Origin of the sequence: Flagellimonas ulvae (genome assembly GCF_049333175.1) — a bacterium.
Taxonomy (GTDB): Bacteria; Bacteroidota; Bacteroidia; order Flavobacteriales; family Flavobacteriaceae; genus Flagellimonas.
Window position 1 is genome coordinate 2,233,357 of sequence record NZ_CP186325.1, and the last position, 922,746, is coordinate 3,156,102.

The window sequence follows — 922,746 nt, forward strand, 5'->3', positions numbered from 1 at the left end:
ACCACCATATAAGGTATCCAGTAAAACTGTTGGAGCCTTTACCTTGGTTCCATAGTACTTTCTGTACCTTTCCCCCCATAACCATTTATGAAATCCTGTTTTTTTTATTTCTTCCGCCGAATACACCGAAGCTACTTTGTAAGGAGGAAAATCTCTACTGTATTGTTTGGTATTCCCTTTTAGGTCCGGGGGCAAAACCTCTGAGCTAAACAAAAACTCTTCGGTACCGTTTTCCCTTGGTCCAAAAAAGTCCACTGCTGATGAGCCATCCGTAAAAACTTTTAACACTGCATATCCCATTCTCCCCGTGGAGAATTTACTGCCATTTCTTAGCTTAGTAGCACCTGTTTTGGCTCCTGCCCCACTCACGATTTGTGGAATGCTTTCCTCCACAATATATTGAAGGGTATGTTCATGGCCAGAGACGAAAACTACTTTATTGGAATACTGCGATAAGGTTACCATTCGCTTTTTTAAGCGATTGTACATTTGGTTTTGCTGATCTTCGATTGAAGCTCCCGTAGTCTTTCGAAGTAGATTGATTAAACTACCCAAAAATGGCAGGGGTACTTTTCCATTATTCGGAAAAATATGCTTTTTGAAATCAAAATGTCCACCATGCGAGCCATAGGTAAACATAGGGTGGTGCAAGGCCACAATAATGGTCTTGTCCAAATTCTTTTTAATCAAACTTTCATATTCTTCAAAAAATCTGCCCCTATCCTTGATCTCGCAGTCATCATTAATGGTGGGATGTTTGTCCCAATTCACAAGAAACCATTCTGTATCCAAAGCAATTAAAACAATCTCATCGCTGATTTCTATTTTTTTGATGGGGCAGCCGTTTTCAGGCTGAAATGCATCCTTGTCATTCAATACCTTTTCAATATAATTCTCTTGCCGCTTCAGCCCAATCAATCCCTCATTATACCAATCATGATTACCTGGGATAAAAATTGGGCGTCCCTTAAAATCTTCCAAAGTCTTTAGTTGGGCATCCAAATCATTCTTGGCGTTTATATAGGCTTTAGTCGAATCTTTTTTATCAGGCAATCCGGCAGGGTAAATGTTGTCTCCCAAAAAAACAGCTGTACTTTTATCATCTGCTTCGTTCAACTTTTCCTTAAATAGTTTTAGCGCCGGATTAAGTTCGCCCATAGGAGATTTACCCGCATCTCCTATTAAATAGAACGTATGTTCAACTATTTTCTCTTGAGGAACTATACTTTTTTGAAATGGTTCCGCATATTTTTCTTTATAGGTGGCACATCCAGCAATCAGAGATAGCAGAATTAACGATAATGCACGTAGTTTCATAATGATAAGGTTGATACCAAAATTTTGTATTTTGGATTTTTAAACGAAAACTATGTCGGAAATTATAGGAAAGGCTGAAACTTATGTAACCGAACTTCTGGAAAAAGAACTCGACCCAAATTTCCTATACCACAATTTACGACATACCCAGCGTGTAGTTAAAAGTACTAAAGAATTACTCAACAATTGTGATTTACCCGAATCGGAAAAGGAAAAGCTTATTTTGGCCGCTTGGTTCCATGATACAGGTTACACAAAAGGGGTGAACGAACATGAGGAGAACAGTTGTTCCATTGCCAAACAGTTTCTTTCAGAAAATCAATACTCGACTTCCGATATTCAGTCCGTTTGTGATGATATCATGGCGACCAAACGCTTTTACGAACCAAAAAAACTATCCGAAAAAATTCTTCGTGATGCAGATTCCTCCCATTTTGCACAAAGAAGCTATTGGGAAACCACGGATTATCTTAAAGAGGAACTGGAAAAGCTGGATATTGCTCGATATACTCCCAAAGAATGGCGGGATGAAAACATAAAAATGTTCCGAAATGAACATCAATTCTACACAGATTACGCTCTAGAAAACTGGCAGGAGGGAAAAGAAAGGAACTTAAAGCAATTAGTGAAAGAGAAAAAAACCGAAAAAGAAATTGCCAAAAAAGAAGCTCTAAAGGCGAAATATAAAAGCGAAAGCCCTGATAGAAGTGTGCAAACACTATATCGGGTTACCCTAAAAAACCACCTAAAACTAAGTGATATTGCGGATACCAAGGCAAATATTTTATTGTCGGTGAATGCCATTATCATCTCATTGGTACTGGCCAACCTCATCCCAAAATTGGACAATCCTTCCAATACCTATTTGATTTATCCAACACTTATATTCATAGTGTTTAGTGTTGTTTCTATGGTATTATCCATACTGGCAACAAGACCCAATGTTACTAGCGGAAAGTTTACCAAGCAAGATGTGGAGGACAAGAAAGTAAATCTGCTCTTTTTTGGAAACTTCCATAAAATGGATTTGGATGAATACGAATGGGCACTGCAAGAGCTAGTAAAGGACAAAGATTATGTGTACTCATCCTTAACCAAGGACCTTTACTTTTTAGGACTTGTTTTAGATAAAAAATATAAGATTTTAAGACTCACCTACAACATATTCATGGTGGGCATGATAGTCTCAGTGATTGCCTTCGGTATTGCTTTCCGCTTTTTTGGACCGGACAGAATGACTTTCTAGACTATATCTTCAACTCTTCCATCAAATCATCATACGTATAGGTGCGTTCCGATTTTTTATCCTTGGTATACAATATTTCAGCTCGAATGGCCTTTAGACCAGTAACTCCTTGAAGGCCTTCTAGCTCAACAATTTCAATGTTATTGGTAAAGTATCCTTTCGACTTCAGAAAAGTGATATACCGCATATATTCTTTTTCATCTTTACGCTGAGAGTATACTATAGAAAGTTTCCCCTTCTGTGTTAAACGCTCATTGGTGCCTTTGATGTAAGATTTGTCAATACGCTTTTTGATAATCTCATAACGCGCATTATACGTACCATCAACATCAAACCGCTTTTCATCCATCCTAAAGCGAATAGCGAGCGGCGTGCTATATACCAAAACCAAAGAAGCTACATCAAGCTTAACAGGCAACTCTGGCTTAAGTGCATAGTATTTGTTCTCCATATCGCACATAACCTGAAGTTGCCATAACCTTAGGTTGCTTAAGTAAAGCTCATCAAAAATACGATCGTTAGCGATAGAGCTGCCAATGTACATATTGTGTTCAACCCCATCGGTCTTGTATCGTTCAAAATAATGCGGAAACATTTCTTGAGCCTCAACCTGTTTCTTATCCAACAACGCTGCCAACTGCATATTGGCCTCCATCACACTATTATCATAATTACGCCTGTGGTCATAATATGATTCAGTAGTTGGATCTATCTCGGATTCATACTTTTCAACCAGTACGGCAAGATTCTTATCCATCTTTTTCAGGTGACTGAAAACTGGATTTACTTCTTCTTTCACAAAATCGAAGATAGCTTGTTCGGTATGGGTATAGAGCGCTTCCTTCACCTCGTTCAGATAGGTATCCACCCGAAACATTAATTCCTCGTATATGGGCAGTTTATATTTTTTTACAGCCACATGAAGAACACTATTGATTTCGGAAAGTTGAATCATCAAATCGCGCTGAATAGAGATATTCCGCTGCTTGGACGACTCTTTGATATCCACTTGACCATATAGCGGATATACATTCTTGAAGGCAATTTCCCTGAATAAAGGTTGGTTTCCTATGAGCTCATCGGCCATAAACTTCTTGGCCTCTTCTTGAAACTTCCAATATACTGATGAATGAACTGTGGTACACTCATGTTGAATAATGGCGTCCACCAAATTCTCTTCTTCTTCTATGGAGCGCAATACAGCTGAAACTATAAAAGGCATGACATCATCCAACTTGTTGGCGTTCACGCTATTTAGTTCGTTAACGGTATCAGAAACCAATTCCAATACTCCTAAAAGATTCCCATTATCCGCAATTGGAGCTAGAATGGCACTCCGTATACCCTGTTCATAAAGACCTTTATAGGGTTGTTGGCCTTTCGATTTCTTGAAATAATTTTCAACATTGGAAATGGTGAAATACGTATTTTCATCCAACAACTTACCATAAGAACCCTCGCAAAGCATATCGGTGCAAACTCCAGTCTCCTTTCCATTCAGTAGAAAACTCTCAATACCCTTTCCATATATTTTAAGGAAACGATTGGTGCCAGAATCATATCCGGCAAAGCCAACTCGAATGTTGTTTAGGTTGAAAAGCGAACGGAATGTATCCTGAAAACTCTCCATGAAGTTTTCGCTTCCTCTTTTATTGCTCCCTATTAGGGTTGATTTTATCTCAGATATGGAATGCTCGGCGGTTACATCGAACATATTGGCAATCACAAATCCTTTTGAAACAAAACTATTTGGTGGAATTTTTTCCTTCCAAAGGTCTATGTTGTCAAAATTCTCAAGAAGCTCATCAACATCCTCCTTAGTCAGTTCTCGTGACTCTTCCGTTGGATGGATTTCCATAAAATCCGCGTTGTACAATACGCGATAATGTTTCATTAACCCGTTCTTATCCGGAATATCGTAGAACAAGGGGCGCTTAAAATCCATCTTATACCCATAATGGAAATTGAGCACTATGATACATTTTAAAATATAGTTGATATCCTTAGGAAGGTTTCTAATCTCCAATTCATAATCCTCGCCTGCATCCTTCAGGATGTTTTTAAAACGTTCCGATGAATTGAACACAAAATTTTCAAAGGGGGAAGATATGGTCTTGATTTCGTTTTTGCCCAGTACAGGGGAACAAGTGTCCGCCAAAATAATGCGAATTACATCCTCGTACTTGGTCAAAAGACTCAAATCACTAAAACCTTCGCGAAGTTCGGGATAAGGTGCTTGTGCATCCAATACGAACTTGGCGCGGTCCACCAAATATTTGTCCTTGCTGTTTAGTTGTTCTTCGTAGTGTTCCAACAACTTGTTGAAACTTACCAACTGAAGCATGGGACTCTCCATATTGTAGTCGTTCTGCATACAGTATTTAGTCGTGGTTTAGCTGGTAAAGTTACAAAATCAAGAAATGCGGATGTGTTAAGGGAATCTTTATGGGTTTAAATGCTTTTTTTTAGGGATATTTAGAAAAAAAACCGGTAATGTCTTCCTTTAAACGACTCGATAAAGCCTATGCGAAGGCCAAAATTATCCCTTTTGATGATGACTCAAAATTCATCATTTTTAGCGATTGCCATAGGGGGGACAACAGTTTTGCAGACGATTTTGCCAATAATCGGAACATTTATTTCCATGCCTTGAGTCATTATTACCGAGAAGGTTTTCAGTATTGCGAGTTGGGCGATGGGGACGAGCTATGGGAAAACATCAGTTTTGAATCCATTTTTGAAGCCCACAAAAATGTGTTTCAGTTGCTGAAGCAATTTCATAATGAAAAAAGACTGAACATGGTTTGGGGAAACCATGATATGGTCTATCAGAACGCCAACTATGTTGAAAAACATCTTAGTCATTATTTTGAGCCCATTGATGGTTCTGACAAATCCTTGTTCGAAGGAATAAAATATCACGAAGCCCTTCTTCTAAAGCATAAGGAAACTGGGCAAGAGTTGTTCTGCACCCACGGACACCAAGCGGATTGGTGGAACTACGTTTGCTGGCGCATTGGGCGATTTTTAGTTCGAATTCTTTGGAAACCGCTCCAAGTAGTGGGTATTGCCGACCCAACCAGTCCAGCTAAAAATTACAAAGAGCTTATCCGAATAGAAAAACGAATAAAACGGTGGATTTTAAAACATAATTTGCGCATTACAATTGCAGGACATACTCACAGACCCCGATTTCCTGAACCAGGGCAAATCCCATTTTTTAACGATGGTAGTTGTGTACACCCTAGAAGTATAACTGGGATAGAAATAGAAAAGGGAGAAATATCATTGATTAAATGGCAAATTGCTACCAAAACTGACGGTACGCTTCAAATTGTACGTTTACTTTTGGAGGGACCTGAAAAATTACTGGACTATACCCCAGATTGAGGAGATCCTCTTGTTAATCATCGGATTTAACTCCAATTTATCAGCTCCGTGGCAAGGTATTTGTTAACTTTATCAATGGTTAACGACCAAATTGCTATGCGAAAGTCCATAATCTTATTGTTCTTCCTTGTTATTGGACTCCCTTCCATACAGGCGCAAGGGGATATTCCAACAACTAGACCTTTGAAAATTGGTGAGAGAAACAACTTGGATATTAAGAGTAGTAACCAAGGCACATCTCTTCGTATGCCTTCTGTGATTGATAATAACCTGACTTCCAAGAGTAATAACCCTGGAGTTAAAATGCTACCGGACAAGGAATTATTACAAGCCGGGCATGATTTGGTAATTGATCCCAAAGTCGGAGAAAAAGAAAAGAAAGGGTCCAAAAAGCATTATGGTGACCAGTACTTAGGTGATATCAAAACCAATGCAAAATTTGTTGGTATTGTCTGTAGGGATCATGAGTATGTGGATGGTGATCGTGTAAAAATTTATTTGAACGGAGAGGTTGTAGAAGCCAACATTCTATTATCCGGAAGTTTTAAAGGCGTTAATATTGATTTGGTAAAGGGTTTTAATAGAATAGATTTTGAGGCTCTCAACCAAGGTAGCTCAGGCCCAAACACTGCTCAAGTGGTGGTTGCCGATGAAAAAGGCGTGGTCATCCACAACAATAAATGGAATCTTTCGACAGGTTCCAAAGCGAGTTTAATAATCGTTAAGGAAGAAGAATAAAAACTACTCTCCGGGGCGATAGGTTTTTTTCGCTCGCTTCAATACATCCTCTTTGTAATAAGCAGCATCCTTCCAATCCTCATTGGCATACATTTCTATTTGATCATCAAAATGAGGTGAAGCTGGATCACCACTCTGCCCACCTGCCAAAATAGTCTTGGCTTTCAATTTATCTCCAAATTCAACCACGGCAACAAAGCTATTTCCTCGTGTACCATATATCTTTTTGGTATTGTTATCGTATCTAGCGCCATACGCCGCCAGCGCACCCCATCTACCACTGGCAAAACCAATGGGGATGCTGGGTTTAGCATCATCAAAGGCTTGGCGAATATCCCCATTTAACCGTTGATAGCGATTTACCTCTCCCCAAGGCATTTCCCATGTGCCAAAATCTTCCTTAAGTTGATTCACTGTTTCTTGAAACAATGCCAGCTTCCCTTGGCCAGGAGAATCACTTCCCCAATACTCCACTAACTGCATGGAGTACATCCCAGCAGGTCGTTCCGCCTGCATATAACTCTGCGTTCCATAATAATGTGCCAAAGTCATAGCAATAGATTCCGTTGAAGTGGTAAAATCCCAGTTTCTTAGTACCTCTATGGGTTCTTTTAATTCTGAAATTGGATTGGTATCATACGCTTTAATCAACCCTGGAATTAGAGCTTTAAAGGCAGGCAAATAGGGGTCATGTCCCAATGCAATCAGACTATCCAAAGTGTATCCATTTCTATCAGTCAACAATTCAATGGCATGAACTCCTCTAAAGTTTTCTTGATCTCTCGACATGTAATTTGGATAATCACTACGCTTTGGGCTGTTATCCAAGGCTGAAGTATATGGAGTGGAGTTACAGTTCTGAATCCATCCATTATCAGGATTCAATATCAATATATTTTCGTCAACCGTATGTAGTCCTTTCCAATCGGTAGCCGGATCACTTCCATCAACCGGTTGCGTGAAATCGAAAATGGTATCTCTTTTAGGAATGAAATTACCATGGAAATAGGCAATGTTTCCTTCCGCGTCGGCGTAAACTGTATTATTGGATGAATTGGTTCGAATATCCATCATTTTTCGGAATCCATCGTATCCATCTTGTTTTGTTCTGATATACGATTGCTCCAACGCTTTTACAGGCTCCCACATCATGGCAGAAGCCGTCCATTGCCCATCCACCAAGTGGGTTATTGGGCCGTGATGCGTATGATACATAGGGAAGGCTTTTTCTTTAAGGTCATCTCCATCTTTATATTTTAAGATAACCTCGCTGGCTTCAACAGTTCTTAGCTCCTCTCCATATTGATACAGAAGTGTTCCGTCTTGGTTCATTACCTTTTCCTTAAACTCATCCATCACATCCGTATACGTGGAGGTATGCATCCAACCCGTTTTTTCGTTAAACCCTTGGTATACAAAAAATTGCCCCCAGGTAACCGCACCATAGGCATTCAGGCCTTCTTCGCTAACTACATGAACTTCTCCCCTAAAGTAAAAAGACGTATGTGGATTAATCAACAACATGGCATTTCCAGATTGCGTTAATTCCCCAGAAATAGCAATTCCATTGGACCCTTCGGGTTCGGCCATCTCCTTTTTCTTCTTTATTTCCAATTTCTCCATTTCGGGAATCTCCATATTACCTTCATAAAAAGCTTGTATTTTCCGAGTGGAAATTCGCTCAATGTCACCACCAATACTTCCTTCACTAAAATAAAAAGGCATCCAGGGTTCAAAACGGGTCAAAAGTTTGGGTGTTACCTCTGGATGTGTGTGTAGATAGTAATTGATGCCATCGGCAAAAGCATCACATAATCTCTTCAACCAGTCTGGACTTTTCTCATAATTGGCCATAGCTTCTTCCTGGGTCATAAAAAGTCTGGCCCGCAAATCGCTGTAGATAGCCTCTTCTCCTTCTACCTCAGCCAACCGACCAATGGCCCAAATATAGTTTTGCTCCACACGATTAAAATCATCCTCACACTGTGCATAAAGCAATCCAAAAACAGCATCGGCATCGGTTTTTCCGTAAATATGAGGGACTCCAAAATCGTCTCGAATTATGGTGATGTTTTCTGCCTGTGCCTCCCATTTTTCAACTTCTGTAAGCGGCTCTTTCTTGGCACATGAAGAAAAAATCAACAAGACAATTAAACTAAGGATTCTCATTTGGAAGTATTTAAAAATTGTTGAGTGAAGATAAAAAGAAAACTACCAACTCCCGCTTGCTCCACCGCCACCGGAACTTCCTCCACCACCGGAAAAACTACTGGAGCTCCCACCACTAGAGCTTGAACCAAAAGAATGTGTACCTCCTGAAGAAAAGGTTTTGGACAAGTATTTCTTATTACTCTTAAAAAATGAAAGCTTGAAATCTTCTTTTCCTTTGATTCGGATTTTGACCACTGCCAAGAGCATGGCCAACCCTAAAATGCACCCGAAAAGATATAAAATCCGACTTGGCTGGTCCAAGAGGTACTCATAATTCGAAACATCAACTTCCCAAATCAGGACAACAAATACAAGAGGCATAACCACAAAAACCAGGGATAAGCCCAATGGTAGCAAACTAAAAACCGCCATGAACATTCCAGGCAACATACCCAGTTTGCCAATAAACATGCCCCTGAAAACTTCAATAATATTTCGATAGACCTTTATAAAAATAAAACCTCCTGCCGCTATAAAAATGGACAAAAAAAGTATTATAAAAATCTTGAATCCCAAGCCCATATCAGATTCGTCGTCTATCTCATTCTTGAATTCCTCCAAAGCTTCAGGGTCATTCAAAAATTGAATAATCTGATTGGTAGCCATGTCCAGTCCTTCAAAATAGTTTTCCTGCTTAAACTCTGGAATCATGGTATTCCTAATAATTCTAGAGGCCACTGCATCTGTAATGAACGGCTCCAAACCATACCCTACTTCTATCCGTACCTCCCGGTCCTCTTTGGCAAAAAGGATTAATATCCCATTGTCCTTTTCTACTTGGCCTAATTTGTTTTGGTTAAAAGTTCCGTTGGCATATTGTTCTATTGTCTCGCTTCCCAAACGTTGAATAGTGAGCACAACCAATTGGTTCGTGGTTTCGGTTTCAAACTGACTGAGCTTTGCCCGCATGCCCATCAATTGTTCTTGATTGAAGATAAGGGCGTTATCCGTAACAATTTCTTGAAGCTGTGGATAGTTTTCCTGCGATAATCCTATCGCTATAAAAAGCATTTGAAAAAAAAGAATCGGTGTTTTCAACATTTTTCTAATGTTCCGTCCCAAAGATAGGATATGTAGGCATTGTTAAAGTATTTGAGTTTATGAACACCTATTTTGGTTTTACGAGCTTAAAATTTGAACTAACTTGCACATTCTTTCCCAAAAGCTATGTCAGAAAAAAAAGTAAGCATCCTTAAGGCTTTCAAAACTATTATTTGGCCAAGAAGAAAATTGGTATTCATTGGCTTGCTTCTAATTGCTATAAGCAAAGCTGCAAGTTTTGTTGCTCCCATTGCTTCAAAATATCTTATTGATGATGTTATCGTAAAAAAGGATTATACCATGCTCAAGTATCTGGTTGCCGGGGTTATGTTGGCCATTTTAGTACAGGCCATAACTTCGTTTCTCCTTACCAGAATAGTGAGTGTACAGGCCCAATATTTAATATCGGAGCTACGTGCTCAAGTACAAAAAAAAGTGTTGGCCCTACCCATCAGTTTTTTTGACAATACAAAATCGGGGGCCTTGGTATCCCGAATCATGTCAGATGTGGAAGGTGTTCGGAATCTTATCGGGACCGGATTGGTGCAACTGGTAGGAGGAACAATAACAGCGGTAGTTTCATTGATTCTGTTATTGGATATAAGTGTTCCCATGACCCTGATTACTTTTATTCCATTGATTGTTTTTTCTGTTATTGCTCTGAAAGCTTTCAAGATTATTCGTCCCATTTTCCGAAATAGGGGAAAAATCAATGCAGAAGTAAAAGGAAGACTTACGGAAACCCTCGGGGGAATACGGGTGATTAAGGGTTTTAATGCAGAAAAACAGGAGGAAGCGGTTTTTGAAGTAGGCGTAGACCGTTTGTATCAAAATGTAAAAAAGAGTTTGACCACTACCGCTTTTATGTCCAGCTCCTCAACCTTTTTACTTGGTGTTGCTACCACAAGCGTCATGGGTTTTGGTGGATACCAAATTATTGAAGGTAGTTTGACGATTGGTGAATTTGTGCAGTTCACTATTTTGTTGGGGCTTATGATTGCTCCGATTGTTCAAATGAGCAATGTGGGTAGTCAGTTGACTGAAGCGTTGGCCGGATTGGATAGAACGGAAGAATTGATGAACACTCCCGAAGAAGCTGAAGAAGGTGAGCGTACTCTTCAATTGGATTCAATTTTGGGCAACATGAATTTTATCAACGTTTCCTTTTCCTATGAAGAAGAAAAAGAGGTCTTACACAATATTAGCTTCAAAGTGAAATCAGGACAAGTTGTCGCCTTGGTAGGTAGTTCTGGTTCTGGAAAATCAACTATTGCAGGTTTGGCTGCCAGTTTTTTAAAGCCTGATACCGGAACCATTACCATTGATGGGCAAGATTTGTCCAAAATAGACCTCAACAGTTTTAGGCAATACTTAGGTGTGGTGCTTCAGGATGATTTTTTGTTTGAAGGAACGATTCGAGAAAACATTCTCTTCCCTAGGCCGAATGCATCCGAAGAGCAATTGCAACGAGCTGTTAAAGCGGCTTATGTGGATGAATTTACCGACCGGTTTGATGAAGGCTTGGATACCTTGATAGGTGAACGAGGAGTAAAGCTCTCAGGCGGTCAGCGACAACGTATTGCTATAGCTAGAGCTGTTTTGGCAGACCCCAGAATTCTTATTTTGGATGAAGCTACATCCAATTTGGACACAGAGTCTGAAGCACTGATTCAAAAAAGTTTGGCGGAATTGACTAAGGGACGAACCACTTTTGTGATTGCGCACCGTTTGAGCACCATCCGCAAAGCAGACCAAATATTGGTAATTGAAAATGGAAGAATTGCCGAACAAGGCACTCACGAAGAGTTGATAGCTTCTGAAGGGAGGTATTACAATCTGTTTACTTATCAAGCGAGAATCTAAAGTTCTTCTGGAGCCAGCTTTACTTCCAGTCCTTCAAGCTCTGGGGTGATATGGATTTGACATCCCAATCTGGAGTTGTCCTCAACGTTAAAGGCTTCAGATAGCATTGCCTCTTCATCATCTGATTTTTCAGGAAGGTCATGGTCTGAATTCACATAGCATTGGCACGAAGCACACATGGCCATTCCGCCGCAAATACCGATTGTACCCTCTGGGGCAAGCTCGTAGGAACGCACTACCTCCATCAAGTTCATGTTCATATCCGTTGGTGCATCCACTTCGTGCAGTACACCTTCCCTATCCGTGATTTTGATTTTTATATCGGACATAATCCTTCTAGTTTATTAGTGCGTTAGTGGTAAAGTGAACAAGTACGACTCCACTTTACTATCTCATAGATTTAATAAAAGCATAAATCATTTTGGAAACTTCATTTGTAAACTCAACCAATTCCAATGCTTCTGCTTTGTCGAGATAATTCAATCTTTCTGACAGATATAACATTGACCTTACTTCACTATTGGAAGCAAGAGCAAAATAAAGAAACCGCTTGAAATCTGTATTCGATTGCCGTTCAAAACCCTCCGCTATATTATTTGAAATCGATACTGAAGTCCTCGTAATTTGGTCTTTGAAACCATAATCTTTATGTGTCGAAAAGCAACTATAAATAGTGACGGCCAAATCTGGTGATTTTTGCCACATCTTTAAATCTTCAAAACGATGTACTGTCATTCTGCAATCACTAATTCACCAATTAACTTAACCGCTGACTCACTAGTTCACTAATCTATTGCTTTGACCACTGCTTTTGGAGCTTCTTTTTTACTACCATCAAATCCTGTCACTCCTCCAACGGTAGTATATTTCATGACGTACTTTTTATCCGGGTGAATACGTTGGTAGGCACTTTGGCACATCAAAGTAGCTTCATGAAACCCGCATAAAATCAACTTTAGTTTTCCAGGATAGGTATTCACATCGCCAATGGCATAGATTCCGGGAACATTGGTTTGATAATCCAGAGTGTTATCCACTTTAATGGCGTTCTTTTCAATTTCAAGACCCCAATCCGCAATAGGGCCTAATTTTGGGGATAGACCGAACAAGGGAATAAAATCATCTACTTCTAAGTCTATTTTTTCTTCTGAATCTGTTTTTTCAATACTAACTTTCTCCAACTTTTCTACACCTTCCAATCCTCTAACCTCAGCAGGGGTAATCAAGTTTATTCTTCCCTGATTTTTGAGTTGTTGTACTTTCTCCACTGAATCCAGGGCTCCGCGAAACTCATTTCTTCGGTGCACCAGTGTCACTTCTGAAGCTACATCTGCCAAGAATATAGACCAATCCAAGGCTGAATCACCACCTCCGGCTATCAACACCTTTCTATCCCGAAAAACTTCAGGTTCTTTTATCATGTAGACTATGCCCTTGTCTTCATAATCGGAAAGGTTGGGCAATTGGGGTTTTCTAGGCTCAAAACTCCCTAATCCTCCTGCAATGGCCACAATAGGTGCTTTGTGTTGAGTTCCTTTGTTCGTGGTGACTACGAATGAACCATCCTCTTGTTTTTCAATGGTTTCTGCACGTTCTCCTAAAGTAAATCCGGGCTGAAATGGCTTAATCTGCTCCATGAGATTATCAACTAACTCTCCCGCCAATACCTCTGGAAAACCAGGAATATCGTAGATAGGTTTTTTTGGATATATCTCGGCACATTGTCCACCAGGCTGTGGAAGTGCATCGATAATATGACATTTTAATTGTAGCAAACCTGCCTCAAAAACAGCAAAAAGACCCGTAGGTCCCGCTCCAATAATCAAAATATCGGTTGTAATCATGTAAAGTGTTTTGAAGGGTGCAACTTACATTTTGCCCAATGAAGTAATTATGATATCGGTCATACTAACTTAAGTTGACTACTTCTTCAATTTGTGGTGCATATTTTTTAATGGTCATTTCAACACCACTTTTAAGGGTCATTTGATTGACACTGCACCCGATACAATTTCCTTCCAACTTCACTTTCACGGAATTCTCATTATCTATTGAAATCAATGAGATATCTCCTCCATCGCTTTGAAGAAAAGGTCTTATCTCTTCCAAAGCTTTCTCTACATTGCTGCGTAATTCTTCTGCTGTCATACTCATTTCTTTTTGACGGCTGAACAACCCGCCATTGTTGTAATTTTAATTGCTTCAGTAGGAGGTAAATCGGTATTTCTTCTCACCAATTCACTTACTACATTTTTTGTGAGCTCCTCAAAAGCCTCCTCGGTTGCAGTTGCCGTTTGAAGCGCTGCCGGTCTTCCTACATCTCCAGCTTCTCGAATGCTCTGTACCAAGGGTATTTCACCTAAAAAAGGAACACTCAAGTCTTCAGCAAGGTTTTTGGCCCCATCTTTTCCAAAGATATGATATTTGTTATCAGGCAACTCTTCTGGAGTAAAATAGGCCATATTTTCTATTATTCCCAATACTGGAACACTAATGGCTTCTTGTTGGAACATGGCTACTCCTTTTCTAGCATCTGCCAGAGCAATTTTTTGCGGAGTACTGACCACAACAGCTCCAGTAACTGGTAAAGATTGCATGATGCTCAAATGGATATCCCCAGTTCCCGGTGGTAAATCCAAGAGCAAAAAGTCGAGTTCATCCCAATGCGCATCAAAAATCATTTGGTTCAAGGCTTTGGATGCCATGGGTCCACGCCAAATAACAGCTTGGTTCGGTTGAGTGAAAAAGCCTATGGAAAGTAATTTGACACCATAATTTTCAACCGGTTTCATTTTTGCCTTGCCATCCACATTAATGGAAAGGGGTTTTTCTAGAGCCACATCAAACATGATGGGCATGGATGGTCCGTAAATATCCGTGTCCAACAAGCCAACTTTAAAACCCATTTTGGCCAAAGTAACCGCTAGATTGGCAGTAACCGTAGACTTCCCTACACCTCCCTTACCAGAAGCAACGGCAATGATATTTTGGATTCCAGGAATTGGCTTCCCTTTGATTTGATTTACCTTAGGTTTAGCAGGAGCATCCACCTTAAGATTTACCTTTATTTTGGCTTTTTGATAGACATCTTGGTGAATTATCTTCAAGATTTCCACTTCAGTCTTCTTTCTAGCTTGAAGACTTGGGTTCTTTATGGTCACATCTACCTCAACTTCATCACCAAAAACCTGAACATTGGTCACCGCTCCGCTCTCTACTAAAGTCTGTCCTTCCCCTGGTGCAGAGATTTTTTCCAATGCTTTAAGAATGTCTGCTTTATTGAATTTCATCAATTGTTTTGTTTGCAGTCGTTTAAACTGATTCTAAATTACAAAGATACGGCAATGGCTTCATTTTGTGAAGTCTGGCCATTGAAAATGAAGATGGTGGGATAGGGTTGGGTTATTGCAGTTCTTTCCCTGGATTCCAAAAGTATTTTTGAAAATTCACAATTTGATTATCAACCACTTTGATTCCCTCATTCTCCAAAAGCTGCTGCATCAAATTTGTGCCATCAAAATGGTGTTTACCTGTCAATACTCCTACTCGATTAACCACACGATGCGCTGGTACATCCTTTGCCAAATAATTGTTCATGGCCCAACCTACCATTCTTGCACTGCGAGCGGCACCCAAATATTTAGCAATAGCTCCATACGAGGTGACCCTTCCGTAAGGGATCAACTTGGCCACTTCGTATACCTTATCAAAAAAATTGGGTTCTTCCATTATTCAATAATACATTTTCATCAGGGTAATCATCAATAAGACAAGCATTAAGGCACTAAGAATATAGTTTGAATTTTTTGAGAAACGATTGGTTTTTTGTTCCATTTTATTAAAATAAAAAGCATAGAGGTACATAACCAAAAAAGTCCCCATGCCAGCAGCCAAAATAAAGATGACTTCATCAATCACCTTGTAATCCATAAAGCCTTGGCTATGAAACAAGGTATTTAAACCACTGTAGTAGGGAATGGTCAACACATTAATTGCCGCAAGAAAAAGGCCCTTGGTAAAACTACTGCGCTTTTTTACCTCGACGAATTCTTTTGAGGTATTACTCTGTTTTTTCCCTTTTACAAAGAAAAAAATAGCCAGTATCAAAAAAACCACCACGGCAGTCTTCAAAAGCATACCTATTATCTCTGGGTTCCTTGATAGATATTTGGCAATTCGAACTGAAATATAGGTTTGGCACATGACCATGAACGCGACACCCAGACCAAAAATCACCCCATTGGCTTTTCCTTTCTCAACACTTGTCTTAGCTGCATTGACATTCAAAAGCCCAGGTGGGGCAGATGCCACGAAAGCTGCCAAGAAAGTAATCAAAAAAAGAACAAATAAGTGTGTCATACGTTAGCAAACCTAAACTGAAGATAGGTTATGGGTTTTCCTTTCTCAAGATATTGATTTTCATAGAATGTTTGTATTTCCATTACCTCACTTGGGCTACCTTCATTTTTATATACATCATGGTTGGCATAGCTTACTTCATGACCTAAACCGTGCAAAAGTCCCAAGGTATAGCCATGTAGAAATTCGCTATCTGTTTTCAAGTGAACACATCCCCCCGGCTTTAATATCTGCTCATACTTCTTCAAGAAAATAGAATTTGTCAAACGGTGTTTGGTACGTTTGTACTTAATCTGAGGGTCAGGAAATGTTATCCAAATTTCATCGACCTCATTCTCAGCAAAAAGTGAGTCGACCAATTCAATTTGAGTGCGCAAAAAGGCAACATTGGATAAATCCATCTCCAAGGCGGATTTCGCCCCACGCCAAAATCGAGCTCCCTTAATATCTATCCCCAAGTAGTTTTTATTTGGATTTCTTTTCGCCAATCCGACTGAATATTCCCCTTTTCCACAACCCAGTTCCAAAACAATGGGATTCTCATTTTTGAAGAAATCCCGCCATTTTCCTCTCCATTCAAAATCATTCAAAGCTTCATCCCTGGAGGGTTGAACAACATTGGGAAAGGACTCGTTATCCCTAAATCGCTTTAATTTATTTTTACTTCCCAAGGCAATCATTTAACATTTTGTAAAACTACGGATTTCAAGAATGATTTGATGTTTTTGTTTCTTTGTCCTATGCAAAATTCCAAACGCATCCTGGTGGCTCCTCTCAACTGGGGACTTGGACATTCTACGCGTTGCATCCCTATTATTAATGCATTATTGGCGCAAGGCCATCAACCTTATATAGCTTCAGACGGAGTAGCGCTGTCTTTGTTACAAAAGGAGTTTCCGAACCTGCCTTCTTTTGAGTTGCCCTCCTATAAAATCAGCTATGCTGAAAAAGGCCGTAATTTTAAAATTAAGATGCTATGGGACTCCCCAAAAGTTCTAAAAGCCATATCCAAAGAGAAGAAAGCGGTTAAAAAATTGATAAAAGAGCATCAGTTGGACGGCATTATCTCTGACAATCGCTTAGGTGTATATTATAAAAAAGTGCCCTGCGTTTTCATTACCCATCAGTTGAATGTGCTTTCTGGAAATACCACTTGGATGAGTTCTAAAGTGCATCAAAATATTATAAAGAAGTTTGAAGCTTGTTGGGTGCCCGATGTTGAGGGGAAACCTAATTTGACAGGAAAACTGGGCCATTTAAAAAAGAAGAAAAAGAATGTCAAGTATCTGGGGCCATTAAGCAGGTTTGAAAAGCATCAAAATGAAACTTCCTTCGATTTAATGGTTTTATTATCTGGACCGGAGCCGCAGCGCACCTTGCTGGAAGAAAAGCTATTACTTGAACTGAATAGTTTTGCGGGAAAAATTTTATTTGTTAGGGGCAAAATAGAGAAGGAACAAACCCATCGGACCATAAAGCATAAGACATATACCTTGGACCTTTATAACTTTATGAAATCCAAAGCACTTGAGAGTGCCATAAATCAGAGTGAATTAATCCTTTGTCGTTCAGGATACACCACAGTAATGGATTTGGCTAAGTTGGAAAAGAAGGCGTTTTTTATCCCGACCCCAGGTCAATATGAACAAGAGTATCTAGCAAAACGAATACAAAAACAAGGGCTAGTGCCCTATTGTAAGCAGGATGATTTTACGATTGAACAATTGGATAGAACCGACTCCTTTGAAGGGTTGACCCAATTTGAATCGGATATTGATTATCTGGAATTGTTCGAGGTCTTTTCTAAAGTAAAAGAAAATTCCGAGCCCACACCTTCCTCACTTTCTACGTAGATTTTTTCGTCGTGGGCTTCAATAATGTGCTTTACAATGGAAAGCCCCAAACCGGAACCTCCTTCTTTACGGCTTCCACTTTGGTCCACTCTGTAAAAGCGTTCAAATAGGCGGGGAACATGTTTTTTGGGAATTCCTTCGCCATTATCGGTTACACGAACAATAACTTTGTTTTTAATGAGGTTTTCAACACTTACTTCAGTGGTACCCTTTGGATGACCGTATTTGATGGAATTAACCAATAGGTTACTAATCACCTGTTGGATTTTTTCACGGTCCGCCTTTACGTAAATGGGTTCCGGATATTCCATGTCGAAAGTGAGGGTAATTTCTTTATCCGCTGCCTTCATTTCCAATAAGTCAAACACATTTTGAATTAGTTCAATAATGTCAAAATCTTCCTTCTCAAGCTTAAGTCCCCCAACTTCAAGCTTGGTGATTAAATCAAGGTCACGAACTATATAAATCAATCGTTCCACTCCTTTATTTGCCCTAGCCAAATACTTTTCGCGAACTTTTTTATCATTGATTGCCCCATCTAGCAGGGTAAGTATATAACCTTGTACCGTAAATAGAGGAGTTTTCAGTTCGTGTGATACGTTCCCCAGAAAGTCTTTTCGATATTCTTCTTGAATTTTCAGTGTATCAATCTCAATCTTTTTGTCCTCCGCAAATTTTTCAATTTCCTCGGTCAGGGTCTTCATGTCTGTGGTGACAGGTTTGGAAGAAAACGTAGAAGATTCCAAAAGGGAAACATCGTCGTATATCTTTTTGATTCTTCTATAAATGAAGCGTTCCACCCGAACTTGCAATACAATAAATGAAACAACGAACGAACCTACAAACAGTAACGCAAGTAGAAATAGGTTCAATTCTTCCATAAAGGCCATTGTAACCGCAAAAAATAAGGTAGTAATCAGAGTGATTACCAAGGAAGAACGTAAAGCAAACTTATAGGATTTCCTAGTTTGGATGGCCATTACAAGACAAACTTATAGCCTACACCCTTTACCGTTTTAAAGTGATGGTCTCCAATCTTCTCGCGCAATTTTCTGATGTGTACATCTATGGTTCTTCCTCCAACCACTACTTCATTGCCCCATACTTTGTCAAGGATAACCTCTCGTTTAAAAACCTTACTGGGTTTTGATGTTAGCAAGGAAAGGAGTTCAAATTCTTTTCGGGGCAGGACTATTTCCTTACCATCGTTTACAATTTTATATTCTTCCCTGTTGATTACTATGTTACCCACTTTGACGATGTCTTCAATCTCTTGTTTTTCGTCCTTTAGTCTTCGTAACAGGGCCTTCACTTTACTTACCAACACTTTTGGTTTGATTGGCTTGGTTATATAATCGTCCGCTCCTGCATCAAAGCCGGCAACTTGGGAATAGTCTTCCCCTCTTGCAGTTAAAAAAGTGATTATGGTATTCTCCAAGCCGGGAGTATTCCTAAGAACTTCACAAGCTTCAATCCCATCCATCTCGGGCATCATAACATCTAAAATAATAAGGTGCGGATTTTTCTTTTTTGCCTTGGCAACACCTTCAGCACCGTTCTTGGCCGTGAAGACTTCGTACCCCTCGGCAGATAAGTTGTAACTCACAATTTCCAAGATATCCGGTTCATCGTCGACCAATAAAATCTTGATATCCTTTGTTTTCATGGGATGATGGAATTAGTGTTAAACACCCAAATGTAAAGATAATACGATTACTCCATAAATGCTTAACATTCATTTAATCCGATAACCTTATGGTAATGTTGTTTAAACAAAGCTTTAACATCCACATAACATCACTTTTACAGCATCAAGCGTTATTTGCGGCAAAATTTTAAGATGAGAAAAATTCATTTTCTTTTAGCAATCCTAATATTGTCAACTGTAATAGTGAGGGCACAGGGTACAGGTAGTATTTTGGGAAAACTCACAGATAAAGAATTTGGAGAAGAACCTTTGCCATTTGCCAATGTCTTGATTAAAGGCACCACAACAGGAACCACATCGGATTTTGACGGGTTATATGAGATTAACGGATTAACTCCAGGAAACTACATAGTAGTTTATAGCTATTTAGGGTACCAAACTCGTGAAATCAATGCTACTGTAGAAGCAGATAAAGTAACCACCATAAATGTTCCTATGAGCGCATCGGAAGGTGTGGCCTTGGATGAAGTTGTTATTTCGGTTTCAACCAGCAAGGAATCTGAGATAGCCCTCTTATTGGATCAGAAAAAAGCCATTGAAATCAAAACTTCCATAGGGGCACAGGAACTAGCAAGAAAGGGAATAGGAAATGTTGAGGATGCGGTTGTGAAAGCTGCAGGTATTACTAAAGTGGCATCACGTGGAGTGGTAGTTCGTGGACTTGATGAAAGATATAACTTCTTGACCATAAATAATCTTCCGCTTTCCCCTACCAATTGGGAAACCAAAATTCCAGATTTAGGATTGTTTACCTCTTCGTTAATCTCTAAAATAGATGTCAACAAAATTTTCTATACAGGTCTTTATGGAGATTTTGCAGGTGCAACTTTTAACGTGGATACCAAACAAATACCAAATGAAGGATTTACCAAAATAGGATTTAGTGTCGGCGCAAATCTTCAATCTTTGGAAAACACATTCATAACCGATGAGGAAGATGGATCTATTAACTTCTTTGGGTTTGGCGGTGCAGATGCTAGACGAATTCCCGATGCTTTAAGCAACGAAAATTCAAGCTCGGGAGATATATTTAGAGCCCAAGGCCAGGATGCGGTAGATGCTTTCGAATCAGATTTTGATGTAGATGTCATCTCCGCACCCATTTCAACCGGGTTTAGTATTGCAAATGCGGGTATTATCTCTAACAATGTTGAAAAATCGAGAAAGACAGCTTACTATTTTGGTGTGAATTATGGTAATTCATTTAATTCAAACTTGGGAGATAGTTTCCTTCGAAATCCTCAAGGCCAACTTTTACGAACTATTAATCGTAACAATAGCTTTTCGTTTTCAACACAATCCAATTTATTGTTCTCTATTTTTAATAGAACTGATAAAAACAGTATTGATTTCAACTATATTTTCGTAAAAAGCACAGATACCGAGGCTAATGATAATTTTGGCCGTTTTGCCGAAGTATCTGCGAATCTTCAGGGTATCGAATCTAAGTTCGTTCAATCTACATTGCACCAATTTCAAGTTTTAGGGGCATATAGGTTTAACGAAAACAACAGATTGCGTTATGGTGCTACTTACGGAACATCGGATTACGAACAACCGGATAATACTATTATCACCTTGGAAGATCAAGAAGATGGTAGTTTTTTGTTCTCAACAAACTCAGGTAGGTTGTTTCGTTATTTTCTAAACACCGATAATAACAATTTTGCTGCTACTCTAGGATACCAAGTCGATTTATCTTCAGGAAGAAGTGAAAACAAAGATCAATTCAATATTGGCTTTGATTTCAACAATGAAACCTTGGATGTATTCAACCGTTTTGTACTGGTCAACCTTACGGGAATAGGCGCTATAAACATAGACCCCAATGCAATTGATGCATCCTTGACAACGGCTTTCTTGGCAGATGACAATACTTCTTATGTGGAATTACCTGATACTCCATTCTTGGATATTAGCACGAATATTATTGCTACCAATGCATCATACAATTTCAATTTTTCAGATAAGCTTAGCTTATTGGCGGGAGTACGTTTGGAGAGCTTTACTAGAGATGTTGGTGAAGATGCATTAGAAAATTCTTTTTCTTTTGATGAGTTTTTTGTCTTGCCATCTTTCAATCTGAAGTATGAGGTTGGGAATACATCAAATTTAAGGTTGGCAGGAAGTAGAACGTACACAAGGCCAAAAAACTTGGAAATCGTACCGATTACGCGACAAAATTCTGTTGGTGATTTAATTCTTGGTAATACGGATTTGGAGAATTCAGACAATCTTAACTTGGACTTGAAATATGAAATTTTCCCAGATAACAATAGTTTGTTCAGTGTAAACCTGTTTACAAAAATCATTGATAATCCAATAGAGCGTCTTATTGCAGATAGTGGCTCATTCATCAGAACAGTTTTTGATAATACCGATAGTGCCACCCTGTTTGGCGCAGAATTTGAAGTACAGAGTACCCTTGGTTTTTTGTTACAAAATGAATCTCTTGATAATATATCATTTGGAGCTAATGTTACTTTAATGGATTCCAACGTATCCATTTCAGATGAACTACAACAAGAGTTAAATCTGACCAATACAAGTAGGAGGCTTCAAGGAGCTTCCGACTTTTTGTTAAATGCGGACATCAATTATGATGTTACTTTTTCTCCAAAACTTAAAAGTAAGTTTACATTCCTGTTTAATACCTTCAGTGAAAGAATTTCAAGTGTAGGTTCAGGTACGGGTTCCGTACAATACGAGGATGAATTTGAACAACCCTTTAATAACCTAAGTTTCATTTGGGCCAACAAAATTGGTAAAGGTTTAGAAGCATCTTTTAAGGTGAACAATATTTTGGATGACACCTATGAAAGGACAATTGTAAACTCCAATCCAGGGCAAACCGGAAACGTGAGTCGGGTTTCCTATCAGGTGGGCACTTCTTTATCTCTTTCGTGTAGCTATAAATTCTAAACATTAAGGAAACATAGCTAACACAATCTTAAAACAAAGTGCTGATTTAGTAATGATTCAGTAAAAAAAATCAAATTCCACAGAAATACTTTTGCTCTAAAATTAAATAACATCAAAATGAAAAAAAGTATACTGCTTAGCGCATTATTTTTAGCAACAATAAGTACAGTGTTAGTTAGCTGTAGTGATGATGAAGATCCAATCCCAACCCCACCGACTACAGGTACCGATGATGATGATCCAGGAACAGGTGGAGGCGACCCGCTTACCGAAGTGGAGTTTGATGCCAATGGGGATTGGACTCAAGAAACTTTGGACGCTTTTGCAGACCAATTGGGTGTAAATGCCGATGCAACTGGAGCCGACGAATCTGCTTTTGCTTTCACTACAGTTTCCACTACAATTGGTAATACTGTACTCCCAACAAATTTTACCGCAACACAAACCTTAAGTGGTGAAATAACATCTGAAGTGACTTTGGATGCCAATGAGGTTTACGAAATTGAAGGTGCTGTTTTTGTAAGAGATGGTGGTACTTTGAACATTCCTGCAGGTACATTTCTATTTGCCAATTCGGAAAACAATGCCGCAGTGAGTGGAGATATCACAGCTGCTGATGTAATTGTCGTAAATCAAGGAGGAACCTTAAATGCCACAGGTACAGCAGATAATCCGGTTATATTTAGCTCCTCAACCCAAGTTTCCGGTTCATGGGGGGGCATTGTTCTTTTGGGTAACGCTCCTATCAATCTGAGCGGCGGGGAAGGTAATGCAGAAATAGCAGATAACGTAGGTGAAGATTTACCATACGGAGGTACAGATGCCACAGATAGTTCAGGAAACTTATCCTATGTAATACTTGCTTACCCTGGAACTCAAATCAATACTGAATCTGAATTCAACGGGTTTTCTTTCTATGGTGTAGGTTCTGGGACCACATTGAACTTCTTGCAAGTTTTCCAAGGACAAGATGACGGTTTTGAATGGTTTGGTGGAACTGTTGATGCAAGCAATCTATTTTCCGAAGCTTTTGATGATTCTTTCGATTGGGCTGAAGGTTTTGTGGGTACCTTGGATAACATTATTGCTGACCAACCTTCAGGAGCTGACCACTGTATTGAGGCAGACAATCTTAGTGCTGACAATGACGCTGCACCAAGATCTAACCCTAATGTAACAAATGCCACCTTTAATTCTTCGGGTGATGATGATGCTATCAGACTCAGGAGGGGAACTGCCGTACAGATGGACAATATATTCTTCGACATTAGCGGTAATAGCAGAGCACATTTTGAGGTTGATGATGTGGTAACCGGTCAATTGATTTTGGATGGAGATACTACTTTTGAAAACATTGCTGTTGATGCTGGAAATCCTGCCTTTATAGGTAATGCCAACAACTGATTTCTATTGCTGAAATTCAATAAAACAATTAAAGCCCTTTGCCATGCGCAAAGGGCTTTTTTCATGCACTTCATCGAAAAAGCAAGTCCTTTTTCGACAAAATGCTCAATTTCAGGGATGTAATTGGCTATATTTGTGGCATAGCCTTTGTAACCTACTTTATATGAAGCACCTTTACGCGGTACTTTTCTTTTTTATTTGTGCTATTGGATTCTCTCAAGAGAATGTAGAGTCCAATGCAGATATTGATGGCTTAAAACTATATCCTAACCCTTGTACCCAAAACAAGGTTTTTATCGAAACCCTTTCCAATAATCCCAAACAGATTGCAATTTTTGATGTATTGGGAACCCAAGTACTTCAAACCACCATCTTGGGTAAGGAGCTAAATCTTTCCCGATTGGATAAAGGCATGTACATTATCCGAATTCTGGAAAACAATAAAGTTGCTACCAGAAAACTGATAATCAAGTAGTTCGTCGATATTTTTAATCTTTTTTGCCCTTAAACTTCTGGGTTTTTTCGCTTAACCTACATAATTTCCTGTTTCACAACATTTTATAGGTATCATCTTAGGCTTTAACTACTTTTATTATGCATAGACCCCAAATCAGCATATATGAAGAACCTCTACTTAGTTATTCTTATGGCATTACCACTATTTAGCTTCGGTCAAGAACTGGTCACTGTAAACACACAACAGGTGAGCGAACTACAAGGGTTCAAAATGTATCCGAACCCAGCATACGGAGATGAGATCTATATCACAACTTCATCAAACGGAACAAAAAATGTTAAGATTTTTGATGTTTTTGGAGATGTTGTCCTTACGGATAGAATATCAACAAATACATTGAACATATCACGTTTGTTACCTGGAGTCTATGTACTTCAAGTAACGATACAAGAAAAAACAATGACCCGGAAATTGGTCATCAAATAACCCCCATATCTTAAGCCCTTTTAAGGGCTTTTTTCTTTTTTGGCCTATTTTTGTAGGCCATGGAACCCAATAACATCCAATCCATTTTCTCCATTTCAAATTCGGATGAGTTTGAGGCCCAGTGCCTGAAAATTTTTAGTTTTCAATTTGCGCATAACTCTCTTTACAAATCTTATTGTGAGCTATTGAGCAAAACTCCAAGAAACGTTTCGCATAGTTCTGAAATTCCTTTTCTCCCTATTGAATTCTTTAAATCGAAAAAAATAGTGTCCTCTTCAAAACAGGTTGAGGCTATTTTTGAAAGTAGTGGCACCACTGGGAGTACACCTAGTAAACATTATATCACAGATTTAAGTGTTTATAAAGAAAGCTACACGAGGGGGTTTACACATTTTTTTGGTCCGATTAAAAAGTATTGTATTCTAGCCTTACTTCCTTCATATTTGGAAAGAAAAGGGTCTTCTTTGGTTTTTATGGTAGACGATTTGGTCAATCAATCCCAACATCCGGATAGTGGTTTTTACCTATATGATTTAAAGCAACTCCATCAAAAACTCATTCAATTGGAGGAGAAAGGGACCAAAACTCTATTGATTGGTGTCTCTTTTGCCTTATTGGATTTGGCCGAGCAATACCCTATAAAATTGGAGCACACCAAGATTATGGAGACCGGCGGCATGAAAGGAAGAAGAAAAGAGTTGATTCGTGAAGAATTGCACCAACAGTTAATGCAGGGATTTGGAGCAGATAAAATTCATTCTGAATATGGCATGACCGAGCTATTGTCTCAGGCATATTCCTTAGGGAAGGGAATATTTAATTGTCCTCCGTGGATGAAAGTTACGGCCAGAGATACCGAAGACCCCCTCTCTCCGCAGGAGTATGGCAAAACGGGAGGAATCAATATAATTGATTTGGCCAACATCCATTCATGCTCTTTTATTGCCACCCAAGATTTAGGGAAAGTAAATAAAGACGGCTCTTTTGAGGTTTTGGGAAGGTTTGACCATTCTGATGTTAGAGGATGTAATTTGATGGCCCTTTGAAAGGTAGGTTCTAATTTCTAATGAATGTATAAAGAATTTCATCATCTGCAATAGTAGGTTCATCAACAAACCTGAGAAACAAGGTGTTTTCTGAAAAGTCAAATTCATAGGACCTTCCATCCATCATTCTTATCTCACTACCCGAAACAGAATAAGAATATGTGCCATTGGGCCTAAAATATTCAAAACTTCCCGTATGTGAGACCGTAATTTCATCGGATTCCACATCAAAGAGAACTGTAGTAGACTCGAACTCTGGAGGGTCGGGAAACCCACAAAAACAGCTAACATTAGTCAAAGTCCATTCCCCATCTAGAGTAGCGTTTTCAGGGTTGGAATCATCATCAGAGCAAGAAACTGTCCAAAAAATCAGTAGTAATAAAAAACACTTTTTCATTTCTTTGGCTTTATACTTAAGATGTATACGAACGAAACAGTTGCTTTACGCTACTTTTAAAACAAAATAATTTTTCTTGCCTCTTTGAAGCAACACAAATTTATTGTTGATTAAATCGGAATTGGTAATAACGTAGTTTTCTTTCACCTTTTCCTTGTTTACCGAAATCGAATTCTGCTTCAATTCCCTTCGAGCCTCTCCATTGGAAGCTAGAAACCCGGTTTTAGCAGCCAAAGCTCCAATCATATCGAGACCATTTTCTAGTTCTGCCTTAGGGAGTTCAGCTTGTGGAACTCCTTCAAAAACATCTAAAAATGTTTGCTCGTCCAGTTGTTTTAGGTCTTCAGAAGTAGATTTGCCAAAAAGAATATTGCTAGCCTGTACGGCTCTGTCCAAATCAGCTTCGGAATGTACCATTGTAGTTACTTCTTCAGCTAGCTTTTTTTGAAGCAATCGCAAATGTGGTGCTTCGCTATGTTCTTGAATCAGTTTTTCAATAGCTTCCTGATTCAAAAAGGTGAATATTTTAATATATTTTTCTGCGTCTGTATCCGAAGTATTCAACCAATATTGATAAAAACGATAAGGCGAGGTTCTGTGGGCATCCAACCAAACGTTTCCGCCTTCGGTCTTTCCAAACTTAGTACCATCAGCCTTTGTAATCAAAGGACAGGTTAGGGCATACCCTTTACCACCACCAATTCTTCGAATGAGTTCAGTTCCAGAAGTAATATTGCCCCATTGATCGCTTCCTCCCATTTGAAGGGTACAATCATGGTTCTGATATAGGTACAAAAAGTCATACCCTTGCACCAACTGATATGTGAACTCAGTGAATGACATACCTTCCTTTGCATCTGATGATAATCTCTTTTTTACCGAATCTTTTGCCATCATATAATTGACAGTGATATGCTTGCCTACATCACGGATAAAGTCCAAAAAAGAAAAATCCTTCATCCAATCATAATTGTTTACAAGGATTGCCGCATTGGGTTCGGTGCCATCAAAGTCCAAAAAGCGGGACAATTGTGCCTTTAAAGCTTCTTGATTTCTTCGTAAGGTGTTTTCATCCAATAGATTACGTTCTGCTGATTTTCCTGATGGATCTCCTATCATTCCTGTTGCACCACCTACAAGGGCGATGGGTTTATGTCCTGCCAACTGAAAATGCTTCAACATCATTACCCCAACCAAATGTCCAATATGCAATGAATCTGCAGTGGGGTCTATCCCAACATAGGCAGCCTGCATCTCTTCCATCAGATGTTCTTCCGTTCCTGGCATAACATCATGGATCATTCCCCGCCATTTCAGCTCTTGAACAAAGTTTGTTTTCATCCCTAGTAGTTTAAATCGGTGCAAATATAAAATGAAGTTCTTAGATCGTTACCGAAATACGACGCAAAGAACTACTTTAGTTATATGATTCTAGTGACCGGAGGAACTGGCCTATTGGGTTCGCACCTACTTTATCAACTTATACTTAATGGTGAGGCAGTAAAGGCCTTGTATAGAAATGACAAAAAAAAGGCAAAGGTCCTCGAGGTTTTCGGCTTTTACTCTTCGGAAGCTCATGCATTGTTCAATAAGATTCAGTGGGTGAAGGCAGATGTTACCGATTTAGGTTCTCTGGAGACTCATTTTGAAAATGTTAAACAAGTATATCACTGTGCTGCTTTGATATCATTTGACCCCAAAGACCTTAATAATCTGCTTAAAACAAACGTGGATGGCACAGCCAACATGATCAACCTTAGCGTAAAACATAAAATCAACAAGTTTTGTCATGTAAGTTCAATTGCCGCTCTAGGGTCTGGCAAAAAAGGGCAGACGATATATGATGAAAATGTAGAATGGAACGATAACCGGGTATCTGTCTATGGTATATCTAAATTTGAGTCAGAGTTAGAGGTTTGGCGTGGTTCCCAAGAGGGACTTCCTGTGGTAATTGTAAATCCTGGGATTGTATTGGGGCCTGGGTTTTGGCGTTCGGGCAGTGGCCTTTTGTTCCGAAGGGCTTCAAAAGGGGGGCGCTATTCATTTCCGGCCGGTACTGGCTTTGTCAGCGTGAATGATGTGGTGAACTCTATGGTGCTTTTAATGAAATCGGACATAGCGAATGAGCGTTATATCCTGGTCAATCAAAATTTAACGTATCATGAGGTTTTTTGTGATATGGCCACCGCTTTAGGTGTGGAACCTCCATCTAAAATAGTTTCTCTTGGGCTATTAGAAATCTTCTGGCGTATTGATTTCTTAAAAAGTGCTCTTTTCGGAAGGCGAAGAAGACTCACAAAAAACATTGTCAAAGGGTTGTATCAGCAAGATAAATACGATAATTCTAAATCTAAGACCATTCCGGGTTTCACATATGAATCACTTCCAGATGTCATCAAATTTTGCTGCGAAAAACTGAAAGCTACGAAGAAGGTTTAGCTTCCTTTTTTACTTTATTTAAAGAATCAGCTCTTCTTTGCTGTGCTGCCCTGGTACTATCGTTCCTTTTTTGATTGCTTTCCTCCAATTCTTTTCTCTTTTTCTCCAACCTAGCTTCCACCTTCTCGTAAATCATTTGGTATCGTAACGGAACGGAAGCATAGTACTTATCACTTTGGACAAATTGCGTACTGTCAATCTGATATTTTTGGTAAAGAAAATCCATGATTTCTACATTGTTGTCCTCCAAATGGTAGCTAAAAGAAGTTTTAGCAGCTCTAAGCAGGGCAAGATCATGAAGAATATCAGTCATTTTTTCTTCTGAAATCAAGTCTTCCGGTGGTTCTACCACTTTTTCAGCGCAGCTCCAAACAACAAATATCATAACAAAAGTAACTACTGTTCTCATCGTCATCTCCTAAAGGTGAGTCTTTTGGCATTTCGTTTCTCAGAAAAAACACCATTGTCATAGGCCAAATGACCATTTATAAATGTCCTCGCTACTTTTGAGTTGAAAGTGATGCCTTCAAAAGGGGACCAACCACATTTGTATAGCACGTTGGATTTTTCAACCGTTTGCGGGACGCCTTCTTGTATCTGAACCAGGTCAGCATAGTATCCTTCACGGATATATCCTCTTCTGTCCAAATCAAAAAGTTTAGCGGGATTATGGCACATTTTTTCCACAATCTTTGGTTTGCTTATTATCCCTTCTTCTTCTTTTTGTAGCATGGCAAGCAATGCATGCTGCACCAAAGGCCCCCCAGATGGGCATTGTGTGTATGGATTGTCTTTTTCTTCCAAAGTATGTGGGGCATGGTCAGTGGCCACAACGTCAATTCTGTCATCCAAAAGGGCTTCCCACAATTGCTCTCTATCTTTTTTTGTCTTTACCGCTGGATTCCATTTGATAAAAGCACCCTTATCCTGATAATCTTCGTCTGAAAACCATAAATGATGTATGCAGACCTCTGCCGTTATCTTTTTTTCTTCCAGCGGGATTGCATTCGTAAACAAGTCCGTTTCTATTCCGGTGGACAAATGAAAAACATGTAACCTGGCGCCCGTTTGCTTTGCAAGCGCTATAGCTTTTGATGAAGATAAGTAACAGGCCTCTTCACTTCGGATAATGGGATGCAAGTGGATTGGGATATTATCTCCATATTCGCTTTTATACTTTTCCAGATTGGCCCTAATGGTACCTTCATCTTCACAATGTGCAGAAATCACCATTTCAGTGCTGCTGAAAATACGCTCTAAAACAACCTCGTTATCCACAAGCATGTTTCCTGTTGACGAACCCAAAAAAAGTTTGACTCCGGAGCATGCATTTCTGTCCAACCGTTTCAACTCTTCCAAGTTATCATTGGTACCTCCAAAAAGGAATGAATAATTGGCCCACGCACTTTTGGAAGCCATTCCAAATTTCTCCTCTAATTTTTCAATGGTCGTGGTTTGCGGATTTGTATTGGGTTGTTCCATAAAAGTTGTGATCCCGCCAGCCAGTGCCGCACGACTTTCCGTATCAATATTTCCTTTATGGGTCAAACCTGGCTCCCTAAAATGAACCTGATCATCTATGATTCCTGGGAAAAGATAATCTCCCTCCAAATCAATTACAGTTGCCATAGGTTCGGAGATATTCTTGTCTATTCTTTCAATAAAATCTGAGTCAAGAAGAATGTCCGTCTCGGTACATTCACCTTCATTAACCATTTTGGCGTTCTTAAGTAGAATCTTCGACATTGTTAAAAGCTTTTTCTGAAAAAGGTACTCCGCAGTTTCATGGTAATCACTCCAAAAATGGCTTCTTTGACAATTTTTGAATTCATTTTGGACTTACCATGAATCCTATCCGTGAAGATAATGGATACTTCTTCTATTTTAAAGCCTTTTAAGTAGGCTCTATATTTCATTTCAATTTGAAAGGCATAACCAATAAAACGTACTCTATCCAAATCAATCTCCTCCAAAACCTTTCTTCTATAACATACAAATCCGGCTGTTGGGTCGTGCACCTTCATTCCAGTGATCAATTTCACATAAAAGGACGCTCCGTAAGAAAGTAGAATTCGGAACAAGGGCCAGTTCACTACATTGACCCCTTTTTTGTATCGAGATCCCACGGCAACGTCTGCTTCATTCAAACACGCTCTATGTAAACGCAAAAGGTCAGCTGGGCGATGGGAAAAATCGGCGTCCATCTCAAATATATAGTCGTATTCCCTGTGCAAAGCCCATTTGAAACCGTGAATATAGGCCGTTCCCAAGCCCGATTTCTCTGTTCTTACTTCCAGGAAAAGTCGATTCGGAAATTCTTCTTGAAGCATTCGGACATTTTCTGCTGTTCCATCGGGCGAATTATCGTCCACAACAAGAACATGGAAATCTTTCTTTAAATCGAAAACCGTTTTGATTATAGCCTCAATGTTCTCGATTTCGTTGAAAGTAGGTATAATGACCAGTCCGTCTGCCATTGATGAATACGTTAGAGGGCAAAAATAACACTTTGTCTTTTGATTGAGCCCCTGAGATTTTTGGTCTCCCCAGTTTATCAATATTTGTACCTTTATCCCATCAAAACAACAATTGATGACCCAAAGGTTTCCCGCGACTTTTCTTATTCTAATCGCGTCACTTTTCATCCTAAACCTCGTACAAAGTAGTCTTACAGAGCTCATTTATGATGAAGCTTATTATTGGTACTATGCCCAAAATATGGATTGGGGTTTTTTTGATCACCCGCCTATGGTAGCTTTTCTCATCAAAATCAGTAGTTTATTGTTTGATGGAGAATTGGGGGTTCGTTTTATGAGCTGTATTCTAGCAGTGGGTACTTATATTGTTTTATGGCTAACTATTGATAATCCCAAAAAAAATGAACATGTGGTGACCTTTTTTCTTTTGCTGTTCTCCACCACACTATTAAACGCTTATGGGTTCTTTACACTACCGGACACTCCTTTACTATTTTTTACTGCCCTTTTTCTTTGGTTATACAAACTCTTCCTAGAAAAGCCATCATATATGCTTGCCTTTGCCATTGGAGTGGCAATGGCAGCTTTGATGTACAGCAAATACCATGCAGCTCTTGTCATTGTTTTTGTGTTGCTTTCCAATTTGAAGCTATTACGAGATTCTAGGGCATGGTTTGCCGTTATAATTGCATTGCTCTGCTATACTCCTCACTTTTTATGGCTTTTTGAGCATGATTTTCTTTCCATAAAATACCACATTTATGAACGCCCCAACCAAGCCTACTCCTTTTCAAAATTCACCTTGGGCTACTTTGTAAATTTGATTGCTATTTTTGGACTACTTTTTTTCTGGGCCTACAAGGCTTTACTGAAAACTCAAACCACTAATCTTTTTATAAAGGCCTTAAAATATCTTTCGTTTGGAGTCATTGTTTTCTTTTTTATTTCAAGTTTCAATAGGCGGGTGCAAACACAATGGGTAGTGGTCATTTCAATTCCCATGGCCATCTTAACATTTAACTATATCCTAGAAAATGCAAACTCTAGAAAGTGGGTGTATCGATTGGGACTTGTAAGTATGGTCATCATGCTATATGCGCGAGCCTGGCTGGCGTATAAACCTCTTTTTCCCCTAAGGTTTGAAACCCATGGCAATACCGTTTGGGTAAATGAGCTCATGGAAAAGTCCGAAGGGGTTCCTGTGGTTTTTGAAAATTCTTATCGTCGCCCATCCTTGTATACCTTCTACTCTGGAAATCCTAGCTTTTCGCTAAACAATCATATGTACCGAAAAAGTCAATACTCCATTGATCAATCAGAAGAAAATGTACAAGGCAAAAGAGTAGTGTACGTGACCAAGTATGCTAGAAGTGGAGACATTCAGTTTTTGCATTCCGACAATAAAACGGTGTATTATGGAACATTTATAAATAATTTCGAGTCTTTCCGAAAACTAGAATGCATTGTGGAACCCGCCTCGGTAGATGATACATACGCTTTAAAGGTTTACAACCCTTACTCTTTTGAAGTTCCGCTGTCTAAACTTTCATTTTCTGCTGCATTTTCAAATGCCTATAAACAAGTAAAGGATTTACAGGCAATGGAGGTACAAGCAGTAGAAAAAGAAAGGCAAGTAATCCCTGCTAGAGATACTCTTGAGTTTAAATTCGAATTGCCTAAATCCAAATTCGAAAATCCAACGTACTTTAGAGTCGGCATCTCCGAAAACGGATTACTTCCCGGACTCAACGGGATCCCTGTTAAAATTGAACAATGACCCCTATAATCAGAACCATAGAATCCCTGGATTGGATGACCTTAGTTTTGGTCTTTAGTATGTTGGTAATGACATTGGGAAAATATCTCTTTCAAACTAAGTTTCTCAACTTTTTGATCCTGCCTTTTAACAATAAGTATATCATGCTTTCCAATAAGAAAGGGCGTCTTCTAAATTGGTTCCATATTTTCATGACCATTTTCCAGTTCATTAACCTTTCGTTATTCATTTTTTTGATGAATCGGACATGGAATGGTCCATCTAGCCAGAACACTTTTGAAATATTCTTGATTATTGTCGCATTGATAGCAGCCTTCCAAGTTGTTAAAATCATTCTTCAACTTTTTAAAGGTTTTGCATTTAATACCCAAGAGCTGGTTTTGGATGTGATTTATAACAAAAGCACGTATTTTAACTACAGCAGTTTGGTTATGTTCCTGAGCAACATTATTCTGATTTACGTACTAAACAATTCAAAAACTGTCATTTACGTAGCCATTGGGCTTATTCTTTTAATTAATGCCATTGGACTGATAAAGCTGATGAAGAACTATCAAAAAGTCATACTCCCTTACTTGTTTTATTTTATTTTGTACCTTTGCGCACTCGAAATTGCACCCTTGGTTGTAATTGGAAGCTATCTAAAAGGTTGATTATCTTATGAAAGTAAAAACAATTTTGGTTTCCCAGCCAGAACCCAAAATCGAAAATTCCCCTTATTCTCGATTAATAGAAAAAGAAAAAGTAAAGGTAGATTTTAGACCCTTTATTCATGTTGAAGGAGTACAGGCCAAAACTGTAAGACAGCAGAAAATTGACCTCAATAATTTTACTGCTATCATTCTTACCAGCAGAAATTCAGTAGATCATTTCTTTAGAATTGCAGAGGAAATGCGCTTTAAAGTACCTGATAGTATGAAGTATTTCTGCCAATCTGAAGCTGTTGCCTACTACCTACAGAAGTATGTAGTATATCGAAAGCGTAAAATATATGTTGGCAAACGTACTTTTAATGAATTAGTGCCTCTAATCAAAAAGTACAAGGATGAGAAGTTTTTGCTCCCGTCCTCTGACACCTTGAAAGCTGCAGTTCCTGAAGCTTTGAATGAACTGAAAGTAGATTGGACAAGAGGAATTTTCTATAAGACGGTGATCAGTGATTTGTCTGATTTGAGAAATGTGTATTATGATGTACTGGTATTCTTCAGTCCTTCAGGAATAGAATCTCTTTTAAAGAACTTTCCTGATTTTGAACAGAACGACACCAGAATAGCTGTTTTTGGCAATAGCACGGTAAATGCTGCTACAGATGCTGGGCTTCGTATTGATATTAAGGCTCCTACTCCTGAAACTCCTTCGATGACCATGGCCCTTCAGAAGTACATTACCAGTGTAAATAAATAATTAAAGCTTTAGCTTAAAATAAAAAGGCCGCTCTAAAGAGCGGCCTTTTCTATTAGAATGCATAACGTTGTGGACCTCCACGTCTTATCTCCTCATTGGCATAGGATTCAAACTTTTTAAAGTTTTCCCTAAATGCATTTGTGAGTTTAAAGGCAGTTTTATAATAGGCATCATCGTCATTCCAAGTGGCCCTGGGGCTCAAAACTTGAGTTGGGACTCCTGGGCACTCTCTGGGCTGTGCTACTCCAAAAACAGAGTGAATATGGTACCTGTCATAAGAGTAAAGCCCTAGTTCACCGCTTAAAGCCGCGCTGATCATGGCTCGTGTATACTTAAGTTCCATCCTTTTTCCCACGCCATAGGGACCTCCGGTCCATCCTGTATTAATTAACCAAACATCCACACCTGATTCTACCATTTTTTTACTGAGCATCTCTGCATACTTCGCAGGATGTAAGGGCATAAATGGTGCTCCAAAGCATGCAGAAAACGAAGGTTGTGGTTCAACCACTCCAGCTTCTGTTCCAGCCACTTTGGCCGTATACCCCGAAATAAAATGATATGCAGCCTGTGCAGGCGTTAATTTCGAAATAGGCGGAATAACTCCAAAAGCATCAGCAGTTAAAAAGAAAATATTCTTTACGTTTTTGCCGATTGAAGGTTGTTGGATATTCTCAATATGGTGAATTGGATAACTTACCCGAGTGTTTTGAGTAATGGTAGTATCTGAATAATCAACTACACCATTATTATCCATAATGACGTTCTCCAGAATAGCTCCTTTTTTGATGGCACCATATATCTCAGGTTCCTTTTCTTGCGATAGATCTATCACTTTTGCATAGCAACCTCCTTCAAAATTAAAGACTGTGTTTTCCGGCGTCCACCCATGCTCATCATCGCCAATCAGCTTTCTATTAGGGTCAGTGGAGAGAGTTGTCTTTCCAGTACCTGATAATCCAAAGAAAAGTGCTGTATCTCCTTCAGGACCAACATTGGCCGAGCAGTGCATGGGCAATGTGTTCTTTTGGACTGGTAGAATAAAGTTCAAAGCTGAGAATATGCCTTTTTTGATTTCTCCAGTATATCCAGTACCCCCTACAATAGCCACTTTCCGTGTGAAGTTCAAAATGGCGAAATTGTGTTGACGGGTACCATCAATTTTAGCATCGGCGGTAAAGCCAGGAGCATTGAGCACCACCCATTCGGGGTCAAAAGACTTTAACTCTTCTTCATTGGGCCTTAGGAACATATTATAGACAAACATATTGGACCAAGGATACTCGTTAATCACCCGTATGTTCAATCGGAAAGAGTCTTCTGCACACGCATAACAGTCCCGAACAAAAACTTCACGCTCATTCAAATAATCCACCACCTTATCGTATAGTTTATCAAACTTTCCAGCATCAAATGGAATGTTTATATCTCCCCACCAAATTTTATCCTTGGTGATTTCATCTTCAACAATAAACCGGTCCATGGGAGATCTTCCTGTAAATTCACCTGTGTTAACTGCCAAAGCTCCAGAGGAAGCCTGTTGCCCCATTTTCATATCAATGGTTGTTGCATGCAAAGTCTCCGGAGAAAGTTGATAGTGAATCCTATCGTGATGGATTCCATAATCCTTCAACGAAATTGATTTCGTAGATGGGCTGTACGATGTCATTTTTTTGTTTTTAACGTTGGGGCAAAGCTAGAAAATTATACACTCTCTAGTCCTTATTGACCTAGTTATTTATCCTTTTTTTGGTCGAAATGCAGTATGCTAAAAAAATCCAGCTAAAAATTAAAAGAATACCACCTACTGGAGTAACTGGGCCTAAATATTTTAAATCAAATGACAGTGCTTTTCCAATAACCAAAACATAAATTGAAGCCGAGAAAAGAATCACACCGGTCAAAGTCAATCTATAGAGTATGACTGCTGATTTTCCACTCAACCGATCCCAAACCCCCAAAAAGAGGAAGAAAAAAGCGTGGTACATTTGGTATCTAACACCGGTTTCAAAAGAATCCAAACCTTCATAATCCGTAATTCGTTCCAAACCATGGGCGCCAAATGCTCCAAGGAGAATTCCAATCAACCCCAATACTACACCTGTTATTAAAAATGTTCTTTTCATAACTTTTCTTGCTTGTTATTTTACAAATACAACAATTTGATACCTTAGTCTTTCTATAAAGCAAAAGTAATTAAAAGCTATGTCCCGAACTGTTTTGGTGTTTGGAGCCGGGAAATCCACAGCCTATTTGTTGGACCATATTTTGGAAAAATCAGTAAGTGAAGAGCTCAAGCTGGTTATTGCCGATATCAACCCAGATTCGGTTGATTCAAAAATTGCTTCTCATCCAAATTGCAGCGTTCTTCAACTGGATATTTTTGAAGATGAAAAAAGAGAAAACACGGTCAAAGATGCTGCTGTAGTAATCTCCATGTTACCTCCAAAATTGCATATCAAAGTTGCCATGGACTGCCTAAAGCACAAAAAGGATTTGGTTACCGCTTCCTACATAAGCGATGCTATTCAGCAATTGGATATGGATGTGAAGAAGAAAGGACTAGTTTTTATGAACGAAATCGGCCTTGACCCTGGTATAGATCATATGAGTGCCATGCAAATCATTGACCGTATTAGGGATGATGGCGGAAAAATGTTACTTTTTGAATCCTTTACAGGGGGCTTGGTGGCACCTGAACACGATTCCAACCTCTGGAACTATAAGTTTACCTGGAATCCCAGAAATGTGGTCGTTGCAGGTCAAGGGGGCGCCGCTAAATTCATTCAAGAAGGCACCTACAAATACATTCCCTATCAAAAGCTTTTTCGAAGAACGGAATTCTTGGAGGTAGCAGATTATGGAACATTTGAAGTGTATGCCAATAGGGATTCTTTAAAATACAGACAAGCTTATGGGCTTGAAAAAGCCCTTACACTCTATCGAGGCACTATGAGAAGAGTAGGTTTTTCCAAGGCCTGGCAGATGTTTGTGATGCTCGGAATGACGGATGACAGCTATGTTATTGAAAACTCCCAAGGCATGTCCTATAGAGAATTTGTGAATCTGTTTTTACCCTATTCCCCTACAGATTCTGTAGAATTGAAACTTAGACACTACCTAAAAATTGATCAAGACGATATTAGATGGGGCAAACTTTTAGAGCTCAATCTTTTTGATGACACCAAGAAAATTCCGCTTGCCCAAGCTTCACCGGCGCGAATGCTTCAGTATATTTTGGAAGACAGTTGGACGCTCGAAGCCCATGAGAGGGATATGATTGTGATGTACCATAAATTTGGCTACGAGCTGAACGGAACAAAAAAACAGATTGATGCCAATATGGTAGTCCTAGGAGAAAATAAAAGCCATACCGCAATGGCCAAAACCGTGGGTCTGCCCGTGGCCATGGCCGCATTACAGATTCTAAATCGTAAAATCAAAAGCCCAGGTGTGCAGATTCCCATCAAAAAGGAAGTTTACGAACCTATATTAAAAGAGCTGGAATCTTATAAAATTCATTTTAAAGAATATGAAGTGCCCTATCTGGGTTATAATCCTGACTCCGTAGCTATTTAAAGATTGTTGTTTTTTAGATATCTTTAGCTTCAATTTTTAAGACAAAAGATGAAATCCAATAACAATTCTGTCAAAATTGATGGTATAGACAAAAAAATCTTAAGATATCTAATGGAGGATGCGCGAAGACCCATTCTTGAGATTGCAAGAAATATTGGTATTTCTGGCGCAGCCATTCACCAGCGACTTCGCAAACTCGAAAATGCTAAACTCCTTGCCGGTTCAAAGTTTATTATCAACCCGAAAGTCCTGGGCTACACTACCATGGCATATATTGGTATTTTCTTGGACAAGGCCATGGCCAATCCAAGAGCTGTAAAGGATTTAGAGAAAATTCCTGAAGTTTTGGAATGCCATTATACCACTGGGAACTGGTCCATATTGATTAAAGTGCTTTGTAAGGATAATGAACATCTGATGATGGTGCTCAATAAAAAAATCCAACAGATTGAAGGTGTCTCAAGAACAGAGACCTTTATCTCTCTTGACCAACAGATAGATAGACAGATTTCAATATAAAAGACCTGCCTGGAGTGTCCCAAACAGGTCTTGATTATATATCTATTTAGAAAGATTTAGTCTCTTCCTCCAAAAACGGCCCATGCCCAATATAAAAGGGAAGCTAAGGCTCCGAGCGCAGCTACCAGATAAGTTCGTGCCGCCCATTTTAAAGCATCTTCAGCCCCAGCATATTCCTGTTGGCTTACCATATTCTTCTGCTTTAACCATACCAATGCTCGCTTACTGGCATCGTATTCCACTGGCAGGGTTACAAAACTGAACAAAGTGGCAAAGCCCATCATGACCAATCCTGCAACAGCAACGTAGAAACCGATGCCTCCCAGTGCATTTGTAGCCATTAAGGCGATTCCCCCAAAGACAATCCATGTGGACATTCCAGAGGTAACACTAACCACGGGAACCAACTTGGAACGCATGGTCAACCATTCATACGCCTGAGCGTGCTGAACAGCATGCCCCACCTCATGTGCCGCCACAGCCGCCGAGGCTGCATTTCTTTGGCTGTAAACTGCCTCACTTAGGTTCACGGTTTTTTTCTTGGGGTTGTAATGGTCCGTCAACATTCCAGGTGTGGAAATCACTTTTACATCGCGAATTCCATAATCATCCAACATTTTTTGGGCAATTTCCGCCCCACTCATCCCATTGCGTAAATGAACCTTGGAATATTTTTTGAACTTGCTTTTAAGTTGGTTGCTCACCAGCCAGCTAACAAGCGCAATGCCCCCAATCAATATATAATATGTCATCATAGCTTTTGTGTTTTAATACATCTAAAGATACCAACAAAAATGCAAAAACCCCGCCAACTTGTGACAGGGTCCTTTTTACTGACAAAATGTAAACTAAACTAAAACGGGTTCTAAATTGAAAGCTTCTGTAATTTCTTTGTATACTATTTCACCTTCCACAATGTTCAGCCCTTTGGAAAGGGATTTATCCAAATTACATGCGCTGTGCCATCCCATATTGGCCAATTTTAGCACATAGGGCAGTGTTACATTAGTCAAGGCTACGGTAGAAGTGTAAGGGACTGCCCCTGGCATATTGGCTACACAGTAATGGACTACATCATTGATGATGTATGTGGGGTCCTCATGGGTGGTGGGCTTAGTGGTCTCAATGCATCCGCCTTGGTCAACCGCCACATCTACGATAACGGTTCCCGGACGCATATGGCTAAGCATATCCTTATTTATCAATTTTGGAGCTTTGGCCCCTTTGATCAATACACCCCCTATTATGAGGTCATGGGTTTTTATATGTTTTCTAATATTGAATTCATTTGAAAATTCGGTAACAACATGACTTGGCATTACATCATTTACATAGCGAAGTCGTTTCATGTTCACATCCAAAATGGTTACATGCGCTCCAAGACCAGCTGCCATTTTTGCAGCTTGAATACCCACAGTACCAGCACCCAGCACTAATACTTTGCCCGGAGCCACACCAGGAACACCTCCAAGAAGCACACCGCGGCCTTTTTTAGGTTTTTCCAGATATTTGGCTCCCTGTTGAATGGCCATTCTGCCAGCTACCTCGGACATAGGAGTTAATAAAGGCAGCGTTCCATCTTCATCCTCAACCGTCTCATATGCAATACAAGTAGCGCCGCTGTTAATCATAGCTTTAGTGAGTGCTTCGCTTGAAGCAAAGTGAAAGTAGGTGAACACAATTTGTCCTTTTTGTACCAAAGGATATTCTTCTGCAATTGGCTCCTTTACCTTAACTATCATTTCACTGATAGCATAAATTTCTTGAATGGTATTTAAAATAGTAGCCCCCACCTGTTGGTAGTCTTTATCAAAAAAACCGCTACCCTCTCCAGCTCCAGATTGCACATAAACGGTATGGTTGTTCTTTACCAGCTCGAAAACACCTGCGGGAGTCATCCCAACACGGCTTTCGTTGTTCTTGATTTCCTTAGGTACACCAACAATCATTTCTATGTTTTTTTGATTACGATTCAAAGGTGTCATAAAAAACACAATAAAAAAAGAAAATATCGATAAAATGCAGGGGTGAGTCGATAAAAAATATAATTTCTAAAAAATGTACCCTTAAAAAATAGGGGGTGTCATTCAAATAAACTAAAATTATATTTGAATACCCTTTAATTTAGCAGGGTCATTTGTATTTTAATTTCAAAACAAGCATAAGAATTGCCAATAAGGATGTTATGCCATTGGCCAATATAACGGACGGACTTTGAATTTTGATACCATAGACCAACCAAAGTATGGTGCCCGCCAAGAAAACCGTATACATGGTCAATGAAACATCTTTGGTTGATTTGTTCTTGAAAGCCTTGTATACTTGTGGCACAAATGCAGATGTAGTTAAGGTAGCCGCGACCAGCCCAACAATTTCAATATTTCCCATTGAATGGATTTTTAAATGTCTAAAAGGTTTGTATCCTTTGGACGGAACAACCAATACTATGTTATCCTAAGCAGAGCTAGCCTACGATATTGACAATCTTTCCTGGAACCACAATTACTTTTTTGGGTTCGCGCCCTTGTAATTGTTCCTTGGTTTTGTCATGGGCCATCACAACTGCTTCAATTTCATCTTTGCCCATATCCAAAGGTAGCTCTAATTTAAAGCGAAGTTTACCATTAAAGGAAATCGGGTATTCCTTTGTGCTCTCTACCAAATACTTTTCTTCAAAGTTTGGGAATGGCGCATTTGCAATGGATTCTGAATGACCCAAACGCTCCCAAAGCTCTTCGGCAATATGCGGTGCATAGGGCGAAACCAGAATCGCCAAGGGTTCCAAAATGGATTTACTTGTACATTTTTGTGCTGTCAATTCATTCACACAAATCATAAAAGTGGAAACAGAGGTGTTGAATGAAAAGTTCTCTATGTCCTCTTCTACTTTTTTAATGGTTTTGTGAAGTGTCTTTAGGTTCTCCGCAGACGGTTCAGCATCGTTTATGTTGCCATAAAGTTTCCAGAGCTTTTTCAAGAAGGAATGCACTCCGGTTATTCCAGCCGTGTTCCAAGGTTTGGATTGCTCCAAAGGCCCAAGGAACATCTCATATAAACGAAGAGAATCTGCCCCATACTCCTCACAAATAGAATCCGGATTGACGACATTGTATTTGGATTTGGACATTTTTTCAATTTCACGACCCACTATATACTTCCCGTCTTCCAAAATAAACTCGGCATCCCTATATTCAGGTTGCCATTTTTTGAATGCTTCAATATTCAATTCATCAGAGGAATTGACCAATGACACGTCAGCATGGATTTTTTGAAGAGCATCGTATTTTTCAGGCCTTAAATCATCTCCGTTCTCCACTAAAAATCCTGCATATTCTTTTATTCTTGATTTAGACACAAAGGTTACTTTGTCTTCAATTTTTGTTCTATAAACAAAAGCACTTGTCCCTGTAATCATCCCTTGATTAATCAACTTCTGGGCAAACTCTTCTTTGGGGGCAACTCCTCTATCAAATAAGAATTTTTGCCAAAAGCGTGAGTACAGCAAGTGCCCTGTAGCATGTTCGCTTCCTCCTATATATAGGTCCACATCTTGCCAATATCCAATGGCTTCTTTGGAATAAATGGCCTCATCATTGTGAGGGTCCATATACCTATTGAAGTATTGGGAGCTCCCTGCCCAACCAGGCATGGTGTTCAACTCCAATGGAAAAACAGTGGAATCATTGATTAATTGATTACTGACCACTGTACATTGTTCCGTATCCCAAGCCCAATCTGTTGCATTGCCCAAAGGTGGCTCCCCAGTTTCCGTAGGAAGGTACTTTTCCACCTCAGGAAGTTCTAAAGGCAAGTGCTCTAAAGCAATCATTTGAGGCATATCGTCTACATAATACACCGGAAAAGGCTCTCCCCAATACCGCTGTCTGCTAAAAACAGCATCGCGAAGACGGTAATTTATTTTTCCTTGACCTTGATCTAGTTTTTCTAATTCAGCAATCGCTTTGGTTGTAGCCTCCCTGTAGGACAACCCATTTAGAAAATCTGAGTTCGCTATTATGGTATTCGCTTTATCAGCAAAAGCCTCTTCAGAAATATCAATCCCTTTAAAAATATTGGGGATTGAAATGTTATAATGCTTCGCAAAATCATAATCCCTTTGGTCACCACAGGGAACGGCCATGACCGCTCCGGTTCCGTAACTCGCTAAAACATAGTCCCCAATCCAAATAGGAACCGGTTCTTTGGTAAATGGATGTTCAGCATAGGCACCTGTAAACACCCCAGAAATAGTCTTTACATCTGCCATTCTATCGCGCTCGGAACGTTTGGCTGTAGCTTCTACATAAGCTTCCACCTCATCTTTTTGCTCAGGTGTGGTAATCTTGGCCACTAATTCATGTTCTGGGGCCAAGGTCATAAAACTGACCCCAAAAATGGTATCTGGTCGCGTAGTGAAAACTTCGATTTCGGACTTCTCGACTGCGCTCGAAGTGACTTCCGGGCTTGGAATGACATTAAAGGTGACAGAAGCTCCTTCGGAACGCCCAATCCAATTGGTTTGGGAATCCTTAAGTGGCTGAGGCCAGTCAATAGTGTCCAGGCCATCCAAAAGACGTTGCGCATAGGCTGTAATACGCATGCTCCATTGGGTCATCTTTTTTCGGATAACGGGATGCCCTCCCCTTTCGGAAACGCCATTTACAATTTCATCATTTGCCAATACAGTACCCAAAGCTGGACACCAGTTTACCTCAGTATCCGCCAAATAGGTCAATCTATACTTTAAAAGAATCTCTTGTTGGGTCTTTTCAGAAAACCCTGACCAATCTTCAGCATCAAACACTGGAGTGTCATCATCACAAGCGGCATTAACTTTTGTATTTCCATCTTGTTCAAAAAGGGAAATCAATGTTGAAATATCCTCTGCCGTATCTGAAGTTTTATTGTACCATGAATTGAACAATTGAATGAATACCCACTGTGTCCACTTATAGTATTTTGGGTCCGAAGTTCTCACTTCCCGACTCCAATCAAAGGAGAATCCCAACTGGTCCAATTGCTCCCGATACCTATTTATGTTGGTTTCCGTAGTTATGGCTGGATGTTGTCCGGTTTGAATAGCATACTGTTCCGCAGGGAGTCCAAAGGAATCATAGCCCATAGGGTGAAGCACATTGAACCCTTTGTGTCGTTTAAAACGAGCATAGATGTCTCCTGCAATATACCCTAAAGGGTGCCCCACATGAAGTCCTGCACCTGAAGGGTAGGGAAACATGGAAAGCGCATAGAATTTCGGTTTATCCGATTGATTGCTCGCCTTAAAGGTTTCGTTTTCAGCCCAATATTTTTGCCATTTGGCCTCAATTTCTCTGAAATTGTAGTTCATTTTATATATTTCTCCTATGGTTGGCAAAAATAGGTTTAATCCCCCAAATCGAAAAAGATAAAGTACCCTCTATGTCACCGCTTTAAAAAATTGAAATTGCTGAAAATCAGATATCTCTTCTTCCTAGTGCAATTGTGCCTTTTTGCACATACTTCCCATGCACAATTAGGCTTTTGCGGAGGTAACTCCGGCGACCCCATCTTTACCGAAACTTTTGGCACTGGAATTCAGGATGGCCCTCCTCTACCACCAGGTACCACCACCTATAATTATGTGGAAGGAGGCCCGTTGGAACCCAATGATGGAAACTATACCATATCCGGCAGAACCAATTACTTTGATTGGTTTGATACCACGGACCATACTCCTGGGGATGTAAATGGAAAGTCTTTTATTGTAAACGCCAGTTTTACTGCGGATACTTTTTTCAATCGTAGTATCATCGGTCTTTGTGAAAACACCTCCTACGAATTTTCTGCATGGCTATTAAATCTACTACCTAGAGTTTCCCAATGTCCTGGAACACCAATACCCATAAATGTGAAATTTGAAATTCTTGATAGTACTGGAACGCAAGTTCTAGCTTCGGGAAGTACTGGTGAAATCAATTCTACAAATACTCCGGTATGGAATCAATTTGGACTTGTATTTACTACCCAAGTTGGACAGACTTCAGTTATTTTACTAATGTCAAATAATGGCAATGGAGGGTGCGGAAATGATTTGGCCATAGACGATATTGTTTTCAGAACTTGTGGTGATAACATATCGGTTGCGAATTCAACCAACAATACTTTTATTGATGTTTGCGAAGATGAAATTCCGGTTTCCACAACACTGGTCGCCACCCCCGATTTTTCAGTTTTTCAAAGCCATGTGTATCAATGGCAGGTGAGCTCGGATGGAGAAAATTGGACAGACATCCTGGGTGAGAACAATTCCACTTATACAGCCCCTTCTTTAAATACCACAACATTTTATCGAGTACAGGTCGCGGAAGATCCCCTTAATTTAGCAAATTCAAGTTGCAATATAGTTTCCGACACTTTCGAAGTTTCAGTTATTCCCAGGCCAGATGCCCCAGTTAGTTTGGGCAATGTAACCGTTTGTGGTGCTACTTTTGATAGTGTTTCGGTATCTGTTCCAGAGGGGGTACTGGTAAATTGGTACGATTCACCTGTTGGCGGAACACTTTTGACCTCCAACACTACGGACTACGAAACTTCGGTAGACGGAACCTTCTATGCGGAAGCGTTGACCAGCAAGGCGGGATGTATTTCAAATGAAAGAACAGCAGTTTCCATTGCTTTTTTTGACTTACCTGTTTTAACAGATGAGCAGTTTAGCTTTTGCGAAGGAGAATCTATTATGCTTTCTGCCAGTTTCCCAAATGCTACATATTTATGGGATACCGGTCAAACCACAGAGGAAATTAATGTAAGTACCCCAGGAGTTTATCAAGTTACGGTCACAGATGTAAATGGGTGTTCCAACACAAAAAAAATAGACCTTATCCAAATTGACAGACCAATCATTGAAAAAGTGAATTCAGACCATAGGGATATTGTTGTTACTGTAGCAAACGAGGGTGGTTTTGAATATTCCTTAAATGGCTTTGTATACCAACAACAATCTGTTTTTGAAAATCTTCTGGGTGGCAACTATACTATCTTTGTGCGAAGTGAAGACGTATGCGACCCTGTTGCTTTTCAATTCATACATATTGTAATCCCAAGATTTTTTACTCCAAATGGTGATGGCATAAATGACAGTTTCTCACCAGAAGGAGTCCAACCTTTCGATACATTCTCAATTCGCATTTTTGACCGAACTTCTAAACTACTGTTCCAATCTTCCAGCTTTGATTTTTCATGGAATGGAACCTTTAACGGCCATCCTTTGCCAGAAAGTGATTACTGGTACCGAATTCAGGTGGGAGAAAATCAATTTACGGGGCATTTTACGCTAAAACGATAAAAAAACACGTGTATTGAACATCAAAAAGTAGATCTCTTTAGGTCTTACTGATTACTTTCCTATTTTTACGTATTCATTTTGCCCTATGAGCCAATATATTGAACGCTATCAAAGAAGACGTCTAATTTCATCCTACTTTTCCGTAGTACTAAGTATTGCTTTGGTTCTTTTTTTATTGGGTGTACTAGGTCTTCTGGTATTGAATACCAAAAAGTTGGCAGACCACTTCAAAGAGCAAATAACTGTTTCCATCTTTTTAAGAGATAACGCTAAGCCCGTGGAAATTGAGCAACTTCAAAAAAGTTTGGCTCTGGCAGAGTATACCAAATCTGCAAATTACGTTTCAAAAGAGGATGCCGCAGAGCAATATAGTGAGGACATTGGCGAGAATTTTGTGGAGTTTTTAGGATATAATCCCCTCAAAAATTCCATTGATGTAAATCTCAAGGCTGATTTTGTGTCTCCTACGCAAATTTCAGAGATAGCCGATGAAATTGCCTCAAAAACCTATGTGGATGAGGTGAGCTATGATCAACCCCTCATCTCTTTGCTTAGCGATAATGTGCAGCGAATTAGTTTTTGGATATTGATTGCAAGCGGAGTTTTTACTTTTATATCGGTATTATTGATAAACAGCTCTATTCGCCTCTCCATATATTCAAAGAGATTTATCATCAAGACAATGCAGATGGTGGGTGCTACAAAAACATTTATCAGAAAACCTTTCATCTGGACAAATATTCAACTGGGCATGCTGGGGGCCTTAATTGCTTTAATTGCGCTCGCTATTGTGGTGTATTATGTAAACCTTAACTTCCCCGAGCTAAGTCTATTTCAAGAGTTGGTAAGCCTTATCGGACTGTTTGTCTCTGTTTTTGCTCTTGGGGTCTTGATATCTTGGCTGAGCACGCACGTAGCAACACAACGTTTTTTGAATTTAAGGACTGATGATCTTTATTATTAACTTTACAACATGAGTAAGAAAAATAAGAAGGAAAAAGAACCGTCAAAAGAGTTTGTTTTTCAAAGAAAGAACTATCTATTTCTTTTCATCGGACTCGCCTTCATAGCATTGGGCTTTATTTTGATGAGCGGAGGCGGAAGCGACGACCCCAATGTCTTCAATCCGGATATCTATAATTTTAGAAGAATACGTTTGGCACCGACTCTGGTTCTTATTGGACTGGGCATTCAAGTATATGCCATATTGTTGAATCCTCACAAAAAGAAAAAGTAATTTGGACGTTATTGACGCGATAATCCTTGGTATTATCCAAGGTTTAACTGAGTTTTTACCAGTATCCTCAAGTGGTCATTTAGAATTGGGAAAAGCCATTCTTGGAGCCGATGCAATACCAGAAGAAAGCCTCTTATTTACGGTTATTTTGCACTTTGCAACTGCATTGAGCACCATCATTGTATTCCGAAAGGATGTTATTGAGATTTTTAAAGGATTGTTTCAATTTAAGTGGAATGAAGAAACCCAATTCTCCTTAAAAATTATAATCTCAATGATTCCTGCCGCTTTGGTCGGTTTCTTTCTTGAAGATTTTTTAGAGGTCTTTTTTGATGGAGCCATTATCATAGTTGGCATAATGTTGCTCATTACAGGATTTCTTTTATATCTGGCGGATATGGCCAAAACAACGGATAAGGGAGTCTCTTATCGCAGTGCATTTGTCATAGGCATAGCACAAGCTGTTGCCATTTTACCTGGAATTTCTAGAAGTGGAGCTACTATTTCGGCGGCAGTTTTATTGGGTGTGGACAAATCAAAGTCAGCGCGTTTCTCATTTTTGATGGTGGTCCCATTAATTTTCGGAAAAATGGCCAAGGACCTCTTAAGTGGCGACATTCATTTTGCTGGAGACCAGACCGTTGCCATTAGCGCAGGTTTTATAGCAGCATTCGTTGCCGGTTTGGCCGCGTGTACCTGGATGATTAAATTGGTTCGCCAAAGCAAACTCTCCTATTTTGCCATCTATTGCTTCATCGTAGGCCTTATTGCGATCGCCTGGAGCATTTGGGGGTAGTCTAAAATCCTCTATTTTTGCTCGTGATTTCAGCACAACATTATTTAGAAGGACAAATTTTATTGATTGACAAACCTTATGAATGGAGTTCTTTCCAAGCATTGAATGCTGTAAAGTGGGCCATTCGAAAAAAGTTTGACCTCAACAAAAAGTTCAAGATTGGTCATGCAGGCACACTTGACCCTCTAGCCACGGGACTTTTAGTTATTTGCACTGGCAAATTCACCAAAAAAATTCCTGAACTTCAAGGGCAAATTAAAGAATATACCGGAACTATAACCCTAGGAGCGACCACACCATCCTATGACTTGGAAACCGAAGTGGACCATACGTATCCAACTTCACATATAAAGGAGGAGGATATACAAGAAATTCTACCAAATTTCATTGGGAAAATTGAGCAGCAGCCTCCTTTGTTCTCGGCACTAAAAAAAGATGGGAAAAGGCTTTATGAATATGCTCGGGAAGGAAAGCAAGTAGAAATAAAATCGAGAGTTATAGAAATACACACTTTTGAAATCACCCGTTTTGACATTCCAGAGATAGACTTTCGGGTAGTTTGCAGTAAAGGCACCTACATACGTTCATTAGCACATGATTTTGGAAAAGCCCTAAATTCTGGTGCTCATTTGACTATGCTCAGAAGAACCAAAATAGGCGATTTCAACGTATCTAAAGCTGTTACCCCTGAGGTTTTTAGGCAAAATCTTGAAGGTAATGGTTAAAATCATTAGAAAAAGGAGTTAGGGAAAAGCTAATAGTAAAATATTTTAAAAAAAAAGAGGTTATTATAGCACCATGAATCTTAACCGTCAACAGTTATCTTTCTTAATCACCTTCTTCTCCATGGCGTTGGTTATATTGTTATTGTACAACATCCACCTTGGAGGAATGAAGGAGGAAGAGTATGTGATTGAGTTAAGTTTGGCCGATGAGGATATTGAGAAGTTATTGGAAGAAGAGGAAAAAAGACTCGAAGAACTCGCCAATAATGATCCCATTAAAAGTCATATGGCCCTAAACGAAACTGCCAAACCTACAGTTGGTAATCCTGAACCTCTAAAAACTTTGGAAGAGCTCATGGAAGAACGGGCTTTAACGAGTGATGCTGGAGAGTTATCTGCTTCCGATGAGGCGTATGCCGAGAATTTAAAAAAGTTGGCCGAACAAAGACAGGAAAAGAAACAACAACTCTCCGAACGCGAAGAGCAAAAAGAAACCTTTACAAACGCCTTAAAAGACAAAAGGACCTCCATTTCCTATTCCTTGATAGACCGAAACGCCTATTCGCTACCTCCTCCTATTTACACCTGTATTGAAGGGGGAAAAGTAGTTATAAACATTAAAGTGGATCAAAACGGTTATGTTACCGAAGCTAATTTTAATGACCAAAGCTCCAGCACAAGTAATGGGTGTTTGGTAGACAATGCCATTCAATACGCACTTAAAGCACGTTTCAATCGAGGTTCAAAAAACTCGCAGATAGGCACTATTACCTATTTATATCAAAGCAAGTAGTTGTGTCAAATTTTCAAGGGTATTCTGTCCCTTGTCCTTGTTATACCATACTTGTAGGTCCTGTTTGAACTCTGAGGTCAATTTTCCATGCTCTTTTTTATAATCCTCAACCATTTGCGCAGCAATATTTGGCCTTGGCCCCCAATCTCCAACAACTTCTTCTTTATCCTTATCCCATACAATTAACTTCGGAATAGAACGGGAACCATTGGTCAAAAACTTATCCATTAATGGTAGATTTTCATCCCGTAATACAATTTTGAGGTCAATATTTTCATTCAGCTCTGCAACTTTATTAATTACAGGCAAGCTTGGCGATGCATCTCCACACCAGCTTTCGCTCAACACCAAAAACACCAAGTTTGAATCTAGATTAGCGATTGTTTGCTTTGTTTCTTCAGAAATCTTCAAAGTTTTGTCCCAACGCGCCATTCTTCGGTCGTTCAATTCTGTATAATTGATAAGAGACTCCAGTTGTTCAGGTCCTGTGGTGGCACGCTTTTTTGCTAAATCCCGTACCAATTCTCTATACGTTTGGTAAGACATGCCTTTTTCTATTCCTGAAAGCACTAAATCCAAAACTTCTCCCTTTTGGTTCTCCACAACTGTATCCATATGTATGTTTTTTCAAATGTAGCTCTTACGAACAGCTCATTTATTGATTTTTATCATTTGTTGGATTATTTGAGAAAAACTTACAGGTGGGTTCAATTTGAAGAAACTACCAGTATCCCTACACATCATTTTACCGAGATGATTTGCTCAATGGTCTAGAAATCTTTTCTTCACCATTCCACCTTTGGTGTCATTAATGCTGTTCATTATCACAAAGGCTTTTTCGTCAATTTTTTCGATTTCAAGATATAGTTTACGAATCTCCAGTCGGGTAATAACTGTGTAAATAACCTCATACTTCATTTGTTCCCCCTTGTTTCCATATCCTCCTCTCGCATCATAAATGGTCAATCCTCTGCCCATCGTCTCAATAATCATTTCACGCAACTCCTCACTCTTTTGTGAAATGATGGTAACTCCGGTGTATTCCTCAATTCCTTCAACCACAAAATCCAACGTTTTTGATGCAGCCAAATAGGTTAGCATGGAATATAACGCCGCTTCTATAGATAAAAGATAAGCGGCTGCTAAGAAAATGACAAGGTTAACTAGAATGATGACGTCGCCAATCTTTACACCCCATTTTTTGCTGAGAAAAATAGCGAGAACCTCTGTGCCATCAAGTACACTTCCACCTCTAATGGAAAGTCCGATACCTGCCCCTAAAAAGAACCCGCCGAAAACCGCCACCAATAACTTATCTTGGGTAACTTCGGGAAAAGTAACCAATACAAGAGTTAAAGCCAGACCTAAAATAGCGATTACCGCTTTTATGGCAAATTGCTTTCCAATGACCCTATAACCCATTATCAAGAATGGAATGTTGACCAAAATTATGAGTGCCCAAAGGGGTACATCGGCAACCTCGGAAATCAATAGAGAAATACCAGTGGCTCCACCATCAATAAATCGATTGGGCAAAAGAAAACTCTCCAGACCAAAGGCAGCGGAAAATATTCCAGAAACAATAAAGAAGGTATCCTTTACGCCAGAAGAAATTGATAGCTTAAAGTTTTTATTCCTTTGCTTGCTGCTTTTTTCCAGTACTGTTTTCTTTTGAGTCATGCTTCACCATCTATAAGTCCACTGGGTTTATGGCCAAGCTCTTGAACAACATGGCTTTGGTGAGGAAGAACTTATTCTGAACCTCATTTTGTTTTAAAAAGGCATCAATGAGACTGCTCTCCCGAGAGTTAATCAAAAACAGAGAGCTCTCACCAAAACTGAATTTTCGTTCTTCAGCAGATAGCAGCGTACCATAATCCCTCACAATATCTGCAATCAATTGGTTTTGGGTTGTGTACGAATCCAATTCCCTATAAATCGCAATTACCTTATTCTGAATCTCCACCAAGGCATTATCCCTCTCAAATTCAGCATCTCGTAACTTGAACTTTGCCAATTTTAAATCTCCCCGTTCTTTTCTTAAAAATATAGGTACGCTAAACACCACCCCCCCTTTGAATTCATTGGTTTCCAAGGAACCAATATTCCCCGGAGTCTCAGTTAAAAAATTATACTCTACATCTAAGGTGGGCAATAATTTGTTCGCTTTCAGTCTCTTGTCAACCACAAGACCATCAATTTTATACTCCAGCGATTGTATTTTTGGGTGATTCTCCAGCGTAAAACTATCCAAGGGTCTACCCATAATTTCTAAGGTTTCATCAATGTCCTCTTCAACGCCGTCATCTGGGACCACATTAGCCTGTAATTCAACTGGCAAATCATTGAGCCATAAAAAATTGGATAGCTCCAAAGAGCGTTTCATAAGTTTTACCCTTGCTTGCTCCAAACTCAAAGCTCTATTCTGAACAGCAATTTTAGCCTCAACCGTATCGATTACAGCAATATCGCCGGCCAATGCACTTTTTTTGATTCCTTGAAATCGTCTATCGGCATTTTGTAAAAAGTCCTGGAAAATCCTTGCATCCTGATATGCCCTTAACCAATCAAAATAGGCCAATGATGCTTTATACAAAATTTCATTGACTAATAAATCTTGGTCGGCTTTGCTCTGCTCCCTAAAGAACTTGGCTTTCCTTAGGGTAGCCATACGCTCGTTAATCCAAAAACCATCCGCCAAAGAGAAAGAAACCCCAAGACTGTACAATCCGTCATCTGGCAAGAATTCGTCCGGATTGGTAAACTCGCCTTGAATCTGTTCAAAATTACCTTTAAGCTCTATTCCATACCAAGTGGGTATTTTAAAGGTTGCATTCAAGCGGTCCCAATATTCAGTCCCTGAAAACTCTTTCCGATTATAATCCACCTCAATTTTTGGGTCAAAACCTCCACGAGCCTTCATCAGATTAGCCTGACCTATGGAAATGGTCAACTGTGCCTGTTTAGCCACCGGATGGTACTTCTTGACATAGCCTAAGAACTCCTTAAACTTAAGGACTACCGTATCTTGCTGGCCATATAATCCTGAGCTCATTGCAAGGAACGAGAACAGGATGAAAAAGTAGTTCCTATTTTTTTGCCACATCGGACTTGCCGTTTACAGGTTGATAATAATTTGGTGGGAATCCGTTGATCTGTCGCCATAACTCAAACCAAATTGGAACATCTTCCAACAAGGCCATGGTAAACGCTCCGGAACCAACCCTTAAATCCTTGGGCCAGGGAGCTTCGTCCGGGTCGGGTGCCACTAAGATTCTGTATTTTCCATTATCACTGATGAAGGTCTCAATGGCTACCACTTTGCCTCCAAAGGTTCCAAAAGACACATTGGGCCAGCCGCTAAATATAATTGCAGGCCATCCATCAAATTGGATTCGTATTTTCTCTCCCAAATGCATCAAAGGCAAATCTATAGGCTCAACGAAGGTCTCAACAGCCATTTCGTAATTAGAGGGCATAATACCTACCAAACGGTCCCCCTCTTTAAAGGTTTCGCCTATTCCTGATTGCAGTGCTTTATTGATAAAACCATTTTGGGGAGCGCGTATGTACATGAGATCATTCCTAATCTCATAATTGGTATACTCATTTTCCAACTTTGTCACCTGAGCCTCGGAATCAAACTGATTGGATTGCGCGGTATACCTATCACTGCGGGCTTTGGCTATTTTATCGGCATACTCGGCCTGAACCCTATTAATCTCAACTTCAGCATTGATTACCTCATTTTTACTGGTAAGAAGCTTGTTCTCCTGTGAAATCAATTTGGCCTGGGTCTCTTGTAATTTCAGGCGCTTTTCTTCAACATCGGTCACCGCTTTAAGACCCTCTTTTTCTAACTGCGTAGTCCGGTCAAATTGACGCTGGGCAATTAAGATATTGGTATTAGCCGCTTCCAAATCAATGCTATCGCTCTGTACTTTGAGCCTAGATTGCAACAACTTGTTCCTGGCCTGTTCCAATTTTAACTGTCGTTCTTTGGTCAAAGCTTGAATTTGAGTCCCCAAAGCCTTCACCTTTTCTTCGTAGGACGTTACCGCCATTTCTTTTGCCTTTATCTGCTGCCCCGTTCTGGCCACAAGGTTAGGGTCAAAGTATTCACTTTTAACTTCAGAAATGTGCAGAATAGTATCTCCCTTGTTTACAAAATCTCCTTCACGCACATACCATTGCTCAATACGCCCTGGAATAGGTGATTGAATGGTCTGCGGCCTTTGATCGGGTTTAAGTGTTGTCAAGAAACCATCCCCTGAGATATTCTGTGTCCAAGGCAGAAAGAGTATTATCAAGAGGATAATTGAAAAAGCGGCCAAAAAACGATTAAAATGCTTATAGTGCCTTCTGTGAAAAACCTTTATTCCGGCTTTATGTCCGGTGATATCCACCTTCTGGTTCAACTTGTTATGTGATATATTGAGCATGGTGTTTTATCTTTCGTTAATCAACTTTCCGTTTTCAATTGTAATGATGCGACCGCAACGATCTGTCCATTTTGGGTTTTGACTTACCACAACCAAAGCCCATCCATTTGAGGGGTCGGTTAAAAAGTCCATAATCCGAACTGCCTCCTCTTCTGTGAATTGATCTAGTGGATCTTTCAAAATCAAAAGCTTGGGTTTTCTCACAATACTTCGTGCCAAAACTATTTTCTTGGATATGGTATAGGGTATTTGTCTCCCTTCCGGATACAATATGGTGTTCAATCCCTGTGGCTGTTCTTTCACGAATTCAGTCAGTCCCGTTTTCTCAAGAGCCCAGTATACATCATCTTTTGAAATATCCTTATCGCCAAAGGTGATGTTATCCAAGATTGTACCTTCAAAAGGTGACTCTTCCGTAAGGGACTGCCCAAGATGATAGCGATAATAATTCAAATTCAATCCTTGCAGGGCAACGTTGTTTACAAAAATGTTTCCTTGGTTTGGTTCTATTATCCCTGCAATCAACCTCAGTAATGTTGACTTACCAGACCCATTGGGGCCCTGCAGTAAAATGGTACATGTAGGGGAGATTGTCAAAGAGATATCGTCAATGATTTTTTTATCCCTATCAGGCACGTGATAGGACACATCTTGCAACTCTACGGTAAAACCATCATTTTCAGAAAATGGACGCTCTCCTTCCAAAGGCTCCAATTCCCTATCGACCACTTGACCTAGCTTTTCCAAAGATGTCAATAGATCATAGAAGGTTTCAAGTCCAAGAATCAGTTTTTCAACAGAGCTGATTACTAAAAGTATAATAAGCTCAGCAGCAACAAATTGTCCGATATTCATTTCTTGGTTGAGAACCAGAAGACCTCCAATAAGTAAAAGTCCAGCAGTAACCAATACCTTAAACCCAATCATTTGTATAAATTGGAGAATGAGAACCTTAAAATGGCTTTCACGTGCATCAAGATACTTTGCCACTAAAGTGTCGTTTTTATCTATGGCATGTGAAGTCTTTCCTGAAAGCTTGAAACTGACCAAGCTTCTGGCAACTTCCTGAAGCCAATGGGCCACTTTGTATTTGTTTTTGGATTCATCTAAACTAGTTTCCAGACCTTTTTGCGCAGTGAATTTAAATACCACATATATCAAAAGGATGAGCAGAATACCATAAATGATGAAGAAGGGATGATAAAAGGAAAGCAAGAGCAATCCAAATATGATTTGTAAGAGTGCCGCCGGAAAATCAATCAAAATCTTTGAAAGCGACTTTTGAACAGTAAGTGTATCAAAAAAACGATTTGCCAACTCAGGAGGATAATAATTAAGGAGCTGACTCATTTTTATCTTAGGAAACCGATACGCAAACTCGAAAGAAGACCTTGTGAAAATCTTCTGCTGAACGTTTTCAATTATTCTTATCTGCATCAACTGGAGTATGCCTACAAAAGCGACCCCCAAGGTGACCAAAATAACCAATATGATCCATGAAGTACTTACTTGGGCTCCCTGTATAAGGTTGATAATGGCCTGTATCCCCAAAGGCAAGGATAAATTGACCACTCCTGCAAAAATTGCATAGTAGAAGATTTGCAGAACATCTTTTTTATCTAAAGCAAGAAGTCCCAAAAGGCGCTGCCACGCCGTTAATATATTTTTAGCCATTTACTGTTGGTTTAAGGGCCCTAAAAGCCAGATCCATAAAATATTCAGTTGGTGTGGTTACGTCGTTGCAATCTGTTAACATAGGGAAGTGTTCCTTCAAAAAGTATTGGTGGAGTGAACCTTCTAAAATTGTACTGGCCAAACTTGAGGGATAAGGATAATTCCCATCTAAGGCCACAATCATATCGTGCAAACGATTGATAAGCCTCTTGTAGATAATAAAATAACCATCCTTGTTCTCACGGTCCACTTCCTTAGTTAAATAGGATTTGGAATATTCGTTGATTACTATTTTGTTCAATAGCACCTCGTTGATATGGGAAAATGAGACATCTTGTTCCACAGTCTGGGTCAAAATCTCAATAGCTTTTTTCAGTTTTTCTTTTTTGTTGGTAATACCGTTTGTGGCAAACACCATTCTGTACTCCAGCCATCCCCAGTACCAAGATGCCAAATACAACAAGAGTTTGTGCTTGTTTTCAAAATATCGGTATATGGAACTTTCATTAGATTTTATACGTTCTCCCAGTTTTCTGAAGGTGAAGCTTTCAAAACCCATTTCATCAATCATCAGAATGCTCTGCTCTATGATTCGTTTTCCTAAATCGGATGATTCGGGATCTTTCACATAGATTTTGTCATTTATACTTATTCGTATCGAATGCAACAATCTTTCCATATAAAAACACTTTCATTAAATCGAACGCAAATATAACAGTATTACTATCATATATTAATAGTTTAACTACTTATTAACAATAGTAATGCTTTTTTATTTGCAATTAAAACTATCTTTATACAGTTTACTGAAAATCAAGCCTATGCAAAGAAGATTACTTTATATAATTCCGATTACTTTTTTGTTTTGCTCATTACTCAATGCGCAAGAACATTTTAAATCCATAAGTTTCGAGCACTTTTCTGAAAGTAGGGGCGATTCAGAAAGTGGTTTGATAGTAGAGATTCCCCAGTCTCAAATAATAGTTATGGAAAATTCCCTGAAGACCACATCTGGTTTTGGAATGCGTCTTAACTTCAATGGAGCCATGGTTATTGTAGACCAGATGGAGGTTTTAAGAGACGGTAGAACCCAAGTGGTGCTTAGAAGGGAAGATGGTCGAAACTTTTATGGATACAGACCTACTTTGAAAGCTATTCTAACTAACAATCCAAAAAATGAAAAGCAAGGTGTTAAATTGGTTGAAGACGAAAAAAGACGATCCGGTTTATGATGCTTCTTATCAGGTGCGTCTTGTAGAAGGTATTTTTGAACCTGCAGAATCAGCCGATGTATTATTATCCTTACTAAACTATAAAATAAAATTTCATAGCGTTCAACTCTTAAATCTGCAAGAACATGATGGTAAGGATTTGGAGCAATCCGAAAAAAGAATAGAAGAACTCAAACTGGCTAAAAAGAAAGTGACCGACCTTGTTTTGGATGCTCGAAACAATGGATTGGTGCTGGACATACGAAGCACAATTACCATCACTCCAAAACCAAGAGAAGAAACATCCTAATAACTATCTAACCATTGGAAGTGAGTTTTCATAATTTCTTCTTTGTTTGTTTCCAAATACTCCAAAAGAGCAGCGGACACTGGAGATAGCTTTTTGTTTTTTAACCAAACCAAATTCCAAGTTGTTATCATAGGGAGACTTTTAGATGGAATGATGGTAAGTTCTCCATTTTTCAACTCTCTATGCACCCCTATCAAGGGCATTATGGAACAGCCCAAACCAGCGATTACGGCTTGTTTTACAGCCTCGTTGGAGGTAAGCTCAATTTTTTTTCCTACGGTAATGCTTCGCTTGGTAAGATAACTTTCCATCGCTGCCCTTGTTGCAGAGCCTTTCTCTCTAAAAATTAACGGTGTGTCCTTTGAAAAGACACTTTTTCCAAACTTAACTTTTTCAAAGTATTTTGGATTGCCTACCAGTTGCAATACATTTTTCATCAAACTCACTTTGTTCAGATTCAAATGTTGGGGCAATACACTTACCAAGGCAAAATCTACTTGGTTTTCCTCCAAGGTTTCAACGACCCTAGATTTGTTGGTTACATCCATTACCAGATCAACTCCTGGGTTTCCTCTTACAAAATCTGATAAGAAATAAGGCATTACATATTTACCGGTGGACACTACTGATATTTTTAAGCGTCCAGCTAACTCCCCTTGATATGCCAAAAGCTTATAATTGATACTGTCTACTTCTTTTAGTATTCGCTTGGCCGCAGAAGCAATTTCACTACCAAAGTCTGTCACAAACAACTGCCTGCCCACAACCTCTGTAAGCGGTATTGGAAATTGATTTTGAAAATTTTTTAGTTGAATTGATACTGCAGGCTGAGTCAAATGAAGCTCTTCCGAAGCCTTTGTAATGCTTTGTTTTTCAACTATTTTCAGGAATATTCTTAATTGGTTTAAAGTATAATTCATAAAAATAATTTATTTATACAATAATAAATATAAATAAAGATATATAATAATAATGTATAACCTTTGCGCCAAAATATATTCCATGGAAGAAAAAATCTCTTTACCCTACAAACAGAAATCCAAAACCAAAAATGTTAAATGGACTTTCAACCGAAGTAGGGCCGCAAAAGCTACTTTGATTGCCATGATTTGCTTTTTTATCGTGCTATCCTTACAAAATGGATCTCTATTTCTAGACAAAATCCTTTTATGTTCTGGAATTATCGTAGCGCTTTTAGTAGCCTCTGCTGTAAAAAAATCTTAATCCCGATTATCTAAAAACTAAGAAATGGAAACAATTGTAAAAACAAAACAAAAGATTCAGTTGGTAGATGGAACATTTTCACCTTCTGAAGCCTCTGATGTTATTATTGCCCTGCTTGAGCAAAAAATTAATTTTCATAAGCTACAACGTCTATCATGGTGTGAGGGAGACAAAGATGCGAACACCAAATATCCTGATGACCGTATTCAAGAGCTTGAAAAAGAAAAAACTATCGCCAAAGACTTCATAAATAGTGTGCGCTGGGAAGGCAAAAGACTACGAATTGATGGCGTTCTCAACATTACCTTGGAGGAATAACAATACATGGACTTACACCTTTTGGTCGATAATTTGACCAACCCAGCCTTGCTTTTCTTTTTTTTGGGCATCATTGCTGTTCAGTTGAAAAGCGACCTTTCTATACCTGAAAATTCATCAAAATTCATATCACTTTACCTACTCTTTGCTATTGGTTTTAAAGGTGGCCTGGAGCTGTCCCATAGCGATTTTAGCATGGAGATTGTTTGGTCCCTTTTCTTTGGAATTTTTTTGGCCGTTTCAGTACCAGTCTTCGCCTATTTCATATTGAGACGTAAATTCAATGTGGAAAATTCCGGTGCCATAGCCGCTTCCTATGGTTCGGTAAGTGCAGTGACCTTTGTTACGGCCATCTCTTTTTTGGAAATGGAAACTATAGAATTTGGAGGACATATGGTGGCTGTAATGGCGTTAATGGAAGCCCCTTCTATAATTGTTGGAGTACTATTAATGGCTCTATTTCAAAAAAACAGAACCAACAAAAGCGATTTTGGAAAGGTATTACACCACTCCGTTACCAATGGAAGTGTCCTACTAATCTTAGGAAGTCTTGCTATAGGTTTTTTGGCCAACGAACAACAAGCCGAAGGTATAAAACCTTTTACTACAGATATTTTTAAAGGTTTCTTGGCCGTATTTCTACTCGATATGGGAATCATGAGTGGTCGAAAGCTTGGGGACTTTGTAAAGAAAGGAAAGTTTGCCCTGTTCTTTTCTGTGGGTCTGCCCATAATCAATGGTTGCTTGGTGGCCTGGTTTAGTCAATTTATAACGGAGAGTATGGGGAATCGTTTTCTCTTTGCCATTCTTGCCGCTAGTGCCTCTTACATTGCTGTTCCTGCGGCCATGCGTATAGCAGCACCTAAAGCCAATCCAAGCTTATACATACCTATGGCGTTGGCCATCACATTTCCTTTTAATATTACATTGGGAATGCCTCTCTATCTGTTTACCATTCAAAGTTTTTCACCTTAATCGATATTACCATGAAAATAAAAAGAAAGCGCCCCTCACTATTTCCCAATCACGGAAACGACAAAATAGCTTCAGCCATCCCAGTTAAGCCACACCGAGTGGAATTGGGTGCAAATTTTAGGGTGGGCAATCCCGCCAATGCCGCTTATCTTTTTATATGGAATTCTTTAAGACAAAAAATCAATTATCTGCACAAGCCAGAATTGCCCAGTAACCAGATGGTAGACCAAGTAGTGACCATAACCGGCATTCTTAAACGTAAAAACAATACATACACAGCCATCCTTCAACGGAAGGATAAAAATGAATTTTATAAAGGCTTAAAAAAGATTTATGCCGATATAGATAATGCAGTAATAGCCAGGGAATTGATTTCTCTATAAAGCACAGAGTACTTTTTCAACTATCTTTATCCAAAACCCAAATATGGATAAACACCGTTGTGGATGGTGTGTGGGAGACCCACTCTATGAAGCTTATCATGATGAGGAATGGGGCGTTCCCGTTAAAGATGACGCCACACTTTTCGAATTTTTAATACTCGAAACCTTCCAAGCAGGATTAAGCTGGATAACCGTCCTCAGAAAACGTGAAAATTTCAGATCGGCCTTTGACGGTTTCGATTACAAAACGATTGCCCATTATGGTCAAAAAAAGATTGATGAACTCTTGTCCAATCCTGGCATAATACGAAACAAGCTGAAAGTACATGCTACGGTAAGCAATGCCAATGCCTTTCTACAGGTTCAAAAAGAATTTGGTAGTTTCAGTAATTACATTTGGAGTTTTGTGGATAATATGCCCATTAAGAATTCTTGGAAGAATTACAAAGACGCCCCAGCAACCACACCTTTATCAGATTCATTGAGCAAGGATTTAAAAAAGCGGGGGTTTAAATTTGTAGGTAGCACCGTGGTTTATGCCTTTATGCAGGCTATCGGTATGGTAAACGACCATGAAGTGAACTGTTTTAGATACAATGAAGTATAAGTTTTTTTTTATAGCTCTCTGCCTCCTTCATCTTTACAGTTTTGGCCAAACCAAAAACGAAAAAGAATATAAAATAAGCCCTTCTGAACTTCCTAAAGGTATTGAAACCCAGTTGTCCCCTTTTACGGAAGATGCAAAACGGGTTAGGTACTATCAAGAAATTGATGGGGACAAAAAAAGCTATGAAGCCAAGTTTAAAAAAGGTCGATTGCGATATAGTGTTGAATTTGACGAATCCGGTTCTTTGGAGGATGTGGAATTCATCATTAAAGAGATAGATATTCCAAGTGAAAGTTGGTCCAACATTGTTCAATACCTCAAACAGAACTTTTCAAAATTTACAATCAAGAAGATACAACAGCAGTATCCGGCTAAAGACAAATCGTCAAAACGAACCCTGACTGAGGCTTTCCAAAATCTCATATTACCCTACATTAATTATGAGTTGATTGTATCTGGCAAGAGGTCAAAAGGTTTTGAACAATTCGAAATTCTATTCAATTCCGAGGGACAGTTTGTAAGTATGCGCAAATCCATCCGTTCAAAGTATGACCATGTCCTTTACTAGAGCCATAGGGTTTTGTACTTGGCTCATGCTTTCCATTACTTTGAATGCACAAGAAAATGTAACGGGTTTTTGGCAGCCTCAGGCGGCTCTCAACTATGATGTTTCACCAACATATGGTCATAATTTTTCCATAGCCTATCGCTCTTTCTTTTTGAGAGATGAAGATTTCACTTTCAGAAGCCGACAGTTGGATTTGATTCATTTTTCAAAGTTGGTCATCAAAGAGAATCAAAGTGTTGCTCTTGGGATTCAATATCGATTTAGGGATATCTTTGAAGACGCTTCCAATGAACTGAGACTCACCCAACAATTCAACTTTACATATCGGCCCATAACTATCCGATATGGACATAGGTTTAGAAGTGAGCAACGTATCACAACCAATCTTACAACCCATCGGTTTAGATATCGGTTTGCTATTGATTTTCCGCTAAAAGGTCAGAAACTAAACTTGGGAGAACCTTATTTTGCAGGAAGCGCTGAACAACTATTAAGTGTTGCCAAAGGCGAGTCTTCCCAGTACGATTTTCGTCTTAATGGTCAGATTGGTTGGCAGTTGGAAAAAGGATTCAAATTTCAAATGGGCGTGGAGTACAGATTTGAAGAATACACAGCTCCAGAAATCCAACATGTAATTTTTCTATTGACCTCAGTCCAATTATCCATTTAGTAAGTCAAGAAACTGACTTCTTGGTATCAGCTCTGCTCCCAAGCTTTCCAAATGGTCGGTATGCACCTGGCAATCCACTATTTTATAATTGAGCTGCTTAAGTTCTTCAACCATTTTTATAAAAGCAAACTTGGAAGCATTGGGGACCAAACTAAACATGCTTTCTCCACAAAAGACATGTCCCAAATCTATTCCATAAAGTCCTCCGACCAAAGTGCCATCTTGCCAAACTTCGTAAGATTTTGCAAAACCTTTGTCGAAAAGCTCCCTATAAGCTTTCCTTATTTCTGTAGTAATCCAAGTTCCTTCCTGCCCTTTACGGTTTACTTTTGCGCAATGCTCAAGAACACTGTCAAAAGAAGTATTGATAGTGAGTGAAAACTGTTCATCGCGAAGCACTTTTCGCATACTTTTTGAAATTCGGAGTTTATCCGGGAACAAAACCATTCTTGGGTCAGGGCTCCACCATAAAATCAACGCATCATCATTAAACCAAGGAAAAATTCCATTGCGATAAGCCAATACCAGCCGTTCTGGAGATAAATCTCCACCTACAGCCAATAAACCGTCTTCATTTGCAGCGCTTACAGGAGGAAACTCCAATCTATCGCCCAAAAAGAAAAGCGGAAGATTTTTTTTCTCTTTTTCCACTTTGCAATTTTTTATAAAATTACAAAAAAGCCTTACAAAATTAGTAACCCAATAATATATATGAGACTTCCAAACAACATAAAAACCAGAGTATAGGGTAGTATTTCCTTAGCCTTTAGTTTGGTAATTCCTAAAAGAGGAAGTGCCCAAAACGGTTGGAGCATATTCGTAATCTGGTCACCGTAGGCCAAGGCCATTATAGCTTTGGGCAAAGGAACTCCCAATTGTAGTGCTGACTCCAATACCAAAGGGCCTTGTATGGCCCATTGTCCTCCGCCACTAGGTACAAAAATGTTGACCAAACCAGCACTAAAAAAGGTAAAAATGGGCAATGTAGTGGCATTGCTGATTGAGACGAAGAAGTCTGAAATAGCTTTTATCATACCGCTTCCGGCCATAATCCCCATGATGCCAAAATATAGAGGAAACTGAATTAGAATACCTGATGTATCCGCAATGGCCTCTTGTACCGCTTCCAAAAAACTTTTGAAACTCCCATGTAGCACTATCGCCAATCCCAACATAAAAAAATTAAGCATGTTGGGGGTAATGTTCAATTGTTGAAGTGGCACTAGGTATTGGACCAAAAATGCAGTAAAAAGCAATACTCCAAAGATTAAAGCCATAATCCTGGAGTAGTCTAATCGTTCTGCCCCCATTAAATCTTTTTTCTTTATTGTATTGAAGGTATATGGTTTTAAATGGATTGATGTAGGTACGGTTCTTTTTCCCATAAAAAAGGCAAGCAGTCCAGTGACCACAAGCACTACAAAGAACAACAACAGGTTCCAAGCACTCAATATGGTCAACGAGGTAGAAATTGAAGAAGGAAGTTGTTCCAGTAAACTAGTATTGGAAACACCGGCCAACAAATCTGATATATGGCCTTCTTCAGCTACTTTGAGTGGCGCAGAGCCACTGATACCACCATGCCATATCATTAAGCCTGCATAGCCTGAAGCGCCAATTAAGGGGTAATTTAAGGGTATTTGGTTTGCTTGAGCATGCTCACCCACTTTACGGGCCAGAATAGCTCCAAAAATGAGTCCCAAACCCCAATTGAAAAAGGAAACCAACATAGTAGAAACCACAACCAGTACAGCAGCAGTAGACGTGTTTGTAACCCATTTGGTTATTCCAAGCATCAAGCGTTCCATGGGTTTGCTTAAAACCAACACATGGCCCAGTACCAAAATCAGCATCATTTGGTAGGCAAATACCAAAAGACCACTATTCCAAATTCCATTTTCCCAATAGGAAAGAATAGTTGTGATTCTTTCCCCTTCGGAAGAATCATCAGAAAATACAAATGCCAAAACCAATGTTAGTATGGTGAGCAGAACGGCAATGGTAAAAGGAGACGGCAAGAACCGCCTAAAAATATGTTCTATGAGTTTGGTAAAACCCAAGCTGATTTAAAAAGGAAGATCGTCGTGGTCTTCTTCATTCAAATCATCAGCAGGTTCAAATGCTTCCATAGGTGGAACAGGAGGCATGTTTTCTGTCGCAGTAGCACCTTCCAAATTCTCTATGCGCCACCCTTGAATGGAGTTAAAATATTTTACCTCACCCTGGGGGTTGGTCCATTCCCTTCCTCTAAGATTTATGCTTACTTTGACTTGTTGCCCTACCTGGTAATTGTTCAATAAGTCGCATTTATCCTGAACAAACTCGACTAGAATATGTTGAGGATATTGCTCTTCCGTAGTAATTACAACTTCGCGTTTTCTGAAACCATTGTTCCCATAGGTTTTGGTCTCATCAATCATTTTTATTCTTCCCTGGACTTCCATGTTATCTGCTTTTCAAAATGCCTCAAAAATACAAAAACCAAGTCCACTAAAATGAGAATCTATTAACGAACTATCAACAGTATTTTTCATTTTCCGCTATCTTTAAAGACAATTATATCAAAAAGTGAACTTCAACCCCAAAAGAAAAGCTTCCAATATTACATTGCTGATTTCGGCATTCGTAATTGTGAGCTTAATTCTTTGGAACACGAATAGTTTTTTTAAAAAATTCAAAGAAGAGGAACGGCTAAAAATGGAAATTTGGGCTACTGCCCAATTGGAGCTTATCCAGTCTTCCGTAGATCAAGAACTTGGAAACCTTACCCTTAAGGTTATGGGCAACAATACCTCTACTCCCATGATTTTAGTGAACGAGGCAGGGACCATTAAGACGCACAATATTCCAGAAGAAAAAGCGCAGGACTCCATATACCTGCAAAAAAAGATTTCACAATATAGAAACGAGAATCAACCCATTCAAATAGTTCAAGATGGAGAACTTTTGGAAACCTTGTACTATGGAAACTCTGAGGTCTTGAACAAGTTGAAATATTATCCGCTTGCGCTCTTGCTCATCATTTTTTTGTTCGGTACCGTGATTTTCTTCTTTTTCAAGACCAACAAAGCTTCGGAACAAAACAAACTATGGGCCGGTATGGCCAAAGAAACCGCTCATCAGATTGGCACACCATTAACTTCGTTGTTGGGTTGGAACGAGTTGCTAAAATCAGAAAACATCAATGAAGACATCACCAAAGAAATAGATAAAGATATTTCCCGACTACACACCATAACTGAGCGATTTTCCAAGATTGGTTCTACTCCAAAGCTTGAGGTCCATGATATTGTTTCTGAGACTGAAAAAGCCTATGAATATCTAAAACGAAGAAGCTCAAAACTCATTCATTTTTCGTTTAGTTCCAACATTTCTGAACTCCCGGTGCTTTTAAATCTTCCTCTTTATAATTGGAGTATCGAAAACCTGGTCAAAAATGGTATTGATGCCATGAAGGGCAAAGGAAACATTCGTATTGAAATTGAACAGAAAGGACAAAACGTCAATGTCTTGGTAACAGATACTGGGCATGGCATACCAAAAAGTGACTTTCAGAACATCTTTAACCCAGGAGTTACCTCAAAAAAGAGAGGTTGGGGGTTAGGTCTTTCCCTTGTGAAGAGAATTGTAGAAGAATACCATAAAGGAAAAATTAAAGTACTTTCGTCAAGTAAAGAGGGAACAATCATGCAGATTTCCCTTAAAGCAAGCCCCTAATCCCTATAACCTATGTCCAAAATTCGAAACATTGTGATAAAGGATGCAGATATTACGAATAACTGCCCGGAGTGCTATAATCAAGAGTTAAAGATTACCTTTTACCAAAAGCATACCCATAATCCTTTTTTCCACAGAACTACAGATGAAGTGACCCACGAAATCAAATGCAAAAAGTGCTACTCCGTTATTTATCCCGTGAACTGGACTACGGATATTGAGCGTGTATTTGATTATTACAATAAGTTGGTAAAACCGGATAAACCGTCAATACGATTTACCACCTTGTTTTTTATACTCCTTATTCTTGTTTTAGGGCTTATTGGAACTTTGATATATCTCCATATGGAGGGCATTATTTAAGATGTTCGCCTATTCTCTTGGCAATATCTTCAAACTCTGTTTTTTCCAAGGAAACTTTATGCTGAAAAGTTGCATTTTTCATACTGCTCAACGGAATCAAATGAACATGTACATGTGGAACCTCCAATCCAATGACAGTCATTCCCACGCGCTCACAAGGTATGAAAGATTCGATTGCAGCGGCAACATTATAGGAAAAGTCCATCAGTTTTAAATAGGCCTCTTTATCCATATCCCAAATCTTGTCCACTTCATTTTTGGGAACGCAAAGTGTGTGTCCTTTTGCATTGGGATTGATGTCCAGAAAAGCAATATGGTCATCGTCCTCGGCAACTTTGTAACATGGGATATCTCCGTTTATGATTTTTGTAAAAATACTGGCCATCTATGAAGTTTTTAAATAAAAAAATCCCGCCCATTGGCAGGATTAAATATAATCAATTCAGGTTCCTACTGTCTTGTAATTTCCAGAATATCGAACTTTAAAGTCCCATTGGGAACCGTAATCTCTGCGACATCTCCCACAGACTTGCCCAAAAGTCCTTTACCGATGGGTGATGTAACCGATATCTTTCCTGCTTTAAGGTCTGCTTCGCTCTCAGCAACCAAGGTATATTTCATTTCCATTCCATTGGTCTGGTTCTTCAATTTTACAGTGGATAAAACCAAAACTTTAGAAGTATCCAATTGGGATTCATCAATCAATCGAGCGTTTGCCAAAGTCTCCTCCATTTTGGAAATCTTCATCTCAAGCAGTCCTTGCGCCTCTTTTGCCGCATCATATTCGGCGTTTTCAGAAAGATCTCCTTTATCGCGTGCCTCTGCAATGGCCTGTGAAGCTTTTGGACGTTCCACATCCTTTAAATGGTTTAGCTCTTCCCGTAACTTCTTTAATCCCTCTTCGGTATAGTATGATACTTTACTCATCTTCGTCATTTTTAATGCAAAAGAACATCGGAGAAAACAAAGTTGTTTTCCCAATGGCTTTATCTTTAGAAATACAAAAATCCTCAACTAACCCCGTGCACTGCACGTTTTTTGCGAGGATTTAACGCAAATATAGGCATTTTTTGCCCAAATTTGTCGTTATAATGCTTTGAAATTGAACCTATGAAATACTTCTGGGGCCTTGCCCTTCTCCTGATTTTACTTGGATGTGACAACGACCGAGAAAACAGAAATCCCTTCTTGCAAGAGGTCCGTTTTAGATTTGAACTCGATTTAAATCTTCCTCTATATAACAATTTGAATACTATTGGCAATCCAGTTTATGTGGGAAACTCAGGTGTTGGAATCAGAGGGGCTTTTGTTATCAGAAACGGTATTGACACCTTCCTTGCTTTTGAAGCAAATTGCCCAAATCAAACTCCAAATGCATGTTCTACGATGGAAATTGATGGGCAAAATGTAGTCTGTCCCTGTGACGACCTAACCTATAGCCTGTTTACAGGCCAATTGCTAAACCGTCCAGATGATGGAAATCGGTATTTTGACCTTCTTTTTTATCAAACTACGCAAAGTGGAAATATCGTGACAATTTCGAATTAGCGTAATAAATTTCTTTTGGTTCCCAGTAAGGTATTTATCAGTATACGCAACAGCTTATTTTAAGCGCAACTATTTTCACTATATACAGGGTATTACAACTAGTTTTGCTTTTGTAATTTTACCATTGTGCCGTTGCATTTTCACATAAAATCGTGCAGGACCAGTAGAATAGTAAAGCAGAACACGTTTGTTCTTTGGTTTTTATGCTTTCTTTTACTTTGCTGGTCAGGTTCTGCTCAAGACACTCACATACAAGCTTTTGGATACACGCCAAAGACAGTTCCCGACTCCTTGTACCAATCGCTTAATGAGGCTTCGACTATGGAGCGCAGAGCTAGTGTTATCTCTACGATTGCTGAAAGGTATTTGGAATCGGGAAATGGTGATTCTGTCATACATTATGCAAGTATGTTGAATAAAACCCTTGAAGATATACCCAACCCAAATACTTCAGATTTGATTTTAAAAAATCGGCTGGAAGGGGATGGAAAGTATTTAAAGGGTTTATACGATGGGGCGCTCAAAGTGTATTTAGAGGGAATATCCTTGGATTCAACAAAAAATCAGCACAAGGAAACCCAAAAATGTCTACTAGGGGTTGGCCGGGTCTATCTCGCCAAAGGGCAACTGGACAAGTCTAGCGAGGTTATACTTGAGTGTACACAATCGCCAGAAATCGCAGCAGAAGCCTTTTTGCTTCTGGGTGTCATTCATTATGTGAAAAAAGACTTTAAGAATAGTCGAAAATATTATAACGCCGCATTAGAACGTATTGAAAATGAGGTTAATCCTAAACTCAAACAGCGGGTTCAGCTTAATCTGGGTAGATTGGAGGAGGTACAAGGAAATCATGAAAAAGCATTTGGCATATATGAGGAAATCATAAAATCCAGTATTCAATCTTCCTATTACGATTTATATACCGAAGCTGTGGTTCAATATGGACAATTGGCGACAGCTTTAGGGCATTTTGATCAGGCGGAAATGACGCTTTCCATGGCCTATACCAATGCCATTCAATGGAATCGTCTTGAACTTCAAAAACGAATCGTCAATGGATTAAGAAAAACCTATCAGCAAAAGGGCGATTACCAAAACGCATATAACTTAATGACACATTACGTAAGGGTATCGAATGAGATTGAGCGACAACAGAATTCGCAGATAGTCTCCGAGTTGGAAGTTCAGTATCAGACCTTGCGCAAGGAAAACCAAATTCTGGAACTCAAAGAGGAACAGTTGCAAAAACAAAATGAACTAGAGCGGCAAAAGACCATTAAGAAGGCATTCCTATACGGATTTTTGATTATCCTGATTCCTATATTGGCCTTGCTCTATGTCTATTATCAAAAACTCCAGACCCAAAGTCAACTTAACCTTAGAATGAAAGAATTGAATTCACAGAAAATGGGTGCGCTCATCAAGGAAAACGAATTGATGCTTACCAAAACTTCCTTGAAAGCCCAACAGGAAGAGCGAAGACGAATTTCCCAGCAGTTGCACGATAGTATTGGTAGTAATTTAGCCGGAATTAAGTTACAATTAGCAAATCTGCAGGATGATTCCAAAGGCTCAAACCTCATCTTAGACAAGATTGATGAAACCTATCAACAGGTTCGGGATATTTCCCATGATTTGATTCCCAAAAAGTTTGCCCAGGATGCTTTTTCTACTTTGCTTCGTGAATATGTGGAAAACATAACCAAGTCTTCGAACGTTCAATTCGAATTTTCCGTTTTTCCAGAAGAAGCGGTTGACACATTGAGCGAAGTAGTCAAAATTGAAATCTATGCCATTGTCCAAGAACTTGTGACCAATACGATCAAACATGCGGATGCAAAATCCATTGAGTTACATATTAACCTGGACGGCAATATACTTAATGTACTTTATGAAGACGATGGTATTGGATTCGATACGTCAAAAACAGCAAAAGGGATAGGTTTATCCAACATTGAAGATAGATTGTCTTCTTTGAGCGGAAACTTGAACATTGACAGTATTATAAATCGCGGTACCGCCATAACTATAGAAATACCTATTCAATTAGATGCAGCGTAAAGCAAAAATAATAGTGGTTGATGACCATAAGATGTTTCTGGATGGTCTTACCAGTATACTTGGCACACAGCCTAATCTGGAGATTGTAATGACCGCAAAAAATGGACTGAACGTAGAAAAATATTTGAAGATAAATTCCGATGACGGCATTGATTTGGTTATAATGGATTTGAGCATGCCGGACTATGATGGAATTACATTGAACAAGTACATAAAAACGCATAATCAAAACACAAAAACCCTAGTAGTGAGTATGCTGCATGATGTACGGACTGTTCAGACCTTAACCCAAGACAAAGTGGATGGCTATCTGCCCAAAAATGCCCCAAAAGAAGAATTACTAAAAGCTATCGATGAGATTTTAGAGGGTCGCAACTACTTCTCCCAGACCATCAAGGACACCTACTTAAAGGGTATGACATCACAGGAAACAGAACCAGAAAAATCCCTTTCCAAAAGGGAAAAGGAAGTGCTGAGACTTATTGCCATGGAACGGACAACCCAAGAAATTGCGGACGAATTGTTTTTGAGCAAACATACCATTGAAAGTTATCGGAAAAACCTCATTTCCAAATTAGGGGTGCGTAACCTTGCTGGGCTTACAAAGTATGCCATTAAATTGGGGCTTATCGAATAGAGATTCCACCTCTATCCCTGTTTTCAGGGGTTCAATTTTCACATTATTCAGGGTTGAGAACCCTTTACCCACAAAGTAGTTTTACTCCATAATCTAAAAACAAGAAAATTATGATTTATGGAATCACTTTGGTACTGTTGAGCATTGTCGCGGTACCTTCCTTGGTACTATCCAAAAAACCAAATGCCAAGGAGTTACTCGAAAAAATTGAACCCTATCAAGGTTGGATTGGCTTGGTCTTCTGTATATGGGGAGTATGGGGCATTATTACCGGAATTTTGAATCTTGGGTGGTTGACCAAAGCCCCTATTTGGTGGGTTACTTTAATGGCAGGTAGTTTGGTAGAGGCCATTCTTGGTTTTATGCTTGGTTTTGGTCTAATGAACCGTCTGTTCTTAGGTAAGAATAAAGAAGCTCAGGAAAAAGCGGCCCAGCTCAGAGAGAAAATCGCACCTAAACAAGGTAAGATTGGAGTTCTTGGAGTACTGGTTGGTATTTGGATGATCATTGCTTCTTTTCTATTTAGTGTTGTTTAAAAAATTGAATCATGAAAAAACTACTTTACATTTTCAGTATGCTGTGTGTTTTTAGCATAGCTGCCCAAGACGATGAAGGGCTCTCCAAGACAATCACCGTTAACGGCCATGTTGAAGTTCCAAGAGAAATCAAAGGATATCGAATTAAAGCCACTTTGAGCATGGACCAAGTCTATTACTCTGAGCCTACAATCACCTCATTGGAACAGCTTAAGAACAAATATTTCAAGGCACTTCAGGAAGCGGGGTTTGATTCTTCTAAATTCTCGGAAAACACTCAGGAATTTTTGGCGTTGGGCTATCAAAAAGAAGGTACTATCCTTGAATACGAAACTACCTCAAAGGAGGAGCTTAGATTGCTTTCAAAAGTAAAGATGACAGGAATTACGTTGGCATATCAATTTAAATCCGTGCTGAACCGAAGTCTACGTGAAGGATTGTTGGATACCGTACTTGAGAATGCCAAGAACAACGCTTCTCGAATCTGTAAGGCTGTTGGCGCCAAACCTGGTGATATCGTCAAAATTATAGGAGACCATCCCAAGACAGAGACTTGGGTGACCTATTTGGGCAGTAGTTATCCTGAATATTGGACACTTTCGGTAACCTATCGTATGGAATAGTATTTATATTAGTTGGTTAGTTTGGTTTCGGCCCATTGCCAGTTTTTGGTAGTGGGTCGATTTTTTATGCCCTGTCCAATAAAGGTAAAAGTCCACGCACATTCGCATCAAATGTAATTTATACCCACCTCATCTCTTTTATATGAGTTGCACAATTGACCGTTTGCAAAACTCTCCAAACCCAAACGTTTCCATTGGAGCATTTTCAATAAGGCCAAAGACATTAAAACATGGACACACTTACCGCATTTACCTCCATCTCGATAATCTAAATTGCTTCAATGATAACTTTTAAACACAAAAAAGCATCGGAAAACCGATGCTTTTTTATTCAAAGAAAGACTTCTTTTTAATATAAATCCAGATAGTTCACATAATCCAACCGAACATCAAGTCGGTCCATAAACGTTCTGGACGCACTGGGCCTTATTTGTTCATATGCCTTGAATACCGTTTTACCTTCTTTAGATACATACTGAACCTCTAGAGCTTCAGAATTTTTGTCACAAACTACCTTTTCCAACTCTTTGTCATAATCATATGTGGGTAAAACCCAAACCGTACCACTTTCAAATTTTCCGGCCTTGAAAGTAGCTCTGTGAATTTCATCTCCTTCTGTATTGTACCGAATAACAGTACCATTAAGTGCTTCCCTGCTTAAGGAAAAGCTATATTTTGCCTTATTTATTCCTGGATGATATATTGTGACCGTATCGTCACCATCTTTACTGTACTTCCTTAATACATTACCTGTTTTTAACGGTTTCAATTCACTGATGAGCACTCCATTCGCATATATCTTTTCTGCTTTTCCTTGATAGTTGGACAAAATCTCTTTGCCTTCATAGGGCAGGTCATTTTTGAAAATCATCGAGGAAACCACATTACCAGAGACATCATAATATGTTGCTTCGCCTTCTCTTTTACCTTCACTAAAGCTTATGAAATGGGTAACATTTCCGTAGGCATCATAATATGTGAACTTTCCCTCTTTAACATCATCCAAATATTTACCAACAATCTCAGGTTCTTGATTATAGGTCAACTTCTCATAGGTGCCGTTTTTCTTTCCATTTAAAAAAGTGAACCTTTCCCGCGTTTGGTAGTCGTAAAATGTACCCTCAAAAGGTTTTCTATCCTTATATTTCAAAGTAGAGAGCAACTCTCCATCACGGGTATACACGCGTGCATAAGAATCGACATCGATATCTTCTATCAGCACTTGTTTCTTTTCATTTCCCCTTAGATATACCTGTTCATACCTCATCAATTTCTCCGTAACACCCATATTCTTTTTTTCCATTCTCTTCAATACATCCGTACCATAGAAATACTCAAAAAGCTGTCCGTCTTGGTTTACATAGTCATAGGTGCTTACTTTCTCGCCCTTTTCATTATAAAAGACGCCTTCCGTTTCTTTATAGCGTTTATAACTTATTTCAGACCTCTTATTGCCATTCCCGTAGTACTGTACTTTTTTGACATAATTGTATCCGTTTGGACCGTAAAAGGTTTCTTCCTTATAACCGATACCACTATCATAATCGTACGCGATATTGATGTCCTTAATCTTAACTTCATCTTTGTATTCGTAAACACTTGTTAAACGACCTTTTGAATCTTTAAAGAATTGTTTTCCCGTCAAAGGAGTATAGTAGTTTTCCTTGGAAAGGGTCAGTCTACCTATTTCATTGCCCTTCATATCATAGTATACCTCTGTTGCTCCATCCCGGCTCTTAAAGATATTCTTGGTGTCTTGGTAATATTGCGTCTCATATACTATTTTACCCTCCTTATATTTTCTTACAAAATCCAATGCATATTCCGTTCCGTTCCACGGACTATACTTTTGGTATACCAAAGAGTCGTTCACCTTTCCCTGAGCATTATAGTAAAGTATCTTTTCCTTTCTATTTTCGGGGCCATATGTGGTATAGGATTGCAATTCTCCTTTATCATATTTTTTCTCCCAGACCATGTATCCTGACTCATAGGCCTGTATCATTCCGTATTCAATATCTTTACCACTGATGTAGCCGCTTTTACCTGTATATTTTTTTCCTTCATAAGGACTCAAGTATCCATTTTTCCAACGATATTCTATGCTGTCCAATTTTTTTCCATCACGATCATAAAAAACGCTCTGATATTTAGGCTTAGTCATAAAATGAACACGTAGCACACCAGCTTCATCATAATATGATGTATTTAGATATTTTCCTTTTTCGTAATGTGTAATAGTTCTGGAAGCTAGCCCTAAATCATAAAAACTAAGCTCGGAACCATCGTGAAGTATGCCATCCACGTAGATTCCTTCCGCGATGATATTTTCATCATTGTCATAAGAGATGCTTTTGATGATTTTCGTTTCCCCCTTTTCATTCTTGGCACTATATCGTTCGTTTCTTCTACCCGTGAAACTACCTGAATGGGAGATTTCGACCAAAGTATCGTTCCTGAATTCGGAATAAAACAAATAATTGCGGTAATCCACATTCTGCTTTCCTGCGACAAAACGCCCTCTTTTGTAGGTTCCTGTCAATTTTTCATCCCCCAAGTAGCTGATAAACTCCCTTTCAAGTCTTCCATTGACAAAATTCCCTACCTGAAATGGTTTTCCGTTTTCACGATACCAGACTACTTTGCCTTCCCAATAATCTCTATCCGGCTTTGTGGAATAGCCTTCCATTTGCAATTGGCCACTTATGTAATAATCGCGAACCCTGAACAGGTCATTTTCCGCTTTGGATGAAATTCTGTAGAACATGGCTTTGGCCTTGTCAGATTCTTTCCATTTGGCATCATACCAAATTGTGTCGTTTTGTGATTGAAGATTTGTTACACAACAAAATAGAAGCGTCCATACAGGAACTAATGTACGAATGCCAAAAAACGAGGTTTTCATAAAAGTCATTTTATTTTTTAACAAAACTAAGGTGGAATACATGGAGTCCAACCCCTGAATACAGGGTTTTTTGGTATTGGAATTCTAACTTTACCCCATGATAACTGTAAAGTATTTACAATATTATCCCTTTCTTCTAAAAACCAACTTTAGGATAAGAAGTACAATAAAGGCCAAACCACATATGGGCAGTATCATAAAATACAACCACAGTATGGCCCCAGGACCATTTTCATCCCACATATTTCCATCGGGAGGCGTAGAAAAAAAAGCGTAGGCCAAAGGAAAAAGGTACAGTAGTGCGTTTAAAATCAGTAAAATGTTCAATATTAAGCCCCGTCCTTTTACCGCATCTTTAATGAAACACAGTCCAACGCATATCAAAGAAGGAAGCAAAAAGAGTATAAAAACTAGTGTTTCGGACATTTTGCTGTTTATTTAAAACGAATTATATAATTCATATTATCTTGTTTGATACCCTCCGCCTCCACGATAGCTCAAAACAATACCATGGGTATTGCGCAAAGGCGAATCTCCACCTCCTTGCGTATAGCTGTACAAAGCTCTAAAATTCTTTAAAAGATAAAACCCTGCCAAGGCATTAAATGTATTGCTTGTTCTAAAACCAGCTCCTATCTCAATAGCGTTTTTAAAGCTGAGGGAAAGATTGGTGTCTACTTGTAAAGGCGCGCCCGATTCATATTTGAACAACATGCTGGGCTTAAGGATAAAATCAGGTTGGTATGGATTCAAAACAAAATGATATCCTGTGTATCCGTAAAAAGGACGGGATATATTGAGATTATCCTGATTGGTCAGGGCACCGCCCAAAATATTGGGTGCAGAAACTCCAGCAAAGAAATTCCCATACCCTAGGAGAACACCAACTCCTGCCGTGGGCAAAGTGGAATTTATGTTTTCTGCAAAATTGGGGTCGTTCTGTATGCCCAGGCTCAATAAATCTTGATTATAGATCAAAGCTCCTGCACTTAATCCAAAGGAAATAAAGGAACGATCATACACCTTCCAATAGGGTTGTGCATTGTCATTGAGATAAATCTTGTAAGAATATGCAGCAAAAAACTGGGTTGCCGATGTCACCCCTATTTCATCATTAATAATCCCAACACCCAAACCTACTTTTTCGTTTCGCAAAGGCGTGTTGAAGGTAAACATCAAACTCCGGGGTGCACCCTCAAAATCAACACTACCAAAACCAATATTGCTCAACGTTGCTTCAGCCTCTGGTTGTGCACCTGCATACGCAGAATTGATAATAAAGGGATTGTAATTGTATTCAGTAAATGTTGGTGTTTGCTGTGCAGAAACCGACGAGAACACACAGAAAAGAAGTAAGAGTAGTATACAATTGTTTTGTTTGGTCATCTGCTTATCTTTTAAGAACTACGTATCCTTGGGTTATTCTCAGGTTGTGGTCTTCTGGAATGTTTATCTGAAAGAAATAGGTTCCCTCCGGTAATTGACCGGCTCCCAAACCCGTTAGTTGATTGGCTTCGCCATAAAATACATTCGCAGCGTTGTCATACCCTTCCATTTTAAATACCGTATCTCCCCAACGGTTGTAAATGGTGACTGTATTATTTGGATAGTTCTCAATTCCATTAATTTCCCAGTATTCATTGATTCCATCACCATCAGGTGAAAAACCAAATAGGGAATCTACATCAGGTTCCATTGGAATCTCAGGTATTTCAGGAGGTTCTATGGTAATAAATGTTTCCGAAGAACATCCTATAGCGTCCCCGCTTGAATTATAGGGTGTAATTGTTACAAATATTTCAGTGGCAAATAAAAAATTATCCTCTGGATCATACGAAGTCAAAAGGGCCACATCTCCTTCAAAAATTTCTGTACCGCCTTCCGTGGTTCCAACTCTAATACGATATCCCTCAGCATTCATTACCGCATCCCATTCTATCAAAGTGTCTATAGGAACATCCACAGCTCCATTAATTGGGTTGGAAAGTGAAGTGCAAACAGGGGCCGTGGGCGCTGCCGGAATTATGTCAAAGCTCTCTGGTGTGCAGCCCAAGGCATCCACAGCACCTATAAAGGGGACAATCGTCACCGTGACCCTCTCACCGTTGTCAAAATCGTTCGCAAAGTTGTGCACAGTTCCCGTTACGACCAAGTCCGTCTCATCGTTCAAGTTACTGGTACTGCCATTTATGGTGATACGGTACCCATCGACTCCCGGTACAGCGCTCCAGCTGATCTCTGAAAGGTTCACCGCTACATCCGTTGCGCCATCAGTCGGGGATAAAAGTGAGGTGCACGCAGGGGCCGTGGGCGCTGCCGGAATTATGTCAAAGCTCTCTGGTGTGCAGCCCAAGGCATCCACAGCACCTATAAAGGGGACAATCGTCACCGTGACCCTCTCACCGTTGTCAAAATCGTTCGCAAAGTTGTGCACAGTTCCCGTTACGACCAAGTCCGTCTCATCGTTCAAGTCACTGGTACTGCCATTTATGGTGATACGGTACCCATCGACCCCGGGTACGGCGCTCCAGCTGATCTCCGACAGGTCCGCTGCTACATCCGTTGCACCATCAGTCGGGGATAAGAGTGAGGTGCACGCAGGGGGTGTGGGTATAATCATTCCTGAAACAATAGTAAAACGCTCTGGACCACATCCAGAAGCAGTATCAATAGTATTTTCCGGAACAATAGTTACTGTCACTTCTTCTCCTGGAGTAAAATCGTTGGAAAAAGTCAAAAAAGTATCCGTTGTAGTTGTGGTTATATCATTAGCTGCACTTGGGCTCCTTACCGTTACGGTATATTCATCTGCACCATTAGCGGGGTTCCATGTTATTTGGGATAGATCTACAGCAACATTCCCATCTCCATCCGTCGGAGCTAATAGTTCTGTACATTCTGGCGCAACCAAAGCTGAGCTGGTCCTGAAGGATTGTTCAACACAACCTGTAAAATCACCATCGTCATAAATAGGGGTAATAGTTACTCCAATATTTGTATTGGGTGGAAAATCACTTGGATAATTATACACGGTAACCTCATTCACATTTTCCTCAGTCAGCAGCGTCACACCAGTGTCAAGATTTCGTATGGTTATTTTATATCCACAGGCTCCCAGATTGTCATTCCATTGAATTCCTGAGTTTACGGGAACATCGGTCAAAGGCATATCCAGGGTGACGCAATCCTTGGTAGCGTTTACTGTAAGTGTGATATCATTTCGAACAAGTAAAAGGTTCTTTCCGTTGGTGCCCGGAGGGTTTGCATCTTCAAATGGTACAAGGTCACTTGTGATTTCAGCGTAATAAACTCCGGTGTCACAGGTATTCAAATCATTAAGAACTAATTCTGGTGAATCTGGCGCATCCGTAATTTCCACACCGTCTTTGAACCATCTGTAGTGGTTTTGTGCTCCTCTCACCGTAGTGGTAAGTGTGATACTTTCGCCCGCATTTCTTATAGGGTTTTCAATTATATTGACCTTAGCTTGTGGTGCGTAGGTATATTCCCGAATCACTACATCCGGTGATGGTCCAATGGACTGGGTGGTGGTCAAATTCACCAAACCTAAATGTTGGTCTTCAAAATCGCCAAAATGAAATTGATTTTCCTCTATTTTGAGTGTAAACCTCCTCGTTTGAACTGCTGGGTCGTATAAACTTAAGAAATCCGGAAGAGGCCCAGATAGCAAATTGTTATTTGCAATCAAAGCTCCTCTTAGACGCCCATCAGCGATTATATGGTCTTCAAATTGTTCCAAAATAGCTGTTCCGGGAAATAGGTTGAATGCAATGTTCAAACTGGAAAGCTCAGTGTTTTGGGTAATATCCAGCGATTCTATTTGGTTGTTGTCCGTCGTTAAGCTAAACAGCTTTACGTTTTGCGTCAAATCCAATCCCGTGCCGGTAAATAGATTTTCTCCTATATCGAGAATCAGTAATTCGGTATTATTAGTAACATCCAATGTTGGAATTTGATTCTGGCTTAAATTAAGGTATTGCAGATCAAGATTTTGTGATAAATCAACACCTGGAAGTTGGTTTTGATTAGCTTCCAGTCGATTTAAATTCAAATTTTGGGTCACATCCAGACTGGTGAGGTTGTTATCGTAGACGCGAAAACTTGTAAGTTGCGGATTCTGGGTAATATCTACCGCGTTCATCATATTTTGCGTCAACCATACGTCTCGTAAAACTGCGCTATTGGTCAAGTCAATGTTCAATGGTGCTGTTTTTGCGAATCTGATATCGAGGTTGGTCAAAGCTGGTGCAGGAGACAAATCCAAAGAAGATCCAAAATCATGATGCCATACGGTCAGTCGTGTCAAAGTGGTCGTTGAGGGCAATAGAAGCGTTTCTACATCGGTTGAAAATAAACCCAAACGTTCCAAACCTATCATTTCTGAAACATCTACCGTCCGAAAATCTATACTACTCAATTCTAGAGCTTTGAGTGCATCTCTTTTGTTGGGATATATAATGGTCACATTTACGTCACTTCCTATAATTCTGAAGTTTAAATCACCTGTTAACTGTGAAAGATCTATGGTTGGGACACTGAGGTTGGCCACAGAAATATTGGTCAACGTAGCAGTGACAGGTAAGGTCAATGAGGTAATGCTCCGAACGGTTCTTACATTCAGGTTTTCAAGATTGATGTTTTGGGACAAATCCAAAGTAGTGAGCAGAGGTGGGGCTGTATCATTATTGAATTCCAAAACCCTCAAGGCCACATTCTGAGTCAAATCCAAAGTGGCCAATGCCGTATTTCGTGCAAACCGCAATTCTTCGAGAAGCACTAAAGTAGTTAAGGGAATTGTGGGAACTTGGTTTTGTCCAGCATTTAAGGTGACCAAATTTGTGAAGGCTTCCAACCCTGCGAAATCAATTATATCATTGCGAGTTACATTAAGGTTGGTAACAGCAATAGCATCAGCATTCAAAATATTACCTGTTAATCCGTTACTATCGATTCCTTCATCCACAAGAAATTGCTCAAAATTGGCATCTGGAATTAATGTTTGGGCATAAGAAACAAAGGATAATAGAAAAAGTAAACTTACAAGGAGTCTGCGGAACATACTTTAGCGTTTGGGGTTATTGGTCAGCCATTTACTGTGGTCGAAGCAGCTAAAAATAACTTGATGTAGAAGGCTTCGACAATTTTTTGTTGTCAAAGTACCGAAACCATATAGTGAAATACTTCCCTGAAAACAGTGAAAATCAAGAATGTAAAACAAAGAAATGTTTGGTTGATTGCTATTTCCTGTGTTTTAGGGCGAAATTATATCTGTTGACATGCTAAAGTGTACCCAAAATAGAGTCCATAACCCAACTGGTATGTAATCCTGATTCACCCATTGATGTGTGGGTACCGTATCCACATAAATGGTTTTTGATGTTCTCAGCATGAAATTTTTGGACATGTTGTGGATGGGGAATTTCAAGAACTTTTTTTCCTGAAGTATTTTCTAAAATGAGTGGCGCCTCATCTAATATCGCAAAGGATATTTTTCCTATAGAACCAAAAATCTCAACAACATCCTCTCGGTGATGTGTTAAAAAATTCCAACTTCCCTCACCGGTTATCCCGTTTTTATGAACCCAAGAACCTGTTATCGAATCATAAGCGGTATATAATCCTCCTTGATTTAAGGCAAAGCCATTGGCCATTTCAATTTCTCCGAGTAAAAAAGTAAACAGATTCAGCCCGTGGCTTGCCAAATCATCAAAATACCCCCCTCGAGCCACTTTAGCATCCGTTCGCCAATTGTATGCCTCACCTAAATCCATTGCGTTTGGAGGTTTTGTCTTCAGCCAGCGAATATGTCTCACTTTTCCTATTTCTTCAGTGTCCAGCCATTTTTTTACTTGAAGAAATCGTGGTAAAGACCTGCGGTAATAGGCAACGAACAAAGGCAATTCCTTCTTTTGAAAAGCTTGAAATATGGCCAAACTATCTTTATAGCTAGGTGCCATAGGTTTTTCAATACAACAAGGTTTTCCGGCTTTGGCCACCCACAGACCATACTGTTTATGCGAGTCTGGAGGGGTGGCTATGTACACCGCATCGATATTGGGGTTTTCAATGACCTCTTTTGCATCAGTGGTCCATTGGGGGATTCCATGTCGACTTGCGTAATCTGCGGCTTTTTCTTTGTTTCTTCGCATGACCATGGATACTTCAAAACCTTTCGTTTGTTGATAGGCCGGAACGCTTTTTTTCTCCGCTACGCTTCCACAACCAATTACTCCCCAACGAATCCTCTTGTTTTTCATGGTATGTTTAGATTCCTGAAAACAAAGAAAGCATCCTTTTTGAAGGAATCCTATTTTAGGACTCTTTCCTCAGCCTATCGTACCCACAAAAATCAATATTCCAGTCCTTGATATACTAAATCCTCATAAACTAAAGGTGTAGTCTCCAAGTTGTTCTCCATGAGCCACTTTAGAAATCCATTCACTCTACTTTTTTCCATCTTACCCCATTGATGCATTGGTCCATAAGCTACAAGGCTTTCTTTTTGACTTTTGACCAGATCAATGTCTGCATCGGTTTTAGAAACAAAAGGCTTTAAAATATGTGCTGCTTTTTCTGGATTTTCCATTGCATATGCAAATCCTTTTTTCGAAGCTCCTAAGAAAGAACTATAAGCTTCTTTTGAATGGTCAACAGCAGACTTGGAAGCCATTAATATTGGTGAATATCCATAGGGTATGCCATAATTAGACAAACGGAAAGTACGCAATTGAATCCCATTGTTCTGGGCTTGAACACCTTCCCAATTCATAAAAATCCATGTAGAATCGTATTTCTTGGAGAGTAATGTTGCCCAAATACCCAGTTTGTCAGGATATGTCAAATGCATTTCACCCTTACCTCCATCATTTATTATCATTTGACGAACAATCTCATCTTCGTATCGAGCCTTGTAAGAAGCGTACGTTTTTCCGTCCAAATCACTAGGTCTTTTTACGGGTGAATCCTCCAGCACAACAATAGCGCTTAAATCTTCTTGAAAAATCGTAGCAATTCCAACCGCATCAAACGCTTGCTTTTTCGTCCGATAACTGATAATACTTTCAAAAGGGCAAAGGGCCATGTCAGCCTCTCCTTGTTCTACTTTTTTTGCAGGAGTAGTTGCATAGTTGTCGTCTCCCGGGTTTAAAAGCTCAACCTGAAGTCCCTCCTCTTTGTAATATCCCAGTTCTTGGGAAACGAAAAAACCAATATGATTGATATTCGGTGTCCAATCCAGCGCAAGTTTAAGTGTTATCATTTTTATAGGTTTATGGTTGCTCCCAATAAAAAGTTTATTCCTGCCTGCGGATAAAATCCATTTCCTTCAACAGTGGTGATTGTTCCCGGAGTGGTAAAATCATCATCAAAGGTGAAAAAGAAACCGTTGTTCTCGTATTCCAAATCGAATAGGTTATTGATTTGACCTGAAAACACTATGGATTTTACAATTGGAATGCTAGTAATCTGATATTGGATATTCAAATCATTTACAAAGTAGGCCTCCAAACGAGAAACGGGTGAATCAATGTTCCCCATAAATTGTTCCCCTACATATTTTGAGAAGAAACTAAAACTCCAATTGTCATTTGGACTGTATGTAAAAACATTTCCAGCTATGATTTCTGGAGAAAATGAGATATTGGTATTGCCCAAATTTTGAAGTTCTCCATCTCTTTGAAAGAAAAAATCACGGTTTTTGTTGCTACTTAAAGCTAAGTTAGGTCTAACACTAAACTTATCAGAAATATTCCAATTCGCATCTATCTCCAAACCTAAACGAAAGCTACTACCACTATTTGTACGAATGGGAAAACCTACCTCATCTAAAGCACCTGTGAGTACCAATTGATTTCTAAAATCCAAGTAATAAACATTCGTATTCAACTGGAAATCTGAAGTAATGTGGCGCCATCCCAGCTCAAAATCGTTCAAACTTTCCGACTCTGGGTTTCCATTTTCAAAATCGACTCGAGCCGGTTCGCGATTAGCACGGGCATAAGAGAGATAGAGTTTATTATTTTGGTTAAGACTGTAGGTAACCCCGGCCTTTGGATTGAAAAAAGTATAGGTCTCATCAACATTCAAGGTTGCTCCAGGTTCGAACAATGAGCCTCCAGCCTCATAATTGATATTTCGTATCTGCAAGTCCCCAAATAGGGATAGTTGGTCATTTACTTTAAATGTTCCTTTTGCGTAGACGTTAAAGTCTTTCTTATCACTTTCATTTTCAAAAAAGCGATTGGGAATATTGGGCACTATGGCGAATTCCGAACCAATGATTTCACCAAACTGTTCGCCATCGTAGCGGTTCCATCCCCCACCAAAAACAGCATCCACTTTAGGAGAATTATAAATCAAGCTGAAAACCGTACCGTAAAAATCACTGTTCAGATGTTGACGTGTAATCAAGTCTGAGTTGGTAACCGTCTCACCTTCTGAATCGAATTCATCCAAACGGAAAAAATTCAAGGAAGCATCATCCACATATTGTTCAAAGAAACCTCTTCCATAGGTATAATGAAAAGAGATGTTTCCGCTCCAATTATCATCGAATTGTTGGGTTAAATGCAATTGATAATGGTCTTGTTTATAATTGTCGGTCTGACGATCATAAAATCGCTGAACGCCATCTCTATCTACATAAAGACCATCAAAATTAAAACGCCTATTGGATTCCAGACCTGCTGCATCCAAGCCAGCGAAGGAAAGTCCTGTAATCTCCTCCCCTCCAAAAACGAGTAATTTAATTTGGGTATTCTCGTCTTTATATACTCCATCCAAAAAATAGGAGCTCAAATCCGAAAAAGCACGATCCACGTAGCCATCAGATTTAATTCTTGATAGCCTACCTGAAAAAGCAAAGCGGTCATTTAAGAGGCCAGTTCCAAACTTCACTGTGTGTTTTCGGGTGTTGAAGCTTCCAAAACTGTTGGAAATCTGACCATAACCTTCTTCGGATACATTGTCCGTCAAAATGTTGATGCTAGCTCCAAAGGCTCCGGCACCATTGGTAGAGGTTCCCACTCCTCTTTGGATTTGAATGTTCTCAACAGAAGAGACAAAATCTTGAAGGTTGACAAAAAATGTGGTCTGGCTATCCGCATCGTTGTATGGAATTCCGTTGATAGTGACGTTGATTCGTGAATTATCGGCACCGCGAATACGAAAATCCGTGTAGCCAACTCCTGTACCATCAAATGTAGTAGAAACCACAGATGGCAAATAATTAAGCAAGACTGGAATGTCTTGACCCAAATTTACCTTAGCGATTTCGGTTTTTTGAAGATTGGAGAAAGTAACCGGAGACTCTTTGGTAACTCGAGATGCAGAAACAACAACCTCATTTAAGTTTACCTGTTTTCCTTCCAAAGAATCTGTTGGCGATTGTTGTGCACATAGATTGAGTGCAAGCCCAAAAAGGACTGTTGTTGTAAAAATAGTCTTAATGCGATACGTTTTATTGCTTTTTAACTTCCGCATTGAACCACTTCCGTGTTTAGTGGTTTTTTCAAAATAAATAGAACATAGTAGTTTCATTCGTAAAAATGTTACGAATAAAAGGGGCTATTATTCTGGTTAATAGATGATTTTTGTTTCCGTTGGGAAACGATGTAATTCCAAGATGCGTCTTAGCGCCTCCCTTGGCGGCATTACCCGCCCAGGTTCATTGGGTATAATCTCAGCCTTTCTAAAAAAGCACCCCTTTGAGATGGGTGCAAATGTACTACCCAGTCATCATTTTTCATAACAAAAAAATAAGTTAATTAACAAAGCGTAGGTATTCGCAATCATCTAAGCTTACGTATATCTGATATCTATGCGCCCCAAACCCAAGAAACGATTCACCCTAAAAATTATAACGAGTTATTTCGTATTGATACTACTAGGTACGCTTGCTGGGTATTTGATATATTCCGAATTCCAGACCTACAATGCGGTCCAAAATCAATCCACGGATAATCAGAAATTACTTCAGACCAATCTTCTGTTGACCGAACTGCATGAAGCAGAAAATCTGTCCAAGCTGGCCCTGCAAACCAGAAAGCCGGATGCACTTAAAACCTATTCCAAAAAGGTGGACTCCATTACCGTGATGATTGATTCTTTAAAAGTAATCACTCCTGAAAGCTCTCAGCAAACTAGACTGGACAGCGTTCAACATTTACTGGTCCAAAAAGCGTTCAATACGGCCGAGTTACGAAAAATTAGGTTAGAAACGGAAGAATATGCCCCCATGGACTCCTTATTAAGGACTATAAAGAAAATGGAGATTGATATGGGTCGAATCACTCCCGAAAATCTTGTGGCCAATTTTGAAGAGCTACCGCCTTCTACCCAAAAATCCATTAAGGCATATGTAGATTTATTGAACGAAAACATTCCACAAAATCAGGTTTCTTCAACGGAAGAAGTCAACGTCGATTCATTGCTGCAACTCTCAAAATCCATTCTGGCCCAATCCAAAATTGAGAATACCCGTTTGAAACAGTCCTTGGCTCAAAAAGAGGTCAACATTTATAGAACGGACCTTGAGCTTTCCCAAAAACTACGTGATATTATATCCTCGCTTCAGCAAGAGGTTTATATGAATGCCCAATCTGATAGCTTTCAAAAACAACAAGTGATTGAGCGCAGTATCCGATTGGGAGGAATAGCAGCTTTTCTCGGCCTATTCGTGGTCATTTTGTTTACAATATTAGTTTCCAGGGATTTTCTTAGGGTTCAACGATATAGGAATCAACTTGAAAAAGAAAAGACCTATTCAGAGTCACTCCTAAAAAGTAGGGAACAGCTCATTTCCACGGTCAGTCATGATTTAAAATCACCTTTGGCAACCATCCGAGGGTATACAGATTTATTGGAGCAAAAGAATACAAAGAAGAAATCTTTGAGGTATACAAACCATATGAAATCTGCTTTAACTTATGTTGATACTCTTTTGTGTGATCTCTTGGACTTTTCTAGATTGGAAGGAGGGCAATTACCAATTGAAAAAAAACCATTTCTTCTTCCCAAGCTTTTAGATTCCATTGCTTCGCAATATGAGGATATCCCAGACAAAAACCATATTGCCTTCTCCTGGGATATTTCCCCTCAACTCCATAAGCCGATATTTAGTGACCCCTTACGACTTAGACAAATATTGAACAATTTAATTGGAAATGCATTCAAGTATACCCAAGAAGGTTTTGTAAAAGTGGATGCTTCCGTGTATGAAACCAAAAAGGGACCTTATTTAAAAATAAAGGTGATGGATAGTGGTATTGGGATAAAAAAAGAAAAACAGGCCTTGATTTTTAAGGAGTTCACCCAAGCTGATGATTCGATCTACGGAAAATACGGAGGATACGGTCTGGGGCTCACCATTGCCAAAAAAATGAGTACACTTTTGGGAGGTTATATGGATTTAGAAAGTATAGAACAGAAAGGCAGCACATTTACTGTGTTCATTCCTTTGCAGTTTGGAGAGTTTGAAGAGATTCCTCTTCATTCCCAACCTCTGGTTTCCGTGAGCAAACCTCACTCTGTTTTAATTTTTGAAGATGATAAGGCCCTACTTGAACTGTTATTGGAGATTTTCAAATCGAATAAAATTCAAGCTATAGGATTCAACACGTTTGAGGATATGAAAATTCCGGCCGATTTTTCGTATTCCCATGTTCTTACTGATATCAACCTTCCAAATTTTGATGGATTTGAAGTATTGAGAAAATTAAAGTCCAAAGTATATGAACACTATGCGGACCAGCCTATAATTGCCATGACCGGGCAACGCAACATTGACAGGGCAGAATATATTGAAGCAGGATTTTCAGAAGTACTACCCAAGCCGTTTTCTCCAGATACTTTACTGGAAGCACTACAAATGTTCGGTTTTGAAAGTATGGTCAAAAACCATAAAATTCCTCAGCAGGATACTACCTCTGCTGAAACACTTTTCAATCTTGAATCCATTTCGGGTTTTTTGGATAATCAACAGGTACTTGAAAGTGTGCTTGCCACTTTTCTCCAAAACAATACACGGAATCTGAAGCTATTGGAAGAAGCCCTTTCAATCAAGGATGTCAAAAAGGTAAGGTACATTGCCCATCAAATGCTACCCATGTTTAGACAACTTCAAGTGAAAGACGCCATTCCTATTCTTGAACGTCTGGAATTGATATCCAAAAAAATGGCTTGTGGTAATGCAAAAAAGGAATACATGAAATTGAAAGGGATTTTCTTAAATCTCGAAAATGAGGTACACGAAATGTTCTTTAGACATCCAGTTGATACAGATTGATTTTGTTATAGAGTGTTTTCCTTGTCATTTGCAGTAATTCCGCAGCTTTGCTTTTGTTAAAATTTGTCTGTTTTAGCGCTTTTAGAATTCGCTCTTTTTCATAAGAAGATTTTGAAAAATCCTTCGCTATTAACTTGCTTTCGGTGGCATTCCTTATTGGTTCCGGTAACGTATCAATCTCAAGAATGGTTCCTTCAGAGAACAAAACTGCCCTCTTCACAGTGTTTTTTAATTCCCTTAAATTTCCAGGCCACGAATAGTTCAGTAAAGCCATTTTTGCCTCCTCAGAAATTTGATGTATTTCCCGACCAATTTCGGTATTGGCTTTCTGTAAAAAAGCTTCTGCAAACTGCAACAGATCACTTCCTCTTTCTCTTAGGGCGGGAATAACAATTGAAAACTCATTCAATCTATGATAAAGATCTTCCCTAAACTTTCCCTCCAAAACCGCTTTCCTTAGATTTTCATTGGTTGCAGATATAATACGCACATCCACATGAATTTCTTGCGTACTGCCCACTGGTTTAATTCGACGTTCCTGTAAAGCGCGCAACAGTTGAATTTGATTTTCATACGAAAGATTCCCTATTTCATCCAAGAACAAAGTTCCCCCGTTTGCAGCTTCAAAATGCCCTATTTTATCTTCTATGGCTCCCGTAAAACTTCCTTTAACATGCCCAAAAAACTCACTGCTTGCAATTTCTTTGGGCACAGCTCCACAATCCACAGCAATAAACTTTTTGGTTTTCCTAGAACTCATATTGTGAATCGCCCTAGCAGTAACTTCTTTACCAGTGCCACTTTCTCCAATCAATAAGACGGACATATCTGTGGGTGCCACAAGTTGCACATGATGTTGAAGTTTGATAGAATTTTCACTATCTCCCAAAATAAAATCAGTCTTGTAAGAAACCGCTTTTGTAACTCTTTTATCCTCTTCTTCAATTGAGTCGCTTTCCTTTTTGGTCAGTGCATCATTGATAATCTGTAAAATACTTTCTGGGGTAAAAGGTTTTGAAATATAGTCGAACGCTCCTTTTTTCATGGCTTTCACCGCAGTTTGTACCTCTGCATATCCCGTCATCATAATAATCTGTGTTTGGGGAGATTCTTTTTTGATAGTTGAAAGTAGGCTCACCCCGTCACCTTCCGGTAGGCGAACATCAGAAAGGATAATATCGAAAAACGTGGCTTTTATTTGGGAAATTGCTTCTTTGAGCGTGACAGTTGCAGTAACTGCAAATCGATGCTTGGTCAAAAAGCGTGACAGCATTTGACTGAAAGCAGTATCATCTTCAACGATTAAGATTTTGGGCATATCTCGTTATCAATATACGATGAGCCTACAGGAAAAGATGATAAATGCTTGGTAAAATTATCACAAAAAGAAGAGGCCCGCCAAAGCGGGCCTCTTCCAAACCAAACTAACCTAACACGATTAATCAAAAACTAGTGTTGTTATCATTACATTTCTATCCAATTGCCTTCCGCATCTGCATAAACAGTTCCCGATGAACCATCAGTCAACGAAAGTTCTAACTTGAATTGATTGGAAGCATTTTTATAAGCCTTATCAATACTTGCTGTTGGATAATCTTTTGCAACCGCAGCGGCTACCGCCTCTGGAAGGTCGGATACACTGATTTCCTCAAAATCTTGCACATCCGCTACTACGGTTGTTTCTTCATTTTGAACATCTGTTGCTACTTCTTGAGCGGTTGCCATAAATCCTACGAATGATAATACTGTTGCTAATACTAATTTCTTCATGATATTTCTTTTTAATAATTAAATTCATACTATATCATGAAAATCTGGTGCCAACACGAAGTATATCTTATCAATAATACTATACTTTTGATTATCAGTATTTTATGTGGATTTATAAAATAGAATTATTGTGTAAAAGTGTGAACCACTCTGGGCGATTGTGTATTTTTTATACAAAAAGAAGGCTGCAAAAGCAGCCTTCAAATGGACAACGCATGGTTAGTGTTTGCATAGCATCATCCTATTTTCTTTTTTTCTGTTGATTTTCCTTTCTGTAAGTTGACCATAATACAAATATGGATATCGCCAAAACGACTATGCTTACTACAAATACTGTTCTAAAAAGTATCATCTTCTCCTATCTGCTATTTTAGACACCACTATTTAAAATCGGTCACAAAAAAAGGCCGCAACATGTGCGGCCTTCAACCAAATCAACCAACCAAAATGACCAGACGCTAGCGCCTAGTTTATTTATATCATTTGCTTTTTGAGGTTTCTGTGTGCCCAAAAAAGAAAACCCAACAACACTACGTTCACTAAAACCAAAAAAGTCGCAATTCCTATTAACCACATAATCTATTTCTTTACTTCATAAATTAAGACCCCAGTTTTTCACCCAAGTCACCTTAAAGTCAGATTTTTAACACATTTTTGACATTTTGAGGCAAAAAAATTCCCCTTAGAAGGGGAGAGAAGAAGAATATTTAAGATTTATTAGGCCTGATGACTAGGTTTGAGCAAATCGTTAACTGTTTTAACAGGGTTGAATGTAACCAAGGGAACCTCAACAAACAAGGTGTTCCAAAAAGCCATTCCCCCATTCCAAAGTCCAGGGAGTTCAAGCGCTTTCAATTCCTTGCCAGCTTGGGTTTTTCCAGTAATGAAGCCTTGTTTATGGTCAACAAACTCCAAAAGGTCGTATTTTTCTCCTTTATGGTTTTTTACTCCACAAATAATATCCACAGGATTAAAATGTGTTGCGTTTTGAACTATTCTAGCTTGTTCCGAGTCTGACATATCGATTTGAGCAGATTCTACAATTTGAAGCGAAACACCGCCATCTTGGTTCATAATCCAGAAAGGGCCTCCTCCAGGTTCACCCTCGTTCTTGACCATGCCGCAAATTCTAATGGGTCTATTGATTTTATTCCTGATTGCAGATATTTTGTCCTCAAAACCCCATGTGTTGAACTCTTCAGGAAATCGTACGTTGAGTTCGTTCTCCAAAAATGTTTTGATTTCCGTTAATTTTTCTTCAGAGCTATTGTTTTCTTCCAAATCAGCTGCATAGGCAAAAGCTTTGGATTGAACTTTCAACAGAACTCCCGCCAGCATTTTCTTGCTGTTCCCTACATCATTCAGATTTTCATCCACTACAACATTATCAATATTTTTAATGAATATGACATTGGCATCTTGCTCATTCAAGTTCTCTATTAATGCACCGTGCCCGCCTGGCCTGAACAAAATGGAACCATCTTCTTTTTTAAAGGGTTTGTTATCCAAATCTACCGCAATTGTGTCCGTTGAGGGCTTCTGGTTTGAATACGAAACATGAAAATTGGTGTTTGTTGTTTTTGACACTTTAGGTCCCGATTCGGCATGCTCTTCTTTGAACATATTGTTATGTTGAACCGAAATGGTAAAATGCAAATTTGCGCTTCCTTCGGCCTTTGCATAAAAAGCAGCCTCCTTCAAATGCTCTTCAAAAGGGGTAGCAGACTCTGAGCCATATTTATGAAATGGGAGCAATCCTTTGGGATAAAATCCATAGTTCAATCCGTCTTCCACCAACATTTCTTTTATAAATAGATACGCTTCTTCATCTGAATTTTTGGCTTTTCCAGCAATACGACTCATAATAAGGTCATAAAATGGTAAGTTTTCCTTACCATTCAAAAACTGTTGTACCGGTTTATCCCCGGTTCTATCAAAATAGGCCGACAAGGATTCATTTGATGCGTCGTAGGAATCCAAAAAATTGAACATGGCCTTGAACATGCGAGAGGCAGCACCGGATGCAGGGACAAATTTTAGAAGGTTCAATTTAGAAGAAGCATCTTCAAAATAAGCTATCAAATCTTCTTGCTCTTTCTCTGAAAAACGAAGAATTCCATCCCCAGCTACTGCGGCTTTGCTAAGTTTAACAAATGGAATCCCTTCTTTGAACGTCTCAATTTGACTCAATACTTTCTCTTGCGAGATTCCTTTTGCTGCAAGTTGTTTTAAATCTTCAGAGCTAAATTCAATCATGGGTAAAGCAGTTTATCTATATGTTGTTTTGCCAATTGGAATCGTTGTTCCTTATCTCCCTTTAAAGTAACGAAATTCCTATCGTATTTCTTTAAAGTTTCATGGAAATACAAAAACATGCTTTCACGTTCATCAGGTTTATCCCTCAAATCATCTTTTACCCATGGAATATCGATATAAGTGAGTAAATACAAATCGTAGGTGTTGCTGAGTGCATATTTTTCTAGAACAGGATCACAATCGCCCAGATAGTAGGCTTCAGAGTAGACTTTTGTTTCTAACAAATCTGTGTCACAAACAAGGATTCTATTCGCTTTCTTGGCCAATTCATTCTCCATTTTCATTTGTCCGTATGCAATGGGCAATAAATCTTTCGGCTCACAGGTTTTTTGTTCTCTATCCCATTTTTTCTGCAAATATTCTCGAGCATATTCAGGAACCCAAAGGGTTTGGTAATGGTCTGCCAATTGTTGGGAAAGTGTAGTTTTTCCAGTAGACTCTGGTCCAAACAGGACTACTTTAATAAGGTCTGAGGGCTCTTGCCCAAGCTTTTCTTCCATGCGCGATAGCCATAAATGGCGATAATGGTGAACAAAAAGTATTGAAAAGAGGAGAACACCAATCCCTTATATAAATATAAGGGAACAGAAATGATATCTCCAATAATCCAGAATGTCCAGTTTTCCAACTTTTTTTTGGCCATCAACCACATTCCCACAAAAAAGATAGCTGTGGTCAAAGTATCTACATAAGCCGTCCATGAATCAAATTTTTTAAAGATGATATAAACTCCAAAAACGAAAACTATTGTCGAAAAAAATAAAAGCGTCGCCAATTTTTTTTCTAATCCATTCATTTGGGTGATAGGAATAAAATGGTCGTCATCTACTTTTCTCGTCCATACCCACCAACCATAGATGCTCATGCTGAAATAATAGGCATTAATCAGCATATCGCCCAACAATCCATAAACCAAAAGAATGTAAACAAATATGGCAGTACTAACAATGCCTGTAGGATATACCAGAATATTTTCCCTTTTGGAAAACCAGACACTTAAAAATCCGAAAAAAACTCCAATTAGCTCAAGAACTATAAGATGGGTAGGAGTATCCTGATATTGTGCAAAAAGCCAATCAAAAATGGGGCTCATAGGTGCTTCGGTCAGATTTCACCAATTTCATTTGTAACACCACATGGTCCAAGTTGGCAAAAGCATCCTTGATTTCTGCTTGTAATAAACCCATGACCTTATCATAATCTCCGTATACCTGTGTGCTTAAAGGGTTTTCCAAAACAGTAAGGTCTGAAACTCTTAGTTTTTGGATAAAGTTGATGATAGGCGGTTCAAAATTGTCCTGTAAGGGAGTAAGGGTCAATTCAACGGATATTTTCATGTGTGATATCAAATTTAGAACTGCAAAACTACAAAAAGCGAATGGTGAAATTAGTCTTCACGCTGGGCATAAACGCAGGTGAAGCCTTCAAATTCCAAAAAGTTAACGCCGTACTCTGATTTTTGGCCTTGATATCTGATTTTAGCTTTGGTTTCCTTATCGTCAAAACGGAAATCCGAAACATCAATATGCTGTAAGAAACTAAGTCCCGGTTGGGCATATATTTTATACAATGATTCTTTGGCACCCCATACAATAGTGAGTTTTCGAATCACAGCTTCTGTATTTGCCAAGGTTCTATACTCATGAATAGGTGTGAATTTGTGGGCGATTCTTAGGATTTTTTCACGTTGCATTTCAATATCTATACCTACCTCTTCATTCTTGCTGATGATTATTCCCGTAAAATTATTGGAATGGGTAATGGAAATATGATTGCCATCCTTTAAAAAAGGTTTCCCAAAATCTGAATAATATAGGTCTTTATCTACATAACCTGCTTCAGCCAGTAAATGGCGAATACTCAAAAAAGCCCTTCGATGCATCTCGGATTTCATACCATCCAGCCGTTGTTGACAATGAGGAGTCAATTCAACATTATGGGCCAAATCGGATTCGGATTCAGTTACCTTCCACAAGTAAGCGGTAGTACTTGGAGAAACTGTTATGCTTTTGTAAATGGGCACAATTATGAGTTTAGTAATTTGTATCTTTGCAGCCTTAAATAGCTAAGCTACAAAAGTTAAAGTAACAAAAAAGTATGAGCACAAAGACAATTCCCTATGTTCCCTACAAGGTAAAAGATATTTCGTTAGCCGATTGGGGTAGAAAAGAAATTGAATTGGCTGAGGCTGAGATGCCTGGATTAATGGCATTGCGAGAAGAGTACAAAGATGAACAACCTCTTAAAGGAGCGCGTATTGCTGGATGTTTGCATATGACCATTCAAACCGCAGTTTTGATTGAGACTTTGATTGCGTTAGGTGCTGAAGTAACATGGAGTTCCTGTAATATTTTTTCCACACAAGATCATGCGGCGGCTGCAATTGCTGCGGCTGGAATCCCTGTTTATGCATGGAAAGGTATGACCGAAGAGGAATTTGATTGGTGTATAGAACAAACCTTGTTCTTTGGTGAGGAAAGAGAACCATTGAACATGATTCTTGACGATGGTGGGGATTTGACCAATATGGTTTTGGACCAATATCCTGAATTAGCTGCGGCCATTAAAGGGCTTTCCGAAGAAACTACCACAGGTGTCCATAGATTGTACGAGCGTGTAAAAAATGGCACACTTCCTATGCCAGCTATCAACGTTAACGATTCTGTTACCAAATCTAAATTTGATAATAAGTACGGTTGTAAAGAAAGTGCTGTAGACGCCATTCGAAGAGCTACGGATACCATGCTTGCTGGAAAGCGAATTGTAGTCGCCGGTTATGGAGATGTTGGAAAAGGAACGGCAGCATCCTTTAGAGGTGCCGGTGCTATAGTGACCGTTACTGAAATTGACCCCATCTGTGCGCTTCAAGCATGTATGGACGGTTACGAGGTAAAGCGATTGGAAACTGTGGTTGGCAACGCCGATATTGTTATTACCACCACAGGAAACAAGGACATTATTAGAGCTGAGCATTTCAAGGCCTTAAAGGATAAAGCCATTGTGTGTAACATTGGACACTTTGATAATGAAATAGACATGGCCTGGCTAAACGGCGAATACGGTGACACCAAGGACGAGATTAAACCTCAGGTTGATAAATACACGGTTGATGGTAAAGACATTATTATATTGGCTGAAGGACGTTTGGTTAACCTTGGATGTGCTACTGGACACCCAAGTTTTGTGATGAGTAACTCGTTTACCAATCAGACCTTAGCTCAAATTGAGCTTTGGAACAACAGTGATAAGTACCACAACGAAGTGTATATGCTTCCAAAACACTTGGATGAAAAAGTAGCCAAATTGCATTTATCAAGATTAGGTGCTGAGCTTACGGAACTTAAAAAAGACCAAGCAGAATACATCGGTGTTACTGTTGAAGGACCTTTTAAGCCCGAATATTACAGATACTAGACATATATTCTAGAAAATTGACAAATAAACCCTCGCCAATTGCGAGGGTTTATTATTTTAGACTTCTTAATACAATACCCACCAGATGAACATTGTTTTAACCGGAGCAACAGGAACACTAGGTTCACAAATACTTTTTTCCCTCCTTGAAAGTAGGTTCCATGTTCTGGAAAAAATATATCTGATAGTTCGGAGAAAGAAACACGTTTCTGCTCAAACTAGAATAGAAAACATGCTGGATAGTGGTTCTGCACCAACTTTTATCCATGAAAATAGAAAAACTATAGCGAATATTATTGAAGTAATAGATGCAGAAAACCTATTACGACCTGCTTTCTTTTTAAAAGAAAACAAGGCGCATTACTTTATACATTCAGCTGGATTTGTTAACCTTTCCGTAGATCCAAAGAGCAAATCAGAAATTTTTAAGGAAAACCTAACGTTGACTCAAAATATCTTCAAGGCTTACAAAGAATACCTGTTGAAATTTGTCTACATAAGTACTGCCTTCTCGATTGGAAAACTGGATGGTCTGTTAAAGAATAATTATGTAGATACCGAACAAAACGAGTATCGCAACTATTATGAGGCCTCTAAACATGCCGCAGAAAAATATTTGGTAAAGGCCGGTACTGAAACCAAAATCCCTATTCAAATATTGCGCCCCAGTGTTCTAGGTGGAAACATTATGGATAATCCCAACTTTTTTATTTCTAAGTACATGGTGTTTTATCTATTTGCCAAATTCTTCTATAAAAGCCCTTCTTCCGAAACTGTTCGAATTCAAGCAAATCATGATAGTAAATTAAATATCATTCCAACAGATTATGCAGCCAAGGTAATTACCAAGGTATTCGATACCGATGTAAAACAATTGAACATTGTAAATTCTAAGGGCACTAACATATTCATTGGAATTGCCAAGATTCTGGAAACCGTAAACTTCAACAACTTTAGGCTAACGCAAGAATTTATGGATACCGCCTCCGACTTTGAAAGTACCTTGGAACAATTCTATTATGAGACCATTGGTGTTCATCTAACGCCATATTTGACTTCAAAACCATATGAATGGGACACCACATTGTTGGAAAGTATTTTACCCATCCCCAAGTACAATTTGGAAGACTATCTAGTAGCTACGGTCGAATTTGCCAAAAGCAATGGTTTTAGAAACCAGAGATGGTAAACTTCCTATTTATAAAGCTTATTAATTACAGGAAATGATTACATGTCCAGCCAGCGCTTAAAGTTAGTCGTCCGCTCTCTCGAAACAACAACCTGCTCTTCTTCCTTGGGAAGGATTTTCAATAATAAGCGGCTGTTAAAATAGCTATGTATTTCCGTTACGGCCTTAACTGATACCATGAATTTTCTATTGACACGAAAAAAATGAATGGGATTCAGAATATTTTCCAATTGATCGATAGTATATTCGATAGGGTATGATTTTCCAGTATGCGTGTACAAATGAATCAACCCTTCATGGGACTTAAAGTATGCAATATCCTCAACATTGAATGATTTGAACATGTTACCAACCTTAACCATAAAACGATGTTTGTATTCTTTATGGAAAAGTTGTTTTAAATGCTCAAGATTTTCCGACGTTCCATTCCCATTTCTGGTTATGTTTTTTTTGAATTTTTCCAACGCCTTCTTCAAATCCTCTTTAACAATGGGTTTCAATAAATAATCCAATCCATTGTATTTAAATCCACGTATGGCAAATTCATTATAGGCCGTAGTAAAAATGACCGGAGGGTATTCATTTAATCCATCCAAAATATCGAAACCATACCCATCGTTCAGCTGAATATCCAGAAAAATCAAATCTGGGATATGGTTCTTATCAAACCAGTTTGCTCCACTTTCCACCGAATTTATCTCTGCAACTATGGAAATCTCCGGAGCCAACTCCCTGACCATCTGCCCGAGTCGTTTTGCCGCAAATTCCTCATCCTCTACGATAACGGCCTTCATCACGAAATGGTTTTAAGATTGGTTGCCATGACATTGCTCTCCAAAAGCGGTATGATCACTTCAAAGAAGTTTTCCTCTTCCCGAACAAGGACCTGTTTGTTGGAATAGTACGCATACCTCTTTTTGATATTCTGTAGGCCCATTTTTGTAGTTTCCTCTAGCTTTACTCTTCTTTGAAGGTTGTTCTTAATCACCAATGCATCCTGTTGGATATTGGAAATTGAAATATGGAGTGGTTTTTCTTTGCTGTACTGGTTGTGCTTTAGCACATTTTCAACTAACATTTGCAAGGTTAGGGTGGGTATGAAATACTTTTTCGGCTCCACTTGTATGTCCATAGATATTTCAACGGCCTTTTTATGCCTTACATTCATCATAAAAATATAGGAATCCAAAAAGTTGATTTCTTTCTGAAGACTTACCAAATCATGCTCCCGATTGTCCAGAATATAACGGTAGGTGGAGGCTAAACGGGTCACAAAATCCGAAGCCAAATCTCTATCCTCATACATTAACGAAGTCAATGTGTTTAAGCTGTTGAACAAAAAATGTGGACTTATCTGATTCTTTAATGTAGTGTATTGGGAGGCCATCATTTCTCGTTTCAAATCATCCATCTGCTTGGTAAGTTCGTCTCTTTGCTTCATTGAAAAATAGAAAAGATTGATAAAGATTACTGCTGTTCCTAACAGCCAAGCCCTTAAAATATTAGCCCTAAACTCAAGGGAAGGATCTTCGCAAACTATTCTCATAAAATCCCTTAAGGGGAAAAGTGCCAAATAATAAATCAGGGTAGTCAATGGAATCAAAACCAACATGGTTTTGATAAAAATCATCAAACTATTCTTTAAGTTAAGCCCACCTGATTTTAATTGCTTATAAACTAGATGGTCGTTGTACTCCCAAGTAATCATGAAAAACATGAAGGCTGTTAAGTAATAAAAAATTGGAGTGGGTTCCAAAAAACTGCCAAAGCCTTTCCCATCATGATCAACGGAAGCCTTTATCAAAAGATAAACGACATTGACCACCATCCAACGGAAGAAAAATTTTCTGAGACCCTTTTTTGAAAAAAAATCCTTCATATCAACCATAAAGATAAAGAAGTCTATTGGCCACCCTTTTCACTGTTGACTGAATTGTGAAAAAAGGGTTTGATTCGTCATTTACAAGGTTAAACCGTGATTCCATGTGTAAATGCTAAAAAAATCAACTCAATCAATTTAAGGTTACAGACAAGTACAAAATCAACAATTCATCTTTTAGCGTTCTCCTCAGATCCTAAAACCAATACACTTTTGGAGAAAACAACTAAAAATCATGAAAAAGTTAGGAATTGTATTGGCCCTCTTAATTGGCCAACAACTAATGGCTCAAACAGGAACCATCAAAGGTATTGTTCTGGATAAACAGTCCGAAATACCCCTTATCGGGGCGACCATAGAATTATTGGACCAGACGGAAAGCTTAGGAGTAATAAGCGATGAAAATGGTAGGTTCACTCTTGAAAACACACCAACAGGTAGACAAAAAATAAGGGTGAGTTATATTGGGTACGAGAGTGTAACACTGCCCAATATAGAAGTGACCACAGGAAAGGATGTTTTTCTTTCGGTTTCTTTGTTAGAGTCATTCAATCAGTTGGACGAAGTTGTACTAACCTCAAACACCAATAAGGATAGGGCGAATAATAAGTTGGCTACAGTATCTGCAAGGCAATTTGGCGTAGAGGAAGTAACCCGTTTTTCCGGGGGACGAAGTGATGTAGGGCGTTTGGCAGCAAATTTTGCTGGGGTTTCAACGCCTGATGATAGCCGAAATGACATCGTGGTTCGTGGCAACTCTCCAACAGGATTGTTATGGAGGGTGGAAGGAATCCCGGTACCAAATCCGAATCATTTCTCCACAGTAGGTACCACGGGAGGTCCGGTATCCGCAGTTAACCCCAATACATTGAAGAATTCGGATTTTTTAACCTCGGCGTTTGCATCGGAATATGGTAATGCTCTAGGAGGTGTTTTTGACTTAGGTCTAAGAAAAGGAAATGTGGACGACTATGAGTTTTCTGGACAAGTGGGAATTTTCACTGGAGTTGAAGTCAATGCGGAAGGCCCTTTGGGAAAAAAGAACGGTTCTTTCCTAATCGCAGCACGATATTCGCTAATCGATTTGTTGGGAACCGGTGCAGGTGGTACCGCTGCCACCCCAAACTATAGCGATTTAACGTACAATATCGATTTTGGTTCTGGGAAATTGGGTCGGGTCTCTCTATTTGGGATGTTGGGTACATCGAATATAGAGTTCTTGGGCGATGATATTGATGAAGATGACCTATTTGCTGCTGAGGATGAAAACACCTTTGTCGATTCCAATTTTGGAGTAGTGGGTATAAAACACCAAATTCCTATTGGAAAAAAATCGTATCTAAGAACCGTGGTGGGAACCTCATTCACAGGAAATGAATTTACGGCAGATAGATTCATAAACAAGGATACTCCTCAGGAAAGAATACTACTTTTTACAGAGGCCGATAATTCCGAAACAAGGCTTTCTTTCTCTACGCTGTTCAACACAAAACTAAGCAATAGAGGCACCTTAAGAACCGGTGTGCTTCTAGAGAATTTCAATGTAGAGTTGACCAATAGTGATAGAAATGAACAGCCGGACAATGATGGTGATGGTGACCCGGATTTATTCACTTTTCTGGATGTTGATGAATCTTTTTCGATAATTCAACCTTATGTGCAAAGCCAGTTTAGATTGACCGAAAAACTGACCTTGGACGCGGGATTGCATGCCCAATACGCAAGCTTAAACGAGCAATTTGTACTTGAACCTCGGGCCGCTTTGAACTTTCAAATAGCACCGAATCACAAAATAAATTTTGGATATGGGCTCCATCATCAGAATGTTCCTTTCCCGCTTTTGTTTCTAAATGAAGAAGTAAATGGCAATTTGGTTCAAACTAATAGAGATTTGGATTTTGTAAGAAGCAACCACTACGTGTTAGGGTATGATGTAAAATTGAGCAATGACTGGAGAGGAAAAATAGAGGTCTACAATCAAGATATAGACAATGCAGCCGTAGAATCTTTTCCATCTAGCTATTCCTCACTTACAGAAGGTGCAGATTTCGGATTTTCCAATGACAGGGTTTCTCTTGTGAACGAAGGAACTGGCTTTAACCGAGGTGTTGAATTTACCTTGGAGAAGTTTTTCAGTCAAAACTACTATGGGCTTTTAACGGGTTCTTTTTATGAAAGTAGGTATGAGGGCAGTGATGGCATTGAAAGAGATACCCCATTTAATAATGGTTATGTTATTAATGCCCTAGCCGGAAAAGAATTCCCAATGGGGACCAATAAAAGTAAGATTCTTTTTGTGGACTCTAGACTATCATTCGCTGGTGGGCGCTTCTTCACGCCTGTAGACCTTGAAGTTTCCAGGGAAGCGGGATTTGAAGTGTTACGAGAAGACTTGGCCTTTAACGAACAGCAAGACGGTTACTTCAGGTGGGATGTCAAGTTTGGCGTTAAAATCAATAGTAGAAGTAAAAAACAATCTCACAGATTTTATGTCGATTTACAAAACGTTACCGCCAATGAAAATGTTTTTGCAACACGATACAACAGGCTTACAAACAATGTGGACCAAGTTGACCAGATAGGATTCTTTCCTGATTTTGGTTACAAATTTCAATTTTAAACGTCTCATATAAATCAGTCATCAAAAAGCGAGAATCATGAAGTCGGAGGTAAAAAAGCATCAAAAAAAGGGGAAAGAACATTTACCAGTTATAAGAATTTACAGAAGAAACCACATTCGCACCTCGTTTGTTTGGTGGGGATGGAAAACCGCGTAGATCCATGAAAAGAATAATCATTATTTTGCTAGCTTTAGCTTTCATTTTATTGGGAATAGCTTTGGCAAGAAACACGGAAAACAGTAGTGCTTTTATGGATGGTCAAATAGGACTGCTTGAGTCTTATATTCTTGAAAGAGATAGGAGTAAACCAAAGGTGTCCAAAGCAGATGTGGCATGGCACCTTGATCATTCGTTAAAGACCATTAATCGAATTTGTGAAGCTTTGGAAAACTCACATCCAGAAAAGTTCAAGTCAAATTTGAACTTTACCCGAATTCTGATTTTTGCTTGGGGCGATTTTCCTAGAGGGGTTGCAAAGGCACCAAAATTGGTACGCCCCCCTGAAGAAATACAAACGGAAGACCTTTATGCACAGCTGGAAGAAGCCAAGGGAAACCTTAAAAAGATTGAAAGTTTACATGAAAATGTGCATTTTGAGCATCCCTATTTTGATGTAATAAACAAAGGGCAAACCAAACGATTTTTAAAGATACATACAGGGCATCACCTAAAAATAATTGAAGATATTTTGAAGTAGAAGCAATAAAAAAGCCCGCTAAATAGCGGGCTTTTTTATCTTGTAAATGCTTTTTAAGCTTCGAAAGGATCAACGGAAACAAAAGATTTGCCTCCAGCTTTCTTATCAAAACGAACAATACCATCTATTCTGGCATGCAAGGTATGGTCTTTACCAGCATAAACATTATCTCCTGGATTGTGTTTGGTACCTCTTTGTCTAACAATAATATTGCCAGCAATAGCAGCTTGGCCTCCAAAAATCTTAACCCCTAAGCGTTTCGATTCTGATTCTCTACCGTTTTTTGAACTACCTACACCTTTTTTATGTGCCATGATGTTTCTTTTTTAGTTCTTACTTTTTATTTACTCAAAGCTTCAATAAGCTCTGCTTTCTTCATTGATGAATATCCGCTGATTTCCTTGGCTTTTGCCATTTCCTTCAACTCAGCTACTGTTTTGGAAGATAAGTCTTCTGTTGCTTTAGCCTTAGGTGCTTCTTTTTTAGGAGCAGCGGCTTTCTTTGGAGCAGCCTCTTTTTTCTCAACAGGCTTTTCAGCTTTCGCCTTCGCAGGAGCAGCTTTTTTAGCTCCTTTAGCCACAATACCTTCAATTACAATCTCAGTCAAAGATTGTCTGTGACCGTTCTTTTTGCGGTACCCTTTTCTTCTTTTCTTTTTAAAGACGATAACCTTATCACCTTTCAGGTGCTTTACAACTTTAGCTTCAACAGCTGCACCATCTATGACTGGGGCGCCTACAGTAACGTTCCCGTCGTCATCCAAAAGAAGAACTTTATCAAAAGTTACTTTTTTACCTTCTTCTGTTTGCAAACGGTGGACGTACACTTTCTGGTCTTTTGCAACTTTGAATTGCTGCCCTGCCATTTCTACAATTGCGTACATAATGCGTTTATTAGAGTTTATTAGGCTAAATTGGATTTAGCGGGTGCAAATATACTCCTAAATCCTTAATCTACAAGGATTATTTGCCACAATTATGCTCATTTTTTGGGGTTGTTGGATGATTTGAACAACTGCATAAAAGAAAGCGTCAAAACCAAGGTTGTAGCAAACCCCATGATAGCAACAGTAAAAAATACAATTCCTTGAAAATTTGAATAGTCCTTTGACCAAGCTTTGGAAAGGTCGTTTAAAAACTCAGCGTTCAATTCCGTGGAATAAAATGCGAAGAAAATGGTAAACAATAGCGTAGCTACGAATCCCATGGTAATTCCTGCAGTAAATCCTTTTCCATAGTTGAAGTCTTTGCCCATACGTAGCTTTGTATATTTAATGGTTTCATAAATACCAAACCCCGTAATTACACCATTGAACAAGCTAAAAAAAACATTTGTATGTTTTCCTAAGAGGGATAGAATCAAGAAATAAGCCATCAGTATGCCACTAGTGACTATACCAAAACGAATGGGCAAGGTCAAATTTTTCATGTTGATGTTTTTTAGGATAGGTATATAATTTACTGAATGTTTGGGAATTAAGCCACATATCTCTTGGAAACTAGGTAGAATCGAACTCAAAATCTTTATGATTTAACACTATATTCGTGTAACAGGCAATGTAATTCTGTGTCTAACCCTCCATGACACGTTAACTCTTAAATTTTAAAAATGAAAAGAATACTTTTTTTGGGTCTTCTTATGCTTGGATTGGGAAACTTTGCAATTGCGCAAGAAGTTTCTTTTGAGGAGTACGATTTACCCAATGGGCTTCATGTGATTCTACATCAGGAAAATGGGGCTCCGGTAGTAACCACATCAGTTATGTACCATGTTGGTGGTAAGGATAGAACAGAAGGACGAACTGGTTTTGCCCACTTTTTTGAACACCTTCTTTTCGAGGGTACTGAAAACATAGAAAGGGGCAAATGGTTTGAAATTGTGTCCTCAAATGGAGGGATCAATAATGCAAATACTTCGCAGGACAGAACCTATTACTACGAAGTGTTTCCGTCCAATAACTTGCAACTTGGATTGTGGATGGAATCCGAAAGAATGTTACATCCCGTAATCGACCAAATAGGCGTAGATACCCAACAAGAAGTAGTAAAAGAAGAAAAGCGTTCAACGTATGATAACCGTCCTTACGGCCAATTTTTAGCTGTGTTGGGAAAAAATCTTTTTGACGTTCACCCGTACAAAGACCCAAACATAGGCTACATGAAGGATATTGATGCAGCCACTTTGGAGGATGTGAGGGCCTACAATAAAAAGTATTATGTACCTAACAATGCAGTCTTGGTCGTAGCAGGGGATTTTCAGATAGAAGAAACCAAAAAAATGATTGAGGATTATTTTGGCCCTGTTCCTAGGGGAGCCGATATTGTTCGCAACTATCCAAAGGAAAAACCGATAACAGAACAAAAGATTGCCACAGCATACGATGCCAATATCCAAATACCTGCCATAGGTCTAGCCTATAGAACTCCTGGTTTCAGAGAAAGAGATGCTTATGTTCTTGATATGATTTCAACCTATTTAAGTGATGGAAGGAGTTCCAAGTTGTATAAGAAAATGGTGGACGACCAAAAGCAAGCTCTACAAGTAGGAGCTTTCAATATTGGTCAAGAAGATTACGGTATGTACTTAGTATTTGCCCTTCCCGTTGGTGAAACTGGTTTAGAGGTACTTCAAACAGAAATGGAAGAAGAAGTGGCAAAGGTGCGGAACGAGCTAATTTCTGAAAGAGACTATCAAAAACTACAAAACAAGTTCGAGAATGATTTTGTGAATGCCAACTCTGGTGTGGAAGGTATTGCCAACTCATTGGCTCGATACCATTTGCTCTATGACGACACCGACTTGATTAATAAGGAAATTGACATCTATCGTTCCGTAACCCGGGAAGAAATCAAAGAGGTGGCGAGTAAGTACTTAAAGCCAAACCAAAGCGTAATCATTAACTATTTACCAGGAGACAAAACGGAAAATTAAGATGAAAACAATGAAAAATTATATTTCAATACTTTTTATCCTCTTCGCATTTGGACTCAATGCACAGATTGATAGGAGTAAGCAACCAGAACCTGGACCAGCTCCCAAGATAAATTTGGACAAGCCAAATTCTTTTGAGCTAATGAACGGTTTAAAGGTAATGGTGGTTGAAAATCACAAATTACCACGAGTACGAATTCAGCTTGAAATTGATAATCCTCCGGTACTTGAAGGTGGTAAGGCAGGCGTTCAAAGCTTGACAGGCTCACTGTTGGGACAAGGTTCCACCAATATGTCCAAAGACGATTTTAATGAGGAAGTGGACTTTTTGGGTGCTACTGTGAACATTGGGGCCCAGGGTGCTTTTGCAAGTAGTCTCTCTAAATATTTTCCAAGAATCTTGGAATTGATGGCGGATATGGCTTTGAACCCAAACTTTATCCAAGAGGAATTTGACAAGGAAAAGAATATTCTTCTAACCGGTCTAAAAACACAGGAAAAGGATGTTTCCGCTATTTCGGGAAGAGTACAGTTGGCTTTGGGATACGGTAAAAACAATCCTAACGGGGAGTTTCTTACCGAGGAAACAGTGAACAATGTCACCCTGGCCGACGTGCAACAGTTTTACAGGAAGAATTTTGTTCCGGCCAATGCCTATTTAGTTGTGATAGGTGATGTTCAGTTTGAAGAGGCAAAGGAATTAATTACTGAAGCATTTACCCCATGGACAAAAGCCACACCACCTTCCTTGAGCTATTCCAAACCTCAGGATGCTCAATATACACAGATTAACTTCGTTGATGTCCCCAATGCAGTTCAATCTGAAGTATCAGTACAAAACCTGGTTGAGCTTCAAATGAAAGATGAAGATTATCTCCCAGCCTTAATTGCCAACCAGATACTTGGTGGTGGCGGAGAAGGGAGATTGTTCTTGAACCTCAGAGAGGACAAAGGATACACCTATGGTTCATACTCTGGTATTAGAACCAATAGATTTGGTCCTACTCGATTTAATGCTTTTGCCCAGGTGAGAAATCAGGTTACTGACAGTTCTGTGGTTGAGATATTAAAAGAGATTGATAAAATAATGAAAGAACCTGTGTCCGAAAAAGAGCTGGAGAATACCAAAGCCAAATATTCAGGTCGTTTTGTAATGGCTCTGGAACAACCGGAAACCGTGGCGAACTATGCATTGAACATTGAGAAAGAAGGCCTTCCAGATAATTTCTACGAAACCTATTTGGAACGGATCAATGCTGTTTCCGTTGAGGATGTTCAAAAAGCAGCCCAAAAATTCTTTTCGATAGATAATGCGAGGGTTGTTGTTGCCGGCAAAGGAAGTGATATAATTGAAAATCTGGAAAAAGTTGAATTCAATGGGAAAAAAGTACCCGTACTCTACTACGACAAGTTTGCAAACAAAACGGAAAAGCCGGATTACAATGCCTCGATTCCTGAAGGAATTACCGCTGAGTCCATTTTGCTGAATTACATTTCTGCAATAGGAGGCAAGGAAAAACTGGAAGGTGTACAATCCTATGCCATGTTTGCCGAAGCCCAAATGCAAGGTATGACTTTAGAGCTGGAATTGAAGAAAACCTCTAAAGACCAGTTCATGCAGAATATAAAAGTCGCCGGTAACTCCATGCAAAAACAGGTGCTAGATGGTGACAAAGGATACATGGTGGCACAGGGTCAACGCAAAGATTTATCCGATGAGGAAATCAAAAAGATTAAGGAAGAGTCAGCTGCCTTCCCAGAATTGAATTATCTGGTTGCCGGAGATATCAGTCTTGAAGGAGTGGAAACTGTCGGCGACAAAAAAGCGTATAAACTAAAAATCACCGAGAATAAATCCGCTTTTTACGACGTCGAAACTGGATTAAAACTTCAGGAAATGGAAATACAGGAGGTACAAGGGCAACAAATTAGCAAGACGTTAATACTTTCAGAATACAAGGAAGTCTCCGGAATTCAGTTCCCATTTAAATTATCGCAATCTGCAGGACCACAGACTTTTGATTTCATAGTTAAGGAAATAAAGGTAAACGAAGGTGTTACTCCAGCCGATTTCGAATAAAATACAATGTCAAACAAACAAAAAGGCGTCTATTTGGACGTCTTTTTTTTGTTTACCAAGTAAACCCCCAACAAAATAATTGCCGCAGCCAACAATTGTTGAAATTCAAATTCTTCTCCATCCAAGATTCCCCAAAAAATCCCTACCACAGGGATAAGATAGGTTACCGAAACCGAAAAAACCGCAGAGGATATCTGAACAAGCCTGTTGAACATAACCTTAGCCACACAGGTGCTCATAATGCAAAGGATAACGATATATCCCAATGAGCTCCAAAAGTACTTACCAGTTGTAACTTCCTGAGAGAAAAACCCGGAAAAGGGAAGAATCAAAAGTGCAGGTACAATAATTGCGGAAAAATTACCCACAGCAATTCCCATGGCAGATACATTTTGAAGTTTACTCTTAATAATATTCGCATTCGATGCATAGCAAATCGTTGCCAGAACTACGAATCCCGCATACCAATAGTTTTGGCTCGGATTGATTTGGCTTCCGAAAACAACCAAACATATTGCTCCGACAAGTCCAACAATCACGCCTACCAATTGATTCCGCCCAAAGGTAATTCCAAAGGCAAAGAACCCGATGAACAAGGTAAAAAGAGGTACTAGCGAATTCAGAATAGATGCTATGGCACTATCAATCTCTGTTTGGGCAAATGCAAACAAAAACATGGGGATAAAACTTCCTACAAAACCAGATAAGGCTACCCAAGGCCATTCTTTTTTGTTGATGGTGCGAAGTGACTTGAACCCGATAACAAACAAAAACAATGCAGCCAAAACAATCCTTACTGCTCCCAATTGAACAGGATTGAACCCTTCTAGGCCCTTTTTAATCAGAATATACGATGTCCCCCAAATAACCGAAAGAACGAAAAGATAGAACCATTTCCTGTTTTGTAACCTCACTGAAGAAATTTAAAAGTGCAAAAGTGCACGATATTTAAGAGATTATGTGGCTCGGTGGCTTATTTTTGTAATTCAAATTTTATTTCGGTTGAGGAATTACATCGTATTTGGTTTCGTACTGCTTTATTTCGTCGCCATGACAAGGCCGGTGCTTCCTCTTATGGAGTACATTATCTATGAGGACTATATAGCCGAGTTTTTGTGTATCAACAAGGACAGGAAAGAACTTCAATGTAACGGAAAGTGTTACTTGATGCAGATGCTCAACGAACAAAACGAAGATAAAAAACAAAACCTTCCTAAAATAGTGTTGGAAGAATACCCCATTGGTTTTGTGAACCTTCAAAAAGTTTCCCCACCCCAAAACTGCCTATTTTCAAATAGTAGGGTCTTTATCTACTTTAACCCTTACTCTTTTCTCTTTACTTCTGGTAGTTTTCATCCACCTAGTATCATTTCTTAATTAACAGCCGGTTATTCATCAATCACCATGTTGCCAAAGGGAACTAAATCTTTTTGGTGATGTGCCAATACATCATATTCTACTATAAAATAAAACAAATGAAACACCTTATATCTGCCATCTTTATGTTGGCAACACTACTATTTTATGCACAAGAGACTGCTACAGATTTGCAGAAATGGTCTGCTGGAAGGCCTGACGGACATGCCCCTATTCCTGTAATGGGTGACCATATGCACGGTAAGGGAGAATGGATGTTCTCCTACAGATTTATGTACATGAACATGGAAGACCTAAAACAAGGAAGTGATGATGCTTCTTTTGATGATGCACTCCAAAACTACATGGTAACACCAATCGAAATGCCAATGAACATGCATATGGTTGGCGCCATGTTCGCACCAAGCGATAAAATCACCATAATGGCCATGTTCAACTATTTATCCATGGAAATGGACCACATTACCCGTATGGGAGGAACTTTCACTACAGAAGCTAGTGGTTTTGGTGACATCCAAATTTCTGGTCTGTATCGTTTTTTCAATAAAAAAAAGCAGACCATACACGGACAAATAGGTATATCCATTCCAACGGGAAGCATAACTGAAAGCGACGTGACCCCAGCTTCGGCACCGAATGAAACAGAACTGCCCTATCCTATGCAAATTGGAAGTGGCACCTTTGATGCCAACCTAGCAGTAACCTATTTGGGGCAAGCTGATAAAATTTCATGGGGTGGTCAACTTAGGGCCATCTTGCGATTCGGTGAAAATGACCGGGAATTCCGATACGGGAATCGACAGAGTTTGAATGGCTGGTTTGCCTTAAAAGCTACAGATTGGTTGAGTTTTTCAACACGACTTGAGGCACTAGTCGTGGGCGAAATTGATGGTGCTGACCCAAATTTGAACCCCATGATGGTCATTACGGCGGATACTGCCAATACGGGGGGTAACTTCTTGAATGGAGGTCTTGGTTTTAATATATATGTTCCTAAAGGAGGATTGAAAAACTTAAGGTTCGGATTCGAATTTGCATCACCATTGTACCAAGATGTAAATGGAATTCAGTTAAGAACAAGAGAGACCTTTACCTTGGGAACCCAGTATGCATTTTAAACATAAATCCTGTGGGGCAATACAAATGTCCCACGGGAATATATCTTACTTTTGAAAAAACAGAAAACAATGAAGACATCTATTAAAATTATATTTGCTTTTTCATTTATTTTCCTTTCCTGTAAAGAACAAAAAAGGGCCCCCGAAGGACCTACCCAAATGGAACAGGTTATGGCCATTCATGATGAAGTAATGCCCAAAATGGGAAAATTGGGGAAATTGGTGGGAGAGCTTAAAAGCAAAGTCGATACTACAGAGGTTGGCCAACAATATGAAGTTGCTATGAAAGACCTTCAAGATGCCAATAAAGCCATGATGGACTGGATGATGAATTTTGGTAACCGCTTTGATTCCGATGAGATTTTGGAAGGAAAGGCGCTGACCGAGCAAAAACAGCAATGGTTGGATGAGGAAGAAGAAAAAGTGAAGGTACTTAAGGAGCAAATCAATTCCAGCATTGAAAAAGCGGAATCTCTTTTAGCACAATAACACTATTATTTTTTCCATCTTAGGCTTTCCATTATTCTTCTAATATCTTTTTGAAGATAAATTGCAGCAGGGAGAATGGAATCGTAGTTGGGTTTTGCATAAAAGTACAATGACCCCGTTACAAAGTGATTGGTACTGTCGGTCACATAAAATTGTGACTGAGATGCAGCATTACCACTGATTTCATAGAACATGCCGTAAACACCATCTTCCGGGTTTACGAAAGGCTGCTCTAAAATATTATCTGCCTTGACCACATGCTCGTAAGAGAGTTTTTGGGCGTCTATCAACAGGGTGTCTAAATTATTTTTTACGGGCTTATAGGTCAGGTATATGGAACCCTTCATTATAGGGTAATCCAAAACTAGGGAGCAATCCTTGTTCTCTTTGATTATGGATTTGGAATTTAGGTCAAAAGCAAAAACGCAATCCAAGTCCAGTTCTTCATATTCGGCTTGTGGATAATCCAGTCGAAGCATAGCCTTGGGTTTTGGCAAAACCTCATCTTTGCATCCCGAGGATAATACTACTATTGATATTATTACGAGAACTTTAACCTTCATGTGGTAATGTTACTTTAATTCGCTTCAATCGTTTTTTATCGAGACTTTCCACCACAAACCGATAGTTTTTGAAGAGGACTTTTTCCCCTCTTTTCGGAAAGCTTCCAGAAATTTCCAGTACAAACCCAGCTATCGTTTCTGATTCTCCCTTTTTATCTTCAAATTCATCTTCATCTTCAATTTTCACTACCCGATAGAAATCTTTTAGGGTAGTTTTTCCATCAAAAACGTAATTGAAATCGTCCAATTTGGAAAAAATCAAGTCCTCATCATCAAACTCATCGCTGATGTCTCCAACAATTTCTTCAATAATGTCCTCCAAAGTTACAATTCCCGAAGTTCCTCCATATTCGTCCACCACTACTGCCAAATGATTCTTTTTCTCCTGAAACTCAAGTAAAAGGTCGTCCAATTTTTTATTCTCTGGAACAAAATAGGGTTCTCGAATCAAGGACATCCAGTTAAAACTTTTACGTTCCAAATAGGGCAATAAATCTTTAACGTACAAGACACCCAACACATTATCCATACTTTCGGAAAAGACCGGTATACGAGAATATCCGTTCTTTTTTATTTCAGCAATTACCTCAGGAAACTTCATTTCCTCGTTAAGAGCAAAAATATCAATTCGGGGTCGCATCACCTGCTTGGTATCTGTGTTCCCAAAGTTAACAATCCCTTCGAGTATCTTTTTCTCTTCCTTAGTGGTATCTCCTTCAGAAGCCAATTCCAGGGCCTGGGATAAATGGTCCACCCCAAAATTGGATTTTTGTCTTCCCAATTTATCTTGTAAGAAGACCGTTGCCGAACTCATGGGCGAACTAAAAGGCGTCAGAACTACACTTAGTCCACGTAGAGGTATCGACATAAGTGTTGAGAACTGTTTTTTATTTCTATTGGCATAAATCTTTGGAAGAATTTCACCAAACATTAAAATCAAAAACGTAGCCACAATAACCTCCAGCAAAAAACGTACGGATATAACCCCGAAAAGTGTTTGGTTTATTTCGGAAAAAATAGTGTTACCTATAGAGCTGAACAATAGAACAATACCAATGTTTATGGCATTGTTGGTTATAAGAATCGTGGCCAAAAGTTTTTTTGGTTTATCCAAAAGCCCTTTGATAATGTTCCCTTTTGATTCGTCTTCTTCCTGAAGCTCATTCAAATCGGATTGGGAAAGACCAAATAAGGCAACTTCTGCACCTGAAATAAGTGCGGAAAAGCACAATAGAACAAGCAGTACAATTACTTTCAGGCCAAAAATCCCACTGTAAGCTAACAAAGTGATGGACAAACAATACGGGTCAGGGTCCAAGTCTGTAGTCTTTAAATCTTACTTTAGAAAGGTAAATCATCGTCTTCTCCACTCTCTTCAACAGCTGGAGCTGCGGGTTGCGTTGGTTGGGCCGGAGCACTAGGGACTGTAGGTTGGGAAGGATTTGCCATTCCTTCTTTCTTAGTGGAAAGAAAAGTAAAATCCTGGACATGAACTTCGGTAGTATATCGTGTATTCCCGTCCTCTCCTTGCCACTGTCTGTTTTTCAATCTTCCTTCGAGATAGACTTTATCTCCTTTGCTAAGGTATTTTTCACAAATTTCAGCTGCTTTGTTACGCACCACAATGTTGTGCCAATCTGTGTTGGTTACCTTCTCCCCAGTCTGTCTGTTGGTATAGGTCTCATTGGTTGCCAGCGGGAAGCGCGCTATACAATTACCTCCTTCGAAATAATGAATTTTAACCTCGTCTCCCAAGTGGCCAATTAGCATCACTTTATTTAATGTTCCGCTCATAACTTTTCAATTGGTCAAAGGTACTAAATTTTAAAAGTCCGAATAAAGTCGGCTATCAAAACAGGTACTGCAAAAGAGCTGATTTCGTCCCAGGAAATCCCTTCTTCAACTTCTTTTGAGAGCTTTAGAATCCAAAAATGTGTATGTAGGTGTTGGTGAGACAGTTTGTGAACAATGGGCTCTTCATTAAAAAGTTCTAGGGATTCCAAGTTTTTCCTATAAGTCTTTTGCCCAAATTCTTTGACCACTGCACCTTGATTCACGGCACTTTCTGTCTCCAAAAGAGGAAACTGATATAGGTTTTGCCAAATACCTTTCCCCTTTCTTTGCTCTATAAGTGTATTTTGGTTTGGGTCAATCACAACCAAGTAGTTAAAAAAACGATGTTTCAATTTGGTCTTGCCCACTTTAACAGGAAGACTTTGCACCTTATTCTCTTTTAGGGCCACACATCCATCGTTTAGAGGACATAAGAGACAGTAAGGCTTTTTGGGAGCACATTGAATGGCGCCGAATTCCATAATGCCTTGGTTGTAATCACGAACATTATTCACATCCATTACTTCTCTGGCCAATTCCTTGAAATACTTTATCCCTTTTGTCGAATTGATTGGAAGTTCAACTCCGAAGTATCTAGACAAAACCCTATACACATTCCCATCCACAACGGGTTCTGGAATATCAAAACAAATTGATGCAATAGCACTGGCAGTATAGTCGCCAACTCCCTTGAGCTGTTTTAGTTCTTTATAGGAATTTGGAAACTTCCCTCCATATTCTTCAACAACCATTTTTGCTGTTGCATGCAGATTTCGAGCTCGGGAATAATACCCCAAACCTTGCCACAGCTTCAATACTTTTTCTTCCGGAGCAGCGGCCAAATCTTGGACAGTTGGAAAGGCCTCTATAAACTTAAAATAGTAAGGTGTGCCTTGTACCACCCTTGTCTGTTGCAGTATTATTTCCGAAAGCCAAATTTTGTAGGAATCTCTAGTACTGCGCCAAGGTAATTCTCTTTTGTGCTGGTCGTACCAGTTCAATACTTTTTGTGAAAAGCTCATCAAAAAAATTATAGAAAATAAAAGTAGTGGTTTATGTACTTAAAATTAAAGGCATTAAGCAAAAGATTAATTTAAATTTTTATATTTGCAAGCCTAAAAAAATAGAAAACAAAATAACGAAATGACGAAAGCGGATATCGTAACTAGAATCTCGGAGAAACTAGGTATGGAAAAAGGAGACGTTCAAGCAACTGTTGAATCTTTTATGGAGGAAGTGAAATCGTCCTTGGAAAATGGCGATAATGTATACCTAAGAGGTTTTGGTAGCTTTGTCATTAAGACAAGAGCGGAAAAGACAGGTAGAAATATTTCCAAAAACACTACCATAAAAATTCCAGCTCATAATATTCCTGCCTTTAAGCCTGCCAAGGTTTTTGTTGAAGGTGTTAAGAGCAACGTACAAGTAAAATAATTCAACTAACACTAAAGGAAAAGCTATATGCCTAGTGGTAAAAAGAGAAAAAGACATAAGGTAGCTACCCACAAGCGTAAGAAACGCAGGAGAGCGAACCGACACAAGAAAAAGTAGTTGTTGCAACTACTTTTTCATTTTACAAGCATACGTTCTTTGACATAGAGATTCAAAACGAAGAATTTCAATCGGTTTAAAAGCAAACCGATTCCAAATATTGTTTAATCATTTATTCCAAAACACTTCACGTTGGAATAAATAAAAATCGATTCATGTGAATAGAGAATTAATCGTTAGATCTAGTTCCGACGCAGTCGATTTTGCCTTACTAAAAGATGGAAAACTCATTGAACTTCACAAGGATGAGGACGACAACAACTTTTCTGTTGGGGATATCTTCCTAGCCAAGATAAGAAAACCCGTTACCGGACTCAATGCGGCCTTTGTAAATGTAGGTTATGAAAAAGATGCCTTTCTGCATTATCATGACCTTGGCCCGCAACTGTCATCCATGCTAAAGTTCATCAAGAAAGTAAGAACAGGGAAGCTTAAAGATTATACCCTGAAAGATTTTCCATTTGAAAAAGATATTGACAAGAATGGCAGCATCAATGATGTAATAAAAGCCAATCAGTCATTGTTGGTACAAATTGTAAAAGAACCCATTTCCACCAAAGGTCCAAGAATTAGTTCCGAGCTTTCCATAGCCGGGCGTTACTTGGTCATGGTTCCTTTTTCAGACCGTGTTTCCGTATCCCAAAAAATAGGAAGCAAAGAAGAAAAGGATAGATTGATACGCCTGGTAAAGAGTATCAAACCTAAAGGATTTGGCGTCATTATCCGTACCGTTGCAGAAGGCAAAAAAGTTGCTGAACTGGACAAAGATCTTCAGAATTTGCTGACCAAGTGGTCGGCACTGTGCAAAAAATTGCAAAAAGCACCTCATCCATCCAAAGTTTTAATAGAGGTTAACAGAGCTTCTTCCATTCTACGGGATGTTTTTAATGATTCCTTCACAGGAATCCATGTGGATGACGAGACTTTGTATAATCAAATAAAAGATTATTTGCTTGAGATTGCACCCCAAAAAGAATCTATAGTTAAACTATATTCTGGATCTGCCCCTATTTTCGAAAAATTTGGAATAGAGCGTCAGATCAAGACTTCTTTTGGCAAAACCGCCTCCATGAGCAAAGGAGCCTATTTGGTAATTGAACATACCGAAGCACTGCACGTAATTGACGTAAACAGTGGAAACCGTTCCAATAAGGCAAAAAATCAAGAAGATACCGCTTTGGAAGTGAACCTTTTGGCTGCATCAGAAATAGCCAGACAGTTAAGGCTTCGAGATATGGGCGGTATAATTGTGGTAGATTTTATTGACATGACCAAAGGAGATCATAGAAGAAAACTATTTGATCACCTGAGGGATGAAATGAAGGAAGATCGAGCAAAACACAAAATCTTACCTCCCAGTAAATTTGGTTTGGTTCAAATTACGCGTCAACGTGTTCGTCCAGAAATGAACATCAAGACCAGTGAGGAGAATCCCAACGGTTCTGGAAAAGAAGTGGAAGCGCCCATTATGTTGATTGATAAAATCAATGTAGACCTGGAGCGTATCCTAAAAAGCAATAAAAAGTACAAGGAGATTGTGTTAAACATTCATCCGTTTATTGCTGCTTATTTAACCAAAGGATATCCATCAATAAGATTCAAATGGTGGTTGGACCATAAGAAATGGATTAAAATCCAACCTAGGGATGCCTATACTTATCTAGAATATCGATTCAAGAACGAGGAAGGGAAAACCATCCGATAATACAAAGCGACTTCAGCAATGGAGTCGCTTTTTTGTTTTTGTACTTTTACCAAATGAACTCACATGTCCATTATTCGGTTCAAGAGGCTCAGAAAAAAATGGAACGTTACTGTGCTTATCAAGAGCGTTGCCATAAGGAAGTTGAAAGGAAATTAAAGGAAATGCGAATGATTCCTGAAGCCATAGATAGCATTATGGGCCATCTTATTCTTGAAAATTATTTGAATGAAGAACGTTTTGCCAAAAGCTTTGCCCGTGGGAAGTTCAATATTAAAAAATGGGGTAAAAATCGTATCAAAAATGAATTAAAGCAACGTGAGATTTCCAAATTCAATATACAAATTGCCTTAAGAGAAATTGATGAAGAAGATTATTTTGATACACTTGACCTATTGGCAAAAAAAAGATTATCCCAACTTACCGAACCGAACAAATCCAAAAAAAGAAGAAAACTATTGGATTACTTACTTTACAGAGGTTGGGAAAGCCAATTGGTGTATGAAAAAGTCATGGAACTGATTAAATAAGCATTACTCTTGAATAGTTATGGGCCTTGTTCGCCTTAAGGCTTCTTCATTTTTCCAATCTATCCATTTTTGACCTTTCCATCTGCGCATCATATTATCAAAATGACGCATAAAGAAAATGTTATACACCGCTTTGCCAAAATTCTTGGGTTTTCTGGCAATTGCGCGTAGACTCATGGAAAAACCTGGAGTTATATATTTCATGTGATGCCAATATCCTTCAGGAATATAGAGTACATTTCCATGTTCCAAATGGGCAATATGCCCCTTAGCATTCTTTAGTGCTGGCCATTTTTCTAAATCCGGATTCGCAAAATCTATATCTTCCCTAGTAATCAAGGAATGTGGAATCTTATATAAAAACTTAGTCTCGGACTGCGAAAACAAAATACACTGTTTTTTTCCTTCAAAATGGAAGTGAAAAATATTGGCCAAATCAATATCATAGTGCATAAAGGTATGTGAGTCACTACCTCCAAAGAAAAGCATGGGTAAACCCTTCATCAAACGAAGGCCAAAGTCTGGGTACGTATAGTCCTTTTGAAGCTGAGGGATTTCCTTAAGCACATTCCAAAGAAAAATCCGGTATTTGGTAGGCTCTCTTTTAAGAAGTTTGATGTAATCTTTCATCTTCATCTTAGCATGGGGTTCATTGAACCCTTCATCATGCTTTACGGGTCGGTCGTCATAGAGTGGCACCTCTTTCTCACCAGCAATTTCAGACATATAGTCCAAACTCCATTTGGTATAAGCCGGCCAGTCCTCTATGAAGTTTTCGATTACTACTGGCTTCTGAGGCTTAAAATACTTTTGAAGAAACTCTTTCTTGGAAAGTGTCTTTTCGCGAGGAATTTGTTCAAGGTTAAGTTCCAATATTTCAATGAGTTTGAAACTATAAAATTAATAAAAGGTTTTTAAACCCTCCTTCGGGGCCTACTCCTTCGTAGCAAGTTTTGACTTTTCCTTGGCCAGTTCATTGCGCTCAATAGTGTGGTCTGGACGTGTCCATTTTGGCTTCTCTCCCAAAGATTGATATTCTGAATCTTCGGCCTCGACCGTTTTGGGCTGCGAAATTTTAATAAACGGTTTTTGTGGATTCAATCCCAACATTTTAAACATTTCCATGTCTTCATTCACGTCAGGGTTTGGCGTGGTCAATAACTTATCTCCGGCAAAAATGGAATTCGCTCCTGCAAAAAAGCACATGGCCTGACCTTCGCGGCTCATTTCTGTACGCCCGGCAGAAAGTCTTACCTGTGTTTCGGGCATCACAATTCGCGTAGTGGCCACCATACGAATCATTTCCCAAATTTCAACCGGTTTTTCATCCTCCATGGGGGTTCCTTCTACCGCTACCAAAGCGTTAATTGGCACTGATTCAGGTTGAGGATTCAAAGTAGACAAGGCTACTAACATCCCTGCTCTGTCCTCAGCAGATTCTCCCATACCTATGATTCCACCACTACAAACCGTTACATTAGTTTTTCTAACATTTTCAATGGTTTCCAGGCGGTCTTCATATCCTCTAGTGGAAATCACTTCTTTGTAATACTCTTCTGAAGTATCTAGATTGTGGTTGTATGCATATAGTCCAGCCTCAGCCAAACGCTTTGCTTGATTTTCGGTGACCATCCCCAAGGTACAACATACCTCCATATCCAATTTATTAATGGTACGCACCATCTCCAAAACTTGGTCAAATTCAGGTCCATCCTTAACATTACGCCATGCAGCTCCCATACAAACACGAGAACTTCCCGAAGATTTAGCTCTCAACGCTTGCGCTTTTACCTGTTGAATCGACATCAAGTCATTGCCTTCTATATCTGTATGATATCTTGCCGCCTGCGGGCAGTATCCGCAGTCTTCAGGGCAACCTCCTGTTTTAATCGATAACAAAGTAGATACTTGAACAGTATTGGGGTCATGGAATTTACGATGTACCGTGGCTGCTTCATACAGCAATTCCATTAATGGTTTATTATAAATCTCAAGGATTTCTTCTTTGGTCCAGTTATTTCTTATTACACTCATATTTCTTGGATGTAGAGACAAAAATAGCCCTTATTCTTAAACCAAGACAAGATAGATGTCATGAAAAGAAAAAGGCCCATAGTTAAAACTAAGAGCCCTCTTCCTATTAAACCAACTAAATTCTAAGTTTTATCCTTTTCCGAAGGTTCATCGGTTTTATTTCCATTGGATGGTTTTTCCAAATCCTTTCCCTTTAAATATTCTGGCAACTGCATTCCTGCCATGTTGAACATTTCCTGTAAGGGCGGGACAGATTTGTACATTCCTGATATGAAATTCGCCGTGGAATTTTTTCCATCCTCACTTTTTGTTCCAGAATCCCAGACCGTTACTTTATCTATCTTAATATTTTTAATAGCCTCGGCTTGTTTTTCAACTAGCTCCGGAAGCTTATCTGCAATCAACAAAAGGACGGCATCTTTGGGATCGTTTCCAGCTGCCTTTACGATTTGGTCAAGACCCTCAGCTTGTTTGGTAAGTACTTCAAAAATACCTTTTGCTTCAGCCTCCGCTTTAAATAAAATAGCGTCTGCCTCACCTTTCGCTCTTCTACGAATCATCTCAGCTTCAGCTTCGGCTTCAATCTCCACTTTTTGTTTGTCTATTTCGGCTGGAACCACCACGTCCGCCATTTGCGAACTTCTTTCTCGTTCAGCACGAGCCATCTCAGCATCCTTTTCAGCTGCATAGGACTCTTCTAAAGCTTTTGCGGCTTGCACTTTTTCAGAAGCTGCAGCAGTACGCTCGGCTTCCGCTTCACGTTGTCTTCGTAGCGAATCTGAATTGGCCACATTGATCTTAGCTACGTTCTCCCCTTCTACCGCTTTAGCGTTCGCTGCAGCCACCTGAGTCCTTTCATCCTGTAACGCATTTGCTTCCCCAATAGAACCATCTCTATTCTTTTCAGCAACCGATTTTCTAGCCGCGTTGATCGCATGTGCAGCTGCCTCTTTACCCAAAGCTTCTATATATCCAGATTCATCTACAATATCTGTTATGTTTACGTTGATGAGCTTAAGACCTACTTTTTTCAATTCAGATTCCACACTTTGGGAGATATTAGTCAAAAATTTATCCCTGTCAGAATTGATTTCCTCAATATCCATGGAAGCCACAACCAAACGTAACTGACCAAAAATGATTTCTTTCGCCAATTCCTGAACCTCTGTCATTCCCAAACCTAAAAGTCTTTCCGCAGCATTTTGCATTACTCCAGGCTCCGTGGAAATCCCTATGGTAAACCTTGACGGCACGTTTACACGAATATTCTGTCTACTCAAAGCATTGGTCAAATCAACTTCAATTGAAATTGGGGTAAGATCTAAGAATTCGTAATCTTGGATAACAGGCCAAATAAATGCGGCCCCACCATGAATACATTTGGCTGAATTACCAGACCCAACTTTTCCATAGACCACCAATATTCTATCTGAAGGACACCTCTTGTATCGCCGGATAAACGAGATGATAATGATAAAGAAAAATAGAATGGCAAAGCCAATGGCCAGAAGGGAAGCACCTCCGCCTAATTGTAAGGGTAGTATTAGCATATGGTCAATTATTTAAGAGTTTAACAATTAAAATTCCGTTGTCGGTAACATCTTTTACTTTGATGACATTACCTTGTTTCAAATCAGTTTCTTCATCCGTAAGGGCTTCCAATTCACGTAAGGTCCCTTGAACATTCACACTCACCTTTCCTATACTGGACCGATTGGCCCCTATGGTTAAATATACTTCACCGATTTGCCCCATGGCATTCTTCAACTTTAGTGTACCGCTACTTTGGAGTTTAGCCAAATAATAGAACAAAGAGGCCATGGCGAACATCATCAAGAGTCCACAGGTAACTGAAACCAATATGGTGGTTCCAGTAGAAAGGCCATTATCCATACAGGCAATTCCAGACCAACCGAATATGGTGAAGAATCCTATAAGGTTTTTGAAAGAAAGAAATTGGAAGCCAATCCCCGTATCCCCATCAATATCTATATCAACATCGCCACTGACATCTTCGACATCTCCGCCTACAAATGTCATGACCATAAGAACAGTAAATATTATAGAGCCTACAATGGCAACAATCCAGTAAACTTTTTCAAAAAGAGTGAGTGCTGTAAACCAGTCTTCCATAGTTTAAAGTATTAGGTTATTGTTTAGGCATTAAGATAAGATTTTACCTCAAACCTTTTTCTCATTATTTGGAAAGAAGTACCGAAACTGCATTGCCCCCAAAACCTACCGCATTCACCATAATTTTCTCTATGGGTTTTGAGGGTGTTTTTTGTTGTGCAAAAGGCACTTGTAAATATTCTTGGTATTGTAGCATCAGTATAGCCATTTCTACACTGAGCATTCCCGAAGCTCCGAAAGTATGTCCCACTTTCCATTTATTGGTAGTCAAAAAAGGAGTTTTGTTACAAAATACTTTTTGGATGGCATTGTATTCTGACAAATCTCCTTTCACGGTACCTGGAGCATGAAGTACAATGGCATCAATCTCATCAGGTGATACCCCTTGTAATGCCATAGTCATGGAATCTTGGAAACACTTAGCGTCTGTTGAAATGGAAACATTATGGGTCAAGGGTTCTGTTGCATATCCTATCCCTTCAATTTTTGCTAACCGATTTACTTTTAGACCTCTCTCCAAACAAGCCATGGATGCTCCCTCTCCCAAAACCATGGAATTCCTTTTTTTATCCAAATCCAAAGCACGGCAAGGATAGGGGCCTTCCAATCTAGAATAAATCTTCAGTGCTTGTATTTGTGCAATGGTAAATGGTGTAAGCGGAGCTTCACTACCCCCTACCAAAAAGGTCTCGGACATTCCGCTTTGAATCCAAGCCACCCCATTTAACAAAGCATGTAGTGCCGTGGAACAAGTAATGGAATGTGAAATGGTTGGGCCACTCGACTTAAGGTCGTGGGCAACCCAGGATGAAATGTTTCCTAAGGTGGTAGTTGGTGAGGTCAATGTGGAAACATTTCCTTCTTTTAAAAACTCTTGGTGATAGTCTTCAAAAAGTGATGTGGCTCCACGTGATGATCCTATATTGATACCAAAATCTGTTTTTTTGTTCCAGCCTGCATCTTCAATGGCCTTCCTAGCAGATAGGATAGCAAACAAAACCGAATCATCAAGAGAACTATATTTAGCATCTGACTTTCTTAATTTTTGTACGATTAGTTTTTGATTCTTGTCTAATGCTGACACCCATACTTTTTGTGTGTTGATATCCTTTTGAACAAAACTATGTATCATATTTTGATAGGAAGACCAAGTTTCGTCAAGATTATTTCCGAGAGCCGAAAAGGAAGAAAGTGCAGTTATGGAAATAGGTTCTTTCAATGCTTAATCTAATTCGGGCAAAAATAGAAGTTCTTATCTTCATAAAATAGATAAACTTGAGAACAATGGATAACGAACTGGTAACTCAACCTAGTTGGTGGAAAAAAAATTGGAAATGGGTAGTGCCGGTTGGAGGCTGTCTTACTCTTATCATCATATGTATCGTTTTCTTTGCCACACTATTTTTTGGTGCGACCAAACTGATGGAAGATTCGCAGCCTTATGAGTATGCCTTTGAGTTGATAAACAATGACGAACAATTAATCAATTTATTGGGGAAGCCCATTGAAAAAGATGGAATGGTACAGGGTAGCATCAATTGGCATAATGGCCAAAAGAAAGCAGAAATGGTCATTCCCATTGCTGGCCCTAAAGATTCTGGAACCCTGTATATTGATGCTTATGGTGAAGGGGATACTTGGAACTATCGAGAAATACGTGTTGAAATACATAATACATCAGTGAATCTCTTGGAATGATTTCTTACAAACTCATATAATTTCCAAGGCATCTTCAATAGAAGTATAAATCTGCTTTAATTGCGCATCGGTTATCACATATGGAGGCAGTGTATAAACGGTGTTCCCTAAAGGACGTAGATTTACGCCTTGGTTCATAAAAAACTGATAAATGGTATCTCGAAGTGAGCCATAACGGCTTGTCTCCACCGCTAAATCCAAAGCAAAAATCGCACCCATACTACGGGCATTTTTTACTTTGGGATGCAGTTGAATATGTTGCGTAAATTTTTCGTGCTGCTCAGTGATATAATTTCTTTGTTTCAAAATTTCTTCTGAATTCAGTAATTCTATACTAGCCAAAGCAGCAGCACAACCCAATGGGTGGGCACTATAAGTATGGGCATGGAAAAACCCCTTAGAAACCTCATCACTTAAAAATGCGTCAAAAACAGCCTGGGAACAGCTGGTAATGCTCAATGGAAACATTCCAGCAGTAAGCGCCTTGCTCAAACAAATAATATCGGGAGCATGGGTCAAGTTTTCTGATGCGAAATTTTTTCCTGTTTTCCCAAAACCGGTCATAATTTCATCCGCAATACAAAGCACTCCTGATTTTTGGCACGCAGCAATCATTTGATCCAGACCTTCAGCGGAATGGAACTTCATTCCTGCAGCTCCTTGAACCAAAGGTTCAAAAACAAAAGCCGAACATAGGTTTTCTTCCAGTATCTTATCCAATTCTCTCAACACAGCTTCTAAATTATCTTCTGTTGGCACTGGAACCCGAATCACTTTCAACAAAAAATCCTCAAACGGTCCGTTGTAACTGGATATTCCCGAAGCTGACATTGCCCCAAACGTATCACCATGAAATCCATCTTCAAAGGCAATAATAGTGTCCCGCTTTTCACCTTTGTTGTGATGGTATTGAATGGCCATTTTAATAGCAGCTTCAATTGCTGTTGACCCATTGTCATTAAAAAAAATCTTGGTCTGATTGCCTGGTAGTATTCCAATCAATTTTTCGGATAATTCTACCGCAGGAGCATGTGTAAATCCACTGAACATGACAAAATCCAGCTCCCTCATCTGTTGGATCATGGCTTCCACAATATATGGGTTGCTATGCCCAAACATGGCAGTATACCAAGAAGCAATTCCATCTATATAGCTTTTTCCATCTTCGTCCCATATAAGTGCTTTTTCTGCTTTTACAATGCCCAATGGCGGATGGGCGGTTTTATGTTGTGTGAGTGGGTGCCAAAGATGGTTCTTGTCCCTGTCTATCAATTTTTCCAATTCTCTTGGATTCTTCAAAACTTCATTTTATCTATCTTGCAAATATGATAAAAAAAGGTTGCTTTAAACGTTCCTCGTTCTTAAAGGCTTCGTAATGACAAAAGCCATATAAAATAAGTTACAATACAATTATTTTCTGTAGCATATTTCACCCTTTTCAAACATCCTTTTTTTTCATATTTGTATTTTAGCGCCAAAATCAACCTCATTGATTATAGTAATCCCTTGCTATAACGAGTTTTCTCGTTTGCCTATCGGTGATTATGACAAGTTCCTGTCTAATCATAACAACACTAAGATTTGTTTTGTGGACGATGGTTCCACTGATGAAACTTATGAGACTCTTGAAAATCTTAAAAAAAAGTTTCCAGCCTCTGTCATCCTTTTAAAAAATGAGGTCAATAAAGGCAAAGCTGAAAGTATTCGGTTTGCAATCAACACCCTTACTGCAAAAAATTCTTCAGATCTATATGCATATCTAGATGCAGACTTAGCCACTTCCTTAAAGGAGTGCGCTTCATATCTCCCGTATCTTGAACAGGGTAAGAAATTAGTCTTTGCTTCAAGAATTTTAAGAATAGGCTCTACTGTGGAACGCAAATTCCATCGTTTCCTTTTTGGACGAATAATTGCCTCCATAATATCCTGGATTCTTCATATCAAGGTTTATGACACGCAATGTGGGTGCAAGGTATTTACCAAAGAAATTGCACAAATCGCATTTAAAGACCCTTTTGTTTCCAGATGGTTATTTGATGTTGAGATTTTTTCTCGCATACTCAACCACTTTGGAAGGGAAAAAGCACTTCGTTTTATGGAAGAGGTTCCTGTAAAAAGTTGGATTGATAAAGGAGAATCCAAAGTCAAGCTCTCATATTTTTTTAAACTTTGGATAGATTTATTACTCATCTGGCGTGTTCATAATAAACACCTCAAGAATGGATAGACTTTCCAACTGGATTGAAAATCTTAACGGAAGAAGCATTTTACTGCTGCTTTTTCTTTATTCCCTCTGGGTTCGATTTCCCTTTTTCTTTAGGGACTATATTGATAGAGACGAAAGCACTTTTATTTTAATGGGGCAATCCTGGGTAGATGGTTACCTCCCATATACTGAATTATGGGATATTAAGCCTCCTCTGACTTTTTTCTTTTTTGCCGCCATTATCTTTTGCTTTGGGAAAAGTTTTATTGCCATTCGTTTTTTCGGGGTATTGCTTATCACCATTTCTTCCTTCTTCACGTATAAGCTCACCAGCAAAATCGCTTCAAAAAAAATAAGCCTGTTTATGGGTTTGTTATGCATAGTTCTCCAAAGTCTATTTGGTAGTCTTCAAGGAGTTATGTCAGAACATCTGGTAATGGCCGTTCTAACCCCTTCCCTTTGGTTAATCTCTTCTTCCAAGCTTCGATGGAAAAATTGGCTGGTGATTGGCTTACTTATTGGGGTTTCCGTAATGATCAAACTAAATGTAGCTTATGTTGGCCTTTTTTTAGGATTTTACGCCTTGATAAAGAAAGTATCAAAAAACCAAATCAAGCTAAATCTATCCAACGGTTTTTTTTACGGGTTGGGAATATTGACTCTTATTTTTTTAGTCTATCTACCCTATTATCTTGCCGGTTTGTCCGAGCTATGGTGGAAATCTGTAATATTGGCCCCTCTCAATTATGCCGGCGCTAGACAGGATTCTCTGATTAAACTATCTGCATTCATTTTGCCTGTAGGCTTTTTTCTATTCTATTCCATACGGAAAAACATTCTTGATCTTAATCAAAGAACCTCGCTCATTCTCACCATATCGACCTTAGGTATACTTGTCGCTTTTTATAGAGGAGGTCGAATTAATGGTCATTATTTAATTTTATTGTATCCCGTACTTCTTCCTTTAATAGGAGCATTTCTCTCTACACTATCCTTCTCAAATATGAGAAAGAAGGTTATTCTTATCCCCATTCTTCTTTTTCTGGTCCCTGTTGAAACCTATTTGGAATATATAACTCTAGGAAAAAATAAGATTGAAAAAGGTTCTTTCTTTAATGGTGAAGGCATTGAAGTCCCAAAGTATTTAATTGAAAAAGAGATTTCCCATGAAACTATTCTCTTTACCGGATATCATATTGGGTACTGGTTGTTGGATACAAAACCACCAACAAAGGCGGCTACACAACCTAGTAATATTCTTAAGGATGAAATGTTTTTTGCTTACGAAAATCCAAGAGAAACTGGCATTGAAGAATTAAAACATATCATGAAAACCGTTAGACCTTCTTTGGTAGTTACCCGGAAAAATAGAAGGATATTCGATAAAAAAGAAAAGGATGCCAACCAATTTATAAACGCCTATTTAGAAAACAACTATAAAGTTCTAGATTCGGTAGATGGTGCTATGATTTATAAAAGACTAGAATAATTCTAGGGTCGCTTTGAACTCAGCTGCATATCTTTTTACAACTTCCTTATCGAAATCTACTTCTTCATTTATTCTTCCCAAAAAGGAAACATTTGTTTTACTCAATATGATGCTTTCAGTGGTTGGGTGTTCATCTCCACTAAAGATTATTCCAATATCTAGATTCTTCTGCTGAAGCTTTTCTATGGTAAGCAGCGTATGGTTAATACTTCCCAAATAATGGCGTGAAACTACAATTACTTTGTAATTGTGATGAATTAAGTCGTTTATCGTATCCTTTTCATTCAATGGTACCAGTAGGCCGCCTGCACCTTCAATAACTAAGTGATTTTCCGTTTTAGGAGGACTAATTTTTTCCAAATCCACTCTAATTCCATCAATCTCAGCTGCAGCATGAGGACTCATTGGAGTGTTCAGTGCATATGCATTAGGGTGAATCTTGGTTATTGTATTGGATATTAGCCTTTCTATTTTATGGCTATCCGAGTTATCCAAGTCGCCTGCTTGTACAGGCTTCCAATAATCTGCTTCCAAGGCTTCAACCACAATGGCCGAGGCAACAGTTTTTCCAACTTCGGTTGAGATTCCAGTAACAAATACTATCATGATGATGGCTTTGTGATAAAGTTACAATTCATGCATCTATATTTTTTGGGTTCAAAAAAAGGAAAAAGCTTGTAGAAGATTCCTTTTCTCGAATAGTATATTTCTGATTTGGCAGCCTTGCAATTGGGACATACAATTGGGTTACCGTTATTATCGGTCGCATAGTTGCGGATTTCATTGAAAATCCCTTCAGCTCTTACCTTATCAGAGGTATACACCTGTAGTTTAACTCCGCCAATGGCCGAGCTTATTAATGGATCTGAGTTTATGGTTGTTTCATCCCTCAAAAAAACTGGGATTCCCTCGGATTCCAATTTCCCTTTTATGATTTGAACATCCGCTGGGAATTCAAATGTTCCTAATGTGTGAAACTCAGATTCCATTATTCTAGTTGTTCTTTTATGAGTAACAATACTTTTGATATTTCTTTTTCAGAATTGTGTGAATGTAAACAAAACCGTAACCGTTCCTCTCCTTCTTTTACGGTTGGCGAAAGAATAGGTTTAACGTCATAGCCTTCTTTATATAGAATACGTGACAACTCCTTTACTTTCTGATTACCAGGCATCAACATACAGTGGATGGCGGAGTCACTACCCAGAAAAAAGCTTGCTAAATTCAATCTTTGCAGTTCTTTTTTAAAGAAATCAATATTGTAATGCAGTTGTTTTTGCCTTTTTGCGCCTTCGTCTTCCAGAAAAGAATAGCTTGCCAATATAATTGCAAGGGCATGCGGAGGCATAGCAGTGGTATAAATTAAGCTACGCGCAAAATTTACCAAATAATCCTTCAGCGGCTTACTTCCTAAAACAGCAGCACCATGACTGCCCAAAGCTTTGCCGAAGGTTATAATTCTAGCGAAAATCTTGTTTGTTATCTCTAACTTGTCCACCAGACCTTTTTCAAAAACACCAATGGCGTGGGCTTCATCCACAATAAGATGAAATCCCTGTTCTGAACAAAAATCTGCTAGACTTTTTAGGTTCGGAGAATCTCCGTCCATTGAAAAAACAGACTCGGTAACCACATAAACCTCTTGGTCATCACTTCTTGATTGTGTTTCAAGCAAAGTATTCACCTTACTTCTTAAGCTTTTTAAATCATTATGAGCAAATTTATAGCTCTTTGCGTTGCTCATGGAAATCCCCTCCCGAATGCTTGCATGTATCAATTCGTCATAGAGAATTAAATCCCCTTTTTGGGGCACTGAAGACAGGAATCCGATATTCGCATCGTACCCTGAATTAAAAACCAGTGCAGCATCAGAAGTATAATACTTGGATAAGAAATCTTCCAATTCATCGTATAATTGATGGTTTCCAGTCAGCAGACGGGAGCCAGTGGCCGCATGCTGTTGTATCTGTCTGCTTTCCAACAAACTTTCTGCCTTTGTAACAATCCAATCACATTGTCCCAAGCCCAAATAATCATTGGAAGAAAAATCTACTAGCCTATGGCTTTTAGGTAACTCCCTAAATGCATTTTCTGCTCTTCTCTTTTGAAGTTTTTTCTCCAGTTTTGATGGAAAATTTGGCATATTTCAAAAGTACTATCTTTATTGAAATAGGCTTGCAATGATTGCATATAAACAGGCTTCAACAACTCAGGAATTAGAACAAATTCTAGCACTGCAGCAACAAAATCTACCTAAAAACTTATCTAACAACGAGATGATCAAAGATGGTTTTCTTACCGTTGAGCATTCTTTAGAACTCCTGAAGGAAATGAACGATAAGTGCCAGCATATCATTGCAGTTGAAAATGAAAAGGTTGTTGGGTATGCTCTTTGTATGCATCCTATATTTTCGGAAAGCATTGAAATACTAAAACCTATGTTTTATGAAATAAACAAGGTTGTGAAAAATAAGAGCAATTATATGGTAATGGGACAAATCTGTATTGCCAAAACATATAGAGGCAAAGGACTGTTCAGAAAACTATATGCAAATATGAAGGCGTTCTTGCCTGAGGGTTTTGACGCAATTATTACCGAGGTTGATGCCAAAAACCAACGTTCTATGGATGCTCATAGAGCTATTGGGTTTGTAGAACTCAAAAACTACCGTTCAGATGGCAAGGAATGGTCATTGATTGTAATGCAATAAAAAAGCCGCTTAGCGGCTTTTTTCTATACTATTATGTTCTGTAGACGAACTAGTCTGCTAAAACAATGACTTTATTATCTTTTAGTTCCACTGTTCCACTAGTTATGGATAGTAAGGTTTCGCCATTGGCACCTTGGGTAAACTTGGTCTGAAAGTCTTCATGGATTTCAATGTTCCCTTGCACCTTAACATCACCCTCTCCCAATAAAGAAACAATAGGTGCGTGGTTTTGAAGCATTTGAAATTCACCGTTGATTCCAGGAACGGTAACTGAGGTTACTTCTCCTGAAAATAAAGTAGCTTCGGGCGATACAATTTCTAAATACATATCTACTAAACTTCTGCTAACATTTTCTCTCCGGCCTCGATTGCATCTTGGATGGTACCTTTAAGGTTGAATGCAGATTCTGGAAGATGATCTAACTCACCATCCATAATCATATTGAACCCTTTGATGGTATCCTTGATATCAACCAAAACCCCTGGAATACCTGTAAACTGCTCCGCCACGTGGAACGGTTGTGACAAGAAACGTTGAACCCTTCTTGCTCTACCAACGGCCAATTTATCTTCTTCAGAAAGTTCTTCCATACCCAAGATGGCAATAATATCTTGAAGCTCTTTGTATCGTTGCAACAACTCCTTAACACGCTGTGCACAACCATAATGCTCGTCTCCCAAAATCTCTGGCGTCAAAATTCTTGAAGTGGAATCCAATGGGTCCACTGCTGGATAAATTCCAAGCTCTGCAATTTTACGTGAAAGTACCGTAGTAGCATCCAAGTGAGCAAAGGTTGTTGCAGGGGCAGGGTCAGTTAAGTCATCCGCAGGTACATATACCGCCTGTACAGAAGTAATGGAACCTTTTTTAGTGGATGTAATTCTTTCCTGCATAGCACCCATTTCGGTTGCTAAAGTAGGTTGGTATCCTACCGCAGATGGCATCCTACCTAAAAGAGCGGATACCTCAGAACCTGCTTGAGTAAAACGGAAAATATTGTCTACGAAGAAAAGAACGTCCTTACCCTGTCCATCTCCAGCTCCATCTCGGAAGTATTCTGCAATCGTTAACCCAGAAAGTGCCACACGGGCTCTAGCTCCAGGAGGCTCGTTCATCTGACCGAAAACGAAAGTTGCTTTGGATTCTTTCATGGCTTTTTTATCAACCTTAGTCAAATCCCATCCACCTTCTTCCATGGAGTGTAAGAAGTCATCTCCATACTTAATAATTCCAGATTCCAACATCTCACGAAGCAAGTCATTTCCTTCACGAGTTCTTTCACCTACTCCAGCGAATACGGAAAGACCCCCGTGACCTTTTGCAATGTTGTTAATCAATTCCTGAATCAATACAGTTTTACCCACACCTGCACCACCAAACAATCCAATTTTTCCACCTTTGGCATACGGCTCAATTAGGTCAATCACCTTAATTCCAGTAAACAAAACTTCGGTAGAAGTGGAAAGATCCTCAAATTTTGGTGCTTCTCTGTGAATTGGAAGACCATTGTCCCCAGTTTTTGGTAAATCTTCAAGACCATCGATAGCATCTCCAATTACATTGAAAAGTCGTCCATAAACCTCTTCTCCAATAGGCATTTGAATAGCGTTTCCAGTCGCATGTACTTCAACTCCTCTGCTCAATCCATCAGTTGAATCCATAGAGATGGTTCTCACGGTATTCTCTCCAATATGGGATTGAACTTCCAATACCAGTTTAGAGCCGTCTTCCTTAGCAATTTCTAAGGAATCATAAATCTTTGGGATTTCTACTCCGGATTCAAACTCTACATCAATGACCGGGCCAATAATTTGGGCAACTTTACCTGTAACTTTAGACATTACTCTATTAATTTTTAATTGAATAGGATAAAAAATCTATCGATTTTTTCGGCTGCAAAGATATACTTTTACTTCTTTAAAGAGAAACGAAAACAACCTTTTTTATAGCAATAAAAAAGGCGCCGATTTTGTCGGCGCCCCATCTTTGAGTTGTTGTCAAAAATTATGGATTTATGGTCCATGAAACGTAATAAATAGCTCCGATTAAACCAGTACCTACGGCTTGGAAATATTCATCCGCCAAAAGGTTGGATCCTCCTGCTTTGAATACTGATTTTATACTTGGAACCGAATAGTTGATTTGTGCATCCAAAACTGAGTAGGCCGGTACATCGCCAACTGCAAATGTGGCCTCCCATAAGAAGCTATCACTCCATCTGTAGTTAAAATTGAAACCAAAGTTTTTAAATAACTCTGTATTTCCAAAAGAAGCCTTTACTCGGTGTTCTGGTGTATTGAAACTTGTAAGGAAATCTGGGAACCTTTCTCTATCAAAATCAAAATCAGCATAGGTATAGTTCACACCTAAATCAAAATTTCCAAATACTTTGGTGTCAACACCAATAGTAGCGCCCCAAGAATCCACATCCTCGGTTAGGTTGGTATATGTTTGATACACTCGTCTATCTCCGTTTTGTAATGCGAGTAAAGAAAGGCCATTATCTCCAGCAGTTCCATACAACGGAACAAATACATTTTGATTAAGAATAAAGTTGCTGTATTGGTTAAAATAACCGCTTAAATCGATCGTGAACTTTCCTATTTGGCCCCGATACCCTGCTTCAAAAGTGATAATTTCTTCTGGTTGTACAAGTTCGGCATTGGCTACTTCGGGAGCTCCCGCTATTACCGAACTTACTGAATACGCATTTTCGTATGCCGCTCTACCCAATATTTCAACAGTAGATTGTCCAATCAAATTTTGTCCATCAGGAGTTACGTCAAATGTTCTGATATCCCTATCCAAATTATCAGGAGCTGATCCTACCAAAATGGCAGCTCCAGCGTTTAATCCAATAAACAAATCTTGGGTGGTAGGGTTTCTGAAACCTTGCTGTGCTGAAATTCTAATATTATGATTTCTATTGGCTCCAGCTGTATATCCCAATGCCACTCTTGGCGAAAAGAAGCCATCAAAAAATTCGTTTTTATCGTAACGAACCGAACCTGTAAACTTCAATCTATCATCCAAGAATTTCTTTTGCAATTGTGTATACGCGCCAAACTCATTATAGGAGATAGGACCATCAATATCTGTAAATATAGTTCCTTCAGAATTTAATTCATACTCCCTGAAAGAACCTCCTACTTGAATATCCGCCCAATTGTTGATAAGGTGAGCTAAGTTGTAGTTTCCGTTGATGTGACGAAACTTAGTATTGTCAATAAAACGAGAACCCGTGGTCAAATCGCCATCGGCAGTAACTGCATCAAACGCAGCTTGAAATTCTGGTGTACCTGGAATCAATCTGCCAGTATCAGCAGCTTGCCTAGCCGCGGCATGGGCTGCTGTAGAAGCCTGCTCTCTGGTAAGCCCTCCTTGTTGAATGCCTCCTAAAAAAGTAGGAATATAAGTGCCCGCATAATCAGTAAACCATTGCGTATTTGATTTCCATCGGTTATTGATGTTTAGACCCGTAAATCTTGTGTCGTAAGAATCCCCGGCATTTTCAGAAACTATGTACCCTCTTAAAAAGAAATTATCATTCCTGAATTCAATTTTATGTTGTTGTAAATTAAATCCTCTTACCGCATATCTATTGGCACCTTGATAAATAGTATTACCTCTACCTATTCTTCCTTGGTATATAATCTCAAAATCATCTGCGAAAGGTCTATAGTATATAGAGAAATCTGTTTTTACACTTTGAGCTCCATAGTTCACTAAATCTCTTTCTTCATATCCTGTACGAGAAACCTCTGCTGAACCTATAGTTCCAGCTGGTAATCCTGCTGCAGAATCAAAATTTAGAATTGTTGAAGCTTCGTCTCCGTAGATATTCAATCCATCGAAAGCAGGATCGGTTCTATCCGCACCTGGTCTGTTGATATCATCCGTTCTAACAGCGTGCCAATCTTCACCTTGCAAGAAAGACAAGTTGGCCTTTACAGCCAATTTATCACTAAAGGCGTGGGCTGCTCTTATTCCTATATCATAATATTGGTTATCTCCTGCCGCTTCTTGGGAAGTTAGTCCTGTTTTGGCGTAGAAACTAATTCCTTCAAAATCAAACGGACTCTTACTGGTCATAAAAAGAATTCCATTAAATGCGCCAGCTCCATACAATGCGGAAGAGGCACCGGGTAGAATCTCCACACTTTGTACTTCCAGTTCGGACATCCCCACCAAGTTTCCCAAAACAAAGTTTAATCCCGGAGCGGAGTTATCCATCCCGTCCACCAACTGCAAAAACCGGGTGTTCGCAAAAGTTGCGAAACCTCTTGTGTTGATTGACTGAAACGTTAAACTGTTGGTATTGATATCTACTCCTTTAAGGTTTTGAAGTCCTCCATAAAAAGACTCTGCCGTAGTATTTTTTATATCCTTTAAGCCAAAACGCTCTACGGAAACTGGAGATTCAAAAATTCGTTCTGGTGTTCTTGAAGCGGAAATCACTATTTCATCCAATATAGTAGAAGACTCCGCAAGGGTAACAGATACATTTTGATTGTTTGATGTTATCTCCACTAAAAAATCAGAAAACCCAACACTAGTAATCCTCAACTGAAATGGTGGTTCTTCCGAAGTGTTAAATGTGAAATTCCCATCAAAATCTGCCGTAGTTCCCTCTGCTTTTCCAACAAGCACCACATTGGCACCTGGTATGGGTTCGTTGTTGTCATCAACTACTTTTCCAGTCACTGTGGTTTGGGCGAAGGTAGCTGCTCCAAATAGCATCATGGAAAAAATTATAAGCTTTTTCATTAGTTTGAATTTGAGTTAAATTAGTTTTAAGGATAAGTAAAACTTTGGAAGCGGAATATACATTTTTTTTGGTTCGCTTGGTACAAAATTGAAAAAAATTATGCATGCATAATACTTTTTCGCCAAAAAAATGAGGCAATCAATGTGATTTTAACAAAAAAGACCCCTTTTCAGGAGCCTTTTTCACTTTTATTGTATTTGTTAAGGTCACTCTACAGTAACCGACTTTGCCAAGTTCCGAGGTTGGTCTACATTACATCCTCTCATAACAGCTATGTGGTAAGAGAGCAATTGCAGTGGTATTGTGGTCAATAAAGGTGTCAAGCATTCATTTGTTTCTGGAACCTCCACAACATGGTCTGCAAGCTCTTTGACTGTTTTATCGCCTTCTGTGACTACAGCGATAATACGCCCACTTCTTGATTTTATTTCTTGGATATTGCTTACTACTTTTTCGTAATGTCCTTTTTTAGTGGCAATTACCACTACTGGCATTTGCTCGTCTATTAAAGCAATTGGACCATGCTTCATCTCCGCGGCTGGATATCCTTCGGCATGGATGTAGCTGATTTCCTTTAATTTTAGAGCTCCTTCCAGTGCTACAGGAAAGTTATACCCTCTTCCCAGGTAAAGACAATTTGTTGAATCTTTATAAATATCAGCGATATGAGAGACAAGATCATTGGACTCCAATGCCTTTTCTACCTTACTTGGAATACTCTCAAGCTCTGTCAAAATTTCATGGAACTGAGGTGAAGAAAAGATTCCTTTTTCGCTTGCAAGTTTTAAGGCAATCAATGTCAATACTGTAATTTGAGTGGTAAATGCCTTTGTTGAAGCCACCCCAATCTCGGGTCCAGCGTGAGTATAGGCTCCAGCATGTGTTTCTCTAGCAATGGATGATCCCACTACATTACAAACACCAAACACAAATGCACCTTTCTCTTTGGCCAATTTTATGGCTGCCAAAGTATCAGCAGTTTCTCCAGATTGAGATATAGCAATTAGAACATCATTTTCTGTGATAACCGGGTTTCTATATCTAAATTCAGAAGCATATTCTACTTCTACAGGAATTCTTGCTAAATCCTCAAAAATATATTCGGCAACCAAGCCTGCATGCCAAGATGTTCCACAAGCCACGATAATAATACGATTGGCATTCAGAAACTTCTCAAGGTTTTGGTCAATGCCCGCCATTCGTATTATCCCCTGGTCGGCAAGTAAACGTCCTCTATATGTATCCAATATTGCTCGTGGTTGCTCGTATATCTCTTTGAGCATAAAGTGATCGTACCCACCTTTTTCTATTTCCTCCAAATTCAATTGAAGTTCTAAAATATCGGGATAAGCAATTGCGTCATCCTTTATTTTACGCAATTTTATTTCTTTACCCAGACGGATAATGGCCATCTCTTCATCCTCCAAATACACTGCGTTATTCGTGTATTCGATAAATGGAGATGCATCAGAAGCAACAAAATATTCATTCTCGCCTATTCCAATGGCCAAAGGACTTCCCAACTTTGCCACTACAATCTCATCTGGCTTGTTTCTATCAAAAACCGCTATGGCATATGCTCCTACTACTTGGTTGAGTGCGATTTGAACGGCTTGTCCTAATTTGACCTCTTCCTTTTTCTTGACTTCTTCAATGAGGTTCACAAGAACTTCCGTATCTGTATCTGTTTGAAACTCATATCCTCGTGAGATAAGTGCCTTTTTAATGGATTCATAGTTCTCAATGATTCCATTGTGGATAATTACCAGATCGCCAGAATTTGAATAGTGGGGATGTGAGTTGGTGTCATTAGGAACCCCATGGGTGGCCCATCTTGTGTGCCCCAATCCCAAACTACCCTCTGTATTGTGTGATGTTTCCGCCTTTGCCTTTAAGTCGTCGACTTTTCCTTTGGTTTTAGATACTACAATTTGACTATCGTTGTACAGTGCTATCCCCGCACTATCGTATCCTCTGTATTCCAGTCTTTGCAATCCCTTAATTATAATCGGATAGGCATCTCTATGACCTATGTACCCTACAATTCCACACATAGAAAAAGTAATTTGGAAGTTTATATTTTATGCAAAAGTAAAATGATTACGTAAAAAAAAAGCTACATTAAGTTATATAACGTAAAAAATCCATGAAAGGTATCAATTGGACTCTGTGTAAAAAATCTCAAGCTTTAATTTTTTATCTTCTTCGGAAGCAGGAACATTGCTTCCAAACAAAATAGTACCTAAAGGATTGATTGTAGACATTATGGGGACATCAATATCTGTGGAGCCCGATGTACCAACTCCTACTCCTTCTTGTACGAAAGGTATGCCTACGTTTGAAGATACCGCCAATGCCAACTTGGCGTTGGTAGAATCCCGTACAATAATATTATTAATATGTTCTGTAATTCTAACAGTATACCGTAATCCCAAATCTCCTTCACGTTCCAACAATGCATCATAACTTGGCAAAATGGTAAGCGGCTCAAACACTTCTGTAAGGTCAGGGTCCGTAAGAAAATTGTAAATGGGTTGATTTGTCTCCGCATTATAAAGATACAATCTTGGAGGCTCCTCGGTTCCGTTAACAGCAGAAAGCGCTTCCCTATCAACATAAAAAACCAAATTGGCTTCGTTAATGATCCAATTGTTTGACCGTATATCTTCTATAAAGGTTTGACCCCTTCCATCGGTTTCTTCCTCATCTCCAAAAAGTAATATTTCGGACATTGCCCCGGTTCCTCCTTTCAAATAAATTCGAGAGGCATTTTCTCCAGTATCCAATTGATTGGAAATATTACCCGGTAAGATTTCATCTTCATAAGTGTTCACTGCATTTCCAGCGGCAATGACTCCATTGGCTCCCTGAAGTAAATTGAAAATAAATTCTCTTTCCACGGTTTCAACAGTATCATCCGTGGTATTGAAATCCTGAAAATTATATGTAATTGTTATGGTTGCCTGAGTAAGATCGAAAAGGAACAAAAGGTCCTGCATGTCATTTCCAGAAATACGTATTCCTCTAAAAAAGTCAGAGAAATTAGCCACGCTCAATAGTTCGGATTGTCCCTCTTTATCCAAAATGTTTGTCTGGAAAAAATCGTTGTCTAAAGGGATTCGGAGTCCTGGATTAAATCTATTTTCTACAATCTCAGATTCATCTACATCTGCCGTATCCAGGTCATCCTCTTGAAAAACAAGTATCTCCATATCACTTACGGCAAGTGGTTCTTGATTAGGATTAGAGCTATCGTAAAGAACCTCTCCTTCAAAACCTGAAAAATCTTGATTCGAAAAAAACTCCTGGGCCTCCTCAAAGTTGGTATTTGGATCAAGGTCTCTTAAAAAGAAATTGGAACGTGTAACTCTCAAATTGACTTCTTGGTTTCTATTACCATAGATACTATCCAAAGCAAATCTTCTAGGAAAAGTATTCGCTACAAAATCATCTCCTGTACCATCCTCACTTGCGTCAAAAGGATTAGAGCCCAAAATACGTTCATCGTTATCACTTACACCATCTTCATCCCAATCTGAATTAGGGTCTAATCTATCAGCTTCGGTACGTTCAATTTCGTCCTCGACACCATCGCCATCTGTATCTCGATTAGAAGTCGGAGGAAGTTGAAAAGGCAGATACAATATTACCTCAACTACCGTTTCATTTTCAGGTATAGTTGCTTCATTATCATCTGAATCTGCATTATCCTCCACTTCTTGGCTAAAGTCACCAAATGTTGGATTAGCTGCATTATTCGGAAACGTTACTTGAGAAACTATACTTGCATTTCTTCTACCATAAAGAGGATCATTATATGTTCCCAACTGATATAGTGGTAATCTATTGGTTTGTACAGCCTGTACTCCTTTATTAAAGGCAAAAACATCGTATACTTCTCGACCCGTGGTAAAAGGCTCACCGGCCACTACTCCGTCTCCAATGGTGCGCAAATCCTCTTCACATGAAACCAACATCGCACCCAAAACCATGGCATACACCAAAGGTTTAATCCCTTTCAAATTTTGCATGTCTTCTATTTTAAAACCTCAGTCTTATAAAAATTGGTATAAGCCTCTTCTGCCTCTTGAAGTGAGACATAGGGCAAAACTGGTTTGGAAGAGTCATCTATGTGTGCCTTAAGGTCATCAGAAACACCTTCCGAAGCTAAAATAATGGCATCAGAATAATCGGTGGCAACCTTTAACAAATTATTATAGTCGGGTTGGGAAAGTGGCTCAATACTGTCCTCGGAAATCCCGTCAAACTTAATCTTATCCTTCATCTTATTGTCAAGCTCTCCTTCATATCCATTTTCATATACCGACAATACAATCTTACTATCCGCGAACAAAGGTTCATCCGCATAATATTTTCTTAGGTATAATGGGAGTAAGGAAGCCATCCAACCATGGACGTGGATAATATCCGGGGACCAATTTAACTTCTTTACCGTTTCGACCACTCCTTTTGCAAAGAATATGGCCCTTTCATCATTATCCGGGAAAAGATTGCCGTCAGCATCAGTAAAAGTAGCTTTCCTTTTAAAGTATTCATCGTTATCAATGAAATACACCTGAATACGCTCTTTGGGTATGGAAGCAACCTTGATAATCAACGGCATGTCCATATCGTTGATCACCAGATTCATTCCCGACAAACGGATTACCTCATGTAATTGATGTCTTCTCTCGTTGATGTTGCCGTATCTGGGCATAAAAATGCGTATCTGACCCCCATTGCTATTTACCATTCTAGGGGCTTCGTAAGACATTAAGGAGACTTGGTTCTCAGGGAGGTAAGGCACTAATTCAGAAGATACAAACAATATCTTTTTTCCATTCATAAAGTCGTTTTTTTGCTTGTCCGAAAAACGTAGCTGCAAAAGTACAAAAATTATGCTGATTACCAGTAATTATAGTATTTTTGCACGCTTTTAATACTCGGAATGTCAATTTTTTACACCAAAACAGACCTTTCTTCTTTCCTTAAATCAAAGGAAATGCAAGACCAGACTTTGGGCCTGATTCCCACAATGGGCGCCCTTCATGAGGGACATCTATCTTTGGTTAAAAAGGCACTTGCTGAAAACGAGAAGGTAGTTGTGAGTATTTTTGTCAACCCAACCCAATTTGACAATCCCAACGATTTAGACAAATATCCCAGAAGCTTGGAAAGCGATGTTCAGCTTTTAAATGGGCTCTCAAATGAGATTATCGTTTTTGCCCCTTCAATCGATGATATTTATGATTCCAAGATACAGTCAAAAACATTTGATTTTGAGGGACTGGATCAAGTAATGGAAGGAAGATTTAGAACGGGGCATTTTGAAGGAGTTGGTACGATTGTAGAGTTACTCTTACGAACAGTATCGCCCGACAAAGCTTATTTCGGAGAAAAAGATTTTCAGCAGCTTCAGGTTATCCGAAAGTTGGTGAAAAAGAACAACATTGGTGTTGAAGTTATAGGTTGCCCTATAGAGCGCGAGCCAAATGGATTGGCCATGAGTTCCAGAAACGAAAGACTGAGCACGGAATTACGACAAAAGGCCAGTTTTATATACAATACTCTGAAAACTGCCAAGCAAAAGTTTGGCACGGAAAGTGCAAAACATGTATTGAATTGGGTAGGGTCGGAATTTGAAAAGAATGAGGATTTTGAATTGGAATATTTCAGCATTTCGGATGAAGATACTTTGCTGCCCATAAAAACAAAAGAAAAGAACAAAGAATATAGAGCTTTTATTGCCGTTTATGCGAATGACGTTCGTTTAATAGACAACCTAAAACTCAATTAATTAATTTTGCGCCATGCAGGTAGAAGTTGTAAAATCCAAGATACATCGAGTAAAGGTCACAGGGGCCGATCTCAATTACATTGGTAGTATTACCATTGATGAAGATTTGATGGACGCTGCCAATATAATTCGGGGAGAAAAAGTCCAGATCGTGAACAATAACAATGGGGAACGATTGGAAACCTATGCCATTCCAGGGCCAAGGGGCTCTGGTGAACTAACCCTAAACGGGGCCGCTGCACGTAAAGTTGCAGTAGGTGATGTACTTATTTTGATAACCTATGCTTGGATGGGCATTGAAGAGGCTAAATCTTTCAATCCTGCCTTAGTATTCCCCAACGAGGAAACCAATAGGCTAAACTAGTTTTGAGCACCTCCTTAAAAAAGTTTCTCAAAATCGCCATCCCCATTTTAATTGGATTGGGGCTAGTATACTATTCCTACACTTCCACAACTCCAGATGATAGGGCTAGAATTTTTGAAGCCATTAAAAGTGCAGATCCTATCTGGGTCTTTTTATCCATTTTTATCGGTATCCTTAGCCATGTTTCTAGAGCTATTCGATGGAACTACCTTTTAGAACCCCTGGGATATCGTCCAAAACTAATTAACAACATTCTAATTATACTTACCAGTTATTTTGCCAATACCTTGGTTCTTCGTTCTGGGGAAATTCTGCGGGCCACAGCTCTTAACACCTATGAAAAAGTTCCCTTTGAAAAAGGTTTTGGCACCATAGTAACGGAAAGAATTGTTGATGTAATTATGTTACTCTTGGTCATAACTGCAGCTCTTCTGGTCCAGACTGATGTAATTTTAGGCATTTTGGAAGAAAATGGAATTGGACTTGTTGGGTCACTCGTCTTGCTTTTGGTAGGTGTACTCGGACTTGTTATTGCAATCCGACTCATAAAAAAATCTACCTCAAGCTTCGCCCTAAAAATCAAGACCTTTTTAAACGGACTTCTTGATGGAGTTATGAGTATTTTCAAAATGAAGCGCCGGGGGGCTTTCATCTTTCACACTTTCTTTATTTGGGCCTGCTATATTGGGATGTTCTGGGTCATTAAATTCACTGTGCCGGAAACCACAGAACTACCATTAGGCGCCTTTTTAGTCGCCTTCGTTGCTGGCGCTTTCGCCATGGCAACCACCAATGGTGGTTTGGGACTTTTCCCTATTGTCGTCACCGCGGCTTTATCCGTTTATGGCATCAGTAAAACTTCAGGAGATGCCTACGGATGGATTATGTGGACTGCACAGACTTTGATGGTGGTCGTTTTTGGTACAATATCCTTTATGGTACTACCGTTATTGAATAGAAATCGGTAGACCCCGACCATCTTATACTTAACCAAATGAAAAAATATCTGTTCCTGCTTATTGGCATGGTTAGCCTCAGCCTTGCCGGTCAGGTAAAACAAGAAATCTTTGAATCTTTTAAGCTTCAGGAAAGAAGAAACATTTCCTATTATTTCCCAGAGAATTACTCTGAGGACAAGAAATACCCTTTGATTGTTGTTCTCGATGCGGATTATCTTTTTGACGTTGTTGTGGCGAACGCAAAAGTGTATGGTGCCCATAGCAGAATGCCCGAAGCCATTGTGGTAGGTGTCCATCAATCAGAAAATGATTTGCGTTGGGATGACTGCGACTTTGAGCAGTCCACAGGTTTGCCTACAGAAAAAGGTGCCAAGTTTTATGAGTTCTTGGGCACTGAACTTATTGCTTATTTGGAGACCCAATATAATATTGCCCCTTTCAAAATGTTTGTGGGATATGACCTTACCGCCAACTTTGGCAATTACTTTTTATTCAAGGATAGATCCTATTTCAATAGTTATGTGATTGTGTCTCCCGTTTTGGCGACTGATATGGAAAGTCGCGTTCCTGCGCGTCTTTCAGATTTAGATCAAGAAATCTTTTACAACATCATTCTTGAAAAAGAAAAGACAGAGGATCGGCAACGAATTCTTCAAATGAACAATGCCATTAAATCCATAGATAAGGAATCTTTGCATTATTATTTTGATGAATATGACAATGCAGACCATATTTCAATTGCGACCTATGGCATAAGCAAAGCATTCGATAATGTTTTCAAAATGTTCAGACCCATAAGTCCAAAAGAATACAAGACAGAAATATTGACTTCCAATGAGCCAGTTTTCCAATATCTGGAGGAACGCTATGCCAGAATTGAGGAACTTTTAGGGTATAAAAAATCGGTGGGGCTCAATGATATTATGGCCATTTATGCAGCTTCTCTTAAAAAACAGGATTTTGAGTCCTTGAAACCCTTGGCGGAAATCTGTAAAAAAGAGTACCCTGAAACCATGTTGGGCTTTTATTTTGAAGGCGAGTATTACGAACAATTGGGAGAGCCAAAGAAAGCTTTCAAAACCTTTGAAAAAGCGTTTCAGATGGAAGAAATTGACTTCTTGACCAAGGATATGGCTCTTGAAAAAATTGATGCACTTAAGGCTGATTTCGGATATTGAAATACCATTATGTAGTTCATAACAAGCTATTTTCACCTTTATTCAAACGAAGTAATTCTTTTTGCATAACTATACTCTTTTTGAAAGAATTTGAGTCAAATTATTCGTGGTTTTAAGTCACTTTCTTTTGGGAAAACAGCAATCTTTAGCAAACTCTTTTTGGAATTTAAATCTATTAGTTCTATGTAATTATCCCTGCTATGAATCAAAAGAAGATTTTTTGTTATTGAAAAGTCTTTCGCTCCACGACCAGTCCAGATATGATATCTATTTCCACTTTTTAAATCCCATTTTTCAAGATTGGTCTTGTTATACGTGTACAAATTCGTTTTCTCTATATTGTTAAATGTATACACGTCTTCTTTTTCCAAATCCCATACATTCAGTCTTTTCCCAGTATCAATATCCAGTATGTCTAGCTTTTTCTTATTCACTACTATGAGATTTTGATTACATACCAATACTCTTGGATAATGGAGATAGTATCCTTCCATCTCAAAATCTATTTCCGTAGGGTCAATCTTTGTCTTGTTTTTTAGGGTGTATACATTTAACTGCTCTCCTTCCAGCAACTCTATAACCCTGTTGTCTTTGTTATACGAAAAGAAATCACTTGCGCGAAAATCAAGTTGAACTTCCATCAACATATCATCTTCAAATACTTCCCCATCATAATACTTTATTCCATAATGACCCGAAGCGTTTGGGTAACGGTCTTCTATTTCGCTGTGGTTTTTCTTAAATTCTTCTATATCAACGGTAACAACACCTCCATATATTGCTGAAAAAACTACAGTCTTATCACCTAACCACCCCAATGCTCTGGCACTAGTAGTACTGGCCCCTAAACTAAGTACTTCATCAAGTTCCAAATGCCATATAAAAGCTGATGTTCCAATACTTCCAAGGGCTATTTTCTTCTTGTCAGGAGACAAAACCCCATTAAATACCCCAATATACCTTTCATTAAACTGCTTGAAGGTCTTACCGGTTTTCGCATGGATTAAAAAGCAATCATTTCCAGAATGGATAATTAACCATTCATCATTCACTAAAAAAGCACTTGAAATTTCTTTTCTATTGCTCATTGATATCAGATAAATTAAAATATTTAAAAAGCTCTCCCGGATTCTAGTTCTCCTGGTTTTTTGGAATAACCAAAGACAGTAGAATTATCAACAGAACTTAATCTATGTAACTTAAAATGATAATCAGCAGTAAAACTCGAATTTGAATTTCAGTCTCATTGAAATAAAGATTGCTGTATTGCATTTCTCAGCGCAAAGAGCGGAAAATTTAAAAGGTATTCGTCATTTCAAGATATGGGCAACCAAATATTCGTTTTGTAAACTAAGAAAATTTATTTCGATTGGAAAAATTGATGTCCCAAAAGCACATTTCGGTTACTAATCCCTAAAAACAAGTTGAGTACTTTATACTATCTTTAGCCTCAAATTTTGGGCAAGTGGCCAAAGTAAAAACTTCTTTTTTTTGTCAGAATTGTGGCGCCCAATACCCAAAATGGATTGGACAATGCACTTCGTGCAAACAATGGAATACCATTGTGGAAGAAGTTATTCAAAAAGAGGAAAAAACTTCTTGGAAATCAAGTTCTACGCCTACGTCGAAAAGAGCTGGTTCTCCAGTAAGAGTCTCAGAAATTACACAGGAGAAAGAATTGCGGTTGGACACCCAAGATATGGAGTTCAATCGTGTGTTGGGTGGTGGATTGGTTCCTGGTTCGTTGACCTTACTTGGCGGTGAGCCCGGTATTGGAAAAAGTACCTTGCTCCTTCAAATAGCTTTAAAGCTGCCTTACAAAACATTGTATGTTTCAGGAGAGGAAAGTCAAAAGCAAATCAAAATGCGGGCAGACCGCATCCTACCATCAAGCGAAAACTGCTTTGTACTTACCGAAACCAAAACCCAAAACATTTTTCAACAAATAACAGCGTTGGAACCGGATTTGGTCATCGTCGATTCCATCCAAACCCTGCATACCGATTATGTAGATTCTGGAGCAGGAAGTATCTCCCAAATTAGGGAAAGTACCGCTGAGCTTATCAAATTTGCCAAGGAAACCCATACTCCGGTAATTCTTGTTGGTCATATTACCAAAGATGGAAATATTGCAGGACCCAAGATTTTGGAGCATATGGTGGATACCGTGCTGCAATTTGAAGGGGATAGAAATTACGTATATCGCATCCTCCGTTCTCTTAAAAACCGATTTGGTTCCACAGCGGAATTAGGCATTTACGAAATGCAGGGCAGTGGACTTCGCGAAGTGAACAACCCTTCCGAAGTATTGATTTCCAAAAACGACGAAAACCTAAGTGGAACGGCAATCGCAGCTACGGTAGAAGGTATGCGTCCACTACTTATTGAGATTCAAGCTTTGGTGAGCAGCGCTGTGTATGGTACACCTCAACGTTCGGCAACAGGTTTCAATGCCAAACGTTTGAATATGTTGTTGGCCGTTTTGGAAAAAAGAGCGGGTTTTAAATTGGGGGCGAAAGATGTTTTCTTAAACATTACAGGGGGTATTTCTGTGGATGACCCTGCCATCGATTTAGCGGTAATGGCTTCCATTTTATCCAGCAATTCCGATATTCCTATTGAAAAAGGGGTATGCTTTGCCGCCGAAGTTGGACTTGCCGGGGAAATACGACCAGTGCAACGAGTAGACCAACGTATTTTAGAAGCCGAAAAACTGGGCTTTCAAACCATTTATGTGTCTAAAAACAATAAAATAGGCTTAAAGAATCCGAATATCCAGGTGCAGTTGGTTTCCAAGATTGAGGACGTCGTGTCCCACCTATTTGGCTAAGCTCTAAGGCGCTGGATTCGGTATGGCGTTATGGATTTCCTCGATTCCATCCAAAACCTCATCTGAAAGGTCAACATCAATGCTTTCTATATTTTCTTTCAATTGGTTCATCGTGGTTGCTCCAATAATGTTACTGGTAACAAAAGGGCGTGTGTTCACAAAAGCCAAAGACATTTGAGCTAGACTCAATCCATGGGCCTTGGCCAAATCATTGTACTTTCTCGTAGCTTCTACGGAGATGGGACCGCTATATCTATTGTAGTTCGGGAACAGCGTAATTCGGCCTTTTCGGGGCTGTATTTCATCCAAATACTTGCCGCTCAACACCCCAAATCCCAAAGGAGAATAGGCGAGTAGACCAATGCTTTCCCGGATGGATACCTCAGAAAGTCCTACTTCAAACAAACGGTTTAGCAAACTGTAGGGGTTTTGTATGGTTAGCATTCTGGGCAAACTCTCATGTACTTTGCTCTCTTCCAAAAAACGCATGGTTCCCCAAGGACTTTCATTGGATAGACCCACATGCCGAATTTTCCCCTCACTTTTAAGGTCTCTCAACGTCTCCAAAACTTGGTGAATATTATCTTCCCACATATCCAGGGCGTGGGCATCAAATCCTCTTTGCCCAAAATAATTGGTATTTCGTTCTGGCCAATGCAGCTGGTATAAATCGATATAATCCGTTTGCAGTCGTTGTAAACTTCCTTCAACTGCTTTGATGATGGAATCCCTGCTAAAACCTGTAGTCCTAATATGTTTGGTGAAATCAGCCCTTCCTGCAATTTTTGAGGCTAATACCACTCTATCGCGATTCCCCGTTTTTTTGAACCAACTCCCAATAAATTCCTCTGTAACTGCGTACAATTCTTTTTTGGCTGGAACTGGATACAACTCAGCAGTATCAAAAAAATTGATGCCTTGGTCCAAAGCATAATCCATTTGCTCATGGCCTTCCTCTTCGCTATTCTGCCTTCCAAAGGTCATGGTTCCTAAACAAATCTTGCTTATTCTAATATTGGTATGGGGAATTCTGGTGTATTTCATGCAATTTTCAATTTGAAAGCCTCAAAAATAAGATATCCTTATCGAAGGATTTTAACCTATCGTTATTTTTCCACCTCTAGTAAAATGGGACAATGATCACTATGTTTGGCTTCTGAAAGAATTACGGAACGCTTTAATCGGTTTTCCAGCGAATTGGCTACCATACCATAATCCAAACGCCAACCCTTATTGTTGGCTCGGGAATTGGCCCTGTAACTCCACCACGTGTAATTGTGGGGTTCTTTGTTAAAGTGTCGAAAGCTATCAATGAAACCACTTTGCATAAAATTCCCAATCCATTCGCGTTCCACGGGCAAAAAGCCAGAAACATTTTTGTTTCGCACTGGGTCATGAATATCAATAGCTTCATGGCAAATGTTGTAATCGCCGCAAACAATCAAGTTAGGTCTATCGTTTCTGAGTGTATTGGCATACTTCTGAAAGTCCGCCATGTACGTAAGTTTAAACTCCAAACGGTCCATGTTGGTTCCTGAAGGAAGGTACATGCTCATCACCGAAAGGTCCCCAAAATCTGCTCGGATATTTCTTCCCTCATGATCCATATAATCTATACCCGTTCCATATTCAATATGGTCTGGTTGTTCTTTGCACAACAAGGCCACCCCACTATACCCTTTCTTCTCAGCACTGAACCAGTAATGAAAAGGGTATCCCGCCTTTTCAAAAGCTTCAACATTCACTTGTTCTTTTAGGGCTTTCGTCTCTTGCAAGCAAACCACATCAGGGTTTACGCTTGCCAACCAATCAATGAACCCTTTGTTCAGGGCCGCTCGAATACCATTTACATTATAGGAAACTATGGTCATGCTCATATTTTTCACTAAAAATAACCATTGTGCACGGCTCTTTAAAACCATTTTGACCAAAGAAGCCATTACCTTTGTTTTTTGGAACACTAATTGATTGTGTCAATAGTGTTTAAACCCTTGACCATGAAACGAATACTATTCTTTATCGTTTTGTTTTCTGGATATCTTGCCATAGGGCAGGCCTATCCTAGATTCGACAATAACAACGAACTGAAATTTAATATTGGACTGTTTTTGGCCACCACTACAGTTGAAGGCTCATACGAGTATTTCTTCAGCGGGGATACCAGTATAGGGGGAACCGTCTATTTTGACAATGATGCTACCGACTTCAATGGAAACTTTGGAATAGGTCCCAACTTCAGGGCCTACTTTGGTTATCAACCCCGAAGCGGGTTTTTTGCAGAAGCCTTTGGCCTGTATTACACAGGTGAAGATGAAATTTCCGAAGATGAAATCGGCTTTAGGAACAATGATTATAGTACGGTAGCTTTAGGTCTGGGATTGGGAAATAAATGGGTGACGCGAAGTGAAAAGTTCAGCCTGGAAATCTTTGCAGGTTTCGGAAGAAACATCAATCCCGAAGATTTTCAAGATGACTTTATGTACCGTGGCGGATTGTCCATAGGTTTCCGTTTTTAATCCCTAAATTGGTCATAAGCTTTACTACCTATGACCGCATTATTACTCATCGACATTCAAAAAGGAATTCAAGAAACCGGATATTACGGAGAAGAACGGAACAATCCCCAAGCTGAGGAAAATTGCAGTAAAATCTTGAGCAATTTTAGAGAAAAAGGGTTGCCCATATTTCATGTGCAGCACTGCTCCACCAATTTGGAATCACCGCTATACCCTTCAAAGGAAACCCATGCTTTTTATCCGGGAGTAACCCCTGAAAATGGAGAACCCATTATCCAAAAGAATGTGAACAGCGCCTTTATCGGAACCGACCTTGAGCAACAATTGCAACAAAAAGGCATTGATAAGGTGGTCATAACCGGATTGACCACGGAACATTGCATTTCCACCTCTACCCGTATGGCCGCCAATTTGGGTTTTGATGTGACCCTAATTTCCGATGCTACAGCCGCCTTTAGCAAAAAAGGGATTGATGGAGAATTTATTGGAGCCGATATGATACACCAGATAGAACTGGCCAACCTCAAGGATGAATTTGCCACTATTAAGGATACGCATACCCTTTTGAGCGAACTATAAATGGTAACTAGCCCAATGAAACATCACTTTCTTTTTCTATTCAGTATGGTTATGATGGTATCATCCAACATCCAATCCCAAGAAAAACCTTTGAAAGTGGGTGTGGCGGGCTTAACCCATACCCATGTACACTGGATTTTGGGAAGGGACGATATTGGAGATATTAAAATTGTGGGTATTGCCGAACCCAATCGGGATTTGGCCCAACGCTATGCAGAGCAGCATGGCTTTTCCATGGATTTGGTATATGACTCTTTGGATGAAATGATTGCGGCGACCCGTCCCGAAGCGGTCACCGCTTTTGGAACCATTTATGACCATTTGAAAGTAGTGGAAACCTGTGCACCTAAAGGCATCCACGTGATGGTGGAAAAACCCTTGGCCGTGAGCATGGACCATGCCCAAAAGATGAAAGCCTTGGCCGAAAAGCACAACATACACCTGCTCACGAATTATGAAACCACCTGGTACCCTACCAATCATAAAGCCAAAGCACTGTTGGATGAAGGTAAGATTGGGGATTTGCGAAAAGTGATTGTGCGTGATGGACATAGAGGGCCAAAAAAAATTGGGGTGAACAAAGAGTTTTTGGACTGGCTCACCGACCCCAAGGAAAATGGAGGTGGTGCAATAACCGATTTTGGTTGCTACGGGGCCAATCTTATGACCTGGCTGATGCAGGGAAAACGACCGAATACGGTAACTGCCATTACCCAACAACTACAAGCTGAAAATAACCCCAAGGTGGATGATGACGCCACCATACTCCTTACCTATGATACGGCCCAAGCCATCATCGAAGCCTCTTGGAATTGGCCCATAGGCCGAAAAGACATGGAACTCTATGGGTTAACGGGAGCCATTTACGCCGACAACCGAAACGACCTACGCGTGCGGATAGCAGAAGGCTATGATGGGTTTGAAGAAGAAAAAACCACTTTGGCTGAACGAGAGGCACCCTACAATGATCCTTTTTCTTTATTGGCTGCCGTAGTAAAAGGAAGTGTAAGCCTATCCCCTTACAGCCTTTCTACCTTGGAAAACAATATGGTGGTTATGGAAATTTTGGATGCTGCTCGGGAAAGTGCCGAAACCGGAAAGACGGTTTCTTTGACCGATATAGAACATTAGAAACCATTATGAAGAAACCCACCCTATGAAAAGATTGCTCATTTTCACCCTATTTTGTTTTGTAAATACAGGACTATGTGCAGCCCAGGAGGATAATTCTCCCATTACTATTGGGATAAACCATACCATTACGTCTTCCATACTAAACCAAGATAGAACGATTCAAATTTATACCCCAGATTCATACTCAAATACTACTGAGGAATATCCTGTGCTATTTATTTTAGATGGACAACGATATTTTCTGAGCGGGGTGGCTGTTCAAAAGGCTATAAAAAACCCTCGTGCTATTCCAGAAATGATTGTGGTAGGCATTACAACTACCAATCCGTTAAGGCGAACATTATTTGGCGACGAAAGTGAAAAATTCACTGATTTTTTAATCAAAGAAGTGGTTCATTATGTAGACTCCAACTACAGGACAAGTGAAAAACGGGTCATTTTTGGATGGGAAGATGCAGCTTATTATATAAGCGAATTAATTCTACAAAATGAGGTGTTTGATGGGGCCATTATCTCTGATGGGGGCTATGCCTCCGAGAATCTGGTGAAAGGATTTACCTCCAAAAAAGAGGTGTACCTGTTCATGGCCAATTCCAGAAAGGATATTTATAACATAAGTTACACGGATGCATTCCAAGAAGTGCTGAAGAACCATGCACCTAAAAGTCTCATTTGGAAATACCGCTTGTTCAATGAGGAAATACATGAATCATTACCTCATTTGGCTCTATACAAGGGGCTAAAACACTACTATCATAATTATAACTCCCTGGTTTTTGAAAGTATACAAGAGTATATTGATTTAGGCGGAATGGATTACCTAACTTCTTATTTCGAAAAACGAGCCAAACGATTTGGCTTTGACAAACAAATAGATAACAGCACAAAAAATGCACTCATTTGGTTGGCTTGGAAGCGGGACAACTTTGAGTACTTCACGCTTTTCATGACCGAGTTTAAAGATGTTTTGACAACAGAAAGATATGCTTCGGCCTATTGGCAAAACCGTTTTGGGCAATTTTATTTAAAGCATAAAGATTACCAAAATGCCATTACATATTTTAATGCAGGACTCGCCAAATATCCAAACTCACCATTTGAAGAAGAAATGCAAAAAGGGCTTAGCCATGCCAAAAACGGAAAAGAACGATAAAGCCTTTACAACTTAGGGTTGAAACTTTTGGAAATAACGATTAAAAGAGAACTTTTTTATGGATGTGAACACCGAATATCTGAACAGTGTTGTGAACCAACTGATAGTGGTTGCCTCTCTTTTAGCGGGTTTCTCGATAGCTATTATCGCCAATCTATTGACTGACAAAACAGAAAGTAAAATCTCCAATTGGATTTTTAAAGCGACAACCCTTACGGCAAGTTGCTTTCTTATATCAGTCTTTGGGATGACAAGAATTGTTAGGATGACAACCAAAGGTTATCCCGGAAACGTCTCATCAATTTCATTGGATATATCCAATCACATTAGTGCAGTATCCTTTCTTTTGGGAATAGTTTTCTTGTGCATTGTCATTGGGCTCTTTGGTTGGACAAAATCAAAAAAAATGGGGCGTTTTACCACTATTGTAGGAATATGTACATTCCTTTTGATTCTAGTAACAATGACTACTATTAAAATGGATGCCTGAAAATGCGGTTCCCCTTTTGTATAAAAACGACCCCCAGAATTTCATATCTTCTACATCGAAATAGAAAATAAATCCAAATGTTCATCATCAATTTGACCTATAAAACGGAACTGGAAAAAGTGGACCAGTTTCTCGAAGAACATATTGAATATCTCAATAAGCACTATGAATTGGGGCATTTTCTTGCCTCAGGACGAAAGGTCCCAAGAACAGGTGGAATCATTTTATCCAATGTGCAATCAAAATCCGAACTGGAAGACATTATTTCAAAAGACCCTTTTAAGCAGAATGAATTGGCAGATTATGAATTGACTGAATTTGTACCGAGCAAAACCTGTGAAGAATTAGAATTCTTAAGGGAATGAAAAAGTACGAACACAAACAATGGTTATGATTCGCCATTGCTTCTAAATCGTTCCAAATGCTTTCTCAAACCATTTTATAACCTTAAACTACAGACATCCCTTACAAAGTATTGAGTTAATGTCTTAATTTAGAAAACATGAAGCGAACCGTAGTGCATTTTGAAATAGGCTGCAGTGATATTGATAAAACATCTGCCTTCTACAAAGAGGTCTTTGATTGGGATTTAACACGGCATGGAAATTCTGCAATTATTGATACAGGAAATAAAGAAGCATTAAGCGGGCACCTAAATCAATTGGGGCCTAACGATCCGCAGAATTATGTTACCATATACATTGAAACTGATTCCCTAACTTCAGATTTAGAAGCAATTGAGTCAAACGGTGGGGAGATTTTTGTGAATCCCATAAAGCTACCTGATGGAAGGGAGTTTGCTTGGTTTAAAGATGTGGCAGGTAATCTAATTGGACTCATTACACCTAAATAGCCAATATTAATATGATTTCATGCCTCACCAAAATAAGAGTATCAATAAAACGAAGGAACAAACCTTCCTCGCCAGCCCGCTACATCCCAGGGACCGTCAAACCGAACCCTCAAACATCAATCAAAAACAGACATCATGAAACTAGTATGTACCGTATTATTTTTTAGCCTTTCATCCATTATTTGCTTTGGGCAAGAAACTATTGAAGTGACTTACAATCAAGACTACACCGTTACCTTGAACGGAACCCCAATTGATAATTCAACCACATACCAAAGTATTGTGGAAATGCTGGGAGAACCCGAAGTGTATAAAGAGTACCCCACTGGCAAGGTCAATTATCGTTACACAGACCTAGGTCTTGTCTTTCATACCGTAAATGGTAACCTACTTACGCTTGCCTTTAACTTTAATTGGGATGGGGACAAAAACTTTCCAAACACAGCGTTTGAAGGAGTTTTGAAAATTGGCGACAGTATCATTGATACGAAAACCACAGAAAGTATAGTAGCTGATTTACAGAGCTTTGAAATTAACTGCATTATGCCTGGAATGTGTATGAACAATCCCAGAAAAATCAAAAATCCTATTTTATTGGGCTTTAAAGATGAGTTGATTACCCAAGTAAGCATTGAATTTCATTAGAAACAAAACTCCAAAACCTCTTCTAAGCCATTTTAGCTCACTTTGTCTCCTACTAAGATAGGTTGGTAGACACGTAAGGTATACTTGCTAAAAACCCTACAGAGAATACTTACGACTTATTGCGTTTGTACGCTATATTTGGACGTATTACGATATAAAATACATCTATATAACCTAGTTGTGCGGCATAAAAAAAGCCAATGCTGAAAAACCAAAATAGCTTACTCTTTACAAACCCACTGCAATACAATGAATAATTACACTATACAATAGTGGGTTTTTACTACCTTCAACACCGAACAAACAAAACTTAGGTTTCAAATGAACCGAATTAAGGAAGTTTTAAAGAACAAAGGAATTTCGCAGACATGGCTTGCCGAACAGATAGGAAAGAGTTATAACACGATTAATGAATATGCTCGTAACGTGAGACAACCAAGTTTGGAAGACTTGTACCGAATTGCGGAAATTTTAAAAGTCGAAGCCAAAGACTTACTAATTGAAAGAAAACATAATGGCTAAGAAAGTACAATCAATAGAACCGAATATTGCAGATTTAGCGAACGGGTGGCTAAAAAAGTATAAACTACCATACAAATTAGAACAGGAATCAGTCAATGCAGAAATTGATAAAGCCCTTTCTGACTATTATACTAAAAATGGTGGAGCAGGTGCAAATCGACCAGATGCCAAAATATTACTTCAAGACATAAATTTAGACTTCTACCCTATTCTTATTGAGTACAAAGGCTACAAAGACAAACTCGTAAAACTCGATAAAGACGGACAAATTGAAAACCGAACTTCTAAAAATGAAGCTCATTTTAAAAACATTAACTCATTTGCTGTAAACGGCGCTGTTCATTATGCAAATGCATTGCTTCATCATACAAGCTACACCGATATTATTGCAATCGGTATGACAGGACACAAAGATGAAGCAGGTAGAATTCAGCACGAAATAGGCGTTTACTATGTTTCGAAAAGCAATTTAGGAGCTGGACAAAAAATTGGTGATTACACCGACTTTTCATTTTTAGCACCTAAGAATTTTGACGCATTTATTGAGACAGTAAAAAAACTTCAACTTTCACAGGAAGAACTTGACAGATTAAAAGATCAAAGAGAAAGAGAAATTGACCAAAGCCTTATAAAACTCAATAATGACATTTACCAAAATGAAAAAGGCCTAGGAGAAAATGACCGTGTTTATTTAGTTGCAGCTTCAATTATCGCAACGCTTGGCATATCAGGCAAAGTTGCACCACTCGAAAAATCCGACTTAAAATCATCAACTGAAAAAGGATATAGAGATGGTGATTTAATGATTAAAAAGATTGAATCATTTTTAAGTCATAAAGAACTACCAGAAGAGAAAAAACAACTCATTGTAAGAACGCTATCTAACACGCTTTTAACTGAAAACATAAACAAAGTTGAAAATGGAGAAAGTCAACTTAAAAGAGTATTTGGCAAAATCGTAGATGATTTAGGTATCTACTACAAGATTGGTTTGACAACTGACTTTACAGGCAAACTCTTTAATGAAATGTACGGTTGGTTAGGTTTTTCGCAAGACAAGTTGAATGACGTTGTACTTACGCCTGCTTACGTTGCTTCGCTATTAGTCCGATTAGCAAGAGTAAATAAAGATTCTTATGTATGGGATTTTGCAACGGGTTCAGCTGGCTTGTTGGTTTCAGCAATGAATGAAATGCTTAATGATGCAAAAAATACTATCCGATCGCCTGATGAGCTGACTCAGAAAGAAATTCAAATCAAAGCTGAACAATTACTTGGTTTAGAGTTGCTTTCAAGTGTTTATATGTTGGCAATCCTGAATATGATTTTGATGGGCGATGGTAGTTCTAACATATTAAATACCGACTCAATAAAAGACTTTGACGGTAAATATGGCTTTGGAAAAACAGATACCAATTTCCCTGCGAATGCTTTTATATTAAATCCACCTTACTCGGCTCCTGGCAACGGGATGATTTTTGTAGAAAAAGCTCTCGAAATGATGAGTAAAGGATACGCTGCTATAATTATTCAAAGCTCGTCAGGTTCTGGTAAAGCGGCTGATTTTAACAGAAGAATACTTTCAAAACACACACTTTTGGCGAGCATAAAAATGCCTGTCGATATTTTTATTGGCAAATCTAGTGTGAATACTCATATTTACGTTTTTAAGATAAATGAAAAACACCACAAAGATGACGTGGTAAAATTCATTGACTTTACTAATGACGGTTATTCTAGGGCAAACCGTAGAAAAGCAAGTACTAACTTAATAGATACAGATAAAGCAAAAGAGCGTTATCAAGAAGTTGTTGATTTGGTTCGTTTTGATAAAAGCAAACTAAAAATTTTTACGAAAAAGGAATACTACGAAGGACATATAAATCCAAGCAGCGGTTCTGATTGGAATCAAACAGCACCGATCGATACAAAGCCAACTTTAAAAGACCTTAAAGAAACAGTTGGCGACTATTTGTCTTGGGAAATAGTTACACTTTTAAAACAAAAATCCTTAGAAGAACAGCTGGGAAAGTAAATACCCCACTCAATAGAAATTTGAATGTTGTTGAGTGGGGTAAATTTAAAGTTGGGACATTATTTAAAATAGAAAATACACTTAGTTTTAATACAGATGAGTTAGCTTCAGGAGATGAATTTGATTATGTAACAAGAACATCTCAAAACCAAGGTGTATTGCAAAAAACAGGTTTTGTCAATAGCCAAAATATAAACCAAGCTGGCAATTGGAGTTTGGGTCTTTTGCAAATGGATTTTTTCTATCGCCAAAATCCTTGGTATGCGGGTCAGTTCGTTTGTAAAATAATTCCGAAAATTGAAATTACCCCCTTAGCAATCCCATTTTTTTCATCAGCTCTAAACAAACTAAAACCACTCTTATTATCAGTACTAGTTAGGAATGTGGACAAGACATTTCTTAATTCAGAATTAGTATTACCAATTAAAAAAAACGGGGATATTGATATTGATTATATGGAGCGTTTTGTTGCAAGTTTGGAAAGGGAAAAAATTGAAAAAATGGAAGCATACTTAATAAAAAGTAATTTAGATGACTTCCAATTGAACGAACAGGAAAACCAGGTTTTAAAAAATTATGAAAATGACCAAATCGAATTTACAAATTTCATTTACAACAGAGTCTTCAACAAAATAAAACAAGGACGTAGACTAAAAAAAGATGACCAGATTGCAGGTGATATTCCTTTTGTTATGGCTGGCACATCAAATACAGGTGTTGTAAACTACATCTCTAATCCAGTTGCTAGTTTTCCAAAAAATTCAATAACGATTGACATTTTTGGTAACACCTTCTATCGAAATTACGATTATGGTGCAGGTGATGATACAGGAGTTTATTGGAATGATAAAGTCAGTTATTCCAAACAATCGATGCTGTTCTTTTCTACTTCAATGAAAAAATCGATTTTGGGCAAATTCGATTTTGGAAAAAAATTAAGAAGTTCCCAAAGTTTAAATTTTGAAATGAAAGTTCCTGTAAAAAATAATGAACCTGATTATAAGACAATGGACAAAATAATTTCTGCTGTTAGCAAATTGGTAATTAAGGACGTGGTTTTGTATGTAGAGAGAAAGAAAAAGGAATTAAACAGACTCACTGAAAATACCAACGCTTAAAGCCGTACACATTTGTAATTCGCACCAGCCAAGGTTAAAGTCAAAAGATTTAAAAAGAATATGTTTCTTCCAACATTCAGAACCAAACTAAATCAAAATACGTTGCTATTATTAAAGTTCTAAGCCTTTAATCCAAAACCTCCCCCAAACCTTTTAGCAATTCTGCAGCATCTTGCACCTCTCTAGGGCTAAAGGTATCTTCTTGCAGAAAGTGCAGCATAAAAATGACATGGTTTAATTGATTGTTGAGCGCGGAAGGGGAACCATAGGCTTCGGTAATCCATTCAGAAAGGGTTTGCTTTTCCATCGGATAAAAGTAGAAACGAAAGCTGTGGTATACCACTACTAATTAGTGGTTTTTTAAAAAAATAGGGATACGTTAAATCTTCACCGTAGACACAAAGTTCTTTTTGATCACCTCCAAGAAGTCAGCCGTATCGTAAGGCTTTATAATGAGGTCGGTAAAGCCAAGGCCTTTTAGGTCTTCAAAAGATTTGGTGGGATCAGTGGCCGTAAGTGCGATAATGGGAACGGTACTGTTAAAGCCCCGTATTTCGCGGGTAGCCTCAAAACCGTTCATGATGGGCATGTTCACGTCCATCAAAATCATATCGAAGACCTCATCATTAATAATTTCAAGAGCTTCTTTTCCATTTTCGGCAATGGTACAGGTGAACTTATTCTTTTCCAAGATTTTTCGGGTCACCAAGCGGTTGATCTTGTTGTCGTCCACAACCAAAATATGGCTGCCCACAATACTGCGGTCTATAACTTCTTGCTTGGGTACTTCTTCAATTTCGGTCTTTTGCGTTACATCATAACAAATGGTAAAGGAGAATTCGGTACCCACATTTTTCTCACTTTTTAGGTCAATGGTGGCATCGTGCAAGTCCAATAAACGTTTTACAATGGCAAGCCCCAATCCCGTGCCCTGAAAATCGTTGGACTTCATGTCTTGGGTGAATTCATCAAAAATATCACGTTGCTTTTCCTCGGAAATACCCATACCCGTATCGGCAATCCTAAAATCCAGCAGAATACATGTTTCCCTAATTTCTTTGGGCGTTATGGAAACCGTAATGGTTCCTTCTTCCGTAAACTTACAGGCGTTGCTAATCAAATTGATGAGTATTTGGGAGAGCTTTACATAGTCGCCCTTCAAAAATTCGGGTACGTCATCCGTAATTTCAATCTCAAATTGATTGTTGTTCTTCGCCCGCATATGCTCCATGGAATTGGTGATATTCCGCACCAATTTTCGTAAGTGAAAAGGTTTGTTCTCCAACTCCCTGTTCTTCAGCGCATCCAATTTGTTCAAGAATAACAGGTCATTGATCAACGCCAACAAATAATCTGCCGAAAATTTTAAGGAGGTGATGTCCTCCTTATATTTTGCGAGTGGTTTTTCTTGTTTTAGGATGGAGGCAATACCGATGATACCATACAAAGGTGTTCGTAACTCGTGACTGATGGCAGACAAGAAGTTGGTTTTTACCTCGGACAGCTCCTCCGCTTTCTTTTTAGCATCCAAGTATTGCACGTTGGTTTCCTGAAGACTTCTTACCAGTGCTTTTCTCCGTTTGAAAGAGAAGAACATGGCGCAGACGAAGATTAGTAAAACTACCGAAGCAGCTAAAGTAAAATAAACAATGGTTTTGTTCCTATCAGCAGTCTGACGGTTCATTTCGTTTTCCAGTTCCTTGGCCTTAAGCTCTTGTTTGTACTGGTTCACGTTCATTCGGGCAATCACCTCATTAATGGCGGTCGCTTTCTCTATTTCGTGCTTGTTATCCACGTGTACATCAGACTCCTTCCTTACCAGATAAGCCTGTTCAAAGTCACCTTTTCCAACATTGGCTTCAATCAGGTATTCATACCCTTCCACCAAACCATCGGTGTAGTCATTTTGCTTGGAAAGCGCAATATCGTTTTCAAAATATTCAATGGCTTTGTCCCAATCCTTCTCCAATAACGCCAATCTTCCTTTGGAAAAGTAATACCCTGCTCGTAACAAGGGCATTTGAATGGAATCTACATATCGGTCAAGGCCAGCTACATGCTCTTTTGATTTTGCAATATTCTTTTGGTCCAAATAGATATCGGAAAGATTAAAATGAATGACAAACACTCGGGTGATATTCTTTTTGGCCCGATACACTTTAAGCGCTTCATTATAATAGCCAATTGCCTTTTTATCCTGTCCTATTTCATTGTTCAGGTTACCCAGATTGTTGTAGGCATCCGCAATTAAAGTTGAATCATTAACAATTTTGGCCTTCTTTAAAGATTCTGTAAAAGTCTTTTCGGCTCTTAACGTATCCTTGATTCGAATAAACGTACTCCCTGTATATTTTGAGATTTCCACATCCCAGGCAAGATTGTCAATCCTTTCGGCCAGCTTAAGGCCTAAATCTCCATATTTCAGTACTTCCAGAAAGTTATTGCTGTAATAGTCATGAACCAGTTTATTTTTCAAACTGTCCAAACGCACCAAGATCTCCTCTTCTGAGGTATCCTCTGGTGGGTCGAAATACGTGAACGTCTTTTCTTGTGCTACGAGTAGGTTAGAAAAGAATACAATAAGGAAAAAAAAGTATAGCTTTCGCATCTTTAAAATTTGGGGTCCGTGCAAGGCTATACTTTAACGTATCTAAATCACTTTTAGTGTGTTACCTAAGAAATTTACTACAAAAAAGAGGTTAAGGGCCCAGGGTTAGATACGTTGTAACCAATACCGCATATCTACTTCCTTGGAGATAATATCTTTAACGGCATCTAACGTAACCCTTTGCTGTTCCATGGTATCCCGATGACGAATGGTTACCGTTTCATCTTCCAAAGTTTGATGATCCACCGTAACACAGAAAGGCGTGCCTACGGCATCCTGACGACGATAGCGACGGCCTACGGCATCTTTTTCATCATATACCACGTTAAAATCCCATTTTAAGTCATCTACCAATTTATGGGCTACTTCTGGCAGACCATCCCTTTTTAAAAGTGGCAGAACAGCAGCCTTTGTAGGTGCCAAAACAGCCGGTAATTTAAGTACAGTTCGGGTGGTATTGTTTTCCAATGCTTCTTCTTGCAGTGCACTGGAAAAAACCGCTAGAAACATACGGTCCAACCCAATGGAAGTTTCCAAAACATAAGGCACATAACTCTTGTTTTCTTCTGGGTCGAAGTATTGCAACTTTTTATTGGAAAACTTCTCGTGGCTTCCCAAATCAAAATCGGTTCTTGAATGGATACCTTCCAACTCTTTAAAGCCAAATGGAAACCTAAATTCAATATCGGCTGCAGCATCCGCGTAGTGGGCCAACTTTTCATGGTCGTGGAAACGATAATTATCTTCACCCAAGCCCAAAGAAAGGTGCCAGTTCAGGCGCTTTTCTTTCCAGGTATCGTACCATTCCTTTTGTGTACCAGGTTTGATGAAATATTGCATCTCCATCTGTTCAAATTCACGCATTCGGAATATGAACTGGCGCGCCACAATTTCATTACGAAATGCCTTTCCGGTCTGAGCAATACCAAATGGGATTTTCATACGTCCACTCTTCTGAACATTCAGAAAGTTCACAAAGATTCCCTGTGCGGTTTCTGGGCGTAGGTATAAATCCATCGCCGAATCTGCAGTGGCCCCTAGTTTGGTACCGAACATTAAGTTGAACTGCTTTACATCCGTCCAGTTTTTAGAACCTGAAATTGGACAGACAATACCCAATTCCTCAATGAGCGCCTTAACATCTGCCAAATCTTCATTTTCCAACGATTTTCCCAGTCGCTTTAGGATACCATCTGCCTTGGCTTGGTAATCCAAAACACGTGGGTTAGTCTCCAAGAACTGTTTTTTATCAAAACTATCCCCAAAGCGCTTGGCCGCTTTCTTTACTTCTTTTTCAATCTTAGCTTCAATCTTGGCCACATGGTCTTCTACCAAAACATCTGCACGGTATCTCTTTTTGGAATCTTTGTTGTCAATCAAGGGATCATTGAATGCATCCACGTGTCCCGAAGCCTTCCATGTGGTGGGGTGCATAAAAATGGCCGCATCTATCCCAACAATATTGTCGTTGAGCTGAACCATGGCCTGCCACCAATACTCACGAATATTCTTTTTTAGCTCAACCCCGTTTTGACCGTAGTCATAAACAGCACTGAGTCCGTCATAAATCTCACTGGATTGAAATATATAGCCATACTCCTTTGCATGGGAGATAACCTTTTTGAAAATATCTTCCTGATTCGCCATGGGGCAAAAATAGTTTTTTGAACTAAAAAATAAGAGGTTATTTCAACTGAAATTCGGTAGAGGCCAAAAGTCTTTCGTCCTCAAATACATTAAGGGTATAAATTCCTTCAGCAAGGGATTCTGAAGGCACGGTGATGGCATCACAAATACTGATTTCTTTTCCGGTATATACAATTTCTACCTTTTTGCTATAGGTATTCCCGCCAACAGAAATGGTGTTTGCATTGTCCTCGATTACCTTCATTTCGGGTGACAAAAATTGGAGATAAAGCACACGTACTTTTCCACGCTCGGAGGGGTCGCTAAGGATAGTGACACACCCTCTCAACTTCTCAATGGTAGAAGCCTTATTGGTTTTTATGGGTCTACCTGCCCTAAGTCTAAATCCACTACCTTCAGCATTCTGCAATTTTAGATAGCTTTTGATTTTCAATTCCCGACTCAACTCCTTGTTGGTCTCGCGCAATAGAGATTCGCGTTTTTCTATATTACTGGCTCTTCCCCTAGCATCCCGAAGTTGTTTTTGGGTTTCTTCGTATCGGTCGGCCAGAAGACGATTGTTGTACCGTAGAAAATTATTTTTCAGTTTTAAGCTATCAAAACTCACCTCCAACATACGAAGCGAGCTTCGTGTTTCCTTAAGCTTGGTCAAACTAAAATTAAGCCTACCCACAGAATCCAACAATTGCTCTACCCGAAAACGGGAGGTCTGCAACTCAATTTCATTTACTTCGTTCAACCCGGATAAACGGTCAACTTCCGCTTTCATCAAAGTCAAATCCTTAACTAAAAGCGATTTTTCCTGCTCTAAAAAAACCATTTGATTCTTGGACTGGGCATAGCTGTAGTAAAAAGCAATGAGAATACCCACAATTACCGCTACAAGTGCAGCAAAGATTATCTTGTAATTGAAATTGTTATCTTGGGCGTCCATGGGGTTCTAGAGCTACTCTAAACAGTATAAGATTTGATGTCCAAAAGGTTGGCTAAGATAATAAACGATATTAACAACATCCTATTGCCAAGAGTGTGTTTTGGATGTAATGCCCAATTATCCAGAGGAGAACATGTTTTGTGTACCGTTTGTCGACATGAACTGCCACTCACCGATTATAACTTCACCGAAGAAAATGCAGTTGACCGTATTTTTTATGGACGAACTCCCATAAAAAAGGCTGGTTCTTTACTTTTTTTTACTAAAAATGGGATGGTTAAAAACCTAATGCACTTCTTAAAGTATAAAAAACAAGAAGACATAGGCGGTTTTTTCGGTGATTGGTACGGTTCTTTGTTGAAAGAGGAAAATACCCTAAAAGATGTTGATGCCGTTGTCCCAGTTCCCCTACACCCAAAAAAAGAAAAAAAACGCACCTATAATCAGGTTTCCCTATTTGCTGAACAAATTGCTGAACATCTCCAAGCGGATTTTACACCAGAATTATTGGTAAGAACAGAAAACACCAAGACCCAAACCAAGAAGGACAGACAAATGCGATGGGAAAATATTCAAAGTGCTTTTCAATGTGATGTGTCCAAAAACAAGGAATACAGGCATATTCTTTTGGTTGATGATGTAATAACTACCGGGGCCACGCTAGAGGCGTGTGCCAGAACTCTTACTGAATTACCTAGTGTTGAAATCTCAATAGCTAGCATGGCCGTTGTGGAGTAGGGTTAAAATTTGCCAATGTTCATTTTCAAAAATCAAATTAATCGTTTCTTTGCCCTATAATTTTTTATGGTTCACCTAAAGAAATATCTGAGCTTCTTTTTTATCCTTTGGTTAGGATTGGTACTTTGGCAGTGCGCTAGACGGGGAAATCCCACGGGTGGCCCGGAAGATGTAACTCCTCCCGAATTGATTCGCACCGTGCCGGAAAACTTCTCTACCGAATTCAAATCCAAAACCATTCGGCTGTATTTTGATGAATACATCAAGCTGGAAGATGTTCAGAATCAATTGATTATTTCACCACCATTAAAGAATGCACCAGAGATAAAACCACAAGGTGGTGTGAGTAAATATGTAGAAGTTATTATCAAAGACACTTTAAGTGAAAATACTACCTATACCTTTAATTTTGGTCAGAGTATAGTGGATAACAATGAAGGCAACCCCAACAGTTTTCTTACCTATGTTTTCTCAACGGGCACCTATATTGATTCTTTAACGCTTTCCGGGGCAGTGAAGGATGCTTATGATAGAAAAGCAGAAGAATTTATAAGTGTGATGCTCTATGAACTGGATACGGCTTTTACGGATTCCACCGTATTTAAAAAACCCCCGAATTATATCTCAAACACTTTGGACAGTCTTCCCATTTTTGAACTTAAAAATCTTAAGGCTGGAAAGTATAAACTTATTGCCTTAAAGGATATAAACAAAAACAATCTTTTTGATCAGCGTCAGGATAAAATTGGATTTATAGAAGACACCATCACAGTGCCTTCAGACTCCATTTACCTATTAAACCTCTTTAAGGAAATTCCGGATTACACCCCTTCTGTTCCCAGTTATGTGGCCAAAAACCGAATTATATTTGGTTATCAAGGGGTACAAGAAGAAATAAGCATAGAAAGCCTTACGGATTTGCCAGATTCTGTACGCACTACCATTTTAAAGGAAAGAGAAACCGACACCCTTAATTATTGGTTGACCCCAACGGATTTGGATTCTATTATTTTTATGGTTAGCAACAAGGTATTGGACCAAAAGGACACCTTTACCGTGAAAACCCGAAAACTCGGATTGGATTCATTAAAACTGACCAATAGCACGAGTAGTAAATTAGGGTTTGAAGAGATTTTTAGCCTCTTGGCCAATACGCCAATTAGAGCAGTAGACACCAGTAATATTGAGGCTTTCTTGAATGATTCCTTGCCCTACAATTACAGTTACGCCCTGGATTCCATAAAAAATCAAATCAATTTTGAGTTCGAAAAAGAGGCAAACCAGTCATACACCTTTAACCTTTACCCCGGTGCAGTCACAGACTTCTTTGGAATAGAAAATGATTCATTGTCCTTCAAGTTTTCTACCGGCAGCTATGCAGATTATGGAAACCTGAGAGTAAACATTTCCGGCACGGTAAAATACCCAATGATTGTGCAGCTGACTGACGAGCAAGGTGAAACACAAAGGGAAACCATTTCTGAAGTTCCCGGCCCCATAGAATTCAATAACCTGGAACCCGCCCGTTACATGATTCGGGTTATTTTTGATGACAACGCCAATGGCATCTGGGACACGGGCAATTATTTGAAAAAGATTCAACCGGAAAAAGTCAGTTATTATCCCGATGTAATTGAAGTAAGGGCCAACTGGGAACTGGAGCAGTCATTTATTATAACAGATTAAAATCATCCCGGTCGTCCAGAAACCGTAATCTATCCCTATTTTCTTGAATATGGTTCTTTTCTAGAGTTGTATATAGTATTTCTTCGGTATCGGAAAAGGCCAGTTGATTTCCCAAAACATCGTAAACCGCAGAATGGCCAACATACTCATGTCCTTTAGCATCCAAGCCGATACGATTGACGCCGATACAATACACCATATTCTCAATAGCTCTGGCTTGAAGTAGTGTATCCCAAGCAGAAATTCGAGGCTTTGGCCAATTGGCCACATAGATTAAGACATCATAATCCTCTGTGTTTCTTGCCCAAACCGGAAAACGAAGATCATAACAAATGAGTGGGCAAAATCGAAACCCTTTAAATTCTACCGCTACCCTAGTCTCACCTGATTCATATTTCTTATGCTCTCCCGCTAATGTAAATGTGTGCCGCTTATTGTAAGTAGCACATTCTCCATCAGGTTTAACAAAATACAAGCGATTATAAAACTTTTCCTCTTCTTGAAATACGATGCTTCCAACAATCGCAATTTGAAGTTCCTTTGCGATTTTCTGCATCCAATTTACTGTTTTTATTCCTTCGGAAGCATCAATTTTTTCAGGGGACATTGTAAATCCAGTCGTGAACATTTCGGGTAAAATGACCAAATCAACATCGGTCTGCACTAAAGCCATTTTTTTTTCAAAAGCCTTTCTATTGGCATTGGGGTCTTCCCAAATTAATGGAGATTGAATTAAAGCAACTTTTAAGGTATCTGCAACTTCCATCAATCAAAATAAACTTCGTTGGTTTTGGACTTGGCCAATTGGAACAACTGCCTTATTTGGAACTCCAAAATACGTTCCTCGGACAGTGGAGGAAGGTTATCAAGCGAAAAAAAATCCGCATCCAACATATCAAATCCCGGTTTGAGGAGTCCCCCGGTCATTTGGCAATAGAAAATAATCTTGTAGATGTAATAGGGTTCTGGGGGATGTGGATGAACCTGTTTGTCATAAACAGCCAAAAGGCGAACCACTTTTGCTTCTATTCCAGTTTCTTCCCAAATCTCTTTTGTAGCAACCTCTGAGGGTGTGCTGCCAATATCTGCCCAACCTCCTGGAATGGTCCATTTGCCATCTATGCTTTCTTTGGCTAATAGCACTTCTTCTTTTTCATTGAACAAAAAGCCACGAACATCCACCTTTGGCGTCGGATACGATTCGGAAGGGACAAAGAAGTCTTTGAGAACTTCCAAAGGCTTTTCAGATACCTGGGCCATCAGCTCCGCACCTATTCCCTTTAATTCTTCATAGCGTTCCCTATCGTAATCCCCCTCAGCATAAAATAAGCCTGTATCGGCTATAGCGTTGATTCTTTTAATAAGGTTCAGTTGATTGGAACTCATATTTTTTTAGGCATGCGCCTCCAAAAGGGCAATTAAGGGTTTAAAATCCTGTGTTTTGGCATGGTCCAAAGCGGTATTTCCACGAGCATCCTTTAAAGAAACATCTGCCTTATTTACCAAAAGTAGTTCAGCAATTGCCAAATGGTTAAAGGTCACCGCATAAATTAGGCAAGTGGCTCCCATTACATTGGTTACATTCACATCGGCGCCCGAATCTATCAATAGCTGAGCAATTTCCAAATATCCCTTAAAGCATACTCCCATTAAGGCTGTATTTCCCGAGCCATCCTTTTCATCAATTTCTGCGCCATGTGATAAAAGAGTTTCAGCAACTTCCTTTTGTTTATAGTATGTGGCCAAAATTAAAGGTGTTGACCCGCGTCCATCCCTTACATTGATCAATGCAGGCTGATTTTGCAACATTTCGACAATTGTGGCCACATTGCCATTTCGAATTTCATTGAAGAGTTTTTCCGAATTTTCCATTTGTACTGAAAGATAAAAAAACTGCCATAACCTTCTCGGAAATATGGCAGTTAAGTTTAATTCAAACTTCCTTTTTCTTTTATTTATATTTCTTAATAAGTACCAAATTCAACCGAAAACCGTGGTACTTTGCATAAGTATTTCAAATCTAAGCACTTAAAAATAGTAAGAAAGCAATTGAAAGCGCGCCGAAATCCATACGCAATTGCTATAAAAAAATAAGCTTTGTCTATCTCCATTTTTCATTGCCATAGCACAAAAACCCTTTAATATGGCAGATTCGCCCCGCTTGGGTCACAAAGACTAAAGTATCTTTGAAATGGTGACACTTTACAATAACAGACATCAGAATACAATCTCTTAATTCCTAATCCAATGAAAAAAATTATTTTACCCATTTTGGTCTTTACTTTGTTCAGCTTTAATAAGGATACCTCCAAACTGACCGAGACCGAACGTACCATGGTGATAGAGCTCTTGGAAAAAACCCGTGACCATATGAAAAGCGTGATAAGTGGCCTATCCAATGAGCAGTTGAACTTTAAAGCAGAGGCTAGTTCTTGGTCCATTGCGGAGTGTGTGGAACATTTGGCCATTTCGGAGAATGCTTTTGGTGGGCTCATTCAAAAGACCGTTGCCTCAGGGCCAAATCCTGCTATGAGGGATTCCGTAAAACTGAAAGATAAGCAACTTATGGGAATTATTACCGACCGAAGTAATCGTGTAAAAACCTCCGAAGCTTTTGAGCCCAGTGGAAAATTCGGTTCGTTTGAAGAGACCGTGAAGGCCTTTATGGACAAAAGACAGGAGCATATTGAATATGTAAATACCACAAATGATGATTTAAGAAACCATTTCAATAGTGATTTGCCCTTTGGCACAGTAGATGGGCTTCAAGTCATCATATTTGCAGCAGGCCATACAGAGCGCCATGTATTGCAGATGGAAGAGGTTATGAAACACAACCTGTTTCCCAAAGGGAAATAAAAGACGTTAACAATTATTGGCAAACCCTTTCCAACATGGAAGGGGTTTATTTTTTACTTTCGTTCCAAAGCATAAAACATTTGTGATGAGAACCTTTAAAGTTTTAACCTTAGCATTGCTTGTTTCCATGTTTTCCATTGGGATAAATGCCCAATCGAAAAAGGACCGGAAAATTATAAACGATGCCAAAAAAGCCAAAAAGACCTTATTGAAAGCCGATTCAGGCCTACAGCGTTTTTTTGACAATTCCGCGGGCTATGTACTGTTCCCAAATGTGGGCAAAGGAGGTTTTATTATTGGAGGTGCTTCCGGTAACGGAGTGGTATATGAGGATGGAGAAATGGTTGGTATGGCCAGTCTTAAAAAACTGAATGTGGGCTTACAAGCGGGTGGGCAAGCCATAATTGAGGTTATCTTTTTTGAAACCTCTGTGGATTTGGACCGTTTTAAGGAAGGAAAGTTCCAATTTGCGGCCGAAGCCTCTGCCGTAGCATTAAAAAGCGGAATTGCCGCCAATGCCAAATATAAAGATGGAGTAGCCGTATTTGCCCTGCCCAAAGCAGGTCTTATGGCCGATGCTTCGGTTGGAGGACAAAAGTTTGGATTTAAGCCCTTCTAAAAAGGCTAGAACCTTCGAAATTGACTTTCAATTTACTACCATAGATTCTTAAGTGAATCCTTTACCTTGTTAAACAAGGCATCCATATCAATATCCAAAAATTCCATCTCCAATATTTGATTGTAAACTTCTGCTTTTAACCCCATTCTTCTGGCGTTTATCAATCGTGCGTTTGTATTTTTCCAGTTAGATGAAGATTTAATGGAAGAATCTGTAATTAAATTGTAATCTTTTCTTATACCTTTATTGTCACAATGTTTCCCGATAACCTTTTTCATATGCTTGGCATAACCCGACCCAGCAAAGAAAAGAGCCGCCCAGACTCGTTTTGACTCTTTTGATAAAGACTCAAAATCATCTATTTCTTCTTTCAACCTTTTATTGCTGAAAGCAACCATGGAAAATCCTGAAAAAAGAAAATCTTTCACCTTTATCCTAGCAGGTCGCTGTACGGTCTTGCCATTTCTGAATTCTGCGGCATCCACCTTTTCCCATGTAATATTGGCTTTTTTGAAGCTGTTTGTGTGAAATCTTTTTTGACCGCCACTTAGCATAAAATCAAAACCAGCAATTCCATCCTTATGCACATCGGCACCAGAAGTCACATACTTTTTATCAAGCTGGTTCTTTTTAATGCATTTATAATATCGATAGTTCAAGGGCCCGGTTTCCCTTGAAAAAATGGCCATTACCAACCCAATATCACGAGCATTGCTATATGTTAGAATTTCCGTTTTAAACAGTGCTTTTCTAGTGTAGTCCCAATTTTTTTGAAATTCTGGAGCATTAAAAAAATTGGATTTTTTTAGGGCGGTGCTCGCATTCAATACTTGGTTTTTCAAATCTTTTTTGGTCAGACCATACGATAGATAAAAATTCTGAATTATCCGATTGATTTCATTCTCTGTCATAATATGTTTTTACGTGGTATTTAAATCGGGTTTGGGTACAAAGTCATTGTTTTTTGAGGTGATTATAAATAAAGTGAAAGTTTGAGCCATAGACCTTGGTCATTTGATGAATAGGTGTTTTGGATTAACAAATAGGGTAGTTTCCGTTAGTTCCGCACTTTAGGTGTAAAATCCTCTGGTGCATTTTGAGGCTGTTGAATGGTTCCCGCTTCTCCCGTATCGTTAAAAATGGTCCATTCGGAAAATGTGTAGGCTGAATTTCCCTGAACCACTTCTAAGTTTCTAAAAGCACGTCCATCCTCAAATTCATGGTTTGTGCCTGAACCATCTTCTCCTATTATTCCAAAAACGTCTATCACTGCTTCAAAGGAATCCACCAGCTCCAAGTTATCATCCCCATTGGAATCCGCAGGGCTGTTTGTGGACACTCCTATATCTGGAGGGAAGCCGTAGACCAATTCAAATTCGGACGGATTGGGTGATATGACCAAAGTACTCTCTCCGTCAATTATAACCCCAGACAAATCAATGGTTGAACTCACCTCTGTATTATCATTGGTATAGCGTCTCAAGCTCCAAAGATTTAAGTCCAGTGGTTCTGTACTTGAATTATAAAGCTCGACAAATCTTGCTCCTGAATTATTATCAGGGTCTGCTAGCTCTGAGATAAAAATTTGATTGGATGTGAATTCCGTTATAATTTCTGGGCATCTTTCGCTTGAAAACTGAATATCCTCTAAACTTCGTATTACAATTTGTAAATCGTTGCCCTCGTTTAATAGGACACCAGTAATGCTCCCATTTTCTTGAGGCAAACTTTCGGCTTGAAAATCTGCAAATCCACTGTTGCGTAATAATACCTGCAACTCATCACAGTTTTGTAATGTCCGCAGGGTTTCTTCGCGTGGTTCTGCATAGGTGTTTCCCAATTCTTCATCAACCACTTCAATATTGTTAAGTTGGATAAGAACTCCCTCCGGAATCTGGGAAAGCTCCTGAATAGTGGTCAAAACAGGTTGCAAACTTTCTGTATCACATACTTCAAAAACATGCTCTGGTATTTTCAGTGTGGGCAACCTTCCCACAGACACATTGCCAAAGGCAGTAAAAGTTCCTCCCAGTCTTAGTAAGTCGTTGCTTTTTCCCAAATAAAGCCCCTTCAGGTGGATTCGAACTTTACTTCCAACATCATAGAACAAATAGGATTCCCTGAGATCAATTTCCAATTGAAGTCCTTGAGAAGGATTTGTTGGGTGGTCTTGAATATGCAATACGTTAAAAAAATTACCTGCCACATCGGAGGAAATCACATACCCTTCAATATATAAATCTTCCTGTATTTGAATTACCTCATCTTGATATATTTGTTCCAACTCGGCAAAGGAGATGACATCATCAATATTATCAATACAGTCTGAAGCAGGTCCATCAAAATTTGTATTAACACAGGAAAGGCTCAAAAACAAAACACTAAACAGTGTATTTCTAACTAGTAGTTTGAACTTCATTTTTTAAAAGTTTACAGCTAAATTCAAAAAATACGTTCTTCCGAAACCGTACCAGTATTTTGGGCCAAATGAAGGTGAACCACTAAGGGTATCCTGTCTTAACTGTCCATAATTTCCATTTCGACTTTGTTCATATCCTCCGGTTCTAAAAACCGTATCAAAAAGATTGTTTACACTGGCAAATACACTTATATATTTTCCTTTATGTAACCATGATTTACCTCCAACTAAGTTTAATAGGTACACATCTTCCAATTTTTCCTGTCGTAACAATTGGGCTACGTTTGCTTCCGTAGCTTCTGGAAATGGATTTCCTGTTTCAGGGTCTAGGATAAAACTTGCTGTTCGGGTAATGGAAGAAATGTTTATGTAGTTGTTACCCAAATGGTTTGTTGTCGCTCCCAACCACCAATATTTTGGGTCCCTGTATTCAACTCCCAACGAAAGAGCTGTTTGAGGTCCTTGCGCAACCCTAAGATTTTTAATGTTGGAAATCCCTAAGTCTATATTTCCTCCAGGATCAATAAGGTCTTCTTCGGCGCCAGCAGTATCAAAATTAATTTGCACAAAAGGGTCGCTGGCAAAGCGATAATCACCCAGATTACCTACTAAAGACAATTTCACCGCCGTGGATACCTCATATTCAAGTCCTAGCTCAATACCTTTATGAAGCCTGTCCAACCCAGTAATTACTTCTTGAACAAAATCAGATCCAAATCCTGAATCCACAAAAAAGAAATTAACGTCTGTGGTATTCATGAACCGGGTATAAAATGCAGTGAGTCTAAGGCTCAAATCTGACAACCTTCCAAAATAGTTTACCTCTAGAGTGGCGAGGTCCTCAGCACTCGCGTTGGGTACTATGTCATTCTTCTCCCTAGGATTAATAAATAGATTTTGTAAAACAGGTGGCCTTTGTATTAAACCTCCATTGATGGTAATCCAGTGTCTTCCTGATATAAAATAAGTTGCTCCACCCTTTAAGGACGTAGTGCTGAACAAAACTTCAGGACTTTCGCCCAAAGAGCTTTCTGAAAATCGTTCATTCTGAAACAACCCCACCCTTCCGAATTTGGAGGTTTTGTATGAAGCCGACAGAAAACCAGTAGCTTTTTTAGTTGTGAGGCTAAGCTGTGCAAATGCCCCCATTTCAGAAGTTTTAGTTTCATAGTTATAATTAAACCTATCTCCTTCAACTTTATCCTGATTACCAAGCACATCATTAAGTGTATTAGAAAATGTATCAATATCCTCGTGAAACTGTGCTCCTAGTAAATCTTCTATCCTTGCAAAGTTTTGGTTTTGGCTTGTTTTGAAATGTCCCCCAGTACTCAATGCAATCAAATCACTGATTTCATAGTTGAAAGAACCCGCAGCACTTATTGAGCTTTCTTCAATCACATCATCATATAAGACGTAGGCCGCTTTACCTTCATTGGTTTCATTCGTATTTGCTTGATACAAACCATCCCAATTCATTTGGGGGTTTCCAAGAAAACCTTCTCGAGCCAAATCGGCATTCATAAAATCCGCTCCAAGTGGCCCATTTAAATAATAACTGGGCAAATACCTATAATATGTGGGGTCCGGGTTAGTAGCGTTATAAAAACCAAGCCTGCTGCGGGCATTGGTCCCGAATTGATAAACTACTCCAAAATTAGTTTTCGTTTTTTGAGTATTCCATTGATAGTTAAAAAGAACTATCGGCTCAAAGATGTTGGATTGTCTTGAATTTCTTATCTCCCCATTTTGATTGCCCCAATAGGGATTGTATGTGTTTCCCATCAGATTGAATACCTCTTCGGTAACGGCAGAGGAACGCCCTCTTCTATTTTTGGCCAAGATGGTAGCCAATGTAACTGAGTTATTCTCATTCAAATGATACTCTACGGCACCGAAAAAAGAATATGCATCATACAAGGTGCCTTGCACATAACCTTCTTGAGACCATCTTCTCGAACCAGATAGAGAGTAGGCCAATCCATTTTTTTGCAGACCGGAATTATAGGTGGCCATTATTCTTCCCCGATACGTTCTGTTCGTCAGCGAGGAAGATATGCGGATACCTTCCCTTAATTCAGAAGGTTTCAGGTTGATGTTTGTATTCCCTAGGATTCCTCCAAAAGTGTTGGCATTTAATGTAAGTCCGTTAGTAAACTCTTGATTTCTGGTCACATCATTTAATCCGCCCCAGTTGTTCCATTGTGGTCTTCCATTATCTGGTTTGTTCATTGGAACTCCATTCAACATCAATACTCCGTTTCTTGAGTCATATCCTCTTACTCTAAAGAATACTTGGCCAAAGTCAAAAGCTGCTCTTCTAAGAAAAACATCTTTTGTAGATTGAAGCAAACCCGATGAAACCGAGAAAACCTCTTCGGAAGTTAGTTCTCCATCAGTGAGTGAAATTAGATTGTCCTCCTTATCCGAGGTTATATCGTATTCTAAATAAATGTCACCTAGGTTTACATCACCTTCAATTGTTATTGGGATTCGTTTACTGTAGTATCCCAGAGCAGTAATTGCAAGAATATGTTCTCCTTGAACACTGGTGGATAGTTCAAATATCCCTTGTTGATTTGAAAATGTTGTTTTGGATGAGCCTTCCAATAAAACGGCCCCTTCAGAAATTGGGTTTAAAGTACGTTCATGAACAATTCTACCCGAAATTATGACATTCTGCTGCCCGAAGTTTTTCGCGTTAAAACAGAATACCATGAGAAATAAAGCAAGTCTCATAGCTAAAAATGTAGGTTAATTTGATAAAAGCTGAGGTTGCTGTCTTTCTTATGAGTAGGAAAAATAAACATTTTTGTTTATTTGCAAAATCCCAAGTCTAAAATTATGTTTCTTAGAAATCTATTTTTCCTACTTATCCCTGTTTTCGTTTTCTGCCAACAAACCACACAATACAAGATAAAATGTGTTGCTTTTTATAATGTTGAAAACCTATTTGACATTGAGAATGACACCTTAATTTTTGATGATGAACGTACACCAAATGGAAGCTACAAATGGAATAAGATCAGATACAATAGAAAAATAGAGCATATATCCAGAGTGCTTTCTGAAATTGGAAAGGAAAAAACCGATTCTGCTCCTGATATTATTGGACTATGTGAAGTTGAGAATAGGGACGTTCTCATTGATCTTATAGAACATCCCAATTTATTGGCACAAGACTATGGTATTATTCATTTTCCTTCTCCGGACGAGCGTGGAATTGATGTTGCCCTACTTTACAAAAAACGCTCTTTTACTCCCACCTCATTTGTTAGTCATCGCCTAATTTTATTGGACGAATTTGATGAGCGTAACTATACACGTGATCAGTTGGTGGTAAGTGGTATTTTAGATGATGAATCCGTTTATTTTTTGGTCAACCATTGGCCATCAAGAAGAGGAGGTGAACAAAAAAGCAGGCCCAATCGACTTAGAGCTGCGCAATTAAACAAGAGAATCATAGATTCCATTCAAAACTTGGATGCTAATGCCAAAATCATCAGCATGGGAGATTTTAACGACGACCCCAAAAACGATAGCTTCAAAAAAGTACTAAAAACCAAAGGCAGTCTAAATGCCTTAGATAGTATGAACCTGTTCAACCCTATGGAGAAATTGTATAAAAAAGGAATTGGGTCTTTAGCGTATCGTGACAAATGGAATCTTTTTGATCAATTCTTTGTCAGTTCAAATCTAACCCGAAAACGCAAGGGTTATTTTTTGTGGCATGCTGCAATCTATGCTCCAGATTATCTGCGCAGATCGAATGGAAAATATTCAGGTTATCCATTTAGAACATATGCTGGAACCACATATCAGGGTGGATATAGCGATCACTTTCCTGTGTATCTTCTATTGCTAAAAGAATATAAAAACTAACCGTTTACAGGCAACCTAAGTGATTTTTTTATATCCTACAATAAATCTAATCCAATGAAAAAACAGTTATTCGCTTTACTACTCTGTATCCTTTGTCTTTCATGCGGAGGAAATGATGATGACCCATGTTCTGGGGTGATAATAGACCCAATTGTACAGTCCCTATTTATTGAACTTGTGGATGATGAAGGGAATAATCTTATTGAAAATGGAACATTTCCCGCAAACGGCATTACGGCAGAATTCAATAGGTTTCTTATAACAGGAGTTGTTTTTACCGAGGTAGATGGTCTTGAAAACTTGATTACCTTGAATTTTTTGGGCGATGGTGGTGAAACCACATGGCTTATTAATCTAAACGACCAAGTAACCGATACCCTTATTGTAGACTTATCCTTGAACGAAGGAGAATGTGGATTTAGCACTTATACACCAAATTCTGCCCTTTACAACGGGATAGAACAGGTACTTTCGGTAGATTTTGATTCTGCTGGCGACGCCCGAATACGGGTTGTAAGGGAGTAACTCCTTTTTACCCTTTACGCAAACCATTGCCCCCAAGGTATACGAGAAAGGATAAGCACAAGTCCCAAGCCATAGAAAATAGTAATGGTCTTGAACTTTTTATCGCTCTCCATCAAGCGCTTATGGCGAGACCAGCCAATGGTAATCAATACAATCGCTAAGATATTAGTAACAGGATGTTCCAAAGCCAACAATCGTGCAGGGGCGTTCAACCCTCCCATACCCAAGGTTTGAATGGCTTTAAACCCATTGGCCGACACAAAATAAACAATAAGCCCTACCACCAATTGGATATGGCTCAATATTAGCGCAAAAAGACTAACACGCAGGTCTTTGTGCATGGTAAAATCCCGTTTTCCCAGCCATCCACTCAAGGCATTAAAAACAGCGAGGACAAGAACAGCCAGAACGATATACGCAAAGTATGAGTGCAGGTTTTGAAGAATTTCCATGGTTAAATTAGTTTGCCTAAAATTAATGATTTTGTGAATAAAAAACCCCGCCAAAAGGCGGGGTCCTGAAATTAACTATCTATTGATCGCTTAGTTGAAACTATATCGAATTCCCAACTGCATTTGCCATCTTGAAGATTGCAATCCAGCATCATCAATAATGTTCTTAGTATCCTCAACACCAGGATCAAAGGTAAATGTTGGTGTTGTGCCATCTGCTTCAAATCCTTCAAAGTTGATTAACTGTACTTGATTATTGTTTGCAAATGTTCTTACTCCCCATTCCTTGTTCAACAAATTGGTAAAGTTGAAGATGTCTGCAGTAAGCTCAATTTTATGCACATTTTCTCCAAATTTAATTCCCAATTCTTGGGCAAATTTCAAGTCGATAATGTGAGTCCAATCCGTTCTATCCGCATTTCTTTCCGCAAACTGACCTCTTCTACTTCTCAAGTAATCGTCTCCTTCTATAACGGCATTCAGGGCTTGCCACTGTTCTGCCGCAGTCAAATCATCAGAATCAACCAACTGTGCTTCAGCTTCGTTGGCAGGAACGTAGATCAGTGCAGAAAAACCACCCGTATCCGATAAAAGACCTCCACCGGTATATACGTAGCTAAGAGGAGTACCCTCAGCACCTTCATAGAACAATCCCAATCTTGTTTTAATCGTTTCAGTCCACTTGAACGTAAAGGTAGAATTTGCAATAATTCTATGACCCGGTGAAAAATCAGAAGTTGACAAATCGGGCCTGTTTGAACCATTTACAGTCTCTAAGAATCTCCATTGAGAGCTGTTTTGGGAAGAAGTCCCATCAAAAATACCATCCGCTTCACCATAAGTATAGGAAACTGATGCTGCTGCATCTATTTTAGATCCGTAAAAATTTCTGCTCAAGGTACCAGCAATATTATACGAGCTTCCTTCGCTGGTATTTGATCCCAAATAGATTGCAGTATAGGCAGGGTCTATTCTTCCAAAACCATAGTTTGGTCTTGAACCGGCACCAGTTGTTGAAAATCCTGGATTTGGAAGGTTAATGTTTTCATAGAAAACAGTGTTTACATTGTCATTCCAAATGAAATCAGCGGAGAATACCAAATCCCAAGGAAGACGTTGGTCTACAGCAATATTGGTTTTGAAAACCTGAGGAAGTCTGAAATCCTTAGCGAACAAATCTACTTGACCTCCAACAGCGCCTGAACCTTGTGGAGGATCTTGCAATTGACCAAATGGGTCCGGATTAAAAGCAGGCACATCGCTACCGAACAATTCAGTAAAACCAGTGGAAACACCATTATTCGTGTATTGTCCTCCAGGCCATACCAATGGAATTCGTGAAGTAAAAATTCCAAGTCCACCTCTAATTTGCGTTGAACGATCTCCATTAACATCCCAATTAAACCCAACTCTTGGTGATAGGTGGACATTGGCATCCACTCCTTGACCCACTCTTGCGCCTTGCAAGTCTTTACCTGCGGCCTCCAACAATGGAATGGTTCGGTTGTTAAAGTCTTCATTTTCTCTTCCTCCGTCCCAGTAAGGCACGTCGATACGAACACCAACAGAAACTCTGAAGTTGTCCGTGATATCAACCTCATCCTGAGCATAAAGCCCAAGTTGGAATAAATCAAATTCGGCTGCACCTTCAGATTCGTCACCAAAACCTCCAATAAGCGAATACCCATGACGGTATCTATTGGCCAATTCACCATTCAAGAAAGTATCGAGATCATCAAATCTGTAATCCCCAAAGTTCTGACGGAAGAAAACGTTTCTTACAGAACTAAATTCGTTGTTGGTCCCTAATGTAATGGTATGCCGACCAGAATAGATGTTGAAGTTGTTGGTCAATGTAATAATATCTTGATCTAGAACGTTGGCCGTTGAAAACGGTTCTGAACCAAAACGTATAGAGGTTCCTGCGTCATCACGAATTTCTACAGAAGGAAAGGGGTCACCAACAGGGTCCCTGTTGTCTCGAACTCTAGTGTAACCAAGTACAAAGTTATTGGACATGTTGCTTCCAATCTGAGAGTTCAACTCAAGAGCGGTAGAGTTGGTTATTGATTCAAATTCAAGCGATCTATTCAAAAATTGGATACGACCTGTGTTTGACGCAGCTGCGTCAAACTGAACTGCTTTTACATAACTGTGTCGTAGAGAAAGTTTATTTTTCTCATTGATGTTCCAATCCAGCTTCGCAATCAACTTATCACTGGTCAACGACTGTAAACTGTTACCAAACGTACCTGGGTCGTAACCAAAATTGCTGGTTAAAAAGTTAGATAAACCATTTATGTCTGCTTCTGTAGCGCTACCACGATACGTTGAGATATCGAATGGTTGTGGAGTTTCATTTTCTTGTCTTTCATAGTTCACGAAAAAGAATACTTTGTCTTTAACCAAAGGTCCTCCAAGTCTAACACCGTACGTATTTGCCGTAAACTCATCCAATTTTTCCCTTTCACCACTGTCTCCTACAAGATCCACAGGTGTTTTTCCGGAAAAGTTCTCATTTCTAAATAAGGCATAAGCAGAACCTTCAAATTCGTTCGTTCCAGACTTTGTGATGGCGTTGATGGAACCCCCAGCAAATCCTGATTGACGTACATCAAACGGAGCAATGTTAATTTGGAAAGATTCAATCGCATCCAAAGAAATAGGACTTACACCAGTTTGTCCCCCGTTAGTACCATTCCCGGCAAGTCCAAAGGCATCATTGTTCACCGCACCATCAATATAGATGGCATTAAACCTGTTGTTTTGCCCACCTATTGAAATTCTATCATCTCCGGTAATTTTTGCTTGTGGGGTTAATCTAGCAAAGTCTGCAATATTTCTGGAAACGGATGGCAATGTATTTACCTGTTCTCTTGAAACATTGGTTTCAGCACCGGTTTTACTCGGGTCAAAAGCTCCTGTAGAGGTAGCTGTAATAACTACTTCGTCTAGAGCGGTTGCAGACTCTTGTAATTGGGAACTAATCCTTTCAGATTGTCCTAGGTTAAGAAATACACTTTCCCTAACATCATCATTAAAACCAATGTATGAGATAGTGACCTTGTACGGCCCGCCTGTTCTCATACCTGAGATTCGATAGAATCCATCAAAATCAGTAGCAGCACCATACGTTGTACCTGATGGTGTGTGAACCGCAACAATGGTGGCGCCAGGTAAAGGTTCGCCCGCATTGTCCGTTACCTTACCTCCTAAGGAAGAAGTTGTAACACCTTGTGCAAAAGCCGTTGCTGAAAACAATACAGCAACAATGGCCAAGTAGAATTTTTTCATTTTACAGTATTAAATTGATCAAATAGCTCTGCAAAAGTGTAGCATTTTTAACATTCCTTTATTAAGGGAATGTTAAATAAAAAGTGGTTTGTTAACATTTAGTTAACAATGATTAATCTGATTATCAGCTAGTTAAGATTTGCTAATCTTAAAGGATTCTTAATTTAACCTTTAAAAAACTGCAGAAGTTGCAGTGTAGAACTATCATGCCTGCCAATTTCAGAATTTTCTAGGTCAGCAAGTATGTTTTTTGCCAATTGCTTGCCTAGTTCCACACCCCACTGATCGTAACTGAAAATGTTCCAAATTACACCTTGAACAAAGATTCTATGCTCATATAGGGCAATCAAAGAGCCTAAATTCTTAGGTGTAAGTTTTTTGACCAATAAAGTGGTGGTTGGCTTATTCCCTTCGAACACCTTAAACGGAAGAATAGCATTCAGTCTCTCTAGAGCAAGGCCTTGTTGTTCTAACTCGGATTTTACCTCCTCTTCTGTTTTCCCGTTCATTAAAGCTTCTGTCTGGGCAAAAAAGTTGGCCATTAACTTCTTATGGTGCTCCGAGTCCCCATGAAGGGATTCTTTGAAGCCAATGAAGTCCGTTGGGATGAGTTTTGTTCCTTGATGTATTAATTGGAAAAAAGCATGTTGGGAATTGGTTCCTGGTTCACCCCAAATAATGGTTCCGGTGTCGTAGGAAACTGTACTCCCAGCCCTGTCCTTGCTCTTTCCATTGCTTTCCATGATACCTTGCTGCAGATAAGCCGAAAACCTATGTAAGTATTGGGAATAGGGTATGATTGCTTCGGTTTCCGACTCAAAAAAGTTGTTGTACCATACTGTCAACAAACCAAGTACGACAGGTATATTTTTCTCAAAAGGAGCATTTTTAAAATGGTCATCCATTATTTGCGCGCCATCCAAAAGTTCTTCAAAGTTTTCATACCCAATTGAAAGGGCTATGGACAAACCAACAGCACTCCATAACGAAAAACGACCTCCTACCCAATCCCACATGGGAAATACATTCTTTGAATCTATTCCGAATTCATCAATTTTCTTCAAGTTAGTGGAAACCGCTACAAAGTGTTTAGAAACGTCTTCTGCTGATGCATTTTCAAGAAACCACTTTTTTATGGTTAGTGCGTTGCTCAATGTTTCCTGAGTGGTAAATGATTTTGAGACAATGACGAAAAGCGTTGTTTCTGGGTCGAGTCCTTTTAAAGTTTCATGCACATGATCACCATCTACATTACTTATAAAGTGAACGTTGAGATGGTTTTTGTAAAACTTTAAAGCTTCCGTTACCATAACCGGGCCTAAATCTGAGCCACCAATACCAATGTTAACTACATCAGTAAATGCTTTTCCTGTATATCCTTTGGCACTACCAGAAATAATAGTCTCCGAAAAAGCTTTTATCCTATCTCTAACCTCGTAGACCTCAGGGACAATGTTTTCGCCGTTTACTTCAACCGAATCACTGCTTTTGGCCCTAAGTGCGGTATGCAAAACTGCCCTATCTTCTGTTTCGTTGATGTTTTTACCTTGAAAATACTGGGATATGGCTTCCGTAAGCTCTACCTCATTGGCCAATTCCAATAGTAGAGAAAGTGTTTCTTCTGTAATTCTATTCTTGGAATAGTCTACGAAGAAATCTTCAAATTGAATTGAAAACTTTTTGGCCCTATCCGGATTCTCTTCAAAAAGTGTTTTAAGATGTTGAGAATGTATCTGGTTAAAGTGAGCTTGGAGCTTTTTCCAGGAGTTAGTTGTCGTGGGGTTGATTTTGGAGAGGGACATTTTCAGAGTTATAGGTTATCAGTGTTTCTTGTTGTTGTGGCTCTTCAAACTCTATACAATCCAGTTGTTGTTTAACTGGTTCAATATGGTCTAAAAACTTTATTCTCAATGAATCGGCTATAGGTTCTGCAGCGGGTAGTTTTTCACGCAAAGGGTCCACTTGTCTACCATTCTTCCAGAATCTGTAACACACATGAGGGCCACCCGTATTACCGGTCATTCCTACCCATCCTATTACATCACCCTGACGTACAAATTCGCCTCTTTTTACAGCCTGCTTTTTCATGTGAAGATATTGGGTACTGTACGTGCCATTATGCCTAATTTTCACGTACTTCCCATTTCCTCCACGTCTTGTAGATTCGGTGACTGTTCCATCGGCAGTGGCAATAATTGGCGTTCCAATTGGAGCGGCATAATCTGTTCCCTTATGAGGCCTAACTTTATACCCGTAATAGGCTATCCTTCTTTTTAGGTTATATCGTGAAGATAGACGGTATCCAAATTTAATGGGAGCCCTTAGAAAGGTGCTGCGAAGATTATTCCCTTCATGGTCAAAATAATCTTGTATCTGTTTTAACGAATCGGTCACGTAAGGAAACGCATAGACTTGTTTTCCTTTATGCTCAAAAAGTGCTGCTTCAATAGGCTCAACTCCTGCATAAATACTATCGTTAATATACCTTTCCTTAAACAGTATCTTGAACTTGTCTCCTTTTTCCAATTTAAAAAAGTCAATGGTCCAAGCGTAAATTTCCGAAAGATTTATGGTGACCAAGTAATCCACTCCAAGACTATCCAGTGTTTGTGAAAGGGAACTCTTAATAACTCCTGCCACTTCCCTTGGCACATATTTTACCTTTTTCTTGCTTTTGTAAGCTACCGCAGAATCCCTTAAATCAACAACGGTGTAGTTTATTTTATCGTTTTCATAAATAAAGACTTCCGCTTTCTCCGTTGTATCTCTCGACTTAAGAATGGTATAGGGTCTTCCAACTTTTATGCGCTTAACATCAAAACTATCTTTATACTGTTCTGAAATAGTGACAATTTTAGGATAATCTACATGATTTGCAAGCATCAGTTTTCCAAAACTATCCCCTCTACGCACTGTGTCCTTAATCACCTTGAACTCATCAAGGTCAAAACCGTACACTTTTTTCTTTATAATTTCTACCGGAATTTGGGCTACCTCAATCGGTTTCGACTTTTTTGGTCTCTTTACATCCGACCAAAACGACTAAAAACATAACGATGCCCCAATATTTCCTCATGCTATATCTTTTTATTTTCAGGATTGAAAATGTGGTCTACCCACTGCTTTCCCCAGTTTTCTTTTTCCTCTTCAGAATGCAAAGTTGGGAAAAATATTATTTTCTGGAAACTCGGAGGCAAATATGCCTTCCAATTTGTGCCTCCAGTAGCGTCTACCTCAGCTTTTTCTTTGGCCAAATAGCGATATGCAGAACCCATATGCATCAACGGCCAATTCACGTTGGCATTCACATCTAATTCTTTTAACGCATTTATCAACGCTTCATTGTTCCTGGATGTTTCGGGGAACTGCAAATATTTGTGATAGATTGTACTATTCTTCACTTGGTTTGAAATCCGCAGAAGTCTGGGGGTGTACCGAAACTCAAATTGCTTTAACGTCAGGGTCTTTTCTCCTGTGGTCAAATCCGTTGCTCCCTTTTTCCAATAAATATGTTCGAAGAGCTCTTCAATGGTATTTTTTTTTGTAAATGTTTCCCGGTCATTCAAATGCACCAAATTTTCTAGAGGTGTGGCATAAATCTCAATCATTCTATATTGTACTGATTGAAATCCACTGGCTGGGAGAAGCGCCATTCTGTATCGAAGAAATTGTTCGCGCTCCATACCTTTTATCATAATACTGAAAGAAGAAATAAGTGCTTTGAAATAGCTGTTCATTCTTCGTATTCTTTCCATGAAAATGGCTGAGTCTTGGGATTTATCCTCCACAACTTGCTTTTGTTCATGCAGAATCAGCTTGAAATACAGTTCTGTAATCTGATGGTACATGATAAAAATCTCCTCATCTGGAAAGTGTGTCCGCGGAACCTGTATACTAAGAAGGGTATCTAAATGAATATAATCCCAATATGTGAGATACTTTTGATACAACAGGCCATCAAGATAGGAGCTAAGGTCCTGACCTGAGTTCTTGTATTTTTCTTCAAGTTTATGGATTTGGGACTTAATGATGTCGTCCTGGCTCATTCAATAAAATCTATCGCTGCTTCATTATTATCTTAAACTGGTTGCGAAGTCCATTATAACCATCTAAATCTGCCTTTAAAGACCCCACTGCCAAATCTGCCTTTATTCGGACAGGTATTTTGTTCATATCGTTGGAAACCCAAAGGGTAAGACTCTCTTTTTCTTTGAAAACCCGCCCCGATTGTACCAAAGGCCTAAATTTAAGACATTCTACCTTTCCAAATTTGGTGCGAATGATTTCTTTTCCCAAAAACTTTAACTTGAATTTGTAAACACCATCATCGTCAAACAACATATCCATATCAATCGATTGCCCTTTTTTGAAGTCTTGGAGTTTATACCTGTTTCTCATATGATACGCTGCAGACAATAAGTCTTGAATATCATCATGTACTGGTATGTCAAGTTGCTTACCATTCTTATTGTCCTTAAGGATCGCTTTATCCTCATCATATTTAAAATCAATTTCAATATCCTTTGTATAGCCTCCTTCATTTATTTTTCTGATAAATCGATAAGGTCTGCCATCTTTACGACCGAAGTAACTTTCGTAGGTATCATCGACCTTAAAAAAGATACTGGCGAAACCGGTAGTTTTTCCTCGGCCCACAACATGATAAACAGGTATACTGTCGATAGTATCGGTACTCAGTTGCAAAGTGGCATAACTTGCATTAAGAAAACCATAATGTATGCGAAATTTTAGCCATTCACCTGACTTAAAGGCGGGATAGGTTTTTTGCGCCGTAGTCGGAAGGGTAAAAAGAATACAAAGTAGGATGTATATTTTCTTCATGGCTTAAAATATGAATGTAAAATTAGTAAAATCAATCTTCAAGAAGATTAGTTTACAATTACTTAAACAAAAGCTGTTCCAAAATATTGTAAAATAAAAAAAGCCCAGTTTAGCAACCGGGCTTTTCCTAAATAACCAACCAAACTTTAAATTATGAAAAACCAATACTTAAAGTTATAAGGGAACCACCCCTTATGTTTTGTAAATATACACCAAGCTTTTGTAGGAAAATAAGTTTTTAACGGACTTTAACTAACCAAATAAAAATTTATGAAATCCTTATATAATACGTGACGGAGCCAGAAATTCTAAAACCAATAACCTACACTAAAAAATATGTGGTTTTCACTGGATTCTGGGGAAAATGAATAAAAAACCTGAACCGGCCCTAAAAAAGATTCCAGGCCATAACCAATACCGTAACCTGAGAAGCTGGGTTCTGAAAACCACTCTCCTGTACGAAACAAATCATCATCTATATTGGCGAAATTGGCAGTCAACATGAGGTGGTTTTTTGGAGCAAATTCATAATCCAGTCGTCCAAAACCCTTAACAAAGCTGTTCCCGGGCAAACTCAAAAAATCATACCCGAAAAATGGAATAAAATTGTTTATCAGGTCATTCCCGTAGCCCCCCAATACAAAATCAAAAGAGGTTACGCTCGATGTACCTAATTTAAAGCCTCCAGAGGTCTCCAAGTTAAGGGACAGATTCTTTGCTATAGGAAAGGCTACTCCCAACTGTGCTTTTCCAATTGAAAACTCCTTGAAATTGTTATTAAAATCAGAAGAAAAAAGATACAAATGAAAGTCACTATCAAAGAACAACCCTTTGGTAGGAAAGTATTTATCATCGTACGTGTCGAGCTTAATAGATCCGTAGGCACTGAAATAATTGGAGTCTTCAAAGAAAGTTCTGTCGGAAGAGTTTGGGACAAAGAATTCAGGGCCCTCTTGTTCAATTAAATCGTTCAAAGTATTTGTACTGTATCTCAATAATTTATGTTCCAAACCAAGGGTAAGCGCAAATTCTTCTCGAAGAACGGTTTGTAGATAAATCTGATTGGTAAGATCCGTAACATCCAATGTAATTTCGCGGATATTCGGATCATCTATCACATCAAAATTTGAACGAATCAGCCCAAAATCTATTTCTTCATCAAAATCTGTAAATCTGGAGTTTACACCAAAGCTCCAATAAAATCCTTTATCTAAGTAATATTCTAAATTGTACCGAATATGATCTCCCAAAATAAAATCAAAAGAAGCCACATCATCTTTCATTAAAAAATTCTTTCGGGTGAGGTTGATAAGTGCGGCACTTTTATACAAATCATCATAATGAGCGGCCATTTTAATGAACATCTTGGTTTCCTTCTCTCTTAACTTCAAAATCAAATCGGTTCCTAGGCCATTGGAAACCAATTCATAGCGAATTGCTTTAAAATTTCCCGTGGCAGATAAATTGTTTATTCCCTGTTTTAATTCTTCAAAAGCAATCTTTTCCGCCAAATTGAACCTAAGCTTTCCCTTAATGTATCCTCTAGTATAGCGATCATTCCCCCGAATTATAAGTCTATTTATGGTAAGGCTGTCCATGGCCGGAATACCCTGTTTCCTTTTTAGTCCAGCATCTTGTACGTTGGCCACCTGCTCCAATTTTTCAAGCTTTTCCATAGCTCCATCACGACCGCTTTGGATAATTTCCTGACCCCTTTCGAAATCAATGACAGAAAATTCATTAATATCCGGTCTAATATAAATATCGGTCTGTTTGGATTTTTCTTTCATATCGTTCACAGTTCGATAATTATTGATTTGCAGTAGAATCTCTGTCGCGGAGGTTAGGGACTCTCTTGATGCCAAATCGTGCTGCACATCCACACCAATAATAAAATTTGCACCCATTTTCTTAACCTCTTCAATGGGATAGTTGTTCACTACCCCTCCGTCAATAAGTATATCCCCATTAACTTCCGAAGGTTCAAAAAGAGAAGGAAACGTACCACTCGCCATAATGGCCTCTGGCAAATACCCACTGTCCAATAAAACACTTTCCCCTGTTTCAACATTGGTGGCCATGCATATAAAGGGTATGGGCAGCTTTTTAAAATCGGATATGTCCTTTACATGAAAAAGAAGTTTTACAAATTCGTTGTAAATATTTTGCCCGCCAGAAATTGCCTGCGGAAAAGATACATTGAAGTTGTCGAATGGTAAACTTAAGGCATAGCGTTCCGAGTCATCTTTTTCATAAAAAGTCTTGGCTCCTCTGGGAACATTATCCGTTATGAGCTTTGGGAAATCCGTAGTTCTAAAAATGGAGTCCAGCTCGTTGGCTGAATACCCCGAAGCATACAAAGCGCCTACAATGGCTCCCATACTTGTGCCTCCAATATAATCTATCTTAATTCCAGCTTCCTCGATGATTTTTAATGCTCCAATGTGGGCCAAACCTTTGGCACCTCCTCCGCTAAGAACCAATCCAACCTTTAAGTCTTCTGCATTATCGGTTTGGGAAAAGCCGAACAATCCCGAAACAACTATTAAAAAAAGAGCGATTTTTCTCTTCATTTCCAATTCCTAATGAAAGGTTTCATAAATCTTTTTTGCCTTCGCCATCCCAACAGTTTCTGCCAAACTCTCTACCGTGGCTTCTTTGATTCGTTTCACGGACTTAAAATTCTTTAAAAGCTGTTCAGCTGTCTTTTTACCTACTCCTTCAATACTTTCCAATTCCGAATCAATGGCATTCTTGCTTCTTTTATTCCTGTGGTGAGTAATCCCAAATCGGTGCGCCTCGTTTCTGAGTTGTTGGATTATCTTTAATGATTCGGATTTTTTATCCAAATAAAGTGGAACGGGGTCATCTGGAAAATATATTTCCTCCAAACGTTTGGCAATGCCTATAATGGCAATTTTACCTCTCAGCTGCAAAGCTTCCAAACTTTTCAAAGCAGAAGATAACTGACCCTTGCCACCATCAATTACAATGAGCTGTGGCAAACTTTTCTCTTCATCAAGCAGTCTTTTATATCTTCGGTAAACAACTTCTTCCATACTCGCAAAATCATCTGGTCCCTCTACGGTCTTAATGTTGAAATGCCGATAGTCTTTTTTGAAGGGTTTTCCATTGCGGAAGACAACACATGCCGCCACAGGATTACTTCCTTGAATGTTGGAATTATCAAAACATTCTATATGCACTGGTTCTTCTGAAAGTCTCAAATCGGCCTTCATTTGAGCCATAATACGCTTGGTATGCCTATCGGGGTCGGTAATTCTAATTTGCTTGAAGCGGTCCTGTCTGAAAAAGCGGGCATTCCTTTCTGAAAGTTCCAAAATGCGCTTTTTGTCTCCCAATTTTGGTATGGTAACCTTTAGGTTATCTTCAACCGATACAGGAAATGGCAAGTAAATTTCCGTACTCGTGGAGTTAAAACGGCGTCGTAACTCTACAATAGCCAGTTGCAAAAGCTCAATATCCGTTTCATCCAGTTTTTTCTTTATTTCCAGGGTGTGCGACCTAGTGATGGACCCATGTGAAAGCTGAAGAAAGTTCACATAGCCATGTGTCCCATCAGAAATGATGGTGAATACGTCCACATTATTGATTTTTGGGTTCACCACAGTGGATTTAGCTTGATAGCTTTCTAGTATCTCTATCTTTTCCTTGATTTGCTGTGCTTTTTCAAACTCCATCTGAGCTGCCAACTCCTTCATTTGCAATTTGAACTCTTGCAACGGAATCTTGAAATTGCCCTTGATGATTTCCTTAACTTTTTCTATTCGTTTGCTATATTCCTCTTCACTAATCAATCCTTGACATGCTCCTTGACAAAAACCAAGATGGTATTCAAGCGAAAATTTGAATTTCCCGGCTTCAATCTTTTCCTTGGTCAACTGATGCTTACAAGTACGCAGAGGGTGTACATTTTTAATTAATTCAAGGAGGGTCTTTACGGTTTTTACACTGGTATAAGGACCAAAATATTCCGATCCATCCTTAAATATGTTTCGCGTCATGAATATTCTGGGGAACAGCTCATTTTTGATGCAAATCCATGGATAGGACTTATCATCCTTCAACAACACATTGTAGCGAGGCTGATGCTCCTTTATCAGATTATTTTCCAAAAGAAGTGCATCCGATTCTGTGGCAACTACTATATGACGGATACTCATTATTTTTTTGACCAGTACCCGAGTCTTTCCGTATTCGTGATTTTTTGTAAAGTAAGAAGAGACCCTTTTTTTTAAGTTTTTAGCCTTTCCCACATATAAAATCTTTCCATCGGCATCGAAAAATTGGTATACCCCTGGATTACTTGGTAATGTGCTTATTTGAACCTCAATGGCAGTATTGGACATATTTTAGAGCAACAATAGGTCTTAAACAAAGTTAAATGTAAATAAATGGCATGATAGTTAAAATTGACAAATCTATGCACCCTTTTGATTAATGATATTTCCCACTCGATACTTGATTTTTTTTTTAGAATATGCTTGTATTTGATTTAATTTAAACCAATGCTCAGATAAACAACAACTTAGCATTGATATTGGCTCAAAAAAATGTCTAAAATTTCTTTCAAATTGTTAAACTGTTGCTAAAAAGTGTGCCTTTCATCGATAAAAAGTGCATTTCATAGCAATCTTTCCGATTATTTACTTACATTTAAATCAGTAAACAGGTATAATTATGGAGAATTACATTATTGTCTTAGGAATGTATCTCATCTTGATGTTATTTTTCAAAATCTTTTATTCGGTGTCCGAAAGAAAGACAGTTCAAGATTAATATACTAAGACGCCCCCAACGCTTCAACATTTTATGTTGAAACATGAACTAAGAAATAACTACAAAGTAAAAAGAGCTCATCTTTCATCGGATGAAATCGAAATAAAAAGTATATCCTTAGTAAATCAAATTTTACAAATCCCTATTTGGGATTTTTTTTATTTCCATACTTTTTTGAGCATTGTAAAAAACAAAGAAGTGGATACGCTACCCTTGATTACCTTACTTCAGGGAAGAGATAAGCATATTGTAGTCCCTAAAATGATGGGTGAGCTGTCACTCGAACATTACCTGCTCACAGACAATACACAGTTGAAACCCAACAAATGGTCCATTCCCGAACCCGTTGATGGTATTGAAATACCCGTAAACAAAATTGAAGTCGTTTTTATTCCTTTATTGGCTTTTGACGAATTGGGCAACCGAGTTGGATATGGAAAAGGATTTTATGATGAATTCTTATCCGAATGCAATCCAAAAACAGTAAAAATTGGTCTTTCTCTCTTTGAAGCGGAAACAGAACAGATTACGGATATCCGCAAGGGCGATATTGGCTTGGATTACTGTGCAACTCCCAATAAGGTCTACAAATTTTAAGCTTTTTGGATTTTTTCCGCTTTTGGAAAAGCCTTTTTGTTGAAGACAATCAAAATACCAACCCCGGTGCTTATAGCTGTATCTGCAATATTAAATACAGGTTCAAAAAAACGGAAACTTTTTCCTCCCAACGAAGGAACCCAATCGGGCCATGTGGTATCTATCATTGGAAAATAGAGCATATCCACGACTTTTCCGTAGAAGAGCTTTCCATATGGTTCATCAGAAAAAAGTGTGGCCACCTGTCCAATACTTTCATTGAAAATAGTTCCGTACAAAACGGAATCAATAATATTACCAAGTGCTCCAGCAAATATGAGTGATACGGCTATAATTAAAGTTTTGGGTGCATTTTTTTTGATAATGTCCCATAACCAATATCCAATCCCTACAATGGCAAAAAGACGAAAAATGGTCAATACCAATTTGCCAGCGCTCTCTGATATGGGCAATAAATCACTCAATTTAGTGCCCCAAGCTGCTCCTTCGTTTTCTATGAAAAGAATCTTGAACCAGCTAAAAACATCAATAGATTCTCCCAATACAAAATGGGTTTTTATGTAAATCTTACTGATTTGGTCTACCAGCAAAATCAAAAAAATGATGAGTAAGGACTTTTTTAAATTCATCGCTTCTTTCAAGAATGGGCAAAAGTAGGCATATTATTTTGTTTTGTTCAAGTAGATATTGCCTTCTTTGCTCTGTAACACATAGTGTTTGTCCCCTTTGGGCAAACTATTTTTAAACACTTTCCCATAATCACTGATTGCCTCCACAACTCCGGATTTTGTTGTTAACCAAATGTCTCCCTTTTGGGTTGTAACATCAACCGTTTCGCCCACGTCAACTATTTTACAGTCTCCGTCAGAAAGCTTTACCGAGAGCTTTCGGTAATCACCTTTGGCTTCAACATGAGAATTTGTACCATAGACAACGACTTCCTTATACTGTGGAACTTGGATATCCAGAGCTATGGAAATCACTTTATGCGCACTTAACTTATCATTGGGAATACTAAAGTTGGGGTGGAATCCTGTACTTACTAAAATGGATTTCCCCTGGGTTTCAAGGTTTACCACTAAATCCGTAGAGTACTCCCCTTCCATACTGGCATTTATCTGTAGCTCATCTGAAGCAGTGGTTTCCAGATTTACTTTATAGCAGTTTTCAACATCAATTACAATGCGGGATACATGGGAGTCCACCAGTGTTTTTCTCAGTACTTTCTGGGCAGCAGTACTTGAAAAGCATAAAACCGTACACAAAACAACGAGCCCCTTACATTTAAAACAATCCAGGGGCATGCTATTACTTCTGCATGTTCTTGGCTTCAATACTGAGGGTAGCATGGGGAACCAACTTAAGGCGCTCTTTGTTGATCAACTTACCGGTAACCCTGCATATTCCATAAGTCTTGTTCTCTATTCGCAACAAAGCGTTTTTCAAATCGCGAATAAACTTTTCTTGACGGATGGCCAATTGGGTGTTCGCCTCTTTGCTCATAGTTTCAGAACCTTCTTCAAAAGCTTTAAAGGTAGGAGACGTATCATCCGTTCCGTTGTTCCCATCGTTCATGTAAGAGCTTTTCAAAAGTTCCAAGTGATTGTTGGCTTTGTCTATTTTTTCCTCAATAAGTGCTCTAAATTCTTCAAGGTCTTTATCCGAATATCTAACTTTTAAATCTTGTGCCATGTTCTAATGTTTTTGGATAAATAATTTTGTGTTTACTTCATCAAAGGCGATTGCTACGCCCTCTTCCAATTTTTCTTCAAAATTCAATTCTGCAGTCAATGTTTCCGTTTTGATGTAATCTTCATTACTGGATACCGCTTTTTCTACAAAACCGTCTTTTAATATTTTGATGTCTATTTTATCTGTAACCTCAAATCCCGATTCCTTTCTAAGGTTCTGGATTCTGTTTACCAACTCTCTTGCAATTCCCTCTTTTCTAAGCGAATCGTTGATGGTGACGTCCAACGCTACCGTGAGCATGCCCGAAGTTGCCACCAACCACCCCTCTATGTCTTGGGAAGTGATTTCTACATCGGTTAACTGTAAAATAATACTTTTATTTTCTAATTGAAGCATTAATTCGCCTTCACGCTCCATTTTTTGGATATGCTCTTGGTTTAATTGACCCACGGCAGCCGCTACGGCCTTCATGTCCTTGCCAAACTTTGGTCCCAATACTTTAAAATTGGGTTTTATTCTTTTCACTAAAATATCCGAAGCATCATCCAACAACTCAATCTCCTTAACATTTACTTCCGATTTTATCAAATCTGAGACTGCTTCTATTTCTTTCTTCTGATTTTCGTCCACAACAGGCACCATAATCTTTTGCAAGGGCTGTCTTACTTTTATTTTCTCCTTCTGACGTATGGATAAAACCAAGGAAGATACTTTTTGGGCCATTTGCATCTTTCCCTCCAATGCTTTGTTAACCATGCTACCATTAAAAGATGGGAAATCTGCCAAGTGTACACTTTCAAAACCCTCTATTCCGGTGGTTGCATTCAAATCCTTGTACAGCCGGTCCATATAAAAAGGAGCTATAGGAGCCGAAAGCTTGGCCACAGTAGCCAAACAGGTATATAATGTCTGATACGCTGAAATCTTGTCTTGCTGATAATCCCCTTTCCAAAAACGTCTTCTGCTCAAACGCACATACCAATTGCTCAAGTTTTCCTGAACAAAATCGGAAATCATTCGTGCCGCTTTGGTGGCTTCATAGTCGTTGTATGCTTCATCCACTTTTTGAATCAATGAGTGTAGCTCTGACAAAATCCATTGGTCAATCTCTGGCCTTTCCTTTAATGCAATTTCTTCTTCACTAAAATCGAATTTGTCAATATTCGCGTATAGGGCAAAAAAGGAATAGGTGTTGTATAGTGTGCCAAAAAATTTACGCTTTACCTCAACCACACCATCCAAATCAAATTTTAGATTGTCCCATGGATTGGCGTTGGAAATCATATACCATCGCGTAGCATCTGCTCCATGCTTAGGTAAGGTTTCAAAAGGATCGACCGCATTACCTAAACGCTTGGACATCTTTTTCCCGTCTTTGTCCAAAACCAATCCATTCGAAACCACATTTTTGTAGGAAACGGAATCGAAAACCATGGTGGCTATGGCATGCAAAGTGTAGAACCATCCTCGAGTTTGATCCACACCTTCAGCAATAAAATCTGCCGGGAAAGCCACTCCATCATCAATCAATTCTTTGTTCTCAAAAGGATAATGCCATTGTGCATAGGGCATGGAACCACTATCGAACCACACATCTATTAAATCTGACTCCCTTTTCATGGGTTTCCCAGAGGGTGATACCAGTGTTACTTGATCCACTATATTTTTATGTAAATCAACCTGGTCGTAGTTGGCCTCGCTCATGTCACCAGCCACAAAATCAGCAAAGATGTCCCTATCCATGAAGCCCGCTTCAACAGACTTGGACATTTCCTGTTTCAGTTCTTCAACAGAGCCGATAATGATTTCCTCTTTGCCATCTTCGGTTCTCCAAATAGGCAGAGGAATCCCCCAATATCGAGAGCGGGATAGGTTCCAGTCGTTCGCATTGGCCAACCAGTTTCCAAAACGGCCTTCTCCTGTGGCTTTCGGCTTCCAATTGATGGTCTGGTTCAATTCGAACATTCTATCTTTTACATCTGTCACCTTTATGAACCAAGAGTCCAATGGATAATACAAAATAGGCTTGTCCGTTCGCCAACAGTTGGGATAACTGTGCAAGTATTTTTCAACTTTAAAGGCTTTATTCTCTTCCTTTAGTTTGATGGCAATCTCTACATCTATTGATTTCTCTGGAGCCTTACCATCTTCATAATACTCGTTCTTAACATACTTGCCACCGAACTCTTTAAGTTCCGGACGGAAACGACCTTGTAAATCAACCAAGGGAACAGGATTGCTGTTTTCATCCAAAACCAGCATGGGTGGCACTTCAGGTTTTGCTTGTTTGGCCACAAAGGCATCATCTGCACCAAAAGTGGGTGCGGTGTGAACAATTCCAGTACCGTCCTCGGTAGTTACAAAGTCTCCAGAAATAATACGAAATGCATTCTGAGGATTTTGATAAGGAAGTACATAATCTATCAACTGCTCGTACTGTATATCCACCAAATCTTTCCCAGAAAAGCTCTTGACGACTTGATATGGTATTTTCTTTGCTCCCTTTTCAAAACTATTGAAGTCTTCTTCTGTTTCTGCTTCGAAAAACTTACCAGAGAATTGTTTGGTTACCAAGGCTTTTGCCAAAACCACTAGAGTGGGCTCAAAAGTGTACTGGTTGAAACTCTTTACCAGGACATAGTCTATTTTGGGACCCACCGTCAAAGCTGTATTGGAAGGTAAGGTCCATGGCGTGGTCGTCCAGGCTAGAAAATAAATATCCCCATCAACTTCCTTTAAGAAATCAGGAAGCGATTCCTTTTTTGCCTTGAACTGGGCTGTAACCGTTGTATCGGTAACATCTTGGTAAGTGCCTGGTTGATTCAGCTCATGGGAGCTTAAACCTGTCCCTGCCTTTGGAGAGTAGGGCTGTATGGTATATCCTTTATATATAAGGCCTTTGTCATAAATTTGTTTCAACAACCACCATACGGACTCCATATACTTGGATTTATAGGTGATGTATGGGTCATCCATATCGACCCAATACCCTACTTTTTCCGTCATTTCATTCCACACATCCGTATAGCGCATCACTGCTTTCCGGCAGGCTTCGTTGTATTCTTCTATGGAGATTTTTTTACCGATATCCTCTTTCGTAATCCCAAGTTCTTTTTCCACACCCAGTTCCACAGGAAGGCCATGTGTATCCCAACCGGCTTTACGTTTTACCTGGAAGCCTTTCATGGTTTTGTACCTCGGAAAAATATCCTTAATGGTTCGTGCCATTACGTGATGAATCCCGGGCATTCCGTTTGCGGAAGGAGGGCCTTCAAAAAAGACATAGCTTTCCCTGCTTTCCCTTGTTGAAACGCTTTTCTCAAAAATCTTTTGGTCCTTCCAAAAATCCAATACCTCATCGGCTACTTTTGGTAAGTCCAATCCTTTATATTCCGCGAACTTCATCGGCTCCTTTTTCTTCTCAAATTCCAAGTTCGCAAAATTAAAAATTTAAGTGGAATTCTTTGGGGTCAAATGCTTTGAGTAATCCTAGTTTCCTCTCTAGAATTAAATATAAAGTTCTTTTAAAGGTAAAATCATGCTATTTTGTTAATTTAAGCCCTTAACACAAAACCATTACAGATATGAAAAAAGTGATTTTTATCCTTCTTGTTGCTTTTATTTCTTCGGGAACCGTAGTTTCTTGTAAGGAGGCTACGAACAAAGCAAAAGAAGCTTCTGAAGAGGCTTCAAAGTCTTTGGAAGAAGCTGGGGAAGACCTTCAAAAAGCTGCGGATGATGCCTCTGATGCACTGAAAAAAGCAAGTGAAGAAACCGAACAAGCTTTGGATAGTCTCAAAAAAGTAGGTGAGGAAACCATGGAAAAAGCCGAAGAAGCAGGTAAAGACTTAAAAGATGCCGCGGAGAAAGCGGGCGAGGATTTGAAAAAAGCTGCTAAGGACGCCAAAGAAAAAATGGACAATTAGTAAAAATATGCAAATGAAAAAAGGCCTTGAAACAGGGCCTTTTTTTTAAAAACTGTACCCTAATCCCAAAACCAAATTAGTCCCGGGAGCAACAATTCCAGAAGAATAGGTCCTATATCTTTGGTCCGTTAAGTTCTCAAGGCTCAACGTACTCTTTAATGCATTGGTAATTTGATATTGTGAACGAAAGTTTAGGGTGTACCATGAGGGAGAATATGGATTTCCTGTATCATCCGTAGCATAAATAAACGGTTTGCTTCTTTCAGAAAGAGCCAAATCTTCGAATGCTATTTCTCCATTGTAGTTTAGAAAAAAATCTGCTTTTACCTTTTGGTTTTGCCATATCAAATGGACATCTGCAAAAGTAGGTGCAACATGACGTCCCGCAGAATCTACTCCACTATCGTCTTCTTCTATACCTTCTGTGATGGTTAGATTGGATGAAAGCGACCAATTTTCAGTTAGAAAAGCATCCATTCCAAGCTCAAAACCATATATATATGATCGTGCAGCATTTTGAATAGCCTGTACGTTGCTTAATTCACCATTGAACTCTACCTCCCGTTGACCGTTGAATTCAAAATCCCGTCTTACTAAGGCATCCACTAAATATGTGTAGTACGTAGAACCCTTGAGCACCAACTTATCATTGAAATTTTTTCGAATCCCAAATTCGATGTTATATGCGTACTCAGGTTCTAGGTCTGGATTGGGCACCACTACGGAGCCAGGCTCAGAATCAAAGATTTTTCCAATGTCATCAATATTTGGGGCCCTAAATCCTGTAGAGCCGTTCATAGTAACTTGAAAATCTGCTTTTGGAAACCAACTAAAACCAATACTCCCCGTGAGTGCTCCCGTTATAAGGTCCGCTTCGTCAAAGGGAAATTGAAAAAAAGTATCGTCAAATTGTGCATCAACCCAAACTTGGCTGTACCTCAATCCGGATAGCAGCGTAAAATTGGGTTTCAGTTTATATTCACCGTTAACGTACCCTGCAAAGGTTTGCCATGTAGACCCGTCAGGATATCGTGAGGCGGATGCTGAGACCTCATCTGTTTCTATGTTTCTTTGGCTGCCTTGTGAGCTGACCTTATTAAACAAATATTCCGCTCCATAATAGAGTCGTAAATCTCCTATTTTTTTATTTTCAAAGTCTAAATTTATAGAGAGGGCATCCACATTTTCCTCTGTGGTAAAACGTGTAGTTTCCTGAAATCTGCGCTCATTCCGACTTTCTTCAAAATGCTGATAAGCGGTTGTAAGCTTTACACCATCATAAAATTTGTTCTTCCCCTTTTTTGTGATTTGAAAATTCCCCATAAACCACTTCTGGGGTCCATAAAACCACTCGGCGGCACGCAATCCAGTACCATCACTATTTGGACGAATTAACCTATCGTATCTAGAATAGTCAGATGTTTCAGAGTAATAAAGCCCAAAATCATAATTCCATGTCTTGTTGGGTTTATAGGTAAATTTTTGAAGAAAGTTGATTTGATCATAGCCTGAAGGAACCTGTAGTCTCGGATTTTCATTTTCTACCAAAACATCAATACCGTTCCTTCGTTCCACAAAACTATTTCGAAGGTATTCCACTGGACCATGACGACCCATCCTCAAATCATCAAAATTGTTGTAACTAAAACTAGAATAGGCTGCCCATTTTTTCTGCCCAAAATTGATGTCGAAATGTCCCGTATTTTCATTGTTCGCAGATGCAAAACGGTAGGACGCATTTCCAGAAACCGTTAAGCTATCTGTAAAGGAAAATCTAGGTTTATGGGTAAAGAAATTCATGACTCCTCCTATGGCGTCACTTCCATAAATTACAGAGCCAGGGCCAAAAATAACTTCCGTGTTCTTTATGGTAAAGGGGTCGATTGAAATTACATTTTGAACATTTCCGCCTCTAAATATTGCGGTATTCATGCGAACCCCATCTACGGACAATAGTAAACGATTGGTAGCAAAACCGCGAATCATTGGGCTCCCCCCTCCTAATTGACTTTTTTGAACGAAAACCTTCCCACTGTTCTGTAATAAATCTGCTGAAGTTTGTGGATTGGTAAAAGAAATGCTTCGTGCGTCAATGGATTCAATTTTTTGGGGAATGTCACTTTTCTGCTGTTCCCACTTAGAAACCGACATCACTACTTCTTGTAACTCTTCCGGTTTTAAATTGAGATAAATACGATTTCCCCGCTTTGCAATCTGTGCTTTGGTAGATGTAAAAATCTCATAGCTAATGTGTTTAAAAGTAATCCTTTCGTTGTTGGAAAAAACGCTGATATCACATTTTCCATCAAAATCAGAAATAGCGGTTTTGGATTTGTCCTTGTTATATGCGGCTATATTAATCACAGGGTTGCCCGTCTCGGCATCCAAGACCGTTATTTCTTGGGAGAAAGCTGAAAAAGATGCCAAAAAAAGAATAAGGACACATCCAACTATGCTGCGCATATTATTCAAAAACTGCGTTTAAAACTTCCAGGGACTTGGGTTTTCTGAATCCGTGCAAATGTAGCTGAAAATACAGAATAACTTTTTTCACGAGTTCACGCCTCTGGGGTTTGCCTATTTTTATTGTTGGAAGTGCATCAAAATTTATGCCCAACAGCTTTTTGAACTCTATTAAATTTTCTCCCTGGATTATTGGATTCAAAGATGGTGTTGAATCAAAACTCCCTTCCTGCAAATCAAAGTAAGGAGAATGGGAAAAAGAGGTATCAGGATAAAATCCCAAATACTTGGTCAAGTTCAATAAAAAAAGCAAGTGGAAGTTGGCATTTACGGAATGCTCATCCAACCATAGAAGGCTGTATTCCAAGAAATTATAAAGCGCCAAATCTTGTTCATGTTCTTGAATGGAATTTCCTAACATTTCAGCCAAAAAAAGAACAAGGCTGTTTTTTACAATGTCAGTATGTAAAGAAGCGTAAGGATGTTTCACTTTTGCCTCTCGAATATTTTCAAGGGTCCCCTTGTTTTTATGATTGGCCACAATTTCCAATTGCATCAATGGTAAAAAGTAGGCGGCTTTTAACTTTCCTTTTTTGGAGGCCAAAACCCCTTTGAGCAAATACGACTTTAATCCATCAGACTCGGTGTAGGCCTTTACGATAAGACTGGTATCCCCATACTTTAGGGAAGAAAATACTATGGCCTTGGTAGTAACTTGCATTTATCTCAAAAAAAACAGTCTTAAAACAAGGTAAAGATAAACCCTGTCTTAAAACTGTTCTATAAATTGTTTTGACTAGCTATATTACCCCTTGGGCCAACATGGCATCCGCTACTTTTACGAATCCAGCAATATTAGCTCCTTTTACATAGTTGCAATAGCCATCTTCCATACCATATTCTATACAAGAATCATGAATGTCCTCCATAATCCCCTTCAAGCGCTCATCTACTTCTGCCCTAGTCCAGCTTATACGCAGTGAGTTTTGGGACATCTCCAATCCTGAAGTGGCAACACCACCAGCATTGGAAGCTTTTCCAGGTGCAAACAATATTTTTGCCTCGTGGAAGGCATGAATCGCTTCTGGTGTTGAAGGCATATTGGCTCCTTCGGCGACTGCAATACATCCATTCTTAATTAAAGTAGCTGCATCATCTCCGCCTAACTCATTTTGCGTGGCACAGGGTAGGGCCACATCACAGGGGATTTCCCACGGTGTTTTGCCTTTATGATATTCAGCAGATGGATACTTCTCTGCATACTCTGATATTCTTCCTCGCCTGTTGTTTTTCAAATCCATGATATATTCTAGTTTGTCCATGTCTATGCCATCTTTATCATAAACATAGCCTCCAGAATCTGAAACTGTAAGCACCTTGCCTCCTAGTTGCAGCACTTTTTCAGCAGCAAACTGAGCTACATTACCTGAACCTGAAATAACCACGGATTTTCCTTCAAATGAATCATTCTTTGTTTTCAACATACTATCCGCGAAATAGACAGTTCCATATCCAGTAGCTTCAGGGCGAATCAAAGAACCTCCCCAGGAAATGCCTTTTCCAGTAAGTACGCCAGTAAACTCGTTCCTTATTTTTTTGTATTTCCCAAAAAGAAATCCTATTTCTCGTGCACCTACTCCTATATCACCCGCTGGCACATCTGTATTTGGACCTATATGACGACTCAATTCAGTCATAAAAGCATGGCAAAAACGCATTACTTCGTCATCAGATTTTCCTTTAGGGTCAAAATCCGATCCTCCCTTTCCACCACCCATGGGCAGGGTGGTCAAACTATTCTTAAATACTTGTTCAAAGGCCAAGAATTTCAAAACACTGGCGTTTACTGTAGGATGGAAGCGAAGTCCCCCTTTATATGGACCAATGGCCGAATTCATCTGAATACGATATCCACGGTTTACATGAATCTCTCCTTGGTCATCTACCCAGGCTACTCTAAATGAGATTAGTCTTTCTGGCTCGACCATTCTCAAAAGTATGTTCTTGCCATGGTAGATATCATGTTTTACAATGTAAGGTATGACGGTTTCAGCAACTTCCTGAACTGCTTGGATGAATTCTGGTTCGTGGCCGTTACGACTCCTCACCTCATCCATAAATGCTTTGATTTTTGCTTCCATAAAGGATTGGTAAATTGTTAATTGATGTTCCCGAAACGGGCTCTTTTTTATCGAATTAGGAATTTGACGGCAAAATTATGCTATTTAAACAATTTAACCCTTGTTTTGTGAAAATTTTGCAATTTCGGATTATCCTATGGCTTGTTCCAAATCCGAAATCAAGTCATCCGCGTCTTCAATACCTACACTCAAACGAATCAAAGCATCTACCACTCCGCTTTTTTCACGTTCTTCTTTTGGGATACTGGCATGGGTCATACTAGCTGGGTGTCCTGCCAAACTCTCAACTCCTCCCAACGATTCCGCCAAGGTGAAAATCTTTAAGTTTTCTACTATCTTGATAGCATCCTCATAACTACTTCCTTTGGGAACAAAAGAAATCATACCGCCAAAATTATCCATTTGACTTTTCGCAATATCATGATTTGGATGGGTTTCAAATCCTGGCCAATACACCTTTTCTATTTTTGGATTCTTGGCCAAGTATTCAGCTATCACTTTACCATTTTCGCAATGCCTTTGCATACGCACATGTAGAGTCTTGATTCCACGAAGGGTTAAAAAACTATCCATAGGGCCACAGACTGCGCCACTAGCATTCTGAATGAAATATAATTTATCGGCTAAATCCTTATCATTTACTACCAAAGCCCCTACTACCACATCACTGTGTCCGCCTAAATACTTTGTTGCGGAGTGCATGACTATATCTGCGCCCAAATCCAACGGTCTTTGAAGATATGGAGTGGCAAAGGTATTGTCAACGGCCAAAAGTAAATTGTGCTCTTTAGCCAATTTAGAAACTCCTACTATATCAATAACGTTCATCATGGGATTGGTAGGAGTCTCAACCCAAATCAACTTAGTTTTATCATTGATATGAGATGCAATGGTCTCTAGGCTTTGCATACCTATGAAATGGAAGGTGATCCCATATTTTTCAAAAATCTGCTTGAACAGTCGATAGCTTCCTCCGTAGAGGTCATTTGTAGAAACCACCTCATCTCCTGGGTTTAACAACTTAATCACTGCATCAATGGCAGACAACCCACTTGCAAAAGCCAAACCATATTGTCCGTTTTCAATACTGGCCAAAGAATTTTCCAAGGCCGTTCTGGTTGGATTGGCACTGCGGGAATATTCAAACCCCATATGTCCACCGGGTGTACTCTGTGCATAGGTGGATGTCTGATAAATAGGAGGCATCACCGCACCATAAGCTTTGTCAGGATGCTGTCCTCCATGAATGGTCTTGCTGTTGAATTTTAAGTCTTTACTGCTCATTTTGTTTTGATATGCGAACAAAGGTATCGTTATCTTTTGGAGTAATCAACGAAGTCTTATTTTTGAAATGCCTTAAACAACAAAACATGAAAAAAACCATCGGCATACTTTTGTTCATTTTGCTCCTCCTTGGTTGTGAAAATGAAGCTAAACTTACTTTTGGAACTTTTGAGTTGTCCAACGCATCATGTGAGAGCTGTTCACAAATTGAAATAAAACTTCCGGAAGCATTGGATGATAGCTCAATTTCAAAAGCCATAAATAACGCTTTACATGAGGAAGTAATCGCACTGCTCTCTTTTAACGAGGACATAGAGATAGCATCCATTAATGATGCCGTTGAGTCGTTTACTTCGAGTTTCAAGGAGTTAAAAGAAAAGTTTCTAGATGAAGTCCCTTGGGAAGCTAAAATAAATGGTGATATTGTTTATGAAGATGCCAACATACTTACCTTGGTAATCAATGCATATGTCTTTACCGGAGGGGCGCACGGATACAGCTCCACTTCATTTTTAAATTTTGATAAGCTAAAGGGAACAGAATTAGAAAATTGGGAGCTGTTTGAAGATGAAGAAGGTTTTAGCCACTTCGCTGAGTCCAAATTCAGGATTCAAGAAAAAATTCCTCAAGATGGAAATATTAATACCACAGGTTTTATGTTTGATGGCGATGTATTCCATTTGGCAGAAAATATAGGCTATACCCCAGATGGTATACAATTGGTCTATAATCAGTATGAAGTAGCTTCCTATGCCGATGGACCAATCGTATTGACCATTCCCTATGCAGAGTCAAACAAGTATCTAAAACGGGATATCCAACGTTAATTTACCACCTAGATATTCTCTAAAACATTTTTACATATCTAAAAATATAAATATGTAGATATTTTAATTATATTTGCTTCATGAACATTGTTGAAATCAGTAAAGTCTTAGCGAACCAAACTCGGGTGAACATTCTAAAATGGCTAAAAAACCCCGAAGCAAATTTTCCTCCGCATCAAGAAATTGACCATTTTGATGATGGGGTTTGTGTTGGATTCATTCAAGACAAAACCGGATTATCGCAATCCACTATTTCAACCTATTTAAATTCTATGCAAAACGCCAATTTGGTAATCCCCACCCGACATGGCAAATGGACGTATTACAGACGAAATGAAGAAGTAATCCAAGCCTATTTTAAAGCATTGCAACAGGAACTGTAATTTTTTTTATAACATATCGAGATTTAGCGAAATATAAATTTATTGATTATGGAAGAGTGTATTCCTTGCGAAAAAATCACACAACAGTACTACACAGGAACAAAAAAAAGAAGCATAGTCAAAGTCTTGTTTGACTTTTTCAATTCTCACCCCCTTGAGGATGCAGAATTTATGAGTAGAGTAAAATAAAAATCAAAAAACATGAAAACTATAGGAATAATTGGAGGAATGAGCTGGGAATCCTCTAAGTTTTACTACGAATACATTAATCGTATTGTAGCGGACCAATTAGGAGGCTCCCACTCCGCAAAGATTCTAATGAGTTCAGTTGACTTCTCCGATATAGAAAAACTATCCTTTGAAGATAATTGGGATAAAATTGGAGAGCTTATGGCTCAAGAAGCAAAACGATTGGAGTCTGCTGGAGCGGATAGTATCATTTTGGCCACGAATACCATTCACTTGGTAGCCGAATACATTGAAGAGGCTATTTCAGTTCCATTTTTGCATATCGCCAAAGCTACAGGAGATGCTATCAAGAAAAAAAGTATTTCAAAAATTGGTTTGTTGGGCACCCGTTTTACTATGGAGCGGGATTTCTATACTAAAATCCTGACAAACGATTTTGGTTTGGAAGTATTGATTCCATCCGAAGAGGAAAGAACGTATCTCCAGAATTTGATTTATGGGGAATTGGTAAAGGGTCAATTCACCTCTGAGGCCAAAGAAAAATGTTTGGCAATAATAGAAGGATTGAAATCAAAAGGCGCTCAAGGGGTCATTTTAGGGTGTACCGAGTTGCCGATATTAATTCCAGAAAAAGAGGTTACCCTTCCTTCTTTTGATACGACCATGATACATTCTTTGGCAGCTGTTGATTTTGCAACCTCTTAATTTTTGAAAAAATGAAAATACTGATTATTGGAGGAAACGGAACCATTGGAAAGAAAGTAGCAGCACATTTTCAGACAGAACATCAGGTGCTAGTTTCAGGCAGAAAAAGTGGAGAAATTCAAGTCGATATTTCTTCAACGCCTTCCATTGAAGCCATGTTTCAACAGATTGGCAAAGTCGATGCCATTGTATGTATAGCAGGAGAAGCCAAATGGGATAGCTTTAGTGCTTTGACCGAAGAAGATTACTATATAGGAATTAAAAGTAAACTTATGGGACAGGTAAATCTCGTAAGAATCGGTCTTTCTTATTTAAATCGCAAAGGCTCTATTACTCTGACTACTGGAATCTTAGCAGATGACCCTGTTGAAAATACAGCAAGTGCTGCCATGGTGAACGGCGCAATTCATAGTTTTGTAAAAGCTGCATCCTTGGAACTGGAAAACGGTAACCGCCTGAATGTGGTTTCTGCGGGAATGGTGGAAGATGCTTATCAAAAATACCGGAATTATTTTCCTGGACACTCCCCAGTCCCAATGGACAAGGTTGCCAGAGGATATGGAAGAAGTGTAATGGGAAAGGATAATGGTAAAATTATTCGGATTTATGAATGATCAAATCAATTGAATATGAAAAAGATATATTACTTGGAATCCTGCAACACATGTCAAAGAATCTTAAAGGAATTGCAACCTTTGGATGATCTTGAACTCCAAGAAATAAAAACACAACCCATAACCCCTGCACAGCTGGAACAAATGAAAAACTTGGCTGAGAGTCATGAAGCTCTTTTTAGCAGAAGAGCCATGTTGTTTCGCCAAAGAGGATTACATGAAAAGGAACTTACCGAGCAAGATTACAAAGACCTGATATTGGATCATTATACCTTTTTGAAAAGACCCGTTTTGATATTAGATAATCAAATTTTTATCGGAAACTCCAAAAAAGTGGTTCAAGCCGCCAAGGAAGCATTACACGGATGAACAAACGCACATTGGCCATATTGGCCGCTGTTGGGGCCACCACCATTTACGGCATAAACCATACCATTGCCAAAGGGGTTATGCCTACCTATGTAAAGCCTTTTGGATTTATCATGCTAAGAGTGGTTGGTGCTACAGCCCTCTTTTGGATTTTTTCATTGTTCGCTCCCAAGGAAAAAATAGAAAAAAAAGATTGGCTCAGGGTTCTTGTATGTGCCATACTGGGTATGGTTATCAACATGCTTGCCTTTTTTAAAGGACTACAGCTATCAACACCAATTAATAGTGCTGTTTTGGTCACCATAACCCCAATTATCGTAGTGATTTTATCCGCACTATTTCTAAGCGAACGTATAACCATCAATAAAGGATTAGGTATTTTCCTTGGGTTTGTTGGTGCATTGGCCCTCATTTTGTTTGGTGCCGAAATAAGAGGTGATGCCCCAAATATTCCATTGGGCAACTTCCTCTTTATTGTGAATGCAACTTCCTACGGAGCTTATTTGATTGTGGCCAAAACCTTGATTGAAAAATATCACCCCTTTACTTTGATGCGTTGGCTTTTTACCATTGCGCTCATTATCAATTTCCCGATAACGTTACCCGAGTTTTTGGAAATACAATGGTCATCCATGCCTCTATGGGTTTATGGTTCCATTGCTTTTGTGGTAATAGGAACTACCTTTTTGACCTATCTTTTCAATGTTTTTGCATTGACACAATTAAAAGCATCCACTGTGGGTGCCTTTGTTTACCTACAACCTCTTTTTGGAATCTTTTTTGCTCTTTTTTCAGGAAAAGACCAGTTAACTTTGGTGAAAATATTGGCCACCTGTTTGGTTTTATTCGGAGTGTATTTAAGCAGTAAAAAACCCAAGCCAAGACCCTAGTTCTTTTCTTTCTTTAAAGCGTATTTTTGATTCTCATGATGAGGATGTCTTTTAGGTGCTTACTTTTTCTTTCAATTCTAGCTTTTGTAAGCTGTAATGAATCGGCCAATTCAAAACCAAAAGTTACGGTAGCTGTTGCTGCCAACATGCAGTTTGCCATGAAATCAATTGCGGACAGCTTTTCCAACAAAACAAACATTGACTGCGAGCTTATTTTGGGATCATCAGGAAAACTTACCGCCCAAATTCAACAAGGTGCGCCTTATGATGTTTTTATATCAGCAGATATAAAATACCCAGAAGAATTACATAGAACCCAAAAAACAGAAGGAAAGCCGAAGATTTATGCTGAGGGGAAATTAGTACTTTGGACAGTATTGGAAGAGTTGACTCCTTCTCTTCCTCTGCTTCAGACGGATACCGTCCAGCATATAGCCATAGCCAATCCCAAAACAGCGCCTTATGGCGTAGCTGCGCTGGCCGTTCTGAGAGGTCAACCGTTTTATGAAAGCGTGGTTGAGAAACTGGTATATGGTGAAAGTATTGCACAAACCAACCAATTCATAACTTCAAAATCGGCTGAAATTGGCTTTACCTCCATGGCGGTTGTGCTTTCAGCAGAAATGAAAAACAAGGGTCATTGGATTGCCCTTGCAGAGGAAGCTTATCCAAGACTTCTTCAAAGTGCGAGCCTTATAAAGAAAGAAAACGGTGCTTCTAATGAAGCACTTGCTTTTTATGATTTTCTCTTCTCCCAAGAAGCCCAAAAAATACTGAGACTATATGGATATTCTATCCCCAACTGAATTCGCTTAGGCTCATTTAAAGTCGTTTTAAAATAGCTAAATTGTACAACCTAATTTACAACCGAAATCTATGATTTGGGACCCTTTGCTACTTACTTTAAAATTGGCCTTGGCCACCACATTTTTGCTGCTCATCATATCCATCCCTTTGGCCTCATGGTTGGCACAAACCAAATCAAAATTGAAGCCTGTCATCGAAACCTTGGTCAGCATGCCTTTGGTTTTACCTCCTACAGTACTTGGGTTCTACTTTCTGGTTGCATTTAGTCCAGGAAATGCCTTTGGAAATTGGCTAAACGACTGGTTCGGAATAAAACTGGTGTTTTCTTTTCCTGGGCTGGTGTTGGCTTCCATCCTATACAGTTTGCCTTTTATGGTGCACCCCATTCAATCGGGCCTTTCCAGTATTTCACCTTCTCTTAAAGAAGCTTCGTATTTAATGGGAAAATCCAAGTGGGAAACTTTGACAAAAGTATTATTGCCCAACATAAAACCTGCAGTATTGACTGGAATTGTCTTGGCCTTTGCACACACCATTGGGGAATTTGGTGTTGTTTTGATGATTGGCGGAAACATTCCAGAAGTCACCAAAGTGGCATCCATTGCTATTTATGATGAGGTTGAAGCCTTGAATTATGGGGCGGCCAACTTTTATTCTGCCATTCTTTTTATAACCACATTTGCCATTCTACTTTCGGTTTATCTTATAAATGGTAGATATATTAAACCCTTTTGGAAATGATGGATATTCAAATCCAAAAGAAACTCGACTCACCCTCTGGCAACATGGTTCTCGATGTGGGTTTTACCATTGAAGAAGGTCAAATGGTGGCCTTGTTTGGAGAATCTGGAGCGGGCAAAACGTCCTTACTTCGTATTTTGGCCGGATTGCTTCAACCTGATAAAGGCAGAATTTCGGTACATGAAAGAATATGGTTTCAATCAGAGCCTAAAGTCATCAACATAAAACCTCAAGAAAGAAATGTTGGTTTTGTTTTTCAAGACTATGCCCTTTTTCCCCATATGACGGTGCTTGAAAATTTACAGTTCGCTGCTGGAAAGAGAAAAAATAGCAACCTGCAGCATCTTATAGAATTGAACGAGCTTGGAGATTTGAAGCATAAAAAACCAAAAAACCTTTCTGGAGGACAACAACAACGTGTGGCACTGTCCAGAGCTTTAGCTCAACAGCCTAAAATTTTGCTCTTGGACGAACCCCTTTCGGCTCTTGACGATAACATCAGAAGAAAATTGCAAAAACATCTCTTGGAAGCGCATAAAGAGTACAAATTGACCACCATTTTGGTGAGTCATAATGTTGAGGAAATCATTAAGCTATCTGATTGGGTTATAGAACTCCACCACGGTAAAATAGTTGAACAAGGCCATCCCCACCAACTGTTTGCTTCAAAGGAAATCAATGAAGACTTTAAAGTAACTGCAGAAGTACTGTCCATTGAATCTAGTGGTGATTCTTTTATCGCTCAACTTCTTGTTCAAAACCATGTCCTGAAAATGTCTTTCTCCCAAAAACAAGGTAAATCCATTCAAAAGGGCGATAGAATTGTTTTGGCCTCCAATGATTTTAAACCAAACGTCTACAAAAAATAGCTTTTACAAATCCTTTGGGATTTTGACAAACTTTCTAGTATCCGCTTTGGTCAAGACTTTAAAGCTAGCTTCCTTTTCCATTTTACCAAAGGCATCCAAAAATTCTTGTGGAAGACCGATGAGTTTACGTTCTTTTAAATCCATCCATGCTCCCATCATTTCACATCGGGCAAAGTTTTTCCCGTCGCTGTTGTAAAAATTGTGTTCAAATTCAAAGAACATTCCATCCTCACTCAACCCTTGAAGACCTAAGGAGACCTTTATCGGTTTTCCAGGGAAAACTTCCTTGAAATAGTACATATGTTCGTAAAAGACCACTGGGCCTATGTTGTGTTTGGCCATGGATTTCTGATTAAACCCCAAAATCCCAAGATAAGCCATACGCGTATGGCTCATATAATTAATGTATGCCGAATTGGCCAAGTGTCGATTCGCATCCAAATCGCTCCATCGAATATCAAATTCCTTAAAAAACATAGTCGGTTATTTGTTATGCATGCATAATAATTGTAAAATTATCATAGTTTTGGATATAGATACCCATCTATCCCAAAAATCGACTTATTTTTAATGATACTTTAACACGAAACCATGTCTCAAAAAGCTGAATTCATCAAAGATCTTGCGTTGCCAGTGGTAGCAGCCCCCATGTTTTTAATCTCCGGTCCAAAATTGGTGATTGAGTGTTGCAAAAATGGAATAGTAGGGACGTTTCCGGCACTAAACCAAAGAAGCAGCGAAGGATTTGAGGAGTGGTTGATTGAGATAAAAACCTCTTTAAAAGCTTTTGAGAAGGAAACTGGGAAGAAACCCGCTCCCTTTGGAGTAAACCTCATCGTACATCCGACCAACCCCAGATTGGAAGCGGATTTGAAGTTGTGCATCAAACATCAAGTGCCCCTAATCATTACTTCGTTGGGTGCGGTAAGTCAGGTTGTGGATGCGGTTCATAGTTACGGTGGATTGGTTTTTCATGACGTCATCAAAAAAAGACACGCACAGAAGGCTGCGCAGGCAGGAGTAGATGGTCTCATTTTGGTTGCCGCAGGAGCTGGGGGACATGCAGGGAGTATTAATCCCATGAGTTTGATAGCAGAGGTTAAGCAATTTTTTGACAAAACTATTTTACTATCTGGATGTATAAGCACCGGTAGGGATGTGGCATCCGCGATGCAAATGGGTGCCGATTTAGCCTATATGGGTACTCGTTTCATTAATTCCGAAGAAAGCAAGGCGCCTGAAGAGTATAGGCAAATGATTATTGATTCAGGGGCAAGTGATGTGGTCTATACCGCTGCCATTTCAGGAGTGCACGCCAATTTCTTGGCTGCAAGTTTACAAGCTGCTGGAATTTCTGAAGAAGATTTGAAAAAAGACCAAAAGATTGATTTCGGCAAGGAACTGGATACCGAGGCTAAAGCTTGGAAAACGATATGGTCCGCTGGTCAGGGCGTAACGACCATTGAAAATGTTATGCTAGTATCGGAACTCGTCCAATCCTTAAAAACCGAATTTAAGGAAGCCATTGAGGAACAGACAAAACTTTTGGAGGTCTATCCTAAGGATTAACCTGTTTTCTCTGTCAACTTAATACTTCGCAATCGACTTATGTTCATAACACCACAACCAGTTCTCATTGGGTTCCGCAGAACTAATGACATGATGATTATGAGAAGTTGCATGTTTACTAGCATGTTTGTTAGGTGAGCTATCACAGCATAACGTAATTCCACAGTCTTGGCAGGTCCTTAAGTGGACCCATCGGTCTCCAGTTTTTACACACTCAGCACATTCATATTTATCCGCTCGCTTAACTTCAGTGATTGCCTCAAGGTGTTCGCATTTTTTTGTTCTCATAACCATTACCTAAAAATACAATAAAGGTGTCTTAGTTTGTTAGAACCCACTTCGAATAGATAAGATTTCTTTATTTTAGTTCATAATCTGTCCAAATGTACATTAAACGCAATATCAGTTGGGAAATCGTTCTCAGATATAGTTGGAAGAACCTGATCTTTTTTACTGTATACGCCCTTATTATTTTCGGCGTTTACTATGGTTTAAATTGGACCTTTATTGACCTTCCCTTTCAACCCCTTAGCGTAATTGGCATAGCAGTCTCTTTCTATATTGGTTTTAAAAATAGCCAGAGCTACGACCGTTTTTGGGAAGGCAGAAAAATTTGGGGGGGCATTGTCAACTATAGCAGAACCTGGGGTATAAGGGTGCTCTCCTTTGTTCAGTCAGATGACCCTGAAGCAGACAAAAAAATGCAACAACAAATGATTCTTCGTCATGTCGCTTGGCTGAATGCTTTACGGGTTCAACTGAGGCAGCCAAGATCTTGGAGTATTAAGGAAGGTAAGGCGGTTGAGCGTGTTTTTGATAAACACGGCGAACGAAACATCTCCTGCAACGAAGCCTATCATTTTGTGAGCATGCGAGAGTTCAGTGATCTGAAAAAAAGAGTCAATCCGGCCACCCATTTGGTAAAAAATCAAGCCCTTGATGTGACCAAACTAAGGGAGGATGGAGTGATTGACGGTTTTCAGGAAATCCAATTACAAGCAGTTTTAGAGGAGTTCTACAATTTACAAGGAAAGTGCGAACGCATAAAAAACACCCCTTTCCCCAGACAGTATGCTTTTTTTTCAAAGGTGTTCACATGGATTTTCGTGTTATTGGTACCTTTTGGTCTGCTCAATGTTTTCGAGGCGCACAACCAGGATTTTGGCGTAGATGGTATGGATTGGTTGATTTTTCTGCAAATCCCATTCTCCGTTTTGATTTCTTGGATTTTTGTCACAATGGAAACCGTTGGGGACAATAGTGAAGATCCCTTTGAAGGTAGAATCAATGATGTACCGATGACCGCATTGTGCCGAACCATTGAAATTGACCTAAGGGACATGCTTGATGAACAAGAGCTACCTGAGCCTGTTAAACCCAAAGACAATATTTTGTATTAATGCCCTTAGTCACTTCTAGGTATAGTCCTCCCCATTTTTTCAAGAACGGCCATATCTCAACCATATATGCTGGTCTAGTAAGGCAAGTAAATGGCTTTAATCAGCAAAGGGAAAGAATTGAACTTATGGATGGCGACTTTTTGGACTTGGATTGGAGCTTTTCAAATGACAAATCAGACAGACTGGTCATTCTACTTCATGGATTGGAAGGAGACGCCCAACGACACTACATAACCGGTAGTGCTAAACTGTTCAATGCCAATGAATTTGATGCATGCGCGGTCAACTTTAGAGGCTGCAGTGGCGAACCCAATCAATTATACAGGTCATACCATTCTGGAGCTACGGAGGATTTAACGGAAGTCATCAATCATATTTTAGAAAACAAAAAGTATGCTTCAATCCATATCAAAGGCTTTAGTTTGGGCGGCAATTTGTTGCTGAAATATTTAGGAGAACAAGAAGGTATACCCAAGGAAATTAAAGCTGCAGTAGCTGTCTCCGTACCTTGCGATCTTCATTCTTCATGCGAGCAATTGCTTTCTTCCAAAAATATGCTCTATGCGAAGCGTTTTAAAAGAAACCTACTTCAAAAACTTCGTCAGAAACAAAAACTCTTCCCGGAGTTAATCTCAGATGCTGAAATCAAATCAATAATCACTCTAAAGGATTTTGATGATGTGTATACCAGTAAGGCCCATAATTTTAAGGATGCCATGGATTACTACACGAGCTGTAGCTCTCTTCAATTTCTTAAAACAATTGACATACCAGCCTTAATCATCAATGCCAAGAATGATTCTTTCCTAGGAGCTACCTGCTATCCCTATGAAGAAGCTGATAAAAACCATCACTTGTATTTGGAAGTTCCTGCCTATGGAGGACATGTTGGGTTTTGGGGAAAAAACAACATCACCTACACAGAAAAAAGAGCCTTGGAGTTTTTCATGAAAAACTCCAGTTAGCATTTACCTGCTATTCCCTATCTTAGTGTCTTCGTTAATGTCATATCCAATTTGAAGCAATCACCATGAAAAAAGCAATCCTATTACTGGCTCTTGGAGCATTTGTTGTAAGCTGCGGAGGAAAAAAAGAAGAGAAAAAAGACGGTTTTGAAGTAAGCCGCACTAAATCCGAAGATAAAAAAACGGTAGCCAATGAAGGCGTTCCGGTAGATTTGAACAACAAAGGGATTGGCCCAATCAAAGAAGTATCTTTTCCGGATGAAATCGATACCGAGATGGCGGCCCGTGGAGAAGCTCAGTTCAACGCTATTTGTGTGGCCTGCCACATGGTGGACCAACGTATGATTGGACCTGCCATGAAAGGGGTTTATGAACGAAGAAGTCCGGAATGGGTGATGAACATGATGTTGAATCCTGATGGTATGCTCAAAGAGGACCCTATTGCCAAAGCTTTATTGAAAGAGTATAACAATGCCATCATGTTGAATCAGAATCTTACTGAAGAAGAAGCGCGTGATTTGGCTGAATATTTAAGAACCCTATAATACTTAGTTAGAGCGGGTTTTTAATATTCTTTTTTATTGTAATCCTTATGGATAACCTCGCTATAGTCGATTATAAACCTTCCGATTTTCAATCTTGGCTAGATATGTCCCTAATACTCTTCAAGGACTATCCCGCTGAGGAAACTGAATTTGAGCTAAAGCGCATGGCAGATAACCCGAAGTACAAGACTTTTATGGGAAAGTCTGGGAACACTTCAATTGGATTTGTCACGGTTTCCATAAGAACAGACTATGTGGAGGGTTCGAAAACCTCTCCAGTAGGCTATGTTGAAGCCATATATGTGGATTCCAATTATCGAAAACAAGGGCTTGCCAAACTTCTATTTAAAAAAGGCGAACATTGGACCAAACTTCAAGGCTGTTCCGAAATTGGCTCAGATACCTGGGATTGGAATACTGCAGCTCAGGACTTTCACCAAAAACTGGGCTTCCAAAAAGAAGATGTTCTGGTCCATTACATCAAAAAGATTTCTGGCTGAGGGCTATTTTTATTCCAGTCGTGCGATGAAACCCCAGTTCATAGCTTGTTTTCTTCCCAAATAACGAGGATTTGCATCTTGCCACTCGTCATCCGATCGTATCCAGAACACCAGTTTGTTGTCACCCTCTTTTAAGGATAACTGTATTTTTTCCTCACCATCCATCACACGCATAAAATTACCTGTGTCGAGTTCACGGCCAAAAAATACCACCTGATCGTTCAAGACCATCAATAAAACCTGAGTGTAATCAAAGGCCAAAGTAGCCTCTCGGTCAGATTCCGAAACAATATTGGTTTTTGCAAAAATGGACTCCTTGGGGTGGTCAAAGTAACGCGCCAAATTCACGATTCCATTTTTACTTGCCTTGATGTTTTTCCATGTATGGTCTTTCTCAGCATCATTCAACCACTCATAAAATTGCCGCTGGGAGTAAATATTGCCTTCTAATTGCTCTGAGATTTGCCAGTCAGTTAAATACGAATTTGGGTTCTTGACCTCCTTAATCGAAAATGGAGTGGTCAATTTCTTGACTTCAATATTGGCAAAATAGGCCTCGGCAAAACTGGTCTTCAAAAACAAAAACCCTTCTCCCGTCTCATCCTGTAGGAGTTCCACTTCCATATTTGGACTTTTTTCATCATTAATAAATGCTCTCATCTTTTTATCAAACACCTCTACTCGCAAATGGAACCATTCCTCTGGTTTGAATTCAGCTTTTGTTTCATAAATCGGCATATTGTATATCTGCCATGGTAGAGCGGCGTTGTACACGGGAGCATATTGGAGCGCATCTTCCTTTCCACCAGAAAACACTCTACAATAGAAAAACTCGTAATCAAATAAATCCTTCGCATGAAAACCCAATCCTGGCATGGCTTTGCCGGCAATGTCCATTTCGAGCACAAAATTTTCGAAAGATTTCCCTTCTAGTTTGGCAATCTTGTGCCTTCCCAACCGCAAAGCTTTTTTCCCTTTGTAATCGGTTATATGAAAATCAAGGTTTTGGTTGTTTTCATTATCAATAATCTTCCAATTTTCTGAGGTGAACTCGATTTTTTGCGCAAACATCGCTTCACTAGAAATCAATATCAGAAGTAAAAGTGTGGTCCAATCAATTTTTCTGTTAAAACGCTTCATGTGGTTGTTTTTTTCAAAATTCAGATAGATCTTACTGTAACAAACCATCAAAAACCGTTTATTTATAATCCAAATCCCGTTCATTTTTGAATTCACAATATGACCGCTGCTGAAAAAGACTTATTGAATAGTTGCATTGCCCAAATTATGGGCAGATACTTTCCTGAAAAAGCATCAACAAAACAGACTCTCGGACAAAGGGACTTGAATTACTTGGCGGACTTAATTGAGGAGAGGACCAATATCCGTATAAGTATATCCACTATGAAACGGCTTTGGAAAGGCGACTTCAGTAAAATGCCACACCCCAGCACTTTGGATGCTTTGGTCTCTTTAGTTGATTTTGAAAATTGGAATGCTTTTCGGCAGAATCAAGGGAACAGCTTCTCACAACCTACGTCAACCCAGGCTAAGCCCGAGAAACGCTTTTCAAGACCACTTTTAGCCCTATCGGTTTTGGGTGTAACAGCGTTGACATTTCTTTTGATATCCCTGGCAAATAAGAAAAAAGAAATCGTAGTTCCCGAAGGAGTTTCTTTCTCGGCCAATAAAACAGTAGCCTTCAATGTACCCAACTCGGTCATTTTTTCTTATGACCTGACTGGAATTGAAGCAGATAGCTTTTTTATACAGCGTTCTTGGAATCCGATGCATAAGTCAGCTATACGTCCAGAAAAGAAAAACTTTTCAGAAATCTATTATTATCCAGGCTTCCATTGGGCGAAGTTGATTGCCAACGACAGTGTCATCAAAAAAACACGTGTCCATGTCAAAACTGACGGCTGGTTCGCCACTGCGAAATCGAAGAGGATGCAGGATATTCCATTTTATCCAAATCAAGAAAACATCATATCGGAAGGGAATTTGAACGTTGAGGAACTAGATTTACAAAAAGCTGGCTACGACCCAAAACAGAATTTGATTCTGTCTTTTTTTAATATTAGGGAATTTGAAAATCTTCAAAGCCAATCATTCATACTTGAGACGAGGGCAAAGTTTGAAGATGTCCAAAATTTAACTTGCCCCTACATGGAAGTGACATGGATTGATGAAAAGGACGTTTCATGGGTAGGACTCATTGATAAAGGCTGTGAAAGCAACTTAAATCTAAAACTTAGTGATACCATTTTAATGGGGACAGAAAACGATTTCTCAAAACTTGGCGCTAAACTAGATGAGTGGCAAACCATTAAAATTATCTGTCATGAAGGAACCTTCAAGCTATATTTGAATGATATTTTGGCCACGGAAACCGAATTCACTGGAGCAACAGGAAAGATTATGGGCCTGATTTTTACCTTCACTGGAAAGGGGGCCATTGATTACGTATCTTTAAAAGATATAAACGGTAAAGTTTTGTATTCTGATGAGTTCAATGATAGATAAAACCTGCATTCCCATTTTCTTGCTAATTTTTAGTCTTACCCTGCATTCCCAGTCCATTGATGGGGCATGGGAAACGGTAATCCCCAATGATGATGGTTGGGAAACGCAGCATGTAGTGATTATTTCAGACGGTTTTGTATCCGAAGCTTTTTTTGAAAAGGATTCTGGAAAATTTATGGGTACTTGGGGCGGTTCCTACGAAGCCAAAGATGGAAATTTTAACTGCACCTATGAATTCGCAACTTTTGACCCCCAATTGGTTGGTACTTCCCAAAGTTTGGAGTTTAAACTCATAGATGGGAAAATGCATCTAGAGGATAAAGTTTGGACTCGTATTGATGATGGTTCTCCAGGAGTGTTGAACGGAGCATGGTTAATTTCGGGAAGAATGCGAGAAGGTAAAATTCAACAGCGTGATACAAACCGACCTAGAAAAACCATGAAAATCTTATCCGGTACTCGATTTCAATGGATTGCCTATAATACCGAGACCAAAGAGTTTATGGGAACAGGTGGAGGAACCTATACCTCGGAAAACGGAAAATATGTTGAAAACATAGGATTTTTCTCCCGCGATGATTTAAGGGTTGGAGCCAGTCTTTCCTTTGACTTTAAATTGGAAGATGGTAATTGGCATCATTCTGGCAAAAGCAGCAAAGGTTCACCCATTTACGAAATTTGGAGTCCACGAAAACAATAATAGCATGCTACAAAAATTAGGATTCCTTCTCATAGTTTTTCTTTTAGCCAACCCTATGAAATCTCAAGAATTACCTTATCGAGAAATCCCGGACTACCCTTCCGACTATGGCCCTGGAAATATTGTGTCTCGGATGATTGATGGTTTGGGATTCCGGTTTTACTGGGCAACCGAAGGATTAACAGAGAAAGACTGGAGCTATAAACCCTCCGAAGAGTCGAGAAGTGTTTTGGAAACTTTACAGCACATTTACGGGATGTCCGAAATGATTCTTAACGCACCAAGTGCCACACCTAACATTCGACCCACTGATTTTTCTAAATTGACCTACAGCGAATTGCGAGAAAAGACCTTAATCAATCTCAAAGCGGCCAGCAAAGCGATGCTTGGAAAACAAGCATCTGATTTTGAAGATTTTGCGGTAATCTTTCAAAGAGGAGAAAAACAAACACCATTCCCGTATTGGAATCTAATCAATGGGATGCTTTCCGATTGTATCTATCATACCGGGCAGATTACCATGCTTCGCAGGGTAACCGGAAATCCTATCAATCCAAGTATTAGTGTGTTTACAGGTAAAGTACAAAGTAACTAAATCTCGTATCTGTAACAAAAGGCTTTTTTCAGACACCTATAATTAAAAGTAATACTTATGGGTTCAGCAAGTCAACCTATGTTAGTTGTAAAGGCTAATCGGGCTTTAGTAAAGAAAAGGCGCAGCTATAGCGAAATTAGGGAAGCCTATAAAGGCTATGCTCGTGATATACAACTGGAATTCAAAGAACTGACCCCTTTCGAACAAAAGAAAATAAGAGATAGAATTATCGCCCAAGCCAGAAGAGATAAAATTCAAGAAATAAAGCACTTTGTCTATGCTTTTCTTGTACTATGTTTTCTTGCTCTTATAACTTACCTAGTATTTTTTTAGGATTAGCCAATTTTAAAGTAGCTTCTGGAATACCCTAAATCTTATCTACCACTACTTTATAGGTCGGATCTTCCATTACATTGACTTCAATAATATCCTCCGCATTTTTTAGAAGGCGAATACAGTCTTTGCTCAAATGTCTCAAATGTATCTTTTTCCCTGCTTTGGCATAGCGTTCGGTAATCTTGTTCAGAGCCTCAATACCCGACATATCGGCTACTCTACTTTCTTGAAAATCAATGATTACTTCGCTAGGGTCGTTTTGAACGTCAAATTTTTCCGAAAACAGGGTTGTTGAGCCAAAAAACAAAGGGCCATAAATTTCATAGTGTTTTACTCCATTTTCATCTACATGTTTTCTTGCTCGAATACGTTTTGCATTTTCCCAGGAGTACGCTAGTGCCGAAATAATAACACCGAGTAAAACAGCGACCGCCAAATTATGCGTGATGGCAGTAATCAAAGTCACCAAAACCATAACTATAACGTCTGAATTTGGCATTTTCCTAAATGTTTTAAAGCTGGCCCATTCAAAAGTTCCTATGGCCACCATAAACATCAGTCCCACCAAAGCTGCCATAGGCAGTTGTTCTATCAAACTGCTGCCAAACATGATGAAAACCAATAGCATCACAGCAGCGGTAATTCCAGAAAGCCTTGCTCTTGCCCCAGACGAAGTATTGATCAAACTCTGCCCTATCATGGCACAACCTCCCATTCCAGATAGGAATCCGGAGAGGATATTTGCAGTTCCTTGCGCTACACATTCTTTATTTCCACTACCCCTTGTTTCCGTAATTTCATCAATAATATTCAGCGTCAACAAACTTTCTATTAAACCTACTCCCGCTACAATGGCCGAATAGGGAATGATAATCAGAAACGTATCCCACGTAAATGGAATTTTGGGTATAGATAATGGCGGAAACCCACCTTTAATACTTTCACCTTCTTGTATAGTGTCTGCAACCGTCAATGTATCAATTCCAAAGCCGATTACAACAGCGGAAACCACAACAATAGCAAGCAACGATGAAGGGAATGCTTTTGTCAGCTTAGGAAAACCCCAAATAATCAACATAGTCAAAAGCGTTAAACCCAACATGGTGTACAAGGGTGTTCCTGATAAAAGTTCTTCTGTTCCCTTCTCATAAAAATTGGGGAATTGCGCCATAAAAATGATAATGGCCAAACCATTTACAAATCCAAACATTACCGGATGAGGTACAAGCCTAATGAATTTTCCCAGACGAAGCAGTCCCGCTAAAATTTGAATGACACCGGCAATAATTACCGTTGCAAACACATAGTTTAATATTGTTGTGGGCTCAATTCCAGGAAAAGTCCGTTTGAGTTCTAAAATCAATCCTACGAAGATTACCGCCACAGCACCTGTTGCCCCGGATATCATACCCGGTCTACCTCCCAATATTGAAGTCACCAAAGCCAATACAAAGGCCGCATAAAGACCTGTCAATGGAGAAAAGCCTGGAATCAAGGCAAACGCAATAGCCTCCGGAACCAAGGCCAAGGCTACGGTAAGTCCTGATAAGACTTCTGTGCGATAATTTACTTTCTGCGAAAAATCAAAAAGGTTCAAGTACTTTTTCATTGCCCATGTTTTGAAGCCGGCAAAAATAGCACTATTCTGTAAAGTAGGGAGTTAGCTCACCTATTTTTATGGATTTAATAATCCTACCAAGCTGTTAGGCCTAGTAATCGTTCTCCCAACGGATTTAATTTAGCGGTTTCATATTTATCCCGCTCCCAATTTCTGGGGTCCCCTGGAAAAGCGTAGCCTTCTGGTGCAACTCGATTTTTCCATGAGTTGATTCGCCATTGCCTTAAAGATTCATTCTCCTCTTCCGCTGGCATCATAGAGATATATTGAGCAACACGCACCTTATTTCCAGATTTGTTCGGACGGATACCATGAGGCTGCGTACTGTTGAAAATCAACAAGTCCCCAGCTTCCATCTTTACTTTTACAATTTTGTCTTCCAAACCTGATATGTCTGGTTGAAAATGGTCCCTGTCTTCAGGTTGGGTCAACTTCCAAGTATCGTAATTACGATATAGCCATGGAATGCATTGGAATCCTCCCATATTTTCATCGGTTTGGTCGGCCAATGCTAAGACTCCTTGAACATTTTGAGGTTTAGTTTCAGGATCATAATCCCAATGGATGAAACCCTTTTTATCTACCCCAGGCTGCAATGGAAAATTTAAGTTAGCTCGGTCAATGGTTACCCATAGTTTTTCTGTGCCCCAAACATCCACAAAAGCATCATACACTTTTTGTGTCTGTCTGTTATTCCAAAGGTGCTGGTGGTTGTAGACCTCTACCATACCTGTACCTGTAAGCTCTTTCATTTTCATTTCAGCTCTTGGCGGTGCATACCAGGTCTCCGAATTGTTAGGGTCCTTTTCATCAAATTCCCATAAAAAGTCCGCTGTGGCCTTAGCTTGCTCCCTTGAAATAGCATTTTTTATAACGATATACCCTTCTTCTTTCCAAAACTTCCAGTCTGCCTCAGATAAAACTTTCAGCGGTTGTCCATTTGAACGATCATTAAGTTTTTGTGTACTACTTGTTGATGTTGAAGGATTGCCTGGAATTTCTTCATGAGCCTTATTGGCCATTTCCATTTTTTCTGCGCTGTCCATACATTTATTTTTACCTGATTATTCTATTATGTAAATCTACGTTTATCGAAAAGCATGTTCTACCATAATATTGATACAAATTTGAACTATTTTGATTTTTTTGATTAATTTATACCTTTTATAAGGTATTTATGTGAAAATTGAATTAGAGACCATAGCGCCAAATACCAATAGTCCCTTTCGGCTTTTGCACCTCCCCAGATTAAATCATCTTTTCTATTGGCATTTCCATCCTGAATACGAATTGGTTTACATTGAAGGTGCCAGTGCTACCCGACATGTAGGTGAGAGTATTTCAAGTTATACTAAAAGTGATTTGGTATTCATCGGTTCCAATATTCCTCATTTGAATTTTGATTATGGCGTTCAAACCGATTACATTAAGGAAGTTCTACACATAAAACCATCTTTCAAGGAAAACGTACTTCTCAATATTTCTGAACTTAACGATATTCTTACCCTCTTTGAAAGGTCTAGTCATGGCATCGTTTTTACTGGAAGAACCAAAGAACAAGTTGGTGCTCAGTTAAAGAAGCTTTTTACGCTCTCTCCTTTTGAATTATTTATGGAGTCTATTCAAATTTTAAAGTGTTTAGCTAATAGTAAAGAATATTATTTATTGCATGACCGTCCTTTTGTGAATACCTATAGAAAAAAAGAACAGGATAGACTTCGAAGTATTCATGAATTTGTAGATAAAAACTACCAACGTAAAATTGCGATTGGGGAGGTAGCTGAACTTTGCAATTTAGGTACGGAGTCATTCTGTCGTTATTTTAAAAAGACCACGGGGAACACATTTACTAATTTTCTAAATCAATATCGCATTAGTCAGGCCAAAAGACTCTTGTTGATGGGGAAAAATATTAGCGAAACTTGTTATGAATGTGGATTTGAGAGCCTTTCCTATTTTAATAGGATTTTCAAAAAAATTAGCCATCAAAACCCTTCTGATTTCAAGAAACATTTTCGAAAAACGTCCTGATAAGAGTCAGTTGACGCTGCATTTATTCCGTTCTTGGCACAAAAAAACCGCCCCAAGCTAGCACTTGAGGCGATTTTTAACTAAATAACCAACCAAAAAACTTGTCTATATAGTCGAACACTATGTTTTGTCCTTACATTTTTCTTTGCCGAGTCACAGACATTATAGAATTTTTAACTTTTTCCCGCTTTTTCCCAATCTTTGGATTTGACTTTAAATACTGAATAAACCCTCTTCCTGTGAACTCATATACTGTACCGCTTGCTACATGAAACAATTCTATGGTACTATCATCAATAACGTAGAGCTCGAAATAATCATTGCCCAAGAAATCGTAATCCAGTGTTAAAGTTTTAAGCGTGCTATCTCCTTGTACATCAAAAACCTCATATATCCCCTCATAATCCCAAACCAAATCCACAAGTGGTATGGCTAGGTTGTCTATAGATGAACGGAAAACGCCTTGACCACCACCAGATAAAAACTGTAGATAATTCTCTTCATCGAACTCATTGATGGCACCAACTTCGCTCGTGAATGTTTTCTCCCAAGCTTCATATTCCTGCAAGAACATGTGGATATTATCATAGAACACCAAATCATAATCAAAGTTGTTCCTTTGATAACCCCTTAATACGTAAGAAGTATTTGTATTTGGATTATAAAGCTCAATTGTCCTATCATTTATGGCCAAGACCTCCAAAAACCAAAGACCATCAATATCATGATCTACTTCCACAGCACCGTTCAAAGTTCCATATGCCCCCACATCAATACCAAAACCATTGCCAGTTTTTCCTAAGCCTGCCAAATTATTGTTCACATAGACTATACCTCTATTAAAAGAAATGGTAAACGCTCGCTGTAAAAAAGGAACTTCTCCATTTCCTCGGCTTGCGTTGATGTCGATATACCATAAGTCATAACTCTCTAAAACCAGAGCAGTGTTAACCGGTGATGCTTCAATGAAGTCATCTTCGATAATAACATCGGTATAACATGATGAGGCCAAGAGGCCTATAAAAAGTAATCCGAATAGTAGTTTTCCATTCCTCATAATTCTAGTCTTTTGATTACACTTTACTCAACCAAGCATTATGCCAAAAAATATAACTATTTGATAATCAGATATCAATGTATTGTTTAAAGGATTGATTAGTTTTGAACCCTTAATCTGAAACATGCAAAACTCACTTAGGTTTGGCGTTATAGGGGGCGGTAGTTGGGGTACTGCCATTGTAAAAATGCTCTCTGAAAATATGGCCCGAATAGCCTGGTATATTCGTAACGATTCCATTATCAGGCATCTACAACGAGAAGGTAATAATCCGCATTATATTAGCTCTGCCCAATTTGATGTTTCCCAATTACATCTAAGCTCTTCTATTGATGAAATTGTGGAAGCTTCAGATGTGTTGATTTTAGCTATTCCCTCGGCTTTTCTGGAGAAAGAGTTTGCAAATTTGACCTTAGCTATAAAGGATAAAATCGTTTTCTCCGCCATTAAGGGTATTGTTCCGGAAACAGGATTGATAGTGGGGGAACACTTGCATGAAGCTTACCACATTCCATTTGAAAACATTGGTGTGTTGACTGGACCATGCCATGCTGAGGAGGTTGCCCTTGAGCGCCTATCATATCTCACTTTAGCTTGTTCTGATACTTCCAAAGCTGAATTGGTGGCTAAAAACTTGAGAAGTCATTATATCCGGACCAAAATATCCGATGACATAATTGGTACTGAATACGCGGCAATGCTGAAAAATATTTACGCAATAGCAGCTGGAATAGCACATGGTTTAGGGTATGGAGACAATTTTCAGAGCGTTTTGATGAGCAATTCCATTCGGGAAATGAAACGATTTATTAGTTGTGTACATAAAATGAAGCGAAACATCAATAACTCCGCTTATCTAGGCGATTTGTTGGTTACGGGTTATTCCATTTTTAGCCGAAACCGCATGTTCGGCAATATGATTGGTAAAGGATATACCGTCAAAAGCGCCATGATGGAAATGAACATGGTAGCTGAGGGCTACTATGCCGCAAAGAGTGCCCATGATTTAATGTCCAAATTGGAGAAAAAAGCAAAAACTCCAATCATTGATGCTGTTTACAACATTCTTTATAAAGAAAAAGAAGCAAAAAAGACATTTAAACGGCTTACAGAAAAATTAGACTAGAACTATGGGGCCAAAAGATCATCAGTAACACTTTTTCCTCTGGGAATGGAATTATTGCTGACATCTATGGTCATGGTATCATAAGATTTTACATGATACTTGTTTATCACATATGACTTGTGCACGCGAGTGAAGTTCTTTGGGAGTATCTCCAAAGTTGATTTTATGGTACCGTAGCTGGTAATTTTTGATTTATCCGCTAAATGATAGGTTACATAATTCCCCAAACCTTCAATAAATAGAATTTCCTGTGTAGGCACGCGATGGGTTCTACGGCTTGAGCGAATTTCCAAAACTTCGCTTTCCAGACTTTGGTTTTTTTCGGATTCTTTTACCCATAATTGGAAAATCTTGATGGCCAAAATCAGTAGAACAGTGGTATTTATAAGTATTATGGCACGTACCAACATCATTAGGTTGAACAGCCCGCTACTGGAATCATTTAATAGAAGGTTTTCATAAAATAGATGTATAAACACGCGTTGCAAGATTCCACCCATGAGCAACATAAACCCATAACCCAATATGAAAGCCCAGTACCTTTTCTTCATTAAGTATCTGGGCAGTAAAAAGTAAATTGTAAAATATACCGCCAAAATACGAATAGGCATCAAAAGAAACTCCAAATAAAAGGAAGCTAAATATCCTTCTTCATTCACCCAGATAAATCCAAAAAGAACATAATACGTAACCCAAAATAGAATATGGGTCGCAATTCGTGAATTAAAAAGATAGAAGTCCTTTGTTTTATTCATTTCATCAAAACTTCAAATCATGCTACACCTACTTTTCACATAAAAACAAGCGTAGCAGATATAAAATCCAGCTAGCCTAAAAATAGCCATTCTAGTTTTAAGCCACCTTAAAAACGAACAGATGATACACAAAACAATGGCTTTTGGTTTACTAACCGTTATTTGTTTAAGCCTCATTCCAATCCAAGCGCAAAAATTAGGGAGAAGAAGCACCTGGGAAGCCAAGATAAATGGCCCTAATGCAAATGTACCTGGAGCTCGGATTAGCAGCATAGAACCAAATAGCCCTCTAGCTAAGGCAGGTTTTTTACCTAACGATCTTATTTTGGAAATAAATGGAATCCTTATCAAAGACTCAAATGTTTGGAGCGATATAACATACGGTTTACGTGCTTCAGTAAAAACAGAAATCAAAGCACTCCGTAATGGAAAAAGTATTGAACGCCATGTCGTATTCAATGCTTTGGATAAAGAAAAGCATGAAAAATTGGACACCTATTATGAAGAAGTGACCAGTGCCTATGGTATTACCCAAAGGGTAATTATCACCAAGCCCAAAAAAGTTGGTAAGCAACCAGCAGTAGTATTAATAGGAGGTTTGAGCTGTTCCAGTATTGAAACCTATTCGGGCAGGAGAGGAACAAACTGGGGGAGAACTATAAAAGGTTTGGTCGAAAAATCGAATATGGTAGTCATGCGTATTGAAAAGCCTGGTGTTGGAGATAGCAATGGAGATTGTAGCACATCAGATTTCTTGATGGACCTGGAGGGTTATCGCAGTGCAATTCGCTATCTCAAATCAAAATCCTATGTAGATACCTCAAGAATCATTGTTTATGGATCAAGTATGGGGAGTGCTTTGGCTCCAGTTTTAGCCAATGAGTTTGACTTGGCCGGTGTAATTTCAGACGGGACCTTTTTCAAAACATGGTATGAGCATATGTTGGAAATTGAGCGACGGATACTATCCTTTAAGGGAAATACAGAATCTCAGATTGTAGAAAAAATGAACCAATTCTATATTCCACTATATCATGGGATGTTAATTCAAAAAAAGAGCTATCAGCAAGTAATAGATGAATATCCGGCTTTGAGTGCATACAACTATCATGACCCAGAACATATGTATGGTCGCCCTATGGCCTATTATCAACAGCTACAAGATTTTGATTTGGCAGGCGCATGGGAAAAAGTGAAAGTTCCTGTTCGTATTCTTCGAGGCACCAATGATTGGATTATGTCATCCTTTGACAATAAGATGATTATGGAAGTGCTCGAAAGAAATGGACATAAAGACCATTTACTGTATGAGTATCCCAATCTAGATCACTGGAATACCATTCATGAAAGTGCCAAAGACTCTTTTGAAGGAAAGCCAGGGGAATGGGACCCCGGAACTATCAACCTAATCATTGGGTGGGCTCAAGAAATAGCTGGAATCAGTTCTTAAATACGCTCCAAGGAAAAGTTGGAATGTGATTCTAGTTCTTCTTGAATCTTTTCTTTGAATGCTAGCATTTGAGCATTGTCGTAGCTATACACTTTTTTGAACTCTTCCATAACAGGTTCAAGATATTCGCGGATACTATCAATATCGAAATACAACCTTCCTGTTCTTCGAATAAAGAAATCTAAAGGATTGGCTGCCATTTCAAAAGCGATGGAAAACTGAGCTTCTGCTCTAATCATTTTTACATAGTTTTCTTTGTTCCGCAATGATGCATAGTTTTCCAGAATAATCTCTGTCTGTTTTCCATACGTGGTTACCAAATACCATGCATCATACTCTGAGAAACCATCATCCTTGATGCGTTCATAAATCTCGCCAATGTATTTTTTTACGTGTTTGAATTTCTTGAAATCATTACCGCAGAGCGGAATTTTATCCGTTGAACAAGATTCAAAAGATATTCCTTCATCTTCTTCCATTTTCTTGGTGATACGATTGACAACGCGTTCTGCCATTTTTCGATACCCGGTCAATTTTCCACCTGCAATGCTCACCAAACCAGTATCGGAAGTAAAAATTTCGTCTTTTCGCGACAATTCCGAAGCGGATTTTCCTTCTTCGTGGATCAATGGCCTCAAACCTGCCCATGAAGAAATAATGTCTTCCATTTCCAAATTAATGTCGGGGAACATATTGTTCACCGCGGAGATTAAATAGATGGCATCGGCTACATCAGTTCGTACATTGTCCTTATCCAAATTGAAGTTCGTATCCGTGGTACCCACATAAGTCACTTTTCCTCTTGGTATAGCAAACATCATTCTGCCATCTGGAACATCAAAATATACAGATTGCTTTACGGGTAATTTTTCCTTTGGGAATACCAGATGCACTCCTTTGGTCAAATGTAGACGCTTCCCTTTTTTGGAATTGTTGGTGCTTCTTAATTCATCAACCCAAGGCCCTGCCGCACTAATCACATGTTTTGATTTTATCTCAAACTCGTTCCCAACTATTTCATCTATGACCTTAACTCCTGAAATGGTATCGTTGTCATATATAAAATCAACTACCTTGGCATAATTCAGCGCCTTTGCTCCATATTGAAGGCTTGTTTTTATGTTTTCAATGGTCAACCTGGCATCATCAGTTCGGTACTCTGCGTAATATCCTGCACCATTCAATATCTTTTTGGGAAGAAGCGGTTCAAGTTTCATCGCCTCTTTCTTTTCCAACATCTGTCGCTTATCATCTCCGGTGACCTGTGCCAGGATATCGTATACTTTGAGTCCAATCGAAGTCAACCATTTTCCGTAGGAGCCTCCTTCAATGAGTGGAAGCAACATCTTCTCAGGAAGTACCAAGTGGGGCGCCAATTTGTGCACGATGGCTCTTTCGGAACCCACTTCTTTAACCAGCCAAAAGTCAAATTGTTTTAAGTAGCGCAGCCCTCCGTGAATAAGTTTGGTAGATTTACTGCTTGTTCCCGAAGCGAAGTCTCCTTTCTCCAATAAAGCCACCTTCATTCCACGGGAAGCAGCATCCAGGGCAATTCCTGCGCCAGTAATTCCTCCACCAATCACGACCAAATCAAAAGTCTCTTTAGTCAATTCTTGAATGGTGTGCTCTCTGTCCAAGTTGGAAAATCTAATATTCTCTTTCATACCTTTTGCAATCAAGCTTCAAAAATACATATAATGTAAACGTTTACACAACAACATTATTTAAGTTTACATCAACTCTGTTGGATAAATTCATACTCCCTATCCACAGTACAAATTCTTACTTTATACCATGAATACCATTGTTCTTTTCCTTTTTGTTGGGCCACTTTGTGCTCCATGTTGGCCTTCCAACGAGAGATGGATTCCAGACTCTTCCAATAGCTTATAGAAATTCCAAGGGATGATCTAGCGCTTTCAAAACCTAAAAAACCTGGTTGTTTTCTTGCTAAATCCTCCATTTCTTGCGCCATTTGGGCATACCCATTATCTCCTTCTGTTCTCGTATTAGTGAAAATAACGGCATAATACGGTTGTTTCAATTCCATTATTCTATATAGCTTTTCTCTAAGAAATAATTAACCAAGGCCTCTTTCATCAAAACGGATTGTTCCCCTGCTTTCAAGGCTGGAAGTTGTTCCTTTACCTTATAATGCGGCCATCCATCCTCATCAAAAAAATCGAAATCGTAATATCCGTAAGGCTCCAAAAGTCGGCAAATGGCAATGTGCATTAAGTTTACCTTCTCATCTTTTTTAAAAGTCCTATGAAAATTACCCAGTTCTTGAACACCCACCAGATAAATAATCCCATCAATTTCCAAGGGGTCTCCATCTGAGAATTGAGCTGAGAGCTTTTCCACTAAAAGTATCCATCTTTCCTTTAACTTTTCGTCCCTTGCCATAACTTGAGTTAGTCCCGTAAAGGTACAAACCAAAGTTCTATATTTGTTAAAAACCCATACGTGACCTTTTTTGACATTGTTATTGGCATATTGTTGGTCTGGGGTCTTTTTAAAGGCCTTAAAAATGGACTTTTTGTTGAGATTGCCTCCTTGTTGGCCCTAATAGTAGGTCTTTATGGCGCCATTCACTTCTCGTATGTTACTGGGGATTATCTTAAAGAGCAGGTAAACTGGTCTGAAACCTATGTTAAGGTAGCCGCGTTTTTAATCACCTTTTTTATTATAGTGGTTCTTGTCCATTTTGCAGGTAAGTTTTTGACCAAGATTGCCGACTTTGCCATGTTGGGGCTTCTTAACAAAATTGCTGGTGGAATATTTGGGGCTCTTAAAACCGCCATTATTCTTGGTGCCCTACTTATTTTCTTTGAAAGACTTACGGATACCTTCAATTTTGTTGACGAGGAAACCAAGCAATCCTCAATTTTTTACGAACCTATAAAAGAAATAGGCGCCCTAGTATTCAGTTTTGTTCTTGAGGAAAAAGAAGATATTCCTAAAATTGAAAATCTAAATAGAGGTGTATAAAAGGCATCTTTTCCCGACAAACGGTTGATTTTCTTTGAATTGAATTGTACGAAAACCCCTCTTTATCTACACATTATCGGATAAATCCGTTTTCTTATGGATTATTTATGGCTTAGGCAATCCCCTCTTCTAGATTAGCAAAACGAGCACAAGAGAATACTAACGAACGCCCCCGAAAATGAAAAAGTTGAGCACTGCTGCTTTAACAGCGGCCTTGGCTATCATCCTTATTACATGCAGTAAATCTTCTGCAACTTCAGAACAGGAAATTATAGTCAATAATCAAGCAGCCAATACTAAAATAGCAGTAAATGCTACTGAACTCGAGGCGGAATTACTGGATTTAATCAATGAACATAGGGCTTCCGTAGGGGTAGATGCCTTATTGCCAAGTTCCGAAGTGTATCCGTTTGCCGAAAATCACAACAGCTATATGATTTTACAAAACAAATTAAGTCATGACAACTTTGAATCCAGGGCAGCTCAAATTACCGCAAGAACAAATGCCAAAAGGATAGCGGAAAATGTAGCCCGCCATTATAGTTCTGCACAGCTTGCCCTCGGCGGGTGGCTGAGTAGTTCAGACCATAAAGGCACATTGGAGGGGAACTATACCCATACAGCACTAAGTGTTGTTTTGGATAAAGAAGGGAAGCCTTACTTTACGCAAATCTTTATGTTGGTGGAATAAGATTTTGGTCAAGGATGTTTTAGAAGTGTTTTAATAAAGACCTGTTTTACTACGGGTCTTTTTTTTACCTTTCATAAAAATTAATCCTATGGCCATACAAGAACCTTTCAATCTTACCAAATGGGTGAAAGAGAATAGGGATGTTCTTAAACCTCCGGTTGGAAACAAAAATCTGTACAAGGAAGCTGGGGATTATATTGTTATGATTGTGGCGGGGCCCAACGCGCGTAAGGACTATCATTACAACGAAACTGAAGAGCTTTTTTACCAGTTGGAAGGAAACATTGAGGTGCATATCCAAGAAGATGGACAGAAGAAAACTATGAAATTGGGGCCAGGGGATATGTATCTACATCCGGCTAAAATACCGCACTCCCCAGTAAGACACGAGGGGTCAATAGGGTTGGTAGTTGAGAGAAAGCGTGACCATATGAACGTTGACGATGGTCTACTTTGGTTTTGCGATAACTGCAACAACAAACTCTATGAGGCCTATTTTACTTTGCATGATATAGAGAAGGATTTTTTTGGTCATTTTAAACACTTTTATAGCTCCGAAGAATTAAGAACCTGCAAAAATTGTGGGACTATAATGCCTGTTGATAAACGTTTCATCGCCGAAGAATCATAAGTATGTTGTTAGTTGCCAAAATCATAACCGCTATTGTCGCATTATTGCATCTCTATTTTTTATGGTTGGAAATGTTCGTGTGGACCACAAAGGCCAAAAAGGTATTCAGGAATTTTCCCGAAGACCTTTTTGAACCGACCAAATCTATGGCTGCAAATCAAGGCCTGTATAATGGATTTTTATCTGCTGGTTTAATATGGTCTTTACTTATACAAGACGCATTATGGCAATTCAACGTGGCTTTGTTTTTTCTTTCGTGTGTGCTCGTGGCCGGGCTCTATGGTGCCTACTCTGTATCAAAAAAAATATTTGTGGTCCAAGGAATTCCCGCCCTACTTGGGATAGTCTTTTTTCTGTTATCCTATTATATATAATTTCTTAGGCAAAGGAAGAACCATTCTCCGTACTTTTGTCAAGATTCTAACAATATTCTCGCAAAAAGTTATAAAAATGTCTACTGTTACACTTTCTTTTGGAATGGATAAAGCCTTGGGGCAACTAGGTTTACAAGAAATCAATCAGGGTACTTCTACTGGTATTCATTCATTTGGTTCCGGTGAAATCATAGAATCTTTTTCACCAGTGGATGGTGAGCTAATTGGAAAGGTTACCTCAACCACAAAGGAAGAGTACGAAAAAGTAATGCGGACCGCTACCGATGCTTTTCAATATTGGAGAAAAATACCGGCTCCCCAACGTGGAGAAATTGTTCGCCAATTTGGAGAAAAGCTTCGTGAATTAAAGGAGCCTCTAGGAAAATTGGTTTCGTACGAAATGGGAAAATCTTACCAAGAAGGTTTGGGCGAAGTACAGGAGATGATTGATATTTGCGATTTTGCGGTTGGACTTTCCCGCCAATTGCATGGACTCACCATGCATTCCGAAAGGCCGGGCCACCGTATGTACGAACAATATCATCCACTAGGAGTTGTTGGAATCATCTCAGCTTTCAACTTTCCTGTTGCCGTATGGTCTTGGAACACCGCTTTGGCGTGGGTCTGTGGAGATGTTTGCGTATGGAAACCTTCAGAAAAGACACCTCTTTGCGGAGTGGCTTGTCAAAACATTATGGCCAAAGTACTAAAGGAAAATAATCTTCCTGAAGGCATTTCCTGTCTCATTAACGGTGATTATACGGTTGGAGAATATATGAGCCATGACAATAGAATCCCTTTGGTCTCTGCAACAGGTTCCACCAGAATGGGCAAAATTGTAGCTCAAGCGGTTGCTGCTCGTTTGGGAAAATCGCTTTTAGAACTTGGGGGAAACAATGCGATTATCGTAACCCCAGATGCTGATATTAAAATGACCGTGATAGGAGCGGTATTCGGAGCAGTGGGCACAGCAGGACAACGTTGTACCTCGACCCGCAGATTGATAATCCACGAATCTGTTTATGATAAAGTGAAAAAATCGTTGGTAGATGCTTACCAACAGTTACAAATTGGAAATCCTTTGGACGAAAAAAATCATGTTGGACCTCTAATTGACGTTCATGCAGTAAATATGTACCATTCTGCTCTTGAAAAGGTAAAGGAAGAAGGAGGAAACATAATTGTTGAAGGTGGAGTGCTTTCTGGAGAAGGTTATGAAAGTGGTTGCTATGTAAAACCAGCCATTGTTGAAGCAGACAATACCTTCCATATTGTTCAAGAAGAAACGTTTGCCCCCATCTTATATCTTTTGAAATATTCGGGTGGTGTTGAAAATGCGATTGAAATGCAAAATGCTGTAGCGCAAGGCCTTTCATCAGCGATTATGACCAATAATTTGAGAGAGGCCGAACGGTTCTTATCTGTAGCTGGCAGCGATTGTGGGATAGCCAATGTGAACATTGGAACATCGGGAGCAGAAATAGGAGGTGCTTTTGGCGGTGAAAAAGAGACCGGGGGAGGCCGAGAAAGTGGTTCTGATGCTTGGAAGGTGTATATGCGTCGCCAGACCAATACCATTAATTATACTACTGAACTTCCATTGGCGCAAGGGATAAAGTTTGACCTGTGATGTAGCTATTACATATTAACAAAAAGTCTCGGAAACATATTATCTCATGCAGGGAGACTTTCTGTTTTATTGCTTATTCTTCTATGCCAAAATGTTCCATTACTTCCTCGTATGACATTTTGTTTAGCTGAAGATGTTCATTTTTACCATTAATTTCCGAATCAGGTATAATTATATATCTAAAAAGAAAATTATAGGGTACATAATTCTCCGGGTTGTCCGAGTCAAAATTAATCCCATCCAAAAACCTTATCCCCAAAGTATTTGTTGTTGGAAAAGGGGTGATTTCTACATAACCATCTTCTAAATTGATTTGTATTGGAGCTGAAAAAACTGGGGCATCCTCTTCAATAGGTTCCATATTAAAAGTTGTTTTTATATAAACCCAAATTCCTCCAAAGTCAAGAACTTCTTGCGTAAGGGCTAAATCTTCATGTAAATAAATGAATTGGATAGCATTTTCATCAAATGCATCAATATCAAAGTTTTCCTCTTCTGGTGTAATCCAGCCACTGGAGATTATATTTACAGCACCGTCCTGTCCATCTTCACCATCCTGCCCATTTTGACCATCTTCACCGTCCTGTCCTCTTTCACCTGTTTCTCCTTTTTCTCCAGGAATCCCCTGCTCTCCTTGTATACCTTGTTCTCCCTGAATACCCTGTAGCCCCATCTCACCATCTTGGCCATCTTCAACAGAACATGATACTAATACAAGTGAAAAAAAAGTATAACATTTCAAAGCAATTTTTATAAACCGTTTCATGATTTTATTGATTTTAGTAAGAAAAAACGCACTTTTCATGTTTATATTGTAAGATTTTTAGTATATATCTCTGTTTTAAAGCATTTTACAATAAGCATGGCAAATCCATCATGCTTGCGAGAATGTCAATACTTCTAGAGTAGAAATTGGTGAAGAAAAAGACGCCACTTTAGTGGGAGGAGAGGTTCAGAGTTTTGGAAAAGCTACATAGATTAAGTCCAAGAAAGTATTTATTATACAAATTAGTTTCCCATCATTCTTGTAAACTAGAATTGACTTGTAAAATAAAAACCGCCAATTTTAGATGAACATAAAACTGACGGCCTTAAAACCAACTTAACTAACTCAAACTTAAATTAAACCCTATTTCAATGCCGGAGCTTTGTCGGGAGAAATAGGGTTCCTTACCTAATATTGAATCAAATTTCTTATTAATTGCCATGTAAGTCAAAGGCAAGCGTATCGTTGGTCAAAAAAACTGTATAATTGGCATCTCTGCTTAAATCCTATCAGCGGAGATTAAATAAAACCAGCGGAAAATACGGCTTCAGTTTCTTCCTTTTTCTCCTAGATAAAAAGTGTGTACGGGTTCACTTTGCCAAAATTGTTTGGTTTCAACATCCATGGCTGTCAAACATCCCTTAAAAGCAGCACCGGTATCTATGTTCCAAACATTGGCGCCATTTTGAGGAACTACCTCTTCTGTTTTTGATATGGGTGTATGGCCGATAAAAATTTCAGTGTAGTGAGTCAATCTTTTGGGAAAATCCTTGTGATCACTGGTAAGATTTGGGTTAATGGCCTTCGCCAACTCCCATAACGTCCTATCCCAATAGAACAGTTTATCAAAGTATTCAAAATCTACCCCTTTGAGATTGGTAAATCCGGCATGGAGAAACAGGCGGTTGTCGCCATCCAAAAAAAAGTTGTCCAAATTGGCAAAAAAATCCAAATGCCTGTCCCAAGTATCTTTATCGGCTTTTAAGTAAGAATCTCGGGTAGCAGTTCCCCCATGTGCTAACCATTGAGGGTTCTCTTTTTTTGTAAGCATCCATTCTTTGCAAAGCTCATCGTGGTTACCTCGAATGAATGTGCACTTCCAATCACGTTTTAGGTCAATTAAAAAATCTACGGTTTCCACTGCGGTACTCCATCCGTCCACATAATCGCCTAAAAAAATAAGATGATCCTCTGATGTTACCTTGGCCCTTTCCAAAAGTTGCTTTAGAGCTTTAAGGCCGGAATGAACATCACCTATAACAAGTTTCCGCATTCTTAAAATTTAGACAAGTATACGACGTAACAATTGAACATCGTTATCAAAACACACTCGAACAAAAAATATTTATAAAACTATTTTATGGTTAGATGAAAAACTACATAGGTGTTCATTAATCGAGTTCATCAAGAGAAGCTTTTCTATTTTAACAATTTATTTTATATTGTAGGGCAATACTTGTCAATTTGGTCCTAAAGTAAATAAAATAAGGAAGTTCAAATTCACTTTAAATCCAATAACAAGTATAGCTTGACACTAACAAAAACCTCACGAAAATGAAAAAAAATTACGCTACATTTAATCCTCCTTGGGATTCTTTTATCTTAAAACAAAGATATTCCCCGCATTAATTTGTCATCTTATTTACTTCTAGTTATTGGAAGTGAACACTTGCTTATTTTTTAGATAATAATTTGATTAACCTCACGAAAATGAAAAAAAACTACTCTCAGGGTAGTTGCTTTCTCAGTTGTATTATTTCAACAAAGCGATATAGCCCTTTATTATTATTGATTTTGTTCCTTATAGGGTCTCTCTCTACGGCAACTGCACAACAGATGCAGCGAATCCCAGGGGAGATTGTCGTTTGTCCCGCAAAGTTCAAAGACGAAAACTCTAGAATGGCCATGGGCCAAATGGCTTTAAAAGAAGCCATGAGAAAGGCTCAGCCTTCAACAAAAAAAGCTGCTACGGCCGAATTGCTGATTACATTTGGTCCTGGAGCACAGGGCAACACAGCAGTTCAAGAAGCTTTCCAATTTGCCTTGGAAATTTGGTCTGAAGAAATTGTTTCTCCAGTACCTATCAGAATTTTTGCAGACTTTGCGGATTTAGGAGCTGGCGTTTTAGCTTCGGCTGGGCCAACTACATTGCTTAGCAACTTTCCAAATGCCCCACAAGCTGATGTGTTTTATCCAGTTGCTCTTGCCAACTCATTGGCAGGCGAAGATTTAGCTCCAGATTTGGAGTTTGACCTTGTTGTAAACATAGGTAACGGTATCCCTTGGTATTTTGGTACCGATGGTAATACGCCATCAGGGCAATTTGATTTTGTTACTGTTGCATTGCATGAAGCAGGACACGGTTTAGGTTTTGTTGATGGTGGAAACGTAAACAATAATGGAATAGGAAGCCTTAACAATGGCGGAGATCCATTTGTTTTTGATACTTTCATAGTAGACCCACAACAAAATTCGGTTTTGGACATCCCCAATCCCTCAGAAGCATTGGGAGATTTTCTTACCAGTGGCGATGTTTTTGTAAATGGTCAATTTGCCGTAGAGGCGCTTGGTGGTATTCTACCCGAACTTTTTGCTCCGAATCCCTTTCAAGGAGGCTCCAGTATTGCGCACTGGGATGAAGCGACCTTTCCTGCAGGAGATCCTAACTCTTTAATGTCTCCACAAGTAGGTACTGCAGAATCCAACTTTGATATCGGGGATATTACTCGAGGACATTTCAGGGATATGGGTTGGGTCCTTGCGGAACAACCCCCTTTCAATATTTCCCAGACTATTTTTAATGTGGAGTTAAATGTAGAAGAAACAGCGACACGGGAAATCACAATTACAAACGTCTCGGAAGGTCCTATAAATCTAACCTCTTTTCCAGGTATAGGAGCTCAAATAGTACGTTCGGCAACGCCATCTGAGTTTACATTGGCAGCTGGAGAATCAGCCCCTGTGACCATCAACTTAAGTACGGAAGGTGTTCTAGCTGGACTTTCCCAAGAGAGTATCATTTTCGCGGCTGAAGGATTTCCAGTTAGTGATGATGTTACATTCAATTTTAGGGTATTGGATGGTACAGAAGCACCTATTATTGTGGTAAATCCAGATGCCTTCAATGAAACTATAGAACAGTTCAAGATAGAAACTAGGGATTTGGTTATTAATAATCCAGGTAATGATGATTTGACCTTTAGCATTACTGTAGGTGACAATGAGACCCCCAACTTCACAAGTAGGGTCAACTCAACCTATAAAAGCATTCAAGCCAACGGATTTACGAAACAAAAGATTGCCAATACAGCCTCAAGGGCGAATTCTTTGACAAATCTTTTGACCATAAACGGTACAATAAACAGAATTGTATCCGATTTATTTGCAGAAGACTTCGAGAGCCTAACTCCTGGAGACATAACTGGACAAGCCGGGTGGTTTGGTAGATTTGAAAACAACTGGACCGTATCGAATCTCAACGCCTTTGACGGTGCTCAACACCTTAGGGCTATTTCGGATGGTTTAGGCGGAACAAGGCCAGCTGCCCCTTTAGCACTTTCCCCAACATTCACGGTTGGAAATGAACCTTTCTCGGTTATGTCTGCCCAAGTTAACTTGGAAGGAAGCGGTGTAAGCTGGGAAATTATCCCTCAAAACACAGTTCAAGGCTCCGTAGTCACCCGTTTGCGTTTTAATGGTGATGGTACCATCGATATACTTGACGGTGGAATCGGAGGGTTTGTTCCCTTAAATGCATCTGTTCCAGAGGGCTATTTTGAAGTTCGGATTGTGGTCGACAGAGATACGTCTGGACTAAGGGTCTTCTTTGACGGTGAGCTGGTTTATTCCGGTGAAGGTTTTGCCAATTCAATTGATAATGTAGCTTTCTTGTCTGATATGGCCGTAACAGGATCCACCATGGACGTGGACAACTTGGATGTAACCGATGGGGATGCTGAAGCTTTCTTCTTGTCTGTGGCTCCTATCTCGGGAGTTGTTCCTTTTGGTGAATCATTAACAGCTCAAGTTACTTTTGATGGAAGACTTTTGGAACCTGGTGTTGTTAACGCGGTTATTACCATAGATAGCGATGATCCCAATACTCCTTCTTTGGATGTTCCTGTTACGCTAACGGTAAATGCACCACCTAGTATCGGTGTTAATCCAGATAGCATAAGTGCTTCCGTAAATGTAGAGATTGACATTCCCGCTATTGCAAATTCATCCTTTGTTATTTCCAATACTGGTGAGAGCAACCTTGAGTTTACCACTTCTTTTAGTCCAACAACATTTACACCACAAGCAGGTTCTCCCAATGATGAACTGCTAAAGAATTTAGACCGTACTAAATATGGATTGGGCAGCAACTTTACTGGCACAATAAAGGCCGTGAAAAGCCTAAATGTTCAGAAAGAAACATTTGACATAAGTGTACTTAAGAACACCACTGCGGTTACGGACTCTATTTTCTATGATTCAGGTGTCGATTTTCCAGGAGGCTTTGTTGGCCTTGGAGCAGGTGCTCCAGGTATAAGCACTGCTATCCAATTTGATGTGGTAAATCAAGATTTTGCACTCACAGCGGTTAGAAATGCCTATCGAACAGAAGGTTTGACCGACGTTGCGGTTTTACTTCAAGTGTATACCGGTGGTCCTTCTCCTGCTGATGGAGAACTACTACTTGAACAAGTGGTTACAGGAGATAGCCCTGATGGTATTGTTGTTTTGGAAGAATTGAACGTGCCTTTGCAGTTCAGCGTAGGGGAATCATTCTGGGTCGTTCATTCCTATCCTCAGGGAATTGACTTCCCTCAGGGTACCGACGATACTATTGAAAACACCAGACCTAATACCTATGCCTTTAGTTCTGATGGCGGTGTGACCTACACGAATTTGGACGGCTTTGCCTTCTTGACCAGAGCATTATCAGATGGTTCAGGGGCTTTTATCGAGTTGTCTCCAAGAACAGGTACAGTTGCTCCAGGAGAATCTTTAGAAGTAAGCGTAAGTTTAGATGGTTCTGCGCTACCCAATGGTCTTCATGAAACAGACATCCGAATTGAAAGCAATGATCCTCTCAATCCCACTTTAATAGTAGCTACGGACTTCGAAGTTTCAGGTCAAGTCTCTGGAATAGATGTTTCGGATGAGCTGTTATTGTTTAACGATGTGTTTATTGGTGCAGCTAGCGAAAGAACATTTACTATAAGTAATACTGGAATTGATAACCTCAATATTTCAAGTATTGTTTCAGATAATCCAGAATTTACAGTTTCTCCAGATACGGGAGTTGTGGAATCGGGTGATGATATAGAAATTGCCGTTACTTTTGCACCCACTTCAGCCGGAAGCAGTAACGGTATTCTAACTATAAACAGTAATGCAGAAGGAACCGAAGCTGTGGAGGTTATTGTGAATGGAGTAGGTGTGGTTGGTCCTTTTGCTGTTTTACCTGAAGAAGTTTCAGAAACCGTTGCAGAAGGCAAAACAGTTGAGACAACCATTACGCTTAGAAATGATGGAGAATCTCCTTTAATCTTTTCTTTTCCTGAATTCACGGTAGCTGCTGCTTTGGCAGACCCCAACACTCCTATGCAAGTTTCTGAGGTTCTACCGTTTGAGAATTTTTCCAGAATACAGGAAAAAGGATTCAAAGATAGCCGAATTGGTGCCCCCACTGAGCTTAGCATGGGTCGCGATTTAGGGTTTGGATATACCTGGATAGACAGTGACGAACCAGGAGGTCCAATAAACAACTTCTTTGATATTACGGCATTTGGATTTGAACTTACTGATTTTCTAGTTGATGCTGGTGGTTTTGGAGATGGCACTGTAAGTTTGGCATTGCCCTTCCCATTTGAATTCTACGGTGTCCAATATGAAGATCTATTTGTTAGTGCAAATGGGTTATTGGCATTTCAACCTCCAACTGGACCTAATTTTATCAATGGACAAATTCCCGTGAATGATGGCTCCAACAATATCATAGCTCCATTGTGGACAGATCTTGAGCCTCAAAACGGAGGTTCTGTACACATTCTCGGTTTTACAGATGCAGTAATTGTGCAATGGACCAATGCTCCAGCATTCACAATTGGACCGGATACCGGAACGGTTACTTTCCAAGTAATCCTCTTCGATGACGGTACAATAGATATTTATTATGATGATGTCTCATCAGCTATTTTCTTGGAAAATGCTACCGTTGGGATTGAAAATGCAGAAGGTTCAGATGGTGCCCAAGTCGCATTCAACACTCCTTATATCAAAGATGGTTTGGCTTTGCGCTTTATTGCGCCTGAAATACCACTAACACCTTTTATTTCGGACATTGCCCCAATCTCAGGCATAGTGCCGGCAGGTGGAGAAACCACTTTGGACGTTACACTTGATGCATCCAATTTACTTGCAGGTGTCTTTTTTGATGAGCTAAGACTATCAAGTAATTCACCTGATATAACGCGAAGTACCACCTTGTTTGAGCTTACCGTGCTGGAAGGTCCTAGGGTAACTGGATTTACTTTAGTAAATGCCAACACAAATGAACCTATTGGGCCATTAGCTGATGGCGATGTGATTGACCTTGCGGATTTCCCGTTGGATGCTGAATTTAGCATTATTGCGGATACTGGTGATGTGGAGATTGGAAGCGTTGTTTTCGACTTTAATGGAGAGGAAGGCTTTAGGACCGAAAGCTTTGTGCCATATGCCTTGGGAAGTGATATAAATGGGGACTTCGTAGCTGTTGATTTCCCATTGGGTATAAATGACCTTACCGCCACACCTTTTACCGAATCAGCAGGCAATGGCGATTCAGGCCTATCCAATTCGATTAACTTTGAGGTAATCCGAACTTTACAACCAATAACATTTGCATTAATTGATGCAGATACAAATACAATTATTTCACTAATAGAAGATGGAGATATCATTGACTTAGCTCAGTTCGAAACCTCTAACTTCAGCATTGAGGCATTGGTTGACGAAAATTCTGTGGGAAGTATTGTTTTTGACTTTAATGGAGAGGCTGGTTTTAGGACCGAAAGCTTTGTACCGTACGCTTTGGCTAGTGATATCAATGGGGACTTCGTACCTGTTGATTTCCCATTGGGTATAAATGACCTTACCGCCAATGGTTTTTCCAACAAGGGAGGAACAGGTAATCTGGTTGCAACAGGCTCTATATCTTTTGAATTAATCCAAACTTTAAGTCCGATATCTTTTAATTTAGTAAATGCGGATACCAATACGTTTATCTTAACCTTAGAAGACGGAGATATTATCGATTTGGCGCAGTTTGAAACAACTAATTTCAGTATTGAAGCAATAGCCGAAGGTATAGATTTAGGAAGTATTGTTTTTGACTTTAATGGAGAGGCCGGTTTTAGGACTGAAAGCTTTGTACCGTACGCTTTGGCTAGTGATATCAATGGGGACTTCGTACCTGTCGATTTCCCATTGGGTCTAAATGAGGTGACCGCTAACGGTTTTTCTCAAAGAAATGGACAAGGAAATCTATTAGCAACAGGGGTTATATCTTTTGAGATTCAGAACACGGGGTCTTCAGAAATTCGAGTATTTCCCAATGCAACTTCTGATATTGTCAATGTTGGATTTAAGACTGATTCAGGTAAGAAGTTCACTGGTGCCATGTTCAATATGTTTGGTCAATTGGTGCGTTCCAATTTGACATTTGACTTTGAATCTTCGAACACCCAATCTTTCAGTATTGCCACTCTTCCTCAAGGAATTTATATTCTTGAAATTATGGATGAGAAAGGAAATACCGTTTCACAAAAGAAGATTGTAAGACGATAGATTATTCTTTTAATCACAAAAAGGGCGACCATTCAGAATGGTTGCCCTTTTTTCTTTTCAAGATAACCCCATTAGAACAATTTGTCAACAAATCTTCCCCTGATTAATGTCTTATTGCATCACAATAATTAGACTAGCTCTTTTTTTCTCCCTATTTTAGTTTCATAACGAATCATGCCAAGTATGAAAAAAGTGTTTTGCGTTGGCGAACTACTAATTGATTTTGTTGCTGAAAATCAAGGAAATGACCTTTCTAAAGCCTTGCATTTTACCAAAAAAGCCGGAGGCGCCCCAGCCAATGTGGCCTGCGCTATTTCCAAGTTAGGGGGAAGGGGAGTTTTTGTGGGAAGTGTTGGGAATGATCCCTTCGGTTTATTTCTTTTGGATACACTAAAAAAGGAGGGGGTTGATATTTCCTTGACCCAAACCTCCTCAGTTTTTACAACATTGGCCTTTGTATCCCTTGCGGAAGACGGAGAACGTGATTTTGTATTCAGTCGCGGAGCAGACCGTGAATTAATCTATGACCCTTCCCTTAGAAAAGATTTCTTTGGCCAAATGCTTCATCTAGGTGCCGCAACGGCACTTCTGGGAGGACCACTGGAAACAGCTTACAGCAAATACCTTTTTGACGCATTGACCAAGGAAATGTTCATAAGCTTTGATCCTAACTTTAGAGGTGATCTTTGGAAGAACACCCAACAGCAGTTCATTAAAAAATGTATGCCCTTCATTGAAAAATCCCATCTCTGCAAGTTCAGTAAAGAAGAGGCATTGTTACTTTCCGGAACATCCAACATAGATGATGCTTGTGATACTCTTCATGAAGTGGGCACAAAAATCATTACAGTAACCCTAGGAAAAGAAGGCACTTTGGTTAGTTTTAATAGTGTAAAGCAAATTGTTCCGAGTATTCCAGTTAAGGCAATAGATACTACAGGAGCTGGTGATGCTTTTATTGGGTGTCTTTTGTGCCAAATCTCACATTTGGATAAGTACGAGCAGATTTTCAGTGATACTTCCCTACTATTAGCCATGGTGGAGAAAGCAAATAAGGCGGGGGCCATAACTACAACTTCCTATGGAGCCATTCCCGCACTTCCTACAAAATCTCAATTGGAGAGTTGATGAATCAAGCTTCTTTACATCGCCTTTTATCTTCAAAAACTGAAGACAAGTCCGCAGAGTCCTTGTTCCGTCTTAGAATGGCCACCAACCTCAGCTTGATTCAAAACCTTTTTTTTTCTCTTTATCCTGAAGAAAAACAAGAACCTTTTTTTAGACAGTTGTTGACTTTGTTACCAAAACTATATCAAACACGGCCCGAGGAGTTGAAGCTTCAAGATCTTGAACGCATTTCATCCGGAAATTGGTACCAATCGGAAAAAATGGTGGGAATGCAATTGTATGTAGAGCATTTCAATAAGGATTTAAAGGGCTTGAAAGAAAAGTTATCGTATTTCACAGAATTTGGAGTTAACTTTTTGCACCTAATGCCTGTTACTACGCGCCCTAAAGGAGAAAATGATGGAGGATATGCTGTTAATAGTTATCATGAGGTCGATAAACGGTATGGAAGTAAAAAAGATCTTATCAATTTGACCAAAAACCTAAGAAAAAAGGGAATGTACCTTATGCTGGATTTTGTGGTGAATCATACCTCCGACGAATATCCATGGGCCAAAAAAGCAAAAAAAGGAGATAAAAAATACCAAGGATATTACTATACCTATCCTGACACCGCGGTTCCCAATGCTTTTGAAAAATCACTTCCCGAGGTGTTCCCAGAAACCTCTCCTGGTAATTACACCTATATCCCCGAGATGCAACAATGGGTTATGACCGTTTTTAACAGCTATCAATGGGACCTTAATTATACCAATCCTATAGTCTTTTTGGAAATGCTTACACAATTGGTCAATCTGGTCAATCTGGGCGTGGACATTGTCAGGTTTGATGCGCTAGCCTTTCTATGGAAGAAAATAGGCACTATTTCCCAAAATCTTCCTGAGGCCCATATTTTGGTAAGTCTCTTTAGAATGTGCTTGCAAGTCGTCGCTCCGGGAACTGTTTTATTGGCAGAGGCCATCGTGGCCCCAAAGGAAATCATAAAATACTTTGGTCAGGGCATTCAATATGGAAACGAATGTGAGATAGCCTATAATGCCTCTTTAATGGCATTATTATGGAATTCCATAGCTACAAAAAAAACAGTATTACTTTATAAAAGCTTGAAAAATGTACCAGATAAGCCAAAAGATGCCACTTGGCTAAACTATGTACGCTGCCATGATGATATTGGCTTGGGTTATGAAAATCAATTCATTGAAGAAATTGGTTGGAATCCTGCTCAACATCGAAGGTTTTTATTGGATTATTACTGTCAAGGTTTGGATTGGTCTCCCGCAAAGGGATTGTTGTTTATGCATAACCCAAAAACGGGAGATGGAAGAATTACAGGAAGTGCCGCATCATTACTTGGTCTGGAGAAAGCCATAGAGGACAATGATGAGGTACTAATCGACCAATCTGTATCCAAAATAATTCTATTGCACTCCATTATTCTTGCATTTGGTGGCATCCCAATGTTCTATGCCGGAGATGAGATAGGTACTTTAAATGATTACTCTTTTTTTGAAAAGGATAATAAAAAAGGTGATAGTAGATGGGTAAACCGACCTTCTCAAGATTGGGAGCTTATAGATAAACTATCGCAAAAGAAACTTCCTCAAAGCAAGATTTTTCACACCCTCAAGAGGTTGGTGAAAATTAGGAAAAGTGCATCCATTTTTGCTGATACCAACAACTTGTCCCTCTATCATACAGGCAACCATCATATTTTCGCATTCGAACGTGCTGATGGAAAAACTGATGGCCTTCTAGTCCTTTGCAATTTTGATGAAACCCCCCAAGTAGTTAATGCCTCTTGGATTATGAAGCTTGGATATTTTACCAAAGGAGAACCCAAAGATTTGGTTTCAAACAAAAAAGTATCCTTAAAAAGTGGGCTTTTACAATTGAATGCCTATCAGGTCATTTGGTTAAAGAAACACTAGCTGTATTTCACCTTTCTAAGAATCCTAAGCGACTCTTTTAATGATTGATATACAATGTCATCTGCTCTTTTCAACAAGGGCCTCGCTTTTTCCATCATTTCCCTAGCCTCCTCAAAACCATTTAAATAACAAATCAGATACGTGGCGGGTAGGTGTTTTAAATCGTTTTTTTCTGCTTTGTTCAAAGCTATTTGTTTCTCTAGCTTCATCATAATTGAATTGTTTGAGTTCAATACATGATGCAATGTTTTTTTATCGTATTGAGGGGGTTCAAAAACCAATTCACTATTAATGGTGTACTTTCCGTTTTCGGAAAAGATAATCTCCATCTTTTCAAGCGGATAGTATTTTTGTTGGACACCCAATCCTAATTGCACATATTCCAAGGTAGAGAAGGAATCTCCATTGTATTCTATTGTAATTTCATCCAATGCAGAATAGAACAATTTTACCTGCTCATTGATAAGTTCAATATCCACTCTTGAAAAATAGGTCTCGTTCTTTACCTTTTTTACATTTCCCGCCCAACATACTACAAACTGTTCCTTGAATACTTTATAATGGCTAGTCAAATCAGCATGTCTTTTGTTCATGAAGTTTATCACAGCATCCAAGGTCAATTCTATATTGTTTCTGGCATGTTGTTCAATGGTAGCTACCGCGTTAGAATTAATGTCTTTTAATTCTATATCAAAAGCTTTGGGAAGGCTTATACTACCCTCCCTGAAAAACACGGCCCCACCGTAATATTTCCAGATGTTTTTTCTGAGGGCACATACTTTTCCATTGGATTTTATAGTTACTAACCCAACTACTTTTCCCTCAGGTAAATGAGGAAAGGGAATGTTCTCGTACGAAATTAATGGAGGATTGTCCAAATAGGCATTTACCAAATTCTGAATCCTACTGTCATCAAAAAAATCAACGCCAACAATTTTGTTATCTTCATCCTCTACTCCTATTACAATGAATGAATTGTTTTTGGGGTTACTATTGGCAAGCGCACAAACGTGCTTCAAGAACTTCGCCTTGCCTTCCTTTTCGCCTATCGAAATACATCTCTTTTTGTCATAAAAGCTGTTCTCATCATTATGAGCCAGGAGATTTTTAACCAACAGGCGTTTATTGATCATAGTACTTTCTTGACTATGGTGCTGCTGGCCTGGGCTGTTGGCATGACTACCAAATCGGCAATATTTACATGACTGGGTCGGGTAATGGTAAAAAGAATGAGCTCGGCAATGTCTTCAGGGAGCAATGGTTGATAACCTTGATACACCTTTTCGGCACGGGAATCGTCCCCTTTAAATCGTATTTGGCTGAATTCAGTTTCAACCAATCCTGGATTGATGGCACCCACCCTTATTCCGTGAGCGTTTAAATCAATGCGCATTCCTTGGTTAATCGCATCAACAGCATGCTTGCTGGCACAATACACATTGCCCTTGGGATACACTTCTTTTCCTGCGGTGGAACCGATATTGATAATATGACCCGATTTATGCTCAACCATTTGAGGAATAATAGCCCTAGATACGTACAGCAGTCCTTTCACATTGATATCCATCATGGCGTCCCAATCATCCATACTTCCTTCGTTGATTGGGTCCAGGCCATGCGCATTACCCGCATTATTGATAAGGATATCAATTTTAGAGAAAGCTTTAGGCAATGAACTAATTGAATTGAAAACCGCTTCCCTATCCCTAACGTCAAAATTCAAAATATGCACTTCTGCTTTTGAACCCAAATCTTTCTGGATTTCCTTCAAGCGTTCCTCTCTTCTTCCACAGAGTACAAGTTTGAATCCCTCTTTTGCCAATAGATTTGCAGTGGCCTTTCCAATACCGCTGGTTGCCCCTGTAATCAATACGGTTTTTTGTTTCATAATTTATCCTTTAAGGTACTTCGTGGCCTTGGCTGGCCGCCAAAAGTGTAAACCAATCTTGTGTATCAAGTTCAATACGAGCAGCTTCCGCAGAAGCCGTAAGTCTTTCCTTGGTTGTAGTACCGATTACTGGAGATGGTTTTGCAGGGTGTGTCAGCATCCAAGCCAAAAGCAACTGGCTTTCCTCCGTATCATATTTCTCCGCCATTAGGGAAAGTGTCTCCTTAACCCTAGTCGTTTGTTCGCTTTTTTCACGAAAAACTTTTCCCAATGGACTCCAAGACATCGCAAAACGATTCTTGCCTATGCAATCGTCGAATGTACCATCGTACATGGGATTTAGATGGGTGATGGAAAATTCAACTTGATTGGCACTTACATCAATCTCTTTTTCCAGCATCTTAATTTGGGACGGTGTAAAATTGGAAACCCCAAACCGTTTGATTTTTCCATTATCCAAAAGATGCGTAATAGCTTCAGCAATTTCAGAAGGGTTCATCAATGGGCTGGGCCGATGTAACAGAAACAAATCCAGGTAATCCGTTTTCAGTTTTTTGAGTGATTCTTCAGCCGACCAAATAATGTAGTTCTTACTGTATTCATAATGCTTCAATTGATTTTTCCGACCAGAGATCATCTGTATACCACATTTGGTAATCAACTCAATTGAAGACCTGTCTATACCACTTTCAGAAAAGGCATTGCCAAAGTCAGTCTCTGTAGTGTAATCTCCGTAAATATCTGCATGATCAAAAGTATGGAGCCCATTCTCAAGACAGTGCTCCATCAAATCAATCATACCTGTTTTGGAAAGTTGCTTTCCCCAACTTCCCCATGTCATTGTCCCCACAATAATTGGGGAATAGTTTTTTGTAGTTTGCATATAGGGTGAAAGTATAAAAATAAACCCTTAAATACTTCCCAAAACTAGGGGCTTAGCGTTTTTTTTAACCATTAATTAACAGCCGCTTTTTAAATTAATTTTCATTTTGCAATCCTTATAAAAAACACTATCATTACCCTTTGGGATAAAAGTTTTGTATGGAAGAAAACACTACTATTGATATTAGTGCTGTGAATGAGAAAATAGCGCATGAAAGTGCTTTTATTGATTTGCTCACCTCAGAAATGAATAAGGCCATTGTGGGTCAAAAACATATGGTTGAGCGACTACTCATCGGTCTTTTGGGACAAGGTCACATTTTACTTGAGGGTGTTCCCGGTCTTGCAAAAACTTTGGCCATTAACACATTGGCAAAGGCCGTTAAAGGAAGCTTTAGCAGAATACAGTTTACTCCAGATTTGCTTCCTGCCGATGTGGTGGGAACTTTGATATATAACATCAAGGAGAATGATTTCTCCATTAAAAAGGGACCCATTTTTGCCAACTTTGTTTTAGCTGATGAGATTAACCGTGCCCCCGCAAAGGTACAGTCTGCTCTCTTGGAAGCTATGCAGGAAAAGCAGGTAACCATTGGAGATGAAACCTTCATATTGGATAAGCCCTTTTTGGTGATGGCCACCCAGAATCCAGTGGAACAAGAAGGAACATATCCATTACCTGAAGCGCAGGTAGACCGTTTTATGCTCAAAACGGTTATTGACTATCCTAAATTAAACGAAGAACAGCTTATTATTCGTCAGAACCTTCGTAGTACCCCTGGTGAGCCTGTAAAGCCAGTGGTAAGCTTAAAACAAATTTTGAGTGCCCAGCAAACCGTCCGTGAAGTCTACATGGATGAAAAAATTGAAAAATATATCCTGGACCTCATCTTTGCAACCAGGTATCCAGAAAAATATAACCTCGACCAATTAAAACCCCTAATCAGCTTTGGAGCTTCACCCAGGGGAAGTATCAATTTGGCAAATGCTTCCAAATGCTATGCATTTATTAAACGAAGAGGATACGTTATTCCAGAAGATGTTAGAGCCGTAGTTCATGATGTGCTGCGACACAGAATTGGAATAACCTATGAAGCTGAAGCAGAAAATGTGACATCTGAAGAAATTATCAATAAGATAGTCAACGAAGTGGAAGTGCCTTAACCCAATGTGTAATTAACAATGGACAATTGACCAAGGGCTCAAAACTCTGGAAAAGAATTGAACATTGTATGATTGTTAATTGAACACATGGATACGAAAGAACTACTTAAGAAAGTACGGAAAATTGAGATAAAGACCAGGCGTCTTTCCGACCATATTTTTGGTGGGGAGTATCATTCTACCTTTAAAGGAAGGGGTATGACGTTTAGTGAAGTTCGACAGTATCAATTTGGGGACGATGTCCGAAATATTGATTGGAACGTGACTGCCCGCTACAACGAACCCTTTGTAAAGGTTTTTGAAGAAGAGCGTGAGCTTACCATGATGTTGATGGTAGACGTGAGTGGTTCTGAGCTTTTTGGTACAGCTAAGCAATTCAAAAAAGAGGTAATTACCGAGATCTCGGCCACTTTGGCTTTTTCGGCTTTGCAGAATAATGACAAAGTAGGTTTGATTTTATTTTCCAATGAGGTAGAGCTATATATCCCGCCGAAAAAGGGAAAGAGTCACGTTTTGCGGATCATTCGTGAACTTTTGGAGTTTACTCCAAAAAGTAGCGAAACCAATATTACCGAAGCCTTCAAATTTTTAATCAATGTGATGAAAAAGAAGGCGATTGTTTTTCTACTCTCCGATTTTATTGCGGATGATTATGATGCTACACTTCGTATTGTGGGCAACAAACATGATGTAACTGGCATCCGGGTCTATGATGAAAAAGAACAATCCATGCCCAATTTAGGTATGGTTCAAATGCAGGATGTAGAAACAGGATTACTTGAACTGGTCAATACACGCTCAAAAAGAGTACGTAGTGCTTATGGGCAGTTTCATAAAGACAAGGTCGAATACTTTTCAGATTCTTTCGCCAAGTCTGGTAGTGGTGTAATTCATTGTAGGGTGGATGAAAGTTATGTGAAAAAACTATTGGGCTATTTTAAGAGAAGGGGATAATGAAGTTGGACAGGCACATAGTACAAATAAAAAAATACCCATTGAAGTTCTTTGTGGGAATGTTGCTGTTCTCTGTCCCATTTTTAGGAAGTACCCAAGTCGATTCAAAAGTTAGCTCAGAAATTGATACTACTTCCATAAAAATTGGAGAACAAATACAGTATAAAATCACTGTAGAAACCGATTCCACCAATATTGTGCATTTCCCGGAGGGGCAAACTTTTTCTCCTTTGGAAACGGTTGAAGCCCTACTTACCGATACCATAAAAGAGAGTAATCGAGTAAAACTTCAACGTATTTATGCGCTTACACAATTTGATAGTGGATCTTATACCATTCCACCTCAACGTATAGCCATCAATGAACAACCTTTCTTTACCGACTCTTTTCAGATTAAGGTAGCTGATGTGGTTGTGGACACCACGAAACAAAAAATGTACGACATTAAACCACTTATTCAAGTGGACCGCAGCTACGCCAAGTTGTGGTGGGCTATTTTATGGATTGGTTTGGCTCTTTTGATAATAGGTGGCCTTGTATATTGGTTCTTTTTACGAAAAAAACCATTGACCGAAGAAGAAAAAGAAGCCTTACTTCCCCCGTATGATCGTGCACTTTTGGAGCTAAAGCGTTTGGAAAACTCCAGATATCTAATCCAAGACGAATACAAAAAGTATTATTCTGAACTAACGGACATTGTTCGATCATATTTGGAAGAAGATGTTCAAGTTACTGCTTTGGAAAGTACCACTGATCAACTTATCACTAAGTTAGAATTACTCAAGGACTCTGGAGAACTTCAACTAGAAGATGAAACCATCAAACAATTTCAACAAATACTTCGAACAGCAGATCTAGTAAAATTTGCGCGCTCCAAACCTTCCACGTCAACAGCGGAACAGGACAGAAAGTTAGTTGAGGAAATTGTGGAGAAAACCCATGAAGCCCTTCCTGAACCTACTGAAGAAGAGCTTCTATTGAACGAAGAATATTTAGAAGAATTGGCCAAAAAGAAACAGCGCAAGCGGATTTATTGGGCAGCAGCTATTTTTGCCGGTCTTCTTGTTTTGGGCACTACATTTTCTCTTATTTTCTTTGGTGTAAAAGAAGTAAGGGATACCGTTTTTGGATACCCAACAAAGGACTTACTTGAAGGCGAATGGGTATTTAGTTCTTATGGATATCCTCCTGTTGAATTGGAGACTCCAGACGTATTGGTTCGGAATGAAGCTGAGCTTCCAGAAGAAGCACAGGAATTGGTAAAAGAGCTTCAAACATTTCGCTACGGAAGCTACGTAGGTCTTTTTGGCATAAGCACCAGTTCAGTAACATACAAAGAGCAAACAGAACCCAATTTTGAGGCCGCCATAGCCGGAACATTGTCCACCTTTGAAGGTCTGGGGCTTAAAAACATTATTACCAAACAAGAAGAGTTCACAACCAAGTCTGGTGTTCAAGGACTTAAAACGTACGGTACAGGGAATTTTAAAAATCCAATTGACAACGAGTCTAAAAAAGCGAAATACAATATCCTTTCCTTTGGGGGAAAAGGCTTCATGCAACAAATCATCATTACTTGGGAAGATGGGGATGAATATGCTGAACAAATTGTAGATCGTATATTGAGCTCTTTAGAAGTTAAAACACAAGCTTAGAAATGTTTGAGAATGTAGAATTTGCTAATCCACAATTTTTCTGGTTGCTGCTCCTGCTTCCTCTGGCAATTCTATGGTATATTTTTAAAAGAAGACAGCAGGTCGCTTCGCTTCGTATCTCAAGTATTAAAGGGTTCACGGTAAAGAGCATCGCTTCAAAGCTTAGACCTCTGCTTTTTACCCTCCGTTTGCTGGCCTTGGCAGCTATCATTACAGCTTTGGCACGACCTCAGACCGAGGATATCTCTACCCGAACAAAAACCACTAAGGGAATTGATATAGTCATGGCAATCGATGTCTCCAGTAGTATGTTAGCCAAAGACCTTAAGCCGGATAGATTATCAGCGCTGAAAAAGGTTGCTGCGGATTTTATCAAAAAACGTCCCAATGACCGTATTGGCTTGGTGGCCTATGCTGGGGAAAGCTATACCAAAACACCAATAACCAGCGACAAGGCCATTGTCTTGAGCGCCCTTCGCCAAATAACCCATGGTGAGCTTGAAGATGGAACTGCCATTGGCATGGGATTGGCCACTTCGGTAAATCGCCTCAAGGAAAGTAAAGCAATAAGCAAGGTTATTATTTTGCTTACGGATGGGGTAAACAATTCCGGTTTCATAGAACCTTCCACTGCGGCAGATTTGGCAGTGGAATTTGGGATAAAAACCTATACTATTGGTTTGGGAACCAATGGAAATGCCCTTTCTCCAATAGCCTACAATCGGGATGGTTCTTTCCGATTCGGTATGCGTCAAGTAGAAATTGACGAGAAGTTGTTAGAAGAAATTGCATCTGCCACGGGAGGTAAATATTTTAGGGCTACCGATAATGATAAGTTGGAAGAAATCTATGATGAGATAAATAAATTGGAAAGAACCGAAATAGAAGAGTTCAAGTATTATAAGTATGATGAAAAGTTTAGACCACTGGTACTTCTGGCAGGGGTTTTGCTTTTATTGGAATGGGGACTTCGTAGTTCCATATTCAAAAGCTTTATTTAAGTGCAATGATTCAGTTTGACGAAAAAATATATTTCTATCTCTTAGCCATACTTCCGGTAATGGCAATGGCTTTCTTTTTTCTTCAAATATGGAAAAGAAGAACCCAAAAACAATTTGCGGATACACGATTGTTGCGCAGATTAGCTCCTGATAAATCTCAATTTAAATCCGCATTGAAACTACTATTTCTACTCGCTGGATTAGGGTTTTTGATTTTGGGCCTGGTGAATCCTAAAATTGGAACCAAATTAGAGACCGTAAAGCGGGAAGGGGTAGATATCGTATTCGCCATTGATGTTTCCAAAAGTATGTTGGCAGAGGATATAGCACCTAATCGTATGGAAAAAGCCAAGCGATTGGTCTCTGAAATCATCAATCAATTGGCTAGTGACCGAATCGGAATTATAGCTTATGCAGGCCAGGCCTACCCACAACTACCCATAACCACGGATTATGGCGCAGCAAAAATGTTCCTTCAGGCCATGAACACCAATATGCTTTCTTCCCAAGGAACTGCAATCAATGCGGCCATAGATTTGGCGAGCACTTATTTTGATGATGATGAACAAACCAATAGAGTGCTCTTTATTGTTTCCGATGGAGAAGACCACTCAGAGCGAACCACTATAAGTGCAGTTGAAAATGCTACCCAAAACGGGATTCAGATTTTCACTTTAGGCGTAGGTAAACCAAAAGGTGCGCCAATACCCATCAAAAGAAATGGTGTTGTAGAAAGTTTGAAGAAAGATAATCAAGGTGAGGTAGTAATCACTAAATTAAATGAAGCCGTACTATCCGAAATAGCATCTGAAGGAAATGGGGCCTACATTGATGGTTCCAATACGGATGAGGCCGTAGAATTTATCAAAGAACAGTTGGCCCAAATGGATAAAAAAGAATTTGAGGCTAAACAATTCGCAGAATATAAAGACCAATTTCAATGGTTTCTGGCAATCGGTCTATTCTTTTTATTTTTGGATATCTTCCTACTAGACAGAAAAACCAAATGGTTGAAAAAACTTAATCTTTTCAATGAACATGATGATGTATAAAGAGATGAGATTTACATTGGGTATTTTTTTGATGCTTAGCCTTACTACATGGGCTCAAGACGAAGAGGCGCAAAAAGCTGAAGAAAAAGCTTTAAAAAACTCCACTAACCTTACTTGGGAAGCCAATAAGGAGTTGACAGCGAATGACTTCACCGGCGCAGAATCCGATTACAGACGGGCTATTTCCAAAAGCAAAAAAAATGCTGTTGCACCATACAATTTAGGCAATGCATATTATAATAGAGAAAGCTTTACCGAAGCATTTGGCAGATACAAACAGGCCGGTGAAACTGCCACTTCCAAAGAAGGAAAACACAAATCATTCCACAACATGGGCAATGTGTTCATGAAAAATAAGGAATACGAAAAAGCAGTTGAAGCTTACAAAGAAGCTTTACGAAACAATCCCACGGACGAAGAGACTCGCTATAATCTGGCTTTGGCCAAAGAAATGCTAAAAAAGCAACAAGACGAGCAGCAAAACGACCAAGATAAGGACGATAAAGACAAACAGGACCAGCAAGACCAAAAAGATAAGAATCAGGACCAAAACAACGAGGGAGACCAAGATAAAGACAAGGAAGGAGAGCAGGATCAGGACGAAAACAAAGACCAAGGCGACGAGGGAAAAAATGGGGACAATAAGCCTGAAGAAAATCAAGAGGGAGATGGAGATAAGAAAAAAGAGCAAGAACAAAAACCCAGTGAAGGTGACCAACCTGACCAACAAAAACAACAACCCAGACCAAATCAACTCTCCAAGCAGCAAATCCAGAATTTGCTAGAGGCCATGCAGAATGAAGAGAAAAAGGTGCAGGAAAAAATGGAGGCAAGAAAGGTGAGAGGCAAGAAAATTAAAAACGAGAAAGATTGGTGATGTTGAAGCGGGGCGTTTATTTAACTATAATTCTGTACACTACCCTTTTGGGGTTAACCCACGTAAGTGCACAAGAAGAAGTTTCCTTTGAGCTCAAACTGAGCAAAGAAAAACTAGGGATAAACGAACGTCTACGAGCAGAGTTTACTATGAACAAGGATGGGGACAATTTCAACCCTCCGTCTTTTGAGGGATTTAAGGTTGTAATGGGGCCTTCACAATCCATAAGTTCTTCATGGATCAATGGGAAACGTACTTTCTCCAAAACATATTCCTATATATTGGTGCCAACGGCTCGCGGCAGATTTACCATCAAGCAAGCCACTATTGAAATCGCAGGAGACACCTATAAAACCCTTCCCAAAACTGTAGAGGTTACCGCTGCGGTAGACAAACCGAGCGATCAAAAAACAGTAGATGATGTAGCGGATGAAAGTCTGCATTTGGTTGCAGAAGTCTCCAAGGGCAATCCCTACCTAAATGAGGCAGTGACGGTTATCTACAAACTCTATGTGAGCCCAAACATTAATGTCACGAACTATCGCTCGCTGGATAGTCCTAAATACAACGATTTTTGGAGCCAAGACATCCCCGTCACCAAACATACGGCCCAAAATGGAAGTTATAAGGGAAAACCCTATCGGTACGTAGTACTGAAAAGAGTAGTACTATATCCTCAAAAATCCGGGAAGTTGGATATTGAGCCTTTGTCCCTTGAAATTTTTGTTGATGTCCCCACAAACCGAAGAGATTTTTTTGGAGGGCGCATTTATACACAGACCAGTAAAACAGTCTCTGCGGGAAGAAGAACTCTTTCTGTAAAACCTCTTCCCGAAGCAGGAAAACCTGCAAATTTTGGAGGTGCCGTGGGCGATTTTAAATTTCAGGTAACTTCCAGTAAGAAAAAGTTGAATGCATCCGAATCGCTTCAAGCTAAAGTTGAAATTTCAGGAAAAGGAAATTTGAAGTTGTTCCAACTACCAGAACCCGAATTACCAAGCTCTCTTGAAGTTTACGAACCGGAGTATAAGGAAAGCGTACGTACGAACCTTTCGGGTATGGAGGGAAAAGTGGCCAACAATTACACTGTGGTCCCTTCCTTTAGGGGAAAATATCCAATACCCAGTATTTCCTTCAGTTATTTTAATCCAAAGACCGCAAAGTATGTCACATTGAACTCCGATGAAATAAATATTGAAGTTTTGGAAGGTCCTACAGACAATAACGCTGGCAGTGTAGTTGCTTCAAATGTAAACAAGCAGCTGGTAGTGCCCACTGGCAAGCAATTTCACTTTATAAAACTAAGACCCAATCTTACAAGGATTGGAACAGACTACTTCTTCGGCTCAAATACCTTTTATATTCTACTTTTAGCCCCTATTCTTCTAATTCCGATTGCTGTATTCTCCTTTAAGAAAAGGGAAGCTATTGCAAGTGATATTGAAGGTAATAAAATAAAAAGAGCAAATCGATTAGCTAAAAAGTACCTTTCTACTGCCAAAAAAGAACTGGGTAACAAAGAAGCTTTTTATGTAGCACTGGAAAAGGGACTGCACAACTATCTAAAAGCCAAATTGAAAATAGAAACTTCAGAATTCAGCAAAGAAAAAATCTCCTCTGTTCTTGATGAGAAAAAGGTTGATTACTCTGATATAGCGGGTTTTATAAGTCTATTGACCAATTGTGAGATGGCCCGTTACAGTCCTTTTTCGGATGTTCAGATGCAACAGGACTATGAAAAGGCAAGTGAGGTAATTTCAAAACTGGACAAACAACTATGATGCAAAGGATTTTTGTTTTGTGCATAGCACTTTTGGTTTTTGCTTTGGGGAATTCCCAAAACAGCCAGTTGTTTACTCAAGCTACAGAACACTACAATAAGGGAGATTATACCAAAGCCATTGAAAACTACGAGCAGATTTTGGGTAATGGTGAGCACTCGGCAGAGTTGTACTTTAATTTGGCCAATTGTCATTACAAGCTGAATCATATTGGTCCAAGTATTTATTATTATGAAAAAGCCCTGCTCCTAAATCCGGATGATGGAGAAGTAAAAAACAACTTAAAGTACGCCCAAAACATGAGGTTGGACGCTGTAGAGGAAATGCCACAAACCGAAATTGGAAAAGCATATTCTTCAGTGGTGAACTTGTTCTCTTTTGATGGATGGGCCTATCTTTCCGTTGTACTAATCATGTTGTTCGTTCTTGGTTACTTAGCATACTATTTTCTTCGTAGTGCCTCCCAAAAAAGAATTGCCTTTATAACGAGTATCTTTTCTTTAGTTCTGGGGCTGCTTACAGTTTTGCTCGCTTATCTCCAATACCAGGAATACAAATCAAACAATCCTGCAATTGTCTTTGCCAAGGAAGTAAAAATCACTTCGGAACCCAACAAGAACAGTGAGACTGTATTTATTCTTCATGAGGGGACCAAAGTAAATGTACTCGATGGTTTGAAGGATTGGCAGAAAATAAAAATAGCTGATGGTCAAACCGGTTGGATCCAAAATGAAAATGTCAAGCTTTTGAAAGATTTTTAAACAAAATTTAACGAAAAACAATAGCTTTACTATTATTTTTGTTTAAAACCACCTTGCTTGAAGAAAATTGCTTTTCCTTTAATAGCTATATTTCTGGTGTCCTCCATATTGACCCCTTCATTACTCTCACTTATTGGTGAAAATATTGATATAGCGCTTCTTACTGACTCCAATGAAGAAGAAAAACAAGGTGAAAAAGAATCTGAAAAAAAATTTGACGAAAAGGATTTATTCTTAAACAATTTTCAATTTACCCAGTCCGATTTAACCCAGTCCCAAGAGCGTATCCATTTAGTGTATGTTACTCACAATTCTGATTTTGTCCTTGATATACTCCTTCCGCCACCTAGGGCAATCTAAATAAACAACTTTCTTTTTTAGCTAATTCTATCATTCCCTCCGAAGAATAATATCTTTCGGAGTATAAAACCTAATCACATTATGTTCAAGTATATTAAAAATGACTTGCCGGCAAGTATAGTAGTATTTTTTGTTGCATTACCCTTATGTTTGGGAATAGCCCTTGCCAGTGGTGCCCCATTATTTTCTGGTCTTATTGCAGGAATCGTTGGTGGAATCATTGTAGGTTCCTTGAGTGGTTCCCATATCGGGGTCAGTGGCCCAGCAGCTGGACTTGCAGCAATTGTTCTCACTGCTATAGGCACTTTGGGAGGTTTTGAAAACTTTTTGGTGGCTGTTGTATTGGGTGGCCTTATTCAAATTTTGTTCAGTATTCTAAAAGCAGGGGTTATTGCCTACTATTTCCCATCCTCTGTCATTAAGGGAATGCTTACTGGAATTGGAATCATAATTATCCTAAAGCAAATCCCTTACTTTTTTGGTTATGATAAAGACCCCGAAGGCGACTTTGCCTTTTTCCAAATAGACGGAGAAAATACCTTTACAGAGATTTTTAATACCATCAGCGGAATCATAAGTGGTAATTTCAATAATGGAGCAACCATAATTGCTATTGTGGCAATGGCCATCTTGGTTCTCTGGAACAATGTGCTTTCCGAAAAAGGAAAGATTTTTAAGCTTATTCAAGGGCCTTTGGTTGCTGTAGTTTTAGGCATAATTTACTTTGTTCTCACACAGGGAAATGAGACATGGGGTATTTCGGCAGAGCATTTAGTAAAAGTACCAGTTCCTGAAAGTATTGAAACTATGGGAACCTTGCTTAGTTTTCCCAATTTCTCGGTTATAGGAAACCCACAGATATGGATTACCGCATTTACCATAGCCTTGGTTGCCAGTTTGGAAACCTTGTTATGTGTTGAGGCAACGGATAAACTAGATCCCTATAAAAGAACTACTCCAACCAATAAAGAGCTTTTTGCCCAAGGTATTGGGAACACAGTGTCCGGTTTGGTAGGAGGTCTTCCAGTAACCCAAGTTATTGTTAGAAGTTCCGCAAATATTCAATCTGGAGGTAGAACAAAGGCATCGGCTATAATTCATGGTTTCTTCTTACTTATTTCAGTAATTCTAATACCAAGATTGCTGAATATGATTCCTCTTTCGGTGCTAGCGGCCATATTGTTTATTGTAGGATACAAGCTGGCAAAGCCCAAGCTTTTTAAAACCATGTATACTTTGGGGTGGAAACAATTTGTCCCATTTATCGTCACCGTATTGGGAATTGTCTTTACGGATTTATTGGTCGGAATAGGTCTTGGATTGGGTGTGGGAATCGTGGTTATTCTTATTAAAAGCTACCAAAATTCACACTTCTTGCATATAGAAGATAAAAGCAATGGTGTTCACAAGATAAAGATGACCTTGGCAGAAGAAGTTACTTTTTTCAACAAAGGTGCTATTTTAAAAGAGCTGGACAGTCTTCCAGAAAATTCTCAACTTGAGTTGGATGTTCGAAATACAAGATATTTGGATAATGATATTATAGAGATTCTTGAAGATTTCTCCGAAAAAGCAGCCAATAAGAATATTGTTATTAAATTAATTTCCGAACGTGGAGTGGTTGAAAACCCAGATAGCTACATTCAATTTTTTAAATTAGATAAAAATCAAAATCTTCCAAGCGATGATAACACAGACTAAAGAAACACAAGCAGCACTCACTCCAAATGCAGCATGGGAGCTTCTAAAAGAAGGGAATAAGCGTTTCGTTGAAAAAAAACAAGCAAATAGAGATTTGCTCCAACAGGTAAAGGAAACCACATCAGGTCAATATCCCTTTGCCACCATTTTGGGTTGTATTGACTCCAGGGTATCCGCAGAGCTCATTTTTGATCAAGGGGTGGGGGATATATTCAGTGCCAGAGTAGCTGGTAATATCGTGAATGAAGATATTCTGGGAAGTATGGAGTTTGCCTGTAAACTGGCAGGAACAAAAATTATTGTGGTTCTAGGGCATACCAGCTGTGGAGCCGTAAAAGGAGCTTGTGATGACGCAAAAATGGGAAACCTTACTGAACTATTGAGCAAAATAAGACCTGCCGTTGCAGCTGTTGCAGAACCTTCTGATGAATCACAACGCAATTCCAAAAACATTGATTTTGTAAATGCGGTTGCCGAAAAGAACGTTCATTTGACCATAGAAAACATCAGAAAGAAAAGCCTGGTCTTAAAGGACATGGAAGATAATGGGGAGATTCTTATTGTGGGTGGTATGTATGACATTGCAGATGGACAGGTGCATTATTTTTAACTAATTCTTTTTAAGAATTTCAATTCTATCAAGGCCAATGAAAGTATAATCATTGGCCTTTTTTAGTGTCTCAAAATCACTATCTTGGCAGTATTGCTATAAACCCAACAACTGCATATGTTTAAACATTTCAGGGGTGATTTATTTGGTGGAGTAACCGCTGGCATAGTAGCTCTACCGTTGGCCCTTGCTTTTGGTGTAAGTTCGGGTTTGGGACCTAGCGCAGGTCTTTATGGCGCAATTTTCATCAGTTTTTTTGCTGCACTCTTTGGAGGTACCAATACCCAAATTTCTGGGCCCACTGCTCCTATGACAGCCGTTAGCATGGTGGTTATTGCCAGTATTGTTGCTGTCAACGATGGAGATGTTGAAAAAGCACTTCCTGCCATACTTACCATCTTTCTTTTGGCTGGAGTCATGCAGATTGGTTTGGGCCTAATTGGTTTGGGCAAATACATTAAATACATTCCTTATCCCGTCGTTTCAGGTTTTATGACCGCAATAGGAGTCATTATTTTGGTGACACAAATTCTTCCGGCAGTAGGTTATTATCCAAAAGAGGACCGTGAATTTGTTGCTCAACACATGGCGGAAGCAGAGGAAGAAATTCTAGAAAACATTTTAAAGGAAGAGGCTGGTGAGGGAATCTTGGTTCTTGAGGATTTTGAAGAAACCATAAAACGCGCCAACAAGATTACCCAGGCAGATATGGAGAAAGAAGCCAAGACCCTTGCGGCAAAAGATGCATCAGGTGTCTTGGGAACCTTCAAAGTTTTGCCTAGGGCTTTGGGCAATATTAATTGGTTGGAATTGGCACTTGCAATAGCTACCATTCTCATTATTTTTGGATTTAAAAGAATTACCAAAGCCATACCAAGCACCTTGGTGGCCTTGGTCGTGGTTTCTGGAATTGCATATGGTGTTGGGTTAGACTATAGGCCTATTGAAAAAATACCTAGCGGACTGCCCTTGCCCAATTTGGAGATCTTTAGCAAATTTTCATTGGATTCCATTTCTCCTCACATTTTTACTGCCCTAACACTTGCGCTACTAGGTGCAATAGATTCTCTTCTCACATCGGTGGTTGCCGATAACATGACTCAGACCAAACATAAGCCAAATAAAGAATTGGTGGGGCAAGGAATAGGAAACAGTATTGCGTCCGTTTTTGGGGGTATTCCTGGTGCTGGGGCCACAATCCGTACGGTGGTCAATATCAATTCTGGAGGAAAAACCAGACTGTCTGGAATGATTGCCGGGGTATTACTGCTGATAATTCTCTTGGCTCTGGGGCCGGTAGCCTCACAAATTCCAGCCGCTGTATTGGCCGGCATATTGGTGACGGTCGGTATTGGAGTTATGGATTATAAGGGACTGAAGGCTATTCCTTACTTACCCAAAGATATTCACCTTGGCCCCCTCAAATTAAGTTCGGAGGTAATTATTATGCTCACCGTAATGGTACTCTCTTCTGTATGGAATCTGGTGTACGCAGTTGGAATAGGATTGGTTTTTGCCTCCCTCATGTTCATGAAAAAAATGGGAGACCTTACTGCTAAAAAATCTGACGTCTTCCCACTTATTGAAGAGAAAGCTTGGGCCGATGAAAAGAATTTTCCAAAGAACTTGGCAGAAGAAGTATTCATCAAGCATTTGAACGGGCCTCTATTTTTTGGATCTACCAGCGATTTCCATCAACTAGCCGAACAGATTCCAGATACAGCTTCAACAGTGATCATAAGGATGGGACGCATGCAATATATGGATCAGACCGGGCTTTATGCCATGGAAGATGTGCTGCATGATCTTCTAAACAAAAACATGGATGTATTGTTTGTTGAAATTCTAGATCAGCCCAGATATATGATGGAACGAATCGATATTATCCCCGACCTTATTCCTACAGAACATGTATTTGCCCACTTTAATAGTTGTATGGAATGGGTTAAAGAACACGTAGAAGATAAGTATCCATAAACCATTTTTCTAACTACAATCCCTTTTGTATTTAAGGCCAAATTCCGTTGTAATCTATGGGTAATGGTTTTTTCTTATTATCTGAGTTGCCATATTCTTTATAAACACAGACCCAAGGCAAATCTACTTCAGCATAGACACACATTGGCTTCAGGATTTCTTTGGAGGCATATCAGTTCACTACCTTATCCACTATGTTTTCAGGGACAATTTGCTACCTTTGTCGGCTGACAAACCAATCACCAATGATTGAAACTCTTAAACAACACCTTGTTGAGGTTGAAGCTTTTTCATCCACCTCCAAAGACGAAATAGAGGCATTCCGAATTAAGTATTTAGGAAAAAAAGGGCTTTTAAACTCCTTCTTTGCTGAATTCAAAAATGTTCCTAACGGGCAAAAGAAAGAGTTTGGCCAAGTTATCAATCAATTAAAAACCTCTGCAAACGAGAAGGTAAACACCTTAAAACAGGCTCTTGAAGCGCAAACGGAAGCGCAAGGAAAGTACGGAGATCTTACACGTCCCGGTGAACCCATAGAAATTGGGGCAAGACACCCTATTTCAATTGTAAAAAACAGAATCATCGATATTTTTTCACGAATTGGGTTCAATGTTTCTGAGGGTCCTGAAATTGAAGATGATTGGCATAACTTTACTGCGCTAAATCTTCCGGAATATCACCCTGCACGAGACATGCAGGATACCTTCTTTATCCAAACCGACCCAGATATTTTGCTTCGTACCCACACCTCATCGGTGCAGGTGAGATATATGGAGAACAACCAGCCCCCCATTCGTACCATATCCCCTGGACGTGTGTATAGAAATGAGGCTATTTCGGCAAGGTCCCATTGTTTCTTCCATCAGGTTGAGGGACTTTATGTGGACAAAGATGTGTCTTTTGCAGATTTGAAACAGACTTTGCAATATTTCACTTCAGAAATGTTTGGAAAGTCAAAAATAAGGCTAAGGCCTTCCTATTTCCCTTTTACCGAACCCAGTGCCGAAGTAGATGTATATTGGGGGTTGGAAACAGAGACGGACTATAAGATGACCAAAGGGACAGGTTGGCTGGAAATTATGGGATGTGGCATGGTGGATCCAAATGTATTGCAGAACTGTGGTATTGACCCTGAAGTTTATTCTGGTTTTGCCTTTGGAATGGGCATTGACAGAATTGCATTGCTGCTTCATCAAATTCCTGATATACGACTATTGAGCGAAAACGATATACGCTTCCTAGATCAGTTCAAATCTTCTCTCTAGTTTGTTTAAAGATACCACGATGTTTGATCATGGTGCTTTTTTAGGCCTGATTTTTTGAGAGTTGATATTTTGATGCCCTGATTTTTATGGATTTGTCATAGGATACAATTGCCTAAGCTATTAATTTAGAGGTGATTGCTAATTCAAAAAACACCACGTATGACCACCAAAAACATTTCCAGAAGAGATTGGCTCAAAAAAGGTGCCATTACGGCCGGAGGAATTCTTGCCACGCCTTACTTGGGGTATTCTGAAAATCTTAAAGCTCCATTGGTTCTAGATACAAATGGGGATGCCATTTATAGCCCTTTCTTTAAGGAATACCTTCCTAAAGAGGTTAGGGAGTTTCCTGCTTTTGAAGCCAAATTAAATGCAAACGAAAATCCTTATGGGCCATCACCAAAAGCTTTGGAAGCATTTAAAAATGCAGCATCCGGTGGTAATAGGTACGCATGGAAAGAACTCTTTCAATTGGTTGATAAAATAGCTGACTTTGAGGGAGTAAGTGCAAAGAATATAATGATGGGGCCAGGTTCGTCCGACCTTTTGGAAAAAACCGCTATGGTATTGTTTATGAATGGTGGAAATGTAGTCTCTGCCGATCCTGCATATATGTCACTGATACGAGTAGCAGAATCCGTAGGTGCCACTTGGAAGCCCGTTCCACTAAAGAAGGATTGGTCTCATGACCTAAAAGCTATGGAGGCCGCTGTTGACTCGGATACGAAATTGGTTTACATCTGTAATCCCAACAATCCTACAGGTACTATTACCAATCACGAAGAGATGGTTGATTTTTGTTCCAGAGTCTCCGAAAAGGTTCCAATTTTTTTGGACGAAGCCTATCTGGCTTTTATGGGAGAAGGTTTAAAGAAAAGTATGGTTTCCCTAATCAATGAAGGGAAAAACGTAATCATTGCTCGCACATTTTCCAAAATTCACGGAATGGCCGGATTGCGCGTAGGATATATTGTAGGTCAGGAATCAACTTTAGGTCAACTGCAGAAAATAACCAGAGGTGGAATGGGAATTTCGTATCCCTCCGTATTTGCAGCAATCGCCGCAATGGACGATACATCTTTTTTGGACAGTTCAAGAGAGTTAAATGCAAAATGTAGAGAATATGTGTATTCTAGCTTAGATTCGATGGGCTTCGATTACGTAAAATCCCATACCAGCTTCATGATATTCCCTATTGAAATGGCTGGAAAAGACTTTCTGGAGAAAATGACCGACTTAAAAGTTGGCGTAAGGGCATTTCATTTTATGGATAAAGATTGGTGCCGAGTAAGTATGGGTACCATGGATGAAATGAAACTTTTTACAGACGCAATCTCTAAAGTTCTAGTCTAGCGTTTCATGGACTCCGGATTATACAAGACCATTACGTTTGTATGCTTTATCCTTATAGGTGTTTTTCTAAAAAACAAAATCAAATCCAAGGATGAACGCAGTGGCATAAAGGCAATCATTTTGAACCTAGCATTGCCTGCCACAATTTTTATTGCCTTATTGGGTGTGAAAGTGGAATGGAGCCTATTGTTCCTTCCAATCATGGCCTTAGCGCTCAACGTAGTTTTGTTTCTTGCAATCCCGTTTGTCCTTCCGTTGGTGGGTATAGAAAAAGATTCCCCAGAGTTCAGAACCGCAAGGCTGCTTATCCCTTCGCTGGCTCCGGGTCTTTCATGTTTCCCATTTGTGCTCGAATTCTTAGGCGAAAATGCTTTGGCCAAAGTAGCCATGGCCGATTTGGGAAACAAAATCTTTGTGCTGGTCATTCTTTACGTAGTTGCCATGAATTGGCACTATCAGTCTAGAAGTAAGGCCAAGAAAGGTAATGGGAAATTGATGTCTTTATTGAAGGTGTTGGTTTCGGAGCCGGTAAACATTTTTATAATTGCAGCTCTAATACTACTGGTGTTTGGGTTTACTATGGATACTTTACCTGTTCTGTTCAGTGACATCCTGAAAAAATTAAGCCTGATTATGACTCCGTTGGTTCTGTTGTTCATTGGATTGGGAATCAAACTCAAAAGAAAACAGTTTTTTCAAGTGTTTTCCATGTTGTGTATTCGTGCAGGGCTGGTATTTGTTTTGGGAGGAATCTTTATCTTATTTTCCGAATTACAATCCGTGGAAAACATTCTTTTATTGTTGGCTTTTGGTTTGAGCTCATGTAGCTTTTGGCCCTACGCCCATATTTCCGCAGTGGAACATCTTGAAATTGAAGACACCCAAAAACGTACTTTTGATAGCGATTTTGCCCTCAACATTTTGGCGCTTTCCTTTCCATTATCAACCGTTCTAATTCTTGGAGTATTAAACACAGGAGCTTTCTTTGCCACCAATATTAATATCTTACTTGTTGGCGGAGTACTGTTTGCCATGGGTTTAATTTATCCAATTTTGAATGGATTGAACAAAAAGGTATCACTCCCTAAAATAGGTAAAGCGAAGATAAAAAGAACTGCGCCCAAACATATTTGATGGCACTATCTTAACGGATAGCCTTTTGCAGCCCACCATGGATGCACTTCTATCTCTAACCTCCCGGCCTTCACCATGGGGTCTAGATTTGCTAGACTATCTGCCATTTTTAAGGTGGGTACATTATAAATGGTTATCCCCCGCATTTCTCCATCGTCTCCAAAAGGACCTGAAATATCAGCATAGCCTTCGTCATACATTCTTTTAAGATGAGTCAAGTGCAATATTTGCAAACTGTCCAATTCCGATTTGCTTTGATTTCTATTAGGACCCGTCTTTAAAAAGGCCATAAAATACTGTTGCATCAAAATGGTGTCCTTGGTCTCCTCATCTACAAAATTGAAAATCTGATACCCCTCATTGGTCAATTTCGCTTTCAATTCTGAAGTACTTTCCTCTTTGGGCACCTCTTCTACCAAGGGTTTAGGAGTTACTTCCTGCTTGCAGGAAAAGACAATAAAACATGCCAAAAAACATAGAATTCTTATATTTTCCATTGGTTGTACGGTTTTTGAATAAGTTGAGAATTATAGTATGCCACCTTTCCAGTGACCTCCTCTCCTAACCATCTTGGCTTTTCAAAGGTTTCGTTTTCGTCTTTCAGCTCGATTTCAGCAATAACCAATCCTGCATTATCTCCAGCAAACTCATCAATCTCAAAAAGCTTTCCTTCAAAATCAACTTCATACCGATATTTGTCTATAATTCCTGGTTCACACAGTTCCATTAGAGAGAGTGCTTCCTCTTTTTCAATTTCCTTTTCCCACTCATATCTTGAGGTTCCTGAAACATTGGATTTTCCCTTTACAGTCAAAAAACCAATTTCTCCTATTACACGAACGCGAACGGTTCTCTCTGGATGGGTGTTCAGAAAGCCCTGCACAATTCTAGTTTTTGATAAAGCCTGTTTTCTGTATTCATGGGATTTCACTAAAAACTTGCGTTCAATTTCCAAATGTTCCATTCTATTAAATATAGCCATAAATTTGAGTGTGGCCTTTGATTTTCCATTACGCAAGATAATCCATGTAGATATGGATGCATTTTATGCATCTGTTGAGCAACATGACAATCCTGAATTGAAAGGGAAACCTGTTGCGGTAGGTGGAGGGTCCAAAAGAGGTGTTGTCTCTGCAGCGAGCTATGAAGCCCGCAAGTTTGGAGTACGAAGTGCCATGTCCGGTTATATTGCAAAGAAAAACTGTCCTGACCTTATTTTTGTTAGACCTCGTTTTGACCGGTACAAAGAAATATCGCTTCAAATACGCGACATCTTTTTTGAGTATACCGATTTGGTGGAGCCTCTCTCCTTGGATGAAGCCTATCTGGATGTTACCCAAAACAAAAAAGGCAACCCCTCAGCTACCTTGATTGCCAAAGAGATTCGCCAAAAAATATTGGATAAAACTGGATTGAACGCCTCTGCTGGAATTTCAATCAACAAATTCATTGCCAAGGTTGCTAGCGATATCAACAAACCCAACGGCCAAAAAACCATCAACCCTGAGGAAGTTATCACCTTTCTTGAAAACTTGGATATCCGAAAGTTCTACGGGGTGGGGAAAGTCACGGCAGAAAAAATGTACAAGCTCGGCATCTTTACTGGAAGTGACCTGAAACAAAAATCATTGGAGTTTTTGGATGAAACCTTCGGAAAAAGTGGACGATATTATTACCATGTGGTAAGAGGTATCCATACCAGTGAAGTTAAACCGCATCGGATTCCAAAATCTGTTGGTGCCGAACGTACTTTCTCTGAAAACCTGAGCAGCGAGATTTTTATGTTGGAAAGACTCGAAAATATCGCTACAGAACTTGAAAGAAGGCTTCAAAAATCTAAAATAGCAGGTAAAACGGTAACCTTAAAAATAAAATACAGTGATTTTACGCTAAATACTCGAAGCAAGACCATCCCTTATTATATTTCCAACAAGAGTCTAATACTGGAAACAGCCAAAGAGCTGTTGTACCAAGCCCCTCTTAAGGACTCTGTTCGATTGTTGGGGATTTCTTTGGGCAACCTAAATACTGAAAAGGAACAGGCGGAAGAAGAAAAGAAGGAGAAAGACGAAATTCTGGTACAGCTGCGCTTTGATTTTTAGGTCAAACCCCATTGGTTGAGAAAACTGCAATCAGCCAAACAATTAGTGATGAGAAAAAAATTCCGGTTGTATTCGCTAAAAACGCTTGCTTTCTTTCAATTTTGAACAGATACGATGCAATACTTCCTGCATACACTCCAGTACCAGGCAAGGGAATCATAACAAATAGTACCAAGCCCAAGAAACCAAACCTTTCAATTTTATTGCCCGAACCGGTTTTGGCCCTTTTCGCAATGAAAAGTGCGGATTTTTTATAGAATCTCCACTTCAAAAAATAGCGATTGATTTTATCCAAGAAAAACATCATCAAAGGGAATACTGCAATGTTTGCTAGAAAACAAAAAATGAATACGACATATTGATTGAGTCCTTTCATGATGCCAAAAGGTATACCCACCTTTGCCTCTCCAAATGGAGATAGGCTCCACAACATGGCCATTATCAAATCCAGTATCACTGCGCTTTTTTTTGAATTGCAAAAATACCTCCGAAAACCCTTTTTCTTTTTATAAAAACACTAAAAAAAGCATAAAGTTTGTTGGGTAAAACAAATAAACTTCTAAGTTATGCACCCCTCTTATTTCCTTTTAGAAAGTATCCATAGGTTCATAGAGGCCTAAGAATGTAGAAAGCAGGCTTGTCTTTTTTATCTTTATGCCATGCAGAAATCAACCTTACATGAAAAAATCATCTCTACTGCGGGGGACTTGTTTTATACAAATGGATATAACTCCACAGGTATTAATGAAATAATAAGCAAGTGTGGTATTGCGAAAGCTACGCTGTACAGTCACTTTAAATCCAAAGAAGATATTTGCATAGCCTATCTGACTCAAAGGCATGAAGAATTTCTAGACGATTTGAAACAGTATGTGAGTCGAAGAAAAAAAGGCAAGAACCAACTTTTGGCCATCTTTGATTACTTAACGGATTTGTATAGAGAGGACACTTTTTTCGGATGCTGGGCCCTAAAAACCCTAGGTGAGCTCTCTCCTAAACAGAAGCGTATTTTTTCAACCATCCAAAAGCACAAAAAGGAGTTGTTGCTTTATTTAGGGGATATCGTATTGGAAAACATCCATAATGTTTCCAAAGCCGAAGTGGAAAAGGTTTCTGGTGGGATATATATGTTGTATGATAGTGCCATTACAGAAGCCTATTTGCACAAAAATGCCTGGCCTATTTACTTAGCTAAGACCATCGCTCCTTCTTTTTTTGCCAACTTGGAATTGAAATCATAAAAAAAGCGCACCCATAGTGGGCGCGCCTTTCCAAACTAAAAACCTTAGTTTACTTATTTTACTATCAACGTATTGTCGGTAGAAGTTGGGTTTAAAGGACAGAAGTAAACATACTCTCCCTTTTCCAGTTTAGTAGCTTTTGATGTTTGAGAAGCTCCTGTTTTTACAGGTTGCGTCACATAAGCTGTTTGAATATGGTTTTCAGGTTTGCTGACATCCAATCCTTTCTTTACTAATACAAAACCGACATCATGACCTACACCATTATTGGAAATGTCAAAAACATAAGTTCCTTCCGAAACTGTAATTTGTTTCTGGGTAAATTCACCAGAAGTCTGTTCCAATGAGATGGTTTTAACGGCTTTGTCCTTCATTGCATCTTGCGCCTCAGCTGTAAAAAGAGCTCCGAATGCGAATGCTAAAACTAAAATTGCGTTTTTCATTTTTCTATTATTTAAATTGGGTTTTATCTTTTCAGAATTATACTGTTGTTGCTTCCAAAGGTTGTGCTACTGGAAAATCTACAGGTACTTGGGTAGTGCTATGGATGTAATTGGAGATGGTTTTATCTCCCACCAAAACAATCGTATCAATCAAGTTCTCTTTGGTCCATCCGACATTCAAGAAGTTATCCACGACATCAGCATCTGTAGCACCTCTATTTTCTGTAATGTTTCTGGCCAATCTTGCCAAAGCATCCAATTTATTGTCAAAAGATGCCTCGCCTGCTCTTAGTTCAAGAATTTGCTCGTCTGTGAAACCATTCATTTTCCCGATGGCTGTGTGGGCGGACAAACAATAGATACAGTTGTTTACTTGGCTTACTGCTAGGTTTACTACTTCTTTTTGTTTGGCATTCAAAGAAGTCTTGGCATTGGATAATGTCAAATAGTTTCCTAATGCATTTTCAGAATGTGCATAGGTTGCAAAAAGATTGGGAACAAAGCCAACAGCTTTTTCCAAATTATCGAATATAGCTTGATTGTTACTGCTAACTTCTTCTCTAGTGGGTACATTAAAATTGCTCATAATGGTAATAATTATAAATGTGTTATTGTTTAAAATTGAATATTTGATACAAAGGGCTTTTCAGCATCACAATAAAAATCATGATGATGTTTTTGCTCACAATGTGTTTTGGGTGATATGGTTTCGAGCTCAGACTTTCTGTTACTCCCGAAAATCTCTATTAAGTTGAAAATTGACTTTTCTGATGCTTTCATTTTTACCTTTCTTTTAATTACATGGCAAAGATGCGATGAAAGCCAGCGCCGGTGTTAGCAACAATTTCCCGACTGCTTGTCTAAATTTCCCTTAGGCAGCGATTATCTTGTTTTCTCGGTACTCCGAAGGGGTCATGTGCGTCATTTTCTTGAAGAATTTGCTAAAATGCGCGGGGTCGTTGAACCCCAATTCATATGCTATTTCCTGATTCTGTTTGTCCGTAAAATGCATCATCCTCTTCGCTTCGAGAGCAATACGGTCCAAAATAATTTGTTGAGGCGGCTTTTGGTTGTAGATGGAAAATAGGTTGGAAAGGGTTTTAGGGGATTTGAATAAGAGTTCGGCATATTCACTAACCTTTCTTTTACTCCTATAATGTAAATCAACCAGGAAATTGAACTTTCTTATGGTATCAATTTGCTCATTGTTCAAGGTTTTCACTATTAGCTGCTCCTTGGCCAAACGGGTACTCATAATAATTAATCTCTTCAATAACATTTGAAGCATATCTCCTTGAATGTTATCGGGAGTCCCAAATTCTTCGGTAAAAACTTCGTGCCATAAGTCAAATTTCCTTTTCTGATCTTCCTTGACGGCAATAATAGGTATATCCTGGGTTCCAAAAAACAAAATTCCGTTGCAGGACACTTCACTATCGTGGTCTGCTATACAATAGAATTCCCTATTGAACAAAATACCAGTAAGTGGAAGTTGGGATTTTTCAAAGGAAACATTGTGCAAATAGGTAATAGTCATTACATGGTTGGATCCCAATTGAATTGGGATGTTATCCACGGTAAGGTTAACAGCTTTATCATTTCTGTTCCACAAAAATTTGATGGTGTTTTCAGTAATGGAAAAGTGATCAATATTCCTTTGAATGTTGTCTGTAAAACCAATTATGGACCCTAATTTTGAATCTTTATACTCGTATTTCTTGTCCATAATAGTTTTGTTTAATGTTTGGAAAAACCTTGAATTTATTACAGTTTGTCTGTATTTCTTGTTGATGCTTACAAGTTTTTTATAGCCAATTTTGCTAAAATGATCAAACAGAAATGTTAATATATTATTTAGATTTCTGCACGAATTAAACTTTTTATAGTATTGAGCATGGAAAGTACCAAATTTTACGACGAAGCACTGAGCAAGTTCTACGGAAATTTAGAAGTGAACAGTTATCCTTTGAGCTCATTGGATATCTACGCACAGCACTTTAATAAGGTTTGCAAAAACCTAAATGATATAAAAAGTCTGACCCATTTGGCCAGACAACAGGATTGGAAGGAAGGTCTTCCGCTGCGTGAAGAGATTTTGGATAAAGAGCATGTTGTGGTAGTAACTGACCCTCAGTTGAACATTGTATATGCAACCCAAAACATTTTTTCCATGAATGGGTATTCTCCTGAGGAGATAGTTGGAAACAAACCAAAGATGTTCCAAGGAGAAGAAACCTGTAAAGATACTTCTAAGCAAATATCTGCGGCAATTAGACAGCTAATGCCTTTTGAGGCCACCATTACCAATTACCGTAAAAATGGCTCTACCTATAATTGTTGGATAAAGGGCCAACCTATATTCAATAGAAAAGGTAAGGTTGTTAACTTTATTGCTTTTGAAAAAGAGGTTGCCTAATTAATTACTAGTCGCTTAAACGGGACAGCTCTCTATTTCCGTAACCCTCAATGTGTTTACCATACCCTTGTCTTTAATAGGCATAGCAGCTAAGCTTATCAGCATATCCCCAACATCTAAAAACCCTTTCTTACAAGCAATGTTGTTCACGTCCTCAATGGTTTCATCCGTGGTAACATATTTGTCATAGTAAAAGGCCTTTACTCCCCATAACAAATTCAACTGGGTGAGTATCCTTCTGTTTGAGGTAAATACCAATATATGTGCACTGGGCCTCCAAGCCGATATTTGAAACGCTGTATATCCACTATTGGTAAGAGTGGATATGGCCTGTGCCTGTATCTCGTTGGCCATTAACGCTGCATGGTAGCATACAGATTTTGTAATATATCTTTTAGTTCTGATATGCGGGGGAGTCTGCGGAACGTTGATTAACGCAGAACCTTCAACACTCAACAAAATACTGGACATTTTTTCAATAACCTGAACGGGATAATTTCCTACGGATGTCTCTCCAGAAAGCATTACTGCATCTGCTCCATCCATAACCGAATTCGCGACATCGTTTACCTCAGCGCGTGTTGGTGTTAAGCTGGTAATCATGGTCTCCATCATCTGGGTAGCTATGATTACGGGGATCCTTGCTTTTTTTGCACGCAACACCAATTGCTTTTGAATCAAAGGCACTTCATGGGCAGGAACTTCTACTCCCAAATCACCACGAGCCACCATCAAACCATCGCAATATGCCACGATTTTATCGATATTATCAACGGCCTCAGGCTTTTCTATTTTAGCTACTATTGGAATTTTATGCTCGGAATGCTGGTTGATCAGGTTTTGTAAATCGATTAAATCTTGACTGTGTCTCACAAATGAGAGTGCAATCCAATCTACATCTTGGGAGATTGCAAAAATGGCATCCACAATATCCTTTTCTGTAAGTGCAGGAAGCGAAATGGCTGTATTGGGTAAATTCACCCCTTTCTTGGATTTTAAGGGACCTCCTTGGATAACCTCCGTGATTACTTCGTCTTCTCCGTTGGTGGATTTCACCTCAAAGATTAACTTACCATCATCAAGAAGTATCCTTTCGCCAGGTTTTACATCTTTGGGGAAACTGGCATAATTCATATAAACCCGTTCTGCACTGCCTTCAAAGGGTTCACCTGTTGCAAACTTAACGGTATCTCCCGGAGCCACTACGGCTTCACCTCCCATAACACCAACCCTCAATTTTGGGCCTTGTAAATCCGCCAATATTGAGGTGTTTATATCGAGTTCATCATTCAGTTCGCGTATCATTTTGATGCGTTCGGCAACATCATCATGCGATGCGTGAGAGAAATTAATTCTAAACACATCAACACCAGCCAATATCATCTGCTTTAGTGTTTCTTTCTTGCTCGTGGCAGGACCTAATGTTGCTACAACTTTGGTCTTCTTTCTTGTCGGCATTCCTAAAAGATTAAATTGCTTTTTGATTTTAATGCGTTAGGGTCTATGGAATAAGCGGTTACTATATTGGGCATAGCATTTATGACCTTAACTATATTGTCTCTTATTCTCATGTCGTCCGTGTCAATTCTTAAAAAATAATCCACCTCTTTGTGTTCCGATACCAAAAAGTCTGTCTTTTGGGAAACATCATTCGCGAACAGGCCTTCAGAAATTCCTATCTCTTGTTCACAAGTGTTCGTAAAGAGTACCCAATAATTTTGATTGATTTCGTCTTCCCAATCAAATATGGAAAATGAGAGATCGCTACCATAGTTTAGGTCATTTTGAGTTCTCTTCAACCGCAGGTCACAACCATTGTTCAATGCATAGGCCAATGAAAAATCATCCAAACCACTGCGGATGGCAATCAACTGAAAATCATCATCATAATATGCCTCTATTATTTTTCGGGTGGCTGACATGTCCTTAACGCGAAATGTAAATATACTCTTAATACCCAATACAGCCTAGCCATGTATAAAGGCAATGCGGGGAAAAAATCACGAAAACGTTTGAGTTTACCTTTTTTTAAAGTTACGATACATCCATACGGCTCTGAAGTGCAAAATATGCACGTTTGGATGCTTTCTCTTCTGCCTTCTTTTTGGAAGTGGCCCTAGCCTTGGCCAAAATCTTGTCCCCTATGGTAAGTTTTACCGCAAAATGTTTGTATTCATCATTGCCGGTATCTTCATACACTTCGTAGTTGAAGGATTTTTTTTGTTTTTGGCACCATTCTATCACCAAGCTTTTGTAACTGATCACTTTTCCCTCCAACTGTTCAATATCCACATAAGGATTGATGACACGGTCATAGATAAATCGTTCGCAATAACTGTAACCCCTGTCTAGATAAATGGCGCCCACCAGGGCTTCAAAAACATTACCATGAATGTTATCGCCAAAATGGGATTTGGGAATTCGGCTTTCCACATGTTCTAACAATCCCAAGTCTTTTCCTAATTCATTCAGATGTTTTCGGCTTACTATTTTTGACCGCATTTTTGTTAAATACCCTTCGTCGCCCTCAGGAACCTCTTTGTATAAATGTTTTGAAATGATGGTGCCCAACATAGCATCTCCCAAAAACTCAAGCCTCTCGTAATTCTTGGGATTCCCTGCTTCATCTTTTATGTTCATGGATCTATGAAGAAAGGCTCTCTTGAAGATTTCTGTATTCTTTGGTTTAAATCCCAAAATGTTTTTCATCGCCAAAAAAAAATCCCCATCCGTTTTCGGTGGGGAGTTAAATATTTTTGACGTTAATCTCATGTCCGGACTATCCTATATTTTTTTAAAAAGTACGCAGGCATTATGTCCTCCAAAACCAAAAGTATTGCTCATGGCAATCTTAACATCACGCTCTTGGGCTTTGTTCAGCGTAAGATTAAGAGAAGCATCAATTTGCTCATCTACCACACTGTGGTTTATGGTTGGTGGAACTATTCCATGTTCTATTGCCAAAATTGATGCAATGGCCTCAATGGCACCAGCAGCACCCAGCAGGTGTCCTGTCATGGATTTGGTCGAATTGATGTTGATGTTGGAAGCATGAGCTCCGAAAACCTTGGAAATTGCTTTCAACTCAGCCACGTCCCCTAATGGTGTTGATGTCCCATGCGTATTAATAGCATCTACATCTTCAGGTTTCAATCCTGCATTTTCCAAACAGTTTTCCATAACTCTAACCACACCAATTCCTTCAGGGTGCGGTGCCGTCATGTGGTGGGCATCGCTTGAAAGTCCTCCCCCTAATACTTCGGCATATATTTTGGCCCCACGTGCCTTGGCATGTTCATATTCTTCCAAGATAAGTGCTCCGGCTCCCTCTCCTAAAACAAAACCATCTCTTGTAGCATCAAAAGGTCTGGAAGCTGTTTCAGGGCTATTGTTTCTGGTAGAAAGTGCATGCATGGCATTAAACCCTCCCATACCGGCAATGGTAACAGCCGCTTCACTACCTCCAGTAACTATAACATCACAATGCCCCAGACGGATATAGTTTAGCGCATCAATAAGTGCATTGGCCGATGAAGCACAAGCTGAGACCGTTGTATAGTTTGGTCCCATAAATCCATGTTTGATGGAAATATTACCCGGGGCAATATCCGCAATCATCTTGGGAATAAAGAAAGGATTGAATCTTGGGGTTCCATCTCCGTTGGCATAGCCTATAACCTCGTTCTGAAAAGTTTCAAGCCCTCCAATTCCAGCGCCCCAGACAACACCTACCCTAAATTTATCCACCTCGTCAAGGTTAATTCCTGAATCTTGGATAGCTTCATCCGAAGAAACCAAAGCGTACTGAGCAAAACGATCCAGTTTTCTCGCTTCCTTTCGGTCAAAAAAATCCTGTGGATTATATCCTTTTAGTTCGCAAGCAAATTTGGTCTTGAACTTTTCTGTATCAAAATATGTAATGGGCGCAGAACCGCTTACGCCGTTCTTTAGTCCTTCCCAATAAGCTTCCAAATTATTACCTATGGGAGTCAGTGCCCCCATTCCGGTAACTACTACACGCTTTAACTGCATTGAACTATGTTTTACCCTTAAAAACCTAAATTAAAAAAAAATTATCCATGCGATTGATATCGCATGGATAATTTACATCATTTGATAAAATATCATAAATTATTTAGCTTCTTCTATGTAGCTAATGGCTTGACCAACAGTAGCAATATTTTCAGCTTGGTCATCAGGTATTTGGATGTCAAATTCTTTCTCAAACTCCATGATAAGCTCAACAGTATCCAAGGAATCCGCACCTAAATCGTTGGTGAAGCTAGCTTCAGCTACCACTTCATTCTCATCTACACCTAGTTTATCAACGATGATAGCCTTAACTCTTGATGCAATGTCTGACATAATTATATTGGTTTTAAAAATTTAAATCGTTGGCAAAAATATAAAACTTTGGATTAAATACACTATTTGTCGATAAAATGTGTCCAAATAGAACTTCTTACAAATGAGAACGTTACTTTAGCCTTTTGAACTTTGCCCACTCAAAATTGTACTTATTTAGATGAAACGAATAGTTATTCTTGCTTCTGGCAGTGGTTCCAATGCCGAACAAATTTCTACCTATTTTGCCGATAACGACGGCGTAAAGATTGCTGCCATTTTAACCAATAAGAATACAGCCAAAGTACTGGAACGTGCCAATAGACTTAAAATTCCTGCGTTTTATTTCAACAAAACGGCGTTTTCAAATTCGGATGCGGTGGCAAACTTGCTACAGTCTTTAAATCCTGATATTATAGTTTTAGCTGGTTTCCTTTGGAAAATACCCTTAAATATAGTCAAAGCCTTCCCCAAGAAGATTATTAATATTCACCCCGCGCTTCTGCCTAAATATGGAGGTAAGGGCATGTATGGAAATCATGTGCATAGTGCAGTAAAAACAAACAACGAAACGGAAACTGGAATAACCATTCACTATGTGAATGAAAATTATGACGAAGGCGACATTATCCATCAGGCTAAAGTTGCAGTAGAACCCTCAGACGATGTTGAAACCATAGCAAATAAAGTTCATGAATTAGAATATGAGCATTTCCCCAAGGTTATTGAAAAACTGCTAGAGAACTAAAATGGCTAAAAAGAAGAAGTTCTACGTGGTATGGAAAGGCAAAAAACCAGGAATCTATGAGTCTTGGGACGATTGCAAAGCTCAGATTGAAGGCTATAAAGGAGCTCAGTATAAGTCCTTTTCAGAATTTGTCGAGGCCAAAAAGGCTTTTAACAGTAACTATCTAGAATATAAAGGGAGTTCAAAGACAAAAGGCAAGAAAGAGTTGACTCCAGAAGAACTCTTAAAAATTGGTGACCCCAACTACAATTCTATTTCTGTAGATGCTGCTTCAAGTGGAAATCCAGGAAGAATGGAATATCAAGGTGTAGATACCAAAACCAAAAAAGTACTTTTTAAACAAGGTCCTTATAATCAAGGGACCAATAATATAGGAGAGTTTTTGGCATTGGTGCATGGGTTGGCCTTCCTCAAAAAAAACAAAAGCAGCCGAATCATTTACTCCGATTCGCGCATCGCCATAGGATGGGTAAGAAAGAAAAAGTGTGGGACTAAATTAAAGAGGAATTCAAAAAACACCCAACTATTTGAGCTTATTGAGCGCGCAGAAGAATGGCTCAAAAAAAATAGATACAATACCCCGATTGTTAAATGGGAGACCAAAGCATGGGGAGAAATTCCAGCAGATTATGGAAGGAAATAATGACAAATCATGCACCTTTTACCAAATCGGTTTGTCTATGTTTCAAATGCCATATGTAACCGTATATTTGCAGCAAAATTTTGTGAATGGGCAAATTATTGATTGTTGGGTCAATCGCTTTTGATGAAATAGAGACCCCTTTTGGAAAAACGGGAAAAATATTGGGTGGTGCCGCTACGTTTATTGGATTGGCAGCCAGTCAATTTAAAGTTGATGCAGGTGTAGTTTCCGTTGTAGGGGAAGATTTACCAGAAGAATATCTCGCCCTTTTAAAGGAGAGAAACATTGATATTTCCGGAGTAGAAGTTGTACAAGGTGGAAAAACCTTTTACTGGAAAGGAAAGTATCATAATGACCTTAATTCCCGGGACACCTTGGTAACGGAATTAAATACATTGGCAGATTTCAATCCAATAGTACCAGAAGACTATAAAGATGCGGAAGTGGTCATGTTGGGCAACCTGCATCCCAGTATCCAGCTTGGTGTAATCCAACAAATGAATGAACGACCAAAGCTAACCATTCTGGATACCATGAATTTTTGGATGGACAATACCTGGGATGAATTAATGGAAGTCATCAAACTAATTGATGTCATTACAATAAATGATGAAGAGGCCAGACAGCTAACCGGAGAGCATTCTTTGGTAAGAGCTGCAACCAAAATCCAAGAAATGGGCCCCAAATATGTGGTTATCAAAAAAGGAGAACATGGAGCACTTCTTTTTCATAAAGAACATATCTTTTTTGCCCCTGCCCTTCCTTTGGAAGAAGTTTTTGATTCCAACCGGAGCAGGAGACACTTTTGCTGGAGGGTTTGCAGGATATTTGGCGCAGGCAAAGAACATTTCATTTGAAAGTTTGAAAAATGCCATTATTCAGGGCTCCAATTTGGCATCGTTCTGCGTAGAGCGTTTTGGTACGGAACGCATGCTGGATTTAAAACCGCATGAAATAGACCAACGTTTAGGACAGTTTAAGGAATTGACACAATTTAATATAGAACTAACTTAAGTGTGGCCCTGAAGAATTTCAGGGCCTTTTTATTTTTTTGCTATGAGTGATCCTATTAAGCACGAATGCGGAATATCACTGATCCGTTTGCTTAAACCTCTAGAATACTATAAAGAGAAATATGGTACCGCTTTTTATGGAGTAAACAAAATGTACCTTATGATGGAAAAACAGCACAATCGAGGACAAGATGGTGCTGGATTTGCGAGTATAAAATTGGATATGAACCCAGGCGAACGTTACATGAGCAGGGTTCGGTCCGTACAGCAACAACCCATCCAAGACATTTTTGCCCAAATCAATGACCGTATAAATAACGTGCTGGCACAACATCCAGAGTTCGAAGATGATGTGCAAATGCAAAAAAAGAACATCCCTTATATCGGAGAACTTCTCCTAGGACATGTTCGCTATGGCACATTTGGAAAAAACAGTATTGAAAGCGTACACCCCTTTTTAAGGCAGAACAATTGGATGCATCGTAACCTAATTGTAGCTGGAAACTTCAATATGACAAATGTTACCGAGCTTTTCGAAAACCTTGTTGAATTGGGGCAACATCCGAAAGAATTGGCGGATACCATAACCGTAATGGAGAAAATTGGTCATTTTTTGGATGATGCTGTAGCCAAAATATATAAGGATATCAAGAAAGAGGGTGTAACCAAAAGAGAGGCTTCTCCCATTATTGCCAAGCGCCTCAATGTTGCCAAAATACTACGCAAATCTTCCAAAAATTGGGATGGTGGTTATGCCATGGCGGGATTGTTAGGCCATGGTGATGCTTTTGTTTTTAGGGACCCTGCTGGTATTCGTCCCGCGTATTATTATAAAGATGATGAGGTAGTAGTGGTTGCTTCTGAAAGACCCGCTATACAAACTGTATTCAACGTTCCTTTTGACAAAGTAGAAGAGTTGAGCCCAGGGCATGCTATAATAATAAAGAAAAAGGGAAGTGTGCACCTAGAGCAAATAATTGAACCTAAAGAGAGGAAGGCTTGTTCTTTTGAGCGCATTTATTTTTCAAGGGGGAGTGATCAAGAAATCTATCAAGAACGAAAGATGCTGGGCAAACTTGTTTTTCCTCAGATTTTGAAGACCATTAATGATGATTTGACAAATACTGTTTTTTCTTACATACCCAATACCGCAGAAACTTCTTTTCTGGGAATGGTCAAAGAGGCCCAGAATTATTTGAACCGTAAAAAGGAAGAACAGATTTTATCTTTGGGAAACAATATTTCACGGGAAAAGCTTAATGAAATTTTAGAAGTACGACCTCGTATTGAAAAAGTAGCCATTAAAGATGCAAAGCTCAGAACCTTTATTACCCAAGATAGCAGTAGGGACGATTTAGTTACGCATGTCTATGACATTTCATATGGTTCCGTGAAACCAAATGACAATCTTGTTATTATTGACGACAGCATTGTTCGCGGTACCACATTAAAAAAGAGCATCTTAAAGATATTGGACAGATTGAATCCAAAAAAGATTGTTGTAGTCTCTTCGGCTCCTCAAATACGATATCCGGATTGCTATGGCATTGATATGGCAAAATTGGAAGATTTTGTAGCCTTTAGAGCTGCGCTGGAATTGCATAAAGATCGTGGTACCATGTCCATCGTTGATTCTATTTATCAAAAATGTATACATCAGAAAAATTCCAATGATACCGACGCTATCAACCATGTAAAGGAGTTCTATGCTCCTTTCAGTCCCCAAGAGATTTCCAAGAAAATTGGAGAAATATTGAAACCCGAAGCTGTTAAGGCAGAGGTGGAAATCATTTACCAAGGCATTGATAATCTTCACAAAGCTTGCCCGAAAAATTTAGGAGATTGGTACTTCACTGGAGATTATCCTACCCCAGGTGGAAATAAAGTGGTAAACAGAGCTTTTATCAATTTCTACGAGGGTAAAAATGAAAGGGCCTATTGATCCTTCATTTAACAATAAGTTAATGTGTGCATTTCGTCGATGAAACCTGCATATCAACGGGTTTTTGGTAATCAGGTAAATGTCAAACCTACTTTAGTGTTGCCATAGCATAAGTAGGTTAAGTTCATGGTAAGATTTGGGGCAAAAAAGGTGGAAAATTTTCCACCTTTTTTATTTTCCGGTCATCTTTCTTTTTTCTTCGTAGTCCTTTTCCCTGCCATTCGTGTCATCTCTCCGCAGATATGGTAATTCAACCAAATTACTGGGGTTTCATCTAAAAGCTTTTCATCAACAATAGTGTCACACTACATTTGGAGAACCATAGCATAAGTAGGTTAAGTTCATGGTAAGATTTGGGGTAAGAAGGCAGAACAATGTTCTGCCTTCTTTTTGTTTGAACCCCAAGGTTTTAAGGCTTTTCCTCTTCCGTTTTTCATTCTTCAAATCAAAAATTTCTTTAAAAACTTTTGTTATTTCTCACAATACCAGTAATTTAGTTTTGCCATAGCATAAGTAGGTTAAGTTTATGGTAAGATTTGGGACGAAAAGGGCGGGAGCTTTCCCGCTCTTTTCTATTTATACCATTTAAGCACAAAAAAAGCCCGATAATCATACGACTATCGGGCTAAATTTTTTAAAAAAGTATGCTTAATACTTCTTATTTGTTGGCATTGTAGTGCTCAGAAACCTTGTCCCAATTAATTACATTGAAAAAAGCTGAAACGTAGTCTGGTCTTCTGTTCTGGTAATTTAAATAGTATGCGTGTTCCCAAACATCCAACGCTAAAATTGGGTATCCTCCGCATCCGGCATCAGGCATCAAGGGGTTATCTTGATTTGGTGTGGAACATACTTCTAGTTTGCCACCTTTATGAACACAAAGCCAAGCCCATCCGGAGCCAAATCGGGTTCCAGCAGCAGAACTGAATTTGTCTTTAAATGCATCAAAAGAACCAAAGGCCTCATCAATCGCGGCTGCCAAATCTCCAGAAGGTGCTCCCCCACCATTGGGCGACATCACTTCCCAGAACAAACAGTGATTATAGAAACCACCTCCATTATTTCTTACTGCTCCATTGGACATATCCAAACCGGATAAAATATCTTCAATGCTCTTGCCATCCATATCAGTTCCTGCAATAGCAGCATTCAGTTTTGTGGTATAGCCATTATGATGTTTTGTATGGTGGATTTCCATAGTGCGGGCGTCTATATGAGGCTCCAGTGCATCATACGCATAGGACAAATTAGGTAATTCAAAAGCCATAATTATATCATTTTTAAGTTATTAATTGCTTCCTGTAAAAATACGGTTTTATCGTCTATTTAATGATAATCCCATATTAAGTTAAGAAGGGTTATGCGTAATTTGCAAAAAAAACTTTTGAAGGATTCCAACTTTGCCATTTATAATGCTTCTGCTGGTTCTGGCAAAACGTATTCGTTGACCAAAAAATACCTTCAATTATTGCTTTCGGGAAATTCTTCTACCCGCTTCAAGAGAATGTTGGCCATTACCTTTACAAACAAGGCGGTCGGTGAGATGAAATCTAGAATCCTGGATAGTCTTTTTACGTTCTCGCAACCCGATATCCTGAAAAATGAAAGCGATATGTTCAAAGAGCTCTGCATGGAAATCGCGCTTAGCCCCCAACAAATGCAAAAGCGATGTGCCTACATCTTAAAACAAATCCTGCACAACTATGCTTTTTTCGAAATTTCCACAATTGATAAGTTCAACCACAAACTGATAAAGACCTTTGCCAGAGACCTTAAACTCTCGCAAAACTTTGAAGTTGAATTGAACATGGATATCCTTTTGGATAAAGCAATCTCCAATTTACTGGAACGTACCGGGGAAAATAAAGACTTGACCCGAGCTCTATTGGATTTTTCGTTGGAAAAAATTGAAGAAAACAAGAGTTGGAACATTGTCTATGATTTAATGGAGAGCGGTAAGCTACTGTTTCAGGAAAATCATTTCTCCCATTTGGAAGGATTAAAAGGAAACTCCATAGCTGACTTTAAAAAAACACAATCCCAAATCGGTTCACACATTGCCAAGCTTGAAAAAGAGATTGTTGGTATGGCCGAACTTGTGCTCAAAAGAATTGAGGCGCTTGGCTTTCTCCCGGAAGATTTCCCAAGAAAGACATTGCCAAATCATTTTAAAAGAATTGCAGAAGGTGAACACACACCAAAAGCCTTGTACAACAATAAACTGGAGGAGAACTTAATCCAAGGCAAAGTTCTTAAAGCAAATGACCCAAGGGATGCCTCTGGACTTACTTCGTTTTTATTCGAATACTTTATCTCCATAAAAAAGGCAATTTATAACAGAGGATTTCTCAAAAATATCTACTCCAATATTGTTCCACTGACTGTTCTCAATGAAATATCCAGAGAGATAAAAAGACTGGAGGAAGAAAATGACACGATTCCTATTTCCGCCTTAAATCAGCTGATTTCTAAAGAAATCAAAAATCAACCCGTTCCTTTTATTTATGAACGACTTGGTGAAAAATACCGCCATTATTTTATAGATGAGTTTCAAGACACATCCAAAATGCAATGGGAAAACTTGGTGCCTCTTATCTCAAATGCGCTGGAAGGCCAAGGAGAGCAGGAAAGACAGGGTTCATTGTTTCTAGTTGGCGATGTAAAACAGGCCATTTATCGCTGGCGAGGGGGAAACACGGAACAGTTCCTTAACCTTTTGGATTCTCAGGGCAATCCTTTTGTAATCAATCCGCAAATAGCTCAATTGGACACCAATTGGAGAAGCTTCTCGGAAATCATCAATTTCAATAATGCGTTCTTTTCCTTTTCTGCCAATATTCTCAAAAATGATTCGTATCGAGATCTGTTTCTAAAAAGCTGTGTTCAAAAAACTAACGGTTCCTCTGGTGGCTATGTGAATATCTCGATTATAGAGAATACCTCAGAAGAAAAGGACAAACAGTATTGCAATAGGGTCTTGGATATTGTTTTGGATTTAATTTCGAATGGTTACAATTATCAAGACCTCTGTATTTTGGTCAGAGATAACATCAAAGGAGCACTTTTGGCCAATTATCTTTCTGAACGGAACATCCCTATAATATCTTCAGATTCACTTTTACTTTCCCAGAATACGATTGTAATTTTTTTAATCTCATTATTGCGAGCAATAGATAATCCAAAAGATAAAAACTACAGTTACGAAGTATTATCCTTTTTATTCGATTTGAAAAAAGCAGGGCACAAGCATGATTTTATTGCTGACCACATTGATTCACTAAGCACTCTCCTATCAGATGAATATGGCCTTGTACTTGAAGCCCTTTCAAATAAATCTGTATTTGAAGTATTGGAGCATGCCATTTTACAATTTGGCCTTTCTGAAGGTTCTGAAGCTTACATTACCTTTTTAATGGATGAAGTGCTTGAGGTAGAAAGAAAAAATGGACCCAGTATCTCTGCGTTCATAGAACATTGGGAGCATAAAAAAGAATCTCTTTCAGTTGCTGCACCCGATTCTATAGATGCAGTAAAAATAATGACCATACATAAGTCAAAGGGATTAGAATTTCCTGTGGTTATATATCCCTTTGCAAATTCCAAACTCAATGATAAGAGAAAAAAAATCTGGGCAAACTCTGAAGGCTTAGACTTAAATCTAAACCTCGAAAATGTATTGATGAACGTAACAGCAGATATGCAAATGTATCCTGAAAACGTCCAAAAGGCCTATTTGGAAGAAGAGCACAAAACCCAGATGGATGCAATGAACGTATTGTATGTGGCGCTTACAAGAGCTGAAAAAGTGCTTTACATTGTAACTGAAAAAGTGAAGCCGGCCCTGGCGCTGGAAAATATCAGTTCCTATGCTCAACTCCTCCAATACTATTTACAAGAGAAAAATTTATATGACGAAGAAAAGTACGAGTATGGTTTTGGCGAGCTACCCGAACCTTCGGATACAGTTTTAGCACAAAGTCATAGAGACTATAACATTCCATACATTACCCGGCCTTTACTTGACGATGATTTTTCGATTGCTACCATACAGGGTCAGTTGTGGGGCACAGAGGTAGGCGAGGCCATTGAACTTGGAAACCTAATCCATTATGCCTTATCAAAAATTACCTATCAGGAAGATATGTCCGTGGTTCTAGAGCAACTGGAACTAGAGGCGGTTTTTCAGACTTACGATTTTGAAAAAGTTTCCAAATACATAGAAGAAACAGTAGCACATCCATTAATTACACCTTATTTCTCGAAAAAGTATACCATATATAATGAACAAGAGATTCTAACATCGGACGGTCAAAAACTTCGCCCTGATAAAATTGCACTTTTGGAAAATGAAGCTGTTGTAATAGATTTTAAAACAGGCAACCCAAGTCCTAAGCATAATGCCCAAATAGCAAAATACAGTGAAGTGCTAAAACTTATGGGATTCTCGGTTAAGAACACTATTATTGTATACATTGGTGAAGAGATTCAACCGCTCTTCCTTTAAACTATAAAACTACCATGTACGGAAAAATTAAAACTCATCTAGCCCAAGAACTTGAATCTATAAAAGAGGCTGGATTGTTTAAAAAGGAACGCATTATCACATCTCCCCAGGATGCGGTGATAAAAATATCGACTGGGCAAGAGGTAATTAATTTTTGTGCCAACAACTATTTGGGCTTATCATCTCACCCTGAAGTGGTCCAAGCTGCAAAAGATACTTTGGACTCTCACGGATTCGGAATGTCTTCCGTAAGATTTATTTGTGGCACACAGGATATCCACAAACAATTGGAAGAAGAAATTGCTAACTTTTACAGTACCGAAGATACCATATTGTACGCAGCCGCTTTTGATGCCAATGGAGGGGTCTTTGAACCCTTGCTCACTGCAGAAGATGCCATTATATCAGATTCGCTCAACCATGCATCAATAATTGATGGTGTTAGACTATGCAAAGCAAAACGATATCGATATGCCAACAATGACATGGCCGATTTAGAGGTTCAACTCAAGCAGAGTCAAGCAGACGGCGCTCGATTTAAAATCATTGTTACCGATGGGGTATTTTCCATGGATGGTTTACTTGCCCCCTTGGATGAGATTTGTGATTTGGCTGAAAAATACGATGCCATGGTTATGATAGATGAATGTCATTCTGCCGGATTTATAGGTGAAACTGGAAGGGGAACTTTAGAAGAGAAAGGTGTTTTGGATAGAATTGACATTATTACTGGTACACTGGGCAAAGCCTTAGGTGGAGCTATGGGAGGCTATACCACTGGGAAAAAAGAAATCATAGAGATGCTCCGCCAACGGTCGCGGCCTTATTTATTTTCCAATTCTTTGGCACCCGCAATTGTTGGTGCTTCAATAAAAGTATTTCAGCTTTTGTCCAACGATACTTCGCTCAGGGACAAATTGCACGACAACACAGCCTATTTTAAAGAAGGACTAAAGAATGCAGGGTTTGACATTGTTGATGGTGATTCGGCAATCGTACCGGTAATGTTGTACGACGCCAAGTTGTCCCAACAGATGGCAGACATGCTCTTGGAAGAAGGTATTTATGTTATAGGGTTCTTTTATCCGGTGGTCCCCAAAGGAAAAGCTCGGATACGAGTACAATTGTCCGCGGCACATACAAAAGAACATTTAGATAGAGCAATAGCCGCATTTATAAAAGTGGGCAAAGAACTAAAAATCGTTTAACAGTAGTATTTTATCTATCTAAAGCGTTAAAAAAAATGAAAAATTGATTTTGTTAATAGTTCTTAACAACTTACATTTGCAGCTGATAAACACTTAAACTTAAAATTTTGAACATGAAACATCTGAGCAAATTATTGGTTGTTGCCCTTGTATTTGTAGGGTTCAACAACATCCAAGCGCAAGACGAAAATAATCCATGGCAAGTTAGTTTTGGTATAAATGCGATTGACGTATTCCCTACCAATGATGAAGAGGCCTTGACTACTTTCGGTTTCCAAGCAGGTGGTCTTTTTGACGAATACTTTAATGCAAATGATCATTGGAACATCTTGCCTTCGGTATCCACAGTCTCTGTAGGTCGTTACATTGGCGATGGTTTTTCTGTTGGTGTTAGAGGTTCTTTGAATAGAATATCAACTCTAGGCGATGTTAGAGTTGACGATTTGTCTTTCTACGCAGTGGACGGTACCATTAAATACAATTTCCTAAAGAACACTACTATTGATCCTTTTGCTGAAATAGGTGGTGGTTATACCTGGATTGATGAGATAGGTGCAGGTACTGTAAATGGAGGTATCGGTGTTAACATTTGGTTCTCCGATAATATTGGGGTTATGCTACAAACTCAGTATAAGCATGTTTTCGAAGATAACATCCCTATTCACTTTCAGCACTTAGCAGGAATAAATCTTCGTTTTGGTGGAACTGACACTGATGGTGACGGTATCTACGACAGAGACGATGCTTGTCCTGAAGTTGCTGGTCTTCCTGAATTCAATGGTTGTCCTGATTCTGATGGTGATGGTATTGAAGATGGAAAAGACAGCTGTCCTAACGAAGCAGGTACTGCTGAAATGAACGGTTGTCCTGATTCTGACGGTGATGGCATTGCTGATAAAGATGATGCTTGTCCAAACGAAGCTGGTTTAGCTGCACTAAGCGGTTGCCCTGATGCTGATGGCGATGGTGTAGCTGACAAAGATGATGCTTGTCCAAACGAAGCAGGTCCTGCTGAAAACAAAGGATGCCCATGGCCAGATAAAGATGGTGACGGTGTATTGGATAAAGATGACCAATGTCCTGACGTAGCTGGTACTGTTGCTAACAATGGATGTCCTGAAGTTACTGAAGAAGTTCAGAAGCAATTGAATGACTATGCTAGAACTATCTTATTTGATACAGGAAAATCTTCTATCAAAGCAGAGTCAACTTCAGTAATGGTAGACATCATTCAAATTTTGAATGAATATCCTAACGCTAAGTTTACTGTTGAAGGCCACACTGATAGTGTAGGTAGTGCTAAAACTAACCAGAGACTTTCAGAAGAGCGTGCTAATTCTGTTAGAGATTTCCTTATCGACAAAGGAATTGGTGCTGATAGATTGACTGCTATTGGTTATGGTGAAGACAAGCCAATTGCCACCAACAACACTAGATCTGGTAGAACACAGAACAGAAGGGTTGAAATCAACCTAGTAAAATAATTAAGTAGAAAAATAATTTTTCTATGAAAAGGCCCTGCACATGCAGGGCCTTTTTTATTTTTGGTCATGCACCAGTCGTTTATTGAATTTGTTCTTCACGATTTAGCCGAAAACGGTTCTTCCATTGAGCAGAATACCTACATCCTTCCCAGTAAACGTTCCGGAGTTTTTTTGAAACACCATTTAAGCAAGATTCTCAAAAAAACCGTATTTACTCCTTCTATTATTTCCATAGAAGACTTTGTCCAGGAAATCTCAGGATTGAAAAAAGCATCAAATATTGAGCTTCTATTGCTGTTGTATGAGTCTTACAAAAATTTACCCATTGAAAATCCAGATGATTTTGACTCCTTTTTAAAATGGGGTGAGACTTTGTTACAAGACTTTAATGAAATCGATAGATATCTCTTACCAGCACATGATATCTTAAACTATCTTAAATCTATCAAAGAGCTAGATCATTGGTCACTTCAATCCAAAAAAACAAGACTGGTAAAAGAATATCTGGACTTTTGGGAAAATATAGAACCCCTTTACATTGATTTCAATACGAGGTTGATTGCAAAAAAAATAGCGCATCAAGGTCTTATTTACAGAAAAGCTGCGCAGAATATTACCCAATACACCAAAGAAAACATTAAAAGCCCAATCATTTTTCTAGGTTTCAATGCATTGAACACGTCAGAATCAGAAATAATTCAACATCTTCTTGAGCATACTGAATGTGAGATATATTGGGATATTGATTCTTACCTTTTAGATGATCCTGTACATGATGCGGGCCTCTTTATAAGAAGATATATCAGTGAATGGCCCTATTACACCAAAAACCGACCAAAAGGTGTCCATAACAACTTCTTAACCCATAAAACCATTGAAATTACAGGAACACCCAAGAGCATATCACAAACTAAGTACGTAGGCAATATTCTACAAAGAAAGGTTTCCTTGAATCCAGAGTCTTTAGATAGTTTAGCAGTTGTGCTCGCTGACGAATCCATGCTATTTCCTCTAACCAAGGCAATTCCAGAAGATATTAAAAACATAAATATTACCATGGGTTTGTCTTTAAGAAACACACTTTTATACGCTCTCTTTATATCAGTATTCGAATTGATCGAAGGAAGCACCAACAGAGGATGGTTTCATAAAAACCTAGTAAACTTATTGAGCAATCCCTACTTTAAAAAAATTGGTAGGCACAGTAAAGTAAATTTTTCAGATAACCTGATACGTACCATAAAAACCAATAACACAACTTATATACCGTCAGACGTTTTATCTTCCTATTTAGCCCAAAATGATATTGACTCCAACGTACTTCCCAATGAATCTTCAACTCCAAAAGCTATAATTGAATACTGTATTTTTATCACTCTCCGTTTAAAAGAAATCTTCCAAAGAGAGAAAAACGCCTTAGAACTACAGTATCTGTATACATTTTTCAACCTATTTCAACAGTTGAAAAAACAAATTGAAACCATTGGTTTCATCAACAATGTAAAAACCGTGCATAACTTCTTTAAACAGTTGACCAATACGGAAAATATCGATTTTATAGGTTCTCCCATTGGGGATTTACAAGTAATGGGGGTTCTGGAAAGCCGGACTTTAGACTTTGAAACAGTAATCATCACTTCTGTGAATGAAGGAATACTACCAGCTGGAAAGAGCAATAGTTCTTTTATTCCCTTTGACGTAAAAAGAGAATACGGTCTTCCCACCTATAAGGAAAAGGATGCTATTTATACATACCACTTTTATCGGTTGATTCAACGTGCAAAGAATATTCATATTATCTACAATACAGAACCAGATGTTCTGGAAGGAGGTGAAAAAAGCAGGTTGATTTCTCAATTACTTACGGATCACAATCTAAAACCCTATGTTTCCCATAAGATAGCCGCTCCAAGAATTAGCATCGGACCCCAAATCAAGGCGCAAATACTAAAAACGCCCTTACTGATTTCAGATTTGGAATCTTTGGGTAAAAAAGGATTTTCTCCTACGTCATTGAGCAATTACGTGCGAAATCCAATTGAGTTTTATAAAAAACATGTTCTACAACTTCCCGACACTCTTGAAGTTCAAGAAAACATTGCAGCGAACACCTTTGGCACTATAATCCACGAAGTTCTTTTTTTGCTGTACAAACCTTATTTGGGAACAATCTTGGATACGGATAGCATTGCTTCTATTCAAAATAATATAACCCGCACCATAAAGAAATCGTTCAATATTCATTTACCAGAGGTAGATATAACGAAGGGCAGGTATTTATTGATATTCCATGTTATAGAACGCTATATCCAGAACTTTATAAAAATGGAATCCAAATTGGTAGAGAACCATCAAATAAAACTATTACACCTTGAAGAACGATTTGAGGCTACCTTAGAGTTCAACACAATTTCTCATCCTATCAAAATAAAAGGGTTTATTGACCGCATTGATGAGTTTGATGGAACAACTCGAGTTATTGATTATAAAACCGGTAATACAGAGCCAAGGGATGTAAAGATAAAAGTATGGGAAGAACTTATTTCAAATGAAGCAAAAAGCAAAGCATTTCAGCTTTTGTGCTATGCCTATCTCCTCCATAAAAATAATGAAATCAGTGCGCTTACAGCAGGAATCTATGCCATAAAGAATGTAAAGAACGGACTGCTCCCGTTTTCGTTCAACAACAATCCCATAATAGATAAAAGCGTTCTAAATGAATTCCAAAACCAACTAGAACTTCTTGTTCAGGAAATTTACAATCCTAAAATTCCCTTTGAAGAAAAAGAGTAATGATTGTTATTTCAAATCAGGTCTGGTTGGCCTAACCTCAATCTTACTTGGCAGTGTTCTTGGGTGCATTTTAAGCAAATCAATAACTATTTGCCCAATATCTTCAGATTGGATTTTCCAGGCATCCTTATCAGAAGGTTCATTGTTGTTGAAATAGGTGGCAACCGAACCTGGCATTATTGTACTTACCTTTATATTATACTTTCTCAAATCCAACATGGCTGCCTGTGTAAAACCAACCACACCAAACTTGGTAGCATTATATCCTGCACCTTGCGCAAAAAAATTAGTTCCAGCCAAGCTGGCCAATGTAATATAATATCCTTCTGAAATCTTAAGAGCTTCAAATGAAGCTTTTAACGTATGAAACACCCCATTAAGATTGGTATTTATCATTTGATTCCACTTGTCCACTTCCATTTCATAAATCGGTGCAAAATGACCCACTCCAGCATTTGCCAAAACCACATCGAGTTGGCCCCATTTCTCCATAATATCTTTCACGGCCTTTACTTCATCTTCAAAAATAGACACATCGGAAGTTATCCCCATAACATTATCAGAATTTCCTAAAACTACTATTGTCGCCGACAGGGTATCTGGATTCCTTCCGCTTATGGCAACCTTCATGCCTTGATCAAGCAAAGCCTTGGCAACACCCAATCCTATTCCTTTTGAGCCCCCGGTGATGTAGGCTACTTTTGCTTGTAATTCATTCATATTTTTGACTCCGTGTTTTGAAGTGATTTAAACCAACATCCTAAAAATAGATGCCCAGAAATAACTTGCCTTTTCATTTATCAAACATTTTCTCAAAAAAGGAAGAAACGTCCGTCACAATATTTCAATACTAAAATTAAAGCCTTCGTATGAAAAAACAGGGATAGCTTAATAATCTTTTATAATTTAACACTACTCTTAACTTCCAAAAACAAAGAATGTTCAGTACCAGATATCTGATTACTCTGCTTGTTTTGACATTTTTTTGTCATTCAATTATTGTTGTAGGACAGAATCAAAAGAAAATAGATTCTCTAACCACTACTTTGAGTAAAACATTTGATTCAAGTGCACGAATCGAGATTCAGAAACAACTCTTTGAATTATATCTTACCCAAGATCTCGATTCAGCGGAGGTTTACAAAAAACAGATACTCAAAGTCAAATCTAGTAACGATAAAGAAAATGCTGAAAACCACTTATTGGCGGCTAAATACCAATTTTATAAATACAACTTGGACAGTGCGATGTACCATACTGAAAAAGCCAATAAAATCGCGGAAGAAATCAAGGATAATAACATTCTGGCCGACTCCCATTTCAAGCTTGGTGTAATTCATGCCTATCTCAAAAATCCTGAAAAGGAAGAATTCCATAGAAGTGAAGCATTGAAAATAGCCAAAACCATTAATGATTGGCCATTAATCGGAAAAGCATTAATCGGTTTGGCCAACCAGTATTTTTTAAGAGATAACCTATCACAGGCAACTCAATTCTATATCTCTGCAGATTCTTTATATGATGCCAATAACTATACTGGCGAAGAAGCTGTAATGGTATATGAAAATTTAAGTAGGATATACATTAACACAGGAGATGAAAAAGCGTTAACCTATGCCAATAAGGTCGAGGCGTTATATAAAGCTCAAGAGAATAGAATGGGTTTAGCCAGAAATCTTTCAGTAAAAGGGCAGTACTATCTTTTTATTAAGGAAGATGCCAAAAGTGCTGTCCCACTATTTGAAGAGGCCTATAAGATTTTCAAGAACTATGGAACGTTAAAGTCTTTTGATGTGGGGAATTTGGAGAATTTTTTGTTAAGTGCCTATTCCGCAAATAAGGAGTTTAAAAAAGCTGTTAGACTTCTAAATGTTATCGAAACAAAAATACAACAAGAACAGGGTTCCACTGATGTAGAGAGGCTTTTTGATTTTTATACGGCTGGAGGTCAGCTATATGCCGATTTGGGGGATTATGGTAAAAGTATTGTTTATTTAGAAGAGGCCTTGGCACTAGATAGTATAAACCCTTTATTCCAACGTGATGAAAATATCAAAGAAGTATATCAAGTTTTAGGAGATGTCTACTTTGAATTGCGTAAATACAGAAAATCATCCAAAATTAGGAAGTTAAGCATAAAATTATCTGATAGTTTAAACACAATCAGGAATATCAGCTTAGCTAAAGAACTGGAAGCAAAGTATCAATCTGAAAAAAAGGAGCAAGATATTTTGCTTTTACAAGCCAAAAATGAGACTGTTGAAGTACAAAAAAGAAATCAACGCAATATGCTTATGGGTGGTTTAGGAGCTACCACACTTGCTGGGGTGTTTTTATTTTTCTTGTTCAGAAACAGGCAAAAGACCAACAGAAAACTTCGCGAATTAGATACAGCAAAATCCAATTTTTTTGCCAACATCTCACACGAGTTGCGTACACCCTTAGCCTTAATAGCCACGCCTATTCAAGAAAAACTGAACCAAAAAAATCTTTCCGCCAAAGACCGTAAAGAGTATGAACTTATTTTAAGAAACAACAATCGACTTACCAATCTTGTGAATCAGTTGCTTGATCTATCAAAACTGGAATCGGGCAATCTCAATTTAAAAATTACCAAAACCCAAGTCAGGAGTTTTCTGGAAACGCAGGTTGAACCTTATGCCTATTTGGCAGAATCCAATAAGTTGACCTTGCAAAACACTATGGATATTCAAAAAAAGGAAGTATGGGTCGATAGGGAAGCGCTACAGAAAATACTGTCCAACCTACTCTCTAATGCCATAAAATATACGAAGAGCAATGGGAGCATCCATTCTCATTTTACATCCGCCCAACAAGAACTCAAAATTGAGATAAAAAATACCTCTAAACCTCTTGACAAAGCTCAAAAAGAACAAATCTTCAATAGATTCTACCAAGCAGACCAACTTAAGGATGGCGCTGGAATTGGTTTGGCCTTGGTCAAAGAATTGGTCGATCTGCACAATGGAGAAATAAGCGTAAAAAATGAAGATGACGGTTTTGTGGTATTTACGGTGACTTTGCCTTCACAAAAATCAAGTTTCAAAAGTGAAGATATTTTTGAGGAAGGTGATTCTCTCTCAACCGTACAAAAACCAACAAAGCTTCCAACGGATTCAGACATTTTTGATGATACCATTATTGAAAAAGATGAATCTCTACCGTTGCTTCTAATTGTAGAAGACAATACTGACTTAAGAACCGTACTCAACGAAACCTTTAAGAATACGTATCGCATTACCATGGCAAAAGATGGCGAAGAAGGTATGAAAAAAGCCATTGAACAAATTCCCGACCTTATCCTTTCCGATGTTATGATGCCCAAGAAAAATGGTGTGGATTTAACCAAAGTTTTAAAGAACCATGAATTGACAAGTCATATCCCCATAATTCTTTTGACTGCCAAGGCCGGTGATGAAAATGAATTACAAGGTATTGATAGTGGCGCTGATGATTATGTCACCAAGCCTTTTAACAACGCAATACTCAAATCAAAAATGGGTAATCTGCTCAGTATTCGAGAGAAGATGAGAGCACGTTACAGTCAAGAGGTAATCTTAAAGCCCAGAGATATTGCCGTAACCCCTACAGATGAAATATTGTTGGAACGTATACAATCTGTCCTGGACACCTATTTGATAGAATCTTCATTCACTACAGAAGATTTTGCAAGAGAACTGGGCTATAGCCGCATGCAATTACATCGAAAACTAAAAGCTTTGACCGGACTTTCCGCAACAGAATTTATCCGTTCACAACGGCTCAAGTTGGCAGCCCAATTACTTAAAGATTCAGATAGTACCATATCCGAAATATGCTATCAAACGGGCTTTAACAATCTTTCATATTTTGCCAAATGCTTTAAAGAGGCTTATGATGTAAGCCCATCAGAGTATTCAAAAAAGTAGTAAAACCAACCTTTTATACTCACTTTCAAACAGATTATACAGCATGTTACATAGCTGTTCAAGTCTGTTACAATTCTGGTATACTTCTCGGTAACGGCCCTGTACTTTCGTTTTGATGTTTCGCTAAAAGAAACACTCCATGGAAGAAAATGAAACATCATACAAAGGTATTTTAAAACCTATCCCCCATTTTAAAATCCACTTGAATATTGATAGGCTAAATGATGGTAAGTATACCCTTCATCTAACTTATAAGAAGAAAATAATAAAGACAATAACCTTTAAAAAGTGATTTAAAATGAAAACAAGATTCAGAATTTTAATGATGATTTTAGCCATAGCCTGCTTAAGTGTGGGATGTGACGGTGAGGATGGTGCAGATGGAATGAACGGCATCAATGGAATCGACGGAATTGATGGTGTACAAGGTCCGGCTGGCGAAGATGGGAATGCCAATGTTATCGCTTCAGATTGGCTTGATTTATCTGGAGATTTTATCTCTGGTTTAGCGGTCGAAGTTGAAATAAACTCTTTTGAAGATAGCAGAATCACTCAAGAACTGATAGACACCTATATTATCTTGGTATATGCTAGAAGTTTTAATACTACCAGAGTAAGGCCCATTCCAGAAACTTTTTTCAATCAAGTGTACACCTATTCTCTTTCTAGCTTTGTCAACGAATTCAATTTTATTGGTAGGCATGTAGACGGTTTTTCCGATATAGTTCTAGATCGTTTCGAAGCTGTTCGATATGTTTTTATCCCATCTTCAAATACCTCTAAATCCTCAAAAGAGAATGCTTTAGCAGAATTGAAAAATGCTGGAGTCGATACTTCAAACTACCATGAGGTTATGGACTATTTCGGATTAGAGTATTAGACAATTCATCAACCATTAAACAGTATTATTATGACAAAGAGATTGATTTTTCTTGTAGTTTTTGTATTCGCTTGCTTGTCCTGCGAAGTGGACGAAATTCCAGAAACAGATAATGAAGCGCCCGCTTTTTCATTTAAGATAACCGGTGATGGCTTCGACCGAACCTTTACTCAAGAAGATAGTTTCGAAGATTTTCAGTTGAATCTTAGAGGTAATGTTGAGTATGAGTTTATTCTTTCCGGAAGCGATCAGGGAGGCGTGGAAAACATTTCTTTCTTGTTTTCAAATGAAAGTATTCAGCTTCAATCCTCTATCCCAGAAGGTTGGGAGGTAACAGACAATGGTTTCTCTACAACAATTCAATTCGATGGGGACAGAAACAATCCTATAACTGGAAACATACTGGCTGGAAGGTTCATTGCTACAGGCCAATTTACAGGAGATAATCTTTTGTCAGATGCCTTTCTATTTCAAGTAACCGATTATGGAGGAGCTGATGGAACTTCCAGAAACGTGACACGTGCAGAACTTACCTTATTAATAGGAGAACTTACAACAGAAATAATCCCTCTTTAAAGCGTTTAAAAATGAAAAAGACAATCCAGTTTAGCATTTTGATACTGATGGCATTGATTTGGGGCAGTTGTTCCAATGATGACAATGCACCTTCAGCCCCAATAATAGACCCTTCACAACAAAATCAAGCTCCGGCTCAATTTGACCTTTTGACAGTGGGGAACACAAGCATCAATATCGATGTGCTCCCAGAACTCACCTGGGAAACTGCAACTGACCCAGAAGGTGATACCGTTACATATACTATATTATTGGACACCAATACTAATCCTCAAAATAGAATAGCAAATGATATTTCATCAACTTCTTTTACCATTGGGGAAAGATTGGATTTGAATACTACGTACTATTGGAAGGTACGTGCAACAGATAGTAACAACAACAGTACGGATTCAGAAATATTTAGCTTCTCCACAAGGAACTTAGAAGCTACCTTACTGACTATAAATGCTGATTTCTCTCCTAGAGTTTTGTTCGCAGCTTCTGTTTTTCAAAACAAGATTTGGGTCATTGGAGGTAGGGGTCCAGATGGTTCCTTTGTTACGGACCGTAATGATATTTGGTCAAGTGAAGATGGTTTAACCTGGACTTTGGAAGTGGAAGAGGCTCCATTTTCTAAACGCAGTGGTTTAAACAGTGTGGTTTTTCAGCAAAAACTATGGGTCATTGGAGGTTTTGATTCAAGTGTGGGTTCTAGAAATGATGTTTGGTCCAGTACAAATGGTATTGACTGGACCTTAGAGATAGAAGAAGCCAATATTCCTGGACTAAACGGTCACGAGCTCATTGTATTTAATAATAGACTTTGGATTATTGGTGGGACAAGTAATTTTTCCCTACAGCGAAAAGTATGGTCAAGTGCAGATGGTATTAATTGGGTGGAGGAAGTTGCAGAAACACCTTTCAGCTCCAGAAGGACGGCCAGTACTGTTTTTGATGGGAAACTTTGGGTTATAAGCGGTGTACAGGTTACAAGTACAGATTTAAGTGATGTATGGAGCAGTAACAACGGAGTGGATTGGACCCTCGAGATTGAAAATGCCCCTTTTCTTCCAAAAGCAGACCACACGGTAGTTTCCTTTGTTGATCAACTATGGGTCTTGGCAGGCGCAAGTGAAAACCCGAATCCGGAAGCAGATGATTTTCTTAGTAATACGGTATGGGGCTCTATGAATGGTACAGATTGGAACATGGTGCCTGATGCGATGCAGTTTCCTGAACGAGCTGGTCATAAAAGTGTTCTGTTCAATGGAGGTATTCTGCTATTTGGAGGGGTAGGAGAGGATGGCTTTCTCAATGACGTCTGGTTCCTGAACTGATAACTACATTTTATGTTCGTTATCCATCCTTTAAAAACAAACACATTAAACATAACAAAAACCAAAAAAACATCATGAATAGAATTTTTGACCAAAGTAAAATTGAACTTCTTTTCTATCTCGCAACAAGTATGCTATTCATAAGTTGCTCGAATGATGATGACAATGGCCCAACACAAAACCCAGAGCCAGAAATTGCGGTAGTGGCTCCTGAAGGTGAGGTGGTATTTACCAATACCAATTCTCTTAGGACCCGAAAGGTAACACTCAATCTTTCTGATGGCGCATTGGTGGAAGACTCAACTCTAGATGAGCCTCAAAACCTATTGGAGCATCAGGGATCCGTTTATGTAATAAAAAAAGGAGCAATATCCCGGCAGGAATCTTCTGGAGTTAACACTTGGGAAAGACTTTACCCAGAGACCGATTTTAATGAATTCTTGCTATTGGATGCCAACTTTGCGTTTGGTACAGATGCACTTTTTATACAGTACACACAAAGAGACCTGATTACATTTGAGAGCCGTTACTTTTTAGAAGCTTTGGAACTGTCAACTGGAATCACTCGATGGATAGAAGAGCTCTCTCTTGATGTAGAATCATTTCCTTTCATTATAGGGAACCGGCTTTTGCTAACCCCAAGAAATTCCTTTGACCCCATTCGTTATTACAATTTACAAACAGGAGTAGTTGAAGCGGATAATAGTTATACAGACCGGGTTGACCCTGGGCGTTTTGTGGATGTGAACGGTACTATTATAGCTAGCTCATGGAACAATAGGATTTTAGCTTTGGATGCTAATCTGGATATTGCCTGGACTTTTGATACGAGGGAAACCAATGCCATTAAAGGTATCTTATTTGACGAACAATTTATTTTTCCTTCAAGGGATGAAACCCTTTACTCCTTGAATCAAAGCTCAGGAGATCTAAACTGGGAAACCCCATTGCCTAATCGACTTACTTTAGGACTCCATGAATCCCAGGGACAGATATATCTTTTTCAACCCAAAATAGATGCTCCTCCAGAACTTCTAACAATCAATCCAGAAAACGGAATGATAACCGATACTTTTTCAATTGATACTGGTACTACATCCATAGATGATATACGAGCTGCTTTTTTCCAAGAGTTTATGATTGTTATGTCCTCAATAAATGATACAGAAAATACTGTTCAACTGATTCATTTGCCCACGGCTGAAACTGTGTGGGAAATTACAGCGGACAATACCGGTTTTGGTACTACTATCAAAGTGAATAGCAATTGATAATCAATAGCACAACTTAAAGAAATAATCAAAAACAAGTTAATCATGAAAGCATTAAAATATATATGTGTCCTAGCGTTGTTTTGTTTTTCATTTGGAGTAAAAGCGCAGGCTTCAAAAACAACGAATAAAAAGAATGATACCACGGTAAAAAAACAAGACAATATGATGGATATGCTATCTGGCACTTTGACCGGAGTATTTGGTGAAAATATGGATGGTAAACCCAAAGACCTTAATAGTGGAATAGGTTTTCTGGAATTGTTAGAGAAAAGTGGTTTCTCCCAAAAGGAAAAAAATGAGTACCGTAACTGGTATTTTGTACAATCTAAGAACCTAACTCCAAAACAAAAAGACTCTATAAATCTTATGCTGATGCAAAAAATGGAGGAAGCCGAATCTAAAAAATCGAAACAATGAAAAAGCATTTCTTTTTAGGTATAATGGTAAGCCTTTTAATGACAGGCATAACTAGAGCTCAAGAGGATAAAAAAGATGAAGCTGGTGTCTTTACTGATTATGGCCCTTCTCGTTATGAGGTGAGAGCTCCAAAATACGATAAGGATGGTAATTTATTAGATTCTGGAGATTATCCAGATGCCCCACTAACCGTAAATCCTGAAGTCTTGCCGCCAGATGGACTTTATGTTGATTATAAGCCTGATACTATTCGTTTTCGTCATCCCGTTTATGATAAAGATGGCAATTTATTGGACCATGGTGATTATCCTGATGCTCCCTTAAAAGTAGATCCGGAAAAATTAACTGGAGAGGACATATTTATAGACAATGGCACCACAACATACGAGCTTCGAGAACCAAAATATGATGAAGAAGGGAATTTAGTGGATTCCGGTGATTATCCTAACGCACCATTTAGGGTTGACCCAGATAAACTCACTTCTTCGGGTGTTTTGATAAATGATAATCCATCACGTATTCAATTGCGCCAACCCATTTATGATAAAAATGGCGATTTAGTAGACTATGGTGATTTCCCTCATGCTTCAAAGCACATAGATCCAGATAAACTCTATCCCGAAGAAACGGTAGGTGATTTAAGTACCCAACCCCGTAGAAGAGGTGTAAGTCCTTCAAATAAAATAGATGGTGTTGGTAGCTGTTTTGCATATTTTCCCAACAAAACAGGTCAAATGTGGACACTCAATAATTACGATAAGCGCGGTCGATTGACATCGAGCACTCAAAACGTAGTTAAAAGTGCCTCTGGCGGTAGAGTAATCGTGCAGACCTTTTCTTTTGACAAAAATGGCGAACCATTAGGTCTAAAGGATAAAGATGGTAATATCAAAACTGTTGAAGGCGAATTTGAAGCCTATTGTAACGGTAATAAATTATTGGTCAACCCGGATAGCTTTAAAAGTTCCTTATTACAATGGTTTCAAGGTCTTGATGCTGAGGTCACTGGAGATATTGTAGAACTTAGTCTTAATGCTATGGAAGAAGGCCAGGCGTTGCCCAACTACGCCTTAAAAATCACTATCGAATCTTTCATAACAACGGTTATCGACATAAGGGTATCTCAGCGATATGTAAAAAGCACCGAGGTAGTGGAAACTCCCGCAGGTACATTTAACTGTTGGCGCATAGACTTTACAACTCAGACCAAAATGGGTATCGTGAATAAAACCAATCGCAGTTCAACCTGGATTGCACCAGGTATAGGCTTGGTCAAAAATATAACCTATAGAAACAATGGCAATGTATTGTCAAAAACAGTGCTTGAAGATATGAATTGGTAGTAGATAGTTTTCTTGACATGAGGCCATTCTTTATAAAAAAAACCACCTTGAATTAGGTGGTTTAGTGGAGAATACCGGATTCGAACCGGTGGCCTCTTGCCTGCCAGGCAAGCGCTCTAGCCAACTGAGCTAATCCCCCAAGCGAGCGCAAAGGAAACACATTTTGAGAAAGTTTCAAAATGTAAGGGCAAGCCTTAATCCTTTTTAACGCTTAAAATCAATACGGGTATAGGAACAAAAAATTCAGACTTGGGAATGGTGTTCTTTTCCCATAACTTTTTAAAAAAACCTCGCTTTCTTCTAAAGACACAAATTAAATCCGGTTGTTGATTTTGATAATATTCCAATACTCCCAAATACGTATTTCCATTCTCAGTCATAATAAGTTGCTTGCTCAAATCCAAAAGAGCCGTGTTCACCTGAAGATCATCTTCTGAATACCCAGGTCTTTTAACCAATAGCAAGTTAACTTCCGATCTAAATTTATCTTTTATGGAAATAAGTGGATTCAAAACACGATTACGTTTCAAGATTCCCGAACCAAAAGCGGTCATAATATTTTGAATGGGTCTGAATTCCGTCCCCTTGGGAACAATTAGGGTTGGAATGTTGGTTTGTTTAACAATTCGTCCAGAGGTATGCCCCAAATAGAGTTCCTCTTTGATATCATTGCTTCGTGGGGCGATAATGATTAAATCAATCCCCAATTCTTTGTTGATATCGTTAAGACCATCAATTATATCCCCATTATAGGTGGCAATTTTAATCTCAACATTGTTCGTATTGACACTAGCAATAATCTCCTTGATATGTTCCTTGCTGCTCTTTGCAACCTTCTCTTCTATATTTGCAAGACTTCCCGAGGCAGAGGATACGGAAAAGACATCCATAACAAAAACCTGAGCGCCAAAATTGGCCGCAAAATCAATTGCATATTGCAATGTGTTGGAAGCATTAGGAGAAGTTCCTATGGGTACCAGTATATTATTCATTGTTTGGTGGTTGTGATTATACCTTAAATTTACAACTTAATTGAACTGAATCAATGATACGACACGCAAAGTTACCTGAAATTAAGGACATTCTACAGGTTACCAGAGCTTGTGCCCTAAAAATGGTGGGCAACGGAATTCACCAATGGAACGAACACTATCCTACAGAACAAGCATTTCTTAATGATCTCAATAGAAATGAACTCTATGTAAATGAATACAACGGTCAAGTTGTTGGGGCCATTGTCATATCCACCCATATGGATGAAGAATATATTCCTATAAAATGGCTGACTCCCAATGGAAACAATACCTATATCCATAGGGTCTGTATTCATCCAGAATTTCAGGGACAAGGTTTTGCCCAAACCATGATGGATTTTGCTGAGGATTTCTCCAGAACAAATGGATTCGCTTCTGTCCGGCTGGATACCTTCTCACAAAACAAGCGTAATCAGCATTTTTATGAACAGCGTGGTTATCAAAAACTAGGGGATATTTTCTTTCCGAAACAAAGCGAACACCCATTTCATTGCTACGAACTCGTTTTGTAATCTGTATACGTATTGAAGACTCAAATCAATTTTAAATCCATCAATCAGCTGGCTGTACCGGCAACAATCTCTGGTATCGCAGAACCTTTGTTGTCCATTACGGATACCGCCATTGTAGGCAATATTCCTGTTAATGGACTGGAATCCTTGGCTGCAGCTGGAATTGTAGGGTCTTTTTTGTCCATGCTTATTTGGGTTTTAGGACAAACGCGAAGTTCTATTTCAGCTATAATTTCCCAATATTTGGGAGCAAGAAAACTGAAAGAAGTGGAAAACCTTCCAGCTCAGGCCATTTTTTTCAATGTCTCATTGAGCGTGGTTATTTTGCTTTCCACCATCTTCTTTATTGAAGATATTTTCAGCTTGTTTGAAGCCAAAGGGAAAATACTGGAACTCTGTGTTTCCTACTATGCCATTCGGGTTTGGGGATTCCCTTTGACCTTGTTTACTTTTGCGATTTTTGGAATTTTCAGGGGATTGCAAAACACCTATTACCCCATGATAATTGCTCTTATCGGTGCTGTCCTAAATGTTGTTCTAGATTTTATCCTCGTTTACGGAATTGAAGGATGGATTCCTGCCATGTATCTTGAAGGTGCCGCTTGGGCCAGCCTTATTTCACAAGCCGTTATGGCCATATCCGTTTTTATATTACTGCTGAAGAAAACTAGTATCCGATTGCGTTTAACTTTTCCTTTGAACAAAGAGATAAAGCGTTTGGTCATCATGAGTCTTAATCTATTTGTGAGGGCATTGGCTTTAAATGCAGCCCTTATCATTGCGGTAAGGGAAGCTACAGCCTTGGGTGATAAATATATTGGCGCCCATACCATAGCCATCAACCTTTGGTTGTTTGCTGCTTTTTTTATTGATGGCTATGGTGCAGCCGGAAACAGTATGGGGGGGAAACTATTGGGGGCTAAGGATTACAACGGTCTGTGGAAACTGGCCAAAAAAATCATCCAATATGGAATGGTGGTTAGTGTAGTTATTATGGTTGCGGGTTTTATTTTTTATCACCCCATTGGAAGGTTGTTTTCAAACGAAACTGCAGTCTTGGAAACCTTTTATAGTATTTTCTTTATTATGATTCTTGGATTGCCCATGAATACTTTGGCCTTTGTTTATGATGGTCTTTTTAAAGGTCTTGGAGAGATGAAATACCTTAGAAATATCCTCTTATCTGCCACTTTCTTAGGGTTTATTCCCACTTTATACCTAGGTAAAAGCTTGGGCTGGGGCTTCTATGCCATATGGATTGCTTTTGTAGTCTGGATGCTCATCCGAGGACTGTCTCTGGTGTGGAAATTCAGGAGAAAATTCAAGCCCTTGGTGCAAAACCCTTAATTTAGCTCCATAATTTCAAGAACAAAACATGCCTACAGATAGAACCAAAGGAAGCTTGTATACTTCAATTCAAAATAGAGTGGCGATTGTTGAATTTGGTCATCCTGCGAGTAATTCTTTTACTTCTGAACTGCTTAAGCGTCTTACCACAGAGCTGCTTGCCTTAGGAAAGAACAATGACGTTTCTGTAATTGTATTGAAATCAGAAGGCGAGCGTGCTTTTTGTGCAGGTGCCTCCTTTGATGAATTGGTCGCTATTTCCAGTTTGGATGAAGGAAAACGATTTTTTGGCGGTTTTGCCAATGTAATCAATGCCATGCGAAGCTGCGGAAAAATTATAATAGGCCGAATCCAAGGAAAAACAGTTGGTGGAGGGGTTGGTTTAGCTTCGGCCTGTGATTATGTGTATGCAACAGAGGCAGCTTCAATCAAACTATCAGAGCTTTCCATAGGAATTGGTCCCTTTGTAATTGCCCCAGCGGTGGAAAGAAAAATAAACAAATCTGGTCTAGCCGAGCTTTCCTTAAATCCCACAGAATGGAAAAACGCTTATTGGGCTAAAGAAAAAGGATTGTTCTCAAAGGTTTTTGATTCCATTTCTGAAATGGACAAAGATTTGGATTTACACATTTCAAAATTGGCCTCCTACAACCCTGAGGCTTTGACCGAAATGAAGCGCATACTTTGGGAAGGTACCGAACATTGGGATGAGCTCCTTTTGGAAAGAGCAGCGGCTTCCGGTAAGCTTTCCCTTTCTCCAGAGACCAAACAAACTTTGGATAAATTCAAAAAATAATCGATGGATCTTCTTAACTTTCTAAATAGCGATATTGTCTTTCCTATTGTAGCTTTTTTAGTCATTGTAATCTATCTCGTTACCAGAATTCGAAATAGAAAAAGATTCAAAAGGTAAATTAATGTCCAAAAACAAATCATCGATGTGGATTTTATTGTATAGTTTCTTTTTTGCTTTGGGTTGTTTTTTAATGTATTCGGCATACCTCCAATATCAAAAAACAGAATTACTCCTAGAAAAAGGGATTAGAACCACAGCAACCGTCACACAACTCTTGCGTACTTCCAGTAGCGATAGCAACACATATGCCCCGGTTTTTGAATTCAAAGACCGTCAAAAAAATACACACAGCTATACTAGCAAAATATCCTCTAGTCCCCCCGCTTACGACGTTGGTGAAAAAGTAAAAATCGTCTATAGTCCAAAAGACAAGCAAAACGTAAAAACCATATCCTTTTGGGGGTTGTATCGTGGTATGGTTATATTGGCCATGGTGGCATCCCCGCTTCTCATTATTGGTGGAAGTTATCTTTGGTACATTTACTTTTGACGCATAGCCTTATCTTTATTCCGTGAAGAAACTTCAACTTCCTTTGGGTAAAAAAATCTACTTTGCTAGTGACAATCACTTGGGAGCACCTACATCCAAGGACAGCTTGCCCCGCGAGAAGAAGTTTGTTGCCTGGTTGGATTCCATTAAAGAGGATGCCGGAGCAATTTTTCTTTTAGGTGATCTCTTTGATTTTTGGTTCGAATATAAAACAGTTGTGCCCAAAGGCTTTACACGAACTTTAGGGAAGTTAGCGGAGCTTACTGATTCTGGAATCCCTATTTTCTATTTTGTGGGCAACCATGACCTTTGGATGAATGGCTATTTCGAAGAGGAATTGAACATTCCTGTGTTTCACAAACCTCAACAATATTTGGTTAACGAAACCACTTCTTTTTTCATTGGACATGGTGACGGTCTAGGTCCAGACGATAAAGGCTTTAAACGCATGAAAAAAGTCTTTACCAATCCAGTGGCGCAGTGGTTCTTTAGATGGCTACATCCGGATTTGGGCGTTCGTTTGGCGCAACACTTATCCATAAACAACAAAATTATTTCTGGTGAGGCTGATGCGAAGTTTTTGGGAGAAGATAAGGAATGGTTGGTTCAATATGCCAAACGAAAACTGGAACAACAGCACTATGACCATTTCATCTTCGGGCACCGACACCTTCCTTTGGAAATCCAATTGAATGATGATTCTAGATATACGAATCTAGGGGATTGGATAAGCTATTTTACTTATGCTGTTTTTGATGGAGAGAAATTGACTTTGGGAAAATTCGAAGTTTAGTCTGCCTAGCGTCAGTTCGAGTATTTCCGAAGTGCTTGCATGAAGGAAATATATCGAGAACTAAATCACAAAGAGGATTACTTCTCGATACAATTTTGATTTCATCAAAACCACTCGAAGTGACGTGATTTCCTTTACTCATTCTCCCGCTCCTCAACATCAGCCGTTAAATCCAGTTTTCTGAATTTAGGAAAGAAGGCGGCCATCCCCCCTACCGTCAATAAAGTCATACAACCTCCAAAAACCACCGCTGGAACCGTTCCTAGGATTTTAGCGGCAAGACCGCTTTCAAAAGCGCCGAGTTCATTGGATGATCCCACAAAAATAGAATTTACAGAGGCTACCCGGCCCCTCATATTATCTGGCGTTTTTAATTGAAGAATCGTTTGACGGATAATCATGGATACCCCATCAACAGCACCACTTAAAAATAAAGCAGCTACTGAAACCCAAAAAATCTTAGATACCCCAAAGACAATGATACAGATTCCAAATCCGAACACGGCCCACAATAATTTCTTGCCCGCCTTCTTGTGGAGCGGAAATCTGGTGGAACCTAACATGGTAATGGATGCTCCCACGGCTGGCGCCGCACGCAATATTCCAAATCCTTCAGAGCCTACTTGTAAAATATCCTGAGCATAAATGGGCAATAGCGCAACCGCTCCGCCAAAAAGGACGGCTATCATATCCAAAGTCAGGGCACCAAAAATAGCTTTGCTGTTGAAAACGAATTTCAATCCATCTTTTAAACTCTGTAGAATAGGCTCTCCAATTTTTGGATTGAGAATGGGCTTTCTGGGAATTCGGAATAAAAACAAAAGGGCCATCAGCGAAAAACCGAAAATTACACACATAGACCAATGCACCCCAATCCAGCTAATAGAGAATCCAGCTAAAGCTGGGCCCAAGACAGAGGCTAATTGCCATGTAGAACTGCTCCATGTCGCTGCATTCGGGTATATCTTTTTAGGAACAATCAATGCAATCAAGGAGAAAATAGTTGGGCCTATGAACGCCCTTACCAAACCACCTAAAAACACCAAAGTGTAAATTAGGTAGAGAATGGTCTTGGAAGACAGCGATGCTTCCAAATCAGGGTCACTTAGAAAAAACAGACCCAAACTAATTACCGAAAACCCAAGAATGCACTTTACTAACAAATCACGCTTTTCCGTCTGATCTACAACATGACCTGCAAAAAGCGCCGTACCCACCGCGGGAATCACTTCCATCAAACCAATAATTCCTAAAGAAAGTGGGTCTTTGGTCAATGAATAAACCTGCCACTCAATCACGATAAACTGCATGGACCATGCAAATACCATGGCAAAGCGAACCAGCAGAAAAATGTTGAATTCCTTATATCGGAGTGCAGCGTATGGATCCATGAAAACTATCGAATGTCCCTAAGTTTCAATTGCAAGCTAACATTTCCATTCCATTCATTTTCATCCAAAGAGAAAACAATATCAAACGGGTTATTTTTTGTGATTTTATCCTTGCAGTGACCTAAGTTAAATCCAATGGCTGAAATAGGGGATGAGCCGTTTTGTTTGACTGAAGCTTTTAAATGTTTTTCATCTTCACCCACACATTTTCCATAACCCGTGTCAGCAACCTGTGATGCCATAAAAACGGGTGTCATGTTTTCTGGTCCAAAAGGGGCAAACTGTTTTAAAATACGATACAATTTGGGGGTAATCTGGTTGAGTTCGATTTCAGCATCAATGGAAATTTCAGGTTCCAAAAGGGTCGGGTCTATGGTTGACGCCACTACAGTTTCAAATTGCTGTTTGAATTTTTTATACTGGCTTTCCAAAAGGGTTAAGCCCGCAGCATATTTGTGTCCTCCAAACTGCTCCAAAGTATTCGAACAAGCATCTAAAGCATTGTAGACATCAAACCCTTTTACGGAACGAGCCGAAGCTGCCAATTTATCCCCGCTTTTGGTGAAAACCAAAGTAGGTCGATAATACGTTTCGGTTAAACGGGATGCCACGATTCCGATTACGCCTTTATGCCAGTTTTCATTATACACCACAGAGGTATACCTATCTTCTTCTTGGTTCTCGTGAATCTGAAGCAGTGCCTCTTTCGTAATTGCTTGGTCTAACTGTCTCCTATCTGTGTTGAACTGTTCAATTTCTTCAGCCCATCTTTGCGCGGCTTCCATATTTTCCTCCACTAATAATTGCACTGCATGCCCTCCATGTTTTATGCGTCCTGCGGCATTAATACGAGGTGCTATCACAAACACAACATCAGAAATGGTAAGCTCCTTCTTTTTCAATTGTCCAATAATGGCCTTAAAACCAATTCTTGGAGCCGTGTTGATTACCTTTAAACCATAATAGGCCAAAATCCTGTTCTCGCCTGTCATGGGAACAATATCTGCAGCAATGGCCGTGGCCACTAAATCTAAGTAAGGGGTTAGTTCTTCAACCGTTCCTCCACTCTTTTCCCATAATGCCTGAATCAACTTGAACCCTACACCACAACCACATAATTCTTTATACGGGTATTCGCAATCTTCCCGTTTTGGGTCCAAAACGGCCGCGGCTTCTGGAAGCACTTCTCCTGGGCGGTGATGGTCGCAGATTATAAAGTCTATTCCTTTTTCATTAGCGTATTTCACTTTGTCAATGGCCTTTACCCCGCAGTCTAAAGCAATAATCAGTGTAAAATCGTTATCAGAGGCAAAATCTATTCCTTTAAAAGAAACCCCGTAGCCTTCAGCATAGCGGTCTGGAATATATGTCGCTACATTAGGGTAGGTCTCTTTTAGAAAAGATGACATCAGGGCTACGGAAGTGGTTCCATCCACATCATAATCTCCATAGACCAAAATATTCTCCCCTTTTTCCATGGCTTCTTCAATTCGTGCCACAGCTTTGTCCATATCCTTCATTAAAAAAGGCGAATGGATATCCTCAAAACCGGGACGAAAGAACTTTTTGGCCTCTTCATAATTGGAGATGCCCCGTTGCAGCAACAAATGAGCTATCAGTTTGTCCACTTTCAAAGATTCTGAAAGCTCTTTTATATGTTTAGTTGAAAGAGTGGGTTTAACGGTCCAGCGCATGGTAGATTTTGATTTGGATAAGCGTCAGTTCGAGTAATTTTCTGTCAGATTGAGCCTAGTCGAAATCGCAGAAAATTGTATCGAGAACAAGTTATTTAAATTTCTTTTTTGATAAATCGGGTAATGCTTCATGGACCTCATTAATTAAAGCTTCTTTTTTAACTTTTGACCACTTCTTGATTTGTTTCTCCCTTTCTATGGCTAAACTAATGTCTGTAAATTCAACATAGAAAACCAATACCACAGGCCTTCTAAAAAAAGTATAGCTTTTTCTGTGTTTTCCTTCCTGATGTTCTTGTATTCGCTTCTCAAGATTAGAGGTTACTCCTGTATAGTAGGTTTCGTCAGAACATCTCAGCATGTATACATAAGACTTTTTCATATTAGGTTTAAGCACTTCTCGATACAATTCTGACTTTGTCAGAACCACTCGAAGTGACATTAACTTATGTAAGGCTGAAAAGTATTTCTAAATGTAAGGTATTTCTTGAACTTGCTCTTGAGTTTTTAAACCTCACCTTCTTTGTGATGAAAAAACGTTTTGATCTCCAACTCAGCAAACCGCCGGAACATTTCCATCACACCACAGTATTTTTCAACGGATAGGTCCACCGCTTTTTGAAGTTTGTCTTCATTGAGATTGCTTCCATGAAAATGATATTCCAACACAACGGAATCATAATATTTGGGATGCTCGTCAGTTAAATTGGCGATGGTCTCCATTTGAAAATCATCAACCTCTAGTTTCATTTTTTTAATAAGTGAGGCCACATCCAAACCAGAGCAGCCCGCCAAGGAAGAAAGCATCAGCGCTTTGGGTCGTAAACCTTCGCCTGCTCCTCCATTCTCAGGTCCCGCATCAATTTTGATGGAAAGTCCTGAGGGATTGTTGCTTTCAAAGGCCATTTCGCCTAGCCACTTGGTGGTAATATGATTTGTCATGATGGTAAATTTTCGTTTCTTGTAACTTTCAAAAATACAACAAAGAGATCTCTCGACTGCGCTCGATATGACATTCTTCATTTCAAAAAAATCTTTATGGCCTTAGTACAACCTTTAGACCCCAACCACGATCCGGATACCAAAAAACTAGCTGAATTCTTTAATGAAACTTTGGGGTTTTGCCCCAATTCAGTCTTGACCATGCAGCACAGACCTGCCATTTCCAAAGCCTTCATCAACCTGAACAAGGCAGTTATGACCAATGAGGGAAGGGTTACTTCTGCACTCAAACGGATGATTGCGTGGGTAAGCAGCAATGCCACTGGGTGTCGCTATTGCCAGGCCCATGCTATTCGTGCAGCGGAACGCTACGGTGCCGAGCAAGAACAATTGGATAATATTTGGGAATACCGAACCCACCCGGCTTTCTCTGAAGCAGAACGTGCTGCATTGGATTTTTCTTTGGCAGCATCCCAAGTACCCAATGCGGTAGATGTTGAAATAAAAAAGCGACTCTACGAACACTGGAACGAAGGGGAGATTGTGGAAATGCTAGGGGTTATCTCCTTGTTTGGATACCTCAACCGTTGGAACGATTCCATGGGAACTTCGATTGAGGATGGTGCCGTGGAAAGTGCCGAGCAATATTTGGGCAAAACGGGTTGGGAAAAAGGAAAGCATGACGGATCTAGATATTAGACTTTAGAAGATAGACCGCTTCGCTTTTGGATTTTTGGAACATCGGTTCAAATTGATGAAATTCGTCATTTTGAATGAATTTACACGATTGGAATGAGTGAAATTTGTATCGAAAACAAGAATTTCATCTTAATTGTAGTTCTCGATACATTTCTTTCAGGCACTGCCCTTCAGAAACACTCGAACTGACGTTGAGAGATATCATAATTTCTTGACCTGTATCAAGTTTTAAATCATCCTCCTGACTGAACTTTGCTGTAATCAAAAAAACGAACAGTTATGGCGAGCTTAATTTTGACTTCCGAAAATCAAATTCAGCGATTGAATGGTATCCTCTCCAAGGTGGAATCTATTTCTAAACTTGATGTGGAAAAACTCATCACCGCGCCCAGACCAAAATCATGGAATGTGGTGGAAGTAATTGAGCACCTCAACATGGCCTATCGTATCTATGTGCCCAAAATTGATAATGCGCTTTCCCAATCTCCGGATGTTCAAAAAGAAACGGAAGGGTTTAAGGCTCGTGGGTGGCAAAAGTTTGTGATTCAAGGGCAGCTGTCAAAAGATGGTAAGCGCAAAATGAAAATGAAGACCTTAAAGCGCTTTACTCCCATATTTGAAGCTGCTGATTTGACCCAAGAAAAGATTAATGAAGTCTTTACCAATTTTTTTGAGCTAAATAATCATTTGAAGCAAGCTATTTTAAGTAGCCGAAGCAAAGATGTATCGAAGAAAAAATTCTCCTCAGCCATTGGGCCAATTGTCAATTTTTATTTGCCTGAAGCTTTTGAGTTTTTGCTTTGCCATATGGAGCGCCACATGGTACAGATTGATGAGATTTTGGGATAAACTATACACGCCTAAAAAGGTTCAAATTAGTGCTCCGTTTATTCCACTAGTTTCTTCCAAAACACGATTTTGTCATCCCCCTTTTCATAAAATTCAGGAATTACCGCCTGTTGAACGTAATGGCATTTGATGTAAAACTCTCTGGTCAATTCAAACTCTGGTTTGCCCGAGGTTTCCACAATTAAAATTCGGTGTTCCTTTTCTCGTAACTCGTTTTCAATGTATTTCATCATTTTCTTGCCAATTCCGTTCCCTTGTTGATTTTTGTGAACAGCAATTGCATATAAATTGTATGTTCCTTCGGTCAATCTTTCTGGGGCGCAATAGCCAATTGAAATTGGTTTGCCCTCGTTCGTTGCAGTAAACCAAATGTCATTTGAATTTTTATTGTTCAAATAGTCACTTATCATATCGTCAAGCAAGTGGGAAGGAAAAAGTTCGCTTGAGTCCAATACTACCTTTAGTTCTGAAATATCCTCTTTTTGTACTTTTCTAATCTGCCTGCTCATCATTCTGTGTTATGATGACAAAATTAAGACGCTAAGGCAGGCTAGGCTTGTACGATTCTGCTATTATATGCTCGTGATGGACTTACTCCCAAAACGTTTTTAAAAGATTTACTTAGATGTGCTTGGTCAAAAAAACCACTTTCCAAGGAAACCTCTGTTAGATTGGTGGATGTCTTTAAATACAAATTGATTGCTTGTTTTAACTTATTCCAGACCAAATATTTTTTAATGGAAACTCCAATATGTTCTTTGAAAAGGTGTGAAAGCCTGCTATCCGATAAGTATACTTTTGAGGTCAGTTCCGATATGAGGTTTTTGTATTCAAGCTCGTTTTGTTCAATAAATTTGATGCAGTCTTCTATTCGCTTATCCGTTGGTGTTTTAAAGTCTGCTGTAATCGCAAGATTTTTAATCTCTTCAACTAGTTCAGCTTTTGAAGGAAATTCAGTTTTTAAGAAAGTTCCATTTTCCAATGTAATGTTCTTAGTGCTTAATAGATTGGATAACTGTGCGTTATAGCATTCTATCATAAGCATGATTACCGTGCAGTCTTGCGAAACAACTTTATGTTGAATGTTTGAGTCGATAATAGCAAAAACCAAATTCTTTTCGGTTTGTCCATTTACTTCTAAAGAAAAAGTTCCTTGTATTGCGTTTATAATTTCAACAACAGGGTGTGAATGCTTTTCGGTATTCAGTGTATCGAATTCGAAGCTGTAAATCCCTTTTTCTATGTCAAAATCATAAATTTTCATTGAAAGATTTTGGTTGGGTATAATGCTCAAGGTGAAGTTACACCTTTTCAATCTAAAGCTCTAGATGAAGATTTGGTGAAAATTGATAAAGTTTTGACCTGCATGTCATCAAAAAAGATTTCAAGTCTTTCAGTCAACGCTTTTGGAATCTTCCTTTCGATTAGCCAACCTGAATTCATTTGATTCAATATTAAATACGCCATAAAGGTCACGATCCTTTACTTCTTTATAATAAAAGTATAGCAGAATTTCATTTCGTTTACTGTCCCATTTAAAACTTCTTACCTCAAGGTCAGTGATTTTGGTTAAGTTCTTGCCATCCAAATCGGACATGTAAAAAAAGTGCTTTTCAAGATTATATATTTTACCGTACACATTCGGTTCATCTTGGGTTAATCTGTAAATTATTTTTTGTGGTTCTAACTCTTCGTCTCTGGGAATAACATTCATAAATCTAATCGAGCCATTTTCAGGTAGTAGTTTGTTAATGATAGTACAGTCCTTGTCCAGAAATAAAATATTACTTGTGTACTGGACAACCATATTCGAGCTACGTATTCTATAGGTCTGTTCTAAATCAATATAGTCCAAGTTTCCTACCGTTGGGATATAGAAAAAGTCTGTATTTGGAACTCTTATGGGCTCATATAGTTTTCCATTCCAAATTATAGACGGAGTTGACTTATAAGTATACCTTGGACTACTCTCTGTATTTATTGGGGAGCTGCTCTTGCCTGAAATTAACAAGTAAACCATGAATGTAGTCATTGCCGCTATTAGTATGGTTAAAATAATCCATTCGGTGCGCCTATCAGATTTTGCATTTTTTCTGAATTTATCGATTGCCTTTTTTATTTGAAATTCCGAAAATTCCTTGAATTTGGGTCGGTCTTCCTCGTTGGTCTCTTGGTATAAGGTTTTCCGATTATCTCCTTTGAATTTTGCCCGTTTGGAAGGTCTCAAATTCCGATTTTGCTTCATGCGATTATTCATGTCCTGAATACTGCTCATTGGAATTTGTTTTTGGTTTTATATAGCTTTCAGGGTTTACCCTTTAGGATTTAGATTAGGGATTGCCAGAAGTTTGGAAATTAATTCAGCAATTGATTTTGTCACAATTTCATACTGGGCCTAAACTCTATCCCCATACAATTAATATGTACAAAACCGTCAGATAATGTTACACTTTTCAATCTAAAGCTCAAGATTCACCCTCAAGCAGAGCAAACTTTATTTCCAAACCCAACTCAATTCATTATTATAATTGGCGCCAAAATCCGTTATGCGTTTTTTCAATTCCTCTTGGTCAGTTACAGCATGCTTGGGTACAATTAGTGATAAGTCGGTTGCCAACTTTATGAAGAAATGGTTTTGTGTTTCAATCAACTCCTTGATTTCAGCCCCATTTATTTTACTTTCCGATGTAAAGTCCTTTGTGGAAATGTAGTTTTCGTCGAAATCAAGCTCTACGGTATTATCAATCCGGTTTTTGTAATTGTCTTCTACATGTTTTTTGAAGTACCGCTCATACCTCCATTTAGAATATTTTGGATAAAGAAAAAACCATAAAACAGAGGTAAATCCAAAAGCTATGATTCCGCCATAGCTTTCATCCCTATTGGTCAGGTAAAATCCATAAAGTAAAAACAGAATAGGTACAACGACCCGACTATTTCTACGTCTCTTTTTATGGGTTTCCGATTTTGAGGAAGTATACAGTTGATATTGCAAAAAATCTGAATTGGTCAATTTGTAATTTATTTTCATGGGCAATAATCGTGTATTGTTTGATTTTCAAATTACCCCTTTTCAATCTAAAGCTCAAGAGTAACCTCCACTTCAGCATGATGAGATTTTAAGGAGGTATAAAACTACTGTGAACTAATAATCTTGTTAGAAGTAGTCTTTTTTGTTTTCCAGTATATTCCTTCGAAAGAATAATTTGGAATATTAGTATCATATACAATGTAAATATCCCTGACAATTCGGTTTTTCATTTCGACTACTATGCTATCCATCGTTGTGTCTGGAATATTTTTATCTGCAAAAAGAAAGATTTTTACTTTTTCTTGAACATCTGGAGGGAGTGATTGAACATAATCTTTAAGTGCCATATTATAAGTTTGATTCTCCTATTTCTCGTCTAGTTGGAATAAAACTCCATCATCTTCAGAAACAAGATAAATGTTGAATGAATTTCGCCATGCTTCTAATGAGGTTCCAAAAGACAAATCATCTCGTAATTCAACGTTATTTAAGTCCTCGAAAAACTTAACAAAATCCGGAGCTATTGTTAATTCTATGCCCCAATCTTCATCTCCTTTTTTTTCAATAACCATTTCTTTCTCCTCCAATAGACGGAATTTCAAACTCACATGGTTTCCTCCGATAGTGTCCTTCAATAGTATCTGATTACCATCAATATCCCATTGTCCTTTATCAGAATAAAAAGTTGAATTTGCAGTAAATGAACCATTTTCTTTGAATTCTATGGCCGTGAATCCGTTAGGGCTTTCAAATCTGTACCAGCTGCCTTGAATTTGACCTTTTTCGATTGAACTTTGGCATCCTAGAAGGAGAAAAAACAGTATGTATGGAAAAGCCTTTTTCAAATTATAATTACGGATTATATGCTTGGTTTTATAGATTCGTGAAGTTACTAGTTCTGTCTTAAAAATCCCACCATTCTATTTTAAACTGTATATTAGAGCTGCGAAACTCATCATTGCGATTGCCTGAATGGTCTAACTAGATTTTTAGATAGGCAAACGGGTTCTAACTCTAAGAATTTTCAAGGTACACCCTTGTACTTTCTACTTTACCCTTTTTCCTTTTGTTTAATTTTTAACCACCTTGTTATGCAAAATGGTGAAGATTGTCCGCGATGTCCCAAATGTGATTCATCCATGACTAAAACGCTGAATCCGGCACAGCGCAAATTGTTGGAGTTTGTAGATGCCCTAGATGGCCCAGACCGGGTTAAGGCCCTTAAATGGGTGCACGATGTGGCCCTGTACGAATCTCACGAACCCTTGTACCGAGAAGAAAAAGAGGCCCTCTACCAAGTAAAGGTGCTTTGGGAGCTTATTGAGGCTACTTTGGTGAAGAAGGGTTAATTCAGGTTGATAGACTTCTCGATACAAAATCCCTTTGGGATTCCACTCGAAGTGACGGTTTTAGGGATTGGCAAAGCAAAACTTCCGTCAGATTGAGTGGTTTTCTGTCAGATTGAGCGCAGTCGAGACCTAGTGAAGAACTTAGCTTTAAGGACTTCTCGCCTACGCTCGAAGTGACATTTCTTTCTCTATTCTCTCTTTTCTGAGGTCTGATGTTTGATGCACGTTGTTGGGTGGCTTATGGCCGTTGTACTCAAAGCCAAGTTGGGAAGATGAATGAGCTTGTATTTTCATCCTGAGCAGCCCTTTTTTGAGCTTGCCCAAGATGAAATTTTTATGGCTACTGAACTACTTTAATTGGCTAGTGCAGGCAAAATATATTCCTGTAAAATATCCCGAGGTTGGTTGCCTTTTCGGTTTCTAAAGTTCCCTGAGGTCATCACCACTACAGCTTCCAATTCTGGAAGTATAAAGATAAACTGCCCTCCAGCGCCCCGAGCCTCAATAGCAGCTATGGGCTTTCCGTTTACCTCATAGCTATCGTGCCACCAGAGATAACCGTATTCGTTTTTGTCTCGGGTATCCTGCAAACGCCCATACTTTCCAAACGATTCGGCAACCCATTCCGCTGAGATAACTTGTTTTCCGTTCCACTCGCCTTGGTTCAAAAACAATTGTCCAAATTTGAGCAGGTCCCTAGAGGTCAACAACATCCCTCCACCAAAATACGGCACACGCTCCGTGTCATCCGTTTGGTTGATGTAATTGGTTATCCCCAAAGGGGCAAACAGTTTTTCGTGCATATAGGTCTCCATGGGCATATCCAAACGTGCGTTCAAGCACACCCCCAACAAAAAAGGATTGGCAGACCCATAATCGAAATAGGTGCCCGGTTCGTTCACCATGGGCGCTTCCAAAACGGTTTGGAGCCAACTGTTGGGGTTGCTCGGATTTTGATAATAATCCTCGCTAGCTAGCTTGTTTACATCCATGCCAGAGCTCATGGTGAGCAGGTCCTTTATCCGAATCTTTGCTTTTTGGTCATCTTTGGTATGTTGGTATTCCTTTGGAATAAAGCTGTACAAGCTTTCATCCACACTCTCGAGAATCCCTTCATCAATTGCTATCCCAATCACCGCCGAAGAAATGCTTTTTGAGGCCGACCTCAGGTCATGCGGAATATTGGCATTGTTCCCATCAAAATAGGTTTCAAAAACCAGCTTGTTTTCCTTAGCTATTAAAACACTGTGGGTATTCACCAGCTTTTGCGCATGCACATCTTGAATGAGCCGGTCCAGTTGCTTCGTGTCTATTTTAAAGTCTTTGCCATTGGCAGTAGTCCAACCATCGTTTAGCTGTGCGGGCGTATCTGAGCTTTGCGATTGGTCTACCGCATCCGAGTTATAGTCCCAACCTTCTGTGGTATGGGTTAAACTGGTCTTGGTTATCAAAACATCGGTCAAAAAAATTTCCAGTTCAATGGTGCCATCCAAAAGTTTGGCCCTAAAATTAAGACCGGTATTACCGTCCTTGAACAAAAGCGTGTCCCCTTGTCTCTTAAAATCCTCGGCCCAAGCACCTCGAAACCGTTGGTCTCCAAAAAAAGGATAGGCTACGAGATTATCGCCTTCTGTCAATTCGGTGTACAACATAATATCGTCGGACTGCAGGCCATTATCTACCATAAATGCATTCCAATCTCCGATATATTTGTTGCTTTCCGTGCGAGGTAAGTTCACATGGTACAGAAACCTGGCTGACTTTATAAATCCCGTAAGAGCTTGTTGGTCTTCACTATATTTTAAATTAAAAAACAACTGTTCATTTACATTAAACTCAATGGTATTGGTATTGGATGACTTTACTGTTTTCTCCAGAAGCACTTCCCCATTGGTTAGGGTGAGATGGAGCTTATTGTCCTCCAATTTTTCCAAGGACACCTCAAAATTGAAACTGTTTTTATTGGGCAGGTGGCCTATCCATTCCCCTTCAATGGGTTGTGGTGTGCTTTTTTGGGCGCAACTTATAATTAAAAATAGGGATAGGACTAAAAAGAATACTTGATGTTTTTTCATTATCTGATTGATTTGAATCCCAAAAGTAGTAGGTTACCAAACCCAGAAATTGTATGAAATTAACATGGCAGGCTTTTCCTAATCGTTTTAGTGAGAAATTTTTAGAAAATTGTCTGATATCCAATGTCATTCCGAACGCATGTGAGGAATCTAAACAAAATAGATTTCTCAGTTGTTTCACTCCTTCGAAATGACGTAGAGCATAGATGGATGTGCAAAAGCATTAGTATTTTTGGAGAAAGACCCTTTTATGAACGATGCCACTTTCCTAAAACTAAAAGCTTTTTTTCCACATGTCAACTTTAATCATGTTGACGAATCTTGGTTTCGTTCACTTTGGGTTGAAAAAAGCTTTAACCAATATGACTTAATTACCGAGGCCGGTTCCATTGAGCATTACTTCTATTTCGTTCTAGAAGGGGTGCAGGCCCTGTACATTCTCAATGAAAAAGGAGAAAAAGTGGTCCTGGGGTTTTCGTATACCGGAAGCCCTTCAGGGGTGTTCGATTCTTTTGTTGCTCAAACTCCCTCTTCTACTTTCCTGGAGGCTTTGAAACCCTCTACCCTTTTAGGTATTCATCTTTCGGATTATCATCAACTTTTTGAGACCCATCCTGAATTTCACAAATGGGGGCATCTGTTTTTTCAGGACATTTTATTTGGGCGCCTCTTTCGCGAAGTGGAACTGCTCACAATGTCTGCAGAACAACGTTATGTTACTTTTATGCAACGCTGTCCAGAGGAACTCAAAGTCATTCCCCAAAAATACTTGGCCTCTTACCTCAACATGAAACCGGAGACCTTTAGTAGACTGCGTGCTTCGGTTATGTATTAATCAAAACGAGCAATTCTATCAGTTTGAGTGGTTTTCTGTCAGATTGAGCGCAGTCGAAATCAAAGAAAATTGCCCGCCTTGCCGTCGAGGCAGGTATCGAAAACAAGGAAGTTTTTGTTCTCAACCACTTCTCGATACTAAATTCTTTCAGAATTTCACTCGAAGTGACCATTTAAGCCTTCAGGTATTTGCGTATCTGATTTTGAAACTCTGGGATGACCCCTTCCTCAAACCAAGGATTCTTTGTCAACCAAAACCGGTTTCGTGGCGAGGGATGCGGTAACACAAAGTATTCAGGGGCATAGTTTTTAAAATTCCTGACTGTTTCCGTTAGGTTTCTTTCCCTTTTGTTACCCAAGTAACGTTTTTGTGAATATTGGCCTATTAAAATAGTAAGCTTTATGTTAGGCATTTGTTCCAGAAGTATATCGTGCCATTGCGGAGCGCATTCGGGTCTAGGAGGGAGGTCTCCAGATTTTCCCTTGCCAGGATAACAAAACCCCATGGGCATTTGGGCAATTTTGGTTTCGTCATAAAACACCTCATCCGAAATACCCATCCATTTTCTAAGCTGCTTTCCACTTTGATCATCCCAAGGGACCCCAGTTTTATGCACCTTGGTGCCAGGGGCATGGCCAATAATCAAAATTTTGGATTCTGGATGACCTGCCACTATGGGTCTGGGACCTAAGGGGAGACTTGATTTACATATCTCGCAGTTGCGAATATTAGAGAGTAGTTGTTTCATATTTTTTTAGCACTAGGAATTTACCCAAAAACAAGAAATGCCCCAACAAAAATGTCGGAGCAATTCTTCATCACACAATCCACCTACCATGAAAACTTCTTGCATGTGGATTTTAGAGAACTTTAGTTTACCACTTCCGGCTTGTGAAGACTTACCACAATCAGAACTGCAATCCCATTTATCCAGTAGTAGTATCCGTCCAGTCCTTTAAACGACAGAACAAAGGGTGCCAAAATAAATACTACGGCTACCAAAAAATCTACCAATAAATGATACTTGTAGGGTATTACCCGAAATACTCCCAGATGATGGTCTGTCAATAAAGTCAGGGCCAAAGCCGCTACTCCAACCGCAACCGAGAGTTGCAATGCCAAAGGATTGGAACTTCCCAAGCCTAGTAAAAAGGGTAAGGCTATCAATGCTAATGCCACTGGATAATCCAAAAAGGCATGTATTCTTTTCGTAACGAATTTCATAATCTTCAATTTAAATTGAACGCTTTGCTGGCATATCCTAGTTATAGGTGCCGCTTAATTTCTTCCAGTTGGTATCTGCAGTACTCTTTAACTTGCTATGGTTATTTTCTGCCAACCATAGTTGCTTGGCATCCAATTCTACATTGTTCAAGAACAAATAGTACTTGCCATCCTTCACCATAAATTTGTTGGGGTCTACTCTAAATTTAGCTCCGGCATACACGCCAAAAGCACAGTACCCTCCGTATTGAGGTAAATATCTCTCTGGATTCTTGTCAAACGTCTTCTTTTGATCCTCAGAGGTAAAGTAATATGCTACTTTTTTGTATTCCGACTTATAGGCTTTGTTTCCTATTTGCGCTAATCCCAAATCTAGATACGACACTGGGCTATAGCCCGCCAAGGCAATATTGCTATTATCAATGTTGTTCGCTTTTTTATCCTGTCCAAAAGTGATTGAACTTACGGCTAAAGCGAAAATGAGTACTGTTGTCTTAATTGTATTTTTCATCGTTTTATTTTTTACTAATTGTCATGTATTGTTTTTTTATTCTTCTTGGACTGTTTATAAAGACATTTTCTTTTATGATAGTTCAAGCCCTCTGCTATCAAAGCGATGGGTTTCATGAGGTTCAACACCTAAGGTGTTTGGCCTTCTCCATCGGGCTTCTGTAAAAAGGGAGCCAAAATCGAAACGCTTTGTCCTAATCAGTCGTCCATGCCTTTTGGTGTTGAAGAAATGCATGGGATTTATTATTCCGCATTAAAATATTCTTCTTGTACCACTTTGCCATTTTCATTCCAGATTCTGCGAATGATTTCATGCCAGTAAATTTTACTGTCGTCTTTCATGTTGAAATCGAAAGTGAACTCTGATGCAGATACATTTCCATCCACGATGGTGTGGTGGTGAGTAATGCCATTCACTTGGGCAATGGCTCCTGCGAAGCCTTCCATTTTTTCAACCATTTGTTGTTTGTTGGTAGTTGCTATACCCTTGTAGTCTGAAGTAGTGGAATCTTCTGCGAAGAATTGTTTTACCGCATCCACAATAGCTCCTTGGGCAACTATACCGTCCATTTCCGTAGCTAATGATTTAATATCCATTGTTGTCAATTTTTAATGTTTATACAATTGTTGTTTGTAATTACATTGCAAATTTCAGCAAGGATGTAAGGTTGGGAGGTACAAAAAAGGCGCTAAGAATTGTACTTTTTGGTTTTGTAGGAAGTAGGTGTAGTGCCTGTGTATTTCTTGAAGAACTGAGAAAAATGATTGGCTTCTTCAAAACCTAAGGTAAAGGCTACCTCCTTTACGGAAGCGTCCTTTTCTAATAGTCTTTTGGAAGTGGTGACCAATTCACCTCGAATCAATTGCCCCAAAGAAGCATTCATTTTAGCCCTTGTTTTCTTGGAAAGCGCTTTAACGGAAAGATGCATTTTGTCCGCATAAAACTCGAGGTTGCGCTGTTCTGTGTGATGGTTTTTTAGCAATTCCACCAGGTTTTGGATAAATGTGTCCCGATTGTCGTAGTCAAAATCATTCCGGAATTCGGAGGGGGTCATCCCGGTAGTGTTTTTGAATACTCTATTAAAGTAAGCTGGATCTTTATATCCTGTTTCGTAGGACACTTCTTGAATGCTTTTGTCCGTAAAAACAATTTTCTTTCTACCCTCTATCAATCTTTTGTTAGAGATTAGGGTTTTGACAGACAATCCGATTTTATCCTTGACCAAGGCTTGGGCTTCGTATCCATTTTCGGTCATCAACTTTATCAAGTCATCACTAGAAAAATTACCGACATAGTTTTCGTCAATAATATCCTTGACATCAAAAATCAGCTGGTATTCTTTCTTGCTGGCCTTAAAGGGATTCTGCCAATACCATTGTTTGGATGATATGTCGATGATATCTGTATTGTTCTCCGAAAATACGGTGTTGGATAAGTACTTTTGGCATTCATCACATTCATTAAAGTTGATGTAGCCCAATGAAATCAAATGCTTGAAAAGTACACGAACTTCCTTCTTTTCAAAAATGGCTTTGTTGGGAAACTCAATCTTTCGAACCACAAAATCATCTGAAAAAAACTTGATGTACTGGCCTTTTTCCAAATAGATCGCTTTGTCCTGCCAATCGGTGTAGTTTTTAAAATCAACCTGAATGGTTCCTGAACCAGAGAGAATATGATACAAGGTATACTTATTGACAAAGTACACTTTGTTTATTTCAGGATATAGCTTTTGTACCACTGCAGCTTTTGGTTGTTGCCAATTTGGTCGAAAGAAAAGGGTATAACTAACACTTATTGCTTTCCGGCCACTACAATAACAAACTCACCCTTAGGTGGTTTAGCTTCAAAATGATTTAAAACTTCAGATACCGTGCCTCGGACAGTCTCTTCGTACATTTTGGTCAATTCACGCGAGACTGAAACTTGTCTATCCGCTCCAAAATATTCACCAAACTGCGTCAAGGTTTTTATCAACTTATGAGGTGATTCGTAAAAAACCAAGGTTCGTTTTTCTTCAGAAAGTGCCTCTAGCCGTGTCTGCCTTCCTTTCTTGACGGGTAAAAAACCTTCAAATACAAAACGGTCATTAGGAAGACCACTGTTTACCAAAGCAGGCACAAAAGCGGTAGCACCAGGCAAACACTCCACTTCAATATTGTTTTGGACGCAGGCACGCGTCAACAAAAATCCAGGGTCGGAAATTGCAGGTGTACCCGCATCTGAAATCAGGGCCAGAGTAGCTCCTCCTTTTAATCGTTCCACCATGGCTTCAAGCTGTTTGTGCTCATTGTGCATATGATGGCTTTGCAAAGGCGTGTAAATCTCAAAATGCTTTAGCAGCTTTCCGCTGGTGCGTGTGTCCTCAGCTAAAATCAAATCCGCCTCTTTTAAGACCTTAATGGCTCTAAAGGTCATATCCTCAAGATTTCCTATCGGTGTTGGAACCAAAAACAGTTTTCCCATGGGCCAAAGTTAAGGCCTTACTTTTTTTGCTGTGAAATACGAGGTAAGTACAAAGATGAAGGCTAGAACGGCACCCATTTGTTGCCCATCGCCAATCATAACATGCGCAAAAAACGCCAAAATGGAGTTAAAGAAGAATCCGGCATAAGCCCATTCTTTCAACCATTTCGAAAAATTCCCCCAAACGGCAATAAGGCCTAAGAGTTTGGCGATAGCCATAGGGTAAATCAAATAGGTGGGATAGCCCATGGCTTCAAAAAAACCACGAATCATTTCGTTGTTAAAAAAATAATTATAGGCTGAAAAACACATGATAGCCGTCAACAAAACTGTAGACAGCCAATAGGCAATTTTAATACCTTTCATCTTAGTTAGGTTTAGGGATGAACTTCCCTAAAAGTATAAAAAGTAACCGAGAAGTGTTTTTGGTTTATGCGAAGCGTCTTTCTATCAAGGCCATAAAACGAGATTCGTAATCCTCTTTACCCTCCCAGTTATTGTATTCTGGTTTTACCAAATTAGTAATGAAAGCTTTGGAACGTTCCTCAGTTTCAATAGTGTTTAACTGATTTACAACTTTTTCATATTCCTTGGCGTTCTCGTTAAAAAGATGTTTGACAAAAGCCAGTTTGTCGTTCAATCCAATTTGATAGTCTTTTATGAATGAATCGTTCAACGATTTTTTTACTGTGGACTCCGTATTGGATTCTGTAAAAATCTCCTTGTCATTTTTGGGTTTTTCCGGTTTGGCCACAAACTCCGCGAAAAAATGTTCCACTGCCGTATCCGTAGGCATTTCCGAAACCATATCCTTAATGGTATCCATCCCCGGAGTAATAATGTCCTCATTGTGAGGGTTGTTTTCAGGGACAGCCGTGTTACCGCTCATTACGGTATTGGCCAATTTCTCAAAACGAGAAGCCAACACATTTTTGGAAACATCAACTTCAATATCGCTCAATTTCTCATCGATAAACTTCAATACCGCCAACTTCTCATAGACTTCTTTGGCCTTATCATACAACTCAATCAACTGCTTATCTTCTCTGGCCGTGATAATATCAGTGGATAGTTTTACCAATTCTTCCCGTAGCTTCCTAACCATCGCTTAAATCTTTTTATAAAAATAAGTCCATTTTGATAATCCTTCTAAGAACAAAAGGTTAAATTTTATCCCTGTAAGAGGGCTTATTTTTTTAGTAGCTTTGTGTTTTGTCTTAATATAAAACGAAAGTACTACCCTTTTCGTTTAAAAGTACAGTATGTTTCTCGAAAATACGGTAAACCCAGAAGAACAGTTTGGATGGATAGAGGTTATCTGCGGTTCCATGTTTTCCGGTAAGACCGAAGAGCTTATCCGACGCTTAAAACGTGCCAAGTTTGCCAAGCAGAAAGTTGAAATCTTTAAACCTATAGTTGATACCCGATATCATGAAGATATGGTAGTTTCCCATGATTCTAATGAGATTAGGTCTACTCCTGTACCGGCTGCTGCCAACATTCGGTTGCTTGCTGATGACTGCGACGTTGTGGGTATTGATGAGGCCCAGTTCTTTGATGATGAAATAGTAACGGTTTGCAATGATTTGGCCAACAGGGGGGTTCGTGTAGTGGTTGCTGGCTTGGATATGGATTTTAAGGGAAATCCTTTTGGTCCTATGCCTGCATTAATGGCCACAGCAGAATACGTTACCAAGGTGCATGCTGTTTGTACACGAACAGGAAATTTAGCTAACTATAGTTTTAGAAAAGCTGACAATGACAATTTGGTCCTTTTAGGAGAAACCGGGGAATATGAGCCCTTGAGCAGAGCCGCTTTCTACAAGGCCATGCTAAAAGAAAAAGTAAGTAAAATGGATGTAGAGGCCGAAGAGGTCACCCCAAAAAAGAAAACGGCCAATGGATAAAGTTGGTGAGACCGTCCTGGAAATTGACCTGGATGCCCTAGCCCATAACTACAACTATCTCAAATCAAAACTACGCCCAGAAACCAAGTTTTTGGCTGTGGTTAAGGCTTTCGCCTATGGAAGCGACATGATTACCATTGCAAAAAAAATGGAAGAGTTAGGTACCGACTATTTTGCAGTGGCCTATGTGAAAGAAGGGATATTGCTTCGCGAAGCAGGTATAACCACCCCCATTTTGGTGCTCCATCCCCAAGCTATCAATTTTGATTCTTTGATAGCGCATCAATTGGAACCCAGTCTGTATTCTCCCAAAATACTTGAACAGTTTTTAACCACTTCCAAAGAAAAAAAGCTAAACAATTATCCCGTTCATATTAAATTCAATACAGGACTTAACCGATTGGGTTTTTGGGAAACTGATGTTGACCATATTGTTGAGAAATTGAAAGACTGCAACGCTATAAAAATCACTTCAATATTTTCCCATTTGGCGGCATCAGAAGATTCTAATGAGAAGGTATTCAGCGAAAACCAAATCAACACTTTTCAAAGTATAAGCTCAGATTTCTATGAAAAGCTGGATTACCGTCCTTTTAGACATATGCTGAATACATCTGGTATTATCAATTATCCGCAAGGCCAGTTTGAAATGGTCCGCAGTGGAATTGGTTTATATGGTTATGGCAATAGTGCTGTTGAGGATAAAAACCTAAAGCCGGTGGCCCAATTAAAAACCATTATTTCCCAGATGCACAAAATAGAGCCTGGAGAAACCGTGGGATACAATAGAGCATTCAGTTCTGAAGGCTATCGCACCTCTGCCACCCTCCCATTGGGTCATGCCGATGGAATAGGAAGGCAATATGGCAATGGTAAATCTCATGTGCTTATTAAAGGAAAACAGGCTCCAATTATTGGAAACGTATGTATGGACATGATTATGGTAGATGTGACAGGGATTGACTGTGTTGAAGGCGATGAAGTTTTGGTTTTTGGCAAAGCAAATTCCGCAGAAAGCTTTGCATCTTCTGCCCAAACCATTTCCTATGAAATTTTGACGGCCATCTCTCAACGTGTAAAGCGAATAATTCGATAAATCCCATTTTTTCGGCACCCTTTGTGTGAAAAAGTGCTTTTTTTCTGTACTTTGGGGGTATTAACCACATTAAAAAACTATAAAAATGGGATTTCTGAAAGAATTTAAGGATTTCGCCATGAAAGGAAACCTGGTGGATATTGCCGTAGGTTTTGTCATGGGTGCCGCTTTCAACAAAGTTGTATCTTCCTTCACAGGTGGAATTGTTTCTCCGCTTATCGGGTTGTTGTTCAATTCCGATTTCAATGATTTAAAATACGTAGTAAAAGAAGGAACAATGAACGACGCTGGCGAAAAAGTAGGGGAAATTGCTGTGCTTTATGGAGCATTTTTAACCAATGTTATTGATTTCCTCATAGTGGCCTTTGTAATGTTTATGGTTGTAAAAGGGGTCAATAAAATGAAGAAGAAAGAAGAACCGGCTCCAGAACCACCAAAAGGACCATCGCAGGAAGAATTACTTGCAGAAATTCGTGATTTGTTGAAAAAATAAAATCGTTTATCCTCAAAAAGGATACCGCTACATCACAATTCATAACTTAACAACCGTCATTATGTTTCGCTAACACAATGACGGTTGTTTTATTTATAACATTTTGTTATTTTTTATTTTATCTTTCTTAAAAGGCTTGGATAAATCCAATTCTCGGATGTACTTTTGTCCCATAAAATTTTTCTAATATGAAAGTTGCGGTTGTAGGGGCCACTGGAATGGTGGGTGAAGTAATGTTACGCGTTTTGGCAGAGCGGAATTTTCCCATCTCCGAATTGCTTTTGGTAGCCTCCAAACGTTCAGTGGGCAAAACCTTGGAGTACAGAGGAACGGCATATACCATCATAGGTCTTGAAGATGCCGTATCTGCTCGTCCTGATATTGCTATTTTTTCTGCCGGAGGTGATACTTCGTTGGAATGGGCTCCTAAATTTGCAGAGGTTGGAACTACCGTTATTGACAACTCCTCAGCGTGGCGCATGGACCCAACCAAGAAATTGGTAGTTCCAGAAATCAATGCTTCAGCTTTGACCGCAGAAGATAAAATCATTGCCAATCCTAACTGCTCTACCATTCAGATGGTTATGGCATTGAATCCGCTTCACCTAAAATATCAAATGAAACGTGTTGTGGTTTCCACCTATCAATCGGTTTCAGGCACAGGGGTAAAAGCTGTCCAGCAATTAGAAAATGAGACCAATGGAATAGACGGAGAAATGGCCTATCCATATCCAATTAACCGTAATGCATTGCCTCATTGTGATATCTTTATGGAAAATGGTTATACCAAAGAGGAAATGAAGTTGGCGCGAGAACCTCAAAAGATTTTAGATGACCGTACATTTTCGATAACTGCAACTGCGGTTCGTATTCCCACAGCTGGAGGACATTCCGAGTCAGTTAACGTAGAATTCCATAACGATTTTGACCTTTCTGAAGTTCGGAAACTTCTTAGTGAAACCCCTGGTATTGTACTTCAGGATGATCCTTCTACCAATACGTATCCTATGCCCATCCATGCGCATGACAAAGATGATGTTTTTGTGGGACGATTACGCAGGGACGAGACCCAACGCAATACCCTGAATATGTGGATTGTATCGGACAATTTGAGAAAAGGAGCAGCGACCAACGCTGTGCAGATTGCAGAATATTTGGTACAGAAAGGATTGGTGGCCCAGCAATCTTCTGCCGTTTCTTAAAATACGTTAAAGGTTACACTGGTTTTTAAAAGGCTAGGTGGAATTGTGCTATTTTTAACAGATTAAATTCTACAAAAAATGCGCAAATTAACCTTCCTTTCCGCTGTGCTTATTCTTGCCAGTTGTACCCAGGAAAAAAAGAGAGAACCTATTGTTGTGAACTATCCCGTTACCAAAAAGGTAGACACTGTGGATACCTACTTCGAAACTGAAGTAAAAGACCCCTATCGTTGGCTGGAAGATGATCGAAGTGCCGAAACTGAAGCTTGGGTAAAAACCCAAAATGCTACAACTTTTGGGTATTTGGACAAAATCCCTTTCCGCGAAGATTTGAAAAATCGTCTTGAAAAGCTTTGGAATTATGAAAAATTAGGTTCCCCTTTTACCGAAGGAGAATACACGTATTTTTATAAAAACGATGGGCTTCAAAACCAATACGTAGTTTATCGCCAAAAAGAGGGAGAAGAAGCTGAAGTTTTTTTAGACCCAAATACGTTCTCCGAAGATGGCACCACTTCTTTAATGGGCCTAAGCTTTACCAAAGATGGCTCTAAAGCTGCCTACTTGATTTCCGAAGGAGGAAGTGATTGGAGAAAAGGGATTGTAATCGATACCAAGTCAATGGAAATCGTGGAAGATACTCTTGTTGACATTAAGTTTAGCGGTATTTCATGGAAAGGAAGTGATGGGTTTTTCTACTCCAGCTACGATAAACCAGACGGGAGCGAGCTTTCTGCCAAGACAGACCAGCATAAATTATATTATCATGCTTTAGGCACACCACAATCTGAAGATGAACTGGTTTTTGGTGGAGTTCCTGAAGAAAAGCACCGATATGTAGGCAGCAATGTTTCTGATGATGGTAGGTATTTGTTCATTTCCGCTGCAATTTCCACTTCGGGCAACAAGCTGTTTATGAAAGACTTGACAAATACTGATAGTAAATTGGTTACCATTTTGGGTGATACCGAGTCAGATACCTATGTGATTGACAATACAGATTCCAAACTGTTTTTAGTTACGGATAGAAATGCGCCCAATAAGAAAATTGTAAGCGTAGATGCAGCTAGTCCAACCCCAGATAATTGGGAAGATGTAATCCCTGAGACTGAAAATGTACTCACTCCAGGAACTGGTGGCGGTTATTTTTTTGCCGAATATATGGTAGATGCCATTTCGAAGGTTTTCCAATATGATTACAATGGAAAGTTGATTCGTGAGGTCGAGCTCCCAGGGGTAGGTAGCGCCAACGGATTTGGAGGTAAAAAAGAAGAAAAGGAATTCTATTTTTCATTCACCAATTACAATACTCCAGGCTCGTCCTATAAATACAATGTTGAGACCGGAGCTTATGAGCAGTATTGGAAACCTGAAATTGATTTTAATCCAGAAGATTATGTTTCTACACAGGTCTTTTTTGACTCAAAGGATGGAACCAAGGTACCTATGATCATTACCCACAAAAAAGGTGTTGAACTGAATGGGAAAAATCCAACCATTCTATATGGATACGGCGGTTTTAATATCAGCCTCACTCCTTCTTTCAGCATCGTGAATGCTGTATGGATGGAACAAGGCGGAGTGTACGCTGTTCCCAACCTTAGAGGTGGTGGCGAATATGGTAAAAAATGGCACATTGCCGGCACCAAACAACAAAAACAGAATGTGTTTGATGACTTCATCGCGGCCGCGGAATACTTAATTGCCAATAACTATACCTCTAAGGAATACCTGGCTATTCGAGGGGGCTCAAATGGAGGACTTTTGGTGGGAGCAACCATGACGCAACGTCCCGATTTGATGCAAGTGGCATTACCTGCAGTAGGTGTTTTGGATATGTTGCGCTACCATACCTTCACCGCAGGGGCAGGTTGGGCCTATGATTATGGAACCGCAGAAGATGACAAAGAGATGTTTGAGTACTTAAAAGGGTACTCTCCTGTTCACAATGTAAAAGAAGGGGTGGCATATCCTGCTACCTTGGTAACCACTGGTGATCATGATGATCGTGTTGTGCCGGCTCATAGCTTCAAGTTTGCCGCAGAGCTTCAAGAAAAGCAACAAGGAGAAAATCCTACCTTAATACGTATTGAGACCAATGCAGGGCATGGAGCGGGAACACCCGTAAGCAAAACTATTGAACAATATGCCGATATTTTTGGCTTTACCCTGTTCAATATGGGATATGATAACCTTCCGAACCAAGCTGTTTTGAAGGAATTTAAGGATTGATAAAATTAGAGGTTTAAATCCGCCTCTTGGGAGGCGGATTTTTTATGCCCATAAGAAAATGCTCAACGTTCAGATTCGTTCTTTTGACTATGATGGCCGGTTAATTCTGAAGGACATCTTTTTTAAAATCAACAAAGGCGAACACCTTGCCCTTATGGGAGAAAGTGGCTCTGGGAAAAGCACTTTGTTAAAACTTATCTATGGGCTGGTACATGTTGAAGAGGGCTCTATTTTTTGGGGCGAGAAACAAGCCTTGGGCCCTAATTATAACTTAGTGCCCGGTGAGCCCTACATGAAGTTTCTATCCCAAGATTTTGATTTAATGCCTTTTACATCTGTCGAAGAGAACATCGCAGAACATCTATCTGTTTTCACTCAGGAAAGTCACGCCGAACGTGTTAAGGAGCTACTCGACTTAATTGAACTGGAAGCCTTTGCCAAAACCAAGGTGAAAAATCTAAGTGGGGGGCAAAAACAACGCGTAGCGCTGGCCAAAGCATTGGCACAAGAACCTGAGTTGTTATTATTGGATGAACCCTTCAGTAATATTGACCATTTTAAAAAGAATGAACTTAGAGTACGTCTCTTCCCCTATCTAAAAAGAAAGGGCATTTCAGTTTTAACCGCCACTCATGATAGTAATGACGTTCTCTCTTTTGCGGATGAGATAATGGTCTTGAAAAATGGTAAAATTGAGGACCATCAAAAAACTGAATATCTGTACAAAAACCCAAAAAACTACTACGTAGCTTCTCTTTTTGGAACCATAAATGAATTACCTGTAAGCCTTCTGAAGGACTATTCGGGGTTGGACACTTCACTTTTGGTTTATCCGCATGAGTTTGAAATATCAAACAAATCAGGGTTGGAGGTTACTGTGTCCAATAACTTTTTCAAAGGCACACATTACATAATTGAAGGAATCTCCGAAGATGGATATTCTGTATTCTTTACAAACAAAAGTGCTCTTAGGAGTGAGACCAAAGTTTTCCTAAACGTTTCGCTTCAACTGATAAACCAAAGGATACATTTGTCTGGAAATCCCCATTCGTCGAAAAGCTGATTCTCAGCATACGAACTTCTTTTCTTTTTTCGTTGCATAGCAGAACCCCAATACTATTGAAATGAAAAAGTTACGAATTGTCTACCTGATAGGCTTAACCTTATTTTTATCCCTTTCTGCATGTTCCGAAGACTCCTCTTCGGAAGAAATATCTTCTGAAATGGAAGAAGAACCTATCTCAGATGAAGACCCAAATGGCTCGTCTAGTGATGACCAAGAATCAAATAATGACGACTCCGATGATAGCGATACCAATAGTGATGACATTTTTTCTGTGGAATTAATTGCCTCTCAAGAAATAATAACCGATAATGGCAATGGACTACAAAACTGGGGAGAAGGTGTGTCACTAAGGGCTATAAATATTGATGGAAGCCCTGGACGTCTTGTGTTTGATACACAATTTAGAGATAAGGGCTTTGGAGTTGCTGGAGCAAGATGGGATCAAATTGACTATTATGTTCAGTTCCAAGGAGAAGAAGTGAATGCAAGTGAAAAGATAGAAGTAATATTTCAAAATGAGGTGACTGAAGTAATCATAACTGTGGGAATGATGGGTGCCAACGAAGGTCATCCTGATGGTGAAACAGGAAAATGGATTGCATTTGACGAAACGAACACCCAGATTGCCGAGGGGGATTTTGGAGCTAATGATAGTACCTTGGGCTCCGAAGTAAAACTTGTAGACAACTCGTATGGAACTTACCCTATTGCTTTAGATGTTCAAGCTCCAATTAAATCAATCACCATAGAAGCTACCGGTTTTGGTTATGGTCAAGGAAGTCCAAAAAATGTGAATAGCTACAACAATGAAAGTGGTAATAAAGAGAATAATTCCGACTTTAACTTAATTGGTGTTTCCTTTAAAACAAAATAGCTTCCTTTTATCTTTGACTAATTCCTTTAAAGGTCATGGATAAGCAAAAAATTTTAGGGGAACTTCTATTCAAAGCTACACGTAGTGGCGGGCCTGGCGGACAACATGCAAATAAAGTATCGTCCAAAATAGAACTTTCATTTGATGTGGATGCTTCCTCTGGATTATCTCCTGAAGAAAAACAACGAATACGCTTAAAACTCCTATCAAGATTAACTGCCGAAGGAATACTCAAATTACAATGCGAAGAATCAAGAAGTCAGCACAAAAATAAACAGCTGGTAATCAAGCGTTTCTTTCTTTTATTAAAAAAGGCCTTGGAAGTCGCCAAAAAAAGGAAACCCACAAAACCTTCAAAATCTTCGGTTGAGCAACGCTTAAAATCAAAGCGGAAACAATCTAGTAAAAAGCTCAATCGTAAAAGACCCGATTTGGATTAACCCATAGATGGGACTTCATAAAAGTATTGGGCTTTTTTGATTTTACCATTTTCTACTTCGTACATGCATAGTTCTTCAAAAGCCCAACGGCCTGTTTCCTTGAATGTGGCGTCCATGGACATAGGCACTACAAAATGATTCGCTGCTACAACAGGGTCTCCAACAGAACCTCCGTGGACTTCTTCTATGCTCTCAGCCCATTGCAAATAGCCATTCCAGATATTATCCTTCCCTTTTGTGATTTTTTCCCCGGGCATTCCATCCATTTCTACACTTTCTGCATCGTCTGCATAAAGATCATACGCTTCTTGGTACTTTTCTTCGCGGCACAACTGAACCAGCTTATCCGCAACTTCTTGTGTTGTCATTCTATTGATTTATTGGTTAATACCTTTAAAGATAATCATCTTGATGCGGTGTTTGTTCTAAGGAATGGTTAAACCCCAAACCCCATCATTCTATTTTCAGAATCTTGATTGCCTTCCCATTGAAATTCAAGGTGTCTCCAGAAGTTTTTCCCAATAAGCATTGCCCTATTGGCGAAGCTACTGAAACGCAGAACACCTTGCCATTGGCATCTTCAAATGCTCCTGCAAAAACCGCCAAAAAATAGGATTGGTCATCCGTTACCACCAAACTTCCCAAACTTGCATTGGAAGCCGTTTTATCTATGGTGATTTTTTGCAGAGTCTGTCTTACAAATTTTAGTTCCCTTTCCTGTTTTTCCAGTTTTTCCTGTTCCAGCTGAACCATAGCCCTGCCTGTTTCGTGTTTATCTCCTGCAGTACTTTTGGTTTCATTGTTCAAGGAATCCTGAAGAAGTTGATATCTGGAAATCAACTTCTGCTCCTTGTCTTTTACATAAGAATGGCAATGTTCTAAAAGTATTTTCTTTAATGACATAGAACCGCACTTTTTAAACAAAGGTCAACCGAAAAACTGTTTCAACGTTTGGGGCCGAATGTACCTTAAGGCTGCCACCATGTAGTTGCATAACCCTCTTGGAAAGACTTAAACCAATCCCGGTTCCACCGGTCTTTGTAGTAAAAAATGGAACAAAGATTTCTTCCATCAGTTCACTAGGTATTCCAGGTCCGTTGTCCCTTACTTCAATAGTTTTGATGCCGTTCTCTTCCTTTGCTATCAACTGGACTTGACCTTTAGAGGTATTCTCCACGGATTGAATGGCATTTTTACAAAGATTGAGCAGTACTTGTGAAATTTGTTTTTCATCAATGAATAATTCTAGGTTGAGCGGTGTACAGTCTATCGTGAACTCAATTCCCGATTCCTTGGCTTGGTTTTCTAACAACACCTGTATTTTGTTGATTAGGTTGAATCCATTCACCAAGGTTCTATCTGGCTCTGGTACGCTTAAAAGTGTCCGATAAGACTGCACAAAATCCATGAGGTTACCTCCCTGGTCTTTGATTACCTGCAAACCTTTTACCGTGTTCTGTATATGGGTTTCTTCTAAATCGGAGGAAGAAACGGCCTCTCCTTCCTTTGCAAAATATTTGATGATTGTGTCTGAAATGGAGGTTATGGGTGTAATAGTGTTCATGATTTCATGGGTCAGCACTCTAATCAGTCTTACCCAAGATTCTGTTTGTTTTTCATCCAGTTCTTTGTCAATATCCTGGGCCACCACTAACAACAATTCTTGCTCATTCAAAACCACCCCTCTGGATTTTAAGGCGAGTTGTTTTTGTTCTCGTTCATTGGTCAATTCCACCAATTTTCGGTCAAATGGTTTTAACTCGCTAAATAGCAGATACAACTTTTCATCTACCTGTTGTAATTGTTTGATATGGTTTAAAGGACTATGGTTGAGCAAGCGCTCCATGGTTGGGTTGGCAAACAATATATGGCCTTCAGAATTTACGGTAAGAATCCCTATATCCGCTTGTTTTATAATTTCTTGATAATATTTCTCTTTGGCTTCATTCTTCAAATAAAGATCCTGAACCGTATCATTGAGCAAATTTAAACTATGGTTAAGTTCATTCAATGATTTTAGCTTGGTCTCCTTTGGAAACCGAAGTGTAAAGTCTTCATTCTTCATGGCCTTGAACAAATAGGCAATGGCTCTGTTCATTTGATTAAAAAACCGAACCAAAAGTGCTAATTGAACCAAAAAAAACACCAACCAAAGTCCGCTAAATAAAAATTCCTTTTTTACAAAGGTATAGGCCATCCCTAAGGCAGTAATACTAATGAATACCACTCTTATGACAAGCCGATAATAAAAATTGTTGCTTACCATCAGGATTGATTCTTTTTCAATTTGTTATAGAGCGTTTGTCTTGAAATACCAAGCTGTTCTGCCGCCGCACTATGGTTCCCATCGTTTTGTTCCAGTGCCTTGGTAATCATTTGCTGTTCCATATCATCCAAGGTCAAGGCACTATTACCCAATTCGTTCTGGGGTTTGGGGTGCAATAAAAAATCTGAAGGTTTTAACACGTCTCCCTCAGATAATATTACGGCCCGCTCCATGGTGTGCTGCAATTCCCGGATATTCCCGGGCCATGGATAGGTCATTAATTTTTCTTGGGCTGAGCTGTTTATCTTAAGGCTAGGTTTATCATATTTACTGCCAAATTTTTTCAAAAAGAAGTCTGCCAGAATCAGAATATCTCCCTCCCGTTCCCGAAGAGGTGGTACTTCAATGTGTATAGTATTGATGCGGTACAGTAGATCTTCCCTGAAAAGTCCATCAGCTACCATTTGTTCCAAGTTGCAATTGGTTGCACAAATCAATCGGATATCAACGGAAATAGATTTGTTGGAACCTACCCGTACAATGGATTTGTTTTGTATTGCCGATAGGAGTTTTGCCTGCATCTGGAGGGAAAGGTTGCCCATTTCATCCAAAAAGAGACTTCCCTGGTGTGCAGCTTCAAACTTTCCTACCCTATCCTCTTTCGCATCTGTGAAAGATCCTTTTAAATGACCGAACAGTTCACTTTCAAAAAGATTCTCTGCTATAGAACCCATATCCACTCCTATAAACACCTCATCTTTTCTAACAGAAAGCCGATGTAACTCTCTTGCGATCAGTTCTTTCCCAGTTCCATTTTCCCCGGTAATCAGCACATTCACATCCGTCTTGGCGACCTTTTTTGCTAGGTTTAAAACAGAATTCAGCGCTTTGGAGTTTCCTATGATTGAATTCTTTCCTTCGTTGATAACCTGCTTTAAATGGGTCTCCTTCTTTTTCAGCTTATGTATTTCGAGCTTAGATTTTCGAAGTTCATATGCAGATTTTACAGTTGCCATCAAACGCTCGTTGTTCCAGGGTTTTAAAATAAAGTCTGCTGCACCTTGCTTTAGAGCACTTACCGCTAAATCTACTGCTCCATAGGCTGTCATTAATATTACCGAAGTGTTGGGCGATCTCTTTTTTATCTCGTTCAACCAAAATAACCCTTCATTACCTGTATTAACCCCAGCAGAAAAGTTCATGTCCAAAAGGACAATGTCTATTTCCTCTAGCTTTGGAAAAGACGAAATCTGATTGGGGTTAAAAAGGGTCTGCACGCTTTTGTACTCAAATTGAAGCAAAATCTCCAAAGCGCTGAGCACGCTTTTATTGTCATCTACCACCAAAATACTGGCATCAATCATAAATCCAACTGTTTTATTGATTTTAAAGCTACAAATAGAATGTCAATCCCACTAGGCATTGTAAAATATTTGGACATAAATTGTACAAAAAATTTACACTTCGTTTTCATGATTCTAGCCGTTATTACAATAAAAAATTGATTGTCAATTATTTAACTTTTTGGCACGTGAATGGCTCTAAGTTTGGCACAGTAAAAAAACATGAAGCTTAAAATATACATATCAGCAGTTTTCTTCATCTTGGCAAGCAATGTATTTTCGCAAAAAGCATGGACTTTGGACGAATGTGTTTCTTACGCTGTTGAAAACAATTTGCAGGTCAAAAACTTAAACTATACCAAGGACACCAATCGGGAGAGCTATCGTCAATCAGTTCGTGATTTGTTGCCCAACTTTAGTGGTTTTTCAGAATACCGCTACAATACCGGTTTGAACGAGGATCGAACAACTGGTCTACTAGTCAATCAAGAATTCAACAGTTTCTACTATAATGTCAACGCCAACCTAGACATTTTTCAAGGGTTTCAAAAACTAAACTCCATCAGGGCGGCCAAATTTATCTACGAAGCGGCCAAGGAAAATGTGCTTCAAGAGAAGTTTCTTCTCGCTTTTAGAGTAATGAGTGCCTTTTATGACATTAAGTTCAACGAAGGGTTGGTAGCCAACTCTCTGGAGCAACAAGATATCTCACAGACTAACTACGACATGGTACAGCGTCAAGTAGAATTGGGTGTCATGGCCGAGGCAGACTTGGTAGAGGCCGAATCTAACCTATTATCGGACAAACTTTTGGTTACCCAAAACCGCAACTTGCTTGCACTGTCCAAATTGACCTTGCTTCAGGAAATGAACCTTACGGAAGAAAGTGATATTGAACTTCAGATTGAAGAAGAGGGCCAAAATAATGTGGGAGGCTCTGGTGCAATAGGAGTTGATTCCTTATATACGGCGGCAAAAGGATTTATTCCTGTAATCAAGTCACAAGAATACCTGGTGAAGGCGGCTAAAAAGCAATTGAACGCTACTCGCGGAAATCTATACCCTTCCTTATCCATGATTGCAGGTCTAGAATCAAGATATGCTCAAACCGCTTTGGATGACAACGATGTGCCAGTACCTTTTTCAGACCAATTGAATGATAACTTTTCACGGTTTATTGGAGCACAAATTATTGTACCAATTACTAACGGTTGGTCTAACCGCTCACAAGTGAAACAACAAAAAATTGCACTATTACAGGCAGAAAACAATTTGGACATTCAAGAGCAAACCTTGTTTCAATTGGTTCAGCAATTGGTTCAAACCAACACTGCTTTAGTAGCCGAATACGAGCAAAGCAATAAGCGGGTCGAATCTCAAGGTCTGGCATTTCAAATTGCACAAAAAAGATACGAGAAAGGATTGATCAACGCATTGGAACTTTTTCAAGCAAAAAATTTATACGGAACGGCACAGAACGAAAATCTACAAGTACGCCTTCGTCTTAAAGTAAACGAAAGCACTATAGATTTTTACAAGGGATTGCCCATTTTTAATATCAACTAAGAAGACCATCATGGATATACAATTAGAAAAAAAGAAAGGATTACGACCCAAGCACTACGGTTATATAGCTTTGGGAGTCTTACTGCTATTTGTTGGATGGAAGCTCCTTTTTGCTGGAACCACCTCAACATTCAGAACCGATAGAGAAAGACTTTCAATCTCTGAGGTTGTTGATGGAAAGTTCGATGACTTCATTACCATCAATGGGAATGTCGCTCCAATCGCTACCATATATATGGATGCTTACGAGGGTGGTAGAGTAACCGAAAAATTGATTGAGGAAGGCGCCATGGTAAAAAAGGGAGATATTATCCTCAAGTTGGAGAACATGGTGCTCTACGAACAGATTTTAGCAAGCGAAAGCAACTTAGCCCTAAAGCAAAATGACCTGCGTTCTACCAAGCTTAATTTTGATTCCAGACTTTTGGATGGCAGACAGTCTTTGGCTACGGCTTTCTATGATCTTCAACGTCTAAAAAGAAACTACGAGCAGAACCAAGAGCTTTACGAAGAAAAGCTAATCTCAAAAGAAGTATATCTCCTATCCAAAGAGAACTTTGAGTTGGCCCAGAGACAACACGATATTATTGAAAAGCAAACTAAGCAGGACGAGGAATTGAGCAAAACTTCATTGACCGGTTTGGATGCTGATTTGGTCCGGATGCGAAAAACTCTCTCGATGGTCTATGAAAGACTCGACCACTTAAATGTAAGGGCTCCCGCTGACGGTCAATTGGGCTTTTTGGACGCCGAAATTGGTCAAAACATTGCGCAGGGACAGCGTATTGGCCAGGTAAATGTATTGACCGATTTCAAAATTGAAGCCGAAATTGACGAGCATTACATTGATAGGGTAAAAAGGGATTTGTCCGCAACACTTGATAGAAATGGAAATGAATATCCTTTGCGGGTAAGAAAAGTATATCCTGAAGTTAGAAATGGAAGATTCAGAGTCGATTTAGTCTTTACCGATAACAAACCCGAAACCATTAGAGCTGGTCAGAGCTACAACATTAGGCTACAGTTGGGCGCATCAAACGATGCTTTGCTTTTGCCCAAGGGAGGATTTTTCCAAAGCACGGGAGGACAATGGGTCTTTGTTTTGGGAACAAATGAAAATGAAGCGATTAAAAGAAACATAAGAATAGGAAAACAAAACTCTCGGTATTATGAGGTTCTGGAAGGACTTCAACCCGGAGAAAAGGTAATTACCAGTAACTATGACAGTTTTGGTACAGCAGAAAGAATAGTATTAAAATAAATATCAATTAAAAAATATCAAAAAATGAACAGATTAGTAATATTTTATGGATGTGCGCTCCTAGCTAGCTCCGCCATAGCAGAAATTCAACAGAAGTCGTGGGACTTTAATCACCCAAACATGGAGGTGGTTTTAAACTCCACAAATGCCATTGTTTCCAACAATGTTGAAGACCTATCCATTTCAACAGAACTTTTTTGCACTCCGTGTATGGAGCAAATTACCGACGCTGATTTAGATATAAATGAAATTGACTATGTAACGGAAGATACTATTGAACTAGGATTCAACACTAGCGATTATCTACCTGAAAACTTTGACCCTTACACGGCCTATTTAGATATTGACTCTGTGGTGTTTGTTGAGGATGAGCCTGAGTTCATAGCTGATTTTAATACCCAAACATTTCTTCCACAAAACTTCGATTCCTATACTGATATTGTTTCGGTAGACTCAATTAACTACGTGGAAGAGGAAGAATCTGATTTGGGCTTTGATACATCCAAATACTTGCCCTACGGCTTTTCACCTCATGAGGCGTATTTTGACATAGATAACATCATCTATATTGATATAGATAGTCTAGATAATGAATCTTGGGTATCTCCTTGGGAAATGAACACAGAAAACGAACCATATAACTAATTAGTAAAGACCATAACATCTTAAAAATGATACAAATACAGAATCTTAAAAAGAGCTTTAGAACAGAAGAGGTAGAAACCTTAGCCCTTAACGGTGTAAACTTAAACGTAGCGGAAGGTGAGTTTGTCGCTGTAATGGGACCATCCGGGTGCGGAAAATCAACATTGTTGAACATTATTGGGATGTTGGACAACCCGACCGATGGCAGTTACAACTTTGCTGGTCATGAAGTGAGTGGATTAAAAGAAAGCCAACGTACACAACTTCGTAAAGGAAACTTAGGGTTTGTGTTCCAAAGCTTCAACCTTATTGATGAGCTCACTGTTTTTGAAAATGTAGAACTTCCTTTGATTTATCTTAAAATGAATAAAAGCGAAAGAAAGCAGAAGGTTCAAGCGGTTTTGGAACGTATGAAAATTGCCCATAGGGAAAAGCATTTTCCGCAGCAGTTATCGGGAGGTCAACAGCAACGTGTTGCTATTGCCCGTGCCGTAGTTACAAATCCCAAACTCATTCTTGCGGATGAGCCAACCGGGAACCTTGACTCCAAAAACGGAATAGAGGTAATGAAACTGCTCACCGAGCTTAATCAAGAAGGTACCACTATTGTAATGGTGACCCACTCAGACCGTGATTCGCACTATGCTCATAGGGTAATCAACCTATTCGATGGGCAAATCGTTACCGAAAGCCAAAACAAACCCATGGAAGCAACTGTGTAGAAGAGTTTATTCATCAATCCATTTCAATCAAAAAATCATGTTTAGGAACTATGTCAGAATTGCTTGGAGGAATCTACTGAAACGTAAGGTTTTTACAGCCATAAATATACTTGGTCTAGCTATTGGCTTTGGAAGCAGTATTCTTATTTATCTTTTTTTGAATTATCACCTTTCTTTTGACAAGTTCCATGAGAATTCAGATAGAATTTATAGAATAGTGACAGAGGAACACAGGGACATTATTGATTATGAAGCCAGTGTTCCTCCCGGTTTTGCTAAAGTGTTTCGCGAAGACTATGAATATGCCGAAAGGGTAGCAAAAATTGTTGAACAGGATGGCCTCGTTATGGATGTTGAGGTTGATGGTACCACGAAAAAACTTAAGGAAGATGTGGTATTTGTTGAGGAAGATTTCTTCAAGATTTTCAATTACCCTCTCTTGGACGGAAGCAACAACATATCACTATCAGACCCCAATACAGCAGTTGTTACAGAAGAAATAGCACTCAAAATGTTTGGAAAAACCGACATAGTGGGGCAAACCTTTGTGCTGGAAAATGACAAGACCCTAAAAATTACCGGGGTACTGAAAAACCTACCCAAAACCACATTTCATGAGGAGCAAGTTTTTATATCTTTTATCAATCTCGAGGACTTCTTTGGTTTTGCCGCTTCAGAAAGTTGGGGCGGAATTTCAAGTAATCTTAAGTGCTTTGCACTTTTAAGACCCAACCAAAATATTCAAGCCATTGAAAGCGCTTTAGTTGAACTTCCCAAACAACATCGTCCAAAAAGTAAAAACAAGCACATATACAAGCTTCAATCCTTAGCGGACATTCATTTTAATCCCTACTATGGCGGGATGGACCCCGTACTCCTATGGATTTTTGGCATTATTGGCGTGTTTCTGATCGCAATTGCTTGTATAAATTTCATAAATATATCAACCGCTCAAGCTTTCTATCGTTCCAAAGAAATCGGAATTCGAAAAGTACTGGGAAGTTTTAAAACACATTTGTTTTGGCAATTTCTTTCAGAAACTTTTGTAATTAGCCTTTTTGCCATCCTTGTTGGTGTTTTATTGGCGGCACTTTTTCTCCCTTCTTTTAATGCGTTGTTTGAACTTCAGTTGTCCATAAGGGATCTTCTGACTTTTGAGTTTTTTGGATTTCTTTTGTTGATTTTGGCCATAGTGGCATTCATGTCCGGTAGCTATCCGGGTCTGCTTATGTCACGGATTGTTCCCGTTCTCGCACTAAAGGGTAAACTCACTCATAATGACACCGGTGGTAATAAAACTCGAAAAGTTCTGGTCGTAGCTCAGTTCGCCATTTCCATAACACTTATAGCTGCCACTCTGATTATTTCAAGACAACTTGAATATGCAGTCAATGCAGATTTGGGGTTTGACAAAGACTCTGTGGTAATGTTAGAAGTGCCTGGGGAGCTTGAAAAAATTCAATATGGGAGCTTGACCGAGCGATTGAGTCAAATACCTGGAATTCAGAGTGTTTCAGGCTGCTTGAGTAGTCCAGGGGCAGCAGAGAACAATTGGGGCACCAGCGTCAAATTCAATAACCGCCCAGAAAACGAAGAGTTCAGCATTCAAGCCAAAATAGGGGATGTCAATTTCCTTGAAACCTTCGGAATAAAACTTGTAGCAGGAAGGAATTTTTTCAAAGGCGATTCAATCACAGAAGTATTGGTCAATGAAAAATTTGGAGAAAAAGTAGGCGTTACAGACCCTCAAGAACTTCTGGGGAAAAAGCTTAAAGCCAACGGAGATGAGATACAAGCAACCATTGTAGGAGTAGTTCGCAACTTTCATGATGTAAGTTTTGCAGAAGAAATTCGTCCAGCATTTATTGCTGACAATCCTAATTGGTATGGAGAAATTGCCGTTAAGATTAATGCCGTAAACACGCGGTCAACACTACAGCAAATAGAACAAATATGGTCTCAGGCTTTTGATGGCTATATATTCGATTATCGTTTTTTGGATGAGCGAGTAGCTCAAGAATACGAAGCTGAACAACGGTATTTATCATTATCCAAAGTCTTTTCCGCTTTAGCCATTCTTATTGGTTGTCTTGGTTTGTATGGCCTCATCCTTTTCTTCGTTGGGCTTAGAACCAAGGAAATCGGGATTCGAAAAGTACTTGGGAGCAACGTGGCCAATATACTGGCGCTTTTCACCATGGATTTTTTCAAATTGATTCTTATCGCAGGGCTTCTTTCCACTCCTATTGCCTGGTATCTCATGGAACAATGGCTACAGGGTTATGCCTATAGAACAGAGATTCGTTGGTGGATATTCGCCTTGGCCATAGTCTCAATAATGATTATTACCCTGCTGACCATAAGTTATCAAACCTTAAAAGTGGCCGTTACAAGCCCGGTAAAAAGCCTAAGAACAGAATAATCAATCAAAAAAGAAAATCATCATGCTTAAGAGCTATTTTAAAATCGCCTGGAGAAACCTTATCAAGAGAAAGGTTTTTACAACCATCAACATTCTGGGGCTTTCTATTGGTTTTGGAAGCGCAATTTTAATCTACCTTTTTCTGGGGTATCATTATTCATTCGATGATTTCCATTCCAATGAAGATCGTATTTACAGAATGGCCACTGAAGAGCATACCGATATTGTTGATTATTCCGCCAGTGTTCCTCCAGCATTTGCCAAAGTGTTCCGAGAAGAATATGCTTACGCGGATAAAGTAGCCAAAATAGTGGATAGGTCAGGGCTTGTTCTTGACGTTGAACAAAATGGGAATACCAATAAATTTAAAAGAGATGTGTTATTTGCCGAAGAAGATTTTTTCAAAATCTTCAATTTTCCTCTATTGGATGGTAGCAATGCCATCTCCCTTTCTGCACCCAATACTGCTGTGATTACCGAAAACGAGGCTATCCAACTTTTTGGTAGCACGGATGTCGTTGGAAAAACCTTCGTTTTGGAAAATGATAAGACTATTGAAATTACTGGGGTTTTAAAAAATATTCCGCAGACTTCATTTTTGGAGGGCTCTATTTTCATTGCCTTTGAAAACCTAGAGGACTTCTCTGATTTTGCCTATGGTGAGAATTGGGGCGGCATAACCACCAATTTACAGTGTTTTGCATTGTTAAAACCAAATCAGGATATAGCGCAAATAGAAAATGTGCTTTTAGAGCTTCCAAAAAAACATAGGCCAAATAGCATGAATACTCATATTTATAAGCTACAGCCCTTATCGGAGATACATCTTAACCATGAGTACGGTGGTTTGGACCCTGTCTTTTTGATTGTTTTTGGTATGATAGGTCTCTTCTTGTTGATTATTGCCTCTATAAACTTTATAAATATCTCCACGGCACAGGCCTTTTATCGATCTAAAGAGATTGGTATTAGAAAAGTACTGGGCGGGTTTAAAAAACAACTTTTTTGGCAATTCTTAAGCGAGACTTTTCTCATTAGCTTGTTTGCCATCGCACTGGGTTTTGGCATGACCATTCTCTTCCTGCCTTCGTTCAACGCCCTGTTTGAAATACAATTGACATTGAAAAGTCTTCTGAGCTTTCAATTCTTTGGGTTCTTAATGACCCTATTAGTACTGGTCTCACTTCTTTCAGGAGCATATCCAGGCCTTTTGCTGTCCAAGATAGCTCCTATTCTGGCCTTAAAAGGAAAGCTGAGCCACAATGACACTGGCGGAGCAACGACACGAAAGTTTTTAGTGGTGGCCCAGTTTGTTATTTCCATTTCCCTTATTGTGGCCTCTTTGGTAATCTCAAGACAGATTACATATGCCACCCAATCGGATTTAGGCTTTGATAAAGAATCTATCGTGATGCTCGAGATTCCTGAAAACATGGATTCAGAAAAGTTTTATGACCTTAAGGAACGGTTGAAACAAGTTGCAGGAGTTCAAAAAGTTTCAGGCTGTCTCACCAGTCCTGGGGGTGCCAATACGTTTTGGGACACCACTGTTAAATATAACAATCGCCCCGAACGTGAAGAATTCAGTATTTCCATAAAAATTGGGGATGAAGATTATCTCAATGCTTTTAATATTCCCTTGGTAGCAGGCCGAAATTTCTTCAAAAATGATTCGATTAGAGAAATGTTGGTCAATGAAAAATTTGTGGAAAAAGTAGGGGTTGCTTCGGCCGATGATCTTTTAGGCAAAACACTGGCAGTAAATGGAGAAAGAATATCAGCGACAATTGTAGGCGTTGTGAAGGATTTTCACGATGGTAGTTTTACCCAAGAAATTAAGCCCGTTTTCATTGCGCCGTATGTAAGGTGGTATGATGAGGTGGGCGTTAAAATCAACCATCTCAATACCAAGGCAACCATGGAACAATTGGAAAAAGAATGGTCTCAGACTTTTTCCAAGCAAATTTTCGATTATCGCTTTTTGGATGAAAGTGTAGCAGAACAGTATGAAACTGAGCAACGCTACTTATCATTGTCCAAAGTGTTCTCTGGGCTTGCCATTTTTATAGGTTGTTTGGGGCTTTACGGGCTCATATTGTTCTTTGTAAGCCATCGCACAAAGGAAATTGGTATACGCAAAGTCCTTGGAAGTAGTATAGGCAACATCCTTGGTTTGCTCTCCACGGATTTTTTAAAGCTCATTGCAATAGCAGGTATTATAGCCACTCCAGCTTCATGGTATTTAATGGAGCAATGGCTTCAAGGGTATACCTATCGTACCCAAATAGGATGGTGGGTGTTTGCCCTGGCCATCGGTTCCGTAATGCTAATCACATTACTTACTATAAGTTATCAAACACTTAAAGCAGCATCAGCCAACCCCATAAAGAGTCTGAGAACCGAATAACGATAACCTACAAAACAAAGAATATGATACGTAACTATTTTAAAATTGCATGGCGCAACCTCAAAAAGAGAAAAGGCTTTACACTAATAAACGTTGTAGGCCTAGCTCTGGGTTTTGCTTGCAGCGGTATCATATTTCTTTTCGTTCAGTATCATTTACAGTTTGATAATTTCCATAATCATTCTGATAGAATTTATCGTTTTGTAACAGAGTCCCACGGGGATGACATCAACTACATTCCCAGTGTTCCACCTGGATTTACAAATACGTTCCGTTCCGATTTTGATTACGCTGAAAAAGTGGCCAAAATAGTAAATTGGGAGGATCGCGTAATTTTTGTGGAAGAATCCAATATTCGATTAAATCTGAAAAGGGGTATTGTATTCGCTCAAAAAGACTTTTTTGACATATTCAACTTTCCTCTCCTAAATGGTTCAAACGATGTAAACATTTCGGAAATCAATACTGCGGTAATTACCGAGTCCATGTCCAAACGTCTTTTCGGGGACTCAAATCCAATTAACAAAACATTTGAACTTGGGAATCAAGAAATCATAACCATCACCGGTGTTCTCAAAGACCAGCCTGCCACCTCTTTCTTGCAAGGTGATATTTTTATTTCTTTCGATACATTAAAACGCTTTAGCCAATTTATGGGTGGTGAAGATTGGTGGGCCATCGGATTAAATCTTCAGAGTTTTGCCCGGCTTCATCCTGGGCAGGATGTTTCGCAAATAGAAACTATGTTGGAAACGCTTCCAGCCAAATATCGCCCTGATGAGAAAAGCTTACATAAATACAAACTACAATCTTTAAATGACATTCATTTTGATCAACGCTACAATGGTCATATTGATATCATGGTATTATGGGTGTTTGCTTTGGTTGGATTATTGATTCTCATTATAGCATGCATCAACTTTATAAATATTTCTACAGCTCAATCCAGTTACCGTTCTAAGGAAGTGGGTGTTCGAAAAGTTTTAGGGGGACTCAGAGGTCACCTCTTTTGGCAGTTTATGTGCGAAACTTTTTTGATTGTGATTTCTGCCCTCATTATTGGAGTTATTATCTGTGGAGTTTCCGTGCCATATTTTAATACCATTTTCGGATTGAAACTTCACTTGTCGAGTCTTCTTAATCCTTCTTTTTTGGTATTTACAGGTATTCTTTTGGTGGTGATAACCTTTTTGGCAGGGGTTTATCCAGGAGTTTTATTGGCACGAATAAATCCTGTCTTTGCTTTTAAACGCATCATTTTTCAAAATACCTCCTCAAGCAATCTTACGCGCAAAGTCTTGGTCACCTCACAATTTGTAATATCTATAATTCTAGTAGTTTCTGCCATAGCAATTAATAAACAAATACAGTTTGCCATCAATTCAGACCTCGGCTTTGAAAAATCTGCAATTGTAATGGTGGACATACCCAAACCCCTTGAGCCTTCAAAACTAAAAATTGTTAAGCAACGTTTGCAGGGGCATATCGGAATAGAAAAAATCACCGCCAGTTATGCGCCTCCCTCAGCAGCAAAAAACGAATGGAACGCTCCGGTTAGATTCAACAATAAGGCTGAAGATGAATTGTTTTCGGCTCAAATGAAAGTAGCGGACATCGATTATCTTCAAACATTTGGATTGGAAATTCTTGAAGGACGCAATTTTTTTGAAAGAGATTCTGTAGACGAAATCTTGGTCAACAAGACCTTTGCAAGCAAAATAGGAGTTAAATCATTAAATGAATTGCTGGGCAAGCCAGTATCCTTTGCCAATGGTGTTGTTAAAGGTAGGATTGTAGGGGTAGTCAATGACTTTCATGACAAGGATTTTCATCAGGATATCAGTCCGATTTTTATTGCACCGCTTTCGAGCAATTTTTATCAGTGGGCTGTAAAAGTGAATCAAAATCACATCTCATCCGGAATCGAAGAGATTGAAAAAGAATGGTCCCGGTTATTCCCTAACTACATATTCGATTACACTTTCTTAGATGACCAAATTTCACTCATGTACCAACAGGAAAGTCGTTCCCTTTCATTGTTAAAACTGTTTTCTGCCCTGGCTATCTTCATTGGTTCTTTAGGGATTTATGGCCTCATCTTATTTTTTGCTGTCCAAAAAACAAAGGAGATAGGTATTCGTAAAGTTTTGGGTAGTAGCATTCAGGGCATTTTATGGATTATGTCCAAAGACTTTCTCAAACTCATCTTGATGGCAGGGATAATAGGGTCTCCAATTGCATGGTATTTCATAAACAGTTGGCTACAAAACTTTAATTATCGAACGCAGGTTTCGTGGTGGATTTTTGGATTAGCCATAGGTATTTTATTAGTAATAACTCTCGTAACCATCAGTTACCAAGCCTTAAAGGCCGCGCGAACAAACCCCATAAAGAGTCTAAGGACGGAATAATCAATCAAAAACGAACAATCATGATTAGAAATTATATCAACATAGCTTGGAGAAACCTTTTAAAAAACAGGGTGTTTTCCCTAATAAATATTGTAGGCCTCAGTTTTAGTGTAGCTGCGTGCATATTGATTTCAGTCTATATTGTTCATGAAAGTAGTTATGACAAACATGTAGCCAATTCATCAAATATTCATCGATTGGTAGGTCAATTTGTAGTCGATGGCAAAATAACCGAGGGTATCCATTTCTCGGCGAATACCGCAGTGACTGTTTTAAACGACTTCGCTGAGGTTGAAAACTCTGGTCGCCTTATGGACAATTCCTTGTTCTTTGGAGCGGGCAGCAACGAAATCAGGATTGATGGGCAACAAATGCAGCATCATGAGGAAGGCTTCTCTTACGCTGACCAAAGTACTATTGACATCTTGGATGTACAAATGGTTTATGGAGAAGCTACATCTGCCCTGAGCGAACCGAATACCTTGGTGATTTCAAAAACCATTTCAGAAAAATATTTTGGCAACAGCAATCCCATTGGAAAAGTGATTTATCTCAATGGCAACGAAGGATTACCTTTTCGGATAAATGGGGTAATGCAGGATTTTCCTAGCAACTCACATTTAGACTATGATTTCTTTATCTCTTTGAAAGGTGTTGAGTTTGGAGAAGGAGAACAAACCCGATGGTTCCAAAATAACTATTTTACATATATCGTCTTGAAAGAAGGTGTAGATATTTCCCAATTCGAAAAGAAAATGTCCGATAGGATAATCAATGACTATATAATTCCAGCGAATGAGGCTGCTGGGTTTGCTATTCCAGAAGACTTTAGCAAGAAGTTTTTTATTAAAACTCAGGCTTTGACCGACATCAATCTATATTCAGAAAAGATTGACTACGAAGCAAGTTCAAGAAACGATATAAAAATCATTTGGATTTTTGGTATTGTGGCCCTTTTCATTCTAGTCATTGCCAGCATTAATTTTGTAAATCTTTCAACCGCTAAATCGGCCAATAGAGCCAAAGAAGTTGGTATTAGAAAAGTTGTAGGGGCACCCAAGCGATATCTTATTGGGCAATTTTTAACCGAATCGGTCATACTTTCAATAGTCTCATTTGTATTGGGGTTGGCAATAGCCTGGTCAATGATGCCTTTGTTCAATAGTATTTCAGGAAAAGTGTTGAGTTTACCCTTTTCCAGTCCTTCATTCATTCCTATACTCATAGTTTCAGCACTATGTGTAGGTCTGCTCGCTGGTCTGTACCCTTCATTCTATCTTTCAAGGTTTCGGCCTGCTTCGGTGCTTAAAGGGAAGCTTAGTTCCGGAAGCAAGTCAAGTGCTGTGCGCAGTAGTTTGGTCGTATTTCAATTTACAATTTCAATCATTCTAATAATAGGAACTCTCATTGTAAACAAGCAAATGGACTTCATCCTAAATTCAAAAATAGGTTTTGAAAAAGAAGAAGTAATTCAGCTCTATGGGACGAATATCATAGGCGATAAGATAAATACTTTTAAAGATGAACTCGAAAAAATAAATGGGGTTACATCTGTAACAATAAGTGATTATCTCCCTTTGGAAGGCGCCAAGAGAAATGGCAATGCCTATGTCAATGAAGGCAGGGACAATATTGATGAAACTGTACCTGGTCAGGCTTGGGTTATTGACGAGGACTATCTTGAAACGCTTGGGATGAAGTTGGTTGAGGGAAGAAATTTCGACATGGATAAAACTAGCGATGACGAAGCCGTAATAATCAATCAGACTTTGGCCAAAAAGCTCAATTTGGATGAGCCGCTAGGAAAGAGGATATCCAGATATGGCACACTTTATACGGTTATAGGAGTTGTAGCCGATTTTAATTACGACTCCATGCGGCAAGAAGTACAACCCTTATGTCTTTTTAGAGGAATAAGTCCTTCCATAATCTCATTAAAGGCTAGTACAGCAAATATGGCTACTCTTTTAAAGGAAGTTGAAACAAAATGGGGAGAATTTTCACCCAATATGGCTTTTCGATATGCTTTTATGAATGACTCCTTTGCTAAAATGTACGATAACGTAACCCGCATCAGAACCATGTTTCTCTCATTTTCCATCTTGGCCATCTTGGTTGCTTGTTTAGGCCTCTTCGCGTTGTCAGCATTTATGATTGAACAGCGAAAAAAAGAAATCAGTATTCGAATGGTCTTGGGGGCTTCTTTTAAAAACATTTATAGCCTTCTGAGCATCAATTTTTTACGCCTAGTAGGAATTTCCATAGTTATTGCAGTTCCTGTAGGTTGGTATATAATGAATCGTTGGTTGGAGGATTTTGCATATAAGACAACGCTTAGTTGGTCAACCTTTATTACCGGAGGGCTTATTGCTCTAACCATAGCAATAATCACGATCAGCTATCAATCTATCAACGCAGCGTTAATAAAACCACTCAACAGTTTAAGAAACGAATAATCACAATCAAAAACCGAGAATCATGATAAAGAATTATTTAAAGCTTGCCTGGAGGAACTTATTGAAGAACAAAGGTTATTCTGCTATAAATATCGGTGGTTTGGCCATAGGCCTAGCTTGTTTCTTACTTATAGCCATTTTCATATCTAATGAGCTTTCTTTTGATGACTATCACGAAAAAAAAGACCGAATCTATCGAGTGGCGCATCACAGTAACGCTGAAGATCTTTCTGACACTTGGATTTGGGGAAACGCTCCAATAGGGCCTGCATTGAAGTCTGACTTTCCCGAAATTATTGAAAAAGTACAGTTCTCCGGTATAAGCGATATTTTGTTAGAATACAACAATCGCTCTTATCAAGAAAGTGAATGTTTTTACATGGACCCTTCTGTTTTCGACGTCTTTAGCTGGCCTTTGATTTCTGGAAATCCAAAAACCGCGTTAGAGGCTCCATATTCCATAGTACTTACAGAAACTACGGCCAAAAAATATTTTGGAGATGAAAACCCCATTGGCAAAACCCTTAATGGTATAGGGGGTCGGGCAGCAGATGGTGTTTATACCGTGACCGGCATTTTGAAAGACATTCCGGAAAATTCACATTTTACCTTCGATGTACTTATGTCCATGAGTAGTTTTTACCAGACACGGCCAGGAATTTTTGAACAATGGGGGTATGTAGATTTTTATACTTATCTCTTGGTTTCAGAAAACTTTAATCAAAACGTGTTTGAATCCAAAATCTCCGGGTTTTTAGACAAGCATATTGACCCTGAGGCAAGAAAGGAATACTATTATAGCTTTTCTTTGGAGCCACTTAACAGTATTTACTTAAACTCGACTGCAGATCGTCAACCAGGAGAAATAGGAAGTTTATCCAACATCTATATTTTTTCGATTATAGGCTTGTTTATATTGGTTATTGCCAGTATCAATTTTATGAACTTAGCCACTGCTCGTTCTATGGAAAGGGCCAGAGAAGTAGGTGTTCGTAAGGTGATTGGAGCCGAAAGAAAAGGGCTCATCTCTCAATTCCTCGGAGAATCATTGATTTTGGTTTTAGTGGCATCCGCGATCGGTATTGCAATTGCCTTTGTTGGATTGCCCTGGTTAGGTAATCTTACCAACAGAGTATTTGAGTTTGGTTCCATTTTAACACCTTCCGTACTTCTTCTTTATTTTGGCGTTACCTTAATTACAGGTTTGCTATCGGGAAGTTATCCAGCGATTGTTTTGTCTGGATTTAAACCTTCAAGTGTCTTAAAGGGATCATTTAGGGCATCTCCTCAAGGAAACAATCTGAGAAAGGGTCTTGTGGTGTTTCAATTTAGCCTTTCTATTGCCATGATTGCAAGTACCATAGTGGTATACAATCAGCTTGGATATATGCTCAATAAAGATATGGGCTTCACAAAAGAACAACAGTTGATATTGGATTTTAATTGGGATGGCACGGTACTTGGCAACGCCGAAACTATAAGAGAAGAGCTGTTGTCTCTCTCAGAGGTAAGCTCCGTTTCTCTGTCCAGAACCGTTCCCAGCAGCCATTTTCCTGCTGCAGGCACCGATATAGAAACTCCTGAAGGAAATATGGAGAATTTTTCACCCTACATCTATGAGGTGGACAATAACTTTATACAGCATTATAAAATTGATGTGGTTGCCGGGAGGGCTTTTTCACCAGATTTCCCAACAGACAGTATAAGTTCATTGGTAATCAACGAAGCTGCTGTCAAAATGTTTGGTTACAGTGATCCCCAACAAATAATTGGAAAGAAGTTCCAACAATGGGGCAGACAAGGCACTATAGTTGGGGTCTTAAAGGACTTTAATTATATGTCATTGCATGAAAAAGTAGCTCCATTGACGTTAAGGCAAGTACCATATGGAAGGTACTTTTCTCTTCGTATCCTTACAGATAATTATCAGAGTGCCTTAGCAACGATAGAAAAAAAATGGGCGCAATTGGTTCCACATAGACCATTCTTATATAGCTTCCTAGATGAAGCTTTTAACAAACAGTACCTAGCTGATATAAGATTTAGAAAGTTGTTTACTATATTCTCCTGTCTAGCCATTTTCATAGCCTGTTTGGGCCTATTTGGTTTGGCCACTTATAGCGCCATGCTACGCACAAAGGAAATTGGAATTAGAAAAGTCCTTGGCGCAGATATAAGTACAATAGTAGCCTTATTGTCAAAGGATTTTATCAAACTTGTAGGTATTGCCATTCTTATTGCCGTCCCATTTTCATGGTATGCCATGAGACAATGGCTAAATAATTATGCCTATAAAATCAATGTTGAATGGTGGGTATTCGTCCTTTCAGGTCTGATAGCTTTATTGATAGCCATTTTTACCATCAGTTTTCAAGCAATAAAATCAGCCACTAGGAACCCAGTTAAAGCACTAAGAACTGAATAATCACAATCAAAAACCGAGAATCATGATAAAGAATTATTTAAAAGTTGCTTGGAGAAACCTTTCCAAAAATAAAGGTTACTCAGCTATCAATATTGGTGGCTTGGCTTTGGGCATGGCCGTTACCTTGATTATTGGCCTATGGATTAACGATGAGCTGACCTACAATAGTTATTTTAAAAACAAAAATAGAATTGCCCAGGTTTTTCAATCACAAACTTTTAACAGCAATACGGGTACAGGACCCGCAATTCCCTTACCTCTGGAACCTGCGCTGCGTGAGAATTTTGGTGATAATTTCAAACATATCATGATGAGTTCATGGACTCAGACCAGTTATGTGAAATATCTAGAAAAAAGTCTATCCAGAACAGGAAATTACATGCAGCCCAATGCACCAGAACTACTGAACCTTAAAATTGTTAAAGGGGATAAAAATGGTTTACAGGAAATTAAATCCATTATGATATCCGAATCCTTGGCAGGAGCGCTATTTGGAGATGAGGAACCCATCGGAAAAGTTCTTAAAATAAGCAATCAATACGACTTAATGGTCACTGCCGTCTATGAAGACATTCCCTATAGTAACTCATTTAACGATACGGATTACATTATACCTTGGGAACACTATGTGGCCAATGCAGAATGGATTCAAAACTCGTTGGACAATTGGCAGAACAATTCCTTTCAGATGTTTGTGCAGATTGCGGACAATACCACTTTTGAAAGCGTAACCAATACCATAATAGATGTTAAAAAGAATGCAGATGAAGAAGTTGTACAGTACAACCCCAGAATCTTCCTATTGCCCATGGAAGAATGGTATTTGCGAAGCAACTTTGAACAAGGCAAGCAAGCCGGAGGACGAATCACCTATGTTTGGTTATTTGGAATTATAGGGGCCTTTGTTTTGATATTGGCCTGTATCAATTTTATGAATCTGAGCACTGCCCGTTCCGAAAAAAGAGCGAAGGAAGTAGGTATCCGTAAGTCGATAGGCTCTCAAAAAGGCCAGCTTATTTCCCAGTTTTTAAGCGAGTCCTTCTTGGTCGTGTTCTTTGCATATATATTCGCCATGGTCATAGTCCTATTGTCTTTAAATGGGTTCAACGACTTGGCACGAAAAGAGATTGCTTTCCCTTGGGGCAACCCTTCTTTTTGGCTGATTTCCATTGCATTCATCCTATTTACTGCACTACTTGCTGGAAGTTACCCTGCTCTCTATCTTTCCTCATTTAGGCCAGTTGATGTTCTGAAGGGAACTTTTAAGGCAGGGAAGTACTCAGGTTTACCTCGAAAAATTCTAGTAGTAATGCAGTTTACCGTTTCCGTTGCCTTCATTATCGGGACTTTTATTGTCATGCAACAAATCAACCATGCTAAAAATCGGCCCATAGGATATGACAGGGAAGGCTTAATTCAGGTTCCAACATTTGCCCAAGATTTTGAGGATAAAACCGATTTTATGCGGGATGAGTTTAAAAAATCTGGAGCCGTTGTTGAAATGGCTACCTCAAGCAGTCCAACAACCCGAATTTGGTCAAATAGAAGTGGTTTTACTTGGGAAGGCAAGCCTGATGGTTTTCAAGAGGACTTGGCATGGACTGAAGTTTCCTCAGAATATGCGAAAACCCTAAACCTGAAAATTGTGGAGGGCAGGGATTTCTCGAGAGACTTTGCTTCTGATTCCTTAGGGATTCTGATCAATGTTACCGCCAAAAAATATTTGGGCATGGAAAACCCTGTTGGAAAGTTGATACGGGATACTGATGAAGAAGATCCGGAACCTCCTATGAAAATCATAGGAGTGGTTGAAGATATGATTGCACAGTCCCCTTATGAACCCGTAAAACAAGCTTTTTACGTATACGACCGCTCTAACAATTTCAGCTACTATACCATGCGGTTGAATCCCAAGCAAAGTATGCGTCAAAACATTGCCGTTGTAGAAAGAGTGTTCAAACAACACTTTCCAGATATTCCTTTTGAATACCAATTTGTAGATGAGGAATATGGAGAAAAGTTTGCCGCCGAAGAACGTATAGGTAGTCTTTCCGGAATATTTACCGCCTTGGCCATTCTAATCAGTTGTTTGGGACTATTCGGATTGACTTCTTATGTGGCAGAACAGCGCACCAAAGAAATCGGTGTACGGAAAGTGCTGGGTGCCACTGTTTTCAACGTTTGGAACATGCTCTCCAAAGACTTCATGAAGTTGGTAATAATCTCCTGCTTTATTGCCATACCAATTTCGTACTACGTAATGAACGGTTGGTTGCAGGAGTATCCCTATCGAGTTATCCTTAAGTGGTGGATTTTTGCTCTGGCTATGTTGGGTGCAATGGGCATCACGGTATTGACAGTAAGCTTCCAGGCTATAAAAGCAGCAAAGTCAAATCCTATAAAAAGTCTACGTACCGAATAATCAAATCAAAAAACAAAAATCATGTTCAAAAATCATATCAAAATAGCGTGGCGTAGCCTAAAAAAACAGACATTTTTAACACTTCTCAATACTATGGGACTGGCAATTGGTATGGCCGGAGCTCTTCTGATAGCCCTTTTCATTCATGACGAACTAAGTTTCGATAAAATGTTTACTGATGCGGAGCGTATTCATCGAATAAATGTAGATGTTAAGTTTGGTGGTACAGAAAGTGTTTTTGCAGAAACCTCTGCTCCTATGGGAGAGGCAATGGTGGCGGATTTTCCACAAGTAACCATGGCCACTCGTTTCAATACGTTGGGGACCACTTTAATCCGTAGAAGCGACAAAACACAAAACACAAAAGAGGAGTATTCCACCTTTGTGGACGACACTTTCTTTGACATGTTTGGAATGGACTTGATTAAAGGTGATACAAAAACCGCACTGTCCGAACCCAATACGTTAATCCTTACAGAGTCTGCCGCACAGAAACATTTTGGCACTTTATCTGCTGTCGGAGAAACCATGGTCTTAAACAATTCAACCACTTATACTGTATCTGGAGTTGTTCAAGACATGCCAAAAAACTCATTTCTACGAGACTATTCCCTTTTCTTGGCTATGGCGGGAAATGAAAATGCTACGGCTGGAGAGTGGACCAGTCATAATTTTCCAACTTTCATCAAACTTGCCCCTAAGGCCAATATTGAAGATTTACAAGAACCTTTGCGCAACATGATGGGTAAATATGTGATTCCATATGCCCAAAGGTATTTTCCAGGAATCACAGAAGAAGCCTTCAAAGCTTCCGGAAACCATTTGATATATAGCACAATTCCATTAGTGGATATTCATCTAAACTCGCAACTTGAAAGTGAGATCAGCCCTAATAGTAGTATGCAAAATATTTACATTTTGTCATTCATTGGTTTGTTTTTGATTGTTCTGGCAAGTGTTAATTTCATGAACCTTTCCACCGCATACTCATTGAAAAGGAGTAAAGAAGTAGGTATACGGAAAACCTTGGGCTCTTCAAAGGCGGGACTGCTAAGACAGTTCTTTATGGAATCAGGACTGATTACCCTAATATCTCTGCTTTTTGCTCTTGTGCTGGCTACTTTTCTTCTGCCGTTTTTCAATGAACTCGCTGGGAAAGAAATATCCATACCGTTTGCAAATCCCTATTTCTGGGGAATTATTTTGGTGTCAGCCAGTATCCTTGGTATTTTATCTGGTTGGTATCCTGCCTTTTTTATGTCTCGGTTTATGCCTGTCGATGTATTAAAAGGTTCAGGGGATAAAAGTATTGGTGGCGGAAGGGTTAGGAATTCATTAGTTATATTTCAGTTTGCCATATCTGTATTTCTCATAATAAGCACCCTAATTGTATATCAACAACTAAAGTATATTCAAAGCAAAGATCTTGGCTTCTCTAAAGACCAGGTATTGATTATTGAAGACGTATTTGCCACAGGAGACCAAGCCACTACTTTTAAAGAACAAGTAAGTCAGCTGGCCCAAGTAAAAAGTGCTACGCTCTCCAGTTTTTTACCAACTCCATCTTCAAGAACCAATACAAGTCTCTTTCGTGAAGGTTTCAGCGATCCGGAAAGTGCCATTAACATGCAGTTGTGGAGGGCAGATAATGACTATATCTCTACGTTAGATATTGAAATGGTCTCAGGCAGGAATTTTAACCCCCAGTTTCCAGCAGATTCCTCCGCCATTATTTTAAATGAATCCGCGGCAGCCATTTTGGGAATGAATTCCAAAGAGGTTCTGGGCACTCGATTATCCGGCGATTTAGGAGAAGAGAATCCCTCTTTTTTAAATGTGATTGGGGTGGTTAAGGATTTTCATTATGAAACCTTAAGGAAGGACATAGGCGCGTTAAGCATTACCCTGGGCAATTCCACAGGGAATATGGCAGTGAAACTTGCTGCAGGAGACTTTTCAGAGGCGACAGCAGCCATACAAGAAATCTGGAATAATCTTGCGCCAGGACAACCTTTTAGTTATCGGTTCATGGATGACGCTTTTAATACTACTTATGAAGCGGACCAAAACTTAGGTCGAATATTCATCACTTTTACTATACTTTCCATTTTTATTGCTTGCCTTGGCTTGTTTGGACTAGCCACTTTCAATGCCGAAAAGCGTACTAAAGAGATTGGGGTTCGAAAAGTGCTTGGTGCCAGTGTAAGTCAAATCACATTCCGGCTTACTACCGACTTTCTGAGGCTCGTTGCGGTATCCATTTTAATATCGGTTCCAATAGGATGGTTAGCCATGAACAAATGGCTACAAGATTTTTCATATCGAATCGATATTAGTCTTACTGTTTTCTTATTGGCCGCCGCTTTGGCCGTTTTCATAGCGGTAATAACCGTTAGTTATCAAAGTATTAAAGCAGCTATCACAAATCCCGTGAAAAGCTTACGAACCGAGTAATCAAAAAACAACAATCATGTTTAAAAACTATGTAAAAATTGCTTGGCGGAATCTGCTAAAAAACAAGCAACAGACCATTATCAATGTATTGGGACTTACCGTAGGTACCGTAAGTTGTTTAGCCATTTTATTGTATGTCTTTGCGCAATTCGGCTATGATGAACACCATGAAGATGCGGCCTCCATTTTTAGAGTAGAAACCTTAATCGAAAGAGAGGGTAAAGACAATTTTGATACCGCAGCTGCTTCACCGCCAACAGTTTTTGCGCTAAAAGAGGATTTTCCAGAGGTTCAAGAGGCAACCCGAGTTGTATTGACAGATGTTTTCTACAGCAACCTTATCAGTGCTGCCGATAGCGAAGATGCATATTATGAACCTAGAGTGTATATTGCAGATTCTACCTTTTTTAAGGTTTTTACCTATAAGTTTTTAGAAGGCAATCAAAACAACGCATTAGATGAGCCTAATGCCCTAGTGCTTTCTTCCTCACTTGCCAACAAACTGTTCGGCAAACAAAGGGCTTTGGGCAAAGCAGTAATCTGGGGAAGTGGTGAAAGCGCCCAAACATTGACTGTAAAGGGTGTTTTTGATGACACCTATGCAAAATCACATTTGAAACCCAATTATATAGTAAGTATGAGTACGGAAGGAATGGGCACTTTTGTACAAAGTTTTCAAGATTTTGCTACCAATAACTTCGTCTATAGTTATGTGAAATTGGCTTCGAACTCGAATGTATCAAGCTTACAAAATAAACTGCCTGAATTTATTCAGGACAGAGCCGCTCAAGATATAGCAAACGCTGGTATGGACAATAAAAGATTGTTTCTGAGGAATGTCTCCGATATTCATTTATATTCTTCAGATAGGCCCAACCAGATCCATGAAGTTTCAAACATAAAATTTCTGTACTTTTTATTGACCTTGGCCTTTTTTATTCAATTGGTCGCCTGCGTCAATTTCATCAACCTCAGTACGGCCAGGGCCAGTAAAAGGGCAAAGGAAATCGGGGTTCGAAAAGTGGCAGGGGCATTTAAAAACACGCTAATGCGACAGTTTTTGGGCGAATCTTTATCGTTATCCCTCTTTGCAGTGTTAATCAGTATCCCCATAACCATGGTATTACTTCCATTGGTTAATGACCTTGCTGGTGTCAATTTGACCCATCAAAATATCATAAGTTGGAAAATCGGTTTCTTACTCCTTGGTCTGGGTATAATCACCGGATTGGTTTCAGGAATCTACCCGGCCACTGTACTATCTGCTATTAAGCCGATTAAAGCACTTAAGGGCAATACCATAATACAATCAGGGAATGGTGTATTTCGTAAGGCTTTAGTCGTTTTTCAATTTGTGATTTCCATTGCTTTGATAGCTACTGTAATTGTGATAACACAGCAATTTCAATTTACCCAGAAAAAAGATTTGGGTTATTCCAAAGACAACCTCTTGGCCTTGCGAATCGGAACAGACGAGGCTTCCAACAAGTTCGAATCCATGAGGTCTTCTTTTCTTGAAATACCCGGAGTACTGCATGTGTCAAGCGGACTTTATGCCCCATCCGAAGTTATACTAAGTGATAATGGCCTATATCTTCCGGGAGGAAATCGAGAACATAATACCCTTGTAAAAAGACATGGTATTAGTGACGGTTATTTTGAAACATTGGACATTCCTATTCTTAAAGGTAGGGATTTCACTCCAGCAGATACCATTGATCAAATCATTGTAAATCAGGCCACTCTGAAAATCTTCAATATTAATGAAGAGGATGCTCTGAGTGCCAGACTTATAGAGAGTTTTGGAGATGAGACTTCTGAAATGAGAATCATAGGTGTAGTAGAAGATTACCATTATGCATCTTTAAAACATGAGATTGCACCCTTGTTTCTATATAAGGAAGAGAGCCCAAACTGGTTGTTTATTAAAACTAAAACCACGGATTACGCACAGTTACTTAAAAACTTGGAAAGCAAATGGAAAGAGATAGTAAAGCAGGTTCCGTTCGATTATCGATTTGTTGATAGGGAAGTGGAAAGAATGTATGATGAGGAAAAACGTCTAGGACAAATATCCATGGTATTTACAATTCTGGCAATTTTCATCAGTTGTTTGGGTCTCTTTGGTTTAGTTTCATATGTTGCCGAACAGAAGAAAAAAGAAATTGGAATACGAAAAGTGCTTGGAGCCTCAGTGACATCTGTGGTTCAAATGCTCACCAAGGATTTTTTAAGATTGGTACTTATTGCCATGTCTGTTGCCACACCCTTAGCGTATTATTTCATACATCGCTGGCTGCAAGATTTCAGCTACCGTATAGAATTACAATGGTGGGTCTTTGCCTTTGCAGGGGGTTCTGCTTTGGTTATCACTTTCATTACCGTTGGTTTTCAATCACTGAAATCGGCAGTTGCTAACCCCGTGAAGAACCTTAGGGTGGAGTAAGTAGATTATCATGGATTACTGTTATAGTATCAATTAAAAATCATCAATCATGTTCAAAAACTATCTAAAAATAGCGGCTCGAAACCTCTTCAATAACAAAACCTATTCTTTTATCAATATTGGAGGGCTAGCTCTAGGACTAGCGGTCTCGATACTCATAGGTTTATGGATTCATGATGAAAAATCTTTTAATACCAATTTCAGCAATCACGACCGTATCGCACAGGTACTGGTGAACAAAACCAACAATGGGGAGGTACGCACCAGATTTACATTGCCCTACCCTTTAGCGGATGAACTACGCAACGTTTACCCCAATGATTTCAACCATGTTGTAATGAGTTCTTTTCCAGGAGACAATGTGCTATCTTCCAAAGAAAAAAACCTGAACAAGTATGGCGTCTTTATGGAACAAGGCGCCCTTAGTTTATTCTCTTTACACATGTTGAAGGGAAATCAAAGCGCACTTAACGACCCCAACGCTATAGTGATTTCGGAATCTACAGCTAAAGCTTTCTTTGGGGACAAAGAACCCATAGGAAAAACAATGCATTTGAACAATGATGCTGTGGTGACCGTTCGTGGCGTTTTTGAAGATTTGCCCCACAATTCCAACATATTTGAGACACTTGCCGCTTTTTCAGAAGGGAAACCTCTGGATTTTATTGCTCCATGGACTGTTTATGTATCTATGTACGAATGGGTGAAAACAGCACGGGACCGAAAATTATGGGACAATAATTCTTATCAGGTTTATGTGGAAGTGTCCAACCAGTCCAAACTTCAAGCCGTAAATGATAAAATAAAACATGCACTCTACGATCATGTTCCTGACCTGACAAAAAAGAGTAATCCAGAAATCTTTCTTCATCCGATGAATGATTGGCATTTAAGGTCTAGCTTTAAGAATGGTGTGTCCAGCGGAGGTGCAATCCAATATGTACGCATGTTCGGAATAATCGGTGTTTTTGTATTGTTGTTGGCTTGTATCAATTTTATGAACCTCAGCACTGCAAGGTCTCAAAGAAGAGCCAAAGAGGTAGGAATACGAAAAACGGTCGGCTCAAACAAAAACCAATTGATAGGGCAATTTTTGTTCGAATCCTTTTTGGTAACTTTTTGTGCATTTGTACTAGCCTGTGCTTTGGTAGGAGTCCTTTTACCCGTATTCAATCCCTTGGCAAACAAACAGATTGTTTTTCCTTTAGCAAAACCTATGTTTTGGTGTATTGGTTTAGGTTTGGTCTTGATTACCAGTCTCTTGGCCGGTAGTTATCCTGCCTTATACCTCTCTTCCTTCCGTCCAGTTAAAGTTTTGAAGGGAACCATCCGATCTGGTAAATCGGCAACTTCGTTCCGTAAAGTATTGGTCGTGGTGCAGTTTATGGTTTCCATCATCTTGGTTTCTGGCACCATTTTAGTAAATCGGCAAATTCAACATACAAAAAATCGTCCCATAGGCTATGAACAAAATGGCCTAATCATGGTTGAAAAAACCACTGCGGATTTTGAAAACAAATACAATACATTACGTGAAGCCTTCAAAAAAAATACTGGCGTAATTGAAATGTCAGAATCTTCAAGTCCTATGACCGAGGCCTGGCATAGTAATGGGGGTTATGAATGGGAGGGTAAAGATCCCAATTTTATTACCAATATTGTGAATTTTTATGTGTCCCATGATTATGGTAAGACCATAGGTTGGGAAGTGAAGGAAGGAAGGGATTTCTCAAGGGATTTTGCATCAGATTCAACCGCCTATGTACTTAACGAGGCCGCCGTAGAGTATATGGGGCTACAAGACCCTGTCGGGAAGACCATCCGATGGTATGACGGCGAGCATAAAGTAATTGGAGTAGTTAAAAACCTATTGACCGAGTCTCCTTTTGAGCCTGTTAAACAAGCAATTTACAGCATAAACTATCAGGAAACCAATTGGATTAACTTAAAATTATCTCCTGATAAAAGTCTAGCCCAATCATTGGAGCAGATTGAAATGGAATTTGCGCAAATAGCGGCTAATGTTCCGTTTGAATATCATTTTGTGGATGATGCCTTTGGAAACAAGTTCAAAGCTGAAGAGCGTATGCGAAAGTTATCTGAAATTTTTTCGGTTCTGGCCATTTTCATCAGCTGTTTAGGACTGTATGGTCTATCAGCTTTTATAGCCGAAAGACGTACCAAGGAGATTGGAATTCGAAAGGTATTGGGAGCGTCCATTTTGAGTCTTTTCAAGATGCTTTCTTGGGATTTTGTAGTCTTAATATTGTTGTCTGGTCTCATCGCAATTCCTGTTGCTTATTATTTAATACTACAATGGCTCCAAAACTACACCTATCAAATCAACATTCCTTGGTGGGTTTTTGGGGTGGCTATTTCTTGTGTAATGCTTACTGCTCTTTTTACAGTTAGCTATCAAGCGGTTCGAGCAGCCACTTCAAATCCAATAAAAAGTTTGCGCACAGAATAAGAAATCAATTAAAAACGAACCATTATGTTCAAAAACTATGTGAAAATTGCCTTACGAAATCTATGGAAAAATAGACTGTTCACGATAATTGGAATACTCGGCTTGTCCATTGCCTTTGGAGTGGCAACTCTTTTGACCATGGATTCACTTCATGAGCTTTCTTTTAATGATTTTCATTCCAATGGAGATAAGCTTTATAAAGTATTTATAACATGGCAAATTCCAAAGGGAACGGAGGTTGGAACAAGTCATCCAACCCCCTTTGCTGCTGCTCTAAAAACTGAAGTGCCTGGCATAGATAAAATAACTCGATTTGTTGAAGAGGAGGCCTTAACGATTTACAATGAAAAAGAGCTGGGCCTGGATGCCGTCTATGTTGATGGCAATTTTTTTGAAATGTTCAGTTTTCCCGTACTCCAGGGAGTACGGGAAAATATCTTGACTGATGTTTCTTCTACGGTAATCACAAAAAGTACCGCAACTAAGTTATTTGGTGATGAACATCCCATTGGAAAAACCGTGACCGTTTTAATCAATGGAAAAAATAAACCGTTTATTGTGAGGGCGGTTTCTGCAGATGAACCCGAGAATAGTTCGATTGAATTTGATATTGCGTTGCCCTTTGAGAAGCATCCGGAATATGAAGAAACAAAAGAACGTTGGAATGCCCAATATCATAGTGTTTTCCTCCAGTTGGAAGAATCGGTTTCAGCCAAAACATTTGAAGAAAACAGCAGGGCGTTTACCAATTTACATTACCAAGGAGCAAGTGAAAACCTAAAACGCGATGGAGCGCTGCCCAATGCAAATGGGAATTTTCTCCAGTTAGGCCTTTTACCTGTAACAGATATGCGTTTTGTAAGCTATAGCAAGGGCTATGTTGAAATAAGTAGGGCAAAAGTATTCATAGTTCTAGGGGTGGCCTTCCTAATATTATTTATAGCCTGCGTCAATTTTGTCAATATGAGTATTGCCAAAAGCGCGCAACGACTTAGGGAAATTGGAATGCGCAAAACCCTAGGTGCAGAGAAACGGCAGCTCTTTCTTCAGTTTTGGGGAGAGAGTCTTATCGTATTTATAATCTCGTTAGGTACTGGGGTGTTATTGAGTTTCTTATTAAAGGACAATTTTAAGACTCTGTTCGGTACCGGTGCGACCTTTGATATTCTGTTATCTCCCATCATTCTTTTTATAGCGCTACTTTTGGTATTGGTAATATCCCTGATCGTTGGGGGATATCCAGCGCTTTTACTAAGCCGCTTAACTACTGTTCAATCCTTGAAAGGAAAGTTGGATTCCTCTGGGAAGAATCATCTGCGTGATGCTTTAATCGTATTACAGTTTGGAATAGCCATTTTACTGATTAGTGGCACATTTATTCTTAACGAACAGCTCGATTACATGCGCAATAAAGATTTGGGCTACGACAAAGAACAGGTTCTTTCATTTCCTTTAAACGGGAAAAAGGATAGTTATGATGTGGTCAATCTACTTCGCGAAGAACTAAAGAACAATCCAAATATCATAGCAATCACTGCAGCTGACAACAATTTGGGAAGAGGAAGGGACGGTAGTCAATCTTCCAGTGTTTGGGGCTTTGAATACAAAGGAAAAAATGTTCGTACAAATGCATTAACCGTTGATTACGATTACATCAAGACCTTGGGGCTTGAGTTGAAAGAGGGCCGAACCTTTGATATCGCAAGAGAAAGTGATACACAAGCCGTTCTTATTAATGAAAGCATGGCTAGAGAATTGGAAGAAGAAACCCCGTTAACTGCTTTCCTACCAGCAGGCGACAGTGTGTCATTTGCCATAATTGGAGTGGTCAAGGATTACAATTTTCAGGATATCTCAAAGACCATAGAACCTCTCACTTTTTTCTTGGATAGAGAACGTGGATTGACATATGCTTATGTTAAAGTAGCCTCCTCAAATATGGCGGATTCTTTTACCTCTATTGAAAATGCATTTAAAAAAATAGAGCCCAATGCAGAGTTCTTGGGTTCTTTTTTGGATGAAAATATAGATAGAACCTTTAGACGGGAGAAAACAATGGCTGCTCTAATTACAAGCGGTTCCATCATCGCAATACTTCTGAGCTGTGTAGGCTTGTTTGCCATGTCAATGCTTATCACAAACCAGCGCACCAAAGAAATAGGCGTTCGAAAAGTAATCGGTGCTAGCGTAGCTTCAGTGACTTATTTATTGACCAAAGACTATCTAAAATTGGTTCTTATGGCCTTTGTCATTGCTACTCCGGTAGCATGGTGGTTTGCCAACGAATGGCTCCAAGATTATGCGAATCGTATTGATTTAAGTTGGCACTTTTTTGCTTTTTCTGGAGTTCTGGTCCTTCTTATTGCAGTTTTGACTATCAGTACCAAAACCATAAAATCAGCCCTAGCTAATCCTGTAAAAAGTTTACGTACAGAATAACAAAGTAAAGAACAGAAAACTATGCTCAAAAATCATATCAAACTATTCCTGAGGAACATTTCCCGAGACAAAAGTACCTTCTTTATCAACCTAGTTGGATTATCATCGAGCTTGACCTGTGTGCTCCTTGTTTTTTTATGGGTGAAGGATGAGGTGGTAAAAGACCAATTCCATGCCAACAAAGAGCAGTTGTACCAGGTTTTCAGACATGTGCCAAATGGCCAAGGCTCGTTGAACACCTACCAATCAAATTCTAGTTTGATGCTCACGACTTTACAACAGGAAGTCCCGGAGGTTGAGCAAGCGGTGGCCGTTTTTAGAATAAATGGAAACGCCATGCTACAAACTGAAGATAAAAAGCTCGCTAGTACCGGGTTCTTTGCCAGCGAAGATTACTTTAAACTGTTCTCCTTTCCACTTCTTGCTGGTGATATGAATACGGTCTTGCGTGATGTGAACTCAGTGGTCATTTCAAAAGAAATGGCGGAAAACCTATTTGGGTCCGAAGGCTTTCCAGTTGGAAAAAGTCTCATCATTAAAAACGGAGAAGATGGACTGGAAGATGTTTTTACTATCAATGGGATTTTTGAAATCCCTAAGAACTCCTCCCAAGATTTTGATTTTGTGCTTTCCTACAAAAAGTTCCTGCAAAACAGGGACATTAACGATATTCACTGGGGAAGTAATAGTTCTAGCATGTATGCGCTTTTAAAGACAGGCGTTGGAATTGAATCCTTTAATTCGAAAATAGAGGATCTCATTAAAAAGAAGGATTCTGAAAATCAAGCAAGTGTTTTCTTTGGACTATATGCCGACAATTATTTGAAAAATCGTTTCGTAAATGGAAAAAAATCTGGAGGACGAATTACCTATGTAATCCTTTTGTCCATAGTTGCTTTATTTATACTCATTATTGCGTGCATTAACTTTATGAACCTATCCACTGCCAAGGCCGCAAAGAGAATAAAGGAAATTGGGGTAAAAAAGGTGGTAGGTGCTGAAAAAAGCTCCTTGATTTTTCAGTTTTTAACCGAGTCCGTATTGCTTGCTTGCTTTTCTATGATTGTTGCCTATGCCATGGTAGCCCTAATTTTGCCTTGGTTCAGCAATATCACTGGAAAACAGCTAGAATTCCCTTTTAGCATTAGTCTCATTCTTATAATCGCAGGGATTGCCGTGGTGACGGGTTTAATATCCGGAAGTTATCCTGCCTTCTATCTTACAAAGTTTAAGGCAATAAGTGTTTTAAAAGGAAAATTGCCCACTTCCAGTGGAGATCATGTAATACGCAAAGGTCTGGTTATTTTTCAATTCAGTATTTCTATTTTGTTGCTTGTTGCCGTTAGTATTATTTACATGCAGTTGGATTTTATTCAATCCAAAAATCTAGGGTACAACAAAGACAATATTATTACCATTGAACGCCAAGATGGGTTGGTAAACAATATGGAGACTTTTCTCGAGGAAGCAAGAATGATTCCTGGAGTTGTAAATGCTTCTTATATGCAGGGTGATATGACCAACTTTAGTAATTCCTCTTCCAATCATAGGTGGCCAGGTCAAAGCGAAGAATCCAAGAAACTTACGTTTAGGCATGCCCATGTGGGTCCAGATTTTATAGAGACCATGGGTATTGAAATGAAGGAAGGCCGTTCCTATATCAATGAGGTTCCCAATAACAATTCTAAAATAATATTAAATGAAACCGCTGTAGAACTAATGGGCCTTGAGAATCCTATTGGAACTGTTATTGACATGCGCGGTCCAAATCGAGAAATAATAGGAGTGGTGAAGGATTTCAATATTCAATCCCTATATGATGAAATCACGCCTATGGCTCTTGTCTGCCGGTCAGAATGGATAAGTACGTTATTAGTAAAAATAAAGGCCGGCGAAGAAAAGAAAACCATAACTGCACTTACCCAATTATTCGAAAAATTCAATCCTGGACTTCCTTTTGATTTTGATTTTTTGGACGCCCAATACGAACAACTCTACCTGTCTGAGCAACGGGTGGCTTCCTTATCCAAGTATTTGGCAGGACTTGCAATTTTAATTTCATGTTTAGGACTTTTTGGATTAGTAACCTTTACTGCTCAGCTCAGGAAAAAGGAGGTAAGTATCAGAAAAGTATTGGGGCAGACCACATCACAAGCCTTTATCATGTTATCCAGCGAATTTGTGAAACTAGTTATGGCAGCCATGGTCATAACCTTGCCAATCGCCTATCTCATGGCAAACGACTGGTTATCTGATTTTGCCTATCGCATACCTTTACGGATTTGGTATTTTCTAGGTGCAGGATGTACTGCTCTAATAATTGCCATGTTTACGGTTGCGGGTCAATCCCTAATGGCGGCAAAGAGTAGTCCGGCAAACGCATTGAGACAAGAATAAAACTTAGAATAAAAACAATGTTATGTTATTACAATTAAAAAACATCTTCAAATGGGTCAACTCAGGTGGCCAACGTATTTTTCTGCTCAAGGATATCAATTTTGAGGTGTCCGAAGGTGAGTTTATCTCTATTATGGGTCCTTCTGGATCAGGTAAGTCCACATTGCTCAACGTCATTGGAATGCTGGATGGTTTCAATGAAGGAGAGTATCATTTTTTGGATGAATCGGTTCATTCCTTAAAGGAAAAACACAGGTCAAATCTATATAAAGAATATATCGGTTTTGTTTTCCAATCGTATCATTTGTTGGATGACCTAACTGTAAAGGAAAACTTGGAGATGCCTTTACTTTATAAAAAATACAGCTCTTCAGAACGAAAAGCTAAAGTTGCCGACATGTTGGACCGATTTAATATCGTAGGAAAGAAGGATCTCTTTCCTGCGCAATTAAGTGGTGGGCAGCAACAGTTGGTTGGAATTGCCAGGGCTTTGATTTCCAATCCAAAACTCATTTTGGCAGATGAACCCACAGGAAACCTAAATTCCAAACAAGGAGAGGAAATCATGGAGCTTTTCAAGAAATTGAACGATGAAGGCGTAACCATTATTCAAGTGACCCATTCCGAGAAAAATGCAGCATACGGTTCAAGGGTTATCAATCTTTTGGATGGCAGGATGATTTAATGGTACCCTTCCGGATGTAGTTCATCATACTCCGTGACTTCTTGAAAGTACTTGGCCAACAAAAGTATTTTTCCTTCGTCATAAAGATTCCCTACCAAGGTTAGACTTGTAGGGAGTTTTTCATCATCCAAACCCGTAGGTATGGCTATAACCGGATGACCTGTTAGGTTCGTAATGACCAACTGCCTGTTTCCGAAAGAAGGGGATATCAACACATCATAATCCTTCATTATCTGATGCATCTTTTCGATAAGGACCTTTCTATGTCGATTGGCCTGCAAATATTCCACTGCGGGAATAAAACGGGATTGTCTCAATGAATTTGCACGCGACCTCTTGTGTTGTTCCACCATTACATCGACCTCCCCTGATCGTACCAATTCATCAAAAAACGCACCTGATTCCGATCGTAAGATAATGTCAAATCCATCATAAGGTACGTCGGTGGGCAGACTTACAGGTTTTGGTTGAATCCCCATTTTTTTAAACGTGGTCATTGCCTTTAGTAAATTGCTTTTGCCCTTTGTAGTATCCTTTTCAATATCATCTTTCAAATAGGCCACTTTAAGGGTTTTAACGTCCATCTTCGGGTTAAAGGAAAAAGGAATTGAATTTGTTGTTTTATCCTTTTCATCCTTTCCTTGAATAATGCTAAATACAATGGCACAATCTTCAGCATTTCTACACATGGGGCCGACCTTGTCCATTGACCACGATAAGCTCATCACCCCATGTCTACTTACCCGACCATACGTAGGTCTTAAGCCTGTTATTCCATTTTTTGAGCTGGGTGAAGTAATCGAACCCAAAGTTTCCGTGCCCAAGGCAAAAGGCACCAAACCCGCTGAAGTTGCACTGCCAGATCCGGCTGAAGAACCACTGGCTCCTTTCGAAACATCCCATGGATTCCTTGTTTTTCCTCCAAACCAGACATCGCCACGAGCCAGAGCTCCAGAAACCAGTTTGGCCACCAAAATTCCACCAGCGTCATCCAAACGTTTCACCACAGTAGCGGTTTCTTCAATTTGCTGGGTTTTATAGGGTTCAGAACCCCATGTAGTGGGATACCCTTCAACAGCCATCAAATCCTTAACGCCATATGGAATGCCATGTAAAATTCCTCGGTACTGGCCTTGCGCAAGCTCTTTATCTAGTCGTCTTGCCCGTTCCAAGGCGAGTTCTTCCGTTATAGTAATGGTACATTCTAGTTTGGGACTGTACTTTTTCAGCCTATCCAAATAGAATTGGGTAAGCTCCAAACAGGTTATTTTCTTATTCTTTATTAGCGAAGCTAATTTTGGAATGGTGAAGAAAGCTATTTCACTTCGGGAGTCCGGCATAGGAACATTATCTGAAACCGTCCAAGTCGAAACCGTATCATTGAAGGTGGGAATCTGAAAACCGCTAGGTTTGGGGTCAAACAAAATGGCAGGAAAAACCTCATTGGCAATACGGTACTTGCGCAAGGAATCATATGCTTTTTTGTTCCTCTCCAAATATCCGTAAAGGGTATCTATCTTTTGTTTTGAAAATTCAATCCCAATTAATTTCTGGGATGTTTTGATATTCTTCTTTGTGAATGTTTGTTTTTGCGTTCCACACGCTATTAAAAGAAGTGTTGTCAAATAAACGGCAAGTTTTGGATTGCGTGCTTTTAAGAAGCTCATATATGAAGTTTATCAAAAGTTGTCCTATTGATTGATTGTATTAAAGGATAGAAACTGCACCCATACTTCATCAATCAAATTATGTGAATATAAGAATATCCAAATTGCTTTTTTAGCTATGCTAGCCCCGCCAAATCCTTTCCTACTGTGCTTCCGAGTGCTACGCCCATTCCACCAAGTCTTACCCCACAAAATATGTTGGACGAAATTGCTTCAAGAATTGGTGTTTTTTGGTGGCCAACCCCCATAATACCGCTCCATCTTTGAGCAATTTCGAATTCTTGATTGGGGAGAATAACGTCTTTCAGCAGACTTTCCAATTTATTTTGGATAAGTTCAGTTTCTCCCATTTCAGCAGTTTCTTCACCTTCAATATCCAAGTTTCTCCCTCCTCCCAATAAAATACGATTGTCTAAATTTCTGAAATAACAATACCCTTCATCCAAATGAAAAGTCCCTTTGATGTTCAAATTGGGAATGGGTTCTGTAATCAATGCTTGTGCTCTTGCTGGTTTTACCCTAAGTCCTGAAAGCAGTTTTGAAGCAAAACCATTCGTGGCCACAAAAGCCTTTTGGGTAAAAAATTCAAAATCATTTACCAAAACGGATACCTTATTTCCGAGCTCTTCTAATTTTTTCACCTCCATTCCGTTCAGCACTAAAATACCCTTAGAAGAGCATTGCTTTAAAAGACCTTGCATCATACTTCCAGTATCAATTTGTCCTTCCAAGGTATGGGTGATGTATTGGCTTTTTACTTTGGTGAATCCAAAATCATTGTTCCTTCTTTCAAAAACGCTTCTCCCAAAAATAGGTTGTAGCAGTTTATTTGTATAGTCTAACTGTTGGTTGCACTTCTCGAAGAGCTCGCTATCTTCTTCCAAAAAAACCTCATGACCACCATATTGTTGATAGTCCAAAGCTTTATCGCCCAAAATCTGACGTAATAACTGGATGCCTTCCCATCTGGTTTTGACCAATTGCTGTACTTCTTCTTCCGAATGGGTTTCTAGGTCTGATAATATTTCAGAAATACTTCCGAAACAGGCAAACCCTGCATTTTTGGTACTAGCTCCCTGGGGCAAAAGACCCTTCTCTAAAATCAAAACTTTACGCTTTGGGTACTTTTCTTTTAGAAAAAGAGCACAACTAAGCCCCACAATACCGCTGCCCACTATAGTGAAATCAATATTGGAAAACCAGGTTTTATATTCCCAATAACTTAGTTTCATAGAACAAAAAACCCCGATAAATCGGGGTCTTATTTAGTAATCATATTTTTCATCCATTTCAAAATCCTCCATGAACTTGGTGGTGTAGTTTCCTGCCAAATAATCTGGGTGATCCATCAATTGACGGTGAAATGGTATGGTTGTTTTTACACCTTCGATAACAAACTCATCTAAGGCACGTCTCATCTTGTTGATAGCCTCCTCCCGAGTTTGTGCTGTGGTTATCAACTTTGCCACCATGGAATCATAGTTTGGAGGGATAATGTATCCGCCATACACATGTGTATCCAAACGTACCCCATGTCCTCCAGGCATATGCAAGGTTGTGATTTTCCCAGGAGAGGGTCTAAAGTTGTTGTATGGGTCTTCTGCGTTGATACGTACCTCAATAGAATGTAATTTCGGAACATAGTTTTTTCCAGAAATTGGAACACCACCTGCAACCAAAATTTGCTCACGAATCAAATCATAGTCTATTACTTGTTCCGTGATAGGATGCTCCACTTGAATACGGGTATTCATCTCCATAAAGTAGAAGTTTCGGTGCTTATCGACCAAAAATTCCACGGTTCCTGCACCTTCGTATTTAATATATTCAGCAGCTTTAACTGCCGCTGCACCCATTTCTTCACGAAGTTTATCGGTCATAAAGGGAGAAGGTGTCTCCTCCGTTAACTTTTGGTGTCTTCGCTGTACAGAGCAATCTCTTTCGGATAAGTGACAAGCTTTTCCATATTGATCTCCTACTACTTGGATTTCAATGTGTCTTGGCTCCTCAATCAATTTCTCCATGTACATTCCGCCATTACCAAATGCAGCTGTAGCTTCTTGGACAGCACTTTCAAAGTTGCTTTCCAGCTCATCCTCACTCCAAATAGCACGCATTCCTTTTCCACCACCACCTGCAGTGGCTTTGATCATTACAGGGTAGCCCATTTTTTTGGCTACTTTTTTGGCGTCCGCAGCATCTTTCAATAATCCTTCGGAACCAGGGATAGTTGGAACACCAGCTTTTTTCATAGTTTCCTTAGCTGTGGCCTTGTCTCCCATTTTGTCAATTTGTTCACCAGAAGCACCGATAAATTTAATCTCGTGTTCCGCACAAATCTTGGAAAACTTGGAGTTTTCAGAGAGAAAGCCGTACCCTGGATGAATGGCATCAGCATTAGTTATTTCTGCAGCAGCAATAATGTTGGGTATTTTTAAATAGGATTCACTACTTGGCGCAGGGCCAATACATACGGCTTCATCCGCAAACCTAACATGTAGACTTTCTTCATCAGCTTTTGAGTAAACTGCAACGGTTTTTATTCCCATTTCCTTGCAGGTCCGTATTACTCGAAGGGCAATTTCTCCCCTGTTCGCTATTAATATTTTTTTGAACATAACTTTTCGTTTAAAAATTCAAATTTCAACAACCAAATTCCAAGCTTTTGTTTTGGGATTTGAGATTTGAATATTGAAATTTCTAACTAGGGTCTACCAAGAATAGAGGTTGGTCAAATTCTACTGGAGAAGAATCATCTACCAATACTTTGACCACTTTTCCGGAAACTTCCGATTCAATATCATTGAAGAGCTTCATTGCCTCGATTACACAAAGCACATCTCCTTCACCTATAGTGCTGCCCACTTCAACAAATGGTGGTTTGTCTGGAGAAGGTTTTCTGTAGAACGTTCCGATAATTGGCGATTTTATCGTTATATACTTTGAGTCATCGGCTTCAGCAGCTGGTTCAGCGGCTGGGGTTGGAGCTGCGGCCTCTGGGACTGCGGCTACCGGAGGAGCGGCAGCAACAGCTGGTGCTTGGGCCATTGGTACTTGCTGTACAATCGTAGTTTCTGGAGTACTTGTACTGGGTCCAGTGCGAATGGTTATCTTAACATCCTCCATTTCCAGCTTTACTTCGCTGGCACCTGATTTGGCTACAAATTTGATTAGACTTTGAATTTCCTTAATGTCCATGGAATATGATTTAGTTAGTCAGTTTTATGAATTATAGGCCCATTTCAAATAAATGGCACCCCAAGTAAATCCTCCGCCAAATGCGGCAAAAATAAGGTTGTCCCCTTTTTTCAGTTGCTTTTCGTAATCATGTAATAGCAATGGAAGGGTTGCAGAGGTAGTATTACCATACTTGTGTATGTTCATCATTACCTTATCTTCATCCAGCTCCATCCTATTGGCGGTAGCGTCAATAATTCTTTTGTTGGCTTGATGTGGTACCAGCCATTGTACATCTTCATGCGTCAACTCATTTCTATCCATTATGAGTTTAGAAACATCTGCCATATTGGAAACAGCAAATTTGAAAACGGATTTTCCATCTTGATGCACAAAGTGTTGTTTGTTCTTCACGGTTTCTTCTGAAGGTGGAAGTATAGACCCTCCAGCTTCAATCTTTAAAAACTGTCTGCCTATTCCATCCGACCTTAGGTGCTCATCTTGAAGGCCAAGTCCCTCTTCATTGGGTTCGAAAAGGACTGCTCCGGCCCCATCTCCGAATATGATACAGGTGGTCCTATCCGTATAATCAATAATGGAAGACATTTTATCTGCTCCAATCAGCAAAACCTTTTTGTAACGCCCAGATTCTATATAGCTTGCCGCGGTTGACATTCCATAGAGAAAACTCGAGCATGCAGCCTGTAAATCGTAAGCGAATGCATTCTTCGCCCCAATTTCTGACGCCACATAAGCCGCCGTAGCTGCAACTGGCATATCTGGTGTAGCAGTGGCTACCAAAATGAAATCTATTTCTTCGGGTTTGGTTCCGCTCTTTTGCATTAAATCCTCTGCGGCTTTTATAGCCATAAAGGATGTTCCCGCATTTTCTTCTTTAAGGATTCTTCGTTCCTTAATTCCTGTTCTGGTAGTAATCCATTCATCATTGGTATCTACCATGGTTTCCAGTATTTTGTTTGACAAAACAAATTCTGGGAGGTAAGCTCCTACAGCTGTGATTGCTGCCGTTCTTTTTTTCATACTAATGCCTTTCTCTGTCAAAAAGGTTGAAATTTGACCAAAAAGTGGTGAAAATTAGTCAATTTTCATGAATTTCAGTCGAAAATCGCTTTGTTTTTGAATTTCAGCCTCAAACAAAAAACTCCCGTTGTAACAACGAGAGTTTACTTGATATTTTTTTGATATGGCTTAAGCAGCTGTTTCTTCTTCGGTTTTATCAATTAAAACCTGGCCTTTATAATAAAGTTTGCCTTCGTGCCAGTGTGCTCTATGGTATAAGTGCATTTCTCCAGTAGTAGGGTCTTTGGCAATCGTGGGCATGGATGCCTTGTAATGAGTTCTTCTTTTATCCCTTCTGGTTCTAGATGTCTTTCTTTTAGGATGTGCCATTGTTTCCTATTTGTCCGTTAATAATTTTTTTAAATCGTCCCAACGGGGATCGGTATTTTCTGATGATTCTTTTATTGCTTTTGGTTGTAATTCTTCCAGCTTGTCCAAAACTTCTGATTGGAGACTCCCGTCCAATACCCCTGGGTGAACCCTTTTCTGCGGAACGGCCAATACCAACATTTCATAAACATATTGTCCAATGTTGAACTGATGTTCCCCGTATGGAAGAATCAGGATTTCGTCATTTTCATCATCATAGGTTTCCCCAAATTTGATGACAACTTTGAGATTTGATGTTAACGGTTGGTCAAAAGCCTCTCCTGTAAGATCACAATCTACGTTGACGTTTCCTTTAGAAGCCAGTTCCAGTTCCATCATATTGTTCATCTTGTTCAATACAGCGGTAACCTTTATATCAGCTCCATTAAATTCTTGATATCCAAAAGATTCAAAGAACGTATTCTCTATTTCGTACTCAAACTCGTGTTTTCCTAACTTCAATCCCGAAAAAGGAATAAAAAACTCCTTTGGTTCCATCATTTTTACACTTAAAATTCGTGCACTGCCCCCTTAAGGCGGGTGCAAAGATACTATTTATTTGAAAACCTGCAATCTAAACCCATTATTAATATAGCGGACAACTCTATATTAACTTGCTTTCCTTGTTTTTTGTTTTTGCAACGGATTTTTTATCAGCTCTTTGTACTCAGCTCGGTTTTTATAAATCTGTAGCCCTGTAAAAACTGCTTCTTTAAAAGAGCTTGGGTCCGCTTGTCCTTTTCCTGCAATTTCAAATGCTGTTCCATGGTCTGGAGAAGTCCGAACTGCATTTAAACCAGCGGTATAGTTCACCCCTTTTCCAAAAGAGAGTGTCTTAAAAGGTATCAATCCCTGGTCATGGTATGCGGCTATTATGGCATCGAACTTTTTATGACCATTGGAACCAAAAAAACTGTCCGCAGAATACGGCCCATAAACCAATGTCCCTTGGTCAAATAGTTCCTGTATAATGGGTTTCAATATTTTATCATCCTCCTTACCTATGGTTCCGTTATCTCCACTATGCGGATTAATACCAAGAAGTGCCACTTTGGGGCGACGAATTCCAAAATCCATCTTCAAGGATTTAACAATAGTGTTTACTTTTTCTCGAATTAACTGGGGCGTAATTGCTTGGGCCACATCTTTTACCGCTATGTGATCCGTCAATAATCCCACTTTTAGTTCATCCGTAACCATAAACATCAGACTTTGACCTTCTAATTCTTGGGCCAAATAATCTGTATGGCCGGGAAACTTGAAGGTATCTGACTGAATATTGTTTTTGTTGATTGGCGCTGTGACCAACACATCTATTTTTTCCTCTTTCAATGCTTTTACGGCAGCTTCAAAAGATTTTATTGCAAAGGCACCTGCCTCTTCTGTGGATTCCCCGAATTCGATTTTCGGAGTATCTTTCCAGACATTGACTACATTGATTTTTCCATCAACGGCATGGGAAGCATCCTTTATTCCATTAAAACTGATATTTATTTGTAAAGCAGACTTTTGTCCGGAAATCATTTTGTTGGAAGCGAAGAAAATCGGCGTACAGAAGTCCAACATTCGCGAATCTTCAAAGGTCTTCAATGCGACTTCACAGCCAATTCCATTATAATCTCCTATCGAAATCCCCAATTTTATTTTTCCTTTTTCCTTCATTAAATCATCTTCAATATGGCTACTTTTACATTACAAAACTACTCATTTAAACTATTTCATGTTTACCGGAATTATAGAGACCTTGGGAAACGTACAGCTTTTGCAAAAAGAAGGAGGCAATCTACACATCACTGTAAGTTCAGATATAACACATGAACTCAAAATTGATCAGAGTGTTTCCCACAACGGGGTTTGCCTAACTGTGGTTTCCATAAATGGAAATCAATACACCGTAACGGCTATTGAAGAAACCCTAAACAAGACCAATTTAGGAGATTTAGCTGTTGGCGATACAGTAAATCTAGAGCGTGCCATGAAGTTGGGCGCTCGTTTGGATGGCCATATTGTTCAGGGACATGTAGACCAAACAGCCTCCTGCACCCAGATTGAGCAAAAAGATGGTAGCTGGTTCTTTACGTTCTCATACGATTCATCTTTGAACAATGTTACCATTGAAAAAGGTTCCATTACAATTGATGGGGTCAGTCTTACCGTTGTAGATTCTGAAAAAGATAGGTTCAGCGTAGCAATTATCCCATATACCTATGAACATACACGATTTGGGAGCTATACGGAAGGTGTCACAGTAAATTTGGAATTCGATGTTATTGGGAAATATGTTGCGAGATTGATGGAACTTCGTAATTAGTTCCCATGACTTTAACTGACGGTTCCGCTCTTACTGCCTTTTCACTTGCCGCACTCGCTTCCTTTCTTATGGGTCTTTCCAAAGCTGGATTGAAAGGGTTATCCATATTCAATGTAACTCTTATGGCATTGGCCTTTGGTGCCAAAAGCTCAACCGGCCTGATTATGCCCCTGCTCCTGGTGGGAGACGTTTTTGCGGTTTCATATTACAATCGCCACACGCAATGGAAGTATATCATCCAATTCATACCCTGGATGATAATCGGTATTCTTATCGGTGTTTTTCTGGGTAAGGACCTTCCCGAAAAAACCTTCAAACTGGGTATGGTCATCGTCATCTTCATTAGTCTTGGCATTCTATTCTGGTGGGACAGAAGAAAAAGCCAGAGTGTCCCTAAACATTGGTCCTTTGCTGGTTTTATTGGTATTGTTGCTGGGATTTGCACCATGATAGGAAATCTCGCGGGAGCATTTACCAATATTTTCTTTTTGGCGATGCGGTTACCAAAAAACGAATTTGTGGGTACTGCGGCATGGTTGTTTTTAATAACCAACCTATTCAAACTACCATTTCATATTTGGGTCTGGAAAACCATATCCTATGAGACTTTGTTAATCGACCTAAAATTGTTGCCCAGTATAATTTTGGGTCTATTTGCGGGTGTTGTTTTACTTAAAAAGATAAATGACAAAAACTACAAGAAGTTCATCTTACTGATGACTGCGATTGGGGCGGTAGCCATTTTGTTCAGATAGCACTTAAATTCATGGCTATTAATCCATTGCCTGTTTTTTTCTATATTTAAGTCTTACCTCAATTCATGAAGAATTGTACCGGCCATATTTTAATACAGCTTTTTTTGGGCATTGTGCTTTGTTCTGCCCAAAACTTTAGATATACTTATTACAAGCATAGTGACCTCCCTTTTAAAAAGGTTTCCGAAATCAATCAAGACGCCCAAGGGTATATATGGATAGCTTCGGATAAAGGGTTGTTTCGGTTTGATGGTACTCAATTTGACGATTTTAACCTCACCCTAAAAAGTAGAAATATTAAGTCCCTCCTTTCCACCCATAGGGACACTTTGTATTTTTCCAATGATGAGGGTCTCTTTCGGCTCACCTATCAAGAAGGGCTACCAAAAATCAATAAATGGGTGGAAACTAGTGAAGCAGAAAACCTAATGGGTTACCCCGAGGAATTGTTCAGGGATTCAAAAGGTCGGTTTTGGGTAAGCCAACTAGATGGAAGCGTGTTTTCCATTGATGCATCCGGAAAATTGCAGAGAAAGTTCCAATTGTCAAATCATCCTAAAACGGGAAAAATCACTTTTGGAGAGGATAAAAACAATACGATCTGGGCGATGATTCCCGATGAAGGTTTGTTCTATTTGAATGAAAATCAAAAGAAATTCACTTTGTTCCAGACCTTTCCTTCTTGCCAACATTTTGCCGCGAATGGTGCAAACCTTGTTGTGGTAGGCAATGATATCAAGATTTTCACCTTGGATGATAAAAAAAATGTGAAACGGGAAAAAGTCATCAATTCTGATGAAATTCGATTTAACCAAATCTCAAAGGACCTTGAGGGAAATTATTTTCTAAGCGCCGATAAAGGACTATTTTCTTTAGACATTGATAAAGGCATTTTTCAAAAGGTATTTGGATCGAACGATCCACACCGTGTTGAAGAGCTCCCCTTTGTTTCATTTGACCATCTTTATTTTGCACCAAGCGAATTACGTAAAGGAGGGGATATTTGGGTAAGTACACAACAGGGCTTCGGAATCTTGCAGTTTTCCTTTTTTCAAAGTGTTTCTGGCCTACCGCATGATAATGTTTTAAGTATAAACACCCATTCTAAAAACAAGGTTTTGCTGGCTATGGGAAATTTGTTTCAGCTGGAAAAGGCCAACACTTCTTTTTCATTTGACAAAAATCTAGAGCTTTCACGCATTTCTTCAATAAGTACTTTTAATGATATGACTTGGTACGGAACCAGTGATGGAAGTATTCTTTTCTTCAAAAATGGTTCACAACAAAGAGTCTATAATCTTAGTGAGGTCGGCGGAGGAATCTTTTTTATGTCCACCGACCATGTTGGAGAAACTTGGTTCTGCCAGGCACCACTTGACAAACCTATTTTAGGGGTGAAAAAAGTATCAAGCAAGGGCATTATTGTTGACTACGGTGTTCAAAAAGGGATAAACTCACGCATTTTGGTAATCAAGGAAGGGGGAAGGTCTGAAATTTATGCTGCTGGAATCGGAGCAGATTCTTACCTGTTCAAATATGATAGAGAGAATGATACGTTTCAAGACAAAAGCTTATCCTTCAAATTTGAAGTAGGCAGCAATTTCGAAGTGCACGACCTTACCATCGACCATCAGGGTGTAGTTTGGTTGGCAACTACAGATGGTCTGCTAAAGTATGACACCGAAACCATAAATCGTGTGAATCTTGGCCCTTTTACAACACAAGAGATTAGGTCCATCACATCTTCAAAAGATGGAAACCTCTGGTTGGCCACAGATACGAATGGTTTGATTTTCTATGGAAAAAATAAATCATACGTACAGTTTGATGAAAGCAGCGGAACACCTTCAAAGGTTTCTACCTACAGGAACCTAAGTATTGATCAGAATGAATTTTTATGGTTTGGTACAGCCGAAGGCGTGGTGTATTCGTCTGTTGCCAATGCAGGGCCTTTGCAGACCAAGTCTCCTATAATTAAGTCTATTCTAGTTAATGATAAAAATGTCGAGCAAAATGAAATGCTCAATGTCCATGAAAAGTCACGGGTTGAGTTGCACGTTTCCACTACGGCATTTCCTGGAAAAGAAGTTTTGTATCAGTACAAAATAATACATGATGAGCACTTAAAAATAGGTTCCGACCATGCTTCGTGGTCTGACCCCGTTAGCTCCTCCAAAATTTCTTTGCCAGAAATCAAAAGCGGTAAGTATACCCTTAAAATTCGTGGACAACAAAAGGGTGGACATATGTGGAGTGCCCCTTCAATACTAAATTTAACGGTAAAGTCCATGTGGTATTCCACTTGGTGGGGTGTCTTAATTCTTTCAATTGGCGGGATACTTCTTTTTTGGATAACTACGCGTCAATGGGGTCGTTTTAAAACCCGCAACTTGAGAAAGCTTTTATTGGAGGAGCAATTGATACTAGCAAAAAAAGAGGCCCTTTTGGTTAAAAAGGACAGCGCCTTGAGGCTTCAGCAGGAAGAACTAAAAAGTACGGGCGCTAATGTTTACATGCTCAATCGACTTTTGTCCTCTTTGCCTCAGTCCGGCACATGGCCCGAGATATTTAAAGGCCTAAAAAGGTTGGTTGAACTCCCTACGGGAATTGATGCCTTCGAAATAGCAAGAGTTGAGGGAGGAGAAATAAGGTATCAAGGATTCTATAGAAACAAAACAGGGCATATCCGAAGAAAAGAGGAGTTCAATGAAAAAGAAAACTTTGCCAGCTATGTCGCCACCACCGGAAAGCCCTTGATTATAGACAATGTGTCCAAACAAGCTCTAAACTACCTTTGCAATGTTTCTGAAAATGACTTTTCATCCCATCTATTCGTTCCGTTCCAACAACAGGGAAATACTGCCGTTTTTTGCGTTTATGGTACCGAGGAAAAGAAGTTTTCGCAACGTGATTTATCCTTGATACAGATTCTGACAAGTTTCCTTGGCCTAATCACATCAAAAACCCTGAAAGAAGATGCATAAGATATCAAAATGCATAATGAGCTTCGGTGTGATTCTATTCTTGGGAGTAGCAAGCCTATGTGGCCAAACTCAAACAGACACATTAAAAGTTGGCGTTTATAAACAGGTGCCGTTTGTTAATGGAGACAATGATTCATCCTTTTCTGGTCTATCCATTGATTTATGGGAAAACATTGCTTTAAAGAACAATGTCCCCTTCAAGTATGTTGAGTTTAGTGATGCTGTTGGGGTGATACGGGCTTTGGACTACCAGGACATTGACCTCGCCATAAACCCAATGAAGAATACTGCAAGCCGAATGCAAAAATTTGAGGTCAGTCAGCCTTTTCATATTTCGAGTCTTGGAGTTGCACTTACCTCATCAAGTCAAAGTCAATTTCAAATTTTTATCAGTAACTTTTTTTCACGTGATTTTTTGAACATCGTGATTTTGTTGTTGCTGATACTACTTTCTTTCGGAACCATACTCTGGTTTGTGGAAAGACGCTCCAACCGATATCAGTTCAGACCGGGAATTCTTGGCCTTTTTGATGGGCTTTGGTGGGCCGCCGTTACCATGACCACAGTTGGCTATGGTGACAAAGCTCCTAAAACCAATTTGGGCAAAACAATCGCCATCATATGGATGTTCACCGCAGTGATTATCATTTCAAGTTTCACTGCGACTATTGCCTCTACGCTTACGGTAAATAGTCTGGAGGGAGAAATCAATAGTCTGGAGGAGCTTAAAAGTGTTGAACTTATAGCCGTGGTGGGGGCGAGCCCAAGTTCAGATTTTCTTCAACTTAGCGGGTTTGGAAATACCAAACTATACCGTAGCCCGCAAGAAGCACTTTATGCGTTATCTAAAAAAGAAGTCAATGCACTGGTTCATGACAGAACTACGATGCACCATTTAATTCAACAACTGCAAATACAGGAAAGTGTTCAACTTCTACCATTGAGTTTTGAAGAAGGATATCGAAGCTTTATGATGCCCAAGAACCATTCCTTTTTTGATGTTCTGAATCAAGAGATAATTTTTCAAATCCAACAAGATTCGTGGAAAGCACTGCTTTTGAATTATGGATTATAGTGCTGGTGATTTCTGTTTCGAATCTACTCTTCGGCAACAGTACTTTGGGAGAGCTTTTTTAGGTCGGCACGTGTCAAAGGTTTTGTAATATAACCATTAATGAACTCATATTCCTTTGATAAATTTAAATCTTCAGGGGCTATGGAAGAAGTGAGAATATGAATTTGAATGGAATCGCGAACTACACTTTTGACCTGACGCAATTCTTCCAAAAGTTCCCAACCATTCATTACGGGCATATTGATGTCGAGCAACATAATTTCCGGGAGATGTTCAGGGGTTTCAGAAAGCTCCACCAACCTATTATAAGCTTCCAGTCCATTTTCAAAATGAAGTACTTCATCGGTCAGGCCAGAAGAGGTAATAAGCACCTCGGCAGCCTCTCGAAAAATAAAATCGTCATCAACTAAAAATACTTTTTTTGTTTTCATGCTTTTGTTTGTTTAGGGTTTGGAAATCTTAGCACAAAAGTGGCTCCTTGGTCCACCTCACTCATTACTTCAATCTCAGCTTTCATAGCATCCATTTGATTTTTGGAAATAAAAAGCCCTATACCTTTAGCGTCTTTGTTACCATGAAAAGTCTTGTACATGCCAAAAAGTTTATCGCCATGCCGTTCCATATCAATTCCTCTTCCATTATCCTTAAAGGAGATTGTGGCGTCTCCATCTTTCTCATAAGCCTCCACAACAATACTCAGCTTTATTTTGGGTTTTCTATATTTTAAGCTATTGGTAAGCAAATTGAGAAAGATGCTCGATATGTAGGGTTTTACCCCATAAATCTTTAGATTCTCCTCAATTTGTATGTCAATATTTGGACTAATTTCTTCAACATGTGCATTTATGCTCTCCAAAACCTCGGTCAAAGTCCCTTTTACATGTACCCATTGCAAATTGATATTGGAATCTGATTGAATTTTAATCACCTCGTTCAACTGAACCACAGTTTCATCCAAACGATCAGAAGAAATTCTTATCATTTCCAAAAACCGTTGTTGTTTTTCTGGGTTGGTGTTCTCCAACAACATTCCGGTGAGCATGGATAGGTTACTTGAGTTGGACCGAAGATTGTGCGAAACGATATGAGCAAAATTCAACAAACTTTGATTTTGTTTCTCGGTGGTGTTAAGTAGTTGTCGAAGTCTGTTATCCGCTTTTTTTATTCGGGAAACATCGGTGTTGGCCCCTACCATTCTAATGGCGTTCTCTTTTTCATCCCTGAACACTTTTCCCAGACCATGAATATGCCGCACCGACCCATCTGAGGTTTTAATCCTAAACTCTGTATTGAATTGCTTTTTTCCTTCAATAGCTTCTTGAACTGCTTGAAGGCTTCTTTCGCGATCATCGGGATGTATGGTACTCTCCCAGGCCTCAACCTCTCCAGAGAAATCTTCCTTGTTTACCTGATATAAATCATACATATTATCATCCCAAACCAAAACGTTGTTAACGATATCGTAATCCCAAATCCCAATATTGGAACTCTCGACAGCTACCCGCATTCGGTCTGTAAGCACCTGATATTTTATGCTTGCTCGTTTTGACTGATCAATATCTTGGAAGACTCCAAAAAGACGTGTAGCCTTCCCATTCACAATCTCCGTGCTACCTATTGAACGCACCCATTTTTCATTTCCCTTTGCTGTAACTATGATGAACTCTTCATCAAAGGAGCCTCCATTTTCAATGGTGTCTGAAACCAGTTCCATAATCCGTTCGCGGTGTTCCCCTTTCTTGTAAAAGTTAATCCCACCTTCAAGGTCTGGTATGTAATCTTTGGGAACCTCATGTATCTCTTTGGTCATATCCGACCAATAGATTTTATTATTGACCATGTCAACCTCCCAACTTCCAATTTTAGCGGTGTGAGCGGCCTGTATTGATAGATCAAAAGCTATTTTCTTTTGTGTGACGTCTTCAAAATAGAGAAAGTATCCAGAACGTGAGACATCCGGATAGAGAACCAATTTGTGCCATCTTAGTTCACCTTTTCTAGAGACATAGGAGACAAACTCACTAATGGGGTTTTTCAATAACGATTTCTTCCTTTTGATTTCCATAAGGGAATCTGGTATTCTCCCAATTAAATCCTCTAGATTGTTGGGAAGTCTATCCGAACCCAGAAATCCAAAATACCCATAGAACACCTCAGAATGTTCCTTTATTTCAAATTGGTGGTCAACAAGAGCTACAGGAAACGGAAGCTCTGACATATCAATACTTGAACCAATCTTTAAACTCATGGGATTTAATGAAATAGTTCAAATAAAACGTAAGAATTTTCTCAATATTGTTTTTGTGTGAAGGTATCCACCTCCCAAGGCAAATACATTGTATTCTTTGTAAAAACAAGCCTCAACCCATTAAGGGTAAAGTCTGGCCTATTAAAACTGGAAGCCCCTATTTGCTTATTATTTTCTACAAGAAAAAACACACATATTTTGTTCTTTTCCTTTTTAAAAAGCACATCAAGTTGGCTGAATTCCTCACTCAATTCCAAGCATTTTAAAAAAACCTTGGTTAGGATGGAATATCCAATGTGTTTTCTCATCAGGATTTTTACCTTTTTGGTGGTATTTACCCCTAGGTTTCCATAAGTAAAAAGTTCGTGTAAATCATCTTCGTTTCTGTTTCCCTTTAGCCCCCATTGATTTAACTCTTGAAAAAAATCTGCCATAGAATTCCCTTTTGTGAATTTTACATTTAAAGATTAAAAAGACACTTTGGAGTAAAGGGCAAATAAAAATTAAGCCTAGTATGGCTAGTTTGAAATGTGTAGTTGTTGTGGTTTTCTGAATCGAATATAAGAAATTTATTACGGTTTTGGGTGGGTGTCATGTTTAGAAAACCCACCTTTGTATATCAATGCAATAGGCAAAATCCGAAAGACATCGTTCTACAACAAAGGAGAATATGAAAAAAATATTGAGTTTGGCCAGCATAGTCTTATTAATCCTAGCTGTCTGTATAATCTATTTAGGAATGCAGAGGGAAAGTATTTTTAATCCTCCCAATATCACAGGGGTTGGTTTCATTATGATAGGAATTGTACTTATACTTTTGAAGAAGCATATTAAATAGAAAGAATGCTCCATCTGAATGTCCAAACTCAAATTTATAGAGGTTCCCAGAGGCTTGACTGATAAGAAAGAACAGCTCCAAAACGGTTTTGGATTGGCATCTATCTGTGAGCAATAGTGCCGTTAAACATCTGAAAAAGAAAAAATCCGCAACCATCTTTTTCTCAATGTGTTACGGATTTTTGGAGTGGTCCCACCTGGGACTGAACTATTCTTTTATTTGATTCATTTTCAGTGATTTGTAAATCAATAAGATTGATTACTCACCGAAAAGCTCACCAAAACTATGCCGGATTCTAAATGAACTTATTTGATTTTAAATATAGCCATAATTAAATTGAAGGACCTCTTTTCAATACATTTTCTGGTTCATTTTAAAATCAAAATTTCAAACTACCAACCTCTAATTCATCCTCTTCTTTGTCAAGCCGAACTATTATCGTTTCCTTCTTTTCATTTGACCTACCATAGTTTGTAAACATCGTAACTTTCAATACAGTTGGACCAGATATTTTTTGAACATTGTCTGCATAATAATCAACCAAAACCTTATACTCTCCTCGAGGTGCATTTTTCAACATAAACTCCTCGGGGCCATAACCTTCTGTCATATCTTCTGACATATGCCCGCCCAAATTGGTTTCCACATTACTGTAATATGCCTTTTCTCCCGTTGGATCTACAACCCATAAATCGATATCGGTATCATTATGGTTCCAGTCTATTACAACCCGAACATCAACCGGAATTTCTTGGAACTTTTCCTTTTCAGATTTAGTAAGTCTCAACTTCTTTCCGTACTTGCTGACCAATCTCGTCAACTCTACATACGCTATTTGCTCTATACCATAAAATCGTTCTTCTTCATCTTTTTCCAATAGCTCACCATTGTAGAGCGCATATAGTAAATCATAGCTTTCCTGGATTTTACCTGTTTGCTCATATGCCATGGCCAGGTCTCGATACGAATGCGGTTCCTCGGGCCTTAATTCCAGTACTTTTTCGTAAACAATCGATGCCAGTTCGTACTGCTTAAAATATTCAAGCTTATAGGCCAAAGCTCTCATGATTTCATGGTTGTTCAATTCTATTTCCATAAGATTGGTGAGAATTGTAATCGCAACGTTAGGCCTACTCCTTTGGGCAAAAAAATCGGATACGTCCAAATAAAAAGACGGGCTGTTGGAAAAGTCATTTCTAATCTCCAAGTATTTCTGATAAGCCAATTCAATTGTGGACTCTTGTTCCAAAATCTTAATATAAGGAGTATCAGGATTCCATGATTTCAGTTCTATTTTCTCCGTTATCTGTTTATCCAATTCCTCTATTGCTTTCTGGTTGGATTCTAAGCCCTTTTTTGTAGTAATAATCACAACCCCATTAGCGCCCCTACTTCCATAAAGTGCAGAAGCACTCATCGACTTTAACACCTGTATGCCTTCAATATCTTCTGGTTTGATTTCTTGCATTGAGTTGCTATTCGCAGGAACTCCATCTATGATATAGAGTGGATTACTATCACTAGAAATCGAATTAACACCACGAATCTTTACGGTTGTACCTGAACCTGGTTCTCCTGAACTTTGAGTGATTTGGACGCCAGCCGCTTTTCCCTGCAAAGATTGGGCAACGGTGGTTACTGAAGCAGTGGCCATGCTTACTTTTTCTACACCATACCCAACCACTACAACTTCGTCTAGACTTGAAGCATTTTCTTCCAAAGCAACGGAAATTGAATTTGAGTCACCTATAACCACACTTGAGCTTGAAAAGCCTATGTAAGAAATAACCAGCTCATCATCTTTTTCAGCGTTGATGACAAAATTCCCGTCAAAATCCGTCGTCGCGCCATTGGTAGTTCCTTTTACCATTACATTCGCCCCTGGCAAGGGAGTATTATCAGCATCCAAAACAGTACCTGACACGATGCCCCTTGTTGAATCAATAGCAACGTTTATTCTAGCTGTGTTTGAGGTATTGTTTATGGTATTATTTGCTCCCGAAGTGTTATTACTATTCGAATTGTTTTGAGTTGAAGCTAAATTTCGATTATCTGATGTCTCCTTTTTAGATGGTTTCTTATTCTTCTTTGGATATTTTGTGTGGTACCATTCCAGAACGGTCTCATAGTCGTCAAGCAAATCCTCTTTTCTATCATTCAAGTCCTCAAGTCTACCAGCTGCCTCTTCCTCCAAATCTCCAATACGTTCTTTATATTCTGCCCTCAATTCTTGAGGCGGTTCAATGCGATAACGGACATAGTCTTCAATTCTATCCAATATTAGCATAGAGGTGTAATCCGTTATTAAATGATAGCTTTTGGCAAGTGAGATAATTTGCTCCTTGTCATCCTTGTCATCCTTTTTATTTTCGTTTAAGTGCTTCAATTTTTGTTTTGCCCATAGCCTTTTCACCAATTCATTTTCTTGAGCTTTTTTTACAGGAACTTTAATTCGTTCTGTCACTTTTCCTTGATATCCAAATAACAGTTCAATATTTGTTTCTTTTGAAAACCGCCCTGAAATAGAAAAATCTTCATAAACATTGGTCTTGGTTTTTGGATATACCTCATGGATAGCATTATTGGAAACAGTTCCTAAAAATTGAAAAGTCTCTTTCTTAAGAGCATTCAGGGCTTCTGTTTCTGGTAAGCGCACGAGATTCACGTAATTACCTCCTGACAAAGTTGCTATTTTGTTCAGTTGATCATGATTGGCGGAGGTGCTGGAATTGATAGTGTATATCGCCTGTTTGTTTGAAGTCAGAAAATCGCCAAGATTCGCCAAACCATCTGTTAGCAGTAGAATCTCATCCGATTTTGTCAAGGACTTGAATAGGCCCAAAGAAGTTCCCCCATCGTAATCCGTTTCTTTAAGTATATTTTTGAGCCCTTCCCAATTCCCATTCTCAATTTGAAAAACTCTTTTTTGGTGTATGGCATTGCTAAAGGCCATAAAATGAACCTCAACCTCTCTCAGGTACTCAAAATATGAATCTAGAATTGATAACTCCTTGTCCAGATTTCTATGTTTCAATGAGTACGAAGTATCCCAAAGCAACGTAACTTTTTTCGGTTTTTGTTTTAATCTGGAATTTGATTTGGGTTTCTTGTTGATGTAGAAATAATCTCTATAGCTTAAAATGTTTGTGGAATCGTTTGAACTTGGCAATTCTATGACTACTGGTGATGTCGGTATATGTTTTTGTCTTTCAATACCTGCTTTGAAAACATCATCCTTTTCCTTGAAAAAGAAGTTTTTATAGTTGGCACTCTTAATCTTGGGAAATAATTCTCTATTAAATACTTGTATCTCTATTGAAAAATCATCCAACTCTTCCTTCAAGCTTAATGGCAATTCATAGATGTGATGCTGATTGAATGTTGGCAGTTCTTGTTCAAACGTCAATACAATATGTTTATACCTTTTAGGTAATATAGGATAGACCCTGGCTTTGTAGTTATTCCCTTCTGTTTTTTCAAGAAGGCCTGGGTCAATTGTTTGCCGTACCGTGCTTTCAAAAGCAACTCGGGCCAACTCCTTTTCCACAATTACTGCATCTCGAAGCTTCCCATTGACATCCATTGCAAATTGCGAAACCGCCTGCCCTTCCGCCAAAGGAAAAACCAATTCTCCCTCCAGGGTGCGGTCCAACTCGTTATAAAACTTCATGTCATAAGTCGTATTCGCAAAATTGCCTACAATGTTCACACTAATTTTTAAACTGGAAAGTTTCAACTGGCTTGAATCCTTTAGTTTGACCTTTAAAGATTCTTGGGAGAAACCTTGAATAAACGTGAACAGGAATAGAAGTAATGTTATCTTTTTCATGGTTAGTTATTTTTAGGTATTGGGTCAAAACTCTACATTAACCATGATAATAAAAATCACTAATGAGCGAAGAGGGTGTCTGGTTGAGTTAAATAGGTTCATTCTTATATTTCTCGGCCGCATTCCTCAATTTCTCAGCAATTCGGTTTCTTAATTTTTCTGGTTTTAACACCTCCATGGATTCTCCAAAACCCAAGAGCAAACGTTCCAACTCAAAATTAGGTTTGACCAGAAAAGTAATTTCAATACTCCCATCTTCATATTCTTTAATCAATCGTTGTGAATGATGTAAAGGTTTCGTCAACACATAAGGGGCGTTATGTTTGTCAATCCACAACTGGACAACGGAAGGACGCACCCTACTTACCGTTACGCCAACCACATCTTTATAAAAAGCATCAGCATCAAAATCGTTTTCTTCATAAGGAGTTGGGAAATCATAATCCACAGCAACAATTCTATCCAAAGCAAGATTCACTACACCTCTGTTTTTGTTGCCCATGCCAATTAAAAACCACCGATTGTTGAATTCCTTAAGCAAATAGGGGTGAAACGTAATCACGTTCGCTTCAGTGGCCTTAAAGGACTTGTACTCTACTTTGAGCACCACTTTCTTTTGGATGGCTTGGTACAATTCATCCAGCCAATGCAGGCCCTTAAGGTTTTCATTCTTATCAAGATGAATAATGGAAGAGCTTCGGGTTTTCTCAGTGTAAACCTTGTCTTCCAATCTTTGGATAATACCCCCTAATTCTGAAAACAACGAGAAGTCTTTAAACTGCTTCAACATTTCCACTGTTTCGGAGAGCACACTCATGTCATTTTCATTCAAGGGGATGTCCGTCATCGAATAGCCTTCATCTGCATAGCGATAGTATTTCCTATCATACACCTCTATGGGGGCATTGTAGCCCAATTTGTCACTGCGCATCATCTGAATGTCCAACTGTACCGTGCGCTTGCTGACATTGATGGAACGCCCCTCATATTCATAGAGTGCATCGGAACAAGCTTCGATTAAATCTTCCAGGGTCCATTGCCGATACCCATTCTGCAAACATTTATCAATGGTCTTGTAGCGAATAAGCGCATTTTTATTGAGGGCCATACCTTCTATTTTTATTGAAAATTAAGCATTTCATTTATCTGCGCAAAAAGACTGCGTAGTTAGTATGAAATCTTTGTATGGAATCATAAAGCGCCTTTAAGCGCATCAGTAGTGCTCCGTCGAACGGGGAGTCGACGGGGCTTTAAAAAGAAAAAACAATGGAACCAAAAGATAACTTTACAGGAAAGGAATTGATAGCCATGGGCTTCAAATCTGGAAAATGGTTTAAAGAAGCAATAGCGCATATCAACGAAAACCAATTGGAAGGGGATGCCTTGAACAACTACTTGGAACAATTCAAGTCACCTCCAGCCGTTGGCTTGCATAAAAAAGCTGTTCCTTTTTCGGTGAATATTAGGGCAGAAAATGAAATGGAGGAGACTAATGTCAATTCCGTTATCGAAACAATGGATGCCTTAATGAAGACCCCAACATTAGTGGACGGAGCCATCATGCCAGATGCCTGTCCAACCGGTCCAACAGGAACAATCCCTGTAGGAGGAGTAGCGGTCGCAAAAAACGCAATCCACCCAGGAATGCATAGTGCGGATATCTGTTGTTCTGTTTTGTTGACCGATTTTGGCAACGCAGACCCAAAAGACGTATTGAATGCCGCTCATGGTGTTACCCATTTTGGTCCAGGTGGTCGTTCTAGAGAAGATCAATTTCGTTTTCCTATGGACTTATTGGCAGAGATTGAAGGCAATTACTTTTTAAATGACCAAAAATGTATTTCCGCAGCAAGATCTCATTTGGGAACACAGGGGGATGGAAACCATTTTTTATTTGTGGGTATATCAAAAGCGACTGGAAATACCATGATGGTGACACATCACGGAAGTCGAGGTTTTGGCGCCAACTTGTATTCTAAAGGAATGAAAGTGGCCGAACGGTTCCGAAAAGAATTGTCCCCTGAAACCTTGAAGCAAAATGCATGGATTCCCATCGATAGTGAAGAAGGTGAACAGTATTGGGATGCACTCCAAATTATAAGAAAGTGGACCAAGAAAAACCATGAATGTATTCATGATGCCACTTTAGCCAAATTGGGAATCAAGCCAGAGAATCGCTATTGGAACGAGCATAATTTTGTATTTCGTGATGATGAGTTGTTTTATCATGCCAAAGGGGCAACCCCATTGGATGCTAAATTCATGCCCGACATCACAGGTCCACGATTGATTCCTTTGAACATGTCAGAACCTGTGTTGATTGTTGGAGGTGAAACAACCAAGGCAAACTTAGGTTTTGCACCACACGGAGCAGGGCGTAATGTGAGTCGAACGCAACATAGAAAGAGCAAAGTGGGCACGTTTCAGGAAATATTTGATGAAGAAACGAAAGGGTTGGATGTTCGCTTTTTCTCCAATGAGATTGACATCACGGAATTGCCAAGCGCTTATAAAAATGCCAAAACGGTTAGAAAGCAAATGGATGAATTTGGTTTGGGAACTGTTATTGATGAAGTAATGCCCTATGGTTGTATCATGGCGGGGGATTGGAAGAAAAACGCACCTTGGAAGAAAAAACGATAATTATGTCAAAAGATTTTTTGGAATATTACAGGGCCAGTAGCCGTGCAGAAAAGAAATTATCAGATTCTTTAGGCTTGATATGGGATAAAAGCATTCAAGACTGGGATTTGGTAAATTCCAACCAAAATAGAATTGATGATTTTTTAAGAGCCTATCAAGAGCTTGATGATGACGATGAAAAATTTGTCCTTATGCAATTGATAGTAGCTTCATTTGACGATTTTCAGTCAGAAGAGAATTTTGATTTTAAGTTATGGAATGAATGCAGCATTGTCCTTGAGAAGGAACATTCAACTCATATTCATACAATTTCCTACTGGTCTTTGAAAGAAAATGAATCTGACCACTTCTTTTTATCACCCTTCATGGAGGTGATTTTTAGGAAGGTAATCTATCATTATCAATAAAATGAAAAAAGAAATTTTACATAAACTCTCTGAAATCGAGAAAGACAAAAATGTTGAAATCCTTTTTGCTGTAGAGTCGGGAAGCAGGGCTTGGGGCTTCGCTTCGCAGGATTCAGATTATGACATTCGTTTTGTATACAGGCATAAGAAGGATTGGTATTTGAATCTTTGGGGGCAAAAAGATTCAATTCAATTTATGACTGAAGAGGATTTGGATGGTTCTGGATGGGATGTTCGAAAAGCACTCAAATTGTTAGCAAAATCCAATGCCTCCTTTTTGGGATGGTTGTTTTCTCCTATTGTTTATAGGGCGAATGCTGCCTTTCTCAACGAGATAAAGGAATTGGCCACAAACAATTTCAATCCCGTTTCTGGATTTTATCATTATCATAGTATGAACAAGGGTTTTGAAGAAACCTTGGGTTCAGATAGGATGACGTTGAAAAGTTTCTTTTATGCTATTCGCACTGCCTTATGTGCTAAATGGGTGTATGAAAAGAATACGATTCCTCCTGTGTTTTTTAAAGAACTATATGCTTTAATCAACTCAGAATATCATGGGATGTTGGATGATTTAATCCTTTTAAAGAGCAAGCACATCGAAAAAAGTAACGAACCTGTTGACCCTCTTTTAATAGAACTGGTTAAGCAAGTGGTTAAAGAAAATGAAAGCGTGAAAAATGATTTGATCAACAGGAAGCCAAATTCTGAAGAATTCAATAGCCTCTTTTTAAAAACCATATCATGACCATAGAGGAACTAAAGAAATCCGGGAGCATTATTTTCGAATGCATCAGCGGAAGTAGGGCCTATGGACTGGACACACCCTCATCCGACACGGATATCAGGGGTGTGTTCATTCTTCCCAAGGAACACTTTTACTCTTTGGACTATATAGGACAAGTAAACAACGAATCAAACGATATTGTGTATTATGAATTGCGCAAGTTCATTGAGCTTTGCTCAAAGAACAATCCGAACATACTGGAATTACTGAATGTTCCAGAAGAGTGCATTCTTTATAAGCATGAAATTTTCAACGAAATACGATTGGAGCTTTTCTTATCAAAGCAATGTGAAAAATCATTTGCCAACTATGCTTATGCACAAATCAAAAAGGCAAGGGGGCTGGAGAAAAAGATTGTGAATCCAGTTGAAAAGGAGCGTAAGTCAGTTCTCGACTTTTGTTTTGTCTATACCAATGGAAAGTCTCTGCCCCTAAACATATTTCTTGAAAAAAATAATATCCAACAAGAACATTGCGGTATATCCAACATAGCTCATCTAAAGGATTGTCACAATCTATATTACAACCCAGACATTCCATATAAAGGAATCATAAAAAGTGATAAGGCAAATGATATTGCATTGAGCTCAATACCAAAGGAAGAAGCACCTATTGGAATGTTATTTTTCAATAAAGATGGTTATTCATCATATTGTAAAAAGTATAAAGAATACTGGGACTGGGTAGGCAAACGAAATGAGGAACGCTATAAAACAACCATATCACATGGTAAAAATTATGATTCCAAAAATATGATGCACACGTTCAGGTTGCTACATATGGCCAAAGAAATAGCGTCAGAACACACAATCCACGTCAGACGCCCGGATCGAGAATTTTTATTGGACATAAAGCATGGAAAATATGAATATGATGAGTTGGTGGATTGGGCAGAAAATCTAAAACAAGATTTAGAGAATCAGTATGTTAAATCCACAATACCTATTCGCCCACAAATAGAAGCTATAAATGATTTATTGTACTCTCTTCGAGAAAAGTTCTATTTAGAAAATTTGGAAGCGAAACATTAATTCCTGCATATTTGCACCAGAAATGAAAAATACTAGAGTACATATCAAACCAGGAACACTGTTTAGTCAGTGTAGCTATCGCTGGATATTGGAATTATCCTCGCGGAAGGGACGTGATGTGTCTAGTTTAAATGGATTTATGCATTGATTTAAAACCAATCTTGATACAATAGATAAGCGTCCAACACAAATTGGACGCTTTTTTTATGGAAAATTTTAAAAAGAATGCGAGAAAAGTAAAATGACATAAACAAGGTAATTGAAACAGAAAACGATTGAGGGACAGGCGATTGTAGAATGTTAAAAATCTGCTGAAAAGCGGACAGGGTCTCTATTATCCAATTTTAATGTAACTAATTGATTTTCAATAAATTATATTTATTTTTCCTTGTGTAATCCAAAAATAGATTTCATCTTTGCCCTGTCGAATTAAAGACAATAAAGTAGAATAATTACTAATAAAAACGAAGCTATGCTTTTATATGAAAGTTGTTTTAAAAGCCGATTGATTGGGGAACAATCAATCCATATGCTTCGGTTCTTTCCATAACGAGCTATAGACTCTAAAAAAGATCCGGAGCATTCAACCAGAGTGTTTCGGATTTTTTATTTCCATTTAACTGGTATAGACATTCCGAAACTTAAAAAAATGCATTCTCGAGCCTACACATAAGGTTCGAAAATGCGCTAAGGAATTATGTCATGGAAAGAACAAATTTTAATGTATACCTGTTCAAAGCATTGGATGCTTATCCATATGATTTGGAAGAGGCTATTGAAGCCTTGAACTATGCCTTGTCATATGATGCCAAAAATGTTCAGGCGCTTTATTTAATGGGCAAGATATATGCCGAACAATTAGGAGAATACGAAACCGCCAAAAGCTGTTTTTCAGAAGCATTGGTAGGTGGAATGGATTGGCCAAAAATTTATCCTGCATATATCAGAACACTTGTCTTGAATGAAGATTACAAAGAAGCCCAAAGACTTTTGGTCTTTGCCTTGGACCGTAAGGGAACTGATAAAGGGGCTTTGTACTTCTACCAAGGTTTGCTCAACGAAGTACAGGGAAAATTTAAAGAAGCAATCAATGCATATGAACAGGCAAAAAGGCACGGGCTCAACAATGAATTCATAAGAAGGATTGAGGAAGAGATAAATCGAGTCAAAAAAAAGCTTAGCAAGAAAAAAAGTAAAAACAAGAAAAAACGAAAGGAGGAGAAATCTAAAAGCCGCTCCTAATAATGGAGCGGTTACAAGGGAGTGCGCCGAAGTTGGAGAGTCGGGGCGGACTGTAAATCCGTTGTCTTTGACTGAGTAGGTTCGATTCCTACCACCCCCACCATGCGTCTGTGGTGCAATGGTAGCATCTGGGTCTCCAAAACCTGGGATTGGGGTTCGAATCCTTGCGGATGCGCTAGGTACCGTTATCAATGACCAAGGCCCAACTGTCTCTTGGGAGGTCATTGAAGGGTTTCCTGCCAGCTAATAAGGTGGGGACTCTCGTCGGTACCGTCTGGAGGGTAGGCAAATATTGGCTTGTTGCGCTCGCCTGCTAAGCGAGTCTATCGAAAGATAGTGAAGGTTCAATTCCTTTGCCCTCCGCTAAAGGACAAGGTGGCTGAATGGTTAAGGCGATGGACTGCAAATCCATTATTTATGAGTTCGAATCTCATCCTTGTCTCAATTGCTCCATTAGCATAGTGGCTAGTGCATCCGACTTTCTATCGGAAGACAAGGGTTCGATTCCCTTATGGAGTACAGAGTGAGGTATAACTCAGTTGGCAGAGTACCGTGCTTTTAACACGGGAGTCTTAGGTTCGAATCCTAATGCCTCAACAACGCGGGGATGGCGAAAACGGTAAACGCGCCTGATTTAGGATCAGGAGACTGAGAGTTCGAATCTCTCTCCCTGTACTATTTGCTCCACTAGCCCAATTGGCAGAGGCATCGGGTTTAAGCCCCGTTCAGTCTTGGTTCGAATCCAAGGTGGAGTACAAAACCTGTGATGTAACGGCTAGCATACAAGATTTTGATTCTTGTTGAAAAGGTTCGATTCCTTTCAGGTTTATTTGGAACAGTAGCAAAGTTGGTCAATGCAGCGGATTGAAGATCCGAGGATATAGGTTCGAATCCTGTCTGTTCCACAATAGGAATATAGTTCAACTGGATAGAACGCTGGGCTACGGACCTAGAAATGCGAGTTCGAATCTTGCTATTCCTACTGAAACCAAAGAAATTTTAACTACGCATATTAATTGCGTAGTTGAGTTTCAACTTTGTTTCATAATAAAAAATACCTCTTTAGCTTAAAGGGAAGAGCTGTGGTAAAAGACCTTTGATCGTAACCACGGAGTGATTGGAAGATGTTGTTGATGGCGTGCCTGTCAATAAATAGAATTTGCAGAAGCACCGAAATGAACAAGATTCAAAGTAGGGAAGCGCATTTAGAGCCAGTCTGTTCGTTTCGACGAAAGTGCCAGTTCGAATCTGGCCAGGGGTACTAAGTTCATTGAAACAGTTTCCACATATATGGAAATTAAAATATCAAGCTGGTCTTGTTGGGTGTCTCTGTATGGCACTATTGTATGAAGCTTTGCCGAAGGGCATTAGGTTTTCATGTGCAACTTGACTTGAAGGTTTCGGTAGTTTATCCAAAAAACAACCACCAGCTCTGTAGGTCGTGGGTTCGACTCCCACTCCCGAGGTACTTCGGGATAGTTCAGTTAGGTTAGAACAGCAGATGGATGCGCAGGTTCGACTCCTGCCGAGGTCACCTTTTTTGGATCTCGTAGCTCAGTTGGCTAGAGCACCACGCTCATAACGTGGGATATGGATTGAGAATCCATTCTTGACAAGAAGGTCACTTGTAAAAAGACCCCCGGACTGTCACTCCGTAAAATTGGCAAGAAACCGTAGTTCTATGTCGGTGGTTTTCTCTCTATGGGAGATAAATCACAGTCTTGAAACTACCTTGAAATACTGATCTTTTGACGTAAAGGGCCATTTCGTTGCCAGTCATCCCTCCTTTTGGAAAACTGATCCATATGTTATCAGCGGCCCTTCAGGAAGCATGGCGCCAAAACGAATAGTTCTGAACCTTGAAAACCGGTATTTCCGTATCGAATAGATGATATACAACCACGGTTTCTTTTGTAAAGAAAGTAATTAGAATAATGAATATAGTTTAACCCGTTCGTCCGTCTTACGATGGGGCGGACACAAATTTAAAATGATGAAACGAGTAAGAATCAATGTAGGAAAAGTAGGTTTGGTCTTCAAAAAAGGGGATTACCAAAAGGTAATTGCCCAGGGAACACATTGGGTGGGCCTTAGAACCAAGGTAATGGTCTATGACCTTACCAAAGCCTTTGTAGCTCCTATAGCATTGGAAATCTTGCTACGGGACCAAGGCTTGGAAGCGATGTTACATGTGATTGAAGTCAAGGATGCTGAATTGGTTTTGGTTTCTGAAAATGGAAATTTAAAACAAGTCCTTACTGCGGGTAAGTATGCCTTCTGGAAAGGTCTGATTGATTATGGGTTCGTTAAAGCGGACTTGAGCAAAATCTATATCACAGAAGATATTAGCAAAGCAACGCTTAGTCATCCCCAATTACGGGCTTATGTCCGTACCTTGGAAGTTGCAGCTTATGAAAAAGCGGTGCTCTTAGTGGATGATGTCTATATCAAAATACTGGAAAGTGGTACCTACTACTTCTGGAAGAATGATATTACCATCAAAATTGCCCGAGCTGATATGCGTCAGCTACAATTGGAGATTTCTGGTCAGGAATTGTTGACCAAAGACAAGGCTGCCATTCGTATCAACTTCTATACTCAGTATAAAGTTGTTGATATCGAAAAGGCCTTATTGGACAACAAAGACTATGAAAAGCAGTTGTACATCGCAATGCAGTTAGTTTTACGTGCCTACATCGGCACCTATACTTTGGATGAGCTTTTAGAGCGTAAGGAAAGTATCGCAGAAGCTGTGTTTGCAGATATCAAGACAACAGCTACCCAATTGGGTGTTGCCGTTTTGAGCTGTGGTATCCGTGATGTCATCCTAACCGGTGAAATGAAAGATATCATGAACCAGGTTTTGGTAGCTCAAAAACGGGCTCAGGCCAATATCATCACCCGACGTGAAGAGACGGCGTCTACCCGAAGCTTGCTAAACACGGCAAAGCTGATGGAAGAAAACGAGATGCTCTTCAAGTTGAAGGAGATGGAATACGTTGAAAAAATCGCCGATAAAATCGGTGAGATTACTGTCTCTGGAAACGGGGGTATGGTCAGACAATTGAAAGAGATTTTCTCTGTCAATAAGTAGAATGTTGGAATGCGTCAGCGACTGTTGGCGCATTTTCCATTACACTATCCAACAAGTGTGTGATTAAAATAATAACAGATTGAACTTAACTTAATGCAGTTCGCTTACATATGTTAATGCTTGACTAAATTCAAAAGGCTCTGATTTAGACAAGTAGTAGTTATATTCCAAGTCATCAATTATAAGGTTAACATAAAATAAATCTTGGTCCGACTCTTTAAATTCACTTTGTAATTCCCTTAACACATGTAATATGGAGTTGAACGCATACTCTCCTTTTCTTGATACATTAGTTAAATACTTTGACAAAAAGGCTGTGAAATCAACACTTTTAAGCCCATCCTTTCTTTTAATATAGATTGAATCGAACAATCGTTTTATTATCTCAAAATCGTTTATTGCATCATAGTCCTCAAATTTAAAAGAACCAATGGAATCCATTTTAGTGTCTTCATCCAAGAAATCCATCAAATACTTAAGAGCTTCTATTCTATTGCACAAAAAGAGTGTTTGTAATGCATTTGTATTGAAATCTGTGTTTTCTGAATCCAAATATTCGATAGACCGACTTATGCAAAAGTCTATTTCTTTATTGTGCTTAATAAGTAGATTAACTGAGGTCCAATGGATTCTTGTATTATAATCAGCACAACAATCAATCAGCAAATCCAAATCCTCTGTTATTTTTATATAGTCTTCCAATAGTGCTGTTTCATTGGATGATCTATCAACATCGCTTAAAAATTGTCTTGCAAAAGGATAAACAACCTCAAGCCTTTGTTCTAAAGCATACTTAACATGTTTTGAAAATGTCCAAGACCACAACTCTTTTGTAGTGACATTGTTAATTATTACGTTATTGAATAGACTAACGTCGTCAATTTTTTTTATCAAATAGTCAAACCCTGGTTCGAGCATGCTATTTTCATTTCCAGTGGCAAAATGATCAAATTCTATAGAACCGGTTAAAAATGAAATGGGCAATTCAAATCCTAGCAAATCACTAAAAAAATAGATTAATCCAATCTTGATATGATTTTCCTTTCCCTTGTACCAATATTTTTTCCCATTTTTACCAACTGTAATGACATTATTAAAATCAAAACTGCCGGCTTGTTCCAAGCACCATGATTGGATTAACTCTTTTTGCTTATCAAATAGCTTATATTCCCAATTATGCGTCTCACAATTCTTAATAAACTCCTTTATCTCAATAAATCTGATAAAATCTTCCTCAAGATTTTGAATGACTTCTTCAAGACTAATACTATTTGCGTGCTTACTTGGAAGAAACCTTCGGATTACGTCCATCGCACTGTTCACCATTGTATTCCCATGGCCATTTTCTTCATACCATCTATTCTCAATTTCAAGAAAAACATCCCAATCCATTTTGTCATTATTTTCTTTAAAAATAGATTTGATTTTACTTGCTAACTGATTTTTATCAAAAAGCATATTCAAATTTTCTTGAATGACATCGAAGAAATAATTTCTTTGTAATTCTCTATCCGCTTCAGTAAACAACTTTTCTTCAAAACGAATGCCCTTTTTAGAAGCGGTTGCCTCAAAATATTGAGCTAATTCAATATCATTCGTATTTGAAATCCTGTTTCTAAAGTACTCGTACTCTTTGCTAGATAGACCCTCACTTTCAAATTTTGAAATGACAATTTGTACAGTACTTTTTGTAAGTATTGTAGCAACAAAAGGCGTAATTTCTTTTAATTGCCAATTATCCAAAAGATGCTTTATAACCAAACCATTTTTTCCACTCCTCTTTATGATATTTTGCAGTAGGTTTCTTAGCCTATGAAATTTTACTTCGTCTTTGATTTCGTTTAGAAGGTCCACTAAAAATTTATCACTCTCACCTGCAAAATAGATACATCTATCGGCCACCCTGTCTAAATGACCAGTTGTATAACTTTCCCTAATAGTATTATCAAAATAAAACCGAACACAAGCCAGAAAGTTATTCGGCTCTGTATATTTCAAGATTAACTTTTCCACTTTGTACCGATTACCTCTCATAACTTCATCATCATCCTGTCTTGGAATAATCTTGTGTGCTCTTTGAAACTCTTGGTATAAATAGTCAGAAAATTGATCTACATTTTCATAATCACGTAGTATATTTAAAAGACAACTATTAATCTGTTTGCTTTCCTCATCTTTAAAAATATTAAATACCTCTATTACAAGTTCCAAGTCATTTTTTAAAGTAGGGTGTCGTTCTATAAAGTTCAAAATTTGATACTTAATACCTACTTCCAAGTCTTTGTCTGACAACTCTTTTAAAAAGTATTGTAGGACTTTTTGAATACTGTTTAATTTTAATCTAAAATGTATAAGGACTTCATATGCGGAATATCTAACCCGGAAATGTTGATGTTTGTCTTTAATAGTACTAAGCAAGTAATCATAATTTTCTTCTGTATCAGCAAATCTTGCGATTTTTGAAACTTCATAAGTTCTTCTTGAATCAATCCATAAAGTTTTCTCCAAACATTGTCTTTCAAAATACGTTTTAAAAACACTGTTTCTTAAGGATTTGTCTATCCTATTGCTGTCGGACCTAAATAGTAACTCTGACTCATTCTCTACTATCCATCCAATGAATCCGTTGAACTTTATAGAATTAACTGGCAAAAGGTTAATAAGAAATGTAATTGTGTTAAATAGTGAAGGATGCGTTCTCAGAGTGTTTTCAATGCAAATGAACTGAACAATCCTTTGAATTGGCAAGTCTGATAAGGCCAGTGCTGCAAAATATTCCTGGATATTTCTATGTTCAAAGAACTTTTTGGCTTCTCCAGCTTTAGAATCAAACAAGGGACTTTTTTTAATCGCCTCGTATTTTTTTAAATCTTCACCCGCAATTTTTAAAAGATCGTCGTCGTCAAAAACGTTTCTTTTCATTAACTCATTTACCAGAGACAACCTCTTTGAGTAAAGTTTAATTAAGGGTGGGTTAAGTCTACGTTTTTTTAGTTTAAAAATACTGTCATCTTTCAGCCTATTGTTAACATAACTCTCCCATAATTCAGCCGTGTTTGTTGGAATTTTTTTATTCTTCTCAATGTACTTGGAGACTATCTCAATTTGGTAAGGGTTCTTAATGAATGTCTCAAAATTACCATTGATTGAGCTTTCATCAATATGAATCTTGCATTTAGACTTTAGTAGACTGACACCTTGCTGCCAAGTTAAATCTTCCAAATAATACTTTTCAAATTCTACAATATTTTTGACCTCATCTTCAAAAACATTTGTTCGACAGCTAATCAGAAATCTACTTTTTAAAGGTTTGCTCTCTACTTCTGAAATGAATGTATCCAACTTAGAAGTAAAATCTTCAATATCTGATATTTCATCGATTCCGTCGAAAATGAAAATAATGTTAGAGAATGCTCTCCAGTTTACTTTTACAAACCTGTCAATGGAATCAAGTTTCGTAAAATTTCTTAGGTTCTTGTGAATTGGAATTAAAGGACTATCATGGTCTTCCCATAGTTTAATGGCTAACTGTTCCAACTCGGTACTTTTACCTAAACCAGGATTTCCTAATAAGACAATTTTGTTTTTGTCTTGAACTATTCTTTTTAAATCAATACCATAACTTTCCCAATGCAGATTAAACTGTTTAGAAGCATCTTCCTTTGAAAAAGATCTTTGGGCTAAGTCATTTCTACGACTTAGTTTGCCAATAAACTTTTTCTTATCAACGCCTATTAAATCGGCTTTGACAAGGGGACTCAAATCAGATATTTCGGCTAACTCTTCGGTTGATTTTAAGACCAATTCATTTATATAAACAACCTTTGAATGGTCTAAGTTTTGAATTATTACTCCGCTTCCTCCCTTATTTGTTTTGTTGTCTTTAAAGAGCCTTCTAAACCATTTAAACATTAATTTCTCTTTATATCGACTTCAGATTCATTCTTAACGTCTTTAACAGTAATTTGAGTAGTGTCATCTTTTTTTGACCTGATTTTGACTTTTGATTTGTCTATCCCTTCAACTTCAGTAGATTTTATTTTTCCTTCAATGAACAATGTCAAAAGGACTGCAAATTGACCAAAGAGAACAATCATTGGCTCATACCCTCCATCTGAATAAAGCCAAAAACCTGATAATACCAATATTAAACCGTTAATGGTAAAAAGTAAGTTCTTAATTTTCTTGTTCATAATCGTATTAAAGTGTTTTGGGTGTTACTAATGTAAAGCCTCACCCTTCCAGAAGGTTTTAGCTCGTAAGAAAATAACAACTTTATTTGTAGGACTACAAATATTTTTGTTTTAAATAATCAAATTTGCCTTTTCTTTGGAGACTCCTATTTCTAAAGTACTCCCTGAATTAAAATTTAAAAAGTCAGATTCGATACCATCACTAAAGACAACGCCATTTTGAGGCATCTTTGATTCAATTTTTAGCTGCTGGTTTTTGGCAATTGTTCCATACCCCAAATCTATTTGGGACATTTTACTTAGGAAGGGTTCTCTCACTACAAATATTAATTTGTCATCTTCCCACCCCAAATTAGCATTGAACGCCCTTTTTTGTTTGTAAAAGTATTGGTTGATATTGTTAGTCATATTAAAAACAGAACTGATCCAGCCCGTTGACCCAGCTCCGGTAGCCACTAAAATACCACTGGAAGATTGGCTTTCCCTTTTTCCTTTGAATTCAAGGTTGTACCGTGAAGAAACATGCGAAGCTGCTCCAATGTAAAAATCATTAAAGGCCAATAGCGTTTGTCCATCATTCATGGTAGCTTTAGCCATGGTGACTTTTTTTGATTCATAAGTCCCATTAAGAAAACCTTTAATTGCAGGTAACAAAGTTTGCGGACCATGGGGCAACAGAACACCATCGTAACGTTCCTCATCTGGGTTTACAGCTACTATAGGAAGTCCATTTACATATTTGGCTGTATTGGCAACCAAGCCATCTTGACCAATGACCACGACCAAATCCCCTTCAGCGAACATGTACGTTGGCAAATAAGAGCGAAAAAGAACCTTACTCTTAAACAAAGGGGAAATTGCTTTTTGAACATGGGTAAGTGAAGCGTAAAAGGTGTTGTGCTCTTGTTCGTAAAAACCAAAATCCTCTCCTGAGCGTTCGAGATAAAACTTGGCCTGGGCTTTTGAATTAAAACGTTCTATAAGTTGCTCAAGCCTTGTCTTATCTCTAACAATGATGATTTTATCCAATTCCATATTAGGCCGTCTTCGTGCTCATGATAGACTCCAATAAATCTGGTGAAATATTGAGATTGCCTATTTTATCAGCATTTTCGGCCAATTCCCTAAAGGCAAGGGCAATGTGATTTCTTGGGTCAATACCTTTAGAATTGATGGCCATGAGTGTCTTCCAGTCCAATTCCTTATAAGGGCGTAGATTGGCATGCAAAACATACTCTTTAGCATCGGCCTCTTTCTTTTCGTTTTCAACTCTGAGGTCAATAAGTTGCTGTTTGCTGTCCTCTAAAGAGATATTGGAAGCCATATCCATTTCTTTGAGTTTTTGTTCATTTTCTTGTTTCACCAATTCGGTTTCCATTTGCTTTTCAGCAATCTGTTTTTGTTTTTCTTCGACAGCGATTTCTGTATTCAACTCGGTTTCCTTAATGATACGCTCTTGCTCCACAGCAAAATTTCTTCGTTCATAAATGGCTTGATCCGCTTCTTTTTGGAGCGATTCCCGCATTTGAGCCTCCAATGCCCTGGCCATTTCAGGGTTAGGGGTCACACCCAAAACGTTTACGCTCAATATTTCAAGGCCAAGCATATGTACGGTTTTAGAGTTTTGAACACTCTCCATTATCTGCGTTTCTATCTGCTGTAATTGACGCAACGCTTCTTTAAGACTTAACTTTTGTATCACTCCAGCACTCGCAGTTTGGGCCTCATTGATGATTCGTTGTTGAATTTTCTCATTGTCATCTTTGATATAGTACCCTTTACTGTCAACAGTGAAGTCAAGTACTTCAGCCAATTGTTTTGGGTCTTTTACCTTATAGGTTATCTGCCCTTGGATGGAAACTTCTTGATAGTCTTTCGTGGTCTCCTTAAAAATGAACTGAAAGTCTTTACTTTCCATGGGAATGGAAACTATGGAGGAGTTAGGGGCAAAATAAAAGAAAGAAAGTCCCCTACCTTCTTTTTTTGTTTTTCCATTTTTAAAATGGATGACATAATTCATTGAATCGAATTTGATATAGTTTATTCCAAACATAATAACTGGTTTTAGAATTAATTTGTGTATTTATTACGCAAATATAAAGTGTGTTTTTGAACCACACAAGATATTTTGTGTTTTTTTTACGCAAATTAAATTTATGTGGAATGAGCTATTATCAGATTTCGAAAATAATACCCTCTTTTTTTAACTGGAAATAACGTTTTTTGTTGAAGCTAAAAAGGCTTGCAGGCCTTCCTGGGCCCACGGAAACCTTCTCGTCCAACTCGTCCAGAACTTTAAGACTGTTGATTTTCTTTTTGAAATTCCTTCTATCAATTTCACGATTCAAAAGGGTGGTATACAGTTTTTCTAGATCAGAAAAAGGAAACTTCTTGTCCAGCAATTCAAACCCAATAGGCTCATAAGTGATTTTTCCTCGCAACCTTTCAATTGCAATATTCAAGATTTTTTTATGATCGAATGCCAATTCAGGCAACTTCTCAATATTGAACCAATTGGCTTCTTTGGCATCTGTTGAAGCAGTCAACTTAAATGCATTCGGCTTCACCAATCCAAAGTAGGCGATGGAAACCACTCTTCCCCTGGGGTCCCTCCCAATCCCACCAAAGGTGTATAATTGTTCAAGGTAATTTATCTTAACTCCAGTTTCCTCAGATAGCTCTCGTTCTACTGCTTCTTCCAAACTCTCATCCTCCAAGACAAAGCCCCCAGGAAGTGCCCATGCATTTTTAAACGGCTCAAATTTCCGCTTCACTAAAAGAACCGATATATTTCCGGAGTCATACCCGAACACCACGGCATCCACAGTCAACTTAATAGCACTTTCCATAATATGTGTATAGTTTACACAAAAATAAGAAAAGTAGGCGTGTCGCGTTTCATCTTAGTATATTATATCTTCCAAGGTTTTTTTGAAAAAATATTATTCTATTTTAGAAGAAATCATTGGCAGAAAGTTGTACTATCAATTTTAAAAACTAATATCCCAACCGTATTCCATGGCTACAGATACCCTTAACTATCAATATGCTTTACCATCAAGCCTAATTAATGAAAAAGGCAATGAGAATCTCTTATTGTCTAAGTTCAATGAAGTCCACAAGGGAAGTTCTCCATGTTTTTTTTGGGGCAGACTAAACAACCCCTATGAACTATCTAGATGTCTTATAACGCTCTCCAACACTGTCCAATCCAGTTTCAATCTTTCGCCCTTTCAATTGGCTTTATTAAAAGATCCCATAGTTACTGCTGGAAACAATCAGATTAGGTTTGAAGGCTTTTCCCACTGTGCAGGGGTATATGCCAGGGTCAATGTGCTTGAAGGTGGTCAAGATGGAGAATTCATTGAAAATGGCACAACTAACGTCGACTTCAACACCCCTTTGATTTCAGAATTAGGGAAAATCAAAAAGAATGATAATCTAGTACTATCCGTCGGGCAAAAGGAAGTTGGGTTTCATAAGGACGGGAAGAGTACCATTGAACGTAAGGTACCCTTACCGTCAAAATGGATTAAAGGCTTAACCACTGTACAGCACTATTTCTCCGAATCCGATTTCGGTTATACACTAAATAGAATTCAAGCACTACAGTTATTCAAGACAATTCCAACGGGAAAGATCAAAACAGATTATTTTCTAATTAAAAGAGGAAACAAATACTTGTTCAGTCCTTTAAAGTCCAGCAATACGGTATGCATTGGCGGAATACATCGGTTAAAATTGCTGCAACCCTTAATTCCCTTAATCAATGAACTTAAGATATACCCACATAAGGATATGCAATCCGTCACCTTTATTCTTTGTTTTGATGAGCTAAACTTTATTTTTTCTGTTTCTAGGGATTTTTGGCGAGGGTTTTCTGGTGAAGGAGCTGCTCTTGAATCCTTAATAGAAGACCTTCCCGATACTGTTGTTCAAGCATTCGACAACTACTCTTATACCAACCAAGAATTTAATCCTGCTCTTATGTCTTTTGAGGAGGGAATTGATATTTCCAAAATAGAAAAACTATCAACCAAACTGTCGGCCATGGGGTTACTAGGTTATGACCTAGCTAAAAATGGATTCTTTTATAGAAGACTGCCATTCAAATTGGAAAGGATATTGGCTTTGAACCCTAGATTAAAAGGTGCTGAAAAGCTTCTAGAAGAGGGTAAGGTCACTATTACTTCAAGAAAAGGCGATAATATAGAAGCGAGAGTTGAAGGCAGTGGTGTTTATCATTATGTCGTCTTAAATGCTTCTATGGAAAAATGCACTTGTACATGGTATAGCAAAAACCAAGGACAAAGGGGAATCTGCAAACATATTTTGGCCGTTAAGAAAAAAGTAAAGAATAGCTAATATGCTAAAAGAAGAACTGAAAAATATTGTCGTAAAAGAACAGGATATTCTTCCTTTTTTAAAAAAGTTGACCTCTAATGATAAACGAGAGCTAACTCCCTTTTTAAAAAAATATAAAGAAGAGATTTTTGCCACGAATAGTATTGAGACCAAATACAAGGGTGGGATTTCCTATACCTATGAGCATAAGTATTCAGAAGTGCAGAGAGATTTGGTAGAAAAAGCATGCTATGTCTGTTTTAATAAAACAGATGCAAAAAAAGCTTTTTTTGGCATAAGCCACCTGTCAATCAAGGATGATTATCTAAATAATATCATTCCTTGGTATACACCAAAATGGTTTGGTGATTTAATTAATGAAGAAATGCCATGGGGTTTATCGTATGATAAAATGATGCGGCTTTACAAAGATGGTTTGTTGGAACCTACATCTAACTTAGTATTAAACAAATTACCTGATGCTTTGGTCGAGCATGAATGGAAGGATAGCAAACGAATAAGCCACTACAAACCTGAAGTACTGCTTAATTACAGAGAAACTCTGGAAAAGCATATATGGATGATGTTTGAGGAAGAATCAACTATTAACAATTATTATAACTATTTAGGTTTAGAGAATTATAAGGGGGGGAATGATATTTGGATTGATACTATTGCCAATTTAATCCAAGAGAAAAAATTAGACAGAAAAAAGGTTTTAATAGCAACGATATACTCTTCAACCAAAGGCTTCAATAAGACACTAAGTGGTTGGTTTTTTGATTTGCTAGTTAAGTTGAATCCAACACTTGATGAGGTATTGGCACTTCAAAGTGAGTTATTTGCGGCATTAAATTCTCCACATTCAAAAGTTATAAATACGGTTCTCAAATATTTTAAACCCGTTGCCGACCAAAAAAAGTTCAGGTTCAAAGTGTTCATTGAAAATGCCTCCATTTTATTGAATTCTGAAACAAAATCTGTAGTGAATTCGACATTGATGATTTTAGAGAAAATTGTCAAAGCGCATAAAACCGTTAAAATCTCTGTATGTAAAAAGGCGGCTGAAGCCTTAATCAACGTTGATGAAAAAATACAGTTGCGAGCCGCAAAGATTATTCAGAAATACGGAGACAAGAAGAAGCAAGAATTATTAGATGACATAGGCTTGTATTCAGATAATTTATTCCATAGCTCCAAGGAGGTATTAAAAGAATATTTAAACACTAATGATTTAGTCGATGACCATGAAGAAGCGATTGTTGAGGTGAATTTTTTAACCGAAGAAAACAGGTTGCCAAAATATGAATCCTTAGATGAACTGATTTTCTTTGTTAGCCAAGTCATTGACAATAATGAAGTGTTTCATATTGACTTACTCCTAAGTTATTTGCCAAAACTAAATGTTCTATTGAATGCTGAAAATGTCTCTAAGCTAGAACCTATTTTTAAGCGTGCCTTTGACCTATCGATGAATTCTGAATGGAATAGCCAAATAGGAAACTTAGAAGCAGAAGCAGCATATTATATAAATGATTTTGCGGAAATTCTGATGAAGAAATATCCCGTCGAACTCGAAAGCTTCAAAAAAACTAAAAACCAAAAAATACAGAAACTTAAACAGGATAGATTCTTCAGCTCACATTATAAAGAGAATTTAAAGGAAATAGAACAGCAACCTATTCCTGATTATATCTACCAAATTCACCATCAATTATTCATTAAATCAAAATCGTATATCTCTAGAAATCTAAGTCTAGAATTATTGTCCACGCCAACACATAGTCCTTGTTGGGTCGATCCTTCTATATTTATTGACCGTGTTCTTTTGTATGAGCAGCATGATGAACAATCGGACTTATATGATTTTCAAATTGCCTTGGGACGACTGTTATTAAGCGAAGTCCCGCCAGATATTTCAGTACGAATTGAAGCTATAGCTGATAAGACGATGAAAGACATTCTTAAATACCATTTCGGGTTAATAGAGTTGGCTGAAGTTAGCTTAGACAAACCATATTTATGGATTCAAAGTGTGCTATCTAGAAACATCAAATCAGAAATCACATATTTTCAAGAGTACCTTTCCAATACATTGGTAAAAGAAATCGGTATATACGATTGGGACTGCAAATTGAGTGATTACTACTATACACAATATGATTATGTCAAAGGGAAAAATGTTGAAAAGAAAATGGTCAGAAAGCACTTGAAATTAGAAAATTTCGACCCACAAAAGAAAGAGCCTGTTTCTCTAATCTCCAGTATCAAAGGCATATTTAATACTAATAAAAAACCGATTAAAGTAGAAAGTATTTATGAATACATGTTTTTTAAAAAACAACAGTACTACACTACAATTCAGCCTCATGATGATTTAAAATTCCTCCTCATATCACCCAATAACCCAAGTTCATTTCTAAGCCATGTAATACATCATAATTTAAAGGAATCAACTTTTTCTGATGAGACAAGCAAAAAAAACATGGGCAATTTACTTAAAGGCTTATATCAAATATGGCATCGTAGCGATTATACGGAGACCACTTATCTTTTCTTGGCCACTGGTCTTTTGTGCAGTGATAAAGTTTCAAGAGAACTTGCCGCCGAATTGTGGATAAAAACGAACTCGGAAGGAAATATTGACAATGTTTTATTGGGTAAAATACTTGGTAAATTAGAGTCAGGCGAATATGCTCCATTAAAACGATTTACAGATCTCTTAACCTCCAATTTGTTCAACGTTTCCAAAAGACACAATGAGCATCTATTTACTCTTTTGAATGCTGCAATTGGCAAAATGAGTGAAACCCCCATAAGAGGCGTTAAGAAATTGCTAGAAATATTTTTGGAGTTACGGTATTCCAATGGACTAAAAATCTCCGGAAAAACAAAAGAACGGCTTTTTACATGGAAGGAAACTTCATCTCTAAGGAGTTTAATCGCAAAAATTTTGAATGAAAGCGAGCGAAACTAGGTTTCGAGCTGCAAGTGTCCCAAATACTTACACAAACTAATACTACTGAGCGAGGCACTATTTTTCAGTAATCCCTTCTCATTCTTTTTTTAAGAAGTCCCAATTCAGTAGCATTGGTATCAATTGTCCAATACGAATTCCCAAACCTCGGCTTCACCAATTTAACTTTTGAAAGGAACTGTAAAACCTCTTCTTTTTCTCCTTTATATTTTTCCTCTAATTGGCTTAATCGTTCTTTCGGAATCATTCCCTCCAACTTGTTCCATTCTTCTTTTGTCATTTTTTGGAACTTCTTTTCAACCCGTTTAGGTTCTCTTCGCTTTTTTACAATTTCATGTTGACCAAAAAGTGCCAGTAGCATTGTGTTAGTAGGCAATGTCTGTGTCTTTTCAATATCTCGAATAATGGCTATCAGAGCATTAATTCGTTTGCGGGTCTTTTCACCATCTTCATCGACTCGTTTTGGAAACTTACTTGATGGTGAAATTCCGTGCCACTCGAAAAAGTCCATTACCGACTCTAATGTTTCGGAATAAGACTTTTTTATTTTCCTTGAAAATCGCCTAAACCTTTTAATAGTTCTATGATGTAATCGTATTGTCCCAAATCCATCCATTTTCTTCATTTTTACCATTCAATTGTTACAATCTAAAGCCGTGTTTATAAAGGCTGTAGGCCCAATTGTTACAATTTCAAATTTTTCTCTCCTGTTTATTTAATTTATAATATATTGATAATCAACATATTATAATTTATTTTCGAAACGTAACGTCGCTTTAGCGCGTTACCCTCTCGCTATTCAAATCAGGTCTACTTTGTATTCCTAATTTTGAATACATGAAACCCGCCTTAAATTCCAAAAAGTAAGTTGTACCCTATGAAATTTTCCCTTAACGCTTTTCTTCCCGAACACTGGAAAAATTCCGAAGGAACCAGGTGCAAAAGCCAAGGGTAAGATTTGGGATAAAACCATTGCTAATATTTTCCTGCTACCAGTTCCATATCCTTGCTCAACTTGTGGTCAAGCACCTTAGCATAAATCTGGGTAGTCCGCATGGATTGATGTCCCAGCATTTTACTTACGGACTCTATAGGTACTCCATTGGACAAAGTGACCGTAGTAGCAAATGTGTGTCGTGACAAATGGAATGTCATTCGCTTATTAATCCCGCACGTTTCCGATATTTCTTTTAAATACTGGTTCATCTTCTGATTGCTTAAAACAGGAAGCAATCGTTCCCCCACTTGCCCAATTGCTGACACTCTATATTTCTCAAGGATTGCTTCCGCTATAGGCAGAAGAGGAATAGTACTTTGTACTTTCGTTTTAGTCCGCAGAATCCTTATCCATTTTTTATTCCCTATGCTATGGATATTCTCTTCACCCAAATTTTTCACATCGATATAGGCCAAGCCCGTAAAGCAACAAAAGACAAAAACATCCCTTGTCCGTTCCAATCGAGTGGACTTGAATTCTTTCTCAATCAACAATCGTAACTCAATCTCCGTCAACACCTCACGGTACGTTTTCTTCCATCTTGCTTTCCAGTGATAGAAAGGGTCTGTCTTCATCCAACTATTGGCAAGAGCTATCCGAACTATTTTCTTGAAATTGGTCACATACTTGACAATGGTATTATGACTTCCTGCTTTGCTCAATTTCAAGTAGTGCTCAAAACCAGTGACAAACTTTAAATCCACATTGGTAATGAATAGGTCTTTCCCGCCATATTCCTGATAAATGAACTTTTCCAAGTGGTTTCGGGTTCTAATGTGCCTTCGATAAGTGCTATAGGTGTACTCGACTCCTAATAGAGTTTGCATGTTATCGTTATGGTCATCGTAAATAGAAAGCACAGTTTTGATTTTGCTTCCCTTATTTAAAAGTTTGTTCTTGATGGTAACCGCAGAATACGGTTGTCCTTGTGAAACATACTCTGCCTGGATTCGTCGGATGCGAACCTTTAGGTCGTCTAAATGATAATTGATCTCATCTATGTGCTGCCCGTTTCCGATAACCTTGTTGGAAATCGGACACCAGTCCTTGGGTTTGATTTTCCTTTTTAGACTGAGTTCGGCCCTCTTGGAATCAACTGTGATTCGAAGGAAAAGAGGGGACATTCCCTGCTTATCGGAATCACTGGTTTTTGGGTAAAAAAGGATGGAAAATGTGTTTTTAGCCTCCATAACTATGCTTTTTGGATTATTAATATCACTTGCAAATCCGAACAAAGAATTGAATATCAATTCTTTAACATAGTTTGGGTGGCATTTTTGCGAATAAAAAAGTACTCACCGAATCACTCACCAGAACGGTTGATTTCATATGATTTTATATGAAATCAATAAAAATGAAAAAGCCTGAAAACAGTTCATTTTCAGGCTTTTAGGGAATATTTAAAATTTCCCAGTGGTCCCACCTGGGCTCGAACCAGGGACCCCCTGATTATGAGTCAGGTGCTCTAACCAACTGAGCTATAGGACCTCCCTTGAAGGGGATGCAATATTAGTATTTATTTTTCTACACCGCAAGGTTTTTAACCCCTCTATACCTACTTAATATCTTGGCATAGTTCTATTAAGACTCCGTTAGTGCCTTTGGGATGCAAAAATGCTACTTTTTTATTGTCTGCCCCATTTTTTGGGAACCCTGGCAAAACAACAAAGCCTTCCCTTTCCAATCGCTTCATTTCGGTTTCCAAGTCCTCAGTAGCAAAAGCAACATGGTGGATTCCTTCTCCTTTTTTTTCCAAAAACTTGGCAATGGGACTTTCTGGATTTGTGGCTTCCAATAACTCAATTTTATTTGGGCCCGATTGAAAAAACGAGGTTTTAACTCCTTCGGAGGCAACTTCCTCCATTTTATAATGTGGAACTCCCAACAATTTTTCAAACAAAATGTTTGCTTTGCTTAAGTCCTTAACTGCAATTCCCAAATGCTCTATTTTTTCCATGCTTTATGAACGCTTAAATTTTTCGATTCAAAATTACATACAGTTTATGTATCAACTCATGAGGTTCGTCATTAATTCCGTTATTTTGCATTATGGAATCACAGAGACAGCGTAAAATAGCGGGAATCATTCAACAAGATGTGGTAGACATCCTTCAGCGTGCTGCAACTGATGGAGGAATGCAGGGCACTTTGATTTCGGTAACGAAGGTAAATGTTACTGTGGATTTATCGATTGCAAAAGTATACATCAGTATTTTTCCTAATGATAAGGACGGGGAGTTACTAAAAGGCATTCAGTCCAATCAGACCTTGATTCGACATGAGTTGGCTCAACGCACAAAGAACCAATTAAGAAGGGTGCCGGAGCTTCTTTTTTTCTTAGATGATTCTTTAGATTATATTGATGAAATTGAAAAATCCTTGAAAGGAGAGGAAAACCCCATTGAAAATAGGGATTTACTGGATAAACGCAAGAAATCCTGATTTTGAATTTTCCCTTTTACATCGCCAAACGTTATCTGAGGTCAAAAAGCAGTCAGAACGCAGTTAATATTATAAACTTCATAACGTTTTTGGTCATTGTAATTGGCTCTGCTGCTTTGTTTGTAGTGCTATCCGCATTTGCAGGATTAAAAACCTTTAGTCTATCCTTTACCAATTCTTTTGATTCCGACCTTAAGGCCTTACCGGTTACTGGAAAGCATTTCTCAATTAATCCAAACAAAGAGCGCCAATTGGGGGAAATAAAAGGGTTAGCTTCTTTTTCAAAAGAACTGGAGGAGCATGCTTACCTTAATTTTAGGGGCAAAAGTACGATTGCTTATATAAAAGGTATTGACGGAAATTATCGTTCCGTAACCGGGGTAGATAGTACCTTATATTTTGGGAATTGGGGTGTAATAGAACAAAATGCGGTTATCGGGATTGGAATCTACAATCTCTTGGGGATTCCACTGGACAACTACCAAAGCCCAATGTCGGTTCTTGTTCCAAAACCTGGTAAGGGCTCCCTATCGCAACAAGGCATCAACACCAAACCTTATAACCAACTCCCCCTTGTGGTAAGTGGTGTCTATGCAGTGGAAGAAAATCTGGACAAAAAATATGTATTCACTACCCTCAATTTGGTTCAACAACTACTGGAAAAGGACAGTACGCAGGTTTCAGGCGTTAGTTTTAAGTTGAAACCTGATTCATCTTTAGATGATGTGAAGAATGATATTCAAGCTGTTCTTGGAGATACAGTGCTTTTATTGAACCGTCAGCAATTGAACGGCACGCTATATCGAATGCTCAACACTGAAAACCTGGCCACCTATTTGATTTTTACCTTGGTTTTAATTATCGCTTTGTTCAATGTTGTTGGAGCCATAATAATGATGATTTTGGACAAGCAGCAGAATTCAAAGACCTTATTCAGTTTGGGGGCCACAATTAAAGAACTTCGTTCTGTCTATTTTATTCAAGGGCTACTTCTGACCACCCTTGGCGGGTTGATTGGCGTGTTTATTGGAAGTCTTCTTATTGGAAGTCAAATCGCTTTGGGTTGGCTAAAAATCACCCCGTCACTTGCCTACCCAGTAGAATTTAATTTTGGGAATTTGATTGTGGTTTTAGCGACTATAGTCGTTTTGGGGTTCATCTCGTCCAAAATAGCAAGTAGCCGAATTTCCAGAAAACTAATTGAAGCCTAGGCGAACTGATAGTCGCCAAATTTCTCCTGCACCTCATCAAAAGCAGCAAAGACATCTGCTGCATCATCACTGGTCACCATCTTCATTCGGTATTCTTTAAAGTGGGGGATTCCTTTAAAATAATTGGTGTAATGACGACGTGTTTCGAAAACAGCCAATTTTTCACCCTTCCAATCTATGGCCATCTGTAAATGTCTTCGAGCAGCCTCTACTCGTTCTGACATGGTTGGTGGTTCTAAGTGTGCGCCTGTTTCAAAATAGTGCTTAACCTCATTAAAAAACCAAGGATTCCCAATGCTTGCTCGTCCAATCATGGCCCCATCAAGGCCAAAATCATCTCGCATTCTCACCGCAGCTTCAGGAGAGTCTACATCGCCGTTTCCAAATACTGGAATATGCATTCTAGGATTGTTTTTCACCTGAGTAATAGGTTTCCAATCCGCCGAACCTTTGTACATTTGGACCCTGGTTCGCCCATGAATTGATATCGCTTGTATGCCCACATCTTGCAAACGCTCTGCTACCTCAACAATTTTGATTGTGCTTTGGTCCCAACCTAAACGCGTCTTTACTGTTACAGGGAGTTTGGTGCGTTTTACAATTTCACTGGTCAATTTTACCATTAATGGTATGTCCCGCAAAATACCTGCTCCAGCGTTCTTACATACCACTTTTTTTACAGGGCAGCCAAAGTTGATGTCGATGATATCCGGGTTTGATTTTTCCACGATATCCACTGCTTGGAGCATGGAGTCCAGCTCTGCACCAAAAATCTGAATACCAACAGGTCTTTCCTTCTCGTAGATGTCCAATTTGATGACGCTCTTTGCGGCATCTCTTATCAAACCTTCTGAAGAAATGAATTCCGTGTAGACCACATCAGCACCTTGTTCCTTGCAGAGTGCCCGAAACGGGGGATCGCTTACATCCTCCATCGGAGCCAATAGCAATGGAAAATCTGGGAGTTCTATGTGCGCAATATTTGGCAATTCTTTTGTTTTTTGGAACGCAAAAATACAAAATCAAAGAAAATCAGGTAGTTATTCGCTTTTCAAACGGTCTCTTTCCCTTTTATCAATACCTCTTTGGTTATCGTTCAATCTAAAATTTCCAAAATTATAGGTGAAGCCAAAACGGATAAATTGAGTCTCTGGCCTTCTTCTATAAAAATTATCTTGGTTGAGATAGCGAGACCGGTATGTTGGGATATACTGCTCCAAAAGGTCTTCAGCGGCCAAAGAAATGGAAGCTCTATTGTCAAAAAGTGACTTACGCAATCCTAGGGTAAGATTTAGTTGTTCGTCCGCAATGTAGGAACCAAATAAAAACTTGGAGAGGTATGTCATGGTCACCTCTCCTGTAAAAGTTCCATCTTTGGAAAGGGTAAGATAATTTGCCAGATACCCATACACTCCATCCACCTCATTTGTGAACTCTTGATTTCCACTTTCTACAGCTAAAAAAGTCTCTTCTTCGTGGAAAATAGAAGTATATGCATATAAAAACCAAAATGGTAAAACACCTTTACTCACCGTAAAATCCAGACCGTAGGATTTACTTCTTGTAACGTTCTGCTTGAGCTCTCTAAGGGTTAGATTTGTATTGTCCTGAAAAACCAGGTCAGCTATATTTTCGCCATTATCCCTGTAGTAAATGTCAAAGAAAAACTCGCTATTCAGTGTATAATTCAAATTGAAGTTGTTGGAAAAGCTTGGGAACAACCTTGGATTTCCTTCTTCAAAATCATTTTCATTGAAAAAGAACCGAAAGGGGTTCAGGTCATTGTATTTAGGTCGCACAACGTTCCTTCCGTAATCAAAAGCAAAACTGTGATTTTCGGAAGGGGAATATAAAATATAGACTGAAGGAAACGGTTCAAAAAAATCCTGGTTGTTGATTTCATTTAAAGTGAGGGACGTGCCTGATGCGTCTGTGAGCTCGCCCCTGACTCCAAGTTTCATAGACCACTTTTCCCAATTTTTTACCCAGCTGAAATATGCCGCGTAGACATTTTCTTCATACACAAAAACATCGGACAATGATTCATCAACCGTATCACTAAAACCTGTGAAATCTGAAAAAGCAAGTCGGCTCTCAGAGTCAATGGAAGATATTTTAAGCCCAGCCTCAATTGAACCCTGGCCTAAAGGAGAGGAATAATCTGCCTGCCCGGTATAAATTTGGATGTCTTGTGCCGCATCAGCGTTGAAGCCAAAATCCCTTAAAAAACTCCCCGTTCCATCAAAATAGGTAGAGTTCAAGCTTTGAAATGAACTTCCATCGTAATACGTGTAGTGCCCATTGAAAGATATTTTTGCTCCCTCTTTTTTCAATTTATGTTCATAGGTAAGGTCAACGGCCAAATTAGTATTGTCCAAATTAGTGTTGCTCAAGGTGTTGAAGGTGGAATCCACTTGGCCTTGCGCATTGAAAATGTCATTCTCTAACTGATTCTCTCTACTCTGGTCAAGGTTAAAGGCTAAGTTTGAAGTCAGATTCAAACTATTTCTTGAGTCCAGTTCGTAGTCCAAGATGATGTTGGCATTCTGAGGTATGGAATTATCCACTTGCTCATACTCAGTATCCCAAATCGAAAAGACATTGTTCTGTTCATTGATAAAGTTAATCCCCTTGTCTGTTTTTCTAATTTCTTTCTTTGGATTGATGGAGTAGTTCGCAAAGAGATTCAATTTTTCCGTTTTGTAGTAATGGCTCGTTCCAAAACTATACTTTGGAAATACGGCCTGGGTAACACTTCCATTGATGCTTCCTTTGTATCCAGGTGATATGGCTTTGCTAGTTACAATATTCAAAATAGGGCCGTCTTCTGCATCATACCTCGCAGAGGGGTTGGTTATCACTTCTACAGATTTAATATTCGCTCCTGAGAACCCTTGAAGCAAATCACGCACTTCTTGACTTGATAGTTGAACCTTGCGGTCATTAAGATACACTGTCGCGGTTTGTCCTCTAATCTGAAGTTCTTCTTGATTCATGATTACGCCAGGAGTACTTCGCAATATATCCCAAGAACTCCCTTGTGATATAACACTGTTCTCCACATTAAACACCAATCTATCGGTAAGGCGTTGAACTGTGGGTCGTTTTGCAGTAACCACTACCTCATCTAAATTAGTGCTAGAGGGTATGATCAAAGCCCCCAAAGAAACATCAGCGGTAACATCCAAACCTCTCGGAATTGACCCAACTCCAATGTAGCTTGCTTGAAGAAGATATAATTCCGGTTGTACTTCTTGCAGAATGAATCTTCCGGTATCGTCGGTAGATGTTCCTTGTACAAAGGTAGAATCTGCTGCTCGGAGCAATAAAACATTGGCAAAAGCAATGGATTTGTTTTCTTCGTCCACTACCTTTCCCGTAATCTTATAGGTTTGCCCCCAACATAAAATAGAAGTAAAGAAAGTAATGCAAAAAACCGAGGTGGAGCGATTCATTCACAAATGGGGTTGAATATCAAATCTAGTAAATTATTTTAGAGTCATGCCCAATGCTATGATTGCATTCTCACAAAAAATAGAGGTCTGGGAGTTAAAAGGTCTATATTTGCAGTTGATTTGAAACGTTTTACAACGTGCCCCTTTTTGATATGAAGAAGATTCGGAATTTTTGCATAATTGCACATATTGATCATGGTAAAAGTACCCTGGCCGATCGTTTACTGGATTTTACTGGTTCGGTAACGGAGCGAGAGAAACAAGATCAGCTTTTGGATAATATGGACTTGGAAAGGGAGCGTGGCATCACTATAAAAAGCCATGCAATCCAAATGGAATATGTATACCAGGGTGAAACCTATGTGCTAAACCTTATCGACACTCCTGGCCATGTGGATTTTTCATATGAAGTTTCCCGTTCTATTGCCGCTTGTGAAGGCGCTTTGCTCGTGGTTGATGCTGCCCAAAGTATTCAAGCGCAAACTATCTCCAATCTGTATTTGGCTTTGGAAAATGACTTGGAAATCATTCCAGTCTTGAACAAAGTGGATCTGCCCAGTGCCAATCCCGAAGAAGTTACGGATGATATTGTTGATTTATTGGGGTGCGACCCAGATGAAGTAATTCCCGCCAGTGCCAAAACCGGAATTGGAATTGAAGATATTCTCAGCGCGATTATTGAACGGGTGCCCGCACCAAAAGGAAATCTTGAGGAGCCCTTGCAGGCTTTGGTGTTTGATTCGGTTTATAATCCTTTTAGAGGAGTTGAAACTTATTTTAGGGTTGTAAACGGCGAAATCAGGAAAGGACAAAAAATTAAGTTTGTGGCTACGGGTAAAGACTATTTTGCTGATGAAATAGGCACCTTAAAGCTTAGTCAAATTCCCAAAAACAAAATTTCTACAGGAGACGTTGGGTATTTGATTACTGGAATTAAAGATGCCAGAGAGGTAAAGGTGGGAGACACCATTACCGATGCCAATACGCCGACCCAAAATGCCATTGAAGGATTTGAAGACGTAAAACCTATGGTTTTTGCGGGTATATACCCTGTGGATACCGAAGATTTTGAAGAGCTACGTTCTTCAATGGAAAAGCTTCAGTTGAATGATGCTTCTTTAGTTTTTACTCCTGAAAGTAGTGCAGCACTGGGCTTTGGTTTCCGTTGTGGATTTTTGGGGATGCTCCATATGGAAATCATTCAGGAACGTCTGGAGCGTGAGTTCAATATGACGGTCATCACCACAGTACCCAACGTGAGCTATCACGCCTACACCACCAAAGATCGGGAAACGGCTTTAATTGTGAACAATCCTTCTGATTTGCCAGACCCTTCAACGGTGGACCGTGTAGAAGAACCCTATATAAAGGCAACAATAATCACGAAATCGGACTTTGTGGGCAATGTAATGTCGCTTTGTATTGAAAAAAGAGGTCAAATAACCAATCAGACCTATCTAACCACACAGCGGGTTGAACTTACCTTCGATATGCCCCTCGCAGAAATCGTCTTTGATTTTTACGACCGATTGAAAACTGTTTCAAAAGGCTACGCTTCTTTCGATTATGCCCCAATAGGCATGCGAACCTCCAAACTGGTCCGAGTAGATATTTTGCTGAATGCCCAGCCCGTTGATGCCTTATCCGCATTGGTTCATTTTGATAATGCGCAGACCATTGGTAAAAAAATGTGCGAAAAACTTAAAGAGCTTATTCCCAGACAGCAATTTGACATTCCGATTCAAGCCGCCATTGGCTCCAAAATTATTTCCAGGGAAACCATCAAGGCACTTCGTAAAGATGTTACCGCCAAATGTTATGGGGGTGATATTTCCCGAAAGCGAAAACTGCTTGAAAAGCAGAAAAAGGGGAAAAAGCGAATGCGTCAAGTAGGCAATGTTGAAATTCCGCAGCAAGCTTTTATGGCTGTTTTAAAGTTGAATGATTAGTTTAAACACAACTTCAAAACAAAGGTTTTTTTAACCTCGAAACCTTTCCAATTGACCAATGCCATATATGAATTGATGATTTTCAATTTATGAACATCATTCTGAATGAAACAAAAAGGGGTGCCTTTTTAAAAAAGGCACCCCTTAAATGATTTTGGATATTATAGTTAATTACAAACCAAAATCCAATTCCAAATCACCACTACATATTTGGTCAGTAAACGTTTCAAAAGGAACTCCATCCAAATCAACAACATCAGATTCTCCTTCAACCGTAATGGTTGCTGTTCCATCTCCATTATCAACAAAAGTGGCGGGGACTAGCCCTAGAATACTACAATTTCTTGTGTTTCCATCACCATCATCATCACCGGAACAACCCGTGAAACCAATAGAGGCAATTATTGCAAGAGCAAAAATTATTTTTTTCATAATTACAAAAAGATTAGAGGTTAAATGTTTTTCGAAGACAAATAACCGTATCAAATCTTTTTAAGCCTAAAACTTGTTGTGAAGAGACAAGAAAATGTGGTGCCTGCTTGAACCGGACTAGGAAACCTGTTCCTCTAGCTCGAAAACCTTTCCTAAATACACTAACTTAAATCCTTCTCCATTGGGATTAAACTCTTTGTAGTTCAAAGGCATGATATCTATTTTTCCATCTGGAGACTTGGTGAAGATGGGTACAATATCGGTATCTTCGCTTGCGGTTTCGATAAGTGCATCGTAATGCGCCTTATCTTTAATGTCCACCTCTTGGATAGATGGGTATTTTTCAGAAGTTTCCGTAAATTTTATAAAATCATATGTGGGAGAGAAAAGACCATTGGCAGGCAAGTTTTCCGGATGGTTGATTTCTTCCGTACTTGCCAAACGGAATGCTCCGTTCTCGCCAAATTGTTTCTCGAACTTATCCAATGCATAGGTGTTGATATCTGTATTTCCCGTTAAGGCAATTAAATAACCAACATCATTTAATTCTATGTTGTCCGTTAGTGTATCCGAATAAATGTTGGCGACCAAGGCTTCCAAACCTATTTTTTTGGCCTTATCCACATTCGTTTGATTGTTGTCAATAAGCACTACGTGTCTACCATTCTTTTTCAAGTAATTGCCAATAAGTCGAGATACTTTAGAAGCCCCTATTATTAGGATACCATCAGATTGTTTAAGGAAGACCCCAATAACCTTGGCAAAAAAACGCGCTGTGGTGGCATTCAGCAAAACTGTTCCCAAAACAATCATAAAAACCAATGGGGTAATGTACTCAGCTCCTGGTTCTCCTTTTATCAGCAGCTTAGAGCCAAATAGCGATGCAATACCAGCAGCTACAATTCCGCGAGGACCCACCCAACCAATAAATAGTTTTTCGTTGAACTTCAAATTTGAACCCTGCGTGCTTATAAATACGCCCAGAGGTCGGATGATGAAAACAATCACAGCAAATAGCATTGCAGAATTCCAATTGTATACCAATTCCATATCACTGATGTTGATATTTGCAGCCAACAAGATGAAAAGAATGGATATCAAGAGTACGCTCAACGATTCCTTAAAATATAATAGTTCTTTAAGGTTGGGTAAGTTCATATTTCCTAAAACCATTCCCATTACCACAACAGCCAAAAGCCCAGATTCATGTGCAAACAAATCTGACTCCACAAAAACCAACAGCACTACCGATAATGAAACGACATTCAATAGGTAATGTGGTATAAAGTTTCTTTTAATGGCAAATGCCAAGGCGTGTGCAAAGGTGAACCCGAAGGTTGTTCCGAACAATAAGATTTTGCCAAACTCTATAAGTGCCGTTTTTGTAAATGCCTGGCCTTCACCTACGCTGATAAATTCAAAAACAAGGACCGCCACTAAGGCCCCTATTGGATCTATGAGTATGCCTTCCCACTTCAAAACCGTGGAAACATCTTTCTTTAGGGGAATGTTTCTTAATATGGGAGCAATAACCGTTGGTCCGGTCACGATAATGAGTGCAGAAAACAAAAACGAAATCTGCCAAGACAACTCAAAAAAGTAATGAGCCGCAACGCCAGCCCCAAAAAAGGTAACTATAGTGCCGAGGGTAATCAGTTTGGTTATTACTGGTCCTACAGTCGCAATCTCGGCCCGTTTTAAGGTCAGACCACCTTCAAAAAGTATAATGCTGATTGCCAACGAAACAAAGTAGTACAATCCATCACCTGGGAAAAGCCCCTTGGTTCCGTTCCAAATAGGTTCTATCAATTTAGAACCATCCTCAGTGTACAAAGTTGCAATTGGCCCGACCAAAAGCCCAATTAAAATAAGAGGTAAAATGGCCGGTAATTTCAGACGCCAAGCCACCCATTGTGCTATGATTCCAAGAATAATAATTCCAGCCAGTTCGAGCATTGGTCAATTTTTGGTTAAAATAGGATTTTTCTTCCAATCTTTTGGTGCATTCTTGCTTGATCTGTTGTAAATCAAAGCGATTTCTTCCATTTTTTATTTTGTTAAAAAAGGGCCAATAATAATTCCATTTTAAAGACAAACTGTCTAGGTTTTCTTATTTTGCGCGTCCTTTGCTTTTCAAATGACGCTTTATCCCGTTGAGACTGGAAATTTTAAGTTAGATGGTGGGGCCATGTTCGGTGTGGTTCCAAAGTCGCTCTGGACAAGAACAAATCCCGCAGATTCCAACAATATGATCGACCTAGCGGCACGTTGTCTTCTTATTGAAGATGGTGATCGATTGATTCTGATTGATTCCGGGCTGGGAAACAAGCAATCTGAAAAGTTTTTCAGCTACTACTACCAATGGGGCGACCAGACATTAGATGGTTCACTACAAAAATTGGGTTTTCATAGGGATGACATCACTGATGTTTTCATGACCCACCTTCATTTTGACCATTGTGGTGGAAGCATTCAATGGAATTCTGACCGGACTGGATATGAACCAGCATTTAAGAATGCCCGTTTTTGGACGAACAAAGACCATTGGGAATGGGCCATTCATCCCAACGCCCGTGAAAAAGCTTCTTTTTTAAAAGAAAACTTGCTCCCCATGGAAGAAAGTGGTCAGTTGAACTTCATTCAAAGAGACCATTCCAATTTTATTAAAAATTGCGAGCTTGGATTTGATGTTCTTTTTGTTGACGGGCATACTGAAAAGCAAATGCTGCCCTTAATCCAATACAAAGGAAAGACCCTGGTTTTTGTCGCCGACCTTGTTCCAACGGTTGGTCACATCCCTTTGCCATATGTAATGGGTTATGATATGAGACCATTACAGACCCTTAAAGAAAAAGCGGTGTTTTTAAATGAAGCCGCAGACAACAATTACATTCTATTTTTTGAGCATGATGCCCATAATGAGCTTTGTTCTTTGAAACATACCGAAAAAGGGGTTCGGTTGGACGAATTGTTCACCTTCAATGAATTATTAAACCCCTAAAGCTGTTTATATTACACTAAAATACATTTTATGATTTCTACATACACCAAATTTTCTGCAGCCCTTTCACTGTCTATTTTACTGATGGGTTGTGGGGCAACTACATTGGTCGCAACACCTGTTGCAAATATTGATACCGTTCCCTTAAAAATTACGGAACTTACCGAAAACCAACAGAAAACTTGGGGCCATGCCGACCTTATCGCCGATACTATTCCCGGGATGAGCGTGGACAAAGCATATAGAGAAATCATCAAAAACAGAAAAGGGAAAACGGTGATTGTTGCCGTTGTAGATTCAGGGATAGACTTAGAGCATGAAGATTTGGACGATGTGCTCTGGACCAATAAGGGTGAAAAACCCAATAACGGAAAGGATGATGACGGGAATGGGTATGTTGATGATATTCATGGGTATAATTTTTTGGGTGAATCTTACAATGAACAACTTGAATACGCCCGAATACTTCGTTTGAACATTGGAGATGCTTCAACGCGCGCCAAAGCACGGTTGCTATTGGATAAAGAATATCCAGAAGCGGTACAGAACAAACAACAATATGAGCAAATACTTCAAGTAGTAAAAAATGCTGATGAAGCTGCAAGAAAAGCTTTGGGGAAAGAGATATATTCCAAAGAAGATTTAAGCTCTATCCAAGATAAGAGCGAACAAATGCAACAGAACGTTGCGATTCTTACTCAAATGTTCTCTTATGGTGATGATATTCCAACGGTTATAGATGAACTCAATGAAGGAATAACGTATTTCACCGAACAGGTCAATTACAACTTAAACAAAGATTTTGACGGGAGAAAACCAGTTGGTGACAACCCTTATAACTTTAGTGACACGGCTTATGGCAATGGAAATCCTAAAAACAGGGTAGAAAGTGAAAGCCATGGTACACATGTGGCTGGAATTATTGCAGCTGAGCGAAATAATGGAAAAGGAGTAAATGGTGTTGCCAAAAATGTGGAAATAATGAGTCTTAGAGCGGTTCCAAATGGAGACGAGTATGATAAAGACATCGCATTTGCCATTCGATATGCGGTTGACAACGGTGCAAAAATCATCAATTGCAGTTTTGGAAAATCCTTCTCACCTAATGCAAAGTGGGTTTATGATGCTATTAAATATGCCGCTTCAAAAGATGTGCTTATTGTTCATGCAGCAGGAAATGATGGGAATGATTTGGACAATCCGGACAACCCTAACTATCCAAACGACCACATGTATAATGGTTCCGAGATTTCGAACAATGTAATCACAGTGGGCGCCTTGACCAGTAAATATGGCTCTGAAATGGTTGCAGGTTTTTCTAATTATGGTGTACAAAATGTAGATGTTTTTGCTCCTGGCGCCAAGGTCTATTCAACAATGCCCAACAACTCTTATGATTTTCAGGGGGGAACCTCTATGGCAGCACCTGCTGTTGCGGGAATAGCTGCTCTAATCCGTTCCTACTACCCACAACTTTCTGCTTCACAGGTAAAGCAAGTGCTTATGCAATCAGGTCTGAGTACAAAAACTTCAGTTATTGTTTCTGGGGATGCTTCAAAAGCCACTACATTTAATAGCATTTCTAAATCTGGAAAAATGGTCAATGCCTATAATGCTTTATTAATGGCTGACAACATCTCAAAAGGAAGACAAACTTTGGCTTCAAACACAAAATAAAATGAAAAGAACTCTATTCTATTTTTTAGGCGTTTTCTCCGGTATTGCATCTCTTTTGGGTCAATCCCATCCTGGGTATTGGCAGCAAGAAGTGGATTACACCATGGAAGTTGATATGAATGTGGAAACCTACCAATATACCGGGACCCAGAAATTGGTCTATACCAATAATTCTCCGGATATACTTAATCGGGTTTTTTATCATTTGTATTACAATGCTTTTCAACCTGGAAGTGAAATGGATGTAAGGCTCCAGAGCATAAAAGATCCAGATGGTAGAATGATGGAAAACGGGAAAAGTAGAATAGCGTCCCTTTCAGAAAGTGAAATGGGCTACTTGCACACAATCTCTTTGAAACAAGATGGCAAAGCCGTCAATTTTAATGAAGAAGGCACCATTTTGGTTGTGGATTTGGCCACACCGATTCCTCCGGGTGGAAAAACAACCCTTGATATGAAATTTAAGGGACAAGTGCCGTTACAGATACGTCGCTCTGGCCGAAATAGTAAAGAAGGCGTGGCACTTTCAATGAGCCAGTGGTATCCTAAGCTTTCGGAATATGATGTGGAAGGTTGGCACCCCAATCCTTACATTGCCCGAGAGTTTCATGGTGTTTGGGGTAATTTTGATGTAAAGCTGACCATTGACAAAGACTACACTGTAGGGGGTTCGGGTTATCTCCAAAACCCACAAGAAATTGGACATGGTTATGAGGCTCCAGGAACGACAGTAAAAACAAAAGGGAAGACATTAACTTGGCACTTTGTGGCTCCCAATGTTCATGACTTTATGTGGGCTGCGGATCCTGAATACGTTCATGACATTGTAGAAATGGAAGATGGACCCACTTTGCATTTTTTCTATAAAAACGACCCTGAAATTCAGGAGAACTGGAAGAATCTTCAACCCAAAACCGAGGAAACCATGCGTTTCTTTAGTACTAATATTGGAAAATATCCCTATGACCAATATTCCGTGGTACAAGGGGGAGACGGCGGTATGGAATATGCCATGAGCACCCTTATCACTGGAAAAAGACAGTTTTCAAGTTTGGTTGGGGTAATGGTTCATGAAATGGCGCACTCTTGGTTCCAACACGTTTTAGCTACCAATGAATCTAAATATGAATGGATGGATGAAGGATTCACCTCCTTTATAAGCAGTCTTTGCATGAACGAGATTATGGGTCAAAACAAAGACAACCCTTTTGAAGGTTCTTACAAAAGTTATTTTGCTTTAATAAACTCCGGACTGGAATTACCTCAAACCACGCACGCCGATCGCTATGCGACCAACTTTGCCTATGGGGTTGCTGCTTATAGCAAGGGCTCCATTTTTCTTTCCCAATTAGGTTATGTTATCGGTCAGGATAAGTTGTTGGAAACAATCAAGAAATACTTCGAAGACTTTAAATTCAAACATCCCGTGCCTAATGACATCAAACGCACCGCGGAAAAGGTATCTGGAATGCAGTTGGATTGGTATTTAACGGATTGGACACAGACTACAAATACAATAGACTATGCAATTAAAAGTGTTGAGTCTAGCGAAGGTTCCACCAAAGTGGTTCTAGAGCGTATAGGTCTTATGCCAATGCCATTGGATATTTTGGTTGTAGGGAAAGATGGAACCAATGAAACATACTATGTGCCTTTGCAAATTATGCGTGGCGAAAAAGACAATCCATATCCTCAATTTAAGCGAACGGTTGCAAAAGATTGGGCTTGGGCGCACCCTACTTATGAGCTTGTTCTGGATAGGACTTTGGATTCTATTGAAGCCATAGCGCTAGATCCATCGCAATTAATGGCGGATGTGGACAAACAAAACAACGTATTTCAGGTTGCTGAGTAAGACCTGAGCTTCGTTTTGCTTCTTCCTATATTTGAAGCATATAAATTCCCTGTGTTCCATTTATATAAATGGAACCTGAACAGTCTATGGGCTCCATTAAGAAAGAACATACCTTTTCCAAAAAAGAAAAATTGAAAGGCAAAAAAGCCTTTGAAGCCCTTTTTTCTGAGGGCAAAACCCTAAAAGTGTATCCTTTACAGCTACGATATCTTCCCATGGATTTTGGGGATGAGTCAAAAGTTAAGGTAGCAGTGGTCGCACCGAAAAGAAAGTTTAAAAAAGCTTTTCAGAGAAACCGGGTAAAGCGCCTTCTGCGTGAAGCTTTCAGGGCAAACAAATCCCTTGTTTTTAACAACATAGAGGGAAATTTTGCGTTGCTATTTTTATATATTGGCCATACTATGCCCACTTTTTCGGAGGTAGAGGCAGCTGTGCGGGAACTTCTGCAGAATTTTGTAAAACTTGAACTCCATGAAAAGAATAGCTAAAAAAAAGATTGTCCTCCCCTTGATTGCCATTGTATTTCTTGTGGTGGGAAGCAGTTTTAAAAGTGATTTTTTTGAAATTGCCAAACAGATTGAAATCTTTACCACGCTCTTTAAAGAGCTCAACATGAACTATGTTGATGAGACCAACCCTGCTGAGCTTATGGACTCAGCAATAAAGAATATGCTCGATGAGCTCGATCCCTATACGAGTTTTCTTAATGAACAAGATGTAGAGGCTTTTCGTATTAACAATGCTGGTGAGTATTCCGGTATTGGAGCATTAGTTCGTTCTTATGAAAGTAAATTGTTGATAATTGAACCCTATGAAGGATACCCAGCAGACAAAGCGGGGCTTAAAGCTGGCGACGAAATCATTAAAATTGGAGAGACTCTGGTCTCTGACTTCGATGACAATGCCAGTGAGTTGCTTAAAGGGGCTAATGGTACCAGTGTAGACATTTCCTTTGTGCGCCAAGGAGAGACCAAAAAAGCCACTTTAAACCGTGAAGGTGTAGAAGTAGATGCGGTACCGTATTATAGTATGATTGATGATAAAACCGGTTATGTTGTTTTATCTCGGTTCAACAGAAAAGCTTCTAGCCAGACCAAATCTGCCATGCAAGACCTAAAAGGTCAAGGCATGGAACGTATGATTCTCGATTTACGAGGAAATCCTGGTGGTTTGCTTACAGAGGCCATAAACGTAACCAATTTGTTTGTTCCCAAAGACGAACTGATAGTTACTACCAAATCAAAGGTCAAAAAATTCAATCAGCAATATAAAACCAAAAAGCAGCCGGAGGACCTTGATATTCCTTTGGTTGTCTTGGTCGATGGAAGTAGTGCTTCGGCTAGTGAAATTGTTTCTGGAGGGCTTCAAGATTTAGATAGAGCCGTTGTAATGGGTGCGCGTAGTTTTGGAAAAGGACTTGTACAACGACCCTTAAAACTCACTTATGGCACGCAATTGAAAGTAACTATTTCTCGTTACTATACTCCTTCGGGAAGATGCATACAATCCTTGGACTATTGGAACAGGGATGAAGAAGGAAATGCCATTCGGAACACGAAATTCAAAGAATTCACTACGCGTAATGGTAGAAAAGTACAAGATGGAGGAGGTGTTATGCCAGATGTGGAAATATCTACTTTAAAAACAAATACGTTGCTGGATGCCTTAAAAAGTAATCTGATGATTTTTGATTACGCTACCGATTTCTATTACGATAATTCATTCGATTCGGTTGATTCGTTTACTTTTTCTGATGCTGATTTTGATAGCTTTAAAAAATATGCCCGAGAACAAGATTTCTCATTTAAGACAGAAACAGAAACCCAGCTAGAAGAATCCATCAACTCAGAAGAGCATTTATTGGGCTCGGATGTACAAAACAAATACAAAGATCTTTTATTAGCGGTTAACCAAGGCAAAATAAAAGCCCTCGACACTTTTAAAGATGAAATAAAAAAGAATCTTGAAGACGAAATCATCAAACGCTACTTTTACAGAAACGGGCTTTATGATTATTATTTGAACCACGATGAGGCCATATTGGCAGCAACAGAACTTCTGTCCAATTCTTCTGCATACCAAGATATCTTGAACTAAAAGCAGTGTCTATTAAATACTTTCTTTTATGTACTTCTTTTGCGCTATTTGCATCGACCCATGCGCAAGAAGTTTACAAAAAAGGAACAATATTGGATTCTATTCCGGTCTCAGGCACAACCGATGAGAGTTTTGCACTCTATCTACCCAACGGATTCAAAGAGAATGAACTAAGTTCCATTGTTTTTATTTTTGAGCCCGCCGCAAGGTCAGTAATAGGAATTCGGCCATTTATTCCAGCGGCAGAAAAATACGGTCATATTCTGGTCTGTTCCAATAATTCAAGAAACAGTAGTTATGAGCGTAATTTTGGCATAGCCAATAACTTATTTGCCTATATTTTTTCCCGCTTCAATATCAAGGAAGACGAAATGTACCTTTCTGGCTTTTCTGGAGGTTCCCGATTAGCTTGCGCAATAGCTTCACTTACCCATCAATTTGCGGGAGTCGTGGCTTGTGGTGCGGGTTTTCCCAGTGTGCCAGATTACAAGCCCAGTACACAAGAGTATGCCTACGTGGGTATTATTGGGGATAGGGACATGAACTACAGGGAGATGTTGAAAAATGAAGATTTCCTCCAATTGCTAAAATTCAACAGCACACTTATTACACATAAAGGAAATCATTCTTGGCCGGCCCCCGAACAAATTACCCGTGCATTTGATTGGCTTCATCTTCAAAAATTGAAAAAAGCATCATTAGAAGATTCTGATGAGATAATGAATCTTTATATGGAAGCCTTTAAAAGAGTTGAAGAATTTAAAGCAGGTAATGAGCTTTTGCGTGCTTCAGAACAATATGAAAGAATTACCAAAACCTTTCGTGATTTTGTTTCAGTGGATACTTTGGTTCAACAACATCAAAAACTACTAGCTTCCAAAGCATATAAAAAGCAGACAGCCTCCCTTGCTGATATTATAAAACTGGAAGAAAAAATTGCGAATAAGTTTAATTCTCGTATTACCTCTGATTTTGAGAATCCGAAAAAGACCAATTTTGGTTGGTGGGAAAAAGAATTGGCCAAACTGGACGCACTTGAAGAAAAAGGAGATGCAGAAACCCAAAATATGGTATACCGAATAAAATTTGATGTTTTTGTAAGAGCGTACTCCCGTAAAAACACTTTGCTTTATGAAGAAAACCCAGAACAAACTGCATTAATAGAACAATTTATAAACCTGATTTACCCAAAGAACGAGTAGGAACCAAGATTGAAAAAGACTACACAAAAATGATTCGGATAATATATACTTGGAGCGTAGAACCAGAAAAATTGAACCTTTTTATTGAGACATGGAAAAAGACTACCAATACAATCCATGAACAGGTAAAGGGTGCCAGAGGGAGCTTTATGATTCAAAATGACAACGATACCAAAGAGATAAAAACAGTGGCCCGCTGGGATTCTTTAGAAGACTGGAAGAATTTTTGGAAAAGCAACAATAAAACAAAAATGGAATCTATGCATGAATTGGGTCATCGTGTTTCTGTAGATATTTTTAAAGAAATTGATGATTTTACTAGATAATGTTTTGAGTTTTACTTTTCAAGAGTGAATGCTTTACCCACCAATGAGATAGGATTCGGGTATTGGATATTCCGGACTCTCGCCCATCCAGAAAATGCTAACAATATACCATCGGTCCTTGCCTTTTAGTAATTGAATACTATTAATGCCCCGGGTAAATGGCTTATCATCATCCTGATTTCGGCGAGATTCATATGTGGAAAATACATGGGCAATAGTTCCATATTGTTCGACCCTTCTGGCCACTTCCACTTCAAAAAAACCATCCTTTTCTAGATTGCTTCCTGCCTTATTGATATAATCATCCAAACTCCAATATCTATATCCCACGTCCCCAGTTTGCGGGTTTTGCCCCGATGGTATCAGCACTGCTTCGGGAATAAACAAACTGCGCATTCTATCCCAATCCCTTTTTTCACCAGCCGGGCCGGAAATAACATCATATACTGCAGCGATTATGGCATCTATGGATGCAACATCTTTTGGGTTTCCTTTAGCGGGTTCTTGTGATTGAACGGAAACCGTTGTGAAGACCAGGATAATTGTGACTTTAAACTTTTTCATTTCTGATGGTTTAATGTTGCGATTGACACAAGTAATTTTTTTAAGGTAAGAAATTTGCTCCTAAAGACTACAAAAACCAAAATCATCAAAAAGCGTAACTTACCCACTAACAAGTATCAACGAATAATATGGACGAAAAGCTGAAACCAATCAAAATCATACATATTGGACTATGTGTTGGGATAACCTTCGCCTATTTTTTTCTGGGAGAGTTACAAACTCTAGAATTCATGAACATTCCAAAAATAGATGCCAACACCCTAATCTATCTTTTTTTAGGTGTTTCTGCCATTTTTTTGGGAAACATAGTTTACAGGCAACAATTGAAAGCTGTAGATTCAAAGTTAAAAATGGAAGAAAGAGTCGGTGCCTATCAAACAGCATGCATTATACGTTGGGCCATACTTGAAGGTGCCGCATTTTTGATTCTCTTTCTAAAGAAAGAGCTTTTGATAATTGGCTTGTTTCTTATTTTATATATGATTTTTACCAAGCCTTCTTTAGGAAGCATGGAACGTGATTTTGCAGCAGTAGGCAAACAGAAATCCAGATGAAGCGAATCCATGTAAAGAAGGGAGAAATACTTCAAAGAAGAGGGGAACTTGACAGCAAGGTCTATCATGTGGTTTCGGGGCTTTTGCGAAGCTATACCTTAGATGAAAAGGGAAAAGAACACATTTTTATGTTTGCCCCTGAAAACTGGACTGTTGGGGATAACCTACCTAAAGATGTTCCCTGTGAGCTTTACATTGATGCCTTGGAAGAATCCGATGTTTGGGTTTTACAAAAAGATATTAAACGAGAAGCACAAAATGTTGGCGCCTTTCTCAAACGGCTTTCTGTTTTGCAAAAACGAATCATAATGCTCATGAGTGCTTCAGCCATTGAACGCTTTGAACATTTTGAGAAGACCTATCCAGATATCATTCAACGTGTCCCACAAAAAATGATAGCCTCATACTTAGGAATAGCTCCAGAAACTTTGAGCAAAATTAAACGAGAACGATACAAATAAACCCGCCTCCATTTCTTAATCTAGGTTAATGGATTCTTTATCTGTAAATGAGATATTACGCCAAAATCCTAATAGTACTTTCATGAAAAACATCTCTCTCTTTTTAAGAATCGCTGCCGTCTTATGGATTATTTGGGGTTTGGTGCACATTTTTGCTGGAGTAATGACCATGAAGGGTGTGCTTACAAACGACATTTCTGCTTCTGTGAGTGGAATTGCTGATGCTGTGGATCCTGAAAGCCTTCAATTTGACTACCCACAAGCCTCAGGTGCCATTATTGGGCAACATGGATTCAACTTATTCTGGATAGGCTTGGTAACCTTCATCTGTGCTTTTTACATCTGGAAAGGAAACAAAAATGCCATATTTTTGGCTGCCATTACTGGAGGTTTAGCAGATTTGGGTTACTTCTTATTTATGGATTCTCGGGGGATTCGTAAAATTTATGCCCGGTACTGTGATGACAATATTTTCTTCACTGGCCATTATCACCAGTTTTTACGCCTATTATAAAAATAAAACTGCGCATTGATTTAGCTGAAGCGATAACATTTATAGTGGGGCTGATCATCTCATTTTGACTATAAAGCTCTTTTTGAAAACTATTTGTATTTTCACTCTAAAACCAATGTTATTGAAAAACCGCCTTCTATTTTGTGTGCTTTTCCCTCTTCTTTTCCTAAGTTGTTATACCTACAAGTCTATAGGAGCTGAAGATATTAAAGAGGGTAAACTGTATAGTTTTCAATTGGTAGAAGGCAAGCTTATTGAGGCAAAATGTAAAAAAGTTTATTCTGATTACTTTCTATTTGACATTAACCAAAACTCCGTCAAAATCCCAATAGACCAAATTGAATCTGTAGAGCGAAAGAAAGTTTCCGCAGTAAAGCTATTAGGGGGTGCAGCACTAACAACTACAGCTGCCCTTCTAATTTTTGAAAATGGAAAAGAGCCCATATTTGTGGAAGAAATATCCAACTAGAGTTCCTTGAAACAATAAAGAAGCTGTAACATTTGAGACTTGGGTTAATCTTTAATTCAAACTCTCAAAACAATGCGGCATCTTATAGTATTTACTTGTATTCTTTTTATTTTCTCATGCAAGAACGAAAAATCCACACCCCAAAGCAAAGAAGGGGTTTGGCAAGCTATTGGCTATGGAAGAATTCTAGATATAGGTAAAGATTCCTTTTCTTTTTACGATACCTCCTCCATCTCTTGCCTGCCTCTTCAGAAGGGAAACATTGCTTCTTTTGGAAACAATCTAAAACTAAGAAACGATACTTTGGTGCAACTAAAGGGTACTGGGGTTTATGAATATATCCGATTGGATAAAATGCCGGATATATGTGCTGAACCTTTATCAGATTACAAGAAAAAAGACCCTATTTATAATTTTGAAGTATATGCGGAAGCTATCAAAAACAACTACGCCTATTTTGAGGACAATAAAATAAATTGGGATAGCTTATATACAACCAACCGAAACAAAATTTCCAGAACAACCACAAATCTGGACCTTTATCTGGTGATGAAAGAAATTATGACCGCTCTCAAGGACAATCATGGGTACGTTGAGCCCTCAGATGAAGTTTATGAACAAGTATTTTCTTTGGAAAATGAGACCGAATCCGAAACGGAAGAGGATGAATTTCCTGAATATGGGGACTTTCAAATGGCTAAACTAGTTTCAGACACTTTCCTTGAAGAAGATTTTACTGTTGACTCTCCCATTATCAGTTGGGGCAAACTGAATGGAAATATGGGATATATCCACGTGAAAAGCATGTGGTTATATGCAGACCTAGATCTACCTGATTCTTTGGTGCAGAAAAATGGATATATAAGCACCTATATAGATGCTTTTACCCAAATGAATGAAGCAGAATACATTGAGGAGGAAAGAAAAGGTGTCTCTAAAATTATAAGTCGCGCCATACAAGATCTACAAAATACAGATTCAATCATCATAGATGTCCGTTTCAACGGAGGGGGGCAAGATGTGGTAAGTCTTGAAATACTGAAGCAATTCAATGACCGACGCAGAAAGGTCGCCAGTAAAAAAACAAAAACCGAAAATGGGTATACACCGGAGATTTCCATTTATTTGGAAGCGTCCGAAAATGCCTATCTAAAGCCTATGTTCTTGCTCACTTCCCAACAATCGGCCAGCGCCACTGATTTTTTTGTGATGGCTTCAAAAGTACTTCCTCATGTTACTCGTATCGGTTCCCGAACTCAAGGGGCTTTATCCGATGCTTTGGAAAAGCCTCTCCCCAACGGATGGTCGTTTGCAATTTCCAACGAGGTGTATTACGATATGGATGGCATTTGTTATGAGTCAATCGGTATTCCTCCCCATTACGACCTTGATTATCCAGAAGACCGACAAGCATTTTTTAGGGGTGTTGCCCAAAACCTTCAGGAGGACAAAGAGGCTATTCTTAAAGCCATTAAAACTTTAAAAAGATAGGTTAATATGTATCCTGTTAAAAAGTTCGCTTTTGGTTCCCGCTCATAATTTAGCCACAAACGCTACTTTTGAAAATGCGAAAATTGAAGGTTTGTGAACTTTTTGCAGGGGTTGGCGGATTTCGATTAGGTCTGGAAAACACTGAAAAGTTTGAAGTGGTCTGGAGCAATCAATGGGAGCCCTCAACCAAAACACAACACGCTTCAATGGTCTACGAGGCCCGTTTCGGGTCAGATAATCATTCCAATGCCAACATTGAAGAAGTTCCAACTTCAGAGATTCCAGACCATGATATTTTAGTAGGTGGATTTCCCTGTCAAGACTATTCCGTAGCGACTACTTTGAAAAATTCCAAGGGGCTAATTGGTAAAAAAGGCGTGTTATGGTGGTCTATTCATCGCATCCTTTCTGAAAAGAAAAACAAACCAAAATACCTACTTTTTGAAAATGTGGACCGCTTGCTTAAATCCCCTTCTGCTCAAAGAGGCCGAGACTTTGCTGTTATGCTGAAAAGTCTTAACGATTTGGGCTATGCTGTAGAATGGCGGGTAATCAATGCCGCCGAGTATGGAATGGGACAACGCCGGAGGCGTGTGTTTTTTCTGGGGTATCATAAATCCACTTCAGTTTATGAGCAGTTCATCCGACAAAACCCAAAAGAATGGCTTTTGGAATGTGGGAGCGTGACTTCTTCGTTTCCTGTAAAACAAAAAGGAACCCTCAAATCTTTTACTTTGGACAATGATTTGGTTTCCCTCTCCAACTCCTTCAATTTAGGCCAAGGGCTTTCCCCTTTTCAAAATTCCGGCGTCTGTTTCAAGAATGAAGTATATACAATAAGCACCGCTCCAGATTATAGCGGAAATAGGATTGTGCTTTCGGATATTTTAGAACATCAACAGCCCGGCCCTGAATTTTACATCCCTGAAGACGACATCCCTAAATGGAAATATCTAAAGGGTGCCAAAAAAGAAACTCGCAAGACCAAAGAAGGTTTTGCCTACCATTATAGCGAGGGAAGCATGGTTTTCCCAGATGCGCTTGATCAACCTTCCAGAACCATAATAACCGGTGAAGGCGGAAAGTCTCCGTCCCGGTTTAAACACGTAGTCCAAACCTCTTCAGGATTGCGAAGACTCACTCCTATTGAATTGGAACGGTTGAACCAATTTCCCGACAACCACACGCAATTGGAAGGCATTTCCAACACTAAAAGAGCCTTTTTTATGGGCAATGCTTTAGTGGTTGGGATCGTGGAAAAACTGGGTAATGTGCTGTTCCAGAAAATAAAAACCCTTGAAAAGCAACTTCAAAACTGATCTAGCCCAAGAGAAAAGACTAACCCCCTTATTGGATTCCTATTATCGCAAAAATTTAAAAATGTATGATTTTAAGCGCGTGCATAGTCTGGAGCAGCAATTGAGTGGGATTGACCTCATCCTCACCCACAAAAAGACAGGTGAAGTCTACTTTGTAGACGAAAAAGCACAGTTGGATTACCTCAATAAAAACTTGCCCACTTTTGCTTTTGAGCTCTTCTACACCAAGAACGAAACCCTAAAACACGGTTGGTTATTTGATAGCGAAAAAAAAACCCAGATGTATGCTTTGGTTACTAATATCCAAAAAGAAAATGACAGCTTTACAGCTTGCAATATTACCTTTGTAAACCGAAATAAGCTGCTTTACTTTTTGACTGACAACGGTCTAGACGAAGCTTTTCTCAAAAATCAGGTATTGGAACATTTAGGTTTTCATGGGAAAATGGAGCTGTCTGGTTTGGATTTACGTAAAGAGGGGCATGTTCATTTTTCAAACAAAAACAAAGCCGAACAACCTATTAATCTGGTACTGCAATTGGCGTTTTTAAAAGAAATTAGGGTGGCAAGGAGATTTGTTTAATTTTTTTTGGTTTGCTTCATTTTTTCAGTGATATATCTTTCCACATAATTCTTGTCCTGCAAATTTCTTAAAATCAACAATTCGTGATTTTTATGCGTCCTGTACGTTAGAAGGTATTTTGTTTTCCCGCTTCGTGTTAGTTCCTTGAATTCAAAGTAAGATGATAGATTTGTATTAATTGTCTAGGTATCCTTGATTCCATGTCTTCTTTGGGTCATGGTTTCTTAAATCACATTGAAAGTCCACGGCTGCTTTCAAATTCATTAATACTGAGACCCATCCTGCATGAACCTCATTGAACTCATCATCCGGAACATTTTCATTGATTAAGGTAACATCAGTTCCTCCATCATCCAAAGGTTCTAATTCAAATCTCACCAAACTTTCAAAATAGTCCAAGCAGAATTTCTGGTTAGGAACAGATTTCAAAATTTTACTATTATACGTCTGACCATTAGGGAAAACAAAATGTACCATATTGTCTTCTTCATTTGCTTTTTCAGCCCAAAATTTTGCTCTTCCTTCAGAAGTAGAAAGAAAACTGAAAACTGTTTTTGGGCTTGATTTTAAATGTACCTTCCAAGTAATTGTTTTCATATTTTCTTATGGATTGTTAATACCTAATTTACCACCTTTTTCACCATCCCAATATGCAGAATTTCATCCTTAGCTCATGTAGGTTCTTTTTTATCTGTTGCTAAAATTGCGTAATGAAAATTATCAGACCAACCGTCTTTAAGAGGTAGTACTTTTCGTTTTCTACCCTCTTGGGTCATGCCTACTTTTTCCAAGACCCTTATACTTCCTAAATTTTCTACAGCACATCCAGCTTCAATACGATGTAGTTTAAGTTCCCCAAAACCAAACTCTAAAATACGGTCCAGGGACTCGGTAGCATAACCTCTATTCCAAAACTTAGAGTGCAACTTATACCAAACTTCACCTATTTTAAATTTTGGTACTCCTAAGTTCAATGCAATAAGCCCAACAAATAACTTACTTTCTGATTCTTCTATTTTAAAAGTAAAATTCCTGTTTTTCTCTGAGTTATTTTTATCAATCCACTCCATGAGAACTTCCTTGGTCTCATCAATATTCCTCGGTATGCCTAAGGTGTTGAATCTATCCGTTTCTGGTAAAGAGTGAAGCTCGTGTATTTCTTCTAAGTCCTTCAAAGAAACTAGACGGATTAGCAATCTATCCGTTTTTAATGTGATATTCATTTGGAGATTATTGGCATTAAGCAGCTTGCTATAAAGTATAATCTTGTTTTATTCTTTTTTCACCATCCTCACATGTGGTATATTATCTTCGAGATAGCTTTCGCCTTGTTCCATAAAACCCAAATCTCTATAAAACTTCGTTAAATAGGTCTGGGCAGAGAGTTCAATAGCTCCGTTTGGAAAGTTCTCTTCTATTTCCTTTAAAGAGGCTTCCATAATGTCCTTTCCATAGCCGTATTGCCGAGCGTTTTGGGCAACCACCACTCGTCCAATGCTGGTATTTTCAAAATAATCACCAGGCTTAAATATTCGTGTATAGGCCACTACTTTATTGTCTTTTTTTCCTAGTACATGAATGGCTTTCTGGTCTTTATAGTCCAAATCTTGATAGGCGCACTCTTGTTCCACTACAAAGACTTCGCACCGTAAGGCCAAAATGGCGTAGAGTTCTGCCTTGCTCAATTCTTCAAAGGTTTTTATGTGGATTTCCATTAGTCCTGTACTATGATGTTTTTGGAATCACATTTGTCATATTCCGGTTGTATGTTCACATGATTTATGCCATGGCGTTGGTGTACGTGTTTTTCTATGCGTTCTAGAATTTTATCAAACTCCGAAAGCCGAATATCTTCTTTAAAATCTATGTGTGCTTCCATGTGGATTTCCTCCTCGTTCAATTGCCAAATATGCACATGGTGCACATTCTTTACCGCATCCAATTCACAAATAGAATTCACAATTTCTTGCACTTCAATGGATTTTGGCGTGAACAGCATCAACACTTTTGTAGATTCTTTTAGCAAGTAATACCCCATATAAATCAAATAAATGCCTATAGCCATAGTTAAGGCCGCATCTACCCAATACATCTGGAAAAACTTCATTAGAATTCCACCAATTAGGACCGCCACGGAAGCCATCATATCTGTTAATAAATGCAGATAGGCAGTTTTCATATTCATGTTCTCATTCGAATCCTTTTTTAAAAGCAGCACACTAAACCCATTGCCAAGAATCCCAATTAACGACATTGCTATAACCAGATTTGAGCCGATTTCTTCAGGTTGCCAAAATCGTTTTACGGCTTCAATCATAAGAAAAACTGCCACAATAACTAAGGTAGATGCATTAATGAACGCAGCTAATATTTCCGCACGCTTAAATCCAAAAGTTCTATCTGTACTGGCTTTTCGTTTTGCCAACTTCGTGGCTATAAAACTTATGATAAGGGACAGTACATCACTAAAATTGTGAAGGGCATCTGACAATAGGGCCAAACTCCCAGAAATGATACCACCAATAACCTGTGCTGCGGTAATACCTACATTAAGTAGAATGGAAAGGAGAAGGTTTCTCCCTTTTAAATCAGTGTGGCCATGTTCGTGGCCATGATGGTGATGGTGATGGGCCACAATTAAACTTTATTAGACGCAGGGCATTTTTTCTATTCGGCGTTCATGCCTTCCACCTTCAAATTTCGTGTTCAGAAAGGTTTCTACCATTTCCAAAGCTTGTGGTAATGCAATAAAACGTGCCGGAAGACTCAATATGTTAGCATCATTGTGCTCTCTAGCTAAAGCTACTATCTCTTTGTTCCAACATAACGCCCCTCGAATTCCCTGATGTTTGTTAATAGTCATGCTGGCGCCATTTCCTGAACCACATATAACAATACCCATATCTACTTCCCCATTTTCAACATCCTTAGCCACAGGATGTGTAAAATCAGGATAATCTACACTGTCCGTTCCGTCTGTTCCATAGTTTACAACCTCTATATCTTTTGATTTTAAAAGACCTACAATGGCGAGTTTGTATTCCGTTCCGGCATGGTCATTTCCTATAGCGATTTTCATGATATGTTTAGTTTAATGGTACTAAAATCAAAGGTACAATTCTTTTCTATGCACGATGTTGATAAAACTTTTTCACTATTTGTAATCACCTCATAAACAAGCCTTTTCAATAATCATCTATTTGTTAATCTTTTGAAGAAAACTACAAGAAATTAAATTTTGTTTTTACTTGATTTATTTCCATTACGAAAACCTTCGTAAACTTTTGGTAATATTCCATTAATATTTAATCAACATATTTCAATACAAAACATAGAGTAATTAACATTAAATCAATTTTTAATTTTCAATAAATCAATGTTGATATATGTTATTAATAGTCGTGAAGAAAAAACCTAACTCATTGATTTTAAATTTTCTTACCCTTGGAAAGATTGTGGATAAAAATATTCATCTGTTCAAAGCAAGCTTTCTTTAAAATATCTATTCCACATTTTAACATACTATCATAACCAACATTTTTTTAATTTTTAAAGAAAGAAAGAAAATATAATACTATTTCATGTTAATAAAAGATGTTGTTTTTGTTCTACCCAGTATACAGAACATCCGTAAAAGATTATAATTCGTATTTTTCACAAAATAAGATGGTTAATGTCGAAAAAAAAGAAAAGAGCGAGAAGCCAGAGGAAGAATGAGATAACCAAAGGTATTTTTACAATTTTAGAAAAAGAACCTTCCAAAAGTTTTAACTATAAACAAATAGCAGCTAAACTAGGTATTGATGAAACGCGAGATCGTAACGATCTTATTAAACGTTTGGGGCAACTGCGCGCCAGTGAAAGAATAGTTGAGGTAGAGCGTGGCAAGTTCCAGAAAAAACCTAATTTGAATACATGTTTTACTGGAAAAATTGATGTGACCAGTAGTGGCAATGCCTATGTAATTGTAGAAGATATGGAGCAGGACATCTTTGTCCCCTTCAATAGGCTGAACAGAGCATTTCATGGAGATATTGTAGAAGTTTTTCTAAAACCAAAACGTAATGGAAAGAAACCTGAAGGAGAGATTTCCAAAGTCTTGGAACGAAAGAAGAGTAGCTATGTGGGTATAGTTGACAAACAAAAAACCTTTGCTTTTGTACGTCCTACGGACCCGAAAATGTACACGGATATTTTTATTCCCATCGATAAACTGAAAAAGGCGGAACATGGAGATAAGGTATTGGTGAATCTTGAAAATTGGCCTCAAGATGCAGATTCTCCTTTTGGAGTAGTAATGGAAGTTTTAGGAAAGCCTGGAGAACATCAAACCGAGATTCACGCCATTCTAGCGGAGTATGGATTGCCTTATCAATTTCCATACGAAGTAGAACAATATGCCAACAAACTGGATACTTCCATTAAAGAAGAGGAAATTGCAAAACGGAGAGATATGCGAGAGGTGTTGACCTTCACGATTGATCCGAAAGATGCAAAAGACTTTGATGATGCGCTCTCTTTTCAAAAATTACAGAATGGAAACTTTGAAATAGGAATCCATATTGCCGATGTATCCCATTATTTGGAGCCAAATACCGTTTTAGATGATGAGGCCTATGAACGGGCCACCTCTGTATATTTGGTTGACAGAGTAGTTCCGATGTTGCCGGAGATTTTATCAAATAGGGCATGTTCGCTTAGACCCAATGAGGAAAAGTATACGTTTTCTGCTGTTTTTGAAATGGACGATAAGGCCAACTTAATCAATCAGTGGTTCGGGAGAACGGTCATTAATTCCAACGAACGTTTTGCATACGAAGAAGCACAACATATTATTGAAAGCAAATCAGGTACCATTCCAAAAGACATTTCCATTAGAAAAGATTTGTATTCAGTTGATGGTGATGTAGTTGATGCCATTTTGACTTTTGACGATTTGGCAAAAATCATGAGAAAACAGCGAATGGACGAAGGTGCCATTTCGTTTGATAAAATAGAAGTTCGTTTCAACCTGACTAAGGATAATGAGCCCGATGGGGTTTATTTTAAAGAATCTAAAGATGCCAATAAGCTTATTGAAGAATTTATGCTGTTGGCCAATAGAAAGGTGGCTGAATTTATTGGGAAGCAGAAAAAGACCTTTGTATATAGAATTCATGATGAACCGGACGAAGAAAAACTATTGGCTCTAAATGGAGTGATTTCAAGATTTGGTCATAGCATCAATCTTAAGGACAAAAAGAGCCTGAACAGTTCTCTAAATCAACTTTTAAAAGATGTAAGAGGGAAAAAAGAACAAAATTTAGTGGATACGTTGACCATTCGAAGTATGAGCAAAGCTATTTACACTACTGAAAATATAGGTCACTATGGTTTAGGTTTTGAATATTATACCCATTTTACATCACCAATCCGACGCTATCCAGATGTAATGGTACATAGGCTTCTTCAAAGTTATTTGGATAAGGAGAAGCAACCAAAGGCCGAGATTTATGAAGAAAAGTGTAAACACTCTTCGGATATGGAAATATTGGCTGCCAGTGCAGAACGAGATTCCATAAAGTATATGCAAATACGTTTTATGGAAAATCACAAAGACCAAGAGTTTTTGGGTGTAATTTCAGGGGTTACGGAATGGGGAATTTATGTAGAAATTATAGAGAATAAGTGTGAAGGAATGGTGCGGATTCGAGATATTAAGGACGACTATTATATTTTTGATGAGCGCCAGTATGCCATTATAGGTGAAAGGGGAAAAAAAATGTATCAGTTGGGGGATGAAGTTTGGGTAATGGTCAAGGATACTGATTTAGTTAAAAGACATTTAGATTTTTCTCTTCTTGGAAAAAGAGAATAGAATTTGTTGGAATAACCGCTAATTTTCAGCGTATGAAAACAATACAAAGTTTTTTATTCTTTCTATTGATTTTGGGTTTGCAGGCCCAAGAAAAAACAATCACCAGAGAACTGAACCCATTTTCAGAGGTAAAGGCGTTTGATGGATTATCCGTTAATCTGATTAAATCAAATGAAAATAAGGCGGTAATCAAAGGCGCAAATACCCATAAAGTTGCCATTGTTAACAACGGAGGGGTTTTGAAACTTCGCATGGAAATTGACAAAATATTTAGTGGGTATAGAACCTTTGTGGACCTTTATTATTCTGGAGAGTTAAAGGTGTTGGATACAAATGAAGATGCAAGGATATCTTCAGGAGAAACATTTGAACAAAATGTACTTGAGCTGAAGGCACAAGAGGGAGGAGAGTTGGAGATTGGTTGTCAAGTGGAACAACTCTTGATAAAGGCAGTAACTGGAGGAGATGTTATTACAAAAGGTTTCTCTAAAAATCAGGATATAATTATTAATACTGGGGGCAGTTACAACGGAAAAGAGTTTAAAACTGAGTTTACTACCATTTCTGTAAATGCCGGAGGAAGAGGAAGTATTTATGCGACGGAATATGTTAAAGCAACCGTTAAGGCTGGTGGTGAGGTTGAAGTGTACGGAGACCCATCAAAGATGGATGAGAAAACTGTATTTGGTGGTAAAATAAAAAGAATGTAATCAGGATGGTTGAGGATATTCAAACAGCGATTCCTTTAGGTTTTTTCCTGAGTTTTGTAATAGGACCTGTTTTTTTTGTGCTCTTAGAAACAAGTGCCACAAAAGGTTTTAGAGCGGCACTAAGCTTTGATATTGGTGTTATAGTCGCCGATATTGTATTCTTGCTCATTGCTTATTTCAGTAGTTTTCAATTGTTGGAGAATTTAAGCAACCAACCTGGACTGTTTGTATTTGGAGGGATGATTTTGCTGGTTTACGGTATTGTCATATTTGTACGAAAAGAAACTAAGAAAAAACCAGGACTTAAAATTAAGAAAGGTACTTACCTCGGATTAATGGTGAAGGGGTTTCTGTTGAATTTTATCAATATTGGGGTGTTGGCATTTTGGTTGGGTATGATGGTGATAGTTGGACCAAGTTTGGACAATGATGCCAATCGAATGGCCATCTTTTTTGGTACTGTCTTAGTAACCTACTTCAGTACAGATTTAATTAAAATCTTATTGGCAAAACAATTGAAGCGCTATCTTACGGAAGAACGAATAGTCCTCTTAAAAAAAGGATTAGGCGTTATTTTAATGGTTTGTGGAATTGTTTTGATAAGTAAAGGCTTTCTTCCAAAGGATAAATTCAACATTAAAGAAGGATTGGAACATATAAGGGAATAAAAAAAGCCGGTTCAAAACCGGCTTTTTAGAGGCATCGAGCGGATTCGAACCGCTGTACAAGCTTTTGCAGAGCTGTGCCTAGCCACTCGGCCACGATGCCAATGGTTGACAAAGCTAAAAATATTTTACGAATCTTTAAGATACAAAATGTCCTAAATGTAAGCTTTCACCGGAGTAAACGACCTAGAGGCATCGGGTGGACTCGAACCACCATAAAAACCTTTGCGAGATTTCGTCTATCCAATTCGACCACAATGCCTTAAGTAGCGAAATTATTAAAATCTTAATTATTATTGAGTTACTTAGGGAAGCATTTCAACGAGTATTCTCAATTTTTACCGAAACACTCTCCACGTCGCCTCCGATAGGTGGGTTTATTTTAGAGACCGATATTTCGACCTTATCAACTAACGGCAACTCATTTAAAATACGAGTTGAGATTCTTTGGGCAACATGTTCTAAAAGTTTCGAACGGATGGCCATCTCTTCCTTAACAATATTGTTCAGATGAACATAATCTACGGTTTCAGAAAGTTTATCAGAAAGAGAAGGCTTTTTCAGGTTGGCCCAGACTACCATATCAACTCGGTAATCACTTCCTATAAGCCCTTCTTCCCTAAGGCAACCATGATTGGCATGGACACGGATGTTATTAAGACTGATGCTTCCCACTTGCAAAGTGTTTTAAAGTGGGCGCTAAATTAATCAAATTAATAGGTACAACGACAGTTGCTTAATCCTTGGAATAAATCCATCCCAACGGTCAACACATGGGTTCCTGTACTGTAACCCAAAATTTCATTGGTTATAACCTGGTATGAATACCCAAAATAGAAGTTACTTTTCTTTAAACCAGCAATGGGAGCTATGTATAAAGGCTCTCCCAATTGATCGTTCAAGAAACGATAGGTGACACCCAAATAATAATAGTCCTCAAAATTGTGAAAACGGAACTTGGCATTTAAATCGGTAACAGAACGACCGTCGTTTTCAAACCATTGAAAGAAAACAGAAGGTTCAACCTCAAGTTTACTGTTTTTGTTTTTCATGAAACTATATCCAGTGTAGACGTAGTAGTTTCTTAATGTATTTGGCTCAAAAACCGGGTTGAATTGAGTCAAATCCTTGTTCAAGAGATTGGAGGCATTGACACTGAAATAAAACTTATCGTAACGGTACAAAGCGCCAATGTCAAAATTATGGTTAGTTGTTGCCCTATCGTCCGTAGGAAGTTGTCCGTTGAACTCTGTAAAATTCTCTACATCTATCCTAAACTGGTTAAAGTTATATGAAATACCAAAAGACAAAAAGATATCATCATATCTGTTCAAGGTAAGGTGGTGTGCAAAAGACACTCGAGAACCTCTCTGCTTGGTTTCTCCATTGCTATCATTGTAAAGAAGCATACCTATACCTGAGCGATTACCTACGCGTGCATCCGCTGCAAGAGTTTGGGTGTCTGGGGCATCCTCAATGCCTACCCATTGCGTAAGCCCGTTCAATCTAACTTTAATATGATCACCAATACCTGCATATGTGGGAGACATGATAAAGGGGTTATCCGCAATGTACTGGGACAACTGCGGTATGGTCAGCTCCTGACTTCTGCCAAAAAAGGCCAGAAAAAGGATTAAAATTGGGGTACAGAGTTTTTTAAACATGATTCAGTAGGTTAAGCGTCATTGTCGATATAGGGTAAAATGTCCAATAAATTCCCGGTTATCACTTTCACCTTGCAGCTTAATGATATACCAGTAGTCACCAGTAGGGAGCTCGCTGTTATTATAAATACCAGTCCATCCGGGGTCGCCATAACCCATACGATGGAGCTCTCTACCATAACGATCAAAAATGACCATTAGTACATTTGGAAAGGCTTCTAAATTATCTGGAATCCATGTATCATTGAGATTATCACCATCTGGGGTAAAGAAGTTAGGAATCTCAATATCAATGAACTCCATAAAAATTTCCATGGTCACCGAGCAACCGTTGTTATCTATAACGGTTACCGGGTATGTGTCTGTTCTATTAATTATGAATGTATTATCAGTTCCATTGTCAACATCACCAAAGAAGAAGGTATAATCTTCTAGACCTCCGGTTGCTGTAGCTGTGATTTCATTTATGTTACTGTTTTCCAATACCAAGGTCAACGGCTCAAATGCTTCTATGGTAAAGTCTACGGTATTTATACATCCATTGGAGTGTGCTATGGTCAAGTAATGGTCTCCGGGAGGAATATTGGTAAAATCGGCGGTCAATTGCATATCCAAAGGATCTGTAGAATCCAAGGCATACAAAACATCTGTGCTTACAGTAGAATCGGTGAACACAACGCCTAAGCTGTTATCGGGGATTATTCCATCACATGAGTATATTGGTGTTACGGTTGCTTCAAGGTTTACTCCTGGGTTGATTTCCACAAAGACATTGGTCTCACAACCCTGAGAATCACGTACAAAAACAACGTTGGTTCCTGCAGACAAGTTCTGGAACAAGATTTGGTCCTGAACAAAATCAGCATCAGCATTGGAATTCAAACTGGTAAAGTATGGAGCCGTTCCTCCAGTGATATCTAATTCAAAGGAACCATCAGCGCTCTCGAAGCATACCTCGTGCATTACGTTTATAGCATCTGCGGCAATAGGATCGGGCTGATTAATTGTAAACTGGAAGGTTTCAAAACATCCGTTTCTATCTTGGGCAATGACATCATAAACACCAGGTGCCAAATCTGTAAATGTATTGACCGTATCAAACTGGTTTAGATTAGGTGTAATGGCGTAAAATATTTCACCCGTTCCACCGGACACTTCAACTGTGATTGTACCGTCTTCAAGACCAGAACACGTAACATCTGTTGATTCTTGTCTGTCTATCTGCAATGGGGCAGGATCATCTATTTGAATTACACCACTTGTCACTTCACAGTCCATACTGGTTACGTGCACATAATATGTTCCAGCCAATAGTCCGTTGAATTCACCATCGGTTTGTGGGCCAGCCACTGAACTGGTTAGTCCGGGGTCTGAGAACAACTCATAGGAATAATTTCCAAGCCCACCAATAGCATCAGCTATTATAGTTGCAGAAGCTTCACCAGTACAATTGATGAATGCGGCACTATCGTCTATGAGAACATCCAATGGTGTTATTGGGTCAACGGTGATTTGGTTGGAAATCATCGCCTCACAACCAAAAGCATCCCTTACGTAATATTGATATGCACCATCTGGAACAGTGAATACGTGTGTGTCACCTCCAGCCCCAGTCATTGGGGAGAATACAACATTATCCAAACTAAACTCATAAGGACCCGTACCACCGGTAGCTGTTAACTCCAACTCAGCTGGATTTGTACAGGTAAGCTGTGTTAATTGAATTAGGTTGGCCATTACTTCGGCAGGTTCTGAAATGGTTACTTGAATGGTTTCTACATCACAGCTCCAACCATCAGAAACGGTGATGCTATATATTCCAGCACCAAGGTTGTTGAAATCTGCACTTGACTGAGTGCCAGACGAAGAAACTATGGTAGTTCCAGTTGCATCATAAATGTTCAACTGATACAGGTATACCCCTCTACCGTTGACCACGTTTATTGCGGATACCGTTGCGTTGGTATCTCCATAACAAACTAGAGTGGTTGGTGTTGCGGTAATATCTGCGGTAATCGGTATAGGTTGGGTTAACTGTACAGGTCTGTTAATCACACAACCGTTATCATCCGTTATTTCTACATCAAAAGTTCCTTCTGAGAGACCACTAAATACAATGCTTGTAACATCTGTAGCGGTATATACCTGAGTTGTTGTGGTGTTGGTCAACACAATATCATATGGGGCATAACCACCTGTTGGGGAAACCTCAATTTCTCCAAGGTTGTTGGCACAGGTAACATTGGCCACCTCAACAGGACTTGCGTCTAAAAGAGCACTAGGAGAAACAATGGTAAATACGTTGGAATCTTCGGAACACAATGGGTTGGCCGTTTGTGTTATTCGAATAAAAAAGTTTCCTCCAGGTAGATTAGGTATGGGCATTGGATTTGTAGCCGTATTGCCCGAGCCTGTGATTCCAGTAGTAGTTCCATCTGCATTGAATACTTCAAAATTAAAAGTACCAGAATACCCTGTGATGTTGATTTCAGCTGCACCGTCTGCGTTCCCAAAACATGTAACAGGTGCTGTAGGTGTGGCCACAACATCAATTAAATCGAATGGGGCTATTTCATACGGGGCAGTATCCACATAACAATTTGTAGACGTATCGGTTACCCTAAACGTATAGCTTCCAGGGGCTGTCAATTCAAATACCCCGGTTGTGTTCGTAGGCGTGGACGTGAGTGTGCCTAACGTATTTCCTAAAGGTAGCAGTGTATAGGTATAGCTATTGGTTGGAACACCATTATCAGTAACCGTAAGCAATACTTCTTCAGGATTGGCACAACTAATGGCAATGTTTTGCGAAACTGCTGCGGTGAACACGTTGATAGGATTAACAGAAACGGCATCCGTTTCCAAACAGTTGTTGGCATCCCTCACAAAGACCGTGATGTTCTGAATTACTCCAGTATCTACAATGTCGAAGGTATTTGAAGTCTGGAAGTTTACATTATCAATACTGTACAGGTAAGGACCAGTTCCATCTGTTGCGGTAATGGTTATGGTTGCCGTATTTACGGTATTGGACGGACTGCATGCAAATGCACTTGCCAAAGCGCTTACGTTTAAAGCATTTGGCTCTGTAACGGTTTGGTCAAAAAATGCATCACAAGACCTGCCTGAAATAACCCTTACGCGATAATCCCCTGCAGGTAAATTATCAAATACGTTGCTGGTTTGGGCAAACCTAAACGGCGTTACCAAATTTGCCATTTCATACAACTCAAAGGTATAAACTGGATTAACCGTTGTGGCCGGGTCCAACTGAACCGTCAATGAACCGTCTGAACCTCCGTTACAGTTTACAGGGTCTTCAACTACATTGGTGATAATGGGGATTACTCTGTCGTCCAAATCCAATGTAATAGTTTTTACACACGCATGTCCAGTGGCATTGTCAGTAATGGTAAATGTGTACGTTCCAGCCATGGTCAAATCCGTGAAAACACCCGTATTGTTGGTCGGTAATGGCGTTGATGCGTCAGGGAAGGTTACGGCATAAGTAAAGTTGCCGGAGCCACCAGTTTGACTTACGGTCACATGACCTCCTGGGTCAAGGGTGCAGTCAATAGGTTTGTCCAAAGTGACATCAGGTACAATTTCGTCAAACAGTTCTACTGAATTTGTTGTATGGGTACATGAGAACTGGTCTGCGATTTCAACCACATACACTCCCGCACCTAAACCAGTAAATACTGGGCTGGTTTGTGGAGAACCAATCAAGGTCCCATCTCTTCTTAATTGGAAGGTATAATTTCCGTTTTGTCCACCTGTGGTACCTACAACTTCAATTTCACCCTCAATGTTTGTACAGTTTGGGGTATTGATTTGCAAGGTTGCTGTAATAGCGTCTGGGTCAACTAGAATTACATCGGATAATTGATGCTCACAATCAAACTGGTCTTTGATCCATACTTGATATGTAGTTCCTGGAGTTACTCCACCGGAAAGATTTTGGAATAAGGGAGAGGTAACATAATCACCCGGGCCTGTTGGGGCACTTGTGCCAACAAAGTAGGTGTATCCGCCCCATCCGCCAGTAGCATTTATAATTTCAATACTACCGTCGTTCAAGGCACAGGTTACCTCGGACACTTGAGTGTTTCCGGAAATACCAACATTAGGTCCAGTAATATTGAAGGACTGCGAATATGTACATGCAGAACCAGGAGGATTGTCATCCACCACTTCTATAAAGTAGGTTCCTGCGGCCAATCCTGCTATTGTAAATGCTCCATCAGCATCCGAACCAGTTGAGGTTACATCATCAGCCAAGTTTGTTGGCGTATTGTTTACGTCATAATACAGCGTGTAACTTGTGGCGCTTGCATAGGTGACATTGGAAGCATCTTGAAGATCAAGGCTCACTTGACCATTTGTATCTCCAAAACAAGTGATATCAGTAGTACTTACAACATTCAATTGTAATACCTCAGGAGTTAATACCTCATGAGAGGTAGTGATGATACAATTAGTTACCGTGTTTTCTATTTCAAAATTGTGAACACCAACACTTAATCCAGTAAAGCTACCAGAAGCTTGGAAAGAACCACCTGGTAATAATCTGAATCGATAATTTCCTGGATGTGTTGTGGAGTTGGTAAATGTTCCATTTGCGGTTATGGTGATGTTTTCTCCTGCAACACATGTAGCTGCATTATCTACGGCAATGCTAGAAGAAACAAGAATATCCAACGGTTGAATTACTACTGCATCAGTTTCGGCACAATTGTTCGCATCAGTTACAAAAACGGTGATGTTTTGAACGGCACCTGTATCTGCAATGTTGAATGTATTGGAGCTTTGGAAATTGATATTGTCAATACTGTACAAGTAAGGAACTGTTCCATTGGTTGCGGTTACGGTTATGGTTGACAAATCAGCGTTGTTTCCAGTTGCACAAGTGAATGGAGTAGCGACCGCAGAAACCGACAATTGGGAAGGCTGAGTGATTGCTTGGGTTTGCGTTGTTGTGCATCCCGTAGCCTGCGCAGTTACTTGAATAGTATAGGTAATTCCAGCGCCCGTAGCACCTTCTAAACCAGAGAATGTAGCAGAAGCAGAAGTATTGCTGGTTGGTGGTATTGGAAATGTAGCAGAACTACCAGGTCCAGAAATAATTTCAAAATCGTAAGGACCATTGCCTGTATCTACCGCATTTACGGTGATAGAACCGTCATCACTTCCGAAACAAGTAACATCAGTTGCTGCAACTATGTTGAAAGACGGGGTTACAATAGGAGGAACTGTAATATTGAATACCCTTGTACATTCTGGAGTAGTGGTGTTGTTATCGAAGATGGTTATGGTGTAATCTTCGGGCGTTGAAGTATTAAAAACAAAAGGATTACTTGGCAAATTGGTTCGGCTTACTACTGTTCCTGTACCATCTGTAATTTCGTAATCATAACTTGTGGAACCAGAGGTCACGTCAATTGTAATCTGTGCATCAGGAGTACTTGGAGCAACAGAACAGTCCAAAAGCTTGGTAAGCTGGACATCCGCCTGTAGTAAAGGATGAACTGTTACGGTGCTAATTGCCGAACATCCATTGCTATCACGAATAGCAAGATTGTATGTTCCAGCTGCCACGTTGTTGAAAACACCTCCATTATTCACAAAAGTTGTTCCCCCATCTATGGAGTACAGAATTTGCGGAGCCGCACTGGTAGCATTGATGGTTACCGTAGCAGGGTTGGAGCAATTGTCTACAACAACACTATCTATAGTTGGGTCTGGAGTTAAGGTTAACGAAACAAAACCAAGTTCGTTGGAACAACTATATTGATCTTGAACAGCCATTCTATAGCTTCCAGCTGCAGAGTTTGCGGGGACTTCAATAGGGTTGTCCGTAGTCGTCGTAATAAGCACATCATCAGCCAGATTACCAGGAGTATTGTTAATGTCATGATACAAGGTATACGTATAGATTCCTCCACCCCCACTTGGGTTTTGGATTTGAATCAATCCAGGCGAATCACAGCTAATATTTTGGAGAACTGTTGGTGTTCCCGTAATTTGATCAAGCTCCAACAAGATAACATTTTCACTTCCGACCATACAGTTGTTAGGGGCTGCTCCTTGAATCTCAACAAAATAAGTTCCTGCGGCAAGTCCGGCCAAAGGAGCTACCGGCACGGTAAATGAATCGCCAGAAATGAATCCAACTTCGGTTCCAGAATTAATGGAAACGGTTGGATTGGAAAGTTCGAATAGGTTCCATGTAAATGTTCCTCCCAAATCACCTGGAGTGTCTTCTGTAACAATATACGTAATCTGACCATTATTGGACCCAAAACAACTTGGTGTTACATCTGCTGTTATTTCAACAGGCGGAGGCGCCACATCATTTACATTCACCGTACTTTGTCTTACACAAGGACTTGAATCCCTTACATAGAAAACATAGGTTCTTCCTGGTACCAAACCAGTAAACACGTGGTTTCCTGGAGTAGGAACGGTCCATGTTGCAGTAGCTTCATCAAAGTTGGCGGGGTCATCCGAATAGGTATACTCGTAATTTGGTGACCCTTGTGTACCTTGTACAGTTACTTGAAGATCATTACAATCCACAATAATCGCTGAGATAGTAATGTTCAAATCGTCAAGAGGAAATGGTATGATGTACTGAGGTAAATCTATTTGACACAGCGTATTATTGGATGCGTCCACGGTTCTGATAGAAGGATTTATGACAGTACCTGAAGAATATATTGTTCCAGTTACCGGATCCATTCCAGTAAATGTATCACTGGTCTGCCAGTTTAAACCACCATCCGCACTAAACTGTAGAGTTCCGGATAACGTTAAAGGATAATTGTCAAATTCAAAACCGGTCAAATTAATGTCCGGATCACAGCCAGGAGGCAGTATAGGAATAATATCGGCTATTAGTTCATCAGGATTATTTATGGTCACAGGAGTCTCTGTAACCGTACAACCTGTAGCATCGGTAACATTAATAGTATAATTACCAGGTATTAAGTTGAAATAGGTTCTTGTAGTCACCAAAACATTAGTGTCCGTTTGGTTTCCTGCCCCAGCATTGTCCAAATCCACGATATCAATTGTGAAAGGAGCCAATCCAGAAGTTATGTCCACTTCAATGGAACCCATTCCGTTATGACATTGTGGGTCTGTTGGGGTATTTACAACAGTTAAAGGAGTTGCAGGATTTACCGTAACGGTTTCCACAAAATCACAGTATGCATTGCTGGCAGAGGTATCCCTTACGTATACATCATAATCACCATCGTTTCCAGTGGTTACAGCAAAGGTATTAGTGGTTGAGAATAATCCTGAAGGACTATTTCCAGTAGGAACAAAAGCATATTCAAGGTTGGTCAGTGCAGCAGGAGCTGTTACTGTAATGCTACCGTTGGCACAAGTACTGATGTCGACAACATCTATGGTTGGCGCATCGTATATGGTAACATTTTCCAACGTGCCTTCACAACCCAAACCATCTCTTACATTGATGGTGTAGTTTCCATTGACCAAATTATTGAAAGTAAAGGTCGTGGCGTTGGAAGGAGTGGGGGCTGTCCAAGGCCCTCCATTTAGGCTGAACTCATAATTTCCATTTCCTGCGGTAACATCAATCTGTATAGTGCCGTCATTGTTTCCACCATAACAGGCAGTGAAAGTGTACGTTATTGGTGTGATTGGAGCAACGACTATGCTCGAATCAATAGGATCTTCGCAACCATTGGCATCCCTTGCCCTAACAATATAGCTTCCGGCAGGAACACCCGTAAAGATATCTGATGCTTGATAGGGTCTAACTACAGTTATAGTAGGTAAGGTAGAGGCATCCTCAAGGCGATATTCGAATCCTGGAGTTCCACCAGAAAGAATACTTGCGGTTATTACGGCACCTCCGTTTGTACAAGTCAGTGCTGTAGTCACTGAGGCATCTGTAACCAGCGCATCAGGTTGATCTATGGTTTGATTTAAGGTTACCGTACAAGAATTGTCAAGCACATCCCTTACTTCAATGTCATAGGTTCCAGCGATAATATTATCACCAGTAAGGGCATTGGAAATAGTAACTGGGCTTGTGGTAGAAATCGTAAATGGGCCTGTATTTCCTAAACGATATTCAAACCCATTAACAGGGTCAAAGTTTTCAACTTCAAAAGTTATGGAACCATCATTACCACCATTACAGCTCACATCAGAGAAAGCAGTAATTTCTGCATCAAAAGCATTGCCATCTTCTATAACCACATCAACGGTTAAAGAACCAGCACAAACTTCCGGAAGTTGGAAGGCTTGGATGTTGTCAATAGCAACATCATTACCACTTGTGCCGGTAGCTATCGTTCTAATAACTATGTCAATAGTTGTGTTGGCACCTGGATTTAGCGCTGGAATGGTAAGATTCTGCCAATCATTAGCACCAGTGTTTTCAGGAATTGCACCTGTTGTACCGCTTGAAATTACAACCCCAGAAGGGTCTACAAGCTCAACAAGAATGTTCGGTTCAATAAGGTTTCTGCCTTGTCGGACAAGGTTGAAAACGGCCAATGAGAAAACAACATCCCTATTTGGGATAACTTCAATATCCTCTTTGAAATATACTACGGTGTTGACCCCGGGATTTCCAACATTAACCGCTAAATATCTTCCGTTAGGCGTGAGAGATGCATCATTTGGGCTTCTCCACGCGGGGAATGGTGCAACGATATTGTTGGTAACACTATACTGTAAGTCGTTAATTTGAAAGTTTGCATCTGGACAAGTACCTAAAGAGGCATCCTGTGATTCGTAACAATAAAATGCCGTGTCTACCTGGGGAATTGATGTATTGGGTCCAACACCAAAATCCTCTAACAAAAGCACGCTAGGTGAAGGAGGAATGTTGCTAGAGTAGTTTATGGTAAATGTACTTGTGCCCACGGGAACGTTGTCGAAAACATTTGAGGTCGCCGGTGTGTTTGGAGTTCCTCCAATTTCATAGGTGTAGTCAAAATCAACACTATCGGGGGTCAGTGTAACAGTTCCTTCACCATCACATTCGTAAACAATAGACGGGGTAATTCCGGGAGGCGTAGGCTCTGGCTCTACTGTTACTGACATTGGGAATGTACAGTTGTTGGCATCTCGAATAAATATGGTGTGAGTTCCAGGTAGCAAGAACCCAATAGGACTAGCAGCATAATTGGTACCTCCATCAAAACTATATTCATAAGGAGCAGTTCCCCCAATGGCATTTGTGATTCTTACTTCGGCACCCAAACCAGGGTTACATTCTGCCAATTGGGTTACAGCCGCAGAAGCTGATAAGGTAAAAGGTTCCGTAATGTTGTAGGCTTGTGAAACCTCACAATTATTCGCATCCCTTACTCGAATGTCATAATTTCCTGCAATCTGATTTACGAAGACATTGGAAGTTTGGTATGTAGTACCATTGTCAATACTATATTGAAATGGAGCCTCACCTCCAGATGCAACAATGGTAATATTAGCCTGGGCCTCACCACTACACAGAATTCCCGTATCGGAGATAGCGAGAGATAATGGGGCATCTTGTACAATATTCAAATCGAATGAAGCCTCACAAAATCCGGAGGCGCCTCCGTTATCTCGAACATATACATCATAATCACCCGCACCAGTAACGCTTATTGGGTTGGTGGTAGAAAAATCACCTGCAACCGGCGTGGCACCGTCAGCAACTATGGCAAAAACATAATTGCCATCTCCTCCTCCCGGAGTGATATCCACATTGGTGGATATGGCGCAAGCGGTTATGTTTGGCGCTGAAGCAACAACAGTTAACTCAGGATTAATTGTAATCGTTTCTGTATCGGTACAGTTATTTCCGTCTCGCACCTCTATGGTATATGTTCCTGAGGTCAATCCAGAAAAGACGTTGTTGGTCCCAAAACCCCCACCATTAAGGCTGTACTGATAGTTTCCATCTCCACCTGAGGTAATATTCGCCGTCAGTGTCAATCCAACAGCATCGTCAAAGCAAAAATCGTTGGGAACAATAGCCAGGACTGGCGCAATTGCAGGATTCAAAGTAAAACTAGTTGTAACAACACAACCATTGGCGTCAGTAACTGAAGCTGTATAAAGTCCGGTTTGTGTTAAGTTGTTAAAAACACCAGTACTGTTAGTTCCAAAAGGCGTAGCATCAGGATTGGTAAGGGTAAAGCTATTTCCTCCCCACCCTCCTGTTGAGGTAAGAGTAACACTTCCGGTTGTGGTACAAGTGGGTTGGACTTCGGAAGCGCTCAAAGTTAAAGCCGCCGAAGGGGCATTTATGGTCACACTCGCCGTGGCAGTACAATTGGTTAAATTATCTGTTACTGTAATATCGTATGTCCCATCATCCAAGTTGGATAAGGAAATGGTTCCATTGGTTTCGTTGTTTCCATTGAAATTGGAAGGCCCAGTAATGGAATAGTTGAAATCCGTATTGAAGTCCGAGACCGTAAAAGTTAATTCACCATCCGTGCTGGTCAAACAACTAATGTTGCTAACCAATTGACCTGTAACACTGATTTGCGATACAGGGTTTATGGTAAAGGATTCATCATAGACACATCCTCTTCCATCCGTGACTCTAAAAGTATATGTGTCTGGAGCAAGAGCATCAAAATCTGCGCTATTTCCCGTTATGGAAGTAGCAGCCAAAGGTGCTGGAGCTATAATTTCAAAAACAAAAGGAGCATCACCATTCACAGAAGTTACTGTGACATCAGAGGTTAAAGCAGGGCAATTAGGTGTAGTAGCAGTAAAGGTCAAATCCGTTGGTGGATTTAAAGGGTCCAATGTGATTGCATTTGTTACGAACGTACAGTTGTTCGCATCCCTAACCGTAATAGTATAAGTTCCTGCTGTTAAGTTGGAGAATCGCTCTGCTCCTGCTCCATTAAAGAAGTTGATTCCGTCTATGCTGTATTCATATGGAGCTGTTCCGCCAGCAATATTTTGAGCTTCAATAACCCCATCTTGTAAACAGGTAAAATCTTGGATTAAGACCGCATTTGCAGAAATGCCCACAGCAGGTTCGGTAATCGTAAAATTGTCTATTTCGTCACAGCTTACACCTCCTTGGGTTTGGGTAACCGTAACGGTATAATCACCAGCGGGAAGGTTAGTAAATGAGCCAGAAGTATTCGTTGTTGGTGCACCAACTGTTGGTGTCAAGGTGAAATCCAAGGTATACCCGTTGGTGTTTGTAACATTATAAGTAATGGACCCATCATTGCCGCCAAAACATGAAACTTCGGTCTGGGATGTTGTATAGACAATTGCGGGTGCTACGACAACGGTAGCCACATTGGAAATGAATGTACAATTGTTCCCATCAACAACGATGAATTCATAGTCTCCTTCTTCGCCATTTGTGAATGTAAAGTCTTTAGGGACTTGGAATTCACTAGCCGGTATGTCATTGACGGAGGTATAGAGGTCAACCCCGTCGCGGCTCCAAATGGCATAAACATAATCGGGATTAGGAAAACCGCCAGATCCTGTCACTGTAATGATACCGTCCGTACAATCTATGTTTTTGGTGGTGACCGCAGTTACGTCCAAATCGGTAACATCGTTGATGGTTACTTGCTCGGTATAGCTACAACCGTCATCGGTGGTAACTAAAACATCGTAAACACCATCATTAAGATTCTCGAAAGTGTAATTATTGTCTGTTGAAGGCCCAAAAGTATCTACACTAACCCCGCCTTGAGAAATTTCATAATAGTATTGGGGTTCAACATTTAGAACAGAAATCCCAATCTCGCCCAACCCGTTACAGTCAGTATCTCTTGTGGTAATATCAACTTGGAAATCCCTTTCTAAGATTCCGATGTTGTCAAGAACAAAAACACAACCGTCAACTACGCCTTGTTGGCGCATTTCTACAGTGTAAGCTCCATTGCTTGCAATATCAAAACTTGGGCTGGCCTGATATCCCTGCACAACATTCCCTGTAGCTTGATCAATCAAACGGTACTCGTAATCCAATGGCATATTGGTTACAGTAATATTACCGTTAGTGTTACAAATGATATCCCTTGTGTTTACTTGAGGGTCTAGGGGGTTTTTGAAAATATTGAAGTAGAATCTGCTGAAACATCCATTTTGGTAGTTGATTACTAGACGGTATTGTCCCGCGTCTGAAGCAGTGAAGTTGCTTCCTGTTTCTACAACGTTCCATGTGCAACTGTTGTTGGTGTTGGCACATCCTGGAGTTGCGGCAGAACAGCTAGATTCATCCAAAAGTTCCCACTCTATACTATCAGCATCTGGAATATTTACTTGAACCAGTTCGGTGTCGTTCAATCCGCAGAGAAAGATTTCCGGCAATTCACTACCATCATTGGGGCAGATTACGATTTCGCCTTCCACCGTATTGGAAGTGTCGTTTATCAGAGTTGTAATCGGATTGGTCTGCGTGGCTCCCACTCGCTCCACAACAATGATTTCAGCGAAGTCTTTACACGGATCTGCAACTTGCTTATCCACAATGTAAGTCCCTATATCTGTTACCGTTAGTGTGCTTGGGTCTCCGTCTGGGTCTCCGTCGTTCAATACTGTATCCCCTGCATCAATGGCGTTGTTTCCGTTTTCATCCCTATACCAAACATAGGCGTCAAAATTGTCCCCGGCATCAAGTGTAACCGAGTTTCCACAAAGCTCCACAGTTCTGCTAAAGTTACAGGCATTTAGGTCATCCAATAAAAAGTTGGTTGCTCCTGGCGTTGTAAAACCACAATCGTCAAAATCGGAAACACTGGGGTCATCACTAATTTGGTTATCATTGATTACACCTTCATAGGTAGAAAAAGCCTGGTTTTGGATAACATCGGTACAAGCGTCCACAAAATCGAAGCAGTTTTGCGCTACTTGTACACGCATTCTAATGGATGAAATGGGATCACCCTCTTCTACTAGGTTATCCGGAATGGTAAAGGTGATTTCACGATTAGGCTCATCATACACATAGGTAACTCCAGTTGGAAGAGTCAATGAAGCTTCGTCTAGAGTAACGTTGGTGGGCAATACATCTCGGATTACATAATTTGTTGCATCATCATTTCCAGTATTGACAAAGGAAAGGACATAGTCCAAAACCTGTCCAAGATTCACCCCTAGCCCAGTAATATCATTTCCGCCAATATCTTCAACTCTTTTTTCAAGTACAATGTTGGGCTCTATGATTTCTACTCCAAAGGTCACCAAAAAGGCCCCAAAAGCATCACCTTGCGTAAACAGTCTTAGAGTTGCGTCAGTTTCGGTATTGGCAATTATACTATTTGCCGGGTTGTTGATTTCAAATATATCGGAATCAAAACCCAAAGTGTTGGTAGCTGATATATTCCTAGTGGTCACATCAGCACCATCAATGGTGATGTTGGAGTTAAAGAAATTGTTCGCTGGGTTTCCTGCATTGGAAAGGCTAGTGAACCCCGGATTCAAAGGGGTTTGAATGCGAAAGGCATCCCCAGAAATACTACGATCTCCTTCAACCACACTGGCACCCAATCGCGCACGAACAGGACCCACGGGGATGGTATTAAAACCAGAAACATTGATGTCGGCACTTGAACTGCCACTTACACCTGCATAGCCATCAAAAACTGAAATGTATCTTCCGTTAAGGGTTGGGTTTTCGTAAATAATAACAAGCGTCCATCCACCAGCACCACCAACACTTCGCCCTCTTGTTGCTCTTACGTTCCCCACAAAGTATTCTCCAGCAGGGTCGGCTAGACCTTGAAGAATATCGGTTACATTTTTAAAACATGTATAGGGGGAGTCTTTAAAATTGACATTATCATAGATTATCGCATCCTCCTCTCCGACAGGGTCTGGATTGTTGTCGGCTTGTAAATCCATATAGGTTGTACTTCCTGGAACCCTAAATTTTATTTGAGTAAAATCGAGCCTCTGCGTATCATTTTGGGGCAGAGTTGGTATTTGTGTATTGTTAAGTACTTCTTGTTGATAGTTTGCAGACCAATAAAGTCCTGCCCAATAAATCCGCGAACAGAACGGAAGGGTCAAGGTAGAACTACTTGAACTAAAAGTTGTTGGATCGGAGTCTATATCGATATAATCCCTATGGAACCCATTGTTATTGGAGTTTCCATTAAAGGGGTCATTTGCAGTGTTGCTCCCATCTACGCGGTTTATTATACTGTTGGAAAGAAAAGTGTAGTCACCCTTAATGTTGATGAATGAATTATCCAATCTAGGCGTGAAAGGCACTTCGACTTGCGCGCTAGTTTTTAGACCTAATAATCCAATGCCAAAAAGGCAGATAAGGGTTTTTAGTATGTGATTGGACATCTTAACTTGTATAGTTTGGTTTTACCCGCATGATCCACATATCGTCATCATACGAAGCGTTCAGTTTGGTATAGTATGAGGTTAATGCATTTGTCCAGGTGTCATGTTTTTTCAGGTACACATAGCGGAAATTGTCCTCGGGATTGGTGAAGTATTTTGCGTCGAACCCCCTGGACTGGAGCTCTTTTACAAATGTTCTGGCATCTTGGGAAGTGGCAAATACGCTGGCAATTATGTAATAGCCTTGTCCATGCCCATTGATGTCAAAGGTTTTATAGGTGGCTGAGCCACTGTTGTTTTGTTGGGAATTCTTTGTTTTGTTGGAATTCCTTGTTTGCATCGCAACAGGCAATGTGGAGATATCATTTTTTACCGACATCACCCACATTGGCGCCAAAAACTTGCCAGATAACTGAGTCTTGTATTGTTCTGCAACCTGTGTTTTGGATTGAGAGTGCTCTAAATAAACATACTTTAGATTGTTCTTTGGATTTTCAAAATATCTGGCATCGATTCCTAAATCGTGCAACTCGTCCAAGAAGCGATTTAAGTTTTCATCTTCCCGATAAACATTAGCAATCAGATAATGACCAGTTTCAACATCGGGAATATCAAATACCGGATAGTTGTAACCAAAGGACCGGGATTGCGCTTTGGATGTATTTATAGTTCTATCTTTTGCAACATTTGTGGAGCGAGAAGCAGTATTTGCTGAGTTTCTATCTATTTTGATTACCCTATTAACTGATGAGGTATTAGAAAGCCCATGGTTGGATATGGGTTGTTTTTTGGTTCTACTCACCAAAGAAGAACTGTCTACGTTTTCAAAATATAGTTCTCTCGCTCTTTTTTCTACTTCAGGCTGATTACCCTTAGTCTCTCTTCGAACCATTTTCATTACGGATTCAAAGCGACGTTCAAGGTCTTGTTTTCTATTTTGCTCAATGGAATCTTGACGGAACAAGAGCTCGTCTAGAATAGCGTCATTTTCTGCTAGTTTTTCTCTTAATTGGGCTATCTCTAAATCTTTATCTGAAAGGGTTAAATTTTCTTGGGGAATACTATCATTTTGAACTAAATCATTTTCTTTTTCAAGAAGTACTCGATCTTCAGTTAGGTTGGGAGTAAATGAATAGGCCAGCGAGACCTCATGACTTACACCAAAGTTTTCGAAGTTATTGGTCAAACCCTTTTCAACGGTATAGCCAATGGACAAGTTCTTGTTTAAGTTGAAACCAAGCCCTGCCGAAGCACCATAAAAATCGTCGTAACCTGCCTGTACCCAGCCTAGTTTGGGTAAATCCATGACTAAACTCCCCCCCAAAGTAATATCTTCTTCTCCTACTTTTCTTACCCGCGCCAGAGGCATGAGTCTTCCTTGTTCTAGGATGCCCGCAGCATTTTTAAACTGATGGGTATATTGAAGATGTCCTGAATAGGTTTTTTCATTGAAATCTGTAATGGATTCACTGTTTTTTAAATTGTAATCAAAAAGGTTTTCTGCAAATCCACCAAAATCAAACTTTCCAAAAGAAATATTGAAACCTGGTTGAAATGAGATTAATGAACTGCTTTCAAGGCTATTCAAAAAGGGGTCATCGTCAACTGCGTTTGCTCTATTTTGATTGAAAGCACTTTGGTAATATGAAAAATTAGCCCCAAAAGTGAAGTTGCTTTTTGGGCTTAACTTCACACCATATGCATAATTTGCATGTACACCGAAGTTATTGAAAAGCCCTTCACGATTGGTGAACAAACTAAGACCAACCCCACTTCTATCCCCAACTCTACCACTATAACTAAGAAAGTACACTTGGTTGTTGTCATCAAAAGAGACCGATTGGTTTCTATGAAACAAATTGATGTACGACTTATCTTCCCGAACCGTTGAAAAAGTTGGATTTATCAAGAAGCGATTAAACTTCAAGAGGTTTTGGGAAGGAACCTCATAGCTCACAAAAGGAGTTTCTTCCTGACTCCAAAGACCAGAAAGGGATAATAATGAAAGCGTAATTAGTAGTATGTGTTTGTTGAGGTTCATTCTTTGGTTATCTGATAACTGTTATGGTTCCTTGCCTTAGGTTCTTACCTTCGCGGGTCAACCTGTAATAGAAAATCATGTTCTGTTGACTAAAGGAAGTGGTAGATTCTGGCCAGTTGTTTTCGTAGTTAGTCTGACTGAAAACCTCCTTACCTCTTTCATCAAAAATGGTAACTAATACCTGTGGGTCTCTAGAGAAAGTATTTGGTAGAACCCAAAGATCGTTTATACCATCACCATTTGCCGTAATCACATTTGGAATGGCAAAAGTGTCTCTAAAGGATACCGTAATTACTCTGCTAACGGAACAATTACCAAAATCAGCGGTTAACAAATATTGTCCTTCAGCATTAAATGAAAAGGAATCCTGACTGCTTAATAAGGTGTTATTTTCATCAAACCATTCATAAGATTGGGCACCACTTGCGGTAACGGTTTCTGTTTCCCCTTCGATGATTATTATATTTTCTAGACTGTCCAATACAAGTAAGGACTGGTCAAATGGAATTACGGTTATTTCGTTGGAAACCAAAGGACAATCATTGGTAGCTACACTTAATTGATATGTTCCGGACTCGGTAACAGTCAAAGCTGTTGATGAGGTATCGAAGCTGCCACCATCTTTTAGCCATTGAAAAGTTTCTCCCGACAAATCTCTTGACGTAGTTATAGTTAAGCTACTACCATCAGGACAAAGCACAGTTCCATCAGAAGTTAGAGCCAATGTTTCATTGGTTGCTAATCTTACGTTCAATGAGTTAGAGCTGGCATTAAAAGAAGATAATGTCCCATTTAAAGTATAAGCACCGTTATTGACATTATCCGTTATTGTTAGGGTTCTAGAAGTTTCTCCAGCAAGGGGACTTCCATTGTAGGACCATTGGTAGGCAAATGAATTTTCCAATGCTGAGGTAACATCTGTTCTTACACCAGAAGAGCCAATGGCATCGATTGTAGCAATACCGATTGTAGCATTGGAATCTACACACTCAACATAACCGCCAACAAAATCAATGGTAAACTCAAAGGAATTAGGGGAGACAACCGTAGTACTTTCTGAATCTACCGGAGCAGATGTGACACAGGAACCCGCTGTTTCCGTTACTCGAGCAAAATAGACCCCAACATCATTGATTGTCAAAGAGCTACTTGTTTCTCCTGAAAGGGCGGCTCCATCTTTAAACCACTGAAAAGTGGGAGAGACCGCATTCGTGGTTACAGATAAAGTTTCGTCTTGGCCCGGAAGAAGTACAATATTCTCTTCATTTTGACGAGTTGCTGAAACTGAACCTAGATTTTGAACGGTGACAGAGGAAGATCTTTCTGTACATGCACCCGCGCCCTCTATTTCAACTTCATAGTTTCCTTCAAAACCTGAAGATGAAGTGTTTATATTCAATGTGTTTCCTTCAACTGTAGGACCAGAGATTATGGAACCATCTTTGTACCAAGTATATGTAAGGCCTGAACCGTCTAAGTTTGCAGTAAGTGTATATGGGTCGCCTATACACAGGTCCACCGTACTTGAACCCGCTATTGCTACGCCGAGCGAAGAACCTGTTAGTACTTCTATAATATTGGAAGACGTATTGGCAGAGCCAGTACAGATACTACCATAGTCCAACTCTACATAGTACATTCCAGGAGTTGAAACGGTCAGTTGATTTGATTTTTCACCTAGTAAAGTGGAACTTCTATACCAATTATACTGGTAGGTGCTGGCATTTGGAATGTTATGGGTGGCCAAAGTAATTGAACCTCCATCGCACTGCTGAATCTCTCCTCCATCTGGTAGCGTTCCGTTGCCATCTTGACTAATGCGCAAAGGTGTTGCAAAGTCAACAAAATACATAGGATAAGGAACTGATGGAGGGCTGGTTTTGGAAGGGTTTGTACTTCGTACACGCAGTCTATAGTTCTCTCCTCGTGCATCATTTGGAACCGTGAATTCAAAATCAAAATCAAAATCAGTATTCTTATCGGAAACACGGGCCAGTTCTTCAGGGTCGCCAAAGTTTCCATTGGAATCTGAAAGTTCGAGTATAAACTCATTATTAGATTCGACCAATGGAAAGTTCCAGGTAAAGTTGACAAAGTATTCATTGAAACTAGCAGAGGCACAAGCCGCTGTCCAAGGAAAGCTGCTTCCTAAATTTGGATTGGGGGCTGCTTCAGGTTGATTCAAAATCTGTGCGGTAGCACTCATAGAGCAACACATCATCACAATAGCAATGATTGTTGGAATGCTGTAGGTTGAATTATTTTTTCTCATCAGCGTTAGTTTTAAGAGGTTGTCGACAAAATTTGCCCCAAATATGTGCCCCTTAAGATGTTGAGTTGTTTGGCAGCTGTTCTACGGCAGCCAAATTTTCATACAGTATTCCAATAACAAATATGATTTTTATTAAGTGGAAAGGAAAGATATTGTTGTGGGTCATACCAAAACTGTTGTGAAATGGCCTACTTTGTATACACTTGGTGCTTTAAATAGTCTGAAGCAACTGTTTTTGCTACATTTGCGCTTCAATTATTGATTATGGGCGAAGAGGAAAAATCACTGAATTTTATAGAGCACATCATCGAGGATGACTTAAGGGCAGAATATGTAAAAGACCAGCTGCGTTTTCGGTTCCCACCGGAGCCTAATGGCTATCTTCATATTGGACATGCAAGCTCTATTTGTCTCAATTTTGGATTGGGGATAAAATACAACGCCCCTGTGAATTTGAGATTCGATGACACAAACCCCGCAAAGGAGGAAAAGGAATACGTAGACGCGATTAAAAAGGACATCAAATGGCTAGGATTTGATTGGGATACAGAGTGTTACGCTTCAGATTATTTCCAACAGTTGTATGATTGGGCTGTAGTACTTATTCAAGAAGGAAAAGCATACGTAGATAGTCAGACTTCAGAAGAAATTGCAGATCAAAAAGGAACTCCAACAGAACCTGGCCGAGAAAGTCCATATAGAAATCGTTCCATTGAGGAAAATTTGAGTCTTTTTGAGGGTATGAAAAATGGGGATTTTAAGGAAGGAGACCATGTTTTAAGAGCAAAAATTGATATGACTTCTTCAAATATGCTTATGCGTGATCCGGTAATGTATCGTGTGCTCCATAAAGCACATCACAGAACAAATACCGATTGGTGTATATATCCAATGTATGATTGGACACACGGCGAAAGCAATTATATTGAACAAGTATCCCACTCCTTATGTACTTTGGAGTTTTTGCCTCACAGAGAGCTTTATAACTGGTTTTTAGACCAGTTGGTATCAGAAAATAGACTAAGACCCAAACAAAGGGAATTTGCACGAAGAAACCTGAGTCATACCGTGGTGAGTAAGCGAAAGCTATTGCAATTGGTTGAAAACAATATTGTTTCAGGCTGGGACGATCCACGGATGCCCACTATATCTGGCTTGAGAAGAAGAGGGTATACCCCTGAATCCATAAGAAATTTTGCAGATACCATAGGTATTGCAAAAAGGGACAATGTGGTTGATGTTTCTTTGTTGGAGTTCCATGTAAGAGAGCATTTAAACAAAATAGCCCCAAGGGTTATGGCGGTTCTGAATCCTCTTAAAGTTGTTATTAGCAATTACGAAGAAGGAAAGGAAGAGTGGTTGGATGCCGAGAATAATCCTGAGGATGAAAAATCAGGTACAAGAAAAGTACCTTTCTCCAGAGAACTGTATATAGAACAAGAGGACTTTAGGGAGCAGGCCAATCGCAAGTTCTTTAGATTAAAATTAGGCGGAGAGGTTCGCCTTAAGAATGGATACATAATAAAAGCCGAAAGCTGCACCAAAGATGAAGAGGGTAATGTGGTGGAAGTGCAATGTACATATGACCCAAGAAGCAAAAGTGGAAGTGGAACCGAGGAAAGTCTTAGAAAAGTAAAGGGAACATTGCATTGGGTTTCATCTTTACACGCTATTACAGCCGAAGTGCGATTGTACGATAGGTTGTTTACAGATGCCACTCCAGATGGCCATAAAGACAAAGAGTTTATGGATTTTGTTAATCCTAATTCATTGCAAAAGATTACCGGACACTTGGAGCCAAGTTTGAAAGATGCAAAACCGGGAGACAGATTCCAGTTTCAAAGGTTGGGATACTTTAATGTGGATTTGGATTCTACACCAGAACACTTAGTTTTTAACCGAACGGTTACCTTGCGAGATACTTGGGCAAAAATTGAGCAAAAGACCTAGAATAAGAAAATCCAATATCAAAACTAATTTTGATAGAGAACCATTATTCTGGGCAAGCTTTTTTGAGCTGTTTTTACAGGCTTTTGCTGTTTTTATAACAGTAGGTATATTATCGGTGTTGACCCTTGATTAGAGAGCTTTAAAATGAAAAAACCCTGCATTGCAGGGTTTTTATATGCTATTTCATTCCATTGGACTTAGTTGTCCTCATTTTTATTCTTATTGTTCTGTTTTTTCATAGCTTCTCCAATTTGATTGCTTGCCGTAAATGAGGCGACCATATTATTGAGCATATCACTTCCTGCTTGTGGAGAGTTTGGCAATAGTATTAAGTTAGAATTGGTTTCTTCGCCAATAGCCTGCAATGTATCATAATGTTGGGTTACCACAATTAGCGCGGAGGCTTCTTGCGAATTGATGCCAACTTTGTTCAAAACCTCAACAGACTCTTCCAGCCCCCTGGCAATTTCCCTACGTTGGTCTGCAATACCTTGCCCTTGTAGTCTTTTGCTTTCGGCCTCAGCTTTTGCTTTTTCCACGATTAGGATTCTTGCGGCATCTCCCTCAAACTGTGCTGCTATCTTTTCACGTTCAGAGGCATTGATTCGGTTCATCGCTTCCTTAACTTGAGCATCTGGATCAATATCGGTTACTAGGGTTTTAATAATGTCATATCCATATTCAGACATATATTCTTGAAGTTCACGCTTTACTGCAATGGCAATATCATCTTTTTTAACAAAGACATCATCCAATTTCATCTTGGGAACCTCAGCACGTACTACATCAAATACAAATGAAGTGATTTGGTCATGGGGATATTCCAGTTTATAAAACGCATCGTATACTTTGTCACGAATTACAACATATTGAACGGAAACCTTAAGTTTTACAAAAACATCATCCAATGTTTTGGTTTCTACAATGACGTCCAGCTGTTGAATTTTTAAACTTAATCTACCGGAAATTCGGTCTACCAAAGGGATTTTCATTTGCAATCCGGAATTTCGGATGCTTTGGAATCTTCCAAAGCGCTCAATGATAACAGCGGTTTGCTGCTTTACCACAAAGAAGGAAGCAAATAGGATTATTAATCCAAAAAAAATGATTGGTATTAAAAGGAAATTGCCCATATATATACTATTTAATGTTGATTTCAGGAAGTTACAAAACTCGGTACTTGATTGGTAGTGAAATTGACAAAATTGTTACAGAGTAAGGGGTTAACCTCTTAACGATAGAGACTTTCAAAAAGCAGAAATCAAGTTGATGGTGGCTTAGATATACGATACTGCTTTCTCGATACGGTATATTGTTTCCTCTTTTCCAATCATTTCAATAATATCGAAGAGATGTGGTCCTTTTAAATCTCCTACAATACTTAAACGTAAAGGTCCCATAACTTTTCCAAAGGAGAGTTCTTTTTGTGCAATCCAATCTTTGATTTCGCTTTCAATGGTTTGTGATGTAAAATCGGGCACCGCTTCAATTAATCCTGAAATCTCTCGTAATATAGCTGGGGTATCTTCCTTAAATTGTTTTTTAACTGCTTTTTCATTGTATTGAGAGGGCGGCACAAAGAAATAACCGCCTAAACTCCATAATTCAGAAACAAAATTGGCTCTCTCTTTGATTAACGAGACTACCTTTTCCGTATAATCCTTGCTTTTATCGTTTAGTTCCGCATGGTTCTGGCCCTCGAGTTCAATAAAAAGTGTAGCCAATTCAGTATTTGACTTTTGCTGAAGATATTGATGATTGAACCACTTTGTCTTTTCTGGATCAAAGCGCGCTCCGGATTTATTGATGCGTTCCAAACTGAAGGATGCAATGAGTTCATCAAGGGAAAACAGTTCTTTTTCAGTACCTGGATTCCAACCCAGTAGCGCCAAGAAGTTAATCACGGTTTCAGGGAAATATCCACTTTCCCTATACCCCTGCGCATCATTCCATTGAAGGGGAAAGACAGGGAATCCTCCCTTTTCTCCATCACGCTTACTTAATTTACCTTTTCCCACCGGCTTCATAATCAAAGGCAAATGGGCAAACTGTGGTGCCTGCCAACCAAATGCATCATAAAGTAATTGATGAAGCGCCAAAGAAGGAAGCCATTCTTCGCCACGAATCACATGGGAAATCTCCATTAAATGATCATCCACAATGTTGGCGAGGTGATAGGTGGGCATGCCATCACTTTTAAACAACACCTTATCATCTAGAATATTGGTGTCTATGGTAATTTCTCCGCGAATACTATCGTGTAAAATAAGTTCTTGGTCCTTGGGTGATTTAAACCGAATTACATAATCCTCACCGGCATTTACTTTTTTCTGGACTTCTTCTTGGGTGAGCGAAAGGGAATTGGAAAGTTTTTCCCTGTTGTGCCAGTTATAAATAAAGGTTTTTCCCTTAGCCTCGTGGTCTTTACGGTGATAATCTAAAGTTTCAGGAGTATCAAATGCATAGTAGGCATGTCCTTTTTCTATAAGCTCAAGAGCGTATTGTTGGTAAAGATGCTTTCGCTCACTTTGGCGGTAGGGTCCAAACCCTCCATCTTTTCCGGGTCCTTCATCAAAAGGAATTCCACACCAGTCCAATGCTTCTATTATGTAAGCTTCCGCTCCTTCTACATACCTGTTTTGGTCAGTATCCTCTATCCTAAGGATAAAGACGCCATTGTGTTTTTTGGCATAGAGATAGTTAAACAATGCCGTCCTAACACCTCCAATGTGTAAAGGACCTGTTGGGCTGGGGGCAAAACGAACCCTAACTTTTGACATACCTTAAAAATTTTTTCAAAGGTATGAAAAGCACTATGCGATAGAAAGCGAATTTGTGGGTTTCATGTCTTTGGGAACCCTTGGGTTCATGACATAAAACCAAAGCGGAGGAACTAATGAAAGCACCATTGAGGTTGGATAACCGTAGGGCATTTGAGGTGATATGTCGTGGTAGTCGAGTATTTGATACTTTTTTGATGATTTATAATGGTGGTCACTATGCCTAGTCAGCTCATACAAAACAATTCTTCCTATAACATGGTTACTGTTCCATGAATGACATTCCCTTACCCGTTCATATCTTCCAGAAGGCATTTTTTTTCGCTTCAAACCATAGTGTTCTATATAATTTACGGTCTCGAGCAACAAGAAACCAACAATTCCTGAACCTATTGCAAAAGTTAGCCCCAAACTTCCGAATAGGAAATAGATTGTTATTAAAAACAAAACCTGGATAAGCGTGTACCAAAACATATCATTTTTGATACTTAGAAAATGCACGCCCTCCTTTTGCAATAGGGTTTTTTGAATTTTCCATGCATTAGTATATTGCCCAGTGGTTGAGGTGAACCAAAAAGAATAAACACTTTGATTGTAGGAGGCCGTAGCGGGGTCTTCTTTAGTTGCTGCCTTGGCATGATGACCGAAGTTGTGTTCAATATAGAAATGCATATAGAAGGATGGCAACAGAAGCAATTTGCCTAGAAACCTTTCAGGAGTGTTTTGTCTATGCCCCAGCTCATGACCCACATTTATGCCATTAACACCAAAAACTATTCCTATGGAAAAGACCAATCCAATAATCTCATAAGCTTGATAAGTTGTAGTGGTGATATCAAAAAGAGTGTAGATTAAAAAGAAATAAACTACTGGAACGTTTAGATAAAGCAACCAATCAAAAAGGCGGCTTTTTTTCTTCTGTTCCCTTTCTTCTGGAGAAAGATTAGAGGAATCGACGGGAAGAAGAATCTCCAATAAAGGGATGATTGCAAAGGTGTAAAAAGGTGTAAAAAAACTCCAATATCCTTTAAAATAAAGGCTTATTACAGCAGAAACGGGTATGGTAAATGCGGCTAAATACTTCAAATCTTTCATAGGAGGGCCTTTTAACAAAAATTTTTTAAGACAATTGCAGGGTATCGGGTATCTTGTAATAAATATAAAATATTTTGAATAGTTATCAGGGTGTTTTGGCGAAGTTGGAAGGCTTCACAAAAAGATATTATACCAAACAATTAATTCAAGGCGCACTACTTTTTGGAGGCCTTGGGCTTTTGTTTTGGTTGGCCATAACTTCAGTAGAGTTTCTTTTCTGGCTCGATGGAAGTTGGCGCTTGACGCTGTTTGTAATCTTCCTTATAGTAGAGCTCTTCCTGCTATATCGGTTTATAATAATTCCAATCTTTTATCTCTTTAAAGTCAAAAAGGGATTATCAAATAAAGAGGCTTCTAGATTAATTGGAATCCACTTTCCAAAGGTCGAAGATAAGTTGTTCAATCTTCTGGAACTTGCAGAAAACCCATCAAAGTCCGAACTGTTAGAGGCCAGTATTGAACAGAGGTCACAAAACCTAGCTGTTTTGCCCTTTCAAGACGCTATAGATTTTAAGGAGAGCGTTGGTTATGCAAAATACTTAATTGCGCCCGTTTTGGTTTTACTTCTGTTTTGGATATCTGGCAATATTGGACAGTTGATGAATTCACACAGTAGAGTGGTAAACTATGATTTAGCCTATGAAAGACCGGCTCCCTTTTCCTTCACGCTGCTCAATACCAACTTAAAAGTTTTGGATAATGAGCCTTTTACAATCGAGTTCGCCATAGATGGGGATTTGGTGCCGGAAAATGCCTCAATTGTGTTTGGGAGCAAGTCTTTATTGATGAGAAGAAACGGAAACAGGTTTCTGTATACGGTTCAACCACCTTTTAATGATAAGGAATTTTATGTTTCTGCAAATGGATGGGACTCTAGAACTTATAATATTGAAAGTATTAGTACGCCCACCTTGGTGGATTTTACTATGAGATTAAATTATCCTGCTTATTTGAATAAGGGTGCAGAAATTGTAAATGGAAGTGGCAACGCTGTGGTCCCGGAGGGAACGCGAATTGAATGGGAGATTAAGGGAGCGTTTGTTGATAAGATAGAAATGACCTCTCTGGATACAGTTGAAGTTTTCGGGTTAAGCGAGGAAAAGTTCAAGATGGTTAAACGTCTTTATAGGAACTTGGACTATGCCATAAGTACTTCGAATGAAGAAGTAGCGGACTTTGAATCATTACGCTATGCGATTGATGTGATTCGAGATGCTTCACCAAAAATTGAAGTAAGTCAGGTCTTGGACTCGTTAAACCCTAATCAGTCCTTTTACACGGGTCAATTATCAGATGATTATGGACTTTCAAGTTTGAGTTTGATTTATTATGAGACGAATAATGAGCAGAACAAACGAAGGGTTTTGTTGGAGTCAGTGAGTGGAAGTGGGCATCAATTTTATTACACCTTCCCTTCAGGCGTAGAGATTCAACAAGGCAGGGATTATAAGTTATATTTTGAAGTAGTTGATAATGATGGAATTAGAGGAGGTAAATCAACAAAGAGCAAAGTATTTAGTACGAAAGTTTTGAATGATAACGAATTGATAAACAAAGAGTTAGAGCTTCAGGACAATCTTTTGAAGAAGTTTGATAAGTCTTTAGAGGGGTATAGGGAACAGCAAGAAACGTTGTCTAAAATAAACGAAAAGCAAAAGGAAGGAAACAGCTTCAATTTTGAGGAGAAAACCAGAATCAAAGATTTCATTCAAAAGCAAAAGGAACAGGAGCAGCTAATGGAAAAGTTTAGCAAGCAACTGAATGAAAGTTTGGAGAAAAATGAAGAGGGAGATGAGTTAAAGCGATTGCTTCAGGAAAGATTGGAGCGACAAGAACTTGAGGCCAGGAAAAACGAAAGGTTGCTGGAGGAGTTAGACAAGCTTGCAGATAAAATAGAAAAGGAAGAGCTAAAAAAGAGATTGGATGAATTATCCAAGAAGCAAAGTTCCAATGCCAGAAATTTAGAGCAGATTCTTGAGCTTACAAAAAGGTATTATGTTACCGAGAAGGTCTCTCAACTTGCTAAGGAATTGGATAAACTTTCACAGGAACAAGATGAACTAGCGGAAAAGAAAGCGGAGGACATAAAATTAAGCAATGAGGAAAATGTCCACACTCAAGAAAAACTGAACAAATCATTTGAAGAGTTGGCAAAAGAGCTAAGTGAGCTTAAAAAGGACAATGAAGATTTAAAGAAACCTTTGCAGATTGATGTAAAAGAAAGAAGCCAAGAATCCATTAAGCAGGATCAAAAAGAGGCGTTGCAGGAGCTTCAAAAGGACAAGGAGGCTTCAGACGGTGAAAAGCAAACACAAGAATCTAAAAAGGCAAAACAAAAACAAAAGTCCGCGGCTCAGAAAATGCAAGAGTTGAGTCAATCTTTGCAGCAGAGTGCTTCTGCTGGAGGCGGTTCTTCAGACACTGAGGATGCCGAAATGTTACGACAAATTTTAGACAATCTCGTTACATTTTCTTTTAAACAAGAACAGCTTTTTGAATGGGTTGAGGAGTCCGATGTGGATGTTTCGCAATATGGAAAAATGGTTAGGAATCAAAATGAGCTAAAAGATTTGTTTGAGCATGTGGATGATAGTTTGTTTTCACTGTCGCTGCGAAGAGCGGAGTTGTCCGAGTTTGTCAATGAACAGATTACAGAGGTGTATTATAACATTGATAAATCTTTGGAAAGTCTAGCCGAGAATCAAGTTTTTCAAGGTGCGTCTTATCAGCAGTATGTCATCAATGCAACAAATTCCTTAGGTGATTTTCTTGCGAATATACTGGATAATATGCAGCAGAATATGCAGCCTGGTCAGGGCCAAGGCCAAGGCGGACAGGATTTTCAGCTGCCGGACATCATTAAAGGGCAGGAGGGCTTACAGGAAAAGCTTGATGGTTCAGGACAACAGGGTAAGAAAGAAAGTTCTGGTGAGGGTGAATCACAAAAGGATGCTCAAGGTTCAGGTAAGGACGGTAAAGATGGAAAAGAAAACGAAGGAAAAGAAGGAAAAGAAAAGGGTTCGTCAGGGCAGGAATCTGGGGGAGCTTCAACTGGGGATGAAGAAGAACTTGGGTTTAATGAAGTATACGAAATATATAAGGAGCAGCAGTTTTTGAGACAACAATTGGAAAAACAGTTGAATGATTTGATTAGGGAATCGGATAGAGATTTGGCTAAGAAATTGATTCGTCAAATGGAGGATTTTGAAAATGATTTAATTGAAAATGGCATAACACAAAGGACCAAGAATAGGGCAAACTCAATACAACATCAGTTGTTGAAGTTGGAAAATGCGGCTTTAAAACAGGGTCAAAAAAAGGAAAGGGAAAGTGAAACCAATCTTGAAAAATACAAAAATCCAATTACTACAAAGCCTGAACAGCTGATAGATAACCGCAGTGATGTTGAGATATTAAATAGGCAAACACTACCTTTGCGCCGTCAATATGACAAAAAAGTGAAGGAGTATTTCAGGAATGATTGATTTTCATTTTGAATCAGATTTTATTCTAAACGACATTTCAAAGTTTTCCGATTGGATTAATAGAATAATAACGGAAGAGAGTTTGGTGGTTGGTAAGCTGGACTATATTTTTTGTGATGATGATAGACTATTATCCATCAATCAAGAGTATTTGGGCCATGATACGTATACCGATATTATCACTTTTGATTACACGGAAGGAAAGGTTATTTCGGGGGACATCTTCATTTCTACAGACCGGGTAAGGGAGAACTCAAAAACTTTTCAGGTAGATGAACAAGAGGAGCTTTTGCGAGTCATGAGTCATGGGATACTGCATTTGGCAGGTTATGGGGATAAGTCTGAGGAAGAGATTGTTTTAATGAGGGCAAAGGAAGAAGAAAAAATAAAAATGTTCCACGTGGAACAATAATTATGTTTGAAAAGGAATATGATGTAATTGTGGTTGGAGGCGGCCATGCTGGAGCCGAGGCTACTGCTGCAGCTGCGAATATGGGATCAAAGACATTGCTGGTCACTATGAATCTTCAGACCATTGGACAAATGTCATGCAATCCTGCAATGGGGGGAATTGCGAAGGGACAAATTGTTCGGGAAATAGACGCGTTAGGTGGATATAGTGGAATTGTTACCGACAAATCTGCCATACAGTTTAAGATGCTCAATAAATCCAAAGGTCCGGCTATGTGGAGTCCGAGAGCGCAGAATGACAGAATGCGTTTTGCAGAAGAATGGCGATTGATTTTGGAAGGAACTCCCAATGCTGATTTTTACCAAGAAATGGTCTCAGGACTTTTGGTTGAGGGAAACACGATTGTAGGTGTTCGGACATCGCTTGGAATTGATATTAGGTCTAAGGCTGTAGTGTTGACCAATGGAACCTTTCTAAATGGGTTGATTCATATTGGGGAAAAACAGTTTGGTGGAGGAAGGGCTGGAGAAAGGGCTGCCACGGGAATTACGGAGCAGCTTGTTGATTTTGGATTCGACACAGGAAGAATGAAAACGGGGACACCTCCTAGAGTAGATGGCCGGTCTTTGGATTATGAAAAGATGATTCCGCAACCCGGCGATAGTAGACCCGAAAAGTTTTCATATCTGGACACCATTGTTTTAAAGGAACAAAGGGATTGTCATATGACGCATACAAGTGAGTTGGTTCATGATCTGCTGCGCGAAGGCTTTGATCGTTCGCCAATGTTCAATGGAAGAATTAAGAGTATTGGACCCAGATATTGCCCATCCATTGAAGATAAAATACATCGATTTGCGGATAAGAATGCGCATCAGATATTTGTGGAACCTGAAGGATGGAATACAGTAGAGGTATATGTAAATGGGTTCTCCACTTCCTTGCCTGAAGATGTTCAATACAAAGCTCTGAAGTCGGTAAGGGGATTTGAGAATGTAAAGTTTTTCCGTCCAGGCTACGCTATTGAATATGATTATTTTCCACCAACACAGTTAAAACATACACTTGAAACCAAGCTCGTTGACAACCTATATTTTGCAGGGCAAATTAATGGAACAACAGGGTATGAGGAAGCTGCTTCTCAGGGTCTGATGGCAGGAATAAATGCGCATCTGAAAATAAGAGAACAAGAGCCATTTACACTAAAAAGAGATGAGGCGTATATAGGTGTGCTGATCGATGATCTGATTACTAAAGGCACTGAAGAACCCTATAGGATGTTTACCTCCAGGGCAGAGTATCGAACCTTATTGAGACAAGACAATGCAGATTTGAGGCTAACGCCAAAAGGATATGAACTTGGTTTGGCCTCAAAAGAAAGACTCAAGTTGATGGAAGAGAAGCAAAGAAAGTCTGATGACTTCATTCACTTCTTTAAAAAGACAAGCTTTGACCCGGAGGAAATTAATCCAATTTTAGAGCGCGTTGATTCTGCACTGGTTCGTCAATCCGATAAGCTATTCAAAGTTTTTTCAAGGCCAAAGGTTAGCATGGACCACATGCTTGAATTGGAATCCGTTTCTGATTTTGTTTCTGAAAACCAACTGGGCAGAGAAGTCCTAGAGCAGGCTGAAATTCAAGTAAAATATTCAGGGTATATTGAAAAAGAAAAGAATAATGCGGACAAGTTGCATAGGTTGGAAAATGTCAGGATACCAGATTCTTTCGATTATTCAAAACTGAAATCCTTATCATACGAAGCGCGGGAAAAACTAGAGCAGATACGCCCCGTAAGTATTTCACAAGCTTCTAGAATAAGTGGAGTTTCCCCCGCTGACATCAGTGTGTTGTTGGTTTTTTTAGGAAGGTAATGTAGGTGTTCCACGTGGAACAAGAAGGCGCTTGGTTTGCAATTTGGACTGGTTTTTGTTGTCATTTCAGACAATTCTAAACCAATGAAAAACTACCTCAGCATTTTCCTTATATTCTTTTTGTTCAGTTCTTGTATTCCGTTAAGAGTTGCACCCAGTATTAAGGATTATAAGATTGTAAAAGGCAAAAAATTTAGAAGAAGTCTTCCTAAGAAAACCGTTTATGTATTCGAGGATCCTAAAGAAGCAAACGAGTTTTACGATTATGTGAACATTAAATTTGACTTGGAAGATTTCTCTGTAGATGTAGATGTTCCATTTTATGTCAATAACAAAAAATATGCTTTTTCGTTTTACGAAGTTGAAATACCAGATAAAACCATTAATCTAATTCCAGTAGTGGCAGATGCTTTGCTAAGTAGGGCTGATATGGATCCGGTTTTTGATGAAATTCATGAGACAAGAAAAGGAAATTTTTATATTGCTATGGAAGTATACGATGAATTGGGAAATGATATTTTATTGGAAAACTCTTCAGACAAAAAGCAGGTCATACAATATCTTTCAAATCTAAAAAATGAATATTTAAATACGCATAATTATAATGAAGTTGTATTTAAAAACTAAAGACTACTCATTTTCGAATGAGGAATTTGATTTGATTTGGGACGAATCAAAGGACATGCTATTTACCAAACCAATACCGGATAATCTTGATGCGTTTTACCAAGGAGACAACTATATTTCACATACGGATTCAAAAAAGTCAGTAGTTGATGGTTTATATCAGGCTATTAAGGCAAAGAATATCAAAAATAAAATACAATTAATTGAAAATCAAGGATATAAACTAAAAAAACTACTGGATATTGGCGCAGGCACCGGAGATTTTTTGGTTTTTGCCAATCAACAAGGATTTACGGTCTCTGGGGTGGAACCCAATGAGAAAGCCAGAGGAAGAGCTCAGCAAAAAGGGATTAAGCTTACTGAAGATTTAAGTGGACTATCGGATTCAAGTTATGATGTTATAACCTTATGGCATGTTTTAGAACATCTTCCAGATTTGAATCATCAGATTAAAACAATCTCTAATCTTCTTAATGATTCTGGAATTTTGGTGATAGCCGTTCCAAACTTTCGTTCTTGGGATGCAAAGCATTTCGGAAAGTATTGGGCCGCGTACGATGTGCCTCGTCATTTATGGCATTTCTCGCAAAGTTCAATTCGCGTGCTTTTTAAAGAACACGGGATGAAAGTAAAAACAATCAAGCCTATGTGGTTCGATGCATTTTATGTCTCGTTACTTTCAGAAAAATATAAGGGAAATAGATTTTATCTTTTTAGTGCTTTCTTTAAAGGTTTATGGTCCAATATCCATGCAATCTTTACGAATGAGTATTCTTCCATGATTTATGTTTTAGAAAAGAACAAAAACAGGGAATAAGGCGCGATATGAGACTTTCTAATTAGCAGGCATGTATTTATACGAATAAAAGAAGAAAAGGCATTGCAGAACGTAAAAAAGAAGCCATTAAAATAGAAAAAGCCAATCTTTATCTACTTTCCCCATAGTTTTTTCTTATCCCTTTTGATGAATGAGGTACAATTCGTAAAACTTAACGATATCATTAAAAAAGCTTTTCTATTTTTGCCCATCTTTAAAACACAAGGATGAAGAAAATTGTAATACCTATAATCGCTTTGTTGGTCATGTCTTGCGAACAAGATAAAATTGGATATGTGGACAACGTCAAACTGATGGATGGTTATCAAGAAAAGATAGACATCGAGGCAAAGTTCAAAACCAAAGTAGAAGCTTTGACCAAAAAGAGAGATAGTATTTCCCAAGCATTCCAGATAGAATTGCAACAGTTCCAGACCAAGGCACAAAAGATGTCACAAAAAAGTGCCCAAGAGGAATATGCCGTACTTCAGCAAAAGGGACAGTTTGTGGGAAATCAATTGCAGCAAGAAGAGCAGCAATTACAGCAAACCAGTCAAACGGAAATGGATTCTTTGGTTAGTAAGGTGAAAAAAGAAATTAGAGCCTATGGCAAAACTAATGGCTTCACCTATATTTTAGGCGGAGGAGATGGAGGAAGTGTTCTTTATGGAAAAGAGGGTAAAGACCTTACTGACGAATTATTGAAGATACTCAATGATAAGTACAAGATATAGTAAGAGCTATTCCACTACGATATCGATAAGGCCCATTAAAAATGGGCTTTTTTATTGCAACAAAAATACCAAAAAAATCGCAGGCATAAAGTAAATCACAATGGTCCTTGCCCCATCATAATCTTTGGCAACACGTTGACCCAATAACAAAAACAATAAAGTGATGCAAGAGAGTATTGCGGAATATATAGCCAAAGAACTGGAATCAAAAGTTGCAAATTGAATGGCGCCAGCAACGGCCAAAACACCAGAAACACATTCCAAAAGAAGGATAACACCTAAAAGCAATGGGACCATATTTTTAAAAATGGTTTCTGAGAAATGACCTTTGAGCCATCCTAAGTTTCCTTTCCAATCTACAATTTTATCCAATCCGCTTTGGATGAATGTAATGGCCAAGAAAACCAGCAATATGATTTTTGTTATATGTTCCATAAGGTATAATTAAGCTGCTTTTGCGTGAAGCAGTCGAGTTAGTTTGATGGAAAGATCGGTAAAGATAACCTTAGCGTTACCATTTCGTTCCACATGATAGATGGCTTTTTCTATTTCTTGCACAATTTCCATGATATTATTTTCATGAACAAAGGGTGCGAATTTTTTAAGATTAAAGTTTACGGTGTGCATCTTTAAGTAAACCAATGAACCTACATTATAGTTCAGAAATAGTGCTTGTCGCATTACCGTGATGCAGTAGTTCAAAAACTGCTTCTGCACTTCTCTTCCCGTTTTGGAGACCTCATCGCTCCAGAGTACAAGATCATGGACCGCACTCTTATTGCCCTTGGCTTTAAAAGCGCTTCTCACCCATTGCACAAACCACTGTTCAAAAACCAAATCCTCAGAATCTTTCTTTACCAAATCCAGTGCTTTGTTGTAGTTTCCATTGGCTTCTTGAGCAATAGAAAAAGCCTCAGATTTTTCTACCCCCCTTTCTTCCAATGCTTCGGTTATGATGCTTTCGGGCAAAGGTGGAAAATGAAGTATTTGGCAACGTGACAAAATAGTATTGATAATCTGTTCTTCCTCCTCAGCAATAAGCAATAACACAGTTTTCTCCGGAGGCTCTTCAACCAATTTCAATAACTTATTGGCTGCTGCTGTGTTCATCTTTTCGGCCATCCAAATAATCATCACCTTATATCCTCCTTCATAAGATTTTAAAGAAAGCTTCTTCACAATATCCTGTGCCTCGTCAACCCCAATCTGACCTTGTTTCTTTTCAATACCTACCAATCGATACCAATCAAAAAGATTTCCATAAGGCTGTTCCTTTACAAATTGCCTCCATTCCTCAATGAACAGATCACTTACGGCATGTGATTTTACCTTATCTGAATTGGATACTGGAAAAGCAAAATGAAGATCAGGGTGGGAAAGTGTATTGCATTTAAGATTGCAAGCTTCATTACCGCCTTCATTTTCGCCACCAGTGTTTTTGCATAACAAATATTGGGCATAGGCTATGGCCATGGACAAAGCACCACAACCTTCTGGACCAATAAAAAGTTGGGCATGTGCAACACGCCCGCTATCCGCGGTAGCGGTTAAATGCCCTTTAATATGATTAAGCCCCAAAATGTCTTTGAACAGCATAAGTCAAATATAAGTTTTAAGTTCTGATGGATTGGGCTTTCACTTTAAAATTATAGCAGCAGAATATAGGGAGCTAATGGGAAATCTTTACTTTTGAATTTCCTTAAACCATAGCATATGAGAACCATAGATAATTTCAACTTTGAAAACAAAAAAGCACTTATCCGTGTAGACTTTAATGTCCCCTTGGATTCAGATTTCAATGTCACGGACACCAGTAGAATAGAGGCGGCAAAACCGACCATTCTTAAAGTATTGGAAGATGGCGGTAGTGCCATTCTGATGAGTCACTTGGGTAGACCAAAAGGAAAAGTGAATCCAGATATGTCCCTTGCCCATATCTGCGAAAAGGTATCTGAAATTATAGGTGTTCAAGTAAAGTTTGTTGAGAATTCTGTGGGGGAGCTAGCTGAACAAGCCGCAGCCTCTTTGGAGAATGGGGAAATCCTGTTGTTGGAAAACCTCCGATTCCATGCCGAAGAAGAAAGTGGCGATGAATCATTTGCCGAAAATCTTTCTAAATTAGGAGATGTTTATGTGAATGATGCCTTTGGAACGGCCCATAGAGCCCATGCTTCTACTACTATTGTGGCCAAGTTTTTTCCCGAAAACAAGTGTTTTGGCTATTTATTGGCCAAGGAAATCAAAGCCATTGAAAAGGTGATGCAAACAGGTGAAAAGCCAGTGACGGCCATTTTAGGTGGAGCTAAGGTATCTTCCAAAATAACAATCATTGAGAATATTCTTGATAAAGTAGACCACTTGATTGTTGGTGGAGGTATGACCTATACTTTTGTTAAAGCCCAAGGCGGAAGTGTTGGAGACTCAATATGTGAGGATGATAAAATGGATTTGGCATTGGAAATTTTAAAACAGGCAGAAGCCAAAGGAGTTGAGGTACACCTACCCGTGGATGTCTTGGCGGCAGATGATTTTGACAACAATGCAAACACACAATTCCTAAGCGTAAATGAAATCCCAGATGGCTGGCAAGGACTTGATGCTGGACCACAAACCTTGGAAAATTTTAAAGAAGTCATATTACAGTCCAAAAGTATTCTTTGGAATGGCCCGGTTGGGGTTTTTGAAATGGAGAACTTTTCCAAAGGAACCATTGCCGTGGGCAACGCTATTGACGAGGCCACACAGAACGGGGCATTTTCCTTAGTTGGTGGAGGTGATTCCGTTGCTGCAGTAAAGCAGTTTGGGTTCCAAGACAAGGTGAGTTATGTTTCTACCGGCGGGGGTGCCATGTTGGAAAGTTTGGAAGGAAGAACTTTACCGGGAATAGCTGCAATATTGGACTAAAGCATTCGTTCTTAAAGGACTGAGTGTTTCAGGTTTAACGTATGTTTTAGAGCGAAAGTTTTAGTTTTTCGGAAAAAAAAGCCATTTTCGTTTGTTCCGAACCAAATCCAGTCCAAAAATGAATTTAGAATGTAAAGCAACCTTATCGTTGGTTTTTCTATTTTCTTGGGTTTTTATAACAGCCCAAGAAGCGGATAGCACGCGAATATCTTCATCAACAAGCCCTCAAATTGTTGTTGATTCCATTTCAATTGATGATTCTTCCATCTCTTCCCAGATGGATGGGATTATCTCAAAAGGAACCAATGGAAAGTTTGAACTGAAGGATTTGGAAGAAGCACGAAAAAGCGACAGCCTTTGGCTTAAAGAGCTTTCAAAAAGTGCAGATTGGTTCACTGAAATGTATGCTGAAGTTCAAAGTTCCGATGAAAAGGAAACGTATGAAATTGACCTGCCTACGGATACTTTGAAAGCAAGATTGGCCAGACTCAATGAAAAAACACCATTCAACATTGCCTATAATCCCTCACTGGAAAGTGTAATTAAATCATTTTTGGTTCGTAAAAGAGGTTTAATGGAGCGTATGTTGACTGCTAGCCAATTCTATTTTCCACTTTTTGAGCAAGAACTCGACAATCAAGATGTTCCACTCGAAATGAAATATTTGGCCATAGTGGAATCTGCATTGAATCCAAGAGCAAGATCAAGGGTTGGAGCCAAAGGTCTTTGGCAGTTTATGTACAGTACTGGCCGAATTTATGGTTTGGATGTAAGCAGTTATGTGGATGAAAGGAACGATCCTATATTGGCCACCAAGGCTGCTACAAAATATTTGTCCAAACTCTATGGTATTTTTAACGATTGGGATTTGGCACTGGCCGCATATAATTCTGGACCTGGAAATGTAAACAAAGCTATCCGAAGATCCGGAGGATATAAAAATTATTGGAACATTAGAAGGAACCTTCCCCGTGAAACAGCAGGGTATGTTCCCGCTTTTTTGGCCACCATGTACATTTTTGAATATGCCGATGAGCATGGCCTTAATAAAGTAAATGTGGATCGTCCGTATTTTGAAACGGATACCATCATTGTTAAAAACACAATCACCTTTGACCAGATTTCAAGACTGGTGGATATCAGCAAAGAAGAATTGGAAATGTTGAATCCTGCCTACAAGCTGAACATTATTCCAAAAATCAAAGGAAAAGAATACGCACTCCGTTTGCCTGTCTCCAAGATTGGAGCATTTGTGAACAACGAAGAAGCCATTTATGCCTATGCCAAAAAGGAATTGGATTCTTTGGAAAAACCCCTGCCACAGCTGGTAGAGACCAAAAATCAGATACGATACAAAGTCCGCAGTGGAGATTATTTGGGCAAGATAGCTGAGCGATATGGCGTGGGCGTAAGTCAGATAAAACGATGGAACGGACTTCGCAGTAATAACTTAAGAGTAGGACAACGTCTCACTATATTTCCAAGAAAGCCGTATACTCAAAAGGTTGCGAAAACTTCAAAGCCAAAGGTGTCCACTGAAGGAGCGGCAAAGGCAGGAAAGATACATGTTGTTCAAAGTGGTGATTCGCTTTGGACAATTTCCAGAAAATATCCAGGAATTTCTGTGGATAATTTACGAGAATGGAACGGTATTAGTGGGAACAATCTAAAACCTGGCACAAAACTTAAATTGTGCGAGTGTTCTTCGTAACTTTAGAACAATATGAAAAAATTTGGAACACTACTGGTCATCTTATCGATGGCCTTGTTTGCTTGTAAAGATTCAGGCAAGAAAGAACGCTTTTTACCACCATCCACGGGAGGAATCAACTCTCTTATGGTGGTCATGGATACTGAATTATGGAAAGGTGCTGTAGGAGACAAGGTAAGGGAACATTTTGCCGCCCAAGTTCTGGGATTACCTCAGGCAGAGCCTATTTTCAGCATTACGCAGATTCCCCCTCAGGTATTTAAAGGAGCTGTGACTCATTCAAGATCTGTTCTTTTTGTGGAACAGGACAGCCTATCCTTGGCGCACATTAAAACCAATGTGTATGCAGAACCACAAAAAGTTGCGGTCATCAAAGGAGAGACATATAATGACCTTGCTGGAAATATCGAAAAGCTATCCGGTCAGGCCATTTCCTCATTTAAAGAGGTTGAAATAAACGAAGCCCAGAAAAGATTTACGCGCTCTTTAAGCAAGGAAAAGGCTTTGCAGGAAGAGTTGGGCATTTCGTTGCGCATACCTTCATTATATAAACTTGGAAAGCGCGAAAAGAACTTTGTTTGGATGGATATTCAAATTCCTAAAGGCACCATGAACATTATTGCTTATGAAATGCCCAAAGAGAGCTTTTCGACGGATTCCACCTTCGTGCGTGACATCATAGAAATGAGGGACTCCATAGGGAAAATGCACGTTCCCGGCCCTTATGAAAATACATTTATGATTACGGAAAAGGCTTTTGCGCCTTATGTGCTTCCTGCAGAAATTGGCGGAAAAAAAGCCGCCGAAGCAAGAGGAATATGGGAAATAAGCGGATATCCCATGGCCGGGCCATTTTTAACGTATATCATAAATGACGAAGCGAACCAAAGAAAGTTGGTTTTAGAAGGTTTCACTTTTGCGCCTTCAGCAGAAAAAAGGGATTATATGTTTGAGCTAGAGGCAATATTACGCACCGTTAAGTTTGAATCGGAAATAGGTTCGTAGCCGTACAAAAATCTCAAGAATAGATTCAAAAAAGCCCAGCATGTTCTAAGTGCCGGGCTTTTTCGTTCTTTAAATGCTTAAGAGTATTTTTTAGTCAAAAGCGAATCCTGTGGCTATTCTGAAAACGAATGCGTATAGCACTATAAAGAACATAATGAAACAAAACCAGGAGAACACTTTAAAATATCTTTCCAAGATGATGTGGCCTAAGTTTTTAAAAGCCTCCATATAAATCTCTTTAACAAGTAATAATCTTTTCATAAGTATATATTTTAAGATTTAAAGACAAGACAAATTTTGCGCTTTCGCTTTGGACTTGAAGAAAGTGAAGGACAAAATGCAGAAAAAGAATGATGAAAACATCGGGGGTATCTTTAACTCCCACGACCTTCATACTTTTATCGATTAACGGTATTGCCTGCGATAAGTCTTAAAGATGAAAAGTATCGATGAAATGCAATCTAGGGATTGCAAATGGGTAAAAGGGTAAGGTAAAAAAGGAATTTTGGTAGAGGGCTTACATGTTTACAATGATAAACTCTGACCTTCTGTTTAGATTATGATTTTGTCCGCTACAACGCACGCCATCGCCGCAATCATTCAAAAGACGTTCTTCGCCATATCCTATGGCACTTTCAATACGGGAGGCTTCTATTCCTTTGGAAACAATATAGTCCCTTGAAGATTTGGCTCTCTTATCAGACAAATACTTGTTGTAAGCTCTGGTTCCACGAGAATCTGTATGGGATTCAATACGAATGACCATTTCGGGATGGGATTTCATTAAATCCACCAACTTGTCCAATTCTTCTGCAGCCTGTGCCTTTATATTGAACTTGTCAAAATCAAAATAGATGTTCTCGGTATTTACCTTGAGCACTTCATTTTCGCGAACTACCAATTCTTTAATTGGAGTTATGGATTGTTCCAGAAAAATCCTTTCATTGTTCTTGGTGCTCACTTGGATTTTTTCCTCTACAAACCCTTCTTTCAATGCGACCAAACTATATTTTTTGGATGGAAGAAGTTCGTCAAACACAAAATTACCCAAACTATCTGTTGTGGTCTCCACTAACCTCTCTCCCTCTTCATTGAACAAAGCGACCGTAACGTTATCCAGAAGCTCTTCATTTTCTATATTGTTTATAACACCAGCTATTGCATTTAGGTTAAGGATGTTTTTAAAAGAATAGATATCATCATCACCTTTACCTCCTTTACGGTTAGAGGCAAAATATCCTTTTTGACCTTCTTCATCAATTATGTATGAGAAATCGTCTCGATTACTATTGACGGGCTTACCCATGTTTATCGCCACATTGAAGAGTTCCCCGGAATAGTCGGACTTATAGATGTCCAGCCCTCCTACTCCCATGGTCCTGTCTGAAGAAAAATATAAACTTGTCCCAGTTACATAGGGAAACATCTCTTTGTACGGAGTATTTACGGATTTACCCAGATTTCTGGGCTCAGAGAACTTCCCATTTTCCAAAATGTCAACCACATAGATGTCGGTTAGGCCAAATCCACCTGGGCGATCGGATACGAAATACATTTTTTTGCCATCTGGGCTTACTGATGGATGTCCATTGGAATAGTTTTCACTGTTAAACGGTAGCTCTGTTGCTTTGGTCCATTCTCCATCTATAAAATTGGAGGTGTAAATTTTTAAATGATTCACTCCTTTCTTACCTCTCTTTAACTTCTTTTTCTTTCCATAGTTGTTTCTGGTAAAGTAAATGGTTTTCTGGTCTGGAGAGAATGCAACGGAAGCTTCATGGTACTTTGTATTGATTTTTTTTGAAAGCTTTCCGGCACCAACTAAATCTTCCTGTGATCCGTTCTGGCGGGCTACATACAAATCCAAAAATGGTTGATTGTTCCATCGATAGCGTCTTGTGGTCAAGAAAGAGGAGTCCATGGCAGAGGCATAAACTACCTTCCCATCTCCATGAAACATAGGAGAGAAATCGGAATATTTTGAATTTATTGCCATGTTCTTAACTTCAACATAGGTAGAATTATCCCAAATGGGATTCTCACGGGACTGTACTTTTATCGTTTTTTCACGTTTCTGACGAAACAGCCGGGTAAGTCTAGCGGCTCTCTTATATCGCCCATTTGCCTTTAGGCTATGGTTATATTTAAAGAAACTCTCTTCAGTGATGTTCTCTTTGTGGTTTTGGTAGAGCTCATGGTACCATATATAAGATTTCTCCATGTTGCCACTATAGTAATGAGCTTCAGCGGCTTTTGACAATAGCTCAAAAGTATGTTCTTGGTCACTTTCTTCAAGGACAATATCATAAATTCGAGCTGCTTCGGCATACCACATTTTATCGAAGTATCCGTTAGCTTTGTTTATAAGTTTTTCTGCAATACCATTTTTTACGCCTTTTTGAGAACCCTCTTCTTCTTTCAGAGTTTTGGGAATTTCTTCTTCACCAGATGTTTCTGATTGTGTTTCAGCGCTAGACTCTTCCTTTACATCTTCAAATTGAATAAAGGAAACATCCTGGGCGTTGAGTCCAGACATGAAAGCGAGGGCAATAACCAAAGACAGCTTTCTCATTGTTGTTCTTTCCAAAACTAGGCTAGTTAGGTGTAATAAGCTGAAATAGGATGGCTTAAACCTAGTTTTACTATCAAATGCTAAAGTAAAATACCTTTAAGGGCAAAATAACTTTTTGTTGTGAAAGGTATTTTTTGTGGCATGTAAGCCCAAATAATGTAGTTATTGGTCGATGAATGTACCGCTAGTAGGGCCTTGAGGAATGTTTAAAACAATAAAGAAGCCTAAGAGTCAGACTCTTTTGGACCGTCCAATTTCTCATCTTCCTTAGATGCATCCTTGAATTCTTTGATTCCACTACCCAGACCACGCATTAATTCAGGAATTTTCTTTCCACCAAAAAGGAGAAGGACAACCACTACAATCAATACAATTTGCCAAGGGCCAAGCATTCCGAGAAAAATATTTAAAGCAATCATGATATTAAGTTCTTGCTAATAGAGTGTAAAAGTACTAAAAGAATAGCACATCGTTGCTTGTATTAACGAAAATTGGCGACATAGATTGTATTAACCGTAAAATCTGGCAAAAGCATTTTAAAAAGCTTAACATCTGAATTAAAATCTAAAGCTATCTTTGTCATTATGGCTACCAAAAAAAGAAAGCGCAAAGAACTCAGGCGAAAGCTGTTGCACAAGTATCGTTTGGTTATTCTCAATGAGAATACTTTTGAGGAAAAGATTTCTTTTAAATTGAACCGGATGAACGTTTTTGTCACCGGAACATTGTTCATCATTGTTTTGATTGGCCTTACCACGCTCATTATAGCCTTTACACCATTAAGGGAGTATATACCGGGTTATTCCTCTACAAGATTAAAAAGACAGGCTACGGAACTTACCTATAAAACAGATTCATTAGTGACAGTTCTAGATTATACCAATAGGTATTTAGACAATATTCGAATGGTTCTCAAAGGAGATATTGAAAATAATGAGACCAATAGAGATTCTTTGTTCGAGCGTTTTAAATTGGATCCTTCAACGGTAGATTTAACCCCGATACGTCAGGACTTGTTGTTAAGAGAAGAGGTAGAGCTGGAAGACAAGTATAATTTATTTGAACGAAGTGTGGAAAATGTGGAAGCGTTATTGTTTTCCCCACTGAATGGTACACTTTCCCAAGGTTTTGATGCGCGTTTGAAACATTATGCTGTAGATATTGCAGCTCCGAAGGGAACTCCCGTTAAATCTGTGGCCAACGGGACTGTGCTATTTGCCGAATGGACTTCGCAAACAGGGTATGTTATAATTGTTAAACATCAAGATGATTTGACCTCGGTTTATAAGCACAACGGATCGTTGAGCAAATCACAGGGCGACTTGGTAAGAGTGGGAGAGGTGATAGCAGAGGTTGGCAATACCGGTGAATTAACAACAGGTCCACATCTTCATTTTGAACTCTGGAAAAATGGTAAACCCATAAATCCGCTAAACTACATAGACTTTAAGTAAATGTCCTTAAAAGCTATTGCTGCCAAATGGTTTGCCCGCTCTATTGCGAAAAAGACCAGTAAATGGGTAAATAATCCCATAAACACACAAACTCGGGTTTTTGAAAATCTCATTGAACGAGCTAGATTTACCCAATTTGGAAAGGACCATGATTTCCAAGACATAACAACCCATCAAGATTTTGTAGGCAAAGTTCCTATTAGGGACTATGAGGATTTAAAACCCTACGTTGAGCAAATAATAGCTGGCAACACAGATGTACTATGGCCAGGAAAACCCATTTATTTTGCAAAAACTTCAGGAACCACTTCAGGGGCAAAATACATTCCAATTACAAAGGAGTCTATAAAACATCAGGTAAATGCTTCCAGGAATGCTATTCTGAATTATATTGATGAAACTGGAAATACCGCCTTTGTTGATGGAAAAATGATTTTCCTTCAAGGCAGCCCAGTGTTGGAAGAAAAAGGAGGAATTAAACTGGGAAGACTGTCTGGAATTTCGGCACATTATGTGCCTGGCTATCTCCAAAAAAATCGTTTGCCTAGTTGGGAAACCAATTGCATTGAAGATTGGGAGACCAAGGTGGATAAAATTATTGAAGAAACGGAATCACAAAATATGACAGTGATTGCGGGCATCCCTTCATGGGTTCAAATGTATTTCGAAAAACTACAGGAAAAGACCGGAAAAAAGGTGGGAGATATTTTTAAAAACTTTCAGCTTTTTATCTACGGTGGAGTCAATTATGAGCCGTATCGCTCAAAATTTGAGAAGCTGATAGGCAAATCGGTGGACAGCATAGAACTTTTTCCAGCAAGTGAGGGGTTTTTTGCGTACCAAAACTCACAAAAGGACCCTGGAATGCTTCTTTTGCTGAATTCGGGAATATTTTACGAGTTTGTTAAAGCCGATGAATTCTTTTCAGAAGACCGTAAACGTTTAACCTTGGCCGAGGTTGAGCTGGATGTTGATTATGCCATGATAATTTCAACCGATGCAGGATTATGGGCCTATAACATTGGCGATACCATTCGGTTTATTTCAAAAAACCCTTTTAAGATTGTTGTTTCTGGAAGAATCAAACACTTTATATCTGCTTTTGGTGAGCATGTGATTGCCAAGGAAGTGGAGGAAGCCTTAAAATTGGCGGTTTCCAACTCAGACGCCGTGGTAAATGAATTTACTGTGGCACCACAACCATCACCCAAAGAAGGAGAACTGCCCTATCATGAGTGGTTCATAGAATTTGAAAATGAACCTTCAGAACTTAGTCAGTTTTTATTGGATATTGATCAAAGCATGCAAAACCAGAACAGTTATTATTTTGACTTGATTGAGGGTAAGATTCTGCAGCCACTTAAGATTACCCAAATAAAAATAGGGGGTTTCAAAGGATATATGAAAACCATTGGCAAATTGGGAGGGCAGAACAAAGTACAGCGATTGGCCAATGACAGAAAGGTCGCAGAGGGATTAAAACCTTTTCGGAAGTAGGGTAAAATAAAGATGCTCCATTCTTCGGAATTCGTGTATTTTTGCCAGAAGTTAAGATGGCTACACGAATAAAACAAACAACCCGGGCGCAGGAATCAACAAATGCCATAGAACGGCTATATATCACCATGCGTCACCTGCTCAACCGTGGGTTTTATAAACCATCTGGTGTATCTGGTAACGCACTACGGAGTGCACTTTTGGTTTTACGCCCTGAAATCTATGGAAGCATAGCAGAAGAGAAGGCCGAACTCAATGGTCTTATTTACGTCCTAGAACGTTTGCCAGAGGGAATTGAGGAATGTCGCTTTATAAACTTAACTTCTGATGAAGGTTTTTCTAAATCACACTTGAAACCTATAATCCCCCCCAAGCGTAGAAGAAATTGCTACCGTATTGACGATGAGCAAATGAACATTGAAATTACAAGAGGCCGCAGCGATATTTATGACATTTTAACCCACCTTACCTTTCTTTTTGTTGAGTCGGGAAAAATATCAAAGCGCGTTTTGGTAGATGATGGAAAAGCCACTATCCGAGACTGGGAAAAACTTGTTGAGTTTGTGGAAAAAGAGGAAAAAGAAGACGCTGAAAGGGAGGTAGCATTAATCCACACCGCAAATATACTGGGTAGAACTTATGAAGAGGTTGTGGAAATGCATAAAAGACTCGAAACCATCAATAAAAAAGACCGCTTCCTCAACGTTATGTATTGGTTGGGAAAGTTGGCCATAGAAGAAGAGGTCTCTGGAAACAAAAGGACAATCACATTCAGTCCGTTGCTCCGTGAGAGACTGGGTCACCACATACATGGTGAGCGCTGGGCGGAAACTATAAAGAACACCTTAGAAGAGCAAAATCTTTTACATAGACCCATTCATATTATAAGTGCAAATATGCACAGTGTTATGAACTCTCTTTTTGCCAGGAAAGCGCTATCTGAGGAATTTCCAATTTCCAAATCATTGGACATTTATGAAGCATTGAGCTCTGCTGAGAACAAAGGATTTCAAAAAAAGGTTAGGACTTGGGCTGAGGAGAACGGTATGATTTTCTTAGATGATAACTCCGGCGCCAATATCGATATACAGATATTTGATTCTGCAAAATTTGGAAAAGGAGCATGTTGTTATGATTTTGATGAGGAAATTCAAGAAGATGGGAAACCGGTTATTTTTGTAATGGATTATGCTTTTGGGGAACAGGCTTATGAGACTATTGATGAGTTATTAAAACCAATAGAAAATAAAGCAAACAAACGGTTTCTAAATGTAGATTCAATTTCCATAATGGGAAAAGCAGGAATTTTGGAAGGAGGTAAAGGAGATTTGATGATACCATCAGCACATATTTTTGAAGGTACTGCGGATAATTACCCATTTGAAAACGAACTATGTTCCAAAGATTTTGAAGGACAAGGTTTAAAGGTTTTGGAGGGAACCATGGTTACCGTATTAGGAACGTCACTTCAAAACAAAGATATTCTTAAGTTTTTTAAAGAATCGACATGGAATGTAATTGGCTTGGAAATGGAAGGAGTGCATTATCAAAAAGCAATACAGTCAGCCTCTAAAATAAGGAAGAGTATAAACAAAGAGGTAAAAGTTAGGTATGCGTACTATGCCTCAGATAACCCTTTGGAAACTGGAAGCACTTTGGCTTCTGGAGGATTGGGAACAACTGGGGTAAAACCTACGTACCTTATAACGGATAGAATTTTAAAGCAAATATTCAGCTGATAGTATGGAAGAACAACAAAAAAACCATAACACGTCTGATGAGATAGATTTGGGACAATTGTTCCAGATGATAGGTAGAGGATTTAACAAGCTGGGAATAGGTTTCCTGAGATTGTTTCTATACTTAAAAAGACGCGCATTTATTTTGGGGGGCCTGATATTGTTGGGTTTAGGAATAGGCTATGGCCTTAATCAGATTACCGAGGAAAAGAAGAAGATAGAAGTTATAGTGAAACCAAATTTGGATAGTAAAAATTATTTGTATGACGTAATTGACGAGATTCAGAGTAATATAAAATCTAAAGACACATCTTTTTTTAAAAGCTTAGATATTCCGACTGATAATTTGGGCCAATATGAAATTGCGGTTGAGCCAATAGAAGGAAAAAAAGACAAAAAGGAAGATTTTGAATTTCTTGAGCTTTTGGAGAAGTTTCAAAACAACTCAGATTTTTCAGATCTCTTGCGATCCGAAATGCTCAAAAACAGTGTTATAAATCATAGGATAATAATTACCTTCAAAAATCCAAAGGACGGACAGCTTTTTGCTAAGAAGATATTGGAATACATTAATGACGTTGAGTTTTTCAATCGGCTCTTAAAAACAAGCAATGAAAATGCCTCGTCTCGGATAAAGCAAAATGAATTTCTAATTCAACAAATAGATATTATTATCGCAAACTACACCAAAAGCATTCTTGAAGATAAAGGCCAATCGGCAGATAACACAATTTCTTTGGATAATGAAAAGCCTATGGATGTAACAGGTCTCTTTGAATTGAAAAATAAATTAATTGAAAATTCAGAACGAAAAAAACTAGAAATGCAAATACGGAATGAACCAATCACTGTGCTTAATTTTGGAAAATCAAAACAAGTAGTTAAACCTTTTTTTGGAAAAAACTTGGTATTGATACCGTTTTTGTTTGTTGGATTATTTTTTACAATGGAATTCATTCGATTTCTCAACAGAAAAGCTACCATACATGGCTCAAACTAAGTCTATACTTGTAACAGGTGGAGCTGGATTTATTGGTTCTCATGTAGTTCGACGTTTCGTACTAGAATACCCAAAATATGAGATTTTCAATTTAGATGCTCTTACTTACGCAGGAAATCTAGAGAACCTAAGAGATATTGAAAAGAGGCCCAACTATCATTTTATTAGGGGAGATATTGTTAGCGGAGAATTTGTTGAAAAACTTGTAAAAGAACATGAGTTTGATGGAATAATTCACCTTGCTGCTGAATCGCACGTTGATAGATCAATAACTGACCCACTTGCTTTTGTTAGAACAAATGTGATAGGAACAGTTAATTTATTGAATTCCGCAAGAAATGCTTGGGGAGAAAGTACATCTGACAAGCGGTTTTATCATGTTAGTACAGATGAAGTATATGGATCTTTGGGTATGGAAGGTTTGTTTACAGAGATGACAGCATATGACCCAAATTCGCCATACTCCGCATCAAAAGCAAGTTCGGATCATTTTGTACGTGCCTATGGTGAAACATATGGATTGCCGTATGTTGTTTCAAATTGTTCAAACAACTATGGACCTAATCATTTCCCAGAAAAGTTAATACCGCTGTTTATTAATAACATTATTGAGAATAAGCCACTTCCCGTTTATGGAAATGGGAAGTTTACCAGAGACTGGCTTTATGTAGAAGATCACGCAAGGGCGATTGATATAGTATTCCATAATGGAACAAATGGAGACACCTATAATATAGGCGGTTTTAATGAATGGCAAAACATAGATTTGGTTGAATTACTTTGTGAATTGATGGATAAAAAACTAGGAAGGAATTCCGGAAGTTCCCAAAAGCTAATTACTTATGTAAAAGATAGGCCAGGGCATGATTTGCGTTACGCCATAGATGCCACTAAGATAAGTAAAGAGTTGGGCTGGAAACCTTCAGTTACTTTTGAAGAAGGACTTGAAAAAACGATAGATTGGTATCTTAAAAACAAAAAGTGGCTTTCTAATGTGACTTCAGGAGAATACTTAGAGTACTATCAAAAACAATATCAATAAACTATGAAGGGAATAATATTGGCAGGAGGTTCCGGAACCAGGTTATATCCTTTAACACAAGTTGTTTCAAAGCAATTGTTGCCTGTGTATGATAAACCGATGATATATTATCCGCTTTCGGTTTTAATGTTATCGGGAATCAAGGAAATTCTTATTATTTCAACCCCAAAGGATTTACCCAATTTCAAAAATCTATTGGGAACAGGTAGAAGTCTAGGCATAAATTTGGAATATGAGGAACAACCATCTCCAGATGGTTTGGCACAAGCATTTATCATTGGAGAAAAATTTATAGGAGAAGATGATGTTTGTCTGGTTTTGGGGGATAATATTTTTTATGGTTCAGGTTTTCAACAGCAACTTGCAAATTCGGTTAGATTGGTCAAGGAAGAGCAATCGGCTATTGTTTTTGGCTATTATGTAGATGATCCTGAGCGCTATGGAGTTGCCGAATTTGATGAAAATCACAACGTAATTGGAATAGAGGAAAAACCCAGTAAACCAAAATCAAATTATGCGGTAATTGGACTTTATTACTACCCAAACTCTGTTATTGAAGTTGCAAAAAAAGTAAAACCGTCCTCTAGGGGGGAACTGGAAATATCTAGTGTAAACCAAGCATTTTTGAACAATAAGCGGCTGAAATTGCAGATAATGAGCAGAGGATATGCCTGGTTGGATACAGGAACGCATGAGGCATTGGCAGAAGCAACAGACTTTGTAAAGACAATAGAGAAGAGAACAAGCTTAAAAATAGCCTGTTTAGAGGAAATTTCTTTTAGGATGGGCTATATTGATAGAGAAAGGCTTGAAAAACTAATTGAGAAACAATCTAAAAGCTCATATGGAGTTTATTTAAAAAAGCTGATAAATACAAAATTATGAACTTGGAAAAAGCAGAAATAACCACATTTTTAGTGAGTTGCTTAAAAGAATTTGTTGACGAAAATGGATTAGAAATAGATTCAATAGATGAAACTACAAGACTAATAGGAGCAAGTTCTTTTTTAGATTCTATGGATTTGGTAAGATTTATTGTGGAAACAGAAGAGAGTGTGAATGACACCTATGATTTAGATATAGAATTGATGGACGAAAAGGCAATGTCCAGAAGAACTAGTCCTTTTATAAATTTAAAGAATTTAGCAGACTATATTATTGAGCAAGAAAAAAATGAATAATAGAAATGAGACTTTGGTTATTACAGGAAATAGGAAGGGAATAGGGCGTTACCTAACAGAAAATTTTCTATCAAAAGGTTATAATGTTGTTGGATGTAGTAGAGGAGAATCTGATTTAAAGCACAATAATTATAAACATTTTATCTGCGATGTTACTGATGAAAAAGCAGTAAGAAGCCTGATTAGGAAAGCAAAAAAAGAATTTGGAAAATTAGATGTATTGTTAAACAATGCTGGAATTGCCTCTCTAAATCATTCCATGCTTACCCCAGGCTCTACAGTAAAGAAAGTCTTTGAGACTAATTTTTACGGAACATTCTTTTTTTGTCGCGAGTTTGCAAAACTGGCAAAAAAAGAGGATGGAGGTAGAATTGTTAATTTCTCAACTGTAGCAGTTCCCATGAACCTCGAAGGTGAGATGATTTATGCATCGAGCAAAGCAGCGATTGAAAAATTGACCAAAATTCTTGCTAAAGAACTCGCCTTTAACAATATAACAGTAAATGCAATAGGACCTACACCTATTGAAACGGACCTTATTAAAGTAGTACCTAAAGAAAAAATAGATGAATTGATAGGCAAGCAAGCATTAAAACGGTTTGGCACTTTTGAAGATATCGAAAATGCAATAAATTTTTTTATTGACAAGAGAAGCTCGTTTATCTCTGGACAAATAATATATCTAGGAGGATTATGATATTGGACACAATTAAGGCTTATGAAGGAAAAGCTATTATTGAAAAAAAAGGAGCCTATACCTATGAAGACCTGAACAATCAGATAGAATACTATGTAGAACAGCTTAAAACAGCTATCCTTAGGAATGAAGTTGTAATAGTAAGTGAAGACTATAGCTTTAGTAGTATAGCCGTAATACTCGCACTTTCCAAGTATCCATGCATAATTGTTCCTTTGGTTTTTACCACAGAAGATGAGTTCACTTTAAAAAAGGAAGCCTGTAATGCAAATAAAATACTTCGGATAAGAGATGACGAAATATTCATTGAGAAAATTCAAAAAGTAGATAATTCAAAAAATTCTGATTACAGTGTTATAACTTCTGAAGGCGAAAGTGGAATAGTTCTTTTTTCTAGTGGCACCACAGGAAAACCAAAAGTTATGGTGCACAACTTCAACAACTTAATAAATAGCTTTAAGGCTCCAAGAAGGCAGAAAACCTTAGTATTTCTGCTTTTTCTAATGTTCGATCATATAGGAGGATTAAATACATTATTAGGGTGCTTGAATACAGGGACCACTATGGTTTTGCCAGAAAATAGAAACCCACTTACTATTGCCAGTTTAATAGAAGAACATAAAGTCCAAGTCCTACCCGCAAGCCCTACATTTTTAAATTTAATGTTAATGACGGAAGGAATACGGGATAAAGATTTGTCCTCCCTGAAAATGGTTACTTATGGAACGGAGAGAATGCCAGAGGCCTTGTTAAATAAGTTAAACGAAAGAATGCCATTTGTTCGGTTCTTACAAACATTTGGCACAAGTGAATCAGGAATAATAAAGACCAAAAGCAAAAATTCGAATAGTCTTTTTTTTAAGATAACAGATGTTAATGTAGAGCACAAAGTAGTTAATGGAGAGTTATACTTAAAAACAAAAACATCGATTAAAGGATATCGAAATTTGAAAAGTAAAAGCTTTTTGGATGATGGATGGTTTGCAACTGGAGATTTAGTGGATGTTGATGAAGAAGGATATATTAAGATTATTGGGAGAATTAACGATGTCATTAATGTTGGTGGTCTAAAAGTTTTTCCGTCAGAGGTTGAAAAGAAAATAAATGAAGTTGAGGGTGTTTTGGATAGTACAGTATATGCAAAGAAAAATGCAATTACAGGTGAAATGGTTTGTGCTAAAGTTCTTATTGATGGTAAGAGTGAGCCTTTAGAAGTCAAAAAACGAATAAAAGTTAACTGTGACAAAAACTTGGAAAAATACAAACGACCGGTAAAGTTAATATTGCTAAATGAGTTTAAATATACCAGCAGATTCAAAAAAACGATGTAGTGATTGATTACCAATTAACCCCTTGGGACACTAAGTCGCTAGGCCTTAAAACCGCAGAATATAAGTTTTTAAAGAACCCTAGTGCTACTATCCAGGAATGGAAAGACGAGATTATTAAATTGGAGGATAGGATTAAATCAGAAAAGGTAAATTTTGTTTTTACTAGAATCAATAGCAATAACAAAAAAGCTAGAGTAGCCCTTCAATCCCAAGGATATTATTTTACTGAGTGTAGTCAAAGGGTTATTATTAGAAATTTAAAAAAATTTAAATCAAAAAAACTCCCCAAAATAACGTTTAAAAATTATATAGAAGAAGATTTAGAGGAGATTAAATTGATTGCTAAAAATTCTTTTGACTTTAGTAGGTTTCATGAAGATATTAGTATTACAGAGAAAAAAGCAAGACTCAGATATTATTATTGGATTGATGACTTAGTAAAACAAAAGACAGATATAAAAGTTGCCAAGGTTGGTAGAAATATAGTTGGATTTTCTGCACAGACAATTAAAAATAAGAAAGAGAATGTTCAATTGCTTCTGGCAGGATGTAAAAAAGGTAAAGAGGTTTTCGCTATGTCTTTGTGGAATGAAATATTGAACTATAATAAAGCCATAAGAACCAATTCAATAGAAGCTATAATTTCTGCTAGCAACATAGGTATTGCTAATCTTTATAGCAATTTTGGATTCAAAATAGAAGAAACCTTTTTTGGGTTTCACAAACATTTATAGATGACCAAACAACAGGAGACGATTCCTTTCAACAAACCCTTTTTAGTAGGAAAGGAAACCAAGTATATTGAAGATGCTGTAGGTACTGGAAAAATCTCTGGCAACGGAGATTTCACAAAAAAATGTCAAGATTTTTTTGAAACCAGATTTGGTTTCAAAAAAGCACTACTTACAACCTCTTGCACCGATGCTCTAGAAATGGCTTCTATGTTATTGAATGTTGGGCCTGGAGATGAGGTTATCGTTCCATCTTACACTTTTGTATCTTCTGCTCTGGCCTTTGTAAGACAAGGGGCAAAAATAGTCTTCGCTGATAGTAGAAAAGACCATCCAGGAATCGATGAGCTAAAAGTAGAAGAGTTGATTACTCCCAGAACCAAGGCTATTGTTGTAGTCCACTATGCAGGTGTAGCCTGTGACATGAACATCATAATGGATTTGGCCAGAAAATACAAGATATACGTAGTCGAAGACGCGGCACAAGCTGTAGATTCATACTTTAATGGGAAACCCTTAGGAAGTATTGGCCACTTAGGCGCTTTTTCATTTCATGAAACCAAGAATATTATTGCCGGAGAAGGAGGCCTTTTGACTATTAATGATACAAGATTTATAGACAGAGCTGAAATTATTTGGGAAAAAGGAACAAATAGATCTGCTTTTTTTAAGGGAGAAATTGATAAATACGGATGGGTAGATACTGGGTCCTCCTTTTTACCTTCAGAGTTAATAGCCGCATTTTTGTTTGCTCAGTTAGAGCAATTGGAGTTTATTCAAAAGAAACGAAAGGCGATTTGGATGACATATTTTGATGAATTAAAATGTCTCCAAGAAGAAGGAAGTCTCAAACTACCTGCAATCCCTGAGTATGCAACAAACAATGCGCATATGTTCTATGTCATTCTTGGTAGTTTAGAGCAGAGAGATAGTTTTTTGAGGTTTTTAAAAAAGAATAAAATTCACGCTGTTTTTCACTATTTGTCTTTGCATAAAAGTTCTTTTCATACCAAAAAATTAACACAAAACCCACCGGAACTCCCATATTCTGACAAATATTCAGATTGTTTGGTGAGGCTCCCTTTCTTTTTTGAAATGGAACAGGGACAAGTAAAAAAAATATGTGATACGATAAAGGGGTTTTACAAATGAAAGTATTGCATTTATCTCGTGATGAAAAATTTATTGACAGTGTTATTTTTCAATTTGAAAATTGTTTTCCAAAAAAAAATGATTATCTAATTTTTCTGTCTGAAGGACAACACAGCAAAAATCCTAAATATGTCAAAACAAAATCAGAAGCCGTTAAAATTATCGAAACCAATGATTTTGAGATTAACAGAATAAAAAGGATGCAGTATGAATATGATTTCATATGCTTTCATGGTATTGAGTATTTTGCAGCTAGAACCATTCTCGCTCTTGATGAAAAAATAAAGATTATATGGTTTCTATTTGGTTACGAAGTCCATAATAATCCGAGAATCGTTAACAAACAAAATAACTATGCTAGTTTAACACTTAAATATTATAAAAAACAGAATTGGTTTAAGGAATTAATCCGTCCGATTTACTACCTATTCAGGAGTAATAATAGAGAGCCATTCTTCTTAGTAAAGAAGGCAATTGAACGTTGTAACTATTGTGGAATACTTTATAAAGAGGAGTTTCATGATGTAAAAGAAAAGGTAGGGTTGGATAATATTGAATTTTTAAAATTTTCGTATTACCCAATAGAATATATAGTGGACGAGGATTTGAAGGTTAGGGGCAGTAACATCTTAATTGGAAATTCTGCGACGGCAACAAACAATCATTTAGATGTTTTTGAGAAAATCAAACATATCGATTTGAAAGATAGCAAATTGATAGTTCCTTTAAGTTATGGCACAAAATCATATGGTGATTTTATAGATGAAAGAGGGAAAGAGATTTTTAAAAATTCATTTTATCCATTATTGGATTTTATGCCATTAAAGGACTACACCAATCTGATAAGTTCATGTAAGATTGTAATCATGGCAAATTATAGACAACAAGCAGTTGGTAATGTTTTGGCCATGTTATATATGGGAGCAAAAGTATATTTAAGTAAAAGTAATACACTGTTTTCTTACCTGAAAAGAATAGGCATTTCGGTATTTTCAATAGAGGATGACTTACGTAAAGACAATAATAATGTTTTCAAAGGCTTATCTGATACCGAAATAATAAATAATAGACAGGTTTTGAGAGAAGAAGTTGGACAAGTGAAATTAGCAAAAGAGTTGCAAACTTTTTTCTCACCAAAAAATGAACCTTAGAAAAACTGTATTAAAAGGTATTAAATGGACTACACTAAGCACAATTATTATTGCGCTATGTGCATTGTTTAAAATATCATTTTTAACACGTTTTCTTGACAAAAATGACTTTGGTTCCATTGCCCTGTTGATGTTCTTTTTGACCTTTTCTGAGCTTTTTAATGATATGGGGCTTACCAGTGCAATTTTGTATAAACGAGAAATAACCAAAAATGAGTATTCAAGTTTGTACTGGCTTAATTTGTCTGTAAGTATCGTTTTGTATTTAGCGTTATTGGCTTTTTCTCCCTTTTTGTCTAACTTTTACAATCAGTCATCTCTAACTAGTTATATCTCTATCATTGGCCTAAGTATTATTTTTTCTGGGTTTGGAAGGCAATTTAAAGTGGTTGAGCAAAAGTATTTTTTTTTTAAAACGATTAGTTTAATAGAAACATTTGGAGCAGTAATATCACTCTTAAGTGCAGTATTATTTGCTTATTTAAATTATGGAATCTATGCGCTAATATATTCTTATATATTACAATACTTTTTTGTCAATGTTTTTTTTGTGCTTTTCGGCTTAAAGAAACATAAGATTCACCTGTATTTTAGGTTTAAAGAAACAATTCCTTTTTTGAAAATAGGTATTTATCAAGTAGGTGGTCAAATAGTAAACTATTTTAATAGAGATTTAGATATTCTAATAATAGGGAAGTGTTTCGGGGCAGATATATTGGGAGGTTATAGTTTGGCCAAACAGTTGGTTTATAAACCGGCTCAAATTATTAATCCCATAATTACCAAAGTAGCGTCTCCCTCGTTGGCACTATTTCAAAATAGCAAACTGGAATTGAAAAAGCAGTATTTAAAATTGGTAAACATAGTTTTTGTTATCAATCTATTGGCATATTCAGGTGTTTTCGTTTTTTCACCTTTCTTAGTTAAGTTTTTATACGGGAGTGACTATTTGGAAGTGGTAACCATAATAAGGGTCTTATGTTTTTATATGCTTCTTAGGGCTATCGGTAACCCTGTAGGGAGTTTGGTCATAGCAACTGGAAAAACCAATCTTGAATTTTTCTGGAACCTCATTGTCTTGGTGGTAATTCCGATTTTTATTATTGCAGGTGTTAATTACGGCATTTATCAGACAACTATTTTTATGACAATGTCAATGGTTTTTCTTTTTTGGCCATCTTGGTACTTTCTAATCAGGAAAATGACAGGTGCTTCTTTGAAGGAGTATTTAACGGTCTTAAATCCGTTAGGGGTATTTCCCTTGTTACTTACAATAAAAAATGTTAAGGACTAAAGGCTTGAAAATAGACGTTTCAATAATTATACCTGTTTACAACTCTTCCCAAACTGTATCGAAGACAATACACTCGGTTATTAATCAGACACACAGAAATTATGAATGTATAATAGTTGATGATGGCTCTGATGATGGCACTTATGAAATGGCTTTGCAAATAACAAAAGAAGATAAGAGATTTAAAGTATTTAAGAGAGAAAATCAAAAAAATAATGGTGGAAGTGTCTGTCGAAATGAAGGTTTGAAAATCTCTACAGGAAGATACATTATATTTCTTGATTCAGATGATTTACTTGCCCCTGATTGTTTATCTATTAGATTGGGCAAAATGATTCAAAACAAGCAAATTAATATAGGTATTTTCAACACGGCTATTATTGGAAAAAGAAGCATGCTTTTTACAAGGTTTACTAAAAATCCATTGGCAGGTTTTTTAATGGGGAATTATCCATGGCATACAATGAGTCCGATTTGGGAAAGAAATTTCCTTGTGAATAACCTGGGGGGGTTCAACGAGGGTTTTCCAAGACTTCAAGACATTGAAATTCATACAAGAGCGTTATTGGATACTTCAGTTAATTTTAAGTTTTTCCCATTTTCAAAGGTAGATTCGTATTACATAATTGGAAAAACCACAAAAAATGACGAAAACAAAAAAAAGCGTCAAATCATAGGATATCTAGAATTTTTAGATCAAACCCTGAAAATAATAGGATCGGATAAAACTAAAAGAAAGCATTTAACCAAAACTTTTTTTCTATTAATAGACGCAATTGATACTATAGATTTAAATCCAAAAATTGATTCCAGGGTCAATAGCATATGTCAAAAACTAGAAATCAGTAAATTTGATTTAAAGAGGATTACTTTGTTTAGATATATGATGGTCAAAATGCCTAAGTACCATATCTTTTGGAGAGAATTGTTTTTTTTTAATATTTACAGAGTACTTTTTTTTTCACAAAAAATATTGTTCAGCGGATATCATAAGTTTAAGCATGTGGGATGGTGATAAGAATTACTTCAAAATGGGTTCAACATAAAATTTTTTGGGCACTACTGATATTACCATTGTCCTTCAAAATACAAGTATTGCCGGGTGTATTGCTTCTTCCACAGGAGTTTTTTTTGCCAATACTTATTTTATTTTATTTCTTGCTGAAGAAAAAGATTCCTCTTAGACTTCCAAAATCCGTTGAGCCATATTTAAGTTTATTAGGTGCAGTAATAATTATTGTTATTTCTACCCTTTTTTCTTTTATCAATGCTTTAGACCCAATAGGTCTATTAAAGGCATTGAAATACGGTCTTTATATCTTTTCTTTACTTCTGTTGTTCGATTACTATGATGAGAAATTTTTAAGGAGATTGAATATTGTTGGTATTTGTACAATTCTCTTGACTCTATTTATTTTTATTTCGAGTAAGCAATCATCTGGCCTTAGTTGGAATAGCTTTATAAGAGCAGCTACTTGGATTGCTGAATATATGCCAACAGGTTTCTCAAATAGGGTTTGGAACATTTCTGAATTTGTTTTTACCATAGGATCTAATAATCACGGCATTTATGGCAGTTATTTGGTTTTGCTTTTAATTCTCAATATATCTAATTTGATAAATGAAAAAAGATTTGCCATAACATCAAAATTGGTTATAGTGCTAAGCTTAATTAACATACTACTTCTCACTTCCAGAGAAACATTTTTATTACTATTTGTTGTTTTTATTTCTTATTTCTTTGTTAAGATTATCACTAAAATAAACATAAAAAGAGCGTTTAATTTCTTTACTATTTTATGCCTAGTACTTTTAATTGCCATACCAATTATGGTTTATTTTGAAGTTGAACTGTCTATTTTTGGAAAAATTGAAAATACAATAAATGGACTCAAAGCAGGTGGAGATGGCAGTATAAGTGCAAGATTCAAAACTTGGAGGATTATATTAAACTTGTTTTTAAGCGTACCTTGGCTTTTACTACTAGGGACAGGATATAATCCCACTTTTTTTGAAAATAAAATCAGAGAGTATTCCTATGTTGTTGAAGGCAACTATGCCATTGTCCCCGAGAATTTGTTTCTGATGTTCCTAAGCTATGGAGGTATTATTGCGCTTGTTCTATTGCTTTACTTTTTTTTTAAGCTATATTTTGAGTTCCGCAAGATGCAAAATATGTCTGAGGCTAATTTAATACCATTTTTGATAATAGGTCTTTTCATCACAAATAATACAGGGGGTAGTATGATTGCAGATTTGTTTATGGTTCAACTGGGATTAGTATATTTTTACTTAATGAATAAAAAGAAAATGCTTGGAGAACATACTTTTAATAACTAGCAGGTCTGATATTGGGGGCGGTCCAGTACACCTAAACTACTTGATTAATAAACTGGATAGAACAAAATACCGCATATTTCTGGCATGTCCGTTTCAAGATGATTTTTTTTTGAAGTGGTCTAAAAACCAATTTATAGTATCAATGCTTGAATTACCTCATAGGAAAATCAATATTGTTTCGATTCTAAAGCTCAATAATTTTATTCGGAAAAACAAAATCGTCCTTGTTCACTCTCATGGAAAGGGAGCTGGTATATATTCAAGGATTTGCAAATTTTTTAACAAAAAGGTTAAGGTCATTCATACCTTTCATGGTATAAGTAACATAATATTAAACCAAACCATAAAAGGTAGGATACGGAATGTTTACTCAGAAATTTTGCTTTCTAAGTATACAGATTATTTTATTGCAGTATCTAAAGGTGAAAGTTCTCTCGCCAAAACAACATTTAAGATTGGGGAAAACAATATGATTACGATTTATAATGGGGTAGAGAAACCTGCTGTTAATAATAATGAGAAGAATAATCATCCTTTAATTATATCTGTCGTGCGTTTTTCTCCAGAAAAAAATATGGAACTTTCATTTGAAATTGCAAAGGAACTAACTCATTTTAGGTTCTTATGGATTGGAGAAGGCGAAACAAAAAAATTATTAGAGGAAAAGTCCAGAATACAAAATGTAAAGAACATAGATTTCTTGGACTTTAGGGAGCACCCTTTCAAAGAAATTGACAGTAATAAGGTAGTCTTTTTATCGACATCAAGAGGTGAAGGCCTGCCTATGGCCTTAATTGAAGCTTTATCTATTGGGTTGCCCGTAGTAGCTACGGATGTTATTGGAAATAACGAAGTGGTTATAGATGGATATAATGGATTTTTGTTTAATCCAGCAAATTTGAATAAAATATATCAATTGTTAAAAAGGATTTTCCACGAAGAAGACCTTTATCAAAGACTGAGATCAAACGCGCTCATGGATTATGGAAATAGATTTTTTATTGATAAAATGATAGGTAAAACAGAAAAATTATATGATCAAATCATTGGTTAAAAAAACCTGGGAGTTTAGGGTTTTGGTATTTTTTTCTTTAGCAATGGCCTTATTGTTATTAAACAATATTGTATCTACTTTGGCATTGTTCATACTAGTTTTCTTTTTGATGGTCAATAAGTCTTTTCACTTTACTAAATCTAAACTACCATGGTTTACTATTATTTTTTTTTCATATGTTCTAGCAAGAGAGTTATGCGCCATGGGCATACAAAATAACATTTCAGAAATCATAAGACTTTTGCCCATATTAATAGTGCCGTTTTCAATACTAGATTATTCATTTAATGAAAAGGAAACTGTCTATATTCCCAGGATAATCATTTTGGTAAATTTCATATTGTATCTAATTGCACTTTTTTTTGGATTTCTAATTTTTTTGGATTTCCATACATCAAACAACCCTCTTGTTTTCAATTTGAGTCATTATCAGTGGTTAATTCCAATAAAAATGGGATTTCACCCACCTTTTTGGGGTCTTTACATAGTGTTAAGCACACTTTTTATTTCTGTCAATGATAATGTTACTTTAGAAATCAAAAAACTTTTTATTTGTGTTTCCTTTGTTTTTTTGATTTTTTTAGCCTCGAGAACAGCTTTAATTATATTCATTATTTCACATATAATAGTTCTTTTAAGAAGTTATAGAAAGAGAATAAATTTAAAACAAATATTGACATTGCTAGTTTTGACTGTCTGTTCCGCTTTCTTGGTTAAATCATCGGACTATTTAACATCAAAAATCTACAATAAACATGGTTTCTCGGACAGGAAACTTTTGTGGGAAACAGGCGTTGATTTATTGGTCGAAAATCCAATTTTTGGAGTCTCATTTTCTAAGTATGAGTCATCAATGGAAAAGAAGTTCGCATTGAAAAATGTTAGTAGACAAAATTATGACCCTCATAATTTGTTTATTTACTTTGGTGGAAGTATTGGGTTAATTGGATTGTTATTGTTTTTATTCATTTTTCTTTTTGATACTAAGTATAAATTAAATAGTATATATCTCGTGTTTATTGTTGTTTTCATCTTATCAATATCTACAGAAACTATATTTAATAGGCAAATGGGTGTTGCTATATACTCTATCTATCTTGGCTTATTTAAGAAAAGATATCTTTATAAAAAACAGGGGCTGACACAATGAAGAAAGCATTGGTTCATGACTGGTATTACGTGAATGGAGGGGCTGAAAAAGTAGTTAAGTCATTAAATTCTATTTGGAGCGATTTTGACCATTTTGCCCTTGTTGATTTTTTAACAGACGAGGATAGACAATATCTTTTGAATGGTGATAGGGTAAATACTAGCTTTATACAAAAACTACCAACATCAAGAAAGGGACATCAAAAATTTCTTCAACTTTTTCCCTATGCTATAGAGCAATTTGATTTATCGGAATACGATTTAGTTTTAAGTTCTTCCGCTTCTGTTGCAAAAGGGGTGTTAACAAATCATCAACAGTTACATATCTGTTATTGCCATTCCCCAATGCGATATGCATGGGATTTGTATCATCAGTACTTGGAGGATTCAGGATTGAGGAATGGAATAAAGGGGCTATATGCAAAATATGTACTACACAAAATCAGGAATTGGGATTATTCCAGTTCAAATAGGGTTGATTTATTCATTGCAAATTCTGAATATGTAGCCAGTAGAATACGAAAAACGTACAATAGAGAAGCATGTGTAATATATCCTCCAGTAGACACAAAAAACTTTTCATTAGAAAAAAATAAGGATGAGTACTTTTTTACTGCCTCAAGACTAGTTCCTTACAAAAAGACTGAAATCATTATCAAAGCATTTAATCAAATGCCAGAGAAAAAATTACTGGTTGCTGGTTATGGGCCGGATTATAAACGATTAAAGAAATTAGCAAAGAGTAATGTTAAACTTTTGGGTTTTATATCAGATGATTATATGAAGGACTGCCTTCAAAAGGCCAAGGCTTTTGTTTATGCGGCGGAAGAAGACTTTGGTATAGTCCCTGTTGAAGCACAAGCTTGTGGCACACCTGTAATTTGTTTTTCGAAAGGAGGGCTTATGGAAACAGTCATCAATAATGAAACAGGGTTATATTTCCATGAACAATCAACAAAGGCAATTATTAAGGCTGTTGAAAATTTTGAGCAAATTCGATTTGATGCAGAAATAATAAGAAAGAACTCTCAAAGGTTTGGAGTTGAGCGCTTTGAAAACGAAATAAAGGAGTATGTCGAAAGTAAATTTGAAGTTTTTAGAAGTAAAAAACACGTCGATAATCAAAATTTTTAGAAAAAGAATAGGAACTTGGTAAAAAATGTTTTTCAAACAACATAGATATTCAAACTTAATCACTCCGATTTCTTATGTGATTGATTTATTAATAATCAATTCGTTTGCGAACATACTTCCTATAAACTTTCAAACACCTCTACTTTTTCATGCTTATATTTCATTGGGATGGATTATAATATCTGTTAGAAACGAATTTTACAAGGTTTATCGATATGCCAAAGTAGCCTATCTACTAAGACTCCTTTTTAGGCAATTTGTTTTCTTTTTCCTAATACTCTATGCATTCATTGGGTTTTTCAAACAACCCGTTATTAGTCGTTTGGCTCTTGGACAATATTTTATTTACGTTTTTTTGGTCGTCTCGATAATCAAGTTTTTGAACTATGTGCTTTTATTGGAGTACAGGGAAAAAGTGAAGGGAAACCTCAGGAACGTTGTAATTATTGGGAAGAATAAAAAAACAGACCAATTAAAAGAAGTCTTTAGAGAAAGAACACAGTACGGTTATAATTTTTTGAGCCAGTTTAGTACACAAGAAGAAGACTTTAGTTTGGACCATTGTTTTGATTTTATAAATGACAAAAAGGTTGATGAAATATATTGTTCAGTATCTGAATTGACCAATCAACAGTTAACAAAGTTTATCAATTTTGCCGACAACAATCTTGTCACCCTTAAATTCATTCCGGACAATAAGAATATCTTCTCCAAAAAGCTAAAGTTTGAATATTATGATTACATTCCGGTTTTATCACTTCGCGACATTCCGCTTCATAGTCCAATAAATTCTTTTTTGAAAAGAAGTTTCGATTTGGCTTTTTCAATTATTGTTATTTTTGGAATTCTTTCATGGTTAACCCCGCTCCTTGCCATATTGATTACTTTGGAATCAAAAGGGCCTGTTTTTTTTAGGCAAACAAGAAACGGCATAGACAACAGAGAGTTCTATTGTTACAAATTTAGATCTATGGCCCCAAATCAAGATGCGGACAGTTTCCAAGCCACTAAAAATGATATGAGGGTCACTAAGGTTGGTAAGTTTATTAGAGCAACTAGTATTGATGAATTACCTCAGTTCTACAATGTGTTCTTCGGAACTATGTCTGTTGTAGGTCCAAGACCTCATATGGTGAAGCATACCAATGAATATTCCGATAGAGTAGATAAGTATATGGTAAGGCACTTCGTAAAACCTGGCATTACCGGTTTGGCTCAAGTTCGCGGGTATAGAGGTGAAATTGAAAATGACACAGATATTCAAAACAGGATTAAGTTTGACGTTTTCTATATTGAAAACTGGTCTATGTTCCTAGATATTAAGATAATAGTCCAAACTGTTATTAACGCATTTAAAGGGGAGGCTAAGGCTTATTGATTTATGAAAAAAACCCTAATCACAGGAGCTGCAGGTTTCCTAGGATCCCACCTTTGTGACCGTTTCATAGCCGAAGGGCACCATGTCATCGGCATGGATAACCTGATAACAGGTGATCTCAAGAATATTGAACATCTATTTCCCCTGAAAAATTTTGAGTTCCATCACCATGATGTATCCACTTTTGTACATGTGGGCGGAGATTTGGATTACATTCTGCACTTCGCTTCTCCCGCCAGCCCAATAGACTATTTAAAGATTCCAATTGAAACTCTAAAGGTGGGTTCTTTAGGAACGCTCAATTTATTGGGGTTGGCAAAAAACAAGAACGCAAGAATATTAGTGGCATCTACCTCCGAAGTATATGGTGACCCATTGGTTCACCCACAGAATGAGGAGTATTATGGCAACGTAAGCCCAATCGGGCCGAGAGGCGTGTATGATGAGGCCAAACGCTTTATGGAGTCCATAACCATGGCCTATCATCGCCATCATGGCTTGGACACACGCATTGTTCGTATTTTTAATACCTATGGTTCCCGTATGAGATTGAACGATGGCCGTGTGGTGCCTGCTTTTATAGGTCAAGCACTAAGAGGTCAAGATTTAACGGTTTTTGGTGATGGATCACAGACACGTTCCTTTACCTACATAGATGATCAAGTGGAAGGAATTTATCGTTTGCTCATGAGTGATTATGTAGAGCCAATCAACATAGGAAATCCTGACGAGACAACAATTCTGGAGTTTGCGGAAGAAATTATAAGACTAACGGGAACAGATCAAAAAATTATATTCAAACCGCTTCCTCAAGATGATCCTCTCCAAAGGCAGCCCGATATTTCTCGCGCGAAGGAAATTCTCGATTGGGAACCTCGAGTTACTCGCTCTGAAGGGTTGAAAAATGTATATGAGTATTTCAAATCCTTATCGGAGGAAGAACTTTGGAAAGCACACCGGGATTTTTCCAACAATAAATAGGGAAGTTCACTCCAAAGCGTATTTTTGCCAAAAATACTTTTGATGAACATCTTAGTCCTTGGTTCTGGTGGGCGCGAACACACCATAGCCCACAAAATTTCCCAAAGCCCATTGCTCACATCACTTTTTGTCGCTCCAGGGAATGCGGGCACTGCTCAAATTGCAAACAATATTGCCATTGGAGTCAATGATTTTGAGGGGATTAAATTACTTGTTCTTAAAGAACAAATTGAGTTGGTGGTAGTAGGCCCAGAAGACCCCTTGGTGAATGGAGTTCACGATTTCTTTTTAGGTGATGATGAAATAGCCCATATAAAAGTAATTGGGCCGCAAAAAGCAGCAGCTGAGCTGGAAGGCAGTAAAGAATTCGCCAAGAAGTTCATGATGAGGCATAATATACCAACAGCTGCTTATGAAAGCTTTTCTTCAGATAACCTTCAAGAAGGATTTAAATTTTTGGAATCGCTTAACCCGCCTTACGTTTTAAAAGCAGATGGATTGGCCGCAGGAAAGGGTGTTTTGATTCTTCATGATTTGGAAGAGGCAAGAAGGGAGCTTAAATCCATGTTGATGGATGCTAAATTTGGGTCTGCAAGCAGTACGGTTGTGATTGAAGAATTCTTGGACGGAATTGAATTGAGTTGTTTTGTACTTACCGATGGTGAAAACTATAAAATACTTCCTACGGCAAAGGACTATAAGCGGATTGGTGAAGGCGATACCGGTCTGAACACTGGTGGTATGGGCGCCATTTCCCCTGTTCCTTTTGTAGACGAAGTGTTTATGAAGAAAATAGAAGAGCAAATCGTTAAACCAACCATAAACGGTCTAAAAAAGGATAACCTACCCTATGTGGGATTCATCTTTATTGGGCTGATAAAAGTAGGAGGTGAACCTAAGGTAATTGAATACAATGTTCGGATGGGAGACCCTGAGACCGAAGTGGTCATTCCAAGAATAAAAAATGACTTTGTCGAATTGCTTCAGGCAACAGCTGCTGGAAAACTTGATGAGGTTGAATTGGAATTAGACCAAAGAAGCGCCACAACTGTGATGGCAGTTTCAGGCGGTTATCCTGAAGCTTATGAAAAGGGAAAGATAATCACCGGAATTGAAAAAGTAGAAAATGCAACGGTATTCCATGCCGGTACCACAATAAAGAATGGAAATATAGTAACTAGTGGGGGGCGGGTAATTGCAATCACATCCTTGGGCAAGGATTATAAGGAAGCTCTAAACAATTCATATCAAAATATGGAGAAGCTCCATTTTGATGGAATCTATTTTAGAAAAGACTTGGGATTTGACCTATAGGTAAGAATGTGAGCTTATACTCTTATCTTCTTCACCATTTGCATTGAATATGTTCAGCTGTTGCATCCAATAAATCATGGCTACAAATCCAATAATGGAAAAAATCCAGTTAATTGAATTGGCACCCCACCAGCTATCCATGAATCGGAAGAAGTCATAAGGGGCAAACAGTACATTTACGAATAAGTCCTCAATGCCGTAAAAAAAATTGCTCATGTTGGCTATATTTACCTTGCAAAAATAGCAAAACCCGAAATGATTTCAAGTTTTTTTAGCAAAACAAAACCCATAAACTATGTGGTTCTGTCTATTTTCTTGGTTTTGTTCTTTGTATTGTACGGCTTTTATGGACCAGGCATACCCGTATTTAGCGAAAACTATCCGTTAGACCTCTTAGTCCTTTCAGCATTAGTAATTGAAATGTTGATAATCAACGAGATTGTCCGTAGAGAAAAAGTAACAGGGTTCAGTTCTTTTGCCATGCTTTTTTTTGTATTGCTGATGGTTATTTTTCCTGAAAGCATGACAGATACCAATGTAGTGTTTTGTAATTTTTTTGTATTGCTGGCACTTTGGCGGTTGTTGGCCATAAAAACCATAAAGAATGTAAAGCACAAAATCTTTGATGCTTCTTTTTTTATTGGCGTAGCCAGTTTGTTTGTTGATTGGTCACTACTCTTCCTTACCCTTGTGTTTTTGGTGATTAACCTTTACGATCGCACTAGTTTTAAAAATTGGTTTATCCCTTTCATTGCCATTATTACACTAGGCCTATTGGTTTTCACATCATTTCATCTTTATGACAACCTTTTGTTCTTAAAAGACCATTATCGGTTTCAGCTGAATTTTTTGGACAAGGATTTTACAAGATTCGAAATGATAAAATCCATGGTTTATGTTTTTGTTTCGCTTGTGGTAATGTCCCTTGTGTTTTTGAAGTTAAGACAAAGAGGAAGTGGAAAGCTATTGGCGCTTAGAATACTTTTCTTTTCCTTTTTGCTTTCTTTCTTAGTATTGTTTGTAAGTGTAATTGGAGAAAGGGCTGCACTTCTTGGGTTTTTCCCGGTTTCCGTGTTTATAACAAATTATCTAGAGACCTTTGAGCAAAACAGATATAAGGAAGTGGCCATTGTCATTTTATTGTTCGTTCCTTTTTTCATTCTTGGAGTTCAGTTGAGTTCGTAAATCTGAAAGCAATATCTTTGTGAAAAGAACGGAAAGTATGCTTTTCACTACATTGGCCAACACTATTTTTGAAGAAAGTATAAACACCTACCACATTAAGGACGATGTTTATCAGGATTTCACTAATCCTTATCCAAAAGATAAAATCGAGCATTTGCTGTATAGAAAGAATTGGATAGATACGGTCCAATGGCATTACGAAGATATTATCCGTGATCCAAATATTGACCCTGCGGAGGCATTGGACCTAAAGCGGAAAATTGATGCCAGTAATCAAGATCGTACGGATTTGGTGGAGTATATTGACAGCTATTTTTTGAAAAAATACCAATCGGTTGAAGTTTTGTCAAATGCCATAATCAATACGGAGAGTCCTGCATGGGCTATAGATCGCCTCTCTATATTGGCGTTGAAAATCTATCACATGCAAGAAGAAGTAAATAGAACGGATGCTTCCCCAGAACATGTTGAGAAGTGCGTCTCAAAATTGGATGTGCTTTTAGAACAACGCGAAGACCTTTCTTCGGCAATTGACCAACTTCTTGCCGATATTGAAGCGGGCAAAAAGTACATGAAAGTCTATAAACAGATGAAAATGTACAATGATGATGAGCTAAATCCGGTTCTGCGTGGACAAAAAGGATAAACCTGTCCATATTCTTGTTTTACGTCTTTCGGCCATGGGTGACGTAGCCATGACCGTACCGGTTTTGAATACACTTATCTTAAAATATCCTGATGCACGGGTTACGGTTTTGACCAAAAAAGGCTTTGCGCCAATTTTTGCCAAAATTTCAGGAGTAGATGTTCATATCGCTAATATAAAGGGAGAGCATAAAGGTTTTCCAGGCCTTTGGCGTTTGTACAAAGAACTGAAAAAAATGGATATTGATGCCATTGCAGATTTACACAATGTGCTTCGCAGCAACGTATTGAAAAAGTACTTTGGATTGACCAGAGTGCCCTTTAAGCAAATTAACAAAGGAAGAAAGGAAAAGAAAACACTGACCCGATTAAGAAATAAAGAATTCAAACCCCTTAAAACTGCCCATCAACGATATGCGGATGTATTCGCAGATTTAGGTTTTCCTATTGACTTATCTGCTTGGAAACCTTTAGAAAGACAACCACTTCCTGAGAAAATCGTAAATCTTATAGGTCAGGATGCGAAAAAATGGATTGGTGTTGCCCCTTTTGCGGCACATCACGGAAAAATGTATCCACTCACATTGATGAAAGAGGTAATCAATGAACTAGACAATACCGACAAGTATAAAATCTTGCTTTTTGGTGGCGGCGAAAACGAAGCAAATCAACTCGAAGAACTGTCGAGCAAGTTTTCCAGTACTTTAAACCTAGCAGGCAAGCTCTCATTGGAAGAGGAACTAGCCATTATCTCAAATTTGGATGTTATGGTGTCCATGGATAGTGGCAATGCGCATCTTGCAGCTAATTTCGGCATTCCCATAATCACCTTATGGGGAGTTACCCATCCTTATGCGGGCTTTTATCCCTTTAATCAACCTATGGATAACGCTTTGCTGTCGAATAGAGAAAAATACCCAGGCATTCCAACTTCAGTCTATGGAAACAAAGTGCCCGAAGGATATGAAAAAGTAATGGAAACCATTTCACCCCAAAGCGTTAACAACAAGATTTTAGAGGTTTTGGGAGAGTGATTAAATTAGTTGGGGTTGCGTTTTAAGGGAACCAAAATAGTGCTTCAGTTGTTGGAGGTATAAATACCTACTCTGGCGGGAGTTCTTATCTGCCATTATGGTTCGTATACCCAGAAAAGAAGCAATAATGTATGCCGCAACACCCTCACAATCCAAGTGGCGTGCTATATGTCCATCTACTTTGCCTTTTTTTAGTAGGGAAACAAGGTTCACCTCCCACATCTGAACAATATCCTTTAAGTATCTGCTTATTTCCTCATTGCGTTTGTTGAACTCGGTCAAAAAATCAGCAAGCATGAATCCATAAACCATTTCATTGGTCTTATTGGGCTCTAAAGCCTTTTCAATACTATCCAAGATAATGGGTAATGGATCTTCATGGGTGTTCAAGGGTTCAATCAAAAGGGCATAAACTTTTTGTACTACCAGACTTTGAATAATATGTATGAAGAAATCCTCTTTGGATTTGAAGTGGTGGTAAAAAGCTCCCTTGGAGAGCTCCAATTCTTTTAAAATATCATCCAAATTGGTATTGTAATACCCTTTTTTGGAGAAAACGTCCAGACCTTTATAACATAGTCTGTTTATAGTAACTCTAGATTTGAGGTTCTTTTCCATTTGATTTGGGTTTTGATGTTTTAGACCCTTAAGTCTGTTACAAAGTTCCATGAGAAGGATACTGTTCTCAAGAATCAAGGACAAATCTGTAAGAAAAATCGGTGAAATGTGAAAAATTGGCTTAAAATCCGAATGATGAAAAAAAGAACAAACCCATGAGTCGGTTTAAGGGATGGTTTCTTCAGATTAATGGAACATCAATCGGAATGACCAATGCATAAACTGGAAAACTGTTTTTAGTGAAGAAATAATGAACTTTATCTAAATTTAAATGGAGAAGAATAACAAAATGAGGTATGAAAAAACTTAAGATAGCTACCATGGTCATTATGGCCTTACTTTTAATACTGACTATAGTTTCATTGCTTTTAGGTGGGTTCATGCCCCTATTCAGCATTGCCTTTGGATTACTTTTCGCCTATTACATTCTGGTATACGGATTGATTTACTTGACCAATAAAACAGGAAAGATGATTTTTACCTATTTGGGGATTGGTATGTTTTTCCTACCCATAATTTGGGCGGTTTGGGATTTTGAGAACCTTCTTGACTTTCTACTTCAGGGAATACATTTAGATATGAAATAAACTGAAACCAGTTTTACCAAAGTTTGCACTTTCTGTGATTGGAACCTTTGCGTAAGACCATAGCAAAAAGATGCTAAAAAATGAATTTCCACAAAAAATCTCGAACTTCACCATAATTTGATTTAGGTCAATATAACCGACTATATTTTGGAGAATTCGTTTTTTTTAGGGATAATTTCCGGTATAGGAGCGCTGCAAGGTATCTTGTTTGCCTTATTGCTCATGAGCAAAAAAAACCGACAACGCCCAGATCGCATTTTACTTATTTGGTTTTTGGTGTTTTCAGGACACCTCATGTCGGCTATGGGCAAATATCTATATCCATCTCTGTTTCCATTCTCCATATTAACCTCAACCATAGGGTTTCTCCACGGACCTTTTTTTCTACTGTATTATATATCGCTAACCAATAGACCATGGCGTTGGGGCGATAGCCTGCATTTTCTTCCATTCCTAATTTTTATAGTTCTTAGCTTTTTTCTAAACCCCAATTTCCCTCCATCATGGGACATAATCATTGTATTGCCAAAAATTGCATCGCTGATCATCTACCCCGCTTTTGTTCTGTATTTGAGCACAAAACGAATGAGGTATCTACGAAACAATCATTCAAGCAACATGGTTTTAGTGTTTCGTTGGATTCGGGTTATAGCCTTCCTCTTCTTGTTGAGTATAGGTGTTGGTTTGGTGCGGATGTTTGTCGAATTGTCGGTTGGTGTGCGTTATTTTGAACTGTGGGACATTATACGTTACGTAGTACTTCTAACGGCAATTGGTTTTTTCGGATTGAAATATGGGGTGGTGTATAAACCTGAGGAAGCACTTCCACAAGAAGTCGAAAAAAACTATAAACATAGTCCTTTAAAGAAAGAAGAAATTGAACGGTATGCAGCTACTATCAATAAATTTATTGATAACAATGAAGCTTATTTAGACCCAAACTTTTCTTTATCGGCCCTTTCTAAATCTGTGAATATTCCCAAACACCATCTTTCCCAAATCATCAATTCAGAGCTGAACACCACATTTTACAATTTAGTTAATACCAGAAGGGTAGCCTATGCACTGCGCAAATTGGAAACGGAAGATAGTTCCAAGCTCACCTTTGAAGGATTGGGTTACGAATCGGGCTTCAACACAAAATCCTCCTTTTACCATAACTTCAAAAAAGTAACAGGCAAAACCCCCAAGCAGTACCTTAAAGAAATGAGTAGTTCTTAATTAAGTCCCACCTTAATTTATGTAAGGATAGGTTTCTTGGCCGTTCATCAGAATAACAACTTTCATGAACAAAAGAAACTTTCTAAAAACATCGGCCTTAGGAGCTACAGCGGTTTTGGCAAACCCTTTTGAAACTTTAAATGCAGGACTAATAAATAAAAGCAATGGTAAAAAGGCACTTATGCTGGGTGGCCGGGGCTTTATTGGGCCTTCGATAATAAAGGCACTTTTAGCAGCAGGCTATGAGGTCACACTGTTGAACCGTGGCAAGACCAACCCAGACCTTTTTTCAGATTTACCTGTGATTATTTGTGACAGGGAACGTGAAAACAAAGCAGGCCTCAAGGCTATCGCTAAAAAACATAAAGAAACTTACTGGGATGTGGTGGTGGATACCTGGCAAAAATCCCCCAAGGCAGTATCTGATTTTTTGGAAGAATTCAAAGATAACATGGGGCACTACCATTATATCTCTACGATTTCGGTATATGATAAATGGGACAAAAAATACATTGTGGAAAGTGAACCTTTAAATCCGCTTCCGCCTGCACCTACAACCATTGGTGAAGAGTTTCGGTATGCCATTCGGAAAACCTTTGCCGAGGAGGCCATCCGAAAACATACCGACCGGTACACGATTTACAGGTCTTCTGGAATGAAGGATTTTCGGGTTACGGACCCCAGCGACCCAGATGACCAACCGTATTGGCCAGTTCGATTTAATCGCGGTGGGGAAATATTGGTGCCTAAGATCGATAACCATTACATTCAATTTACGGATGTACAGAGCTTGGTGCAATTTTTAGTGCACTGTTCTGAAAACAAAACGTATGGAGAGTTCAATGTGGCGCATGCTACTATGTCGTTCAAAGATTATGTGTCTTGTTTGGCCTATGTTACGCAGAAGCCAGAAAAATTACATTGGATTGATGGAGCGTTTTTAGAAAAAGAAGGGTTGCTCCCTTATAGAATAGTCCCCTTTTGGCGAGAACGACCCGTAGGATTCTACTATTTCAATGTGCAAAAAGCACTTTCGGCGGGGTTGGTCAATCGTCCCGTGACCGATATGCTGGCGGACCAAGTTGCGGGTTACAAAAGTAGATTTCCAAAAGACGGCGTTCGCTTTGGAACCACAGTAGGCGATAAAACCCTAAAGTATTTTTCCATGGAAAAGGAAAAAGAGGTGATACGCAAATGGCTGGCCCGAACTTAAAATCTGTCATTTCAAATGCTTTTGGTATACTAAGTGCTGTTTAGGCCTAAAAAGTGAATCCAGAAATGGAATAAAGAGTAACTTTCCGCACTTAATGGAGTTATCGATACAACGCATTCTTAAACGAATATCGATGACAGTAATACAGCAGAGGGTTCCTTGAAGAAGCTATCACCATATCTTTTCTTTTTGCTCATCCTATTCCTGAGTGGATGCGCCCAAAGGGATTATGCTTCACAAATTGAGGAACTCATGGATGAGCTTTACCGCGAAGGTAACTTCAACGGGGCTGTCTTAGTTTCGGACAACAACGAACTTGTATACAGTAAGGGTTTTGGGTTTGCCAATTTCGAAAAGAGTATACCTTTTGAGACAAACACTACCCTGGACGCTGGGTCAATGACAAAGACGTTCACCGCTTTGTCCATACATATTCTTGAGCATGAGAATGCACTTTCTATAAATGACCTTGTGGTCGACCATATTGGTTCCTTTCCGTATAATGAAATTACAATCGAACACCTGCTAAGTCACACTTCGGGATTAGTCGCTGAGGATTTTGTCTTTAGCCAAGCTGAAGAAGGAAAGGTAATCGATAATGCATTTTTTCTGAAGGTTATAACGGACAGCGTTCCTTCCCTTTCGTCCAAACCAGGGTCCCAATTTCAATACAATGGCATCAATTACATTTTGCTTGCCATGATTATTGAAAGTGTGAGTGGAACTTCATATGACAAGTTCATTAAAGCGAAAATAGCCGGCCCCTTACAAATGAAGGATTGGTTTCTGCGCCCTGCAAGGCTAAAAGATTGGCCCAAAGATCGAACGAAAGGGTACAAAATGGTAAATGATAGTATGCAAGTTTCAGATTCGGAAGATTTCGAGGGCTTTTACGGGGATTGTAATGTGTTTTTTTCAGCTACGGATTTATTAAAATGGAGTCAATCGTTTTACAAAAGCACAATTATTGACAAGACCCAATTGAACGCATTGCTGGAAAAAAATAATGGTTTGAGCGGATTGAATGCACTGCATTGGTATGCCCTGGAAGACAAGAACCAGTTTCACTTTACGGGCCATTGGAAAGGCTTTTATAGCATGGTCTACTCTGATACGCAGCGTAAACGATCCATTGTGTATGTAAGCAATACCTCAATAGAGTATTGGCTAAGACCACAGCTTATCACACAGCTGGTAAACATTTTAAATGATACACCTGAACAGTTGACCCGACCCAATCCCATTGTCCCATCAAAAAAATACATAAATGCCGCTTCATACGATGTTGAAAAGCTAGGTGTGATAAAACTCACGGAACAAGATGGCCAGTTTCGTCTTGCAATCGGGTCAAATTCATTTAATATGTACGAAGTTGAGGAGAACTACTTTTATGTTCCCAGTATAGATTTGTGGATTTGGTTTACGGATGTCTCAGAAGAAGGTTTAACGATCAACTGTACGGACATCTACGGCATAAAAAAGGGAAAACCACTCCCTTAAATGAGGCCACTGTCCACTGGCAAGTAAATCTTTAGGATTAAATGGAAAATTCATCGTTTCGAGTGCTTTCTGTCAGATTGAGCGCAGGCGAAGTCCAGAAAACACAAAAAATGAAGGTTTTTTAAATAAATTGACGCCCAAAATCAAACAAAACCAAAACCAATTTTTAAAACCAAAACCCTAAAATGAACTCAGCTCAACTCTTGGCAAAAAGATTAAAGGAAGTACTCACGCAGGGCAAATGGGTAATTGGCACCAATTTCAAAGCGCAGATTGCGGATTTGAATTGGAAAGAAGCTATCCAAAAAATGCATGGGTTAAATACCATTGCCGATTTAACCTTTCATACCAGCTATTATATTGCGGGTGTGGCGAATGTGCTCGAAGGAGGTAATCTTGACATCCGAGATAAACATAGTTTTGACTATCCGCCCATTGCCTCGGAACAGGACTGGAAAAACCTAGTGAACAAATTTTACAAGGATGCAGAAAGACTAATCCAGCTCGTGGAAAACCTCTCGGAAGAAAAACTACAAGAAACCTTTGTGGACGAAAAGTATGGCAGCTATCACAGAAATATTGATGTTATCATTGAACATTCCTACTATCATTTTGGGCAGGTGGTGTTACTGGGGAAAATGATAGAGAGAGCTGCGAAACCATAGCTGAATTTTAGTCATTTCGAGTGTTTTTGTTAGGCTGAGCGCAGTCGAAGCTGAGAAAAGTACTGCCTTGCCGTTGAGCCAGGCATTTAGACATAATTTTTAATACGGTAAAACAGAGCAATATCCTAAACGGAACAAATCATTCTTCAAAAACAAGCAAATCAACAAATGAACGTTAGTATGTAAACTGCCAAATATGTTTACGTTACAAAAGACAATCGTATTGGTTTCAATTATGTGCTTGCTCACACTGAATGCCCAGGAAGATAACCGATTAAAGGTAAGGCTTGATGCCGGAGTTCCTGTTGGTGTAACTTCTGAAAATCTAGGATTGCTGTTAAGCGTAGAACCCAAAATTGGCGTTTCAAATAGTATGGTCATAGGGTTGAAATTTGGTGTTGCCTTGAATGCCCAGGAATTTGAAAACAACAATACCACCCCCTTCGATGTTGATGCTGAGAATGACAACGCTATCATTTCTTTTGTCCCTACTATTGATTACTATTGGAATGAAAATCATGCTCGGCCTTATGTAGGTTTGGGAGTTGGTTATTTTAGTCTTTCCCAGGTTAGTTTGGCAAATACGACCGATGAGGTGCAGGAAGGAAGTACTAAAAACCGAATAGGCTTTTTGCTAAGAGGGGGAATAGATGTGGGAAAAACACGTTTTGGCCTGGAATATAATATCATTCCAAAAACGGACATTCAATTGCCTAATGAACAGATATTGGGCACAATAGATAGTACTTATTTGGGCCTGACCATTGGGTTTACCATTTGAGGCTTCATAAAGAATACTATGACCCAAATGTTTAGGTGTTAACTGACGAGTACACGGTACCAAGTAATCCGCAAAGAAAACCTTGTTCGCATAAAGTTTCCATGGCCTAGTGCGAAGGAAACGCAAACAACCCCTCCAAAGAAACCTCCAACCCCTGTGCAATTTTTAGCAGCGTTAGCAAACGCGGATTGGTCTTGCCGTTTTCAATCATATAGAGCTGGGTGCGACCAATGCCACACTCAAAAGCAAAGGCCTTTTGGTCAAAACCTTTAGCCTCGCGAAGCCTTTTGATTTTAGAACCTAATTTTTCAAAATATTGCTGTTCTTCTGTGTTCACTATACCGAATATCCAGAATAAATCCTTATCTTGTGTTCGGAATAACGAACAAATCCTGAATGCCCTCTTTTCGAATTTTAAAAGTCTACCGAAAATTCCAACGCCGTGCGTGGGACCATAAAGCCATGCCCGAAATCCGTTTGGAAGGTGACTGGCTCAAAGACTTGGGTTTTGAAATTGGCTCTGCCATTGAAGTGCAGCAAGAAAACCACCAATTGACAATAAAGCTGATTAACTCAAATAAGAATACTGTAAAATAAGGATGGCTTTTTTATCGGAAATTTCCGAACTTCACTTAAAGATGAATCACTTCTTTAAAACAAAGTAAACCTTAAGCTTTGTCAATAATTATGAAAATTACTTACAAAGACAAAATAGTTGCCTTTATAGACGTTCTTGGATTTTCAGAGCTAGTTCTATCCAAAACCAACGATAGGCTAAATACTTTTTTTGACATTATCACTTCAGACTTCAAGGACCGGACAGTGAAAAACAAACTCAAATACGTTATAATAAGTGATTCAATTGTTGTCTCTATTGATAATACTAAAGAGAATTTAATAACAATATGTCGCATACTCAATTACACTCAGACACAATTATTTGAAAACGGAATCCTGTTAAGAGGGGGAATCTCATTTGGAGATTTCTATATGAACAAGACTAAAAACATTGTAGTTGGTCCAGCAATGATTAAAGCATATCACCTTGAACAAAAGGCTATTTATCCACGAATTATTTTGGATAGGAATTTTATTCCAAAATATTTTAATGGTACAGAAGATTTAAGGGAGACAAAGCCATTAACTCTTAGATACACCCCCCCAAGTCCATATTTGACAGATTACGTTTATTTAAATTATATGTCAGGATTGAACTATTATGGAGATAAAAATAGTCACAGAAAAATATTTGAATTCTTTAAGCAGAGCTACTATAAGAATGAATTTATTAATAAACTAGAATGGATTAAGAAACACTTAATTACTGAATTTCAACATGAAATTGAATACTTTGAAGAAGAAGAAAGATTATCTCAAAGAGACCAAGAATGCTATGATAACGCAAAGTGGGGTCTATCTGAATTAAACAAACTATGATTAAGCAGTTGGTTAAAAGTACTGTCTCGGGTAAGTTTATTACTAATGTGAGGCCACTCCAACCAACACCTTCTTGTTTTAATCAAAATTCCCGAACTTTAGTTATTCGACGCTAAAGAATCATTTAAACCATTATTAGCTCAATCCTTAGGAGGGGTAAAAACAAAATGAAGTGGATTAAAACCATAGAGGATTTTACGGAATTAATGTTCCAAAATAAAGAACGTTCCTCTAATCGGAACAAAAAAAGAGATGGTGAAATTCCACGGGAATTATATTTGAGAACTTGCTCTGAAATTGCCAATAAAGTATCGGAAATTGGATTTAAATACTCTAAAAGTCAACAAAAACTTAAACTTGAGAGTGCTGATAAAAAGTATCTTTTGACCATTAGATTTTCCTCAAATAGAGATAATGTCAAAGGAGAATACGTCGAATTAAGCTGTCACTATTTTATAGAATCAAAAGACTTAGAAAAGTTTTCCAAATCAAAACCCTTGGTTGGATTCTTTTCAAGCACTTTGATTAATTATGATATTGGAACTCTGATTGACCCAAAAAAAGGACAAATAATTTGGAATCTGGCCAAGAATAAAGAGTATGAAGATGTAATAACAACCATTCCAAAAATTGTAAGCGAAAAATTAATCAAAATCTTCTACGACTTACAAAATTCAGAACTGGTAATTAATGAAATTAACAATGGCGATTTCGAATTAAGAAGCCCAATTAATACGGTTCAATATTTATTGAGTTATGAAAAGAAAGATATAGCTAATAAATACGTATCTGGATTTGTCCAAAGACCACCAAAAAAGATTCTAACTGATTATTTAAAGTACAAAGAGGAACTAAAGAAGAATGGTTTGCCTGACGAATTAGTTTCCGGAATTGGATACGGATATGAAATTGCTTTGATGGAAATCATATATGAATTGAAAATTACTGTGCCCAACAACCCTCGCTAATGCAAGGTTGCGACCCGTGCAAGGCCACTCTAACGACACCTTCTTTTTTTTACGAAAATTCCCGAACTTCACTTATTGGAGAATATGCTTCATTGAAACGAAGTGTATTTTAATTGATAACCATAATTTTAGGGTTGATGAACAAATTGGATTACTGTGTATCGTTGAGAGCAAAAGGTTTTGATTCCAAGGACATGAGAAAGAAAATGAAAGAAAATGGGTTTGAAGAATCTGAAATGCAGTACTATTTGAAAAAATCAGATGAAATTTTTCTAAATCAATCAATTCACTACAGGGGACTTAAGTCTAAAGGAAAAAAGAAGAATAGCTTGAAGATGATAGGTTTAGGACTTAGCCTCATACTCTTAGTTGGTGTAATATTTGGTTATGTGAGAATAGGCTTGTTGGGACTGTTTATTGTTTGGAGTTTAGTGGGATACAGTTCCTACAAAAGATAAAATTTGGCCAAAATTCTCGAACTTCATTAAATGGAAGAAATCAAAAAGTTCATTGACCGTATCCATCCAATGCGTGATGCTGACTGGGACTTCTTTTCTTCAAAACTGCAGAAGCAAACCCTAAAGAAAAACACAGCGCTTATCAAAATCGGTGAAATTGAGAACTACCTATCTTTTATTTCCGAAGGGATAGTGCGGTATTATATTCCCCAAGAAGAAAGTGACTTGACTTTTGGATTTTTATTTGAAAACGAATTTGTTACGGCTTATGATTCTTTCATCACCCAAACGCCTTCTCCCTATCAAATTGAAACACTGACCAACACGACCTTGTGGCGCATATCGTTCAAAGACTTGCAAGAGGTGTACAACAAAACCGAAAGCGGAAATGTAATTGGGCGGAGAATGGCAGAAAATATGTTTTTGATAAAGTCGAAACGAGAAATTGCCCTACTGAGCAAAACCGCAGAAGAACGCTATTTGGACCTCTTCCAAGAACGCCCCAAATTATTGAAACAGATTCCCCTAAAATACATTGCCTCGTATATTGGGGTTACCCCTCAAGCCTTGAGTAGAATACGAAAGCGAATTACTTAACCTGGGTTCATTGTCTGGCCTAAAATCATTTATGAATTTTGTAAATGAATTAAAGGAAGACCCTATGAAACCATTACTCGTACTTCTATCCAGCTTTGTGATTGCCATTTTCATAGTGAAACTTATTTACAAGCACTATGATTTTGCCTTATCCGCCAGAATAGCCATGGCCATCATGTTGTGTTTTACGGCCATGGGACATTTTGTCTATTCCAAAGGCATGTCCATGATGATACCTGAATTTATTCCGTTTAAAACAAGCTTTGTTCACCTCACGGGACTCTTTGAAATCCTTTTGGCCATTGGCTTGCTTATCCCCAAGCTACAAGTGATCAGCGGATGGATGCTGATTATTTTTCTTGTATTTATGTTGCCCGCGAATGTTTATGCTGCCATACATCAGGTAAACTATCAAAAAGGAACCTTTGACGGTCACGGACTAACGTATTTATGGTTCAGAATTCCATTGCAAGTTCTATTTATTGTTTGGACCTATATCAGTTCCATCCGAATGCTGTAATTAAAAAATTCCCGAACTTCACATATCAACAGGGGTCATTGGTTTATAAGACTATTTTAAATGGTTAGAACTAAACACGAAAAATGAAACATATTTATAAAATATTGATTTGCGCCTTAGTATTGACATCTACTAAAGTTTGTGCCTGCCATTGTAAGGTTCCGGAGAGTTTAAAAGAGATTCAAGATTTAGAATTTAAAAACTCGGAATGTATTTTTATTGGTGAGGTTCTCGAAGTCGATGCTTTTAACGATTCTTTTAGGTTCAAAGTCATTGAATCTTTCAAAGGCGAAGAAAGGGGAGAGATTTATAATGGAAAATATGATGAGCTATGCGGCCCAATAATCAATGAAACGGGAAAATGGCTGATTTATGGAAATTTCAACAAGGAGAATCAAATAATAATAAATCATTGTGGCCTTACAAGGAGCTTTAATAAACCTGAAAGCAACATTTCCGCCTCAAAACCCCCTATGCCACCGCAACCAGATGAAAAAGTAACAGAATCGGAAGAAGAAAAGGAAATGGCTAAATGGAGGTTAAGAGCAAAATCGGATTTAAACAATGAAATAAAAGCGTTGCGAAAACGAAAAAAATAGAAAGACAATGCCTCGCTATAGTTCGTTACTACCGATTAAAGTCTAACCTTAAGCCACAGTCCCTTGGCAACTACTTCTGGAACTGGACGTAGCTACAGGTTATTCCTATTTTAATGGAAATTCGCCATCAATTTGCCCTTGAATCTTAACTTAAAATCTGCTAATTTCACTTGTTGCAGGATATAGTCTATTGAAATGATTTATATCTTTTTAACTAACCCCGTATGGTGCAAATAATTAGAAGATTTATACCGTTTTATCTACTACTAAACTGTATTATTTGCTACGCTCAAGATAGTAAAGTGGACAAGGAAGTAAAAGAAATCATTAATCTTGGAAAAGATTCTATTGTGCAATTGGCCTTAGAATTAATTGATGAAGAAGTCAGCACCCAAAATTTCACCAAAATTAATGTAATGACCAATGGTGAGGAAGTATATGTTTCGTTAAGAAACCCAATAAAATACCTTCCAATAAAATCTATATTCAATTTTGATATTGGGATAAGCATTCTGGCCAAAACTGTTGTTTACAATCCTATTTCCAATGGGGTTTTTGATGATGAACACAAAGCCCCATTTTATGAACGAACCAATGAAATAGACAAGAACATTGAATTTGTTATTGAATCAATTAATAAAAGTACCGAGGTGGGTTCAATCAATACTATTGATTTTGATGATGATATGATTATCCAAGAACATAAAAACCACTATGATGTAAGTCTAATTTCAAAGTTTCAAGAGTCGTCATACAAAATTGAAAAATTATCCGGAAAAATATATGATGCCCAACACGCTCACCTTGTTCCTTCTCCGTTGGAAGGTCAACAAAAGGATAAATGGAAGGAGATAAACTAAGATGAGAATTAGTGACAAATAAGACCATTGCTCGCGCGAGTTTGTAACTCGCACAAGGTCAGCCCAATAGAAGCATCCTATTCTGACTAAAATTCCCGAACTTCACTTGTTGTGAGAGAAATAGAAAAAAAATGGTTGGAAGTAGGCTATACGTCTTTTGCGCATGATGGTCCAAAAGGGCTTAAGGTGGAAAGATTGTCCAAAGCTGTTGGGAAGAACAAATCTTCATTTTACCATCTATTTGCCGATTTGGAGGTTTTTACCGAATGCTTGTTGGAGCTTCATTTAAGAAGGGCAAAGCGTATTTCCACAGAGGAGTCAAAAACAACCACAGAAGAAGAGTTAATATCCATTATTATCGCACATAAAATTGACCTACTTTTTAATCGTCAGCTAAGAATTCACAGAGACCATGATGCATTTAAAAAGTGCTTATTCCAAATAAATCAATTCTCAATTGAAGGTTTGTTGCCGGTTTGGAAAAACATCATTTCTCTATCAGGCAACGGTCCCTTGGCCAAAATGGTACTGCACCTTAGTCTGGAAAACTTTTACCTTCAAATTACCTATGAGAATTTAAACCGTGATTGGCTGCAGGAATATTTCGCGAATATTCGGAAAATGGTGCTGCTCTTCCAAAAATCAAACAAGGAATTGGATTAGACGGAACCGACTAAAATTTGACTTTTAGGTTATCTAATTTTGTACAAATATTCAGTTACAAATGCAGCAGAAAAACCTATATTTTTTACTACTCTGCGTTTCCTTATTAATTAATCAAGGCTGTACCATGGTAAACGTAAAAATAAGCGAGAAAAGAAATCCAATACCTCAAGAAATAACCCTTGGGGAAGACGTAACTTTGAAGACCTGGGGAGCAATCCAAGTTAACAAATCGCACTTTTTCCCTTCGAGTTTTCAGCTCAAAATAGATGGCGTAGTTATTTACATAGACCCTGTAGGCGTTGAAAAAGCGGAACAGGCCGATTATATTTTGATAACCCATGACCACCCAGACCACTTCTCCTTAAAGGATATTAAAAACCTTTTAAAAGACGAAACCCAGATTATCTGTTCAAAAGGGGCTTTGAAAAAATTGAAAGACATTCAAAATCCAATTCAAACGACAAAACCTGGAGAACAGATACATTATGAAGATTTTAGTATTGAGGCCACTTTTGCCTATAACAGAAAATCGGTCTTTTTATGGATCAAAGCCCACCCCAAATCAAAAGAAAATGTAGGCTATTTGATCACAACAAAAAACGGAGTGAGAATTTATCATGCCGGGGACACAGACTATGTTCCTGAAATAAAAGAATTGAGTGATGTTGATGTTGCCTTGGTACCAATTGGAGGGGATAATCTTACCATGAACGAGGAGGAAGCCGCTAAGATTGTGAATCAAATTAGACCCAAAATTGCGATTCCCATGCATTACGAAATTAAAAACCACGAAGCATTGAGTCGGTTTGAATTCTTGGTAAACAATAAAACTAAAGTAGTTAACTTGAACTAGGAATTCCATTAAGAGTATACAGCAATATGACACTGCAAGACTTAGGGTATAGTGCTTATTTTGAGAAATTAAGAATCGACAACCATCTTGAGGATTTTGAAATTGGACGTGTTATAGCGGAGCACAAGGAAAGGTATATTGTGAAGACCGAAGAAGGTGAATTTGAAGCCCAAATCACCGGGAATATGAGGTTTTCTGCCGAAAGCCGTGAAGACTTTCCAGCGGTAGGAGACTGGGTTTCTTTAATACATCACGAAACTGATTTTGTAATCATACATAGTATTTTACCAAGATTTTCAATTCTTTCAAGACAAGCCGTTAATGCCTATGGAGAAGTACAAATAATTGCCACCAATATAGATTACGGATTAATCGTGCAATCGGTAAATAGGGACTTTAACATGAACCGATTGGAACGATATCTAACCCTTTGCCACACCTCCAAGATTGAACCAATTATCGTTATAACCAAAACGGACTTAATAGATGAACAGAAGTTGAATGATTTGCTGGACAAAATAAAAGACAGAGTTGAAAATATTCCTATGGTCTATGTAAGCAATGAAACAATGGCAGGAATGGAAAACTTGAAAAAACTTCTCCATTACGGAAAAACATACTGTCTTCTTGGTTCTTCCGGTGTTGGAAAATCATCTTTGATCAATAGTTTGGTTGGAGAAAATCAAATGAAAACGGCCACCATTAGCGAGAGTATTGATAGAGGCAAGCATGTCACTACGCATCGGGAATTAATTCCCATGGTTAATGGTGCGGTACTTATAGACAATCCGGGGATGCGAGAAGTTGGCATAACGGATAGTTCAGACGGACTGGAAAACACATTTGAAAGAATATACGACCTGGCACGGGATTGTAGGTTTTCAGATTGTACGCATACTTCGGAAAAAGGCTGTGCAGTTAAATTGGCTTTGGAAGATGGACAAATAGAGACATCATATTTTGAAAACTATTTGAAAATGGAAAGGGAAAAAGCACACTTTGAGTCTACCGTTGCTGAAAAACGCAGGAAGGACAAGGATTTTGGGAAAATGATAAAGCATTTTAAGAAAGCAAGAAAATCAAATAAGTACTAAGTGCACCATATATAATACTCCCACCGCTGGCTTGAGTTTGTAATTAGGGTAAGGCCACTCCAATAGAGGCATCTTATTCTGACTAAAATTTCCGAACTTCCCCTATCGGACTATATACTTCGTTGAAACGAAGCATATCGTAATCGTTGATTGAACTAATTAAAACAATGTTTGACGGGATTTTAGAACATATTGAAGAGCTTATCCAACTAAGCGAATCGGAAAAAGAACGTTTCACCTCTATTCTTATCAAAAAGAAACTGAGAAAACGACAATTTCTCATACAAGAAGGAGATTCGGTTAAGTATGAGTATTTTGTAGCAAGCGGATGTTTAAAAGCGTATGAGGTTGACGATAATGGAGACGAACATATTATACAGTTTGCCAAAGAAAATTGGTGGATAAGTGATTTCAAGGCCTTTTTTGAAGAAGGGAAAGCTACACTGAATATTGATGCGATTGAAGAATCTTTGGTGTATGGAATAGAAAAACAAGACTTGGAAAACCTCTTTCTGGACGTCCCAAAATTTGACCGATTTTTTAGAATAAAACTCACTTCAGCTTTTGTCGCACTACAAAACAGAATATTATCTTCTTTGGATAAATCCAATAGCGAACGCTATCTAGACTTTCAAAAAACCTATCCCAATCTCGAGCGGAGAATTCCTAATTATATGATTGCTAACTATTTAGGAATAAAACCTGAAAGCCTATCGAGAATTAGAAAGAATCTGGTAAAAGGCTAATCTTAACATACGTCAATATTTTTTCATAACACACATCAACTATTTCAAGTGTGTATCCGCGGCATCTTTGCATTGTGATTAATTATAAAATATGCAAAAGATGAAAAATTTAAATGTACTTATCGTAACTACTTCCCATAATCAATTAGGCAATACAGGAGAAAAAACAGGGGTATGGCTAGAGGAATTGGCTGGACCGTATTATCAATTTTTGGATAAAGGGGCATCCATAACCATAGCTTCAGTTAAGGGAGGAGAAGTTCCTTTGGATCCTAAAAGTGAATTGGAAGAGTGGCAAACCGAATTCACAAAAAGATTTTATAAAGATGAAGCAGCACTTGCATCAATTAAAGACACGAAGACCATTACAGAGATCAATCCTAATGACTTTGATATTCTGTTCTTTCCAGGCGGACATGGGCCAATGTGGGATTTAGGAGATAACAATGAAGTTGCGCAATTAATCAACGAATTTGACAAAAACAACAAACCTATTGGGTTGGTATGTCATGGAGTTGTTGCATTAAAAGGAGTAAAAAGCACAAGTGGAAACGCCTTTGTAAAAGGGAAGCGCCTTACTTCCTTTACCAACTCTGAAGAAGATGCGGTTGGATTGACGGATGTTGTTCCATTCTTATTGGAAGATGCTTTAAAAGAAGAGGGGGCCATATATGTAAATGGGGAGGATTGGTCAGACATTGTGGTAGAGGATGGAAATCTAGTAACGGGTCAAAACCCACAATCTTCAGTTACCGCTGCACAAAAAACAATTGAATTAACCTTAGTAAAATAATAAACACAACTTTTAAAAACATAGCAAGATGAAAACTACAGAAGACAGAAAAAAAGTAGCTAAAGAATTCTTTAACGCCTACAAAAATCAGGATATCCAAAAGGCAGCTTCACTGGCAAGTGAAGAAGGAACATTTCGTTACATCCCACTTGGTGAAAATGGCATAGGAAAAATAAAAGGAGAAGAAGGAACCACTTGGGCAGCTATAGCCAATGCTTTGATTGGGTCCTTTCCAGACCTAACAAATGACGTGAAAAACATATCAGTTGACAACCAGGGAAATGCAATAGTTCAGGTATTTATAGGCGGCACTCAAGAAAAAGAAATACTTGGAATACCGAGCAAGGGAAAATACTACAACGTTGAGCATTTATTTATTCTCAAGATAAATGACCAAGGGTTAATAGAAGAAATAACAAGCTATTGGGATAATTGGGATTGGTTTCAACAAATTGGATATAACCCAAGTTAATTTGGCACATATAGTACGACCTTCAAAAAGGAGTAAAAGTGATAGCGACTTGAAATTAAACTCATGATGCTATCACTTTATACGTTGTAAGTTATTTTCAGAGAAGCAATGTTTCTTAATTCCTTGGCTCGCAAGAGCTGGCAACTCGGACAGTCTTGCCGTTTCGGGGTCAAATTAAAAGGGAACCTACGCAATCAAAACTGATACGTTGCCCCAAACTGCATACGCCAGCGGGAGTTTTGGTTGTCCACCACCCAAGGCGTCTCATCTGTATTGGTGTATTGAAACAAGGGTTGGTTATTTTCAATGCCCCTAAACCGCAACAGGCTAAAATTGGAGTTGACCACATTGGGCACAAACACCAAGCGACCCCAATCACGATTAATCAGGTTGAACACATTAAAAATATCCATGGAAAAACGCAAACGATTTCTTCCCCCCAAATTAAGGTTGTGGGCCAGTTTGGCATCCAATCGATGGTTCCAAGGCGTTTTGGATTCGTTGCGTTCAGCAAACCCACCCCGGTTGCTACGCAAATAGTCATTACTTTCTATAAAGGCATTCAGTCGTTCCCATTGTTCTGAGGCGGTTTGGGTAACGTTTCCGTTGGCATCTATAATATCGATAAGGTTGATTTCCGAAGCATCCCTAGGAATATAGATAAGGTCATTTCGTGAAGAACCATCCTGATTTACATCCCCCTGGTACACAAACGAAAATGGACTTCCAGAATTTCCATTGTACAGTGCCGAAACTTCCAATTGCCCAGTTTTTCCAAAATCAAACGCATAGGTGTGTGTGCTTACAAACCGATGTCGCAAATCAAAATTGGATGCTGACAAACTTGGCGCATTGGGCGTAATGGATTGATTCCATTCAAAATTCGCGGCAGGAGAACTGCGTACCGTACTCGAAATATCCCGGCTGCGACCAAATGTATAACCCAGATAACCGTTGTAATTCGTTGTGGATTTGGAGAACCCGAAGGTCAAATTGTATCGGTAACCATCGTTGGAATTGGTCAACAAAAACACATTGGTGAAATTGGGATTGATTTTAATGGCATCACCGGTTTGCAAAAAATAAGTGCGGTTATCGGCACCATCAAAAGTGCCCACATTATCCCTTCTATTGATGGATTGAAAGAAAATACCCTTGAGCACTTTGGTGTAAGAAGCATCAAAAGTAAGGTCATAGTTTTGGGGCAATTTCACATTGAGGCCAATATTGCTTTTCCACTCCCGGGGCAATTCAAAATCATTGTCCACCAAATTGATTTCCGCAATGGGAGAATCCCCCGCCAAATCAGAAACATCATTCACAAGGGTCTGAACACCGTCAGGGCGAATGTCCACATTAAAATATTGAGTTCCTGAGATATATTCGGCATAGGCAAACCACAAATAGGGTAGCCTTCCCGTAAAGAGCCCCGACCCGCCATGCAATTTTATCCTTCGGTGCGCATCAAAAGTATATTCAAAACCGAACCTAGGATTGATATGTGGCGCGGTGCGTATCTCATTACCAAATTGACTGAATTCAGGGGTTTGGGTCACCTCTTCACTAATAGGAATTTCGTTCAACAAAAACTGGGAATCCAAACGAATCCCGAAAGTCAATGCGAGCTTATCCGAATATCGAAACTTATCTTGGGCGTACAATCCTGCTACTAAAACATCAACCGTGGCCGAAGGATTGTTTTGTACAAAGTCGAAGGTATTGTCAGTCAATCGATAGACTCCTCGAATACGCGAGGGTCTGTCATTTAAAAAATTCTCCACAGAACTGTATTCCCAACGCCCGTTCCAGGCCGATAAGAATCCGTAATCGATATCATTGTATTGGGCCAGACCCCCAAAGGTGAGCGTATGTTTGTTTTTGAACACGGTGAACTTATCCGAGATTTGAAGCGTGTTCAGTTGGGTATTGTACACCGAAGCTTCCCGATAAGTTCCTGCAAAAATGCGATTGGAAGCATCCGAAATCTGAATGTGTGGAAAGACTTCACCATCAAAATCGCGCCCTTCCTTACCATAATTATAACCGATGCTCAAGAGATTGGAACTAGAATTATTGAAGTTCGATTTCAGCTCTGTCGTAAAACTGTTGGCCACACTATTGTGCCTAAACCCTTGGTTGCCAAAATTAAAAATAGACTCGTTCCATTCCAGATTGTCTGCAAAACTGTTTACATAATTGTTCCGCAAGGTGAGTTTGGTCCGGTCGGAAATGTTGAAGTCGAAGCGTAAAAAGAGTTTGGTACTATTGGTTCGTAACGAAGCATCGGTAAAGGTGCCGGGGTCGTAGTTGTAATCCGTTTGCAGTTTGTCAACAATCAAATTGATGGTTTCTGTGGAAATATTGGAGCTTGAGCTTCCGGGAGCGTTCAAAACCGGATTATTGGAAGTGGCCTGCTCAAAATTCACAAAATAGAAGAGTTTATCTTTTTTGATGGCACCCCCTGTTGAAAAACCAACTTGAAAGTCATAAAATGATTGCACGTTCTGCTCAATCCCATCGGAATATCGTCCTACCAATGCTTGATTGTTGCCGTAACCATACACCTCCGTTTGTGCCGTATTGGTTCCATTTTTGGTGACTACATCCAGATTGGCCCCGGAAAAATTTCCAATGCTCACATCAAAAGGCGTGGTTTTTACGGATAGCTGTTTTATGGCCCCAAAACCAATGGGTTGCGTTCGTGCCAAACTTCCTGGACTTCCATTGGCAGAAGAACCTGCCGCCCCACTTGAAGGCTCCTGAAAACCGATAACATCATTATTGGCCACACCATCAATGTTCAAATTGTTGAAACGATTACTGGCACCGGCAAATGAATTGAGGTTGGCTTCTGGCAGATTTCGGGTCAAATCCTGAATGCTTCGGGTGATGGTCGGGGTGTTTTTAAGGGCTTCTGAGTTTATGGTCTGCTCAAATTCAGATGACGTGTTCTGGTCGGCGATTACAACAACCTCCTCCAAACTTTCCCCATGCTCTTCCAACACAAAATCCTGATAGCTGGTTTCGCTAAGGTTGATGTTCATCCCCTGAATAGATGCCGATTGATAGCCCAAAAAACTGACCATGATAGTATAGGCATTTCCTGGAGGGATATTTTGCACGGAGTAATAGCCAGATTCTTGCGAAATGGCCCCGAACTTGAAATTGGTTTCAGAATCTGTAACAACGATGTTGGCAAAAGCCAAAGGGCTTCCATCAGATGTCATTATTTTTCCTTCGAGTCTACCCGTTGTTTCTTGGGCAGAAGATAAAGTCGCACAGCATAGTGCAACTAGCATGAAGATTTTTTTCATCTAGAGTTATTGCTTAGGTGTTTCGCGTAATTTGGCGGGTTGATTTAGTCTACGCTACTGTACCTTGACAACTGCTTCCCGCGCCAGCGGTGCAGCCATAACAATGTTGGGAAATCACAATGTTGCGGTCGTTTAAAATATCCTCATTGTAATCTTTAAGATGCTTTACCTTGCTGGCGACCTTTAGGTCCAGCATTTGGTTGAAATCACAATCGTAGAGCCAACCATCCCAACTTACGGAGATGGTATTGGTGCACATTACATTGGCTACTGCTGCTGGATTATAAGCCTCTACTAGGGCATACATATAGTCCTCATAGTTTCCAGAAGCCACTAAATAATCCAAAAAGCGGGAAATAGGGAGATTGGTAATAGCAAACAAATTGTGGAACTGGATACCAAAATCTTCATCCAAAGCTTTTTTAAAGTCTCGCTCCATGGCCATTTGGTCTCCAGGCAAAAATGCCCCAGATGGATTGTAAACCAAATCTAAGCGCAAATCACTGCCCGGCATGCCGTAGCCCACAGCGTTCAGTTCTTGCAGGGCCTTAATAGATTTATCAAAAACCCCATCCCCACGTTGCTTATCGGTTTTGCCACGGGTGTAGTGCGGCATGGAAGACACGACGTGCACGTTATGCTTTTTAAAGAACTCGGGTAGGTCGTAATACTTTTTATTCGCACGGATAATGGTCAAATTGGAACGTACTATAAAGTCTTGGATACCTGCTTTGGATGCTTCTTCCACAAACCATCTGAAGTCAGGGTTCATTTCAGGTGCACCTCCGGTCAGGTCCAAAGTATGGGCGCCTGTGTTACGGATAACCTCTAGGCAGAGCTCCATAGTCTCGCGGGTCATGATTTCCTTTCGGTCAGGTCCGGCGTCCACATGGCAGTGCTCACAAACTTGGTTACACATATACCCTACATTGATTTGCAGGATTTCCAATTTCTTTGGGCGTAATGGATGATGTCCTATCTCGGCAATTTTATCCTTGAAGTAGGGCAGTTCTCCATCAGCAAAGATGCCTCCGTTCAAGATATCCAGCTGTCTGTTGATGGAGGCAAGTTCACCATCACGAGCTTTTAGGGATTTCTTAGCGGCTTTTTTTATTTGAGGTAATATACTTTCGGCCATTTTTTTGAATTGTTTGTTGTTGGTTGCCAAGCCCATTGGCCTTTTAACCTACAACCATTTTTACATGGATAACTTGTTATACTTGTTCATCATCTGTACCCCGTGAACTAAGGTAGCACCACTTTCAATAGCCGCACCGGCATGAACTGCTTCCATCATTTCTTCTTTGGTAATGCCACGTTGCAAACCGTCTTTGGTATAGGCGTCAATGCAATACGGACATTTGACCACATGGGCCACAGCTAGGGCAATCAAAGACTTTTCTCTAGCACTTAGTGCGCCCTCTTCGAAAACCTTGCCATAATAATCGAAAAATTTGTTGCCTATCTCTTCACTCCATTCGGTGATTTTTCCAAACTTTCTTAAATCTGCTGGATCGTAATATGAATTTGCCATTGTATTTTGTTCTATAAAATTTGTGATGCGCACCAAGGTGCATGAATTAAAAAGGGTGCCTCAGTAGCTGAGGCTTTTGGGTCGAAGGAAATTTAGCCCTTAAATGGCGAGCCCTTATTAAAAGGAGTTGAGGTAGAACCGCTCTTGTAAATAGGAATGGGCACCAAGGTATTCGGTTGCCCGAAGTTGAATATCGTATTGAAAAGTGCAATCCAACGCGCGGAAAAGTGCTTGATAAAATTGGAAAGACGTTTTACATCGGCAACGGAATCAATATCGTTTAATATGTCCAAGGAAGTCAGGTCAACGCCTTGACGTTCCAATTGAAGCACCAACTGTTGATACAATGAAGTACTTTGCCAAGGCAAGGCTTTAAAAGATTCTTTGTGGAAGTTATCACGATGCAAACCCATTAAGTAACACCCACCATCCAAAGATGGGCCAATTACGGCATTGCCTTTTGACACTTGCTTTTGAGCTTTTAGAATATGCTGAGCTGTTAGGTTGGGACTGTCATTCCCTACCGAAATCACCTTGGTGAAACCTAAAGTAAAAATAGATGCAAAGGCGTGGGAAATTCGCTCGCCAAAAGTATCTCCCTGCTGTTCTTCTTCCGAAAAATGAAAGAAAGGAAGCCCGGTGCGTTCAATTGTTTGTAGGGTGTGATCTGTAAGGTCTTCAAAAAAAGCGATGCCTTTAATGCCAAAATTTTTGCGCGAGAAATCTTTCTCTGCCGAATTGGCAAAGAAAAGTATAGCAGTATCATTCTGAAACGTATTGCGCAACGCGAAAAGGCTTTTCGTAAACTTACGATAAAAAAGAATACAGGGTTTGGTCGTTTTTTAATGAAAGGAATTACTATAAAATCGAGGAAAACGTTCAATTTTAACATTCCGACCCGTAAGTCGGTTCCGAAAATGGACAAATATGGTGTACAGTGGTCGACGAAATACATTTGATCGATGAACGGTAATTTCTCTGCATTAAAGAATAAGACACAAACTCGGAAGTCTGTAAAGCTTTCTTAAAATCAAGGGTTTCCTACCCAAGTTATAAGCCCGAATCGTACTTTTGTAGCGCCTTAAACACTACCGCAGTATGTCTCAAATTGAAATTAGCAAAAAATCGGTTGGATTGGTCCTTTCCGGAGGCGGTATTCGGGGCATGGCTCATATTGGGTTAATCAAAGCCATGCAGGAGCATAATATTGAGGCGGAGGTCATTTCCGGGACCAGTGTCGGGGCGCTGGTAGGTGCACTGTATGCGAACGGAAATTCGGTAGAGGATATGCTCCAATTCTTCCAGGAGACCCCTTTATTTCAGTATAATTTCTTTGCCATCAACAAACCCGGTTTTATTGATACGGACCGTTATTTTTCCATTTTTAAGGGCTTTTTTCCAGAAAACAGTTTTGAAAGCTTGCAAAAACCCCTCTATGTGGTGGCTACGGATTTGATGCGAGGTTTGGAAAAAGTGTTTTCCGAAGGGGAATTGATTCACCCACTGCTGGCTTCGGCAGCCTTGACCCCTGTTTTTAGTCCCGTTGAAATTGACAAAACACTGTACGCTGATGGTGGTATCATGAACAACTTTCCCAAGGAATATGTGGATGGTAAGGTGGACTTTGTTATTGGTAGCAATGTTTCCATAGCCGGAGAAATTGGCAAAAAAGACCTAAAAAACTCACTTCAATTGGCTGGTCGGGTCACGGGTTTGATGATTTACGCAGCGAGTCACAAAAAATTAAACGAGTGCGACCTATTTATTGAACCGCTGGAGCTTGAAAAAATTGGCGTGTTGGATAAAAAAGGAATCGAAAAGGCCTATCAGATTGGGTATGATCATGGAAGCCGCGCTTTGGAGTCCCTTCTTATTGAAAAATAAATTTCCACGGAATCACAAAAGGTAAGACCACACACCAAATCAGAAAAAACAGGGCCATACCTGATGGATAGGGTTTCTTTTCCAAAATAGCAGGTAAAGCAACAAACAGGAGCCAGCTTCCCTTATAAATCAATTGAAATAGAAGCACTAAAGCCATTCTTTTGGGATAAAAAAGCCCTAAAATGGATAAAATGAAGATGGCGCCCCATAAGCAACCTACCAAACGGATGGTTTCTGAATATTCCACCGTATTCTGAAAAACAGTACTGACGGCCCGTTTGGGATGGAACAGGCTGGTAATGCTAATCCAACCTGCTACGAGAATGTTGGCTATATAGATGGCTTTCAGTGCAATCATTAGTTAAACATCATCATAATCTACTTTTAAGGTAGTTGTAAGTGGGTGTGCCTGACAGGTTAAGATTAAGCCTTCAGCAACTTCTCCATCGGTAAGAATCTGATTTTTGACCATTTCTGCCTTTCCTTCGGTTACCCGGGCAATGCAACTGCTGCATACCCCACCTTGACAAGAATATGGGGCATCGATATTTTGTTTCAAGACCGCATCAAGCACCAATTCTTTTTTGTTCATGGTGACTGTGAAAGTCTCATCATCCACAATTACCTCAACTTGTGTTTTGCCATCCAAATCCTCCGCAAGCGTGTCCTCGGCATCCGAACTGGTAAATAATTCAAAAAGGATGCTATCCTCAGAAATGCCATTTTTCTTTAGTGTGTCCGAAACCATGTTAATCATTTCTTCTGGACCGCATAGGTAGAAAGTGTCAAAATCCACTTCCTTGAACTTGTTTTTGACGATGAAATTCACGGTTGAGGTCTCAATTCGACCGAATAGTGCATTATCCTCTTGGGAACGGCTGTACAAATGCTGAACCATGAACCTATCGGTATATTGTTGTTGAAGCTCTTGGATTTTGCTTAAATACATGGTTTCAGCAGGAGTCTGATTGCCAAAAACCAAGACAAATTTGTTTTCAGGATGACTTTCCAAAACGGTTTGTGCTATGCTCATAATTGGAGTAATTCCACTTCCGGCAGCAAAGGCAGCAATATTCTTTTTGGTGTTATCCGTTTCAAAAATGAAACGCCCTTCCGGAGGCATTACTTCAAAAGTATCTCCTTCAGAAATGGAATCATTGGCATATACAGAAAATGTTCCGTTCGGTACTTTTTTGATTCCAACTGTCATTTGCCCAGAAGATGGAGCCGATGAAATGGAATAAGCTCTTCGCACCTCTTCTCCGTTTACACCGTGTTTCAGGGTAATATACTGTCCAGCGGTAAAGCTGAAAGTATCTTTGAGACTCTCTGGAATATCAAAAGTTAACGCAACGGAATTGGGAGTTAATGCTTGAACGTCCGAAATCTTTAGGGCATGAAAATCACTCATGAAAACAATTTTTGCGCAAAATTAAGGATTAGCGGTGTTTCAGCCTTCATTTTTAGAAAATTGTAACGGCTTGTAACAAAACTTTGGTTTTGATTACTAATTTGGAGAAAAATTGCCAACCCATGTTCAAACACTTTATTCGACTACAGTGGAAGTCGTTTTTTAGGTCCTCCTCCTTTGGTAAGGGGGTTGCCTTAAAAGTCCTGATGATATTTTTCGGATTGTATATGTTGACTGCACTGGTTATGACCGGGTCAGGCATATACTTTATTCTTCGGGAGCTTTTTCCAGACCAGAGCCCGATGTGGACGCTGAGCCAATATCTCGTGTATTGGATATTAATGGAAATGTTCTTTCGATATTTTCTGCAAAAGTTACCGGTAATGGATATCAAACCCTTTTTGATTCTTCCAATCAATAAAAGCAAGATTACACATTATATTTTAGGAAGATCTGGAGTTTCCATTTACAATCTTTTTGCGATCTTTTTCTTTTTACCCTTTGCCATCGTGTTACTGTTAAAAGGGTATGCTGTTTTGAATGTACTCCTTTGGCTGCTTTCTATTTTTGCGATAGTGCTTTGTATCAACTACGTCAATTTTCTCATTAATAAAAATGACAAGGCCCTTTTTGTAATCATTGGGTTGATTTTGACCTTTTATGGCCTGGATTATTTTCAAATTGTACCCATAAAGGAATTCTTTGGCCCCATATTTCATGGATTGTACGCTTATCCGCTTGCATTTTTAGTACCTGTTGGATTGGTATTGATTGTGTATTGGCTCAACTATAAGTTTTTGCGGAACCGTCTTTTCTTGGATGACTCATTAAAGACTAAAAAACAAGAAGCCAAGTCTTCAGATTTGGCATGGACCCGAAAATTTGGTGATATCGCTCCTTTTTTGCAATTGGATTTAAAACTTATTTGGCGCAATAAACGGACCAAGGCACAGGTTTTTATTTCCCTCTTGTTTGTTTTCTATGGACTCATTTTCTACACCCAAGAAATTTATGCCAACATGATGCCCATGTTCGCTTTCTTGGGAATTTTTATGACCGGAATTTTCTTGGCCAACTTCGGACAGTTTATTCCAGCATGGGACAGTGCTTATTATAGTATGATGATGTCGCAGAACATTCCGCTTAGAAAATATTTGGATTCCAAAGCAGGATTGATTTCTGTGAGTGTGGTGGTCATGTTTTTGTTGACCATACCCTACGTCTATTTTGGCTGGGAAGCTTTGGCCATCAATTTTGGAAGTGCCTTATACAACTTAGGTGTCAATATTCCGGTGATTCTATATTTCGGTTCTTTCAATAAAAAGCGAATAGAACTTGACAAAAGCCCGTTTGGGAATATGCAGGGTACAAGTGGCACCCAGTTTTTAATAATGCTGCCTGTCTTGGGCGCTCCTATTCTCATTTTCACCATTTTTTACTTCATTTTTTCGGTTGAGGTAGGCGTTGCGGTACTTTCCATTATGGGAATTGTAGGATTCATGTTCAAAAACAAATTGCTGGATGTAATAACCGAACAATATCGTAGAAAGAAGTATGGCATGATAGCCGGATTCAAAGAAAAAAATAGCTAATTCAAAATAACACGAAATACTCACGAGATATGATTATTGCTGATAACCTTACTAAAACATACGGTTCGCAACTGGTCCTGAATATTGACCATCTGGAAATCCCAAAAGGTCAAAGTTTTGGTTTGGTCGGGAACAATGGCGCAGGGAAAACCACCTTTTTTAGTCTTTTGTTGGATTTGATACAACCCTCATCGGGCAAAATTGTGAACAATGAGGTAGAAGTAAGTGCAAGTGAAGATTGGAAACCTTTTACCTCTTCTTTCATTGACGAATCCTTTTTGATAGGATATTTGACCCCGGAGGAGTACTTCTATTTTATTGGAGATCTGCGGGGAAGAAACAGGGCAGATGTGGATGCGCTGCTAGCTCAATTTGAAGATTTTTTCCATGGGGAGATACTGGGCCAAAAGAAATATTTGAGGGACCTTTCCAAAGGAAACCAAAAGAAAGCAGGTATTGTAGCTTCTTTTATTGGAAATCCTGAGGTAGTTATTTTGGATGAACCCTTTGCCAATTTGGACCCCACTACCCAAATTCGACTGAAAGCCATAATTAAGGAATTGGCCGCGAGTGAAGGTGTAACCGTTTTGGTGTCGAGCCATGACCTTATTCATGTGACAGAAGTGTGCGAACGAATCGTGGTTTTAAACAAAGGAGAGGTGGTTAAGGACATTCAAACTTCTGCAGAAACGCTTAAGGAACTGGAAACTTTCTTTGGGGGATAAAAAAAGCGCCGATTATCGACGCTTTTAGTTTTTGAAATTTTACATACCCAGAACTGATGGGTCGTAAAAGAAAGAAGCTTTTTTTATTTTTCCGTTTCCTACTTCATAAACACATAGCTCTTCCATTTTGCACCGCCCCATACCTTTAAAGGTTACATCGCTCATCATAGGAACCGTAAAATGATTGCCCGCCACTATAGGTTCTCCAACAGAACCTCCATGGGATTCTTCAATACTATTCGCCCAGGTTTCAAATCCTTTTAAAATATTATCCAATCCTTGGGTAATTTCGTTAGGAACTCCAGGCATTTCTACGCTTACTGCATCGTCTGCATAAAGCCTGTATGCTTCTTGATACTTTCCTTCTCTACAGAAACTTACCAATTGGTTTGCTACTTCTTGTGTTGTCATGTGTTTGTTTTTTATAATTTGTACTATATTTTCTTAAGCTAGAGCCTTGTTTAAGTAAATGTTTAATGGCCGAATGACCTCAAAGTGATTCAAGACTTCATCCACCAGACTTTCCGAATTGTAGAAGGGGGCAAGCGGAAATTCAGCCATGGCATAGAATTGTTTGTTAAATATTAAATCTGTTTTTTCCGAGACAGCCATCGACTCTTTATCCAAACGCTTGGCTTTTTCTCCTTTCAATTTTCCGAAGTTTTGAACAAAATCTGTTTGCTGCACAATGGAAACCAGGGCTTCCGGATTTTCAGCAATGGAATGGCGCAAAAGCTTTAATTCCGGAGTGCTGATCATGAAGAGTCCACCACCCACATGAATGTTTTCGGCATCGATGCCCAAATAAAAGCCGGGTAGTTCGGACTTTTTACCTCGTGGAGAAAAACCAGCCTTCATTATGGTGTTATAGGGCGATTTGTCCTTAGAAAATCGGATATCCCGATTGATTCGGAACAGGGCTTTGTTGGGGTCCTCATCAATCTTGCTTTCCCAATCTTTTAAGGTTGGAAGGACCGCGTCCAACAGATTCAAAAAAGGTGTTTTTACGTCCTTTTCATAACGCTTTTTATTGGCATGAAACCATTCCTTGTGATTATTGTGGGCCAATTCTTTAAAAAAGGAGCTGTATGCTTCAGTAATCATCTGGTAGATATTAAGGTTCGTTTTGAATATGACGATTCAGCGGACTTCATTTGGACATATAGCTCAGGCTTTTTCTTTGATCAAGGTCAATGCCATTTCGGTCATTTCTTCCCAAGCATCTTGTTCCTCAAAATCCATTTCATACCATCCGGTCAAGGGTCCCTTGTTCTTAAAGGGGTTAAATTCTTTAAGATTAAGACGTGGTCCTTCCAGATTAAAATCCTTCCCTAATTTGAAAACCATTTTTTGTTTTCTGGAAAAAAACGCGAACACTTTGTTGTTATAATGAATAGCTGGGGAGCTCATCATTTTCCCTTCGGTGACCTTTGGATGTTTTGGCAAAGTTTTTGCCGTATCCTGTCGAATTTTTCAAATTCCATCTCTCAAAGCTACAAAAGACAGATGCTCACAAAAAGGGCATATAAGACACTTTTAAGGGTTGATTGCGCCAAACGCTTTTCCTATTTTTGAAAGAACCTAAATTCCACAGAATGAAACATGTATCTATTTTGGTTCCCAAGCGCAACGCCATCTTGAGTAGTGTTGTGGGACCTTACAAAGTGCTATCCGTGGCCAATTCTTTTTTAAAGAAAACAGGCGTTAGAAATGACAATTTTTTCGATGTGCATTTTGTTGGTTTGGAAAAGGAAACAATACTCTATGATGGTGCTTTCAGCATACATTGCAATGCCACCATTGATGAGGTTGAAAAAACGGATTTAATTCTTATTCCTGCTTTCCGACCTGATTTGTTGATTGAGGAAATGGAAGAAAACAAGGACTATGTACCATGGATTTTGAAACAACGCAACCAATATGGAACCGAAGTAGGGAGTATGTGTCTCGGAGCCTTTATCCTGGCCATGACCGGATTGGTGGATGGCAAACAATGTTCCACCCATTGGGCTGGAATGGAAATCTTTAGGCAATTGTTTCCAAAAGTGAATTTGGTATCTAACAAGATAGTTACGGAAGAAGATGGGATATATTCCAGCGGTGGAGCATACTCCTTTTTGAATCTTATGGCCCATTTGGTTGGAAAATATTGCGGAAGACCAACAGCAATATACGTGTCAAAGTTCTTGGAGATTGATATTGATCGCGAAGACCAAAACCAATTTGCCATTTTCCAAGGCCAAAAAGATCATAATGATAAAGCCATTAAAGATGCTCAGGAATTCATTGAGCAAAATGTGAATCACAAAATATCTGTGGAAGAGCTTGCCAAGAAATTTGCGATTAGCAGCAGAAATTTTGTCCGAAGGTTTAAAAAAGCGACTCAAAATACTCCCTTAGAATATATTCAACGCGTGAAAATTGAAGCTGCCAAACGTAGCTTGGAATCCACCCAACAAAATGTAAATGAGGTCATGTACCAAGTGGGGTATATGGACCAAAAAGCATTTAGGACAGTCTTTAAAAAATACGTAGGTCTTTCTCCTGTGGCATACAAAAGCAAGTACAATCGGGTCAGGGTAAAATATGAAAGCCCTTCTGCTTGGTAAAGTGTTGCTATGCGCTAACGAAAAAGAATTCGGTGTTTTATCGATGAAGCTTATAATAATCTTACCTTTTCTGAGTTAAGTTTACATACGATTACAGATTATTTTGAACCACTTTCAAAAAATTTTTGGGGCACTCGTTTTGGTTGGGGCACTATTGAACTCCTGTTCAGTCAAAAAAGACAAATTCATTAACCGAAACTGGCATGCATTAAATACCAAGTACAACACCTTGTACAATGGGAATCTTGCCTTTGAGGTAGGGCGAGAGGAACTCAATGCCAATTATCGAGATGATTTTTGGGAGATTCTTCCTGTGGAGCGCTTGGAAGTGACCGATGAAGTAAAATTGGATTCGGAAAACAACAACCCCAATTTTGAAGTTGCTGAGGAAAAAGCCACCAAGGCCATTCAGAAACACAGCATGAACATTAAAGACCAGGAACGTAATCCCCAAATTGACGAAGCCTTTTTGCTTTTGGGAAAAGCGCGGTATTTTGACCAACGTTATATTCCTGCGTTGGAATCCTTCAACTATATCCTTCGCAAATATGCGGCAAGTGATAAACTTAACGAAGCACGGATTTGGAGGGAAAAGACCCACATGCGGTTGGATAATCCAGAGTTAGCGGTCAAAAACCTAAAACGCATGTTTAAGTATGAGGATTTAAGGAATCAAGAGCACGCAGATGCCAGTGCGGTATTGGCGCAGTGTTACATCAACCTAAAAGCTCCAGATACTGCAATCCAAAGACTCAAAATAGCTCAGGCGTACACGAGAAAAAATGCGGAAAGGGGCCGCTATCTTTTCATCATAGGGCAACTTTATAATCAATTGAATCATAAGGACAGCGCTAATTATGCCTTCAATAAAGTAATTGACTTAAATAGAAAGTCTCCAAGGGTTTACATGATTAATGCCCATCTAAAGAAAATACAGAACATTGAAATCACGAATGAAAATCAGGAAGAGGTTTTGGAATATTTGACTGATTTGGAAGAGAATCGAGAGAATAGACCTTTTTTGGATAAAATTTACAGAGAAGTAGCCCAATTTCATCTGGGAACCCAATCAGACAGTTTGGCCTTGGTCTACTACAATAAGTCCCTAAAAGCAAATCAAGGGGATAAAAAACTAAGTTCTCTCAATTATCAGAGCTTGGCAGATTATCATTTTGACGAAAATAACTACAGAACGTCAGGTGCTTATTACGATAGTACTTTGACCAATTTAAAGGAGAATACACGTAAGTTTAGGAGAATCAAGAAGAAGTTGGATAATCTCGAAGACGTTATCAAGTATGAGGATATTGCCCAGTATGCTGATAGTGTGATTACTATTTATGACATGCCCGAAGCTGAGCGGAAGGCGTATTTTGAAGATTATATTGCTGAGTTGAAGCGTAAGGATGAAGCCGAAGCGGCGAAAGAATTGAAAAGAACCACCGCAGGCTTCGCTGCCTTTGGTGAATCTAGAGGAGGAAAAGAGAACAAAGGCAAATTCTATTTTTATAATATTACCAGCTTGGGATACGGTAAAAATGATTTTAAAACCCGTTGGGGCAATAGAGCTTTGGAAGATGACTGGCGTTGGAGCAACAAAAGCCGAACCTTGCCATCTGAAGCCACAGGAGAAGATGTTCTTGCCAGTGGAGAATCTCCTGAGGATTTGCCTCCAGACCAGAAATACGATTTGGACTTTTATTTGTCCAGAGTGCCCACGGAGATTTCTGTAATTGACAGCCTTCAAAAAGAAGAGAACTTTGCCAATTATCAGTTGGGACTTATTTATAAGGAAAAATTTAAGGAAAATCTTCTGGCTGCAGGAAAATTGGAAGACGTTTTAAAATCAGACCCAGAAGAGCGTTTAATTTTACCATCCAAATACAACTTATATAAAATATACGAGGAGTCTGGAAGTCCTTTGGCCGAATCGATGAAGCAAAATATCATTACGAATCATTCGGACACTCGTTATGCGGAAATACTTTTGAATCCGCAAGCTGTGCTTGAAGGAGATACAGATAGTCCTGATGCAAGATACTCGCAGCTCTTTAAATCATATCAAAAGCAAGAGTTTTTGCGGGTTATCACACAGAGTCAGGAATATGTTGACCGTTTTACCGGAGACCCCATAGTCCCTAAGTTTGAAATGCTGAAGGCGAATGCTATTGGGCGACTTCAGGGATTTGAACCGTTTAAGGAAGCTTTGAATTATGTGGCTTTGACCTATCCTAACAATGTGGAAGGAAAAAGGGCCGAACTGATGGTCAAAGAACAGCTCCCAAAAATGGCAAGCAAAGAGTTTTCCAAAGAATTGGGCTCTACTGGCACAGGAAATTGGAAAGTTGTGTTTCCTTACAAAATAAAGGACAATGAAAAAGCGTTGGCTTTAAAGAAGCGATTGGAAGAGGTTGTGAACGACCTTAAATATAAAAACGTTATATCCAAGGACATCTATAATCTTGAAGATCAGTTTGTCGTGGTTCACGGCTTTAAATCTCAGGAGTTTGCCTTAGGCTTTGTGGAGCTTATAAAAAAGAACCGTGACTACCGAATCAAAGAGGAGAATTTTGTAGTTTTATCGGAGAATTACAAAGTCATCCAAATCCATAAAAATTTAGAATCATACAAAGAACAAATGTTAACCCCATAACCGTAGAACACAATGTTTTCAGACAACAAAAAACCCAGACCTATGACAGAATTTGGCGGACAACCCAACAGAATTGAAAAGAACACCAAAATAAAGGGTGATATTACTTCCGAAGCCGATTTTAGAATCGACGGAAAATTGGAAGGAAATGTAAAGACATCAGGAAAAGTGGTCATTGGTAAAGATGGCTATATCAATGGAAAAGTAGAATGTGTAAATGCTGATATTGAAGGAAAGTTCAATGGCGAATTGAATGTGAGCGATTTACTTTCTTTAAAAGCCTCAGCAACAATTGAAGGTAATGTGAGTGTTTCCAAATTGGCCGTGGAACCAGGAGCTACATTCAATGCGTCATGTACCATGGGTAAAGGAGCTTTTACATCAACTTCTTCCTCTTCCACTGCTTCGACTAGTTCCACTGCAAGTAAGCTTCAGTCTACCAAGACGAATGAGCCAGCAAAAGTCTCCTAAAAAAGACGAAAAAGATTATTTAAGAAAAGGGGCCAGGCTTTCTGGCATGGCCCTTCAAATGGGGTTGACCATTTATCTAGGGAATCTATTGGGAAAATGGATAGATTCAAAATACACTACCGATTTCGCCGAAACTTTGTTTACTTTGCTTGCCATAGGACTGGCTATGTATGCCATGATAAGACAAGTGACACAACTCAATAAGTAACTACTTGAAAAGAGGTTTAATATTAAGTTTAGGCATCATTTTATGCTTTGCTCTGGCATATTTTCTTACTTTAAATAATGTTCCCAAAGCGCAATTTTCCAAAATAGCTCTAAATGAACATTACGCATTCCATCTGATGTTTTCCATCATGGTTTGCTTACTTTTTTTAGGTTTGAATAGGCACAAAAAATGGAAAGAGCAGCTCGGATTCATATATCTAGGCACATTTTTTCTAAAGTTGGTCATCTTTGTGGTGGTTTTCCAAGAATTGGTTCAACCTTCCAAAAGCCTTGAAAATATTGAGGTTTTTCTTGTATTGGTTCCGTTATTTCTAGGATTGTTTTTAGAGGTTTTTGTTATTTCACAACTGCTGAATAAAACCAATAGGAAATAATTAAAAAATAAGGTGGAAAATCTTATATAACTAATTACCTTTGCGCAGATTTTTAAGGAGGGGTAATTAGCAAAAAATGACAAAGATTTTACGTAAGCCAAACCTAGTACTGACAGCCTTATTTATTTTTCTACTCCAGCCATCACTGTTTGCCAAGAGTGATGAGGGGCATGAAGGAGCGGTTGACACCAAAGACGAAGTAGGGGAATACATTCTTCACCACATCAAAGATGCACATGACTTTCATTTGTTTTCGTATACCGATAGCCATGGAGAGCGCAAACATGTAGGATTTCCTCTTCCCGTTATTGTATGGTCGAGCAAGGGATTGACCACCTTTATGTCTTCTAAATTTCATCACGATGATTCCGGACATCACATTGTTGAGGCTAATGGAACGCGTTTTGTAAAATTGCACAGTAAGATTTATGAGTTGGAAGAAGGTGCTGAAGCCATCTCTTTTGATGAAACCCATCACCCTACTAACGCCCACAAAGTGTTGGACTTTTCCATCACCAAAAATGTTTTTGGAATCTTACTTATAGGTATTCTGATGTTGATTTGGTTTGGAGGACTCGCCAAGCAATACAAAAAGAAACAAATCCCAACAGGTTTTGGAAGAGTACTTGAGCCTCTAGTGTTATACGTAAGAGATGAAATCGCACGACCAAACATAGGACATAAATACCGCCAGTTTACCGGTTATCTATTGACTGTGTTTTTCTTTATTTGGTTTTCGAATCTACTTGGTTTAACCCCATTAGGATTTAATGTTACTGGACAGATTGCAGTAACAACCGCACTTGCAGTTATTACCTTGGTGATATATACATTTAAAGGAAATAAACATTATTATCAACATATGTTGTGGATGCCTGATGCGCCATGGTGGATTCGTCCAATTTTGGCAGTAATTGAATTGGCAGGTGCTTTTCTAATTAAACCATTTTCATTGTTGGTTCGTTTGTTTGCGAATATATCTGCCGGACACATTGTGCTATTTAATCTAATGTCTATTTATCTTCTTTATAAGACTGATATGACATTAGTTGGTTCCAGTTTGTTATCAGTATTATTATCATTTTTTATTACGTTGATTGAGTTACTGGTTGCGTTCTTACAAGCATACATATTTACTATGCTATCAGCCCTATTCATTGGAATGGCGGTTGCAGATCATGACCATCATTAAAGAGAATTTTATTTTGTTTAACTAGAAATAGATTATTTATGACAGTTCCAAATTTAGTAGGTGCAGGCCTTATTGTAATCGGTGCAGGTATCGGATTGGGTAAAATTGGTGGTAGTGCCATGGAAGGTATTGCTCGTCAACCAGAAGCTACTGGTAAAATCCAAACTGCGATGATTATTATCGCCGCACTATTGGAAGGTTTGGCATTCGGTGCACTTTTCTTAGGAAAATAATCCGATAGCAGAACACAAATTCACCATTTTGCAACGATTGGTTGCAAAATGGTGTTTTAAAAAAACAAAAAAAGATTATGGAGCAACTATTAAACGATTTTTCTCCTGGGCTATTTGCAATGCAAGTGCTCATCACACTGATATTGATTTTCATTCTTGCAAGATATGCCTGGAAGCCAATTATGAATTCTTTAGAGGACAGGGAAAAAGGAATCCAAGATGCTTTGGATGCTGCTGAATCTGCCAAGAAAGAAATGCAAAATATCACGGCGGACAGTGAGAGCTTGTTGAAAGAAGCTCGTGCAGAAAGGGAAAGTCTTCTTAAAGAGGCAAGAGAGCTCAAAGAAAAAATCTTAGCAGATGCCAAAGAAGAGGCCCAGAAAGAAGGGGATAAAATGATTGCTAAAGCGCAAGCTTCTATTGAAAGTGAGAAGAAAGCTGCTGTTGCGGACATCAAGGCGCAGGTGGCAACACTTTCCATTGATATTGCTGAGAAGGTAATCAAAGATGAACTATCCAACAAAAGCAAGCAACAAAAGCTTGTGGATGATATGTTGGGAGACATCAAATTGAACTAAGACCACTATGAACGAAGGAAGAGCTGCAATTCGTTACGCAAAGGCCATCCTTGATTTCGCTGTCGAAAAAAAATCAGCAGAAGCTGTTGGAAAAGACATGCGGATCATCAAGGATACCATAGCGGAAAATAAAGAGTTGGCGACACTTTTGGGAAATCCTGTGGTTAAAAGTGCGGTAAAGAAGAATATCCTTGGTGAAATCTTCAAAGATTGTAGTGAAATCACCAAAGGCTTGTTGGGTATTTTGACCGATAACAAAAGAATTGATTTACTTAAGGAAGTAGCCTTAAAGTACATCATTCAATATGAGCGGATGAAGGGGGAAGATGTAGCCTATGTTACCTCTGCAGTACCATTAAATGCTGCTCTTGAAAAGAAAATATTGGCTGAGGTGACCAAAATGACAGGAAAGAAGGTCACCATCGAGAACAAAATAGATGAAAGCATCATTGGAGGATTTGTATTGCGTGTAGGAGACTTACAGTACGATGCCAGCATCTCAAACAAATTGAATGGATTAAAAAGAGAATTTACAAATAGTCTATAAAAATGGCAGGAGTAAAAGCCGCTGAAGTATCAGCAATATTAAAAAAGCAATTATCTGGGTTTGAAGCTACCGCATCTTTAGATGAAGTAGGAACTGTATTGGAGGTAGGTGATGGTATCGCCCGAGTATATGGACTTTCCAATGCTCAGTACGGAGAACTTGTTGAGTTCGATGGTGGTATGGAAGGTATCGTTTTGAACTTGGAAGAAGATAATGTTGGGGTTGTATTGTTGGGGCCATCTAAATTGGTAACGGAAGGTGCTACGGTAAAAAGAACGCAACGTATCGCATCCATTAATGTTGGTGAAGGAATTGTTGGTCGTGTTGTGGATACTTTGGGTAACCCAATCGATGGTAAGGGAGCTATCTCTGGTGAGACCTATGAAATGCCCTTGGAGCGTAAAGCGCCTGGTGTTATCTACCGTCAACCGGTAAATGAGCCTTTGCAAACTGGGGTTAAGGCCATTGATGCCATGATTCCAATCGGTAGAGGACAGCGTGAGTTGGTAATTGGTGACCGTCAAACTGGAAAAACTACGGTTTGTATCGATACGATTCTAAACCAAAAAGAATTTTATGATGCCGGAGAACCGGTATACTGTATTTATGTTGCAGTAGGGCAAAAAGCATCAACAGTTGCTGCCATTGCAAAAACTTTGGAAGATAAAGGAGCTTTGGCATATACTACCATTGTTGCTGCAAACGCATCAGACCCTGCACCTATGCAGGTATATGCTCCGTTCGCAGGTGCTGCCATTGGAGAGTACTTCAGGGATACGGGTCGTCCCGCTTTGATTATCTATGATGATTTATCAAAACAAGCGGTGGCCTATCGTGAGGTTTCTCTTCTTTTAAGAAGACCTCCAGGACGTGAAGCATATCCTGGTGACGTTTTTTATCTACACTCAAGATTGTTGGAGCGTGCTGCAAAAGTGATTGCCGATGATGATATTGCAAAGAACATGAACGATCTTCCAGATACCTTGAAGCCTATGGTGAAAGGTGGAGGTTCATTGACAGCACTTCCTATCATTGAGACACAAGCGGGTGACGTTTCTGCCTATATTCCAACTAACGTAATTTCGATTACGGATGGTCAGATTTTCTTGGAGCAGGATTTGTTCAACCAAGGGGTAAGACCTGCGATTAACGTAGGTATCTCGGTATCTCGTGTGGGTGGTTCGGCTCAGATAAAGTCCATGAAAAAAGTTTCTGGTACTTTGAAATTGGATCAAGCCCAGTTCCGTGAATTGGAAGCTTTTGCCAAGTTTGGTTCTGATTTGGATGCTGCAACTTTAAATGTGATTGAAAAGGGACGTAGAAACGTTGAAATTTTGAAGCAAGCACAAAATGACCCATTTACGGTTGAAGACCAGGTGGCTATCATTTTTGCAGGTTCTAAGAATCTTCTGCGTGATGTGCCCGTTAATAAGGTAAAAGAATTTGAAAGAGATTTTATCGAGTTCTTGAATGCAAAGCACAGAGGCGTTTTGGATACTTTAAAAGCAGGAAAGCTGACTGATGAGGTAACCGAAACCTTGACTACGGTTTGTAAAGAACTTTCAGACAAGTATAGAGGATAATCAATTGTCATTCCTGCCGTCACATCCGGAGCGCAGTCGAAGGGAGGCAGGAATCCATACTATCAAAATAGAATGGCGAACTTAAAAGAAATACGAAACAGAATTTCCACGGTTTCTTCAACCATGCAGATAACCAGTGCCATGAAAATGGTTTCTGCTGCCAAGTTGAAGAAAGCTCAGGATGCCATTACGGCCATGCGTCCGTATGCCAATAAGCTTACTGAACTTTTGCAAAGTTTAAGTGCCAGCCTGGATGGAGATGCTGGGAGCAGCTATGCAGACAATCGCGAGGTAAACAAGGTTTTGGTTGTAGCCATCACTTCAAACAGGGGGCTTTGTGGTGCTTTTAACTCCAATATTCTAAAGCAATGTGCCGTTTTGGAAGACATTTATGCTGGAAAGCAAGTTGATTTCTTGGCCATTGGAAAAAAGGGGAATGATGGATTGAGTAGAAAATCAAATGTGATTGCCAACAAAAGTGAAATTTTTGATGGTTTGACATTCGATGCAGTTTCAGAAATTTCTGAAGAGTTAATGGCCAAGTTCACAGATGGTGATTATGACAAAATTGAATTGGTTTATAACAAGTTCAAGAATGCCGCTACCCAAATCGTAATGACTGAACAATTTTTACCTATTGTGCCGATTGAAGGAGGTGACCAGAATAGTGGCGATTATATTTTTGAACCGGAAAAGGCAGAGATAGTAGAGCAGTTGATTCCAAAATCTCTGAAGACGCAATTATACAAGGCTATTCGAGATTCTTTCGCAAGTGAACATGGAGCGCGTATGACGGCTATGCATAAAGCAACAGATAATGCGACGGAGCTTAGAGATCAATTGAAATTAACGTATAATAAGGCGAGACAAGCAGCGATTACCAATGAAATTCTTGAAATCGTTGGTGGGGCTGAAGCACTGAATAACTAAAGGTTATTCATGGACATAACACATAAGCCTCACTACAATAGTGGGGCTTTTTATTATGTATAAATCAGATTCTAATGAAATCTAAAAACACTGCATTACTCTTCATTTTCATTACCATTTTGGTAGATGTTATCGGTATAGGAATCATTGCTCCTATCATCCCAGAGTTCATCATGCAATTGACAGGTGAAGGAAATCATATGGCTGTAATTTACGGCATGTGGCTGACCACAGCTTTTGCTGGAATGCAGTTTTTATTTTCTCCGGTTATGGGGGAGATTTCAGATAGATATGGCCGTAAACCCATTCTTTTATTATCCCTTCTCGGATTAAGTTTCGACTATTTGGTTCACGCATGGGCTCCAACAATTATGTGGCTTTTTGTTGGACGGTTTCTGGCAGGAATTACCGGAGCAAGTGTTACCGTTGCCACAGCGTACATTGCTGATATAAGTACAGTGGAGGAAAAGGCAAAGAACTTTGGTTTGATCGGGGCTGCTTTTGGACTAGGGTTTATCATCGGTCCTGGTATTGGTGGGTTTTTTGGTGACATCAATATTCGTTTACCCTTTTACATTGCCGCAGGTTTGACCTTTGCAAACTTCCTATTTGGATACTTTGTGGTGCCTGAATCTTTATCCAAAGAAAAGAGAAGACCTATAGATAAAATGAAAATGATACCAGGGGTTTCCTTGGTTGCATTACGGAAATACAAAGGCGTATTGATATTGATTTTCGCCTTTTTTATGGCCAATTTGGCAGGGCAAGCTTTGCCATCAGTATGGTCTTATTACACTATAGAACTATTTGACTGGAGCCCTAAGCAAATAGGGGTTTCTTTGGTGGTAGTAGGATTGTTGGTAGCTTTTGTTCAAGGGTTTTTGGTAGGAAAGGCCGTAGAGTGGTTTGGCAAACGCAAAGTGGTAACCATTGGGTTTTTGCTTTGGACATTGGGGATGTTTCTGTTTTCTCAGGCCGATGAGCCATGGATGCTATATGCATTTTTAATTCCTTATGCGTTAGGTGGAATTGCAGGACCAACGGTTCAAGGTATAATTTCAAACCAAGTTTCTGAAAAAGAACAGGGAATCCTCCAAGGGTCTATAACAAGTTTAGTAAGCATTACCGCCATTCTTGGTCAATTAATATTTGCTCCTGTTTTCTACTATTTCATTCGTCCTGAAACCACTTTTTACTTTCCAGGCGCGGCTTACGCACTTGGCGCCATATTTTTATTCATTTCACTAATTCTTGCCATAACTGCTATGAAACGAATTGAACTTTAGGTAATCGGCTAAATTTTTTTTGGTTTTGAGGTAACATTTTTTGAATTGTGCATCAAAAGGGTAAAAATCAATTAATTCTTTTACCCATGAAAAAATCAAAAACTCTTTTAGCATTATTACTTATTATCCTTTCCACTATTTCCACACATGCTCAAAAAGAACCCTTTAAGGTTCAGGTTGTAGGAGCAGGGGAGCCCTTGTTGTTTTTCCCAGGATTTGCCTGTACTGAAGAAGTATGGGAAGAACAGATTGCTGTTCTCTCCAAGAACTATGAATGTCACCTGTTTACTTTTGCTGGCTTTGGCGAAGTTCCTTCTATAGAATTCCCATGGTATCCCAAAATTGAAAAAGGAGTATTGAACTATGTTAAAAAAAATCAATTGGAGAACGCTATTGCGATTGGTCATAGCCTTGGAGGAACTTTGGCTCTTTCTTTAGCGGCAAAAGATTCTATCTTTAAAAAATTGATTATTGTAGATGCTTTAACAGCAACTGGGGCACTTATGTTTCCTAACTTCAATAGTGATAATATGGTTTATGATAGCCCATATAACAACCAAATGTTAACGATGAGCCCCGAAGATTTTGAAAAAATGGCTTCCAATATGGCAATGGGAATGACGCAGACCAAGGAAAAACAAAATCAAATTGTTGAATGGATGAAAGGAGCAGACCGAGAGACCTATGTTTATGGTTACACAGATTATTTAAAGGTAGACCTGAGGGAAGATGTTGCTAACATCAATATACCTGTCATTATTTTGGCAGCGACTGAACCATTTGGATTGGACATGGCCAAAAGAACGTATGAGGATCAATATAAAAATCTTCCTGACTACGAGCTAAGGTTTGCGGAAGGGGCATTACATTTTATCATGTTCGATAAACCTACTTGGCTTCTTGATCAATTACAGTCCAGTCTTCCATAAAAGATGACAGAACAAGAAATTCATTTTAAACATATTTACCAAGAAAACTATCCCAAAGTAATGCGATTGTGTATGGGGTATGTTGGGGGAAATAAGGAATTGGCTGATGATTTGACCCAAGAGGTTTTTATAAAAACTTGGAATAACTTAAAGACTTTCAGACAAGAAAGCAATATTACCACGTGGATTTATAGAATAGCGGTAAACACCTGTTTAATGAATCTTAGAAAAAGGAAACGAAATCAACCTTTGGTTGCGGTTGATTCCCATGAGATTTCAGATGGAAGTGATGCAACGGAAGGAAAGGAAAGGCAATATCAAGAGATGTATCGATGTATCGATACCCTTAGTGTAACCAACAAAGCTATAATCCTTATGGAGCTTGAAGGACTGGCGCAAAAGGATATTGCCAAGGTGATAGGCCTGAAACATGAGGCCATTCGTACAAGAATCCATCGTATTAAAATGCAACTATCAAAATGTGTTGAACATGAATAAATTTGAAGAATTACAGAAAAGCTGGATGGCCCAGCCCATTCAAAAACCATCGGAAACAGATTTTGCAAAACTAAAGCAAAAAATTTCTAGAGTGGAGAGAAAACAGTGGATAGCAAACATCGTTTTTTTAACGACCATTGTTGTTCTAGTGTATTTTTTCTACTACGTCAAAGCAATACAATATCAGAGCGTGGCCATAGCCCTAATAGTCATGATAGGAGTTTTAGTGATTAGAGCGGTTCTGGAATCATTCAGCTTAAGTAATTTGAGAACCTTATCTGCTACGTTGGAGATTGAAAAATTTAAAGTAAAACTTAAAAAATACCACAAACAAAGAATTATCGTTCACGTAGTCTTGACTCCAATATTGTTGACTCTATACAGCCTCGCCTTTTGGACGATGTTACCTGATTTTAAGGCTAGTTTATCCAAGGGATTTTATACTTACATTTTGATATCGTCCATAGTCTTACTCTTCTTCTTTTCATTTTTCATATTCTTTCAAGTACGCAAAGAATTAAGAACACTTAAAACGCTAAGGGAGGGGTAGAAATCTTTTTATTTGCCGCTCTTCAAAGGGGAGTCAATATTATTGGCCTTATGAATTTCAATATACTCTTGGTTCAACTCATCTGAATCTTTGTATTGTACCCTTAATTCATCCAACTTAACCTTTAACTCCTTGACCACATCCGCATATGCCGGGTCATTGTAAACATTGTTCATTTCCTGTGGGTCTTTTTTGCGATCGTACAATTCCCACTCGTCAACATCATAATAGAAATGAGCCAGTTTATAGTCAATGGTCACTAATCCGTAGTGTCTTTTTACTTGATGTACTGCTGGGTACTCATAATAGTGGTAATAAACGGCATCACGAGTCCATTCTTCCGTATTACTCGTCAAAAGTGGCATAAGGCTTTCACCCTGCATATCTTCGGGCGCTTCAATTTGAGCAGCATCCAAAAAGGTCTGGGCAAAATCGAGATTTTGTACCATTTCTTCATTAGTAATTCCTGGTTTGATTTGGTTGGGCCAACGAATCAACAAAGGAGTTTTGAAGGATTCATTATAGATAAACCGCTTATCAAACCAACCGTGTTCTCCTAGATAGAACCCTTGATCGGAAGTATAGACCACAATTGTGTTATCCGATAAATCGTTTTCATCCAGGTAAGACAAAACCCGTCCAATATTATCATCAACCGAAGAAACACAAGCGAGATAGTCTTGCATATACCTTTGGTATTTCCATTTCATTTTCTCCTTTTTGGTCATGTTTGGCCAATTCTTCTCAAAATCATCGTTTATGATGTCAAGAATAGGTTCGTAGGCCGCTTTTTGTGATTCCGTGATTCTTTCTGTATATGGTTTATCAAAGCCTCCCTCATATTCTCGAACCTTTGGGCTAAGGTTTTTCATTCTTGCCGTTACAGCTGGTCTAATCTTGCTATCATGGTTGTACATCATATCATTCAGCAGATTCATTTCCGCAGTCCTAGCTGCCGTTCCTCTGTTTTCATAGGTGTCAAACAAAGATTTTGGTTCTGGAAACTCTTTGCCCAAAAACTCTTTGAATTTGTCTGGTCTGGGCCACCAAGGTCTATGTGGCGCTTTATGCAGGTACATTAGCATGAATGGTTTAACCGTATCTCTTTTCTTGTCCAACCAATCCAGTGTTAAATCCGTGATGACATCAGTAACATAACCTTCAATTCGCGTAGTATCCCCTGTTTTGGTAATAAAATCAGGGTTAATGTAGGAACCTTGCCCTGGAAGAATCATGAATTCATCTACACCTTTGGGATTGTTCCCAAAATGAAGCTTTCCAAACATAGCTGTCTGATAACCGGCTTCCTGAAAAATCTGTGGAAAAGTAACTTGGGTGGTGTCAAACGGCATTTGATTATCTACTTTTCCATTGATGTGGGTATGCTTTCCTGTTAGAATAGTTGCTCGAGAAGGCGCACATATGGAATTGGATACACAGGCATTTGTAAAAACGATACCTTCCTTGCCGATACGATCAATGTTAGGGGTTTGAATCAACCGATTGTCATAAGCACTAATAGCCTGATAAGCATGATCGTCAGACATAATGAATATGATGTTAGGCCTTTTGGCAACTTCTTTTTTCTCTTCTTTTTTTTCTTGACAACCCGATAAAAAGAGCATGCTTATAAAGAAGAAAAGAGAAAGACTATGAATAGTTTTCATTGGTTTTCAGTTTGACTCTTAAGATAGCAATTATTTGATTCTGTTTTTTGGAACGCTGTCAAATCCATTATCTATTTATTACTGTGGGAACAACTTCACGGTTTTGTGTAACTTGCGCAGGGTTAAACGATCCTAGTTGAATCCTTTAAAAAAGCTTTTTAAACAAACCTTTATTTATGGATTGGCCACTGTGCTTCCCAGGGTCATTTCGTTTTTCTTGCTGCCTTTATATACCTCAGTTTTTGAAAATGCATCGGGATATGGTCAGTACACCAATATTTACGCATGGATAGCCATATTCAATGTGTTTTTAGCCTATGGGATGGAAACCACGTTTTTTAGATTCTATAATAAAAACAAGGATAAAGGGAGCGTAGTTTCAACAGCACTCGTTTCCTTATTGGTTTCTTCCCTCTTGTTTTTAATTGTCGCTATGATAGTTAAGGGGTGGCTAGCGGATTTTACCAATATTGATGTAGAATATATTCGTTTTACCACGTACATACTGGTTTTGGATGCCTTGGCGATTATTCCATTCGCTTTATTGCGCGCCAATGAAAAACCTATGAAGTACGGTTTGTTAAAAATCATCAACGTAGCTATAAACCTTGGCTTTAATGTGTTTTTCTTGCTGATTTTACCAGGGATATCCGAACAAAACCAAGAGAGCTATCTAGCATCGTTGTATAAGGAAGGTTGGGAAATCCAATACATATTTATTTCCAATATCATTGCAAGTGGAATTACACTAGTATTCCTTTTGCCCACGTATTTACGGGTTAAATTCCGATTCGATATATCCCTATGGAAACAAATGCTCAAATATGCAGGACCTATTCTTGTTGCCGGAATTGCTTTTACAATTAACGAAGTTCTAGACAAGATCTTATTGACTGAATTACTTCCGGATGATATCGCGGAAGGAGAGGTGGGAAAATATGGCGCATGCTATAAATTGGCGTTGTTTATGACCTTGTTTGGGACTGCTTTTCGAATGGGAGTGGAGCCGTTTTTCTTTAGTCATGCCAACAAAGAGAACCCTCAAAAGACCTATGCCCAGATTACGAATTATTTTATTATTCTAGGTAGCGTAATCCTTTTGGCCGTTGTGGTATTTATTGATGTGCTGGCAAAGCTTTTAATTCGGAATTCAGTCTATTGGGAGGCTCTGGATGTTGTGCCCATCATTCTATTGGGAAGCCTATGCTTGGGTATTTATCATAACCTTTCGGTATGGTATAAAATTACTGACAAAACAAAATATGGAGCATATATCTCATCCGTTGGAGCCCTGGCAACTTTACTAATCAATTTTCTTTTCATTCCAAAAATTGGGTATATGGCCTCTGCGCTGGCCACCTTGATTGCGTATGCCAGTATGATGATTCTCTCGTATTCTTTTGGAAGGAAACATTATCCAATTCCTTATAACATTAGAAAGATTACTTTCTATTTGGGATTGTCCATTTTGTTTTCAGCACTTTCCTTTTATGTTTTTAACCGAAATTTAATAGCCGGAGGGGCACTTCTTTTGTTATTTTTGATATTGACATATAAGTTGGAAGGAGAAAATCTACGCGCCATTTTTCAATCCACACCTAAAAACTGAATAACAGAAATAGTGAAGCTAAACAGTGAAATGAAGATAAAGGTCATCAATTCCTCTAAACATGATTTGCCACATTATGAAACCCTTGCATCTGCCGGAATGGATTTAAGGGCCAATTTAGATGAGTCCATAACACTAAAACCGTTGGAGCACAAAATTATTCCTACCGGTATTTTTATGGAGCTGCCTGTGGGAATTGAAGCTCAGGTACGCCCGCGAAGTGGATTGGCAGCTAAAAAAGGAGTTACAGTTTTAAATGCACCCGGAACCATAGACGCGGATTATCGCGGTGAAGTAGGGGTAATTTTAGTTAATCTTTCCAATGAAGATTTTATTGTCAAAGACGGGGAGCGGATAGCTCAGATGGTAATTGCGAAACATGAAAGATCTGAATGGGAAGAAGTTGAGCAACTTACCGAAACAGATCGTGGGTCAGGAGGATTTGGCAGTACAGGAACACAATAAAACAAGATACTAACCACGTTATATTTTATAGATACATGAAAATTATTGTCCCAATGGCCGGAAGAGGATCCCGACTTAGGCCACATACACTAACGGTTCCCAAACCTTTAATACCTGTTGCAGGGAAACCTATTGTGCACCGTTTGGTAAGTGATATTGCCAAAGTTTTGGGAGAACCCATTGAAGAGGTTGCCTTCATTTTAGGAGACCCTGCCTTTTTTGGTGAAGATGTTGTGGAAAGTCTTACGGAATTGGCCGAGAGTTTGGGCGCAAGAGGGTCAATTTATAGGCAAGACCAACCCTTGGGAACCGGTCATGCCATTATGAGTGCCAAAGAATCTTTGATCGGACCAGCGGTCATTGCATATGCGGACACTCTGATTCGGGCTGACTTTGATTTGGATAAATCAGCTGATAGTGTTATTTGGGTAAAACAGGTAGACGAACCTGAGGCCTATGGTGTTGTTAAACTGAGTGAAGAGAACCAAATTGTGGAATTGGTGGAAAAGCCAAAAGAATTTGTCTCAGATTTGGCGGTAATTGGTATTTACTATTTTAGGGATGTGGGTGTGCTTAAAGATGAGTTACAATATGTATTGGACAACAATGTGATGCATGGAGGGGAGTATCAAATCAATGATGGAATAAAACGTATGATGGATAAGGGCATGAAGTTTGTGCCAGGAAAAGTGGATGAATGGATGGATTGCGGGAACAAAGCAGTTACCGTGGAGACAAATCAAAGAATGTTGGGCTTTTTAGAGAAGGATGGTGAAAAATTAATTGCCTCCGATGTTACTTTGGAAAATGCCAATATTGTAGAACCTTGTTTTATCGGTGAAGGAGTTGTGATAAAAAATACTACGGTTGGCCCTTATGTTTCTATAGGTTCAAATACGCAATTGGAGAACTCAACTATCAAGAATAGTATAATCCAAAATGAAAGTAAAATATCCAATGCCAATTTAGATAATGCCATGATAGGCAACCATGTTATTTTTGATGGCAAATTTGAAACGGTAAGCCTTGGGGATTATTCGGAAATGAAGTGATTTTTTGAGAAAGGGGTAAAACTAAATGTAAATGATGAGGAATATATGTTGGGTAGTATTGGCTTTTTGTATACCCTTAGGCGCTTTAGCTCAAGAGGAAGAGAGTGCTGAGCTTTTTTTAGAAGAATATACCGATGAGTTTCAAAGCTTATTTTTTGAAGCTCTTAAGCAAAAAGGAATTCAAAACTATGATCGTGCAGCTGAAAAACTGTTGGAATGTAAAAATCTGCAACCAGATAATTTGGTCATAGATTATGAATTGGCCCGCGTCTATTTTCTGGATAAAAAATTCAACTTGGCGCAGGGTTATGCTATTCTAGCCCTAGAACAATCACCGGAAAATTATTGGTATTTGGAGCACTTCATTTCCATTTTGGAAAAGCAAGGCAATACTGTAGATGCATTTGCCGATAGAATTCCGCTTACCAATGCTTCACTGAGAGGAAATCTAGCAAAGATTTATTTCCAAAAAGGAAAGTATAGCAATGCCCTTAAGCAATTGGACAATTTACCTCGCACCGCCAATACAATCAGCTTAAGACAGAAAATAGAAGATTCCATAAAGAAAAAGACCGTTACAAAAACAGTAGTTACCAAAAGCACTTTCTCACCTGAGAACCCAGTGGAGGAGTTAAAAAAACGAATGGATGCGTTAATCTCCAATAGGGATTTTAAAACGTTGGAAAATATAGCAAATGAAGCAAAGGACACCTATCCACTTCAGCCTTATTTTCAGTATGCATATGGCTTGGCATTGACAAAAAGCGGTAAAAAGGAAGAGGGAATAGAAATTTTGGAAACAGCTTTGGATTTCATTTTTGAGGATATTCCCTTGAAGAATAACGTTTACAGAGTCTTATCTGAGACTTATGCCTCTATGGGTAATGATAAGAAAGCTACTGAATATGCCAATAAAATAGAAACCGGTTCATAGAAATAGGAGTTAGGATGATGATTAAACAATTGGTATTTTTTATTTCAATGACACTTTTGCTTGTCGCATGTAAAAGCACTAAAAACGTAGTTGGGGGAGAGGTGGACGGTTCTATCTCAACTAAAAAGATTATTGCCAACCACTATGGCAATCAGGAAGATTTTAAAACACTACGTGGAAAAGTTAAAATTGATTATTCCAATGGCAGGGAGAGTCAGGGGATATCGGTAAGCCTTAGAATGGAAAAGGATAAGGTGATATGGATTAGCGCCCCGTTAGGTGTGGTAAAGGCCCATATTACCCCAGAAAAGGTATCTTTTTATAACAAACTACAAGGGGAATACTTTGATGGGGATTTTAGCTTTTTAAGCGAATTGTTGGGCACTGAACTTGACTTTGCAAGTGTTCAGAACCTATTGTTAGGCAACGCCATTTTGGATATGAGAAAAGAAAAATTCACTTCTCAAGTTGCTGATGGAAACTATCAACTGCAACCCAAGAAAGCGAAAGCACTTTTTTCACTTTTGTTTCAGCTAGAACCAAAGCATTTTAAAGTAGCAACCCAAGAAGTGCTTCAACCGGAAGAGAATCGGTTTTTGAGCGCAAAATATACCTATCAAGATATTTCTGGAAGAATTTTTCCAAATTCAGTACAGGTTGTAGCGCTTGATAAAAAGGATAGGACTATCATAGATTTGAATTTCCGCAATTTAGAATTGGATAAAACATTGAATTTTCCATATAAAATCCCTAGGGGATATGATAAGATTATATTAAAGTAAAATGTCAATTAATATTTCATATCGAATTGATTTAATGCTTATTGCATTATTGTTGACATTTTGTTTGAATGCCCAGACGGGAGAACAGAAAGCCTTGGAGGCCAAAAGGGAAAGACTTCAAAAGGAAATTAAGGAAATCAATAGATTGTTGTTTGCTGAGAGGAAAGAAAAAGGGGATATTATTGACCAAATGGAGGCATTGGATAAGAAAATAAATGTGCGCCAAGAACTTATAAGACTTACCAATCAACAGTCCAATTTGCTAAATCGACAAATAAGCGTAAACATAAGGAGCATAAGCAAACTAAGGGAAGATTTGAAGTTGCTTAAAGAAGATTACGCAAGATTGATTCAAAAATCATATCGGAACAAAGCGCAGAACAATAGACTCATGTTTCTCTTGTCGTCTGACAACTTTTATCAAGCTTTAAAGAGACTGCAATATATGAAGCAGTATGCCCAGCACAGGAAAAAGCAAGGGGAGTCCATCGCTACTAAAACTGCACAGCTTACCGATTTAAATAAGGACCTAGTAGAGCAACGAAAAGTAAAAGAACAGCTGCTGGTTGAAAATAGAAGCGCAAAAAATACCCTCTCCAGGGAAATAGCCTCCCAAAAGGAACTTTTGACCAGTATACGCCAAAATGAGGCACGGTATACCGCAGCAATTGATAAAAAAAGAAGAGAAGCACGAAAAATTGATAGGGAAATTGAACGTTTGATTAAGAGTGCTATTGTTACAACAAACAAAAAAACGGGAAATACTAGTACAAGAACATTTGCGCTCACTCCTGAAGCAAAAATTGTGGCAACGAACTTTTCTGCAAATAAGGGGAAACTGATTTGGCCAGTGGAAAAGGGAATCAAAAGCCAAGGGTATGGCTTATATAAGGACAAACTATATCCAGGTATTGAACACAGAAATAATGGGGTGACCATCACTACAGATAAAGGTAGTAAGGCAAGGGCCATTTTTGAAGGAGAAGTGATTGCCATACTTAGTGTGCCCGGGGGTAGCAGGGGCGTTCAAATAAAACATGGTAATTACATCAGCACCTATTACAACCTGTCCAAACTTTATGTAAAAAAAGGAGATAAAGTAACAGCCAAAGAAGTTTTAGGCGATATTTATACCAGTCGGTTTGATGGTAGTACAAAACTAAAATTCTATCTCTATCGAGATTCTAACAGATTGAATCCTGAAGAATGGATATATCAATTATAGAAAATGGAAAAAATCACTGATCTACAAGGTACTTTTGAATTGAACAACGGCGTAAAGATGCCCTATTTTGGTTTGGGCGTCTATTTGTCCAAAGACGGAAATGAAGTGATTCAAGCTGTTGACGATGCTTTGGAACACGGATATAGACATATAGATACCGCCTCAATCTACAAGAATGAGAACGGAGTGGGTGAAGCTATTAAACAAAGCTCCGTAAAACGTGAAGATATCTTTGTCGTGAGCAAGGTCTGGAATGCAGACCAAGGTTTCGAGTCTACATTAAGAGCTTATGATGATAGCCTGAAAAGGCTTGATTTGGATTATTTAGACCTTTATTTGATTCACTGGCCAAAAGAAGGACTCTATAAAGAGACTTGGAGGGCCCTCGAAAAGTTGTACAAGGAAAAAAGGGTCAAGGCCATTGGGGTAAGCAATTTTCTCCAGCACCACCTTGAAGATGTAATGACCGGTTCCGAAGTGGTTCCCATGGTCAATCAAATGGAATTCCACCCATACTTGGTTCAGCAGGATTTGCTTGATTTTTGTAAAGAAAAAGGTATTCAGTATGAAGCTTGGTCCCCCATGATGCAAGGTCATATCTTTGAAATGGATGAATTCAAACAGCTTGCCGATAAATACAGAAAGACCATTGCTCAAATCGTTTTACGTTGGGACATACAAAAAGGGGTCGTAACCATTCCCAAATCTGTAAAAAAGGAAAGAATCATTTCCAATGCCCAGATTTTCGACTTCGAACTTGACGAAGACGATATGGCATTATTGGATGCAATGGACCAAGGAAAGCGATTTGGGCCTGACCCAGATAATTTTGATTTTTAGGAAGTAAAAAGGGCCTTAAGTTCAGTAGCATCTTGAGGTTGCATCTTTCCTGCCAAGACCAGACTCAATTGTTTTCTCCGTAATGCTCCGGCAAAACGCTCCTTCTCCAAGTCCGTTTCGGGAGCTATTTCAGGCACTTCCGTAGGTTTCCCAGTATCATCCACAGCAACAAAGGTGTAAATGGCCTCATTGGCTTTTGAACGCTCACCGGTAAAACGATCTTCCATCCAGACATCAATATACACTTCCATGGAAGTCCTAAAGGCACGTGAAAGTGAAGCCTCAATAGTGACAACACTGCCCAAAGGAACGTTTCTGTTGAAAGCTACGTGATTTACTGAAGCCGTAACGGTGATTCTTCGACTATGTCTTCGGGCAGCGATACTGGCGGCCCTATCCATACGGGCCAACAATTCGCCTCCAAAGAGATTGTTCAAAGGGTTGGTTTCCCCAGGAAGAACCATATCGGTCATTACAGTTTTGGAATCCTTTGGATTTTTAGGCGCCATACTTTTTTTGGCAAAGATAAATCAGTAGATAGACTTAATCGAAAAGGGAAAGGGATTATTTTTCTGAAAGCAACCAAGCATCTCGCGACTCAGTACTTCGTATTTTTCTAAGAAAGCCTAGAGCCTCTTTTGAATCTTCAAAGCTAGAATAGCTAACTTGGTGCAGGCCATATTTGTTTACCCCCAAATATTGAGCACTGAACCCTTTTTTCTTTAATTGGGCCACCTTTTTGTTAGCATTTTCTTTAATACGGAAAGCTCCCGCTATAACATGGTGTTTTCCCTGCTTTTTCTTGTTTAAGGTAAGGTTTACAGCAGGAAGCTCAAGGGGATTTCCATCAAAAAAAGTAGCTTCTTGTATCAAACGGGAAACCTCTTTTTGAGCCTCTTCCTGGGCAACAGACTGTTTGTTCTGGAATTCTCCAAAAGCCCTAAAACCTGTGAAACCTGCCGATATCATCAACAAGACAACCGCAGCATAAGACAACCATGGCCTAAAAGAAGTAGTTTCCCTTTTTTCTGGGGTGATGATGAATGGAATTTGACTTTCAAGTTCTTCCACCTCTTCTTTTAAGACTTCACGCTGAATAGGAATAGCACTTAAAGAAGCCATTCCAAAGGAAGAGGTCAGGTAATTGATTTTGTTCTCGGGCTGGAACTGTATTTTTCCATTAGAGTTTAACCATAGCTTCCCAATGCCATACAACTCTATTCGCTCACTGTCGTTGAGTCTTTTTTTCCAATTTTTCCCTACGTTCTCAATTTCATCTAGAATAGAATCGTAGTCCAGTTTTTTTTCTCTGGCGATATGGGAAACCAATACGCCATCATTGATGCTCAATTGTGAATTGAAGGAAATTGTTTTTAAAGGAGGGGTCAATCGGTTGGAAGAAGCGTCAATTTCTGCAGATTTGGTGTGGGCCAAAAAAGCACCAAAACCAGGTACAACTACACAATTGTGCTCATAAAGTAAAGTTGATATAAATCCCTCAATACGCATCCCCGCAAATATTAAAAAAAAACAACAAGAGCGAAATACGGCTTATCACTTTTTATTAACATCCAAAAATCCGTATTTTCGAAGCAATCCCAAATCTAATACTAAGTGACTGAAAATGAAATAATTGCATCTTTAAGATTGCAATCTGTAAGAAATGTAGGAAGCATAACTGCGAAAAAATTGATAGCCCACTGCGGTAGTCCAAGTGCAGTATTTATGGATAAAGTACAGCACCTTTCGCGGTTGCCAGGAATTGGAAGTACTGTGCTTAAAGAACTAAAAAATGCAACTCACCTAAAGAATGCAGAAAAAGAACTACACTTTATTCAAAAGGAAAATATAGGCATTACCTATTTTGAGGACGAAGAATACCCCAGCTTTTTAAAACACTGTGTAGATGCTCCAATAGTTTTGTTCAAAAAAGGAAGCATCAATTTGTCCAGAAGAAAAATCATTAGTGTAGTGGGCACTAGAAACATCACAAATTATGGTAGAGCTTTTTGTGAGCAGTTTATTTCGGACATAGCCCCTTTGGACCCTATTATTGTAAGTGGTTTTGCATACGGTGTGGACATAACGGTTCAAAAACTGGCCATGGAACATGGTTTGCAAACTATAGGCTGTTTGGCGCATGGTTTAAATCAAATGTATCCAAAAAGTCACTCCAAGTATGTAAACGGCGTTATGGAAAACGGAGGTTTTTTCACAGAGTTTTGGAGTAGCAGTAATCCAGATAGAGAGAATTTTTTGAAGCGAAATCGTATCATAGCTGGAATTAGTGAAGCCACTATAGTGGTGGAATCTGCAGAGAAAGGAGGTAGTTTGGTCACGGCTGATATTGCAAATAGTTATAACCGAGAGGTTTTCGCGGTTCCTGGAAGATATACCGATAAGTATAGTAAGGGGTGCAATGATTTGATTAAAAAACAAAAAGCCCACATGATAACTTCTGCTGCGGAACTAGTTTATTTTTTGGGATGGGACTGGGAGGAACAAAATGAAGGTAACGCATCTGCAACACAGAAACAGCTTTTTGTGGAGCTGGAACCTATGGAGCAAGCTATTTATGATTTATTGCAATCCAAAGGGAAACAAGAACTAGATTTGGTTGCACTGGAATGTCAGTTGCCTATCTTCAAAGCTTCATCCACCCTTTTGGCCATGGAAATGAAGGGTGTGGTGCGCACACTTCCCGGGAAATTGTTTGAGGCTATTTAATACCCAACCTTTTCCCGTACTCTTTGTAAAACACCATTTGCCACTTTTCTGGCTTTTTCAGCTCCAACGGCTAAAGCTTCATCAACCTCATTCAAATGTTCCATGTAATAGGCAAACTTTTCCCGAGGTTCTTCAAACTTGTTCACTAGTACTTCGTACAAAGCTTGTTTTGCATGGCCATATCCATAATTTCCAGCTAAGTAGTTGGCACTCATTTCTTCAATTTCCTCCTCAGAAGCCAGTACTTTATACAATGCAAAAACATTGTCTTTGGATGGATCTTTTGGCTCTTCCATCGGAGTGCTATCCGTAACAATGCCCATTACCTGCTTCCGTAGTTTCTTGTCGGTTTGGAAAATATCGATGATGTTTCCCTTGCTCTTGCTCATTTTTTGTCCATCCGTACCGGGAACGTACATGGTTTCCTGTTGAACTTTAGCCTCAGGGAAGACAAAAGTTTCCCCCATTTGGTGATGGAATCTTGAAGCTACGTCACGGGTCATTTCCAAATGTTGCAGTTGGTCTTTTCCTACGGGTACGATATCCGCATCATACAACAAAATATCCGCGGCCATCAGCATAGGATAGTTAAACAAGCCCGCGTTTACGTCTTCAAGACGGTCGGCCTTGTCCTTAAAGGAGTGTGCTAGCGTAAGACGCTGATAGGGAAAAAAACAATTCAAGTACCAAGCCAGTTCTGTTACCTGCGGAACATCGCTCTGTCTGTAAAACACCGTTTCTTCAATATCCAAACCAAAGGCCAACCAGGCAGCAGCTGTGGCATAGGTGTTTTCTCGAAGCTGCTTTCCATCTTTGATTTGAGTAAGGGAATGCATATCTGCAATAAAAAGAAAAGACTCATTACTTGGGTCTTTTGCCATTTGAATGGCGGGCATTATCGCTCCCAAAATATTTCCCAAATGTGGTGTTCCTGTACTTTGAACCCCAGTTAAAATTCGCGCCATGCTTTTATTTTGTGCAGCGACAAAGGTAAAAGAATTCAAAAAATATAAAGCGATATCATTACATTTGAAACGGTGCGGAAACTATTAAAAAATATAGGTCATGTCTTGTATCGAATATGGTTCTATTTTTTGGTTGCCATCTTGATTCTTCTTTTCCTTCCCTTACTTTTGGCCACAACCTTTTCCGAAAAGACCTATCCACAGTTTTTTTGGCTGGCCAGAAACTTGTGGGCAAAACCTATTGTTTATGGTATGGGTTGTGTGCCCAGAATACGCTATCAAGAAAAATTAGAGCGTGGAATGAGCTATATGCTGGTAGCAAACCACACCAGTATGTTGGATATTATGTTGATGCTTTTGGTGAGCAAAAACCCTTTCGTTTTTGTGGGGAAAAAGGAGTTGGTAAAAATACCGCTCTTCGGCTTTTTCTATAAACGCGTCTGTATTATGGTGGATAGGGAAGATGTAAAAAGTAGAACAGGAGTATATCGTAGGGCACAACGAAGACTAGATCAGGGATTGAGTATTTGCATTTTTCCCGAAGGAGGTGTTCCAGACGAATCCATAACGCTAGATACGTTTAAAGACGGTGCTTTTAAAATGGCCATTGCACACAGGATTCCAGTGGTCCCTATTGTCTTTTTTGATAACAAAAAACGATTTTCTTTTACATTTCTAAGTGGAGGACCAGGAAAAATGAGAGCCAAGGTGCTTCATTTTTTTAGTACTAAGAAGTTAAAAGAAGAAGATAAAAGAGAATTGAACGAAGAGGTTAGGAACGTAATTCTGCAAGAACTTAAAAAGGCAATATTTTAACTAGAAAAAAGGTTGGGTAGCCTAACAGTGATTTCACCAATTTCTTTGCTTTCGTTTTTTGAGGAAGTAATCTCTTTTTCGATGTTGTATTTTTTTGCTGCATTCAATAAATCAATCTGATCCTCCCACTTCATGACATGGCTTCTATACTTAGGTTTGTATTCGACTGCAGAGATAATGGCATCATGAATATATTGTATTTTCAGATAAACATATGATTCAGAAACTGTGAAGGTAACGTTCAATTTTTCATTTTTGTGTTGATTGTACATGGCAAATTCGATGAGATTTTCAAAAAGGGTAAGTGTAATTGAAGCGGGAATAATCGCATTGTGTTTTTTTGATTCCTCATCCACATAGATTTCATATTCAAACTGGTTATCATACCGAAGCTTCTGAAGTTTGAGATACCAATCCAACATCTCTATTTCGTCCTTTAAGGAAACAGTGTCCAATTCCAGATGTTTTAAATTGAAACGAAGAAGTTTGCTAAACAAGGAAAGATTATCCAGAGCAGATTTTTTATTCTCCGAAGCCACGAAATACTGAATGGCATTGATGACGTTGAAAACGAAATGGGGATGAAGCTGCGAGTTTAGTGCCTTTAACTTCAACTCAACCATTTCTTCCTTTACCTTTAGGAGATTTTGATGTTTTTCAATAAGTGCTGCATTTGCTCTTACGCTCTTGATTTTTATAGCACAAATAGAGGCTATGACAGAAAGCATTTTAAGGTGCTGCTCGTTGAAAAAGGATTTTTCTGGATGTTCACAGTCTATAACACCATATATGACTTTTTCGTAGGAAATGGGAACGCATATTTCGGAAAGTCTAATAGCATCATCCACAATGTAACGCGAATCAATTGATGTATCCAGAATAATCTCTGGAACCCCTGTCAAAGCAACAGTTCCTGTTATCCCTTTGCCTAAGGGAATTTTTACTGGATTGTGGAGTTTTTGGTCCTTGGGGTTCTTTGGGCCATAAGCCGATTTCTGTACCAGCAGATTGTTCTTTTCATCAACTAGGTAGATTACACAGTCTACAAAGCCCAGTTTCGAAATACAGTTCTTTGCCAAATCCCAAAGAATGTCTTCCTCATTTTCTTTTCCCATCAAGGACTTGGAAAAGTAAACAAGGATATCCTCGAAGCTTTCAGTTTCCAAAATTATTGATGATTGGGTTAAGACCTCAATTTACTAAAAATTTGATGTACCCGGTTTTAACAATAAAAACACCCCACCTGTTATGGGTGGGGCGCTTAGTGATTGTCTAAAGGGACAATCTTCCTAACCAACTTCTTTAATGCTTAAAACTTTAAGTTGACACCACTATAAACGCCAACAGAGAATGGCCTGAAAGGCCCTGCAGTCTCTGAAAAAGTGTTCAGCTGATATTTAAACATAGGTTCTAAATTTAATTGCACTTTTGGAGAAACTTTATAGTTAAAGCCTAGACCTACATTGGTGCTAAAATTGACAGAATTGGCATTGTTGGCTTCTCCTACTTCAGTCACCAATTCATCAGACTCCAATAAAATGGTATCGTCCACAAGGAATAGGGAACTGAACCCACCAATAATATCAACTCCAAATTTTTTATCAATAAGGGCATAGTTAAGCTCCAAAGGAACTTCTATATACCCAAGCTGTTGCACCATTTCACCACTTAAGGCTGCAGTCTCATTGGATTGTATTTCGGAGAAACTATCAACGGCCGCCCTATCAGGAACACTTTTACTGCTTTGAATCACTAAGTTTCTAGAAGTTTCTGTGTAATTGATGTTATCTATAAGTTCGTTCGTGGAACCTTCCAAGGAGGAAGAGAACAAAACTTCGTTGGTATCATAACCGTAATCCACCCGATGTACTCCAGACCTGACCTTTAAGCGTTTTCCCAAATTATAGGTCACGGTGAGGCCATAACTTAAATTCACATTGCCCGATTTTGAATTAGAACTAAAATTGGAATGTATTGGGGAACCTTCCCCTGTTCCAGTAAAATAAACAGGAGCTACAGAAGGACCTACGGCCCATTTGCTTTCAGTATTTTCCGCTATGAGCTCTTCTTCATCTTCAGCGTTTTTTTCTGCAATGGCATCATAGATGGATTTTTTTTCGGGCAACTCTTTTTCAATCTTCTTTTCCACGTCCGTTTGTGCCACTGCACTTTCTTTTTCACCCAATTTTTCCTCATTGCCTTTTTGAGGTACAACTAACACATCTTTCTCTTGTACTCCCCTTTCCTCAAAAGCGACTGCATCTTCGGTTTCATTCTTAGGGTCATCTAAGATTTGATTGACAGTGTTTTTAGTTTCTTTGGCTTCCGAATCTTTTTTATCGTTTTGAGCGACTACAGTTTCTAAGTTGGTTTTGGAATTTGAAGGGTTATTCGCTTGGGTCAAATTAGTCTTCTTAGGGGATGCGTCCATATTTGCAACCCCATTCATGTTAGACTTGTTTGTGTCCTGATTTGAGGAATCTCCGTTCTGGGTATTTGTCAATTCTTCTTTTTCAATAACATCCGTTATCTGAGAAGCGTTTTCAATTGAATCCTTGTTGGCATTAGGAACAACCTCTTTCTTGTTTTCTGTTCCAACAACTTGAATTTGATTATTGTTTTCCGATTCGTCTGAGCTGTCCAAAGGGTTGATGGCAAAAAACAAAATGGCAAAAAGCGCAGCAACGCCACCCAATTTCCACCAGATGGGAATCACCCGTTTTTTGTTTTTCTTTTTGTCCAATGTGGCCTCAATAGCCTTCCAGACATTGTCATCTGGAGACTCATGAAAGTCCTGGAAAGTATCCTTGAACAATTGCTCTAAATTCTTTTTCCCCATTCTTAAATCATTTAAGCAATGTTTATGTTTTCTTTTTTAATTTTTTCTCTCAAAATCATTTTGGCTCTAGCCAAATTCGATTTTGAGGTTCCAGTGGATGTCCCCAACATCTCACTAATTTCTTTATGACTATATCCGTCCAGTACATATAAGTTGAATGTGATTCTATATTTATTGGGAAGTTGTTGTATATGGCCCAGCAGCGCAGATAAGCTTACATCCAACTCCTCTGTGTCCAGTTCTACTGAATCCTCGCCGAGGTTTTCTGAGACCACGTCCATATACTGTTCTTTCCTATATTTTTGAAGAACGGTGTTTATTGTAACACGCTTAATCCAACCTTCAAAAGAACCTTTAAAATTGTACTGTCCAATTTTATCAAAAATGGTAATGAAACTGTCGTGCAAATTGTCTTCAGCTTCAATTCTGTTTTTAGAATATTTAAGGCACATACCGAAAAGAATACCGGAATATTTCTGGTATAATTCAGCCTGGGCCTTACGTTTTCCGTTTTTACAGTTATGTATTAGTTCCTCAAGATCCAAATGTTGGTCAATTTTGGATTATTGGTATTGTCAATTTGTGTCTTCTACCACAGGCACAGTATATTCAATAAAAGTGGCATCTCCAGATTCATCGTCTCCTGTGTAAAACCTAAAAGTATAGGTTCCGGTAAAGATAACATTGAATTCAAAGCTGGCTGTTACTTCTTCTGCCAACTGTGTGCAAGTCTCGTCATCAGTAATAACAGAACCGATAACCGTTACATTTCTTTGGGTTTCGGCAACTGTGGCCACATCAAAACCTTCAAAAAAAGTACAACTATCCGGTCGCAGATATGTAACTTCTACTGTGTAGGTCTGATTAAGCTGAAAAGACTCGGGAAGGCTTGCCTCCACAACAGAAAGTGTGGTAAAATGAAAGTTTGGCCCATCATCATTCAAATCACATGAAGAGAGTAATGGGAACAAAGCACACAAAAGACATGCTAATACTACCTTTTTCATCATCAAAATCTTTGATTAATAGATGACAAAGCAGAACAAGGGTTGCGTTTTGTTTCCTATAGTTGGGATAAAGAAGTTGAAAATTACGAATTTACAGTGGCAATGGCCTCTTTGATTTTTCCCTCCAGTTCTTCAGAAAGCTCTGGATTATCTACCAAAAGGGCCTTAACGGCATCTCTACCCTGCCCAAGTTTGGTATCGCCATAGCTGAACCAGGAACCGCTTTTTTTCACAATTTCATAAGCTACCCCCAAATCCAGAACCTCACCTACCTTAGAGATTCCCGCTCCATACATAATGTCGAATTCAGCAGTTTTAAAAGGAGGGGCTACCTTATTCTTCACCACTTTTACTCGGGTTTTATTACCCTGCACATTTCCATCGGTATCCTTTATTTGGGTAGACCTTCTAATGTCCAAGCGAACAGAGGCATAAAATTTAAGTGCATTACCTCCAGTAGTGGTTTCCGGATTGCCGAACATAACTCCAATTTTTTCCCGCAACTGGTTGATAAAAATTACGGTACAGTTGGTTTTGCTTATGGTCGAAGTAAGTTTACGTAGCGCTTGAGACATTAACCTTGCATGAAGTCCCATTTTGGAGTCCCCCATTTCTCCTTCAATTTCACTTTTCGGGGTAAGTGCAGCAACTGAATCCACAATAACAATATCTATTGCGCCAGAACGAATAAGGTTATCGGCAATTTCCAATGCCTGTTCTCCATGATCGGGCTGTGAAATAATCAAATTATCAATATCAACACCCAATTTTTGAGCATAGAATCTATCAAAAGCATGTTCTGCATCAATAAAAGCGGCTATTCCACCGTTTTTTTGAGCTTCTGCAATGGCATGAAGTGTAAGTGTAGTCTTTCCTGAAGATTCTGGACCGTAAATCTCAATAACCCGCCCTCTTGGATAACCTCCAACACCCAAAGCAATATCTAAACCTAAAGACCCTGATGGTATAACTTCAACATCCTCCACCACAGTATCACCCATCTTCATAACAGCACCCTTTCCGTAGGTTTTGTCCAACTTATCAAGGGTTAGTTTAAGTGCTTTGAGTTTTGCTTCTTTTTCGCTGCTCATTGTTCTCGTATTTGACGAGCTAAATTACCATTTCTTTTTTCATGGACAATGGAGGCGCAACCTTTTTGATGGGAAAACATCTACAATGTACTAACTCAAATAAACAATATATCGAAGGTCTACTTCGTATGGCACATTTTGAACCGCAACTGGGAAATTTGCGCTATGAAAAGAATCAATGTGTATAGACTCCTTACTACCTAAGGAGTCTTTTTTCTTTTATACCTTTGCCTCCACTTTATAGTCACTCTTTAACTTAAATTATTGGTATAGCATGCAACTGTACAATACATTAAGTGCAAAGGAGAGGGAGAAACTTATAGAAGAAGCCGGGAATGATAGGCTTACCATCTCTTTCTACCAATATGCGCACATAGGAAACACCCAGATTTTCAGAAATCATTTATTCATCCATTGGAACGATTTGGATGTTCTTGGCCGAATTTATGTAGCCCAAGAAGGTATTAATGCACAGCTTTCGGTACCAGCGGAAAACTTTCAAGCTTTTAAGGAACATCTGGACAGCATCACCTTTTTAGAAAATGTAAGACTGAACATAGCTATAGAGCAAGACAATAAGTCATTTCTGAAACTTAAGGTAAAGGTTAGACACAAAATTGTTGCGGATGGACTTAACGATGATACGTTTGATGTGACCAATAAGGGAATTCATGTTGGGGCCGGGGAATTCAACAATTTGATTGAAGACCCTGATGTGGTCTTAGTGGATATGAGAAACCATTATGAAAGCGAAATTGGGCATTTTAAAAATGCAATAACTCCAGATGTGGATACTTTTCGGGATTCTTTGGACATTATTGAAAACGACTTAGCGGAGCATAAAGAAGACAAAAAGTTGGTCATGTATTGTACTGGGGGAATCCGATGCGAGAAGGCCAGTGCATATTATAAGCACAAGGGGTTCAAAAATGTATATCAACTTGAAGGAGGGATTATTGAATATACCCGTCAGGTTAAGGAGCAAGACTTAGAGAACAAATTTTTAGGTAAAAACTTTGTGTTCGACCATCGCCGTGGAGAACGGATTTCCGATGATGTGATTTCCAATTGCCATCAGTGTGGAAAGCCTTGCGATGCCCATGTTAACTGTGCCAATGAAGCATGTCATTTACTCTTTATTCAATGTGAAGAGTGTGCCGAAGCCATGAACAATTGCTGCTCAACGGATTGTATGGAAGTGCACGCATTGCCTTTTGAAGAACAGAAAGCACGAAGAAAAGGGAAACACGCAAGCAATAAAATTTTCAAAAAGGGACGTTCTGAAGTGCTCAAGTATAAGAAATAACATTTCCGTTCTGGAACAATTTATCCTATCTTTACCTAGAATAATTTTATGAACCCTTTTTAAAGGAGCTTGTTAAGTTTCTTTAAATCAACATATTAAATATGGCGTGTAGCAGTTGTTCAACCGGTAAGGATGGACAACCGCGTGGCTGCAAGAACAACGGAACTTGTGGCACTGATGGTTGTAACAAGCTTACAGTTTTTGATTGGCTTTCCAATATGTCGCTACCCAACGGACAAAAACCTTTTGAATTCGTTGAGGTTCGTTTCAAAAACAGCAGAAAAGAATTTTTTAAGAACATAGATAACCTTTCCTTGGCTATTGGAGACGTAGTAGCTACCCAGGCAAAGTCAGGGCATGATGTGGGAATGGTTACCCTGACCGGAGAGTTGGTTAGGGTACAGATGAAGAAAAAAAAGGTAAACCCCGAAGATAAAACCCTCCCAAAAATCTATCGAAAAGCGTCTCAACGTGATATCGATATATGGCAAAAGTGTAGGGACAAAGAAGAAGAAATTAAAAAACGCTCTCGAGAAATTGCCATTTCATTGAAGCTCCAAATGAAATTGAGCGATGTTGAGTTTCAAGGAGACGGGTCCAAAGCAACATTCTACTACACTGCTGAAGATAGGGTCGATTTTCGACAATTGATTAAGGACATGGCCAAGGCCTTTGGAATTCGGATTGAGATGCGTCAAATCGGTTATCGGCAAGAAGCACAGAGGTTGGGAGGAATTGGCTCTTGCGGAAGAGAATTGTGCTGTTCCACATGGTTAACAGACTTTAGGTCTGTGAGCACCGCATCTGCCAGGTATCAACAACTAGCACTTAACCCTCAAAAACTGGCAGGGCAATGTGGAAAGTTGAAATGCTGTCTGAACTATGAGTTGGATATGTATTTGGAAGCATTAAAAGACTTCCCACCTCAGGACAGTAAACTCCAAACCAAAAAGGGAATAGCATTCTGCCAGAAAGCGGATATTTTCAAAGAAACCCTTTGGTTCTCTTATAAGGATGACCCAGCCACTTGGCATGCTTTACATAAAGACCAAGTACATGAAATTTTGGAACTGAACAAGAAAAACGAAAAAATTGCCAGTCTTGAAGAATATGCCCAAGACAATGTAAGTGAAGAAAAATTGGTTTTTGAAAATGTAGTTGGCCAAGACAGCCTTACTCGGTTCGATAGACCTAAAAAGAATAAAAAAAGGAACAAAAATAAAAGGAAAGGCAAACCCAAAGCACGCTCCAATGCCCAATAAATTTCTTATTTCCCTTTTCATTTTACTGGCTATGGCGTCCTGCAATCCCAATCTGGAGTTTTCAGAATATGAAACTCTAAAAGAAGGAAGTTGGGCCATGGATAGACCGGTGGACTTTGAGTTTTCCAATTTGGATTCTTTGCAACCTCACAACATGTATATCAACATCAGGAACGATAATAATTTCGAGTTTAGCAACCTCTTCCTCATTGCCGAATTGGAGTACCCTGATGGAAATACTTTGAAAGATACTTTGGAATTTGCCATGGCCGAACCCACTGGAGAGTGGTTGGGAAAGGGGCTTGGAAGTGTTAAGGAAAGCAAATTATGGTATAAGGAAAGCATCGTTTTTCCCGATTCTGGCGTATATAAGGTTAAAGTTACCCATGCTATGCGAAAAAATGGGGATATAGATGGTATTCCTGTTTTGGACGGCATTACCGATATAGGTTTGGAAATTGAAAAAATCTCCCAATAAAATGGCAAAAAAAACAAATAAAAGTCAACCACAAGGCTTTGGAAAGTACATTAAGTGGTTCTGGATTCTTTTTGCGTCCGGGATGTTTGCCGTGCTCTTACTTTTCTTATTGGCATCATGGGGTGCTTTCGGTACCATGCCCACTTTCGAACATTTAGAAAACCCAAACACCAATCTTGCTACAGAGATTATTTCTTCCGATGGTGAAACCTTAGGTAAGTTTTATTTGGATGACAATAGAACACCAGTGCCGTTTAGTGATCTTCCAGAAAACTTGGTCAATGCGTTAGTGGCTACTGAAGATGCCCGTTATTTTGAACATTCTGGGATTGATGCAAGGGGCACCATAAGAGCTGTGGCATTTTTGGGAAGTAAAGGTGGAGCAAGTACCATATCACAACAGCTGTCCAAATTGCTCTTTACTAAAAAACCTTCTGGCGGTTTTGGTAGAATCGTCCAAAAAATTAAAGAATGGGTAATAGCCACTCGGTTGGAAAGGCAATACACCAAAGAGGAGATTGTACAAATGTACCTTAACCTCTATGATTTCAATTACAATGCCGATGGTATCCGTTCTGCGGCTCGAATTTATTTTGGCAAGGAGCCCAATGAATTGAAGACCGAGGAATCTGCTGTATTGGTAGGGATGTTGAAAAACTCTTCCCTCTATAATCCCATCCGAAGGGAAGAATTGGTATTGAATAGGCGAAATACGGTTTTGGGTCAAATGGCCAAATACGACTACATCACTGAAGCAGAAAAAGATTCTTTGCAAGCGCTGGAGATGGATTTGAACTTTAGTCCAGAATCGCACCGTGAAGGGCTTGCCACTTATTTTAGAATGTACTTGCAACGTTACTTGAACAAATGGATTGATGAAAACCTCAAACCTGATGGAGAAAAATACAATATCTACCTAGATGGCCTTAAGGTGTATACTACAGTAGATTCAAGAATGCAGAAAAACGCGGAGGATGCAGTTCAAGAACATATGAAACGCCTTCAAGCAGAGTTTTTCCATCAGAACACTCCAGATAGAAACCCAACTGCTCCTTTTTTGGACCTTGAGTCTTTCGAGATTGATAATATTATGGAAAGGGCAATGAAAGTTTCTGCGCGATGGAAAGCTATGAAACGTCAGGGAGTATCGGAAAATGAAATTCGGGCCTCGTTTCGCAAGAAAACAGAGATGACCGTTTTTGATTGGAACAGTGATTCCTTTGAAAAAGACACCATCATGACCCCGATGGACTCTATTCGCTACTACAAGACTTTTTTGCGCACCGCAATGATGTCCATGGAACCCCAAACGGGTCACGTGAAAGCTTGGGTTGGAGGGATAGACTACAAGCATTTTCAATATGATAATGTTATTCAAGGCTCTAGACAAGCTGGGTCTACATTTAAGCCATTCGTCTACGCTGCAGCAATTGATCAATTAAGATATTCACCCTGTGATTCTCTTCCGGACAATCAGTATTGTATTGAGCCACTTAAGCATGGAAATCCTGAAGCATGGTGCCCCAAAAACTCAGATGGTAAATATTCTGGTGAAAATTTAACGCTAAAAAAGGCGCTCGCCAATTCTATCAATACCATAACGGCTCAGTTAATTGATAGAGTAGGACCAGCATCGGTAGCTAGTATTGCTAAAAACATGGGGTTGACTCGGGAAATTCCGGAAGTACCATCTATAGCTTTGGGAACTCCAGACTTTAATGTCTACGAAATGGTAGGAGCTTATGGGACTTTTGCAAATCAAGGAGTTTATGTAAAACCGGTCATGGTAACCAGAATTGAGGATAAAAATGGTACTGTTCTCTATGAATATAGGCCAGAAACCAAAGACGTACTTAGTAAAGATGTTGCCTATGCCATGGTCAATCTTATGGAAGGGGTTACACGATACGGTTCAGGAGGAAGATTAAGACATTCCTTTGCCAAAAATCAAAGTGTATATAAAGAAATTATCACGGGATACCCTTATGAACTTACCAATCCCATTGCAGGAAAAACAGGAACCACACAAAATCAGAGTGATGGTTGGTTTATGGGAATGGTGCCTAACTTGGTGACTGGAGTTTGGGTTGGGGGTGAGGATAGAGCTGCTCATTTTTCCAGACTAGCTTATGGACAGGGAGCCTCTATGGCCTTGCCTATTTGGGCATTGTATATGAAGAAGAATTATGCCAACGAAGAACTGGGCGTTTCGCAAGGTGCGTTTGAAGAGCCTGAAGATTTATCAATCAATGTAGATTGTACCAAGGTCTTGGAAGATATCCAAAAGGAACTGGATACAGAAGATGACCTAGAATTGGATTTCTAACTCTAGTAGCTAAAAAAACTGAGCCCTAAGAAATATTAATCTTGGGGCTTTTTTATTTATATCGTATTTTGAAAATCCTTAAAGAAATGGAAGTATGATAAAAAAAACCGTCTCAAATGTAGAGGAAGCCTTAAGAGGTGTAGCGAATGGAATGACATTTATGCTTGGGGGTTTTGGACTTTGCGGAATCCCTGAAAATGCCATTGCCGAGTTGGTGAAATTGGGTATAAGAGACATTACGTGCATTTCCAACAATGCTGGAGTAGATGATTTTGGATTGGGCTTACTTCTTCAAAACAAACAAATCAAAAAAATGGTGTCGTCATATGTAGGTGAAAATGATGAGTTTGAGAGGCAAATGCTTAGTGGCGAGTTGGAGGTGGAGCTAACCCCTCAGGGCACATTGGCAGAAAAGTGTAGAGCTGCTCAAGCGGGATTCCCTGCATTCTATACGCCCGCTGGGTATGGAACCGAGGTTGCCGAAGGAAAGGAAACCAGAGAGTTTGGAGGGAAGATGTATGTGTTGGAGCCTGCTTTTAAGGCCGATTTTTCGTTTGTAAAAGCGTGGAAAGGGGATGAAGCAGGAAATCTTATTTTCAAGGGAACAGCAAGAAACTTCAATCCTTGTATGTGTGGAGCGGCCAAAATTACCGTGGCAGAGGTGGAAGAATTGCTTCCGGCAGGTAGTTTGGACCCCAATGAAATCCACATACCAGGAATATTTGTGCAACGTATTTTTCAAGGAGAGCACTACGAAAAGAGAATTGAACAACGAACGGTAAGGACTAAAGTATAGGAGATGCTAGATAAGAATGGAATTGCACAACGAATTGCAAAAGAGGTAAAAGATGGGTACTATGTCAATTTAGGGATTGGCATACCCACTCTGGTGGCCAACTTTGTGCGTGAAGATATCAGCGTAGAATTTCAAAGTGAAAACGGGGTATTGGGTATGGGCCCTTTTCCTTTTGAAGGAGAAGAAGATGCAGATATCATCAATGCTGGAAAACAGACGATAACAACCCTGCCAGGGGCATCCTTTTTTGATTCTGCATTGAGCTTTGGAATGATACGTGGGCAACATGTGGACCTGACCATACTGGGAGCTATGGAAGTTGCTGAGAATGGAGATATCGCCAATTGGAAGATACCCGGCAAAATGGTAAAAGGTATGGGAGGTGCTATGGATTTGGTGGCCTCGGCCGAAAATATTATCGTGGCCATGATGCATACCAACAAGGCGGGCCAATCCAAGTTATTAAAAAGATGCACTTTACCCTTAACAGGAGTAGGATGCGTGAAAAAGATAGTTACCAATCTTGCGGTAATGGAAGTGACTCCGGATGGTTTTAAACTCTTGGAGCGTGCACCAGGAATAAGTACCGAAGAAATCGAAAAGGCAACGGAAGGAAACCTGGTTATTGAAGGAAATATACCGGAAATGGTGCTATAAAGGCCTTAACATCGTTCACAACAAAAACTTAAGGTTACACAACATTCATTTCGTTAGGAAAAAAACAAAAAATACCTTTGAATTGTTCGATTTTTTCGACAAATTGTAATCCTAAATTTTTACCATGGCATCCAGACTAAACACCACTGCAACTGAAGACACTGTTCAAGTGTATCGAAATGATTTTCTAACCGGTTTTATGCTATTAATTAGAAAGCTTTTTATGCTTTAAGAACCGAACTAGATAAGAAATTTTGAAGCTGACCTTTAGAGTCGGCTTTTTTTTTGCCTTATTTTGAAGGTTATGGAATTTAAACTGAGAAAGTGTAACCTAACTGACTTGGATGCCTTATTGTGGATTGCAAAGGAGACTTTTGTATCCACTTTTGCAAAGGACAATGACCCCGACGAGTTTCGGCAATATGTGGAGCATGCATTTACCCGCGGCAAGTTGAAAAAGGAACTTCAGAATGTGGCATCCCAGTTTTACTTCGTGTTTGAGCAGGATGAACTGATAGGATACTTGAAACTAAATCAATCCGAAGCGCAAACGGATATTAATGACAAGAATTCCATTGAATTGGAGCGTATTTATGTGTTAGAGGCCCATCAAGGAAAAAAAGCAGGCCGGTGGATGCTTGAAAAGGCGATTCAACTTTCCAAAAACCAAGAAGGGATATACTACTTATGGCTAGGAGTTTGGGAACGTAATACAAAGGCTATCCGCTTTTATGAAAGAAATGGCTTCTACAAAGTAGGAGAACACTCATTTTTTATTGGTAAAGACGAACAGATAGACTGGTTAATGCGACTAGATTTTCAATAATCCATCCAAAAACAGAATATCCCCTTCCGCTTGTAATTTTATGGCTATGGAATTTTCAAAAGCTATGTGAATTAATAGGGAAATGGCCTTTGCGTTGGTCTTGGTTAAGCTATTTGTTCTATAGATTACGTCCCTAATGGTAGAAAAGCTAACACTTGTTCGTGAAGCAATATCTGCATAATCATCTTTGGAAACGTTTCGTCTAAGTACGGTGGAAAGTTGTTCCGTAATAGGTTTTCCGTACTCTTCTTTAGAAAAAATCGCTTCGCTGTCAATGACCAGGTTAAGTTTTTTGATTGAGCCCATACGCAGGTTTATTGGTTTATCAAGTTATGTGTTGGGGTCAAATCTTAGTTTTCTATATTTGGTCTGTAACCCAATTACAGAAATGTAAAGTCTTGCTGCGCAGAATCAAATATATGAAAATAATTTCATGTTTCATACGTTATGCAAATAATCAGAAAGCTTAGAAAGAAGATGGGTGCAACCCAAACCGATTTGGCAAATGCAGTTGGGGTTAGCCTTCGTACCATCCAAACCTATGAAAAAAAGGATGCCAATATTCCCAGTAAAAGGTTAGCTCAGATAGCCGCGTATTTTGAACTTAGCGTTATTGAATTGCAGATTCGTGAGGTAAATGAGGAAGAAGCAACCTACGGTAATCAGAACCCATTTGACCATTTTGGGACTCGATGTTATCCCTTGGATTTCGGAAAAACTTTTATGTTGGTACGCTTGCTTTTGGCTGAAACACAAGAAGAGTATGCTAAAAATAGGAATAGCAGTGAAGAACCTAAGGATACAATGAAGACGGGTTTTGTTGTGGAGACCTTACATGATAGTTCCCATTTAGCTTTTGAAATAGCTGGAGATTACATGAATGATGGTACAATTCAATCCATCCCGAATAAATCTATAGTACTTGGGGTGGAACATGCAGTGAATGAGCTGGCAAAAAAACCAAAATTGTTTTTGAACCAAATTATGGTATTGGTATTGCGCGATAGAATTACTTGCAAAAAAATAGTTGCTGTTGATATAGACAAGAAAGAGATAACCTGTAGCAACCTCAATACTTCCCCTGAATTTAATGACTTCAAACTCCCTTTGGATGAAATCCTTCAATTGTTCAAAGTAATTAAGAAACAGATATAGTACCCTAGATTCTATTCAAAACTTCAACTGCCTTATCCAAAGTTTCCTCAGTTTTGGCAAAACAAAAGCGAAGTAGGTTATCGTCTCTTTCATTTATATTGAAAACGGACATGGGTATACTGGCCAATTTGTAATCCTTTATGAGTCGTTCATTTAAAGCAACGTCACTTTCCTTTGTAATATCAGAATAGTCCAATAATTGAAAATAACTTCCTTGGGAAGGCCGAAACTTAAATCGAGAACCAGAAATTGCATTTAAGAAGTAGTCCCGCTTTCTTTGATAAAAATCACTAAGATTTAGGTAATGGTCTTGATTTTTAAGATATTCCGCCAAGGCAATTTGTGCTGGATGGTTCACACAGAAGACATTAAATTGATGGATTTTGTTAAACTCATGCATTAAATCTGAAGGCCCGACACAATACCCTACTTTCCAACCCGTCACATGAAACGTTTTTCCAAAGGAAGAACAGATAATGCTTCTTCTGGAAAGGTCTTCAAATCGGGCAGCACTTTGGTGGACTGCACCATCAAAAACAATATGCTCGTATACCTCATCACTCAATAAAATGATATTGGTATCTCGTAAAATATCTTGCAAAGCAATCATATCGGCTTCAGTTAGTATTTGGCCACTTGGATTATGCGGTGTATTTATAATGACCATTTTAGTCCTTGAGGTGATTTTATTTCGGAATTCTTCCCAGTCCACCTTAAAATCTTTCCCTTTCAATTCTACAAATACAGGAACCCCTCCAGCGAGCTCTATAGCAGGCTCATAACAATCATATGCAGGTTTCAGAACCAGAACCTCGTCATCATTTGAAATAAAAGCTGTGATAGCAGTATATATTGCCTGGGTAGCTCCGGCGGTTACGGTAACTCCCTTTTCTACATTATATCTTCTACCATACGTTTTTTCAATTTTCTCCACAATCACTTCGCGAAGCTGCTTTGCACCGGTCATAGGAGCATACTGGTTGAAGTTGCCGTTCAATGCTTTTTTATACAGATTTAGAAGTTTGGAATCTGGTGAAAAATCAGGAAAACCTTGCGATAGATTTATGGCATTATGTTCTTTTGCCAACTTTCCAACTATGGTAAAAATGGTAGTTTGAACACTAGGTAGCTTAGAATTAATATTCAAAATGGCACTCATTCAATAGGAATTTTTCAAAATAGGGAGTTCTACAAATTACTCTGAACCGTTTTCTTGGGAAACAACAATTTCCAGATGCGTTATTACCTTTTGCAAACATTGGTCCAACTCTTTTTTGATTTGTCGTTCCCAAAAACGAAACACGGTATAGCCTAGTCGTTGTAACTCCATATTTACCTCTTGATCTCTTTGTATGTTCCGTTCAATCTTGGGAATCCAGAATTCGCGATTACTCTTGATTTTATGTTTTCGCTCTTCCCAATTGTGACCATGCCAGAATTCGCCATCGATAAAAATCACAGTCTTGTACTTCTTTAACGCGATATCTGGTTTTCCTATTAATTTTTTATAATCAATACGGTATCTGTAACCCGCTTCCCAAAGGGCTTTTCGGAAAGCCAATTCTGGCTTGGTATTTTTCCCCCGAATCTTCCCCATGATTTTAGAACGCTCTGGAGTAGTATAAAATCCAGATTCCTCATTGAAACGAGGAACTTTGATGCGTTCTTTGGATTTGTAATTGGCCATAGATTAAAAAAATAGGAGTGTTCTAGGGATTGTCCGGTAGGGCAAAAGCAATAATCTTGTTTCCTTTTGGGGTTCCCAATTTTTCACCCCCACAGGCCAAGGCTATATACTGTTTGCCATTTACCTCGTAGGTAGCAGGCGTAGCAAAAGAAGCAGCAGGCAACTTATACTGCCATAGCAGTTTTCCATTATGACGATTAAAGGCCCTAAAAAAACCATCCTTGGTACCCGCTATAAAAAGGAGGCCATTTTGGGTTATTATGGGTCCTCCATAGCTTTCACACCCTGTAGGTTCTCCTGTTGGATTTTCCAATCCTGGAGTATCCCCAAGGGTAATGGACCATACGTAGTCTCCCGTATTCATGTTGATGGCATGCAAGGTTCCCCATGGAGGGTCTATGGCAGGAAGACCGTTGCTATCCAAAAATTTGGTGTAGCCGAGATGGCGATAAGGTAGTTTTGGATATTCCTCCTTATTGTTTGAGATTACTTCCATTTTATCTGGTTCATCATACAGAAAAGCGACTAGCCCATCTACTTCTTCATCACTTAGCTGTGGAAACCCAATCATCATGCCCTTTCCTTTTTGTATGATTCGCTTTGTTTCCAATTCTGATAGTTTTGTCTTAAGTCCAAGTAGAGAAGGATACCCACTTTGAACAACACCTTCGCGATTACTCTGATGACATACACTGCAATATTTGGCATACAGACTTTGTCCTGTAATGGTATTGTTTTCAGCGGTAGTTAAAGAGTCTTTTCCCATACGAAGCATGAATGCCATTTCGTTGGAGTTCACATAAAGAATTCCATTTTCTGGATCTGCACCAGCACCGCCCCATTCGGCGCCTCCATCATATCCGGGAAGAAGCAATATGGGATCAAGAGAAGGAGGTGCATAAACAGTTTTGTTAGCCTGTTCAAGTGTCTCAATCAATTCCTCTTTGTTCCCGGCAAATGGACTAATATTTTCTATTGAGATTTCATCAGATTGGCGAGCAAACGGTTTTGGCTTTACGGGAAAAGGCTGCGTAGGCCATGATTCCTCACCTGTTAATGTAGATTGAGGTACTTTTCGTTCTTCAATATCAAATAGGGGCTCACCTGATAATCTATTAAAGGCAAAAACGTAGCCTTGTTTGGTTACCTGAACTACAGCAGGTATAGATTTTCCATCCAAGGTCAATGTCATCAAATTTGGAGGAGCAGGAGGATCTCTGTCCCAAATATCGTGATGGGTAAATTGAAAATGCCATAACAACTCCCCAGTAGCAACATTCAGTGCCAAAAGGGAATTCGCATATAAATTCTCCCCTTTTCGAATACCGCCATAAAAGTCAGGAGCAGCAGAACCTGTTGGAACAAAGAGAATATTATTTGCCTCATCTAGAGCCATTCCTGCCCAGTTATTGGCGCCACCAACATATCCTTTTTGAAGCGATTCTTTATTTTCCCAGGTTTTGTAGGCAGTATCTTCAGGAAGGGGAATTGTATGGAAGACCCATTCCAACTTTCCACTTTCCACATTAAAAGCCATAAGGTTTCCAGGGGCGGCACCAATATCTTCAGAGACGCGTAAGGGCATAATGATTTTGTCCTCATGGATGATTCCCGGAGTATTGGATATCACAAACTTATCCTTTGCAGATTCTGGAAGTCCTGACCTCAAATCTATGGAACCCTTATTTCCAAAAGAAGCAACAGGTTTTCCTGTAATTGCATCGAGAGCCCAAAGTTGAGAACCTCGTGTAAATAGAATACGTTTATCTTCTCCTTTGGACCAATACGTTACCCCTCTACTTGTAGAATGCCAAGCTTCCAGTTTTTCCCCGAATTGCCAAACTTCTTCTCCAGTGGCTGCATGTAATGCCACCACCCGTAAAGCAGCCGTAACACCATAGAGTAAAGTATCCACAACGATTGGATTCATTTGCATCTGTCCAAAATCTTCTGATTCGTATTCCCAGGCGATTTTTAGGGAGTTGACATTTGTGGAATCGATTTGGTTAAGTGTGGTGAAGTGAGTCTGGGCTTTATCACCCAGGGAGGTACTCCAGGTTTCATATGTTGATGTTTCTTTTGGTTTTGAACAACCAGCAATAAAAACCAGCGAAAGAAGGAGTGGCAAAAAGGAGACTCTTGCAAACTTATTCAGAATGGACATCACTACGGGTTTTGTACTAAAGATAAAAAAAGCCCAAACTCCATTTGGAATTTGGGCTTTGTTATTTGAATTCCCGACTTGTAGGAATGTATACTAGCCTTTCACACTGGCGGAAAGATACTCCCTATTCATACGGGCGATATTCTCCAAAGAAATTCCTTTAGGACATTCCACTTCACAGGCACCGGTATTGGTGCAATTTCCAAATCCTTCCAAGTCCATTTGGCGAACCATGTTCTGTACACGTTCTGCCGCTTCAACTTGTCCTTGAGGGAGTAAAGCAAATTGAGAAACCTTAGCTGAGGTGAATAACATCGCACTAGCATTTTTACACGCAGCCACGCAAGCACCGCAACCAATACAAGTTGCTGCGTTGAAAGATTTATCAGCCATTTCCTTCTCAATAGGAATAGCGTTGGCATCAACAGGTCTTCCGGATGTGTTTACGGAAATATAACCGCCAGCTTGTTGAATACGGTCAAAAGCAGTTCTATCCACAATAAGATCTTTGATAACCGGGAATGCAGTTGCTCTCCATGGTTCGATTACAATTTCATCCCCATCGTTAAAGCTTCGCATATGCAACTGACATACGGTTATCCTTGAATCAGGCCCATGGGGTTGGCCATTGATCATTAAGGAGCAAGTACCACAAATACCTTCTCGACAATCGTGATCAAATTCGACTGGTTCTTCGCCTTTTGAAATCAATTCCTCGTTCAATATATCCAGCATTTCAAGAAAGGACATATCGCTTTCCACACCATCTAAAGTGTAGTCCACCATGGAACCTTTGGAATCTGCATTCTTTTGGCGCCAAATTTTTAAATATAGTTTCATAGCAATTTATTTATAAGACCTTGTCTTTACTTTAATGTTTTCGTATACCAAATCCTCTTTGTGCAATTTGGATTTACTGGGTTCACCAGTATATTCCCAAGCTGATACAAACTTGAAGTTTTCATCATCACGAAGTGCTTCTCCTTCTTCGGTTTGATATTCTTCCCTAAAGTGTCCACCACAGGATTCGTTACGTTCCAAAGCATCCATGGCGAATAGTTCACCAAGCTCCAAGAAATCGGCTACCCTTCCTGCTTTTTCCAACTCTTGATTTTTAGAGTCTGGTGTACCAGGAATTTTTACGTTCTCCCAGAAATCTTTTCGTAGTTCCGAAATTTCCTTCATGGCCTCTTTCAATTCCTTTGCATTTCTGGACATACCACATTTGTTCCACATGATTTTGCCCAACTTTTTGTGGTAGTAATCCACAGAATGGATTCCACTTCCTGACATCAATTTCTCGATGCGCTCACGAACTGCTTTTTCGGCTTCATCAAATTCTGAAGTTTCTGTCGAGATTGGTCCGGTACGAATATCATCAGAAAGATAATCCCCTATGGTGTATGGTAAAACAAAATAGCCATCAGCCAAGCCTTGCATCAATGCCGAGGCTCCTAAACGGTTTGCCCCGTGGTCGCTAAAGTTGGCTTCACCAGCTGCATAACAACCTGGGATAGTTGTTTGAAGATTGTAATCCACCCAAAGACCACCCATGGTATAGTGAACCGCTGGATAAATCTTCATTGGGGTTTTGTATGGATTCTCGTCTACAATTTTTTCATACATCTGGAAGAGGTTTCCGTATTTGGCCTCAACGATTTCTTCTCCTAGTTTTCTTACGGTTGTGTCATCCGGATTCTTCATTCCCGAGGTCAATGCTTTTTCACGTCCATAGCGCATAATGGCCGCATCAAAATCCAAATAAACCGCTTCCCCCGTTTTGTTAACTCCGTACCCGGCATCACAACGCTCTTTTGCTGCTCTTGATGCCACATCTCGAGGTACCAAGTTTCCGAAGGCTGGATAACGTCTTTCTAAATAATAATCTCTATCCTCTTCTGGAATCTCAGTGGGCTTCAGCTTACCTGCGCGTATAGCTTCTGCATCTTCCATTTTAGCAGGCACCCAAATTCTACCATCATTACGAAGGGACTCTGACATCAAAGTCAATTTAGATTGATGGTCCCCAGATACGGGAATACACGTTGGGTGAATCTGAGTAAAGCATGGATTGGCAAAGTAAGCACCCTTTCTGTGCGCTCTCCAAGCAGCCATTACATTGGCTCCCATACAATACGTAGAAAGGAAGAATAGGTTTCCATACCCCCCAGTTGCCAAAACCACAGCATGTGCCGAGTGTCTTTCAATTTCTCCACTGACCAAATCCCTAGCGATAATTCCTCGAGCCTTACCGTCAACAAGTACCAAATCCAGCATTTCATGACGGGTATAGGATTTTATTTTTCCTCTTTGAATCTGTCGATTCATAGCGGAGTAAGCACCCAAAAGAAGTTGTTGTCCCGTTTGTCCCTTTGCGTAGAAGGTTCTTGAAACCAATACCCCTCCAAAAGAGCGATTGTCCAACAAGCCTCCATATTCACGTGCAAAAGGAACCCCCTGGGCTACGCATTGATCAATAATGTTGGTAGAGACTTCCGCTAATCGATGCACGTTTGCCTCACGGGAACGATAGTCACCTCCTTTAATAGTATCATAAAACAGGCGATAAACACTATCGCCATCACCTTGATAATTCTTTGCTGCATTTACCCCACCTTGAGCCGCAATGGAGTGCGCTCTTCTCGGGGAATCTTGATAGCAAAATGTTTTAACGTTATAACCCAGCTCCGCCAAAGTAGCAGCCGCCGAACCTCCGGCTAAACCTGTACCCACCACAATAATATCAATGTTTCTTTTGTTGGCGGGGTTCACCAAGTCTATTTCATTCTTATGTTTTGTCCATTTGTCCGCTAATGGACCAGCTGGCACCTTTGAATCCAATTTTCCCATGATCAGTGTGTTAATGGGTTAAGGTGGTGAAACAAGGCTATGAAAACAAAGCCCAGTGGAATGGCCACCGAAAATATTTTAGTAAATGTTTTAATCCCTTCAGAGTATTTATTGTTGACACCCATGGATTGGAAAGATGAAGAAAAGCCATGCCATAAATGTAGACTCAACAAGACAAAAGAAACCACGTAGAGAATAGTTCTCCAAAAAGGTTCAAACTTGTGTACAGTTTCTTCATGATAACGGGTTGGCATCTCAGGATTCACTTCAACGTATTTGTAAACCATTTCCGGCACCCAAAAATCATAGAAATGGAGGGCTAAAAATGCTAATACTACCAAACCCGAGTAAATCATATTTCTGGAAACCCATGTGGCGTTGGCACTACCTTTGAATTTGGCATAACCCACATTTCTCGCTTTTTTGTTCTGAATTTCTAGTGCAAACCCCATAACAAAATGGATAATGACACCTGCAATCAAAATGGGCTGCAAAAGGTACTGCACCAAAGGATTGTATCCCATAAAATGGGACCAGGAATTAAAGGTTTCAGGATCAATGACCGAAGTAATATTGATGACGAAGTGTTGTGTTAAGAAAACAACCAAAAAAAGACCCGAAAGTGCCATCACTACTTTTCGGGCTATCGAAGATTTTATAAATCCACTCATTCGTGTTGATTTTACTTTCAAATTTACGGCACGGATGAGTTTTTAACAAGTTTTCAACTTTTCAAAGCAGTTAATTTAGAATCAATATAAACGGACAGTGGAGATAAAATGCCAGATTGGGTTTTTTGGAGCGATAGTTAAAAAAGGGGGAACTTTTTACTTTGGGCTATTTGAAGGCGATTTAATCTTCAATATTGAATAGCTCAGCTATTTCTTCATAGGACATTTTGGAATAGTCATACTCCGAAGATTTGGAGGTTATTATGATTCCTCCACCGTCATCTTCTGCTGGAACTCCTCCTGGAATAATGACATATCTATAATTCTCAAAGAAAGGAATGCCTACAGCAGTTCCATCCAAAGAAGCTACTGTAATTCTTAATGTTTCAACATCTTCTATTCTAGAAGAATAAAAGTTTGAATTTGAAATGAAAGGTAGTTGCATAACATCTGGACTTGAAAAGCCACCTGGGATATTTCGTCCGAAAACCAATACCACGCCTTGATTTATGATTTCCTGTGTCAATTCGGGAACATCAATGTCAAACCCGGCCGCAGTTAGAATGACATTGTCATCAAATTCTGAATCAATCCAATCTGAATAAATTACATTGGCAGTTCCAGTTTCTCCTTGCTCGCCCTGTTCACCGTCTTGTCCATTAGCTCCGTCCGCTCCAGCCGGACCGGCGACTCCTTGTTCACCTTGAGGGCCCTGTGGTCCTGCTGGTCCGGTTTCTCCATCTTCAGCAGAGCAGGAGGACAAAAGGAAGATTCCAAGAAAAAAAACTGTAATACCATAAATTACATTTGCTTTTGTTTGCATAACACATTTTAATTTAAAATTGAGGAGGTAAAACTAAAATGCATGATATAGAACCCATCCGGCTGGGTTATATGAAGAGGTAACGACTTTGTATTGAACAGGATAAAGTGTATATATTGCTTTTTTAGGCCAATAAAACCCCAAATGCACGCTATAAGCTAAAAAAGCGGTTTATACACTGTAGTGAACCATCTATAAGAAAATGGGTCTCAGGGGTTAAAAGCTGATGTAATTTGCTGAAAAGTATAACCCCATGATAAAAGCAGTCATTGTAGATGATGAATCTGGAGCAATCAATGGACTTACCTACGAATTACAGAAGTTTCCAGATAAAATCCGGGTGATAGACACCTTCACTTCGGCAACTGAAGCCATATCCGGAATCAATTACCTAAAACCTGATTGTGTTTTTCTTGATATTGAAATGCCAGAAATGAATGGGTTTACCCTATTACAGAAACTGGCATATCGAGATTTTGCTATTGTATTCACCACAGCCTATGATCAATATGCCATAAAGGCATTTAAGGAAAGTGCTCTTGACTATCTATTAAAACCCGTGGATGAAGATGACATAAGGTCCATTATTGTAAAACTGGAAAAGCAAAACCTATCCAGCAGTTTTCAGAGTCGGTTTCAAGAAACCCTAGATGCATTCACAAATTCCAATGCGAAAAGAATGGTCCAATTTCCGGTTAACGGAAAAATACTTTTCACAAAAATTGATGATATAGTCTATTGTGAGTCAGACGGGAACTATACCAACATCTTTTTAGATTCTTCAAAGAGCTTTTGTGTATCCAAGAAATTGAAGGAGGTAGAGGCATTACTTCCTGAGCGTACGTTTTTCAGAGTCCATAACTCCTTTGTAATAAACACTTTGAAAGTGGTAGAGTACATAAGAGCAGAAGGGTATGTGGTATTATCAAACGAGAAGAAGATTTCGGTCTCTCGAATAAAGAAAGATGCATTTTTGAGAAAAATGGTTCATTGTTGATACTTCATAAAAGGTAGTAAGACTATGCTCCATTTTTTAGAAAACAGCAATGAGAATGGTTTGGGCTTCATGGTAGTGGTGGTCCTTTTTTATCTTTTTGTATTTTTTCTGATACAATATTTTCAGCATAAAAAGCTTTTTTTTCTACTGTACAGTCTTTACACCCTGGTGAGTGGAATAGGTCTTCTCAGATACATAAAAGGTGTCTTTTTTACTGGATTTTTTGAATCTGATTCGGGGAGGCTTTTTTCTAAGTGGATTCATTATCCAACCCAGCTATTGGGCACACTTCTCTTTACCTATTTCATTATCCATATAATGAGACTCAAAGAGAAACATCCTAAAGCTATACGAATTATAGGGTATTTTTATTTGATTGTTTCACCTATATACTTGCTTCTCTATGCTGTGCAAATGGTGAATCCCAAATCGTATCTAATAGATTATTTTCACGGTATGGTCTATATACCAACGGGTTACATCATATTCTTTTGGGTGTTTTACATGGTGTACAAGCAGAAAATAATGATAAAAAAATACATCTTCACCGGTATGCTTGTTTTGGGAACCACCTACTTGATACTGTTCATTTCCACCATCAAGAACATCAGAGTGAATGACCAATACCTTTATATTCTTTACCTAGGTATTTTAGTGGAAAGCCTTCTCTTTGCTTTGGCCATAGGATTGGAACAAAAGCTGGTCTATGTTGAAAACAATGAGATTCAGAAAAAGTACATTTCCCAATTGGAAGAAAATCAGATTATTACGGATAGTATGAATAGAACACTTTCCGAAGAATTACAACAAACAAAGTCTAACGTAGTTGAACTTACTGCCGAGGCCAATAGAGAGCGAACAGAGAAGCTCACCATGGCACTTGAGAACAAATTTTCACAATTACGTCTGGATGCGCTTCGTAGTCAAATGAGTCCTCATTTCATTTTTAATGCCATGAATTCCATTAAATCCTATTTTATTGAAAATGATAGGGAAAAGGCGATATATTTTCTGACTAAGTTTTCCAAGTTGATACGAAATATTTTGGAGAGCTCAAGAAAGGAACAAATTTCACTTGAAGAAGAATTGGATATATTGAAAGTTTATGTGGAAATCGAAAATAACAGATTCAAGAATGATATTCAATTTAAGATTGAAGCAGATGAGAACCTTCCTCTTCAAGAGATTATGGTTCCTCCTCTTTTTTTACAACCCTTTGTGGAAAATGCCATTTGGCATGGACTTTTGACTAAGGAAGGAGAAAAGAACCTCACCATAAGGGTGCATAAACGTAATGATTCAAAAATGGTAAAAATTGAAATTGAAGACAATGGTATAGGCAGGGAGGCGGTCAAACTGCGCAACACCAAAAACGTTTTTGGGAAAGAGTCCTTAGGGTTATCGTTGACCAAGGACCGAATGGAACTGTTCAGCAAAAAGTTAGGGAAACCCCTCACGTACTTTATTAAAGACTTATATAACACTATCGACAAAAAGGCAATGGGCACTTTAGTAGAAGTAAACTTGCCCAAAGTGGTATAAATTCTAGCACTTCTTCACCTAATTTGTAGTAATTGGATAGCAAACTGCTACAAGATTTAATTTTTTTAAACGATATTACAGAAGTTTAAGATTAGCGTTCAGTTCCCATGGACATTGCAATTTTATCGGTCAGCTTAAATGTACATTCTACCAGAAGAATAGTGGAAGAAGCTCAAAACCTAGGGCACTATGTTGAGCTGATAGATCACACGAAGTGTTCGGTCAAATTAGGTGAGAACAAACCTCAAATTTATTTTGGGGAAGACAACGTTACTGACGAATTTGATGCCATTATCCCTCGCATTGGAGCAAAAGTGACTCGACATGGGTCAGCCATTGTAAAACAATTTGAGATGAACCATGTTTTTAGTACGGCTAGATCATTAGGAATTACACGCGCCCGAAATAAAGTCAGAACACTACAGATAATGGCTCGCAAGGGTATTCCAATACCACAGACCCTTTTCTCCATTAATCCAGATAACATTGAGGAACAAATTAGAATGTTGGGAGGCCCACCAGTCATCATCAAACTTCAAGAAGGTACCCATGGGTTAGGCGTGATTTTGGCAGAAACCAAAAAATCGGCAAAATCCATTATTGACACATTGTACAAAATGGACACGAGTATTTTGTTACAGCAATTTATTGAAGAGGCCGAGGGGGAGGACATTCGATTGATAGTGGTTGGAGATAAAGTTGTGGCAAGTATGAAACGTAAAAGTGATATGGATGAGTTTAGATCCAATGTTCATCGAGGTGCAGATACGGAAGCCATTCAACCAACCTCTAAAGAAATACATATTGCCTTGAATGCCACAAAATATCTGGGACTTGGTGTGGCCGGTGTTGATTTGATAAGGTCAAAAAAGGGGCCTCTTTTATTGGAGGTCAATGCGTCACCTGGTCTTAAGGGAATTGAGGCTGCTACCAATGTCAATGTGGCCAAACATATAATTCAGTATGTAGAGAAAAATGCATTCAGGAAAAGAAAATAAGACCATTGTAATCAACAACAAGGCTATAGCGCCTGGCGAAAACAGCTTGGTACAGATTAAAATTGCCAGACTCCCAACAGGAACATTGATTGATATTCCCGTTCACGTTTTTAACTCAAAAAAGCCTGGCCCAACCGTTCTGGTTCAGGCAGGATTACACGGGGATGAAATCAACGGTGTTGAAACCTTAAGGCGGATGTTGGAGCAGAATATGTTCCATGTCAAACGCGGAGCGGCAATTGTGGTACCGATTCTCAATGTTTTCGGTTTCATTCATTTTTCAAGGGATGTGCCAGATGGGAAGGATGTGAACCGCAGTTTCCCCGGTAGTAAAACAGGTTCTTTGGCAAGCAGAATTGCACATAGTTACACTTCGGAAATACTGCCGCATGTGGATTTTGCCATTGATTTGCACACAGGAGGTGCGCAGCGCAACAATTATCCTCAGGTACGCTTTACCGAAACAGATGAAATCAGCAGGTCACTGGCAGAAATGTTCAATGCCCCTTTTTGTTTTGCTTCACGACTCATTCAAGGGACTTTCAGAAAAGCTACTTTCAAAATGGGAATCCCTACTATCGTTTTTGAGGGCGGGGAAAGTATGCGTTTTGATGAGGATGCCATCAGTGCTGGAATGGAAGGGATTTATAGAATTTTAGTCGGACACAAAATGCTTCCCAAAGAAGGAAAGCTTAAAAAGAAACCATCCGTAGAGTTGAAAAAACGAAGATGGATTAGGGCTTCAAGGTCCGGAATGTTTGTCCCTTCGATTTTTAATGGCTCATATGTGGATAAAGGACAGGAACTGGGAGTGATTACTGATACTTTTGCGAAAAAAAACCGAAAAATCAGCGCTCCGTTTGAAGGCTATATCTTTTGCGTAAATCATCAAGCGGTAGTCAATCAAGGAGATGCCCTTTTTCATATAGGGCAATAGAATTGTTGGAATTATTGTGTAATCTCCTTCTGTTCTTCCAATTTGGATAAGCTCCATTCAATGGCCTCATCCAAATCAGAAAACTGTCTGATATTGTTTCGAAAAAACATGCGCTCCAATACCAAGCTTGCAAAATTTCCTTGGGTACTCCCCACAACGGAGTATAAATCTAACTGGTGTCTATTGAAGTAAAACCTTCTCCAATCTGCGGCTACTACGGAATAGCTGTTTACACGATTGGAAATATAAGCGATGGGGTTATCCCTGCCAATGACTTCATAGGCAGCATCTACTGCTTTTGTCGCCATTTCCCAATCAAAGTGAACGCCTTCATTGATTTCAGAAATGACCAGATTGTCAAAAAAATAGAAAATACCAAACTCGTATTCTCTGATTTCTCGAATGTTTTTAAAGAATTCTATTTCCCGTACCCGTTTCATTTTTTCCAACGATGAAAAGTAGAACCCCTAAATAAGGGGAAGTCTCCAAAAATAGTAAAACTAGGATACCAAACCCACTTTCATAGGCAGATATTGAAAGATTTATTGTTAATATCTATGCTTTTTATCAAAAAGAACTGATAAAAACCCCTAATTGCATTGGGGAAAATCCATAATCATTTTTCCATATTGCTCAATTGTATACCCAAAGCTTTGGTAGAAAGTTGTACTTCTATAAGCGAAAGAATTAAGGAGACCATTAAGAAGATAAGGCTGATACCAAAAACAATATTGGCCCAAACCATGAGCTCAACATAGATTAAGAACATGGTCACTGCTGCCAACAAAAAACTTATAATGGCTGTAGCCTGCATATTTTTAATGATATCCAGCCTTTTTCTAAGGGAATCAATCTGTTTTTTCAGTGGGGAATCTTCGGTTTCCTCAAACTGTTTATGCAGCTGACGAATAAGACCTGCAATGGCCAAGTATCTAGCATTGTAAGCCAGCATGGTCAAGGAGATGGCCGGAAAAAGAAGCGCAGGGATGCTAAGATTTAATTCCACTATTCAATTTTAAATTCAATTTTTTGACTGCTCCCACTATCCGAAAAAACAGCTATATAACTTCCTTTGGGTAAATACGTTTTACCATTTTTGGCTTCTTCCAATTTCATTTTATTCTTTTTCAAGAAGTTGCTCTTTCCTTTTTTAGAAAAGGCCAAATCATAGGATAGAATATTAATTCCATTATCTGCTTCAATGGTCGTTGAACTTACTTCTGTGCCGTTTGCTGTTTGTATACTGGCTTCAACGGGACCAGCAGCCGAAGAATAAAAGTGAATGTCCAGACCAGGGGTGTTTGGTTTTATCCAAGAACTCCAGGCATTGCCCCAGTTTTTGGAATGCTTTATATTTTCAACCTCAAAAACGGTCAACTTGGCATCCATAACTTGGGAATTTACTTTCTGCAATGACGAAATATCCGCCTTATAAATACTTCTTCCATGGGTTCCAATCAAAAGATGGTTGGCTTTTGGTTGAATTACCAAATCATGAACCGCTACATTGGGCATTCCGTTTTGCATCAACTCCCAAGACTCTCCACGATTGAACGAAACATAAAGACCATTATCGGTACCAGCAAAAATTAGATTTTCATTTTTTGGATCTTCTACCAAAGCGTTCACGGGTGAACTAGGAATATTTGCTGAAATGTTATTCCAGGATTTTCCATAATCTTCACTTACATATATATAAGGAGTAAAATCGTCCCAACGATACCCATTGAGCGCAGCATATACCCTTTCTTTTTTATGCATAGAAGCAGCTACTTCACTAACCCATAAATCTTTGGGAAGTGGATTGGATACATTCTCCCAACTGCCGCCCCCACTTTTGGAAACATGGATGAGTCCATCATCACTTCCTACGTATAGCAATCCAAAAGCAAAAGGTGATTCCGAAATGGTTGTTAGTGTACCGTATGCTACATTTCCTTTTTTACCCCCTTGGGTCAAATCTCCAGAAATGGTTTCCCAGTCTTCTCCCTGATTCAAGGAACGGTGCAATTTATTTCCTCCCAAATAAAAAATATCCTGATTATGTTTTGAAAGTAAAATGGGAGTTTGCCAATTAAATCGATAGGGAGATTCTCCCAATTCATGTTTAGGCTGAATGTGTTTTCTAGAACCATCCTCAAGATTTAATCTGTAATAGTTCCCAAACTGGAAACCGGTGTAGACGATGTTGGAGTTTCTGTTATCAATCTGTACCTGCATGCCATCACCTCCCATGATCATCTGCCAAGGGTTTTTCCCGGTCTGCTGCCAGCGGCTGTCTTCCGTATTGTTATGAGCTCCTTTCCAAACCCCATTGTCTTGAAGCCCTCCATACACATTATATGGGGTTTCATGGTCCACGTTAATCGCATAGAACTGCCCTACCTTGGGTGAGTTGTTCTTCATCCAACTTTCACCGTCATCATAGGTGATGTTGACCCCACCATCATTTCCATTTATCAAATGACCCGGTCTATTGGGGTTGATCCACAGTGCATGGTGATCGGCATGCACGTTTTCCTTACTTATGGAAGTGTAGTTTTTTCCGGCATCCTCAGATTTTATGAGCGGGACACCAGCCAGATAAATTCTGTCCTTATTACTTGGGTCTACTCGTATTTGCGCAAAGTAATAGCCATAGCTATAGAAAAGGTCATCGATATAATTCTCATTCATTTTGTTCCATGTCGCACCGGCATCGTCACTTCGATAAACTTCGGCCCCTATCACAGGGGTATCAAAAAGTAGGGAGTTGGCATTTTCCAAGTACTTGGCCAGATCAACAGGTTGCACTGCCTCGCTACGTACCATTTGCTTCACATTTTCAGCGCGATATTTTTCTTGAAAACCATTGGTTTTGAGAAAATCATTAAGCTTTTTATCCTCTAGTGCCAGAAACGCATCTTTGCTCATCGACTTGAAATCTTCCTTGGTCAAACCGTCTTTTTTCTCGGTGTCTTTTTTTGTTCTTCTGAATTGACTATCGTGAATGGCGTAAACGGTATTATCATCAAGAACCGCCAAGCCAATTCTACCGACGCCGTCCCCTGTTGGGAAACCGCTTTCAGCATTTGAAACTAAACTCCAAGTGCTTCCGCCATCCGTACTTTTATAGATGCCCGAAGCAGAACCATTGCCTGAGAAATTCCATGCTTTTCTGTCTTTTTGCCAAGCGGCAGCAAATTGAATATTGAAATTATTGGGTGAATGAGCCAAGTCTATGATTCCCGTGACGTCATCCACGAACAGTGTCTTTTGCCACGTTTGTCCCCCATCTGTGGTTTTGTAAACACCTCGTTCCTGGTTAGGAGAATATAGGTGCCCCGTTACTCCTACTACAACCTCATCAGAGTTGTTTGGATTAATAAGGATTCTACCAATATGATGAGAATCTAAAAGCCCCATATTTTGCCAAGTCTTTCCACTATCCAAAGATTTCAAGATACCTATACCTGCATAGGAGGAGCGAGAAGAGTTGTTTTCACCTGTACCTACCCAAAGAGTCCCGTTGGTCCAATCCACTGCTATGTCGCCAATGTTTTGCGTTTCCGAAGCATCCATAATTGGAGTAAAGGAAATTCCATTGTTCTTTGTATGCCACAGACCACCAGAGGCATAGGCCACATAAAACTCTGTAGGGTCATTTGGATTTACTTCAAGGTCTACCACTCTTCCGCTCATTACAGAAGGGCCTATGTTTTTTAAGGGGATATTCTTTACCAAGGAAGTCTGAGCCATTTTGGTTTTTTCTTTCAGTGCATCAATAACCACATTAGCAGGCGTTGCTGGTTTTTGGCCTATGGAAAGCTGAAAGATGAAAAGGAGTAACGGAAGTAATAAAGGTCTCATTAGGTGCTGTTTTATTTTAGGTGGTTGAAGGTATGAATTTGTCTTCGGTAACGCAATTGGCTACATTTGATAAAATCGTTTTGTTCAGATGAAATATCTCCCAATTGATAATCAACTTTTTATAAAGAATCGCAAAAAGTTCATGTCCCAGATGCGGCCAAAGAGTATTGCGGTTTTCAACTCAAATGATATTTATCCGGTAAGCGCCGATAGCACCATGCCCTTTGAACAGCACCGCGATATTTTTTATTTAAGTGGGGCCGATCAAGAAGAAACGATACTCCTCCTTTTTCCTAATGCGATGGATAAAAAACATCGTGAGGTTTTATTTGTTCGTGAGACCAACGAGCATATTGCCGTCTGGGAAGGGGCTAAGTTGACCAAAGAACAAGCCACTAAAGTTTCCGGGATTGAGACCATTTATTGGTTGTCGGATTTTGATAAAATCTTTTTTGATTTAATGACCGAGGCAGATACCGTCTATTTCAATACCAATGAACACTATCGCCAAGCGGTGGAGACCCAAACCAGGGAGGATCGTTTCATCGCAAAATGTAAAAAAGATTTTCCTGCACATTCTTGGGCCAAAAGCAATCCAATTTTACAACAGATTCGGGGAGTGAAGGAGCCTGAGGAAATCGAATTGATGCAGATGGCCTGCGATATTACTGAAAAAGGGTTTCGAAGAATCTTGGAATTTACAAAGCCAGGGGTTTGGGAATACGAAATGGAAGCCGAGTACTTGCATGAGTTTATTCGAAATCGCTCCAAAGGATTTGCATATACTCCTATAATTGCGGCAGGAAACAATGCGAATGTGCTTCACTACATAGAAAATAATCAACAAGTGAAGGATGGCGATTTGATTTTGATGGATGTGGGAGCAGAATACGCCAATTACTCCAGTGATATGACCCGTACCATTCCCGCAAATGGAAAATTTACAGCTCGACAAAAGGAAGTTTACAATGCAGTGCTCAGAGTAAAAAATGAGGCAACAAAAATGTTGGTGCCAGGGGTGATTTGGGCGGAATATCACAAAGAAGTGGGCAAAATAATGACCTCAGAATTGCTTGGGCTTGGTCTTTTGGATAAAGCAGATGTACAGAATGAGGATAAAAATTGGCCTGCATATAAAAAATACTTCATGCACGGGACCAGTCACCATATTGGTTTGAACACTCACGACTATGGCGAACTTAAAACCGCTATGAAACCCAACATGGTCTTCACCGTAGAACCAGGAATTTATATTCCGGCTGAAGGCATGGGTATTCGATTGGAAGATGATGTGGTGATTCAAAAAAATGGCGCCCCTATTAACCTTATGGGCAATATTCCAATTGAGGCAGAAGAGATTGAAGATTTGATGGCATCCTAGAATTTCGTGGATTAAAAGTATCGATTTGTATATTGAACTGGACCGTCTACCAATTTTAACACTATGGTGTTGGGAAGTTTGAAGTTCTTAGAACCGAATCTCATCCAATACCAACTATGGAAACATTTATCAGCTTTCTTCATTTTGCAGTCCAAAACCGCTTCCTTTTTCTAATACTATCCATATTGACTCTTTTCTTAATGCGGTTCGCAATTTCATTTGTGGTTAAATCCAAACCAAAGGAAACAGTAATGACCCTTATAATTACGCCTTTTATTTGGGCCATCGTTCTTATTTTCTTTTTTGGGACAGATTATGTAAACAAACAGATTTATACATATGGAAAAATGGGAGAAGGGATGATGGTTGATAGGGAAAACACGGGGAACTTATATAATGAACAACCCATAATCAGATATGAGATGCTTATTAAAGCAGAAAATGGAGAGATGGTCGAAACGAGCTTTGAGAGCAACGATTTTAACCTATATCCAAAACCAGATGGAAGTTTTAACTATCCTTTAAATGGTGAGACTTTCAATGTTAGGTATCTTGATAAAAATCCGGAAGCATTTGTAATTGTTACGGATGACAACAGCCGTTATTCAAAACAAAGCAAATGTGAAAAAATGCTCCGGGAGTTGAAAAACTCGAGGAATAAGCGTGGGTTTGATATTGACAATGCTTCCTTTAAAGAAAACTATCGTAAAGCCATTGCCAATTATCTTGAATCCGATTGTATTGAAGACTCCCAAACTAAGGATTTTTATATTCAAGAAATGTCCAAGTTAGAATAACACTTAAAATGAAAGGACTAGTATTCCTACTTCAACAACCAGATATTGAAAAAAAGATGCAAGAAGCACCGGACAAATCTTATGAAATAGGGGTGGTCATAGGAGCTTTTTTGCCCTTTCTCGTCTTAGTAGGGATTGCCTTTGCGATTTATCACTATCGTAGGAAGAAAAACAGCTGATATTGACTTCACTTTAGTCAAAAGGGATAAGTGCTTCCGCATTATTGACAAGTACTAAAGCATCAAAATTGAAAATGAATTTTTTGAGATTTTCAGAGAACTTTTTGCCATAGGCCTTTTCACGCAAGGGCTCCAAGTGTATGACAACATATTTTTTGTCAAAGTCTGTCACAACCTCTTGTAGTTCTTCAGGCAGTTGCTTTGTATTGTCAAAATCACGTATGGGATTTTCAGCAAATGGATTTCCTTCCAGTACCGTTCCATTGAGTCCTGCCACCATAAAATGCAATGAACGCATGTCATTGAAAGCCGCAAGTTCCGAGACATAGTTGGAGACATCGTAAATCTGCATCATGCTCAACCCCCGTGTTGCGTGGGTAGCTCCCAGCTTAAAAATCACCTTTGGCGTCGGGTTGGTTTCAAGGGCTTTCTTATAATAGACATTAAAATTGGACTTCATCAATTCCCCACGAACATTGTTGTTCTTATAGTAGTCCTTTGAATAATAATACCCATAAATCTCTTTGGTCTTTTCGAATTGGGTTAGAATTTCAGTTTCTTCAGGGTTGGGTTTTGTGGCCAACAAACTATCGTGAAGCCCTTTGGTGTATTGAGAAATGAACATATTCTTAAAAGACTTGTTCTTTACGGAACTCTCATAGGCCTTTTTTGCCTTTTCTTTCAGTTCGTTTGTCATTTTTTTCAATGAAGGGTTGGCCGTATTGTTGGAGAGGTGCTCAAAGTTCAATCGAAATTGGGCCATAAAAGTTTGATCTATTCCCCAAATATCTCCTCCTTTTGATATAACATTTAAAAAAAGGTCATAGTCAGATACATTGTTATAGAACGGAATGGCAAAAGGAAATTTTTGGTGTAAGTTTTTGGCCAATGTCAAAGGCTCTTTTGAAGAAGCCATTTCTTTTATTTTACGTGCGGCCAAAGCATCGGTTTCAATACAAAGCGTATTAAAACCATCTTTATGGACGAGGTCAAAAATTGCGTTGGTGACCGTACCTGCCTCTTTTATACCGTGTTGCTCCCCAATCATTATAAACTGATTGTTGGGGCTTACTGAATCTATAAACGCAACAAATTCTTTATCCGCTAAGGCTTCGACCTCAAATGTGTGTTCTTTTAAAAGAACATCGGTTTGGCCCATAATAAGATTTACAAAGAAGAAAAAAGACAAAAAACGAAGTATCATAATTCACGGTTTGTCTTCAAATTTAGAAACCTATAAGTGTGTTGTTGCAATAGAATTTTGCGAAGTGGAAAATTAGAAGCATGAAACCCGATTAAGCCCTTGTCAACACCAATTTTGTACTTGTGAAACCATATAGGACGGCGCTTTTTTCAGAAAAAAATGAACTTCGGATTGTTATGATTGGCTACATTTAATCGAAATCTGAAGAAAATACACTAAAGATGAAAGCGCAAAAATTAAAATGGTATATGAGGTTATCCATTGCCTTGGTAGTCTCGTCCATTTTGTTTTTTATGATATGGGTCTTTTCTCAGTTTAAGGAACCTCCCGGGTTCAACTTTTTAATGAACACCCTTTTGGTTTTTATGGCTTTTGTTTGTCTAGAAAGCATAAGGGTTACCCAAAGAAGTGTATTAAAATGGAATTTTAAAAGTATTCCTTTTGTAAAGGATGTCCTTTCTTTTGTTTTGCCCATTTTGACAGGAACTTTGGTCTATTGTGTACTATTTTATTTTTTTAAGTGGTTTGATCATTATCTTCTTGGCAGCGAACCCCCTTTGTTGGCACATATGGTTTCAGCAGTTTTGATAGGGTTGTTGCTATCCTTGATTTTTGGGCTAATCCTTTGGCTAGTTACATGGAAAGACTCCTATTACAGCGCTATTATTAAAACGGAGAACTATAAAACAGAAATGATGCATGCGAACCTCAGTATGCTTCGTAACCAAATGGACCCCCACTTTCTGTTCAACAACTTCAATACTATCTATTATTTGGTAGATGAGAACCCAGGCATGGCAAAAAAGTTCCTCAAAAATGTGTCGAATATCTATCGCCATATTCTGAATCATGCAGATGAAAACCTGATTGAAGCGAAGGAGGAGTATGAGGTAATGCTACAATATTTGGAAGTGCTCAAGGAACGTTTTGGTGAAGCTCTAGAACTGAGAAATGAAATCAAGAAAAATCATTTAAAGGAAAGGTATCTTCCTCCTTTGGTGTTGCACGAGTTGGTGGAAAATGTAATGAAGCATAACAGAATTGATAATGAAAACCACATTGTTCTGAAGCTCATATCGACCTCGGACAACCTCATAATTTCCAACAATGGGAATCCAAAGAAGGAAGTTCATAGTACGAAGAATGGATTGCGCAACATAATTGCACGTTATGATCTTTTAACGGACTCCAATGTTTTGATAGAAGAAGATGTTGATTCTTTTAAGGTAAAAATTCCTTTAATTACTGCGGAACATGAAGACTAGAGTCATAATTGTAGAAGACGAACCCAAAGCACAAAAACATCTAGAGAATCTCTTGGGGCAATCTGGTTTTGAAATTGATGTGGTGGCAGCTTTGCCCAGTGTGGAAGCGGTTGTCGAGTGGCTTGAGAAGAATACACATCCAGATTTGGTTTTCATGGATATCCATCTGTCCGATGGCAATTCCTTTGAGATTATTGAAAAAACAAGTCTTGAAGCCCCTATTATTTTCACTACAGCTTATGATGAATATGCCATTAGAGCATTTAAGACCACGGGAATCGATTACTTGCTCAAGCCTTTGACCCACAAGGATGTGAATGAAGCGCTAGTAAAATTTTTTCGGACTAAGGACCACTATTTTAAGGAATGGGTGGCCAAAAGGTTTGAGTTGAGCAAATACTTTCCAAATACTGTTTCCCAAAGTAACAAAGACCGCTTTTTATTAAAGTCAGGGAACGAGATGCTACCTTTTCATGCCAATGAGATTGCGTACTTCTTTAGAAGTGAAATTGTATTTGCCAAAATTCATGACGGTTCCCAATTCTCCGTTAACACCTCACTGAATCGACTACAGACTACGCTTGACCCCAATATATTTGTGCGGCTAAACAGGCAACTTTTGGTTAATATTGATTCCATCAAAAAGATAAAACCGGGCCAAGGCGGCCAACTGATTGTAGAGCTAAATCCCGAACATCACGAAACTATTGTGGTAAGCCAAGAACGAGCTAGTTGGCTAAAAACACGTTTGGGTCAGGTTTGATTTCTTATATATAATTCCCGAACTTCACTTACTCATGTTGAACTTGTTTCAGTATCAGACGATATACTTCATTCAAACGAAGTATATCCTAATCGTTGTCATTCATTGTGATCAAATTAAAACTAAGTCAAGGATTAAATGACTAAACAAGGTAAACTACTTGCATTGATTCCAGCTTTATGGGCTAGTTTGTTTGATTCAGCAATAACAATTGTTCACCAACCAAAAGAATATTGGGATGGAAATTTGGACATAGCAAATGAAGCAAATACAATTGGAAACTTTACTATGAAACAACACGTTTCAGGAATATTTATTATATGTGGACTTTGGTTGATCATAATAGCAATTTTAGGGTATTACATACCTGAAAAATACTCGAGGATTTTTCTATTGTTTGTTTTAATCGCCCATAGTTTTGGAGGAGCTAGCTGGTTATCTCAACGATATGGATTTTGGATGGCCATTGTTTTTATTGCATTTAATGCAATCCTTTTTACGTAATACAAGACAGAATAAACATTGGTAAAGAAAAGACTAAATTCTAGAGAATGGACAAAAAAACTAGAAATCTATTAATAGGAATTGGAATTTTAGCAATGATTGCAGGAATCTATGGTTTTGCTACAAGCATGGATTCATGGACGAATTATTTTGGAATCTTTATTGGACTTTCTATAATTTTTGTGGTTTACACTGACAGAATTGGGCTTCATAAAAATGATGAAAATGAAAAATAAACAACCAATGACACACATGACCGATATGCGCAACCTTAATTCTAATCACTCTTTTTTTTGGGTCAAATTAACTCCAATAAAAACTACCAAGGCAGGTAGTACCCATACCATTTGAAAATTCTTGAGATGATTAAAACGGGGCTAACAATCTTTCTGATTTTGGTAATACATCAAATCGGATTTACTCAAACAAACTTTGACAAAGTAAAATTGGACGAATACTTCAACACACTTGATGAAAACAACAAGTTTATGGGGAGCGTTGCCATTTCAAAAAATGGAAAAATCATTTATACAAAGACAATCGGCTTTGCTGATATAGACAAAAAGCTAAAAGCAAGTAAAAAAACTAAATATCGAATAGGTTCAATTTCTAAAACTTTCACTGCTGTTATGGTTTTAAAAGCAATTGATGAAGAAATATTGGATTTAAATCAAACCATAGACAAATGGTTTCCAACAATTAAAAACTCGAATAAAATAACTGTAAAAGCTTTATTAAACCATAGAAGTGGAATTCACAATTTCACCAATGACCCTAAATATTTAACCTGGAATACCCAACCGAAAACTGAAAAAGAAATGGTTGATATTATCTCGAATGGAGGTAGCGATTTCGAACCAGATAGTATGGCAGAATACAGTAATTCCAACTTTGTACTATTGACCTATATTCTTGAAAAGTCGTTTTCAAAATCCTATTCTGAATTATTACAGACACACATTGTTAAACCCATAGGTTTGACAAGTACCTATGTTTTTGGCAAAATCAACACAAGTGATGACGAGTGCAAATCATACAAATTTGTGGGTTTCTGGAAAGAAGAGCCCGAAACAGACTCTACAGTACCTTTAGGAGCAGGTGCCATTACTTCTACACCAAGCGACCTGACAAAATTTGCTGATGCTTTATTTAGCGGAAAACTTTTGACTTACGAAAGTCTTGAAACCATGAAAACCTTAAAAGATGGTTACGGATTAGGTTTGTTTCAAATACCCTTTTACGAAAGCATTGGCTACGGACATACTGGTGGAATTGATGGCTTTAGCTCGATATATTCACATTTTGCTGATGAAAAAATTTCATATGCCTTAACTTCAAATGGAACAGCCATAAATACAAATGATATTTCTATTGCTGTTTTAAGTGCTGCCCATAACAAACCATATGAAATACCAACATTTACAAGTTTCGAACTGACATCGGAAGACTTGGATAAATATTTGGGCGTTTATTCTTCTAGCCAAATCCCTTTAAAAATAACAATAACTAAAAACGGGAACACTTTAATTGCGCAAGGTACAGGACAACCAGCATTTCCACTTGAAGCTATGGACAAAGACAAGTTTAAGTTTGATAAGGTAGGGGCAAAATTTGAGTTTAATCCAATTGAAAAAACTATGCTGCTATTTCAACGAGGAGAAGAAATCAAGTTTAAAAAAGAATAAGAGGGCTTCTCATAAGTCTTCTAAGGAAAACGGTTTAGGTAATAAAATGAATGTTTTGGCATAAAACAAAGTCACAGCAGAACTACAATGTTTGATAGCAAAAACCCATATTATTCTTATACAAACCTGTAATCACTGCCCAAATCCCAATTTACCTTTTCTGGGTCAAATTAACTCCAATAAAAACTACCAAGGCAGGTAACACCCACCCCATATGAAATTCCCTTAAAGGAATCCAAGAAGTAAAAGGAGTTATGGTTTCTCCATAACCGATGATTCCTAAAAAATCAGGGATGCTAAAAAGAATGGTGGTCACCACCACCCAGCGAAACACTTTGGGTGTGGCATATTTTTCAGACAAGACATTCAATACTATCAAAACAATGGTAATGGGATAGATGAACATGAGTGCTGGCAATGCCACTGCAATAATGTACCCCACATTGAATTGTCCCATCAAAATTCCAAGCACACATCCCAGAACTGCGGTTGTTGTATATGCGGTCTGGGAATCATCAAAACGGCCTCTAATAAAATCTGCTGTTCCAGTAATAATACCAACGGCCGTGGTAAAACATGCTAGGCTCACCAAGACGGTCAAAAATCCATGCGCCACATTGCCCAAAGTAGCTAAACTGATACCACGCAATAATGCGGTTCGTGAAATATCCGCATCAAAGGTATCTTGAAATAAGGCTCCGGTAAACATTAATCCAGCATAAATTAGAAAGAGTCCTAGTCCAGCTAGAATTCCAGCTTTGGCGATTAACTTTTTCTTGGCTTCATAATCTGCTTCCTTATGCTTTAGGTTGATGGAGATGATGATGACTCCACCTACCACTACGGCTCCTATAGCATCAAAGGTTTGGTAACCTTCCAAGATGGCATACGAAAATGGACTTTCAAAAGTGGAAGGGCCGAAAGATATAGTAAGGGTAACCGTTGCAATTCCCAATACCAAAATCAAGACCAGCAAAATGGCTGGGGTCAGAAACTTTCCAATAATATCCAGAATTTTAGAACGATTGATTACAAATACAAGTACCAAGGCAAAATAAACTATGCTGGTAATCAAGGATGAGCTTTCTGAAATGGGCTGAATGGCCATTTCATGAGTTACCGAAGCAGTCCTGGGCGAAGGCAGGGCAATGGAAATGGCGTAAACAATATAACAGTACAACAGGCTAAAGGTTGGGGATACCTTTTCGGCAAAATCAAACATGGTTCCCTGCAATCTGGAATGGGCCACAATACCCAAAATAGGAATTAAAACAGCAGAAAGACAGAAACCCAAAGCAACCAGCCACCAAAGTTCGCCTGCTTTAAAACCGAGTTGGGGAGGTAAAATCAAATTGCCCGCACCAAAAAAAAGAGAGAAAAGGGCAAAAGCGACAACCGCAATGGTTTTTTTATTCATCGAATGTTGATAATTTTTCGTGAAAGTAATTCAAAATAGTAATTTCAAAACAGGTAATTGAACCTGAAATTTTTACTGTTGACCGACTACTGTGCATTTCATCGAAAAAACCAGTTTTGAAATTAATTCGCAAAATAAAAAGTTATTAACAATCGTTGCACTATTATAAACCCAACAAAAACGAAAAACGCATTAAAACCAAATCCATAACTAGCAACTAGCGATCCCAAATCGCGAAGCCTGCCCCCTAAATCCGACTTATGAAAAAAACAACTACCCAACATGGCAATAAATTCTCTTCTTTCTTTTGTAACCTTTTTGGACACCATTATGTCGTTTCCAAAGAAGTAACACAACACATTAAAGAGTACAAGTGTCTTCATTGCAATAAACAAGTAACTACTGATGTAAGCGGAAGACTTTCGGTATTAACCCCTCAAATGCAGGAAATCAACAATACTCTGGAAGACATGTACCAAAAAAGAAAGAACAGAACGGTGCAGAGCGTCGCTTAATCCTGTTTACTCTTTCTAGAACATTATTCGGATTTATTCCCGGAGATTAAGAAGGCGTCATAGCTTGCAGTTGCGTGCCCCAAGACTGTTGATTTTGAAAATGCCCTTGGTTTTCGGGATTTTTTTACTCTGACTGTTCCGAAAAAGAATTCCAACCTTGCGCCTGAATCGGAATTTTGGTATTGGCACGAGTGACCAAATGCGCCCCTTCCTGTTTTTCCGTCATATGGCCTACCACCGTTAAATTTGGATTGCCTTTTATTTTGTCAAAGTCCTTCTGGTCAATGGTGAAAAGCAATTCGTATTCTTCTCCACCGCTCAATGCAATCATGGTGGAATCCATTTTAAATTCTTCAGCTGCGGAAATGACCGTTGGATCCAGTGGAATTTTATCCTCAAAGAGATTACAACCTACCTCGTTTTGTTCGCATAGGTGCAATATTTCTGAAGAAAGGCCATCACTGATATCAATCATGGCAGTGGGTTTTACTTCCAGCTTTTCCAAAAGCTCTACAATATCTTTACGGGCTTCGGGTTTTAATTGACGTTCAACGATGTATTGATATGGTTCAAGGTCCGGTTGATTGGCAGGATTTACCTTAAATACTTCTTTTTCACGCTCCAACACTTGAAGCCCAAGATATGGACCTCCCAAATCACCACTTACCACAAGAAGATCATTGGGTTTGGCACCCTTGCGATACACAATATTATTCTCCTCGGCAATTCCAATCGCTGTAACGCTGATCAACATTCCTTTGGTGGATGAGGTGGTATCGCCTCCAACCAAGTCTACTTGATACAATTTGCAGGCCATCGCTACACCTGCATAGAATTCTTCTAAAGCTTCAAGGCCAAATCGATTGGATACGGCAACAGAAATTGTAATTTGAGTTGCCTTTGCATTCATGGCATAGATGTCGGAAAGGTTCACCATTACCGACTTGTATCCCAAGTGCCTGAGAGGCACATAACTTAGATCAAAATGCACACCCTCCACCAAAAGATCTGTGGAAACAATGGTTTTCATTCCCTTGAAATCCAAGACAGCTGCGTCATCACCAATACCTTTTATGGAAGAGTCATGGGTCAGTTCAAAATGTTGGGTCAGATGTTTGATCAAGGCAAACTCACCTAATGACTCTAACGACGTCCTTTGGGTATTTTTATCTTCAAGCATTTGGCAAAAGTAATCAGGAATGTAATAAGTTGTATCTTTAAGTAAACTCGAACCAATAATGAAACGATTCAAATGCTTAGCTCATTTGCTATGCCTTTTTTTTGTGGTGTATGCATGCTCTTCAGATGACTCTGCTTCAGATAATCCCCCCACAAATCAAAACCCTGTACCTCCAACCACAGGAGATAATGAACAGGATATAGGTGATGGTGCTGTGAGCCTTGGGCTTACCCCTTGCCAAGGGGGGAATGCCGACATATATCCTTGTAATGGATATGATTTATTGCTTCAAATGGATTTAGCTGCTTTTGGGGCTGGACGCGCCAACGATATTTGGGGCTGGACGGACACTACAACAGATAGGGAATATGCCTTACTAGGACTGGACAATGGCACTGCGTTCATTGACGTAACCGATATTGAAAACCCTGTATATCTGGGAAAAATGCTAACCGCAACAACGGAAAGCATTTGGCGAGACCTAAAGGTCTATGAAGACTTTGTGTATGTTGTTGCCGAATCTGCGGGGCATGGGATGCAAGTTTTTGATTTAAAACGGCTGAGAAATGTATCCAATCCACCCGTAGTTTTTGAAGCAGATGCCAGATACACAAGTATAGGAAATTGCCATAATGTGGTCATCAATGAAGAAATGGGTTTTGCATATCCCGTAGGAACCGCACGAAATGATGCATTCAATGGTGGCGTTCATTTTGTGGATATCCAGAATCCATTGACCCCAACAGGAGTAGGAGGATATGCTGCGGATGGATATACGCATGATGCACAGGTTATAACGTATAGCGGACCGGATTCTGATTACACGGGAAGAGAGATTTTTATAGGAGCAAACGAGGATCAAATAGTCATTGTTGATATTACTGATAAATCCAATCCAACACGAATAGAAACACTTACCTACTCCAATATTGGGTATACCCATCAAGGGTGGTTTACAGAAGACCATCGATTTTATATTTTGGGAGATGAGCTGGATGAGACCGACTTTGGATTCAATTCCCGCACCTTGGTTTTTGATTTTGCAGATTTGGACAACCCCCAATTGCATATGACGTACTTGGGCCCCACCGGAGCCATAGATCATAACGGATATGTTCTCGGCGACCAGTTTTTCTTAGCCAACTATACAGCGGGGATTCGGGTTTTGGATATATCACAAATAGAAAACGAAATAATTACTGAAGAAGCTTTTTTCGATACTTTTCCCCAAAGCAATGTAGCACAGTTCAACGGAGTATGGAGCGTCTATCCATACTTCCAAAGTGGAAAAATTATCGTAAGTGACGTAAATTCTGGCTTGTTCGTTCTTCAAAGCTCAAACTAAAAGAAGATGAAAAAAATTGTTTTGCTTGTTATAATTATTGGATTTTGTTCTTGCAATAACTCTGATGACAATGAAACAGCTTCTATGTCTTTTGATTTTTTGGGAGAATTGGATTGGGTGCAAAGTTTTGGAGGTTCAGGAGAGGATACGGCCCAATCCATAATTCAAACTTCGGATGGTGGATATGCTGTGCTGGGGTTTACCAATAGTACAGATGGAGACCTCGCGGGAAAATCACTTAATGTAAATGATTATTGGTTGCTCAAATTTGATGTTGATGGGAATCTGCAATGGAACAAAACATATGGTGGAAGTAAGGATGATAGAGGGCAATCCGTTATCCAGACAAACGACGGGGGTTATGCCATTGTAGGCTACGCCATGAGTGATGATGGTGATGGCAGCAACAATGAAGGCTTCCATGATAACTGGATTTTACGATTGGATGCTTCCGGTACTATTCTTTGGGAAAAGAGTTTTGGTTTTTCCGGCCATGATCATTCCTATGATGTGGTACAGACCTCTGATGGTGGTTTTTTCTTTTCCGGTTTTTTGGATGTAACCTCTTCCGAGGGAGAAGGCAATACGGGAAAAAGCCCATATCTGACTAGACATGGAGTTGGAGAGTTTTGGGGGACTCGACTGGATGCCAATGGGGACTTGATTTGGAGGCGATACTTTGGTGGAACAAACAATGACCGTTCTTTTGGAGTAGTAGAAGCCAATGACGGCGGTCTCGTCATGGTAGGTGCTTCGGAAAGTGATGACTTTGACATTTCCAATTCTAAAGGAAGCTACGATTTTTGGGTGGTGAAAGTAAGTGCTAAAGGAGAAATGCTTTGGGAAAAATCTTTTGGTGGAACAGGAATCGATAAAGCCTACGCTGTTGTCAAAACCCAAGATAATGCCTATGCCGTTGTTGGAAACACATTCAGTGTGGACACTGATATTTCCAAAAACAATGGGGAATCTGATGTTTGGTTGATAAAAGTCTCAGACAGTGGAGATTTGCTCTGGGAAAAGACTTTTGGGGGAACAGCCTTTGACGCTGCCCGTGGGCTGGGAACTACTGCAGATGGAGGTTTTGTGATAGCAGGAAATTCCAAAAGCTTGGATGGAAACGCCACGCAGAATAATGGAGAAAACGACCTGTGGATAATCAAAACTGATGCTGAAGGAAATGTTCTTTTTGAAAAATCCTTTGGCGGAGCTGATTTGGATTTTGGTTTTGATGCCCTTGAAGATGCTGAGGGAAACCTAGTATTGGTAGGCGAATCTTCAACAGCACTTTCACCTAATAAGGAACACCAGGGTTCCACAGACCTCGTTATTCTAAGAATAAAATAGTGGCTCACTCAGAAGCCTTTCCGCTAATAGTTGCCAAAGCGCTAGCAATTTTTTCAGCTATTGGGTCTTTGTCGGTTATGCCATGTCGTTTCAAAAGATATTTGGGGTCATTATAAGTTAGAAATACTTTTCCGTCACCTTCCCATATCAAAATCTTTTGGGGTAAATCAATGGCAATGTTTCTGGACGATTGCATTAGAGGGGTGCCCAAATTAGGATTGCCAAACAAAATCAACTTGGTATTTGGCAATTCCAGACCAACTCTTTTAGCGTTGCCAGTATGGTCTAGCTCGGCAAGAATCCCAATTTTAGGATTGGCATCCAAAGTTTTTTTAATGATTTCGTAAGTAGATTCAAAATCATGTTTACTGATGACTTGTACAAGCCCTTTGTTTGTTTCTTGACCGTTCATATAGGATAAGATTAAAAGTGAAATTAGGAGAACAAAGTGTCTCATGATATAGAAATTTGAACCGTTTCGGTTTGTTTAAAGATTAAATATTCAACGTAAAACAAAGCTGTAGTCGTAGAAAATAGAGAAACCTTATTGGAAGATTCGTTATTATAATGTTAGGAAACCTTGTAGAACCCTACTTATACAGTATATTTGTAAGCTATTTAGAATGAATCCAAGCGATTATGATTAAAGTTTCGGAAACAGCAAAGAAAAAAGTTGTAACACTTATGACCGAAGAAGGTTTCGATTCTAACACAGATTATGTTCGTGTTGGGGTTAAGAGCGGAGGTTGTAGTGGGTTATCCTATGAATTGACATTTGACAAAGCAGCCGAAGATACCGATAAAGTTTTTGAAGACAACCAAGTGCGCATCATTGTAGACAAAAAGAGTTTTTTGTACTTGGTGGGTACTACTTTGGAATATTCGGGAGGTCTTAACGGTAAAGGCTTTGTGTTTAATAATCCCAATGCGCAGCGCACTTGTGGATGTGGCGAGAGTTTTTCACTATAAAAGTGTTGATTGATTTAAATTAATCGACAAACAAACAAAGCATGGCTTACACAGAAGAAGAGTTAAAAAAAGAACTAGAAACCAAAGAATATGAATATGGTTTCTACACCGATATAGAATCTGATACCTTTCCAAAAGGATTGAACGAAGACATCGTCATCGGGATTTCCAAAAAAAAGGAAGAACCAGAATGGATGACTGAATGGCGTTTGGAAGCATTCCGCGTTTGGAAGGAAATGAAAGAACCTGAATGGGCCAATGTTCATTATGAGAAACCCAACTTTCAGGACATTTCTTATTATTCAGCTCCCAATAAGAAGCCAAAGTACAACAGCTTGGATGAGGTAGATTCCGAGCTCTTGGAGACCTTCAAGAAATTGGGCATTTCCCTGGATGAACAGAAAAAGTTGGCGGGAGTTGCCGTTGATATTGTAATGGATTCCGTTTCTGTGGCCACCACCTTCAAAAAGACATTGGCGGAAAAAGGAATTATTTTCTGTTCCATTTCTGAAGCTATTCAAGAGCATCCAGAGTTGGTGAAAAAATATATCGGGACAGTTGTTCCTCAAAAAGACAACTTCTATGCGGCTTTGAATTCAGCAGTATTCTCTGATGGATCGTTCTGCTATATTCCGAAAGGGGTTAGATGTCCCATGGAATTATCCACTTATTTCCGAATCAATCAGGCAGGAACAGGTCAGTTTGAAAGAACGCTTGTGATTGCGGACGAAGGTAGTTATGTGAGTTACCTTGAGGGTTGTACAGCCCCATCAAGGGATGAGAATCAGCTGCATGCCGCGGTTGTAGAGTTGATTGCCTTGGATGATGCTGAAATAAAATATTCTACGGTACAAAATTGGTTCCCTGGAGATAAAGATGGAAGAGGAGGTGTTTTCAATTTCGTTACAAAACGAGGCCTTTGCGAGAAGAACGCAAAAATATCTTGGACCCAAGTTGAAACAGGTTCTGCAGTAACCTGGAAATATCCATCATGTGTTTTGAAGGGAGACAATTCCATTGGGGAGTTTTATTCCATTGCGGTTACCAACAACTTCCAACAGGCAGATACGGGCACCAAAATGATTCACTTGGGTAAAAACACAAAAAGTACTATCATATCAAAAGGTATTTCTGCGGGACAATCCCAAAACAGTTATCGTGGATTGGTACAGGTAAACAGCAGGGCAGAAAATGCGCGTAATTTTTCACAATGTGATTCTCTGTTGATGGGTAATAGTTGTGGTGCGCATACATTTCCATACATCGAAACCAAAAATAAATCTGCCCAAATAGAACATGAGGCCACTACCAGTAAAATTGGTGAGGACCAAATTTTCTATTGCAATCAAAGGGGCATCGACACAGAAAAGGCCATTGCACTTATCGTAAATGGCTTTAGCAAGGAAGTACTCAACAAATTACCTATGGAATTTGCCGTAGAGGCTCAAAAACTATTGGAAATAAGCCTTGAAGGTTCAGTAGGATAATCAAAACAATACAAAATCAGCATCTCAATAGAGTTGCCAATCATAGAACAATGTTAGAAATTAAAGATTTACACGCAAGCATAGAGGATAAGAAAATCCTTAAAGGAATCAATTTAGAAGTGAATCCAGGTGAGGTGCATGCCATAATGGGCCCAAACGGTTCAGGGAAAAGTACTTTGGCTTCGGTAATTGCAGGAAAAGAAGAATTTGAAGTAAAAAAAGGAAGTATTTCCTTGGATGGAGAGGATTTGGAGGAATTGGCCCCAGAGGAAAGAGCACACAACGGTATATTCATGTCATTTCAATATCCAGTTGAAATACCTGGTGTTTCGGTTACAAACTTTATCAAAACAGCTATAAACGAATCTCGTAAAGCTAGAGGATTGGAAGACATGCCAGCCAATGAGATGTTAAAACTCATTCGTGAAAAGTCTGAACTTTTGGAAATAGACCGCAAGTTTTTGTCTCGCTCTTTGAATGAAGGATTTTCAGGCGGGGAGAAGAAGCGTAACGAAATCTTTCAAATGGCCATGATGGAACCTAAATTGGCCATTTTGGATGAAACGGATTCCGGATTGGATATTGATGCGCTTCGCATCGTTGCAAATGGGGTAAACAAATTGCGTGGTAAGGATAACGCCATCATCGTAATTACGCATTACCAAAGACTGTTGGAATATATTGTTCCAGACTACGTACATGTTTTGCATGATGGGAAGATTGTAAAGTCAGGTACCAAGGAATTGGCGCTTGAATTGGAGGAGAAAGGTTATGATTGGCTGAAACAAGAAGCAGTTTTATAGGAAAAAGATGGATTTAAAAGATAAATTACTCTCTTCTTTTTTAGCCTTTGAAAGTAATGTGGATTTGGATAATCCGGTCCATGAAGTACGTTCTGAGGCGATAAAGAACTTTGAAAACAGAGGCTTTCCTTCCAAGAAGGAGGAAGCATGGAAATACACTTCTTTGAATAGTATCCAAAAAGTGGATTTCAGCATTTTTCCTAAAAAGGAAAGTACACTTGAATATAAAGACATCAAGAAATACTTTGTCCACGAAATTGATACCTACAAGATTGTATTTATTGATGGTGTGTACAGTTCATATCTTTCGGAAACCACACATGACGGGGTAGATGTTTGCCTGATGAGTGCCGCACTTACAAAACCACAATATCGTCAGGTTATTGATGTGTATTTTAATAAGGTAGCCTCAAAAGACGAGTCATTGACCACTTTAAATACCGCTTTTAGCAAAGAAGGTGCTTATATCTACATTCCTAAAAATAAAATGCCCAAAAAGCCAATTCAAATTTTGCATTTGGCCACAGGAAATGAGGCAGCGTTGCTATTGCAACCCAGAAATTTGGTGATTGCAGAAGAGAATGCAGAAGTTCAAGTTATTGAGCGTCATCAAAGTTTGACAGGAAATGAGGTTTTGACCAACTCTGTCACCGAAATATTTGCGGCCAAAGACGCTATTGTAGATTATTATAAAGTTCAGAATGATGTAAATACGGCATCATTGATTGACAACACCTATATTTCCCAGAAGGATAACAGTGTGGTTCGTGTCCATACCTTCGCATTTGGCGGAAAGTTGACCCGAAACAACCTTAACTTTTATCAAAATGGCGAGCGAATTGATTCTACCCTAAAGGGTGTGACCATTTTGGGTGAAAAGCAGCACGTAGACCACCATACTTTAGTGCACCATGCGCAACCCAATTGTGAAAGCCATCAGGATTACAAAGGCATTTTTGGAGAGCAATCCACAGGAGTTTTCAATGGTAAGATAATTGTGGATAAAATTGCTCAAAAAACCAATGCATTTCAGCAGAACAATAATGTTTTGATAAGCGATAAAGCAACAGTGAACACTAAGCCTCAATTAGAAATTTTTGCGGATGATGTAAAATGTTCTCATGGCTGTACGGTAGGTCAGTTGGATGAAGAAGCTCTTTTCTACTTACAATCCCGAGGAATTCCAAAAAGGGAAGCCCAAGCTTTGTTGATGTATGCTTTTGCCAACAATGTATTGGAAAGTGTGCGTATCCCTGAACTAAAAACTCGTATCAACAAATTGATTGCAAACAAATTGGGAGTAAGCCTTGGTTTCGACCTTTAATCCGAGAATTTAATAGTTATGGGAATGGTGCGGACGAGTTTGGATGTAACTACTATCAGAAAGGACTTCCCGATTCTAAATAGGGAGGTGAATGGAAGGCCTTTGGTCTATTTGGACAACGCTGCCACTTCGCAAACGCCTCAACAGGTCATCGATGTCATTGTAGATTATTACCAAAATTACAATGCCAACATACATCGTGGGGTACATGCGCTCTCGCAAGAAGCAACAGACGCTTACGAAGAAGCCAGACAAAAAATCCGAAAGCATTTTAATATTGCCAAAGCCTATGAAGTAATTTTTACTTCTGGCACCACACATGCCATTAACTTGGTAGCAAATGGTTTCTCTTCTTTATTAAGAACAGGAGATGAAATTATAGTCTCAGCCATGGAACATCATTCCAATATTGTGCCTTGGCAAATGTTGGCGGAACGTACAGGGGCAGTTTTAAAAGTTATTCCCATGAATCAAAACGGGGAATTGGTCATGGAAGCATTTCATGAGCTGCTTTCTGAGAAAACCCAATTGGTCTTCTGTAACCATATTTCCAATGCTTTGGGAACGATTAACCCAATCAAGGAAATTATTGATGCCTCGCATAATGTTGGCGCAGCCGTTTTGATAGATGGCGCTCAGGCCGCTCCGCATATCAAGGCAGATATGCAAGCTTTGAATGTTGATTTTTACACAGTTTCGGCGCACAAGATATGTGGCCCGACTGGAGTAGGGATGCTTTATGGAAAGGAAGAATGGCTAAAAAAACTTCCACCTTATCAAGGAGGCGGTGAGATGATTGCCGAGGTGACTTTTGAGAAAACAACCTATGCAGATTTGCCGCATAAATTTGAAGCTGGGACTCCAAATATCGCTGGTGGTATCGCCTTTGGTGCTGCTTTGGATTATCTCGACCATATTGGTCTGGATGCCATAGCACAATATGAAGAGGAATTATTGCAATATGCAACTGAAAAGCTTTTGGCCATTGATGGGTTAAGGATTTATGGTACGGCTGAAAAGAAAACTTCAGTCATTTCATTCAATATAAAAGGGATACATCCGTATGATATTGGTACTATTTTGGACAAGTTGGGAATAGCAGTACGTACAGGCCACCATTGTGCGCAACCGATTATGGATTTTTATCAAATACCGGGAACGGTACGGGCCAGTTTTAGTTTTTACAATACCAAAGAGGAAGTGGATGTGTTGGTGGAAGGTGTTGAACGAGCTAGAAATATGTTGCTCTAAGCATCGTTATCTTTCTCTTAAAAGATTGATTCGGACCAACTCGAGTCGTACTTTTGAACAAAACTTTTAGATGGGCATAGCAGAGATTCAAGAAGAAATCATAGACGAATTTTCCATGTTTGATGACTGGATGCAACGCTATGAGTACATGATTGAACTTGGAAAAACACTTCCGCTAATAGAGGAAGCTTACAAAACCGACGACAACATTATAAAAGGATGCCAAAGCAAGGTCTGGGTGCATGCCGAATTGGAGGAAGACAAATTGGTCTTCACAGCAGATAGTGATGCCATTATTACCAAAGGAATCATTGCTATTTTGATTCGTGCATTTAGCCATCAAAAGCCACAAGATATTATTGATGCCAATACCGATTTTATTGATGAAATTGGTTTGAAGGAGCATTTGTCTCCAACTAGAGCAAACGGTTTGGTGAGCATGGTAAAGCAATTGAAGTTATATGCTATTGCGTATCAGACCCAATTAAACTAGAAATCAAATGAGCGAAGAAATCACCATAGATACCCAGGAGTTGGGCGAAAAAATTGTTAAGGTCCTAAAGACTATTTACGACCCTGAGATTCCGGTGGACATTTACGAACTGGGTCTTATTTATGACGTTTTCGTAAACGAAGATAATGACGTCAAGATTTTGATGACCTTGACATCGCCCAATTGCCCCGTAGCAGAAACCTTGCCGGTTGAGGTAGAAGAAAAAGTAAAGTCTTTAGATGTGCTAAAGGATGTTGAGGTCGAGATTACATTTGATCCCCCTTGGACCCAAGACTTGATGAGCGAGGAAGCGAAATTGGAATTAGGGCTATTATAACGTCATTTCGAACCTGTTTCGGAATCTCATATTCCATTAATACTTAAATTGAGTTTGTATGGCTGAGGAAATTATCAATCGCGTAGCGCAAAGTAAACTGGTTACTTTTGATTTAGAGGAACTATATCTTCCTGGTGAAAGGGTCATATTAGATATCTCCCAGTGGCTTTATGAAGGGTTAATTTTGCGTGAAAAAGAGTTCCGCGCCCACTTGGAAGAAATGGATTGGACTGCATACCAAGACAAATATGTAGCGCTGACCTGTTCTTCAGATGCGATTGTACCGGGTTGGGCCTTCATGTTGGTGACATCCAAACTGGCTCCCTTTGCCAAAAAAGTAGTGCAAGGAGATTTAGAAACTCTGGAAACTATTTTGTACCAAGAGCAACTCGCTAATCATGATTTCTCTGATTTTGAGGATAAACCTATCATTATAAAAGGCTGTTCCAATAAACCCGTCCCCCAGAACGCCTATTTAATGGCCATTTCTAAAATTCAGCAAGTAGCAAAAAGTGTGATGTACGGAGAGGCCTGTTCCGCTGTGCCACTTTACAAGAAAAGAAAGTAATCATTAGTTTCTCTACCACCACTTAGTATTCTTGTTGTCATTTCGAGCATTGTCCCGAGTGTGTGAGGGAGCTGCGAGAAATCTCAACATGGATTTCTCAATCACCACTCTGCGGCTCATGTCGAAAATGACAAAGTATTTTAATAGAAAAACCACCGGAAAGCAACTTCTTGCTCTCCGGTGGTTTTGTCAATTTACAGTATAGTTTTTTTACCCAAACACATGGCTCTTTTCAGAAAATCAAGGGTTGGGTGGAACAAAACCAAAACACACAATTTCACCCCCATCAGTAATGGTCCATCCCTTGCCTAAACCAAAAATCAGTTCGTTCCTGGCATCATCTGCAGCATCGCAATATTGTATATTGGATGCTCCAAGGATAATACCCTCCGGAACGTCCTCGGCATTGTTCCAACCGATTAAGGCATTGGCATAATTCTGTGGGCTCATCCCTGAATTACTCAGCATATTGAACATAGTCGTCATACTGCCAATGTCCCAACCGCTAAGGTTTTGGTCAAAAGAACCTGCGGCGAAAAACATTTGAAACATAGTTGTGACCTTTTCTGTATTCCATTCACTAATGTTCCCGTTGAATAAATCCGCAGAGTTGAACATATCTCTCATAGTAGTGACATTTGCTACATTCCACTGGTTGAGGTCCCTGTTAAATGTATCGGCGCCAAAGAACATGCTTCTCATATTAGTAACATTGCTTACATTCCACTGACCGATGTCTTCATTGAATAGATCTGCTTTGTCAAACATACCTTCCATACTAGTTACACTGCTTACATCCCAATTGCCCATGCCCATAGTATTTTCAAAAACAAGTGTTCTTTGAAACATCCTGTCCATAGAGACACATTGGCTAAGGTTAGGGGCTGGGATTTCTTGGTTGCCAAATCCGGTAAAGTTTTCGGCATTTCGGAACATATTCTCCATACTCTTCCATGGGTTGGTGCCCCATTGTTGTACGGACAGCAACATAAGCTCTTCATCTAGGTCGTTGTCAATGTAAAAGGACAAACGGTCCATGGCGCCTTTTATGGCCACAGTATATATACCTTGGTCCACATAGTTTCTGGCCGGCGTAGTAGTATCCTGCCCCTCTACTGTTTCTTCCTCAGAACCATCGCCCCAATCCACTTGCAGGGATATAGTCTCTCCAAAGGCTTGCATTCTAAATGGAATACCTGGCTCCAAAGCTGTATCAATGGTAAAGATAAAAGAGGCGGGGTCCTCAAAAAGGTCTTCGATAACATTCTGCACGGTTATGGTAATGTCTTGCTCGGTGACCAGTTCGCCATCGGTAACGGTCACGGTGATGGTGTGTTGCTCAGTGGTCTCAAAGTCGAGGCTCTGGCCCTCTGCCAAACCAATAATTCCTGTATCACTGTCTATAACAAAAAGGTCCTTGCCTTCTATGGCATCATTTACGGTGATTTCATACACCAAGGTGTTCCCATCTTCTCCGCTAGCGTTTATGTTGCCTATTTCCAGGGCATCCTCGGGTACTTCAAAGATGGCCAACCCAATGGTAGGTGCTATCTCCACATCGGTAACAGTAATTGTTATGTTAATGGTATCGGTGCCCCCATTGCCATCGGATACGGTCACGGTAATGGTGTGTTCAGGGGAGGTTTCAAAGTCCAGTGCTTGGCCGTCGGCTAAAGTAATCTGACCATTGTCCTTATTTATCGCAAAGAGCCCTCCGCTGTTGGTGGAAATAGAAAATTCTAGGGTGTCAGAATCGCCATCAGTGGCGGTCACGGTAAAGATGGTAGCTGTTCCGTCAGCATCCTCTGCGATCGTGGCAGTTGCGGTCTGATTGGTGATCTCAGGGTCAGAGTTGTCCGCCACCGGAGGAGTATTCCCATTGTCGTCGTTGGAACAGGAGCCCAAGAACAGGCCTACGGTAAGAATCATCAAGGTAAAAAATCGTAATGTTTTCATGAATTCAAATTTTTTTAATTGGGAATGCAAGAAAACAGGAATAGGCACAGGTCTACCCTATGAATTGACGGATGCATGGTATGGGTTGATGAGTGTTGGTTTTGAGTGGTCAGAAGTTGGAGGTCAGTAATCAGTTATTAGATTTCCAACTTCTAACCTCAGTCATCTGGTATTTAACCTCAGACCTTTAACTTCTAAGATTTGGCGTGCCAAAGTGGGACATTTCTTATTTTTGGGGTCTTAACACTAAACTCCATACTATGAAACAGATTTTATTTACTTGTATGCTATGCTTATCCCTCGTCCCCGTTTTTGGACAGAAAACAGCTGAGGAGATTAAAGCGGAGATGGGACCCAAAAAGGATTCCATTGCAGCAATCCAGGGCAGGGTAAATGCCCTCCAGGCCGAACTGGATGCACTTCCCGGATGGAAAATTGGGGCATTTGGCACCATTGGTGGAAGTATTTCCGAGTTCAACAACTGGTTTGCACAAGGGATTCCCAATAACTCGTCCGGTAATATTGGGTTTACCGTAAATGCTTTTGCCAATCTGCAGCAGGAAAAATTCTTCTGGCGAAACGCAGCCAATGTAAACTTAGCTTGGGTAAAATTGGACGATAAAGATGACCCTACCGACGATGATGGTTTTAGAGAAGCTACTGATGTATTCAACATCTCTTCCCTTTATGGGCGAAAACTCAGTGAAAAGTTCGCTATTTCGGGACTTGTGGAATATCGAACTACTCTATTGAGCAATGTGAACAACCCAGGATATTTAGATGTAGGTGTCGGTGCCACTTGGACGCCTATTCAAGATTTGGTAGTTGTAATTCACCCGTTGAACTACAATTTTGTGTTTAGTGATGAGGATACCATCTTTGAATCATCCGCAGGGGCAAAGATTGTAGCGGATTACACCAAACAGTTGGGTGCAATCAGTTTTAAAAGTAACCTGTCCATGTTCCAAAGCTATGAAGATGGCGATTTAAGCAACTGGACATGGACCAATTCCTTTGCTTATACGTTATGGAAAGTAATCGGTGTAGGTTTTGATTTTGGGCTGAGAAACAACAGACAGGAAACCTTAAATTTTGTTCGGAATTTAGCGCCGACTCCTAACCCTGATGCCACATTTGATTCTATAGACAACGAACTACAAACGTATTGGACATTGGGTCTGAGCTATTCCTTCTAACTGCAATAAAATAAAAAGAAAAAGCCCTCTTTTCGGAGGGCTTTTTTATGTGGGGTGAATTTGGGGTTTTAAAGCTTTTTTATACCACAGTCTAAAGTAGGTTAAGCGTATGGAAGATTTGCGGTAACACTATCACTTAAAAACAATATGAAAGTAGTTTTTCTGTGGTTTATGCTTAAATTTTTGTTGTGAACCGTAAGAAAATTGTGGTGGAGATGGTTACGAGTGGTCGTTCGTCGAAGAAGTGGACCAATGAACTGAATTAGGAATGGTATTCATCCAAATGCTCCGGATACAAAAAGTTATTATACGGGAATCGGGTCACATGAATATCCCGGACTTCTTGGTATACCCGTTTTCTAAATTCATCCAGATTTTCTTTGTTCAAGGCGGAGATAAAAAGAGCGCGGTCCCCAATTTTATTGAACCAGGTTTTTTTCCATTCGGCCAAAGTGAAATGTGATGAGTTCCGCTCCGTAACCAAGTCATCTTCCGGAATGGTTTCAGGCACATATTGGTCAATTTTGTTAAAGACCATTATGGCTTTCTTATCAGAACTATTGATTTCGTCCAAAATCTGATTGACCGAGGCAATATGTTCTTCAAAGTTGGGGTGGGAAATGTCTACTACATGGAGCAGCAAGTCGGCTTCCCTAACTTCATCCAAGGTGCTTTTGAAACTTTCCACCAGTTGTGTGGGCAACTTGCGAATGAATCCTACGGTATCGCTCAACAAAAAGGGCAGATTCCCGATGACCACTTTGCGTACTGTGGTATCTAAAGTGGCAAACAACTTGTTTTCAGCGAAGACTTCGCTTTTACTGATAACATTCATCAAGGTAGACTTGCCCACGTTGGTATATCCCACCAAAGCTACTCTGACCAAAGCCCCTCGATTGCCTCTTTGGGTTTCCATTTGACGGTCAATTTTTACCAACTTTTTCTTAAGAAGCGCAATGCGGTCCCTCACAATACGGCGGTCAGTTTCAATCTCTGTTTCACCAGGTCCGCGCATACCAATACCACCACGTTGCCGTTCCAAGTGTGTCCAAAGTCCGGTAAGTCTGGGGAGCAGATATTCATATTGTGCCAATTCAACTTGTGTTCGGGCATAGCTGGTCTGTGCCCTTTGTGCAAAAATGTCTAGAATAAGGCTGGTACGGTCCAAGATTTTGCAGCGCAAAAGCTTTTCTATGTTGTTTTGCTGGGCAGGCGATAGTTCATCATCAAAGATTACAGAACCTATTTCATTAGCCTTGACATACTCTTGTACCTCTTCCATTTTTCCACTACCAATATAGGTTTTGGGATTGGGGGTTTCTACCCGTTGCACAAAACGCTTGGATACTTCGCCGCCCGCTGTATAGGTCAAAAACTCAAGTTCGTCCAAATACTCCCGTACTTTTTCTTCATTTTGGCTTTGGTTGATGACCCCAATCAAAACCGCCTTTTCATATGCAATGGTCTTTTTTTCTAGCATGAATCGTGGTAAAGTGCAAATCTACACAATGTTTTGAAAGCGATTTTTGTATTTTGTCTTGAATAACTTCAAACTTAAATTAATATATCATCTACGTTTTGGAAGACCATTTCACGATTGCGTTTTATAATCTGGAGAATTTTTTTGACACGAAAGACGACCCGTACATTCTTGATGATGATTTCACCCCGGGAGGGGTCAAAAAATGGAATGAATCCAAGTTTCGAAGGAAGACCAAAAAATTGGCGAAGACCATTTCTAGAATTGGAGAAGGGGACAGCGCATTACATCCCGTTATTGTGGGTCTGGCCGAAGTGGAAAATAAAACGGTCATTGAGGGGCTATTGTCCACCAAATCCTTAAAGGACGTAAACTATGCATACGTTCATTTCGATTCACCCGACGAACGCGGAATTGACACCGCCCTGCTCTATGATACAAACTGTTTTTCAGTCATTGAAGCCGAAACAATTCCGTTGTTGGTAGATAATGAAAATGGAGAACGGGATTTAACACGAGACATATTATATGTGCATGGCAAACTGAACAAGGAAGAGATTCATGTGTTTGTGAATCATTGGCCCTCTAGACGGGATGGTGCTGACGAAACCAGTCCCAAAAGAATAAAAGCTGCAGAGACCATAATTCAAAAATTGGAACGTATTCCCGTTGAAAATCCAAATTGCATCATCATGGGTGATTTTAATGATGACCCAAAATCTGAAAGTATTCAATGTTTGATGAATACGGGTAAATTTATTAATCCCATGCAGTCTTTGCTGTCCCCCAATTCTGGTAGTGCCAATTACAAAGGGGAGTGGAGTTTGTTTGACCAAATATTGCTTTCACACAGTTTTTTGAATTTTGAAAAAGGAACACATAGTTTCAAAAAGGCCAAAATCTTTGCGCCTAAGTTCTTAAAGGAATGGAAAGGAAAATATAAGGGAAATCCATTTCGTACCTATGCTGGGAAGAAGTATTTGGGGGGTTACAGTGATCATTTTCCAGTATATGTGGTTTTGAAAGAAAATTAAAAGAAAGAAAAATACTACACAACAATATTTAAAACTTTCACAACAGCCCATCGAAAAAATTCGTGTAATTCATCGAAATAAAAGGGTTTTTTAACGATAGAACCTTCTTCTTAAAATAGTATTGTAGTCCAAATCTTACTCAACCTTGATTATGGACTTTATGACACCTACTTGGGCAACTAGGCTTTTCACATCGATTTTTTTACTGCTTTTTGGAATGCTTTCCAGTTTTGGACAAACCAATATGGAGAGACAGGAAATTCTTTTGGAATACAATCAACAAAAAATCACTTCTCTTGTTTCTGAATTTGAAGAGGAAGCAAAGATTAAGGCTTTGCTAATAGATAAATCAGATAAAAAGAATGGTTGGAATGAGAGGGAGAAGTTAAAGGATGGAACCGTAGTCGCTTTAAAAGATATTGGCGAAGATGGCACACTTTTGTATTACACAACCTTAAACGACCCAACGAACCAAGTTTCGAGGGCACAATCCTTATATTCAAATGGTTCATTAAACTTGGGTTTGGATGGCAGTGGAATGCAAGTTGGGGTTTGGGACAGTGGTATAGCACTTAACTCACATCAAGAGTTTGACAATAGAGCGCAAGCGGGCGATACTTCTCAAGAGGTGAGTCCACATGCCACCTTGGTAACAGGAAACCTTATTTCTTCAGGGATAAAAGCGAAAGCAAGAGGAGTGGCGTTTGGCGCTAAGGCCATAACACATAACTGGACAAGGGATAAAATTGAGGTAACTGAAGCCACTGCTTCTGGAATGCTTTTGAGCAATCATTCCTATGGAATTAAATCCGATCGTGTGCCCGATTGGTATTTTGGGGCCTATATTAAAGTATCACAAGATTGGGATAAAATCATGTACAATGCTCCTTACTATTTAATGGTCAACGCTGCTGGGAATTCCCAAAAATCACAAGACAATACTTCACCAATTTATGGTAAAACCACTGACGGATTTGACTTGCTTTTAGGTTTTGCCACTTCAAAAAATGCACTTACGGTTGCTGGAGCGAACACTAAGTTCAATGGAAAAGGAGATTTGTCAGAAGCCAATGTGGCCGGTTATAGTAGTTTAGGTCCAATTGATGATGGCAGAATCAAACCAGACTTGGCAGGAGATGGTTCATCCATTTTTTCAACTACTTCCCAAAGCAATTCAAGTTATGGAACTTCTACAGGCACGTCAATGGCAGCCCCAGGTGTTACAGGTTCGTTGCTCTTACTTCAGCAATATCACAATGAGCTTTTTGGCCATTACATGAAGGCGGCAACTTTAAAGGGCCTTGCGCTTCATACCGCAGATGAAGCCGGAACTCCCGGACCTGATTACAAAATGGGATGGGGTGTGCTTAACGCAAAAACTGCTGCAGAGACACTTCAGGATGAAGGATTCACAACCTTGATTGATGAAAACCAATTGATGCAGGGAGAAACCTATACGTTAGAAGTAGAAGCCTTAGCTACCGAAGACTTGATAGTATCCGTTTCTTGGACTGATGTTGAAGGAGAGTACGTCAATAGAGGAGATCTCAACAGTGCTACAAAAGCTTTGGTAAACGATTTAGATGTTCGAGTGATACAGGGCAATGAAACGTTTTTTCCTTGGAAACTAAATCCTTATCGAGCGAATGATGCAGCGACAAAAGCTGATAATTCGGTTGATCCCTTTGAGCGCATAGATATCCAGAATGCGAAGGGGAGATATACTATTATGATTAGTCATAAAGGGGAATTGAAAAATGAATTCCAAGATTTTTCGCTTATCGTTTCTGGGGCAAAAATCTCAAACTGCTCGCTACAAGCTCCTGAAAATATTGAGTTGGATTCTTTGAAAGAGAATTCTTTGGCCGTTATTTGGCCGGAGGCTGAGGAAACCCTTTTTGAGGTTAAGTATAAAACAAGTTCAGATGATAGCTGGAGCTCCAATTTGCTTTCGGAAAACACCATTCAACTTGAAGGACTTACAATAGGTAAAGAATATGAGATAAAGGTTCGTACGATATGCACCGAAAGCAAAACTTCTGATTTTTCTGAAGTACTACGGTTTACTTTTAACGGGACGGAAACCCAGATTTTGCAAAATGAAACGTACAGTTTTAATGAGCCGCTTAACATTAGTGTCTTTCCTAATCCAGCGGTGAATGAAATAAGCATAGACGCAGACCTTTCTCCAGATGCCGTGTATTCTATTGTAACCTCTTCCGGAACCATTGTTAAAAAAGGAAGCGCAATTGAAAAAGTTTCTGTTACGGATTTATCCTCTGGACTTTACATTATGGTGGTCCAGGATTATTCTGGAATACAAAGCACAAAGTTTTACAAGAATTAGAATTTGCTAGCCTAATTAGAAAAATTAGAGAGCACTAGAATCTTTCAATCTAGGTAGTTAAACTTTTTCAATTTCCTGTTCACTTAGAAGGTTATCATTTCTCAGTCTTAGGAATACTTGTGCTGTGGTCACGACATCCAGTTCACAATAGGTTACAATTCGATCCAAATCCTTATCCTCGTAATATACGGATTGAACCATACTCCCGTCCATATCCTCTTTTGGAGAAGGAATGCCTAGTACATGAGCCAATAACTTTAAAGAAGTATAGTGTTTATAATCCCCAAATTTCCAAAGCTCCATGGTGTCTAAATGTGGTACTTCCCAAGGTTTTTTTCCAAATAAATCCAGTTTATATGGGAGATTTAAGCCATTAATTACCATTCTGCGTGCGATATAGGGAAAGTCAAATTCCTTACCATTGTGGGCGCAAAGTAGGTGTTTGGCTTGACTGAAATGTTCTTGAAGGAGTAGTTTGAATTTTTTGAGCAAATCAACTTCATCTCCATGGAAGGAAGTAACCCTAAAATTTCGGATATTATTTTTCAAATGAAAATAGCCCACTGAAATGCAGACAATCTTTCCAAACTCGGCCCAAATGCCAGCACGTTCATAAAAATCTTCTGGTGTTATTTCATCCTTACGTTGGTATTGCGTTTTTTGAGCCCATAAGTCTTGGACACTTTCTTCCAAGTTGGAAAAATTGCGATGTTGGGGTACCGTTTCTATATCCAAAAAAAGGATATGTTCAAGATTAAGTTTATACAGCATGATTTGGAGTTTTATTGGGGAGGAAGATAAAAAAAATAAGAAAATTCCTAGGAAAACCCTCTATTTCCAAATCAAATGGCTCAAACGTATAGTTTATAGTTAGAAAAGGGAAGTTTGCTTAACTGGACTTTCATGCTCCAACAACCATTTTTTTCGGGAAAGGCCACCGGCATAACCCACTAGATCGCCATTGCTACCTATGACCCTATGGCAAGGAACCACAATCCAAAGCGGATTTTTTCCATTGGCGGCAGCTACAGCTCGAATGGCCTTTACATCTCCAAGCTGTTTGGAAAGCTCTAGATACGATATGGTTTTTCCAAAAGGGATGGTTTGCAATTTTTCCCAAACTTTTTTCTGGAAATCTGTACCCTCAGGATTCAATTTAAGATTGAAATCTTGTCGCTTTCCTTCAAAATATTCTTGAAACTGGTATACGGCGTCCTCCAAAACTTCAGGAATAATACCTTTTGGTTTTTTTTCATTGAAAACGCTGATGCTTGCCAAGCCATTTTCATCACCTTTTAATTCTGCAAATCCTATAGGAGTCTCAATGTAAGCAGTTTCCATTATTCTACTTCATTTTCTTCTTCAATAATTCCTAAACGCTTTGCTCGAGATTCCCAGTTCTTTCTAGCCAAAACTTGAAGGTCTTCCACATTGTCACTTTCATCCATAATTTCTAAACCAAGCAAGGTTTCGATAACATCTTCCATGGTAACTAACCCGCTTACAGAACCATACTCATCAACAACCAATGAAATATGATCTCTCTGCTGTACGAACTTATCAAAAAGCTCAGGAATAGGCTTGTTTCGTCGAGTTACCAATATTTCTCTTTTAAGTGTAGATAAGGTTTCCTTTCCTTTTTTGTTGATGATGGCTTCGAGCATCTCATCCTTCAAAACAAATCCAGTTATATTATCGGCCCTATCTTTGAAAATTGGGATACGGGAAAAGCGCAAAGGTCTATTGTTTTCAAAAAATTCTTGGATAGTGGTATCTTCGGATGCAATTTTCATCACCGTTCTAGGGGTCATCACATCTTTGGCTTGAATTTCATCAAAAGTCAGCAAATTTTTTATCACTTTGGACTCAGATTCCTGAAAAACACCCTCTTCTTCTGCAATATCTGTCATGGCAGTGAAATCTTCCCGGCTTAGAACGCTCCCATGATGTCCTTTTCCGCCCACAAGTTTTGTAAAGAGTTGCAAGAGCCAAAGCAAACCGGTGTATTTAAGAATTAACACCATGATTTTAAGAGACTTGGCAGTAAAATTGGCCAATTCTTTCCAATAGGTTGCCCCAATAGTCTTGGGAATAATTTCTGATGCCACTAAAATTAAAATGGTCATAATGGTGGAGACTACTCCAACCATTAGGTCTTCGGTAAATTCAATGCCAAAAATGGAACGTGTTTGGGTTCCATAAAGCTCGACATAGGCAATTTTTGCTTGGACCCCTACCAAAATGGCCCCCACCGTGTGTGCAATGGTGTTTAAGGTTAGGATAGCGATAAGAGGTTTATCGACATCTTTCTTGAGTTCCTCAAGTTGCGCGGCGTATTCTTTGCCTTCCTGTTTCTTTACATTGACAAAGGTTGGGGTTATACTCAAGAGCACAGCCTCCAAAATAGAGCATAGAAAAGAAAAGAAAATTGAAACGAAAGCGTAAAAGAGTAAAAGTCCCATAATGTAAAGTGCTTTCTAAAAGTAGGTATATTTTTTTTGAACTAGCCCATTAATCGCACTACGTCTTTTGCAAAATAACTGGCGATAATGTTGGCTCCTGCTCTTTTTATAGCAATAAGCTGTTCCATCATTACGCTATCATGGTCTAGCCATCCTTTTTCTGCAGCAGCCTTTAGCATTGCATACTCACCGGAAACTTGGTATACCGCAACGGGTACGTCCACTTCGTTTTTAATTTCTCGAACAATATCCAAATAGGCAAGTCCTGGTTTTACCATGACAATATCGGCCCCTTCATCTACATCCATTTGGGTTTCATGAATAGCTTCAAATCGGTTGGCCGGGTCCATTTGATAGGTCTTTTTGTCCTTGGGGATATTTTCGATATCTACTGGTGCAGAATCCAAAGCATCCCTGAAAGGGCCATAAAAAGCACTGGCATATTTGGCTGAGTAACTCATAATGCCTGTATTTTGAAACCCTTCATCCTCTAATGCTTCACGAATGGTAAGGATTCTTCCATCCATCATATCACTAGGCGCTACAAAATCGGCACCGGCTTGTGCATGAGAAACGCTCATCTCGGCCAATACCTCTGAAGTTTCATCGTTTAAAATCTGTCCTTCGGCTACGATGCCGTCATGGCCGTATGAAGAATAAGGGTCCAAAGCCACATCAGTCATGACCAACATATCTGGACAGGAATCCTTAACTGTTTTAATGGCCCGTTGCATCAAACCTTCAGGATTTAAAGCCTCAGTTCCTTGATTGTCCTTTAACTTGTCAGGGACTTTTACAAAAAGTAAAACAGCACACAACCCCATTTGCCATAAATCCTTTACTTCATTTTCTAGAATATCCAAACTCATTCGGTAATAGTTGGGCATGGAAGGAATTTCTTCTTTAATCCCTTTTCCTTCCACGACGAACAACGGAACTAAAAAATCATCTGGAGTAATTATGGTTTCACGAACCAATCTTCGAATGGATTCGTTTTGACGGAGTCTTCTATTTCTGATTAATGGATACATATGTTATATTTCAATTTCACCAATAAGATAGGGAATGGCATGTCCCGATATTTTTACCCTTTCCCCCAAATATTCACATTGTAAATCCCCACCTCGCTCGGAAAGTTGTTTTGCGGAAAGTACAGTTTTACCGAACTTCTCAGACCAGTAGGGAGTCATGGTAGTATGAGCAGAGCCTGTAACTGGGTCTTCTGGCACACCACATTGTGGTGCAAAAAACCGAGAGACAAAGTCTACCGTATTTCCTGGTGCGGTGGCAATTACACCTCTGCAATCTATTTTATCTAAAAGGAAATAATTTGGATTTAAGTTTTCAATTTCCTTTTGTGAAGGATACACCAACATATAATCAGTTTTTCCTTTATAGGTTTCCAGGGGTACTTTTCCTATGGCCTCATTGATTGCCTCGTGAAGGTCAATAGCATGAAAATCATCCGCAGGAAAATCTAAGGATAACACGCCTCCATCTTCTTGACTTACAGTTAATTCGCCGCTTCTAGGAGAGTAAAACCGAATGGTATTTTCTGAATGATTATAGTAGTTGAAAATTACATAAGCCGTTGCCAAAGTAGCATGACCGCATAAATCGACTTCAATTTCTGGGGTGAACCAACGCAGGGTATAACTCCCATTTTCAAGAACCGTGAAAGCGGTTTCAGCTAGGTTATTTTCTTGGGCTATTTTTTGCATGACTTCATCTTTAAGCCAAGAATCCAATACGCAGACTGCCGCAGGATTTCCTTTGAAAACCTCGGATGCGAAAGCATCTATTTGATAAATTTTTTGTTTCATATCCTATTGTTTACAAAACTACAGATTAAACCCAATCTTTAGGTTGCTGTAGAACCTGAATCAACCTTTCTTCTTCACTCCCTTTTTCAGGATGATGGTCATAACGCCATTGTACATGAGGAGGCAAACTCATAAGAATACTTTCAATTCTTCCATTGGTCTTTAAACCGAACAAAGTGCCTTTATCATGGACTAAATTGAATTCCACATAGCGCCCTCTTCGTATTTCTTGCCATGCTCTTTGATTTTGACTGTAATCCAATTGTTTTCTTCGCTCCACAATAGGAACATAGGCTTCCAAAAAGCTGTCCCCTACTTCGGTGATAAAGTGAAACCAATCTTCTATGGTTTTGCTGTCAGTTGCCTTACAATAATCGAAAAAAAGACCACCTACTCCGCGAGCCTCATTTCTATGACTGTTCCAAAAATATTCATCACACTTTTTTTTGTAAGCAGAGTAAAATTCTGAATCATGGGTATCGCATGCACGTTTACAAATCGCATGAAAATGTCTGGCATCTTCATCAAAAAGGTAATAGGGGGTAAGGTCCTGTCCACCTCCAAACCATTGGTCTACAATTTCACCTGTTTTGTCATACATTTCAAAATAGCGCCAATTGGCATGAACAGTTGGGATCATGGGATTCTTTGGATGAATCACTAGACTGAGTCCACATGCAAAAAAATCAACATCATCCACACCAAAATACTGTTGCATACTTTTAGGCAAGGGTCCATGCACTGCCGAGATATTTACTCCTCCTTTTTCGAAGACTGCTCCGTTCTCAATAACCCGGGTTCTTCCGCCTCCACCTTCAGGGCGTTTCCAAATATCTTCTTGAAACTTGGCTTTTCCATCAATAGTCTCCAATTTCGAGGTAATACTATCTTGCAGATTTTGTATGTATTCGTAGAACGGATCTTTCATTCTGTTTCAATTATATGAACCAAAAGCATTTGGTTTTGATCAATTTCTTTTTCGGATAGTACAAGTATAGACTCTTTGGTCAAATCCACTAATCTATCTACAACTTCCTCCCAAGGTTCAGAAATGTATTTTGAGAAAAAGTACCGTCCTACGGCGTTATTGTGTAAATCCATTGCTCGGGCCAATGGGCTGTTTACAAAAGCTTCTTCGTGCCAATCGGTTAATTTTTTTGCCCAAACTTGCACCTTTTCAGGATTAGGCTTCCAATAAAAACAGGCTTTTGCTATCAGATAGTTCCATAAGGCATGCCGAAAAGCATTGGCTGGTCCATTTTGATGATGGGCTTTTCCATAGAGTTTTGTAGACAGCTTTAGGCATTTTTTGGTTGCAGAAAGTGTTGGTAAGACAAAAAAAGGATGTTTGATTCCCAAGAGAAACACCCGCCAGATGCTTCTCGCACCCATGTTTTGTAAAACCTCTATTACATTCACTCTTTATACTCTTTTACAGCGTCTATAAAGGCCTTGGCATTTTCCAATGGAATATGGGGAAGTATACCGTGGCCCAGATTTACAACATACTTGTCTTTTCCAAACGCTCTTATCATTTGTGTGACCATTTCCTTGATTGTTTCTGGTGGAGACAATAGGCGTGCTGGGTCAAAATTCCCTTGCAGGGTAATTTCCCCCCCAGTAAGATAACGTGCATTCATTGGGGAACAGGTCCAATCCACTCCCACTGCAGAAGCACCAGAGTTGGCCATTTCCTTTAGCGCAAACCAACATCCTTTTCCAAAAACGATTACGGGAGCTTCCTCTTTTAGGGCATCAACAATTTGCTGAATGTATTTCCACGAAAATTCTTGATAGTCCACGGGGGATAGCATTCCGCCCCAAGAGTCAAATACCTGTACGGCGTTTACTCCAGCTTTTACTTTGGCCTTTAAATAAGCAATAGTTGTATCGGTGATTTTTTGAAGTAATGCATGGGCGGCTTCGGGTTGGGTAAAACAGAAGCCACGGGCCTTATCAAAACTTTTACTTCCCTGACCCTCCACACAATAACAAAGAATGGTCCAGGGAGACCCCGCAAAACCGATTAACGGAATTTCGTCTTCCAGTTTTTCTTTGGTCATAGCAATGGCATCCAACACATAGCCCAGTGCCGATTCTACCTCAGGTACTACTACACTTTCCAAATCTGAAACCTTGCGGATGGGATTGGGTAGATAAGGACCAAAATTAGGTTTCATTTGAACTTCAATGTTCATCGCCTGAGGAATCACCAAAATATCGCTGAAAAGGATAGCGGCATCCATGCCATAACGCCTTATGGGTTGAACTGTTATCTCTGATGCCAATTCGGGGGTTTGGCAGCGGGTAAAGAAGTCGTACTTTTCCTTAAGCGCCATGAATTCTGGAAGGTATCTTCCTGCTTGGCGCATCATCCATACGGGAGGTCTATCTACGGTTTCTCCCTTAAGGGCTCTCAGAAATAAATCGTTTTTTATCATTTTCCTTTAAAATGTTTAATCACTTGCACCAATACATTTTCCACGGTGGGTTTATTGGCAACAACAATGTTTTTACTATACTTTTTTGCTTCTTCAGCCGTAGTTTTCCCGATACAGAAAAGAGGGCTTTCAAGAATGGTATTTGCACGTAAATAGCTTTTAATGCCACTTGGACTGAAAAAGAGATAGCCATCAAAAGTGGCATTGAATTTTCTTTTTTTCAAAGTAGTCTCGTATCCTTGAAATTCTTGATACTGAACGTTATTTTTTGAAAGCATCTCAGGAATTTCCTCACGCCTTAAATTTCCTGAAATGAAAATAAACCGATTGGTTTTATATTTGGAAACAATCAAATCACCTAATTTTGAGGCACTTAAAGCCATTTCTGCAACCGGATATCCTGAATCTTCTAAGAATAGTTTTGTTTTTTCACCTACACAAAAGAAATTGAAAAATGCTTTAGAGGATTTCTTTTCTATTTGACTTTGAGCTTTCAAAAAGGCCTTTGCACCGTTTTTGCTGGTAACAATAATGTGATTGATAACAGGAGGGATCTTAAAATCCAATATGGTTATCTCCAACGCATCATATTCCACTAAACCAATGTCAGAATTTAGTAAAAGTTCCTTTTGGGGTAGCGTTAATATTTTAGTGGAGAGCACTGTTTTCATCTCGAATTGCTTGCATCATAATGTCTCCACCCTGATTCAAAATCTGTTTTGCACAGCTTTTTCCAAAACCATCAACAATATCCAAGCTTACAGATTTTTCAATTTCAATTTTTTCTTTACCATCTAAAGAAAACAGAACGCCTTTAAAAAGAAGGGAGTCAGCTTGAATTTGTGCCAAAGCACCAATAGGAGCGGTACAACCGCCTTCAAGGGTCCTTAAAAATTCCCGTTCTACTTTGGTTTCTATTTCGGAAGGTGTATGGTTTATTTGTGTCAACACCTGTTGACAATGCAAATCTTTTTCTAAAGTAACCACCACCATTGCACCTTGCGCTGGTGCAGGAACCATCCAATCGAGAATAACAGCATCCTTTGGCATCAATTTGATGCGTTCGAGTCCGGCTTGGGCAAAAATGGCACCTTGCCAATTATTTTCAATAAGCTTGAGTAATCGTGTGTTTACATTGCCTCTTAAATCAACCACATTATGGTTGGGATATTTTTGGAGCCATTGCGCTTTTCTGCGCAGACTTCCTGTGGCAATGGTATAGTTGCCTTCAGAATTTTCTAAGAATTCTGCTCCTTTATGGACCAAGATATCATGAGCTACTGCCCGTTCCAAAACAGCACATTGAACTATTCCTTGTGGCAATTGCGTAGGGACATCCTTCATGGAATGAACCGCAATATCAATTTGACCTTTTAAAAGGGCAACATCTAAGGTTTTTGTAAAAATTCCAGTAATTCCCAACTCGTACAAGGGCTTGTCCAAAACCTGATCACCCGTTGAGGTTATAGGAACCAAAATGGTGTCATGCCCTAAAGCTTCAATTTTAGCTTGAACAGTTTTAGCCTGCCATAAGGCAAGCTCGCTTTCACGAGTACCAATTCTTATGATTTTACCCATTCAGAATCAATTTCTAATTGAAAGATTTCTTGAATCAAGGCCAAGCTATTCTCTGAATCTGAATCGGATTGTCTCAAATGATTGGCAAATTGTTTGGTGATTTTTTGAATGATGCGGTCAGAAATGATTTCAGCCTGATTTTGATTGAAATCATTCAATTTTTTGGAATGAAAGTCAATTTCCTCGGCTTTCATCACCTTCAATTTTTCTTTTAGGGCATTAATTACTGGAGCAAACTTTCGGGATTCCAACCATTTTAAGAAATCAGTCTTTACTTGAGTGATGATTTCTTCTGCATTGGGGATAAATCGTTTTCTTTTCGCCAATGTATCATCAGTAACCTGAGACAATTGGTCTAGATGTATCAACGAGACATTATCTAACTCCAAAACATCATTGGAAACATTTTTTGGAACAGATAAATCCAGAATGAGTAGAGGTTTTTTTGAATGCACCAAGGCTTTGGAAACCGTAGGCAATTGTGCACCAGTGGCTACTACCAAAACATCTGCTTTTCTAATTTCAGGCTGGAGTTCTGCGTAATCCTTAACGGTTAGTTGAAACTTCCCTGCAATGGCCTCTGCCTTTTGGCGGGTTCTATTGATTAAGGTAATATGGGAATTTTCAGAATGTTTTATCAGATTCTCGCATGTATTCCTGCCAATTTTACCAGTCCCAAATAAGAGGATGTTCTTTTCGGAAATATTGGGGACATTGTCCAATATATAACGAACAGAAGCAAAAGCAACCGAAGTGGCGCCCGAAGAAAGTTCTGTTTCGTTTTTAATACGTTTGCTCGCCTGAATTACAGAATTGCACAACCTTTCTAAAAAAGGATTGGTCATTTCGTGCTTTTTGGCCCTATAAAAACCTTGCTTTATTTGACTAATGATTTCGAAATCACCTAAAATCTGACTATCCAACCCAGTGCCCACCTTAAAAAGGTGACTTATGGCATTGTGATTTTTATAGATATATGCGACTTCCTGAAATTCTTCAACACTGCCTTGTGTTTGGTCGCACAGAATTTTGATAAGTTGATAAGGATGTTGGGCAAAGCCATAAAGTTCTGTGCGGTTACAAGTAGAGATGGCCAATAAACCATCTATTCCTTGCACTTTGGCATTTTTCATTACCTCATCAATAGCTGGTACATCCAAGCTAAATTTACCGCGGGTGTGGGCATCAGCTTTTTTGTAGCTTAACCCAATCGCGTAAAATGAGCTATGTTTGGAAACGTGATAATTTCTCATACCTGAGCAAAACTCGCCACAAAAATATATGGTGTATATTTGAAAAAATAACGCTGAAAGAACTAATAATATCAGTTCCTGTTCAATTCATTCCTTTTTCTGTTGAAAATTCTGAAAGTATAGTGGTTAAAGGCGTTATCGAGAGATGTTAAATTAATTTAGAGTGATTCTAAATAGATTTTAAAAGCAAGAATACAGTACTTATAAAATGAAAAATGTCGCTAAAGGAACCTATGAGGAAATCCTGATTGAAGATGGCTTTTATGTTTTAAAAATTCAAAACGAAACGGAAGATAAAGCCTTGGTTGAAAGGGATATAGATAGCTCCTTCATTCAATTTCATTTTTGTTTAAAAGGGAGTTCCCAGTTTTTGTTCAACGAAGGGAATTATCATTTGGAAGTGAATGAAGAAAATTCATTGTTGCTCTACAATACACAAAAGGATTTACCCTTAAATCTTATAATGCAGCCCAACTCATGGCTGCTATCTGTGGTTATGACTATTCGGAAGTTTCATTCCCTTTTTTCCAGTGAAGCTGGATACATTCCTTTTCTCAGCGATGAGTTTGCTGAAAAGAAATATTACTCCCAAGAGGTGGTCTCGCCTGCGATAGCTGTTGTATTGAGCCAGTTGATGAGCTACAACCTCCATCCTTTCATGAAAGAACTGTACGTAAAAGGAAAAGTATATGAGCTTATTTCCCTGTATTTCAATAAGGCGCAAGATGCAGATTTGGAGCAATGCCCATTCTTGGCAGACGAGGACAACGTGCGACGAATAAAAATGGCCAAGGAAATCATCATAGCGCGCATGTCGGAACCTCCTACTTTGGCCGAGCTTTCTGAAGAGATTGGATTAAGTTTGAAAAAACTGAAAGAAGGTTTTAAACAGATTTATGGGGACTCGGTTTTTGGTTTCTTGTTTGATTATAAAATGGACTATGCCCGAAAAATGCTTGAAACGGGAAAGCATAATGTAAATGAAGTGGGGTTGAAGGTAGGCTACAGCACCGCCAGCCACTTCATCGCCTCTTTCAAAAAGAAGTATGGAACCACGCCTAAAAAATATTTATCTTCATCAGTCTAAATCGAATTTCTGATGAAACCGACTTCTATTTTTTTTACTTTACTTTTTTGCCTTTCTCTTTGCGTAAATGCTCAAGATAATGCAAAGGATAATGAAAAACTGGAACCTAAAACCCCAGATTTTGTGCTTGCTTTCACAAAAACCACCGGATATAGACATAAATCCATTGAAAAAGGAGTTCATACCTTAAGACAATTGGGACGAAAAAACAATTTTATTGTTCTTCAAACCGAAACATCAAGCGATTTCAATACTCAAAACCTCAAGAATTATAAGCTTGTGGTGTTCCTAAATACCACTGGAGATGTCCTGAATGCTCAAGAGCAAAGGGTCTTTGAAAATTATATTAAGTCAGGTGGAAGCTTTATGGGGATACATGCGGCTACGGATACAGAATACAAATGGCCTTGGTTTGGAAAGTTGGTCGGTGCATATTTTGAAAGCCATCCCAACGACCCAAATGTAAGGGAGGCCAAGATTGATGTACTTTCCAAAGAACACCCTTCAACCGCGCATTTAGATGATTCTTGGAGCAGAAACGATGAATGGTACAACTACAAAAACATTAATTCCAATATTTTTGTGCTGCTAAACCTAGATGAGGCCAGTTACGAAGGGGGAACCAATGGAGATAACCACCCCATAGCATGGCATCATGAGTTTGATGGAGGAAGGGCCTTTTACACGGGTGGTGGCCACACGGAAGAATCGTTTGACGAACCTGAATTTAGACAACACTTACTGGGGGCCATTTTATGGTGTTTGGGAAGAGAGTAGGGTAGGTCTTGCTACAATAATTCCAGTATTGCTTTTTATTTTTTTGAGATAATCCGTCAAGGGTTCCTCAGTAATAGTAACACTTCCTGAAGTTGAAGCGTGAAGTAAATGTATTCTATCGTTAACTCGAATCGCGAATCCGGTATGGGTCACATCCAATCCTTTAATGGAAGTTGCCAGGGCAATAATATCTCCATTTTGGATATGTGCTTCTTGTCCTTCAATTTTATTTTGAGGTAAAATGCATAGCGATTCTTTAGCCAGGTCAGATTCAACCTTAAGTATCTCATTGTAGTTGGTGTCATCAGCAAGAAAGGGGTAAAGATTTCTATGCGTACCCATAAAGTTAATAGACTTTTCAATGATTTCGCCACCTATTTCAGAAGTAATATCCTGTACCAATCCTTTGGTTTGGTTGTTTCTTATCCATTCCGTAAAGTAGTGTAAACGAGAAGGATAACCGTTGAGCTCTCCATTTCTATACCGAATGGTTTCTAAGTTTTTGGCAAAATCCATGAACAATTTCTCATCTTCCTTAATTTGAAGACCGAAGGCCAAAACGTTTTCCACAAAAGTGGTGCAATCCAATCCTCTAAGATTGATGACCAAACTCTCTTTTGCCCCAACTTCTAAGGTTTTTTCCACATAAGGGATATCCAAAAAAGATTTTCCAACAAACACTATACTGTCTCCAAGGGAAGGAGTTTGGATACTTTTTAATTGAGTCAACTTCTTTTCAAAAAGAATAGAATCTTCAGCAGCAAATGTGATTTGCGCGGTTACATGATTTATGAGGAACGTATTTAAAAGAATAAAAAAGTAAAAACGAGACATAGTAAAGTTGCAATGAAAGCTAAATTAAAGTTATCTATGGAATTATAAGGAAACTAATTAACCCTTTCCCATACATTTTGAGCTTCAAGCCCTATTTTTGCGGGACAATACAAAAATTGATTTTCTTGCTATGAAAGGTGTATTATTGGTCAATTTGGGATCACCGGATAGTCCCACTCCAAAGGATGTCAAACCCTATTTGGATGAATTTCTGATGGACGAACGGGTTATTGATGTTCCCAAACTACTTAGAAACTTCTTGGTAAGGGGTATTATTCTTCAAACAAGACCAAAAAAGTCAGCAGAAGCCTACTCCAAAATATGGTGGGATGAAGGTTCTCCACTTATCGTAATCTCTGAACGATTTACTGAAAAAGTCCGTAAACATACCAAAATGCCTGTCGCTTTGGGCATGCGTTATGGCTCAATGAGTATCAAAAAGGCATTACAAGAGTTAAAGGATAAAGGAGTGGATGAGGTATTGTTAGTGCCGCTTTATCCGCACTACGCCATGTCTTCTTATGAGACGGTGGTTGTAAAAGCTATGGAAGTTCAGCAAACATTTTTTTCTGAAATGCACTTGACCACGCTTCCTGCATTTTATAAAAATCCAGATTACATCAAAGTATTGAGCGAAAGTATTGCCGAAGGATTGAAAGATTTTGAATATGACCATATTCTGTTTTCGTATCACGGTATCCCAGAAAGACATATCCGGAAATCTGACCCAACAAAATTCCATTGCAAAATTGATGGAAGTTGTTGTAAGGTAAATTCAGTGGCGCACCATACCTGTTACAGACACCAGTGTTATGATACTACGGAGTTGGTAAAAGAACACTTGGATTTACCTGAAGATAAAGTCAGTTCTTCGTTTCAATCCCGCTTGGCGGGTGATCCGTGGTTGAAACCATACACCGATTTTGAGTTTGAACGTCTGGCTAAAGAAGGCAAAAAAAGACTTGCGGTCATTACTCCAGCATTTGTGAGTGACTGCCTCGAAACCCTAGAAGAAATTGCCATGGAAGGCAAAGAGCAGTTCGAAGAAGCTGGAGGGGAACATTACATTCATATACCTTGTTTGAACGACAGTGATGCTTGGGTATCCCTAATGGCCCAGTGGGTCAATGAATGGGAGGCCAAGGAAACCTTGCCCGTTTAAATGGCAAAAGTCTCATCAGAACAATTAGGAACTGAACCCATTGGAAGATTGCTTATCAAACAAGCCGTTCCCGCTTCCATAGGAATCTTGGTCATGTCCTTGAATGTTCTGGTGGACTCCATTTTTGTAGGGAACTGGATTGGTTCCATTGCCATTGCGGCCATTAACGTAGTACTCCCTGTTTCCTTTTTTATTGCCGCTTTGGGTATGGCAATCGGTATTGGGGGTTCAAGCATTATCTCGCGTGCTTTGGGTTCTGGGGATAAGGGAAAAGCACTTCAGACTTTTGGAAATCAAATTACCCTAACCTTGATGGTAACTATTTCCATGGTCGTTCTTGGGTTGTACTTTGTCAATGATTTGATTCCCGCTTTCGGAGGGAAGGGAAACATTTTTGTGCCAGCAAAAATCTATTATACCATAGTACTGTATGGAGTGCCTTTCCTTGCCCTTTGTATGATGGGCAACACGGTGATTCGAGCTGAGGGAAAACCTAAGTTTGCTATGGTAGCCATGATAATTCCTTCCGTGGGGAATTTGCTTATGGACTACATTTTCATCTATATATTCGATTGGGGAATGCACGGAGCTGCTTGGGCCACAACCACGGGTTATTTGCTTTGTTTTCTATACATATTCTATTTCTTTCTTTCTAAAAATTCTGAACTTAAAATTGGACTTTCACATTTCGTGTTAAAGAGTACTATTTTATGGGAGATTGGATCTTTGGGGTTTGTTACTTTGGCGCGACAGGCGGTCACCAGTGTCATTTATTTGTTGTTGAACAACATCCTTTTCAATTTGGGAGGCGAAGCACTGGTTGCGATTTACGGTATTATAGGAAGAATGCTGATGTTTGCTTTGTTCCCAGTTTTTGGTGTCACCCAAGGATTTCTACCCATTGCTGGATTTAATTACGGAGCCGCTCGATATGATAGGGTTAAAGAATCTATCTATACAGCAATAAAATATGCCGCGTTGGTTGCAAGTATGGTTTTCGTGGGGCTTATGGTTTTTCCAGAGTTTTTAACGGACCTCTTTTTAAGCGATAGATTAGATTTGCCCGAGGAAGAAATTCGTGCCAATGCATTTGTCATGCAACATGCACCAACTGCTATGCGGTTGGTATTTGCCGCCACTCCGATTATAGCGCTCCAACTGATTGGAGCAGCCTATTTTCAGGCAGTGGGCAAAGCGGTGCCTGCTTTACTGCTGACACTCACTCGCCAAGGCTTCTTTTTCATTCCTTTGATTCTCTTACTGCCTAGTTTTTTGGGAGAGCTTGGGGTTTGGCTTTCCTTTCCAATTGCAGATGTTTTGTCGACCATAGTAACTGGATTATATCTGCGAAATGAGATTAAAACCAATTTGGAAATCAACTAACATCAGTCTTTACTCGGGCATCAGGGTAGCCGCTTTGCTGATAATTTTCCATTGACCTTCCAATTTTTTCAGCAGGAAAATATCTATGAAATGCATTCCTCTGGTAGGAATCTTAATCTCGGCTTTGGCAATGGCAATGTTATTCGATTGGTCGATGGTCAAAATCTTTCCTTCTCTACCATTGAATTTTCCTTTTTCCCGATTTTTGAATAAATCAGCGTACTCCTTTGGGGACAATACCCATAATTCTTGGTCTTTTTTGGACAGGAACAGCTCGGCTTCTTCATAAAAGGCAGATTCTATCTGTTCGGTATTATTGTATGAAGAACCATCCAAATAGTCTTGAAGTGTTTTTCGTATGCTTTCTTCTTCAGACTGGGCATGTAAAGAAAGAGTTATTGACAAAAAGATAAAGATTAAAACTGTTGTTTTCATGATTTAGAGTTTACATTGTTTTTTGATTTGATTTCGATGATTTTTCCGTTGTCTTCATCGGTAAGGATATATAATTTGCCGTCCGGACTTTGTCTTGTCTTTCTGATACGAACCCTATCATCCAAAAAAAGCTCTTCAGCACTTTTTATAGTTTCATTATCAATTTGAAACCGCCATAAACTTCCTCTGGAAAGCCCAGGGACAATTAGATTGTTTTTCCACTGTGGGAATTCGGTTCCAGTATAAAAAGTAAGTCCGGTGGGAGCTACGGTATGCTGCCAAAACCAAACGGGTGGGGTGAAATCTACACCTTCAAGTTGTGGAGGGGTGTAATCCGAACTTCTCAATTTTCCGGAAGTCACATTGGGCCAACCATAATTGGCTCCGGCCTTTAGGATATTGATTTCATCGCCTTGAATGGTACCATGCTCGCTGAACCAAATTGTATTGGTATTAGGTTGGACGGTAATTCCTTGAGCGGCTCTAATACCCATAGCGTACAATCCAGGAACAGCATCAGGACCAAAATCTGGGTTGTCTTCGGGAATGCTCCCATCAGGATTGATTCTATATATTTTCCCTCTTTTATCCGAAGCATCTTGTGCTATGGGAATTTGAGGTTCATCTCGTTCCCAAAAGAGGCGCTCACCAATCGTAACATAAAGTTTTCCATCGGTTCCGAAGGTCATTCCACCACCATAATGATAGTATTCTCTAGTATATGGAGCAGCATCAATCAAAGTCTGATGGTTAATCAATGAGTTGTTGTTCAGTTGGGCTCGTACTACTTTAGTAGTGGTTCCAAAATTCTTTTTGGCCGCGTACGATATATATACCCACTTGTTTTTTTTAAAATTCGGGTCTACCAAGACTTCAAATATTCCTGAATTATCTCCAAAATGAATTGCGCGGATACTGTCTGTCAAATCACTTGGAAATCCCTTTACGGTTCGCTTTTCTTTTGTTGAAAGATTTACGCTCAAAAGTTTTCCATCCTTTTCTGAGACGAGCGCTTCATCGTTAGATATGAAAGCCATACTCCAGGGATGATTTAGGCTATCCAAAACCACTTCCTTGATGGGATGGAAAGGTTGGAATTCTTCAGTAACTGATTTTTTATGATTTTCGGCGCACCCAACGCAAAGTAGAATAATGGGAAAAATCAATTTGTCCATCTTTGGAAGTTTTCCCCAAATGACCTCAAAACTGCGCAACTATTCTTTAAAAAACATGATTTTTACAACGAAAAAGCTCATGCTTTTCCAAATTCTCTCCTGTATTCGGATGGTGTACGTTTTGTTTTGGCCTTAAAGGCCAAATTAAACGAGGTGATATTACCAAAGCCAGAATCGTAGGCTACTGCAATGATTTTTTCATTCCTGTAGTTGGGGTCTATTAATAAAGACTTTGCTTTCTCGACCCTATGGCTCGCCACAAAGTCGGAAAAATTCTTTTCTTCATTCTCGTTGATGGCCTGGGACAATTTTCGAGGAGACACCTTCAATCGTTCAGATACACTTTCTAGCGAAAGGGAATTGTCTAGATAGATTTCTTCTTCTGCAAAAAGGTTTCTTAGGGTCTGAATTAATTGTTTGGATGTAGATTTATCCAAGGTCGAAGAATTATATTTTCCCAATTGAAAGGCGTGTTTTTGAAGAAAGAGGAAAGAGAAGACATAAATCAGTAAAGAGAAAAATAGAGCACCTGCAATGTAGAAGGAGAATAAACCCGCCAGATGGCCCATGTAAAACAACCATATCAAAGCGGTTCCAATGACCAGATTCCTAAACCAACTGCCCAGTGGTTTTCTAATTTCAGTTCGGTTTCCAACTAGCAAACCAAAAGAAAGAAAAACGTAAACTGCCAAATGCGAAAAAACCAAAATGTAAATTACATATGATATGGGGTTTGCATTATTGGGTATAACAGTTGAAAATGTGACAAATAGGATGAAAGGCAAAAAATGAAGAACGTCTTTTGATAAGAAGTCTTTTTTGGATACAAGCAAAGCTTTTCCATAAAACCATAAAGAGGGTCCGGTAAGCAATATTCCGGAAAGGCCCAAATTGCGTTGCCAAGGCGTCAAATCCAAATAAACGTTAAGTACGGATTTGCCGATTCTGATGGTGAGTCCTAATATGGCAAGCCCCAAAAAAAGATTGGCTCTTCTATTTCCTTTATTTAATGTGAAAAGGTAAAGCGAAAGGAACAAGGCTTGTGCAATTCCCAAGCAACTTAAAGCCAATATTACCATATCCTTGCTCATACATCAAAAATAGGAAGAAGAGGGCAAATGGAAATCTATGTCATTTTAAGTTGTTACTTTTAACAAAAGACCTTTAACTAATGAAATTTTCACATTGGAGTTTTGGCATTTTTTTATTGATTTCAATAGGATGTACTGAGAAAAAGCAAATGGAGGAAACCTATTCGTTGTTCGTGGGCACCTATACAAATGGTGATAGTGAAGGAATTTACAAATTGGATTTCAACCCCAATTCCGGAAGTTTGGACAGCATGAGGCTCATGGCCAAACTGCCCAACCCTTCATTTCTGGTTTTCTCGTCCGATAAGCAATATCTCTATGCGGTTCAGGAAACAGCTGATTTTGATAGTTTGGGTGGTGGGGTGACCTCCTTTGTTTTAAAAAATGGATTGTTGAAAGCACTTAATAGTATGGGAACAGGCGGAGCGCATCCATGTCATGTAGCCTTTTCTCAAGAGGGCCAAATAGCCGTATCCAATTATACAGGAGGGAATCTTAGCGTGTTTGATTTAGAGACCGATGGAAGTTTGGGCAAGAAACAACTGATTGACCATAAGGTTTTGGATACCACAAAAGCTTCGCATATACACAAGGCCCATTTTAATGAAGATGGATTGTTTACGTCTGATTTGGGGTTGGATGGAATTAAAAGATATATGAAAAAGGAGGATTCCTGGCAATCCGCACATCAAGCTTCTATTGACCTTCCAGAAGGAGCGGGCCCAAGACACTTTGTATTTAATACCGATAGGTCCTTTCTGTATGCCATCAATGAGTTGAACGCTACAATTACCGTTTTCAAACGGGACGATGAAGGGAGCTACAATCCGATTCAAACGGAAGATACTTTAGCTCCTGACTGGGAAGGAGGGAAATCTTGTGCCGATATTCATTTGTCTCCAGATGGAAGATTTCTATATGGTTCAAATCGTGGCGAGAATACCATAGTTACTTTTTCTGTTGATGGCAACACTGGAAAAATTGGTTTGGTAGCACGTGAATCGGTTCGTGGTGATTGGCCTCGAAACTTCACGATTGATCCTTCAGGCAATTTTTTGTTGGTCGCCAATGAGCGAAGCAACAATATTTCCGTTTTCAAAAGGAATGTGGAAAATGGAACTTTGGAATTCTTAAATGAAATAAAAATTGGCGCTCCAGTTTGTCTGGTTTTTCAATAATCCGGTTAATCAAATAAGGGCACTGCGGTTTCATCAGGATTTCCTTTGGCAAACCAGGTCATCCTGTGCTTTTGAGGCCATCTTCTGATTAAAGTATCTGCTTTGATATCGTACCAGACGGCATCAAAATCACCTTTAGTAGTAAGGACCACGCGCCATTCTTTTTGAAGAAGTGAAACATCCTCATAGCTAGCGTTTAGGCTATCCCAATCTATTCCCGAAAGCACCTGAGGGTCTAAGTGGGCCATAACTTCTTTTTCGCTCAAAATGGCTAACCAAATGGGTTCTGATAAATGTTCAATGGACAAATCTTCGCGTTTTGCTCCCCAACCGATTTTGATATCTGAACCATTTCGAATGGCATTCATTAGAGCAGCTTTACTTCCTTTCAAAACAGCTCCTTCCCTATCTGTTTTAAGCACCACATTCCAATTATTAGAGGTTTTTGGAGTGTTTGAGGTACATCCAAAAAACAAGAGCAATACGACAATACTTGCTAGATTTTTCATGATTCGATTTTTTGATGTGAACCTTTACAAGTTACGGAAAGACCTCATTAGAAAATACAGCGAGTATGATTCTTTTTCTTTAGAAGGCTATCCAAAAAAGAACTCATGCAAAAAACGTCCTGGAGCCAAAGTAAACCCTCCTGCAATGCCGATGGCACCTATGTAAAGTAAAACCATCTTCCGTTGATGCGCCTTGATTCTACCCTTTTTGACGGCCGTATAGGCCGTAGGAACGGTCCATATAGTGAGAAAACTGAACAAATGTATCCATCCAAAATGATTTAAGAACCTTCCTCCCACATCGGCAGGCATAAAAAGAGTGAGAATGGCTGTTATCAGCATGAGAACCATGTATATTTTGCCAAGGTTTTTATGGATAGAAGTCCCCTTTTTAGCCATAAGACCGTAGGCTCCTAGAAAAATACAGGGTACTACGGTGATGAGGTGCGTATACATTAAAGTTTCATAGTTCATAACTATCTTTTTGAAAGGAATACAATTATTCCAATAATACTTAGGCCCAAAAGAATAGTGAAAAAAATCTTCCAAAAACTATAGGGCCTTGTCCCCGAAATGGTTCCATTTTCTCCATTCACAAAAAAGTTATATTCCTTGGCATTGTATCGGTAGGAACTTACATAAACGGGAAGTAAAATATGTTTGAAGGTTTCTTCGCTGAGCTGCATATCCATATGACTAATACGCTGGGTATCCCCTCCAATATCCTGCCTGCACCATCTTTTGGCAATCTGTTCCGCTTCCCCTTTGGCTGCCAAATGGCCTTGCTTTAATGGAATAGTATATTTTTCAGTAACAAACCCACGAAGAAAACTACTGTTGAAGGGTTGTAAAAGTTTTAGATTCCACATCGCAATTTTTGAAGGGACACGGCCTTTTCGTTGTTTTGAGGCTTCGACCAAAGTATCATCAACAAAACCCGAAACCTGACCGGATACTGGATACCATCTCGTTTTTCTGACCCTTTGGGTCACCATTTTACCTTGTGAATTACGCACCCGTTTGGTTTCATAATAATACTCCCCCCTTTGACCTCGGTAAGAAGCATTGAGCTGCGCATCAAAAGTCCAATAGGGTAGATATAGCCCTTTGGTGAATTGTGGGTCCAAAGCTGCTTTTTTAAGGTTGTTTGGAGCAAACCATAGTTGCTGCACCCAGCGTTTAAAAATTTGATGTGATTTCTGTTGATCTATCTGAAAAGGAAGTACCGCACCAGGCAAAATCCACTCTTCTTTATATAGGTCTTCCAAAACCAAAGGCATGCTGCAATACACACAATGAAGAGATTTATAGTTTTCTTCAACATGCTGATTGGCACCACAATTTTTGCAATGCAACATGCTGATTTCCTCACTATGGCGTTGTGCGCCCATCTCACTTAAGTATGGGTAAAGTTCGAGCTCCTCGAACCCGTTTGGGTCAACCGAAATGGTTTCTTGATGGCCGCAGTAGTCACAACTAATGTTCGTAGTACCGGGTTTATACTTTAATTCGGCACCACAATTAATGCAGGACTTTTTGAGCTCAGTTTTTTGAATGGACTCTTCCAAATGAATATGAAAACAATTACTACTGTTTAGATGTTAGGTAAAGGGGGAGGGGTACTTCCACCTAAAAAGGATTTCAATTCTTCTACCTCTTGAAGGGCCGACCAATTTGACATTCCTTGTTTCCAAACCAAACTTTCACGATTAATGGTTCTATTAGCGAAAAGTGCTTTAAGCTGATCAAAGGAAACAGGTCCCTGTTGGGTACCATTTACTGCATAAAAGTATTGAACCTGGACGGGCATTGGAGGCGGAACGGGTGTTTGAGCTTGCTGCATTTGTGACTGTCCTCCCATTTGTGGACTCATCATACCTCCCATTTGTTGGGCAAGTACAAATCCCATTCCCATTCCCATTCCCGCGCCTGCGGTTCCACCTTCATTTTTGGCAGCAGCTTCTATGGCCTTTGCAGTTTTGAATTTGGTCAATTTATCTAAATCCAACTTATCTATTCGACTATACTCGAAGATTTCCTTTTTCAAATCTTCAGGCATGGACACATTTTCGATGTAGAATTTCTCTAAAGAGATACCCACACTTTCAAATTCAGGGGCCATAACTTCTTGACAGGTATCCGATAGCTCGGAAGTGTTAGCGGCATACAGTTCTATGGGCAAATTAGCTTCACCTACAGTATCGGTAAAACGAGTTGCAATCAAACTTTTTAAATGCTCATTGATTTCATAATTGGTGAAATTGCTATCGGTTCCTACAATATCCACGATGAACTTCCCAGCGTCTGAAATTCGAAAGGCATAGGTTCCAAAGGCCCTTATCTCCACCAATCCAAATCGCTCATCACTCAGAGTAATTGGACTTTTAGTTCCCCATTTTTCATCAGTGAACAGATGGGTGTTCACAAAATAGACTTCGGCTTTAAAAGGGGAATTGAAGCCGTATTTCCAACCCTTAAGGGTTGCCAAAATGGGCAAGTTTTGTGTGGTAAGGTCATAGGTTCCTGGTTCAAAAACATCAGCAAGTTGACCTTCATTGACAAATACGGCGGTTTGTCCTTCACGGACAATAAGCTTCGCTCCGTTTTTAATTTCATTCTGATAGCGCTCAAAACGATGTGCAATGGTATCATCGGTATAGTCGAGCCACTCAACGATATCAATAAACTCATTACTGAGTTTTTCCTTTATTTTTCCAAAAATATCCATGGTTTCGTGTTTTCTAGTTTTGACTAAAGCTAGCAAAAAAGTGTATAGCCTTTTCTAAATTTGTATAAAAATGAAACAATTTGTTACGTTTCGTATAAATGCAATTCAATGAAGCACATAGTAAGCATAGCCCTAAGTATTTTGCTGTTGGGTTTCTTTTCCTGCAAACCCGAAAAAAAGGAACCTCAAGTAAGTATAGGATCTGAAGAGAATCCCGAAGAAATCATTGAATTGACCCTGGAACAAGCTAATATACTGGCTACTCTGCCGGTGGAATGTATTACTAAGGAATACCCCAATAAATTAGGACATGTTTTGGGAGGTGAAGAAGATTTAGGTTCACCCAAAACCCTGCACCCTGCTTTTTATGGCTGTTTTGATTGGCATTCGGCGGTGCATGGACATTGGTCCTTGGTACGATTGCTCAAAACTTTCCCTGATTTGGAAGAAGCGGAGAAAATAAGACAGATACTCTCTGAGAATTTGTCTCAGGAAAATATTGCTACCGAAGTTGCTTATTTTGATAACAAGCATAACCGAAATTATGAACGCACGTATGGATGGGGTTGGCTTTTAAAATTGGCAGAAGAGCTTCATAATTTTGATGACCCTTTAGCAAGGGAATTGGAACAGAATCTTGAGCCATTAACGCAATTGATTGCTCAAAAGTTCGTGGCATACCTCCCTAAATTACAATACCCGGTTCGTGTTGGGACACATACTAATACAGCCTTTGGACTTGCCTTTGCTTGGGATTATGCTAAGAGTCTAAAGCATCAGGAGTTGAAAGATGCCATTCAAGATAGGGCTTTGGCTTTTTATCAAAAAGATTCAGGATGTCCCTTAGCTTGGGAGCCTAGTGGCGCTGATTTTTTATCACCCTGTTTTGAAGAAATTGACCTAATGCGACGAATTTTGAACAAAGAAGATTTTTTGAACTGGATAAACAATTTTATGCCTGATTTAAAAGAAATCAGTTTTGATTTGCCAGAGGCCATAGTTGGTGATCGAAAAGATGGTCAATTGGTCCATTTGGATGGATTAAATTTCAGCCGAGCTTGGGTCTTATATGGTTTGGCAAAACAATATCCTGATCAATACAGCCATGTTTTACCATTGGCACATAAGCATTTTGCGTATTCTTTTCCAAACTTGGTAGGGGACGACTATGAAGGAGGCCATTGGTTGGGCTCCTTTGCGATTTATGCCTTGGGCGAACGTTGATGCTTTTTTAAAGTCAGGATTTGGTGGAGTAATTTTATGGTCTATGGATAAAAATATATTGGGCTCAGAACTAAAAGCTTGCTGCTTTAAACCAAAAACAGGATACTACCGCGATGGTTTCTGTAAGACCGGAGCGGAGGATATAGGCACCCATGTGGTCTGTGCAATTATGACCAATGAGTTTTTGGAGTTTACACGCAGCAGAGGCAATGATTTAACTACCCCCATTCCATATTATCAATTTCCTGGTTTGAAAGCTGGTGATAAGTGGTGTCTTTGTGTCTCGCGTTGGAAGGAAGCTTATATTGAAGGTTTGGCTCCATCTGTTGTTTTAGAGGCAACCCATGAAAAAGCATTGGATTATGTCAGCTTTGAGGCTCTATTGGAACACAAGTATTTGGCAGAATAAAAGCTTAATTAGGCTTTACTCTATAGGTTATTTTCCTATTGGTAATTATGGTTGACCTCACATTTAGCGTAACATCACCTTCATCGCAAAGTATACTGTTGTCTATAAATTCCATACTACATAAAGAAGGCAGGGAAGAGCCACTACCATCCATAAAACGGCCAATTGTAATATCTGAGGCCAAAGAAGTATCTAATGCGGAATTAGCTGGAGCCAAAGCAAGGGTTGTAGTTGTACCGTTGGCTGTATAGGTCACTTCGCCAGTTGCTTCATTGTAAGCTACTGTGTAAGGATTGTTGCCTGATAGAAAATTACCGAGGTTAAGGGTATAGGTTTGTTGTAGTCCATCGGTTCCGTTGATAACCGTAACTCTAACCCCCAACTCATCTCTTGTAATATGATAGATTCTGAAATTGCCAGCAGTGACAATATCGGCGGTACCTTCCAAATCTTGATATTCAAAAGAAACAGCAAAACTTGTGAAATCGAAAATGCCACTGGAATTGGGAACTACAATGTCAAAACCAGTAGAGCCTCCTGCACCAGTGGGAAAGTGTATTCCACAACCTGTTTGTGCTGCATTTGAATTCACAGAAGTAGCATTTGGACCAATAGAAGCATCTGTAATTGTAGGCGTGTCAAAATCAAATCTTGAAACTACGGGACTAGGGGTACCATCATCGCATACCCTATAGGTAAAACTGTCTGTGCCAATAAAACCGATATTTGGAATGTAGGTGAAGCTTCCATCAGAATTCAAGGTCAGGGAGCCAGAAGATGGTCCAACGATTGGGTTTGTTCGGACGCTCATTGTTGCGTTTCCATTGGCATCACTATCATTGGCCAGAACTCCATTTACCGAGGTAATTGTTAAAGTGGAGTTAGTTCCAAGAACATAAGAATCGTCAACGGCTAACGGTGCTGATTTTTGTCCGGACATTTTTGTGCAGGCCAGAAAACAGCATAAAAGAAAAGTCGACAAGAGAGTAACTCTTTGATTCAAAGCAATTTGTTTCTTGATTATAAAAGTAAAGAGAGATGTCTGAAAGAGTAAATATTTGTTGTGATTTTATGGATAAAAGGGGCAAAAGAAGGAAAACAGGAGTTATTTCATTATTTCCTCACGTTTTTTTTGGGTAAAATACCCATTTGGAACTTTATTCAACCTCATGGTTTTTCCTTACTTTTAGTACGACTAATTCAACACGAAACGAAAATGAGAACTCGCTTTTTTCAAGCTAGCATTGTTGTGCTAGCCCTTCTACTATTGCCATGGGCTACCGATGCCCAAAGACGAAGAAAATCCACAACACCATCACCAGAATATCCTTCAGAGCTTTACTCCAGTTTGGAGTATCGTTTGGTAGGGCCATTTAGAGGGGGCCGTTCGGCGGCAGTTACCGGGGTACCTGGAGAACCCAATCTGTTTTACTTTGGAGCCACTGGAGGTGGAGTATGGAAAACATTGGATGGAGGGCGTAGTTGGAAAAATATTTCAGATGGCTTTTTTGGTGGAAGTATTGGAGCAGTGGAAGTAGCCAAAAGTGACCCCAATGTTATTTACGTAGGTGGAGGTGAAAAAACCCTACGTGGAAATGTATCAAGTGGTTATGGGGTATGGAAAACGGAAGATGCAGGGAAGACATGGCAAAAAGCGGGACTTGAAAAAAGCAGGCATGTGCCAAGAATTCGGGTGCACCCAACCGACTACAATACCGTTTATGCAGCAGTCCTTGGAAATATTTACAAGCCTACAAAGGAACGTGGCATTTATAAAAGTACAGATGGTGGAAAAAGCTGGAAGCAAGTACTTTTTGTGAACGACCAATCTGGTGCCGTTGATTTGACCTTTGACCCGAACAACCCTCGCATTTTATATGCTTCAACTTGGCGCGCACAACGAACACCATATTCCCTAAGCAGTGGTGGAGACGGTTCTGCCCTTTGGAAAAGTACCGATAGTGGAGAAACTTGGACTGAAATATCCAAAAACGAAGGCTTCCCAAAGGACACTCTTGGAATAATGGGGGTTGCAGTTTCCCCAGTGAATTCAGAAAGAGTGTTTGCCATTGTTGAGAATAAGAAAAAAGGAGGATTGTATCGTTCAGATGATGGTGGAAAAAAATGGACCCAGGTTAATAGTGAAAGAAAGTTACGTCAACGAGCTTGGTACTACACTCGAGTATATGCAGATACTGAGGATGAAGATGTAGTTTATGTAATGAATGTCCGCTACCATAAAAGTACTGACGGGGGTAAAACTTTTAACACGTTCAATGCGCCTCATGGAGACCATCACGATTTGTGGATTGCACCAGAAAATTCAAAACGGATGATTATTGGAGATGATGGTGGAGCCCAAGTAAGCTACGATGGAGGTGAAACGTGGAGTACCTATTATAACCAGCCGACCGCCCAGTTTTATCGTGTTACCACAGATAACGCTTTCCCATATCGTATTTACGTGGCCCAACAAGATAACAGTACTGTACGCATTAATCACCGCTCCAATGATGGTAGTATAGGGGAAGATGACTGGGAACCTACTGCAGGAGGTGAGAGTGCACACATTGCAGTTGACCCTACCAACAATGATATTGTGTATGGAGGAAGCTATGGAGGGTTTCTAACACGTGTAAACCACGAGAATAAAACCGTTCGTGGCATCAATGTGTGGCCAGATAACCCTATGGGTTATGGTGCCGAGGGAATGAAGTATCGCTTCCAATGGAATTTCCCCATTATCTTTAGCAAACATGACCCTAAAAAACTATACACCTTCTCCAATCATGTGCACATGAGCACTAACGAAGGACAGAGCTGGGATTTGCTGAGTGGAGACCTAACACGAAACGACTCCACCAAATTGGTATCTAGTGGGGGACCCATAACCCAAGACAATACTGGGGTAGAGTACTACTGCACCATTTTTGCTGCCAACGAAAGTCCTTTAAAAGAAGGTTTGATGTGGGTCGGTAGTGATGATGGATTGATTCATTTAACTCAAGATGGTGGACAAAACTGGGAAAATGTTACTCCAACAGGAATGCCAGAATGGATGATGATAAATAGTATTGAACCTTCCAATTTTGATGAGGGAACATGCTATGTTGCAGGAACACGATATAAGTTAGGTGATTTTCAACCCTATTTATATAAGACCACAGATTTCGGAAAAACCTGGACCAAAATCACCAACGGAATTGAAAGCGAGCACTTTACTCGAGTAGTGCGTGAAGACCCTAAACAAAAAGGATTGCTCTATGCAGGGACGGAAACTGGAATGTACATTTCATTCAATGATGGTCAAAGCTGGGAAAAGTTTCAACTGAATTTACCTATTGTGCCTATTACTGATTTGACCATTAAGGAGAATAATCTTGTAGTTGCTACCCAAGGGCGTTCGGTTTGGATTATTGATGATCTTACAGTACTTCACCAGTTGGATGCTTCAGCGAAATCAGCAAGCACCAAACTTTTTGCTCCAAAAGATTCATACCGTACCAAAGGTAGAGCTGCAAAAGAACCTAGTTTAACGGAAGGTCAAAACCATCCAAATGGGGTAGTGAGTCATTTCTATTTGAAGAATTATTCCGAGAAAGATACAGTTCAATTGACGTATTTGAGAAGAACTGGGGATACATTGGCAAATTTCAGCACCCATTCCAAGGATAAAAAGAAGAAATTGAATGCCAAAAAAGGAGGAAATACCCATGTTTGGGATACCCGTGGTAAAGGAGCTGAGCTCTTGAAAGGAATGATTCTTTGGGCAGCCAGTTTAAATGGCGCTAAGGCAGTTCCTGGAGATTACCAGGTTTCTTTAAACGTAGATGGTAAGATAGAAACTCAATCCTTCAAGATTTTACCTGACCCAAGGGCTGAGGTTTCAGTGGCGGATATGCAAAAGCAATATGATTTTATCTCTGACATTAATACCACTATTGATAAAGCACATCAATCCATCAAAAAGATTCGAAAAATTAATGAAAAATTGGATGTATTTACCAAACAATACAAGGACAATGAGGCCACCAAGGCTTTAGTAGAAAAGGCCAAGGAGATGAAAGAAGGTTTTGGCGAAGTAGAAAAAGCACTTTACCAGACCAAAAATAGAAGCAATCAAGACCCATTGAACTTTCCAATTCGGCTGACCAATAAGTTGGGTCATTTAAATCGTTTGGTCAGTATAGATGATTTCCCTCCAACCGAGCAGGACATTGCAGTAAAGAATGAAATGACAACAAAAATCAACGCGCAATTAACTGCTTTCGATAAATTAGTGGACGAGGAGATGAAGGCCTTTAATGCGGAGTTTAACCAGCTAGGTTTGGAGTATTTAAGTATAGAAGAATAACCGATATTATGAAAAATATAATATGCGTAGTAGCCCTAATTCTTGGGGCTACTTCTTTTGCGCAAACTGCCGAAGAATATTTTAAACCCGTTAAATATAGAAACATTGGGCCCTTTAGAGGGGGACGTTCCGTTTGTGCCACTGGAGTTCTGGGTGACCCTATGACCTATTATATGGGAACAACGGGAGGAGGTCTTTGGAAAACTGATGATGCAGGTCAGCATTGGAACAATATTTCCGATAGCTTCTTTGAAATGGGTTCCGTGGGAGCGGTTGCAGTTTCTCAATCCAGCACAAACGTAGTGTACGTTGGAATGGGAGAACATGCTCCTAGAGGAGTCATGACTTCTTATGGAGATGGGGTTTATAAATCCATTGATGCTGGAAAAACTTGGAAGCACATAGGTCTAAAAGAAACGCAGCATATTGCTAGGATTGTGATTCACCCAACCAATCCCGACATTGTATTCGTAGCTGCTCAAGGAGCACTATATGGGCCAAACAAAGAACGTGGAATTTTTAAAACTGTCGATGGTGGGAAGACTTGGAAGAACGTACTTTTTGTAAACAATCTCACCGGCTGTTCCGAGCTTTCCATGGATGCCAATTTCCCGGACATACTTTATGCCACAATGTGGGAACATCAACGCAAGCCAGAAGTTGTGATCAGTGGAGGCGAAGGGAGTGGTGTTTACAAATCCGTTGACGGAGGGGAAACTTGGAAGAAGATTGAAAAAGGACTTCCCAAAGAAAAAGGAAAGATGGCCATTTCCGTGAGTCCAGCTAATTCCAATAAAGTGTACGCACTTATTGAAAGTGATTCGAATGCGGACAAAGGGGGACTTTTTGTTTCCAACAATGCCGGTGAAAGTTGGAGTATGATAAGTGGTGACAATCGTTTGACGCAAAGAGCTTGGTATTACACCGAAGTATTTACTGACCCCAACAATGAAAATGTGGTCTACGTATTAAGCGCTCCGGCCCTTCGTTCCATTGATGGTGGAAAAACATGGAGTAGACTTTCGGGAACTCATGGTGATTACCATGACCTATGGATCAATCCTGATAACTCAAAAAATATGGTCATTGCCAATGATGGTGGTGCTGCAATCAGCTTCAATTTTGCAAAAAGTTGGTCTACCCAAAACATAATGCCAACGGCTCAGTTTTATCGCATTAATGTTGATAATCTTTTTCCATATAACATATATGCCGGCCAACAGGATAATACATCGGTAAAGATTGCTAGCCTTTCTGTAGGAAGGCGTAGTATCAGCAGAGAGGATTGGAGCTATTCAGCAGGAGGTGAAAGTGCTTTCTTGGCATTTGACCCCGATAACCCGAGATATGTTATGGGTGGTAGTTATTTAGGGACCATCAATTTGTTGGATACCCATACCAAGGCCTCTACCAAGGTTATGGCATCACCGATTCAGTATTTGGGACGTACCGCTAGGGATATGAAATACCTTTATAATTGGAATGCCCCTATAATTTGGTCCCAACATGAACCTGGAACGTTTTATCATTGTGCCCAGTTGGTCCTTCGAACCAAAGACAATGGAATGACATGGGAAGAAATCTCTCCAGATTTAACCCGAAACCAGGATGACAAGCAAGGAAATGGAGGAAGACCCTACACCAATGAGGCCGTGGGTGCTGAAAATTATGGAACCATCGCTTATATGATAGAATCACCCCATGAAAAGGGAGTTTTCTATACGGGAAGTGATGATGGATTGGTTCATATTACCAAAAATGGAGGGGAAACTTGGGAGAATGTCACTCCAAAAGGGCTCCAAGAATGTTTGGTAAATGCCATAGAGGTATCCCCCCATGATCCCGCTACCGTTTACATCGCAACTACACGCTATAAATTCAACGATTATACACCGGCTATTTATAAGTCTACGAACTATGGAAAGAGTTGGACCAATATCAGTTCTGGAATTCCAAAGAGTTCATTTACAAGAGTGGTTCGTGAAGACAAGGACAGAAAGAATCTATTATATGCAGGAACGGAAAAGGGTATTTACATTTCTTGGAATGGCGGCCAAAATTGGGAATCGTTTCAATTGAATCTGCCCAAAACACCTATCCTGGATTTAATGGTCCACCAAGGCGATTTGGTTGTGGCCACCTCTGGACGCTCTTTTTGGATTTTGGATGATTTGGGATTACTGAAAGAATACAACAAATCTCAAAAAGCTGCAAAGTTATATCAGCCTGAGCCAGCCTACAATGGATCATGGGGGAGTGCTTTGAGCGGTAATTCGGCTAAATTTAAAGGGAGTCAACCTTTTACTGGAGTAAATCCAGCCAATGGATTGGTAGTGTATTATGAGTTGCCCAAATTGGACTCTACCGAAATCAGTATGGAAATTTTTGATTCTAAAGGCAAACTGATCAATTCATTTTCATCCAAAAAGGATTCAAAGTATAAACGATACGATGGCGGACCGCCACCAGCACCAAAACTTGATAAAAAACTAGGACTCAATCGTTTTGTATGGAATATGGGCCATGCCATAATGCCTGGGGTAAAGGATACCTATATTGAAGCCAATTATAGGGGGCATCGTGCTATTCCAGGTACGTATACCATTAAGCTCAAAATGGATGACACTGTTCTGGAAACAAAAGGGATAATCAAGGAGCTGCCAAAATACAATATCAAACCTGAACAATATGAGGCGTACGATGTTTTCATGACGGAGACTGAAGCCAATTTAACCGAGATGCATACTATGGTGAATATGCTGTTTAAAGCTAAAAATCAATTAAAAGAGGTCCTGAAAAAAATAAAGGATGAATCGATTAAGAAGGAAGGCAAGGCTTTACTGGAAGAACTGGATGCTTGGGACAAGGAAATGGTACAGCGCAAGTCAAAAGCGTATGATGATGTGGAGAATTTTCCAAACAAGTTTACTGCAGAATACATGTTTTTGATTAACGCTACAGATAGCTCAATTCCAAGAGTGAACCAATCCTCGATTGACAGAAGAAATGAGTTGGAAGAGCAATGGAAAGGCCTCAAACAAAGAGGAAAAGCATTTGAAAATGTAAAGATTCCTGCTCTCAACAAGAGGTTATGGGAAGCGGGTGTCGGAGCTATTCAGCTTTGAAAACATAATACGTTTTTTCGACAAAGGTAAAAGGTCTTGCTTCTCAACTTTTTACCTTTGCTTTTAACTCCTTTTGTGAATAAAGTGGAATATTACAATTACATAAAAGCGCTACATCTTATTTTTGTGGTCACTTGGTTTGCGGGACTTTTTTATATACCGCGATTGTTCATCTATCATATTGAAGCATGGGCAAAACCATCTCCGGAAAAGGAAATCCTTACCAATCAACTAAAGTTGATGACCAAGCGCCTCTGGTACATCATTACATGGCCATCTGCTGTCTTATGTACTATTTTTGCCATCTGGCTGTTGTTTTTAATGCCAGGCTGGCTTCAGCAAGGATGGATGCACGTGAAGCTGTTATTTGTCCTTCTTCTGTTCGTATACCACGGAAAATGCCATCAAATCTTCAAACAATTGCAACGAGATGAGGTAAAATACACCTCACGTTTTATGCGCATTTGGAATGAAGGGGCCACCTTGATTCTTTTTGCAGTGGTCTTTTTGGTCATTTTGAAAAGTGTCTTCAATTGGATTTATGGCGTGGTTGGAATTTTTGTATTGGCTATTCTTCTCATGTTGGGAATTCGATTGTACAAACAGATACGAGACAAAAATCCAAACGCCTAATTGAATAATGAAAGTCAAGCACTAAATTCCAAATTTAATTAATCCTATTTTGAAATTTGAGATTTGCATTTTTCGAGATTGAACCTTTTGGTGTGATTATTGCGTAATTTTATCTCAAATCCAAACGAGTTGTTCAAAAAACTATCCCTACGCTCGCGCATCTTTGTCACCATGATTTTATTGGTGCTTATAGCCTCTGTTTTGATTGCAGGCGTTACGGTGTATCAGTATAGGGAACAGAGCAGGGATTATCACGAACAACGTTTGCAGCGCAAGGAAGAACAAATTCTTCAAAGTATTTCCTATACACTTCGTGAAACTACCTATCCACCAACGGAGGAAAATCTGGAATACATTTTTATGGATGAGATTTACAAGATTGCGGATGTCCAAAATGTAAATTTCAATATATATGATTTGGAAGGGACTTTGATAAAGAGTTCAAGGCCCAGTTTTGAAGCAGATTCCATTTCCAATTGTTTGGATGCAGAAATACTCAACAACTTGCTGGTTAGCAGTGATAGGCGTCATGTAGAAGAGAAAATTGCGGTTGGAGGAAAATTCAAGGCTTCCTATTCATATATAACCGACAATAAGTTTAAGCCCATTGGCATCATGAACCTGCCCTATTTTGAAGATAACTCGTTTAGCAATATGGAGCTAAGGGAGTTTCTTTTTCGTTTGGCCGGGGTTTATGTAATCATGCTCCTGTCAGCAATTATCCTGGCTTATTTTATCTCAAAATATATCACTAGGTCACTACAGACCCTTGCGGATAAGATGAACCAAACAGATTTGACTCGGCGCAATGAAAAGATTTACATTGAAGATTCCAGTGAAGAAATAAAGAAGTTGGTAGACTCTTATAATAGCAAGATAGACGAGCTGGAGGAAAGTGCTACAAAATTAGCGCGTAGCGAACGGGAACAGGCTTGGCGGGAAATGGCCAAACAGGTGGCTCATGAAATTAAGAACCCGTTGACGCCCATGCGATTGTCGGTACAAAGCTTTGTGCGCAAATTTAATCCTGAGGATAAAGATGCTCCTGTCAAATTGAAGGAGTTTTCGAATTCCATGATTCAACAGATAGACACCATGAGCAATATAGCTTCGGCATTTTCCAATTTTGCGAAGATGCCAGCACAACAGAATGAAACCTTGAATGTGGTCAATATCGTAAAGTTGGCTCTGGATATTTTCAATGAAGACTATATTCATTTCATTTCTGATGAAGAAGAAATAGTTGCCAAATTAGACCGGACGCAATTGATTCGCGTAGTTACCAATTTGGTAATGAATGCCACACAGGCCATGAACGATGTGGCATCCCCTAGAATTTTGGTAACGGTAGCTTCGGAAGGGGAAAGGGTAAAGATTTCCGTTGCAGACAATGGAATCGGTATAGCCGATGAGGTCAAGGAGAAAATTTTTGAGCCGAAATTTACCACAAAGACCAGTGGCATGGGCCTAGGTCTGGGCATGGTCAAAAATATTGTGGAAAACTATAATGGAACCATCAGCTTTACCTCACAGGTAGGGAAGGGTACGGTGTTTTCTGTTAAATTTCCAAAAGCATCTAAAAACACTTGAAACAACAACCCAAATGAATTACGAGAACATTTACATCGAGGAAGAGAATCACATTGCGACAATTACCATAAACCGCCCAAAAAAGCTGAACGCCCTCAACAAACAGACCATTACTGAGCTGCACGAGGCTTTTAAGGAGTTGGATGAGGATAAAGAAATCAAGGTGATTATCATCACCGGAAGTGGGGAAAAAGCCTTTGTGGCCGGAGCGGATATTTCCGAGTTTGCCGATTTCTCGGTGAAACAAGGTGGAGAACTGGCAGCTAAAGGCCAAGAGTTGTTGTTCAACTTTGTTGAAAATTTATCTACTCCTGTGATAGCTGCTGTAAACGGGTTTGCTTTAGGCGGAGGGCTTGAGCTGGCCATGTCCTGTCATTTTAGGGTGGCAAGCACAAATGCAAGAATGGGATTACCAGAAGTTTCTTTAGGGGTCATACCTGGTTATGGAGGAACACAAAGACTACCGCAACTTATCGGCAAAGGAAGGGCCATGGAACTTATTATGACCGCGGGTATGATGGATGCTTCCAAAGCACTGGAATGCGGATTGGTAAATTATGTGGTTCCCCAAGAAGAACTTTTGCCGTTATGTGTTAAGATTGGAAGCAAGATATCGAATAATTCATCTGTGGCCATAAAACACGCAATAAATGCGGTAAATGCGGGTTATAGCTATGATACGGACGGTTATGCCGTAGAAATCGATGCGTTCGGAACCTGTTTTGGGACCGATGATTTTAAAGAGGGCACTTCTGCCTTTTTAGAAAAACGCAAAGCCGATTTCCCTGGGTCATAGCCGTTGGTTCAACCAAACCGGACTATGATGAGAAATACAGTACTTTTCTTTTGCCTTTTTGTTTTTGGGGCGTGGGTCTCAGCCCAAAAAATGCCTGTTGCTTACGATTTTGGTGAGAAATTTGGTGATAGATACCGATATTCCAATCTCTTAACCATTGATAATGATGGAGATGGAGGATACATTTTGGTACGGGCCTATTTTCAAGGAATAATTTTAAAACCCAAAGGCTATTTTATTGAGCACTACAATGGCAATTTGGATTTGGTGGAAGAGTTCAACTATAAGTTGAAAGGAAAGAATTTTGTGGACGGTTTCCTAAAAGATGGAAAGCTGAATTTGCTCTTTTTGGACTATAATTATGAACGTGGACAATATGAATATTGGGTGCATCAAAGCCCAATAAAAGGATTTGATTTCACTAGGAAAAGATTACTGTCTTTATCATCAGAGCAGGTAAACAATCCTGTAGGAAAGAATTACTACAACCGAAACTTTTCAAAGGGTTTTACCACTGCTATTCTTTTCAATAAGGAAAAGACGGGATTTGTGATTAGCACGCATCACAAAAAAGGAAAATCAAACAAGCATATTATTCATTTGTACGATACCAATTTAAACAAGAGGTTTGAACATGACTTTTCCTATAGTGTGGAAGAGAAAAATTATGCCTTTGAGAATGTGGCCATATCCAAGGATGGGGAAACCGCCTATATCGTAGGTAAAGCTTATTTTAAAAAGAAGCGTTTTCGGGTAGAGGAAAGGAGATTTCAGTATGAGCTCATCAAGGTTTCCAAGAACGGAAGTCAAACACAATCTTTTGACGACCCCGGGAAATATTCAGAAGCACTTTATCCTATAATTTACAAAGACAGACTAGTCTGTACAGGCTTTTATGCAGATAGAAAGGACAATCGATACAACGGTGTCGCCTTTTTTGATGTAAATCCCATCTCGTTGGAAATCAATTCAAAAAAATATAACCCGTTTTCTCAGAAATTCATGGAAGACAAGTTTGGTCGAGATGATGATAAGGTGATAAAGAACTTGATTTTTAAGAGTGTAGAAGTAAGTCCAAATGATGAAATATTTTTCAATGCTGAAGAGTATTTCGTGACCAACAGCCTTCAATCAACAGGGGCCGGACAACGGGTAAAAATAGAGCGTTTTCACCATAACGATATAGTAAGTGCCAAATTGGATAGCAATGGCAACTCTATTTGGATACGAAACATCAATAAGGCCGAAGTTACTCAAGGTGATGGAGCCTATGCTTCGTACAGCTCATATATTAAAGACGGAAAAACCTATTTCTTTATATGTACCGCAGCAGAGAATCCACAGTTGATTAACAACGAACGCTTGATTTTTAAACAAGGCTTGAGCAGAAACCGAAATGTTTTTCTCATTTCGTTGGATGAAGCCGGAAAAATGGACTATGAAAAAATTATAGATGATAAAGAAGCCCGTTTACCGCTTATGGTTTCTAAACCCTTAAAGAATTTGGACAGCAGTAATATGCTTTTCTACGCCAAGCGAGGAACCAAAAAGCAGTTGGTAAAAGTTTCGTTTTTATAACTCAACGCAACATTTTGAAAGGTCGTACATCTTCTACAAAACGACCTTTTATGATAAACAAATTTTTTTACGCAGCCTATGTCCTTTTAGGGTTTACTCTATTGTTGGCATGCAACAATGACGATTCAGATTCTATTGAAAACGGGTTGACGGGGCAATGGAGTATTGTTGCCATAAGCATTTCAGACAGCCCAATTGGTCCTGTAATTAAACCTGGGGATGACGAAGTAATCTCGGTGAATTTCTCACAAAACGGAGAGTTTTCAGGTACCACTTCCATTAATTCCTTTGGGGGAAGAAGCACTGCCAATGATAATACCTTGCTTATCAAGGAACTGGTATCAACAGATGCCTTGGACACCTTTTTTGGACAGGCCTTCTATCAGGCGATGTCCGAGAGTAGTAATCAAAATAGACAGGCTTCGGTATTCACTATATCTTTTATAGATGAAAACACATTGAATTTGGTTTATGATGAATTCAAGTTTTTAACTTTTGAACGTCTATAATAATTGGATTTATTCCATATTTTTGGAATAAATCCAGTAAATTGAAACAAGACAACCTACAAAAAGGCCGTGGTGCCCAAAAAAATACACCCAACAGGTTTCTACAGCATATATATGAAATGCGGGAGGACTTTTTGGAATTCTGTCGCTTGGAAGGAGAAGAACCCGAGAATAAGAAGACAGAGTACATTCCCATATTTCCCAAAACTATTGTCAATAAAGTGGATAGCCCAGATGTGGGCATGTCCTATTCAATGAATCCCTACCAAGGTTGCGAACATGGTTGTATTTACTGCTATGCACGAAATGCCCATGAATATTGGGGGTATAGTGCTGGATTGGATTTTGAACGAAAGATTTTGATGAAGAAAGCGGCTCCTGAACTGTTGGAAGCTAAGCTTAGAAGCAAACGTTGGCAGGCTCAAACCATAGTACTGTCTGGCAACACGGATTGTTATCAACCTGCCGAGAAAAAGTTTGAAATCACTAGAGCATGCCTAAAGGTCTTCTTAAAATATCGCCATCCAGTAGGCATAATCACAAAAAATGCGTTGATTCTTAGGGATTTGGATATTCTAAAAGAGTTGAACGCCCTTCAATTGGTTGGGGTGAACATCTCGGTAACCTCACTTTGTGAAAAGACAAGAAGAAAACTAGAGCCAAGAACCGCATCTATCAAAAAAAGGTTGGATACCATTAAGATACTATCAGAAAACAAAATTCCTGTAAACGCAATGTTGGCACCCATGATTCCCGGAATCAACAGCCACGAGTTATTGAAATTGGCCAAGGCTACCGCAGATAACGGAGCGGTCTCTTTTGCCTTTACAGTGGTCAGGTTGAATGGGGCCATAGGCGAAATTTTCACAGATTGGATAAAGAAAGCCATGCCCGATAGGGCGGAAAAAGTACTACACTTAATCCAACAATGCCATGGAGGAAGCATCAACGATAGTAGATTTGGATTACGTAACCGAGGTGAAGGCCATGTGGCCAAACAGATTCATGATATGGCCAAACTGGCCAGACAAAAGTATTTTCAGGGAAGACAGTTCCCTACTCTAAGAAAAGATTTGCATGCAGCATATAAAGATGGACAGATGAAATTATTTTGATATGTCATTTCGAAAGAGCTTGCGACTGAGAAATCTATATTGAGATTTCCCACATTCGTTCGAAATGACAATCGCCATGAGCTCGGTTTAAATAGTGATTAATGGTAAACGAATGTTAACATATATGATAGCTGTCACTTCGAGCGCAGTCGAGAAGTCTCTGCCAAAGATTTCTCACACGGCCTACGTTTGGTTCGAAATGAAAACTAAATATTTTTTAAATAAATTTAATGGACTGTCCAATTCTTCAATTCACTTTCGTCAATAAGATGAAACAAAGTATAAACCGGTCCATTCAAGGATGGACAAAAAATTTAGACCAATGAGTAATTTTTTGTATTTGTTTAGAGGCGGGGACGAAGCCTATGCGAAACTGTCCCAAGAAGAAAAACAGGCCCATATGGAAGTTTGGGGAAAGTGGATGGGAGGCCTCCAAGAAAAAGGCCATCTATTGGACGGTCTCCCATTGGATGGGGATGGAAGAGTAGTGCATAATGGAGGAGAACTGGTTACCAATGGGCCACATGCCGAGGGCGCTGAATTGGTAGGAGGATATTTGATTATTTCTGCCAAGAGCTTGGATGAAGCTACTGAGATTTCCAGAAGCTGTCCCATTTTCGATTATGAGGGAAGTACAGTAGAGGTAAGACAAATATTGGATATGGAAGATCATGTATGACCTCCCCAATACTAACCTTTTAGATTATGCTGGGAAACAGGGTTGCTAAGACCATTTGTTTTTCAGCATAACATTTGTTCAAAAATGACCAACAGCAATCTAAACCATACCATAGACCACCTTTTTCGTAATGAATATGGAAAGCTCATATCATTACTGACCCATAAATATGGAGTTTCCTTTTTGGAGCAAATTGAAGATGCCGCCCAAGACACCTTTCTAAAAGCAATGCAGGTGTGGGGGTATCAATCTATTCCTGATAACCCTACCGCATGGTTGTTTCGGGTAGCACAGAACAGACTTATCGATGCGCTTCGACGAGATAAGAAATCGGATTTGGTGGGGGATAAAATTTTTCCAAAGGAAAAAACGAATGAAGAAAATGAAGTCGTATTAGAAGATGCTATAGAGGACAGCCAGTTAAATATGATTTTTGCCTGTTGCCACCCAACGCTTTCGCAAGAATACCAAATCATATTGAGTCTTAAGTTAATGGGAGGATTTAGTAACAAAGAACTCGCGGACGCGTTGTTGAAGAAAGAAGATGCCATTGCAAAATCCTTTACTAGAGCAAAAAAACAGTTTCGGGAAAAGGTACAGTTCCTTCAGATACCAGTTCAGATGGGTTTGCAGTCGCGGTTGTTCCAAGTGCTTCGTGTTATCTACTTGTTGTTTTCTGAAGGGTATGCTGCTACCACTGGAGCACAACTGTTGAAAAGAGATATTTGCTATGAAGCACTAAGGTTGGCATTGTTGTTACGTAAAAACAAATATTGTTCCCACCCAAATTTAGAAGCTTTAATTGCCTTGATGTGTTTTCATGCCTCCCGTTTTGATGCCCGGTTGGATAAAGAGGGGAACTTGGTCTCTTTGGAGCATCATGATAGAAGCCTTTATAACCAAGAATTGATTCGAATAGGGATTCATCATTTGGAACAGGCAGGCACAAAAGACCGAACCCCGTCTCATTATCATTTGGAAGCAGCGCGTTCCTACTATCACAGTACCACTTCATCCTTCGGCAAAACAGATTGGAAAAGTATTCTGTATTTGTACGATGTACAATTGAAGCAACAATACTCTCCAATGGTTGCCTTAAATCGTATTGTGCCCTACGGAAAGGTACATGGTCCAAAAAACGCCTTAAAAGAGTTGAGTAATTTGGAGAAACAGACCGATTTTTCAACTTCAGGCCTTTTTTATGCCATTTGGGCAGAGCTTCTTAAAGAGAAAGGCGATCCCAATTTTGAAACTTTTTTGAAAAAGGCCATTGCGCTATCCGAAAATGATTTGGTAAAACAACATTTGGAGAAAAAGCTGAAGTCATCTTAGGTTATCCCAAGTCCCACCCTGCTCTATATTCTCGACTTACCCATTCGTTGGCTTTATCATAATTGGTGATTTTCATGTTGGTACCATCCCAAAGTAGTTTTCTTCTGCCGGGGTAGGCATAAGGTGCCCAGTCCCCAACCTTTTTTCCTTCCTTCAATACTTTGTATTGGTATGCTTTTACGGCAAGGTTGCCCATGAGAACCGTTTCGGTGAGTGGTCCTGCTTTCGAAAAGTCTGAGGAAGTAGGAGTACCGTTCATACATCCATCAACAAAGTTTGCGATATGGCCATCGATGCCACCAGGAATTCTTGGGTACTTGGGTTCGGGTGATTTAAACAGTTTCATCATATCCGAAGGTAATAAGCGCGCATTTTTGGAATACGTGTCGCAGACCAGTATGCCTTTTTCACCATACATAACCGTTCCACCTCCACTATCCCCAATGGTTTCATCATCTTTAAGTTCATCGGGTAGATTTGGTTTTAGTCCGCCATCGTACCAGTTCAATGCTATATCACCATGATAGTCGTGTTTAAACTTCAAATGTATTTTGGATGATGGGGGACAGGAGGGGCTGTAGTCGGCCTCAACAAAATCACCTACCCAAACTGTGGTACAACTAGCCTCTGCTTCTTTAGGATAGCCCAAATCCAAAACACTGAAAGGGGTTTCCATAATATGACAACCCATATCGCCTAAAGCACCGGTTCCAAAATCCCACCAACCCCGCCATTTAAAGGGCAAGTAAGAAGCGTTATAGTCCCTCATCGCTGCAGGTCCCAACCATAAATCCCAGTCCAATTCTTTGGGAATCCTATCTTTTTTTGAGGGAACTGGAACACCTTGTGGCCATACAGGCCTATTGGTCCAACAATCTATGGTATGTACCTTTCCAATAACTCCAGATTCAACCCACTCCCGAGCAATACGGCTGTCATCACTCGAAGCTCCTTGGTTTCCCATTTGAGTCACTATGCCATGTTCTGCCGCTACTTGGGTCATCAGTCGCGCTTCGCGTATGTTGTGGGTCAGTGGTTTTTCAACATAGGCGTGCTTCTTGGCTCTCATGAAGGGTAACGAGATTACAGCATGGGTATGATCTGGGGTAGCCACCATAATGGCGTCAATATCGTTTAAAAGGGAGTCATATACGTTGCGAAAATCCTTGAATCGTTTGGCATCTGGAAAAAGTTTGTAGGTATCCTTTGCCCTTCTGTCATCTACATCACACAATGCTACAAATTTTACTTTTTGGGTGCTTGCCATACCCTCAATTACTCCTCGCCCCCTACCACCTACTCCGAATGCGGCAACGTACAATGTGTCGCTGGGAGGAGTATGATTTTTACCTAGCACAAAACTAGGGACAATGGTAAACGCAGCTGAAGCAGCTGAAGCATTTTTAAGGAATTTGCGTCTTTGCATGGTATGGTATTTTGAAGGAAAATAAGATACGAAAAAGAGATTATAGACACTATATTAACTTAGATTTAAGCTTAGAATAAAATCATAAGCAACTCATCTAAATTTCATTCCTATACGTATTAATCTATGGAAGCTCATATAACATGAAAAGAAAAGACCTCGAACCGATAAAAAAACAAGTTACCTTATTATCACGCTTTAGAGCAAAGGTTATTACCTTTTTTGAAACATCAAATGCTTGGGGAGTCTTTATAATGGGAAGTACGTTCGTGTTGATGCTGGGTTCTGCATACATGTTTTACATTTTACACAATGATTTTTCCCAATTCCGGATTGAGCGAAGAGAATCTTGGATAGGGATGTTTTTTTTGGTTGTGGGTACCGCTTTGTTTCTTTTCAAAGCAGGTTTTTTTGTCTTTAGCTTAATTCGTTATTTCAGATATAAAGCAATTTCATCAGTATCAGATGAAGAACTACCTACGTGTACTGTTATTGTTCCAGCCTACAACGAAGGGGAGCAAGTATGGAACACATTGATGAGTTTAGCCAACAGTAATTTTCCAGAACAAAAACTTCAGCTTTTTGCAATTGATGATGGGAGTGTTGATGATACTTGGCAGTGGATACAAAAAGCAAAAGAACGCTTAGGAAGTAAGTTGACAATTCATAAACAGGAAAAAAACATGGGTAAGCGGCATGCTTTATATCATGGTTTCAAAAAGGGAAAGGGAGATATTTTCGTTACGGTAGATAGTGACTCTGAAGTCAATACAGATACCTTGAGGAATCTTGTGAGTCCTTTTAAAACAAACAAGGCTTGTGGTGCGGTAGCTGGAAATATAAGGGTGCTTAATAACAAAAAAGAGCTACTTCCAAAAATGCTTGATGTTAGTTTCGTGTTGAGTTTTGAATTTGTTCGCTCAGCAGAAAGTACGTTGAACTCGGTGCTCTGTACTCCAGGGGCGTTGGCCGCTTATAAAAGAGAAGCAGTTTTTGGATGTTTGGAAAGCTGGATAAATCAAACCTTTATGGGCGTACCATCAGATATTGGAGAAGACCGAGCATTGACCAACATGATTTTAAAACAAGGATATCATGTGTTGTTTCAAAGAAATGCTTTCGCATATACAAACGTTCCAGAAGAATATACAGGATTGTACAAAATGTTTATTCGTTGGGGCAGGAGCAATGTTCGGGAAAACCTTGAAATGTCTAAATATGTTTTCACAAATTTTAGAAAAAGAGGAAAATGGGGCGGTCGCCTACTTTTTGTAAACCAGTCTTTGCGCATATTAATGAGCTATCCATTATTGCTGTTTATGTTGTTTTTCGTTTTGACCCACCCCCTACTTTTTTTGAGTTCAACATTTTTGAGTATTCTTATTCTAACTACGTTTCCAGTTCTATTTTATGCCAAACGATACAACTTATCTGAATCTTTTTGGGCATACTCCTATAGTGTTTTGTACACCTTTGGGCTTTTCTGGATAACGCCATATGCTATAGCAACTGCAAACAAAAGTGGCTGGCTGACACGTAACTTACCTAATAAAAAATAAAAACTACTTTTTAGGGATTCCATTCCTTATAGAACCTGTCTAGAAAATCAATCATAAATTGATGCCGTTCCTTGGCCATTTTCTTACCTGTTTCGGTATTCATTTTATCCTTGAGCAAAAGCAACTTTTCATAAAAATGATTGATTGTAGGAGCGTTGGATTTTTTGTATTCCTCCTTGGTCATATTCTGATTAGGTGGAATCTCAGGATTGTATAGTTCTCGGTTTTTGAATCCACCATAATTGAATGTCCTGGCAATACCAATGGCACCAATGGCATCCAACCTATCAGCATCTTGCACTACTTGGAATTCATTGGATGAAAAAGAAGAGCTTCCATCCAAACTGTTTTTGTATGACATGTATCGGATTATGTTGGAAACATGTTCTATTGTTCGCTCGTCTACATTTTGAGACCGTAGAAATTCAGAAGCCATTTCCGGACCGATTTCTTCATTGCCATCATGAAATTTAGGGTCCGCTATATCATGAAGTAATGCAGCTAACTCTACCGTTAGAGAGTCTACCTTCTCTTCCAGGGCAATTTTTTTTGCAGTTTTGAAAACGCGTTCAATGTGAAACCAATCGTGCCCTCCCTCAGCTCCGTTCAATGTTTCCTTGACGTACGCAATAGTTTTGTCTATGAGTTGCTCTTGATTCATTAAGGAGTGTTTATACCTTTTTTGATTAGGGCTTCTGTTTGTTCAATCAATTCCTGTGAATTCCCATTGTTTTGAAAAGGTTGATGTACCTCAAATGTAAGATGGCTTCCCAAACCCATGGGAAACTTTCCATATCTCAGAAGCTTCCATGAATTGTTTATACTTATCGGTACAATCCAAGCTGATGGTGCGTGGGCCATGAGTACTTTAAGTCCGGTGGTATGGAATTTTTTGGGTGAACCATCCCGACTTCGCGTCCCTTCTGGGAATATAACTGCGCTACGTCGGTGTTCTTCAATATATTTTCCCAATTTCTCAAGCTGTTCAATGGATTGTTTTGCATCCTTCCTGTTGATAAGTATGGAACCACCATGCCTTAAATTAAAGGATACACTGGGAATTCCTTTCCCCAGTTCAATCTTGCTCACAAATTTGGGGTGACACCTTCGCATATGCCAGATTATAGGAGGGATATCATACATGCTCTGGTGATTGGAAACTATGATTAAGGGAACATTTTTAGGGATGTCATATTGGCTCTTGAAAGTGTAATGCGTACCAAGGACATTGGTACATCGCATAAGGAACCAATTAAGGATAGAAACACTTCCTTTGTGCATTTCATAACCAAATACTCTAAGACAAAACCACTGTATTGGATGAAAAACGACCAAGGTAAGCCCGAAAAGAATAAAAAAGAAAACCGTCAAAGGGTAAGAAAGTAGCTTTTTCACTTTTGGATTAGGTTAGGTGTAAAAATAAAAAAACCACCCGTTGAGGTGGTTCTTTCCAGTATTTTTTTAAACCAACTAGCAGAATTCGTTATAAGCTTCCATCAAGTTGTCGGCAATCAGTTCTGCGGGTCTTCCCTCAATATGATGTCTTTCAATCATATGCACCAATTCACCATTTTTGAACAAAGCCATACTGGGTGAAGAAGGTGGAAAAGGAACCATAAGGTTTCTTGCTGTATCAACAGCTTCCGTATCAACACCAGCAAAGACAGTAACTAAATTGTCAGGAGTTTTTGAGTTCTGGAGGCTTAATTTAGCGCCAGGTCTTGCATTGGCGGCAGCGCAACCGCAAACCGAATTTACCACCACTAAAGTGGTGCCTTCTTGTTTTAAAGCCTCTTCTACGGCCTCACTTGTATATAGCTCTTGGAACCCGGCGGTAGCTAGGTCCGCTCTCATTGGTTTTACTAATTCTTCGGGATACATAGTCTTATTTTTTATTCGAATTTCAAAGATAGGGGTTTTGTCGGTTTTTTTCATGGCCCTTAACATGGAGTAAAGAAATCTTACTGGTCAAAAAACTATCTTTGCCTCTTATTCTATTTGGAATGATTAAATGGGTCGCAGCCTTTTTGGGATATTTTGTGCTTCGGTTTCCGGGAGCCATTCTTGGCTTCTTGATTGGAAGTTTTTTGGATAATTTGAATGGAAGAGGGTCGCGTGATGCGAGAACCATTTTTAGGGAGTATACCCAGCCCAATGTCTCCCCCGCTGATTTTGAACTGAATCTACTTTCCCTTTGTTCAATTATTATCAAGGCAGATGGACAGGTAAGCCAAAAGGAATTGGATTATGTACGCCAGTATTTTTTGAGTACCTACGGAAAGGAAAAGGCCAATGCCATTTTTAGAACGTTCAACGAAGTCATCAAAAGGAGGGAGATTTCTGCTCAGCGCATTTGTTCCTATCTAACCCAGCGAACCAGATACGAAGTTCGCTTACAATTACTTCACTTTCTTTTCGGAATTGCTCAAGCGGATGGTCAAATCAGTAAGGCCGAAGTCAGTAAATTAAGGGAAATAGCGGGATACTTAAGATTAGGGGTTCATGATTTTGAGAGTATTATGGCCATGTTCATAAAATCGGCTGACAACTCGTACAAGATTTTGGAGATTGACAAGAATGCTTCGGATGATGAGGTAAAAAAGGCCTACAGAAAGATGGCTAAAAAATACCACCCCGATCGTGTGGTCACCGAAGACGAAGCAATCAAAAGGGGAGCTGAAGAAAAATTCAAAGAAGTGCAAAAGGCCTACGAAACTATTCAAAGAGAAAGAGGGATTTCTTAACTTAGGCAATTCTTGAGTTTTTAACTCTTGATATGTATTAACCCCCAATCTTTAAACTATGCAGGAATTTTGGTTTTACGTCGACCTTGGTTTTAAGCACGTTATGGATGATGAAGCTTATGACCATATTTTGTTTTTGGCTGCCTTGGCCACTCCATTTACCTTTAAGCATTGGAAGCGAGTCGTAATCTTGGCTACCATTTTTACCATTGCCCATTGTACTTCTTTGGCTCTTTCTGTTTTTGAGGTCTTTACGGTTGATGTAGGACTAATAGAATTTCTAATTCCCGTTACCATCTTTCTCACAGCTCTGCTTAACCTTATCTATGTGAACAGGGATGCCGTAAACATTGGAATGTACCTACATAGTTTGGCCACGGCATTTTTTGGATTGATACACGGATTCGGTTTTTCCAATTACTTTAAAATGTTAATGGCCGAAGAGGATGATAAGGTTACACCTCTTTTAGGGTTTGCTACTGGAATTGAATTTTCACAAATAGCCATCATCTTGGTTGTTTTGGGTCTGGCGTTTGTGATGCAGGGCATTTTGAAAATAAAACGAAAGTATTTTATCATTTTTCTTTCCGTTTTAATCATGGCCATTACAATACCGTTGTTGATTGCAACGTTCCCCAAGTAGGGTATTGTTAAATTTCATCGAATAAGATTGTAAGGGTCTTCCAAAGCAGGTATCTTTAAATTAATAGTAACTTCTTTTTTACTCTATGAAAGAAAGCAAACAACTGAAGTACGATAAGGCGTATTTACGTATGGCCAAAGAATGGGGTAAGCTTTCGTATTGCAAAAGGAAACAAGTGGGAGCTATTATAGTTAAAGACCGAATGATTATTTCGGATGGATACAACGGTACACCTACAGGTTTTGAGAACTTCTGTGAGGATGAAGAAGGATATACCAAATGGTATGTTTTGCACGCTGAGGCCAACGCCATACTTAAAGTAGCTGCATCTACCCAATCTTGTGAAGGGGCAACTTTATACATAACCCTTTCTCCATGTCGGGAATGTAGCAAACTTATCCATCAGTCTGGCATAAAACGTGTAGTCTATAGCACAGCGTATAAGGATGATTCAGGATTGAAGTTTTTGGAGCGCGCAGGTGTCATTATTGAACATATACCCCTTGTTGAAGAAATGGTTTAAAACCACTATGGTAAATTAGTTAATGGAAAAGAAATTCAACTATATATGGCCTACGCTACTTGCTTTGGCGGTAGCTATCGGCATTTTTATTGGAGGGAAGCTTCATTTTGATGATACCCCAGAGAAACTCTTCTCAACCAATTCAAAAAAGGACAAGCTCAATAGACTTATTGATTATATAGACTATGAATATGTTGATGATATTGATACAGATAGTATCGTCGACGTAACCGTCAATAATATTCTTGGGAAGCTGGATCCTCATTCAGTTTACATTCCCAGAAGTGAGATGCAAGAAGTATCCGAAAATATGAAGGGGGATTTTGTAGGAATTGGGATAAGTTTCTACATGTATCGAGATACCATAACGGTAATACGAACCATAAAAAATGGTCCAAGCTATATAAGTGGTATAAAACCAGGAGATCGCATTCTTATGGCGAACAAGGACACTCTTTTTGGTAAGCGCATCGCTAATAACGAAATCGTATCAAGACTTAAAGGAAAGGCGGGGACCAAAGTTGATTTGAAAGTATATAGAAAATCTGAGGACAAGTTGATGGCCATGACGGTTACTCGCGACCGTGTGCCAATCAAAAGTGTAGAGTCCTATTATATGCTTACACGAGATATAGGCTTTATCAAAATCAATCGATTTGCGGAATCTACATTTGACGAGTTCAAGGATGCCCTCAGAAAGTTGAAATTGCGAGGAGCACAAAAATTGGTTCTTGACCTTCGAGACAATCCAGGAGGATATCTGGGCATCGCAGAAAAACTAGCAGATGAATTTTTGGTAGATGACAAGCTCATTCTTTTTACAAAAAACAAAAAAGGAAGAGTAAAAAAAGCATATGCCACCAAAAAAGGTGATTTTGAGGACAAGCCAGTTTACGTATTGATTAATGAACGTTCCGCATCAGCCAGCGAAATTATTGCTGGAGCACTTCAGGATAATGATGTAGGTACCATAGTTGGAAGACGCTCCTTTGGAAAAGGACTGGTGCAAAGAGAGATGGATTTGGGTGATGGCTCAGCAGTCCGTTTAACTGTTTCCCGCTATTACACCCCAACTGGGCGCTCTATTCAAAAATCATATAAGAACGGAAACAAGGACTACTATCAAAAATTTATTGATCGGTACCGAAGTGGGGAATTGGTTTCTGTAGATAGCATCAAAGTGGCAGATTCCCTAAAATTTAGAACGCCAAAAGGTAAAATAGTGTATGGTGGTGGTGGAATTATCCCAGATGTATTTGTTCCTATTGGTAGCAACGAAGAAGAGGCCATTGAAAGCATGGACGATACCTACGAATTCTTTTCGCGATTCGTATTCGAGCATTTGGAAAGGGATAGAAAGCAATACGACAGATATACTAGAAATCAATTTTTAGATGATTTCCATGTGGATGATATTTTGTTTGATGAATTCATTCAATTTGTGCTGAACAGAAAAATCAAATTGGATTTTTATGCGCAAGAGGAAAAAATCAAGGATTACCTAAAGGCCAATATAGCCGAACAGATTTTTTCTCCCAACGAGGCTGCACAGATTAAAGGAGCGCATGATCAAATGCTTCAAAAAGTAAAGGAATTGGATGCAGAATCTCTTTATGACGGCAAAAAAGAAATAGGGGCGGTGGATTCCAAGGACTAATCTTCTTTGATTTTTTTGTCAATCTTTTTTGAGGTGATGTAAATCAACAACAAGATAATGGCACATAATGGCGCCAATATACCAATTAAGGCAATGGTACTGTCTCCTTGAAAAGGATTAGAAAAATCCACCAAGGTGACATTGTATGAAATAAGGCCTGCAGCCATTAGAATCAAGAAAACGGTCAATACTTTGTTCATTTCGAATCTGTTGTTATTGCGTCAACAAGAGGTTAATGTTCGTGGCAAAAAGCTTCACTGAAATGGCCAATAGAATAACCCCGAAAACTTTTCTAATTATGTTGAGTCCGTTTTTTCCCAAAAGGCGTTCAATTTTGGAACTGGACTTTAAAACAATGTATACAAAGATAATGTTTAGTAGTATGGCCACTACAATATTTTCTACTGCGTATTCTGCCCTCAATGAGAGAATAGAGGTCATGGTTCCCGCACCGGCAATAATTGGGAAGGCAATGGGCACTATGGAAGCACTTTCAGGTTCATCATCCCGATAAAGGGTAATGCCCAAAATCATTTCTAGGGCCAAAAAGAAGATAACAAAAGCTCCTGCCACTGCAAAGGAGTTGACATCAATACCGATTAAGTTCAAGATGCTCTCACCAACAAAAAGAAAAGCTACCATAATACAGGCTGCAACAATGGACGCTTTTTCCGATTGAATATGCCCAACCTTTTTCCTTAGGGATATTATAATGGGGATACTCCCCAAAATATCGATTACTGCAAAAAGAACCATAGTTGCAGTAACAATCTGTTTGATATCAAAATTCATGGGCGTAAAAAATAAGTCTGCAAATTTACGAGTAAAAAACACTTTTGGATGTAATATGTAGGTATGGAAAACATCAATTTTACAGTTTGGATTATTTTTGAAAAAATTTGTGCTTGATTATGTTCCAAATTGGCAATACAATAGTTTCTGAAGATATCATGGACAACGATTTTGTATGCAACCTGAATGCATGCAAAGGTGCTTGTTGTGTAGATGGTGAATACGGCGCTCCTTTGGAGGATGATGAGACGGAAATTCTGTCAAATATTTTTGATAAAGTCAAGCCCTTTTTAAGACCTGAGGGAATTAAGACCATAGAGGAACAAGGCACTTTTGTAAAAGGTGAAGACGGAGAATGGGAAACCCCTTTGGTGGATAAAAGTGAATGTGCCTATGTAGTTTTCTCGGATACAGGAATTGCAAAGTGCGGTCTGGAAGAAGCGTATAATGCTGGGGCAACCCAATGGAAAAAGCCAATTTCTTGTCATTTGTACCCTGTTCGAGCACGTAAATACACGGAGTTTACTGCGGTTAACTACCACAAATGGGAAATTTGCGACCCCGCTTGTAGTTTGGGCAAAGAACTAGGGGTTCCCATATATAAGTTTGTTAAGGAAGCATTGATTAGAAAGTTTGGAGAGGAATGGTACCATGAACTAGAGCTTGTGGCGCAAGAACGGGCTAAACTGTAGGAATTTCTAAAATAACCTTGGTGCCTTGCGGTTGGCCGCCATCGTCAAAAAGGTCTACAATATGTACATCAAACTTGTTCTGGTAATCCTTCGCAAAATTCGCCAAACGCTCTTTGGTAATGCGAATGCCTACAGACTTTCTTTTTAGCACCCTATTTTCCTTATTAGTCTCAGCAGCCGTTCTTCCGATGCCATTATCCACAATTTCAATGTTGATATGGTGATCTCCCTTCTTTTTAATGTTTAAATGAATCATTTTTTCACCTTCTTTAGGAGAAAGGCCATGCCATAATGAGTTTTCCAAAAAAGGCTGAAGGGTGAGTGAGGGAATTTTGATATTATCCGGACATATATCCTTATCGATGGTGATATTGAAATCAATTTCGTTGGAGAACCTTATGTTCTCTATATTCATGTAAAGCTCAACGGTCTCCAATTCTTCAGACAAAGGAATCTCTTTAACTGATGAAGCTTCAAGAATTTTTCGTACCAGCTTTGAGAATTTGTTCAAGTAGTGGACTGCATTTTTTTGCTCGTTGTTAATAATGTAGAGCTTAATGGAGTTTAGAGAGTTGAACAAAAAATGAGGGTTCATCTGACTGCGCAATATGTTTTGCTCCAGACTCAAAACACGTTTTTCGTTTTTACTTTGATACTGCCTGTACAAAATGTATAGAATGGAAGAAATCAATCCAACAATAAGCGAGCTGACCAACAAAGTGGTTTGATTTTTTCTAAGGCGTAGTCGAACAATCTCGTTCTCTTTAGCAAGAACAGAAATCTGGTTGGTTTTCTTTTCCGCTTCATAACGGACAATAATATCGGTCATGTAGCGTATATTGGTGGCATTGGTAATTTCAGTTTCATAATCATCGGCGCGCTTGTAATACTCATAGGCTTCTTTGTAGTTACCTTTTGCCAGCTGTAAATCTGATAATTTTTGATACCCGTAGAGTACATTACTTGGCATGTTGTGATTTTGCGCCATAGCAATACCTTCTTTGACAAACTTTTCGGCTTTATCATAGTTGCCCAACACCGTATGGGCCCATCCAGTATTTATGAAAACTGCTGATGTAATAAAGTAATCTCCAATGTTCTTAGAGGCTTCATGGAGGGGCTCCAAAAGGACCAGAGCGGCATGGGGCATATTTTGTTTCATGTAGATCTGGGCCAAACTATTTTTGCAAATGGTACGCCCGTAGTCAGAATCAATGTCTTCGTTATAGGCCAGAGACTTTCTATAGTTTTCCAAAGCACCTTCCAAATCCCCTTTAAACTCTAAACAATCCCCTATGTTTTGATGGTTAATGGCCAGACCCAACTTGTTCCCCAACTCACCTTCAAGCTTTAATGCCCTTTTGAATTGTGTGATGGCCAAATCATACTGATCAAGACTCTTGTACAAGTGCCCAATGGAGTTCAAGGATATATTTATGTGTCTTTGTATGTGATGTGAAGGGTCTTGAACGGCTTCTGCCAAAGCAAGGGCTTGTTGATGGTGGTCTAGACCGGTTTTTATGGCATCGGTTCTACGGTATACTACCCCAAGCATGTTCAGGCTGAGTACTTTGAATTCCGTATTGTTTATTTCTTCGGATATCTTCAATGCCTCCTGATGAAGGTCTGCAGCTTTTTTAAATTGCGAAGTATTGCGATACCTCGCTCCCAATTGATTAAGTCCATACGCTTCCCCTTCCTTGTAGTTTTCTTCCTTGCAACGATTTGAAAAATAACGCATTAAAGTGGTGTCCCCGCGAACTGGTTCCAGTTCCGAATTCAGTCTTAAATAGGTTTTTGGCCTCAGTCTTATTACAGTTTCTGTCTTGTTTTTAAAATCTTGTGGAACGGATTGTGAACGGGCATGGGTAGTGGACCAAAAAAGAACTTGGGTCAGGAAAAGGGCTTTTAAGGTTAGCCTAAATGATTTGGTATGGTTCAACAAATAAATAATAGTTTCCTCTTGCTTTTACAGCAAATCCAAAAAATCGGATTTTTTCTGCCGAGAGACAGGTATTTTGTGATTGGATTCCAACACAACGTACCCATCGGTTTTTAGAAATTCCTTTATTTTGTTGAGGTTGATTATGTATGAATTGTGTATCCTAAAAAAGCTGTGATCTGGTAAAAGGGCATTTACCTCCTTTAGTTTTTTGGTCAACAATATTTTATGGCCGTCACTTAAATAGATGGTGCTATAATTCCCATCAGATTCGGCGTAAAGAATATCATCACTGTGTAAAAATACCAATTTACCGTCAGTATTGATAGTTATTTTTTTGCTTGGAGACTCGGCATTGAAATTCAAGAGAATTTTCTCCAGTTTTTCCGCCGTATAATTCTTGGCATTAAACTTTTTTATTTTGGATAGAGTGACCTTCAAATCGTCTGAATCAATAGGTTTTAACAAATAATCAATGGCTTCATTTTTTAAGGCCTGAAGCGCATATTGATTATATGCCGTAGTAATAACCACTGGAAAGCTCTTGTTCTTCAGGGTTTTAATGAATTGAAAGCCATCCATTGCAGGCATTTCAATGTCTAAAAACAAACAATCTGGAGAATTGTGCTCCAAATAGTTCAGCGCCTCATGGGCATCCGTAAAAGAAGCGATTATATCTACCTCATCACTCAAATTTGTCAGCTCCCAGCTTAAACTTTGGAGCGCTTTGACTTCATCGTCTACAATTACTGCTTCTAACATGGGTCGGGGTTATTACGTATAATCAAATGTATAATATTCTGTTTAACCATTTTAAAATTATGTGCTAATGGACATTTTATGCTTATAAATGGAACAAAACGCCGCATAATGGGAAACCATAGGTTTTTTCCTTCAATTCGGAAGGTTTTCTTTTTCAGTTTTCAATTCTATTATTGCTAAACAAAGCCATTTATACAAGAATCCATGTCGTCCATACATACCATTGATGGAACTTTAAATTGTATCTCTACTTTAGCTTTTGTAACCTCACCAAACAGATATGAGAAAGTGTATAATTCTCTTTTTAATTTTAGTTGTGGCATTAATTGTTGCGTCCGTAGCGGAACAGCAGGAGTTAAAAATTGAATCGGAATGGAAGGAATTGGCGGTTAAGGAATAGAACCGTTATTGTAAATAAGATCATTGACATTACCAGAAAACGTACGGCCAGAGCAACCAACCTCATAAGTGGAACTGCTTGAAAAAATATTTCTTGATTTTTTCAATTTTCGAATTTGGTTTTAGGTTTTGGGGGAACTACCTAAAAACTATATGGAGAAGGCTTGAAGGATTGAGAATGGCCGTACACTTTGGTAATCCAATAATATAAGTAAACAAAGCAAGCAATTTTCATAAGTAAGTAAGACCAAAGCGGTATAGTTATTTATACTCTTTGGTCTTTTTTTATTGTTCAAGTCTGCTAAAAAAATTGTACACCGCTTTTGGTTTTCGCAAAGCCAACAAACATCACTTGCGAACCTAGATTTCAACAAGTTGTGTTAAAAACTTTGACCTCTATTTTCTAAAACAAACTTTACAATCTGATCACATTTTTGAATCTTTGTTAGCCCTATTCACAGGGAAATTTTCGTCCAGTATTACTAATTCTTATTATGAAATTATGTCAGCAGCAGTAGAACCTATTTTGCAAGAAAATGAAGACCGATTTGTTATTTTTCCAATACAACACCATGATTTATGGGATTGGTACAAAAAGTGTGAGGCTTGTTTTTGGACTGCTGAGGAGATTGACCTTCATCAGGATTTAACGGATTGGAATAACAAACTGAATGAAGACGAACGTTACTTCATCAAACATATCTTGGCCTTTTTTGCTGCTTCAGATGGTATCGTAAATGAAAACCTGGCCGAAAACTTTGTAAACGAAGTGCAGTATTCGGAAGCCAAGTTTTTCTACGGTTTTCAGATAATGATGGAAAATATTCATTCTGAAACATATTCTCTTCTGATAGACACTTATGTAAAAGACGAAAAAGAAAAAGGAATCTTGTTCAAGGCTATTGAAAATTTCCCGGCCATTAAAAAGAAAGCAGACTGGGCTTTGAAATGGATTGATTCTCCAAGCTTTGCAGAACGCTTAATTGCTTTCGCAGCTGTAGAAGGAATTTTCTTTTCAGGAGCCTTTTGCTCTATCTTCTGGTTGAAGAAGAGAGGTCTAATGCCAGGATTGACCTTTTCCAACGAATTGATTTCAAGAGATGAAGGAATGCATTGCGATTATGCTGTGCATTTGCACAACAATCATTTGGTGAACAAAGTTCCTAAAGAACGCATCACATCAATTATTGTTGATGCCCTTAACATTGAAAGAGAATTCATAACAGAATCTCTTCCGGTTAGTCTTATTGGTATGAACTCGAAATTGATGACGCAATACTTAGAATTCGTAACAGACAGACTTTTAGTGGAATTGCAGTGCGAAAAAGTCTATAATGCCACTAATCCGTTCGATTTTATGGACATGATTTCTCTTCAAGGAAAAACTAATTTCTTTGAAAAAAGAGTTTCAGAATATCAAAAAGCAGGTGTTCTTAATAAAGAAAAGGATGCCGACTCACAGAAGATAAGCTTTGATGCTGATTTTTAGATAACCCACCAAGAAAGCCCTCGACCGCCCATCGAGGGTTTTTATGACTTTGACCTCAAGTGTTAAAAATTTAACACAAAAACGCTCTTTGGTAGAACCAAGTAAGTATCATAATTAAAATAATCGTAGCGCATGTATGTAGTAAAAAGAGATGGAAGAAAAGAGCCGATGATGTTCGATAAAATCACGGCACGAGTTAGAAAACTTTGTTATGGCCTCAATGGCTTAGTAGACCCTGTAAAGGTGGCCATGAGGGTCATTGAAGGATTGTATGATGGCGTGACCACGTCGGAATTGGACAATTTGGCTGCTGAAATAGCAGCAACAATGACCACAACGCATCCTGATTATGCAAAGTTGGCGGCCCGTATTTCCGTTTCCAACCTACATAAGAACACCAAAAAATCTTTCTCAGAAACCATGAAGGATTTATACGAATATGTAAATCCACGAACAGGCAAAGAAGCACCTCTTCTGTCGGACGAGGTGTACAAAGTAATTTCTGAGAATGCAGAGACCTTGGATTCCACTATTATTTATAACCGTGATTTTGGCTACGATTACTTCGGTTTTAAAACATTGGAACGCTCATATCTGCTAAAACTTAATGGTAAGATTGCAGAGCGCCCGCAACATATGCTCATGCGTGTCGCTGTGGGAATTCATTTAAACGACTTGGATGCGGCCATAGAGACCTATGAGCTTATGTCGAAGAAGTACTTTACCCACGCTACTCCTACGTTGTTTAATTCAGGTACTCCAAAACCACAGATGTCTTCCTGCTTTCTATTGACCATGAAGGACGATAGCATTGATGGTATTTACGATACGTTGAAGCAAACGGCAAAGATTTCCCAATCTGCTGGAGGAATTGGGCTATCTATCCATAATATTAGAGCCACAGGATCTTATATAGCCGGAACGAATGGAACTTCCAACGGTATCGTGCCCATGTTGCGCGTTTTTAACGATACAGCACGTTACGTTGACCAAGGTGGAGGAAAAAGAAAAGGAAGTTTCGCTATTTATGTGGAACCATGGCATGCCGATATTTTCGACTTTCTCGACTTGAAGAAAAATCACGGAAAGGAAGAAATGAGGGCGCGGGACTTATTCTACGCCATGTGGATTCCAGATTTGTTTATGAAAAGAGTAGAGGCAGATGCAGAATGGACCCTAATGTGTCCAAACGAGTGTCCCGACCTTTTCAACACACATAGCAAGGATTTTGATTCATTGTACCTTAAGTACGAATCAGAAGGAAAAGGAAGAAAGACCATTAAGGCAAGAGAATTGTGGGAGAAAATCCTCGAATCTCAAATAGAAACTGGAACACCTTATATGTTGTATAAGGATGCTGCCAACAGAAAGAGCAACCAGAAAAATCTTGGAACCATTCGCTCTTCCAACTTATGTACAGAGATTTTGGAATATACCTCTCCCGATGAGGTAGCAGTATGTAACTTGGCATCCATCGCTTTGCCCATGTTCGTGAAAAATGGCAAGTTCGACCATAAAGAGCTTTTCAAGGTTACAAAAAGAGTTACTAAAAACTTGAACAGGGTTATTGACCGCAACTATTATCCTGTCAAAGAAGCCGAAAACTCCAATATGAGGCATAGACCGATTGGTTTGGGAGTTCAAGGACTGGCAGACGCATTCATCATGCTCAGATTGCCTTTTACTAGTGATGAGGCAAAACAATTGAATCAAGATATTTTTGAGACTCTTTACTTTGCAGCCGTCACTGCTTCTATGGAACAAGCCAAAGAAGAAGGACCATATTCCAGTTATGAAGGTTCACCTATATCCAAAGGAGAATTCCAGCACAATCTTTGGGGTATCAAAGATGAAGAACTTTCTGGAAGATGGGACTGGGGCAAACTCAGAAAAGATGTTCTTAAAAACGGAGTGAGAAATTCATTGTTGGTAGCGCCAATGCCTACCGCTTCCACTTCTCAGATTTTGGGTAACAACGAATGCTTTGAACCGTATACTTCCAACATTTACACGCGAAGAGTACTATCCGGCGAATTTATTGTGGTAAACAAGCATCTTTTGGAAGACTTGGTTAAACTGGGTCTATGGAACGAGAATCTGAAACAAGAACTGATGCGTGCCAACGGTTCCATTCAACATATTGATGTGATTCCCGAGGAAATTAAGGAACTGTATCAAACGGTTTGGGAACTCAGTATGAAAGATATAATAGATATGAGTCGTCAACGTGGCTATTTCATTGACCAGAGTCAGTCTTTGAACTTGTTCATGGAGAATGCCAACTATGCCAAACTGACTTCCATGCACTTTTATGCTTGGAAGAGTGGCTTGAAGACGGGAATGTATTACCTGAGAACCAAAGCAGCTGTAGATGCTATTAAATTCACTTTGGATAATACGAAAAAGAAAGAAGTTCCGGTTAGTGTGGCAGCGGAAGCAGAAGTGATTGCAGCTACTACGAAAGGAGCTGAGACCATTCAGGTGGAGACTACTCCTGTAAGTCAACAAGAAGTAGATATTCAACCAATGACACCTGAAGAAATGAAAGAAATGATTGCACGTGCCAAAGAAGGCCAAGCTGATGACGATTGCTTAATGTGCGGTTCATAGTTTATACTGAACTTATCAGTATGTGATAGTGTTTATTAACTAAAACGCCTCGGAAAGTTTTACCCCAAGAGATAAACTTCCGAGGTGTTTTTATTTGTGCATAAAAAAGTCCTTCGTTAGAAGGACTTTTTTGTCTTAAAAATATTAGTCTATTATAAGGACCATGCTTTTCCCTGAGTGAGGGCTTCTGCAGTATCACAGGGCACATATTGACCTGGAATGGGCAGATAAGCCAATACCTCTTCGCCAACATATTCAGAGCTTTTATAGGACCAGACAGAGATGTCTCTAATCGAATTGGCAAACATATATCGAGCGATCTCATCGTCCAATACGGCACTGCCATTTTGTTCAATGGCCATAAAATATTCCCCTATAGCTTTATTGTGAGCTTCCTCAACCTCTTTGGTACGCTTTTTTAGATATGTTTTCAAAGCTGGAATAAAATCCTCTTCGTTTAATTCGGCTAAAGTTTCCTTTTCAGCATCTGCTAGAACTTTACCAAAAAACTTATCCATTCCCAATTTTAAGAAATCCTTGTTTTCTTGGGGGAGCACATCTTTGGCAAACTGATCTATGAATACATGTACGTTTACATCAGTGGCAGAAGGCGTATCTGTTTTAGGGAGAATGATATCAACCATTGTATGAACGGCAACACCTTCATCCTTGGTTAAAAAATCCGGGGTCCAGTCTAGAACTTTCTTGGAGTTACAACTTTGGATCAATCCTAATAATGTGGGAGCTGCCACGGTATACCCGAAAGCCATTCCCATATTTTTGAGTGCTGTTCTTCTTTCCATCAGATATTTCCTTTTTTAAGTTCTTTTACAGCATGATCTGCTGCTCTTGCGGTAAACGCCATATAGGTCAGAGATGGGTTGACACAGCTGGCCGAAGTCATAAATGCTCCATCCGTAACGTATACATTTTTACAAGCATGCACTTGATTAAATCCATTCAGTACCGAGGTTTTCGGATTGCGACCCATTCGCGCTGTACCCATTTCATGGATACCTAGCCCTAGAGCATAGGTTTCATCATAGGTCTCTATATCTCTTGCCCCCGATTTCTCCAACATGGCGGCAGCTTGCTCCTGCATATCCTTTCGCATTTCAAGCTCATTTTCTTTGATTTCTGCATCGAAGGTCACCGTAGGTAATCCCCATTGGTCTTTTTTCTCATAATCGAGGGTCATCTTATTCTCATGATAGGGAAGAATTTCTCCAAAGCCCAACATGTTCATGGTCCAGCCTCCTGGCTTTAGAATGCCTTCCTTCAGTTCTTTTCCAAAAGAAGCTTCAGCTACCAAGTCTTCGTAATTACCTCTTCCTGCTCCTCCTTGGTAACCGTATCCTCTGGTAAAATTTTTCATATCACTAGATCCACCCAAATTTCGGAACCTAGGAATGTAGATGCCATTTGGTTTTCTTCCCTTGTAGTATTTGTCATCAAAGCCATCCATTTTTCCTTCAGCACCGGCTTTAAAGTGATGATCCATAAGGTTGTGTCCCAATTCACCACTATCATTTCCTAAACCATCTGGAAAACGGTCAGATTTGGATTGCATAAGTATAGAAGTGGATGCCACTGCCGAGGCACATAAGAAAATCACCTTGGCCTTAAATTCAAATTCTTCTTTGGTTAGTCGGTCTATTACTTTGACTCCAGTTGCTTTTTTAGTATCGGCATCATATATAATTTCATGCACAATGGAATCAGGTCGTAAGGTCATATTGCCGGTTCTTTCTGCAGCGGGCAATGTAGAAGAAACACTACTGAAATAAGCTCCAAAAGGACACCCACGCACACAACGGTTTCTAAACTGACAACGCACTCTACCATCGCCTTCAAAACGTTTGTCACTATTTATATGAGCAACCCTTCCTGCTGTAATTACCCGGCCATCAAAATGCTCAGCAACTTTTCCGCGAACAAAGTCTTCAACACAATTCAGCTCCATCATGGGCTCAAATTTGCCATCAGGAAGTTGAGGAAGTCCAAGCAATTCCCCTGATACCCCAATGTATGATTCCACTTTATCATACCACGGAGCTATGTCCTTATAACGAACTGGCCAGTCCACAGCAATTCCTTCTTTGCCATTAGCTTCGAAATCCATTGCGCTCCAACGGTAACTATGACGTCCCCACATGATAGAACGACCACCCACATGATATCCCCGCATCCAATCGAAGCGCTTAACTTCATTGTAGGGGTGCTCCAAATCGTTTACAAACCAATGTTGGGAGGCTTTCCTTACTGTATATCCAGTTCTTGCTTGTTTTTCCTGCTTTGCAATGTCTTCCAAGGTGGCTTCACCTGCATTGGGAAAATCCCAAGGGTCCATGTTAGCTGTAGGATAATCTTCCCTATGCTTCACCATTCTTCCACGCTCCAATACCAAGGTTTTCAATCCATTTTCGCAGAGTTCTTTTGCTGCCCAGCCTCCACTGATTCCAGTTCCTACGACAATGGCATCATAGGATTCCTGTTCTTCATTGTAATAAAACTTACTCATGTATTCTGAATTGTTTAGTTCATAAATGTATTAATTATTAAATTAATTTTCTACATTTAAACCCTGCGTTTATTGAGAATTTGATACTATAACGTTGTAGTTTTTAGATTCCTTTAAAGATTCAATAATCTAACTATATGAAGAGAAGAAATTTTGTTCAGGGGACCCTTCAAGCAGGAGTTGCCATATCTGTATTTGGACTACATTCCTGTAAACCGAAACAAAAAACAGAAGAAGTTGTAGAAACAGAAGAAGTTGATGATGCTTTACCCATGCTAAAACTATCCTTGGCCCAGTGGTCCATCCATAGAATGATAAAGGAAGAAGGTATGAACCCTTATTTGTTTGCTGAAAAAGCAAAAGAATGGGGCTTTACAGGATTGGAGTATGTAAATCAATTATACGAAAACGAGCCCAATACCAAAGGTTTTTCAGAAGAAGCGATGCAGCACTTTGTTCAAAGATCAAAAGCTGAAAGTGAAAAGCACGGTATGGAGAACTTGATTATTATGATTGATCATGAAGGAGATCTTTCTGCAGCGGATGCCGGTGAAAGAAAAGAGGCTGTCCAAAATCACTTTAAATGGGTTGATGCTGCCGCGGAACTAGGATGTCATTCCGTTAGGGTCAACTTGATGGGCAGCAAGGTAGCTGAAGAATGGACTCCAGCTTCGGTTGATGGGCTTACCCAATTATCTAATTACGCCAAAACCAAAAACATTAATGTAATAGTGGAGAACCACGGTGGTTTTTCATCAAATGCGCAGATGTTGGTGGATGTCATAAAACAAGTAGGCCTATCCAATTGTGGTACCTTGCCAGATTTTGGGAACTTCTGTGTAAAACGTGAAGATGGTTCCTATTTTTCATCGCCTTGTATTGAAGAATATGATAGATACAAAGGAATACAAGAGCTAATGCCCTACGCCAAAGCTGTTAGTGCAAAATCTCATGATTTTGATGAACAAGGTAATGAAACCCATACAGATTATGCCCGTATGATGAAAATTGTCAATGAAGCGGAGTATACAGGGTATATTGGTGTGGAATATGAAGGAGATGTTTTGGGTGAAGAGGAAGGTATCTTGGCAACTAAAGAGCTACTCTTAAAAGTAATGGAACAATCCGCGTGAAACATTCCAAAAAAGTATGAAGGGATTTTTACAACAGCTTTTTGATTATAATTTCTATTGCAATAAGCAATTGATGGAGCAATTTGGCCAAATGGACAAGGTGCCCAAAAAAAGCATTAAGATGTTCAGTCATATTTTAAATTCCCATCATATATGGAATCAAAGAATCCTGGGGAAGACCCACGAATTTGAAGTTTGGCAAAAACATGCCGTAGAAGATTGGAATGATATTCATTATGACAATCAGCGCTCTTCGTTTGAAATTATCACCAATGCTGAAGATTTTAATAAGCGAATTGATTATACCAGTACCGAAGGCAGGGCCTATTCCAACGATTTAAAAGATATCCTTTTTCACATCGTAAATCACGCTACGCACCACCGGGGACAAATTGTAATGGATATGAGGGCTTCCAAAATAGAGCCAATACCCCTGGACTACATTTTTTACAAGAGATAACAAATCAACTAACACAATATTTATATGAATTCAATAGCAAAATTTCAGCTGTCCTTTATGATGTTTCTTGAGTTTTTCATTTGGGGTGGGTGGTTTGTCACCATGGGCATTTATTTGCCAAACACCTTGGATGCTAGTGGGGCTGAAATAGCAAGTGCTTACTCTAGTCAATCTTGGGGAGCTATAATTGCTCCGTTCATTATTGGGCTCATAGCGGATCGCTATTTTAACGCTGAAAAAGTATTGGGAATACTCCATTTGATAGGGGCATTTTTAATGTATCAAATAGCCAATGCATCGGATATTTCTGTTTTTATCCCATATGTCTACGGCTATATGATTGCCTATATGCCAACCTTGGCCTTGGTGAACTCTGTGGCCTTTAACCAAATGAAAGACCCTTCAAAGGAGTTTGCCTTTGTCCGTGTTTTTGGAACTATAGGCTGGATTGTTGCAGGACTCGCCATTAGTTTTTTTGGATGGGATAGCGAAGCAGGGGTACAGGAAGGATTGTTGAAAAATACCTTTCTAATGGTTGCTGGTGCTTCGGCCTTATTGGGAGTTTTTAGTTTTACTTTGCCTAAAACACCACCTAAGACTTCTAAGGGTGAAAAAGTAACGATTTCTGATATTCTCGGATTAGAAGCACTAAAGCTCCTTAAGAACAGGAACTTTCTTATATTTTTCATTGCCTCTGTGTTGATTTGTATTCCTTTGGCATTTTACTACCAGCATGCAGGTCAGTTTTTAGGCGAAATAGGAGTTTCCAATCCAGCTGGGAAAATGACGATTGGACAGATTTCCGAAGTTCTTTTTATGTTGTTGTTGCCTTTCTTTTTCAAAAAGTTTGGTTTCAAAATGACCATTCTTGCAGGGATGTTGGCATGGACCATTAGATATCTGCTTTTTGCTTTTGGAGATGCTGGAGAGTTGGCCTTTATGTTGATTTTGGGAATAGCATTGCATGGTATCTGCTATGATTTCTTTTTTGTGTCCGGTCAGATTTATACGGATTCAAAAGCTGGGGAAAAGTACAAAAGTGCTGCGCAAGGCCTAATCACTTTGGCCACTTATGGTGTGGGTATGCTGATTGGTTTCTGGGTCGCTGGAAAAATAACAGATTCTTACTTGGTTTCGGAAAATGTACACGAATGGACCAATATTTGGACTTTCCCGGCTATTTTTGCTTTTGTGGTTTTGATACTTTTCATGCTACTGTTCAAAAACGAAAAAATAGAATATAAAGAATAAAATATATGCCTAAGAAAATTAAGCTTGGAATACTTGGAGGTGGGGGTGATTCCCTAATTGGTGTGCTACACCGGGTAGCGGCTTACATCAACGATAATTACGAAATAACAGGGGGAGTATTCAATGCCAATCATGAAGAAAGTATAGCTTTTGCAAATGAAATTGATATCCCTACCAATCGTGTTTATGCCGATTTGGATGCGCTGATAGAAGCGGAGCTAAAACTTCCGGAAGAAGAACGTATTCAGGTTTGCTCCGTACTTACGCCTAACTTTCTCCACTTTCCCATGGCTAAAAAACTATTGGAAAATGGTTTTCATGTCATTTGTGAAAAACCAATGACGACTAATTATGAAGAGGCGAAGATTCTACAAGAAACCTTGGCCAAAGCTAAAAAGGTTTTTGCAGTGACTCATACATACACTGGCTATCCTATGGTTCGCCAAATGCGGGAAATGATAAAAGCAGGAGAGTTAGGCAAAATCCATAAAGTGGATGCTAGATATTATCAAGGATGGATCAATGGGATTATCCATGACAAAGAAAAACGCTCCACAGTTTGGCGATTAGATCCTAAGAAAGCTGGAATCAGTTCATGCATGGGTGATATTGGCGTCCATGCCTTTAATATGATTGAGTTTACTACAAGCCTACAGGTCAAATCTCTTTTGTGCGATTTCAATTATCTGTATGATGATAATCAAATGGATGTGGATGGCACGGTTTTGATACGGATGGACAAACATGTCAAAGGTGTGATTCGAAGTAGCCAAGTAGCCACTGGAGAAGAAAATGGATTGGCAATTGCGATTTATGGTGAAAAAGCAGCCTTTAGATGGGAACAGGAAAACCCAAATTATCTCTACAAATTAAGCGATACAGAGCCTTTGCAGGTATACAAACCTGGGCATGCCTACAATTCCGAATTATCTTTGGATGGCACCAAACTGCCTCCTGGACACCCGGAAGGAATATTTGACGCCATGGCCAATATTTATTTGGGAGTAGCTAAAGCTATTAGAGGAGAAGCCTATAATGATGGTGAATTTCCAACCATGTTAGACGGGGTACGAGGCCTTAATTTTATAGAAAGCACAGTGGAATCTAACAAGCAGGGGAACATCTGGGTGAATTTGGATTAAGAAATTATCAAAATTCAGGATTGAAGGAATTATTTCATCATAGCTTGTTTTCTTCTAAAAAAAGACAAGGAAAATTCATTTTGGGTAATTTCTTGATTTATTAAATCTTCTAGTAAGTTTTTACCTGTAACTCGTTGGTAAAATAGACTAGTATTTTCTTTAGAAATCATAAAACAGTTTTCATTTATGAGTTTAATTTTTCCTAATTCTTGAAACTCGGAACCCAACTGAGAATGGAAAAGAACATCGCCATCTAAAAAGAATTTACTTTTTGGCATATAACCAAGGTTTTCTTCATAATAATATATGAATCCATTATCAAAATAAATCTCTTTATATATGATTTTATGGATAGGATGAGGTTTTATTTGCCAATTCCCAAAAAGTGATTCTTCACTAAATTCTTGACTTTCACAAATATTTGAAAATAGAAAGCTGCAAGTAATAATCAGGTGAAAATTAGATGTTAAAAAGCACTTAATCATAATTATTAAAAAACCTTTTCAAACTGCTCAAAAACCACAATCATACTTTCTCTAGGTAGTCGTTTGAATTCGGAAAGCTCTCGGGTGTAATAGTCCCAGTGTACTTTCTTCCAATAGTCCAAGCTCTTGTCCCCTTCACCTTCCATTCTTGCATGCTCTTCCCGAATCGCAAAATAGGGAATAAGCTTAACTCCAGTGGTACGGATAATGGTCTTGGCTTTCCCGTTCCAATCCGTGACAATGGCCAAATCTCCTATTTTGGGAAGTGTTTCTTTTCGCAATTGTAAACCCAAAAGGGAATGTGAAGTGGCTCTTTTTATTTCCTTGTTGACCAATTCAGAACAGACATTGGCATCTTTTTCATTGTCGCAAAAGCGAATGACTTTAGGCTCACCTTCGGAAACAAGGTTCGGCTTTGAATTTAAAAAGTCGGTCCACAAATCTTGGGCAGAAGCATTTTCCATTAGAGTTAGAATTTTGAAGGCAGATAAAATTTGGGTTCTTTCTGTTAAAGGGCCTAAGATAACAATTGAAGTTTTAACAAAGAAAATGGGGAAACAAAATTTCATCCACTAAAGGGCTGTTTTAATTCTAATTGAATACCTATATTTATCTTTCTTGACAAAGAATTGTTGAACCATCTAATTTCCTCAACAGAGAATCCAAGAAATCTCTGAATCTTAATTTGACCAAAATGAAAACAATAAAAGGACCTGCCGTATTTCTCGCCCAATTTGTGGATAGTGAACCACCATTCAACAGTTTGGATGGTCTTTGTAAATGGGCTTCTGATTTAGGATACAAAGGAATTCAGATTCCTACTTGGGAATCGTTCCTTATCGATTTGGATAAGGCAGCAGAAAGTCAGGACTATTGCGATGAGCTCAAAGGAAAAATCAATTCCTACGGGTTGGAGATTACAGAACTTTCCACGCACCTTCAAGGACAATTGGTGGCCGTACATCCTGCTTACGATATTATGTTCGACAATTTTGCGCCAGACCATTTAAAGGGAAAACCGAAGGAAAGAACCCAGTGGGCCATTGAAACGGTAAAAAAAGCGGCAACTGCAAGTAGAAGATTGGGAATTAAAGCACATGCAACTTTTTCTGGAGCATTGCTTTGGCATACAGCACACCCATGGCCACAAAGACCTCCAGGACTTGTTGAAATGGGATTTGAGGAATTGGCCAAGCGTTGGATGCCTATTTTAAATCATTTTGATGAAGAAGGTGTGGATGTTTGTTACGAAATACACCCCGGAGAGGATTTACATGACGGAGACACATTTGAGCGTTTTTTGGAAGCCACAGGCAATCATAAGCGTGTCAATATATTGTATGACCCCAGCCATTTTGTTCTTCAGCAACTGGACTACATCACTTATATAGACCACTATCATAAATTTATTAAGTCGTTTCATGTAAAGGATTCAGAGTTCAACCCTACAGGCAAAAAAGGAGCCTTTGGTGGGTATAACGATTGGGGAGATAGAGCTGGACGTTATCGTTCTTTGGGTGATGGGCAAATAGACTTCAAGACCATTTTTTCCAAATTAACCCAATATGGCTGTGATGTTTGGGCCGTGATGGAATGGGAGTGTTGTATAAAGAGTCCAGAACAAGGGGCTAGAGAAGGCGCTAAATTTATTGCTGATCATATCATTGAGGCCACTACCAAAACCTTTGATGATTTTGCTGGTTCTAATACGGATACTGACAAACTTAAAAGAATACTGGGATTATGAAGAAAATAAGCTTGCTCCTTGTTTTGGCTCTTACCTTTTCATGTAAAGAAAAGCCAAAAGAACAATCTACAGAACAGCTGGAAACAACTGAAGCTTCTGAAGAGGAAGAATCGGAATGGACCGTTTTATTTGACGGCACTTCTTGGAACGGATGGCATGTGTACTCTGGGCGTGAAATAGAGGAAGCATGGTCACTCCAAGATGGAGCTATGTTACTAAACAAGATTTCCGAAGCCCGAAAAGACGGAGAACGTTTCAATATGGTGACGGATAAAGAGTACATCAATTTTGTACTTTCCATAGAATGGATGGTGAACAGTGGAGCCAATAGTGGTATCATGTGGGGCGTAGTGGAAGATGAAAAGTACAATGAGCCATATATCACAGGACCTGAAATACAAGTATTGGACAATGTATCGCATCCCGATGCAAAAAACGGTACAAGCCATCAGGCGGGGGCCCTTTATGATATGGTTTCTCCAACTCAAGATGTAGTAAAACCTGTTGGGGAATGGAATCATTACTTGATTACCATAAATCACAACACCAATGAAGGAAGTGTGGTATTGAATGGAACAAAGATTACTGAATTTCCGGTAAATGGGGACGCATGGGATGCTATGGTGGCCAATTCAAAGTTTGCCACCTGGGAGGCATTTGGAAAATACAAAACCGGAAAAATTGCATTGCAAGACCATGGAGAGCCCATTGTAATTGGGTACAGAAATATTAAGATTAAAGAGTTATAAGATGACCAAACAAGTACGTGCTTTTTTTGCTGCATTAGTTTTGACCGTAGGCTTCGTGTTCGGTCAAGAGAAAGAACCCACTACTCCAGAAGCTACGGAATTCTATGAACCCGTACCTCCAAAAGTCGTTCCAGGTAAAAATGGAACACCTCCGAGTGATGCCATAGTTCTTTTTGATGGGAGTAACTTTGACGAATGGATAAGCTCCGTAGATAGTACAGCGGTTAAATGGAATTTGAATAAGGATGGTAGTATGACCGTGAAGGACAAAACCGGCAATATTCAAACCAAACGAAATTTTGGAAGCTTCCAATTACATTTAGAATGGAAATCACCGGCCGAAATCCAAAGAGAGGGACAGAATAGGGCGAATAGCGGGGTGTTTATACAGCAACGTTATGAAGTTCAGATTTTGGATAATAATGATAATCCGACCTACGTAAATGGGCAGGTAGGATCCGTTTACAAACAAGGCGTTCCATTGGCCATGGCATCCGTGCCCACTGGAGAGTGGAACAGTTATGATATTGTTTTTCATGCACCCAAGTTTACCAGGGGAGGTAATATTGATGAACCGGCTACAGTAACCGTAATCCACAATGGGGTGTTGGTCCAAGACCATTTTGAAATTGAAGGAACCATTAAGTACATAGGTTGGCCCAAGTATGAGGCGCATGGGAAAGCCCCTTTAATGCTTCAAGACCATAAGGATAACAGTAGGGTGAGTTATCGCAATATTTGGGTTAGGGAGTTGGACTAGCTCATAACGCTATTTTCATACATCTATTCTAACCAAAAGCCCATTGGCTATTTTGGTTACCTTTGCCAAAATTCAATACTCCGCATGATTCAATCCATGACCGGCTTTGGAAAGCACGTAGTGCAGCTTCCTTCCAAAAAAATTACCGTAGAGATAAAATCACTGAACAGTAAAAATCTGGACATAAATGCCAGAATTCCTCAATTGTACAGGGAAAAAGAATTGGAGCTCAGAAAAATGATCGCAGACGGCCTTTCAAGAGGAAAAGTAGATCTTGGGCTTTATGTAGAAATCACGGGTGAAGAAACTACTTCAGAAATCAATCAGGGTGTGGTAAAAAAGTATATGGAACAGTTGGGTTCCATTACTGAAGGAGAACCCATTAAATTCTTGGAATTAGCTTTACGCATGCCCGATACCCTTCGTAGTGATAAGGAAGATTTGGATGAAGAGGAATATGCTTCAATTAAGGAAGCCATGCGGCAAGCACTTTTAAAAATAAAAAGCTTTCGTGAAAAAGAAGGCAGTGTTTTGGAAGCTGATTTTAAGCTTCGGCTTAAGACCTTGGGTAACCTTCTCAATGAGGTAAAACAGATTGACCCTGAACGCTTGAATACCATTAGAGAGCGTTTGAACAGGGCATTATCCGAGCTTAAAGTTGAAGTGGATGCCAATCGATTTGAACAAGAGCTCATTTACTATCTGGAGAAATACGATATTACGGAGGAAAAGGTACGCTTGGCCAATCATTTGGAATATTTTGATTCAACCCTGGGCTCTGGAGATTCCAATGGAAAAAAATTGGGATTTATTGCACAAGAAATTGGAAGGGAAATCAATACCATAGGGTCTAAAGCAAACTATGCTCCCATGCAGCAATTGGTAGTGCAGATGAAAGACGAGCTTGAAAAGATTAAGGAACAAATGCTTAATGTACTATGAGCAAGGGTGGAAAACTCATTATTTTCTCTGCTCCTTCAGGCAGTGGAAAAACTACCATTGTAAGACACCTTTTAAAACAGCCCGAACTCAATTTGGCTTTTTCGGTTTCAGCGACTTCCAGACCCCCAAGAGGAGAGGAGAAAGATGGGGTCAATTACTATTTCATATCCACCAAAGAGTTTAAACAACATATCAAGAATGACGATTTTTTGGAGTGGGAAGAAGTTTATAGAGACAACTTTTACGGGACTTTAAAAAGTGAAGTGGAACGTTTGTGGGCCGAAGGGAAAAATGTAATTTTTGATATTGATGTGGTGGGGGGGTTGCGAATCAAGAAAAAGTTTCCCAAAGAAACACTAGCGGTTTTTGTTAAACCTCCAAGTGTTGACGAACTAAAGATTCGGCTTAAAAAGCGAAGTACGGAAAGTGAGGACAAAATCAATATGAGGGTGGCAAAAGCTTCTGTTGAATTGGCTACGGCTCCACAGTTTGATAAAGTGATTAAGAACTACGATTTGGATAAGGCTTTGGAAGAGTCGTATAGACTAGTTGCCGACTTTGTTCACACTAAATCCGAAGAAGAATAGATAATAGATAGTATGAAACGAATTGGATTGTTTTTTGGAACCTTCAATCCTATTCATATAGGTCATTTGGTCTTGGCCAACCATATGGTGGAGTTTTCCAATTTGGATGAAGTCTGGTTTGTAATCACTCCACAAAGCCCTTTCAAGACAAATCAATCTTTGCTGGAAAACCACCATCGTTATCAAATGGTGTATGAGGCCGTTGAAGACTATCCAAAACTAAAGCCCAGCAAAATAGAGTTTGACCTTCCCCAACCCAATTACACCATTAATACCCTTACGCATTTATACGAAGAATATGGAGATTCCAGCCAGTTTGCATTGATTATGGGCGAGGACAATCTCAAAAGCTTCCATAAATGGAAGAATTATGAGGTTATTCTGGAAAATCATGAGATTTATGTATATCCCAGAGTCTCTGAGGGTAAGGCAAAATCAGAATTATTGAAACATCCCAAGATACACCAGGTTGATGCCCCTATTATGGAAATTTCATCCTCTTTTATTAGAAAGGAACATGGCTCGAATAAAAACATACGGCCGCTTCTTCCTGAGCGCGTATGGAAGTATATGGATGAGATGAACTTTTATAGAAGCTAAAAAAGGCTGTCTAAAAAGAGTGAAAGTCGTCATTCTGAATTCATTTCAGAATCTCAATATTAATAAGCACAACCATTTAAGAGAACCTGAAACAAGTTCAGGTTGACGAATCCATACTTTTTAGACTGCCTCTTTCAATATTAGCTTTTAGAATTGTTTTCCTTGCTTCTCATCTAAAAACTTGATATCCCTAGTATTTTTTTGAACCGCGACCGCGGCAAATAAGCTAAGGGCAAACGACATGCCATAAAACCCTTTTTCACTTAATTCAAGATCCGCATTCCACAGCCCGATAATCAATAATAAAATGGATGCTAGTGTTGTAAACCAGCTAATGCCATAATAGGCGTCGGTAACAGGCAGTCCTTCTTGCCGGTCCCTAACGCTTTTTTGTACGGAGACCACCGAGAAAAGCCCAAAAAGCAGTAAAGTGAAATAATACCCTTTTTCATTGAGCCACATATGGGCATTCCATAATCCGATACAGTACGAAGTCATTCCAACAAACAATGCAGACCATGAAGCCGAAATAAAGGCTGATGTTGGACGTAAATCAAATTTTCTTTCTTTTTCTTTTTTCTCAAAGTTCAATGCATTCTTTTCATTTAAAGATTGATTGTCCATAATTGAAATTTTTAGAATTAATGATGGGGCAAAGATGATGGAAGTGTGTCATCGAAATCAAAACATCATTATTTAAAAACTAATGATTGAAATTTTTTGTTTTTTATATAATATATTGTTTTTTAATATATTAGAAATATATTTTATGATGATTCAATGCAAACTATTTTAGATATACTTGCTGTGTTGTCCCCAAAGGAAAAAAATGATTTCAAATCCTATTTGAGAAAGAGAAACCAACGGGGGGATACCAAGAATCTACAACTGTTAAGGCTTATTGATGCGGGAAGCACCAAAGATTTGGACCTTACGTTATATGGTAAGCCGGCGAAAGCAGCTTTTCATGCACTTTGTAAAAGGCTTCAAGATGTCTTGATTGATTTTGTGGCAAGCAAAGGTTTTGAACAGGAATCTTCCCAAGAGTTGGAGATTTTGAAACTGGTATTGGCCAGTAGGATTTTTTTTGAGCAAAAACTTCACAAAATTGGATTTAAGACCCTGAATAAAGCAGAGGCAAAAGCGGAACAGATTGATGGGTATTCCATTTTAAACGAAATCTACCACACCAAAATCCAATATTCGCACCTAAATGATGCATGGGTACTTTCGGATTTGATGAATAAATATGAAAGAAACAGAAGACTTTCCCATCAGGATTTTCAGCTCAACATGGCATATACCAGCATTAAATCGGAACTCAAACAGCGCACAGGAAAATCAGTACATGACATTGTCACCCAAACGTTTTCTGAATTTCATTTAAAACTTAATGACGACCTCACTTACAAATCCTTGTACCAATTAATGGTGATTACGGCTACTTCGGCCAAGCTGCAAAATGATTTTTACACGTTAACCCCATTTATAATAGAAGTGTTTGAGGTGCTCAAACAGAAGGGTGATGTACCTGAAAAATATCGGTACTATCATATTAGCATGCTGTATTTAATGGCAAGTACCGAATTTAGGAATAAGCGCTTTGAAGCTTCAAGACTGCTCATCGTTGAAATGGAGGAAGCTTTAAGTAAGAGCCGCAAGGAATACTCGCAAGTGTTCTCCAACAAGCTGTCGGTTTTAAAGGCGCTGAACGAAGTGTATACAGGAAATCCTCTAGAAGCCATTGACCTATTAAAGAACACTCCTGAGGTGGATTTAAACAAAATGCTAGTCCTGATTATGTGTCTTTTTCAGCAGAATATGTTCTCTGAAGCTTATGGATACTTAAAAAAATTAACGCGTTCAGATGATTGGTACGAAAAAAAAATGGGCTGGACCTGGGTGTTGAAACGAAACATTATAGAGATTCTTTTATTGATTGAGCTGGATAAATTGGATATAGTGCTAAATAGGTTTCACAGGTTTCGAAGAAAGTTTACAAAGAAATTGAAATCAATTGAAGAAGAGCGGGTTTTGATTTTTATAGACTTAGTGAAGGAATATTATGAGAATCCTGAATCTGTACGTTCAAAAACTTTTGAAGATAAGGTTGAAGCATCCTTCATTTGGTTGGACAGGGAGCAAGAAGATATTTTTGTGATGAGCTTTTATGCATGGTTAAAGGCGAAGATGCAAGACCGTAATCTGTATGAAGTGACCTTGGACATGGTTTCTAGTTGATGGTTAGCGAATGGCATTTAGGATATCTGTTCCTAAATACTTATCGTCTGAATTGTAATACCATGCTCTGGTCTTAGGCATTTTTATACCATTGATTTCTTCTATATCTTTCAATAGAATATATTCACCATCTCCTTTTTGTTCATCATGATAAAACTGATAGACCTCCATTGCAAAAGTGGTTGGGTCAAAATAGAAATACCATATATCATCACCTACACCTTCGTCGTAATTTACTTTTAAAACCAAATATTCCTTGCCCTTGAAAATCTTTCTTTCCACTTTAGGGTCCAAATTTGTTCCAGGGTCTTTCAGTTTCATAGGCAAACCGTATAGATAGGTATAGTAGTTTCGCAGTAAACCGCCTCGTTCACAGGTCAACCGATATTTTTTTCTATCCTTTTCAGAAATCTTCTTGCTTCCGTTCAAAGAGGTAGTGCACTTTTCTTTTTCAAAACTATACGAATATTGTACGCTGTCTTTTTCTACTTCCAATTCAAAAATTTCTTTGGGGATATTCAAATGTATGGAGCTTTTTCTATCACTTGAATTGGGAGTCTCCATCACTACCAGGAAAGTAGTATTGAAACTCTTCCATTGGTTGTTTGGGTCATGATAGCTGATTGCCTTATCCAAAAGCTGGGTAGCCGTAATGTTTTGGGAATACGTTTTTGTCGCTCCAAGAAGAAGTAACAGAGTCGCTAGGTAACGCATAGGGTCTTGGGTTTAGTTTTGCTTTTGGACTCTTGCAGGCTCTACTGTACTATCGTGTTCACTATAATAAAGCTCTAACAACTTTAAAGTCGATTTAATCAAGTCTTTGCTCTCCGTGAGAAGAGAAAAGTATAAGGTAGTGTTTTTAGGGCTGGATTCTTCTGTCCGAGTGCGAGCCACTTGTTTTTCCAACTTCTCCGAAACCATATTGAAAAGCTCCTCACGCTGTCTTAAAATAGATTCTATCTGTACGAACTTTCTAGATTGAAAAATTTCCTGAGTGCTTCTAAATAAATCTTCTAAAGTAATATCCAGTTCTTTCAATTCTTTGATTTGGGTATACTTTAATTTTTTGTGGTTGTTATGGACATGTTTGTGTCCTAGGGTAGAAATGTATTCTAATGATTGGGATATGTCTTGCAAAAGCCCCAAAAGATTTATATAGAAATTACTCGCTCCACCAACGCTTGATTCATCCAAATTTTTAATGAAATAGAAAACATTGTTCTTTAGGTCGTCTATTTCTCGAGACATCTTCTCCACTCCTTTTCTGTTCTTTTTCAGCATTTCTATATCATGCTTGGCAAGCCCGTTTATGGAGTTGGTGTAGATTCTGTTGCTACGCTTTATCATATTGCCAATGTTGTCGGCACTTTCTTCAATAACCCCTTGAATCGAGCTGCTTTCGGCCCTTCTTAAGCTATCTTCAGCTTTGATTTCCTTGGTTTTCCTGTTATGCGACATATAGTTTCGTAGCAAAATGAATGCAGTAGCCACAAGAAGAAGTATTAAAGAAACCAGTTTCCCCAAATGTAGTAGGTATGCAATAATGGCAGCAGCGGTGAAGGCACACAGCGCCGTAAAAAACCAACCACCAATTACATTCAATACCCCAGCAACCCGATATACTGCACTTTCAGCGCCCCAGGCCCTATCGGCCAATGACGTTCCCATGGCCACCATGAAAGTCACATAGGTTGTGGAAAGTGGCAATTTCATGGACGTTGCAATGGATATAAGCACACTGGCCACCATGAGGTTTACGGAAGCTCTTACCATATCAAAAGCCGGCATATCCTGAACCTTGCTTTTAGGGACATACTCGTAGGGTATGGTGAATTGTTTATCGGTTACTTTCCTAATGGATGGAGGAATAACCTTTAGGATGTTTTCAGAAGCAGCTATGCTGAATTTTACGATTTGTCTGGAAAGAAAATTAGGTTGGAACCGTTCTTCGCCTTCATCCTGCCTGGCCAAGTCTACACTTGTTTTCACAACACTTTTTGCTTTTGACGAGAACCAAAGTGTTACCACCATAATCGCACCAGACAGAAGCAGTAGTAGGGTAGGCGTACGCACTGCGGCAGACAATCCACTCATATCAAATTGAGACGGGTCTACACCGGATACGCTCCAATCTTGGAAAGACTGAAGGGCGGCAATAGGAACACCAATGAAGTTTACCAAATCATTCCCTGCAAAAGCCATGGCCAGCGCAAAAGTCCCTAGTCCAATGACCACTCGGTATATGTTCTTATTAAAGAATTGTGCCAGTACCCAAGACAACAAGGTCCAAAAAACAAAGTTGGATAGTACAAAAATCTCCGTTTGCGTGTTCGCGAATTCAGTTAGGGCGCCCCCAAACAAATCAGCACTCTTCAAGCCTTTTACCAGTATAAAATGCACAATGGCGGAAATGGCCAAACCGCCAAAGATGGCCTCCACCCATTTGGTTTTGTTTTTATAATCGAAAGAGATGAGTAAACGAGAAACGAACTGTACGATTGCACCAATGGTAAATGCTATGAAAACAGAGAGTAGAATTCCGAAAATAATCTGTGCTGCTTTATCTGTATTGATGTATGCCCCCAAGTCGGAAAAACCTCCATCTGTGTTTACTATTTTGATTAAAGATATGGCGACGGAAGCACCAAGCAATTCAAAAACAATTGACACTGTGGTTGAGGTTGGCATTCCAAGGGTGTTGAAAAAATCAAGAAGCAATATGTCCGTTATCATTACGGCCATGAAGATGAACATGATCTCCGCAAATACGAATTCCCCTGGATTAAAAATTCCTTTCCGAGCTACCTCCATCATTCCACTGGAAGACATTGCCCCAAAGGCAATACCCACACTAGCCACTATCATGATGGTACGAAACGAAATGGCTTTAGAGCCAATGGCAGAATTCAAAAAATTAACAGCATCGTTGCTTACTCCCACAACTAAATCGGTAATGGCCAATATGGCAAGGGCAATTACCATAAAAATGTAGATGTTTTCCCCCATCCTAAAATTGAAATATGGCAAAAATGCCATTATATATCTGGACCAAGGTTAATAAAATGTTACCAAATGGCCTTATAAATCCTGGATTTGTTTCTCCATAACCACAGCACATTTATCTTTTGATATATCTTCGCCAAAATTCAAGGAATTTATGGATTGGGAACAACTACTTTCCTTAAAGAGGTATGGGGATAGTTTTAAGCGAGAACGGAAAAATCAAGACGAAACACGTTTGGGGTTTGAGGTGGATTATGACCGAATCATTTTTTCATCTCCTTTTCGTAGTTTACAGGATAAAACCCAAGTAATTCCTCTTCCTATTTCTGTTGGTTCCCAAAGAAACTTCGTACATACCCGACTGACTCATAGTCTTGAGGTATCCGTTGTAGGGCGAAGTTTAGGAAGAGCAGCGGGCAAACAGATATTGGCCAAATACCCTGAATTGAACAATCAATTGGGATATCAAATAAATGATTTTGGCGCTATTGTGGCAGCTGCTGCTCTGGCACATGATATTGGTAACCCACCCTTTGGACATAGTGGTGAAAAGGCCATTGGTAATTTTTTTGAAAACGGAAAAGGGAAAGAGTACAAAAGCCTATTAAGCCCTGAAGAATATCAAGATTTGGTGGATTTTGAAGGCAATGCCAATGGGTTTAAGCTATTAACGGAATCCAAGGGGGGAGTTGATGGAGGTCTAAGATTGAGTTACGGTACACTGGGAGCATTTATGAAATATCCTAAAGCTTCTCTGCCCAAAAAGCCATCCAAGCATATTGCCGACAAAAAGTTTGGGTTCTTTCAGAGTGATGAAGAGTTTTTTTTGGAAGTGGTGAAAGAACTTGGCTTGACTAGGAACCCAAGCAATCCTGAAGTTGGTTTTTACAGACATCCTTTGACGTATTTGGTAGAGGCCGCTGACGATATTTGCTATACCATCATAGATTTTGAAGATGGAATCAACTTAGGACTTATATCTGAGGAGTATGCTCTTGAGTATCTAATCAATTTGGTAAAGGAAAACATCAGCACCAAAAAATACAATGAGATGCCTCATGCCAGTGATAGATTGAGTTATTTAAGGGCCTTGGCAATAAGCACACTAATTTCGGATGCTGTCTCAGTTTTTGAAGATCATCAGAATGAAATTCTTCAAGGTACTTTTGATTCTGCACTTTTGGATAAGGGAAAATATCAGGCCCAAATGGATGACATTATCAAAATAAGCATCGAAAAAATATACCAATCCTCCGAAGTTATAGACAAGGAAATTGCGGGTTACCGTATTCTTCAAGACCTATTGGAAGTTTTTACAGATGCTTTGGTAAACACAAAAAACGGTTCTAACTCCAATTATGACAATCTGTTGGTTAAGAGTCTACCAGAAAAGTACAGGAGTACAGAAGGCTCTATATACCAGATTCTTTTGGATACCTGTAGTTTTATAGCAGGTCTTTCGGATAGTGCGGCGGTACATCTGCACAACAAGATTATGGGGCAGCATATTTAAAAGGCGTAGGTAAGGCCCACACCCAGCAATTGTTTAAACTGAATTCTGGGTTCTCCTGGGTTGATAACCGTTCCATCATCCGCTAATTCTTCATCAAATCGAATGTCATCATCATAGATAAGATGAGTGCCGATATTGGCATTGATATATTTGTTCACCTTTAGGTTAAAGTTAACTTCCCAATCAATATCCACGTTACCAAAACGTCGCGTGTAATCTGTATACAAACTCAGTCTATGATTCATAAATACATTTTTAAAAACTTCTTTCTCCCAAGTATTGGTGATTAAGAATCCAACCTCTGTGAAAACTCTTTCACCTTCTTCCACTCCAAAAGCTCCTTGGTTTGATAAAGCTTCATCCAAAACGAAGGTTGCCTTTAAGGAAATAGGAGACATGAAAAGGTTGAATTTATCTTCTTCAACTATATAAGCTGAACCAGCACTTAGGAATAGGTATCCTGGAGCCATAAATCTGGAGATTGGGGTTGTCCTGTCTGGATAATTAAATCCATTTGAAAATTGTGTATTTAAAGATGCATTAATCGAATAATACCAATTGGTTATGGTATCCTTCCGAAAACTAAAAGTGGAGTTAAGTCGAATCTGATCGTCTGTTTTTCTAAGTTGTCTACCTTCTTGAGCATTGAGACCATATCTTAACCGTAGCTCATTTTTCCAATCCAGGTATCTAAATTTATAATTACGGGTAAATCGCATATTGGCCAAAGCGGAGACCGAATTTTCACCCCCTGCATTCCAATTCACAAAAGCCACTTCATTGATGTTCAACCCAAACTCATGGCCCTTTTCCCAAAAGGATTGTGGAACAAAGCGTTTGAATTTTTTATTCAGGGTCTTGGTACGGTTAAGAACGGTGACCGGACTTGTCAATTTTGCACCCCTTGGCACATACTTCAACTTAACGTCTTTGATTCGTATCGGTTGAAAGCTTTTGGCACTATCATTACTCCTTTCAAAAACTCGCAGAGGATTAACCTGGGCAAAGGAAGAATAGAATGAAAAAAAACATAGGACAACAACAAGCAGAAGTCGTGTCATAAGGCTGATTTTATTTTTTCTCGTAACGAATTTATATCAATTCCCGCTAATTCATGGGTCTCCATCATGGTGCCGTGCTCAATAAAACGATCAGGCACTCCAAAATTGGTGATAGTTTTTTGTAAACCACGCTCACTGGCAAATTCCAATATTGCTGAGCCGAACCCTCCTATTTGACAACCGTCCTCTATAGTAATAATGCTATCATATTGTTCAAAAATGGTAAGGAGCATTTTAGAATCCAAAGGTTTTACAAACCTCATATCATAGTGACCAACAACTCCTTCGGAATCGATATCTTTTAAAATTTGAACTATCGAATTACCTATGTGCCCAATGGAAAGTACGGCTACCTTGGAACCGCTTCGAAGGCATTGCCCTTTTCCAATCGATATGGATTCAAAGGAAGTTTGCCAATCCATGGTTACCCCTCTTCCTCTTGGATATCTTATGGCAATAGGGCCGGAGAGGTCTTTTTGAGCGGTGAACATTATATTTCGTAGTTCCTTTTCATTAAGTGGGGCGAAAATAATCAGGTTAGGTATACATCTTAGGTATGCTATATCGAAAACCCCATGATGTGTGGGGCCATCTTGGCCAACAAGCCCAGCTCTGTCCAAACAAAAAATGACAGGAAGGTTTTGCAGGGCCACATCGTGGATTATTTGGTCATAGGCCCTTTGTAAAAAGGTGGAGTAAACATTGCAAAAGGGAACAAGCCCTTCTGCTGCCATACCAGCTGCCAGGGTCACTGCATGCTGTTCCGCTATCCCCACATCAAAGGCCCTTTTCGGAATGGCCTCCATCATAAATTTCATGGAACTTCCAGTAGGCATAGCAGGAGTGATGCCAACAATCCGTTCATTCTGTTTTGCTAGCTCCACCAGAGTATGCCCAAAAACGTCTTGGTACTTAGGAGGTTGTTCTTTCTGCGAATTTTTCAAGCGCTCTCCCGTAGCAGCATCAAATTTTCCTGGAGCGTGGTAAGTAACCTGATTTTCTTCAGCTTTCTTGAGTCCTTTTCCCTTTGTGGTTATAATATGGAGCAGTCTGGGTCCTTTTATGCCTTTGAGTCTTTCCAATTCGGTAATCAGCAAATCCAAATCATGACCATCAATAGGACCAGAATAATCAAGGTTCAGGCATTCAAACAGGTTTTCATCTTTTGCCGTTCCTTTTTTAACGTTAGTCAAGTACTTCTTGAGAGCTCCAACACTGGGGTCAATGCCAATGGCATTATCATTTAACACTATAAGTACATTAGTGTCGGTTACCCCTAAATGATTAAGACCTTCAAAAGCCATTCCGCTTGCAATGGAAGCATCTCCTACTACGGCAATATGTTGTTTGTCAAATTTATTCTGTAACTGAGATGCCATGGCCATTCCTAAAATGGCTGAAATTGCCGTAGAGCTGTGGCCTGTGCCAAAATCATCAAATTCACTCTCACTGCGTTTCGGAAAACCACTGATGCCGCCTAATTGACGATTGGTTTCGAAAATCTGCTTTCTTCCTGTTAGGATTTTGTGCCCATAAGCTTGATGACCCACATCCCAAATCAATTTATCTTCTGGAGTATTGAACACATAATGCAGGGCAATGGTTAATTCCACCACGCCTAAACTTGCCCCAAGATGTCCTTCTTTGGCGGCCACAATTTTTATAATAAAATCGCGCAGTTCGTAGGCTAAAAGGGGGAGCTGTTCTTTACCTAGCTTTTTTAGGTCTTGGGGTGAGTTGATATGTGCTAAAAGTGATTCCAATAGGTTAAAAAACAAAAATACCCATTATCCATAAATTGATTTGTTTTAGATTCGTTTGAAGAAACAAAAAATGTTAGACTTTGGATAATCCTTTTGACGATGGTTACTTTATGAAAAAAGCACTGCAGGAAGCTGAACTTGCCTTTGAAAATGGGGAGGTTCCGGTAGGTGCGGTAATCGCAATCGATAATAGAATAATAGGGAGGGCTCATAATCTTACTGAGAGATTGAATGATGTAACGGCCCATGCGGAAATGCAGGCCATAACCGCAGCATCCAATTTTCTGGGAGGAAAGTATCTTCACAACTGTACTTTGTATGTTACCCTTGAGCCATGTCAAATGTGTGCTGGGGCCTTATATTGGAGTCAAATATCCAAAGTGGTATACGGTGCTCCGGATTTGGAACGAGGATTTAATGTGATGGGAACGCAGCTACATCCCAAAACAGAGATTTTTGGCGGTGTTATGGAAAAAGAAGCATCTGAACTTCTAAAACGCTTTTTTATTCAACGAAGAAATCTAAATTAAGCCCCAGAAGTTCTTTGTTTTTAGCCAGATATCTTGAAAAGTCAAAACCTAAATTCTCAGACAAACCGTAAGTGGGATAGTTTAAAGTTGCTGATGCCTTATCACCATAAAAGAAATTGAACAGGAGTGAATAGTCTTGTGAGTCTTGATTTTTAATAAAAAACTTTTTTGCCTCTTTTAATTTAAGAGGTACATCATATGAATTGTGGGCTGTCTTCCATGCAACAAAGGTTTCCTGACCCAAATGGTCTTTTAAGCTTTTTGGCCTCTTATATCGTATCCAATAAAAGGTTCGAAATAAATATTCCTTAGTTCTTAGACGTATAGTGTCTGCCGTAATTTTTTCGCTGGTCCAAACATAAGGAGTACAAAAATTTCGTTTGACAAGCGGCTCAATTAAGAATTTACTGGAAAAATCCACGGTGGCCTTATTGGACCATGACCCTCCTATATCATCTGCTAGGTTTAGGGCAACTTTGATTTCTGAAGGAGGCTCATTACTCAATTCCTTATTTACTTCTTTTGTAACCTCTTCTATGAGTTGTTCCGCATTCAGTTTTTTGAGCGCTCTTATTTTATGAAGCACCATATCTTTTCCCATGGGATTATAACCGGCAATGGGTAAGCTTATATCGTCTTTTTTGGTGCCCTTAAGGAGAGAAAGATAGGCGTCGAATCTTCCACGATTCCTTGGTAGTTCATAAAGGGATTCCATTTGGTCCAATATGGGCAACAAAGCAAACATAAACTCAAAATAGTTAAAACTGGGCATAAAAAAACCCCGATGCTAACATCGGGGTTACTTAATCAAGAATACAATATATTATCCGATTACCTGCACTTGTGCGGCAACCACACCTTTTCTTCCTTCTTCTTCTGAATATTCTACCTTGTCCCCGTCTTTTAGCTCTACGCCGTTCAACGCAGTAACATGGACGAAAATGTCGCGACCTGTCTCGTCGTTGGTAATGAATCCATAACCTTTAGATTCATTGAAAAATTTTACTGTACCAGTCATTTTAAAAATAATTGTTAAAAACGCGAAGGTATGCTATTAAAATGGTAAGTAATGCTATTACGCTTTAAATCTTTAGAAATTATGGCTTTTTCTTATTGCTAGCCTCGTTTTCTTGCATTTTTTTTATGTTTTCATGATTTAGCATATAGTCTTTCATTTTTTTGCCCCTACTTTCTTTGATGAGAAAGAGTGGCATGGCCACTAAAAACAGACCAACCGTACCTGCTCCAATGAACTTATTGCCCCGTACTTCATTTTCGGATTTAATATTAAATCCATAAATGATTGACGAAAAGGACAGTATCACAATTGCAAGTATTATATATCTTATTCCTGATTTCATTGGGAAAAGTTAATCAGTTTTCTTCTATAGGCCGTTAGTAATTTTGATTTTGAAATGAAACCCACATATTTTCCATTGTTGATTACGGGGAGGTTCCAGGCACCACTGTCTTGAAATTTTTTCATTACCTGTTTCATGGTATCGCTATCCTGAAAAATATGCTCTGGAGGTGCATGCATTAGATTGTTTACGAATATTTTATCGTATTGTTCTGTATCGAACATGATTTCACGAATATCATCCAAAAGAATGATGCCGATAAGCCTTTTATCTTCATCCAAAACAGGAAAAATATTTCGTTTGGATTTAGATACGGATTGATGTAGCATCTCTCCTAAAGACATTTCTGGAGTTACAGTTTTGAAGTTCTTTTCAATTACATTATCCATTTCCATGAGGTTCAGCACCATTTGGTCCTTGTTATGGGTCAAAAGAGCACCAATCTTGGCCAACTCTTTAGTGTATATGGTATAGTCCAGTGCATTTTTGGTCATCAAATAAGAAATAGAAGCGGTGATCATTAGCGGTACAAAAAGTTGATATCCACCCGTTATTTCGGCAATAAGGAAAATCGCCGTGAGAGGTGCATGAATTACCCCCGCTATCAACCCGGCCATTCCAATTAGGGTGAAGTTACTTTCCGATACTTGCCAGCCAAGTCCCAGATTATTGATGATTTTTGCCACCACATTCCCCAAAGCACTACCCATTACCATAGTTGGAATAAAAACCCCGCCAGCTCCGCCGGCGGCAAAGGTGGTGGTCATGGCGATTGCCTTGAATAGGGTAATACCAAAAAGTAAGGCAATAACCACCCAAATGTTCTCTGTGTAGGCATCAAAAGGTGTGTTGCCCAAAGCCATTAAGTGATTACCGACCAAAAGATTATTAATGAAGCCAAAGCCTTCCCCATACAAGGGTGGAATGGCGTAGAGCATGATTCCAATAGCAATCCCACCTACCAAAAGACGGTATTTAGGACTCCTAAAAGGCTCGAACCACTTCAGGATTTGAAAATACATTTTGGTAAAATAGATAGATGCAAAAGCGGTACCCACTCCCAAAAGGATGTAAAACAAGGTGTCACTGAGCTGAAAGCCTTCTGTCAAGGAGAAACTAAATAGCACTTCGTTCCCTAAAAAGAAATAGGAGGTAAGTACGGCAGAAATGGAGGCTAACAACAAGGGTAAAAGAGACGACATGGCCAAATCCAGTGAAAATACCTCCATAGCAAAAATAACAGCTGCCACAGGAGATTGGAATATGGAGGAAATGGCTCCCGCAGAAGCACAGGCTACCAATAAAGACCTTGTCTTGGCATCAATATGAAACAATTGGGCAAGATTGGAACTCAAAGCGGCACCGGATTTTACGGCGGGACCCAATAAACCAACCGAACCCCCAAAACCTACAGTAAGAGGAGCAGCTATCAAGGGCGTATAGATATCTTTTACAGGCAATAATCCTCTTTTTTTAGACAATGAAAAGATGATGGATGACACGGCGTGCTGCAGGGGTTCTCGATGAACAAACTTGACATAGAGAAACACCAGGGCCAATCCAACAATTGGAAGTATAAAATAGAGTTGATTTTCAGAGAAAATTATACCTGCTTTAAGCAAGGATTGGATGAGGTAGGTAAGGTTTTTCAGGGTTACTGCCACCAAACCAGCTGTAAATCCAACCAACAAGCTCATAATGTGCACAAAAGTCCTGTTGGAGATGTTTTTGTATCTCCATTTTAAAAAGCGGGTCAGTAATCTTTTGACTTTACTGTCCATCAAGAGGTTATTGAATAAAAGTATTAAAAAATCCCGCAATTTGCGGGATTGTTACTTTGTTATATATCCAATTTTAAATGGAGTTCTTTCAGTTGATTTTCATCTATTGAAGCAGGGGCATCAATCATCACATCTCTTCCACTATTGTTTTTTGGGAAAGCAATAAAATCACGAATGGTTTCCTGACCTCCCAAAATAGCAACCAATCGGTCCAAACCAAAAGCAATTCCCCCATGGGGTGGTGCGCCGTATTGGAAAGCATCCATCAAAAACCCAAACTGATTTCTTGCTTCTTCTGAGGTAAAACCAAGATGTTTGAACATCGTCGCTTGTACTTCCTTGTCATGGATACGAATGGAACCACCACCTATTTCATTTCCGTTCAATACTAAATCATAGGCATTGGCCCGAACTGCTCCAGGGTCTGAGTCCAGTAATTCCAATTGTCCCGGTTTTGGGGACGTAAATGGATGGTGCATGGCATGATAATTCCCGGTTTCTTCATCCAATTCCAATAAAGGGAAATCTAAAACCCAAAGTGGAGCAAATTCGTCGGGCTTTCTCAAGCCCATGCGTTCGGCCAATTCCATGCGCAAAGCGCTCAGTTGGGCACGGGTCTCGTTGGTGTTTCCAGAAAGAACACAAATCAAATCTCCCGCTTTAGCTCCCGTAACCTGGGCCCATTTTGACAAGTCTTCTTGGTCATAAAACTTATCTACAGAAGATTTGAAAGAACCGTCTTCATTGCATTTGACATATACCATGCCTTTGGCACCTACTTGGGGTCGCTTGACCCAATCAATAAGTTTATCAATTTCTTTACGAGTGTATGAGGCGGCACCAGGGACAGCTATGCCCACGACCAGCTCAGCAGAATTGAATACGTTGAAATCTTTGTGTTGTGCCACTGAATTCAACTCACCAAATTCCATCCCGAAGCGAATATCAGGTTTGTTGTTACCGTATTTTCGCATGGCCTCATCAAAAGTCATTCTAGGGAAATCACCAGAATCTATTCCATGGATTTCTTTGAGGAGATGTTTGGTCAATCCTTCAAAAGTGTTCAAAATATCCTCCTGTTCCACAAAGGCCATTTCACAGTCTATCTGCGTAAACTCAGGTTGACGGTCGGCTCTTAAATCCTCGTCCCTGAAACATTTTACAATCTGAAAGTACTTGTCCATTCCACCAACCATCAACAACTGTTTGAAAGTTTGCGGGGATTGTGGCAAAGCATAAAACTGTCCTTCATTCATTCGGCTTGGGACCAAAAAATCACGAGCGCCTTCGGGGGTCGATTTTATTAGATATGGTGTTTCTACTTCGATAAAACCGTGGTCAGATAGATACTTACGAACCTCCATGGTCACCTTATGCCTAAAGATGAGGTTGTTTTTTACTGGATTTCTTCGAATATCAAGGTAGCGATACTTCATTCGAATATCCTCTCCACCATCAGTATCGTCTTCTATGGTGAAGGGAGGAAGTTCAGAAGGATTTAAGATGTGAAGCTCGTTTACCAATACTTCAATATCACCTGTTGGAATATTCGGATTCTTTGAAGCTCGTTCAATCACGGTTCCCTTAATTTGAATCACGGTTTCCCTACCTAGTTCTCGGGCACTTTGCAAAAGCGTCGTGGAAGAACGATCTTCATCAAAAACCAATTGGGTAATACCGTATCTATCCCTTAGGTCTACCCAAACTACAAATCCTTTGTCTCGTACCTTATGTACCCAACCACTGAGAGTTACATTGGAGTCAATATCTGATGAGCGAAGTGCTCCACAAGTCTTATTTCTGAACATAATCTGAGAATGAACGGCAAATTTAAAAGGAATGGTGTGATTTACTACCAGTTAAACAGATTTTATATTGGATTATATACAGGGCAAAAAAAAGGACAGCAAATTCTTTAAGCCGGACATAAACAATTAATAAACCATGGATTAACGTAAATTTTACATATGAATTATCAAGAACTATGGACAAAAGCTTCGTTTAATTGTTAGCTAATGTTTAAAAAAATGAAAACATAAATGTTTGAAAAACAGTAAATTATGTGTTTAAAGTTAATTTAATGTAAATAAAATGTTACTCAAAAGTGTATTTAATGTAAAATAATAATTACTTTTATACCGTTATAATCCTTGAAAATAATTTAAAACCCATATAGATGAAGCAATCAATATTACTCTTAATGATGGTGTTTTCGGTCTGTATGTACTCCCAAAGCACAGAACCGACTTTGGAAAAAGTGGGGAAATTGGTTAAGGCGACATATTTTCACGAAAATGGTAACATAGCTCAAACGGGCTATATGATGAAAGGTAAGTTGCATGGACAATGGTTTATGTATACCGATAACGGACAGAAAATCGCTTCTGGTAAATACGAAGAAGGAAAAAGAACTGGTAAATGGTTCTTTTGGAAAGGAGAGATTTTAAAGGAGGTTGATTATGCGGACAATCGTATTGTTAGTGTAAAAAACTGGAACAAGTCAGAAATTGTTTCAGTAGACTTATAACTTAATCTGTTGTAAAAAAGCCCGGCCAATTGGCCGGGCTTTTTTTGTTTTAGCACATCCTACTTTTATGCTGCTATATCCAATACCTCTTTTTTGGTTTCTTCCTTCTTTACCCTATTTTTTCTAATGCGAACCTTAACGCGATACACTATGCTGAACAAGATTGGTACAACAATAAGCGTAAGGAAGGTGGCTACAAAGAGTCCGTAAATTACGGTCCAAGCCAGGGGTCCCCAAAAGATTACGTTATCTCCACCAAAGTAAATGTTGGGATTAAACTCACTAAACAGTGTAAAGAAATTGATGTTGAATCCTGTAGCCAATGGGATAAGCCCCAAGATGGTGGTAATCGCGGTCAATAAAACTGGGCGAAGCCTAGCTTTACCTCCTTTGACAACGGCCTCCATAAAATCACTTGGTTCCAACAAATCGTCGTCATCCAGTTCCAATTCCACTTTCTTACGATCTATCAAAAGTTGGGTATAATCCAACAACACCACCCCGTTGTTCACCACAATACCCGCCAAAGAAATGATTCCCATCATGGTCATCATAATAACGAATGCACTTCCAGTAGCAACTATGCCTCCAAAAACCCCTATCAGACTCAAGAATATGGCCAGCATAATAATACCAGGTTTGGAAATGGAGTTAAACTGGAAAATCAGGATAAAGAAAATCAAACCAAGACCCGTAAAAAACGCACCCATCAAGAATGCCATTTGCTTGTTCTGTTCTTCAATTTGTCCCGTGTAATCCACCTTAATGTTTGAAGGAAGATCGGTAAAGCTTTCCATTTCATCTTGAATTTTACTGACAATGGCACCAGCATCTGTATATCCAGGAGCTAGAGCCGAGTAAACGGTGACCACACGTTTTACGTCTCTATGTTTAATGGCACTAAAACCTGAACTGTTCACTTGTTTGGCCACTGCCGAAACAGGAACTTCTTTGGTTTGCCCTGAATTTTGGTCTTTGAAGGTGATTCTTTGATTAAACAGGGCACTGGTATTGTATCTGTTCTCTTCATTGAATCTTACATAGATGTCATAATCTTCTCCATCTTCTTTATAGATACCGGCCTTAGCTCCAAAAATTGAATTTCGAAGTTGCTGACCTACCTGGCCTGTGGCCACACCCAATTCTCCCGCTTTTTTGCGGTCTACCGCAACAAGCATAGAGGGTTTGGATTTGTTCACATCAATCTTGAGTTCATCAATGCCGGGAATGTTTTTTGAGTTGATGTAGTTCCTCATCTTTTCAGCGGAAACAATCAATTCTGAATAATCATCTCCCTCCAATTCTATATTGATGGGGTAACCCGCAGGAGGGCCAACAGCATCCTTTTCAACAGAGATGGCAACACCAGGATAAATATCTTTAAGAGCTTCCTGAACTTTTTTGAGTAGTTCGTTACTGTCTGCCCCTTCTCTAAATTTATATTCCCGCATGGTGGCGGTAATTTTACCACGGTGTGGCATTTCAGCAGCCGAACCTCCATCGGTTTGAGGATTTCCAGCTCCTTCACCTACCTGCGACACTGCACTTTCAGTTAAGAAATTGAAATCACCGTTTAGATACGCTTCTTCGTTGATGATGTCATACACTCTCTTTTCAACATCTTTGGTAATGGCATCCGTCTTTTTAATATCGGTCCCTTCGGGATATTCTATATAGACAATAATCTGATTAGGGGTATTGTCCGGGAAAAACTCAACTTTTGTACGCTGACTTCCAACAGATGCCCCGAAGCCCATAAATGCCAAGAACAACAAAACAAAAGTTCCTATGGCAATAAAGATGGGTCTTCTTCCAGCCAATGCTCTACGTAGAGTTTTTTCATAGAACTTTTCCCATCTTGGGAGAATCTTGTTTTGAAATCCGTTGGCCCAATTTCTTAGGAACAAACGATATATCCAAAGCAGAATGGAGGTCAAAACCATTAGGGTTCCCAAGGCTCTATAACTACCACCCACAATCATAATAAGCAACCCGATTCCACCAACTATTGCTGTTATTCGTATAATCTGCTTCAATGGCATATCCTTGTCTTCTGTAGTCATGTAGCGAGATACGAGAACGGAGTTAAAGAAAATGGCAACGAACAAGGATGAACCCAGAACTACTGAAAGTGTTACCGGGAAGTAGATCATAAATTGACCCATTACTCCGGGCCATAGACCTAGGGGAACAAATGCCGCGACGGTTGTCAATGTGGATATGATGATAGGGAAAGCTATTTCACCAATTCCCTTTTTAGCGGCTTCAATCCTTGACATGCCTTCCTGATCCATTAAACGATACACATTTTCAACCACCACAATCCCGTTATCCACCAACATACCTAAGCCCATAATGAGGCCGAAAAGAATCATGGTGTTCATGGTATAGCCCAAAGTGCTCAAAATCATAAGCGACATGAACATGGACATAGGGATGGCAAAACCTACAAACAAGGCGTTTTTGAACCCTAAAAAGAACATCAATACCGTGACCACTAGAATAATTCCGAAGATGATATTGTTCACCAAATCATCTACTTGTCCAATAGTTTTTGCGGATTGGTCGTTCGCAATGGTCACTTCCAAGTCTTGAGGGAAGACATTCGCTCTGGCATCTTTAACCATAACCTGAATCTGTTCCGCCGCGGCCACCATGTTTTTACCAGCTCGTTTTTTAACATCCAGCATTACTACAGGATGACCAAATTCTCTGGCGTAGGTGGTCTTGTCCTCCTCTTTGAAAGAGACCTTGGCAATATCCTTCAAATAAATAGGTTCATTGTTTTCAGATTTTACCACAAAGTTTTCGAGCTCACTGGGCTCATCAATTTCCCCAACAATACGAATGGTCCTGCGCTGTCCACTGCTAATCAGATTTCCTGCTGAAGTGGTCATGTTTTCCCTACTGATGGTGTTGATGACATCGTCAAAACTGACTTTGGCGGCCATCATTTTATAGATATCAACAGCAACCTCGACCTCTTTTTCTTGAGCACCTCGAATATCTACTTGTTTGATTTCCTGTAGGCTTTCAATCTCATCCTCCAGATATTCCCCATATTCTTTTAGTTTTTCTACGGGATAATCCCCTGAGATATTGATGTTGAGGATTGGTATCTCTTCAGACATGCTTAAATCAAAAACGGTTGGCTCTACTTTGGCACCGTTAAAAGTGGGCCAATCTTCACCGGCCGTTTGTGAATCTACTTCATCTTTAACCTTTTGCTTGGCAGCTTCAACGGAAATGCTCTCATCGAACTCCACAATAATCATGGAATAATCCTCTTGAGAGGTAGAAGTTATTTCGATAACGTTACTCACCGTTTTCAATTCATCCTCCAAAGGGTCGGTAATCAGCTTTTCAATATCCTCGGCCGTGTTTCCTGGATATAGCGAACTAATATAGATTTTTGTTTCCTTGATTTCTGGGAAATTCTCACGAGGCATGCTAAAATAGGCCGAACCTCCCAAAAAGAGTATAACTGCAATCAAAACATACATTGTCGTTTTGTTGTCAATAGCCCATGAAGCCAGTCGAAACTCTTTATTAACTTTTTTCTTTTTCTCGTCCATAATGCTAAGTTTTGACTATTCTACAGTTAGAATCTTTACTTTTTGCCCATCTTTTACACTTCGTGCACCTTCATCGATGACACCGTCTCCATTTTCAATTCCTGATATTACCTCAACCAAATCCCCTTGCGTTTTTCCAGTTTTAATAACTGCCTTTTTGGCGATGGCATCCGAAGAAATGGAATCAGAGCCTACTAGATATACGTACTGCTCACCTTCGGCATTTTCTGAAACAATGCTTTGTGGAATCAAAATAGCAGATTCATTGGAGTAATCGTTTATCATAACCTTGGCCGTTAAATTTGGCTTTATCTTCCCATTATGACTTGGTACTGGAATCTCTGCCGTAAACGAACGGTTGCCGGGATTGATAAAATTACCCGTCTGCCTTACTTTGGTAGTGACACTATCACCGGTAACTGGAAAGTATACTTGAACGTTCTTTCCAGGGGTAACATTGGGTAAATGGCTTTCAGGAACATCTACCTCAATATACATGTTAGAAAGGTTCACAATTCTGAAAACCTCAGAACCAGGACCGGGACTCACCACCGTACCTTGGTCTTTGATTACATCATCAATAATTCCCGAGAAAGGAGCTCTTATCGATGATTTAGCCACTTGACTTTGCATTTGGCTTACAGCACTTTCTTGAGACTCATAAGCTGTTTTGGCTTCTAAGTATTGAATTTCAGAACCTATATTCTGTTCCCAAAGTCTTTTTTGACGGTCAAATGTAGTTTTGGCCAAAGCTGCTTGAGTTTTCATTTGAGCCAACTGACTTGAGAGTCCGCCATCATCAATCGAGGCCAACAACTGTCCCTTGGAAACCTTCTGTCCTTCTTTGACGTACACCTTAAACAAGGTTCCTGCAATTTCAGGATAGATGAGAACATTCTGTTTGGTTGTAACATCACCTTGAAGCTCAAGATAGTGGTCAAAGTTTTCGGTTTTAGCTTCAATTGTGGTTACCAACGGCAGTTTTGCGCTATCGTCCAAGATGGCAATCACAGAATCCAGCTTGTAGATGTCCATTTCCAATTCTTTTTGCTGAGAGGCAATTTCGTTTCTCTTTTCGCGAATGGCGGCTAAATCCTTGCCATCAAGTACAGTTTGTAAATCTGCTCCGCTACCACCGCCACATGAATAGATGGTGATTGCTGCAAGAACTAATAGGGATATTCTTTTCATGATTGTATGGTTTTGTTCTTTGATTATTGATTAATTATGGTTTCCAATTCGGTTTTTCTGTTGATTACATCTACCATGGATTGTAAAAACTCCTGCTGGGTGGAATACAACTGTGTTTGGGCTTGTCTCAGCTCAAAACTTGTTGCTAGACCTTCTGTATATTTTATCTGGTTTTTGTTTTCGATTCGTTCGGCCAGCTTTAAATTCTCCTTAGAGGTATCATATTCCTCGATTGATAGAATATAATCGCTTTTGGCACTTTCCAGTTGAAGCCTAATTTGTTCTTCGGCCTCTGTTAATTGAGTTTTTGCCTTTTCAAATGCAATTTTGGCGCGTTGGGTGCTCGCACTTCTTTTTAATGAGCTGAAGATTGGGATGCTGAGGTCGAAACCAAGTATAGAAGTTTCAAACCACTGTTGTCCTCGGTCCAAAAAGTTAAAACTATCACTAAAGGAATTTGCACCGTAGTTTACAAAGGCATTTAGGGTTGGAAGAGCTCTACTTTTGGCCAACTTCAATTCATAATACCGTTGCTCGTTCAAATTAAGGGCTAGTTTATAGTCCACGTTGTTTTCAATATTGAACTCTGTATCCAAAATGGTTGGCGTAATCTGTTTTTGAGTCAAATCTTCCAAACTTTCTGAAAGCTCTGTTGGATTTGTTATGGGCAGTCCCATCATCAGATTGAGCATTTGCAGTGTGATTTTTTCCAATCTTTTTGCATTTTTAAGCTGATTATTCACAGAAGACAACGTGATTTGGAGTTGGTCAACACTTTCTTCGTCTCCCAAACCGTTTTCATAAATACGCTTGGTCTCATATAAGTTTTTTTCCAGAGTTGCCTTGTTTCGTTCCGAAATCAGCACACTCTCTTGGGCCAAAAGCACATTGCCATAGGCTTCTACTACTGACTTTCTAACGTCCAGCGCGGTTTTTTCCTTATTATTTTGACTAAAGCTTAAGAATGCCTTGGTAGCCTGTACTCCAACTATATATGATCCATCAAATATTTGTTGCGTTAAGGTAGCCGTAGCAGTTGCCGTTTGCGGTGGGCCAAAGATGATGGGTACAAAAACATCCGGATCTTGCACTACTCCAGGAGGCAAAAACTCCGGTGGAACAAGAATTGAGGGAAACTGGTTTATGGGCTGAATCAATTGGTTTTGATAGCTAACAGCACCTGAAATCTGCGGAAGTCCATCCGCAATGGTTTCCCATTTCTGTTTTTGAGCGTCCACAATGTCCCTGTCGGCATTAATGGCGCTATAGTTATGTTCCAAAGCATAGGCTATGGCTTCATCCAATGTAAAGCTATTGGGTTTTTCTTGACTTAATAAAAGCAATGGCAGACTTAAGATAAGACTGATACTGATTGTTCGCATTTATTCTTGGTTTGAATTGATGATTGAGTTTAATATTTTTCTTCCTTTGGGAGTTACCACTCCTCTTAAATGATATTCCAAAAAATCATCCTCCAACTGAGAGTTGGAGAAAATGGTCATGGGGAACAAATCGTTGTCTTTAATGCTGATTGCACCACTGAAGTAGATTCGTGCTACAAACTCTACATTTAGGTTATCTCGATAAATACCCATTTCAACACCTCTTTTAATATTGTCCAAAACACAGTCTTGCATCACTTCAAATTGTTTTTTCTTTAGTGAATGATGAAGTCTTGGATAGTATTTCTGTAATTGATATTGTGGTGAGGATTTTTCACCTTTTAAGTGATTCATGGCAAATCGCTTTATCTCATACAATTCTTTAATAGGGTTTTTTTTGAGGGCCACTATCTCGTCGATACCATTTGAGATAAACCAAAACAAATCCATCGTTGTCTCTTCCACCAATTTGGTTTTATTCTCAAAATGGGTGTATATGGTTTTTTTGGATATCCCCATTTCATTGGCCAAATCATCCATAGTAACGCTCTTAAATCCTAGATTTAGAAAGAGTTCTGTCGCCTTATGTAAAATTTTTTCTCTCATTTGAGGGGTCAAATGTAAATAGGAAACTATAAAAACAAAAAAAGTTTCCAAAGTTTTACATTTTTTTAACGTCCAGATATTTGTTGCTTTATCTAGACCAACCAACTACAAAATGACGAATGAGAAAATCCTTTTTGGACTGAGTTGTGTTTTTTGATCTTGAATTCCAGAAAAACGCTCTGGAACGACTGCCGTATCTCTCTTTAATGATATTACTTTTTTTATCCTTCTTCATTTTTCTGTTCATTTTCAATTCGCTCAACATAAGCGTTGTATGCTTTTTCGCCTTCCTCTTTCCAGAAATTGTCATAATGCTTCCAATCTGCAAAGGATCTTCTGGATTTGCACCAATCTTCCATTTTACGCTTTCTTTCTTTTTTCATGCCCTTTCCTTTGGAGGAGTGGTTGCCCATTCCGAACAAAATTTTTGCCAGGGCCAACAAGCCTATTGCTTGCCAATATCCAATTGTAGTTAGGCCGAATATTGTAGGCATTAGCCAATTCCATAGCCACATAACCACAAACCCCATTAAAAAGACAAACAGAATTCCAATAAGTATCATGAAAAATACCTTGAATCCTTTGGTCACAAAATTTTTGACTTTCATTTCGTACTTTGTTTCAGCTTCCATTTCAATATTTTTAAAAATTATTCTTTTCTTTTTCCAAGATTTTAGCCAGAATGGACAATGCTCTATGTCTTCTTGACATAAGTGTACCTGAAGAAATATTGGTTTCCGTTGTTATCTCCCGATATGTGTAACCTTCAAAGTCCACAGCAATAATAATGTCCTTATATTCTGGTTTTAGCTTCTGTATAGCATCTCGCAAAGCCTTTTCAAGCTCTGGTGTATAAGAATTGTCTGCTTTATCATAGAACAATTCTGCAAACTCTTGCCATCGATGGTCCATATCATCACTTGTATAGGTGTTTGTTTTCTTGGACCGCATCAAATCGATTATTCGATTCCTGACCGCATTGTACACAAAGCCTGTAATGTTGGAAATTGGCGTTGCATCCACGGGCCTTGAAAATATGCGCACCGCTACATCCTGAACAACATCCTCAGCATCTCGCTCGGTTGAATCTTCAATTCTGGACCTTACGTAAGCTCTCAACGAATGATATTCTTCGTTGAAAAAAGTGGTTAATCTATTTTGATCGCTTTCTTGCGGAGATGACATTGGTTGATTGTTCAAATCTTCTATCTATAAAGACGAAGGTTCTCAAAACTATTGCGTTTTGAGATAAACTTTTTTCAATTCTTACGTTTCTTATACGCCTTAGCACGTATTTTTGGAATATGACGAAGCAAAATAAAATAGGTGAGTTTAGAGATAAAATATTAGCTCACTTGGATGAGAGATTCAACTCCAAAGCACCAGAAAACCTTTATGATCCAATCTTATACATTCTTGGATTGGGAGGAAAAAGAATGCGTCCTGTACTGACTTTGATGTCGGTGGATGTTTTCAATGGTAAAATGGAAGACGCTTTGGATGCAGCATTGGCCATAGAGGTTTTTCATAATTTTTCCTTGGTTCATGACGATATTATGGATGATGCTCCCTTGCGCAGGGGAAAAATCACAGTACATGAGAAATGGGATATTAACACCGGAATTCTTTCTGGAGACGCTATGCTCATAAAATCCTATCAGCTTTTTGAAGATTATGAACCTGATACATTTAAAAAGCTGGTCTCGCTTTTTAGTCAGACGGCCATCGAAGTTTGCGAAGGACAGCAATATGATGTGGATTTTGAAACAAGAAACGATGTTACGATTCCGGAGTATCTTAAAATGATTGAATACAAAACAGCAGTTTTGGTTGCGGCTTCGCTAAAAATGGGAGCCATAATTTCTGGTGCAACAAATTCTGATGCCGAAGCCATATATGAGTTTGGAAGGAGCTTGGGCATTGCCTTTCAATTGCAGGATGATTATTTAGACGCTTTTGGAGACCCTAAAACCTTTGGAAAGCAAGTGGGAGGGGATATCATAGAGAACAAAAAGACCATTTTATACCTGAAGGCACTTGAATTTGCTTCGTCGGATGATAAGGTGGAATTGGAAAAACTGTTTTCAGAAAAACCGGAAAATCCCGAAGAGAAAATCAATAGAACAAAGGAGATTTTCCAGAAAACGGGCTCAGTCGTGTTTCTTAAAAAAGAAATAGAAAACTACACGGACAGTGCATTTGAGAGTTTGGATAAAATATCTGCTTCAGAAGAAAACAAAATACTATTAAAGCAGTTCGGCAAACAACTTATGAAACGTACCATCTAAAAAAGACGTCTCAATAAGGCTCTTACAAATGGGATAGGTTGGGGTGCGGCCATTATTCGGATATCTTCCCAAATGTTGGTTCCATTGTCCAGAAACTTAAGAATTAAATGGGCAGGCCTTTTCTTAAACAGAGATTCAAAAATGGATTGTCCCAGGTGATTGTTTTTGGCTAAAACATCCAACAGCAACATATCATAAAACAGGAACTTGTCTTTTTTATAAAACTGGGACAAGGGTTTGTTCTGTTTTAAATGAGTGGTAAGTTTTTTTACTTTTTTACTAGTAGAGTAAAAGGTGAATCCTGTGCTGGGTTTGGCCCATCCACCTGCTACGCCAATATACATATGGGAATCCGTATTCCTTTTATGAAAAGGATGGGCCGTCATAGGAATACTTCCCTCTTCTTTTTCAGTTATAGTGTATGGGACATCCTCGAAATGTTCATCTAAATACGCCTCAATGGCTTTTTCATACTCTTCCTTTTCCAACAGATGTTCAGAAAACAAGGTGTATTCAAACAGTGCCTCGGTTTCAGTAAGGGGAAGCACATACATAAAACGGGTATTTCCTTTTTGTGGAATGGAAAAATCCATGAAAGTGGCCTCGTCAATTTTAAAAACTGGTTTTTCAGTTTTTATGAACCACCCAATAAAATGTTGTTGAAGCACGGGATATTTTTCCTGACCGTGTAAAGAGTCATAAGAGAAAATGCTATTGAAAACCTTTTCACAGGTATAATTTTTATCCTTTCCCAATACCTCCATACCGTTTTGAAGTGCATTTACAGCGGTGACTTCATCCGTAGTTCGGGTAATGTTGTTGTGCTTTTCTATTTTATGATTGTAATGGGAGTAAAAATCCATAGCCCGTATCATCTTATAGGAATAGGGCGCTATTTTGGTGGATAAACGCAGACTTTTGCCTGCAAAATAAATTTGGGACCAACTTTTTTTAAGTAAATGGTCAAAAATACCTTCCCCAACTTCCCAAAAACACCAAGTACGGTCATTTTTGGTTTTTACTTCTTTATCAATAAGTAAAATGGATTTTGAAGCAAAAAAATCGTCGAATCCCAACGAATCTGCCAAAAGCAATCCGGAGGCGCCTGCGCCGATGATGATATAATCGTAATGGGCCATCGTTCAAAAATACGGAAAGCAAAACAAGCGCAAATCAATTGTTTTTACGATTTTCTTATGGAAATGAAAAGAAAACATGAAAGTAAGGTAGCCTTGAAATCCTGATTTAAGGCTGATTATTCAAAATTCTATTCAATTTTTTAGGCGAGAGGTACTCAAAATATCGCGCTGTAATTTCAAACTTTTCATTGAGAATGACCATTGCTGGAAGTGAAAAAGGTCCATTTTCTCGGGAAGCAAGGAGTAGGGGGATTTCATGAGTTGCATTTCTTTTTTTACCTACTTCTTTATTTGTGTACGTATCACCACCAAAAGAGATGGTTTCTTGAGATTCGGCATTCATTTGTACCGCGTAATATTCAGTGTTCAATGTTGTAATCACCGGAGGATCCTTAAATGCCGCCTTATCCATTTTCTTGCAATAGGCGCACCAATCCGCATAGAAATCGATAAAGACTTTTTTAGGTTTTACAGCAAGGGAATCTTCCAACTGTTCAAAACTGAGCCATTGAATTTCATCTTCTTGTGCAAAAGCTTCAGTTGATGACAAAAACGTCATCAGAGAAAATAGTATCCCAATGGGAAAAAAGGTTTTTTTCATGTATGATGAAGTGTTTCTCATCCTACTAGTATTTATCAGTGAAACTTTCCAAATTTTAGGCCAAAAAAGAAGGCACGTGGAGCATCGGGACCATAGATATAATCAGAATCCCGTCCTGGACCTATATCAAAATCATCCTGAAAGCTATTAAAAATATTGGTCACCCCACCAGAAACCGTAATCATAAATGAGTCACTGAAATTGAAATGGGTTTCCAGCTTAATATTCATGTCAAAAAAAGAACCTGAATCGTTTAGCTCCAAAAACCCATTATCACTGATTACCCGCGGAACAGTCATATTACCGGTATATGTTCCTGTAACATCTACATTAAATTTTTCACTTGGAATCCAAGTCGTGTTTAAATAGCCATAAAAGTTGGGCACCCTAACAAATTCGTCGATAACGATATCAGTTTCTCCAGGTGTTCCGTCACTTTCAAATAATAGCTGGGGTTCATCCCATTCGGTTTGTTGTAAAGTACCTCCTAATTGAAAACGCCATTCTGGATTTGGAGATAGCCCTAACTCAAAATTAGAACCATAAACACGGGCTCCTTCACCGTTTCTTACTTCCTCCAAAATGGAGCCATTTTCTAAAACAGCACCGGTACTGACCAAAGTGAAAGGGTCTTCCAAACTCGTGTAGAATCCTTCCAAAAGGAAATCAAATTGTAATAAATTTTTGGTCTTGGAATAGTTCAATGAACCTGTAAATGCATTTGAAAATTCGGTATCCAAGTTCTCTGATAAGATGACGAACTGTGGCTCACCACCTACGCTGGAAATATGTAAGTCTTCATTGAAAGTTTGTGGGGCTCGAAAACCTCTAGCATAACCACCTCGAAGACGCAACTCTTCTGTAAGTTTATAGGATAAAGTAATCCTAGGCGAGAGGGCGGTTTGATTTAAGTCCAAGTCCCTTTCAATACCTCCCACTGAGTAATCCCCTACAACATTAACATTGTCCAAGCGAGCACCCAATAAGGCGGAAAATGTATCCGAGGGTTTCCATTCGTATTGGGCATAGCTCCCTAAAGTGTTTACATTTTGATCTACAAGTCGATTATATCCGGGTATTTGGTCTTCGGTAGTGCTATAATTAAATTCTGCTCCTGCGGTAAGCACATCATTATTTTGAAACGTTTTGGTTATTTGTACACCATTAACCCATGCTAAATCTTTGGTGGTTCCGAAAGCATTATTGGCCAATAAACTGTCTTGTCTGGTCCTTCCACCACCCAATCCTCCGTAAAAACTATCGCGATTGGTATAAGAGGCCGAAGTATAGACCTGCGTTTGTTGTGTACCATCTTTACTGTTTATTTCATAATCTGCGCCACCAATAAAAGTATCATGGTCCAGTTCTTCTGTAATATCTGTGAACTGGGGAGCCAACTCCAAACGGTCTCCTCCTCTTCGGTACTCGCGAATGGCGTTTAAGTTTACAGAAACACGACTTCTCTCAGTAGGTCGCACAAAGGCCTTGGCCCCAACCGTGGTATTTCGTAATTCTACCAGTTCTGTAAATCCATCATCATTGGCATCATACGCTTGCCGGTTTCGATAGGTACCAAAAAGAGTGACACCACTATTAAGATCATCAGCAACAATGGAACTGTTGAAATTAACGATTCGGTCAAGGGCATCACCGTCAATAATGGCGAGATTACTACCTATTTCCCAAGTATTTAAAACAGGGTCTTTTGTAATTATATTTACGGTTCCTGCGATGGCGTTGGAGCCATAAAGTGCAGAACCGCCACTACGAACCACCTCTACACGTTCGATAATGTTGGTGGGAATCTGTTCAAGGCCGTACACACCCAAAAGTGAAGTGAAAATGGGTCTGCTATTCAAAAGTATTTGCGTGTAGGCGCCATCCAAGCCATTTAATCGTACCTGTGTAAAACCACAGTTTTGACAGTTAGTCTCTACGCGAACTCCTGGTGCAAAATTAAGTCCCTCAGCTACGGTAATAGATTGGGTGGCCGTGAGTAATCTCGGTTTTAAAGAGGAGACCACAACAGGAGCACTTCTACGTTCCACACGGTTTCGCGTGGCACTTATAACTACTTCGTCTAGTCCTAAAGCATCTTCAATCAGTGAGAAATCAACAGTCAAAGATGAGCCTTGGGAAATGGTTAGTTCTTTGTTTTGAGAACGATACCCTTGGGATTGGACCACCAGAGTAATTTCACCTGTTGGAATTTCAAGTTGATAGGTGCCATCGACATCTGATGTGGTCCCAATATTTTTGCCTTTGACAAATACACTGGCGAAAGGAACAGGCTCTCCATCTGAAGTTATGGTTCCAGAAACAGTTCCGTTTTGTGCGAACAAAAAAGAACAAGAAAGAGTAGCAAGGAATAGTGAAATAAGCTTCAACGATTATTATTTAGAATTAGACCAAACAAAAGTAGGTAAATACAACTAAGTCGCAAATAAAAAAAGGTTTAATTAAATTATTTTTTAGACAAATCTAAAAATTGGTTTTGACAAATAAAAATGTATTTTTGAAAAAATCTTATATGACTCGTTCTGAAGAGAATTACATAAAGACCATTTTCCATTTGGGAGGAAACACCACTACGCTGATATCCACTAATGCAATTGCGGAACAAATGGAAACCAAACCTTCTTCAGTAACAGATATGTCCAAGAAATTGGCAGAAAAGGGCTTGGTGCATTACATAAGGTATCAAGGAGTTTCTTTAACAGAATTGGGAATAAAAATGGCACTTTCCGTTATCAGAAAACATCGTCTTTGGGAAGTGTTCTTAGTTGAAAAACTGGATTTTACTTGGGATGAAGTTCACGAGGTTGCCGAACAATTGGAGCATATCAAAAGCGAAAAACTAATTGACCAAATTGACGCTTTGCTAGGTTATCCGAAATATGACCCCCATGGCGACCCCATTCCCAGCAAGGATGGTGAATTTTTGGAAAGGGATAAGCAGCTTTTGAGCGATATGCCCAAAAATAGTTTAGGAGTTTGTGTTGGGGTTAAAGATACATCACCCACGTTTTTGAAGTTTTTGGACAAGAACCAAATTGCTTTGGGAAACACCATAAAAGTGCTGGACATTGAAGACTTTGATCAGTCACTTTCCATTTTGGTAAACAATAAAAAATTGAACATATCACATCAGATTGCATCCAATCTTTACGTGAAAAAGCAGAACTAATGGAACAAATAATCAATTATTTTGAAAGTATAAATCCCATTCGGGCAGCTTTGTACGCCACTCTTTTTACTTGGGGACTAACAGCGCTTGGTGCTGGATTGGTTTTTTTCTTTAAAAAAGCAAATAGGGCGTTGTTGGATGGCATGCTTGGTTTCACAGGAGGGGTAATGGTGGCTGCCAGCTTTTGGAGTTTATTGGCGCCTGGAATTGAAATGAGCCCAGGTGAGGGTTTTACCAAAGTAATTCCAGCTGCTGTTGGTTTTCTATTGGGGGCAGCCTTTATTTTTGGTTTGGATAAGATTTTACCTCACTTGCATATTAACTTTCGTGAGGAAGAAGCCGAAGGGGTAAAAACACCTTGGCGTAGAACCACTTTGCTTACTTTGGCCATTACGTTGCACAATATTCCTGAAGGATTGGCCGTGGGCGTTCTTTTTGGTGGAGTGGCCGCAGGTTTTGATGGAGCTAGTATTGGAGGCGCCGTGGCTTTGGCATTGGGGATAGGGTTGCAAAACTTTCCAGAAGGTTTTGCAGTGGCCATGCCCTTGCGTAGGCATGGATTAAGTCGCTGGAAAAGTTGGGTATATGGACAAGCGTCAGCGATTGTGGAGCCCATTGCCGGGGTGTTGGGCGCTTGGGCCGTACTTACTTTTGAACCGCTGTTGCCCTATGCACTTTCATTTGCTGCCGGTGCCATGATTTTTGTGGTGGTCGAAGAAGTAATTCCAGAAACACAAAGGGATAAGTATACCGACATTGCTACCTTGGGATTCATTGGCGGATTTATTATTATGATGATGTTGGATGTTGGTTTGGGATAACATTAAATTTATTTAGAGATGAGAATATTGTTTATGGCACTCCTTGTTTGTGGAGTTCAATTGCAGGCGCAAACGGTAGCTGATTTTCAAAAAGAAATCGATGCATCTGTTTGGAAACCCTTTCAACAAGCTTTTGAAGCTTTGGATGGTGAAGCGCTAAATGCCACGTATGCTGAAGAAGTCCTGCGGGTAACTCCTCTAGGAATCGATACCCAGAATACCTTTAAAGCTGCAAATCTGAAACGTTTTGAGCAAAACAAAGCTGATGGTGTTTCCATTGCCTTGGATTTCTGGTTTGATAGTCGTCATACAAATGGGGCGGCTTCCTACGAAGTAGGCTTTTACCGCATTGGATTTACGGATAAAGCTGGCAAGACCAACTATAGTTATGGACAATTTCATATCGTAATCCAAAAACAAAAAGGGGAGTGGAAGATTACCCAAGATTGGGATACTACCACCATTAACGGGAAAACGATTGGCACAGAGGATTTTGCCAAGAAAGAACCGATACGCTTTTAAGTACGTAACTCTTCAAGCAGCAAGCCAAAATCGTATTGCAGGTCTTCGTGAAGGGCAGCTATCTTTTTCTCTATAAAAAGCAATTGTCTTTCATAGAGATTCATCAAGGTGACATTCCTTCGAATAGAAGGATGAAAGTCCTTTAACTTTTCACAGAAGTACATCAAGAGCTCCACCTCGGTTTCTTTGTTACCAGAATAGCGAATGAACTTTTTAAGTGTCCTTAGAATCTTTCGAACACTTTTTTTGATGTAGAAAAAACTGTTGGTATTGATTAAAGAAAATTGTTCATCCATTTCAGATTTTACATGTTCAATATATCCCGCTTCGTTGTCTGCTTCAAAAAGTAGATAGGTAAGCAATTCCTTATTCTCTTTTTTGAATCGGGCTAGACGCAAGCAGAGCTGAAGAATTTCATCATCTGACCTGTATTGCAGTTCTTTTTTTAATTGTGCTATCGTAGCCGTTTTCATTTGGGAATATATTTAGACAGCTATCAATTGTTCTAGAAAGTCTCCGACAAAATAGGAGACCACTGCGGCAATTCCGCCCAATACCAAAGTCTCTAAAATACCCTTGATAATGGATGTTTGATTTACATAGGTCTTTAACCAACCAACAATAATAAATCCAAGGCCGGTTAAAACCGATGCAATCAAGAACAAGTTTTTGTCCAAAGGAGAAACATAATCCACCACGTAAATAACCAGAGGAATTAGTCCTATCAGAATGAAGGAAATATAGGTCGTTGCCCCAATCCAAAATGGGGAGCGGTCTTCTTTTACCATTTCCAGTTCTTCTTTCATCATGGTATTTACCCAAATCTCCCTATCATTGGTAATCACCTCTACCACCTTGTCCAATAACTCTCCCTCAAATCCTTTGGCGGCATAAATCTCCTTAATTTCCTCTTTTTCAACATCGGGAAGATTTTCAATTTCCCAATATTCCACCTGCTTATGTTTGTTGTAATTGTCCTGTTCTGATTTTGTGGAGAGGTAAGCGCCTACGGACATTGCAAAACCATCTGCCAATAGGTTAGCGAAACCCAGAATAATGATGATGGAGCTATCCAATCCTGCCCCCACAGAACCTGCAACTACGGCAAAAGTGGTAACGCATCCATCAATGCCTCCATAAACGAATTCTCCCAGGTATTTTTCAAAGCGCTTGAATATACCTGAATTTTGATGGAGCTGATTTTCGCTATATGGTACAGTATTCATTTGGCTGGGTTATTGACGAAGATAAGAAGCTCCATTGACATCTATTATGGTACCCGAAGTGTATTCGGCACCTTCTGAAGCCAAAAACAAAATGGCATGCGCTACTTCTTCGGGTTGTGCCATTCGTTGAAAAGGGGACTCACGCAGCAAGTTTTCCCGTTCAGCAGGTGTTAAGGTCACAGCTGCCATTTCGGTTTCTGTAAAACCTGGTGCTACCACCCCAATATAGATATTGTAAGGCGCCAACTTTTTTGCCAAAGATTGGCTCATGGCATTCAAAGCGGCTTTGCTAGCGCCATATGCTGGTTTAGTAGGTTCGCCTCTGAAAGAACCTCGGGAAGAGACATTGACTATGCGCCCACCTCCACTTTTCATCATGGCATGGGCTGCCCAATAACTCATATTGGACGCAGCAAAAAGATTGGTTTTGAAGGTTTCCTCCCACGCATGGGTCCAATGGTCAAAATCAACCGTATCGATTTCATGAAAAATTGAAATCCCCGCGTTGTTGACCAGTATGTCGATTTGTCCAAAGGCTTTTACAAAATCATCAATCAATTCCTCACAATTCTCTTTTTGGGAAATGTCTTTTTGAAAGATTTGATGAACTTCACCCTTTAACTCTACAAGAGTTTTTTGTGCCTCTTTTACGTTCCTCCTGAAATTGATACCAACCTTAGCTCCTTTTTGGGCAAAGGCGATTGCAGTGGCCTTTCCAATTCCTCTAGAACCACCGGTAACAAGCACGGTTTTGTTCGTAAAATCCATTAGCGAACATGTAAAGGTTGAACTTACTTTTTAACTCTAATCGGATAAGCAGGAGTTACCACATTTTTAGGTGGATTTTCTTTTAACTGCTTCATAACAATTTCAATGGCCTTTTCCAATTGGGGATCATGGCCTTTAATAACCAATTCTGGAAGTTGCTCCACATCAACATCCGGGGCAACACCTTCATTTTCTACCCTAAATCCTTTTTCGGAATAGAAGGCAAGGTTGGGTGCGGTAACCACGCCTCCATCAATGAATTCAGGATACCCTAAAACACCTACGAGTCCACCCCAGGTACGCTTACCTACCAGAGTTCCCATTTCAAACCGGCGGAACATCCATGGCAGATAATCCCCACCGGAACCAGCAGTTTCATCAATAATCATAACCTTGGGTCCTTGAATTGATGCACTGGGCGATTTCAAGTCTTTTCCATATCTAAAATTCCAATGCGCCTGTAGGGGCCGCTTTAAGATGTCAATGTAGTAATCGGCAAGTTGCCCCCCTCCATTATAGCGTTCGTCAATAATGATAGCTTTTTTATTGGCCTGTGGATAAAAATATCGCTTGAAATACTCAAAACCTGCACCGGCAGTGTTGGGCACATATACATAGGCAACCTGACCATCGGTCGCTTCGTGGACTTTCTTTATGTTGCCTTCTACCCAATCTCGATTTCGAATGGCCCATTCCGTTCGTAAGGGGGTAACCTGATAGGTTTTCGCATCACTCCCATCCGCATTTGAGCTCACTTTAAGGTCTACCAAAGTATTGGCAGTATTTTCAAAAAAGCTGTAAATGTTGTCAGTGCCTGAAACGTTTTTACCATTTACAGAAATGATATAGTCACCTTCAGAAACCCCAACACCTGGTTCTGTCAATGGAGACCTTAAATCTGGAGTCCAGTTTAGTCCACCATAAATTTTACTTATTTGATAACGGTTGTTCTTAACCACATAGTCAGCTCCCAAAAGTCCGCCTGGAATGTCTTTTGGATTGTTCAATGCATCGCCGTCGCTGCCAAAACGGTGGTGTCCCACTGCCAATTCGCTAAACATCCATTGCATTACCCGGTAAAGATCATCTTTACAGGAAGCATGGTCCACGAAAGGCTCATATTTGGTCTTCATGGCATTCCAATCTGCACCATGCATGCCTGGGTCATAAAAGTAATCGCGGTTCACCCGCCACGCTTCATTGAATATATTTTTCCATTCTTCTTTTGGATTTATTTTGATGGATATGGCATCCAGATTCAAAGGACCGTTTTCCGATTTTTTACCTAAATCAGATACGAACCAGGCCCCTCCACTATTATAGAACATCTTCTTTCCACTGCTGGCCACTTCATAATAGTCCGTTTCAAAAAGCTCTTCTTCTTTTCTTTCTTCAAAACTGAATTTCTTTAAGTGGGATCCTGAATCATCTGAAGATAAATAATAAAGTTCTCCTTCATCCACAGAATTCAATTCGCTATAATCCCCAGCATCTATGGGTAAGGCAATCATTCTATTTTGAATACCAGCCCAATCAATTTTTAAAACCTTGGGAGCGGGTGAATCTTTTTTACCTTTTTTGGAAGAATTTTCTTTTGCTGGTTCCTCCTTCTTTTCTTCCCCATTTTCCTCGTCATTTTCTTTCTTTAACGGCGAGATTATATCTTTCTGTAAAGTAATAGCATATATGGAATAGGAGGATTCCTTATCTTGATTTGACTGATCGAACCAATTCACCACGGGACCGGCATCTGTGGATGCCATCAAATAGATGTATTTGCCACTTGGGTCAAAGGTAGGCTCAACAACATCCGACAACCCATCAGTTAGTGCGTAGGATTTATTTTCGGCTAGGGAATACAAAAATGCTTTTTCAAAATTTGTGTCCGTAATTCTTGTGTAGGCAATCCAATTGGAATCAAAGGACCAATCGCTGAATTTTTCCCTCAAATCTCCAGGGACGAATAAATCATCTTGGTCTATTTTAATAGTTTTTGACGTGGCAATTGTGGTTACGTATAGATTCCTACCATTATCTACGTAGCTCACTTTTTTACTATCAGGAGACCAATGGATATTTCCGTAGAACCCAGTTCCTGTCAAAGTGATTTTTTTTACTGATCCACTTAGAGTGTTCTGAATATGCATAGCATATTCTCCCGAAGCATCTGAAAGATAGGCTATGGATTTTCCGTCAGGTGACCAAGAAGGAAATTTTTCGTGTACTCCGGTGGTTTGAGAGATATTCTTTGGATCTCCTTTTTTTGCAGGTACGGTTATAACATCTCCACGAAAATCTAAAACAACTCTGGCACCAGAGGGAGAAACGTTTCCTGATCTCACATATTGCGAGCCAGACACAAAGCGTTCTCTAAGTTCCAATAGGTCGGTGGCAATATTGATGGTTAATTTCTTATCGTTTCCGGAAGAAATATCATAGATGTGCAAGGTTCCGGCCTGCTCGTAAATAACAGAGTTTTTGTAAACCTTGGCATTAATAACTGGGAAGTCTTTAAAATCGGTGTGTTTTTTTAGCTCTTTGGTAGCAGTGTTATAGCTAAATAGGTTGAACTCTCCATCGCGGTCACTTCTAAAAACCACGTTATCACCAGCCCATTGTGGTTGGGTATCATTGCTTCCTCCTTGGGGTTTTGGAACTTCAACCACTTTGTGATCATTGGTGTTGTACACCCATATTCTAGAGGTGCGTCCACCTCGATAATTTTTCCATTGGCCAAAAGCATCAAAAATGGTCGTGTAGGCTATATGCTGTCCATCATCTGAATATGAAGCCCAGAATGCATTCGGAATTTCTAATTGGGAAGTGGCCCCGCCATCTATTGAAACCGTATATAGTTGAAAGTATCGATTTGTATGGGAATTTCTACGGGATGCGAAAAGTATGCTTTTCCCATCGGGAGAAAAATCCCTGATTAAGTCAAGATAAGGGTGCCATGTCAGCCTTTTAGGAATACCACCAGTTGAAGGAACAATATATACGTCCACGTTACCGTCATACTCCGCATTGAAAGCAATCATACTGCCATCTGGAGAAAATATTGGGCTGGATTCTATCCCTTCATCAATAGTAAGGCGCTTGGGATTGGAACCATCACGATTGGCAACCCATAGATCTTCAGCATAGACAAAGGCAATTTGCGTATTGCTGATGGCAGGTTGTTGCATTAATTTGGTTTCGGTTTGGGCATGCCCCAAGATGATTTGAAAATAGGCAAATACGAATAGGAGTTGGGTTACGAAAAGTCTTTTCATTTTCTGTAGTGTTGATGATTTTTGAAATGTGATTGAAGATACAGGATCGCTTTCAAAAAAACCGAATAAAGCTATATTTTTTCCAGCTCTGAATCTATACGCTGCTTCAACTCCTCAGCCCTTTTTTTTATGGTACTCCACCTAATAATCTGCTCTTGGTTTCCCCCAAATTTTAGTAGAACCATTTTCCAGTATTCCTTGTTTTGGGCAAGTGAGGTTGCATCGAGATTTTTAAGAGCAGAGATATCTTCCAAATTAAGTCCTAGCATGGCAAGACCTTCTTGATTCAAATAAACATGCTCTACCAACAAAGGGGTAATGTACTCATCGGTGATTTGTCTAGTAGTTCCATCGGTATATGTTTCTTTGGCATTTCTGTAATAGTTGAAAATATCTTGTCGTAATGCCTCATTTTGGACAAAACTCATTTTACCAGAAGACACGGCTTCATCAAAAATGCCGCTATTGCTTTTAAAGTATTGGTCAAAAACAAACTCGTAAGACTGTCTGATAAAACTAGCTTTATCAATGCTTTCAGGTGTTTTTAAAAGCTGAACAAGACTGTCCAGTCTACCTAGTCTGTCGCGGGATAGTTCAGTGTTATTTTCTATTTGGCGAATGTCCAATTCCACGTCTTTCGATAAGTTGGACAAAAGCAGTCGCTCTAACTTTCTTTGCTTGTTATGTTCACTATAGTCATTTATTTGAAGGGCAATTAGAATCCCTATGACGACCAAAATAATCTCTCCTACAGCATATAAAACATATTGAGAAAATTTGTTCTCAGAGAGTAAGTTTTGGCGCAGTTTTCGGAAAAATCTAATCATCAATCCAACTTTTTGGGAACGCTCTGATTACTATTTACTTTCCAAAGTTCATCTTCATAAATGGAAGTGTATTTAACCTCCATAAGGAAAGGGACATCTTCTATGGTCTCAATGCTTAAATATTCAAAAACACTGTCCATTTTGGAAGTTGGCAACTTATATACAAAAAGTGAGCGTTCCTCATTGGGGGTTAGGGTGGTTCCTCTACCAAGGGTTGAGTGTTGGGACAGATATCCGTATTCCAATAATTTGGGAAACTCTTGTTGGAAGAAGGTTTCTGTATCCAAGGCAAAATGGCTTCCTTGATAGATGTAATAAATGGAATCTATTATGGCTGGCCCCAGACCCTTGTTTTCAAGAACCTCCTGAAAAGTAACCAAAGAATCGTTTCCACCTTGATTGGTAGTAAAATCCAATCTGGGTTTCACGGAGAGCTTGCTCTGGACCCGCATAATATCGGTTTGATAGATAAAAATAACCAAGGTAAGGATACTGATTACCATGGCTGAAATACCCAAAAGCCTATCTGTACTGATTTTCTTAAAGGCCATAGAAAAAACGGTTGATTATTGGTTACTAAATATAATGGATAATACCGAGATACAATGGTTTTGCGAAATGAGGCCGAAGCTCTACCTTTAGGAATCAAATTGACTTATATGACACGGACTATTCTCATCTGTTTTTTACTTGCTATTTCCATTCAAAGTACCAAAGCCCAAAAACCCAACTTTTCATATTTGGATGTATTTGAACTCCAATATGTGTCTGACCCCCAAATATCCCCAAATGGAGATTGGGTAGTCTACCGAAGAATGGGTTTTGATATTATGAAAGACCGTTCCGCTGGGAGTCTTTGGTTAGTGAAAAGTGATGGGAGTCAACATCAAAAATTAACAACCCGTGAGGTAAATGAAAGTAGTGCCCGATGGTCACCCAATGGAGATAGGATTGCCTTTTCCAGTAGTACGGATAATGGCTCTGAAATATATATGTATTGGGTTGCCACTGGAAAAGTGGCCAAACTGACCCAGCTACCTTTTAGTCCAAGTTCGTTGACATGGTCGCCTGATGGAAAATCTCTAGCTTTTTCCATGAATGTTCCCAAAGCTCCACCTGTGAGTGCCAAAATCCCAAAAAAACCGAAAGGGGCCAAGTGGGCTGATGCGCCTAGGATTACGGACAGGGTATACCACGAGGCTGATGGTAGGGGTTATATCAAGCCAGGGTTCAATCATATTTTTAAGGTTTCAGCAGAAGGTGGTGCAATAAGACAACTTACCTCGGGAGATTATCACCATAGAGGTGCTTTGTCATGGAGTATGGATGGCACTAAAATATACTTTTCAGCCAATAGGGTGGAAGACTGGGAATATCGCTTCCGTAATAGCGAGATTTATACGGTCGCAGTTGAAAGTGGAGAGATTGAAGCCTTGACAGATAGGGATGGCCCAGATTACAATCCGAAAGTATCTCCAAATGGAAAGTATGTCGCTTACCTTGGGTATGGAGATAAGTTTGAAGCCTTCCAAACCCGGAAGTTGCATATTATGAATGTAGATGGTTCTGGAAAACGTATGATTTCTGGAAATCTGGACCGAACCATCTCTAATATTCAATGGGATGCTAAAAGTGCTGGGCTTTACGTTTCCTATGATGATAAAGGCAATGGGAAAGTGGGACATATTTCCTTGAATGGGGAAGTATCTAAACTAGCAGACAACGTAGGAGGAATTTCTCTAGGCAGACCGTATGGTGGAGGGTCTTTTACGGTTTCCAAAAATGGGACAATTGCCTTTACTCAATCTAGGCCAAACTATCCTGCTGAGTTGGCAATCATAGGAGTTAAAAGCAAGACGGCTCGGAAAGTTACTTCATTGAATCAACCTTTATTGGGATACAGAACCCTTGGTGAGGTCGAGGAGGTTTGGTATAAATCTTCCTATGACGGACGCGATATTCAGGGATGGGTGGTATACCCTCCCAATTATGATAAAAACAAAAAATATCCTTTTATGGTTGAAAACCATGGAGGTCCCATTTTGAATTACGGGGACCGCTTTTCCGCTGAAATGCAGTTATATGCTTCAGCAGGATATGTGGTTTTTTATCCAAATCCGAGAGGAAGCACAAGTTACGGTGAAGAATTTGGAAACTTACTTCTCAACAATTACCCCGGTCAGGATTACAATGATGTAATGGACGGAGTGGACCATTGTATTAACATGGGTATAGCCCATGAGGACCAGTTGTTTGTTACCGGAGGTAGTGCTGGGGGAATTATGAGTGCATGGATGATTGGAAAAAATAATCGTTTTGAAGCTGCAGTAGTGGCAAAGCCGGTGATGAATTGGATAAGTAAAACCTTGGTGGCGGATAACTATTTTGGCTATGCCAATAGCCGATACCCTGGTCAACCTTGGGAAAATTTTGAAGGGTACTGGAAATTTTCACCAATATCCCTCGTTGGTAATATAGAGACACCAACCATGGTGATGGTCGGTATGAACGATTTGCGAACCCCGCCAAGTGAAGCAAAACAATTGTACCATGCCTTGAAGCTGCGAAAAATTGAAACAGTTTTGGTGGAGATTCCAGGTGCAAGCCATGGAATAGCCAGCAGGCCAAGTAACTTAATTACCAAAATAGCGAACACAGTCGCTTGGTTTGACAAATACAGGACCGATAAAGAAAATGAGTAGAAAGAAAAGACATTGGTTGTGGAACGTATTGATTGTTCTTACCCTTGTTTTTTGTGCATCTGCTTTTGTGGTGCATTATAAAAATTGGCATTCCATTGAGCAGGGAGAGCTAAGCATTACCTCCGGGATTTATCACTTAAAAATTTCCATTTCAGAGATTGATAGCATTTCGTTGGTAGAAAGAATCCCGGAAATGGAGCGCTCACATGGCTTTTCTTGGATGGAAAAAGAAAAAGGGGTCTTTCAGGATTCCCTAACCCAATCCAAAGTATATGTTTTTGTAGATGATTTAAGGCAGCAAAAAATACGCTTGGTACATAATGATTCGGTAAAAGTATTCCTGAATTTCAGTGATAGTTTGTTAACACAAAAAGTATATGGGGATTTAAATGAAGAACTAGTACTTAAATTTGAGCAGCAAAAGTAATTTTGGCATTGTATATGTATTTGTCCCATCAAGTAATTCAATATTTATGAGAACCCTTTTGTTGTTTTTCTTACTGCTTCCTGTTTTTGCTCTTTCACAACATACACTTTCGGTTACGGTATACAATGTTCCTTCTTCTAAGGGTAAGGTAAGCGTGGCCATGTATGATTCCGCTTCTTCTTTTCTGAAATTTGATGAAGTTGCCAAAAGCGGTAGTGCTTCGGCAAAAGAAGGAATGACCGTACTTACATTGGAAGATGTACCCGAAGGGGAATATGCGATAGCCCTTTTTCATGATAAGAATGGCAACGATGTACTTGACACGAATTGGCTGGGAATCCCCAAAGAGAAGGTGGCGTTTTCAAAGGCAAAGATGCGAACCTTTGGCCCACCAAAGTATGAAGATTGTACTTTTAAAGTCACTTCTGATGGAAAAATCAGTGTTTATTTTTAAATATGGTCTCAACTGAACTGGTTCAATTTTTTGGAGCGTTGTATGGACTCTTGGCTGTCATTCTTGGCGCCTTTGGTGCTCATGCCTTAAAAAAGAAATTGACCCCGGAACAACTTCAAAGTTTTGAAACCGGAGTCAAATATCAAATGTACCATGCCATCCTGTTGGTTTCCCTAGGTTTTTTTCTAAACTTTAGTGAAACACTTCAGAATTATATGGCACTATGCTTCATTTTGGGAACTTTCTTGTTTTCATTCAGTATTTATGGCTTGGTTTTAAGTTCTTCAACAGGGAGAAAGCTTAAATTCCTTGGACCGGTAACCCCGCTGGGAGGCCTACTATTGGTAGTTGGTTGGGCTTTACTTCTGTTCGAAGTTTTACAATCGTAAATACATATTGCCATTAACGGTGTTTAATCGAAGTGTGTTGGTGGCATTAGCAACACTAGCCATAACCTTCTGGCCCACATGTCTGTCCGTGACTTTTAAATCTATTTTCTCATCCGCATAGATTTGTCCATGAACGGTTTCTGCCATTAAATTGGATTTTCCTACGGACAAATCGATTTCTCCATTGATGGTCTTGAGCTCCATATCCCCTTGGTACTTTTTGATATCAATATCGCCGTTAATTAAATCCGCAGTAAAATTCCCATCAATAATCTCAGCATTTAGGCTGCCATTTATGCTTTTTACCATAAATGTGGCATTTTTGGGCACATAGAGCACATAGTTGAACTCATACATATCGTCGGTATAATAATATCGTTTTCTTCCACTTTGTTCTCTTTCCTTATGGAAAGCTTTAAAAACGGGTTTTGCATCTGAAGTTATAGAAACATAGCTGTTGCTTTCGTTCACATCCAATGAATAAAGATCAAGAAACTTTCCTTGGTCCGTTTGGATGTCCGCTTTAAAATATATGGTGGACTTATCCCAGGTCTTTACTTCTATTTCTGATGCAAACTTTACTTCAAGACTAATGGTCTGTCCAGAATAGTTGATATTCTTTTCAATGATTTTCTGACCTTTTACGGTAAGGGCCAATAATGTCAGGGCCAAGAAGAGGATGTTTGTTTTCATGATTGTTCGTTTTTTGATTGTTACTTTTTTCTCAAGTATATGTTTCCGTTGGTAGACTTGAGTGAAATGTTCACTCCTCCATTGTTGATACTAGCTTTTACACTTTTTCTGGAGTATGATTTCAACCCGTCCTTTTCTTCGCGTTTTAAATCGAAATTGCTATAAATCTCTCCATTTGTTGAGCTTATGGAAAGTTGTGCAGGAGTATCGGAAGGCATTGATACATCGACAGCGCCATTTGTGGTATAAATTGAAATGGGTGAATCTTGTTTTACGTCATTGAAAAAGACGTCTATATCACCATTCAAAGCATTTGCCGTAACTGGGCCATTCACATTTCGAAGATCTACGCTTCCATTTAGACGAGCATTCGCTTCAACCTCTCCAGAAAAACCGTCTACATCAATATCTCCGTTCCATGTGCTTTTTACCGAAACGTTTTGGTCTTTGGGAAGAAAGATTCGTGCAGTTTCATTTTTCCTGAGATTTTTTACAAGAAGCGTGTTGCCATCCTGCACCACATAAAAACCAACATCAGTGTTATCTTCTCCACCTTCTCCGACCAGTCTAAGTCCTTTGGCTCTTTCTGAAACTTCCGAGCTGTTATTGGCCTTGATTAAAAGCTCATTTTTACTGTGGGTTCTGACTATAATGTCAGCTTTGGATTCGATTTTTACCCACTCCACACCACTTAAGGATTTGGTGTAACCGTCCTGCGCCTGACCGAAACTGGCCATCAAACACGCCGCTAAAAGAATAATTGAATTTTTCATGATTTTCGTTTTTTGATGTTTATATAATTTTTGGTAATCCTGTCTTAATCTGTTCTTTGATGAAAGGTTGTGTGTCCTCCTGCTCAAGTAATCGCTGCATGGGGCCAATGGCTTCCTTTTCCTGCATCTGCACCAACACTTGAATGATAACAATTTGTATGCTGGGATTCTTTTCCTTGCTCAAGGCCTCAATGAATACTTCCTTAACCTTCTCAGAGGAAGAGAATCTAGAAAGTGCTTCGAAAGCTGTCAATCTAACATTGTCATTTTCATCATTCAGCATACGTTTGCCCAAAGCATCGACCACGGCATCATCCGGATTTGGTATTTCTTCAATGTAATTTACGCCTTGGATACGCTTACTGGCCGATTGATTTTCCATTAAGGAAAGCATAACGGTTTGCTTCATTTGCAAGGTTTCGCTTTCTAGGGAAGCAATACTGCCATCCGTCTTTTTTTGTTGAAAAAGACTTCCTATTTGGAACGAGGTTACCAGAAGTGCTATACTGGCTGCAATTTTCAGCACATTGGATGCCCAAGACGAGTTTTTCTTTTTGGATTCTAAAGGAATCACCTTGGCAGACTTACTTTTTTCAGCTTCCAAAGCTTCTTCAAAATTCATCCGCAGACTATTTGAAGGAACTGTTGTTTCCTCTTTTTCGAAGGCCTCAAAAAGTGCCTTCATTTCTTCCAACTCTTTCCTTCCTTCTTCGGATTGGGCCAAATGAGCCTCCAATTCAACTCTATCCTTTTCGGAAATGGTATTGTCCAGATACTCCGGCAACAACTCATCAATACGGTCTTTTTTCATGACTATATGGTTTCCAAATACATTTGTTTTACTTTTTTCAATACTCTACACACTCTGGTCTTTACCGCACCTGGGGTACTCCCTACGATTTCTGCCAGTTCCTCATATTTGATTTCCTTGAAACGATTCAGGATAATCAATTCCCTATCTGAAGGGTCCAATTTGTTCAAAACACTTTGTAAGTGCGAATAATCTTCATGTATCAAGTTTTCCGACTCCACAGGTTTGTACTCCAACACTTCTATATCATCATGATTGCGCTGATTTCTGGTGAAGTGTGTCTTTAAACTGTTTCTAGCAATGGTAAATAGCCAAGAAACAAACGAACCGTTTTTATAAGTACCTCGATACTTTATCACCTTGTAAAAAACATCCTGTGTAAGATCTTCGCTCAACATTCGGTCACCAGACATTTTGTACAAAAAGTTATAGACATGTTTGTGGTGTCTATCAAAAAGTAGCTTTAACAAATCCAGGTTTCCCTTGGCTACTTTTTGCATTATTGTTTCGTCTGTCCAGGTTTCCAAAAGTTGTGTTTTGTTTGTCTTCTATTCTATATAGTCAGAAAAAAAGAAAAGGTTACAATAGGCGACAAAAAAAATGAAAATTAGGGTTACTCGTTTAGTATTTCTATTGTTTCTCACTCCATTTTAGTATTTCAATATAGAGCTGGTTCATAGAAATTGCTGGATTTTCTTTGTAAAGTGACATTAGTTGGCGGTTAAACTCCTTAAAACGTATAAAACCTCTTGAGGTTTCCATTTGGTACTCCATAATCTCAAGAAATTCAGATACTTCATCTTCGGTGAAAAAATCCATACAATACAGGGAGAATACACCCCAAGTCATATATTCATTAAAAACGGCATATCTGTTTTTGTAGTTTCTATTGAACTTATCGCGTTTTACCCATTTATCCAAATCCTGAAAAGCCATGTCTATTTCATCAACCATTGTGTCTGAAACGGGATTGACAAAATTGTGGTCAATCTCGGTGAAAACTACTCGGGATGATCTCATTTCGTTAATTGCATCCGAATACTCAGGATTCCTGTTGGATGGCATAACAAACATGGCGGATAGCTTAAAACCGTTGTCTTCAAACTTCTGGGCGCTATGTGCTCCACCGGATAGCGGAGAGAAATAGACAGCATAGCTACCATAGGTAAATCCAAACTTATCTTCTAACCAGTACTGCATTTGGCCAATAGGGTTCAAAGTCTTATACGTTTCTATGAGCTCGTCATAGTAAGGCAGATGATTCTTATAGAAAGCCCTGAAGTTGGATGTTTTTGCAAAATCTTCAAAAACCTTCTTGTTTTCAATGAAAGGGTTTTTGGGGCTTTCAAATCCCATATTGTGAATAATCCCATCATCCGTTATCTCATTCTTTGCATTGAAAAAATATCCGCAGGCATTCATTTTTAATGCATAATAAAACCAATAACCATCCTCATCATATAATTCTGAAATATTCTCATTTATCAATTTAATAGCATCATGTTCCTTGTAAGGTTGAAAGTATTCCACAACTTCTTTATGATAGGGAGTATTCATCTGGGTCATGTTACTATCAATCCTGCCAACATCCGAGATGGCTACCATGATTTTGGCCAACTCGTGAACTTCGGGAATTTCCACTCTCAGCTTTCCTCTGTTCGCTTTTATGTATTCTTGACTGAATGTTACATTTCTTGGTACACCCACAAGCTGTGTAGTGGCTGATTCCATTCCAAGAACATCTATCTGAAAGTTGATGGTGTCATGTAATCCGATATGAAAAACAGCTGTGTCAATGTCTGAGGTAAACACCACTTTGGTTGGATTTCCATTTTTGGTGTCCACATGCATTCTATCTGGGTTTAGACTGGGGTCAACTCCCCAAATCCGATTGGTATTATTGCCAATTTTACAATTAACTTGATTTTGATTGGATTTTAGGATTTTGGGTTGATTCTCATTTTTTTGCTCTTGGCAGGCTAAAAGGGTTACTAAGCCTAGAATAAGGCAGCTTGCTTTATGTTTCATTTTTTAAAGGTTTGGTTTACCTTATATAGCCAAGAATCACAAAAGGGTTACAAAAAAGACACTCTTTTTCATAACCAAAATGTAATACAATTTAGGTAATGATGAAACATTAACAACCGCAGTCGTCCTGTCCACAAGACTTTGAACCAGAACTTTTGGAGCGTAGCAATGACTTGGGCAGAAAAAATTTCCACACCAAATACCCCACGGCTATGGCAAGAATTGAATAGGCCAATATGTTTTGAAACAACTCCATATTATTTTAAAAGTTGGAAGGCCGTTAAAGCTACAAGGTACGCAAAAGCGCTCATAAACAAGAGCTGGAGTAGGGGCCATTTCCAAGAATTGGTTTCTTTCTTAACAACAGCAAGTGTGCTCATACATTGCATGGCAAAGGCATAAAAAAGCATCAGCGAAATACCGGATGCCAAATTGAACAAAGGTTTCTTTCCAGATTCATCCAGTTCTGCCGCCATTCTGTTTTTAATGGTGTCTTCTTGATCACTCCCTACGCTATAAATGGTGGCCAAAGTGCCCACAAAAACCTCACGAGCTGCAAAAGAGGTCAATACCGCGATTCCAATTTTCCAATCGTAGCCCAAAGGTTTTACCAAAGGTTCAATCGCTTTACCTGCGTATCCCATATAGGAATGCTCAAGCCGATAGCTGGCCACTTCCTGTTGCATGGCACTTTCGGTTAGGATTTTGGTCATTACCTGAACGGAATCTTGTAGGGCACTGATGCCTACAACATTTTGTCCTCCGGTTATGCTCAGTGGGGTACTCTTTGTGTATAAATCAATATTGTTTTTGATATAGTTCTTGCTGTACGGTGAGAGCCCTTGTGTTTCAATTCGCTCAGAAACGATGGTTTCGGCGTTTTTAAAATTTTCAGAATATCCGTTGGAGCCCAAAAACCAAAGGACTATAGCTATGGCCAAAATAATTTTACCCGCACCTACCACAAAACTTTTGGTTTTTTCCAAAACTGTATACCCTACATTTTTTATAAGAGGTAAACGATACGTAGGCATTTCTGCAATAAAGAGGGTACGGCTTTTTATTTTCAAAATCTTGTTCAAAACCATCGCCGAAAAGATGGCCATGCCAAACCCCAGGAGATAGAGCAACATCAGGGTAAGTGCCTGATAACTTAGTCCTAAGAAACTTCCCTCAGGAATTACCAAGGCGATAAGTATTAAATAGACAGGTAACCTGGCCGAACAGGTGGTAAAAGGTGTAACCAAAATAGTTATGAGACGTTCCTTCCAGCTTTCAATGGTTCGGGTGGCCATTACTGCTGGAATAGCACAGGCTGTTCCAGATATCAAAGGAACTACACTCTTTCCGCTAAGACCGAAAGGGCGCATTAATCTATCCATTAAAAATACCACGCGGCTCATATAGCCACTTTCTTCCAAGAGCGAGATAAACAGGAATAAGAAGGCAATCTGGGGTATAAAAACGGCAATACCTCCAATTCCCGCAATAACCCCCTCTGCTAATAGGTCTGTTAAGATTCCTGAAGGGAGTGTATTTTTTATCCAATCACTCAATAAAGAAAACTGTTCGTCAATAAAATCGCTGGGATAGGTGCTCCATTCAAAAATCGCTTGGAAAATCAGCAATAAAATCAAAAAGAAAATAACATACCCAAATATTTTATGGGTCAGAATCTTATCCAAATTGGCCCTTAAACCAGTGGCAGCTTGTAAGTCTATTTTGTAGGTGTCTTTTAAGGTGGCATTAATAAACTGATAGCGAAGTACGGTTTCTCTATGTTGGAGTTTTTTAAGCTCGTCCTTAGATTTGGTAGAAAAGGATGTCGCATCTTGAATGCGTTTCTTTTCGATGGGCATAAAGTTGACATCTTGGGTAATTACCAACCAAAGCTTGTATATGTCTTCTTTTGGGAAAGCCTGCTTCAACCGTTCAAAATATTCTGGAGATATTCTGGAAGTATCCAAATTGGGTTCCGACGATAAGTCTTTGTAGTTGGCTATCAACTCTTTAATATAACCAACACCATTGCCTTTTCTAGTGCTGACCAGCGCAATTTTCGTGTCCAACTTTTTTTCCATGGCCTCAATGTCCAGGGAAATTCCCTTTCTGGACATTCGGTCCGCCATATTGATGACCAGAATAGTGGGTATACGAAGGTCTTTTATTTGGGTAAACAACAAAAGATTCCGCTTTAGGTTTTCTACATCCGTAATGACCACGGCCACATCGGGATAATCTTTGTCATTTTTATTTAGAAGGACTTCAACTACTACGCTTTCATCTAAAGATGTGGTATTGAGGCTATAAGTTCCAGGAAGATCCAAAATATGGGCTTTGATCCCTCTCGGTAATTTGCAAATCCCTTGCTTTTTTTCAACAGTAATGCCCGGGTAATTCCCTACTTTTTGCTTAAGACCGGTAAGCTGATTGAAAATGGATGTCTTTCCAGTATTGGGATTACCAATTAGGGCTACATTGATACTTTTACTCATAAGGAAGAGGAATTGTCTATGATATCCACCGGAATTTGGTTGGCTAAAATCCGCCGTATAGCAATATGGGTTCCGCTCACATTTATGTAGATAGGGTCTTTCAGCGGAGCTACCTGAACCAGTTCAACTTCATTTCCGGGAAGACAACCCAATTCCATGAGTTTAATAGGTAGTACGTTATCATCAAAATCAATGATAATACCCTTCTGTCCGTGTTTGAGATCAGCAACTGTGGCCACTAATTTTATTTAGATTCATTTTAAGTTAGGCAAAAGTAAAGAAAAAGGAAGGATGGATGGTTTAAAAAGAATAGAAAACCTTGATGGTCCAATCATTCTGCATAACTGGTCTGTAAAATTTTTAGGTCTTCCAAAAGCTTTTCGATGTCTTCGGAGTTTGTTCCATCATAAAATCCACGTATTCTTCGTTCCTTATCCACCAGAATGAAATTTTCGGTATGAATCATATCATAAGGTCCCCCATCCCCATCTGTTTTGACAGCCAAATATGACTTTCTGGCCAATTCATAGATTTGTTTTTTATCGCCTGTGACTAAGTTCCATTTACTGTCCACCACTCCCTTTTCCAAAGCATATTTTTTAAGCTGTGCTACCGAATCAATATCAGGGGTAACGGAGTGCGAGAGTAAAAGAACATCCGAATCTTCTAAAATAGACCCTTGTATCTGGGCCATATTTTTAGTCATGATAGGGCATATGGTGGGGCAAGTGGTAAAGAAGAAATCAGCAACATATATTTTATTCGCGTAGTCTTCTTGGGTGATGGACTCTCCATTTTGATTGGTCAGCTCAAAATCTGCAATGGTATGATATTTTTTTTTGTAGTGTAGTGTGCTATCCACTAGCTCTTGACTTACCATAGAGGGTTGATAAACAGGTAGTTTTTGTTCCGGCTGAAGCGCATTGTAAAAAAGGTAAACAATTACGGCCGACAAACCCAAAAGTACCGCTCCAAAAAACTTGTATTTTGCAAAGAAAGAACCCATGTTGCAAAATTACGGCCGAGGCTGGAAATCCTCAAAACAAAAGGATCTTTTAGGTGCTAAAACTTTCTTAAATGCATTTATTGATTAAAATGATCTTTTGTGAAAAGGGCTAAAACCTTACTTTTGTGGGCTTATTGTTAGATTTAGATTGAATGGGTCTTTTTATACAGATAGTAATGTTCGTGGTAATTATCTCCGTTTTGGTGATTTTACACGAGCTAGGGCATTTTCTTCCTGCCAAATACTTTAAGACGAAGGTTGAAAAATTCTATTTGTTTTTTGATGTGAAGTTTTCACTTTTCAAAAAGAAAATAGGAGAAACGGTCTATGGTATTGGGTGGCTTCCTTTGGGGGGTTATGTGAAGATTGCCGGGATGATTGATGAGAGTATGGATACCGACCAGATGAAGGAGGAGCCCAAGCCATGGGAATTCAGAAGTAAACCAGCTTGGCAACGTTTAATCATTATGCTTGGCGGAGTAACGGTGAACTTTCTTTTGGCATGGGTGATTTACACCTTTATGTTTTTCAACAATGGAGAAACCTATATTCCGGTAAACAAGATTGAACATGGTCTGCATGTGGACCCGGTCAGTGAAAAAATTGGTTTGCGAACGGGCGATAAGATATTGGAGGTTGATGGAAAGCCCGTTGAGAAGTTAGATAGGTATCTTTCCATGGATATTTTGTTTGGTGATCAAATTAAAGTACTCAGAAATGGAGAAGAGAAGTCGATTGCTCTAAGCGATGAAGGTAAGAAAGCCGCATTGGAAAGTAGGGGGAGGCAATTTATTGTGCCAAGATACACCTCTTTGGTAATAGGTCACGTACAAGACAGCTCAAACGCAAAATCTTCTGGAATTGAAGTAGGCGATAGGTTGGTTAAGATAAATAATCAAAAACTTGAATTTTGGGATGAGGTCACCACACAAATATCAAATAATCGAGGTAAGACCCTTTTGTTTGATATAGAAAGAGACGGGAAACCCATGCAGTTGAATGTCTCCGTACCAGTTCCTGATAGCCTACCGGTGGGGATTATTCCTAATAGGAGTTTAGCAGAACAAGAGTTGGCTATAACAAAGGAGTATGGCTTTTTATCAGCCATCCCAAGAGGTTTTGTTGAAACGATAGATGTCCTTGTAAGACAGGTTAAACAGTTTAAATTGATCTTTAATCCTATCATACAAGGATATAAACAGGTGAAAGGACCTATAGGTATTGTGGAACTTATGCCCACAACTTGGAATTGGGGATTCTTTTGGAGCTTTTTAGCTATGTTCTCAGTTTGGTTGGCTTTTGTGAACTTGTTACCCATCCCTGCTTTAGATGGAGGTCACGTCATGTTCTTGCTTTATGAAATGATTAGTGGGAGGCCACCCAGCCAAAAAGTTTTGGAACGTGGGCAAATAGTAGGGTTTATTATCTTAATGGGACTTATGGCTGTCATTTTTGGGAATGACATCTGGAATATCATTAAAAGATTTATTTAGGTGATTTTTTGCTTGTAGTCTTTTAAAGAAACTGCTATATTTGCACCCGCTTATTGAAAATTATTCCTCCTTAGCTCAGTTGGTTAGAGCATCTGACTGTTAATCAGAGGGTCCTTGGTTCGAGCCCAAGAGGGGGAGCAGTAATAGTAAGGCTTTAGAGAAATTAAACTCTAAAGCCTTTTTTTATTTGCACGCAATTTGCACGCGGATTGAGAGAAATTTTATTTGGAGTTAAACTTTAACATTTCAGTCTAAAAATTTCTAGAATAACTTGTGATTTGTCCCAAATACTTACCCTTAAACTTTGCGCATGGATCCTGTTTTGATTTTATAGTGTTCCGAAAGATAAGCGTAAAATAAAATCGAAATAGGGCGCACCTATCATATCTCTAACATCCTTTTCCCATCAAAAAAGGAACTATAAAACTACCCCAAACAATTTCAAATTTCATTTGATGAAAACAGTCTGACAAACGAGTACAAACTAAGGCAATAAACATTTTTTACTGTAAAAAATTCCTATGTTTACTGGGTCTACCAAGGTTTTTACTGTAAAAACTATTTTAGGTCAAACTTTATATTCATATAATTAATTGAAAATCAGTCAACTAAAAAAAGTAACATCGCGTTAGCGTGTTACCCTCTTGCTTTACATTCTTCGTCCTGCAAGCAGGACAAAAACTGTAAACACAAAGTGCCTTTCACATTAGTCATATTAAACCAAAACAATTCAAATTTCATTGATACATAATATTTAGAGAAAATCAGATTATTATAAATTACATATGTGACTGTTTAACATTAATTGAAATCAAAATATGATAGGAAACAGAATATGAGTATCCAAATATCCCATAAAAGTTGAATTAACGAAACCATTAAAAGAGATCAAAAAAAGGACACTTCAATTATCCAGAAATTGATTTTGTCATACTGTCCCTTAAAATAGCCTTTTTTTGACATCGGACGATAGAAAACTCCTTAATGCCCCTACCTGCTAATTTCAATAAACAACATGAGAATTATGTTAAAACCCAAATAATTCTGGCACCCAAAGACTAAGTTCTGGGACATAGGTGATTATCATCAAAACAACCAGCATGATAATAAACAGAGGGAGTAACGGGCGTACCACCTGCTGAATTTTGAGATTGGCTACCCCACAGCCTACGAAGAGTACCGAACCCACTGGAGGGGTGCAAAGTCCAATACAGAGATTCAGTATCATAATGATTCCGAAATGAATGGGGTCAATCCCCATTTGGGTGACGATGGGTAGGAAAATCGGTGTAAAAATCAATACCGCTGGGGTCATATCCATAAAAACACCCACAAAGAGTAGAATCAAATTGATGATTATCAAAATGATGATCGGATTATTGCTGATACCCAACAGTCCAGCACTGATTTCCTGGGGAATGCTTTCATAACTCATTACCCAACTCATCGCCACGGAGGTCGCAATCAAAAGCATGACAATGGCCGTGGTTTTTGTGGTTTCCAGAAGAATGGAAGAAACATCTTTTAGCTCAATCTCCTTGTACGCAAAAGCCAGTAAAAAGGTATAGACGACCGCTACCGCGGAAGCCTCCGTGGCTGTAAAAATTCCAGCTACAATTCCCCCTATCACTACGACCAATAGGAGTAAACTGGGAAGCGCATCCAGAAATCGTTTTAAAAAGATTTTGATCCCTATTGATTTTGCGGTGGGATACTTTTTCCTCCAAGAGTAAATACCTGCAACCAGCATCAAGGCCAGTCCAATCAAAATACCTGGGACATAGCCCGCCAGAAAAAGCGCGGCAATACTAACCCCACCACTGGCCAAAGAGTAAATAATCAAAATGTTACTAGGGGGGATAATGAGCCCTGTAGTAGCACTGGTAATGTTTACTGCCGCGCTAAATGATTTGTCATATCCCTCTTTTTCCATCATTGGATTCATAAATCCACCTATGGCCGAGGCCGCAGCAACGGCTGAGCCCGATATGGCCCCAAAAAGCATACAGGCGATAATATTTACAAAGGCCAATCCCCCAGGTAGCGGACCTACAATGGCTTTCGCGAAATCAATCAACCTACGGGCGATACCGCCTTGGTTCATCACTTGACCCGCCAAAATAAAAAACGGAATAGCCAAAAGTGCAAAACTGTCCAGAGAGGTGGCCATACGCTGCGCCAGGGTGGTCATGGCAGGTATGGTTGGCATGGAAACTACCAAAGTGAGTAGTGCCGACAGCCCTATGCTATAAGCAATGGGTACCCTTATACCCATCAAGATGACAAAGCTAATCACCAGTATGAGTGCTTCCGTATAGTCCATTTTTGTTTTTTAAATAACTGTTGCGCCTTTTTAAAAAGGTATCCAAACTGAAATAGGTGATAAAAAGTCCCGAAATGGGCACGGCACTATAAATCCACCCCAACGGAATCTCCAAGGCAGCGGATTTCTGTTGCAGCTTAAAAGTGAGTATACATAGGTTGGTGCCGCCAACTACCATTACACATATAGCAAACACAATAATGGCAAAGGCCACCAAGCCCGAAAATAAAATGGGTGCTTTGTTAATTGTAGCGACTGGAATTAGGTCGATGGCCAAATGCAATTCTTTCCCCGTCGCATAGGCGGCCCCATACAAGCCCAACCATATTAGGGAAAAACTGGCAATCTCATCGGTTAACGTACTGGGAGTTCCCAATACATAACGGGATATCACCTGCCAAATTACCGAAATCAACATAAGGGTCATGATGACCAAAAGCATTTTTTCCAGAATTGCATTGACCCGTTTTCTCATTACTGCATTTCTTTTATGGACTGCATCAACTGAGACGCTTCAGAGTTCGGTTCAAAAAGCTGACCAAACTCCTTGGTCTTGGCAGCAAAAAGCGCTTTGTTCGGATAGTTGATCTTCACTCCAGCCTCTGTTATTACTTTTAGTGCTTCCGCTTCTGCTTCCGCCCATAACTTACGTTGATAAATTACCGAAGCATTGGCTGCTTGTTGAAGCCACTTACGCTCATTTTCACTCAAACGTTTCCATGTTTCTGTGCCCACCAACAATACGTCGGGCACAGCCGTATGCTCATCAAAACTGTAGTAGTTGCATACTTCATAGTGCTTTGAAGTATGGAAACTTGGTAGGTTGTTTTCGGCTCCATCCACCACACCTTGCTGTAGGGCGGTGTACAATTCCCCCCAAGAAATCGGGGTTGGGGAACCCCCTAATTGCTGCACCATGCTCACTGCCATATTGCTTTTTTGCACCCTGATTTTCATTCCTTTCAAATCCTCGGGGGTTTCAATAGGCTTGTTTTTGGTATAGAAACTGCGACTTCCTGCATCATAGAAACAGAGTCCGCGAAGCTTGTAATCCTCGCCCTTTTCCAAAAACTGGCGCCCCACTGGTGAATCATATACGGCATGGGAATGGGCTTTATCCCGAAAAAGGTAGGGAACGCTCAACACCTTATATTCCGGTACGAAGTTTTCGAGGACCGCAGCGGAAACCTTGGTAATGTCCAAACTTCCAATTTGAAGCAATTCCAGACATTCGCGTTCCGCGCCCAGTTGACCACTGGGGTAAATCTTTACGGTAAGCTTTCCTTTTGAGGCTATTTCCAACTGTTTCCCCAAATCCGTCATAGCCAAATGCACCGGGTGATTGGTATCGAGCCCATGAGCCAGTCGTAACACCTTCGCTTCCTCCTTACTACCGCAAGAAAGAAACCAACAAAACAGGATTATGAGTGAAAGCAGTCTGGTTTTCAACCTATTTTTTGAGTTTTTTGATGGTTTGTATGGTTTTGGAAACGGACTCGGTCAAATCTTCAAAACGGCCGGAAGCAATCACTTCTTTTTTAAACAGTTGACTTCCCATGCCCACACAATGGACCCCAGCATTGTACCACTCGAATAAATTCTCTTCGGTAGGTTTCACCCCTCCTGTAGGCATAATGGGCACTTTCGGATACACTGCTTTTACCGATTTGATAAATCCAGGGCCTAGAACATTCCCCGGAAATGCTTTGATCAATTTTGCTTCAAGTTGCAGGGCCTGATACATCTCCGTTACCGTGCCACACCCGGGTACCCAAAGCAAATCTTGTTGATTGGCAAAATGGGCAATCTCGGGAATCAACGCAGGTGAAACCAAAAAATGGGCACCCTTATCCAAAAATTGGGATGCATCCTCTTTGGTAAATAGGGTTCCGATACCCAGGTAAAGGTCACCGTATTGCTGGGCATGCGTAACCAGCTCCCTAAAAACCGCCAAAGCATTTTCGCCCCGATTGGTAAACTCAAATACGCGTACTCCACCGTCATAACAAGCGTCCAATACTTTTTTTGCGACATCGGTGTCTTTATGGTTAAAAACGGGAATCAATCCCGTTTCATGCATGCAATTCAGTAGCTGTTGATGATTGACTGTGTCCATTCGTACTATTCACTTTTATCTTGAAACTCTTCCGGAAGCATCACCACCCATAAGCTTTTCAACCTCGCCCACCGTAACTTGATTCGCATCCCCTTTGATAGTGTGCTTCAAACTGGAAGCGGCTACCGCAAAATCCAAGGCTTTCTGGTCATCCCCTTCATAGGTCAGTAATCCGTAAATCAATCCGCCCATAAAAGAGTCTCCACCTCCTACACGATCCACGATATGGGTGATTTGATAGGTATTTGATTCATACAAGGTTTTTCCGTCATAAAGCACACCGGCCCATGAATTGTGCGAAGCACTAATGGACCCTCTCAAGGTAGTGATAACCTTTTTCGCTTTTGGAAACTTCTCCATCATCTGCTTACAGACCGATTCAAAGGCCTTGGTACTCACCGAATGGCCTTGGGTGACATCCACACCCTCAGGATGAATACCAAAATGTTTTTCGGCATCTTCCTCGTTCCCCAAAATTACATCACAATGTTCCACCAGAGGGGTCATGATGGTCTCAGGTTCAACCCCGTATTTCCAAAGTTTTTTTCTGTAATTCAAATCGGTGGATATGGTCACTCCCATTCGACTTGCCACTTCACAGGCTTCCAAACAGGCATCAGCCGCACCTTGTGAAATGGCCGGGGTTATTCCCGTCCAATGGAACCAGTCCGCATCTTTAAAAACAGCCTCCCAATCAATCATCCCTTTCTCAATTTGTGACATCGCGGAATGAGCTCGGTCATAGACCACCTTACTCCCTCGGGCAACAGCCCCAGTTTCCAAAAAGTAGATACCCAATCGTTCTCCGCCCCAAATGATGTTCTCCACATTTACACCTCGTTTGCGAAGTTCCATCATGGCGCATTTTCCAAGGTCATTTTCAGGTAATCGAGTGACAAAATCCACTGGAATACCGTAGTTGGCCAAGGAAACCGCTACGTTCGATTCTCCACCCCCATAAACCACATCAAAAGAATTGGTTTGGGAAAAACGTAGAAATCCTGGAGGAGCAAGGCGTAACATAATTTCACCAAAGGTGATTACTTTTTTCATTACTACGTGTGTTTTGGTCTTAATTTCAAGAATTAAAATCGATTGGAAACCTACTATTTTCAAATTACTTGAAGAAAAGTAAAAGATTTTTAGTTAATTTGTGCAATCGATTGCACAATATTAGCAATTAAATTTGAAATGAAACAAAAAATCCTAAAAATTCATCCTCAGGACAATGTGCTGGTAGCGCTGGATAATCTGGATCAAGGAGAAGCCCTAGAGTTGAATGATTGTTCATTACAGTTAAAACAAGCCGTAAGAGCCAAACATAAATTTGCTTCTCATGATTTAAATAAGGGGGATATCATCATGATGTATGGTAGTGTGGTGGGAAAGGCCCATCAATCTATTGGAAAGGGAGAAGTGTTGACTACCGAAAATGTATCCCACGAAGCTGATGTTTTTGGAAAACGAATTCCGGATTTGGATTGGAGCCCACCAGATATTTCAAAATTTAAGGGTCGTTCGTTTTTAGGATATCACCGCTCTGATGGTCAAGTGGGAACGGCCAATTATTGGGTCGTAATTCCCCTTGTGTTTTGTGAAAACCGTAACGTAGCCGTTATGAAGGATGCCTTTTTGGAGGAGTTAGGGTTTACGCATCCCAATAAATACAAAAGTTATGTAAGAAAGTTGGTGACGCACTATCAAAATGAGAGTGCCGCCAAGGTCGCTATAGCGTTAGAAGAAGAACAAATTGAAGTATCCCCAATTTTTAAGCAGGTGGATGGGATTAAATTCCTGACCCATCAGGGAGGTTGTGGTGGCATTCGGCAGGATTCTGAAGCGCTTTGCGCGTTGATTGCTGGTTATTTGAACAACCCAAACGTCGCAGGGGGTACCATTCTGAGTTTGGGATGTCAAAACGCACAAATTTCCATTTTAAAAGATAAACTACATGCCCTGAATCCCGATTTTGATAAGCCCCTACATATTTTGGAACAGCAGAACGAAGGGACCGAAGAAGACCTCTTGGTCAAGGCCATTACCCTTACCTTTCATGGCCTGACCGAAGCCAACAAGGCGACACGTGAGCCAGCTTCTTTGGAAAAATTGACACTTGGACTGGAATGTGGAGGCTCAGATGGCTTCTCCGGAATCTCAGCCAATCCGGCTGTAGGGCACGCCTCCGATATATTGGTAGCCTTGGGTGGAAAAACCATGCTGGCGGAATTTCCTGAACTCTGCGGTGTTGAGCAACAACTCATTAACCGTTGTACTCATGACGCCATTGCCAATAGGTTTACGAAGATGATGGAAGCCTATTCCAATGCTGCCGTTGCGGTAGGCTCTGGTTTTGACATGAATCCCAGTCCGGGGAATATCAAGGATGGTTTGATTACCGATGCCATGAAAAGCGCAGGAGCCGCCAAAAAGGGAGGCACATCGCCCATAACTGATGTACTTGACTATACAGAATACGCCCATAAACCTGGACTTAACCTACTCTGCACCCCAGGTAACGATGTGGAAAGCACAACGGCTTTGGCAGGTTCAGGGGCCAATATTATTTTGTTCACCACAGGTCTGGGTACGCCAACGGGCAACCCCATTGCACCGGTTATCAAAATTTCTTCCAATACTGATTTGGCCCAGCGAATGCCCGACCTTATCGACGTGGATGCCGGTAGTATTATTACTGGGGAAAAGTCAATCCCACAAATGGGGGAAGAATTGATGGAATATATCATCGATGTGGCCAGCGGGAAGATAAAGACCAAGGCCCAACAACTGGGACAAGATGATTTTATACCTTGGAAACGCGGAATTTCACTTTAATTGTTTTGCATGAAAGACTTATTTGATATTAAAGGAAAAAACATTCTTATTACCGGTGGAACTGGGGTTTTGGGTTCAGAATGGTCCAAATACCTTGCGGCAAAGGGGGCAAATCTTATTGTACTGGGAAGAAAGCTGGCAGAAGCCCAAATGGTAGCTGATGACATTAGAAAGCATGGCGGTAAAGCCACACCTTTTGGCTGCGACGTTACCAATGAAGAAAACTTAAAAAGCGTTTCGGATACCCTCAAATCCCAATTTGGTAGTTTGGATGTACTCATCAACGCCGCTGGTGGCAATATGGCAGGAGCGATTGTAACCCCAGAGCAGACATTATTGGATAGTGATGTAGAGGCCCTAAGAAAAATCATCGACCTCAACTATGTGGGGACCTACCTCTCCATTAAATCGTTTTTACCGCTTTTTCTGGATGATAAAAAAGGGAGTGTCATTAATATCTCCAGCATGTCTGCCGAGCGCCCATTAACAAGGGTTATGGGGTATTCCTCCGCGAAGGCTGCCATTGATAATCTTACGAAATGGCTTGCCATCGAATTTGCGCAAAAATATGGGGAAGGATTACGGGTTAACGCCGTAGCTCCCGGTTTTTTCCTTACAAAACAGAACAAAGAACTTTTGACCAATACCGATGGAAGCTATACGGATAGAGCAAACCAAATTATTGACAATACGCCCATGAATCGATTTGGTCAACCGGATGAGCTTTTTGGAGCTATTCATTATTTGTGTAGTGATGCCTCTAAATTTGTAACAGGTACGGTACTTGCCGTGGACGGAGGTTTTGGTGCCTATTCGGGAGTCTAAAAATTGAATGAAGCGATGAAGAAACTATTGCAAACCATGCGCTGGTACGGGCCAAATGACCCAGTGAGTCTTTCCGATATTCGGCAGGCCGGTGCTACTGGCGTGGTTACCGCTTTGCATCATATTCCCAACGGAAAAATCTGGCCAAGGGAAGAAATCCGCAAGCGCAAAGAAGAAATCGAAGCAGCTGGGTTACAATGGGCCGTAGTGGAAAGCATTCCCGTTCATGAAGAAATCAAAACGCGAAGTGGCAACTACAAACAACACATAGACAATTACAAAGCTTCCCTGGCACATCTGGCGGAAGTGGGCATTCAAACGGTCTGTTATAATTTTATGCCCGTTCTGGATTGGACCCGTACCAATCTTTACTATGAATTGCCCTCAGGTGCTAAAGCACTTCGGTTTGAAAAAGCAGCTTTGGTAGCTTTTGATTGTTTTATCTTGAAACGACCCAATGCCGAAAATGACTATACTCCTGAAGAATTGGTCAGAGGGGAATCCTATTTAAAAAATAGTTCAAAGGAAACCCAAGAAGCATTGGTCAAAACCATCATTGCAGGGCTTCCAGGGAGTGAAGAAGGGTATACCGTAGCGCAATTTCAGGAACAATTGGACACCTATGAGAAAATAGGCCTAGAAAAACTCGCTTTGCATTTGAAGCTTTTTTTGGATGAGATAATCCCAGTTTGTGAAAAAGTTGGAATCAATATGGCCATTCATCCCGATGATTCGCCTTTTCCCCTATTTGGACTGCCCCGTGTGGTCAGCACTGCCGATGACGTTCAACGCATTTTATCGCAAACCCCGAGTCCGAATAACGGATTGACCTTTTGTACCGGTTCTTTTGGCGTGCGAGCCGACAATGATTTGGTAGCAATGGTTGAAACCTTTGGTGACCACATCCATTTTGTTCATCTGAGGAGCACAGAACGGGATGACCAAGGCAATTTTCACGAAGCCCATCATTTGGAAGGTGATGTGCCCATGTTCAAGGTGATGAAAGCCCTCTCCCAATTACAACAAAGAAGGAATCAGTCTCTGCCCATGCGGCCTGACCATGGACATCAAATCCTTGATGATTTGAAAAAAACGGCTAACCCAGGATATACTGGAATTGGACGTTTAAAAGGGTTGGCAGAATTACGAGGGTTGGAACATGCCATTTTACAGATGAGTGATTCAGATTAATCCTTTATCGAATAATCATAGATTTTCTCCATCTCATCGTAGTACGCTTTCAGAACATGAAAGGCTTTCTTTTTGAAACCTCCATTGGAAATTAACCCTTTTCGATTCCACCCATCTTGAATTAAAGGCAAGTTTCTTCTGGGTGAACGAAAATCGGACAAAATCCAAGGGGTCATACCTCGCAAGGTGGGAATCTTCCGGAGCATCTTAAGTTGCTCCACATACAAATACTCCTGGTATTCTTCGGTCCATCTTGTTAGCTTATCCCCGTGATGGTTGTACAATGCCCCACCACCAAACTCACTTACAAAAAATGGTTTATTATTTGGGAGTTCCCATGTCACTTCCGAACATCGCTCCGGTAAGCCTGAATACCAACCGATATATTCATTACAGGCAATCATATCGACATCTTCGGCGAAAGGGTCGGGAATCTTAACAGTATCAGCGGTGCTTTTTTCATCCCTTTCCAGCGCAGCACTTATAAATCGGGTGTCATCAATAGCAAGGGCAATCTTTTTTAAATCCCTCAAAAACTTCAATCGTGAAGGAACTTCTGGGGTTTCATTCGCAACCGACCACACAATTACACTTGCACGATTTTTATCACGATGTACCAGCGTTTCCAATTGTGATTTGGCCTGGGCAAAAGCCACTGGGTTTTCATAATCAATGCCCCAGTACACAGGTATTTCTTCCCAAAGTAAAATGCCCAGTTTGTCCGCCAAACGGGGCATATGTTCATTATGGGGATAATGTGCCAATCGTACAAAATTACAGTTAAGTTCTTGTGCCCATCCGAAGAACATTTGAGCCTCTTCCATGGAATTTGCCCTACCGACCTTTATTGGGTTTTCTTCATGAAGACTGATGCCACGGAGAAAAATTGATTTTCCATTCAATAGGATATTTGGACCGTCCGTTGAAATGGTTCTAAAGCCAATATCATCCTGTAAAGTGTCCTCACCACAAGTGATTTCAGCCTTATACAATTTGGGGCGTTTGGGATACCACTTTTTGATACGCTTCGCGGAAATTTCAAATTCTGTTTTTCCCGTTTCATCCAACCGAAAGGTTTCCTGAATCTTTGCTTCCGGGATTCTAATCGATACATTCTGCTGTGTTCCATTCGATACTTGAATGTAGCCCTTGATTAGGTCTGCGTTTTTAGGGTCCAGTTGAATTTTGTAATCCTGAATATGGGTTTTGGGCACTGCTATCAACTTCACATCGCGGGTAATACCGCCATAATTCCACCAGTCCGTCGTGAAGTTCGGCACACGATGTTTTTCCCTTTTGTTGTCCACACGAACCACCAAAGAATTCCCTTTAGGCTTTAGTTTGTCAGAGACCTCAAAGTTGAACGGGTCGAATCCTCCCAAATGCTGACCAACCTTTTCCCCGTTGAGGTATACATCGGTCTGATAATTGGCTGCTCCAAAATACAGAAACACTTCAGTCCCCTCCTTTAGGCTATAATCGAACGTAGTGCGATACCAAATCGCACCCTCGTAATACTCCAGTTTTTCGAATTGACTGTTCCAATCCCCAGGTACTAAAATCTCTGGGGAAGTATTGAAATTGTACTCCACACGGTCCCAGCGGTTTTCAATCACCTTATCAGTGTAATAGGGCTTTGCGGATGCCTTTGTGGATTCCGCCTCATCAAAAGGAAGCCAGTTTCTATGGTTGCGATACCCCGTATCGTAGGGGTCGATAACATACTTCCAGTTGCCATTAAGCAAGGTCGAAGGTCTACTGTATGCATTTTGGAGCAGCGGTTCTTGAGACCATATAAACTGCATTCCAAATAGAAAAAACAGAAAAAAGCCAAGACGTATTCTTTTCATAGGTCAATCGTTTGTGGGCAAAAGGTTCATGTTGATTTTAGTGTTCTCAAAAAGTATTTGCGAAGCTTCCGAAACCACCTCCAATTGTGGAGATTGGTGAATGGCACAGTTTTCAAAATATACTTTTCGAATGGGCTCTTCAGGTCTTCCTTTGATGACAATGGATTTGCCCGTGGCTTCTTCGATTTGAATATTCTGGAAATAAAAACCTTGATACGTGGTGAAGTATTCGTTTCCCCGCCAGCCTTTATAATCCGTGGTGAACTCAAATCCATATTTCACGGCTTCAACCTTGATGTTTCGTATAAAAACATTTTCGATAAAGCCTCCCCGGTCGGGATTGCTTTTAAACTGAAAAGCATGCTTTCCACTGGATACCAATTCGCAGTTCTCCACAAAAACGTTGCGAACCCCTGCTGACATTTCGGAACCTATACAAAATCCACTTCCCACTTCGGTCTTGAAGCTATTGTTTCGAACGATGATATTTTCATTGGGAGGATACGGCCATCCATCCTGGTCACGACCTGCTTTTAGCGCCACGCAATCATCATGCGTACTTATAACACAGTTTTCAATAAGAACATTTTTGCAGCTTTCGGAATTAATCCCGTCGTCATTGGTAGTGCCTGCCCCAATATTCAGCGAACGGATGGTAATGTTTTCCGAAAGTACGGGATGAATTGTCCAAAACGGGGACCCCTTGATACTGAAATCCTCCAAAAGAACGTTCTTGCAGTTGATGAATTCAATGGCCGAGGGCCTCAAATAATGTCCCGCTCCAAAAACCCGTTTTTCCAAAGGGATTTCATCATTACCCATTTGTCTCAGCTGTTTCTTATCGGCATCCTGTTTTTCTTTCCAGGTGTACCATATTTGTTTGGTCTGCCCATTGATCAACCCCTTTCCAGTAATCGCTATGTTCTCCACATCAATTGCGTAAATAAGTGGCGAATAATTCATGAGAAAGGTACCCTCCCATCGCGATTTTACAACAGGTAAATAATCTGAAGGATTCGGCGAAAACCAAAGTTCTGCCCCGTTCTCCAGATGCAATCGGATGTTTGATGCCAAAAAAACACTTCCCTTGATATTGTATCTTCCAGGATTGACTTTTATCGTACCGCCTCCATCTTCGGAAAGTTGGGAGATGGTCTTGTTGATGTTGTTTCTAAAATCCGTGGTGTCCTTAATAACCACTGTCGTATCCTGAAAGGAAGGCACTTGAATAGCTTCCAAAATATCCGGATAGGTCACTGACCAGCCCTTAGTAATGGTTTGTTGGGCCTTTTCTTTGGTGAAATCATCCTTAGGTTGCGGGTTACATGCTAAACTGAACAGCATTGGAATAATTCCAATTATTGTTTTTGTTTTTAAATCGCATTGTGACATACCTCTCGAAAACCTCATAACTTACTGGAATTCAAATTGGTGCACATCGCTTAAAAACCGTAATCCAAAAGCTGTGGCAATGTCGCGATAGATGAGTTTCATTTTTCCGTTGTCTTTCGCTTTTTGGCGAATCTCGTAATAGCCTCCTGCCAAGTTTTCATCCGGGTGTTCAGCTGAAAATTGATTTTTTAGGGTAAAGTCCAGTGCTTTTTTAATGTTGGCCTTGAAATCCACATGACCCAATTCCAGTAATCGTAGCCAAAGAATTCCCGCGAAAGAAGTCCCTGAACCACAGGGAGAGCGATCATCCACAGAGCCATCGGTATAGCTTAAGTAAAAAATCACTCCATTTTTTTGTTGGATGGAGGCCAGTCCATGGCCTGTTTTAAGGGCAGCATCCAAGTATTTTTGATTCTCGGTCAAGGTGTAGGCTTCAATCAGCGCCTCCGCATTCCAAGTATTGAATCGTGCATGGATTTTTCCAGTATTTGGATCATTGGGCTCAAAATCCATCCAGAAGCCATTGTCACTTTGACTGGTGACTAGTCCATCGCAAACCTCCAAAAAGGCATTTTTATAAAGTTTCTCTCCCTTAAACTCAAACATATCTTTCCACAAATACCCCTCGGCATTAGGCCGCGCAACTTGTTTCAGGGTGATTTCATGACCTTGATGTTGGGTATGCGGACTTTTATCTTTCCAGATTTCCCCAGATGCTGGGTCAACAATATTATAACTTAACCGATGCTCAGGAAGATAGAGGTTGTTCAAAATCCATTTTCCAGCGGAACTGGCGACCTCAGCATATTTAGTGTCTCTTGTCACCTCGCTTAGATCAAAGAGCCCCGGTGTTCCATCGGTAATGGTGGTCGTGTTGATTAGATTTCCTACGCTTGCGCCATGAATAGCATTCATATAGCCTTCAAGGCGGTGTCCCTCAGGAAATTGTAGACTTACCCACCAGTCCCCGCCTTTTATAGCATAGTTTAGGGCGTCTTGGTTTTGGGTCACTTGGTAGGCTTTCAAAAGCCCTTGAATCAATTGTCCTGTGTGCCAGGCCGGTTCATACTCCAGCCAGGTACCGGATATCATTTCGTAATCCCCTTTCGCTTTTCCAGCAGCATCCAAACAAACGCTTCCTGCATGTTCTATGCCGCGATTCAATGAAATCTCTATTTTTTGTTGATATGCTTCGTCTAAATCGAGGGATTCCCTTTGAGCACAACCCAGAAAACACCAAAAGAGTGGAATAGCAAGGAATAGTTTACGGGTCATGGGATGATTTTGACATTTAGGGTATCCAAGGAAACATTGTGCTTCCAAAACAAAGGGATGGAATCATTCGGGACTTGGTTAAAGGTTACATTCTTCAATCGGACCTTTTTCGCATCAGCAAGTATGAACTTTCCCTTTTCACGAACAAAATCGGATGTCGAGGCCCACTGTTTAATTTTTTTGTTTCCCTTTGGCTTTTTCCATGAAGAATTATCCAGATGCCCCATGAAAGTTACATTCACATTTTCCAGTTGAATATCATCGATCATTTGCGCTGGATGGCCTGACATATAAAAAATACCGTTTGTGGCAATGGAACAATCCTCAAACCGAATATTTTCTATTTGACCCACGGGAGAATCCTCTTTTCGCTGATGAATATCTATAAAAATACCATATTCCTGTGCATGACGAGCTCCGGTTTCCGCATCAATATCTTTAAAGAGAATGTCCCGATAGACCCCACCATCCATCATAAACAAAGCCATCGCATAGCGGGTTTTACGAATGGTAATATCTTCAAATACTATGTTCTCTGTAAAATGGCCACTGCCCGTTCCCAGTTTTAGGGCAGAGTCATCACTCTCCAAATAGCAATGCTTTACCAAAACGTTTTCCACTGTCCTAGGTCTGGGATTGCCTTTTGGATCATGCCAAAGGTCTGCTTTGGAAGTTACTTTAAGACAAATGGCATCATCTCCCGTTCGAATGTCCGCATTGGTTACTGCAATATTTCTGGTATTTCGAATGTCTATTCCATCCGTATTGGGACTCTGGGGATTGTTCTTTATGGAAATACTATCCACGGTAACACCATCACAAAAGTTGAAGTTAAGGGTATGCGACGGACTATTTTCAAAGTGTATTCCGGTTACTGAAACGCCTTTGGCATCACTGATGACAATCCAAGGTTGCGGTCGTTCCGTAAACTTCCAATCCTTATCATAAAAAGCGGTTCCGTTACCATTAATGGTTCCCTTACCTTTAATTATGAGACTATCGGCATAAGGGGCCGAAATGAAATGTCTTTCAGGATAATCTTTCATGTTGGGACTGGCCAAGAGTGTCGCTCCTTCATCAATTTGTAAAGTGATATCAGGACCCAATGTCAATGCTCCGGTTAAAAAGGTCCCCTTCGGGATGATAACTTTTCCTTTTGATTTTAACGCCTTATCAATTGTGGACTGAATGGCTTGTGTATTCATCGTCTTACCATCGGGAACCGCACCAAAATCGAGAATATTGAGCTCTTTTTGACTTTGCCCTCTACAGGATATCAAGAGAAATAAACCAAAGACAGGAATCAGCCATACCGCATATCTCATTTGGTGTATTTTTTATCGTAAGCCCTCACCTGATCTTCATCTACCTCCACACCCAACCCTGGTCTATTGCTAATATGCAAACGACCATTTTTAAATTCCGGAAAACCGGTTAAACAATCAAAAGCCCCAGGCGCTTTTTCACGTAGCGCAAACTCCTGTGGAAGCGTCGCCATTTTTGTGGCGCAAACCCAATGGAGCATACAAACCGTGCTCAAAGAGGGTCTAGAATTATGGGCTACCAGTTTCACCCCTTTTTCGGCAATAAAGTCACCAATCCGTTTTCCTCCGGTAAAGCCTCCGCACTTTAGCAAATCTGGATTTACCGCCCATGACCCCCCATAGGTCAATAAATGCTGAATCTGTTCTACCGTATAGGCGTGTTCGCCAAAAACGATGGGGATATTCACGTTATCCACTATTGCCTTGATGGCTTCGTAATCGTAAGGCGCTGTAGGTTCTTCCCACCATGCCAAGTTGAATTCCTCAAGTTCTTTACCCAAGACAATGGCCCTTTTTTGGGTATGTCCCATGTTCGCATCCATAGCCAATTGAATATCGGCACCAATAGCTTCGCGAAGCGCCCGAGCGAAATCAACGGTATTGTCGTTGGGAGGGTCTTGGTTTTCGAGTCCCCAACGCATGCGAAATTTCAGCGTTTTATATCCTTCTTCGACCAATGCTTTGGCCTTGGCCGCTGCCTGCTCTGGTGTAGGATAGACATCTCTTGTAAAACTGGCATATACCTCCACGGAATCCCTTAGTTTACCCCCTAAAAGTTCGTAAACGGGTTTCTGGGTGGCCTTTCCCATAGCATCGTAAATGGCACAATCGATTCCGGATAAGGAATAGGTAAGCAGTCCTCCGGGACCTAAATCATATTCGGACTTGATGCAATAGTCCCACGTCTTTTCTATGTCGAAGATATTGGTGCCTTCAAAGTAGTTTTTTAGGGTTTTTTCAATCAAGGTACGGGAACTACGTTTGTCATTGGGCATGGCTTCAGCCCATCCTTTAATACCATTGTTGAGCTCTACCGAAACAAAAAGTGCCTTTCGAAGCATGAAAGTATCGATGTCCTTTATGACAAAATCATCATCCCTGGCCATCTCCTTAAACATGGCTATCGAACATTCATTCGATTTCAGACTCCAGATAGGAAAAGGCAACCCTGTTGCCAGGGTTGCCGATGAAATCGTTTTAATGAATTCTGATCTATTCATTTACAATTTCTTTAAACTAAAACTAACCAACTCAAACTTATTTTTATTCTCTCAGTGTACCATCAAAATTTATGGTCCATCCTAAGGTCCAATCATCATCTGGTGAAACGGCTCCCACGAAGTTCACAGCATCGAAGAAATCCCCTAGTGTCGAAGCATCCGATGAATTGGTAGTAGAAACCCCAATGAAGGTGTCCGTTAAGGTTATTTCGTCTACCGAATTCTGATTTGCTGGATCTAAGTACTCATCATCAATGCTGCTATGCAATCCGTCCTCATCTTCCGCCTGACCGTTACCAAAAACGGCGGAATTTCTAATAATCATATCGCCGTCATCACTTCTGTTTCTAAAGGAATCATCAAAACCAGTAACAATAAAGTTATGGAATTCTCCTTGGCCTCCATCCCGTATTTGGACCCCATCAGTGTCTCCAGCTCCATCACCAAGGATAAGTGGACCAATGACAGTGACGTTGGACATTATAGCATCGGAGTTTCTAGGGGATTCATCAGTGTCTCTTCCGAGAATACCTTCACTATCATCAACATCTGTAAGAATAACCCAAAACTGTCCATTGCCTTCCCAGCCATCACTGTAGCGGACACCACGATCATCTGGTTTGGTTATCAAGATATGTTTTAGGTTTACAAAACCTCCTCGCATACGGATTCCGGTATCATCAGCATTGTGAACTTGAACAAAGTCAATGGTGGTTACGCCACCTACTTGTCGAAGTTGGAGTGCCTCATCGCCATTTCCACCATTTTCTATCCGAACATATTTCAAAATCCCTGAATTACCTTCTGGGGTATCATCCCCTCTTAGCACGACACCTATCCAATCCCCATCATCTGGGTCTTCAGGTTGATTGGGAGCGGCATTAATGGAGGTAAATACAATGGGTTCTTCCAGAGTTCCTTCAGCCAATAGGGTTCCCCCAACGCGAACATTTAACTCGGTATTCTCATCTAAGGCATATATGGTTGTTCCTTCTTCAATGGTCAAGGTGGTGATATCATCTACTTCAACTTCTCCGTTGAGTAACCAAAGGTTTTCTTTATCGAATGTTTCATCAAAATTGATTCTACCGGTTACCTGTCGGAAAGTGGTTCCGTTGATGTCCACATCCTCAAAAGTAAAGGCGGGTTCTACTTCTGAAACTGTTGCGGTAAAAGTTACACTTTCTGATTCTCCCAACGAGTCGATAATGGTGAACGTAAAGGTTTGGGTAGTGCCCAAAAGGTCATCCGTTATTAAGAACTCCAATGTGAAGTCATCTTCTCCCTCTGTTCTTTCTGGATAGGTTATACGCTCTATTACAGAATTGCCCCTTTGCACCACAAACTCCCTAAACAGGGCGGATGCTTCATATTCGGCAGTTACTCTAATGGTTTGGCCAATACGGAATGATCCACTATCTATGGAAAGTTCTATTTCAGGGGAATCAAAGGTTGGTGGTTCAAATGAATCATCATCGTCATTGCAAGAAAACACCAGAAACAAGGTAATGATTGCGATACCTGTGCGCATGAGTTTACTTTTTATTCTCATTGTGTTAGAATTTAAAATTTAGACCAAATCGTGCGGACCAATCATAAATCTCATAATTGGTAACTTGGCTGCGTACAGACTGGAACTCTAAGTTAGGTTCGTTGGTAAGATTTACGAATTCAACGAAGACCGTTAAGTTGTCTGAAATCTTTTGGGATGCGTTTACATCCAACTGATAGCGTTCTTCCAAGAAAAAGTCCTGTTCTGGGTCATCCGAAAAACTTAAAAGCGAACGTCCATTATAGTTCAAAGAAGCTCTTGCACTGAATCCACCCAAATCATATGAAAGCGCAGCGTTCCAGGTGTTATCTGCTTGACCAACAAAAGAAACATCATCTCTAACGAGAGTTTCTTCTGTATCCTCATCAAAAAACTCAAAACTACTGTTGGAATCAACCCATGTGTAGTTTAAAAAGACGCCAAGACCTGAGAGAAATCCTGGCAAAAAATCAAGTTTTTTGGTAAAGTTTAACTCTACGCCCAACAACTCAGCTTCATCCCCATTTATTGGTTCAGTTTGAAGGAATACATCATTGTTGAAATCGACATTGGAAATCTGATCAAAAATGAAGTTTTCAATCCTCTTGTAGAAAACTCCACCAGAAATAACTCCAGCTCCCTTTAAATAGGATTCAAAAAGTAAATCAAGATTATCTGCACTTGCAGGCAACAACTCTGGATTTCCAGTAGTCAACAACTGGTCTGCAAAGTTGATATTTTGTGATGGGACCAAGTCTTGAAGTTCCGGTCTGGCATACGATTGGGTATAAGCAAACCTAAGGTTCGTGCGGTCATTAAGTTCATACCTAAGATGTACCATAGGTAAAAAGAAGTCATAAGAATTACTTCCGGAAACTGGTTCTGATGAAATTGGAACAGCCGGAGCTCCATCTTGAGCTGGCGGTTCTATCTCCAACCTTAATGCATCATAATTCACATCGGTTTTCTCATAACGTACGCCAGCCAAAACCCTGAATTTATTAAACTGTAGTTTTCCTTGGAAATAAGCGGCATAAACGTCTTCACCCGCATCAAAAAAGAAGCTCTCACTGTTAATACGAGAAGCGTTTTCATCAATTTGGTAGGCCGCTTGGTTATCCATAAAATGCTGCATGGCTCTTTGTGGGTCCGGAAAACGCCCCATTTGGTAGCGACCATCAAAAATGGAGCTTTCATTGTTGTCAAAGACCTGAGTGAGATTGTACGGACCGTTGAATTCATTGTACTCTATGGTGTTTCTTCTTCGGATATTATCCAAGTCTCGATATTTTCCTCCTGTTTTGAATTCACCCGCATTTTTCCCAAGATTAAAAGGAACCGTAAGGTTTATTTTGGCTACAGTATTATCGCCTCGGTTCAATATGGGTTTATCTTGTTGAAACGAATTGAAATCATAGGCTGCGTAGTCCTCAAAGTCGAAATCTGGAGAAGAGAACAAGGTGAAATCCCCATCTCTGGTCAGTTGTAGGGTTAAATCACGTTCCCGGAAAACAAAGCGATCACTTCGTAAAACCCTTTCCGAACGAGTGTAGTTGATTCCATAATCAAGTTGTCCAAAAGTTCCAAGCGGATGCTTTCCATCAAAGGTTATTGTGATGTTTTCCCTATCAATTACGCGATCATTAATGTCACGCCTCACACGTACATCATTATCTGGACCGGCAACATCGGGATTTAATGGGTCATTGTAGTTGTTCCTTGGACGAAAACGAATCCTTCTTCTTAGAGACTCATCTTCAAGTTTATTGTATATGGCTTTAAAGATTACCTGAGAGTTGTCGTTAAAACGATAGTCAAATGTAGCATTCACTCCAATACGGGTCCTTTCGTTCAATAGTGGGCGTAATCGGTAATCATCAATGACATTGGCCCTAAATGAATTAGGGTCATCTTCGCTACCGATTCTTCGATTACGGTAAGTTGCTTCAAACCGCTCTTCACCGTTTACTGTGTTGTAGTAGCTACCTCCAAACAATATTCCAAATTTGTTATCGGCAAATCTTCGGTCATATTTTAATCTAACGATTTGACTTCCTCTTCGAAAAAGGTCATTATATCCGCCCCCAATAGATCCTTTAATTCTTCCTTTGGCCGAAGCTGCCGTTGGTGTTATTAGATTAATAGCTCCGCCCACAGCGTCACCATCCATATCTGGTGTAATCGCTTTGCTAACTTCCATGGAAGCTAATTGGTCGGCACTAATTAGCGCAAGACCTTCTGTACGACCACCACCTTCATCCGTAGTTGGAATTTGCTCACCGTTTATGGATACCGTGGTAAAGTTTTGTGGGGTCCCCCTGATTTTTACGATACTTCCCTCACCGTTGTCCCTCTCAATAGTAACACCAGAAACACGTTGCATGGCTTCTCCAACATTAATATCTGGAAAGCGGCCAATTAAATCTGCTGAAACAATGGTTTTGATGTTGTCTGCATTCTTCTGTTGATTGAAAGCTCGTTGCTGTCCTTCCAAACTTCCCGTTACAATTACTTCACCTAAGGTGTTAACTGATGGTTGCAATACAATATCTCCCAAAGAAAGGGAAGAAGAATTGACTTCGATTGTGGTTCGATAGGGTTCAAAACCTATATAGGAAACCTCAATTTCATGAGATCCATAAGGAACTCGAGGCAAATTGAACAATCCTTCTAAAGAACTACTGGTTCCAATAGCCAACTGGCGAATCACCACCGAAGCACCAGGAAGTGGTTCTCCTGCTTCTCCTAAAACACGTCCACTTACGCCACCAAATGATTGGAAGGCTAAAGCGTAGGAAGAATTCTTGTCAGGCTCGTTGCCCCAGGAAAGGACAAAACCAAAACATAAAAACAAGATTGGGACAATTGTTTTTCTGATTGTTAGCATCTTCATTACTTGATAATCAATTTCAGTTAATTTGTTTGTGCAATCGATTGCATAAATAATAAAGAAATATTAAATTCACAAATAATAGATTGAAAAAATGCGTAAATATTAATAAATAAGAGCTTTTTCTTACATTTAAAAAACTTTGTCCAATATTTTTAAATAGACAAATTAATCTATAAATTGCGCAATCGATTACATTTATTTATAATTATAAGAGCTAAGTATTTTTGTAGAAAGTTCGGTTGAACCTAATGGAAAACACTAAAAAAACTACCATACATGATATCGCGGAAAAGTTGAATGTTACAGCTTCTACGGTATCGAGAGCTCTAAATGGAAATCCTAGGATAAGTGACACCACCCGTAAGGCTGTTCTTAAAACGGCTCGGGAGCTTAACTACGAACCCAACCAAATAGCATCGGCTTTGCGAAGTGGCCGCACGCAACTCATTGGAATGTTGGTTCCTACTATAAATCGTGCTTTTTTCTCTTCCATAATTAGAGGTGTTGAAGAGGTTGCAAATTCCTTGGATTATCGGGTAATTGTCAGTCAATCGAATGAGGTATTTGATAATGAGGAGAACGCGGTCAAAGCCTTTTTGAACGCACGGGTGGATGGAATTATTGCTTCTATTGGTAAAAATACCCAACAGTTTGATCACTACCAGCAGGTTTTGGAACGTGGACTTCCACTAGTATTGTTTGATAGAACCACACCCAACTTGCAAACCAGTCAGGTTGTGATTGATGATTATCAAGGCGCTTACTTAGCTACTTCCCATTTGATTGAACAAGGGTGTACTAAAATTGCACATTTCACAACGGAACGAAAAATAAATATTTATAAGGAGCGCTATCGTGGATATGTGAACGCATTGGAGGACCATGGCATTGAACAGGACGAAGCTTTGGTTTTTAGCGGTAATCTTCAGCTTGAGGATGGGCGTTCGCACGCACAAGATTTATTAAACAGTGGTGCAGATTTTGATGCCATATTCTCTGCCAGTGACTATGCGGCCATGGGAGCTATGCAGGTTTTAAAAGAGAAAGGACTCAAAATACCCGAGAATGTCGCTTTGGTGGGTTTTTTGAATGAACCTTTTACCTCTTTCACCGATCCTCCTTTGACTTCAGTGAATCAGTTTCCCATAGAAATGGGACATACAGCTGCCAATCTTTTCTTCAACGCCCTCAATTCAGAAAAAAAGAAAATCGTCCCCAAAAAAACGGTCTTACAACCAGAATTGATTGTTAGGGCCTCATCATTGAAAAAGAAATCGTAAACTCTTCATTATAATAATATCATATGGCATTGTCCGAAAAGAACATACAGTACAATCGATTGCACAAATCAAGTTCCAAGTTCATGGATGAAGATTTTCTGCTTCAGAATGATTTTGCCAAGAGACTTTACCACGATTTTGCCAAACCTTTGCCCATTATTGATTACCACAATCACTTGCCTCCAGCGGAAATAGTTGATAACCATCAATATGCAAATTGCACCGAAGTTTGGCTAAAGGGAGACCACTACAAATGGCGAGCAATGCGCACATTGGGGATTGACGAGAAATACATTACTGGAGATGCCACTGATGAGGAAAAGTTTATGATGTGGGGAAAAACGGTTCCCTACACCCTTAGAAACCCGCTCTATCATTGGACGCATATGGAACTCCAAAGATATTTTGGTATTTCGGAGCTTCTTGATTCAAACAATGCAAAGCAGATATATGACTTGACTGGAGAGCTTCTTCAAGAAAAGGAGTTTAAGACAAAAGGGCTTTTGAAAAAAATGAATGTGGATGTGGTAGCAACCACTGACGACCCTATAGATGATCTAAGATATCATGCGAAATTTCAGAGGGAAGAGCCTACCCTAAAACTACTCCCATCCTTCAGGCCTGATAAGGCCTATGCGGTTGAAGAATCCAAAGAATATATTGATTATCTAACCCGGCTGAGTGAATGTGTTGATTACGAAATAAAGACATATTCGGATTTGGTTCAAGCGCTATATCAACGCATACTTTTTTTTACTGAACTAGGTTGTAAGAGCGCAGACCATGGATTGGAACAGTTTCACAACTTTGATTTAGGAGATTTTGATGCTTCCTTGCTCTTTCAACAACTTTTGAGTGGTAAACAGTTGTCCTATAAAGAGATAGCTTACTTCAAATTTGAGACCTTGGTCCATCTTAGTAGAAAATATGACGAGGTTGGATGGGTGCAGCAGTTTCATTTGGGTGCCTTACGCAATACCAATCAGAGAATGCTGTCCAAGCTTGGCCCTGATACGGGATTTGACAGTATCGGTGATTTTCAACAGGCCAGACCCCTTGCCAATTTTTTAAATCTTTTGGATAGTACCGATCAGTTGACCAAGACCATTATCTACAATTTAAACCCATCGGATAACGAAGTTTTTGCCAGTATGATAGGAAATTTTAATGACGGTAGCGTTAAAGGAAAAATGCAGTTTGGTTCTGCTTGGTGGTTCCTGGACCAAAAAGATGGCATGGAAAAGCAATTGAACAGCCTTTCCAACTTAGGCCTGTTAAGTTGTTTTATTGGTATGCTAACTGATTCAAGAAGTTTCTTGTCATTCCCAAGACACGAATACTTTCGTAGAATCTTGTGCAACCTTTTGGGGACCGATGTCCAAAATGGTGAGTTGCCAACTGATGAGAAGTGGTTGGGGAAAATCGTATCAGATATTTGCTACTATAATGCCAAAGACTACTTCGGATTTTGATTCATAGTTGACATGAAAAAACTAAATAGAAAAACGGTGCCTATGGTGCCAGAACGGCCCATTCGAATCATTCAATTTGGCGAAGGTAATTTTTTGAGAGGTTTTGTGGATTGGATGGTAGATATTCTTAATGAGAAAACCCATTTTAATGGGAACATTCAGATTGTTCAACCTCTACAAAAAGGAATGGGAGCATGGATTAATGAACAAGAGGGCCTTTACCATGTGTTACTTGAAGGCATAGAAAAAGGCATAAAAACCCAAACCACCAGGTTAATTACTTCCATTGAAGGTGTCTTGAATCCCTTTGAGAATTATCAGGCTTTTTTAGAACTCGCAGAAAACCCGGATTTAGAGTTTATCGTGTCCAACACTACCGAAGCGGGAATCGTTTTTGATGAAAAGGATGATAATCCAAAAACTCTTCCTAAAACGTTTCCCGGAAAACTTACTGCCTTGTTGCATCAACATTTTATCAGCTTTGATAGATATCCTCCAAAGGAATTAAAAATCCTTCCTTGTGAATTGATTGAAAAAAATGGAGATAAGCTCAAAGAATGCGTTCTGAAGTACATTGAACTTTGGAATTTATCAAAAGATTTTGTTCAGTGGGTTGAACGTAGTGTTATTTTCTATAACACCTTGGTTGACAGAATTGTTCCCGGTTTTCCGAAAGAAAATATTCAGGCTATTCAGGAGAAGCTGGACTATGAGGATAATCTTGTTGTAAAGGCCGAGCCTTTTCATTTATGGGTCATAGAAGGCCCTAAGAAACTTGAAGACCTTCTTCGATTTAAAGAAGCAGGGTTGAATGTAGTATTTACCAATGATTTGACTCCATTTAGAACCCGGAAGGTTCGGATTTTGAATGGTACGCACACAGCCATGGTGCCTATTGCTTATTTGAATGGTTTCAAAGAGGTACGAGAGGTTGTGGAGGACGAAAAGATGGCGAAATTTCTTGACCAAATCATTTTCAAGGAAATTATACCCACTCTGGATATGCCAAAAGAAGAACTTGAAACGTATGCGTATGAAGTATTGGAAAGGTTTAAAAACCCCTTTATAAAGCATAAGTTGTTGGATATTTCTCTGAATTCCATATCTAAGTTCAGAGTAAGGGTTTTGCCCAGTATTTTGAACTATTTAGAAAGTTACAAGCAGGTACCCGAAGGTCTGGCAGTTGCCTTCACTTACTTAATGGTGTTTTACAAAGGAGAACATGCATCCCAAAGTATTCCCATTAAAGATGACGAAACAGTTGCCTCTTTTTTCAAAGAGGCCTGGAGTTCTAAAGATGTGGAACTCACCATATCTCGAATTTTGTCAAATGAAGCCTTATGGGGGATAAACATGGAAAAAGAAGTATTGTTGACCAACTTTTTTAAAAAAAAAATAATGGCTATTACGAACGTTTAAGATTTACCTCATAATGCTAGAAAATTCTTCAAATACAAAAGTCCTGTAAAACGAACAGTTTGCGGCACTCGTACCAGTCACAAGGAATTCAGTTCTAATTGATAGGTATCAAGTATTTTGCTTGGTAAGGACTTAAGGTAAATTTGTGTAGTACTTAATTTATCGTGTCCAAGCATTGTAGATATAGCTTCCAAAGGAACTTTTTTGAACATGGCATGTGTTGCGAAACTATGTCTTGATACATAAGAGGTCAAACGTTCTTGGATACCACACTTTTTGGCTATTTCTTTAAGCCCAATATTATACCTTCTTAGTTCCCATTGGGCATCTTTGTACTGTAGCTCTAATGTGTCTCTATATATTATAGGTAATAAAAAACCAGATGGATTGGGATAATCCATATAGTATTTAATTATGGGTTTAATCTGATCGGTTATAACTATATCGTAGCGTTTACCTGTTTTTCGTCTTTGAAATTTGACACGGCCATCGATAATATTATCTCTTCTTAAAAATGCCATGTCAATAAAGGACATACCTAGCATTAGGTAGGAAAGTATAAAATAATTTCGATAGTGAAAATATCTGGAACCAACCTTGGTTTCCATTTCAAGAATTTTCTTGATACTTTCCAGTTTTATAGCCCTTTTCTCAGTAGGTTTTGTCCTAATTACATAGTGTTTAAAAGGATATAATGATTCATCCACCATTCCTTCTTTTATGCCTTTGTTATATATGGCTTTTATGGTTCTCATATAAGATGCAATGCCGTTGATTGAATTGTCAGGGTTTGATAAATGGTATCTTTCAAACCGTTTCAAGAATTCAAGATTTAGTTTATTGAATTTTAAATCTCTACCGCTGGTAAAGACCTTTAGTCTTCCAATAATCCCCGAATAATTTCTGGCTGTGCCGATTCGCTTTTCCTGAATAAGTTCTTCAACTTTTTGAAGGCCAAATTCATAGAAGGAGCTTAACCGTTTCCTATTTACTATTTTATCTGCTATATCTTTGGCAGTAAGTTTATCCAATTGGTTATTGTCGGCTAGTTTATTGATTACTTCTTGCGCTTTGATTTGTTTTTTTAATAAAAGGGTATTCATCAAGTGAACAGAATCAACATCTGGGAAATTTCTTTTTACTTTACATCTTTGATGGTCCCAGTATTCCTCGGGTACGTAATGCCCAGTTTTTATTGAAGTAGTTTTTCTAAAATGGGTTAGCCTTAAAATGATGGGAAAACATCCATTTTGAATCATTCTTCGAGTGTCCAAACTTAGTTTTATACTTGTGTTCATGAACATAAGTTATAAAAAAAATTGCACGCAATTTGCACGCAAAAAGTTGATTTCAATTGATTTTGTTTGACAACAAAATTTATTAAAACTATGATAATCAATAAAATACGCGAATTTTAAAATTTAATTGTGTCCTATTCGTGAACACTGTTAATCAGAGGGTCCTTGGTTCGAGCCCAAGAGGGGGAGCAGAGTAAACACAAGTCTTTCGAGAAATCGAGAGGCTTTTTTCATTTTTTTGTTTTGAGCCAACTGAAGAAAGGAAGGTTTAACTTTCTCAACATTTATTGATTATCGAATAAATATTATCATACTATTTTTGTGAATTCTGTCCCTTGAGAATACTTAGATGTTATAGTTTCATAATTCAATTATCCCAATGAAGGAGCAACTTGAATGCTTTATAAGATCCATTGTTACAAATCCCATTGAGGAAGAAATTAATGATATTCTAGGAATTTTTCATGAACGATATTATGACAAAGGAGAGATTTTCAAACATCAAGATAAAATCTGCACGGAGTTCGGTTATATTGTCGATGGAAGTCTTAGGCTTTATGTAGTTAAGGAAAATGGAGAGGAAATGACGGGTAGTATCATTTCAAAAAATAATTTAGTTACTGATTTTATCGGTGTTCGCACTAATGAAAAAACTCTTATTTCCATAGATGCCTTCGAGCCCACAAGTATGCTGGTGGCCTCAACGGAGAACAATAGAAAACTATTAGAGGTCAACATTACATATAATAGGTTTATCAGGGAACATCTTGCGGACCGGTCAATGCAACTTGCAAAAATGCATATGTTGTTTTTAGCGGGTAGCGCAAAAGAACGATATCTGTTTATTTTGGAAAACAATCCCAACCTTCTAAAAAAATTCCCACTTCGTTTTATCGCAAACATGATTGGAATTACTCCAACCCAACTAAGCCGAATAAGAAAAAAGAGTTAAGCATCTCATTTCTCAACATTTGTTGAGAAGTTTTGAAGCTTATGCAGTTATGTTTGCAACTAGAACACTAACTGCTTAATTGTGAATAAATTATTGCTAGGATCTCTTCTGTTTTTTGGGTTTAACCAAATAATCGCGCAAGCAGATACTCCAAAATTTTATCTCGGAGCATCGTACGGAACATCTTTTTCCCAAGGAGATTTTAAAGACACTGATATCAATAATCCAGACTCGGGGTTCGCAGATGATGGTGCCAAGTTGGACATTTACGGCGGCTTTTTTTTAAATGACAGAATAACGCTTTTGGGTACTTTTAGATATCAAACCTTTAATACGGAAATAGGAGACGTAATAGCAAGATTCAATGAAGATAATCCTGATGTAAATTTCTTTGGTAGCACAGAAGATTGGAGGGTGTATTATCTATTGCTTGGAGTGGCATACAAGGTGAATCTATCAAAAAAGTTTAGTTTTTACCCGCGGATTGGTATTGGGCCAATGGTGGTGCAGAACCCAGGTATTTCCATTAGTGCACCGGACTCTAACGTTACCCAAAGTTTTAATAGAAGCTCAGAAACAGGATTTGGCTTGGGTTTTGAAGCCGGGATTGGTTTTAGTACAAGCTTAGGGCGGCATTTTGCATTAATGCCAGCGTTTACATTTGGTGGAGGTTTCGCTAATATTAACGATGTGGTAAGTACTACAGACAATATATCCGTCACCGGCGACTATCAACCTACAGTCCTATCTTTCAATTTAGGACTATCTGTGGCGTACAGATTTTATTAATAGATAACGTAAAAAAGAATAAAAATGAAAACAGTAGTATTTGTTTTTCTATGTATTTTATTTTCAACCAATGTTGTAACAGGACAGAAATCAATTTTAGGTATTTGGGATACTACAAAAGGGACTACCCTTGTTGAAATTAAGGGAAGTGAAGGAAAAGTGATTTCCTCTGATAAACTTGAGGCTGGAACTTTGCTACTCAGGGATATTACTTCAGAAAATGGAAAATGGAAAGCCAAACTGTTCAATGTCAAAAAAAAGAAATGGTATGAAGCAGTATTGAAAAATGAGGATGAAAAACTTTTAATTACCGTCGGCGCTGGGCTTGTTGGAAAAACCATAGAGTGGACAAAAGTTTAATTAAGGAATATTCAGTAGACATTTATATTATGATTTTAGGACAGGGATTATTAAACCTTAAACAAAATGCATTTTGTTAAGCTTTCTCTGTAATCTTCCTAAAATAATTCATACTTTGTTTTGATTAGCAGTCAACCAACCTCAAAGTTAGATTCTGAATGGACTATTTTGTCATAACCAGTATCCTTGTTTTTTTATCCGCAGTCTTTGGTTATCTCAACCTTCGTTTCTTTAAACTTCCCAATACTATAGGGCTAACACTTATAACAATTCTTTTTACCCTTGCGGTTTTTGCCTTGAGCTATTTTGATGACACCTTACTGAAGGCAGAAAGGTTCATCATTTCTAAAATAGATTTTAAGGTGGTGCTTTTGGATGTTATGTTGAGCTTCTTGCTCTTTGCTGGGGCCTTACACACTGATTTACAAAAGCTGAAAGAACAACGTTGGCCTGTTTTGGTCTTTGCCACCTTTGGGGTTTTGGTCTCTACTTTTTTAGTGGGGACGGCCGTTTTTTACCTTTTACAGCTATTGGGGATACAAGTTGGTTTTATCTACTGCCTGCTTTTCGGGGCTTTGATATCACCTACGGACCCTATTGCTGTATTGGGGATTTTGAAAAAAGCAGGCGCTCCAAAAAAATTGGAAATTAAGATTGTTGGTGAATCCTTGTTTAACGATGGTGTTGGGGTAGTTGTGTTCTTGACCATTTTTGGACTGGCAAGTGGTTCCAATGGTTTTTCGTTGACAAATGTATTGGAGCTTTTTGTGGTTGAAGTTTTTGGAGGATTACTTTGGGGCCTCTTTTTAGGCTGGGTGACCTACTATTTCATGAAGCGGATTGATGATTACAATATTGAGGTCATTATTACTTTGGCCACTGTGATGTCTGGAACTATAATAGCTACGCATTTACATGTTTCCGCACCTTTGGCCATGGTAGTCGCTGGTTTAATGGTAGGCGGAAACAAAACCCGGGAACAGGCTATGTCAAAACTTACGGAAAGCTATGTTGATAAGTTTTGGGAACTGATAGATATCCTTTTGAACACTATTCTATTTGTCTTGATTGGAATGGAAATGTTGGTGCTCGAGTTGAATGCAACCTATATTTATGCTGGATTGCTGGCCATACCCATTGGTCTGGCCTGTCGATACATTTCATTGATTATTCCAGTGAAACTCTTTCAAAAACGACTGGATTTTGTACCCAATACAACACTTATAATGACCTGGGGAGGATTACGAGGAGCCATCTCAATAGCCTTAGCTTTGGGGCTCACAGAATCAATGGAAAGAGACCTATTCCTAGTAATTACTTATATCATTGTCATTTTTTCAATTTTGGTACAAGGGCTTACTGTTGAAAAGCTGATTGCTAAATTGAAATTAAACCCTGAAAGAAATGAATAACTGAACCTTGGGTCATTTTCAAATACCTATAAATGAAATTATTATATCGAACTAGAAAAGAGTATATGAAGTCTATCAAAATTTTTGTTGTCCTATTATGCTTCATGTCAAGTTTGTCCAACATCTTGGCCCAGGATAAAAAGACCTACAGAGTAGGAATCTTGGTAGATAGGGTAAATCCAGAACTATCCCCACTGATTGATAAGCTAATAAATGAAGTCAAAGCTGTTGTTGGCGAAGATGCCAATATTGTTTTTCCGGATTCCGGTCTATTGGTAAATAATTTCGATTTGGAAAGTGCTCGAAACAACTACAATCAATTCATTAATGGTGATATCGATATTATTTTGGCGTTTGGTGTAGTTAACAATGAGGTGATAAGCCCATTGGCAGTACATCAGAAACCTACCATTTTGTTTGGTGCCGTAAATAGGGATGTGCAACAATTAGATCTTTCAAAAACCAGTTCAGGAATAGAAAACTTCACCTATTTAATTGAATCAGAGTCGTACCAAGATGATTTAAATCGTTTTAAGGAGCTCAGTAATTTTAAGAACTTGGCAATTGCCATTGATGCACCCATAGCGAAAATTTTACCACTCAAAAAAGTATTTGATGCTGAGCTGGCTTCTTTGGATGCCAGTTATCGGTTGATTCCTTTTGAGTCGGTAGACGATATTGTAAACGACCTAGATGGTACGGATGCGCTCTATATGGCGGGCGGTTTTTTTATGACCACCGAAGAAAAACAAACTTTGATAGCCGAACTCATTGAACGGAAATTACCCTCTTTCACCGTTAATGGTCCTGCTGATGTAAGAAGAGGTTTTTTGGCCACCTTACAAGCCGAAGAGAATTTGGATCAGTTTTTTAGAAGAATCGCTTTAAATGTTGAAGCCTATGTCACCGGTACCTCAATGTCAGAATTACCGATATACATAGATTACAACCCTAGGTTAACGATAAACTATAATACCTCTGACGCGATTGGATTCCCAATCAAGTACAGTTTGATTGGAGAAACCGATTTTGTTGGCGAGTTTAAAAATGTACTGTCTGAAAAGGAATATGGTTTGCTAACTGTGATCAATCAGGCACTGGAACAAAACCTGTCGATACAATCCAATCAAAGGGATGTGGATTTGGCATCACAAGAGGTAAAATCGGCCAATAGCAATTATTTGCCATCACTTACCGCTTCGGGCTCAGCTACGTATGTGGACCCTGACTTAGCTGCCATAAGCAATGGACAAAATCCGGAGTTTTCCACTGGAGGAAACATTACCTTGAACCAGACTGTCTTCTCTGAAGCGGCCAACGCCAATATATCCATTCAAAAGAATTTACAGAAAGCCCAGCAAGAAGATTTCAATGCTTCTCAGTTGGATTTAATCTTTGACGCAGCCAATTCCTATTTTAATGTATTGATTCTAAAGGCGAATACACAAATTCAGGTACGCAATGTGGATTTGACCAAAAGGAACCTTGAGATAGCCGAACAGAATTTTGAGGCTGGACAATCTGGAAAATCTGATATGCTTCGTTTTCGAAGTGAAATGGCGCAGAATACCCAGGCTATGGTAGAGGCCATCAACCAATTGGAACAAGGGTTCCTGATTCTAAACCAAATTTTGAATAACCCTTCCAACTTGGAGATTGATGTAACCGACGTTGAATTGGATGAGGGTGTCTTTGAGGATTATAAATATGAAGAATTGTTCGGCCTGTTGGATAACCCAACCTTACGAGAAGCTTTTACCGACTTTTTGATTCAAGAAGCCTACAAAAATGCTCCCGAACTGAGGTCTTTGGGATACAGCCTTGAAGCTACTGAACGTAACATTCGACTGAACGGCTATGGTCGGTTTTTGCCAACAGTAGCCCTTCAAGGACAATATAACTCTACCTTTAATCGCTCAGGTGAAGGGAGTACGGTTCCCGAAGGCCTAGGGTTTGGTTTGGTGGATAATTCATATACCGCTGGAGCAAGCATCTCCATTCCCATAATTAACCAAAACTTGAATAATATAAATAGGCAAACGGCCCTTATTCAAAAGGATCAGTTGGAAATAAATCGGGATAATTTGGAATTGAACATTTCGGTAAACGTGCGAAATGGCGTGCTGAATTTGGTGAATCAAATGTCCAATATACAATTGTCAAAAATATCAGAGGAAACCGCTTCTGAGGCTCTTGAACTAACCCGAGCTTCATACTCGGAAGGTGCGGTAAATATTGTCCAACTACTGGATGCTCAAAACAACTATTTAAATGCGCAATTGGCCCGCACCAATGCGGTGTATAACTTTTTAATCAATGCACTGCAATTGGAGCGTTTTATGGGCTACTATTTTATACTGAATACAAAAGAAAAGAATGATGAATTCAGACAACGTTTTTTTGAATTTTTAAATGCGCAAAATTAATTGACCAAAAGAACCCGGAATATGAAAGTTACACATCAATTCGCTTTACTATTGGCCCTAGGCCTGATCTTAATTTCCTGTGGAAGTGAAGAAAAAAAGGAAGAAACCACCTTGCGACCTGTAAAGTATATGGAAATCGGCTTTTTGGGAGGTGAAGATTCAAGAACCTTTAGCGGAACCGCGAGGACTGATAAAATTATCAATCTGAGTTTTAGAAGCTCTGGCATCATTACTCAGTTTGATTTGAAGCTTGGCCAAAAAGTGAAAAAAGGGCAGCTGTTGGCTAAATTGGACAACGTCCAGGCCCGCTTGGCCTACGAACAATCCATAACACAGCTAAATAGTGCTGCTTCTCAAGTAAATACTGCGAAACTGAGCCTTAATCGTGTTCGCACGCTTTATGAAAAAGGGAGCACTTCGCTTAGTGATTTTGAAGCTGCCAAGAACTCCTTTAGAAGCGCTGAGGAAAGTTATAAATCTGCTAAACGCGGAGTGGAGATTCAGCAAGAACAGATTAATTATGGTTATATCTATGCGCCGGAAGATGGTACTATTGCATCCGTTTCCGCGGAAATTGATGAGAATGTTAGCCCTGGTCAAGCTGTTGCCGTTTTGAATTCGGGTACCGATATGGAAATTACCTTGGGTATTCCGGAAAGTATCATCAACGGAGTAAAACCTGATATAGATGTGGTTGTCGACTTTACCTCAATAGAAGAAGCCCAATTTAAAGGTCGAGTATCGGAAGTGGCTCCAGCTGTAGATGTTAATACATCAACCTATCCGGTTAGGGTCATCGTAACAAATCCTAGTGATGCCATAAGGAGTGGCATGGCGGCCAATGTGACTTTTGATTTTGGCAATTATGACTCTGCGAACAATGTATTGGTAGTGCCTCCCCATGCAGTTGGAGAGGATAGCAATGGACGTTTTGTATTTCTAGTTGAAGGTGAAGGGGAAACAGGGAAAGTGAAGAAACAGGGAGTAGAACTCGGTAATTTGACGGCACAAGGATTTGAAGTGACTTCAGGACTTTCTTCAGGGCAGCGAATAGCCGTGGCTGGCTTGCAAACCCTTTTGGATGGCCAAGAAGTAAGGTTGCAATAACAACACTATAACCGACCAGAATATGAATTTAGCCAAATTCTCCATCGATAAAAATCGCATCACCTTTATGGTGCTGGCAACTATCATTTTGTTGGGAATCAACATGTATTTTAGTTTATCCCAAGATAGTATGCCGCCGTATACGGTTCGTGTGGCAACTGTAGTTTCACAGTTTCCAGGTGCCAGCCCAGAACGGGTAGAGCAATTGGTCACTGATAAAATTGAAAAAGTGGCACAGGAACTTCCTGAGCTTAAAGAAGTGACCAGCACCTCTCGCACAGGCCTTTCCGTTGTAAGTGTTTCTTTAAAAGACGAAGTTTCCCCAGAAACTTTGCAATCGGTCTGGGACCGGTTGCGGAGAAAATTAGGTTCAATTCAAGGTCTCCCATCTGGGGTTACACCAAACTTAAATGATGATGGTATTGGAGACGTGTACGGTATTGTTGTAGGCTTAACATCGGATGGATTCAGTTATGCTGAAATGAAGGAATATGCTGATGATATCAAGGATGATTTAATTAAGCTTCCGGATGCTGCCAAAGTTGAACTGGGAGGTGTTCAAGAAGAACGCGTTTTTGTTGAGTTTGACAATACTAGGCTAAAAGAATATGGCCTATCTGCGTCTAAATTGCAACAAAATATTGGGGCAACAAACATTTTAAGCTCTGGAGGTCAAATCAATGTGGGGGATGAACGTATCATCTTGGAACCCACAGGAAACTTTGATTCCGTTGATGATATTCAAAACATGTTGATTCCTGTAGGCAACGGTTCTCAATTAGTAAAGTTGGGAGATATCACAAACGTGACAAAAGGCTATATAGACCCACCAAATCAAATTGTAAGTGTTGATGGAAAAGAAGCTATTACCATGCACGTCAACCTAAAAGAGGACAAAAATATCGTCTATCTGGGTGAAGCAGTGGATGTGATTGTAAACCAATGGCAAAAGCGATTACCGGTCGGTTTGGAATTGACAAGGGTCTCCTCTTTGGATAACTATATTGATGTAAAGGTCAGCGATTTTATGGTGAACCTGATCGAGTCCATTAGTATTGTATTGATAGTAATGCTTGTATTCTTAGGATTCCGGACTGGATTTGTCATTGCAAGTTTGATTCCGATTGTAACCATCATGACTTTAATGCTCATGGGTATCATTAACATGGGTCTTAACCAGGTTACCTTGGCAGCACTTATCATGGCATTAGGTATGTTGGTTGATAATGCCATCGTAGTAGCTGAAACCATTATGGTTAAATTGGAACAAGGGATTGAGAAGTATAAAGCTGCAATAGAGGCCTTTTCTGAGCTTTGGATGCCGTTATTGATTTCGACTTTGACTACTTCCGCAGCTTTTTTGGCTTTTTACCTTTCCCCAACTACTATGGGGGATATAGTGGGACCAATTTTTGTTGTAATTACTATTGCTTTAATGTCATCTTGGTTAATCGCTTTGACGGTCATAACCATGTTCTGCTATATGTTTCTCAAAGTAGCACCAAAGGGTGAAAAGAAACCAAGTTTGGTAGATAGAATTATCAACTCGGCCAAACGATATTATAAGGATTTGATTTTGCTAGCACTTCGACATAAGTACAAAGTCATTGTGGGTATTTTTTTAGCCTTCTTTCTTTCCTTATATGGTTTTGGTTACATTCCCTTTATCTTTTTCCCGGACAGTGACCGGAATATGGTTACCATTGATATCAACCTACCCGAAGGCAATAAGATTGAAAGCACCACCAAAGTAGTAAATCAGATAGAAGGCTTCATGGCCGATTCACTTAAAGTCAATACCGAAAGAGAAAAGGGAATTGTAAGTTGGTCCTCGTATATCGGCGAAGGACCGGAATCCTACGACTTGGGATATTCGCCAGATGAACCCAATTCCAACTATGCCCATATTTTGGTGAATACCACCACCTTTGAAGAGAACGCAGAGATGGTACGACGTTTGGATGCCTATGCCTTTCAAAACTTCCCTAATGCGGACATAAAAGTAGGTCTGTTGGGTTCTGGGGGAGGAGGCACTCCTATTGAAATTAAAGTTTCAGGACCAGAACCAGATGAACTAGCTAGCATTGCAGAAAGCGTTAAGCAAAAACTTTCTGGAGTTGCCTTTACTAAAAATGTAAAGGATGATTGGGGGCCAAAAAGTAAAAAGTTTTTAATTGAGATTGATCAAAATCGTGCTCAAAATGCAGGTATTACCAGCTCTGATATTGCCACATCTTTGCAGACCGTTTTAGACGGATTCCAAACAGGTGAATATAGGGAGGATGACAAATCCATTCCTATTTTAATGCGAAGCGGTGATAGCCAACAACAGACCTTAGCGTCTTTGGAAACCTTAAATATTTATTCTCAAAACAGTGGTAAAAGCGTACCCTTATTACAAGTTGCCTCTATAGTTCCAGCTTGGCAATATGCCAAAATCAAAAGACTGGATATAAAAAGAACGATAGTCATTAGCAGTGAATTGAGAGATGGAGGCAATGCGTCGGCAATTATGGCAGTGGTCAATCCATGGCTTGAAGAACAGATTAATGGGGTATGGCCAGAAGCGTATTCCTATCAATTAGGGGGTGATGCCAAGCAAACGGAAGAGAATATGGGGCCTATAATAGGCTATCTTCCTATTTCTGGATTCATAATCGTGCTGTTGCTCATAATCCAGTTCAATTCCGTTCGAAAAATGGCAATGGTTGTCCTGACCATTCCTCTCGGAATTATTGGTGTTGTGGTTGGTTTGTTGGTGTTTCAAGAGGCTTTTGGGTTTATGCCCTTTTTAGGAGTAATCTCGTTGGCGGGTATTGTGATTAATAATGCCATTGTGCTCATTGACCGTATGGAGGTTGAACTCGCGGCTGGGCGGAGTGACCAAGACTCCGTCATTGCAGCTTGTTTGCAACGTTTTCGACCCATATTACTATCCACATTCACTACCATTTTAGGTCTATTGCCACTCTACCTTTCAGGAGGGGAAATGTGGGAAGGTATGGCTGTAAGTATTATGATTGGGCTATTGTTTGGAACCATAATAACCTTACTTTTTATTCCATCACTTTATAGTGCCTTGTTTAAGGTAAACTACGAGGGGTATACTTTTAATGATGAGCTTTTAGAAGACTAAGCTTATAGGAAAGTGATATGATTGCAAGACTATACAAGTTTCGCTTTGAGATTTTTTTGGTCATTCAAGTTGCCATTCTTTTTGGTTCTTTGATTGTTCCTGCAGAGTTTTTTGAGTTTACCTTGTTGCCATTGTTTTATTTGGTAAGCATTTTAGGCGGAATCTTGGTAATATCGAAACATAAGCCTATGGCCTGGTTTTTTGTGACACTATTCTTGGTTTCCGCTGTTATTTTCGGAAGTTCCATGATCAACCGTCAAGAATCGCAAAGTAATGTTCTGATTCGACTGATGATTTATTTCATTTTTCACATTGTAGTAACTTGGAATATCATAAAACAGGTCTGGCAAGCAGAGTTTGTGAGCAAAAATGTGATATTGGGACTGATGAGCGGATACATTTCGTTGGGCTTTTTGGCGTTTTTTTTGTTCATGTCCATAGAATTGACAAATCCTGGGGCTTTCCAAGGCGCTTTATTGAACTCAAGCGATATGAGTTTATTCAGTGAAGCGATATTGTATTACGCTTTTATTACTTTAATGACTATCGGCTATGGAGAAATAATCCCGGCAATCCCTTTGGCTCAGAAGGCTGCGGTTTTGGTAGGACTGGTTGGGCAGTTTTATTTGGTAATTGTTACTGCTGTGGTTATAGAAAAATTTATCAGGCATAACCATTCCTAAAGTATAATATCAAAAGTAACCGAAATACGGATTGAGTATGAAAATCAGAATCAAGGGAAACACAGTACGGTTTAGGTTAACGAAATCGGAAGTTCAGAAGTTGTGCGAAACAGGCGAAGTTGAAGAAAGAACGGAGTTTGATGAATCATTTTTCTCTTATTCGGTAATAGCTTCGGATGAACAAGAAGCTTTACATGCCTCCTTTTCAGAAGGCAGAATTATGCTGCATATTTCAAATGTATTATTACGCCATTGGGACACCAATGAAAAAGTTGGATTTTACCACAATCAGCTTCTTGCCAATGGTAGAGAATTAATTTTAACTCTGGAAAAGGATTTTGTCTGTATGGATCAAACCGCGGAAGATCAGTCCGATAATTATCCAAATCCTAAGTTGATGTGAACTTTAACAAAAACAACCATACGCTTTGCATGCCTTTAGAAAATTGTTGTTGTTATGCTTTTTACTTTTAACGGTTAAACTGGGTGCCCAGAGTGATTTTGATTTTAGAAATTATTTGGTTTTAGGGGTCGAGGCAGCTGAAGACTTGGCCTCTATTTACTTAGAACCGCTTAGTGAGGGTCTTTTGTATGGCCTTACGGGCGCTTGGAACAATACCGCACGAGTAAAACAAGAATGGGAGTTGGATTTTGGTCTTGTAGCCAATGGTTCATTTGTGCCAGACGAGAAGTTGTCTAGAATAATTGATATAAGTGCTATAGAAAATTTGGAAGTGTTGGGTGGGGGAAACCTTGTTAGCATTCCTACGATATTAGGCAGTACGGAGTCTGAAGTAACCTTTGTAGCAACCCGCGATGGTGAAGAATTTATATTTGATGCTCCAACTGGTATAGGATTGCTATCCACTAATTGGTTGCCCAATGCATTTTTGCAAGCTAGTTTAGGGTTGCCACTAAACTCAGAATTTAGTCTTCGAATTTTTCCAAAGATTTCCATAGATGAGGCCTCCGTAGGGGTTGTGGGATTTGGTTTAAAAAACGAACTGACTAAAAGTTTCAAAGGTTTGAATAAGTTGCCTGTTGCCGTCTCTGCATTTGTGGCCTTTACCAGATTAGATGCAGATTATGATTTTGTAACAGATGGCTTTGTAACTGGGGAATCGCAATCCGTGGATGCCTCCTTAAATTCTTGGCTTTTCGAAGTTTTGACCTCTACCAAATTTCCTGTTTGGAACTTGTACGGAGGAATTGGCTACATCACAGGAAAGTCCAACTACGCCCTCAAGGGGACATATACCATTACCACCCAAGAGGAAACCATTAGTTTTGAAAATCCATTTGATGTTCAGGCAAGTATTAGCGGACTTAGGGGAAACCTGGGAGGAAGTGTTCGCATGAACCGATTTAAAATCAGTTTGGACTATACCTTTCAGGGATTCAACAACCTGGCCTTAGGGATGCATTACAATATTTTAAAAGCCAAATAAGTTATTTCATTTTGCGTTTGACACGCTGTTCTTTACCAAAGCCTTGGTCAAGTCCAATGCGTAATTGCTAACGGTCTTTTCCAAACTAGAGGGATTCCTGACCTCAAAACGACCTACCCATTGCAAGTTATCTCCCGAAGATTCTGCCAAACGATACAAGCTACTTTCAAAGATGTATTTCGTGCCACTTTTCAACTGGTCAGGTTCCCATGTTGTGATTGGGTAATATGTGAGATACCGTCCAAATCTGCCCACACGTGCAGGCACATAGGCCGTTGAAGTACTACCCGGAACAACATCCGTATATGCTTCGGTATTGATAAGGTTGGTCACAATAACCCCGTCGTACCCATTGGACATTAGTTTTTTCTTAAGTGAAGCCAACTCACTATCCGAATATTTTTTATTGATGTCCACCATGGCATTTGCAGAATAGGAAGACACGGCATTTAAACCCTGTTCGGCCAATTGGGATACCACACTGTTTTCAAACTTGATTCGCGCAGTATTGTCTTTGGAACGACCTACTACGAGAAACTTGTCATAGTTATTCTTCGTTTTGCTAACGTTTTCCGAACTCGTTAAATAGGATGAACATCCTTGAAGTAAAAAAAGAAATAGAAATCCTGCGATGATGGTTGGTTTTTTCATGGTGTATAGTGTTTACATCATGTAAGGTTTCAAAAAAAATCCGTTCCTACAAGTTTTGAATCCATTAATTAACAAGTATTTACTTAAATTTTTAGGGTGTGTTTTTGTATGATATGGAACCGAAAAAGGGTAAGTTTTTAGAATAAACAGGATACAATTATTTCAGCAGCTACTTGACTTCCCTTTAGGGAAGGGTGAAACCCATCCTGCCCATAATAAGAGTAGTCGTTGGTACTATCAAAATGCTTTTTCCAGACTTTACCAACGGGGCATATACCAGCATTGATTGTTCTTACCGCATCTTCGTGGTTTTTTATTACCGCATCAAATGTAGAGTAGTGGTTTTGGGAGGGCCAAACCATAAGAAATATCAACTGACCTCCATAGGTATCGCAAAGACTTTTAAAGCGTCTGCCATAATCAAACAAAACTTCTCTACCATAAGGCTGAGATGAAGGTCCTTGCTGTATTAGAACGAAGTCATATTTTTCTTGCTTTATCATCTTTTGCGCCTTACCATCTTCCCAATGGTCGATAAGGGCGTAGTTGGGATATGCAATCATATCAACATCCAAGCGAATATCCTTTTGGAGTGCTTTTCCTTTTACCAATTCTGGTAAATTGTTATAGTAGGTAAGGCTATTGCCAATAAACAAAACTTTGACGTGCTTGGAGTTTACTCCTGCTTTTTGGGATTTTACAGGAATCACGGAAAGTACAAAAATCAATAAACAGATACCCTTTTTAAGCATGCTACATGAAAAGCTGATGCTCAAGATAGAATATTTGCTTCGACAAGTGGTTACGCAAAGGTTCTTTAAAATTTGGAGTCACCTTTATACTGGATATTTTTATCAGGATATAGCAAGGGCAAGGGAAAACTGTTTAGGCGTAGGTCACTTATAGTAATGGTATGCAGTGCCCGTTTTGGTTTTTTCAACTTGTTCAATTGTATGTATAGTTTTTCAGGATAGGTAACACCATTTTCATTTTTATTCAGTCCATTAAAACGGATGGAGCCAAATACGCTCTTAGGTACGGGGAGGTACATTCCTCGAACTGTGTAACTGGCAAAGGAAAGATTACCAGATTCTCTATCTATATATAATAAGTATTGGTCATGCTCTTTATGAGGTTTCAGTTTATCCCAGGTAGCAAAAACCAAATCGTAGGTTTTGTTCTCAAAATCTCGGACTCCTGCATATTTTAGGATTGGGGCATTCCTCAGGCGCAGTGGAAGCTCGAAAAAATACTGAATCGCGGGTAAGGTAAAAGAGATGCTTTTTTTTCGTCTGAAGCTTACCTTTCCCTCTTCATTTATCCTATAGTGCTTAAAAGACTGAACACCATAAATGGTTTTATTTCTTGTCTCGAGATAATTGAACTGCCCGTCAAAAGAGAAGGGCCTGAATCGTATTTGCATGAGTTCATTGTCCTTGGGAAAAGGATTGGCGATTGCATATAGCCCTTTCCAGTCATCTTTGGCTTTAAATGAATAGTTTTTAGAAGTTTCAAGTATATCTAGTCGATACTTTTTGATGACACCATCCAAAAGTTGTATTGCCTTATCCTCACGATGAGGTAAATCTGGGTTTAGTTCAGAAGTTTGTAAATCAGCAATCTTGCAGCTTTGAACAATCAGCACAATGATAAGTGTAAAAAGTAAAGAAAATCTTTTTTGCATGGTGAAAGAGTCGAATTGTAGGCAAACCCATTACATGTATTTTCCGTAAATGCTTGGAAAAAAGAAAAATCAAAAATAAATCCAACTTTTGTTTAACAATAATTAAAAAAATGTAAACAAATTGTATTTTTGTTTCTTAGTATTATTACAACTAATGATTTTGGTGATATGAACATTACGAACAAAATAAAAACTGGGATTGATACAAAAGGGTTTGAACAAATCTCTATTTATGACATAGCCATCAAATCCTTAAATGGCTCTTCCATTGATTTGAACCAATTTAGGGGTAAGCACATACTGTTTGTAAATGTTGCTTCAGCTTGCGGATTTACTCCTCAATATAGAGAACTGCAAAAGTTGAGTGATGATTACAGTGAAAAACTGGTTGTAATAGGATTGCCGTGCAATCAGTTTGGTAAACAAGAACCAGGCAATGCAGATGAAATTCAGCAGTTTTGCGAACTCAATTTTGGAGTTACATTTTTGCTTACGGAAAAAATCAATGTAAAGGGAATAAACCAGCACCCACTTTATACCTGGCTCACCAATAAGAATTTAAATGGAAAAAAGGACTCAAGTGTAAAATGGAACTTTCAAAAGTATTTGGTTAATAAGGAAGGAAAACTAGTGGACTATTTTCTATCCTTCACTAAACCAAAGAGTTCAAAAATCACTAGACACTTGTAATGACAATTTGCCTACTTCGGCTTTCAGTTGATTTTGGATTGTTGGTGCTAATTTGGATAGTACAGTTGATTATCTATCCGAGTTTTTCCTTTTTTTCAAAAGAAAATCTGATTGAGTGGCATAAAAAATACACCAGAGCAATGGGCTATATTGTAGCTCCGTTGATGTTGTCTCAATTAGGAATCTATCTGAAAATCGTGTATGATGAGCCCAGCATGTCAACTGTTTTGCCCTTGGTTTTGGTATTGGGAACCTGGCTAATTACCTTTTTCCAGTTTGTTCCTAGGCATCAAGCAATATCAGAAGGTCAAGTTAGCGACACATTACTAAAAGAGCTGGTAACAAAGAATTGGATTCGGACTACTCTTTGGTCTTTACTTTTCGTTGTAAGCTGCATTTATTGCTTGCGAGTATAGTTTGTTTCTACAGTGGTGGTTCCAGAAATACTATTTTTACTCTAAAGATTTTCTATCTGCTTCATGACCTGTTCGGCCTCATAGGTTTTTTCGTCACTTAGCTTCCTGTTCGTTGTAGAAAGTGTGTGCGCTTCCTTTAGAAGCTTTGCATATTTTTCCTGTAATTTTTCTTTCTCAGATTTTTTCTTGAACAGACCAAACATTATTCAATGATTTAAAAGTTTTTTGAAAACTGTATTTTATAAAAAAGGGACGCTCCAATCTGCTCGCACTCAAAATGAATCCAACGTTTTCCATCTCACAGCAATTTTGAGGAGTGCGGTTTTCATGGAAACGCCCCATCTGCAATTTATACTAGGGGATTGCCCTTTAATCGCTTATCTATTTTTTTCTTTTTAATGGTGATACGTTTCATAACCTCCATTAGCCTTGAGTCCTTTGTTTTCTTGTAAACCTCATTGATACGTAGAACCAGGTCTTTAGCTTCTCTAGATGCCTTTACCCGGTCACTTGTAGACATGTGGCTCATCGGTCTTTTTTCAAACTCTTCAGCCTTTAGCAATACATCCATTTTGTTTAATAATTATTATTAATACTTAAACAAAGATAAGGTATGAATCATTAGGTTGCGGAGAATTTAGGCTATTAGCATTTTTTTAACAAAAGGAATGTTTTCGAGATAAGAAGAAGGAAAAGAGTGTCATTTTTTAAGCCTTTCTTCAATTTCCTTGTAAAAGACGTAATAATAACCCCAAAATTTAAGAATTCCTTTATTTTAGGATGAAGTGTTTGTATTTTTAAGTGTTCAAAATTTACGAATATGAAAAAAATAGTAGCATTAATTTTTGTTTTTTCGATTTTTGGATGTACTTCACTGAAAAATACGCAACAAACGGCTAGTTCAGAAAAGGGGAAGCACATATTACCTCCAAATACAGCTTCCAATAAATATTCCAAAATTCGACAGGGGGGAAATTAGGTAGTGGGATAATGAGACAGGTAAGAAAAGAGCTTTTTGTTTGATTTCTTGCTCTTGAATGGTTTGCCTCCGAATCATTTTTGTGAATTCATGAAAATGCTTTCAACTTAATTGTTATTGAAACAGGTAATCTATGGATTAATTGGTAATTGTATTGGATACAATTTAATCTTGGATAATACTAAATTTGTTTTGTGGAAAGTAATTTGAAAGAAAGCTTTGGAGTCTATTTTGAAACACCTCTCATTACCGAAATAGAGCAAGTAGGGAAATCCAGTTCATTTCAATCTGGGGATAAAATTATTGAAATCGGGCAGTACATTAAAGGAATGCCATTATTACTTTCAGGTGCCATTAAAATTTTAAGGGAAGATGATAATGGAGATGAGTTATTGCTTTACTATTTGGAACCCGGGGATACGTGCAGCATGACCATGGCTTGTTGTTTCGGCGATACAAAAAGCGAGATTAGAGCCATTGCAGAAACAGATGTGGAGCTTGTTATGATTCCTGTTCGGAAAATGGAAGAATGGATATCCAAATACCGTTCTTGGCGTAATTTTGTTTTTGAAAGCTATCATAACCGCTTGAACGAATTGCTTGTTACAGTAGATGGCATTGCATTTAAAAATTTGGACCAACGCTTGGTAGATTATCTCAAAAAAAAGGCAGAAATCGCAAAGGACCAGAATGTAAAAAGTACCCATCAAGAAATTGCGTATGACCTGCACACATCTCGGGTAGTAATCTCCAGACTACTTAAAAAACTCGAAGGCTTGGGAAAGATTGAACTGCACAGAAACCATATCACAATTATTGACCTCTAGCTTTTGCAACTTGGGTTACTCAGGATTTCGGTATTGCTGATTACCTTTGCACCGATGCTTAAGCGCTTTTTTCCCATACTGGATTGGCTGCCCAATTATAAAAAAGAATTTCTTTCTGGAGATATTTCGGCAGGACTCACCGTGGGAATCATGCTTATTCCGCAAGGTATGGCCTATGCGCTTATTGCTGGACTCCCACCGGTATATGGACTTTATGCAGCTTTGATTCCAAATTTGGTATATGCCTTTACCGGTTCTAGCCGAAAATTGGCCGTTGGTCCCGTAGCATTGGATTCTTTGATTGTGGCTTCAGGTTTGGCTGCCATGAAATTGGCCACAACTCAAGAATACATTGCAATGGCTCTGTTTCTGGCCCTCTTTGTTGGTCTTTTTCAATTGGCAATGGGGTTCTTTAAAATGGGTTTTTTGGCCAACTTTTTATCCCGTCCCGTAGTAAGCGGATTTACATCAGCAGCAGCATTGGTAATAGGGGTAAGTCAGTTGAAATATATCTTAGGATTGGATATAAAAGCTCTGGGAACCCTTGAAACAATTCTTGAAATTGGTCAAAAACTAAATCAAACGAATACTTGGGATTTGGTAATAGGCATAATTGCCATCATCCTGATTCTTTTCTTTAAGTGGTTGTACAAAAAGCTTCCAGCGGCTATGCTTGTCGTGGTCTTGTCCATTTTAGGAATTTATTTCTTTGCTGATTACATGGGTCAAGTCTCTTTAGTTGGAGATATCCCAAAGGGATTACCTAACTTTTTTATGCACAAAGTTGATTCCATGCATTGGGTTTCCGCATTTCCAATAGCATTGACCTTGGCCTTTATTTCGTTTGCGGAAGCCATGACAATGGCCAAAGCTGTAGAGGAAAAGAGCAATGAATATTTTACCGATGCCAATCAAGAACTCAAAGCTTTGGGCTTATCCAATATAATAGGTTCCTTTTTTCAGTCGTATCCTGCAAACGCGGGCCTTTCAAGAACCGCCGTAAATGTGAATGAGGGAGCTAAAACAGGTTTATCTTCTATAATAAGTGCTATTGTAGTGGGACTTACGTTGCTTTTTCTTACCCCTATTTTCAGCTTTTTGCCAAAGGCAGTTTTGGGCGCTATTATTCTAGTGGCCATTTACAGTTTGATTGACTTGAAACTCCCCGTAGAACTTTTCAAACATAGGAAGGACGAGTTTATACTGCTCATTCTAACATTTTTAACCACACTTTTGATTGGAATAACCCAGGGAATCATTTTTGGCGTTCTTTTTTCTCTGGTTCTATTGGTAAACCGAATATCCAGACCCCATATTGCTGTTTTGGGAAGAATAAAGGGAACGGATTATTTTAGGAATGTGGAACGCTTTGAGGAAGAAGCAGAGTCTTTTCACAATATTCTGATTCTTCGTTTTGATGCCCAACTCTTTTTCGGGAACAAAGATTATTTTAAAAGGCAGTTGCTAAATCAAATCAAAAAAAAGCAGCCAGGATTAAAGTATGTTATTCTAAATGCAGAAGCCATAAACTACATAGACAGTAGTGCGCTTGCTTCACTTGAACAGCTTATAAACGAACTTCATGCACAAGACATTCAATTTTTGATTGCTGGGGCCATCGGACCCACTCGCGATATTTTTTACAGTAGCGGATTGATTGAAATTCTTGGACGGGAGAATCTATTTGTGCGCACTCACGAAGCCGTTGATTACTGTGAAAGTCTTAAAACAAAAAATAGCATACAGCAGAAAATAGCATTACAATCAAAAACGAAGATGAATATGTGACTTTGGTCACAGTACGGCTCTTTTAGCTATCTTATCTTTGGAAGCAAATTATAGACCCATGAAGATTGAACAAATATATACCGGATGTCTGGCTCAAGGAGCCTACTATATTGAAAGTGAAGGCGAAGTGGCCATTATTGACCCACTTCGAGAAGTTACTCCTTATTTGGAGCGTGCAAAGAAAGACAATGCCCAAATAAAGTACATTTTTGAGACCCATTTCCATGCCGATTTTGTGAGCGGTCATGTTACACTTTCTAAAGAAACTGGTGCTCCAATAATTTATGGTCCCAACGCCAATCCAAGTTTTGAGGCCATTACTGCAAAGGATGGGGAAGAGTTTAAGCTGGGCAATATAACCTTGGTTGTATTGCACACACCCGGGCATACTATGGAAAGCACCACCTACCTACTTAGGGATGAAAGTGGGAAGGACCATGCCATTTTTAGTGGAGATACCCTCTTTCTTGGCGATGTGGGTCGCCCGGATTTAGCCCAAAAAGCAGCAAACATGACCCAAGAAGAACTGGCAGGAACTCTTTTTGATAGTCTGCGCAGCAAAATAATGCCTTTAGCAGATGATGTTATCGTGTATCCGGCCCATGGAGCAGGTTCCGCATGTGGCAAGAATATGATGAAGGAAACGGTGGATACTTTGGGAAATCAAAAAAAGATGAACTACGCATTGCGGGCAGATATGACCCGTGAAGAGTTTATAAAAGAAGTAACGGATGGTCTTCTGCCACCACCTCAATATTTTCCGTTGAACGTGAAAATGAACAAAGAAGGGTATGATGATATAGATGAGGTATTGGAAAGGGGAACAGTAGCTTTGAGCCCTGAAGCTTTTGAAGTGGCCGCCAACGAAACAGGAGCGGTAGTTCTAGATGTAAGACACCAAGATGATTTCGCCAAAGCGCATATTCCTCGTTCCATCTTTATTGGTCTGAATGGAAGTTTTGCCCCTTGGGTGGGCGCTTTGATAGCAGATGTGAAACAACCTATTCTTCTGATAGCCCCAGAAGGAAAAGAGGAAGAAACCATTACGCGATTGTCTCGTGTTGGGTTTGATGGAACCATTGGATATTTAAAAGGAGGAATTGAAGCATGGACCAAGGCTGGTTTTGAAGTGGACACGGTAAAAAGTATTGATGCTTCAACATTTGCCAATGAATTTGATAAAGATTCTTTGGTGTTCGACGTACGAAAAGAACCTGAATTCAATGCCCAACATGTGGCGGATGCCAAGCTGACCCCTTTGGATTTTTTAAATGATCATCTGGCCGAATATCCATCCGAAGGAAATTTTTATATCCATTGCGCCGGAGGATATCGAAGCATGATTGCAGCCTCCATTCTTAAAAGTAGAGGAATACATAACCTTATCGACATAGCAGGTGGATTCGGGGCTATTGCTAAAACCAATATTCCCACAACGGATTTTGCCTGTCAGAGCAAGTCCAATTAAAATTTAACCATAGCACAAATGAAAGGTCTTCGTATTTCATTGATAGCATTCACCCTTTGTCTATCCTGCAATTCTGATTCTGATAAGAAGGTTGTGCAAATTGACCATCAACAAATGGTTGACAAGGTCTTGGGAAAAGATGTTCAATTGGTTGATGTTCGGACTCCAAAGGAATACGAAGACGGACATATTGATGACGCCGTTAACTTCAACGTTAAGGATAAAAAAAAGTTCTTGGAACAAATACAATCCTTAAGTAAGGAAACACCCGTTTATTTGTATTGTAAAAGCGGGGTTAGGAGCAAAAAAGCGGCTGAATTGTTAAAAAAGGAAGGTTTCTCCACAGTTTTCGACTATTCAGGAGGATATGAAGATTGGAAAGAAAACAAAGATTGAGTATGGCAAAGTTTAACGATATTATTTCGGACAAGAGACCAGTTCTAGTTGACTTTTTTGCGGAATGGTGTGGACCTTGTAAGATGATGGGTCCAATATTGGAGGATGTTAAATCCAAAATAGGGGATAGGGCCAAAATTGTAAAGATTGATGTAGATAAGAACCCAAAGCTGGCTGCTCAATATCAAGTACGGGGAGTTCCTACACTTATCATTTTTAAAGAGGGAAAACCAGTTTGGAGACAATCTGGTGTGGTACAGGCCCAATCTTTAGAAAACGAATTAAAAAGTATGTAATGACCATTTCACTTTTTTCGGAATCCATAAACTAACTGGCCCCAAAAGTTTTTAGGAACGGTTTCTTCGCCAGGAAATCCCAATGGTATTGTTCCGCTATCCTCAGGAATATGATGAGTCCCAAAAATATAATCCCACAGACTCATACTAATACCGAAGTTTACACCAAACTTCCCTTTGGGAAGAGTATAAGAGTGATGGTATAAGTGCATTACCGGGTTGTTGAGAATATATTTCAGAGGACCATAGGTCAACTTTATATTGGCATGGTTCAAGTGGCCAATGGCTATAGCTACAAAGTGAACAATGTATGCCTGTTCTGGCTCAAACCCTCCTAAAAGCATTACACCAAAAGTTTTGAGGGGTTTATACAAAAGATTTTCCATCCAATGATAGCGAAGGTGCGCCGCAAACCCCATTTCTTTTACGCTGTGGTGAATTTTATGGAATTGCCAAAGTACAGGAAACTTATGGAGGCAGATATGTGTAAACCATTGAACAAAATCCAAGAGAATAAAAAATATAACTAGCTGCGCCCAAGTTGGTAAAGAAGAAGTGTCAATTAAGGCAAAGCTTTTGGCGGTAATGCCTACTTGTGCAAAAAGAACCTCAAGCATCTTATAAATACCGCTAATGACTATGGCGAAAATGAAAAAGTTAAAGAACATATAGAAGGCATCCAACCAAAAGTCTTTTCTAAAGATGGATTGGTCCTTGCGCCAAGGAAATAGAATTTCCAGTAGCCAAACCGCAAGTGAAATCAGAATTAGTCCCCAAAAATAATTGGAAGACCAAGGCACTTGGAAAAGGATGGATTTCCAGGTCCAACTTAAAGTACCCATAAAGCCTTGCAACAGTGCTTCCAAGTAATGCTCCATGCTAATGGATTGGTTTAGGGATTCAATATAATTCAAAATTAATGCTTCAAGTGTAACATCGGTTACCAAAACCTCCCTTTGGTAGGTGTAGTTTTGAATATGAAACTAAAAGTGTGGCAGAAACTGGTGATTATCTGTTTAATTTGTTCAGGGATAGCGGTTTTGATAGCACTTGTCATAAATCTGTTTAAATAATTCGTGTTATGAAAAAGAATATGGGAGGATTGGACCGTACAGTCCGTTTTGTTGTAGCCGCAATCATTGCGGTATTGTACTTTACAGGAACCATTAGTGGAATTTTTGCTTACGTGCTCTTGGTGTTGGGTGTTATTTTTGTACTTACTTCATTTATCAGTTTTTGCCCTTTGTATACCCTTTTTGGAATCAACTCTTGTAGAATAAAAAATAGGTAATGATAGGTTGTTCAAATATGTCTTGAACATAAACGAATGAGGTGTATGCTATCAGGAATGGTTGTCTGAGAAATATCATGTTTTTTATAAAACATGTCGGTTAAATTTGATTTTCATAAAATTGAAAAAATGAAATTACTTCACACAATTCCGCTTGTTTCTTGGGAAAATGGTATTTGGATGATCGGTGTTTTCGCCGTTGTTGTCATTGTACTTGTCGGTGGCGTGCTTGCATTGATGAATAGTGGTAAAAATGGAGAATCTAAAGAATCCTAACCACTTGGACCTCCAAAAAGTTTGATGCAACCTACAAAAAACCTTTATTGTTATTGACAATATGGAAAATCAATTGATTTTCCCTTTTTAATTTAAAAATATCAAATGAATTGGATTTTACAGCCGTGGCCTTGGTATGTTTCTGGGCCATTGATTGCTTTTGTGCTCTTCCTGCTTACCATGATGGGAAAGCGTTTTGGGATGTCGTCTAATCTAAGGACAATGTGTACCTTATGTGGTGCGGATAAACATGCAGAATTCTTCAAGTTTGATTGGAAGGCACAAAGATGGAATCTGTTGGTGGTCGTAGGTGTGGTTATTGGTGGTTTTATTGGCCATTTCTTTCTTTCGGATGGTGATGCAGTTGCTATAAGTGACAGTACAATCACTAAATTGAAAGATTTTGGTTTTAATGGAGCGGGAAAAGAGTATTTGCCAGCTGAACTCTTCGGCAATGCGGTTTTTTCAGACCTAAAAATGCTTTTGTTCTTGATAGTTGGTGGCTTTTTTGTAGGCTTTGGTGCTCGTTATGCAGGTGGGTGCACATCAGGGCATGCTATATCTGGATTAAGTAATTTACAATTACCTTCCCTAATTGCGGTCATTGGCTTTTTCATTGGTGGTTTGTTAATGGTACATGTTTTATTCCCAATTCTTTTTTAATATGAAAACAGTAGCGTATTTGTTGATTGGTATTTTCTTTGGAATTGTACTTTTTAAGTCCGAAGCGGCTTCTTGGTTCAGAATTTTTGAAATGTTCCAATTCCAATCGTTTCATATGTATGGGATTATGGGTTCGGCATTGGGCTTGGGGATTTTGCAAAACCAACTAATTAGGAGATTTAGGGTGAAGTCATTTTTTGGGGAAACGATTACATTTTCTCCGAAAGACCCAAGCTTCAAAAGGTATATGTTTGGCGGTATACTCTTTGGATTGGGATGGGCTCTGGCAGGCGCTTGCCCTGGACCTATGTATACTTTGATTGGAGCCGGGTATTGGTCAATTTTCCTTGTCTTAATCGCTGCGTTGGCCGGAACTTATGTCTATGGAATTTTAAGAAACAAACTTCCCCATTAGGAAATTTGTCTGATTTTACTACAAAATGACGAGTTTTCCTTGTATATCATGGAGAAGAATATAGCTTTGGGGTTTATTCTGTAAAGCCCAATGTCTCTTTCAATTTGTATAATCGATGACGATCTTGTTTCACAATTTGCCACCAGGTATTGTGTCCAACAGTTTTTTTCAGATGTGGATATTAACACATGTGAGAGTGGTGAAGAAGGTCTTATGTTTTGCGAGAGGTTTTTTGAGGAAAGAAAACAGCTTCCGGATGTTATTTTTTTGGACTTGGTAATGAAGGAAATGGACGGTTGGAGCTTTCTAGATGTGCTTAAGCAAACCTATACTGGGGTTAAATTGCCCAAGGTTTATGTTCTATCTGCCTTCACCAATGCCAAAGATAGAGCCATCGCCAAGGAAAACGCATATATAGCGGGGTATTTTGATAAACCCCTTTCTCGAAATCACTTACAAAAACTATTGATCGAAGAGGAAAAGGGAACATGACATAGTCTCCGGAATGTATTGCAAGCCTTTCCAAAAAAATTAAATTTGCAATCCACATTTTAAGTTGGCCCCGTAGTTCAATGGATAGAATAGAAGTTTCCTAAACTTTAGATGCAAGTTCGATTCTTGCCGGGGCTACTTTTTTGCAAGGTATCATCTCCATTAACAATACCACATCTTTCAATGGGCTCCTACAGGCATTGAATCAAAAATGTTAAGACATTTCAATAGTTGTTATACCGATGTTAATGTCATAAATTCAATACATTTCTTAATGCTATAAGCCAACTAGCCCATTCTTAAAAAGACATTTTTGTCCTTTTATGACAAAAATCAGGTTTTCCCTCCAGTACACCCACTACTTTTGAAGTATGAAACAATTGTTGGTCATACCATTCATCTTCATTATGTTAGTGAAGCCGTTATGGCCCATTGCGGAGTATATCATCAATTACAATTACATTGTCACTAATCTTTGTGAGAATAGGGAACAACCACAGCTTCAGTGCAATGGTAAATGTTACCTGTTCAAATTATTGGCCGAAGAAAACAGACAACAAGAAGACAACCCTTTTGAAAATCACCAACAGAACAACGAGTTGATTCAATTGGTATATTATGTTCCTCAAAGCGATTTACAACCCACCCTAGTAGATATAGAGTATAACATAACACTTTGGCCATACTATGACCAAATGAATACACCTCCATTCATTAACCAACCTACACCGCCTCCTAAAACATGGGTTTAAGAAAACCGTAAGTATCTGATAGTGGGCATCCATGAGAAGTTCCATCATCTTTTGGTATCACAACTTAAACCACATTACAATGAAATTTCATAAAGGTTGCCTACCTGAACAGGTAACTAAAGGACATCAAAACGAGAAAGTTTCAGTTATCTGGAGTGCACTTATCCTTATGGTGTTCACCTTTACCAATGTCTTTGGTCAAACTGAAAATCCATTTGCTACAGATAGTATTCTTACTGTTCACTTGGATGAGGTAATCCTAATCAAGTCACGTATGCCCGAAGATTATCAAAAGCAAGCCAAGCCCCTAGCTTCTATTGATGATTATCTTGAAAAGAGTCATAAGGTCAATATGATGAAACGCGGTGCTTACGCCTGGGAGCCAATGATCAATTCTATGACTAGCGAACGATTGACCGTGACCATCGATGGTATGCGGATTTTTTCTGCTTGTACAGATAAAATGGACCCCATCACTTCATATGTAGATGTCTCTAACCTTCATTACGCTAAGGTGACCTCTGGACAAGAAGGAGCTGAATTAGGCTCAACCATAGGTGGTGGAATAGACCTGCAATTGGATAAATCAGGTTTTGAAAGTCGAGGATGGCGAACCAGTTTTGAATCAGGCTTTGAAGCAAATAATATGCAACGCATTTTAGGTTCGGAAATCAATTACTCTAATGAAAGTAGCTATGTAGATGCTGATGTTATTTATAGAAAAGCTGAAAACTACACAGCAGGTGGAGGAGAAGAAGTTGCCTTTTCGCAATTTGAGAAATACAATCTTTCGGTTAATGGCGGCATACAACTAGACGAGGAAGAATCTATTGAGGCATCTTTCATCTACGATGAGGCAAGGAATGTGGGCTACCCAGCACTGCCCATGGATGTTTCTTTAGCAAGGGGTATTATTGGTTCGGCCGAATATAAAAATCAGGGCTTTATGGGATTGGATGATTTTAAAAGCAAACTCTATTTCAATACCATTACCCACATCATGGACGATTCGCAAAGACCTGATGTCCCCATCCGTATGGACATGCCGGGTTGGAGCGATACGTACGGTTTTATTAATCAAGCTCAGCTAGAGGCGGGGAAGCATAGCGTTCAACTGAAATGGGATGGGTTTTACAATCGCTCCTTGGCAGAAATGACCATGTATCCTAATGACCCAAATCAGATACCTATGTTTATGTTGACTTGGCCGGATGTTAGAACTCTGAATACTGGGATTTACTTAGAGGATGAGTTCGAACTAAAAGAGGGTCAACTGAATTTGGGCGCAAGGATTACCTATCAAGGCTTCCGGGTAGCTGATGAATTTGGTTTGAACAGCCTCCGAATTTTTTACCCAGATCTAGAAGCATCTCAGACACGGTTTCTCAAAAGTATATCTGCACGGTATTATAGGAAATTAGGGGATTTTGAGGTTTCCTCGGGAGTTTCATTTGGAGAAAGGGCACCCTCTGTTTCCGAAGGATTTGGTTTTTACTTATTCAACAGCTTTGACAACCATGATTACATTGGCGACCCTAACCTGAAAAATGAGCAATCCTATGAAATCAATGGAAAGCTATCTTGGGAGAGTAACAAGGTCAATGTCTCTTTAAACGGAAACTATTTTCATATGCCCAATTTTATAATTGGCGAAATAACTCAAGGGCTAAGTACCATGACCATTGGGGCTGCAGGTGTAAAAACGTATACAAATTTGGAGTATGCCACGCAGTACAATGCTACTCTTGAGTCTAAATGGAATGTTTCCTCCAATTTAATCTGTAATGCAGTTGTTGGTTATCATAGAGGCTTTGATAACGATGGTAGAAACCTGCCTTTTATTAGTCCTTTGGCTTATAGTGCTTCATTAGAATATGCAAAGAAAAGCTTCACGGCGGCGTTTCGGCTTTCGGGTGCGGGAGAATCAGGTCAATTTCAACCCTGAATTTGGTGAAGACAGAACAGCCGCCTACACGGTTTTTTCAGTAAACATGGGTAAGACCTTTAAGCTGGGAAATCAAAATTTTTTGTATACCAAAATAGGTGTCGAAAACCTTTTTGACACTTGGTATTCCACTTTTACCGATTGGGCCAACATACCTCGAATGGGACGAAACATTTATGCCACCTTGACCTACAATATCAATTAAGACAATAACAACTTTTCAAATATTAAAATATGAACATAATTAAATTTTATACCCTGACACTTTTTATCACTGTATTGTTTACAGCTTGCTCAGATAACACCGATGATCCAATTGTGGTTGATGAAAATCCATTGGCCGAATTCAATCTATTGTCAAGTTTTAATGTCAATGGTCACACCTTGGAGGTCTATTCTGACCAAAACCAATATACCACTGGCTATAACGAACTCTTTTTTAGAATAAAGGATAATGAAACGGACAGTTATGTCTCCAATGCTACGCTATCAATAAACCCTGTGATGCATATGGAAATGATGTCGCACTCCTGTCCAAAATCGACCATTTTAAAAACTAATGAAGCTTCAGTCTATAAAGGCTTCAGTATTTTTCAAATGCCGGGTAATGCCACTGAATATTGGGAGTTGAACCTTGAATATGGTATTGATGGACAGACTTATAATCTTGCAGAGCGTATTGAGGTAAAAGCCCCTGCTGATGGCAAGAAGAGAGTTAATGTTTTTACAGGGTCGGATGAAACACGATATGTGCTGGCCATGATGCCGATGACACCAGATGTTAAGGTCAATGACTTCTCGGCCATGCTCTTCAAAATGGAAAACATGATGACCTTTCCAGTAGTGGAAGGATACAGTATAGAAATTGACCCTCGCATGCCTGGAATGGGCAATCATAGTTCACCGAACAATGAGCATTTAGTTTTTGATGCTTCCAATGCCATGTGTAAGGGAAAATTATCGTTGACCATGACCGGTTATTGGAAAATCAACCTTAAAGTAAAAAATACGGTTGGAGAAGTACTTAAAGGTGAGGACGTGACCGAAGTAAATGAAGCTAGTAGCTTGTTCTTCGAAATGGAATTCTAATTCTTTTAAAAGATGACTTAGGAAAGAAGACTGCTCGTTTAGAGTGGTCTTCTTTTTTTCTAAAGAGGAAGAATTGACTTACCCTCTTTAATATTGGCGACCAAATCAGAGATAGTGGTGTTTTCTAAATTCTTTATAAAATCGGTTTTAGTTTCTCCTACTAAATGATGAAGCGGGCAAGGGTTTTCATTATCACACTCCCGAATGCTCAACATGCAAGAACGGAGTTTTTGCTCTCCATCAATTACATCCACAATCTTCATCAACTGGGTTTTCATATTCTCTTCATTCAAATAAAAACCTCCATGCGGTCCTTTAACTGAGGAAACAATACCATGTCTCTTTAATTCTTGCAACAGTTTGGCAATGTAATGTGGTGGAACGTTGATGGGTTTGGCAATGTCTTTTGCTAAAACCTTACGGTTTTCTCTGGCATTTACGGCTAAATATAGCACCCCTTTGATAGCATATTTGGACGAGTTTGAAAACATAGCAAATTATTTTTCTTGAAAGTTAAAGATTAAAAGACATTTTTATCCTTTATATGACAATAATCATGTTTTCCACAATTAATCGAGCTTACTTTTGGACAATTGTTAAAAAAACAAGTCCATGAAAATCAAATTTGCAATTTCTGTGTTCGTACTCGCTCTTCTAATGATAGGATGTGGGGGAAAAACTGAAAAAAAAGACGAAAGTTTTACTGTTGACCGTAAAAAGTCTTCGGAAAAGGTTGAGCAAGAAGCATCTGAAACCAGTCAAGTACCTGCCTCTCAGCGAATCACCCTTGATAACAAAGGAGTGGGACAAATCAAAGAGATTGTCTTGGACCCAGAAATAAATCAAGAGATGGCAACTGCAGGTGGCGAATTGTTTAAAACCAATTGCACCGCTTGTCACAGAGAAAACAAACGTTTTATTGGTCCAAAAATGCAAGGAATACTGGAGAGACGAAGTCCAGAATGGGTCATGAATATGATTTTGGACCCCAAGTTAATGACAGAGGAAGACCAATGTGCCAAGGATTTATTGGTAGAGTTCAATGGTGCGGCCATGTCCAATCAGAACTTAACTGTGGAACAGACACGTTCGCTGCTGGAATTTTTTAGAACACTTTAAACCAATATATATGAAAACGAATGTCCAACTAAAAACTTGGGTATTGCCACTGCTCTTTCTTTTTTTGTTCATGGGCTGCAATACCAAGACCAAAACGGAAGCTACTTCTTCAACTGAAGTGACCAACGATACCGAAGTCAATAAAAAACAAGGTCAAGCCTTTATTGACGGTGATGTGGGCTCAACCGTATTGGCAGTTGCTATTAACTCCCCTGACCATACTACTTTGGTAGCTGCAGTACAAGCTGCTCACCTTGAAAATGCTTTGGTAAATGCAGGACCGCTAATGGTTTTTGCTCCCACCAATGAGGCTTTTAATGCCCTTCCCGAAGGTACTGTAGAGAACTTGTTGAAACCAGAAAATAAGGATGCTTTGGCCAATATCTTAAAGTATCATGTAACCCCCGGTAATTATTCCAAAGACTTTTTGAAAAAGTTCAAAAAGGTAGGACAAGCCAATGGTCAAGATGCCATGGTTGAAGTAAAAGGAGATGATGTATACGTGGGAGGAGCCAAAATCATTGGTAGTGTGACTGCTGGAAACGGTATTGTGCATGTTGTTGATAAAGTCATCTTACCTCCGTCTGAAGAATAAATAGCTGTATATCAATAAATAATAAGAAAAGATGAAAAAAATCTATTACGTAATTGGCGGTCTTTTGGCGGCAACACTACTGTATATAGGATGTAATCAGGCCGCTGGAACCAATACCAATGGTGCACTGGCTTCATCCGCTGCAGAGAAAGTGTATGTGGCACCAGGTGAGCAAGATGAATTTTATGCCTTTCTTTCAGGAGGGTATAGCGGAAACTTAACAGTTTATGGCCTCCCTTCTGGTCGTATGTTTAAGGAAATCCCTGTATTTTCCCAATTCCCTACTTCGGGTTATGGGTATTCAGAAGAAACGAAACCCATGTTAAATACCTCTTTTGGTTTTGTTCCATGGGATGATAGCCACCATCCGGATATCTCTCAGACGAATGGGGAATTAGACGGGCGATGGATTTTTATAAACGGCAACAACACTCCAAGGATAGCACGGATCAGTCTTGAGACATTTGAAACTGAGGAAATCATTGAAATTCCCAATAGTGCTGGTAACCATAGTTCTTCATTCATTACAGAGAACACGGAATATGTAATAGCGGGTACACGATTTTCTGTCCCTGTTCCGCAACGGGATATGCCCATTAATGAATATAAAGGCAACTTTAAAGGTGCGTTAAGCTTTATAAGCGTAGCACCTGAGACAGGTCGGTTGGATATAAAATTTCAGGTATTGATGCCTGGGTTCAATTATGACCTTTCCCATCCAGGGCGTGGTAAATCACATGGGTGGCATTTCTTCAGTACTTATAATACGGAGGAGGCAAACTCTTTAATGGAAGTGAACTCTTCTCAAAATGACAAGGACTTCATAGCTGCAATTAACTGGAAGAAAATTGAAGAATATGTAGATAATGGTGGTGGCACAAAAATGCCAGCCAATTACGCTCACAACGTGTATAGCCATGAGACACATACTGGAACATCAACAATGAAGAAAGAAGTTTTGACCGTTGACCCTAACGAAGTGCCAGGTGCTATCTATTTCTTACCAACACCTAAATCACCGCATGGTTGTGATGTAGACCCAAGTGGGGAATATATTATTGGCTCTGGTAAACTTTCAGCAGACCTTACCGTTCACTCCTTCACCAAAATGTTGGCTGCTATTGAAGCAGAAAAGTTTGACGGGGAGGCTTATGGTATTCCTATCCTGAGTTTTGACGATGTAATGGCGGGTATTGTAAAAAGTGGCGGTTTAGGGCCCCTACACACAGAGTTTGATGCCAGCGGCAATGCCTATACAACCTTCTTCATTTCATCAGAAGTAGTTAAATGGCGTTTGGGAACATGGGATGTAGTGGACAGAAAACCTACGTTCTATTCCGTAGGTCACTTGATGATTCCCGGTGGAAACTCACGTAAGCCTTTTGGTAAATATGTTGTGGCGATGAATAAAATCACTAAGGACCGTTATCTACCCACAGGCCCCGAAATGGAACACTCTGCACAGATTTATGATATCTCAGGAGAAAAGATGGAGTTGATATATGATTTTCCAACCCATGGAGAACCCCATTATGCCGCTGGATGCCCTGCGGAACTTTTGGCTCCAAAGTCAAAGAAAATCTATCGTCTGGATGAAAACAAGCATCCTTATGGCATCAATAATCCTTCAGAAGCTAAGGTTGAACGTAACGGTAATGAAGTTCATATTTATATGAGTACGATTCGTAGTCACTTTACTCCGGATAATATTGAAGGAGTCAAGGTAGGGGATAAGGTATATTTCCATATCACAAACCACGAACAAGACTTTGATGTACCCCATGGTTTCTCCATTATTGGTCAAAACACCTCAGAGTTATTGGTTATGCCCGGGCAAACTAAAACCTCGATTTGGGAGCCCAAACAAGTAGGAGTATGGCCATTTTACTGTACTGATTTCTGTTCCGCACTGCACCAAGAAATGCAAGGGTATGTGCGGGTATCGCCAGCCAATTCAAATATTGAATTGTCCTGGTCATTGGGAGAATAACAACCTCTACAATAAACATGCGGGTCGGTCTAGACCGACCCGCTTTTTACAAAAAATAGGTCATAACGCTAGATTAAGAGATATGAAAAAGGCAAGTTTTTTAATGGGTATTGGACCGCTGTTCTTATTAGGGTTGTTTGTTTTTCCTCTTTGGAATATAGAATTAGGAGCTCCACAATATCCAGAACCTTTGGGACTGAACATTCATATAGATGGACTTCAAGGACAGAGTGAATTTGACATTCAAAATATAGATGGATTAAACCATTATATCGGGATGAAAACCCTGCCCAAACCCGAAGATATGTGGGAGTTTTCAGTTTTTCCAATAGTTATCGGTTCAATGGCGGCATTAGGTATTTTGATTGGTCTTTTAGGGTATTTCAACAAACTAGGTTACGAATGGTTTTTCGGGTGGTTTGTTCTGATGTCAATTTTAGGCGTATTGGGTATGTATGACTTTAATGCCTGGATGGTAGACTACGGAACCAATTTAGACCCTAAGGCTATTATGAAACTGCAAAACCCAGATGGCACCCCAATGAGCTATAAGCCACCTCTTTTAGGGCATCAGAAAATGTTGAATTTTGATGCATATTCATACCCGAGACTAGGGGCATACCTCATGTTCGTAGGGATGGTTTTAACCTTTTTAGCTGGCTATATCGGAATGCGAAGCCGAAGTAAAAAAGTGCAATCTATGACCAAAGGTAAATTGGCAACTAACTAGAAAATAATGAAGAAAAGTAGCGCCTATCTTTTGTTGATTTTAATCTTATCTTGCAAGGTCGCTCCTGAACCTATAGTTTATGGAGAAACCTCATGTAATTTTTGTAGTATGACAGTGGTTGACAAGCAACATGCTGCACAATTGGTTACGGCCAAGGGGAAAGTTTTCAATTTTGATGCCTTGGAATGCATGATTAATTACCTCAGTGAAGTTGAAGTGCAAGAAATAGGTCTACTTTTAACCAATACGTACCATCAACCTGAAGTCTTGACAGAAGTTCAAAATTGTACATTCTTGATTAGTGAGGGCATTCCGAGCCCTATGGGAGCCTATTTGACGGCTTTTCAAACTGTAGGAGAGGCGCAAACTGCTTTGGCAGAACATCATGGAGAGTTATTCACATGGGAAGAATTACGAGTACGATTTGAAAAGAACCCAGATATAAGTCATAATCATGTATACCATAAACATTGACAACACAATAGCCAATCAAGCTTTTGATGGGTTACAAATCACACAATTAGTGAAAAATCCAAAATTTGAGGTGTTAAGTATTAGTTTGGCGAAAAATGCCGTTTTTCCACCTCACGAATCCAATGAAGATGCCCACCTCATTATGTTACAAGGACAAATTGTTTTCTACATTGAAAATAACCCTGTCAATCTAAGGGAGCAGCAGGAGTTCAGTTTTCCGAAACATACTGAACATTGGGTGGAAGCAACGGAAGATTCCAAATTTCTTATCATTCGTTGATGGTACGAAACTTAGTATTCCTAACATTCCTATTCGTTTTATTTTCTGGCGAGGCGATTGCTGATACCGTTATGGTATGCTCATCATGCACTATAAAATCGATTCAGGAAGGTATAACGGTCGCCAAGGAATATGATACAGTTCTGGTAAAAAAGGGAACCTATTACGAGTATAACATTCATGTGGACAAGCCCTTAACCCTAAAAGGCGAAAACTATCCCATTATTGATGGTCAGAAAAAAGGAGAGATACTAAAAATCATTTCAGATAATGTTACCATTGATGGACTTTTTATTATTAACGTAGGGGTTAGTTACACTACCGATTTTGCAGCTATCAGAGTAACCAAAAGTGAAAATTTCACCATTCAAAATGTTGTGCTTGAAAAACTGTTCTTTGGTATTTATCTAGAAAAGTCGTCACATGGTACGGTATATCATAATAAGATTATCGGTAATGCCAAAGACGAATACAATTCTGGTAATGGTATCCAGCTATGGTACTCTCACTTTGTGAATGTTAGCCATAACCATGTTCAAGGTACTCGCGATGGGATTTATTTGGAGTTTTCGGATAATATTACCATCACTAAGAATACCAGCACAAAAAACCTTCGATATGGCCTGCACTTTATGTTCTCAGATAACGATGTGTATACGGAGAATACATTTGAGGGAAATGGGGCTGGTGTTGCCGTAATGTTTTCTCGAAACATTGATATGGTTAACAATACCTTCAAGAAAAATTGGGGTACCTCGGCCTACGGCTTATTGTTAAAGGAGATTAATGATGCTAAAATACGCAACAATACTTTCGAGGAAAATACCGTTGCCATTAGCATTGAGGGGTCTAACCGGATTACATATCAAAATAATGACTTTGTAAAGAACGGATGGGCCATTCGAGTTATCGGTGCCTGTTACACCAATTCATTCATGGGCAATAATTTTTTGCACAACTCCTTTGATGTTTCCTATAACAGTAGATTGAACGACAATGAATTTCGTTCCAACTATTGGAGCAACTATACTGGATACGACTTGGACAAAGATGGCATTGGAGACGTTCCCTACAGACCCGTAAAACTGTTTTCCTACATTGCCAACAGAACACCAGAAACTATCATTTTGCTACGCTCCCTCTTTATGGATATTATCAATTTTTCTGAAAAAGTATCCCCAGTTTTTACACCAGACAATTTAAAGGATGCTAAACCCTTGATGAAAAAACGCCTGTGATACAAATAGCTGGTTTACATAAAAAATTTGGAAAAAACAATGTCTTAAAAGGTATTGACCTTAACATAGACCCAGGTAAAATCTATGCAATTCTTGGCCCAAACGGATCGGGAAAGACTACTTTGATCAAAAGTATTCTGGGCATGGTGATTCCAGATAAGGGGTCCATTGAGGTGTTGGGTGAATCCATAAAGAAAGGTTGGAAATATCGAAAACAAATTGATTACCTTCCTCAAATAGCCAACTTCCCAGGCAACCTAAAGGTTGAGGAGCTTATGGCAATGATAAAGGACCTTCGAAATGATGAAGGTGAAGCCGAAGAACTGATTGAGATTTTTGCCCTTCAGCCTCATTTGGACAAGAAATTGGCCAATCTTTCAGGAGGTACCAAACAGAAAGTCAATTTAGTGATTGCTTTTATGTTTGAAAGTCAGCTACTCATCTTGGACGAACCCAATACAGGATTGGACCCCAATGCACTTATACAACTCAAGGCGTTGATTAAAAAGGAAAAAGAGAAAGGAAAGACTTTGCTCATCACCTCACACGTGATGCAATTTGTGGAAGAAGTGGCCGATGAGGTCATTTACCTTTTGGAAGGAAATATTTACTTCAAAGGTACCCTGACCGAATTAATGGAAAAGACCCAACAAACCAATGTAGAACATGCTGTTGCAGCATTGACCAAAAAGAAATAAATGGGTAAGGTTTTAAAGTATAGTTTCTATGATTTGATTCGGAGCCGATGGAGTTATATCTATTTTCTCTTTTATCTCGCTCTTGGTTTTATGCTATTGTTTTTGAACAACGATCTTTCAAAAGCAGTCATCACTTTAATGAATATAATTATAGTTCTTGTGCCACTAATTGGAACCATTTTTGGGACCATGTACTATTATAACTCCAAAGAGTTTACTGAACTCCTACTGGCACAACCCATTACACGTTCGCATATTTTTTTGGGTCAATATTTGGGCGTAGCAGGTTCTCTCTCTTTTAGTTTAGCCTTAGGATTGGGTATTCCCTTTGTTGCATATGGGTTGCTAAAAAGCAATGCAATTTTTGATTTTACATTGTTATTGGTTACCGGGGTGTTTCTGACTCTTATCTTCACCGCTTTGGCATTTAATATTGCTATAAGCAATGAGAACAAAATAAAGGGTTTTGGCTACGCGGTACTTTTATGGTTGTTCATGGCAGTGATTTATGATGGTATCTTCCTACTCTCTCTAATTGTTTTTGAAGAATATCCTTTGGATACTTTTTCAATGGTCGCCACCGCATTCAACCCAATAGACCTTTCAAGAACCTTAATCCTTTTGAAGCTTGATATTTCCGCTCTTTTAGGCTATACTGGAGCCGTGTTTAGAAAATTCTTTGGCACTCAAATGGGGTTTTGGATTTCCATTTTGGTTTTGACGCTTTGGATAGTCCTTCCAATTCTTAGATTGCAATACAAAGCGAATCGTAAAGATTTTTGAATAGAAAGTAGTGTTACCTACCTCTTATTTTTATAAAACAGTATCTGACTTTAGTTAGAGGGTCAATAACTGTTGACAATTAAAATTGGGGTTAGATGTGTAGACATATTCAATCAGATTGATTCCTATTTCTATTTTCTATCTGTTTGGAGTTTTCCAGTATTGACCTAAGCAGATTTACTCCTTTTAGAAGATTAACTTAAATTACATAAGCAAATGACATATAGGTGACATCCAAATGTCGTAAAGATTTCAAATAGATAGCAATAGTTTTATCCCTGTCAAATATGTATTTCCATGCACAATAAATCAATAGCGAAAAACTTAGTCTATCAAAGAAAATTGAAAGGTTTTACGCAACAAGAACTATCAGCTAGAACAGAAGTCACGGTGCGTACCATTCAGCGTATAGAGAAAGGAGAGGTAAGTCCACATTTACAAACCATTAATCTTTTGGCAACTGCTCTTGAGATTGAGGTTGAAGACCTTTTGCCATTGGAAAACCCTAAAGAGGAAGCTATTCAAAAAAAATGGCTCTTACTTATGCACGCCACACCACTCTTGGGGTTTGTAATTCCCTTTTGCAATGTGCTTTTCCCTTTGTTTTTATGGATTCACAAAAGAGAGGATAATTCCTTATATGATAACCATGGGGCCAAAGTGATTAATTTTCATATCACTGTTTTGTTAGTATATGTTTTAGCATTTGTGGCATTATTGACGGTTGAAAAATGGGGCTTTGTATTTTTTGTCTCAGTTATTCCATTGTGTGTATTGATTGTTATGGCAAACATTATATACGCGGTAAAAGAACATAAATGCTATTATCCTTTGTCAATTCCCTTTTTGAAAAGTAAAGCAAGAAAAACATCTAAAGCATTTTTATTCCTAATCCCATTGTTGGGGATTGTTAGCTGTACACCTCTTAGGAATGATGAAATAACTCGTCTGGATGGTACCCATATCTCAAAGGATTCTTTAACTCGGAAGATAAATCAGTTGATGGAGGATGCCAATGTTCATGGGATTGCTGTTTCAGTATTTAATGATAACGTACCGGTCTACCAAAAAGCATTTGGATACAGAAATGTTCCAAAACAACTTGCACTTACGGATTCCACAAATATTTATGGGGCTTCTTTAAGCAAAGCTGTATTTGGTGTACTTGTTATGAAATTAGCAGAAGATATGGTGATTGATTTAGATACACCTCTTGAATCTTATTTGCCCAAAAAGATTTATGAATACGAACCAGAAACCCGCTGGCACGATAACTATTCCGATTTAAAAACGGACAGTTTATACCATAAGATTACGGCAAGAATGTGTCTGGCGCATACCACAGGATTCAATAACTGGAGGTTTTTTGAATCTGACAGAAAATTACGAGTGAATTTTGAGCCTGGCACGAAGTACTTCTATAGTGGCGAAGGCTTAGTATTTCTTCAAGTTGTTTTAGAAAAGATTACAGCCAAAGGTCTTGATGAATTGGCTCAAGAACATATTTTCAAACCTTTGCAAATGAACAACACGTCTTATCAATGGCAACCAAGATTTGAAAAGGACTTTGCCCATGGACATAATGCCAAAGGTGAACCTTATGGCAAAGACATTGATAATGAACCTAGGTCTGCCAGTACTATGGAAACAACGGCAAGGGATTATACAAAATTTCTTACTGCTGTATTGAATGAACAAATATTAAGTAAAGCCTCTTATGAAGAAATGTTCAGTCCTCAAATTAGAATTAAATCTTTAGCACATTTTGGCCCCAATGCCCAAACTATAACTAATAAATATGACAGAATTAATTTGAGTTGTGGGTTAACCTGGTTATATTTTGATACACCTTATGGAAGGGCAGTTACTAAAAGTGGTCATGGGGATGGATTTCAGCATTATTCAATTTTATTTCCTGAAACAGGTAAAGGAATGTTAATTATGACCAACAGTGATAACGGAGAGAGTATATATAAAGAATTATTGGAGATTGCTTTAGCAGATATTTATACGCCTTGGGAATGGTCAAACTATATTCCGTATAACAACAGATAGTTACAATTAAAAAAATTACAAATTGTGAATTTAGGAAATCACTAAAGACCGAAGACCGTTTAAATGAAACTCAAGCCTAAGGCTAAAAAAACCAGTAATATGTATGATTCTGTATTTTTATTAGAAACTATGAGAGAGAAACGATTTCTGGTTTTATTGTTTTTCTTTCTATTCACCCACTGTTTTTGTTGCCTAGCTCAAAATACAAGTCTTGAAAAAGTTCAATCCAATAGGTTTAAACGATTGTACCAACTAAATGATTCAGTTTATCGTTCGGAACAACCAAGTAAAAAGGGTTTTAAAGAATTGGAGGCCTTGGGCGTAAAAACCTCAATTACGTTCCGAAGAAATAAAGACGATGTAAAGAAAGCTCGGGGGACAGCATTGGAATTAATTCATCTTCCTCTGAAAACTGCTGAACTAACAGAGAAAGACATTGTAAATGCATTACGAGCTATAAAAGATGCTAAAAAACCGGTTCTGGTTCATTGCTGGCATGGCTCAGATAGAACTGGGGCAATAATGGCGGCATATCGTGTAGTTTTTGAAAACTGGTCCAAAGAGGATGCTATTTCCGAGTTGAGAAAACCTGAGCTTGGATACCATGAAAAATGGTATCCAAATGTGATAGAGCTAATTTCCAATCTTCACAAAAAGCAAATAACGAAAGAGTTGGGCCTATGAGACAAAAGCATACAAGTAGGCTCGTTTTTTTCAAAAATTTTAAGGTTGAGTTTCAACACCTAACTTCCATTTTTAGGTTTTCTTGTTTTGGGATCAAAGTCAATAAGTAATACTAAAAACTTGGGAGTCATTAAGCAACTCCCAAGACTATTTGTGCCATTTTACCGCCAAGTTTAATGGGTTTTTAATCCAAATCAATTTGGCGAAGGGCTCCGTTAGTTTGTGTAATGTACAGTACATTTTTGTTGGCATCCCCAACAATGCCATTTGGTGTGTCGAAAGTAGCCCCTAAAAGACTACCTTCTGTTGTACTCTGTGTTCCAGAACCTGCAAAGATTGAAGTCTCGCCAGTTAAAGACACTTTGTAGATTACATGCTCCTCCACAGCGGTGGCATAAATGGTATCACCCAAAAGAGTGATATACCCAATTACAAAACCTTGTCTTACCGTAGGTATTGTGGTAATCACCTCAATGGATTTTTCTATATCTATTTTCAAAATGGCACCAGTTACAAAATTCCCTACAAATAAATCTCCCGAGCTATCAAAAGCTATGCCTACCCCTCCGGCAAGTAGGGCATCTTGAACATATACGCTTACTTCTCCATCCGTATCTATCTTATGTATCCCTGGGAAAGAAAAATTGGAAACATAAACGTTACCCTCTTCGTCCAGTGTAATGCCTGCAGGAAAACCGGGTAATGTGGCTAGGGTTGTTCTATTGTTTTCAGAATCGATTCTGATAACATCTCCAATGGTTTGATTGGACCCAGGTTCAATAGGTCGTACATTATGCACAACAAATATATTTCCAGAACTGTCAACAACATTTCCTAAAGGTGCTACAAGGTTATCAACTGCTACTTCGACAGATGCAGATTCTGGATTGAAGCTCACGACTTGCGTACCCATGAATTGGTTAAAATTACTACCATAAACAATTCCATTAGCATCTATAGAAAGCCCATCAGTTGCCCCAAAATTCGATGCCAGTGTTTGCACCTTAATTTCTTCTGGAGGGACGGGATCTGGATTCTCACTCCCATCTGGCTCTACGGGTGGTTCATCAGAATCTGATGAACAGGAGTATATGGGAAAGACGCTCAAAGCTAGTATTAAAGAGTATGTAACATACTTTTTAAGATTAAAGACTGTTTTCATAAAATTGTTATTTAAAGGTTTAGATAACAATCTTAAGTAGAACCCGTCTGGCAATCGACCGTGTATATATCTTCGAACAATTGGATTAACCGGCCAATCTCTTAATGTAACTGCTGGGTGTTTCTTTCAGAAGGGACTTGAAGGCTTTGTTAAATGTGGATTTTGAATTAAAGCCCACTTCCATGGACAGGGAAAGAAGGGTTTTTATCTTGTGCTCGTCTTGCTCCAACTTAAAAATGAACTCTCTGATTCTATATTCATTGATAAAATCATAGAAATTGGTCTCATATATGGAATTCAGTAGCCATGATAGATTATTTGTTGATGTGTTTAACTCTTTTGAAAGATATGCCAATGTCAGTTCATTGTCCAGATAAAGTTTTTCGTCATTCATGAGTTTGTGCAGTCTCTGTTTTAAATCATCAATGCTTTTTTCATCCATCAACCTTCTCAAGTTGGTTTTTGGTTTTTCAATTACCAGCCTAAATATTTCTGGCTGTCTAACAGCAAAAAATCCGACAATGTAAATTAGCACAGGAATTGCAATCCATACCATATTATAGGTAATAACCGGAACCCTAATTTTTAAAACATACATGTTTAGGAAGCTAAACCCCCAAGCGGTTAAAATTATACCAGAGGCTGTTAATAGGACAATGGCATACGGGAGCGTGGATTGAGTAAAAGAGAGTTGCTCTTTTTCTTCTTTTTGAAGCTTTTGAACAAAACGAAGGCTTAAAAACCAATAGTATAGATTAAATACTATGGCCACCAATTCTGCTATTAAAAAAAAGTAATTAAAATCGCCAGACATTAACTTCTGACCAAACTCTTGATTCGTATAGGTGTTTAAATGGATTAAGAAAGTCAGATAAATTAAAGCAGGGATATAATGAAATAGGTTTAGCGCAAAGGTTACTTTTCCTTTTTCCAAAAGACGCCTTAAATAAATGTAACCCAAAGGTCCAAGAGCAAAAATTAGCGATTCCAATGGAGCCAATCTTTGTATTATCCATGCTTCATTGGCCTTATGAATCATCATTCGAGTTAATAGAACAAAGCAGCTTAGCAATAACTGTAGTGCCAAAACTTTGTTTGCCGCCGCATTTCTTTTTTGAATGATGAGAAGGGAAAAACTTAAAAAGAGACCTTGTGCTATTCCAAGAAGCAGAAATATATCAACCACATTATAATTCTCCATAGCTTTTTGGATTTTTTCTCAAATTTATTTTTTTTCTCAGCTTTAGAGGTTCGATTATATAGATTCATACGCTTTATTTCAACTTCTTTTATCACAAATCACGACTACCATTGTTTTGATCTTCTAGTTTTTCCTAAGACTAAGGTTTAATGACATATATCAGATGAGTGATAATCGGGGGACCTTATATTTGGGAGAACTTTCCTTTATTTTTATGGTACTGGCAATTCTAATCATTGTTTATATTTTCATCTCCCTCGTGCTAGTGATAGGTATCTTGATGAATGGGGTCAGACCCACTAAAACCTTAGCATGGCTCCTGGCAATATTTACCATACCCGTTGGTGGAATCCTACTTTATCTTCTCTTGGGAAGAAATCGTAGAAAGAACAAGTTGTTTCCACTACAAGATGATTTCCTTAAAAAGGCGGATTTTAAATACACTCTAAAGGACACTGATCATCCTGATATTGTGGATAAAACCATAGAATTAATCAATAGGACAAGCAAGTATCCTTTAACTCAACGGAATAGAATTACAATTCTTACTAATGGGCAAGAAACATTTGAATCTATATTTTCTGCCTTGGAAAATGCAAAGGAACACATCCATTTTCAGTACTATATTTTTGAGGAAGGCCAATTGGCCAGTAGGTTGTTGGATGTTTTCAGGACTAAGATTCAAGAAGGTGTAAAGATTCGACTTTTATATGATGGCATTGGAAGCTATTCTTTAAGCAAAAGCTATATAAAGGCCTTGAAAAAGGGGGGGGTTGAGGTTTACCAATTCTTACCCTTTAGATTTGGAAGGTTTTTATCTTCACTCAACTATAGAAATCATAGAAAAATAATTAGTGTTGATGGGGAAATCGGATTTACCGGAGGGATTAATATTTCCGATAAATATCTTCGGGGCGAAGATGTTGAAGGAAATTGGAGGGATACTCACTTAAGAATAGATGGCGAAGCGGCTTTTCTGCTTGATACAGTATTTATGGCGGATTGGCACTTAGCTTCAGGAGACAAGGTAGCTGTTGCCGGGCCTCAACAAAATTTGAAGGGAACTGTAGAGGACAGTTATGTGCAAATAGTACCTAGTGGTCCAGACGATGATTTCGACACAATGGAACAAGTATACTTTTCAATGATTAATAGTGCCAAACAAAGTGTTTTTATATCTAACCCATACATCATCCCGAATTACGCAATTTTACAGAGTTTGAAAACTGCTGCCCTAAGTGGATTGGATGTGAGACTATTAATGTCAGAGACTACGGACAGTAAACTTGTGGACTGGTGTGTCAGGGCATATTTTGAATCGTATTTAAAGGCTGGAATAAAGCTTTATTTATACCCAAAGGGTTTTATGCACAGCAAGGTTGTTATTTGTGATGATAACTTGGTCAGCGTTGGAACCGCAAACCTTGATGATAGGAGCTTGCATCAGAATTATGAAGTAAACGCTCTGGTCTATGACAAACGGATTTGCGAACAAATGAAGGAACAGTTTTTAGTGGATTGTGAAAAATCCATTAGACTGAATTATAAGGCGTATAAAAACAGAGGTTGGCCAAGCAAGATACTGGAAGGGACGGCAAAACTAATGAGCCCGTTGTTATGAGATTATAGTTTCAAAACGCAACTCGTTTCTACATCCTTTTTTTCCAAGAGTTAATATTGTAGACAGTGGTCTTAGCAATATCTATTGCATCATCAATGTCTATGTTTCTGCTTTAGATACGTTGTCTTTCTTTGCTCGAAGAGGTCAAAAACTTTCACTACGTGCTATTAAATATTTGAGATTCTTTTTCTTAACGATGATTTGTTTGATACTACTGGTACACTATAGTGATCACCGCTATTTTTTATAGTTGAGTTCGGTTTGTTTACTTGGTGGCGTTAAGATCATATAGTCAAATCGATACATGTAATCTTTAAGCGATTTGCTCCCAACTTTCTGTTTCCAAGATGATTTCTCTATACTCTTTAAGTCAATCACTGTCCATTTGTTTCCTTCAACATCTATAATTGGATCAAAAAGTTGTTCGTCTTCTTTTTCAATATTTTTACTGATTGTTCCGTCTTTGTTGATGTATCCAGATGGAAAAATTAGGATATGAACTGATTTTCTGCTATTGTAATTGGCAAGTTCCATCATAAAATTTCCAATGTCATAAACTTTGTCATGACTTTTTCCTTTTGAAGCATGAACCCCACCTATTTTCAGAAAGACCTTGGGTAAGGTATCGTTTTGCAAGGCTACCTTATAATACCTGATAAAGTTTTCTTGCATAATGCTTAACCGTTTATAGATACTTTCACGGAACTCATTGTCCTTTCTTAATTTGTAGACTTCCCAAGATTCTTTTAAATCGGAGATGATTTTGCTGATTTGTTTATCGCTTTTACCCAATTTGTCAAAATAGTTATTGATTTCAGGGGCGTTTAAAAGAGTCTTATAAACTCTATATTTTCTGTCTTGTCTGGCTTTTTTGGTTTCTGATATTGCAAAGTCATTGGCCTTCAAATACAAACTTTCAACTTCTTTAGAAGAATCTGATAATTGGTATAGCCTGTCCATTAAGAATACTTGGGAGGTTAAGTATTCTTGGTCTATACCCCAGATTTCAAAACCATTTTCCATAAATGATTTCAGAAAAACTTCATCTTCTACACCATCGAAGAAAGGTACGGGTACTTCATCAACCAAACTATAGACCTCAGTATTAAAATCATACAAAGACCCATTTTTGGTTATTTGTCTTGAAATTTCGGCAGCACTGTTGGGACCAATTTCTGCTGCGAAATACTTGAAATTGTTTTTCGCCAGTGTTGGGATTATTGAATTGGTAAATTCCGAAACCCTAGCGGAGAAGTGCTCTTCTCCTAGAACTACAAATTGAACGTGCTCTATTTCCTTCCTGAGAATATCAAAACCTTCTCCTTCTGGAATACTTTCATTGATTTCAAAGTAAAACGTATTCTCTTTGACCAAATCGATATCACTTCGACCTTGAGAAAAGAGTTTTGGAAAAAAAAATGATTTGAATTGCTAGTATAATTGTTGTTTTCTTCATGGCTGTTAATGTTATCTTTTACTTTTTTTAATTACTCTATAATTACAAGCTCTGTTTTCAACAAATTCTATCTTGTTCTCAGATAAAAGTTGAGCTATCAGTTCTTGGGTTTCATCTTCGTTGAGACCAATTTTTTCTCCTAGATGGATTTCATTAAAACGACCTTTGTTCTCCTTCAATAAATTGTAGTATCTGTTTTTATTTTCCATAGTTGTTCGTTTTTTGAGCGGCAATCATCATATGTGGACTAAGAGATAAAAGAAAGTTGTCATTCTCTGTAATCGCGATTAGTTCCAACAGTGTTTTTTTTCTTTTGCAATTGAGCATATTTGCAAAAAAGTCCTTGTCCAACCAGGCCATGCCCTCAACTGCATACAGATTTAGGCATGTTAAATTATGAGCTATAAACTCGTCCATAAGCTGCTTGGGTCTATGGTAATACGCTTCTGCCAAGAGCCATGGAAAGTCGTCCGGAGGATTGTGTTTTCCACTTGTCAACTCTTCTTTACACATTTCAAAAAAAGTTTTTTTGTGAATTAATCCATTTAGCAGACCCACCAAAGTTGATGCCGTATAGTTAATGGCAAATGCCAGTATTATTCCGTTGTTTTTTACAACCCGCTTGGCTTCTTGAATTGTAAGGTCTCTATCATTTTCATTTTGAAGGTGGTAAAGAGGTCCATGCAAAAGTATTAGGTCCGCATAATTGTTTGGAAATCCCAGTTTACGTGATTCTCCTGAGTGGACCGAAAACTTATTTTTCAATTTATCTGCTCTGTTCTGGGCAATTATCAAATGTTTTGGTACCGGTTCCACTAAATGTACCTGGTGTCCTTTTTTAGCAAGCCATTCTGAATATCTTCCCGTTCCGCCACCAACATCAATTATTCGGGATGAGGAATTTGGAATGTATTTTTCTATGAGTGTCTTAACCCTTTCAAACTCAAAAACTCCCATTCCAGAACTAAGTCTGGTTTCTTCAGATGCTTTTGTATAAAAGCGTTCTATATTTCTGTTTATTAATTGTTTACTTTTCATTTTGTTTGTTATAATTGCCTCGCTTGAATGTTGAAATACATGACGAAGCGATTAAGCAATTGACTGAATGGTCAAATGCATTTTTTAATCTTATAAATGTTCGGACAGTAATTACCTAAACCTCGTAAATCCGTGGACTCAGACGCTGTGTTTCTCGTGGTATCGAGATAGATAATATTTTGAATTAATAAATCAGACGATAAAGATAAGTATTTGTAAAATGGATTTTCATGTTTACTTTGGGATGATTGATATTAACTACTTCTTTTTTTCAGCCACCAGTCCAACCTTTTTTCTGGTTTGTAGTTGGAAACTTTAGGTAGGTTCTCTGCCCGTTCAATGGACAGATTTGTTAAATTGGCTACTACGGACCAGATTGTGCCAAACTTTTCCTTCTTTAGATTTAAGCATACGCATTTGTCAGAAAGAATCTCTTTGGCCTTTTGAGTGTCCATACTTTCAATGGAATTCAATTTGTTTTCCATTTGACTGGCGCGCTCAGAGCTCTTGCTCCATTCAACACCTCCACGATCAAAGGCTTTCATTTCATTTGTCATAAACTGATTGGTAATGTAAATATGGTTTTGATTGTGCCCTGGTCTTCTGACCATGCTTTTTTGAGGTGCAGATTCTACCACTGCGATATCACCTATTGCATCTGCAATTAAAAAGTTGTTTGAAGATGACACAGGGGTATTTTCTATCAGTTTTATTGCCTGATTGGTTTCACTACAGTTTTCCAACACTTTTCTAACAATAAAATGAAACCCTATTCCTGGTTTAACCTCAGTGCCATTAACAAAAGACATGGCAATGGATAATCCCTTTTCATTGATTCCATCAGAACGCCCAATAAAAACATCTGATTGACTAATGTAGGCATACTTGTCTTTAGGAGCTATCAAACTGCTTTCCGTGAATTTTTTAAACTCAAAGAGCATATCGTAATTCCTGCCAACTATTACGGAATTCTTGTTTCTAAAAGCAAACACGCTACATTGTCCATTGGTCTCAAAAACACCCAGGCTTAAAAGAAAAGCCCCCAGATTTTCTGGTTTATCGTTTATTCCTTTTGCAAAACCTTTTATTTCTTCTACAACTTCAGGATAAAAACTTTCCAATTCTTTGTATGATTCAAGTCCAAATGCTGTTTTCTTATCACTTATTTTAGGAAGGGTGAAGTTGGCTTTTTCGCGAAGCAGAGTTCCGTACTTCAAGCCCATTTCGTAAAAATCTCCGTATAGTCTTGGATGATACATGGTTTGCTAATTAAAAGTTTATGCCTAATACTAATTCTACCCCTAAATCAAAACGATATACTTCTGAAGTTTCAAATTGCTGAAAGAAGTCAACACCAAAAACAAGCCCTCCCTTCTGCCAAGGGATAAATCGTAATCCTTGGCTTGCTCCAGCTCCGATTACAAAATTGACAGAGTTATCACCCGAGAGGTCTTCCAATAGTTCAAAACCCAGAGGCACGTTAGCGCTCATCGAAGCATAGACTCCGTTAAACAGTCGCTTGTAAAAGAAGTATAACTCGGGGCGAAGTACATAGGAGTTCACTTCTTCGTATCCATTTTCTTCCGCTACATCATCTCTGGCCCAGGTTACTTCAAATGAAGCCTCATAAGGCCTGATCAAACCTTTTTTACTATCTACAAAACCAGTATAGCTTATTCCATACCCCTGAAAATACCTGCTTCCCATTCCTTTTACGGTTACCAAATTGAACCATTGCCCAAGTTTACCATCTATCTTCTCGTTGTCTCTTGGAGGACTAAAATCAGCATTGGAAACAACAGACTTTACTCTATCATAATTTTTAAGAAAATAGTGCATACAGTATTCAAGGGCTGCGCGGATTCTTTTTTCATGGGTAGCATATAGTTGCGCTTTCTTGCCTAGATCAAAAATTTCATCTTCGTTATGCTTGATGGTATAAATCTCTCTACGCTGTTGGCCTTCCATTGTGAAAAATGACATTTCAACATGAGCTCGGGCTACCTGTACAATGCCGTCATTCATCTTACGCTTTGACTCTTGCACGTTTAGTGCTTGTAACTCAATATAAATAGGCTCCTTGAGACCATCCTTTTTCAAAGAATGAGCATAAAAACGTTCTATGGCCACTTCCGTTCCTTCCTTTAAGAATAGTTCGGTTTCCTCCCCATTTAAATTTTTGTGAACGCCCAAACTTTTCACTTTTCGTTTGTCAATTACGGATTCTACGTACACTTTTTCATTGCTCTGAATATTGAAAGGAATGGTTCTAAGGGACATTCTTTCTTGAGCACAAAGCGTTGTCGCCAAAAAAAACAAAATAACAGTGATTGATGCTTTCATTTGTCATTTATTACTCGAGAAACATAATGTACTTCCCAAATGCGAAACTCATCGGTATCATAGGTAACCACCATTGATTTATTGGATAGAAAGTGGATATATAACTTTTCCTTTTTTCCTTTGTCTGATAGCAGTTCAATATATTTTCCATTGGTATTGAGCAACCATGTACCGTTGCTCTTTTTACCTTCGGAAACCACCGTATAGGACATATCCTGCTTAAAGGTTAAACGGTCTCCGACTTCCTTTTTTGGAGGAAGGTAATACTGCTCTTCGTCAGAGTATTTATCCAACAACCAAGTAGTATATAGGTCTTCTTGGTTGATTTTCTGTGCATAGGAAGTCAACGAAATAATTGAGAGCAATATGAACATTAGGCTTTTCATCTTTTACTTATTTTCTTTTAATATCATTTCTACACATTGCTTGGCCGAGTGGATGGCATTATGCACATTTCCCCAATCTGTGCCGTCAGTATACCCATCACCGGCAAAGTAAAGTTTGTTATCAATGGGTTCCTGTAGTGTTGCCAATGCTTCAGGCTTGGTAAAATCACTAGCATAGGCTCCCATTGCAAACGGTTCTTTGGACCAATTTTGGGTAAGATGTTTCATGTAATACTTGGTTGCCTTTCCTTCAAATATTTGGTCTAGCTCTTTTAAAAACTGAGATTTGAACATGTCATCCGTCAGACCACCATATTTTTTAGCAGGGGCGCCTACCGAAAAAAGACCCAAAATATGTTTTCCGCTTTCCTGACCCCAGGCGGCATCATATAGTGATACCTGTCCATCTGTTTCAGGTTGTATCCGGTAATCAACAAATGAGGGGTAGAATTTTTGTTCAAACTCAAAAAAGGCTTTAAACCCATCCCAATAGGTGACTTTATTAAATGCGCTTGATTTTCTTTCGGGGAGAGTGGGTGAGAAGCTTATTTCTTTTGATTTCAAAATGGACAAAGGAGCCGTAATTATTACTTGGTCCGCAATAAATTCCTCCTCACCTGCTTTTAACAGCACCTCAGTTTTAGAATAGTCTATTGAGGTAATATTTGTACTGTACTGAATGTTGTTTTCAACATTTGGCACCACAAAGGTTTTGAAGAAATCAAGCCAAGAGCTATTGATGAATTTTTTATCGATGAAGGTGTTCAGCGTATTCCTAAGTAATTTGCCATTTTCCCAGACCCAATATTCATCATTGGGCAAGTAGTCTGCAGTTTTAATCTGTTGCAATACTTTTTTAGTATCAGCCAATGTGCTGAAATCAATGTGCACCGATGAAATCCATTCTGCTCCAAGAGCAATTGGGAAATCGGCAAAAGAAGTATTGACTTTCATTCTTCCACCAAACTGGGAATCAGCTTCAAGTATGGTGAAGTTAACTCCCCTTTGTTTAAGAAGATATCCAGCAGATAAACCAGCCGCTCCGGCACCAACTATTATCACCTTGCTAGGTTCTGAATATTGATTAGGAGATTTAACGGTCGAAAAGCTATTAAAGGGTATGCTTAACCCTAACAATGTGCAAGCTCGTATAAAGTCTTTCCTGTCCATTCTTGTAAAATCAAACTCAAGTTTGATTATCAAAAAAAGTACCAAATGTGAAGAAATACAATATTATATTTCCATCTTTTACGAAAGGGTTATGAACTGAAGCAACTTGCGTGTGAGAATTAAATTGACCTGCAATATGAAAGCTTATGTTACAACAAGTTTCTTCTGTATTCGGGATAAACTTTCCACAGAAATACATAAATAGGCTTTTAAACATTTAGGAGGTATTTTTTGGATGCCCTCTGGCCATTGTTCTAACAGCTGCAAGGACAAAAACCCATATAAGCAAGTTCACGCAAATTTGAAGGGACGGCAAAACTAATGGGCCTGTTGTTATGAAATTAAAGTCTCAAAACCCAACTCGTTTCTGCATCCTTTGTTTTCCTCCCAACAATTGATGTTATAGATTGTGGTTTCAGCTATGTTACCAATGGCTTCTTTGGTCATGAATGCTTGATGTGGGGTCAATAAAACATTTGGTAGTTCCAATAGTTCCGACAAGAGAGGATCATTGATGCCATTCTTGGTGTTGTCTCTAAAGAAAACACCTCTTTCAGATTCATAAACATCTGTTGCGTACGCTTTAAGCGTTCCATTTTTGAGTGCTTCAAGCAGTGCCCTTGTCTTCACAACTGCCCCTCTAGCCGTATTTACCAAAATAGTTCCCTTCATCATTTTTTGGAACAACTTTTCGTCAAACATATAATGGGTTTCATAGGTCAATGGAACATTGATACTAATAATTGACGCACTGCTACAGAGTGTATCCAAGTCCATATACTCCAAATCGTATTCACTTTCCAAATAGTGGTTGACCTTGAGGTCATTGGCAATTACCTTACAACCAAAGGCGTGAAACAGTTTTACTAAAATTGAGCCTATTCTTCCTGTGCCCACCACACCAACCGTTTTACCATGAAGGTTACTTCCCATGAGTTGGTCCAGAAGAAAATTGTTTTTGTTTACCTGGTCATTGGCTTGTATTATTTTTCTGTTCAACGCCAAAAGCAAGCCCATGGCATGCTCTGCAATGGCATGGGGAGAGTAGTCAGGAGCATTTGCCACCCTAAGTCCTATTCGTTTTGCCGATTTTAAACTAACATTGTTGTAACCCGTGGACCTCAGACTGATATACTTCACTCCTAGGTCTTTGAGTATTTCCAGTACAACTAGGGAAGCATCATCCCCAGAGAAAATGGAGATTGCATCATACCCAGCCGCTAAAACAGCTGTTGTGCTATCCAAAGATTCCTTGATGAACCTAACTTTATGTTTGCCATCATTTGCTTTTAGCAATGGCTCTTTTTCAAATTCCTTTGTGCTATAAACCAGTAATTTCATTTGCGAGCTTTTTACGAAAAATTAAATCCTGCTCCTTTAAAGCGAACACAACCAGTTTCACATAGTCGTCTACAGTTTTATCAATATCCACCGGGTCCGTAATTTCTATATTTCCCCTCCAAATGAGTTGTCGCTCTTTGCCAAAACAAATACAGTACAAGGAGGTTTCGGCTTGATAGACGGTATATTCATCGTAATACCCATTCTCGTAATAAATGGATTGATGTTCCAAATAATCATAGCTGAAGGTATCAAAGAACCTATCCGTATCTGACATTCGTTTTTTGAATGACCGCTTGTTTTCGGAACCAATGATCTTGGTGAACAGGATGGCATCAAAATCCTTGTTTAGCAGTTGTAGTTCAACTTCGGACAATTCTTCTTCGGATTTTTCTGAAGAGGTGAATTCTACATCAAAAAGGTCAATACTTCGGAAAGATTCTATGTTTCTTTTGTCAAACTCCTCCTTGAGCTTGGTTTCAAACTTGACGCGTGCTTCCTCATTCGCGGTCATTCCCACAATCAACACTTTATTGGCGTCGAAAATTACGATTTCCGGGTTTTTCCAGTTGTTGACCAAACTGGTAGATGTACAACCCGATATAAGCATTGCTAGTATTGAAAGAAGTCTTTTCATGTTTATGGTATTGGGTTTATTTAGGTGGGTCCAATTGTTGCCCTAGGTTAACTCAGCAATTTTTTCTGCTTTTTTTTCTTCTTCATGATTTCAGATATCACCTTGAAGATGTACGACTTGGCAACTTGGTACTTTTCCAGGTGCGTTACCATGTCTTTAGCTAATCTTTTGTGCGTTTCCAAGTAGGCACTTTCCATTTTGATTTGATCAACAGCATCAACCATAATGATTAATTGATTCTCATGCAATTGTATCTTTTTGTGCAATAGTTGCGTATTTTTCTTAGCGGTAAGAAGCGCGTCAAAAGAATCTTTCACCTGATTGAAAAAGTTACCGTCCAACAAATCCAGCGTATAATCCTTTACAACATTATCCAGGAACTGTTGTTCATCTTTGATAAATTCAAGTTGGGACAACCAGCGCTTTGATTCCTTATGCATTTCATCCGCACTAAACCATTCTTGATAATGTTCTTTTCTATCGATTTTTTCCATGATTGCAAGATTTAGGCGGTAAATACCCTCATTCACCGCCTTGATTAATTAAACAACTTCAATAATCCGCTTGGGCTTTTCCTTCGCTTCTTCCATTTTAAAAAGGTGCATTTTCAAAATCCCGTCTTTATAGGTGGCTTTTACCTCCTTACTCTGATCTACCGCACTAGGAAGTTGCATACTTCGTCTAAAACTATTGTAGTTGAACTCCTGTCGAGTGTAAGCCTCTTCTTCCTTCGTTTCTTCTTTGGTTTTTTGAGCAGAGACTTCAAGAAGATCATCTTTCATGGTGATTTCAAAATCCTTTTTATCGAAGCCTGGTGCCGCAAGTTCAATTTCGAAATCATCTTGACGTTCTTTAACGTTCATTGCCGGCAACGATTTTTCCAAATTGAAGAAATCATCGTTGATAAAGGTGTCGCGATTAAAAAAATCGACTAGGTTTTCATTCCAAGGGAATCTGTTTCTGTTAAATCTAACAAGTGACATAATTATAATATTTAAGATTAATGAATTTGATTTGGAACAATTTAAATCTTACTTAAGCTTCCGCAAATGATGTAAATCAACCGGAACACTTTTAGGGCTACTTGGAAGGCTTCTTACGTTTCAAAATGGAACCCGCATAGTTGTAGATATCGGACTTCAATTTGATATAGTTAGTAAGATGTTTGGATACACGTTCGCTTAGTTCTTCATGTTTTTGGTAATAGACCGAATCACAAGCGGAAGTGGTACATTCCAAAATACCCCCTATAGTACTTTCGTGTTTATAGATGAGCCCTTTTATCTTTTCCTTCTCCCGTATTGATTTTTTGTATGCCACCTTGAAAAGCTCCAAACGTTCAAAAAGGTTCGGGGTTCTCGGTTCAAATACATAGGAGTGCAAAAGCCCATTTATAAAAGTCATTTCATCATCTATAAACTCAATATTAGACTTCCATTTTTGGAGGTCGCAGTAAAGTTCTTCCGGTTTTTTTCCTTGATATGAAGTTTTTTTTTCCAAAACGGATTCAAATTGATTAATAGGAAATGTATTGAAAGAGGACCTCAAATAAAATGACGTAAATCATGACATTTCCCCAAAACCTGTTAAAATACCATCAAATGTTCAAGGACTCCCTGGCAAGAGCTTTGAACTGGTTATGGGTCATGCTGTCAACCCTTTCATTGCTCTTGATTTTTTTGGCCAGGTCTGGGTTGTTCTCCTTGATATCACGAAAAAACCTATCCGCAGCCTCTGCTGGGCCAAAGAGTGCAATCTGGTCCGCATCCTTAATCAAACTGACAATGTTTTCAAAGTATCTTCTCAGCTGATGCTTTTCACGTTCAAGGTATTTACTGTCCTGGACAACATCCTGAGGGCCCCACTTAGTCTTTGATCGGGCTCCTCCTTTGGGATTAAAGAATTCAAGTTCGGAAGCAATTGTTGAAGAGCGCTCCAAACCATTTTCAAATACGACAAAATCGCACTTTTGCTTATCCATCCATATTCCAATTTTCTTCATCTTCTTGTATTATTTATTATCATTTAATTCTAGGATGGGAATTTTGGGGTCGTATCCTATTTCCTTTATAAGCGGATTGGATAGAATGCTGCCAAAAAACAGATGTCTACGATTCATAAATGAAATCATATCACAATTTTTGCTTTCAACAAAAACGTTTATCCCCTTTGCCACATCCACCTCTGGTAAGAAATGCGATTCGTAGTCTGCTCCATGCAGTATGTCCTCAAGGAGTTGTTTATTGGCTTTTTCCTTGGAACTCAACTTCCCATCCTTGTTTTTATCTATATGTACTACATGAATCAATGCATTATGCAACTTAGCCACTTCCAATAGGTGTTTTATTTCACTTTTCTTGAATGCAGTTTTGTAATCCGTTGGAAAAGCAATTGCTTTTGGATTACAATAAAAATGACCTTCAGGGACTGCAATTACGGGACATACCTTTATTCTTTCCATTACGGAAACTGTATTGGTACCAAAAATCCGATTCTTGGCAGCGGTGACACCTTTGGTTCCCATTACTATAATGTCAATGTCTTTTTTGGCAATTAGATTTCTAATAGCTTCTACCAGACTATTAAAGGTGCAGATACTGTGAAATCTGTGTTTTGGATTTTCAGGATGAATCTCTATTTGAGCCATTAACTTTTCCATCCCGTCCTCAGAAGCCTTTTTTCCCATTTCGTAAAAACGTTCACCGGGCTCTGGCACCATCATACTATCCAGATTGTATCCTGAAACCTGATATGCATTCAGAAGATAAAAATCACAATCAATATTCGCGTAAAGACCTTGGGCATACCTGATGGCATTAAGCGCATTTTTGGAATAATCGGTAGGGAGCAGAACTCTTTTATTCATAGTCTTGACTTTTCATTAAAACTACTTCAAGCGTCTTTTGTCCACTATGATTTTAGTCAATTTGACTTAAAATAGTTTTCGCTATTGATTGGTCAATTTTAATTATGGTATGGGAGTACCATAAACGGGACTATGGTATGAAAACCGATTTTCTTTATAGTAGGTTCTATGAAAATGCGCTCCATGAATGTATGCTTGTTCCGAACCATAGTTAAAAGTTCTATGTTGTGTTCAGTTTCATAACTGTTTATGGCTTCAATTAATTCTTGATCGGGCAAATTATGGTACACATAATCTGTACCCTTCATCTTGTTGAAAAGAACCGTTTTGTTCTTTTCTTGCTCCGCAGTAAGTCCTTTGGGTACAGCAACATGCATGATATGAAGTTTTGAACCATGCAATTTCATTACATCCCGCAGAAAATGAATGTCGGTTAAGTTATAGTCGATTTCAAAATCTGTTGGAAGCAAAATGTTTTTTGGGGCCTTGAAAATACTTTCTTGTGGAATGACCAAAACCGGTGCCTTAGATTTTTTTATCACGTGTACGGCGTTCGAACCTAAGAAGATTTCCTTTGCACCGGTAGCTCCTTGGGTCCCCATTATAACCAAATCCACAGTTTTGTTCTCTACCATTTCAGATATTTCATCCACTAGATGATTAAAGGCCGAATGGATGATAAACGTGTGTCTGGGATTGTTGAATTTTGCTTCTATCTCTTCCCGTTTTTTTTCCAAACGACTTTCTGTGTAATATTTATAGTCATCCGGGAAACCAATTTGACCCGGACTTCCAAGGGCATAATCTATACGGTAAATCGCAGGGGTGTAGACATGCATCAGATGGAATACACAAGTAGTGTCTTTATAAAGTTGGAGACCATATTCAATGGCGTTCTGCGCGTTTTCCGAAAAATCCGTGGGTAAGAGAATATTTAGCATGACTTCATATTTATAATTTCAAAAATAAATGGGCAGGGCAAGGTTTGCCATGATATGTATCAATCTAAAAAAGTATTTAAGGGCAAATAGTGAGATGATGCAAAGAGAGTTTGCCGAACAGAGGATATCGCCTAACATGAATTTTTGTTCTTACTGACATAGGTCATTTTCCAGAACTTTGGGTCAACCTAATTTGTTCAAAAAGTCAAAAAATGGAACAAATTGAAACAATCAGAAGCACTCTAAACCCAAAAAGATCCACAATGGAGACTTCGAAAAAACTTGAGGACTTTAAGAAAAAGCTTGGTGAGCTACAGATAATCCTCACCAATTATCTAAACATGAATTCTACAATACCTCATCTTGAGGAAACCCGCGAAATTGCATGGTCTATCCAAGAGCTTAGATTCAAGCATAAATCCTTGGTGCAACAATTTTCAGATACCGTGGAGACGGGCCGAAGCTTTTCTATTTTATCCCGCAGACTTGCAGGTCTTGAATCGGAATCCTATTCTTTGGAAAGAGTATTGGAAAGTCTAATCAAAACCTAACTTTAGGTGATATCCATCCAAGGCCTCTTCGACTGAAATTATTTTTTTCCGTATAGGAAATATTTCAACTATCCCTCAAAATCAGGTAGTACCAACAAAGGAATTTCACTTTTAAAGCTTACTTTTTTCACTATGGGTTCCTGTGTCAACTGTTCAAAAAAGGTGTGCTTGTAATTTGTAAGAACAATGAGATCCGCTCCCTGTTCCTTTGAAAAGTTGCGAATAGCTTTGGAAACAGTGGTTTTGATAGCTTCTTTGTAGAAACTAAAGGGTATTTCGCCAAAACGTTGCTTTAGGATTTGTTTGTTGGATCTTTGTATATCGTCTAGAACAAATTCCTGAGCTACATGAAAGATTCTGATTTCTGATTTCCAATGTTCCATCAGCTCGATTAGGGGATTGAGGATACTTTTGGGAAAGAAATGTGCATACTCTGTGGGAAATACAACCGTTTCAAGTGACTTGAATTCAAAAGAGCTTGGCACTGCGAGCAGCATGCAATTTTTAATGTTTTTGAGTACCCTTACCGTATTGCTTCCCATAAATATTTCCTTGGCACCACTTGCTCCTTGTGTGCCCATTATTATGCCATCAATATCCAGTTTTGAGATTTGCAGTTTTATGGTTTCCACCAATTCTCCTTGTATGGAATGGGTTTGAAAATGATGTTTTGTATTATGATGATTACGTTTGATATAGGACAATATCTTAGCGAGCTCCGTCTTGGAATGTTCAGCTAAAGACTGTTGTGAATATCCTGTTTTTACGGAACTTTTAAAACCTGAAATATTTTGAATTTTTGGTTCGTAAGCATGCAATAAGTGAAAGGTACAATCAAAATCCCCATAAAGTTTTATAGCGGTAAAAAACGCGTTCCATGCGTTTTCCGAAAAATCAGTGGGCATTAAAAGCTGTTTCATGTTTTCCAGTTTAAGTGTTTTCAGAAGTGTCCCTAATCACCAAAAAAGGCACGTTTGAGCTATACCCTATGGCATCCACATTTTGTTTGACAAGCAAACGCTCAAGGAATGCATGCTTTTTATTCATCATAGCAATCAAATCTATTTGGTTGTCTTCCACATAACTGTGGACAATATTGGGTTTGTACTGTTCAGTGATATCTTCAAACAATACTTTTCTTCCTTCAAAAAGCTTCCTCAAATGTTCTTTGTTCTGTAATTGGGCTGAAGATTTTTCATCCTCCTCGGTAGCATGAACAATATGGATTGTGGCATCCCATTTAATGGTCAACTCTTTTATAAGGCCTATGTCTTTTGACTTGTATTTTCTGGCATAGTCCGTTGGGAACAGGATATGTTCAATGGATCTAAATTGATAGTTTTCAGGTATAGCCAAAACCGGAGTATTTGATTTTCGTATAACATGAACTGTATTGGAGCCCAAGAAGAATTCTTTGGCACCCGAAGCTCCCTGAGTTCCCATAATGATCATGTCTATGTTTTCCTTGGAACAGATTTCTTGGACATGGTCCGTTAGTGTATTGAACGCCGATACGGTTTCATATTGATGCAATGGGTTTAGGTACTTTTTAGAGATATGGTCCAAAGTCCATTCCAAGCCTTCCAGAGAAGCATCAACCCCTTTATCTGGAATAGTGCTTACCGCAGGCCCCCCGATTAGGTAATCCAGACGGTAGAAGTTTGGGGTATAGGTATTCAATATATAAAACAAACATTTCTCATTTTTAAAAAACTCCAAACCATATATTATGGCGTTAAGGGCGTTTTTGGAAAAATCTGTCGGTAGGAGTATTTTTTTCATGACGTATCGGTTTATCTGGGCAGATTTTGCATCACCAGGAATGGAATTTTGATCTTAAGGCCCAGTTGGTCAATCGTAGAACTGTACAGCATATCCTCAAAGAAAGAGTGTCGGGAATTTACCATGGTAAGCATATCCACGTCGTGTTCTCCTATATATTCCAATATGGTTTCAACCCTGTTCTTTACAGGAGCTGTTTCAAAAAATAGATAGGCTTTGGTCAGATTGCCTTTTAGAAAAAGTTGGTTGTCAACTTGACGCGCACTCAAAACATTGAAATCCGATAGATATAGAAAGTGGATTTCTGATTTGAAGTTTCCTGCAAGCTCCGATAGCAACTTTAATTCCCTTCTTTTGAACGGGAGCATATAATCTGTGGGAAATAGAATAGCCTTGGGTTGTTTATACTCAAAATCAGAAGGGACAGCGAGCACTGGACACTTTACATACTTGAACACTTCTATGGTATAGCTTCCAAAGGTAGTCTTGTGCGTACTGTTTTCACCATGGGTGCCCATAATGATAAGGTCTAGGTTATGTTTTTCAACCAAATCATTCGCTGCATCCACCAAACTGTCAAAAGCAGCTATGGTGATAAACTTATGTAATGGGTTGGGTGGCGTCCCTTCTACAGAGGAAACAAGTTCTTTAAGTTTTTCCTCAACTTTTTTGCGAATATCACGCTCTAAGGTTTTTCGTGTTTTAACCGTTGTGGTTTTGTACGGACCGTATACCTCTTCGGCAAAAGCATGCAAAAGATAAAACTCTGCTCGGTTGCACTTGTACAGTTCTTGCGCATATTGTAGGGCCTGCAGTGCATTCTTGGAAAAATCAATTGGAATCAGTATTGTTTTCAAGGTCTAATTTTAACCTTAAAAATATGGGCCGGACTCAACACATAAAATGATATTCCTCATTCATGGAACTCTGGATACTTGTTTTTGCTCATGTACCACGTAGAAGGGAACCGTGGTATGAAAACTGATTTTTTCCACGATGGAGTCAAACAGAATTTGCTGTATAAAATTTAAATTTTTGGCTACCATAATAATCATATCAACATCCCTGCTCTCAACAAAACACTGGATGGCCGCCTTTACTTTTCTATTGGTAATCGTATGAAAACTGTATCGCTCCAAAAATGATTCAATCAAGTAATCCTTCAAGTATTCTTTATTTTTTAATTGTTCAGAATTTAACTCAGTATCTCTTTTCAATACGTTCATGACCCGTATTTTACCAAAATTTAATTTCAACATTTCCGAAATGGAATTCAAAATACCGTGAGTATAAAAAATGTTGAAATCTGTGGGGAATGCTATCTCTGCGGGCATTTGAAATGCCACATCCTTAGGAATCACCAAGGTGTTGCACTGTACTTTGGTAATCACATCGCCAGCATTACTACCCACTACTTTTTCGCGTAAACCGGAAACGCCTTTTGTGCCCATAACAATAAGATCAATTTGCTTTTCTTCAAATTGCTTCTTAATGGTCTCTATAAAAAACCCTTGTTCAACTACAAAGTTGAATCTGTGATTGGCACCATTGCTCCATTTTTTGGCCCTTGTATTTAATTTAGACATATGAAGTTTGGATACTTCATATTTTTTGGAGGATGTGGTGTTCTTTTGCGTGCTTAACAGTGGTGCTACGTGAAGTAGATAAAAGTTGCAATCATTTTCTTTAAAGATTATTTGTGCGTATCGCAATGCGTTTTCAGCATTTTCAGAAAAGTCTATTGGGACCAAAATATTCTTCATCACCAAGGGAATAACGTCACTAATTTAAAGTGGATCAGAATATTATGTAATGACAAATATCAGATAATGGGAACATTGGGGGTATGAAAACTATTGAATATGCATCAAGGTTTCCCTATCCAATATTCTAATGTCCCTATTTTCTACCTCAATCAACCCCTCATGCTTGAAATCTGACAAGGTGCGAATCAGACTTTCCGTTGCTACTCCCGCAACATTGGCGAGGTCACTACGGGTTATTTGCAAAGATTTTGTGGGACCTTTTCCCATGGCTTTTTCGAATTGTAATAAAGTTTGGGCGGTTTTCTTTCGAACAGAACTGTATGCCATTTGCAATAATTGCTTTTTTATCTCGGTAATGTTGCCGGCAAGCACTTCCATCAGCTCAAGGGAGACATTTTTGTTATCCTCCAGGATGGTTCTCAGTTCTGATTTCGCTATACCGGCCATTTCAACATTCTCAATGGCCACTGCGTATTCTTGATGGGGTAGATTTTCCAAGAGAGAAGTAAATCCCAAAAACTCGTCAGCTCCATAGAGAGCGGTGATCAGTTCTTTGCCCTGTTCATCCAGTCTGTAACATTTTACTACGCCCTTTAGTATTAAATAAATGGTATTCGAATGCTCACCTTCACTATATACCGTTTCCTCTTTCTTAAATGAAACTATTTGACCATAATCATCAAAAAAGTTTTTCAACTGATGCAATGAGCGTATTTGGTTCCTTGTTCCTTGCTTTTGATGTTTTAGTGATATTAAGGAATCAATAAGCTTTGCTTTTTGCAGTCGAGAGTGGATTGCGTTTAAAAGCTCTTCTTCTTCAAATGGTTTGGTTAAGTAGTCATCGGCTCCTAGATTCATGCCCTTGCGTACGTCTTGCCGCTCCGTTTTTGCTGAAATAAATATAAAAGGTATATGCCTGGTTTCAGGGAGTGAGGATAATTCTTCCAAAACACCATAACCATCAAGTTCGGGCATCATAATGTCACACAGGATTATATCTGGCAATTCCTTTTTTGCAATGTCCACAGCTATTTTGCCATGGGCTGCGTCAAAAACCAAAAATCCGGATAAATCAAGAAGTTCCGCTATGTTCTCACGTAGTGATGCGTCGTCTTCTACAAGTAAAATCTTTTTCATGGGTCGCCTATTTAATGGGAATCTTTACCATAAAGGAGGAACCTTTGTCCAATTTACTTTCAAAAGCTACTGTTCCGCCAAGGTTGTTCATGTGCTGTTTTACAATATTCAGCCCAATCCCTGTGCCTTGAGTGGTAAGTACATTGCTTGCTCTAAAATACCTATCAAAAACAAAAGGTTGTTCTTCTTCGGGTATGCCTAGTCCTTCGTCTTTGACCTTGATCGTCAAGTGATGTTGGTCTTTTTCAACCAGGAGTTCAATATTTGTGTTTTCCGGGGAATATTTAATGGCATTGTGCAAAAGATTGGAAAGGGCCAAAACCATTATTTTCTCATCAAATGAAATGGAAATTCCATCTATGTCCTTGGGATAAATTATGTGTTGACCTTCCTTTAAAAGGGTATTTGCATTGTAAACAACCTCATTGATCACTTTGCTCAAAGAAAAATTTGTTGAATTATACTTTACCTTATCGGAATCCAAACGCTCTATGGACAGAAAATCAGTGAGGATGTTATCCAGATATCTAACTTTTGTTTTAATAGTTTCGATATGCTTATCACGTTTGTCCTGTTGATCTCCCTCTGTATACTTTGATAAAAGGGATGTTGAGGTAAGTATACTTGTCAGAGGTGTTTTGAATTCATGGGATACCAGAGACAAAAACTTGGTCTTTAGCTCGTTTAGTTTTTTCTCAGCCTTTAATGCTTCGCTAAGTTGCATGGTACGCTGCTCAACCTTGTTTTCAAGAGTCTGGGTATAGTTTTTACGTTCCGTGATATCCAATACAATAGCAACGCAAACCCTTTTCTTACCGATGGTTGATAACTGCAAATGTGCCTCTACAGGATATGTTGAGCCATCTTTTCTGCGGTGGATGGTTTCGAACTCTATCTTTTCTTTGATACCATTGAGCAAAGGTCTTATCAACCGTTTCAAACTAGCTTGCGTAAGTTTGGGTTTTATATCTAGGATGGATTTCTCTTCCAGCTCTTCAAAGTTGTACCCCAAGTTCAATTGAGCCCCGTAGTTCACGTCAAAAAACCTAAAACTCTCTATATCAAAAACAAATATTTCGTTGCGTGATTCATTGAAAATCCTATACCAGTGATTTATGGCCTGCTCTGCTCTTTTTCGTTCGGTTATGTCCACGACCAAGGCCATTATGTAATCCTTGCGAAGTAATTTAAAGGGGTTCAACCCGATTTCGAGGGGAAATTTGGTACCATCCTTTCTAACTCCTTCTAAATCTAGCCCAAGTCCCATACTTCGCTTTTTGCCTTTGGCGAGGAAATCCTTAAAATGCGACTCATGGACTACTCTACTATTTGTTGGTAATAAAACACTTAGGCATTCTCCATTCAAACCTTCTTCAGGATACCCAAACATTGCATTGACCACACTATTGCTGGCAACAATGGTTTGTTTGTCATTAACTATAAGAATACCTTCCGAAATGGCCTCAGATAGGATTTTGAAAATACTATTTTGCTCGAAGAGTTTCACCTCTTAAAGGTAGTTTAAATTGCTGATCTTGGTCATTTAACAATACATCCAAAGGTGATACATTGTACTTGTAATACTAAATATAACTGTCATGATGGTTACCAACAAAAATATAGGAAAAGCGTTTTATCAAAGTCTTGGAAAGCTGTTTTATGCGGTGGCAAAAGCGGACCATAGTGTTCACATAAAGGAGATAGACAGGCTTAAGGAAATGGTTAGAGAGCATTGGTTGGAAGTGGATGAAGTTGAGGATGAATACGGTACGGATGCCGCTTTTCAAATTGAGACTGTGTTTGATTGGTTGTTGGAGAATGAAAAGGATGCAGTTGAGTGCTACGAAGATTTTGAAAGGTTTTATACGGATCATAAGGCTCGTTTTAATGATCAAATCAAATATTTGATTATGGCAACGGCTAGGTCCATAGCCTCTGCATTTTCTGGAAGAAATAAGTCCGAATTGATTAGACTTGGTAGGTTGGAGCTACTCTTTAAGACCTGACTAAATCTTAATGGTCATTAAGGGTAGTTTTACCGTGTTGGCCATTTTTTCCCCTATGCTCCCCTTAAAGAAATGGGCGATGCCCTTTCGGCCATGCGTGGGAATCACTACCATATTTGCAGAAATGGATTCCGCGAAGTTGAATATGCCTTGCTCAACATTAAAATCATGATAGATGTTCAATTTGTGAGTGTTCCCGATTATCGATGTGAAATCGGCTACTTTTTCGGCAATTTGTCGGCTGTTCAAAAAATTGGAACCTTCCGTATTAATATAAACCAGTTGAAGTTCGGCATTAAAAAGATTGGAAAAATCAAGTGCTTTTTTAAAGGCCGCACGATTTTCGGCTTCAAGATTGCAGGCGAAGACCACATTTTCTATCTTAAAGTCATGATGAGGTTTTTTAATGACCAACACCGGGACTTCTGCAGAACGGACCACTTTTTCCGTATTGGAGCCAACAAATAGCCGGCTGAATCCTCTTGCACCGTGAGAACCCATAACTATCAAATCTATTTGCTGTTCTTGTGCCACTTTGTTTACTTCCTCAAAGACCTTGTAGTTTTGAATAACCGTCTTTACAGGAATCCCCATTAAATACGACTTGTTGGTGTATTCATTTATTTTTTCTTTGGCCAAATTCATATAGTATTTGGCCTCTTCTTGTTCATACAATTCAGATTTAGCCAATACAGATTCGGAAACACCCATCATGTGAAAAATGGTAATAGTTGCGTTAAGTTTCCTGGCCAATTGAGCGGCGACCTCCAAAGCATATTCCGAGCAATCGGAAAAATCTACAGGTACCAATAATTGCTTCATTTCCATTTTTTTGATGTTTATCTAGGTTATTTTATTTAAGACTGCACACAGTTTCAGTATGGGACATGTCCTGTTATTGAGTCTAGGAATATGTTGGATTAAAAGTAATGGTGGATTATGGCAGATACTATGACCCACGTCATTTTGTATGAAGCCTACTACTAGCATATTTGTTCTTATAAATCCTAGGTTATGGCACTAAATTTCAATCAATATGCTTCAGAAGGCAACAAGTTCTTAAAGGAATATACCAAACAGATGAATTTGGGGGATAATACGGATAAGGCGGGCAGAATATTGACTTCTGTTCTGTATGCATTACGAGATATCATACCAATTCAGGAGTCGTGTCAATTTATGGCGCAATTACCCATGTTCTTAAAAGGGGTTTATGTGCACGGCTGGAGTGTTGGAAAGAAAAAACCAAAAATCAAGCGTATGCCCGAGTTCATTGATTTGGTGCGCAAACACGATGGGGCAGCGGCAATAAATGATTTTGAGTATAGCGAGGAGGTAGCGGAACAATACATCAAAACAACCTTTATTTTTTTGAGAAAGTATGTATCTCTGGGTGAATTGGAGGATATACGGGATTCGCTTCCAAAAGACCTTAAGGATATGGTCTACTCCAATATCATGTTTTAACAAAAAAAATCAGAACAATGGAACTAAAAATCAAATCAACCTTAGCTGCATTCTTTATGTTATCGGGCCTTATGGCGCAGTTGCCTGAAACTTTTGATAAAGTAACACCATTTAACGAAGGCATGGCCGCAGTACAAAAAGGAGACGAATGGGCTTTTATTGATGATTCAGGAGCCCTTGCCATAGATTTCCGCAAGGATGTTCATTGGAATATGGAAGCAAAAAAACATTCAAATGGGATACATGCCATCGAATACCCACATTTTTCAGATGGCCTATGTATGGTAATGACCTATGTTGAGGATATTCCCATATATGGTTTTATAAACCCCAAAGGAGAATTGGCAATTGAACATCAGTTTTTAAATGTAAACCCTTTTAAAAATGGGTATACCATTGGCATTGTTTATGAGAAAGTATTGAGGGGACAGAACGAGTTTAAATTGAATATTTATGAATACAAGTTTCACGAGGTCTTGATGGATACTTCTGGTGATATTGTGAAATTTCTAAGACGACGATATAATATTCAAATGAGAAAGGATCGCTACAAAGTACCCATGATTAATTCTAAGTTGTTAAATGATCAGTTGATAGCTGTCAAAACGGATAATGAATGGCAAATACAAAAGATAGACCTCTAGACATCGTTAAATATTGACCCTAATATTGACGCCTATTTGGCGGTTAATTTGTCAAGGACCAGATACCAAACAACAAACGAAAGAAGTGTGAACTTTTGTATCATGGGTAATAGGTCTACCCAAAAGTCAATAAGGTACAAGAGGTTGTTGGAAGTGAGTGCAACCAAAAACAATATACCTGCCCATAATTGTTCGTAGTACCTGTTTTTCGCAAGGTCCAAACACACAAAAAGAACGGAAAAAATACCCGATAGCCCAGAGAAAAAAATGATACGATCATGATTTCCAAAGGGTAGCAATAGCATCAAAAAAATGGAAAACAGACCAAGCCCATGCCAGATTATTTGATACCATCCATAATTTGGTCTTAACACCATAATCAGTTTTCTCCACAAGAACAACAATCCAAAACATATGGACCATAAGGCCACAACAGCAAATGGTCTGGCGGTATTTCTATATAGGCCTGGGATGCTGGGTTCAATCAAATCACAGAGATAACCGTCCCAAATTGAAATTGTATTATTTGGGGAAAGTAAAGCCAATGAATGAACATGGATAAGTATGGAGATCAAATAGAAAACAATGAAAACAGCCAAGGCCATTTTGGGAATGGTCTTTCTTGAAATAGAATTATGCCAAGAAAAAGTTTCCATAGGTTCATCAAGATTCTGGAAGGAACGTCTTCAGATAACTGGGGTGGCTATAAAAAAGAACAGGAGGTTTGCACCTCCTGTTCCGCTATGAAAAAACCGATTTCATTTTTATACCATCACCTTGTTTTCAATACTCTGTTGCCAAAATATCTAAGACAAAGCATCAGTACTTGATGAAGTCAATTTTCCACCAGGCCTCTGTTCCTTATCGGTTCAAAGACCAACCGGTATGCGGATAAGCTACAATGAACTCTTCCTCTTTACACTGCCGTAAAGGTCATTCCGGTCTTTATCAAAAATTCTCATGAACGTCATTAATGGTGCTAAAGTATAAAGAGTCCATAATACCTGAAATGACCTAGGTCAGTTTAAGAAAGAAATATTCAAAATCAATGATTCATTTCAGAAAACATAATTAAAAAAGGCATCATGAAAGAATGCCCTTTTCAAAACAATCCAATTAAACCGTTTCTTTTTCTGCCTGTTGTTTCTTTGTAACGATTTTTTCTATCAGTTCAGGAACTTTTTCAAAGGCCGCCGCAAGTCCATGGGATTTTCCTGCTTCCAAAAAAGATATTTCGTTATCCTTGGTTACCAAAAACCCAATAGGCTCAATGCCCATTCCCGCACCTGCACCAAGACCTTCACCTTTGCGTATTTTTCCATCAACACCTTCGCCACCTCCAGAACCAAATCCCATACCCACTTTAATTACAGGTACGCATTTGAACTCACCCAGTTGAAATTGCTCTCCAACTATGGTATCTGTTGTAGCTTCTGTTTTAATAAAATCCGTAATCTGTTTCAGTAATTCTTCAAATTGTAAATCCATGACTTTTTGTTTTATAATTAATAAATGATTTTAATAAGTGAATTGGCCTATTTTGTATCTGCAAAATCAGACCATTGGTATCTCTAAAATTGATTTGACAGGGCAATCCGTAAAAATTGATCAAAGCGAAAACCGGATATAGTTTGGCATTGGTTATGTAATCCCCTGTATCGATATCAAGCCTAAATCTTTTGAGCCTAAAAGTTCTCAGCAATGCTATTATCTGGCCCAAAGACCAACCTTTTTTCTTGTTCTCCTTCTTCTTAACTCCTTTTCTTGTTTTTTGAACTTGTTTCTTTCTTTTATCAAAAGGAGAAAAATAACGGGTGAAAAAGAACACCTTCAATCCAATTTTTAGTATTGAATCCTTGTCCGCCTCCAACCACATTTTTGCCAAACCTTTAAAGGTTATTTGGTACTGATTGTTGAAAGTGTTTATTGTCAACTCCATAGGCAGGAATAAAAAACCTATCAATACCAGAATAAGCAAAGACAAAAGAATAAGGAATATCATGTCTTTTAATGGCAAAAGAAGTATAAAAATCACCCCTGTACAATGACTGTAATCATTTTACGCCTTGTGTTTGGAAAGTAGTTTTGTCAAGGTCCATAAGCCGTTTTTGTCATGAAAAAAGTACACTTGTTCGTATGGTTTATTGCGTTCGGTATCGGGATTCTTTCCGCTCAAAAAAACACTTCCAAATTGCATCTGTTTGAAACAAAATTTGACATTAATACTGTTGAAACAGTTAATGGTGTGATACATACGGTTGAGACCATTTTGACTTCGGATAAAGACTATTGTTGTATACATCTTCAACTTGAAGATAATGAGGGCAAAGTAAACATCCATGTTGGACCGGATTGGTATTTGGAAAAAAAGCATTTTGAACTGAAAAGGGGAGATGTGCTAAAGGTTACCGGTTCTAGAATCATCTATGAAGGAAAGGAGCTTATCATAGCTATGCAGATTGAAAAGAACGGAAGCATCCTTCCACTTAGAAATGAAAAAGGATGTCCCTTGTGGCAGGAATGTCGCAAGGACTCTAAACCCAACTAATGCTAAAATTGAAAAGTTGAATGGTTATAATCCAAAACAGTAGAAAAAAGACTTTTATGAAAACCATCAATAAATACCACCTAGTTTGTTTTATTTCATTTTTATGGGTTGTTGCTTGTACTAAAAAGGACCAAAGAACATATCCGCAAAAAGTACCGCTAACCGAATCGGTCTACGCTTCTGCAACTATTCAACCAGATAGCCTTTACGAGGCTTATTCTTCTGTGTCAGGAATTTTAGATTACAACTTAGTGGAAGAGGGCGAAATGGTGAAAAAAGACCAGGCTATTGTCCAAATAGGGAATTTGGAAACTGAGATGAACAAACGAAACGTTCAGTTATCATTAAGATTGGCACGTGATAATTATGAAGGGGAAGCGGCTATTTTGAGGGAAATTCAAGACGAAATTAAAACAGCACTTCTACAGCTTAAAAATGACTCCATAAATTACTTCAGGCAAAAAAATCTATGGGAGCAAAACATTGGTTCAAAGATTGAGTTTGACAACCGGCAATTGGCTTATGATCTTTCACAGAATACCCTAAGGTTATTGAAAAGGAAATACGAGCGAACACAAAATGAATTGTCCACACAAGTGATGCAAGCTGAAAACGATGTTAAGGCCGCTCAGAAGATATCAAGAGATTTTACCATAGCTAGCAAGATTGATGGTACCGTTTATGCCCTGTATAAGAACCCAGGTGAAATTGTGAGTACAAATGAGCCAGTAGCGGCGGTAGGTCATAGCAATAGATTTCTTATAGAGTTGCTTGTAGATGAAGTCGATATCGTGAAATTGGATATAGGCCAAAAAACATGGATCCTATTGGATGCATATGGCGACCAGGTGTTTGAAGCGAAATTATCCAAGATCTATCCAAAAAAAGACGAAAGATCGCAAACGTTCAAAGTAGAGGCCACGTTTTTATTGCCCCCTAAAAAACTCTATCCCGGTCTATCGGGTGAAGCAAATATTGTTATTGCGGAAAAGGATGAGACTTTGACCATAATGAAAGAATATCTAATAGATGGTTCCAGAGTACTGACCAATGAAGGAGAAGTGCCTGTCAAAATTGGCATACAGAGTTTGGATAAGGTAGAGATACTGGATGGAATAGATGAGAATACGGCCATACTAAAACCCAACTGATGATAAACTGGAAGGTCATTTTAGAAATTGCCAAAACCCATTTGGTTACAAAGAAGAAGTCAACGATTACAGCAACGTTAGGGGTTACCTTTGGTATTGGTGCCTACATCACTTTAGTGAGCTTTATGACCGGTCTCAATGAAATGCTTGACGACCTGGTACTGAACCAAACGCCCCATGTTCATATCTACAATGAAATAAAACCCTCTGAAAAACAGCCAATAACACTTATTGAAAATTTGGACGAAGCTTTCAATGTGGTACACTCCATAAAACCAAAACAAGGGCAGCGAAAAATACATAACGCCCTACCTATATTAAACTATTTGCGAAACGATGAAAATGTTAGAGGGGCTACTCCTCAGTTGCAGGCTCAAATATTCTACTTATCAGGATCTATTGAATTGGGCGGGAATCTTGTTGGCGTGGATATTATGGAAGAGGTACGACTTTCGAATATTCGAGACAACATAGTCGAAGGAACTCCGGAAGCATTGAAAAATTCTGAAAATGGAATCCTTCTGGGAGCTGGGCTGGCAAAAAAAATGTCACTTTCTGTTGACGATAGGGTACAGGTCAGTACCGCTGAGGGGAATATTTTTCCTCTCAAAATAGTGGGCATCTATCAAAGTGGGATAGCAGAGATAGACAATATTCAAAGCTTTGCAAAATTAAAAACGGTGCAACGTGTTCTGGGGGAAGCGGAAAACTATGTGACCGATATCAATATCAAACTTTTCCAAATTAATGAAGCGGAACAAATGGCCAACCGGTTAGAAAAACAATTTGATATTGAAGCCATCGATATCAATGAAGCGAATGCACAATTTGAAACGGGTTCAAATATTAGGAACCTTATTACGTATGCCGTATCCGTTACTCTTTTGATAGTTGCAGGATTTGGTATCTATAACATTCTTAATATGCTGATCTACGAAAAAATGAAGGATATCGCCATTTTGAAAGCCACTGGTTTTTCAGGACGAGATGTTAAATACATCTTCATGAGCCAGGCCATAATAATTGGTTTTATCGGTGGGGTGTTGGGCTTGTGCATTGGGTTTCTGTTATCCAAGCTTATTGACGGAGCCCCTTTTGAGACCGAAGCATTACCTACGATTACCACCTATCCTGTAAACTATAAACTTGGTTACTACATGATTGGATTCTTTTTTGCCTTGTTATCAACCATCATTGCAGGGTATTTACCATCAAGAAAAGCAGGTCGCATTGATCCTGTTCAAATAATACGGGGAACATAAACAAGTTGATATGGGCCTTATTCTGGAAGCAAAAAGCATAAACAAGCACTTTTATAAACCTAAGGATTTTCATGTGCTAAAAGATATTTCATTTGGCATTGAGGCTGGTGAATTTGTATCAATAATGGGTAAATCAGGTTCTGGTAAATCGACACTCCTCTATATACTTTCCACCATGGATACAGATTATTCAGGTTCACTTTTTTTAAATGGAGGCTTGGTCACGGGCAAAGAGCATCAAGAGCTTTCCCGAATACGAAATAAAAGCATTGGTTTTGTATTTCAATTTCATTACTTGCTTTCGGAGTTCAGCGTTCTTGAGAATGTGATGCTTCCCGCAAAGAAACTTGCGGAAAAATCATATGATGAAATAGAGCATGATGCTCTTGAAAAGCTTAATATGCTACATATTGAACATCTGGCCACTAAAAAGGCCTCTAGGATCTCCGGAGGGGAAAAGCAGCGGGTGGCCATAGCACGGGCATTGATAAACAACCCTACCATTCTAATGGGAGATGAGCCAACGGGCAACTTGGATAGTTTTAATGCGGAAAATGTGTTTCAGATTTTTAAACAATTAAAAGAGGAACAGGCACTTTCCCTTTTGGTGGTTACGCATGATGGCGACTTTGCAAAACGAACGGACCGCATTATCCAAATGGAGGATGGGCGTATTGTACATCAATAAACTGATTTGGTTCCTAGACGTGCTTTTCAATTTATTGTTTGCTCTTTTAATGTATCGTTGGAATCCCGAGCGAACATGTCCACTATACTTTCTTTGTTGAAGACCAGCAGTGGAATGGATATTTTGCCTTCTATGGTTTCCACGGTATCCTTGCAGAAAAGCCTATCAAAAAAAGAAGGTTGCTCACGCTCCATCATCACAAGCATTTCGGGGATTTCTTCCTTAATACTATTATGAATCCCTGATTCCACGTCATCGGCATATTCAATGGAGAAAATAATCTCAGGATAATCAATCCTTTTTAATACCTCTTCTTTAAATACTTCCATTTTCTCGTCAACATTAACCTCTGTTTTGAGGGGAATGTGAAAGACCTTGATCAAGGCACCATAAGATTCAACCAGTTTTGCCACACGTTTAAGGGCGAAGACATCCGTAGGCTCAAAATCTGTTGCGTAAAGCACGGTGGAAATATCATGAAGATGATAGTCGTCGGGTAGAATGAGCAATGGAGATTTAAGTTTGTCCATTAAATTCTCCGCTATATTGCCCGTAAAGAATCCTCTTAATGATTTTGTGCTTTTGACTCCTACCATGACCAAATCAGCATTGATTTCTTCAGCGGTTTTTAAAATAGCTTTTGAAATATTGGTGCTTTTTACTGCATGAAAATCTGCATCCACAGCTCCAAGCTCATTTTTTAACTGATTTTTACAATACTTTTTAAGTACGTCAAGTTGATCTAGAAAATAGTTTTTTTCCAAAATACCCCTTGACCTAACATTAGCCGTTGTAAAGGGCTGTAGGTCGTATACATGTAGAATGTGCAGATTGGCGTTTAGTACCCTGCTCAGCCTATGGGCATATTTTAACGCGGCCGAGGTAGTTGGAGTACAATCTGTGGCATAGAGTAATGTTTTCATAACACTTGTCTTTGGATTTTCATAAAGTTATTTCATAGGAATACCATGGCAAATGACCTATGTCAGGGTTAATGGATTTGGATGAATCAGGACCTTTTTTATCTAAAAATGGTAGAAGAACCTCTTTTCAGATGACGTAAATCATTTTCCGAGTGGAATACATTGGGTAGGTTGTTTAGCAATGGAAACCATGTTTGATGAGGTCCTGTATTGCAAAATCAAAGAAGAAATATGATAATTGGAAGGATAAAAGTAAAAGAGCTCTCAGGTCTCAAGTCGCCAAAGAAAGTGGAGAACAGGCTGAACGCTTTAGGGCATATACAAAAAGTAAGGTTGAACCTGAATCAGAATACAATAAATTTCGAGTATTCCACATTTAGGGATTTGGATACCCTTATCTGCGAGCTGAGAAAAATGGGTCTGTTTGTGCTCCGTATTTATCCGAAAAGAAGGGTGAGTGGGAGTACCAAACTCAAAGCTTGATATTGTTTTTCGTATAACTCGATTTATTCTTTGTGCTGGGATACTTATTCAATTTTGTAATCGGTTATTTTACAGTTGAAATACTCAAAGTCTCCTTCGGCTAAGTTCCAAGTGGCACTTAATTCTGTAGGGACCAATAAGCCATCCTTTTTTTCATATGCATTCAACCTCCCTGTAAATTCTTCCAGCGAATCGCCCCTATAACGATGGGTAACAAAGTGGTCTATCAATCCCTTATCATTGAAGTAAAACACACCTTCGGCAGAAGTATGGTTTTGTACTATTTTGGCTTTTACAGATTTATCATCAAGAATTTCCCAGTTTATCTTTTCATTGAGAAAACATATTGGGTACAGAGCCAATTCTCCGAGACATCTTGCTAGAGCACTTTGATGGGTTTTCGCTGAACTATCGGAACCTAACGAAAAATAACCTAGAAAACTCACGTTCGTCTCACCTTCACCTTCTATACTTTTATCTATTACAAAAAAGGGAAAGCTTCTTGCTGCCCAAACAAAACCTAAAGTTTTCGCAGATATGAACTGCTTTCCGGTAAAAGTCATCCAGCGTTTATTTTTTTCCTGTCTAATGTTTCCTGATTGTTTCAAAATGACATGGCAATCCTTACACTTTCCCAATACCCCAACTTTCAATACGTATTGTCTCACAATTTGTGGTAAATGATTGAGGTCTTCTTGGGTTGCTGGTTTTTCGGTATTACCACTAAGATTGAAAAGAAATTCGACCTGTTTGTTTACCCGTTTGCTAAAGTGATAATACACGTAGAAAATGGCGCCCGGTAATAGAAAAACAAATAAAACGAACAGCAGTATAAAGAAAACACTGGATTGGGGAGTTAGAAATATCATGAGGCAAGGGTTTTATCAATTGTAAAATGTTGGATACATATTCTAGGAATATCAAAAGCACATATTTTTTCCGATCAGACCCACAAATCATTCTTCGTCCAAATTAACTCTGTTAGGATGGTGGAACAATGATTTTAATCAGCTGTTATCACGGTATCCTTCTCCTTGATACATGCTTCAAAGTGGTGTGTACGGTATTTGGAACTGGCATTGTTAAAGCATTTCCGCTGATTTGCATCATTTTATAAGCTCCTGATTGACAATACATTTGTCGGTATTCCAAAAATAAACACATATGAAAACAACTACTTTTTTGCTAACAGTACTTTGCGCTATGTTTTCTTTTGGTCAAACGGAGAAGACAGGAGATATCTTAATTAACACTACCCAGACGGATGACACCTATCGGGCTGGGGAGAGTATCAAGGTGAATTCGGTTGTCCAGGGGGACTTGGTAATTGCCGGAGGAAACCTTGTAATAAATGACAGCATAAATGGAGACTTAATTGCAGCTGGTGGTGAACTATATGTAAATGGTTACATCGCTGATGATGTGCGACTGGCTGTGGGTAGAGTCACTATAAACTCAGAAATTGAGGATGACTTAATCGTCTTTGGCGGTGAAGTAATCCTCACAGAAAATGCCAAAGTAAATGGAAATCTCAAGTGTTTTGGCGGAAATGTTGAAATAAATGGAGAGGTAAATGGAAAAGCCGAAATTAAAGGGACAGATGTAAGCATCAATGGAGTTTTCAATGAAACTTCAAAAATAATAAGTGAGGAATTCACTGTTGGACCTAATGCAAAATTCCACTCGAAAGTTGAGTATTGGAATAGCGATGGGGAAATAGACTTTAAGGAAGCGCTTGTTAACACGGAAGCTACGTTTAATGAATCTTTAGGTGAAGAAAACTCGGAGTTGTCAGCAACTACATTCGGTACAAAATCCCCTTCATTATGGGTGTTTTATATTTTATCCGCTTTTTTGGTTATCCTCATACTGCATTCACTTTTTAGAAATACATTTTCAGAAGCTGTTGAAGGTTTGGAAAAGAACTGGTTTAAAAGCTTCGGGATTGGTCTAATCTATCTGTTCGGTATTCCTTTGCTGATAATTCTTGCTTTCTTGATTGTTATTGGTATTCCCATAGGACTCTTTGCTACCGGTATTTTTTTGTTCAGCCTTCTGTTTGGTCATCTAATTGCCGCACTGTTGTTGGTTTACTACTACAAACATAAAAAGACAAAAAAATGGAACTTTTGGGGTATTACCTTCCTTGCTTTATGCCTTGCCATAGTACTTCGATTGTTCACCATGTTGCCTTACGTTGGCATATTGCTTTCAGTGGTTATTCTATCAATTACTTACGGAGCACTCACCTTGAAGGTAATCAGCTTCAAAATAGTGCCAGTGAAAAAGTGATAGTATGGACGAGGAACACCCCAATATTAGAATTCTAAACAAGTTCGACCCTTCTAATCCAAGCACTATTGGAGAAATGTTGGCTGAAGATTTTGTTTGGCATTATATCAACCCTGAGCTGCCTGAGGTTGAAGGAGACTATTATGGCTCATCGGGGTTAATTGATTTTTTTAAAAAATTGGCAGTTGGCACCAACGGTTCTTTTAAGGTAAACCCAATATCCGCTTTTCCCATGGGGGATGAATTGGTCATCACACATGTCAGGGATACTATGATGTTGGATGGCGAATCTATGGAAATAGAAGCGGTTGTTTTATGGTGTATTATTGATGGTAAGATTAAAGAAGCTTGGGATATCCCTGTATCACATACCGCCACTTTTAAATAACGAATAAAAGGGATTATGAAAATTGTTGAGGTTACACCGGAGAATGCAATGAAAGAGACTTTTTTTTGTATCAAGGATACAAAAAGGCAAGGCTTTAAGGACAAACTAGAGTGGTTTGAAAAGCGCTTTCAAGAAGGCTTGAGAATAAAAATTCTTAAGAACAACGAGGACAAAATGATAGGTTTTATCGAGTATGTTCCAGGCAAATATGCCTGGCGGCCTATTAATGCGGATAACTATATATTCATTCATTGTACTTATGTTTATTCGAAAAAGCAGAGGAACAAAAGGTATGGTGCCATGCTTATTGAAGATGCCGAAAAAGAAGGGAAAGCAACGGGTTTGGACGGAGTGTGTGTAATGACAAGCAAGGGCGGATGGCTGGCAAATAAAAGCGTTTTTGAAAAAAATGGGTTTGAACAAATTGAATCCAAAGACCGATTTGAGTTATTGGCGAAAACCTGGAACAAAGATGCTAGAAAACCAAGTTTGTTGGACTGGCATCGGCAACAAAAAAAGTACAAAGGTTGGCACCTAATTTATGCGGACCAGTGTCCTTGGAATGAGAAATCGGCGGCAGCAATCTTAAACGTTGCCATGGATTACGAAGTGGATTTAAAAGTTTCCAAAATAGAGACTGTCAAAGAAGCCAAAAGCGCACCATCTGGATTTGGGGTGTTCAGTCTTTTACATAACGGTCGGTTACTGGATGACCACTATTTAAGTGCAACTCGGTTTAAGAATATTTTGAAAAAAGAGTTGGAGGTAACAAAATAGTATTTGATATACAAAGATGTCCTAGCTGCAAGGTTTTTTTGAAATACTCACGTTGAAGCAAGTGTTTTTCTTAAGCTTTCAAGGGGTACCATAGTTTTGCTACATACCTTTTGCCTAAAATCTCAAAAAGGGCAAAAAACACTAGTGCAAAATGTAGGAAAAAGAATTAGTGAAAAAAGTCAGTTTGTTGTTAGTATTTTGAAATCCAGTACCGTTTCATTTGTATAGGTTTCCCCTGACCTTAGTACACAACTTGGAAAATGTTTGTTATTGGGGGCGTCCGGAAAGTTTTGTGTCTCAAAGCAAATGGCTGGGAATACACTGTAGGTTGCATCATCTTTAAAATTCACGTTTGGGAACTCAGGTGGAGTGTATATCACCACCGCAGGCTGTTTGGAGAGCACTTTCATACAAATTCCGCTCTTTTCTGAATAGAGCGCAGCGGAAAATGGCTTAGGTGAAAGCACGTAAACGGTATCAAGTCCTGATTCCATTATTTTTTTGATTTTGGCCTTGTTGACAAAATCATAATGCGTCTTGGAACAGTTCAATATTTTTCCTGTTGGAAGCTTTTTCTTATCCAATTCCAATATTTTGTTGCTGTTAATTTGAAGATAATGTTCAGAAACACTTCCCTCGCCATTTAGATTATAGTACGCATGGTTTGTGAGATTTAAAACCGTGGTCTGGTCTGTGGTCGCTTTATATAAAATTCTTAATGCATTTGATTCAAGAAGTTCGTATTCCACAGTGACTTTAATGTTCCCGGGATAGCCACCCTCCATATGCTGACTTTGTAAACCGAATTTTACATTGTTGCTTCGACTGCTCTCGGTTGATAGTACCTCCCAGTTTTTTTTGTCGAACCCTGTACTGCCACCATGCAGGTGCACTCCGTTTTCATTTTCTAGAGAATACTTTTTTCCTTCCAACTCAAATAAGCCCTTGGATATACGACCTGCATATCTGCCCACTGTGCATCCCAGATATAAATTGTGTTCTTGAAATTCTGGGGAGGCATAAGCCTCAGCATTATCCAATCCTACGACCACATTGACCAGGTCATTGTTACGGTCGGGTACTTTTAAAGACATGAGGGTGGCGCCGTAACTACATACTTCCATTTCCATTCCTTTGGAATTGGCAAGTTTGATTACTTCCATCATGATTGGTCTATTTTCCTGTACGACATGTGAGCATTGATTATCCTGTAAAGTACGTTAGAATTCCAATAACAATGACAACCAATAAAATGGAGAGTACCACATCAATCGTATCATAACTTTTCTTGGCCAATTGTTTATCATCTTCACCCAAGGTTCCAAAAGACAACCCTTTAATGGTTTTATAGTCTGGAGCAGTCGTTGCCAATGAGACACCTATGCAAAGGGCTACGGAAAAAATGAACATAAAAATAGCCATATGGGCAAAGTTTATAGTTGCAAATGTATAGGCAAATCCGGACGCCAATTGCTCACCGGTTTGACGAAAGTGTTCAATATCCGGTTGATAATAGATTTCGGCGCTTAATCTTGCAACAAGCAAAACCAATCCGGTCATTAGGGTGGTAATAGCTGCTGTTGAGTTCACTCTTTTCCAAATAATTCCCAGAAGGAAAACAGTGGTGACCGGAGGGGCAATATAAGATTGCACATTCTGCAAGTACTGGTACATAACACCGCCACCTATTTTTTCCATTATTGGAATCCAGAAAATACCAAGCACAACAATTACTGCCGTGGCGGTCTTACCAATTCGGAGGAGTTGTTTCTCCTCCTTATCTGGCATTATCTTTTTATAAATATCAATGGTAAAAATGGTGGAACACGAATTGAAAACTGAAGCCAACGAACTCATTAGAGCAGCAATAAGCCCACCTGCTACCAATCCTTTTAATCCAACAGGTAGTAAGGTTTTTACCAACATAGGAAACGCCCGGTCCGCTTTTTCTACACTAAATATTTCAGGATTTTGTATGGTCAAGGCAAAGGCAATGATTCCTGGAATAAGGAATATGAAAATGGGTAATAACTTCAGATAAGCTCCAAAAATAGCCCCTCTTCGTCCTATTTTGATATTGTTTGCGGCCAGGGTTCTTTGCACAATGTATTGATCGGTACACCAATACCAAATACCTACAATTGTGCCTCCAATCAACAGTCCGGTCCATGGGAAGTCGGGGTCGCTCATAGGTCGCCACATATTAAAGTGTTCTGGACTTACTTCTTTTACAGTCTCGGTCATTGCAGTCCATCCTCCGATTTCATTCAGACCTAAAACAGTAATAATGATAGAGCCCAAAATCAAAATAATGGTTTGCAGGGTTTCGGTATATATTACGGCTTTCATCCCACCTATAATGGTGTAAATTCCTGTAAAGATCACAATGCCGATTGCCCCACCCCAAAAAGAAACTCCTAAAAGTTCTGATACTACAATACCTCCCGCATAAATGGTCACCGATACTTTAGTGATTACATAACCTACCAAGGAAAAAATGGATAAGAACCATCTAGATCGACTATCAAACCGTTTTTCCAGAAACTCTGGCATGGTAAAAGCACCACTTCTGATGTAAAAGGGTAAGAATAGCCATCCCAAGAGCAATACAATCCACGCGTGCAGCTCATAGTGGGCCATGGGTGTTCCGGACTCAAATCCGGTCCCAGCTAATCCCACTACATGTTCGGAGCCAATGTTGGAGGCAAATATGGAAGCTCCTATCACGAACCATCCTACATTCCTTCCTGCCAAAAAATAGTCTTCGGTATCTTTATTTTTTTGTAGGACTACCCAAACGGCGACACCAATCAACGCCAAAAAGTAGATGCCCAAAACTATCCAATCCCCAAACTCAAGAACGGACTCCATAGATTATATGTATTGGTTTATGATGTTCTCGAACAGCTCCTGTTTTCCACTGATTAAAGCCAGTTCGCCATTTTCTTTGGCAATGGAGTACAGGCTCTCAAAGTCAAGCTCTCCCTTTTCAAAAGAAGCACCACTTCCTGAATCAAAAGAAGCATAACGCTTTTCTCTCAATGCATTGTAAGCAGAAGAACTTATGATTTTTTCAGCGGTCAATAATGCTCGTGCAAAAACATCGGCACCCCCAATATGAGCCAAAAAGATGTCTTCAGTGTCCGTTGAGTTTCGTCTTATCTTGGCGTCGAAGTTAATTCCGCCACCTTGTAACCCTCCCGAATTTAGAAAGACCAACATAGCTTCTGTAGCTTCATAAATGTTATTTGGGAATTGGTCGGTATCCCATCCATTTTGATAATCCCCACGATTTGCGTCTATGCTTCCCAGCATACCTGCGTCGGCTGCTACCTGAAGCTCATGCTGAAAGGTATGCTGTGCTAAAGTAGCATGATTGACCTCAATGTTTATTTTGAAATCTTTATCTAAACCATACTGTTTTAGAAAGGCGATGGATGTTGCCGTATCAAAATCATATTGGTGCTTCATAGGTTCCATAGGCTTAGGCTCTATGAAAAAAGTCCCTGTAAAGCCTTGTGCTCTTGCATAATCACGAGCCTTGGTCAGAAACATGCCCATATGGTCCAGTTCTCGTTTCATATCTGTATTGAGCAAACTCATATAACCCTCTCTTCCGCCCCAGAAAACATAGTTTTCACCATTCAAAGCAATAGTGGCATCCAAAGCTAATTTTACTTGGCCCGCTGCTCTCGCCAGAATATTAAATTCCGGATTGGTCGCTGCACCGTTCATATATCTAGGGTTGGAAAAACAGTTGGATGTGCCCCATAATAGCTTGATACCTGTTTCCTGTTGTTTTTGCTTTAGATAGGATACAATGGCTTTTAAACGTTCTTCGGATTCGGTAAATGTGGCCCCTTCGCGAATTAAATCGTAATCATGGAAGCAGTAATAGTTGAAGCCCAACTTAGAAATGAATTCGAAAGCAGCATCTGCTTTCATTTTGGCTGCTTCAACGGCATCTTTGGGTTCATCCCATGCATATTGCTGTGTTCCAGGACCAAAAGGATCCGCCCCTGTACCACAAAAGGAGTGCCAGTACGCTACGGCAAACTTGAAATGCTCTGCCATGGTTCTACCTGCAACTACCTGTTCAGGATTATAATACTTATAGGCCAAAGGATTGTCAGAATCCTTTCCCTCAAAACTTATTTTACCTATGGATTTGAAATATTCGTTAGTTGATGCCATTAGTCTTTTGGATTTCTTAGTAATGTATTTAATGTTGTTTTCCATCGCTCATAGGCTTCGGAATACTTGCTTGTTTCTTGATTAGGTGTAAAGGTTTGTACATAATCATTTTGGGATACCATGGAGCCAAAATCAAAAGCACCATCTGCTTTTCCAGCTGCCCGAGCAGCTCCTACTGCACCTGTTGTATTGTACATCTCAATTTCTTGATTTATTAAAGTAGCCACTGTTTCTGAGAATATCTCTGAACGGAACAAATTGTCGTTACCAGCGCGAATCACATTGATTTGGGTATTGTCTTTTTTCAGTATTTCCATGCCGTACACAAAAGAGAAAGCTATGCCTTCCAAGGCGGCACGTAGTATATGCCCCTGACCATGTTTATTGAGATTTAGATTGCTGATATGACTACCTATTGTTCTATTATCAAACATCCTTTCCGCACCATTTCCAAAGGGAATTAGTTGCAGACTATCTGCACCTATTGGTACTTTGGAAGTATAGGAATTCATGACCTCATATGAGTTTTGGCTGAGGTTCAATACATCTTTCAACCATCGGTATTGAATTCCACATCCGTTTATGCAAAGTAGTTTTCCAATTCTTGGTTTTTCTGGGGAGTGATTCACATGGGCAAAATTGTTCAATTTAATGCCTTCAGACGCCTTCAAACTATCTGTAACAGCATACAAAACCCCAGATGTTCCGCCTGTGGTTGCCACTTCACCGGGCTGGAATACATTAAGGGATAAAGCATTATTAGGTTGGTCACCAGCTCGATACAAAATGGGAGTCCCTTTTTGTAAACCACTTTCCTCGGCTCCTTTTTCCGAAACTTTGGATTGAACACCAAAGGTGTCAACTATTGTCGGGATAAGATTTTTGTCTATTCCATAATGATTTAAGACAGTTCCCGCAGGTTCCGAATTTTTGAAATCCCACAAAATCCCTTCGGACAAACCGGATATTGTTGTGGTGAAATCCCCAGAAAATTTATAAGCGATATAGTCGCCAGGTAACATGAACTTATGAATCCTTTTATAGTTTTCTGGTTCGTGTTGTTTTACCCAAGCCAGTTTTGAAGCTGTAAAATTGGCCGGAGAGTTTAGCATATGTTCCATGCATAGGTCTTCACCAATTTTTGAAAAGGCTTGTTCACCAATATAAACTGCTCTACTGTCGCACCAAATTATAGAATCCCTGATTACATTTCCATCTGCATCAACCATAACCAAGCCATGCATCTGATATGCGATACCTACACCCTTTATATGTTCAGCCTTGATTTTTTTTTCATCTAAAAGCCGCCTTGAAGCCGTGCAAATATGTTTCCACCATACTTCAGGGTCCTGTTCCGCCCAATCTATTTGATTGCTCACAATTTGCATCTCTTCACTGGGTTCTTGTAGGGTGCAAATGGCCTTGGCCGTTTCAGCATCCACTAAAGAAACTTTAATAGAAGAACTCCCTATGTCAAAACCGATATAGAACATGATGGTTTAGTTGCTTTTTGTTACAATACATCAAAAGATAGGGGTATTCTTTAAATTTTTACGGCACTTCCAGAAACAATTAGTCTTTTTACTGCTACAGAACCCTTTTGAATGCGGTCTAACGAGGATTGGGCGCCACCAACTGAAATCGTATATTCTCCAGGTTCTATAACTTTATCTTCTTGCGTATTTATTGTGCTTAATTGTTCTTTACTTATTTTGAAGGTTAAAGTTCTACTTTCCCCAGATTCAAAAGAAACCCTATCAAAAGAGGCCAAGGTTTTGTGCGGATTATATTCATCTGCATTTGGGTTTTGAATGTATACCTGAATGACTTCATCCCCTTTGATTCTTCCTATGTTTTCAACATCTACTTTTATCGTTAAGTCCTTGCCTGCTTCAAGATTGGTAGGGATTTCCAGATTACTATACTTGAAAGAGGTATAACTCAGGCCATAACCAAATTCATACAAAGGTTCTCCTTTAAAATAGCGGTAGGTCTTGCCTTTCATATCATAGTTACTGAACGCTGGGATATCATTGATATCTTTATAGAAAGTCACAGGTAAGCGCCCGGCTGGATTATAATCACCGAAAATGACATCCGCAATGGCTGTTCCGCCAGCTTGACCTGGATACCAGGCTTCTAGAATTGCTGGAATATTTTCATTTTCCCAATTTACGGACAATGCACTTCCGTTGAGCAATACTAGAACCGTGGGTTTTCCAATGGCCTGTATTTTCTTTATCAAGTCGGTTTGGGTTTTCGGCAATTTGGTGTGCACGCGGTCTCCTCCAGAGAAACCGTCGACTTTTACCTTCATCTCTTCTCCTTCTAGCAATGGGCTGATTCCCATACACAAAATCACAGCATCAGCATCTTGGGCAACGGCAATGGCTTCTTCCTCCAAATTATCATTTGGAGCTTCCCATAACAATCGCATAATGGAATGGTCTGTATTATTTTGAACACATTCAAACCGGATTTTGTATTTCTTGCCTGCCTCCAATTTTACGTATTCATAGATTTTTTTGGGGTGATGAACATCTTGTCGTTCCATTAATAAGCTATCATCAAGAAATAGCTGCATGGAAGAAAAGGCTTCGCCGCCCAGAGCATAATTTCCTGTTTCTTTCACGGTTAGTATGCCCGTCCATCGAACCGAGTATGTGTCCGGGTTCATATTCTCAAAAGGAGGCGTTGTCCTCCAAGTGAAATCGACCGTCTCATCAGTTCTGGTATGTTTTGGCTGTCCTTCAAAGGCAATATTGTCAAAATATTCGCCTTTTAGTCCTTTAGTTTTCAGTGTCTTGTCCGTGAACAAAACAGATTTTGGCATTGCCTCAAAAACAGGAAGACCTTCTGCTAATTTGCATCCAACAGCATAAGAAACTTCGGCATTGGGAAGCTTTTGTTGGATACCTTTTAAAGGAGTAATGGGTTCGGAAGGATACCCATTGTAATTGCCCAATAATACCTCCAAGTCATCCGCATTGGAACCTATTACAGCTATCTTTTTAATAGTATTTTTATCTAATGGCAGGGTGTTTTCTTCATTCTTAAGAAGAACCATCGATTTACGGGCTGTTTCAAGTGCTGCTATTCTGTGTTTTTCGGAATCTACAACATCATAAGGAATGCTTTCATACTTTACTGCGCCTTCAGGAGCGAACAATCCCAGTTTGAGCCTAGCAACTATCAATCTTTCTAAGGAAACATCCAATTCTGCTTCGGTAATCAAGCCATCTTTAACGGCCTGTACTAATGCCGGATAGGAATTTCCACAATTCAAATCGGTTCCTGCTTTTACGGCAATGGCAGAAGCTTCTTTGGCGTCTGCACTTATTTTATGGGCATTTTCATCATAAAAATCACGAATGGCCCAACAATCGGAAACGATATAACCATCAAAACCCCAGTCGTCACGTAAAAGACTACTAAGCTCTTCATTTCCGCAGCAAGGTTTACCGTTGAAGCTATTGTAGGCACACATAATGGAATAGACATCGGCTTCCTTAACCACTTTTTCGAAATGTGGACTGTAGGTGTTTAAAAAGTCTTGAGGACTAGGAACGGCATCAAATCGATGTCGGTCTGCTTCAGGGCCACTATGTACCGCAAAATGTTTTGCTGTGGCCACCAGCTTTAGGTAATTAGGGTCATCTCCTTGCAAACCTTTAATAAAGCGAACTGCTAATTCTCCTGCCAAATAGGGGTCTTCTCCATAGGTTTCCATGCCACGGCCCCAACGAGAGACCTCTAAAAATATTGATGTTGGGCGTCCAATAGGTAAGGCCTTGATAGATACCCCTTTTACCTCTTGAAATAAATTCGTGGTGTTTGGCTCTAGCCTCATCTGAAATTATTTCTGAAATCTTGGACATATTGTCCTTGTCAAATGTGGCGGCCAATCCTATTGCTTGAGGGAATACCGTGGCCTTGCCAGCTCTTCCTACACCATGAAGGCACTCGTTCCACCAATTGTATTCAGGTATGCCAAGTCTATCTATCGCTGGAGATTCATAACTCATTTGGGATACCTTTTCCTCAAGCGTCATTTGGGATACCAATTCCTTTGCTTTAGCTTTAAAATCAAAAGAGGTGTTGTCACTGATTTCCATCTCTTTGTTTTTTGAGATTGACCCTGAGCAGCCTGTCAATAGAATTAGACTAAGGGGAAGGCCCAAAATAAAGTTTTTGATTGTCATTTGTTTGTTTTAATCAAGGTTATGAAATGCTTGAATTATATTCGATTATGTTCTTTTTTGATTCGATGTTTTCTATATCGTTATTTTAAAGCTTGGGCAAAACCTTTGTATGCTTCTTTCTTTTTAAATGAACTGTCAAATAAAAGGGGCCAATCTGGGTGGCCGTATTCTGGAGTTACCCATGAATCATCATCTTTGAGTCCCCAAACTGTTAGGGCGTATTTATATGCTTCTGGAATGTTATTGAATACATCTACAACTTCGTAGACTTTCTTGCCTTGTGCTTGAAGTCTTTGTTCTGTTGATTCTTGAATATCTCCTTTTGGATTGGTTCGGACATCCAATTCTGAAAAATGTACCAAAAGCTTACGTTGTACGCTTAAGTCTGTTGCCTCCTTAATGGCACGTTTACTTGGAAAAGCGTAATCAATATGCATTTGGTAACCCACTCCGTCAATCAGTTTGGCCGCCATCAACTCATCTATCATTTGAAATGTGCCTATCTGCTTTTGATTATCGTAAACCAATCCATAGTCATTGTAGAATAGCTTTGCATCTTTATCCGCATTTCTTGCGTATTGGAAATATTTCTTCACATAGTCGGCCCCCATACGTTCTAAGAAAATAGATTTTCGAAATTCCGTACTTTCCTCATTAATAGCTTCATTAACCACATCCCACGAATCTACTTTTCCCTTATATCGTGAAACCACAGTTGTAATATATTCTTCTATGATTGATTCAAACTCCTGATTGGTTCCTTCAAAGCTTTTTAGAAAATCGGGGATACTTCTATGCCAAATAAGGGCATGTCCATGAATGTTAATGTTGTTGGATTCAGCAAAATTCAAAATAGCATCTGATTGTGTCCAATCATAGATTAGGTTCCCTTCATCATCAATTCCTTTGAGTATGCTTTTCATCTTCATGGCATTCTCCGCAGTGATACTATTGAACTCCCGTTTGTAAATTTCACCATAGTCAGGGTCTTCAATTCGGTGTGGATTCACTGCTACACCTACCTTAAAATCCTTTGCTAAAGACTTTAAAGTCACTCCGTCTTCAATATGGGTATTAGCCTGATATCTTTTTTTATCCGTTTCTTCTTTTACCACAAGGGCAACATTGTCAAATTGTACGATCTGTCTCTTAGTATTGGAAAAAACATCTATTCCGATTTTAACCCTGCCCACCTTGTTGATATCAATACTCTTTTCATGGTTGCTAGGGTCATAGGCGTAGCCAAACTCACTTAAATTAATTTCTATGGTTTCCCATTCACAGGTATTTTTTGTGAATTGATATAGCCAATTCACATCGTCGCTACAACAGTCGTTTGGACCGTCAACCAAAACAATATTGATTACAGTGCCTGGAGCTCCTCCACAGTTTACATCCATTCTGAGAAAGACGTTATCAATAGTTTTGTCTTTGAGTCTTTTCTTTGGAATCAATCTAAAAGTAATGTCTGATTGACTGACCAAATACCCTTTTGTCGTGGAACCATTCCAAATCAGCTCGTAGTACTTTCCATCACTATTGGCTACTTTGTTTTGGACTCCGTAAGGACCTAAATCTCCATAAGATTGCCATGCATTGGGCAATATACCTCCTCCATCAAAATCTGTGATTAAAAATTCATTTCCAGATTGGGCTACGCATACACTCATATAAAAGAGCGTAGAGAAATAGTAAATCAAGCTTGCTTTTGTCACTTTCATTGAGTGATATTCATTTTAAAAATGTTGAAATTTGTTACAATTCAAATGTATTTTGAGGATTGATGGCAACAAAAGTTTTATGTAGCATTAAATATAAATTTTGATGTATCTCGCGGTCTTTCCATTTATATTATTTGGAAAAATGTCGTTGCGATAAATAAGGCCACGGAACACATTAAATGAGTGCCATGGCCTTAAGTCTATTCTAAAGGTTATTAAGTGCTTGTCAATTGTACCGTCTTACGGATTATTCACACCCACCTGTTATATTATCAATATAAAATGTTTCAGAAGAACTGGCTTGTACTGCGATATAAATTTGAAGTTCGTCATACAATCCTGTAGGTACAAAAGCATCACCTTGGTTTGGCTGACCATTAAACGCTAGTGTTGCATTGTTGAAATCGAATGTAAGTTCTTCCCATCCAGTACCTCCATGACTAGCGCTTACCTCAACTTCAGGAGCATCGGCGACACCTTGGGTTGCATTTACCCTGAAATCGACCGCCTGTTGTGACCATAAAAGCATAGTTATCGTTTGTTCTGTGCCGCTGAAATCGATAGACTCTGCAGGGAAATATTGAAGGGCTTGAAAATCAACACCTCCGCCAATTACCTCAAGTACATTTGAAGCTTCGGTATTGGCACCCGACAAGTCTGGATTAGCTACTATGGTAGGGTCTCCAGCTAAATTAAATTGGCTAAAGGATTCACCGTTTTCCATGGTCAACGGTGCAAAAAGAGGTGTACAGGGTTCAGGAGCGACAGGTGCTGCTGGCGGAGCTGCTCCACCATCTGGGCATATTCCCACGTTATCCAAATAGAATGTGCCGGCTACATCATCTCCCGGACTTATAAACATTTGAAAGCGAATATACTCTCCAGTGGGGACAAAATCCGCACCATCTGCTACTCCTAGAGCTCCATCAGGGTTTCCAGTAAAACCTGCTGTAGCAGTGGAAAAATCAAACTGAAGTTCTTCCCATCCTGTTCCAGTATGGATTAAATTCACTTCTGCTTCACGTTCTGTTTCGTTGTTGGGGTCTTGTTGCACTGTCAATCTTATAGGTAACTCTGTATCTGACCAGAATAACAATCTGACCACCTTATCATCAGCAGCGAAATTGGTTGGGCCGGTCATCTGAACACCGAATCCATCAAAATTCCCTCCGCCGTCTTGTGTTATAGAAAGCACATTGGAAACATCTGGATTTGCACCAGATGGGTCAGGATTTGGTATAACTTCAAGTTCAACTCCGTTAAAACCAAAAGAGAACGCAGGGTCATTTCCATCGTCCCAAGTTACTGGCGCACTAAAAATCTGTGTGCACGGATCTGCTGGTGGAATTACTTCGAATTGTTGTTCGGTGACCATGTCATTAGCCGAAATCGCTCTTACGGTAACAAAAAAGTTCTCATCAGCTTCAGGATAAATAAAGGTCACGGATTGTTGTATGCCAATCAAAACAGCTTCGACCCCAGGCAATCCAGAGAGCACCTCAAAGGCCGTAGCGCCTTGTGCTGTTGGGCTTATTGTTACCGAGAAAGGAGGTTCTTCATTGTTAAAAGCTATATTGGCCTGAACTTCACTTGGCGCAGGGCCTTGCATCAAAACAGCATCAAATTCTACCTCTCTGTTGCAAGAGAATATGAAAAATGGTATTGTTAGCAAAATACATAATCGCAGAATGACCGGTCGCATAGTTAGTTTGTTTAAAATATAATGTAGACAATATAACTTTTTACTTCCTTTGGTTTGGGATTGGGGATTTGTTTAGAGGACCTATGCAACATTTGAAACTTAAAATGCTACAAATTTTATTTTTACTGGTGCCAAAATGCTCTTTCTTGAAATTTCAATTGTACAGTGGATGGTGAACGTTAAAAATGATTTTATTAGACTGTTAAGGTGGGTGGTTCTGATTGTTTTTTCTCTGAAAACAATGCAGATGCAATCTCAAATTGACTTTCAATCTTTAGAATTCAATGCTGTAAAAGAGAATATTTTTCAACGTCCCATAACGGCCATGGTACTGGATAAGTTTGGTTTTATCTGGATAGGTACTGATGGTGCTGGACTTTATAAATTCAATGGTTATTCTTATACGTATTATGTTCACGACCTTAAAGACCCCAATAGTATAAACAGCAACTCCATAAGTTCACTCTATGTTGATACAGATGGAAAGTTATGGATAGGTACCGATGCAGGCCTTTGTTTGTATAATGATCAATCAAACTCCTTTAAAAGATTTAACAACAACGTAGACGATATAGTTAGTCCAAACTATACTAATATTTTGTCTTTTGCAGAGCATGAGGATAGATTTTTAGTAGGGACTTATGACGGAATACGTGAAGTGGATGAAGAAAAAGGTGCCCTTAAGAATTATGCGCTTTCCGGTACCTCGGTTTTAGATTTAAGGTATTCCACTAAGGGAAATCTTTACATAGCTACAAACCAGGGATTAAAGCTTGAGCGCTATCATGAAAAAGGTCAAATTGAGGAAATACCGTTAAATCTTAGTGCTTTAGATAAGCACATAACAAAATTACACCTTGACAAAAGGGAAAATCTTTGGGTCGGAACGCTTAGGGGCGGAGTGCTCAAGGGAGATTTAAAAAAGGCACGACCAATATTCGAAAAACTGGATATTGTACAAAGTACCATAATGTCCATAACAAGTGGTATGGAACATGTTTTTGTTGCCGTTGAGAATGAAGGATTGGTCATACTGGATTTGAATGGAAACATTGTCAAGCACTATCAGTACGATGCCAATGACAAAACTAGTATTGCTTCAGACTCTGTATGGGCCATCTTATTGGATAACGAGAATCGACTCTGGCTAGGATATTATGAGAATGGGATGGGATTTTTTGACCAACATCACAACAAGTTTGGTGCGTTACAAAGAGATGATATTGGAAACAGTATACAGACTAATGATATAAAAGCTTTGGCCAAAACCGATGAAGGCAAAATTTGGATAGCACAAATCAACGGTATTGATATATTGGACACTCAGACTGGTAAAATCAGTTCTGTTTACGGAAAGGCAGATTCTGAGTATAAAGGTCTTAGGGAAGGGTTATACATAGAAGATGTTTTTGTGGACAGCCAAGGAAATGTATGGATTGCTACCTGGGGAGGAGGTGTTTTTCTTCTCTATAAAGACACAAAAACATTCTTGAATTTCACTGTAAGTACAACTTCTGGGGTGCTTCAAACAGATAAGGTTCGTTGCTTTACAGAAGATTCAGCAGGAAATATATGGATAGGTTCTTTTTTGGAGGGGGTTTATTATTTTGATCCGAAGACCAAAAAGATCAGAGTTCCCAGCGGAGATGCTTATGAAAACTCTCAGATTATCCAAAAAGATGTAAAGGTATTACATCATGATAGCTATGGTTATATCTGGATAGGAACTTCTTCCGGGCTTTATCATATTAAAAAAACCAAAGGAAACCATTACGATGCAGTAGACCATAATAATGCGATTTCATCCAAGTTTGGTGGGCACCCTAGCTCCAGTCGCATTCTGGATATATATGAAACACAAGATGGGACCGTTTGGTTTGGAACTAATGGAGGGGGCCTATTCTCCTACACAAGAGACAAGCAAGATTTTGAGCGAATGGAACTAAAAAACCATAATCTTACATATGTGAACGCCATTTTTGAACCCATTAAAAATGAGCTATGGCTAAGCAGTAAGCAGGGCGTTCTAAAAATTAATCGTGCTACTAATGAATTTGTTCGATTTACCACCTTCGATGGATTGCTTGAAAATTTCTTGATTGAAAGAGCGGTGGTCATGGATAATAATAACCTAGTATATCTTGGCACAAAAAAAGGGTTGAATATTATTAACCCACAAAACATTGTCTATAATCCATACTTGACCAAACCATATCTAAAGGATATTAGACTTTTCAACAAAAAAATTGACAAAAATGGCCAAGTCAGTGCGTTGAACTCAACCGTTGACAGCGATATGATAACCCTAAAGCATAACCAAAACGTACTGACCATTGATTATGAGGCTATAAGCTATACAAGACCCGAGAAAAATAAATATGCATATTATCTTGAAGGTTTTGAAAAAACTTGGAACTATGTAGATTCCAAGACCAGTGCCACATATACCAATCTTGCTTCGGGAGATTATACCTTTAAGCTTAAAGCTTCAAATAATGATAATAAATGGAACGAGGCTTCCGTAATATTAAAAATTAGGGTAATGCCACCTTGGTGGAAGACTGTTTGGGCTTACATGCTCTATATTCTCCTCCTTTCGTTAATTGTACTTTCCATAATGTTCCTTTACAAAAAGCGGGTTAATGAGAGAAATACATTTAGACTTGAACGTGAGCGTAGAAAGCAAAAAGTTGAACTCCAACAGCAAAAACTTCAATTTTTCACTAATATTTCCCATGAGTTCAGGACTCCTTTAACATTGATAATCAATCCTATAAAGGAGCTAATAGAATCAGGAGATGCCAGCTTCCCCGCTTCAGTTCGGCAAAAACACAGCATCATAAACAAAAATGCCGAACGGCTTTCACGATTAATCAATGAATTGATGGATTTTAGAAAGCTTCAGTCCAATAAACTCAGATTGAAAATAAGTCAGTTTAATATTGTAGATCATACCAAGAGCATACTTAGTTTTTTCAATGAGGAATCCAAAAGAAGATCTATTCGCCTTGATTTGAAATATGAAAACAAGAATTTACAAGTCTGGGCGGACAGAGGAATGCTGGAAAAGATTTTATTCAATTTGTTGTCCAATGCCTTCAAGGTAACGCCTAATCAAGGTAGAATCCAGGTACGAATTATCTCGGATGAAAAAAGAGTTTTACCTCTGATCAGTGAAGAAACTCCAATTCCCATAATATCGGTCAGTATAAAGGACAATGGGCCAGGGATAGATCAAAAAGACTATAAGAAGATTTTCAAACGATTCTATCAGATAAGTGAACTGAACAAGTCATATTACGGAAGTACTGGAGTTGGTCTTGAAATGGTGAAGAGTTTCGTCGAACTTCATAAAGGTCTTGTAGAAATTGATAGTGAATTGGGGAAAGGTTCCATTTTCAAAATAATATTGCCTTATGGCAAAGAGTTCTTTCAGGGTTTGAAATACTCAAGAACTCAAGAAGAAAAGGAAACTGTCCTTATTGATGAAGCATCCAAATCAAAGCAGGAGGTTTATAGTATTGAAGATATTTTGTCCAAAAAAGAATCCAAGAAAAAGCTGCTCATTACGGAGGATAATGTAGATCTTCAGGACTACCTTATCTCCATATTGGAAGAAGATTACGATTTAATTGTGGCTTCTGATGGTCAAGAAGGATGGCTAAAAACCATGGAGCACCATCCAGATATTATTATTACCGATGTGATCATGCCGCTAATGGATGGTATAGAATTCAGTGAAAAAGTGAAGAATGATCCTTCGTTGAGTCATATTCCAATAGTAATGCTCACTGCAAAAGAACTAACTAAAGACAGGATAAAAGGTATGGAGACTGGGGCTGATGCCTATCTAGTGAAACCTTTTGATACAAAGGAACTCAAAGTGGTTTTAGAGCAGCTTCTCTTAAAGAAAGAACGTCTTTTGCGCCAATATTCCAATGTGCCAGCACCTAGCATTTCAAAAAAGGAAACCGATTTGGACAATGATTTTATACAGAAGGTAGTGGGGTATGTCCAAGATAATATTGAAAACCCTTCATTAAATGTTGAAAAGCTATCTTCCCATTTATGTCTGAGTCGAAGTCAAGTGTATAGAAAAATCAAATCCTTGACAGGTTTATCTCCTATTGAATTTATCAGAAGGGTTCGTTTGGAAAGGTCTAGAACTCTATTTCAAAACGATAAAAATCTCAATGTAAGCGAAGTTGCACACAAGGTAGGCTTTCTTTCAGCTTCGTATTTCACAGTATGCTATAAAAAACAATTTGGGGAGCTTCCCAAAAGAGGAAAGTAAAGTTTTAATCCTTTTCTCTTTAAATATGCAGTAACTAAACTGGTTTTAAAGTACTCTGTGACTTCACATTTTCTAAGGTCTAGGCAAATGCAACATATGACATATTTATTGCATCAAATAAAGCGCCCATAAGCTGAAGGTAAAATTAACTTGCACGTAGCGGACCTAACCACATTGTTTTCCTACAAAAAACGCGGTCACCATTTGGTCTGAAATTAAATCTAAACTAATCAAACAAATGAAGCTAAAGAACTTATGTCTTGTCCTTTTGTTAGTCATAACAAGTCAGGCAATTGGACAAGTGGTTACCGGTAAGGTTGTTGCTGGCGATAGCCCCCTGCCCGGTGCCGCAGTCATTATCAAGGGCACCCAAATTGGTGTGGTAACTGATTTTGATGGAAAATATACACTTGACAAAGTAAATGCAGGAGATGTTTTGGTCTTCTCCTATATCGGATTTAAACAGAAAGAAGTTACGTATGCAGGTCAAAGTGAGATAAATGTTGAACTTTTTGAAGATTTGGTAAGTCTGGATGAAGTGGTAATCGTTAACTACGGAACCCAGAGAAATACACCTGTTTCAGTGGTTGATGCAGAAGAGCTGAGCGAATTTCCAACAACAGATATTGGCCAAGCACTACAAGGAAGAGCTGCCGGGGTAACCATTACCAATGGAGGCTCACCTGGGTCACAGACTTTGGTACAGATACGCGGGGTAAATACGTTTGGTGATGGCACACCACTTTTTGTAGTGGATGGGGTGTTCACAAACAGTATCAACAGTCTTGATTTGGCCAGTATTGAAAAAATTGATGTACTAAAGGATGCTGCTTCGTTGGCGGTTTATGGTTCTAGAGGTACCAATGGGGTAATTTTGATAACAACTAAAAAAGGTAAGGTTGGAAATGCTTCATTTTCCTTAAATGTATCTTCAGGTATTCAGGAATTCAATAGAAGATATGATTTATTAAACACCGAACAATACATACAATTCTTAAGAGAAATAAACGCATTGGCAGGACAAAACGGGGGCCCTGACTTTCCAGTTGGAAGGGTGAACAATGACCCCACCTTTGATGGAAATGGAATTGATACAGATTGGCAAGAAGCATATTTCAGACAAGCTCCTATTTATAACATAAGTGCCAATGTAAACGGAGGTAGTGAAAAAGCACGTTTCAATGTGGGCTTTTCAAGATTGGACCAAGATGGTGTATTTATAGACACCGGTTTCTCAAGAACAACGCTTAATATAAATACTGATGCCAACGTAGGAGACTGGCTTGAGTTGGGTCAAACGCTTTCCCTGTCTTATAATGAGACCGTATCTCCTGAACAAGACGGAGGGAGAGACCCCTTGCAAAATATAATAGGGCAAGCCCCATATGTTCCTGTGCGGGCAGAAAGTGGTTTATTTGGAGGCACAAATTCTGATGACCTAAACGATTCTAGAAACCAAATCAGAATCCAAGATTCTCAAGATAACCTGACACGATTTTCATCGGCTATTGGTAGTTTGTATGCCAAGTTTAATATTGCGAAAGGTTTAACCTTTCGTTCCCAGTTTGGATTAAATGCCAATCTATTGCTACAAGATAGAGAAAGAAGGGCCTTTGCAGAAGATGGGGGAAGATTTGTTAACCCCATTAACTTTATTGATAAGGTAAGACAAACGCTATCACAAACCGTTTTTACCAATACCTTGGTCTTTGACCGGGATTTTGGTAAGCATTCCATAAACGCTTCAGCTGTATTAGAACAAACTCAAATACGGTTTGAATCAGCTTCTATTTCAGATAATAATGAGGTCTCTTCAGAAATACCTGAAGTTTTTTCACCAAATGCGCGAGCCACTTCTTTTTCGGTCCCAGAAAATTTGAATTCTGTCCTCTTCCTGGCTGGATATGAGTTCGACAATCGTTATTCTGTTAGTGCCTCGGGAAGACGTGATACTTCTTCTAGGTTTTCACCTGAAAACGCTTCTCAATGGTTTTTCTCGGGAGCTGTTGGATGGGATATCTCCAGCGAATCTTGGTTTAATGTGGAAGCAATCAATAGTATGAAGTTTCGAGCGAGTTATGGGGAAACGGGGAACAACAGAACAGGAAATGCCGTAAATCAATTTCTACCAACATTAGGTTTGAACCTTCCTACTTCTTTGAATGATGAAACCTCTCCAGGTATTAGTCCAAACAATGCGGCAAACCCAGATTTGAGATGGGAAACCCAAATTAAGCAGAACTATGGTCTGAGCACGGCTTTCCTCTATGATCAAATTCAATTTAGCGTAGATTACTTTAAAAATCGAAGTGAAGACCTTTTAATACCAGTGGAATTACCTTCTTCAGCAGGAATACCAGGGAACTCCCAGACAGGCTCTACAGTTATCAGGAATGTTGGTATTGTAGATGTGGAAGGCTTTGAGTTCACCTTGGGTTACAACGATTATAAAGGTAAATTCAAATGGAATTTTTGGGCCAACTTGACCCGTGCCGAAAATGTGGTAGAGAGCTTGGGAGCTTCGGGTGAACCTATTGAAAGGGCTAGATTGAATCCACCGTTTGCTTCTGCATTGAACAGGCTAGCCGTGGGCGAAGCACCTTTCCATTTCTTCGGATTGGTTGCGGATGGAGTCTTTTCCACTCAACAGCAAATAGATGCTGAATTACCTAATAATTCAGATTCGGCAGTACCAATTCAACCAGGAGATGTAAGATTCCTTGACCTTAATGGAGATGGTCAGATAAGCTTGGATGATCGAGATGTGATTGGAGATCCCAACCCCGACTTTACGTATGCCATAAACCTTAGAGCCGAGTATAACGGTTGGGACTTTGATGTACTTTTTAATGGTGTTCAAGGCGTAGATGCTTTTAATAGCAATATCTTCTATTTGGAAGGCTTGGATAATGGACTGAACTATGGAACAAGGATAATTCGTCGTTGGCAGAACCCAGGTGATATCACCGATATTCCAAGGTTTAGGTTCGGTTCCAACTTAAATAATGAGATTTCTTCAAGATATATTGAGGATGCTTCATATTTGAGATTAAGAAACGTGACCGTAGGATATACATTCCCAAGCAAACTGATTAACAAATCAGGTAATGGGATTCTCAAAAAATTGCGCTTTTATGTCCAAGGGCAAAACCTATTGACTTTTACAAATTATACAGGATTGGACCCAGAGATTGCACCCTTTTACAATGCTGCAGGATTGGTTGATGGATTGGGTATTGACCGAAGTGCTCAACCTAGACCCATCACGGTGTTAAGTGGAATCCAAGTGGAGTTTTAAATAAATTAATTGTGAGAAAGATGAAAAGAATCAGTAACTATTTTTTGAAGAGTATGTTGATGCTCTTCGCGCTCTTGCATATGGCATGTGATGAAAATGTGCCCGTAGAAAATACAAACGCTTTGAATCCGGATATCTTCTTTGAGTCACTGAGTCAAGTTGAAGCTGCGGTTAATGCAAGTTATAATCAATTTCAAATTGTTTATCAGCGCACGGGATATATTTTCCCAGATGCAATGTCCGATGAGGTGGTATCTAGTGGAGATCCTAATTTTGCACCCTTTAATAGATTTGAATTCAATGCTACTCTTGACAACATTGCCCAATACTGGACGGCATGTTTTAATGGGATAGGGGCCTGTAATTTTGTAATAGGAAATGAAGAAAGAATGCGAACCAATGCGGAGACATCAGATTTTACACAAACTGATATTGACAATGCTTTGGGCCAAGCTTATTTTTTAAGGGCTTTGTATTATTACCATTTGGTCAAACGTTTTGGTGGGGTGCCCTTAAAACTAGAATTGGAAACCGCTTTGGATGATGAGCCCAGAGCAACAGCAGATGCAGTATATGAGCAAATGATAGAAGATTTGATATTGTCCACTCAATTGACCTTTCCTAAAGGAACTACTGAGGTAGGAAGAGTAACAAGAGAAGCGGCATATGCTCTTTTGGGAAAAATATATCTACATAGACAAAGGTATTCTGAGGCCCAGCAGGCATTCAACAATGTTACGAACCATTCTTTGCTTCCTATGGAGAATTATAGGGACAATTTTAGTGAGTCTGGTGAGCATAATGATGAATCCATGTTTGAAGTAGGCTACAATGGAGAAGTTGGAACGGAGCAGGAACGTTGGGCACAAACAGGTATTGGAACCTCAGAGGTAACTTTTCGCTCTCAAGATTACACAGGATGGGCCAACGCGAGACCTTCAACCAAAGTGATTGCAGAATACGAAGATGATGACCCTAGATTGGACCAAGCCATTCTCGTTGATGCTGATAACACGTATGGTCCCGGAGATTCATTCCAATTCCCTTGTCCAGGATGTGTAGGAGGACCTGTTTGGTACAAGTTTTCTCAACTATATGATGAGCAGGACGTTTCTGAAAACAGCGGAGTCAATGTTCGGATAATGCGCTATGCCGATGTTGTTTTAATGCAGGCCGAAGTTGAGATGAATCTGGGCAACAATCAAGCGGCCATAGATTTTTTAAACCAGATACGGGATAGAGCAGGAATGCCACAATATGGGACTGCTACCATGGATGCCAGAGGTTTTCCTGTGAATACTTCGGAACAGATATTTAATGCCATTGTGCACGAAAGATTTGTGGAGTTGAGTGGTGAACAGCAACGTTTTGATGATTTGGTTAGATGGAATTTGGACGATCAAGAGCTTTCTATTTTCCCAGATGCCAACTTTAATAATCCCGACCCCTCGCTTCGAGTTGTTCGGAACTATGACCCCAATGTGCATAGGGTCATGCCCATACCTCAAAATGAGATTGATAGTAACACTGCCATCGGGCCTGGAGATCAAAACCCAGGATACTAGGCATTGAGTTAGTTAAGTTTGGTTCTAATGAGCGAGAATTCTATTTTTCGCTCATTTGCTTTTTTAATAATTTAAGGCAAAAGAAGTAGTTGAATGTTGGGTAAAATATAAAAGTATGTGGAGAAATCTTGTAGTAATGTTTCTTTTGGTTTGTATCGGATGTAAATATAATTCCCAAAAAAAAGAGATTACAGAAAATGACGTTGAGAAATCGGAAAAAGTGATTTTTTCCAAACTCGCTCCAAATGAATCTGGAATCACATTTGAAAATAGGTTGGAAGAAAACGACACTTTGAACTACTTTACCTATCCCTACATCTATATGGGAGGCGGAATATCTGCAGGAGACATAAACAATGACGGCTTAACGGACCTCTTTTTTACCGGGAACATGGTTTCCAATAAGTTGTATCTGAACAAAGGGAATTTACAGTTCGAGGATATTACCGTCAGTGCCGGTTTGGATGGCGATAAAAGGTGGTATACCGGTACTACCATGGCCGATGTGAATGGTGATGGATTAATGGATATTTATTGTTTGGTGGCCGGTCAATCGGGAAACAAACAAAACCAACTCTTTATCAATAAGGGAGACAATACTTTTGAAGAACGAGCCGCCCTATATGGACTTAACGATGCCGGTAATAGTGTTGATGCAACTTTTTTTGATTTTGATAATGATGGCGACCTCGATGTATACGTAGCCAACTATCCCATAACACCATTTGAATACAATAGTTATAACTACAAGATGCGGATGGATCGTGTGACGGATTTAGAAACCGATAATCTCTATAGAAATGATGGGGACCGATTCACTAAGATTACTGAGACATCTGGAGTAAAACTATATAGTCTTTCTTTAAGTGTCACAGCCTCCGATTTAAATGAGGATGGATGGACAGACCTATATGTTTCCAACGATTTTAGCACCCCGGATTGCCTATATATTAATCAAAAGGATGGGACATTCAAGAATGAAATCAAGAATGCGACTTCCCACACCTCGTTCTATGGTATGGGAGCAGATATTGCCGATTTTAACAATGATGGTTTTATGGACATTGTTCAAATGGATATGGACGCTGCTTCAAATCGAAGGTCAAAAGCGAACATGGCCAGCATGAACCCCGAGCTTTTTGCCAACATAGAAAGAGTAGGTTTTCAGTATCAGTATATGCAGAACGCGCTACAACTAAATACGGGGTATCGTCATCAAGGTATCCCAAAATTTAAGGACATTTCTAGATTGGCAGGAATATCTTCCACGGATTGGAGCTGGGCCCCCTTGTTGGCGGATTTTGATAATGACGGCCTCAAGGATTTGTTTGTTTCAAACGGGACTCGTAGGGAAATTAACAATAAAGACTACTTTGAAAGTCTAAAAGGCGAGAAAAAACATGAGGATAGCTTATTGGTAAAAAGTCTTCGAATTCCTTCGGAGCCTATTGATAACTTCATCTTTAAGAATAACGGAGACCTTACTTTTTCAAAGAACAATAAGGCATGGGGTATAGAAGATAAAGGCTTTTCAAACGGTGCTGTTTATGCTGATTTGGATAATGATGGGGACTTGGAATTAATGACCAATAACATTGATAAGGTTGTCTCCATTTTTGAGAATCATAGCTCCGATTTAAACAACCACATTACTCTGGGCTTTAAAGGCAACCCAAAGAACAGCCAAGGTCTGGGGACTAAGGTCCATTTGTTTCACAAAACCACACATCAGGTTCAAGAAGTAACTTTGAGTAGAGGTTTTCAATCTTCCGTAGCACCTAGGTTACATTTTGGTTTGGGTGAAGATGATATCATCGATAGCCTTATAGTCATTTGGCCCGACCAAAAGATGCAGAAACTAACGGGAATAGAGGTCAACAAAAGCTTGACTCTGGATTTTAAGAATGCAAAACCGCATACCCAAAAACGGGAAGTAGCCAACCAATTTTTCAAAAGCTTTTCGGATACCTTGGCGTTGTACAAGCACAAAGAGAATACATTTGATGACTTTAAAAATGAGATTTTACTTCCGCATAAGACGTCTCAGTTTGGCCCAGGGTTGGCCGTTGGAGATTTGAATGGGGATGGTTTGGACGACTTCTATGTGGGGGCCGCATCAAAGTATCCTGGAGGCATGTTCTTCCAAAAAGAGGATGGTTCTTTTGAACAACAAAAACTGAAAATCTTATTACAAGATAGAATGCATGAGGATATTGGGGCGCTCATCTTCGATGCCGATAACGATGGAGATAATGATCTTTACATAGTAAGTGGAGGTAATGAGTTTAGACCAAATTCACCAATGCTACAGGATAGGCTATACATAAATCAAGGTAACGGGCAGTTCGAAAAAAGTGTAAATACGCTTCCTACTATACTTGAAAGTGGGAGTAGAGTCTATGCCTGTGATTTTGATAAAGACGGAGATAAAGACCTCTTTGTAGGTGGTAGACTTATACCTGGAAACTATCCTTATCCGGCAACAAGCTACATCCTCGAAAATAGAAGTACGGCAGGCTCTCCTAAATTTATCAATGCTTCGCAGACCCTTCTTCCAATTTTGAATCAGATAGGTCTTGTAACTTCTGCTCAATGGTTAGATTATGATGGAGATGGTTGGATGGATCTTGCTATTGCGGGTGAATGGATGAAGTTGCGGATTTTTAAAAATCAAGCGGGAAAGGGATTCAAGGAAGTCTCTAAAGAACTGGGATTGGAAGATACAAGAGGTTGGTGGTTTAGCCTAAAGGCAGATGATATTGACAATGACGGGGATTTAGACCTTATCGCGGGCAATTTGGGAGAGAATTATAAGTATAAAGCATCAGGAGAAGAAACCTTTGATATTTTCCTTAATGATTTTGATGGAAATCGCACCAATGATATTGTTTTGAGCTATTACAATGAGGGAGAGCAATATCCTGTCCGGGGAAGGGAATGCTCTTCGCAGCAAATACCATCCATAAAGGAAAAGTTCAAAAACTACGACGCTTTCTCAAAGGCAACTTTGGTTGATGTGTATGATGAAAAGAAATTGAAGAACAGCATTCACTACCAAATAGGTTCATTCAAAAGCAGCATTTTTATAAATGAAGGCGATACGTTTGTCCGAAGAGATTTGCCCTTAAAGGCTCAAGTTGCACCTACGAATCAGATTTTGGTTTCAGATTTTGATTTGGATGGAACAAAAGACATTGTCCTAGGGGGGAATTTATATGCATCAGAGGTGGAAACGCCAAGGGCAGACGCAGGTCACGGACTCTTTCTTAAAGGAAGTCCAGAATTGAGCTTTGAAGCAATGGGTCCCCAAAAAACTGGGCTCTATATGGATGGAGATGTTAAAGATTTGGCCATGATCACTATAAACGGGAAATCTTACATTCTAGTTGCCAAGAACAAAGATTTCTTGGAATTCATTGTTATAAAAAACAAGATTACATTGTGAGGTAACAATTTTTAATCGTTTGCTTCGACAATAATATCAGCTATGTTTCCAAAGGGCCAGGTCAGTGTCTGTCTGCTGAAAATAGCAAGGCCATCGTTGGAGACTCCACTATTTCCGTTGTCCCACCAAACACTTGCAAAACCTCTTTCTGCCGCCGCCTGGGCGTAAAATGTGGCATGTGCGATACGATCATCAAGGTTTTCTTGGTTTCCAGAAGCCCATTCTCCCAATACTACGGCTTTACCATTATCAGTGAACTTAGCTTTTATACGGTCCATCTCGGCCTCAAGTTGCGCCTTGTCATCATCGGTCCCCCATGTCGTGTCGGTCCCTTCCAACGTGAATGGGAATGGAAAATAAGAATGTAGTGATATTATAGTTCTTGGGTCATCATTCGGGATAATTAATGCATCCATCGTCAAAGGAAGTGTGCTTGCGGCATAGGTGGAAATCATGATTTGCCTTAGGCTATTGTTGCCTCCTGTGGCTCTAATAGCATCTAAACTCACCTGATGATATTGATTGACTACGTCTCTTCCTTCTGCAGTTCCGCCAGACCATTCTTCAGGAGTGTTTTCGTGTCTAGGTTCGTTTAAGGTTTCAAAAATGAGAAAGTCGCTATAGTTTTTGAATCGCTCCGCAATTTGGGTCCATAGCTTGGAAAGTCGGTCTTTCACTTCATCGGCTTGGGCATAGGTAGGTATTATCCAAGGGTCATCATGATGTACATTAACAATCACATACATATCGTTAGCCCTACCGTAGTTCACTACTTCTTCTACTCTGTCCAACCAACTATCTTCAACGATATAGTCGGGAGCAGGTCCTTGGTGAAAACGCCATGTTACAGGAACCCGCAAGGTATTGAACCCTCGCGCAGCTACTTCATCAATCATAGCCTTGGTGGTTGCCGGATTACCCCAGAATGTTTCGTCGGGTCCTTCTGCATCCAAGCTGTTCCCAAGATTCCAACCCGTTTTCATTTCGGATACAATGTCTGCCGAAGAAAGATTTCTCATAGTGCCATCGTCAAATTCACTCGGAGCACCGCTTTCATCACCTGGATTGGGTTCAGTTGGTTGTTCCTGTACAGGATTCTCGTTAGGTACAATAGTGATGCTTCCCGAATCAGAGCCACAGGAAAATAAGAAAAACAGAAAAACGAAAAATAGCATAGAATATCGCATTGGGAACAATTTTTTCTCAAAGATACGTACGAACAATACCCATATGCTAGTTGTTTTGATGCATAAACCAATAGAAATGTAGCATCAACATCTATTAAAAGGCTAATTCATTCTTATCCATTGTAAAACTTGAATTTCTTTCCAAATGAACCTTTAAAACAGGGTATGAGGAGAGTATTTTGTTTCCTACCTTAGCAAAAAGCTTTTCTATGGAGAAGAAAGTAAAACAGGTTTTTAGACAAGGAGCTATACCTCCAAGTTTCATTGCTGATTCCATTGCCAAACAGCAGTTAAAAACACAGATTGGGGCCCATGACATTTTCTTGGGACAAGTACGGGCTGATCTTATTGACGGTAAAACAGTGGCAGCTATTGAGTACACTGCCTATGAAGAAATGGCCAATCTTAAGTTCAATGAAATAAAGGAATCTACTTTTGAAAAGTTTGAAATCAACTGCATTCACATGTATCATAGTATTGGTAAAGTGAGGGTAGGCGAGATTTGTCTGTTTGTTTTTGTTTCCTCTCCGCATAGGAAAACCGCTTTTGATGCCCTACAATATGCGGTTGAAGAAATAAAAGCTGAGGTCCCGGTTTTTGGCAAGGAGCTCTTTGAAGATGATTCCTATCAATGGAAAGTGAATACATAGAATCATGGTTGATATTACAGAAAAAAAATCTACGCACCGTACTGCTATTGCACAGGCTATTGTAAAGGTAAGTTCCCAGAATACCATTAACGCCATAAAATCTGGTTCAGTTCCTAAGGGTGATGTCTTTTCTATGAGTAGAGCGGCAGGTTTTTTAGGAGTAAAGAAAACAGCAGATTTACTTCCCGATTGCCATCCGCTTCCCGTAGAGTTTTGCAGTATTGAGTTTCAAGTCGAACATTTGGAGATTCAGGTTTTGGTAACCGTAAAAACTTTTTATAAAACGGGAGTTGAGGTTGAAGCTATGCACGGGGCGAGTGTGGTGGCACTCAACATGTACGATATGTTAAAGCCGATTGATAAAGGAGTTGAGATTCACCATATTAAACTGCTAAAAAAAACAGGGGGAAAATCCGATATTGATATTAGCTGATTTTTCTTGGAAACCCACTAGATTTATCGAGTTTTCAAGCTAAGATTTTCCAACATTGCCTTGGTAGTGGCTGCCAAATCAAAATCCGGTTGCCACCCCCAATCCTTTCTTGCTGAGCTATCATCAATACTACTAGGCCATGAATCCGCGATTTGTTGCCTGAAATCTGGAAGATAACTAATTTCAAATTCCGGTATGTTTTTTTTGATGCTTTGAGCAATTTGCTGCGGAGTAAAACTCATACTTCCCAAATTATATGATGAGCGTACAGACAAAGCATCGGAATCACTTTCCATGATTGTTATAGTTGCTCTAATAGCATCTTCCATATACATCATGGGAAGTTGGGTATCTTCAGAAAGAAAACATTGATATTTTCCTGTATTCAAAGCTTCATGGTAAATGTCAACGGCATAGTCGGTAGTTCCACCTCCAGGCATGGTCTTCCAGCTAATTAGTCCTGGATAACGAAGACTTCTCACATCCACCCCGAACTTTTTGTGATAATACTCGCACCATCTTTCTCCAGACTGCTTGCTTATCCCATATACGGTACTAGGTTCCATTATGGTGTTTTGAGGCGTGTTTTGCTTTGGGGTGTTTGGCCCGAAAACTGCTATGCTAGAGGGCCAAAAGATTTTATTAATTTTCCCTTCCTTAGCTAGATTGAGGACATTGAACAAAGAATTCATATTCAGATTCCATGCCCTCATGGGAAACTTTTCTGCTGTAGCACTGAGCATGGCAGCCATTAGGTATACTTCTTCTATTTCATAATGCATGATTACATCCTCAATCGCTTCATAATTGGTAGCATCCAATAGTTCAAAAGGCCCTTTGGACATTAAGGATTCGCTACCTTCCCTAATATCGCTGGCCACAATGTTGTCTGCTCCATATTTTGCACGAAGTTCCATAGTAAGTTCCGTACCAATTTGGCCACATGCTCCTAGGATTAGGGTTGATTTTTGCATTGAAAAAAGAAATTATTTGTGTTATTGCGTAAAGATAGCCTTTCTTAAAATTTGTAGATTCGCCTATGCAAAAAATGAAAGCAATAATTGTTTTATTGGTTATACTGGGCTGTAAGGAAAGGCAAACTCCAGAAGTGGATTCACAAAAGGAAATACAAGAATTTGAGTATCAAAAATTGCCCAAGAAATTGGAGGTAAGCGCTGAGGCAGCCACTATCTTGAATGAATGGCCAGAGTTTATGGCATTTAACAGTAGTGTTGATGTCTTGTACAAATCTACCAATAATGAAGACCTTAGTTTGGCTATTGACGATTTGTTGGAAAAGGAAAAAGAGCTTTCGGCCAGTACTTATCCCGAACCTTTTGATTCATTTCAAATAAAAAGTAGGCAGAGGGTCTTTAGGACATTACTTTTAAAAGTCAAGGCAAATGTTTTGAACAAATCAGGTACCACAGAAACCACTATAGAATTGCTTGAAGCTTACAACATAATTCGACAACAGTTCAACAGCATACTCAGTAGCCAACTTGACACAAAACTAATACTAGATGAAGAAGAGTAAATTGATATTAATACTTGTATTGACAGTTCCTTTTTTGGGAGTTGGACAGGATACAGAAAAAACTGCGATTAGCACCCTTTTAGATGCTTGGCATAAAGCTGCGGCCGATGCCGATTTTGAGGGGTATTTTTCCAAAATGACTGAAGAAGGGGTTTTTATAGGAACAGATGCTACCGAAAACTGGCAGAATAAAGACTTTCGCGCTTTTTCCAAACCTTATTTTGATAGAGGAAAGGCATGGAGCTTTACTGCGGTAGAACGAAATATCTACGTTGGAGACTCAGGAAAAATTGCTTGGTTTGACGAGCTGTTGGACACCCAAATGAAGTTATGTAGAGGTTCTGGGGTTGTTAAAAAAGAAAATGGGCAATGGAAAATTGCCCATTATGTACTTTCAATAGCTGTTCCGAATGAAAATGTTACTGAATTGATAAGGCTTAAAGAAAAGAAGGACAATATCTTATTGCAACAGTTCAGGGAGCAAAAACAAAACTAATTCTGTTCACCTTCGGCAGCCTTCTCTTTTCTTGCAACCAAGGCTTGCTTGCTCAAACTGGCCAAGTTAAAATTGGGTTCAATTTTTAAGGCTTCATCAATCGATGCAATAGCGGTATCAATATTGTTTTTGTCCTTGTTGTATGCAACCAATCCCTGCAGGTGGTAAAAGGCCGCTTTTAATGAAACTTCATACGGTTGTTGACGCTCATAAAAGGCGTATTTCATCTCATCTGTAGAATTCGATAACCCATAATCAATATTGGTAGTGGCACCATCATTATCACCAACCTGAATTTTTAAATCGGCGATTTCATAAGCTAAGTACGCGGAAGGAGTTCGTGTAAACAACAATTCGAAATGCTCCAAAGCCCTTTTGGGTTGATTGAGAGCCTTCAGTGAAACTGCTTTCACTTGAACGGCTAGGTCGGAGTCATCCGTTTTCTTTTCAATACCAATGGTATTCAAAGCTTGCAAGTGTTGATTGTTGTTCATGTACACATAGGCAAGTGTATCCTTTCGCTCTTTGGAGGGAGCCAGAACATTTAGATGTGTTAAGGCATTGATTATCCCATTTACATCTCCCTGTAAACGCATTTCATTATAAAATGCCCTATAATGGTCTTCTAAATCTGTATTGGACTGTGCAAATGAGCTGAGGCTTGTTAAAAACAATGCTATCCAAAGAATATTTTTCATGTGTTCCATTTTTTAGTGGGCCAAAACTAAAAAAATTATTGGTATACCTCTGTTAAAGAACAAGTAAAGACAGAGCAGTTGTCCTTTTTAAGAGGAAACGTCTTTCTTTTAATGCCTATATGGCCATGAAAGTGATGTCCTTATTGGAATATTGTTTGAGCAATCGGGCATAAAATGCTAAACTTTTTACATCCTGTGCAAGACAGGATTTTAGAAAAGTGGTAAGCTGTTCATAAAAAAGGTTGACTGGCATTGTGGAAACAACCGTGTTTATGGTTTTGGGGTCGTACTCCATATCATTTAGTACCACATCCATTTTTATTCGATGCCGATTATAATCTATTTCGACATCTGCTGCATTGTAGTGTTTTCTTAAAATCGACTTATGAAAGTCTTGACATCTTGAGGTTATGTTGGGGTTTGCACTACTTTTTGTAATCAAATTCTCCATCTCCATCAAGATTCTTATCGCTAATCTTGAATTTCCCATTGCTTTATCACTTAATCTGGTGTAAAAGTAGGTATAACTCAAGTTAACTTACTTGTAATCAGCGCTTTGTTAACTTAAAATTATCTTAATTGTTGCGAAATGTCAATTTTCTGTGGTCAATTAAGAGACTATTGAAGTGAAAAATTTATGGGATTTGTTAATGAAATTCCTACTTTTTACAATTCCACGAACACTTTTGGATGAAGTAGCCTCATATCCCGGTATTGGGAGGTTTCTTTTTATGGCTTCTTGGGTATAGTATTCCTTTTTTGTGGGATGTAATGGATAGGCCGCATTAAAGATCTCATCCCAATATTCATTCTTAATAATGGTATGGATAATATGGATACAATCATCAAGATGAATAAGATTCACCGGGTCATTTCCATTCGTCAACCCCTTTTTATTGGAGAGCATGGTGACCGGGTGTCTTGTAGGCCCAATCAGACCACCAAAACGGATGATGGTTGTTTTGAATTTTTGGTCCTCTTTAAACAGGTTTTCACAAACCAATAACTGTTTTCCAGATTCGGTAAAGGGTTGAGGTGTGCTATCCTCTGTTATTTCGCCTGTAATATTTCCATAGACCGAAGTGCTGCTAGCAAAAACAATGTTTTCAACTGAACTGCCCATTAATTTTGAATGGAGGCGCTTCATTTTTTCAACATAGCTTTCAGCGTTTGATTTTCTTAGACGAGGAGGTACGTTGATGATGAGAATCTTAACCTTATTCAGGAAATCTTCTATTTTACCCTGAATAGAATCACTGTGAAGGGCTATTTGATAGGGTTCAATACCGCTATGCTTTAGCAATTCCATTTTTGATGCAGAGGTTGTAGTTCCATGAACCTCATATCCCAAGTTTACTAATTCCTTAGCTAGGGGGAATCCTAACCAACCGCATCCTAATACACCAATAGATTTATTCAAACTTTAGGGTTTTTATGAGCAAAATGGCATCATTCAATACAAAAGGCATTGGAATACTGTTTTTTGGTCGTTCGGGGATTGTAAACAACGAGTTGGTCAACAAATCATTGCTGGATTCATAAAATGTAAGCTCCAAAACAGAATCTTTAGGAAAACTGAGTTCCAATTCTGTGTAGTCGTTATCGCTTACAAAATGAGTAGCCAAGCGTCTTTTTCTCTTTTCCAGATAATAGCTTGAAAAGGGAAGGTTATTTATTTTGGCAGAGTTTAGCTGTATCGCATTTGTATAAACATCCAACCGGTTTATATCCCTTTTTGGGGTAAAACATAGCTCCAAAACTCTTTCATTTCCTATAATTGTATCTGTAACAGTGTCTATAATAGGGAGCTCAATGTTTTTTTTCTGTGTGTTATTCACATAGGTAAAATTAGAGCGGTATTTACTGGGAATGGTTCTAAATTCATTTGGCTCCGGTACTTTTTTGTCTCTTCCCAAATACTGGCTGTTCCACTCAATGAGGGAATGATCATAGGTGGCCCAGATGGCTTCGTCCTTATCAATATCATGAACATACATTAAACTACTGGGCTTTGGTCTATCTTCTGTAAAATCGGATTGAATATGCCCCGAGATACTAAAAATGATGAACAGGAATAGGAGTAGGTAAGCAAATCTGTTCTTGCTCTTTAATTGAGCTACATAAGGAAGTGTCAAAAAGAACAATAGGGTGCAGAACAATGTAGAAGCCATTAGCATTTTCAATCCAAGACCTACGGGAAACATTTTAATAAAGGGGGCATAAATGAAAATCGCTGGCAGACTCAAAAAAACCAATAGAAAAGGGTTAGGTTCTTCTTGCTTCATTATGACAAGCAATGCTGCGAGAACTCCAAACACTGGAATTATAAAAAAACTGGCACCTTCCAAATAAAAGGCGACCAACCAACAAATAGTAATCCATAGAAAAATGGGAAATACTAATAGGTCTTGGATTTTTGTCTTTCTGAATTTGTGGTAGACCCAAAAACAAACCGCACATGACAGTAGCGTATAAATCGCGATATAGGTATGGCCATTGTACGTGAAGCCATGCAACATATCTTTGAACCCAGGATACCACCAAGTAATGGCCGTCCATGCAAAATATCCAAAAGCACCATTAATGACAAGAACAATTAGGGCTGGCAATGTTCCCCTCAGAATTCCCTGCGTAGAGAGTTGCTTTTTTCTAAATCCATATATAAGCAATCCTACAAACAACAGACTCACAATCCATAGCATGGGAAAAATCCATTCGAATGGATAAGCAATGAGCCCGTAAAACGGAAGATTTACATAAATTAAGTCGTTTAGACTCTTAAGATTGGTTAAGTCAGCTTGACTGAAATGATTCAATAAAGGCATTAAGTAAGAACCTTGATGAGCCAGTGTTTTTTTGTCCAATCGGTCGTGAATATCCAATGCCGTGTGGTAATCAAAGTGATCATCAATAAAGGCAAAATTGAACCCCTCGATATCTTCGTCTTCTCTAAAAACAGTTAAATCTGTATCATTGGGCAACATTTTATAAATACTGTAAGCCAATGAGTTGGCAACTGGGAACTTGGGGTTCGCCTTTATGAACTCATCAATTAACCTTGCATTCCCTCTATTGGTTTCTACCAACATATAACTTGGCCCTCCGCTACCACGTGCCTCAAAGTTCAGCACCAGTCCCACATCTTTAGCCCAAGGGTGCTCATTCACAAAAAGTTCTGCTCCGTTTAGACCAAGTTCCTCCGCATCTGTAATTAGTAGGATGATATCATTTTTAGGGACGTTGTCTTTTTCCAGATATGCCCGTATACCCTCTAAGATTGTGGCTACACCACTTCCAGCGTCACTTGCTCCATAGGAGGAGTGAGGATGGCTATCATAATGGGACAATAAGAGCAGGGCTTTTCCTTTGGTAGTGCCTTCAATGCGAGCTAAAATATTAGTGGCCTTAGTTAATGTTGAATGATCACCAAGAACGTAACCCTCCTGTAGGGATGTTTCTAGACCAAGTTTTTTTAACTCCGAAATAATGTAAGCTCTTACCCTTTGATGTCCTTGAAAACCTACTGCATGAGGTTCTTTTGATAAATTCTCCACATGAATTAGAGCACGGTCTGTAGAAAATTCTGAAGAAGTGATATCAATGTCATTTTCATATTGGGGCATAAGTGACCTAAAGCTCCAATATATTGCTAAAAGCATTAATAAAAAGGCTAAAGATTTGGACAGTTTCATGGGAAGCTATGTTGATGGCTAAATTTATGAAATTATGAAAGGTTCTCATATTATGCCTTAAAAATTTAAAAAATTCGCGGAATTTTCCTATATTTAATATTCAACCCTAAAAAGTAACCCTATGGGAATCAAGAGTTTTCAAGGAGTCCGATCAAAAGATTCTGGAAAGAAAGAATTCAATGCGCCCATTTTGGTAGAGGATTATATGACCAAAAAATTGATTACGTTCTCACCAGAACAATCCATATTGGAAGTAATGGAAGCTTTTGCCAAACACCATATATCAGGTGGACCGGTAATGGATAAAAATGGGTTCTTAGTAGGGATTATTTCTGAAGCGGATTGTATGAAGCAAATTTCAGAAAGTCGCTACTTCAATCAACCAATTTTAGATAAGAGTGTAGAGAAGTACATGACAAAAAATGTACAGACCATACCCCACGATATGAGCATATTTGATGCGGCGGGTGTATTTGATAAACACAATAGACGTAGACTTCCAGTCATGAAAAATGACATTCTAGTTGGACAAATAAGTAGAAAGGATATTGTTATTGCTGCATTGAAACTAAATGCGCAAAACTGGAAATAGTCTAACTATTCTCGCTTCACTATCATAAATCTATCATTTTCCAAAGGGAGATATCCGAAATCATATAGAAAGTAATATGTAGTGCCTTTTTTGGTAGTGTACAAATTGGTAAAGTACTCAAAGTCGAAGCCTTTATCCATGAGTTTCATTTTGGTGGTCGTGGTCTTACCATCCTTTAGAGTATGTCCACTCAGTATTCTGTAATTTTTTCGGAGTTTATTGTTGATGTTTCTTAGCAAGTTCTTGCTATCCTTGTTCAATCGGTTGTTGTAGCTGTTTCTGCAGTGGTCCGAGCAGTATTTTTTATCTACCCTGCCAACTACTTTCTCGCCACATTCCAAGCAGGCTTTTTCCAACATGTTTAAGATTTAGGTAATCACAATATCGTATTTTTTTAATAAACCAATACTGTTCTCCTTGCTGAACCGTGCTTTTTTAAGGTGATTTTTTTCTAAGTCAATAGTAAAGTTGAACGCTGTAGTAAAATCCGCTTTCTCTAAAACAGTTTGATGAAAAACAGCCTTTTCTAAATTGCAATTGTGAAATGTGGATGCGGTAAGGTTGGTTTCGGTAAAATCGGTTTGTTCAAAACTACATTCTCCAAAAAAAGTTTTTGGTAGGGAAAGCTCAAAAAAAGAAGCAAAACCAAGATTGCAATTGGTAAAACCCATAGATAAGAACAGCGTATCACAATCTTCAAAACGAAGCCCGATTAATTTGGAATCTGAAAAAGAGCATTCCTTAAAAGTTGTGTGTTTAATATTGGCATTGGTTAAATCACAGTCTATAAACTCACATTCCATAAAGGTTTGATTGTCTAAAAAACCATTGGAGAATATGCAATTGCGAAAAACACAATTTTCATATTCTGCCTTTGGAAGAGGTACTTGCGAATAATCCTTCCCTATATATTCCTTATCCGCAATAAACGGTTTTTGCATCTATATGAGCTATTCTTTCAAAAGAAGGGCAGGTAGTTTAAGTTCTTGAAAAAGACTGTTGAACTTGGCCATTTCGTTATCCACAATAGCTTTCTTTTCATTTTCAAATGTGTTCCATTTACCTAAAAGGTCATTCAAACGTTCCTTGACACCTTCTGTAACTTTAGGCTCTGCAGTATCCACAAATCCTTTAAGATGCATGAAATCCGCATTTAACTGATTGTGAAAATTAATGACATCCTGAAATGTTTTTTGATTGGGCTGGATAAGCTTTTCTTCCCAAGTTTTGATTCTTTTTACCAGAGAATCACCGAGTTTGACAAGTTCTTTTGCATTTTCATTGTCCTTTAATAAATCGTCATAAGCCAAGAGCTGTTTTTTAGCTGAACGCATTTGGTTCACGGCTTTATGCATGGAGGTAATGGCATTCTCAATCTGATTTAGAATCTGCTGTTGCTCGGAGTAATCTGCTGGGGTCGCATTTATTTTTGGGTTTGCGAGAACCTTGGCTTCGGTTTCAACGGTTTGGTCCTCCAAAGTAAGTCGTAAAGTATATGAACCAGGTTCTACTCTTGAACCGTTGTAATTTCCAAAAACAAAAACTTTATCTATTGAGGGAATCTGATTTTTTCTAAAATCCCATACAAATCGATTGAATCCTTTTTTTGATGGGAGCACTGCAGGTTTTGGTGGTCCTCCAGGCCATGACTTGAAATCCTTGGGCTTTTTGTTGTTGATAGTTCTGATGACCTTTCCATTCTGAACCACTTCAAGTTTTAAATCCAAAGAATCTGCATCCTTATGTAGGTAATAATCAAAGATTACTCCGGATTTTGGATTTTGCCCTAATCCTGGAACCGGCTTTTCAGGACTGCCTCCAAAAATACGATAGGTATCCTTGGGTTGAAACAAGGTGAGGCTGTTTTCATTACCATTTATAGTTTGCAAAGTGGACAAATCATCCAGAATCCAAAAAGAGCGACCTGCCGTAGCGATTACCAAGTCATTATCTTGAATGATAAGGTCATTGATGGGAACCACCGGAAGATTCAATTGGAACTTTTGCCAGTTCAGACCATCATCAAACGAAATGTAGAGTCCGGTTTCTGTTCCCGCATATAAAAGTCCTTTTCGCTTTTTATCTTCCCGAACCGCTCGCACAAAAGTGTGTTTGTCTTTAATACCTTCCGTGATTTTTGTCCAAGTTGTACCATAATTGGTTGTTTTGAAAACGTACGGTTTTAAATCCATGGATTTATATCGCATTACGGCAACGTAAGCAGTACTTGGATTATGAGGGGAAACCTCTATACTGTTTATTATACCTGCTCCGATATTGGGAGGAGTAATGTTTTCCCAGTTATCCCCACCATTCTTGGTAATGTGCAATAGACCGTCGTCTGTTCCGGCATAGAGAACGCCTTCTTCGTGGGGGGATTCCACCAAATACATGATGGTATTATAGTTCTCGCCTCCCGCGGCTTCATTGGTATAAGGTCCACCCCCGGGGCCTTGTTTTTCTTTTTCGTTTCTGGTTAAATCCGGACTCACAACCTCCCAGCTTTGTCCACCATCTTGGGTTTTGAATACTACATTTCCAGCGTGATAAATGGTATTTCTATCGTGGGGTGAACTGATAATAGGCGCATTCCAATTATACCTGAACTTAAAGTCCTTGGGCACTTTGCCCAAACCTAATTCGGGATATTCTTTAATAGGTTTACCTTCTCTGGAAGCCTTTACCCACTTTTCAATGATGCCTTGATAGCATCCACCATATACAACTTCTGGATTGTCAGGATCAAAAGCCAAATACGCACTTTCGCAACCAGCAACGGAGTACCAATCCTTCCAGTCAATTCCATTATCATTGGTTCTGCTTGCAATGGCAATGGCTGAATTATCCTGCTGACCGCCATACACATTATAAGGAACCAAATTGTCAGTTATTACCCGATAAAACTGTGATGTGGGTTGATTTTGTTGGGTGCTCCAGCTTTTTCCTCCATTATTGGAGACGTTAGCTCCTCCATCATTGGAATTTATCATCTTGGAGTTATCAAAAGGATGTATCCAAAGATGGTGATTGTCGCCATGCGGTGTCGGAAGCGGAGTGAATGTTTTGCCGCCATCAATGGATTTGGTTACAGGAGCATTAAGCACGTAAACCATATTCTCATCTTGAGGGTCCGCGAAAATCTCCATGTAGTACCAAGAACGTGCTATATTGATTCGATTTGAGTTGACCTGTTTCCATTTTTTTCCAGCATCATCACTTCGATATACACCTCCTTTTTTCCCCTCTGCCTCAATTACGGCAAAAACGCGTTCTGGATTGGCTCTGGAGACAGAGATTCCTGCCTTTCCGAACTCTTTGGGCAATCCTTCTTTTAGTTGTTCCCAGTTAGAACCACCGTCAACGGATTTATAGATTCCCGAATTTTCCCCTCCAGATTCAATCTTCCAAGGAAAACGCTGGTGTTGCCACATGGCAGCATACAAAATCAAAGGATTTTTCATATCCATGGATAAAGATGAAGCACCGGTAATCGTATCTACAAAAAGGACACGTTCCCAAGTTTCTCCTCCATTAAGTGAACGATAAATACCTCGTTGTTCTGATGGACCGTACTGAGCCCCTTGGGCCGAAATAAATATGATGTCTGGATTGGTAGGATGAATAATCACATCTGAAATGTGCCGGGTTTCATCAAGACCTATATGTTTCCAAGTTTTTCCTGCGTCAGTTGACTTATAAACACCATCACCCATAGAAGTCATTACTCCCCGAGCAGCATGTTCGCCCATTCCCACAACCACAATGTTTGGATTGCTTTCTGAAACTGCTATTGCACCAACGGTTCCAGTATTTAACTGGCCATCGGAGATATTTTTCCAGGTAATACCGTCATCCACGGTTTTCCAAATACCACCGCCCGTTGAGCCCATATAATAGGTCATGGATTGGCCAACTACTCCTGAGGAGGCTACACTTCTACCACCACGAAAAGGGCCAATATTTCGCCATTTCAATCCATGAAACATAGAATCCTGGAGAACAACTTTTGGAGCGGAAGTATTCCTTTTAAGTCGTTGTGCCTGATGACTATTGGGTATTAAGAATAAAAGAACTAAGAGAAAAGAGTAAGGTTTCATTTGAGTTGGAATTAGTCTCTTGAAAGATACAAAACCCCAACCGATTTGTTAAAACAAAGATAAAATCAATTTTTTATTTGGAACGAATGTTCTAAAACGAATATGTTTGTATCGGAATGAACATTCCAAAATAAAACAAACCCTAAATAAAATCAAAATGGGAAATCTAGAAGGTAAAGTAGCTGTAGTAACCGGAGGAAATAGTGGTATCGGTTATGCCTCAGCCAAAAAATTTAAAGAGCAAGGAGCTAATGTAATTATCACGGGTCGCTCCGAAGAAAAAGTAAACGCTGCCGCAAATGAGCTAGGTGTTCAAGGTGTTGTAGCTGATGTTAAGGATCTCAACGCTTTGGACAGATTAGTTGCTCAAGTAAAAAACAATCACGGTGTGGTTGACATTCTATTTGTTAATGCAGGCATTTTTGCTCCGGCACCAGTAGGCCAGATTACAGAAGAAATGTTTGATAATCAGATGGGAATCAACTTTAAAGGAGCGGTATTTACCGTTGAAAAGTTCTTACCCATTATTAAAGATGGTGGCGCCATTATCAACTTGTCTTCAGTCAATGCCTATACAGGTATGCCCAATACTGCCGTTTATGCCGCAAGTAAAGCAGCAATGAACTCGTATACAAGAACGGCGGCAACTGAGTTGGCGCCAAGAAAAATTCGCATCAATTCGGTGAATCCTGGCCCGGTATACACCCCTATTTTTGGGAAAACAGGTATGCCTGAGGAGCAATTGAACGGTTTTGCCGAAGCCATGCAAGATAGAATTCCTCTAAAACGTTTTGGACAGCCTGAGGATATTGCCAGTTTGGTAAACTTTCTAGCATCAGATGAGGCCTCCTTTATCACCGGTGCCGAATACAATATTGACGGTGGTATAAATGTCAATCCATTATTAGTGGGATAAGCTTATTTTTGTGTATGCCACGTACCAAACAATTTAATGAAAAGGAAGTATTGAATAGAGCTATGGAACTCTTTTGGGAAAAAGGGTTTCATGCTACTTCCATTCAAGATTTGGTGTCTCATTTAGGGATAAATCGTGCCAGTCTCTATGATACTTTTGGTGGTAAGGAAGCTCTATTCAATCAAGCGTTTCAAGAATATTGCAACTCATCTGGAAACATGGTTAAGGGTCTTCTGGAAAGTGAATCTTCGGTAAAGAAGGCATTTGAAAAGCTTTTCAATTTTGCTATTCAAGAAACAGTGAGTGATACATCAAGAAAAGGATGCTTTGTGGTCAACACAACAACTGAGCTAATCCCTGGAGATGAAGTCATTCATAACATCCTTTGTGAAAATTTGGAAAATGGAGCAGAGACGTTCACTTCGGTAATTCAAAAAGGAATTGACCAAGGAGAAATCGATATCTCAAAAAACGCCAAAGACCTTGGGTTGATGCTTTTCACATTTTACAATGGGTTCAGAGTGGTCTCTAAAATAGATGCGGACCCAAAGAAATTGGAGAGAATGGTTATTACAGCCTTGTCTGTCTTGGATTAGGGGTTAAACCCTAAACTTCGAGCAGTTTTACTCAGGTTTTCACCCGTTCATACCGAAAGGCAACCTTTCTTTCCTTCCCACTCTCACTTACCAAAACATGAAAGTTAACGTGGTTCTTGTTTATTTTTTCGATGGTCATTCCCTCAAAAAACACTTTTTCACCTTCAATTTTTACGAGCTTAAAATCGACTGTTTCATCTTTTTCTTCCCATCCTTTGAGGTCACCATTAAAATGTTTCAGTTGAAGTATCAGCGTCTCATCCCGTTCTAAAATATGTCCTATTTCGTAAAAGGTAACCTCCCCATCATTCATTAGTCTAAAAACAAACATCATTGAATTTCCTTGAGGTGGACTCCATATCTCTTCGGTCATACCGCCAAAGGCTTCACCTTTCCAATGACCTGCCAGCCATGCAACCTCACTCAAGGAGGCTTTGGGCGGTTGCTGATTTTTTTCGAGTTGTACAGTGTTCTGTGTACTTAGACCTAAGGTCATTAAGAGTGCAAAAAATAAATTGGTTTTCATGGTTGTCTTTTTTAAAAGACGAACCAACTTCTGTTAATTGGACAATGCAAACTTTACATTCACGGAAGTCTCTACTTTGATTTGTTCAAAATCAACATCCAAAGGTTCCGGTGATTGAGCCACAGCAGCTTCAGCATACACATTTATTTTCTGTCTTGCATAAGTTCTGGGATAATATGGCTGCGAACTGTCTACAATATGGATAGCATTCCCCACTTTTTGATTCAACGGAGCGGTAAGGGCATCTGCCTTTTTCTTTGCTTTTTTAACGGCTTTTGATTTTAGTTCAAGCTCTAAGGCATCCATTTTGGAGTACTCGGTTTTCTCTAAATACGTATTTGCAATTTTCAATCTTTCTAAGGCGGCCAAAGCATCACCTGCCTGTTTTCCGGAATACACTAGAAGGGAAAAACTTTTGCTCTTTAATACGTCTTTTTGGCGTAAAAAATACTTTTTGAAATTACTGCTCAAATCCTTGATGAATAATTGTTTGTCCAAATTAATTCCTAATGAGCGAAAGGCCTGGGCCATTTTGTTCTCTTGTTCTTCAACTGATTTTCTTCCCTTGGAATCTTTTTCAGTAATGGTAATGCTCAAGTAGATTTTATCTGGTGTTACCAAGGTATCAACACGGGCAGAGGTTTCTAGATAAGGAACATCCAGAAAACTTTTGGTTTGCGCAAAAGCAGAAATCGAAATAATTGATACAACTAGGAGGAAAGCTAACTTTTTCATTGAGGTCAGATTTTAAGTTAAATACCGTATTGCTAAGTTACTCGATAGAGTCCAAAGTCCATGCCAGAAGTAAAAACATCTAAAAAATTATTATGTTCGTTCAGTGAGCTTTAGGATTCCCTCAAAATAAACACAGATTAATGAAAGAAAACCTGATTAAAAAGGCTGTAGAAGTTTTAGAAAACAATTGGCAAGATGGGTTTACTATTCCCGCACAGGGATTATACCCCTTTCAATGGAAATGGGATTCCGGATTCATTGCATTGGGGTATGCCCATTACCATATGCAGAAGGCAATAAGGGAATTGGATACGCTGTTGGATGCACAATGGGAAAATGGTTTCATTCCCCACATTGTATTCCATAACGATAGTGACACCTATTTTCCGGGGCCGGATTTTCACCAATCCCAATTACATCCAAAAGCTTCCAAAAAATACCGTTCAACCGGAATGGTACAACCTCCTGTTTTGGGTTTTGTTTTGGAACGCATCTATGATGTTGCAGAGGACAAAAGCACCGTTTTGTCTCATTTGGATAACCTTATTGATAAGGTTTACCATAATCACGTATACTTTTATGAAAATCGGGATATACATAATGAAGGTTTGGTCTATATCTACCACAACTGGGAGTCTGGAACCGATAATTCCCCTATGTGGGATGACATTTGGCCTACCATGGATTCGCCCGATTACGAATTTGAACGTAGGGACACTACGCACGTAGACCCATCACAAAGGCCCACAAAAAGAGAGTACGATCATTACCTGCACATCATTGAGATAGCAAAACAGCACGGGTATGATGATGCCAAAATTGCTGAACATTCCCCTTTTCTTGTCCAGGATTCCTTGTTCAATGCCATGTTGTTACGTTCCAACGAAGCATTGATTAGATTATATGGATTGCTGGATAGAGGAGCGGATAAAATAGCTTACTTACGGGCAAAGCATAGCTTGGGAATTGATAGTATGAACACTAAACTTTTTGATGAGGATTCAGGAGCCTATTTGCACTTTGATTTACGTTCCAATAAACTGTTGCCTTACATTTCATCTTCTTCTTTTACACCTTTGTATGCAGGAATTCCAACTAAGGAAATAGCTTCAAAGCTAGTGGACACCCTTACAAATAAGTTTGGGGATAAAGGCAAACTTTTATGTGCATCATTTGACCCTACCCACGAAAAATTCAATCCGAAGAAGTATTGGAGAGGACCTGTATGGATAAATATGAATTGGATTGTATTTCAAGGGTTGAAACGCTATGGATTTGAAGATTTGGCCGAAAGAGTAAGGAAGGATTCAATTGAACTTGTTGCAAACCACGGTTTCTATGAGTATTTTGATTGCAGAAAGGATTATCCAAATGCATATGGAGGGAATAATTTCTCCTGGACGGCAGCACTTTTGATTGATTTATTGCATTCGGATTGATACTTTCAGATGAAGGAATAGTTGTATAACCAACCCATACTACCTAAATGAACTACATTGACTACATCATTATTATTGTATATCTGGTTGCCTTCTTGGGCATTGGGTATTTCTTCAAGGAAAACAAAAGCTCAGGAGATTATTTTCTTGGAGGTCGAAGTATGGGATGGCTTCCTTTAAGCCTTTCTACTATGGCGACCCAACTTTCTGCCATTAGTTTTATTTCTGCGCCGGCATTTGTTGGACTCAAGGATGGCGGTGGACTGCAATGGCTCACTTACGAATTTGGTGTTCCTTTGGCCATGGCCTTTCTTATGGTGGCACTAATTCCAACCCTATATAAATCCGGGATTGTAAGTATTTACGAATATCTTGAAAAGCGTTTTGATGCTTCTTCAAGGTTATTGATAAGCTTTGTTTTTCAGATTAGCCGTTCGGTAGCTACCGGTGTGATGGTGTATACGATGGCCTTGATTCTTCAGGCAACTGTTGGAGTCGATTTCTGGATTTCTGTTTTGATTATAGGTGTCATTACACTCATTTATTCATTTCAAGGGGGGATGAAAGCTGTTATTTGGGGCGACGTTATCCAAATGATCATTCTCTTTTTGGGAATCGTGATATGTTTGGCCTATGGCATAAGCGAATTGGGAGGGTTTGATAATTTCTTGACCAATGTGGATAAGGAACGTATCACTGCGGTGGATTTCACCAAATGGGGCTTTAATAATGCTGATAAAAATGACGAGTTTGGTTTTTGGCCCATGATCATAGGGGGATTCTTTTTGTATGCGTCCTATTATGGTACGGACCAAACCCAATCGCAACGACTGCTCTCTGCAAAAGGGATGCCTACCATTAAAAAATTATTATTGGCCAACGGACTTTTTAGATTTCCGTTGACGCTTACGTATTGTATCATGGGATTGGTCCTAGGTACCTTGTTGGTCCAGGACTTAGGTTTTCAGGAAATGATGGAATCCGTGTATCAAGCCAATATCGATTCATTGGAAGGAAAAAAAGCCGATTTAATGGTTCCGGTTTTCATCATCAATTACCTTCCTAATGGGATTATCGGAATCCTGATTGTCGCTATCATGTCGGCGGCAATGTCCTCATTAAGTTCAACGGTAAATTCTCTTTCGGCAGTAACTATGGAAGATTTTGTAAAGCGGTTTAAACCGGAAATAAGCGATTCTAAATATGTTCTAACATCAAGACTTCTATCCCTGTTTTGGGGAGTAGTTTGTTTGTTCTTTGCGTTTTTTGCAGGAAATATTGAGGGGACTGTAATTGAGGTTATAAATAAGGTGAGTTCTGTTTTTTACGGACCTATTCTTGCGGGATTTATGTTGGCCATTATGACCAAGAAAACCCATGCTCTGGGCGCCAATATAGGAATTGTGGTAGGGGTGTTGTTCAATATGTACCTGTGGTTGTATGTTCCTGAAGTATTTTGGTTCTGGTGGAATGCCATCGGCTGTTTAGTTACTGTAGTTGTAGCCACGGTTGTTAGTGCCTTGATCAAGAGAAAGGTTAATGAAGGTTTGGAGGTCGTATATTCCCCCTCGAAAAAAGAAGTGGCACTTTTGCTTGGATTTTTTGCTTTTATCGTGGTATTGAGCATTTATATGCCCAAACTTCTATCTTGATATAAATGTATTTGAATAAAAAAAGTCACCCTAAACCGAACTATATTTGAATCCTATTGCAATTGGGAAATATGAAAGTACATACTTGTAGAATAGTTGTTTTTTGTCTTGTTTTATTCATTTCTATTTCCGCTTTCGGACAGAATGATAACCAAATCTATATTCAACCTCCATTTTTGACTTCGGGAGATACGGTTGCTATAGTAGCTCCGGCTGGCATTCTTAAAAACCGGGAAAAAAGTATTTCAAAAGCGATGGAGATTTTGTCCTCGTGGGGATTGCACCCTATTTTGGGGAAACATCTATATGCCAAGAACAATCATTTTGCAGGTACCGATGCCCAAAGGGCGGAGGATTTTCAGAATGCCATGGATGACCCGAGTGTTAAGGCTATTTGGTGCGCTCGTGGTGGATATGGTTCCATGCGGATATTGGATAAACTGGATTTTTCAAATTTTGAGAAAAGTCCAAAATGGATAGTTGGGTTTTCGGATATTACCGCTTTTCATGGGAAACTTGATCAATTGGGAATTCAAAGTATACATGGCATGATGGCCGCGGGCTTGGAATTAAGTGAAGAACTTTCTGATGAAACACAGGAAAACATCAATAGCCTTAAGAAAGCCCTTTTTGGAGAAGTATTAAGATACGAGCTGGATTCATCTCCTCACAACAAAAAAGGCATGGCAAAAGGGGTTTTGATAGGGGGTAACCTTTCCCTGCTCCAAGCCAGTCTCCAATCCGATGCTAATCTGGATACTGAGGGTAAAATTCTCTTCATTGAGGAGATAGGTGAGTACCGATACAGTATTGATAGGATGTTGTATAGCTTGAAACGAGCAGGATATTTTGATGGACTTGCCGCTTTGGTAGTCGGAGAAATAAGCAAGGTAAGAACCAATACAACTCCATTTGGAATGTCAAATGAAGAGCTTATTTTGGATGTGGTCAAGGAATGTGATTTCCCCGTTCTCTTCCATTTTCCGGCTGGTCATGGAGATGAAAATAGAACCATGATTTTTGGAGAGGAAGTAACTCTTGATGTGGGAGTAAATAAATCCGTAGTAACCTTCGAGAAACAAAATTGATGAAGTTTGTCTTGGCTCCAGATAAATACAAAGGTTCACTTTCTGGCGAAGAGTTTTGTGATGCTGTCGAATCAGGTTTGCTAAAGGTATTTCCAGAAGCACAGATTTTAAAAAAACCTTTGGCTGATGGAGGAGATGGGACCCTTGAGGTGGTCAAGCATTATCTGAATGCCGAAATCGTATCGACAACGGTGCAGGACCCATTGTTTCGGGAAATTGAATCGGGCTATCTTTTTTCAAAAGAAAAAGGGATTGCCTTTATCGAAATGTCCGAGGCTTCGGGATACAAATTATTGTCCAAAACAGAGTTGAATTGCATGAACACAACCTCTTTGGGTACTGGGGAGCTCATTAAAGATGCTTTGGAGAGAGGCGCCAGACAGATTGTTTTGGGAATTGGTGGTAGCGCAACCAATGATGGCGGAATTGGAATGGCTGCAGCTTTGGGCTATCAATTTTTGGATTCAGATGGAAATGAAATCAAACCTATTGGAAAGAATCTAAGCGCCATAAACCGTGTTGATAGCGCAAATGTTCATCCCAAATTAGAGGAAGTAGAGTTTAAAGTGGCTTGCGATGTGAAAAACCCCTTGCACGGGAAAGAAGGAGCTGCTTTTGTGTATGGCCCCCAAAAAGGAGCAACGCAGGAAGATGTCATCGCACTGGATAAGGGACTTCAAAACTTTGCAAAAGTGGTCCATAAAGAATATGGATTAGATGTACAAAGCATTCAAGGAGCTGGGGCAGCAGGGGGAATGGGAGCAGGAGCAGTTGTTTTTTTGAAGGCCTCCCTTGCTTCAGGTATTGATTTGATTAAGGAAATGGCTCTATTCGATGAAGTAATACAAGGCTCAGATTGGATTATTACTGGTGAAGGTCAATTGGATAAACAAACCTTATCGGGTAAAACGATTGTGGGGGTACTGCAAGCTGCCAAAAAACATCAAATTCCCGTGGCCGCTTTTTGTGGTTCGGTTTCGGTCAGTATTGAGGATTTGGAAACCATGGGACTGGATTATGTAACCTCTATAATTAATCAACCGGGAACTTTGCAGGAGGCAAAGGACAAAAGTTTTGAGAATTTAGTGTTGACCGCTTATAATTTTGCGAAAGTCATGAGAGCGAATGAGAATAGTTCAATCAAAGGGTAGCAAATCCGGTTCCAAAAAGCTCTTTTTGGCTTCAAGGGAAGTATAGATATCAAAACCGTAGTGGCTTGCCATCAAATCCTTGAAATTAAACTTTAGCCTTGGATTCTCCATAATAAAGCTTTGGAAATCCAAGCAATTTGATTTAAGGATAAAATGATAGACCGCTCTCACTGCAGCTACGGTCAAGGTTTTATTGAATTTGTCGGGAACACCAAGCTTGGTGGTGTACCCTTGAATTTGATTTACGATATTGGAAATTGCTTGATCAATACCATATTTGGTAATATGAATCCATGCCAATCGAATATGAGCTTCATGTGTGAAAAGCTCTGGAGGCAATAGGCCCGCTTCAAATTGTTTTTCAAACTCTGAGTTTGTCATCGATTATTGGTATTTTTTGTTCATTTTATATTCCAAAGACATTTTTACGGTTGGCCATTCGCTGTTCAAGATAGAAAAGATAACCGTATCTCTTATATTTCCCATCTTATCAATACGATGGTTTCGAATAATTCCATCCTGTTTGGCTCCCAATCTCAAAATCGCATTACGTGATGGAAAATTAAAAAAGTTAGTCTTAAACTCTACCGCAATAGCATCCAAGGCTTCGAAAGCATGCTGGAGCAAGAGGTATTTGCATTCCGTATTGATTCCTGTACGCTGAACCCTTTGGGCATACCAGGTGTATCCAATTTCTACTCTGCGATTGGGGGTATCTACACTGCAATACCTTGTAGAACCCACAACTTTGCCAGACTTCTTTTCAATAATAACAAAAGGTAGGGCGAGACCTTCGGATTCCTGTTGTAAGGCAAAATCAACATATGCGTCAAGGCTATCTTTTGAAGGAACAGAAGTATACCAAATTTCCCAAAGATTCCCATCCGAAGCGGCTTCTAAAATCTCTGATTTATACGATTCTGTAAGAGGAAGTAACTTCACTAAATTTCCCTCTAACTCAATTGGGTTCAACCATTTAGCCATAACCGTGATTTTGATGGTCAAATATACTGTGATTTTAAAGTTGGTTGCTATCAGAATCTTACTTTTGAGATACAAATCGTGAACTGTGCAACATGGAACAGAATATTGGATTGTTGACCTTAGTGGTAAGTGAGTATGATGAGGCCATTGAATTTTACACTCAAAAAATGGGGCTTGATTTAATTGAGGACACGGTATTGTCTGAAGATAAGCGTTGGGTGGTGGTTAAACCAAAAGGCTCAAAGGGAAGCGGATTACTTTTGGCCAAAGCAGCTAATACTGTGCAGGAAAAAAGCATTGGCAATCAAACTGGAGGCAGGGTATTTTTGTTTTTGAACACAGATGATTTTTGGAGAGATTATAAAATTATGATTGCAAAAGGGGTCAATTTTTTGGAGGAGCCCCGAAAAGAAGCGTATGGAATTGTATCGGTTTTTGAAGACCTGTACGGCAACAAATGGGACTTATTGGAGTTAAAAAAATAAGTTGAGAGTTTCTACTTTCTATCTTTAAGCCTGTACATAAACTTATGGCCACTCCATTGGTCATCCACTGCGGCTACTTTCGTGTCTACAAGTCCACAATCTTGGCCAGCTTTCATAACAGCAAACTTGTCAATCTCTGTTGGAATTTTTGAAGACTTTTTGGGCCAACTTACCCAAAGAATACCGTTCTTTTTCAAATTGGGTTTTGCTATTTCGAGACCTGATTCTAGTGCTTCTGAGGTTGTAGCGAAAATATGGATGAAATCAACTTCTGATTTTTCAGCTGGACTTATCAAAACAACTTCATCTGGGAAATCATGGAAAAATTCAAGGTAGGGTTTAGGAGCATTAAAGACTTGAACCAGAAATCCAGGTTTGATGCCTAGTTTTTTAGCCAATGGGGTTCCAGAATAGCCAGCGGTGCTCATTTTTAAGAAAAGTACAATTTTTTCCTATAGTAAGCAGTGTTTTAAATGTACTAAACACTAAGTTGTACTTCGTTACTATTTCGGAAGCTAAAACTGAACAGGTTTTATTACAACCAAGGCTTCGAAATCAATAGTATCTTTACGGAAAATGTTTGATAATAATGAATAGCTTTTTAATCAATTAGTAACAAATAAAATGAAGAAATTTTGCATTTTTCTTTTTCTTTTTATGACTGTCATGTGCCAAGTCAAAGCCCAAGACAATACCAAGATATCTACTATGGATTTTGTTCAAATCTTGAATGAAAACCGGGAAGAAACGCTCTACTATTTTCAAAACAATTGGAAAGTTCTAAGAGAAATGGCGGTTAAAAGGGGCTATATCCATTCTTTTGATGTTCTTGAAACTCCTTTTAGTGAGAATGCCCCGTTTGAGTTGATTTTGATTACGACCTACAAAAATGAGGAGCAATATGGAGCACGGGAAGAACATTTTCGCGAACTGATTGATGAGAAGGGCGAGTTGGATTTAATGAATGATAAAAAACCAGGGGAGTTCCGAAAAACTTTGTTTAACAAGGAAAACGTAACCCACTGGGATTCGTTGTGAAGATGTTAGACTTGTTGCCGGTCTGTACTCAATTCTAAGAGGACAAGTAGTCCTTTTGACTTTCGTTGAGATAGATGGGATAATGAAAATTGTCCAACTTCCTCAGTAGGAGCAATAGTCTTTTTTTCTCCTTCTCGTTAAGACTTTTAGAAACCAGGTTTGCCGCCAATGGTGCCTTTTGGTAACCTCCTTCAACAGCCTCTTTTCCTTTTACAGTTAGTCTTAAAAGCTTGCCTCTTTTGTCATCTGGGTTGGGAAATTCTTCAATGATTCCCTTTTTCAGAAGTCTTTTTATTACCCCCATTCCTGATGATTTATCATAGGCCATCATCCTGATTAAATCTGTCTTACCAACATGTCCCGCTCCATCAAGTATGGCCGTAAACGCGAATTCCATGTCGGTGGAGAATGGCAACCCTTCCAAAGCCATTTTAATGTAGGTGTTTGAATATCGGCTCAATCTTCCAATATGTGCCGCCAATTCCACTTCCATACTATGCCCCGTGATATGGAATTCTTCTTTGTCTTCTTCCTGAATGTTCTGTATCTGCATCCACTCCAAAAAATTGTTGATAGTACATGCCTTTTCGGGATTTTCTTCCTGATAGGTACCTACCAACGAAACCAATACTTTGGTTAAGTCATACTTATCCATAAACAACTATTTAACACTAAATTAATTAAAAATACTATTTTTTAATTGTTTTTTGTTTAATATTTGCAAATATAAATTAAACACAAATGAAAAATTTCCAACCATTCACATTTGTTTTACTAATACTTTTACTGCTGCAGTTCCAAAATATGCAAGCTCAAGTTACTGCAGATTTATTTGGTATTGTAACCGATAAAGTAGGCCAACCTATTTTTGGAGCTTCGGTTTACCTTGAAGGTACTGATAAAGGGGCTCAAACCGATTTTGATGGGAAATATCAAATTATAGGAATCAGTCCGGGAACCTACAATCTAGTGGTTAGCTATATCGGATACGAAACCCAGACCCAATATAATGTGATAATCCGTTCTAAGGGAACTCCCAACTACAATTTTGTACTTCAAGAATCCGCTCAGCAGCTGGACGAAGTTGTTGTCTCTAACGCAAACAAGATAAGTAGACCTAGAGAGACACCTTTGTCCACCCAATCTCTTTCTGCTGTGGAAATTGCAACGTATCCAGGCAGCAATAATGATGTGGTACAGGTAGCCCAGACACTTCCAGGTGTCTCTCCATCAATTGGAGGTTTTCGAAATGATTTGATTATCCGCGGGGGTGCACCCAACGAGACAGTATATTATTTGGATGGAATGGAAATCCCAAATGTCAATCACTTTGCGACTCAGGGAAGTGCCGGAGGACCTGTGGGTCTAATTAACGTGTCCTTTATTGATAACGTAACCTTATCCACTTCGGCTTTTGGCTCCCAGTATGATAATCCTCTGTCCGGCGTACTTCAGTTCAGTCAGCGCAATGGAAACAATAGAAATTTCAATGGTAACTTTAGGGTAAGTGCTAGTGAGGCTGCTTTGACCCTAGAAGGGCCTCTGTTTAAAAAAAATGCAGAAGAGTCCAAAACCACTTTCTTGGCTTCGGTAAGGCGAAGTTATCTGCAGTTTTTATTTGAGGCTATCGGTTTGCCTTTCCGTCCCAATTATTGGGATTACCAGTACAAGATCAACCATAAGATAGATTCGTACAATGACATAAGCTTAATTGGCGTGGGCTCAATTGATGATTTTTCAGTGGAGGCCCCTGAGGACTTTGATGCGGAACAGCAAGCGCAGTTGGAGCAGGCACCTTTTATTGAACAGCGGACCAATGCCATTGGTGTTACTTGGAAGAATAGATTCAAGGATGGTAGTGGCTTTATGGAGACCACTTTGAGCAATAATACTCTGGTCAATGATTTCACTCGATTTGAGGACCCGGAAAACGAGACCGGAATCATTTTTAGAAACGATGCAACCGAATCTGAAACAAAACTTCGATATGCAATAACGAAGTTTATGGGAGACTGGAAATTAACGTCTGGATTCAACTTTCAATACTCAGATTATGAAAATGAAACCGTAAACCTTACCGATGGCATTGCCTTCAATACTGCTATCGATTTTTATAAATATGGTCTTTTTGCCAATGTGACGAGGTCCTTCTTTAATGATAAACTGGATGTTTCTTTTGGCTTTAGATTGGATGACGATACGTTTACAGAAGAGGACAACCTACTTTCTACTTTTTCCCCAAGGTTGTCTCTTTCTTATGAATTCTCAGAAAACTGGAGAGTGAATGGGTCCGTCGGCAGGTATTTCAAAATACCGCCCTATACCATACTTGGCTTTAGGGATAATGATCAAAATCTTGTCAATCAAAATGCCGAGTATACTTTGAGTGACCATTTTGTTTTGGGACTACAACACTATTTTGGTCCCTCGTCCAGTATTTCTTTGGAAGGTTTTTATAAACGGTACGATGATTACCCAGTTTCTGTTTTAGATCAAGTTTCCTTGGCAAACAAAGGGGCCGACTTTGAAGTGTTGGGGAGCGAGGATGTAGAAACAGTGGGTAGAGGAAGAAGCTATGGTGCAGAACTTCAATTTCAGCAAAAACTATCCAATAATTTTTATGGCATTTTTGCCTACACTTGGTTCTATAGCGAATTTACCGGATTTGACAGAGATGTGTTTTTACCTTCAGTTTGGGATAGTCGCCACCTGATTTCTTTCACTGGAGGTTATAAATTCAAGCGAAACTGGGAGCTAAGTGCGCGATACCGTTTTGCAGGAGAAACTCCTTTTGTTCCCACCGATTTGGAAGCCACCTTGGCCAACTACCCGGAAGTGATTTTGGATTACAACCGTTTGGGAGAAGAGAATTTGAATGTTTTTAGCCAGCTCGACCTAAGAATCGATAAGAAATGGAACTTTGAAAAACTGTCTCTTGATGTTTTTGTAGAGGCCCAAAATGTGTTGGGTCAAAACATTCCGCAACCTCCCGAATTTGGTCTAAACAGAGGGCTAGATGGTTCCATAGTGCAACCGAGAAGTTTGGTCGAGATTGAAAGTGACACAGGGCAAATCATTCCAAGTATCGGTATTGTTTTGGATTTTTAAACAGTTACATCCGTTTACAAACGAAAGCAATTGATTACTATACGATTTTAGTATTTTCCACTTTATAGGTTTGCCCTGTCGAACAATGGAGTTCGGTAGTATTAACTGTTTAACGCTAAAATTAATAATCATGAATGCACTAAAAAACAAAGTACAGTTGATTGGAAACCTAGGAAATGACCCCGAAGTTATTATCCTTGAAAATGGAAACAAACTGGCTAAATTTTCCATGGCCACAAATGAAAGCTATAAAAATGCAAAAGGGGAGCGGGTAACTGAAACTCAATGGCATAATATAGTGGCATGGGGGAAAACCGCGGAAATAGTGGAAAATTATCTGACAAAGGGAAAGGAAGTTGCCATAGAGGGCAAATTGACATCAAGGAGTTATGAAACCAAGGAAGGAGAAAAGCGATATATCACGGAGATTCAATGTAAGGAATTGTTGATGTTGGATAAATGATGTAAGGTAAATCATCGATAAAAGGGAGCAAATGCTCCCTTTTTATTTTAAAATCAATGATTTAACAATAACTTATAATACAAAAAGGAAACCATTGACCCAAATTATCGTTTACTTATAAAAGAAACGTAAAAATGAAACGGAGTTATTTGCTTTTACTAGTTCTTCTTCTTGGTTTTGCGAAGCAAAGCCAGGCTCAAGGGACTACTACTAACTCCAAGTTACTGCGCTTCTATGAAAATTTGGCGGAACGGGATGCCGCTTATGAGCAAAGCCTCCAATTAGATCACCAAGGTGAATTGGATTATTGGAACGATCAGGAAGGCTTTGAGAGGGAATTGGGAAAATCAAATTTTTCCTTCTACCTGGTTTACATGAAGAGCAAAAAAGAAGCACACCGCAAGTATCTTAAAGAATGTAAAGGGTCCTGTGTTCATAGTGATGTCTACTGGAAGAAGATGAGAAACTATCTCTCAACACCGGATGCCTTGGACCTTTTTAAGGCAACTACAGACGTAGCTCAATCTACTTCCATAAAACAATAAAAAAACCGCCTTTTGGCGGTTTCTTATGCAACTTTTTTCAGTAAATCATAGCAGGGACAACGTTTACATCGTTTGCTTTCTGACTTCTTGTATTTTTTACAACACTTGGTTTTGCAATTAGTAAGAGGGAGCTCTTTAAGTAAAGCCTTCTTTTCTTTTTTGCTGGTCTTTTTGCTTTTTCCCATCTGATTAATCAGTGGGTCAAATATAACTATTTTAAATTAATCTAAATAAATAGTTATTAACACTTACTCACCAGCAGTGTCAGAAGCAGCACTCTCCACCGTTAGTTGCTGTATATCTCTATCAAATAGATAAAGTCCTCCTTTATCATCGCCAATAAGATTGATTTTGTCCAAAACTGTTCTAGCCAAGGCTTCTTCTTCCAACTGTTCGGCTACGTACCATTGTAGAAAATTATGGGTAGCATAATCTTTTTCATCTAAGGTGATGTGAACCAATTCGTTGATGCTTTGCGATACAAATACTTCATGATCAAACAATTTTTGCAACATCTTTTGGAGGGTGCCAAATTCAGTTTCTGGAGCTTTTAAGTCGGAAACTACAGCATGACCACCTCTCTCATTTACATACTTTACCAATTTAAGCATATGCATACGTTCTTCATCAGCGTGTCCATACATGAAACCAGCTACACCTTCAAGTCCCTTTACTTCTGCCCAAGAGGCCATGGACAAATACACTTGTGATGACTCTGCTTCTATACGGATTTGCTTATTTAAAGCCTCTTCTAATCTTTTTGATAACATATTTTTTTCTTTTTAAGTCATGTAAAATTACTAAATGGACTTGGTTTTAGGACTGAAACCTAGTTATTTAAAATCAGATTACTTAAAATCAGAAGCGTACCGCGACACCCATAGTACCTGGTCCGAAATTGAGATTCCAACTTAGTTTTTTCTGTTGGTCATTGTATTTTTGGTCATACTTGGAATCTAAGTACTTATCGATTGATTCCACAATGAAAATACTTAGTACCGTACCAAAAGCCACGTCCGATACCCAATGAAATCCATCATTCACTCTAGCTAAACCAGGGATTAAGCCTACCGTGTATATTCCTGCCTTTACCCATGGACTTTTAAATTGTTTGGCAATGGCATAGGCATTGCTGAAAGCTAGTATGGCATGTCCGGAGGGGAAGGAATCGTAATTGAACACCCTATTTACATTAAAAGGGTCATACGTACTTGAGGAATCTCCACTCTTTGGTCGTGCCCTGCCTATAATTCGCTTGCTCACCTGTTGTAAAAAGCCTCCAGCGGTAGCCGAAGCAATTAGAAGCACACCTGTTCTTCTAAGTTTTTCATTTTTGGTGAATAGGCCTGCAAGATAAACACCACCAGTGAACATATAATTGTTCTCTGGATTACCATACTCAATTCCATAATTGACAAGAAAATCAGGGACATCATCTCTAAAACCATCGGCCCAACTATCCAATTCATCATCCACAGTAAATAAAGCCAAAGTTCCAGCTGTTACATACCCAAAATTGGCCCATTGTTTTCCCTTCCAATGAAAAGGGCGACTATAAGCATGACCAATACCGCCAAACACATTGCCAATGTCATAGGTGAAATGGTTCCAAAGACTTTCTTTTTTATCAATTTTTAACTCCTGAGCGTTTAACTGAACCAAAATGAACATGAGCAATAATAGGGGCAATGATTTCATAAGGTTGAATAAAATGAATAGCAAATTTATGTATAAATGTGCTGGGCCAAACGAAATGTATTGGCATGTGCTTCAATGATTATTTTGATTTCTGGGGAATATCCTCCGCCCATGCTGCATTGAACTGGAACCCCATTGTCAAAACAACTCTGTAACACAAAACGATCTCGTTCTTTACATCCTTCCAAAGTCATTCCTAGGGTGCCTAACTTATCGGTCGATAGTACATCCACACCACATAAGTAAAAGATAAAATCTGGTTTTAGTCTTTCCAGAAGTTGGGGTAGAGTCTCTTTAAGCTGATTTAAGTATTCTTCATCGGTTGTTCCCTTTTCTAAAGGAATGTCCAAGTCAGATGTTTCCTTTCTAAAAGGATAGTTGCCCTTACCGTGCATGGAGAAAGTGAAAACAGAACTATCCTTTTGAAAAATTTCTGCGGTTCCGTTTCCTTGATGCACATCCAAATCAACAATAAGAATCTTCTGGGCCAATTTATTTTGAATAAGATACTTTGCTCCAATCGCTTGATCGTTTAGCATGCAAAAGGCTTCTCCTCGATTGGAGTAGGCGTGATGCGTGCCCCCTGCTATGTTCATGGCTATGCCATGTTCGAGAGCGAATTGACATCCTTTTATCGTGCCATCGGCAATGATGCGTTCGCGTTGTACCAGTTCTTCACTCAAGGGGAATCCAATTTTTCGTACCTCGCTGGGTTTTAAATTAAGTTGGGTGAGATTTTGAAAGTATTCTTCATTATGGACCGCTAAAATATCTGAATCATTCAATAAAACAGGTTCGAAGAAATTATCCTGTATGCAAGTGCCTTCGTGCAACAATTGTCTGGGTAGCAGGTCATATTTTTCCATGGGAAAGCGGTGACCTTCAGGCAAAGGATGCTTATAAATGGAATGATAGGCTATTTTGAGCATTCCTAAACTAGTCTTTTTTATGCAAGGCCAATTGAATGCGTTTTCGAGGCACATCCACATCCAAAACCTTAACCACAATTTGCTGATGTAGGCTTACATGTTCATTGACGTCTTTGACATAGGAATCCGAAAGATTGGAAACATGGATAAGCCCACTTTCTTTTATCCCAATATCCACAAAACAGCCAAAATTGGTGATGTTGTTGACAATGCCGGGCAGCAATTGACCTACTTGTAAGTCTGTAATCTTTCTTATGTTTTGGTTAAAGGCAAATACTTTGGCTTTTTCTCTTCGATCTAAACCTGGCTTTTCCAATTCTTCAAGAATATCCTTCAGAGTAGGCATCCCAATAGTTTGATCACAATAATCAACAAGATCTATGTTTTGAAGTATGGATTTGTTTCCAATCAAGTTAGCAAGCGAGATTCCCTTATCTTTTGCCATCTTTTCTACGATGGGATAACTTTCGGGATGTACAGCAGAATCGTCCAAAGGATTTTCACCTTCTTTTATCCTTAGGAAACCAGCGCCTTGTTCAAAAGCCTTTTCCCCAAGTCGAGGAACTTTTTTAATTTCAATCCTACTTTTAAAAGCTCCATATTGGTTACGATGGGCAACGATGTTCTCTGCTAGTTTTGGTCCTATGCCCGATACGTAACTGAGCAATGGGACACTGGCCGTATTGATATTCACACCCACAGAATTCACACAACTTTCCACAACGGTTTCTAAGGAAGTTTTCAATTTGGACTGGTCCACATCATGTTGGTATTGTCCTACACCAATGGATTTGGCATCTATCTTGACCAGTTCTGCAAGCGGGTCTGCCAATCGTCTTCCTATGGAAACAGCTCCTCTTACAGTAACATCGTAATTTGGAAATTCATCCCTGGCAATTTTTGACGCAGAATATATGGAAGCACCTGCTTCACTAACCACAAACACTTCGATGGGATGCTTAAAACGAATTCGTTTCACCAAATGTTCGGTTTCTCGGGATGCGGTTCCATTACCAATGGCAATTGCCTCTATTTTATGGGCGTCAACCAAGGAGCTTATCTTTTTGATGGCTCCTGCGGCATCATTTTGAGGCGCATGAGGATATATAGTTTCGTTGTGCTTTAAATCACCTTGGGCATCCAAGCAAACTACTTTGCAGCCTGTTCTAAAACCAGGATCGATGGCCAAAATTCTTTTTGCACCAAGAGGTGCACCAAGTAATAGTTGTTTCAAATTCTTGGAAAAAACCTGTATGGCATCGTTGTCCGCTTTTTCTTTGGCATTTTTTAAAAGTTCATTGGATAAGGAAGGAAATAAAAGACGTTTGTATGCATCCGCTATGGCCATTTCAATCTGAACGGAACAGGCATTATTTGATTTGATTATTCTACTTTCTATCTTATCCAATGCCCTTTCATCATCGATTTCAATTTTTACACGAATGAATCCTTCTTTTTCCGCTCTTGAAATGGCTAAAAATCGATGGGAGGGACAACGGTTCAATGGTTCACTCCAATCAAAATAATCACGAAACTTCTGCGCTTTCTCGTCATCCTTTTTGGTTTTGATGACTTTGCAGGTCAAAAGGGCATGTCGCTCCAATTGGTTTCGTAGCTGATTTCGGATACCGGTACGTTCATTGACCCATTCAGATATGATGTGTCGAGCTCCTTCAAGAGCTTCATCTTCGTTTTGGATTTGATTTGTAAGGTATTTGGAAGCGATGAACTCTATTTCATCACTTCGTTGGGCCATGATGATTTTGGCCAAAGGCTCTAAGCCATTTTTACGAGCAACCTCAGCTTTTGTTTTTTTACTTTTTTTGAAGGGGAGATAAAGGTCCTCTAGACTGTTGAGGTCTTCGCAATCTTGTAATTTGGATTGGAGTTCTGGAGTTAATAGGTCTTGCTCCTTGATAGCCTTTATGATGGCTAATTTCCTTTTCTCCAAAGCTTCAAATTCAGCTTTGAACTTTACAATTTCTCCAATCTGTACTTCATCTAGATTGCCGGTACGTTCTTTTCGATATCTTGAGATAAAGGGAATGGTACAATCTTCATTTAATAAGGCTACTGTATTCTCTACGTTTTTTTGAGAAAACTGCGTATGCTTTGTAATGAATGGGATGAGCTGCATGGACCAGTATCTTGCTGAAGAGCTAATTTATACTTTCCCCATTTTCAACCCCATTTTCATCGGGATTTAAAAACACCAGTTTTCCAGATTCATTTTCGGTCATCAAAATCATGCCTTCACTTTCCACGCCGCGTAGTTTTCTTGGAGCTAAGTTGACCAAAACAGTGACTTTTTTTCCAACAATGTCTTCAGGTTTAAAGCTTTCAGCAATTCCTGAGACTATAGTTCTCGTATCCAAACCGGTATCTACCTTTAATACCAAAAGTTTGTTGGCCTTTGGCATTTTCTCAGCTTCAACAATAGTTCCCACCCGCATATCCATTTTACTGAAGTCATCAAAAATTATAGTGTCTTTTTGCGGTGTAATCTCTTTTTCCATCTGTGCATTGACTTGTTTGGTGGCTTCTAGCTTGGCTAACTGAGCTTCTATTTCCTTGTCTTCTATTTTTCTAAATAATAATTCGCCTTTATTGATCTGGCGTTCTGGAGACAGGAATACTTCTTTGGTGCTTACCTCATTCCATGAGGTCCCTACTTCTTTCGACCTGATGTTAAGAATGTTTTTGAGTTTGTTTGAGGTAAAGGGTAAAAAAGGTTCACTCAATACTGCAAGTCCGGTTGCAATTTGAAGTGCAACATACATTATGGTTTTGGTGCGGTCTTCATCTGTTTTAATGAGCTTCCAGGGTTCTTCATCTGCCAAATATTTGTTTCCCAAACGTGCTAAGTTCATCAACTCTTGACTCGCTTCCCTAAATCTATATCTATCTAAAGAATCTTCCAAAGTTTTCGGGAACGCTGCTAAGGCGGTCAAGACTTGTTTGTCTTGTTCCTTTAATTCGCTAGGTTCTGGTACTATGCCATTGTAATATTTTTGAGTTAGGACCACCACCCGATTAATGAAATTTCCAAAGATGGCGACCAATTCATTGTTGTTTCGGGCCTGAAAATCCTTCCATGTAAAATCATTGTCTTTGGTTTCCGGTGCATTGGCCGTAAGGGTATAGCGCAAAACATCTTGCATATCTGGAAACTCTTCCAAATATTCATGCAACCAAACGGCCCAATTCTTTGATGTGGATAGTTTGTTTCCTTCCAAATTCAAAAATTCGTTGGCCGGCACATTTTCTGGTAGCACAAAATCGCCATGAGCTTTTAGCATGCTGGGAAATATGATGCAGTGGAAAACAATATTGTCCTTTCCAATAAAGTGAAGCAACTTAGTGTTTTCGTCTTTCCAATAGGGTTCCCAATCTTTTCCTTCTCTTTCTGCCCATTCTTTTGTGGAAGAAATATAGCCTATGGGCGCATCAAACCACACATAAAGTACTTTTCCTTCTGCATCTTTCACTGGAACGGGAATTCCCCAATCCAAGTCTCTTGTTACTGCCCTAGGTTTTAGGCCATCATCTATCCACGATTTACATTGGCCATACACATTAGGTTTCCAGTCACTTTTGTGACCTTCTATAATCCATTCTTTTAGGAAATCTTCATATCTATCCAAGGGTAAGAACCAGTGTTTGGTTCTTTTTAAAGTAGGAATGGTTCCCGTAATGGTAGATTTCGGGTTGATAAGATCCGTAGCATTTAATGACGAACCACAATTTTCACACTGATCACCGTACGCTTCTGTATGTCCACAAACTGGACATGTACCCACTACAAAGCGATCGGCCAAAAACTGCTCAGCTTTCCCATCATACAATTGTTCGGTAGTCTCTTCTATAAAATCTCCTTGGTCATACAGTTTTTTGAAGAAGTCTGAAGCTGTTTTGTGATGTATTTCTGCTGAAGTCCTGGAGTAATTGTCAAAAGTAATCCCAAAGTCAACGAAGGATTGTTTTATAATTCCATGGTACTTGTCAATAATCTCTTTGGGTGATACTCCTTCTTTTTTAGCTTTCATGGGAATGGCCACACCGTGCTCGTCGCTCCCACAGATGAAAGCAACATCATGTCCCTTTAGGCGAAGATAACGGGCAAAGATATCCGCAGGCACATAAACTCCAGCTAAATGACCAATATGTATGGGACCATTGGTGTAGGGGAGAGCAGCAGTAAGAGTATATCTAGAAAGAGTTTTGTCTTGAGACATATTGAAGCTTAATTAAGCTTCAAAAATACAGATTTTGGTAGAAGCTATGGAACTTATGTGTTCCAAAAAAGAAACCTCCGAAAATGCATTCCTAAGATGGGGTGGGAATTGCACAATCGGAGATTTCAGAGTGTTTGCTTATTGGAGTAAGCTTTACATTATCATTACAGATTTACTCATTCTTTCACTACCTACTGATATTCTGTATATGTACTTTCCAGTAGACAGACTGTCTCTCATTCGCTCTCGAATGTTTATTTCAGCCGAACCTTCCAGCATCATTTCATTGAATACCGTACCTACTTTCTGGCCAAGAATATTGAACAATTCAATATCTACGTGAGCTGCAAAGGGCATTTCCAAGTAGATATGGGGAGCTCTTGAGCTTGGGTAGTAGGGTCTATGTACAATAGCCGTTTCAATATCTGGATCTGGATTCATGCCATCAGGATCACTAGGAGGGGTCTCCGGTAGAGTTGGTGGGTCACTATCCATAGCAATATCTGGGAAGTCCACACCACTACAATTAAACCCAAGGTTGACTGGGTTGTACGTATGGTTCAAAAGATGTTGCTCAACCAATGGAATAGGAACACAAAGCCACTCAGCAAGGACCGTAGCATACAAATCCCTAAAGTCCATGGTGTAATCCAAGTTTCCACGTCCATTTGGACTATCCAATGATGGGTGTTCACCAACAAAGGCACTTCCGTTAAGGCCTGATCCGAAGAAAAGCGTAGGTGCTGCCTTTCCGTGATCAGTTCCCAAGGAACCGTTCTCGAAAATTCGTCTACCGAACTCAGAGAAGGTCATACTCAATACCTGTTCGTCCTGTTGCGTGAAACCTAAGTCTTCATAGAAGTTGTTCACGGCAATGGATAAATTGGACATTAAGCGCTCATGAGCCAAGGGTTGGTTTCCGTGAGTGTCAAAACCTCCCATTGAAATCATATAGACTTTTGTCCCTAGATTACCTTTAATCAATCGAGCCAATAAAGCCAATTGTCTGGCGAAACCATTGTCTTGGTATTCAACCTGATTTTGACCTCTTTCATAGGCTTCGTTGATTTTGCCAGCGTATTCGTAAGTGGTGTTGGCTACGCCTCTCAAAAATCTAAGTTGATCGCCATACATACAATTTCCGAAAGGAGCATTTGCAATATCGTAGAAGAACCCAGTCTCCGCAATTTCCTCCAACTGATCAATATTGTTGGTCACGAACGCGTAGTTGGTTTCTTCACCTTGGAAAACCAAATTGGCAATACTACCAATTTGAATTGCTGCAGGAGCTTCTGGCGGATTGATCAAATAATCAGGATAACATTGTTCAAAATGTCTTCCCATCCATCCGGTATTCAAACCGGAGAAGCCGGTAGTGGTCAAATCCGTATTCGCATAAATGTCCGAACCTGTAAAGTGGGATAAGCTTTGATTTTGATATCCAACGCCATGAACGGCTTTGAACTTTCCTTCTCCCCAAAGGGGTTCCAGAGAATTCATGTAAGTAGGCACACCAAAATCGTCAGTAAGCTTTAATACCTTACTTTCTGGAATGTAGATGTTGGGACGGGCATTAGCATAAGTATCATATTGCTGTATGGGGATTACAGTGCTCAATCCGTCGTTTCCTCCGGACAAGCGAATCAATATGAGAATATTATCTGTTTCTGCATCAGCAATGGCGGACGTCAATGGAGACGGTGCCGACGCAGTCAATAAATTACTTCCTAAAAACATAGAGCCTGAACCTGCAATCCCTAAGGCTTGGAGAAAAGATCTTCTACTCCAGTTTTTGTGCTCCAAGTCATGACCTTCGTGTTCTAGGCCTTTATGCGGAGATGTATCTTGAGTGTGGTGAGTATCGCACATAATTGTAGGGGTTATTTAAGTTGAAATTCGGGTTCTCTAACAAGATGAAGCAGCAGTAAGTATACTTGGGTATCTGCATCATCCAAGGTCATGTTCCAAGACCCTGTCTCGTAGACATTATTGTCTTCGTAAGGCTCGCGGAAAACAACAATTGCCCTGTCGTAATCGGCATCAGTCAATAAACCTTTCGGCAATAACTTGTCAATTATGGCCCTTGCCACAACATTTGGATCCGTTTCCGTGGCTCCACCAGCTCCGGCGGCCTCAATACCAAATGTCCTAAACTGTTCTCGATTGGATTGGAAGAACGCTTGGACAAATACCTCCGAAGTCAACCAGCGACCAATAATGAAATTGGTGTTAATCCACTCCCTATCTCTTTGCCAACCTGCCACATCGAATGGATCAAACATTTCTTGACCAATCAATCTTGAGGAGTCAATAATGTTTTGTACGATGTTATCGTCGTAAGCAAAATTGGTCTCTTTTAGAAGAGCATTATATAAATCAAAAGGACTTTTTATAATAACTCCAATAGCATTTTCATCAAAAAAGTGCTGGCTTTTGAAAAGTTGTCTCATTACCGGTGCCAATTCAAAGTTATTGGCAACAAAGGTCGCAGCCAGCCCCGAGATAATGGTCTGGGCATTGCCCATATCATCATCAGAATCAGGATGCACAAAATATTCGTAAAGCTTTTTACAAATAAAATTGGCTATTTCGTTGGGGCGTTCATTAAAGAGAATGTCGATGGTATCATCGTATCCCCAGTTTCCAGTTTGCCCTAAAATGGTTTTATTATCTGTATTAAAGTCTTCGGGATTAAAGGTTACTTGGGTACAACCTACGTCTCCTCGATTGGTGTAACCGGATAGAGATTTAGCTGTTTCAATGATATCTTCTTCCGTGTAGCCATTACCTTCACCCAAAGTAAATAGCTCATAAAGCTCACGAGCATAGTTTTCATTGGGGTTGTTTCCTCGGTTTCGGGCACCATCCAAATAATAGAGCATGGCGCTGGTTAAACCGATTTCACTTACAAAGGTTTTGAAATTACCCAGTGCATTTCTTTGAAGACAATTGATATAATAGTATAAGAAAGAATTACATCGATAAACATCAATCTCAGTAACAAAATGATTGTGCCAGAAGAAACTTAGTCTGTCCCTTAAATTGTTATCCAAAAGGGCATTTCCATAAGCAGTTTCAAATTCTTCTTGCTGCGCTCTACGTAACTGGCGTGCAAGGTCATCATCTTCTGGATAATTGTCGTTGTTCCAATCTGCCCACAGGGGAGCTGGAATTACTGGGGCAGCCAAAGCTTGGTCTACAAGATTGTCTACTAATGCTTCTGCAGATTGTCCTACAGCAGCATTAATGGTTTGGACCGAGGCACTAAAACCAAGCCTTCGGTACAAATGGGCAGCACGTAACTCATCTAAAGGAGTTGTATACGGCGCCAAGGTTGAGGAATTACAATTAATAAAGTACTCCATAGCAATGTTCGGCGTTAAATAGGTCCATAGTTTTGGGGCAACTATATGTCTAGCTTAGCGTTGGTGTGGTTCTGAAAAGAGCTCACAAATTACAATGTAAACGCAATGATGAGGATTAAGCACCAAATTTTTCGATGAAATGCACACTTTTTTTTCTATTTTTCAATATTTATGGGTCAACATAACGCTTTTGGACACGAAGGAGAGCGAATTGCCGCGGATTTTTTAATGAAAAAAGGATATCAAATCCTTAAACAAAATTATAGATACGATAGGGCGGAAATTGATATTCTTGCACAAAACGAGGATACACTTATCGTGGTTGAGGTGAAGTCCAGAACATCTGAGTTTCTGGAGGATATTACCCAGGTAATTAATCAAGGAAAAATTAAAAGATTGGTCAAAGCGGCGGACCATTATGTGGAAGAAAACAATTTGGATTTGGAAGTGCGATTTGATGTAATAATCGTCAAAAGAAGTTCTAAAGGGATGGAAATAGAGCATTTAGAAAGTGCCTTCCATCATTTTTAACTACTTGTGTTATTTGTAACAATTTGTTATTTTTGATGCAAAATCAATCAAATGAAAACCATATCAGCTGTTGTAGAGCATTACATAAAGAAAAAGCCATTCCTTCAAAGTGCATTAGCACAGGGAATTATAAATCTTACCTCTCTTTCTAGGCAGATTAAACCGGAAATTTCAGAAGCTCTAGGAAAGGATGTTAAAGATGGTGCTGTGGTCATGGCCCTAAAACGCCTTTCAGATGATTTGGAATTTCGAGCCACCCACCGTATAGTTAAGGTGCTTAAGAATATTGGTGAAATCACTGTTCGCTCAAACCTAACCGATTACACCTTTTTGGCCTCAGATACCATATTAAGGCAACAGGCTCAACTTTTGGAAGAGGTTAACGTGAACCAAGATGTCTTCTACACGTCATCAAGGGGAGTAAACGAAATCAACATTGTTATTAGCCATACCATGGATGGCGTGGTTGAAAAATACTTTGCCAATGAACGGTGCACACAAAAAGCAGAAAACCTCTCTTCAATCACTGTAAAGTTGCCTGCCGAAAATGTTTCCGTGCCGGGAATCTACTATTTCATTTTTCAGCGTTTGGCGTGGGAGGGTATTGTACTTTACGAAGTAATTTCTACAACCAATGAGTTTACCATTTTGGTGAATGAAGAACAGGTTGATGTTGCCTTTAAAACTATCAAAGACCTGAAATCATTGTAATACTCAATCCTTTATGGGAAGATGTTTTTCATAGGTATTGTGTATGGCCAAAATTAAAAGGCCGAAGACGACTGCGGCTACAATTAAGATGGTGTTTACTATACCATCCACTGAAAATGAGAGTCGAATAAGAATAGTGGAAATTACAAAGCCGGAATTCCGAATTACTTTATGGAACTTATCGGTATAGAAAAAAGATACCAACAATAAAATAACATCAACTATTATTAAAACAGTAAAGAATTCATCGAAAAAAACATTATTGATGTTTTTGATGGAATCAATGTCATTATTTCCAATAAGAAAGGTTTCATACGACCAACTTCCCAAAGAATAAATAGCTAGAACCAATAGAATGGGTACTAGACCTATTGCAATCATCTTTTTTAAACGTATAAACTTTTCAATGTCAACTGCCAATGGGGTATTTTGAGCAGACATCTTTTTTCGGTTCGTATTTAATCTATAAAACCAATACAGGAGATAAAAAAGCAAAACAGAAGCAACAATATCGTAGGTAAATTGAAGATCACCCTTAATGCTAAACCAATCAGAGCTTAGCTTAAGATTGGACAAATCCTTAAATAGCCTACGAATGATTATTAGAGTGATTATCTCATATTGCTTACTAATGTAAGTTGTAATTGACCTAGACAAGTAAAAAATGAGTAGGTATACCTCATATAATAGTATGAAAGAAAATGGGGTATAGATGGCACCTATGGGATTACCCAAAAGCTCAGATTGTATATTGAATAATGGGGTGAATTGGTTGATGTAAATTAAGGCCAGATGAAGGATGAAACTTAGTATGGCGATTTTTAAGGTAAACCGCTCAAAGATTTCCTTGGTTTTGTTTGAAAGCAAAAACTGGTAAAGGGGAGAAACCTTTTTTTCAACGGCGGCCATTGTTAAAAATAGGTATTATCGTTTAAAGTAGGAAAATCACTTAGCGCAGTAAACTTTCAAACAGACTAAAATCAGAGGATTTTCGTTGTAATTAAGGATTTCATTCATCCCTTTACATGAGAAAAAAAATCTTTTTTGGACTGTTGGCCGCTATGTTGATTTATGTGGGCTATCTGGTATATCTTCTTGTACTATCTCCCAAGAACAATTTGCAGTCCATTTATCTTATTCCACAAGATGCGGTTTTCGTAATTGAATCCGAAAAACCAGTTAAAAGTTGGAAAAAGATACGGGAGAGTGAAGCCTGGGAGCATTTATTGAAAAACGATTATTTCTCAGAGCTTACTTCCAACATTCAAGAAGTCGATACGGTGTTCAATGATCAACGTAGATTATTTGAATTTTTGGATGACCGTTCCTTGTTCATCTCAGTTCATATGATCTCTCCCAAGGATTATGGTATTTTTTATGTATTGGATTTAAAGCGCATTGCCAAGCTCAAATTGCTCAAAACGTATTTGAATACGCTTTTGAATAACAATTACACCTTGAGCAAACGAAAGTATCATGAGCATGAGATTTTGGAAATCTATGATCGAACAAGTAAGAAAACCATGTCTTTGGCCTTCATTAAAAATCAATTGATTGCCTCGTACACCCATTCTTTGGTGGAAGCTTCAATAGACCAATATGAAGAACCTGTTTTGGGTAGAAATCTAAATTTCATTCAAATCAATGAAAAAGTTGGTTTTGAGGATTTGTTTCGCCTGTATGTGCAGTACAATTATTTGGATAATTACATCACTGCATTTTCGGATAGGCCTGGTGATTGGGTAAATCGTGTAAGTGAAAATTTTCTTTTTTCTGGATTCCATTTTGACCTGAACAAAAACAACACGCTAACCGCAAATGGGTTTACGAACATTAGCAATACCAATGAGAGCTATTTGGAAGCTTTGCAGAAATCTGGCACTGCCAAAAGAAGTATTCCAGAAATTGCCCCTAAACGTACTGCGCTGTATCTAAGCTATGGATTTGATAGTTTTTCTAAGTTCTATGACAACTTTAAGGCCGTACAACAAGACGACCCCAAACAGTTTGAGAATTACCAAACGGGGATTGAAAAACTGGAAAAGTTCTTAAAAATTGATATTGAGGAACATTTTGTCAGTTGGATTGGTGATGAAATAGCTTTACTGCAGATTGAATCCCAGATATCAAAAGGTAAAAACGATATGGCCTTGGTACTAAAGACCAATGATAGTGACGATGCAAAAACAAACTTGGACTTTATTTTAAATCAAATCCGAAAAAAGACTCCGGTCAAGTTTAAGACGGTAAGTTACAGGCAGCACGAGATTAATTTCTTGTCCATAAAAGGTTTTTTTAAAATTCTATTGGGCAATCGGTTTAAGGAATTGGACAAACCCTACTTTACCCTTATTGATGACTATGCGGTGTTCAGTAACAATCCAAATACACTAAAGAGTATCATAAATGATGTTATAGAAAAACAAACCCTGTCGACTTCGAAAGATTTTAAAGCGTTTGAGAAACGTTTTGAAAAAAAGTCAAGCCTATTTCTATACAGCAATGTTCCTGTATTATATAACAATATGTATGCTCTGGCGGATGGAAAGACAAAATCACAAATGCGAAAAAATAAGGACTTCATTATTTGTTTTCCGCAGATTGGTCTTCAAATGAAACCTGAAGATGATGTATTTGAAAGCAGAATAGTTGTTGATTACAAGGATGTGGCAGAAGTGAAAGAAAGCTTTCAATTCCAGGAAGTGTCAAATACATCTAGGGATAAAGACCAAATTTCTAAAACCAAAGAAATCACAGAGGCTATTTTTAATCTAAGACCTATTTATCCCAATGATTTGACGGCCAAAACTTTCAATAGAAAGTATGCTAATGGAACCATCCGATTCGAAGTAGAACTTAAAGATGGACTCAAACATGGGCGCTACACCGAATACCATTCCAATGGAAAAGAAAAGATGACCGGTCGTTTCCGAAAGGATATTCAGGTAGGCACTTGGCGGTATTTTGATGCCAATGGAGAACTGGTATTGAAAAAAAGATTCTGAGGTTTTTCCAAGTCGAGAACCTTTCAATAATCACTAACTTCATGCACTCAAAAATTTTAAGCATGAAGTCCATACTTTTTTTATTCCTTATCTTATTTCTTTGGTATCCATTGCAGGCACAAGATTCCTATTTTCCGGAACGCAACGCGGAATGGGTAACAATCAACTCCAAAAAGTTTTCATACAATTCGCAGGCATTGGCCAAAGCTATTGCCTTTGCCAAGGAAAACGAGTATTCTGGTTCCAAAGATTTACGTCGAGCAATTTTAAAAGGATTTGAAAGAGAGCCGTTTCATGAGATTTTGGGACCGACCAAAAAACGTGGTGGTCCTGCAGGGATGATTTTAAAGGATGGATATCTGGTTACCTCTTGGGGCGATACCCGACGCGTGGACATGACCTTCAGTGTGACGAAAAGCTTTTTGTCCACTATGGCAGGATTGGCTTTTGACAAAGGGTTGATTTCAAGCACAGAAGATAAAGTGGGTCAGTATGTTTGGGACGGTACTTTTGATGGGGCACACAATTCCAAAATCAGTTGGGAGCATTTATTGCAACAAAATTCGGATTGGAGTGGTGAACTTTGGGGCATTAAGGATTGGGCCGATAGGCCTCCTCGAGAAGGAGGTCTGGACGATTGGAAATACAGAGAGCTTCGCGAACCTGGAACTGTAATGGAATACAATGATGTACGAGTAAACGTACTGGCCTATTCGTTAACGAACGTGTGGAGAAACCCAATGCCCAAAGTGCTTAAAGAAAATCTGATGGATGCCATTGGAGCTTCGACTACTTGGAGATGGTTTGGTTATGACCATGCTTGGACTACCATTGATGGTTTAAAGATGAAGTCAGTTACAGGAGGAGGACACTCTGGAGCAGGTTTGTTTATTAGCACGGAAGATATGGCTCGATTTGGGTTGTTGTTCCAGAACAATGGAGTTTGGAATGGGAAACGCATGTTAAGTGAGACTTGGATTGAAAAAGCCACAACACCATCCGTGCCCAATGTAAATTATGGCTATATGTGGTGGTTGAACCAGAAAGAGGGCAATCGGTATTGGGAAGGCGTGCCCGAGCATGTTTTCTATGCAGCTGGTTTTGGAGGCAATTTCATCGTGGTGGACCAAGAGAAGGACCTGGTTATTGTAACACGCTGGTTGGAACCCAATAAAATCGGGGAATTTGTAAAGCAGGTGTATTCAGCGCTTTAAAAGCACATCACAAAAGCCAAATTCAACTTTTTCATTTTTGTCTGATGGGTTATCGTAGCTTTTGAATAGGTGTTCGCCTAATTCAAAAGCAATAGGATATTTAAAAATAGGTCCATCAAAACAAAAAGTGTGGAACTCTCCATTTTCACCACAAGGGTCCACATCTTCAGGGAATGTATCCATGAGTTTCAGGGATAGCTCTTTTCCCAAAAAAGACTTATCCAGTTTGGAGTTGTTGATGCAGACAATGACTGCCTTAAAGCCCAATTCAAGAAATTCTTGGAGCAAGACTTTGGTATCCTTTTTCCAAATGGGAAAAATAGGTTGAATGCCCAATGGGCGAAGCATATCCTCGCGATACTTTTTCAAATCCTCCAAAAAAATATCCCCAAAAACAGTATGTGTATACCCTGCCGATTTAAGCTCCAGAACTTTGTTTTTCATCAGGGAATTGTACTCTTCCATTGATGGGCTTTCAGGAACCTCCAGTACGTCCAATGGGATTTCAACCGCTTCTGCTTGAGCTTCCAATACGTCTTTGCGCAAACCGTGCATGGAAACGCGGTTATAGTGCCCGTTCACTGTGGTTAGGAGACGGTCAATAGTAATATTTCCTTGCTGTATCAAATAATGTAGCGCCAGAGCAGAGTCTTTCCCTGAGCTCCAATTGAAGTAGGTTTTGGGTCGTAATGACATGACACTAAAATATTTATATTACTCTGTTTTAGACTTGTTAATTTCCATTTTAACACCCTATTAAATTGGAAGAAATCTTTTACATTTATTAGATATAATGGAATCATCAATTCTAATTGCAGTTCTAAGCCCTATTCTTCTGACCCTAGGAGGTATAATTTCCTGGGCAATAAAATCGAAAAAGGAAGAGTATTTAACAGTTCAAGAAAAATCTCGAGAACAAAAGATTACGATTTACGAAACACTTCTGGAACCTTTTATAATTTTATTTACTTGGACTCTTTCTGAAAAAGAAAAACAACAGGCAACAAAAAAGATTCTGTCCATAGAGTACAAGAAAGCGGCTTTTTCTTTAACTTCTTTTGGTTCAGATGAAGTTCTTGGTTCTTTTAACCGTATGATGCAAGCCTTTTTTCAATCGGAGCAGGAAGAAATTAAGCCTAATGCCGAATCTTATGCAATTGTCATGCTTACTTTTCTAGCAGATTTCATGCTAGAGATTAGAAAGGATATTTATGACAAATCCACTAGTGCAAAAAGAAGTGATATGTTGAAATTCATGATAACCGATATCGAAACTTTTAAGAATCAAATAAATGTTTTAGATACAAATGATTCTTTAACCCGATTGTTTAGTAAATACTAAGTATACTCTAAAATAGGGGCTAAGGATTTTAATACTGTCTCAACACTATTAACATTTTCAAAAACCAGCAACAACCGTAATCCGTTTCGGGTCTGTTTTTCCTTCAGTTGACAAGCTCTCGGATTTTTTTGAACATACTGTAGCACATGTGTGAAAGCAGGACTTTGATAAAAATCGGATTGTTGGTCAGAAATAAAATACCCTAAGAACTTTCCTTTTTTGAGAATGACTTTCTCCAACCCTATACTATTGGCCATCCATTTTATGCGAACCGAATTCAATAGGTCTACAGCTTGATGGGGCAATTCACCAAAGCGGTCTACCAGTTTGGTTTCAAATTCTTGCAAACCTTCTTCGTCGGTTACCTCATTTAGTTGGGTATACAAATTAAGACGCTCGGTGATATTGTTGATGTAATCATCTGGGAAAAGCAATTCAAAATCAGTGTCCAGTTGGGTCTCCTTTACAAAGACTTTTTCTTTTTCACCTTCCACCTCATCGTATAGCTCTTTGAATTCGTTCTCTTTTAATTCGTCAATCGCTTCGGCCAATATTTTCTGATACGTCTCAAAACCAATTTCGTTGATAAAACCACTTTGTTCGCCACCCAACAAATCCCCAGCACCTCGAATCTCTAAATCTTTCATAGCTATATTGAAACCACTTCCCAGTTCTGTGAACTGCTCCAAAGCTTCAATACGTTTTCTCGCCTCGGTGGTCATCACTTCATAAGGAGGGGTGATGAAAAAGCAGAACGCTTTTTTATTACTTCGCCCCACACGTCCACGCATTTGGTGGAGGTCACTTAGACCAAAATTATTGGCATTGTGTATAAAAATGGTATTCGCATTGGTCACATCCAGACCACTTTCTACAATAGTGGTGGAAACCAAAACGTCAAACTCCCCATTCATAAAAGCAAGCATCAAGTATTCCAGCTTTTTACCTTCCATTTGGCCATGGCCAATCCTGATTTTTGCATCAGGAACCAGGCGCTGAATCATACCTGCTACCTCTTGAATATTTTCTATGCGGTTATGGATAAAAAAGACCTGCCCTCCCCGTTGAATTTCGTAAGAAATGGCATCTCGTATAATCTCTTCATCCAAACGAATTACCCTACTTTCAATTGGATACCGATTTGGAGGGGGTGTATTGATGATGGAAAGGTCACGAGCTGCCATTAAACTGAACTGTAAGGTTCTAGGAATCGGAGTAGCTGTTAAAGTCAGGACATCCACATTTTCCTTAATGGATTTCAATTTATCCTTGACTGACACCCCAAATTTTTGTTCTTCGTCTACAATCAGAAGTCCCAAATCCTTGAACTGCACATTCTTATTGACCAGTTGGTGCGTACCAATAATGATATCAATCTTCCCTTGCGCCAATCCTTCCAGAATATCCCTTTTCTCTTTTGCAGTTCTAAATCGATTCAGGTAATCTACTGTAACTGGAAGTTCTCCCAATCTTTTTTTGAAGGTTTTGTTATGCTGAAAAGCTAAAATGGTAGTAGGGACAAGAATGGCGACTTGTTTCCCATTGTCCACAGCTTTAAAAGCGGCACGGATGGCTATTTCGGTTTTTCCAAAGCCCACATCACCACAGATAAGGCGATCCATGGGGCGCTCACTTTCCATGTCCTTTTTCACATCCAAGGTCGCCTTGCCTTGGTCCGGAGTGTCTTCATAAAGGAAGGAAGCTTCAAGCTCATGCTGCAAATAACTGTCTGGAGCATATTGGAACCCCTTTTCCAAGCGACGCTTAGCATAAACCTTTATAAGGTCGAAGGCAATCTGTTTGACACGACTCTTGGTTTTCTGCTTAAGCTTCTTCCATGCGGCTGAGCCTAGTTTATAGATTTTTGGAGGAGCACCATCCTTACCATTGTACTTGGAAATTTTATGTAATGAATGTATGCTCACATATAAAATGTCCCTATCCCCATAAAACAACTTAATGGCCTCTTGTTTTTTGCCTTCCACATCTATTTTTTGAAGCCCGCCAAATTTTCCAATGCCGTGGTCAATGTGGGTCACATAATCCCCAACTTCCAATTTGGTAAGTTCCTTTAAGGTAATGGCCTGCTTTTTGGCATAACCATTTTTAAGGTGGAACTTATGGTAACGCTCAAAGATTTGATGGTCTGTGTAGCACGCTATTTTTAAATCCTGATCCAAAAACCCTTGGTAGAGTGGAAAAACAAGCGTTTGATAATGAACGTCTTCATCAACATCCTCAAAAATATCATGGAACCGTTTGGCCTGTTGTTCCGAAGCACAAAAAATGTAGTTCGTAAAACCTGCTTCATAGTTTTCATTGAGATTTTCAATGAGCAGGTCAAATTTCTTATTGAACGAAGGTTGGGGTTTGGTTTGAAATGAAATCAAATCACCTTGAACTTGTTTCTGGGTCTCCCCACCAATTTGGACCAACGCGAATTCTTGAAGCTGATTTTTCAAAAGCCCGGACGTAACGAACAACTCTTCAGGTTTCGCATGTTTTAGTTCACCTTGCAAGTTGGAGAAGCTTTTCTCCGCCTTTTCAAAAAATGAATCTATTCGGTTGTAAACCAGATTTAGATTTTTTGAAAAAATGACGGTTTTGGGAGCAATGTACTTCAAGAAACTTTCACGGGTTTCCTGCAAAAATTTGTTCTCCACATTGGGAATGATGGTAATACGCTTTACTTTTTCTGTAGACAGTTGCGTTTCCACATCAAACGTTCGGATACTATCCACCTCATCCCCAAAAAACTCAATACGATAAGGTTCTTCATGCGAAAATGAGAAAACATCGACAATACCACCACGTACTGAAAACTCACCAGGTTCCGTAACAAAGTCAACCCGTTTGAATTGATATTCGAAGAGAACTTCATTCAAAAAATCCAAAGAAAGAGTATCATTCAGCTTGACTTTCAAGGTGTTTTTGTCCAACTGCTTCCTTGTAACCACTTTTTCAAAAAGCGCATCAGGATAGGTTACAATAATTGCGGGCTTCTTTCTCGAATTGATGCGATTGAGCACCTCGGCACGTAACAAAACATTCGCATTATCGGTCTCTTCAATTTGATAGGGTCTGCGATAACTGCCAGGATAAAACAATACATCTTGCTCGCCTACAAGCTGTTCCAAATCATTAAGATAGTACGCCGCCTCTTCCTTATCATTCAATAGTAAAAGAAAAGGGGTTTCGGTAGATTTGAACGTACTGCTCAAAGCAAAGGAAAGTGCAGAACCCGTAAGTCCTTCTAGTGATATGTTTTGGGAATGGGATATAGCTTGCCCTAGTTTCCTTACTTGGGGAGACTCTTCAAATCGATTGGAAATGGATGATAGGGACAATCGAAAAAATTTGTGGCAAAAGTAAATGAATTGTCATTCCCGCGAAAGCGGGAACCTCATTAATTAAGGTCAATTTCCTAGATTTCTCACTTAGACTTCGACTGCGCTCAGTTTGACAGTTCGAAATGACCTATTAATTCTATTTGTCATTTCGACCGAACGAAGCTGAGGAGAAATCTAAACCGCCCAACCCTACAAAAAAGCTTTCGTCATTCCGTGCTTGACACGGAATCCTTTTGTTGAGATGCTGAAACATGTTCAGCATGACACTTGATTCAAATCTTCAACACCTCATTTTCCACGATAACAAAAACCTCGTCATTCTTTTTGGGTTGAAGCACATGGGTGCCTGTGAATTCCCCAAAAGCGGGCAAAATCATTTGGGAACCTGTTTTAAAAAAACAGGGGAGTTTCAGTCGTTGCCGTCCGAAACCTTGAAGTCGTATTGCAGGATGAATGTGCCCACAGAAATTGAAATACCCTTCCCGTTCCTCAGGATGGTGGGTTAGAAGAAAATTTTCCAAAAGCAACTCCTCAAAAATAAGTATGCCCAATTGTTCGAATTTATGGGGAGAAATAATATCGTGATTCCCTGAAACCAATATAATTTCTGAAGGAGTTTTGGCCACCCAGTTTTCAAATAGTTCCCATTCTTTGTTGAGTGAGGAATGGAACAAATCCCCCAAAAAACAAATTTGAAATGGGCGGAAGTGGTTGACAATTTCATCCAGTAAAACATAATTTTTATGCACTGCTTTTCTTGGGACGGCAGCTCCAAACTTTCTAAAATGCGCCACCTTGCCCAAGTGGACATCACTGATGAGTAAAAGCGACTTTTTTCTCCAAAAAATGCCACCATGCGGATGAAAATCGAATGTTTCATTTTGTATTTCAGAACTCAGAATCACTTAGTGAGAATTTTGGTCATTCGTTTAATTCTATCAGCCAATTTTTCATTGGATAATTTCTCTCGTAATCTGTCTGTGATGATTGGAAAAGAAAAAGGCGTGGGGTTTTTACATTGTTTCCAAACGATTTCCTGTTGGGCAATTCGTTCCAAGGCCAATCGCAAACGGCCTTCTTCCAATTGGTGCTCAAAAGTTTCGGTAAAAGCCTGCTGGAACATGAGGTTGTCTGGTTCAAAATCCCGGAACACATCAAATAGCAACTGCGAACTGCTTTGCAGATGTTTCATTTTAACCCCTTTTTCAGGATAACCGGTAAATACCATTCCACTGATTACCGCAATATCCCGAAACTTACGCCGGGCCATTTCGTTGGAGTTCAAACTTTTTTGTAAATCGGATAGCATATAATCCGTACTAAATAGATTGTTATCAATCACAGCTTGTATATCGATTGGCTTGTCCGAAAGCATTTCAAAACCATAATCATTAAAGGCCAAAGAGCAGGTAATTGGCTTAAGTAGACTTATACGGTATGATAGCAAACTGCTCATGGCTTCATGGACTGCACGCCCTTCAAAGGGGTAAAAAATATGATGGTACCCATCTCGGGTCTTAAACGTTTCAATTAAAAATTCGTCCGGTTTGGGAACTATACTTTCTTCGCGTTGTTTCTGAAACATGGGCAGGAGCGCCTTGATTTCGTCGGATTGCTTGCGATTGTCTGGGTCTGCGGTATATAGTTCTTCTCTCAGCAATTTTGACATCTGCGCAGAAAAACTTAAACGCCCTCCCATCCATGATGGTACCTTATTGGTCCGTTTGGTAGAGTTTCGTACATGGGCTTGCATACCTTTTATACGTATGAATTCCAGATTTCTTCCTGCGAACGTGAATACATCCCCAGCAGTAAGCTTAGAGATAAAATATTCTTCAATGGAACCAATATATCCTCCTTTCTGGTATCGCACTGCTATGGATGCATCACCCACAATGGTTCCTATTTGAAAACGATGACGCATGGCGATACCCTTATTGTTCACCTTAAATTTACCATCAGATTCTACCTCTACCTTTTTATATTCGTCATACGTTTTCAAACTCTGACTTCCCATCACCAAAAAATTCAGCAACCACTGCCATTCATCCTCAGTGATACCTTGGTAACAAAAAGTTTGTTTGATTTCCGGAAAAATTTCATCCGGATAAAACCCATCTGAAACTGCTAAAGTGGTCAAATATTGAATCAGAACATCGTAACTGTTCAAAAAAGGGAGTCGGTCTTCCACGGCACTTTCCTTTACTGCCACTTGAAGTGCTGAGGCTTCAATCAATTCCATGGCATGTGTGGGTAGAAAGTAAATTACACTTTCTTTGCCCGGTCTGTGGCCACTTCTCCCAGCACGTTGCAGAAATCGAGCTACGCCTTTAGGGCCACCAATTTGAATTACAGTCTCTACGGGAGCAAAATCCACCCCCAAATCCAGACTTGAGGTACATACCACAGCCTTGAGACTTTCATTTCGAATGGCCTGTTCCACCCAAATTCGGGTCTCCTTGTTGACGCTTCCATGGTGCATGGCGATTTCACCGGCGTACTCTGGATGTTTTTCCAATATTTTTTGAAACCAGATTTCGCATTGACTTCTTGTATTGGTGAACAATAGTGTGGTCTTACTGTTATTGATGATGGGAACCACCTCTTCCAAAAGATGAAGGCCTAAGTGACCTCTCCAAGGGAAGGTCTCCATTTGCTCTGGAATAATACTTTTTACGGTAATCTTCTTGTTGAGTTTAGCTTGGACCAGCACCGAATTTTCAAAAGCCTGTGAAGTGGGCCCCAAAAGTACCTCTCTCGCTTGCTCTAAATTTCCAATAGTAGCAGAAATTCCCCAAATTCGAAGGTTTTTGCAAACTGATTTTAAACGGGATAATCCCAATTCCATTTGAATGCCACGCTTGGTGCCTAAAAGCTCATGCCATTCATCCACAATGATGGCTGAACAGTCCTGAAAGACTTTGGCGTACCCTTTTGAAGCGAGCAAAAGTTGAAGACTTTCTGGAGTGGTAATCAACAAATCGGGCATGGTGGTTTTTTGCCTTGCTCTTTCTTTAGTAGATGTGTCCCCAGTCCGAATACCAACTGTCATTTGCGTTTCTAGGTCGTTGGCCACACGTTCTGCGGATTGTTTGATTTCTTGGGACAAGGCGCGAAGAGGGGTAATCCAAATGGCCTTCAATCCTTTTTTATGTTTGGTCTTATAATCCGGATGCTTTTTGATGTGATTCAGAATAATCGGAAACCAAAGCGCATAGGTTTTCCCGCTCCCTGTAGGCGCATTTAACAAACCGTGCTTGCCCCCAAGAAATGCTTTCCATGTTTTTTTCTGGAATGGGAAGGGATTCCAACCTTGCTGGGTAAACCAGTTTTCTGCTATTTCAAAAAGTTGTTTTTGTGTCACAGATTCGGTTTAAGGTATCATTTGTTTGATGTCTTCCAAGGTGTTGGCTTCTTTAATTTTTTTATCCTTTCGCCACCGAAGAATTCTAGGGAAACGGGTTGCTACCCCACTCTTATGGCGTTTGGACAGTGCAATTCCTTCAAAGGCAATTTCAAAAACGTGATGTGGTGTTACGCTTCGTACAGGTCCAAAACGTTCCAATGTATTTTTCTTTATCCATGCGTCTACTTCACGAAATTCAGCATCGGTCAATCCCGAATAGGCTTTGGCAAACGTAACAAGTTCTTTTTCTCCATTTTCTTTGGTTTGCCAAAGTGCGAAGGTATAGTCGGTAAAAAGATTACTTCTTCTACCATGCCCACGCATGGCATAAGTGAGCACAGCATCGATGGTGAAAGGTTCGACTTTCCACTTCCACCAATCTCCTTTTTTACGGCCCACCTGATAGGGAGAATGGTTATGCTTTAGCATAAGACCCTCACTGCGCACTTCACGAGAACGTTCTCTTTCCACTGTAACTTCTTCCCAAGAATCGAATTGCAAACGTTTGGAGAGCAAAAGAGGCAGATTTGTCATTTCGAACGTATGTGAGAAATCTATGTTTTCTGGAGATTTCTCATCCTTGTTTTCTGGATTCGAAATGACAACATCTACAAACATTTTTTCTAGAACTTTTCTTCTTTCAAGATATGATTTGCCTCTAATATCTTCCCCATGCCATTCCAACAAATCATAAGCCTTCAAAACAACCGGAGTTTTCTCAAGAAGGGATTTGGATACTGTCTTACGACCAATTCTGGTTTGTAAATCATTAAAAGTTCCGATTTCACCATTGGGATAGGGTAGAAGCTCCCCATCCAATACGGTTCCATTTGGGATGTTCCCAATAAATTTTTGAAACTCCGGATACTTGTCAGTTACCAATTCTTCGCCTCGACTCCATACAAAGAGTTCATCTTTTCGAACAATGACCTGTGCACGAATTCCATCCCATTTGTGTTCTGCAGACCAATCGGATACACTTCCTAAATCTTCGGGAGTTTCTTCTAGGGCGTAAGCCAAATAAAAGGGGTAGGGTTTGGAGAGATAATCACTTTCTTTTTCTTCCAAAATCAAATCTTGAAAGGATATGGTGCTAGGATTCCAATTGCCCATGAGTTTGTAAGCCAAGACGTCTTCATCCAGCTGCGTAGCTTTGGCCAATGCCTTGGTCATTAACTTTTGACTTACTCCAATCCGAAACCCTCCGGTAATCAACTTGGTAAAAACGAATCTCTCGTAATAATTGAGTTGCTCCCAGTTTTGAAAAAGATATGCCTTTTTCTCATCCTCATCTTTTGATTTTAAAGCAATCATTTCATCCAAAAAAAGGGTCAATGACTTTTCTGTGGAATTAGTGGAAGATGGAACAATCAACGCGATGGTCTCGGCCAAATCGCCAACAATATGATAGCTTTCCTCAAAAAGCCAAAGCGGGATATTGGCTAATTCTGCTGCCCATTCTCGAAGCAAGGTCGTATTCACAGGTCTTGGTGGTCTTCTATGGGATAGAATAGCAATGGTCCAGACTTTGTCCTTGTCATCAGCCAACAAAAAATACTCGGACAAAGCTTTTACTTTTTCGTTGGTCTTGTTGGTACTGTCCAGGGTTTTTATAAGTTCTGCGAATCGCTTCATGATACTTCTGCGTTTTCAGATTCAGAAGTATTGATTTCACTCATTTCTCCTTCATATTGGGTGCTTTCCGTTCTGGCATCGTACCCTAACTCCCTGAGGTATCTAGAAAAAATTTCGGTATAGCCATGCGTACAGATTACTTTTTCTGCTCCAGTAGCTTTGATGCTTTCCAAAAGACCATCCCAATCACAATGATCACTCAGAACAAAACCCTTATCTATGGCGCGTCTTCTTCGGGCACCTCTAAAAGCCATCCAGCCACTAGCTGTTGCTGTTACAAAAGGCACCATTTTCCGAATCCATGTGCTACCATGGGCAGAAGGTGGGGCTACTACGATATTTCCGCGGAGTTCTTCTTTTTTTGTCTCACGGGTGATTAAATGGGTTTTTGGTAAATCAACTAAAGGGCGCAGAACATCAGTTATGTTTTCGACAGCACCATGGGTATATATGTTTCCAATAGAAGTGTCTAAATGCTTTAAAAGTCGCTGTGCTTTTCCCAAACTGTATCCAAAAAGAACAGAGGTTTTTCCTTCAGCTTGGTTCTCTGACCACCATGCATTGATGTCATTGAAAACTTCACTCTGTGGAAGCCATTTAAAAGCGGGCAAACCAAAAGTACACTCAGTAATGAAAGTATGGCACTTTACATTTTCGTATGGGGTACATAATCCATCATCCTCAATTTTATAGTCTCCGGTAAAAACCCATATTTCACCTTTATGTTCTACTCGAATTTGGGAGGAACCGATAATATGCCCGGCGGGATGCAAACTGAATTTGACTCCGTTTATAGTGAACGTTTCCCCCCATTCTTTTCCAGAAACGGGGACATCTCCCAAACGATGTTTGACAATGGGAACGTTTCTATGATGCGTAATGTACTGTTTATGTCCCCAGCGACTGTGGTCCGCGTGGCCGTGTGAGATAATGGCGTTATCAACCGACTTCCAGGGATCTAAATATACCTTGGCGGCTTCACAGTAGATTCCTTTTTCGGTAAATTGAAGTAAAGGTGATTTCATAGCTCTTGAAAAATACGAATTTCTTTTGGGGATATGTTACCTAGGTTTCTCAGGTAAAAATTATATTTGCCAACAAATTTTAAGGTATGCCCATTCTAGATTTATACGAGCACGGAGAAAAGCGGAAAAATTTAGCTCATTTTGCCACCTTGGCCACTTTGGCCACTGTAGATGGTGAGATAAATGAAAAGGAAAAAGCAATTCTGGACAAGTTTGCTTTTAGACTCAATATCTCTGAAGCCGAGTATAAGGAGGTCATGAAAAAGGAGAACAAATATCCCATTGAAACTCCGCATAGTTCAGAAAAAAGACTGATGAGGCTCTTTGATTTCTTTAAAATGGTCTTTGCAGATCAAATTATAGAGGAAGAACAGATGAATTTGGTAGAAAAGTATGCCATTGGTTTGGGCTATTCTCCAGAAGACGCCAAGGCTTTAATCAAAAAGTCTTATGATATATTCCATGGCAGAATCGATTTTGAGGCCTTTCAATATCTGTTGAATCGCTAGCCTTGTGCTGCCATAAATTCTTCGGCCTTTTCCACCATTTTTTTACTTCCACAGAAGAAAGGAACCCGTTGATGTAACTCCGTAGGCTGGATATCCATTATAGGCCCAAAGCCATCACTAGCTTTGCCATTGGCCTGTTCAGCTAAAAAGGCCATGGGGTTACACTCATAAAGTAGGCGTAGTTTCCCATTATATGCCTTACTACTTTTTGGATACAAATAGATTCCTCCCTTGATCATATTCCGATGAAAATCGGAAACCAAAGAGCCGATGTACCTCGATGTGTAAGGACGGTCACCTTCCTCCATTTGACAGTATTTAATATAATTCTTGACGCCTTGTGGAAAATGCGTGTAATTCCCTTCATTTACAGAATAAATCTTCCCGGTTTCCGGAAACTGCATATTTGGATGAGAAAGATAAAACGTTCCCAAAGCTGGATTTAATGTAAAACCGTTTACGCCATCACCTGTGGTATAGACCAACATAGTAGATGTTCCATAAATAATATATCCAGCAGCTATCTGATTTCGTCCTGGTTGAAGAAAATCTTCCAAAGTTACGGGCGTTCCTACTGGGGTAATACGCCTATAGATTGAAAATATGGTTCCAACGGATACGTTCACGTCAATGTTTGAAGACCCGTCAAGAGGATCAATCAATACAATGTATTTATTCTGATGTTTCTCATCAAAACTGTTGATGCTTATAAAATCGTCTTCTTCCTCTGAGGCAATTCCACAAACAATTTCACGATTCTTTAGGGTTTGAATGAATTTTTCGTTCGCAAGAACATCCAGCTTTTGCTGATTTTCACCTTGAATGTTTACATCACCGGCAGTTCCGATTATATCTACCAACCCTGCCTTGTTCACTTCGTGATTTACAACTTTTGCTGCAAGTCGGATTCCGTTGAGAAGTCTCGAAAGTTCCCCTGAAGTATATTGAAAAGAGTTCTGGTTGGCTATAATAAATTCTCCTAGTGTGCGGTGTTGCTTGTCGAACATTAAGAACTGTTTTATTTAAAGGCAAATATCGGGTATTTTGTGATACTACATCGTTTTCGGCAAACTTTAAATATAGATATTTATAACTTTGAGTTTTATTTGTAACAATATGGGTTTTTCAATTAGAGATGCTAGGGAAGAGGACATGGATCAAGTTTTGACTTTGGTGCAAGAACTTGCTGATTTTGAAAAGGAATCTGATGCGGTTGAGGTCAATTTGTCGGATTTAAAGGAGCACGGTTTTGGAAACAATCCTTTATTTCATTGTTTTGTGGCTGAAAGTAACAGCAGAATTGTGGGGATAGCTTTGGTTTTTCCCAGATATTCCACATGGAAAGGTCCGGTAATCCATTTGGAGGACTTAATTGTTACCCAAAGCATGAGAGGAAAAGGAGTGGGCTCAGCATTATTGAATGAAGTAGTGAAGTATGGAGAATCCAAGGGGGTAAAAAGAATTTCATGGGAAGTCTTGGACTGGAACGAACCAGCCATCACATTTTATGAAAGTAAGGGAGCCAAAGTGATGAGAGACTGGGACGTAGTGCAATTAGACCAAAAAGGGATTCAGAATTATTTGAATAATTTAAGTTGATTTTTAAGAATGCGAATATTTAAGTTTGGTGGAGCATCAGTAAAAGATGCAGATGGGGTCAGAAATGTGGTTAGAGTGCTCCAAGAAGTTGGGTTTGAGGACACTTTGGTGGTAATCTCGGCCATGGGTAAAACTACCAATGCCATGGAGTCTTTGGTGGCCGCTTATTTTGATGATAAAAGAAGGATATCCATAGTGCTTCAAGAGATTAAGGACTATCATTATGGAATAATTTCTGAACTATTTGAAGACGAAGATCATCCTGTACACGAAAAAATAAACATCCTTTTTGAGGAGGTAAAGGGGTTTTTAGCTTGGAACAAATCCCCAAAATATGCCTTTGTTTATGATCAAGTAGTAGGCTATGGGGAATTGATGTCCACTTCCATAGTAAGTGCGTATCTTAACCAAGAAGGTTTGACCAATACTTGGCATGATGTTCGGGAATTGATAAAAACCAATAATTCGTATCGGGATGCACAGGTAAATTGGGAAAGAACCGAAAGTGAAGTAAAATCCAGAGTGGATATGTCCAAATTGAACATAACGCAAGGATTTTTGGGAAGTGATGATAATAATTTCACAACTACATTGGGAAGGGAAGGTTCGGATTATACCGCGGCCATACTAGCCTATTGCTTAAACGCAAATTCTGTCACAATCTGGAAAGATGTTCCTGGGGTTTTGAATGCAGACCCTAGAAGTTTTGAAGAAACACAGCTTTTAGATGAAATCTCGTATCGGGAGGCTATAGAGTTGGCATTTTACGGAGCTTCCGTTATTCATCCCAAAACACTTCAACCTTTGCAACGAAAGGAGATTCCACTACATGTTAAATCCTTTGTGAATCCGTTGGGCAATGGTACCAAGGTAAGTACGGGGAAAGGGATTTCACCAGATATTCCTTGTTTTATCGTGAAGAAAAATCAGGTTTTATTGAAATTATCCACTTTAGACTTCTCCTTTATTGTGGAGGAAAGCATAAGTGAAATTTTCAAACTTTTCCATGACCATAAATTAAAAGTAGACTTGATCCAAAATTCCGCTATCAGCTTTTCTGTTTGCCTGGATAACAAATTTGGAGGACTTCAAACCATTTTGGAAGAGCTTGGGCAAAAGTTCAAAGTCATTTGCCACGAAGATGTTTCTTTATATACAATCCGTCATTTTAATGACAACGCTGTTAAGTCCCTTCAAAATGGGAAATCAGTACTGGTGGAACAGCGTGGTAAGGAAACTGTTCAGCTAGTGGTAAAATAAACCCAAACCTAACATTTGTTTGTTTCCCTATTTGGGCAATTCCCTATCTTTACTTTTACCTAATTGATAAAGTATGGGGTTGGTTTCTGCCAAAGAGGTAGCAAAAGTAATAGGGGTAAATCGATACGGTTTTATTGGTACGTTCATAGGTTGGTTATTGATGGTGGTTACCAAAATTACCACGATGAATAGCTTTTATACCAAGAATAAGAATCTTTCCGGAACGGAATTCTTGGAATCCATCCTTGACCATTATGAGATTGATTTTGAAATTCCTGAGGAGGATTTAAAAAGATTACCCAAAACGGGACCTTACATCACCATAAGCAATCACCCTTTGGGTGGAATTGACGGGGTGCTTTTGTTGAAGTTGATGCTTCAAGAACGGAAAGACTTTAAGATAATCGCCAATTTCTTATTACAACGTATAGCCCCTTTGAAGCCCTTTATAATGCCAGTAAACCCTTTTGAAAATCATAAGGATGCCAAAAGCAGTGTCATGGGGTTTAAAACCGCATTGACCCATTTAAGAGATGGTCACCCTTTAGGGATTTTCCCGGCCGGAGAAGTTTCCACGTATAGGGATGGTAAGTTAGTTGTGGACAGACCTTGGGAAGAAGCTGCTATTAAATTGATAAGAAAAGCAGAAGTCCCAGTAGTCCCTATATATTTTCATGCAAGAAATAGTCGTCTTTTTTATCGTTTATCCAAGATAAACGACGTATTCAGAACGGCAAAGTTACCTTCAGAATTAACCACGCAACGAAGAAGGCCCATCAAGGTACGCGTGGGTCAACCCATATCCGTGGCCTCGCAGAAAGAGGAGAAAACCTTGGAAGGTTTCACGGAATTACTACGCAAAAAAACCTATCTATTGGCCAATGCTTTTGAAAAAGAGCGACTTATTGATAAGGTTCCCACCACCTTGAAAATCCCAAAGACCCCTAAAAAAATTGCTACAGCCGTGCGTGTGGAAGTCCTAGAAGGAGAAATAGAAAAGCTGAGAGAAAAGGATTGTAGGTTGCTCCAGAGCAAAAATTATGAAGTGTATTTGGCGCAAGAAAAAGAAATGCCCTTTATCCTTAAAGAAATTGGTCGACAAAGGGAAATAACATTCCGTGAAGTAGGAGAGGGAACCAATAACCCCATCGATTTGGACCAGTTTGATTCATACTATCACCATTTGTTTCTTTGGGATGATGAAGAAAAAGCTATAGTGGGCGCTTATAGAATGGGATTGGGGAGTCATATTTTTAAAAACTACGGTATAGATGGATTCTATCTTCAAGACCTGTTTCGGTTTGAGCCAGAATTGTATGATATGATGAGCAAATCCATTGAAATGGGCCGAGCCTACATCGTAAAGGAATATCAGCAGAAACCCATGCCCTTGTTTTTACTTTGGAAAGGAATTGTACATACTACGTTACGATTTCCCGAGCACAAATATTTGATTGGGGGCGTGAGCATAAGTAACCAATTTTCCAATTTTTCAAAATCCTTGATGATTGAATTCATGAAATCCAATTATTGGGACCCATACGTAGCACAATACATTCGTCCAAAAAAAGAGTTCAAGGTGCAGTTGAAGGATGCGGATAAAGAATTCATATTTGATGAAACCCAGGCCGACCTTAATAAATTCGACAAGCTGATTAATGAAGTTGAACCCGGAAGTTTAAGACTACCGGTGCTCAT

At 39.1% G+C, this 922,746-nt stretch carries 847 protein-coding genes, 16 tRNA genes and 1 pseudogene (2 of these 864 cut by a window edge); 467 read left to right on the top strand and 397 right to left on the bottom strand.

Features of this window, described 5'->3' with window-relative positions:
* Positions 1-1,317, bottom strand: the 5' portion of a protein-coding gene (locus ACOKFD_RS10220; protein WP_422857844.1) for a metallophosphoesterase. It extends 2,400 nt beyond the left edge of the window; 1,317 of the gene's 3,717 nt are visible here — the first part of the coding sequence; its start codon is at positions 1,315-1,317; its stop codon lies off the left edge, out of view.
* Positions 1,318-1,369: 52 nt separating this feature from the next.
* Between ACOKFD_RS10220 and ACOKFD_RS10225 the strand changes: the two genes are divergently transcribed.
* Positions 1,370-2,563 carry a Pycsar system effector family protein gene (locus ACOKFD_RS10225; RefSeq protein WP_422857845.1) on the top strand — a complete coding sequence of 398 codons (1,194 nt, stop codon included), beginning with the start codon at positions 1,370-1,372 and terminating at the stop codon, positions 2,561-2,563.
* A 1-nt stretch (position 2,564) separates the two neighbouring features.
* Here ACOKFD_RS10225 and ACOKFD_RS10230 read toward each other — a convergent pair whose 3' ends face one another.
* Positions 2,565-4,937 (bottom strand): GAF domain-containing protein, encoded by a 2,373-nt coding sequence (locus tag ACOKFD_RS10230; protein ID WP_422857846.1) that lies wholly within the window; start codon positions 4,935-4,937, stop codon positions 2,565-2,567.
* Positions 4,938-5,056: 119 nt separating this feature from the next.
* Between ACOKFD_RS10230 and ACOKFD_RS10235 the strand changes: the two genes are divergently transcribed.
* Both ACOKFD_RS10235 and ACOKFD_RS10240 read left to right on the top strand, forming a co-directional pair.
* Positions 5,057-5,953, top strand: a complete 897-nt coding sequence (locus ACOKFD_RS10235; protein ID WP_298996957.1) for a metallophosphoesterase — start codon at positions 5,057-5,059, stop codon at positions 5,951-5,953.
* A gap of 96 nt (positions 5,954-6,049) precedes the next feature.
* On the top strand, positions 6,050-6,691 hold the full coding sequence (locus ACOKFD_RS10240; RefSeq protein ID WP_422857847.1) for a hypothetical protein: 642 nt from the start codon (positions 6,050-6,052) through the stop codon (positions 6,689-6,691).
* Positions 6,692-6,694: 3 nt separating this feature from the next.
* Here the strand turns inward: ACOKFD_RS10240 and ACOKFD_RS10245 are convergent, their stop codons facing one another.
* Both ACOKFD_RS10245 and ACOKFD_RS10250 read right to left on the bottom strand, forming a co-directional pair.
* Positions 6,695-8,860 carry an acylase gene (locus ACOKFD_RS10245; protein ID WP_422857848.1) on the bottom strand — a complete coding sequence of 722 codons (2,166 nt, stop codon included), beginning with the start codon at positions 8,858-8,860 and terminating at the stop codon, positions 6,695-6,697.
* Between the two features lie 42 nt (positions 8,861-8,902).
* Positions 8,903-9,943: a TPM domain-containing protein gene (locus tag ACOKFD_RS10250; protein WP_422857849.1), complete on the bottom strand. Its 1,041-nt coding sequence runs from the start codon at positions 9,941-9,943 to the stop codon at positions 8,903-8,905.
* Positions 9,944-10,069: 126 nt separating this feature from the next.
* Between ACOKFD_RS10250 and ACOKFD_RS10255 the strand changes: the two genes are divergently transcribed.
* Positions 10,070-11,806 (top strand): ABC transporter ATP-binding protein, encoded by a 1,737-nt coding sequence (locus ACOKFD_RS10255; RefSeq protein ID WP_422857850.1) that lies wholly within the window; start codon positions 10,070-10,072, stop codon positions 11,804-11,806.
* Here ACOKFD_RS10255 and ACOKFD_RS10260 read toward each other — a convergent pair.
* From ACOKFD_RS10260 to trmB, 8 genes are all read right to left on the bottom strand, one after another.
* On the bottom strand, positions 11,803-12,135 hold the full coding sequence (locus tag ACOKFD_RS10260) for a ferredoxin (protein WP_422857851.1): 333 nt from the start codon (positions 12,133-12,135) through the stop codon (positions 11,803-11,805). The genes ACOKFD_RS10255 and ACOKFD_RS10260 overlap by 4 nt on opposite strands.
* A gap of 58 nt (positions 12,136-12,193) precedes the next feature.
* Positions 12,194-12,541, bottom strand: coding sequence for a four helix bundle protein (locus ACOKFD_RS10265; RefSeq protein ID WP_422857852.1), 348 nt, complete (start codon positions 12,539-12,541; stop codon positions 12,194-12,196).
* A gap of 50 nt (positions 12,542-12,591) precedes the next feature.
* The gene (locus ACOKFD_RS10270) at positions 12,592-13,650 is read right to left on the bottom strand and encodes an NAD(P)/FAD-dependent oxidoreductase (protein ID WP_422857853.1); all 1,059 of its coding nucleotides are present in this window, start codon (positions 13,648-13,650) and stop codon (positions 12,592-12,594) included.
* A 64-nt stretch (positions 13,651-13,714) separates the two neighbouring features.
* Positions 13,715-13,954, bottom strand: a complete 240-nt coding sequence (locus tag ACOKFD_RS10275; protein ID WP_298996935.1) for a NifU family protein — start codon at positions 13,952-13,954, stop codon at positions 13,715-13,717.
* 2 nt (positions 13,955-13,956) lie between these two features.
* Positions 13,957-15,096: a P-loop NTPase gene (locus ACOKFD_RS10280; protein ID WP_422857854.1), complete on the bottom strand. Its 1,140-nt coding sequence runs from the start codon at positions 15,094-15,096 to the stop codon at positions 13,957-13,959.
* A gap of 112 nt (positions 15,097-15,208) precedes the next feature.
* Positions 15,209-15,535, bottom strand: a complete 327-nt coding sequence (locus ACOKFD_RS10285) for an MGMT family protein (protein WP_422857855.1) — start codon at positions 15,533-15,535, stop codon at positions 15,209-15,211.
* Positions 15,536-15,538: 3 nt separating this feature from the next.
* A complete protein-coding gene (locus ACOKFD_RS10290) occupies positions 15,539-16,165 on the bottom strand; it encodes a LysE family transporter (protein WP_422857856.1) in 627 nt (208 codons plus the stop codon).
* A complete protein-coding gene (gene trmB / locus ACOKFD_RS10295; RefSeq protein ID WP_422861018.1) occupies positions 16,162-16,836 on the bottom strand; it encodes a tRNA (guanosine(46)-N7)-methyltransferase TrmB in 675 nt (224 codons plus the stop codon). Before trmB ends, ACOKFD_RS10290 begins: the two co-directional genes overlap by 4 nt.
* 69 nt (positions 16,837-16,905) lie before the next feature.
* Here trmB and ACOKFD_RS10300 point away from each other — a divergent pair, with 69 nt between their 5' ends.
* Positions 16,906-18,018, top strand: a complete 1,113-nt coding sequence (locus tag ACOKFD_RS10300; RefSeq protein ID WP_422861019.1) for a glycosyltransferase — start codon at positions 16,906-16,908, stop codon at positions 18,016-18,018.
* Here ACOKFD_RS10300 and ACOKFD_RS10305 read toward each other — a convergent pair.
* Both ACOKFD_RS10305 and ACOKFD_RS10310 read right to left on the bottom strand, forming a co-directional pair.
* Positions 17,943-18,998 (bottom strand): sensor histidine kinase, encoded by a 1,056-nt coding sequence (locus tag ACOKFD_RS10305; protein ID WP_422857857.1) that lies wholly within the window; start codon positions 18,996-18,998, stop codon positions 17,943-17,945. The two genes, ACOKFD_RS10300 and ACOKFD_RS10305, sit on opposite strands and share 76 nt — an antisense overlap.
* Positions 18,998-19,684, bottom strand: coding sequence for a response regulator transcription factor (locus ACOKFD_RS10310; protein WP_298996922.1), 687 nt, complete (start codon positions 19,682-19,684; stop codon positions 18,998-19,000). Before ACOKFD_RS10310 ends, ACOKFD_RS10305 begins: the two co-directional genes overlap by 1 nt.
* Before the next feature lie 174 nt (positions 19,685-19,858).
* On the opposite strand from ACOKFD_RS10310, the gene ACOKFD_RS10315 reads away from it, so the two are divergent.
* From ACOKFD_RS10315 to ACOKFD_RS10335, 5 genes are all read left to right on the top strand, one after another.
* Positions 19,859-22,648, top strand: coding sequence for a carboxypeptidase-like regulatory domain-containing protein (locus ACOKFD_RS10315; RefSeq protein WP_422857858.1), 2,790 nt, complete (start codon positions 19,859-19,861; stop codon positions 22,646-22,648).
* 117 nt (positions 22,649-22,765) lie between these two features.
* Positions 22,766-24,052, top strand: coding sequence for a multidrug transporter (locus tag ACOKFD_RS10320; protein ID WP_422857859.1), 1,287 nt, complete (start codon positions 22,766-22,768; stop codon positions 24,050-24,052).
* A 163-nt stretch (positions 24,053-24,215) separates the two neighbouring features.
* Positions 24,216-24,527: a T9SS type A sorting domain-containing protein gene (locus ACOKFD_RS10325; protein WP_422857860.1), complete on the top strand. Its 312-nt coding sequence runs from the start codon at positions 24,216-24,218 to the stop codon at positions 24,525-24,527.
* A gap of 144 nt (positions 24,528-24,671) precedes the next feature.
* Complete coding sequence (locus tag ACOKFD_RS10330) at positions 24,672-24,995, top strand: T9SS type A sorting domain-containing protein (protein ID WP_422857861.1); 324 nt, start codon at positions 24,672-24,674, stop codon at positions 24,993-24,995.
* A gap of 59 nt (positions 24,996-25,054) precedes the next feature.
* Positions 25,055-26,041 carry an acyl transferase gene (locus ACOKFD_RS10335; RefSeq protein WP_422857862.1) on the top strand — a complete coding sequence of 329 codons (987 nt, stop codon included), beginning with the start codon at positions 25,055-25,057 and terminating at the stop codon, positions 26,039-26,041.
* 10 nt (positions 26,042-26,051) lie between these two features.
* On the opposite strand, the gene ACOKFD_RS10340 is transcribed toward ACOKFD_RS10335, so the two are convergent.
* Together ACOKFD_RS10340 and tyrS are read right to left on the bottom strand one after the other, a co-directional pair.
* Entirely contained in the window at positions 26,052-26,438 is a 387-nt protein-coding gene (locus ACOKFD_RS10340; RefSeq protein ID WP_422857863.1) for a hypothetical protein, read from the bottom strand.
* 45 nt (positions 26,439-26,483) lie between these two features.
* Positions 26,484-27,779 carry a tyrosine--tRNA ligase gene (tyrS, locus tag ACOKFD_RS10345; RefSeq protein ID WP_298996907.1) on the bottom strand — a complete coding sequence of 432 codons (1,296 nt, stop codon included), beginning with the start codon at positions 27,777-27,779 and terminating at the stop codon, positions 26,484-26,486.
* A gap of 84 nt (positions 27,780-27,863) precedes the next feature.
* Here tyrS and ACOKFD_RS10350 point away from each other — a divergent pair, with 84 nt between their 5' ends.
* Complete coding sequence (locus tag ACOKFD_RS10350; protein WP_422857864.1) at positions 27,864-28,877, top strand: NAD-dependent epimerase/dehydratase family protein; 1,014 nt, start codon at positions 27,864-27,866, stop codon at positions 28,875-28,877.
* On the opposite strand, the gene ACOKFD_RS10355 is transcribed toward ACOKFD_RS10350, so the two are convergent.
* From ACOKFD_RS10355 to ACOKFD_RS10365, 3 genes are read right to left on the bottom strand one after another with little or no spacing between them, the layout of a single operon-like run.
* Entirely contained in the window at positions 28,861-29,286 is a 426-nt protein-coding gene (locus ACOKFD_RS10355; protein ID WP_422857865.1) for a DUF4296 domain-containing protein, read from the bottom strand. The two genes, ACOKFD_RS10350 and ACOKFD_RS10355, sit on opposite strands and share 17 nt — an antisense overlap.
* A gap of 2 nt (positions 29,287-29,288) precedes the next feature.
* Positions 29,289-30,623 carry a dihydroorotase gene (locus ACOKFD_RS10360; RefSeq protein ID WP_422857866.1) on the bottom strand — a complete coding sequence of 445 codons (1,335 nt, stop codon included), beginning with the start codon at positions 30,621-30,623 and terminating at the stop codon, positions 29,289-29,291.
* Positions 30,624-30,625: 2 nt separating this feature from the next.
* Entirely contained in the window at positions 30,626-31,354 is a 729-nt protein-coding gene (locus tag ACOKFD_RS10365) for a polyprenol monophosphomannose synthase (protein ID WP_422857867.1), read from the bottom strand.
* 115 nt (positions 31,355-31,469) lie between these two features.
* Here ACOKFD_RS10365 and ACOKFD_RS10370 point away from each other — a divergent pair, with 115 nt between their 5' ends.
* Genes ACOKFD_RS10370 through ACOKFD_RS10380 form a run of 3 tightly spaced genes read left to right on the top strand, consistent with a single transcriptional unit; the run spans position 31,470 to position 34,535 of the window.
* Complete coding sequence (locus tag ACOKFD_RS10370; protein WP_422857868.1) at positions 31,470-33,131, top strand: ArnT family glycosyltransferase; 1,662 nt, start codon at positions 31,470-31,472, stop codon at positions 33,129-33,131.
* The gene (locus tag ACOKFD_RS10375; RefSeq protein WP_422857869.1) at positions 33,128-33,784 is read left to right on the top strand and encodes a DUF4271 domain-containing protein; all 657 of its coding nucleotides are present in this window, start codon (positions 33,128-33,130) and stop codon (positions 33,782-33,784) included. Before ACOKFD_RS10370 ends, ACOKFD_RS10375 begins: the two co-directional genes overlap by 4 nt.
* A gap of 7 nt (positions 33,785-33,791) precedes the next feature.
* Positions 33,792-34,535, top strand: a complete 744-nt coding sequence (locus ACOKFD_RS10380; RefSeq protein ID WP_422857870.1) for a uroporphyrinogen-III synthase — start codon at positions 33,792-33,794, stop codon at positions 34,533-34,535.
* 52 nt (positions 34,536-34,587) lie between these two features.
* On the opposite strand, the gene pckA is transcribed toward ACOKFD_RS10380, so the two are convergent.
* Together pckA and ACOKFD_RS10390 are read right to left on the bottom strand one after the other, a co-directional pair.
* The gene (gene pckA / locus ACOKFD_RS10385; protein ID WP_422857871.1) at positions 34,588-36,204 is read right to left on the bottom strand and encodes a phosphoenolpyruvate carboxykinase (ATP); all 1,617 of its coding nucleotides are present in this window, start codon (positions 36,202-36,204) and stop codon (positions 34,588-34,590) included.
* A 61-nt stretch (positions 36,205-36,265) separates the two neighbouring features.
* A complete protein-coding gene (locus ACOKFD_RS10390) occupies positions 36,266-36,661 on the bottom strand; it encodes a DUF423 domain-containing protein (RefSeq protein ID WP_422857872.1) in 396 nt (131 codons plus the stop codon).
* Positions 36,662-36,740: 79 nt separating this feature from the next.
* Here ACOKFD_RS10390 and ACOKFD_RS10395 point away from each other — a divergent pair, with 79 nt between their 5' ends.
* Together ACOKFD_RS10395 and ACOKFD_RS10400 are read left to right on the top strand one after the other, a co-directional pair.
* Positions 36,741-38,114: a saccharopine dehydrogenase family protein gene (locus ACOKFD_RS10395; protein WP_422857873.1), complete on the top strand. Its 1,374-nt coding sequence runs from the start codon at positions 36,741-36,743 to the stop codon at positions 38,112-38,114.
* A 48-nt stretch (positions 38,115-38,162) separates the two neighbouring features.
* Complete coding sequence (locus tag ACOKFD_RS10400) at positions 38,163-38,633, top strand: Lrp/AsnC ligand binding domain-containing protein (protein WP_298996878.1); 471 nt, start codon at positions 38,163-38,165, stop codon at positions 38,631-38,633.
* Positions 38,634-38,689: 56 nt separating this feature from the next.
* Here the strand turns inward: ACOKFD_RS10400 and ACOKFD_RS10405 are convergent, their stop codons facing one another.
* The 4 genes from ACOKFD_RS10405 to ACOKFD_RS10420 form a co-directional block, all read right to left on the bottom strand.
* Positions 38,690-39,388 (bottom strand): zinc metallopeptidase, encoded by a 699-nt coding sequence (locus tag ACOKFD_RS10405; protein ID WP_422857874.1) that lies wholly within the window; start codon positions 39,386-39,388, stop codon positions 38,690-38,692.
* A gap of 93 nt (positions 39,389-39,481) precedes the next feature.
* On the bottom strand, positions 39,482-40,582 hold the full coding sequence (gene ald, locus ACOKFD_RS10410) for an alanine dehydrogenase (RefSeq protein WP_422857875.1): 1,101 nt from the start codon (positions 40,580-40,582) through the stop codon (positions 39,482-39,484).
* 184 nt (positions 40,583-40,766) lie between these two features.
* Positions 40,767-41,021, bottom strand: coding sequence for a SemiSWEET family sugar transporter (locus ACOKFD_RS10415; RefSeq protein ID WP_422857876.1), 255 nt, complete (start codon positions 41,019-41,021; stop codon positions 40,767-40,769).
* Between the two features lie 76 nt (positions 41,022-41,097).
* Positions 41,098-43,980: a leucine--tRNA ligase gene (locus tag ACOKFD_RS10420; protein WP_422857877.1), complete on the bottom strand. Its 2,883-nt coding sequence runs from the start codon at positions 43,978-43,980 to the stop codon at positions 41,098-41,100.
* A gap of 96 nt (positions 43,981-44,076) precedes the next feature.
* Here ACOKFD_RS10420 and ACOKFD_RS10425 point away from each other — a divergent pair, with 96 nt between their 5' ends.
* The 6 genes from ACOKFD_RS10425 to ACOKFD_RS10450 all read left to right on the top strand — a co-directional run bounded on the left by ACOKFD_RS10425 (position 44,077) and on the right by ACOKFD_RS10450 (position 49,508).
* A complete protein-coding gene (locus ACOKFD_RS10425) occupies positions 44,077-45,957 on the top strand; it encodes a T9SS type B sorting domain-containing protein (RefSeq protein ID WP_422857878.1) in 1,881 nt (626 codons plus the stop codon).
* A gap of 85 nt (positions 45,958-46,042) precedes the next feature.
* Entirely contained in the window at positions 46,043-46,921 is an 879-nt protein-coding gene (locus ACOKFD_RS10430) for a cell division protein FtsX (RefSeq protein ID WP_422857879.1), read from the top strand.
* Between the two features lie 9 nt (positions 46,922-46,930).
* Complete coding sequence (locus tag ACOKFD_RS10435; protein ID WP_422857880.1) at positions 46,931-47,194, top strand: DUF3098 domain-containing protein; 264 nt, start codon at positions 46,931-46,933, stop codon at positions 47,192-47,194.
* 1 nt (position 47,195) lies between these two features.
* Complete coding sequence (locus ACOKFD_RS10440; RefSeq protein ID WP_298996855.1) at positions 47,196-47,990, top strand: undecaprenyl-diphosphate phosphatase; 795 nt, start codon at positions 47,196-47,198, stop codon at positions 47,988-47,990.
* A gap of 26 nt (positions 47,991-48,016) precedes the next feature.
* Positions 48,017-48,715 carry a tRNA pseudouridine(55) synthase TruB gene (gene truB, locus ACOKFD_RS10445; RefSeq protein WP_422861020.1) on the top strand — a complete coding sequence of 233 codons (699 nt, stop codon included), beginning with the start codon at positions 48,017-48,019 and terminating at the stop codon, positions 48,713-48,715.
* Positions 48,716-48,836: 121 nt separating this feature from the next.
* Complete coding sequence (locus ACOKFD_RS10450; RefSeq protein WP_422857881.1) at positions 48,837-49,508, top strand: hypothetical protein; 672 nt, start codon at positions 48,837-48,839, stop codon at positions 49,506-49,508.
* On the opposite strand, the gene ACOKFD_RS10455 is transcribed toward ACOKFD_RS10450, so the two are convergent.
* From ACOKFD_RS10455 to ACOKFD_RS10480, 6 genes are all read right to left on the bottom strand, one after another.
* Entirely contained in the window at positions 49,491-50,123 is a 633-nt protein-coding gene (locus ACOKFD_RS10455) for a thioredoxin family protein (protein ID WP_422857882.1), read from the bottom strand. The genes ACOKFD_RS10450 and ACOKFD_RS10455 overlap by 18 nt on opposite strands.
* A 147-nt stretch (positions 50,124-50,270) precedes the next feature.
* Positions 50,271-51,188, bottom strand: coding sequence for a YitT family protein (locus ACOKFD_RS10460; protein WP_298996847.1), 918 nt, complete (start codon positions 51,186-51,188; stop codon positions 50,271-50,273).
* Positions 51,189-51,198: 10 nt separating this feature from the next.
* On the bottom strand, positions 51,199-52,563 hold the full coding sequence (locus ACOKFD_RS10465) for a TolC family protein (protein WP_298996845.1): 1,365 nt from the start codon (positions 52,561-52,563) through the stop codon (positions 51,199-51,201).
* Positions 52,564-52,597: 34 nt separating this feature from the next.
* Positions 52,598-53,950, bottom strand: a complete 1,353-nt coding sequence (locus ACOKFD_RS10470; protein ID WP_422857883.1) for an HlyD family secretion protein — start codon at positions 53,948-53,950, stop codon at positions 52,598-52,600.
* Between the two features lie 6 nt (positions 53,951-53,956).
* Positions 53,957-55,624, bottom strand: a complete 1,668-nt coding sequence (locus tag ACOKFD_RS10475; RefSeq protein WP_422857884.1) for a peptidase domain-containing ABC transporter — start codon at positions 55,622-55,624, stop codon at positions 53,957-53,959.
* Positions 55,617-56,303, bottom strand: coding sequence for a TetR/AcrR family transcriptional regulator (locus ACOKFD_RS10480; RefSeq protein WP_422857885.1), 687 nt, complete (start codon positions 56,301-56,303; stop codon positions 55,617-55,619). The genes ACOKFD_RS10475 and ACOKFD_RS10480 overlap by 8 nt, the downstream gene beginning before the upstream one ends.
* Before the next feature lie 142 nt (positions 56,304-56,445).
* Between ACOKFD_RS10480 and ACOKFD_RS10485 the strand changes: the two genes are divergently transcribed.
* Complete coding sequence (locus ACOKFD_RS10485; RefSeq protein WP_422857886.1) at positions 56,446-56,856, top strand: hypothetical protein; 411 nt, start codon at positions 56,446-56,448, stop codon at positions 56,854-56,856.
* On the top strand, positions 56,825-57,145 hold the full coding sequence (locus ACOKFD_RS10490) for a hypothetical protein (protein ID WP_422857887.1): 321 nt from the start codon (positions 56,825-56,827) through the stop codon (positions 57,143-57,145). Before ACOKFD_RS10485 ends, ACOKFD_RS10490 begins: the two co-directional genes overlap by 32 nt.
* On the opposite strand, the gene ACOKFD_RS10495 is transcribed toward ACOKFD_RS10490, so the two are convergent.
* Positions 57,142-58,065, bottom strand: coding sequence for a LysR family transcriptional regulator (locus ACOKFD_RS10495; RefSeq protein ID WP_298996828.1), 924 nt, complete (start codon positions 58,063-58,065; stop codon positions 57,142-57,144). The genes ACOKFD_RS10490 and ACOKFD_RS10495 overlap by 4 nt on opposite strands.
* An 82-nt stretch (positions 58,066-58,147) precedes the next feature.
* Here ACOKFD_RS10495 and ACOKFD_RS10500 point away from each other — a divergent pair, with 82 nt between their 5' ends.
* From ACOKFD_RS10500 to ACOKFD_RS10530, 7 genes are read left to right on the top strand one after another with little or no spacing between them, the layout of a single operon-like run.
* A complete protein-coding gene (locus tag ACOKFD_RS10500) occupies positions 58,148-58,369 on the top strand; it encodes a hypothetical protein (protein ID WP_422857888.1) in 222 nt (73 codons plus the stop codon).
* A 24-nt stretch (positions 58,370-58,393) separates the two neighbouring features.
* Positions 58,394-58,687 carry a hypothetical protein gene (locus ACOKFD_RS10505; RefSeq protein WP_298996823.1) on the top strand — a complete coding sequence of 98 codons (294 nt, stop codon included), beginning with the start codon at positions 58,394-58,396 and terminating at the stop codon, positions 58,685-58,687.
* Positions 58,688-58,693: 6 nt separating this feature from the next.
* Positions 58,694-59,662 (top strand): sodium-dependent bicarbonate transport family permease, encoded by a 969-nt coding sequence (locus ACOKFD_RS10510; protein ID WP_422857889.1) that lies wholly within the window; start codon positions 58,694-58,696, stop codon positions 59,660-59,662.
* Positions 59,663-59,673: 11 nt separating this feature from the next.
* Complete coding sequence (locus tag ACOKFD_RS10515) at positions 59,674-60,045, top strand: hypothetical protein (protein WP_422857890.1); 372 nt, start codon at positions 59,674-59,676, stop codon at positions 60,043-60,045.
* A 43-nt stretch (positions 60,046-60,088) separates the two neighbouring features.
* The gene (locus tag ACOKFD_RS10520; RefSeq protein ID WP_422857891.1) at positions 60,089-60,652 is read left to right on the top strand and encodes a DNA-3-methyladenine glycosylase I; all 564 of its coding nucleotides are present in this window, start codon (positions 60,089-60,091) and stop codon (positions 60,650-60,652) included.
* Entirely contained in the window at positions 60,642-61,220 is a 579-nt protein-coding gene (locus tag ACOKFD_RS10525; protein ID WP_422857892.1) for a hypothetical protein, read from the top strand. Before ACOKFD_RS10520 ends, ACOKFD_RS10525 begins: the two co-directional genes overlap by 11 nt.
* Positions 61,207-61,890, top strand: coding sequence for a DUF2490 domain-containing protein (locus ACOKFD_RS10530; RefSeq protein ID WP_422857893.1), 684 nt, complete (start codon positions 61,207-61,209; stop codon positions 61,888-61,890). Before ACOKFD_RS10525 ends, ACOKFD_RS10530 begins: the two co-directional genes overlap by 14 nt.
* Here the strand turns inward: ACOKFD_RS10530 and aat are convergent.
* From aat to ACOKFD_RS10545, 3 genes are read right to left on the bottom strand one after another with little or no spacing between them, the layout of a single operon-like run.
* Positions 61,879-62,541 (bottom strand): leucyl/phenylalanyl-tRNA--protein transferase, encoded by a 663-nt coding sequence (gene aat, locus ACOKFD_RS10535; RefSeq protein WP_422857894.1) that lies wholly within the window; start codon positions 62,539-62,541, stop codon positions 61,879-61,881. The genes ACOKFD_RS10530 and aat overlap by 12 nt on opposite strands.
* A gap of 32 nt (positions 62,542-62,573) precedes the next feature.
* Positions 62,574-63,950 carry a short-chain fatty acid transporter gene (locus tag ACOKFD_RS10540; RefSeq protein ID WP_422857895.1) on the bottom strand — a complete coding sequence of 459 codons (1,377 nt, stop codon included), beginning with the start codon at positions 63,948-63,950 and terminating at the stop codon, positions 62,574-62,576.
* 6 nt (positions 63,951-63,956) lie between these two features.
* Positions 63,957-64,334 (bottom strand): DUF3127 domain-containing protein, encoded by a 378-nt coding sequence (locus ACOKFD_RS10545; RefSeq protein ID WP_422857896.1) that lies wholly within the window; start codon positions 64,332-64,334, stop codon positions 63,957-63,959.
* Between the two features lie 124 nt (positions 64,335-64,458).
* Here ACOKFD_RS10545 and ACOKFD_RS10550 point away from each other — a divergent pair, with 124 nt between their 5' ends.
* Together ACOKFD_RS10550 and ACOKFD_RS10555 are read left to right on the top strand one after the other, a co-directional pair.
* Positions 64,459-65,607: a sensor histidine kinase gene (locus ACOKFD_RS10550; RefSeq protein ID WP_422857897.1), complete on the top strand. Its 1,149-nt coding sequence runs from the start codon at positions 64,459-64,461 to the stop codon at positions 65,605-65,607.
* 12 nt (positions 65,608-65,619) lie between these two features.
* The gene (locus tag ACOKFD_RS10555) at positions 65,620-65,970 is read left to right on the top strand and encodes a hypothetical protein (RefSeq protein WP_422857898.1); all 351 of its coding nucleotides are present in this window, start codon (positions 65,620-65,622) and stop codon (positions 65,968-65,970) included.
* On the opposite strand, the gene ACOKFD_RS10560 is transcribed toward ACOKFD_RS10555, so the two are convergent.
* Both ACOKFD_RS10560 and greA read right to left on the bottom strand, forming a co-directional pair.
* Positions 65,963-66,355 (bottom strand): HIT family protein, encoded by a 393-nt coding sequence (locus ACOKFD_RS10560; RefSeq protein WP_422857899.1) that lies wholly within the window; start codon positions 66,353-66,355, stop codon positions 65,963-65,965. The two genes, ACOKFD_RS10555 and ACOKFD_RS10560, sit on opposite strands and share 8 nt — an antisense overlap.
* A gap of 65 nt (positions 66,356-66,420) precedes the next feature.
* Positions 66,421-66,897, bottom strand: a complete 477-nt coding sequence (gene greA, locus ACOKFD_RS10565) for a transcription elongation factor GreA (RefSeq protein ID WP_422857900.1) — start codon at positions 66,895-66,897, stop codon at positions 66,421-66,423.
* A gap of 183 nt (positions 66,898-67,080) precedes the next feature.
* On the opposite strand from greA, the gene ACOKFD_RS10570 reads away from it, so the two are divergent.
* The 5 genes from ACOKFD_RS10570 to ACOKFD_RS10590 all read left to right on the top strand — a co-directional run bounded on the left by ACOKFD_RS10570 (position 67,081) and on the right by ACOKFD_RS10590 (position 71,375).
* Complete coding sequence (locus tag ACOKFD_RS10570; RefSeq protein WP_298996795.1) at positions 67,081-67,518, top strand: hypothetical protein; 438 nt, start codon at positions 67,081-67,083, stop codon at positions 67,516-67,518.
* Between the two features lie 321 nt (positions 67,519-67,839).
* Positions 67,840-69,579 (top strand): tetratricopeptide repeat-containing sensor histidine kinase, encoded by a 1,740-nt coding sequence (locus ACOKFD_RS10575; protein ID WP_422857901.1) that lies wholly within the window; start codon positions 67,840-67,842, stop codon positions 69,577-69,579.
* Positions 69,569-70,216 carry a response regulator gene (locus tag ACOKFD_RS10580; RefSeq protein WP_422857902.1) on the top strand — a complete coding sequence of 216 codons (648 nt, stop codon included), beginning with the start codon at positions 69,569-69,571 and terminating at the stop codon, positions 70,214-70,216. Before ACOKFD_RS10575 ends, ACOKFD_RS10580 begins: the two co-directional genes overlap by 11 nt.
* Positions 70,217-70,326: 110 nt before the next feature.
* Positions 70,327-70,752 carry a hypothetical protein gene (locus ACOKFD_RS10585; protein WP_422857903.1) on the top strand — a complete coding sequence of 142 codons (426 nt, stop codon included), beginning with the start codon at positions 70,327-70,329 and terminating at the stop codon, positions 70,750-70,752.
* An 11-nt stretch (positions 70,753-70,763) separates the two neighbouring features.
* Positions 70,764-71,375, top strand: coding sequence for a hypothetical protein (locus tag ACOKFD_RS10590; protein WP_422857904.1), 612 nt, complete (start codon positions 70,764-70,766; stop codon positions 71,373-71,375).
* A 349-nt stretch (positions 71,376-71,724) separates the two neighbouring features.
* On the opposite strand, the gene ACOKFD_RS10595 is transcribed toward ACOKFD_RS10590, so the two are convergent.
* From ACOKFD_RS10595 to ACOKFD_RS10625, 7 genes are all read right to left on the bottom strand, one after another.
* On the bottom strand, positions 71,725-74,280 hold the full coding sequence (locus tag ACOKFD_RS10595) for a toxin-antitoxin system YwqK family antitoxin (protein WP_422857905.1): 2,556 nt from the start codon (positions 74,278-74,280) through the stop codon (positions 71,725-71,727).
* A gap of 123 nt (positions 74,281-74,403) precedes the next feature.
* On the bottom strand, positions 74,404-74,706 hold the full coding sequence (locus ACOKFD_RS10600) for a hypothetical protein (protein WP_298996784.1): 303 nt from the start codon (positions 74,704-74,706) through the stop codon (positions 74,404-74,406).
* 36 nt (positions 74,707-74,742) lie between these two features.
* Positions 74,743-75,666, bottom strand: a complete 924-nt coding sequence (locus tag ACOKFD_RS10605) for a PorP/SprF family type IX secretion system membrane protein (protein ID WP_422857906.1) — start codon at positions 75,664-75,666, stop codon at positions 74,743-74,745.
* Positions 75,667-75,670: 4 nt separating this feature from the next.
* Positions 75,671-79,360: a gliding motility-associated C-terminal domain-containing protein gene (locus ACOKFD_RS10610; RefSeq protein WP_422857907.1), complete on the bottom strand. Its 3,690-nt coding sequence runs from the start codon at positions 79,358-79,360 to the stop codon at positions 75,671-75,673.
* Between the two features lie 220 nt (positions 79,361-79,580).
* Entirely contained in the window at positions 79,581-80,558 is a 978-nt protein-coding gene (locus tag ACOKFD_RS10615) for a Gfo/Idh/MocA family protein (protein ID WP_422857908.1), read from the bottom strand.
* A gap of 92 nt (positions 80,559-80,650) precedes the next feature.
* Entirely contained in the window at positions 80,651-81,559 is a 909-nt protein-coding gene (locus ACOKFD_RS10620; RefSeq protein WP_422857909.1) for an ABC transporter substrate-binding protein, read from the bottom strand.
* Positions 81,560-81,561: 2 nt separating this feature from the next.
* The gene (locus ACOKFD_RS10625) at positions 81,562-83,781 is read right to left on the bottom strand and encodes a TonB-dependent receptor (protein WP_422857910.1); all 2,220 of its coding nucleotides are present in this window, start codon (positions 83,779-83,781) and stop codon (positions 81,562-81,564) included.
* Positions 83,782-84,118: 337 nt separating this feature from the next.
* Here ACOKFD_RS10625 and ACOKFD_RS10630 point away from each other — a divergent pair, with 337 nt between their 5' ends.
* Complete coding sequence (locus ACOKFD_RS10630; RefSeq protein ID WP_422857911.1) at positions 84,119-86,584, top strand: ATP-binding protein; 2,466 nt, start codon at positions 84,119-84,121, stop codon at positions 86,582-86,584.
* Here ACOKFD_RS10630 and ACOKFD_RS10635 read toward each other — a convergent pair.
* From ACOKFD_RS10635 to ACOKFD_RS10665, 7 genes are all read right to left on the bottom strand, one after another.
* Positions 86,559-87,902 (bottom strand): sigma-54-dependent transcriptional regulator, encoded by a 1,344-nt coding sequence (locus ACOKFD_RS10635; protein WP_422857912.1) that lies wholly within the window; start codon positions 87,900-87,902, stop codon positions 86,559-86,561. The two genes, ACOKFD_RS10630 and ACOKFD_RS10635, sit on opposite strands and share 26 nt — an antisense overlap.
* Before the next feature lie 146 nt (positions 87,903-88,048).
* Positions 88,049-88,354 carry a hypothetical protein gene (locus tag ACOKFD_RS10640; protein ID WP_298996768.1) on the bottom strand — a complete coding sequence of 102 codons (306 nt, stop codon included), beginning with the start codon at positions 88,352-88,354 and terminating at the stop codon, positions 88,049-88,051.
* Positions 88,355-89,071: 717 nt separating this feature from the next.
* On the bottom strand, positions 89,072-90,610 hold the full coding sequence (locus ACOKFD_RS10645; RefSeq protein ID WP_422857913.1) for a DUF4301 family protein: 1,539 nt from the start codon (positions 90,608-90,610) through the stop codon (positions 89,072-89,074).
* Entirely contained in the window at positions 90,607-91,170 is a 564-nt protein-coding gene (locus ACOKFD_RS10650; protein WP_298996764.1) for an ATP-binding protein, read from the bottom strand. The genes ACOKFD_RS10645 and ACOKFD_RS10650 overlap by 4 nt, the downstream gene beginning before the upstream one ends.
* A complete protein-coding gene (gene pnuC, locus ACOKFD_RS10655) occupies positions 91,125-91,763 on the bottom strand; it encodes a nicotinamide riboside transporter PnuC (protein WP_422857914.1) in 639 nt (212 codons plus the stop codon). Before pnuC ends, ACOKFD_RS10650 begins: the two co-directional genes overlap by 46 nt.
* Positions 91,747-92,007: a hypothetical protein gene (locus ACOKFD_RS10660; RefSeq protein WP_422857915.1), complete on the bottom strand. Its 261-nt coding sequence runs from the start codon at positions 92,005-92,007 to the stop codon at positions 91,747-91,749. The genes pnuC and ACOKFD_RS10660 overlap by 17 nt, the downstream gene beginning before the upstream one ends.
* A 50-nt stretch (positions 92,008-92,057) precedes the next feature.
* On the bottom strand, positions 92,058-92,693 hold the full coding sequence (locus ACOKFD_RS10665) for a 4'-phosphopantetheinyl transferase family protein (protein ID WP_422857916.1): 636 nt from the start codon (positions 92,691-92,693) through the stop codon (positions 92,058-92,060).
* A 74-nt stretch (positions 92,694-92,767) separates the two neighbouring features.
* On the opposite strand from ACOKFD_RS10665, the gene ahcY reads away from it, so the two are divergent.
* A complete protein-coding gene (gene ahcY, locus ACOKFD_RS10670; protein ID WP_422857917.1) occupies positions 92,768-94,084 on the top strand; it encodes an adenosylhomocysteinase in 1,317 nt (438 codons plus the stop codon).
* Positions 94,085-94,169: 85 nt separating this feature from the next.
* On the top strand, positions 94,170-95,273 hold the full coding sequence (locus ACOKFD_RS10675) for an SDR family oxidoreductase (RefSeq protein WP_422857918.1): 1,104 nt from the start codon (positions 94,170-94,172) through the stop codon (positions 95,271-95,273).
* Positions 95,274-95,311: 38 nt separating this feature from the next.
* Here ACOKFD_RS10675 and ACOKFD_RS10680 read toward each other — a convergent pair whose 3' ends face one another.
* Together ACOKFD_RS10680 and ACOKFD_RS10685 are read right to left on the bottom strand one after the other, a co-directional pair.
* Positions 95,312-96,067: a LytR/AlgR family response regulator transcription factor gene (locus ACOKFD_RS10680; protein ID WP_422857919.1), complete on the bottom strand. Its 756-nt coding sequence runs from the start codon at positions 96,065-96,067 to the stop codon at positions 95,312-95,314.
* Positions 96,067-97,152 carry a sensor histidine kinase gene (locus tag ACOKFD_RS10685; RefSeq protein WP_422857920.1) on the bottom strand — a complete coding sequence of 362 codons (1,086 nt, stop codon included), beginning with the start codon at positions 97,150-97,152 and terminating at the stop codon, positions 96,067-96,069. The genes ACOKFD_RS10680 and ACOKFD_RS10685 overlap by 1 nt, the downstream gene beginning before the upstream one ends.
* 235 nt (positions 97,153-97,387) lie before the next feature.
* Here ACOKFD_RS10685 and ACOKFD_RS10690 point away from each other — a divergent pair, with 235 nt between their 5' ends.
* Both ACOKFD_RS10690 and ACOKFD_RS10695 read left to right on the top strand, forming a co-directional pair.
* Positions 97,388-99,772 carry a TonB-dependent receptor gene (locus ACOKFD_RS10690; protein WP_422857921.1) on the top strand — a complete coding sequence of 795 codons (2,385 nt, stop codon included), beginning with the start codon at positions 97,388-97,390 and terminating at the stop codon, positions 99,770-99,772.
* 161 nt (positions 99,773-99,933) lie between these two features.
* On the top strand, positions 99,934-100,470 hold the full coding sequence (locus ACOKFD_RS10695) for a DUF1569 domain-containing protein (RefSeq protein ID WP_422857922.1): 537 nt from the start codon (positions 99,934-99,936) through the stop codon (positions 100,468-100,470).
* Between the two features lie 53 nt (positions 100,471-100,523).
* On the opposite strand, the gene rpmA is transcribed toward ACOKFD_RS10695, so the two are convergent.
* The 3 genes from rpmA to ACOKFD_RS10710 all read right to left on the bottom strand — a co-directional run bounded on the left by rpmA (position 100,524) and on the right by ACOKFD_RS10710 (position 101,898).
* Positions 100,524-100,784 (bottom strand): 50S ribosomal protein L27, encoded by a 261-nt coding sequence (gene rpmA / locus ACOKFD_RS10700; RefSeq protein ID WP_298996741.1) that lies wholly within the window; start codon positions 100,782-100,784, stop codon positions 100,524-100,526.
* A 26-nt stretch (positions 100,785-100,810) separates the two neighbouring features.
* Complete coding sequence (gene rplU, locus ACOKFD_RS10705; protein WP_422857923.1) at positions 100,811-101,353, bottom strand: 50S ribosomal protein L21; 543 nt, start codon at positions 101,351-101,353, stop codon at positions 100,811-100,813.
* Positions 101,354-101,451: 98 nt separating this feature from the next.
* Positions 101,452-101,898, bottom strand: a complete 447-nt coding sequence (locus tag ACOKFD_RS10710; protein ID WP_298996736.1) for a DUF4199 domain-containing protein — start codon at positions 101,896-101,898, stop codon at positions 101,452-101,454.
* A 180-nt stretch (positions 101,899-102,078) separates the two neighbouring features.
* Between ACOKFD_RS10710 and ACOKFD_RS10715 the strand changes: the two genes are divergently transcribed.
* Positions 102,079-103,401 carry a M16 family metallopeptidase gene (locus ACOKFD_RS10715; RefSeq protein ID WP_422857924.1) on the top strand — a complete coding sequence of 441 codons (1,323 nt, stop codon included), beginning with the start codon at positions 102,079-102,081 and terminating at the stop codon, positions 103,399-103,401.
* 10 nt (positions 103,402-103,411) lie between these two features.
* Positions 103,412-105,481, top strand: coding sequence for a M16 family metallopeptidase (locus ACOKFD_RS10720; RefSeq protein ID WP_422857925.1), 2,070 nt, complete (start codon positions 103,412-103,414; stop codon positions 105,479-105,481).
* Between the two features lie 29 nt (positions 105,482-105,510).
* On the opposite strand, the gene ACOKFD_RS10725 is transcribed toward ACOKFD_RS10720, so the two are convergent.
* On the bottom strand, positions 105,511-106,395 hold the full coding sequence (locus ACOKFD_RS10725; RefSeq protein WP_422857926.1) for a DMT family transporter: 885 nt from the start codon (positions 106,393-106,395) through the stop codon (positions 105,511-105,513).
* An 88-nt stretch (positions 106,396-106,483) separates the two neighbouring features.
* Here ACOKFD_RS10725 and ACOKFD_RS10730 point away from each other — a divergent pair, with 88 nt between their 5' ends.
* From ACOKFD_RS10730 to ACOKFD_RS10740, 3 genes are all read left to right on the top strand, one after another.
* The gene (locus ACOKFD_RS10730; RefSeq protein ID WP_422857927.1) at positions 106,484-106,858 is read left to right on the top strand and encodes a hypothetical protein; all 375 of its coding nucleotides are present in this window, start codon (positions 106,484-106,486) and stop codon (positions 106,856-106,858) included.
* Between the two features lie 98 nt (positions 106,859-106,956).
* A complete protein-coding gene (locus ACOKFD_RS10735) occupies positions 106,957-107,976 on the top strand; it encodes a transporter (RefSeq protein ID WP_422857928.1) in 1,020 nt (339 codons plus the stop codon).
* Between the two features lie 69 nt (positions 107,977-108,045).
* Positions 108,046-108,465, top strand: coding sequence for a hypothetical protein (locus tag ACOKFD_RS10740; protein ID WP_422857929.1), 420 nt, complete (start codon positions 108,046-108,048; stop codon positions 108,463-108,465).
* Between the two features lie 5 nt (positions 108,466-108,470).
* Here the strand turns inward: ACOKFD_RS10740 and gldD are convergent, their stop codons facing one another.
* From gldD to mutY, 4 genes are read right to left on the bottom strand one after another with little or no spacing between them, the layout of a single operon-like run.
* Positions 108,471-109,028 carry a gliding motility lipoprotein GldD gene (gene gldD, locus ACOKFD_RS10745; protein ID WP_422857930.1) on the bottom strand — a complete coding sequence of 186 codons (558 nt, stop codon included), beginning with the start codon at positions 109,026-109,028 and terminating at the stop codon, positions 108,471-108,473.
* Positions 109,018-110,346, bottom strand: coding sequence for a gliding motility-associated protein GldE (locus ACOKFD_RS10750; protein WP_422857931.1), 1,329 nt, complete (start codon positions 110,344-110,346; stop codon positions 109,018-109,020). Before ACOKFD_RS10750 ends, gldD begins: the two co-directional genes overlap by 11 nt.
* Before the next feature lie 23 nt (positions 110,347-110,369).
* The gene (gene ssb / locus ACOKFD_RS10755; protein WP_422857932.1) at positions 110,370-110,822 is read right to left on the bottom strand and encodes a single-stranded DNA-binding protein; all 453 of its coding nucleotides are present in this window, start codon (positions 110,820-110,822) and stop codon (positions 110,370-110,372) included.
* A 23-nt stretch (positions 110,823-110,845) separates the two neighbouring features.
* Entirely contained in the window at positions 110,846-111,883 is a 1,038-nt protein-coding gene (gene mutY, locus ACOKFD_RS10760; protein WP_422857933.1) for an A/G-specific adenine glycosylase, read from the bottom strand.
* A gap of 121 nt (positions 111,884-112,004) precedes the next feature.
* Here mutY and ACOKFD_RS10765 point away from each other — a divergent pair, with 121 nt between their 5' ends.
* The 3 genes from ACOKFD_RS10765 (at position 112,005) to ACOKFD_RS10775 (ending at position 114,644) form a co-directional block, all read left to right on the top strand.
* Entirely contained in the window at positions 112,005-112,295 is a 291-nt protein-coding gene (locus ACOKFD_RS10765; protein ID WP_106143570.1) for an HU family DNA-binding protein, read from the top strand.
* A gap of 274 nt (positions 112,296-112,569) precedes the next feature.
* Positions 112,570-114,117, top strand: a complete 1,548-nt coding sequence (locus ACOKFD_RS10770; RefSeq protein ID WP_422857934.1) for an Rne/Rng family ribonuclease — start codon at positions 112,570-112,572, stop codon at positions 114,115-114,117.
* A 53-nt stretch (positions 114,118-114,170) separates the two neighbouring features.
* Entirely contained in the window at positions 114,171-114,644 is a 474-nt protein-coding gene (locus ACOKFD_RS10775; RefSeq protein ID WP_298996705.1) for a regulatory protein RecX, read from the top strand.
* Between the two features lie 3 nt (positions 114,645-114,647).
* On the opposite strand, the gene ACOKFD_RS10780 is transcribed toward ACOKFD_RS10775, so the two are convergent.
* The 5 genes from ACOKFD_RS10780 to ACOKFD_RS10800 form a co-directional block, all read right to left on the bottom strand.
* The gene (locus ACOKFD_RS10780) at positions 114,648-115,517 is read right to left on the bottom strand and encodes a cupin-like domain-containing protein (protein WP_422857935.1); all 870 of its coding nucleotides are present in this window, start codon (positions 115,515-115,517) and stop codon (positions 114,648-114,650) included.
* Between the two features lie 60 nt (positions 115,518-115,577).
* The gene (gene bioB / locus ACOKFD_RS10785) at positions 115,578-116,678 is read right to left on the bottom strand and encodes a biotin synthase BioB (RefSeq protein ID WP_422857936.1); all 1,101 of its coding nucleotides are present in this window, start codon (positions 116,676-116,678) and stop codon (positions 115,578-115,580) included.
* A 122-nt stretch (positions 116,679-116,800) separates the two neighbouring features.
* Positions 116,801-118,228 (bottom strand): flotillin family protein, encoded by a 1,428-nt coding sequence (locus ACOKFD_RS10790; protein ID WP_422857937.1) that lies wholly within the window; start codon positions 118,226-118,228, stop codon positions 116,801-116,803.
* Between the two features lie 4 nt (positions 118,229-118,232).
* On the bottom strand, positions 118,233-118,811 hold the full coding sequence (locus ACOKFD_RS10795; RefSeq protein ID WP_422857938.1) for a hypothetical protein: 579 nt from the start codon (positions 118,809-118,811) through the stop codon (positions 118,233-118,235).
* A 64-nt stretch (positions 118,812-118,875) separates the two neighbouring features.
* Positions 118,876-120,030 (bottom strand): beta-ketoacyl synthase N-terminal-like domain-containing protein, encoded by a 1,155-nt coding sequence (locus ACOKFD_RS10800; protein WP_422857939.1) that lies wholly within the window; start codon positions 120,028-120,030, stop codon positions 118,876-118,878.
* A 65-nt stretch (positions 120,031-120,095) separates the two neighbouring features.
* Here ACOKFD_RS10800 and ACOKFD_RS10805 point away from each other — a divergent pair, with 65 nt between their 5' ends.
* Complete coding sequence (locus ACOKFD_RS10805) at positions 120,096-120,509, top strand: cytochrome c oxidase assembly factor Coa1 family protein (RefSeq protein ID WP_422857940.1); 414 nt, start codon at positions 120,096-120,098, stop codon at positions 120,507-120,509.
* A 12-nt stretch (positions 120,510-120,521) separates the two neighbouring features.
* Here the strand turns inward: ACOKFD_RS10805 and bioA are convergent, their stop codons facing one another.
* Positions 120,522-121,808 (bottom strand): adenosylmethionine--8-amino-7-oxononanoate transaminase, encoded by a 1,287-nt coding sequence (bioA, locus tag ACOKFD_RS10810; RefSeq protein WP_422857941.1) that lies wholly within the window; start codon positions 121,806-121,808, stop codon positions 120,522-120,524.
* 190 nt (positions 121,809-121,998) lie between these two features.
* On the opposite strand from bioA, the gene ACOKFD_RS10815 reads away from it, so the two are divergent.
* Entirely contained in the window at positions 121,999-122,736 is a 738-nt protein-coding gene (locus tag ACOKFD_RS10815; RefSeq protein ID WP_422857942.1) for a glycosyltransferase, read from the top strand.
* Positions 122,729-124,204 carry an ArnT family glycosyltransferase gene (locus ACOKFD_RS10820; RefSeq protein WP_422857943.1) on the top strand — a complete coding sequence of 492 codons (1,476 nt, stop codon included), beginning with the start codon at positions 122,729-122,731 and terminating at the stop codon, positions 124,202-124,204. The genes ACOKFD_RS10815 and ACOKFD_RS10820 overlap by 8 nt, the downstream gene beginning before the upstream one ends.
* Here ACOKFD_RS10820 and bioD read toward each other — a convergent pair.
* From bioD to ACOKFD_RS10835, 3 genes are read right to left on the bottom strand one after another with little or no spacing between them, the layout of a single operon-like run.
* Positions 124,196-124,810: a dethiobiotin synthase gene (bioD, locus tag ACOKFD_RS10825; protein ID WP_422857944.1), complete on the bottom strand. Its 615-nt coding sequence runs from the start codon at positions 124,808-124,810 to the stop codon at positions 124,196-124,198. The two genes, ACOKFD_RS10820 and bioD, sit on opposite strands and share 9 nt — an antisense overlap.
* Positions 124,807-125,193 (bottom strand): DUF2007 domain-containing protein, encoded by a 387-nt coding sequence (locus ACOKFD_RS10830; RefSeq protein ID WP_422857945.1) that lies wholly within the window; start codon positions 125,191-125,193, stop codon positions 124,807-124,809. Before ACOKFD_RS10830 ends, bioD begins: the two co-directional genes overlap by 4 nt.
* Positions 125,193-126,347 (bottom strand): aminotransferase class I/II-fold pyridoxal phosphate-dependent enzyme, encoded by a 1,155-nt coding sequence (locus ACOKFD_RS10835; RefSeq protein ID WP_422857946.1) that lies wholly within the window; start codon positions 126,345-126,347, stop codon positions 125,193-125,195. Before ACOKFD_RS10835 ends, ACOKFD_RS10830 begins: the two co-directional genes overlap by 1 nt.
* 37 nt (positions 126,348-126,384) lie before the next feature.
* On the opposite strand from ACOKFD_RS10835, the gene ACOKFD_RS10840 reads away from it, so the two are divergent.
* Positions 126,385-126,915 (top strand): GNAT family N-acetyltransferase, encoded by a 531-nt coding sequence (locus tag ACOKFD_RS10840; RefSeq protein WP_422857947.1) that lies wholly within the window; start codon positions 126,385-126,387, stop codon positions 126,913-126,915.
* Positions 126,916-126,964: 49 nt separating this feature from the next.
* On the opposite strand, the gene ACOKFD_RS10845 is transcribed toward ACOKFD_RS10840, so the two are convergent.
* From ACOKFD_RS10845 to ACOKFD_RS10870, 6 genes are all read right to left on the bottom strand, one after another.
* Positions 126,965-127,243 (bottom strand): FoF1 ATP synthase subunit delta/epsilon, encoded by a 279-nt coding sequence (locus ACOKFD_RS10845; protein ID WP_298996675.1) that lies wholly within the window; start codon positions 127,241-127,243, stop codon positions 126,965-126,967.
* A 5-nt stretch (positions 127,244-127,248) separates the two neighbouring features.
* Positions 127,249-128,757, bottom strand: coding sequence for a F0F1 ATP synthase subunit beta (gene atpD, locus ACOKFD_RS10850; protein WP_422857948.1), 1,509 nt, complete (start codon positions 128,755-128,757; stop codon positions 127,249-127,251).
* A gap of 163 nt (positions 128,758-128,920) precedes the next feature.
* A complete protein-coding gene (locus tag ACOKFD_RS10855; RefSeq protein WP_422857949.1) occupies positions 128,921-131,683 on the bottom strand; it encodes a TonB-dependent receptor in 2,763 nt (920 codons plus the stop codon).
* A gap of 207 nt (positions 131,684-131,890) precedes the next feature.
* Positions 131,891-133,738, bottom strand: a complete 1,848-nt coding sequence (gene glmS, locus ACOKFD_RS10860; protein ID WP_422857950.1) for a glutamine--fructose-6-phosphate transaminase (isomerizing) — start codon at positions 133,736-133,738, stop codon at positions 131,891-131,893.
* A 102-nt stretch (positions 133,739-133,840) separates the two neighbouring features.
* The gene (locus tag ACOKFD_RS10865; protein ID WP_422857951.1) at positions 133,841-135,715 is read right to left on the bottom strand and encodes a DUF4270 family protein; all 1,875 of its coding nucleotides are present in this window, start codon (positions 135,713-135,715) and stop codon (positions 133,841-133,843) included.
* A gap of 5 nt (positions 135,716-135,720) precedes the next feature.
* Positions 135,721-136,530, bottom strand: a complete 810-nt coding sequence (locus tag ACOKFD_RS10870; RefSeq protein WP_422857952.1) for a glycogen/starch synthase — start codon at positions 136,528-136,530, stop codon at positions 135,721-135,723.
* A 102-nt stretch (positions 136,531-136,632) separates the two neighbouring features.
* Between ACOKFD_RS10870 and panC the strand changes: the two genes are divergently transcribed.
* Genes panC through ACOKFD_RS10890 form a run of 4 tightly spaced genes read left to right on the top strand, consistent with a single transcriptional unit; the run spans position 136,633 to position 139,982 of the window.
* Positions 136,633-137,481, top strand: a complete 849-nt coding sequence (gene panC / locus ACOKFD_RS10875; RefSeq protein ID WP_422857953.1) for a pantoate--beta-alanine ligase — start codon at positions 136,633-136,635, stop codon at positions 137,479-137,481.
* 13 nt (positions 137,482-137,494) lie between these two features.
* On the top strand, positions 137,495-137,845 hold the full coding sequence (panD, locus tag ACOKFD_RS10880; RefSeq protein WP_106143590.1) for an aspartate 1-decarboxylase: 351 nt from the start codon (positions 137,495-137,497) through the stop codon (positions 137,843-137,845).
* Positions 137,846-137,847: 2 nt separating this feature from the next.
* The gene (locus ACOKFD_RS10885; protein WP_422857954.1) at positions 137,848-138,813 is read left to right on the top strand and encodes a lysylphosphatidylglycerol synthase transmembrane domain-containing protein; all 966 of its coding nucleotides are present in this window, start codon (positions 137,848-137,850) and stop codon (positions 138,811-138,813) included.
* Between the two features lie 26 nt (positions 138,814-138,839).
* Positions 138,840-139,982 (top strand): alpha/beta hydrolase, encoded by a 1,143-nt coding sequence (locus ACOKFD_RS10890; RefSeq protein WP_422857955.1) that lies wholly within the window; start codon positions 138,840-138,842, stop codon positions 139,980-139,982.
* Positions 139,983-140,077: 95 nt separating this feature from the next.
* On the opposite strand, the gene ACOKFD_RS10895 is transcribed toward ACOKFD_RS10890, so the two are convergent.
* Positions 140,078-141,070, bottom strand: a complete 993-nt coding sequence (locus ACOKFD_RS10895) for a hypothetical protein (RefSeq protein ID WP_422857956.1) — start codon at positions 141,068-141,070, stop codon at positions 140,078-140,080.
* A gap of 377 nt (positions 141,071-141,447) precedes the next feature.
* Between ACOKFD_RS10895 and radA the strand changes: the two genes are divergently transcribed.
* The gene (radA, locus tag ACOKFD_RS10900; RefSeq protein ID WP_422857957.1) at positions 141,448-142,812 is read left to right on the top strand and encodes a DNA repair protein RadA; all 1,365 of its coding nucleotides are present in this window, start codon (positions 141,448-141,450) and stop codon (positions 142,810-142,812) included.
* Between the two features lie 3 nt (positions 142,813-142,815).
* Here radA and ACOKFD_RS10905 read toward each other — a convergent pair whose 3' ends face one another.
* Together ACOKFD_RS10905 and ACOKFD_RS10910 are read right to left on the bottom strand one after the other, a co-directional pair.
* Positions 142,816-143,856 carry an NADP(H)-dependent aldo-keto reductase gene (locus ACOKFD_RS10905; RefSeq protein WP_422857958.1) on the bottom strand — a complete coding sequence of 347 codons (1,041 nt, stop codon included), beginning with the start codon at positions 143,854-143,856 and terminating at the stop codon, positions 142,816-142,818.
* A gap of 62 nt (positions 143,857-143,918) precedes the next feature.
* Positions 143,919-144,683 carry an exodeoxyribonuclease III gene (locus ACOKFD_RS10910; protein WP_422861021.1) on the bottom strand — a complete coding sequence of 255 codons (765 nt, stop codon included), beginning with the start codon at positions 144,681-144,683 and terminating at the stop codon, positions 143,919-143,921.
* A 126-nt stretch (positions 144,684-144,809) separates the two neighbouring features.
* Here ACOKFD_RS10910 and ACOKFD_RS10915 point away from each other — a divergent pair, with 126 nt between their 5' ends.
* The 11 genes from ACOKFD_RS10915 to ACOKFD_RS10965 all read left to right on the top strand — a co-directional run bounded on the left by ACOKFD_RS10915 (position 144,810) and on the right by ACOKFD_RS10965 (position 153,857).
* The gene (locus ACOKFD_RS10915) at positions 144,810-145,328 is read left to right on the top strand and encodes a hypothetical protein (protein WP_422857959.1); all 519 of its coding nucleotides are present in this window, start codon (positions 144,810-144,812) and stop codon (positions 145,326-145,328) included.
* Positions 145,329-145,358: 30 nt separating this feature from the next.
* Complete coding sequence (locus tag ACOKFD_RS10920) at positions 145,359-145,907, top strand: cysteine hydrolase family protein (protein WP_422857960.1); 549 nt, start codon at positions 145,359-145,361, stop codon at positions 145,905-145,907.
* Positions 145,908-145,922: 15 nt separating this feature from the next.
* Positions 145,923-147,038, top strand: coding sequence for a Gfo/Idh/MocA family protein (locus ACOKFD_RS10925; protein WP_422857961.1), 1,116 nt, complete (start codon positions 145,923-145,925; stop codon positions 147,036-147,038).
* Between the two features lie 25 nt (positions 147,039-147,063).
* Positions 147,064-148,194 (top strand): alpha/beta hydrolase-fold protein, encoded by a 1,131-nt coding sequence (locus ACOKFD_RS10930; RefSeq protein ID WP_422857962.1) that lies wholly within the window; start codon positions 147,064-147,066, stop codon positions 148,192-148,194.
* A 58-nt stretch (positions 148,195-148,252) separates the two neighbouring features.
* On the top strand, positions 148,253-148,684 hold the full coding sequence (locus ACOKFD_RS10935) for a hypothetical protein (protein WP_422857963.1): 432 nt from the start codon (positions 148,253-148,255) through the stop codon (positions 148,682-148,684).
* 77 nt (positions 148,685-148,761) lie between these two features.
* Positions 148,762-149,049: a YciI family protein gene (locus ACOKFD_RS10940; RefSeq protein ID WP_422857964.1), complete on the top strand. Its 288-nt coding sequence runs from the start codon at positions 148,762-148,764 to the stop codon at positions 149,047-149,049.
* Between the two features lie 137 nt (positions 149,050-149,186).
* Entirely contained in the window at positions 149,187-149,537 is a 351-nt protein-coding gene (locus ACOKFD_RS10945) for a VOC family protein (RefSeq protein WP_422857965.1), read from the top strand.
* Between the two features lie 135 nt (positions 149,538-149,672).
* Positions 149,673-150,182 (top strand): hypothetical protein, encoded by a 510-nt coding sequence (locus ACOKFD_RS10950; protein WP_422857966.1) that lies wholly within the window; start codon positions 149,673-149,675, stop codon positions 150,180-150,182.
* Positions 150,183-150,503: 321 nt separating this feature from the next.
* Positions 150,504-150,704: a helix-turn-helix transcriptional regulator gene (locus ACOKFD_RS10955; protein WP_422857967.1), complete on the top strand. Its 201-nt coding sequence runs from the start codon at positions 150,504-150,506 to the stop codon at positions 150,702-150,704.
* A complete protein-coding gene (locus ACOKFD_RS10960) occupies positions 150,697-152,739 on the top strand; it encodes an HsdM family class I SAM-dependent methyltransferase (RefSeq protein WP_422857968.1) in 2,043 nt (680 codons plus the stop codon). Before ACOKFD_RS10955 ends, ACOKFD_RS10960 begins: the two co-directional genes overlap by 8 nt.
* On the top strand, positions 152,682-153,857 hold the full coding sequence (locus tag ACOKFD_RS10965) for a restriction endonuclease subunit S (RefSeq protein ID WP_422857969.1): 1,176 nt from the start codon (positions 152,682-152,684) through the stop codon (positions 153,855-153,857). The genes ACOKFD_RS10960 and ACOKFD_RS10965 overlap by 58 nt, the downstream gene beginning before the upstream one ends.
* Before the next feature lie 127 nt (positions 153,858-153,984).
* On the opposite strand, the gene ACOKFD_RS10970 is transcribed toward ACOKFD_RS10965, so the two are convergent.
* The 4 genes from ACOKFD_RS10970 to ACOKFD_RS10985 form a co-directional block, all read right to left on the bottom strand.
* Positions 153,985-154,164 (bottom strand): hypothetical protein, encoded by a 180-nt coding sequence (locus ACOKFD_RS10970; protein ID WP_422857970.1) that lies wholly within the window; start codon positions 154,162-154,164, stop codon positions 153,985-153,987.
* A gap of 72 nt (positions 154,165-154,236) precedes the next feature.
* Complete coding sequence (locus ACOKFD_RS10975; RefSeq protein ID WP_422857971.1) at positions 154,237-156,465, bottom strand: response regulator; 2,229 nt, start codon at positions 156,463-156,465, stop codon at positions 154,237-154,239.
* A 105-nt stretch (positions 156,466-156,570) separates the two neighbouring features.
* Positions 156,571-158,112 (bottom strand): glycine--tRNA ligase, encoded by a 1,542-nt coding sequence (locus tag ACOKFD_RS10980; RefSeq protein ID WP_422857972.1) that lies wholly within the window; start codon positions 158,110-158,112, stop codon positions 156,571-156,573.
* Between the two features lie 37 nt (positions 158,113-158,149).
* Positions 158,150-159,046, bottom strand: coding sequence for a hypothetical protein (locus ACOKFD_RS10985; RefSeq protein ID WP_298996614.1), 897 nt, complete (start codon positions 159,044-159,046; stop codon positions 158,150-158,152).
* Positions 159,047-159,082: 36 nt separating this feature from the next.
* Between ACOKFD_RS10985 and ACOKFD_RS10990 the strand changes: the two genes are divergently transcribed.
* The gene (locus ACOKFD_RS10990; RefSeq protein WP_422857973.1) at positions 159,083-159,784 is read left to right on the top strand and encodes a ComF family protein; all 702 of its coding nucleotides are present in this window, start codon (positions 159,083-159,085) and stop codon (positions 159,782-159,784) included.
* Between the two features lie 66 nt (positions 159,785-159,850).
* Complete coding sequence (locus ACOKFD_RS10995; protein WP_298996610.1) at positions 159,851-161,470, top strand: Ig-like domain-containing protein; 1,620 nt, start codon at positions 159,851-159,853, stop codon at positions 161,468-161,470.
* On the opposite strand, the gene ACOKFD_RS11000 is transcribed toward ACOKFD_RS10995, so the two are convergent.
* From ACOKFD_RS11000 to ACOKFD_RS11010, 3 genes are read right to left on the bottom strand one after another with little or no spacing between them, the layout of a single operon-like run.
* Positions 161,457-162,236: an amidohydrolase gene (locus ACOKFD_RS11000; protein ID WP_422857974.1), complete on the bottom strand. Its 780-nt coding sequence runs from the start codon at positions 162,234-162,236 to the stop codon at positions 161,457-161,459. The two genes, ACOKFD_RS10995 and ACOKFD_RS11000, sit on opposite strands and share 14 nt — an antisense overlap.
* Positions 162,236-162,856, bottom strand: coding sequence for an NUDIX hydrolase (locus ACOKFD_RS11005; protein ID WP_422857975.1), 621 nt, complete (start codon positions 162,854-162,856; stop codon positions 162,236-162,238). Before ACOKFD_RS11005 ends, ACOKFD_RS11000 begins: the two co-directional genes overlap by 1 nt.
* Positions 162,857-162,862: 6 nt before the next feature.
* On the bottom strand, positions 162,863-163,342 hold the full coding sequence (locus ACOKFD_RS11010) for an ankyrin repeat domain-containing protein (protein WP_422857976.1): 480 nt from the start codon (positions 163,340-163,342) through the stop codon (positions 162,863-162,865).
* A gap of 375 nt (positions 163,343-163,717) precedes the next feature.
* On the opposite strand from ACOKFD_RS11010, the gene ACOKFD_RS11015 reads away from it, so the two are divergent.
* A complete protein-coding gene (locus ACOKFD_RS11015) occupies positions 163,718-164,329 on the top strand; it encodes a DinB family protein (protein WP_422857977.1) in 612 nt (203 codons plus the stop codon).
* A gap of 85 nt (positions 164,330-164,414) precedes the next feature.
* Complete coding sequence (locus ACOKFD_RS11020; RefSeq protein WP_422857978.1) at positions 164,415-164,948, top strand: hypothetical protein; 534 nt, start codon at positions 164,415-164,417, stop codon at positions 164,946-164,948.
* A gap of 35 nt (positions 164,949-164,983) precedes the next feature.
* Here ACOKFD_RS11020 and ACOKFD_RS11025 read toward each other — a convergent pair whose 3' ends face one another.
* The 3 genes from ACOKFD_RS11025 to ACOKFD_RS11035 form a co-directional block, all read right to left on the bottom strand.
* Positions 164,984-165,859 (bottom strand): hypothetical protein, encoded by an 876-nt coding sequence (locus ACOKFD_RS11025; protein ID WP_422857979.1) that lies wholly within the window; start codon positions 165,857-165,859, stop codon positions 164,984-164,986.
* A gap of 146 nt (positions 165,860-166,005) precedes the next feature.
* Positions 166,006-167,367 (bottom strand): DUF5689 domain-containing protein, encoded by a 1,362-nt coding sequence (locus ACOKFD_RS11030; RefSeq protein ID WP_422857980.1) that lies wholly within the window; start codon positions 167,365-167,367, stop codon positions 166,006-166,008.
* Positions 167,368-167,370: 3 nt separating this feature from the next.
* Entirely contained in the window at positions 167,371-170,106 is a 2,736-nt protein-coding gene (locus ACOKFD_RS11035) for a carboxypeptidase-like regulatory domain-containing protein (protein WP_422857981.1), read from the bottom strand.
* Between the two features lie 105 nt (positions 170,107-170,211).
* On the opposite strand from ACOKFD_RS11035, the gene ACOKFD_RS11040 reads away from it, so the two are divergent.
* On the top strand, positions 170,212-171,249 hold the full coding sequence (locus ACOKFD_RS11040; RefSeq protein WP_422857982.1) for an endonuclease/exonuclease/phosphatase family protein: 1,038 nt from the start codon (positions 170,212-170,214) through the stop codon (positions 171,247-171,249).
* A 54-nt stretch (positions 171,250-171,303) separates the two neighbouring features.
* Complete coding sequence (locus ACOKFD_RS11045; protein ID WP_422857983.1) at positions 171,304-171,774, top strand: hypothetical protein; 471 nt, start codon at positions 171,304-171,306, stop codon at positions 171,772-171,774.
* Between the two features lie 14 nt (positions 171,775-171,788).
* Here the strand turns inward: ACOKFD_RS11045 and ACOKFD_RS11050 are convergent, their stop codons facing one another.
* From ACOKFD_RS11050 to uvrC, 8 genes are all read right to left on the bottom strand, one after another.
* Positions 171,789-172,226, bottom strand: coding sequence for a hypothetical protein (locus tag ACOKFD_RS11050; RefSeq protein ID WP_422857984.1), 438 nt, complete (start codon positions 172,224-172,226; stop codon positions 171,789-171,791).
* Between the two features lie 90 nt (positions 172,227-172,316).
* Positions 172,317-175,520 (bottom strand): TonB-dependent receptor, encoded by a 3,204-nt coding sequence (locus tag ACOKFD_RS11055; protein WP_422857985.1) that lies wholly within the window; start codon positions 175,518-175,520, stop codon positions 172,317-172,319.
* Between the two features lie 164 nt (positions 175,521-175,684).
* Complete coding sequence (gene pgi / locus ACOKFD_RS11060) at positions 175,685-177,322, bottom strand: glucose-6-phosphate isomerase (RefSeq protein WP_422857986.1); 1,638 nt, start codon at positions 177,320-177,322, stop codon at positions 175,685-175,687.
* A complete protein-coding gene (locus ACOKFD_RS11065; protein ID WP_422857987.1) occupies positions 177,288-178,478 on the bottom strand; it encodes a peptidoglycan DD-metalloendopeptidase family protein in 1,191 nt (396 codons plus the stop codon). The genes pgi and ACOKFD_RS11065 overlap by 35 nt, the downstream gene beginning before the upstream one ends.
* Positions 178,479-178,597: 119 nt before the next feature.
* Complete coding sequence (locus ACOKFD_RS11070) at positions 178,598-179,566, bottom strand: tryptophan 2,3-dioxygenase family protein (RefSeq protein ID WP_422857988.1); 969 nt, start codon at positions 179,564-179,566, stop codon at positions 178,598-178,600.
* Between the two features lie 10 nt (positions 179,567-179,576).
* Entirely contained in the window at positions 179,577-180,362 is a 786-nt protein-coding gene (locus tag ACOKFD_RS11075) for a DUF3108 domain-containing protein (RefSeq protein ID WP_422857989.1), read from the bottom strand.
* A gap of 308 nt (positions 180,363-180,670) precedes the next feature.
* Positions 180,671-182,935, bottom strand: a complete 2,265-nt coding sequence (locus ACOKFD_RS11080; protein ID WP_422857990.1) for a patatin-like phospholipase family protein — start codon at positions 182,933-182,935, stop codon at positions 180,671-180,673.
* 9 nt (positions 182,936-182,944) lie between these two features.
* Positions 182,945-184,732 carry an excinuclease ABC subunit UvrC gene (gene uvrC / locus ACOKFD_RS11085; RefSeq protein ID WP_422857991.1) on the bottom strand — a complete coding sequence of 596 codons (1,788 nt, stop codon included), beginning with the start codon at positions 184,730-184,732 and terminating at the stop codon, positions 182,945-182,947.
* Positions 184,733-185,195: 463 nt separating this feature from the next.
* Here uvrC and ACOKFD_RS11090 point away from each other — a divergent pair, with 463 nt between their 5' ends.
* On the top strand, positions 185,196-185,759 hold the full coding sequence (locus tag ACOKFD_RS11090) for a 5-formyltetrahydrofolate cyclo-ligase (RefSeq protein WP_422857992.1): 564 nt from the start codon (positions 185,196-185,198) through the stop codon (positions 185,757-185,759).
* On the opposite strand, the gene ACOKFD_RS11095 is transcribed toward ACOKFD_RS11090, so the two are convergent.
* The 4 genes from ACOKFD_RS11095 to ileS are packed head-to-tail and all read right to left on the bottom strand — an operon-like array spanning position 185,756 to position 190,856.
* Complete coding sequence (locus ACOKFD_RS11095) at positions 185,756-186,388, bottom strand: lipoprotein signal peptidase (RefSeq protein ID WP_298996571.1); 633 nt, start codon at positions 186,386-186,388, stop codon at positions 185,756-185,758. The two genes, ACOKFD_RS11090 and ACOKFD_RS11095, sit on opposite strands and share 4 nt — an antisense overlap.
* A 33-nt stretch (positions 186,389-186,421) precedes the next feature.
* On the bottom strand, positions 186,422-187,063 hold the full coding sequence (locus tag ACOKFD_RS11100) for a hypothetical protein (protein ID WP_422857993.1): 642 nt from the start codon (positions 187,061-187,063) through the stop codon (positions 186,422-186,424).
* Between the two features lie 4 nt (positions 187,064-187,067).
* The gene (locus ACOKFD_RS11105; protein ID WP_298996566.1) at positions 187,068-187,451 is read right to left on the bottom strand and encodes a TraR/DksA C4-type zinc finger protein; all 384 of its coding nucleotides are present in this window, start codon (positions 187,449-187,451) and stop codon (positions 187,068-187,070) included.
* A gap of 3 nt (positions 187,452-187,454) precedes the next feature.
* Positions 187,455-190,856, bottom strand: coding sequence for an isoleucine--tRNA ligase (gene ileS / locus ACOKFD_RS11110; RefSeq protein ID WP_422857994.1), 3,402 nt, complete (start codon positions 190,854-190,856; stop codon positions 187,455-187,457).
* Positions 190,857-191,035: 179 nt separating this feature from the next.
* Between ileS and ACOKFD_RS11115 the strand changes: the two genes are divergently transcribed.
* Positions 191,036-191,377: a hypothetical protein gene (locus ACOKFD_RS11115; RefSeq protein WP_422857995.1), complete on the top strand. Its 342-nt coding sequence runs from the start codon at positions 191,036-191,038 to the stop codon at positions 191,375-191,377.
* Between the two features lie 45 nt (positions 191,378-191,422).
* On the opposite strand, the gene ACOKFD_RS11120 is transcribed toward ACOKFD_RS11115, so the two are convergent.
* The 4 genes from ACOKFD_RS11120 to ACOKFD_RS11135 form a co-directional block, all read right to left on the bottom strand.
* Positions 191,423-193,840 carry a TonB-dependent receptor gene (locus ACOKFD_RS11120; RefSeq protein WP_422857996.1) on the bottom strand — a complete coding sequence of 806 codons (2,418 nt, stop codon included), beginning with the start codon at positions 193,838-193,840 and terminating at the stop codon, positions 191,423-191,425.
* 1 nt (position 193,841) lies between these two features.
* The gene (recO, locus tag ACOKFD_RS11125; RefSeq protein WP_422857997.1) at positions 193,842-194,561 is read right to left on the bottom strand and encodes a DNA repair protein RecO; all 720 of its coding nucleotides are present in this window, start codon (positions 194,559-194,561) and stop codon (positions 193,842-193,844) included.
* A gap of 79 nt (positions 194,562-194,640) precedes the next feature.
* Positions 194,641-195,981: an NADP-specific glutamate dehydrogenase gene (gdhA, locus tag ACOKFD_RS11130; protein ID WP_422857998.1), complete on the bottom strand. Its 1,341-nt coding sequence runs from the start codon at positions 195,979-195,981 to the stop codon at positions 194,641-194,643.
* 129 nt (positions 195,982-196,110) lie between these two features.
* Positions 196,111-197,265: a cystathionine gamma-synthase gene (locus ACOKFD_RS11135; RefSeq protein ID WP_422857999.1), complete on the bottom strand. Its 1,155-nt coding sequence runs from the start codon at positions 197,263-197,265 to the stop codon at positions 196,111-196,113.
* A gap of 86 nt (positions 197,266-197,351) precedes the next feature.
* Here ACOKFD_RS11135 and ACOKFD_RS11140 point away from each other — a divergent pair, with 86 nt between their 5' ends.
* The 6 genes from ACOKFD_RS11140 (at position 197,352) to ACOKFD_RS11165 (ending at position 201,242) form a co-directional block, all read left to right on the top strand.
* The gene (locus tag ACOKFD_RS11140) at positions 197,352-198,092 is read left to right on the top strand and encodes a PdaC/SigV domain-containing protein (RefSeq protein ID WP_422858000.1); all 741 of its coding nucleotides are present in this window, start codon (positions 197,352-197,354) and stop codon (positions 198,090-198,092) included.
* 80 nt (positions 198,093-198,172) lie between these two features.
* Complete coding sequence (locus ACOKFD_RS11145) at positions 198,173-198,475, top strand: ArsR/SmtB family transcription factor (RefSeq protein WP_422858001.1); 303 nt, start codon at positions 198,173-198,175, stop codon at positions 198,473-198,475.
* A 201-nt stretch (positions 198,476-198,676) separates the two neighbouring features.
* Complete coding sequence (locus ACOKFD_RS11150; RefSeq protein ID WP_422858002.1) at positions 198,677-199,369, top strand: aspartate/glutamate racemase family protein; 693 nt, start codon at positions 198,677-198,679, stop codon at positions 199,367-199,369.
* An 11-nt stretch (positions 199,370-199,380) separates the two neighbouring features.
* On the top strand, positions 199,381-199,983 hold the full coding sequence (locus tag ACOKFD_RS11155; protein ID WP_422858003.1) for a short chain dehydrogenase: 603 nt from the start codon (positions 199,381-199,383) through the stop codon (positions 199,981-199,983).
* Between the two features lie 15 nt (positions 199,984-199,998).
* Positions 199,999-200,352 (top strand): ArsC/Spx/MgsR family protein, encoded by a 354-nt coding sequence (locus ACOKFD_RS11160; RefSeq protein ID WP_298996541.1) that lies wholly within the window; start codon positions 199,999-200,001, stop codon positions 200,350-200,352.
* On the top strand, positions 200,349-201,242 hold the full coding sequence (locus ACOKFD_RS11165; protein WP_422858004.1) for a DMT family transporter: 894 nt from the start codon (positions 200,349-200,351) through the stop codon (positions 201,240-201,242). The genes ACOKFD_RS11160 and ACOKFD_RS11165 overlap by 4 nt, the downstream gene beginning before the upstream one ends.
* 13 nt (positions 201,243-201,255) lie before the next feature.
* Here ACOKFD_RS11165 and ACOKFD_RS11170 read toward each other — a convergent pair whose 3' ends face one another.
* Positions 201,256-201,390: a hypothetical protein gene (locus tag ACOKFD_RS11170; protein WP_422858005.1), complete on the bottom strand. Its 135-nt coding sequence runs from the start codon at positions 201,388-201,390 to the stop codon at positions 201,256-201,258.
* A 10-nt stretch (positions 201,391-201,400) separates the two neighbouring features.
* On the opposite strand from ACOKFD_RS11170, the gene modA reads away from it, so the two are divergent.
* The 3 genes from modA to ACOKFD_RS11185 all read left to right on the top strand — a co-directional run bounded on the left by modA (position 201,401) and on the right by ACOKFD_RS11185 (position 203,659).
* Positions 201,401-202,048 carry a molybdate ABC transporter substrate-binding protein gene (gene modA / locus ACOKFD_RS11175; RefSeq protein WP_422858006.1) on the top strand — a complete coding sequence of 216 codons (648 nt, stop codon included), beginning with the start codon at positions 201,401-201,403 and terminating at the stop codon, positions 202,046-202,048.
* Positions 202,049-202,118: 70 nt separating this feature from the next.
* Positions 202,119-202,790, top strand: coding sequence for a molybdate ABC transporter permease subunit (gene modB / locus ACOKFD_RS11180; RefSeq protein ID WP_422858007.1), 672 nt, complete (start codon positions 202,119-202,121; stop codon positions 202,788-202,790).
* Entirely contained in the window at positions 202,787-203,659 is an 873-nt protein-coding gene (locus tag ACOKFD_RS11185; protein WP_422858008.1) for a sulfate/molybdate ABC transporter ATP-binding protein, read from the top strand. Before modB ends, ACOKFD_RS11185 begins: the two co-directional genes overlap by 4 nt.
* Positions 203,660-203,662: 3 nt before the next feature.
* On the opposite strand, the gene ACOKFD_RS11190 is transcribed toward ACOKFD_RS11185, so the two are convergent.
* The gene (locus ACOKFD_RS11190) at positions 203,663-204,136 is read right to left on the bottom strand and encodes an acyl-CoA thioesterase (protein WP_422858009.1); all 474 of its coding nucleotides are present in this window, start codon (positions 204,134-204,136) and stop codon (positions 203,663-203,665) included.
* A gap of 114 nt (positions 204,137-204,250) precedes the next feature.
* Between ACOKFD_RS11190 and ACOKFD_RS11195 the strand changes: the two genes are divergently transcribed.
* A complete protein-coding gene (locus tag ACOKFD_RS11195; protein WP_422858010.1) occupies positions 204,251-205,228 on the top strand; it encodes an NAD(P)H-dependent flavin oxidoreductase in 978 nt (325 codons plus the stop codon).
* Positions 205,229-205,246: 18 nt separating this feature from the next.
* Here the strand turns inward: ACOKFD_RS11195 and ACOKFD_RS11200 are convergent, their stop codons facing one another.
* Entirely contained in the window at positions 205,247-205,522 is a 276-nt protein-coding gene (locus ACOKFD_RS11200) for a UBP-type zinc finger domain-containing protein (protein ID WP_422858011.1), read from the bottom strand.
* 89 nt (positions 205,523-205,611) lie between these two features.
* Between ACOKFD_RS11200 and ACOKFD_RS11205 the strand changes: the two genes are divergently transcribed.
* From ACOKFD_RS11205 to ACOKFD_RS11220, 4 genes are all read left to right on the top strand, one after another.
* Complete coding sequence (locus ACOKFD_RS11205; RefSeq protein ID WP_422858012.1) at positions 205,612-206,628, top strand: bestrophin family protein; 1,017 nt, start codon at positions 205,612-205,614, stop codon at positions 206,626-206,628.
* Positions 206,628-207,593 carry a YheT family hydrolase gene (locus ACOKFD_RS11210; protein ID WP_422858013.1) on the top strand — a complete coding sequence of 322 codons (966 nt, stop codon included), beginning with the start codon at positions 206,628-206,630 and terminating at the stop codon, positions 207,591-207,593. The genes ACOKFD_RS11205 and ACOKFD_RS11210 overlap by 1 nt, the downstream gene beginning before the upstream one ends.
* Before the next feature lie 65 nt (positions 207,594-207,658).
* Positions 207,659-208,138, top strand: a complete 480-nt coding sequence (locus ACOKFD_RS11215) for a c-type cytochrome (RefSeq protein ID WP_106143659.1) — start codon at positions 207,659-207,661, stop codon at positions 208,136-208,138.
* Positions 208,139-208,242: 104 nt separating this feature from the next.
* The gene (locus ACOKFD_RS11220) at positions 208,243-208,638 is read left to right on the top strand and encodes a GNAT family N-acetyltransferase (RefSeq protein WP_422858014.1); all 396 of its coding nucleotides are present in this window, start codon (positions 208,243-208,245) and stop codon (positions 208,636-208,638) included.
* 9 nt (positions 208,639-208,647) lie between these two features.
* Here ACOKFD_RS11220 and ACOKFD_RS11225 read toward each other — a convergent pair whose 3' ends face one another.
* Positions 208,648-209,778 (bottom strand): family 16 glycoside hydrolase, encoded by a 1,131-nt coding sequence (locus ACOKFD_RS11225; RefSeq protein WP_422858015.1) that lies wholly within the window; start codon positions 209,776-209,778, stop codon positions 208,648-208,650.
* Positions 209,779-209,877: 99 nt separating this feature from the next.
* On the opposite strand from ACOKFD_RS11225, the gene ACOKFD_RS11230 reads away from it, so the two are divergent.
* The 4 genes from ACOKFD_RS11230 to ACOKFD_RS11245 are packed head-to-tail and all read left to right on the top strand — an operon-like array spanning position 209,878 to position 212,792.
* On the top strand, positions 209,878-211,164 hold the full coding sequence (locus ACOKFD_RS11230; RefSeq protein WP_422858016.1) for a hypothetical protein: 1,287 nt from the start codon (positions 209,878-209,880) through the stop codon (positions 211,162-211,164).
* Positions 211,145-211,864, top strand: a complete 720-nt coding sequence (locus ACOKFD_RS11235; RefSeq protein WP_422858018.1) for a membrane or secreted protein — start codon at positions 211,145-211,147, stop codon at positions 211,862-211,864. The genes ACOKFD_RS11230 and ACOKFD_RS11235 overlap by 20 nt, the downstream gene beginning before the upstream one ends.
* A 4-nt stretch (positions 211,865-211,868) precedes the next feature.
* On the top strand, positions 211,869-212,459 hold the full coding sequence (locus ACOKFD_RS11240) for a DinB family protein (protein ID WP_422858019.1): 591 nt from the start codon (positions 211,869-211,871) through the stop codon (positions 212,457-212,459).
* A gap of 57 nt (positions 212,460-212,516) precedes the next feature.
* Positions 212,517-212,792 (top strand): hypothetical protein, encoded by a 276-nt coding sequence (locus ACOKFD_RS11245; RefSeq protein ID WP_422858020.1) that lies wholly within the window; start codon positions 212,517-212,519, stop codon positions 212,790-212,792.
* Positions 212,793-212,826: 34 nt separating this feature from the next.
* On the opposite strand, the gene ACOKFD_RS11250 is transcribed toward ACOKFD_RS11245, so the two are convergent.
* Entirely contained in the window at positions 212,827-214,404 is a 1,578-nt protein-coding gene (locus ACOKFD_RS11250; protein WP_422858021.1) for a SulP family inorganic anion transporter, read from the bottom strand.
* An 83-nt stretch (positions 214,405-214,487) separates the two neighbouring features.
* On the bottom strand, positions 214,488-215,459 hold the full coding sequence (locus ACOKFD_RS11255) for a phytanoyl-CoA dioxygenase family protein (protein ID WP_422858022.1): 972 nt from the start codon (positions 215,457-215,459) through the stop codon (positions 214,488-214,490).
* A 133-nt stretch (positions 215,460-215,592) separates the two neighbouring features.
* On the opposite strand from ACOKFD_RS11255, the gene ACOKFD_RS11260 reads away from it, so the two are divergent.
* Positions 215,593-216,444 carry an AraC family transcriptional regulator gene (locus ACOKFD_RS11260; RefSeq protein WP_422858023.1) on the top strand — a complete coding sequence of 284 codons (852 nt, stop codon included), beginning with the start codon at positions 215,593-215,595 and terminating at the stop codon, positions 216,442-216,444.
* Positions 216,445-216,577: 133 nt separating this feature from the next.
* Here the strand turns inward: ACOKFD_RS11260 and ACOKFD_RS11265 are convergent, their stop codons facing one another.
* Positions 216,578-217,501 carry a nicotinic acid mononucleotide adenyltransferase gene (locus tag ACOKFD_RS11265; RefSeq protein WP_422858024.1) on the bottom strand — a complete coding sequence of 308 codons (924 nt, stop codon included), beginning with the start codon at positions 217,499-217,501 and terminating at the stop codon, positions 216,578-216,580.
* Between the two features lie 124 nt (positions 217,502-217,625).
* Here ACOKFD_RS11265 and ACOKFD_RS11270 point away from each other — a divergent pair, with 124 nt between their 5' ends.
* Positions 217,626-218,627 carry an NAD(P)H-dependent glycerol-3-phosphate dehydrogenase gene (locus ACOKFD_RS11270; protein WP_422858025.1) on the top strand — a complete coding sequence of 334 codons (1,002 nt, stop codon included), beginning with the start codon at positions 217,626-217,628 and terminating at the stop codon, positions 218,625-218,627.
* A 2-nt stretch (positions 218,628-218,629) separates the two neighbouring features.
* On the opposite strand, the gene ACOKFD_RS11275 is transcribed toward ACOKFD_RS11270, so the two are convergent.
* The gene (locus tag ACOKFD_RS11275; protein WP_422858026.1) at positions 218,630-219,382 is read right to left on the bottom strand and encodes a LytR/AlgR family response regulator transcription factor; all 753 of its coding nucleotides are present in this window, start codon (positions 219,380-219,382) and stop codon (positions 218,630-218,632) included.
* A 121-nt stretch (positions 219,383-219,503) separates the two neighbouring features.
* Here ACOKFD_RS11275 and ACOKFD_RS11280 point away from each other — a divergent pair, with 121 nt between their 5' ends.
* Positions 219,504-220,832: a PDZ domain-containing protein gene (locus ACOKFD_RS11280; RefSeq protein WP_422858027.1), complete on the top strand. Its 1,329-nt coding sequence runs from the start codon at positions 219,504-219,506 to the stop codon at positions 220,830-220,832.
* Here ACOKFD_RS11280 and ACOKFD_RS11285 read toward each other — a convergent pair.
* From ACOKFD_RS11285 to ACOKFD_RS11295, 3 genes are all read right to left on the bottom strand, one after another.
* Positions 220,829-222,496: a glycerol-3-phosphate dehydrogenase/oxidase gene (locus ACOKFD_RS11285; RefSeq protein WP_422858028.1), complete on the bottom strand. Its 1,668-nt coding sequence runs from the start codon at positions 222,494-222,496 to the stop codon at positions 220,829-220,831. The genes ACOKFD_RS11280 and ACOKFD_RS11285 overlap by 4 nt on opposite strands.
* 71 nt (positions 222,497-222,567) lie before the next feature.
* Positions 222,568-222,882 carry an antibiotic biosynthesis monooxygenase family protein gene (locus ACOKFD_RS11290; RefSeq protein ID WP_422858029.1) on the bottom strand — a complete coding sequence of 105 codons (315 nt, stop codon included), beginning with the start codon at positions 222,880-222,882 and terminating at the stop codon, positions 222,568-222,570.
* Positions 222,882-223,238 (bottom strand): hypothetical protein, encoded by a 357-nt coding sequence (locus tag ACOKFD_RS11295; RefSeq protein WP_298996489.1) that lies wholly within the window; start codon positions 223,236-223,238, stop codon positions 222,882-222,884. The genes ACOKFD_RS11290 and ACOKFD_RS11295 overlap by 1 nt, the downstream gene beginning before the upstream one ends.
* A 60-nt stretch (positions 223,239-223,298) precedes the next feature.
* Here ACOKFD_RS11295 and ACOKFD_RS11300 point away from each other — a divergent pair, with 60 nt between their 5' ends.
* The 5 genes from ACOKFD_RS11300 to ACOKFD_RS11320 all read left to right on the top strand — a co-directional run bounded on the left by ACOKFD_RS11300 (position 223,299) and on the right by ACOKFD_RS11320 (position 227,149).
* Entirely contained in the window at positions 223,299-223,823 is a 525-nt protein-coding gene (locus ACOKFD_RS11300) for a CvpA family protein (protein ID WP_298996486.1), read from the top strand.
* Positions 223,824-224,001: 178 nt separating this feature from the next.
* On the top strand, positions 224,002-224,514 hold the full coding sequence (locus tag ACOKFD_RS11305) for a CAP domain-containing protein (RefSeq protein WP_422858030.1): 513 nt from the start codon (positions 224,002-224,004) through the stop codon (positions 224,512-224,514).
* Positions 224,515-224,602: 88 nt separating this feature from the next.
* Complete coding sequence (locus ACOKFD_RS11310) at positions 224,603-225,145, top strand: 3-hydroxyanthranilate 3,4-dioxygenase (RefSeq protein ID WP_422858031.1); 543 nt, start codon at positions 224,603-224,605, stop codon at positions 225,143-225,145.
* Positions 225,146-225,147: 2 nt separating this feature from the next.
* Positions 225,148-225,519: a DUF1304 domain-containing protein gene (locus ACOKFD_RS11315; protein ID WP_422858032.1), complete on the top strand. Its 372-nt coding sequence runs from the start codon at positions 225,148-225,150 to the stop codon at positions 225,517-225,519.
* Between the two features lie 76 nt (positions 225,520-225,595).
* A complete protein-coding gene (locus ACOKFD_RS11320) occupies positions 225,596-227,149 on the top strand; it encodes an aldehyde dehydrogenase family protein (RefSeq protein ID WP_298996481.1) in 1,554 nt (517 codons plus the stop codon).
* A gap of 73 nt (positions 227,150-227,222) precedes the next feature.
* Here the strand turns inward: ACOKFD_RS11320 and ACOKFD_RS11325 are convergent, their stop codons facing one another.
* The gene (locus tag ACOKFD_RS11325; protein WP_422858033.1) at positions 227,223-227,915 is read right to left on the bottom strand and encodes a collagen-like triple helix repeat-containing protein; all 693 of its coding nucleotides are present in this window, start codon (positions 227,913-227,915) and stop codon (positions 227,223-227,225) included.
* A gap of 547 nt (positions 227,916-228,462) precedes the next feature.
* Complete coding sequence (locus tag ACOKFD_RS11330; protein ID WP_422858034.1) at positions 228,463-229,188, bottom strand: metallophosphoesterase family protein; 726 nt, start codon at positions 229,186-229,188, stop codon at positions 228,463-228,465.
* A gap of 437 nt (positions 229,189-229,625) precedes the next feature.
* Between ACOKFD_RS11330 and ACOKFD_RS11335 the strand changes: the two genes are divergently transcribed.
* The 3 genes from ACOKFD_RS11335 (at position 229,626) to ACOKFD_RS11345 (ending at position 238,789) form a co-directional block, all read left to right on the top strand.
* Positions 229,626-235,733: a choice-of-anchor D domain-containing protein gene (locus ACOKFD_RS11335; protein WP_422858035.1), complete on the top strand. Its 6,108-nt coding sequence runs from the start codon at positions 229,626-229,628 to the stop codon at positions 235,731-235,733.
* A 183-nt stretch (positions 235,734-235,916) separates the two neighbouring features.
* Positions 235,917-236,861 carry a carbohydrate kinase family protein gene (locus ACOKFD_RS11340; RefSeq protein ID WP_422858036.1) on the top strand — a complete coding sequence of 315 codons (945 nt, stop codon included), beginning with the start codon at positions 235,917-235,919 and terminating at the stop codon, positions 236,859-236,861.
* Positions 236,861-238,789: an alpha-amylase family protein gene (locus ACOKFD_RS11345; RefSeq protein ID WP_422858037.1), complete on the top strand. Its 1,929-nt coding sequence runs from the start codon at positions 236,861-236,863 to the stop codon at positions 238,787-238,789. The genes ACOKFD_RS11340 and ACOKFD_RS11345 overlap by 1 nt, the downstream gene beginning before the upstream one ends.
* Here the strand turns inward: ACOKFD_RS11345 and ACOKFD_RS11350 are convergent.
* The 3 genes from ACOKFD_RS11350 to ACOKFD_RS11360 are packed head-to-tail and all read right to left on the bottom strand — an operon-like array spanning position 238,786 to position 241,560.
* Positions 238,786-239,922: an ATP-binding protein gene (locus tag ACOKFD_RS11350; RefSeq protein WP_422858038.1), complete on the bottom strand. Its 1,137-nt coding sequence runs from the start codon at positions 239,920-239,922 to the stop codon at positions 238,786-238,788. The genes ACOKFD_RS11345 and ACOKFD_RS11350 overlap by 4 nt on opposite strands.
* A complete protein-coding gene (locus ACOKFD_RS11355; protein ID WP_422858039.1) occupies positions 239,919-240,677 on the bottom strand; it encodes an SDR family NAD(P)-dependent oxidoreductase in 759 nt (252 codons plus the stop codon). Before ACOKFD_RS11355 ends, ACOKFD_RS11350 begins: the two co-directional genes overlap by 4 nt.
* Positions 240,678-240,687: 10 nt before the next feature.
* Positions 240,688-241,560, bottom strand: coding sequence for an aldo/keto reductase (locus ACOKFD_RS11360; RefSeq protein WP_422858040.1), 873 nt, complete (start codon positions 241,558-241,560; stop codon positions 240,688-240,690).
* Between the two features lie 158 nt (positions 241,561-241,718).
* Here ACOKFD_RS11360 and ACOKFD_RS11365 point away from each other — a divergent pair, with 158 nt between their 5' ends.
* The 15 genes from ACOKFD_RS11365 to ACOKFD_RS11435 all read left to right on the top strand — a co-directional run bounded on the left by ACOKFD_RS11365 (position 241,719) and on the right by ACOKFD_RS11435 (position 259,204).
* Complete coding sequence (locus ACOKFD_RS11365; protein ID WP_422858041.1) at positions 241,719-242,723, top strand: AAA family ATPase; 1,005 nt, start codon at positions 241,719-241,721, stop codon at positions 242,721-242,723.
* An 87-nt stretch (positions 242,724-242,810) separates the two neighbouring features.
* Positions 242,811-243,677, top strand: coding sequence for a DUF58 domain-containing protein (locus ACOKFD_RS11370; RefSeq protein ID WP_422858042.1), 867 nt, complete (start codon positions 242,811-242,813; stop codon positions 243,675-243,677).
* Between the two features lie 59 nt (positions 243,678-243,736).
* Positions 243,737-245,332, top strand: coding sequence for a BatD family protein (locus ACOKFD_RS11375; protein ID WP_422861022.1), 1,596 nt, complete (start codon positions 243,737-243,739; stop codon positions 245,330-245,332).
* A 2-nt stretch (positions 245,333-245,334) separates the two neighbouring features.
* Positions 245,335-246,333: a vWA domain-containing protein gene (locus tag ACOKFD_RS11380; protein ID WP_422858043.1), complete on the top strand. Its 999-nt coding sequence runs from the start codon at positions 245,335-245,337 to the stop codon at positions 246,331-246,333.
* 5 nt (positions 246,334-246,338) lie between these two features.
* Complete coding sequence (locus ACOKFD_RS11385) at positions 246,339-247,385, top strand: VWA domain-containing protein (RefSeq protein ID WP_422858044.1); 1,047 nt, start codon at positions 246,339-246,341, stop codon at positions 247,383-247,385.
* 4 nt (positions 247,386-247,389) lie between these two features.
* On the top strand, positions 247,390-248,262 hold the full coding sequence (locus ACOKFD_RS11390; RefSeq protein WP_422858045.1) for a tetratricopeptide repeat protein: 873 nt from the start codon (positions 247,390-247,392) through the stop codon (positions 248,260-248,262).
* Positions 248,262-250,043: a BatD family protein gene (locus ACOKFD_RS11395; RefSeq protein WP_422858046.1), complete on the top strand. Its 1,782-nt coding sequence runs from the start codon at positions 248,262-248,264 to the stop codon at positions 250,041-250,043. The genes ACOKFD_RS11390 and ACOKFD_RS11395 overlap by 1 nt, the downstream gene beginning before the upstream one ends.
* Positions 250,040-250,804 carry a tetratricopeptide repeat protein gene (locus tag ACOKFD_RS11400; RefSeq protein WP_422858047.1) on the top strand — a complete coding sequence of 255 codons (765 nt, stop codon included), beginning with the start codon at positions 250,040-250,042 and terminating at the stop codon, positions 250,802-250,804. The genes ACOKFD_RS11395 and ACOKFD_RS11400 overlap by 4 nt, the downstream gene beginning before the upstream one ends.
* 57 nt (positions 250,805-250,861) lie before the next feature.
* Positions 250,862-251,164, top strand: coding sequence for a hypothetical protein (locus ACOKFD_RS11405; RefSeq protein WP_422858048.1), 303 nt, complete (start codon positions 250,862-250,864; stop codon positions 251,162-251,164).
* Between the two features lie 81 nt (positions 251,165-251,245).
* A complete protein-coding gene (locus tag ACOKFD_RS11410; RefSeq protein WP_422858049.1) occupies positions 251,246-252,865 on the top strand; it encodes a SulP family inorganic anion transporter in 1,620 nt (539 codons plus the stop codon).
* Positions 252,849-253,475 carry a carbonic anhydrase family protein gene (locus ACOKFD_RS11415; RefSeq protein ID WP_422858050.1) on the top strand — a complete coding sequence of 209 codons (627 nt, stop codon included), beginning with the start codon at positions 252,849-252,851 and terminating at the stop codon, positions 253,473-253,475. The genes ACOKFD_RS11410 and ACOKFD_RS11415 overlap by 17 nt, the downstream gene beginning before the upstream one ends.
* A gap of 117 nt (positions 253,476-253,592) precedes the next feature.
* Positions 253,593-255,452 carry a SulP family inorganic anion transporter gene (locus ACOKFD_RS11420; protein ID WP_422858051.1) on the top strand — a complete coding sequence of 620 codons (1,860 nt, stop codon included), beginning with the start codon at positions 253,593-253,595 and terminating at the stop codon, positions 255,450-255,452.
* A gap of 245 nt (positions 255,453-255,697) precedes the next feature.
* Entirely contained in the window at positions 255,698-256,717 is a 1,020-nt protein-coding gene (gene pheS / locus ACOKFD_RS11425; protein ID WP_298996428.1) for a phenylalanine--tRNA ligase subunit alpha, read from the top strand.
* A gap of 159 nt (positions 256,718-256,876) precedes the next feature.
* Positions 256,877-258,070 carry a pyridoxal phosphate-dependent aminotransferase gene (locus tag ACOKFD_RS11430; protein WP_422858052.1) on the top strand — a complete coding sequence of 398 codons (1,194 nt, stop codon included), beginning with the start codon at positions 256,877-256,879 and terminating at the stop codon, positions 258,068-258,070.
* A gap of 6 nt (positions 258,071-258,076) precedes the next feature.
* The gene (locus tag ACOKFD_RS11435; protein WP_422858053.1) at positions 258,077-259,204 is read left to right on the top strand and encodes a permease; all 1,128 of its coding nucleotides are present in this window, start codon (positions 258,077-258,079) and stop codon (positions 259,202-259,204) included.
* A gap of 5 nt (positions 259,205-259,209) precedes the next feature.
* Here ACOKFD_RS11435 and ACOKFD_RS11440 read toward each other — a convergent pair whose 3' ends face one another.
* Positions 259,210-259,701 (bottom strand): YciI family protein, encoded by a 492-nt coding sequence (locus ACOKFD_RS11440; protein WP_422858054.1) that lies wholly within the window; start codon positions 259,699-259,701, stop codon positions 259,210-259,212.
* Positions 259,689-260,168: a CYTH domain-containing protein gene (locus ACOKFD_RS11445; RefSeq protein ID WP_422858055.1), complete on the bottom strand. Its 480-nt coding sequence runs from the start codon at positions 260,166-260,168 to the stop codon at positions 259,689-259,691. Before ACOKFD_RS11445 ends, ACOKFD_RS11440 begins: the two co-directional genes overlap by 13 nt.
* A 28-nt stretch (positions 260,169-260,196) precedes the next feature.
* Between ACOKFD_RS11445 and dinB the strand changes: the two genes are divergently transcribed.
* Entirely contained in the window at positions 260,197-261,306 is a 1,110-nt protein-coding gene (gene dinB / locus ACOKFD_RS11450; RefSeq protein WP_422858056.1) for a DNA polymerase IV, read from the top strand.
* Position 261,307: 1 nt separating this feature from the next.
* Here the strand turns inward: dinB and ACOKFD_RS11455 are convergent, their stop codons facing one another.
* Positions 261,308-261,763, bottom strand: coding sequence for a small multi-drug export protein (locus ACOKFD_RS11455; protein WP_298996413.1), 456 nt, complete (start codon positions 261,761-261,763; stop codon positions 261,308-261,310).
* Positions 261,764-261,965: 202 nt separating this feature from the next.
* On the opposite strand from ACOKFD_RS11455, the gene ACOKFD_RS11460 reads away from it, so the two are divergent.
* The gene (locus tag ACOKFD_RS11460; protein ID WP_422858057.1) at positions 261,966-262,547 is read left to right on the top strand and encodes a TetR/AcrR family transcriptional regulator; all 582 of its coding nucleotides are present in this window, start codon (positions 261,966-261,968) and stop codon (positions 262,545-262,547) included.
* A gap of 53 nt (positions 262,548-262,600) precedes the next feature.
* Here ACOKFD_RS11460 and ACOKFD_RS11465 read toward each other — a convergent pair whose 3' ends face one another.
* From ACOKFD_RS11465 to ACOKFD_RS11475, 3 genes are all read right to left on the bottom strand, one after another.
* Positions 262,601-262,990: a cupredoxin domain-containing protein gene (locus ACOKFD_RS11465; protein WP_422858058.1), complete on the bottom strand. Its 390-nt coding sequence runs from the start codon at positions 262,988-262,990 to the stop codon at positions 262,601-262,603.
* A 37-nt stretch (positions 262,991-263,027) separates the two neighbouring features.
* Positions 263,028-263,576 (bottom strand): carboxymuconolactone decarboxylase family protein, encoded by a 549-nt coding sequence (locus ACOKFD_RS11470; RefSeq protein WP_298996406.1) that lies wholly within the window; start codon positions 263,574-263,576, stop codon positions 263,028-263,030.
* A 285-nt stretch (positions 263,577-263,861) separates the two neighbouring features.
* On the bottom strand, positions 263,862-264,716 hold the full coding sequence (locus tag ACOKFD_RS11475; protein ID WP_422858059.1) for a helix-turn-helix domain-containing protein: 855 nt from the start codon (positions 264,714-264,716) through the stop codon (positions 263,862-263,864).
* A 168-nt stretch (positions 264,717-264,884) separates the two neighbouring features.
* Between ACOKFD_RS11475 and ACOKFD_RS11480 the strand changes: the two genes are divergently transcribed.
* A complete protein-coding gene (locus ACOKFD_RS11480) occupies positions 264,885-265,406 on the top strand; it encodes a PAS domain-containing protein (RefSeq protein WP_422858060.1) in 522 nt (173 codons plus the stop codon).
* A gap of 15 nt (positions 265,407-265,421) precedes the next feature.
* Here ACOKFD_RS11480 and pyk read toward each other — a convergent pair whose 3' ends face one another.
* From pyk to ACOKFD_RS11505, 5 genes are all read right to left on the bottom strand, one after another.
* Entirely contained in the window at positions 265,422-266,864 is a 1,443-nt protein-coding gene (pyk, locus tag ACOKFD_RS11485) for a pyruvate kinase (protein WP_422858061.1), read from the bottom strand.
* Between the two features lie 2 nt (positions 266,865-266,866).
* Positions 266,867-267,328 carry an IPExxxVDY family protein gene (locus tag ACOKFD_RS11490; RefSeq protein WP_422858062.1) on the bottom strand — a complete coding sequence of 154 codons (462 nt, stop codon included), beginning with the start codon at positions 267,326-267,328 and terminating at the stop codon, positions 266,867-266,869.
* A 112-nt stretch (positions 267,329-267,440) separates the two neighbouring features.
* A complete protein-coding gene (gene rnc / locus ACOKFD_RS11495) occupies positions 267,441-268,178 on the bottom strand; it encodes a ribonuclease III (RefSeq protein WP_298996389.1) in 738 nt (245 codons plus the stop codon).
* A 12-nt stretch (positions 268,179-268,190) separates the two neighbouring features.
* The gene (fabF, locus tag ACOKFD_RS11500; RefSeq protein WP_422858063.1) at positions 268,191-269,438 is read right to left on the bottom strand and encodes a beta-ketoacyl-ACP synthase II; all 1,248 of its coding nucleotides are present in this window, start codon (positions 269,436-269,438) and stop codon (positions 268,191-268,193) included.
* Between the two features lie 99 nt (positions 269,439-269,537).
* The gene (locus ACOKFD_RS11505) at positions 269,538-269,771 is read right to left on the bottom strand and encodes an acyl carrier protein (protein ID WP_009778413.1); all 234 of its coding nucleotides are present in this window, start codon (positions 269,769-269,771) and stop codon (positions 269,538-269,540) included.
* Positions 269,772-269,931: 160 nt separating this feature from the next.
* Between ACOKFD_RS11505 and purN the strand changes: the two genes are divergently transcribed.
* The 4 genes and pseudogenes from purN (at position 269,932) to ACOKFD_RS11525 (ending at position 274,096) form a co-directional block, all read left to right on the top strand.
* Positions 269,932-270,498 carry a phosphoribosylglycinamide formyltransferase gene (gene purN / locus ACOKFD_RS11510; protein ID WP_422858064.1) on the top strand — a complete coding sequence of 189 codons (567 nt, stop codon included), beginning with the start codon at positions 269,932-269,934 and terminating at the stop codon, positions 270,496-270,498.
* Between the two features lies 1 nt (position 270,499).
* On the top strand, positions 270,500-271,141 hold the full coding sequence (locus ACOKFD_RS11515; RefSeq protein WP_422858065.1) for a viroplasmin family protein: 642 nt from the start codon (positions 270,500-270,502) through the stop codon (positions 271,139-271,141).
* 86 nt (positions 271,142-271,227) lie between these two features.
* A pseudogene (locus tag ACOKFD_RS11520) lies at positions 271,228-272,155 on the top strand (PfkB family carbohydrate kinase).
* A gap of 42 nt (positions 272,156-272,197) precedes the next feature.
* Positions 272,198-274,096 carry an amidophosphoribosyltransferase gene (locus tag ACOKFD_RS11525; protein ID WP_298996373.1) on the top strand — a complete coding sequence of 633 codons (1,899 nt, stop codon included), beginning with the start codon at positions 272,198-272,200 and terminating at the stop codon, positions 274,094-274,096.
* Between the two features lie 658 nt (positions 274,097-274,754).
* On the opposite strand, the gene ACOKFD_RS11530 is transcribed toward ACOKFD_RS11525, so the two are convergent.
* A complete protein-coding gene (locus tag ACOKFD_RS11530) occupies positions 274,755-275,363 on the bottom strand; it encodes a superoxide dismutase (RefSeq protein WP_422858066.1) in 609 nt (202 codons plus the stop codon).
* A gap of 93 nt (positions 275,364-275,456) precedes the next feature.
* On the opposite strand from ACOKFD_RS11530, the gene ACOKFD_RS11535 reads away from it, so the two are divergent.
* From ACOKFD_RS11535 to ACOKFD_RS11550, 4 genes are all read left to right on the top strand, one after another.
* Positions 275,457-278,600 (top strand): UvrD-helicase domain-containing protein, encoded by a 3,144-nt coding sequence (locus ACOKFD_RS11535; protein WP_422858067.1) that lies wholly within the window; start codon positions 275,457-275,459, stop codon positions 278,598-278,600.
* A 14-nt stretch (positions 278,601-278,614) separates the two neighbouring features.
* Positions 278,615-279,808 (top strand): glycine C-acetyltransferase, encoded by a 1,194-nt coding sequence (kbl, locus tag ACOKFD_RS11540; protein ID WP_422858068.1) that lies wholly within the window; start codon positions 278,615-278,617, stop codon positions 279,806-279,808.
* A 113-nt stretch (positions 279,809-279,921) separates the two neighbouring features.
* Entirely contained in the window at positions 279,922-281,292 is a 1,371-nt protein-coding gene (locus tag ACOKFD_RS11545) for an OmpA family protein (RefSeq protein ID WP_422858069.1), read from the top strand.
* Positions 281,293-281,358: 66 nt separating this feature from the next.
* A complete protein-coding gene (locus ACOKFD_RS11550; RefSeq protein ID WP_422858070.1) occupies positions 281,359-284,085 on the top strand; it encodes a PD-(D/E)XK nuclease family protein in 2,727 nt (908 codons plus the stop codon).
* A gap of 6 nt (positions 284,086-284,091) precedes the next feature.
* On the opposite strand, the gene ACOKFD_RS11555 is transcribed toward ACOKFD_RS11550, so the two are convergent.
* The gene (locus ACOKFD_RS11555) at positions 284,092-284,805 is read right to left on the bottom strand and encodes an SDR family oxidoreductase (RefSeq protein ID WP_422858071.1); all 714 of its coding nucleotides are present in this window, start codon (positions 284,803-284,805) and stop codon (positions 284,092-284,094) included.
* A 218-nt stretch (positions 284,806-285,023) separates the two neighbouring features.
* Between ACOKFD_RS11555 and ACOKFD_RS11560 the strand changes: the two genes are divergently transcribed.
* The 7 genes from ACOKFD_RS11560 (at position 285,024) to ACOKFD_RS11590 (ending at position 293,823) form a co-directional block, all read left to right on the top strand.
* Positions 285,024-288,014, top strand: a complete 2,991-nt coding sequence (locus ACOKFD_RS11560) for a response regulator (protein WP_422858072.1) — start codon at positions 285,024-285,026, stop codon at positions 288,012-288,014.
* 298 nt (positions 288,015-288,312) lie between these two features.
* Positions 288,313-288,894, top strand: a complete 582-nt coding sequence (locus tag ACOKFD_RS11565) for a hypothetical protein (RefSeq protein ID WP_422858073.1) — start codon at positions 288,313-288,315, stop codon at positions 288,892-288,894.
* A 30-nt stretch (positions 288,895-288,924) separates the two neighbouring features.
* Entirely contained in the window at positions 288,925-289,470 is a 546-nt protein-coding gene (locus ACOKFD_RS11570) for a hypothetical protein (RefSeq protein WP_422858074.1), read from the top strand.
* An 11-nt stretch (positions 289,471-289,481) separates the two neighbouring features.
* On the top strand, positions 289,482-290,789 hold the full coding sequence (locus ACOKFD_RS11575) for a hypothetical protein (protein ID WP_422858075.1): 1,308 nt from the start codon (positions 289,482-289,484) through the stop codon (positions 290,787-290,789).
* Positions 290,790-290,863: 74 nt separating this feature from the next.
* Positions 290,864-292,060: a hypothetical protein gene (locus tag ACOKFD_RS11580; protein WP_422858076.1), complete on the top strand. Its 1,197-nt coding sequence runs from the start codon at positions 290,864-290,866 to the stop codon at positions 292,058-292,060.
* Positions 292,061-292,105: 45 nt separating this feature from the next.
* Complete coding sequence (locus tag ACOKFD_RS11585) at positions 292,106-292,480, top strand: hypothetical protein (RefSeq protein ID WP_422858077.1); 375 nt, start codon at positions 292,106-292,108, stop codon at positions 292,478-292,480.
* Complete coding sequence (locus tag ACOKFD_RS11590) at positions 292,477-293,823, top strand: hypothetical protein (protein ID WP_422858078.1); 1,347 nt, start codon at positions 292,477-292,479, stop codon at positions 293,821-293,823. Before ACOKFD_RS11585 ends, ACOKFD_RS11590 begins: the two co-directional genes overlap by 4 nt.
* Before the next feature lie 65 nt (positions 293,824-293,888).
* Here the strand turns inward: ACOKFD_RS11590 and ACOKFD_RS11595 are convergent.
* Both ACOKFD_RS11595 and ACOKFD_RS11600 read right to left on the bottom strand, forming a co-directional pair.
* A tRNA-Ala gene (locus ACOKFD_RS11595) sits at positions 293,889-293,962 on the bottom strand.
* A 55-nt stretch (positions 293,963-294,017) separates the two neighbouring features.
* Complete coding sequence (locus ACOKFD_RS11600) at positions 294,018-294,815, bottom strand: universal stress protein (protein ID WP_422858079.1); 798 nt, start codon at positions 294,813-294,815, stop codon at positions 294,018-294,020.
* Positions 294,816-294,868: 53 nt separating this feature from the next.
* Between ACOKFD_RS11600 and ACOKFD_RS11605 the strand changes: the two genes are divergently transcribed.
* The 5 genes from ACOKFD_RS11605 to ACOKFD_RS11625 all read left to right on the top strand — a co-directional run bounded on the left by ACOKFD_RS11605 (position 294,869) and on the right by ACOKFD_RS11625 (position 298,855).
* Positions 294,869-295,369, top strand: a complete 501-nt coding sequence (locus ACOKFD_RS11605; protein WP_422858080.1) for a GNAT family N-acetyltransferase — start codon at positions 294,869-294,871, stop codon at positions 295,367-295,369.
* Between the two features lie 12 nt (positions 295,370-295,381).
* Positions 295,382-296,716, top strand: a complete 1,335-nt coding sequence (locus tag ACOKFD_RS11610) for an MATE family efflux transporter (protein ID WP_422858081.1) — start codon at positions 295,382-295,384, stop codon at positions 296,714-296,716.
* Between the two features lie 28 nt (positions 296,717-296,744).
* Positions 296,745-297,512 carry an enoyl-CoA hydratase/isomerase family protein gene (locus ACOKFD_RS11615; protein WP_422858082.1) on the top strand — a complete coding sequence of 256 codons (768 nt, stop codon included), beginning with the start codon at positions 296,745-296,747 and terminating at the stop codon, positions 297,510-297,512.
* A gap of 121 nt (positions 297,513-297,633) precedes the next feature.
* Complete coding sequence (locus ACOKFD_RS11620) at positions 297,634-298,062, top strand: DUF3592 domain-containing protein (RefSeq protein ID WP_422858083.1); 429 nt, start codon at positions 297,634-297,636, stop codon at positions 298,060-298,062.
* Between the two features lie 22 nt (positions 298,063-298,084).
* On the top strand, positions 298,085-298,855 hold the full coding sequence (locus ACOKFD_RS11625) for a UDP-2,3-diacylglucosamine diphosphatase (RefSeq protein ID WP_422858084.1): 771 nt from the start codon (positions 298,085-298,087) through the stop codon (positions 298,853-298,855).
* A gap of 134 nt (positions 298,856-298,989) precedes the next feature.
* Here the strand turns inward: ACOKFD_RS11625 and ACOKFD_RS11630 are convergent, their stop codons facing one another.
* From ACOKFD_RS11630 to ACOKFD_RS11645, 4 genes are all read right to left on the bottom strand, one after another.
* Positions 298,990-300,246 carry an MFS transporter gene (locus ACOKFD_RS11630; RefSeq protein WP_422858085.1) on the bottom strand — a complete coding sequence of 419 codons (1,257 nt, stop codon included), beginning with the start codon at positions 300,244-300,246 and terminating at the stop codon, positions 298,990-298,992.
* Positions 300,247-300,251: 5 nt separating this feature from the next.
* Positions 300,252-301,940 carry a single-stranded-DNA-specific exonuclease RecJ gene (gene recJ, locus ACOKFD_RS11635; RefSeq protein WP_422858086.1) on the bottom strand — a complete coding sequence of 563 codons (1,689 nt, stop codon included), beginning with the start codon at positions 301,938-301,940 and terminating at the stop codon, positions 300,252-300,254.
* Between the two features lie 91 nt (positions 301,941-302,031).
* Positions 302,032-302,322 (bottom strand): GIY-YIG nuclease family protein, encoded by a 291-nt coding sequence (locus ACOKFD_RS11640; protein ID WP_422858087.1) that lies wholly within the window; start codon positions 302,320-302,322, stop codon positions 302,032-302,034.
* A 125-nt stretch (positions 302,323-302,447) separates the two neighbouring features.
* Positions 302,448-302,882: an OsmC family protein gene (locus ACOKFD_RS11645; RefSeq protein WP_422858088.1), complete on the bottom strand. Its 435-nt coding sequence runs from the start codon at positions 302,880-302,882 to the stop codon at positions 302,448-302,450.
* A 96-nt stretch (positions 302,883-302,978) separates the two neighbouring features.
* On the opposite strand from ACOKFD_RS11645, the gene ACOKFD_RS11650 reads away from it, so the two are divergent.
* Together ACOKFD_RS11650 and ACOKFD_RS11655 are read left to right on the top strand one after the other, a co-directional pair.
* Entirely contained in the window at positions 302,979-303,581 is a 603-nt protein-coding gene (locus tag ACOKFD_RS11650; RefSeq protein WP_422858089.1) for a carboxymuconolactone decarboxylase family protein, read from the top strand.
* A gap of 279 nt (positions 303,582-303,860) precedes the next feature.
* Positions 303,861-304,430: a hypothetical protein gene (locus ACOKFD_RS11655; protein WP_422858090.1), complete on the top strand. Its 570-nt coding sequence runs from the start codon at positions 303,861-303,863 to the stop codon at positions 304,428-304,430.
* Positions 304,431-304,468: 38 nt separating this feature from the next.
* Here the strand turns inward: ACOKFD_RS11655 and ACOKFD_RS11660 are convergent, their stop codons facing one another.
* The 6 genes from ACOKFD_RS11660 to ACOKFD_RS11685 all read right to left on the bottom strand — a co-directional run bounded on the left by ACOKFD_RS11660 (position 304,469) and on the right by ACOKFD_RS11685 (position 308,306).
* On the bottom strand, positions 304,469-304,939 hold the full coding sequence (locus ACOKFD_RS11660) for a GNAT family N-acetyltransferase (protein WP_422858091.1): 471 nt from the start codon (positions 304,937-304,939) through the stop codon (positions 304,469-304,471).
* Between the two features lie 41 nt (positions 304,940-304,980).
* On the bottom strand, positions 304,981-305,694 hold the full coding sequence (locus ACOKFD_RS11665) for a helix-turn-helix domain-containing protein (RefSeq protein WP_422858092.1): 714 nt from the start codon (positions 305,692-305,694) through the stop codon (positions 304,981-304,983).
* A 129-nt stretch (positions 305,695-305,823) separates the two neighbouring features.
* Entirely contained in the window at positions 305,824-306,705 is an 882-nt protein-coding gene (locus tag ACOKFD_RS11670; RefSeq protein WP_422858093.1) for a hypothetical protein, read from the bottom strand.
* Between the two features lie 219 nt (positions 306,706-306,924).
* A complete protein-coding gene (locus ACOKFD_RS11675; protein WP_422858094.1) occupies positions 306,925-307,461 on the bottom strand; it encodes a YcxB family protein in 537 nt (178 codons plus the stop codon).
* 104 nt (positions 307,462-307,565) lie between these two features.
* Complete coding sequence (locus ACOKFD_RS11680; protein ID WP_422858095.1) at positions 307,566-307,808, bottom strand: hypothetical protein; 243 nt, start codon at positions 307,806-307,808, stop codon at positions 307,566-307,568.
* An 18-nt stretch (positions 307,809-307,826) separates the two neighbouring features.
* Complete coding sequence (locus ACOKFD_RS11685) at positions 307,827-308,306, bottom strand: hypothetical protein (RefSeq protein ID WP_422858096.1); 480 nt, start codon at positions 308,304-308,306, stop codon at positions 307,827-307,829.
* A 294-nt stretch (positions 308,307-308,600) separates the two neighbouring features.
* Between ACOKFD_RS11685 and ACOKFD_RS11690 the strand changes: the two genes are divergently transcribed.
* On the top strand, positions 308,601-308,810 hold the full coding sequence (locus tag ACOKFD_RS11690) for a hypothetical protein (RefSeq protein ID WP_422858097.1): 210 nt from the start codon (positions 308,601-308,603) through the stop codon (positions 308,808-308,810).
* Positions 308,811-308,972: 162 nt separating this feature from the next.
* Here ACOKFD_RS11690 and ACOKFD_RS11695 read toward each other — a convergent pair whose 3' ends face one another.
* Positions 308,973-309,104 (bottom strand): hypothetical protein, encoded by a 132-nt coding sequence (locus ACOKFD_RS11695; RefSeq protein WP_422858098.1) that lies wholly within the window; start codon positions 309,102-309,104, stop codon positions 308,973-308,975.
* A 59-nt stretch (positions 309,105-309,163) separates the two neighbouring features.
* Positions 309,164-310,885: a serine hydrolase domain-containing protein gene (locus ACOKFD_RS11700; protein ID WP_422858099.1), complete on the bottom strand. Its 1,722-nt coding sequence runs from the start codon at positions 310,883-310,885 to the stop codon at positions 309,164-309,166.
* A gap of 232 nt (positions 310,886-311,117) precedes the next feature.
* Here ACOKFD_RS11700 and ACOKFD_RS11705 point away from each other — a divergent pair, with 232 nt between their 5' ends.
* The gene (locus ACOKFD_RS11705) at positions 311,118-311,720 is read left to right on the top strand and encodes a Crp/Fnr family transcriptional regulator (protein WP_422858100.1); all 603 of its coding nucleotides are present in this window, start codon (positions 311,118-311,120) and stop codon (positions 311,718-311,720) included.
* A 172-nt stretch (positions 311,721-311,892) separates the two neighbouring features.
* On the opposite strand, the gene ACOKFD_RS11710 is transcribed toward ACOKFD_RS11705, so the two are convergent.
* The 8 genes from ACOKFD_RS11710 to ACOKFD_RS11745 form a co-directional block, all read right to left on the bottom strand.
* Entirely contained in the window at positions 311,893-312,468 is a 576-nt protein-coding gene (locus tag ACOKFD_RS11710) for a uracil-DNA glycosylase family protein (RefSeq protein ID WP_422858101.1), read from the bottom strand.
* 122 nt (positions 312,469-312,590) lie between these two features.
* On the bottom strand, positions 312,591-312,944 hold the full coding sequence (locus ACOKFD_RS11715) for an SPW repeat domain-containing protein (protein ID WP_422858102.1): 354 nt from the start codon (positions 312,942-312,944) through the stop codon (positions 312,591-312,593).
* 37 nt (positions 312,945-312,981) lie between these two features.
* The gene (locus ACOKFD_RS11720) at positions 312,982-313,455 is read right to left on the bottom strand and encodes a YHS domain-containing (seleno)protein (protein ID WP_422858103.1); all 474 of its coding nucleotides are present in this window, start codon (positions 313,453-313,455) and stop codon (positions 312,982-312,984) included.
* Between the two features lie 242 nt (positions 313,456-313,697).
* Entirely contained in the window at positions 313,698-314,051 is a 354-nt protein-coding gene (locus ACOKFD_RS11725; RefSeq protein WP_422858104.1) for a hypothetical protein, read from the bottom strand.
* A gap of 92 nt (positions 314,052-314,143) precedes the next feature.
* Entirely contained in the window at positions 314,144-315,196 is a 1,053-nt protein-coding gene (locus ACOKFD_RS11730) for a helix-turn-helix domain-containing protein (RefSeq protein WP_422858105.1), read from the bottom strand.
* Between the two features lie 53 nt (positions 315,197-315,249).
* The gene (gene rsmI / locus ACOKFD_RS11735) at positions 315,250-315,921 is read right to left on the bottom strand and encodes a 16S rRNA (cytidine(1402)-2'-O)-methyltransferase (RefSeq protein ID WP_422858106.1); all 672 of its coding nucleotides are present in this window, start codon (positions 315,919-315,921) and stop codon (positions 315,250-315,252) included.
* A gap of 9 nt (positions 315,922-315,930) precedes the next feature.
* Positions 315,931-316,287, bottom strand: a complete 357-nt coding sequence (locus ACOKFD_RS11740; RefSeq protein ID WP_422858107.1) for a DoxX family protein — start codon at positions 316,285-316,287, stop codon at positions 315,931-315,933.
* Between the two features lie 64 nt (positions 316,288-316,351).
* A complete protein-coding gene (locus ACOKFD_RS11745; protein WP_422858108.1) occupies positions 316,352-317,026 on the bottom strand; it encodes a hypothetical protein in 675 nt (224 codons plus the stop codon).
* Positions 317,027-317,183: 157 nt separating this feature from the next.
* Between ACOKFD_RS11745 and ACOKFD_RS11750 the strand changes: the two genes are divergently transcribed.
* The 8 genes from ACOKFD_RS11750 (at position 317,184) to arfB (ending at position 325,231) form a co-directional block, all read left to right on the top strand.
* Positions 317,184-317,828, top strand: a complete 645-nt coding sequence (locus ACOKFD_RS11750; RefSeq protein ID WP_106143756.1) for a thymidine kinase — start codon at positions 317,184-317,186, stop codon at positions 317,826-317,828.
* The gene (alr, locus tag ACOKFD_RS11755) at positions 317,821-318,924 is read left to right on the top strand and encodes an alanine racemase (protein WP_422858109.1); all 1,104 of its coding nucleotides are present in this window, start codon (positions 317,821-317,823) and stop codon (positions 318,922-318,924) included. The genes ACOKFD_RS11750 and alr overlap by 8 nt, the downstream gene beginning before the upstream one ends.
* Before the next feature lie 85 nt (positions 318,925-319,009).
* The gene (gene mscL, locus ACOKFD_RS11760) at positions 319,010-319,417 is read left to right on the top strand and encodes a large-conductance mechanosensitive channel protein MscL (protein ID WP_298996308.1); all 408 of its coding nucleotides are present in this window, start codon (positions 319,010-319,012) and stop codon (positions 319,415-319,417) included.
* Between the two features lie 188 nt (positions 319,418-319,605).
* Positions 319,606-320,619, top strand: coding sequence for an aspartate-semialdehyde dehydrogenase (locus tag ACOKFD_RS11765; RefSeq protein WP_422858110.1), 1,014 nt, complete (start codon positions 319,606-319,608; stop codon positions 320,617-320,619).
* A gap of 78 nt (positions 320,620-320,697) precedes the next feature.
* Entirely contained in the window at positions 320,698-322,851 is a 2,154-nt protein-coding gene (locus ACOKFD_RS11770; RefSeq protein ID WP_422858111.1) for a prolyl oligopeptidase family serine peptidase, read from the top strand.
* A gap of 58 nt (positions 322,852-322,909) precedes the next feature.
* On the top strand, positions 322,910-323,914 hold the full coding sequence (locus ACOKFD_RS11775; protein WP_422858112.1) for an ABC transporter ATP-binding protein: 1,005 nt from the start codon (positions 322,910-322,912) through the stop codon (positions 323,912-323,914).
* A gap of 61 nt (positions 323,915-323,975) precedes the next feature.
* Positions 323,976-324,791: a hypothetical protein gene (locus ACOKFD_RS11780; RefSeq protein WP_422858113.1), complete on the top strand. Its 816-nt coding sequence runs from the start codon at positions 323,976-323,978 to the stop codon at positions 324,789-324,791.
* A 35-nt stretch (positions 324,792-324,826) separates the two neighbouring features.
* Positions 324,827-325,231 carry an alternative ribosome rescue aminoacyl-tRNA hydrolase ArfB gene (gene arfB / locus ACOKFD_RS11785; protein WP_422858114.1) on the top strand — a complete coding sequence of 135 codons (405 nt, stop codon included), beginning with the start codon at positions 324,827-324,829 and terminating at the stop codon, positions 325,229-325,231.
* On the opposite strand, the gene ACOKFD_RS11790 is transcribed toward arfB, so the two are convergent.
* The 4 genes from ACOKFD_RS11790 to ACOKFD_RS11805 all read right to left on the bottom strand — a co-directional run bounded on the left by ACOKFD_RS11790 (position 325,228) and on the right by ACOKFD_RS11805 (position 328,861).
* Entirely contained in the window at positions 325,228-325,599 is a 372-nt protein-coding gene (locus tag ACOKFD_RS11790; protein ID WP_298996296.1) for a SnoaL-like domain-containing protein, read from the bottom strand. The two genes, arfB and ACOKFD_RS11790, sit on opposite strands and share 4 nt — an antisense overlap.
* A gap of 85 nt (positions 325,600-325,684) precedes the next feature.
* Positions 325,685-326,134: a GreA/GreB family elongation factor gene (locus ACOKFD_RS11795; protein WP_422858115.1), complete on the bottom strand. Its 450-nt coding sequence runs from the start codon at positions 326,132-326,134 to the stop codon at positions 325,685-325,687.
* 13 nt (positions 326,135-326,147) lie between these two features.
* Positions 326,148-327,497: a sensor histidine kinase gene (locus ACOKFD_RS11800; protein ID WP_422858116.1), complete on the bottom strand. Its 1,350-nt coding sequence runs from the start codon at positions 327,495-327,497 to the stop codon at positions 326,148-326,150.
* Positions 327,497-328,861, bottom strand: a complete 1,365-nt coding sequence (locus tag ACOKFD_RS11805; protein WP_422858117.1) for a sigma-54-dependent transcriptional regulator — start codon at positions 328,859-328,861, stop codon at positions 327,497-327,499. The genes ACOKFD_RS11800 and ACOKFD_RS11805 overlap by 1 nt, the downstream gene beginning before the upstream one ends.
* A gap of 201 nt (positions 328,862-329,062) precedes the next feature.
* On the opposite strand from ACOKFD_RS11805, the gene ACOKFD_RS11810 reads away from it, so the two are divergent.
* The 16 genes from ACOKFD_RS11810 to ACOKFD_RS11885 are packed head-to-tail and all read left to right on the top strand — an operon-like array spanning position 329,063 to position 360,468.
* On the top strand, positions 329,063-330,406 hold the full coding sequence (locus ACOKFD_RS11810; protein WP_422858118.1) for a TolC family protein: 1,344 nt from the start codon (positions 329,063-329,065) through the stop codon (positions 330,404-330,406).
* A gap of 10 nt (positions 330,407-330,416) precedes the next feature.
* Positions 330,417-331,667: an efflux RND transporter periplasmic adaptor subunit gene (locus ACOKFD_RS11815; protein WP_422858119.1), complete on the top strand. Its 1,251-nt coding sequence runs from the start codon at positions 330,417-330,419 to the stop codon at positions 331,665-331,667.
* Positions 331,668-331,691: 24 nt separating this feature from the next.
* Positions 331,692-332,312: a hypothetical protein gene (locus ACOKFD_RS11820; protein ID WP_422858120.1), complete on the top strand. Its 621-nt coding sequence runs from the start codon at positions 331,692-331,694 to the stop codon at positions 332,310-332,312.
* A 26-nt stretch (positions 332,313-332,338) separates the two neighbouring features.
* A complete protein-coding gene (locus ACOKFD_RS11825) occupies positions 332,339-333,034 on the top strand; it encodes an ABC transporter ATP-binding protein (protein WP_298996284.1) in 696 nt (231 codons plus the stop codon).
* A 37-nt stretch (positions 333,035-333,071) separates the two neighbouring features.
* Positions 333,072-335,456, top strand: coding sequence for an ABC transporter permease (locus ACOKFD_RS11830; protein WP_422858121.1), 2,385 nt, complete (start codon positions 333,072-333,074; stop codon positions 335,454-335,456).
* A 22-nt stretch (positions 335,457-335,478) separates the two neighbouring features.
* The gene (locus ACOKFD_RS11835) at positions 335,479-337,863 is read left to right on the top strand and encodes an ABC transporter permease (protein ID WP_422858122.1); all 2,385 of its coding nucleotides are present in this window, start codon (positions 335,479-335,481) and stop codon (positions 337,861-337,863) included.
* A 23-nt stretch (positions 337,864-337,886) separates the two neighbouring features.
* Positions 337,887-340,274 (top strand): ABC transporter permease, encoded by a 2,388-nt coding sequence (locus ACOKFD_RS11840; RefSeq protein WP_422858123.1) that lies wholly within the window; start codon positions 337,887-337,889, stop codon positions 340,272-340,274.
* A 20-nt stretch (positions 340,275-340,294) separates the two neighbouring features.
* Entirely contained in the window at positions 340,295-342,730 is a 2,436-nt protein-coding gene (locus ACOKFD_RS11845) for an ABC transporter permease (protein ID WP_422858124.1), read from the top strand.
* A 22-nt stretch (positions 342,731-342,752) separates the two neighbouring features.
* On the top strand, positions 342,753-345,155 hold the full coding sequence (locus ACOKFD_RS11850) for an ABC transporter permease (protein ID WP_422858125.1): 2,403 nt from the start codon (positions 342,753-342,755) through the stop codon (positions 345,153-345,155).
* A 22-nt stretch (positions 345,156-345,177) separates the two neighbouring features.
* Positions 345,178-347,577, top strand: coding sequence for an ABC transporter permease (locus tag ACOKFD_RS11855; RefSeq protein ID WP_298996280.1), 2,400 nt, complete (start codon positions 345,178-345,180; stop codon positions 347,575-347,577).
* A gap of 21 nt (positions 347,578-347,598) precedes the next feature.
* Positions 347,599-350,031 carry an ABC transporter permease gene (locus tag ACOKFD_RS11860; RefSeq protein ID WP_422858126.1) on the top strand — a complete coding sequence of 811 codons (2,433 nt, stop codon included), beginning with the start codon at positions 347,599-347,601 and terminating at the stop codon, positions 350,029-350,031.
* Between the two features lie 16 nt (positions 350,032-350,047).
* On the top strand, positions 350,048-352,477 hold the full coding sequence (locus ACOKFD_RS11865) for an ABC transporter permease (protein WP_422858127.1): 2,430 nt from the start codon (positions 350,048-350,050) through the stop codon (positions 352,475-352,477).
* A gap of 49 nt (positions 352,478-352,526) precedes the next feature.
* On the top strand, positions 352,527-354,947 hold the full coding sequence (locus ACOKFD_RS11870; protein WP_422858128.1) for an ABC transporter permease: 2,421 nt from the start codon (positions 352,527-352,529) through the stop codon (positions 354,945-354,947).
* 24 nt (positions 354,948-354,971) lie between these two features.
* Positions 354,972-357,386, top strand: coding sequence for an FtsX-like permease family protein (locus ACOKFD_RS11875; RefSeq protein WP_422858129.1), 2,415 nt, complete (start codon positions 354,972-354,974; stop codon positions 357,384-357,386).
* A gap of 21 nt (positions 357,387-357,407) precedes the next feature.
* Positions 357,408-359,783: an ABC transporter permease gene (locus ACOKFD_RS11880; RefSeq protein WP_422858130.1), complete on the top strand. Its 2,376-nt coding sequence runs from the start codon at positions 357,408-357,410 to the stop codon at positions 359,781-359,783.
* 22 nt (positions 359,784-359,805) lie between these two features.
* Positions 359,806-360,468, top strand: a complete 663-nt coding sequence (locus ACOKFD_RS11885) for an ABC transporter ATP-binding protein (protein WP_422858131.1) — start codon at positions 359,806-359,808, stop codon at positions 360,466-360,468.
* Here the strand turns inward: ACOKFD_RS11885 and ACOKFD_RS11890 are convergent.
* The 8 genes from ACOKFD_RS11890 to pdxA all read right to left on the bottom strand — a co-directional run bounded on the left by ACOKFD_RS11890 (position 360,465) and on the right by pdxA (position 368,423).
* Positions 360,465-362,135 (bottom strand): amidase, encoded by a 1,671-nt coding sequence (locus ACOKFD_RS11890; protein ID WP_422858132.1) that lies wholly within the window; start codon positions 362,133-362,135, stop codon positions 360,465-360,467. The two genes, ACOKFD_RS11885 and ACOKFD_RS11890, sit on opposite strands and share 4 nt — an antisense overlap.
* Positions 362,136-362,251: 116 nt before the next feature.
* The gene (locus ACOKFD_RS11895; RefSeq protein ID WP_422858133.1) at positions 362,252-363,367 is read right to left on the bottom strand and encodes an NAD(P)/FAD-dependent oxidoreductase; all 1,116 of its coding nucleotides are present in this window, start codon (positions 363,365-363,367) and stop codon (positions 362,252-362,254) included.
* Between the two features lie 33 nt (positions 363,368-363,400).
* A complete protein-coding gene (accC, locus tag ACOKFD_RS11900) occupies positions 363,401-364,753 on the bottom strand; it encodes an acetyl-CoA carboxylase biotin carboxylase subunit (RefSeq protein WP_298996263.1) in 1,353 nt (450 codons plus the stop codon).
* 82 nt (positions 364,754-364,835) lie between these two features.
* Positions 364,836-365,333 carry an acetyl-CoA carboxylase biotin carboxyl carrier protein gene (accB, locus tag ACOKFD_RS11905; RefSeq protein ID WP_298996261.1) on the bottom strand — a complete coding sequence of 166 codons (498 nt, stop codon included), beginning with the start codon at positions 365,331-365,333 and terminating at the stop codon, positions 364,836-364,838.
* Between the two features lie 24 nt (positions 365,334-365,357).
* Positions 365,358-366,353 carry a beta-ketoacyl-ACP synthase III gene (locus ACOKFD_RS11910; protein ID WP_298996259.1) on the bottom strand — a complete coding sequence of 332 codons (996 nt, stop codon included), beginning with the start codon at positions 366,351-366,353 and terminating at the stop codon, positions 365,358-365,360.
* Positions 366,354-366,521: 168 nt separating this feature from the next.
* Positions 366,522-366,722: a 50S ribosomal protein L32 gene (gene rpmF, locus ACOKFD_RS11915; RefSeq protein WP_298996257.1), complete on the bottom strand. Its 201-nt coding sequence runs from the start codon at positions 366,720-366,722 to the stop codon at positions 366,522-366,524.
* A 6-nt stretch (positions 366,723-366,728) separates the two neighbouring features.
* A complete protein-coding gene (locus tag ACOKFD_RS11920; RefSeq protein ID WP_422858134.1) occupies positions 366,729-367,262 on the bottom strand; it encodes a YceD family protein in 534 nt (177 codons plus the stop codon).
* A gap of 108 nt (positions 367,263-367,370) precedes the next feature.
* Entirely contained in the window at positions 367,371-368,423 is a 1,053-nt protein-coding gene (gene pdxA / locus ACOKFD_RS11925) for a 4-hydroxythreonine-4-phosphate dehydrogenase PdxA (protein ID WP_422858135.1), read from the bottom strand.
* 58 nt (positions 368,424-368,481) lie between these two features.
* Between pdxA and ACOKFD_RS11930 the strand changes: the two genes are divergently transcribed.
* The 4 genes from ACOKFD_RS11930 (at position 368,482) to ACOKFD_RS11945 (ending at position 373,886) form a co-directional block, all read left to right on the top strand.
* The gene (locus tag ACOKFD_RS11930) at positions 368,482-369,072 is read left to right on the top strand and encodes a riboflavin synthase (protein WP_422858136.1); all 591 of its coding nucleotides are present in this window, start codon (positions 368,482-368,484) and stop codon (positions 369,070-369,072) included.
* A gap of 5 nt (positions 369,073-369,077) precedes the next feature.
* Positions 369,078-369,827 (top strand): sulfite exporter TauE/SafE family protein, encoded by a 750-nt coding sequence (locus tag ACOKFD_RS11935; protein ID WP_422858137.1) that lies wholly within the window; start codon positions 369,078-369,080, stop codon positions 369,825-369,827.
* Between the two features lie 65 nt (positions 369,828-369,892).
* Positions 369,893-372,811, top strand: a complete 2,919-nt coding sequence (locus ACOKFD_RS11940) for a GAF domain-containing protein (RefSeq protein WP_422858138.1) — start codon at positions 369,893-369,895, stop codon at positions 372,809-372,811.
* The gene (locus ACOKFD_RS11945; RefSeq protein ID WP_422858139.1) at positions 372,804-373,886 is read left to right on the top strand and encodes an ion channel; all 1,083 of its coding nucleotides are present in this window, start codon (positions 372,804-372,806) and stop codon (positions 373,884-373,886) included. Before ACOKFD_RS11940 ends, ACOKFD_RS11945 begins: the two co-directional genes overlap by 8 nt.
* A 23-nt stretch (positions 373,887-373,909) precedes the next feature.
* Here the strand turns inward: ACOKFD_RS11945 and ACOKFD_RS11950 are convergent, their stop codons facing one another.
* The 5 genes from ACOKFD_RS11950 to ACOKFD_RS11970 all read right to left on the bottom strand — a co-directional run bounded on the left by ACOKFD_RS11950 (position 373,910) and on the right by ACOKFD_RS11970 (position 381,909).
* A complete protein-coding gene (locus tag ACOKFD_RS11950; RefSeq protein WP_422858140.1) occupies positions 373,910-374,317 on the bottom strand; it encodes a response regulator in 408 nt (135 codons plus the stop codon).
* Positions 374,314-376,134, bottom strand: a complete 1,821-nt coding sequence (locus ACOKFD_RS11955; protein ID WP_422858141.1) for a PAS domain-containing sensor histidine kinase — start codon at positions 376,132-376,134, stop codon at positions 374,314-374,316. Before ACOKFD_RS11955 ends, ACOKFD_RS11950 begins: the two co-directional genes overlap by 4 nt.
* Before the next feature lie 41 nt (positions 376,135-376,175).
* Positions 376,176-376,568, bottom strand: a complete 393-nt coding sequence (locus tag ACOKFD_RS11960) for a hypothetical protein (protein WP_422858142.1) — start codon at positions 376,566-376,568, stop codon at positions 376,176-376,178.
* A gap of 783 nt (positions 376,569-377,351) precedes the next feature.
* A complete protein-coding gene (locus ACOKFD_RS11965) occupies positions 377,352-380,801 on the bottom strand; it encodes a VIT domain-containing protein (protein WP_422858143.1) in 3,450 nt (1,149 codons plus the stop codon).
* 88 nt (positions 380,802-380,889) lie between these two features.
* Complete coding sequence (locus tag ACOKFD_RS11970) at positions 380,890-381,909, bottom strand: helix-turn-helix transcriptional regulator (RefSeq protein WP_422858144.1); 1,020 nt, start codon at positions 381,907-381,909, stop codon at positions 380,890-380,892.
* Between the two features lie 158 nt (positions 381,910-382,067).
* On the opposite strand from ACOKFD_RS11970, the gene ACOKFD_RS11975 reads away from it, so the two are divergent.
* The 16 genes from ACOKFD_RS11975 to ACOKFD_RS12050 all read left to right on the top strand — a co-directional run bounded on the left by ACOKFD_RS11975 (position 382,068) and on the right by ACOKFD_RS12050 (position 390,005).
* Positions 382,068-383,444, top strand: coding sequence for an RtcB family protein (locus tag ACOKFD_RS11975; protein WP_422858145.1), 1,377 nt, complete (start codon positions 382,068-382,070; stop codon positions 383,442-383,444).
* Between the two features lie 2 nt (positions 383,445-383,446).
* A complete protein-coding gene (locus ACOKFD_RS11980) occupies positions 383,447-383,851 on the top strand; it encodes a hypothetical protein (RefSeq protein WP_422858146.1) in 405 nt (134 codons plus the stop codon).
* A gap of 1 nt (position 383,852) precedes the next feature.
* Positions 383,853-384,599 carry a nucleotidyltransferase domain-containing protein gene (locus tag ACOKFD_RS11985; protein ID WP_422858147.1) on the top strand — a complete coding sequence of 249 codons (747 nt, stop codon included), beginning with the start codon at positions 383,853-383,855 and terminating at the stop codon, positions 384,597-384,599.
* On the top strand, positions 384,596-385,669 hold the full coding sequence (locus tag ACOKFD_RS11990) for a nucleotidyltransferase domain-containing protein (RefSeq protein WP_422858148.1): 1,074 nt from the start codon (positions 384,596-384,598) through the stop codon (positions 385,667-385,669). The genes ACOKFD_RS11985 and ACOKFD_RS11990 overlap by 4 nt, the downstream gene beginning before the upstream one ends.
* Positions 385,670-386,371: 702 nt before the next feature.
* Complete coding sequence (locus ACOKFD_RS11995) at positions 386,372-386,911, top strand: tetratricopeptide repeat protein (RefSeq protein ID WP_422858149.1); 540 nt, start codon at positions 386,372-386,374, stop codon at positions 386,909-386,911.
* Positions 386,912-386,928: 17 nt separating this feature from the next.
* Positions 386,929-387,014: transfer RNA gene (locus ACOKFD_RS12000), tRNA-Tyr, on the top strand.
* Position 387,015: 1 nt separating this feature from the next.
* Positions 387,016-387,086 (top strand) — tRNA-Trp (locus ACOKFD_RS12005).
* Between the two features lie 101 nt (positions 387,087-387,187).
* Positions 387,188-387,274: transfer RNA gene (locus ACOKFD_RS12010), tRNA-Ser, on the top strand.
* Positions 387,275-387,280: 6 nt separating this feature from the next.
* Positions 387,281-387,353 (top strand) — tRNA-Cys (locus ACOKFD_RS12015).
* Between the two features lie 5 nt (positions 387,354-387,358).
* Positions 387,359-387,430, top strand: a tRNA-Glu gene (locus tag ACOKFD_RS12020).
* Between the two features lie 5 nt (positions 387,431-387,435).
* A tRNA-Lys gene (locus ACOKFD_RS12025) sits at positions 387,436-387,508 on the top strand.
* A gap of 4 nt (positions 387,509-387,512) precedes the next feature.
* A tRNA-Leu gene (locus tag ACOKFD_RS12030) sits at positions 387,513-387,586 on the top strand.
* Positions 387,587-387,592: 6 nt separating this feature from the next.
* Positions 387,593-387,666, top strand: a tRNA-Leu gene (locus ACOKFD_RS12035).
* Between the two features lie 77 nt (positions 387,667-387,743).
* Positions 387,744-387,816, top strand: a tRNA-Phe gene (locus ACOKFD_RS12040).
* Positions 387,817-387,820: 4 nt separating this feature from the next.
* Positions 387,821-387,893 (top strand) — tRNA-Arg (locus ACOKFD_RS12045).
* 1,008 nt (positions 387,894-388,901) lie between these two features.
* Positions 388,902-390,005 carry a slipin family protein gene (locus tag ACOKFD_RS12050; protein ID WP_422858150.1) on the top strand — a complete coding sequence of 368 codons (1,104 nt, stop codon included), beginning with the start codon at positions 388,902-388,904 and terminating at the stop codon, positions 390,003-390,005.
* Between the two features lie 90 nt (positions 390,006-390,095).
* On the opposite strand, the gene ACOKFD_RS12055 is transcribed toward ACOKFD_RS12050, so the two are convergent.
* The 5 genes from ACOKFD_RS12055 to ACOKFD_RS12075 form a co-directional block, all read right to left on the bottom strand.
* Complete coding sequence (locus tag ACOKFD_RS12055) at positions 390,096-393,917, bottom strand: NACHT domain-containing protein (RefSeq protein ID WP_422858151.1); 3,822 nt, start codon at positions 393,915-393,917, stop codon at positions 390,096-390,098.
* Complete coding sequence (locus ACOKFD_RS12060; protein WP_422858152.1) at positions 393,917-394,198, bottom strand: hypothetical protein; 282 nt, start codon at positions 394,196-394,198, stop codon at positions 393,917-393,919. The genes ACOKFD_RS12055 and ACOKFD_RS12060 overlap by 1 nt, the downstream gene beginning before the upstream one ends.
* A 111-nt stretch (positions 394,199-394,309) precedes the next feature.
* A complete protein-coding gene (locus ACOKFD_RS12065) occupies positions 394,310-395,233 on the bottom strand; it encodes a sugar kinase (RefSeq protein WP_422858153.1) in 924 nt (307 codons plus the stop codon).
* 1 nt (position 395,234) lies between these two features.
* Positions 395,235-396,218, bottom strand: coding sequence for an SPFH domain-containing protein (locus tag ACOKFD_RS12070; RefSeq protein WP_422858154.1), 984 nt, complete (start codon positions 396,216-396,218; stop codon positions 395,235-395,237).
* A gap of 154 nt (positions 396,219-396,372) precedes the next feature.
* Positions 396,373-397,047: an NUDIX hydrolase gene (locus ACOKFD_RS12075; RefSeq protein ID WP_422858155.1), complete on the bottom strand. Its 675-nt coding sequence runs from the start codon at positions 397,045-397,047 to the stop codon at positions 396,373-396,375.
* A 169-nt stretch (positions 397,048-397,216) separates the two neighbouring features.
* Here ACOKFD_RS12075 and ACOKFD_RS12080 point away from each other — a divergent pair, with 169 nt between their 5' ends.
* Both ACOKFD_RS12080 and ACOKFD_RS12085 read left to right on the top strand, forming a co-directional pair.
* Complete coding sequence (locus tag ACOKFD_RS12080) at positions 397,217-398,563, top strand: SWIM zinc finger family protein (RefSeq protein WP_422858156.1); 1,347 nt, start codon at positions 397,217-397,219, stop codon at positions 398,561-398,563.
* Position 398,564: 1 nt separating this feature from the next.
* Positions 398,565-401,519 carry a DUF6493 family protein gene (locus tag ACOKFD_RS12085; RefSeq protein WP_422858157.1) on the top strand — a complete coding sequence of 985 codons (2,955 nt, stop codon included), beginning with the start codon at positions 398,565-398,567 and terminating at the stop codon, positions 401,517-401,519.
* A gap of 64 nt (positions 401,520-401,583) precedes the next feature.
* On the opposite strand, the gene ACOKFD_RS12090 is transcribed toward ACOKFD_RS12085, so the two are convergent.
* The 4 genes from ACOKFD_RS12090 to mce form a co-directional block, all read right to left on the bottom strand.
* Positions 401,584-402,144: a BfmA/BtgA family mobilization protein gene (locus tag ACOKFD_RS12090; protein ID WP_422858158.1), complete on the bottom strand. Its 561-nt coding sequence runs from the start codon at positions 402,142-402,144 to the stop codon at positions 401,584-401,586.
* 350 nt (positions 402,145-402,494) lie between these two features.
* Positions 402,495-403,706 carry a site-specific integrase gene (locus ACOKFD_RS12095; protein WP_422858159.1) on the bottom strand — a complete coding sequence of 404 codons (1,212 nt, stop codon included), beginning with the start codon at positions 403,704-403,706 and terminating at the stop codon, positions 402,495-402,497.
* Between the two features lie 224 nt (positions 403,707-403,930).
* Positions 403,931-404,004, bottom strand: a tRNA-Ile gene (locus ACOKFD_RS12100).
* 67 nt (positions 404,005-404,071) lie between these two features.
* Entirely contained in the window at positions 404,072-404,473 is a 402-nt protein-coding gene (gene mce / locus ACOKFD_RS12105) for a methylmalonyl-CoA epimerase (RefSeq protein WP_422858160.1), read from the bottom strand.
* A 92-nt stretch (positions 404,474-404,565) separates the two neighbouring features.
* Here mce and rbfA point away from each other — a divergent pair, with 92 nt between their 5' ends.
* Together rbfA and ACOKFD_RS12115 are read left to right on the top strand one after the other, a co-directional pair.
* On the top strand, positions 404,566-404,958 hold the full coding sequence (rbfA, locus tag ACOKFD_RS12110; RefSeq protein WP_422858161.1) for a 30S ribosome-binding factor RbfA: 393 nt from the start codon (positions 404,566-404,568) through the stop codon (positions 404,956-404,958).
* Between the two features lie 2 nt (positions 404,959-404,960).
* Positions 404,961-406,169, top strand: coding sequence for an ABC transporter permease (locus tag ACOKFD_RS12115; RefSeq protein WP_422858162.1), 1,209 nt, complete (start codon positions 404,961-404,963; stop codon positions 406,167-406,169).
* On the opposite strand, the gene dusB is transcribed toward ACOKFD_RS12115, so the two are convergent.
* Complete coding sequence (dusB, locus tag ACOKFD_RS12120) at positions 406,166-407,158, bottom strand: tRNA dihydrouridine synthase DusB (RefSeq protein WP_422858163.1); 993 nt, start codon at positions 407,156-407,158, stop codon at positions 406,166-406,168. The two genes, ACOKFD_RS12115 and dusB, sit on opposite strands and share 4 nt — an antisense overlap.
* Before the next feature lie 51 nt (positions 407,159-407,209).
* Positions 407,210-409,624 (bottom strand): outer membrane beta-barrel protein, encoded by a 2,415-nt coding sequence (locus ACOKFD_RS12125; RefSeq protein WP_422858164.1) that lies wholly within the window; start codon positions 409,622-409,624, stop codon positions 407,210-407,212.
* Positions 409,625-409,776: 152 nt separating this feature from the next.
* Between ACOKFD_RS12125 and lepA the strand changes: the two genes are divergently transcribed.
* A complete protein-coding gene (gene lepA / locus ACOKFD_RS12130; RefSeq protein WP_422858165.1) occupies positions 409,777-411,573 on the top strand; it encodes a translation elongation factor 4 in 1,797 nt (598 codons plus the stop codon).
* A 171-nt stretch (positions 411,574-411,744) separates the two neighbouring features.
* Here lepA and ACOKFD_RS12135 read toward each other — a convergent pair whose 3' ends face one another.
* Positions 411,745-412,005 carry a hypothetical protein gene (locus ACOKFD_RS12135; protein ID WP_298996208.1) on the bottom strand — a complete coding sequence of 87 codons (261 nt, stop codon included), beginning with the start codon at positions 412,003-412,005 and terminating at the stop codon, positions 411,745-411,747.
* Between the two features lie 117 nt (positions 412,006-412,122).
* On the bottom strand, positions 412,123-413,961 hold the full coding sequence (locus ACOKFD_RS12140; RefSeq protein ID WP_298996206.1) for a sodium:proton antiporter: 1,839 nt from the start codon (positions 413,959-413,961) through the stop codon (positions 412,123-412,125).
* Between the two features lie 181 nt (positions 413,962-414,142).
* Here ACOKFD_RS12140 and ACOKFD_RS12145 point away from each other — a divergent pair, with 181 nt between their 5' ends.
* The 7 genes from ACOKFD_RS12145 (at position 414,143) to ACOKFD_RS12175 (ending at position 422,163) form a co-directional block, all read left to right on the top strand.
* A complete protein-coding gene (locus ACOKFD_RS12145; protein WP_422858166.1) occupies positions 414,143-415,006 on the top strand; it encodes an MBL fold metallo-hydrolase in 864 nt (287 codons plus the stop codon).
* A gap of 30 nt (positions 415,007-415,036) precedes the next feature.
* Positions 415,037-416,683 carry a S8 family peptidase gene (locus ACOKFD_RS12150; protein WP_422858167.1) on the top strand — a complete coding sequence of 549 codons (1,647 nt, stop codon included), beginning with the start codon at positions 415,037-415,039 and terminating at the stop codon, positions 416,681-416,683.
* A 1-nt stretch (position 416,684) separates the two neighbouring features.
* Entirely contained in the window at positions 416,685-418,538 is a 1,854-nt protein-coding gene (locus tag ACOKFD_RS12155) for a M1 family metallopeptidase (protein ID WP_422858168.1), read from the top strand.
* Between the two features lie 68 nt (positions 418,539-418,606).
* Positions 418,607-419,026 (top strand): ribonuclease P protein component, encoded by a 420-nt coding sequence (rnpA, locus tag ACOKFD_RS12160; RefSeq protein WP_422858169.1) that lies wholly within the window; start codon positions 418,607-418,609, stop codon positions 419,024-419,026.
* The gene (locus ACOKFD_RS12165) at positions 419,010-420,635 is read left to right on the top strand and encodes a S41 family peptidase (protein ID WP_422858170.1); all 1,626 of its coding nucleotides are present in this window, start codon (positions 419,010-419,012) and stop codon (positions 420,633-420,635) included. Before rnpA ends, ACOKFD_RS12165 begins: the two co-directional genes overlap by 17 nt.
* 5 nt (positions 420,636-420,640) lie before the next feature.
* Positions 420,641-421,837: a hypothetical protein gene (locus ACOKFD_RS12170; protein ID WP_422858171.1), complete on the top strand. Its 1,197-nt coding sequence runs from the start codon at positions 420,641-420,643 to the stop codon at positions 421,835-421,837.
* A gap of 29 nt (positions 421,838-421,866) precedes the next feature.
* The gene (locus ACOKFD_RS12175) at positions 421,867-422,163 is read left to right on the top strand and encodes an antibiotic biosynthesis monooxygenase family protein (RefSeq protein WP_422858172.1); all 297 of its coding nucleotides are present in this window, start codon (positions 421,867-421,869) and stop codon (positions 422,161-422,163) included.
* Between the two features lie 33 nt (positions 422,164-422,196).
* Here the strand turns inward: ACOKFD_RS12175 and ACOKFD_RS12180 are convergent, their stop codons facing one another.
* Complete coding sequence (locus ACOKFD_RS12180; protein ID WP_422858173.1) at positions 422,197-422,727, bottom strand: hypothetical protein; 531 nt, start codon at positions 422,725-422,727, stop codon at positions 422,197-422,199.
* 128 nt (positions 422,728-422,855) lie between these two features.
* Here ACOKFD_RS12180 and ACOKFD_RS12185 point away from each other — a divergent pair, with 128 nt between their 5' ends.
* From ACOKFD_RS12185 to ACOKFD_RS12215, 7 genes are all read left to right on the top strand, one after another.
* Positions 422,856-423,281 (top strand): MFS transporter, encoded by a 426-nt coding sequence (locus tag ACOKFD_RS12185; RefSeq protein ID WP_422858174.1) that lies wholly within the window; start codon positions 422,856-422,858, stop codon positions 423,279-423,281.
* Positions 423,278-423,742 carry a Crp/Fnr family transcriptional regulator gene (locus ACOKFD_RS12190; RefSeq protein ID WP_422858175.1) on the top strand — a complete coding sequence of 155 codons (465 nt, stop codon included), beginning with the start codon at positions 423,278-423,280 and terminating at the stop codon, positions 423,740-423,742. Before ACOKFD_RS12185 ends, ACOKFD_RS12190 begins: the two co-directional genes overlap by 4 nt.
* Before the next feature lie 82 nt (positions 423,743-423,824).
* Positions 423,825-424,256 (top strand): hypothetical protein, encoded by a 432-nt coding sequence (locus tag ACOKFD_RS12195; RefSeq protein WP_422858176.1) that lies wholly within the window; start codon positions 423,825-423,827, stop codon positions 424,254-424,256.
* A gap of 121 nt (positions 424,257-424,377) precedes the next feature.
* Positions 424,378-424,725, top strand: coding sequence for a hypothetical protein (locus tag ACOKFD_RS12200; RefSeq protein ID WP_422858177.1), 348 nt, complete (start codon positions 424,378-424,380; stop codon positions 424,723-424,725).
* A gap of 72 nt (positions 424,726-424,797) precedes the next feature.
* On the top strand, positions 424,798-426,216 hold the full coding sequence (locus ACOKFD_RS12205; protein WP_422858178.1) for a S41 family peptidase: 1,419 nt from the start codon (positions 424,798-424,800) through the stop codon (positions 426,214-426,216).
* Positions 426,217-426,290: 74 nt separating this feature from the next.
* Complete coding sequence (gene dcm / locus ACOKFD_RS12210; protein WP_422858179.1) at positions 426,291-427,535, top strand: DNA (cytosine-5-)-methyltransferase; 1,245 nt, start codon at positions 426,291-426,293, stop codon at positions 427,533-427,535.
* Positions 427,536-427,596: 61 nt separating this feature from the next.
* Complete coding sequence (locus ACOKFD_RS12215) at positions 427,597-428,118, top strand: hypothetical protein (protein ID WP_422858180.1); 522 nt, start codon at positions 427,597-427,599, stop codon at positions 428,116-428,118.
* A gap of 174 nt (positions 428,119-428,292) precedes the next feature.
* Here ACOKFD_RS12215 and ACOKFD_RS12220 read toward each other — a convergent pair whose 3' ends face one another.
* The 5 genes from ACOKFD_RS12220 to rpiB form a co-directional block, all read right to left on the bottom strand.
* Positions 428,293-428,715, bottom strand: a complete 423-nt coding sequence (locus ACOKFD_RS12220) for an SRPBCC family protein (protein ID WP_422858181.1) — start codon at positions 428,713-428,715, stop codon at positions 428,293-428,295.
* Positions 428,716-428,789: 74 nt separating this feature from the next.
* Positions 428,790-429,341, bottom strand: coding sequence for a GNAT family N-acetyltransferase (locus tag ACOKFD_RS12225; protein ID WP_422858182.1), 552 nt, complete (start codon positions 429,339-429,341; stop codon positions 428,790-428,792).
* Between the two features lie 48 nt (positions 429,342-429,389).
* Positions 429,390-429,833, bottom strand: coding sequence for a GNAT family N-acetyltransferase (locus ACOKFD_RS12230; RefSeq protein WP_422858183.1), 444 nt, complete (start codon positions 429,831-429,833; stop codon positions 429,390-429,392).
* Positions 429,833-430,753 carry a cation diffusion facilitator family transporter gene (locus ACOKFD_RS12235; protein ID WP_422858184.1) on the bottom strand — a complete coding sequence of 307 codons (921 nt, stop codon included), beginning with the start codon at positions 430,751-430,753 and terminating at the stop codon, positions 429,833-429,835. Before ACOKFD_RS12235 ends, ACOKFD_RS12230 begins: the two co-directional genes overlap by 1 nt.
* Before the next feature lie 12 nt (positions 430,754-430,765).
* On the bottom strand, positions 430,766-431,197 hold the full coding sequence (rpiB, locus tag ACOKFD_RS12240) for a ribose 5-phosphate isomerase B (protein ID WP_298996168.1): 432 nt from the start codon (positions 431,195-431,197) through the stop codon (positions 430,766-430,768).
* Between the two features lie 594 nt (positions 431,198-431,791).
* On the opposite strand from rpiB, the gene rnr reads away from it, so the two are divergent.
* From rnr to ACOKFD_RS12255, 3 genes are read left to right on the top strand one after another with little or no spacing between them, the layout of a single operon-like run.
* Positions 431,792-433,975: a ribonuclease R gene (rnr, locus tag ACOKFD_RS12245; RefSeq protein WP_422858185.1), complete on the top strand. Its 2,184-nt coding sequence runs from the start codon at positions 431,792-431,794 to the stop codon at positions 433,973-433,975.
* Between the two features lie 32 nt (positions 433,976-434,007).
* The gene (locus ACOKFD_RS12250) at positions 434,008-434,685 is read left to right on the top strand and encodes a head GIN domain-containing protein (RefSeq protein WP_422858186.1); all 678 of its coding nucleotides are present in this window, start codon (positions 434,008-434,010) and stop codon (positions 434,683-434,685) included.
* Positions 434,686-434,690: 5 nt separating this feature from the next.
* On the top strand, positions 434,691-435,353 hold the full coding sequence (locus tag ACOKFD_RS12255; RefSeq protein WP_422858187.1) for a LysE family translocator: 663 nt from the start codon (positions 434,691-434,693) through the stop codon (positions 435,351-435,353).
* Between the two features lie 29 nt (positions 435,354-435,382).
* On the opposite strand, the gene ACOKFD_RS12260 is transcribed toward ACOKFD_RS12255, so the two are convergent.
* The 7 genes from ACOKFD_RS12260 to ACOKFD_RS12290 form a co-directional block, all read right to left on the bottom strand.
* Positions 435,383-435,453 (bottom strand) — tRNA-Cys (locus ACOKFD_RS12260).
* 87 nt (positions 435,454-435,540) lie between these two features.
* Positions 435,541-435,612: transfer RNA gene (locus ACOKFD_RS12265), tRNA-Cys, on the bottom strand.
* A 56-nt stretch (positions 435,613-435,668) separates the two neighbouring features.
* Complete coding sequence (gene folB / locus ACOKFD_RS12270; protein WP_298996161.1) at positions 435,669-436,025, bottom strand: dihydroneopterin aldolase; 357 nt, start codon at positions 436,023-436,025, stop codon at positions 435,669-435,671.
* A gap of 38 nt (positions 436,026-436,063) precedes the next feature.
* A complete protein-coding gene (locus ACOKFD_RS12275; RefSeq protein ID WP_298996160.1) occupies positions 436,064-437,014 on the bottom strand; it encodes a PorP/SprF family type IX secretion system membrane protein in 951 nt (316 codons plus the stop codon).
* An 18-nt stretch (positions 437,015-437,032) separates the two neighbouring features.
* Positions 437,033-451,330 carry a T9SS type B sorting domain-containing protein gene (locus ACOKFD_RS12280; protein WP_422858188.1) on the bottom strand — a complete coding sequence of 4,766 codons (14,298 nt, stop codon included), beginning with the start codon at positions 451,328-451,330 and terminating at the stop codon, positions 437,033-437,035.
* A 1-nt stretch (position 451,331) separates the two neighbouring features.
* A complete protein-coding gene (locus ACOKFD_RS12285; RefSeq protein WP_422858189.1) occupies positions 451,332-453,371 on the bottom strand; it encodes a PorP/SprF family type IX secretion system membrane protein in 2,040 nt (679 codons plus the stop codon).
* Positions 453,372-453,378: 7 nt separating this feature from the next.
* On the bottom strand, positions 453,379-455,643 hold the full coding sequence (locus ACOKFD_RS12290; RefSeq protein ID WP_422858190.1) for a gliding motility-associated C-terminal domain-containing protein: 2,265 nt from the start codon (positions 455,641-455,643) through the stop codon (positions 453,379-453,381).
* Between the two features lie 264 nt (positions 455,644-455,907).
* On the opposite strand from ACOKFD_RS12290, the gene ACOKFD_RS12295 reads away from it, so the two are divergent.
* Positions 455,908-457,593 (top strand): glutamine--tRNA ligase/YqeY domain fusion protein, encoded by a 1,686-nt coding sequence (locus tag ACOKFD_RS12295; protein ID WP_422858191.1) that lies wholly within the window; start codon positions 455,908-455,910, stop codon positions 457,591-457,593.
* Positions 457,594-457,790: 197 nt separating this feature from the next.
* On the opposite strand, the gene ACOKFD_RS12300 is transcribed toward ACOKFD_RS12295, so the two are convergent.
* The 3 genes from ACOKFD_RS12300 to ACOKFD_RS12310 all read right to left on the bottom strand — a co-directional run bounded on the left by ACOKFD_RS12300 (position 457,791) and on the right by ACOKFD_RS12310 (position 461,468).
* Positions 457,791-458,726: an SPFH domain-containing protein gene (locus tag ACOKFD_RS12300; protein ID WP_298996150.1), complete on the bottom strand. Its 936-nt coding sequence runs from the start codon at positions 458,724-458,726 to the stop codon at positions 457,791-457,793.
* Between the two features lie 144 nt (positions 458,727-458,870).
* Entirely contained in the window at positions 458,871-460,373 is a 1,503-nt protein-coding gene (gene gltX / locus ACOKFD_RS12305; protein ID WP_422858192.1) for a glutamate--tRNA ligase, read from the bottom strand.
* Between the two features lie 33 nt (positions 460,374-460,406).
* Positions 460,407-461,468 (bottom strand): alkane 1-monooxygenase, encoded by a 1,062-nt coding sequence (locus tag ACOKFD_RS12310; protein ID WP_422858193.1) that lies wholly within the window; start codon positions 461,466-461,468, stop codon positions 460,407-460,409.
* A 74-nt stretch (positions 461,469-461,542) separates the two neighbouring features.
* On the opposite strand from ACOKFD_RS12310, the gene ACOKFD_RS12315 reads away from it, so the two are divergent.
* The 6 genes from ACOKFD_RS12315 to ACOKFD_RS12340 all read left to right on the top strand — a co-directional run bounded on the left by ACOKFD_RS12315 (position 461,543) and on the right by ACOKFD_RS12340 (position 469,414).
* Positions 461,543-464,953: a hypothetical protein gene (locus ACOKFD_RS12315; RefSeq protein WP_422858194.1), complete on the top strand. Its 3,411-nt coding sequence runs from the start codon at positions 461,543-461,545 to the stop codon at positions 464,951-464,953.
* Positions 464,946-465,365: an rRNA maturation RNase YbeY gene (gene ybeY, locus ACOKFD_RS12320; protein WP_422858195.1), complete on the top strand. Its 420-nt coding sequence runs from the start codon at positions 464,946-464,948 to the stop codon at positions 465,363-465,365. The genes ACOKFD_RS12315 and ybeY overlap by 8 nt, the downstream gene beginning before the upstream one ends.
* A 2-nt stretch (positions 465,366-465,367) precedes the next feature.
* Positions 465,368-467,236 (top strand): tRNA uridine-5-carboxymethylaminomethyl(34) synthesis enzyme MnmG, encoded by a 1,869-nt coding sequence (gene mnmG, locus ACOKFD_RS12325; RefSeq protein WP_422858196.1) that lies wholly within the window; start codon positions 465,368-465,370, stop codon positions 467,234-467,236.
* A gap of 84 nt (positions 467,237-467,320) precedes the next feature.
* Positions 467,321-467,863 carry a hypothetical protein gene (locus ACOKFD_RS12330; protein ID WP_422858197.1) on the top strand — a complete coding sequence of 181 codons (543 nt, stop codon included), beginning with the start codon at positions 467,321-467,323 and terminating at the stop codon, positions 467,861-467,863.
* Positions 467,841-468,680, top strand: a complete 840-nt coding sequence (locus tag ACOKFD_RS12335; RefSeq protein ID WP_422858198.1) for a class I SAM-dependent methyltransferase — start codon at positions 467,841-467,843, stop codon at positions 468,678-468,680. The genes ACOKFD_RS12330 and ACOKFD_RS12335 overlap by 23 nt, the downstream gene beginning before the upstream one ends.
* Positions 468,681-468,907: 227 nt before the next feature.
* Positions 468,908-469,414: an OmpH family outer membrane protein gene (locus ACOKFD_RS12340; protein ID WP_422858199.1), complete on the top strand. Its 507-nt coding sequence runs from the start codon at positions 468,908-468,910 to the stop codon at positions 469,412-469,414.
* A gap of 51 nt (positions 469,415-469,465) precedes the next feature.
* On the opposite strand, the gene ACOKFD_RS12345 is transcribed toward ACOKFD_RS12340, so the two are convergent.
* On the bottom strand, positions 469,466-469,849 hold the full coding sequence (locus tag ACOKFD_RS12345) for a DoxX family protein (RefSeq protein WP_422858200.1): 384 nt from the start codon (positions 469,847-469,849) through the stop codon (positions 469,466-469,468).
* Positions 469,850-469,858: 9 nt separating this feature from the next.
* The gene (locus ACOKFD_RS12350; RefSeq protein ID WP_422858201.1) at positions 469,859-471,010 is read right to left on the bottom strand and encodes an ATP-binding protein; all 1,152 of its coding nucleotides are present in this window, start codon (positions 471,008-471,010) and stop codon (positions 469,859-469,861) included.
* A gap of 117 nt (positions 471,011-471,127) precedes the next feature.
* Here ACOKFD_RS12350 and ACOKFD_RS12355 point away from each other — a divergent pair, with 117 nt between their 5' ends.
* The 3 genes from ACOKFD_RS12355 (at position 471,128) to ACOKFD_RS12365 (ending at position 475,034) form a co-directional block, all read left to right on the top strand.
* Positions 471,128-472,318, top strand: coding sequence for a phosphoglycerate kinase (locus ACOKFD_RS12355; RefSeq protein ID WP_422858202.1), 1,191 nt, complete (start codon positions 471,128-471,130; stop codon positions 472,316-472,318).
* Between the two features lie 118 nt (positions 472,319-472,436).
* Positions 472,437-474,029 (top strand): LysM peptidoglycan-binding domain-containing protein, encoded by a 1,593-nt coding sequence (locus ACOKFD_RS12360; RefSeq protein WP_422858203.1) that lies wholly within the window; start codon positions 472,437-472,439, stop codon positions 474,027-474,029.
* Between the two features lie 12 nt (positions 474,030-474,041).
* Entirely contained in the window at positions 474,042-475,034 is a 993-nt protein-coding gene (locus tag ACOKFD_RS12365) for a DUF4837 family protein (RefSeq protein ID WP_422858204.1), read from the top strand.
* A gap of 90 nt (positions 475,035-475,124) precedes the next feature.
* Here the strand turns inward: ACOKFD_RS12365 and ACOKFD_RS12370 are convergent, their stop codons facing one another.
* From ACOKFD_RS12370 to tatA, 3 genes are all read right to left on the bottom strand, one after another.
* Complete coding sequence (locus ACOKFD_RS12370; RefSeq protein WP_298996123.1) at positions 475,125-475,295, bottom strand: DUF6747 family protein; 171 nt, start codon at positions 475,293-475,295, stop codon at positions 475,125-475,127.
* A gap of 256 nt (positions 475,296-475,551) precedes the next feature.
* On the bottom strand, positions 475,552-477,621 hold the full coding sequence (locus ACOKFD_RS12375) for an OmpA family protein (RefSeq protein WP_422858205.1): 2,070 nt from the start codon (positions 477,619-477,621) through the stop codon (positions 475,552-475,554).
* Between the two features lie 209 nt (positions 477,622-477,830).
* Positions 477,831-478,025, bottom strand: coding sequence for a twin-arginine translocase TatA/TatE family subunit (tatA, locus tag ACOKFD_RS12380; protein WP_298996120.1), 195 nt, complete (start codon positions 478,023-478,025; stop codon positions 477,831-477,833).
* Positions 478,026-478,190: 165 nt separating this feature from the next.
* On the opposite strand from tatA, the gene ACOKFD_RS12385 reads away from it, so the two are divergent.
* From ACOKFD_RS12385 to purD, 21 genes are read left to right on the top strand one after another with little or no spacing between them, the layout of a single operon-like run.
* Positions 478,191-479,060: a M23 family metallopeptidase gene (locus tag ACOKFD_RS12385; RefSeq protein WP_422858206.1), complete on the top strand. Its 870-nt coding sequence runs from the start codon at positions 478,191-478,193 to the stop codon at positions 479,058-479,060.
* Positions 479,061-480,557 carry a GH3 family domain-containing protein gene (locus ACOKFD_RS12390; protein WP_422858207.1) on the top strand — a complete coding sequence of 499 codons (1,497 nt, stop codon included), beginning with the start codon at positions 479,061-479,063 and terminating at the stop codon, positions 480,555-480,557. It abuts the gene before it with no gap.
* A gap of 56 nt (positions 480,558-480,613) precedes the next feature.
* Positions 480,614-482,296 (top strand): DUF6909 family protein, encoded by a 1,683-nt coding sequence (locus ACOKFD_RS12395; protein ID WP_422858208.1) that lies wholly within the window; start codon positions 480,614-480,616, stop codon positions 482,294-482,296.
* Between the two features lie 4 nt (positions 482,297-482,300).
* The gene (locus ACOKFD_RS12400; RefSeq protein ID WP_422858209.1) at positions 482,301-483,296 is read left to right on the top strand and encodes a hypothetical protein; all 996 of its coding nucleotides are present in this window, start codon (positions 482,301-482,303) and stop codon (positions 483,294-483,296) included.
* Positions 483,283-484,338 carry a dTDP-glucose 4,6-dehydratase gene (gene rfbB, locus ACOKFD_RS12405; RefSeq protein ID WP_422858210.1) on the top strand — a complete coding sequence of 352 codons (1,056 nt, stop codon included), beginning with the start codon at positions 483,283-483,285 and terminating at the stop codon, positions 484,336-484,338. The genes ACOKFD_RS12400 and rfbB overlap by 14 nt, the downstream gene beginning before the upstream one ends.
* Positions 484,339-484,341: 3 nt before the next feature.
* A complete protein-coding gene (rfbA, locus tag ACOKFD_RS12410) occupies positions 484,342-485,223 on the top strand; it encodes a glucose-1-phosphate thymidylyltransferase RfbA (protein ID WP_422858211.1) in 882 nt (293 codons plus the stop codon).
* 2 nt (positions 485,224-485,225) lie between these two features.
* Entirely contained in the window at positions 485,226-485,519 is a 294-nt protein-coding gene (locus tag ACOKFD_RS12415; RefSeq protein ID WP_422858212.1) for a hypothetical protein, read from the top strand.
* The gene (locus ACOKFD_RS12420; RefSeq protein WP_422858213.1) at positions 485,512-486,216 is read left to right on the top strand and encodes an SDR family NAD(P)-dependent oxidoreductase; all 705 of its coding nucleotides are present in this window, start codon (positions 485,512-485,514) and stop codon (positions 486,214-486,216) included. The genes ACOKFD_RS12415 and ACOKFD_RS12420 overlap by 8 nt, the downstream gene beginning before the upstream one ends.
* On the top strand, positions 486,213-487,547 hold the full coding sequence (locus tag ACOKFD_RS12425) for an ANL family adenylate-forming protein (protein WP_422858214.1): 1,335 nt from the start codon (positions 486,213-486,215) through the stop codon (positions 487,545-487,547). Before ACOKFD_RS12420 ends, ACOKFD_RS12425 begins: the two co-directional genes overlap by 4 nt.
* Positions 487,547-488,281, top strand: a complete 735-nt coding sequence (locus tag ACOKFD_RS12430) for a hypothetical protein (protein WP_422858215.1) — start codon at positions 487,547-487,549, stop codon at positions 488,279-488,281. Before ACOKFD_RS12425 ends, ACOKFD_RS12430 begins: the two co-directional genes overlap by 1 nt.
* Complete coding sequence (gene rffA / locus ACOKFD_RS12435) at positions 488,282-489,430, top strand: dTDP-4-amino-4,6-dideoxygalactose transaminase (RefSeq protein WP_422858216.1); 1,149 nt, start codon at positions 488,282-488,284, stop codon at positions 489,428-489,430.
* Positions 489,427-490,581: a TDP-N-acetylfucosamine:lipid II N-acetylfucosaminyltransferase gene (locus tag ACOKFD_RS12440; protein ID WP_422858217.1), complete on the top strand. Its 1,155-nt coding sequence runs from the start codon at positions 489,427-489,429 to the stop codon at positions 490,579-490,581. Before rffA ends, ACOKFD_RS12440 begins: the two co-directional genes overlap by 4 nt.
* Entirely contained in the window at positions 490,571-491,875 is a 1,305-nt protein-coding gene (locus ACOKFD_RS12445) for an MOP flippase family protein (RefSeq protein WP_422858218.1), read from the top strand. Before ACOKFD_RS12440 ends, ACOKFD_RS12445 begins: the two co-directional genes overlap by 11 nt.
* Positions 491,862-492,890 (top strand): glycosyltransferase family 2 protein, encoded by a 1,029-nt coding sequence (locus ACOKFD_RS12450; protein WP_422858219.1) that lies wholly within the window; start codon positions 491,862-491,864, stop codon positions 492,888-492,890. Before ACOKFD_RS12445 ends, ACOKFD_RS12450 begins: the two co-directional genes overlap by 14 nt.
* Entirely contained in the window at positions 492,884-494,215 is a 1,332-nt protein-coding gene (locus ACOKFD_RS12455; protein WP_422858220.1) for an O-antigen ligase family protein, read from the top strand. Before ACOKFD_RS12450 ends, ACOKFD_RS12455 begins: the two co-directional genes overlap by 7 nt.
* Positions 494,190-495,269 (top strand): glycosyltransferase family 4 protein, encoded by a 1,080-nt coding sequence (locus ACOKFD_RS12460; RefSeq protein WP_422858221.1) that lies wholly within the window; start codon positions 494,190-494,192, stop codon positions 495,267-495,269. Before ACOKFD_RS12455 ends, ACOKFD_RS12460 begins: the two co-directional genes overlap by 26 nt.
* Positions 495,250-496,419, top strand: coding sequence for an O-antigen ligase family protein (locus ACOKFD_RS12465; RefSeq protein WP_422858222.1), 1,170 nt, complete (start codon positions 495,250-495,252; stop codon positions 496,417-496,419). Before ACOKFD_RS12460 ends, ACOKFD_RS12465 begins: the two co-directional genes overlap by 20 nt.
* Positions 496,416-497,552 carry a glycosyltransferase family 4 protein gene (locus ACOKFD_RS12470; RefSeq protein WP_422858223.1) on the top strand — a complete coding sequence of 379 codons (1,137 nt, stop codon included), beginning with the start codon at positions 496,416-496,418 and terminating at the stop codon, positions 497,550-497,552. The genes ACOKFD_RS12465 and ACOKFD_RS12470 overlap by 4 nt, the downstream gene beginning before the upstream one ends.
* A 25-nt stretch (positions 497,553-497,577) precedes the next feature.
* The gene (locus tag ACOKFD_RS12475; protein WP_422858224.1) at positions 497,578-498,930 is read left to right on the top strand and encodes an undecaprenyl-phosphate glucose phosphotransferase; all 1,353 of its coding nucleotides are present in this window, start codon (positions 497,578-497,580) and stop codon (positions 498,928-498,930) included.
* A gap of 3 nt (positions 498,931-498,933) precedes the next feature.
* Positions 498,934-499,911 carry a UDP-glucuronic acid decarboxylase family protein gene (locus ACOKFD_RS12480; protein WP_422858225.1) on the top strand — a complete coding sequence of 326 codons (978 nt, stop codon included), beginning with the start codon at positions 498,934-498,936 and terminating at the stop codon, positions 499,909-499,911.
* 42 nt (positions 499,912-499,953) lie between these two features.
* Positions 499,954-501,225 (top strand): phosphoribosylamine--glycine ligase, encoded by a 1,272-nt coding sequence (gene purD / locus ACOKFD_RS12485; protein ID WP_422858226.1) that lies wholly within the window; start codon positions 499,954-499,956, stop codon positions 501,223-501,225.
* On the opposite strand, the gene ACOKFD_RS12490 is transcribed toward purD, so the two are convergent.
* On the bottom strand, positions 501,220-501,441 hold the full coding sequence (locus tag ACOKFD_RS12490; protein WP_422858227.1) for a DUF6341 family protein: 222 nt from the start codon (positions 501,439-501,441) through the stop codon (positions 501,220-501,222). The genes purD and ACOKFD_RS12490 overlap by 6 nt on opposite strands.
* Before the next feature lie 39 nt (positions 501,442-501,480).
* Here ACOKFD_RS12490 and ACOKFD_RS12495 point away from each other — a divergent pair, with 39 nt between their 5' ends.
* From ACOKFD_RS12495 to ACOKFD_RS12505, 3 genes are read left to right on the top strand one after another with little or no spacing between them, the layout of a single operon-like run.
* A complete protein-coding gene (locus ACOKFD_RS12495) occupies positions 501,481-502,410 on the top strand; it encodes a hypothetical protein (protein ID WP_422858228.1) in 930 nt (309 codons plus the stop codon).
* Between the two features lie 37 nt (positions 502,411-502,447).
* The gene (locus ACOKFD_RS12500; RefSeq protein ID WP_422861023.1) at positions 502,448-503,056 is read left to right on the top strand and encodes a DUF4254 domain-containing protein; all 609 of its coding nucleotides are present in this window, start codon (positions 502,448-502,450) and stop codon (positions 503,054-503,056) included.
* Positions 503,040-504,089 carry a glycosyltransferase family 9 protein gene (locus ACOKFD_RS12505; RefSeq protein ID WP_422858229.1) on the top strand — a complete coding sequence of 350 codons (1,050 nt, stop codon included), beginning with the start codon at positions 503,040-503,042 and terminating at the stop codon, positions 504,087-504,089. The genes ACOKFD_RS12500 and ACOKFD_RS12505 overlap by 17 nt, the downstream gene beginning before the upstream one ends.
* Here ACOKFD_RS12505 and ACOKFD_RS12510 read toward each other — a convergent pair whose 3' ends face one another.
* On the bottom strand, positions 504,090-504,707 hold the full coding sequence (locus ACOKFD_RS12510; RefSeq protein WP_298996074.1) for a TetR/AcrR family transcriptional regulator: 618 nt from the start codon (positions 504,705-504,707) through the stop codon (positions 504,090-504,092).
* A 296-nt stretch (positions 504,708-505,003) separates the two neighbouring features.
* Between ACOKFD_RS12510 and ACOKFD_RS12515 the strand changes: the two genes are divergently transcribed.
* The 6 genes from ACOKFD_RS12515 to ACOKFD_RS12540 all read left to right on the top strand — a co-directional run bounded on the left by ACOKFD_RS12515 (position 505,004) and on the right by ACOKFD_RS12540 (position 510,674).
* Complete coding sequence (locus ACOKFD_RS12515) at positions 505,004-505,294, top strand: hypothetical protein (RefSeq protein ID WP_422858230.1); 291 nt, start codon at positions 505,004-505,006, stop codon at positions 505,292-505,294.
* A gap of 147 nt (positions 505,295-505,441) precedes the next feature.
* Positions 505,442-506,515, top strand: a complete 1,074-nt coding sequence (locus tag ACOKFD_RS12520) for a helix-turn-helix domain-containing protein (protein ID WP_422858231.1) — start codon at positions 505,442-505,444, stop codon at positions 506,513-506,515.
* Between the two features lie 64 nt (positions 506,516-506,579).
* Positions 506,580-507,728, top strand: a complete 1,149-nt coding sequence (locus tag ACOKFD_RS12525) for an NAD-dependent epimerase/dehydratase family protein (RefSeq protein ID WP_422858232.1) — start codon at positions 506,580-506,582, stop codon at positions 507,726-507,728.
* A gap of 159 nt (positions 507,729-507,887) precedes the next feature.
* Positions 507,888-509,228 carry a serine hydrolase domain-containing protein gene (locus tag ACOKFD_RS12530; protein ID WP_422858233.1) on the top strand — a complete coding sequence of 447 codons (1,341 nt, stop codon included), beginning with the start codon at positions 507,888-507,890 and terminating at the stop codon, positions 509,226-509,228.
* A 185-nt stretch (positions 509,229-509,413) separates the two neighbouring features.
* Positions 509,414-509,893, top strand: a complete 480-nt coding sequence (locus ACOKFD_RS12535) for a DinB family protein (protein ID WP_422858234.1) — start codon at positions 509,414-509,416, stop codon at positions 509,891-509,893.
* 196 nt (positions 509,894-510,089) lie between these two features.
* Complete coding sequence (locus ACOKFD_RS12540; RefSeq protein WP_422858235.1) at positions 510,090-510,674, top strand: hypothetical protein; 585 nt, start codon at positions 510,090-510,092, stop codon at positions 510,672-510,674.
* 106 nt (positions 510,675-510,780) lie between these two features.
* Here ACOKFD_RS12540 and ACOKFD_RS12545 read toward each other — a convergent pair whose 3' ends face one another.
* Complete coding sequence (locus tag ACOKFD_RS12545; protein ID WP_422858236.1) at positions 510,781-511,011, bottom strand: helix-turn-helix transcriptional regulator; 231 nt, start codon at positions 511,009-511,011, stop codon at positions 510,781-510,783.
* A gap of 59 nt (positions 511,012-511,070) precedes the next feature.
* Between ACOKFD_RS12545 and ACOKFD_RS12550 the strand changes: the two genes are divergently transcribed.
* From ACOKFD_RS12550 to ACOKFD_RS12615, 14 genes are all read left to right on the top strand, one after another.
* Positions 511,071-511,271 (top strand): SymE family type I addiction module toxin, encoded by a 201-nt coding sequence (locus ACOKFD_RS12550; RefSeq protein ID WP_422858237.1) that lies wholly within the window; start codon positions 511,071-511,073, stop codon positions 511,269-511,271.
* Positions 511,272-511,361: 90 nt separating this feature from the next.
* Positions 511,362-512,111, top strand: a complete 750-nt coding sequence (locus ACOKFD_RS12555; RefSeq protein WP_422858238.1) for a hypothetical protein — start codon at positions 511,362-511,364, stop codon at positions 512,109-512,111.
* A 167-nt stretch (positions 512,112-512,278) separates the two neighbouring features.
* The gene (locus ACOKFD_RS12560) at positions 512,279-513,079 is read left to right on the top strand and encodes a hypothetical protein (protein WP_422858239.1); all 801 of its coding nucleotides are present in this window, start codon (positions 512,279-512,281) and stop codon (positions 513,077-513,079) included.
* A 137-nt stretch (positions 513,080-513,216) separates the two neighbouring features.
* On the top strand, positions 513,217-513,537 hold the full coding sequence (locus tag ACOKFD_RS12565) for a hypothetical protein (protein WP_422858240.1): 321 nt from the start codon (positions 513,217-513,219) through the stop codon (positions 513,535-513,537).
* A 30-nt stretch (positions 513,538-513,567) separates the two neighbouring features.
* Positions 513,568-514,134, top strand: coding sequence for a Crp/Fnr family transcriptional regulator (locus tag ACOKFD_RS12570; RefSeq protein WP_422858241.1), 567 nt, complete (start codon positions 513,568-513,570; stop codon positions 514,132-514,134).
* 31 nt (positions 514,135-514,165) lie between these two features.
* Positions 514,166-514,654, top strand: coding sequence for a DoxX family protein (locus ACOKFD_RS12575; protein WP_422858242.1), 489 nt, complete (start codon positions 514,166-514,168; stop codon positions 514,652-514,654).
* Between the two features lie 83 nt (positions 514,655-514,737).
* Positions 514,738-515,253, top strand: a complete 516-nt coding sequence (locus ACOKFD_RS12580; RefSeq protein WP_422858243.1) for a hypothetical protein — start codon at positions 514,738-514,740, stop codon at positions 515,251-515,253.
* Positions 515,254-515,555: 302 nt separating this feature from the next.
* A complete protein-coding gene (locus tag ACOKFD_RS12585) occupies positions 515,556-516,113 on the top strand; it encodes a hypothetical protein (RefSeq protein ID WP_422858244.1) in 558 nt (185 codons plus the stop codon).
* Between the two features lie 111 nt (positions 516,114-516,224).
* Positions 516,225-516,776 (top strand): hypothetical protein, encoded by a 552-nt coding sequence (locus tag ACOKFD_RS12590; protein ID WP_422858245.1) that lies wholly within the window; start codon positions 516,225-516,227, stop codon positions 516,774-516,776.
* A gap of 61 nt (positions 516,777-516,837) precedes the next feature.
* The gene (locus ACOKFD_RS12595; protein ID WP_422858246.1) at positions 516,838-517,632 is read left to right on the top strand and encodes an MBL fold metallo-hydrolase; all 795 of its coding nucleotides are present in this window, start codon (positions 516,838-516,840) and stop codon (positions 517,630-517,632) included.
* Positions 517,633-517,658: 26 nt separating this feature from the next.
* Positions 517,659-518,726 carry a ribosome small subunit-dependent GTPase A gene (rsgA, locus tag ACOKFD_RS12600; protein WP_422858247.1) on the top strand — a complete coding sequence of 356 codons (1,068 nt, stop codon included), beginning with the start codon at positions 517,659-517,661 and terminating at the stop codon, positions 518,724-518,726.
* Positions 518,727-518,893: 167 nt separating this feature from the next.
* A complete protein-coding gene (locus tag ACOKFD_RS12605) occupies positions 518,894-519,472 on the top strand; it encodes a Crp/Fnr family transcriptional regulator (protein WP_422858248.1) in 579 nt (192 codons plus the stop codon).
* A 100-nt stretch (positions 519,473-519,572) separates the two neighbouring features.
* Entirely contained in the window at positions 519,573-520,265 is a 693-nt protein-coding gene (locus ACOKFD_RS12610) for a type 1 glutamine amidotransferase domain-containing protein (protein ID WP_422858249.1), read from the top strand.
* A gap of 28 nt (positions 520,266-520,293) precedes the next feature.
* Positions 520,294-520,737 carry a nuclear transport factor 2 family protein gene (locus ACOKFD_RS12615; RefSeq protein ID WP_422858250.1) on the top strand — a complete coding sequence of 148 codons (444 nt, stop codon included), beginning with the start codon at positions 520,294-520,296 and terminating at the stop codon, positions 520,735-520,737.
* Between the two features lie 194 nt (positions 520,738-520,931).
* Here ACOKFD_RS12615 and ACOKFD_RS12620 read toward each other — a convergent pair whose 3' ends face one another.
* The 4 genes from ACOKFD_RS12620 to ACOKFD_RS12635 form a co-directional block, all read right to left on the bottom strand.
* Positions 520,932-524,051: a carboxypeptidase regulatory-like domain-containing protein gene (locus ACOKFD_RS12620; protein ID WP_422858251.1), complete on the bottom strand. Its 3,120-nt coding sequence runs from the start codon at positions 524,049-524,051 to the stop codon at positions 520,932-520,934.
* Between the two features lie 49 nt (positions 524,052-524,100).
* Positions 524,101-525,189: an arsenosugar biosynthesis radical SAM (seleno)protein ArsS gene (gene arsS, locus ACOKFD_RS12625; RefSeq protein WP_298996033.1), complete on the bottom strand. Its 1,089-nt coding sequence runs from the start codon at positions 525,187-525,189 to the stop codon at positions 524,101-524,103.
* 60 nt (positions 525,190-525,249) lie between these two features.
* Positions 525,250-525,585 carry an arsenosugar biosynthesis-associated peroxidase-like protein gene (locus tag ACOKFD_RS12630; protein ID WP_106144907.1) on the bottom strand — a complete coding sequence of 112 codons (336 nt, stop codon included), beginning with the start codon at positions 525,583-525,585 and terminating at the stop codon, positions 525,250-525,252.
* A gap of 92 nt (positions 525,586-525,677) precedes the next feature.
* Positions 525,678-526,370 (bottom strand): TIGR04282 family arsenosugar biosynthesis glycosyltransferase, encoded by a 693-nt coding sequence (locus ACOKFD_RS12635; RefSeq protein ID WP_422858252.1) that lies wholly within the window; start codon positions 526,368-526,370, stop codon positions 525,678-525,680.
* Positions 526,371-526,683: 313 nt separating this feature from the next.
* Here ACOKFD_RS12635 and ACOKFD_RS12640 point away from each other — a divergent pair, with 313 nt between their 5' ends.
* Positions 526,684-527,469 (top strand): patatin-like phospholipase family protein, encoded by a 786-nt coding sequence (locus ACOKFD_RS12640; protein ID WP_422858253.1) that lies wholly within the window; start codon positions 526,684-526,686, stop codon positions 527,467-527,469.
* Here ACOKFD_RS12640 and ACOKFD_RS12645 read toward each other — a convergent pair.
* Both ACOKFD_RS12645 and ACOKFD_RS12650 read right to left on the bottom strand, forming a co-directional pair.
* Entirely contained in the window at positions 527,456-527,827 is a 372-nt protein-coding gene (locus ACOKFD_RS12645; RefSeq protein WP_422858254.1) for a hypothetical protein, read from the bottom strand. The two genes, ACOKFD_RS12640 and ACOKFD_RS12645, sit on opposite strands and share 14 nt — an antisense overlap.
* A 3-nt stretch (positions 527,828-527,830) precedes the next feature.
* Entirely contained in the window at positions 527,831-528,880 is a 1,050-nt protein-coding gene (locus ACOKFD_RS12650) for a 2Fe-2S iron-sulfur cluster-binding protein (protein ID WP_422858255.1), read from the bottom strand.
* A 122-nt stretch (positions 528,881-529,002) separates the two neighbouring features.
* On the opposite strand from ACOKFD_RS12650, the gene ACOKFD_RS12655 reads away from it, so the two are divergent.
* Positions 529,003-530,472, top strand: coding sequence for a DUF5687 family protein (locus ACOKFD_RS12655; protein ID WP_422858256.1), 1,470 nt, complete (start codon positions 529,003-529,005; stop codon positions 530,470-530,472).
* A gap of 29 nt (positions 530,473-530,501) precedes the next feature.
* Complete coding sequence (locus tag ACOKFD_RS12660; protein ID WP_298996022.1) at positions 530,502-531,197, top strand: ABC transporter ATP-binding protein; 696 nt, start codon at positions 530,502-530,504, stop codon at positions 531,195-531,197.
* Between the two features lie 39 nt (positions 531,198-531,236).
* Here ACOKFD_RS12660 and ACOKFD_RS12665 read toward each other — a convergent pair whose 3' ends face one another.
* The 3 genes from ACOKFD_RS12665 to ACOKFD_RS12675 form a co-directional block, all read right to left on the bottom strand.
* On the bottom strand, positions 531,237-531,608 hold the full coding sequence (locus ACOKFD_RS12665; protein WP_298996020.1) for a SnoaL-like domain-containing protein: 372 nt from the start codon (positions 531,606-531,608) through the stop codon (positions 531,237-531,239).
* Positions 531,609-531,641: 33 nt separating this feature from the next.
* Complete coding sequence (locus ACOKFD_RS12670; protein ID WP_422858257.1) at positions 531,642-532,301, bottom strand: DUF2461 domain-containing protein; 660 nt, start codon at positions 532,299-532,301, stop codon at positions 531,642-531,644.
* Between the two features lie 63 nt (positions 532,302-532,364).
* Complete coding sequence (locus tag ACOKFD_RS12675) at positions 532,365-532,544, bottom strand: hypothetical protein (RefSeq protein ID WP_422858258.1); 180 nt, start codon at positions 532,542-532,544, stop codon at positions 532,365-532,367.
* A gap of 248 nt (positions 532,545-532,792) precedes the next feature.
* Between ACOKFD_RS12675 and ACOKFD_RS12680 the strand changes: the two genes are divergently transcribed.
* The 15 genes from ACOKFD_RS12680 to ACOKFD_RS12750 all read left to right on the top strand — a co-directional run bounded on the left by ACOKFD_RS12680 (position 532,793) and on the right by ACOKFD_RS12750 (position 545,858).
* A complete protein-coding gene (locus ACOKFD_RS12680) occupies positions 532,793-533,806 on the top strand; it encodes a GlxA family transcriptional regulator (RefSeq protein ID WP_422858259.1) in 1,014 nt (337 codons plus the stop codon).
* A gap of 103 nt (positions 533,807-533,909) precedes the next feature.
* Positions 533,910-536,459: a tetratricopeptide repeat protein gene (locus tag ACOKFD_RS12685; protein ID WP_422858260.1), complete on the top strand. Its 2,550-nt coding sequence runs from the start codon at positions 533,910-533,912 to the stop codon at positions 536,457-536,459.
* A gap of 12 nt (positions 536,460-536,471) precedes the next feature.
* Positions 536,472-536,930: a polymer-forming cytoskeletal protein gene (locus ACOKFD_RS12690; RefSeq protein ID WP_298996011.1), complete on the top strand. Its 459-nt coding sequence runs from the start codon at positions 536,472-536,474 to the stop codon at positions 536,928-536,930.
* Positions 536,908-537,138 carry an AtpZ/AtpI family protein gene (locus ACOKFD_RS12695; protein ID WP_422858261.1) on the top strand — a complete coding sequence of 77 codons (231 nt, stop codon included), beginning with the start codon at positions 536,908-536,910 and terminating at the stop codon, positions 537,136-537,138. Before ACOKFD_RS12690 ends, ACOKFD_RS12695 begins: the two co-directional genes overlap by 23 nt.
* Before the next feature lie 4 nt (positions 537,139-537,142).
* Positions 537,143-537,532 (top strand): DUF6168 family protein, encoded by a 390-nt coding sequence (locus ACOKFD_RS12700; protein ID WP_422858262.1) that lies wholly within the window; start codon positions 537,143-537,145, stop codon positions 537,530-537,532.
* A 76-nt stretch (positions 537,533-537,608) separates the two neighbouring features.
* Positions 537,609-538,724, top strand: coding sequence for a F0F1 ATP synthase subunit A (atpB, locus tag ACOKFD_RS12705; RefSeq protein WP_422858263.1), 1,116 nt, complete (start codon positions 537,609-537,611; stop codon positions 538,722-538,724).
* A 38-nt stretch (positions 538,725-538,762) separates the two neighbouring features.
* Positions 538,763-538,957 carry an ATP synthase F0 subunit C gene (gene atpE / locus ACOKFD_RS12710; RefSeq protein ID WP_014032715.1) on the top strand — a complete coding sequence of 65 codons (195 nt, stop codon included), beginning with the start codon at positions 538,763-538,765 and terminating at the stop codon, positions 538,955-538,957.
* A gap of 77 nt (positions 538,958-539,034) precedes the next feature.
* Complete coding sequence (locus ACOKFD_RS12715; protein WP_422858264.1) at positions 539,035-539,535, top strand: F0F1 ATP synthase subunit B; 501 nt, start codon at positions 539,035-539,037, stop codon at positions 539,533-539,535.
* A 7-nt stretch (positions 539,536-539,542) separates the two neighbouring features.
* Entirely contained in the window at positions 539,543-540,082 is a 540-nt protein-coding gene (gene atpH, locus ACOKFD_RS12720) for an ATP synthase F1 subunit delta (protein ID WP_422858265.1), read from the top strand.
* Between the two features lie 2 nt (positions 540,083-540,084).
* Positions 540,085-541,665 (top strand): F0F1 ATP synthase subunit alpha, encoded by a 1,581-nt coding sequence (atpA, locus tag ACOKFD_RS12725; protein ID WP_422858266.1) that lies wholly within the window; start codon positions 540,085-540,087, stop codon positions 541,663-541,665.
* Positions 541,666-541,737: 72 nt separating this feature from the next.
* A complete protein-coding gene (gene atpG / locus ACOKFD_RS12730; RefSeq protein WP_422858267.1) occupies positions 541,738-542,595 on the top strand; it encodes an ATP synthase F1 subunit gamma in 858 nt (285 codons plus the stop codon).
* Between the two features lie 74 nt (positions 542,596-542,669).
* Positions 542,670-543,881, top strand: a complete 1,212-nt coding sequence (locus ACOKFD_RS12735; protein ID WP_422858268.1) for an MFS transporter — start codon at positions 542,670-542,672, stop codon at positions 543,879-543,881.
* An 86-nt stretch (positions 543,882-543,967) separates the two neighbouring features.
* Entirely contained in the window at positions 543,968-544,810 is an 843-nt protein-coding gene (locus ACOKFD_RS12740) for an alpha/beta fold hydrolase (protein ID WP_422858269.1), read from the top strand.
* Positions 544,811-544,813: 3 nt separating this feature from the next.
* Positions 544,814-545,308 (top strand): RNA polymerase sigma factor, encoded by a 495-nt coding sequence (locus tag ACOKFD_RS12745; protein WP_422858270.1) that lies wholly within the window; start codon positions 544,814-544,816, stop codon positions 545,306-545,308.
* The gene (locus tag ACOKFD_RS12750) at positions 545,301-545,858 is read left to right on the top strand and encodes a hypothetical protein (protein ID WP_422858271.1); all 558 of its coding nucleotides are present in this window, start codon (positions 545,301-545,303) and stop codon (positions 545,856-545,858) included. Before ACOKFD_RS12745 ends, ACOKFD_RS12750 begins: the two co-directional genes overlap by 8 nt.
* An 8-nt stretch (positions 545,859-545,866) precedes the next feature.
* Here the strand turns inward: ACOKFD_RS12750 and ACOKFD_RS12755 are convergent, their stop codons facing one another.
* Positions 545,867-547,525, bottom strand: coding sequence for a sulfatase family protein (locus ACOKFD_RS12755; protein WP_422858272.1), 1,659 nt, complete (start codon positions 547,523-547,525; stop codon positions 545,867-545,869).
* Between the two features lie 136 nt (positions 547,526-547,661).
* On the opposite strand from ACOKFD_RS12755, the gene ACOKFD_RS12760 reads away from it, so the two are divergent.
* The 7 genes from ACOKFD_RS12760 to ACOKFD_RS12790 are packed head-to-tail and all read left to right on the top strand — an operon-like array spanning position 547,662 to position 554,432.
* On the top strand, positions 547,662-549,134 hold the full coding sequence (locus ACOKFD_RS12760) for a lipopolysaccharide biosynthesis protein (RefSeq protein ID WP_422858273.1): 1,473 nt from the start codon (positions 547,662-547,664) through the stop codon (positions 549,132-549,134).
* Between the two features lie 30 nt (positions 549,135-549,164).
* Positions 549,165-549,599 (top strand): dUTP diphosphatase, encoded by a 435-nt coding sequence (dut, locus tag ACOKFD_RS12765; protein ID WP_422858274.1) that lies wholly within the window; start codon positions 549,165-549,167, stop codon positions 549,597-549,599.
* 35 nt (positions 549,600-549,634) lie between these two features.
* Positions 549,635-550,651 (top strand): sugar phosphate nucleotidyltransferase, encoded by a 1,017-nt coding sequence (locus ACOKFD_RS12770; protein WP_422858275.1) that lies wholly within the window; start codon positions 549,635-549,637, stop codon positions 550,649-550,651.
* A gap of 31 nt (positions 550,652-550,682) precedes the next feature.
* A complete protein-coding gene (locus ACOKFD_RS12775) occupies positions 550,683-551,585 on the top strand; it encodes a tetratricopeptide repeat protein (protein WP_422858276.1) in 903 nt (300 codons plus the stop codon).
* Between the two features lie 14 nt (positions 551,586-551,599).
* On the top strand, positions 551,600-552,367 hold the full coding sequence (locus tag ACOKFD_RS12780; RefSeq protein WP_422858277.1) for a DUF4292 domain-containing protein: 768 nt from the start codon (positions 551,600-551,602) through the stop codon (positions 552,365-552,367).
* A 1-nt stretch (position 552,368) separates the two neighbouring features.
* The gene (locus tag ACOKFD_RS12785; RefSeq protein WP_422858278.1) at positions 552,369-553,592 is read left to right on the top strand and encodes a murein hydrolase activator EnvC family protein; all 1,224 of its coding nucleotides are present in this window, start codon (positions 552,369-552,371) and stop codon (positions 553,590-553,592) included.
* Positions 553,593-553,595: 3 nt separating this feature from the next.
* Positions 553,596-554,432, top strand: a complete 837-nt coding sequence (locus ACOKFD_RS12790; protein WP_422858279.1) for an aldo/keto reductase — start codon at positions 553,596-553,598, stop codon at positions 554,430-554,432.
* Here the strand turns inward: ACOKFD_RS12790 and ACOKFD_RS12795 are convergent.
* Together ACOKFD_RS12795 and ACOKFD_RS12800 are read right to left on the bottom strand one after the other, a co-directional pair.
* Positions 554,429-554,941: an acyl-CoA thioesterase gene (locus tag ACOKFD_RS12795; protein ID WP_298995985.1), complete on the bottom strand. Its 513-nt coding sequence runs from the start codon at positions 554,939-554,941 to the stop codon at positions 554,429-554,431. The two genes, ACOKFD_RS12790 and ACOKFD_RS12795, sit on opposite strands and share 4 nt — an antisense overlap.
* Positions 554,942-554,996: 55 nt before the next feature.
* A complete protein-coding gene (locus ACOKFD_RS12800) occupies positions 554,997-555,941 on the bottom strand; it encodes an SPOR domain-containing protein (protein WP_422858280.1) in 945 nt (314 codons plus the stop codon).
* 105 nt (positions 555,942-556,046) lie between these two features.
* Here ACOKFD_RS12800 and dprA point away from each other — a divergent pair, with 105 nt between their 5' ends.
* On the top strand, positions 556,047-557,159 hold the full coding sequence (gene dprA, locus ACOKFD_RS12805; RefSeq protein WP_422858281.1) for a DNA-processing protein DprA: 1,113 nt from the start codon (positions 556,047-556,049) through the stop codon (positions 557,157-557,159).
* Here dprA and trpS read toward each other — a convergent pair.
* Positions 557,156-558,124, bottom strand: coding sequence for a tryptophan--tRNA ligase (trpS, locus tag ACOKFD_RS12810; protein ID WP_422858282.1), 969 nt, complete (start codon positions 558,122-558,124; stop codon positions 557,156-557,158). The two genes, dprA and trpS, sit on opposite strands and share 4 nt — an antisense overlap.
* Before the next feature lie 72 nt (positions 558,125-558,196).
* Between trpS and ACOKFD_RS12815 the strand changes: the two genes are divergently transcribed.
* Complete coding sequence (locus ACOKFD_RS12815; RefSeq protein ID WP_298995975.1) at positions 558,197-558,940, top strand: lysophospholipid acyltransferase family protein; 744 nt, start codon at positions 558,197-558,199, stop codon at positions 558,938-558,940.
* On the opposite strand, the gene ACOKFD_RS12820 is transcribed toward ACOKFD_RS12815, so the two are convergent.
* The 5 genes from ACOKFD_RS12820 to recA form a co-directional block, all read right to left on the bottom strand.
* Positions 558,937-560,106 (bottom strand): histidine kinase, encoded by a 1,170-nt coding sequence (locus ACOKFD_RS12820; protein WP_422858283.1) that lies wholly within the window; start codon positions 560,104-560,106, stop codon positions 558,937-558,939. The two genes, ACOKFD_RS12815 and ACOKFD_RS12820, sit on opposite strands and share 4 nt — an antisense overlap.
* Before the next feature lie 143 nt (positions 560,107-560,249).
* Complete coding sequence (locus ACOKFD_RS12825; protein WP_422858284.1) at positions 560,250-561,779, bottom strand: hypothetical protein; 1,530 nt, start codon at positions 561,777-561,779, stop codon at positions 560,250-560,252.
* Positions 561,780-561,790: 11 nt separating this feature from the next.
* Entirely contained in the window at positions 561,791-562,324 is a 534-nt protein-coding gene (locus ACOKFD_RS12830) for an RNA polymerase sigma factor (protein WP_422858285.1), read from the bottom strand.
* A gap of 30 nt (positions 562,325-562,354) precedes the next feature.
* Positions 562,355-562,789 carry a hypothetical protein gene (locus tag ACOKFD_RS12835; protein ID WP_422858286.1) on the bottom strand — a complete coding sequence of 145 codons (435 nt, stop codon included), beginning with the start codon at positions 562,787-562,789 and terminating at the stop codon, positions 562,355-562,357.
* 80 nt (positions 562,790-562,869) lie between these two features.
* Positions 562,870-563,877 (bottom strand): recombinase RecA, encoded by a 1,008-nt coding sequence (recA, locus tag ACOKFD_RS12840; RefSeq protein WP_298995964.1) that lies wholly within the window; start codon positions 563,875-563,877, stop codon positions 562,870-562,872.
* A gap of 274 nt (positions 563,878-564,151) precedes the next feature.
* Here recA and ACOKFD_RS12845 point away from each other — a divergent pair, with 274 nt between their 5' ends.
* The 7 genes from ACOKFD_RS12845 (at position 564,152) to ACOKFD_RS12875 (ending at position 571,528) form a co-directional block, all read left to right on the top strand.
* Positions 564,152-565,183, top strand: a complete 1,032-nt coding sequence (locus ACOKFD_RS12845) for a rhodanese-related sulfurtransferase (RefSeq protein ID WP_422858287.1) — start codon at positions 564,152-564,154, stop codon at positions 565,181-565,183.
* A 101-nt stretch (positions 565,184-565,284) separates the two neighbouring features.
* Entirely contained in the window at positions 565,285-566,445 is a 1,161-nt protein-coding gene (locus tag ACOKFD_RS12850; RefSeq protein WP_298995959.1) for a regulatory iron-sulfur-containing complex subunit RicT, read from the top strand.
* Positions 566,435-566,923, top strand: a complete 489-nt coding sequence (locus ACOKFD_RS12855; protein WP_422858288.1) for a gliding motility lipoprotein GldH — start codon at positions 566,435-566,437, stop codon at positions 566,921-566,923. Before ACOKFD_RS12850 ends, ACOKFD_RS12855 begins: the two co-directional genes overlap by 11 nt.
* A 1-nt stretch (position 566,924) precedes the next feature.
* Positions 566,925-569,249 carry a penicillin-binding protein 1A gene (locus ACOKFD_RS12860; RefSeq protein ID WP_422858289.1) on the top strand — a complete coding sequence of 775 codons (2,325 nt, stop codon included), beginning with the start codon at positions 566,925-566,927 and terminating at the stop codon, positions 569,247-569,249.
* Positions 569,250-569,343: 94 nt separating this feature from the next.
* Entirely contained in the window at positions 569,344-570,045 is a 702-nt protein-coding gene (locus ACOKFD_RS12865) for a CoA transferase subunit A (protein ID WP_422858290.1), read from the top strand.
* Positions 570,046-570,048: 3 nt separating this feature from the next.
* Positions 570,049-570,702, top strand: coding sequence for a CoA transferase subunit B (locus ACOKFD_RS12870; protein ID WP_422858291.1), 654 nt, complete (start codon positions 570,049-570,051; stop codon positions 570,700-570,702).
* Between the two features lie 304 nt (positions 570,703-571,006).
* Positions 571,007-571,528, top strand: a complete 522-nt coding sequence (locus tag ACOKFD_RS12875) for a GNAT family N-acetyltransferase (protein WP_422858292.1) — start codon at positions 571,007-571,009, stop codon at positions 571,526-571,528.
* On the opposite strand, the gene ACOKFD_RS12880 is transcribed toward ACOKFD_RS12875, so the two are convergent.
* Positions 571,514-571,834: a hypothetical protein gene (locus ACOKFD_RS12880; protein WP_422858293.1), complete on the bottom strand. Its 321-nt coding sequence runs from the start codon at positions 571,832-571,834 to the stop codon at positions 571,514-571,516. The two genes, ACOKFD_RS12875 and ACOKFD_RS12880, sit on opposite strands and share 15 nt — an antisense overlap.
* Before the next feature lie 141 nt (positions 571,835-571,975).
* Between ACOKFD_RS12880 and ACOKFD_RS12885 the strand changes: the two genes are divergently transcribed.
* Positions 571,976-572,683, top strand: coding sequence for a helix-turn-helix domain-containing protein (locus ACOKFD_RS12885; protein ID WP_422858294.1), 708 nt, complete (start codon positions 571,976-571,978; stop codon positions 572,681-572,683).
* Positions 572,684-572,687: 4 nt separating this feature from the next.
* On the opposite strand, the gene ACOKFD_RS12890 is transcribed toward ACOKFD_RS12885, so the two are convergent.
* The 7 genes from ACOKFD_RS12890 to ACOKFD_RS12920 form a co-directional block, all read right to left on the bottom strand.
* The gene (locus ACOKFD_RS12890) at positions 572,688-573,842 is read right to left on the bottom strand and encodes a methionine aminotransferase (RefSeq protein WP_422858295.1); all 1,155 of its coding nucleotides are present in this window, start codon (positions 573,840-573,842) and stop codon (positions 572,688-572,690) included.
* Between the two features lie 36 nt (positions 573,843-573,878).
* Positions 573,879-574,370 carry a very short patch repair endonuclease gene (locus ACOKFD_RS12895; RefSeq protein WP_422858296.1) on the bottom strand — a complete coding sequence of 164 codons (492 nt, stop codon included), beginning with the start codon at positions 574,368-574,370 and terminating at the stop codon, positions 573,879-573,881.
* A 22-nt stretch (positions 574,371-574,392) separates the two neighbouring features.
* Positions 574,393-576,534, bottom strand: coding sequence for a PQQ-binding-like beta-propeller repeat protein (locus ACOKFD_RS12900; protein WP_422858297.1), 2,142 nt, complete (start codon positions 576,532-576,534; stop codon positions 574,393-574,395).
* A 93-nt stretch (positions 576,535-576,627) separates the two neighbouring features.
* Positions 576,628-577,374: a succinate dehydrogenase/fumarate reductase iron-sulfur subunit gene (locus ACOKFD_RS12905; RefSeq protein WP_298995939.1), complete on the bottom strand. Its 747-nt coding sequence runs from the start codon at positions 577,372-577,374 to the stop codon at positions 576,628-576,630.
* Between the two features lie 6 nt (positions 577,375-577,380).
* The gene (locus ACOKFD_RS12910; protein WP_422858298.1) at positions 577,381-579,384 is read right to left on the bottom strand and encodes a fumarate reductase/succinate dehydrogenase flavoprotein subunit; all 2,004 of its coding nucleotides are present in this window, start codon (positions 579,382-579,384) and stop codon (positions 577,381-577,383) included.
* Positions 579,385-579,386: 2 nt separating this feature from the next.
* Positions 579,387-580,055, bottom strand: a complete 669-nt coding sequence (locus tag ACOKFD_RS12915; RefSeq protein WP_298995935.1) for a succinate dehydrogenase cytochrome b subunit — start codon at positions 580,053-580,055, stop codon at positions 579,387-579,389.
* 181 nt (positions 580,056-580,236) lie between these two features.
* The gene (locus ACOKFD_RS12920; protein WP_422858299.1) at positions 580,237-580,878 is read right to left on the bottom strand and encodes a hypothetical protein; all 642 of its coding nucleotides are present in this window, start codon (positions 580,876-580,878) and stop codon (positions 580,237-580,239) included.
* 253 nt (positions 580,879-581,131) lie between these two features.
* Between ACOKFD_RS12920 and ACOKFD_RS12925 the strand changes: the two genes are divergently transcribed.
* The 4 genes from ACOKFD_RS12925 (at position 581,132) to ACOKFD_RS12940 (ending at position 585,352) form a co-directional block, all read left to right on the top strand.
* A complete protein-coding gene (locus ACOKFD_RS12925; RefSeq protein ID WP_422858300.1) occupies positions 581,132-581,875 on the top strand; it encodes a LytR/AlgR family response regulator transcription factor in 744 nt (247 codons plus the stop codon).
* 24 nt (positions 581,876-581,899) lie between these two features.
* Entirely contained in the window at positions 581,900-583,417 is a 1,518-nt protein-coding gene (locus ACOKFD_RS12930; protein WP_422858301.1) for a sensor histidine kinase, read from the top strand.
* A gap of 107 nt (positions 583,418-583,524) precedes the next feature.
* Positions 583,525-584,415: a RimK family alpha-L-glutamate ligase gene (locus ACOKFD_RS12935; protein WP_298995931.1), complete on the top strand. Its 891-nt coding sequence runs from the start codon at positions 583,525-583,527 to the stop codon at positions 584,413-584,415.
* Positions 584,393-585,352 carry a succinylglutamate desuccinylase/aspartoacylase family protein gene (locus ACOKFD_RS12940; RefSeq protein WP_422858302.1) on the top strand — a complete coding sequence of 320 codons (960 nt, stop codon included), beginning with the start codon at positions 584,393-584,395 and terminating at the stop codon, positions 585,350-585,352. Before ACOKFD_RS12935 ends, ACOKFD_RS12940 begins: the two co-directional genes overlap by 23 nt.
* 11 nt (positions 585,353-585,363) lie before the next feature.
* Here the strand turns inward: ACOKFD_RS12940 and ACOKFD_RS12945 are convergent, their stop codons facing one another.
* The 3 genes from ACOKFD_RS12945 to ACOKFD_RS12955 all read right to left on the bottom strand — a co-directional run bounded on the left by ACOKFD_RS12945 (position 585,364) and on the right by ACOKFD_RS12955 (position 589,201).
* Positions 585,364-585,792: a hypothetical protein gene (locus tag ACOKFD_RS12945; protein WP_298995927.1), complete on the bottom strand. Its 429-nt coding sequence runs from the start codon at positions 585,790-585,792 to the stop codon at positions 585,364-585,366.
* A gap of 176 nt (positions 585,793-585,968) precedes the next feature.
* Positions 585,969-586,358: a DUF2721 domain-containing protein gene (locus ACOKFD_RS12950; protein ID WP_298995925.1), complete on the bottom strand. Its 390-nt coding sequence runs from the start codon at positions 586,356-586,358 to the stop codon at positions 585,969-585,971.
* On the bottom strand, positions 586,358-589,201 hold the full coding sequence (locus ACOKFD_RS12955; RefSeq protein WP_422858303.1) for a VPS10 domain-containing protein: 2,844 nt from the start codon (positions 589,199-589,201) through the stop codon (positions 586,358-586,360). Before ACOKFD_RS12955 ends, ACOKFD_RS12950 begins: the two co-directional genes overlap by 1 nt.
* Before the next feature lie 88 nt (positions 589,202-589,289).
* On the opposite strand from ACOKFD_RS12955, the gene ACOKFD_RS12960 reads away from it, so the two are divergent.
* The 3 genes from ACOKFD_RS12960 to ACOKFD_RS12970 all read left to right on the top strand — a co-directional run bounded on the left by ACOKFD_RS12960 (position 589,290) and on the right by ACOKFD_RS12970 (position 591,558).
* Complete coding sequence (locus ACOKFD_RS12960; RefSeq protein WP_422858304.1) at positions 589,290-590,582, top strand: aminopeptidase P family protein; 1,293 nt, start codon at positions 589,290-589,292, stop codon at positions 590,580-590,582.
* A gap of 116 nt (positions 590,583-590,698) precedes the next feature.
* Entirely contained in the window at positions 590,699-591,379 is a 681-nt protein-coding gene (locus tag ACOKFD_RS12965) for a hypothetical protein (RefSeq protein ID WP_422858305.1), read from the top strand.
* 8 nt (positions 591,380-591,387) lie between these two features.
* The gene (locus ACOKFD_RS12970) at positions 591,388-591,558 is read left to right on the top strand and encodes a hypothetical protein (RefSeq protein WP_422858306.1); all 171 of its coding nucleotides are present in this window, start codon (positions 591,388-591,390) and stop codon (positions 591,556-591,558) included.
* A 13-nt stretch (positions 591,559-591,571) separates the two neighbouring features.
* On the opposite strand, the gene ACOKFD_RS12975 is transcribed toward ACOKFD_RS12970, so the two are convergent.
* Positions 591,572-592,762: a hypothetical protein gene (locus tag ACOKFD_RS12975; RefSeq protein ID WP_422858307.1), complete on the bottom strand. Its 1,191-nt coding sequence runs from the start codon at positions 592,760-592,762 to the stop codon at positions 591,572-591,574.
* Positions 592,763-592,983: 221 nt separating this feature from the next.
* Here ACOKFD_RS12975 and ACOKFD_RS12980 point away from each other — a divergent pair, with 221 nt between their 5' ends.
* The 5 genes from ACOKFD_RS12980 (at position 592,984) to ACOKFD_RS13000 (ending at position 596,979) form a co-directional block, all read left to right on the top strand.
* The gene (locus tag ACOKFD_RS12980) at positions 592,984-594,027 is read left to right on the top strand and encodes a sensor histidine kinase (protein ID WP_422858308.1); all 1,044 of its coding nucleotides are present in this window, start codon (positions 592,984-592,986) and stop codon (positions 594,025-594,027) included.
* Positions 594,017-594,790 (top strand): LytR/AlgR family response regulator transcription factor, encoded by a 774-nt coding sequence (locus tag ACOKFD_RS12985; RefSeq protein WP_422858309.1) that lies wholly within the window; start codon positions 594,017-594,019, stop codon positions 594,788-594,790. Before ACOKFD_RS12980 ends, ACOKFD_RS12985 begins: the two co-directional genes overlap by 11 nt.
* Before the next feature lie 138 nt (positions 594,791-594,928).
* Entirely contained in the window at positions 594,929-595,294 is a 366-nt protein-coding gene (locus tag ACOKFD_RS12990) for a hypothetical protein (protein ID WP_422858310.1), read from the top strand.
* A 47-nt stretch (positions 595,295-595,341) separates the two neighbouring features.
* The gene (locus ACOKFD_RS12995) at positions 595,342-595,530 is read left to right on the top strand and encodes a hypothetical protein (RefSeq protein ID WP_422858311.1); all 189 of its coding nucleotides are present in this window, start codon (positions 595,342-595,344) and stop codon (positions 595,528-595,530) included.
* Positions 595,531-595,656: 126 nt separating this feature from the next.
* On the top strand, positions 595,657-596,979 hold the full coding sequence (locus ACOKFD_RS13000; protein ID WP_422858312.1) for a serine hydrolase domain-containing protein: 1,323 nt from the start codon (positions 595,657-595,659) through the stop codon (positions 596,977-596,979).
* Positions 596,980-597,130: 151 nt separating this feature from the next.
* Here the strand turns inward: ACOKFD_RS13000 and brnQ are convergent, their stop codons facing one another.
* Complete coding sequence (brnQ, locus tag ACOKFD_RS13005; protein ID WP_422858313.1) at positions 597,131-598,396, bottom strand: branched-chain amino acid transport system II carrier protein; 1,266 nt, start codon at positions 598,394-598,396, stop codon at positions 597,131-597,133.
* Between the two features lie 260 nt (positions 598,397-598,656).
* Here brnQ and ACOKFD_RS13010 point away from each other — a divergent pair, with 260 nt between their 5' ends.
* Positions 598,657-598,911: a hypothetical protein gene (locus ACOKFD_RS13010; protein WP_422858314.1), complete on the top strand. Its 255-nt coding sequence runs from the start codon at positions 598,657-598,659 to the stop codon at positions 598,909-598,911.
* 124 nt (positions 598,912-599,035) lie between these two features.
* Here ACOKFD_RS13010 and thiL read toward each other — a convergent pair whose 3' ends face one another.
* Positions 599,036-600,091 (bottom strand): thiamine-phosphate kinase, encoded by a 1,056-nt coding sequence (thiL, locus tag ACOKFD_RS13015; protein WP_422858315.1) that lies wholly within the window; start codon positions 600,089-600,091, stop codon positions 599,036-599,038.
* Between the two features lie 58 nt (positions 600,092-600,149).
* On the opposite strand from thiL, the gene ACOKFD_RS13020 reads away from it, so the two are divergent.
* Complete coding sequence (locus ACOKFD_RS13020; RefSeq protein WP_422858316.1) at positions 600,150-601,436, top strand: choice-of-anchor B family protein; 1,287 nt, start codon at positions 600,150-600,152, stop codon at positions 601,434-601,436.
* Between the two features lie 6 nt (positions 601,437-601,442).
* Positions 601,443-602,783: a hypothetical protein gene (locus ACOKFD_RS13025; protein ID WP_422858317.1), complete on the top strand. Its 1,341-nt coding sequence runs from the start codon at positions 601,443-601,445 to the stop codon at positions 602,781-602,783.
* A gap of 4 nt (positions 602,784-602,787) precedes the next feature.
* Here ACOKFD_RS13025 and ACOKFD_RS13030 read toward each other — a convergent pair whose 3' ends face one another.
* The gene (locus tag ACOKFD_RS13030) at positions 602,788-603,240 is read right to left on the bottom strand and encodes a DUF302 domain-containing protein (protein ID WP_422858318.1); all 453 of its coding nucleotides are present in this window, start codon (positions 603,238-603,240) and stop codon (positions 602,788-602,790) included.
* Between the two features lie 182 nt (positions 603,241-603,422).
* Here ACOKFD_RS13030 and ACOKFD_RS13035 point away from each other — a divergent pair, with 182 nt between their 5' ends.
* The 8 genes from ACOKFD_RS13035 (at position 603,423) to ACOKFD_RS13070 (ending at position 610,015) form a co-directional block, all read left to right on the top strand.
* Complete coding sequence (locus ACOKFD_RS13035) at positions 603,423-603,752, top strand: HesB/IscA family protein (protein ID WP_298995900.1); 330 nt, start codon at positions 603,423-603,425, stop codon at positions 603,750-603,752.
* A 41-nt stretch (positions 603,753-603,793) separates the two neighbouring features.
* Positions 603,794-605,239, top strand: coding sequence for a Fe-S cluster assembly protein SufB (sufB, locus tag ACOKFD_RS13040; RefSeq protein WP_422858319.1), 1,446 nt, complete (start codon positions 603,794-603,796; stop codon positions 605,237-605,239).
* Between the two features lie 50 nt (positions 605,240-605,289).
* The gene (gene sufC / locus ACOKFD_RS13045) at positions 605,290-606,042 is read left to right on the top strand and encodes a Fe-S cluster assembly ATPase SufC (protein WP_298995896.1); all 753 of its coding nucleotides are present in this window, start codon (positions 605,290-605,292) and stop codon (positions 606,040-606,042) included.
* A 7-nt stretch (positions 606,043-606,049) separates the two neighbouring features.
* Complete coding sequence (sufD, locus tag ACOKFD_RS13050) at positions 606,050-607,366, top strand: Fe-S cluster assembly protein SufD (protein WP_422858320.1); 1,317 nt, start codon at positions 606,050-606,052, stop codon at positions 607,364-607,366.
* Positions 607,367-607,390: 24 nt separating this feature from the next.
* On the top strand, positions 607,391-608,617 hold the full coding sequence (locus tag ACOKFD_RS13055; protein WP_422858321.1) for an aminotransferase class V-fold PLP-dependent enzyme: 1,227 nt from the start codon (positions 607,391-607,393) through the stop codon (positions 608,615-608,617).
* A gap of 70 nt (positions 608,618-608,687) precedes the next feature.
* On the top strand, positions 608,688-609,110 hold the full coding sequence (locus ACOKFD_RS13060; RefSeq protein WP_422858322.1) for a SufE family protein: 423 nt from the start codon (positions 608,688-608,690) through the stop codon (positions 609,108-609,110).
* A gap of 7 nt (positions 609,111-609,117) precedes the next feature.
* Positions 609,118-609,447 carry a DUF59 domain-containing protein gene (locus tag ACOKFD_RS13065; RefSeq protein ID WP_422858323.1) on the top strand — a complete coding sequence of 110 codons (330 nt, stop codon included), beginning with the start codon at positions 609,118-609,120 and terminating at the stop codon, positions 609,445-609,447.
* A 58-nt stretch (positions 609,448-609,505) separates the two neighbouring features.
* The gene (locus ACOKFD_RS13070) at positions 609,506-610,015 is read left to right on the top strand and encodes a DUF2480 family protein (RefSeq protein ID WP_422858324.1); all 510 of its coding nucleotides are present in this window, start codon (positions 609,506-609,508) and stop codon (positions 610,013-610,015) included.
* A gap of 240 nt (positions 610,016-610,255) precedes the next feature.
* Here the strand turns inward: ACOKFD_RS13070 and ACOKFD_RS13075 are convergent, their stop codons facing one another.
* Positions 610,256-611,971, bottom strand: a complete 1,716-nt coding sequence (locus ACOKFD_RS13075) for a BspA family leucine-rich repeat surface protein (protein ID WP_422858325.1) — start codon at positions 611,969-611,971, stop codon at positions 610,256-610,258.
* Between ACOKFD_RS13075 and ACOKFD_RS13080 the strand changes: the two genes are divergently transcribed.
* A complete protein-coding gene (locus ACOKFD_RS13080) occupies positions 611,970-612,101 on the top strand; it encodes a hypothetical protein (protein WP_422858326.1) in 132 nt (43 codons plus the stop codon). The two genes, ACOKFD_RS13075 and ACOKFD_RS13080, sit on opposite strands and share 2 nt — an antisense overlap.
* Before the next feature lie 130 nt (positions 612,102-612,231).
* Positions 612,232-613,167: a DUF3078 domain-containing protein gene (locus ACOKFD_RS13085; protein WP_422858327.1), complete on the top strand. Its 936-nt coding sequence runs from the start codon at positions 612,232-612,234 to the stop codon at positions 613,165-613,167.
* Between the two features lie 262 nt (positions 613,168-613,429).
* Here ACOKFD_RS13085 and hflX read toward each other — a convergent pair whose 3' ends face one another.
* Complete coding sequence (gene hflX / locus ACOKFD_RS13090; protein WP_422858328.1) at positions 613,430-614,647, bottom strand: GTPase HflX; 1,218 nt, start codon at positions 614,645-614,647, stop codon at positions 613,430-613,432.
* A 98-nt stretch (positions 614,648-614,745) separates the two neighbouring features.
* Here hflX and ACOKFD_RS13095 point away from each other — a divergent pair, with 98 nt between their 5' ends.
* Together ACOKFD_RS13095 and ACOKFD_RS13100 are read left to right on the top strand one after the other, a co-directional pair.
* Positions 614,746-615,681, top strand: a complete 936-nt coding sequence (locus ACOKFD_RS13095) for an endonuclease (RefSeq protein WP_422858329.1) — start codon at positions 614,746-614,748, stop codon at positions 615,679-615,681.
* A 151-nt stretch (positions 615,682-615,832) separates the two neighbouring features.
* Complete coding sequence (locus tag ACOKFD_RS13100; RefSeq protein WP_422858330.1) at positions 615,833-618,028, top strand: S8 family serine peptidase; 2,196 nt, start codon at positions 615,833-615,835, stop codon at positions 618,026-618,028.
* Positions 618,029-618,085: 57 nt separating this feature from the next.
* Here the strand turns inward: ACOKFD_RS13100 and ACOKFD_RS13105 are convergent, their stop codons facing one another.
* The 11 genes from ACOKFD_RS13105 to hemA all read right to left on the bottom strand — a co-directional run bounded on the left by ACOKFD_RS13105 (position 618,086) and on the right by hemA (position 627,585).
* A complete protein-coding gene (locus tag ACOKFD_RS13105) occupies positions 618,086-618,799 on the bottom strand; it encodes a 3'-5' exonuclease (RefSeq protein WP_422858331.1) in 714 nt (237 codons plus the stop codon).
* 99 nt (positions 618,800-618,898) lie between these two features.
* Complete coding sequence (locus ACOKFD_RS13110) at positions 618,899-619,369, bottom strand: methylated-DNA--[protein]-cysteine S-methyltransferase (RefSeq protein WP_422858332.1); 471 nt, start codon at positions 619,367-619,369, stop codon at positions 618,899-618,901.
* Positions 619,369-620,490 carry a CNNM domain-containing protein gene (locus tag ACOKFD_RS13115; protein ID WP_298995866.1) on the bottom strand — a complete coding sequence of 374 codons (1,122 nt, stop codon included), beginning with the start codon at positions 620,488-620,490 and terminating at the stop codon, positions 619,369-619,371. Before ACOKFD_RS13115 ends, ACOKFD_RS13110 begins: the two co-directional genes overlap by 1 nt.
* A gap of 41 nt (positions 620,491-620,531) precedes the next feature.
* Positions 620,532-621,521: a porphobilinogen synthase gene (gene hemB / locus ACOKFD_RS13120; RefSeq protein WP_422858333.1), complete on the bottom strand. Its 990-nt coding sequence runs from the start codon at positions 621,519-621,521 to the stop codon at positions 620,532-620,534.
* Between the two features lie 3 nt (positions 621,522-621,524).
* Positions 621,525-622,313 (bottom strand): PhzF family phenazine biosynthesis protein, encoded by a 789-nt coding sequence (locus ACOKFD_RS13125; protein WP_422858334.1) that lies wholly within the window; start codon positions 622,311-622,313, stop codon positions 621,525-621,527.
* 25 nt (positions 622,314-622,338) lie between these two features.
* Complete coding sequence (gene hemF, locus ACOKFD_RS13130; protein WP_422858335.1) at positions 622,339-623,241, bottom strand: oxygen-dependent coproporphyrinogen oxidase; 903 nt, start codon at positions 623,239-623,241, stop codon at positions 622,339-622,341.
* Positions 623,238-623,705, bottom strand: coding sequence for a DUF6973 domain-containing protein (locus ACOKFD_RS13135; RefSeq protein ID WP_422858336.1), 468 nt, complete (start codon positions 623,703-623,705; stop codon positions 623,238-623,240). Before ACOKFD_RS13135 ends, hemF begins: the two co-directional genes overlap by 4 nt.
* Before the next feature lie 23 nt (positions 623,706-623,728).
* On the bottom strand, positions 623,729-624,754 hold the full coding sequence (gene hemE, locus ACOKFD_RS13140; RefSeq protein ID WP_422858337.1) for a uroporphyrinogen decarboxylase: 1,026 nt from the start codon (positions 624,752-624,754) through the stop codon (positions 623,729-623,731).
* Positions 624,751-625,425 (bottom strand): uroporphyrinogen-III synthase, encoded by a 675-nt coding sequence (locus ACOKFD_RS13145; RefSeq protein ID WP_422858338.1) that lies wholly within the window; start codon positions 625,423-625,425, stop codon positions 624,751-624,753. The genes hemE and ACOKFD_RS13145 overlap by 4 nt, the downstream gene beginning before the upstream one ends.
* Positions 625,403-626,332: a hydroxymethylbilane synthase gene (gene hemC, locus ACOKFD_RS13150; RefSeq protein WP_422858339.1), complete on the bottom strand. Its 930-nt coding sequence runs from the start codon at positions 626,330-626,332 to the stop codon at positions 625,403-625,405. The genes ACOKFD_RS13145 and hemC overlap by 23 nt, the downstream gene beginning before the upstream one ends.
* Positions 626,317-627,585 carry a glutamyl-tRNA reductase gene (hemA, locus tag ACOKFD_RS13155; protein ID WP_422858340.1) on the bottom strand — a complete coding sequence of 423 codons (1,269 nt, stop codon included), beginning with the start codon at positions 627,583-627,585 and terminating at the stop codon, positions 626,317-626,319. The genes hemC and hemA overlap by 16 nt, the downstream gene beginning before the upstream one ends.
* 208 nt (positions 627,586-627,793) lie before the next feature.
* Between hemA and ACOKFD_RS13160 the strand changes: the two genes are divergently transcribed.
* Positions 627,794-628,672, top strand: a complete 879-nt coding sequence (locus ACOKFD_RS13160) for a helix-turn-helix domain-containing protein (protein WP_298995847.1) — start codon at positions 627,794-627,796, stop codon at positions 628,670-628,672.
* A gap of 12 nt (positions 628,673-628,684) precedes the next feature.
* On the top strand, positions 628,685-629,449 hold the full coding sequence (locus ACOKFD_RS13165; protein WP_422858341.1) for a ThuA domain-containing protein: 765 nt from the start codon (positions 628,685-628,687) through the stop codon (positions 629,447-629,449).
* Here ACOKFD_RS13165 and ACOKFD_RS13170 read toward each other — a convergent pair.
* Positions 629,426-630,283 (bottom strand): N-acetylmuramoyl-L-alanine amidase-like domain-containing protein, encoded by an 858-nt coding sequence (locus ACOKFD_RS13170; RefSeq protein ID WP_422858342.1) that lies wholly within the window; start codon positions 630,281-630,283, stop codon positions 629,426-629,428. The two genes, ACOKFD_RS13165 and ACOKFD_RS13170, sit on opposite strands and share 24 nt — an antisense overlap.
* Before the next feature lie 130 nt (positions 630,284-630,413).
* On the opposite strand from ACOKFD_RS13170, the gene hemH reads away from it, so the two are divergent.
* Positions 630,414-631,445 (top strand): ferrochelatase, encoded by a 1,032-nt coding sequence (gene hemH, locus ACOKFD_RS13175; RefSeq protein ID WP_422858343.1) that lies wholly within the window; start codon positions 630,414-630,416, stop codon positions 631,443-631,445.
* Positions 631,446-632,828 (top strand): MATE family efflux transporter, encoded by a 1,383-nt coding sequence (locus ACOKFD_RS13180; RefSeq protein ID WP_422858344.1) that lies wholly within the window; start codon positions 631,446-631,448, stop codon positions 632,826-632,828.
* Positions 632,829-632,837: 9 nt separating this feature from the next.
* Here ACOKFD_RS13180 and ACOKFD_RS13185 read toward each other — a convergent pair whose 3' ends face one another.
* From ACOKFD_RS13185 to ACOKFD_RS13195, 3 genes are all read right to left on the bottom strand, one after another.
* A complete protein-coding gene (locus ACOKFD_RS13185; RefSeq protein WP_422858345.1) occupies positions 632,838-633,263 on the bottom strand; it encodes a nuclear transport factor 2 family protein in 426 nt (141 codons plus the stop codon).
* Positions 633,260-634,438, bottom strand: coding sequence for a PQQ-dependent sugar dehydrogenase (locus ACOKFD_RS13190; RefSeq protein ID WP_422858346.1), 1,179 nt, complete (start codon positions 634,436-634,438; stop codon positions 633,260-633,262). The genes ACOKFD_RS13185 and ACOKFD_RS13190 overlap by 4 nt, the downstream gene beginning before the upstream one ends.
* A 77-nt stretch (positions 634,439-634,515) precedes the next feature.
* Positions 634,516-635,529, bottom strand: a complete 1,014-nt coding sequence (locus ACOKFD_RS13195) for a helix-turn-helix domain-containing protein (RefSeq protein WP_422858347.1) — start codon at positions 635,527-635,529, stop codon at positions 634,516-634,518.
* Positions 635,530-635,609: 80 nt separating this feature from the next.
* On the opposite strand from ACOKFD_RS13195, the gene ACOKFD_RS13200 reads away from it, so the two are divergent.
* Positions 635,610-636,707 carry a lactonase family protein gene (locus tag ACOKFD_RS13200; protein WP_422858348.1) on the top strand — a complete coding sequence of 366 codons (1,098 nt, stop codon included), beginning with the start codon at positions 635,610-635,612 and terminating at the stop codon, positions 636,705-636,707.
* A 5-nt stretch (positions 636,708-636,712) separates the two neighbouring features.
* Here the strand turns inward: ACOKFD_RS13200 and ACOKFD_RS13205 are convergent, their stop codons facing one another.
* From ACOKFD_RS13205 to ACOKFD_RS13220, 4 genes are all read right to left on the bottom strand, one after another.
* Positions 636,713-637,216 (bottom strand): hypothetical protein, encoded by a 504-nt coding sequence (locus ACOKFD_RS13205; RefSeq protein ID WP_422858349.1) that lies wholly within the window; start codon positions 637,214-637,216, stop codon positions 636,713-636,715.
* An 87-nt stretch (positions 637,217-637,303) separates the two neighbouring features.
* Positions 637,304-637,690: a DUF2306 domain-containing protein gene (locus tag ACOKFD_RS13210; RefSeq protein WP_422858350.1), complete on the bottom strand. Its 387-nt coding sequence runs from the start codon at positions 637,688-637,690 to the stop codon at positions 637,304-637,306.
* A gap of 2 nt (positions 637,691-637,692) precedes the next feature.
* Positions 637,693-638,784: a DNA helicase PriA gene (locus ACOKFD_RS13215; protein ID WP_422858351.1), complete on the bottom strand. Its 1,092-nt coding sequence runs from the start codon at positions 638,782-638,784 to the stop codon at positions 637,693-637,695.
* 26 nt (positions 638,785-638,810) lie between these two features.
* Positions 638,811-639,944 carry an SPFH domain-containing protein gene (locus tag ACOKFD_RS13220; protein ID WP_298995826.1) on the bottom strand — a complete coding sequence of 378 codons (1,134 nt, stop codon included), beginning with the start codon at positions 639,942-639,944 and terminating at the stop codon, positions 638,811-638,813.
* A gap of 108 nt (positions 639,945-640,052) precedes the next feature.
* Between ACOKFD_RS13220 and ACOKFD_RS13225 the strand changes: the two genes are divergently transcribed.
* Together ACOKFD_RS13225 and ACOKFD_RS13230 are read left to right on the top strand one after the other, a co-directional pair.
* Complete coding sequence (locus ACOKFD_RS13225; protein WP_422858352.1) at positions 640,053-641,168, top strand: DUF2891 domain-containing protein; 1,116 nt, start codon at positions 640,053-640,055, stop codon at positions 641,166-641,168.
* A 43-nt stretch (positions 641,169-641,211) separates the two neighbouring features.
* On the top strand, positions 641,212-641,577 hold the full coding sequence (locus tag ACOKFD_RS13230) for a DUF2237 family protein (RefSeq protein WP_422858353.1): 366 nt from the start codon (positions 641,212-641,214) through the stop codon (positions 641,575-641,577).
* Positions 641,578-641,581: 4 nt separating this feature from the next.
* Here the strand turns inward: ACOKFD_RS13230 and ACOKFD_RS13235 are convergent, their stop codons facing one another.
* The gene (locus ACOKFD_RS13235) at positions 641,582-642,517 is read right to left on the bottom strand and encodes an Ig-like domain-containing protein (RefSeq protein WP_422858354.1); all 936 of its coding nucleotides are present in this window, start codon (positions 642,515-642,517) and stop codon (positions 641,582-641,584) included.
* A 276-nt stretch (positions 642,518-642,793) separates the two neighbouring features.
* Here ACOKFD_RS13235 and ACOKFD_RS13240 point away from each other — a divergent pair, with 276 nt between their 5' ends.
* The 10 genes from ACOKFD_RS13240 (at position 642,794) to ACOKFD_RS13285 (ending at position 657,288) form a co-directional block, all read left to right on the top strand.
* Positions 642,794-645,931 (top strand): VPS10 domain-containing protein, encoded by a 3,138-nt coding sequence (locus tag ACOKFD_RS13240; protein WP_422858355.1) that lies wholly within the window; start codon positions 642,794-642,796, stop codon positions 645,929-645,931.
* 8 nt (positions 645,932-645,939) lie between these two features.
* Positions 645,940-649,056, top strand: coding sequence for a glycosyl hydrolase (locus ACOKFD_RS13245; protein WP_422858356.1), 3,117 nt, complete (start codon positions 645,940-645,942; stop codon positions 649,054-649,056).
* An 84-nt stretch (positions 649,057-649,140) separates the two neighbouring features.
* Entirely contained in the window at positions 649,141-649,689 is a 549-nt protein-coding gene (locus ACOKFD_RS13250) for a CopD family protein (RefSeq protein WP_422861024.1), read from the top strand.
* A gap of 171 nt (positions 649,690-649,860) precedes the next feature.
* Positions 649,861-651,279 carry an ATP-binding protein gene (locus tag ACOKFD_RS13255; RefSeq protein WP_298997613.1) on the top strand — a complete coding sequence of 473 codons (1,419 nt, stop codon included), beginning with the start codon at positions 649,861-649,863 and terminating at the stop codon, positions 651,277-651,279.
* A 13-nt stretch (positions 651,280-651,292) separates the two neighbouring features.
* The gene (locus tag ACOKFD_RS13260) at positions 651,293-652,075 is read left to right on the top strand and encodes an enoyl-CoA hydratase/isomerase family protein (protein WP_422858357.1); all 783 of its coding nucleotides are present in this window, start codon (positions 651,293-651,295) and stop codon (positions 652,073-652,075) included.
* A gap of 24 nt (positions 652,076-652,099) precedes the next feature.
* Complete coding sequence (locus tag ACOKFD_RS13265; protein WP_422858358.1) at positions 652,100-653,653, top strand: hypothetical protein; 1,554 nt, start codon at positions 652,100-652,102, stop codon at positions 653,651-653,653.
* A 50-nt stretch (positions 653,654-653,703) separates the two neighbouring features.
* Positions 653,704-654,162 carry an META domain-containing protein gene (locus ACOKFD_RS13270; RefSeq protein WP_422858359.1) on the top strand — a complete coding sequence of 153 codons (459 nt, stop codon included), beginning with the start codon at positions 653,704-653,706 and terminating at the stop codon, positions 654,160-654,162.
* A gap of 41 nt (positions 654,163-654,203) precedes the next feature.
* A complete protein-coding gene (locus ACOKFD_RS13275; protein ID WP_422858360.1) occupies positions 654,204-655,277 on the top strand; it encodes a PA0069 family radical SAM protein in 1,074 nt (357 codons plus the stop codon).
* A 322-nt stretch (positions 655,278-655,599) separates the two neighbouring features.
* Positions 655,600-655,956 (top strand): YciI family protein, encoded by a 357-nt coding sequence (locus ACOKFD_RS13280; RefSeq protein WP_106144008.1) that lies wholly within the window; start codon positions 655,600-655,602, stop codon positions 655,954-655,956.
* 84 nt (positions 655,957-656,040) lie between these two features.
* Entirely contained in the window at positions 656,041-657,288 is a 1,248-nt protein-coding gene (locus ACOKFD_RS13285) for an RNA polymerase sigma factor (protein WP_422858361.1), read from the top strand.
* A 1-nt stretch (position 657,289) separates the two neighbouring features.
* Here the strand turns inward: ACOKFD_RS13285 and ACOKFD_RS13290 are convergent, their stop codons facing one another.
* Positions 657,290-658,714 carry a Gfo/Idh/MocA family protein gene (locus ACOKFD_RS13290; protein ID WP_422858362.1) on the bottom strand — a complete coding sequence of 475 codons (1,425 nt, stop codon included), beginning with the start codon at positions 658,712-658,714 and terminating at the stop codon, positions 657,290-657,292.
* A 143-nt stretch (positions 658,715-658,857) separates the two neighbouring features.
* Between ACOKFD_RS13290 and ACOKFD_RS13295 the strand changes: the two genes are divergently transcribed.
* A complete protein-coding gene (locus tag ACOKFD_RS13295; RefSeq protein WP_422858363.1) occupies positions 658,858-660,273 on the top strand; it encodes a glycosyltransferase in 1,416 nt (471 codons plus the stop codon).
* Between the two features lie 10 nt (positions 660,274-660,283).
* Here ACOKFD_RS13295 and ACOKFD_RS13300 read toward each other — a convergent pair whose 3' ends face one another.
* The 3 genes from ACOKFD_RS13300 to ACOKFD_RS13310 all read right to left on the bottom strand — a co-directional run bounded on the left by ACOKFD_RS13300 (position 660,284) and on the right by ACOKFD_RS13310 (position 662,154).
* On the bottom strand, positions 660,284-660,934 hold the full coding sequence (locus ACOKFD_RS13300; RefSeq protein ID WP_422858364.1) for an HD domain-containing protein: 651 nt from the start codon (positions 660,932-660,934) through the stop codon (positions 660,284-660,286).
* The gene (locus ACOKFD_RS13305) at positions 660,934-661,668 is read right to left on the bottom strand and encodes a lysophospholipid acyltransferase family protein (protein ID WP_422858365.1); all 735 of its coding nucleotides are present in this window, start codon (positions 661,666-661,668) and stop codon (positions 660,934-660,936) included. The genes ACOKFD_RS13300 and ACOKFD_RS13305 overlap by 1 nt, the downstream gene beginning before the upstream one ends.
* A gap of 75 nt (positions 661,669-661,743) precedes the next feature.
* Entirely contained in the window at positions 661,744-662,154 is a 411-nt protein-coding gene (locus ACOKFD_RS13310; RefSeq protein WP_298997611.1) for a BrxA/BrxB family bacilliredoxin, read from the bottom strand.
* A 122-nt stretch (positions 662,155-662,276) separates the two neighbouring features.
* On the opposite strand from ACOKFD_RS13310, the gene ACOKFD_RS13315 reads away from it, so the two are divergent.
* From ACOKFD_RS13315 to ACOKFD_RS13330, 4 genes are all read left to right on the top strand, one after another.
* Positions 662,277-663,017, top strand: coding sequence for a TerB family tellurite resistance protein (locus ACOKFD_RS13315; RefSeq protein WP_422858366.1), 741 nt, complete (start codon positions 662,277-662,279; stop codon positions 663,015-663,017).
* Positions 663,018-663,075: 58 nt separating this feature from the next.
* A complete protein-coding gene (locus ACOKFD_RS13320) occupies positions 663,076-663,660 on the top strand; it encodes a HupE/UreJ family protein (protein WP_422858367.1) in 585 nt (194 codons plus the stop codon).
* An 85-nt stretch (positions 663,661-663,745) separates the two neighbouring features.
* Entirely contained in the window at positions 663,746-664,183 is a 438-nt protein-coding gene (locus ACOKFD_RS13325) for a deoxycytidylate deaminase (protein WP_422858368.1), read from the top strand.
* Between the two features lie 22 nt (positions 664,184-664,205).
* A complete protein-coding gene (locus ACOKFD_RS13330; protein ID WP_298995793.1) occupies positions 664,206-665,840 on the top strand; it encodes a S41 family peptidase in 1,635 nt (544 codons plus the stop codon).
* Here ACOKFD_RS13330 and ACOKFD_RS13335 read toward each other — a convergent pair.
* Positions 665,837-666,040, bottom strand: a complete 204-nt coding sequence (locus ACOKFD_RS13335) for a hypothetical protein (protein ID WP_422858369.1) — start codon at positions 666,038-666,040, stop codon at positions 665,837-665,839. The two genes, ACOKFD_RS13330 and ACOKFD_RS13335, sit on opposite strands and share 4 nt — an antisense overlap.
* Before the next feature lie 13 nt (positions 666,041-666,053).
* Positions 666,054-666,632 (bottom strand): MarC family protein, encoded by a 579-nt coding sequence (locus ACOKFD_RS13340; protein WP_422858370.1) that lies wholly within the window; start codon positions 666,630-666,632, stop codon positions 666,054-666,056.
* Positions 666,633-666,751: 119 nt separating this feature from the next.
* Here ACOKFD_RS13340 and ACOKFD_RS13345 point away from each other — a divergent pair, with 119 nt between their 5' ends.
* Positions 666,752-667,324, top strand: a complete 573-nt coding sequence (locus tag ACOKFD_RS13345) for a DUF3109 family protein (protein WP_422858371.1) — start codon at positions 666,752-666,754, stop codon at positions 667,322-667,324.
* Here ACOKFD_RS13345 and ACOKFD_RS13350 read toward each other — a convergent pair.
* Entirely contained in the window at positions 667,314-669,269 is a 1,956-nt protein-coding gene (locus ACOKFD_RS13350) for a tetratricopeptide repeat-containing sensor histidine kinase (protein ID WP_422858372.1), read from the bottom strand. The two genes, ACOKFD_RS13345 and ACOKFD_RS13350, sit on opposite strands and share 11 nt — an antisense overlap.
* 24 nt (positions 669,270-669,293) lie before the next feature.
* Entirely contained in the window at positions 669,294-670,028 is a 735-nt protein-coding gene (locus tag ACOKFD_RS13355) for a LytR/AlgR family response regulator transcription factor (RefSeq protein WP_298995784.1), read from the bottom strand.
* 901 nt (positions 670,029-670,929) lie between these two features.
* Between ACOKFD_RS13355 and ACOKFD_RS13360 the strand changes: the two genes are divergently transcribed.
* Positions 670,930-671,916, top strand: coding sequence for a ribonucleotide-diphosphate reductase subunit beta (locus tag ACOKFD_RS13360; RefSeq protein ID WP_298995782.1), 987 nt, complete (start codon positions 670,930-670,932; stop codon positions 671,914-671,916).
* Between the two features lie 132 nt (positions 671,917-672,048).
* A complete protein-coding gene (locus ACOKFD_RS13365; RefSeq protein WP_422858373.1) occupies positions 672,049-674,526 on the top strand; it encodes a ribonucleoside-diphosphate reductase subunit alpha in 2,478 nt (825 codons plus the stop codon).
* A 152-nt stretch (positions 674,527-674,678) separates the two neighbouring features.
* On the opposite strand, the gene ACOKFD_RS13370 is transcribed toward ACOKFD_RS13365, so the two are convergent.
* Together ACOKFD_RS13370 and ACOKFD_RS13375 are read right to left on the bottom strand one after the other, a co-directional pair.
* Entirely contained in the window at positions 674,679-675,329 is a 651-nt protein-coding gene (locus ACOKFD_RS13370) for a gluconate 2-dehydrogenase subunit 3 family protein (RefSeq protein ID WP_422858374.1), read from the bottom strand.
* Positions 675,329-677,047, bottom strand: a complete 1,719-nt coding sequence (locus ACOKFD_RS13375) for a GMC oxidoreductase (RefSeq protein WP_422858375.1) — start codon at positions 677,045-677,047, stop codon at positions 675,329-675,331. Before ACOKFD_RS13375 ends, ACOKFD_RS13370 begins: the two co-directional genes overlap by 1 nt.
* A gap of 137 nt (positions 677,048-677,184) precedes the next feature.
* On the opposite strand from ACOKFD_RS13375, the gene ACOKFD_RS13380 reads away from it, so the two are divergent.
* From ACOKFD_RS13380 to ACOKFD_RS13395, 4 genes are read left to right on the top strand one after another with little or no spacing between them, the layout of a single operon-like run.
* Complete coding sequence (locus tag ACOKFD_RS13380; protein WP_422858376.1) at positions 677,185-678,180, top strand: sugar phosphate isomerase/epimerase family protein; 996 nt, start codon at positions 677,185-677,187, stop codon at positions 678,178-678,180.
* A gap of 16 nt (positions 678,181-678,196) precedes the next feature.
* The gene (locus ACOKFD_RS13385; protein ID WP_298995773.1) at positions 678,197-678,640 is read left to right on the top strand and encodes a DinB family protein; all 444 of its coding nucleotides are present in this window, start codon (positions 678,197-678,199) and stop codon (positions 678,638-678,640) included.
* A 24-nt stretch (positions 678,641-678,664) separates the two neighbouring features.
* The gene (locus ACOKFD_RS13390) at positions 678,665-679,891 is read left to right on the top strand and encodes a nucleoside permease (RefSeq protein ID WP_422858377.1); all 1,227 of its coding nucleotides are present in this window, start codon (positions 678,665-678,667) and stop codon (positions 679,889-679,891) included.
* Between the two features lie 5 nt (positions 679,892-679,896).
* Positions 679,897-681,033 carry a Gfo/Idh/MocA family protein gene (locus ACOKFD_RS13395; RefSeq protein ID WP_422858378.1) on the top strand — a complete coding sequence of 379 codons (1,137 nt, stop codon included), beginning with the start codon at positions 679,897-679,899 and terminating at the stop codon, positions 681,031-681,033.
* 29 nt (positions 681,034-681,062) lie between these two features.
* On the opposite strand, the gene ACOKFD_RS13400 is transcribed toward ACOKFD_RS13395, so the two are convergent.
* Both ACOKFD_RS13400 and ACOKFD_RS13405 read right to left on the bottom strand, forming a co-directional pair.
* Positions 681,063-681,518 (bottom strand): hypothetical protein, encoded by a 456-nt coding sequence (locus ACOKFD_RS13400; protein WP_422858379.1) that lies wholly within the window; start codon positions 681,516-681,518, stop codon positions 681,063-681,065.
* 5 nt (positions 681,519-681,523) lie between these two features.
* Positions 681,524-681,982 (bottom strand): ASCH domain-containing protein, encoded by a 459-nt coding sequence (locus ACOKFD_RS13405; RefSeq protein WP_422858380.1) that lies wholly within the window; start codon positions 681,980-681,982, stop codon positions 681,524-681,526.
* 230 nt (positions 681,983-682,212) lie between these two features.
* Here ACOKFD_RS13405 and ACOKFD_RS13410 point away from each other — a divergent pair, with 230 nt between their 5' ends.
* The 6 genes from ACOKFD_RS13410 to nadD all read left to right on the top strand — a co-directional run bounded on the left by ACOKFD_RS13410 (position 682,213) and on the right by nadD (position 686,903).
* A complete protein-coding gene (locus tag ACOKFD_RS13410) occupies positions 682,213-683,265 on the top strand; it encodes a sugar phosphate isomerase/epimerase family protein (RefSeq protein ID WP_422858381.1) in 1,053 nt (350 codons plus the stop codon).
* Positions 683,262-684,014 (top strand): 3-keto-disaccharide hydrolase, encoded by a 753-nt coding sequence (locus ACOKFD_RS13415; RefSeq protein WP_422858382.1) that lies wholly within the window; start codon positions 683,262-683,264, stop codon positions 684,012-684,014. The genes ACOKFD_RS13410 and ACOKFD_RS13415 overlap by 4 nt, the downstream gene beginning before the upstream one ends.
* 1 nt (position 684,015) lies before the next feature.
* A complete protein-coding gene (locus ACOKFD_RS13420; RefSeq protein ID WP_422858383.1) occupies positions 684,016-684,774 on the top strand; it encodes a 3-keto-disaccharide hydrolase in 759 nt (252 codons plus the stop codon).
* An 84-nt stretch (positions 684,775-684,858) separates the two neighbouring features.
* Positions 684,859-685,716, top strand: coding sequence for a YicC/YloC family endoribonuclease (locus ACOKFD_RS13425; RefSeq protein ID WP_422858384.1), 858 nt, complete (start codon positions 684,859-684,861; stop codon positions 685,714-685,716).
* Entirely contained in the window at positions 685,713-686,303 is a 591-nt protein-coding gene (gene gmk, locus ACOKFD_RS13430) for a guanylate kinase (RefSeq protein ID WP_422858385.1), read from the top strand. Before ACOKFD_RS13425 ends, gmk begins: the two co-directional genes overlap by 4 nt.
* 12 nt (positions 686,304-686,315) lie before the next feature.
* The gene (gene nadD / locus ACOKFD_RS13435; protein ID WP_422858386.1) at positions 686,316-686,903 is read left to right on the top strand and encodes a nicotinate (nicotinamide) nucleotide adenylyltransferase; all 588 of its coding nucleotides are present in this window, start codon (positions 686,316-686,318) and stop codon (positions 686,901-686,903) included.
* A gap of 147 nt (positions 686,904-687,050) precedes the next feature.
* On the opposite strand, the gene yiaA is transcribed toward nadD, so the two are convergent.
* On the bottom strand, positions 687,051-687,527 hold the full coding sequence (gene yiaA, locus ACOKFD_RS13440) for an inner membrane protein YiaA (protein WP_422858387.1): 477 nt from the start codon (positions 687,525-687,527) through the stop codon (positions 687,051-687,053).
* A gap of 156 nt (positions 687,528-687,683) precedes the next feature.
* On the opposite strand from yiaA, the gene ACOKFD_RS13445 reads away from it, so the two are divergent.
* Positions 687,684-689,144, top strand: a complete 1,461-nt coding sequence (locus ACOKFD_RS13445; RefSeq protein WP_422858388.1) for a hypothetical protein — start codon at positions 687,684-687,686, stop codon at positions 689,142-689,144.
* A 3-nt stretch (positions 689,145-689,147) separates the two neighbouring features.
* On the opposite strand, the gene ACOKFD_RS13450 is transcribed toward ACOKFD_RS13445, so the two are convergent.
* Positions 689,148-689,858, bottom strand: coding sequence for a DUF6503 family protein (locus ACOKFD_RS13450; protein ID WP_422858389.1), 711 nt, complete (start codon positions 689,856-689,858; stop codon positions 689,148-689,150).
* Positions 689,859-689,870: 12 nt separating this feature from the next.
* The gene (locus tag ACOKFD_RS13455; RefSeq protein ID WP_422861025.1) at positions 689,871-692,150 is read right to left on the bottom strand and encodes an inorganic phosphate transporter; all 2,280 of its coding nucleotides are present in this window, start codon (positions 692,148-692,150) and stop codon (positions 689,871-689,873) included.
* Positions 692,151-692,301: 151 nt separating this feature from the next.
* Between ACOKFD_RS13455 and dgt the strand changes: the two genes are divergently transcribed.
* The gene (gene dgt, locus ACOKFD_RS13460; protein WP_422858390.1) at positions 692,302-693,660 is read left to right on the top strand and encodes a dGTP triphosphohydrolase; all 1,359 of its coding nucleotides are present in this window, start codon (positions 692,302-692,304) and stop codon (positions 693,658-693,660) included.
* Here the strand turns inward: dgt and ACOKFD_RS13465 are convergent.
* On the bottom strand, positions 693,657-694,721 hold the full coding sequence (locus ACOKFD_RS13465) for a DUF3078 domain-containing protein (protein ID WP_422858391.1): 1,065 nt from the start codon (positions 694,719-694,721) through the stop codon (positions 693,657-693,659). The genes dgt and ACOKFD_RS13465 overlap by 4 nt on opposite strands.
* Positions 694,718-696,484 carry a 1-deoxy-D-xylulose-5-phosphate synthase gene (gene dxs / locus ACOKFD_RS13470; protein WP_422858392.1) on the bottom strand — a complete coding sequence of 589 codons (1,767 nt, stop codon included), beginning with the start codon at positions 696,482-696,484 and terminating at the stop codon, positions 694,718-694,720. Before dxs ends, ACOKFD_RS13465 begins: the two co-directional genes overlap by 4 nt.
* Before the next feature lie 80 nt (positions 696,485-696,564).
* On the opposite strand from dxs, the gene ACOKFD_RS13475 reads away from it, so the two are divergent.
* The gene (locus ACOKFD_RS13475) at positions 696,565-697,014 is read left to right on the top strand and encodes a nucleoside deaminase (RefSeq protein WP_422858393.1); all 450 of its coding nucleotides are present in this window, start codon (positions 696,565-696,567) and stop codon (positions 697,012-697,014) included.
* Here the strand turns inward: ACOKFD_RS13475 and ACOKFD_RS13480 are convergent.
* The 5 genes from ACOKFD_RS13480 to aspS all read right to left on the bottom strand — a co-directional run bounded on the left by ACOKFD_RS13480 (position 696,989) and on the right by aspS (position 701,964).
* Complete coding sequence (locus tag ACOKFD_RS13480) at positions 696,989-697,786, bottom strand: hypothetical protein (RefSeq protein WP_422858394.1); 798 nt, start codon at positions 697,784-697,786, stop codon at positions 696,989-696,991. The two genes, ACOKFD_RS13475 and ACOKFD_RS13480, sit on opposite strands and share 26 nt — an antisense overlap.
* Positions 697,787-697,837: 51 nt before the next feature.
* Positions 697,838-698,032 (bottom strand): cold-shock protein, encoded by a 195-nt coding sequence (locus ACOKFD_RS13485; protein WP_106144042.1) that lies wholly within the window; start codon positions 698,030-698,032, stop codon positions 697,838-697,840.
* 79 nt (positions 698,033-698,111) lie between these two features.
* Positions 698,112-698,375 carry a hypothetical protein gene (locus ACOKFD_RS13490; RefSeq protein ID WP_422858395.1) on the bottom strand — a complete coding sequence of 88 codons (264 nt, stop codon included), beginning with the start codon at positions 698,373-698,375 and terminating at the stop codon, positions 698,112-698,114.
* Positions 698,372-700,156: a chloride channel protein gene (locus ACOKFD_RS13495; protein ID WP_422858397.1), complete on the bottom strand. Its 1,785-nt coding sequence runs from the start codon at positions 700,154-700,156 to the stop codon at positions 698,372-698,374. The genes ACOKFD_RS13490 and ACOKFD_RS13495 overlap by 4 nt, the downstream gene beginning before the upstream one ends.
* 59 nt (positions 700,157-700,215) lie before the next feature.
* On the bottom strand, positions 700,216-701,964 hold the full coding sequence (aspS, locus tag ACOKFD_RS13500; RefSeq protein ID WP_422858398.1) for an aspartate--tRNA ligase: 1,749 nt from the start codon (positions 701,962-701,964) through the stop codon (positions 700,216-700,218).
* 368 nt (positions 701,965-702,332) lie between these two features.
* On the opposite strand from aspS, the gene ACOKFD_RS13505 reads away from it, so the two are divergent.
* Positions 702,333-702,683 (top strand): nicotinic acid mononucleotide adenyltransferase, encoded by a 351-nt coding sequence (locus tag ACOKFD_RS13505; protein ID WP_298995726.1) that lies wholly within the window; start codon positions 702,333-702,335, stop codon positions 702,681-702,683.
* A 65-nt stretch (positions 702,684-702,748) separates the two neighbouring features.
* Here ACOKFD_RS13505 and ACOKFD_RS13510 read toward each other — a convergent pair whose 3' ends face one another.
* The 6 genes from ACOKFD_RS13510 to ACOKFD_RS13535 all read right to left on the bottom strand — a co-directional run bounded on the left by ACOKFD_RS13510 (position 702,749) and on the right by ACOKFD_RS13535 (position 710,622).
* Positions 702,749-706,258, bottom strand: coding sequence for an efflux RND transporter permease subunit (locus tag ACOKFD_RS13510; protein ID WP_422858399.1), 3,510 nt, complete (start codon positions 706,256-706,258; stop codon positions 702,749-702,751).
* Positions 706,259-706,273: 15 nt separating this feature from the next.
* The gene (locus tag ACOKFD_RS13515) at positions 706,274-707,449 is read right to left on the bottom strand and encodes an efflux RND transporter periplasmic adaptor subunit (RefSeq protein ID WP_422858400.1); all 1,176 of its coding nucleotides are present in this window, start codon (positions 707,447-707,449) and stop codon (positions 706,274-706,276) included.
* Positions 707,450-707,472: 23 nt separating this feature from the next.
* Positions 707,473-708,831 carry a TolC family protein gene (locus tag ACOKFD_RS13520; RefSeq protein WP_422858401.1) on the bottom strand — a complete coding sequence of 453 codons (1,359 nt, stop codon included), beginning with the start codon at positions 708,829-708,831 and terminating at the stop codon, positions 707,473-707,475.
* On the bottom strand, positions 708,832-709,437 hold the full coding sequence (locus tag ACOKFD_RS13525; RefSeq protein ID WP_422858402.1) for a TetR/AcrR family transcriptional regulator: 606 nt from the start codon (positions 709,435-709,437) through the stop codon (positions 708,832-708,834).
* Positions 709,438-709,658: 221 nt separating this feature from the next.
* Positions 709,659-710,069, bottom strand: a complete 411-nt coding sequence (locus tag ACOKFD_RS13530; RefSeq protein WP_422858403.1) for a hypothetical protein — start codon at positions 710,067-710,069, stop codon at positions 709,659-709,661.
* Positions 710,070-710,079: 10 nt separating this feature from the next.
* On the bottom strand, positions 710,080-710,622 hold the full coding sequence (locus ACOKFD_RS13535) for an RNA polymerase sigma factor (RefSeq protein WP_422858404.1): 543 nt from the start codon (positions 710,620-710,622) through the stop codon (positions 710,080-710,082).
* Between the two features lie 119 nt (positions 710,623-710,741).
* On the opposite strand from ACOKFD_RS13535, the gene ACOKFD_RS13540 reads away from it, so the two are divergent.
* Positions 710,742-711,725 (top strand): polyprenyl synthetase family protein, encoded by a 984-nt coding sequence (locus ACOKFD_RS13540; protein WP_422858405.1) that lies wholly within the window; start codon positions 710,742-710,744, stop codon positions 711,723-711,725.
* Here the strand turns inward: ACOKFD_RS13540 and ACOKFD_RS13545 are convergent.
* The 3 genes from ACOKFD_RS13545 to ACOKFD_RS13555 form a co-directional block, all read right to left on the bottom strand.
* Positions 711,722-712,864 (bottom strand): lycopene cyclase family protein, encoded by a 1,143-nt coding sequence (locus tag ACOKFD_RS13545; protein ID WP_422858406.1) that lies wholly within the window; start codon positions 712,862-712,864, stop codon positions 711,722-711,724. The two genes, ACOKFD_RS13540 and ACOKFD_RS13545, sit on opposite strands and share 4 nt — an antisense overlap.
* Before the next feature lie 106 nt (positions 712,865-712,970).
* Positions 712,971-713,465 (bottom strand): thioredoxin fold domain-containing protein, encoded by a 495-nt coding sequence (locus ACOKFD_RS13550; protein WP_298995708.1) that lies wholly within the window; start codon positions 713,463-713,465, stop codon positions 712,971-712,973.
* A 35-nt stretch (positions 713,466-713,500) separates the two neighbouring features.
* On the bottom strand, positions 713,501-715,852 hold the full coding sequence (locus ACOKFD_RS13555) for a TonB-dependent receptor (RefSeq protein WP_422858407.1): 2,352 nt from the start codon (positions 715,850-715,852) through the stop codon (positions 713,501-713,503).
* 143 nt (positions 715,853-715,995) lie between these two features.
* On the opposite strand from ACOKFD_RS13555, the gene ACOKFD_RS13560 reads away from it, so the two are divergent.
* The 3 genes from ACOKFD_RS13560 to ACOKFD_RS13570 are packed head-to-tail and all read left to right on the top strand — an operon-like array spanning position 715,996 to position 717,995.
* Positions 715,996-716,652 carry a metal-dependent transcriptional regulator gene (locus ACOKFD_RS13560; protein ID WP_422861026.1) on the top strand — a complete coding sequence of 219 codons (657 nt, stop codon included), beginning with the start codon at positions 715,996-715,998 and terminating at the stop codon, positions 716,650-716,652.
* The gene (locus ACOKFD_RS13565; protein WP_298995704.1) at positions 716,652-717,473 is read left to right on the top strand and encodes a ZIP family metal transporter; all 822 of its coding nucleotides are present in this window, start codon (positions 716,652-716,654) and stop codon (positions 717,471-717,473) included. Before ACOKFD_RS13560 ends, ACOKFD_RS13565 begins: the two co-directional genes overlap by 1 nt.
* A gap of 18 nt (positions 717,474-717,491) precedes the next feature.
* Positions 717,492-717,995, top strand: coding sequence for a DUF4440 domain-containing protein (locus ACOKFD_RS13570; protein WP_298995702.1), 504 nt, complete (start codon positions 717,492-717,494; stop codon positions 717,993-717,995).
* Here the strand turns inward: ACOKFD_RS13570 and ACOKFD_RS13575 are convergent.
* The 6 genes from ACOKFD_RS13575 to ACOKFD_RS13600 all read right to left on the bottom strand — a co-directional run bounded on the left by ACOKFD_RS13575 (position 717,992) and on the right by ACOKFD_RS13600 (position 724,639).
* Positions 717,992-718,468, bottom strand: a complete 477-nt coding sequence (locus ACOKFD_RS13575) for a hypothetical protein (RefSeq protein ID WP_298995700.1) — start codon at positions 718,466-718,468, stop codon at positions 717,992-717,994. The two genes, ACOKFD_RS13570 and ACOKFD_RS13575, sit on opposite strands and share 4 nt — an antisense overlap.
* A 12-nt stretch (positions 718,469-718,480) precedes the next feature.
* On the bottom strand, positions 718,481-719,221 hold the full coding sequence (locus ACOKFD_RS13580) for a VIT1/CCC1 transporter family protein (RefSeq protein WP_298995698.1): 741 nt from the start codon (positions 719,219-719,221) through the stop codon (positions 718,481-718,483).
* A gap of 9 nt (positions 719,222-719,230) precedes the next feature.
* Positions 719,231-719,989, bottom strand: coding sequence for an SDR family NAD(P)-dependent oxidoreductase (locus ACOKFD_RS13585; protein WP_422858408.1), 759 nt, complete (start codon positions 719,987-719,989; stop codon positions 719,231-719,233).
* Between the two features lie 23 nt (positions 719,990-720,012).
* On the bottom strand, positions 720,013-723,261 hold the full coding sequence (locus tag ACOKFD_RS13590) for a S41 family peptidase (protein ID WP_422858409.1): 3,249 nt from the start codon (positions 723,259-723,261) through the stop codon (positions 720,013-720,015).
* Positions 723,262-723,332: 71 nt separating this feature from the next.
* Positions 723,333-724,088 (bottom strand): DUF6090 family protein, encoded by a 756-nt coding sequence (locus tag ACOKFD_RS13595; RefSeq protein WP_422858410.1) that lies wholly within the window; start codon positions 724,086-724,088, stop codon positions 723,333-723,335.
* Positions 724,088-724,639: a hypothetical protein gene (locus ACOKFD_RS13600; protein ID WP_298995691.1), complete on the bottom strand. Its 552-nt coding sequence runs from the start codon at positions 724,637-724,639 to the stop codon at positions 724,088-724,090. Before ACOKFD_RS13600 ends, ACOKFD_RS13595 begins: the two co-directional genes overlap by 1 nt.
* A gap of 108 nt (positions 724,640-724,747) precedes the next feature.
* On the opposite strand from ACOKFD_RS13600, the gene ACOKFD_RS13605 reads away from it, so the two are divergent.
* The 4 genes from ACOKFD_RS13605 to ACOKFD_RS13620 are packed head-to-tail and all read left to right on the top strand — an operon-like array spanning position 724,748 to position 728,060.
* Positions 724,748-726,790, top strand: a complete 2,043-nt coding sequence (locus tag ACOKFD_RS13605; RefSeq protein ID WP_422858411.1) for a S9 family peptidase — start codon at positions 724,748-724,750, stop codon at positions 726,788-726,790.
* Positions 726,783-727,217: a hypothetical protein gene (locus ACOKFD_RS13610; protein WP_422858412.1), complete on the top strand. Its 435-nt coding sequence runs from the start codon at positions 726,783-726,785 to the stop codon at positions 727,215-727,217. The genes ACOKFD_RS13605 and ACOKFD_RS13610 overlap by 8 nt, the downstream gene beginning before the upstream one ends.
* A 46-nt stretch (positions 727,218-727,263) precedes the next feature.
* Positions 727,264-727,671, top strand: a complete 408-nt coding sequence (locus ACOKFD_RS13615) for a DUF2141 domain-containing protein (RefSeq protein ID WP_422858413.1) — start codon at positions 727,264-727,266, stop codon at positions 727,669-727,671.
* A gap of 2 nt (positions 727,672-727,673) precedes the next feature.
* On the top strand, positions 727,674-728,060 hold the full coding sequence (locus tag ACOKFD_RS13620; protein ID WP_422858414.1) for a DUF423 domain-containing protein: 387 nt from the start codon (positions 727,674-727,676) through the stop codon (positions 728,058-728,060).
* On the opposite strand, the gene ACOKFD_RS13625 is transcribed toward ACOKFD_RS13620, so the two are convergent.
* The 8 genes from ACOKFD_RS13625 to ACOKFD_RS13660 all read right to left on the bottom strand — a co-directional run bounded on the left by ACOKFD_RS13625 (position 728,049) and on the right by ACOKFD_RS13660 (position 735,866).
* The gene (locus ACOKFD_RS13625; RefSeq protein ID WP_422858415.1) at positions 728,049-728,753 is read right to left on the bottom strand and encodes a hypothetical protein; all 705 of its coding nucleotides are present in this window, start codon (positions 728,751-728,753) and stop codon (positions 728,049-728,051) included. The genes ACOKFD_RS13620 and ACOKFD_RS13625 overlap by 12 nt on opposite strands.
* A gap of 20 nt (positions 728,754-728,773) precedes the next feature.
* Positions 728,774-729,526, bottom strand: coding sequence for a DUF4097 family beta strand repeat-containing protein (locus ACOKFD_RS13630; RefSeq protein WP_422858416.1), 753 nt, complete (start codon positions 729,524-729,526; stop codon positions 728,774-728,776).
* Between the two features lie 19 nt (positions 729,527-729,545).
* Positions 729,546-730,337 (bottom strand): zf-HC2 domain-containing protein, encoded by a 792-nt coding sequence (locus tag ACOKFD_RS13635; protein WP_422858417.1) that lies wholly within the window; start codon positions 730,335-730,337, stop codon positions 729,546-729,548.
* A 2-nt stretch (positions 730,338-730,339) separates the two neighbouring features.
* The gene (locus ACOKFD_RS13640; RefSeq protein WP_298995679.1) at positions 730,340-730,864 is read right to left on the bottom strand and encodes an RNA polymerase sigma factor; all 525 of its coding nucleotides are present in this window, start codon (positions 730,862-730,864) and stop codon (positions 730,340-730,342) included.
* A 103-nt stretch (positions 730,865-730,967) separates the two neighbouring features.
* Positions 730,968-732,365, bottom strand: a complete 1,398-nt coding sequence (locus ACOKFD_RS13645; protein ID WP_422858418.1) for a DUF4932 domain-containing protein — start codon at positions 732,363-732,365, stop codon at positions 730,968-730,970.
* A gap of 257 nt (positions 732,366-732,622) precedes the next feature.
* Complete coding sequence (gene feoB / locus ACOKFD_RS13650) at positions 732,623-734,860, bottom strand: ferrous iron transport protein B (protein ID WP_422858419.1); 2,238 nt, start codon at positions 734,858-734,860, stop codon at positions 732,623-732,625.
* The gene (locus ACOKFD_RS13655) at positions 734,857-735,099 is read right to left on the bottom strand and encodes a FeoA family protein (protein ID WP_422858420.1); all 243 of its coding nucleotides are present in this window, start codon (positions 735,097-735,099) and stop codon (positions 734,857-734,859) included. The genes feoB and ACOKFD_RS13655 overlap by 4 nt, the downstream gene beginning before the upstream one ends.
* A gap of 92 nt (positions 735,100-735,191) precedes the next feature.
* Positions 735,192-735,866: an SCO family protein gene (locus ACOKFD_RS13660; RefSeq protein WP_422858421.1), complete on the bottom strand. Its 675-nt coding sequence runs from the start codon at positions 735,864-735,866 to the stop codon at positions 735,192-735,194.
* A gap of 152 nt (positions 735,867-736,018) precedes the next feature.
* Between ACOKFD_RS13660 and rseP the strand changes: the two genes are divergently transcribed.
* Both rseP and ACOKFD_RS13670 read left to right on the top strand, forming a co-directional pair.
* Positions 736,019-737,359, top strand: coding sequence for an RIP metalloprotease RseP (gene rseP, locus ACOKFD_RS13665; RefSeq protein WP_422858422.1), 1,341 nt, complete (start codon positions 736,019-736,021; stop codon positions 737,357-737,359).
* A 64-nt stretch (positions 737,360-737,423) separates the two neighbouring features.
* A tRNA-Asn gene (locus tag ACOKFD_RS13670) sits at positions 737,424-737,497 on the top strand.
* An 889-nt stretch (positions 737,498-738,386) separates the two neighbouring features.
* On the opposite strand, the gene ACOKFD_RS13675 is transcribed toward ACOKFD_RS13670, so the two are convergent.
* Genes ACOKFD_RS13675 through ACOKFD_RS13695 form a run of 5 tightly spaced genes read right to left on the bottom strand, consistent with a single transcriptional unit; the run spans position 738,387 to position 742,851 of the window.
* A complete protein-coding gene (locus ACOKFD_RS13675) occupies positions 738,387-739,682 on the bottom strand; it encodes a TRAP transporter large permease subunit (RefSeq protein ID WP_298995667.1) in 1,296 nt (431 codons plus the stop codon).
* Complete coding sequence (locus tag ACOKFD_RS13680; RefSeq protein WP_298995665.1) at positions 739,648-740,157, bottom strand: TRAP transporter small permease; 510 nt, start codon at positions 740,155-740,157, stop codon at positions 739,648-739,650. The genes ACOKFD_RS13675 and ACOKFD_RS13680 overlap by 35 nt, the downstream gene beginning before the upstream one ends.
* Positions 740,157-741,131: a TRAP transporter substrate-binding protein gene (locus tag ACOKFD_RS13685; RefSeq protein ID WP_422858423.1), complete on the bottom strand. Its 975-nt coding sequence runs from the start codon at positions 741,129-741,131 to the stop codon at positions 740,157-740,159. Before ACOKFD_RS13685 ends, ACOKFD_RS13680 begins: the two co-directional genes overlap by 1 nt.
* Position 741,132: 1 nt before the next feature.
* Positions 741,133-741,798 (bottom strand): bifunctional 4-hydroxy-2-oxoglutarate aldolase/2-dehydro-3-deoxy-phosphogluconate aldolase, encoded by a 666-nt coding sequence (locus tag ACOKFD_RS13690; protein ID WP_422858424.1) that lies wholly within the window; start codon positions 741,796-741,798, stop codon positions 741,133-741,135.
* Positions 741,799-741,813: 15 nt separating this feature from the next.
* Complete coding sequence (locus tag ACOKFD_RS13695) at positions 741,814-742,851, bottom strand: PfkB family carbohydrate kinase (protein ID WP_422858425.1); 1,038 nt, start codon at positions 742,849-742,851, stop codon at positions 741,814-741,816.
* A 138-nt stretch (positions 742,852-742,989) separates the two neighbouring features.
* On the opposite strand from ACOKFD_RS13695, the gene ACOKFD_RS13700 reads away from it, so the two are divergent.
* The 3 genes from ACOKFD_RS13700 to uxuA are packed head-to-tail and all read left to right on the top strand — an operon-like array spanning position 742,990 to position 746,646.
* Entirely contained in the window at positions 742,990-744,630 is a 1,641-nt protein-coding gene (locus ACOKFD_RS13700; RefSeq protein ID WP_422858426.1) for a UxaA family hydrolase, read from the top strand.
* Positions 744,631-744,639: 9 nt separating this feature from the next.
* The gene (locus tag ACOKFD_RS13705) at positions 744,640-745,455 is read left to right on the top strand and encodes an SDR family oxidoreductase (RefSeq protein WP_298995658.1); all 816 of its coding nucleotides are present in this window, start codon (positions 744,640-744,642) and stop codon (positions 745,453-745,455) included.
* Between the two features lie 15 nt (positions 745,456-745,470).
* Entirely contained in the window at positions 745,471-746,646 is a 1,176-nt protein-coding gene (gene uxuA / locus ACOKFD_RS13710; protein WP_422858427.1) for a mannonate dehydratase, read from the top strand.
* Here the strand turns inward: uxuA and ACOKFD_RS13715 are convergent.
* The 7 genes from ACOKFD_RS13715 to ACOKFD_RS13745 form a co-directional block, all read right to left on the bottom strand.
* The gene (locus ACOKFD_RS13715; protein ID WP_422858428.1) at positions 746,643-748,496 is read right to left on the bottom strand and encodes a glycoside hydrolase family 2 protein; all 1,854 of its coding nucleotides are present in this window, start codon (positions 748,494-748,496) and stop codon (positions 746,643-746,645) included. The genes uxuA and ACOKFD_RS13715 overlap by 4 nt on opposite strands.
* 3 nt (positions 748,497-748,499) lie before the next feature.
* Positions 748,500-749,840: a glycoside hydrolase family 28 protein gene (locus ACOKFD_RS13720; protein WP_422858429.1), complete on the bottom strand. Its 1,341-nt coding sequence runs from the start codon at positions 749,838-749,840 to the stop codon at positions 748,500-748,502.
* Positions 749,841-749,909: 69 nt separating this feature from the next.
* A complete protein-coding gene (locus tag ACOKFD_RS13725) occupies positions 749,910-751,163 on the bottom strand; it encodes a hypothetical protein (protein ID WP_422858430.1) in 1,254 nt (417 codons plus the stop codon).
* On the bottom strand, positions 751,160-752,488 hold the full coding sequence (locus ACOKFD_RS13730; RefSeq protein ID WP_298995649.1) for a glycosyl hydrolase family 28 protein: 1,329 nt from the start codon (positions 752,486-752,488) through the stop codon (positions 751,160-751,162). Before ACOKFD_RS13730 ends, ACOKFD_RS13725 begins: the two co-directional genes overlap by 4 nt.
* On the bottom strand, positions 752,485-753,708 hold the full coding sequence (locus tag ACOKFD_RS13735) for a mandelate racemase/muconate lactonizing enzyme family protein (protein WP_422858431.1): 1,224 nt from the start codon (positions 753,706-753,708) through the stop codon (positions 752,485-752,487). Before ACOKFD_RS13735 ends, ACOKFD_RS13730 begins: the two co-directional genes overlap by 4 nt.
* 43 nt (positions 753,709-753,751) lie before the next feature.
* The gene (locus ACOKFD_RS13740; protein ID WP_422858432.1) at positions 753,752-755,239 is read right to left on the bottom strand and encodes a hypothetical protein; all 1,488 of its coding nucleotides are present in this window, start codon (positions 755,237-755,239) and stop codon (positions 753,752-753,754) included.
* Positions 755,240-755,264: 25 nt separating this feature from the next.
* Complete coding sequence (locus tag ACOKFD_RS13745; RefSeq protein ID WP_422858433.1) at positions 755,265-758,126, bottom strand: TonB-dependent receptor; 2,862 nt, start codon at positions 758,124-758,126, stop codon at positions 755,265-755,267.
* A 254-nt stretch (positions 758,127-758,380) separates the two neighbouring features.
* On the opposite strand from ACOKFD_RS13745, the gene ACOKFD_RS13750 reads away from it, so the two are divergent.
* Genes ACOKFD_RS13750 through ACOKFD_RS13760 form a run of 3 tightly spaced genes read left to right on the top strand, consistent with a single transcriptional unit; the run spans position 758,381 to position 762,303 of the window.
* Positions 758,381-759,412 carry a LacI family DNA-binding transcriptional regulator gene (locus ACOKFD_RS13750; protein ID WP_422858434.1) on the top strand — a complete coding sequence of 344 codons (1,032 nt, stop codon included), beginning with the start codon at positions 758,381-758,383 and terminating at the stop codon, positions 759,410-759,412.
* A gap of 23 nt (positions 759,413-759,435) precedes the next feature.
* Positions 759,436-760,884 carry a glucuronate isomerase gene (uxaC, locus tag ACOKFD_RS13755; protein WP_422858435.1) on the top strand — a complete coding sequence of 483 codons (1,449 nt, stop codon included), beginning with the start codon at positions 759,436-759,438 and terminating at the stop codon, positions 760,882-760,884.
* A gap of 12 nt (positions 760,885-760,896) precedes the next feature.
* On the top strand, positions 760,897-762,303 hold the full coding sequence (locus ACOKFD_RS13760; protein ID WP_422858436.1) for a tagaturonate reductase: 1,407 nt from the start codon (positions 760,897-760,899) through the stop codon (positions 762,301-762,303).
* Between the two features lie 77 nt (positions 762,304-762,380).
* Here the strand turns inward: ACOKFD_RS13760 and ACOKFD_RS13765 are convergent, their stop codons facing one another.
* Complete coding sequence (locus tag ACOKFD_RS13765) at positions 762,381-763,601, bottom strand: site-specific integrase (RefSeq protein ID WP_422858437.1); 1,221 nt, start codon at positions 763,599-763,601, stop codon at positions 762,381-762,383.
* Between the two features lie 379 nt (positions 763,602-763,980).
* Here ACOKFD_RS13765 and ACOKFD_RS13770 point away from each other — a divergent pair, with 379 nt between their 5' ends.
* From ACOKFD_RS13770 to ACOKFD_RS13815, 10 genes are all read left to right on the top strand, one after another.
* The gene (locus ACOKFD_RS13770; protein ID WP_422858438.1) at positions 763,981-764,553 is read left to right on the top strand and encodes a Crp/Fnr family transcriptional regulator; all 573 of its coding nucleotides are present in this window, start codon (positions 763,981-763,983) and stop codon (positions 764,551-764,553) included.
* Positions 764,554-764,634: 81 nt separating this feature from the next.
* The gene (locus tag ACOKFD_RS13775; protein WP_422858439.1) at positions 764,635-765,342 is read left to right on the top strand and encodes an outer membrane beta-barrel protein; all 708 of its coding nucleotides are present in this window, start codon (positions 764,635-764,637) and stop codon (positions 765,340-765,342) included.
* 24 nt (positions 765,343-765,366) lie between these two features.
* Positions 765,367-765,702 (top strand): hypothetical protein, encoded by a 336-nt coding sequence (locus ACOKFD_RS13780; RefSeq protein WP_422858440.1) that lies wholly within the window; start codon positions 765,367-765,369, stop codon positions 765,700-765,702.
* Between the two features lie 158 nt (positions 765,703-765,860).
* On the top strand, positions 765,861-767,114 hold the full coding sequence (locus ACOKFD_RS13785) for a cation:proton antiporter (protein ID WP_422858441.1): 1,254 nt from the start codon (positions 765,861-765,863) through the stop codon (positions 767,112-767,114).
* Positions 767,115-767,146: 32 nt separating this feature from the next.
* Positions 767,147-769,540, top strand: coding sequence for a TolC family protein (locus ACOKFD_RS13790; RefSeq protein WP_422858442.1), 2,394 nt, complete (start codon positions 767,147-767,149; stop codon positions 769,538-769,540).
* A 21-nt stretch (positions 769,541-769,561) separates the two neighbouring features.
* On the top strand, positions 769,562-770,647 hold the full coding sequence (locus ACOKFD_RS13795) for an efflux RND transporter periplasmic adaptor subunit (RefSeq protein WP_422858443.1): 1,086 nt from the start codon (positions 769,562-769,564) through the stop codon (positions 770,645-770,647).
* Between the two features lie 22 nt (positions 770,648-770,669).
* Positions 770,670-773,783, top strand: a complete 3,114-nt coding sequence (locus ACOKFD_RS13800; RefSeq protein WP_422858444.1) for an efflux RND transporter permease subunit — start codon at positions 770,670-770,672, stop codon at positions 773,781-773,783.
* Positions 773,784-773,800: 17 nt separating this feature from the next.
* Positions 773,801-774,466, top strand: a complete 666-nt coding sequence (locus ACOKFD_RS13805) for an ion channel (RefSeq protein ID WP_422858445.1) — start codon at positions 773,801-773,803, stop codon at positions 774,464-774,466.
* Positions 774,467-774,503: 37 nt separating this feature from the next.
* Positions 774,504-774,869, top strand: coding sequence for a DUF7009 family protein (locus ACOKFD_RS13810; protein WP_422858446.1), 366 nt, complete (start codon positions 774,504-774,506; stop codon positions 774,867-774,869).
* Between the two features lie 25 nt (positions 774,870-774,894).
* The gene (locus ACOKFD_RS13815; protein WP_422858447.1) at positions 774,895-775,914 is read left to right on the top strand and encodes a DUF6588 family protein; all 1,020 of its coding nucleotides are present in this window, start codon (positions 774,895-774,897) and stop codon (positions 775,912-775,914) included.
* Positions 775,915-775,920: 6 nt separating this feature from the next.
* Here the strand turns inward: ACOKFD_RS13815 and ACOKFD_RS13820 are convergent, their stop codons facing one another.
* From ACOKFD_RS13820 to ACOKFD_RS13830, 3 genes are all read right to left on the bottom strand, one after another.
* Positions 775,921-776,565 (bottom strand): hypothetical protein, encoded by a 645-nt coding sequence (locus ACOKFD_RS13820; protein WP_422858448.1) that lies wholly within the window; start codon positions 776,563-776,565, stop codon positions 775,921-775,923.
* A gap of 137 nt (positions 776,566-776,702) precedes the next feature.
* Positions 776,703-777,341: an SGNH/GDSL hydrolase family protein gene (locus ACOKFD_RS13825; protein ID WP_422858449.1), complete on the bottom strand. Its 639-nt coding sequence runs from the start codon at positions 777,339-777,341 to the stop codon at positions 776,703-776,705.
* A 41-nt stretch (positions 777,342-777,382) separates the two neighbouring features.
* Positions 777,383-778,249, bottom strand: coding sequence for a hypothetical protein (locus ACOKFD_RS13830; RefSeq protein WP_422858450.1), 867 nt, complete (start codon positions 778,247-778,249; stop codon positions 777,383-777,385).
* Between the two features lie 168 nt (positions 778,250-778,417).
* Here ACOKFD_RS13830 and ACOKFD_RS13835 point away from each other — a divergent pair, with 168 nt between their 5' ends.
* Positions 778,418-778,939: a glutathione peroxidase gene (locus tag ACOKFD_RS13835; protein ID WP_422858451.1), complete on the top strand. Its 522-nt coding sequence runs from the start codon at positions 778,418-778,420 to the stop codon at positions 778,937-778,939.
* Entirely contained in the window at positions 778,939-779,355 is a 417-nt protein-coding gene (locus ACOKFD_RS13840) for a hypothetical protein (RefSeq protein WP_422858452.1), read from the top strand. Before ACOKFD_RS13835 ends, ACOKFD_RS13840 begins: the two co-directional genes overlap by 1 nt.
* Positions 779,356-779,396: 41 nt before the next feature.
* Here the strand turns inward: ACOKFD_RS13840 and ACOKFD_RS13845 are convergent, their stop codons facing one another.
* Positions 779,397-779,558, bottom strand: coding sequence for a Lacal_2735 family protein (locus ACOKFD_RS13845; protein WP_298995613.1), 162 nt, complete (start codon positions 779,556-779,558; stop codon positions 779,397-779,399).
* 146 nt (positions 779,559-779,704) lie between these two features.
* A complete protein-coding gene (locus ACOKFD_RS13850; RefSeq protein ID WP_298995612.1) occupies positions 779,705-779,926 on the bottom strand; it encodes a hypothetical protein in 222 nt (73 codons plus the stop codon).
* Between the two features lie 602 nt (positions 779,927-780,528).
* Here ACOKFD_RS13850 and ACOKFD_RS13855 point away from each other — a divergent pair.
* Genes ACOKFD_RS13855 through trxA form a run of 5 tightly spaced genes read left to right on the top strand, consistent with a single transcriptional unit; the run spans position 780,529 to position 785,109 of the window.
* A complete protein-coding gene (locus ACOKFD_RS13855; RefSeq protein ID WP_298995611.1) occupies positions 780,529-781,161 on the top strand; it encodes a Crp/Fnr family transcriptional regulator in 633 nt (210 codons plus the stop codon).
* Between the two features lie 54 nt (positions 781,162-781,215).
* Entirely contained in the window at positions 781,216-782,949 is a 1,734-nt protein-coding gene (locus tag ACOKFD_RS13860; protein ID WP_422858453.1) for a SulP family inorganic anion transporter, read from the top strand.
* A 58-nt stretch (positions 782,950-783,007) separates the two neighbouring features.
* Positions 783,008-784,417 carry an MBL fold metallo-hydrolase gene (locus ACOKFD_RS13865; protein WP_422858454.1) on the top strand — a complete coding sequence of 470 codons (1,410 nt, stop codon included), beginning with the start codon at positions 783,008-783,010 and terminating at the stop codon, positions 784,415-784,417.
* Between the two features lie 18 nt (positions 784,418-784,435).
* Positions 784,436-784,813, top strand: a complete 378-nt coding sequence (locus ACOKFD_RS13870; protein WP_298995607.1) for a rhodanese-like domain-containing protein — start codon at positions 784,436-784,438, stop codon at positions 784,811-784,813.
* A 2-nt stretch (positions 784,814-784,815) separates the two neighbouring features.
* Entirely contained in the window at positions 784,816-785,109 is a 294-nt protein-coding gene (gene trxA / locus ACOKFD_RS13875) for a thioredoxin (RefSeq protein ID WP_422858455.1), read from the top strand.
* A gap of 8 nt (positions 785,110-785,117) precedes the next feature.
* Here trxA and ACOKFD_RS13880 read toward each other — a convergent pair whose 3' ends face one another.
* Entirely contained in the window at positions 785,118-785,987 is an 870-nt protein-coding gene (locus ACOKFD_RS13880) for a sterol desaturase family protein (RefSeq protein ID WP_422858456.1), read from the bottom strand.
* Positions 785,988-786,190: 203 nt separating this feature from the next.
* Here ACOKFD_RS13880 and ACOKFD_RS13885 point away from each other — a divergent pair, with 203 nt between their 5' ends.
* The 10 genes from ACOKFD_RS13885 (at position 786,191) to ACOKFD_RS13930 (ending at position 792,032) form a co-directional block, all read left to right on the top strand.
* Positions 786,191-786,400, top strand: coding sequence for a YgaP family membrane protein (locus tag ACOKFD_RS13885; protein WP_422858457.1), 210 nt, complete (start codon positions 786,191-786,193; stop codon positions 786,398-786,400).
* A gap of 93 nt (positions 786,401-786,493) precedes the next feature.
* Complete coding sequence (locus ACOKFD_RS13890; protein ID WP_298995599.1) at positions 786,494-786,676, top strand: hypothetical protein; 183 nt, start codon at positions 786,494-786,496, stop codon at positions 786,674-786,676.
* A gap of 105 nt (positions 786,677-786,781) precedes the next feature.
* Positions 786,782-787,339 carry a YeeE/YedE family protein gene (locus tag ACOKFD_RS13895; protein ID WP_422858458.1) on the top strand — a complete coding sequence of 186 codons (558 nt, stop codon included), beginning with the start codon at positions 786,782-786,784 and terminating at the stop codon, positions 787,337-787,339.
* Position 787,340: 1 nt separating this feature from the next.
* The gene (locus ACOKFD_RS13900) at positions 787,341-787,754 is read left to right on the top strand and encodes a DUF6691 family protein (protein ID WP_422858459.1); all 414 of its coding nucleotides are present in this window, start codon (positions 787,341-787,343) and stop codon (positions 787,752-787,754) included.
* A 90-nt stretch (positions 787,755-787,844) separates the two neighbouring features.
* Positions 787,845-788,246 carry a response regulator gene (locus ACOKFD_RS13905; RefSeq protein WP_422858460.1) on the top strand — a complete coding sequence of 134 codons (402 nt, stop codon included), beginning with the start codon at positions 787,845-787,847 and terminating at the stop codon, positions 788,244-788,246.
* A gap of 66 nt (positions 788,247-788,312) precedes the next feature.
* Positions 788,313-788,384: transfer RNA gene (locus ACOKFD_RS13910), tRNA-Arg, on the top strand.
* Between the two features lie 233 nt (positions 788,385-788,617).
* On the top strand, positions 788,618-788,998 hold the full coding sequence (locus ACOKFD_RS13915) for a hypothetical protein (protein WP_422858461.1): 381 nt from the start codon (positions 788,618-788,620) through the stop codon (positions 788,996-788,998).
* A gap of 79 nt (positions 788,999-789,077) precedes the next feature.
* Positions 789,078-790,943 carry a TonB-dependent receptor domain-containing protein gene (locus tag ACOKFD_RS13920; RefSeq protein WP_422858462.1) on the top strand — a complete coding sequence of 622 codons (1,866 nt, stop codon included), beginning with the start codon at positions 789,078-789,080 and terminating at the stop codon, positions 790,941-790,943.
* 46 nt (positions 790,944-790,989) lie between these two features.
* The gene (locus ACOKFD_RS13925; RefSeq protein WP_422858463.1) at positions 790,990-791,148 is read left to right on the top strand and encodes a hypothetical protein; all 159 of its coding nucleotides are present in this window, start codon (positions 790,990-790,992) and stop codon (positions 791,146-791,148) included.
* 29 nt (positions 791,149-791,177) lie between these two features.
* Positions 791,178-792,032, top strand: coding sequence for a hypothetical protein (locus ACOKFD_RS13930; protein ID WP_422858464.1), 855 nt, complete (start codon positions 791,178-791,180; stop codon positions 792,030-792,032).
* Between the two features lie 59 nt (positions 792,033-792,091).
* On the opposite strand, the gene ACOKFD_RS13935 is transcribed toward ACOKFD_RS13930, so the two are convergent.
* Entirely contained in the window at positions 792,092-792,523 is a 432-nt protein-coding gene (locus tag ACOKFD_RS13935) for an RrF2 family transcriptional regulator (protein ID WP_298995522.1), read from the bottom strand.
* Between the two features lie 121 nt (positions 792,524-792,644).
* On the opposite strand from ACOKFD_RS13935, the gene ACOKFD_RS13940 reads away from it, so the two are divergent.
* From ACOKFD_RS13940 to ACOKFD_RS13990, 11 genes are all read left to right on the top strand, one after another.
* Positions 792,645-793,151, top strand: coding sequence for a c-type cytochrome (locus tag ACOKFD_RS13940; protein ID WP_422858465.1), 507 nt, complete (start codon positions 792,645-792,647; stop codon positions 793,149-793,151).
* Between the two features lie 10 nt (positions 793,152-793,161).
* Positions 793,162-793,746 (top strand): fasciclin domain-containing protein, encoded by a 585-nt coding sequence (locus ACOKFD_RS13945; RefSeq protein WP_422858466.1) that lies wholly within the window; start codon positions 793,162-793,164, stop codon positions 793,744-793,746.
* A gap of 31 nt (positions 793,747-793,777) precedes the next feature.
* Positions 793,778-795,736, top strand: coding sequence for a Sec-dependent nitrous-oxide reductase (gene nosZ / locus ACOKFD_RS13950; RefSeq protein ID WP_422858467.1), 1,959 nt, complete (start codon positions 793,778-793,780; stop codon positions 795,734-795,736).
* Between the two features lie 82 nt (positions 795,737-795,818).
* Positions 795,819-796,466, top strand: coding sequence for a hypothetical protein (locus ACOKFD_RS13955; protein ID WP_422858468.1), 648 nt, complete (start codon positions 795,819-795,821; stop codon positions 796,464-796,466).
* 6 nt (positions 796,467-796,472) lie between these two features.
* Entirely contained in the window at positions 796,473-796,940 is a 468-nt protein-coding gene (locus ACOKFD_RS13960) for a nitrous oxide reductase accessory protein NosL (protein ID WP_422858469.1), read from the top strand.
* A complete protein-coding gene (locus tag ACOKFD_RS13965) occupies positions 796,921-797,220 on the top strand; it encodes a cupin domain-containing protein (RefSeq protein WP_422858470.1) in 300 nt (99 codons plus the stop codon). Before ACOKFD_RS13960 ends, ACOKFD_RS13965 begins: the two co-directional genes overlap by 20 nt.
* Positions 797,220-798,458, top strand: coding sequence for a nitrous oxide reductase family maturation protein NosD (locus ACOKFD_RS13970; protein ID WP_422858471.1), 1,239 nt, complete (start codon positions 797,220-797,222; stop codon positions 798,456-798,458). The genes ACOKFD_RS13965 and ACOKFD_RS13970 overlap by 1 nt, the downstream gene beginning before the upstream one ends.
* Positions 798,455-799,156, top strand: coding sequence for an ABC transporter ATP-binding protein (locus tag ACOKFD_RS13975; RefSeq protein ID WP_422858472.1), 702 nt, complete (start codon positions 798,455-798,457; stop codon positions 799,154-799,156). Before ACOKFD_RS13970 ends, ACOKFD_RS13975 begins: the two co-directional genes overlap by 4 nt.
* Entirely contained in the window at positions 799,157-799,939 is a 783-nt protein-coding gene (locus ACOKFD_RS13980; protein WP_422858473.1) for an ABC transporter permease, read from the top strand.
* Positions 799,940-800,236: 297 nt separating this feature from the next.
* Entirely contained in the window at positions 800,237-801,994 is a 1,758-nt protein-coding gene (locus ACOKFD_RS13985) for a serine hydrolase (protein ID WP_422858474.1), read from the top strand.
* A gap of 63 nt (positions 801,995-802,057) precedes the next feature.
* Positions 802,058-802,678: a fused DSP-PTPase phosphatase/NAD kinase-like protein gene (locus ACOKFD_RS13990; protein ID WP_422858475.1), complete on the top strand. Its 621-nt coding sequence runs from the start codon at positions 802,058-802,060 to the stop codon at positions 802,676-802,678.
* Positions 802,679-802,862: 184 nt separating this feature from the next.
* On the opposite strand, the gene ACOKFD_RS13995 is transcribed toward ACOKFD_RS13990, so the two are convergent.
* Positions 802,863-803,840, bottom strand: a complete 978-nt coding sequence (locus ACOKFD_RS13995) for a hypothetical protein (RefSeq protein ID WP_422858476.1) — start codon at positions 803,838-803,840, stop codon at positions 802,863-802,865.
* Positions 803,841-803,925: 85 nt separating this feature from the next.
* Positions 803,926-805,041: a helix-turn-helix domain-containing protein gene (locus ACOKFD_RS14000; protein WP_422858477.1), complete on the bottom strand. Its 1,116-nt coding sequence runs from the start codon at positions 805,039-805,041 to the stop codon at positions 803,926-803,928.
* 163 nt (positions 805,042-805,204) lie between these two features.
* Between ACOKFD_RS14000 and cls the strand changes: the two genes are divergently transcribed.
* A complete protein-coding gene (gene cls, locus ACOKFD_RS14005) occupies positions 805,205-806,662 on the top strand; it encodes a cardiolipin synthase (protein ID WP_422858478.1) in 1,458 nt (485 codons plus the stop codon).
* Between the two features lie 237 nt (positions 806,663-806,899).
* Here cls and ACOKFD_RS14010 read toward each other — a convergent pair whose 3' ends face one another.
* The 15 genes from ACOKFD_RS14010 to ACOKFD_RS14080 form a co-directional block, all read right to left on the bottom strand.
* On the bottom strand, positions 806,900-808,036 hold the full coding sequence (locus ACOKFD_RS14010) for a hypothetical protein (protein WP_422858479.1): 1,137 nt from the start codon (positions 808,034-808,036) through the stop codon (positions 806,900-806,902).
* A 93-nt stretch (positions 808,037-808,129) separates the two neighbouring features.
* Complete coding sequence (locus tag ACOKFD_RS14015) at positions 808,130-808,327, bottom strand: hypothetical protein (protein WP_422858480.1); 198 nt, start codon at positions 808,325-808,327, stop codon at positions 808,130-808,132.
* Complete coding sequence (locus ACOKFD_RS14020; RefSeq protein WP_422858481.1) at positions 808,317-809,156, bottom strand: class I SAM-dependent methyltransferase; 840 nt, start codon at positions 809,154-809,156, stop codon at positions 808,317-808,319. The genes ACOKFD_RS14015 and ACOKFD_RS14020 overlap by 11 nt, the downstream gene beginning before the upstream one ends.
* Before the next feature lie 254 nt (positions 809,157-809,410).
* Positions 809,411-810,415: a C45 family autoproteolytic acyltransferase/hydolase gene (locus ACOKFD_RS14025; protein WP_422858482.1), complete on the bottom strand. Its 1,005-nt coding sequence runs from the start codon at positions 810,413-810,415 to the stop codon at positions 809,411-809,413.
* A 10-nt stretch (positions 810,416-810,425) separates the two neighbouring features.
* Entirely contained in the window at positions 810,426-811,499 is a 1,074-nt protein-coding gene (locus tag ACOKFD_RS14030) for a hypothetical protein (RefSeq protein ID WP_422858483.1), read from the bottom strand.
* Positions 811,496-811,885, bottom strand: a complete 390-nt coding sequence (locus tag ACOKFD_RS14035; protein ID WP_422858484.1) for a hypothetical protein — start codon at positions 811,883-811,885, stop codon at positions 811,496-811,498. The genes ACOKFD_RS14030 and ACOKFD_RS14035 overlap by 4 nt, the downstream gene beginning before the upstream one ends.
* Positions 811,886-811,888: 3 nt before the next feature.
* Positions 811,889-813,055, bottom strand: coding sequence for a flavin monoamine oxidase family protein (locus tag ACOKFD_RS14040; RefSeq protein WP_422858485.1), 1,167 nt, complete (start codon positions 813,053-813,055; stop codon positions 811,889-811,891).
* Positions 813,056-813,388: 333 nt separating this feature from the next.
* A complete protein-coding gene (locus ACOKFD_RS14045; protein ID WP_422858486.1) occupies positions 813,389-814,396 on the bottom strand; it encodes a 2-hydroxyacid dehydrogenase in 1,008 nt (335 codons plus the stop codon).
* Positions 814,377-815,033: a hypothetical protein gene (locus tag ACOKFD_RS14050; protein ID WP_422858487.1), complete on the bottom strand. Its 657-nt coding sequence runs from the start codon at positions 815,031-815,033 to the stop codon at positions 814,377-814,379. The genes ACOKFD_RS14045 and ACOKFD_RS14050 overlap by 20 nt, the downstream gene beginning before the upstream one ends.
* Before the next feature lie 47 nt (positions 815,034-815,080).
* The gene (locus ACOKFD_RS14055) at positions 815,081-815,527 is read right to left on the bottom strand and encodes a hypothetical protein (RefSeq protein ID WP_422858488.1); all 447 of its coding nucleotides are present in this window, start codon (positions 815,525-815,527) and stop codon (positions 815,081-815,083) included.
* Positions 815,528-815,575: 48 nt separating this feature from the next.
* A complete protein-coding gene (locus tag ACOKFD_RS14060; RefSeq protein ID WP_298995488.1) occupies positions 815,576-816,016 on the bottom strand; it encodes an Hsp20/alpha crystallin family protein in 441 nt (146 codons plus the stop codon).
* Between the two features lie 97 nt (positions 816,017-816,113).
* A complete protein-coding gene (locus ACOKFD_RS14065) occupies positions 816,114-816,533 on the bottom strand; it encodes a hypothetical protein (protein ID WP_422858489.1) in 420 nt (139 codons plus the stop codon).
* 97 nt (positions 816,534-816,630) lie between these two features.
* Complete coding sequence (locus ACOKFD_RS14070) at positions 816,631-817,035, bottom strand: hypothetical protein (protein WP_422858490.1); 405 nt, start codon at positions 817,033-817,035, stop codon at positions 816,631-816,633.
* 9 nt (positions 817,036-817,044) lie between these two features.
* On the bottom strand, positions 817,045-817,899 hold the full coding sequence (locus tag ACOKFD_RS14075; RefSeq protein WP_422858491.1) for a universal stress protein: 855 nt from the start codon (positions 817,897-817,899) through the stop codon (positions 817,045-817,047).
* Positions 817,900-817,997: 98 nt separating this feature from the next.
* Positions 817,998-818,840, bottom strand: coding sequence for a universal stress protein (locus tag ACOKFD_RS14080; protein ID WP_422858492.1), 843 nt, complete (start codon positions 818,838-818,840; stop codon positions 817,998-818,000).
* Positions 818,841-819,052: 212 nt separating this feature from the next.
* Here ACOKFD_RS14080 and ACOKFD_RS14085 point away from each other — a divergent pair, with 212 nt between their 5' ends.
* Entirely contained in the window at positions 819,053-819,391 is a 339-nt protein-coding gene (locus tag ACOKFD_RS14085; RefSeq protein WP_422858493.1) for a hypothetical protein, read from the top strand.
* A 68-nt stretch (positions 819,392-819,459) separates the two neighbouring features.
* Here the strand turns inward: ACOKFD_RS14085 and ACOKFD_RS14090 are convergent, their stop codons facing one another.
* The 6 genes from ACOKFD_RS14090 to ACOKFD_RS14115 all read right to left on the bottom strand — a co-directional run bounded on the left by ACOKFD_RS14090 (position 819,460) and on the right by ACOKFD_RS14115 (position 825,583).
* On the bottom strand, positions 819,460-820,311 hold the full coding sequence (locus ACOKFD_RS14090; RefSeq protein ID WP_422858494.1) for a universal stress protein: 852 nt from the start codon (positions 820,309-820,311) through the stop codon (positions 819,460-819,462).
* Between the two features lie 10 nt (positions 820,312-820,321).
* Positions 820,322-821,173: a universal stress protein gene (locus tag ACOKFD_RS14095; protein WP_422858495.1), complete on the bottom strand. Its 852-nt coding sequence runs from the start codon at positions 821,171-821,173 to the stop codon at positions 820,322-820,324.
* 11 nt (positions 821,174-821,184) lie between these two features.
* A complete protein-coding gene (locus ACOKFD_RS14100) occupies positions 821,185-822,030 on the bottom strand; it encodes a universal stress protein (protein ID WP_422858496.1) in 846 nt (281 codons plus the stop codon).
* Between the two features lie 60 nt (positions 822,031-822,090).
* Positions 822,091-822,936, bottom strand: coding sequence for a universal stress protein (locus ACOKFD_RS14105; RefSeq protein WP_422858497.1), 846 nt, complete (start codon positions 822,934-822,936; stop codon positions 822,091-822,093).
* 90 nt (positions 822,937-823,026) lie between these two features.
* Positions 823,027-824,076: a response regulator gene (locus ACOKFD_RS14110; RefSeq protein WP_422858498.1), complete on the bottom strand. Its 1,050-nt coding sequence runs from the start codon at positions 824,074-824,076 to the stop codon at positions 823,027-823,029.
* Positions 824,077-824,083: 7 nt separating this feature from the next.
* Positions 824,084-825,583, bottom strand: a complete 1,500-nt coding sequence (locus tag ACOKFD_RS14115; RefSeq protein WP_422858499.1) for a PAS domain-containing sensor histidine kinase — start codon at positions 825,581-825,583, stop codon at positions 824,084-824,086.
* Between the two features lie 91 nt (positions 825,584-825,674).
* On the opposite strand from ACOKFD_RS14115, the gene ACOKFD_RS14120 reads away from it, so the two are divergent.
* Positions 825,675-826,082 (top strand): hypothetical protein, encoded by a 408-nt coding sequence (locus tag ACOKFD_RS14120; protein ID WP_298995455.1) that lies wholly within the window; start codon positions 825,675-825,677, stop codon positions 826,080-826,082.
* Here the strand turns inward: ACOKFD_RS14120 and ACOKFD_RS14125 are convergent, their stop codons facing one another.
* Positions 826,083-826,904, bottom strand: coding sequence for a universal stress protein (locus tag ACOKFD_RS14125; protein WP_422858500.1), 822 nt, complete (start codon positions 826,902-826,904; stop codon positions 826,083-826,085).
* A 192-nt stretch (positions 826,905-827,096) separates the two neighbouring features.
* On the opposite strand from ACOKFD_RS14125, the gene ACOKFD_RS14130 reads away from it, so the two are divergent.
* Together ACOKFD_RS14130 and ACOKFD_RS14135 are read left to right on the top strand one after the other, a co-directional pair.
* Complete coding sequence (locus tag ACOKFD_RS14130; protein WP_422858501.1) at positions 827,097-827,549, top strand: DUF2267 domain-containing protein; 453 nt, start codon at positions 827,097-827,099, stop codon at positions 827,547-827,549.
* Positions 827,550-827,566: 17 nt separating this feature from the next.
* On the top strand, positions 827,567-828,193 hold the full coding sequence (locus tag ACOKFD_RS14135) for a WG repeat-containing protein (RefSeq protein WP_422858502.1): 627 nt from the start codon (positions 827,567-827,569) through the stop codon (positions 828,191-828,193).
* Positions 828,194-828,225: 32 nt separating this feature from the next.
* Here ACOKFD_RS14135 and ACOKFD_RS14140 read toward each other — a convergent pair whose 3' ends face one another.
* The 3 genes from ACOKFD_RS14140 to ACOKFD_RS14150 all read right to left on the bottom strand — a co-directional run bounded on the left by ACOKFD_RS14140 (position 828,226) and on the right by ACOKFD_RS14150 (position 830,195).
* On the bottom strand, positions 828,226-828,849 hold the full coding sequence (locus ACOKFD_RS14140) for a hypothetical protein (protein WP_422858503.1): 624 nt from the start codon (positions 828,847-828,849) through the stop codon (positions 828,226-828,228).
* A 460-nt stretch (positions 828,850-829,309) separates the two neighbouring features.
* A complete protein-coding gene (locus ACOKFD_RS14145) occupies positions 829,310-829,681 on the bottom strand; it encodes a GerW family sporulation protein (protein ID WP_106144148.1) in 372 nt (123 codons plus the stop codon).
* Complete coding sequence (locus tag ACOKFD_RS14150) at positions 829,665-830,195, bottom strand: hypothetical protein (protein WP_422858504.1); 531 nt, start codon at positions 830,193-830,195, stop codon at positions 829,665-829,667. Before ACOKFD_RS14150 ends, ACOKFD_RS14145 begins: the two co-directional genes overlap by 17 nt.
* A 111-nt stretch (positions 830,196-830,306) precedes the next feature.
* Here ACOKFD_RS14150 and ACOKFD_RS14155 point away from each other — a divergent pair, with 111 nt between their 5' ends.
* Genes ACOKFD_RS14155 through ACOKFD_RS14170 form a run of 4 tightly spaced genes read left to right on the top strand, consistent with a single transcriptional unit; the run spans position 830,307 to position 833,842 of the window.
* Entirely contained in the window at positions 830,307-830,741 is a 435-nt protein-coding gene (locus tag ACOKFD_RS14155) for a hypothetical protein (protein WP_422858505.1), read from the top strand.
* A gap of 56 nt (positions 830,742-830,797) precedes the next feature.
* Positions 830,798-831,892, top strand: coding sequence for an efflux RND transporter periplasmic adaptor subunit (locus ACOKFD_RS14160; RefSeq protein WP_422858506.1), 1,095 nt, complete (start codon positions 830,798-830,800; stop codon positions 831,890-831,892).
* Entirely contained in the window at positions 831,892-833,154 is a 1,263-nt protein-coding gene (locus tag ACOKFD_RS14165; protein WP_298995429.1) for an FtsX-like permease family protein, read from the top strand. Before ACOKFD_RS14160 ends, ACOKFD_RS14165 begins: the two co-directional genes overlap by 1 nt.
* Positions 833,155-833,164: 10 nt before the next feature.
* Complete coding sequence (locus ACOKFD_RS14170; RefSeq protein WP_422858507.1) at positions 833,165-833,842, top strand: ABC transporter ATP-binding protein; 678 nt, start codon at positions 833,165-833,167, stop codon at positions 833,840-833,842.
* Between the two features lie 26 nt (positions 833,843-833,868).
* Here the strand turns inward: ACOKFD_RS14170 and ACOKFD_RS14175 are convergent, their stop codons facing one another.
* On the bottom strand, positions 833,869-834,765 hold the full coding sequence (locus ACOKFD_RS14175) for a universal stress protein (RefSeq protein WP_422858508.1): 897 nt from the start codon (positions 834,763-834,765) through the stop codon (positions 833,869-833,871).
* 231 nt (positions 834,766-834,996) lie between these two features.
* On the opposite strand from ACOKFD_RS14175, the gene ACOKFD_RS14180 reads away from it, so the two are divergent.
* On the top strand, positions 834,997-835,248 hold the full coding sequence (locus ACOKFD_RS14180; protein ID WP_422858509.1) for a hypothetical protein: 252 nt from the start codon (positions 834,997-834,999) through the stop codon (positions 835,246-835,248).
* A gap of 44 nt (positions 835,249-835,292) precedes the next feature.
* Here the strand turns inward: ACOKFD_RS14180 and ACOKFD_RS14185 are convergent, their stop codons facing one another.
* On the bottom strand, positions 835,293-836,117 hold the full coding sequence (locus tag ACOKFD_RS14185; protein WP_422858510.1) for a DUF6544 family protein: 825 nt from the start codon (positions 836,115-836,117) through the stop codon (positions 835,293-835,295).
* Positions 836,118-836,412: 295 nt separating this feature from the next.
* Between ACOKFD_RS14185 and ACOKFD_RS14190 the strand changes: the two genes are divergently transcribed.
* The 3 genes from ACOKFD_RS14190 to ACOKFD_RS14200 are packed head-to-tail and all read left to right on the top strand — an operon-like array spanning position 836,413 to position 838,705.
* Complete coding sequence (locus ACOKFD_RS14190) at positions 836,413-837,540, top strand: hypothetical protein (RefSeq protein WP_422858511.1); 1,128 nt, start codon at positions 836,413-836,415, stop codon at positions 837,538-837,540.
* A 4-nt stretch (positions 837,541-837,544) separates the two neighbouring features.
* Positions 837,545-837,928: a nuclear transport factor 2 family protein gene (locus tag ACOKFD_RS14195; protein ID WP_422858512.1), complete on the top strand. Its 384-nt coding sequence runs from the start codon at positions 837,545-837,547 to the stop codon at positions 837,926-837,928.
* Between the two features lie 15 nt (positions 837,929-837,943).
* Positions 837,944-838,705, top strand: a complete 762-nt coding sequence (locus ACOKFD_RS14200) for a GNAT family N-acetyltransferase (protein ID WP_422858513.1) — start codon at positions 837,944-837,946, stop codon at positions 838,703-838,705.
* Positions 838,706-838,884: 179 nt separating this feature from the next.
* Here the strand turns inward: ACOKFD_RS14200 and ACOKFD_RS14205 are convergent, their stop codons facing one another.
* From ACOKFD_RS14205 to ACOKFD_RS14240, 8 genes are all read right to left on the bottom strand, one after another.
* Positions 838,885-839,871, bottom strand: coding sequence for an aldose epimerase family protein (locus ACOKFD_RS14205; RefSeq protein ID WP_422858514.1), 987 nt, complete (start codon positions 839,869-839,871; stop codon positions 838,885-838,887).
* A 37-nt stretch (positions 839,872-839,908) separates the two neighbouring features.
* Positions 839,909-841,576 (bottom strand): sodium:solute symporter, encoded by a 1,668-nt coding sequence (locus ACOKFD_RS14210; protein ID WP_422858515.1) that lies wholly within the window; start codon positions 841,574-841,576, stop codon positions 839,909-839,911.
* Between the two features lie 3 nt (positions 841,577-841,579).
* On the bottom strand, positions 841,580-842,899 hold the full coding sequence (xylA, locus tag ACOKFD_RS14215) for a xylose isomerase (RefSeq protein ID WP_422858516.1): 1,320 nt from the start codon (positions 842,897-842,899) through the stop codon (positions 841,580-841,582).
* Positions 842,899-844,392, bottom strand: a complete 1,494-nt coding sequence (locus ACOKFD_RS14220) for a xylulokinase (RefSeq protein ID WP_422858517.1) — start codon at positions 844,390-844,392, stop codon at positions 842,899-842,901. Before ACOKFD_RS14220 ends, xylA begins: the two co-directional genes overlap by 1 nt.
* Before the next feature lie 50 nt (positions 844,393-844,442).
* A complete protein-coding gene (locus tag ACOKFD_RS14225) occupies positions 844,443-846,629 on the bottom strand; it encodes a glycoside hydrolase family 3 C-terminal domain-containing protein (protein WP_422858518.1) in 2,187 nt (728 codons plus the stop codon).
* Positions 846,571-847,101 (bottom strand): glycoside hydrolase family 3 N-terminal domain-containing protein, encoded by a 531-nt coding sequence (locus ACOKFD_RS14230; RefSeq protein ID WP_422858519.1) that lies wholly within the window; start codon positions 847,099-847,101, stop codon positions 846,571-846,573. The genes ACOKFD_RS14225 and ACOKFD_RS14230 overlap by 59 nt, the downstream gene beginning before the upstream one ends.
* A gap of 80 nt (positions 847,102-847,181) precedes the next feature.
* A complete protein-coding gene (locus ACOKFD_RS14235) occupies positions 847,182-848,822 on the bottom strand; it encodes an endo-1,4-beta-xylanase (RefSeq protein ID WP_422858520.1) in 1,641 nt (546 codons plus the stop codon).
* A 247-nt stretch (positions 848,823-849,069) separates the two neighbouring features.
* Entirely contained in the window at positions 849,070-850,524 is a 1,455-nt protein-coding gene (locus ACOKFD_RS14240; RefSeq protein WP_422858521.1) for a hypothetical protein, read from the bottom strand.
* Between the two features lie 247 nt (positions 850,525-850,771).
* Here ACOKFD_RS14240 and ACOKFD_RS14245 point away from each other — a divergent pair, with 247 nt between their 5' ends.
* The 4 genes from ACOKFD_RS14245 (at position 850,772) to ACOKFD_RS14260 (ending at position 863,126) form a co-directional block, all read left to right on the top strand.
* Complete coding sequence (locus ACOKFD_RS14245; protein WP_422858522.1) at positions 850,772-854,818, top strand: hybrid sensor histidine kinase/response regulator transcription factor; 4,047 nt, start codon at positions 850,772-850,774, stop codon at positions 854,816-854,818.
* A 238-nt stretch (positions 854,819-855,056) separates the two neighbouring features.
* Positions 855,057-858,116: a SusC/RagA family TonB-linked outer membrane protein gene (locus ACOKFD_RS14250; protein ID WP_298995385.1), complete on the top strand. Its 3,060-nt coding sequence runs from the start codon at positions 855,057-855,059 to the stop codon at positions 858,114-858,116.
* 20 nt (positions 858,117-858,136) lie between these two features.
* The gene (locus tag ACOKFD_RS14255; RefSeq protein ID WP_422858523.1) at positions 858,137-859,681 is read left to right on the top strand and encodes a RagB/SusD family nutrient uptake outer membrane protein; all 1,545 of its coding nucleotides are present in this window, start codon (positions 858,137-858,139) and stop codon (positions 859,679-859,681) included.
* A 115-nt stretch (positions 859,682-859,796) separates the two neighbouring features.
* Complete coding sequence (locus tag ACOKFD_RS14260; protein ID WP_422858524.1) at positions 859,797-863,126, top strand: FG-GAP-like repeat-containing protein; 3,330 nt, start codon at positions 859,797-859,799, stop codon at positions 863,124-863,126.
* Positions 863,127-863,137: 11 nt separating this feature from the next.
* On the opposite strand, the gene ACOKFD_RS14265 is transcribed toward ACOKFD_RS14260, so the two are convergent.
* Entirely contained in the window at positions 863,138-864,313 is a 1,176-nt protein-coding gene (locus tag ACOKFD_RS14265; protein WP_422858525.1) for a glycoside hydrolase family 5 protein, read from the bottom strand.
* 209 nt (positions 864,314-864,522) lie between these two features.
* Between ACOKFD_RS14265 and ACOKFD_RS14270 the strand changes: the two genes are divergently transcribed.
* Entirely contained in the window at positions 864,523-864,963 is a 441-nt protein-coding gene (locus tag ACOKFD_RS14270) for a molybdenum cofactor biosynthesis protein MoaE (protein ID WP_422858526.1), read from the top strand.
* Positions 864,964-864,967: 4 nt separating this feature from the next.
* Positions 864,968-865,396, top strand: a complete 429-nt coding sequence (gene moaC, locus ACOKFD_RS14275) for a cyclic pyranopterin monophosphate synthase MoaC (protein WP_422858527.1) — start codon at positions 864,968-864,970, stop codon at positions 865,394-865,396.
* A 23-nt stretch (positions 865,397-865,419) separates the two neighbouring features.
* Here the strand turns inward: moaC and ACOKFD_RS14280 are convergent, their stop codons facing one another.
* On the bottom strand, positions 865,420-866,370 hold the full coding sequence (locus ACOKFD_RS14280; protein WP_422858528.1) for an NAD-dependent epimerase/dehydratase family protein: 951 nt from the start codon (positions 866,368-866,370) through the stop codon (positions 865,420-865,422).
* 74 nt (positions 866,371-866,444) lie between these two features.
* Between ACOKFD_RS14280 and ACOKFD_RS14285 the strand changes: the two genes are divergently transcribed.
* Both ACOKFD_RS14285 and ACOKFD_RS14290 read left to right on the top strand, forming a co-directional pair.
* Positions 866,445-866,933, top strand: coding sequence for a hypothetical protein (locus tag ACOKFD_RS14285; RefSeq protein WP_298995365.1), 489 nt, complete (start codon positions 866,445-866,447; stop codon positions 866,931-866,933).
* A complete protein-coding gene (locus ACOKFD_RS14290) occupies positions 866,920-867,429 on the top strand; it encodes a nuclear transport factor 2 family protein (protein WP_298995362.1) in 510 nt (169 codons plus the stop codon). Before ACOKFD_RS14285 ends, ACOKFD_RS14290 begins: the two co-directional genes overlap by 14 nt.
* On the opposite strand, the gene ACOKFD_RS14295 is transcribed toward ACOKFD_RS14290, so the two are convergent.
* From ACOKFD_RS14295 to ACOKFD_RS14310, 4 genes are all read right to left on the bottom strand, one after another.
* Positions 867,426-868,127 carry a hypothetical protein gene (locus tag ACOKFD_RS14295; protein WP_422858529.1) on the bottom strand — a complete coding sequence of 234 codons (702 nt, stop codon included), beginning with the start codon at positions 868,125-868,127 and terminating at the stop codon, positions 867,426-867,428. The genes ACOKFD_RS14290 and ACOKFD_RS14295 overlap by 4 nt on opposite strands.
* A 115-nt stretch (positions 868,128-868,242) precedes the next feature.
* The gene (locus ACOKFD_RS14300) at positions 868,243-868,617 is read right to left on the bottom strand and encodes a hypothetical protein (RefSeq protein ID WP_298995356.1); all 375 of its coding nucleotides are present in this window, start codon (positions 868,615-868,617) and stop codon (positions 868,243-868,245) included.
* A gap of 120 nt (positions 868,618-868,737) precedes the next feature.
* Positions 868,738-869,547 carry an SDR family oxidoreductase gene (locus tag ACOKFD_RS14305; protein WP_422858530.1) on the bottom strand — a complete coding sequence of 270 codons (810 nt, stop codon included), beginning with the start codon at positions 869,545-869,547 and terminating at the stop codon, positions 868,738-868,740.
* Positions 869,540-871,819, bottom strand: coding sequence for a M28 family peptidase (locus ACOKFD_RS14310; RefSeq protein WP_422858531.1), 2,280 nt, complete (start codon positions 871,817-871,819; stop codon positions 869,540-869,542). The genes ACOKFD_RS14305 and ACOKFD_RS14310 overlap by 8 nt, the downstream gene beginning before the upstream one ends.
* 121 nt (positions 871,820-871,940) lie before the next feature.
* Here ACOKFD_RS14310 and ACOKFD_RS14315 point away from each other — a divergent pair, with 121 nt between their 5' ends.
* Entirely contained in the window at positions 871,941-872,411 is a 471-nt protein-coding gene (locus ACOKFD_RS14315) for a CBS domain-containing protein (RefSeq protein ID WP_298995348.1), read from the top strand.
* A 5-nt stretch (positions 872,412-872,416) separates the two neighbouring features.
* On the opposite strand, the gene ACOKFD_RS14320 is transcribed toward ACOKFD_RS14315, so the two are convergent.
* The 3 genes from ACOKFD_RS14320 to ACOKFD_RS14330 are packed head-to-tail and all read right to left on the bottom strand — an operon-like array spanning position 872,417 to position 876,508.
* Positions 872,417-872,770, bottom strand: a complete 354-nt coding sequence (locus ACOKFD_RS14320) for a hypothetical protein (protein WP_298995346.1) — start codon at positions 872,768-872,770, stop codon at positions 872,417-872,419.
* Between the two features lie 9 nt (positions 872,771-872,779).
* Positions 872,780-873,352, bottom strand: coding sequence for a pentapeptide repeat-containing protein (locus ACOKFD_RS14325; protein WP_422858532.1), 573 nt, complete (start codon positions 873,350-873,352; stop codon positions 872,780-872,782).
* 9 nt (positions 873,353-873,361) lie between these two features.
* Entirely contained in the window at positions 873,362-876,508 is a 3,147-nt protein-coding gene (locus ACOKFD_RS14330; protein WP_422858533.1) for a VPS10 domain-containing protein, read from the bottom strand.
* Positions 876,509-876,665: 157 nt separating this feature from the next.
* Here ACOKFD_RS14330 and ACOKFD_RS14335 point away from each other — a divergent pair, with 157 nt between their 5' ends.
* Both ACOKFD_RS14335 and ACOKFD_RS14340 read left to right on the top strand, forming a co-directional pair.
* Positions 876,666-877,424, top strand: coding sequence for an SDR family NAD(P)-dependent oxidoreductase (locus ACOKFD_RS14335; RefSeq protein WP_422858534.1), 759 nt, complete (start codon positions 876,666-876,668; stop codon positions 877,422-877,424).
* Positions 877,425-877,438: 14 nt separating this feature from the next.
* Positions 877,439-878,020 (top strand): TetR/AcrR family transcriptional regulator, encoded by a 582-nt coding sequence (locus tag ACOKFD_RS14340; RefSeq protein WP_422858535.1) that lies wholly within the window; start codon positions 877,439-877,441, stop codon positions 878,018-878,020.
* Between the two features lie 31 nt (positions 878,021-878,051).
* On the opposite strand, the gene ACOKFD_RS14345 is transcribed toward ACOKFD_RS14340, so the two are convergent.
* Positions 878,052-878,546 carry a DUF6265 family protein gene (locus tag ACOKFD_RS14345; RefSeq protein WP_422858536.1) on the bottom strand — a complete coding sequence of 165 codons (495 nt, stop codon included), beginning with the start codon at positions 878,544-878,546 and terminating at the stop codon, positions 878,052-878,054.
* Positions 878,547-878,579: 33 nt separating this feature from the next.
* Positions 878,580-879,281: an SIMPL domain-containing protein gene (locus tag ACOKFD_RS14350; RefSeq protein WP_298995328.1), complete on the bottom strand. Its 702-nt coding sequence runs from the start codon at positions 879,279-879,281 to the stop codon at positions 878,580-878,582.
* Between the two features lie 140 nt (positions 879,282-879,421).
* Between ACOKFD_RS14350 and ACOKFD_RS14355 the strand changes: the two genes are divergently transcribed.
* The 4 genes from ACOKFD_RS14355 to ACOKFD_RS14370 all read left to right on the top strand — a co-directional run bounded on the left by ACOKFD_RS14355 (position 879,422) and on the right by ACOKFD_RS14370 (position 884,611).
* On the top strand, positions 879,422-880,720 hold the full coding sequence (locus tag ACOKFD_RS14355) for an MGH1-like glycoside hydrolase domain-containing protein (RefSeq protein ID WP_422858537.1): 1,299 nt from the start codon (positions 879,422-879,424) through the stop codon (positions 880,718-880,720).
* A 47-nt stretch (positions 880,721-880,767) separates the two neighbouring features.
* The gene (locus ACOKFD_RS14360; RefSeq protein ID WP_422858538.1) at positions 880,768-882,372 is read left to right on the top strand and encodes a sodium:solute symporter; all 1,605 of its coding nucleotides are present in this window, start codon (positions 880,768-880,770) and stop codon (positions 882,370-882,372) included.
* Positions 882,373-882,443: 71 nt separating this feature from the next.
* Positions 882,444-883,460: a S66 peptidase family protein gene (locus ACOKFD_RS14365; protein WP_422858539.1), complete on the top strand. Its 1,017-nt coding sequence runs from the start codon at positions 882,444-882,446 to the stop codon at positions 883,458-883,460.
* Positions 883,460-884,611 (top strand): glycerate kinase, encoded by a 1,152-nt coding sequence (locus ACOKFD_RS14370; RefSeq protein WP_422858540.1) that lies wholly within the window; start codon positions 883,460-883,462, stop codon positions 884,609-884,611. The genes ACOKFD_RS14365 and ACOKFD_RS14370 overlap by 1 nt, the downstream gene beginning before the upstream one ends.
* Here ACOKFD_RS14370 and ACOKFD_RS14375 read toward each other — a convergent pair.
* Both ACOKFD_RS14375 and ACOKFD_RS14380 read right to left on the bottom strand, forming a co-directional pair.
* On the bottom strand, positions 884,597-884,992 hold the full coding sequence (locus ACOKFD_RS14375) for a hypothetical protein (RefSeq protein WP_422858541.1): 396 nt from the start codon (positions 884,990-884,992) through the stop codon (positions 884,597-884,599). The genes ACOKFD_RS14370 and ACOKFD_RS14375 overlap by 15 nt on opposite strands.
* Before the next feature lie 3 nt (positions 884,993-884,995).
* On the bottom strand, positions 884,996-885,595 hold the full coding sequence (locus ACOKFD_RS14380) for a GNAT family N-acetyltransferase (protein WP_422858542.1): 600 nt from the start codon (positions 885,593-885,595) through the stop codon (positions 884,996-884,998).
* Between the two features lie 92 nt (positions 885,596-885,687).
* Between ACOKFD_RS14380 and ACOKFD_RS14385 the strand changes: the two genes are divergently transcribed.
* Positions 885,688-886,080, top strand: coding sequence for a VOC family protein (locus tag ACOKFD_RS14385; RefSeq protein WP_422858543.1), 393 nt, complete (start codon positions 885,688-885,690; stop codon positions 886,078-886,080).
* 11 nt (positions 886,081-886,091) lie between these two features.
* Here ACOKFD_RS14385 and ACOKFD_RS14390 read toward each other — a convergent pair whose 3' ends face one another.
* Positions 886,092-886,508: a DUF3052 domain-containing protein gene (locus ACOKFD_RS14390; RefSeq protein ID WP_422858544.1), complete on the bottom strand. Its 417-nt coding sequence runs from the start codon at positions 886,506-886,508 to the stop codon at positions 886,092-886,094.
* A gap of 280 nt (positions 886,509-886,788) precedes the next feature.
* Here ACOKFD_RS14390 and ACOKFD_RS14395 point away from each other — a divergent pair, with 280 nt between their 5' ends.
* Positions 886,789-887,118, top strand: coding sequence for a hypothetical protein (locus tag ACOKFD_RS14395; protein ID WP_422858545.1), 330 nt, complete (start codon positions 886,789-886,791; stop codon positions 887,116-887,118).
* Between the two features lie 34 nt (positions 887,119-887,152).
* On the opposite strand, the gene ACOKFD_RS14400 is transcribed toward ACOKFD_RS14395, so the two are convergent.
* A complete protein-coding gene (locus tag ACOKFD_RS14400; protein ID WP_422858546.1) occupies positions 887,153-887,773 on the bottom strand; it encodes a MarR family winged helix-turn-helix transcriptional regulator in 621 nt (206 codons plus the stop codon).
* Positions 887,774-887,859: 86 nt separating this feature from the next.
* On the opposite strand from ACOKFD_RS14400, the gene ACOKFD_RS14405 reads away from it, so the two are divergent.
* The 3 genes from ACOKFD_RS14405 (at position 887,860) to ACOKFD_RS14415 (ending at position 891,234) form a co-directional block, all read left to right on the top strand.
* A complete protein-coding gene (locus tag ACOKFD_RS14405; RefSeq protein ID WP_422858547.1) occupies positions 887,860-890,226 on the top strand; it encodes a TonB-dependent receptor in 2,367 nt (788 codons plus the stop codon).
* A gap of 130 nt (positions 890,227-890,356) precedes the next feature.
* A complete protein-coding gene (locus ACOKFD_RS14410; RefSeq protein ID WP_298995294.1) occupies positions 890,357-890,689 on the top strand; it encodes a single-stranded DNA-binding protein in 333 nt (110 codons plus the stop codon).
* 134 nt (positions 890,690-890,823) lie between these two features.
* Positions 890,824-891,234 carry a hypothetical protein gene (locus tag ACOKFD_RS14415; protein WP_422858548.1) on the top strand — a complete coding sequence of 137 codons (411 nt, stop codon included), beginning with the start codon at positions 890,824-890,826 and terminating at the stop codon, positions 891,232-891,234.
* Between the two features lie 248 nt (positions 891,235-891,482).
* On the opposite strand, the gene ACOKFD_RS14420 is transcribed toward ACOKFD_RS14415, so the two are convergent.
* The 7 genes from ACOKFD_RS14420 to ACOKFD_RS14450 form a co-directional block, all read right to left on the bottom strand.
* Positions 891,483-892,004 carry a ferritin gene (locus ACOKFD_RS14420; RefSeq protein ID WP_298995290.1) on the bottom strand — a complete coding sequence of 174 codons (522 nt, stop codon included), beginning with the start codon at positions 892,002-892,004 and terminating at the stop codon, positions 891,483-891,485.
* A gap of 88 nt (positions 892,005-892,092) precedes the next feature.
* Positions 892,093-892,932, bottom strand: coding sequence for a phosphatase PAP2 family protein (locus tag ACOKFD_RS14425; RefSeq protein ID WP_422858549.1), 840 nt, complete (start codon positions 892,930-892,932; stop codon positions 892,093-892,095).
* 26 nt (positions 892,933-892,958) lie between these two features.
* Positions 892,959-893,861: a histone deacetylase gene (locus tag ACOKFD_RS14430; protein WP_422858550.1), complete on the bottom strand. Its 903-nt coding sequence runs from the start codon at positions 893,859-893,861 to the stop codon at positions 892,959-892,961.
* A 7-nt stretch (positions 893,862-893,868) separates the two neighbouring features.
* Positions 893,869-895,998: a Tex family protein gene (locus ACOKFD_RS14435; RefSeq protein ID WP_422858551.1), complete on the bottom strand. Its 2,130-nt coding sequence runs from the start codon at positions 895,996-895,998 to the stop codon at positions 893,869-893,871.
* 22 nt (positions 895,999-896,020) lie between these two features.
* Positions 896,021-898,096 carry a methionine--tRNA ligase gene (gene metG / locus ACOKFD_RS14440; RefSeq protein ID WP_422858552.1) on the bottom strand — a complete coding sequence of 692 codons (2,076 nt, stop codon included), beginning with the start codon at positions 898,094-898,096 and terminating at the stop codon, positions 896,021-896,023.
* Positions 898,097-898,249: 153 nt separating this feature from the next.
* A complete protein-coding gene (locus ACOKFD_RS14445) occupies positions 898,250-899,965 on the bottom strand; it encodes a DUF1501 domain-containing protein (RefSeq protein ID WP_298995276.1) in 1,716 nt (571 codons plus the stop codon).
* Positions 899,966-899,976: 11 nt separating this feature from the next.
* Entirely contained in the window at positions 899,977-901,461 is a 1,485-nt protein-coding gene (locus tag ACOKFD_RS14450) for a DUF1800 domain-containing protein (RefSeq protein ID WP_298995273.1), read from the bottom strand.
* A gap of 171 nt (positions 901,462-901,632) precedes the next feature.
* Between ACOKFD_RS14450 and ACOKFD_RS14455 the strand changes: the two genes are divergently transcribed.
* The gene (locus ACOKFD_RS14455) at positions 901,633-901,992 is read left to right on the top strand and encodes a YraN family protein (RefSeq protein WP_298995270.1); all 360 of its coding nucleotides are present in this window, start codon (positions 901,633-901,635) and stop codon (positions 901,990-901,992) included.
* Positions 901,993-902,043: 51 nt separating this feature from the next.
* On the top strand, positions 902,044-902,703 hold the full coding sequence (locus ACOKFD_RS14460) for an aspartate kinase (protein WP_422858553.1): 660 nt from the start codon (positions 902,044-902,046) through the stop codon (positions 902,701-902,703).
* Positions 902,704-902,706: 3 nt separating this feature from the next.
* Here ACOKFD_RS14460 and ACOKFD_RS14465 read toward each other — a convergent pair whose 3' ends face one another.
* A complete protein-coding gene (locus ACOKFD_RS14465; protein WP_422858554.1) occupies positions 902,707-903,612 on the bottom strand; it encodes a hypothetical protein in 906 nt (301 codons plus the stop codon).
* 116 nt (positions 903,613-903,728) lie between these two features.
* Between ACOKFD_RS14465 and ACOKFD_RS14470 the strand changes: the two genes are divergently transcribed.
* Both ACOKFD_RS14470 and ACOKFD_RS14475 read left to right on the top strand, forming a co-directional pair.
* Positions 903,729-905,708 carry a DUF3352 domain-containing protein gene (locus ACOKFD_RS14470; RefSeq protein WP_422858555.1) on the top strand — a complete coding sequence of 660 codons (1,980 nt, stop codon included), beginning with the start codon at positions 903,729-903,731 and terminating at the stop codon, positions 905,706-905,708.
* A 62-nt stretch (positions 905,709-905,770) separates the two neighbouring features.
* Positions 905,771-906,922, top strand: coding sequence for a serine hydrolase domain-containing protein (locus ACOKFD_RS14475; RefSeq protein WP_422858556.1), 1,152 nt, complete (start codon positions 905,771-905,773; stop codon positions 906,920-906,922).
* Here the strand turns inward: ACOKFD_RS14475 and ACOKFD_RS14480 are convergent.
* The gene (locus ACOKFD_RS14480) at positions 906,911-907,618 is read right to left on the bottom strand and encodes an ATP-binding protein (protein ID WP_422858557.1); all 708 of its coding nucleotides are present in this window, start codon (positions 907,616-907,618) and stop codon (positions 906,911-906,913) included. The two genes, ACOKFD_RS14475 and ACOKFD_RS14480, sit on opposite strands and share 12 nt — an antisense overlap.
* Before the next feature lie 97 nt (positions 907,619-907,715).
* Between ACOKFD_RS14480 and ACOKFD_RS14485 the strand changes: the two genes are divergently transcribed.
* Positions 907,716-908,264, top strand: a complete 549-nt coding sequence (locus ACOKFD_RS14485; protein ID WP_422858558.1) for a hypothetical protein — start codon at positions 907,716-907,718, stop codon at positions 908,262-908,264.
* Here ACOKFD_RS14485 and mfd read toward each other — a convergent pair.
* From mfd to ACOKFD_RS14510, 5 genes are all read right to left on the bottom strand, one after another.
* The gene (gene mfd / locus ACOKFD_RS14490; protein WP_422858559.1) at positions 908,261-911,611 is read right to left on the bottom strand and encodes a transcription-repair coupling factor; all 3,351 of its coding nucleotides are present in this window, start codon (positions 911,609-911,611) and stop codon (positions 908,261-908,263) included. The genes ACOKFD_RS14485 and mfd overlap by 4 nt on opposite strands.
* A 275-nt stretch (positions 911,612-911,886) precedes the next feature.
* The gene (gene pdeM, locus ACOKFD_RS14495; protein WP_422858560.1) at positions 911,887-912,519 is read right to left on the bottom strand and encodes a ligase-associated DNA damage response endonuclease PdeM; all 633 of its coding nucleotides are present in this window, start codon (positions 912,517-912,519) and stop codon (positions 911,887-911,889) included.
* On the bottom strand, positions 912,516-914,978 hold the full coding sequence (locus ACOKFD_RS14500) for a ligase-associated DNA damage response DEXH box helicase (protein ID WP_422858561.1): 2,463 nt from the start codon (positions 914,976-914,978) through the stop codon (positions 912,516-912,518). Before ACOKFD_RS14500 ends, pdeM begins: the two co-directional genes overlap by 4 nt.
* Before the next feature lie 9 nt (positions 914,979-914,987).
* Positions 914,988-916,655, bottom strand: a complete 1,668-nt coding sequence (locus tag ACOKFD_RS14505; RefSeq protein ID WP_422858562.1) for an ATP-dependent DNA ligase — start codon at positions 916,653-916,655, stop codon at positions 914,988-914,990.
* Entirely contained in the window at positions 916,652-917,680 is a 1,029-nt protein-coding gene (locus tag ACOKFD_RS14510; RefSeq protein WP_422858563.1) for a ligase-associated DNA damage response exonuclease, read from the bottom strand. The genes ACOKFD_RS14505 and ACOKFD_RS14510 overlap by 4 nt, the downstream gene beginning before the upstream one ends.
* Positions 917,681-917,766: 86 nt before the next feature.
* Here ACOKFD_RS14510 and ACOKFD_RS14515 point away from each other — a divergent pair, with 86 nt between their 5' ends.
* Complete coding sequence (locus ACOKFD_RS14515; protein ID WP_422858564.1) at positions 917,767-918,189, top strand: TerB family tellurite resistance protein; 423 nt, start codon at positions 917,767-917,769, stop codon at positions 918,187-918,189.
* Here ACOKFD_RS14515 and fbp read toward each other — a convergent pair.
* Positions 918,186-919,196, bottom strand: coding sequence for a class 1 fructose-bisphosphatase (gene fbp / locus ACOKFD_RS14520; RefSeq protein ID WP_422858565.1), 1,011 nt, complete (start codon positions 919,194-919,196; stop codon positions 918,186-918,188). The two genes, ACOKFD_RS14515 and fbp, sit on opposite strands and share 4 nt — an antisense overlap.
* A gap of 109 nt (positions 919,197-919,305) precedes the next feature.
* Here fbp and ACOKFD_RS14525 point away from each other — a divergent pair, with 109 nt between their 5' ends.
* The 3 genes from ACOKFD_RS14525 to ACOKFD_RS14535 form a co-directional block, all read left to right on the top strand.
* Entirely contained in the window at positions 919,306-919,788 is a 483-nt protein-coding gene (locus tag ACOKFD_RS14525; protein ID WP_422858566.1) for a GNAT family N-acetyltransferase, read from the top strand.
* A gap of 9 nt (positions 919,789-919,797) precedes the next feature.
* Complete coding sequence (locus ACOKFD_RS14530) at positions 919,798-921,048, top strand: aspartate kinase (RefSeq protein ID WP_422858567.1); 1,251 nt, start codon at positions 919,798-919,800, stop codon at positions 921,046-921,048.
* Between the two features lie 73 nt (positions 921,049-921,121).
* Positions 921,122-922,746, top strand: the 5' portion of a protein-coding gene (locus ACOKFD_RS14535; protein ID WP_422858568.1) for a GNAT family N-acyltransferase. It continues 169 nt past the right edge of the window; only the first 1,625 of its 1,794 coding nucleotides appear in the window; its start codon is at positions 921,122-921,124; its stop codon lies beyond the right edge, outside the window.

Coding starts and splice junctions, on each gene's coding strand:
- rnc (WP_298996389.1), bottom strand. CDS start 268,178: ATGAGATTAACGTCAAAAATATTTAACTCCCCACCGAAAACGGATGGG.
- bioB (WP_422857936.1), bottom strand. CDS start 116,678: ATGAGTGTAATAAGAAATAACTGGACCAAAGAAGAAATCCTTGAGATT.
- ACOKFD_RS11560 (WP_422858072.1), top strand. CDS start 285,024: ATGTTCAGTACCAGATATCTGATTACTCTGCTTGTTTTGACATTTTTT.
- ACOKFD_RS14310 (WP_422858531.1), bottom strand. CDS start 871,819: ATGAAACTGTCCAAATCTTTAGCCTTTTTATTAATGCTTTTAGCAATA.
- ACOKFD_RS14185 (WP_422858510.1), bottom strand. CDS start 836,117: ATGATATTTCTAACTCCCCAATCCAGTGTTTTCTTTATACTGCTGTTC.
- ACOKFD_RS11810 (WP_422858118.1), top strand. CDS start 329,063: ATGAAGCTTAAAATATACATATCAGCAGTTTTCTTCATCTTGGCAAGC.
- ACOKFD_RS13995 (WP_422858476.1), bottom strand. CDS start 803,840: ATGAAAACAGTCTTTAATCTTAAAAAGTATGTTACATACTCTTTAATA.
- ACOKFD_RS12080 (WP_422858156.1), top strand. CDS start 397,217: ATGGCTACAGATACCCTTAACTATCAATATGCTTTACCATCAAGCCTA.
- rbfA (WP_422858161.1), top strand. CDS start 404,566: ATGGAATCACAGAGACAGCGTAAAATAGCGGGAATCATTCAACAAGAT.
- ACOKFD_RS10570 (WP_298996795.1), top strand. CDS start 67,081: ATGAAATACTTCTGGGGCCTTGCCCTTCTCCTGATTTTACTTGGATGT.
- ACOKFD_RS14145 (WP_106144148.1), bottom strand. CDS start 829,681: ATGGATTTACAATTTGAAGAATTACTGAAACAGATTACGGATTTTATT.
- ACOKFD_RS14040 (WP_422858485.1), bottom strand. CDS start 813,055: ATGGACAGGAAAGACTTTATACGAGCTTGCACATTGTTAGGGTTAAGC.
- ACOKFD_RS13800 (WP_422858444.1), top strand. CDS start 770,670: ATGAATTTAGCCAAATTCTCCATCGATAAAAATCGCATCACCTTTATG.
- ACOKFD_RS13645 (WP_422858418.1), bottom strand. CDS start 732,365: ATGAAACATAAAGCAAGCTGCCTTATTCTAGGCTTAGTAACCCTTTTA.
- ACOKFD_RS14160 (WP_422858506.1), top strand. CDS start 830,798: ATGAAAACCATCAATAAATACCACCTAGTTTGTTTTATTTCATTTTTA.
- ACOKFD_RS10390 (WP_422857872.1), bottom strand. CDS start 36,661: ATGAAAAGAACATTTTTAATAACAGGTGTAGTATTGGGGTTGATTGGA.
- greA (WP_422857900.1), bottom strand. CDS start 66,897: ATGAGTAAAGTATCATACTATACCGAAGAGGGATTAAAGAAGTTACGG.
- ACOKFD_RS11185 (WP_422858008.1), top strand. CDS start 202,787: ATGATGGATATTCAAATCCAAAAGAAACTCGACTCACCCTCTGGCAAC.
- ACOKFD_RS10495 (WP_298996828.1), bottom strand. CDS start 58,065: ATGAATTATACTTTAAACCAATTAAGAATATTCCTGAAAATAGTTGAA.
- ACOKFD_RS11980 (WP_422858146.1), top strand. CDS start 383,447: ATGTCAAAAGATTTTTTGGAATATTACAGGGCCAGTAGCCGTGCAGAA.
- ACOKFD_RS14450 (WP_298995273.1), bottom strand. CDS start 901,461: ATGGAGTACTTTATTAATTGTAATTCCTCAACCTTGGCGCCGTATACA.
- accB (WP_298996261.1), bottom strand. CDS start 365,333: ATGGACATTAAGGAAATTCAAAGTCTAATCAAATTTGTAGCCAAATCA.
- ACOKFD_RS12205 (WP_422858178.1), top strand. CDS start 424,798: ATGCGGCATCTTATAGTATTTACTTGTATTCTTTTTATTTTCTCATGC.
- ACOKFD_RS13425 (WP_422858384.1), top strand. CDS start 684,859: ATGATTCAATCCATGACCGGCTTTGGAAAGCACGTAGTGCAGCTTCCT.
- ACOKFD_RS12385 (WP_422858206.1), top strand. CDS start 478,191: ATGGCTACCAAAAAAAGAAAGCGCAAAGAACTCAGGCGAAAGCTGTTG.
- ACOKFD_RS10595 (WP_422857905.1), bottom strand. CDS start 74,280: ATGAAAACCTCGTTTTTTGGCATTCGTACATTAGTTCCTGTATGGACG.
- ACOKFD_RS13145 (WP_422858338.1), bottom strand. CDS start 625,425: ATGAAAACAGTGCTCTCCACTAAAATATTAACGCTACCCCAAAAGGAA.
- ACOKFD_RS10945 (WP_422857965.1), top strand. CDS start 149,187: ATGAAGCGAACCGTAGTGCATTTTGAAATAGGCTGCAGTGATATTGAT.
- ACOKFD_RS12465 (WP_422858222.1), top strand. CDS start 495,250: ATGATCAAATCATTGGTTAAAAAAACCTGGGAGTTTAGGGTTTTGGTA.
- ACOKFD_RS12865 (WP_422858290.1), top strand. CDS start 569,344: ATGATAAAAAAAACCGTCTCAAATGTAGAGGAAGCCTTAAGAGGTGTA.
- ACOKFD_RS10635 (WP_422857912.1), bottom strand. CDS start 87,902: ATGCCCAAAATCTTAATCGTTGAAGATGATACTGCTTTCAGTCAAATG.
- ACOKFD_RS14445 (WP_298995276.1), bottom strand. CDS start 899,965: ATGTGCGATACTCACCACACTCAAGATACATCTCCGCATAAAGGCCTA.
- ACOKFD_RS11010 (WP_422857976.1), bottom strand. CDS start 163,342: ATGGAAAATTCGGAAAAACTCTTCAATGAAATTCGAAATGGCAATGTG.
- ACOKFD_RS10240 (WP_422857847.1), top strand. CDS start 6,050: ATGCGAAAGTCCATAATCTTATTGTTCTTCCTTGTTATTGGACTCCCT.
- ACOKFD_RS11195 (WP_422858010.1), top strand. CDS start 204,251: ATGTCTCAAAAAGCTGAATTCATCAAAGATCTTGCGTTGCCAGTGGTA.
- metG (WP_422858552.1), bottom strand. CDS start 898,096: ATGTCTCAAGACAAAACTCTTTCTAGATATACTCTTACTGCTGCTCTC.
- ACOKFD_RS11080 (WP_422857990.1), bottom strand. CDS start 182,935: ATGAAGAGAAAAATCGCTCTTTTTTTAATAGTTGTTTCGGGATTGTTC.
- ACOKFD_RS11115 (WP_422857995.1), top strand. CDS start 191,036: ATGAAAAAAGTGATTTTTATCCTTCTTGTTGCTTTTATTTCTTCGGGA.
- ACOKFD_RS12165 (WP_422858170.1), top strand. CDS start 419,010: ATGAAAAGAATAGCTAAAAAAAAGATTGTCCTCCCCTTGATTGCCATT.
- ACOKFD_RS13025 (WP_422858317.1), top strand. CDS start 601,443: ATGAAAAAAATTGTTTTGCTTGTTATAATTATTGGATTTTGTTCTTGC.
- ACOKFD_RS13560 (WP_422861026.1), top strand. CDS start 715,996: ATGACTCGTTCTGAAGAGAATTACATAAAGACCATTTTCCATTTGGGA.
- ACOKFD_RS11205 (WP_422858012.1), top strand. CDS start 205,612: ATGTACATTAAACGCAATATCAGTTGGGAAATCGTTCTCAGATATAGT.
- ACOKFD_RS12640 (WP_422858253.1), top strand. CDS start 526,684: ATGTCTCAAATTGAAATTAGCAAAAAATCGGTTGGATTGGTCCTTTCC.
- ACOKFD_RS11745 (WP_422858108.1), bottom strand. CDS start 317,026: ATGGTTAGGAAGCTACGGGAAGAATTGGTAAAACTATCCACTGATATT.
- ACOKFD_RS13100 (WP_422858330.1), top strand. CDS start 615,833: ATGGACTTTATGACACCTACTTGGGCAACTAGGCTTTTCACATCGATT.
- ACOKFD_RS12555 (WP_422858238.1), top strand. CDS start 511,362: ATGAAAATTACTTACAAAGACAAAATAGTTGCCTTTATAGACGTTCTT.
- ACOKFD_RS12945 (WP_298995927.1), bottom strand. CDS start 585,792: ATGAAACGGGTACGGGAAATAGAATTCTTTAAAAACATTCGAGAAATC.
- nadD (WP_422858386.1), top strand. CDS start 686,316: ATGAAACGAATTGGATTGTTTTTTGGAACCTTCAATCCTATTCATATA.
- ACOKFD_RS11120 (WP_422857996.1), bottom strand. CDS start 193,840: ATGCGCAGCATAGTTGGATGTGTCCTTATTCTTTTTTTGGCATCTTTT.
- ACOKFD_RS12310 (WP_422858193.1), bottom strand. CDS start 461,468: ATGAAAGATTTGAAGTATTTAGCCGCATTTACCATACCCGTTTCTGCT.
- aspS (WP_422858398.1), bottom strand. CDS start 701,964: ATGTTCAGAAATAAGACTTGTGGAGCACTTCGCTCATCAGATATTGAC.
- hemE (WP_422858337.1), bottom strand. CDS start 624,754: ATGATAAAAAACGATTTATTTCTGAGAGCCCTTAAGGGAGAAACCGTA.
- ACOKFD_RS13400 (WP_422858379.1), bottom strand. CDS start 681,518: ATGATTAAGTGCTTTTTAACATCTAATTTTCACCTGATTATTACTTGC.
- ACOKFD_RS10365 (WP_422857867.1), bottom strand. CDS start 31,354: ATGGCAGACGGACTGGTCATTATACCTACTTTCAACGAAATCGAGAAC.
- ybeY (WP_422858195.1), top strand. CDS start 464,946: ATGATTGATTTTCATTTTGAATCAGATTTTATTCTAAACGACATTTCA.
- ACOKFD_RS13885 (WP_422858457.1), top strand. CDS start 786,191: ATGAAAAAGAATATGGGAGGATTGGACCGTACAGTCCGTTTTGTTGTA.
- ACOKFD_RS11030 (WP_422857980.1), bottom strand. CDS start 167,367: ATGAAGTTCAAACTACTAGTTAGAAATACACTGTTTAGTGTTTTGTTT.
- ileS (WP_422857994.1), bottom strand. CDS start 190,856: ATGAAGTTCGCGGAATATAAAGGATTGGACTTACCAAAAGTAGCCGAT.
- ACOKFD_RS13035 (WP_298995900.1), top strand. CDS start 603,423: ATGATTAAAGTTTCGGAAACAGCAAAGAAAAAAGTTGTAACACTTATG.
- ACOKFD_RS12750 (WP_422858271.1), top strand. CDS start 545,301: ATGAATAAATTTGAAGAATTACAGAAAAGCTGGATGGCCCAGCCCATT.
- ACOKFD_RS11340 (WP_422858036.1), top strand. CDS start 235,917: ATGAAAAAAGTGTTTTGCGTTGGCGAACTACTAATTGATTTTGTTGCT.
- alr (WP_422858109.1), top strand. CDS start 317,821: ATGGATAAAGTTGGTGAGACCGTCCTGGAAATTGACCTGGATGCCCTA.
- ACOKFD_RS11475 (WP_422858059.1), bottom strand. CDS start 264,716: ATGGACAAGAAATACGAGTATAAAGATTCAAAATTAGGGTCCATAATT.
- ACOKFD_RS14295 (WP_422858529.1), bottom strand. CDS start 868,127: ATGAAAAATATTCTTTGGATAGCATTGTTTTTAACAAGCCTCAGCTCA.
- ACOKFD_RS12895 (WP_422858296.1), bottom strand. CDS start 574,370: ATGGCCAATTACAAATCCAAAGAACGCATCAAAGTTCCTCGTTTCAAT.
- ACOKFD_RS13795 (WP_422858443.1), top strand. CDS start 769,562: ATGAAAGTTACACATCAATTCGCTTTACTATTGGCCCTAGGCCTGATC.
- ACOKFD_RS11770 (WP_422858111.1), top strand. CDS start 320,698: ATGCGCAAATTAACCTTCCTTTCCGCTGTGCTTATTCTTGCCAGTTGT.
- ACOKFD_RS10615 (WP_422857908.1), bottom strand. CDS start 80,558: ATGAAAAACAAGAGGATTCGTTGGGGAGTAATTGGTTGTGGAAGCGTA.
- ACOKFD_RS12050 (WP_422858150.1), top strand. CDS start 388,902: ATGATGAAACGAGTAAGAATCAATGTAGGAAAAGTAGGTTTGGTCTTC.
- ACOKFD_RS11375 (WP_422861022.1), top strand. CDS start 243,737: ATGTTGCTGTTCTCTGTCCCATTTTTAGGAAGTACCCAAGTCGATTCA.
- ACOKFD_RS13660 (WP_422858421.1), bottom strand. CDS start 735,866: ATGGGTTCTTTCTTTGCAAAATACAAGTTTTTTGGAGCGGTACTTTTG.
- rplU (WP_422857923.1), bottom strand. CDS start 101,353: ATGTACGCAATTGTAGAAATGGCAGGGCAGCAATTCAAAGTTGCAAAA.
- ACOKFD_RS13845 (WP_298995613.1), bottom strand. CDS start 779,558: ATGTTTGGTCTGTTCAAGAAAAAATCTGAGAAAGAAAAATTACAGGAA.
- ACOKFD_RS13570 (WP_298995702.1), top strand. CDS start 717,492: ATGAGAATATTGTTTATGGCACTCCTTGTTTGTGGAGTTCAATTGCAG.
- ACOKFD_RS13575 (WP_298995700.1), bottom strand. CDS start 718,468: ATGAAAACGGCTACGATAGCACAATTAAAAAAAGAACTGCAATACAGG.
- rnpA (WP_422858169.1), top strand. CDS start 418,607: ATGGAACCTGAACAGTCTATGGGCTCCATTAAGAAAGAACATACCTTT.
- ACOKFD_RS11045 (WP_422857983.1), top strand. CDS start 171,304: ATGAAAAAACAGTTATTCGCTTTACTACTCTGTATCCTTTGTCTTTCA.
- ACOKFD_RS13925 (WP_422858463.1), top strand. CDS start 790,990: ATGGGTAAGACCTTTAAGCTGGGAAATCAAAATTTTTTGTATACCAAA.
- ACOKFD_RS11850 (WP_422858125.1), top strand. CDS start 342,753: ATGATAAAGAATTATTTAAAGCTTGCCTGGAGGAACTTATTGAAGAAC.
- ACOKFD_RS12420 (WP_422858213.1), top strand. CDS start 485,512: ATGAATAATAGAAATGAGACTTTGGTTATTACAGGAAATAGGAAGGGA.
- ACOKFD_RS13010 (WP_422858314.1), top strand. CDS start 598,657: ATGAAAAAAACAACTACCCAACATGGCAATAAATTCTCTTCTTTCTTT.
- ACOKFD_RS10605 (WP_422857906.1), bottom strand. CDS start 75,666: ATGACCAAACAAAACAATTGTATACTACTCTTACTTCTTTTCTGTGTG.
- rseP (WP_422858422.1), top strand. CDS start 736,019: ATGGGTCTTTTTATACAGATAGTAATGTTCGTGGTAATTATCTCCGTT.
- ACOKFD_RS13870 (WP_298995607.1), top strand. CDS start 784,436: ATGAAAGGTCTTCGTATTTCATTGATAGCATTCACCCTTTGTCTATCC.
- ACOKFD_RS13300 (WP_422858364.1), bottom strand. CDS start 660,934: ATGAATCAAGAGCAACTCATAGACAAAACTATTGCGTACGTCAAGGAA.
- gltX (WP_422858192.1), bottom strand. CDS start 460,373: ATGTCAAAAGTTAGGGTTCGTTTTGCCCCCAGCCCAACAGGTCCTTTA.
- ACOKFD_RS11830 (WP_422858121.1), top strand. CDS start 333,072: ATGTTTAGGAACTATGTCAGAATTGCTTGGAGGAATCTACTGAAACGT.
- ACOKFD_RS14030 (WP_422858483.1), bottom strand. CDS start 811,499: ATGAAAGCATCAATCACTGTTATTTTGTTTTTTTTGGCGACAACGCTT.
- ACOKFD_RS10475 (WP_422857884.1), bottom strand. CDS start 55,624: ATGGCTAAAAATATATTAACGGCGTGGCAGCGCCTTTTGGGACTTCTT.
- ACOKFD_RS13865 (WP_422858454.1), top strand. CDS start 783,008: ATGAAGATTGAACAAATATATACCGGATGTCTGGCTCAAGGAGCCTAC.
- ACOKFD_RS10835 (WP_422857946.1), bottom strand. CDS start 126,347: ATGCCAAATTTTCCATCAAAACTGGAGAAAAAACTTCAAAAGAGAAGA.
- ACOKFD_RS11950 (WP_422858140.1), bottom strand. CDS start 374,317: ATGAAAACAAAAAAAGTATTTTTAGTTGATGACGATTTTATTTTTCGA.
- ACOKFD_RS12925 (WP_422858300.1), top strand. CDS start 581,132: ATGATAAAAGCAGTCATTGTAGATGATGAATCTGGAGCAATCAATGGA.
- ACOKFD_RS12075 (WP_422858155.1), bottom strand. CDS start 397,047: ATGGAAAGTGCTATTAAGTTGACTGTGGATGCCGTGGTGTTCGGGTAT.
- ACOKFD_RS12770 (WP_422858275.1), top strand. CDS start 549,635: ATGAAAATTATTGTCCCAATGGCCGGAAGAGGATCCCGACTTAGGCCA.
- ACOKFD_RS12335 (WP_422858198.1), top strand. CDS start 467,841: ATGAAGTTGTATTTAAAAACTAAAGACTACTCATTTTCGAATGAGGAA.
- ACOKFD_RS11945 (WP_422858139.1), top strand. CDS start 372,804: ATGCATAAGATATCAAAATGCATAATGAGCTTCGGTGTGATTCTATTC.
- arsS (WP_298996033.1), bottom strand. CDS start 525,189: ATGGCCGAAAGTATATTACCTCAAATAAAAAAAGCCGCTAAGAAATCC.
- ACOKFD_RS11295 (WP_298996489.1), bottom strand. CDS start 223,238: ATGGCAAGGGACGAAAAGTTAAAGGAAAGATGGATACTTTTAGTGGAA.
- ACOKFD_RS10280 (WP_422857854.1), bottom strand. CDS start 15,096: ATGAAATTCAATAAAGCAGACATTCTTAAAGCATTGGAAAAAATCTCT.
- ACOKFD_RS12440 (WP_422858217.1), top strand. CDS start 489,427: ATGAAAGTATTGCATTTATCTCGTGATGAAAAATTTATTGACAGTGTT.
- ACOKFD_RS10590 (WP_422857904.1), top strand. CDS start 70,764: ATGAAAAAACTACTTTACATTTTCAGTATGCTGTGTGTTTTTAGCATA.
- ACOKFD_RS11605 (WP_422858080.1), top strand. CDS start 294,869: ATGATACGACACGCAAAGTTACCTGAAATTAAGGACATTCTACAGGTT.
- ACOKFD_RS11965 (WP_422858143.1), bottom strand. CDS start 380,801: ATGAAAAAGATAACATTACTTCTATTCCTGTTCACGTTTATTCAAGGT.
- ald (WP_422857875.1), bottom strand. CDS start 40,582: ATGATTGTTGGTGTACCTAAGGAAATCAAGAACAACGAAAGCCGTGTT.
- ACOKFD_RS13160 (WP_298995847.1), top strand. CDS start 627,794: ATGAAAAATGTCGCTAAAGGAACCTATGAGGAAATCCTGATTGAAGAT.
- ACOKFD_RS12885 (WP_422858294.1), top strand. CDS start 571,976: ATGCAAATAATCAGAAAGCTTAGAAAGAAGATGGGTGCAACCCAAACC.
- ACOKFD_RS11885 (WP_422858131.1), top strand. CDS start 359,806: ATGTTATTACAATTAAAAAACATCTTCAAATGGGTCAACTCAGGTGGC.
- ACOKFD_RS14395 (WP_422858545.1), top strand. CDS start 886,789: ATGGATTTTGTTCAAATCTTGAATGAAAACCGGGAAGAAACGCTCTAC.
- ACOKFD_RS10370 (WP_422857868.1), top strand. CDS start 31,470: ATGACCCAAAGGTTTCCCGCGACTTTTCTTATTCTAATCGCGTCACTT.
- recO (WP_422857997.1), bottom strand. CDS start 194,561: ATGCAAGTTACTACCAAGGCCATAGTATTTTCTTCCCTAAAGTATGGG.
- ACOKFD_RS14525 (WP_422858566.1), top strand. CDS start 919,306: ATGGGTTTTTCAATTAGAGATGCTAGGGAAGAGGACATGGATCAAGTT.
- ACOKFD_RS12230 (WP_422858183.1), bottom strand. CDS start 429,833: ATGGAAATCCACATAAAAACCTTTGAAGAATTGAGCAAGGCAGAACTC.
- ACOKFD_RS12095 (WP_422858159.1), bottom strand. CDS start 403,706: ATGGAGGCTAAAAACACATTTTCCATCCTTTTTTACCCAAAAACCAGT.
- ACOKFD_RS11615 (WP_422858082.1), top strand. CDS start 296,745: ATGCCTACAGATAGAACCAAAGGAAGCTTGTATACTTCAATTCAAAAT.
- ACOKFD_RS13820 (WP_422858448.1), bottom strand. CDS start 776,565: ATGAAAAAACCAACCATCATCGCAGGATTTCTATTTCTTTTTTTACTT.
- ACOKFD_RS10640 (WP_298996768.1), bottom strand. CDS start 88,354: ATGAAGAAATTAGTATTAGCAACAGTATTATCATTCGTAGGATTTATG.
- ACOKFD_RS11855 (WP_298996280.1), top strand. CDS start 345,178: ATGATAAAGAATTATTTAAAAGTTGCTTGGAGAAACCTTTCCAAAAAT.
- ACOKFD_RS10225 (WP_422857845.1), top strand. CDS start 1,370: ATGTCGGAAATTATAGGAAAGGCTGAAACTTATGTAACCGAACTTCTG.
- ACOKFD_RS11590 (WP_422858078.1), top strand. CDS start 292,477: ATGAAAAAGCATTTCTTTTTAGGTATAATGGTAAGCCTTTTAATGACA.
- ACOKFD_RS12835 (WP_422858286.1), bottom strand. CDS start 562,789: ATGATGAAAAAGGTAGTATTAGCATGTCTTTTGTGTGCTTTGTTCCCA.
- ACOKFD_RS14000 (WP_422858477.1), bottom strand. CDS start 805,041: ATGGAGAATTATAATGTGGTTGATATATTTCTGCTTCTTGGAATAGCA.
- ACOKFD_RS12285 (WP_422858189.1), bottom strand. CDS start 453,371: ATGAACCTCAACAAACACATACTACTAATTACGCTTTCATTATTATCC.
- ACOKFD_RS14225 (WP_422858518.1), bottom strand. CDS start 846,629: ATGGAAACCTATGGAGAAGACCCCTATTTGGCAGGAGAATTAGCAGTT.
- ACOKFD_RS11000 (WP_422857974.1), bottom strand. CDS start 162,236: ATGGAAGTTGCAGATACCTTAAAAGTTGCTTTAATTCAATCTCCATTA.
- dgt (WP_422858390.1), top strand. CDS start 692,302: ATGGATTGGGAACAACTACTTTCCTTAAAGAGGTATGGGGATAGTTTT.
- ACOKFD_RS12390 (WP_422858207.1), top strand. CDS start 479,061: ATGTCCTTAAAAGCTATTGCTGCCAAATGGTTTGCCCGCTCTATTGCG.
- ACOKFD_RS11480 (WP_422858060.1), top strand. CDS start 264,885: ATGGAAAGTACCAAATTTTACGACGAAGCACTGAGCAAGTTCTACGGA.
- ACOKFD_RS10620 (WP_422857909.1), bottom strand. CDS start 81,559: ATGATAACACTTAAACTTGCGCTGGATTGGACACCGAATATCAATCAT.
- ACOKFD_RS10355 (WP_422857865.1), bottom strand. CDS start 29,286: ATGAGAACAGTAGTTACTTTTGTTATGATATTTGTTGTTTGGAGCTGC.
- ACOKFD_RS12140 (WP_298996206.1), bottom strand. CDS start 413,961: ATGCTCGAACTGGCTGGAATTATTATTCTTGGAATCATAGCACAATGG.
- ACOKFD_RS13545 (WP_422858406.1), bottom strand. CDS start 712,864: ATGGCCCATTACGATTATATCATCATCGGCGCAGGCGCCTCCGGATTG.
- ACOKFD_RS11640 (WP_422858087.1), bottom strand. CDS start 302,322: ATGAAAAAGTCTTATGTATACATGCTGAGATGTTCTGACGAAACCTAC.
- ACOKFD_RS12680 (WP_422858259.1), top strand. CDS start 532,793: ATGAAACATGTATCTATTTTGGTTCCCAAGCGCAACGCCATCTTGAGT.
- ACOKFD_RS13185 (WP_422858345.1), bottom strand. CDS start 633,263: ATGAAAACAACAGTTTTAATCTTTATCTTTTTGTCAATAACTCTTTCT.
- ACOKFD_RS14060 (WP_298995488.1), bottom strand. CDS start 816,016: ATGTCACTTGTTAGATTTAACAGAAACAGATTCCCTTGGAATGAAAAC.
- ACOKFD_RS14350 (WP_298995328.1), bottom strand. CDS start 879,281: ATGAAAAAGTTAGCTTTCCTCCTAGTTGTATCAATTATTTCGATTTCT.
- ACOKFD_RS11990 (WP_422858148.1), top strand. CDS start 384,596: ATGACCATAGAGGAACTAAAGAAATCCGGGAGCATTATTTTCGAATGC.
- ACOKFD_RS13895 (WP_422858458.1), top strand. CDS start 786,782: ATGAATTGGATTTTACAGCCGTGGCCTTGGTATGTTTCTGGGCCATTG.
- ACOKFD_RS10520 (WP_422857891.1), top strand. CDS start 60,089: ATGGATAAACACCGTTGTGGATGGTGTGTGGGAGACCCACTCTATGAA.
- ACOKFD_RS13490 (WP_422858395.1), bottom strand. CDS start 698,375: ATGAAATCAGGAATAAGATATATAATACTTGCAATTGTGATACTGTCC.
- ACOKFD_RS10575 (WP_422857901.1), top strand. CDS start 67,840: ATGGAGCGCAGAGCTAGTGTTATCTCTACGATTGCTGAAAGGTATTTG.
- ACOKFD_RS12740 (WP_422858269.1), top strand. CDS start 543,968: ATGAAAAAATCAAAAACTCTTTTAGCATTATTACTTATTATCCTTTCC.
- ACOKFD_RS11725 (WP_422858104.1), bottom strand. CDS start 314,051: ATGGATATTAAATCATTAGCTACGGAAATGGACGGTATAGTTGCCCAA.
- ACOKFD_RS10320 (WP_422857859.1), top strand. CDS start 22,766: ATGAAAAAAAGTATACTGCTTAGCGCATTATTTTTAGCAACAATAAGT.
- ACOKFD_RS13110 (WP_422858332.1), bottom strand. CDS start 619,369: ATGGAAACTGCTTACATTGAGACTCCTATAGGATTTGCAGAATTAAAA.
- ACOKFD_RS12535 (WP_422858234.1), top strand. CDS start 509,414: ATGAACTCAGCTCAACTCTTGGCAAAAAGATTAAAGGAAGTACTCACG.
- ACOKFD_RS10470 (WP_422857883.1), bottom strand. CDS start 53,950: ATGCTCAATATATCACATAACAAGTTGAACCAGAAGGTGGATATCACC.
- thiL (WP_422858315.1), bottom strand. CDS start 600,091: ATGCTTGAAGATAAAAATACCCAAAGGACGTCGTTAGAGTCATTAGGT.
- ACOKFD_RS10840 (WP_422857947.1), top strand. CDS start 126,385: ATGATTGCATATAAACAGGCTTCAACAACTCAGGAATTAGAACAAATT.
- ACOKFD_RS12490 (WP_422858227.1), bottom strand. CDS start 501,441: ATGAGCAATTTTTTTTACGGCATTGAGGACTTATTCGTAAATGTACTG.
- ACOKFD_RS14325 (WP_422858532.1), bottom strand. CDS start 873,352: ATGCAAAAACCGTTTATTGCGGATAAGGAATATATAGGGAAGGATTAT.
- ACOKFD_RS14250 (WP_298995385.1), top strand. CDS start 855,057: ATGAAGCTAAAGAACTTATGTCTTGTCCTTTTGTTAGTCATAACAAGT.
- ACOKFD_RS13380 (WP_422858376.1), top strand. CDS start 677,185: ATGAAGAGAAGAAATTTTGTTCAGGGGACCCTTCAAGCAGGAGTTGCC.
- ACOKFD_RS10970 (WP_422857970.1), bottom strand. CDS start 154,164: ATGGAAAAGCAAACCCTTTCTGAATGGATTACCGAAGCCTATGGTTCC.
- ACOKFD_RS14370 (WP_422858540.1), top strand. CDS start 883,460: ATGAAGTTTGTCTTGGCTCCAGATAAATACAAAGGTTCACTTTCTGGC.
- ACOKFD_RS14435 (WP_422858551.1), bottom strand. CDS start 895,998: ATGCAGCTCATCCCATTCATTACAAAGCATACGCAGTTTTCTCAAAAA.
- ACOKFD_RS11410 (WP_422858049.1), top strand. CDS start 251,246: ATGTTCAAGTATATTAAAAATGACTTGCCGGCAAGTATAGTAGTATTT.
- ACOKFD_RS10545 (WP_422857896.1), bottom strand. CDS start 64,334: ATGGAAGTCCAGGGAAGAATAAAAATGATTGATGAGACCAAAACCTAT.
- ACOKFD_RS12220 (WP_422858181.1), bottom strand. CDS start 428,715: ATGAAAACAATTACTTGGAAGGTACATTTAAAATCAAGCCCAAAAACA.
- ACOKFD_RS11650 (WP_422858089.1), top strand. CDS start 302,979: ATGGCCTTAGTACAACCTTTAGACCCCAACCACGATCCGGATACCAAA.
- hflX (WP_422858328.1), bottom strand. CDS start 614,647: ATGCTAGAAAAAAAGACCATTGCATATGAAAAGGCGGTTTTGATTGGG.
- ACOKFD_RS12470 (WP_422858223.1), top strand. CDS start 496,416: ATGAAGAAAGCATTGGTTCATGACTGGTATTACGTGAATGGAGGGGCT.
- ACOKFD_RS11620 (WP_422858083.1), top strand. CDS start 297,634: ATGTCCAAAAACAAATCATCGATGTGGATTTTATTGTATAGTTTCTTT.
- ACOKFD_RS11325 (WP_422858033.1), bottom strand. CDS start 227,915: ATGAAACGGTTTATAAAAATTGCTTTGAAATGTTATACTTTTTTTTCA.
- ACOKFD_RS11525 (WP_298996373.1), top strand. CDS start 272,198: ATGAGTGATCCTATTAAGCACGAATGCGGAATATCACTGATCCGTTTG.
- ACOKFD_RS10610 (WP_422857907.1), bottom strand. CDS start 79,360: ATGTTCCGCAGACTCCTTGTAAGTTTACTTTTTCTATTATCCTTTGTT.
- ACOKFD_RS10505 (WP_298996823.1), top strand. CDS start 58,394: ATGGAAACAATTGTAAAAACAAAACAAAAGATTCAGTTGGTAGATGGA.
- ACOKFD_RS10500 (WP_422857888.1), top strand. CDS start 58,148: ATGGAAGAAAAAATCTCTTTACCCTACAAACAGAAATCCAAAACCAAA.
- ACOKFD_RS13415 (WP_422858382.1), top strand. CDS start 683,262: ATGAAGAAAATAAGCTTGCTCCTTGTTTTGGCTCTTACCTTTTCATGT.
- ACOKFD_RS11935 (WP_422858137.1), top strand. CDS start 369,078: ATGACTTTAACTGACGGTTCCGCTCTTACTGCCTTTTCACTTGCCGCA.
- ACOKFD_RS10950 (WP_422857966.1), top strand. CDS start 149,673: ATGAAACTAGTATGTACCGTATTATTTTTTAGCCTTTCATCCATTATT.
- ACOKFD_RS12185 (WP_422858174.1), top strand. CDS start 422,856: ATGGACGAAAAGCTGAAACCAATCAAAATCATACATATTGGACTATGT.
- ACOKFD_RS14460 (WP_422858553.1), top strand. CDS start 902,044: ATGAAAACCATATCAGCTGTTGTAGAGCATTACATAAAGAAAAAGCCA.
- ACOKFD_RS13270 (WP_422858359.1), top strand. CDS start 653,704: ATGATAAACAAATTTTTTTACGCAGCCTATGTCCTTTTAGGGTTTACT.
- ACOKFD_RS11385 (WP_422858044.1), top strand. CDS start 246,339: ATGATTCAGTTTGACGAAAAAATATATTTCTATCTCTTAGCCATACTT.
- ACOKFD_RS14280 (WP_422858528.1), bottom strand. CDS start 866,370: ATGCAAAAATCAACCCTAATCCTAGGAGCATGTGGCCAAATTGGTACG.
- ACOKFD_RS13840 (WP_422858452.1), top strand. CDS start 778,939: ATGACAATTTGCCTACTTCGGCTTTCAGTTGATTTTGGATTGTTGGTG.
- ACOKFD_RS14140 (WP_422858503.1), bottom strand. CDS start 828,849: ATGGAAACTTTTTCTTGGCATAATTCTATTTCAAGAAAGACCATTCCC.
- ACOKFD_RS11255 (WP_422858022.1), bottom strand. CDS start 215,459: ATGGACAGCGCAGAAAAAATGGAAATGGCCAATAAGGCTCATGAAGAA.
- sufD (WP_422858320.1), top strand. CDS start 606,050: ATGGATTTAAAAGATAAATTACTCTCTTCTTTTTTAGCCTTTGAAAGT.
- ACOKFD_RS12330 (WP_422858197.1), top strand. CDS start 467,321: ATGAAAAACTACCTCAGCATTTTCCTTATATTCTTTTTGTTCAGTTCT.
- ACOKFD_RS11555 (WP_422858071.1), bottom strand. CDS start 284,805: ATGAATGAATTACAAGCAAAAGTAGCCTACATCACCGGGGGCTCAAAA.
- ACOKFD_RS14130 (WP_422858501.1), top strand. CDS start 827,097: ATGGCACTAAATTTCAATCAATATGCTTCAGAAGGCAACAAGTTCTTA.
- ACOKFD_RS12905 (WP_298995939.1), bottom strand. CDS start 577,374: ATGAAACTATATTTAAAAATTTGGCGCCAAAAGAATGCAGATTCCAAA.
- ACOKFD_RS12745 (WP_422858270.1), top strand. CDS start 544,814: ATGACAGAACAAGAAATTCATTTTAAACATATTTACCAAGAAAACTAT.
- ACOKFD_RS14430 (WP_422858550.1), bottom strand. CDS start 893,861: ATGCTCAAAATAGCCTATCATTCCATTTATAAGCATCCTTTGCCTGAA.
- hemC (WP_422858339.1), bottom strand. CDS start 626,332: ATGGGTAAAATCATAAGAATTGGTACTCGTGAAAGCGAGCTTGCCTTA.
- ACOKFD_RS12290 (WP_422858190.1), bottom strand. CDS start 455,643: ATGAGAAAAAATAATTCAACCTACAGCATTCCAACAATCATTGCTATT.
- ACOKFD_RS11985 (WP_422858147.1), top strand. CDS start 383,853: ATGAAAAAAGAAATTTTACATAAACTCTCTGAAATCGAGAAAGACAAA.
- ACOKFD_RS13070 (WP_422858324.1), top strand. CDS start 609,506: ATGGCTGAGGAAATTATCAATCGCGTAGCGCAAAGTAAACTGGTTACT.
- ACOKFD_RS11545 (WP_422858069.1), top strand. CDS start 279,922: ATGAAACATCTGAGCAAATTATTGGTTGTTGCCCTTGTATTTGTAGGG.
- ACOKFD_RS12695 (WP_422858261.1), top strand. CDS start 536,908: ATGAGCCAGCAAAAGTCTCCTAAAAAAGACGAAAAAGATTATTTAAGA.
- ACOKFD_RS10450 (WP_422857881.1), top strand. CDS start 48,837: ATGGCGTTGGTTATATTGTTATTGTACAACATCCACCTTGGAGGAATG.
- ACOKFD_RS10695 (WP_422857922.1), top strand. CDS start 99,934: ATGAAAAGAATAATCATTATTTTGCTAGCTTTAGCTTTCATTTTATTG.
- ACOKFD_RS12800 (WP_422858280.1), bottom strand. CDS start 555,941: ATGCGTATTGAGGGATTTATATCAACTTTACTTTATGAGCACAATTGT.
- ACOKFD_RS10415 (WP_422857876.1), bottom strand. CDS start 41,021: ATGGGAAATATTGAAATTGTTGGGCTGGTCGCGGCTACCTTAACTACA.
- ACOKFD_RS13860 (WP_422858453.1), top strand. CDS start 781,216: ATGCTTAAGCGCTTTTTTCCCATACTGGATTGGCTGCCCAATTATAAA.
- ACOKFD_RS12755 (WP_422858272.1), bottom strand. CDS start 547,525: ATGAAAACTATTCATAGTCTTTCTCTTTTCTTCTTTATAAGCATGCTC.
- ACOKFD_RS13980 (WP_422858473.1), top strand. CDS start 799,157: ATGGGTAAGGTTTTAAAGTATAGTTTCTATGATTTGATTCGGAGCCGA.
- ACOKFD_RS11960 (WP_422858142.1), bottom strand. CDS start 376,568: ATGGCAGATTTTTTTCAAGAGTTAAATCAATGGGGGCTAAAGGGAAAC.
- ACOKFD_RS11825 (WP_298996284.1), top strand. CDS start 332,339: ATGATACAAATACAGAATCTTAAAAAGAGCTTTAGAACAGAAGAGGTA.
- ACOKFD_RS13700 (WP_422858426.1), top strand. CDS start 742,990: ATGAAACAAAAAATCCTAAAAATTCATCCTCAGGACAATGTGCTGGTA.
- ACOKFD_RS12275 (WP_298996160.1), bottom strand. CDS start 437,014: ATGTTTAAAAAACTCTGTACCCCAATTTTAATCCTTTTTCTGGCCTTT.
- ACOKFD_RS13320 (WP_422858367.1), top strand. CDS start 663,076: ATGCAGGAATTTTGGTTTTACGTCGACCTTGGTTTTAAGCACGTTATG.
- tyrS (WP_298996907.1), bottom strand. CDS start 27,779: ATGAAAACAAACTTTGTTCAAGAGCTGAAATGGCGGGGAATGATCCAT.
- bioD (WP_422857944.1), bottom strand. CDS start 124,810: ATGATAGTATTTGTTACTGGAATCTCAACCGAAGTTGGAAAAACTGTT.
- ACOKFD_RS12575 (WP_422858242.1), top strand. CDS start 514,166: ATGAATTTTGTAAATGAATTAAAGGAAGACCCTATGAAACCATTACTC.
- ACOKFD_RS10525 (WP_422857892.1), top strand. CDS start 60,642: ATGAAGTATAAGTTTTTTTTTATAGCTCTCTGCCTCCTTCATCTTTAC.
- ACOKFD_RS11920 (WP_422858134.1), bottom strand. CDS start 367,262: ATGATGGAACCAAAGGAGTTTTTTATTCCTTTTTCGGGATTGAAGTTA.
- ACOKFD_RS12855 (WP_422858288.1), top strand. CDS start 566,435: ATGCCCAATAAATTTCTTATTTCCCTTTTCATTTTACTGGCTATGGCG.
- ACOKFD_RS14085 (WP_422858493.1), top strand. CDS start 819,053: ATGGAACAAATTGAAACAATCAGAAGCACTCTAAACCCAAAAAGATCC.
- ahcY (WP_422857917.1), top strand. CDS start 92,768: ATGAGCACAAAGACAATTCCCTATGTTCCCTACAAGGTAAAAGATATT.
- ACOKFD_RS12225 (WP_422858182.1), bottom strand. CDS start 429,341: ATGAATATCACATTAAAAACGGATAGATTGCTAATCCGTCTAGTTTCT.
- ACOKFD_RS13180 (WP_422858344.1), top strand. CDS start 631,446: ATGGCAAAAGTCTCATCAGAACAATTAGGAACTGAACCCATTGGAAGA.
- ACOKFD_RS13935 (WP_298995522.1), bottom strand. CDS start 792,523: ATGTTTTCAAACTCGTCCAAATATGCTATCAAAGGGGTGCTATATTTA.
- ACOKFD_RS10380 (WP_422857870.1), top strand. CDS start 33,792: ATGAAAGTAAAAACAATTTTGGTTTCCCAGCCAGAACCCAAAATCGAA.
- nosZ (WP_422858467.1), top strand. CDS start 793,778: ATGAAAAAAATCTATTACGTAATTGGCGGTCTTTTGGCGGCAACACTA.
- rpmA (WP_298996741.1), bottom strand. CDS start 100,784: ATGGCACATAAAAAAGGTGTAGGTAGTTCAAAAAACGGTAGAGAATCA.
- ACOKFD_RS12145 (WP_422858166.1), top strand. CDS start 414,143: ATGACGCTTTATCCCGTTGAGACTGGAAATTTTAAGTTAGATGGTGGG.
- ACOKFD_RS13595 (WP_422858410.1), bottom strand. CDS start 724,088: ATGATTAGATTTTTCCGAAAACTGCGCCAAAACTTACTCTCTGAGAAC.
- ACOKFD_RS13225 (WP_422858352.1), top strand. CDS start 640,053: ATGAAGCACATAGTAAGCATAGCCCTAAGTATTTTGCTGTTGGGTTTC.
- ACOKFD_RS12630 (WP_106144907.1), bottom strand. CDS start 525,585: ATGGCAAATTCATATTACGATCCAGCAGATTTAAGAAAGTTTGGAAAA.
- ACOKFD_RS13465 (WP_422858391.1), bottom strand. CDS start 694,721: ATGACACGACTTCTGCTTGTTGTTGTCCTATGTTTTTTTTCATTCTAT.
- ACOKFD_RS12295 (WP_422858191.1), top strand. CDS start 455,908: ATGGGCGAAGAGGAAAAATCACTGAATTTTATAGAGCACATCATCGAG.
- ACOKFD_RS14270 (WP_422858526.1), top strand. CDS start 864,523: ATGGAGAAGAAAGTAAAACAGGTTTTTAGACAAGGAGCTATACCTCCA.
- ACOKFD_RS14075 (WP_422858491.1), bottom strand. CDS start 817,899: ATGAATAAAAGAGTTCTGCTCCCTACCGATTATTCCAAAAATGCGCTT.
- ACOKFD_RS14175 (WP_422858508.1), bottom strand. CDS start 834,765: ATGAAAACATTACTCTATGCCACAGATTGTACTCCAACTACCTCGGCC.
- ACOKFD_RS12345 (WP_422858200.1), bottom strand. CDS start 469,849: ATGGAACATATAACAAAAATCATATTGCTGGTTTTCTTGGCCATTACA.
- ACOKFD_RS13915 (WP_422858461.1), top strand. CDS start 788,618: ATGAAACAATTGTTGGTCATACCATTCATCTTCATTATGTTAGTGAAG.
- ACOKFD_RS13410 (WP_422858381.1), top strand. CDS start 682,213: ATGAAAACAATAAAAGGACCTGCCGTATTTCTCGCCCAATTTGTGGAT.
- ACOKFD_RS13900 (WP_422858459.1), top strand. CDS start 787,341: ATGAAAACAGTAGCGTATTTGTTGATTGGTATTTTCTTTGGAATTGTA.
- ACOKFD_RS10325 (WP_422857860.1), top strand. CDS start 24,216: ATGAAGCACCTTTACGCGGTACTTTTCTTTTTTATTTGTGCTATTGGA.
- ACOKFD_RS11250 (WP_422858021.1), bottom strand. CDS start 214,404: ATGAAAAAGTACTTGAACCTTTTTGATTTTTCGCAGAAAGTAAATTAT.
- ACOKFD_RS10405 (WP_422857874.1), bottom strand. CDS start 39,388: ATGATGACATATTATATATTGATTGGGGGCATTGCGCTTGTTAGCTGG.
- ACOKFD_RS13720 (WP_422858429.1), bottom strand. CDS start 749,840: ATGCTGTTCAGTTTAGCATGTAACCCGCAACCTAAGGATGATTTCACC.
- ACOKFD_RS13375 (WP_422858375.1), bottom strand. CDS start 677,047: ATGAGTAAGTTTTATTACAATGAAGAACAGGAATCCTATGATGCCATT.
- sufC (WP_298995896.1), top strand. CDS start 605,290: ATGTTAGAAATTAAAGATTTACACGCAAGCATAGAGGATAAGAAAATC.
- ACOKFD_RS10515 (WP_422857890.1), top strand. CDS start 59,674: ATGAAAATAAAAAGAAAGCGCCCCTCACTATTTCCCAATCACGGAAAC.
- ACOKFD_RS13420 (WP_422858383.1), top strand. CDS start 684,016: ATGACCAAACAAGTACGTGCTTTTTTTGCTGCATTAGTTTTGACCGTA.
- ACOKFD_RS14265 (WP_422858525.1), bottom strand. CDS start 864,313: ATGCGATATTCTATGCTATTTTTCGTTTTTCTGTTTTTCTTATTTTCC.
- ACOKFD_RS13315 (WP_422858366.1), top strand. CDS start 662,277: ATGATTAAATGGGTCGCAGCCTTTTTGGGATATTTTGTGCTTCGGTTT.
- pyk (WP_422858061.1), bottom strand. CDS start 266,864: ATGCCGACAAGAAAGAAGACCAAAGTTGTAGCAACATTAGGTCCTGCC.
- ACOKFD_RS13765 (WP_422858437.1), bottom strand. CDS start 763,601: ATGAACACAAGTATAAAACTAAGTTTGGACACTCGAAGAATGATTCAA.
- xylA (WP_422858516.1), bottom strand. CDS start 842,899: ATGGCATCAACTAACGAATATTTCAAATCCATAGGTAAAATAAGTTTT.
- ACOKFD_RS10375 (WP_422857869.1), top strand. CDS start 33,128: ATGACCCCTATAATCAGAACCATAGAATCCCTGGATTGGATGACCTTA.
- ACOKFD_RS13190 (WP_422858346.1), bottom strand. CDS start 634,438: ATGGACAAATTGATTTTTCCCATTATTCTACTTTGCGTTGGGTGCGCC.
- ACOKFD_RS12595 (WP_422858246.1), top strand. CDS start 516,838: ATGCAGCAGAAAAACCTATATTTTTTACTACTCTGCGTTTCCTTATTA.
- ACOKFD_RS13695 (WP_422858425.1), bottom strand. CDS start 742,851: ATGAAAAAAGTAATCACCTTTGGTGAAATTATGTTACGCCTTGCTCCT.
- atpH (WP_422858265.1), top strand. CDS start 539,543: ATGAACGAAGGAAGAGCTGCAATTCGTTACGCAAAGGCCATCCTTGAT.
- ACOKFD_RS10720 (WP_422857925.1), top strand. CDS start 103,412: ATGAAAAATTATATTTCAATACTTTTTATCCTCTTCGCATTTGGACTC.
- ACOKFD_RS10435 (WP_422857880.1), top strand. CDS start 46,931: ATGAGTAAGAAAAATAAGAAGGAAAAAGAACCGTCAAAAGAGTTTGTT.
- ACOKFD_RS13920 (WP_422858462.1), top strand. CDS start 789,078: ATGAAATTTCATAAAGGTTGCCTACCTGAACAGGTAACTAAAGGACAT.
- ACOKFD_RS11660 (WP_422858091.1), bottom strand. CDS start 304,939: ATGAGCAGGCAGATTAGAAAAGTACAAAAAGAGGATATTTCAGAACTA.
- mce (WP_422858160.1), bottom strand. CDS start 404,473: ATGGAAAAAATAGAGCATTTGGGAATTGCAGTTAAGGACTTAAGCAAA.
- ACOKFD_RS14240 (WP_422858521.1), bottom strand. CDS start 850,524: ATGCGACCGGTCATTCTGCGATTATGTATTTTGCTAACAATACCATTT.
- ACOKFD_RS11715 (WP_422858102.1), bottom strand. CDS start 312,944: ATGAAATTCGTTACGAAAAGAATACATGCCTTTTTGGATTATCCAGTG.
- ACOKFD_RS11145 (WP_422858001.1), top strand. CDS start 198,173: ATGAACATTGTTGAAATCAGTAAAGTCTTAGCGAACCAAACTCGGGTG.
- ACOKFD_RS11365 (WP_422858041.1), top strand. CDS start 241,719: ATGGAAGAAAACACTACTATTGATATTAGTGCTGTGAATGAGAAAATA.
- ACOKFD_RS10820 (WP_422857943.1), top strand. CDS start 122,729: ATGGATAGACTTTCCAACTGGATTGAAAATCTTAACGGAAGAAGCATT.
- gdhA (WP_422857998.1), bottom strand. CDS start 195,981: ATGGAAGCAAAAATCAAAGCATTTATGGATGAGGTGAGGAGTCGTAAC.
- ACOKFD_RS11740 (WP_422858107.1), bottom strand. CDS start 316,287: ATGAAAGGTATTAAAATTGCCTATTGGCTGTCTACAGTTTTGTTGACG.
- ACOKFD_RS11345 (WP_422858037.1), top strand. CDS start 236,861: ATGAATCAAGCTTCTTTACATCGCCTTTTATCTTCAAAAACTGAAGAC.
- lepA (WP_422858165.1), top strand. CDS start 409,777: ATGAAGAAGATTCGGAATTTTTGCATAATTGCACATATTGATCATGGT.
- ACOKFD_RS12425 (WP_422858214.1), top strand. CDS start 486,213: ATGATATTGGACACAATTAAGGCTTATGAAGGAAAAGCTATTATTGAA.
- ACOKFD_RS13395 (WP_422858378.1), top strand. CDS start 679,897: ATGCCTAAGAAAATTAAGCTTGGAATACTTGGAGGTGGGGGTGATTCC.
- ACOKFD_RS10960 (WP_422857968.1), top strand. CDS start 150,697: ATGGCTAAGAAAGTACAATCAATAGAACCGAATATTGCAGATTTAGCG.
- ACOKFD_RS13055 (WP_422858321.1), top strand. CDS start 607,391: ATGGTGCGGACGAGTTTGGATGTAACTACTATCAGAAAGGACTTCCCG.
- pnuC (WP_422857914.1), bottom strand. CDS start 91,763: ATGAGCCCCATTTTTGATTGGCTTTTTGCACAATATCAGGATACTCCT.
- ACOKFD_RS11355 (WP_422858039.1), bottom strand. CDS start 240,677: ATGAAACAAAAAACCGTATTGATTACAGGGGCAACCAGCGGTATTGGA.
- ACOKFD_RS14120 (WP_298995455.1), top strand. CDS start 825,675: ATGATGGTTACCAACAAAAATATAGGAAAAGCGTTTTATCAAAGTCTT.
- hemA (WP_422858340.1), bottom strand. CDS start 627,585: ATGAGAAATTATCACGTTTCCAAACATAGCTCATTTTACGCGATTGGG.
- ACOKFD_RS13630 (WP_422858416.1), bottom strand. CDS start 729,526: ATGAAAAATTCAATTATTCTTTTAGCGGCGTGTTTGATGGCCAGTTTC.
- recA (WP_298995964.1), bottom strand. CDS start 563,877: ATGAGCAGCGAAAAAGAAGCAAAACTCAAAGCACTTAAACTAACCCTT.
- ACOKFD_RS11005 (WP_422857975.1), bottom strand. CDS start 162,856: ATGAGTTCCAATCAACTGAACCTTATTAAAAGAATCAACGCTATAGCC.
- ACOKFD_RS12180 (WP_422858173.1), bottom strand. CDS start 422,727: ATGAAAAAGTTTAAAGTCACAATTATCCTGGTCTTCACAACGGTTTCC.
- ACOKFD_RS14510 (WP_422858563.1), bottom strand. CDS start 917,680: ATGAAATCACCTTTACTTCAATTTACCGAAAAAGGAATCTACTGTGAA.
- ACOKFD_RS14340 (WP_422858535.1), top strand. CDS start 877,439: ATGCCACGTACCAAACAATTTAATGAAAAGGAAGTATTGAATAGAGCT.
- ACOKFD_RS11015 (WP_422857977.1), top strand. CDS start 163,718: ATGAAAAAAATTATTTTACCCATTTTGGTCTTTACTTTGTTCAGCTTT.
- hemH (WP_422858343.1), top strand. CDS start 630,414: ATGAAAGGTGTATTATTGGTCAATTTGGGATCACCGGATAGTCCCACT.
- ACOKFD_RS11210 (WP_422858013.1), top strand. CDS start 206,628: ATGCCCTTAGTCACTTCTAGGTATAGTCCTCCCCATTTTTTCAAGAAC.
- ACOKFD_RS10275 (WP_298996935.1), bottom strand. CDS start 13,954: ATGACAGCAGAAGAATTACGCAGCAATGTAGAGAAAGCTTTGGAAGAG.
- ACOKFD_RS12890 (WP_422858295.1), bottom strand. CDS start 573,842: ATGAGTGCCATTTTGAATATTAATTCTAAGCTACCTAGTGTTCAAACT.
- ACOKFD_RS11380 (WP_422858043.1), top strand. CDS start 245,335: ATGTTTGAGAATGTAGAATTTGCTAATCCACAATTTTTCTGGTTGCTG.
- recJ (WP_422858086.1), bottom strand. CDS start 301,940: ATGCGCTGGACCGTTAAACCCACTCTTTCAACTAAACATATAAAAGAG.
- ACOKFD_RS13520 (WP_422858401.1), bottom strand. CDS start 708,831: ATGCGAACAATCAGTATCAGTCTTATCTTAAGTCTGCCATTGCTTTTA.
- ACOKFD_RS13405 (WP_422858380.1), bottom strand. CDS start 681,982: ATGGAAAATGCTTCTGCCCAAGATTTGTGGACCGACTTTTTAAATTCA.
- ACOKFD_RS10310 (WP_298996922.1), bottom strand. CDS start 19,684: ATGAAAACAAAGGATATCAAGATTTTATTGGTCGACGATGAACCGGAT.
- ACOKFD_RS12675 (WP_422858258.1), bottom strand. CDS start 532,544: ATGGTTTTCAAATTAGGGAAGGATTTTAATCTGGAAGGACCACGTCTT.
- ACOKFD_RS14405 (WP_422858547.1), top strand. CDS start 887,860: ATGAAAAATTTCCAACCATTCACATTTGTTTTACTAATACTTTTACTG.
- ACOKFD_RS11890 (WP_422858132.1), bottom strand. CDS start 362,135: ATGAGCTTCTTAAAAGCACGCAATCCAAAACTTGCCGTTTATTTGACA.
- ACOKFD_RS14300 (WP_298995356.1), bottom strand. CDS start 868,617: ATGGGAAATTCAAGATTAGCGATAAGAATCTTGATGGAGATGGAGAAT.
- ACOKFD_RS12670 (WP_422858257.1), bottom strand. CDS start 532,301: ATGATTACTGAAGCATACAGCTCCTTTTTTAAAGAATTGGCCCACAAT.
- ACOKFD_RS13705 (WP_298995658.1), top strand. CDS start 744,640: ATGAAAGACTTATTTGATATTAAAGGAAAAAACATTCTTATTACCGGT.
- ACOKFD_RS11895 (WP_422858133.1), bottom strand. CDS start 363,367: ATGAAACTAAGTTATTGGGAATATAAAACCTGGTTTTCCAATATTGAT.
- ACOKFD_RS13310 (WP_298997611.1), bottom strand. CDS start 662,154: ATGTATCCCGAAGAATTAGTAAAACCAATGAGAGCGGACCTAGCTACC.
- ACOKFD_RS13080 (WP_422858326.1), top strand. CDS start 611,970: ATGAATTCAAATTTTTTTAATTGGGAATGCAAGAAAACAGGAATAGGC.
- ACOKFD_RS13210 (WP_422858350.1), bottom strand. CDS start 637,690: ATGAACTATGAAACTTTAATGTATACGCACCTCATCACCGTAGTACCC.
- atpB (WP_422858263.1), top strand. CDS start 537,609: ATGACAAAGATTTTACGTAAGCCAAACCTAGTACTGACAGCCTTATTT.
- ACOKFD_RS11955 (WP_422858141.1), bottom strand. CDS start 376,134: ATGAGTTTAAAGATTGGTTCAAGTATTGATATGTCAGAGCTTCCGTTT.
- ACOKFD_RS11165 (WP_422858004.1), top strand. CDS start 200,349: ATGAACAAACGCACATTGGCCATATTGGCCGCTGTTGGGGCCACCACC.
- ACOKFD_RS11515 (WP_422858065.1), top strand. CDS start 270,500: ATGGCTAAAAAGAAGAAGTTCTACGTGGTATGGAAAGGCAAAAAACCA.
- ACOKFD_RS13930 (WP_422858464.1), top strand. CDS start 791,178: ATGAACATAATTAAATTTTATACCCTGACACTTTTTATCACTGTATTG.
- ACOKFD_RS13940 (WP_422858465.1), top strand. CDS start 792,645: ATGAAAATCAAATTTGCAATTTCTGTGTTCGTACTCGCTCTTCTAATG.
- ACOKFD_RS10790 (WP_422857937.1), bottom strand. CDS start 118,228: ATGCTAATACTACCCTTACAATTAGGCGGAGGTGCTTCCCTTCTGGCC.
- ACOKFD_RS11235 (WP_422858018.1), top strand. CDS start 211,145: ATGAGTTCAATGATAGATAAAACCTGCATTCCCATTTTCTTGCTAATT.
- ACOKFD_RS13195 (WP_422858347.1), bottom strand. CDS start 635,529: ATGAGCAAGGATATGGTAATATTGGCTTTAAGTTGCTTGGGAATTGCA.
- ACOKFD_RS12910 (WP_422858298.1), bottom strand. CDS start 579,384: ATGGGAAAATTGGATTCAAAGGTGCCAGCTGGTCCATTAGCGGACAAA.
- ACOKFD_RS11910 (WP_298996259.1), bottom strand. CDS start 366,353: ATGAAAAAAAGAACGGCAGCAATCACAGCTGTAGGAGCTTACCTCCCA.
- ACOKFD_RS12280 (WP_422858188.1), bottom strand. CDS start 451,330: ATGTCCAATCACATACTAAAAACCCTTATCTGCCTTTTTGGCATTGGA.
- ACOKFD_RS10360 (WP_422857866.1), bottom strand. CDS start 30,623: ATGTCGAAGATTCTACTTAAGAACGCCAAAATGGTTAATGAAGGTGAA.
- ACOKFD_RS11395 (WP_422858046.1), top strand. CDS start 248,262: ATGTTGAAGCGGGGCGTTTATTTAACTATAATTCTGTACACTACCCTT.
- ACOKFD_RS13020 (WP_422858316.1), top strand. CDS start 600,150: ATGAAACGATTCAAATGCTTAGCTCATTTGCTATGCCTTTTTTTTGTG.
- ACOKFD_RS13690 (WP_422858424.1), bottom strand. CDS start 741,798: ATGGACACAGTCAATCATCAACAGCTACTGAATTGCATGCATGAAACG.
- ACOKFD_RS12515 (WP_422858230.1), top strand. CDS start 505,004: ATGAAAAAACTTAAGATAGCTACCATGGTCATTATGGCCTTACTTTTA.
- ACOKFD_RS11055 (WP_422857985.1), bottom strand. CDS start 175,520: ATGAAAAAATTCTACTTGGCCATTGTTGCTGTATTGTTTTCAGCAACG.
- ACOKFD_RS12985 (WP_422858309.1), top strand. CDS start 594,017: ATGAAGACTAGAGTCATAATTGTAGAAGACGAACCCAAAGCACAAAAA.
- ACOKFD_RS12850 (WP_298995959.1), top strand. CDS start 565,285: ATGGCGTGTAGCAGTTGTTCAACCGGTAAGGATGGACAACCGCGTGGC.
- ACOKFD_RS13730 (WP_298995649.1), bottom strand. CDS start 752,488: ATGAGATATGCGGTATGGCTGATTCCTGTCTTTGGTTTATTTCTCTTG.
- ACOKFD_RS11315 (WP_422858032.1), top strand. CDS start 225,148: ATGTTGTTAGTTGCCAAAATCATAACCGCTATTGTCGCATTATTGCAT.
- ACOKFD_RS14375 (WP_422858541.1), bottom strand. CDS start 884,992: ATGACAAACTCAGAGTTTGAAAAACAATTTGAAGCGGGCCTATTGCCT.
- ACOKFD_RS11565 (WP_422858073.1), top strand. CDS start 288,313: ATGAAAACAAGATTCAGAATTTTAATGATGATTTTAGCCATAGCCTGC.
- ACOKFD_RS14505 (WP_422858562.1), bottom strand. CDS start 916,655: ATGAAGCGATTCGCAGAACTTATAAAAACCCTGGACAGTACCAACAAG.
- ACOKFD_RS11200 (WP_422858011.1), bottom strand. CDS start 205,522: ATGGTTATGAGAACAAAAAAATGCGAACACCTTGAGGCAATCACTGAA.
- ACOKFD_RS10675 (WP_422857918.1), top strand. CDS start 94,170: ATGAACATTGTTTTAACCGGAGCAACAGGAACACTAGGTTCACAAATA.
- ACOKFD_RS13075 (WP_422858325.1), bottom strand. CDS start 611,971: ATGAAAACATTACGATTTTTTACCTTGATGATTCTTACCGTAGGCCTG.
- ACOKFD_RS13165 (WP_422858341.1), top strand. CDS start 628,685: ATGAAACCGACTTCTATTTTTTTTACTTTACTTTTTTGCCTTTCTCTT.
- ACOKFD_RS13390 (WP_422858377.1), top strand. CDS start 678,665: ATGAATTCAATAGCAAAATTTCAGCTGTCCTTTATGATGTTTCTTGAG.
- ACOKFD_RS13085 (WP_422858327.1), top strand. CDS start 612,232: ATGAAACAGATTTTATTTACTTGTATGCTATGCTTATCCCTCGTCCCC.
- ACOKFD_RS13605 (WP_422858411.1), top strand. CDS start 724,748: ATGACACGGACTATTCTCATCTGTTTTTTACTTGCTATTTCCATTCAA.
- ACOKFD_RS13780 (WP_422858440.1), top strand. CDS start 765,367: ATGAAAACAGTAGTATTTGTTTTTCTATGTATTTTATTTTCAACCAAT.
- ACOKFD_RS12355 (WP_422858202.1), top strand. CDS start 471,128: ATGAGAACCATAGATAATTTCAACTTTGAAAACAAAAAAGCACTTATC.
- ACOKFD_RS10645 (WP_422857913.1), bottom strand. CDS start 90,610: ATGATTGAATTTAGCTCTGAAGATTTAAAACAACTTGCAGCAAAAGGA.
- modB (WP_422858007.1), top strand. CDS start 202,119: ATGATTTGGGACCCTTTGCTACTTACTTTAAAATTGGCCTTGGCCACC.
- ACOKFD_RS12990 (WP_422858310.1), top strand. CDS start 594,929: ATGACTAAACAAGGTAAACTACTTGCATTGATTCCAGCTTTATGGGCT.
- mscL (WP_298996308.1), top strand. CDS start 319,010: ATGGGATTTCTGAAAGAATTTAAGGATTTCGCCATGAAAGGAAACCTG.
- ACOKFD_RS12565 (WP_422858240.1), top strand. CDS start 513,217: ATGAACAAATTGGATTACTGTGTATCGTTGAGAGCAAAAGGTTTTGAT.
- ACOKFD_RS11765 (WP_422858110.1), top strand. CDS start 319,606: ATGAAAGTTGCGGTTGTAGGGGCCACTGGAATGGTGGGTGAAGTAATG.
- ACOKFD_RS12940 (WP_422858302.1), top strand. CDS start 584,393: ATGCATTCAGGAAAAGAAAATAAGACCATTGTAATCAACAACAAGGCT.
- ACOKFD_RS14110 (WP_422858498.1), bottom strand. CDS start 824,076: ATGAAAAAGATTTTACTTGTAGAAGACGACGCATCACTACGTGAGAAC.
- ACOKFD_RS14255 (WP_422858523.1), top strand. CDS start 858,137: ATGAAAAGAATCAGTAACTATTTTTTGAAGAGTATGTTGATGCTCTTC.
- ACOKFD_RS14155 (WP_422858505.1), top strand. CDS start 830,307: ATGAAAAAAGTACACTTGTTCGTATGGTTTATTGCGTTCGGTATCGGG.
- ACOKFD_RS13485 (WP_106144042.1), bottom strand. CDS start 698,032: ATGACTGGTACAGTAAAATTTTTCAATGAATCTAAAGGTTATGGATTC.
- ACOKFD_RS13385 (WP_298995773.1), top strand. CDS start 678,197: ATGAAGGGATTTTTACAACAGCTTTTTGATTATAATTTCTATTGCAAT.
- ACOKFD_RS12350 (WP_422858201.1), bottom strand. CDS start 471,010: ATGCTGTTCAAAGACATTTTGGGGCTTAATCATATTAAAGGGCATTTA.
- ACOKFD_RS13515 (WP_422858400.1), bottom strand. CDS start 707,449: ATGAAAAGAATATCCCTATTAGTTCTTGCAGCAATCACCATCTATTCA.
- ACOKFD_RS13355 (WP_298995784.1), bottom strand. CDS start 670,028: ATGTTAGAAGCAGTAATTGTAGACGATGAAGTCAAAGCGCTCCAAAGT.
- ACOKFD_RS11805 (WP_422858117.1), bottom strand. CDS start 328,861: ATGATTGATGCCAGTATTTTGGTGGTAGATGACAATAAAAGCGTGCTC.
- ACOKFD_RS13125 (WP_422858334.1), bottom strand. CDS start 622,313: ATGAAACAAAAAATTTATCAAATAGATGCTTTCGCATCCGAGGTTTTC.
- ACOKFD_RS11305 (WP_422858030.1), top strand. CDS start 224,002: ATGAAAAAGTTGAGCACTGCTGCTTTAACAGCGGCCTTGGCTATCATC.
- panD (WP_106143590.1), top strand. CDS start 137,495: ATGCAGGTAGAAGTTGTAAAATCCAAGATACATCGAGTAAAGGTCACA.
- ACOKFD_RS13260 (WP_422858357.1), top strand. CDS start 651,293: ATGAATTACGAGAACATTTACATCGAGGAAGAGAATCACATTGCGACA.
- rsmI (WP_422858106.1), bottom strand. CDS start 315,921: ATGGGAAAACTGTTTTTGGTTCCAACACCGATAGGAAATCTTGAGGAT.
- ACOKFD_RS14290 (WP_298995362.1), top strand. CDS start 866,920: ATGAAGAAGAGTAAATTGATATTAATACTTGTATTGACAGTTCCTTTT.
- ACOKFD_RS12580 (WP_422858243.1), top strand. CDS start 514,738: ATGAAACATATTTATAAAATATTGATTTGCGCCTTAGTATTGACATCT.
- ACOKFD_RS10685 (WP_422857920.1), bottom strand. CDS start 97,152: ATGAAGGATTTTTTTTCAAAAAAGGGTCTCAGAAAATTTTTCTTCCGT.
- ACOKFD_RS13245 (WP_422858356.1), top strand. CDS start 645,940: ATGAAAAATATAATATGCGTAGTAGCCCTAATTCTTGGGGCTACTTCT.
- ACOKFD_RS12570 (WP_422858241.1), top strand. CDS start 513,568: ATGGAAGAAATCAAAAAGTTCATTGACCGTATCCATCCAATGCGTGAT.
- ACOKFD_RS11245 (WP_422858020.1), top strand. CDS start 212,517: ATGGGTTCAGCAAGTCAACCTATGTTAGTTGTAAAGGCTAATCGGGCT.
- ACOKFD_RS13365 (WP_422858373.1), top strand. CDS start 672,049: ATGTATGTAGTAAAAAGAGATGGAAGAAAAGAGCCGATGATGTTCGAT.
- ACOKFD_RS10650 (WP_298996764.1), bottom strand. CDS start 91,170: ATGGAAGAAAAGCTTGGGCAAGAGCCCTCAGACCTTATTAAAGTAGTC.
- ACOKFD_RS13200 (WP_422858348.1), top strand. CDS start 635,610: ATGAAATTTTCACATTGGAGTTTTGGCATTTTTTTATTGATTTCAATA.
- atpA (WP_422858266.1), top strand. CDS start 540,085: ATGGCAGGAGTAAAAGCCGCTGAAGTATCAGCAATATTAAAAAAGCAA.
- ACOKFD_RS14190 (WP_422858511.1), top strand. CDS start 836,413: ATGAAAACAACTACTTTTTTGCTAACAGTACTTTGCGCTATGTTTTCT.
- ACOKFD_RS10335 (WP_422857862.1), top strand. CDS start 25,055: ATGGAACCCAATAACATCCAATCCATTTTCTCCATTTCAAATTCGGAT.
- ACOKFD_RS14090 (WP_422858494.1), bottom strand. CDS start 820,311: ATGAAACAGCTTTTAATGCCCACTGATTTTTCGGAAAACGCATGGAAC.
- ACOKFD_RS11215 (WP_106143659.1), top strand. CDS start 207,659: ATGAAAAAAGCAATCCTATTACTGGCTCTTGGAGCATTTGTTGTAAGC.
- ACOKFD_RS10585 (WP_422857903.1), top strand. CDS start 70,327: ATGATTTATGGAATCACTTTGGTACTGTTGAGCATTGTCGCGGTACCT.
- ACOKFD_RS12955 (WP_422858303.1), bottom strand. CDS start 589,201: ATGAGACCTTTATTACTTCCGTTACTCCTTTTCATCTTTCAGCTTTCC.
- pheS (WP_298996428.1), top strand. CDS start 255,698: ATGATTGAAACTCTTAAACAACACCTTGTTGAGGTTGAAGCTTTTTCA.
- ACOKFD_RS14170 (WP_422858507.1), top strand. CDS start 833,165: ATGGGCCTTATTCTGGAAGCAAAAAGCATAAACAAGCACTTTTATAAA.
- ACOKFD_RS12775 (WP_422858276.1), top strand. CDS start 550,683: ATGATGAGGAATATATGTTGGGTAGTATTGGCTTTTTGTATACCCTTA.
- ACOKFD_RS11665 (WP_422858092.1), bottom strand. CDS start 305,694: ATGAAAATTTATGATTTTGACATAGAAAAAGGGATTTACAGCTTCGAA.
- ACOKFD_RS13990 (WP_422858475.1), top strand. CDS start 802,058: ATGAAACTCAAGCCTAAGGCTAAAAAAACCAGTAATATGTATGATTCT.
- ACOKFD_RS11795 (WP_422858115.1), bottom strand. CDS start 326,134: ATGTCATTAAAGAAAATACTTTTAGAACATTGCCATTCTTATGTAAAA.
- purD (WP_422858226.1), top strand. CDS start 499,954: ATGAACATCTTAGTCCTTGGTTCTGGTGGGCGCGAACACACCATAGCC.
- ACOKFD_RS12135 (WP_298996208.1), bottom strand. CDS start 412,005: ATGAAAAAAATAATTTTTGCTCTTGCAATAATTGCCTCTATTGGTTTC.
- ACOKFD_RS14180 (WP_422858509.1), top strand. CDS start 834,997: ATGATAATTGGAAGGATAAAAGTAAAAGAGCTCTCAGGTCTCAAGTCG.
- pgi (WP_422857986.1), bottom strand. CDS start 177,322: ATGTCCCTCTCCAAAATCAACCCCACGACAACTAACTCCTGGAAAAAG.
- ACOKFD_RS11445 (WP_422858055.1), bottom strand. CDS start 260,168: ATGGAACATTTGGAAATTGAACGCAAGTTTTTAGTGAAATCCCATGAA.
- uvrC (WP_422857991.1), bottom strand. CDS start 184,732: ATGTCCAATACTGCCATTGAGGTTCAAATAAGCACATTACCAAGTAAT.
- ACOKFD_RS10485 (WP_422857886.1), top strand. CDS start 56,446: ATGCAAAGAAGATTACTTTATATAATTCCGATTACTTTTTTGTTTTGC.
- ACOKFD_RS12735 (WP_422858268.1), top strand. CDS start 542,670: ATGAAATCTAAAAACACTGCATTACTCTTCATTTTCATTACCATTTTG.
- rpiB (WP_298996168.1), bottom strand. CDS start 431,197: ATGAAAATCGCTATAGGAAATGACCATGCCGGAACGGAATACAAACTC.
- ACOKFD_RS13530 (WP_422858403.1), bottom strand. CDS start 710,069: ATGGAAGCTGAAACAAAGTACGAAATGAAAGTCAAAAATTTTGTGACC.
- ACOKFD_RS10250 (WP_422857849.1), bottom strand. CDS start 9,943: ATGTTGAAAACACCGATTCTTTTTTTTCAAATGCTTTTTATAGCGATA.
- ACOKFD_RS10255 (WP_422857850.1), top strand. CDS start 10,070: ATGTCAGAAAAAAAAGTAAGCATCCTTAAGGCTTTCAAAACTATTATT.
- ACOKFD_RS11160 (WP_298996541.1), top strand. CDS start 199,999: ATGAAAAAGATATATTACTTGGAATCCTGCAACACATGTCAAAGAATC.
- rsgA (WP_422858247.1), top strand. CDS start 517,659: ATGACACTGCAAGACTTAGGGTATAGTGCTTATTTTGAGAAATTAAGA.
- glmS (WP_422857950.1), bottom strand. CDS start 133,738: ATGTGTGGAATTGTAGGGTACATAGGTCATAGAGATGCCTATCCGATT.
- ACOKFD_RS13325 (WP_422858368.1), top strand. CDS start 663,746: ATGAAAGAAAGCAAACAACTGAAGTACGATAAGGCGTATTTACGTATG.
- ssb (WP_422857932.1), bottom strand. CDS start 110,822: ATGAGCGGAACATTAAATAAAGTGATGCTAATTGGCCACTTGGGAGAC.
- ACOKFD_RS11275 (WP_422858026.1), bottom strand. CDS start 219,382: ATGAATAAAACAAAGGACTTCTATCTTTTTAATTCACGAATTGCGACC.
- ACOKFD_RS12935 (WP_298995931.1), top strand. CDS start 583,525: ATGGACATTGCAATTTTATCGGTCAGCTTAAATGTACATTCTACCAGA.
- ACOKFD_RS14015 (WP_422858480.1), bottom strand. CDS start 808,327: ATGGAAAATAAAAACAGATACTACAATTTATTGAAGGAGAACAAAGGT.
- cls (WP_422858478.1), top strand. CDS start 805,205: ATGAGTGATAATCGGGGGACCTTATATTTGGGAGAACTTTCCTTTATT.
- ACOKFD_RS14020 (WP_422858481.1), bottom strand. CDS start 809,156: ATGAAAAGTAAACAATTAATAAACAGAAATATAGAACGCTTTTATACA.
- rpmF (WP_298996257.1), bottom strand. CDS start 366,722: ATGGCACATCCTAAAAGAAAGACATCTAGAACCAGAAGGGATAAAAGA.
- ACOKFD_RS10865 (WP_422857951.1), bottom strand. CDS start 135,715: ATGCAAAATTTGAAAGGGATTAAACCTTTGGTGTATGCCATGGTTTTG.
- ACOKFD_RS11140 (WP_422858000.1), top strand. CDS start 197,352: ATGAAAAAAACCATCGGCATACTTTTGTTCATTTTGCTCCTCCTTGGT.
- ACOKFD_RS12540 (WP_422858235.1), top strand. CDS start 510,090: ATGTTTACGTTACAAAAGACAATCGTATTGGTTTCAATTATGTGCTTG.
- fbp (WP_422858565.1), bottom strand. CDS start 919,196: ATGTTCGACAAGCAACACCGCACACTAGGAGAATTTATTATAGCCAAC.
- rnr (WP_422858185.1), top strand. CDS start 431,792: ATGTCGAAAAAAAAGAAAAGAGCGAGAAGCCAGAGGAAGAATGAGATA.
- ACOKFD_RS14135 (WP_422858502.1), top strand. CDS start 827,567: ATGGAACTAAAAATCAAATCAACCTTAGCTGCATTCTTTATGTTATCG.
- ACOKFD_RS12085 (WP_422858157.1), top strand. CDS start 398,565: ATGCTAAAAGAAGAACTGAAAAATATTGTCGTAAAAGAACAGGATATT.
- ACOKFD_RS10735 (WP_422857928.1), top strand. CDS start 106,957: ATGAAACACCTTATATCTGCCATCTTTATGTTGGCAACACTACTATTT.
- ACOKFD_RS11430 (WP_422858052.1), top strand. CDS start 256,877: ATGACCACCAAAAACATTTCCAGAAGAGATTGGCTCAAAAAAGGTGCC.
- kbl (WP_422858068.1), top strand. CDS start 278,615: ATGTACGGAAAAATTAAAACTCATCTAGCCCAAGAACTTGAATCTATA.
- ACOKFD_RS12070 (WP_422858154.1), bottom strand. CDS start 396,218: ATGAATTATGTCATCCATTTTAAAAATGGAAAAACAAAAAAAGAAGGT.
- ACOKFD_RS10740 (WP_422857929.1), top strand. CDS start 108,046: ATGAAGACATCTATTAAAATTATATTTGCTTTTTCATTTATTTTCCTT.
- ACOKFD_RS11820 (WP_422858120.1), top strand. CDS start 331,692: ATGAACAGATTAGTAATATTTTATGGATGTGCGCTCCTAGCTAGCTCC.
- ACOKFD_RS13725 (WP_422858430.1), bottom strand. CDS start 751,163: ATGACCCGTAAACTATTCCTTGCTATTCCACTCTTTTGGTGTTTTCTG.
- ACOKFD_RS13230 (WP_422858353.1), top strand. CDS start 641,212: ATGGATAAAAATATATTGGGCTCAGAACTAAAAGCTTGCTGCTTTAAA.
- ACOKFD_RS14330 (WP_422858533.1), bottom strand. CDS start 876,508: ATGAAACCTTACTCTTTTCTCTTAGTTCTTTTATTCTTAATACCCAAT.
- ACOKFD_RS14080 (WP_422858492.1), bottom strand. CDS start 818,840: ATGCTAAATATTCTCTTACCCACGGATTTTTCGGAAAACGCGCAGAAC.
- ACOKFD_RS10315 (WP_422857858.1), top strand. CDS start 19,859: ATGAGAAAAATTCATTTTCTTTTAGCAATCCTAATATTGTCAACTGTA.
- ACOKFD_RS12495 (WP_422858228.1), top strand. CDS start 501,481: ATGATTTCAAGTTTTTTTAGCAAAACAAAACCCATAAACTATGTGGTT.
- ACOKFD_RS11575 (WP_422858075.1), top strand. CDS start 289,482: ATGAAAAAGACAATCCAGTTTAGCATTTTGATACTGATGGCATTGATT.
- rffA (WP_422858216.1), top strand. CDS start 488,282: ATGACCAAACAACAGGAGACGATTCCTTTCAACAAACCCTTTTTAGTA.
- pckA (WP_422857871.1), bottom strand. CDS start 36,204: ATGACATCGTACAGCCCATCTACGAAATCAATTTCGTTGAAGGATTAT.
- ACOKFD_RS13715 (WP_422858428.1), bottom strand. CDS start 748,496: ATGAAAAGAATACGTCTTGGCTTTTTTCTGTTTTTTCTATTTGGAATG.
- ACOKFD_RS13330 (WP_298995793.1), top strand. CDS start 664,206: ATGGAAAAGAAATTCAACTATATATGGCCTACGCTACTTGCTTTGGCG.
- ACOKFD_RS14035 (WP_422858484.1), bottom strand. CDS start 811,885: ATGAAAAGCCTAATGTTCATATTGCTCTCAATTATTTCGTTGACTTCC.
- ACOKFD_RS14095 (WP_422858495.1), bottom strand. CDS start 821,173: ATGAAAAAAATACTCCTACCGACAGATTTTTCCAAAAACGCCCTTAAC.
- ACOKFD_RS13880 (WP_422858456.1), bottom strand. CDS start 785,987: ATGGAGCATTACTTGGAAGCACTGTTGCAAGGCTTTATGGGTACTTTA.
- ACOKFD_RS14320 (WP_298995346.1), bottom strand. CDS start 872,770: ATGTTGGAAAAAGCCTGCTTGGAATGTGGCGAGAAAGTAGTTGGCAGG.
- ACOKFD_RS13615 (WP_422858413.1), top strand. CDS start 727,264: ATGAGAACCCTTTTGTTGTTTTTCTTACTGCTTCCTGTTTTTGCTCTT.
- ACOKFD_RS13345 (WP_422858371.1), top strand. CDS start 666,752: ATGTTCCAAATTGGCAATACAATAGTTTCTGAAGATATCATGGACAAC.
- ACOKFD_RS13750 (WP_422858434.1), top strand. CDS start 758,381: ATGGAAAACACTAAAAAAACTACCATACATGATATCGCGGAAAAGTTG.
- ACOKFD_RS13790 (WP_422858442.1), top strand. CDS start 767,147: ATGAAATTATTATATCGAACTAGAAAAGAGTATATGAAGTCTATCAAA.
- ACOKFD_RS12975 (WP_422858307.1), bottom strand. CDS start 592,762: ATGATACTTCGTTTTTTGTCTTTTTTCTTCTTTGTAAATCTTATTATG.
- ACOKFD_RS12450 (WP_422858219.1), top strand. CDS start 491,862: ATGTTAAGGACTAAAGGCTTGAAAATAGACGTTTCAATAATTATACCT.
- ACOKFD_RS11335 (WP_422858035.1), top strand. CDS start 229,626: ATGAAAAAAAACTACTCTCAGGGTAGTTGCTTTCTCAGTTGTATTATT.
- ACOKFD_RS14455 (WP_298995270.1), top strand. CDS start 901,633: ATGGGTCAACATAACGCTTTTGGACACGAAGGAGAGCGAATTGCCGCG.
- ACOKFD_RS11470 (WP_298996406.1), bottom strand. CDS start 263,576: ATGAGCAATTTTAATGTACCCACTAGAGAAGAAGTTAGCAGTAACAAT.
- ACOKFD_RS13450 (WP_422858389.1), bottom strand. CDS start 689,858: ATGCGTTACCTAGCGACTCTGTTACTTCTTCTTGGAGCGACAAAAACG.
- ACOKFD_RS14385 (WP_422858543.1), top strand. CDS start 885,688: ATGGAACAGAATATTGGATTGTTGACCTTAGTGGTAAGTGAGTATGAT.
- ACOKFD_RS11505 (WP_009778413.1), bottom strand. CDS start 269,771: ATGTCAGACATTGCATCAAGAGTTAAGGCTATCATCGTTGATAAACTA.
- ACOKFD_RS10775 (WP_298996705.1), top strand. CDS start 114,171: ATGAACTCACATGTCCATTATTCGGTTCAAGAGGCTCAGAAAAAAATG.
- ACOKFD_RS11670 (WP_422858093.1), bottom strand. CDS start 306,705: ATGAGCAGTATTCAGGACATGAATAATCGCATGAAGCAAAATCGGAAT.
- ACOKFD_RS13220 (WP_298995826.1), bottom strand. CDS start 639,944: ATGGATATTTTTGGAAAAATAAAGGAAAAACTCAGTAATGAGTTTATT.
- ACOKFD_RS12915 (WP_298995935.1), bottom strand. CDS start 580,055: ATGAGTGGATTTATAAAATCTTCGATAGCCCGAAAAGTAGTGATGGCA.
- ACOKFD_RS14200 (WP_422858513.1), top strand. CDS start 837,944: ATGAAAATTGTTGAGGTTACACCGGAGAATGCAATGAAAGAGACTTTT.
- ACOKFD_RS12500 (WP_422861023.1), top strand. CDS start 502,448: ATGCTTTTCACTACATTGGCCAACACTATTTTTGAAGAAAGTATAAAC.
- ACOKFD_RS14515 (WP_422858564.1), top strand. CDS start 917,767: ATGCCCATTCTAGATTTATACGAGCACGGAGAAAAGCGGAAAAATTTA.
- ACOKFD_RS10600 (WP_298996784.1), bottom strand. CDS start 74,706: ATGTCCGAAACACTAGTTTTTATACTCTTTTTGCTTCCTTCTTTGATA.
- ACOKFD_RS13735 (WP_422858431.1), bottom strand. CDS start 753,708: ATGAATAGATCAGAATTCATTAAAACGATTTCATCGGCAACCCTGGCA.
- ACOKFD_RS11490 (WP_422858062.1), bottom strand. CDS start 267,328: ATGTCAGCCACCCGAAAAATAATAGAGGCATATTATGATGATGATTTT.
- ACOKFD_RS14230 (WP_422858519.1), bottom strand. CDS start 847,101: ATGACAATCAAAAACTTTATTTTGGGCCTTCCCCTTAGTCTAATTCTA.
- ACOKFD_RS11995 (WP_422858149.1), top strand. CDS start 386,372: ATGGAAAGAACAAATTTTAATGTATACCTGTTCAAAGCATTGGATGCT.
- ACOKFD_RS12995 (WP_422858311.1), top strand. CDS start 595,342: ATGGACAAAAAAACTAGAAATCTATTAATAGGAATTGGAATTTTAGCA.
- ACOKFD_RS14400 (WP_422858546.1), bottom strand. CDS start 887,773: ATGGATAAGTATGACTTAACCAAAGTATTGGTTTCGTTGGTAGGTACC.
- ACOKFD_RS13565 (WP_298995704.1), top strand. CDS start 716,652: ATGGAACAAATAATCAATTATTTTGAAAGTATAAATCCCATTCGGGCA.
- ACOKFD_RS13235 (WP_422858354.1), bottom strand. CDS start 642,517: ATGTCCGGACAAAAATCAGCACCGTTAGCCGTTGACGATTCTTATGTT.
- ACOKFD_RS14530 (WP_422858567.1), top strand. CDS start 919,798: ATGCGAATATTTAAGTTTGGTGGAGCATCAGTAAAAGATGCAGATGGG.
- panC (WP_422857953.1), top strand. CDS start 136,633: ATGTCAATTTTTTACACCAAAACAGACCTTTCTTCTTTCCTTAAATCA.
- ACOKFD_RS13945 (WP_422858466.1), top strand. CDS start 793,162: ATGAAAACGAATGTCCAACTAAAAACTTGGGTATTGCCACTGCTCTTT.
- ACOKFD_RS12360 (WP_422858203.1), top strand. CDS start 472,437: ATGAATTTAGAATGTAAAGCAACCTTATCGTTGGTTTTTCTATTTTCT.
- ACOKFD_RS10245 (WP_422857848.1), bottom strand. CDS start 8,860: ATGAGAATCCTTAGTTTAATTGTCTTGTTGATTTTTTCTTCATGTGCC.
- hemF (WP_422858335.1), bottom strand. CDS start 623,241: ATGAAAGATCCGTTCTACGAATACATACAAAATCTGCAAGATAGTATT.
- ACOKFD_RS12960 (WP_422858304.1), top strand. CDS start 589,290: ATGAAATATCTCCCAATTGATAATCAACTTTTTATAAAGAATCGCAAA.
- sufB (WP_422858319.1), top strand. CDS start 603,794: ATGGCTTACACAGAAGAAGAGTTAAAAAAAGAACTAGAAACCAAAGAA.
- ACOKFD_RS10235 (WP_298996957.1), top strand. CDS start 5,057: ATGTCTTCCTTTAAACGACTCGATAAAGCCTATGCGAAGGCCAAAATT.
- ACOKFD_RS13495 (WP_422858397.1), bottom strand. CDS start 700,156: ATGGACAGTAAAGTCAAAAGATTACTGACCCGCTTTTTAAAATGGAGA.
- ACOKFD_RS13265 (WP_422858358.1), top strand. CDS start 652,100: ATGATGAGAAATACAGTACTTTTCTTTTGCCTTTTTGTTTTTGGGGCG.
- ACOKFD_RS11100 (WP_422857993.1), bottom strand. CDS start 187,063: ATGCCCCTGGATTGTTTTAAATGTAAGGGGCTCGTTGTTTTGTGTACG.
- ACOKFD_RS13585 (WP_422858408.1), bottom strand. CDS start 719,989: ATGGATTTTACGAACAAAACCGTGCTTGTTACCGGTGGTTCTAGAGGA.
- ACOKFD_RS11790 (WP_298996296.1), bottom strand. CDS start 325,599: ATGACAACACAAGAAGTTGCGGATAAGCTGGTTCAGTTGTGCCGCGAA.
- trpS (WP_422858282.1), bottom strand. CDS start 558,124: ATGGCGCGAATTTTAACTGGGGTTCAAAGTACAGGAACACCACATTTG.
- ACOKFD_RS11585 (WP_422858077.1), top strand. CDS start 292,106: ATGAAAGCATTAAAATATATATGTGTCCTAGCGTTGTTTTGTTTTTCA.
- ACOKFD_RS12715 (WP_422858264.1), top strand. CDS start 539,035: ATGGAGCAACTATTAAACGATTTTTCTCCTGGGCTATTTGCAATGCAA.
- ACOKFD_RS11975 (WP_422858145.1), top strand. CDS start 382,068: ATGGAACCAAAAGATAACTTTACAGGAAAGGAATTGATAGCCATGGGC.
- ACOKFD_RS10930 (WP_422857962.1), top strand. CDS start 147,064: ATGAAAAGATTGCTCATTTTCACCCTATTTTGTTTTGTAAATACAGGA.
- ACOKFD_RS12620 (WP_422858251.1), bottom strand. CDS start 524,051: ATGAAAAAAATCTTCATGCTAGTTGCACTATGCTGTGCGACTTTATCT.
- ACOKFD_RS13550 (WP_298995708.1), bottom strand. CDS start 713,465: ATGAAAAAAACCTTTTTTCCCATTGGGATACTATTTTCTCTGATGACG.
- ACOKFD_RS11845 (WP_422858124.1), top strand. CDS start 340,295: ATGATTAGAAATTATATCAACATAGCTTGGAGAAACCTTTTAAAAAAC.
- ACOKFD_RS13960 (WP_422858469.1), top strand. CDS start 796,473: ATGAAGAAAAGTAGCGCCTATCTTTTGTTGATTTTAATCTTATCTTGC.
- ACOKFD_RS13285 (WP_422858361.1), top strand. CDS start 656,041: ATGACCAACAGCAATCTAAACCATACCATAGACCACCTTTTTCGTAAT.
- ACOKFD_RS14355 (WP_422858537.1), top strand. CDS start 879,422: ATGAAAGAAAACCTGATTAAAAAGGCTGTAGAAGTTTTAGAAAACAAT.
- ACOKFD_RS11875 (WP_422858129.1), top strand. CDS start 354,972: ATGTTCAAAAACTATGTGAAAATTGCCTTACGAAATCTATGGAAAAAT.
- ACOKFD_RS11285 (WP_422858028.1), bottom strand. CDS start 222,496: ATGAAAGAGAATATTAGATTTTCCAACTTGGACAGAGAGCACACCATT.
- ACOKFD_RS13065 (WP_422858323.1), top strand. CDS start 609,118: ATGAGCGAAGAAATCACCATAGATACCCAGGAGTTGGGCGAAAAAATT.
- ACOKFD_RS12195 (WP_422858176.1), top strand. CDS start 423,825: ATGAAAAACATCTCTCTCTTTTTAAGAATCGCTGCCGTCTTATGGATT.
- ACOKFD_RS10990 (WP_422857973.1), top strand. CDS start 159,083: ATGTCCAAAAGGTTGGCTAAGATAATAAACGATATTAACAACATCCTA.
- ACOKFD_RS14475 (WP_422858556.1), top strand. CDS start 905,771: ATGAAGTCCATACTTTTTTTATTCCTTATCTTATTTCTTTGGTATCCA.
- ACOKFD_RS10305 (WP_422857857.1), bottom strand. CDS start 18,998: ATGGCCATCCAAACTAGGAAATCCTATAAGTTTGCTTTACGTTCTTCC.
- ACOKFD_RS13770 (WP_422858438.1), top strand. CDS start 763,981: ATGAAGGAGCAACTTGAATGCTTTATAAGATCCATTGTTACAAATCCC.
- rfbA (WP_422858211.1), top strand. CDS start 484,342: ATGAAGGGAATAATATTGGCAGGAGGTTCCGGAACCAGGTTATATCCT.
- ACOKFD_RS10905 (WP_422857958.1), bottom strand. CDS start 143,856: ATGAAATACACCAGAATTCCCCATACCAATATTAGAATAAGCAAGATT.
- ACOKFD_RS11240 (WP_422858019.1), top strand. CDS start 211,869: ATGCTACAAAAATTAGGATTCCTTCTCATAGTTTTTCTTTTAGCCAAC.
- ACOKFD_RS14220 (WP_422858517.1), bottom strand. CDS start 844,392: ATGTTCTATATCGGTTTTGACATAGGGAGTTCTTCTATTAAAGTTTCT.
- ACOKFD_RS11655 (WP_422858090.1), top strand. CDS start 303,861: ATGGCGAGCTTAATTTTGACTTCCGAAAATCAAATTCAGCGATTGAAT.
- ACOKFD_RS10995 (WP_298996610.1), top strand. CDS start 159,851: ATGGTTCACCTAAAGAAATATCTGAGCTTCTTTTTTATCCTTTGGTTA.
- ACOKFD_RS12970 (WP_422858306.1), top strand. CDS start 591,388: ATGAAAGGACTAGTATTCCTACTTCAACAACCAGATATTGAAAAAAAG.
- ACOKFD_RS13480 (WP_422858394.1), bottom strand. CDS start 697,786: ATGCCCAGTTTTAACTATTTTGAGTTTATGTTTGCTTTGTTGCCCATA.
- ACOKFD_RS11420 (WP_422858051.1), top strand. CDS start 253,593: ATGTTTAAACATTTCAGGGGTGATTTATTTGGTGGAGTAACCGCTGGC.
- ACOKFD_RS13905 (WP_422858460.1), top strand. CDS start 787,845: ATGTCTCTTTCAATTTGTATAATCGATGACGATCTTGTTTCACAATTT.
- ACOKFD_RS13290 (WP_422858362.1), bottom strand. CDS start 658,714: ATGCAAAGACGCAAATTCCTTAAAAATGCTTCAGCTGCTTCAGCTGCG.
- dut (WP_422858274.1), top strand. CDS start 549,165: ATGAAGATAAAGGTCATCAATTCCTCTAAACATGATTTGCCACATTAT.
- ACOKFD_RS13680 (WP_298995665.1), bottom strand. CDS start 740,157: ATGAGAAAACGGGTCAATGCAATTCTGGAAAAAATGCTTTTGGTCATC.
- ACOKFD_RS11400 (WP_422858047.1), top strand. CDS start 250,040: ATGATGCAAAGGATTTTTGTTTTGTGCATAGCACTTTTGGTTTTTGCT.
- ACOKFD_RS11700 (WP_422858099.1), bottom strand. CDS start 310,885: ATGAAAAAACATCAAGTATTCTTTTTAGTCCTATCCCTATTTTTAATT.
- ACOKFD_RS13105 (WP_422858331.1), bottom strand. CDS start 618,799: ATGCTGTATAAACTTAATCTTGAACATATCCTTTTTTTGGATATAGAA.
- ACOKFD_RS13955 (WP_422858468.1), top strand. CDS start 795,819: ATGAAAAAGGCAAGTTTTTTAATGGGTATTGGACCGCTGTTCTTATTA.
- ACOKFD_RS14390 (WP_422858544.1), bottom strand. CDS start 886,508: ATGAGCACCGCTGGCTATTCTGGAACCCCATTGGCTAAAAAACTAGGC.
- ACOKFD_RS14415 (WP_422858548.1), top strand. CDS start 890,824: ATGAAACGGAGTTATTTGCTTTTACTAGTTCTTCTTCTTGGTTTTGCG.
- ACOKFD_RS11025 (WP_422857979.1), bottom strand. CDS start 165,859: ATGACAGAGAATGAAATCAATCGGATAATTCAGAATTTTTATCTATCG.
- ACOKFD_RS10350 (WP_422857864.1), top strand. CDS start 27,864: ATGATTCTAGTGACCGGAGGAACTGGCCTATTGGGTTCGCACCTACTT.
- rfbB (WP_422858210.1), top strand. CDS start 483,283: ATGGCTCAAACTAAGTCTATACTTGTAACAGGTGGAGCTGGATTTATT.
- purN (WP_422858064.1), top strand. CDS start 269,932: ATGAAACGAATAGTTATTCTTGCTTCTGGCAGTGGTTCCAATGCCGAA.
- ACOKFD_RS12920 (WP_422858299.1), bottom strand. CDS start 580,878: ATGCAAACAAAAGCAAATGTAATTTATGGTATTACAGTTTTTTTTCTT.
- ACOKFD_RS14480 (WP_422858557.1), bottom strand. CDS start 907,618: ATGTCATTACGACCCAAAACCTACTTCAATTGGAGCTCAGGGAAAGAC.
- ACOKFD_RS13610 (WP_422858412.1), top strand. CDS start 726,783: ATGAGTAGAAAGAAAAGACATTGGTTGTGGAACGTATTGATTGTTCTT.
- ACOKFD_RS11570 (WP_422858074.1), top strand. CDS start 288,925: ATGACAAAGAGATTGATTTTTCTTGTAGTTTTTGTATTCGCTTGCTTG.
- ACOKFD_RS10395 (WP_422857873.1), top strand. CDS start 36,741: ATGTCCCGAACTGTTTTGGTGTTTGGAGCCGGGAAATCCACAGCCTAT.
- ACOKFD_RS11750 (WP_106143756.1), top strand. CDS start 317,184: ATGTTTCTCGAAAATACGGTAAACCCAGAAGAACAGTTTGGATGGATA.
- ACOKFD_RS12790 (WP_422858279.1), top strand. CDS start 553,596: ATGGAAAAAATCACTGATCTACAAGGTACTTTTGAATTGAACAACGGC.
- ACOKFD_RS10465 (WP_298996845.1), bottom strand. CDS start 52,563: ATGAGCTCAGGATTATATGGCCAGCAAGATACGGTAGTCCTTAAGTTT.
- ACOKFD_RS11225 (WP_422858015.1), bottom strand. CDS start 209,778: ATGAAGCGTTTTAACAGAAAAATTGATTGGACCACACTTTTACTTCTG.
- ACOKFD_RS11860 (WP_422858126.1), top strand. CDS start 347,599: ATGTTCAAAAATCATATCAAAATAGCGTGGCGTAGCCTAAAAAAACAG.
- uxuA (WP_422858427.1), top strand. CDS start 745,471: ATGAAGAAACTATTGCAAACCATGCGCTGGTACGGGCCAAATGACCCA.
- ACOKFD_RS13625 (WP_422858415.1), bottom strand. CDS start 728,753: ATGAAAACAAACATCCTCTTCTTGGCCCTGACATTATTGGCCCTTACC.
- ACOKFD_RS11350 (WP_422858038.1), bottom strand. CDS start 239,922: ATGATCAATAAACGCCTGTTGGTTAAAAATCTCCTGGCTCATAATGAT.
- ACOKFD_RS11465 (WP_422858058.1), bottom strand. CDS start 262,990: ATGAAAAACGCAATTTTAGTTTTAGCATTCGCATTCGGAGCTCTTTTT.
- ACOKFD_RS14210 (WP_422858515.1), bottom strand. CDS start 841,576: ATGGAGTCCGTTCTTGAGTTTGGGGATTGGATAGTTTTGGGCATCTAC.
- ACOKFD_RS13170 (WP_422858342.1), bottom strand. CDS start 630,283: ATGTCTCGTTTTTACTTTTTTATTCTTTTAAATACGTTCCTCATAAAT.
- ACOKFD_RS10530 (WP_422857893.1), top strand. CDS start 61,207: ATGTCCTTTACTAGAGCCATAGGGTTTTGTACTTGGCTCATGCTTTCC.
- ACOKFD_RS11630 (WP_422858085.1), bottom strand. CDS start 300,246: ATGGATCCATACGCTGCACTCCGATATAAGGAATTCAACATTTTTCTG.
- ACOKFD_RS11090 (WP_422857992.1), top strand. CDS start 185,196: ATGTTGAAACATGAACTAAGAAATAACTACAAAGTAAAAAGAGCTCAT.
- ACOKFD_RS12060 (WP_422858152.1), bottom strand. CDS start 394,198: ATGAACAAGAAAATTAAGAACTTACTTTTTACCATTAACGGTTTAATA.
- ACOKFD_RS14045 (WP_422858486.1), bottom strand. CDS start 814,396: ATGAAATTACTGGTTTATAGCACAAAGGAATTTGAAAAAGAGCCATTG.
- ACOKFD_RS11370 (WP_422858042.1), top strand. CDS start 242,811: ATGGATACGAAAGAACTACTTAAGAAAGTACGGAAAATTGAGATAAAG.
- ACOKFD_RS11800 (WP_422858116.1), bottom strand. CDS start 327,497: ATGGTAAGCAACAATTTTTATTATCGGCTTGTCATAAGAGTGGTATTC.
- atpD (WP_422857948.1), bottom strand. CDS start 128,757: ATGTCTAAAGTTACAGGTAAAGTTGCCCAAATTATTGGCCCGGTCATT.
- ACOKFD_RS13455 (WP_422861025.1), bottom strand. CDS start 692,150: ATGGGGGAAAACATCTACATTTTTATGGTAATTGCCCTTGCCATATTG.
- ACOKFD_RS11270 (WP_422858025.1), top strand. CDS start 217,626: ATGCAAAACTCACTTAGGTTTGGCGTTATAGGGGGCGGTAGTTGGGGT.
- ACOKFD_RS11320 (WP_298996481.1), top strand. CDS start 225,596: ATGTCTACTGTTACACTTTCTTTTGGAATGGATAAAGCCTTGGGGCAA.
- yiaA (WP_422858387.1), bottom strand. CDS start 687,527: ATGGACAATCAATCTTTAAATGAAAAGAATGCATTGAACTTTGAGAAA.
- brnQ (WP_422858313.1), bottom strand. CDS start 598,396: ATGAATAAAAAAACCATTGCGGTTGTCGCTTTTGCCCTTTTCTCTCTT.
- ACOKFD_RS14410 (WP_298995294.1), top strand. CDS start 890,357: ATGAATGCACTAAAAAACAAAGTACAGTTGATTGGAAACCTAGGAAAT.
- ACOKFD_RS13810 (WP_422858446.1), top strand. CDS start 774,504: ATGAAAATCAGAATCAAGGGAAACACAGTACGGTTTAGGTTAACGAAA.
- atpG (WP_422858267.1), top strand. CDS start 541,738: ATGGCGAACTTAAAAGAAATACGAAACAGAATTTCCACGGTTTCTTCA.
- ACOKFD_RS11710 (WP_422858101.1), bottom strand. CDS start 312,468: ATGAAACAACTACTCTCTAATATTCGCAACTGCGAGATATGTAAATCA.
- hemB (WP_422858333.1), bottom strand. CDS start 621,521: ATGTATCCATTAATCAGAAATAGAAGACTCCGTCAAAACGAATCCATT.
- ACOKFD_RS10980 (WP_422857972.1), bottom strand. CDS start 158,112: ATGGCGAATCAGGAAGATATTTTCAAAAAGGTTATCTCCCATGCAAAG.
- ACOKFD_RS10765 (WP_106143570.1), top strand. CDS start 112,005: ATGACGAAAGCGGATATCGTAACTAGAATCTCGGAGAAACTAGGTATG.
- ACOKFD_RS10955 (WP_422857967.1), top strand. CDS start 150,504: ATGAACCGAATTAAGGAAGTTTTAAAGAACAAAGGAATTTCGCAGACA.
- ACOKFD_RS12655 (WP_422858256.1), top strand. CDS start 529,003: ATGTTCAAACACTTTATTCGACTACAGTGGAAGTCGTTTTTTAGGTCC.
- ACOKFD_RS13205 (WP_422858349.1), bottom strand. CDS start 637,216: ATGAAAAATCTAGCAAGTATTGTCGTATTGCTCTTGTTTTTTGGATGT.
- ACOKFD_RS13635 (WP_422858417.1), bottom strand. CDS start 730,337: ATGAAAAAAGACCGTATTGATGAGTTGTTGCCGGAGTATCTGGACAAT.
- ACOKFD_RS11720 (WP_422858103.1), bottom strand. CDS start 313,455: ATGAAAAATACAATTAAGACAACAGTACTCATTTTCGCTTTAGCCGTA.
- ACOKFD_RS11155 (WP_422858003.1), top strand. CDS start 199,381: ATGAAAATACTGATTATTGGAGGAAACGGAACCATTGGAAAGAAAGTA.
- ACOKFD_RS12900 (WP_422858297.1), bottom strand. CDS start 576,534: ATGTCCATTCTGAATAAGTTTGCAAGAGTCTCCTTTTTGCCACTCCTT.
- ACOKFD_RS12645 (WP_422858254.1), bottom strand. CDS start 527,827: ATGATTGCACTGAAAGCCATCTATATAGCCAACATTCTCGTAGCAGGT.
- ACOKFD_RS13600 (WP_298995691.1), bottom strand. CDS start 724,639: ATGGCCTTTAAGAAAATCAGTACAGATAGGCTTTTGGGTATTTCAGCC.
- ACOKFD_RS10460 (WP_298996847.1), bottom strand. CDS start 51,188: ATGACTCAAAAGAAAACAGTACTGGAAAAAAGCAGCAAGCAAAGGAAT.
- ACOKFD_RS11600 (WP_422858079.1), bottom strand. CDS start 294,815: ATGAATAATATACTGGTACCCATAGGAACTTCTCCTAATGCTTCCAAC.
- moaC (WP_422858527.1), top strand. CDS start 864,968: ATGGTTGATATTACAGAAAAAAAATCTACGCACCGTACTGCTATTGCA.
- ACOKFD_RS12860 (WP_422858289.1), top strand. CDS start 566,925: ATGGCAAAAAAAACAAATAAAAGTCAACCACAAGGCTTTGGAAAGTAC.
- ACOKFD_RS10400 (WP_298996878.1), top strand. CDS start 38,163: ATGAAATCCAATAACAATTCTGTCAAAATTGATGGTATAGACAAAAAA.
- ACOKFD_RS10290 (WP_422857856.1), bottom strand. CDS start 16,165: ATGACACACTTATTTGTTCTTTTTTTGATTACTTTCTTGGCAGCTTTC.
- ACOKFD_RS13060 (WP_422858322.1), top strand. CDS start 608,688: ATGGGCATAGCAGAGATTCAAGAAGAAATCATAGACGAATTTTCCATG.
- ACOKFD_RS11095 (WP_298996571.1), bottom strand. CDS start 186,388: ATGAATTTAAAAAAGTCCTTACTCATCATTTTTTTGATTTTGCTGGTA.
- ACOKFD_RS12845 (WP_422858287.1), top strand. CDS start 564,152: ATGCAACTGTACAATACATTAAGTGCAAAGGAGAGGGAGAAACTTATA.
- ACOKFD_RS10845 (WP_298996675.1), bottom strand. CDS start 127,243: ATGTATTTAGAAATTGTATCGCCCGAAGCTACTTTATTTTCAGGAGAA.
- ACOKFD_RS13335 (WP_422858369.1), bottom strand. CDS start 666,040: ATGAACAAAGTATTGACCGTTTTCTTGATTCTAATGGCTGCAGGCCTT.
- ACOKFD_RS12065 (WP_422858153.1), bottom strand. CDS start 395,233: ATGGAATTGGATAAAATCATCATTGTTAGAGATAAGACAAGGCTTGAG.
- ACOKFD_RS12480 (WP_422858225.1), top strand. CDS start 498,934: ATGAAAAAAACCCTAATCACAGGAGCTGCAGGTTTCCTAGGATCCCAC.
- ACOKFD_RS12880 (WP_422858293.1), bottom strand. CDS start 571,834: ATGGGCTCAATCAAAAAACTTAACCTGGTCATTGACAGCGAAGCGATT.
- ACOKFD_RS10580 (WP_422857902.1), top strand. CDS start 69,569: ATGCAGCGTAAAGCAAAAATAATAGTGGTTGATGACCATAAGATGTTT.
- modA (WP_422858006.1), top strand. CDS start 201,401: ATGAAATCAATTGCGGACAGCTTTTCCAACAAAACAAACATTGACTGC.
- ACOKFD_RS10420 (WP_422857877.1), bottom strand. CDS start 43,980: ATGAACTACAATTTCAGAGAAATTGAGGCCAAATGGCAAAAATATTGG.
- ACOKFD_RS13000 (WP_422858312.1), top strand. CDS start 595,657: ATGATTAAAACGGGGCTAACAATCTTTCTGATTTTGGTAATACATCAA.
- ACOKFD_RS10625 (WP_422857910.1), bottom strand. CDS start 83,781: ATGCGGAAGTTAAAAAGCAATAAAACGTATCGCATTAAGACTATTTTT.
- ACOKFD_RS12455 (WP_422858220.1), top strand. CDS start 492,884: ATGGTGATAAGAATTACTTCAAAATGGGTTCAACATAAAATTTTTTGG.
- ACOKFD_RS13535 (WP_422858404.1), bottom strand. CDS start 710,622: ATGTCATCTCCGCAAGAAAGCGATCAAAATAGATTAACCACTTTTTTC.
- ACOKFD_RS11970 (WP_422858144.1), bottom strand. CDS start 381,909: ATGGCCCTCAATAAAAATGCGCTTATTCGCTACAAGACCATTGATAAA.
- ACOKFD_RS11815 (WP_422858119.1), top strand. CDS start 330,417: ATGGATATACAATTAGAAAAAAAGAAAGGATTACGACCCAAGCACTAC.
- ACOKFD_RS12155 (WP_422858168.1), top strand. CDS start 416,685: ATGAAAAGAACTCTATTCTATTTTTTAGGCGTTTTCTCCGGTATTGCA.
- ACOKFD_RS12825 (WP_422858284.1), bottom strand. CDS start 561,779: ATGGGGAAAAAGAATTTAGAGCAATTGTTCAAGGATACTTTCCAGGAC.
- ACOKFD_RS13965 (WP_422858470.1), top strand. CDS start 796,921: ATGTATACCATAAACATTGACAACACAATAGCCAATCAAGCTTTTGAT.
- ACOKFD_RS11690 (WP_422858097.1), top strand. CDS start 308,601: ATGACTAAAACGCTGAATCCGGCACAGCGCAAATTGTTGGAGTTTGTA.
- ACOKFD_RS14335 (WP_422858534.1), top strand. CDS start 876,666: ATGGGAAATCTAGAAGGTAAAGTAGCTGTAGTAACCGGAGGAAATAGT.
- ACOKFD_RS13540 (WP_422858405.1), top strand. CDS start 710,742: ATGACGAAGCAAAATAAAATAGGTGAGTTTAGAGATAAAATATTAGCT.
- ACOKFD_RS11075 (WP_422857989.1), bottom strand. CDS start 180,362: ATGAAGAAAATATACATCCTACTTTGTATTCTTTTTACCCTTCCGACT.
- ACOKFD_RS14465 (WP_422858554.1), bottom strand. CDS start 903,612: ATGGCCGCCGTTGAAAAAAAGGTTTCTCCCCTTTACCAGTTTTTGCTT.
- ACOKFD_RS14245 (WP_422858522.1), top strand. CDS start 850,772: ATGCAATCTCAAATTGACTTTCAATCTTTAGAATTCAATGCTGTAAAA.
- ACOKFD_RS10555 (WP_422857898.1), top strand. CDS start 65,620: ATGTCCAAAATTCGAAACATTGTGATAAAGGATGCAGATATTACGAAT.
- ACOKFD_RS14235 (WP_422858520.1), bottom strand. CDS start 848,822: ATGAAAGTGACAAAAGCAAGCTTGATTTACTATTTCTCTACGCTCTTT.
- ACOKFD_RS12660 (WP_298996022.1), top strand. CDS start 530,502: ATGATTATTGCTGATAACCTTACTAAAACATACGGTTCGCAACTGGTC.
- ACOKFD_RS14365 (WP_422858539.1), top strand. CDS start 882,444: ATGAAAGTACATACTTGTAGAATAGTTGTTTTTTGTCTTGTTTTATTC.
- ACOKFD_RS14055 (WP_422858488.1), bottom strand. CDS start 815,527: ATGGAAAAAATCGATAGAAAAGAACATTATCAAGAATGGTTTAGTGCG.
- ACOKFD_RS11050 (WP_422857984.1), bottom strand. CDS start 172,226: ATGGAAATTCTTCAAAACCTGCACTCATACTTTGCGTATATCGTTCTG.
- ACOKFD_RS12525 (WP_422858232.1), top strand. CDS start 506,580: ATGAACAAAAGAAACTTTCTAAAAACATCGGCCTTAGGAGCTACAGCG.
- ACOKFD_RS11535 (WP_422858067.1), top strand. CDS start 275,457: ATGCGTAATTTGCAAAAAAAACTTTTGAAGGATTCCAACTTTGCCATT.
- ACOKFD_RS12055 (WP_422858151.1), bottom strand. CDS start 393,917: ATGTTTAAATGGTTTAGAAGGCTCTTTAAAGACAACAAAACAAATAAG.
- ACOKFD_RS14315 (WP_298995348.1), top strand. CDS start 871,941: ATGGGAATCAAGAGTTTTCAAGGAGTCCGATCAAAAGATTCTGGAAAG.
- ACOKFD_RS11230 (WP_422858016.1), top strand. CDS start 209,878: ATGACCGCTGCTGAAAAAGACTTATTGAATAGTTGCATTGCCCAAATT.
- ACOKFD_RS14425 (WP_422858549.1), bottom strand. CDS start 892,932: ATGAAATCATTGCCCCTATTATTGCTCATGTTCATTTTGGTTCAGTTA.
- ACOKFD_RS14485 (WP_422858558.1), top strand. CDS start 907,716: ATGGAATCATCAATTCTAATTGCAGTTCTAAGCCCTATTCTTCTGACC.
- ACOKFD_RS12550 (WP_422858237.1), top strand. CDS start 511,071: ATGCCCTCTTTTCGAATTTTAAAAGTCTACCGAAAATTCCAACGCCGT.
- ACOKFD_RS13340 (WP_422858370.1), bottom strand. CDS start 666,632: ATGAATTTTGATATCAAACAGATTGTTACTGCAACTATGGTTCTTTTT.
- ACOKFD_RS11040 (WP_422857982.1), top strand. CDS start 170,212: ATGTTTCTTAGAAATCTATTTTTCCTACTTATCCCTGTTTTCGTTTTC.
- atpE (WP_014032715.1), top strand. CDS start 538,763: ATGACAGTTCCAAATTTAGTAGGTGCAGGCCTTATTGTAATCGGTGCA.
- ACOKFD_RS11580 (WP_422858076.1), top strand. CDS start 290,864: ATGAATAGAATTTTTGACCAAAGTAAAATTGAACTTCTTTTCTATCTC.
- ACOKFD_RS11840 (WP_422858123.1), top strand. CDS start 337,887: ATGATACGTAACTATTTTAAAATTGCATGGCGCAACCTCAAAAAGAGA.
- ACOKFD_RS12125 (WP_422858164.1), bottom strand. CDS start 409,624: ATGAATCGCTCCACCTCGGTTTTTTGCATTACTTTCTTTACTTCTATT.
- ACOKFD_RS12445 (WP_422858218.1), top strand. CDS start 490,571: ATGAACCTTAGAAAAACTGTATTAAAAGGTATTAAATGGACTACACTA.
- ACOKFD_RS11330 (WP_422858034.1), bottom strand. CDS start 229,188: ATGCGGAAACTTGTTATAGGTGATGTTCATTCCGGCCTTAAAGCTCTA.
- ACOKFD_RS11070 (WP_422857988.1), bottom strand. CDS start 179,566: ATGAGCCAGGACGACATCATTAAGTCCCAAATCCATAAACTTGAAGAA.
- ACOKFD_RS10300 (WP_422861019.1), top strand. CDS start 16,906: ATGCAAAATTCCAAACGCATCCTGGTGGCTCCTCTCAACTGGGGACTT.
- ACOKFD_RS10805 (WP_422857940.1), top strand. CDS start 120,096: ATGGATAACGAACTGGTAACTCAACCTAGTTGGTGGAAAAAAAATTGG.
- ACOKFD_RS11550 (WP_422858070.1), top strand. CDS start 281,359: ATGCACCAGTCGTTTATTGAATTTGTTCTTCACGATTTAGCCGAAAAC.
- pdxA (WP_422858135.1), bottom strand. CDS start 368,423: ATGAAGGAAAAAGGAAAAATAAAATTGGGGATTTCGATAGGAGATTAT.
- ACOKFD_RS12215 (WP_422858180.1), top strand. CDS start 427,597: ATGTATGATTTTAAGCGCGTGCATAGTCTGGAGCAGCAATTGAGTGGG.
- ACOKFD_RS12250 (WP_422858186.1), top strand. CDS start 434,008: ATGAAAACAATACAAAGTTTTTTATTCTTTCTATTGATTTTGGGTTTG.
- ACOKFD_RS11530 (WP_422858066.1), bottom strand. CDS start 275,363: ATGGCTTTTGAATTACCTAATTTGTCCTATGCGTATGATGCACTGGAG.
- ACOKFD_RS13985 (WP_422858474.1), top strand. CDS start 800,237: ATGCACAATAAATCAATAGCGAAAAACTTAGTCTATCAAAGAAAATTG.
- ACOKFD_RS13830 (WP_422858450.1), bottom strand. CDS start 778,249: ATGCAAAAAAGATTTTCTTTACTTTTTACACTTATCATTGTGCTGATT.
- ACOKFD_RS14260 (WP_422858524.1), top strand. CDS start 859,797: ATGTGGAGAAATCTTGTAGTAATGTTTCTTTTGGTTTGTATCGGATGT.
- ACOKFD_RS11870 (WP_422858128.1), top strand. CDS start 352,527: ATGTTCAAAAACTATCTAAAAATAGCGGCTCGAAACCTCTTCAATAAC.
- ACOKFD_RS11930 (WP_422858136.1), top strand. CDS start 368,482: ATGTTTACCGGAATTATAGAGACCTTGGGAAACGTACAGCTTTTGCAA.
- ACOKFD_RS10830 (WP_422857945.1), bottom strand. CDS start 125,193: ATGGAATCTGAGTTTCACACATTAGGAACATTTGAATTCCCAGCGGAT.
- ACOKFD_RS10690 (WP_422857921.1), top strand. CDS start 97,388: ATGAAAAAGTTAGGAATTGTATTGGCCCTCTTAATTGGCCAACAACTA.
- ACOKFD_RS10330 (WP_422857861.1), top strand. CDS start 24,672: ATGAAGAACCTCTACTTAGTTATTCTTATGGCATTACCACTATTTAGC.
- ACOKFD_RS12370 (WP_298996123.1), bottom strand. CDS start 475,295: ATGAAAAGATTATTACTTGTTAAAGAGATTTATATGGAGGCTTTTAAA.
- ACOKFD_RS12475 (WP_422858224.1), top strand. CDS start 497,578: ATGTTTTTCAAACAACATAGATATTCAAACTTAATCACTCCGATTTCT.
- ACOKFD_RS13740 (WP_422858432.1), bottom strand. CDS start 755,239: ATGCGCACAGGTATCGCAATCATTACCTTGTTTCTGGTGTTTTCTTGC.
- ACOKFD_RS12090 (WP_422858158.1), bottom strand. CDS start 402,144: ATGAAGAAAATGGATGGATTTGGGACAATACGATTACATCATAGAACT.
- ACOKFD_RS11020 (WP_422857978.1), top strand. CDS start 164,415: ATGAGAACCTTTAAAGTTTTAACCTTAGCATTGCTTGTTTCCATGTTT.
- ACOKFD_RS11105 (WP_298996566.1), bottom strand. CDS start 187,451: ATGGCACAAGATTTAAAAGTTAGATATTCGGATAAAGACCTTGAAGAA.
- ACOKFD_RS12980 (WP_422858308.1), top strand. CDS start 592,984: ATGAAAGCGCAAAAATTAAAATGGTATATGAGGTTATCCATTGCCTTG.
- ACOKFD_RS13135 (WP_422858336.1), bottom strand. CDS start 623,705: ATGGGTGCGAGAAGCATCTGGCGGGTGTTTCTCTTGGGAATCAAACAT.
- ACOKFD_RS11695 (WP_422858098.1), bottom strand. CDS start 309,104: ATGAAAATACAAGCTCATTCATCTTCCCAACTTGGCTTTGAGTACAAC.
- ACOKFD_RS13675 (WP_298995667.1), bottom strand. CDS start 739,682: ATGGACTATACGGAAGCACTCATACTGGTGATTAGCTTTGTCATCTTG.
- ACOKFD_RS13295 (WP_422858363.1), top strand. CDS start 658,858: ATGAAAAGAAAAGACCTCGAACCGATAAAAAAACAAGTTACCTTATTA.
- ACOKFD_RS10230 (WP_422857846.1), bottom strand. CDS start 4,937: ATGCAGAACGACTACAATATGGAGAGTCCCATGCTTCAGTTGGTAAGT.
- ACOKFD_RS13030 (WP_422858318.1), bottom strand. CDS start 603,240: ATGAGACACTTTGTTCTCCTAATTTCACTTTTAATCTTATCCTATATG.
- ACOKFD_RS10455 (WP_422857882.1), bottom strand. CDS start 50,123: ATGGATACAGTTGTGGAGAACCAAAAGGGAGAAGTTTTGGATTTAGTG.
- ACOKFD_RS13510 (WP_422858399.1), bottom strand. CDS start 706,258: ATGGACGAGAAAAAGAAAAAAGTTAATAAAGAGTTTCGACTGGCTTCA.
- ACOKFD_RS12340 (WP_422858199.1), top strand. CDS start 468,908: ATGAAGAAAATTGTAATACCTATAATCGCTTTGTTGGTCATGTCTTGC.
- dcm (WP_422858179.1), top strand. CDS start 426,291: ATGCGAAAATTGAAGGTTTGTGAACTTTTTGCAGGGGTTGGCGGATTT.
- ACOKFD_RS13890 (WP_298995599.1), top strand. CDS start 786,494: ATGTCGGTTAAATTTGATTTTCATAAAATTGAAAAAATGAAATTACTT.
- ACOKFD_RS13505 (WP_298995726.1), top strand. CDS start 702,333: ATGAAGCAATCAATATTACTCTTAATGATGGTGTTTTCGGTCTGTATG.
- ACOKFD_RS13620 (WP_422858414.1), top strand. CDS start 727,674: ATGGTCTCAACTGAACTGGTTCAATTTTTTGGAGCGTTGTATGGACTC.
- ACOKFD_RS11035 (WP_422857981.1), bottom strand. CDS start 170,106: ATGAGACTTGCTTTATTTCTCATGGTATTCTGTTTTAACGCGAAAAAC.
- ACOKFD_RS11435 (WP_422858053.1), top strand. CDS start 258,077: ATGGACTCCGGATTATACAAGACCATTACGTTTGTATGCTTTATCCTT.
- arfB (WP_422858114.1), top strand. CDS start 324,827: ATGGATAAGCAAAAAATTTTAGGGGAACTTCTATTCAAAGCTACACGT.
- ACOKFD_RS10260 (WP_422857851.1), bottom strand. CDS start 12,135: ATGTCCGATATAAAAATCAAAATCACGGATAGGGAAGGTGTACTGCAC.
- ACOKFD_RS10910 (WP_422861021.1), bottom strand. CDS start 144,683: ATGACCATAGTTTCCTATAATGTAAATGGTATTCGAGCGGCCCTGAAC.
- ACOKFD_RS12930 (WP_422858301.1), top strand. CDS start 581,900: ATGCTCCATTTTTTAGAAAACAGCAATGAGAATGGTTTGGGCTTCATG.
- ACOKFD_RS12650 (WP_422858255.1), bottom strand. CDS start 528,880: ATGAGTGATTTTCATGCCCTAAAGATTTCGGACGTTCAAGCATTAACT.
- ACOKFD_RS10680 (WP_422857919.1), bottom strand. CDS start 96,067: ATGAAGGCCGTTATCGTAGAGGATGAGGAATTTGCGGCAAAACGACTC.
- ACOKFD_RS13805 (WP_422858445.1), top strand. CDS start 773,801: ATGATTGCAAGACTATACAAGTTTCGCTTTGAGATTTTTTTGGTCATT.
- ACOKFD_RS13835 (WP_422858451.1), top strand. CDS start 778,418: ATGAACATTACGAACAAAATAAAAACTGGGATTGATACAAAAGGGTTT.
- ACOKFD_RS10985 (WP_298996614.1), bottom strand. CDS start 159,046: ATGGACGCCCAAGATAACAATTTCAATTACAAGATAATCTTTGCTGCA.
- ACOKFD_RS12795 (WP_298995985.1), bottom strand. CDS start 554,941: ATGGCGCCTAAAAATCCAAAGGATTCCAAAACTGTAATGACCGATATG.
- ACOKFD_RS14070 (WP_422858490.1), bottom strand. CDS start 817,035: ATGAAGAAAATTGGAATATGGATGGATAAGCAAAAGTGCGATTTTGTC.
- ACOKFD_RS14470 (WP_422858555.1), top strand. CDS start 903,729: ATGAGAAAAAAAATCTTTTTTGGACTGTTGGCCGCTATGTTGATTTAT.
- ACOKFD_RS11150 (WP_422858002.1), top strand. CDS start 198,677: ATGAAAACTATAGGAATAATTGGAGGAATGAGCTGGGAATCCTCTAAG.
- ACOKFD_RS12255 (WP_422858187.1), top strand. CDS start 434,691: ATGGTTGAGGATATTCAAACAGCGATTCCTTTAGGTTTTTTCCTGAGT.
- ACOKFD_RS12615 (WP_422858250.1), top strand. CDS start 520,294: ATGAAAACTACAGAAGACAGAAAAAAAGTAGCTAAAGAATTCTTTAAC.
- ACOKFD_RS13850 (WP_298995612.1), bottom strand. CDS start 779,926: ATGGATGTATTGCTAAAGGCTGAAGAGTTTGAAAAAAGACCGATGAGC.
- ACOKFD_RS12190 (WP_422858175.1), top strand. CDS start 423,278: ATGAAGCGAATCCATGTAAAGAAGGGAGAAATACTTCAAAGAAGAGGG.
- ACOKFD_RS11880 (WP_422858130.1), top strand. CDS start 357,408: ATGCTCAAAAATCATATCAAACTATTCCTGAGGAACATTTCCCGAGAC.
- ACOKFD_RS12665 (WP_298996020.1), bottom strand. CDS start 531,608: ATGACAACACAAGAAGTAGCAAACCAATTGGTAAGTTTCTGTAGAGAA.
- gldD (WP_422857930.1), bottom strand. CDS start 109,028: ATGAAGGTTAAAGTTCTCGTAATAATATCAATAGTAGTATTATCCTCG.
- ACOKFD_RS11280 (WP_422858027.1), top strand. CDS start 219,504: ATGATACACAAAACAATGGCTTTTGGTTTACTAACCGTTATTTGTTTA.
- ACOKFD_RS10270 (WP_422857853.1), bottom strand. CDS start 13,650: ATGATTACAACCGATATTTTGATTATTGGAGCGGGACCTACGGGTCTT.
- ACOKFD_RS10710 (WP_298996736.1), bottom strand. CDS start 101,898: ATGAAAAATTTGACCTTGCCCATTCGTTTTGGTATAGTCACTAGTGGC.
- ACOKFD_RS11135 (WP_422857999.1), bottom strand. CDS start 197,265: ATGAGCAGTAAAGACTTAAAATTCAACAGCAAGACCATTCATGGAGGA.
- ACOKFD_RS14105 (WP_422858497.1), bottom strand. CDS start 822,936: ATGAAGAATATTTTGGTCCCAATAGACTTTTCTGAAAATGCTGAAAAC.
- ACOKFD_RS12785 (WP_422858278.1), top strand. CDS start 552,369: ATGTCAATTAATATTTCATATCGAATTGATTTAATGCTTATTGCATTA.
- ACOKFD_RS14125 (WP_422858500.1), bottom strand. CDS start 826,904: ATGAAGCAATTATTGGTACCTGTAGATTTTTCCGATTGCTCGGAATAT.
- ACOKFD_RS10715 (WP_422857924.1), top strand. CDS start 102,079: ATGAAAAGAATACTTTTTTTGGGTCTTCTTATGCTTGGATTGGGAAAC.
- ACOKFD_RS14360 (WP_422858538.1), top strand. CDS start 880,768: ATGAACTACATTGACTACATCATTATTATTGTATATCTGGTTGCCTTC.
- ACOKFD_RS14195 (WP_422858512.1), top strand. CDS start 837,545: ATGGACGAGGAACACCCCAATATTAGAATTCTAAACAAGTTCGACCCT.
- ACOKFD_RS13785 (WP_422858441.1), top strand. CDS start 765,861: ATGGACTATTTTGTCATAACCAGTATCCTTGTTTTTTTATCCGCAGTC.
- ACOKFD_RS10925 (WP_422857961.1), top strand. CDS start 145,923: ATGAAACATCACTTTCTTTTTCTATTCAGTATGGTTATGATGGTATCA.
- ACOKFD_RS12870 (WP_422858291.1), top strand. CDS start 570,049: ATGCTAGATAAGAATGGAATTGCACAACGAATTGCAAAAGAGGTAAAA.
- ACOKFD_RS10870 (WP_422857952.1), bottom strand. CDS start 136,530: ATGAATGGAAAAAAGATATTGTTTGTATCTTCTGAATTAGTGCCTTAC.
- ACOKFD_RS13240 (WP_422858355.1), top strand. CDS start 642,794: ATGAGAACTCGCTTTTTTCAAGCTAGCATTGTTGTGCTAGCCCTTCTA.
- ACOKFD_RS10660 (WP_422857915.1), bottom strand. CDS start 92,007: ATGAAAATATCCGTTGAATTGACCCTTACTCCCTTACAGGACAATTTT.
- ACOKFD_RS10430 (WP_422857879.1), top strand. CDS start 46,043: ATGAGCCAATATATTGAACGCTATCAAAGAAGACGTCTAATTTCATCC.
- ACOKFD_RS11390 (WP_422858045.1), top strand. CDS start 247,390: ATGAGATTTACATTGGGTATTTTTTTGATGCTTAGCCTTACTACATGG.
- ACOKFD_RS11940 (WP_422858138.1), top strand. CDS start 369,893: ATGAAGAATTGTACCGGCCATATTTTAATACAGCTTTTTTTGGGCATT.
- ACOKFD_RS10975 (WP_422857971.1), bottom strand. CDS start 156,465: ATGCGAAAGCTATACTTTTTTTTCCTTATTGTATTCTTTTCTAACCTA.
- ACOKFD_RS10285 (WP_422857855.1), bottom strand. CDS start 15,535: ATGGAAGAACCCAATTTTTTTGATAAGGTATACGAAGTGGCCAAGTTG.
- ACOKFD_RS14050 (WP_422858487.1), bottom strand. CDS start 815,033: ATGAAAAGACTTCTTTCAATACTAGCAATGCTTATATCGGGTTGTACA.
- ACOKFD_RS12605 (WP_422858248.1), top strand. CDS start 518,894: ATGTTTGACGGGATTTTAGAACATATTGAAGAGCTTATCCAACTAAGC.
- ACOKFD_RS13255 (WP_298997613.1), top strand. CDS start 649,861: ATGATTTTATTGGTGCTTATAGCCTCTGTTTTGATTGCAGGCGTTACG.
- ACOKFD_RS13745 (WP_422858433.1), bottom strand. CDS start 758,126: ATGCTAACAATCAGAAAAACAATTGTCCCAATCTTGTTTTTATGTTTT.
- ACOKFD_RS13280 (WP_106144008.1), top strand. CDS start 655,600: ATGAGTAATTTTTTGTATTTGTTTAGAGGCGGGGACGAAGCCTATGCG.
- ACOKFD_RS10920 (WP_422857960.1), top strand. CDS start 145,359: ATGACCGCATTATTACTCATCGACATTCAAAAAGGAATTCAAGAAACC.
- ACOKFD_RS13580 (WP_298995698.1), bottom strand. CDS start 719,221: ATGAATACTGTACCATATAGCGAAAATCAGCTCCATCAAAATTCAGGT.
- ACOKFD_RS13115 (WP_298995866.1), bottom strand. CDS start 620,490: ATGGGACTTTTACTCTTTTACGCTTTCGTTTCAATTTTCTTTTCTTTT.
- ACOKFD_RS13445 (WP_422858388.1), top strand. CDS start 687,684: ATGCAAACTATTTTAGATATACTTGCTGTGTTGTCCCCAAAGGAAAAA.
- ACOKFD_RS12780 (WP_422858277.1), top strand. CDS start 551,600: ATGATGATTAAACAATTGGTATTTTTTATTTCAATGACACTTTTGCTT.
- ACOKFD_RS10935 (WP_422857963.1), top strand. CDS start 148,253: ATGGATGTGAACACCGAATATCTGAACAGTGTTGTGAACCAACTGATA.
- ACOKFD_RS11835 (WP_422858122.1), top strand. CDS start 335,479: ATGCTTAAGAGCTATTTTAAAATCGCCTGGAGAAACCTTATCAAGAGA.
- ACOKFD_RS12875 (WP_422858292.1), top strand. CDS start 571,007: ATGGAATTTAAACTGAGAAAGTGTAACCTAACTGACTTGGATGCCTTA.
- ACOKFD_RS12365 (WP_422858204.1), top strand. CDS start 474,042: ATGAAAAAATTTGGAACACTACTGGTCATCTTATCGATGGCCTTGTTT.
- feoB (WP_422858419.1), bottom strand. CDS start 734,860: ATGAGTAAAAGTATCAATGTAGCCCTAATTGGTAATCCCAATACTGGA.
- uxaC (WP_422858435.1), top strand. CDS start 759,436: ATGGCATTGTCCGAAAAGAACATACAGTACAATCGATTGCACAAATCA.
- ACOKFD_RS14025 (WP_422858482.1), bottom strand. CDS start 810,415: ATGTATCATCCAAGACTATACGGAGATTTTTACGAAATGGGCTTGAAG.
- ACOKFD_RS12395 (WP_422858208.1), top strand. CDS start 480,614: ATGGCTACACGAATAAAACAAACAACCCGGGCGCAGGAATCAACAAAT.
- mutY (WP_422857933.1), bottom strand. CDS start 111,883: ATGAGCTTTTCACAAAAAGTATTGAACTGGTACGACCAGCACAAAAGA.
- ACOKFD_RS12175 (WP_422858172.1), top strand. CDS start 421,867: ATGATTCGGATAATATATACTTGGAGCGTAGAACCAGAAAAATTGAAC.
- ACOKFD_RS10340 (WP_422857863.1), bottom strand. CDS start 26,438: ATGAAAAAGTGTTTTTTATTACTACTGATTTTTTGGACAGTTTCTTGC.
- ACOKFD_RS11415 (WP_422858050.1), top strand. CDS start 252,849: ATGATAACACAGACTAAAGAAACACAAGCAGCACTCACTCCAAATGCA.
- ACOKFD_RS14380 (WP_422858542.1), bottom strand. CDS start 885,595: ATGGCTAAATGGTTGAACCCAATTGAGTTAGAGGGAAATTTAGTGAAG.
- ACOKFD_RS11220 (WP_422858014.1), top strand. CDS start 208,243: ATGTCCCTAATACTCTTCAAGGACTATCCCGCTGAGGAAACTGAATTT.
- ACOKFD_RS11360 (WP_422858040.1), bottom strand. CDS start 241,560: ATGCAAACTACAAAAAACTATTCCCCAATTATTGTGGGGACAATGACA.
- ACOKFD_RS13525 (WP_422858402.1), bottom strand. CDS start 709,437: ATGAGAGAAAAAATTTTACATAAGGCGACAGAACTCTTTCTAAATCTA.
- ACOKFD_RS10915 (WP_422857959.1), top strand. CDS start 144,810: ATGAAACGAATACTATTCTTTATCGTTTTGTTTTCTGGATATCTTGCC.
- ACOKFD_RS10895 (WP_422857956.1), bottom strand. CDS start 141,070: ATGAGCAATAGAAAAGAAATTTCAAGTGCTTTTTTAGTGAATGATGAA.
- ACOKFD_RS12610 (WP_422858249.1), top strand. CDS start 519,573: ATGAAAAATTTAAATGTACTTATCGTAACTACTTCCCATAATCAATTA.
- ACOKFD_RS11310 (WP_422858031.1), top strand. CDS start 224,603: ATGGCCATACAAGAACCTTTCAATCTTACCAAATGGGTGAAAGAGAAT.
- gmk (WP_422858385.1), top strand. CDS start 685,713: ATGAGCAAGGGTGGAAAACTCATTATTTTCTCTGCTCCTTCAGGCAGT.
- accC (WP_298996263.1), bottom strand. CDS start 364,753: ATGTTCAAAAAAATATTAATAGCGAACAGGGGAGAAATTGCCCTTCGA.
- ACOKFD_RS14165 (WP_298995429.1), top strand. CDS start 831,892: ATGATAAACTGGAAGGTCATTTTAGAAATTGCCAAAACCCATTTGGTT.
- ACOKFD_RS11775 (WP_422858112.1), top strand. CDS start 322,910: ATGCTCAACGTTCAGATTCGTTCTTTTGACTATGATGGCCGGTTAATT.
- ACOKFD_RS11290 (WP_422858029.1), bottom strand. CDS start 222,882: ATGGAATTGAAACAACCGTATTATGCCGTTATTTTCACTAATACGAGA.
- ACOKFD_RS11170 (WP_422858005.1), bottom strand. CDS start 201,390: ATGTTGGCAGCAACAGCTACCGTAACTTTTGGTTTTGAATTGGCCGAT.
- ACOKFD_RS10795 (WP_422857938.1), bottom strand. CDS start 118,811: ATGGAAGACTGGTTTACAGCACTCACTCTTTTTGAAAAAGTTTACTGG.
- trxA (WP_422858455.1), top strand. CDS start 784,816: ATGGCAAAGTTTAACGATATTATTTCGGACAAGAGACCAGTTCTAGTT.
- ACOKFD_RS11460 (WP_422858057.1), top strand. CDS start 261,966: ATGCAGAAATCAACCTTACATGAAAAAATCATCTCTACTGCGGGGGAC.
- ACOKFD_RS12690 (WP_298996011.1), top strand. CDS start 536,472: ATGTTTTCAGACAACAAAAAACCCAGACCTATGACAGAATTTGGCGGA.
- ACOKFD_RS11440 (WP_422858054.1), bottom strand. CDS start 259,701: ATGGAAAATATAAGAATTCTATGTTTTTTGGCATGTTTTATTGTCTTT.
- ACOKFD_RS10265 (WP_422857852.1), bottom strand. CDS start 12,541: ATGACAGTACATCGTTTTGAAGATTTAAAGATGTGGCAAAAATCACCA.
- ACOKFD_RS12560 (WP_422858239.1), top strand. CDS start 512,279: ATGAAGTGGATTAAAACCATAGAGGATTTTACGGAATTAATGTTCCAA.
- ACOKFD_RS13760 (WP_422858436.1), top strand. CDS start 760,897: ATGAAAAAACTAAATAGAAAAACGGTGCCTATGGTGCCAGAACGGCCC.
- mnmG (WP_422858196.1), top strand. CDS start 465,368: ATGTTTGAAAAGGAATATGATGTAATTGTGGTTGGAGGCGGCCATGCT.
- ACOKFD_RS11680 (WP_422858095.1), bottom strand. CDS start 307,808: ATGGCACTTAAAGATTATGTTCAATCACTCCCTCCAGATGTTCAAGAA.
- tatA (WP_298996120.1), bottom strand. CDS start 478,025: ATGATTGCTTTAAATATTTTTCTCGGAATGCTTGGCCCTTGGCAAATT.
- ACOKFD_RS11865 (WP_422858127.1), top strand. CDS start 350,048: ATGTTTAAAAACTATGTAAAAATTGCTTGGCGGAATCTGCTAAAAAAC.
- ACOKFD_RS12300 (WP_298996150.1), bottom strand. CDS start 458,726: ATGGGCAATTTCCTTTTAATACCAATCATTTTTTTTGGATTAATAATC.
- ACOKFD_RS10510 (WP_422857889.1), top strand. CDS start 58,694: ATGGACTTACACCTTTTGGTCGATAATTTGACCAACCCAGCCTTGCTT.
- ACOKFD_RS13970 (WP_422858471.1), top strand. CDS start 797,220: ATGGTACGAAACTTAGTATTCCTAACATTCCTATTCGTTTTATTTTCT.
- fabF (WP_422858063.1), bottom strand. CDS start 269,438: ATGCAGTTAAAGCGTGTAGTAGTTACCGGAATGGGGGCACTGACTCCC.
- ACOKFD_RS10480 (WP_422857885.1), bottom strand. CDS start 56,303: ATGGAAAGATTGTTGCATTCGATACGAATAAGTATAAATGACAAAATC.
- ACOKFD_RS10940 (WP_422857964.1), top strand. CDS start 148,762: ATGTTCATCATCAATTTGACCTATAAAACGGAACTGGAAAAAGTGGAC.
- ACOKFD_RS10855 (WP_422857949.1), bottom strand. CDS start 131,683: ATGAAAAAGCTTATAATTTTTTCCATGATGCTATTTGGAGCAGCTACC.
- ACOKFD_RS11780 (WP_422858113.1), top strand. CDS start 323,976: ATGAAAAAGTTACGAATTGTCTACCTGATAGGCTTAACCTTATTTTTA.
- ACOKFD_RS10630 (WP_422857911.1), top strand. CDS start 84,119: ATGCGCCCCAAACCCAAGAAACGATTCACCCTAAAAATTATAACGAGT.
- ACOKFD_RS14285 (WP_298995365.1), top strand. CDS start 866,445: ATGAAAGCAATAATTGTTTTATTGGTTATACTGGGCTGTAAGGAAAGG.
- ACOKFD_RS13590 (WP_422858409.1), bottom strand. CDS start 723,261: ATGAAAAGACTTTTCGTAACCCAACTCCTATTCGTATTTGCCTATTTT.
- ACOKFD_RS10890 (WP_422857955.1), top strand. CDS start 138,840: ATGAAAAAATATCTGTTCCTGCTTATTGGCATGGTTAGCCTCAGCCTT.
- ACOKFD_RS14345 (WP_422858536.1), bottom strand. CDS start 878,546: ATGAAAACCAATTTATTTTTTGCACTCTTAATGACCTTAGGTCTAAGT.
- ACOKFD_RS14420 (WP_298995290.1), bottom strand. CDS start 892,004: ATGTTATCAAAAAGATTAGAAGAGGCTTTAAATAAGCAAATCCGTATA.
- ACOKFD_RS10560 (WP_422857899.1), bottom strand. CDS start 66,355: ATGGCCAGTATTTTTACAAAAATCATAAACGGAGATATCCCATGTTAC.
- ACOKFD_RS11675 (WP_422858094.1), bottom strand. CDS start 307,461: ATGAAAATAAATTACAAATTGACCAATTCAGATTTTTTGCAATATCAA.
- ACOKFD_RS14205 (WP_422858514.1), bottom strand. CDS start 839,871: ATGATGGAAGTAATCAAACTTGCCAATTCCAAAGGAATGGAAATGGAA.
- ACOKFD_RS14150 (WP_422858504.1), bottom strand. CDS start 830,195: ATGATATTCCTTATTCTTTTGTCTTTGCTTATTCTGGTATTGATAGGT.
- ACOKFD_RS12965 (WP_422858305.1), top strand. CDS start 590,699: ATGGAAACATTTATCAGCTTTCTTCATTTTGCAGTCCAAAACCGCTTC.
- ACOKFD_RS12400 (WP_422858209.1), top strand. CDS start 482,301: ATGGAAGAACAACAAAAAAACCATAACACGTCTGATGAGATAGATTTG.
- ACOKFD_RS11265 (WP_422858024.1), bottom strand. CDS start 217,501: ATGAGGAATGGAAAACTACTATTCGGATTACTTTTTATAGGCCTCTTG.
- ACOKFD_RS12510 (WP_298996074.1), bottom strand. CDS start 504,707: ATGGAAAAGAACCTCAAATCTAGAGTTACTATAAACAGACTATGTTAT.
- ACOKFD_RS13360 (WP_298995782.1), top strand. CDS start 670,930: ATGTCAGCAGCAGTAGAACCTATTTTGCAAGAAAATGAAGACCGATTT.
- ACOKFD_RS13370 (WP_422858374.1), bottom strand. CDS start 675,329: ATGGAAAGAAGAACAGCACTCAAAAATATGGGAATGGCTTTCGGGTAT.
- ACOKFD_RS12150 (WP_422858167.1), top strand. CDS start 415,037: ATGATTTCTACATACACCAAATTTTCTGCAGCCCTTTCACTGTCTATT.
- ACOKFD_RS11190 (WP_422858009.1), bottom strand. CDS start 204,136: ATGTTTTTTAAGGAATTTGATATTCGATGGAGCGATTTGGATGCGAAT.
- ACOKFD_RS11645 (WP_422858088.1), bottom strand. CDS start 302,882: ATGACAAATCATATTACCACCAAGTGGCTAGGCGAAATGGCCTTTGAA.